This window comes from Micromonospora sp. C28ISP2-4, from assembly GCF_030519385.1.
Lineage (GTDB): Bacteria > Actinomycetota > Actinomycetes > Mycobacteriales > Micromonosporaceae > Micromonospora > Micromonospora tulbaghiae.
The window spans coordinates 167,006-951,252 of the sequence record NZ_JAUMKG010000002.1 but is presented as its reverse complement, the minus strand read 5'-3'; the positions used below and the strand labels follow the sequence as shown (position 1 = coordinate 951,252).

The window sequence follows — 784,247 nt, the reverse complement described above, 5'->3', positions numbered from 1 at the left end:
CGGCCGAGTGGCCGGTCAGGCGCACCGCCCCCGTCGGATGCCGTGACCGACAACCCGCGACGAGTCTGTGTGCCGTCGCTATCGGATCGCTATCGCCTCGTCGCGCCGCTCGGTGACCGTCGGGCTACGCTGCTGGAAGTTGCATGGCGGCAGGCGGGGGCGCGGATGCGATTCGGGATCTTGGGGCCCTTGCGGGTCGGCGGCGGCGAAGCCACCGTCACCGCGGGCCGGGATCGCACCGTGCTCGCCATGCTGTTGCTGCGCCCCGGCCGGGTGGTGCCGACCGAGGATCTGGTCGACGCCGTCTGGGAGGAACGTCCCCCGGCGACCGCGCGGACCCAGCTCCAGATCTGTGTGTCGCGACTGCGGCAGCGGTTCGCGGCGCTCGGGCTGCCGGCCGCGACCATCGTCACCGACCCGGCGGGCTACGGCATCCGGATCGAGCCGGACGACCTCGACGCCGACATGTTCGCCCGTGCCGTGGAGGCGGCCCGCGCCGAGGCGGCCGCCGGCCGGCTGACCGAGGCCCGCCGCCACTACCGGGCCGCCCTGGCGCTGTGGCGCGGTCCGGCGCTCGCCGGTATCCCGGCCCGGCTGGTGCGACTGCGGGCCCAGGCACTCGACGAGCAACGGCTCGCGGTGCTGGAGGACTGCGTCGACGTCGAGCTGCGGCTGCGCCGGGGGGCCGAACTGGTCGACGAACTCACCGAGGCGGTCGAGAACAACCCGCTGCGGGAACGGTTGCGAGGGCAGCTGATGCTGGCACTCGCGGCGATCGGCCGGCAGGCGGACGCGCTCGCTGTCTACCGGGAGGGCCGGCGGATCTACGCCGAGGAACTGGGCATCGAGCCCGGCGCGGCGTTGCAGGAACTGCACCAGCGCGTGCTGGCCGGTGACGAGGCGGCCGGCCCGCGCCCGGCGGCGCCCGTACGCACGCTGCCCCGGGCCATCCGGGACTTCACCGGCCGTCAGCAGACCATGGCGCGGCTGGTCAAGGACATCGTCGAGGAGGGGACGCGGCTGTACCTGATCGACGGGATGGCCGGCAGCGGCAAGACGACCCTCGCCGTCCAGGTCGCGACCGCGTTGCGCGAGCGGTTCCCCGACGCGGCACTCTTCATCGACCTGCACGGCTACAGCGAGCGCAGCCCGCTGACACCCGCGGCGGCCGCGGCCACCCTGCTGCGACAGCTCGGCGTGCCCGCCGAGCGGGTGCCGGTCGACGCGGAGGACCGGCTTGCCATGTGGCGCTCCGAACTGGCCGACCGGCGGACCGTGGTGGTGCTCGACAACGCGGCGAGCGCCGCCCAGGCCGCGGCGCTGCTGCCCAGCGGTCCGGACAATCTCGTGCTGGTGACCAGCCGGCGCCGGCTGGCCGGCCTGGACGAGGGACGTCCCCACTCGCTGCCCGTCCTGGACCCGGACGAGGCCGTCGAACTGCTCGGCCGGATCGTCGGCGCCGACCGGGTGGGCGCCGAGCCGGCCGCCGCCGCCGAGGTGGTCCGGCGGTGCGGTCATCTGCCGCTCGCCATCCGGCTGGCCGGTTCCCGGCTCGCGCACCGCCCGCACTGGCGGGTCGCCGACCTGGCACGGCGGCTGGCCGAGGCGCAGGACTCGCTGGCCGAGCTGGCCGTCGGGGAGCGGTCCGTCGGCGACGCCTTCACGCTCTCGTACGCGCAGGTCTCGGCACCGGCCCGGCGGCTGTTCCGGCTGCTCGGACTCCACCCCGGCGTACGGTTCGACAACCGGGTGGCGGCGGCGCTCGCCGACGTGCCACTGCCGGAGGCGCAGGACCTGCTGGACGAACTGGTGGACGTGCACCTGGCCGAGGAGACCGCGCCGGGCCGGTACCGCCTCCACGACCTGCTCCGGGATTACGCCCGTCGGTTGCTGGCCGAGACGGAGCGTCCGGACGAGCGCCGGACGGCGGTGGCACACCTGCTCGACCATCACCTCCAGGTGGCGGTCGGCCTGGCGATGACCGCCGAGACGAAGATGGGCGCGCTGAGCCAGGTCGCCTTCCCGCCGCCACGCCGCCCCGACCTGTTGCCGGTCCAGGACAGGCCGGGTCAGTCCTGGTTCGACGAGAACCGGGCGGCTCTTGTCGGGCTGGTGCACCTGGCCGAGTCGGAGGGCCTTGCGGCGTACTGCTGGCAGCTGACCCGGGCGTGCTGGTGGTCCAACTTCGTCGGTGGCCACCTCGACGAGCTGGTCGAGACGCACGAAGTGGCGCTGCGCGCCGCCGTCGGGTCGGGCGACGAGGAAGCAGTGGCCATCACCATGAACTACCTCGCCTCGGCGAAGTTCCGGCTCGGGGACTTTGCGGAGGCGATCCGGTTCCTGGAGGCGGGCGTCGACAGGTACCGTCGGCTCGGGCTGCGCCGGGAGCAGGTCCAAGCGCTCTCCAACCTCGCCGCCGTGTGTTTCGGGACGGACGACGCGGAGCGCTGCGTCCGGTACGTCGACGAGGCGCTGGGGATCAGCCGCTACCCGGACGACGCGGCGACCATCTCCAGCCTGTTCAACATGCTGTCGGTCGCCGAGCTGTTCCGTGGCCGGTACGACCTGGCCCTGCGGGCGGCCCGCCGGCACATCGTCCTGAGCAGGGAGGCCGGGGATCCGCGGCACACCTCGAACGCCGTCGGCCACCTCGGCATGATCCGGCACCGCCTCGGTCACACCGGGCCGGCCCGCCGGCTGCTCCGGGCGGCGCTGCACCTCAAGCGGACCACCGCGAACCGGTTCGGTGAGGGGGAGATCCTCAACGAGATCGGCATGATGGAGCGTGAGGCGGGCCGCCCGGCCGAGGCCGCCGCCCAGCACCGGGCCGCCCTGCTCGCGATGACCGACGCGGGGGACCGGATCGGGCAGTGCGCCTCCCGTAACCTCCTCGCCCGCGCCCTGCACGATCTGGGCGACGTCGACGCCGCGGTCGACCTGCACCGCCGGGTGCTGGACGACGCCACGCGACTGCGCCTGCGCTACGAGCAGGCCCGGGCCCTGGACGGCCTCGCCCGGTGCCTGCGGCACACCGACCCGGCCCAGGCCCGCCGGTACGCCGCGCGGGCGGTGGCGCTGTTCCGCCAGGTCGAGTCGCCGGACCGGCGGGAGACCGAGAGGCTGCTCGCCGAGCTGGGCTGAGGGCCGCGCCACTTTCCCTGCACACCGACCGGCGGCGCGGCAGGATGGAACGCGTGACGACTCCAGAGGCGACCGGCTACCGGATCGAACGCGACTCGATGGGCGAGGTGGAGGTGCCCGCCGAGGCGCTGTGGCGGGCGCAGACCCAGCGCGCGGTGCAGAACTTCCCGATCTCGGGGCGCGGGCTGGAACCGGCCCAGATCAAGGCCCTGGCCCAGATCAAGGGGGCGGCCGCCCTGGTCAACGGTGAGCTCGGGGTGATCGACGCGGACGTGGCGCAGGCGATCGCCACCGCCGCCGCGCACGTGGCCGAGGGCGGCTACGACGACCAGTTCCCGGTCGACGTGTTCCAGACCGGCTCCGGCACGTCGTCCAACATGAACACAAACGAGGTGATCGCCACGCTGGCCGGCCGGGAGCTGGGCCGCGACGTGCACCCGAACGACCACGTCAACGCGTCGCAGTCCAGCAACGACGTGTTCCCCACCTCGATCCACCTGGCCGCCACCCAGTTCGTGGTGGAGGATCTGATCCCGTCGCTGAAGCAGCTCGCGGGGGCGCTGGAGGAGAAGGCGGCCGAGTTCGAGACGGTGGTCAAGGCGGGGCGTACCCACCTGATGGACGCCACGCCGGTCACGCTCGGGCAGGAGTTCGGCGGCTACGCCGCGCAGGTGCGCTACGGCGTCGAGCGGCTGGAGTCGGTGCTGCCCCGGCTGGCCGAGCTGCCGCTGGGTGGCACCGCTGTGGGCACCGGCATCAACACGCCGCTGGGTTTCGCCGACCGGGTGATCGGCAAGCTGCGGGAGTCCACCGGCCTGCCGCTGACCGAGGCGCGCAACCATTTCGAGGCGCAGGGTGCCCGGGACGCTCTGGTGGAGACGTCCGGGCAGCTCCGTACCATCGCGGTCGGCCTCTACAAGATCGCCAACGACGTGCGTTGGATGGGCTCCGGCCCGCGCGCCGGGCTGCGTGAGCTGCGCATCCCCGACCTCCAGCCGGGTTCGTCGATCATGCCGGGCAAGGTCAACCCGGTGGTGGCCGAGGCGATGCGGCAGGTCTGCGCCCAGGTGATCGGCAACGACGCGGCGGTGGCGTTCGCCGGGTCGCAGGGCGACTTCGAGCTGAACGTGATGCTCCCGGTGATGGGCCGCAACCTGCTGGAGTCGATCAAGCTGATCGCCGCGTCCAGCCGGCTGTTCGCCGAGCGGCTGGTGGCCGGCCTGGTCGCGGACGCCGAGGTCTGCCTGGCGTACGCGGAGGGCTCGCCGTCGATCGTCACCCCGCTCAACCGTCATCTCGGGTACGACGAGGCCGCCTCGATCGCCAAGGAGGCGCTGGCCAGGCAGGTGTCCATCCGCGAGGTGGTGATCTCCCGGGGTCACGTCGACTCGGGCAAGCTCACCGAGACCCAGCTGGACGAGGCGCTGGACCTGCTGCGGATGACGCATCCCTGACCCGGCGCCGGTAATTGCCTCGACCCGTCACGATGGGCGCGGCATGATCCGACGGTGCGTGACGACGGCGTGTTGCTGGAGACCGCGCGGCTGACGCTGCGCCGGTTCACCATGGACGACGTGGACCGGCTGGTGGCGCTGGACGCCGACCCGGAGGTCATGCGCTTCCTGACGGGAGGCGTGCCGACCCCGGCCGCGACGTACCGGGACGAGGTGCTGCCCCGGCTGCTGGCGCAGTACGACAGATTTCCTGGGCTCGGCCGCTGGGCGACGCTCGACCGGTTCACCGGCGAGTTCCTCGGCTGGCACTCGCTCGACCCGTCCGACGACGGCGCCGAGGGGGAGCTGGGCTACCGGCTGCGTCGCGCGACATGGGGACACGGGCTGGCCACCGAGGGCGCGCGGGCGCTGGTGCGGCACGCGTTCGACACGGTCGGCGTCCGCCGGGTGTGGGCCCAGACGATGGCTGTCAACGACCGCTCCCGCGCGGTCATGGCCCGCGCCGGGTTGCGCTACGTCCGCACGTTCCACCTGGCCTTCGAGGACCCGATCCCGGGTACGGAGCACGGCGAGGTGGAGTACGAGCTGGCCCGCGACGCCTGGCCCGCGACGCGTCAGGAGTGGGACGCGGCGGCCCTGCGGGCCCGGTAGGCGCTCACCGCGGCCCGGTTGCCGCAGCCTGCGTCACAGAACCGGCGGGACCGGTTCCGGGACAGGTCGACCAGCACGTTGTCGCAGTCGGGGTGGTCGCAGTGCCGCAGCCGGCTCAGCTCGCCCATCCGGACCAGGTCGGCCATCCCCATCGCGGCCTCGACCGCCATCCGGGTCGCCAGCGGCGCGTCCCGTGGCACGGCGTGCACGTGGTACGGCTCGTCGTCGTGCCGGACGAGCTGCGGCAGCGCGTGCGACTCGCGCAGCAGCCCGTTGACGATCGCCACCACCTCGTCGATGTCGGCGTACCAGATGCGGCGCAGCCGGGGCCGCAGCGCGCGGACCTGGCGCAGTTCGGCGTCGGTGTGCTCGTGCCGGCCGCTCCACCCGTGGGCGGTGAAGAAGGCGTCCAGGGCGGCCACGTCGGGCAGCCCGTCCCGGTCACCGGCGGTGTTCACCAGCGCGGCGGCGGCGACCAGCGCGCATTCGGTGTCATGAGCGAAAAGCAACTTGACTCCTGTCGGAGGCTGCGCCTAGCGTCATCAGCATAACCTCCCTTTACTCATGACCAGGAGCTCCCGATGCGTGAACGGTCCGGCGCCGGGCTCGGTCTGGCACTGCTCTCCGCGATCACGTTCGCCACCTCGGGGACCTTCGCCCGTCCGCTGATCACCGGCGAGTGGTCAGCGGTCGCTGTGGTGATCGCCCGGGTGGGCATCGCCGCGCTGGTGCTCGCCGTTCCCGCCGTGCTGGCGTTGCGCGGAAGGTGGGCCGTGCTGCGCCGCAACGCGGTGAGCGTGGTCCTGTTCGGGCTGCTCGGCGTGGCAACGGCGCAGGCGTGCTTCTTCAACGCGGTCCGCTACCTCCCGGTCGGCGTGGCGCTCCTGCTGGAATACCTCGGCATCGTGCTCGTGGTCGGGTGGATGTGGCTGGTCCACGGGCAGCGCCCCCGGCTGCTCACAGTGGCCGGCTCGGTCACCGCCCTGTGCGGGCTGGTCCTCGTCCTCGACCTCACCGGCGCCGGGCGACTCGACCCGGTGGGCGTGCTCTGGGGTCTCGGCGCGGGCGTCGGGCTGGCCGGATACTTCGTCATCGCCGGCCGGATCGACGCGGGCCTGCCCTCGGTGGTGATGGCCAGTGGCGGCATGGCCGTCGGCGCGCTGGCGCTCCTGCTGCTCGGCGGCATCGGGGCGCTGCCGCTCGCCGCCGGCACCGCCGACGTCACCTTCGGCGGGCACCGGGTGAGCTGGCTGGTGCCGATCGCCGGGCTGTCGCTGATCGCCGCCGTGGTCGCGTACCTGGCTGGTGTCGCGGGCACCCGGCTGCTCGGGGCGCGGCTGTCCTCCTTCGTGGGGCTGACCGAGGTGATGTTCGCGGTGCTGATCGCCTGGCTGGTGCTCGACGAACTGCCCAGCCTGATCCAGCTGGCCGGCGGCGTGCTCATCCTCGGCGGCGTCGCCCTGGTCCGGGCGGACGAACTGCGGGGCACACCGTCGGCGTCCGTGCCGGCCGAACCGGTGCTGGCCGGCGACCGATGAGCGGGCCGCTCGGCGCCGTCGTCTTCGACGCGGACGAGACACTCGTCGACCTGCGCCCGGCGCTCACCGGCGCGCTCGTCGCCGTACTGGAGGAGATGCGGCGGCGGACTCCGGCGGCGGCCGGAGTGGTGCTCGCCGACCTGGAGGGCGACTGGGGTGCGGTCTTCGGCGCGCTCAGCGCCGCCCCGGTGCAGGAGATCCGGCGGGCCGCCCTGGCCCGTTCGCTGGCCCGGGCCGGGCTGGAGGCGGACCTGGACGAGTTCGCGGCGTTGTTCTTCGCCCGCCGGTACGCGCTGAGCCGCCCCTTCCCGGACGTGCTGCCCGCGCTGGCGGCGCTGCGCCCGCACCACCTGCTGGGCTTCGCCACGAACGGCAACAGCCGCGCCGAACGCTGCGGCCTCGCCGGGCAGTTCGCGTTCGAGGTGTACGCGCACGAGGGCGGCCTGCCCAAGAAGCCGGCGCCGGACTTCTTCGCGGCGGTGGTGGCGGCGACCGGGCTGCCCGCCGCGCACATCGTGCACGTGGGTGACTCGCCGGAGCACGACGTGGTCGCCGCCCAGCGGGCCGGACTGCGTGCCGTCTGGCTCAACCGGGCCGGACTGCCCCGCCCGCGCGGCCTCGAGCCGGACGCCGAGGTGTCCACACTCGCCGGACTGCACACGGTGCTCACCACCTTGACGAACGCGAATGCCTAGTTGCCGCCGATAACGGACGTCGATCTGGCGGAACCTGCTCCCGTGATGTGGGATGACACCACGTCCCTCAACGAGAGGATCTGATGTGGTGAGCAAGCGCTTCACCGTCGGCGCGGTCGCGGCTGCGGCCTCGCTGGCACTCACGGTGACCGGCCTGAGCATCCCGGCGAACGCCGCGCCGTCGGAGTTCCGGACCTTCACCGTGCTGGCCGAGAGCGGTGTCTCCAGCGACGCCGCGGTCGCCGCGATCACCGCCGCCGGCGGCAAGGTCGTCGCCCGCACCGACGACGTCGGCCTCTTCCAGGTCAGAAGCGACCGAGCGGACTTCGCCAGCCGGGCCACCGCGGCCGGCGCGCTGGTCGGCGCGGCCGAGGAGAAGGCGATCGGCCGCAAGCCGAAGCTGGACCGGGTCGAGCAGGAGCACCTGCTGGCCGCCGCGGCGACCAAGGGCAAGGCCGCCAAGGGCAACGGCAAGAAGATGGACCCGCTCGACGACAAGCTCTGGGGTCTGGACATGATCCGGGCCGACAAGGCCCGGAAGATCGAGCCGGGCGACCGCCGGGTCACCGTCGGCATCCTGGACACCGGCGTCGACGCCAGCCAGCCCGACCTGGCGCCGAACTTCAACTGGGCGCTGTCGCGCAACTTCGCCCCGGACATCCCCGAGGTCGACGGCCCGTGCGAGGTGGCGAGCTGCCTCGACCCGGTCGGCACCGACGACGGCGGACACGGCACGCACGTGGCCGGCACCATCGGTGCCGCCGCGAACGGCTTCGGCCTCTCCGGCGTGGCCCCGAACGTCTCCCTGGTCGAGCTGAAGGGTGGCCAGGACAGCGGCTACTTCTTCCTCAACCCGGTGGTGAACGGCCTGGTGCACGCGGGCCGTTCCGGGCTGGACGTGGTGAACATGTCCTTCTACGTCGACCCGTGGCTCTACAACTGCACCGCCAACCCGGCCGACTCGCCGGAGGCGCAGGCCGAGCAGCGCACCGTCATCGAGGCGATGAAGCGGGCGCTCAACTTCGCGCACCGCAACGGCGTCACGCTCGTCGGCTCGCTCGGCAACAACCACGAGGACCTGGGCGCGCCGCGCACCGACGTGAGCAGCCCGGACTACGGCGCCGACCCGTACCCGCGCCCGATCGACAACGCGACCTGCTGGGACCTGCCGGTCGAGGGTCCGCACGTGATCGGCGTGTCGGCGGTCGGCCCGTCCGGCAAGAAGTCGGACTACTCGAACTACGGCACCGAGCAGATCTCGGTGGCGGCGCCGGGTGGCTGGTTCCGCGACGGCTTCGGCACCGACACGTACCGTACCGACGCCAACATGATCCTCTCCACGTACCCGAAGAAGGTTCTGCAGGAGGAGGGGTCGGTCGACGAGAACGGCAACATCGTCGCCGGCTTCGAGAACTCGGTGTTCAAGCAGTGCACCGCCAAGGGTGAGTGTGGCTACTACACCTACCTCCAGGGCACCTCGATGGCGTCCCCGCACGTCTCGGGCGTGGCGGCGCTGATCGTCAGCAAGCACGGCAAGAAGGAGGGCCGCAACGGCTACGGCATGGCGCCGAACCTGGTCGAGCAGCACCTCTACCGGACGGCGGCCGAGCACGCCTGCCCGGAGCCGCGGCTGCAGAGCTACACCAACGAGGGCCGGGACGCCGAGTTCGACGCGTACTGCGCGGGCTCGCTGAACTTCAACGGCTTCTACGGCTACGGCATCGTCGACGCCTACGCCGCGGTGAAGACCCCGGTCAAGCCGAACGTGCGACCGTAACGACTGTTTTCCCGTGGTGGCGGTGTCCGGATCACCCGGACGCCGCCACCTCGGCGTTCCGGCCCGTGTCACGGGCGCCATCCCCGGGCCACCAGCGCGGCGCGGATCTCCCGGACCAGGGTGGGGAACTCCTTGCGCAGGCGGCGGCCGGTCACGTGCAGCACCAGCCAGCCGGCTGCGACGAGCTGGTTGAGCCGCCGCCGGTCGAGATGCATCCGGTCCGCGTCGGAGTGCCACTGACCGTCGTACTCGACGGCGACCCGGAACTCCGGCCAGGCCAGGTCGGGGTGCAGGATCAGGCCGGTCGACACCCGCACCGGATACTGGGCCACCGGGCGGGGCAGGCCGGCGAGAACGAGACGGACCCGCAGATGGGACTCGGGCGGGGACTGGGCCAGCCCGTCGGTCAGGCCGAACACCCACGCCGCCCGGCGCCCACCGGGGCGACACGCGTTCCGGGCGGCCTCGCTCGCCAGCGCCGACCGGTTCACCGAACCGGTACGCAGCAGCCCGTCGACGATGCCGACCGCCTCCACCGGATCGGCCCAGACCGCCGTCTCCCAGGCACAGGCGGCCGGCTCGGTGCGGGGCGGAGGCCCGGCCAGGTTCATCACCGCGCCGGGGGTCCGGGTGTCTGCGGGCGGGCTCGAACCGGCGGGCGACCTCTGGCCGACGGGTGGGCTCGTGCGCGCGGGTGCGGCGCTGCCCACGGGAACCAGGAGGCCGCTGCGGGTGCTCGACATCGGGGCGTGGTGCACCCGGACACCCGGCTGGGAGTCGGCCCGGACCGTGGCCGGCAGCAGGACGTGCACGTCGTCGGTGAAGCCCGCGGCGTGCTCGACCCCGTGCAGGTAGGCGGCCGAAGGGCCGGCGATCGCCGCGCCGGGTGGCATGCGTAGCAGCGCCGCGCGGCAGGCCAGCGCGTGGTCGCGGTCGAGCCGCGCGTCGGCGTAGACGTCCTGCCGGAGCCGGATCCAGGACGAGCCGCGCAGATGATGCCGGGACAACAGCCCGCGCCGGATCGCTTCCGAGCCCCGGAAGACCTGCCAGGCCAACTCCGGTGGTCGATGAGGATGAGGTGGCATGTGGCGAGCGTGGCGGCGCACGGGTCGAGATCGGTACCCCTGTGGACAGCCGCAGCCGCGCCGCCCACCGCACCCTGTGGACAACCCCCACCCGGCCTGTCCATGTGCTAAGGCCCTCGACTTGCGCATGATCCACTCCACCTCGGGGAGGTGGCGGCATCCGTTCGCCTTGATACAGCCGTTCCGGCGAGCTGGCGTGAGGGAGCGTGGAGGGATTGGCCTGGGTGCGCCGATGTGACCACCTCGGCGTAGTGGCGTGAGGGTGGGCTGGACAGCAAGACCTGTCTTGATCGACTCCACTTCGGGGAGGTGGCGGTATCCGGGCCGCTTGATGCAACCGTTTCGCCGAGCTGGCGTGAGGGTGTGTGGAGGCGGGCGGTTCGGGTGCGCTGATGTGACCACTTCGCCGAGCTGGCGTGAGGGCCTGCGGGGGTCAGGAGAGCGCGGCGGCGACCGCCTCGGCCGCGGCGGTGACCTGGGCGCCGACGTCGGCCACGTCGAGCGGGGTCAGCGACACCACCCCGACGCTGCCCTCCAGACCCGGCACGCCGAGCACCGGCGCGGCCACCCCGTACGCCCCCGACTGAAGCTCGCCGCTGGTGCTCACCGGCCCCGGATCGCCGGTCCGCCCGGCCAGCACCGCCCGGCCGGCGGCCCCCCGCTCCAGCGGGTGCCGGGTGCCGGTCCGGTACGCCACGTGGAACGACGTCCAGCTCGGCTCGACCACCGCGAGCGCTACCCCCTCGCCGCCCTCGACCACTGTCAGGTGAGCGGTCGCCCCGGTGCCCTCGGCGAGCCGGCGCAGCGCCGGCAGCGCGCCCTCGGCCAGCAGCGGCTGGGCGCGGCGGGCCAGATGCAGCACGCCCACGCCGATACGCAGGCGGCCCTCGCCGTCGCGCCGGAGCATCCCGTGGCTGGTCAGCGCGCCGACCAGCCGGTAGACGGCCGCCCGGCCGATGCCCAGCCGGTGCGCCGCCTCGGTGACCGTCAGCCCGCCCGGCGCGTCCGCGACCAGGTGCAGCAGCCGCAGACCCCGGTCCAGGGTCTGTGCCGTCTCTCCCGTGCGCGCCGCCGTGTCCACAGCACGCAGCGTACGACCCGGCTCCGGCCAACCCGGAAATGTGCGGACGGCTACCCTTGTGAGGTGACGCTACGCCTGTATGACACCGCCACCCGATCGGTGCGGGACTTCGTCCCGCGGGAAGCCGGCAAGGTGGGGGTCTACCTGTGTGGTCTCACGCTCCAGGCCCCGCCGCACATCGGCCACCTTCGCTCCGGCGTCAACTACGACGTGCTGCGCCGCTGGCTGGTGAGCAAGGGCTTCGAGGTCACGTTCATCCGCAACCTGACCGACATCGACGACAAGGTCCTGGCCAAGGCGATGGAGCAGGACCGGCCGTTCTGGTCGATCGCGTACGCGAACGAGCAGATCCTCACCGCCTCCTACCGGGCGCTCAACGTGCTCCCGCCCACGTACGAGCCGCGGGCCACCGGGCACATCCCGGAGATGCACGAGCTGATCGCCCGGCTGATCGAGACCGGCCACGCCTACCCGGCCACCGACGGCTCCGGCGACGTCTACTTCGACGTGGCCTCCTGGCCCGCGTACGGTTCGCTGTCCGGCCAGTCCCCGGCGGACATGCAACCCGCCGGCGACGCCCCCGACCGCGGCAAGCGTGACCCGCGTGACTTCGCGCTCTGGAAGGGCGCCAAGCCGGGCGAGCCGGCCGACGCCTACTGGCCGTCGCCGTGGGGCCGCGGCCGGCCCGGCTGGCACATCGAGTGCTCGGCCATGTGCTGGCGCTACCTGGGCCCCGAGTTCGACATCCACGGCGGCGGGCTCGACCTGACGTTCCCGCACCACGAGAACGAGATCGCCCAGTCGCAGGCCGCCGACCTGCCGTTCGCCCGCTACTGGGTGCACCACGGCCTGCTCGGTATCGGCGGCACGAAGATGGGCAAGTCGCTCGGCAACACGCTCGACCTCGACTACGTGGCCTCGCTCGGGGTCCGCCCGGTGGAGCTGCGTTACTACTACGTGGCCGCGCACTACCGGTCCCGCATCGACTACTCCGAGGACGCGTTGCGCGAGGCCGCCGTGGCGTACCGGCGGATCGAGGGCTTCGTGCAGCGGGCGACCGAGCGGGTCGGCCCGGGCCGGCCCGGCGACCTGCCGGCCGGTTTCGTGGCCGCGATGGACGACGACCTCAACACGTCAGCGGCGCTGGCGGCGCTGCACGAGGTGGTCCGGGACGGCAACACCGCGCTCACCGCCGGCGACGATGTGACCGTCCGCACGACGCTGGCCGCCACCCGGGCGATGCTGGATATCCTCGGCGTCGACCCCCTGGACCCGGCCTGGACCGGCGGCGGCCGCACGGACGACCTGCGCGGCGTGGTGGACTCCCTGATCGCGCTGGCCCTGGAGCAGCGCGCGCAGGCCCGCAGCCGCAAGGACTGGGCTGCCGCCGACGCCGTACGCGACCAGCTCAAGCAGGCCGGCGTGGTCGTCGAGGACACCCCCCAGGGCCCGCGTTGGACTATTGGAGAGCAGGACTGATGGCCGGCAACTCGCAGCGCCGTGGCCGGCGACTGACGCCGAAGGCGGGCGCCCCCAAGGGCACCGGTGGCAAGAACAAGGACTCGCTCGCCGGGCGGGGCCGCACGCTGCCCGCCGACGAGCGGCCCTGGCACAAGGCGTACTCGGGCACCGAGAAGCTGCCCCAGCGCACCGCCTGGAAGCAGGACAAGGAGCGCCGCGCCGCCGCCGAGGAGGGCCGCGCGCCCAAGATCGGCCAGCCCGGCACCAAGGACACCACCTGGGGCAAGGGCGGTGGCCGAGGCACGCCCACGACCAAGGGGCGGGGCGGCAAGCCGGCCGGCGGCCGGTCCGGGCCCCGGGTCGCGCCGGGCCGCAAGGCCAACCCGGCGAAGGACAGCCCGGAGCTGCTGGTCGGGCGCAATCCGGTGCTGGAGTCGCTGCGCACCCAGGTGCCAGCGACCGCGCTCTACACCGCGCAGGGCATCGACATCGACGACCGGGTCAAGGAGATCGTCCGCACCGCCGCCGACCGGGGCATCGCGATCCTGGAGGTCAGCCGCGCCGAGCTGGACCGGATGACAGGCGGCGTGCTGCACCAGGGCGTCGGCCTCCAGGTGCCGCCGTTCGCCTACGAGCCGTTCGACGACCTGGTCGCCGCCGCGCTGGAACAGGCCGCCCCGCTGCTCGTCGCGCTGGACGGCGTCACCGACCCGCGCAACCTCGGCGCGGTCATCCGGTCGGCCGCCGCGTTCGGCGCGCAGGGTGTCTTCGTACCCGAACGGCGTGCCGCCGGAATCACCGCGACCGCCTGGCGGACCAGCGCCGGCGCGGCCGCGCGCGTGCCCGTCGCCCAGGTCACCAACCTGACCCGGTCGCTCAAGGCGTGCAAGGACGCCGGCTTCGTCGTGGTCGGCCTGGACGCCGACGGACAGACCGACCTGTACGACCTGGAGGCCGCCGTCGGCCCGCTCGTCGTGGTGGTCGGCTCGGAGGGGCGCGGGCTGTCCCGCCTGGTCGGTGAGACCTGCGACCTGACCGTCAGCATCCCGATGGTCTCCGACGTGGAGTCGCTCAACGCGAGCGTGGCCGCCGCGGTCACGCTCGCCGAGGTCGCCCGCCGCCGGTCCGTCGAGGCCTGATCGAGAGCAACGAAAAGGGGCGGTCCGCCGTGGCGGGCCGCCCCTTTCTCGCGTACGTCAGATCCGCTGGCCGGTGGCAGCGTGGAAGACGTGGCTGCGTCCGGTACGCGGCTTGACGAACACGGTGTCACCCATGTTCGGCATGCTGCGCCGGTCGGTACGGACCACGAACCGCTCGTTGTGGCCCTCCAGCGCGGCGTGGCCGTAGACGTTGGCGTCCGAGCCGAGGTCCTCGACCAGCTCGACCACGACCGGCATGCCGCCCTCGGACGGGCTGACCAGGTCGCAGTCCTCCGGCCGGAAGCCGACGGTGACCTTGCCGTCGCCGCCCTCGGCGCTGGCCGCCTGGACCTGCTCGCGGGTCAGCGGCACGATCATCTCGGCGAACGCGCCGCCCTGCTCGGTCAGCTTCACCGTCTTGATGTTCATGGCGGGGGAGCCCATGAAGCCGGCGACGAAGACGTTGGCCGGGGTGTCGTAGAGCGCCCGCGGGGTGTCCACCTGCTGGAGCACGCCGTCCAGCATGACCGCCACCCGGTGACCCATGGTCATGGCCTCGACCTGGTCGTGGGTGACGTAGACGGTGGTGACGCCGAGCTTCGCCTGGAGCGAGGCGATCTGGGTACGGGTCTGCACGCGCAGCTTGGCGTCGAGGTTCGACAGCGGCTCGTCCATGAGGAAGACCTGCGGCTCGCGGACGATCGCGCGGCCCATGGCGACACGCTGGCGCTGACCGCCGGAGAGCGCCTTCGGCTTGCGGCTGAGGAACTCCTCCAGCTGGAGCAGCCCGGCCGCCTCCTTGACCCGCCGGTCGATCTCCGACTTCGAGGTCTTGCGCAGCTTGAGCGCAAACGCCATGTTCTCGTACACCGTCATGTGCGGGTAGAGGGCGTAGTTCTGGAAGACCATCGCGATGTCGCGGGCCTTCGGCGGGAGGTGGGTGACGTCCCGGTCGTCGATGTAGATCGCGCCGTCGTCGACGTCCTCCAGGCCGGCGAGCATCCGGAGGCTGGTGGACTTGCCGCAGCCGGACGGGCCGACCAGGACGAGGAACTCCCCGTCACCGATCTGGAGGTCGAGCTGGTTGACGGCGGGGCGCTCGGTGCCCGGATAGATCCGGGACGCCTTCGCGTAGGTGACCGTAGCCATGATGGAGCGCTTCCTTTCACCGGCAGGAACGTGCCGGACGATCCGAGTGAAGGAGCGACCGGCGCCCAAGGCACCGGCCAACGGGGTCGTCGCTCAGGCAGCCGAGGCCGGCCGGAGTGTCGTCCGTGTCACTGCACGGTAAACGGCTTTCGCGATCGTGCCAAGACGTGCCACGTCGGATGGGACGGATGGCATACGCATAACGGTCAGGAGGGCACTGCGAGGTATCAATCTCCCCGCCTGTGAGCGCGGCGGAGCGATGATCCATCGGTCGTACCGGTCGGGATGCCGACGTTTTCCGTGCTCGGGAGCCCTGCGAGGCGGGATTTCCGGGGCTCAGTCGCTATGCTGAGCCCGACGCACGCGCCCCTGTAGCTCAGCTGGCCAGAGCACTCGCCTTGTAAGCGAGATGTCGCCGGTTCGATCCCGGCCGGGGGCTCCAATTCCATCAGGCAGTTCGCGGCGGCAGCCGCCGCGATCCGGCCGGATGACAGCAACGACGGTCGCGACAGCCGCCCGTCGAGCGCCTGACGCATCACGTCTGGGTTGGCGTGGGCGGAACGGGGGCGCCGGGCGGACTCGACGGCCCGTCAGAGGCGCGCGGTCGGCGGCAGATGCGCGCACGTGATCTTGGCTGACCGGCGCGTTCAGGGGCTGGAGCGGTGCGGTCCGCTTCGACTTGCCCGGGAGCAGTGACCTTTGGCGACCCGAGGCATCGCCGCGTCGGCAGGGCGTGTGTCCATACGCGCCAGCGGGAGACTCCGACGGACGTACGGACGGTGAGGAAGGTGCCGGCGGCGAAGCCCGCTCGGCTGTGAGCGGGCGTCGGTGGAAGGCGCGCATGAGCACGGTTCGATCACTGCTGACCGGTTTCCTCGCCGGTCACCTTGTCCTCGGAGCCGACGGACGGGGCCGTGCCGTCGCGGAGGTCGTGGGCGGCACCGGGCACGGCGAACTCCAGCAGCCGGGCGCCTTCGGCCTCGATCTCGGCGCGCTCGATGGCGGTCAGCGGCCGGAACGGGTCGATCTCCAGAGTCGCTGACGCCTTGCCTGGATGGAGCTTCCAGGTGCCCGTCACCTGCCCGTCCACGACGAAGGTGGCGCGCATCCCGTTGCGCGTCATGACCCGTTTGCGGGCCTCCTCTGAGATCACGCGGGTGCGGTCGGTATGGGAGGCCAGGAGGTTGTCGTATTCGGGCAGGAAGCGAACCGGCGCGCGGGCGTCGGCGTCGGGGCGTGGTGCATCCGGGAGGTCGAACAGCTCCACCCCGTGCTCGTCGCGGAAGACCGCCAGCCGTGGCCGCAGCCTCTCCAGGACGGGCCGCAGCCGGGTTCGGCCGGCCCACGTCTGCACGTCGGCGACCGACGCCGGGCCGGACGCGGCGAGGTAGCGCAGCACGATGTGTTCGGAGTCGGCGGCGGAGGCGGGCTCGGCTCCGGTCCAGCAGGCCGCCGTCGCGTACCGGGTGGTGCCGCCGACGCCCCAGACGGCGCGTGGCGGCACCTGCACCAGCGGTACCAGGTTCCGCACCACGGTGGCGAGTGCGCGGGGCTCGCGATCGGGCCACCGCTCGTGCAGCGCCGCGCCGAGTTCCTTGGGGGTGAGGTGTCGTGCGCCGAGCAGTGCCCGGCCCGACTCCGCCACAGCCGCACGGTCCAGACCGGTCAGGATCGTCTTGAACGCGGTGTCCAGCTCACGGTCGAGCGCGGGCTGCGCCCATGGCCGCAACGAGCGGTAGTCCGCCGTGGTGACCAGGTGGACGGTGCTGCGCATCAGCGCGACCCGCACCAGGCGGCGCTTGGTCAGCGCGTCCGTCAGGTCGGCAGTGCCGAACTTCCGCAACCTGCTCCAGAGCCCGAAGTAGGGCGCGTGGGGCGCCTGCGCCTGCATGCCGACCAGCCGGGTGACCGCCTCCTCGGCGGTCGCGTCGGCCCGTTCCAGCAGCATCTGACGGGCCAGCAGGGCTCGCCCCAGCTCCCGTCGCCGCAGCACCTGTGCCACCGTGCCGTCCTTTCCGTCGTATGGCAGGGGCGGCGGATGTCGCCCCTGCCTCGTCGATCAGCCGCCGAAGTCGGCCCGGTGATCCGCGGCCCACCGAGCGTAGGTACGCGCGGGGTGCCCGGTGATCTGCTCGATGACGTCGTTGACCGGCGCGGGCCTGCCGACCGCCTGCGCCATGAGACCGAACAGCGCCGCCAGGAACTCGGGGTCCATGAACTGGCTCATCTGCTCCAGCACGGGCTCCGGGTCGAGGTCCTCGACGGTGAGCGGGCGCCCCAACGTCTCGCCGAGGATGCGGACCTGCTGCGCCTGGGTCAGCGACTCGGGGCCGGTCAGGTCGTAGGCCCGCCCCGCTTGCCCGCCGCCGGTCAGGATCCGCGCGGCCACCTCGGCGACGTCCCTCTCGTGCACGGCGCTGAACGCGGCCTCGGCGTACGGCGCGCGAATGACGTCACCGCCCTGGAGCTGCATCGCGAACGTCAACGAGTTGATGGCGGGGAAGAGAAGCCGCAGGAACGTCCACTCGATCCCAGACGCCTCGATGGCCTGCTCGACGTCGCGGTGGTACTGGGCGATTACGTCGGGCTGCCGCTCGGCGCCCGGGACGATCGCCCCCGAGGACAGGAACACCAGCCGCCGCACCCCGGCCCGCCCCGCGGCCGCCAGTAGCGGAGCGACATCCATCCCGTACTGCAGAACCAGGAAGGCGGCTTCGACGCCGGCCAGCGCCGCTGGCAGCGTCTCGGGCTTGGTCAGATCGCCCTGGACGACGTCGACTTCCGCCGGGAGCCCGGCCTGTTCCGGGGTACGGGTCAGCGCCCGTACCGGCGCACCCGCGGCGACCAGCTCTTCTACTGCCTGACGTCCGAACTGAGCCGTGGCACCAACGACGAGATACATGAGGGCTTCCCTTCGTGTGAAGACTGGGGGTCTGATGGGGTCCGCCTACAACCGGCGGCGGATCAGCGAACCTTGCGGAAGAACTGCTGGATGTCGTGGACGAGCAGATCGGGCGCGTCGTGGGCGGCGAAGTGGCTGCCCCGGTCGTAGACGTTCCAGGAGACGATGTTTTCGTGGTCGCGGTCGGCGAACGTCCGGATCGACTGGTAGTCCCAGGCGAAGTTGGCCAGGCCGAGGGGCACGGTGGTCGGTTTCGGCACGGTGGTGCCCCGGCCGTTCGACTTCTGCTGTACGGGGGCCGCCGCCGCGTCCTCGTAGTAGAACCGGGCGGCTGAGGCGGCTGTGTTGGTCAGCCAGTAGATCATCACGTTCGTGAGCACGTAATCCGGGTCGAGCGAAGCGCCGAGCAGCTGCGCGCTCCAGCCCAGCAGGCCGGCCGGGGAGTCGGCTAGAGCGTGCGCCAGATTCTGCGGTTCGGTGGACTGGAGCTTGTCGTACGCGCCCCGGTTCTGGGTGAACCACTCGGCGAACGCGAGCTTGCCGCGCTCCTCCTCGGAGAGGCCGGCCAGTTCGGCGGGGTCGCCCGACGGGAACGAGAAGACCTGTGTCACGTGCACGCCGCAGACGTGCTCAGGATCGACCCGGCCCACCTCGGGCGAGATCAGCGATCCGCCGTCGTTGCCGGCCGCGCCGTACCGGTCGTAGCCGAGCCGCTGCATCAGCTCGGCCCAGGCCCGGGCCACCCGGTACCGGTCCCAGCCGCGCTCCCGGGTCGGCCCGGAGAAGCCGAAACCCGGCACCGACGGAATGACCAGGTGGAACGCGTCCGCCGGGTCGCCGCCGTGCGTTCGTGGCTCGGTGAGCGGGCCGATCACATCCAGCCACTCGACCACCGAGGTCGGCCAACCGTGGGTCAGTATCAGCGGCGTCGCGTCCGGCTCCGGCGACCGCACGTGCAGGAAGTGGATGTTCTGGCCGTCGATCTCGGTGGTGAACTGCGGGTACGCGTTCAGCCTCGCCTCCCAGGCCCGCCAGTCGTACCCGGTGCGCCACCGCTCGACCAGCTGCCTCACGTAGCCCACCGGGACGCCGTACTCCCAACCGGGCGGCACCGGACCAGCCGGCGCCGACTCGTCCGCGGGCAGTTCCTCCGCCCACCGAGTGCGGGCCAGCCGCTGCTGGAGATCGTCGAGCTCGGCCTGGGGGATGTCGATCCGGAACGGTGCGATCGCGCTGTCGTTCGTCATGGTCATCAGCGTAGGAGGAAATTAGGCAAGGACCGTTCCTAATAAACTGGCATACTGCGAAGAATGTTGGAAACCGCGGCGCGGCTGCTGCGCCTGCTCTCGCTACTCCAGACACCCCGCGAGTGGACCGGCGCCGAACTGGCCGAACGGCTGTCGGTCAGCACCCGGACCGTTCGCAACGACGTGGACCGCCTGCGGAACCTCGGCTATCCGGTGCACGGCAGCCGGGGCGCGGTGGGCGGCTACCGACTCGGCGCCGGGGCCACGCTGCCGCCGCTGCTGCTCGACGACGAGGAAGCGGTCGCGGTGGCGATCGGGCTGCGCACTGCCGCCGGGGGCACGATCACCGGGGTCGAGGAGACCTCGTTGCGCGCGCTGGCCAAGCTGGAGCAGGTGCTACCGGCGCGACTCCAGCGTCGCGTTGACGCCCTCAAGCGGTACGCCGTCGTGGTGCCGCGGGACGACCTGGGCCCGCGGGTGGACGCGGACAGGCTGAGGCAGCGGCGGGCTCACGCAAGTCCGCAGGGCGAGCCGGCTGACCTGGGCGGCGGGCGACACCAGGGGGCATGACGATCAGGCGGCGCCACGCTCGCTGACCGGTCGGCGGCGCAGGTTCGGGTTCAGCAGGGCCGGGGGTTGGTAGGCCTGGTCGAGCCGTGTGACATCGGTGCCGGGCGGGACGATCTCGTCGATCCGGTCGAGGATCTCGTCGGTGAGCGTGACCTCGACGCCGGCGAGCAGGCCGTCGAGGTGTTCCATCGTGCGCGGGCCGAGGATTGCGCTGGTCACGCCGGGGTGTGCGATGGCGAATGCCATGGCGAGGTGGGTCAACGGCATGCCTGCCTCGTCGGCGAGCGGGATGAGTTGCTCGACGACGTCGATCCGGCGTTCGTCGGTGAGGTGCTTGGAGAAGCGGGCGCGGCGCAGGTCGTTCTGTTCGCCCTTGCGGACCCTGCCGGTGAGCATTCCCTGCCCGAGCAGGCCCCACACCAGCGTGCCCATCCCGTAGCGCTGCGCGGCCGGCAGCACCTCGCTCTCGATGCCGCGGTTGAGGATCGAGTAGGGCGGCTGCTCGGTGTGGAAACGTTGCAGCCCGCGGCGCTCGGCGACCCACTGGGCCTCGATGATGTCGGATGCGGGCATCGTGGACGACCCGATCGCCCGGACCTTGCCGCTGCGGATCAGGTCGGAGAGCGCGGAGAGCGTCTCCTCGATGTCGGTGCCGGGGTCCGGACGCTGGATCTGGTAGAGGTCGATGTGGTCGGTCTGCAGGCGGCGCAGCGAGTCCTCCACCGCGGTCATGATCCAGCGGCGGGAGGCGCCCCGCTGGTTGGGGTCGGTGGCCGCTGCCGCGCCCGGCGTCCGGGGCAGCGCGGTCAGCCTGGGAAGGCCCACCTTGGTCGCGAGGACGACGTTGTCCCGGCGCCCCTTAAGGGCCCGGCCCACGATCTCCTCCGAGTCGCCGTAGGCGTCGGCGGTGTCGACAAAGTTGATCCCCGCGTCCAGCGCCCTGTGGATGACCTTGATCGAGTCGTCGGGGTCGGGGTTCCCGATCACCGTGGCGAACATCAGCGTGCCGAGCGCGTACGGGCTGACCTTGATGCCCGTCCGGCCCAGGGTGCGGTACTGCATGAGCGTCTCCCTGCGGTAGCGTCGTTATGCGGAATCTCTTTCCGGAACTATACGGAAAAGCTTTCCGGAACAGCAAGGGAGGAGTAGCCGTGTCCGAGGACACAGCGGATTTCAATGTTCGCGAACGCGCCCCGCGCCGGATGCGCACCGACGCGCGCCGCAACGTCGAGGCCCTGCTCGAAGCGGCGAAGACGGTCTTCAGCACCGTCGGTGTCGACGCCCCCGCCAAAGAGATCACCGATCTGGCCGGCGTCGGCGTCGGCACGCTCTACCGGCACTTCCCGCAGCGCTCGGACCTGATCAAGGCCGTCATCGAGCGCGAGATCGACGCCTGCGCCGACGCGGGCCCGGCGCTGGCCGCCGCGCACGAGCCGGGGGTCGCCCTTGCGAAGTGGCTCGACCGGTTCACCGCGTTCGTCGCGACCAAACGCGGATTTGCTGCGGCCCTGCACTCCGGCGACCCGGCGTTCGACGGCCTGCCCGGATATCTCATGCAGAAGCTGGGACCGGCCCTCGAGTCCCTGCTCCAAGCCGCGACAGCCAGCGGCGAGATCCAGGCCAGGATCAGTGCCCAGGACCTGTTGTACGCCGTTGCGAAACTGTGTGCGCCCATGCCGGACGAGGACCCCGACTACGGCCGGCGCATGGTCGCGCTCCTCGTCGACGGACTACGGTCCGGCGAATCCCCGCACTGACACACGGGTACGACGGACCGCTGGACGGCCTGGTCTGCCATGAGGGTCACCGCTGAGACCCGGCGCTGTCACCGCGTCGCCGGATATCGATTGCCTGCTCGGGACGCCTGCGGAACCCTCTCGGCATGCTCGATACGCGCGTCCTCGGCGAGGACGACTGGAAGGTCTGGCGGGAGCTGCGGCTCGCCGCGCTCACCGAGGCCGGGTACGCCTTCGGCGCCCAACTGGCGGACTGGCAGGGCGACGGTGACCGCGAGGAACGCTGGCGTGGGCGGCTCGCCGTCCCCGGGTCGTACAACGTCGTGGTGATGCTCGACGGGCATCCGGTCGGGATGGCCAGCGGGATGCCGACCGAGCACGACGGGGTCGTCGAGCTGATCTCGATGTACGTGGCACCGGCGGGTCGCGGACGGGGCGTGGGTGACCACCTCGTCCGGGTGGTCGAGCGGTGGGCCCGGCTCGTGGGCGCGCGGACGCTGCGGCTCGCCGTGGCGGAGGGCACCCGAACGCCCGTGCTCTCTACCTGCGCACCGGCTTCCGGGACACCGGTGAGGTCGGCGGCCTGATGCCCGACGGTGTGCGCCGCGAGCACATCATGATCAAGAGCCTCGTGGACGAGCCGTAATGACCGAGAGCCTCGTGGACGAGCGGCAGGCGGTGCGAGACGCGGGACGCGCAGTAGGCTGACCAGCGATGAGTCGCGCGGTCGAGGAGTCCAACCGGGCGATGCTGCGTGCGCGGGACGCGATGGACCGGGCGTACGCGCAGCCGCTGGACATCCCCGCGCTGGCCCGGATCGCGCACGTCTCGGAGGCGCACTTCATCCGCACCTTCCGGGCCACCTTCGGCGAGACGCCGCACCGCTACCTGCAACGCCGCCGGGTGGAACGCGCCATGTACCTGCTGGTGCGCACCGACGAACCGGTCACCGAGATCTGCCACCTGGTCGGCTTCGGCAGCCTGGGCACATTCAGCCGGACGTTCCACGGCATCGTCGGTGAGTCGCCGTCGGCCTACCGGCGCCGCAAGGCCGCGCCCGCCGACGTCCCGAGCTGTTTCACCAAGGCCTGGATGCGCCCGAGCGCCACCGTCGGCAAGCCGGCCGCCACCCGCAAGCCGAGCACCGTCGGCGAGAAGGCCGCAGCGGTCAGCGCCCCCGCACCCTCCGCCGCATCATGACCCAGAGCCGGTCGCCGAGCCGGGTCCGCCGCAGCCAGCGCACTCCGGCGAACCGGCTCTCCGATGGCGTACGCGGGCGTGGCGGTGTGGTGACCCGGGCGTAGGTGGCGCCGGTCGGCGGTCCGGTGAAGCCGGGTTCGAGCCGTTCGGAGGCGACCGCCAGCGCGGTGAACTGGGCCAGCACCCGCGGATCGGGCTGGCCTCCCCGGGCGGCGGTACGCAACTCCCGCTCCACGGCGGGACGGCGGATCAGCTCGGTGAGCGGCCCGTGGACGGTGTCGAGCAGGTCGGCCACGGCGGCGACGCCGTCGCCCTCCCAGATCCGGGTGGCCCGGGACGGCCCGGTGACGGGGCTGACGAACGGCACGTCCGCCCACTCCGGCACGAGCCGGGCGATCAGCGCGGTGTGCGGCAGCCGCGCCCGCTTCTCCGCGACGGTGAACGCGAAGCTGGCCGCGACGAAACCGGGTGCCAGGAACGGGGTGACCATGCCCGTGGTGTACGCAGCGGTGCACCAGCGGCGCATCCGCTCGATCAGGTAGACGTAGTCGGTCAGGTGCTCGTCGTGCAGGCCGAGCCCACGGGCGTGGGCCGTCAGCGCGGTGACGCGGGCCCGTTCGGCGGCCAGCGCCTCGGGCGTCGTGGCCCCGCGCGGCATGGCTGCCAGCAGCTTGGTCATGGCCGACTGTTCGGGCGTGGGCGCCGGGTCGGCGTCGGCGCGGGGATACCAGAAGCCGACCACCAGTTCGCCTGCCGCGCCGGTGAGGCTCGGCGGGCGTACGTCCTCCGGCAGACGGGTGCGCACCGCCGGCCGCGTCAGGTAGCTCGACGGGTACTGGTGGTCGTGCAGCGCGGCGACCCGCAGCGCCCGGTCCCGGAGACCGGTGTCGAGGACGGTGGCCGGCGGCGCGGCGGGCATGAGGCGGTGCGGCAGGTCCAGGCCGCGCCGGTCCCGCAGCAGCCGCACCAGTTCCCGCGCCACCTCTCCCTCGGCGGGGGCGTCGTCGTTTGTGACCAGGTCCGGCGTACGGCCGGCGGCGACGAGCGTCGCGGCGATGAGCCGGGAGTCCTTGCCGCCGGAGAGGCCGAGCGTGACCTCGCCGTCGTACAGCCGGTGCAGGCCGGCGACGGATCGGGTCAACGCGTCGGCGGCCCGGTCCAGCCGCTCGCCGATCGGCCGGTCCCGGTCGGCGAGGCCGCTGCGGACCACGTCGTCGGCGGCGTACCGGATCTCGGTGGTGAGCTGCCAGCCGCCGTCGGCGCGGCGGCGGCCGGTGACCCGCTCGCCCGGCCGGAGCAGCCGGGTGCCGGCGAGCGGCGAGAGGTCGCCGCCGAAGTGACCGATTAGCAGGTACGACGTCCAGCCGACCGGGTCGGGTCGGGCCTCGCCGTGCAGGAAGGCGGCGAGCGGCCCGGGCCGGGTGCACCAGGCGGTGACCCCGTCGGCGGTGCCGGTGAACACGCGGGCCATGCCCAGCCAGTCCTGTTGCAGGGCGAGACGGTCGCGGTCGAGGGCGAGCAGCGCGAACGGCGGTACCACGTCGCGGTGCACGTCCGCGCCGGTGAGCAGGTGGCGGGCGAGCGTCACCGGGTCGTCGCGGTCGGTCCCGACCGGGATGCCCACGGAGACCGCGGTGACGGGGCCGTCGGTGGCGACGGGTGGCCACCGGTAGCCGCCGGGGTCGGCCGGGTGCAGCACCAGCACGCCCCAGTCGGTGCCGCCGAAGCGGCGGCGCTGCCAGCTGTCCGGCACGAGGTCGGCGACGGCCCGCTCGAACCGGGCGGCGGCGTCGTCGCGGCGCGCTTGTGGCAACGGCTCGGTCGCGGCCCACGCCAACATCAACTGCATCGATTCCCCTGAGTCTTGTCAGGGGGACGTTAACAGTCGATGTCCGGGCGGTGTCGTCACGCGGACAAACGACACAAGCCGGACCAGGTGCCGAGGGCGACAGGACTGCGCACTTTTGGATAAGCAGCAGGTCGGCGCGCTGCTCTAGCGTCGTGGGCATGACGATGACTTCGACTTCCCGCTCCCAGATCTACGTGCTCGACCAGGACGAGGCGCTCGACTTCTACGTGGGCAAGCTCGGCCTGGAGGTCAGCACCGACCAGGACCTCGGTTTCATGCGCTGGCTCACCGTGAACGTGCCGGGTGACCCGGGCCGGGAGATCCTGCTGGAGAAGCCGGGCCCGCCGGCGCTGGACCCGAAGACCGCCGAGCAGGTCCGGGAGCTGCTCACCAAGGGCGCGGCCGGCGGTTTCCTGTTCTTCACCACCGACGACGCGCACAAGACGTACGCGGACCTGGTCGCGAAGGGCGTCGAGGTGACCGACGAGCCGACCGACCGGCCGTACGGGATCGACTTCGGCATCCGCGACCCGTTCGGCAACCGCATCCGGATCGGGCAGATGCACCAGGGCCGGTGAACGGCGCGGCGGCGGGATAGTCTCGCGGTCCCCGACCGTGGAGGTGCCGATGCCCAGCCGCCTGCTCTATCTGGTCCGTCACGGCGAGCAGGACCGGCCGGAGGACGAGGCGGACACCGGCCTGTCGGAGCGGGGCCGGCGGCAGGCGACGCTGTTGGGCGAGCGGCTGCGCGGGACGCGCTTCGCCGCCGTACACCATGGGCCGGCCCGCCGGGCCGCGGAGACCGCCGCGCTGGTCGCGGCGTCGCTGCCCGGTGTTCCGGTACGCGAGGACGACCGCGCCGGCGACCACATGCCGCACGACACCGACCCGGCCGGCCTGCCCGAGCGGTACGCGGAGTTCCTGGCCGGGTTCACCGAGCGGGAGCGGCGCGACGGGCCGCGCGTGACGGCGGAGGCGGTGGCCCGGTTCGCCGCCGCCCCCGCGGAGGGTGACGTACGCGAGCTGGTCGTCACCCACAACTTCCTGGTCGCCTGGCTGGTGCTGAACGCGCTGGACGCGCCGGCCCGGCGGTGGATCGGGCTCAACCAGCAGAACTGTGGGCTCACGGTGATCCGCTACAGCTCGGGCGGCCCGCCGGCGCTCATCGCGTTCAACGACGTGACCCACCTGCCGTCCGAGCTGCGGGCCACCGGCCTGCCCGACGACTACCGGATCTGACTCAGGCGAGCAGCTTCACCACGGCGTCGGCCACGGCGCGGGCGGACTGCGGGTTCTGGCCGGTCACCAGGCGCTCGTCGACCACCACGTGCTCGGTGAAGTCGGGTGCCGGCACGTGCTGCGCGCCCGCCTCGGTGAGCTTGTCGGCCAGCAGGAACGGCACCTCGTCGGTGAGGCCGACGGCGGCCTCCTCACTGTTCGTGAACCCGGCCACCCGCTTGCCGGCGATCAGCCGGGAGCCGTCGGTGAGGGTGAGGTTCACCAGCGCCGACGGGCCGTGGCAGACGGCGGCCACCACGCCGCCGCGCTCGTAGACCGAGCGGGCGATCCGGGCGAGGTCGGGGGCGTCGGGGAAGTCCCACATGGTGCCGTGGCCGCCGGCGAAGAGGATCACGTCGTAGCGCTCCGGGTCGACGTCGGCGGCCTTCGGGGTGTCGGTGACGCCGGCGGTGGCGAGGAAGTCGTTCTGGGTGGTGTCGTTCTCGTCCCGCCCGTCGACCGGCGGTTCACCGCCGGCCACCGATGCCAGGTCGACGTCGTACCCGGCGGCGCGGAACACCTCCCACGGCTCGGCGGCCTCGCCGACGTAGTAGCCGGTCGAGCGGCCGGTACGGCCCAGCTCGGAGTGACTGGTCAGGGCGATGAGTGCGCGAGTCATGCCGTCCATGCTGGCGTGGTCGGCGGTCCGCCGGCCATAGGCCGATGTCACAGCGACAGGGGGTTTGAAGAACGGGTCAGCCGGTGGCGCGGGTGAGCAGCTCGACCACCTCGGCGGTGACGGCCGGCGGCCGGGCGGCGGGCCCGCAGTCCACGTACCCGCTCTCGGCCGGGCCGACGGTGAGCCGGTAGGTGAACCCGTCGGCGCAGTTGTCGGGGCCCTTGGTCTCGGTGGCCTCCGCGGCCAGCCGCGGGTCGGTGGCGAGCTGTCGCAGCCGGGCGAGGTCCGCCTCGGCGAGCCGGCCCTCCTGCGCGGCGCCGGTCCGGTCGGTCCTGGTCCAGTGGCCGTCCGGCCGCACGGTGACGGTGTCCTTCACCCCGGCGATGCCGCCGGACTTCTCGAGCACGACCTCGGCGGCGGGCAGCGGCGAGGGCCCGTCCGTGATGACGGGTGGCGCCTCGGTGCGGGCGCAGCCGGCGAGCGGGACGAGAAGGGCGGCGACGGCCGCCACGGCGGGGGCAGCTCTCATACCGGTTCGGACGCGCGACGGGACCACTCGGTTCCGGCCCACCGGCCCTCCTCATCCGTTCGGTCAATGTCTCCGGCGGGATCTCGCCAGCCTCTTTCACGTTCTTCGATGTATCGCTATATCTACATCAGTGACTACCCCCGTCACAACTTCGCCTTCCAGGAGGGCCCGTGAAAAGATCCGTCGCCGCCGTCAGCGCAGCGCTGCTCACCAGCGGCGTGCTGGCCTGCGTCACCACCTCGGCGCAAGCGGCAGCGCCAACCGCCCCCAGCCCTGAGACCTCGGCCGCAGCCCGGGCCGCGAGCCTGCTGCGCGCCAACCCCGGCGCCGTCCAGGGCGCCGGCGGTGAGGCCTATCAGGCCGTCCGCACCAAGGTCGACCCCTCCGGGGCCGCGCACACCCGGTACAGCCGGACCTACCAGGGTCTCCGTGTGTACGGCGGTGACTTCGTCATCCACACCGCCCCGAACGGCACCATGACCAGCGCGTCGGTCAGCCTCTCCGCCCCGCTGACCCTGAGCACCACCGCGAAGGTCGGCGCGGATGCGGCCAAGGCCAGCGCCCGCAAGACGTTCTCCGGGTCGCTCACCTCGGTCGGCGCGCCGGAGCTGTTCGTCGACGCCAGCAGCGGCAAGGGCCGGCTCGCCTGGGAGACCGTCGCGACCGGCTGGAAGGCGGACAAGCAGACGCCGTCGAAGCTGCACGTCATCACCGACGCCACCACCGGCAAGGTGATCGGCTCGTACGACGAGATCGAGACGGTGGCCGGCACCGGCCAGGGCATCTACACCGGCTCGGTCACCATCGACACGACGCTCTCCGGCAGCACGTACCAGATGATCGACCCGGTACGCGGCAACGGCCGTACCTGCGACATGAACAACGGGACCTCCACCTGCACCACGTTCACCGACGCGGACAACGCGTGGGGCAACGGCGCCACCTCGAACCGGCAGTCGGCCGCGGTGGACGCCCACTTCGGCGCCGCCAAGACGTTCGACTACTTCAAGAACGTGCACGGCCGCAACGGCATCTTCGGCAACGGCCAGGGTGTGCCGAGCCGGGTGCACTACGGCAACAACTACGTCAACGCGTTCTGGGACGGTTCCCAGATGACCTACGGCGACGGCTCGGGCAACTCCCGCCCGCTGGTCTCGCTGGACGTGGCCGGTCACGAGATGAGCCACGGCGTCACCGAGGCGCTGGCGGGGCTGGTCTACTCCGGTGAGTCCGGCGGCCTCAACGAGTCCACCAGCGACATCTTCGGCAACATGGTGGAGTTCTACGCCGCCGCGCCGAGCGACCCGGGCGACTACCAGGTCGGCGAGAAGATCAACATCAACGGCAACGGTACGCCGCTGCGCTACATGTACAACCCGTCGCTGGACGGCTCGTCCGACTCCTGCTGGTCCACCAGCACGAAGAACAAGGACGTGCACTACTCCTCCGGTGTCGGCAACCACTTCTTCTTCAACCTCGCCGAGGGCACCGGCGCCACCGCGTACGGCACCTCGCCGGTCTGCGGCTCGGCCCCGGCGGTGACCGGCATCGGCCGCGCCAAGGCGGAGAAGATCTGGTACCGGGCGCTCGACGTGTACTTCACCTCGAACACCTCGTACGTCAACACCAGCAACCCGGCCAACACCGCCCGCGCGTACACCCTGCGGGCCGCTACCGACCTGTACGGCAACTGCTCCACCGAGTACAAGACCGTCCAGGCCGCGTGGACCGCTGTGAACGTGGCCGGCAACGACGCGCCGTGCAGCTCGACCGGCAACGACTTCTCCGTCTCGCTCTCGCCGACCTCCGGGTCGGTCACCGCGGGCGGATCGGCCTCCGCCACCGTCGGCACGTCCACCACCAGCGGCACCGCGCAGACCGTGACGTTCTCCGCGTCCGGCCTGCCGACCGGCGCGACCGCCTCGTTCAGCCCCACCTCGGTGACCTCGGGCGGCTCGTCCACGCTCACCATCTCCACCAGCTCCAGCACCCCGGCCGGCACCTACTCGGTGACCGTCACCGGCAGCGCGGCGTCGGGTACGAAGACCGCCACGTACTCGCTGACCGTGAGCAGCGTCGGCGGCGGCTGCACCGGCGCGGGCCAGAAGCTGGGTAACCCCGGCTTCGAGTCCGGCAACACGGTCTGGAGCTCCACCTCCGGCGTGATCGGCCAGTACGGCTCGCAGGGCCAGCCGACCCGCACCGGCACGTGGAACGCATGGCTCAACGGCTACGGCAGCACCCGCACCGACACGCTGTCGCAGTCGGTGAGCCTGCCGAGCGGCTGCTCCGCGTACACCTTCTCGTTCTGGCTGCACATCGACTCGGCCGAGAGCACCAGCAGCGTCCAGTACGACAAGCTGAACGTGCAGGTCCTCAACTCGTCCGGCTCGGTGCTGGCCACGCTGGCGACCTACTCGAACCTGAACAAGGCCAGTGGCTACAGCCAGAAGTCGTTCTCCCTGGCGGCGTACGCCGGGCAGACCGTCACGCTGAAGTTCACCGGCACCGAGGACAGCTCGCTGCAGACCTCGTTCGTGCTCGACGACACCGCGCTCAACGTCTCCTGACCTGACCGCCCGACCCCGGGGCCCGGCGGCCACCCACTCGGGTGGTCGCCGGGCCCCGCCCGTTACGGTCGGACCCATGTCCGACGCGGAACTGACCGTCACCCTGGACGGCCCGGTGGCAACCGTGATCATCCACAACCCGGCCCGGCGCAACGCCATGACGCCGGCCATGTGGCGGCAGCTCCCGGTGCTGCTCGACGGCCTGGAGGCCGACCCGGCGGTACGGGTGCTGGTGCTGACCGGCGCGGGCGGCACGTTCTGCGCCGGCGCCGACCTGGGCGACCTGGACGAACTGCTGGCGGCCGGTGACGGCAGCATCGCGGTGGCCGCCGAGGAACGGCTCGCCGCGTTCGGCCGCCCCACAGTCGCCGCGATCGAGGGCGCCTGCGTGGGCGGCGGCTGCCAGCTCGCCGTCGCCTGCGACCTGCGGCTGGCCGCTGCGGACGCCCGGTTCGGCGTACCCCCGGCCCGGCTCGGCCTGGTCTATCCGGCGCCGACCACCCGGCGGCTGGCCGCGCTGGTCGGACCGTCGGCGGCCAAGCACCTGCTGTTCACCAGCGAGCTTGTGGACGCCGAGCGGGCGCTGCGGATCGGCCTGGTGGACGAGGTGCTGCCGGCCGGTGAGCTGGCCGGGCGGGTGGCGGCGATGACCGCCACCATCGCCGAGCGCTCCCGGCTCACGGTGACCGCTGCCAAGGAGATCGTCGACGGGCGCGCCGACGCCGACCGGCTGGCCTGGTGGCACGGTCAGGTGCGGGACAGCGGCGAGGCCCGCGAGGGCGTGGCCGCGATCAACGAGCGCCGCCCGCCGCGCTTCGGCTGGACCCCGCCGACCACCCGCTGAACGCGGGCGTGGCCGGCGCGTACGGGGCCCGTACGCGCCGGCGTGACCTCAGTCCCGCTCCGCCAGGACGACGGTGACCCGGGTGAGCTTGTCGGGGCGTACCCGCACACTCTTCGCCGAGTCGAGGTCGGTGCCGCCGTACCAGCCGGCGACCCAGGGGCCGGACGGCACGTATCTGATTTTCACGGGCTGCTCGGCGAGGCCGTCGACCTGCGCCGGCCCGGTGGCGGAGAACTCCTTGACCAGGTCGCCGGTGCGGGCGTTGTAGATCTCACCGGCGAGCCAGCCGCGGTAGGGCTGCCCGTCCTGCGACACGGCGTCGACGGTCAGCCGAGGGCCGGTGCGGGCCAGGGAGACGTCGGACGCGACGCCCGGCTGGTCGATGCCGGCCCGAACCGGGGTGGCCTGCTTCCGGTCCGGCGCGCCGCCCGACCACACCGACGCGTACGGCTCGATGTACGAGTAGAAGTGGGTGAACTCCAGCGGCCAGTCGTACGGGCCGAGGTTGCCCACCGTGTAGACGCCGTCCGAGCCGGCGCAGGACCGGCCGGCGCCGGGGACGTAAGCGGCCTGCCGGATCGGCAGCACCCCGGCGCAGCCGTTACCCAGCGGCTCGCCGGTGCCGGCGTCCCGGATGGTGCCGGTGATGCTCGCGGGGGGATCGAGCCGGACGGTCGCCACGGTGCTCAGGCGGCCCGGCTCGCCCGTCACCGGCAGCGCGTTCTGCTGCCGGCCCACGCCTCCCCTGCGACCCACCCACTGGATGCCGTGCGCGCCGTCGTCGGGCAGCACGAGCAACCGGTAGTCACCGGGTTCGAGTTCGCCGACTGTGACCCTGCCTTGGTCGTCGGTGTAGTTGACGTCCCACTGGCAGGTGCGGTCGTCGAGCGCGCCGAAGACGGTTGGCAGCACCGCGACGCAGGTGTTCGGGACCGGCTCGCCGGTGGCCCGGTCGACCACCGTCGTGGTGATCGCGGTGGTGGCGCGCAGGGCGACCTCGACGCGGGTCACCTGACCGAGCACCACCTTGACGTTCTTCACCTCCTGCCGCGCGTGCAGACCGTCGGAGGAGCGGACGTGGAGGGTGTAGGTGCCGTCCGCCAGGTTCTCCAGCCGGAGGCGGCCGTCGGTCCCGCCACACTGGAGGGACCATTCCTGCACGCCGGCGCAGACCGCGTCGACAGGGGCTCCGGTGGTGGCGTCGATGGCGACCACCTCGACCGTGCCGGGCCGGAACATGGTCTCCTCGGGCACGGTGGTGACCTGCCCGGCGGCGACCGTGACGACGTCGGCCGTGGAGAATCCGAGCTTCGCGTGCGACCACTGGAAGCGGCCGAGGAAGCCGTACTGGATCTTGTAGGTGCCGACCGGCACGCCGTCGAAGCTGAAGGTGCCGTCGGTGCCGGTCAGTACCTGCCCACCGCTGGCCCCGTCGGTGGTCCAGAGATTGACGGTGACGCTGCCCGGCTGCTCCGTCACCACGCGGCCGGTGACGCGACCCGAGGCGGGCTCCTCGGCGTACGCGGGCGTGGCGGTGAGGCTGAGCAGGACGCCGGCGGCGAGCACGGCGAGACTGCCTCGGTTTCGGTTCATCTGGTCCCCGTTCAGCGGAGAGGGTTGCGTGCAAGCTACTCGGCGGTGCGTCGTCCCGGCAGTCCCGTACGCCCGGAACGGTCCGTACGGATCGACGGGGATCACCGAGACGACGACCGCGTCCCTCCGAACGGCTTGATCTTGGCGGGACCGCCGATGCCCGCTGGTCAGGGACCGTGGTGATCGCCGCCGATGGCTACGATCCAGTCCGTCATCCCGCTGTGAGGCTGACCGATGAGGAGGAACGTCCACGTGACAATCAGGACCGGCGACGGACGGGGGCGCGGGCGCACGATACTGCGGGGAGCAGTGGCCGGGTTGGTGCTGGGTGCGGTGGCACTGCCACCGCTGTCGGCCGCCGCCGCGGAGCCGCACTTCGTGCTCACCCCCTCGTTCCTGGCCTACACCGACTCCGCCGACCCGGACTCCGCCGTCTTCTACCCCAGCGGCGGTGAACTGCCGGTCGGCTCGTGGCGTGACGACGAGTCGGCACCACACACCTCGCGGGTCTACGTGGGCTTCGAGGTCCCCAGCGTCTACGCCGGCCGGTTGAGCACCGCCACGCTGGTCGCCCGGGAGAGCCGGGCCAACGACTGTGCCAAGCCGAGAACGGTGACTGCCCAGCCGACCGCGCCCTTCACCGGGGACAACAGCTGGTCCAGGCCGCCGGCGACCACCGGGAAGGTGGTCACGGCCACCGGCGACGGCGAGGGCTGCACCTCCTGGCGGACCACGTGGAACCTGACCGACGCCGTCGCCCGGGCGTTGAGTCGCGGTGAGCCGACGATCACCGCCGAGCTGCGCGTCCCCAAGAAGCACGAGGCCGCCGTGGCCTTCGGGCGCTGGCTGGAGGCCAACGAGTTCCGGTTCGAGGTGGAGTTGAAGAACACCGCCCCGCTCAAGCCGACGACGCTCTACAACGGATCCTCCGAGACGCCGTGCGGCCCTGACTACTACGCCCGCTCCGAGTTCAGCGTCGGCGCGGACATGACCGACCGGGACCGGGACCCGGGCGACTCGCTCACCCCCGAGATGGAGTTCTGGCCGGTCGCGGACCCGACCGCCACCACCGCCATGAGCACCGGCATCTCCAGCGGGGCGGACGGGCTCAGCGGTGTGGGTTACGTGCCGGTGAGCAGCCTGGCGGACGGCGAGTACGCCTGGCACGCCCGGACCTACGACCAGCGGGCCTGGTCTCCGTGGAGCGACCCTTGCCGGTTCGTCGTCGACCGCACCGCGCCCGACAAGGTGCCCACCGTGGCATCCCCGGAATACCCGGAGAACCCAGCCGCTCCGACCGGCGGCACCAGCGTGACCGGCACCTTCCTCCTCACCGCGAGCGGTGTGCCGGACGTGGTGGGGTTCCGGTACGGCGACAGCCAGTGGAGCATGTACAACCAGGCCCCGGCGGACCAGCCGGGTGGCGCGGCGACGATCCGGTGGCAGCCGCGCAACGCCGGGGAGCAGACGCTCTACGTCACGAGCGTGGACCGGGCCGGCAACAGCTCGCCGGTGCGCGCCTACACGTTCAAGGTGCGTGACCTCTCCGTCACCGCCTGGTCGACGGGTCAGGAGGTGGACCCGTCGGGCGCCGGGATCCGGGTACGGGTGCGCTTCGGCACCCAGCCGGGCAACGGCATCGGTACCGTCACCTACCGGGTGGACGGCAGCGCCGAGCAGTCGGTAGCGGTGAACGCGCAGGGCGTCGCCGAGCCGCTACTCGGCCCGCTCTCCGGCGGTGAGCACACTTTGGCGTACGCCGGGCGCAGCGCTTCGGGCGAGGTGCTCTTCCAGGCGGAGACCACGGTCTTCGCCGACGACGCCCCGACGGTCACCTCCGACGGGGTCTACCCGGTGAACGGCTCCGGTGGCGGACCCGCGGTCCCGGGCGTCTTCACCGTCACGCCCACGATCACCGCGGGCGCCACGGCCGTGAGCTGGCACACCACTCAGGGCGGTGATCCCGTGGTCGTCCCGCTGGACGCGGACGGCAAGGCCCGCGTCACGTTCACGCCGACCACGTCGGGCTGGACGTACTTCTGGTTCACCGTGAAGTACGCCGACGGCAGCTCGTCCCGGTCGCTGTCGTTCTCCGTAACGGTCAACTGACCCGGCGGGGGTGCGGGAGCGGTCCCGCGCCCCCGCCGGTCGCGGGACCGGCGGGCGCGGCGCCGGGGCGTACCCCCGACACCGCCCCCTGTGCCCGCCGGCCGTCGGTCACCGCGCCAGCGCGGCCCAGCTCGGCGTCACCGGCTCCCGGCGCAGCGGCATGCCCGCCTCGGCCGGGGTCCGGTCACCCTTGCGCTGGTTGCACGCGTAGCAGGCGGCGGTGGTGTTCCCCCAGGTGTTCCGGCCACCGCGCGAGCGGGGCAGGATGTGGTCGATCGTGCTCGCCGCGCCGCCGCAGTAGGCGCACCGCCGCCGGTCGCGCACCAGCACTCCGGCCCGCGACCAGGCCGGACCGGCGCTGAACCGCCAGCGGGTCACCACGTACCGGACGAGGCGGACCACCCGCGGCAGCGGGAAGACGCCGATGACGCGGTCGGGCTCGGCCTCGTGGATCTCGGCGACCCGGCGGCAGAGCATCCGGATCGCGTGCTTGACGGTGACCCGGTGCAGCGGGCCGAGGTCGGCGTTTATGACGAGGACGGCGTCCACCGGGCTCTCCCTTCACGATCGGCGGTACGGCGACGACGGGGACGCGCGGCGCGCGTCAGTCGTGCCCTCCGGGCCAGGGACCGTGTTCCCGGCAGCCGTCGCCGAGCAGCCACGACGTCATCGTGGTGGCGGATCGTGGCGACATCGACGGCTCCCGGAACGGTGGTTGACCTTGCGCGCTCACGGTAGATCGATTCGGGAATCACGGGCAACGTATTTCGATCCGCCGTCGGTGGGCCGCCGCTGCCGTCCCGCCCGCCCGGCGCGCCTCGCGGCGGTGAGCGGCCGGTCGATCCGGGCGGTCATCTGCACCACCAGCTCGCTGTCCAGCAGCGGGCGGTTCACCTCGGCCGCCACCGACAGCGTGGGCGTGGAGATCGACCGCCAGATCGCGGTCAGGCCGGCGCCGAGGCCGACGAGCGCCACCGCCGCCCGGGTGGTGGGGGAGCCGGCCGCGGCGGCGGCGCTGACCCCCACGACAGCGAGCAGCACCACCAGCAGTGGCGCCAGCACCGGCCAGAAGATGCCGCGGGCCGCCTGCGCCACCAGCTTCCGGTCCCGGATGATCACGTTGCGGGCGATCACCGCCCAGTTCTCCTCGTCCAGCAGGTCGCGCGGGTGCAGGCCGCCGGTGAGCACGTCCTGCCACAGGTCGCCCTGATTGCGCAGCTCGCGGGCCAGCTCGGCGAGCCCGGCCTCGCCCGGATCGCCCACAGCGGCGCGGCCGACAGCCGTGGCCCAGGCGGCGAGGGAGCGGCGCACCACGGCGGCCGAGTACGGCGGCAGCACGCTCGCCAGCTCGTCCAGCCACCTGCTGATCTGCAGGTGCCGGCCGCCGAAGCGGGCGGCGAGCTGGTTGGCGTCGCCGCGCCGCACGGTGTCGGCGAGTGAACGCCCGAGCCGGTACGCCACGCCCACCCGGTGGTTCGTCGCCATGGTCCAGCGCAGCACGTCGATGTTGAGGTCGTCGAGCGCGTGCAGCAGCGGTTCCCGGTCGGCCCCGGTGGCGGCCCGGGCGGCGACAGTGGACGGCACCGTACGGCCGGCCGGGGTCAGCGGCGCGATCTGGGTCAGGGCGACGTCCACGCCGTCGAGATACATGCCGAGCCGGTGCCGTCCGGCCAGCTCGGTCAGGTTCGACAGCTTCGGCGGCGCCGGCGTCTGCCGGTGTCCGTCCCCGGTCAGGTCGGCGGTCTGAGCGTGGTGGTAGGCGTCCGCCATGGACCAGCCGAGCCGCAGCGCGGTGACCACCACGGTCCGTTCGTCCCGTGGTGGTCCGTGCTCCTCGTCGCGCCGCTCCTGCGTCGCGGTGCTCACCGCCCCGACCTCCCGTGTCACCGGATCAGTCGAGCGTAGAGCCGTTTTTACCCGCTTATGACCGTTTCGGTGTGGCCCGCCCGGCCAGCAGGCCACGCGGCCGGATCGACCGGACCGGCTCGGCCGCCGCACCCTCGGCACGCAGGATGTGGTTCGCGGCGATGATCCCGGTGGCCGCCGACCGTTCCATCAACGCGCTCGGGAACTCGGTGCGGATACCGTCCCCGGCCAGGTAGAGGCCCGGCGCGTCGGTGCGTACCCCCGGACGCCAGGCGTGGCTGCCCGGCGTGAACGCCGGCGCCTGCGCCTCGACCCGGGCGCGCAGCTCGCGTACCCGCAGGTCCGCCACCTCCGGCCAGAGCGCGGTCAGCTCCCGCAGCATCCGGGCGGCCAGCTCGTCGGCCGGCACGTCCGGCTCACAGGCGTACGCGTGCAGCTCCACCACCGAGCCGCCGGTCCACTCGGCCCAGCGGCGCGGCTCGTCCTCCAGCCGGTGGTAGAGCGTCACCGAGTCCAGCGTCGGCTGTCGGGAGACGCCGCTGAACACCGCGCGGTCGGCCCGGACGTCGCCGTCCATCCAGTAGCGCGCCACCGCGTACGGCGGCCCGGGCCGGCCGAACGCGGGCATCCGCGCCACCAGCTCGGGCGCCGCCGCGACCAGGCCGGGCGAGGCGGCGACCAGCGCGGCGAGCGCCGGCGGGTCCACCGCGAGCACCACGTGCGGCGCCTCCCAGGCGTCGCCGTCCGCGCCGGTCACCCGCCACCCCGCCGGGGTACGGTCCAGCCGGGCCGCCGCCGCGCCGGTCAGCACCCGGCCGCCGTGCTTCTCCACGTACCGGGTCAGCGGCTCCCAGATCGCCGTGCCGTAGTCCCGGTCCGGGCAGTCGAAGGCCAGCCCTTCCGGGTTGCCGAGCAGGTAGAAGTGGAACTGCGCGATCATCTCGGCGGCCGACATCTCCGCCTCGTGGTTGAAGAACGAGTGCGAGAAGACCTCGAACAGCATGGCCCGCGCCCGGTCCGGCAGCCGCAGCGAGGTGAGCAGGTCGTCGGCGGTCCGCTCGTCGAACTCCTCGTAGGTGCGTACCGGGTCGTAGGTGAGCAGCGGCAGCGCCGCGTCCCGGTCCATCGCGCGCAGGTCCGCCAGGCGCAGGCTCGGACTGCGCAGCAGCAGCGCCAGCAGGTTCGCCGGCGGCGCGGGCGGCAGCTTGCCGAACTCCTCGGTCGGCCACTGCTCGGACAGGATCGGATAGCCCGGGATCGGCTTGAGGAAGCCCAGCTCCGGATCGACCCGGCGCAGGATCGACCGCCAGTTCCAGTACTGCCGGAAGAACGCGTGGAAGCCGTGCTCGTTGCGCTGGACGCCGTCGGGCAACTCCTCCGGCCAGGCGCCGAGCCGGCCGCCGAGGTGCGGCGCCGCCTCCAGCACCGTCACGGCCACCCCGCGCTCGGCCAGCACCACGGCTGCCGACATGCCGGCGATGCCGCCGCCGACCACGAGCGCCGGGACCGGTCGCGGCACGCGGTCCGCGCCACCGCCGCCCGGGTCGACGAGGTGCTCGCGTACGCCGATCAGGCGACCTACCACTTGCGACAGACCCACGGGGCATCCTCCAGTCGGCGGTCCCCCCAGTCTGCCTGAGGTGAAAGGAAGGGGCCCTTTTTAACGCATACGGATGTGCGGGGCCCCTTCTTAACGCCCCGGCGGGCCGCGCCTCGCGTACGGCGCGGGCGTGCGGGGGCAGGTGTTAACAAGGGGCCCTTCCTCTACCTGAGGCGTTAAGAAGGGGCCCTTCCTTTCAAGGCAGGCAGCGGCGGGGGCGGTCCGAGGGGGGCCAGACGTACTCCAGGTCGGGGGAGACGTCGGTGAACAGCTGTGCATAGTGGGCGGGGTCCTTGCGCAGCAGCGACGACCGGTGGCTGCGGTGCAGGTCGTCGCGGCCCAGCCACGGCGGCAGTTCACCGGCGGCGGCCAGTTCGTCCTGGGTGCGGATCACCGAGATGCCGCAGGCGGCGGCGAGATCGGTGGCGAGCGTGCCGGCGCACGTGTCGGCCCGGCCCGGCTCGCACCACACCGCGCACATGTCCAGCCCGTACCGGGTCAGCGCCTCCTCGTACCCGGCCCACATCTTCACCGCGGGGTGGTTGCGCCAGCCGTAGTCCGGCCGGGTCAGCCCGCGCAGCACCTGGATCGCCTCCACACGCTGCTTGCCCAGCCGCTTCTGGTCCAGCGTGCGCGCGCTGGCCAGGAAGTCCGGATACGGCAGGAACGTCTGCATGCCGGTGCTCTACCCGTACCCGGCCCCGCCATGCGTTCATGATCGCCGGGGCTGCGCGCATCGCGAGCGGCTGACTACGATCCGGACATGGCCGAGCCACTGCGCGACCGCGCGCGCCGCGCGACCGGCTGGCGGCTCCGGATGAACGGTGACGAACGCCCCCACTACGTGGTCTGCGGCTCCGACCCGCTCGCCTACTGGGTGGTCCGGTCGCTGCTCGCCACCGACAGCGCCGACGGCCAGGTGCGGGTAACGCTCGTGGTGCCGGGCCGCCGCCGGTCCGAGGGCCCCGACGGGCGGGACGTGCCGGGGGTACGGGTGGTCACGGCGGAGCGCCTCGACGAGGCCGCGTTCCGCCGGGCCGGGCTGGCCGGCGCGGCCGGGCTGGCCCTGCTGCACCAGGACGACGTGGGCAACATGCACGCCGCGCTCTGCGCGCAGGAGGTCGAGTCGAGGCTGCGCCTGGTGGTGCGGATGTTCAACACGAACCTGGCGGACGGGCTGCGGCAGCTCTTCCCCGACTCGGCGGTGCTCTCCGACGCCTCGATCGCTGCCCCCGCGTTCGTCGCCGCCGCGCTGGGCGAGGTGGCGCCGACCCACTTCCGGCACGCCGGGCGCACGCTCTACGTGGCCCGCCGCGACGACGTACGCCCGCAGGACGTGGTCTGCGGGCTTGCGGTCACCACTGATCCGGACCTGGTCCGGGTGCTGCCCGCGGACGAGGTGGCGGCCGACGTGGTGCTGGCCGAGGCGACCGGGCGGCCGGCGGGCACCGAGGTCGCCGCGCGGCGGCTGGTACGGGCGCGGCGGCGCCGGCAGCCGGTGGCCGTTCTGCTGCGTGCGGTCCGCCACTTCGCCACCCGCAAGATCGGCATCGCGGTGCTGGTGCTGCTCGCGGTGATCGCGGCGCTGGGCTGGCTCAACGCCCGGGCCGCCGATGTGAGCTGGAGCGAGGCGGTCTACCTGACGCTGGTCACCACGCTCACCGGCCAGGACCCGGACGTCAACAAGCCGGTCGCGGCCCAGGTGATGCAGGTGGTGCTCAACCTGGCCGGGCTGGCGCTGATCCCGCTGATCACGGCCGCGGTGGTGGACGGCATCGTGAACGCCCGGCTGGCGCTGCACGCGGGCCGGGTCCAGCCGGACCGCTCCGGGCACGTGGTGATGGTCGGGCTGGGCAACATCGGCACCCGGGTGATGGCGCAGTTGCACGACTTCGGCGTCGAGGTGGTGGCGATCGACAAGAACCAGGACGCGCGTGGCGCCGCGTTGGCGCACCGGCTGGGGGTGCCGCTCATCGTGGGCGACGCGGGCCGGGAGGAGACGCTCCGGTCCGCTTCGGTGGACACCTGCCAGGCGCTCGTGGTGGTCTCCACCGACGACGGGACGAACCTGCGGGCGGCGTTGATCGCCCGTTCGCTCGACCCGGACCTGCGCGTGGTGCTGCGGTTGTTCGACGGCGACTTCGCGGAGCGGATCCAGCAGGCGTTCGGCATCGGCATCTCGCGCAGCGTGTCCTATCTGGCCGCGCCCGCGTTCGCGGCGGCCCTGCTCGATCGCGCTGTGGTCGCCACCATCCCGGTGGACCGGCACGCGCTGCTGGTCACCGAGGTGCCGGTGGTGGCCGGTTCGCCGCTGGACGGGAGTCCGCTGAGCGCGGTGGCCCGGCCCGGTGAGGTACGCCTGCTCGCGCACACCCGCCCGAACCAGAAGGCCGACTGGTCGGCCGACCCGCGCATGGTGATCCAGGCCGGTGACCGGCTGACTGTGGTGGCCCGGCGGGCCGGGCTGACCGCGTTGCTGCGGGAGACCACGCCCGCGCCGCCGCCGGCGCCCACCGGCCCGCCCGCCGCACGCCGCCCGCAGGAGTGACCGGACGCGCCAGCGGTCGGGGCCGTCGGGCGCATCAAGGGCGGTCGGCGCCTCAAGGTCAGCCGGGCGCGTCAAGGGCGGCCGGGCCGCGTCAGGCAGGTCGACGACGACGGCGGACCGCGTACCCGAGCGCGCCGAGGGCGAGCACGCCGAACCCGGCGAGCACGCTCGGCAGCGGCAGGCTGACGGCCAGCACCAGGCAGCCGACCAGCCCCAGCGCGGCGAGCAGCCGTACCGGGACGCTCCGGGCCGGGTCCGGGCCGAGCGTCAGCGCGGACGCGTTGGTGATCGCGTAGTAGACCAGCACCGTGCAGCTGGAGAAGCCGATCGCGCCCCGGATGTCGCCGACAGTCACGACGGCGATCACCACGGCGGCCACCGCCAGTTCGGCCCGGTGCGGCACCCGGTGGCGCGGATGGACCGCCGCCAGCGCGCCGGGCAGGTCCCGGCGGCGGGCCATCGCCAGCGTGGTCCGGCCGACGCCCGCCAGCAGCGACAGCAGCACCCCGGTGACCGCTACCGCCGCGCCGGCCCGGACCAGCCAGGCCAGCCCCGGGTGCCCGGCGGCGGTCACCACCTCGACCAGCGGCGCGTCGGTGGACGCCAGCCGGTCGGCGCCGAGCACGCCGAGCGCGACCGCTGCCAGCGTCAGGTAGATCGCCAGCACCGCGCCGAGCGCCAGCGGCACCGCCCGGGGGATGGTGCGCTCCGGGTCGCGTACCTCCTCGCCGAGCGTGGCGATCCGCGCGTACCCGGCGAACGCGAAGAACAACAGCCCGGCGGCGGTCAGCACGCCGCCTGCCCCGAGGTCGGCCGGCGTGGTGAACCGGTCGGCTGCTACCTGCGGCGCGCCGGTCACCGCCACCACGGCGAGCACTGTGAGCACCACCGCGACGAGCACCCGGGTGGCGGCGGCGGTCTTGCCGATGCCGCGCAGGTTCACCACTGTCACCGCCACCACGGCGAGGACCGCGACGAGCCGCGCCCGCCCCGGCCACAGGTACGCCCCGACGGTCAGCGCCATCGCCGCGCAGCTCGCCGTCTTGCCGACCACGAACCCCCAGCCGGCGAGGAAACCGGCGAACGGGTGCAGCCGTTCCCGGCCGTAGACGTAGGTGCCGCCGGACTCGGGGTAGCGGGCGGCGAGCCGGGCCGAGCTGGTCGCGTTGCAGTAGGCGATGAAACCGGCCAGCGCCAGCGCGACCAGCAGACCGGTGCCGCCGGCCGCCGCGGCGGCCGGGGCGAAGACCACGAAGACGCCCGCGCCGAGCATCGAGCCCAGACCGATGACCACCGCGTCGGGTACGCCGAGCCGCCGTGCCAGCTGTTCCACACCGGCAGCCTAGGGCGCTCAGGTGAACGGCAGCAGCCCGCGGACCCGAAATTGACGAAAATGATTTGCATAAATAACCGGCGTTCAGCGGTGGTCGATTGCCGATGCTGTCGGTAGAGTCGTTTACGCAGGTCAAGTGCGGTTCGCGAATTCCCCGAGCCGATTGTTCGATGGCGATGATCAGATTCTTTCCGCGTCGATCGGGCAAGGGCGCCCTCGAATCGGATCCGGCAATTCCGGGAACGTCTTCACCGCGACCGCGGGAGGTACCGCACATGACGCTGTTCGGCTGGGACGCGAGTGACTACGACGTCGACCGGGGGTTGACCGCCGACCGGATCCGGGACGCGCGGGCCGCGGGCATCGACTTCATGACCTACAAGGGCACGGAACAGTCGCGCGACGGCACGTTCCACAGCCAGTACTACGGGGTGATGCTCACCGCCGCGAAGGACGCGGGCATCCCGTTCCTGGGCATGTACGTGGTGGTGCACTCCGACGTCTCCGTCGAGGACCAGGCCACCACCGCGATCGACTACGCCGACAAGCACACCCCCTGGTGGCGCACGTACGACGGGTTCTTCTGGCAGATCGACCTGGAGCGCTGGCCGACCGACGACGTGCCCCCGCACATCGGCGTCGACGTGGGCCGGGAACTGGAGGAACGCACCGGCAAGGTGGCGGTGATGTACGCGTCGCGCGGTCAGTACGGCGACGACGACCTGGGCGAGTTCCCGCGCTGGAACGCCGACTACCCGTACCGGGTGGCCGAGGACTTCAAGGCCGCGTACGCGCGGGCCGGCGGGGACTCCGGCCCGGGCTGGACCCGTTACGGCAAGCCGGCGGAGACGCCGCGGATCTGGCAGTTCACCGATTCGGCGATCATCGGCCGCCAGCACACCTGCGACGCGGACGCGTTCCGCGGCACCACCGGCGACTTCGCGAAGATGATCCGCGAGAAGACGTCCACGACGGCGAAACGGGACGTGATCGCCACCTTCCACAGCACCGCGCACGCGGACGACACGCTCGACACCACCGACCGGTTCCACGCCATCCGCTGGGCCACCGGCCTGTACCACTGGACCGTGCCGGAGACGGGGCTGGTGAGCATCCAGGCGACAGTCGACCTGCGCGGGTTGCGGCGTGACGACCTGGTGCGGATACGCGCCGAGTACACCCGGCCCGGAGACGCGGAGAACGACACCCCGCTGCTGCGGCAGGAGCGGGTGTCGATCGACCCGGAGACCACGGGCGGGGTGTTCGTGGTGAGCACGCCGGACGAACGTGTCGAGCTGCCGAAGGGCACCCAGATCCGCATCCAGGTGGCGGTGCGGCCCGAGGACGACGACCACCGCCGCAGGCTGACCTACAGCACCCGTACCCGGATCAGCATCGTGGAGATCCGGCCGGCCGGGTGAGCGCCCGTCACCGCGCCGAGGAGCTGGCGGGCGGGGCGGACCAGGCGACCGGGCGTCCCCAGTCGCCGAGGCGGCGGGGCAGCGGCAGGTCGTCCCAGGGCACCCGGCGCAGCAGGCGGTCCAGCAGCAGGCCGAGCAGCAGCCCGGCGACCGAGTCGGTCAGCCAGTGCCAGCCCAGGTAGACGGTGGTGCAGAAGACCACCGCGGGCGGCACCACCCGGACCACGGTGACCAGCCGGGACGGCACGGTACGGCCGAGCGTGCGCACCAGCGGGGCCAGCAGCAGCGCCAGCACGCCGTACCAGACGATCGCGTTGGCGACGTGCCCCGACGGGTACGACTGCGCGAACCGCACCGGCAGGTCGTGCTGGAACAGCGGCAGCGTCTGCTCGGGCGACAGGAACGGCTCCTTGACCGAGGCGCTCGGTGCCGGGCGCGCCGTCCACACCTTCAGCGGGCCGACCGTGAAGAACGTGAGCACGAACCCGACCACCGGCGGCAGCAGCGGCCGAACCGAGCGCAGCCGCAGCGCCAGCAGCACACCCAGCCCGGCCGCGAGCAGCGTCAGCGGGGTGCCCTGCCCGAGCAGGTTCAGCGTCATCGCCACCCAGCGGGCGGCGGTTGGGCGGTTGTCGTCGGACCAGTCGGCGACCGCCCGGTCGAGGCCGAACAGGTGACCTGCGGCGAGCGCGACGGTCAGCGCCACCACTGCCGCGAGCAGCAGCCCGTCGAACCACCACCCGGCCGGCCGGACCGGCCGCAGCCGCAGGTCATCGCGTACCCCCGAGGTCTGACGCACGCGACCACGCTACCGGCCGCGGGCGGCGGCCGAGCGGCGCGGGCATCGGCGGCTGTGTGCCCAGCCACGAAGGGAAGCGCGGCGCGGGGGTCAGCGGTCACACTGGTTGCCGTGCGGATCACCTCGGCTCTCGTCGACCCGGCGCTGCTCGACCTCCCCTGGTCGACCCCGCTGGAGCAGTGGCCTGCCGAGCACCTGGTGGCGCTGCCGCAGGGCATCTCCCGGCACATCGTGCGGTTCGTCCGGCTGGGCGAGTACGTCTACGCGGTGAAGGAGACCGGCGAGCGGGTCGCCGAGCGCGAGTACGACCTGCTGCGGGCCCTGGAACGGATCGACTTCCCGTCGGTCGAGGCCATCGCGATCGTGGCCGACCGGCAGACCGACGACGGCGAGCCGCTGGACCCGGTGCTGATCACCCGGCACCTCCAGTTCTCGCTGCCCTACCGGGCGCTGTTCTCCAACACGCTGCGCCCGGAGACGATGAACCGGCTGCTGGACGCGCTGGCCGCGCTGATCGTGCGGATGCACCTGACCGGGTTCTTCTGGGGCGACTGCTCGCTGTCGAACACGCTGTTCCGGCGCGACGCGGGCGCGTTCGCCGCGTACCTGGTCGACGCCGAGACCGGGGCGCTGTACCCGTCGCTGTCCAACGGCCAGCGCGGCGAGGACCTGGAGATCGCCCGGCTCAACATCTTCGGCGAGGCGCTCGACCTCCAGGCCGCGGGCCTGCTGCACGAGTCGATCGACCCGGAGGTGGTCTGCGAGGAAGTCGTGCGGCGCTACGAGCGGCTCTGGCACGAGATCACGTACGAGCAGCAGGTCGAGCGTGCCGCCCGGCACGACATCGAGCGCCGCATCCGCCGCCTCAACGAGCTGGGCTTCGACGTGGCCGAGGTGGCCATGTCGACAGTCGACAACGGGCGCTACCTGGTCCGGCCGAAGGTGGTCGACGCCGGCTACCACACCCGGCGGCTGCTGCGCCTGACCGGCCTGGACGCGGAGGAGAACCAGGCCCGCAAGCTCCTCAACGACCTGGACGCCTACCGGCTGGAGAGCGACCTGACCGACGAGCAGCAGGCGGCGCACCGCTGGCTGACCGAGGTCTTCGAACCGGTGGTCCGGGCGGTCCCCGGGCACCTGCGGCGCAAGCTGGAGCCGCAGGAGCTGTTCGCCCAGATCATCGAGCACAAGTGGCTGCTGTCCGAGCAGGCCGGGCGGGACGTCGGGATGCGTCAGGCGGTGCAGTCGTACCTGGCCGACGTGCTGGTGCACCGCCCGGACGAGCAGGCGGTGCTCGGCGTCGAGGTGCCCACCGCCTGACGCCCGGGCGGATCACTCCAGCCAGTCGCCGCCGCGCATCACCCGTACCACGTTCAGGTCGTCGTCGAGCACCACCAGGTCGGCGCGCAGGCCGGTCTGGAGGGCGCCCACCCGGTCGCCCAGGCCGATCGCGCGGGCCGGGGTGGTGGCGACCATCCGGCAGGCGTCCGGCAGGGCCACGCCCGCGCCGACCGCGTGCCGCAGCGCCGCGTCCATGGTGAGCGTGCTGCCGGCGATCGCGCCGTTGTGGCTGAGCCTTGCCACCCCGCCGGCCACCGTGACCTCCTGGCCGCCCAGCTCGTACTCGCCGTCGGGCATGCCGGCTGCGGCCATCGCGTCGGTGATCAGCGCGGCCCGCTCCGGGCCGGCCACCGAGGTGGCGAAGCCGAGCATTCCGTCGTGCAGGTGCACCCCGTCGGCGACCAGCTCGCAGACCACGTTCGGGGCCTCCAGCAGCGCCACCACCGGGCCGGGCTCGCGGTGGTGCACCGGGCGCATCCCGTTGAACAGGTGGGTGCCGACGCTCGCGCCCGCGGCCACCGCCGCCCGGGTCTGCTCCCAGGTGGCGTCGGTGTGCCCGACCGCCGCGACCACGCCGTGCGACACCAGCAACTCGATCGCCTTGGTGGCGCCGTCCCGCTCGGGAGCGATCGTGACCATGCGTACGGCGCCGCCGCCCAGCTCGATCAGCTCGGTCAGCTCGGCCGTGGAGGGGTCGCGGAGGAACTCCGGGTTCTGCGCGCCGCAGCGGTCGGCGGACAGGTACGGGCCCTCGAAGTGGATGCCGGCGAGCACGCCCGCCTCGACCAGCGGGCGGTAGGCGGCGGTGGCGTCGCGCATCAGCTCGAACGGGGAACTGACCAGGCTGGCCAGCAGCGTGGTGGTGCCGTGGCCGCTGTGGAACGCGGCGGCCTGCCGCGCCGACTCCGGGTCGCCGGTGGTGAACGTGTGCCCGCCGCCGCCGTGGGTGTGCATGTCCACGAAGCCCGGCACGATCCAGTGGCCGTCGCGCACCGACGGGTACTCGGCGACAGCTGTGATCCGCCCGTCCGCGATCTCCACGCAACCCTGCCGGATGACGCCGGTCGGGGTCACCACCTTGCCGGTCACGCGCCGGGTCATCGACTCTCCTTCGCCAGGGTGTCCAGGGCCAGCAGGGCGGCGCCCAGGCAGCCGGCCTCGTCACCGAGGTCGGCCGCGACCAGGCGCGGCTCGCGGTGGAACGTCAGCCGCTCGCGCAACGCCGTCCGCAGCGGGTCGAACAGCCGGGCACCGGCCTGGGCCAGCCCGCCGCCGAGCACCACTGTCGAGACATCGTAGAGCGCCTGCCCGGTGGCGAGTCCGTCGGCGAGCGCCTCGACCGCCTCCTGCCACACCTCGACGGCGAGCGGTTCACCCGCGGCCGCCCGGTCGGCTACCTCTGCCGCGGTGGTGGGCGCGCCGGACAGCTCGGCGTACCGGCGTCCGATCGCCGAGGCCGACGACACCGCCTCCAGGCAGCCGGCCCGCCCGCATCCGCAGCGCGGGCCGCCGGGGCGTACCAGGATGTGGCCGATCTCCCCGGCGGCGCCGTGCGCGCCGGTGGCGGCCGACCCGTCGACCACGTGGGCGGCGGCGATGCCGGTGCCGATCGCGACGAACAGGACGTGGCCGGCGTCCCGCCCGGCGCCGAGCCGCGCCTCGGCCAGGCCGCCGACACGCACGTCGTGGCCGAGCGCCGCGGGCAGTCCCAGCCGCGTGGCCGCCAGCTCCCGCAGGGGTACGTCCCGGAAGCCCACGTTCGCCGACCAGACCGCCACGCCGCGCGCCTCGTCGACCACACCGGGTACGGCGATGCCGCAGGCCACCGGCGTACGGCCGTCGGCGCGGGCCTTCCCGGCCAGCCCTTCGGCCACGTCGAGGATCGTGCCGACCACGGCCTCCGGACCGCGCTGCGCGCCGGTGGCGTGCCGTTCGGTGTGCACCGTCGTACCGTCGGGCCGGACCAGGGCGCACTTCATCCCGGTGCCGCCCACGTCCAGCGCGACGACGACCTCGTCGCCCGCGCTCACGCCGTGGGCTCGCTTCGCTCGCTCACGCTGTGCCGGCTGGGCATGCGCTCACGGCCCTCGCTGCGCTCGCTTCGCTCGCTCATGCTGTGCCGGCTGGGCATGCGCTCACGGCCCTCGCTGCGCTCGGTGCGTTCGCTCATGCCAGGACCACGGACCGGGTGAGATGCCGGGGCGCGTCCGGGTCGAGGCCACGGCTGGTGGCGAGCGCGACCGCGAAACGCTGGGCCAGGATCAGGTCGGCCATCGGGTCGACCGGGTTGCGGCCGGCCGACCAGCTCGTCAGCACCGTGCGCCAGCCGTGCGTGCGGCTGTGCACGAACGTGGCGCCGGTCGCGGCCACGTCCTCGGGCAGGCCGTCCGGGATCTCGCCGAGCGCCCAGACCAGCCGGCCGGGGGCGGCGATCGAGATCGGGCCGTGCCGGTAGTCCATGGCCGGGTACGCCTCGGCCCAGAACGTGGCCGCCTCGCGGCACTTCAGCGCGGCCTCCTGGGCCAGCCCTACGGTCCAGCCGCGACCGAGGAAGGTGACCTGCTCGATGCCGGCCGGGTCGATCGGCAGCGGGGCGCGTACGGCCACCTCGGCGTCGGCGGCCAGGCGGCCGAGGTCCTCGCCGAGGTGGGCACGCAGCAGCGCGAGCGCGGTGGTGGCGAAGCGGGTCTGCACCACCGACCGCTCGTCGGCGAAGGGCAGCGCGACAGTGGCGTCGGCGAGCGTGACGGCTGCCGAGTCCGTGTCGCCGACCAGGACCGTGGTGGGGATCCGCCCGCGCAGCGCGGTGAGCAGGTCGAGCACCTCGGTGGTGGTGCCGGAGCGGGTGATCGCGATGAGCCGGTCGTACTGGCGGCCGACCGGGAACTCGCTGGCCTGGAAGGCGTCGGTCTCGCCCTGGCCGGCGGCCTCGCGCAGCCCGGCGTACGCCATGGCCATGAACCACGACGTGCCGCAACCGACCACGGCGACCCGCTCGCCGGGGCGCGGCAGGTGCTCGGCGACGGTCGGGGCGAGTCGCGCCGCCTCCCGCCAGCAGTCGGGCTGGCTCGCGATCTCCGCGTGCACGTACGCCATGACAACTCCTCGCCGGGGGAGACCTTGCGCAATACGGCGCGATATGGCCGCCTTTCGCGCGTCATTCTGCGCGAAGCGGGGTGGTCGTGGCAACCGTCTCCCGGTTCGCGCAGCGCGGGGTTTTGCGCGGACCCAGTTTCGCGCACTAGTGTGCACGAAACCGATCACCGTTCACGCACAGTCTGGGGAGGGCCCCGCGGTGGACCGCTACGCGCGCTGGAACGCGCTGCTGGAGATGCTGACCGACAGCGGGCGGGTCACCGTCGAGGAGGCCGCCGAGCGGCTCGACGTCTCCCAGGCCACCATCCGCCGTGACTTCGACCAGCTCGCCCAGCAGCAGATGATCACCCGTACCCGGGGTGGCGCGGTCGCCAACGGCGTCTCCTACGACCTGCCGCTGCGCTACAAGACCGCCAAGCACTCGGCCGAGAAGCAGCGGATCGGCGCCGCGGCCGCCGCGCTCGTGTCGCCGGGCACCGTCGTCGGCCTCAACGGCGGCACCACGAGCACCGAGGTGGCGCGGGCGCTGGCCGTCCGTCCCGATCTCAACACCAGCGCCGAGGGCGCCCAGCTCACAGTGGTCACCAACGCGCTGAACATCGCCAACGAGCTGCTGGTGCGCTCGCGGATGAAGGTGGTGGTGGCCGGCGGCGTGGTCCGGCCGAAGTCGTTCGAGCTGGTCGGCCCGCTCGGCGGCGCGCTGCTGCGCGAGGTCACGCTGGATGTCGCGCTGCTCGGCGTGGACGCGATCGACCCGCAGCTCGGCGCCGCCGCGCACCACGAGGGCGAGGCGGCCATGAACAGCCTCATGGTGGCGCGGGCCAAGCGGGTCGTCGTGATAGCGGACTCCTCCAAGCTCGGCGGGCACGCGTTCGCCCGGATCTGCCCGGTGGACCGGATCGAGACGCTGGTGACCGACTCCGGCGCGTCTCCCGACGTGGTGGCGGCGTTCCGCGACGCGGGCGTGCACGTCGTCTGCGCCTGAGGCGCAAGGAAGGGCCCCTTCTTAACGCCTGCGGTAGAGGAGGGGCCCCTTCTTAACGCCTGCGGTGGAGGAGGGGCCCCTTCTTGACACGCCGACACTGCATACCGGGTATTGCCTTCGCGTGCATACCGCGTATGGTGTCGCTGACGCCTACTTATCGGGGGAGGTCAGCTGTGTCGGCTGTCCTGGAGATCGAAGGTCTCCGCAAGACGTACCGGAGCCGGAAACGCGGGGTCCGCCACGCGCTCGACGGCTTCGACATGCGAGTCGAGGCCGGCCAGGTGCACGGCTTCCTCGGCCCGAACGGCTCGGGCAAGACCACCACGCTGCGTACGCTGCTCGGCCTGATCCGGCCCAACGGCGGCCGGATGGCCATTCTCGGCCAGGAGCTGCCGCACGCGCTCCCGGCGGTCGCCGGGCAGGTCGGCGCCATCGTGGAGAGTCCGCAGTTCTTCCCGCACTTCTCCGCCCGCGACACGCTGGGCCTGCTGGCCCAGGCCGGTGAGCTGCCCAAGCAGCGCGTGGACGAGGTGCTGGAGCTGGTCGGGCTGCGCGACCGGGCCGGCGAGCGGGTGAAGACCTACTCGCTCGGCATGAAGCAGCGGCTCGCTGTGGCCTCCGCGCTGCTCAAGAACCCCAAGCTGCTGATCCTCGACGAGCCCGCGAACGGCCTCGACCCGGGCGGCATCCGGGAGATGCGCGGGCTGATGCGGGACCTGTCCGAGAACGGCATGACCGTGGTGCTCTCCAGCCACATCCTGGGCGAGATCCAGCTCATCTGCGACTCGGTCACCATCATCTCGCTCGGCCGCCGGGTCGCGTTCGGGCCGGTCGAGCAGGTGCTCGCGGCCCACTCCCAGGGCTCCGTGCGGGTACGCCTGGAGGCGGTCAGCGACCTGCCCCAGGCCGCCGACGCGCTCACCCGCGCCGGTGTCCGCGTCGCCACCGAGCCGGACCACCTGTTGCTGTCCGGTGTGGACAAGCCGGCCACCGTCAGCCGGCTCCTCGCCGAGCAGGGCCTCTACGTCAGTGAGCTCACCCCGGTCGCTGTCGACCTGGAGAGCGTCTTCCTCGAACTGACCGCCACCGCGCCGGTCCCCGGCCAGCACCGTCAGGTCGATCAGTCCGCCAAGGTCGACCAGGCCGGCACCGCAGGAGGTTGGGGCGCATGAGCCTGTTCGTCACCGAGCTGCGCCGGCTCGGCAAGCGCCGGGTGACCCGGCTGATGCTCGTGCTGCTGGTGGTCGGCCTGGCCACGGTCGCTACCGCGTTCAGCTTCTCCAGCGAGAAGCTGTCGCCCGCCGCCGTGGCCGAGGCCGAGGCCAAGGCGAACAACGACTACCAGAGCGCGATGACGGAGTGGAAGCGCACCGTCGGGGAGTGTGAGGCCGCCGCGGCCCGGGGCGACAACACCGAGGAGCGGTACGGCCCGAACTGCGGCAAGGACTACCAGCCGCAGCCCGACATGTTCGAGGCGAAGTGGTACCTGCCGTACCAGTTCGACTTCCGGGCCGAGTTCCCCCTGTTCATCGCCGTGTTCGCCGCCTCCGTGGCGCTGTTCGGCTTCATCGTCGGCGCCTCCTTCGTGGGCGCCGAGTGGAACACCGGCGGGATGATGAACCTGCTGCTCTGGCGGCCGAAACGGCTCACCGTGCTGGGCACGAAGCTGGCCGCCCTGCTCACCACCGTGTTCGGCCTGACCGTGGTGCTCGGCGCCCTCTGGACGGCGGCGTTCTGGCTGATCGCCAGCCAGCGCGGCAGCACCGCGAAGATGACCGCCGGAGTGTGGCAGTCGATCGGGCTGGACGGGCTGCGCGCGCTGGGGATGACGCTGATGGTGGCGGCGATCGGGTTCGCGCTGGCCTCGCTCGGCCGGCACACGGCGATGGCGCTCGGCGCGGCGGTGGGGATCTTCGCGGTGAGCGAGATCGGCATCCGGATCGCGGTCGCCGTGCTCGGCGTCCAGTTCGGTGACCGGTACGTGCTGTCCACGTATGCCCAGTCGTGGTTCCTGAAGCAGGCGGAGCTGTTCGACTACGACACCTGCCAGTTCTCCCAGGGCTCCTGCGAGCCGGCCACGTACATGGTCACCTGGCAGCAGTCGGCGGTGGTGTTCGGCGTCGCCCTGGTGGGCGCGCTCGTGGCCGCGTTCTGGACGATGCGGCGGCGGGACATCGCCTGACCTCGTCCGCGCCGCCGGCTCCGGCCGGCGGCGCGGACCCCGCGTCCGATGCGGCCGGGGGCGGCCCTGGTTACGCTGGGGCTCCCCCGGCCGGCGCGTTCCGCGTGCCGGTCACCCGCCGTCGGAGAGGAGCGTCATGTCCGCCGACGCCTCGCAGCGGGCCGCCGTCGACCGGCCCGACCTGTCAGGGACGACAGCGGGTACGCGCCACGCGGGCGGGACCGTACCGCCACCGCGGACCGCTCCGCCCGTCGAGTCGACGGCGCCGTCGAAGCCGGTCCCGCCGTCGGAGTCCGTTCGGCCGGCTGAGCCCGGGTCGCCGCCTGTCGAGTCGACCGCGCCGGTCGAGCAGGCCGCTCCGGATGCGGCGGATGCGGGCGTGGCCGGTGCGGGCGCGACGCCGGACGGCTTGACCGAGCGGGAGCGGCGGATCCTCGCGTTCGAGGCGCAGTGGTGGAAGCACGCCGGCGCAAAGGAGCAGGCCATCCGGGACACGTTCGGGCTCTCCGCGACCCGCTACTACCAGCTGCTCAACGCCCTGCTCGACCAGCCGGCCGCGCTCGCCGCCGAGCCGGTGCTGATCGGTCGGCTGCGCCGGCTGCGCTCGTCACGCGCCCGTAACCGGCGCCGCTGACGAGCCTCACTTCTCGTACGTGCGCAGCCCGTTGCCGATGGCGAAGAACGTCGGCGCCCACTCGCCGATGAAGATCCCCCAGCGGTCCGCCCGCGCCACCCCGGCGCGCTCCATGTGCTTGGAGAGGAACCAGCTGGTGACCGAGAGGCCGATGCTGACGAACCCGGCGAGGTAGGCGTGCTCCGCCCGGATGCCGCCCTCGTGCAACCGCTCCAACATCTCGTACCCCCTGTCACCGGGACCGACCCGGTCGCGTCCGACGCTACCGAAGGTCCGGAGAAGATGACGCACGGTTACCTCGATCGGGTCGGCGGCGGATGACCGGGCGCGGGCCGGGTAGGCGGCCGACGACGAACGGAGGCCGACGATGGGGGCACCAGACCGCCGGTACGCGATCGGCAGCAGGCCGGCCCGCCCGGCCACGGAGGCGCCGGTGATGCGGGTGCGTTCCGCCTCCGACCCGGCGCCCGGGCGGCCGGAGAACGAGGACGTGGTCTTCCGGTTCGGCCCGCTCGTCGGCGTCCTCGACGGCGCGACGGTGCCCGAGGGCTTCGACACCGGCTGCGTGCACGGTCCCGCCTGGTACGTCCGGCACCTGGCCGCCCGGATCGGCCTGGCGATCGCGGCCCGCCCCGCCGCCACGCTGATGAGCAGCCTCGCGGCGGCCGTCCTCGCGGTGCGGGCCGACCACGGCGGGACGTGCGACCTGGACCATCCCGGCACCCCGTCGTCCACGGTCTGCCTGCTGCGGCACAGCGGTGACCGGGTCGACTACCTGGTGCTCTGCGACAGCCCGTTGGTGCTCGACACCGGCCGGGGGATCGAGGTGGTCACCGACGACCGGCTGGCCGACGCGGTGGCGGACCTGCGCCGGGGCGCCGCCGCGCTGCCGGACGGCGAGACCGACCCGGTGACCCGGTTCCGGCGCGCGACGACGGTGCAGCGGACCCGGATGAACCGCACCCACGGCTACTGGGCGGCGGCGAGCGACCCGGACGCGGCGTACCACGCGCTGACCGGGACGCTTCCGCTGCGCGGTCCGGGGGCGCTGCGCCGGGCCGCGCTGCTCAGCGACGGCGCCTCCTGCGCGGTCGACCAGTTCGGGCTGTTCGACTGGGCCGGGCTGCTGGAGGTGCTGGCGGTGGAGGGGCCGGAGGGGCTGATCGGCCGGGTTCGCGCGGCCGAGCGGGACCACCCGGACCGGTTGCGGCGGCACAAGCGCACCGACGACGCCTCGGCCGTGCTCTGCGAGTTCGACCCCTCGGCGTGACCACGCTCACGACGGAACGGCCGGTCGGATGACAACGCAGCGTGAGGCGGGAACACCCTGGGGGTACGACCGGACGAGGCGGTCGGCCATAGCGGCAATCCCTCCCCAAAGGGGTGGACGGCCCGGACCGCGCGCGGCAGACTGCGCGACGTGACGGGTGCTGTACGGCTGGAGCCGGTGGACGAACGGAACCTCGAACCGTTGCTCTCCGTAGCGGCGGCTGAGGCGGAGCCGGAGGACGTCATGCCTCCGGTGGACGCCCCGGCGGGCTGGTCGCTGGCCCGCCGCGACGCGTTCCGCGAGTTCCACCGTGCCAGCCTCGGCGGACTGAACGGCCCGACCCGCACGGCCATGTACGCGATCGTCTCCGGCGGTGAGGTGGTCGGCATGGTGCGGATGACCCGCCGGGACGAGCCGGGAACTGTGGAGACCGGCATGTGGCTGGGCCGGTCGGCGCGGGGCCGGGGCCTGGGCGCCGCGGCGCTGCGGCAGTTGCTGAACGTCGCCGCGGCGGCCGGGATGCACACGGTGGTCGCGAACACCACTCCGGACAACGCGGGCGCGATCTCGGTGCTGCGCAAATGCGGCGCGGAATTGCGTGAGGAAGACGGAACCCTGCACGCCCGGATGAGCCTGGATTCCGCCCTGCCGATCCGCTGAGGCCCTTCGCTCCCCATTGACGTTTCTCCTGCTCAGTACCGCCTCAATGGGCGGTTTCGCGCTCCGGCGGAAATGTTTTGCCGAAGGGGTGACGGGTACTGCCCGCCTCTCCGGGGCGCGATTTCCGCCTCCCGGAGAGCGCGAAGGAGAGCGGATGAAAAGCGGATCACGGGTGGCGTTGGCAGTCGGTTTCGGATATCTGCTGGGCCGCCGGAAGAAGATGCGTACCGCGCTGACGCTCGCGGCGGCGGTCGCCGCCGGGCGGGCCAGCCGGCGCCCGGGCGGTCTGAAGCAGATGGGCGCGGACCTGATGGCCGCGAACCCGCAGTTGCGCAACCTCGGCGGGCTGGGCCCGCCGCTGGTGGCGGCCGGGCGGGCGGCCGCGACCGCCGCCGCCGGCAGCGGTATCGATGCGATCGGCGGGCGGCTGCGCGGCGGTGCCGACGCGTTGCGCCGCAAGAGCGGCGCGGGCCGGGAGGACGGGGCGCGCTCCGCGCCGGAGGCCGGGCGTTCCGCACCCGACGAGGAGCCGGAGCTGGACGACCAGCCCGACGAGCCGGTGCCGGCCCGGGCCGATCGGGGGCGGTGAGCAGTGGCGACGAGCAACCTGACCGACCGGGTACGCGACGAGATCGGCGGCGAACTGCGCAATCTCGCCTCGGCCCTCGGTGATCGGGCCGTGCAGGTCGTCACCGACCGGGTCACCGACGCGACCGGACGACTCAGCGAGTACGCGAAGCGGGGCGGTGACCCCGGCCTGGTCGCTGCCGCCACCGGCGCGCGCAAGATCGCCGAGGGCACGTCCCCGGTGAAGGCGATGTTCCATGCCGGCGTGGCCGGCGGTAAGGAGAAGCTGATGGCGGCGTTCGGTCGCAAGGGTGGCCAGGACGGCGGCAAGAAGCTCAAGGTCACCAACATCGTCGAGACGATCGAGGTCGGCGTGCCGGTCCGGGTCGCCTACAACCAGTGGACGACGTTCGGCGACTTCCCGAGCTTCATGAAGAAGGTCGAGCAGGCCGACTGCGACGCCGACGAGAAGATGACCTGGAAGGCGCAGGTGCTCTGGTCGCACCGGAGCTGGGAGTCGACGATCGTCCGGCAGATCCCGGACCGGCTCATCCACTGGCGGTCCAAGGGCGAGAAGGGCTCGGTCGACGGCACCGTCAGCTTCCACGAGGTCGGCTCGGAGCTGACCCGGATCCTGGTCGTGCTGGAGTACCACCCGCAGGGCTTCTTCGAGCACACCGGCAACCTGTGGCGGGCCCAGGGCCGCCGGGTCCGGCTGGAGCTGAAGCACTTCGTCCGGCACGTGATGACCCAGACCGTGCTCGACCCGGACGCGGTCGAGGGCTGGCGCGGCGAGATCGAGGACTCCCAGGTCGTCAAGGACCACGAGACCGCGCTCCGGGAGGAGCGGGGAGAGGCCGGGCCGGACGACGACGAGTACGCCACCTACGACGAGGGCGAGGACTTCGACGACGACGAGCCGGTTCGGACGGCGCCGGAGCGTGCCCGCAGCCGTCCGGCACGCGGGCAGCGCGAACCGGAGCGCCGCCGCCGCGTCCCGGAGCGTCCCCGCCGCCCGGCCGCCCGTCGCCGCGGCGAGAGCTGACCGTCCGGCGTCGGGCGTCGGCGCCGCCGGCGGTTGAGCGCCCGGCGCCGCAGGCGTGGGAGAGCTGACCGGTCAGGACCGTCCGGCGGCGTACGACTCCAGGTGCGCGAGCTGCACCGGGTCCAGCGAGGGGCGGACGCGGGCCCGGGCCGCCTCGACGTGCGCGGCGGTCACAGTGCTCGCCTCCAGCGACTCCCGCATGGCGGCCAGCGCCGCCTCCCGGATCAGCGCGGCGCAGTCGGCGGCGGAGAAGCCGTCCAGCTCGCCGCCGAGCGCGTCGAGGTCCACGTCCGGCGCGAGCGGGACGTTCCGGGCGGACGCACGGAGGATCTCCGTACGGGCCGGGCCGTCCGGTGGCGGCACGTAGACGAGGCGTTCCAGCCGGCCGGGGCGCAGCAGCGCCGGGTCGACCAGCTCCGGCCGGTTGGTCGCGCCGACCACCACCACGTTGCGCAGCGCCTCCACGCCGTCCAGTTCGGTGAGCAGCGCCGCCACCACCCGGTCGGTGGTACCGCCGTCGGTGGCCTGCCCGCGTACCGGGGCCAGCGCGTCCACCTCGTCGAGGAAGACGAGCGTGGGCGCGGCCTGGCGGGCGCGGCGGAACAGCTCCCGGACCGCCCGTTCGCTCTCACCCACCCACTTCGAGAGCAGCTCCGCGCCCTTCACCGACAGCACGTTGGCCCGCCCGGACCCGGCCAGCGCGGTCACCAGGTAGGTCTTGCCGCAGCCGGGCGGGCCGTAGAGCAGCACCCCGCGCGGCGGCGTCACGCCCAGCCGGGCGAACGTGTCCGGATAGGTGAGCGGCCACAGCACCGACTCGGTGAGCGTCTGCTTTACCTCGTGCAGCCCGCCCACGTCGTCCAGCGTCACGGACGCCAGCTCCAGCGTGGACGCGGACATCGTGGTCGGCCGGACCACCTCCAGGGCGGCGGTGAAGTCGGCCATCGCCACGCTCGGCGTCTCCGCCGTCTTCTGCCGCAGCGCCGCGCGTACCCCGGCCTCGCGTACCAGCGCCGCCAGGTCCGCCGCGACGAACCCGGGGGTACGGGCGGCCACCTCGTCCAGCCGGACGTCACCTGCGAGCGGCACCTCGCGGGTCAGCACCGTCAACTGCTCCCGGCGCAGCGCCGCGTCGGGCAGCGGCACGGTGATCCGCAGCGCGAGCAGGTCCGGGCCGCGCAGCGCCGGGTCGACCGCCTCGGGGCGTCCGCTGGTGCACACCACGGCGGCGCCGGCCCGCAGCGTCTCGGCGACCACCTGCCGGAACACGGTGGCCAGCGGGCCCGGCTCGTCGGCCGGGGCGATCGACTCCACGTCGGTGACCAGCAGCACGGCGGGACCGCCGGCGCGTACCGCCGAGGCCGCCTCGCGCAGCCGGCGGGCCGCCGCGTCATTGCTGAGCGCGGCCAGTTCCGGTGCCCACAGCGGGCGGATGCCCGCGCCGACCCGGGCGGCGACGGCACGTACCAGCGCGGACTTGCCGGAGCCGGCCGGACCCTCCACCAGCACACCGAGCGAGACGGTGGTGCCGAGCCGGCCCAGCACCTCGCGATGGTGGAAGCCCAGGTCCAGCAGTTCGGTCAGCTCCTCGGCCTGGGCGCGCAGACCGGGCAGCTCGTCCACGTCGGGCGCGTCCTCCGGGCCGAGCAGGTCCGGGTCGGCTTCCGTCCCGGCCGGGGTGGCGGGGGCGGAGACCCGCGCGGTGGAGGCCGAGGACGCCGGGCCGGAGCCGCGGGTGGCGGCGCCGTGTTCCCAGCCCACGACCGTGTCCATGGTGACGAGCGCGCCGACCGCCGGTTCGGCCGACAGGACGGTGAGCAGCGTGCTCGTCCAGGCGTACCCGACGGAACTGGCCAGACTGCGCCGCGCGGCCTCGATCAGGCCGCGCACGGCGGCGTCCGGCAGCACGTCCTGCGGCAGCAGCGAGACGTCGTCCCCGGCGGTGACCACCTTGCCCAGCAGCGCGAGCCGCAGCATCTCCGGCGGGACCGCGGCGACCACGGCGGCGGGGCCGGACAGGGTGAGACGGCGTGCCGGGGTCGCCGGTAGCGGGCTCACCGTGACCTGGCCGCCGGCCCGCAGACCGAGGTTGCCCAGCAGCAGGTCGTCGGCGTGCAGCAGGGCGCCGCTGGTGCTCGGCTCGGCGGCGGCCGCGATGCCGGCGGTGACCCGGCGGCCGGTCAGGCGTACCGGGTCGCCGGGGCGCAGCGCCAACGCGGTGAGCACCTCGGGATGCAGGCGCACCACGCCGCGGCGGGCGTCGAGCGCGGCCGGCCGCAGCGTCGCGGTCAGGGTCAGGTCGGGTTCGGCCACCCGCCGACAGTAGCCGCCCCGATCATCGGGTGCCGGGTCAGCGCGGACCCGGGTCGTCCAGCAGCGAGGGGTCGCGCCGGATCATCTCGGCGAGCCGGGCCGCCGGGTCGGACTCCAGGGGATCGTGGCCGGGCGCGGGCACCGTCTTCACCGACATGGGCCACGCCGGCGGCGGCGTGGGCGGCGCCGCCGGGCCCACCGTCACCGCCGTGCCGGACCAGGAGACCCGCAGCGGGTACGCCTGCTCGCCCAGCTCCACGCGCAGCGTCACGGCCAGCCCGGGGTGCTCGGCCACCACCCGCCGGACCGCCTCGGCCACCTGCTCGACCGGGTCACGCCGCACCGGCGCCTCGCCACCGCGCAGCCGGTACGCGCCGTGCCCCGCCCGACCGTCGCCCGGCTCGTCCGCCGCCTCCTCGGGTACGTCCCGCCCGGCCGCCCCGGCCGGCTCGCCGGGCATCGGCGCCCGGCGGCGCAGCGCCTCCTCGCGCCGCGCCATCCGGGCCAGTGTCTCGTCCAGATCACCTCTCATGGCGTCCACCCCTTCGCCAGACAACGGATCGAAACGACTGCCGGTTCAGCCTGCCCGGGATCGGGTGGCCCGGTCCAGCGCGCGGTCCAGGACGACGAGCAGAGCGTCCCGTACCGAGAGGCGGTCCCGGGCGTCGAACTGCACCAGCGGCACGTGCTCACCGATCGCCAGCGCCCAGCGGATCGACGGCAGGTCCAGGGCCAGCCGGCCGTCGAAGGCGTTGACGCCCACCACGAACGGCAGCCCGGACCGCTCGAAGAAGTCGATCGCCGGGTAGCAGTCGTCGAGCCGGGCGCTGTCCACCACCACGAGCGCGCCGAGCGCGCCCCGGGCCAGGTCGTCCCACATGAACCCGAAGCGCGCCTGTCCGGGCGTACCGAAGAGGTAGAGCTTCAGGCTGCGGTCGATCGTCACGCAGCCGAAGTCCATGGCGACTGTGGTGGTGGTCTTGCCGGCGACCCCGCCCGGGTCGTCGATGCCGATGCCGGCGGTGGTCATCTCCGCCTCGGTGGTCAGCGGAGCGATCTCGGAGATCGCGCCGACTGTGGTGGTCTTGCCGACACCGAACCCGCCCGCGATGAGGATCTTGACCGGGATCGGCGGTCGGGGCGCCGGCACCCGGCTGACGATCGGGGCCGGTTCGGCCGGCGGCACACCGGGCGGCAGGTACGGCAGCGGCGGCGTGGGCGGGGGCGGCGTGGCCCGGCCGATCAGCGGCGCCGGGCCGCCGTAGCGGCTCGGGGCGCTGTTGGCGGACGGCCCGCCGGTGGCGGCGGCCGGCCATTCAGGAGATCGCACGAAGTCCATCAATCACTCGCAGGATGATGTCGGGATCGAGGGCGTCGTCGACGTCCGCGACGTGCACGTCGAGATGGCCGGCGGCCCGGAGGTCGCCGACCAGCACCCGGGTCACCCCGAAGTGCATCCGGGTCCGGGCGGAGATCTCGGCCACCGAGACGGGCTCGGCGCAGATCGCGACGATCGCCGCCAGCTCCGGGGCCAACCGGGCGGTCACCGCCCACGAGGTGCTGCCCGGACGAGCGGTGACCTGGGTCTCCAGGCCGATCGCCGGGTCGCCGTCCACCCGTCCGGAGGTCAGCACGAAGGGGCGTGGGCCGGTCGGCTCCCCGTCGCCCGCGTCCGGCTCCGGCACCGGAGCGGACGCGTGCAGGAAGGGGCGGATCCGGACGCCGGGTTCCGGCTCCGGGTCCGCGCCGGCGGCCCCTGGGATCATTGCTGTACGGCGTTCTTCAGCTCGGCGATCAGGCGCGGACTCAGGGCGCCGCCGGCGCGGCCGGCGAACAGCGTCATCTCGTACGCCACGGTGCCCAGGTTCGCAGTGCGGTCGGCGACGACGCCGAGCACCGAGCCGCTGCTGATCGCGCTGATCAGCAGGTAGCCCTCGGCCATGTCGACGATCACCCGGTTGAGCGCGCCGAGCGCGTACCAGCTGGCCGCGCCCCCGGCGAGGCTGGTCATGCCGGAGACCACGGCGGCGAGCCGTTCCGCGTTGGACCGGTCCTTGATCGCGGACATGGCCATCAGCAGCCCGTCCGAGGAGACCGCGATCGCCTCCATCACCCCGGCGGTGCTGGAGGTGAACGAGTCGAGCAGCCAGTTGAAGGTGCGCGCCTCGGGACTGAGGTCGCCGGTGGTGCTCTGTTCGACGTTCTCGTGGAGGAAGGGGCTGGTCACCGTGATGGGTCCTCTTCGTAGCGGTCGGTACTGACTTCGCGCAGAGCACGGGCGACGCCCGCCTCGAACTCGCTGATCCGGTTGCGGACCTCGACGGGGTCGCCGGGGTCGGAGCTGGTGGGGGGCACTGACTGCGCCGGGGAGACGGACAGGTTCGCGCCGGGCACCCGGCGGCTGAGCCGGGGCCGTTCCGCCGCCGGGGGCGTGGGGTCGACAGCGCCCTCGGCCCGCCGTACCCCGTCCTGGAACGCCTCGACCAGGGCCCGGACGCTCGACGGGTCCGCCGGGACGCCGATCAGCGGTCCGCCGGTGGCCGGTCCGGCCGGCGCGGCCGGTGCGGCGGTCGGCAGGTTGGCGCCGGGCACCCGCTGCCGGATCGGCGACCGGGTACCGGGCCGCCCGGCGGGCGGCCCGACCGGGTTCGGTCCGGTCGGCGCCGGCACGGCCGGGGGTGGCCCGGCCGGCGCCGACGGGCGGGCGCCACCGGGCGGCGGCACGAGCCCCGGCCCGCGCTGCGGCGCGACTGCCGGCCCGTGCTGCGGCGCGAGCCCCGGGCGGTGCTGCGGCGCGAGCCCGGGACCGTGCTGCGGGGCGACGGCCGGACCGGCGAGCGCCGGCCCGGTGGTCGGCGCCAGGGCCGGGCGGGTGGCCGGCGGCGCCAGGGTCGGGCCGGTCGCCGGCCCGGCGGCCGGGGGAGCGGCCGGGGCCGGGCCGACGACCGGTGTCGGCGGGGCGACGTGCCCGGGACGCGCCGCCGGCCCGGACGGCCGGGTCGCCGGCGGCCAGACCGGCGGCGGACCGCCCGCGGCCGGACCGGCGTCCTCGTCCGCCTCCGCGGTGTCGGCCTGGCCGCCGAAGGCGTTCCACGGATCGCCGCTGGACATGCTGCGCGTGGCCCGGGTCAGCAACTCGGCGTCGAAGCCGGTCGGCGCCTCGACGGCCGGTGGCTCCGCCTCGCGGGCGCCGGGCACCACGGCCCGGCCGGCGCTGACGCCGACCGGCTCGGGACGACGGATCACGAGCGAGGCGCCGGGGATCTCCAGGGCGGCTGTGACGCCGCCACCGGGGGTGTGGCTCAGCCGGACGCTCCAGCCGTGCCGGCGGGCCAGCCGGCCGACCACGAACAGGCCGAGCACCTCGGTCGGGGCGAGATCGAGGCGTTCCCGCCGAGTGAACCGGGCGTTCTCCTCGGCCATCCGGTCCCCGGTCAGGCCGATGCCGTGGTCGACCACGACCAGCCGTGCCCCGCCGTCGGTCAGCTCACCGGCCACCACAACCCGCGTGTGCGGCGGCGAGAACGAGGTGGCGTTCTCCATCAGCTCGGCGAGCGTCAGCACCAGGTCACCGGCGATGGCGGGGGACGCCGCCACGCCGGGCGGGACCTCCACGTCGACACGGGTGTAGTCCTCGATCTCGCCGAGCGCGAGCCGGACCACGTCGGCCAGCGGGACCGGCGCCACGTGGCCGTCCGAGCCGGTGGCGCCGGAGAGCACCACCAGGCTGCCCGCGTTTCGGCGCAACCGGCTGGAGATGTGGTCCAGCCGGTAGAGGTGCTCCAGGCGGCCCGGGTCGGTCTCCTGCCGTTCCAGGCGGTCGATGAGCGCGATCTGGCGGCCGACGAGGTTCTGCGTACGGCGGCCGACGTGGCCGAACATCTGCGCCACGTTGCGCCGCCCGGCGACCTGCCGTTCGACCAGCCGGGCGGCGGTGTGCTGCACCCGGTCGAACGCGCGGGCCAGATCGCCGATCTCGTCCCGGGCGCTGACCTCCACCGGGTCGAGACGTACCGGGGGGACGGTCTCGGACTCGTCGTCGGCGACCCGGGTCAGCTCGGCCTCGGTGACCCGGGCGACCCGCTCGGCGGAGCGGGTGAGCCGGCTCAGCGGCCGGGCCACCGTACGCGCCACAGTCATGCTCAGCAGCACCACGACGAGCAGGATCGCCGCCGCCGCGAGGCTGACCAGCCAGGCCGCGGTCAGGGCCTCCCGTTCCCGGGCGCGGGTCTCCGCGATGACGTCCGCGACGACCTTCTTCTCCACGAACTGGCCCAGCGTGATCATCGACCGGGCCGAGGGGAACAGCACGTCCAGCGGTACCGGCGCGATCGCCCCGACCGGGTCCCGGAGACTGTCCACCAGGAACGTCGGGCTGGTCCGGGCGGCCACCGCCGCGTCGTCCAGCTCGGCCACCTTCAGCTGCTCGGGCGTGATCAGCTTGCGGAACCGCCGGTTGTCGACGTTGAGTCCCGCCATGCACGCCACGAACGACCGGGCCACCAGCGGATCGCCTGTCGCCTTGACCAGCACGATCTGGGTGGTGCACGAGCTCAGTGCCTCGTCGACGCGCAGCAGCGCGTCCAGGGCGAGCACCTGCCGTCCGGCTGCCGTGTCGGTGTCCACCTGGAAGGGCAGCCGCAACGCGTCGATCAGGGCGGTGTCGACCTCGCCGAACACGGTCAGGATCTGCTGCGGCGTGGCCCGGCCGGCGAGCGTGGCGTTGCGGACGTCCTCCAGCCGCCGTACCCCGTCGAGGCTTTCGCGGACCGCCGACGGCAGCGGCTCGGCGCGCAGGTCGGCGACCCGGTCGTCGACCGTCGCCGACTTCTGGATCAGCTCGGTTCGGCTCACCCGCCCGAGCAGCAGCCCGACCGAGAGCAGGCGTTCCTGCTGGAGGTCCTGGACCAGGCTGCCGACCCGGCTGGCGACGCGGACGGTCTCGGCGGTGTCGGCGGCCCGCTGGGCGGTGGTCACCCGGTCGATGACGACCGGTACGGCCAGTCCGACCATGCTGAGCAGCGGAATGATCACCAGCAGGGCGAGCTTGCCCCGGATTCGTAACCTACCGAGCAGCATCGAACGGCCTCCACCGGTCGGCGTCGCCACCGTGCCCCACCGCGACCGGCTGGCGGTCGGCCCCCGGTGCGGTGAGCGGTGGTTCCGGCTGGACAGTCGGCGCCGGTGCGGCCTCGGCCGGTTCCCGGCGTGCCGGGGCGGCCCGGGACCGGTCCCGGCGCAGCGCGGCGACGTGCAGCGCGACGATCCCGGCGATCAGCACGACCGCCGCACCGGCGGCGATCCGGCCCAGCAGCCGGTCCCGCTCCAGGGCGTCGAGCCGTTCCGCGAGCAGCGCGTCGAGCTGGTCGAGGATGACCGTGCGGAGCTGCTTGGCGGCGTTCTGCGCGCTGATCCCGGCGCGGGTGAGCTGGTCGGTGCTCGGCGCGCCCCGGCCGGCGCCGGGCGCCGAGTAGGTCGCGAACGTCTCCAGTGAACGCTGGTACGTGTCCAGCGGGGTGAGCACGTTGGCGCCCAGGTCGGTGCTCTCCGAGCTGTCGACCGCCGAGCGCAGGTCGGCGACCAGGTCGGTGGCGGGACCGAGCGCGGAGACGCGCAGTTCGGCCAGCTCCGCGCCCGCCCGGGCGCGCTCGGCGGCGGGGCGCTTGGCGGCCAGCCGGGCCAGGTCGACGAGCCGCCCGGCCAGCACCGTCGCGGTGGGCAGGTCCCCGCCGATCCCGTCCTGGAGGAAGAACGAGTCGGAGCGCGGGTCGCGGATCAGGCCGGAGCTCTCCCGTACCTTGCGGTAGAGGGCCAGGAGCAGGTCGGACGCCTCGCCGTAGGCGCGGTACGCGGCCTCGGGGTCACCGATCCCGCGGTCCGGCAGCGACTCCAGCTTGGCCCGCAGCCCGGCCCAGCGTTCGTGGGTGCGCAGCTCGTCTCCGACGGCGTTGTCCACCTCCGCGACGCCCTCGATGGCGGCGGCGAGCGAGGCCCGGGACACGGCACCTTCGGCGACGGCGATGGCCTGGGCCTCCACCAGCGTGTCGGTGACCGGCCCGAGGGCGCGCAGGTAGCGGACGCCGAGCCGTTCCCGGGTCGCCAGGTCGTGGTCGTCGGCGAAGTCGCGTTCGGCCTGGACGAAGATCAGCCCGAGCGGGGCCAGCAGCGCCAGCACCAGAACCAGGGCGAGCGTACGGCCCGGTACGGCGGGCCGCCGACGAACCCGCGACGCGGGGACTGTCATGGTGTGTCTCCTCCGGCGACGGCGGGGCGATCGGTGCCCCGGGAGGTCGCCGTACGCAGTCCCGTGCACCGGACCGGAAAAGTAGCCGAACCGGACGCGAGTGGGACCTAGGCCGATGAGTCGGCTTCACGTCAGTCCACTTTGGGTGACCCTGTGTCAGGGCGAATGGTACGTAGCGTGTGATCGTGTCGCCGAGAAGTGACATCGACGATGGTTTGCGCCCGTAGATGTGAATTCACATGATCCGAATTCGTCCCGCTGGGACGCTCTGGACCTTTGGCGGATGACGGACGCTACGCGACGATCGGTGCAACCGGACAGACGTACGGCGGATCTCAGCGAATGCTCAGCCGTCGGCCCGTACCGTGTGGCGCATGAGATCAACCGCCGCGCGGCTCCGGCGCGCCCTGGCCGGCCGTCCGCGCCGCACCGTCGCCGCAGCGGTGGTGGTCGTCCTCGTCGCCGCCGCGCTGGTCTGGGTGGCCCGGCCGGACGGCACGGACTTCCGGACCGAGCCGGCGTCGGTGACGGTGCGCTCCGGGCCCTCCGGCGACGAGCCCGTGGAGCTGGACACCACGCTCTACCTGCCGGAGGACGCCTCCCCGTCCAACCGGGTGCCGGCGGTGCTGCTGGCGCACGGCTTCGGCGGGACCAAGGACTCGGTCCGCTCCGACGCCGAGGACCTGGTCGCCCGCGGGTACGCGGTGCTCACCTGGACCGCCCGCGGGTTCGGGCGCAGCGGCGGCCAGATCCACCTGGACAACCCCGACTACGAGGTGCGGGACGCGCAGCGGCTGCTCGACCGGCTGGCGCAGCGGCCGGACATCCGCCTCGACGCGGCCGGCGACCCCCGGGTCGGTGTGGTCGGCGGCTCGTACGGCGGCGGCCTGGCCCTGCTGCTGGCCGCCCAGGACCAGCGGATCGACGCGATCGTCCCGATGATCACCTGGAACGACCTGTCCCGGGCCTTCCTGCCGGAGAGCAGCGGCCGGCAGCCCACCGACGGTGTGTTCAAGAAGGGCTGGGCGGGCATCTTCTTCGGCGGCGGCGGGAACGCCGGCTCCGGCCCGGCCGGTCTCTCCGGAGCCACCGCCGCCGCACCGGAGGGCGCACCCGAGTCGGCCGGCCCGCCGAGCCCGCAGCCGGGCGCCGGGCCGGGCACCGGTTCCGGTCGCGCGCCGGCCGGCGCCGCCGACCCGTCCTGCGGGCGCTTCGCGGCCGACGTCTGCGCCGCGTACCTGCGCATCGCCACCACCGGCCGGGCCGACGCGGCGGCTGTCGAACTGCTGCGCCGGTCGTCGCCGGCCGGCGTGCTGGACCGGATCAAGTCGCCGACGCTGCTGGTGCAGGGCGAGGCGGACACGCTCTTCCCGCTGGCCGAGGCGGACGCCAACGCCCGCGGCATCGCCGCTGCCGGCACGCCGGCGCGGGTCGCCTGGTTCACCGGCGGCCACGACGGCGGCTCCGGACCCACCTCCGACTCCGACCGGGTGAAGTTCCTGACCGCGCAGTGGCTCGACCACTACGTCAAGGGCGACGGGGCGGCGCCCGGCGACACGTTCACGTTCTCCCGGATCGCCGGGTTCGACGCGCTCGACCGGGGCCTGGTGGCGACCGGCTTCCGTACCGCCGACTATCCGGGGCTGACCGGCGAGGGCCGCCGAGAGGTGACGCTCGCCGGTGCGCCCCAGCCGGTCGCCGTACCGCCGAACGGCAACCCGGCGGCGATCTCCTCGGTGCCGTTCGCGGGCGCGCTCGGCTCGCTGCTGGACGGCGTCGCCGGTGACATCCCCGGCCAGCACGCCCGCTTCGAGTCGGCGCCGCTGGACGAGCCGGTCGACGTGGTGGGTGCGCCGACCGTGCGGATCAGGGCGGCCTCACCGACCGGCGAGGCGGTGCTGTTCGTGAAGCTCTACGACGTGGACCCGCAGGGCGCGTCCACGCTGCCGTCCGGCCTGGTCGCGCCGGTGCGCCTGACCGGCCTGCCGCGCACCGTCGACGAGGCCACGCCGGTCACCGTGACGCTGCCGGGGATCGTCCGGCGGGTCGAGGCCGGGCACCGGTTGCGGCTCGTGGTGGCGACGTCGGACCAGGCGTACGCCTCGCCCGCGGAACCGGCCGTGCACACGGTGGCGCTCGCGGACGGGCCGCTGACGCTGCCGACCGTCGACGCCACGCCGATCCCCACCACCGCCACGATCTGGCGCTGGGCGCTGGCCGGACTGCTCGCCGTGATCGTGGCCGGGCTCGTCGTGGTCGTGCTGCTCACCCGCCGCCGGCACCGTCGCCAGGACGACTCCGTGCACCCGGAGTACGCGGGCGTCCCGCTCGCCGTGCGCAACCTGCGCAAGGAGTACGCGGACGGCTTCGTCGCGGTCTCCGACGTGGACTTCGAGGTGCACCCCGGTCAGGTGGTCGGCCTGCTCGGGCCCAACGGCGCGGGCAAGACCACCACGCTGCGGGTGCTGATGGGGCTGACCCAGCCGACCGCCGGGGAGATCTACGTCTTCGGTCACCGGCTGGTGCCGGGCTCGCCGGTGCTGTCCCGGATCGGCGCGCTGGTCGAGGGGCCGGGCTTCCTGCCGCACCTGTCCGGCCTGGACAACCTCAAGGCGTACTGGCGGGCCACCGGGCGGCCGTGGGAGGACGCGCACTTCGACGAGGCGCTGGAGATCGCCGGCCTGGGCGACTCGGTGCACCGGCGGACGAAGAAGTACAGCCACGGCATGCGCCAGCGGCTGGCCATCGCGCAGGCCATGCTCGGCCTGCCCGAACTCCTGGTGCTGGACGAGCCGACGGACGGGCTGGACCCGCCGCAGATCGCCGAGATGCGCCGGGTGCTCCAGCGCTACGCCACCGACGGCCGGGCGGTGCTGGTCTCCAGCCACCTGCTGGCCGAGGTGGAGCAGACCTGCACGCACGCGGTGGTGGTGAACAAGGGCCGGATCGTGGCGTCCGGCCCGGTGGAGGAGATCGTCGGTGAGTCGCCGAGCGTGCTGTTCGAGGTGAGCGACCCGGACGCGGCGCGTACGGTGCTCGACCGGCTCGGCGGCGTACGGGTGCTGCCCGACGCCGACGGCGGGCTGGTGGTCGACACCAACGGCACCGCCCGCAGCGAGGTGGTGGCCGAACTGGTTCGCGCCGGCATCGGGGTGGACCGGGTGGTGCCCCGGCGCCGCCTGGAGGACGCGTTCCTCGCCCTGGTGGGCGAGAACTCTCGGGGAAGCGGGGACCGGTGATGGCGGGTTCGTCTGTGGCATCGTCGCCTGGCGGCGGCATGTCCGGTACGGCGGCGCCGGGCGCGGGCGGTGCGGCTGCCGGCTACCGGCCCTCGGCCACGCTCCCGTTCGCCGCGGAGTTCCGACGGCAGGCGTCGCGCCGTCGTACCCAGCTCGCGCTGGGGTTCATGGTGCTGCTGCCGCTGATCATCCTGGTGGCGTTCCAGTTCGACGCCGGCGACGACGACGGCGGCGGGCGGGGCGAGTTCTCCAGCCTGGCCGACCTGGCCACCTCGGGCGGGCTCAACTTCACCCTGTTCTCGATCCTGGTGTCCGCGTCGTTCCTGCTGGTCGTGGTGGTGGCGCTGTTCTGTGGCGACACGGTGGCGAGCGAGGCGAGCTGGGGCAGCCTGCGCTACCTGCTGGCGGTGCCGGTGCCCCGGGCCCGGCTGCTCGCGGTGAAGCTGGTCGTCGCGCTCGCGTACTCCGGGCTGGCCCTGCTGTTGCTGGCCGGCACCGCGCTGCTCGCCGGCACGCTCCGGTACGGCTGGAAGCCGCTGAGCAGCCAGGTCTCGGCCGAGCTGGCCCCGGCCGACGGGTTGCTGCGGCTGCTCGGCGTGCTCGGCTATCTCGCGGTCGTACTGCTGGTGGTGGCCGGGCTGGCGTTCCTGCTGTCGGTGACCACCGACGCCGCGCTCGGCGCGGTCGGCGGGGCGGTGCTGCTGTGGATCCTGTCCAGCATCCTGGACCAGATCACCGCGCTGGGCGGGCTGCGGAACCTGCTGCCGACCCACTACAGCAGCGCCTGGCTGGGGTTGCTGTCGACGCCGATGCAGACCGACGACGTGGTCAAGGGCGCGTTCTCGGCGGTCGTCTACGCCACGCTGTTCTGGGGTCTGGCCTTCTGGCGCTTCACCCGCAAGGACGTCACGAGCTGAGGTGAGGCGGACGGGGTCGCCGCGGGAGCGGTGCGGCCCATATCATGGGAGCGTTCCCACAAGATTGTCCCGCCTGCAAAGAAATCGATTAACATCAATCAATAGTCCCGCCATCCTGGACGGCGTCCGGTCCCCGTACCAGGAGGTTTCCCATGATCCCGGCGCAGCTGAAAGCCCCCGTGCTGTCCCTGTTCCGCATCGTCACCGGCGTGCTCTTCCTCTGCCACGGCGCCGCCTCGATCTTCGGCGTGTTCGGCGGCAACCCGGCCACCGGCGGGGCCGTCCCGTTCGCCACCTGGCCCGGCTGGTGGGCGGCGCTGATCCAGCTCGTGTGCGGCGCGCTGGTGCTCGTCGGCCTGTTCACCCGGCCGGCCGCGCTGCTCGCCTCCGGCTCGATGGCGTACGCGTACTTCGTGGTGCACCAGCCGGACCACCTGATGCCGATGCAGAACGGCGGCGAGCTGGCCGCGCTCTTCTGCTGGTCGTTCCTGCTGGTCGCGGTGCTCGGCCCGGGAAACTGGGCGCTCGACGCGCTGCTGGCCCGCCGCCGGTCGACCGCGACCGAACCCACCGCGGCCCCGGCCTCGGTCCCGGCCTGAGTCCCCGCCGGCGAACCAGATCCCGGTCGGGGCGACCCTCGTGCCGGGCTCTGGTTCTACAGCGGATTCACCGGCGGAGTCGTGGGCGGCGGCGGGACGGCCGGCGTGGGCGTGTCGTCCGGGCCGGGCTTCCGGCGCTCCCACGCGCTGACGCCCAGCCGGCCGGTGCTGCCGAGGTCGATCGGCCCGTCCAGGGCGACCGGGTACGCCGGCCGGCCCGCCACCGGCGCGACGTCGAGTTCGGTGCCGTTCGTCGCCGGCGCCGTCGCGTCGGTGACCAGGTTCCGCCAGATCAGCGCCGCTCCGGCCCGCTCGCCGGGGGCCAGCACGATCCGGGTGGGCGGGTGGTCGAAGCCGGAGGTGATCGGCTTGGCGCCCGGGATGATCCGCACCTCGACCGGGTCGCCGTCGGCGTCCCGGAGCGTGACCGCCGGATAGCCGCGCAGCTCGTACGGCCGGTCGCCGCAGTTGAGCAGTTCCAGGCCCATCGCCCGCAGGCCCATCGCGGCACTCACCCCGAGTCCGGTGATCGCGATGCCCTCCGGGGAGCAGATGGCGGCGGGCGTGTGGTCGGCGGTGGGAGCGCCCGCCCGCGGCGGCGGGTCGGACAGTCCGTCCGCGGGCCCTCGCGCCGGGGTGCAGGCGGCCATCAGCGTCACGCCGGTGAGGACGCCGATCAGGCGCGCCGGTCTCCGCATCCGGCGATCATGCCATTCCGCCGCGTTCGGCGAGGACCGCGTCGAGCAGGCCGGGGTAGAGGCGGTCCAGTTCCTCGCGGCGGAGCCGCACGTAGCGGGTGGTGCCGGCGACCCGGGTGCGGGTCAGGCCGGCCTCCCGCAGCACCTTGAGGTGGTGGCTGCGGGTGGCCTTGGAGACGCCGAACTCGAACGAGCCGCAGGCGTGTTCCCCGCCCGGCGCGAGCGCCCGCACGATCTGGAGCCGGACGTCGTCGGCCAGCGCCGCGAGCACGGCTGTGACCGGCACGTCGCGCAGCTCGGGTTCGTGCAGCTCCATGTGACTACGATAACCCATGTTCGACAATCGTCGAACAAGCTCCTAGAGTCGTGGCGTTGGTTCGACGGTATTCGAACATAGGAGCCGCGATGCGTTCCCGTCACGCCACCCTCCCGATCTTCGCCGCGGTCAGCTGGGGTGTCATGTTCCCCGTGCTCGCCAGCGCGCTCACCCGCGTCGACGCGCTCAACCTGACCACCGCCCGCTACGTGCTCGCCACCGCCGTGCTGCTCGCCCTGCTGCTGGCCCGCGAGGGGGTCACCGCCCTGGCCACCCAGCGGCGCGGCGTCGAGGTGGTGCTCCTCGGCGCGCTCGGCTTCGCCGGGTTCAACACGCTGACGAACCTCGCCCTCGGCCACGCCGCACCGCAGCAGATCGCGCTGTTCGCGGCCACCGTGCCGCTGGTCACCCAGTTCGTCCGCTGGGCGCGCGACGGCGTCCGCCCGCGTCCGGCGCTGCTCGGCATCTCGCTCGTCGCCCTGGCCGGTGTCGGCCTGGTGATCACCCGCGGCCGGCTCGACGGACTGGGCCAGTTCGGCTGGGGCGGGCTCCTCATGATCGGCGCGGTGCTCGGCTGGGCGTTCTACACCCACGGCGCGAGCCGGTTCCCCGAGTGGTCCGCGCTGCGCTACACCACGCTCACCGCCGTCGCCGGCATGCTCGCCATGATCGGCGCCAGCGCCGTCGCCGACCTCACCGGACTCCAGCACGCGCCGGCCGCCGCCGACCTCGTCGCGATCGCTCCCCAGCTCGCGTACGCGGTGCTGGTCGCCGCCGTCCTCGCGGTGCTGGCATGGAACACCGGCGTACGACGGCTCGGCCCGGCCGACGCCGCGCTGTTCATGAACCTGGTGCCGGTGGCCACGTTCGCGGTGCAGATCGTGCGCGGCTACCGGCCGGTCGCGGTGGAGCTGGTGGGTGCCGGGCTGACCATCGCCGCCCTGGTGGCCGCGAACCTCGTCACCCGTACCCCCTCGGCAGCGGTGACCACGACGGCGCCCGAGCCGCTCGCGGTGGTGGACCGGCCCGTGGTGGTGGACCCGGTCGCGGTGGTCGGACGCTGAGCCGGCCCACAGCGTGGGATCCCGAGGTGGCGTGGCCGTGAGCAGCGCCTAGACTCGGCGGCACAACTGAATACCTCATCCAGAGGGGCTGAGGGATACGGCCCGACGACGCCCCGGCAACCACCCGCACGCTCGATGACGAGCGACAGCGGGCAGGTGCCAATTCCGTCCCCGCCGCACCCGGCGATGCGGGGAAAGATGAGAGGAACTCCTCGACATGACGTCGACGCTTCCCGTCGCCACCGGTATCGACACCACCCTCAGCCCGGCCCGCGCCCTGGTCTGCCGTGCCTGTTCGGCGCGGTACCCACTGGCCGCCCAGCACGCGTGTTACGAGTGTTTCGGGCCGCTGGAGGTCGACTACGACACCGCCGCGCTGGCCACCGTCACCCGCGAGCAGATCGAGGCCGGTCCGGACAACATCTGGCGGTACGCGGCGCTGCTGCCGGCCGGTCAGGACCCGGCCACCCGGGTCACGCTCGACCCGGGGCTGACCCCGCTCGTCGCCGCCCCGAATCTCGCCGCCGAGCTGGGACTCACCGCGCCGCTCTGGGTCAAGGACGACAGCGCGAACCCCACCCACTCGTTCAAGGACCGGGTCGTCTCGGTGGCGCTCACCGCGGCCCGCGCGCTCGGCTTCTCCCGCTACGCCTGCGCCTCCACCGGCAACCTCGCCAACTCGGTCGCCGCGCACGCGGCCCGGGCCGGCGTGCCGTCGATCGTCTTCATCCCCGGCGACCTGGAACAGGGCAAGGTCGTCACCACCGCTGTCTACGGCGGCGACCTGGTCGCCATCGACGGCTCGTACGACGACGTGAACCGGCTCTGCGGCGAACTGGTGGAGACCGACGAGTTCGAGGACACCGCGTTCGTCAACGTGAACGTGCGGCCCTACTACGCGGAGGGCTCCAAGACGCTCGGCTACGAGGTGGCCGAGCAGCTCGGCTGGCGGATCCCGGCCCAGGTGGTCATCCCGATGGCCAGCGGCGAACTGCTCACCAAGATCGACAAGGCGTTCACCGAGCTGGTCGAGATCGGGCTGGTCGAGGCGCCGGCGGGCGGCTGGAAGGTGTTCGGCGCGCAGTCGGCCGGCTGCAACCCGATCGCCACCGCGCTGCACGGCGACACCGACACGATCGTGCCGGTCAAGCCCACCGGCATCGCCAAGTCGCTCAACATCGGCGACCCGGCCGCCGGGCTGTACGCGCTGGAGGCGGTGCGCCGTACCGGCGGCTGGATGGACTACGCCGACGACGACGAGATCCGGGCCGGCATCCGGCTGCTCGCCCGTACCACAGGGGTGTTCGCCGAGACTGCGGGCGGCGTGACGGTCGCGGTGCTGCGCAAGCTGGTCGAGTCGGGCCGGCTCGACCCGGCCGCCGAGACGGTGGTGTTCAACACCGGCGAGGGCCTGAAGACCCTCGACGCGGTGGCCGCGCAGGTCGGTCCCACCCACCGCATCAAGCCCAGCCTCCGCGCCGCCCGGGACGCCGGCCTCCTCGCCTGATCGCGGAGCCGGCTCCTCGGTCGGACGGGGGAGGTGGGCTCGCCCGGGTGGGGGATCGGGTGAGACCGGTGGGTAATCGGTGATGTGCGGTGAGTGCCAGAAAACCGTCCTCAAGGACTTGACGGCAGGAACCGGACGGCGCAAGATGCTTCGTGCGGGAGGGCATCCGCCGGAGACTTTTCAAGTTCTTGCGACCCAACGCCGGAGGCGTTGTGCGGACGTCCCTCCCGACCAACGTCCGAAGAGGCCAGCGGAAAACCGCTGGCCTCTTCGCTGTGTCCGGCGCACCCTCGGTGCCATGACGCTGACGGTGACGCCGCTGGATCCCACCGACCGGCAGACGCTCGACGCGGTCCACCGGATCGCGTGCGCCGCGCGGGCCGCCGACGAGCCGGACCTGCCCGACCCCTGCCGGCGGCGGTTCGAGGCGCCGCTGTGGCACCCGATGCCCGGCATCGACACGCGCTGGCTGGTGGCCCGCCTCGACGGGTCGCCGGTCGGCTGGCTGCGGCTCTACCTGCACACGATCGACAACACCGAGAACGCGAGCGTCGAGCTGACCGTGGACCCGGCGTACCGGCGGCGTGGCATCGGGCGCACGCTGCACGAACACGGCGTCCGGCTGCTGCGCGAGCACGACGGCAAGCGACTGGTCGGCGCGACGGTCGCCGCGCTGCCCGGCGAGGAGGGCCGGACCTTCCCCGGTGCCGCGTTCGCCGCCGCCATGGGCGCCAAGCCGGCGCTGTCCGACGTCCGCCGTCGCCTCGACGTGGCCGGGCTCGACCGCGACCGGCTGTCCGCGCTGCTGGCCGAGGCGCGCGCCGCGGCGACCGGATACCGGCCGGTGCGGTGGCGGGACCACACGCCCGAGGAGTACGTCGCGGACGTCGCCTACCTGGAGGGCCGGTTGCTGCTGGACGCGCCGATGGGCGAGCTGGACTGGGAGCCGGAGCAGATGGACGCGGCGCGGGTGCGGGAGGCGGAGCGGGCGCTGGACGCCCGGGGCGTACGCCGGTACAACACCGGGGCGGTGCACGAGGCGACCGGCCGCCTGGTCGGGTGGACCCAGCTCAGCCTGGACGCGGGCAGCACCGACCACGCCTGGCAGCAGATCACCCTCGTCGACCCCGGCCACCGCGGCCACCGGCTCGGCCTGCTCTGCAAGGCCGGGAACCTGGCGTACGCGCTGGCACACGAACCGGCGTTGCGTGCCGTCGACACCTGGAACGCGGCGGCGAACCGGCACATGATCGCGATCAACGACCAGCTCGGCTTCCGCCCCGCGGCCGGTTCCGTCGACTGGCAGTTGACGATCTGAGTTGTGACACGCCCCTACTGATCTGGTGCCTTTCTGTTGCATGATGGCGGGCATGACGGAGACCCCGCACCCCCTGTACGACAGGCACCGCGAGACCCTCGACCGGGCGCTGACCGCCATCGCGGAGCGCGGGTACTGGTCGGCCTACCCCGAGTCGCCCAGCCCCCGGGTGTACGGCGAGACCGCCGCCGCCGACGGCAAGGCCGCCTTCGAGGCGTACCTGGGCGGGGACTTCCCGCTCGACCAGGCCGGTGACGGCACCACCGTGGCCACCGAGGTCAGCCCGTTCGGGGTGGCGCTGGACGTGCGCTACCCGCACGCGGGCGCCGACCAGCTGGTGTCCGCCGCGAGCGCCGCGCTGCCCGCCTGGCGCGACGCGGGCCCGCAGGCCCGGGCCGGCGTCTGCCTGGAGATCCTGGACCGGCTGCACCGCAACGTGTTCGAGCTGGCGAACGCCGTGCAGTTCACCAGCGGCCAGGCGTTCGTGATGGCGTTCCAGGCCGGTGGCGCGCACGCGCTGGACCGCGCGTTGGAGGCGGTCGCCTACGCGTACGCCGAGATGACCCGCCACCCGGGCACCGCCGGCTGGGAGAAGGCCGCCGGCAAGGGCGACCCGCTGCGGATGACCAAGACGTTCCACGTGGTGCCGCGCGGGGTTGCGCTGGTCATCGGCTGCAACACGTTCCCGACCTGGAACTCCTACCCCGGCCTGTTCGCCTCGCTCGCCACCGGCAACCCGGTGGTGGTGAAGCCGCACCCGCGCGCGGTGCTGCCGCTGGCGATCACGGTGAAGTACGCCCGCCAGGTGCTCGCCGAGGCCGGGCTCGACCCGAACCTGGTGCAGCTCGCCCCCGAGACCGACGGCGAGAAGCTCGCCACCACGCTGGCCCTGCACCCGGCCGTGAAGATCGTCGACTTCACCGGCTCCACCGAGTACGGCGACTGGCTGGAGGCGAACGCCCGGCAGGCCGCCGTCTACACCGAGAAGGCCGGCCTGAACACGGTGGTGATCGACTCCACCGACGACTTCGCCGGGCTCTGCCGCAACCTCGGCTTCACGCTGACGCTGTACAGCGGGCAGATGTGCACCACCTCGCAGAACCTGCTGATCCCGCGCGACGGCATCTCCACCGACCAGGGGCACAAGAGCTTCGACGAGGTGGCGGCCGGGATCGCCGGCGCGGTCGCCAAGCTGACCGCCGACCCGGCCCGGGGCGTCGAGCTGACCGGTGCGATCGTCAACGACGGCGTGCTGGAGCGGCTGGAGGAGGTCACCAAGGTCGGCGAGCCGGTGCTGGAGTCGCGCACCGTCGAGCACCCGTCCTTCCCCGGCGCTGTGGTGCGTACGCCCACCGTGGTGAAGCTGGACGCGTCCGACACCGCGACCTACTCGCGGGAGTGGTTCGGGCCGATCTCGTTCGCCATCGCCACCGACTCCACCGAGCACAGCCTGCGCATCCTGCGCGAGACGGTGGGGGAGAAGGGCGCGCTCACAGCGGGCGTCTACTCCACCGACGAGGCGGTGCTGGACGCGGCCGAGGCGGCGGCGATCGACGCCGGTGTGCACCTGTCCTGCAACCTGACCGGCGGGGTGTTCGTCAACCAGTCGGCGGCGTTCTCCGACTTCCACGGCTCCGGCGCGAACGCGGCGGCCAACTCGGCGCTGACCGACGGCGCGTACGTGGCAAACCGGTTCCGCATCGTGCAGAGCCGCCGGCACGCCTGAAAGGAGGGGCCCCTTCTTAACGCCTCCGGTAGAGGAGGGGCCCCTTGTTAACGCGGCCGGTCAGGCCGGCCGGCGCATCTGGAGTTCGTACAGGCCGACGATCCGGGGGTGCGGCACCCGTACCCCGGTGTCCACGAAGCCCAGCTTCTGATAGGCCCGGTAGGCGCGGTCGTTGCCGACCACCACCTCCATCATCAGCTCGGGCCGTCCGCAGGCGCGCGACCAGGCCGCCACCTCGTCGACGAGCGCCGCCAGCAGGCCGCTGCCCCGCCGGGCCGGCGTCACGTAGACCGCGTAGACGAGCGTCAGGCCCGGCTCGTCCGGCGCGGCGATGCCGCCGGCGTGGCCGACCAGACGGCCGCCCGGGTCGGCCACGAACTGCGCGGTGTGGTCGCCCCGGGAGACGGCCGCGACCCGGGCCGCGAACTCCGCGTGCGGCCGGGCGGCGGCCTCGGCCACCGTCTCCAGGAATGCCAGCGGGGAGTCGGCCAGCATCTCCAGCCGGAGCGCCCGCATCCGGGCGGCGTCGGTCGGCCGGACCCGGCGGACGGTGGTCGTGGTGGTCACGCTGGTCATGCCGCATGCATACCGGACGGCCCGCCGCGGGCGTGCGACAGGCCCGGGTACGCCCCGGAATATGCCCGATTTGTGGTCGTGCGCCGTCGTCACGCCTCGTGTAGCGTGCGATTTCGGTCACTCAATTCAGCGTCACCGATTGCTGAATGGGTGCACCGCCGGTGCCGGTCCGCCGGTCTCCGGGTGTTGGAACGCCGCGCAGAGTGAGGAAGTGCACCGTGGCACAGGGCACCGTGAAGTGGTTCAACGCCGAAAAGGGCTACGGCTTCATCGCCGTCGACGGCGGGCAGGACGTCTTCGTCCACTTCTCCGCGATCGAGATGGACGGCTACAAGGCGCTCGACGACGGCCAGCGGGTCGAGTTCGAGATCGCGCAGGGGCAGAAGGGTCCGCAGGCCGAGCGGGTCCGCGTCATCGCCTGAACCGCGGCGGGCGGTGCTCCCGCGACCGGACCCGGACCGGGGGCTGCGTTGCGGCCGGCCACCATGGAAGATCATGAGCCGTTCCAGCCGTAGTCGCTGAGGAGGGCCCATGTCCGATCTGCCCCCGTCGGGTTCCACCGAGCCGGCGGCGTCCGGCCCTCCGGCCGACCCGACCGCGCCCCCACCTCCTGCCGCCGAGCCGGCGCCGGGACCGTCGGGGGCCACGCCCGGCTCCGGTGCGTCCGGCGCCGACCCGTGGGCCGGTCATACCGGCCCCGTGCCTATCGTGCCTGACCAGCCGGGGTACGACAGCCCGCAGCCCGGCGCCGCGAACCCGGTCGGCCAACCCGCCTGGGGCGCCCCGCCCGGCTGGACCGCGCCGGGCGACGTCCCACCCGGCCACACCTCGCAGGGCTGGAACGCGCCGGGCACCCCGCCGCACGGCTGGCCCGCGCCGGGCACCCCGCCCCAGGGCTGGACCGCGCCGGGCACCCCGCCGCCGGGTTGGGGCGGCCCCGCGTACCCGGGCTATCCGATGCCCGGCGCGGCGTACCCGATGCCCGGCGCGGCCTACCCGGTCCCCGGCGCGGCGTACCCGGCGCCGGCCGGTCCCGGTGCGTACGCCGGCTGGTATCCCGGCATCGACCCGCAGGATCCGCTGGTCAACCCGCCGCACGGAGGCATCGGTCCCTGGTTCGCCCGCTGCACGGGAGCGCTGCGGCGCGGCTGGCGGCAGCTGCTGCCGATCGTGCTGCTCACCCAGGTGGTCCCGGCGGCGGTGATCGGCGTCCTCACGCTCGTCTTCAGCCCCGAGGGCGAGCTGGCGACCGCCCCGGACGGCGCGCCGGTGCTGCCGGCCGGCTTCTGGGGGCAGATGTTCGCCTTCTACGGCGTGCTCCTGGCAGCCGGGTTGGTCTTCGGCCTGCTCCAGGCGGCGGGCTGGGCCGCCGGCACCTGGGTGGTCGCCCGTCAGGCGGCCGGCGAGCCGACCGGACTCGGCGCCGCCTTCCGGTACGGGATGCGCCGTGCCCTCGGCCTGTGGGGCTGGACGCTCCTGGTCTCGCTGCTGGTCATGGTCGGCACCTGTTTGTGCTTGCTGCCCGGCCTCTACGCCGCGTTCGCGCTGGCCCTGTTCGGTCCGGTCTACCTGTTCGAGCGGCGGGACCCGATCGGGCGGGCGTGGCGGATGTTCCACAGCCGGTTCGGCATGGTGCTGGGCCGGGTCGCGCTGGTGATGGCGGTCCTCCTGGCGACGACGGTGCTGGACGCGGTCGTGGGCGGGATCAGCGGGGCGCTGTTCGGCGTCGAGCCGATGACTGCCGTCGGCACCGCGATCGGCGCCGTGGCGTTCGCCGTGTTCGGCGCCCTGCTGGCCGCCCCGGCGTACCTGGCGCAGCAGGTCGGACTGGTCGTCACGTACGCCGAACAGCGGGCTCAGGAAGGCCCGGTGAACGCGGCCCGGCTGGCGGCGGAACTCGGCTGAGCGGGGCTGTCGTGCTTGCACTCGGCTAGGGAGAGTGCTAAACAAGTCATTGGCACTCGCGTACGGTGAGTGCCAGAAGGTCGGGGCGGTAGGGCCACGGCCGCACCGGTGTCCGAAGGGGCGCCGGAGCGGTACGAGGCCGGTCGTCGCGGGCTGTCCGGCCCGACCGAGGAGACGTCGTCGTCGCCAGGTGGCGACGTCCCCAAGGTGCGTACACCAGACGGCCCATCCGGGCATCCGGGTGGCCCGTGAGTGTCCAGGAGGACAACGCCGTATGGCCAAGATGATCGCGTTCGACGAAGAGGCGCGCCGCGGCCTCGAGCGGGGCATGAACCAGCTCGCCGACGCCGTGAAGGTGACCCTCGGCCCCAAGGGCCGCAACGTCGTGCTCGAGAAGAAGTGGGGTGCCCCCACCATCACCAACGATGGTGTGAGCATCGCCAAGGAGATCGAGCTCGAGGACCCGTACGAGAAGATCGGCGCCGAGCTGGTCAAGGAGGTCGCGAAGAAGACCGACGACGTCGCCGGTGACGGCACGACGACGGCGACCGTCCTGGCCCAGGCCCTGGTCCGTGAGGGTCTGCGCAACGTGGCCGCCGGCGCCAACCCGATGGCCCTGAAGCGGGGCATCGAGGCGGCCGTGGCCAACGTCTCGGAGGAGCTGCTCAAGCTCGCCAAGGACGTGGAGACCAAGGAGCAGATCGCCTCCACCGCCTCCATCTCCGCCGCCGACACCAGCGTCGGCGAGATCATCGCCGAGGCGATGGACAAGGTGGGCAAGGAAGGTGTCATCACCGTCGAGGAGAGCAACACCTTCGGCCTGGAGCTTGAGCTCACCGAGGGCATGCGCTTCGACAAGGGCTACATCTCCGCCTACTTCATGACCGACCCGGAGCGTATGGAGGCCGTCTTCGACGACCCGTACATCCTGATCGTCAACAGCAAGATCTCGTCGGTGAAGGACCTGCTCCCGATCCTGGAGAAGGTCATGCAGTCGGGCAAGCCGCTGCTGATCATCGCCGAGGACCTGGAGGGCGAGGCCCTCGCCACCCTGGTGGTCAACAAGGTCCGTGGCACCTTCAAGTCGGTCGCCGTCAAGGCGCCGGGCTTCGGTGACCGCCGCAAGGCCATGCTGACCGACATCGCCATCCTCACCGGTGGCCAGGTCATCAGCGAGGAGGTCGGCCTCAAGCTGGACGCGACCGGCCTCGAGATGCTGGGCCGCGCCCGCAAGGTCGTGGTGACCAAGGACGAGACCACCATCGTCGACGGTGCCGGCGACGCCGAGCAGATCCAGGGCCGGGTGAACCAGATCCGGGCCGAGATCGACAAGAGCGACTCCGACTACGACCGGGAGAAGCTGCAGGAGCGCCTGGCCAAGCTGGCCGGCGGTGTTGCGGTGATCAAGGTCGGCGCGGCCACCGAGGTCGAGCTGAAGGAGCGCAAGCACCGCATCGAGGACGCCGTCCGCAACGCGAAGGCCGCCGTCGAGGAGGGCATCGTCCCGGGTGGTGGCGTCGCGCTGGTGCAGGCCGGCAAGACCGCCTTCGACAAGCTGGACCTGGCCGGCGACGAGGCGACCGGCGCGCAGATCGTCAAGATCGCGCTGGACGCCCCGCTGCGGCAGATCGCCGTCAACGCCGGCATGGAGGGTGGCGTCGTCGTCGAGCGCGTCCGCAACCTCGACCCGGGTCACGGCCTCAACGCCGCGACCGGCGAGTACGTGGACCTGCTGGCCGCGGGCATCATCGACCCGGCCAAGGTGACCCGTTCCGCGCTGCAGAACGCCGCCTCGATCGCCGCGCTGTTCCTCACCACCGAGGCCGTCGTGGCGGACAAGCCGGAGAAGACCCCGGCCGCCCCGGCGGGTCCGGGTGGCGGGGAGATGGACTTCTGAGTCCAGCTCCACCCAGTACACCGAAGGGGGCGGGCCGCGTCAGCGGTCCGCCCCCTTTCCACGTATCCGGCTCAGGTGGGCAGCGGGCGCTGGTTGCGCCGCTTGTGCGCCCTGTCGTACGGCGGTGGCGGCCGCCTCGGCTCGTCCACCGGCTGCCGTTGCTCCTCCACCGGTGGCCCGTCGGCACCGGTCAGCTCGGCGAGCTGCTCGGCGTCGCCGACGTCGAGCCGGTCGAACGGGAGCTGGCCGGGAAGCTCGTCGGCCGGGCGCCGGGCCGCCGCCGGGTCCTCGGCCCGTTCGTCATTCGTGGTCATGCACCGCCTCCTCTGCTCCGACCGTAGAGCCCGGTCGATGGCGAAGGAGGCCGAATGGCGCTATTGACGTCTATGCCCCTTTGATGGCTTTCCGGTAGAGGAAGAACACCCGCTCGATCCGGGCCCCGGCCGCGTTCGAGTAGAACGGCACCGGCCCCACCCAGCCGATCTGCGCCGCGGTGATCCCGGCGGCCGCCTGGTCGCGCAGGCAGCGGCGCAACAGCACGCCACCGATCCCGGAGCCTTCCGCCGCCGGTGCGGTGCCCATCGGCCCGAACCAGCTCGGCCGCGCCGACCCGTACGCGGCGAACCCGAGGATCTCGCCGTCCCGCTCGGCGAGGTGCACACCCGCGTCCGGCCGCCCCACCGAACCGGCCAGCTCACCGTCCCAGGTGCCGCCGAACGTGGACCGGGCGAACGCGGCGAGCGCCGGCAGGTCGTCGGCGCCGGCCCGGCGTACCGTCACGCCCCGCCCGGCCAGCCGCTGCTCGGCGGCCTCGGTCGGACGCAGCGCCGCCGACCCCTCGGACAGGTCGGCGGTCATGTTCCAGGCCGTACGGTCCTGCCGGTAGCCGAGCCGCTGCGCGGCGCAGACCGCCGGCGTGTAGCGCACGTCGATGCCAGGCCAGGCGTAGTACGGCGGATTGCCGGCGAGCAGCACCTCGGCCGCCCCGAGCGCGCCGAGCCGGCTCTCCGCCTCGGCCAGCAGCGCCCCGCCCACGCCCTGGCGGCGGTCCGTCGGCGCCACCGCGACCAGGTCGACGTGGCCCAGGCGCCCATCGGCCGCCGAGAGCGACCCGACGAGTACGCCCACCAGCGCGCCGCCGCGTACCGCGCCGAGGCGCAGCACCGGACGGTCCGCCTCGGCCCGCTCCGCCACGGTGACCACCACAGCCGGCGCCTCGCTCGCGTCCTCCGGCAGGTCGAGCGACAGCCGGCACAGCTCGACCACCTCGGGCAGCCGGTCCCGGCCCAGCTCGATGATCTCCACGTCCATGGACGCCGACAGTAGAACATCGGCAGGCCAATGGACAGGGTTGTTAACCGGTCGCCGTGGACCGGGCCGCGCGCACTGCGGCGTACGCGTCCACCAGTCCGGCGCCGGAGACGTCCTGCGGTCCGCCGCAGGCCTCCGCCCCGGCAGGCTGGGCGACCGGCTGCGCGGTGTCGCGCAGGATCGCCCGCGTCCGTTCCAGGTCCCCGACCAGCGCCGGATTCGCCGACCACATCAGCGCCACCACGCCCGCGACCTGCGGCGTGGCCATCGAGGTGCCGTCCAGGGTGGCGTACCCGCCGCCCGGCATCGCGGAGAGCACCGCGGCGCCGGGGGCGACCAGGTCCGGCTTGGCCTGACCGTCCGGCGCCGGGCCACGGCTGGAGAACTCGGTGACGCGCCGCTGCCGGTCCACCGCCCCGACGGTCAGCACGTCCGGGTACGGCGCCGGCGCGTCCGCGATCGAGCCGCACGACGGGCCGGTGTTCCCGGCGGCGGCCACCACGAGGATGCCCGCCGCTGTCAGCGCGGCGGTCGCCGGTCGCAGCGCCCCCTGGTCGCACCCCTCCACCGGCGGGCAGCCCCACGAGTTGGTGAGCACGTCCGGGGCGCGAGAGGGACGGCCGTCGGTGAAGGCGTTCCCACCTTCAGGGAACGGAGCCAGCATGAACTGGAGGCAGTCGAGGTAGCGGGCCGGGCTGCCCATGTTGCGGTCCAGGTTGACGCAGCCGACCCAGCTCGCGCCCGGCGCCACGCCGATCCCGTCCCGGCCCACCGCGCTGCCGAGCGTGTGGGTGCCGTGACCACCCCGGTCGGCCGGGGCGCGGCGGCCCTCCCACGGGTCGTACCAGGAGTCCTCGCCGCCCCGGAAGCCGTCCGCGAGCGCCGGGTGCCGGCCGTCCACCCCGGAGTCGGAGCTGCCCACCACCACGCCGGACCCGGTGACGCCCAGCTCGGACCAGACCCGGTCCGCGCCGATCAACGAGACGTTCCAGGCCGGGCCGGCCGGCGCCGGCGCGTCGCCGCGCGCCTGCGGGGCGAGCGCGGGCAGCGGGCGCAGCCGCTGGCTGACCAGCACCCGGGCCACCTCCGGACGGCTGGACAGCCAGGCCCGCACCGCCGGCCCGCCGTCCGTCTCGATCGCGTTCACCAGGTAGTACGGCGTCGGGTTCAGCCGCATCCCGGTCAGCGTGCGGCGCAGGTCGCCCTGCGTGCGCTCGGCGGTGGCCACCAGCCGCCGGTAGACCTCGGTCGCACGGGCGTCCCGCCCGGCCCGGCCCGGCGTCCCGGCCGGCAGGCCGGTCAGGTCGGCCTGCTCGCGCAGCACCACGAGCAGACGCTCGCCGTACAGTCCCGGCTGGCCGGGGACGACGTACACCACGGCGACGGCGGCGAGCAGGGCGGCGGCTGCGAGCGCGGCCGGACCGCGCCGGGGCGCGCGGGCGCGGGACCGGGCGAGCAGCACGCCGTACCCGACGGCCAGGACGACCGCGACGGCGAACGCCACGCCGGTGCCCACCGCGACCCAGAACGGCGTGTCGCGGGTGGCGGAGAGCAGGAGGCTGATCTCCTCCGGGTCGGTGAACGCGAGCGGCCCCAGCAGCGCGAGCCCGACCAGCCACCGCACCGGCGCAGGTCCGGCCGGGCGGCCGGCGTGGCGGGCCGCCGCCTCCAGCGCGGCCAGCACGAAACCGAGCGGCGGCAGCAGGAGCAGCGCCGGCAACTGCACGCCCGACTGCCCGGCGGCGGCCGCGAGCGGCGTCAGCGCCACGCCCGCCACCAGACCGCCGAGCAGCACCAGCCGGGCCGGACCCGGCCCGAACGCGGCCCAGAAACCGGCGCCGAGAAGCGTCCCGGCGAGCGCGCCCAGCGCGGCGGCGGCCAGGCCGGCGAGCAGTGTCTCCAGCGCTCCGCCGAGCCCGCCCACCCAGACCCAGGGCAGCAGCACGGCCAGGCCGGCCGCGACCGCCAGCAGCGACACCGGCCCGAACCGGCCCTCCGGGACCGCGTCCACCACTACCGGTGGCCGGACGCGGCCGAGACGGACGGCGACGAGCGCGAGCGCGGCGGCGGTCACCGCCAGCAAGGCCAGGTACGCCTCGTGGTGCACCGGCGGCACCGTCCGCAGCAGCGTGGTCGCGCCGAGCGCGACCACGGCTGCGGTCCAGGCCCGGCCGGTCGCCCGCAGCGCGGGGGAGCGGGGCGCGAGCGCGAGCGCCAGCGCCGGGGCGCCGGCCAGCAGCACGGTGGCCACCGCGACCACCGGCCAGCCCGCCACCGGCCGGTCGGCGCCGATCACCAGCGCCACCTGGTCGACCAGCCAGCCGGTGATCTGGCCCGGCACGGTGACCAGCACGATCCACACCCCGGTCGCCACCGCCGCGACGACCGGCCACGGACCGGTCTCGCGCGGTGGCGGCGGCGGTACGGGGGCGGGCGGCGGGCCGGTCAACATGGTCATCACGGTACGGCGGGGCCGTGTCGCCGCGCGCCCGGGACGGTTACGGTTGACTGGTGCGTGACCCGAGTGTGTCCCGATCCACGGCCGGCCGGCTGTCCGCCGAACGCCGCGCCGACGACCTGCGTCGGCTCCGCGCCGAGCGGTTCGACGTGCTGGTCATCGGCGGTGGCGTGACCGGAGCGGGCGCCGCGCTCGACGCCGCCTCCCGGGGGCTGAAGGTCGCCCTGGTGGAGGCGCGCGACTACGCGGCCGGCACGTCCAGCCGGTCCAGCAAGCTGATCCACGGCGGCCTGCGCTACCTGGAGCAGTTGGAGTTCCACCTGGTCCACGAGGCGCTGACCGAGCGCGGCCTGCTCGCCACGCGGCTCGCGCCGCACCTGGTCCGGCCGGTGCCGATCCTGGTGCCGCTGCCCGCCGAGGGTGGCGCGCGTGACCTGCCCCGGCGGTTCTTCCGCCGCTCCTACTACGGCCTCGGCGTGGCAGCGTACGACGCGTTCGCCGGGATCTTCGGCGGCGGGCGTGGCATGCCGCTGCACCGGCACCTCACCCGCGAGGGCACCCGCCGGATCTTCCCCAGCCTGCGCCCGGACAAGCTGGCCGGCGCGATCCGCTACTACGACGGCCAGGTCGACGACGCCCGCCTGGTGGTGACGCTGGCGCGCACCGCGGCCAGCCTCGGCGCGACAGTGGTCACCAGCGCCCGCGCGGTCGGCCTGACCCGGCAGGCCCGGGAGGTCACCGGCGTGCGGGTCCGCGACCTGGAGGCGCCCGCCGGCTCGCCGGACGCCGAGTTCGAGGTGCGCGCCCGCACCGTGATCGCCGCCACCGGCGTGTGGAGCGACGACATGTCGCGGATGCTCAACGACGTCGGGCTGCGCCCGAAGCTGCGGGTCCGGGCCTCCAAGGGGGTGCACCTGGTGGTGCCCCGCTCGGCGATCGTCGGCGAGACCGGCCTGATCCTGCGTACCGCGACGAGCGTGCTGTTCGTGATCCCCTGGGGCGGGCACTGGATCATCGGCACCACCGACACGGACTGGCAGCTCGACAGGTCCCACCCGGCCGCGACCGCGAGCGACATCGACTACCTGCTGTCGCAGGTCAACACGGTGCTGGACCGGCCGCTGACCACAGCCGACATCGAGGGCGTCTACGCCGGGCTGCGCCCGCTGCTGGCCGGCGAGGCGGACTCCACCTCCAAGCTCTCCCGCGAGCACGCGGTGGTGGAGCCGATGCTCGGCCTGCTGCTGGTCGCCGGCGGGAAGTACACCACCTACCGGGTGATGGCCTCCGACGTGGTCGACCGCGCGATGCACCGGCTCGGCCGGACCCGCCCCTCGCGCACCGCCGACCTGCCGCTGCTCGGCGCCGACGGGTACGCGGCCATGTGGCGGGACCGGGCCGACCTGGCCCGCCGGCACGGGGTGGCGGTCGGTGTGGTCGAGCACCTGCTGGAGCGCTACGGCACCCTCACGCTCGACCTGCTCGCCCTGGTCGACGCCGACCCGCTGCTCGGATCGCCGCTGGCGGGCGCACCGGAATACCTCGCCGCCGAGGTGACGTACGCCGCCCGCGCCGAGGGCGCGCTGCACCTGGAGGACGTGCTCACCCGGCGTACCCGGATCTCGATCGAGACCAGCCACCGCGGCCTGGAGTCTGCGGAGCACGCCGCGGAGCTGATGGGCGCGGTGCTCGGCTGGGACGCGGCGACCCGGGACCGGGAGGTCGCCCACTACCGGGCGCGGGTGCTCGCCGAGCGGGAGTCGCAGCTCATGGCGGACGACATCGCGGCCGACGCGGCCCGCCTCGGCGCGCCCGACGTCCGCGGATTCGCGGCCGACCGGGGCATCGACGGCCCGGGCGTTGAACTCCCGGCCTCCCCCAGGTAGGGGATCCCCGACCCGGGCCGCTCGGCCGGTAGTGCGCGCTACCTACGGAAGTGTAGGTTTCCGGCGTGGTCCGCCCATCCCGGTTGCGCGTCCCCGCTCTGTCCGCCGTCGTCGTGCTGGCTCTGGCCGGCTGCTCCTTCGGCCGGGCGGAGGGCGCCACCACACCCGGGGCGGCGGGCACGGCCGGCCCGACCCCGGACGGCAGGCGTGTCTCCCTGGTGCAGCGGCTCGGCGACGGCCCGGTCCGCAACCTGGAGGTGGACCCGACCGGCCGCTGGCAGTGCCGCGACTGCGCCGGTGACGGCGTGGACGCCACCGGCACGCTGAGCCCGGAGCAGACCAAGCGGCTCCAGCGGATGCTCGCGGACCCGGCGATCGCGAAGGAGACCGACCAGGCCCGCGGCTACAAGCAGGGCTGCATCGGCGTGCTGACCTCGACGCTGCTCGTGCCGCCGGACCTGACAGTCACCATCCAGGACTGCCCGGGCGAGCCGAAGCCGAAGGTGGCCTACGACGTGCTGCTGCTCGTCACCCAGGCCACCCCGGCCGAGGACAAGAGCTAGAAGATCTTGCCGGGGTTGAGCAGCCCCGCCGGGTCCAGCGCCGCCTTGATCGCCTGGTGCACGCGTACGCCCACCGGGCCGATCTCGCGGGCCAGCCAGTCCCGCTTGAGCAGCCCGACGCCGTGCTCCCCGGTGCAGGTGCCGCCCAGTTCCAGTCCCAGCCGCATGATCTCGTCGAAGGCCCGCCGTCCCCGGGCCAGGCTCGCCGGATCGGCCCGGTCGACCACGATGTTGGGGTGCATGTTGCCGTCGCCCGCATGGCCGACCACCCCGATCGGCACCTGGCACGCCTCCGCGATCCGGGCCACCCCGTCGAGCAGTTCCGCCAGCCGGCCGCGCGGCACCGCCACGTCGTCGATGACCAGGCCGCCGTTGCCGCCCGGGAACGTCTGCGCCGCGAACTGCTCCATCGCCGGGTGGGCCAGCCGCCGCGCCTGGAGCAGTGCGGCGGCCTCGGTCGCGTCGGTGGCCGCGTAGACCTCGTCCGCGCCCGCGGCGGTGCACACCTCGGCCAGCCGGGCCAGGCCGTCGGCGGCCCGCGTGCCGGTGTCCACCGCGGCGAGCAGCAGCGCTTCGGCATCAGTCCGCAGACCCATCGGCCGGTACGCCTCGATCGCCAGCAGATGCGTCCGGTCCAGCAGTTCCAGCAGGCTCGGGGTGAGCCCTCGCTCGGCGATCCCGGCTACCGCGCCACCTGCGGTCGCCACGGTGGGGAAGACAGCTACCAGGGTCAGTGACTCCTCCGGGGCCGGGCGCAGCGCCACAGTCACCTCGGTGATCACACCGAGCGTGCCCTCCGAACCCACGAACAGGCGGGTCAGGTCGTACCCGGCGACCCCCTTGGCGGTACGCCGCCCGGTGCGCAGCACCTCGCCGGAGGCGAGCACCACCTCCAGGCCCAGGACGTACTCGCTGGTCACGCCGTACTTCACGCAGCACATGCCACCGGCGTTCGTGGCCACGTTGCCGCCGATCGTGGACGACTCCCAGGAGCCGGGGTCCGGCGGATACCAGAGGCCGTGCTCCCGTGCCGCGCGGGCGAGCGCCGCGTTCACCACGCCCGGCTGCACCACAGCGATCCGGCCGACCGGGTCGATCTCCCGCACCGCGTCCATCGCCACGGTGCTCACCACCACCGCCCCGGCGACCGCGTTCGCCGCGCCGGCCAGCCCGGTCCGCGCACCCTGCGGCACCACTGGTACGCCGTGCCGCGCGGCCGCCCGGACCACCGCCACCACCTCGTCGGTGTCGCGGGGACGCACCACCGCCAGCGGGGTGCCCGAGTCGCACAGATCGGCCTCGTCGCGCTCGTGCCCGGCCAGCAGGTCCGGGTCGGTCAGCACGGCGGCGTCGCCGAGCGCGGCCCGCAGGTCGTCGAGGAGGGGATGGGCGGCCATGCCGGGAAGGCTACCGGCGTACCGTCTGTTGCCGTGCTCTACCTGGACCCGCCCGCCGTGCCCTGGCGCGGCCGGCTCTGGTCGCACCTGATCAGCGACGTCTCGTACGCCGAGCTGCACGCGTTCGCCGAGATGCTCGGCGCGCCCCGGCGCGGCTTCGACCGGGACCACTACGACGTGCCCGCCGAGCGGTTCCGGGCGGCGGTCTGGCTCGGCGCCACTGTCGTGCCCTCGCGGGAGATCGTCCGGCTGCTGCGTGAAGCCGGCCTGCGCCGCCCGAAGCACCGCGTCTCAGGCGAGCGCGGCCAGCTCCCGGGACAGGTTGGCCCGCGCCCGGGCCTCCCAGCGGGCGTGCGGCTCGGGTAGGCGGTACAGCGCCGGCAGGGCGAGCAGGTGCCGCAGCACCGCGGCCCGGCTGGTGCGGAAGTCCGGTTCGGGCACGTGCGCGTACTCGGCGCGGATCGCGGCGGCGTACCTGTCGTACCGCTCCGCCGGGGCCGCCAGCACCGCCAGGTCCGCGTCGCAGAGCAGCGCGCCGTCCGGGTCGTCCGGCCCGACCAGGTGGCCTGCGGTGAGCAGCACCAGACGGCGTACCCCGGTCACCGTCGCGGCCGGGAGCCCGGCGGCGGCCAGCAGCTCGCCGGCCAGGCCGGCGCTGGCCCGCTCGTTGGCGTCGCCCTCCGCGCGCGGGTCGTAGACCGCGTCGTGGCACCACGCCGCCAGCCGGACCAGGTCGGGGTGGCGGGCCATCCCGGCGTACGCGTCGACCACGTCGAGCACCGCCCGCAGGTGCGCCTCGTCGTGGTAGCGCCGGTGCGGCTCCCGCCAGCCCGCCAGCAGCCGGGAACCGGCCCGGTCGACTCCCGCCGGATCGGTCGCGCCCGCCGCCCGTGCCGTCTCCCGCCACCGCGCCGTCAGATCGTCCACCGGGTGCAGTCTGCCCCACTTCGCGACCGGACCGGGGGTTCAGCGGGATCGTCGCGGGTAGTACCCGCCATGGCCCCGGACCGACGACTGCCGTTCCTTCGTCGCGGCGATCAGCGTGAAGGCCCGGGTGACCGTGACGGCCAGCGGATCGCCTCCGCGATGGAGGAACTGCGGCACCGCAGCAAGGCAACACTGCACGACCGGCTGCACCGGGTCCGTACCGCGTTCGGCCTGGCGGTGCAGGCCGGACTCGCCGCCGGCCTGGCGTACCTGGTCTCGCACCGGCTGCTGAAGAACCCCCAGCCGGTCTTCGCCCCCATCTCCGCTGTCGGCACGCTCGCCGCCTCCGTGGGGCAACGGTTCCGCCGCACCGTCGAGTTGATCGTCGGGGTGGCGGTCGGCGTGCTCGTCGGCGACGCGCTCATCTACTTCGTCGGCACCGGTGCGTGGCAGCTCGCGCTCGTGGTGACCTCGGCGATCCTGCTGAGCATCTTCGCCGGGGCGAGCGTCGCCATCGTCATCCAGGCCGCGGCCACAGCGGTGCTGATCGTGACGCTCAGCCCGTCCACCGAGAACCTGGAGTTCCCCCGCTTCATCGACGCGTTCCTCGGCGGCGGCATCGCGCTGCTGGTCACCGCCATCCTGCTGCCGCTCAACCCGCTACGGGTGATCAACCGGGCCGCCCGGCCGGCGCTGGACCTGCTCGCCGACCAGCTCGACGCCTGCGCCGGCGCGGTACGCGGCCGGGACCGGGACGCGGCCCAGCGGGCGCTGTTCCGGCTGCGCGAGAACAAGGAGGAACTGGCCGCGCTCTCCGAGGCGATCGAGGGCGCCAAGGAGACGAGCACCCTGTCACCCGCCCGCTGGCACCGGCGCAGCGAGCTGACCCACTACGCCGAGGCGGCCGAACCGATCGACCGGGCCATGCGCAACAGCGGCACGCTGATCCGCCGCGCGGTCACCATGATCGAGGACGCCGAGCCGGTCCCCGAGCCGATGCCGGACGCGATCGGTCACCTGGCCGAGTCGGTACGCCTGCTCCGGCAGGAGTTCGCCGCCGGGCAGGAGCCGGAGGAGGCCCGGGAACGGTCGCTGCGCGCGGTGAGCGAGGCCGGCCGGGCGTACGCCGAGGGCGTCGGCTTCTCCGGCAGCGTGGTGATCGCCCAGGTGCGTACCACGGCGAGTGACCTGATGGTGGCCTCCGGGATCGAGCAGGAGGAGGCGAACCGGCTGGTGCGGCAGGCGCCCTGGGCGAGAACCGCCAGGGTGAACCCGCAGCCCGGAACCCCGCCGCCCATCCCCCCACGGCCCCACCTGTCGGCCGACCCCCGGTGCCCCCGCCCCGCTCCCGCCCCGCCCCGATCCCGCCCTGCCCTGCCCCCGCCCCGCCCGCGTTGATCAAGGAGTTTGCGGCCTCTCCAGAGATCAACTAGCACGCAAACCCCTTGATCACCGCCCGGGATCGGGCGGCTTCGTCACCGGGGCGGGAGGGGCGGGGCGGGAGAGGGCTAGCGCTGGGGCTGGGGGAGGTGGGTCAGGGCGGTCAGGAGGGCGTCCACCTCGGTCGTGGTGGTGCCGAGGCCCAGGCTCGCTCGTAGGGCGGTCGGGGGCAGGTCGGTGCGGCCGGTACGGGCGGCGGCCTCGGCCAGCAGGCGCCGGGTCAGCGGGTGCGCACAGAACAGGCCGTCGCGTACCCCGATCCGGTGCCGGCTGGCCAGGTGGGCGGCCACCTCGGCGGAGTCCCGCCCGGCGACCACGAAGCTGACGATGCCCACGCGGGGCGCGTCCGGGCCGAACACGCGCAGCTCCACCACGTCCGGCAGCGCGGCCAGGCCGGTACGCAGCCGGGCCAGCAGCGCCTGTTCCCGGGCGTGCAGCGCGTCCCGTTCGGCCGCGCCGAGCGCCTCGCAGACAGCGGCGAGCGCCACCGCGCCGAGCAGGTTCGGCGTGCCCGCCTCGTGCCGGGCCGGGCCGGTCGTCCAGCGCACCTCGTGCGTCGCGGCGCCGACGTGGCTGGTGGCGCCGCCTCCGGCCAGGTACGGCGGGGCGGCGTCCAGCCAGTCCGCGCGCCCGGCCAGCACGCCCGCGCCGAACGGGGCGTACAGCTTGTGCCCGGACAGGGCCACGTAGTCCACGTCCAGCGCGGTCAGGTCGACCGGGGCGTGCGGGGCGAGCTGCGCGGCGTCGACAAGGATGCGGGCGCCGTGCCGGTGCGCCACCCGGGCCAGCTCGGCGACCGGCCAGCACTCGCCCGTGACGTTGCCGGCGCCGGTGACCGCGACCAGCACGGGCAGGCCGGGCCGGGCGTCGCGGGCGAGTTCGCCGAGCGCCGCCGCGAGGGAGCGGACCGCGCCGGCCGGGCTGTCCGGCACCGGCAGCCGTACCGAGCCGCGCGGCCAGGGCAGCAGGTTGGCGTGGTGCTCGCCGCCGAACGTGATCACGGTGGTGCCGGCGGGCAGCGCCCGGGCCAGCAGGTTCAGCGCGTCGGTGGTGTTCCGCGTGAAGATCACGTGATCGTCGGGGCGGACGCCGAGGAAGTCACCCACGGTCTGCCGGGCCCGCTCGTAGGCGAGCGTGCAGCGCCGCGACAGCGCGCCGGCACCGCGGTGCACACTCGCGTACCAGGGAAGCAGCTCGGCCACCGCGTCGGCCGCGCCCCGCGCGCACGGCGCGCTGGCGGCGTGGTCCAGGTTGATCTCTCCCGGTACGCCGAGCACGCCGAGCGGGTCGGGCCGGACCGGCGCGGGCAGCACGGGCAGCGAGGGTACGAGGGTGGGTGACGGTCATGCCGGAGCCTCCCGGGTCACAGGGGACCCCAGGTGGTGCCGGGACGGGGTCCGCGCTTGCCCGGCACGCGGAGCGGCACCGGGCCCGGTCATCACCCGGGGCACCCCACCGCGAACCTCGACGAGGGTTGCCGGCCAGCAAGCCGGGGCTTGACGCTGGCGCTCGTGACCTGTCCGGGAGCATAGCCCTCACGATGCGACCGGACCAGTGGGTCGCGGGTGACTACGCTGACCGCATGGCCGACACCCCGCCCGGCGCAGCCCCGCCGCCACCGCACGCGCCCGCCGCCCCGCCGGGGGCGCCGGCGCCCCGGATGCCGCTGCGCCGGCTCGGCTGGCGGCGCTTCCTGGTGCTGGCCGGTGTGGTGCTGCTGATCGCGGCCGGTGCGCTGTTCATGGTGTTCACGCTCGGCGAGAGCCTGGGCGCCGAGGCGCTGCTGATCGGCGTGATCGCGGCGATCCTGCCGGTGCCGGTACTGGTCTTCTGCTTCCTCTGGCTCGACCGTTACGAGCCGGAGCCACTGAAGTACCTGATCTTCTGCTTCGCCTGGGGCGCCTTCGTCTCCACCGCCATCTCGCTGCTGGTGAACACGGCCAGCGCGGGGCTGTTCGAAGACCGAGGGCTGCCGGTCGCGCTGACCGCCGTGCTGGTCGCGCCGTTCATCGAGGAGCTGACCAAGGCGGCCGGTCCGCTCCTGGTGCTGATCTTCCGGCGGCGGGAGTTCTCCGGCATCACCGACGGCCTGGTCTACTGCGGGCTCTCCGCGGTCGGCTTCGCCATGGTGGAGAACATCCTCTACCTGGGCGGGCACGGCTACCGCGCGGGCGCCGACGAGTACGGCCCGGCCACCGGCGCGCAGCAGGTGATCGCGATCTTCATCGTCCGGATCCTGCTGTTCGGCTTCGCCCACCCGCTGTTCACGTCGATGACCGGCGTCGGGCTGGGTGTCGCCGCGCGTACCGCCGACCGGCGGGTGCGGGTGCTCGCGCCGCTCGCCGGGCTGCTGCTGGCGATGATCCTGCACGGCACCTGGAACCTGCTGCCCTCGCTGGCCCAGGCCACCGGGGAGACCGTGATCGTGCTCTACGGCTACATCGGCGTGATGGTGCCGATCTTCTTCGCGATGGTCGGCCTGGCGGTCTGGCTGCGCGCCTGGGAGGGCCGGCTGACCGAGCGCACGCTGCCCGACTACGTACGCGCGGGCTGGCTCACCCCGCCCGAGGTGGCGGCGCTGGGCAGCCTCGGCCGGCGGCACGCGGCGCGTACCTGGGCGCGACGAGTCGCCGGTGACGGCGGGGTACGCGCGATGCGCGGCTACCAGTTCGCCGCGACCCGCCTGGCGCTGCTGCGGGACGGGATGCGCCGAGGGCTGGACCGCAAGCCGGAGGAGCGGGAGCGGACGGCACGGGAGGAACGGGAGCTGCTGGACGCGATCACCGCGTACCGGTCGTTCTTCGTCGGTCGTGACCCGCAGGCGCCGGTCGGGGTCTGGGACGGTCAGCGCTACCACCTGCGGTTCCCTGACGGGTCGCAGCGTCCGGTGGAGGCGCCGGACGACCCGGTGGTGCCGATCCCGGTGGTGCTGGCCCAGCCGCCCGCCTTCCCGCAGGGCGGCTACGGCCCGAGCGGTCACGGCCCGGCCGGCTGGCACGGTCCGGCCGTCGGCCACGGTCCGGCCGCCGGTCACGGCTACGGCCCGGGCGCCGGCCACGGCCCGGGCGGCCGGCACGACCCGGGCGCGCCCTGGCACCCCGGGCGCTGAGGCCGGTCGGCCGGTCAGCGGTGGCGGTGGTCAGCTCATCAGTCCGGTCAGGAAGTCGCCGAGCCCCTGGGCGATGGCCATCAGCGCGCCGCCGATGCCCTTGAACAGCTGCGCCGCCCCGTCCGGCCGGAACGCCATGAAGTAGATCAGGAACGCGAGGAATCCCCAGGCGAGGATCTTTTTGATCACTACCGGCATGGTGTCCCTCCCCAGGGCGCGCTGAGGTGCCTGGGCTTCCCGCCGGGCGGCGCGGCAAACAGCGCCGCCGTGCCGCGAGCGGCGCCGGAGGGGCGAGCTACAGGTAGAGACCGGTGGAGCCGGCGGCGGTGGTCTCCACCCGCTCGGCCGCCACGGCGTGCACGTCCCGCTCGCGCAGCAGCACGTACGCTCGCCCGTGCAGCTCGACCTCGGAGCGGTCGTCCGGGTCGAACAGCACCCGGTCGCCGGCCACGATCGCGCGGACGTTCGGCCCGACGCCGACCGCTGTGGCCCAGGCCAGCCGCTTGCCCACGGCTGCCGTCGCGGGGATCACGATGCCGGCGGTGGAGCGACGTTCTCCCTCGCCACCCTCGGTACGCACCAGCACGCGGTCGTGCAGCAGGCGGATCGGCAGCCCGGCGTCGAGACTCTGGTCGGCGGTCACGCGAAGACGCTACCGCGTGGCCGCCGGTCGATTCCGCAGTGGTTGGTGAGAGCGCCGGGCGGGCAATGTGTGGCCGAGTCGCCCTAGGGTGGGGCGTACGGACGTATCCTGTGCCCCCTGCGACCAGGTGGGGCTGATTTGCCGGAGGTGCGCTTGAGCCGCATGGAGCGGATGCGCGGACGGCTCCGCCGTGCGTACGAGTCGGGCCGGGAGGCGGCCCGGACCCGGCGGGCCGACGCGGACTCGGCGGATGCGGGAGTGGCCTCGCCCGCCTCGCCTGGGCCACCCGCCTCGCCGGAGGCGATGGTCGTGGGCGCCGGGTCGCCGGCGGCGTTGCACTCCTCGACTGTGAGCCGGGACGACACGGAGGTGCCGCACGCGCTGCGCATCGCCGCCGCGTGGTGCTGGCGTCTCATCGTGATCGGCATCGTGACCTGGGCCCTGCTCAAGATCGTCGGCACCATCAGCATCGTGATCATCCCGCTGACCGTCGCGCTGCTGCTCTCCGCGCTGCTCGCCCCGGCGGTGGGCTGGCTGCTCCGGGCCCGGCTGCCCCGGTCGCTGGCGACAGCAGTGGTGCTGGTCGGCGGCCTGGCCGCCGTCGTCGGCACGCTGACGCTCGTGGTGAACGAGTTCATCAAGGGCGTGCCGAAGCTGAGCGAGAAGTCCTCCGAGGGCGTCCGGCAGATCCAGGACTGGTTCAAGACCGGCCCGCTGCACCTGTCCGACAGCCAGCTCGACCGCTACATCGACGAGGCGCAGAACTGGATCAACGGCAACACCGAGCGGTTCACGAGCGGTGCGATAAGCACCGCCGCCACGCTGGCCGAGGTGCTCACCGGCACCGTCCTCGTCCTGTTCGCCACGTTCTTCTTCCTCCGCGACGGCAACAACATCTGGCGGTTCCTGGTCCGGCTGCTGCCGGTCGCGGCGCGCTGGAAGGTCGACGACGCCGGGCGCGCGTCCTGGGCCACGCTCGGCGCCTACGTGCGGGCCACGGTGGTCGTCGCGTTCATCGACGCGGTAGGCATCGGTATCTTCCTGGTGCTCTTCGACATCCCGTTCGCGTTCCCGCTGGCCGCGCTGGTCTTCCTCGGCGCGTTCATCCCGATCGTCGGCGCGTTCCTGTCCGGCGTGGTGGCCGTGCTGGTGGCGCTCGTCGACAGCGGCCCGGTGACCGCCCTGATCATCCTGGGCGCGGTTGTCGGCGTGCAGCAGGTCGAGGGCCACGTGCTCCAGCCGCTGATCATGGGCCGCGCAGTGGCCATCCACCCGCTCGCCGTGATCATCGGCATCGCCGCCGGAGTGGTGCTCGCCGGCATCGCCGGCGCGCTCGTCGCGGTGCCGCTGATCGCCGTACTCAACACAGCGGTGCGCCGGCTCGCCGCGCGCAGCGTCCCGGACACCCCACCGGACGCGGTGGTGGTCGCCTCCCAGGCGCCCTGACCGGCACAGACCCGCAGACGCCCGCGTCACCCTCAGGGGGAGGCGCGGCGTCAGCTCTTGGCGAGCCGTTCCAGCGCGCCCCGGGCCACCTCCGGCCGGGTCGTGTACCAGAACGGCGGCAGCGAGCGGCGCAGGAACGGGCCGTACCCGCGTGCCGTCTCCAACCGCGAGTCGAGCACCGCCACGACGCCCCGGTCGCCGGTGGCCCGGATCAGCCGGCCGACACCCTGGGCCAGCCGCACCGCAGCGATCGGCACGCTCACCGCCGCGAAACCGGACCCGCCGCCCGCGTCCACCGCCGCCGCCCGCGCCGCCGCGAGCGGCTCGTCCGGGCGGGGGAACGGCAACCTGTCGATCACCACGAGCTGGCAGGCGTCGCCCGGCACGTCCACCCCCTGCCAGAGCGACATCACCCCGAACAGGCAGCTCTCCCGTACCTCGCGGAACCGGCGCACCAGCAGCGGCAGCGCCTCCTCGCCCTGGAGCAGCACCGGCAGGTCGGTCCGCGCGCGGACCAGCTCCGCCGCCTGCTGCGCGGCCCGTCGCGACGAGAAGAGCCCGAGGGTACGACCACCGAGCGCCTCGACCAGCGCCAGCAGCTCCTCACCGGCCGGTCCGGGCAGCCCGGAGACGCTGGGGCGGGGCAGGTGCGCGGCCACGTACAGGATGCCCTGCCGGGCGTAGTCGAACGGCGAACCGACGTCGAGCGAACTCCAGCCCGGCCCCTCGGTCGCCGGTACGGTGCCGATCGATGCCCGGCTGCCCTCGGTGGCCGCCACCGGCGTGACCGGGAAACGGCCGGCGGCGGCAGCGGTGGCGAGCGCGGCGGCGGCCGGGGACGGCGGGGCCGGCGGCGGCGCGTCCAGCCCCAGCGCCCGGGCCACCGTGTCGAAGCGGCCGCCCAGCGCCAGCGTGGCCGAGGTGGCGACCACCGTGCGCTCGTCGTACAGGTGGGTGGCGAGCGTGCCCGCCACCGACAGCGGCGCCACCACGAGCGCCCGGCGGCTGCCGTTGTCCGGCTTCTCGACCCAGGCGACGTCGTGGTCGGCCTCCTCCAGCAGCCGCTGGGCGGTGGTGGACAGCTCGTCCAGCACGGCCTTGGCCTGCTGCTTGCGTACCGGGTCTGGGTCGTCGGACTTCACGTCACCGATCGCCTCCAGCGCAGCCCGGGTCGCCGAGTCCAGCAGCGTGCACGCCTCGCGCAGCGCGGGCGGCAGACCGGCGGTGAGCCGCCCGGCGGGCGCCTCGGCCAGCCCCACCGCCAGCGCGTCACCGGCCTCGGTGAGCCGCTCGGCCACGTCGGGGCGCAGCAGCGGCCGGGCCCGCCGGGTGGACCTGTCGATCAGCTCCGGCACCAGCTCGGCCTGGGCGGCCGAGGAGACCCGGTCGGCCAGCTCGTGCGCCTCGTCCACCACGAGCAGCTTGTGCGGCGGCACGATGTGCCGCCCGGCGAGCATGTCGACGGCGAGCAGGCTGTGGTTGGTGACCACGATGTCTGCCTCGCGGGCGCGCGCCCGGGACGCCTCCGCGAAGCACTCCTGCCCGAACGGGCAGCGGCTCGCGCCGACGCACTCCCGGGCCGGCATGGACACGCTGCGCCACACCTGGTCGTCCACGCCCGGATCCAGCTCGTCCCGGTCGCCGGTGGCGGTCTCCTCGGCCCAGTCGCGCAGCCGCTGCACCTGCTTGCCCAGCCGGCCCGCCTCGCCGAGCCACTTGGTGCCCCCGTTGCCGGAACGCGGCGCGTCGAACAACGCGTCGTCCGGCTCGTCCTCGACCGAGCTGTCCAGCCGGGCCAGGCACAGGTAGTGGTGGCGCCCCTTGAGCACGGCGAAGGTGGGACGGCGGCCCAGCACCGGCTCGACCGCGTCGGCCAGCCTCGGCAGGTCGTGCTCGACCAGCTGGGACTGCAACGCCAGCGTGGCGGTGGAGACCACCACCGGCCCGTCCACCGTCAGCGACGGTGCGAGGTACGCCAGGGACTTGCCGGTGCCCGTACCGGCCTGCACCAGCAGGTGCTCACCCGAGGCGATGCTGCGCTCGATCGCCTCGGCCATCTGCTGCTGACCCGGCCGGGCCGCGCCGCCCGGGACCGCGCCCACCGCGGCGGCCAGCAGCTCCCCGGCACCGGCGCGGCCACCGCGGCGCTTCTTCGGGACGGCCGGGCCGGTGGCGGTGCGGGACGGAGTCACCGTGCGACCGTACCCGCCGGCACCGACGCGGGTCCGGCCGCTCCGGCGGCGTGGCGGGACGGCGGGTCGCGTCCGGTTACCTCCCGATCGCGTGGCGTGGCCGGAATCGGTTAGGGTGCCAGGCATGCCGAGCGACGTGGTCCGCGTGATCTACCGCAAGTACGACGGCAGCGCCCACCGCGACTACCCGGCTCGCCGGCTCGCCGAGGACGACCTCGGCGTCTGGCTCGGCGTGCCCGCCGGCACCGAGTCCGTCTACCACGGCCGCCCGTCGGTCGAGCAGATCCCGTTCGTCCTGCTGGTGCCGCACCACGGCTGGTGGACCGGCATGTTCAACCCGCCGCCGCGCACCAGCGAGGTCTACTGCGACATCGCCACCCCGGCCCGCTGGGAGGGCGAGGAGACGGTCCACCTGATCGACCTCGACCTGGACGTGGTGCGCCGTCGCGAGACCGGCCTGGTCGAGCTGCGCGACGAGGACGAGTTCGCCGTGCACCGGGCCCGCTGGGGCTACCCGGACGACGTGGTCACCGAAGCCGAGGCCGCGTCCCGCTGGCTGCTCGGCGCGCTCGGCGACGGCACCGAGCCGTTCGCCACGTCGTACCGGAAGTGGCTCGCGCTGGTGGTCTGAGCCGGCTCACCAGCGCGGCGGCCAGACGGCGTCCGGCCCCAGCGGCGGCAGCTCGCGCACCTTGTCCGGGTTGAGCTGGTTGAACACGCCGGTGACCCGCCCCTCGTGGACCGCGAACGAGGTGACCATCCGGATCGGCCGCCCGTCCCGGTGGAAGAACTCCGACTGCCACCCCAGCGTCCCGTCCACCAGCACCGGCCGGCCGCGCAGGCCACCCCGCTGCCGGGCCTGGCCGTACAGGCCGAGGAGCAGGCGGGCGACCGAGTCGACGCCGACCACCGGCCGGCGTCCGGCCGGGAAGTGACCGCCGGCGTCGCCGATCGACACGACGTCCGGGGCGAGTACGCGGACCAACTGCTCCAGCTCACCCGACTCCACAGCGGCGGCGAACGCGGCGAGCACCCGCCGCTGCTCGGCGATGTCGGCGCTGTGCCGGGGCGCGTCCGGCCCGTGCACCGCCCGGCGGGCGCGCGACGCCAGCTGACGCGCGGCCTCCGGGGTCACCGCGAGCACGTCCGCCACGTCGGGGAACGGCACCGCGAACACGTCGTGCAGCACGAACGCGACCCGCTGCTCCGGCGTCAGCCGTTCCAGCACCACCAGCAGCGCGGTGCCGAGCTGGTCGGCCCGCACCGCCCGCTCGGCCGGGTCGGGCGCGAACCCGTCCGCAGCCGGCACCGCTGTCACCATCGGCTCGGGGAGCCACTGACCCGGGTACGCCTCCCGGCGCACCCGGGCGGAGCGGAGCACGTCGAGGCAGATCCGGGAGCAGGTGGTGATGAGCCAGCCCCGCAGATCGCGTACGCGGGCGCGCTCCGCCGGGTCGCTCAGCGCGCCGGAGAAACGCAGCCAGGTTTCCTGCACCGCGTCCTCGGCCTCGCTGCGGCTGCCCAGCATCCGCTGAGCGACCGCCAGGAGACGCCCTCGTTCCGCCTCGAACTCCCCCGCCAGCTCGTCCACCCCCCCATTCTCCCGCCCCCGAGCCCGCCCCACCGCCCCCGGCACCCCACCCACCCCGCCCGCCCCGCCGATCTTGCACTTGCTGCCCCGGCAAACGGTGCTTTCCGGACGCGCCAGGGGCCGCAACCGCAAGATCGGCGGAACGGGGCGAGCGGGGACGGGCTCCGGGGGTGAGGATCGGGGGATGAGTGAGGTGGTGGGGCCCGTCGGCGGGCGTATGCGGGAACTGCTTCGGGTGGGGCCGGGGGCGGTGGATCTGGCGGCGATCGACCCCCGGTCGACGCCGGGGCTGCCGGCGGCGGCCGGGCGCGGACCGGCGCGCAAGGAATGGGCGCGGGCCCAGGTCGAGCTGATCGGCGCGGAACTGGGGCGGCAGCAGGAGATGCTGTACGCCTCGGCCCAGGGCGCCGCCGGGCCGGGCAGCGCCACCAGCGCGCCGGCGCAGGCGGACGCCGGACTGGACGGGAACCGGCCGCGCCGGGTGCTGCTGGTGCTCCAGGCGATGGACTGCGGCGGCAAGGACGGCACGGTCAAGCGGGTGACCGGCGCGATGAACCCGCTCGGGCTGCACATCCGCTCGTTCGGTCCGCCGACCGAGGAGGAACTGCGGCACGACTTCCTGTGGCGGGTACGCCGGGCGCTGCCGCCACCCGGGTACGTGGGCGTGTTCAACCGCTCGCACTACGAGGACGTGCTCATCGCCCGGGTCGAAGGGCTCGTCGACGAGGCGACCTGGCGGTCCCGGTACGCGATCATCAACGACTTCGAGCGGGAACTGACCCAGCAGGCGGTCACAGTGGTGAAGGTCATGCTGCACATCTCGTACGACGAGCAGGGCGAGCGGCTGATGGAGCGGCTCACCGACCCGGCGAAGTTCTGGAAGTACAACCCGAGCGATCTGGACACCCGGGCACGCTGGGACGACTATCAGGCCGCGTACGCCGAGGCCTTCGAGCGTTGTCGCACGGACGCCGCGCCCTGGTTCGTGGTGCCGGCGGACCGCAAGTGGTACCGGGACTGGGCGGTCGCCCACCTGCTCCGGGAGACGTTCGACGGGTTGGATCTGGGGTATCCGCCTGCCGATTTCGACGTCGAACGGGAGCGTGACCGGTTACGGAGCCAGCGCCGTGAGTGATCAGGTGAACAGAAGGTGAACGAGCGGTGAATCGGGCCTGACCAGGGGTGGGCCGATCGAAAGTGGGTTCGGCGCGGTCCCTAGCATGCGCAGAGCAGACGCCCGGGGGGCGACGGCCACCCTTCCACCGACACGACGAGGTCCGTGCTGTGAAGTTTTCCTTCCGTCCCACCGAGGGCGCTTTCTACGAGCTCTTCACCAGAGCCGCGCAGAACCTGGTGAAGGGGACCGACCTGCTCAACGAGCTGGGCCTGCCCGGTGCCGACGTGCAGTCGATCAGCGAGCGGCTGACCGACATCGAGCACGACAGCGACCAGATCACGCACGAGCTGTACAAGAAGATCAACTCCACGTTCATCACGCCGTTCGACCGGGAGGACATCTACCGGCTGGGCTCACTGCTCGACGACGTGATGGACCACCTGGAGGCGGTCGGCAACCTGCTCTACCTGTACGGCCTGACCAAGCTGCCGGCGCTGCCCCGCGAGCTGCACGAGCTGGTCAACGTGCTCGACCAGCAGGCCAAGCTCACCGCCGAGGCGATGCCCCGGCTGAAGTCGATGAAGGATCTCGAGGACTACTGGATCGAGTGCAACCGGCTCGAGAACGACGGCGACCAGGCGTACCGGATGCTGCTGGTGCGCCTCTTCTCCGGTGAGTACGACGCGCTCACGGTGCTGAAGATGAAGGAGGTGGCCGACGAGCTGGAGGCCGCCTGCGACGCCTTCGAGCACGTGGCCAACACCGTCGAGACCATCGCGGTCAAGGAGTCCTGATCCAGTGACACCCGAACTCATCGCCGTGCTGGCGGTGATCGCGGTCGCCATGGCGTTCGACTACACGAACGGCTTCCATGACGCGGCCAACGCGATCGCCACCAGCATCTCGACCCGGGCACTGACCCCCCGGATCGCGCTCGCGCTGGCCGCCGTCGGCAACTTCGTCGGCGCGCACTTCGGCGCCGGGGTGGCCAAGACGGTCGGCGACGGGCTGGTGACGTTGCCGACCGGGGTGGAGAGCCTCGGCGTGGTCTTCGCCGGCGTGCTCGGCGCGATCATCTGGAACCTGATCACCTGGTACTTCGGCCTGCCGTCCTCGTCCTCGCACGCCCTCTTCGGCGGCCTGGTCGGCGCGACCCTGTTCGCCGCCGACGGCATCGTCCAGTGGGGCACCATCGTCGAGAAGGTCCTCGTCCCGATGGTGCTCTCGCCGGTGGTCGGTCTGATCCTCGGCTTCCTGGTGATGCTGGCGATCATGTGGCTGTTCCGGAAGGGACAGCCGGGCAAGCTCAGCCGCGGCTTCCGCTGGGCGCAGACCGCGTCCGCCGCCGCCATGTCGGTCGGCCACGGCATGCAGGACGCCGCCAAGACCATGGGCATCATCGTGCTCGCGCTCTACACCGGCGGTTTCCAGGAGAGCAAGACGCACATCCCGGGCTGGGTCTTCTGGACCTCCGCCGCGATGCTGGCGGCCGGCACGTACGCGGGCGGCTGGCGGATCATCCGTACGCTCGGCCGGAAGATCATCGACCTCGGCCCGGCGGAGGGCTTCGCGGCCGAGACCGTGGCCAGCGCGGTGCTCTACTTCAACGCGCTGGTGCTGAAGGCGCCGATCTCCACCACGCACACGATCACCTCGGCGATCATGGGTGTGGGCGCGACGAAACGGCTCTCCGCGGTGCGCTGGAACGTGGCAGGCAACATCGTGATCGCCTGGATCATCACGTTCCCGGCCGCGGCCGCGATCGCCTGCCTCGCGTACCTGCTGGTCCGGCCCTTGTTCTGATCTCCGCGCGCTGACGTCGAGGGGTTCCCCGCCGTGGCGGGGGACCCCTCACGCGTAGGAGACGCCGATCCGGGCCTTGATGTCGTCGATCAGGCCCATCACCTCAAGTGTGGCGGCGTGCGGCACCAGCGGGCTCTCGATCAGCCCGGCCGCCAGGCAGCGCTGCACCTCGATCGCCTCGTACTGGTAGCCGCCGCCGGTCAGGTCCGCCGGGATCGTCTCCGGTTCGGCGCCGGCCCGGTGCAGCACCACGTGCGCGGGCCGGAAGAACAGCTCGGGCAGGTCGATCCGGCCGGTCGTACCGGTGATCGACGCGGTGATCGCTGTCGCGCCGACCATGCCGCAGCTCAGCGTCGCCACCGCGCCGGAGTCCCAGCCGAGCACCATGCCGGTGTTCTCGTCCACCGCCTCCGGGGTCAGCTTGGCCCACGCCTGCACGTGCTGCGGCGCGCCGAGCACCAGGTGGGCCAGGCTCAGCGGGTAGACGCCGAGGTCCAGCAGCGCGCCGCCGCCGAGCGTGCGGGCCCGCATCCGGTGCTCCGGTGGGAACGGGCCGGCCACGCCGAAGTCCGCCCGCACGTGCGTCACCTCACCGATCGCGCCGTCCCGGATGAGCTCCAGCACGCGCAGGATCAGCGGGTTCGTCCGCATCCACATGGCCTCCATGAGGAACAGGCCTCGGGCGCGGGCCGTCTCCACCAGCTCGGTGGTGGTCGGCAGGTCCAGCGTGCACGGCTTCTCCACCAGTACGGCCTTGCCGCCGGCCAGGCAGGCGAGCGCCGCCTCGTGGTGAGCGGCGTGCGGCGTGGCCACGTAGATCGCGTCCAGGTCCGGGTCCGCGGCCAGTTCCGCCGATGAGGCGTACGCCCGCGGCACGTCGTGCCGGCGCGCGAACAGTTCGGCGCTCTCCCGGGTACGCGATCCGACCGCCACGAGTTCGGCGTCCGGTACCAGCCGCAGATCCTCGGCGAAGCGAGCGGCGATGTTTCCGGTGGCCAGGATTCCCCAACGCGTCATGCCCGGCACGCTATCCCGTACCGCCTGGAGGCCGGGAGGGTGATCCACCGGTCGGGACGGCTCAGCCGCGGACGTCGGCGGCGGCCCGGGCGGACCGTTCGATCATCGCCCGCCGCGTCGCCAGCGTCGACCGGTCGGGCTCCAGGTGCGCGTACGCGGCCCACGCCCCGGTCGAGCCGTCGAGCTGCTCGCGCAGGATGTCGGCGTGCCCGGCGTGCCGGCTGGTCTCGGTGAGCACGTGCACCATGACGTTGAACAGCTTGACGTCCGGCCGCGGCCACCACGGCACGTGGCCGGGCGCGTCGACGGGGAGGGCGTCGATCGTCGCGTCCGCGTGCGCCGCCGCCCGCCGGTAACGGCCGATCACCTCCTCGCGCTCTCGTGCTCACCCACCCACATGTCGGTGTTGTCCGGATCCGGCTCGTCCCACCGGGGCAAGGGCTCCGGGAACGGTCGGCCGAACACCTCGCCGAGGTACCGGGCCTCCCAGAACGACAGGTGCTTGACCAGGCCGAGCAGGTTGGTGCCGGACGCGGTCAGAGGGCGGCGCACGTCGTACTCGGACAACCCGTCGAGCTTCCACAGCACCGCCTCGCGGACCTGGCGCAGGTCGTGGTGCAGGTACTCCTTCGCGAAATCGTCGATCACGATTCCGACCCTGCCAGGCGCGGCCGACGCGCGCTGCCCCGTGCGTGCCGTGCCGTCGGCGGCGGGCCGGCCCGGCGTGCGAGTGGCCGCACTCGGCGGGAAGGGCATCCTGCGCCCTCGCTCGCGGCCTCCCGTCCCGGCCGCCTGACGTCGACCGATGCCAAACACGCACCGTGAGGGTTGCTCTGCGTAACGGTGGTTGCGCTTCTTTTCGTCAGCCCGTGTGGGCAAAAGCGACGTGTACGACCAAAACCTGCTCCCGAACCCGGGCCGGGCACATCGCCTCCCGCCTCCTTTGCTCTGCAGCCTCATGCGCACCGGCCACGGATGGTTGCCGATGCGGATCTGGCTGCAGAGCAAAGGAGACAGAGAGGTGCCCTCCCGGCGGGCGAGGGAACTACACAGCGTAAGTGTGTGCCGTCGCCCTCGACGCGGATCGGGCCATCGCGACGCGACGCGACGGGCAGGGCGGGGGCGACGCGGCGCCGCGGGGCGGGGGCACGGTCGGCGGGGTGCGGGTGCTTGCGGGGGCCGCGAGCACCGGCACCGACCGGGCCTCCCGGCGGGAACTAGGCTCGGCGCATGACGATCGACGGCTTCGCCGCACCCCCCGCCCTGGTGGAGCACGCCCGCCGGTTCCGGGCCGAGGGCGCCGTACCGGCCGTGCCCCGGGTCGCCGCCACCGTGCTGCTGCTCCGCCCGGTCGGCGACGGGTTCGAGGTCTACATGATTCGCCGGGTGGCGGCCATGACGTTCGGCGGCATGTACGCCTTCCCCGGCGGCGGGGTGGACCGCTCCGACTCGGAGGCGCACCTCGGCTGGGCCGGCCCGGACCCGGCGGCGTGGGGGGAGCGGCTCCGGCTCGACCCGGCCGCGGCGCAGGCGGTGGTGTGCGCCGCCGCCCGCGAGGTCTTCGAGGAGGCGGGCGTGCTGCTCGCCGGCCCGGACCCCGACACCGTTGTCGGCGACGTGAGCGGCGACGACTGGGAATCGGCCCGCCAGGACCTGGAGGGGCGGCGGGTCGGCTTCGCGGACCTGCTGGCCGGGCGGGGCCTCACGCTCCGGTCCGACCTGCTGCTGCCGTGGAGCCGGTGGATCACCCCGGAGTTCGAGCCGCGCCGCTTCGACACGTACTTCTTCGTCGCCCTGCTGCCCGAGGGGCAGCGGACCCGGGACGTCTCCGGCGAGGCCGACCACACGCTGTGGCTGCGCCCGGCGGACGCCCTGGCCCGGGCGGAGGCCGGTGAGCTGACCATGCTGCCGCCCACCATGGTCACGCTCGCCGAGGTCGCCGCCGCGGGCGACCTCCGCGACGTGGCCCGCGCCGCGCAGGAGCGAGACCCGGGTACGCCGATCCTGCCCCACATCGACGGCCTGGACGGCGCGGAGCCCCGCCTCCGGCTGAGCTGATCTCAGCCGGTGGCGCGCAGGTAGCGGGCCGCGAGGGTACGCAGGAGATCGGCGAGTTCCGGTGGGTCCTCGACTGTGAAGTCGAGGTCGAGCAGGCCGATCCAGACCGCGATGGTCTCCAGCCGGTCGGCGCCGGTGTGCAGGAGGCAGGCGGTGTCGCCGGCCGGCTCGACAGTGCCGATCGCCGGATTGATCCGGTCGGCAACCACCTCGGCCGGGGCGTGGACGCGGATGCGCGCCCGATGCCGCCAGGCGGCCGACGAGACCCCGTGCCGGACCCGGTCCACCACGTCCTCCGGCACCTCGCGCGGTGCGAACCGGGGACCGGCCGGAGTGCGCGGGGTGATCCGGTCCACCCGGAACGTGCGCCAGTCGTTCCGCGCCGGGTCGAAGGCCACGAGATACCAGCGCCGTCCCCAGTTGACCAGCCGGTACGGCTCGACGTCCCGCCGATCGGCGGCACCGTCGTGCCGTACGTAGTCGAACCGCAGCCGCTCCCGGTCGCGGCAGGCGGCCCCGATCAGGCTGAGCGTCGAGGCCTCCACCGTCGGGCCGGGTTCGTCGTGTGGCACCCGGACGGAGTGGGCGTGCAGGGCGGTGACCCGTCGGCGAAGCCGGTGGGGGAGCACCTGCTCCAGCTTGGCGAGCGCCCGTAGCGAGGTCTCCTCGATGCCGGTCACGCTGCCGCCCGCCGCCGTACGCAGCCCGACCGCCACTGCCACCGCCTCCTCGTCGTCGAGGAGCAACGGAGGCAGGGCCGCGCCGGCGCCCAGCCGGTAACCGCCGACCGCGCCCCGGGTGCCGTGCACCGGGTAGCCCAACTCGCGCAGCCGTTCCACGTCGTTGCGGACGGTCCGGGTGCTCACCGCGAGCCGCTCGGCCAGTTCGGTGCCGGTCCAGTCGCGCGGGGTCTGCAACAACGACAGCAGGCGCAGCAGCCGCGCCGAGGTCTCCAACATTCCTGGGATCCTGCCAGCTCATTAGGAAGGGCGTGTTCCTAATCGGTTCGTACCGTCGGGGCATGGCAGACAACACCGCGATAGTCCCGTTCCGTATCGACGTCCCCCAGGAAGAGCTGGACGACCTCGCCGACCGGCTCGCCCGTACCCGCTGGACCGAGGAACTGCCGGCGGACCCGCGGACCCGGCCGCCGCACCCGGCCCGATCCCGCCCGGCTGGGAGTACGGCGTCCCGCTGAGCTGGGTCCGGCGGCTGGCCGAGCGCTGATCCTCACCCACGGCTGGCCGGGCACCGTCGCCGAGTGGCTGGACGTGATCGGCCCGCTCACCGACCCGCTGTCGCACGGCGGCGACCCGGCCGACGCCTTCCACCTGGTCATCCCGTCGGTGCCGGGGTTCGGCTTCTCCGGGCCGACCCGGGAACCCGGCTGGAACCGTCACCGGGTGGCCCGGGCCTGGGCCGAGCTGATGCGCCGCCTCGGCTACGAGCGGTACGGCGCGGCCGGCAACGACCTCGGCGCGTTCGTGTCGCCCGAGGTGGGGCGGGTCGACCCGGAGCACGTGCTCGGCGTGCACGTCACGCAGGTGTTCTCGCTGCCGTCCGGCGACCCGGCCGAACTGGCCGCGCTCACCGAGGAGGAGCGGGGCAAGCTGGCGTTCGCCGAGTTCTTCGTGCAGCGGCAGGGCGGCTACGACAAGCTGCACTCGACCGCGCCGCAGAACGTCGCCCACGCGCTCGCCGACTCGCCGGTGGGTCTGCTCGGCTGGCTGGGTCAGCTCATGGGCGACCAGATCGACGTCGACCACGTACTGACCCACACGACCATCTACTGGCTGACCAACACGGCCGCGTCGGCAGCCCGCTACTACTACGAGGACGCCGAGGTGGTGCACCCGGCGCAGAAGGTCAACGGCCGGGGCACCGACCTGCCCGAGCCGACCGCTGTGCCGCTGGGCCTCGCCAACTTCGCCTGGGACTTCCAGTCCATCCGTACGCTCGCCGAACGCGACCACAAGAACATCGCCTCCTGGCGCACGTACGACAGGGGCGGCCACTTCGCGGCCCACCAGGTGCCCGACCTGCTCGTGGCGGACCTGCGGCAGTTCTTCGCCGCGCTGCGCTGAGCGTGCGGTGCCAGGACCGGCGGTGTTAAGAGGGGCCCCTTCCTCTACCGGAGGCGTTAACAGGGGGCCCCTCCTTACACCTCACCCGAAGCGGCCGGTGATGTAGTCCTCGGTCTTCTTCCGGGCCGGGTTGCTGAAGATCTTCTGGGTGTTGTCGTACTCGATCAGGCGGCCCGGGTCGCCGGTCTTCTCGATGGAGAAGAAGGCGGTCCGGTCCGACACCCGCGCGGCCTGCTGCATGTTGTGGGTGACGATGATGATGGTGAACTTGTCCTTGAGCTGGAACATCAGGTCCTCGATGGCCAGCGTCGAGATCGGGTCCAGCGCCGAGCACGGCTCGTCCATCAGCACCACCTGCGGCTCGACAGCGATGGTGCGGGCGATGCAGAGCCGCTGCTGCTGGCCGCCGGACAGGCCCGCGCCGGGCTTGCCGAGCCGGTCCTTCACCTCGTCCCACAGGTTCGCCGAGCGGAGCGCCCGCTCGGCCGCCTCCTCCAGGATCGACTTGCGCCGTACGCCGTTGAGCCGCAGGCCCGCCACCACGTTCTCGAAGATGCTCATGGTGGGGAACGGGTTCGGCCGCTGGAAGACCATGCCGATCATGCGCCGGACCGCCGTGACGTCCACGTCGCGGTCGTAGATGTCCTGGTCGTCGATGGTGAGGCTGCCCTCGACCCGGGCACCGGGCAGCACCTCGTGCATCCGGTTGATCGACCGCAGGAAGGTGGACTTGCCGCAGCCGGACGGCCCGATCAGGGCGGTGACGGTCTTCGGCTCGACGGTCAGGTTGATGTTCTCGATCGCCTTGAACCCGCCGTAGTAGGCGGTCACGTTCGTGGCTTCGATGCGCTTGGCCATGGTGGCGGTACCTCCGGGGTTCATCGGCCGAGCCGGTTACGACGGGCCAGCAGCTTCGCCGCGACGGTCAGGACGAGGACGAGGGCGACGAGGGTCAGCGCCGCGGTCCACGCCCGTGCCGGCGAGTACTTCGACGCCTCACCGGCCTGCTGGTAGACGAAGAGGGCCAGCGACGACTGGTTGTTCTCGAACGGGTTGAAGTTGATCGCCGCGCCGCCGCCGGCGACGAGCAGCACCGGCGCCGTCTCACCGGCGGCCCGCGCGACGGCGAGCATGATGCCGGTGACTATGCCGGGCAGCGCGGTCGGCAGAACGACCCGCAGGATGGTCTTCCACTTCGGTACGCCCAGCGCGTACGCGCCCTCGCGCAGCGGCGCGGGCACCAGCCGGAGCATCTCCTCGGTGGATCGGACCACTGTGGGCAGCATCAGCACGCTCAGCGCCAGCGCGGCGGCGAAGCCGGAGAAGCCCGGGCGGCCGTCGTTGAACCACGGCGAGACGATCAGCACCCAGAAGGCCAGCACGAACAGGCCGGTGACGATCGACGGGATGCCGGTCATCACGTCCACGAAGAAGCGGATGGTGAACGCGAACCGGCCCCGGCCGTACTCGACGATGTAGATCGCGCAGAGCACGCCGAGCGGCACCGTGATCACCGTGGCGATGCCGACCTGCTGCAACGTGCCGACGATCGCGTGGTACGCGCCGCCGTTGGCGTCGCGCGACCCGATGTTGTTCATCGAGGTGCCGAAGAAGTTCGCGTCCAGCCGCTCGGAGCCCTTGCTGACGAGCGTCCAGACCACCGAGGCCAGCGGCAGCACCGCCAGCACGAACGCGGAGTGGATCAGCGCGCTCCAGGTCCGGTTGCGGGCGGACCGGCGGCCCTCCACCGCGTTGGCCGCGACGAAGAGACCGGCCAGGTAGAGCAGCGCGCCGACCACCACGACCAGGACCGGGCCGCCGATGCCGGCGCCGTACACCAGGGCCGCCGCGAGCAGCAGCGCGGCGACGGCGACGGCCGGAGCGGCGTACGCGGGAAGCCGCCTCGCCCGCAGCGTGACCGGCTGGGCCGGCGGGCGCGGACGGCGGGGGGTGAGGGTGGTGGTCATGCGGCCGACTCCGTGAACTCGCGCCGCCGGTGGATGATCGCCCGGGCGGTGATGTTGACGATCAGCGTGATCGCGAACAGCACCAGGCCGGAGGCGATCAGCGCGCCCCGGCCGGTGTCGTTCGCCTCGGCGAACCGGTTGGCGATGTTCGCGGCGATCGAGTTGCCGCCGCTTTCCAGGATGTTGAGCGAGATGGCGTACGTCGAGCCGAGCGTGAGCGCCAGCGCGATGGTCTCGCCGAGCGCCCGGCCCAGGCCGAGCATCACCGCGGCGATGACACCCGGCCGCCCGTACGGCAGGACCGCGGTGCGGATCATCTCCCAGCGGGTGGCGCCGAGCGCGAGCGCTGCCTCCTCGTTCGCGGTCGGGGTCTGCCGGAACACCTCGCGGGACAGCGAGGTGACGATCGGCAGCACCATGATGGCGAGCACCACGGAGCCGAGCAGGATCGAGTTGCCGTACGGGCCGTCGCCGAAGATCGGGATCCAACCGAAGTACCTGTTCAGCCACGCGGACAGGTCGGCCACCGGCTGGGCGAAGTAGTCCCGGCCCCAGAGGCCGAAGACCACGCTCGGCACGGCTGCGAGCAGGTCGATCAGGAAGCCCAGGGTGTTGCCGAGCCGCCGGGGCGCGTAGTGCGACAGGTACAGGGCGATGCCCAGCGCCACCGGCACCGCCATGAGCAGCGCCAGCAGCGAGCTCAGGACGGTGCCGAAGGCGAGCGCGCCGATGCCGAACTGCGGCGGGTCGTCGTTCGGGAACCAGCCCTCGAAGGTCCAGAACGACTCGGTGTTGGCCCGCAGCGCCGGGACGGCCTTGGCGATCAGGAAGATCGCGATGGCCGCGATGACCACCAGGACCGTGGTGCCGGCGGCCAGGGTCAGGCCGCGGAACGCCCGTTCCGCGCCGAAGGCGCGGGCCCGGGGGAGGGCACCGCCGCCGCCGAGGCCACCGTCGGGGCGGCCCGGGTTACCGGGGCGCTCGGCCACACGCGCCGAGGCACCGGCGGGTCGCTCGTGGCTCCTGGCCACGGGGTTCCCGCCGGTGCCGGCGTGGGCCGAGCGGTGAGGGGTGTCACCCATCTGCTCGCTCGCTTCGTGTTGAGGAGGCGTCGGTCGGAGCGTCAGGAGAGGCTCTCGACAGCGGCCTCGACCTTGGTGCGGACGGTCTCGGGCAGCGGCGCGTAGCCGAGTTCGACGAGCTCCTTCTGCCCCTCGGCGCTGGCGGCGTGGCCGAGCAGGCCCTTGACCAGCGGCAGCTTGTCGGCGGCGAGGCCCTTGCTGCAGACGATCTCGTAGGTCGCCAGGACGATCGGGTACGCCCCGGCCTCCTTGGTGTTGTAGTCGATCGACATCTTCAGGTCGTTGCCCTGACCCTCGAACTTGGCACCGGCAATGGTCTTGCCGGCCGAGTCGCCGGTCAGCTCGACGAACTCGCCGTTGCCGTTGCGGATCTTGGCCATCTTCAGGTCGGAGTTCTCGGCGTACGACCACTCGACGTAGCTGATGGTGCCGTCGGTGCTCTTGACCTTGCTGGCCACACCGTCGGACTTGGCCGCGCCGACGCCGCCCGGGGCCTTCCACGCCTTGGAGTTGCCGAGCGTCCAGTCCGTCTCGGCGGTCTTGGAGAGGTACTTGGTGAAGTTGTCGGTGGTGCCCGACTCGTCGGAGCGGTGCACCGCCTGGATCGCTGTCGACGGCAGCTTGGCGTCCGGGTTGTCGGCCTTGATGGCCGGGTCGTCCCACTTGGTCACCTTGCCGGCGAAGATCTTCGCCAGGGTGGCCGGGCTGAACTGGAGGTTGTCCGCGCCGCCGACGTTGTAGACGACAGCGACCGGGCCGATGACCATCGGCAGGTTGAGCGCCTGGCCGCCGGTGCACTTGGCGTCGGCCTGCGGCTGCTCCTCCGGCTTGAGGGGGGAGTCCGAGCCGGCGAAGTCTGCGGTGCCGGCGATGAACGCCTGAATGCCGGCGCCCGAGCCGCTGGGCTCGTAGTTGATCGTGGTGCCGGCGCACTTCTGCTGGTACGCCTTGATCCACTCGGCCATGGCGTTCTTCTGGGCGGAGGAGCCCTGCGCGTTCAGCGTGCCCGTCGCGCAGTCCACCGCGGCGGTGGAACCGGAGGCGCTGGCCGTCTCGTTGTTGTCCGAGCCGCAGGCGCTGAGACCGAGAACCGCGGTAAGAGCGAGACAGGCGATGGCGCCGTGCCGCTGGAGCTTCACTTCAGGGGTTTCCCTTCACGTCTTTGGTCAGGTCGCCCGGAGTGCCGGGGGCCGGAGCTGACCGGCTGACACGAAAGGTAGGAGGGCCAGGTGGACGGTTCGCCGGACGCAAGTGAACGCGCGGTGAACACGTTCAGCCGACGAGGTGTCCGTACGCTGAGGAAGGGTTGTCCATTTCGTGAACTAGCAACCCGGCATCGCCTTTGTGGCGATTTTCCCGGGCCGGCGCGGGCTCAGCCGAGCTGGTAGTTGACGTGCGCGGACCAGCGCGCGAAGCCCAGCCGCTCGTAGAGCGCCACAGCGGCGGTGTTGCTCTCGTCCACGTAGAGCATCACCCGGTCCAGCCCGCGCTCGTCGCGCAGGTGGGTCAGGCCGGCGGCGGTGAGCACCCGGCCCAGCCCGCCCCGATGCGCGGACGGGTCGACGCCGAGCACGTAGACCTCGCCGATCCGGGCCGACCCTGGCCGCTGGTGCACCTTGGTCCAGTGGAAGCCGAGCAGCCGCCCGGTGGCGGAGTCGACGGCGAGCAGGAACCCGGCCCTGTCGAACCACGGCTCGGCGATGCGGACGCGCAGGTCGTCCAGCGTCCACTTGCCCTGCTCGGGGTGCTGGGCGAAGGCGGCGTTGTTCACCGCCAGCCAGGCCTCGTCGTCCTCGCCGGGGCGGAACGCGCGCAGCGTCACGCCTTCCGGTACGACCGGCGCCGGCAGCTCGGCGGTGAGCGGACGGCGCATCTGCCAGAGCACCCGCGCCCGGGAGAAGCCCAGGTCGACAGCGAGCGCGGCGGCCGACGGGTGGTCGCCGTGCGCCCAGGCGCGCAGCGGGCCGGGCGCGGCGGCCACCACGCTACGGGCCAGCGCCCGGCCGGAACCCCGCCGTCGGTACGCCGGGTGCACGACCATCTCCACGCCGACGCCGTCGGCCGGGGCGGTGGTGTCGAGGTGCGCGTACCCGGTGAGGGTGCCGTCGGTGGTCCGGGCGGCGAGGTGCACGGCGGGGGCCGCGGGGTCGCGCAGCCGCAGCAGCACGTGCTCGTCGAGCGGGTCGGCGCCGTCGGCGTCACCGGCGGCGCGGGCCAGCGCCAGCACCTCGGCGACCTCGTCCGGCGCGAGCCGGTCCGCCCGGTCGATCCGGTCGGCTGCGGGACCACTCGTCGGCTCGGTGCTGCTCATCTGAGTCACGGTAGCGGCAGGCGGGCCGCGGTTCGCGCCGGACGGCGACGGCGATCGGTGGCGATCGTCACGGGGCGCCGACGGGCAGCGGCTCCAGCTCGAACCGGGCCAGCATCTCGGGCAGGAGTTGCTGCAACGCCGCGACGGTGCCGGACCGGTCCCCGCCCGCGTCGTGCATGAGCACGATCGCGCCCGGGCCCATCTGCGTGCGGATCGTCGCCTCGATCGCGTCGGGTCCCGGCGCCTTCCAGTCCGACGGGTCCACGCTCCAGTGCACCGGGGTGAGGCCCAGGTCGGCGCAGGCCGACATGACCGAGGGTGTCCAGGCCCCGCCGGGCTGCCGGTAGTACGTGATCCGAGCGTCGGGCGCGGCGGCCAGGATCGCGTCGTTTGTGCGCAGCATGTCGGCCCGGATCGTCGCCGGGGATCGCTTGCCCAGGTTGACGTCGTGCCTCCAGGAGTGGTTGCACAGGGTGTGGCCCTCGGCCACTATCGACCGGACCAGGTCCGGGTGGGCCTCGACGTTCTCGCCGACGACGCAGAACGTCGCCCGTACGCCGTACTGGGCCAGCAGTGCGAGCACCTGCGGGGTCCAGCGGGGATCGGGGCCGTCGTCGAAGGTCAGCGCGACCCGGGACGAGCCGGTGGCGACCAGGGCGCCGTACGGCCCGTCGCCGTCGGGCGGGACCGGGGCGGCGTCCGGCGCGGCGTCGGGGCTCGGCCGGGCGCTGGCCGTGCCGCCCGGGAAGTCGGTGCTGGGTGGCTGGTCGCCGTACCGCGGCCCGTTGAGCGACGTGGCGACTCCGGCGGCCGACGGGTGCGGGTCCGGCACCAGGCTGCGGCCCAGCGCGAACGCCGAACCGAGCAGGCCGGCCAGCACGACGGTCACGAGGCCGGCGGCGCGCAGCGTCGAGGCCCGCATCAGCGGCACCGGCCGTTCGTCGCCCTCGTGTTCACCGCACGCACCGTCGCCCCCTTAGCCCGACAATTCCGGCAGCCAGGATATGGCTGACTGATCGGGCAAAAAGGGCGTACGAGGAAAGTGCCCTCTAGCGGGGTGGAGCGTGGGCGGTCAGACCGGCAGCGGGGCGGGCTCCGACTCCGGCAGCGAACGCGACGGCGGCACGACGAACTTGTAGCCCACCTGGCGGACGGTGCCGATCATCGACTCGTACTCCGAGCCGAGCTTGGCGCGCAGCCGCCGCACGTGCACGTCCACGGTCCGGGTGCCGCCGAAGTAGTCGTAGCCCCAGACCTCGCGCAGCAGCTGGTCCCGGGTGAACACCCGCCCCGGGTGCTGGGCCAGGAACTTCAACAGCTCGAACTCCTTGTACGTGAGGTCGAGCGGCCGGCCCTTCAGCTTGGCGGCGTACGTGTCCGGGTCGATGTTCAGCTCACCGGCCCGGATCGAGCCGCCGGCGCCGGCGGTGGCGTTGCTGAGCCGGCCCACAGCGAGCCGCAGCCGGGCCTCCACCTCGGCCGGCCCGGCGCCGGCCAGGATCACGTCGTCGACGCCCCAGTCCGCGTTGAGCGCGATCAGCCCGGCCTCGGTGACGACCGCGACGAGCGGCACGCCGAGCCCGGTGGCGTGCAGCATCCGGCAGGTGGCCCGCGCCTCGCTCAGCTCGGAGCGCGCGTCCACCAGGACGGCGTCCGGTGTCGGGCCGGAGACCAGCGTGCGGACGTCACGGGGTGCGGTGCGAACCGAGTGCGGCAGCAGGTCGAGTGCCGGCAGCACCGCCGACGGCTCACCGGCCCGCGCGGTCACGAGCAGCAGGAGCTCCACGATCACCTCCGTCCCGGCGGCCTTCCGGCCGCGCGCGACCAGCGACACGCCCGGGTGGGGGCGGCACTGTGAACTTGCGTGGGTCCCGGCGTCGTCGACGGGCGGGTAACGGCCTGAGCGTAACCGATGGACCGGCCGTCACCTTCGCGCGATTTACCGTTTGCCCTTTCTGCCCTCGATCGCGGCGCAGGTTTTAACGTCGCCGAAACCGGGACCTCCGCCGAGCCGCCCGGGTCTGGCACGATCGGGGCGTGTTTCCCTCCACCTCGCGCGACACCGGTCGTGAACCGTGGGCCGACGACCCGTCCGCCGGGCCGTCCGGCCCCGCCCGTGGCTACCCGCCCGCCCCGCGTACCGGCCCCGCCGACGAGGGCGACCGGCCGGAACGCAAGGGCCCGCGCCGGCTGCGCAAGGGCGGCCCCGGCCGGCGTCCCGACGACGAGTCCGACGAGGAGCCCGAGGAGGAGGTGCCTCCGGTCCCGGTCCGCCGCCCGCTGGCGCTCACCGTCGCCGGCTTCGCCGCGCTGCTCGGCGTCGGCCTGGTGCTCGGCGCGCAGACCTCGGGCCCCGGGCACCGGCTGCCGTTCGCCGCGATCATCTTCGGCGTCCAGCTGCTGTTCGTGCTGGCCTGGACGATGGCCATGCGGCCGCCCGCGCTGCTCGTCGTCGCGCTCGTCAGCGCCGCGACGGCGGTGATCGCCGACGTCGCCGCCGTGCAGTCGGACATCGCCGGCCTGGCCCCGCTCGGCTACGCCGCCGTGGCCGGGTTCCTGCTCGCCGTGCTGGGGCAGCTCGTACGGCGGGTGGACCGGGTCCGGGTGACCGACTCGCTCGGCGGCACCCTGCTCATCGTGGTGGGCGTGGTCGCCTTCGCCACGCTCGTCGTGCTCAGCCGGATCCCCAAGGGCACCCAGGCGATCACGGTCTGCCTCACCGCCGCCGGTGTGGCGTTGCTCGTCGCCCGGCTCACCGACGCGGTCGCGCCGTGGCCCCGGCTCGCCCCGCAGGTGCCGCGCGGCGCGGCCGGCGTGGTCGTCGGCGCCATGCTCGGCACGCTCACCAGCGCCGTGCTCGGCAGCTACCTCGTCGGTTTCACCCCGACCAGCGCCGCCCTGGTCGGGGTGGTCAGCGCGGCCACCGCCGTCCTGGCCGACCTCGCCGTCGGGTACGCCGAGGCGGGCCGGCTGATGGCCGGTGAACCGCCCACGATGTGGGTGGCCCGGCACATGCAGGGACCGCTGGGCGGGTTCGCGCTGGCCGCGCCCGCCGCCTACGCCATGTGCGTGCTGTTCCTCTGACGCGGTTGGGGAAGATTCGCCTCGGGTAAGTACGGTTGCGCCGCGAGGCGCGGTGACGGCGGCGAGGACGGGAGGCGGCGTGGCAGAGGCTTATCCGGCGGAGGGCCGACCCCGGCGACGGGGCCGGAAGGTGCTGATCGGCTTCATCGTCCTGCTGCTGGTGCTGGCCGGTCTGCTCGTCGTCGCCGACCGCGTCGCCGCCGGGGTGGCCGAGCGCGCCATCGCCGACCAGGTCCGGCAGGAGATCGCCAAGCAGGACGCGCAGTCCGCCGCGCCGCAGGTCGAGGTGGGTGGCTTCCCGTTCCTCACCCAGGTGCTCGACGGCCGGTACGAGCGCATCTCGATCCAGCTCACCGACGTGCGCGGCGACGTGCAGGGCGACGCGGTCGAGGTGCCGAAGCTGGACGTGGACGCGCGCAACGTGACCGCCTCGCTGGACACGCTGCGCTCCGGCCGGGGCGACGTGGTGGCCGAGACCGTGGACGGGCGGGGCACCGTTACCTACGAGAGCCTGGCCAAGCTGCTGGACCGGCCCGGGCTGACGCTGGGCGAGCGCAACGGCAAGCTGGCCGTCACCGCCCCGGTGGACGTCCTCGGCATCAAGCTCACCGTCAACGGCACCGCCGACGTCACTGTGGCCGGCAACAAGGTGGCGCTGCGTTTCAACGACCTCACCGCCGACGGCCTGCCGAACGTGCCGCTGGCCCGGGCCGCGCTGACCCGGTACGCGCAGGGCATCTCGATCGACGTGCCGCTGCCGGAGCTGCCGTTCCAGCTCAACCTGCGCAAGGTGGAGCCGAAGCCGGAGGGCCTGGTGGTCACGGCGGACGCGGCGAACGTGCCGATCAACTCCGCCGGCTGAAAGCCGGCCTGCTGTCAACTCCGCCGGCTGAAAGCCGGCCGGTCGTCCCGGATGCTGGTCGGCCTGGTGGCAGCCGTTGCCCCGGCTGGTAATCTCCCTGCCCATGGGGACCCTCCTCACCAAACGGCGCGCGGTCGACCTGTGCCGCGTGGCCACCTGCCTGTGTCGCCCCGTCATCTGACGGCGGGGCTGTCTCCGGCCGCCTGAACGGCGGCCACCCAGGGTCCACGAACCTTCCCCGGTTCCCCTCAACGCCCGGCAGCGGCGCCGTCGCACGTACCCGTGATCCGTTCCTAGCTCAGGGTCCGCGTGTGGTGCGACAACCATCGACATCGATCTCCACGCGCAGGCTCACCAAACCATCCTCACCAGGGAGTGATCTGATGAGTCGCGACACCGCACTCGTCTCGGCCGAGTGGGCCGAGAAGAACCTCGGCGCCCCGGGCGTCGTCTTCGTCGAGGTCGACGAGGACACCTCGGCCTACGAGACCGGGCACATCGCCGGCGCCGTCAAGCTGGACTGGCGCACCGACCTCCAGGACCAGATCCGCCGGGACTTCGTCAACAAGAGCCAGTTCGAGGCGCTGCTGTCCGACCGGGGCATCGCCAACGACGACACGGTGATCCTGTACGGCGGCAACAACAACTGGTTCGCCGCGTACGCGTACTGGTACTTCAAGCTCTACGGCCACCGCGACGTGAAGCTGCTCGACGGCGGCCGCAAGAAGTGGGAGCTGGACGCCCGTCCGCTTGTCACCGACGCGGTGGAGCGGCCGAAGACGCAGTACGTCGCGCAGGAGCCGGACACCTCGATCCGCGCGTTCCGCGACGAGGTGGTCGCCGCCATCGGCACCAAGAACCTGGTCGACGTGCGCAGCCCCGACGAGTTCGCCGGCCGGCTGCTCGCCCCCGCCCACCTGCCGCAGGAGCAGGCGCAGCGGGCCGGCCACATCCCGACCGCGATCAGCGTCCCGTGGTCGAAGGCGGCCAACGAGGACGGCACGTTCAAGTCCGACGACGAGCTGCGCAAGATCTACGCCGACGCCGGGCTGGACGACAGCAAGGAGACGATCGCGTACTGCCGGATCGGCGAGCGCTCCTCGCACAGCTGGTTCGTGCTCCAGGAGCTGCTCGGGCACCGCAACGTGAAGAACTACGACGGTTCCTGGACCGAGTACGGCTCGCTCGTCGGCGTGCCGGTGGCGCTCGGTGACGAGCCGGGGGAGGCCTGATGACCGCCGCCTCCGCCGCCTCGACGGCTGCCGCCGGCTGCGCCGCGCCGGACCAGTCCGCCCCCCTCCCGGCGAGCCTGGACCTGGAGAAGGAAACAGTCATCACCGGCCGCGTGCTGGCCGAGTCCGGTGAGGTCGTGCCGGGCGCGTACGTGCGCCTGCTCGACTCGACCGGCGAGTTCACCGCCGAGGTGGTGACCTCGGCGGCCGGGCAGTTCCGATTCTTCGCCGCGCCGGGCTCCTGGACGCTGCGCGCGCTGTCCCGCCACGGCAACGGCGACACCGCCGTGTCCGCGGCCCGCGGGATCAACGAGGTGACCGTCTCGGTCGCCGCCTGACCCACGCTCTGATCGTGGCCCGCCGCCCCACCGGGGTGGCGGGCCACGAGCCGTTCCGAGGGTGCCGAGGCGCGGCCGGTGACCTCGCCGGGGCGTGACACCATGGCCGGGTGACTGCCGTCGAGACGGGCTACGTCCCGCCCACCCCGCCCGGCCGGCCCGGCCCCGGTGGCCGACGCCGGGTGCGCCGGCTGACGGCCGTCACCGTGGCGTGGGCCGTGCTGCTCGCGGGTCTGACCTGGTGGTCGGTACGCACCGACGCGCCGACGGTCAAGGAGCAGCGGTCGCTGGACCAGGCCGGGCCGGTGGTGGACCGGGCGGTCGGTGAGCTGACCGCCGCAGTCGGCGCCGCGGGCGTACCGGCGCTCCTGCCGGACCGCCTGGAGCGCGGCTGCCGGATCACGCCGATGGACGACGGCGCGACGCTGGAACGCGGCGTCGAGGTGGCGATCGGCGGCGACGTACGCGAGGTGCTGCGCGGCATCGCCGACCGGCTGCCGCCGGGCTGGCGGGCAGGCGTGTCGATGCTCGACGGCGAGCCGCTGCTGCGCGCCGACGCGGGCGAGTTCGTCACGGTCGAGGGCCGGGCCGCCGGCCCGGGGCGGGTACTGCTCACCGCCGACACCGGCTGCCGCCCGACGGGTTCCGGCTACCGGGCCCCGTCCGCCGACGCCGCCGCCGAGTCGGCGGTGCTGGCGGCGGCGCTGGGCCGGTGGGGCGGCGCGACCGGGCCGGTCCAGGTGCTCGCCGCGCCCTGCCCGGGCGGCGGGACGGCCCGCACCGCCCGGTCCGAGGCGGCCGCGCCGGCTGATCAGTCGCTGGCGACCGCGTTCGGCGGCGGCGCCGCGCCGGTGGTGGACTCGGCAGACGCGTACGCGCGCCCGGGTGACCCGGCGGTGCTGGCGCAGCGGGCCGGGGAGCGGGTCCGGGTCGCGGTGACCACGCCCTGTCCCGCCTGACGTCAACCACCGGGCAGCGTGAGCGCCGGCGGCGAGGGCTGTTCCTCGTGCGGCTCCCGGCTGCGGCCCAGCGCGTCCACCCGGCCCCAGCGGCCCGGGATGTCGAGCAGTTCCACCCGGCCCATCCCGGGCGGCACGGCCGGGTCGATGATCAGGTGGTCGCCCTGCGGTTCCAGCCCCAGGATCACCCGTAGCACCAGCAGCGGGGTGCCGGCGGACCACGCCTGCGGACTGCACGCGGTGGGGTACTCCACCGGGTAGTCGGTGAGGCCGCGTTCGTAGCCGGCGAACACCTCGGGCAGCCGCCCGTCGAAGTAGTGCGACGCGCTGAGCAGGGCGTCGCAGATCTGGCCGGCCTCCTGCCGGAAGCCGTACCGCCACAGGCCCCAGGCGATGATCGAGTTGTCGAACGGCCACACCGTGCCGACGTGGTAGCCGACCGGGTTGTACCGGCCCTGGTCGTCGGCGAGCGTGCGTACGCCCCACCCGGAGAACAGGCGCGGGCCGAGCAGGTGGGCGGCGACGGCCGGGGCCCGGGACTCGTCGACGATGCCGCTCCAGAGCAGGTGGCCGATGTTGGAGCTGAGCGCGTCCACCTGCCGGCCCTGCGGGTCGAGCGCCAGCGCGTAGTACTCCCGGTCCGCGATCCAGAAGTCGCGGTTGAACCGCTCCTTCAGCGCGGCCGCCTCGTGTTCCAGCCGGTCCGCGTAGGTCGGGTCGTTCCAGTGGGTGCGGGCCAGCCGGGCGCCGCGCAGCTTCGCGTCGTACGCGTACCCCTGCAGTTCGCACGTGGCCCGGGGGAACTCGGGCATCCGCCCGTCGGCGTAGGAGATGGCGTCCGGCGAGTCCTTCCAGCACTGGTTCGGCAGCCCGGTCTCCGCGTTGCGGGACATGTACCAGACGTAACCGGTGCCGAGCAGGTCGCCGTGCGTGTCCAGCCAGGTCAGCGCCGCCCGCGTCTCCTGCTCCAGATTGCGCACCAGTTCGGCGTCGCCGGTCCACCGCTCGTACTCGTCGAGCAGGATCACGAACAGTGCCGTGGTGTCGGCCGCGCCGTAGTACGGCGAGTGCGGCTGCTCCTCGAAGCCGGCGGTCTCTCCGTAGCGCAGCTCGTGCAGGATCTTGCCGGGCTCCTCGTCCCGGAAGTCGTCGACCCGGCTGCCCTGGAGACCGGCGAGCATGACGATTGTGGGCTTGACCATCTCGGGCAGGAACGGCAGCACCTGGAGCGAGGTGAAGATGCTGTCCCGGCCGAACAGCGTCATGAACCAGGGCAGGCCGGCGGCGAGCAGCCGGACGCCGAGCGTGATCGACTCGTACCGGAGGGCGGCCAGGTCGTTGAGGCTGCGCCGGTACGCCCCGGCCAGCGGCTCGCAGTCGCAGCCCAGCTTCGGCGCGTGGCTGATCAGGGCGCTCTGTTCCGCCTCGATGTCGGCCGCCGTGCGCTGGCCGCCCAGCGGCAGGATGGCCCGGATGTCCTCGCCCCGGGCACCGTAGATGACCGTGTCGATGTGCAGCCCGGTGGTCCACTCGCCGTGCGGGCCGACCCGGATCCGGAACGTCATCCCGCCGGCGTCGACCTCGGCCGGCGCGCTGCTCGTGACGAGCGTCTCGCGGTGGAACGCCTGCCTGCGGTAGGTCAGCCGCAGCGCGTTCGGCTCCACGCTGGGCGTGGTGTGTCCCTTCTTGTCCCGCTGGTGCTTGATCTCGAAGAGGTCGGCGAAGTCGGAGCCGATCTCCAGCCGGAGCCGGAACTCCTTCTCCTGATTGGAGTGGTTGAGCAGGGTCAGTTCCTCGTCCAGGCTGCCGCCGATCGCGCGGCTGCGGATCACCGAGACGTCGGCGTCCAGATAGTGCGTCGGCTCGCCGGGGACCAGGAAGAACCGCGTCTTGTACGACAGCGAGTCGTCGATGGAGAGCGCGTGCAGGGGTTCCCCGTCGAGGGTGAGGATCCACGTGGAGAGGAACCGGGTGTCGAAGGAGAACAAGCCGGTGGGGAAGTCGTACGACGGCTGGATGTTGCCGCGATCGTCGCTGACCAGGAATGTGTTGCCGTCGAGGATGCTGACCCGGTCCTTCACGCCAGCCGCCGGACGTGTTCGCGGGCGGCGTCCCGCGGATCCCGTACGTCGGGCCGGGCCGGCAGGAACCGGCGGAACGCCAGGAACAGCACGACGTGCCCGCTGAACGTGGCCTCGTTGCGCAGCACCGCGGCCATGCCGGCCTCGCGGCCGGTGACCAGTTTCTCGAACAGTTCGGTGGAGAGGGTCAGCACGCCGTCGGCCTGCCGCTGCTCCTCCTGGCTCACCTGGGCCGATCCGGGGGCCAGCGTCACGTACCAGTGTTCGGTGCGGTTGCCGTCGGCCAGGTCGATTTGGAGCGTGCCGCCGATCGGGCTGTTCAGCACCGACGCGGCGCGCGCCGGCAGCGACGCGAAGAACTGTCGGATGGCCTCACTCACGTTCACATTGTAGGCACAATCCGGACATGTCGGGTCGGGATCGGCGGACCGGGCAGAGTGGACAGCCCCGGCGGTTGCTCAGTAGACCAACGCCTGCGCGCCCTCGGCCATCGCCTCCTCGACGAACACCGCGGCGCCCGCGATGCGTACGCCGGGGATGACGTCGTCCGGGCCGATGTCCCGCCGGGCCGCGCACTGGGTGCAGGCGGTCACCCGGCCCGTGGCCAGGACCACGTGCAGCAGCTCACCGAGCGGCGCGGAGTGCGGCAGCTCGAAGGTCTCCGCCCGCCCGGGGAGCGCGAACCAGGTGGACTCGCCGGTGAGCCAGAGCGAGACGTCCACCCCGGCCGCGGCTGCGGTGGAGGCGACTGTGAACGCCTGGGCGCAGCGTTCCGGGGAGTCCGCGCCGGCGGTGGCCTTGACGACGAGAGTGCGCGCCATGACGCCAGCATAGGATGGTCCGGATGGTTACCGAGATCGGGTTCGTCAGCCTGCTGGTCGCCGGCCTGGGCGCGCTCGCCGGTGGCCTGGTGTACGTCGCGGTCCGCATAGCTAGAGGTAAATGGTGAGCGCGAGGAGTGAGCCGGTTTTGCGAGCCCCGCAGTCGCGAACGAAGGTGGCGCTGTGAATAGTGAGAATCCGCTTCAGCCGCCGTGGTTGAACGCGCCGCCGGTCGACCCGTATCCGTACGAGGAGAGCCACGACCTGCGCGTCGGCCCGAAGCTGCACCCGAGCCTGGACGGTCTGCTGCCGTACATCGGGGTGTGGCGTGGCCGGGGCCGGGGTGGGTTCCCGACGATCGAGGACTTCGACTACGCGCAGGAGATCCGGATCAGCCACGACGGCCGGCCGTTCCTGTTCTACGAGTCGCGGGCCTGGATCCTGGACGAGCAGAGCCGCCCGGTCCGTCCCGCCGGCCGGGAGGTGGGCTGGTGGCGTCCGGTGCTCGACGGTGAGCGGGTGACCGACGAGCTGGAGGCGCTGATGACCACGCCGACCGGCGTGATGGAGCTGCACATCGGTAAGCGCAAGGGCACCCAGATCGAGTTCGCCACCGACGCGGTCGTGCGTACCGCGACGGCGAAGGAGGTCACCGCCGGTGCCCGCCTGTTCGGCATCGTCGAGGGTGCCCTGCTCTACGCGCAGGAGATGGCCGCCGTGGGCCAGCCCCTGAGCCCGCACCTGTCCGCCCGCCTGACCCGGGTGGCCGGCTGACGCTTTCGTCCCGGCGATCATGAAGTTGGCGGCGACAAATCGGGCACCCGACGCCGCCAACTTCATGGTCAACGGGGGAAGTTCAGCAGGGCCTGGATGCGGGGGGTCAGGAGGGAACCGGGACGAGAGGTTCCGTTCAGGGCCGTGGCCTCGACGACGCCCCGTAGGGAGCTGGTCAGCCAGATGGCCTCGGCCTCGTGCAGGTCGGCCACGGTGGGCAGGTGCTCAGCCGCGGCCAGGCCCAGCTCGGCCGCCCGTTCCAGCAGGTGACCGGCGGTCACGCCGGGCAGGATTCCGGTCTGTGCCGCCGGGACCGTGCGGAGCGTGCCTCCGCTCAGCCACACCACGTTCGCGGTCGGCCCCTCCAGCACGTAGCCGTCGGTCGAGACCCAGAGCACGTCGTCCACGCCGGTCCGCTGCGCCCACCGCCGGGCGGCGGTGCTGAGCGCGTACGAGGTGGACTTCACGCCGCTGGGCAGCCACCCCAGCTCCGGGCGGGACCGGGCGGCCACCCCGAGCGGCAGCGTGGCCACAGTCACCCCGTTGCGCCGGGCCAGGCGGGCGGACGCGGGCACCTCGCCGAGCGTGGCGTACACCGTCGGCGGCCCACCGCCCTCCGGCCCTCGGGTGCAGACCAGCCGCAGCGCGCCCTCGGTCTGGGCGGGCCAGCCGGCGCTGACCGCGTGCAGCAGCTCGACGAGCGCGGCGTCCGGTGGCAGCGGCAGGTCGATCGCCGCCGCGCCGGCCCGCAGCCGGGCCAGGTGGGCCTCGCGCAGCCAGGGGCGGCCGTCGCGCAGGTGCAACGTCTCGAACAGGCCGTCGCCGTGCAGGACGCCCCGGTCGTCGCCGCGCACCACCGGCTCACCCGCCGGTACGAGCCCCCGGCCGAGCACAGCCACCCGTGTCGTACCCATTGGCGCAGCGTAGTGGCGTACCCCCGGCGGCGGACCGGCCGGCGCGGCGGCCGAACTATGATCGAAGGGTGTCCGAATCCTCCCTCGCGGAAATGCTCCGCTCGCGCGGGCTGCGGCTGACGGCGCAGCGGCAGCTGGTGCTCCAGGCCGTCCTGGATCTGGGGCACGCCACCCCGGAGCAGGTGCACACCGCGGTCCGCGAGGTGGCGGCCGGAGTCAACATCACCACCATCTACCGCACGCTTGAGCTGCTGGAACGGCTCGGCCTGGTGACGCACACGCACCTGTCGCACGGTTCGCCGACCTACCACGCGGCGGGTGAGCACCAACACGTCCACCTGGTGTGCCGGGAGTGCGGGGCGATCGACGAGATCGCCCCGGAGATGCTCCGCCCGCTCGCCGACCAGCTGGACGAGCAGCGCGGGTTCACTGTCGACATCGGGCATGTCGCGCTCTTCGGGGTCTGCGGCCGCTGCGCACAGAACGGGGAACGCACATGATCGACACCGCGGGCGCGGTGACCACCGACGCCATCGACGACCAGACCCGGGACCAGCCGGAGCCGGCCCACCGGGCAGCCGGGGTCGGCCCGGTGGCCGCCCACTACGGCGACCCGATGCGCGAGCAGCGGCTCCTGGCCACCGGCGTTGGCCTGGTCGACCGCTCGCACCGGGGCGTGGTCGCGGTGCCCGGTGAGGAGCGGATCGGCTGGCTGCACACGCTCACCAGCCAGCACCTGGCCGCGCTCGCGCCGTGGCAGGGCACCGAACTGCTGGTGCTCTCCCCGCACGGGCACGTCGAGCAGCACGCGATGGTCGCCGACGACGGCGAGACCACCTGGCTGGACACCGAGCCGGGGATGACCGCGGGCCTGCTGTCGTACCTGGAGAAGATGCGGTTCTTCAGCAAGGTCGACCCGCGCGACGCCACCGCCGACCACGCGCTGCTGTCGCTCGTCGGGCCGGAGGCGCCCGGCGCGCTGGACACGCTCGGCGTCACCGGGCTGGCCGCTCCCGACGTGGCAGCGGTGCCGGGTCCGAAGTTCCGGTCCGGCGAGCTGCCCGCGCGCCCCTCCGTGGTGTACGACGTCAAGCCGCTCCCCGCCGGCGGCTGGGCCCGGCGGGTGGCGCTCGGCGTCGACCTGCTCGTGCCCCGGGCGGCCATGGACGAGGTGGTGGCGGAGCTGCGCGGCGCCGGGGTGCCGGTGGCCGGGCTGTGGGCGTACGAGGCGATCCGGGTGGCCGCCAAGCGGGCCCGGGCCGGCGTGGACACCGACCACCGGACGATCCCGGCCGAGGTCGACCTGATCGCCCCGGCCGTGCACCTCGACAAGGGCTGCTACCGGGGGCAGGAGACGGTGGCCCGGGTGCACAACCTGGGCAAGCCGCCCCGCCGGCTCGTCCTGCTGCACCTCGACGGCGTGGCGAGCGACCAGCCGCCCGTCGCCGGTACGCCGGTGACGCTCGACGGCCGGACCGTCGGTTTCGTGGGCACCGCCGTCCAGCACTACGAGCTGGGGCAGGTGGCGCTCGCGGTGCTGAAGCGCAACACGCCCGACGACGCCCGCCTGCTGGTCGGCGAGAGCGCCGCCGCGATCGATGCGTAAGGAAGGGCCCCCTATTAACGCCTCCGGTAGAGGAAGGGTCCCTTCTTAACGCCGCTCGCACCGGAAATCCTCCGGTCGACCCGGCCTCGGGCGCCGGTCTAGGATCCGGGGCATGACGACAGGGACGTTGATCACGGTTGCCCCCACCGGCGCGGAGTCGGCGAAGGCGGAGGTGCCGGCGCTGCCGGTGACGCTCGACGAGCTGCTGCTGACCGCCAAGGAGTGCGAGGCGCTCGGCGCCGCCGTGATCCACGTCCACATCCGCGACGACGACGCGCGGCCCACGCTCGACCAGGGGCGGCTGCGCGACACGGTGGCCGCGCTGCGGGAGAACACCGACCTGATCGTGCAGCTCTCCTCCGGCGGCGCGGTGACCGATCCGGAGTCCGCCCGGCTGGCGGTGCTCGACGCCGGTCCGGACATGGCCTCCTGCACCATGGGCACCGTCAACTTCGGCGACGACGTGTTCCTCAACCGGTGGGAGTTCATCGTCGACCTGCACACCCGGATGCAGGAGCGGGGCGTCGTCCCCGAGTACGAGATCTTCGACCTGGGGCACCTCACCGCGTTGCAGCGACTGCTCGGCAAGTACGGGCTGCCGCACGGCGGGCACGTGCACGTCGACTTCGTGATGGGCGTGCCGGGCGGCATGCCGGGCACCACAGCGACCCTGGTCGCCGCGCAGCAGATGGTGCGCGACCTGCCCGAGGGCACCACGTTCTCGGCCACCGGCATCGGGCGCAGCACCATCCCCGTGATGCTGGCCTCGCTGTCGGCCGGCGGTCACCTGCGCGTCGGCATGGAGGACACGGTCACGTACGCCAAGGGGCGCCCGGTGGAGTCCAACATGCAGCTCGTCGCGCGGGCGGTCGGCTTCGCCCAGCTCGCCCAGCGTCCTCCGCTGACCACCGCCGAGGCTCGTACGCTGCTCGGCATCCCGGCCACCGCCCGGTAAGCGGCGCGCCCGGCGGAAGCCCCGTACCGCCCCGGTCGACGTCGCAGGTCACCCCGCCGCCGACCGGGTCCGTCCCCTCGGTACGGTCCATACCGTGGGAAAAACGTACGAGGGCGGTGTGCCGCTCGCCGAGGTGGTCCGGTCCGGTTTCGTGGAGGGCGTCCACCGGGGTTCCGTGGTGGTGCTCGACGCCGCCGGTGAGCCGGTCGCCGGGGCCGGTGACGTCACCTCGCCGATCTTCCCCCGCTCGTCGAACAAGCCGATGCAGGCGATCGGGATGCTCCGCGCCGGGCTGCCGCTCACCGGCCCGGCCGACATCGCGCTGGTCGCGGCCAGCCACGCGGGCGAGGAGTTCCACGTCGAGCGGGTCACCGCGCTGCTGCGCGACGCCGGCCTGACCGAGGACGCGTTGCACTGCCCGCCGGACCTGCCGTTCGGCGAGGCCGCCCGGGAGGCGGTGCTGCGGGCCGGCGGCGGCCCGGCCCGGGTGCTGATGAACTGCTCCGGCAAGCACGCCGGCATGGTGCGCACCTGCCTGGCGGCCGGCTGGCCGCTCGACGGCTACTGGCGCCCGGAGCACCCGCTCCAGCAGCGCCTGACCGCCACCATCGAGGAGTTCACCGGCGAGCGGGCGGCTGCGGTCGGGGTGGACGGCTGCGGCGCGCCGGTGCTCGCCGTCTCGCTGACCGGGCTGGCCCGGGCGTTCCTGCGGCTGGTCAGCGCCGAGCCGGGCACCGTCGAGCGGACGGTGGCGGACGCGATGCGGACGTACCCGGAGCTGGTCGGCGGCACCCAGGCGGAGGACACGCGGCTGATGCGCGGCGTACCCGGTCTGCTCGCCAAGATCGGCGCGGAGGGCGTGATCGCGGCGGCGATCCCGGAGGTCGGCGCCGTCGCCCTGAAGATCGACGACGGCGCCGCCAGAGCCCGCACACCGGTCCTGACCTCAGCCCTGGCGCGCCTGAACGTGCGAGCTCCCATCCTCACCGAGTACGCCGAGCCACCCCTGCTCGGCGGCGGCCTCCCGGTAGGTGCCATCCGCCCCCTCTGGTGACTCCGCCGCCGCGATCTTGCACTTCCTGCCCCGACAAACTGCACATTCCAGGCGAACCAAGGGCCGCAAGTGCAAGATCGGCGAGGCGCGGCGAGGCGAGGCGAGGCGCGGGAGGCGAGGCGCGGGAGGCGAGGCGCGGCGCGGGAAGGTCAGGGGAGGAAGGGCAGTAGGGCGGTGTTCGTCTCGGTGGGGCGCTCCAGGGGGAGCAGGTGGGCCGCGTCGGGGACGTCTGGCATGCGTACGCCGTTCGGGGCCTCGTCGGCGATGCGGTCGGCCAGGCGGCGGATGTCGGCCAGGTCGTCGGCGCCGGTGCCGACGAGCACCGGTACGCGCAGCTCGCCCAGCCGGTCGATCGCCGGCGGGTCCAGCTCGCCCACCTCGATCGCGCTCAGCGCCTGCTCGGCGGCGAGCGCGCGGCGGTCCATCTCCTCGGCGAACCGGATCAGCTCCGGGTCGACGTCCTCCGGGCGACGGGTCGGGCCGACCACCCAGAACCGCACCTCGCCGGCGGCGGTGGCGGCGAAGTCCTCCGGGTCCACGTCACCGACCAGTTCCTCCCAGAGCTGCTCGGTCTCCTCGGACCACTCGTTGCCGGAGACGGGCGCACCGAAGAGTGCCAGCGCCGAGACCCGCTCCGGGTGGGCGAGCGCGGCGTCCACGGCGACCCGGCCGCCGAACGAGCAGCCGACGAGCGCGGCCCGCTCGATGTCCAGCGCGTCGAGCAGCCCGATCACGTCGTCGTGGTGAGCGAACGGCGTGGGTGGCAGCTCCGACTCGCCGTAGCCGCGCAGGTCCAGTGTGATCACCCGGTGCCGCTGCGCGAGTGCCGGGACCTGCCCGCGCCACATCCGCCGGTCGGCGATGCCGGCGTGCAGCAACACCACGGCGGTTCCGGTGCCGCTCTCGTCGTACGCGAGCTGGGCGCCGTTGATATCGATCTTGGTCACGGGGGAGAACGGTACGGACCGGACATGGGCTCCGCAACCCACCTTTGGTGACCCTGCTAACTCTGGCTAGCGATTTGCTTGCAGGAGTTAGCGGCCCGGGCTAGCGTTGAGTCATGGCCACCAGCAAGGACCTTCCCGATGTCGGCGGGTTCATTCGCGACCTGCGGCGCAACGCGAAGATCTCACTGCGCCAGCTCGCCGAGCAGGCGGGCGTCAGCAATCCCTACCTGAGCCAGATCGAGCGCGGGCTGCGCAAGCCGAGCGCCGAGGTGCTCCAGCAGCTCGCCAGCGCGCTGCGTGTCTCCACCCCGGCGATGTACCTGCGTGCCGGGCTGCTGGACGACAAGGAGGGTCAGGGCGTGCTCGCGGCGATCGCCGTCGACCCCGAGCTGACCATGGCCCAGAAGCAGTCGCTCACCCAGATCTACGAGACGTTCCGGCGCGAGAACGCCCGCCTGGCCGAGGCGACCGACGCCGCCGCGACCGAGGCGGCAGCGACCACCATGACCGAGACGACGGCGGCTGCCGCTCCGGAGGCCCCGGCGACCGTCGCGGCGGCCGCGACCGGTCCGGTCACGCCGGAGGGCACCCCGACCGAGGCGGTCCTCGAATCCGTAGCCGTCACCGAAGCGGGCGGCGCGCCCGCCCCGACGACCACCACCGCCGCCCCTGAGCAGACGGCCGCCCGCCGGGCGGCCCGGAAGGCCGCCGGTGCGGCCGAGGAGGAGCAGTCATGACCACCCAGCCGAAGACCAACCGCATCCCCGCACCCCTCTACGCCGCCGCCGGCGCCGGTGAGCTGGCCCTGGAGCAGCTGCGCAAGCTGCCGACAGTGGTCAGCGGCCTCGGCACCCGGGTCGTGACCGACCTCGGCGGCAAGGCCGTCGTCACCGGCTTCGAGCTGCGCCAGAAGGCCACCGAGACGCTGAAGACCGCCAACCAGACCGCCACCGGGCTGCGCGAGCGGGCCGTCGCCACCGACCTCGACCAGCTCCGCGAGGCCGCCAACCTGGAGAAGCTGCGCGAGGCGGCCAACCTGGACAAGCTGCGGGACGCCGCCAACCTGGACAAGCTCCGCGAGGCCGCCACCCGCAACGCCGCCGTCGTAGTGGCCGGCGCGTACGCCGCGCAGGAGCGTGCGCTGGCCGCGTACGCCGAGCTGGTCGCTCGCGGTGAGCGCGTCGTCGGCGCCGGCGTGCTGGAGGCCGCCGACACGGTGAACGCCGACATCGAGGCCACCGAGGCCACCGGCACCGACGTGACCATGAAGGCCGACACCGCCCCGAAGCCGGAGACCGCCGCCGCGACGACCGAGGTGCCCACCCCGGCGGAGGTGGCCGAGGCGGTGGCCGCCAAGCCGGCCGCGGTGAAGCGGACCCGTGCCACCAAGGCGACCGCGACCAAGGCCGTCACCAGGACGACCGCGACCAAGGCCGCCGCCAAGCCGGCCACCCCGTCGGCGAAGCTGCCGAAGACCACGAAGCGGACCCGCCCGGCCGCCGAGTGACCGAAAGTTCCACCGGGACCCCGGACAACGTCTTGTCGGACGTTTCCGGGGTCTCGGCATAAGCTTGCCCCCATGGCCATCGCCGCGCCGATCTTCGCGTTCGCAGTCCAAGACGTGATCCAGCTGATCCTGCTCGTCTTCGCCCTGGTCGTACAGGGAGTGGCGCTGGTGCACGCGGTCACCCAGCGCGGCGACGGGTTCGCCGCGCTCGGCACGCTGCCCAAGGGCGGCTGGGTCGCCATCCTGGCGGTCTGCCTGCTGCTGACCCTGCTCGGCTTCGGCCCGATCAGCCTGTTCGGACTGATCGGCATCGCGGCCGGTCTCATCTACCTGCTCGACGTGCGGCCCGGTCTGCGGGACCTGCACGACGGCCGAGGGTCCTGGTGAGAGGTTTCCGCTGGCCTCCGCCACCCGACGGCGGTCCCCGCACCTGGGGGCCCGGCCCCGGCGCGCCCCGCACCGGGCGTCCCGCGCTGCCCGAGCCGGAGACGGAGCTGGTCGCCACCCCGCACGGGGTGAGCCTGGAACGGCTGGTCACCGGCACCGGTGATCCGGTCACCGTGTTCGCGCACGGGCTCGGGAGCGGCATCGCCACCACCCGGCCGTTCGGCAGCGGCGTCGCCGGTCGGCGCGTCTTCTTCCAGTTCCGCGGGCACGGCCGCTCCGACTCACCGCCCGGGCCGTGGAGCTACCTGGACCTCGCCCGTGACCTGCGCGCGATGGCTGACCTGAGCGGCGCGACCCGGGCGTTCGGCGCCAGCCTCGGCGCGGGCGCACTCTGCCGGCTGCTCGCGGAGAGCCCGGAACGCTTCGAGAAGCTCGTCTTCTTCCTGCCCGCCGTGCTGGACACGCCGCGCGGCGAGGTGGCGCGCGCCCGGCTCACCGGCCTGCTCGACGCGGTGGCCGAGGGCGACGCCTCGGCGCTGGCCGACGTGGTGTCGCTGGAGCTGCCGCCGTCGGTGCGCAACACCCCGGCCGGCTGGGCGTACCTGCGGCAGCGGCTCGACCAGCTGCTACGCGACGGGCTCGCGCCGGGGCTGGCCGACCTGCCGGCCCAGGCCCCGCTCGACGACGCCGGGTCGCTCGCCGCGGTCACCGCGCCGGCCCTGGTCATCGCCGCCGCGGAGGACGACCTGCACCCGGTCGCGGTCGCCGAACGGCTCGCCGCCGCGCTCCCCAACGCCACACTGCACGTGTACGACCGGCCCGGCGTTCTCTGGACCGAGCGCGCCGACCTGCGGGAGCGCGTCTCGGAGTTCCTGAACGGGTAACGTCGCCGTCCATGGGCGTCACACACCACGGCCGTACGCACCGGCTCGACCTCGCCGACCCGACCCTGCGCGAGTGGACCTGCCGGGTGCTGGCGGCCGATCCCGAGCAGGGCGTCGTGCTGGACCGGTCCGCGTTCTACCCCGGTGGCGGCGGGCAGCCGCCGGATCACGGGGTGCTGCTCTGGCAGGGCGTACAGACGCGGATCGTCGGCACCCGCAAGGGCGACGACCTGTGGCTGATCCCGGCCGAGGGTGACCCGGTGCCGCCGGTCGGCGCCGAGGTGGTCGGCGCGGTGGAGGACGCCCGCCGGAGCATGCTGATGCGTACCCACTCCGGGCTGCACGTGCTCTGCGGCGTGGTGTTCCGCGACTTCGGCGCGCTCGTCACCGGCGGCAACATGGAGCCGGGCGAGGCGCGGATGGACTTCAACCTCCCCGAGGTGCCGCCGGACTTCAAGGCCCGGATCGAGGAGCTGGTGAACGCCGAGGTGGCCGCCGACCGGTCGGTGGCCGTGCGGGTGCTGCCGCGCGCCGAGGCGCTCGCCCTGCCGGACATCATCCGTACCCAGTCGAACCTGATCCCGCCCGAGGAGCAGGAGGTGCGGATCGTCGACATCGTCGGGCTGGACGTGCAGGCCGACGGCGGTACGCACGTCGCCTCCACCGCCCAGATCGGCAAGGTCCAGGTGGTCAAGGTGGAGAGCAAGGGACGGGCCAACCGCCGGGTACGCGTACGCCTGGCGGACTGACCCGTCCGGTCAGCGCGGCAGGTGAGCCGCCCGGACGGCGAGCAGCCAGCGTTCCACCGTCTCCTCGTCCGGCCGTTCCGGCAGCGGCGAGCGGGTCCTGTCGAACTCCGCCTCGGCGGCCGCCACCAGGGCCTGCGCCTCGTCCAGCGCGCCACCGGCGACCCGTTCGCCGAACGCGCGGAACCAGCCCGGATCGGCGAGGCGGATCTCCAGCACGCCCGTCGCGTACAGCACCCGGCCCTGGTGCAGCAGCCGGGCCAGGTGCCGGGCGTGCTTCGCCGAGCGCCGCCGGCCCCCGCTGTCCGCCGGTGCGGCGGCGAGCTTGCGGAACTGCTGCGAGGCGTACCCGAAGTAGGCGTCGCGGACGCGCGGCGCGCTGAGGAACGCCGACCGGATGGCGATCAGCTCCTCGCCGAACCCGGTACGGGTCTCGTAGCAGTCGTCGGGCAGCCACATCAGCTCGGTGGCGGTCGGATTGCTGCTCAGTGCCAGCAGCGCGTACTTGCGGGCCTCGTGCAGCGTGACGTCCGGGTCGGTGGTCACCACCGAGTCGCGGGGCGGGCGCAGGCCGTGGAACGCGACCGTGGGCGCGGCGAACACGCCGATCCGGTCGGTGTCCGAGCCGGGACCGGCCAGCCCGTACGCGACCGACCCGACGATCCCGGACAGCAGCAGGTGCATACCGGTGATGATCGCCCATCCGGGTCTTGAGGGAAACCGGACTTCCGCTGTCAGGTATCGGTGACACGGTGATCCCATGAACTCACCACTGACCGGAAAGGTTGCGCTCGTCGCGGGCGCGACCCGGGGTGCCGGCCGGCAGATCGCCGTGCAGCTCGGCGCCGCCGGGGCCACCGTCTACGCCACCGGCCGCACCACCCGCGAGCGTCGCTCCGAGATGGACCGGCCGGAGACCATCGAGGAGACCGCCGAGCTGGTCACCGCCGCCGGGGGCACCGGGACCGCCGTCGCTGTCGACCACCTCGACCCGGAGCAGGTACGCGCCCTGGTCGAGCGGATCGACGCCGAGCAGGGCCGCCTGGACGTGCTGGTGAACGACGTCTGGGGCGCGGACCCGCTGATCACCTGGGAGAAGCCGGTCTGGGAGCAGCCGCTCGACGCCGGTTTCCGCACGCTGCGGCTGGCGGTCGACACGCACATCATCACCAGCCACTTCGCGTTGCCGCTGCTGATCCGCAACCCGGGCGGCCTGGTCGTCGAGGTCGGCGACGGCACCAAGGAGCACAACGACAGGGAGTACCGCCTGTCGGTCTTCTACGACCTGGCGAAGGTGTCGGTGAACCGGCTCGGCTTCAGCCAGGCGCACGAGCTGGCCCCGCACGGCTGCACCGCCGTCGCGCTCACGCCCGGCTGGCTGCGCTCGGAGGCGATGCTCGAACACTACGGCGTCACCGAGGCCACCTGGCGCGACGCCGCGAAGACCGAGCCGCACTTCGTCATGTCGGAGACGCCGGCGTTCGTCGGGCGCGCGGTGGCGGCCCTGGCCGCCGACCCGGACCGGGCCCGCTGGAACGGGCAGTCTCTCGACAGCGGCGGCCTGGCCCAGGTGTACGGCTTCACCGACGTCGACGGCAGCCGCCCGCACTGGGCCCGCTACTACGAGGAGGTGGTCAAGCCGGGCAAGCCGGCCGACCCGGACGGCTACCGCTGATCCGGCGGCGGATCGGTGTAGAGCGCCGCCGCGCGGCGGGCCGCCTCGGCGAAGCGTGCCCGCAACCGCGGCGGCGCCAGCACCTCCACCTCCGGACCGAGCGCCAGCAACTGGCTGTACGCGACGTCCACCGACTCGACCGGCAGCCGCAGCACCAGCCGGCCCTGCTCGTCCGGCGGCCCGGCCGCGTCCACCGCCTCGGTGTAGACGAACGGCGCGTCCACCAGGTGCCGCAGCATCCGCAGCCCGGCCGGGCTCAGCCGCACCGTGACCCGCTCGCGCAGCAGCTCGCGCAGGAACGCGCCGGCCTGCTCCCGCCAGTACGCCCCGAGGTCGAAGTCCTCGTCCCGGTCGAAGCCGTCGGCGCCCACCTCGACCGCGACCACCCGGTCGACCCGGTACGTCCGCCAGGCGTCGCCGACCCGGCCGACCAGGTACCAGACACCGCTCTTCAGTACCAGCCCGTACGGGGCCAGCGTGCGGGTCACCTCCCGGTCCCCGCGCCGGTAGCGCAGCTCCACCATCCGGTCCCGCCAGACCGCCCGGGCCAGCTCGGCGAGTGCCGAAGGCGGCGTGGTCTCCCGGAACCAGCCCGGTACGTCCAGGTGGAACCGCTGCCCGGTACGCACGGGCGCGTCCCGCAGGCTCGGCGGCAGCGCGGCCAGCACCTTCAGCTCGGCGGCGGCCACCGAGTCGGCCAGCCCCATGTCCCCGGCCGGTCCGGGCAGCCCGGCCAGGAACAGCGCCTCGGCCTCGTCCCGGCTCAACCCGGTCAACCGGGTCCGGTAGCCGCCCAGCAGCCGGTAGCCACCGGCCCGGCCCCGGTCCGCGTACACCGGGACACCGGCGGCGGAGAGCGCCAGCACGTCCCGGTAGACGGTGCGCTCGGAGACCTCCAGCTCGCGCGCCAACTCGGCGGCGGTCATCGTCTCCCGGGACTGGAGCAGCAGCACAAGCGAGATCAGCCGGGACGCACGCACCCACCCATTGTGTAAGGAAGGGCCCCTTGTTAACGCATACGGATTGGAGGGGGCCCCTCCTAACAAGCCGGGTTTGTGCGCGAGCCCACTAGGCTGTGCCGTCGTGAACGCCTCCCGTGCCGTCGCGCCCGTCACCGGCGCGGCCACCCGCTTCCTCGCCGGCGCCGGGCTGCTGCTGCGCGGCTTCGGCATGTACGTCCGCAGCCCGAAACTGATGCTGCTCGGCGTGATCCCGGCGCTGATCACCGGCGCGCTCTACGTGGCCCTGTTCGCCACGCTGCTCTACTTCGTGGACGACCTGGCCGCCTGGCTCACCCCGTTCGCCGACGACTGGTCGTCGCCCTGGCGCGGGCTGCTGCGGGTCGTCGCCGGGCTGGCGGTGGTCGGGGTCGCCGGGCTGGTCGGGGTGCTCACGTTCACCGCCGTCACGCTCGTCATCGGCGACCCGTTCTACGAGGCGATCTCCGAGCGGGTCGAGAACCGCCTCGGCGGCACCCCCGGCGCGGTGGACGTGCCGTTCTGGTCCTCGCTGCGGCGCAGCCTCGCCGACTCGCTGCGCCTGGTCGCGCTGTCCGCGCTGATCGGCGTACCCCTGTTCGCCGCCAGTTTCATCCCGGTGGTGGGACAGACGGTGGTCCCGGTGGTCGGCGCCCTGGTGGGTGGCTGGTTCCTGGCGCTGGAGCTGGTCGGCGCGCCGTTCTACCGGCGGGGGATGCGGCTGCCGGACCGGCGGGCGCGGCTGCGAGCCGACCGCCCGACGGCGCTCGGTTTCGGGGTGGCGGTCTTCCTGTGCTTCCTGATCCCGCTCGGCGCGGTGCTGGTCATGCCGGCCGCCGTCGCCGGGGCCGCGCTGCTGGCCCGCCGGTCGCTGGGCCAGCCGATCGAGGAGAGCTGAGATGGACACCGTCCTGATCGAGGGGGACATCACCGCGCAGCAGGTCGACGCGATAGTCAACGCCGCCAACTCGTCGCTGCTGGGCGGCGGGGGAGTCGACGGCGCGATCCACCGGCGGGGCGGTCCGGCCATCCTGGAGGAGTGCCGGGCGTTGCGCGCCTCCCGCTACGGGCGCGGACTGCCCACCGGCCAGGCCGTCGCCACCACAGCCGGCAACCTGCCCGCCCGCTGGGTGGTGCACACCGTCGGGCCGGTCTTCTCGCCGCGCGAGGACCGCTCGGCGCTGCTGCGCGACTGCTACGCCAACAGCCTGCGCGTCGCCGACGGGCTGGGCGCGACCCGGATCGCGTTCCCGCTGATCTCCGCCGGGATCTACGGCTGGCCGGTCGAGGACGCGGTGGCGCAGGCGCTCACCGTGCTGCACGCGGCCACTCCCGAGCACGTCGCCGAGGCCCGGCTGGTGCTGTTCGGCGCCGACACGTACGCCGCAGCGCTGCGGGTGGCCGCCGGGCTCAGCTGAGCTTGCGCCGGCACGACCACTGGCTGTCCACCGGCCGGTAGCCGAGCCGCTCGTTCACCGCCAGCATCGGCGCGTTCGCCTCGTCGTTCGAGGTGTACGCGGTGCGTACCCCGCGCGCCGCGGCGGCGTGCAGCGCGGCCTGCTTGGCCAGCCGGCCCAGCCCTCGCCCCCGGTACGCGGGCAGCGTGCCGGTGAAGTCCGACCACATCCGGTCGCCGTCGCGCTTCACCAGGCTGAGTGCGACCAGTTCGCCGTCCACCTCGGCGAGCGTGCTCGCCTCCCGGTCCAGCCCCGGGTTGTCCCAGCACTCGTGCCGCCACAGGTCGAAGTCGAGCGAGTCCGTGGGCACGTCCCCCGGCTCGTCCCGGGACGACTCGGCGTCGACCCGGTGCACGCGCCGCGGGTCGAGCCCGGCGGCGGACACCAGCCGTACGCCCGGCGGCGGCTGCGGCATCGGCGGAGGCGTGCTCAGGTCCAGCGCCGAGTAGCGCACCTCGCGGCTGGGCTCGAAGCCGTGCCGCTGCGCGAACGGCAGCGACTCGGTACGCGCGTGGGTGAGCACCCGGGTGGTCCCGAGCGCCCGCAGGTGGCCGAGCGCGGTGTCGAACAGCGTGGTGCCGGTGCCCCGGCGGCGGTGTTCCGGGTGCACGTGCAGCAGGGAGATCTCGCCCACGCCGGGCGTCGAGGTCTGCGTGTTGCGGTACGCCGACACCCAGCCGACGACCTGCTCGTCCGCCTCGGCGACCCAGGCCGCCCAGTCCTCGCCGGGCGGTGGTTCGGCGATCATGCGACGGGTCGACTCGACCCCGCGCACCAGGTACGGGTAGACGAGCGCGCGCAACGCCACCACGGCGGGCGCGTCCTCGGCACGGGCGGGACGGATCAGGGCTCCACTCATCCGGCGGACCCTAGCCCCGCCGCCGCCCGCGCCGCGACCGGTTAACGCGCAGCGGGTTGTTAACAGGGGTCCCCTCCTCTACCGGAGGCGTTAAGAGGGGGCCCTTCCTTACGCGGACTCGCGCAGCACCAGCTCCGTGGGGAGCACCAGCGCCTGCTCGACCTCCTCGCCCGCCGCGATGCGCAGCAGTTGCCGGGTCATCGACCGGCCCAGCTCCACTATCGGCTGCCGCACCGTCGTCAGCGGCGGCTCGGTGTAAGCGGCCGTCTCGATGTCGTCGAACCCGACCACCGCCACGTCCTCGGGCACCCGCCGCCCGGCCTCCCGCAGCGTACGCAGGGCGGCGTGCGCCATCAGGTCGGAGGCGGCGAACACGGCGTCCAGTTCCGGGTCGGCGGCGAGCAGCTCGCGCATCGCGGCGGTGCCGGACTCCCGGGTGAAGTCGCCGTACGCGACCAGCTCCGGCAGCCCGGCGTCGCCGATCGCGCTGCGGTAGCCGATCAGCCGCTCGATCCCGGCGACCATGTCCTGCGGTCCGGCGATGGTGGCGATGCGCCGCCGTCCGCTCGCGATCAGGTGCTGGACCGCTGTGCTCACGCCACCTGTGTGGTCGACGTCCACGTACGGCACGTCGACGCCGTCGAGCGGCCGCCCGCTGCACACCACCGGGATGCCGAGCCGGGCCAGCCGGCCGGGCAGCGGGTCCTCGCCGTGCAGCGAGGCGAACAGCACGCCGTCGACGTGCCGGCCGGTGGTGTACCGCTCGACCCGTTCGTGCCCGGCCGGCGAACCGGCGAGCATCAGCACGAGTTGCTTGTCCGCCGCCTCCAGCTCCTGCGCCGCGCCCCTGATGATGCCCGGGAACACCTGGTCGTCGGAGAACACCCGGGTGGCCGCCTCGGGCAGCACCAGCGCGACCGAGTCGGTCCGCTGGGTGACCAGGCTGCGGGCGGCGAGGTTCGGGACGTACCCGAGCTCCTCGACCGCTCGCCGTACCGCCTGCCGGATCGGCTCCGCGACTGTGGTCGAGCCGTTCACCACCCGGGAGACGGTGGCCCGGGACACGCCGGCCAGCCGGGCCACCGCCTCCAGGGTCGGTCGCTGTGCCGTCGTCATCCCCGTAACCACCACCTCGTCACAGCCCGTTCCGGGCGATCACCTCCTGGTACCAGCGGGCGCTGCGCTTGGGTGTGCGCCGCTGGGTCAGGTAGTCGACGTGGACGATCCCGAACCGCTTCCGGTAACCCTCGGCCCATTCGAAGTTGTCCAGCACCGACCATACGAGATAACCGCGCAGGTCCACGCCCCGGGCGATTGCCTCGTGCGCGGCGCGCAGGTGCCCGTCGAGGTAGGCGACCCGGTCGGCGTCGGCCACTTCGCCCCGCTCGTCGAGGTCGGCGTCCGGGAACGCCCCGCCGTTCTCGGTGATCATCAAGGGCAGCCCGGGGTGGTCGGCGGCCACCCGTTCCAGCAGCCGGGTCAGCCCGGCCGGCTCGATCGACCAGCCCATCTCGGTCAGCGGCCCGGCCGGCGGCAGGAACTCGACGGTCCCGGCGGTGCCCGGGTACGCGCCACCTCCCGCGCCGTCGGCCCGTCCGGCCACGTAGGTGGGCGCGTAGTAGTTGAGCCCGAGAAGGTCCAGCGGCGCGGCGATCAGCTTCTCGTCCCCGTCCCTGATGAAGTCCGGCGCGACGATCCGGCTGACGTGGGCCAGCACGTCCGCCGGGTAGCCGCCGCCGGTCAGCGGGTCCAGGAAGATCCGGTTGTGCAGGCCGTCGACGAGCCGTACCGCCTCGGCGTCGGCGGCGCTGCCCGCGTCGGCCGGCTGCACGTCGGCCAGGTTGAGCGTGATCCCGAGCGTCTGCGCGCCGGCCGCGCGCAGCGCCCGCGCCGCCAGGCCGTGGCCGAGCAGCAGATGGTGTACGGCCCGGAACGCGTCACCGGCGTCGCGCCGGCCGGGCGCGTGGACGCCGGAGCCGTACCCGAGGTAGGCCGAGCACCACGGCTCGTTGAGCGTGGTCCAGGTGCGGACCCGGTCGCCGAGGCGGCCGTGCACGGCGAGCGCGTACTCGGCGAAGTGCTCGGCGGTCTCCCGGACGGTCCAGCCGCCCCGGTCCTCCAGCGCCTGCGGCAGGTCCCAGTGGTAGAGCGTGACGATCGGGTCGATGCCGGCGTCCAGCAGCGCGTCGGTCAGCCGGTCGTAGAAGTCGAGCCCGCGCGGTTCGACCGGGCCGGTGCCGTCCGGCCGCACGCGGGGCCAGGACACCGAGAACCGGTACGCCCGCAGCCCCAGCTCGGCCATCAGCGCGACGTCCTCGGCGTGCCGGTGGTAGTGGTCGCAGGCCACGTCGCCGGTGTGGCCGGCGAACACCGCGCCCGGCGTACGGCTGAAGGTGTCCCAGATCGACGGGCCGCGACCGTCGTCGCGGGCGGCGCCCTCGATCTGGTACGCGGCGGTGGCCCCGCCCCAGACGAAGCCCTCCGGGAATCGGACGTTGCTCATGCCTTGACCGCACCTTCCATGATCCCGCCGATGATCTGGCGGCCGAAGACGATGAACACCAGCAGCAGCGGCAGCGTGGCGATGGCCGTGCCGGTGAACACCTGCGACATGTCCTGGTAGTACCCGTCGGAGAGAGCCCGCAGCGACAGCTGCACCGTCGGGTTCTCCGGGTCGTTCAGCACCGCGTACGGCCACAGGAAGTCGTTCCAGGTGGTCATGAACGTGAGCAGACCGAGGACGGCGGCGGCCGGGCGCAGCGCGGGCAGCACCACGTTCCAGTAGATCCGGGCGGTGTTGCAGCCGTCCATCCGGGCCGCCTCGATCAGTTCGGTGCTGACCGCCTGGCCCGCGTACTGGCGCATCATGAACACGCCGAAGCCGGTGACCAGCGCCGGCACGATCACGGCGGGCAGCCTGTCGTTCCAGTTGAGCTTCGTCATCAGCAGGTAGAGCGGGATCACGCCGAGCTGGGTGGGGACCATCATGGTGGCGACGATGACCAGCAGCAGCGCGTTGCGCCCACGGAAGCGCAGCTTCGCGAACGCGAACCCGGCCAGCGTGGAGAAGAACACCACCGAGATCGTCACCGTGGTGGCCACGATCGCGGAGTTGATCAGGCCGGTCAGGAAGTACGCGTCGGTGTTGTCGAACAGCCGGGCGATGTTGGCGCCGAGGTTGCCGCCGGGCGTGAGCGGCGGCGGCACCTGGCCCATCGTGTCGCTGGTCCGGCTGGCCACCACGAACATCCAGTAGATCGGGAAGATCGACAGGACGGCCGAGAGCGTCAGCGCCAGGTAGGTGAGCCGGCTTGCCGACCAGAGGCGGGTCATCGGGAGACCTCCTTGCGGGAGCCGCCGCCGAGCCGGCGCAGGAGCAGGACGTTTATCGCCGCGACCACGGCGATCAGGGCGAACAGCAGCCAGGCGACCGCGGAGCCGTAGCCGAAGTTGTAGTGCGGCGCGAAGGCGTTCTCGAACATGTACATGGTCACCGTCTGCGACTCCCGCAGCGGCCCGCCGCGGATCGCGTTGGTGCCGGAGTTGAACATCCGCGGCTCGGTGAAGAGCTGGAGGCCGCCGATGGTGGAGATGATGACCGCGAAGATGATCGTCGGCTTGAGCAGCGGCACAGTGATGGACCAGAACTGCCGGGCCCGGCCGGCGCCGTCGATCGCCGCCGACTCGTACAGGTCGCGGGGGATGGCCTGCATGGCGGCCAGGAAGATCAGCGCGTTGTAGCCGGTCCAGCGCCAGTCGACCATCGTGGAGATCGCGACCCAGGCGGCGAACCGGTTCGCCTTCCAGTCGATCGCGTTGATCCCGACGTGGTCGAGCAGCCAGTTGATCATCCCGAACTCGCGGCCGAACAGCACCGCGAACACGATCGCCACGGCGGCGGTCGAGGTGACGTTCGGGATCAGCACGGCCATCCGCCAGGTGGTACGGGCGCGCAGCTGGCGGTTGAGCAGGTTGGCCAGCCAGAGCGCGGCAAGCAGCTGGGGGACCGTCGAGATCACGAAGATGCCCAGCGTGTTGACCACCGAGTGCCAGAAGTCCGAGTCGGCGAGCAGCTGGGTGTAGTTGTCGAAGCCGATGAACGGGTGCTCGGCGCCGAGCAGGTCCCAGTCGTGCAGCGAGACCCAGAACGTGTACGCCAGCGGGTACGCCCCGAAGACGCCGAACAGCAGGAAGAACGGGGCGATGAACAGGTACGGCGAGTATTTCGTGTCGATCCGGCTGAGCCGGTTGCCCAGACCGGGACGGGTGGGGCGGGGCGCCGGTGCGACCGGCGGGCGGGCGTCGAGCTGGACGGCCATGACCCGGGACTCCTTTCCGCCGCGCGGGCGGCCCCCCGTGGCCGGGTGGCCGCCCGCACGCGCTGCTCCGGTTACTTGGCGGCGGCCTTCTCGGCGTTGGCGACCGCGTCGGTCCAGCCCTGCTCCGGCGAGCGCTTGCCCAGCTCCACGCTGCGGACGGCGTTCTCGACCTCGGTGCGTACGGCCTGGTTCTTCGGTCCCATGTAGACCGGCTTCAGGCTCTTGGCGCCCTCGGCGAAGATCTTCCCGACCGGCGCCTCGGAGAAGTAGGCGTTCTTCGAGTCGATGATCGCCGGGTCCTCCAGCGCCTGCGGCGAAGAGGGCAGGGGACCCTTCGCCTTGAACGCGCCGATCTGACCCTTGGCGCTGGTCAGGAACTTGGCCAGCTCGATCGCCTCGGCCTGGTGCTTGCTCTGCTTCGGCACGGCGAGGAACGAGCCGCCCCAGTTGCCGCCGTCGCCGGGGATCTGGGCGATGTCCCACTTGCCCTTGGCGCCGGCGCCGGCGTTGCCCTCGATCACCCCGGTCATCCAGGCCGGGCAGGCGATGGTGGCGAACTTCGACTGCTTGAACGCCGACACCCACTCCTCGGACCAGGAGCCGTACTTGCCGGACAGCCCCGAGTCGATGATGTCCATGGTGGTGTCGTACGCCTGCTTCACCGCCGGGTTGCTGCCCACGACCAGGTTGTTACCGGTGTCGTAGTAGCTGTAGCCGCTGCTGTTGCCGGCGGTCTGGAGCAGGATCGTGTTGAAGGTGTTGGTCGCCGCGTCCAGGAACGAGGCGCCGGTCTTCTTCGCGGTGAACTGCTCGCCGACCTTGATGTAGTCCTGCCAGGTGGGCCAGAGCTTGGACACCGCCTCCCGGTCGGTGGGCAGACCGGCCTTGGCGAACAGGTCCTTGCGGTAGCACATCGCCATGCCGCCCACGTCGGTGCCGAGGCCGATGAGCTGCTTGCCGTCGGCGGTGAGCCCCTGGTTCCACTTCCAGTCGAGGAAGTTGCCCTTCAGGTCGGCCGCGCCGTGGTCGAGCAGGTTGACGAAGTTCTGCGGGTTGGCCTTGTACTCGACGAGCAGGCCCTCCTCGATGGCGACCACGTCGCCGGCGCCCTTGCCCGCGGCGAGCCACTGGGTGAGCTTCGGCGAGTACTCGTCGAGGTTGCCGCCGGTGCCCCGCTCGACGATCTTCACGCCGGGGTGGCTGGCCATGTACTCCTGGTAGAGGTCGGCGTAACCGAACTGGCCGAAGACGTCGACGGTGAGCGTTATCGGCCCGTCGGCGGCGGCATCGTCGCCGCCGCCGCAGGCGGTGGTGCCGAGCAGCGCGGTGGCGGCGACCACTGCAACCGCCGCCAGGCGGCGGCGCGTGAAGGTGAGCATGCTGTCCTGACCTCTCGGGTCGTCGAAACGGGTGGTGGAAGGCGGTTCCGGAACTAAGAGAGCGCTCTCACGACAGCCTGGGGGAGGGGCGTGGACCTTGTCAAGAGAGCGCTCTCAGGGGTGTCAGAAAAGAAGGAGAGGGGCGATGGCCGCCCCTCTCCGCGTGGTGCCGTTCGTCAGCCGACCCGCAGGCCGCCAAGCAGGGAACGGTCGCCCGCAACGTCCAGCGCGTCGAAGCTGATCCGGCCCATCAGCGCCAGCAGCAGATCGCTCGCCGTGCCGGCCACCTGCGCCCGCGCGCGGTGGTCGTCGTGGTCGAGGATCGTGGCGGTGTCCAGCAGCGCGACCCCCTCGCCCCGCAACCGCAGGTACCACTCCTGCGCGGCGTCGGTCGCGTTCAGCTGCACCACGCCGCGCCACTGCCCGGGATGCACCCGCCGTCCCGCCGGCAGCCAGGTGTCCAGCACCTCGCTCACCCCGTCGGCTGCGAGCTTCGCCTCGATCGGATCACCCGCACCGATCGCGAGCTGGGCGTCCCAGCGGTGCACGGCCGTCTCGTGCGCGAGGCGGCGGGGCCAGAAGACCGCCTTCTTCGGCTGGGGCGCGAAGTTCCAGGCCGGCGCCTCCGGATCCGTCGCCTCCAGCAGCGCGCTGATCCGCTCGTACTCCTGCGTGTACCACTGCGCCGCGGTCAGGCCCGCGGGCGGCTCCGGGTCGTGCCGCTCCGGGCGGGTCGCGGTGCCCGCGGTCAGTACGGTGCCCGCCCAGGCGTACGCGCGGGTCAGGTGATGAGCGAGATCGGTGACCGTCCAGCCGGGACAGGACAGCACGGGTGTCTCGGGCGGCGCCTCCGCCACCGCCGCGGCGAAGGCGGGGCCCTCCGTGCGCAGCGCGCCGATCCAGAAGTCCTTCGTGTGGTGCAGTCTGCTCATCGCCATCCTCCCGGGGGTGACCGGGCCACCAGTGGGTGCTCCGGCTACCCCTCAGCCTAGGGTGAAAGGCGTGTCAGACGTCTACGCCGAACCGGCTACTGCCGGTGACCCGACCGATCCGGCCACCCTGGCGCGCTACACCACGCTCCGGCTCGGCGGACCAGCCGGCCAGCTGGAGACCGCCGAGAACGCCGCCCAGATCGTACTAAAGGTGCAGGAAGCGGAAGCCCGCGACCAGGCCGTTCTGGTGCTGGCGGGCGGCAGCAACGTCGTGATCGGCGACCAGGGCTTCCCCGGCACCGTCGTGCTCGTCCGCTCCCGGGGGTTCCGGGTCGTCGCCGAGGACGGCGACACCGTCACCGTACGTGTCGAAGCCGGCGAGCCGTGGGACGACCTCGTCGCCGCCACCGTCGAGCGCGGCTGGTCCGGGCTGGAGTGCCTCTCCGGCATCCCCGGGTCGGCCGGCGCGACCCCGATCCAGAACGTCGGCGCGTACGGCCAGGAGGTGTCCGAGACGATCGTCGCCGTCGAGGCGTACGACCGTACCCGCCGCGAGGTGGTGCGGATCGCCGCTGCCGACTGCGGGTTCGTCTACCGGGGCAGCATCTTCAAGTACAGCGACCGCTGGGTGGTGCTCACCGTCGACTTCCGGCTCACCCGGTCCCCGCTGTCCGGCCCGGTCCGCTACGCCGAACTGGCCCGGGCGCTCGGCGTCGAGGTCGGCGACCGGGTGCCGCTCGCCGACGCCCGCGCCACCGTGCGCGAGCTGCGCGCCGGCAAGGGCATGGTGCTGGACGCGGCCGACCCGGACACCTGGTCGGTGGGCTCGTTCTTCACCAATCCGGTGCTGCCGGGCGACGTGTTCGAGCAGGTGCGGGAACGCGCCGCCGACCTGGGGCAGCCGCCGAACTGGCCGGGCGCCGACGGCACGGTGAAGGTCAGCGCGGCGTGGCTCATCGACAAGGCCGGGTTCGGCAAGGGGTACGCGGGCCCGGAGGGCGTCGCCATCTCCAGCAAGCACACGCTGGCGCTGACGAACCGTTCCGGCACCGCCAGTACGGCCGCGCTGGTGGCGCTGGCCCGCGAGATCCGCGACGGCGTACGGTCCCGCTTCGGCGTGACCCTGCACCCCGAGCCGGTCCTCATCAACTGCACCATCTGACCCGCCCCACCCCACCCCTGCCCCGCCCCCGCCCCGGCGATCTTGCACTTGCGGCCCTCGATTCGAGTGTTTTGCCCGCTTTTCCGGGGCAGCAAGTGCAAGATCAATGCGGATGTGGGCGCGGGGTCAGCGGGGGGCTACGGCGGGCCAGGGGAGCGTGAGGTAGCCGTGGCGCCACGTGCGCGGGGTGTCCTGGATCGGCCAGCCCGCCTCCTTCACCGCCTCGACCGTCCGCAGCCAGCGCTGCCGGGGGCCGAACGGGGCGTAGCCGGCGGCCGAGCGCCAGGCGTGTTCCAGCACCTCGATCAGCTCGTGGATGCGTTCGCCCGGCACGTTGCGGTGGATCAGCGCCTTCGGCAGCCGCTCGGCGAGCGTCGCCGGGCTCTCCAGCGTGGTCAGCTTCGCCGACAGCGTGAGCGTGCGCGGGCCGGCGGAGTCGAGCAGCACCCAGGAGCCGAGCCGCCCCAGCTCGTCGCAGGTGCCCTCGACCAGCAGCCCGCCCGGCGCGAGCCGCTCGGTGACGGTACGCCAGGCGTCGGCCACCTCGCTCTCGTCGTACTGGCGGAGGACGTTGAACGCCCGTACCAGCGCGGGGCGTAGCCCGGCCAGTTCGAAGCCACCCCTGGCGAACGTCAGCCCGGGCGGGTCGGCGGCGGGCAGGGCGGCGGCGACGCGTACCGGCTCGATCTCCAGGCCGACCACCCGCACGTCGGCGCGGACCCCGGACGCCAGCCGGGCGCGCAGCTCGACCGGGGTGACCGGGGTGGCGCCGTAGCCGAGGTCCACCACGAGCGGGTCCGCGGCGGCGCGCAACGCGTCGCCGCAGGTCTCGACGATCCAGTTGTCCACCCGCCGGAGCCGGTTGGGGTTGGTGGTGCCCCGGGTGGCCACGCCGAGCGGACGCTCCATTAGGACGTCCGGTGCACCTTGTGCTGCGCGGCCTGAGCCAGCGGGCGTACCACGAGCTGGTCGATGTTGACGTGGTGCGGGCGGGTCGCGCACCAGGCGACGCAGTCGGCCACGTCGTCGGCCACGAGCGGTTCGGCGACTCCGGCGTAGACCGCCTCGGCCCGGTCGGCGTCACCGCCGAAGCGGACCAGGCCGAACTCCTCGGTCTTCACCATGCCGGGGTCGATCTCGATGACCCGGACCGGCCGGCCGCACAGTTCGAGCCGCAGCGTGCCGGCGATCGCTGTCTGCGCGTGCTTGGCGGCCGTGTAGCCGCCGCCGCCCTCGTAGACCACGTGCCCGGCGGTGGAGCTGACGATCACGATCGTGCCGGCGCCGGAGCGCTCCAGCGCCGGGAGCAGCGCCTTGGTGACGCGCAGCGTGCCGAGCACGTTGACGTCGTACATCCACTGCCAGTCGCCCACGTCGGCCGTCTCGACCGGGTCCAGGCCGCGGGCGCCGCCGGCGTTGTTCACCAGAAGCGTGACCGGCCCGGGGGCGGCCTCGGCGGCGGCGGCCAGGCCGACTACCGACTCGTCCGAGGTCACGTCGCAGGCCACCGCTGTGGCCGCGCCGCCGGCCGCCTCGATCTGGGCGACCAGCGCGACCAGCCGATCGGTACGCCGGGCGGCGGCGAGCACGTGGAACCCCTCGGCGGCGAGCCGGCGGGCGGTGGCCGCGCCGATCCCGCTGGACGCCCCGGTGACGATGGCGACTGAAGTCATCCGGTCATTGTCTCCCGTCGCCGGGCCGGGCGGCGGGATGAGGTCCGTCACGCCCGGGACCCGGCGGAAAGCATTTCCGTACCCCCATGGGGAAGATGACATCCGGCACACGGGTTGACCGAGAAGCGCCGGTCGTGCGGGACGGCATCAACCGTGACAGAGGGAGCGGACGTGGCGGATTTGCACACCGGTGTCGGTCGTCAGCGAGGTGCCCTTCCGTGGCCGCGGCCCCGCCGTATCGCCACGCTGTCGGTGCACACGTCGCCGCTGCACCAGCCCGGTACCGGTGACGCGGGCGGCATGAACGTCTACATCCTGGAGGTCGCCCGGCGGCTGGCCGAGGCCGACGTCGAGGTGGAGATCTTCACCCGGGCCACCGCCGGTGACCTGCCCCCGGTGGTCGAGGTGGCGCCCGGGGTGTCCGTCCGGCACGTCACCGCCGGTCCGCTGGAGGGGCTGACCAAGGAGGAGTTGCCGGGTCAGCTCTGCGCCTTCACCGCCGGGGTGCTGCGCGCCGAGGCGGCCCGCCCGCCGGGCCACTACGACCTGATCCACTCGCACTACTGGCTCTCCGGTCAGGTCGGCTGGCTGGCCAAGGAGCGGTGGGGCGTACCGCTGGTGCACACCGCGCACACCCTTGCGAAGGTCAAGAACGCCCGGCTCGCCGCGGGGGACCGTCCCGAGCCGAAGGCGCGGGTGATCGGCGAGGAGCAGGTGGTCACCGAGGCGGACCGGCTGGTCGCCAACACCCGGGTCGAGGCCCGCGACCTGCTCGACCGGTACGCCGCCGTTCCGGGCCGGGTGGCGGTCGTGGAGCCCGGCGTCGACCTGGACCGGTTCCGTCCCGCCACGGGCGACCGGGACGCCGCGACCCGGGCCGCCCGCCGCCGGCTCGGCCTGCCGACCGACGGGTACGTGGTCGCCTTCGTCGGCCGGATCCAGCCGCTCAAGGCGCCGGACGTGCTGGTCCGTGCCGCCGCCGCGCTGCGTGAGCGGGACCCGGCGCTGGCCGACGAGTTGACCGTGGTGATCTGCGGCGGGCCCAGCGGCACCGGCCTGGACCGGCCCACCGCGCTGATCGAACTGGCGCACGCGCTCGGCGTCGCCGACCGGGTGCGTTTCCTCCCGCCGCAGACCGGCGGGGACCTGCCCGCCCTCTACCGCGCCGCCGACCTGGTCGCGGTGCCGTCGCACAACGAGTCGTTCGGGCTGGTAGCGCTGGAGGCCCAGGCGTGCGGCACGCCGGTGCTGGCCGCCGCCGTGGGTGGCCTGGTCACCGCGGTACGCGACGGCGTCAGCGGCATGCTCATCGACGGGCACGACCCGGCCGACTGGGCGCGGGCGATGGCCCGGCTGCTGCCCGACCGGGTACGCCGTGCCGCGCTGGGCCGGGGCGCCGAGCGGCACGCCCGGGACTTCTCCTGGCACCGCACCGCCTCCGGCCTGCTCGCGGTCTACGGGGAGGCGATCACCGAGCACCGGGCCCGGCTGGCGCGGCGGCTCGGCGAACCGGCCGCGCTGTGCTCCTGGTGATCTCCACCGGCCACCGGGCGGCCCCGGTACGCCGGTCGTAGAGTGGGTGCGATGAGCCGCAGGAGTGAGGTCGCCGCGCTGATCGAGTCCGTCTGCGCGGAGCGTGAGCTGGAGTGGGAGTCGACCGGCGAGGCGTCGTACGCGGTGACGCTGCCCGGCACGCACAAGCTCAAGACGATCTGCAACCTGATCGTGGGTGAGCACGCGCTGCGGGTCGAGGCGTTCGTGATGCGCCAGCCCGACGAGCGCCGCGAGGAGCTGTGGGCCTGGCTGCTCCAGCGCAACGCCCGCATGTACGGCGTCTCGTTCTCCATCGACTCCGTCGGCGACGTCTACCTGACCGGGCGAGTCAACCTGGCCGGGATCGACGCCGACGAGCTGGACCGGCTGCTCGGTTCCGTGCTGACGTACGCCGACGAGTCGTTCGACAGCATGCTGGAGATCGGCTTCGGCACCGCCATCCGCCGGGAGTGGGAGTGGCGGGTCAAGCGCGGCGAGTCGACAGCCAACCTGGCCGCGTTCGCGCACCTCTTCGAGCCGTCCGCCACTGCCGGATCGTCCGCCGGAGGTTCGGAGCCCTCCTGACGGGTATGCCGCCCCGCGCGGTGCGGAGCACTAGGGACCCACCGCGGGCCGAGGACGGACTGTCGAGGAGCGTGTCCCATGGCTCAGCGCAACAGCTCAGGTCGCGGCACGACTGCGACCCGGACGAAGCGGCAAAGCGGCAACCAGACGCCGAACACCCCGAGGGTGTCGGAGTCGGAGATCTCCCGGATGAAGGTCGACGACATCCGCAGCCAGCTCAAGCGGCGCGGGGTCTCCGGGATCTCCGCGCTGCGGAAGCCGGAACTGGTGAAGACCCTGGCGCGGACCATGCGCGGGGAGGGCGGCGCCGCCCGGCGGAGCACCGGACCGGCCGGCCGGGCGTCGGCGACCCGCAAGAGCACCGCCGCCAAGAAGACCACTGCGGCGAAGCGGACCACGTCGGCCCGCCGGAGCGCCACGTCGCCGGCCAAGGCCGCGCCGGCCGCACGCGCCACCGGCGCCAGGGCCAAGGCGACGGGTACGCGCAAGGCGGCCCCGTCCCGCGCCAAGGCGACCTCGTCGCGGGCCAAGGCGGCGCCGTCCCGCGCGAAGGCGACTTCGTCACGGGCGACCACGGCGAGGTCGAAGGCGGCCCCGTCCCGCGCCAAGGCGGCCCCGTCGAGGGCGAAGGCGGCGCCCGGCCGGGCCACTGCCGCGACCTCCCGCGCGAAGGCCGCGCCCGCTCGGGCGAAGGCGGCTCCGTCACGTGCAAAGGCGGCTCCGTCGAGGGCGAAGGCGGCTCCCTCGCGGGCCAAGGCCGCGCCGGCCCGGAAGGCGCCGAGCGCGCAGGCCGCGCCGACCCGTGGGCCGGCGTCCAGCCGGTCGATCGGATCGTCGCAGCTCATCACGTCGCTAGCGGACCGGCCGGAGCGTCCGGGCCGGAGCCTGGTCACCCGTAACCACGAGGTGATCCAGCGCTGGGCGCGCGAGCGGGGCGCGAAGCCCGCCACCATCGCCGGCACCGAGCGTGAGGGCCGGCCCGGGGTGCTGACGTTCAACATCCCCGGGTACCGGGAGAGCAGCCGGATCCGCGAGATCACCTGGGACGACTGGTTCCGCACGTTCGACCTGCGGCGGCTGAACCTGATCTACCAGGAGCAGATGCGGGACGGCCGGCAGAGCAACTTCTTCCGGACCGAGAACCCGAATCGCGAGGACGGCTGAGGTTTGCGGGAATGGCGGACGGGAAACCCGTGTTTGCCATTCCAGGGACGACAGCACGGACAGCCGGATTTCCGACACGGGCGCTGTGACGGGCAAGACAGCGTTCTGGGTTGAATCCGGAATCCGGGCGAACTAACTTTATTGCACCGCGTCACGCTTGTTTTCGTTCGGGGGAGCGGTGGATCGATCAGATCCGCGCAGGCGAGACGCGAAGATCGGGTGGAGCACACCGTTGGGGGACGGTGCCGCCCGTGGAACCGGCGGCGCGAGCGGGCGACGCTTACGGGGGTGAGTGTCGCCCGCCGCCGCCGGGCGTACGGTACGAGCGCCCATCTCGACGGGGGTCGGGGTGGGCGCTCTGCCGTTGTCTCCAGGGCCGTCAGCGGGCGACCGGCCCGTCAGCGGGTGGACCCGACTGTGGTCCCGGAGCGCTGCGCCGCCCGTAGCGCGGCCACCCGCCGCTCACGGCGCGGTCCGGCGAGCAGATGCCCGGCTGCGGCCACCAGGCCGAGCGCGCCCACCACAAGCCAGTGCCGCTCGCCCAGGTGTTCCAGGCTGAGCCCGCCGAGCGCCGGCGCCACGAACGACGCGGCCGGGAACGTCAGGTAGAACACCGACTGGTAGCGGGCACGCAGTTCAGGTGGCGCGAGGTCCGCGTTGATCTGCGCGTTGGGCGGCGCGGCGAGCATCTGCCCGGCCGTCCAGACCACCGCCGCGCCGAGGTAGAGCGGCAGCCCGTCGGCCGCCGTCAGCGCGCCGAACCCGAGCGCCATCAGGCCGGTGGAGACGGCCAGGACGCTCGACTTCCGGTACGGCTCGATGAGCCGGGGCACGAACAGTTGCCCGACCACGATGAGCGCCCCGCCGAGCGCCACCACCAGCCCGTACGCCGACGGGCGCAGACCGTCCTCGCGCATCGCCAGCGGCATGATCGTGGAGGTCTGCATGGTCAGCACGGCCAGCAGGAACGTCAGCCCGACGAACACCAGGAAGGTGCTGTCGGTCAGCGCGGTGTGCAGCCCGGGACGGCGTCCTGCCAACGCCTGCGGCGTGGGCGCCGGCCGCCGGGTGAGCGTCTCCGGCACCTTCAGCGCGATCACCACCGCAGCGGCCAGCGTGGCGGCGGCGTCGACCAGGAACAGCGCCGTGAAGCTCGCCTCGGCGAGGACGCCGGCCAGCAGCGAGGCCACCGCCATGCCCAGGTTGAACGCCCAGAACTGGAGGTTGAACGCGCGGGAGCGGCGCGCCTCGGGCACCACGTCCACGATGGCGGCCACGAACGCCGGACTGGGCATCGAGTGCGCCACCCCGACCAGCGTGGCGAGTACGGCGATCACCGCCAGGTGCGTGGTGAACGCCAGCGCCGCCATCAGCCCGGCGGCGGCGAGGTGGGCGGCGAGCAGTGTGGCCCGCCGTCCCCACCGGTCGGCCAGCACACCGCCGAGCAGCGTCCCGGCCGCACCGCCGATCCCGTACGCGCCGACCACCAGCCCGGCCAGCGACGGCGGTGCGCCCCGCGCGGCGGTCAGGTAGAGCGACAGGAACAGCAGCGCGAACGCACCGGCCCGGTTGATCAGCAGGCCGGACCAGAGGTACCAGAACGTGGCGGGCAGCCCGCCGGCCGTGTCGTCCCACCAGCGCCGCAGACCGTGCACCAGTCCTCCAGGAAGGTTTCCTTACCGATTCCTTCCCGTACCGTATCCACAGGTCTCGGGGTGGCCGCGCCGGGGCGTACTCAGGAACCGGACCGGACCGGGGCGGCGGGTGCGGTGGCCGCGGCCTCGCCCGCCTCGGGCGCCGGGGAGGCGGTGACGGTGACCGGCGCGACGGGCGTGCCCACGGCGCGCAACGCCACCGCGCGGCGCTCCCGGGCCGGGCCGGAGATCAGGTGGGCGACCGCCGCCACGACGCCGATGCCCGCACAGCCGAGCCAGAGCGCGCTGTTGCCGGCGTTCTCCCGGACCAGGCCGCCGAGGATCGGCGCGGCGGCGCCGGCGAGCTGCCAGGACAGCGAGAAGACGCCCTGGTAGCGGCCCCGCAGCGCGGCCGGCGAAAGCTCCGCGATCAGGGTGGCGTTCGACGGCGAGTTGAGCATCTCGCCGAGGGTCCAGATCAGCACGGTCAGGCCGTAGAGCCAGACCGTGTCGGCGAGCGCGGTGAGCCCGAACCCGGCGCCCATCACCAGCGACGCGAGTGCGAGCACGTGGGAGCGGCTGCGGCCCTTGATGAGGCGGGGCACGAACAACTGGCCGACCACGATGAGCACGCCGTTCAGTGCGATCACCGAGCCGTACGTGGCCGGGCTGAGCCCGGAGTCGCCCATGGCGATCGGCAGCATCGAGATGTGCTGGAGGAACACCAGCGCGGCGAGCAGGTTGAGCGCGACGAAGCCGAGGAACACCCGGTCGGCGAGGATGGTGCGCAGCACACCGGCCGGCGCCGGCATCCCCTTGACCGGGAGCGCGGTGACCGGGCCGCGGGTCTCGCCGACCTTGGTGAAGATGATCAGCGCGGTCACCAGCGTGGTGGTCGCGTTCACCAGGAACAGCAGCAGGTAGCTGCCCTGGGCGGCGAAGCCGGCGAGCACCGCGGCGCAGGCGAAGCCGAGGTTGATGGCCCAGTAGTTGAGCGAGAAGGCGCGCAGCCGGTCCTTGTCCGGCACCACGTCGACCATCATCGCGCCGAACGCGGGGCGGGCCGCCTCGGCGAACGCGCCGAGCAGCAGCGCGCCCACGGCGACCGCCCAGAGCGGACGGGCGAGGCCCAGCGCGATCATCATGCCCGCCGCGCCGACGTGCGCGGCGAGCAGCGTGGGCCGCCGTCCCCAGCGGTCGGTCAGGGTGCCGCCGATGGTGGTGCCGACCGCGCCGCCGGCGCCCCAGAGACCGATCACCAGGCCGGCCTGGGAGGCGGAGAAGCCGCGTTCCTGCGTCAGGTAGATGGCCAGGAAGATCAGGACGAAGGAGCCGAGCCGGTTGATCAGCGTGCCGGCCCAGAGGTACCAGAACGTCCGTGGCAGGCCACCCGCCGTGTCCTGGAACCAGCCCCGTACCGTCCGCATCCTGACGCCCCCCGCTTGGTAATGACCGACCTGATCAGAACGCCTTACAACCTAGTGGCGGGCCGGAGCCGTGGTCATCAGGATTTCCACGTGGTGGTCGTCACCACAGGTCGCCGCGTGTCCGCCCGGCCGGTACGGCAGGATGATCGGCATGACTGCGAGCGAGGGGCCCACCGTCGGGACGCTGGTCCTGCTGCGGCACGGCGAGAGCGACTGGAACGCCAAGAACCTCTTCACCGGCTGGGTCGACGTCGACCTGACCGCCAAGGGGGAGACCGAGGCGCGGCGCGGCGGCGAACTGCTGCGCGAGCACGACCTGCTGCCGGACGTGGTGCACACGAGCCTGCTGCGCCGGGCGATCCGCACCGCCGAGCTGGCGCTGAACGCCGCCGACCGGCACTGGATCGCGGTGCGCCGGTCCTGGCGGCTCAACGAGCGCCACTACGGCGCCCTGCAGGGCAAGAACAAGAAGCAGACCCTCGACGAGTACGGCGAGGAGCAGTTCATGCTCTGGCGCCGCTCGTACGACACGCCGCCGCCGCCGATCGACGACGCGGACGAGTGGTCGCAGGTCGGCGACCCCCGGTACGCGCTGCTGCCGACCGAGCTGATGCCGCGCACCGAGTGCCTGAAGGACGTCGTCGACCGGATGCTGCCCTACTGGTACGACTCGATCGTGCCGGACATCCTGGCCGGCCGGACGGTGCTCGTGGCCGCACACGGCAACTCGCTGCGCGCCCTGGTCAAGCACCTCGACCAGATCTCCGACGACGCGATCGCCAAGCTGAACATCCCCACCGGCATCCCGCTGCGCTACGACCTGGACGCCGAACTGCGTCCGCACGTGCTCGGCGGGACCTACCTGGACCCGGAGGCGGCCAAGGCCGCCGCCGCCGCGGTCGCCAACCAGGGCCGCTGAGCTTGGGGTGTAAGGAAGGGCCCCTTATTAACGTCTGCGGTAGAGGAAGGGCCCCTTCTTAACGCTGACTGTTAAGGAGGGGCCCTTCCTTACACGCGGGCGGGGGTCAGTTGGACGTCGAACCGGTGATCAGGTAGACCACGTGCTCGCCCGCGTTCACCGCGTGGTCGGCGAAACGCTCGTAGAAGCGGCCCAGCAGCGTCGCGTCGATCGCCGTCTCCACCCCGTACGGCCAGTCGTCGCCGAGCAGCACGCCGAACAGGCTCTTGTGCAGGTCGTCCATCGCGTCGTCGTCGCCGTCCAGCTCGGCGGCCACGTCGGCGTCCGGCTCGGCCAGCACCGAGCCGATCTTCTCCGCCATCCGGTCGGCGATCCCGGCCATGTCGGTGAAGACCGGCCGCAGCTCCGCCGGCACCGCCGGGGACGGGTGCCGGCGCAGCGCCGTCTTCGCCACGTGGTCGGCCAGGTCGCCCATCCGCTCCAGATCGGCTGCCACGTGCAACGCGGTGATCATCGCCCGCAGGTCGGAGGCCACCGGCGCCTGCCGGGCCAGCAGGTCACAGACCCGCTCCTCCACGTGCCGGTAGAGGTCGTCGATCTCGGCGTCCCGCGCGATCACCGTCTCGGCGGCCGTCCGGTCGGCGGTGAGCAGCGCCTTGGTGGCCTGCCGCATGGCCGCGCGTACCGCCTCGGCCATGTCCACCAGCAGCTGGCTGACAATCTGCAGGTCGGCCCGGAACTCGTCGCGCATCGTCACTTCCTGGGGTCGGTGGCCGCCACCCCCACGGGGTACGGCAGGAGCAGGTGCGCGCCCCACGCTAGGCCGAACGGTCGGCACCAGGGTGAACGCGGATGAACGACGCGGGGCCCGCAGGTGAACTTTGCCGAAAGCGAGAGTGGTTCGTCCCTTTGTGCCCGATCCCCGGGTTAACAATGACCCTACGATCGCCGGGTGGAATGGGCGGTGGCCGTAGTGGTGGCCGGAGCGCTGGTGACCGGACTGGTCGCCGGGGCGCTGCTGTCCGGACCCGTTGACGAATGGCGGCGCCGCCGGGCGTCGCGGGGCGGCGGGATCCTCCGTCGTGACGCAGGGAGGACGACGATTCCGGACGACCAGCAGGGGGGCCTATCCGGGCTCGGCCGCAAGACGATCGACTCGCTGCGCGCAGGTGTGGTGGTGCTCGGCCCGGACGACGTGCCGGTGCTGGTGAACCCCGCCGCCCGGGCGATGGGTCTGCTCCGTACCGGGGCGACGCCGGGGTCGATCGCGGCGCACCCGTTGATCCGTACCCTCGCCGGGCAGGTCCGCCGCACGGGCGTGCGGCGCGAGATAGAGCTGGACCTGCCCCGGGGCCGCGACGGCGGCGGGGACAACCCGCTCGGCGTGCACCTGCGGGCGATGGGACTGGGCTCCGGTTACATCTCGATCGAGGCGGTCGACGTCACCGAGTCGCACCGTCTCGCGCGGGTACGGCGGGACTTCGTCGCGAACGTCAGCCACGAGCTGAAGACGCCGATCGGCGCGCTGCAACTGCTCGCCGAGGCGCTCGTCGACGCCACCGAACCGGCCGCCGGCGGCGCGCCCGACCTGTCCGAGGACCTGGTCGCCGCGCGGCGGTTCGCCGAACGGATCCAGCACGAGTCGACCCGGCTCGGCCGCCTGGTGCAGGAACTGCTGGAACTGACCCGCCTCCAGGGCGCCGAACCGCAGCCCGCCCCCGAGCCGGTCTCGGTGGACTGGGTGCTCGCCGAGGTCGTCGACCGGACCCGCACCGCCGCCACCGCCCGCCGGGTGGAGATCGCCGTCGGCGGGCAGCGGGGCCTCACCGTGTACGGCAGCGACAGCCAACTCGCCACAGCGGTGGCGAACCTGGTGGAGAACGCGATCACCTACTCCGGCGAGGACACCACGGTCCGGGTGACGGTCACCGGCACCGAGGAACACGTCGAGATCGCCGTGGCCGACCAGGGCATCGGCATCGCCCCGAACGAGGTCGACCGGATCTTCGAGCGGTTCTACCGGGCCGACCAGGCCCGCTCCCGCGCGACCGGCGGCACCGGCCTGGGCCTGGCCATCGTCAAGCACATCGCCAGCAACCATGGCGGCCGGGTGGAAGTGTCGAGCACCCTTGGTGGGGGGTCGACGTTCACCCTCCGGCTGCCCGCACGCCCCCCGGACGACCTGGAGACGACACTCGCCTCCGCTGGGATCGAGGCCGGCCCGGCCGAGCTCCGGCAGGTCTGACCACAGGAAAGGAAACACCCGTTGAGCCGCGTACTGGTGGTCGAGGACGAGGAATCGTTCTCCGACGCCCTGTCCTACATGCTCCGCAAGGAGGGGTTCGAGGTCTCCGTCGCCGCGACGGGCCCCGCCGCCCTCACCGAGTTCGACCGGACCGGCGCCGACATCGTGCTGCTCGACCTGATGCTGCCGGAGATGTCCGGCACCGAGGTCTGCCGGCAGCTCCGCCAGCGCTCGCACGTGCCGATCATCATGGTCACCGCGCGGGACAGCGAGATCGACAAGGTGGTCGGCCTGGAGATCGGCGCCGACGACTACGTGACCAAGCCGTACTCGCCGCGTGAGCTGGTCGCCCGCATCCGGGCGGTGCTGCGGCGGCAGAGCGCCGAGTCGAACGAGACGGGCGCGCCGACGCTCGCCGCCGGCCCGGTCCGGATGGACATCGAACGGCACGTGGTGACAGTCGGCGGCGCCGGGGTGCAGCTTCCGCTGAAGGAGTTCGAGCTGTTGGAGCTGCTGCTCCGCAACGCCGGGCGGGTGCTCACCCGGGGCCAGCTGATCGACCGGGTCTGGGGCGCCGACTACGTGGGCGACACCAAGACGCTGGACGTGCACGTGAAGCGGCTGCGCTCCAAGATCGAGCCGGAGCCCTCCGCGCCGCGCTACATCGTCACGGTGCGAGGCCTGGGCTACAAGTTCGAGCCCTGATCCCCTCCCGCCCGAGGCCGCCCCGCCCTCCTGGAGTTGTGGTGCCCGATTCGGCACCTCTCGTGAGGTGCCACAACTCCGACGCCCTCACCCGAGGCTTCGGACGAGAGCCGCCCCGGGCTCCCGTCCTCGCTCACCGATCTTGCACTTTGGTACCCCGCAAACCGCCGCGAATGGGACACATCAAGGGCCCGAACTGCAAGATCGGCGGTGCGGGCCGGCGGCGTCGCGCCCGCCTGGCCCGGCCTTGCCTGGGTCGTGGTGATCATGAACTTGGCGGTACCGAGTGTCCGGTTTGTCGCCGCCAACCTCATGATCGACCCTCCGGAGGGCTGGGGAGGGTGCTTCGGGGTGATCAAGGAGTTTGTGTCCTGGTCGGCGCCGGAAGTTGGCGCTAACTCCTTGATCACGAGGGCGTGGAGCGCAGGTGTCCGGGTGGGTTCGGTGAGGGGTCTCTGTGCGCGCCGGGTGTGTCCTGTGGGGGTGTCCGGGTGGGGGTGGTGGCGCCCGGGGGTGATGGGGTGTCGGGTCGGGGTGTCCGGTTCGGGGGTGGTGGGTGGCACTCTGACGGTGGAATCGCTTGGGGGGTGGGTGGCGTTGTAACCGGGTGAACGACCGAGCATCGGCCGCGCCCCGAAACAAGCGGCCGTCTGCCTGCGGGAACAGCCCCGGTTCGCTGGTCGTTGAGTACGGTTCTGGCGACGTGAGCCCGTGGGGAATCATCCCGGCCGGCTGGTCGTTGCACACGGTTCCGACGACGTGAACCCCCCGCGCCGCCCTCCGGTGGCGTGCAGCGCCCCCGGGAATGATGCCGGGTGGTGGGTCGTTGGACATGCTTCCGGCGCCGCGACGAGGCACCCCCTTGCCCCGCGAGCGACCCGGAACCCCCCTGAGACTTTTTGAGCGCCTGACGGTGCCCGCGCATCCCGTCCCCCGGGTGCGTCGACCCCCGAATGGAGCAATTCTGATGAACACGATCCTGCGGAAGAGCATCCTGGGTGTTGCTGGTCTGGCCTTCACCGGTGGCGTGTTCGCCGGTCCTGTGGCCGCTCACGCGGCGGACACCACCACCACGCACGCGAAGCCGGTGGCGGTGAGCGTGCAGGGTGACAAGCTGATCCCGCACGGTGTGCAGGGCGAGCAGTCGCGGATCGAGCTGAACGACGAGCAGGTCGCGAATGTGAAGGCGATCATCGCGGCGACGAAGAAGGCCGGCATGGACGAACGCGCCGCGGTCGTGTCGATCGCGACGGCGTTGCAGGAGTCGAAGCTGGAGAACCTCGGCCACCTCGGTGACCGCAACGACCACGACTCGCAGGGCCTGTTCCAGCAGCGCCCCTCCAGCGGCTGGGGCACGGTCGAGCAGATCACCGACCCCGAGTACTCCACCACCGCGTTCCTCACCGGCCTCAAGCAGGTCGACGGCTGGCAGGACATGCCCCTGACCAAGGCCGCCCAGACCGTCCAGGTCTCCGCCTACCCCGACCACTACGCCCAGTGGGAGCAGCAGGCCGCCGACCTGGTCGCCGAGCACTGGAACAGCTAAGACGAACAAGCAAGACACACAGCGAAAGGCCGGCACCCCGAACCCGGGGTGCCGGCCTTCACTCGCTTGCCGGGTGCGGGGCGACCTGACCCTGGCGCTGCCGGGCGGCGCAGAGTTCGGCCAGCTTCGCGTACGCGGGCGCGCCGATCAGCGCGGTCAGTTCCGGCCCGTACGAGACGTACATCGGCTCGGCGCCGACGTGCGCGTCGGTGGAGGACGTGCACCACCAGTCGAGGTCGTGCCCGCCGGCGCCCCAGCCGCGCCTGTCGAACTCGGCGAGCGTGGAGATCAGCACCTTCGTGTTGTCGGGCCGCTTGTGCCATTCCTGGTCGCGGCGTACCGGCAGTTGCCAGCAGACGTCCGGCTTGTACTCCAGCGGGTGCACCCCGTCGCGCAGCGCCTGGGCGTGCAGCGCGCAGCCGCCCCCGCCGGGGAAGTCGGCGTCGTTGAGGAACACGCACGGGGCGTCCACGTCGCGGGTGGCGGTACGCCGGGCCGGCGTCTTGCCGTCGACGGTGTCGTTCTCGGTCCAGTTCTTGAACCCGCGCCGGAAGTGCTGCCACGTCTCCGGCGTCAGCCGCTTCACCGCGGCCCGGACGCGCTTCTCGTCGTCGGAGTCGGTGAAGAACGCGCCGTGCGAGCAGCACCCGTCGGCGGCGCGCCCGGCGATGATGCCGTGGCAGCCCCGGCCGAAGATGCACGTCCAGCGGGACAGCAACCAGGTGAGGTCGGCGCGGACGACGTGCTTCGCGTCGGCCGGGTCGACGAACTCGATCCACTCCCGTGGGAAGTCCAGCCCGACCTCGCGGCTGCGCGGGTCCTCGGGGTCGTCCACCAGCACGTGAAGCTCGATCTGCCCTGTCACTCGGACCAGCGTACGCGCGGTGACCCCGCCCGGCCGTCGAGCCGACGAAACGTGTTGGCCCTAGGGTTTCTCCCATGCGACTGGGTGTCCTCGACGTCGGTTCCAACACGGTGCACCTGCTGGTGGTCGATGCCCACCACGGCGCGCATCCCTGGCCGGCGCACTCGGAGAAGGTGGTGCTGCGGCTCGCCGAGCAGATCGGTCCGGACGGCGCGCTCACCGACGGCGGCGCGGACGGCCTGGTAAAGGCGGTCGGCATGGCCCGGGCGGCCGCTGACGGGCTGGGTGCCGAGGATCTGCTGGCGTTCGCCACGAGCGCGGTCCGCGACGCCACCAACGCCGCCGACGTGCTGGCCCGCGTCCGCGACGAGACGGGCGTACGCCTGGAGGTGCTCTCCGGCGCGGACGAGGCGCGGATGACGTTCCTGGCGGTGCGGCGGTGGTTCGGCTGGTCGGCCGGCCGGCTGCTGGCGATGGACATCGGCGGCGGCTCGCTGGAACTGGCCGCCGGCATCGACGAGCACCCGGACGTGGCGATCTCGCTGCCGCTCGGCGCGGGGCGGCTCAGCCGGGAGCGGCTCGCCGTGGATCCGGCCGGCACGGCGCCGCCGTCGGCGGAGGCCGTGGAGGAACTGCGGGCGTACGTGGACGCGCAGCTCGATCCGGTGGTGGAGCAGTTGACGGCGGTGGGCTGGGAGCGTCCGGTCGCCACCTCGAAGACGTTCCGCATGCTGGCCCGGCTGGCGGGTGCCGCGCCCTCCGGTGCGGGGCTGTGGGCGCGCCGCAGCCTGACCCGTACCGGCCTGCGGCAGGTGCTCGGGTTCATCCGGCACATCCCGCCGGCCCAGTTGCCCGGGTTGGAGGGGGTGAGCGCGCAGCGGGCGCACCAGCTCCTCGCGGGCGCGGTGGTGGCCGAGGCGGTGATGCGCCGCCTCGACGTGGACTGCGTGGACATCTGCCCGTGGGCGTTGCGGGAGGGCGTCATCCTGCGCCGGCTGGATCAGCTCGCGCCGATGTGACCGTACGAGCGCTCTGGGTTGCTTTGCGGTTGCTCGTCCCGATGCTCGCTGGCGGTTGGGGGCTACCCTCGAAGGCGTGACCTACCGCGTTCCGGTGCTCCTGTCCACGTCCTCGGTCTTTCCCGAACGGACCGCGGCGGCGTTCCAGCTCGCCGCCGAACTCGGCTACGACGGCATCGAGGTGATGGTCTGGACCGACCCGGTCAGCCAGGACGCGGGCGCGCTGCGCGGCCTCGCCGAGCACTACGGCGTCCCGGTGCTGTCGGTGCACGCCCCCTGCCTGCTCGTCACCCAGCGGGTGTGGAGCCCCGACCCGTGGGAGCGGCTGCGCAGGGCCGCCGAGCTGGCCGAGACGCTGGAGGCGCCGACTGTCGTGGTGCACCCGCCGTTCACCTGGCAGCGTGACTACGCGCGCAACTTCGCCGACGGGCTCGACGCCATCGCGGGGCAGTTCGGCGGCCTGCACTTCGGGGTGGAGAACATGTACCCGGTGCGGATGGCCGGGCGGCAGTTCGTCCCGTACGCCCCGGGCTGGGATCCGACCGAGATCGGGTACGCCTCGTACACGCTGGACCTGTCGCACTGCGCGGCCTCGCACACCGACGCGATGGCGATGGCCGACCGGATGGGTTCCGGGCTGGCGCACGTGCACCTGGGTGACGGCACCGGCGAGGGCCGCGACGAGCACCTGGTGCCAGGTCGCGGCGGTCAGCCCTGCGCGGAGATGCTCCGCTCGCTGGCCGGTCGGGGCTTCACCGGCTCGGTGGCGGTGGAGGTGACCACCCGGGGCGCGAAGAGCCGCTCGGTCCGCGAGGCGGACCTGCGGGAGTCGCTGGAGTTCGCCCGGGCCAACCTGACCGCGCCCTCCCCGGTCGACGCCTGACCGACCGAGCCCTCCCCGGCCGAGCGGCACCGGCCGCTCGCGCACGGGCGGCGGCCGGAGCGCCGGAGGTCAGCTCACCGGGGACAGCGGCTGCGCCGGGACGGCCTGCTCGCCGACCGCTGCGCGCTTGCGGGCCCGGTGCGCGGCCACGTGGGAGCGGGTGGCGCAGCGCTCGGAGCAGAACCGGCGGCAGCAGTTGGACGAGGTGTCCAGGTAGACGTTGCCGCAGCGGTCGTCGGCGCAGACCCCGAAGCGGGCGCTGCCGTACTCGCAGAGCCACACCGACAGGCCCCACACCGCGCCGGCCAGGTATTCGGAGGAGACCGACGCGCCCCGGCTGGTCACGTGCATGTGCCAGTCGGAGGAGTCGTGGCCCGAGATGCGGGGCTGCACCGGGAACGCTTCGAGGAGCGCGTTCAGCTCGGCCACCGCCTCGTTGTCCCGGCCCGAGGTGCCGTACTCGAAGACGTCCCGGAGACGCTTCTGCGCCCGCCGGAAGATCGCCAGGTCCCGTTCCGCGACCTCGTCGCGCATCCAGGCGTTCTCGTCCGGGAAGAGGGCCCGCAGGCCGTCGAGGTCGTCCAGCCGGGCGTTGACGAGCTCGACCCCGGTCCGGGCGTACGCGTCGAAGTTCACGACACCAACGGTAGACGACTCAGAGCGCACGCGGTGCGTCGATGTAGTGGGGCAGAAACCGCGCGTAACCGTCAGTGATGAGGCTCTCGCTCTCGCGTACGCCCGCGCCAGCCGACTCGCCGTCCACGATCCAGCTCCCGAGCACCGTCCGGTTGCCCTCGAACTCGGGCAACGCGCGGAACTCCTGGAAGCAGAAGCCCTCGTCGCCGTAGATCCCCGGGTTGGTGATCTCCGTGTCGCCGGTCACGATGCGTACCGAGCCGCCCTCGCGGCCGAGCAGCGGCTTGGCCACGTACTCGGTCATGCCGCGCGGCGAGTCCAGGTACGCGGGCAGCAGGTAGTCGTGCCCCGGGTACATCTCCCAGAGCACCGCCAGCAGCGCCTTGTTCGACAGCAGCAGCTTCCAGGCCGGTTCGATCCAGGTGGTGGGCGTGCCCGGGTCGAGCGCCGGCCGCCCGTACGGCTCGGCCAGCATCCACTCCCAGGGGTAGAGCTTGAAGCAGGTGGTGATCGGCCGGTCGTCGGCGTCGACGAAGCGCCGCCCGTCCCAGCCGACCCGCTGGATCGGCATGAGCGTCACATCCAGCCCGGCCTGGCGGGCCGTCTCGGCCAGATAACCGGCGGTGATCTGGTCCTCGCCCGACTCCTCCTCGGAGGACCAGAGCACGTGCGCCCGCGGCTCGTGCAGCCCGGCGCCGATCTTGGCCCAGGCGCCGACCAGCCTTTCGTGCAGGCTGTTCCACTGGTCCGCGTCCGGCCGGGTGTGCTCCAGCCAGTACCACTGCACGATGCTCGCCTCGACCAGCGCGGTCGGGGTGTCGGCGTTGTACTCCAGCATCTTCGGCGGCCCGCTGCCGTCGTACCAGAGGTCGAACCGGCCGTAGAGCGTCGGCGGGTTCTCCCGCAGCGAGCGGGCGACCGCCTCGGCGGCCCACTCGGGGATGCCGAACTCGGCGTACCGGCGGCGGGCCACCACGTGCTCGGCGGCGGCCACCGACATCCGGTGCAGCTCCTCCGTGGCCTCCTCCAGCCGGAGCACCTCGTCGAGCGTGAACGAGTACGCCGCCGTCTCGTCCCAGTACGACATGATCTCGCCGTCGGGCAGCTCGGTGTCGACGTACACCAGGCCCTGGGCCCGGATGGTGTCGTCCCAGTCGGGGCGCGGCGTGCTCGCCTCGCGGCGCACGTCAGCCGCCGCAGGAGGCGAGGTGGGTGCCGAAGCCGCCGCGCTCGGGCAGCGCGGCGGTCGGGGCGGGCTCGCCGCGCGCGGCGGTGGCCGGCGCGGGCACGCGCAGGGCGACCGCTACGGTGTCGCCGCCTCCGCCGGCCGGTCCGAGCGCGCAGTCGTCATCGTCGTCGTCGTAACCGTTGTTGCAGCCGGAGAGCGCGAGGGCCAGCGCGGTCAGCGCGCCGAGCTGCACGGAGGCCGAGCGGAGCCGGCGCCGGGGGTGTCGTCGATCCACGTGAACGTTGTAGCCGATCCGCGCCAGCCAGGAGTGCCCGCCCCGGCGCCGGCGAGCGGTTCCGAGCGGGCCTCGGACGCACCCGGCGGAGGCCGGGTGGTGAGCGTTACGCTCGGCTCATGCTCCGTTCCGTCATCCTCGCCGCCTCCCGGTCTTCCCAGGTGGAGCGGCTCGTCGCGACGGCCCCGTTCACCCGGGACGTCGTCCGCCGGTTCGTCGCCGGCGCCGCCACCGACGACGCGCTGCGCGCCACCCGCGAGCTGGTCGCCGACGGCCAAGCGGTCACCCTCGACTACCTGGGCGAGGACACCACCACCCCGGAGCAGGCGAACGCCACCCGGGACGAGTACCTCACGCTGCTGAGCCGGCTGGCCGCCGCCGGGCTCACCCCGGCCGCCGAGGTCAGCGTGAAGCTGTCCGCGCTGGGCCAGATGTTCGACGAGCAGCTGGCGTACGACAACGCGCGAGCGATCTGCGCGGCGGCCGACGCGGCGGGCACCACTGTCACGCTGGACATGGAGGACCACACCACCACCGACTCGACGCTGGACATCCTGGCGAAGCTGCGCAAGGACCACCCGTCGACCGGCGCGGTGCTCCAGGCGTACCTGCGGCGGACCGAGTCGGACTGCCGGGAACTGGCCTCGGCCGGGTCGCGGGTGCGGCTGTGCAAGGGCGCGTACAAGGAGCCGGAGTCGGTGGCGTACCAGTCCGCCCGCGAGGTGGACAAGTCGTACGTGCGCTGCATGAACGTGCTGATGTCCGGCGACGGCTACCCGATGCTCGCCACGCACGACCCGCGGCTGATCGCGATCGGCGAGGACCGGGCGCGCTGGTTCGACAGGGACCCGGGCCGGTTCGAGTTCCAGATGCTCTACGGCATCCGCCCGGAGGAGCAGCAGCGCCTGATCGGCGAGGGCTACACGGTGCGGACGTACGTCCCCTACGGCGACCAGTGGTACGGCTACCTGATGCGCCGGCTCGCGGAGCGCCCGGCCAACCTGGCGTTCTTCGGCCGCGCGGTGCTGTCGAAGAAGTGAGCCGAGCCTGACACCCCTCACCTGTCCCGGTACGGGCCGGCGGAGACCTCCTGGTCCCGCCGGCCCGTCTCCGTCTCGGGCGGCGACTTGACCGGGAAAGCTAATGGACTTAGCTTTACGGCTATGACGGTTAGCCAGGTGGCGCGGAACGGCGGCACGATCGCGTACGAGGTGCACGGATCGGGACCGCTCGTGGTCCTCGCGCACGGTATGGGGGAGAACCGGGCCGCCTTCCGGCACCTGACGCCCCGGCTGGTCGCGGCCGGCTACCGGGTCGCCTCGATCGACGTCCGGGGGCACGGCGACTCCAGCCCGCACTGGCCCACGTACGCCCCCGAGCACGTCGGCGGCGACCTGCTCGCCGTGGTGCGGGCGCTCGGCGGTGAGCCGGCCACCCTGGTCGGCAGCTCGTCCAGCGCCGCCGCGGTCGTCTTCGCCGCCGCCGAGGCGCCGGAACTGGTCAGCGGCATCGTGCAGATCGGCGCGTTCGTCGGCACGCCGAAGCCGAACCCGCTGATGCGGGTCGCGCAGGCCGTCGTACTCCGTAGCCCTCGCCTGTTCGGGCTGTTCCATCGCACGCTGTTCCCGTGCGGGCGCCCGGCGGACGACGCCGCGTACCGCAAGGAGATGGTCGCCAAGCTGCGCGGGCGGATGGCCGCGGTGCGCGGCGTGGTCACACCGGCCGACCCGCACTGGACCGCGCGGGCGCCCGAGGTGCGCCGCCCGGTGCTGGTGCTGATGGGCACGAAGGACCCGGACTTCCCCGACCCGGGCTCCGAGGCGCGGGCCGCGCGCCGGCTGTTCGCCGTCGCCGAGGCGCGCATGATCGCCGACTCCGGCCACTACCCGCACGCCGACCAGCCCGACGCCACAGCCGCCGACCTGGTCGAGTTCCTGGCGGTGACCGCTCGTGCCTAGGGCCGGCCTGACCCCGGCCACAGTCGTGCGGGAGGCCGCCGCGCTCGCCGACGAGGTCGGCTACGAGAAGCTGACCCTGGCGGCGCTCGCCGCGCGGCTCGGCGTGGCGCTGCCGAGCCTCTACAAGCACGTGCGGGGCGTGGACGCGCTGCACCAGAAGCTCGCCGTGCTCGCCACCGCCGAGATCGCCGACGTGCTGACGGCCGCCGCCGCGGGCCGGGCCGGTGGCGACGCGTTGCGCGCCGTCGCCGCCGCCTACCGGGCGTACGCGCGGCAGCACCCCGGCCGCTACCCGGCCGCCCAGCGGGCGCCCGACCCGGCCGACCCCGAACACCTGGCCGCCGGGGAGCGCGCGGTCGGCGCGGTCCGGGCCATCCTGCTCGGGTACGGCCTCGACGGCGACGCCGCGACAGACGCCATCCGGATGTTCCGGGCTGCCGTGCACGGCTTCGTCGCGCTGGAGGCGGCGGGCGGATTCGGGCTGCCCCGCGACACCGACCGCTCCTTCGACCAGATGATTGCGGGTCTGGACCGCGCCTACCGTTCCTGGGAGGACCGATGACCGCGCTGCTGCTGGGCGTGATCTTCCTGCTGGAGCTGGCCGTGCTGGGCTCGGCCGGGTACTGGGGCTTCACGCTCGACGCCGGCTGGCCGCTGCGCCTGCTCGCCGGACTCGGTGCGCCGCTGGTGATCGCCGTGGTGTGGGGACTGTTCTGCTCACCGCGTGGCACCGTGACGCTGCCCGACCCGGCCAAGCTCGCCGTCCAGGCCGCCTGCTTCCTCACCGGCGGCGTGCTGCTGACCTTGGCCGGCCACGCCGCCCCCGGAGTGGCCCTGGTGGCCCTCTGGGCAGCCGACAAGACGGCGTTGACGCTGACCGGCACCCCGGTCTGAGAGATCTTGGTACGAACCGGCCCCTATCAGGGCGCTTTCGTACCAAGATCTAGGCGAGGCGGAACACGGCGGGACTCTTTCCCGGAACGCCCGATTGGTCGTACCCTTCGCCGGTGACCGACGGCGACGAGCAGCCTCCCGGCCGGACGACGGACGGCGACGAGCCTCGTCCGACCGTCGACGCCGCCGACGCGAGCGCCGACAAGGCGAGCGCCGCCGACACGAGCACCGCCACCGTCAGCGCCAACGCCGACCGCGCGGCCGACGCGAGCACCACTGACGCCAGCGACGCCGAAACCACCGCCGACGCCGCCCGCGCCGCCGACGCGAGCGCCGACGCCGCCCGCGCCGACGCCGCCCGCGCCGCCGACGCGAGCGCCGCCAACGCCCGCGCCGACGCCGCCCGCGCCGCCGACGCGAGCGCCGCCAACGCCCGCGCTGACGACACCCACGCCGAAACCGCCGCCACCTCCGCCGTCGACACCATCGCACCGGCACCGGCACCGGCACCGGCACCGGCACCGGCACCGGACGCGGCGTCGTTGCCGCACCCCGCCGCTGGTCCGGCGCCGTACCCCGTACCCCTGGCGCAGCCGGACCCGGCGCGGACGCGGGCGGTGCGGGGACGGCGGCGGTTGCCGCTCTGGACCGCGCTCGGACTGGCGCTCGGCCTGGTGGCGGGCGCCGTGCCCGGCGTACTCCTGCGGGAGTCGGCGCCTGATGCGGCCGGGCGGCCGGCCGCGAAGGGCGACCCGGGCACGGCGGCGCAGCGGCGGCTCGGCGGGCGGATGCTCGCGCTGCTCGACCGGCAGGCCGTCGCGCTCCTCGGCGCCGACCGGGCCGGCTTCCTCGCGATCGCCGAGCCGGCGGCCCGTCCGGCGCTGAGCCGCCGGTACGCGGCGCTGCGGGCACTGCGGGTCACCGTGTGGCGGCCGGTGGCCGACGGGGTGCCGGAGGCTGTCGACGGGCGGCCGGGGGAGTGGCGGCAGACGGTGACGGTGGGTTACTGCTTCGTGGTGCCGGACTGTGAACCGAGCACTGTGGAGCTGGGCGCGCGCTGGCGGATGGCGGGGGAGGAACCCCGGTTGACCGCTCTGGAGACGTCCGAGGCGGACCCGGCCGGTGTTCGGCCGTGGCAGGCGAACGACCTGGCCGTGACGGTCGGCAAGCGGGTGGTCGTGGCCACCACGCCGGCCCAGCGGCGCAGACTGCCCGGCCTGCTCGCCCAGGCCGAGACCGCTGCCCGGGCAGCGGACCGGTACGCGATCGGCGGCCGGCCGCCGGACCGGTACCTCGTCTACTACGCCGGGAAGGGCGAGTGGCAGCGCTGGTACGGCGGCGGCCGACCGAAGTGGACAGCCGGCTACGCGGTGGGCGTCGGGGGTGGACGCCACGACGTCGTGCTCAACGCCCAGATCGTCACCACGGCCGGCATCGACGACCTGCTCCGGCACGAGCTGACCCACGCGGCCTCGCTGCCCGACCGGGGTTACGCCGACCGCGCGGACTGGTGGCTGGTGGAGGGGCTGGCCGAGTACGCCGGTGCCGACGGGCAGCCAGTGCACCGCTACGACGGCCTGACCGAGGTGCGGGACCTGCTGCGCGGCGGGTGGTCCGGGCGGCTGGACGCGGTGGCGCCCGCCGACGACGCGAGCGACGGCCGGGTCGGTGGCGCGTACGGCGTCGGCTACCTGGCCGTACGGCATCTGGTCGACAGGTACGGCGAGCAGCGGATGCTGGACTTCTACCGGGCCGTGGTGCACCAGGGCCGGACCCCGGAGCAGGCCGCCGACGAGGTGTTCGGCGACCCGTGGTCGATGCTGCACGACGACTGCGTCGCCTACGTGCGAGCCGTCGTCGGCTGACACGTCGACACCTGTCTACGGGTCGTAGCATGGGCCAGGTGGCCCGCACTCCCTCGCCGCGGCTGCCCGCGGCCCGCCGCCCCCGTCTCGTCACTGCGGTGCTCGCCGTCGTCGCGCTGATCGGCACGACCGCCGCGTCCTGCGGCGACGACGCCCCGGCGGTCACGGTCGCCGAGGTGGGCCGCGCGCCGGTCAGCGAGGTGATCGACGCCCCGGCCACCGTCACCGCCCGCGCCGCGGCCACGCTCACCGCACCCGCCGACGGCACGCTGGCCCGGCTGCGGGTCCAGCCGGGGCAGCGGGTGACCCGGGGGCAGGTGCTCGCGGTGATCGACTCGCCGTCGGCCCGGGACCGCCTGGCGAAGGCGCGGGACGCGCTGCGTGCGGCGAAGCGGGCCGGGCGGGGGGCCGGCACGGGCGACCTGGGCGGCAGCCGGCGTGGCACCGACCGGGCCGCCGACGAGGCGTTCGCCGCCGCCCGCGCCGCCGCCGGCAAGGTCGGCGACCCGCAGGTACGCGCCGCGCTGCTGCTCCAGGTCCAGTCGGCGCAGCGGCAGTACGAGTCCGCCGCCCGCGCCGCCGACCGGGCCGTCGCCCAGGTGCAGCGCGGCGTCGCGGGCCTGAACAGCGCCGTCGGCGCGCTGTCGGCCGCGCAACGACTCCAGGCCCAGCAGGCGTACGACCTGGCGAAGGCGACTGTGGACGCGCTGACGTTGCGCGCGCCGATCGCCGGCGTGGTGCAGCCGGGCGGCACCCGGGCGGCGGCGCCGGCCGACCTGGCCGGGCTGCTCGGTGCGGCAGGTGGCGCGGCGGTGCCCGGTCTCGACCCGTCGGCGCTGGGCGGTGGCGGGCAGGGCGGCCCGCCACCGGGGGTGGACGACGCGATCCCGGCCGGTGGCCGGGTCACCGCCGGCACGCCGGTGCTCACCGTGGTGGACATCGGCCGGCTCGGCCTGCTCGCCGAGGTGGACGAGACCGACGTGCTGCTGGTCCGGGCCGGGGTGCCCGCGTCGGTCGAGCTGGACGCGGTGACCGGCGCGACGTACGACGCCACTGTGCGGTCGGTGGACGTGCTGCCCACCAGCTCGGCCCGGGGTGGCGTCACCTACCGGGTCCGGCTCGACCTCGGCGCCGGCCGCCTCGGTGAGGCCGAGGCCGCCCCGGCGCCCCGGCCCGGCATGAACGCGGTGGTACGGCTGCGGGTGCGGGAGGCCACCGACGCGGTGGCGGTGCCGGCGTCGGCGGTGTTCTCCACCGACGGGCGGGACGCGGTCTGGGTGCTGCGGGACGGCCGGGCCGACCGGGTGCCGGTGACTGTCGGCGTGCAGGGGCAGGACCTGGTGCAGATCGTCGACGGCGTACGGGCCGGTGACCGGGTCGTGGTGCGCGGCGCCGACCAGGTGCGCGACGGCCAGGAACTCCCGTGACCGTACCGGCGGTCGAGGCGGTCGACGTCTGGCGCACGTACGAGCTGGACGGGGTGTCGGTGTCCGCGCTGCGCGGGGTGTCGCTCACCATCGACCAGGGCGAGTACGTGGCCGTGATCGGGCCCTCCGGCTCGGGCAAGTCGACGCTGATGCACCTGCTCGGCGGGCTGGACCGGCCCAGCGGCGGCCGGCTGGTGATCGGCGGCCGGGACGTGACCACACTCACCGCGCCGGAGCTGGCGACCCTGCGCAACGAGACCATCGGCTTCGTGTTCCAGGCGTTCCACCTCCTGGCCCGTACGTCGGCAGTGGACAACGTGGCGTTGCCGCTTGTCTACCGGGGTGTCGGGGCGCGGCAGCGGCGGGAGCGGGCGGCGGCGATGCTGGGCCGGGTCGGGCTCGGCCACCGGCTGCACCACCGGCCCAACCAGCTCTCCGGCGGCGAGCAGCAGCGGGTGGCGATCGCCCGGGCCCTGGTCACCGAACCGGCCGTGCTGCTCGCCGACGAGCCGACCGGCAACCTGGACAGCGCCACCGGCGAGGCGGTACTGGAACTGCTGGAGCAGCTGAACGCCGAGTCCGGGGTGGCGCTGGTGATGGTGACCCACGACCAGGAGGTGGCCGCCCGGGCACACCGGCGCATCGCGGTACGGGACGGGCTGATCCGGTCCGACAGCCTTCATGATCGACCGCCGTCGGACCGCTCCGGCGTACCTGCGACACTGGACCCCGCTCCCAGCGCGGAGCCCCGGTCCGCGTCCGGAAGCGGCCCGGGGCACCCGCCCGGTGGCCCCGGTGGCGCCACCGGGGCCACCGGGCGCCTTCCGCGAGCCGAGGAGCGCCCTGCGTGGGCGGACGGCCGCCTCCCGCCAGGCGGGGGAGCCGCCGGATGAGGCTGGCCGAGGCGTGGCGGGTGGCGTCGGACGCGCTGCGGGCCAACCGGATGCGCAGCCTGCTGACCATGCTCGGGGTGATCATCGGGGTGGCCTCGGTGGTGATCCTGGTGGCCATCGGCACCGGTACGAAACAACAGGTCGAGCAGCAGGTCGAAGGGCTCGGCTCGAACCTGCTGCTGGTGGTGCCGGGCCGGATCGAGGTAGGCAACGCGCCGGTGGTCTCGCCGCTGGACCTCAGCGACGCCGACGCGGTCTCCCGGGTGGTCGGTGACCCCGGCCGGGTCGCCGTCACGGTGGCCTCCGGCGCGACCGCGCGGGCCGGTAACCGCTCCGACTTCACCACCGTGCAGGGCGTCCTGGAGACCACCCCGTCGGTGTTCACCCGTTCGCTGTCGCGTGGCCGCTACCTCACCGGCGCGGACGTGGACACCAGCCGCCGGGTGGCGGTGCTCGGCGACTCGGTGGCCCGGGCGCTCTTTCCCGACCGTGACCCGCTCGGCCAGCAGGTCACGCTGGCCGGCGTGCGGTTCCGGGTGATCGGCGTCTTCGCCCCGCTCGGGCAGAGCCTCGGCGTCGACCGGGACGACGAGGTGCACGTACCGGTGACGGCGGCGCAACGGCTGTGGGGCACCCAGCGCATCGACGGCATCGCGGTGAAGGCGCCGGACCGGGAGCGGATCGACGAACTCGGCGACCGGATCGTGGCGGAGCTGTCGCGCCGGCACCCGGACACCGAGTTCAGCGCCGTCACGCAGCGGCAGATCCTCGGCGTGCTCGGCGACATCCTGGGCGTGCTCACCGGCGTGCTGGCCGCCATCGCGGGCATCTCGCTGCTGGTCGGCGGCGTCGGCGTCTCCAACATCATGCTGGTCTCGGTACGCGAGCGGACCCGCGAGATCGGCCTGCGCAAGGCGGTCGGCGCCCGCCCACGCGACATCGGCGTGCAGTTCCTGCTGGAGGCGGTGCTGCTCACCTCGGTGGGCGGCCTGACCGGGATGGCGCTGGGCGTGGGCACCGCGCTGCTCGTGGACGCGTTCTCGCCGATCCCGGCGGCGATCACCTGGTGGTCGCTGGCGCTGGCGTTCGGCGTATCCGCGGCGGTCGGCATCGTCTTCGGCGTGGTGCCGGCGCAGCGGGCCGGACGGCTCGACCCGGTGGTGGCGCTGCGCGCCGAGTAGCCGGTGGCGTAGCCGGATCGGACGAGACACCCGTCCGGGCGAAAAAGCCCTGGTGGACATCGGGTGAACGGCTGTCTCGCCATGATCAAAGGGTGGAAGGGATCGCGCAGGTCACAGCCGTCCCGCTACCGTACTGGTTACACGCGCGTCGCTCGTCGAGGCGGGAACACCTGCCCGGTGACACGCGCCGGGCACGGGAATGGGTCGGTGAGCCATGGCCGGGTCGCAGTCCGACGCACGGCTGTCGGATGTCAGGTTCCTGACCGTCGCCGAGGTGGCGACGGTCATGCGGGTCTCCAAGATGACCGTCTACCGCCTCGTGCACAGCGGTGAGCTGACCGCGGTACGGGTCGGCCGGTCGTTCCGGGTGCCCGAGCACGCCGTACACGAATACCTCCGGGGCGCCTTCCAGGAGTCCGCCTGAGCCGTCGGCCGGCCGTCCGCCGAGTGCGACGAAAAGGGGCATCGACGGGGGCGCGTTGGTCCTGCTGACGCACTCCGGTTAGGCTGGGCCACGACCGTGACCGCTCTCTGGTGTGCCCTGCCCACCACGCTGGTCCGGTCCGTTGTCCGCAAGCGGTCACGGCGCCACCCGCGGTGGTGCCGTCCGGTCCGCCCCGCACGTTGCATCGAAAGGCTGTCGTATGGGCTCGGTGGTCAAGAAGCGCCGCAAGCGCATGGCTAAGAAGAAGCACCGCAAGCTGCTGCGCAAGACCCGCGTCCAGCGTCGCCGTCTCGGCAAGTGACCGGGGCCGGGCACTGGCCCGGCACCGGCACCACTTGCCAACTGTCGACCCTCGGAGGCTCAGGTGATCAGGCCGCGGACGTCCCGGCTCGATCCCGCCTGCCGCGCTAGGCGCACGACATGACCCCCGGTGACACCTCCGGTGCCCCGGGGGTCGTCGTCGTCACCGGGGTCGGCCGGTGGCTGGGCGCCCACGTGGCCGCCCGGCTCGCCGCCGACGAGCGGATCGAGCGCGTCATCGGGGTCGACTCGGCACCGCCCAACCCGGAGCTGACCGACCTGCTCTCCGACGTCGAACGGATCCGCCTGGACCTCGACTCGCTCGGTGGCCTCCTGCTCGACCTCGACGTCGACACGGTGGTGCACCTGGCGCTGGTCACCTCCCCGGACCCGCAACAGGGCGGCCGCTCGGGGATGAAGGAACAGAACGTCATCGGCACCATGCAGCTGCTCGCCGCCGCGCAGCGCGCGCCCCGGCTGCGCAAGCTCGTGGTCCGCTCGTCCACCGCCGCGTACGGGGTGTCGTTCCGCGATCCGGCCGTCTTCACCGAGGAGACCGAACCGCGCGAGGTGCCGCGCGGTGGTTTCGGCCGCGACATCCTCGACATCGAGGGGTACGTCCGCGGGTTCCGCCGCCGCCGGCCCGACGTCACCGCGACGGTGCTGCGGTTCGCGCCGTTCATCGGGTACGCCGCCGACACCACGCTCACCCGCTACTTCTCCCAGCCGGTGGTGCCAACAGTCTTCGGTCGCGACCCGCGCCTGCAGTTCGTGCACTTCGACGACGCGTTGGAGGTGCTGCACCGGTCGGTCGCCGAGGACCACCCGGGCACGTACAACGTCGCCGGGCCGGGGGTGCTGTCGCTGTCGCAGGCGATCCGCCGGGCCGGCCGGGTGGCGGTGCCGGTGCTGGAGCCGGGCCTCGCCGGGGTGGCCGCGGTCGCCCGCAGTCTGGGCTTCGGCCGATACGGCCTGGACCAGGTGGACCTCTTCGTGCACGGCCGGGTGGTGGACACCAGCCGGCTGGAGCGGGAGTACGGCTTCACGCCCCGCTCGACCGCCGCCGCGTTCGACGACTTCATCCGCGCCCACCACGGCGGCGTCGTGGTCACCCGCGATCAGCTCGCCGCCGCCGAGCAGTTGGTGCTGGAGAGCATCCGGCAGGTCCGCTCGACCGTGCGGGAGCGATCGTGAGCAGCCCGGACGAGCGGCGTGATGCGCGCTACGACGTACCGCTGGGTGTGCCGGATCCGGGCGCGGAGCCGGCGCGGCGCAACGGGCACCGCCGGGTGACGGCGCCGTCCGCCCGCCCGGCCGCGCCGGCCGACCCGGCGAGGGACGACGAGCCGGACACCTCCGCCGACGAGCCGGGCGCCGCCGACGCGGGCGTTCCGAGCCCGGCCACGCCCCACCAGCCCGTGAAGAAGACGGTCGCGAAGAAGGCGGTCGCCAAGAAGACCGTCGCGAAGAAGGCCGTCGCCAAGAAGACGGTCGCGCAGCCGGCACCCGCCGACGCGGTGCCCGCCGGGAACGCGCCGGCCGGTGACACGCCGCCGGGCCCGGCGGTGGCCGACCGGCCGGGGGACCACTGGGACCGCAAGGTGGCCCAGGGGCTGGCGTTCCTGCGGCGGCGGCTCGCGGGCGACTACGAGGTCGACGAGTTCGGCTTCGACCCCGACCTGACCGACGCGGTGGTCCACCCGTTGGTCCGGCTGCTCTACCGGGACTGGTTCCGCACCGAGGTCACCGGCGTCGAGCACGTGCCCGACGAGGGCGCCGGTCTCGTCGTGGGCAACCACTCCGGCACCGTGGCGCTCGACGCGCTGATCCTCTCCACCGCGCTGCACGACCGGCACCCGGCGCACCGCTACCTGCGGCTGCTCGGCGCCGACCTGGTGTTCCGGATGCCCGTCGTCTCCGAGATAGCGCGCAAGACCGGCGGCACCGTGGCGTGCAGCCCGGACGCGGAGCGGCTGCTCGGCAACGGGGAACTGGTGGGCGTGTTCCCCGAGGGCTTCAAAGGCGTCGGCAAGCTCTACTCCGACCGCTACAAGCTCCAGCGGTTCGGCCGGGGCGGGTTCGTCTCCGCCGCGCTGCGCACCGGTACGCCGATCGTGCCGGTGGCGATCGTCGGCGGCGAGGAGATCTACCCGATGCTCGCCGACATCAAGCCGCTGGCCCGGTTGCTCAAACTGCCGTACTTCCCGGTCACGCCGACGTTCCCCTGGCTGGGGCCGCTGGGCATGGTGCCGCTGCCGAGCAAGTGGCTGATCGAGTTCTGCCCGCCGATCCCGACCGCGCACCTGCGCGACGCGGCGGACGACCCGCTCGTGGTGTTCAACCTCGCCGACCAGGTGCGGGAGACGATCCAGCAGACGCTGCACAAGCTGCTCGAACGCCGGCCCGACCCGTTCGGCCCCTGAGCCGGGCCGCTCGGTTCAGGCGTCGCGGTGGCGGCGCCGGTGCAGCGCCAGGCCGGCCGTGACCGCGCCCGCGAGCAGCCCGGCCGCCGCGGTGGAGGGCACGGCGATGCGTACGGCCCGCCGCCCGGTGCGGAAGTCGCGCACGTCCCAGCCCCGCTCGCGGGCCTGCCGCAGCAGCGCCGGATCGGGGTTCACCGCCACCGCGCGGCCGACCACGGAGAGCATCGGCAGGTCGTTGGCCGAGTCGCTGTAGGCGGCGCACCGGGCCAGGTCCAGCCCTTCCACGGCGGCGAGCTGGGTCACCGCCTCGGCCTTCGCCGGCCCGTGCATCAGGTCACCGACCAACCGGCCGGTGTACGCGCCGTCGACCACCTCGGCCACCGTGCCGATCGCGCCGGTCAGGCCGAGCCGGGCCGCGATCACCCGGCCGATCTCCACCGGCGCGGCGCTGACCAGCCAGACCCGCTCACCCGCGTCGAGGTGACGCTGGGCCAGGCGACGGGTGCCGGCCCAGATGCGCGGCGCCATCAGCTCGTCGAAGATCTCGTCGGCGAGGCGTTCCATGTCGTCGACCCGCCAGCCCTCGACGAAGGCGAGCGCGGCGTCCTTGGCCTGCGACATGTCGCCCGCGTGCTCGGTGGCGAGCAGCCGGAACCGGGCCTGCTGCCAGGCGAACCGGGCCAGGTCACCGGTGGTGAAGTACTTCCGGGCGGCCAGACCGCGGGCGAACCAGTAGATCGAGGCGCCCTGCATCATCGTGTTGTCCACGTCGAAGAACGCGGCAGCGGTGGGGTCGGGTGTGACTGTGGTCGCCGGCGCCGACGGGGTCTCCGACCAGCCCGCGGTGTGCCCGTGCGCGTCGGTGCTGACGGTCACCTTCCGGCTTTCGGCCACGGCGACCTCCCTGCCTCGACGACCGCGTACGCCCTCCGCGTCGAGCGTATCCGGCACCGTGTGACGGCCGGGTGTCCGCCGGGCGAAGTGTGGCGCGCTACGCGTCCGCCGCTCAGCGGTCGGCCGGGCAGGTGGCCGGAGCGGGCCCGAGCGTGTCGCTGGCCTGCGGCGCGGGCAGCCCGCAGGCGATCGCCTCGCGGAGCGCGTCGGCGCGCTTGCCGGCTGCGTCGAGCAGGGCCAGCGAGCGGCGGGTGCGGTCCCGGTCGGCGTGGTCGGGCCGGTCGAGAAGGCCGCTGACCACTCGGCGCTGGCCGGCCAGGAACGTGTCCACCGCGTCCAGCGCCGCCGGGTCGGAGCGCTGCGCGGCGACAGTGGTCAGCAGGCGTACGCCCTGGCGGGTGTCCGCGTCCATGTCGTCCAGGACGGCGCTGAAGCCGAGCCGGTCGTCGCGGACCGAGGCGGCCTCGTCGAGCCGGGTGCGGGCGAAGTCGAGGAAGAGCTGCCCGCGGCTGATGTCCGAGCTGGCGAGCGCGAGCTGGGCGCGCTCGGTGGAGCGCTTCATGCCGTACAGGGCGTCGCCCGGCAGTGCGTTCTCGCTGGCGGCGGAGATGCCGGAGAGGGCGACCGCCCCGGCGGCCACACCGACCAGGATCGCGCCCCGGGCCCGCGCCCGGCGGCCGGTGATGGCGGGTAGCAGCGCGCCGCGTACCCCGCTCGTGGTGGTGGTCCTGGCCGGCGTCCCGATGCCCTCGCGTTCGGCGGTGGCCACGAGCATCGCCCGCAGGCCGGTACGGAACTCGGCGTCCACCTCGACGTCGGGCCGTTCGGTGGTGAGCCGGCGGCTCACCTCGACGAGTGCGGTGAGTTCACCGTCCGCCTTGGACCGGACGTGGTGCCGGCGTCCGCCGTTGGCCTCGTCGAGGAGTTGCGCGAAGCGCTCGGCCCGCCGACGGGAGAAGAGGTCGCTGTCCACCGCGGCACCCCCTCTCGCTGGTCACGGCCGGGCGGCCGTCGTCGTCACCAGCGACCGGTGGCAGCGTGTGGCGCAGAGCCGACCGGAACGGCCGACCTGACCCGCCGGACCGGGTGGCCCGGGGGACGCCGGGACAACCACTGGTCGCACCCGGAGAAACGGACCGCGCCGGTCGCCGGTTACGGCCGGGACGGCGGCGAAATCACCAAGAGTGATCGGCTCGCGTGGGGCGTCGGGCACGCGACAGCGCCCGGCGTGTACGCCGGTGGAGAGGACGGGTGCGGGTGCCGCTCAGGAGTGGAAGCCGTCGGGCAGCAGCCGGGCCAGCGCCCGGACCGCCCGGTACTGCAAAGCCTTGATGGCGCCCTCGTTCTTGCCCATGGCGCGGGCCGTCTCGGCCACCGAGAAGCCCTGGAGGAACCGCAGCACGATGCACTCCTGCTGCTCCGGGTTGAGCTGCTTGACGGCGGTGAGCAGGGCGACGTTCGTGATGTGCTCCACCACTGCGGCCTCCGGGCTGCCCTCCGGCCCGCGGTCCTCCCGGTCGGCGTCCAGGACGTCACCGGTGGTGACCTCCAGCCGGTAGCGCCCGGACTTGAAGTGGTCGGCGACCAGGTTGCGGGCGATGGTGACCAGCCAGGCGCCGAGGTCGCGCCCCTGCCAGGTGAAACTGCCGATCCGCTTGAGTGCCCGCAGGAACGTGTCGGAGGTGAGGTCCTCGGCGAGCTGGCGGTTGCCGACCCGGAAGTAGACGAACCGGAAGACGGTGTCGACGTACCTGTCGTAGATCAGCCCGAACGCCTCGGACTCGCCCGCCTGCGCGCGCTCGACCAGCGTCCACACCTCGGTGGCCGGGTCGGACGGGTCGGGGCGGCTGGGGAAGCCGGTGGCGGGCGCGGCGGCCGGGACGGCGGGCAGGACGGCGGTGTCGCCGGTGGTCACCGCCGGCAGGACAGCGGTCTCGGCGGCGGACGGCTCGGCCCCGGTCGCCGCGTCGCCGCGCCGTGCCTGGGCCGGCATGGTCGGGCGGGTCGGGCTGCCCAGGCGGCCGGTCGCGGGCTTCGCGTTGCCGCCCGGGGTCGCGGGGCGGGGCGGCGCCTCGTTCGTGTGGTGCGCTCGGCTGCGTACCCGCCGCCCGTCGCCGCGTACCGCGAGCTGCCCGTCGGCGCCTCGTGGGCCGGGGTCCGCGCGTTCGTTGAGCGGGTTGCGCTGTGTCGGGCCGGTGACGCCGGCCGGTCGTTCGGCGTAACCGAAGGTGGTCACCGCGCCTCCCCAGGCTGAGCGGACAGTGACCGCGCCGGAGGACCGGGTATCACCCGGTCGGGCACGGCCGGGTCGGGAAGTGCCGGCGGGCGGCAGATCCCCTTGAGGTGCTGGTCCAATGCGCTCACGGGCACGGGGGCCTCCTCGGGCTGAGGGGTGTCGACTCACGGCAAATGGGGTGAGCCGACCCGAGTGATGATAGGGCCAACGTCACCCACGCGTGGCAAGTCCGTTACACAGAGCGGAAGTATTTCCCGCCAGGTCGCACACGTGGCGGACCCGTTGTCCGTCGTGTGTGGTTGACTTTCGCGCCGGAACCTGGTCTGGAGTGGAAAGTCCTGGTCGGAGCCGATTTTCTTTTCGCTCGGCGTGTCGCGGGAGAGGTGCGGCCGGGTCGCCTCCGGCTGCCCGCCCCACATCGGTGGAGATCCTCATCCCGTGGCTAGGAATCCCACCGTACGGCAATTGCAGTCCCGTGCGGCGGACCCCACGCGGTGTTCGGGCATGGCCCGGCGCACGCGGCTGTGCCAGACTCAGCCACCGTGCAGGACGCCGCCGAAAGCTCCGCGCCGAACCTCGCCGACCGGCTCCGCCAGGCCGCCGCGCAGCGGGCCGACCGGGCCGCGTTGCACTGGCGCGACCGGACGCTGAGCTGGTCCGAGCTGGACGACGCGGTCACCGCCACCGCCCGCGCGCTGCCGGCCGACGCGCCGCCGGCCGACGGCACCGGCCACCCGCCCCGGGTGGCGATCGCGTTCGGCAACACCCCGGACTTCGTGGTCACCTACCTCGCCGCGCTCCGGGCCGGCCTGGTGGCCGTGCCGGTCAATCCCACGCTGACCGCCCGCGAGCTGCGGCACGTGCTCGCCGACTCCGGCGCCGCAGTGCTGGTCGGCGCGCCCGAGGTGACCGGACGGGTGGACGCCGCCGAGCTGCCCGCGCTGCGTGCCGTGCACACCGCGCCGCCGGTGGCCGGCGACGACGCGCCGGACGGGTTCCCGGCCCGCTCCGGCGACGACCTGGCCGTCCTGCTCTACACCTCCGGCACCGAGGGCCGGCCCAAGGGCGCGATGCTGTCGCACCTGGCGCTCGCCGCCAACCACGACCAGGTCGACCGCATCGAACCGCCCGTGGTCGGCCCCGACGACGTCGTGCTGCTCGCCCTTCCGCTGTTCCACGCGTACGGGCTGAACTCCGCGCTCGGCGCCGTGGTGCGGCACGGCGCGACAGGCGTGCTGGTCGACGAGCCCGGTCCGGCCGGTGCGCTGGACGAGATCGCCCGGCACCGGGTCACAGTGCTCGTCGGCGTACCGTCGATGTTCCTGACCTGGGCCGAGGCGGCGCGTGACCCGGCCACGGCGCTCGCCTCGGTGCGCGTCGCGGTGTGCGGCGCGGCGCCGCTGCCGCTCGCGGCCGGCGCGCGCTTCACCGAGCTGACCGGGCATCCGGTGCACGTCGGCTACGGGCTCACCGAGACCGCGCCGGTGCTCACCTCGACGCTCGTCGGCGGCGAGCCGAAACCCGGTTCGATCGGCCGCCCGCTGCCCGGCGTCGGGCTGCGCCTGACCGGCTCCGACGGCACCGAGCTGTGGCGCGACGGGGTGCCCGCCGACGCCCCCGACGAGGACGAGATGGACCTCTCCGACGAGATGACCGGCACCGACCCCGGGCAGATCGTGGTACGCGGCCCGAACCTGTTCGCCGGCTACTGGCCGGACGGGCGGGGCGGGCCGGACCCGGACGGCTGGTGGGCCACCGGCGACGTGGCGTACGCCGACGGCGACGGCGACCTGTTCCTGGTCGACCGGCTCGGCGAGCTGATCCTGGTCAACGGCTTCAACGTCTACCCGCACGAGGTGGAACTGGTGCTCCAGGCGCACCCCGGGGTGGCCGAGTCGGCCGTCCTGGGCGTGCCGCACCCGCGGACCGGCGAGACTGTGCGGGCGTACGTGGTACGGGCGGCCGGCCCGCCGGTGACGGCGGAGGAAGTGCTCGCCCACTGCGCGCGTAACCTGGCCCGGTTCAAGTGCCCGACCGCCGTCGAGTTCGTCGACAGCCTGCCGTACTCGGCGATCGGGAAGGTACGCAAGACCGAGCTGCGCCCGGCGCCCGCGGTGCCGTCGCCGGCGTCGCCGACCGAGATCCGCACGGAGGTATCCGATGTCCAGTGACCCGAGGCTCATCCTGATCACCCGGCCCGGCTGCCACCTGTGCGACGACGCGAAGGCCGCGCTCGACCGGGTGGTGGCGGTCACCGGTGACCGCTGGGTGGAGCGGGACGTGACAGGAGACCTGGAGATGGAGCGCGACTACGGCGACCGGCTGCCGGTGGTGCTGCTCGACGGCAAGGAGCACGGCTACTGGCGGGTCGAGGAGGACCGGCTGCTGCGGGACCTGACCACGCCGCAGCTTTAGCTATGGTGCTGGGGTGACGGTTACGCGACGCCACCTCGTGTGGGACTGGAACGGAACGCTCCTCGACGACCTCGACCTGGTGGTGAAGGCCACGAACGTCGCCTTCGCCAGCGCCGGCGGACCGGCGGTCACCGCGGCCGAGCACCGGGTACGGTTCCGGCGGCCGATCGCCGACTACTACGCCGAGATGCTGGGCCGGGCGGTGGACGCCGAGGCGTTCGGGACGCTGGACCGGGTCTTCCACGACGCGTACCGCGCCGGGCTGACCACCTGCGCCCTGGCCGCCGACGCCACCGCCGCCATCGAGTCGTGGGAGGGTAGCCAGTCGCTGCTGTCCATGTGGTTCCACGACGAGCTGGTGCCGACGGTGCACACGTACGGGCTGACCCCGCACTTCCGCCGGGTGGACGGGCTGCGCGCCACTGTCGGCGGCGGGCGCAAGGCCGAGTGGCTGGAGAAGCACCTGGCCGAGCTGGGGCTGGGCGGGCACGAGGTGGTGCTGATCGGCGACTCGCTCGACGACGCCGACGCGGCCGCCTCGGTCGGCGCCCGCTGCGTCCTCTACACCGGCGGCTTCTCCGACCCGGACCGGCTGCGGGGCAGCGGCCACCCGGCCGCCGACACGCTCACCGAGGCGGTGACGCTGGCCCGCACGCTCGCCTGACCCGCCCGGTCAGGCGCGCAGGTGGGCCAGGACGGCCAGGACGCGGCGGTGGTGGGTGGTCGCGTCCGGGGGCAGGTCCAGCTTGGTGAAGATGTTGCGGACGTGCTTCTCGACCGCGCCGTCGCTGACCACGAGCGTCCGGGCGATGGCGGTGTTCGAGCGGCCCTCGGCCATCAGCGCCAGCACCTCGCGCTCGCGCGGGGTCAGCGACGCCAGTGGGTCGTCGCGGCGCCGCCGGACCAGCAACTGGCTGATCACGTCCGGGTCGAGCACGGTGCCGCCCGCCGCCACCCGGGCCAGGCCGTCCAGGAACTCGTCGATCGCGGCGACCCGGTCCTTGAGCAGGTAGCCGATGCCGCCGCCGGCCCCGCCCGCGGTGTCCAGCAGGTCGTCGGCGTACGACACCTCGACGTACTGGGACAGCACCAGGATCGGCGTACCAGGCACCCGCCGACGGGCCTCCACCGCGGCGCGCAGTCCCTCGTCGGTGTGTGACGGCGGCATCCGCACGTCCACCACCGAGACGTCGGGCCGGTGCGCCACCACCGCCTCGACCAGCGCGTCACCGTCACCGACGGCCGCCACCACCTCGTGCCCGTACTCGGTCAGCAGCCGGACCAGCCCCTCCCGGAGCAGTACGGCGTCGTCCGCGATCACCACCCGCATGGGTCCGGTGTCTATCACGCCCGGACCCGGTGCCGGCCCGGCGGCCCGGATCCCGGGCGCGCCACGCGGTCGCGCGACGCCCCGGAGTCCGGGCGAACCGGGTCACCTCGGCAGTTCGGCGTGGATCCGGGTCGGCCCGCCGACCGGGCTGTCCACCTCCAGCGTGCCGCCGGCCGCCCGGACCCGGTCGGCGATGCCGCTGAGCCCGTGGCCCTTGGCCAGGTGGGCGCCACCGGTTCCGTCGTCGGTGACGGTGATCTCCAGCCGGCCCACCTTCCGGGCGACCTCCACCCGGCAGGCGTTCGCCCGGCTGTGCTTCGAGACGTTCGTCAGGGCCTCGGCCACCACGAAGTACGCGGTGCTCTCCAGCCCCGGGTCGAGCCGCCCGGCGGCGGTGCCCAGGTCTTCGTCCACGGTCAGCTCGGTGGGCACCAGGGCGCGGGCGGCGAGCGCGGCGAGCGCGCTGGGCAGGCCCCGGTCGACCAGGATCGGCGGTGCGATGCCCCGGGACAGGGCACGCAGCTCGTCAAGCGTCTCCCGGGTCTGCGCGACCGCCTCGTCGAGCGTCTGCCGAGCCGCCTCCGGGTCGGCGGTGAGCTGGTGGCGGGCCCGGCCGAGGTCCATGGCGAGCCGGACCAGCCGCTGCTGCGGGCCGTCGTGGATGTCGCGCTCCAGCCGGCGCAGCGCGACCGCCTCGGCCGAGGCGGCGGCCCGCTTCTGCTCCTCCAGCGTGACGATCCGCTGCCGCATCTCGGCCACGCCGGTGAGCAGCGAGTACGCCAGCCCCGCCTGGAGCCGGGCGCAGCCGCGGGCCACCAGCGGGAGCGTGAACAGGGCGAACAGTCCGATCGCGGTGTTCAGCGTGATCCGCGCGCCGGCGCCGTCGCCCATCCCGAGGAGCTGGCTCAGGTCCTGCTCGCCCGGCCCGCGCGGGATGGCCCAGTCGTAGGTGATGTAGAGCGTGCCGCCCAGGGCCAGCACCCACCAGACCACCAGCAGCACGAACGTGGGCACCGCCACGAGCAGCCGGACGAAGGCGTGCAGCAGGTCGAGCCACGACTGCGCGTCCCGGATCGGGGTGAACACCCGGCGCCAGAACCCGGCGCCCGGCTCCGGCCTGCGGTAGACCGGGCGTACCCGGGGCCGGTCCAGCACCCCGGCGAGCCGGAGCCGCTCGATGTCGGCCAGCCCGCGGGCCGCGTAGAGGAAGCCGGCGAGGATCGGCAGGCCGAGCGTGGTCACCAGCAGCCCGGCGGTGAGTGAGATCCCCACCACTGCCAGCACGAAGCTGACGATCGCCAGCGGGAAGCCCACCAGTACGTAGGTGGTGTCGCGGGCGAGGCGGCGCAGCAGGCCCTGGACGGGAGACAGCGGAGTGGGCGCGGTGGCGAGTGGTACGGCGGTCATGGTTCGAGGCTATGGGCGCGAGCCCCGCCCACCCATCCCGCACGCTGGCCTTTCGGGGGTGGGGTTCTCCCTACTGAAAACGTGAGACTCGCCTCGCCACGCCGGTCACGGAGCGCTACGGGCCCCGCGCGATTGGTCAGGGAAGTCTGGATTGAGCCATAATCGCCACGCACCGCCGAGAGCTGCGGTTGATCGATCTTGCGGGAATGGAGGGGCAGGTGAAGGCGCGTCGCGAGCTTTCAAGATCGCGATTTGTGCACCCCTTCACAAACACCTACTCTGTAGTTCCGACGCGCCCTGCTAGCACAGCCGGCAATCTCGGTCGCCAGCGGGAGTCCCGAAACGACCGGCCCCCGTCGCTGGTCGAGGATCGCACCGCACGGAGTCTCATGAGCCAGCACCGTCAACCAGGCGCGCCCGGTCGCACCGGTGCCGTACCGGCGCTTCCGGACCTGCCCGAGGCGACCGTGTCCCGGCTCCCGGAATACCTGCGTGCGCTGCACGCGCTCGCCGACGCCGGACACGAGACGGTGTCCAGCGAGGGCCTCGCCAACGCCGCCGGCGTCAACTCCGCGAAGCTCCGCAAGGACCTGTCCCACCTCGGCTCGTACGGCACCCGGGGCGTGGGCTACGACGTCGCGCTGCTTGTCGACCAGATCTCCTCCGTGCTCGGGCTCACCCAGTGCCGGACCGTCGCGCTCGTCGGCGTGGGTAACCTCGGTCACGCCCTGGCCGGCTACGACGGCTTCGCCAACCGCGGATTCCGCATCGCCGCGCTGGTCGACGCCGACCGGTCCCGCGTCGGCGAAGTGATCAACGGCCTGGTCGTACGGCACGTCGACGAGCTGCCGCAGATCGTCGCCGAGGAGTCGATCTCGATCGGCGTCATCGCCACGCCCGCCCCCGCCGCCCAGGCGGTCGCCGACCAGTTGGTCGCCGTCGGCGTGACGAGCATCCTCAACTTCGCGCCGTGCGTACTCTCGGTTCCGGACGGGGTCGACGTGCGCAAGGTCGACCTCGCCATCGAGCTGCAGATCCTGTCCTTCCACGAGCACCGCAAGGCATCGCTGACCGCGCTCCCCGCCACCGGCGGGTCCGCCCTCACCGCCCTGCCCGGCGGACTCGCGGCCACCGACACCCAGGAGGCGATCGGCACGTGAAACTGCTCGTCGTCGGCGCGTCCTACCGCACCGCCCCGGTCGCCACCCTGGAACAGCTGGCCGTCCCGCCCGCCGACCTCACCCGCACGCTCGACCGCCTGATCGCCCAGCCGTACGTCGCCGAGGCCGTCCTGGTCTCCACCTGCAACCGGGTGGAGGTCTACGCCGCTGTCTCCGGGTTCCACGGCGGACTCGGCGACATCTGCGCGGTCCTGGCCGACCAGGCCGGCTGCCAGCCCGCGGCGCTCGCCCCGCACCTCTACGTGCACTACGACGCCGCCGCCGTGGACCACGTCTTCCGGGTGGCCGCCGGGCTCGACTCGATGGTGGTGGGCGAGGCGCAGATCCTCGGCCAGCTCCGCGACGCGTACCACTCCGCAGGTGGCGCCGACTCGGCCGGGCGGCTGCTGCACGAGCTGATGCAGCAGGCGCTGCGGGTCGGCAAGCGCGCGCACGCCGAGACCAACATCGACCGGGCCGGGCAGAGCGTCGTCACCGCCGCGCTCGACCTCGCCGCCGAGCTGCTCGACGGTGACCTGGCCGGCCGGCCCGCGATGGTGGTCGGCGCCGGCGCGATGGGCTCGCTGGGCGTCGCGACGCTGTCCCGGCTGGGCGCCGGCCCGCTCACCGTCACCAACCGGGGCGCCGCCCGTGCCGTCCGGCTCGCCGAGTCGTACGGCGCGTCCGCAGTGCCGATGGCCGAGCTGATCACCGCGCTCAGCACCGTCGACGTCGTGGTCGCCGCCACCGCCGCCACCGAGCCGGTGCTCACCCGCGACGTGGTGACCCGGGCGCTGGCCCGCCGGGACGCCGACCGCGGCCCGCTGGTCCTGCTCGACCTGGCCGTCCCGCGCGACGTCGAGCCCGGCGTCGCCGAGCTGCCCGGCGTCGAGGTGATCGACATCGACCGGATGGCCGCCGTCCTCGCCGACGGACCGGCCGCGGCCGACGCCGCCGAGGTGGCCCGGATCGTGACCGGCGAGGTCGAGGCGTTCCTGAGCTGGCTGCGCGGCGCCGACGTCGCGCCGACGGTGGCCGCCCTGCGTGGCCGGGCCGAGGACGTCGTCACCGCCGAGCTGCGCCGGCTCGGCCAGCGCCGCCCCGACCTCAGCGACGACCAGCGCGCCGAGGTCGCCCGCACCGTGCACCGGGTCGTGCAGCGGCTGCTGCACCAGCCGACCGTACGGGTCCGCCAGCTCGCCGCCGAGCCCGGCGGCGACCAGTACGCGGCGCTGCTGCGCGAGCTGTTCGACCTGGACGTCCCGCAGACGTCCCCGGTCGACACCGTTCCCGACGTGGTCGCCACCGATCTCGACGGGCGGCCGTCGTTCGACGCCGCCGACATCCCGCCCACCGGAGGTGCGCGATGACCGCCCCCCTGCGCCTCGGCACCCGGGGCAGCGCCCTGGCGATGGCCCAGTCCGGCCATGTGGCCGAAGCTCTCACCGCGGCCACCGGCCGCCCGGTCGAGCTGGTCGAGGTGGTGACCGCCGGCGACAGGTCCACCGCCCCGGTGCAGCGACTCGGCGTCGGCGTGTTCGTGTCCGCGCTGCGCGACGCGCTGACCGCCGGTGAGATCGACTTCGCCGTCCACTCGTACAAGGACCTGCCCACCGCGGCGGCGCCCGGCCTGCACGTCGCGGCAGTGCCGCCCCGGCAGGACCCGCGCGACGCGCTGGTGGCCACCGGCGGCCGTACGCTCGCCGAGCTGCCGCCCGGCGCCCGCGTCGGCACCGGCGCGCTGCGCCGGATCGCCCAGCTGCACGCGCTGGGGATGCAGTTGGAGGTCACCCCGATCCGGGGCAACATCGACACCCGGCTCGGCCGGGTGCTCGGCCCGGACGCCGACCTCGACGCCGTCGTGCTGGCCCGCGCCGGGCTCAACCGGATCGGCCGCGCCGACGTCATCACCGAGACGCTCGATCCGATGCTCATGCTGCCCGCACCCGCCCAGGGCGCGCTGGCCGTCGAGTGCCGGGCCGACGATCAGGACGTGATCGAGCTGCTCACGCTGCTCGACCACGCACCGTCCCGTGCCGCGATCATCGCGGAACGGGCGCTGCTGGCCACCCTGGAGGCAGGGTGCAGCGCACCCGTGGCCGCGTACGCCGTCCTCGCCGAAGGCGAGCCCACCGACGAGGGCGACGTCAATCAGGAGATCTACCTGCGCGGTGCGGTGATCAGCCCGGACGGTACTCGTGACCTCCGGCTGTCCCGCACCGGAACGCCCGCCGACGCGGCGGAGATCGGCAAGGCACTCGCCGCCGAACTCCTCGAACTCGGCGCCGACTCGATCCTCGGCCAGGACGCACAGGCCGGCCCGGGGACCCAGCAACTTGGGAGCACAGAATGACCCGCACCCGTAAGCCCGTAGGCCAGATCGCATTCGTCGGGGCCGGTCCCGGCGACCCGGGCCTGCTGACCCGCCGGGCGCTGGACGCCCTGGTCGACGCCGACCAGGTGGTCTACGACCGGGGCGTACCCGAGTCGCTCCTGGCGCACGTCCGCGCCCAGGCCCGGCCCGACGCCGAGTTCAGCCCCGCCGAGGGCGTACCGGGGGACGTGGCGAAGGTGCTGATCTCCGCGGCCCGGTCCGGGCAGAACGCCGTGCACCTGGTCGCCGGTGACCCGTTCGGCCACGACTCGGTGGTCAAGGAGGTGCAGGCGGTCGCGCGTACCGCCGCGCACTTCGAGGTGGTGCCGGGCGTCGGCCAGGCCGAGGGCGTCGCCACCTACGCGGGTGTCCCGCTGCCGGGCGTACGCACCGCCGCCGACGTCGAGGACGTCACCGCGCTCGACTTCGAGGCGCTGGCCACGGCCGTGGGCCGGGGTTCGCTGGCGCTCGCCGTGGACGCCGGTGACCTGGCCGCCGTCCGGGACGGCCTGCTGGCCGCCGGGGTCGACGGCACCACAGCGGTCGGGGTGACCGGCGACGGCACCGGCGAGACGCAGTACACCACCACGTCGAGCGTGGACTCCTTCGTCGCGGCGGCGCTCGGCTTCACCGGCCGGGTGGTGCTCACCGTCGGCGCGGCCGTCACCGACCGCGACAAGCTGAGCTGGTGGGAGAACCGCCCGCTGTACGGCTGGAAGGTGCTGGTGCCCCGCACCAAGGAGCAGGCCGGCGTGATGAGCGCGCGTCTGCGCGCGTACGGGGCGATCCCGTGCGAGGTGCCGACCATCGCGGTCGAGCCGCCGCGTACCCCGGCGCAGATGGAGCGGGCGGTCAAGGGCCTGGTCGACGGCCGGTACGCCTGGGTGATCTTCACCTCGGTGAACGCGGTCCGGGCGGTGTGGGAGAAGTTCGCCGAGCACGGCCTCGACGCCCGCCACTTCGGCGGCGTGAAGATCGCCTGCATCGGTGACGCCACCGCCGAGGCGGTCCGCGCCTTCGGCATCCAGCCGGAGCTGATCCCCTCCGGGGAGCAGTCCTCCGAGGGCCTGCTGGCCGAGTTCTCGCCGCACGACGAGATCCTCGACCCGGTCGGCCGGGTGCTGCTGCCGCGCGCCGACATCGCCACCGAGACCCTGGCCGCCGGCCTGACCGAGCGGGGCTGGGAGGTCGACGACGTGACCGCGTACCGGACCGTCCGGGCCGCCCCGCCGCCCGCCGAGATCCGCGACGCGATCAAGTCGGGCGGGTTCGACGCGGTGCTGTTCACCTCGTCGTCCACGGTGCGGAACCTGGTCGGTATCGCCGGGAAGCCGCACGCGCGGACCGTTGTTGCAGTGATCGGGCCCAAGACTGCGGAGACCGCCACCGAGTTCGGCCTGCGCGTCGACGTGCAGCCGCCGCACGCCTCGGTGCCCGACCTGGTGGAGGCGCTCGCCGCCTACGCCGTCGAGCTGCGGGAGAAGCTCGCCGCCATGCCGGCGAAGCAGCGCCGGGGCTCGAAGGTGCAGGGCCCGACCGCCCTGCGGTTCCGCTGACAGGAGGCCCGTCATGCCGTACCCCGAGATCCGGCCCCGCCGGCTGCGCCGCAACGCGGCCGTGCGGCGGCTGGTCTCCGAGACCCGCGTCGACCCGGCTGAGCTGGTCGTGCCGATGTTCGTCAAGGAGGGGCTGACCGAGCCGCGGGCCATCGCGTCGCTCCCGGGGGTGCTCCAGCACTCCCGGGACTCGCTGCGCAAGGCCGCCGCGGAGGCGGTGCAGGCCGGGGTCGGCGGGATCATGCTGTTCGGGGTGCCGGCGACGCGGGACGAGACCGGTTCCGGTGGCATCGACCCGGCCGGTGTCCTCAACACGGCGATCCGGGACGTGATCGCCGAGGTCGGCGACTCGACAGTGGTGATGAGCGACCTGTGCCTGGACGAGTTCACCTCGCACGGGCACTGCGGCCTGCTCACCCCGGACGGCGAGGTCGACAACGACGCCACGCTCGCCGCGTACGCCGACATGGCGGTGGCCCAGGCCGCCGCCGGGGTCCACGTGGTCGGGCCGTCCGGGATGATGGACGGCCAGGTCGGCGTGGTCCGCAGGGCACTGGACACCGCCGGGCACCAGGACGTCTCGGTGCTCGCGTACGCGGTGAAGTACGCCTCCGCCTTCTTCGGCCCGTTCCGCGACGCCGTGGAGTCGGCGCTGGAGGGGGACCGGCGCGCCTACCAGCAGGACCCGGCGAACCTGCGCGAGTCGCTGCGCGAGGTCGAGCTGGACGTGGCCGAGGGCGCCGACATGTTGATGGTCAAGCCGGCGCTGCCCTACCTCGACGTGGTGTCGGCGGTCCGGGCCGCGGTGAACGTCCCGGTCGCGGCCTACCAGGTCTCCGGCGAGTACGCGATGGTCGAGGCCGCCGCTGCGAACGGCTGGATCGACCGGGAGCGCGTGATGCTGGAGACGCTCACCTCGATCCGCCGGGCCGGCGCCCAGATCATCCTCACCTACTGGGCCGTCGAGGCCGCCCAGTTGCTGCGCGAGCGCTACTGACCGACGCTCGGCCGGCGCGGCTCCTCTGCTGCCGGCACGCGCGGCGGCGAGCTCGGCTCGCCGAGTCAAGTCTTCCGGGTTCGCCCTCCTAGTTGTGGTCGCCGCGCGTTGTCCACAGCCCCAGGAGGTCACTCAGCGTGTTGCCTGGGGTGGCAGGACACTTCACCCCTCGCCGACTTTGCTCTGCAGCCATTGGCGCAACTGCCACCAACCGTGAGCGCTGCCTCGATGGCTGCAGAGCAAAGTCGGCGTAGGTGGTCCTTCCTCCTCCAGTGACCACGACAGCTATGTCCGATTAAGCCGTGTTGTAATGGTGCTGGAGCGCTCGCTTCCCCGGCGGGCCGTAACCCTGTGTGAGCGTGACCCTCTGTATGTACCGACGGTCGGTGCCGAGCGGGCTTGGACGCCGCATCCCGGGTTTTCCACAGGGGCGGGGAGCGGGGTTGCCGGGCCCGTGCGCGAGACGGGACCGTTGGTGGCGTGACAGACATCGCCGACACCGAGCCGAAGGCGGCCACCGCAACCGGCACCGCCACAGGCGCCGGCACCGCCGCCACGGCCACGGACATGGCCACGGCCACGGCCACGGACATGGCCACGGCCACGGCCACGGACATGGCCACGGCCACGGACACTGGCACTGGCACGGACCCGGGAGCCTGCGCCGCACCGGCCGCACCGGCCGCACCCGCCGCGCCCGCCGAGGCGGCGGGAGACGGCGGGCCGGCGCTGCTCACCGAGCCGTTCGACGTCCCGTTCCCGGCGCCGGGGATCGTCCGGGCGGTGCGTCGTCGCGCCGACGCCAGCCAGCGCGAGCTGGCCCGGTTCGCCCGGGTCCATCCGAGCACGATCGGGCGGATCGAGGCGGGCAGCCTGACGCCGAGCCTGGCCATGCTGTCGCGCATCGTCGGCACGGCCGGCTTCCGGCTCGTGGTCGTCGACGAGGCCGGGCGGGTGCTCAAGCCGATGCGGGACCGGGCCGACCTGCGGGACGGCGCGGAGCGGCGCTACCCGTCCCACCTCGACATCGTCACCGACCCGGAGCCGGGGGAGTGGTGGGCCGACCGGTACGGGCTGGCCCGCCCGCCGGAGACCTTCTACCGCAATCGCGAGGTCCGGGACTGGCTGCGCCGCCGCAGCCAGTGGGAGGTGCGGGTGGCCAAGTACCGGAGCGTGCCCCCTCCACCCGATCCGCAGCGGTGCGGCTACCGCGGCGGCCCGCCGATCCGCCCATGAGGGGATCGACGGGCCGCCGCGCGCAACGCCGCTCAGTCGTCGTTCAGGATCGTCCCGACGCCGGACGGGTCGGCGAGCCGCAGGCCCGGCACACCCGCCACGTACAGCGTGAGCTTCTCGTCCGCCTCGCGCTTACGGTCACCGCGCACGGTGACCGGGAACGTCAGCGAGGTCCGGCCCGCGGCCAGTACCCGGCAGCCCACGTACGGGTCGTAGTCCGACCCGGCCTGGGCTGTGGTGCCGTACGTGGTCGCGCAGATCAGGGCCGGCTCGGAGAGCGGGCGGGACACGGTGACGGTGAACGTCATCGCGCTGGTGCCCTTGTCGCCCTCGGTGACCGAGGTGTCCGCGACCCGCAGCGAGGCGTGCGACCGGAACCGGGCCACCTGCGGGTCGTGGTCGCTGGCGCCCCGGTCGCCCAGTTCCGGCGCGTCGGTGGGGTAGTCGGCGTTGATGTGCGCCGTCCGTACCTGCACCAGGTCGTCGTGCATCGGGTCGTTCACGAACAGGTTGTCCAGCGTCTGCGCCTGGCCGCTGAAGGTGTACGAGTACGCCGACGCCGGCGCGTCCTTCACCAGGTCGTCCCAGAGGTTGTGCAGCCCGGCCTCGTACAGCGGGGCGAGCTGGTCCGACGGGGTCGGGTTCTGGGCAGTGGCGATCGGGTCGTCCGGGCGGGGGAAGACGTTCAGGTCGCCGCCGTACACCACGCGGGCGTTCGGGTCGCTCGCCTCGACCGCCTGCACGATCGCCGCCCCGTACGCGGCCTGCTCGCGGCGCTGCCCGACCCGGCTGTCCGGCCCGGACGAGAAGTGGTTGGCGACCGCCCAGAGCGTGAACCGCTCACTCGATCCGGGCGCGGCCTTGACTGTGAACCGGGCCGCCTGCGCCGCGCGGGTGTAGACGTTGCTGCCGTCGACCCCGGTCGACCGGTCCACGTCGGCCGGCAGCACCGCGTTGAACGCCTTGGGGTTCTGCACGTCGGCGTTGGACGGCAGTGCCGCCGAGCGGTACTGGACGGTCGGGGCGGAGCCCAGCAGCGGGTCCGCGGCCGTCGCCTCGGCGAGCGTGAGGCGGTCGGTGCGGTAGAGGAACGCCGAGGCGATGCCCCGGGCGTCCGCGCCGGTCCGGTCGTACGCGGCGGCGTACGCCGGGCCGCCGTTGGCCGCGATGGTCAGCGCCAGCTCCTGCACGGTGTCCGGCGCGCCGTCTGCGTTGTCGGTGTCGCCGCAGGCCAGAGCGCCGTCGACCACCGAGCAGATGTCCTGGTCCTCGGCCTCCTGCACCAGGATCAGATCCGGGCTGTGCAGCGAGTCGACGATCTGGCGGGCCTGCACGGCCAGCCGGGCGGCGTACGCATCGGGGCTCGCCGGGACGTAGTCGAACGGCGGGCTGACACCGGGGCATCCGGTGTTGCCGGCGAAGTCGCAGCCGTCGAACGGGTCGTCCCGGTAGTCGTACAGGTTCTCCACGTTGTAGGTGGCGATCGCGACCTCGCTGCCCCGGTCGGCGGGCTGCGGCGGGTGGTTCCCGGCCGGGTCGGCGCCACCGGTCAGGGTGAGCTGCTCGGGCTGCACGCTGTACTTGCTGAACGCGTACGAGACGGAGCCGTAGGCGTCCTCGGTGAGCGTGTCGAAGGTGCGCGCCTCGGGCAGCAGCGCCCGGGAGTCACCGGCCGTTGCCTTCACACCGCCGGCGCCCAGCAGGATGCGCTGGTTGTTGCCGTTGTCGAACAGCGTGCCGGGGATGTCGTCGAGGGGGTGCGCGTCCCGGAACACCCGCCGGGCGTACGGGTCGGACCGCTTCATGATCGGGTCTTCGCGGTCCAGCACGTAGATCTCGGAGTCGGCGGTGGAGGAGTAGATGTGCCGGGGCGCGGACACGCCGCTGCCGGCGCGTACCCGCATCCGCTCGCCCTCGTGCCGCTCCCAGAACAGGTCGGCGGCGGCCGCCTCGGCCGGCGGGGTCGCGTCGTCGACCCGGACCGCGGTGTCCACGTCGAGGCCGGAGTCCAGCTTGCGGACCAGCGAGGCGCCGGAGAGCTGGGTCTGGTTGAAGTACTCGGACACCCGGCCGCGCAGCACGACCTCGTCCCCGACGGTCGGGGCGTACCCGCCGATCAGCGTGGTGAACGAGCCCATGAAGACGAACAGGCCGTCGGAGGTCAGCGGGTCGCCGTCCTCGCTGCCGAGCCGGCTCTGCAGGTAGAAGCCCCACTGGTCGGCCCCGGCCGAGCTGCGGGTCAGCGACATGCCGGTGATGACGCCGCGCACGTCGTACAGCGTGGAGCTGGTGCCGTTGCCGCTGGCCGGTGCGAGCGGCGACCGGTCGGTGCGGCCGTCCTCGTCGTCGGCGGTGCGGCCCTGCACCTCGCCGATCGACAGCACGCTGGTGGCCTGCACGGTGAGCGTGCAGGTGGCGGTGCCGCCCTCGGCGTCGGCGGAGGTGACGGTGACCGCGTAGCTGCCGGCCGGCAGGCCGGTGGCGGTCAGCGTCGCGGTGGCGGTGCCACCGTTCCCGGTCGCCGGGGTGAACGCGGTACGGCTGATCGAGCCGCTCGCCGGCACCGGCACGACCGAGGTGACCGCCAGGTCGGTGACCGTGTCGTCGGCGTCGGTCGCGGTGACCTCGCGAGTGGCGGTGGCGCCCGCCGACAGCGTCAGCGCACCGCCGCAGGCCAGCGTGGGCGGCTGGTCCACCGGGCCGCCGCCGACGGTGTGGCTGCCCAGCCCGTCGAACGTGTCGGTGGCGAAGCCGGCCCACTGCGCGGCCGGGTCGAACGCGTCCGCCGGGTCGGTGTCGCCGGCGGTCACCGACGGCAGCCGGCGCAGCGTGTTGTCCGCAGTGCTGGTGAGCCCACTGCCCCACTCGGTGCCCGGGTCGACGCCGACCTGGCCCAGGGAGTCGACCACCGCGTCGCCCTTGCGCAGCACGAGCGCGTCGTCGCCGTTGAACAGCGAGCCGGAGTACGTCTGGTCGGCCTGGGCGAGGATCGCCGGCGCGGCCGCCGCGGCGGCGAAGACGAACACGTCACCGGCGGCGACGGTGCCGGTCAGGCTCACGTTCGTGGAGGTGGTGGCGCCGTTGAAGAAGAGCTGGAGCTGGTAGCCGCCGGCCGCCAGGTCGATCGGGGCGCCGGTGCCGTTGTACAGCTCGACGGCCTTGTTGTTGGACGACCCCTCGACGTACTCCGAGATGAGCAGGTCGGTGGGCGCGGCGCTGGCCGCGGTGGGTGCGACAGCGATCGCCGTGAGGGTGACGGCGGCTGTGGTCGCGAGCGCGGCGAGGGTGCGGCGCGGGCGCATGGGGCCTCCACGATGGGTGGACAGGAACTAACGAACGTTAAGGCTCTCGTGGGCTCACCGTCCAGCCCTTCGATGGCCGGACGTGAAGCCTCAGCGGTGACTGTCCAGCCGGTGCACCAGCTCGGCGACGTCCACACCGTATTCGCACCAGTCGCGGTCGGGGCGGTAGCCCAGCTCGGCGTTGACCTTCAGCATCGACTCGTTGTCCTGCGCGTTCCAGGTCTGCACCTCGGCCACCTCCGGCTCGGCCGAGCGCAGTTCCAGCAGCATCCGCGCCTTGATGGCCCGGTCGATGCCGTAGCCGCGGTGGTCGTGGACGACGATCGTGTCGTACTGGTCGGCCCGGGTCGGGTGCTGCGCCGGCACCACCACCTCGGTCAACCCGGCCACCTCGCCGGTCCGCTCGTGCAGCGCAAGCACGATGTACGGCTTCATGCCGCGCCGGTGCAGCGTGGCGAGGCTGTCGCGCAGCCGGTCCGGGTCGTAGGAACTGGGCCGCAGCTCGACGTCGTCGGAGTCGCGCACCTCGGCCTTGGCCCGCGCGTACGCCTCGATCAGCTCGTCCGGCGGGCCACCCGGCCAGAACTCCACGCGGTAGCCCGCGCCGACCTCGGCGGCCATCTCGGTGAGCGCCGGCCAGTCCACCGAGCGCAGGTCGAGCACGCTGCGGGTCTCCACGTAGTCGCGGGTGAAGCCCAGCGACTCGTAGAACGCCACGGCCGGGGTGTCGCCGACCACCTCCACGCCGATCGACTGGAAGCCCTCGTCCCAGACCCGGCGGGCGGCCACCCGCACCAGCTCGCGGCCGATGCCGCTGCGCCGGATCGACGGGTGCACCAGCACCTCCAGCACGCCGATCCCGCCGAGCAGCAGCACGTGCACATGCCCGAGGATCGCACCGGGCGTGCCGTCCGGGGCGGCGTCGTCCTGCGCGACCCACGATATCCGCCGCTCGCCGGGCATCACCTCGGACAGATACTCCCGCATGGAGCTCTCCCGCCATGGCGGATCCTGCGGCAGATCGGCCGCCAGGACCGCGTTCAGCGTGTCCAGCAGGGACGCGATCTCGGCGGACGACGCGGTCCTGGGATCCCACTCGCGCACCATCACCCGTCTAGCTTGCCGTCAACGGCAGCCGGGGGGAAGGGTTGAGTCCGCGAATGTACGCGAGCCGTCACCTCACGTTGCGGCTGAGCCTGCCGTACTCGTCGGCCTTGTCGAAGACGGCCTGGGCGTACCGACGCACATCGTTGTAGGAGAGGATGGCGCCCCACCAGTCGCCCGGGATGGTCATGTTCCGGCCGCCCTTGCACAGGTAGAGCCCGGCGGCCAGCGCCGCGTCGTCGATGTCGTGCGGGTTCTTGGCGCCGTCGCCGTCGGCGTCCGCGCCGATCTCCTGCCAGGTGGTCGGGATGAACTGCATCGGGCCGAGCGCCCGGTCGTGGACCCGGTCGCCGTCGAGCGCTCCCTGATCGGTGTCGAGGATGCGGGACCGGCCACCCTGCCCGTCGAGCGGCTGCCCCTTGATCTCCGGCAGGGCCAGGCCGTCGGCTTGCAGTGTGGCGCCGTTGGCCGAGCCGTGGCGCGACTCGACGTACCCGATGGCGGCCAGCGTGGTCCAGCTCAACTGGCAGGCGCGGTTGGTCTGGGCGAGCACCAGCTCGGCGTAGGCGTACGCCTGGAGCGCCACCGGGGGGATGCCGGTCACCGCGCTGACCCGCTGCGCCCAGCCGGCGAGCGCGTCGGCCGGACGTCCGGTGGGCAGCACCGGGGCGGTGGTCGCGCCCGGCAGCGGCGTGCCGGTCGGCGCGGCGGTGCCGGGCAGGCCGGTCAGCTCCGGCAACGGAGGCGTGGCGGGCGCCGCGGCGGTCTGCGGCACGCTCTGCGACGGCGTCGCCTCGGCGACCGGTTCCGGACGGCCGACCGCCGCCGGCACGATCACCGCACCGGCCGTGGCGGCGGCGGCGACCAGGGCGAGCAGGAACAGCGCGGGCAGCGTGGTGCGCCCGCCGGGCCGCCGGGACCAGGCCCGGGTGGCCCGGGCCGCGCCGACGGCGAGCTGCCTGGGGCGCGCTCGGACGGCGTGTGCGAACGGCATCCGCCGACGCCGCCCGCCGCTCTCGGCCGCCGCCTCGGCCTTCCTCTCCGGCCCGGACTCCGGCTGCTCGTCCCCGCCCGAGCCGGGCTCGCCGTCCGCCTTCACGGCTGATTCGGGCTGTGGCTTCCCGCCGGGCTGGGCGTCCAGCTCCACGCCCGGCTTGAGGGCCGGTTTCTCGCCGGCCTCGGCGCCGGCCGTGGCATGCGGCTTCGCGCCGGGCTCGCCGCCCGCGTCGGCCGCCGCACCCGCGCCGGCTGCGTCGCGGGCCGGGTCGGCGGGTTGCTCCGGGGGGAGGGAATCGCGCTCGCGGGGTCGAGGGACGGGCGGGGTGCCGTCGTCGGGCGGCGCGGCGGGTCGCAGGGGCCGGGCCGTCGCTCGCCGTTCGCCGTCCACCACCCGTCGAGTATCACCCATCCGGGTGACGACGTCAGGCCCGGCCGTACGCTTGGGCCATGCCCCGGTACGAGTTCCGTTGCCGCGCGTGCGGCGACACCTTCGAGGTCAACCGCCCGATGGCCGAGGCCGCACAGCCGGCCACCTGCCCGCAGGGCCACGCCGACACGGTGAAACTGCTGTCCACGGTGGCCGTCACCGGCCGGGGCGGCTCCGCTCCGAGCGGTGGGATTCCCAGCGGTGGCGGTTGTTGCGGCGGCTCCTGCGGCTGCTGACCTTCCGCCGCCCGTCCCGCGGGTCGATCGGGGTCTTGCCGCCGCTGTGATCTTTTGGCACCTTGGGGCGGAATCTGCCCAGCCGTTCTCACGATGCGTGACGGCACGACCATAGGGCAGCATGAACCCGACGTCACCGGGCGGAGGTTCGACGTATGTCGCAAGGACACCACCTCCCCAGCGGGTGGGTGACCTTCGTGTTCACCGACATCGAGGGCTCGACGCGGCTGGCCCGGATGCTCGGCCCGGTCTACCGCCCGGTCCTGCACGAGCACCGGCGGCTGCTGCGCGACACCCTGGCCGGCACCGACGGCGCGGAGCTGCTGACCGAGGGGGACTCGTTCTTCCTCGCGTTCCCCGACGCCGCCGCCGCGGTCCGCGCCTGCCTGACCGCGCAGCGCGCGCTCGCCGGCCACGAGTGGCCCAACCCGGACGCCACCCCTCGGGTACGGATGGGGCTGCACACCGGCTACGCCGAGCCCCGCGACGGCGAGTACGCCAGCCCCGAGGTGCACCGGGCCGCCCGGGTGGCCGCCGCCGCGCACGGCGGGCAGGTGCTCTGCTCGGCCGCTACCGCCCAGCACGCCGACCCGCTGCCGGACGGGGTGTCCCTGCTGGACCTCGGGCTGCACCGGCTGCGCGGCTTCGACGACCGGGAGCGGCTGTTCCAGCTCGTCGCGCCCGGACTGGAGCGGCGGTTCCCGCGTCCGCGTACCGCCGACGCGACAGCGCACAACCTGCCCACCCAGGTCACCTCGTTCGTCGGCCGGCAGGCCGAGCGCGCCGAGCTGGGGCGGCTGGTCGAGGCGTACCGCCTGGTGACGGTGCTCGGCGCGGGCGGCGCCGGCAAGACCCGGCTGGCGGTGGAGCTGGCCTCCGGGCTCGTCGAGGACTACCCGGACGGCGTCTGGTTCGTCGACATCGCCGCGGTGACCGACCCGGGGCTGGTGGCGTTCGAGATCGCCGCCGTGCTCGGCCTCCGTCCCGAGCCGGGCCGGCCGATGGTCGACACCCTCGTCGAGTACGCGGCGCCGCGCCGGATGCTCGTGCTGCTCGACACCTGCGACGCCCAGACCGCGGCGTCGGCCGAGGTGATCGGCCGGTTGCTGGCCGGTGGCCGGGGTGTGCGGGTGCTGGCGACCAGCCGGGAGTCGTTCGGCGTACCCGGCGAGGTGGTGTGGCGGATCCCGCCGCTGTCGGTCGACGAGGGGCCCGACGGCGGGGGCAGCGACGCGGTGGCGCTGCTGCTGGACCGTACCGCGGTGGCCCGGGGCGGACGGGCGCCGGAGCCGGCCGAGCAGGCCGACCTGCACCGGGTGGTACGCCGCCTGGACGGGCTGCCGCTGGCCATCGAGCTTGCCGCGGCCCGGCTGCGGGTGCTCTCGGCCGGGCAACTGGCCGAGCGGCTGGACGACATGCTGGGCACGCTCGACGCCGGCCGCGAGACGGCGGAGCCGCCGCCGGTGGAGGCGGGCTGGAGCGGCAACCAGCAGGACACGGTGGACCTGGTGGCCGCCGCGACCGGCGCCGCCCCGCCCACCCCGGCGACCCGGGCGGTGCAGCGCTCGGCGAGCGAACGGCACCTGACCATCCAGGCCACCGTGACGTGGTCGTACCGGACGCTGGGGGCGCGCTCGGCCCGGCTGCTGCGCTGGATGGCGGTGTTCGCCGGCCCGGTGGACCTGCCGACGGTGCAGTGGCTGCTCGACGAGGACCCGCTCGACCCGCTCTCGGTGCTCGTGGACAAGTCGATGGTGCTGGCCGAGCCGCACGCCTCCGGCAGCACCTACCGGATGCTCGACCCGATCCGGGCGTACGCGGCCCGGCGGCTGGTCGAGGCGGGCGAGGAACAGAGCGCCCGGGACCGGCACGTCGCCTGGTGCCGGCACGCGCTGGACCGGGCACACCTGGGACCGGACGGCCGCCCCGTGACGCTCTCCCTGTACGCGCTCGACCCGCTCGCGAACGAACTGCGGGCCGCGTTGCGCTGGTGCGCCACCGGTGGCAGCGCACGGTCGGGGCTGTCGCTGGCCGGTGACCTGGACCAGTGGTGGCGGGAGCGCGGGCTGGCCCGAGAGGGGCGGCTCTGGCTGTTCCGGCTCTACGGCCGCCTCGCCGAGACCGGCGAGGTGATGCCGGACGCCGAGCTGGCCGCCGCGTACCACATGCATTCGCTGCACGCGGGCGCCGACGGCGAGTTCGGCGAGGAACTACGGTACTCGCAGCGGGCCGAGGCGGCCGCCCGGCAGTCCGGCGACCGGGGGTTGCTGGCCCGGGTGCTGGCCGGACGCGCCGCGCCGCTGGTCGACATGGGGCAGTTCGCCGAGGCGGAGCGGGTCTGCCGTGAGGTGATCGACTGGGCGTTCGCGCAGGACGTGGTGGGGGACGCGCTGCTGGCCGTCTACAACCTCGCCGAGCTGCTCTGGCGCCGGGGCGCGCTGGACCAGGCGGCCGACCTGCTCGCCGCGGCCCGCCCGGTCGAGGCGGCCCGGCCGGCCGAGCGGGGCGGCCGGTCGGTGGACATGCTGCTCGGCATGGTGGCCCTGGCCCGGGGCGATCTGGTCGCGGCGCACGAGCATTTGCTGGTGGCGTTGCGGTCCCGGATGAGCCACGGCTACCTGGGCCGGGCCTGCGACACGATAAACGCGATAGCGGTGCGCTGCGCGCTCGCCGGGGACGCGCTGTCCGCGGCCCGGCTGTTCGGGGCGGCGCAGGCCACCAGGGCGAACCTGCGGGCCACGCCGGGGATATACGACCCGTACTGGTCGGCCCGGCAGACGGAGCTGCGCCGGGTGCTCGGTGACGAGGCGTTCGACGCCGCCTACGGCGCCGGGTCGGGGCTGCGGCTGGACGAGGTGGCGGCGCTGGCGCTGCACGTCGAGCACCCGGACCTGGCCGCCGACTCGCCCCGGTTCGGCGCGCAGCCGCCGCCGGGTTCGTGGCCGGCGTTCGAGCCGCGCAGCACGGCCGGCTGAGCGCGTCGGGGAGCCCGCGGGCCGGCGGACTCCCCGCGTGGTGGGTCAGGCGCGGGCGGCGGCCCGGCGCTCGGCGTCGGCCTTCATCCGGGCGGCGCGGTCGAGGTCGGCCTGCGACACGGCGGCGACCGAGCCGAAGACGCTCACCGCCTGGTAGTACGTCCAGGCGAGGCTGTAGCAGGCGGGCCGGACCACCGCGTTGTACGTGGCGCAGACGCGCTTCAGGTCGGCGTAGAAGGCGCTGTCCAGGCGGGACTTGCCGGCCGAGAAGACGCCCATCGCCTTGTGGTTGCGGTAGCCGAAGTCGTGCCGGTAGCAGGAGAGCTTGAAGTTGAACCCGATCGGGTTGTCCGGGCTGGACGAGCAGTAGTCGGTGGACCAGTCGAAGCCGTACCCGGTCCAGGGCGCCCGGTTCTGCCGGGCGCTGTTCCAGGCGTTGTAGCTGGACGCGCTGGTCTGCGTCCAGCTGGTCAGGACGGACAGCTTCTGCTGGGTGCTCACCGCCGCGGCGGCCGGTGTGGCCAGGCCGAGCAGGGTGAGCAGGGCGAGTGTTCCGGCGGCGAGGGTGGTGGCGAGGCGACGGGACACGGGAACCTCCGCGGGTGGTGGCCGGGATCTCCGGATGTCGACAAGTGTCGATCAAAGGGGTGAGCTGGGGCGATGCCCCGGGGAGCGGCTCGCTGACATCCGCCTGAACAGACGAATGCCCCCGGGTCGCGCGAGGCGGCCCGGGGGCATCCGGTGGGGGTCAGCGCACGAAGCGCGGCGGGCTCGCCGGGCTCTCGTTCGCCAGCCGGTCCAGCGCGGTCACGTAGTAGGTGTACCGGGCGTCGTCGGCCGCCGTGGTGTCCACCCAGGACTGCACGGCGCCGTCGGTGGCCCGCACGGTGCCGACCAGGTGCGAGGCGTCGGCGAAGTCGCAGCGCCCGGCCAGGCCGTGCCCGTCGAACCGGTAGATCGCGTACGACGCGGCGGTGCCGAGCGGGCCCTTGCCGTCGGCGGGCTGACGCCAGCTCAGGCGTACCCCGTCCGCCTCCCGCTGGGCCTTGGTGACCACCGGGAACAGCAGCGGCTTGCGCGGCAGATGCGTCATGGTGGGCACCAGCGCCGGGCGGGAGTAGTGCTCGGCGGCGTAGATGTCGGTGGCGCCGAGCCGGTTCGCCCGGACCTGCACCGCGGAGAAGTGCACGTTGCCGAGCACCTCCGGGTACGACCGGTTGAGCGTCAGGTGGTTCGACAGCTCCTGCGGGTTCATCCAGAACGACCCGTACGCCGGGTCACCGCTCTTGTAGTCGGCCTGGCCGATGTAGAGCTGGACCCGCGTGCCGCGCACCTGCTCGGCCCACCACGGCACCAGCCGGGCGTAGTCGGCGGCCGGGTACTGGCCGATGTACCAGTAGAGCTGCGGCACGATGTAGTCGATCCACTCCTCCTTGACCCACTTGCGGGAGTCGGCGGAGATGATGTCGTACGACTGCGAGCCGGTGGTGTCCGAGCCGTTCGGGTCGGCCGACGCGTTGCGCCAGATGCCGAACGGGCTGACGCCGAACTTCACATACGGCTTGACCGCCTTGATCTTGGCGTTCATCTCCTGGATCAGCAGGTTGATGTTGTCCCGCCGCCAGTCGGCCTTGTCCGTGAAGCCCCTGTTGTACGCCGCGAACGTGGCGTCGTCGGGCACCTGGTGAGTGCCGCTCGGGTACGGGTAGAAGTAGTCGTCGAAGTGCACGCCGTCGATGTCGTACCGCTTGACCGCGTCCATCATCGCGGTCTGGACGAACTCGCGGACCTCGGGGATGCCGGGGTTGTAGTAGAGCCGGCTGCCGGCGACGCCGGCGGGCGGGTAGGCGAAGACCCAGTCGGGGTGCTGGCGGGCCGGGCTGTCCGGGGCCAGTTGCGACAGGTCGGCGCCGGCGCCGCCGGGCGCGGGCATGGAGACGCGGTACGGGTTGAACCAGGCGTGGAACTCCAGGTTGCGCTTGTGCGACTCGGCGACCAGGAAGGCCAGCGGGTCCCAGCCGGGGTTCTTGCCGCGTACGCCGGTCAGGTACTCCGACCACGGCTCGTACGGCGAGGGCCAGAACGCGTCGGCGGTCGGGCGGACCTGGACCACGACGGCGTTGTGGTTGAGCTTCCGGGCCAGGTCGAGCCAGGCCAGGTATTCGGCCTTCTGCTTGGCCACCTGGTCCGGCGCGGTCCAGGAGTCCTTGCTGGGCCAGTCGATGTTCGTCACCGAGGCGATCCACATGGCCCGGAACTGGCGCTTGGGGGTGGCCGGGTCGGTGACGCAGTCGGTGGAGGGGGAAGTTGTGGTGCCGGTGTCGCCGGGGGCGGCCTGCGCCGGTGTGCCGGCGACCAGCGTGCCGAGCAGCGCCGCGACCAGCGCGGCGGCTCCGAGCCGAGTTGCCTTCATGCGGTGCGGTCCCTTCGTCGGGTCCGGGGGGACGGTCGGCGGCGGGGTGTGGCGGCAAGATTCGCCGCGCTACCCATGCCTCCGGTAGAAAACTTTCATCTATCCGTGCCCGGCGCAAGACCCTGACGGCCGATCGATGTCCCGCGCCGTCCGACTCGGCCGGATCGTGACGATTCCGAGACCTGCGGTGCCGGATTGGAGCGGAAAACGGCTGGGTAGCTAGCCCGATCACAGACCGCCACCGTGGCGGGCACACGGCGGGGGAGGTGATCAGATGTCGGTCCTGCGTACCAAGCCGATCCGGGACGTGCTCGCCCAGGGCGACGCCGACGGCGAGGACGGCAAACCGGGCCTGCGGCGCCGGCTCGGCGCGGTCGACCTGATGGGCTTCGGCATCGGCATCGTGATCGGCACCGGCATCTTCACGCTCACCGGGGTCGAGGCGCGCAACAGCGCCGGGCCGGGCGTGGTGATCTCGTTCGGCATCGCCGGCCTGGTCGCGCTGCTCGCCGCGCTCTGCTACGCCGAACTCGCCAGCAGCGTGCCGACCGCCGGCAGCGCCTACACCTACGCGTACGCGACCATGGGCGAGATCGTCGCCTGGATCATCGGCTGGGACCTGCTGCTGGAGTTCGCGCTCGGCGCGGCGGTGGTGGCCCGCGGCTGGTCCGGCTACCTCGCCGACCTGTTCGGCCTGCCCAGCGCCTGGTTCGCCGAGGAGGGCAGCGTCGTCAACCTCGGCGCGATCGGCATCGTGCTGGTGCTCGGCGTGGTCGCCATCGTCGGCATCCGCGAGTCGGCCCGGGTCACCAACCTGCTGGTGCTGGTCAAGGTGGCGATCTGTGCCTTCGTCGTCATCGCCGGGCTGTTCTTCGTCAAGGCGGCCAACCTCAGCCCGTTCATCCCGTCCGCCGAGCCGGCCGGTGCCGGGGACGACGGCATCAAGCAACCGGTCACCCAGGCGCTCTTCGGGCTGGAACCCTCCGTCTTCGGCTTCGTCGGGGTGCTCACCGCCGCCGCCGTCGTGTTCTTCGCGTACACCGGGTTCGAGGCCGTGGCGAACCTGGGTGAGGAGACCCGCAAGCCCAAGCGGGACCTGCCGCTGGGTCTGCTCGGCACGCTGCTCATCTCCACGGTGCTCTACATCGGCGTCTCGCTGGTCGTGGTCGGCATGGTCAAGTACACCGAGATCGACGAGGGCGCGCCGATCGCGTCCGCGTTCCGGGCGGTCGGCGCCGGGTGGGCCGCGGTGCTCGTCTCCATCGCCGCCGTCGCCGGGCTGACAAGCGTGATCCTGGTCGACCTGGTGGCCATGGGCCGGATCGGCTTCGCCATCGCCCGGGACGGGCTCATCCCGCCCGCCATCGCCAAGGTGCACCCGCGCTGGGGCACGCCGTACCGGATCGCCGGGATCATGACGATCGCGGTGGCGCTGCTGGCCGGCTTCCTGCCGCTGTCCGCGCTCGCCGACCTGGTCAGCATCGGCGCGCTCTGCGCGTTCACGCTGGTCGCCATCGCGGTGCCGATCCTGCGCAAGCGCCGCCCCGACCTGGAGCGGCCGTTCCGGGTGCCGTTCTCGCCGGTGCTGCCGATCGTCACCGCGCTGGCGTGCCTCTACCTGAGCCTGAACCTGTCGGTGGAGACCTGGCTGCGGTTCCTCGCCTGGATGCTGATCGGCGCGGTCATCTACTTCGGGTACGGCCACCGCAAGAACCGGCTCGCCCGGCGCGAGCACTCGGACACCCCCGAGCCCGCCCCCACCCCCTGAGGCGGGCCCCCCGAAGGAAGGGCCCCTTCTTAACGCCCGGCGTTAAGAAGGGGCCCTTCTACTACCGGAGGCGTTAAGAAGGGGCCCTTCCTTACCCGCTCACCCCTTCAGGCCGCTGCGGGACACGCCCTGGATGATGTGCCGCTGGGCGAGCACGAACAGGATCAGCACCGGCACGCTGGCCAGCACCGCGCCCGCCATGATGACCGGATAGTCGGTCACGTACGCGCCCTGGAGCAGGCCCAGGCCCGCCGGCAGGGTGAGCCGTTCCGGGCTGAACAGCACGTACACCGGCCAGAGGAAGTCGTTCCAGTTGGTCAGGAACGACAGGACCGCGAGCGTCGCCAGCGCCGGCTTCGACAGCGGCAGCAGCACCCGGTGGAAGATCTGCCAGTGGTTCGCGCCGTCCAGCACCGCCGCCTCCTCCAGCTCGGCCGGGATGGACAGGAAGAACTGGCGCAGGAAGAACACCCCGAACGCGCTGGCCGCGCCCGGCACGATCACCACCGTGAGCGTGTCGATCCAGTTCAGCCGCTCGGCGATGATGAAGTTCGGGATGATCAGCGAGGTGGGCGGCAGGAACAGCGTGCCCACGATCAGCGCGGACAGCAGCTTGCGTCCGCGGAACCGCATCCGGGCCAGCGCGTACGCGGCCATCGACGCGGTCACCAGCACCAGCAGCGTGTGCAGGGTGGCCGCCGCCATGCTGTTGACGAACCAGCGCAGCACCGGGTTCGCCGCGTTGTCGACGATCTGCCCGTAGCCGTAGGTGGAGAACGGGTCCGGCAGCCAGCCGGGCGGCACCCGCTGCGCGTCGTCGTACGTCTTCACCGACGTCAGCAGCATCCAGACCAGGGGAGTCACGAAGATCGCGGTGATCAGCAGCAGTACGGCGTACCGCCCCACCGTGCGCATGTTCCTCATGTCGTCCCCTCAGTCTTCCCGGTAGCGGAACAGCCGGAAGTTGGCGACGCTCACCACTGCGAGCATCAGCGCGAAGAACACGCTCATCGCGGCGGCCCGCCCGGCGTCGTAGTCCCGCAGCCCCTCGTCGACGATCCGCCAGACCACTGTGCGGGTCTGCTCGCCGGGCGCGCCCTGGGTGATCAGGAACGCCTGCCCGAACACGTTCGCCGAGGCGAGGATCGTGGTGGTGAAGACGAACAGCATGACCGGACGCAGTCCGGGGATCGTGACGTGGCGGAACCGGTCCCAGGCGCCCGCGCCGTCGACCTTCGCCGCCTCGTACAGCTCGGCCGGGATGTCCTGGAGACCGGCCAGGTAGATCACCGCGTTGAAGCCGCATGTCCACCACACGGTCACGCCGACCAGCGACACCCAGGCCCACGGCACGTCTGTCACCCACGGCGTGTCCGAGGGGAGCCCGACCACGCCGAGCAGCCGGTTGACCAGGCCCAGGTTGGCGTCCAGCAGGAACCGCCAGAGCAGGCCGATCACCGCCACGCCCAGCACGTACGGCGCGAAGAAGGCGGCCCGGAAGAAGGTGCGGCCGGGGAACGAGCGGTTGAGCAGCAGCGCCAGCCCGAGCGGGATCACCACGAGCAGCGGTACGGAGAACAGCGTGAAGATCCCTGTCGCCCGGACGCTCGACCACCAGTCCCCGTAGATCGCCGAGTCGCTGGAGAACAGGTCCCGGTAGTTGCCGAGCCCGACGAACGGCCGGTTGGGCAGTTGCAGGTCCCACTGGTGCAGGCTGATCCAGAGCCCGAACAGGATCGGCGCCAGGCCGAAGACGCCGAACAGGATCAGGTACGGCGCGAGGAAGAGGTACGGGGTAGCGCGGTTGCCGCGTTCCGTCGCGCCCCGGCGGCGGGTGGGCGCCGCCGGGGGCGGCGCGTTCTCACGCACCGCCCCGGCCTCGATCACGTCCGCCACGGCGGATCAGTTCCCGTACTTCTTGCGGTTGTCCTCGAGCTGCTTGTTCGCCTTGGCCACGCCGTCGTCGAGCGCCTGCTTCGGCGGCTTCTTGCCCAGCGCCGCCTCGTTGAACGCGCTGTAGAACGTCAGCATGACCTCGCCCAGGCCCGGCGCGGCGGGCGGGAAGGCGGCGTACTCCAGCTCCGGGGCGAGCGCGTTGACCTCGGTGAGGCCCTTGAAGTCGCCGCTCTCGCGGACCGCCTTGCGGGCCGGCACCTGGCCGCCCTTGGCCCAGTCGAGCGAGTGCTGGCTCAGCCAGTTGATGAACACCTTCGCCCCGGCGGTCTTGTTCGCGTTCGCGGAGCGCTGCTTGACGATGGTGAAGTTGTGCGAGTTCGCCCAGGCGGCCTTCTGGCTGCCGATCTGCGGCAGCGGCGCCACGCCCCACTGCACGTTCGGGCTCTTCTTCAGATCGTTGATCTGCCAGATGCCGTTCCAGGTGAACGCGTTCTTGCCGTTCTTGAACGCCAGGTAGTCGGCGTCCTGGCCGACGTTCGCCGGGGAGTGGCCCTGCTTGATCATGTCGACCAGCCAGGTGCACGCCTCGACCGCCGGGTCGGAGTTGAACGTCGCCTTCGCCACCTCGGCGTCGAAGAGCGTGCCACCCCACTGGTGCAGCAGGCTGTAGAAGGTCATGCCGCCGGTGAACTGGAACGGGCTGACCCAGAAGCCCTGCACGCCGGACTTCTTCAGCTCGGTGAGCGCCGCGGTGTACTCGTCCCGGGTCGTCGGCGGCTTCTCCGGGTCCAGGCCGGCCTTCTGCATGACGGCCTTGTTGTAGTAGAAGCCCAGCGGGTGCATGTCCAGCGGGATGCCGTACCGCTTGTCGTTGTAGAGGCCGCCCTTCCAGACCGTCGGGGCGAAGTCGCCCTCGCTCAGCTCCAGGGCCTTGGCCACGTCGTCCAGTTCGCTGATCGTGCCGCGGGCGGCGAACGTGGCGAGCTGGTCCATGTGCATGACCGCGATGTCCGGGCCGTTGCCGCTGGAGACCGCGCCGGGGAGCTTGCTGTAGTAGTCCTGCCATTCGTAGGTGATCACGCTGACCGCGATGTTCTGGTGCTCGCCGTTGAACTGCTGGACGAGCGCCTTGAAGATCTCGCCGTCGCCGCCGGTGAAGCCGTTCCACAGCTTCAGGTCCACCTTCGGGCCGGTGTAGTCCTTGCCGCCGTTGCCGGACGCGCCGGAGCTGTCGGAGCTGCTGCTGCCGCCGCCGCAGCCGCTGAGGGTCAGCGTGGCCGCAGCGCCGAGCCCGAGGCCGAGGCCGAGCAGGCGCCGCCGGCTCATCTCGTTCTGGATCATGGGTACTCCTTGGGGGACGGGATGGAGTATTGACTGGTCACGGCGCCGGCACGAAGCGCAGCAGGTTCCAGGAGGCGGCCGGCAGCAGCACGGAGGCTCGGCCGCCGTCGACGGTGGGAGTGGTGAGGTCCCGGGGCGTGACCCGCTCCGGGTCCGCTTCGGTGTTCGTGGCGTCCGGGTCGCTCCCGGCCGCCACAGTGGTGTGCGCCTCGGCCCGCAGGCCGGGCAGGCCGCGCAGGTCCAGGTCGAGCGGGACGTCCTGCGAGCTGCGGTTGACAGCGAAGACGGCCACCCCGCCGCTCTCTTCGTCGTGCACGGCGACGGTGTCCAGCGCGGGCACGTCGCCGTACCGCCGGGTCTCGTAGGTCGGGCCGGTGGGCTCGGTCCGCAGCACGGTGCCGCGGGCGTACCGGGCGGTCAGGGCGAACGGGTGGAAGATGCTCTGCCGCCAGGCCGGGCCGCCGTTGCGGGTGCGGATCGGGGCGATCACGTTGGCGAGCTGCGCCTGGCAGGCCACGCCGATGCGGTCGGCGTGCCGGAGCAGGGTGATCAGCAGGTCGCCCACCACCACCGCGTCGACGGCCGTGTAGTCGTCCTCGATCAGCGCCGGCGCCTCGACCCAGCCGCGCCGGTCCAGGTCGGACTGGAGGCGGGACTGGTACCAGACGTTCCACTCGTCGAAGGAGATCTTCAGCTTGCGCTTCTGCCGCAGCTTGGCGCCCACGTGGTCGGCGGTGGCGACGACCTCGGTGATGAAGGCGTCCATGTCGACGGCGGAGGCGAGCAGGCTGGCCCGGTCACCGTCGGAGGGGTCGTAGTAGGTGTGGGCGGAGATGTAGTCGACGTGCTCGTAGGTGTGTTCCAGCACTGTCGCCTCCCACGCGGCGAACGTGGGCATCCCCCGGCCGGAGCTGCCGCAGGCGACCAGGCTGATCGAGGGGTCGATCATCTTCATCGCGCGGGCGGTCTCGGCGGCTAGGCGGCCGTACTCGTCGGCGGTCTTGTGCCCGACCTGCCACGGCCCGTCCATCTCGTTGCCGAGGCACCACAGCCGCACCCCGTACGGCTGCTCGGCGCCGTGCTTGCGGCGCAGGTCGGACAGTTGGGTGCCGCCCGGGTGGTTGGTGTACTCCAGCAGGTCGAGGGCCTCGGTGACGCCGCGGGTGCCGAGGTTGACGGCCATCATCGGCTCGACCCCGGCCTCCGCGGCCCAGATCATGAACTCGTCCAGCCCGAACTCGTTCGTCTCGATGGTCTTCCAGGCCAGGTCGAGCCGGCGCGGGCGGTCGCCGACCGGGCCGACGCCGTCCTCCCAGCGGTAGCTGGAGACGAAGTTTCCGCCCGGGTACCGGACCACCGACACGCCCAGCTCGCGGGTCAGGTCCAGCACGTCGCGCCGCAGACCCCGCCGGTCGGCTGTCGGATGTCCCGGTTCGTACACCCCGCCGTAGACGCAGCGCCCCATGTGCTCGACGAAGGAACCGAAGATCCGGCGGTCCGCCGGTGCGACCCGGAACGCCGGATCGATCGTGAGCTGCGCGTTCGGCACGATGCCAACCTCTCCCTCGCTGCTGTTGCGGGTGACCGCGGTCACTCCGCCGTCAGTGGTTTCTACAACGTTGTAAGCGCCCGTGTAAAGAGGCAGTTGCGTCGTCGTGGCGCGGTACAGTGCGGCCAGCGTTCACCGGAAGGAAGTGCAGTGCGGCACAGGCTCAAGGACGTCGCGGAGCGGGCCGGAGTGTCGGTGAAGACCGTCTCCAACGTCGTGAACGGCTACCAGCACGTGCGCGCCGACACCCGGGCCCGGGTCGAGGAGGCCATCGCCGCACTCAACTACCGGCCCAACCTGTCGGCCCGCAACCTGCGCAAGGGCCGTACCGGGGTGATCGCGCTGGCCGTACCCGAGCTGGACATCCCCTACTTCGCCGAGCTGGCCCGGCACGTCGTCACCGCCGCCGCCGACCAGGGCTGGACCGTGCTCATCGACCAGACCGGCGGCGGCTCCGAGCAGGAACGCAAGGCCGCCAGCGGTATCGGCGACCACATGATCGACGGCCTGATCCTGAGCCCGCTCGCGCTCACCGCCGACGACCTCGCCGCGCTGGCCGGCCTGCCCATGGTGCTGCTGGGCGAACGGGTCGACCACGGCCCCGCCGACCACGTCATGATCGACAACGTGGCCGCGGCCCGCGAGATCACCGCCCACCTGATCGGGCTCGGCCGCCGCCGGATCGCCGCGATCGGCTCCCAGCGCACCCCCGAGGGCGCCAGCGCCCGGCTCCGCCTGGCCGGCTACGCCGCCGCGCTGGCGCAGGCCGGCATCGCGTACGACGACCGCCTGGTGGCGCCCGCGCCGGCCTGGCACCGCGCGGACGGCGCCGCCGCCATGCGCAACCTGCTCACCACCGGGGTACGCCCCGACGCCGTCTTCTGCTTCAACGACACGCTCGCGCTCGGCGCGCTGCGTGCCCTGCACGAGGTGGGCCTGCGCGTGCCCGAGGACGTCGCGGTGGCCGGCTTCGACGACATCGAGGACGGCCGCTTCTCGATCCCGACGCTGACCACGGTCGCCCCCGACAAGGAACGCATCGCCCGCCTCGCGGTCGAGCTGCTGGCGGGTCGCCTGGGCCCCGACCGCGACGCCCCGCCGCGCGAGCTGGTGGCCCCCCACCACCTGGCCCTGCGCGAGTCCGCCTAGCCCTCCTCTGGCCGGCCGCGTCGATCATGAAGTTGACGGCGAAGTCGATCTCCTTGAGTGCCGTCAACGTCATGATCGACGGTCTCTCGGGCGGGGTGGGGTCAGTCGAAGAAGCGGGCCAGGTGGGAGGCGGGCGGGGCGGGGGCGTCCGGTGGCAGCGGAGTCAGGTCGGCGAAGATCGAGGCGCCGTCGCAGCCGACGTGCAGCGGATACCAGCGCGGCGTGCCCGGCGGGCGCTGACCGCAGATGCCCTTGAACGTCTGCACGTCGAGCAGGCGTACGTGGGTCGGGTCGGCCACCGCGTTGACGTGCCGCCACCAGGGACTCATCACGTGCAGCACCCCGCCCGGCCGCAGCACCCGGTGGCACTCGTCGAACAACGGCAGGAAGTCGATCAGGTGCTCGACGATGTGCACCGCGAAGAACACGTCCACCGAGTCGTCACGCAGCGGCAGCGAGCCGGCCAGGTTGGCGACCGCGTTCACGCCCGGCGCCGGATAGATGTCCAGCCCCAGGTTGCCCGGCCACTGCTTGGTCGCGCCGCAGCCCAGGTCGACCACCACCGGCGCCCGCCCGGCCACGGCGACCCGGCACCAGACCCCGAGTACGCCGGACAGCCGGCCGATCAGCTCCCGCACCAGCCGTAGCTGTTCCGGATCGGCGACCTCGCCGGTCAGGTGTGCCACCCCACGGTCGAAGCGGACCTCGACGGCCGTGCCGCGCAGCCGCTCGTCGTGCCGTACCATGTCGGCCCACGCCTCGGCGAGGAAGCCGTCGGTCTGCCGGAGCCGCTCACCCGAGAGCGCGGTCTGCCCCATCGCCACCATGCGCCACCTCCGGCGGCCCGTTACCCCCGATTCGCCCAGATATGCCCCACCCACGCTCGTCCACCCGCCCCGAGCCGTGCGCCGCCCTCGTCGGTCCGCCGACCCCGCCCGCCGCCTCGGTGACCAAGGAGTTCACGTCAGCAGAGGACGCCCCCGACGACCGAAACCCCTTGATCACCGGCGCACGCCCAAGATCTTGGGAAGATCCCGACCCCCACAGGGCCCTTCCCTTCCAAGATCTCCCACGACCCTGGACACACCCCGATGATCAAGGAGTTCGTGTCCTGTTCCGAGGGCGAAGCCGACACAAACCCCGTGATCACCGAGCCGCGGTCGGGTTGTGCGCGGAAATGGATCGGACTCGCGGGTCCGTCTCCGCTGATCTTGCACTTTCGGCCCGGACCAAGCTCGCAAAAGGGGCATCTGAGGGGCGGCAACTGCAAGATCGACGGGATCAGGGGGGAGGGCAGGAGGAGGGGAGGGCTGGTCAGGGGGAGAGGGTTCGGCGGACTGTGCGGGAGCCTCGCATGCGCTGGCGGGGCTGGGCGGCTGCCGCCTTCGGGCGCTTGAGGTGGTAGCGGTGCAACTCGTTGTTGCCCGGCAGCGACGGATCCTCGCTCATCGCGACCAGTTCCCAGCCCTGGTCACCGGCCCGGTTCAGGTGGGCCAGCGCGGTGTCGCCGTACGGCGTCACGTCGATCATGGAGCCGTCCGGGCCGTACCAGATGAAGACGACCTCCCAACCGGCGTCGGTGGTGGCGGCCTGGCGGCGGCGGACCAGCAGCGCGTACTCCCACTTGAGCATGCGCTCATTGTGGACCCGCGCGGGCGACTCGGCACGGATCAGTGTTCGGCGATCCGTCCGTCCGCCACGCGCAGCCGCCGGTTCACGCTCACCGCGTCGAGCATCCGCCGGTCGTGCGTCACCAGCAGCAGCGTTCCCGGGTAGCTCGCCAGCGCCGATTCGAGCTGCTCGATCGCGGCCAGGTCGAGGTGGTTGGTCGGCTCGTCGAGCACCAGCAGGTTCACGCCCCGGCCCTGGAGCAGGGCCAGCGCGGCCCGGGTCCGCTCGCCGGGGGACAGCGTCGCCGCCGGGCGCAGCACATGCTCGGCGCGCAGCCCGAACTTGGCCAGCAGCGTCCGCACGTCCGCCGGGGCCAGATCCGGTACGGCGGCGCCGAACGCGTCGAGCAGCGGCTGGTCGCCGAGGAACAGTCCCCGGGCCTGGTCGACCTCGCCGACCACCACACCCGGGCCGAGCGCGGCGTGCCCCTCGTCCACTGGGAGCCGGCCGAGCAGCGCGGCGAGCAGCGTGCTCTTGCCGGAGCCGTTCGCCCCGGTGATCGCCACCCGGTCGGCCCAGTCGATCTGCAGGTCCACCGGCCCGAGCGTGAAGCCGCCACGGCGTACCACAGCTTGCCGGAGCGAGGCGACGACGGCGCCGGCGCGGGGGGCGGCGGCGATCTCCATCCGCAGCTCCCACTCCTTGCGCGGCTCCTCGACCACCTCCAGCCGCTCGATCAGCCGGGCGGTCTGCTTGGCCTTCGCGGCCTGCTTCTCGGTCGACTCGGCGCGGTACTTGCGGCCGACCTTGTCGTTGTCAGTGGCCTTGCGGCGGGCGTTCTTGACGCCCTTCTCCATCCACGCCCGCTGGGTACGGGCGCGCGCCTCCAGGTCGGCCTTCGTGTCGGCGTACTCCTCGTACTCCTCGCGGGCGTGCCGGCGCGCCACCTCCCGCTCCTCCAGGTAGGCCGCGTAGCCACCGCCGTAGTGCTTGACCTGCCGCTGGTGCAGGTCCAGCTCGACGATCCGGGTGACGGTGCGGGTGAGGAACTCCCGGTCGTGGCTGACCACCACGGTGCCGGCGCGCAGGCCGGTGACGAACCGTTCCAGCCGGTCCAGCCCGGCCAGGTCGAGGTCGTTCGTGGGCTCGTCGAGCAGGAAGACGTCGTACCGGCTGAGCAGCAGCGACGCCAGCCCGGCGCGGGCGGCCTGCCCGCCGGACAGGCCGGTCATCGGATGGTCCAGGCCCACGTCGAGACCCAGCTCCGCGGCGACCTGCGCGGCCCGCTCGTCCAGATCCGCGCCGCCGAGGTCGAGCCAGCGTTCCAGAGCATTCGCGTACGCGTCGTCGGCGCCCGCCGCCCCGGCGGTGAGCGCCTCGGTGGCGGCGTCCAGTGCGGCCTGAGCGCCGCTCACCCCGGTCCGCCGGGCCAGGAACTCGCGGACCGACTCGCCCGGCCGGCGCTCCGGCTCCTGCGGCAGGTAGCCGACGCTCGCCGTGGGTGGGCTCAGCGCGACGGAGCCCTGCTCGCGGGGGGCCAGGCCGGCGAGGGTACGCAGCAGCGTGGACTTGCCCGCGCCGTTGACCCCTACCAGCCCGATCACGTCGCCGGGCGCGACGACCAGGTCGAGGTCTTCGAAGAGGAGGCGGTCACCGTGGCCGGCGGTGAGGTCCTTGGCGATCAACGTGGCGCTCATCAGGTGATCGAGCCTACCGGCGGGCGCATTCGGATTACCGCGACCCGCGCTCGCGGCGGCACCGGTGTGAGGGACACTCACAGCCGTGGTGACCACACTGGCGATCGACTGCGGTGGCGGCGGGATCAAGGCCTCCGTGCTGGACGCCGCCGGGACCATGCGCGCGCGGCCGTTGCGCGTGCCCACGCCGTACCCGTTGCCGCCCGGTCTGTTCGTCAAGACGCTGCTGGATCTCGGCGCCCGCCTGCCCACGGCGGACCGGCTCACCGTCGGCATGCCCGGCATGATCCGGCACGGCGTGGTGGTGGCGACGCCGCACTACGTGACCCGCGCCGGGCCGCGCAGCCGCGTCGACCCGGACCTGGTCGCCGAGTGGTCCGGGTACGACGCGCGCACCGCGCTGGCCGAGGCGTTCGGCGTGCCGGCGCTGGTGCTCAACGACGCGGAGGTGCACGGCGCGGGCGTGGTCGCCGGGACCGGCTGCGAGCTGGTGCTGACGCTCGGCACCGGGCTGGGCAGCGCGTTGTTCGACGGCGGCGTGCTGGCGCCGCACCTGGAGCTCTCGCACGCGCCGGTGCGGTGGAACACCACCTACGACACGTACGTGGGGGAGCCGGAACGGCGACGCCTGGGCGACGCGTTCTGGTCGCGGCGGATCCGGCAGGTGGTGGACGGCCTGCGACCGGTGTTCCGCTGGGACCGGCTGTATCTCGGCGGCGGCAACTCCCGGCTGATCCGGGCCGAGCAGGTGGCCCGGATGGGCGACGACGTGGTGATCGTCCCCAACACAGCCGGAATCGTCGGTGGTGTCCGGGCCTGGGACCTGATCGGCGGCCGGTACGACCCGACCACCTGATCTTCGCCCGCAGGAACACTCGCGCTCGCGCCGGTGTTGTGCCAGCGTCGGACCTAGGGCCTGGCGCGACACGAGGAGGTGGGTCGAGTGGATCTTCTGGCGGAGTACCGGCGGGCGACCATGTTCTTCGAAGCGGGTGACCCGACCGGAGCGGCCCGGCTGCTCGAACCGATCATCGAGGCGGAGCCGGACAACTCCTCGGTCCGGCAGCTGCTGGCCCGCGCGTACTTCCAGTCGGCCCAGCTCAACCGGGCCGAGGAGCAGTTGCGCGCGCTGGTCGACCGCGACCCGAGCGACCACTACGCGCACCACGTGCTCGGCCGCACGCTGGAGCGGATGAACCGGCCGGTGGACGCGCTGCGGCACCTGCGCATCGCTGCCGCGATGTACTCGACGAACACCGACTACGCCACCGCCCTGCGCCGGGTGGAGGGCAAGGTCGGTCGTTGACGGGTCACGTTGGTCGTTGACTGGTCACGCGGAAGGGCAGCCCGGGCGGGCTGCCCTTCCGCGTACCTAGGATGGGACCGTGAAGCTCAAGCTCGACCTCCACGACATCTACAACAAGGGCCACGACATCGATCGCGCGCTGCGCGGGATCATGGACGAGGCGGTGGCGAAGAAGGCCACGCTCGTGGAGATCATCCCGGGCAAGGGCTCCGGCGCGCTGAAGAAGAAGGTGCTGCGCTTCCTCGACCAGAAGGACGTCAAGCAGCTCTACCACCGGGTCGAGAAGGACTCGAAGAACTTCGGCCGCCTGTTCGTGCACTTCCGCTGGAAGTAGCCGGTCACGCTGGGCGGCCGCCGAACACCCAGTTGTGCACCTCGACCTCGGCGTACCGGTCGGCGGCCAGCACGGCGCGCGCCTCGTCCGGCCCCGTCGCCCGCACCAGCGCCGCCGTCCCCACCCACGTCGCGCCGTCGTCGGACAGCAGCGGCCCGTACGCGATCAGGTCGTCCTGCCGCTGCGGCAGCACCGGGCCTCCGCTCTGCTCCGGACCGAGGCCGAGCACCAGGTACCGGTTGCCGCCGGTCCGGCCGCCGGAGAACTCCCACATGGTGCGGCCCAGCAGGTTCCGCCATCGGCGCAGCAGCACGTCCCGGTACGCGCCGGCCTGGTAGTTGGGTTCGTCGAAGGCGAACGCCCGCGCGGCGGCGGGGCCGGGGAGGCTCAGGATGTGCACGCTGCCGGTCGGCGAGCCGTCGTCGGCGAGGGTCGGGCCCCGCGCGATCATCTGCTCCGCGTACCCGTCCATGTAGGACCAGTGGTCCTCGACCAGCTCCTGACGCAGAGTTGCCGAGCCGAGCCGATCGCGGTGGTAGCAGAAGAACTCCATGACCCGAGTCTCGCCGTCGATCAACAGGCGTAGCCACTTTTTTGTGGGTACTTGTCGCCGTGCGCGACCGCGACGAACCTGGTTGTGGGCAGAGGCGGAAAAGAACAGGTCAGGAGGCGGTGCGGGCTGCGGCGAGTTTGTCCAGACGGCGGTGGCCCCAGTCGGAGAGGGGAGCGAGCGCCTCGGCCAGTTCGCGGCCGAAAGTGGTGAGCGAGTACTCGGTCTTCAACGGCAGCACCTCGTACGCCTCCCGGTGCACCAGGCCGTCGCCCTCCATCTCCCGTAACGCCTGAGTCAGCACCTTCTCGGTGAGGCCCGGAAGCTCCCGGCGCAGCTCACCGGGGCGACGCGGACCGGATTCCAGCAGCCAGAGCAGGGCTGTCTTCCACTTGCCGTCGATCACGGCGATCGCGGCCGTCACTCCACAGACGTTCAGATCCTGGGCCCGGCTGCGCGTCATCTGCGTCCCGTTCGACAAGAGGAGTCTGCGTGAACACCTATCCCGACAAGTCTGTCACGGTGCTCGGTCTGGGGCCGATGGGTCGCGCGCTGGCCGGCGCATTCCTGGCCGCGGGAGTGCCCACAACGATTTGGAACCGCACGCCTGGCAAGGACCGTGAGCTGGTCGAGCGGGGCGCGACAAGCGCCCGGACCGCCGAGGAGGCGGTCGCCGCGAGCGGGCTGACTGTGGTCTGCGTGGTGAACTACGACGCGTCGGACGCCATCCTGCGACGTGACGCGGTGACCGCCGCGCTCACGGGTCGAACGGTCGTCAGCCTGACGGCCGACACCCCGGACCGCGCTCGCGACACCGCACGGTGGGCGGCCGACCACGGCATCCGGTATCTGGACGGCGCGATCATGACGCCGACCACCACCATCGGCACCGCGGACGCGGTGCTCATCTACAGCGGTCCCGCCGGCCTCTACCAGGAGCATCAGCCGGTGCTCGACGCGCTGGGCGGCACCCACACCCACCTCGGCGAGGAGATCGGGCGCGCGGCGGCGTACGACATCGCGCTGCTCGACATCTTCTGGACGGCGATGGCGGGCTACGCGCACGCGCTGGCGGTGGCCAGGGCGGAGGGTGTCACGGCGCGGGAACTCGCGCCGTTCGCCACCGGTATCGCCGCGATCCTGCCGCCGATCTTCGAGGAGGGCGCGGCGGAGATGGACACGGGCACCTTCCCCGGAGACGGCAACCCGATCACCTCCGCCATGTCGTCCATGACGCACATCGTCCACACGTCCGAGGCGCACGGCATCGACGCCGGGGTGATGCGTGCGGTCGAGGGCATGACCCGCCGGGCCGTCGGGCTGGGCCACGGCGCGGACGGTTTCCTACGGGTCGCCGAGGTGCTGGGGCGGCGTTGATCCACACCCAGTACGCCGAAGTGGCGGTATCCCCACGCCGGGATACCGCCACTTCGGCGAGGTGGTGTCGATCAAGCCGTGGCGTCGATCAAGCCGTGGTGTCGATCAAGCGGCGCTCAGAGCGGGTACGTGCGCGCCACCGCCAGCATCTCCGAGCTGTGCGAGCCGACCACGCCCACACCCTCCGGCCGCGCCCGGAACCCGGGCACCGCGGACAGTCCGTCACTGGCGTCCATGGCCCGCACCGAAACGGCACCGCCGCGCGGCTCGACAGTCAGCGTCACCTCGACACCCTCCGGCGGCGGGGCGTGGAACACGACCCCGAATCCCCACTTCCCCTCGCCCGGCTCGACCGGCACGACCCGTCCGGCCACCGAGGCGGACCGCACGGTGGCGGTGCCGGTGTCGACGTGCAGCGTGAGCAGGCGTACCTGCCGCTGCGGCACCACCCGTACCCGCAGCACGCGCTGGTCGCCGGTGCGGGTGTCGGAGAGCAGCTCCAGCTTCGGCGCGGGCAGGGGCGCGGCGGTGGCCGGTCCGCCGCGCAGCTCGGTGGCGCCGAGCCCGGGGAAGTCGTCGGCGATCGAGACCTTGCCGTCGACGTAGCCGCCGGTCCAGGGCTGCGGCTTCTCCTCACGAGTGAGCCAGGCCGCCTTCCCGGTGCCCGCGTCCAGCGCGTACATCAGGTGGGTCGGCACGGGATGCGCGGCGTCGAAGCGGTCCACGGCAAGGCCGACCCCGGCGAGCACCACCGCGGCCAGCGCGGCGGCCGCGGCGGGCAGCGCGCCGAGCCGGCGTGCGCGCAGCGCGAGCAGGCCGCGCTGGCCGCCGGCCCTGGGGTGCAGCAGGTCCACGACCGGGAGTACGGCGAGGCCGAGCAGCACCGCGACGAGCGCGGCTACCGCGCCCATGCCCATGCCGAGCGCCGGGAACAGCAGCACCACGGGAGGCAGCAGGATCACCACTGCCACAGCGGCGGCGAGCGTCACCGCGACGACCGGCCACGGGCCGTCGCGCCGGGTGGCGAGCGCCGCGAACCCGGCGAGCGCGCCGGCCAGCGCCGGCACTGTCGTCAGGTACGCCCCGCCGGGCACCGCCACGGCGAGCAGCACACCGAAGACCGCCAGCCAGGCGAGCCCGCCGAACGCCAGCGCGGCCGGGCCGACCCGGCGGCGCAGCAGCGCGTACCAGCAGAACAGCACCGCGGCGGAGAGCGCCACGACGGCGAGCCGGTACCAGACCGGGCGGTACGGGTCGAGCAGTTCGGCGTACCCGGGGCGGATCGTGGTGATCGCGGCCCAGAGCAGCCACGCGCCGAGCGGGGCCGCGACGACCGGCACCAGGGTCAGGCCGAAGCCGGCGGCGAGCGTGCCGGCGGTGGCCCGGCCCCGGCGGCGCAGGAGCCAGCCGAGTGCGCCGACGGCGAGCAGCGCGGCGACTGCGAGCGGCAGCGTCAGCCAGCCGGGGTAGCGGACCAGCCCGCCGAGCACCGGGAAGTAGGTGTCGTCGTGGCCGGCGCGCAGGTCACCCAGGTCGGTGCGGCCGAACTCGCGGGCCAGACCGAGCGCGTTGTCGCCGTGCATCTGGAGGCTGCCCCGGTCCATCCGGGCCGGCACGTCCAGCGGGGTGTGGTAGATCGCGCCGCCGTCGATGTACGCGGAGTTCAGGCCCACGAACTCGCGGTCGAGGAACGCGGTGAAGTCGGTGTCGTTCGGCAGCGCACGGTAGATCTCCACCGCGAACGAGGTGCCGACCGGGTGCGGCGCGGCCTTGCCGAAGATCTCCACGAGCTTCGCGTTGTTCCGGGACGTCTCGAACATGATCACCGGACCGGTGGAGCCGCGCGCCTCCAGGTTGAGCACCACCCCGCCTTCGCGGGCGAGCGGGTGGTCGGCGGCGAATCCGGCGGCTCCGCACAGGCACGCCTCCTCCGCGTCGGTCAGCACGAAGACGATGTCGTTGCGGGGGCGCGGACCGGTGGTGAGCGCCCGCGCGACCTCCAGGATCATGGCGGTGCCGGCGGCGTCGTCGTTGCCGCCCGGCCCGGCCTGCACCGAGTCGTAGTGTGAGACCAGGAACACCTTCCCGGTCGGGTCGGTGCCGGGCAGGCGGGCCACCACGTTGCGGACCCGGGCCAGCGTGGCCCCGCCCGCCGCGCCGGACAGCTGCCCGGCCTCGGGCGCCACGGCGTCCTGGACCTCGGTCTCCAGGCCCAGTCCGCGCAGCGTGCCCACCAGGTGTTCGCGTACCCGGTCGTTGGCGGCGCTGCCTGCCACGTGCGGCTCGGCGGCGATCACCTCGACGTTGCGGAACGCCCGGCCCGCGCTGAACTCGCCCTCGGGCGCGTCCGCCGGACGCGGCGCCGGGGTGGAGAGGCCGACCAGGACGCCCGCCCCGACGGCGAGCAGAGCGATCGTCGCGGCGGCGGCGGCGAGCAGCCTCCGGCGTGGCCGGGCGAACGCGCGGTCGGCGGGGCGGGTGGGGGGTACGCCCACGGGGACTCCTCGGGGTGGATCTACGGGGTGGGATCATCCTGCACCCCCGGGGCCTGCGGCGGCAGTCCCCGGTCGGTGCGCTGCGGGCGTGACAGCGCTCCCGGCGTAACATCGTGGGTCGACCGCGCCGCTGTCCGGATGGACGTGTCACACGCTCCGCCGCACGGGCGACGGTCGCGCGGTGTGCGACTGTTGTCTGAGTCAGGATCAGCAGGGCATTCGGAAGGAGCCCGACATCACCAGCGAACTCCCGCGACTCGCGGCGGTTACCCGACCGCAGCGGGGTTCCGGCGCGTCGGGTGCCGTCCGCGTGCCGTCGGCCGGGGCGGGCCTGCACGGCGGCGTACCGCCGGGCGAGCGGCTGCGGGTGCTGCTGGTCGAGGACGACGAGGGCGACGCCTTCCTGGTCGGCGAGCTGCTCGCCGAGACCAACTCGATGATCGACCTGCTGGTGGCCACGAGCCTGAGCGAGGCCCGGCAGCGGGTGATGGGCGTGGACTGCGTCCTGCTCGACCTGGGTCTGCCCGACGCGCAGGGCCTGGACGGGCTGCGCCGGGTGCTGGAGATGGCAAGCGGCGCGGCGGTCTGTGTGCTGACCGGCCGCTCGGACGAGCACCTGGGCATCGTCGCGGTCGCCGAGGGGGCGCAGGACTACCTGGTCAAGGGCCAGGTCGACGGCGTCCTGCTGACCCGGGCGCTGCGGTACGCGGTCGAGCGCAAGCGGGCCGACGAGAACGCCCGCCGGCTGCGTGAGGTGGAGCTGCGCCAGGCCGAGTCCGCCCGCCTGGAGCGCGGCCTGCTGCCGCAGCCGCTGATGACCACCGACGAGGTGTCGGTGCACACGTTCTACCGGCCCGGCCGGCACGCCGCGCTGATCGGCGGCGACTTCTACGACGTCGTGCAGACCCAGCCGGACCGGATCGATTTCATCGTCGGCGACGTCTGCGGGCACGGCGTGGACGAGGCGGCACTCGGCGTCGAACTGCGCGTGGCCTGGCGGGCGCTGGTGCTGGCCGGGGTGCCGGACGACGAGGTGCTGCCCGCGCTGGAGCAGGTGCTGATGAGTGAGCGCCGCCTCCAGGAGATCTTCGCGACGGTGGCCACCACCCGGCTCGACCTGGCGTCGGCGCGGGCCACCGTACGCCTCGCCGGTCACCCGCCGCCGCTGCTGCTCAGCGGCGGCACTGTCGCGCCGGTGCCGGCCAAGGGCGGGCTGCTGCTGGGCGTACGCCCGCGCCGCCCGGTCGCCTTCGACCTGGAGTTCGACACCGACGACTGGTCGCTGCTGATGTACACCGACGGCCTCATCGAGGGCCGGGTGGACGGCGGTGACGAACGCCTCGACGTGCCGGGCCTGACCGGGCTGCTCGCCGACCCGGCGAACCGGGCGGTGCCGCTGGCCGAGCTGCCCGCCTGGCTGGTCGGGCGGGCCGAGCAGATCAACGGCGGCCCGCTGGCCGACGACGTGGCGATGTTGCTGGTGACCCGGGGCACCGGCCGGTGAGCGAACAGCTAACCGGTCCGGCAAGTCCCGCAGTGCCGAACGGAGAAGAACCTGTGAAGGCGTACCAGCAGGGTTGGACCCTGCGGCGGCGGGTGGCCGCGCTGCTCGGCGTCGTGGTGGTGCTGCTGCTCGGTCTGGCCGCCGCGGAGGCGGCGGTCGCCGCGAAGAACCGCGAGAACATCGACGCGGTGCTGCTCAAGACCGGTCCGCTGCGCGTCGAGGCGCAGGAGCTGATGAGCGTGCTGCTGGACCAGGAAACCTCGGTGCGCGGGTACGCGGTGAACGGCGACGGCAGCGACCTGGAGCCCTACCGCGAGGGTGTGAAGCGGGAGCAGGACCTGGTCACCTCGATCCGGGATCTCTCCGCCGACTACCCGGACGTGCGCCGGTCACTGGACGTGGTGGAGCAGCAGACCGCGCAGTGGCGGACCCAGGTGGCCGAGCCGGTGATCGCCACCGTCGAGCGGGACGGCCCGGAGGCCGGGCAGGCGCTGATCACGGACGCGACCCGCCAGCAGTTCGACGGCATCCGGTCGTCGGTGAACACGCTCCAGGAGGAGATCCTCACCGTCCGGCAGGAGACCGCCGATCGGGTCAACGCGACGAGCAACACGCTGGTCGCGCTGCTGATCATCGCCGCGCTGGTGGTGACGACCGCCGGTGTGGTCATGCTGATCTCGCTGGACCGCATCCTGATCCGTCCGCTGGCCGCCCTGGTCGGCCAGGTGCGTGAGGTGGCCGACGGCGACTACCGGCACCGCATCGAGGGTTCCGGCCCGCCGGAGTTCCGCCGGCTCGCCGAGGACATCGACCAGATGCGGATGAAGATCGCCCGGGAGCTGGACGAGGTACGCGAGGCCCGGGAACGCATCGAGTGGGTCAACAGCCAGTTGCAGAAGCAGGCCGAGGAGCTGACCCGGTCCAACCGTGACCTGGAGCAGTTCGCGTACGTCGCCTCGCACGACCTCCAGGAGCCGCTGCGCAAGGTGGCGAGCTTCTGCCAGCTCCTCCAGCGGCGGTACGCCGGGCAGCTCGACGAGCGGGCCGACCAGTACATCGCGTTCGCGGTGGACGGCGCGCAGCGCATGCAGCGACTGATCAACGACCTGCTGGCGTTCTCCCGGATCGGCCGGTTGACCACCGGTTTCACCGAGGTCGACCTGAACAAGGTGATGGGCGACGTGGCCGGGCAGACCGAGGCGGCGCTGCAGTACGCCGACGCGGAGCTGACCTGGGGCGAGATGCCGACCATCCGCGGCGAGGAGCCGCTGCTGACCAACCTGCTGGTCAACCTGGTCAGCAACTCGGTGAAGTTCCGCCGGCCCGACGTGCCGCCGAAGGTGCACGTGTCGGCGCGGCTGGTGGACGGCGAGTGGGAGATCAGCTGCCGGGACAACGGCATCGGGATCGAACCGGAGTTCGCCGACAAGATCTTCGTGATCTTCCAGCGGCTGCACTCGAAGGACGCGTACCCGGGCACCGGCATCGGACTGGCCATCGTCAAGAAGATCGTGGAGTATCACGGCGGCCGGGTCTGGGTGGACACCGACGCCGACGAGGGCACCACGATCCGGTTCACGCTTCCCGCGCTGGAGGCCGACATCGAGGCCGCCCGGGCGGCGGAGGCCGCGACGGACGAGGACGCGACGGACGCGACGGACGCGACGGACGCGGAGGACGCCACGGATCCGGCCGAGGCGCCGGCCGCCGAGGGCGCCGACGGTGACCCGGCGGGCGTCGGGCGGCAGCCGGACGGCGAGGCACGGGAAGAGCCGCCCGCGGAGGCGGACCGACACGGTACAAACGGTGGCATGAAGGAGACGGTGGGATGACCGCGCCCGCGGACGGCAAGAGCCCGATCGAGGTCCTGCTCGTCGAGGACGACCCCGGCGACGTGCTGATGACCCAGGAGGCGTTCGAGGAGCACAAGCTCCGCAACCGCCTCACCGTCGTCTCCGACGGCGCCGAGGCGCTCGCCTACCTGCGCCGCGAGGGCCAGTACGCGGACGCGGTGACGCCCGACCTGGTCCTGCTCGACCTGAACCTGCCCCGCCGGGACGGCCGGGAGGTGCTGGAGGAGATCAAGAAGGACGAGGAACTGCGCCGGATCCCGGTCGTGGTGCTCACCACCTCGCAGGCCGACGAGGACATCCTGCGCAGCTACCAGCTGCACGCAAACGCCTACGTGACCAAGCCGGTGGACTTCGAGCGCTTCATCTCGGTGGTCCGCCAGATCGACGAGTTCTTCGTCAGCGTGGTCAAGCTGCCGCCGCGTGGCTGACCCGCTGCTGGACGACGTCGGCGCGCTGCTGAAGGAGGCGGCGGCCAAGGTCGTCGTGCCGTTGTTCCGCCGGCTCGACGCGTCCGACATCTCCGAGAAGGCACCGGGCGAGGTGGTCACCGTCGCCGACCGCGAGGCGGAGGCGCTGATCTCCGAGGGCCTGCGCCGGCTGCGTCCCGGCTCGGTGGTCGTCGGCGAGGAGGCCGTCGCCGACGACCCGGACCTGCTGCGGCACCTGCGCGGCAGCGGCGACGTGTGGCTCGTCGACCCGGTCGACGGCACCTCCAACTTCGCCGCCGGTCGCCGGCCGTTCGCGCTGATGGCGGCGCTGCTCACCGACGGCGTACCGGTGGCCTCCTGGGTGTACGACCCGCTGGACGGCACGATGGCGGCGGGCCGGCTCGGCGCCGGCACCGAGCTGGACGGCGCGTCGCTGAGCGCGGCGCGGACCGAGCCGCGGGTGGGCGCGCTGCGCGGCACCGCGGCGACGAAGTTCCTGCCGCCGGACTTCCGCCGCCGGGTGGAGGAGGGCGGGCGCCGCGTCGGTGAGCTGCTGCCCGGCCAGCACTGCGCCGGCCGGGAGTACCTGGACATCCTCACCGGCGCGCAGCAGTTCGTGCTGTTCTGGCGCACCCTGCCGTGGGACCACACGCCCGGCGCGCTGCTGGTGCGCGAGGCCGGTGGCGTGGCCCGCCGGTTCGACGGCGCCGACTACCACCCGGCCGACGAGGGCCGGGGGCTGCTCGTCGCGGCCAGCCCGGAGATCTGGGACGAGGTGAGCGCCGCCCTGCTCGGCGGTTGAGCGGCGCTGCGCGACGATCGCGGCACGCTGCGTCGATGTCGGACGCCGTACGCCGTCGCCGGCCTGGCGTGGCGCGCGTGGTCCGGTATCGTGACCGGCGGTCTCCGCCAGCAGGCCGCCGTCCGGCGCCGGCGGAGACGCCGCTCGGTGTGCGGGGGCCGGCGGTCGACGGAAGGACCATCACGTGCCCAGGACCAGCCCTACCGGCCGGCGCGTCCGGCGGTCGCTGCTCGCCGCGTTCGCCGCGCTGGCCGTGCTGCTCGGCTCCGGCGTGGCCGCCGGGCCGGCCGCCGCCGTACCCAGCCCGAACGCCCCGAACGAGGGCGGCAGCAAGCAGTTGCGGGCGGCGCTTGAGGCGGCGGCGAAGGGCCACATCGAGGCCCAGAACAAGCTGGAGAACTCCAAGCGCCGGCAGAAGGCGCTCGCCGCCCAGCTCACCGACATCGAGGTACGCCTCGTCGGGCTCAGCGAGCAGGCCGGCGAGGTCGCCGCGCAGTCGTACCGGATGGGCCGGCTGACCGCGACGTCGATGCTGCTGGCCAGCGCCGACCCGAACGACTTCCTCAAGCGCGCGGCCGAGCTGGACGTGATGGCCCAGCGGGACAGCAAGCGGCTGCGGGAGCTGGCCGACGCGAAGGCGCAGGCGGCCGAGGCGAAGCTCGCCATCGACGCCGAGGTGCGCGAGCAGGCCAAGCAGGTCGCGGTGCAGGCCCGCAAGAAGAAGGACGCCGAGGTGGCGCTGGCGAAGGTCAGCTCCGGCGCCGGGTCCGGGTTCAACGGCACCTCCTCGTCGGCGAAGCCCGCGCCGCACAACTCGGACGGTTCGTGGCCGTCGGAGTCCTGCTCGGTGGACGACCCGACGCCCGCGTCCGGCTGCATCACGCCGCGTACGCTGCACATGCTCCAGCAGGCCAAGGCGGCCGGTTACAAGCGTTACGCCTCGTGTCACCGCAGCGGTGGCGGCGGCGAGCACCCCAAGGGCCGGGCCTGCGACTTCTCCGCCGCCAGCGGCGGGTTCGAGGACAAGACCGCCACCGGCGGCGACAAGGCGTACGGCGACAGCCTCGCCGCCTGGGCGAAGAACAACGCCAACCGGCTCGGCATCATGTACGTCATCTGGTATCGGCAGATCTGGATGCCGAACACCGGCTGGCGCGCGTACAGCGGCGGCGGCAGTCCGGCGGCGGACCACACAAACCATGTTCACATCTCGATGTATTGACCCGGCCCGCCGCGAGCGCTGCGTAGCATCGCCACGGTGAGCAGCACATCGTCCGACGTCATCGCGGAACCGGCGGCCGGCGCCCCGGTTCCGCCCCGGGCCCTGCCCAACGGGCTCGCCGCGTTCCTCGTCTTCCTCTCCAGCGGGGCCGTGCTGGTGCTGGAGACCGTGTCGTTGCGCCTGGTCGGCCCGTACGTCGGGGTGACCCTCCAGGTGACCAGCTCGGTGATCGGCATGGCGCTCGCCGCCATCGCGTACGGGGCGTGGTTCGGCGGGTGGCTCGCCGACCGGCGCGACCCGCGCACCCTGCTGGCCCCGGCTCTGGTGCTGGCCGGCATCGCCACCGCCGTCACGCTGCCGATCGTCAGGTACGCCGGCGAGGCGCTGCGCGGCGGTGCGGCGAGCGCGGTGCTCCTGCTGACCGCGCTCACCGTCCTGCTGCCGGCCGCGCTGCTGGCCGGGATCACCCCGCTCGTGGTGAAGCTCCAGCTCGCCGACCTGCGCCGGACCGGGCAGGTGGTGGGCAAGCTGTCCGGCATCGGCACGCTCGGCGGCATCACCGCCACGCTCGGCACCGGCTTCGTGCTGGTGGCCGCGCTGTCCAGCACCGTCATCGTGCTGGGGCTGGCCGCCGTGCTCGGCGTGACCGGGCTGGCGCTCGGTTTCTGGCTGCGCCGGCAGGCCGGACCGAGCGGGTTGTCCGCGCCCGGCCGGGTCAAGGCCGCGCTCGCGTTGCTCGGCCTCGCCGCCGCCGGGCTCACCGCGGCGGCGCCGAACCCGTGCGACGTGGAGACCGCGTACCACTGCGCCCGGGTCGAGGTGGATCCGTCGTGGCCGCAGGGCCGCACGCTCTACCTCAACTCGGCCGAGCACTCGTACGTCGACCTGAACGAGCCGAACCACCTGAAGTACGCGTACACGCAGTGGATCGGCCTGGTCGCGGACGCGGCGCGGCCGGCGAAGCAGCCGATGGACGCGCTGCACCTGGGCGGCGGCGGCTTCACGGTGCCGCACTACCTGGCCGCGACCCGGCCCGGCACCGACAACCTGGTGTTCGAACTCGACGGCGGCCTGGTCGAGCTGGACCGGCGGGAGCTGGGCCTGCGTACCGGCCCGCGGATGCGCGCCGAGGTGGGCGACGCGCGGGTGCTGCTGCGCGGCGAGCCGGCCGACAGCCGCGACTTCATCGTGGGTGACGCGTTCGGCCACCTGGTGGTGCCGTGGCACCTGGCCACCCGGGAGATGGCCGCCGACATCCGCCGGGTGCTGCGCCCGGACGGGATCTACGTGCAGAACGTCATCGACTACCCGCCGGGCCGGTTCATCCGCGCCGAGCTGGCCACCGTGAAGGCCGAGTTCGCGCACGTCGCGCTGATCGCACCGCCCGGCGCGATCGACGGGCAGCAGGGTGCCAACTTCGTGATCGTCGCCTCCGACGCGCCACTGCCGCTCGCCGCGATCCCGCCCGGGCTGAAGCTGCTGCCCGAGCGGGCCGAACTGATGGACGAGGCGGCGGTGACCGAGTGGGTGGGCGACGCGATGGTGCTCACCGACGACTACGCGCCGGTGGACCAACTGCTGGCGACCGCCTGAACGGATGACTTTCCTGACCGATTCCGACCGCTGAGGTGTACCGGGGTCGACTTCGGGCAACAGGACCCACCATGGGTGGACCGGTCAGGAACGGCGTGCAACTGCTCGGCGAGAGATACCGGTTGGTCGAGCAGCTGGGTGCGGGCGGCATGTCGGTCGTCTGGCGCGGCTACGACGAGGTGCTGGGCCGGCAGGTGGCGGTCAAGGTGCTGGCGTCGCGGCTGGCCAGCGACAAGGCGTTCCGGCACCGGATCCGGGTGGAGGCGCAGGCCGCCGCGCGGCTGTGCCACCCCAACATCACAAACGTGTACGACTACGGCGAGTCAGTGCAGGTGGGCCTGACCGTGCCGTACGTGGTCATGGAGCTGGTCGACGGCGGTCCGCTCAGCGGGCGGCTCGGCCGCGACGGGCAGCTTCCCTGGCGGGAGGCCATGACCATCGGCGCGGAGGTCGCCTCGGCGCTCGCCGCCGCGCACGCCCGCGGCGTGGTGCACCGGGACGTCACACCGGGCAACGTCATGCTGACCCCGACCGGGGTGAAGGTCGTCGACTTCGGCATCTCGGCGCTGGTGGGGGAGAGCGACAAGGGGCCGGACGGCGCGCTGCTCGGCACGCCCGCGTACCTGGCGCCGGAGCGGCTGGACAACGGCCACGTCTCGCCGGCCACCGACGTGTACGCGGTGGGGCTGCTGCTCTACCGGATGCTGACCGGCCGACTGCCGTGGCAGGCCAGCACCACCACCGAGATGCTGCGCGCGCACATGTACCGCGACCCGGACCCGATGCCCGCGGTGCCGGGGCTGCCCGAGCCGGTCGCCGCGCTGGTGCAGCGGTGCCTGGCCAAGCGCCCCGAGGACCGCCCGGCCACCGCCGAGGTGGCCCGTACGCTCGCCGAGGCGGCCGGTATCGCGGCGATCGTGCCGGTGTCTCCGGCGTTCGGCCGGATGGACCCGGCGCTCGCCGAGAACGCGGGCACCACCATCCTGCCGTGGTCGGCGGAGACGGACGCGCTGCCGTTCTCGGCGGTGCGCACCCGCACGAGGCGGGCGGTGGCACGGCGGCGCAAGGTGGAGGCCGGGGTGGCCGCCGTCGGACTGGTCGCGGTGACCGCCACGCTGTGGGGGCTGACCTCGCGGAGCCCGGCCAGCGGCGGAGTGGAACCGACCGAGGCGCGGATGAGCCTGCCCGAGCCGACCCTCTGCGCTGTCGACTACTCGCTGCGCCGCGACACCGGCAAGGACTTCTCCGCCGAGCTGACGCTCACCAACACCAGCGACCGGGAACTGCGCGGCTGGACGATGAACTTCACGTTCCCCGGCAAGCAGACTGTCACCACGTCCCAGCCGACGGCACGTCAGGCGGGGCGTACCGTCTCGATCGCCGCACCGGCGACGGACCCGGCGCTGGCCCCCGGCGCGTCGACGAAGCTGACGCTCGCCGGGCGCTACACCGGGAGCAACACGCTGCCGGTCGAGTTCACGCTCGACGACAGCACCTGCGGCGTGCAGGTCTCCGGCATCGCCGGTTCGGCGCCGACCACCGCGCCGCCGGTCAAGACGCCGGTCAAGCCGGCCACCAAGACCACCGCGAAGGCCACCACCAAGAGCGGGCCGGCGAAGGCCAAACCGGCGAAGCCCAAGGCCGCGCCGAAGCCCCCCAAGGGCAAGGAGGGCCCGAAGGGAAAAGCAAGGTAGACCGGCCGAAGGGGGGTGAGCACGGCAAGGGTCCCGGTCCGAAGAAGCGCTGACCGTCTGGTGGGCGCGGCTGTCACGTCGGCGGCTCCGGTCAGTTCAGCGCGGAAAAGCGCTGCACCTGGGAGATGCCGCCCTCCACGATGAGCACGCTGTCCGCCTCCAGCACCGTCTCCGGCCCGGCGTAGCGGAACGGCTCCCCGGGCTGCTTCTCGCCCACCACCATCACGCCGTACCGGTCCTGCGGGGCGATGTCGCGCAGCGACCGCCCGACCAGCGGCGCCGGCACCTTGATCTTGGCGATGGCGAAGTCGTCGTCGAACTCGATGAAGTCGAGCATCCGGCTGACGATCAGGTGCGCCACCCGCTCGCCGGTCTCCGCCTCGGGGAAGACCACGTGGTGCGCGCCCACCGAGTGCAGGATCTTCGCGTGCTTCTCCGAGGTGGCCCGCGCCCAGATCTGCTCGATGCCCAGCTCGGCCAGCGCCAGTACGGTGAGCACGCTCGCCTCCAGCGACGCGCCGATCGCGACCACGACCCGGCGGAAGTCCGCCAGCCCGAGCTGACGCAGCACCACCTCCTCGGTGCTGTCGGCCTGCACCACCCGGTCGAGGTCCGCCGACCAGTGCTGGACCCGGTTCGGGTCGTGGTCGATCGCCAGCACCTCGTGACCGAGGCGGGACAGGGACTCCGCCAGGCGCGCGCCGAACCGGCCCAGGCCGATCACCGCGATGCCGGTCTCGTCCGGATGTCTAGCCGACAATGGGTTGCTCCTCCGGGTAGCGGTACAGCCGTCGACGGGTGTTCAACGCGATGGCCGAGCCGAGGGTGAGCGGCCCGACCCGGCCGATGTACATGAGCGCGGTCAGCACGTACTGGCCCGGCGGGGAGAGCTGGCCGGACACCCCGACGGTCAGCCCGGTCGTGCTGAACGCGGAGGTGACCTCGAACAACGCGGCGGCGAACGACACCTGCGAGGTCAACGCGACCAGGGCGACAGTCCCGCCGGCCACCAGCGCCACGCTCAGCAGCGCCACCGTCAGCGCCTGCCGCTGGCTGGCCGCCGCCACCCGGCGGCGCCCGACAGTGGTGTCCGGCTCGCCCCGCAGCTCCGCCCAGATGGCGAAGCCGAGCAGGAAGAACGTGGAGACCTTGATGCCGCCGGCGGTGCTGGCGCTGCCGCCGCCGATGAACATCAGGCCGACCAGCATGGGGTAGCTCTCGTCGGTGAGCCGCCCCACGTTGACGACGTCGAAGCCGCCGGTACGGCTCAACGCGATCTGGGTGAACGACGCCAGCAGCTTGCCCGGCACGTCGAAGGTGCCGATCGTGAACGGGTTGCCCCACTCGACCAGCAGCAGGTATGCCACGCCGAAGGCGATCAGCACGACGCTGCCCCAGATGGTCAGCTTCGTGGCGACCGCCCAGCGCGCCGGCTGCCGCCACTCGCGTACCGCCTCGAACAGCGCCGGGAAGCCGAGCCCGCCGATGATCGCGCCGACGCTGAGCGGCAGCGCCACCCAGCCGTCGCGGGAGAACGCGACCAGGCCGTCGGAGTAGAGCGCGAACCCGCCGTTGTTGAACGCCTGGACCGAGTGGAACACCGCCGACCAGAGCGCCCGGCCCGGCCGGTAGTCGTACGCCAGGAACAGGCGCGCGGCGATCACCACGGTCATCAGGGCCTCGGTGACGAAGACGGTCGCCGCGATGCGCAGCAGCAACCGGCGTACGTCGCCGAGGCCGAACTCGGCGGTCTCCGCCTGCACGAGCAGCCGGTTACGCAGGCCGAGCTGGCGGGACACCGCCAGGATCACCAGCGACGCCCCGGTCAGGATGCCCAGACCGCCGAGCTGCGTCAGCACGGTGATCATCACGAGCCCGAAGCCGTTCCAGTAGTTCGGCGTGTCGGTGACAGCCATCCCGGTCACCGACACCGCCGACGTGGACGTGAACAGCGCGGTGACGAACGGGGTGTACCGCTGCTCGCTCGTGGCCCAGGGCAGCATGAGCAGACCGGTGCCGACCAGGATCACCGCCAGGAACCCCAACGGCACCAGCCGTACGGGCTTCCGGAGCAGGCGGCGCATCCCGTCATCTTCCGTCCGGAGATTCACCGGCAGGTCAGGAACCGACCAACTGGCGGTCAACCACGCCCGGTCTGCTGTGCGTACCCATCGACGACAGGAGACGGCGTTGCGACGTACCCTTTCCGCCCTCGGCATGGCCGGCGCGCTGCTCGCGACGGCCGCATTGGTGGTGCCGGCAGTGGCCGCCCAGGCCGGCCCGGACCACCGCGCCGCCGAGCAGGCCCGTGCGGCCCAGCGGCCGATCGTGATCGGCCACCGCGGCGCGAGCGGCTACCGCCCGGAGCACACCCTGGAGGCCTACCGGCTGGCCATCCGCCAGGGCGCCGACTTCATCGAGCCGGACCTGGTCTCGACCAGGGACGGCGTCCTGGTCGCGCGGCACGAGAACGAGATCTCCGGTACGACGGACGTGGCCGCCCGCCCCGAGTTCGCCGCCCGCAAGGCGACGAAGACCATCGACGGGGTCACCGTGGCAGGCTGGTTCACCGAGGACTTCACGCTGGCCGAGCTGAAGACGCTGCGGGCCAAGGAGCGGCTGCCGCAGGTGCGGGTCGCCAACACCGCGTTCGACGGCAGGTTCGAGATCCCGACGTTCCAGGAGGTCATCGACCTGGCGCGGGCCGAGTCGAAGGCCCGGGGCCGGACCGTCGGCGTCTACCCGGAGACCAAGCACCCCACCTACTTCGCCTCGATCGGCCGCCCGCTGGAGGAGCCGCTGGTGGCGGTGCTGCGCCGCAACCGGCTCACCCACCGGGCCGACCCGGTGTTCGTGCAGAGCTTCGAGACCGCCAACCTGCGCAAGCTCGACAGGATGATCGACGTACGGCTGGTGCAGCTCATGGACGCGTCCGGCGCGCCCTACGACTTCGTCGCGGGCGGCGACAAGCGGACCTACGCGGACCTGGCCACCCCCGCCGGCCTGGCCTGGGTCTCCCGGTACGCCGACGGCGTCGGCCTGAACAAGAACCTGATCGTGCCCCGGGACTCCGCCGGACGGCTGCTCGCGCCGACCTCGGTGATCCGCGACGCGCACCGGCGCAAGCTGGTGGTGCACGCGTGGACGTTCCGGGTCGAGAACCAGTTCCTGCCGCTGGACTTCCGCATCGGCACCGACCCGAACGCGCGTGGTGACATCACGTCCGAGTACGAGTTGTTCCTCGACCTGGGCCTGGACGGCGTGTTCAGCGACCATCCCGACACGGCGGTGGCTGCCCGAGCCGGCCGCTGACCGCCGCTCCGCTGTGACGGGGTGCCCGCCGCTTGCGGCGGGCACCCCGTTCGCGTCTTCCCCGGGCCCTGTTGCGCCCGGCCGCCCCGAGATCTTGGTACGAAACGGCCCCTCCGGGGGCCATTCCGTACCAAGATCGGCGGTGGCGGGCGCCACATCGGGGAAGTGGCTGCTTCCGGGCGCGATGATGCCGCCACTTCGGCGTAGTGGAGTTGATCAGCTCGGGGGTTCGGCTACGTAGGTGCCGCGGCCGGGCTGGCCGGTGATCAGCTCGCGGTCGTGCAGCAACGACATCGCACGATAGGCCGTGTTCATGTGGACGCCGTAGGTCTCGGCCAACTCGCGGGTTGAGGGCAGCCTGTCGCCCGGCTTCAGCTCGCCACTTTTGATCTTCGAGGCGATGTCGTTGGCGATGCGGCGGAACGGTGCTTCTGCTGTAGGCATGGCGGGGACTCCGGTTGGTTCGGCGAATCCGATCCTGCCCTACCTGCACAAGTAACTGCAACAAGTTGCCCAGCACGTCGAGAGTGGAGGCTCGCGCATAACCAGATACTGGTGTAGGTTGAGTCGCGTCCGGCTCCGGTTGGTTCGGCAAACCTCGGGAGTCGGACCCGGATTGGGCTCCGGGGTCGTACCGCCGAACGGGCTGCGGTCTCGGGGCCGGCGACCCGCCCGCGTCCCCTGTCTGCGGGCGGGTCGCCTCCACGGCTCGGTGAGGAGGATCGGCGTGCGTAACGTGCTCAACCTGTTCCAGCCGACCCGGCGACGTGACAAGGGGCGACAGCCGAACCAGGGCTGGTACCGCTCGGAGTCGTGCCGGCCGCTGAGCGTCGGGCAGATCCGCGAGCGGCGGTTCCGCACGGTGCGGCACGGGCTCGACCCGGCGGAGGTGCACGCCTTCCTCTACCGGGTGGCCGGTGACCTGGCGCTGGCCCGCCGTGACGCGTCGCGGTACGCCGAGGAGAACACGCGCATCAAGGCGGCGCTCAAGAGCTGGCAGTCCCGGTTCACGCCGGGGGCGCAGCGGTGAGCCGGGACCGGTTCGTCGTACACCTGCCGGTGCTCGCGGCCGACCTCGACGGCGCGCGGGGGTTCGCGCGGGCCATCTGCCGGGCGCTCGGGTTCCTGGCCGACGTGGAGCGCGCCGGTACGACCGTGTCGCGGGAGGACGAGCAGTCCGTACGCCACTGGGTCTGGTGCGACCGGCCGCGCGACGGTGGCCGGCGGTGCGCGCGGGCGGCGGACCACGACGGCGACTGCGGCGGGAGGTGACCGGCGCGCCGCGATAGGCCGGGACGACATTGCCGGCGAGGTGCGCGTGGTGGGTGTGGCCATCCCGGGTCGGTGCGGTTACGTGTCGATGTCCGGCGTTGTAACGTGCGGCCACCCCGTCACGGGGACTTGTGTGCGCCGACCACATAGCCCGTGGGTGACGTCACTTCTAGCGTGAGCCGACAACTGACATTCCCCCTGTCCTCACCTGGAGTCGCAATGACGATCCGGCACACGCGACGGGTGTTCCTTACCGCCGCCACCTCGGTGGCGGTCGCTCTGGCCGCCACGGCCTGTGGCAGCCCGCAGGACACCGCATCCGGCGGCGGCGACGCCGCCCCGGTCAAGGTCGGTCTGGTCTACTCCCAGTCCGGGCCGCTCGCCAGCTACGGCAAGCAGTACATCGAGGGCTTCAAGGCCGGCCTCGACTTCGCCACCAAGGGCACCGGCAAGGTCGGTGACCGCACGATCGAGGTGACCGAGGCCGACGACGCGGGCGACCCGGCCAAGGCCGTGTCCGCCGCGAAGGACCTGATCGGCAAGGGTACGAAGATCATCGCCGGGTCCACCTCCTCCGGGGTGGCGCTCCAGGTGGCGCCGATCGCCGCGCAGAACAAGGTGCTGTTCATCTCCGGTCCGGCCGCCACCGACGCGGTGACCGGCGCCAACAAGTACACGTTCCGTTCCGGCCGGCAGTCGTGGCAGGACGTGGTGACCGCCCGGTCGTTCATCGGCGACGCGGGGGGCAAGAAGGTAGTGGTGTTCGCGCAGGACGGCGCGTTCGGTGACGCGAACGAGGCCGCCGTGAAGGCCGTGATCGGCGGCGCCGGCGCGAACGTGAGCAGCGTCCGGGCCCCGGCCAGCGCCACCGAGTTCACGCCGTTCGCCAGCCAGATCAAGGCGGCCAAGCCGGACCTGCTCTTCGTCGCCTGGGCCGGCACCACCGCCGGGGCGATGTGGCAGACGCTCGACCAGCAGGGCGTCCTCGCCTCCACCACCGTCGTCACCGGCCTGGACATCCGCGCCTCCTGGCCGACGTTCGGCGCGGCCGGCAGCAAGATCTCGTTCCTGTCGCACTACTTCGACGGGGCCAGCGACACCGAGGCCGCCAAGGCCGCGAAGACGAAGGTGCCGGGCGGCACGCTCGACCTGTTCCACCCGGACGGGTTCGCCGCCGCGCAGATGGTCGTCCGCGCCGTGCAGGAGGGCGGCGACGACGTGGAGAAGATGGTCAAGGCGCTGGAGGGCTGGGAGTTCGAGGGCGTCAAGGGCGCCATGAAGATCCGCGCCGAGGACCACGCCCTGCTCCAGCCGATGTACCAGGCCAAGCTCACCGGCAGCGGCACCGCCTTCACGGCGACCGCGCAGAAGTCGCTCACCGGTGACGAGAGCGCGCCGCCGGTCGCGCAGATGAAGGGCTGACCCGTGCTCGCCACCCGCGGTCTGACCTGGCGGATCGGTGAGGTCGCCATCGTCGACTCCGTCTACCTCGATCTGGCGCCGGGGGAGTTCCTCGGCGTGATCGGGCCCAACGGCGCCGGCAAGACCTCCCTGTTCAACCTGATCACCGGTCTGCGCCGGCCCACCGAGGGCACGGTCCTGCTGGACGGCGCGGACATCACCGCGCTACCGCCGCACCGGCGTGCCCGGCTCGGACTGGGGCGTACCTTCCAGGCGTCCTCGGTCTTCGGCTCGCTGAGCGTGCGGGAGAACGTCCGGCTCGCCGTACAGGCACACCGGGGTGGCTCGATGAAGCTGTGGCGGCGGGCGGCGGCCGACCGGGAGGTGGCCGCCGCCGCCGACGCGGCGCTCGACCGGGTCGGCCTGCACCACAGGGGTACGGCGCTCGCCGGCACCCTGGCCCACGGCGAGAAGCGCAAGCTGGAGATCGCGCTGCTGCTCGCCGGTGAGCCCCGGGTGATGCTGCTGGACGAGCCGATGGCCGGGGTGAGCGCCGAGGACGTGCCCGAGCTGGTCAGCGTGATCAAGTCGTTGACCGGGGACAGCGGCCGGGCGGTGCTCATGGTGGAGCACCACATGGACGTGATCCTGGAACTGGCCGACCGGATCGCCGTGATGCACCACGGCGCGCTGCTGGCGTGCGACACCCCGGACACGGTGATGGCGAACGCCACCGTGCAGGAGGCGTACCTGGGGGAGGCGCTGTGAGCGCGAGGAGTGAGCCGGGTTTGCGAGCCCCGCAGTCGCGAACGAAAGGCGGCGCTGTGACCGAACCTGTCCTGTCCGTGGCGGACCTGTCCGTGCGGATCGCCGGGCTGCACATCCTCCAGGGGGTGTCGTTCGAGGTCGCGCCCACCGGCGTCACGGTGCTGCTCGGGCGCAACGGCGTCGGCAAGACCACCACGTTGCGCGCGATCGTCGGGCTGACGCCGCGCGGCGGCGAGGTGCGCGGATCGGTGCTGATGGGTGCCCGCAGCCTGCTCGCCCGACCCACCCACCGGCTGGTCCGCGACGGCCTCGGCTACGTGCCGGAGGACCGCTGCGTCTTCGCCGCGCTCACCGTCGCGGAGAACCTGCGGCTCGCCGAACGGCGGGGCGTCGCGCCCGCGTACGACAAGGTCTTCGCGCTCTTCCCGGAGCTGGAGCGGCGCGGACGGCAACGCGCCGGGTCGCTGTCCGGCGGGCAGCAGCAGATGCTCGCGATCGGCCGGGTGCTGCTCAACGACAACCGGCTGCTGCTGGTCGACGAGCCGACGAAGGGGCTGGCGCCGAAGGTGGTGACCGAGGTGGCCGAGGTGCTGGAACGGGTGGCGGAATCCGTGCCGGTGCTGCTGGTCGAGCAGAACCTGGCGGTGGTACGGCGGCTGGCGACCGACGCTGTGGTGCTCTCCGCCGGGAAGGTCGCCTGGACCGGCGACGCCCGCGAGTTGCTGCTGGAGACGGCGCTGACGAAGTCGTTGCTCGGGGTGGGTTCGGCGGAGGTGCACTCGTGAACACAGTGGTCCTGCTGACGCTGACCGGGCTGGGCCTGGCGGCGCTGTACTTCCTCGTCGCCTCCGGCCTGTCCCTGGTGTTCGGCCTCGCCGACGTGCTCAACTTCGCGCACGGGCTGTTCCTCGGCGTCGGCGCGTACGCGACCTGGTGGGCGGCGGGCAACCTGCCCGGCGCCGGGCCGGACGGGCTCGGTTTCGTGCTCGCTGTCGTCTTCGGCGTGCTGGCCGGTTCGCTCGTCGCGGTGCTCGTGGAGCTGGTCCTGATCCGGCCGCTGTACTCCCGCACCATCGAACAGGTGCTCGTCACCGTCGGCCTGTCGCTCGCCGGAGTGGCGCTGCTCCAGGCCACCTGGGGCGCGGACCCGCGCCCGTTCCCGCGACCGGACTGGAGCCGGGGCGTCACGTCGGTGCTCGGCGCGCAGGTGCCGAACGCCGGGCTGCTGCTGATCGTTGCCGCCGCTGTGGTGCTCGGCGCGCTGCTGGCGTTCCTGCGCTGGACCCGGTACGGCCTGATCATCCGGGCCGGCGTGGAGAACCGGGAGATGGTGACGGCGCTCGGCATCGACGTGCGCAAGGCGTTCACGCTGGTCTTCGCGATCGGCGGGGCGGCCGCCGCGCTGGCCGGCGCGCTCGGCGGCGTCTACTTCGGCACCGTCTCGCCGGGGCAGGGCGGCTCCCTGCTGATCTTCGCCTTCATCGTGGTGGTGATCGGCGGGATGGGCTCGGTGGTCGGGTCCGCGTACGCGGCGGTCGCGGTGGGACTGCTGCAACAGTTCGTCAACTACTACGGCACGTCCGGGCTGGGCGACCTGTGCGTGGTCGGCCTGCTCGCCGTGGTGCTGCTGCTGCGTCCGCAGGGCCTGGCCGGAAAGGTGGCTCACGCATGACCGAGGTCAAGAGCGCCGAGGCGCCGGCACCCCCGGCGGCGGTGCCGGACGAGCTGACCCCGGGCCGTGCCCGCTGGCACGGACTGCGCCCGTACCTGCCGCTGGTGGCGCTGGTGGTGGCGGCGATCCTGCCGTACTCCACGCTGCACCTGCCGGGGATCTTCGAGGGGCCGCTGAACTCGCCGGGCACGCTGCAACTGCTCGCCATCTGCCTGGTCTTCGGCGGGCTCGCGGCCGGATACGACCTGCTGTTCGGGCGTACCGGGATGCTCTCCTTCGGCCACGCCCTCTACTTCGCCGCCGGCGTGTACGGCACCGACATCCTGGTCACCAAGGCCGGGCTGCCGCTGTGGCAGGCCGCCGTGCTCACGGTGATCGGCGGCACCACGCTCGCCGCGCTGCTCGGGGCGGTGGCCCTGCGCACCGTGGGTATCGCGTTCGCCATGGTGACGCTGGCGTTCGCGCAGGTCGGGGCGATCCTCGTGGCCCGCGACTTCGGCGGCCTCACCGGCGGCGAGGAGGGCCTGCCGCTGGACGTGTCGGGGCTGCCGGCGGCGCTCGTGGGCGTCACGAACACGGTGAACCTCTACTGGCTGGCGCTGGCGTACCTGGCCGTCGTCGTCCTGGTCGTGCACCGGGTCAGCGCCTCGCCGACCGGGCGGGTGCTGGCCGGGCTGCGCGACGACGAGCGGCGCATCGGGGTGCTCGGGCTCGACCCGTACCGGTTCAAGCTCGTCGCGTTCACGCTCGCCGGCGGTCTCGCGTCGGCGGGCGGGGTGGTCTACGTGCTGATCGTCGGCGGCGCCAGCCCGCACATCACCTCGTCCGAGCTGACGCTGTCGCTGCTGGTCATGGTGGTGCTCGGCGGTCCCGGTACGCGGTGGGGGCCGGTGCTGGGCGGCGTCCTCTACATGTACCTGGACCACCGGCTCACCGCGTTCGGCAGCAGCGAGGCGGTGAACAGCCTGCCCGCGTTCCTCAGCCACCCGCTGAGCCAGCCCCTGTTCGTCCTGGGCACTGTCTTCATCCTGGCCGTCTACTTCTTCCCCGGCGGCCTGGCCAGTTTGCGAACCCGCCTGGCTCCCCTCCTGACCGCCCTCCGCCGCTCCCGCTGACCCCTTCCCGCCTCTGCCCCGGCGATCATGAGGTTAACGCCGCGACACGCCGTGTCCGACGGCGCTAACTTCATGATCGCCCGGGACAGGGCCGGGCGGGATGCGGGAAGGGAGACCTCATGGGGGAGTTGCGGCGGCTCGCGGTCGTCAGTGGGGGTGGGACCGGGATCGGGGCCTCCGTGGCCCAAGGGCTCGTGGCCGACGGGTTCGACGTGATCGTCGTGGGGCGGCGGGCCGACGTGCTCGAATCGGCGGCGCGGCGGATCTGTGCCGAGGCCGGGCGGGACGGGGCGGTCACGCCTGTCGCTGCGGACCTGACCGATCCGGGGCAGGTCGGCGCGGTGGTGGACGCGGTCGGCGAGCGGGCCGTGGACGCCGTGGTCAACAACGCCGGCGGCTACCTCGGCGGGCCGAGCGACTCGCTCGGCGGGGTGGCGGACTGGTGGCGGGCCAACCTGGACGCCAACGTGCTGACCGCCGTACTGCTCACCGAGGCGCTGCTGCCCGCCCTGCGCCGCCCCGGAGGCCGGGTGGTCCTGCTCAGCTCGATCGCCGCGCAGCGCGGTGGCGGCGGGCCGTACTCGGCCGCGAAGGCGGCGCTGCACGGCTGGGCGTACGACCTGGCCGCCCAGCTCGGTCCGGAACAGATCACCGTGAACGTGGTCAGCCCCGGCTACGTCGCCGAGACCGAGTTCTTCGGCGACCGGATGACGCCGGAGGGGCACGCCAAGCGGGTCGCCGCCACGCTCGTCGGCCGGGCCGGTGTGCCGGACGACATCGCGGCGGCCGTGCGCTACCTGGTCGGCCCGTCCGCCGGGTACGTCACCGGGCAGGTGCTCGGCGTCAACGGCGGCTCCGTGCTGGGCCGCTGACACGCGGAAGGGGCGGTGGCCCCCCGTGCGGCCACCGCCCCTCGCGCGTACGTCGTGGTCAGCCGTTGAGCATCTCGTACGCCGACGCCGGCGCCTTCTGCACCTGCGCGCCCGTCGGCGCGGTGATCTTCGGCGCCTTGCCGAAGTCGTAGTACTTGGCGACCAGCTTCATCGCCTTCTGCTTGCCCGCGGCCGGCAGCTCCAGGGTCAGCGAGGTGAGGTTCCCGTCCGGCCCGACCACAGCGGTGAACGGCACCTTCTTCGCCGCGTCACCGAGCGCGCCCACGTCCACAGTGGTGAAGCTCTCGCGGATGTCGGCGTTCGCGGTCAGGTCGGCGAACCCGCCGTACGTGCCGTCGCCCCGGTCCTCGACCGTCTCGGCGGTCCGGATGACAGCGGCCATGTTGGCCGGGTCGGCGTTCTGGTAGACCGGCACGTCGGAGGCGTCGTCGAGCTTGGTGCGGTCCAGGAGCATCCAGCGCTTCGGCAGCTTCATCATGTCCTGCAGGCCGGCCATGCCGGTGATCTTGACCCGCATCCAGATGTCCTCCTCGATCACGCGGAAGGTCATCCCCATGGTGAACTCCGGGTCCTTGCTCTTCTCCGACATGGACAGCTCGAGGCCGTGCGCCGCCGGGTCGACCACCCCGTCGAACTTGTCCGCGCCCTCGATGGTGGTGAACCGGAAGGCCGGGTCGTTCTCGTCCGGCACGGCGGCCAGCAGCGTGGCCTTCGGGTCGGCCGACGGGCTCGGCGCCGGCCCGGCGCTCTCGGTGGCGTCCCCGGTCCCGCACCCCGCCGACAGGACGGTGGTGGCCAGCACGGCCGTCGCGAGAGCCGCGATCCGCCGGAGGCTCACGACGGATCCGAATCGCTGCATCATGGTGTTCGACTCGCTTTCCCAGGTGATTGTTGCCGGGTAAGTATCGGCAGCCGTCACGGCGGCCTCGCTGCCGATATGCTGCCGTCCGACTGCCGTCGGCCACGGTGGGCGGGAGCAGTCGATACGGGGGCGGAAACTCGCATGTCAGAGGCGCTGCGCTTCGAACTCCTCGGCCCGCAGCGGGCCTGGTACGCCGACCGTCAGCTCGATCTGGGGCCGGCCAAGCAGCGGGCCGTGCTGGCCGTGCTGCTGCTCGCCGCAGGCCGTCCCGTGCCGAGCGGGCAGATCGTCGAGGCGGTCTGGCCGGACGAGGCACCGGTGAACGGCCTCAACGTGGTGCAGAAGCACGTGGCCGGTCTGCGCCGGCTGCTGGAGCCGGACCGGTCACCGCGTACGCCGGCCCGGGTGCTCACCCTCACCGACGCCGGATACCTGTTGCGCGTGCCGCCGGAGGCGGTGGACGTGGCGCGCTTCGAGCGCGGCGTGCGGCGTGCCCGGGCGGCACAGGCGGCCGGGCGTACGGAGGAGGCGCTGGCCGAGGTGAGCGCCGCGCTGGAGCTGTGGCAGGGGGAGCCGTTCACCGGGTTCGCCGGCGCGTACTTCGACACGGCCCGGCACCGGCTGGTGGAGCTGCGCGCGGTCGCGCTGGAGACGCGTACCGAACTGGAACTGGCCGACGGCCGGCACGGCGAGCTGGTCGGCCGGCTGGTCGAGCTGGTCGCCGAGTTCCCGGTCCGGGAACGGCTGCGTCACCAGCTCATGCTGGCGCTGCACCGCAGCGGACGGCAGGCCGAGGCGCTGGCCGCCTACCGTGACTACGCCGGCCTGCTCCGCGACGAGTACGGCATCGAGCCGGGCGGGGCACTCCAGGATCTGCACCGGCGCATCCTGCGCGCCGACCCGGATCTCCTGGCGCACGCGCCGCGTCGTCCGGCCCAGCCCACGGGTCCGGCCGAGCCCACCGCGCCGGCCCAGCCCACGGGTCCGGCCGAGCCCACCGCGCCGCCCCAGCCCACGGTCTCGGCGCAGCTCACCGTTCCGGTGCAGTTCACCGTCTCGGCGCAGCCGGGTGGTCCGTTTCCGCCGCCACCGCCCGGTGAGTCGCCGGCCGGCCTGCCGCCCTGGGTCTCGCCCCCGGTCGCGCCGCTGATCGGCGCCGTGCCGCCGTCCCGGCGTCCATCCGGTGTGCCCGGCTGGTTGAGCGTCGTCGCGACTGTGGGCGGCGCGCTCGTCGCCCTGTTCTCGTTCGGCATGCTCACGTGGCTGGTGGTGCTGCTCTACGGGGTCTGGCGCCGGGGCTGGGGCAGCGTCCTCGCCGCGGTCTACTACCTGACCGTGGCCGTGACGTTCGTGGTGGTCATCGGCAGCAGCGAGACCGAGGAGGTCAGCGCGCCCGAGGCCACCCTGATGGTGATCTGGCTGACCACCTGGGCGGCGGGCGTCCCGCACGTGGTGCTGCTCAACGGCCGGCTGCTCGCCTGGCTGCGCGGGCTCTGGCGTGGGCGGCCGTACGCCGACCGCAACCGGCTGCGCCGGGAGTACGCCCGTTACCTGCTCTACCAGTACCCGTCGGCGCGGGACGACCTGCGCATCGGGCGCCCCGACCTGCCCCGCGCGTACGACGACGGCGGACTGGTGGACGTCAACTCGGTACCGGACCACGTGATCGCCGGGCTGCCGGGACTGACCCGGTCGCAGGCGCAGCATGTGGTGGTCGACCGGCGGATGCGCGGCCCGTACACGTCGATGGAGGAACTGGCCTCGCGGTGCCTGCTGCCGGCGGCGGCCACGGACTCGTTGCGCGAGCTGCTGGTCTTCCTGCCGCCGGCACCGGCGTCCGGGCCGCCCACGTCGCCGCCCGGTCCGCCGGTGACGTCGGCGGCCCCTGGTAGAAATGCCGGATGAGCCAGGATCGGATGGTTGTCCGGGAGCGTGCCGAGGCGGTACTGCGGCGGCTGGCGGGTGACCACGCCCGGCTGCGCGAGGACCAGTGGCGGGCCATCGAGGCGCTCGTGGTCGACCGGCGGCGGGTGCTCTGCGTGCAGCGCACCGGCTGGGGCAAGTCGGCCGTCTATTTCGTGGCGACCGCGCTGCTGCGCGAGGGCGATCAGCACGGGCCGACCGTGATCGTCTCGCCGCTGCTGGCGCTGATGCGCAACCAGGTCGAGTCCGCCGCCCGCGCCGGGATCCGGGCCCGCACGATCAACTCGGCGAACCTGGACGAGTGGGACGAGATCACCGCCGAGATCCACGCCGGGGCCGTCGACGTGCTGCTGATCAGCCCGGAGCGCCTGAACAACCCCGACTTCCGCGACGGCGTGCTGCCGAAGCTCGCCGCCACCACCGGGCTGCTCGTGGTCGACGAGGCGCACTGCGTCTCCGACTGGGGGCACGACTTCCGGCCGGACTACCGGCGGCTGCGCACGTTCCTGGCCAACCTGCCCGAGCGCACGCCGGTGCTGGCCACCACGGCGACCGCAAACGCCCGGGTCACGCAGGACGTGGCCGAGCAGCTCGGTGACGCGCTTGTGCTGCGCGGCACGCTGGACCGCGAGTCGCTGCGCCTCGGGGTACTCGATCTGCCGAGCCCGGCCCACCGCCTGGCCTGGCTGGCCGACCACCTGGACCGGCTCCCCGGCTCGGGGATCGTCTACACGCTCACCGTGGCGGCGGCCACCGAGACGGCCGAGTTCCTGCACGGCCGGGGATGGTCGGTCGCCTCCTACACCGGGCAGGCCGAGGACGCGGACCGGCGGGCCGCCGAGCAGGACCTGCTCGACAACAAGATCAAGGCGCTGGTCTCGACCAGCGCGCTCGGCATGGGCTTCGACAAACCCGACCTCGGGTTCGTCGTGCACCTGGGCGCGCCGCCCTCGCCGATCGCCTACTACCAGCAGGTCGGCCGCGCGGGCCGGGCCGTCGAGCACGCCGAGGTGCTGCTGCTGCCCGGCGTGGAGGACGCCGCCATCTGGCGGTACTTCGCCTCGCTCGCCTTCCCGCCCGAGGAGCAGGTCCGCGCCGTGCTCGCCGCGCTGGACACCGAACGGCCGATCTCCACCCAGGCCCTGGAACCGGTGGTCGACCTGCGCCGCGCCCGGCTGGAGCTGATGCTCAAGGTGCTCGACGTGGACGGCGCGGTCCGCCGGGTGCGCGGCGGCTGGCTCGCCACCGGCGAGCCCTGGGTCTACGACGAGGCCCGGTTGCGGCGCGTCGCCGACGCGCGCGCCGCCGAGCAGCGGGCCATGCGGGAGTACGCCTCGACGTCCGCCTGCCGGATGCGCTACCTGCGGGAAGGGCTGGACGACAGCGGGGCGCAGGACTGCGGGAGGTGCGACAACTGCGCCGGCCCGCTGTTCGACGCGGAGGTCTCCGAGCAGGCGCTGACCGCCGCGCAGACGTTCCTCGGGCGCCCCGGTGTGCCGATCCCGCCGAAGAAGCTCTGGCCGACCGGGTTGGAGGCGGTCGGCGTACCCCTGAAGGGCCGCATCCCCCCGGCGGAGCAGGCGCTGCCCGGCCGGGCCGTGGGGCGCCTGTCCGACCTGGGGTGGGGCGGGCGGCTGCGCGGGCTGGTCGGGCCGGAGGCGCCGGACGGCCCGGTGCCCGACGACGTGGTGGCCGCTGTGGTCGAGGTGCTGAAGGCGTGGGCGCACGGCGACGACCCGTGGCCCCGGCGGCCGGTGGGCGTGGTCGCGGTCGGCTCCCGGACGCGACCGCTGCTGGTCGGCTCGCTGGCCGAGCGGATCGCCGCCGTGGGCCGGCTGCCGCTGCTCGGCCAGGTCGACCCCACCGGCCCGGCCGGCGGCGGCGGGCCGCGCGGCAACAGCGCCCAGCGGGTACGCGCGTTGCACGACGCTTTCCGCCTGCCCGACGGGCTGGCCGGCGCGCTGCCGGGGCTGGACGGGCCGGTGCTGCTGGTGGACGACCTGGTCGACTCGGGCTGGACGATGGGCATGGTGGCGCGGCTGCTGCGCCGGGCCGGCGCGCCGGACGTGCTGCCGCTGGCGCTCGCGGTGGCCGGCTGACCCGTTCCCGGCGTGCGCGGGTTCCCGGCGGTGTGTGCCGAGTTCCCGGCCTGCGCGGAAAGTTCCCGGCCCGGGCGGAATGCGAGCGTCACCACCGTCGGCGGACCGTCGTCGGGCCCGCACCCGGGCGGCGGTACCGTGGGGTCATGACCGAGCAGCGACCCGTCGTCCAGACGTACACCGTGACCGGGATGACCTGCGAACACTGCGTCAAGGCGGTCACCGAGGAGCTGTCCGCGCTGCCCGGTGTCGACGAGGTCCGGATCGATCTGACGAGCGGCACCGCCACTGTCACCAGCGCGGCGCCGCTGTCCGTCGAGTCCGTGCGTGCCGCAGTGGACGAGGCGGGTTACGAGCTGGTCGGCGGCGGTGCCTGAGTCGTCGTTCGTCACGTCCGGCACCGGAGTCGTCCCCGACGACTCCGAGGCCGGCTCCGACGCTCCCGCGACGCGGTCCGATGACGCTGCTCGGTCCGACGCCGCGCGGTCGGGTGGCGCGTCACGGTCCGGCGGCGGTGCGAACGACCGTGCCGGGGCGGCTGCGGCCGGTCCCGTCGCTGTCGACCGGGAGACGTTGCGGCTGGCCCTGGTGGTGGGCGGCCTGGTGCTCGCCGTCCTGCTCGGCTTCGGCCTCGGGCGGATGAACGCGCCGGCCGGCCCGGCCCGACCCGCCGGCGCCACGGCCGGGGTCGCCACGGGCGGTGCCGACGGCGGCGCGCACGCCCACTCACCGGGTACCGGCGCGCACACGCACGACGGTGCCACGGTCACCCAGGGCGGCGGCGACGGCGCGACCGGACTGTCGATCACCTCGTCCGGCTACACGCTCGCGCCGTCGACCGAGCTGGTCGCGGGCCGCGCCGGTGAGTTGCGTTTCCAGATCCGCGACGACCAGCGCCGGGCGGTCACCCGGTTCGCCGTCGTGCACGACAAGCCGATGCACGTGATCATGGTCCGGCGTGACCTCGGCGGTTACCGGCACCTGCACCCGACGATGGCAGCGGACGGCACCTGGTCGGTACCGATCACGGCACCGGAGGCCGGCCCCTGGCGGATGTACGCGGACTTCACCGCTGTCGCCGACGACGGCGGTCAGGTCGCCGTGGTGCTGGGCGCCGACCTGACCGCGTCCGGCGCGTACCGGCCCCGGCCGCTGCCCGCCGCCGCCACGTCGGCCACCGTCGACGGGTTCACCGTCGGGTACGCCGGCACGCCGGAGGTGGGTAAGTCGGTGCCGCTGCGGTTCCGGGTCACCGGCGCGGACGGCGCGGCGGCGGCGCTGGAGCCGTACCTCGGGGCGTTCGGGCACCTGGTGGCGTTGCGCGAGGGCGATCTCGGCTACCTGCACGTGCACCCGGAGCCGGTACGCGACGGCGACGACGTGACGTTCTGGCTGACCGCCCCGGGGCCGGGTAGCTACCGGATGTTCCTGGACTTCCAGGTCGGCGGCGTGGTGCGGACCGCCGAGTTCACGCTGACCGTGGCCTGAGCCTGAGCCGCTGCGGGGCGGTCAGCCGGCCCGGCGGACCGGGCGGCGGGCCAGGTAGCGGAGCAGGTCGCGGATGTGGTGCTTCTCCTCGGCGGGCACGTTCGGGTCGGCGAGCCGATCCAGGATGACCCGCACGTCGGCCTCCACCGGGCCGTCCTCGGCGCCCCGGCGGCGGGGCACCGGCCCGGCGTCGGGCAGGCCCAGCGCGCGGAACGCGGCTGCCACGGGCAGGTCGAGGGCGGCGCAGAAGCCGCGGACCTTCGCGAGTTCGGGGTAGTCCTGCCAGTCCCCGGCCAGCCAGCGGAACACAGTGGAGCGGCCGACACCGGTGTGGGTGGCGAGGTCGGTCACCGTCCAGCCGCGCTCCTCGCGCGCGGCGTCGATGGCCCGGCGTACGAAGCGCGCGAAGGCCATCTGTGGTGAAACGTCTGCGGAACCCATCCCTGGCGGATCTGTCCCCTTCCTCCGGTGGCCCGGCTCGCTCACCGAGCCTAATACGCCGGGCAAGAGAAGCAACTGACTGATCGGTCCGGCGGCCCCGTGGGCGAGACCCGCCAACTACCGAAGCGTGCTTCGGGTAATGCGCTTCGGGTAATAGGCTGAGGGAAACCTGGGAGCCGATGGAGGAACAGCATGGCCGAGCCGGACCGTCCCGTACCGCATCGCCCTGGCGCGGTGAGCCTGTTCTTCGTAGCCAAGGCCGCGGTGTTCGCGCTCGGCTTCTGGATCTGGCTGCTGGTGCTGGCGGTACGCGGTGGCGATGCGACCGGCGTACACCTGATCTCCGCGACCGGCGCGATCTGCACGACGCTGGCCTCGGTGGTGCTGGGAGCGCGGATGGCGTTGCAGCGCAACGCCGCGGTGCGGCACGCCGAGCTGAAGCGGATGCTCGTGGACATCTCGTGGAACGCCTTCGCCGCCGCCGGGAACGCCGAGCACGCCGGGAAGGTGGTGCCGTTCCCGAGCGCGTCGCACGACGGCGAGCGGGCACCGCACCGGGGCGCCGGTGAGCGCGTGTCGGTGCTGGACCGGGGCGACCGGAACCGGGGCGACCGGGGGCGGTAGGACCGCCGCGGCTCAGCGCGCCTCGGTCAGCAACGTCTCCAGCCGGGGCGTGACACCCCACTGGCCGACCAGCTCGCCGTACTCCGCGCGCTGCGCGTCGGTCGGTGCGCCGGCCGTCCGCCGGGCCCGGATGAGCAGGTTGCGCGGTGTGTGCTGGGAGTCGACGAACTCCACCACCTCGGCGCGGTAGCCGTGCAGGCGCAGCAGCGCGGCCCGCAGCGAGTCGGTGAGCACGTCGGCGAACCGTTCCCGCAGGATGCCCTGCCGGGTCAGCAGCTCGTACGGCGCGGGCGCCTGACCGGCCCGGAGCTGGGCGGCCAGGTCGTGGTGGCAGCAGGGCGCCGCGAGCACCCAGCGGGCGCCCCAGCGCACCGCCCGGGCCAGCGCCTCGTCGGTCGCGGTGTCGCAGGCGTGCAGGGCCAGCACCAGGTCGGGCGCCGGTTCGACGGGCGCCTCGGCGATGGTGCCGGCCACGAACCCGACCCGGTCGGCCCAGCCCAGCCGCTCGGCCAGCTCGGTGTTGCGGCGGCGCTGGTCCTCGCGGACGTCCACCCCGACCAGCGTCACGTCCAGGCCGCGCTGGACGAGGTAGCGGTAGGCGGCGAAGGTCAGGTACGCGTTGCCGCAGCCCAGGTCCACCACCCGCAGCGGGCCGGTGAGATCGTCGGGCAGCGTGGCGGCGAGCGCCCGCAGGAACGCGTCCACCTGCCGGCGCTTGGCCGCCGAGCCGCCGATCTCCCGGAACAGGGGATCACCGGGGTCGAGCAGCCACTCCTTGGCCCGGTCGTGCCCGCCCGGCTCGGCGGCCGGACGGCTGGCCGCCGCGCGGTGCACCTGCGCCTCGCCGGACTTGGTGACCCGGAGCTGGAGCGTGGCTTCGGCGGTTTCGACGTGCCAGTTGCCGAACGGCTCGGCGAGCAGTTCGTCTACCGCCGCGCCGGCCTCCGTGCCCGGTGCCACGTTGCGGGTGTGCGGCCGTGACCCGTCGGAGACGGCGATCTGCAACCGGGGACCGGCCTTCAGCGTGACCGGGCGCAGCTCCGCGCGTACCACCGAGGGACGTTGCCCCCGACGGCGCCCGGCGGCGACCGCGCGGGTCAGCCCCGGCGCGAGCAGCAACGCCCGCACCTCGGCCAGCGCCGACTCCAACGCTTCCGGCATCAGTGCCTACCTCTCCTGTTCTCCCGCGCCCCGCCCGCCTCGGGGACCGTTGATCATGAAGTTGGCGGCACTCGGATACGGCGTGTCGCGCCGTCAACTTCATGATCGTCGCAATGAAGGGGGCGGGGATGGGGACGGCCTCCGGGACCGGGGTCCGGGAGGCCGTATCCGTGGTGTTCGTCAGTCGGCGTTTGTGGCCTCGGCGGGCGCGCCGGTGCTGCCACTGCGGCGGCGGCGACGGCGACGCGGCTTGGTGGACGCCTCGCCCTCCGTGGGCTGCGGTGCGGCGGCGGTCTCGGCCGCGCCCTCGGTGCCGATCACCGCGGTCGGCTCACCGGCCACCGTCTCACCGGCCCGGCGACGACGCCGCCGACGCGGCGTACGCGCGGTCTCGTCGTCCCCGGCGTCGGCCTGCGCGGCGGGCGAACCGGCGGACGAACCGCCCTCGCCGCCACGGCCGCGACCGCGGTCACGGTCACGGTCACCGCGCTCGCGGCCCCGGCTGTCGCCGCGCCGCGCGCCCCGGCGCGACCGGCCGCCGCCGCCCAGGTCCTCCTCGACCTCGGCGGACAGACCGGCGCGGGTGCGCTCGGCGGTCGGCAGCGTGCCGCTGACGTCCGTCGGGATGTCCAGGTCGGTGTAGAGGTGCGCGGAGGTGTGGTACGTCTCCGGCGGCTCGGGCATGTCCAGCCCGAGCGTCTTGTCGACGATCCGCCAGCGGGGCATGTCGTCCCAGTCGACGAACGTCACAGCCACACCGGTGGCTCCGGCCCGGCCGGTACGGCCGATGCGGTGGGTGTAGGTGTCCTGGTCCTCGGGGCAGTCGTAGTTGATCACGTGCGTGACGCCCGTGACGTCGATGCCCCGCGCCGCCACGTCGGTCGCGACCAGCGTGTCGATCTTGCCGGCCCGGAACGCCCGCAGCGCCCGCTCGCGTGCGCCCTGCCCGAGGTCGCCGTGCACGGCGGCGACGGCGAAACCCCGGAAGTCGAGGTCCTCGGCGACCCGGTCGGCGGCCCGCTTGGTACGGGTGAAGATCATGGTCAGCCCGCGGCCCTCGGCCTGCAGGATGCGCGCCACGATCTCGACCTTGTTCAGCGAGTGCGTGCGGTACGCGAGCTGCTTGGTCTGCGGCGACGGGCCGGTCTCGGCGGTGTGCCCGGCGTGGATGGTCATCGGGCGGCGCAGGAAGCGCCGGGACAGCGCGACGATCGGGTCCGGCATGGTGGCCGAGAACAGCATGGTCTGCCGGTCCTCCGGCAGCATCGCCAGGATCTTCTCGACGTCGTCCAGGAAGCCCAGGTCGAGCATGCGGTCGGCCTCGTCGAGGACGAGCGCGCGGACCCGGTCGAGCCGCAGGTGCTTCTGCTTCTGGAGGTCCAGCAGGCGGCCCGGGGTGCCGACCAGGATCTCGACGCCCTTGCGCAGCGCCTCGATCTGCGGCTCGTACGCGACGCCGCCGTAGATCGGCAGCACCCGGACGCCCCGGGTACGGCCCGCGGCGTCGAGGTCCTTGGCGACCTGGATGCCCAGCTCACGGGTGGGTACGACGACCAGCGCCTGCGGGACGCCGTCGCTGCCCTCGGACGGGGCGAACACCCGCTCCAGCAGCGGGATGCCGAAGCCGAGCGTCTTGCCGGTGCCGGTCGGCGCCTGCCCGATCAGGTCGACGCCGCGCAGCGCGATCGGCAGCGCGTACTCCTGGATGGCGAAGGCGCGGGTGATGCCGGCGGCGGCCAGCGCCTCGACGGTTTCCTGCCGCGCACCGAGCGCGGCGAACGTGGGTGCCTCCGGGGGGACCGGAGCGGTGGGGGCCAGTGGCTGGCCGGAAATCTGCTCGCTCATATGGATTTGGGGGTGCCCTCTCGTGGTGCGCCCCTCAGGTCCTCAGGGCGCGATCGGTGTGGCGCGGGCCACGCGGTCAGGGGCGATTTCGCCGAGCCGGACCGGGCCGCACGCGCGTCGGGGACCGGCGTTGATCAGCTAGTGACCGATTCGGTGCCCACGGCAACTGTCTCATCCTACCTGAACGGCCCCTGAGGCGTCCCGATTCCCAGGTGGTGGCCGTGCGCGCGGGGCAGATTGTTGTGACTTGAGTCACAGCGGTGACGCCGGTAGCCTGCGCTCGTGCCCGCCCCCGACCCCGCCACGACCCGCCCGGCCGCCGCCGATCCCACGGCCGCCGACCCCGCCGCGATCGACCTGTTCGGGCTCGTCGCCTATGGCGAACTGCTCGCGTTCGACCGCCTCGCCGCCGACGCGCGCCTCGCGCCCGACCTGCGCCGCCGCGCCGCCCTCAGCGAGATGGCCGCCACCGAGATCGCGCACTACCGGTGGCTCACCGACCGGCTCGCCGCCTGCGGCGTCACACCGGAGGAGGCGATGGCCCCCTACGTCGAGGCGCTGCGGGCGTACCACGACTCGACCGAGCCGCGGGACTGGGCGGAGGCGGTGACGAAGGCGTACGTGGGGGACGCGATCACCGACGACTTCCTGCGCGGGATCGCCGACGGCCTGGACGGGCCGGACGCTGCTGCTCGACGTGCTGCACGACTCCCGGTACGCCGAGTTCGCCGGCGCCGAGATCCGGGCCGCTGTCGAGGCCGATCCCCGGGCCGCCGGGCGGCTGTCGATGTGGGCGCGGCGGCTGCTCGGCGAGGCGCTGTCCCAGGCGGGCCGGGTGGCCGCCGCCGACCGGGGCGCCCTCGTCGCGTTGATCGCGCGGACCGGCGGGGACGTGCCGGGGCTGCTGCGCCGGCTGACCGAGGCGCACGCCGCGCGTATGACGGCTGTCGGGTTGAACAACTGAGCCGCCGTGGCGGGAGGCCCGCCACGGCGGCCGGTGCCGCGGGAATCAGCGAACGGTGAACCCGACCGCGCGAGGCGACGCCTCGGCGATCTCGACGTAGGCGACCTTGCCGACCGGCACGATCACGCGCCGGCCCTTCTCGTCGGTCAGGGAGAGGGTGCCCTCACTCTTGGCGAAGGCGTCGGTCACGATCTGCTCGATCTCGGCCGGCGACTGCGCGCTCTCCAGGACCAGCTCCCGCGGCGCGTACTGCACGCCGATCTTGACCTCCACTGTGCCTCCTCAACTGGGGCGAAAAAGCCACCGTGGGAAGGCTATCCGATCCGGCGGCCCGATGTTCAGGCTGACTCACCTTGCAGCGGGAAGCTGGCGATGCCGCGCCAGGACAGGGCCGCGACCAGCGCCTCGGCCTCCGCCTTGGGCACCTGGCGGCCACCGGCGAGCCAGAACTGGGCGGCCGTCTCGGCGGCGCCGACCAGGCCCGAGGCGAGCAGCTCGGCGTGCGACCGGCTGACCCCGGTGTCCGAGATGATCGTGTCGGTGATGGCCGCGATGCAGCCCTGCTCGACCCGCTCCACCCGCTGCCGCACCGCCGGGTCGTTGCGCAGGTCCGACTCGAAGACCAGCCGGAACGCCTCGCTCTCGTGGTCGACGAAGTCGAAGTACGCGCGCACCGCGGCGCCGACGCGCTCCTTGTTGTCGTTGGTGCCGCTCATCGCGTCCTGCACATTGGCCACTATCGCGTCACAGTGCGTGTCCAGCAGCGCGAGGTAGAGCTCCATCTTCCCGGGGAAGTGCTGGTAGAGCACCGGCTTGGAGACACCGGCGCGCTCGGCGATGTCGTCCATCGCGGCGGCGTGGTAGCCCTGCGCGACGAACACCTCCTGAGCGGCGGCGAGCAGCTGCTTGCGGCGCGCCGAGCGGGGCAGGCGGGTGGGCCGACCGGCGGTCTGTGCACCGTTCCCCACTGCGGTCATCGGTTCCTCCGAGTATCTGCGTACGAGCCGGCACGTATCACCCGAACCGGTCCGGGTTCGTGAACCCGTCGCGGAATTGGCCCGCCGCTGTAACTTATCGCCACTGTCACCACACGGTAGCCTCAGCGGGGGCGACCAAGGAGCGCGCGGTGAGTGAAACAGGGCAACCCGGAGCCGCCACCCCGGGAGAGCACGGCGACGGGACGGGCCAGCAGGACGAACCGGCCCGTACCGGCGGCGGTTGGGCGCCCCCGCCGAACGGCTGGTCCCGCGGCGCTCCGGCGCCCGGCGGCTGGCCCTACGGCGACCTCGGCGGCTGGGCCGCCTCCTCGCCCCGGCACGGCGACCTGCCGGCCCCGCTGCCCGGCCACTCCGCGCCGGAACCGGGCCGCGTCAACGGCCGCCACGTCAACGGCGTGCACCACGCCGGGGAGGAGTCGCCAGTGACCCGCCAGGCGCCGGTCAGTGCCCCGCCCGCGGACGAGCCGCCCCGGCCCACCGACGGCGAACGGCTGGCCGTACCGGCCCCGCGCCCGGCGTCGACGATCGAGCAGCCGACCGACCCGGGGGACGCCGGTTCCCGGCACGCCGCCGACGACCCGGCCGCCCGGGCCCCCCGCTGGGCCGAGACCGGGCCGACCTCCGCGCCACCGGCGCTCCAGGTCCCGCCGGTCGGCGCCGCCGCCTCCGGTTTCGAGGTGCCGCCGGGCTTCCACGCGCCGAACACCGAGTCCACCCCGTCGCTGTCCCGGGGCTGGGCCGACCGGCCCGTCACCCGGCAGCCGGCTGCGAACCGGCCGGAGCACGCACCGGGCGAGGTCCACCCGCCCGAGGGCCGGGCGGCCACCGCCGAGCCGCGGGCAGCGGCCGGGATCCCGGCGGCCGACGACCCGGCGGCCGGTGAGCCGGACTGGTCGGGGCCGTCCTGGAACCGCCCGAGCTGGGGTGACGGCTGGGCCCCGCCGTGGGCCCGCACCGACGAGCCGCCGGCCCGCCGGGCCGAGGAGCCGCCGGTCCGGGGCACGGAGGAGCCACCGGACCGCCGCGCCGAGGAGCCCGCCGCCGAGCGGCGGGAGTGGGCGGACGACAGCGCCGCCCACCGCACCGCCCGCGAGGACCGCGCGGCCGAGTGGGCGCCCGAGCCGGTGCGGCCGTACGAGCCGGCCCGCGTCGAGCCGCCCGCCGCCTACGAGCCCCCCCGGCCCGAGCAGGTACGGCCGTACGAGCCGCTGCGCGCCGAGCCGGCACCGGGGCCGGAGGCGACGCGGCAGTACCCGCCGTCCGCCGAGTCCGAGGCGCCCCGTCAGTACGAGCCGACCGCCGGGCCGGAACCGGTCCGCCGGTACGAGCCGCCGGCCGCGCCGGAGCCGACGCCCGAGCCGACCCGGCCGTTCCGGCTGCCCCGGGGCGACGCCGAGCCGCCGCACGGCTACGAACGGCCCTCCTGGGCCGGGCCGCCGGTGCCTGTCGCACCGCTGAGCACGCCCACCGGTCCGGTGCCGACGAGCGCCCCGCCCGCCCCGGCCGGTGGATACGCCCCGGCGCCGCCCGCCGAAGCGGCTGCCACCGCCCCGCCGACCTCAGGCGTTCCCGCCCAGAGCGGCGCGCAACGTCTCGACCGCACACCCGAGCCCCGCCCGACGAGCGCCCCTCCCTACGCGGCCCGCCGGTCCGCACCGGAACCGGTGCCGGCCGCCGACGCGGTCGCCGAGCCCCGACCGGAGGAACCGTCCCCCGTGCTGCCGCAGCGCGTCCCCTCGGAACCGGACGTGCCAGTCGTGCCGGAGCCACCGGCAGTGGAACCGTCCGCCGAGACTCCCGAACTCGCCCGCATCGCCACCCATCTGCGCCGCGACGACGAACCCGCACCCCTGCAGGAGCGGCCGGAGGGCTTCGACGTCAACGCGATCCTCGACGCGGTCCGCGAGGTGGCGGGCGTGCGCGACGCCGCGCTGCGGCGTACCCCGGCCGGCGCGCACAGCCTCCGGCTCGACCTGGCCGACGGCGCGGACCCGGCCGAGGTGAGCCGCGTGGTGGCCCGGCTGCTCCAGGAACGGATGGGCCTGGCCGCCGCGCCGCAGAACCTGCCCGGCGCGCCCGCCGTGCCGCCGCCGGCCCCGCTGCGCCGCCGGTCGGCCCGGCTGGACCGCGCCGGTGAGACGCGCGCCGGCGAGACCCGGGCACCCGGGGCGCAGTCCGCGCCGGGCCAGCCCCGCACCGCACCGGGCGAGGCCCACGCCGCGCAGTCCGAGCCGGGCGACGCCCGTACCCAGGTGCCGGCGCCTCGCGGCGACGAGCCCGGACCGGCCGGCGACGAGATGCCGGCGCGGACCGGTCCGGCGCGTCCAGCCGCGAACCGCTCCGGCGACGCGCGGTTCGGCGCCGACCGCGCCGTGCGCCCGGCCGAGGCACCGGCCGACGGCGACGAGCCGCCGCGCCGCCGCCGGCAGGCCACCCATCGGGGCCGGGCCGCGGTGGACGAGACGTCGCTGGCCGCCGCGCCGACCGGCATGTCCACCGGCAGCCCGGTCACGCTCGGTACGTCGTACTCCGGTGGGCAGATGACCACGACGGAGACCGCGCCGTCGCGACCGCTGGACACCGGCGGCGTGCCGGGTCCCCGGGTGGTGATCGAGCATGTCCTGGTGAGCACGTTCGGCCTGGACGCCACCACCGAGGTCCGCCTGGTCGCGGGCGACCGGACGGCCGAGGGGCACGCGACCGGTCCGGCGGTCGACGGGTACGTGCTGCGGCTCTGCGCGGTCGCAGCGGCCGCCGCGGTGGACGAGTTGCTCGGCCGGGCCGTCCCGGCCGGTGAGCGGGGCCGGTGCTTCGTGGAGCACGCCGCAGTGGTGCCGTTCGGCAACTGCGAGGTCGCGACGGTGGTGGTGCTGCTGGTCTGCGACGGCTGGGTGGAGCAGCTGGCCGGTTCGGCGCTGGTGGCCGGGGATCCCCGGCAGGCGGTCGTGCGGGCCACGCTCGCGGCGGTGAACCGGCGGCTGGAGGCGCTGCTCTCCTGAGCCGGTGTGCGGTGCGGGGCGTGCGGGGGAGACTGGAGACATGAAACGCGCTGCACTCTGGCCGGAGCACAGCCTTCCCGCACACCACGTCCCGCCGCCCTGGCCGGGCCGGCACGTACGCCTCGACGGCACACTCGTGCACGTCCGCGACACCCCGGCCACCGCTCCCGGCGCGGAGCCCGCGCTGTACGTGCACGGGCTCGGCGGGTCGGCGCAGAACTGGACCGACCTGGCCGGCCTGCTCGCCGACCGGCTCGACGGTCAGGCGATCGACCTGCCCGGGTTCGGGCGCAGCGAGCCCGGGCCGCGCTACACCATCCCGGCGTTCGCCGAGCGGGTGATCCGCTGGATCGAGCACAGCGACCGGGGGCCGGTGCACCTGTTCGGCAACTCGCTCGGTGGCGCGATCTCGGTCCGGGTGGCGGCGCTGCGCCCCGACCTGGTCCGCACGCTGACCCTGGTCTCGCCCGCCCTGCCGTTCCTCGACTTCCGGCGTTCGTTGCAGGGGCGGATGCTCCCGCTGCTGGCGATCCCCCGGGGCGAACGGCTGGCCGCCTGGCGGCTGGCCCAGTTCAGCCCGGAGGTGACGGCGCAGCAGGTGATGGAGGCGTGCGTGGCGGACCTGACCCGGATCAGCGAGCAGCGCCGGCAGGAGGCGATCGACGAGATCCGGGTCCGGTACGAGGCGGCCCACTACGCCGCCGCATACGTGCGGACGTTCCGGGGCCTGGTGGGCAGCTTCCTGCGCTCGTACCTGCCGGGGGAGGGCGCGCTGTGGCGGCAGGCGGCGGCGGTGCGGGCGCCCACGCTCGTGGTGGGCGGGCGGCAGGACCGGCTGGTCGACGTGCGGGTGGCGCCGCAGGCCGCCCGGGTCATCCCGGACAGCCGGCTGCTGATGCTCGACGGCGTCGGGCACGTGGCCCAGCTGGAGGTGCCCCGGACCGTGGCGCGGGCGGTGCTGGGGCTGCTCGCCGAGGCGACACCGTCGCTCACCACCGGCATGGGGGAGAGCGGAACGGAGCGTGACATGGCAGGCTGAGCGGGATGCCCAGCTCCCGTCGTCCTCGCGCCGCCCGCTCCCGTTCCTCGTTCCGTCACTGGCGCACCGCGCTCGTGGTCTGCGCCTTCGTCGCCGCCGCCGCTGTCGGTGTCGGTGTGGCGGTGCAGCTGCCGTCGGCGGGCGCGGGGACCCGGGTCACCGACGGGTTCGTCGCCCAGCCTCCGGCCCCCACGCAGGCGCCGTCCACGCCGAGCGTCTCGCCGCCGCCACCGGTGACGCCCAGCTCGCCGGCCGCGCCGGTGCTGACGCTGTCCGGCCCGGGGCCGGCGAAGGGCCGGGGCACCTTCGCGTACGACGAGCGGACCAGCGGCGTGCTCGGCCGCTCGGGGACGGTGCGCCGCTACCGGGTGGCGGTGGAGAACGGCTCCGGCGAGGACGTCCTCGCCTTCGGTGAGGCGGTGCAGCGGGCGCTGGCCGGCCCGGGCAGCTGGGTCGACGGCGGCAAGCTGCGGTTGCAGCGGGTCGGTCCGGGCGACCGGTACGACTTCACGATCTACCTGGCCACGCGGGATACGGCGGGGCGGCTGTGCGGGGCGGGCGGGATCAACATCCGGGTGGGCGGCGTGCCGTACACGTCGTGCCGGGTGCCGGGCAAGGTGGTGATCAACCTGGACCGGTGGCGGACCTCGGCGCCGCACCTGGTCGCCGCCGGGATGCCGCTGGACGACTACCGGCTCTACGTGGTCAACCACGAGGTGGGTCACCAGCTCGGGCACCGGCACGAGGGGTGCCCCGGCGCGGGCCGGGCGGCGCCGGTGATGCAGCAGCAGACGCTCTTCCTCAAGGGCTGCCGGCCGAACCCGTGGCCCTACGTGGGCGGGAAGCGGTACACCGGACCGGCTCTCTGAGCGCCGTTTTGTGAAGAACATTCGCGGCATGGGCGGCAAAAGCAGCTAAATGCCCGAATTGCGTGGCACGCTGAGCACATGACGTCGTCGTCCCCTTACGACAACCCCGCCGCGCCGCAGCCCGAGCGTCCCACCCTGCGCCGGATGCGCCGGCGGCGCCGCCGCTCGGTGCTGCTGCTGGCGATGCTGCTCGCGGCCGTCGGCGGCGCGGTCGGCATCACCCGGCTGAACGCGCCGCCGTCCGGGCACGGTGGGACGTCGCTCGCCGCCGAACCGTCGCTGGCGCGCGGCGCCGCCGAGGCCGACGTCCCGGCCCCGGCGCCGACCGGCTATCCCACCGCCGGCCCCGGCACGTTCGCGGTGGCCCAGAGCCGGTCTCCGGTACGCGGACAGGAGGGCCCGCTGCGCCGCTACCGGGTCGAGGTCGAGCAGGGTACGGGGCAGGACGCCGACGAGTTCGCCGCCACCGTGGACGCGGTACTGGGTGACCCGCGCAGCTGGATCGCGTCCGGTGACCTGCGGGTGCAGCGAGTGCCCGAGGCGGCCGCCGCCGACTTCACCGTCTACCTCGCCACCCCTGTCACCTCCGAGCGGATGTGTGCCGAGGGCGGCCTGCGCACCGACCGCTACACCTCCTGCCGGCTGCCCGGCCGGGTCGTGCTGAACCTGGCCCGGTGGATGACGGCGGTGCCCGACTACGGCGCCCCGCTGGAGGTCTACCGCACGTACGTGATCAACCACGAGGTCGGGCATGAGTTCGGCGAGCTGCACCAGGCGTGCCCCGAGCCCGGCGCGCCCGCCCCGGTGATGCAGCAGCAGACGTACGGGCTGGACGGCTGCCTGCCCAACGCCTGGCCGTACGTCGGCGGCGTCCGGTACGAAGGCGAGCCCACCGACGGCGTCTGAGTTATTCCCGGTCCCGCAGTTCGGGCCGAGTGTCCCTCATCATGGCCGATCCCCGCCCGGGCGAGCGACAATGGCGCGGTCACACCGCCGATCCCGGGGAGTCCACCGTGTCGTTGCCCCCGCTCGTCGAACCCGCCGCCGAGCTGACCGTAGACGAGATCCGCCGCTACTCGCGCCACCTGATCATCCCGGACGTCGGGGTGGAGGGCCAGAAGCGGCTGAAGAACGCCCGGGTGCTCTGTGTCGGCGCCGGTGGCCTCGGCTCGCCGGCGCTGCTCTACCTCGCCGCGGCCGGTGTCGGCACGCTCGGCATCATCGACTTCGACACCGTCGACGAGTCGAACCTCCAGCGCCAGGTCATCCACGGCGTCTCCGACGTGGGCCGGTCCAAGGCCGAGTCGGCCGCGGCGTCGATCCGCGAGATCAACCCGCTGGTCAACGTGGAGATCCACAACACCGCGCTGGACCGGGAGAACGTCCGGGACATCTTCTCCCGGTACGACCTGATCGTCGACGGCACCGACAACTTCGCCACCCGCTACATGGTCAACGACGCGGCGGTGCTGCTCGGCAAGCCGTACGTCTGGGGTTCGATCTACCGCTTCGACGGCCAGGCGTCGGTGTTCTGGGCCGAGCACGGCCCCTGCTACCGCTGCCTCTACCCGGAGCCCCCGCCGCCCGGCATGGTCCCGTCCTGCGCCGAGGGCGGCGTGCTCGGCGTGCTCTGCGCGTCGATCGGGTCGATCCAGGTCAACGAGGCGATCAAGCTGCTCGCCGGCATCGGTGAGCCGCTCGTCGGCCGGCTGATCGTCTACGACGCCCTGGAGATGAGCTACCGCAAGATCAAGGTCCGCAAGGACCCGAACTGCGTGCTCTGCGGCGAGAACCCGACCCTCACCGACCTGATGGAGGACTACGAGGACTTCTGCGGCGCGGTCTCCGACGAGGCGCAGGAGGCGGTGGTCGACTCGACCATCACGGCGCTGGAGCTGAAGGACTGGCAGGACTCCGGCAAGGACATCTTCCTGGTCGACGTGCGTGAGCCCGCCGAGTACGAGATCGTCCGGATTCCCGGCTCGACGCTCATCCCCAAGGGCGAGATCCTGTCCGGCGAGGCGCTGGCGAAGTTCCCGCAGGACCGGCAGATCGTGCTGCACTGCAAGTCCGGCGTCCGCTCCGCCGAGGCGCTGGCCGCGCTGAAGGCGGCCGGGTTCTCCGACGCGGTGCACGTCCAGGGCGGCGTGCTCTCCTGGGTCAAGCAGATCGACCCGTCGCTGCCTTCGTACTGAGTCGTGTCGATGGGCCCGCCCGGCGTTCCGGGCGGGCCCGTCGCGCTCTCCGGGGCCGCTGGCGTGGGCATACGCCCGATCGCGGCGACCGCTGGGCCGGGTGGTCCTGACCGAGCTACCGAGGCGTAACTTCGGCCGTACCAGTACCGTCAGTGCCGTGGTCGACTTGGACGCGGCGATCGGATTCGTCGTCGCTCACGGTGACGCGGTGGACCGCGCCCGCCTCTCCCGGCTGCGCTCCGGCGCTCCGGTGCCGCCAGACGTGCTCGACGCCGCCGAGGCCGGGCAGGCGCCGGGCGGTGGCTGGCCGGCCGTCCTCGACGGCGAGGTCGCCTCCGTCGACGCCACCTGCTTCCGCCTGGCCGAGCTGGACGACCTCGGCGCGCTGGGCCGCCCGGCCGCCCGGCACGCGCTGGATTGGCTGGCCGCCCGGCAACTGCCCGACGGCGGCTGGGACGAGGACCCGTCGCTGGCCGGGCTCGCCCCCGAGTGGGCCACCCCGGGCGACCCCGAGGCCCGGCTCTACCAGACCGCCAACGCCGGGTTCTGGCTCACGGTGGCCGGACTCGACGCCCGGGCCGCCGGGCCGCTGGACCACCGGGTCGGCGGCGCGTACGCCGGTGTGGTGCAGGCGGCGGCGCAGGCGCTCGCCGCGCGGCTCGCGCCGGACGGAAGCTGGCCGTCCTTCCTGCCCGCCGGCTGGCTCGCCGCGGCGGTGCTGCACCGCCAGCAGATGTACTACGAGTCGGCGCGCATCCAGGCGGTGCTGGCCGACCGGATCCTCCGGATGTCCCCGGCCGACGTGGCGTGGCTGGCCGCCACGCTGCGCCGCGTCGACGTGGGTGAGGAGCAGTGGCTGCTGGTGTCCGCGCGCAGGCGGCTCGCCGAGACCCAGCGCAGCGACGGCGGCTGGGACAGCGACGACGGCCACCAGTTCGACGTGCACACCACGCTGCGGGCGATCCGCGCGTGCCGCCCGAACACACCCGAGGCCCCGGTGTCCGGAGCGCCGTTCGTGGTGCCGCAGACCGCCGAGTTGCCCCCGCCGCCCGCGGCGCCGGCCCCGCGCCCGCGCCGTCCGGACGTCGGACCGGATGCCACGTCCGGATCGGGGACAGCGCCTGATCCGTCGGCCGGTGTTGACGTGTCAGCCGGTCCGGATAACGGGCAGGGGCCGTGGTCCGCCTGGATCGTCACGCCCGATCTGCTCCCGGACGAGAGCGCCGGGCCGGCTGCGCATTCGGTGCCGGACCTGCCGCCCGGCCCGGTTCTGCCCGTTCGGCCTCCGGCGGTTGCGGTGCCACCAGCCGCTTCGGTGGCCCCCGGGTTGCCTCCGCTCGCCACGCCGCCACCGGCGCCCACGGCCCCGACGATCGCGTCACCGCCGCAGCCCGGCACAACCCCGCCGGTCGACCCCACCGCGCCAGCAGACGGTGATCCACTCCAGCTCGCGTAGCCCGGGCCAATGATCAACACCAGTTCGGGGAGATGGTGGCATCGGAGGCTCTGGGATGGCCCCACTTCCCCGAGCTGGCGGCCGCCCCGAGCAGCAGGACGAGGTGGTGGCGTCAGAAGCCAGATCGGGTCAGCGCAGGTGACCGTCGCCGGTCACCACGTACTTGGTGCTGGTCAGCTCCGGCAGGCCCATCGGCCCGCGCGCGTGCAGCTTCTGCGTCGAGATGCCGATCTCCGCGCCGAAACCGAACTCGCCGCCGTCGGTGAACCGGGTGGACGCGTTGACCATGACCGCGGCGGCGTCCACCCGGGCCACGAACTCACGGGCCGTCCGCTGCGAGTCGGTGACGATCGCCTCGGTGTGGCCGGTGCCGTACCGGCGGATGTGCGCGACCGCCGCGTCGAGCGAGTCGACCACCGCGACGGAGATGTCGGCGGAGAGGTACTCGGTGCCGAAGTCCTCGTCGGTGGCCGGCACCACCGCGTCGGAGTGGGCGGCGACAGCGGGCGTGCCGTGCACTGTCACCCCGGCGTCGGCGAACGCGGCCAGCACCGCCGGCAGGAACGCGTCCGCGACGTCGCGGTGCACCAGCAGCGACTCGGCGGTGTTGCAGGTGGACAGGCGCTGGGTCTTGGCGTTCAGCGTGATCGCCAGGGCCTTGCCGAGGTCGGCGGCGGCGTCCACGTAGACGTGGCAGTTGCCCACGCCGGTCTCGATCACCGGCACCGTCGACTCCTCGACGACGGCGCGGATCAGCGACGCGCCGCCGCGCGGGATCAGCACGTCGACCAGGCCGCGGGCGCGCATCAGCTCCTTGACCGAGTCGCGCGTGCTGGAGTCGAGCAGCTGCACCGCGTCCGCCGGCAGGCCGGCGCCGGAGACCGCGTCGCGCAGCACCGCGACCAGCGCCGCGTTGGAGTGCGCGGCCGACGAGGAGCCGCGCAGCAGCGCCGCGTTCCCGGACTTCAGGCAGATCCCGGCGGCGTCGACTGTCACGTTCGGCCGCCCCTCGTAGACGATCCCGACCACCCCGAACGGCACCCGCACCTGACGCAGCTCCAGGCCGTTCGGCAGCGTCGAGCCGCGTACCACCTCACCCACCGGGTCGGGCAGCGCGGCCATCTGGCGCAGCGCGTCGGCGATGGCCACCACCCGGCCCTCGTCGAGCGCGAGCCGGTCCAGCACCGCCGCCGACAGTCCGGCGTCGCGCCCGGCCGCCAGGTCCGCCGCGTTCGCCGCCAGGACCTCCGGGGTACGCGCCACGAGCGCGTCGGCCATCGCGTGCAGCGCGGCGTCCTTGACGGTACGGGTGGCCGTGGCCAGTGCTTCCGCCGCGTCCCGGGCTCGCCGGGCCTGCTCGACGACGCTCATCGTGCGTACTCCTTCGGAGGTTTTTTTAAGGAGGGGCCCCTTATTAACAGACGTCTGTTAATAAGGGGCCCTTGCTTACAGCAGGACCAGGTCGTCGCGGTGGACGACCTCACGTTCGTACGCCGGGCCGAGCGCCGCGGCGAGTTCGGAGGTGGACCGGCCGAGCAGGCCGGGCAGCTCCACCGCGTCGTAGTTGACCAGGCCCCGGGCCACCGGCGCGCCCGCGGTGTCGACCAGGTCCACCGGGTCTCCGGCGGTGAACGCGCCGTCGACGGCGGTGATGCCGGCGGGCAGCAGTGACTTGCGTCGGCCGACCACCGCCTGCACCGCGCCCGGGTCGAGGTGCAGCCGGCCGCGGGGGGCGGTGGCGTGCGCCAGCCAGAACAGACGGGCGGCGGGGCGGCGGCTGCTCGGGTGGAAGTACGTGCCGACCGGCTCCCCGGCCAGCGCCGGCGCGGCCAGCGGCGCGGCGGTGAGCACCACCGGGATGCCGAACCCGGTGGCGATGCGGGCCGCCTCGACCTTCGTCACCATGCCGCCGGTGCCCACCCCGGCGCGACCGGCCCCGCCCACGTCCACGCCCGCGAGATCGCCCTCGCCGTGCACCTCGGTGATCCGGGTGCTGCCGGGGCGGGCCGGGTCGCCGGTCCAGAGCGCGTCGACGTCGGAGAGCAGCACCAGCAGGTCGGCGTCGACGAGCGCGGCGACGAGCGCGGCCAGGCGGTCGTTGTCGCCGAACCGGATCTCCTCGGTGGCCACCGTGTCGTTCTCGTTGACGATCGGCACGGCGTGCAGGTCGAGCAGCTTGCGCAGCGTCCGGTACGCGTTGCGGTAGTGCGCCCGCCGGGTCACGTCGTCCACCGTGAGCAGCACCTGCCCGACGGTGCGGCCGTGTCGGGCGAACGCGGCCGCGTACCGGCCGATCAGGAGGCCCTGGCCGACGCTGGCGGCGGCCTGCTGGGTGGCCAGGTCGCGCGGGCGCCGGGGCAGCCGCAGCGGGGCGAGCCCGGCGGCGATCGCGCCGGAGGAGACCAGCACCACCTCGCGTCCGGAGGCGGCCAGGCCGCCGAGGGTGTCGACGAGCGCGTCGACCCGGGCGTCGTCGAGGCCGCCCGTCGCGGTGGTCAGCGAGGACGAACCGATCTTGACCACGATCCGCCGGGCCGAGGTGACTGCTTCGCGCACCCGACCATTCTGCGCGCTGCGGTCTGCCGCGCCGCGGCGCGTTCCCATATCGTGGCAGCTCGTGACACCTGACGAGTACGTCGAGGCGGTGCTGGAGCTGGTCGAGCGGATCCCGCCGGGGCGGGTGATGTCGTACGGGGCGGTGGCGGACGCGCTCGCCGACCGCTCGGGGCGGGCGTCGCCGCGGCTGGTCGGCTCGATCATGGCGCGGCACGGGGGCGGGGTGCCGTGGCACCGGGTGGTGAACTCGGCCGGCCGGCTGCCGCCGGGTCACGAGCGCAAGGCCCGGGAACGGCTGCTCGCCGAGGGGTGCCCGCTGCGCGGGGACCGGGTGGACCTGGCGGCGGCCTCGTGGTCGCCGGACGAGGGGTGACCCGACCGGGAGGGGGCAGCGTCGCAACGGTCGGAAGCTAGCGGATGGGGTAGACGTCTCCGCCGGTCTCAAGGAGCCCGTCCTCGACGAGGCAGGCCGCGCCGGGGAACGGGGCGGACAGCCGTCCGTCGGGGGAGAACGCCCAGCACGCCCTGGTCGTCGCGGCGAGCGCCCGGCGAGCTTCTGGCCGTCCGCTTGCAGCAGCACCTCACCCACGAGCCGGGCCGCCACCGAGCAGTCCACGTCGGCGATGGTCGTACGCCCTCGCGCCAGGTCGATCAGCTCCGCGTTCCCCTTGCGTCCCTCGTCGCGGACGAGAAGCGCATGCGACTGCTCGCGTGCCGGTGAGAAGCGGTCGACGGGGCCGAGGTCGCACTCCATCACCGGCCGGCCGCTCTGCCGCCAGAGTGTCGCTCCGGTGGTGAGGTCGAGGGCCGTCGCCCCGGTGCCGTCCCTGGCCGCGACGACCAGGACCTTCCTGTCGTGCGCGATGCCACGGCCCGTCACCGTCGACCGCCAGACCTCACGACCCGTGGGCGGGTCGACGCCGATCGAGCCGTCCTCCGTGCCGATGACGACAAGGTCGTCCTCGACGAGTAGCGGCTTCGCGCCGGGTCCTTCATGTGCCCAGGCGACCGTCCCGGTCCTGGCGTGTCGGGCGGTGCCGCCAATGATGATCAGGTCGCCCGTCCTGGCCGACTCGCCGTTCGGCCTCTGCGCGGCAGCGGGCATCTTCCACTGCGGCGGCGACTGTGGCAGACCGGCGACAGGCACGACAGCACCGGCGACGAGGACGACGGCCGCCCCCGCACTCAGCGCAAGCCTCGAAACGGTGCCACGCGCCGTCAGCACGACGACCCAGACGACGCCGCCCACCACGGCGGCGACACCGATTCCGTACGCGAGGTGGCCCCGTCGCCACACGATCGTCGCCAGGATCAGGCCCGCGCCCACGAGCACGACGAGGCCGGCGGCGGCGTATCGGCGAGGGGAAGGCACATCGTCAGCATAGGGTCGATTGATCAAGCATCCGATCGACGGACGGCCATGGTTCGGGTACGCCGGCCGCCAATGTCCTCGCCCGGAGGAGGGGATGTGACACGGGCCATAACGTGAGTAGCATTCGGCTCCATGACAGCTTCGGGCCTGCCCCGCCGGGTGCACCTCGGGTACGCGCTGGGTTCCCTGGTCACCGGCGCGTTCGGCACCGTGCCCGGGCTGCTCCTGCTGCCGTACCTCACCGACACGCTCGGCGTCGCCGCCGGGCTGGCCGCGCTGCTGGTGCTGCTGCCGAAGGCGTGGGACGTGCTGGTCAACCCGGTCGCCGGGCGCGTCTCCGACCGGACCCGCTCCCGCTGGGGCGCGCGCCGGCCGTACCTGCTCGGTGGCGGGCTGGCGCTCGCCGTGCTGTTCGCCTCGATCTTCGCCGCGCCGTTCGCCGACGGTCCGGCCGCCGCCGCGTACGTGGCGCTGGCGTTCCTGGCCACAGCCACCGCGTTCGCGTTCTTCCAGGTGCCGTACGTGGCCATGCCGGCCGAGCTGACCACCGACCCGGCGGAGCGTACCCGGTTGATGACCTGGCGGATCGCGGTGCTGGCGCTGGCCATCCTGGTCTCCGGCGCGGTGGCCCCGGCGGTGGTGACCGCGGGCGGCGACGGCATTCCCGGCCACCGGTGGATGGGCCTGTTCGTGGCCGCGCTGATCGTCGCCGGCACCGTCGGCGTGTTCCTCGGCACCCGGTCCGCGCCGACCGGGACGGTGGGGGAGAGCGAACCGAGCCTGCGCGCCCAGCTCGCCGTCGCCACCGGCAACCGGCCGTTCCGGGTGCTGCTGATCTGCTTCGTGATCCAGTCCGCCGGGGTGGCCACCGTGCTGGCCGGGGTGAAGTACTTCGCCGACCAGGTGCTGCGCGAGCCGGACAGCGGCCCGACGCTGCTGTTCGCCTGCTTCGTCGCGCCTGCGCTGCTGGTCATGCCGCTCTGGTCCCGGGCCGGTGCCCGGCTGGGCAAGCGGACGTCGCTGGTCGCCGCGTCGCTGATCTTCGCGGCGGGGGCGCTGGCCCTGGTCGCCGCGCCCGCGCTGCCCGCCGCCGCGGCCTACGCGGTGGTCGCGGTGATCGGCGTCGGGTACGCGGGCCAGCAGGTGTTCGCGCTGGCCATGCTGCCGGACTGCATCGCGTACGACACCGCGCGCACCGGGCGGCGGCAGGCCGGGGTGTTCACCGGGTTGTGGACCGCCGGGGAGACGTTCGGCCTGGCGCTGGGGCCGGGCATCTACGGGCTCGTGCTCCAGCTCTCCGGCTACGTCTCCTCGTCCACCGGGACCGCCGCCGTCCAGTCGGACACGGCCCGGCTCGGCGTGCTGCTCGGCTTCACGGTGCTGCCCGCCGCGCTGGTGGCGGTCCCGCTGGTGCTGCTGCGCGGCTACACCCTGACCCCGGCCCAGCTGGCCACCGCGTCCGAAGCCACCGCGCCCGGGGCCACCAGGACCGATGCCACCGCGTCGTCCGCCGCCGCACCTGGGGCCGACGGCGCAGCACCGGCCGCGCGGGCGTGAGCACGCACTGTCCGCCCGGCCCGTCCACGAGAGGAACCACCCGATGACCGACACGGCAGACGTGGGCGCGCTGCCCGCGCGGGGGATGCCCGCGGCAGACGTACTGGGCGAGATCCGCGCGCTGCGGGCCGCCGACCGTCCGACGCACGGCGGGCGGCTGTTCGCGTACGTCTACGACCCCGGCGTGGCCGGGCTGGACGCGCTGGCGCAGGCCGCGTACGCGGAGAGCGCGCACGTCAACGGCCTCGACCCGACCGCGTTCCCGTCGCTGCTGGCGATGGAGAACGCGCTCGTCGGCGCCGCCGCCCGGCTGCTCGGCGGCGGCCCCGGCACCGGCGCGCCGGACGTGGTCGGCAGCGTCACCAGCGGCGGTACCGAGTCGCTGCTGCTCGCCGTCAAGGCGGCCCGGGACGCCCGCCCCGACCTGACCGAGCCGCGGATCGTGGTGCCGGCGAGCGGGCACGCCGCGTTCGCCAAGGCGGCGCACTACCTGCGGGTCGCGCTCGACACAGTGCCTGTCGACCCGGTGACGTTGCGGCCGGACCCGGCAGCGGTGGCCGACGCGATCCGCCCGGAGACCGTGCTGGTGGTGGCATCCGCGCCGTCGTACGCGCACGGGGTGGTCGACCCGGTGGCGGAGATCGCCGCCGTCGCGCAGGCCGCCGGGGTGCGCTGTCACGTGGACGCCTGCTTCGGCGGCTGGGCGCTGCCCTGGCTGCGCCGGCTCGGCGCGCCGGTGCCGCCGTTCGACTTCGCCGTACCGGGGGTCACCTCGATCTCGGTGGACCTGCACAAGTACGCGTACGCGCCGAAGGGCGTCTCGGTGCTGCTGCACCGCGACCCGGCGCTGCGGGCGCCGCAGTTCTTCGCGTACGCGGACTGGCCCGGGTACACGATGGTCAACCCGGTGATCGCCTCGACCCGGTCCGGCGGGCCGATCGCCGCCGCGTACGCCACACTCCGCCACCTCGGCGAGGACGGCTACCTGCGGCTGGCCGCCGCCACCCGGGAGGCGGTCGGCGGGCTGGCCGACGCGGTACGGGCCACCGGCGGCCTGCGGCTGATGGCCGAACCGGAGACCACGGTCGTCTGCTTCACCAGCGCCGATCCCGGGCTCGACCTGTTCGTGCTGGTCGACGAGCTGACCGCGCGTGGCTGGCACACCCAGCCCCAGCTCACGTACGCCGATCTGCCGGCCAGCGTCCACCTCACGGTGACCGCGGCGGTGGCGCCCCGGGTGGCCGAGTTCGGCCCGGCGCTGGCCGAGGCGGCCGCGGCGGCCCGCGCCGCCGGGCCGGTCGTGCTGCCGCCGGAGCTGCTGGCGCTGGCCGGCAGCCTCACGCCGGAGGCGCTCACCCCCGAACTGGTGGCCGGGCTCGCCGGCGGGCTCGGCCTGGCCGGCGGCGCCGGGGTGCCGGACCGGATGGCGGTGGTGAACACGCTGCTCGACGCCGCTCCGGCGCGGCTGCGGGAACGGCTGCTCGCCGAGTTCGTCGGGCTGCTCCAGCGCCCGGCCTGGTGACACGGCGACGCCCGGCCGGCGCGTGAGCACCGGCCGGGCGTGCGGGCGACGGTCAGTTCGCGGCGGCCGCGGTGACAGTGAACGACGTGGTGTTGTCCGACGGGTCCACGTCCTGCGGGTCCTCAGCCCCCCAGAAGTAGTTCCCCTTCAGGGTGAAGGTGCCGCTGCCCAGCTCGCCGGCCGCAGTGCCGGCGGGCGCACTGAGGAAGACGTCGAAGGTCCGCTCCTCGCCGGGCATGAACCGGCCGCCCGGCACGGTGAACCCGTTCGGGAAGCTCGGCATGTCCTGCGGCTCGATGTGGTCGACCTGCACTCCCGCGGGCAGGGCGGCGGTGACGTCGACGGCGAAGGTCGGCGCGTCGTTGCCGTAGCGCACGGTGACCGGCATCCGGCCGAGCAGGGTGCCGTCCGGCTGCGGGGTCAGCGTCACCGCGCTGCCCCGGATGCTGAGGTCGGTGTCGACGGCCTGCACGTACGGGCGCGGGTTGCGCAGGCTGCCGCTGGTGGAGCGGAAGAGGGTGGTGAAGCCGGTGGCGTCGGAAGCCGCGGCGGCGCCTTCCGGGAGGACCTCGATCCGCCCGCCGTTCGCGACCATCGGGTAGCTGCGCGCGGTGGTCCAGACGTGGAAGCCCAGCCGGAAGGTGAGGCTCCTGCCGGCCTCGATCCGCTCGCCCCCGCAGCTCATCACCAGCCGGTTCTCCACCAGACGGGTGTAGAAGCAGCCACCGCCGGGCTCCACGGAGGTGAACGACGCCCCCGCCGGCTCGGTGAGGATCAGGCTCACCGACGTCGCGGTCGACCGCCGGTTGGTCACCGTCGCGGTGAGCGTCCCGACGTACCCCCGGTCGGTCGGGTCGAGGACGAGCCGCTGCGCCGTGACGTCGACGCGGCCGGCGGTGGCGGCGCTCGGCGCGGCGGCGGCCGGCGCGGCCAGGGTGATCAGTGCGGCGGCCCCACCGAGCAGTGCGGTGGCGATCCGTGCCGTACGTGTGGTCATGCTGTTCCTCCCGTGATTCCCCGTTGCCGGACGGCGGCATCTCCGTCCGTCCGATGCTCGTGACACGTCCCAATCGGACGGTCGGTTGCGGATCAGATCTGTCGGTCAGCCGACTGAGGTGAGCTTGACCTCGTTGTCCTTCCAGGTCAGGTCGTTCCAGTACCGCTCCTGCGAGTCGATGTGGATCGTCCGCAGCGTCGGCGGCTCATCGGCGTTCGCCGGATGGTCGAACGTGAACGTGTACGTCCTGCTCGCGCCCACCGACAGGGTGTCCAGCACGCAGGCGATGCTCCCGTCGAGACGCACGTTCCGGCACCGGTCCAGGGCGGACCCGTTCGGTCTCGTGTAGTCGTACCAACCGGTGAACCCGAGCTGGCGCACGCTCACCGGCCCGTGGTTCACCACCGTCACGGTGACCGTGACCTTCCGGATCCCCTCCTCGTCCGGCGGCCCGGCCACGACGTCGCGGGCGGTCATCGTGAGGTCGGTCAGACGGGGGTCGGTGCCGAACTTCGTGGGTCCGTCGACCTGCCGGAACCGTTCACCGTTCCAGGCGTACGTCCGCCACTGCCGTTGCGGCGTCCATGGCGGCGTGCCGCAGCAGGGCTGGATGTCGGCGACGTGCGCCCGGACCTCCCCGCCGTCCCGTACCGAGAACTCGGTGATGTCACCCATGCCCTCACGGGTGCCGACCACCCGGCCCATGGTGACGATCCGGCCGTCCCCGTCCCGGTCGAAGGCGAGCACCTGCTTGCCCGATGCCTCGCCGTAGCGGCAGGCGACGAGGACGACGGTCTCGTTCGCGCCGTCATCGTCGAGGTCGGCGTACTCCGGCCCGGCGAGCAGCGTCGGGACCGATTCGTCCTGCGGGCCGTACCGGAGCCGGACGTCGTCACTGACGCAGGTCTTCGGTGCGTCCGGCCAGGACACGAGGTCGAGTCGGGCCGCGAGCAGCTGGGGTCGGGTGATCCGTCCGTCCGGAGCGGCCGGGGTCGAGCCGGCCGGGCTCGCTGGCGGCGTCGACGGGGGCGGCGACGTGCTCTCGGACGGGGTCGGGGTGACGGTCTGCGCGGGCGCGGGGGGCGGTCCGGGCCGCCGGTCCAGGGCGGCGTTCGCGCCCACCGGGATCACCACGGCGAGCACCACGGCCGCCGCGGTGACCACGGCTGTCCGCCGCCGGCGGCGCCGGACCGTGTGCCGGACCGCGGCCGTCCCGGCCGGGTGCACCACCGGGGCGTACGCCGCGCGGAACTCGGCGAACTCGCCGCCGACCAGGATGTCGTCGGGCTCAGTCATTGTGGTTCACCTCGCTCGTGGTGGTGAGCTTCGCCGCCAGCGCGGCCCGCCCCCGATACAGCCAGGACTTGACGGTGCCCTCGGGCACGTCCTCCTGCGCCGCGATCTGCGCGACGCTGAGATCGGCCAGGTAGTGCAGGACCACGGCGCGGCGCTGATGGGCCGGCAGCTCGGACAGCGCGGCGGTCAGCGCGACCCGGTCCGGACCCGGCCCCGGCACGTACTCCTCGCGCTGCCGGTGCAGCCACGCCTGGGCCGTCCGCAGCCGCCGCCAGCGGCTGGTGGCCAGGTTCCAGGCCACCCGGCGGACCCAGGCCACCGGGTCGTCGTAGCGGGACACCCGGGACCAGCGGGCGAACGCCCGGCAGAACGCCTCCTGCACCATGTCCTGCGCCTGGGACAGGTCACCGCAGTAGGCGGTGAGCTGAATCGTCAGGGACCGGAAGTGTGCGTGGTAGAGCCCGTCGAAGTCGACCGCCTCGCGCCCCTCGGCGCGCCTCGCTGTCCCCTCGGGTGGCTCGTCGAGCATCGGCTCCCTCGTCACCGTCATCTGGTCCTCCCCGTGTGCGTACCGCCGACGCGGTCACGCGGGTCACACGCCCTGACGCCCGTACCGGTTGCGGAGGTTGCCGATCCGGGCGCTGTGGTTGACTGTCGGTTCAGGGACAGCGGGATTTCGTAGACAGGGGAGGCCCGAGGTGCAGGTGCCGGCCGTGCTCGGCGAGCCGATCCGGTTCGTGCTGAACTGGGGCCGCCGCTACTCGCTCTGGGTCTTCAACTTCGGCCTGGCCTGCTGCGCCATCGAGTTCATCGCGACCAGCATGGGCCGGCACGACTTCATGCGACTCGGCGTGATCCCGTTCGCCCACGGGCCCCGGCAGGCCGACCTCATGGTGGTCAGCGGCACCGTCACCGACAAGATGGCCCCGGCGGTCAAGCGGCTCTACGACCAGATGCCCGAGCCGAAGTACGTGATCTCGTTCGGCGCCTGCTCCAACTGCGGCGGCCCGTACTGGGACTCCTACTCGGTGACGAAGGGCGTCGACCAGCTCATCCCGGTCGACGTGTACGTGCCCGGCTGCCCGCCCCGCCCGGAGGCGCTGCTGCACGGCATCCTCCGCCTGCAGGAGAAGATCGCCGCCGAGCAGTCCGGCGTCGGTGGGGTGCCGCGCCCGGACGCGCTCACCTCCCCGGCGGACGCTGTGGCGCGGCCGGTCGAGGCGCTCATCGCACCCCCGGTACGTCCGCCGGTCGGCTGAGCCGTCAGGTGGCGACGCGGGGCTAGCCTGCGGCTCATGACCGAACCCGCGGAGGAGCGCTCCGCATTCATCATCGACGTGCTGACCGAGGAGTTCGGCGCGTCCATGGCGATCGACCCGGCGGCGTTCCGCCGCAAGTTCCGCAAGATGGCGGCGTCACCGTTCGCCTTCTACCGGGGCAGCGCCGCGCTGTTCTACGCCGACCAGCGCGGCGACTTCGGCAGCGACCGGTTCCTCGACGAGCGGACCAGCCGGGTGTGGATCCACGGTGACCTGCACGCCGAGAACTTCGGCACGTACATGAACGCCTCCGGGCAGCTCGTGTTCAACGTCAACGACTTCGACGAGGCGTACGTCGGGCCGTTCACCTGGGACCTGAAGCGCTTCGCCGCGAGCGTGGCGCTGCTCGGCTACGCCAAGGCGCTCTCCGACCGGGTGATCGGCGAGCTGGTGACCGGTTTCGCCCGGTCGTACCTGGCCGAGCTGCGGGCCATCGCCGCGGGCGGGGACGACGCGATCGGCTCGATCACGCTCGACAACGCCGACGGCGTGCTGCGCCGCGTGCTCCAGCAGGCGCGGCTCAACACCCGGGTGGACCTGCTCGCCGCCCAGACCACCATCGACAACTACGAGCGCCGGTTCTCCCTCGGCGACGGCGTGTACGAGATCGACGACGCCATCCGGGAGAAGGTGTGCGGGGCGTTCGCCGACTACCTGCACACGCTGCCGGACTCGACCACCCGGATGCGCCCGGTCGCCGCGAGCATCAAGGACGTGGTGCTGCGCAAGGGCGTCGGTATCGGGTCGGCCGGGCTGCCGTCGTACAACCTGCTGCTGGAGGGGCACACCCAGGCGCTGGAGAACGACGTCGTCATCTACATGAAGCAGGCGCAGGTGCCGGCCGTGGCGCGGTACGTCGACGACGAGCGGGTCCGGTCGTACTTCCGGCACCAGGGGCACCGCACCGCCGAGTCGCAGCGCGCGTTGCAGGCGCACGCCGACCCGTGGCTGGGCTTCACCGAGCTGGACGGCGTCGGGCAGCTCGTCGCCGAGGTGTCCCCGTACGCGGCGGACCTGGACTGGGCCGACGTGAACGAGCCGGAGGAACTGGCCGGCGTGCTCGCCGATCTGGGCCGGGCGGTGGCCCGGATGCACTCGGTCGCGGACGACGAGTCCAGCCACGACCTGGTCGACTACTCCACCGAGGAGGCGATCGTCGCAGTGGTCGACGCCGAACCGGAGGCGTTCGTCGACTACCTGGTCGACTTCGGGCACCGGTACGGGATCCGGGCGCGCGAGGACCACCAGCTCTTCGTGGACCTGTTCCGCAACGGCCGGCTACCCGGCATCTGAGCGGGCCGGGGTGCCGGCGCCGGCGTCCCGCCTCACTGCGTGAAGTCCAGCACCGCCTTGATGTCCTCGCCGATCCGGGCGTACGCCTCGCGGTAGTTCGACAGCGGCACCCGGCGGGTGATCAGCGACGTCAGCCACGACCGGTCGGCCCGGGCGAGCGCCTCGGCCGCCAGCTCCCAGTGCCGGCGGCCGGCGTTCACCGAGCCGAACACCACGTTGTTCTCCAGCACCAGATCCCGGTTGAGCGCCCCGGCGTCGAAGTTGATGGTCCGGCCGCCGCTGGACACACCGGTGAGGCAGACGATGCCAGTGGGCGCGGCCTTGCACATCGCGTCCAGCACGACGGTGGGCGCGCCGGTGCACTCGATCACCACGTCCGGTTTCACGTCCAGCTCGGGCACCGGCGCGGTGTGGTACGTGGCCCCGAGCGCGCGGACCAGCTCCGGTTTCGGCCCGGTGGTGTTGCGGTCCAGCACGTGCACCGACAGCCCGCGCTGGCTACCCAGCAGCGCGGCCAGCAGCCCGATCGGCCCGGCGCCGGTCACCAGGACGGTCATCGGTTTCCACTCGGCCCGGCGGCCGATCCGCTCGATGTGGTCCCACGCCTTCGCCACCACGCTCGTCGGCTCCAGCAGCACGCCCACCGAGGCGAGCGCCGGGTCCAGGCCGACGGCGAACTTGGGCTGCAACCGCCAGCGTTCCCGCGCGAAGCCGGGCAGCGCCTTGATGCCGTGCTCGGTGTACTGCCCGTTGCGGCACATGTCCCACTCGTCCACCGCGCAGTTCGCGCACGGCACCGGGTCGGGGTGCCGGACCACGCCGGCGACCAGGTCGCCGACCTGCAACGTGCCGGTCGGGTCCTCCAGCACGCGGCCCAGCGACTCGTGCCCGAGCACCAGCCGCTCCTGGCCCGGCGGCGCCTCGCCGTACTCGCCTGCCACGATCTCGTGGTCGGTGCCGCAGACGCCCACCGCCAGCGCCTCGACCAGGATCGCGCCCTCCTCGGGTGGCGGCTCGGGCCAGTCCTCGGCGAGCCGCAGCGAATCCGGGACACCGGGGGTCACAGTCACAGCGCGCACGAACCTCATCTTTCCGCGCGCTGCCGCCGCCCGTCCGGCAAAGCGGCGATCCCGGCACGGGCGGCCCGACCCGGCCCGCAGCCGTCGGCCATAGGATCAGCGCATGACTCCGGAAGAGGTCGGCCGGCGAGTGGTCGCGCTGCTCGCGCCCGTCGAGGCCACCGCATCCGTCTCCGGCGGTCAGGGGTACGCCCGCGCCACCGTCGACGTACCCCCGGCGAGCTGGGCGGACGCGGTGCGCGCGGCACGCGACGACGCCGAGCTGGGCCTGGATTTCCTGGACTGGCTGTCGGCGGTGGACGAGCTGGCCGACGGCTTCGACGTGGTGCTGCACCTCTGGTCGGTCCGGCACCGGCACGGCCTGCTGCTGCGTACCCGGGTGCCCCGGGACACGCCGGTGGTCGCGTCGGTGGTCGACCTGTTCCCCGGCGCCGCGTGGCACGAGCGCGAGACGCACGAGATGTTCGGCATCGACTTCGCCGGCCACGGCGAGCTGCGGCCGCTGCTGCTGCCACCGGAGTTCGAGGGGCACCCGCTGCGCAAGGAGTTCGTCCTCGCCTCCCGGGTCGCGAAGCCGTGGCCCGGCGCGAAGGAACCGGGCGAGTCGGAGGCCGGCGGCGGCCGCCGGCCGGTCCGGCCGCCGGGCGTGCCCGCGCCGGGTGAGTGGGGCACGACGCCCACGCCGGCGGGTGCGGCCGGCGCCGGTGAGGGCCCCCGAGGGGGTACGCCGGCGCGTCCGGCCCGGGAACGCCCGGCGCGGCCCGCTCCGGGGGAGCGTCCAACGCGGCCTGCCGCTGGCGAGCGTCCTGCGCGGCCCGCTCCCGGCGAGCGCCCGGGACGGTCTGCTCCTGGTGAGCGTCCGGCTCGGCCCGCTGTTTCCGGCGAGGGGCCAGCGAGGCCGACCGCCGGTGACGGTGAGGCGCGGCCCGCTGCCGGGGATGCTCCGGAGCCGCCCGCTTCCGGGGAGCCCGGGGCGGGGTCCGCTGCTGCTCCTGCGGCCGGTGAGGCGGGTCCGCTCGGGCGGCCGCTGCCGGGGGAACGGCCGACCGGGCCGCCCCGCCAGGAGCCGGACCTCGACGCGGCGGGGGAGAGCTGATGCCGGACTGGTTGGAGCTGGTCCTGCGGGTAGCAGGGGTGCTCGTCGCGTTCCTCACCCTGCCGCTGATCGTGGGTCAGGCCGAACACAAGGTGATGGCGCACATGCAGGGCCGGCTGGGCCCGATGTACGCGGGCGGCTTCCACGGCTGGGCGCAACTGGTGGCCGACGGCATCAAGTTCGTGCAGAAGGAGGACGTCACCCCGCGCGACGCGGACCGGCCGGTGTTCCGGCTGGCGCCCGCTGTGGCGCTGGTGCCGTACCTGCTGGTGCTGCTCGTCATCCCGCTCGGTCCGGGTGACCTGGTCGCCCAGCCGCTGGACATCGGCCTGTTCTTCGTGCTCGCCGTGGTGGGCGTCGGGGTGCTGGCCGTGCTCATGTCCGCGTGGGCGTCGGCGAACAAGTACAGCCTGCTCGGCGGGCTGCGCGGCGCGGCCCAGCTGCTCGGGTACGAGCTGCCGCTGGTGCTGGCCGCCGCCTCGGTGGCGATGGCGGCGGGCACGCTCAGCCTGCCGGGCATCGTGGAGGCGTGGCGGCCGTGGTGGCTGCTGTGGCAGGCGCCGGCCATGGTGATCTTCTTCGTGGCGGGGCTGGCGGAGATCCGCCGTCCGCCGTTCGACATGCCGGTGGCCGACTCCGAGCTGGTCTTCGGCTACATGACCGAGTACACCGGCCTGCGGTTCGCGTTCTTCCTGCTCGCCGAGTACGTGGGCATCGTGGTGATCGCGGCGCTGACCACCGTGCTGTTCCTCGGCGGGTGGCAGGGCCCGTTCGCCGACGCGCAGCTCGGCTGGCTGTGGACGCTGCTCAAGGTCTTCGCCGTCGCCTTCGTGATCATCTGGCTGCGGGTGAGCTACCCGAGGCTGCGCGAGGACCAGCTCCAGCGCCTCTGCTGGCTGGTCCTGGTCCCCCTGGCCCTGGCCCAGCTCGTCCTGACCGCCGCAGTCCGCCTGGCCCTCTAACCCCCGCCCGCCCCCTCCCTCTCCCCGGCGATCTTGCACTTTCTGCCCCGACAAAGGGGGCAAGACGCCCAGGTCCGGGGCCCAAAGTGCAAGATCGCCGGGGGCGGGGCGGGCGGGGCGGGCGGGGGTCAGCGCAAAGGGGTGTGGGTCGGGTCTACGCGCTCGGGCTCGGGTGGGGGCGGGGGTGGGGTGCCGTCGCCGAAGGGGCGGCCGCCCAGCTCCTCCCGGCCGTGCGGGGTGAGCCAGTTGCTCAGGTCGGGGCCCAGCGGCACGATGCCCGTCGGGTTGATGTCCCGGTGGACCTCGTAGTAGTGCCGCTTGATGTGGTCGAAGTCGATGGTGTCGCCGAACCCGGGCGTGGTGAACAGGTCCCGGGCGTACGCCCACAGCACCGGCATCTCGCTGAGCTTCTGCCGGTTGCACTTGAAGTGCCCGTGGTAGACCGGGTCGAAGCGGACGAGCGTGGTGAACAGCCGTACGTCCGCCTCGGTGATCGTGTCGCCGACCAGGTACCGCTGACCGGCCAGCCGCTCGCTCAGCCAGTCCAGCCGGTCGAACAGCCGGTGGTACGCCTTGTCGTACGCCTCCTGGCTGCCGGCGAAGCCGCACCGGTAGACGCCGTTGTTGACGTCCGCGAAGACCACCTTGTTGACCTCGTCGATCTCGCCGCGCAGGGGTTCCGGGTAGAGGTCCGGCGCGCCCGGCCGGTGGTACTCCGTCCACTCGGTCGACAGGTCGAGGCTCATCTGCGCGTAGTCGTTCGTCACCACCTGCCCGGTGGGCACGTCGACGAGCGCCGGGACGGTGATGCCGCGCTCGTAGCCGGGGAAGCGGGCGAAGTACGCGTCGGCGAGCCGCTCGATGCCCAGCACCGGGTCCTTGCCGTCCGGGTCCAGGTCGAACGTCCAGCTCCGCTTGTCGTGGGTGGGCCCGGCCACGGCCATCGAGATGGCGTCCTCCAGCCCGAGCAGCCGCCGGACGATGATCAGCCGGTTGGCCCACGGGCAGGCCCGGCTGACCGCCAGCCGGTAGCGGCCCGGCTCCACCGGCCAGCCGTTGCTTCCGTCCGCCGTGATCCGGGTGGCGATGTAGCGCTGGTCCCGGGTGAACTCGCCACCCGGCTCCACGTACTTGCCGCCGGTCCGGTCCAGGACCTCGTCGTCGCTGCCCACGCCCACCTCCGAGTTCGCTTTTCGCTCCCATCATGGTCGCTCCGGCGGCTCCCGGCAGGGCGACTGCGCCGCAGACCGGTACGACGACTGTGCCGCAGGCGGCAGGGCTACTACGCCGGAGACCGGCGGGGCGACTGTGCCGGAGGCCGGCGGGGCGACTGTGCCGGAGGCCGGCGGGGCGAGTGCCCGGGCGAGGGGCATAGGCTGCCCGCCGTGACCGATGTGGAGGCGGCAGCCCGGCGTTTCGTCGCCGACGTGTGGAACGCGGGGCGCGAGGAGAGCGCGTACGAGCTGGTGGCAGCGGACTGCCCAGGGCTCGGCGGCACCGGCCCGGCGGCGGTGCTGGCCTGGCACCGGGACCGGCGGGCGTCGTTCCCCGACCTGCGCTACAAGATCGTCGAGGTGGTGGCGACCGGTACGCGGGTCGCGGTGCGCTGGCGGGCCGCCGGCACCCAGGCCGGGCAGTTCGGGCCGGTGCCGCCGACCGGCCGCGTGGTCAGCTACTCCGGGGCCACGTTCCTGCGCTTCGACGACGAGGGCCGGATCGTGGACGTGTGGAGCGTCAATGAGCTGTTCCAGGTGCTCCAGCAGCTCGGCGTGGAGATGCTGCCCCCGCTCACACCCGGCGAGGCGTGATCCGGCTGATCGGCAGGTTCACCGGGAACGGCTCGCCGGTGTCGACGAACTTCGTCCACCGGCCGGTCTCCGTGTAGACCTCGTGCACCGGATCGATCTTGTAGGTGTAGACCACGAGGCCCTCGTCCTCGATCTCGATACGCCAGTAGAACAGGATCCCGGCCTGCGCGTAGAGCGCTGGCTTGAGGACGCGGTCGATGGACCGGGTGCTGGGCGAGACGATCTCCACGGCGAGCACCACCTCGTGCGGCTCGTACCGGGACGGCTCGCGCGCGGCGGCGGTTGCGGTGGTGATCAGCACGTCCGGGATGAAGGAGCGGGTGCGGTTGATGCGCACCTCCACACCCTGGGTCACGTCGTACCCGTCGGGGCAGTCCTCGTCGAGCGCGACCATGAGCAGGGCCGCGATGCTCTGGTGGATCCGGGTGGGGGAGGGGGACATGAGCAGCACTCCATCGAGCAGCTCGCGGCGGCGACCGTCCTCCGGCAGCGCGTCCAGATCGTCTGTCGTCCACCCGCCCTCCGGCGGGTGGTCGCTCTCCAGCGCGGCGGTCATCGACAGGTCCTTCCCGGCGCGTCGTTCTCCCCGCGCTCACGATACCGCCGGAAAGGCCGGGTGGTGGTCGCGCGCGCCCGGGCCACAGGGCAGGATGGGCGGCATGAGCGAGCACGGTGGGGTGCCCGGCGGGGGCCTGGTGAAGGGCCTGGCGGTCACGTTGAAGACGATGACCCGCCGCTCGACCACGCAGCAGTACCCGGACGTCGAGCCGGAGCTGCCACCGCGCTCCCGCGGCGTGATCGCGCTGCTGGAGGAGAACTGCACGGTCTGCATGCTCTGCGCCCGCGAGTGCCCGGACTGGTGCATCTACATCGACTCGCACAAGGAGGAGGTGGCGGTGCCCGGCGCCGCCCGCCCCCGCCAGCGCAACGTGCTCGACAAGTTCGACATCGACTTCTCGCTCTGCATGTACTGCGGCATCTGCGTGGAGGTCTGCCCGTTCGACGCGCTCTACTGGTCGCCCGAGTTCGAGTACGCCGAGTACGACATCAAGGACCTGCTGCACGACAAGGACCACCTGGGCGAGTGGATGGCCACGGTGCCGCCGCCGCCGGCCCACGACCCGCTCGGCGACCCCTCCAAGGAGGAGACCACAGCCGCCCGCAAGGCGGCGGGTCCGTCGGCCCGTCCGGCTCCTTCCCGGGTACGCCCCGACGCCGCCTCCGATCCGGGCGGAGGCGCCGCCTCATGACCGGTGCGGACGTCCTGCTGCTCGCCCTCGGCGCGGTGGCGGTGGGGGCTGGTGCGCTGGTGGTCGCCACCCGGCACCTGGTCCGGGCCGGGCTGTGGCTGGTGGTGTGCCTGGGTGCGCTCGCGGGTGACTACCTGGTGCTGACCGCCGAGCTGGTGGCCTGGGTGCAGGTGCTCATCTACGTCGGCGCGGTGGTGGTGCTGCTGCTGTTCGCGGTGATGCTGACCCGCGCGCCGATCGGCCCGTCGGACGACCTGGACCGGCCGGGCTGGGCCGCCGCGCTCGTCGGCGCCGGCAGCGGCCTCGGCCTGGCCGTGCTGCTGATCGACGCGTTCCGCTGGTCCCGGGTGGACCTGCCCGCCGCGGGCACCGCCGAACGCCTCGGCGAGCAGGTGTTCCGCTCCTGGGTGCTGCCGTTCGAGGTGCTGTCGGTGCTGCTGCTGGCCGCGCTGGTCGGCGCGATCGTGCTCTCCCGCCCCGACATCGGCCGCCGCTCCACCGACACCAGCGCCGCGCAACCCGCCGACGAGGGCGGGCGCGCGTGAGGCCGGTCATCCCGTACGTCACCGCCGCGCTGCTGTTCGGCCTCGGCGTGTACGGCGTACTGCGCCGCCGCAACGCCGTCCTGGTGCTGATGGCGGTGGAGCTGATGCTGAACGCGGTGAACCTGGTGCTGGTCACCGCCGACACCACTGTGAAGGCCGTGTTGCCGCACTCCGGTCAGGTGTTCGCGTTGTTCGTGATCGTGCTCGCCGCCGCCGAGATCGGTGTCGGGCTGGCGATCGTGCTCCAGCTCTACCGGCTGCGCGCCAGCGTCACAGTCGACGACGTGCCGCTGGCCGAGCCGGCACCGGCGGTCGCGGTGGCCCCGGCCGGGCTGCCGACGCCTGACGCGCCGGGCACGGAAGGAGCGGTCCGGTGAGCACGCCGACGCTGTGGCTCGCGGCGGTGCTACCGGCCGCACCGCTCGTCGCCGGGCTGCTCGGCCTGCTGCTGCCGCCCGCCCCGCGCCAGGACCGGGAGACGGCCCGGCGGTCGGCGGTGGCGCTGGGCGTGGCCGGGGCGGCCGTGTCGCTGCTGGCCGCGCTGGCGCTGCTGGTCAACGTGGACGGCCCGGTCGAGGCGTCCACCACCTGGGTCGACCTGGGCGGGCTGCGGGTCACGCTGGGCCTGCGGCTGGACGGCGTGGCGGTGCTCGTCGCCACGGCGGTCGCCGCTGTGGCGCTGGCCGTGCAGGTCTACTCGATCGGTTACCTGCGCCGGGGGCCGCACGACGACGTGGACGTCGACCACCGGTACCCGCCGTACGCGGCGCAGCTCAGCCTCTTCACCGCCGCGATGCTCACCGTGGTGGTGTCCGGCGACCTGATCATGCTGCTGGTCGGCTGGGAGGTGATGGGCGTCTGCTCGTACCTGCTCATCGCCCACGACCGGCGGCTGCCCGAGGCGCCGGGCGCGGCGGTCAAGGCGTTCCTGGTCACCCGCGTGGGTGACGTCGGCTTCCTGCTCGGCATCGCCCTGCTGGGCGTGGGCGCGGGTAGCTTCCGGATCGCCGACGTGCTGGCCCACGACTACGGCACCGGCACGCTCACCGCGGCCTGCCTGCTGCTGCTCGCCGGGGTGGCCGGCAAGAGCGCGCAGTTCCCGCTGCACACCTGGCTGCCCGACGCGATGGCCGGTCCGACGCCGGTGTCCGCGCTGATCCACGCCGCCACCATGGTCGCCGCCGGGGTGTACGCGGTGGCCCGGCTGTTCCCGCTGTTCGAGCGCGCACCGGCCGCGCTGGCAGTGCTGGGCGTGATGGCCACGATCACCATGCTGCTCGGCGCGTTCGCCGCCACCGCGCAGGACGACATCAAGCGGGTGCTCGCCTGGTCCACGGTCTCGCAGATCGGCTACATGACCGGCGCGCTAGCGGTCGGCGCACCGGCTGCCGCGCTGTTCCACCTGCTCACCCACGCCGCGTTCAAGGCGCTGCTGTTCCTCGCCGCCGGTGCGGTGATCCACGCCGTCGGCACCACGCTGATGTCCCGGATGGGCGGCCTGCGTACCGAAATGCCCGTCACGTTCTGGTGCACTGTGGTCGGCCTGGGCGCGCTCGCCGGCGTACCCCCGCTCTCGGGTTTCTGGAGCAAGGACGGCGTGCTCGCCGCCGCCGAGGCGGCCGCGCTCGACGGCGCCGGGCCGACGGCGGCCTGGGTGGGCTGGCTGGTCTGGCTGGCCGGGCTGCTCGGGGTCGCGGTGACCGCCTGGTACGCGACCCGGCTGCTGCTGCGCACCTTCCTCGGCGCCACCCGCACGCCGCTGCTGCGCCCCCACGACCCGCCCGCGCTGCTGCGCCTGCCGGTGCTGCTGCTCGCGGTCCCGGCCGCGCTGCTCGGCCTGGCCGCGTTCGCGCCCTGGTTCGCCGACCGGCTGCGCGTGCCCGGTGACGACAGCGGCGAGGCGGTCGAGCTGGTGCACCTCGCGCCGAACCTGATCCTGCCGTTCCTGCTGCTGCTGGTCGGTGCGGGCGTCGCCTGGGCGGGCTGGCGCCGCGACCCGGCCGCCGACCCGGCCCGCTTCCTGGGTCCGCTGCGGCCGGTGTTCGCCCGGGCGTTCCGGCTCGACGACGTCCAGCACACCCTGGTCGTACGCCCCGCGGGCGCGCTCGCGCGGGTCGTGCGTACCGGTGACGAGCTGGGCGTGGACGGGCTGGTCGAGGGCAGCGGCCGGGCGGCGGTCGAGGTGGGTGGCGGCCTGGCCGCGCTGCACCGGGCGGCGCTGCCGCGCGCGGCGGCCGGCGTGCTCGCCGGCGCGCTGCTGATCGGCCTCGCGGTCGCGCTGATCGGAGTGACCTCATGACGTTCGGGCAGGTCCTGCTGGTCGCGGTGGTCGCGGTGCCGGCGCTCGGCGCGCTGGTCACCGCCGCCGTGCCGGGTGACCGGGCCGGCCGGGTGGTCGGCACCGTCGCCGCCGCGCTGACGTTGCTGGCGACGCTGCCACTCGTCGGCGGCGACCACGGCTGGTTCGGATACGGGCCACGCCCGGCGGTGCAGCCGTGGCACCAGCTCGACGTGCCGTGGGTGCCGGGGCTCGACCTGCGCTTCCACCTCGGCGTGGACGGCATCTCCTGGCCGCTGGTGGTGCTGACCGCGCTGCTCACGCTGCTGTGCTGCGCGTACACGCTGTGGCGGGTGCCGCCCGGCGGCGGCAGCGGGCGGGCGCTCGTGGCGCTGCTGCTGGTGGTCGAGGTCGGCATCCTCGGCACGTTCCTCGCGCTCGACCTGGTGCTGTTCTTCCTGTTCTTCGAGGTCGTCCTGCTGCCGATGTACGCGGTGATCGCCGGCTGGGGCGGCACGGACCGTCGCCGGGCGGCCCGCAAGTTCGCGCTCTACACGCTGTTCGGCTCGGTGCTGCTGCTGGTCGGCGTCTACGTCGTGGTGGCCGCCGCGGGCACCGCCGACCTGGTCGCGCTCACCGGCGGCGCCGGGCTGTCCCGGGGCACCCAGCTCGCCGCGTTCACGCTGCTGGCGCTGGCGTTCGCGGTGAAGAGCCCGCTCTGGCCGCTGCACTCGTGGCTGCCCGACGCGCACACCCAGGCGCCCACAGTCGGCAGCGTGATCCTCGCCGGGGTGCTGCTCAAGATGGGCACGTACGGGCTGATCCGGGTGGCGGTGGGCGTGGCCCCGGAGGGCGCCCGCTGGGCCGCGCCGGTGCTCGGCGTGCTCGCCGTCGCGGCGATCCTGATCGGCGGCCTGGTCTGCCTGGCGCAGGACGACCTGAAGCGGCTCATCGCGTACTCCAGCGTCGGGCACATGGGCTTCGTGCTGCTCGGGGTCGCCACGCTCACCGCCACCGGGCTCCAGGCCGCGCTGATCGGCAACATCGCCCACGGCGTCATCACCGGCCTGCTGTTCTTCCTGGCCGGCGCGGTCAAGGACCGCGCGCACACCGGGTCGCTGGCCGAGTTGTCCGGGCTGCGGGAGACCGCGCCCCGGCTGGCCGGGCTGCTCGGGTTCGCGGCCGTCGCCTCGCTGGGGCTGCCCGGCCTGGCCGGGTTCTGGGGTGAGGCGTTCGCCGTGGTCGCCGCCGTGCAGCGAGGCGGCCCGCTCTGGCTCACGCTGGCCGTGCTGGCCGCGCTGGGCGCGGCGCTCACCGCCGCGTACTTCCTGCGGCTGCTGCGCCGGGTCACCCACGGGCGGCCCAGCCCGGCGGTGGCGGGGCTCGCACCCGGGCTGGCCGGGGCGGAGCTGACCGCCTGGGCGCCGCTGGTGCTGCTCGCGCTCGCGGTCGGCCTGGCCCCGGCGCTCGTGCTGTCGTACGCCTCCGGTCCGGTGGAGGCGCTGCTGGGGGTCGTCCCATGAGCCTGGTGCAAAGCGTCGACAACGTGGCGATGCTGCCCGCGTACCTGGCCGCCGGCACGGCCGTGCTGGTGCTCCTGTTCGACCTGCTGGTGGCCCGGCCCGCCGCCACGGTGGCGGTGGCGGCGCTCGGCGCGGCCGGCACCGCGGCCGGCGCGGCACTGGTCGGGGCGGCCGGTGAGCGGCGCACGTTCTGCGTGGGCGCGGACTGCTCGTGGGTGTGGGGTGGCCGGGCCGCTCTGGTCGGGGCCGTGATCGCGCTGCTCACGCTCGGCGTGCTGGCGCTGTCCGGTCCGCTGCTGCGCGCCGGGCGTACCCCGGTCGGCGAGTACTGCTTCCTGCTCGCCTGCGCGATGACAGGCGGCGTGGTGCTCGGCGCCGCGGGTGACCTGATCACGCTGATCGTGGCGCTGGAGACGCTGACGCTGCCGCTGTACGTGCTGGTCGGCCTGCGCCGGGGCAGCCTCGCCGGTGCCGAGGCGGCTGTGACGTTCTTCGTGGTCAGCGTGGTCGCCACCACTGTGACGCTGCTCGGCGCGGCGCTGCTCTACGCGGTCACCGGCACGCTGCACCTGGACCGGCTCGGCGCCACGCTGGCCGCCCGGGACGACCTGACCGGCCTGCCGCTGACCGGTGTCGCGGTGGCACTGGTGGTGGCCGGGCTGGCGTTCAAGGTCGCCGCCGTGCCGTTCCACGCCTGGGCGCCCGCGACGTACGACGGCGCACCGCTGCCGGTGGCCGCGTACCTGTCGACCGCCTCGAAGCTCGGTGGCGTGGTGGCGCTGCTGGCGGTGGTGCAGCGGGCGCTGCCCGGCGACCTGACCGGGCCGGTGCTGGCGGCGCTGGCGGTGCTGACCATGACCGTCGGCAACCTGGTGGCGCTGCGTCAGCGGCGTACCGTGCGGTTGCTCGCCTGGTCGTCGGTGGCCCAGGCGGGCTACCTCCTGGCGCCGCTGGGCGCGCTGGCGCTGACCGCGGGCCGCACCGGTGACGCGCGGGCCGCCGCGTACGCGGCAGCTGTCGCGTACGCGGTCTTCTTCGTGCTGCTGGAGCTGGCCGCGTTCGCCGCTGTGGTGGCGTTGCGCCCGGCGGACGGTGACGGCGGCACGCTCGCCGACCTGCGTGGCGCGGCGCGGCGGCACCCGTGGGTGGGCGGCGCGTTCGCGCTGGCGCTGATCGGGCTGGCCGGGCTGCCGCCGGGCCTGGCCGGACTGTTCGCCAAGGTGACAGTGGTACGCGCGCTGCTGGCCGGGCACGCGGGCTGGCTGGCGCTGGTGGTGGCGCTGAACGCGGTGATCGGCCTGGCGTACTACCTGCGGGTCACCGCTTCGCTCTACGCGACGCCTGCCGGCGCCGCGGCGGGCCGGCCGGCGCGGACGGTGGCGCTGGCGCTCGGCGTGGCCACCGCAGCGGCGGTAGTGATCGGTTTCGCACCGCAGCTCGTGCTGGATCTGGCCGCACGCTGACCGGTTCCTGCCCGGATGGGCGACCGCTTCAGCCTGCGCACAGCAACATCCAGCCAACTTTCAGCCATGAGCCGGATGGTTGACGGGTACCGGTGTGTTGAACCGGTCAGCGGGCCTCCCGCAAGGGCCCGTGCACCGAAGGAGAGATCGTGCATCACAACCGTCTCAAGACCGCAGCGCTGCTCGGCCTGTTGACCTCGCTGATCCTCGCGGTCGGCTACTGGTTCGGCGGTAGCGGCGGTCTCGTCATCGCCGTCGTCGTGTCGTTGCTGATGAACGGCGTCACCTACTTCTACTCCGACAAGCTCGCACTGCGCTCGATGAAGGCGCAACCGGTCAGCGAGGCACAGTTCCCCGAGCTGTACCAGATGGTGCGGGAGCTCTCCACGCAGGCCGGCAAGCCGATGCCCCGGCTCTACGTGAGCCCGACCGCGCAGCCCAACGCGTTCGCCACCGGTCGTAACCCGGAGAACGCGGCGGTCTGCGTCACCCAGGGCATCGTGGAGATCCTGGACTACCGGGAGCTGCGCGGCGTGATCGGCCACGAGCTGTCCCACGTCTACAACCGGGACATCCTGATCTCCAGCGTGGCGGCCGGCCTGGCCGGCATCATCACCATGCTGGCGAACCTGGCCTGGTTCATCCCGCTGGGCTCCTCCGACGACGAGGACGGCCCGAACCCGGCCGTGCTGCTGCTCACGCTGATCCTCGGCCCGATCGCCGCCACTGTGATCCAGCTAGCGATCAGCCGGAGCCGGGAGTTTCAGGCCGACCAGTCCGGCGCCGAGCTGAGCCGCGACCCGCTGGCCCTGGCCAGCGCCCTCCGCAAGATCCACATGGGTACGCAGGCGCGTCCGCTGGCGCCGCAGGGCCAGCTCGCCAGCACCGCCCACCTGATGATCGACAACCCGTTCAAGCGGGGCGGCGGCATCGCCGCGATGTTCGCCACCCACCCGCCGATGGAGCAGCGGGTGGCCCGCCTGGAGCAGATGGCCCGCAACTCCGGGCCGGTGCAGTTCCAGCGCTGACCCGAGTGACACAAGCGCCGCCCGCGTCCCCCCGGACGCGGGCGGCGTCGTGTGTGTGGCCCTTCAGGGTCCGGCCGGCCGCGTCAGGACACGGCCGGTTCGGGCAGCCGGTCCGGCCGCGCGACCAGCACCACGGCGAGCAGCACCACACCCGCCGCCATGTAGGCGGAGGCCGGGCCGAGCAGCACCGCCACGCCGCCGAGCAGGAAGATCCCGACGCCGGAGAGCACGATGTTGCCGGCCACTATCGTCGCCTCCACCTGCCCCATCCGCTCCCGCGGCGCCAGCCGCGCGAACGTGGCCTGGGCCCCGATCAGCCACCCGCCGCCCGCCCCGACGAGCGCGTTCGCCACGGCGAGCGCCCACGCCGGGGCGTCGAGCGCCACCAGCAGACCGGCCAGCAGCAGCGCGGCGCCGAGCGCGCTCGCCGCCACCACCTGACCGGTCACCCGGGCCAGCCATCCCCGCCGCCCCACCACCAGCACGAACACCGCACCGCCGAACGACGACGCCGCCAGCACGACCGGCCGCCACTCGCCGGCGGCCAGATCCGGGGCGAGCGTCTCCGGCAGCCCGCCGGACAGGACGGTGGCCAGGGTCAGCAGCGCCACGCCCCGCAGCACCGGATGGGCGGCGATGATCCGGATGCCCGCGGTGGCGGGCGGCCGTGGACCCCGGTGCTCCTGCCGGCGCACCGGCAGGCCGGCGAGGACCACCGCCGCGAACAGGAACGAGACCAGGTCGATCACGAGCGCCACCCGGGGGCCGAGCGCCACCGTCACACCGGCCCCGGCGAGCAGGCCGACGACCTGGCCGCTCTGGTTGGCGAAGGCGGAGAGCCCGAACAGCGGCAGCCGCAGCGGCGTCTCCACCGCCTCGGCCGTGATCGCCACGTGCACGCTCGCGTACGCGGCCCGGACCGCGCCGAGCAGCCCGGCCGCCACGATCGCCGGCACCGGCCGGGGCACCGCCGCCGGTACGGCGATGAGCACCGCGCCGGCCAGCGAGAGCCCGACCAGCATGGTGCGCCGGGCCGGCACGTCCAGCCAGCCGCTGAACACCGTCGCGACGAGCAGGGCGGGCACCGTGCGGGCGGCGTACACGGCGGCCGGACCGAGGACCGAATCGGTCTGGTCGTACGCGAGCAGCAGCAGAGCCGCCAGCCCGACGAAGTCACCCAGCTCGGAGACGCCCCGGGCGACGAGTAACCGGGCGGCGACCGGATGCCGGAACAGAGCCCGGTAGCCGGGCGCGGGCGTCGGGGTGTCGGTCATCGATCCGACGGGTCCGTTTCCTCGACGCCGACCGGCTCGTAGTCGGCCCGCTCACGTCTCCGCTGGGCCTGCTCCCGCCGGTAGCTGCCGCGGATCTGCGGATCCTGCCGGCGGCGGCGCAGCGCCACCAGGTCCTCCCACAGGTCGTCCGGCCACTCCGCGATGCCCTGCCCGGTGACCAGTTCGGCCTGCCGCGACGCCGCGAGCGTCGACCGGTGCACCGGCTGGAGGCACATCAGGGGGATGTTCCGGTAGAGCCGGACCACGTGGCCCGGCTCGGTGAGGCGCAGGATGGTCGGCAGGAACGACGTGTACCAGTCGGTCTCCACCACGCCCTCGTAGAGCTGCAGCCCGCGCTGCGCCGGCCAGTTCGGCACCCCGCGCGCCAGCAGGCACCAGCCGGGGGAGGTGCGGGCCACCACCCCGGTGACCATCTCGATCGTGTGCGGGGCGCGCGGGTCGGCGTCGATGAAGGGCATCGTGCCGCCGTAGCGGTCGAAGATGTCGAGGCCGTCCCGGAACCGCTCCGGCAGGTCCGCGAGCTGCGCGGGAGCCTGCGGCAGCGTGCCGTCGTACCCGCCGGCCAACGATCGCCAGCCGGCCGGCTCGTTCTCCTGCAGGAGGCTCCACTCGGTGTCGTGGCCGTCCCAGCGCAGCGCCACGTCGGCGGGCGGGTAGACGTACCACCCGAGACCGGAACCGGCAGCCACCGGTGGGCACTGCTGGACCGCGCGGACCGGCAGTGAACCCCGGAGGGTGGCGGACGCGGGCTCGGCGGGCCGGGCGTCGCCGTACAGGGAGTAGATCTCGACCCGTAGCGGCGCGACAGCCATGCCGCTCATCCGACCTCCGATCACGGCGGCGGCCGACCCGCCGTAGGCATGGACTCCGTTCGATCACCGAACCTACTCGTTCCCAGCGGGTAAGGCAGCCCCGCACCGGGAGCCTGATGTGACCGACTCGACCACCGTCCCGGTCAGCAGGAGCGTTAGGGTCGGAGGCTGACTCACTCGTTACTTCCCGGAGGTGCACACAGTGGCCGCACTGCGCCAGTACCAGGGCGTCTGGCGGATCCCCGGCGCGCCGATGCTGCTGATCCTCGGCATCATCGGCCGGCTCGGGATCGGCATGACCCCGCTGGCGCTGCTGCTCGTCGTCGAGCAGGTCACCGGCCGGTACTCCCTGGCCGCCGTCGCCGGCGGCATCTACGCGCTCTCCGGCGCGGCGCTCAGCCCGGTCGCCGGCCGGATCGCCGACCGGGTCGGTCCCGCCCCCGTCCTGCTGGTCACCGCGCTCGCCCACCCGCTCGCCCTGATCGGGCTGCTCGTCGCCACCCGCTCCGACAGCGGCAACCTCGGCCTGATCTACCTGGCCGCGGGCGTCGCCGGCGCCACGTACCCGCCGCTCACCGCCGCGATCCGGGGAGCCTGGAACGACCTCACCGCCCCCGCCACCGGCCGGGCACACCTGCGCAACACCGCGCTCGCCGCCGAGACCACGCTGTTCGAGGTCGTGTTCGTGATCGGCCCGCTGCTGGTGGCGGGGTTCGTGCTGTTCGCCGACGCCTCCGCCGCGCTCGTCGGTGCCGCGGTGGTCACCCTGGTCGGCACCGCCACCGTCGCGCTCGGCCGGGTCATGCGCGGCTGGCGCCCGCACGCGCGTGAGCACCACGCCCGGGGCCTCGGCCCGCTGCGGCTCGGCGGCTTCCCCGCGCTGCTGCTCTGCGTGGCGAGCCTCGGCATCGCGTTCGGCGCCTCCGGCGTCATCGTCCCGGCCTTCGCCGGGGACTCCGGCGCCGACGACCCGCAGAGCCTCGCAGGGGTGCTGCTCGCCGTCTGGGGCATCGGCAGCGCCATCGGCGGTTTCTGGTTCGGCGTACGCAAGCCCGCCGCCAACATGACCCGTCAGTTCGCGTGGCTGCTCGGCACCGTCGCGGCAAGCCTCATCGTCTTCGCGTTCATCCCCGACCCGATGGCGCTGGGCGTCGCGCTGGTGCTCGGCGGCGCGGCCATCGCCCCCGCGCTCACCCTGGAGAACACGCTCGTCGGACGGATCACCCCGGCCGGCATGCTGAACGAGGCGTACACCTGGGTGGTGACCATGTCGGTCGCGGCGAGCGCCGCCGGCGGCTCGATCGCGGGCCTGATCATCGACCACGCCGGCGGCGTCCCCTGGGCGTTCGTCTTCGCCGGGGCGGCGGTCGCCGTCGGGGCCGCGGTCGCCGCGCTGCCCGGCGGCCCGATCGCCCGGGCCGAGGCCACAGCGGTACGCGCCGAGCAGTCGCTCGCCGCCTGACCGCTCACCCACCGGCGGTCACCACCCGCTCCACCCCGGGCAGCTTCTCCACGGCGGCCCGGATCGGCGCCGGGTCCTCGTCCTGCGCCAGCAGCACCGACAGGACGATCCGGCCGTCGCCGTCCGGCCGGGCCGCGACCGTGTTGCCACCGCAGCGCAGTCCGGTGTCCCCGCGCGCCTGCCCGATCCGGTAGTCGACCTCCCCGACCTGCGGAGTGCCGGCGCCCGGCGGAAGAGGGCGGTGGCGTTCCGGCCCGCCGGTCGCGGCTGGACCCCGGTCTGTCGCGACGTCGCCGTCACGGTTGAGTGGGCTGCGTCGGTTCGCCGCCGTAGAGGGCTGCGAAGACGCGGTGCCGCAGGATCTCGTACTGCCGGCGGCATCGCCGAGGTGGGCCCGGCGGGCGTTGCTGGACCTGACCGCCGACGACGACCTCCGGCGGCTGGAACTGGTCAGCTGTCAGGTCCACCTCGCGACCGTCGGCCAATCGGTTCCAGTAGTGGTAGCCGATCTTGGCATCTCCGGCGAGGACCTCGCCCAGGACCAGCTCTCCGCCGAGCAGGTCTTGGATGATCAAGGCAGTCACTCCGCACTGACCACGGGCTGGGTTGCCGGCGTGCCAATCCTGCACATCGTGTGGGTCGCAGGTGTCCGCTCCCCAGCCGCTGCGCAGTACGGGCCGCAGCATCTCCAGGTCGATCGCGAGCGGGAGTGATCGTCGGGCGGGCTCTTCAGGCGTCATGCAGGAACGGTCAGCCCTCGACCTGGTCGAGAGTCAAGAACCAGTCCGCGAGCCGAACGTAGAACCGATCATCGGCCGCGTCGGTCTACCCGAGTCGGTGCGTGCCAGGCCGCCGCCCGGCCGTCGGCCGTCAAACACCAGTGACGAACGACGACCAGTGGCGACGAGGTCTGCCTGGATGGTCGAGCCCTACCGGTAGTTGGTGAACTGGAGCGCCAGCCCGAAGTCCTCGCCCTTGAGCAGGGCGATGACGGCCTGGAGATCGTCCTTCTTCTTGCCGGTGACGCGGAGCTGGTCGCCCTGGATCTGCGCCTGCACGCCCTTCGGGCCCTCGTCGCGGATCTTCTTGCTGATCGCCTTGGCCTTGTCCGAGTCGATGCCCTGCACCACCTTGGCGTCGATCTTGAAGATCTTGCCCGACTGCCGGGGCTCGCCGGCGTCGAGCGACTTCAGCGAGATGTTCCGCTTGACCAGCTTCTCCTTGAAGACGTCCAGCGCGGCCCGGACCCGCTCCTCGGTCTCCGCCTGGAGGCTGATCGCCTCCTCGCCCGACCAGGAGATCTCCGCGCCGGTGCCGCGGAAGTCGAACCGCGTCGAGAGCTCCTTCTCCGACTGGCGGACGGCGTTGTCGACCTCCTGCCGGTCGACCTTGCTCACGATGTCGAACGACGGGTTCGCTGCCATGCTCATGCTCCTGCTGTCCGGCGGTCTGTCCTGGTCCGTCCCGCGCTGACCAGCGTGGGACCTCCTGACGGTACCCGGTTGCGGCAGTGCCGGGGACAACCGCTATCCTTGCTTCCGCCGCCGCGTTGCGACGCGGTGGTGTGCCCTGGCGGGTTGCCCGAGCGGCCAATGGGAGCGGACTGTAAATCCGTCGCGAAAGCTACAGAGGTTCGAATCCTCTACCCGCCACCAGGCGTGACAACGGCCCTCGACCAGCAGAGATGCTGATCGGGGGCCGTTGTCGTTGATCCGGTGGGCCCAGCCGCCGGCAACTAGCTGTGATCGCCGGAGAGTGGGGCGGCTGATCTTGTGGTCTGACTGCTCTGCTGAGTTTGTGAGCGGCGACGATGGTCCTCAGCAGCGGTCACGCGCCGCGCCTCGGCGAGAACGCGTGCATCAATGTCTGTCTCGGTCTCCTCGCCGTACTCCAGCGTGTCGTAATCGTCGTCGAGCAGGACCAACTCTTCCGCGAGCGGCGTCCCGTCGTGTCCGATCGCCGAGTGGGCCCACCGCGCCAGCTCACGGGGAATGAGGGCGCCCGCGAGAAGCCTGGTCGCCATGATGCGTACGGCAGCGTCCTCGCCCACCCGGCTGCCCTGAGGGAAGTAGGCCAGGCCGAGTTCGTCAAGGGTCGGTTCGAGCCACCGGACCAGATCCTGAATGCCGGCGGAGGGCGAAACGCCGGCCAGGATTCGCAGCGAAGGGCTGTCGACACCTGCCACGAGGCAGTCGCAGGCGGCCTCGATCACCTCGGCTGTCGTGCCTCGGTGGATGCTCCACAGGGCGGTGGCGTCCTGGAGGCGAGTGAGCGGGTCGTCGACGGGCACCGGCACATGGTGCGCTGCCAGAACCGTCCCGGTCATCCGATATCGCGGCCGCGGCGGCTGCCCGGTGGGCACTGAGCGGTTCCGGCATGAATGAGGGAATCATCCTCTGGCGTTCATGACACGGGCAGGTATGGTGGTCAATGCCCGCGGTCCGGTGGTGGTCCACCGGGCGGGTCGGCCAGGCAGAGCCGGCCGGGCGACCCAGGGTTGACGGTGTGGGGTTTCGCGTGACTTGATCCCCTTCGTGGGTGAAGGTGGGAATCCGCAATGGACGAAGCGGCTGACGTCCCTTCACCCCCATGACCTGGCTGCGTGTCGCGCTCGGCCGGGCCGAACGGCGGAACCTGACAGCTACTCGGGCTGGGCGGGCCCTCTCCGCTTTTCTGTCCCCCAGGCTTGTGGCACGATCGGGAAACCTTCACCATCCCTGTGGCAATCTCCCGACAGGAGCAATCATGTCTGGTCGAACGCTGGGCCGGCTGCTTGGCTCGCTCCTCGTGCTCGCCGCCATCGCAGGCGCCTTCGGCATCATCCCCGGCACTGGTAGCGCGCAACTCGCCGACATCGTCTGGACGATGGACGCCCCACGCTGAATCATCGAGCCGTCCGCCGCCTGGCGGACGGCGTCTCGGGTAGGAGGGGTATGGCAGGCCAGGGCCGACCTCGCAGGTCGACGGAACGTGCCTGGCTCGTCACCGCCCCTCTGGCGCTGCTGGCGGTGGTCTTCAGCACCTGCGTCGCGCTGGTGTCGGACCAACCGTTCGGCAAGTGGCCGCTCGCCTTCGTGTTCTTCGTCGTCATGGCGGGGATCAGCTTCGCGGTGCTGAACGTCTACGTCCGGCGCCAGTCGGTGGGCGTGACGCTCACCGAGGTGCCACTCATCGTGGCGCTCTACTTCCTGCCCCCGTTGAGCGTCGTACTGATCTACACGCTCTCGGTGCTGATCTGGAGCGCCTCGCACCGCTTCGGTGCGGCGAAGCTCTGGTTCAACGTCGCCAAGGCCGCCGCCGCCACCTCGCTGGCCGGCCTCGTACTTTTGGCACTGCCACCGCTGCGCGGTGTCGGACCGGGGACGTGGGGCTCCCTGTTCCTCGCCGTCTGCGTGGTCACGCTGGTCAGCCTCGTGAGCGTGGTCGGTGTGCACGTGCTGCTCCAGGGCTGGCAGGCTGGGCGGGACGCGCTGCGCAGCATGCCGACCGCGCTGCTCACCGCCGCCATCAACGTGGCGATCGGCCTGCTCGTCCTGATCGCCCTGAAGACGACGTGGTGGTCGGCGTTGCTGCTCGCCGCCCTCTTCAGCGGCCTGGTCCTGGTCTACCGCTCCTACTCCCAGTTCTTCCGGCAGCACCGGACGCTGGCCGGGATGTACGAGCTCACCCGTCTTCTCGCCTCCGGCACCGAGCGGTCGCTGGCCGACATCCTGCTCGACCGGGTGCGCGCGCTGATGCAGGCCGAGTACGCGACGCTCTGGCTGCCCGCCCAGGGGCGGCATCCCGAGGTGCTGCTCACCGCCCGGGTGGACACGCCCGGCCTGCTGGACCTGGCGCCCACCCCGGCGAGCCTGCGTCAGCAGGTGCACAGGAAGGGCCGTACCCTCTCGATCGGCCGCTGGCTCGGCGGCGATCCCGCGTTGCGGCAGGCCGCGGGGGAGGAGCGGGTCAAGGACGCCATCGTGGTGCCGCTGCGTTCCGGTCAGGCGGTGATCGGCACGCTGGAGGTCACCAACCGGCTCAGCGACATCGGCCACTTCGCGCCCGGCGACATCCCCGTCTTCGAGACGGTCGCCGCGCACGCCGCTGTGGCGCTGGAGAACTCCCGCCTGGTCGACCGGCTGCGGCACGACGCCGACCACGACGCGCTCACCGGGCTGCCCAACCGGCGGCGCCTCACCTCGTCGGTGGCGGAGGCGGTCAAGATCCGCGCCCCGGGTGAGGTGGTGGCGCTGCTGCTCTTCGACGTGGACCGGCTGCGCCAGGTGAACGAGTCGCTGGGCCACGCCGCCGGCGACAAGGTGCTCATGGAGGTGGCCGAGCGGCTGCGCGCCCGTGCGCCCTCCTCGGCGCTCGTGGGCCGGGCCGGTGGTGACGAGTTTCTGGTGACGCTCCGGTTGGAGAGCACCGAGGCGGCCCTGGAATTGGCGAACCAGCTCCGGGAGCAGATCCGGGACGAGATGGTCTTCGACGCGCTCACCCTGGACGTGGACACGGTCGTCGGGGTGGCCGTCCACCCGGACCACGGCAGCGACGCGGTGGCGCTGCTGCAACGCGTCGACCTGGCGGCCACCGCGGCCAAGTCGGTGCCGGGCAGCGTCCAGCTCTACAGCCCGGCGCTGGAGTCCCGGTCGCTGCGCCGGCTCGGTCTCGCCGGCGACCTGCAACGGGCGCTGGACGAGGGTGAGCTGGAGGTCTACTTCCAACCCAAGGTCACGCTGCGGGACCGCCGCCTGGTGGGGGTGGAGTGCCTGGCCCGGTGGGAGCACCCGGCGCATGGCAGCGTCGCCCCGGACGACTTCGTGGCGGTCGCCGAGCACACCGGCCAGCTCGGCCGGCTCACCGAGTTCGTGCTCCGGGAGAGCCTGCGGCGCAGCCGCGACTGGAGCCACGGTGAACAGCCGCTGTCCGTCGCGGTCAACCTCGCCGCGCGTACGCTCACCGACCAGCACTTCCCGGCGCTGGTACGCGATCTGCTGGCCGAGTACGGCGTACCGCCGCAGCGGCTGACGCTGGAGGTCACCGAGGCGGGTGTCCTGGACGGCACCGAACGTCCCATACCGACCCTGCGCAGCCTGCGTGACCTCGGTGTCCGCCTCTCGGTGGACGACTTCGGCACGGGCAACTCGTCGCTGGCGCAACTGCGCCGGCTGCCGGTGCACGAGGTGAAGGTGGACCGGTCGTTCGTGCAGGGCATGGCGACCGATCCGGGCGACCTGGCGATCGTCAACGCGGTGGTGACGCTGTCGCAGCAGTTCGGCCTGGCGGTGGTCGCCGAGGGCGTGGAGAGCGAGCTGACGCTGGAGCTGCTCCAGGACATCGGCTGTGAGATCGGCCAGGGCTTCCTGTTCAGCCGCCCTCTGCCGTACGAGCGGCTGGAGGCCTGGTTCGGCGCCCAGGTCGACCCGGAGACGGTGGTCGCGGGGGAGCTGCCGCGCCTGCGAGTGGTGCCCTGACCAGGGCGGACACGCACCTGGGGGATCCGATTTCACCTGCGCGACGCGGTCGTGTACTGTTTCCTCTGCGCGACACCCCCCGGGGTGATCGAGCAGGCCCCCTTAGCTCAGTCGGCAGAGCGTCTCCATGGTAAGGAGAAGGTCTACGGTTCGATTCCGTAAGGGGGCTCAGAGGGTCCGGCTGGACCCGCCACGGCGGTGTAGCTCAGATGGCAGAGCAAGCGGCTCATAATCGCTGTGTCGCCGGTTCAAGTCCGGCCACCGCTACTCTCGTCCTCCGGGCAAACCCGGTGGTCGGTGGGATGGGCGCCACAGGCGCCCACTTTGCATGTCCGCGTCGTCAGCGCGTAGGCTGACGCGCTGTAGTTGTTCCGTGAGCGAGGAAGGCACTCCGCCGTGGCGAAGGCGACCGATGTTCGGCCGAAGATCACTCTGGCGTGTGTGGAGTGCAAGGAGCGCAACTACATCACGCGCAAGAACCGCCGTAACGACCCGGACCGCATCGAGCTGAAGAAGTTCTGCCCCCGGGACGGCAAGCACACCGTCCACCGCGAGACCCGCTGATCACGGCCGGCGCCGCCGGCTCGCAGCAGCTTCTCGAACGCCGATCCACCTGACGGGTGGCCTCCGGGCCGCCCGACCGGGCGGATCGGCGTTCGTGTTTTCCGTGTAGGTTCGGCGGCATGTCCCTGGACCCGTCCTTCGTCGGCCGGACGTACCCGCCGACCGCCCCCTATCAGGTGGGCCGAGAAAAGATCCGCGAGTTCGCCACCGCCGTCGGTGCCACCGACCCGGCTCACCACGACCCGGAGGCGGCCCGGGCGCTCGGCCACTCCGACGTGGTGGCGCCGCCGACGTTCCCGGTGGTCGTCACCATGGCGGCCAGCCGGCAGATCGTCGAGGATCCGGCGCTCGGCGTCGACTACAGCCGTGTGGTGCACGGCGACCAGCGGTTCGCGTACACCCGGCCGGTGGTGGCCGGGGACGAGCTGGTGTGCGTGAGCACCATCGAGGAGGTCACCAGCCGGGGCGGGCACGGCTTCCTGACCACCCGCACGGACGTGAGCACCGTGGACGGTGAGCCGGTGGTCGCCGTCTGGTCCAAGATCGTCGTACGCGGGGAGGCCTGAGGACATGGAGCTGCCCACCCAGACGTACCGGGTGACCCGCGCGGACCTGGTCCGCTACGCGGGCGCCTCGGGCGACTTCAACCCGATCCACTGGAGCGACCGCACCGCCACCGGCGTCGGGCTGCCGGGCGTCATCGCCCACGGCATGTTCACCATGGCCCTGGTCGGCCGGGCGGTGGCCGGCTGGGCCGGCGCGCCGGACGCGGTGGTCGACTTCGGCGTCCGGTTCACCCGGCCGGTGGTCGTCCCGGACACCGACGAGGGCACCGAGATCGAGGTGTCAGCGGTCGTCAAGGAGGTCACCGAAGAGGGCCTGACCAGGCTCGACATCACCGCCACCTGCCAGGGTGAGAAGGTGCTGTCGCAGGCTCGGGCCCTGATCCGTACGACGCGCTGAGGGTCCGCCCGACGCGCGAGGGGCAGACCGGTTGGGAAAGTCGCACGACTACCCGTACACTGGTCCGCCGTGGGGCAAGTGACCCCCGCTCGGCACAGCGTGTCCGGGTGGAGGTGAGTTGCCGCACAGGGGTGTAGCTCAATTGGCAGAGCAGCGGTCTCCAAAACCGCAGGCTGCAGGTTCAAGTCCTGTCACCCCTGCGCCTCAGGCCTGACCGTTCCGTGGGTCGCGCCGCCCTCACCGGCGGCGTCCGGCCCGTGGTGGTGGCACCGGTGGGGTGGTTCCGAGGCGTTCGGGCCCTCCCGGCCGGTCCGCCGGCCGCGGCCCGTCGCGGGACGGTTGGTCCGGCCGGCGTGACCAACACGCCGCGCACGCCGCCCGGCGTGCGACCCCATACCCGCACGGAGGGCGAAGTGGCCGAGAGCAAGCGCCGCGGCGAGGACGACGGCGACGAGCGTCTGAACGACGACGCGACCGTCGACGACGTGGCCGACGACGACGCCACCGACGCGGACGAGCCGGTCTCCCGGGGTGGCACCGCGACCCGCAAGCGGGCGCAGGCCGAGCCGGCCGAGGGCCGGAAGACCCGCAAGGACACCGAGCGGATCGGGCTGTTCGCCCGCATCGCGCGGTTCTTCCGCGAGGTCGTGGCAGAGCTGCGTAAGGTCATCTGGCCGACCCGCAAGGAGCTGCTGACCTACACGGCCGTGGTGGTCACCTTCGTCGCGGTGATGCTGGCGATCGTGGCCGGCTTGGACTACGGCTTCGCCAAGGCGGTGCTGTGGGTCTTCGGCGAGTCCAGCTGACCTGCGGACAGCGATACTGACGGAAGTGAGCGAGCGTGCCTGAGTACGACGAGACCGCCGGAACCCCGGACGAGCAGTCCACGGTGGCGACGGCGGCCAACAACGAGTCGGTCGAGGCCGCCAGCGAGCCGGAGTTCCCGACCACCGAGCCGGCCCCGGACGAGGACTTCGACCCGGTCGCCGAGCTGCGCCAGAAGCTGCGCTACGCGCCCGGCGACTGGTACGTGGTGCACTCGTACGCCGGCTACGAGAACAAGGTCAAGACCAACCTCGAGACCCGGATCACCTCCCTCGACATGGAGGACTTCATCTACCAGGTCGAGGTGCCGACCCGGGAAGAGGTCGAGGTCAAGAACGGCAAGCGGTCGCAGGTCCAGGCGAAGGTCTTCCCGGGCTACATCCTGGTCCGGATGGAGCTGACCGCCGAGTCCTACTCCTGCGTCCGGAACACCCCGGGGGTAACCGGCTTCGTCGGCGCGACCGACCGGGCCGACCGGCCGGCGCCGCTGAGCCTCGACGAGGTGCTCAAGTGGCTGGCCCCGGCGGTCGAGACCGAGCAGAAGAAGGCCAAGCCCGAGGTCAAGGTCCTCGACTTCGAGGTCGGCGACTCGGTCACCGTCACCGACGGCGCGTTCGCGTCGCTGCCGGCGACGATCAGCGAGATCAACGCCGATCAGCAGAAGCTCAAGGTGCTGGTGTCGATCTTCGGCCGGGAGACGCCGGTCGAGCTGAACTTCAACCAGGTCGCCAAGATCTGACGTACGTCGGCACCGGCGGCCCGCCCCTGCCCGGGGTGGCCGCCGGTGCGCCGTTTCGCCACCCGCCGACCTCGGCGCGGAGGGTGGCCGACGGCTGCGCTACCCTAGAACGTCGGCTGTCCGCACCGTGCTGACCGTGCGCGCCCGCGGACCGGCGAGAATCCCAGTTCCAAGCCCCAGGAAGAGACATGCCTCCGAAGAAGAAGCTCGTCAAGACGTTCACGCTTCAGCTGCCGGCGGGCCAGGCCACTCCGGCGCCGCCGGTCGGCCCCGCGCTCGGCCAGCACGGCGTGAACATCATGGAGTTCTGCAAGTCCTACAACGCGCAGACCGAGTCCCAGCGGGGCGACATCGTCCCCGCCGAGATCAGCGTCTACGAGGACCGCACGTTCACCTTCGTGCTGAAGACCCCGCCCGCCGCCCGGCTGCTGATCAAGGCCGCCGGCGTGCAGAAGGGCTCGGGCGTCCCGCACAAGGAGAAGGTCGGCTCGGTCACCCGCGCCCAGCTGCGCGAGATCGCCGAGAAGAAGATGGCGGACCTCAACGCCAACGACATCGACCAGGCCGAGAAGATCATCGCCGGCACCGCCCGGTCGATGGGCCTGACCGTCGCCGACTGACCTCGGTACCCGCTCCACCCGATCTGTTCGTGGGAGGGCCGCGAGTGACGCGCGCCCGCCAGAGACCACAGGAGTCACCAGAAATGCAGCGCAGCAAGAGCTACCGCAAGGCCGCCGATGTCATCGACCGGTCGAAGCTCTACACCCCGGTCGAGGCCGTCAAGCTGGCCAAGGAGACCACCAACGTCAAGTTCGACGCCACGGTCGAGGTCGCGATGCGCCTCGGCGTCGACCCCCGCAAGGCGGACCAGATGGTCCGCGGCACGGTCAACCTGCCGCACGGCACCGGTAAGACCGCCCGCGTGATCGTCTTCGCCGCCGGCGCGAAGGCCGAGGAGGCCGTCGCCGCGGGTGCGGACGAGGTGGGCACCGACGAGCTGGTCGCCCGTATCCAGGGCGGTTGGCTGGACTTCGACGCGGCGATCGCCACGCCCGACCAGATGGCCAAGATCGGCCGGATCGCGCGGATCCTGGGCCCGCGCGGTCTGATGCCGAACCCGAAGACCGGCACCGTGACCATGGACGTCACCAAGGCCGTCTCGGACATCAAGGGCGGTAAGATCACCTTCCGGGTGGACAAGCACTCCAACCTGCACCTGATCATCGGCAAGGCCTCCTTCTCGGAGAACCAGCTGGTGGACAACTACGCCGCGGTGCTGGACGAGGTGCTGCGGGCCAAGCCGTCCGCGGCCAAGGGCACGTACCTCAAGAAGGTCACCCTCACCACCACCATGGGCCCGGGCGTTCCGGTCGACCCGAAGGTCGTGAAGAACTTCCAGGAGGGCTCGGCCGAGGGCTGAGCACGCGTACTCCCGAACGGGGCCCCGCCACCACGTCGTGGCGGGGCCCCGTTCGTTCGTCCGGTGTGGCACGCTCGGGCGCATGCGGCTCGACGGCGTCTGGCTCCGCTACCACAGGCACGGCCCGTGGGTGCTGCGGCAGGTCGACGTCGCGATCGGTCCTGGTGAGGTCGCGGTCGTGCTGGGCCGCAACGGCGCCGGCAAGTCCACTCTGCTCCAGCTCGCCGCCGGGGTGTTGCGCCCGAGCCGGGGGCGGGTCGTCGACCGGCCGCCGGTCGTCGGCTGGGTGCCGGAGCGCTTCCCCGCCGACCAGCCGTTCACCGTCGGGGCCTACCTGTCCGCCATGGGCCGCGTCGCCGGCCTCCCCGGCCCCGCCGCCGACCGGGCGGTGCGCCACTGGGTGGAGCGGCTGGGCCTGACCCGCTTCCACGACGTCCGCCTGCCGCGCCTGTCCAAGGGCACCGCGCAGAAGGTCGGCCTGGCGCAGGCGCTGCTGCGCCCGCCCGGTCTGCTGGTGCTCGACGAGCCGTGGGAGGGGCTGGACGCCACCGCCCGCGAGTCGGTCCCCGAGATCATCGGCGAGGTGCTGGCCGGCGGCGGCACGGTTCTGGTCAGTGACCACCGGGGCGAGACGGTCCGGCTCCCGGGTGCCCGGCACCTGTCGGTCACCGACGGCACGGTGACCGAGGAGGCGTCGTCGGGCGGCGCGGCCGTCGCCGTGGTCGAGCTGGCGGTGCCGGCCGCCGGGCTGGCCGCCGCCGTCGCCCGCCTGCGCGCCGACGGCCACCAGATCCTTCGGGTACGCGAACACGCCGTCCCGCCCTCGGCCACGCACCCGGCGCCGGCCTCCGCAGGCCCGCCGGGCACCGGCGGGTCGGCCGGCGCGTCCGCCGCCGGTTACCCGGACCAGGCCGGTGCCGAGGCCGAGGACTCCGCCCGGCCCGGGCCGGCGCCGGAGGTGGCCCGGTGATCGCGCTGGTCCGCCTGCGGCTGGCCGGCTTCCTGCGTACCGGACGGGCGCTGGCGCCGGTGCTGGCCGGCCTGCTCGTTCTCGGTGTCCTCTACGGCGGTGGCCGGGCCCGGCCGGCGGAGGCCTACGGCGTCTCCGCCGTGGTGCTGTTCCCGGTGCTGGCCTGGCAGACCAAGATCCTGCTGGACGTGGAACCCGACGTGCAGCGCCGGATTGCCCAGGTGGTGGTCGGGCCGGCCCGGGAACGGCTGGCCGGGCTGCTCGCGGCGCTGGTGGCCGGGCTCGCCGTGGTGCTCGTCGCGCTGGCGTTGCCGTGGCCGCTCGGCGGGGTCACCGCGACCGTCGGGCCGGGGGAGCGGCCGGTGCTCGCGGAAGTGGCGCTCGGGCTCTGGGCACACCTGCTCGCCCTGCCCGCGGCGGTGGCTCTGGGCGCGCTGGCGAGCCGGGCCGTGACCCGCAGCGCCGGCTACGGGGTGGCGGTGCTGGTGACCGGCGCGGTCGGGGTCGTGGTGCTCGGGCTCTCCGGCTCGGTCGCGCCGTGGCTGGTCCCGCCGGTGATGGCGACGGCGCGGGCGGTCACCGGGCCGGTCGCGGCCGGCGCCGGTCTGCTGCTCACCGGCTGGGCGGTGGCGTGGACGGCGGTGGCGCTGACCGGCTACGCCTGGGCGCGGCGCACCCGGGCGTGAGCCCTGGTGACCGGGAGCACAACCGCGGATTTGGTGCTGCGGCGCACGTCGCGTAACCTGGTGCGGTAGTTCCACCCAGAGACCGCTGGTCACCGTGCTCCGGCACGGTCGAAGGTTCCGCGACGACGGGCGACCCGCGCAGGGCGGTAAGCGAAATTCGGTTTCCACGCACGGTCCGCCGACTGTGCCAGTGTTCCCGGCCCTCGCCCCGCGCGCCCTGCGCCGGGGCTTTTTCGTTGTCGTGACGCCTCCGCCGCCGTCGTCGAGCCTCGGCTCGCCGCCGGCGTGCCAGCTCCGAGTAACGAGAGAGGAGGGACATGGCGGACAAGCCGATCCGGGCCGACAAGGCCACGGCCGTCGCCGAGCTGACCGAGAGCTTCCGCAACGCGGGAGCGACCGTGCTGACCGAGTACCGCGGGCTCACGGTTTCCCAGCTCACCCAGCTGCGGCGCTCGCTCGGCCAGGAGACCAGCTACACGGTCGCGAAGAACACGCTGGCGAAGCGTGCCGCGGCCGATGCGGGCATCTCCGGCCTCGACGAGCTGTTCTCCGGTCCTACCGCGCTGACTTTCGTTTCGGGCGACGTCGTCGAGGCGGCGAAGGGGCTTCGCGACTTCGCGAAGGCCAACCCGAAGCTCGTCATCAAGGGCGGTGTCTTCGAGGGCAAGGCCATTTCCGCGGCCGAGGTCACGAAGCTCGCCGACCTGGAGTCCCGTGAGGTGCTGCTGGCCAAGCTGGCCGGCGCGATGAAGGGCAACCTGAGCAAGGCCGCGGCCCTGTTCCAGGCTCCGCTCTCCAAGGCCGCCCGCGCGGCGGCCGCACTGGCGGACAAGAAGCGCGAGCAGGAGGGCGCCGAGGCGGCCTGAGGCCCTCCCGGCGCACCACGTTCTTAGTTTTCATTGCGAGAAAGGACGCCAGACATGGCGAAGCTCAGCACCGACGAGCTGCTCGACGCGTTCAAGGAGATGACGCTGATCGAGCTCTCCGAGTTCGTGAAGCAGTTCGAGGAGACCTTCGAGGTCACCGCCGCCGCTCCGGTCGCCGTGGCCGCGGGTGCCCCGGCCGCCGGCGGTGCCGCCGCCCCGGCCGAGGAGGAGAAGGACGAGTTCGACGTCATCCTCGAGGCTGACGGTGGCAAGAAGATCCAGGTCATCAAGGTCGTGCGCGAGCTGACCGGCCTGGGCCTCAAGGAGGCCAAGGACCTGGTCGAGGCCGCGCCGAAGGCCGTCCTGGAGAAGGCCAACAAGGAGACCGCCGAGAAGGCCAAGGCCAAGCTCGAGGGTGAGGGTGCCAAGGTCACCATGAAGTGACCTTGCTCCACCTGACGCGCGTCCGGCTCACGTGAGCCGGGGCACACCGCGTCGCGGCGGGCGGTGAGCCGGGATACCGGGACACCGCCCGCCGTGTTGGTGCCACCCGCAGGCGAACGGCGTGAGCAGGGCGTACAGCTTCCTCTCATCGGCCGGTCAGCGACGTCTGTCGGTAGCCCGTCGGTGGGAAAGACACCCCGAGCGGTAACCGGCCCTTGACGCGGCACGGGCCAGCCAGGCACGCTGAACATCAGCAAGACCTTCCGCGCTTGCAACGGCCGCCTCTCGGGTAAGGGCAACGGCAGCACCGCCGCCGCTGCTCCCGAGCGGACCGGCAGGAGCGTCGCGTTCCGAGTGGCCCGGTCGACCCGGTTTTCCGAGGTCCCAGGGCTTGTTCCGCGACGACCTGCGGGGTGGGCTGGACAGCGGTTAGCCTCTCGGCTACACTGCTAGTTTGCGCTGCCTTCCGACTTGACCCCTGCTCGGAAATGTCCGATTGTGGATATTTCTGGTGGGGTCATTGGAGTGCACGCGTACCAGCCGTTCTGCAGCACCGGTCCTCGGAAGGACGCATCTTGGCAGCTTCCCGCCCTGCGAAGACCAGTCGTACGTCGAGCGCATTCGCGCCCCGCCGAGTTTCTTTCGGTCGGATCACCGAACACCTCGAGGTCCCCAACCTCCTCGCCATCCAGAACGAGTCCTTCGACTGGCTCGTCGGCAACGAGGCTTGGCAGGGCCGGTCGGCGGACGACCCGCACGCACGATCGGGTCTCGCGGAGATCCTCGACGAGATCAGTCCCATTGAGGACTTCTCCGGCACCATGTCGCTCTCCTTCTCGGCTCCGCGCTTCGACGAGGTCAAGGCCTCGATCGAGGAGTGCAAGGAGAAGGACCTGACCTACTGCGCACCGCTGTTCGTGACCGCGGAGTTCACCAACAACACCACTGGCGAGATCAAGAGCCAGACGGTGTTCATGGGTGACTTCCCGATGATGACGCCGAAGGGCACCTTCATCATCAACGGCACCGAGCGCGTCGTGGTCAGCCAGCTCGTCCGCTCGCCGGGCGTGTACTTCGACAAGCAGCCGGACAAGACCTCCGACCGCGACCTCTCCAGCGTCAAGGTCATCCCGAGCCGGGGTGCCTGGCTGGAGTTCGACATCGACAAGCGCGACACGGTCGGCGTTCGCATCGACCGCAAGCGCCGCCAGGCCGTCACCGTCCTGCTCAAGGCCATCGGGTGGTCCGCCGAGCGCATCCGTGAGAAGTTCGGCTGGTCCGAGCTCATGATGACCACGCTCGAGAAGGACCACATCGCCGGCCAGGACGAGGCCCTGCTCGACATCTACCGGAAGCTCCGCCCTGGCGAGCCGCCGACCCGTGAGAACGCCCAGACCCTGCTCGACAACCTCTTCTTCAACCCGAAGCGGTACGACGTCGCCAAGGTCGGGCGCTACAAGTTCAACAAGAAGCTCGAGCTGGACGTGCCGATCACCACCGGCACGCTCACCGAGGACGACATCGTCGCGACCGTGGAGTACCTCTGCCGGCTGCACGCCGGTGAGGAGGGCTACGAGGCCGACGACATCGACCACTTCGGCAACCGTCGCCTGCGTACCGTGGGCGAGCTGATCCAGAACCAGGTCCGGGTGGGTCTCTCCCGGATGGAGCGGGTCGTCCGCGAGCGGATGACCACCCAGGACGTCGAGGCGATCACGCCGCAGACCCTGATCAACATCCGCCCGGTGGTGGCGGCGATCAAGGAGTTCTTCGGTACGTCGCAGCTGTCCCAGTTCATGGACCAGACCAACCCGCTGGCAGGTCTGACCCACCGGCGCCGGCTGAGCGCGCTCGGCCCGGGTGGTCTGTCCCGTGAGCGGGCCGGCTTCGAGGTCCGGGACGTGCACCCGTCCCACTACGGCCGGATGTGCCCGATCGAGACGCCGGAAGGCCCGAACATCGGCCTGATCGGCGCGCTGTCCACGTTCGCCCGGGTCAACCCGTTCGGCTTCATCGAGACGCCGTACCGGAAGGTCATCGACGGCCGGGTCACCGACCAGATCGACTACCTGACCGCGGACGAGGAGGACCGGTTCGTCAAGGCGCAGGCCAACGCCCCGCTGAAGTCGGACGGCACCTTCGCCGAGGACCGCGTCCTGGTCCGTCGTAAGGGCGGCGAGACCGAGGACGTCGCGCCGGGCGCCGTGGACTACATGGACGTGTCGCCGCGGCAGATGACCTCGGTCGCCACCGCGATGATCCCGTTCCTGGAGCACGACGACGCGAACCGCGCGCTCATGGGCGCGAACATGCAGCGTCAGGCGGTGCCGCTGGTCAAGGCCGAGGCTCCGCTGGTCGGTACGGGCATGGAGTACCGCGCTGCGGTGGACGCCGGCGACGTGGTCGTCGCCGAGGTCGGCGGTGTGGTCGAGGACCTGTGCGCGGACTACATCACCGTCCACCAGGACGACGGTCACCGCCGTACGTACCTGCTGCACAAGTTCCGCCGCTCCAACGCCGGCTCCTGCGTCAACCAGAAGCCGGTCGTCTTCGAGGGCGACCGCGTCGAGGCCGGTCAGGTCATCGCCGACGGTCCCTGCACCGACGAGGGCGAGATGGCGCTCGGGCGCAACCTGCTCGTGGCGTTCATGTGCTGGGAGGGCCACAACTACGAGGACGCGATCATCCTGTCGCAGCGCCTCGTGCAGCAGGACGTGCTCACCTCGATCCACATCGAGGAGCACGAGGTCGACGCCCGGGACACCAAGCTCGGCCCGGAGGAGATCACCCGCGACATCCCGAACGTCAGCGAGGAGATGCTCGCGGACCTCGACGAGCGCGGCATCATCCGGATCGGCGCCGAGGTCGTCCCCGGCGACATCCTGGTCGGCAAGGTCACGCCGAAGGGCGAGACCGAGCTGACCCCCGAGGAGCGGCTGCTCCGCGCGATCTTCGGTGAGAAGGCGCGCGAGGTCCGGGACACCTCGCTGAAGGTGCCGCACGGCGAGACCGGCACGGTCATCGGTGTGCGTACCTTCTCCCGCGAGGACGGCGACGAGCTGCCCCCGGGCGTGAACGAGCTGGTGCGGGTCTACGTGGCCCAGAAGCGCAAGATCCAGGACGGTGACAAGCTCGCGGGCCGCCACGGCAACAAGGGCGTCATCTCCAAGATCCTGCCGATCGAGGACATGCCGTTCCTGGAGGACGGCACCCCGGTCGACATCGTGCTGAACCCGCTCGGTGTGCCGTCCCGGATGAACATCGGTCAGGTCCTGGAGACCCACCTCGGGTGGGTGGCCAAGACCGGCTGGAGCGTCGACGGCGACGACGAGGAGTGGAAGCGTCAGCTCCGCTCGATCGAGGCGCACGAGTCCGAGCCGGACACCAACGTGGCCACTCCGGTCTTCGACGGTGCCCGCGAGGAGGAGATCTCCGGTCTGCTGGCGTCGACCCTGCCCAACCGCGACGGCAAGCAGCTGATCGGACGCACGGGCAAGGCGCAGCTGTTCGACGGGCGTTCCGGCGAGCCGCTGCCCGACCCGATCGCGGTCGGTTACGTCTACATCCTGAAGCTCAACCACCTGGTCGACGACAAGATCCACGCCCGGTCGACCGGCCCGTACTCGATGATCACGCAGCAGCCGCTGGGTGGTAAGGCGCAGTTCGGTGGCCAGCGCTTCGGTGAGATGGAGTGCTGGGCCATGCAGGCGTACGGCGCCGCCTACGCCCTGCAGGAGCTGCTGACCATCAAGTCCGACGACGTCCTGGGCCGGGTCAAGGTCTACGAGGCGATCGTCAAGGGCGAGAACATCCCCGAGCCGGGCATCCCGGAGTCGTTCAAGGTGCTGCTCAAGGAGCTGCAGTCGCTGTGCCTCAACGTCGAGGTGCTCTCCAGCGACGGTGTGGCCCTGGAGATGCGCGAGACCGACGACGAGGTGTTCCGGGCGGCGGAGGAGCTGGGCATCGACCTGTCCCGGCGCGAGCCGAGCTCGGTCGAAGAGGTCTGAGGTGGTGATCCGGGGCAGGGTGACCCTGCCCCGGATCCCACTCGTTAGCTAGCAGTACAGACGACGACATAGGGGACATAGTGCTCGACGTCAACTTCTTCGACGAGCTGCGCATCGGCCTCGCCACCGCTGACGACATCCGTCAGTGGTCCCACGGCGAGGTCAAGAAGCCCGAGACCATCAACTACCGCACCCTCAAGCCGGAGAAGGACGGGCTCTTCTGCGAGAAGATCTTCGGTCCGCAGCGGGACTGGGAGTGCTACTGCGGTAAGTACAAGCGGGTCCGCTTCAAGGGCATCATCTGCGAGCGCTGCGGCGTCGAGGTGACCCGCTCCAAGGTTCGCCGGGAGCGGATGGGTCACATCGAGCTGGCCGCTCCGGTGACCCACATCTGGTACTTCAAGGGCGTGCCGAGCCGGCTGGGCTACCTGCTGGACCTCGCCCCGAAGGACCTCGAAAAGATCATCTACTTCGCCTCGTACGTCGTGACGAGCGTGGACGCCGAAGCGCGTCACCGCGACCTCTCGACCATCGAGAACGAGATCCTGGCCGAGAAGCGGCAGGCCGAGAACAGCCGCGACTCGGAGATCGAGAAGCGGGCCGCCAAGCTGGAGGCCGACCTGGCCGAGCTGGAGGCCGAGGGCGCGAAGGCGGACGTCCGGCGCAAGGTCAAGGAGGGCGGAGAGCGCGAGATGCGCCAGATCCGCGACCGGGCCCAGCGCGAGATCGACCGCCTCGACGAGGTCCTCGACACCTTCCGCAAGCTGGAGCCGAAGCAGCTGGTCACCGACGAGCTGCTCTACCGCGAGCTGCGTGACCGCTTCGGTGAGTACTTCACCGGCAGCATGGGCGCCGAGGCGATCAAGGCCCTGGTCCAGAACATGGACCTGGAGGCCGAGGCGGAGAACCTCCGCGAGACGATCCGCTCCGGCAAGGGCCAGCGGAAGATCCGGGCGCTCAAGCGGCTCAAGGTCGTCGCGGCGTTCCAGAACACCCGCAACTCGCCGCTCGGCATGGTGCTGGACTGCGTCCCGGTCATCCCGCCGGACCTGCGCCCGATGGTGCAGCTCGACGGTGGCCGCTTCGCGACCTCCGACCTGAACGACCTGTACCGGCGTGTGATCAACCGGAACAACCGCCTCAAGCGGCTGATCGACCTCGGCGCGCCCGAGATCATCGTCAACAACGAGAAGCGGATGCTCCAGGAGGCCGTCGACGCGCTGTTCGACAACGGCCGTCGCGGTCGTCCGGTCACCGGTCCGGGTAACCGGCCGCTGAAGTCGCTGTCCGACATGCTCAAGGGCAAGCAGGGCCGGTTCCGCCAGAACCTGCTCGGCAAGCGCGTCGACTACTCCGGCCGTTCGGTCATCGTGGTCGGCCCGAAGCTCAAGCTGCACCAGTGCGGCCTGCCCAAGCAGATGGCGCTGGAGCTGTTCAAGCCGTTCGTGATGAAGCGGCTGGTCGACCTCAACCACGCGCAGAACATCAAGTCCGCCAAGCGGATGGTCGAGCGGCAGCGCCCGGTCGTGTGGGACGTGCTGGAAGAGGTCATCGGCGAGCACCCGGTTCTGCTGAACCGCGCGCCGACCCTGCACCGTCTGGGCATCCAGGCCTTCGAGCCGCAGCTGGTCGAGGGCAAGGCCATCCAGATCCACCCGCTGGTCTGCACCGCGTTCAACGCCGACTTCGACGGTGACCAGATGGCGGTCCACGTGCCGCTGTCCGCCGAGGCCCAGGCCGAGGCGCGGATCCTGATGCTGTCGTCGAACAACATCCTCAAGCCGGCCGACGGCAAGCCGGTCACCATGCCGACCCAGGACATGGTCATCGGTCTGTACCACCTCACCCACCTCACTCCGGGGGGCAAGGGCGAGGGCCGGGCGTTCAGCTCGGACGCCGAGGCGCGGATGGCGTACGACAACGGCGAGCTGCACCTGCAGGCTCCGGTCCGGATCCGGCTGCGCGACGTGGTCGGTGTGGACAACGGCGCCGGCGCCGAGCCGTGGACCGCCCCCGAGGGGTGGACCGAGGGCGAGCCGGTGACCGTGGAGACCACGCTGGGCCGGGTCCTGTTCAACGAGACGCTTCCCCCGGGCTACCGCTTCGTGAACTACGAGATCCGCAAGGGCCAGCTCTCCGCGATCGTCAACGACCTCGCCGAGCGCTTCCCGAAGGTGGCCCTGGCGGCCACCCTGGACGGGCTCAAGGAGGCCGGTTTCCACTGGGCCACCTGGTCCGGCGTCACCATCGGCATGGAGGACGTCATCGCTCCGCCGCGCAAGCGGGAGATCCTGGAGCGGTACGAGAAGGAAGCCGACCGGATCGACAAGCAGTACCAGCGTGGTCTGATGACCGCCGAGGAGCGCCGCGGCGAGCTCATCGAGATCTGGACCAAGGCGACCAACGAGGTCGCCAAGGAGATGGACACCGCGCTGCCGCAGGAGAACCCGCTGTGGAAGATGATCAACTCGGGTGCCCGCGGTAACCTGCTCCAGCTCCGGCAGATCGCGGCGATCCGTGGTCTGGTGGCCAACCCGAAGGGCGAGATCATCCCGCGGCCGATCAAGGCCAGCTACCGGGAGGGTCTGTCCGTGCTGGAGTACTTCATCTCCACGCACGGTGCCCGTAAGGGTCTCGCGGACACCGCCCTGCGTACCGCCGACTCGGGTTACCTGACCCGGCGTCTGGTGGACGTCTCGCAGGACGTCATCATCCGCGAGGAGGACTGCGGCACCGACCGTGCCATCCCGATGCAGATCGGGGAGCGGATCGACGGCAAGCTGGTCGTGCACGAGCACGCCGAGACCAGCGTGCACGCCCGGACGCTCGCCGACGACATCAAGGGGCCGGACGGCACCGTGGTGGCTCACCGCGGCCAGGACATCAACTCGATCCTGGTGGACGCGATCGTCGCCGCCGGGACCGAGACGGTGCGGGTGCGCAGCGTGCTCACCTGCGAGTCGAAGCTGGGCGTCTGCGGTGCGTGCTACGGTCGCTCGCTGCCGACCGGCAAGACCGTGGACGTCGGCGAGGCGGTCGGCATCATCGCCGCCCAGTCGATCGGTGAGCCGGGTACGCAGCTGACGATGCGTACCTTCCACACCGGTGGTGTCGCGGGTGAGGACATCACCCAGGGTCTGCCCCGTGTCCAGGAGATCTTCGAGGCCCGGGTGCCGAAGGGTAAGGCGCCCATCGCCGACACCCCCGGCCGCATCCGGATCGAGGACGGCGAGCGGTCCCGCAAGATCGTGGTCATCCCGGACGACGGCAGCGACGAGATCGTCTACGACAAGATCTCGAAGCGGGTCCGGCTCCGGGCGCACGACGGCGACCACGTCGAGGTCGGCGAGAAGCTCACCGAGGGCACCATCGACCCGCACGAGCTGCTGCGCATCCTCGGCCCGCGCGCGGTCCAGGTCCACCTGACCCAGGAGGTCCAGGAGGTCTACCGCTCGCAGGGTGTGCTCATCCACGACAAGCACATCGAGATCATCATCCGCCAGATGCTCAAGCGGGTGACTGTGATCGACTCCGGCTCGACCGAGTTCCTGCCGGGTGTGCTGGTCGACCGGGCGCTGTTCGAGTCGGAGAACCGCCGGCTCGTCGGCGAGGGTGGCGAGCCCGCCGCCGGTCGCCCGGTGCTGATGGGTATCACCAAGGCCTCGCTGGCCACTGACTCCTGGCTGTCGGCGGCCTCCTTCCAGGAGACCACCCGGGTGCTGACGGACGCGGCGATCCACGCCCGCAGCGACTCGCTGATCGGCCTCAAGGAGAACGTGATCATCGGTAAGCTCATCCCGGCCGGTACGGGCATCAGCAAGTACCGCAACGTCCGGGTCGAGCCGACCGAGGAGGCGAAGGCCAAGGTCTACTCGATGACCGGCTACCCGGAGACCGACTACGGCTTCGGGCCGGCCAGCGGCCAGGCGGTTCCGCTGGACGACTTCGACTTCGGGTCGTACCGCTGAGCAGGTCGTACCACTGAGCAGTAGGAAACGACGAGGCCCCCGGCATCCGCCGGGGGCCTCGTCGCGTCCGCAGTGCCGGGACCGGCTGCCTTCGGTCGGGATGGACGGCCGGGCCGGGGCATGATGGAGGGCATGACGACCGTGCCCGGGCAGGCGCCCGTCGTGCCGCAGGCGTACCGCCATCCGCACGACCCGGAGCCGGTCCGCTCCACCAAGGCCCGTGCGGTCTTCGCGCTCGGGCTGATCGGCGCGCTCACCGGTCTGTTCCTCGGCGGCGCGGTGCCGGCCACGATCGCGCTCATGCTCGCCCGGCAGGCGCGCCGGGAGGCGTACGCCTCGGGTGGTTACCTCACCGGCGCGGACTGGCTGCGGCGCGGCGAGCAGATGGCGCGGACCGGGCTGGTGCTGACCGTCGCCGCTGTGGTCGCGGCGGTGGTGATCGGTGTGGTGCGGGCCGCGGACGCCTCGTTCGGCCACGACTTCGCGCCGAACTTCGACTGACCCGGTGGGGGAGGGGGCCCGCGCCCGCCCACCCGGTGGTGATCGGCGACGGTAGCCTGGCCGGTGTCCGCCGCGCGGCGGGCGCGTGTGGACAGGAGGACCCCGTGACGGAACCGGCTCCGCCGGGAGGCGACCCGACCCGCCCCGGGCCGTACCCGCCGGGTCCCGCCTCCGCGCCGGCGCACCAGCCGGCGCCGTACGGGGCGTACCCGGGGAATCCGCCGGCGCACGGCGGCGGGTGGCCGGTGCCGGCGAGCGCGCCCGGCCACGGCGGCTGGGGTCCGCACGGCGGTCCGGCGTTCCCGCCGCCGCCGCCGGCCGAGGCGCCGCGGCCGCCGAAGCGGGTCGACGCGGTGCCGGGTACGCCGTTCGGTGTGGTCCACCTCGACGTGCCGCCGGTCACCTCGGGGCTGGCCATCGGGTCGCTCGTCGCGGGGATCGCCGCGATACTGGTGTCGCTGCTGGTGCTCTGCGTGGGTCTCGCCGCCCGCAACGTCGGCGGCGCCTGGGCGGCGGGCGCCTTCACAGTGCTGGGCGGGCTGATCGGTGCCGGCGCGGTGGTGGCCGGGCTGCTCGCCCGGCGGCAGATCCGGCGGCCGGCGCCGCCTCCCGCGGTCCGGTTCACCGGCGCCCGCCTGGCCGTCGCGGGGATCTCCTGCGGCGCGGTGGGGGTGCTGTTCGGCCTGATCGGGCTCGCCCTGGCCCTGGTGGTGCAGATCACGTGAGGTCCTCGCCGCGACGTCTGCGGCCGCTGACCTGGGTTGAGCGGTATGTCCGGGTGCCCGAAAGCCGGGCGGTGTCGGGGCCGCCGGGGCGCGCGGCGGACGAGCCGGTACACTTGTCACTGTAGGTGCCCATCGTTGGCGCATCGGCGACCCGGAGACCGGGAGGCGGACCGCGGGAGCGGTCCTTCCCGACCCATCCGTTTTGACCGGCGCGGCTGTGGTAGGTACTCTTTCCCCTTGTGCCCGGGCCTGCCCGGGCAATGCGTGCGTGCGCTGGAGCCGGTCAGCCGGTGATCGCGCGGTCGCACCACCAAGACCAGAACATCCGGTACGACGCGTCAGCGGCCGGCACCGGGACCGTGACTCGGGCGACACGCCCGACCGCGGGTGCTGGGGTCCCGTCAGGCGGCCCTGGTTGGAATGTAAGAGAGCCGCCCATCCGGACGGCTGGAGCAGACGGCGCGGTCGCCTCGCAGCGGCCGAAGGGAGCGGAGAAACCCGGTGCCCACCATTCAGCAGTTGGTCCGAAAGGGCCGTCAGGCCAAGACGACCAAGACCAAGACCCCGGCGCTCAAGGGGTCTCCCCAGCGGCGCGGCGTGTGCACCCGCGTGTACACCACCACCCCGAAGAAGCCGAACTCGGCGCTGCGCAAGGTCGCTCGTGTCAAGCTCAGCAGCCAGATCGAGGTGACCGCCTACATCCCGGGCGTCGGCCACAACCTTCAGGAGCACTCGATCGTGCTCGTCCGCGGTGGTCGTGTGAAGGACCTCCCCGGCGTGCGGTACAAGATCGTGCGCGGCTCGCTGGACACCCAGGGTGTCCGCAACCGCAAGCAGGCTCGCAGCCGTTACGGCGCGAAGAAGGAGAAGAGCTGACATGCCGCGTAAGGGACCCGCTCCGCGGAAGCCGCTGGTCGCTGACCCGGTGTACAACTCGCCCCTGGTCACCCAGCTGGTGAACAAGATCCTGCTGCGCGGCAAGCGTCAGCTCGCCGAGCGCATCGTGTACGCCGCCCTGGAGGGCTGCCGCGAGAAGTCCGGCACCGACCCCGTCGTCACGCTCAAGCGCGCGATGGACAACGTCAAGCCGACCCTCGAGGTGCGCAGCCGCCGTGTCGGTGGCGCCACCTACCAGGTTCCGGTCGAGGTCCGGCCGTCCCGTGCGACCACGCTCGGTCTGCGCTGGCTGGTGACCTACTCCCGGGCCCGGCGTGAGAAGACCATGGTCGAGCGGCTGATGAACGAGCTGCTGGACGCGAGCAACGGCCTCGGCGCCGCCGTCAAGCGGCGTGAGGACACGCACAAGATGGCCGAGTCCAACAAGGCCTTCGCGCACTACCGCTGGTAACACCTGAGGTTCCGGCGCCCACCGGCGCCGGAACCGCCACCAGTTGTGTCGAGACGACGATAAGTAGGGATTGAAGTGGCCGCCGCAGACGCGCTCGCCAACGTACGCAACATCGGCATCATGGCCCACATCGATGCCGGTAAGACCACTACCACCGAGCGAATCCTGTTCTACACCGGCATCACGTACAAGATCGGTGAGGTCCACGAGGGCGCTGCCGTCATGGACTGGATGGAGCAGGAGCAGGAGCGCGGTATCACCATCACTTCCGCCGCCACCAAGTGCGAGTGGAAGGGCCACACGATCCAGATCATCGACACGCCCGGCCACGTCGACTTCACGGTCGAGGTCGAGCGGTCGCTGCGTGTCCTGGACGGTGCGGTCGCGGTCTACGACGGCGTGGCCGGCGTGGAGCCCCAGACGGAGAACGTCTGGCGGCAGGCGGACAAGTACAACGTCCCCCGGATGTGCTTCGTCAACAAGCTCGACCGGACCGGCGCCGACTTCTTCCGCTGCGTGCAGATGATGATCGACCGGCTCAACGCCACCCCGCTGGTCCTCCAGATCCCGATCGGCGCCGAGTCCGACTTCATCGGCGTGGTCGACCTGGTCGAGATGCGTGCGCTGACCTGGCGCGGCGAGACCCAGAAGGGTGAGGACTACGCGGTCGAGGAGATCCCGGCCGACCTCGCCGACTCGGCCGCCGAGTGGCGCGAGAAGCTGATGGAGACCCTCGCCGACGTCGACGACTCGGTGATGGAGAAGTACCTCGAGGGCGAGGAGATCTCGGTCGACGAGATCAAGGCCGCCATCCGCCGGGCCACCATCGCCGGCAAGGCCAACCCGGTCCTCACCGGTACCGCCTTCAAGAACAAGGGCATCCAGCCGATGCTGGACGCGGTCGTCGCGTACCTGCCCTCGCCGCTGGACATCCCGGCGATCGAGGGTACGGCCACCGACGGCGAGACCCCGCTGCAGCGGAAGCCCGCGGTCTCCGAGCCGTTCTCCGGCCTGGCCTTCAAGATCCAGACCGACAAGCACCTCGGCAAGCTGACGTACGTCCGGATCTACTCCGGCACGCTCGAGTCCGGTTCTCAGGTGATCAACTCCACCAAGGACCGCAAGGAGCGGATCGGCAAGATCTACCAGATGCACGCCAACAAGCGGGAGGAGCGCAGCTCCGCCCAGGCCGGCGACATCATCGCGGTGCAGGGTCTGAAGCAGACCACCACCGGTGACACCCTGTGCGACCCGGCGAACCCGGTCATCCTGGAGTCGATGACCTTCCCGGAGCCGGTCATCGAGGTGGCCATCGAGCCGAAGACCAAGGCTGACCAGGAGAAGCTCAGCACCGCCATCCAGCGGCTGGCCGAGGAGGACCCGACCTTCCGCGTCAAGCTGGACGACCAGACCGGTCAGACGGTCATCTCCGGCATGGGCGAGCTGCACCTGGACATCCTGGTCGACCGGATGCGCCGCGAGTTCAACGTCGAGGCGAACATCGGTAAGCCGCAGGTGGCGTACCGCGAGACGATCCGCCGCAAGGTGGAGAAGATCGAGTACACCCACAAGAAGCAGACCGGTGGTTCCGGCCAGTACGCCCGCGTGATCATCAGCGTGGAGCCGCTGCCGCTGGGCAACGACGCCCCGACGTACGAGTTCGCCAACGCCGTGACCGGTGGCCGCATCCCCCGGGAGTTCATCCCCTCGGTGGACGCGGGCGCGCAGGACGCCATGCAGTACGGCATCCTCGCCGGCTTCCCCCTGGTGGGCGTCAAGCTCACCCTGGTGGACGGCCAGTACCACGAGGTCGACTCGTCGGAGATGGCGTTCAAGATCGCCGGCTCGATGGCGATGAAGGAGGCGGCCCGCAAGGCCGACCCCGCTCTCCTCGAGCCGATGATGGCCGTTGAAGTCACCACTCCTGAGGAGAACATGGGTGACGTCATCGGCGACCTCAACTCCCGGCGTGGCATCATCCAGGCGATGGAGGAGCGCAGCGGCGCTCGCGTCGTCCGGGCCCTGGTGCCGCTGTCGGAGATGTTCGGCTACGTCGGCGACCTGCGGTCGAAGACCCAGGGCCGGGCTAGCTACAGCATGCAGTTCGACTCCTACGCCGAGGTTCCGAACTCGGTGGCCAAGGAGATCATCGCCAAGGCGACGGGTGAGTGACACTCACCCTCGGCTGATCCGATGACGCGAGGGCGGTCGCGGGAGGGTTCTCCCGCCCGCGGCCACCTCGATCGGGTTGCGTGAGACCGGGCCTGTAGGCTTCATCGCCGCAGAACCCACAAAAGCTCTCCGGCCTTCCGGCCGGAAAGGCTGTCGACAGAGTCCTAAGCGCCGAACGGCGCGCCGGGGCGAACGAACCAAGAAAGTCCACAGGAGGACACCAGTGGCGAAGGCGAAGTTCGAGCGGACTAAGCCGCACGTCAACATCGGCACCATTGGTCACATCGACCACGGTAAGACGACGCTGACGGCGGCCATCACCAAGGTCCTGCACGACCAGTACCCGGACCTGAACCCGTACACGCCGTTCGACGAGATCGACAAGGCGCCGGAGGAGAAGGCCCGCGGCATCACGATCTCCATCGCGCACGTCGAGTACCAGACCGAGGCGCGTCACTACGCGCACGTCGACTGCCCCGGTCACGCCGACTACATCAAGAACATGATCACCGGTGCCGCGCAGATGGACGGCGCGATCCTGGTGGTGGCGGCGACCGACGGCCCGATGCCGCAGACCCGCGAGCACGTGCTGCTGGCCCGTCAGGTCGGTGTGCCGTACATCGTCGTGGCGCTCAACAAGAGCGACATGGTCGACGACGAGGAGCTCCTGGAGCTCGTCGAGCTCGAGGTCCGTGAGCTGCTCTCCTCGCAGGAGTACCCGGGTGACGACCTGCCGGTCGTCCGGGTCTCGGCGCTGAAGGCCCTGGAGGGTGACCCGGAGTGGACCGGGAAGCTCCTGGACCTGATGAACGCCGTGGACACCGCGATCCCGCAGCCGGAGCGCGAGACCGAGAAGCCGTTCCTCATGCCCATCGAGGACGTCTTCACGATCACCGGTCGCGGCACCGTGGTCACGGGCCGCGCCGAGCGCGGCATCCTCAAGCCGAACGAGGAGGTGGAGATCGTCGGCATCCGTGAGAAGTCGATGAAGACCACCTGCACCGGCATCGAGATGTTCCGCAAGCTGCTCGACGAGGCCCGCGCGGGTGAGAACGTCGGTCTGCTGCTGCGCGGCATCAAGCGCGAGGACGTCGAGCGCGGCATGGTCGTCATCAAGCCGGGCACCACGACCCCGCACACGGAGTTCGAGGCGACGGTCTACATCCTCTCCAAGGAGGAGGGCGGCCGGCACACCCCGTTCTTCCAGAACTACCGCCCGCAGTTCTACTTCCGGACCACGGACGTCACCGGCGTCGTCACGCTGCCCGAGGGCACCGAGATGGTCATGCCGGGCGACAACACCTCGATGACGGTGAAGCTGATCCAGCCCATCGCCATGGAGGAGAACCTGAAGTTCGCGATCCGCGAGGGTGGTCGTACGGTCGGCGCGGGTCGCGTCACCAAGATCATCAAGTGAGCTGGGTAACCCCGATTAGCGTTGCCGCCGGTCGTGCGGCATACTAGTCAGGTTGCGTAACGACAGTCGGTCACCTGCGTCCGGTTGACGCTGGACCTCCGGGAGTCAGACTGTCTCGCGTAGGGTGTTGGTCGCCATCGGCGGTCAACCACCCTCGCGCGGCGTCCAGGTCGCGGTCCCCGCGATCGGCGCCATGACCCACCGCGTGGTCAGAGAATCGCTCCGGAGTCCCGGGGCGGAGCCTGGCCCACGGGCGCGACACGCCCGACCGCGGGGGTCGGCGGAAGTGGGCCTGTGCCAGCCGGCACAGGCGCCCGCAACACAGCGGCATCGAGAGAAGGAACAGAAGCCACCATGGCGGGACAGAAGATCCGCATCCGGCTCAAGGCCTATGACCACGAGGTCGTCGACTCCTCGGCTCGGAAGATCGTCGAGACGGTGACGCGTACCGGGGCGCAGGTCGCTGGCCCGGTGCCGCTGCCCACGGAGATCAACCGTTTCTGCGTCATCCGCTCGCCGCACAAGTACAAGGACTCGCGCGAGCACTTCGAGATGCGTACGCACAAGCGTCTGATCGACATCATCGACCCGACCCCGAAGACGGTCGACTCGCTCATGCGCCTCGACCTGCCGGCTGGCGTCGACATCGAGATCAAGCTGTAGGGACCGGACAAATGGACAGGCAAGTCAAGGGGATCCTGGGCGCCAAGCTCGGCATGACCCAGGTCTGGGACAACAACAAGGTTGTGCCCGTGACCGTGGTTCAGGCCGGCCCGTGCGTCGTGAGCCAGGTTCGTAGCGCCGACAAGGACGGCTACTCCGCGGTCCAGCTGGCGTACGGGGTCATCGACCCGCGCAAGGTCAAGAAGCCGATCGCCGGGCACTACGCCAAGGCGGACGTCGCGCCGCGCCGGCACATCGTCGAGCTGCGCACCTCCGACGCCGCGGACTACGCGCCGGGCCAGGAGGTCACGGTCGAGGAGTTCCCGGCCGGCGTCGTGATCGACGTGACCGGCAAGACCAAGGGCAAGGGCTACGCCGGCCCGATGAAGCGGCACGGCTTCCACGGCCTGCGTGCCAGCCACGGTGTCGAGCGCAAGCACCGCTCGCCCGGCTCGATCGGCGCCTGCGCGACCCCGGGTCGCGTCTTCAAGGGCACCCGGATGGCGGGCCGGATGGGTGGCGTGCGCTACACCGTCCAGAACCTGACCGTCCAGGCGGTCGACACCGAGAACAACCTCCTGCTCGTCCGCGGCGCCATCCCCGGCCCGAAGGGCGCGCTGGTCCTGGTCCGCACCGCGGCCAAGGCGAAGGTGAAGAAGGGCGGTGCGGCCAAGTGACCACCGTTGACGTCATCAACGTCGAAGGCGCCAAGAGCGGCTCCGTGGAGCTGCCGGCCGACATCTTCGACGCGCAGGCCAACATCGCCCTGATGCACCAGGTCGTGGTGGCCCAGCTCGCGGCGGCCCGCCAGGGTACGCACAAGACGAAGACCCGCGGCGAGGTCTCCGGTGGAGGCAAGAAGCCGTACAAGCAGAAGGGCACCGGTCGTGCCCGCCAGGGCTCGACCCGCGCGCCGCAGTTCGCCGGCGGTGGCGTGGTCCACGGCCCGGTGCCGCGCGACTACAGCCAGCGCACCCCGAAGAAGATGAAGGCCGCCGCCCTGCGTGGCGCCCTCTCCGACCGGGCCCGCGCCGGCCAGGTGCACGTCGTCGAGGCGTTCGTCTCCGGTGAGAAGCCGTCCACCAAGGCGGCCCTGGCCACGCTGACCAAGCTGACCCAGGCCCGTCGGGTCCTGGTCGTGCTGAGCAGCACCGACGAGCTGAACTGGGTGTCGCTGCGGAACCTGCGCAACGCGCGGGACAGCCGGGTGCACCTGATCGAGGCCGGCCAGCTCAACACCTACGACGTGCTGGTGGCCGACGACGTGGTCTTCACCAAGGAGGCCCTGGACGAGTTCCTGGGCGTTCCCGCCGAGACCACCGAGGAGGATGGCAAGTGAGCACGATCGCCGATCCGCGTGACGTCATCGTCGCGCCGGTCGTCTCGGAGAAGAGCTACAGCGAGCTGAACCGCAACTGGTACACCTTCCTGGTGCACCCGGACGCAAACAAGACCGAGATCAAGATCGCTATCCAGCAGATCTTCAACGTCCGCGTCCTGACGGTCAACACGCTCAACCGCGAGGGCAAGCGCAAGCGGACCCGTACCGGGTTCGGCAAGCGCAAGGACACCAAGCGCGCGATGGTGAAGCTGGCTGACGGTGACCGTATCGAGGCCTTCGGCGGCCCGGTCAGCTGAGGGGTGTAGACAATGGCTATCCGTAAGTACAAGCCGACGACGCCGGGCCGGCGTGGCTCGAGCGTTGCCGACTTCGCCGAGATCACCCGGTCGACGCCCGAGAAGTCGCTGCTGGCTCCGCTGCCGAAGAAGGGCGGACGCAACGCCCACGGCCGGATCACCACGCGGCACCACGGTGGCGGCCACAAGCGCCAGTACCGTCTGATCGACTTCAAGCGGGTCGACAAGGACGGCGTGCCGGCGAAGGTCGCCCACATCGAGTACGACCCGAACCGCACCGCGCGCATCGCGCTGCTGCACTACGCCGACGGCGAGAAGCGCTACATCATCGCGCCGAAGGACCTGAAGCAGGGCGACCGCGTCGAGTCCGGTCCGGGCGCCGACATCAAGCCGGGTAACAACCTGCCGCTGCGCAACATCCCGGTCGGTACCACCATCCACAACGTGGAGCTGCGTCCGGGCGGCGGCGCCAAGCTGGCCCGCTCGGCCGGCGTCGGCATCCAGCTGCTCGGCCGTGAGGGCGCGTACGCGACCCTGCGTATGCCGTCCGGTGAGATCCGGCGTGTGGACGTGCGCTGCCGCGCCAGCATCGGCGAGATCGGCAACGCCGACCAGTCGAACATCAACTGGGGTAAGGCCGGCCGTATGCGGTGGAAGGGCAAGCGCCCGACCGTCCGTGGTGTCGCGATGAACCCGGTCGACCACCCGCACGGTGGTGGTGAGGGTAAGACCTCCGGTGGTCGCCACCCGGTCAACCCGCAGGGTAAGCCCGAGGGCCGCACCCGTCGTAAGGGCCAGCCGAGCGACCGGCTGATCGTCCGCCGCCGCTACGCCACGCGTAAGCGCGGCTGAGGGAGATAAGACATGCCTCGCAGCCTGAAGAAGGGCCCGTTCGTCGACGACCACCTGCTCAAGAAGGTGGAGACGCAGAACGACAAGGGCTCGAAGAACGTCATCAAGACCTGGTCGCGGCGCTCGACGATCATCCCGGAGATGCTGGGTCACACGATCGCCGTGCACGACGGACGCAAGCACGTCCCGGTTTTCGTGACCGAGGCCATGGTCGGGCACAAGCTCGGCGAGTTCGCGCTGACCCGCACGTTCAAGGGTCACGAGAAGGACGACCGGAAGAGCCGCCGGCGCTGACGCCGCGGGCATACGGATAGAGGAACAAGGGGTTACAGCGATGCCAGGAAAGGGCGACGCTCCGGTGCTTCCGGGCGCGCGGGCGGTTGCGCGGCACGTGCGCATCTCGCCGATGAAGGCGCGCCGGGTGGTCAACCTCGTCCGCGGCCTGCCCGCGAAGGAGGCGCTCACGGTGCTGCAGTTCGCGCCGCAGGCTGCGAGCGAGCAGGTGTACAAGGTGCTCGCGAGCGCGATCGCCAACGCGGAGAACAACGAGCGGCTGGACCCCGACGCGCTGCTCGTCAGTGAGGCGTTCGTCGACGAGGGCCCGACCATGAAGCGGTTCCGGCCGCGGGCGCAGGGCCGGGCCTACCGGATCCGCAAGCGCACCTGCCACATCACCGTGGCGGTCGAGGCGGTTGCGCCGGCCGCGCCGAAGAAGTCGGCGAAGAAGGCCGCTCCGGCCAAGCCGGCCGCTGAGGAGCAGAGCACGACGGAGGGTGCCGAGTAATGGGTCAGAAGGTTCACCCGACCGGGTTCCGGCTCGGCATCTCGACCGACTGGAAGTCCCGCTGGTTCGCGGACAAGCTCTACAAGGACTACATCGGCGAGGACGTCAAGATCCGCCGCATGATGTCCAAGGGCCTCGAGCGCGCCGGCATCTCCAAGGTCGACATCGAGCGCACCCGGGACCGGGTCCGCGTCGACATCCACACCGCCCGGCCGGGCATCGTCATCGGCCGTAAGGGTGCGGAGGCCGACCGGATCCGCGGCGAGCTGGAGAAGCTCACCGGCAAGCAGGTCCAGCTGAACATCATCGAGGTGAAGAACCCCGAGTCGGACGCGCAGCTGGTCGCCCAGGGCGTCGCCGAGCAGCTGTCCAGCCGGGTCAGCTTCCGTCGGGCCATGCGCAAGGCGATGCAGTCCGCGATGAAGAACCCCGCCTGCAAGGGCATCCGGGTTCAGGTCTCGGGCCGTCTGGGCGGCGCCGAGATGAGCCGGACCGAGTTCTACCGCGAGGGCCGGGTTCCGCTGCACACGCTGCGGGCCAACATCGAGTACGGCTTCTTCGAGGCCCGTACCACCTTCGGCCGGATCGGCGTGAAGGTCTGGATCTACAAGGGCGACGCCGTCCCGGGCCGCGAGGCCCCGGCCGAGGCCGCCCCGTCGCGCGGCCCGCGCCGCGACCGTGGCGACCGGCCGGACCGGCCGCGCCGTGGCCGCTCGGGCTCGTCCGGTACGACCGCCGGTGGCACCGAGGCCGGCCGGGCTGCCGCGACCACCATCGCGCAGCAGGCGGAGACGCCGGCCGGTGAGCCGGTCGACAGCGCTGCGGTCGCCGCGGCAGCTTCGGCTCCGGCGGCTACCCAGCCGGCAGAAACGCAGCAGGAGGGCTGACAGATGCTGATGCCGCGCAAGCCCCCGAAGGGCTTCCGCAAGCCGCACCACCCGGACCGCAGTGGCGCGTCCAAGGGTGGTAACCGGGTGGTGTTCGGCGAGTTCGGGATCCAGGCTCTCGAGCCGGCGTACGTGACCAACCGCCAGATCGAGTCGGCGCGTATCGCGATGACCCGTCACATCAAGCGTGGCGGCAAGGTCTGGATCACGATCTTCCCGGACCAGGCCCTCACCAAGAAGCCTGCCGAGACCCGGATGGGTTCCGGTAAGGGTTCGCCCGAGTGGTGGGTCGCCAACGTGAAGCCGGGGCGGGTCCTCTTCGAGATGTCCTTCCCCAACGAGCAGATCGCGCGAGAGGCGATGCGTCGCGCGATCCACAAGCTCCCGATGAAGTGCCGCATTGTTACGCGCGAAGTGGGTGAATCCTGATGGCAGCGGGCGTCAAGCCCTCCGAGCTGCGTGAGCTCTCCGAGGAGGAGCTGGTCACGAAGTTGCGCGAGGCGAAGGCGGAGCTGTTCAACCTCCGCGTGCAGGCCGCAACCGGGCAGCTGGACAACAACCGGCGGCTGCAGGTCATCCGTCGGGAGATCGCCCGGATCTACACGATCATGCGTGAGCGTGAGCTGGGTCTCTCGGCCGCGCCGACTGAGGTGACTGCATCATGAGTGAGAACACCACCGCCCCCGCGCGGTCCCGCCGCAAGGTTCGCGAGGGCCTCGTGGTCAGCGACAAGATGGACAAGACCGTCGTGGTCGAGGTCGAGGACCGCGTCAAGCACGCGCTGTACGGCAAGATCATGCGCCGTACGCGCAAGCTGAAGGTGCACGACGAGCAGAACTCGGCCGGCATCGGCGACCGGGTCCTGATCATGGAGACCCGGCCGCTGTCCGCCACCAAGCGCTGGCGGCTCGTGGAGATCCTCGAGAAGGCCAAGTAGCGAAGGCTCGAGCTCGGCCGGGTCCCGGTCGGGCGCAGGTTCCGCCAGGCTCCGGCCGCCCCGAGCGGCCGGAGAACCGGCAGACATAGGAGATAGACGTGATTCAGCAGGAGTCGCGACTGCGCGTCGCCGACAACACGGGTGCCCGGGAGATCCTGTGCATCCGGGTGCTCGGCGGCTCCGGTCGGCGCTACGCGAGCATCGGCGACGTCATCGTGGCGACCGTCAAGGACGCGATCCCCGGTGCCGGTGTGAAGAAGGGCGACGTCGTCAAGGCCGTCGTCGTTCGGACCGCCAAGGAGAAGCGGCGGCCGGACGGGTCGTACATCCGCTTCGACGAGAACGCCGCCGTCATCATCAAGGACGGTGGGGACCCGCGCGGTACCCGTATCTTCGGCCCGGTGGGCCGGGAGCTGCGGGACAAGCGGTTCATGAAGATCATCTCTCTCGCGCCGGAGGTGTTGTGACCGTGAAGGTCAAGAAGGGCGACACGGTCGTCGTCATCGCCGGCAAGGACAAGGGTGCCAAGGGCAAGGTCATCGCGGCCTACCCGCGGCAGGACAAGGTCCTGGTCGAGGGCGTGAACCGGGTCAAGAAGCACACCCGCATCAGCACCACCCAGCGTGGCGCCAAGACCGGTGGCGTCGTCACCCAGGAGGCCCCGATCCACGTCTCGAACGTGATGGTCCTGGACTCCGACGGCAAGCCGACCCGCGTCGGCTACCGGATCGACGACAACGGCCAGAAGGTCCGCATCGCGCGTAGCACCGGTAAGGACCTCTGATGACCACGGCTACCGAAACCAAGACCCTGCCGCGCCTCAAGGAGCGGTACCGCAACGAGATCGTGGGCGAGCTGCAGAAGCAGTTCGAGTTCGCCAACCCGATGCAGGTGCCGCGGCTGGTCAAGATCGTCGTCAACATGGGTGTCGGCGAGGCCGCTCGCGACGCCAAGCTGATCGACGGGGCCGTCCGCGACCTGGCCACCATCACCGGCCAGAAGCCGCAGGTCCGGCGGGCCACTAAGTCCATCGCGCAGTTCAAGCTCCGCGAGGGCATGCCGATCGGCGCGAAGGTCACCCTGCGCGGCGACCGGATGTGGGAGTTCCTGGACCGGCTGCTCTCGATCGCGCTGCCGCGTATCCGTGACTTCCGCGGCCTGGACGGGCGCAAGCTCGACGGGCACGGCAACTACACGTTCGGCCTGACCGAGCAGTCGGTGTTCCACGAGATCGATCAGGACAAGATCGATCGCCAGCGGGGCATGGACATCACGGTGGTCACGACCGCCACGACCGACGACGAGGGCCGGGCGCTGCTCAAGCTCCTGGGCTTCCCGTTCAAGGAGAACTGAGATGGCCAAGAAGGCGCTGATCATCAAGGCGGCCGCGAAGCCGAAGTTCTCGGTTCGCGCGTACACCCGCTGCCAGCGGTGCGGGCGTCCGAAGGCGGTCTACCGCAAGTTCGGTCTCTGCCGGGTGTGCATCCGGGAGATGGCCCACCGCGGTGAGCTGCCCGGCGTGTCCAAGGCTTCCTGGTAATAGCCCGGCGCGCTCCGGCGCGTCAGCTGAACTGTCTCTTCGCCGTAGGCCCCGGGCCTGGCCCGGGGAACCCCGGCGAGAAAGGTTGACGAGTTTTCATGACGATGACCGACCCGATCGCAGACATGCTCACGCGTCTGCGTAACGCCAACCAGGCGTACCACGACCGGGTGACGATGCCCTACTCGAAGATCAAGGCGAACATCGCCGAGGTCCTCAAGGCCGAGGGTTACATCGCCACCTGGTCGGTCGAGGAGCCCGAAGAGGGCGCCGTCGGCAAGCGACTGGTCGTCGAGCTGAAGTACGGCCAGAACCGCGAGCGGAGCCTGGCCGGCATCAAGCGCGTGTCCAAGCCCGGTCTCCGGGTGTACGCCAAGTCGGACGGGCTCCCGCGGGTGCTCGGCGGGCTGGGCGTGGCGATCATTTCGACGTCCCAGGGGCTGCTCACCGACCGGCAGGCCCGCAAGCGGAGCGTTGGCGGGGAAGTCCTCGCCTTCGTCTGGTAACGGGAGACAGGTAGAAATGTCGCGTATTGGACGTAAGTCGATCCCGGTGCCTGCCGGCGTCGACATCACGATCGACGGCCGGACCGTCAAGGTCAAGGGCCCCAAGGGCGAGCTGAGCCACGTGCTGGCCGAGCCGATCACGGCGGAGCGGGGCGAGGACGGCGAGCTGCACGTCAACCGGCCCAACGACGAGCGCAAGGCCAAGGAGCTGCACGGCCTGAGCCGTACGCTGGTGGCCAACATGATCGTCGGTGTCACCGAGGGCTACCGCAAGAGCCTGGAGATCGCCGGCACCGGTTACCGCGTGACCGCCAAGGGCAAGGACCTGGAGTTCGCGCTCGGGTTCTCGCACCCGGTGCTGGTGCAGGCGCCGGACGGCATCACCTTCACGGTCGAGAAGCCGACGCTGTTCCATGTGGCCGGCATCGACAAGCAGCAGGTCGGCGAGGTCGCCGCCAACATCCGGAAGATCCGTCCGCCGGAGCCCTACAAGGGCAAGGGCGTGAAGTACCAGGGCGAGGTCATCCGCCGCAAGGCTGGAAAGGCAGGTAAGAAGTGAGCGCCACGCTGCTCAAGCGCCGCCGCGGCGTCGCCGCCAAGCGTGCCGTCGGGCGTGCGCGTCGGCACTTCCGGGTCCGCAAGAACGTCAGCGGCACCGCCGAGCGTCCCCGCCTGGTCGTCACCCGCTCCCTGCGCCACGTGGTGGCCCAGGTCGTGGACGACACCAAGGGTCACACCCTGGCGTCGGCCTCGACCATGGACGCCTCGCTGCGCGGCGCCGAGGGCGACAAGAGCGCCCTGGCCGGCAAGGTCGGCGCGCTGCTCGCCGAGCGCGCCAAGGCCGCCGGCGTCTCGAAGGTCGTCTTCGACCGCGGTGGCAACCGGTACGCGGGGCGTGTCGCCGCGCTTGCCGACGCCGCCCGCGAAGCCGGGCTCGAGTTCTAGAAACCCCGTCACGAGAGAGAAGGAAGGCTGCTGATGCCAGGTCAACAGCGCCGTGGCGGCGGGTCCGGTGGCAACGAGGGTGGTCGCCGCGACAACCGCCGTGAGGGCGGCCGCGGAAACGCGCCCGTCGAGAAGACCCCGCACCTCGAGCGGGTCGTCGCGATCAACCGCGTCGCCAAGGTCGTGAAGGGTGGTCGTCGCTTCAGCTTCACCGCCCTGGTGATCGTGGGCGACGGCGACGGCACCGTCGGTGTGGGCTACGGAAAGGCCAAGGAGGTGCCCGCGGCGATCGCCAAGGGTGTCGAGGAGGCCAAGAAGCACTTCTTCAAGGTGCCGCGGATCGGTCAGTCGATCCCGCACCCGGTCACGGGCGAGGACGCCGCCGGTGTGGTGCTGCTCAAGCCGGCCTCCGCCGGTACGGGTGTCATCGCCGGTGGTCCGGTGCGTGCCGTGCTGGAGTGCGCGGGCATCCACGACGTGCTCTCCAAGAGCCTCGGCTCGTCCAACCCGATCAACATCGTGCACGCCACGGTGGCGGCCCTGAAGGGGCTCGAGTCCCCGGAGCAGGTCGCGGCCCGTCGTGGTCTGCCGGTCGAGGACGTCGCGCCGGCCGCCATGCTGGCGTCGCGGGCGGGGGTGGCGTCCTGATGGCACGCCTGAAGGTCACCCAGGTCCGGTCCGAGATCGGGACCAAGAAGAACCAGCGTGATTCGCTGCGTTCGCTCGGTCTCAAGCGGATCAACGACGTGGTGGTCAAGGAGGACCGGCCGGAGATCCGCGGCATGATCTTCACGGTCAACCACCTCGTGAAGGTCGAGGAGGTCGAGTAATGACGATCAAGGTGCACCACCTGCGTCCGGCTCCGGGTGCCAAGACCGACAAGACCCGCGTGGGTCGCGGTGAGGGCTCGAAGGGCAAGACCGCCGGTCGCGGTACCAAGGGTTCGAAGGCCCGGAAGAACATCTCGCCGGCGTTCGAGGGTGGGCAGATGCCCATCCACATGCGCCTGCCGAAGATGAAGGGCTTCAAGAACAAGTTCAAGGTCGTGTTCCAGGTGGTCAACCTGGACCGGCTGGCCGAGCTGTTCCCGAACGGCGGCCAGGTCGGCCCGGTCGAGCTGGTCGAGGCCGGCGCGGTCCGCAAGGGTCACCCGGTCAAGGTGCTCGGCACCGGCGACCTCGGTGGCGTGTCTCTCCAGGTCTCGGCGCACGCGTTCAGCGCGTCGGCCAAGGAGAAGATCACCGCCGCCGGTGGCTCGGTCACCGAGCTGTAAGGCGATGTCCACGGCGCCCGCTCAGTTGTTCGCAACTGGGCGGGCGCCATGGTCTACCGGCCACGTGTGCGCCGGGTAACATCGGATTCGTTTTATGTAGCCGGGCGCATCTGCCCGGACCGGGATCGGACTGTTAGAGTCCGTTCCCAGCCATGGATACCGGGCACGCCGCCCGGCACCACCCCGCCCCGCCAGGATTCGTCACCGGCGGCCCGCGTCGCGCAGGAGGAAGAAGTTGCTGTCCGCCTTTCTCAGTGCGTTCCGTACGCCTGACCTGCGCAAGAAGCTGCTGTTCACAGTAGGCATCATCGCGGTCTACCGGCTGGGCGCCACGCTGCCCAGCCCGGGCGTCTCGTACGGCAACGTGCAGAAGTGCCTCGACACGATCCAGGGTGGCAGCACGGGTGTGCTCAACCTGCTGGATCTGTTCTCCGGTGGCGCGCTGCTCCAGCTCTCGGTCTTCGCGCTGGGCATCATGCCCTACATCACCGCGTCGATCATCCTCCAGCTGCTGACGGTGGTGATCCCGCGCCTGGAGCAGCTCCGCAAGGAGGGCCAGGCGGGGCAGGCCAAGATCACGCAGTACACCCGCTACCTGACGCTGGGCCTGGGTGTCCTCCAGGCCTCGGCGTTCGTGGCGCTGGCCCGCTCCGGCCAGCTGTTCAACAACCAGTGCGACCAGTTCCCGATCGTGCCCGAGGGCACCGGCATCCCGAACTGGCTGACCCTGAGCATCCTGGTCATGACCATGACCGCCGGCACCGGCGTGGTGATGTGGCTCGGTGAGCTGATCACCGACCGGGGCGTCGGCAACGGCATGTCCGTGCTGATCTTCACCTCGATCGCGGCCCGCCTCCCCAGCGAGGGCTGGAAGATCAAGACCACAAAGGGCTGGGGGATGTTCCTCCTCGTCATCGCCCTGGTGCTGGTGGTCATCACCGCTGTCACGTTCATCGAGCAGGCGCAGCGCCGCATCCCGGTGCAGTACGCCAAGCGCATGATCGGCCGGCGGATGTACGGCGGCACGTCGACCTACATCCCGCTGAAGGTGAACCAGGCGGGTGTCATCCCGGTCATCTTCGCCTCGTCGCTGCTCTACCTGCCGCAGCTCGCGCTCCAGTTCTTCGATCAGAACGACCCGGGCAAGGTCCAGGCGTGGATCCAGAACCACATCGTGAAGGCGAGCGCGCCGGAGCACATCGCGATCTACTTCCTGCTGATCATCTTCTTCACGTACTTCTACGTGTCGATCACGTTCAACCCGACCGAGGTCGCGGACAACATGAAGAAGTACGGCGGCTTCGTGCCGGGCATCCGCCCCGGCAAGCCGACCGCCGAGTACCTCGACTTCATCCTCAGCCGGATCACCCTGCCGGGCGCGCTCTACCTGGGCATCGTCGCGATCCTGCCGAACTTCTTCTTCATCTGGCTCGACAACCAGCAGTTCCAGAACTTTCCGTTCGGCGGCACCGCTGTGCTCATCATGGTCGGCGTCGGTCTGGAGACCGTGAAGCAGATCGAGAGCCAACTCATGCAGCGGAACTACGAAGGGTTCCTGCGGTAGATGCGACTCGTTCTGGTTGGCCCGCCGGGCGCGGGCAAGGGCACACAGGCGGAGTTCGTCGCCGCGCACCTCTCGGTGCCGAAGATCTCGACCGGTGACATCTTCCGGGCGAACGTCTCCCAGGGCACGCCGCTGGGCGTCGAGGCCAAGCGGTACATGGACGCCGGCAAGCTGGTCCCGGACGAGGTCACCATCAACATGGTGCGGGACCGGCTCGCCGAGCCGGACGCGAGCGAGGGTTTCCTGCTCGACGGCTTCCCGCGGACCACTCCGCAGGCCGCCGCGCTGGACAAGCTCCTCGCCGACCTCGGCACCGCGCTGGACCTGGTGCTGGAGCTGGTCGTCGACGACGACGAGGTGATCCGGCGGCTGTCCGGCCGGCGCACCTGCCGGGGCTGCGGCAAGATCTGGCACGTCGAGTTCGACTCGCCGAGCCGGGAGGGCGTCTGCGACCGCTGCGGCGCCGAGCTGTTCCAGCGCGACGACGACAAGCCGGAGACCATCGCCGCCCGGCTGCGGGAGTACGCCGAGAAGACCGCGCCGCTCGTGGACTACTACGGCGCCCAGGGCAAGCTGGTCGGCATCGACGCGACCGGCCCGGTGGAGGACGTCACCGTCCGCGCCATCGACGCGCTGCGCTCGTACGGCGGCTGAGGTCCCACCGCCACCCGGCGGATAGAGTGCGAACAGCGGGGTACGTGCGACGTGCCCCGCTGCTCCGCGTACGCGCGACGAAAGGTAAACACCACCATGCGCCGTCCCCAGCTGGACATCCAGCTGAAGACCCCCGAGCAGATCGAGCTGATGCGGGCCGCGGGTCTGGTCGTCGCCCGTGCCCTGCGCCGGATGCGGGAGGCGGTGGCGCCGGGCGTGTCGACGGCCGACCTGGACGCGATCGCCGAGTCGACCATCCGCGAGGCCGGCGCCGTGCCGTCGTTCAAGGGCTACCACGGCTTCCCGGCGTCGATCTGCTCCTCGGTCAACCAGCAGGTGGTGCACGCCATCCCGTCGCCGCAGCAGGTGCTGCGCGAGGGCGACCTGATCTCGATCGACTGCGGCGCGGTGCTGGACGGCTGGCACGGCGACGCGGCGGTCACGGTGCCGGTCGGTGAGGTCGACCCGGCGTTGCTGAAGATGACGGCGGTGGCCGAGGACGCCATGTGGGCCGGGATCGCCGCCGCGGCGCGCGGGGCGGCCTCCGGCAAGGGCCGGCTCACCGACATCTCCCACGCGGTCGAGAACGCGGTCCGCAAGGGCGGCCGGTACGGCATCGTCGACGGCTACGGCGGCCACGGCATCGGCACCGAGATGCACCAGGATCCGCACGTGCTCAACCACGGGCGTCCGGGCAAGGGGCCGCGCCTGGTGCCGGGCCTGGCGCTCGCCATCGAGCCGATGATCACGATGGGCTCGCCGCGTACCGTCGAGCTGGCCGACGGCTGGACCGTGGTGACGCGGGACGGCTCCATGGCGGTGCACGTGGAGCACTCGATGGCGCTGCTTGACGACGGTGTGTGGGTGCTGACCGCCGAGGACGGCGGACGGGAGCGCCTGGGTGACCTGGTGACCGCTCGGCAGACGTCTGTCGACTCCCCGGCGGCCTGAGCGGGCTGCCCCCGTACCCGGTCGAGTGCTGCCGCCGTGGCGATCGGATGCCATGCTTGTTCCCATGGATGAGCGCAACCGGATGCGAGCGGCCGACGCGGACCGGGAGGCCACCGCGGAGCGACTCCGGGCGGCGCTGGCGGAGGGCCGGCTCGACCTGGGCGAGTACGACGATCGGCTGCGCCAGGCGTACGGGGCCAAGACCTACGGCGAGCTGGACGAGCTGCTGACCGACCTGCCCGGTCCGCGGCCGGCGGAGAACTCCCTGCCGGCTCCGCGTGCGACCGGGAAGAGCCGGGTGGCCGAGCCGGGCCGGGCGGCCGTCAGCGCGCGTAACGCCTGGCTGCTGGGGGTCTGGGGGCCCTGGCTGAAGGTGGCCCTGATCCTCACCGCGATCTGGTTCGTCTCCCAGCTCGGCGAGGGTGAGTTCGAGCTCGACGACTACTGGCCGATCTGGGTGCTCGGCCCGTGGGGCGCCGTGGTGCTCTACCAGACGATGCAGGGGCTGGCCCACGGGGCGCCGGAGAAGGACGCCGAGCGCCGGCGGCGCAAGCAGGTCGAGCGGGAGGCCCGCCGCCGGGCGAAGCGGGAGCTGCCGGAGACGTGACCTGCGTCATATCCGAGCCGCCCGGGTGACTGTCGCGCCGGTCGGTTTGGCGAGCACGTGCGGGTCGGCGTACACTTTCTGTTCGGCGCACAGCGTCCACTCCGCCATGCCCACCCTGCGCTTCGGTGGGAGTCGGAGCCGCGGCTGGCGCGGGTTCCTGATCTTGGTCAGTTCACCCGTGTAAGACGTTGTGGGCCGTCCGGAGTAACCGACGTCAGGACAGCGGAGGACATGCCGAAAAAAGACGGAGCAATCGAGATCGAGGGTCGGGTCATCGAGCCCCTGCCGAACGCCATGTTCCGGGTGGAGCTCGCGAACGGCCACAAGGTGCTCGCTCACATCAGCGGCAAGATGCGGCAGCACTACATCCGCATCCTGCCGGAGGACCGGGTCGTCGTCGAACTCTCGCCGTACGACCTGACCCGCGGGCGCATCGTCTACCGCTACAAGTAAGCCTGACGGCGGCCGGGAGACCCGTGTCCGTCTTCGACGTCCGGATCGCGCACCGCCGCGGCTCCGGGCCAGATGGGAAGTAAGGCAACCGTGAAGGTCAAGCCGAGCGTCAAGAGGATCTGCAACAAGTGCCGGGTGATCCGCCGGCACGGCCGGGTCATGGTCATCTGCACCGACCCGCGCCACAAGCAGCGCCAGGGCTGACGCCCCACACATCACCAGCTCGTCCCAGCCGCGGTCGGGTGCGCAGCGCGTACCCCCTCGTGGTTGACCCCCGGTCGGAGGCCGGGGCCCGCTCGGGCAGCGACCGATCCCGGTCGCCGGCGTTCTTGACGCCGGAAGGACAGGGACGGCCGGTAGCGGGATGGGACGGGTCCACACCTCCGCCACAACATCACGAGGAGTACGCCCGCACATGGCACGTCTAGTCGGCGTGGATCTCCCCCGCGAGAAGCGGATGGAGATCGCGCTCACCTACATCTTCGGGGTCGGTCGTACCCGCGCCCTGGAGACGCTCGCCGCGACCGGCATCTCGCCGGACAAGCGCGTTCGGGACCTCACGGACGAGGAGCTCGTCGAGCTCCGGAACCACATCGAGGGCAACTACAAGGTTGAAGGCGACCTGCGCCGCGAGGTCGCCGCTGACATCCGCCGCAAGGTCGAGATCGGCTGCTACGCCGGTATCCGGCACCGTCGCGGTCTGCCCGTGCGTGGCCAGCGCACCAAGACCAACGCGCGGACCCGGAAGGGCCCGAAGCGGACCGTGGCCGGCAAGAAGAAGCCCGGCAAGAAGTAACTAGGAGCGCACAGACTTATGCCACCGAAGGCTCGTGCCGGAGCCGCTGTCAAGAAGGTCCGGCGCAAGGAACGCAAGAACGTCGCCCACGGGCAGGCGCACATCAAGAGCACCTTCAACAACACCATCGTGTCCATCACGGACCCGACCGGTGCGGTCATCTCCTGGGCCTCCTCCGGCCAGGTCGGCTTCAAGGGCTCCCGCAAGTCGACTCCGTTCGCCGCGCAGCTCGCCGCCGAGGCCGCCGCGCGCCGCGCGATGGAACACGGCATGCGCAAGGTCGACGTGTTCGTCAAGGGTCCCGGCTCCGGCCGGGAGACCGCCATCCGTTCGCTGCAGGCCGTGGGCCTCGAGGTCGGTCAGATCTCCGACGTCACGCCGCAGCCGCACAACGGGTGCCGTCCGCCGAAGCGTCGCCGGGTCTGAGAGGTTAGAGAGAGATGGCTCGTTACACCGGTGCTGACTGCCGCCGTTGCCGGCGGGAGAAGATGAAGCTGTTCCTCAAGGGCAGCAAGTGCGATGGTCCGAAGTGCCCGTTCGAGTCCCGGCCGTTCCCGCCCGGGCAGCACGGCCGCGGCCGCACGAAGGAGACGGAGTACCTGCTCCAGCTCCGTGAGAAGCAGAAGGCCCGTCGTGTGTACGGCGTGCTGGAGAAGCAGTTCCGCGGCTACTACGAAGAGGCCGTGAGCAAGGAGGCCAAGACCGGCGAGGTTCTGCTGCAGATCCTCGAGTCGCGGCTGGACAACGTGGTCTACCGGGCCGGCTACGCCAGCTCCCGGGACATGGCCCGCCAGCTGGTCAAGCACGGCCACTTCACGGTGAACGGCAAGAAGGTCGACATCCCGTCGTACCGCGTCAAGGAGCACGACATCATCGAGGTCCGGGGCAAGAGCAAGGAGCTCACCCCGTTCCTGGTGGCGCAGGCTCAGGCCGGTTCCCGGTCGGTTCCGGCGTGGCTGGAGGCCATCCCGAGCCAGATGAAGATCCTCGTGCACTCGCTCCCGGCTCGCCAGGTGATCGACACCCAGGTCCAGGAGCAGCTGATCGTCGAGCTCTACTCCAAGTAAGGGCTCGTTGCGGTGGCCCGTCCTTCCGGGCGGGCCACCGGAACAGTTGTGTCGTGGGCGTCAAATAGCGGGCGCCCCGGAAGAGAAGAGAAAAGATGCTCATCAGCCAGCGACCGTCTCTCTCCGAAGAGTCGATCAACGAGACCCGCTCCCGGTTCACCATCGAGCCGCTGGAGCCCGGCTTCGGCTACACGCTGGGCAACTCGCTGCGGCGTACGCTGCTGTCCTCCATCCCGGGTGCGGCGGTCACCTCGATCAAGATCGACGGTGTGCTGCACGAGTTCACCACGATCCCCGGGGTCAAGGAGGACGTGGTCGAGCTCGTCATGAACATCAAGGAGCTGTGCGTCAGCTCCGAGCACGACGAGCCGGTCAGCATGTACCTGCGCAAGCAGGGCCCGGGCGACGTGACCGCCGGTGACATCCAGCCCCCGGCCGGTGTCTCGGTGCACAACCCGGACCTGAAGCTCGCCACCCTCAACGGCAAGGGCCGGCTCGACATGGAGCTGACCGTCGAGCGGGGTCGCGGCTACGTCACCGCGGCGCAGAACAAGCAGGCGGGCGCGGAGATCGGCCGGATCCCGGTCGATTCGATCTACTCGCCGGTGCTCAAGGTGACGTACCGGGTCGAGGCGACGCGTGTCGAGCAGCGGACGGACTTCGACCGGCTGATCATCGACGTCGAGACCAAGCCGTCGATGGGCCCGCGTACCGCGCTGGCCTCGGCCGGCTCGACGCTGGTGGAGCTGTTCGGGCTCGCCCGGGAGCTGGACGAGACCGCCGAGGGCATCGACATCGGGCCGTCCCCGCAGGACGCCCAGCTGGCGGCGGACCTGGCCCTGCCGATCGAGGAGCTGGACCTCACCGTCCGCTCCTACAACTGCCTCAAGCGCGAGGGCATCAACTCCGTTGGTGAGCTCATCGGGCGTACCGAGGCCGACCTCCTCGACATCCGCAACTTCGGTCAGAAGTCGATCGACGAGGTCAAGATGAAGCTCGCCGGGATGGGCCTGGGGCTGAAGGACTCGGCTCCGAACTTCGACCCGGCGCACGTCGTGGACGCCTTCGGCGAGGCGGACTACGACACCGACGACTACCGCGAGACCGAGCAGCTCTAGTCCGCGCTGCCGCCACACCTGAGGAGCACCAAGCATGCCCACGCCCACCAAGGGCCCCCGCCTCGGCGGCAGCCCCGCGCACGAGCGGCTGATGCTGGCCAACCTGGCCACCGCGCTGTTCCAGCACGGCAAGATCCAGACCACCGAGACGAAGGCCCGTCGGCTGCGTCCGCTGGCCGAGCAGCTCATCACCAAGGCCAAGCGCGGCGACCTCGCCTCGCGTCGCCGGGTGCTGGGCGTCGTCAAGGACAAGGACGTGGTCTACGCCCTGTTCGACCAGATCGCGCCCCGGTACGCCAACCGCAACGGTGGCTACACCCGGATCGTGAAGACCGGTCCGCGCAAGGGTGACGCCGCTCCGATGGCGATCATCGAGCTGGTGGAGGAGCTTCAGGTCGCCGAGCCCAAGGCGAACAAGAAGACCGCCGCCCGCAAGGCCGCCCAGCAGGACAAGGTCGAGGCCCTGGCCCCGGCCGAGGAGACCCCGCGCTCCAGCGACGGTGACCAGGACGCCGAGGCGCCGGTCTCCGCGTCGGGTGACACCGCCGCCGCCCGCGAGGACAGCGACGAGGCCACCGAGAACGACAAGGCCTGAGATCAGGCTCGACCGGGCCCGGCATCCCCTCGGGGGTGCCGGGCCCGTCGCCGTCGACAGGAGGTACGAGGTGGACGAGCGGACCCGGCTGCGGCTGGACGTCTCGTACGACGGCGCCGACTTCTCCGGCTGGGCGCCCCAGCCGACCCGGCGCACAGTGGCCGGTGTGCTCATGCAGACGCTGGACCTGGTGCTCGGCGCGGGCACGGCGACCGGCCTGACTGTGGCCGGGCGTACCGACGCCGGCGTGCACGCCACCGGGCAGGTCTGCCACCTCGACCTGCCGACAGCGGTGTGGCGGGAGCACGAGGGCCGGTTGCTGCGCCGGCTGGCCCGGCTCCTGCCGCCTGACGTGGGGGTACGCGCGATGACCGAGGTGCCCGCCGACTTCGACGCCCGGTTCTCGGCCACGTTCCGGCGCTACGAGTACCGGGTGACCGACGCCCCGTGGGGCGCCGAGCCGCTGCGTCGCGGGGACACCCTGGCCTGGCCGAAGCCGCTGGACCTGGCGGCCCTGAACGCCGCCGCCGCCGGGCTGGTCGGCGAGCACGACTTCGCCGCGTACTGCCGCCGCAAGGAGAACGCGACCACGCTGCGCGAGGTGACCCGGCTGGACTGGCGGCGCGACCCGGACGGGATCCTGGTCGCCACCGTGCAGGCCGACGCGTTCTGCCAGAACATGGTGCGCAGCCTGGTCGGGGCGATGCTGGTGGCAGGTGACGGGCGGCGGCCGGTCCAGTGGCCGGCCGGCCTGCTGACCCGGCGTGAGCGCTCCAGCGAGGTGACAGTGGCGCCCGCGCACGGCCTCGCCCTGGTCGCTGTGGGCTACCCGGCCGACCCGGCCGAGTACGCCCGCCGCGCCGAGGAGACCCGCCGGTTGCGGGTGCCGGTGGCCGAGGGCTGAACCCGGCTCAGTCCGCGCCCCGCTGACCGGCGCTGTCCTCGGCCGAGTCCGCGTCGGGCTGCCCGGCCGTGCCGGCGGCCGCACGACGGTCCAGCACACCCCGGTTGAGGTGCAGCTCGACCAGGTCGTACATGATCTCGCGGGCGGTCGCGTCGTCGCTCGGGATGCGTTCCCCGTCGGCACGGGTGACCAGGCAGAAGGCGACGTAGTGTCCGCGTACCTGCCAGGCGACCCGGGCTGCGGCCTTCTCCACCGACTCGGTGCCGTCGCCCGCCGCCATGCCACGGAACCGTCCCTGGCGCGCGTCGAGCAGCGGCCGGATGCGGTCGCGTACCCGCTGGGCGGTGGCCACGTCGGTGAGGTTGAACAGGCCGGCGGTGATCAGGTGGTCGCCGTCGGGGGAGCGGAGCGTGCCCCGCACGACCTGGTTGCAGCCGAGCCGGGTCAGGAGGTCGGCGATCTCGCCGGTGGCCGCGACCTGGCACTTCGTGCTGGCCTGGGTCTTGAGCACCCGGTAGGCCGGCTTCCCGTCGGTGATCACGAGGTCCTTGGCCGGGAAGACCTCCTTGGTGGTGAGCGCCGCCTGGTCGGTGTCCCGGGAGTCCAGGTCGGTGCCGCCGGACGGGGCGCTCGACTCGGTCGGCTGCGGGGTCGGCTGGCCGGCCGGCGGTGTGGCGGTGCGTTCGTCGAGCAGGGCCGCGACGGCCAGGCCGGTGAGCGAGAGCAGGAGCAGTACGGCGGCGCCGCCGACGAGCGTCTGCCAGAACCGTCCGCCGCTGCGGCGTTCGGCGCGCCGGGTCCGGGGAAGCTCGGAGACGTCGGCGGCGCGGGCGGTCGGGCTGGCCGGGATCGGCACCGTCGGCCGGTTCGCCGCCGCCGGTACGGGGGCCGGCGTGGGCGGCGCGGGCTGCGGCACGGGGGAGGGCTCCCGGGGTGGCGCGGGCCGCCCGGGCGTCGGTGCCGGGGCCGGGGGCGCCGGCACCGGGGCGCGGGCGTCGTCGGCCGCCGCTTGCTCGTCGGTGCCGTTCTGCTCGGTGCCGCTCTGCTCGGTCGCGCCGGCCGCGGGCAGCGCCGGTTGCGGGCGCGGCGGCCGGGGCAGCGACGGCGTGGGGAAGCGGGAGCGTGACGGACCCGCGGGCGGGGGCGTCGCGGCTGCGGGCCCGTTCGGGGCCGACCCGGGCTTCGGGTACTCCAGGAAGGCGTCCTCATCGGACTCGTACCGGTACACCATGTGGCATAGAGTAGGGGCGATTGTCCCTTTCAGGGGTAATATTGGGAAATTCTGGCGGAGTGGCGTCCGGCCCACCCTGGACACCGTCGCCGGAACCGCTCCGGCCCGGTGCGAGAATGCCTGCGTGACCGGCGACCACTACTTCACCGCTGAGCCCTCGACCCCGGCCCGCCCGCGCGAGGTCGAGTTCACAGTCGCCGGGCGCGACTACACGCTCGCCTCGGCCGCCGGTGTCTTCTCCGCCGACCGGCTCGACCCCGGCACCGCCGTGCTGCTGCGCAAGGCCGACCTGCCGGCCGCCGACGTCACCGGCGCGCTGCTCGACATCGGCTGCGGCTTCGGCCCGATCACCTGCGTCCTGGCCACCGTCGCGCCGAAGGCCACCGTCTGGGCCGTGGACGTCAACGAGCGCGCCCGCGCACTCACCACCGCCAACGCGGCCCGCGTCGGGGCGGCCGACCGGGTACACGCAGTCGCACCCGACGACCTGCCGGACGACGTCACATTCACCCAGATCTGGTCCAACCCGCCGATCCACATCGGCAAGGCGGAACTGCACGGCCTGCTGCTGCGCTGGCTGCCCCGGCTCGCCCCGGACGGCACGGCCTGGCTGGTCGTCGCCCGGCACCTCGGCGGCGACTCGCTGCACCGCTGGCTGGTCGAGCAGGGCTGGTCGGTCGAGCGGCACGCCAGCCAGAAGGGCTACCGGGTGCTGCGGGTCACCCGGTAATCCGGTGTCGTCCACCGGCCCGGCTCGGGCAGGATGCCCGCGTGGGATACGTGGACGTGGCAGGGGTCGGGCACATCCTCCCGGACGGGCGTGAGCTGTTCAGCGACGTGTCGTTCCGGGTCGGTGAGGGTGCCAAGGTGGCGCTGGTCGGCCCGAACGGCGCCGGCAAGACCACGCTGCTGCGGATGGTGGCCGGTGACCTGCCGGTGAAGACCGGCGCGATCGCCCGCTCCGGTGGGCTGGGCGTGATGCGGCAGTTCATCGGCATGATCGGAGACGAGTCCACGCTCGCCGACCTGGCCCTCTCGCTCGCCCCGCCGGCGCTGCGCGACGCCGGGCGGCGGCTCGCCGAGACCGAGGCGGCCATGCGGGCGGCCGAGGTCCGCGGCAAGTACAGCTCCGCCGCCGCCAAGACCCAGCTCGCGTACGCCGAAGCGCTCGCCGCCTGGGGCGAGACCGGCGGGTACGACGCCGAAGTCCTCTTCGACACCGTCGCCACCATCGTGCTCGACCTGCCATGGGACAGCGCCCGGGAACGGCCGGTACGCACGCTGTCCGGCGGCCAGCAGAAGCGGTTCGCGCTGGAACTGCTGCTGCGCGGCCCGGACGAGGTGCTGCTGCTCGACGAGCCGGACAACTTCCTCGACGTACCCGGCAAACGCTGGCTGGAGGCGCGGCTGCGCGAATCGGGCAAGTCGGTGCTCTACGTCTCGCACGACCGGGAACTGCTGGCGCAGACCGCCGACCGGGTCGTCGCCGTGGAGGGCGGCAGCGCCTGGGTGCACCCGGGCGGCTTCGCGAGCTGGCATGAGGCGCGGGTGGCCCGGCACGCCCGCCTCGACGAGCTGCGCAAACGCTGGGACGAGGAACACCAGAAGCTGCGCGAGCTGATGCTGATGTACAAGCAGAAGGCCGCGTACAACGACGGGATGGCCTCCCGCTACCAGGCCGCGCAGACCCGGTTGCGCAAGTTCGAGGAGGCCGGCCCGCCGCCCGTACCCCCGAAGGACCAGGACATCCGGATGCGCCTGACCGGCGGACGGACCGGCAAGCGCGCGGTGATCGCCGAGCAGTTGGAGCTGGACGGCCTGACGTACCCGTTCGACCTGGAACTCTGGTACGGCGACCGGGTCGCGGTGCTCGGCGCGAACGGCACCGGCAAGTCGCACTTCCTGCGGCTGCTGGCCCGGGGCGGCACCGACCCGGAGCCGGGCAACACCCCTGTCGACGGCGCCGCCGCGCTCGCGCCTGTCGCGCACGGCGGCACGGTCCGGCTCGGCGCGCGGGTCCGGCCCGGGCACTTCTCGCAGACCCACGACCGGCCCGAGCTGATGGGCAAGACGCTCGTCGAGGTGCTGTGGCGCGGCGACGACCACCGGGCCGGCATGGACCGGCACGCCGCGATGGCGGCGCTGTCCCGGTACGAGCTGGCCGGTCAGGGCGACCAGCGGTTCGGCACGCTCTCCGGCGGGCAGCAGGCGCGGTTCCTGGTGCTGCTGCTGGAGCTGTCCGGGGCGACACTGCTGCTGCTCGACGAGCCCACCGACAACCTCGACCTGGCCTCGGCCGAGGCGCTGGAGGCCGGGCTGACCGCGTTCGAGGGAACTGTGGTCGCGGTGACACACGACAGGTGGTTCACCCGTACCTTCGACCGGTTCGTGCTGTTCCGGGGCGACGGCGACGTGGTGGAGACACCGGAGCCGGTCTGGGACGTGGGGTGATCGGCCAGGACCTGGTCGACCGGCTGTGCGCGGTCGACGGCGTGGTCGCGGTGGCGCTCGGCGGCAGCCGCGCCCGCGGCGACCACCGGCCCGACTCCGACTGGGACCTGGGCCTCTACTACCGGGGTACGCCCGACCTGGCCGGGCTGCGCGCGGTGGCCGCCTCGGTCGCCGACGGACCGGTGGACCTCACCGCCCCGGGCGGCTGGGGACCGTGGGTCGACGGCGGCGGCTGGCTGCGTGTCGACGGGGTCGCGGTGGACTGGATCTACCGCGACCTGGATCGGGTGCACCGGGTCTGGGCGGACTGCCGGGCCGGCCGCTACACGGTCGAGGTGCAGGCCGGGCACCCGCTCGGCTTCTACTCGCACGCGTACGCCGGGGAGGTGGCCCTCGGGCGGGTGCTCGGCGACCCGACCGGTGAGCTGACCGCGCTGCGCGCCGAGACAGTCGACTATCCGCCCGCGCTCGGCGCCGCGCTGGTCGCCGGTGGCTGGGAGACCGGGCTGCTGCTCGACGGCGCGGCGAAGGGCGCGGCCGCGGGCGACGCCGGCTACGTGGCTGGCTGCCTGTTCCGGGTCGTCGGGGTGCTGGTCCACGCACTGCACGGCCGGGCCGGACGGTGGCTTGTCAACGAGAAGGGCATGATCGCCTCCGCCGGGCGCCTGCCCGATGCGCCGCCGCGCTTCGCCGAGCGGGCGCAGGCACTGCTGGGCGCGGTGGGGCGTACCCCCGAGGAACTGGCGGCGACGATCGGTGACGCCCGGGTGCTGGCCGCCGAGGTGCTGCCGCTCCCCGGGTGACACCTGGGGAACGGGCATAGGGTGGATCTCGTGAGTGAGATGACCTATCGCCGGCTGGGCGACTCCGGGCTCGTGGTGTCAGTGGTCGGTATCGGCTGCAACAACTTCGGCCGCAAACTCGACCTCGACGGCACCCGGGCGGTGGTGGACGCCGCGCTCGACGCCGGGATCAACTTCTTCGACACCGCCGACATCTACGGTGAGCCGCAGGGCGCCTCCGAGGAACTGCTCGGCCAGGCGCTCAAGGGCCGCCGCGACGACGTGGTGGTGGCCACCAAGTTCGGCATGGACATGAACGGCGCGAACGGGCCGGATCACGGCGCCCGGGGCGCCCGCCGCTACATCGCCCGCGCGGTCGAGGCGTCGCTGCGCCGGCTCGGCACCGACCACATCGACCTGTACCAGATGCACGAGCCCGACCCGGGCACGCCGATCGACGAGACGCTCGCCGCGCTGGACGACCTGGTGACCGCCGGCAAGGTGCGCTACCTCGGCAACTCCAACTTCGCCGGGTGGCAGATCGCCGACGCCGACTGGACCGCGTCGTCGCAGGGGCGTACCCGGTTCATCTCCGCGCAGAACCACTACTCGCTGCTGGAGCGCGGAGTGGAGGACGAGGTCATCCCGGCCTGCGAGCGGTTCGGCCTGGGCATGCTGCCGTTCTTCCCGCTCGCCAACGGGCTGCTCACCGGCAAGTACAAGCGGGGCGAGGCGCCCCCGGCCGGCAGCCGGCTGGCCGGTGGCGGCCGGTACGCCGAGCGGCTGGCCGCCGCGCGCTGGGACGTCATCGAGGCGATCGAGGCGTACGCGGCCGAGCGCGGCATCAGCATGCTCCAGGTGGCGATCGGCGGCTTGGCGGCCCGGCCCGCGGTGACGTCGGTGATCGCCGGCGCGACCACTCCCGAGCAGGTGAAGGCAAACGCCGAAGCCGGCACCTGGCAGCCGTCGGACGAGGACCTGGACGCCCTGGACGCCATCCTCTGACGGTCGCCGCCCGGTACCGACGCGCCCTCCCGCGCGTCGGGCGTGCGCTCGCGCGTCGGCGCTTGTCCGCGCATCGAGGCACCCACGGCGTGCCACTCCCCGGCAGCGTTCACGCCGAGTGGAACACCGTGGGTGTCAAGCGGGCCTTGAGGCACCCATGGCGTTCCACTGGCGGCTGATTCTGACGGTGAGTGGAACGACATGGGTGTCTGCGAGCGGACCTGACGGCCGTGGTGTTTCGGGCGACCCGGCGGGCGGCGGGCACGGGTCGGTGGTGCGCCGCGGTGGCACGGCGTTCTGCCACGGCCTGGCGGACCAGGGCGACAGTGGCGTCGGGCCGGCGCAGCACGTCGTCGGCGGTGAACCGGAGCACGATCCATCCGGCCGAGCGGAGCGCGTTCAGGCGTGCCACGTCCCGCCGGAAGTGCGCCCGTTCGCGGTGGTGGTCGCCGTCGTACTCGACCGCGAGGCGCAGTGCCGGCCAGGCCAGGTCCACCCGGGCCACGAAGCGTCCGCCGGCGCGTACCTCGTGCTGGGCGGTGAGCGGGCCCAGGCCGGCGTCGAGCAGGAGCAGCCGCAGCCGCGTCTCCATCGGGGACTCGCTCAACGGCTCGGCCATCGCCAGCACCTCGCGCAACAGTGGAGCGCCCGGCCAGCCCGGCCGCTCGGCGGCATAGGCCCGCAGGACGGGCAGCTTCACGACCCGGCGGCGCAGCAGCGCGTCGACGGCGACCAGTGCCTCGACGAATGAACCCTGCCGGCCCAGGTCGAACGCGGTACGCAGCGGGGTGGTGACCGGAAACCCGCCGACGCGGGTGCGGTCCCGCTCCGGCAACGGCGACCGGAGCACCCGCAACCGTGGGTGCGGTCGCAGTCGAGCGGCGGTCGGCAGCAGCACCGTGACCGGAGCATCGCGGGTGAGCACGTCCGCGCCGAACAACCAGGCGGCGCTGCCTCCCGCCAGCACGGCACCCGGCGGCAGGCGCAACGCCACCGCCTCGCACCACATGCGATGGTCGTCGGCGCGGTATCCGTCCCGGTGCACGTACACGTCGGGGAGCAGGCGGATCCACGTCGGCCCGCGCAGCATCGTCCAGGTGAGCAGCCCTTCGGAGACGGCACGGCCGCCCCGGAACGGCAGGATCGCCAGCCGGCGCGGGACACGGGCGGGAACGGACATCCCGGCAGCGTGTCGCGACGGGACGGTCACCCGTTGCCCCGATCCGGCATGTGAACGGTTCCTGGAAAAAAGCTCACCCGGGCTTCCGTACGGGCGGGAGGCGTCGTACGGTAGGCCGCAAGTGACCCACGGGAGCCCGGTGCGGACCGGGCTGAGAGGGGGGCTGGGAGCCCCCGACCGTCGAACCTGATCCGGGTAATGCCGGCGCAGGGAGGAGCGTTGCCGTGCTGTCCCTGGGACGACTGCATCTCATCACCGACACCCGGCCGGGGCGTGACCCGCTCGCCGTGCTGCGTGCCGCCCTGCCAGTGGCGGGCGCCGAACTCGTCGTGCAGGTGCGTGTGGAGGACGACGCCACCGATCGGGAGGCGTACGAGCTGGCGTGCCGCGTGACCGAGGCGTGCCGGCCGTACGGGGCGCGGTGCCTGGTCAACGACCGGCTGCACGTGGCGCTCGCGGTGGACGCCGCCGGTGGCCACGTCGGCGCGGACGACCTGCCGGTGGCCGCCGCGCGCCGGGTGCTCGGCCCGGACGCCGTGCTCGGCGCTACCGCCCGCGAACCGGTGGGCGCCCGCGCGGCGGTGGACGCGGGTGCGACCTATCTGGGCGTCGGCCCGTGCCACGCCACCACCACCAAGGCCGGCCTGCCGGACCCGATCGGCCCCGACGGGGTACGCGCGGTCGCCGAGGCGGTGAACGTGCCGGTGATCGCGATCGGCGGGGTGACCGCCGCGAGTGTGCCGGCGTTGCGGGCCGCCGGGGCGTACGGGGTGGCGGTGGTCGGCGCGCTCAGCCTGGCCGTCGATCCCGCGCACGCCACCGCCGAGCTGCTGCGGGCGCTGACGTGTTAAGAGGGGGCCCTTCCTCTACCGGAGGCGTTAACAGGGGGCCCTTCCTTTCCGACGTGGCGGTGGTGGGGGGCGGGCCGGTGGGGTGGGCTGTCGCGTGGCGGTGCGCGCAGCGCGGACTGCGCGTGGTGGTGCACGACGACCGGCCCGGGTCGGGCGCGTCCTCGGTGGCCGCCGGGATGCTGTCGCCGGTCGCCGAGGCGTACTTCGGTGAGCACGAGCTGACCGCGCTGCTCGTCGAGTCCGCCGCCCGCTGGCCCGGCTTCGCCGCCGAGCTGGCCGGGGCGAGCGGCGTCGACGTCGGCCACCGCACCGAGGGCACGCTCGTCGTCGGGCTCACCGCCGACGACCTGGCCGAGGCGGGGCGGCTGTGGTCGTACCAACGGGGGTTGGGGCTGCCGATCACGCCGCTGCGCCCCTCGGAGCTGCGCGACCGCGAGCCGGCGCTGGCGCCGCGCGTGCGCGGTGGCGCGGTGGCGCCCGGCGACCACCAGGTCGATCCGCGGCGGCTGGTCGCCGCGCTGCGCACGGCCGCGGAGCGTGCCGGTGTCCAGCTGCGCCCGGCCCGCGTCGGCGCGCTGTCCGAGGTGGACGCGCGGGTCACAGTGGTCGCGGCCGGCTGCGGCGCGGCGGCGCTCACCGGCCTGCCGGTCCGCCCGGTGAAGGGCCAGGTGCTGCGGCTGCGCGCGCCCGGCGGCGGTCCGCCGGGCTTCCGGCACGTGATCCGGGGGTACGCGGACAGCGAGTCGGTCTACCTGGTGCCCCGGGACAGCGGTGAGGTCGTGGTCGGGGCGACGGTCGAGGAGCGCGCGGACACCGCTGTCACCGCCGTTGGCGTGCTGACACTGCTGCGCGCCGCCGCGGAGCTGGTGCCGGAACTCGTCGAGTACGAGCTGGTGGAGGCCGTCGCCGGGCTGCGCCCCGGTACGCCGGACAACGCGCCGATCATCGGGCCGCTGCCCGGGCGGCCGGGCGTGCTCGCCGCGACCGGGCACCACCGGCACGGCATCGTGCTCACCCCGGTCACCGCCGACCTGGTCACCGAGCTGATCGTCACCGGCGAGCCGGACCCCGCGCTCGCCCCCTTCACCCCGGACCGCTTCGGGAAGGAGCGCACGTGGAACTGATCGTCAACGGCACCGGCCGGACGCTGCCCGAGGGCGTCACAGTCGCCGAGGTGGTCCGCACCGTCACCGACCGGGAGCGCGGGCTCGCGGTCGCGGTGAACGGCGAGGTGGTGCCGCGCGGCGGCTGGTCGGCGAGCGTGCTGCGCGACGGCGATCGCGTCGAGGTGCTCAGTGCCACCCAGGGCGGGTGAGCGGATGTCCACACTGGAGATCGGCGGGGTCACGTTCGGCTCCCGGCTCGTCCTCGGCACCGGCGGCGCGGCCAACCTGCACGTGCTGGAGCAGGCGATCCGGGCCTCCGGCACCGAGCTGGTGACGCTGGCGCTGCGCCGGGTGGACACCACGCCCGGCGGTTCGGGCGGCCTGCTCGACCTGGTGGAGCGGTGCGGCGTACGGCTGCTGCCGAACACGGCCGGCTGCCGGACCGCCGTGGAGGCGGTGAAGACGGCGCACCTGGCCCGGGAGGCGTTCGACACCGACTGGGTGAAGCTGGAGGTGATCGGCGACGAGCGCACGCTGCTGCCCGACGGGGTGGAGCTGCTGCGCGCCGCCGAGGAGCTGGTGGCGGACGGGTTCACGGTGCTGCCGTACACCTCGGACGATCCGGTGCTGGCCCGGCGGCTGGCGGACGTGGGGTGCGCGGCGGTGATGCCGGCCGGGTCGCCGATCGGCTCCGGGCTGGGCATCGGCAACCCGCACCACATCCGGCTGATCCGGGCGGCTGTCGACGTGCCTGTGGTGCTCGACGCGGGCATCGGCACCGCCTCCGACGCGGCGCTCGCGATGGAGCTGGGCTGCGACGCGGTGCTGCTGGCGAGCGCCGTCACCCGGGCCGCCGACCCGGTGGCGATGGCCACCGCGATGCGGTACGCGGTCGAGGCCGGGCGCCTGGCGTACGGCGCGGGCCGGATAGCCCGCCGCTTCCACGCCCTGGCATCCACGCCGGATGAGGGACGGCCCGACCTGTGACCGCCGCTCGCGTTGCGGATCTTGGTACGGATGCGCCCTCCGAGGGGCGAGCGCGTACCAAGATCCAGGGCGGGCCGAGCGGCGTCGTGCTGCTGACCGATCGGCGGGTCGCTCGGGGGGCGCTCGTCGACGTGGTCGCGGGTGCCGTGGGTGGGGGAGTGCGGTGGGTGGTGCTGCGGGAGAAGGACCTGCCGCGCGCCGAGCGCCTCGCGCTCGCCGCCGACCTGCGCGCGATCCTCGCCGAGGCGGGCGGCACGCTGATCGTCGCCGGACCGGATCCGCTCGACGGGGACGCGGTGCACCTGCCCGCCGCCGGCCCGTACCCGCTGCCCGCCGTCGGACTGGTCGGCCGCTCCTGCCACGACACAGCCGAGCTGGCCCGGCTCACCACCGAGCACTACGCGACAGTGTCCCCGATCTACGAGACCCGCACGAAACCCGGCTACGGCCCGGCGTTACGGCCGACCGGACTCGCCGCGCTGGTGAAAGCCAGCCCGGTCCCGGTGCTCGCCCTCGGCGGCATCGAAACTCCGGACCAGGTCCACGCATGCGTCGAGGCGGGCGCCGCCGGAGTAGCAGTGCTGGGCGCGATCATGCGCGCGGACGACCCGAGAGAAACCGCCACCACGCTGGGCAGAGCCTTCCAGGAGGCGGCCACCCGTGTGGCACGCACCCACCCCGCGCGATCCGACGAAGGCCAGCCCTCCACCGCAACCACCGGAGAAGACCAGTGACGCCGAGAACAGTCCTCACGATCGCCGGCTCCGACTCCGGGGCAGGCGCCGGCATCCAGGCCGACCTCAAGACGTTCGCCGCACTCGGGGCGTACGGCACGAGCGTGCTCACCGCCGTCACCGCGCAGAGCACCAGGGGCGTGGACGCCGTCCTGCCGCTGCCCCCGCAGACAGTGCGCGACCAGATGGACAGCGTGCTCGGCGACTTCGACGTCCGGGCCGTCAAGAGCGGCATGCTCGGCACCCCGGCGGTCGCCGACGCGGTGGCCGAGGCGGCCCGGGCCGGGCGGCTGCCGCACCTGGTCGTCGACCCGGTGCTGGTCGCCACCAGCGGGCACCGGCTCGGCGTGGTGGAGGCGGTCGAGCGGCTGCTGCCGTACGCGGAGGTGGCGACGCCCAACTGCGCGGAGGCCGCGGCCCTCACCGGAAGCCCGGTCGGCACCGTGGAGGAGATGGTCGCGGCGGCCGAGGCGCTGGCGGCGCGCGGCCCGGCGTTCGTGGTGGTGACCGGCGGCGACGTGGACGCCGACGGCGAGTCGGTGGACGTGCTCGCCGGTGGCGGAACCACGCGCCTGCTGCGTGCGCCCCGGGTGGACACCCGGCACAACCACGGCACCGGCTGTTCGTTCTCGGCCGCCGTCGCGGTCCGGCTCGCCGCGGGCGACGCGGTGCCGGTCGCGGTGGCGGCCGCCAAGGAGTACGTCACCCGCGCGCTGACCGGCGCGCGGACCTGGGAGCTGGGCGCGGGACGCGGCCCGCTGGACCACTTCGGCTGGTCCGCATGAGCGACAGGGAGGCTGTCATGCAGGCACGTCGCAAGGTGTACGTGGAAGGGTCACGCCCGGACATCCGGGTGCCGTTCGCCGAGGTGCCGCTGACCGGGGACAACGCTCCGGTACGGCTCTACGACACCTCCGGTCCCGGCTCGGACCCGGAGGTGGGGCTGCCCGCGCTGCGCGGGCCGTGGATCGCCGAGCGCGGCGACGTCGCCCCGGTGCGCGGCGCCGGCACACCGCTGGCAGGCGTGGACGGGAAGCGGCCGACGCAGCTCGCGTACGCGCGGGCCGGGATCGTCACGCCGGAGATGGAGTTCGTGGCGATCCGCGAGTCGGTGGCGCCGGAGTTCGTGCGGGACGAGATCGCGGCCGGGCGAGCCGTGCTGCCGCTCAACGTCAACCACCCGGAGTGCGAGCCGGCCGTCATCGGCAAGGCGTTCCTGGTGAAGGTCAACGCCAACATCGGCACCTCGGCTGTCACCTCGTCGGTGGCCGAGGAGGTGGAGAAGCTGACCTGGGCGACCCGGTGGGGCGCGGACACCGTGATGGACCTGTCCACCGGCAAGCGCATACACGAGACCCGCGAGGCGATCGTGCGGAACGCGCCGGTGCCGATCGGCACGGTGCCGATCTACCAGGCGCTGGAGAAGGTCGGCGGCGACCCGGTGAAGTTGAACTGGGAGGTGTTCCGCGAGACCGTCATCGAGCAGGCGGAACAGGGCGTCGACTACATGACCGTGCACGCCGGGGTGCTGCTGCCGTACGTGCCGCTCGCCGTGGACCGGGTGACAGGCATCGTGTCCCGGGGCGGATCGATCATGGCGGCCTGGTGCCTGGCGCACCACGAGGAGAACTTCCTCTACACGAACTTCCGGGAGCTGTGTTCGCTGCTCGCGAAGTACGACGTCACGTTCTCCCTCGGTGACGGCCTGCGGCCCGGCTCGATCGCGGACGCCAACGACGAGGCGCAGTTCGCCGAGCTGCGCACGCTCGGCGAGCTGACGAAGATCGCCTGGGAGCACGACGTCCAGGTGATGATCGAGGGCCCCGGGCACGTGCCGATGCACAAGATCAAGGAGAACGTGGACCTCCAGCAGGAGTGGTGCCACGAAGCGCCGTTCTACACGCTCGGTCCGCTGACCACCGACATCGCGCCCGCGTACGACCACATCACCTCCGCGATCGGCGCGGCGATGATCGGCATGTTCGGCACCGCGATGCTCTGCTACGTCACCCCGAAGGAGCACCTCGGGCTGCCCGACCGCGACGACGTGAAGGCGGGCGTGATCGCGTACAAGATCGCCGCGCACGCGGCCGACCTGGCCAAGGGGCACCCCGGCGCGCAGGCGTGGGACGACGCGCTGTCCAAGGCCCGGTTCGAGTTCCGGTGGTCCGACCAGTTCAACCTGGCGCTCGACCCGGAGACCGCGCGGTCGTACCACGACGCGACGCTGCCCGCCGAGCCGGCGAAGACCGCGCACTTCTGCTCGATGTGCGGGCCGAAGTTCTGCTCCATGAAGATCACGCAGGAGCTGAAGGACTACGCGGCGCGGGGCATGCGCGGCAAGTCGGAGGAGTTCGTCGCCTCCGGGTCGCGGGTCTACCTGCCGCTGGCGTGAGCGGAGCCGGGGCGGGCCGTGCGTTCCGGCCCGCCCCGGGTGCTCGTTCAGTCGCGGTGGTGCCGTCCGGTACGCAGCGAGCGGGCGTCGTCGGCGTTGTCGTCCGAGGCGAGGCCGGCGACCCAGTCCACGTACTCGTCATCGCCGGCGGCAACGGGCTCGGCCGTACGGTCGGCCGGCTCCGGGCCGGCCTTGGCCCCCCGGTTGCGGCGGAACAGACCGCGCAGAGGCTTCGACTTCCCGGCGGGCGCGTCGGCGTCGTCCGGTTCGGCGTGGCGCCCGCGCCGGGAGTCCGTCTCCGTCTCCGCCGAGACGGCCTCCGGCAGCGCGGCACCGGCCTCGGTGGGGACGGCCGCCTCCGGCTCCGGCCGGGCGACCGGCGCTGCGGTCCCCGCCTCCGGCCGGGACAGCGGCCCGGCGGGACGCGCGTTGGTCGCGAGGGCGTCCCAACCGGTGCTCGCGCCCGGCTCGGGCAGACCCCGGTGGCGGGGACGCGGCGCCGGTTCGGCCGGGACGTTCGACTCCGCGCCGTCCCGGGCCGGTGCGTCCGGTTCGGTGGTGGCGCGGTGCGGGCGGGCAGCCGGGGTGATCGGCCAGGCCGGGCGTACCTCGCCCGGCGCGCCTGTGACGTCCTCGAACATCGGGAACCGGGGCCGGGGCGACGGGGTGGGCGCCGGGTCGTCGAAGAAGAAGTTGCGTCCGGTACGCCCGGTCGGTGCGACCTCGTTCGAGCCAGCGGGGGAAGCCGGGCTGCCGAGGGAACCGGCCTGCGTGCCGGGGTCCGTGTGGCCCGGCGCCGAGGCGGGGCTCGCGTCGTCCCGGGCCGGGTTGGCGGACTGTGGGATCGGCGTGGTGTCCGGGGCCGGTCCGGTCCGCCCGCTCGCCGTCGGTGCGGCGTCGGTCTGCCCACTTGGCGTCGTCGGTGCGGTATCGGCCGGGCCGGATCCGGGGGCGGCCGGGCCGGTGGCGCGCGGTGCGGCCTTCGGGGTGCGGGCACGCCGGGAGCGGGTGGAGCGGCCCGTCGCGCCGGTGTCTCCGGCTGCTTCGGTTGGGAGCGCCGCGGTGGTGTCGCTGTCCGCGTCGGCCGTGACCGGTCCGACGTTCGTACGCGGGCCGGGAACGTGGCTCTCGGCGGTGTCGCCGGTGGCCGGTGACGTGCCCTCCGAGGTGGGGCCCGCACCGGCGCTCGGGGAGGTGGCGTCCGCGGCGGGGCGTGCGGCGGGTGGCGCCGGTCCGTCGGTCGTGGCGCCGGACCGACTGGCCCGGGTACGGCGCGGCCGGGTCACCCGTGGCGTGGTCGTCGGCGCTTCTGCTTCCGGGGCCGGTGCCGCTGCGGCATCGCCCGTCCCGGCTCCCGAGCCGGTGACCGAGGCGGCGGCGGAGACGACCTCGCTGTCGGCCGGGGTGACTGTCGGCCGCACGGACGCGCCGTCGCCGGGCCCGGAACCGGTAGCGGCCGGGTCGAGACTGGTAGCACTTTCCGTGGTGGCCGCCTCACCGGTGCTGTCCGGGCGCGCCGTGCCCGGACCCGGGTCCGGGTCGGGGCGGCCCGCGGCGAGGACGTCGATGGCCGAGGTACGGCGCCCCGGGGGCAGCAGGCCCGGCATGGGCTGGCCGTGGGTTGTCGTTTCGATGGTGGCCGGACGGTCGCCCGCCGGCTGATCGGCGGTGGACGGCCCCGCGACGGCCGGCTGATCGGCGGCGGGAAGATCGGTACCGCCCGGTGCCGATGTCGTGGCCGAGCCGCCGGGCTCCGGCCAGTTCCAGTGCGCCGGCGCGGCGGCGCCGCTCGTCACCGGCGGCGCGGGCGGGGCGGCCGGGACGCCCGGAGTGGACGAGTGCGGCAGCGGCGCGAGGATGTCGGTGGCCTCGACGGCGTCGGGATCACCGGCGGTGACCGGTCGGGGCAGCACAGTGGTGGCGGTCGAGCCGAGCGCACCGGCGATCACGGCGATCAGCGCGCCGTAGTAGGGCGCGACCTGATAGCGGTCGGTCGCCGAGCCGGGACCGGCGGTCAGGTAGGCGAACGCGACGAGCACCGGGCCGGCCGCCCCGGCCGCGCCGCCGACCAGCGGCGGCCATCCGGCCCGGCGGGCGAGTACGCCGACCGCCCCGCCGGCCAGCAGGGCGAGCACCGGCAGCAGCAGCATGGACAGGCGTTGCGCCGCCTCCGGATCGAGCCAGGAGGGTTCGAGGACGCCGAGCCGTACCGTGGCGAGCGGGCGGCTGGAGACGATCGTGGGTGCGACGGAGAGCAGCGCCAGCAGCCAGACGATCCCGGCGGTGATCGCCACGCCCCAGCCGAACGGCGGCTTGAGCAGTACGGCGATCGCGGCGCCCGCTCCGACCACCGCGCCGAGGGCGGCGCAGATGCCGGCGGCCCAGACCGGGTCGACGGATCCGCCCAGCTCGGCCGCGCGGGCCGGTTGCATGCACAGCGGGGCGACCACCATCGCGCCGAGCGCGCTGACGCCGGCGACGGAGAGCAGTTCGGTGGTGCCGCCCTGATCGTCGTCGCGGCGGGCGAAGCGCTCGGTGAGGACGGCTCCGGCGACCGTGGCGACAGCGGCGAACCAGCCGACCCAGACGAGCTGGGCGGGCCACCGGTTGACCGAGACGTCCACGAACGCGCCGTCGAGGCGTACGACTCCGAAGCCGTACGCGATGCCCAACTGGCCGGCCCCGGCCAGCACGCTCACGCCGAGCGCGGTGAGCAGCAGCCTGCCCCACGTCCGAAAGGCCATGTCGGGCACGTTACGGCCCGGTGCCCCCGATCGCCACCTTGCCGCCGCGCGGCGCGGCGAACCTGCCGGTGCGGCTACTTCAGCTCGACCAGGCGCGCGAGGTAGGTGGTGTCGCCGACGTTGGTGAGCATGTGCACCGCGCCCGGGTCGCGGTAGACCACGCCGCCGGTCGGCTCGTCGGCGTCGATCGTGGCGCCGTCGATCGTCTGCACCACGTTCTTGGCGCCCTGGATCGCCACCACCAGGTACGGGTGGTCGTGGCGGTGCAGCGGCTGCCGCTCACCCGGCTCCAGCCGGATGTGCCAGACGCGTACGCGGTCGTTCTCGTACACGATCTCCTGGCCCACCGGGCCGAGTTCGAGGTCGGCGGAGAGTTCGGTCATCGCGGTCCGTCCAGTTGGGGGAGCACCTCGGCGGCGATGAGCTCCACGTGGTCGAGGTCGTCGAAGTCGATCAGGCGCAGGTGCACCCGGGTGGCCCCGATCGCGGCGAACTCGCCGATCCGCTCGACGAGCTGGGCGGGGGAGCCGACCACCGGGTCCTCCGGCGGCAGCGCGCTCGTGACGTGCAGCGGCGCGGCCCGGCGCTGCGCCTCGGCGTCGGTGCGACCGATCGCCACCACGATGCCGGCGGAGAGCGTCAGCGGCGCGCGGCCGGAGGCGTCCCGCCCGGCGCGGTCGCACGCCTCCCGCACCCGCTCGTACGCGGCGGCGGTCTCGGCCACGCTCTTGAACGGCATGTTGAACTCGTCGGCGTAGCGGGCGGCCAGGTCGGGGGTGCGCTTCGGTCCCCGGCCGCCGACGATCACCGGCGGGCCGGGCTGCTGCACCGGCTTGGGCAGCGCGGGCGCGTCGACCAGCCGGTAGTGCTCACCGGTGAAGCTGTACGTCTCGTCGGACGGCGTGCGCCACAGCCCGGTGACGATCTCCAGTTGCTCGGCGAGCCGGTCGAAGCGCTCGCTCACCGGCGGGAACGGGATCCCGTACGCGGTGTGCTCGCGCTCGTACCATCCGGCGCCGATGCCCAGCTCGACCCGGCCGCCGCTCATCCGGTCGACCTGGGCGACCATGACCGCCAGCGGCCCGGGGAGCCGGAACGTGGCGGACGTGACCAGCGTGCCGAGCCGGATCCGGGAGGTCTCCCGGGCCAGCGCGGCGAGCGTCAGCCAGGCGTCGGTGGGGCCGGGCAGCGCCGGCTCGTCCCCCATGGCCCGGTAGTGGTCGGCCCGGAAGAAGCCCTCGAAGCCGGTCTCCTCGACCAGCCGGGCGAACCGGAGCTGGTCGTCGTAGTCCGCTCCGCGGTGGGGTTCGGTGAACACCGAGACCCGCATGGTCACCGCCCTCCCACGGGTACGCCCGGGCCGTCCCGTTCCATGAGCAGTTCGTGCAGCTCGGCGCTGATCCGCGCGACGTCGGCGAGGTGTTCGTGGCGGCCCAGGGTGCGGGGCCGGGGGACGTTCACCTCGACCACCTGGCGGATCCGGCCGGGGCGCGGGCTGAGCACGACGACCCGGTCGGCGAGCAGCACCGCCTCGTCGATCGAGTGGGTGACGAAGACGATCGTCGCCTTCGTCTCCATGTGCACCCGCTGGAGTTCGCCGGAGAGTTCCTCACGGGTGAGCGCGTCGAGCGCGGAGAACGGCTCGTCCATGAGCATCACCCGGGGCGAGCCGATCAGCGACCGGCACAGCGACACGCGCTGCTGCATGCCGCCGGACAACTCGTGCGGGAGGCGCTTCTCGAAGCCGCCCAGCCCGGCCATCTCCAGCAGCTTGCGGGCCCGGTCGCGGTGCTCGGCACGGCGCCAGCCGAAGATCTCCACCGGCAGCAGCACGTTGTCCAGCACGGAGCGCCAGGGCAGCAACGCCGGCCGCTGGAACAGCATCGCCACGTCGCGGCGGGGTTTCGTGATCGGCGTGCCGCCGACCGTGATCTCGCCGCCGGTGACCGGCAGCAGGCCGGCGATCATGCGCAGCAGCGTGGACTTGCCGCAGCCGGATCGGCCGAGGACGGCGACGAACTCGCCTTCGGCGACGTCGAGGTCGATGCCGCGCAACGCCTCCACCCGCCCCGAACGGCCGTCGAAGGTGCGGGACACCCCGGACAGTCGGATCATCTCCCGCCGGCTCCCTTCCACGTCGTCCCCAATGCGAGCCGGGCTAGCGTAGCGGACGGTGCTTATAGCACTGTCCGGGGTGGACGTCAGTCCGCTTTCCGTCACGCAACTTCGTTTCCGTTCCGCAACCGGGACGGCGGCGGCAGGTCATCTGCCTTCTCGTACGCTGTTGCGCGCGAAGAGTCCCCTGACGACGGTCCAGTCGGCCGAACCCACGTGCCGACCCCGTCGGACCCACGACCCGACCGGAGAAGAAGTCCTGGTCGGAAAGGACATGGTGCACTGATGAGAAGGCTGACCCGTACGGTCGCCGCCGCGGCTCTGGCCACCGCCCTCGCCCTGGTGGGCGGCTGCAGCAGCGACTCGGAGAAGTCCGAGAGCGGCGGCGGCAACGGCGCGGCGCTGGAGAAGGTGACGTACCTCACCTCGTTCGGCAACTTCGGGCGTGACTCCTACGCCTGGGTGGCGAAGGACAAGGGCTTCTTCAAGGAGGCCGGTTTCGACGTCGACATCAAGCCCGGTCAGGGCACCGGCTCCGTGATCCAGACCATCACCGGTGGCCAGGCCGACTTCGGCCCGATCGACCTGACCGGTGGCATCCTCCAGCTCGGCAACGGCCAGGCGAAGGACTTCGTGGCGGTGGCCGCGATCCAGCAGCGCACCATGGCCGCCATCGTCACGGTCGAGGGCAAGAACATCGCCACCCCGAAGGACCTCGAGGGCAAGAAGCTCGCCGACACCCCGACGTCCGTCGTGCGTAACCTCTTCCCGACGTACGCCCGGCTCGCCGGCATCGACGGCAGCAAGGTGACCTGGGTCAACGGCGAGGCGCAGGGCCTCATCGGCATGCTCGGCTCGGGCACCGTGGACGGCATCGGCCAGTTCGTCGTCGGCCAGCCGACGGTGGAGACGGTGACCAAGAAGAAGCCGGTCATCCTGCCGTACAGCAACGTGATGCAGGACCTCTACGGCAACGCGCTGATCACGTCCTCGAAGATCGCCAAGGAGAAGCCGGAGATGGTGAAGAAGTTCACCGCCGCGCTGCTCAAGGGCCTGGAGTACTCGCTCGCCAACCCGGACGAGGCAGCCGAGATCCTGAAGAAGAACGTGCCGGCCGCCGTCCCGGCCGCGGCCTCCGCCGAGCTTCAGCTGATGGCCGCGTACGTCCGGTCGAGCAACTCCGGCACCGCGATCGGCACGCTGGACAGCGGCCGGGTGGCCAAGAGCATCGCGCTGCTCCAGGGCGCCGGTGCGCTCAAGCAGAACCTGACCCCGGACCAGATCATCGACTTCGACCTCGCGCCGAAGGCCTGACCGGCCCGCTCGGGCCAACGGGGGTGCGACCCGCCGGACACCCCGGTGGGCGCACCCCCTTCGCGTGCCGCCGGTCACGTCGGCCGGCGCAGAGAGGAGACACACGTTGACACAGTCGACCGAGGCCCGGCCGGAGGCACCGCCGCGTCCGGCGGTCCGGCGCGGGATCGCCGTACGCCCGGCGGCGGTCGGGTTGCCGGCGCTGGGCCTGGTGATCGCGGTGGCGGCCTGGTGGCTGGTCACCTCGGGCCTGAACCTGGTGCACCCGGCCGCGCTGCCTCCGCCGCAGGCGGTGGGGAAGTCCCTGGCCGGCACCACCGACGTGCTGCTGCCCGCGCTGGGCATCACGACCTGGATGACCCTGTTCGGCTTCCTGCTCTCGTCGGTGGCCGGGGTGCTGATCGGGATGGCGCTGGCCGCCTCCCGGCGGGTGGAGCGGATGTTCGCGCCGTTGCTGGTGGCGGTGAACGCGGTCCCGAAGATCGCGTTCGGGCCGCTGCTGGTGGTGGCCGTGGGCTGGGGGCAGAAACCCATCCTGACCATGGTGTTCCTGCTCTGCTTCTTCCCGATCGTGCTCTCCACCGCGACCGGGCTGACCACGACCCCGGCGGATCTGGCGGAGCTGGGCCGGTCGCTCAACGCCTCGTGGTGGCAGTCGTTCCGCAAGGTGCGCTTCCCGGCGGCGCTGCCGCAGATCTTCGTCGGGCTCAAGGTGGCGATGCCGCTGGCCGCGATCGGCGCGGTGATCGGGGAGTTCTACTCCGACCGCCCGGGCCTGGGTTACCAGATCCTCCAGTACAACGGCGTCGGCGACACCGCGACCGCCTGGGCGGCGATCGTGCTGGTGGCGCTCATGAGCATCGTGCTCTACGCCGTGCTGAGCCTGATCGAGCGCCTTGCCCTGCCCTGGGTGCGGGCCACCACCTCAGCCCGCTGAGAGCCCCGACAAGAGAACCCGACGTCGACCGAACACCCGGAGGAAAGCTCAACCCACGGGCGGCGGCCGACCAGGACAGTGTGGGCCCCGGCGCAACCGGCGGAGGGATCAAGCCTGACCGCCCGGAGCCGGTTGTGCCGGGGCCCACACCCACAGCGAGAACCGATCAGCCAGCGAGCCGCCAGCGACCACCACGAGCCACCAGCGTCGTCAACGCCTGCGGCATCAACCCGGAGTGGTTGTCCGGCGTCATCCGGATCGGGCCGGACAGCCCGTCGAGCTGCGAGGTCTCCAGCACGTCGCGCAGCGCCTCCCGGTCGACCTTGCCCGGCTCGCCGCCCGCCCGCTGCTCGGCGTCGGCGATCAACTGGACCGCGTCGGCCGCGAACGAGGAGAAGCCGTTGTAGCCGCCGAACCGGGCGGTGTAGTCCTGGAACCACTGCCGCCGCGCGGCCTTCGCCGGGGTGGTGGCGATGACGTCGTCGATCACCATGGTCTGGGTGAAGATCAGCGTCGCCTCGTCCGTGGAGCGGGCCGACGGGCCCAGGAAGAGGTCACCGGCGGCCGTGGCGTCGAAGAACAGCGACCCGCGGAACTTGCTCTGCCGGGCGGTGGTGGCGGCGAGCATCGCCTGCTCCGGCGTGGTCCACAGGACCAGTGCCTGCGGCTTGCCGGCGATCAGGTCGTTGATCTGCGTGCCGACCTCGGTGTCGGTGACCCGCACCGACTCGTTGCCGACCAGCTTGACCGGGGTCTTGCTCAGTTCGCGGCGCAGGGCGGCGAGCCCTTCCTGGCCGTAGCCCTCGGCGCTGTGCAGCAACGCCACCTTGCGGATGTTGCGCCGGTCCAGTTCGCCGGCGAGCGCGGCGGCGCTGTCGGTGGCGTTCGGGGCGAGCTTGAAGACATATCGGCGCTCGGCCACCGGCTCGGTGATGGCGCTCGACGAACCCAGTGCGATCGTCGGAATACGCTTCTCACCGATCGTGCGGGCCGCGCCGACGGCGCATTCGTTGCAACCGCCCATGATGACGGCGCTCACGCGTGAGTCACCGCTGAAATCATTGATGTTCCGCAAGGATTCCGCGGCGTCCGAGCGGTTGTCCTTGACCCGCAGATCGATCTTCCGGCCGCCCAGTGCGCCGGAGGCGTTCAACTGCTCGACCTTCAGCTGCAGAGCCCGTTGGTAGACCTTGCCGACGGGTGCCGAGGCGCCGGAGAGTTCCAGGTCGGCGGCGATCACGATGGGGCTGGTGTCCTGCGGTTCCCCGCCGATCCCGCAGCCGGTGAGCGTGGTGGCCAGCACGGCCGATGCGAGCACCGCGATGCTCGCGGAGCGGATGGGGCTCAACTCAGTCCTCCAGGTGCGGCGCGGGTCGACGCCCGATCACCGCCGCTCGTCCGTCCTCAGTGGAGGAACGGGATTGGTTTGCCGTACGGTGTGCGCGAAGCCTGCAAAACCTTGCCAATGCCGAGGCCTGTGGTCAAGCCGGGCTGACGAGTGCTGTTTCGGGACAGCCATCCCACATGCTGGGGACGCGGAACATTAGCTGACAATTACTGCACAGAAGCGCGTGACCACTCTGGAGTGACATCCCCTGATCAGGGGGTTGGAGAAAAGAAGGTATTAGGTGATCGGATCCCGGGATGCGTCGGCCGCGACCGTTTCCTGCCTCACTGCGGCTTCCCAAACAGGATCTCGTCTGATGAAATCGCGGCCGTGCCGCGCGTGGCGGTGGCCGCTGCACCAGGCACGGGTCAGCGGGTCGCGCGTGGAAGAAACGACGGAGGCGATGTCGTGAGCACCGGACCTACGACCCTGCCCGGGAGCCCCAACGCCGAACAGCCGAACCGGCGTCGGCGCCTGCCCAGGCTGCGCGACGCGCGGATCCGCTCCAAGCTCGCCCTCATCCTGGTCGTTCCGGTCGCAGCTGTCATCGCGCTGGCAACTATCCGACTCATCTCGGTCGGCCAGGGCGCGTACGAGGCGGACCAGGTCCGGTCGCTGAGCGCGGTGTCGGTCGACATCTCGGCGCTCACCCAGGACCTGCACAAGGAGCGGATGGCGGCGGCGGTCTTCCTGGCCGACCCGAACCAGAAGCCGGACGCGTACAACCTGCGGGTACGCCAGACCGACGAGCGCATCGCGGCGTACCAGGAGGAGCGGGCCAAGCTCGGCGACGTGACGAGTGCGATCAGCAACCAGCTCAAGGTGATCGACGCCCACCTGTCCACGTTGAACGGCACCCGCCAGGAGGTGCTGGACCGGTTGCAGATGCCGGTGGCCGAGGCGAGCCTGCGCTACGGCATCGTGCTGGACGACCTGGTCGCGTACAGCGACGCGCTGGCCCAGCAGACGGGCGCGGACAGCCTGGCCGACGCCCGCCGCGCGGTGGCCGCGTTCGCCCACGCCAAGGCCGAGGTGGCCGAGGAGCAGGCGGTGGCCTTCACCGCCCTCGACGGCGGCCAGATCGACGAGGAGCAGTTCTCGTCCTTCGTGGCCACGCTCACCGGTCAGCAGGAGGCGCTGCTCACCTTCTCCCGGACCGCGACGCCGAGCCAGCGGGCACTGGTGGACCGCACCGTCTCCGGTGACGCCGTCCAGCTCGCCGACCGGGTCGCCGGCGACATCTCCCGGTCGATCGGCCGTCCCTCGCTGGTCACCCGCGACGAGGCGTCCGCCGCCATCGGCGCGGTCGACGACCTGATGCGGTGGGCCGAGATCCAGCTCCTGGACGAGATGCTGGCCGGCGCCGACGAGGTACGCGCCGACGTGATCCGGCAGGCGATCGTGGAGAGCCTGCTCGTGCTGCTCACGCTCGCGGTCGCGGTGACGCTCGCCGTGGTGCTCGCCCGCTCGCTCAACGACTCGCTGCGCCGGCTGCGCGAGGGCGCGCTCGCGGTGGCCAACCACGACCTGCCGGACGCGGTGAGCCGGCTCCAGAACGTGAACGCCATCGGCGACGGCGGTGTGGACGAGATCGTCCAGCAGGTACGGGACCCGATCAAGCTGAGCAACCGCGACGAGGTCGGTCAGGTGGCGGTGGCCTTCAACGTGGTCCACCGGGAGGCGGTCCGGGTCGCCGCCGAGCAGGCCGCGCTGCGGACGAGCGTCTCGGCGATGTTCCTCAACCTGGCCCGCCGCTCGCAGAGCCTGGTCGACCGCATGATCGGTGAGCTGGACGCGATCGAGCGTTCCGAGGAGGACCCGAAGCGGCTGGCGCAGCTGTTCGAGCTGGACCACCTGGCCACCCGAATGCGCCGTAACGACGAGAACCTGCTGGTGCTCGCCGGCGCCGACTCGGCCGTGCCGCGTCGCGACGACGCGCTCCTGGTCGACGTGCTGCGCGCCGCGCAGTCCGAGGTCGAGCTCTACAACCGGATCGAGTTCGGCACCGTCGACACCGACATCTCGGTCGCCGCGCACGCCGTCAACGACGTCGTCCGGCTGGTCGCCGAGCTGCTCGACAACGCCACCCGGTTCTCGCCGCCGAACACCACGGTGGTGGCCGACGGCCGCCGGATCCGCGACTACGTGCTGATCCAGATCGAGGACCGCGGTCTGGGTCTCAGCGACGACCAGCTCGACTCGCTCAACCGGCGCCTGGCCGCGCCGCCGACCGTCGACGTGGCCGCGTTCCGGCTGATGGGTCTGGCCGTGGTGAGCCGGCTCGCCTCCCGGTACGGGATCCGGGTCGAGCTGCGCCGCAACGTCGAGGGCGGCACCGTCGCCCAGGTCACGCTGCCGAACTCGACAGTGGTGCTGCCGGCCAACCGGGGCCAGGCCCCGCTGACCCGGCCGCGTCAGCCGCTCGCCGTCGAGCAGTCGCCGCTCAGCCAGGCCGGCGCCGCCGACGCGCTGGCCGGTGCCGGCCGGGGCGCGGCCACCGCGACGCTCGCCGACGGGTGGCGCGGCGCGACCACCGCACCGCCGTCCCGGTGGCAGACGCCCGGCGAGACGCGCGACACCACTCCCGCCGTACAGCTGGGTGGGGCGACCGGCGCGCTGCCCACAGTGGCGGGCGCCCCGGTGGCCGCGGCGCCCGCCACCGCACCGGCTCCGGTCTCCGGAGCGGGCTGGTCGGCCGGGGGACCGACTGTGGCGTACCCGGCGCTCGACCCGCTGCCCAAGCGGACGCCGGGTGTCGAGACCGCGCAACCCGCGACCCAGGCCGCACCTCCGGCCTACCAGCCGCTCGCCGCGGCGCCGGCGGTGGAGAGCACCCCGGCGACGCCGGTGGTGGCCCGGCCCGAGCAGCGGGCCGAGGCGCCGATATTCCGTGAGATGGAGGCGGTCTGGTTCCGTTCGCACGGAGAGGACGAGACCACCATCTTCACCCGTCCCACGTTCGACGAGCCGCCCGCGCCGGCGCAGCCGGCCGTGGCGCCCCCCGCGGCGTCGGCTCGTCCGAAGCTGCCCACCCGCACCCCCGGGGCCCAGGCGGCGGGGCTGACCACGCCGCCCGCGTACAGCCCGCCGGAGGTGCCGTCCACGCCGCCGGCGGCCGCGACGCCGCCCCCGGCGCCACCCGCACCCGCGCCCGCGCCGTCGATCGACCCGGAGGCCTGGCGTACGGCGGCCGACGAGGGCTGGTCGCGGGCCAGCCGTGCCGCGGAGCCCACCACCGGCGGCACCACCCGCTCCGGCCTGCCCAAGCGGGTGCCACAGGCCCAGCTCGTGCCCGGCGGGATAGAGCCGAAGAGCGGCCGGGACCGCAGCCGGCGCACGCCGGACGAGGTACGGGGTCTGCTCTCCGCCTACCACCGTGGCGTCCAGCGGGGCCGTACGGCCGGCGCCGACCTGAACAGCACCTCGACCAAGGAGACGAACCGATGAACAGGCCGGCGGCCATGCAGGACATGGGGTGGCTTCTCACCAACTTCGCCGACAGCGTTGCGGGCATCGCGCACGTGGTGGCGGTGTCCGCGGACGGGCTGCTGCTCGCCTCCTCCCGGGACCTGCCCGGCGACCGGGCCGACCAGCTCGCCGCGATCACCTCCGGCGTGGTGAGCCTGACCGAGGGCGCGGCGCGGATGTTCAGCGCCGGCGGAGTGTTGCAGACCGTGATCGAGATGGACAGCGGCTACCTGTTCCTGATGTCCATCAGCGACGGTTCGTCGATGGCCGTGCTCGCGGCGCGCAGCTGCGACGTCGGCCAGGTGGGTTACGAGATGGCGCTGCTGGTGGAGCGGGTCGGCCAGGCACTGGTTCCGCTGCCGAGGGACGCGGTCCGGTCCTGATCGGACGGGAGAGCTGATGACCGGAGCCGGTACGGCTCCGAACGAGGGGAGGTGATCGCGAGATGGACCCGCGACGTGATCCACGTGGCGCGCTGGTGCGGCCGTACGCGGTCACCCGGGGCCGTACCGAGCCGTTGCAGAACATCGCGCTCGAAGCGGTGCTGTCGAGCACGCCTACGCAGTCGGCCGAGGCGCGCTTCGCCGGGCACGACAAGTACCGCATCTCCTCGGTCTGTGAGGGCCGGGCGCAGTCGCTTGCGGAAATCGCCGCTTACACCCGGATGCCGCTGGGCGTCACCCGGGTGCTGGTCGCCGACATGGTGGCCGAGGGCCTGCTGACGCTACACACTGCCGCTCCCGCGACGGGTTTCGCGGCGCGGATGAACCTGCTTGGAAGGGTGCTAAGTGGACTTCGCGAACTATGACCCCGACGGGGTGAACCGCGGCCGGGAGATCATCTCCGCGAAGATCGTGATCGCGGGTGGCTTCGGCGTGGGCAAGACCACGCTCGTCGGGGCGATCTCCGAGATCCAGCCGCTGACCACCGAGGCGCTGATGACAGCGGCGGGCGTGGGCATCGACGACGCGTCGAAGGTGCCGGGCAAGGAGACCACCACGGTCGCCATGGACTTCGGCCGCATCACCATGGCCGAGGACCTGATCCTCTACCTGTTCGGCACACCGGGCCAGACCCGCTTCTGGTTCATGTGGGACGAGATCATCCGGGGCGCGGTGGGCGCTGCGGTGCTGGTGGACACCCGCCGGATCACCGACGCGTTCGCGCCGCTGGACTACTTCGAGAACCGCAAGCTGCCGTACGTGGTGGCGTTGAACCGCTTCGGCGACGCGCCGCACTACGAGCTGGAGGAGGTCCGGGAGGCGCTCGCCATCTCCCCGGACGTGCCGATGGTCCTGTGCGACGCCCGCCAGCGGGACTCGGTCAAGCAGGTGCTGGTCACCGTGGTCGAGCACGCGATGCTCCGCCTCCAGGCCGAGCACGGCTACCCGGCCTCGGTCGGCTGACCGCCTGCGGGTCAGTCGACCCGCAGGCGGTACCCCCGCTTGACCACCGTCTGCACCACGCGGGGCGCCTTCAGCCCCGCCCGCAGGCGGGCGACGGCCATCTCCACCGCGTGCTCGTCGGCGCCACGCGGCAGCGTACGCAGCAACGCGGTGCGGGAGAGCACCTTCCCGGGCGACGCGGCCAGCGCCCGCAGCACAGCCATCGGCGCCGGCGCCAGCTGACGCAGCTCCCCGTCCACCACCGCGGCGTGCCCGCGCAGCGTCAGCACGTGCCCGGCTGCCTTCACCGAGACCGTGCGCCGGGGCAGCTCCTCGACGATGGTGCGCACCAGCGCGCCCAGCCGGGCCCGGCTCGGCGCGCTCACCGGCACCCCGCGCCGCACCAGCGGCTCGGCGGTGACGGTGCCGACGCACCCGGCCAGCACGTCACCGCGCAACGCCTCCAGCACCGTCTCGGTACGGTCCCCGGCCGCCCGCAGCAGGGCCTCGGCCGCCGGTGCCGAGGTGAACGTGACCGCGTCGACGAGCCGCCCGGCCACCAGGTCGATGAGCCGGTGCAGCGGTGCCGGGTCGGCCGGCGGCGCCCACCGGTACACCGGCACCTCGATCACCGTGGCGCCGGCCGCCACCAGCGCGTCGGCGCACTCGGGCTGCCGCTCGCCGTGCAGTTGCATCGCCACCACCTGGCCGGCCACCCCGCGCCGGACCAGGTGCTCGACCACCTCGTCGCAGCTCTCCGACTCCGGTGACCAGTGCTCGCGCAGACCGGCGGCCCGGATCGCGCCGGTCGCCTTCGGGCCCCGGGACACCACGTACGCTCCGGCGAGCGTGGTGCGCAGCGGCTCGGCCAGCCCCCAGCCCTCGGCCGCCTCCAGCCAGCCGCGCATGCCGATGCCGGTGTTGGCCATGAGCACGTCCGGCGGGTGTTCCAGGCAGGCCCGGGTGGCCTCACGCAGGTCGGTGTCGTCGGCCAGCGGGACGATCCGCAGCGCCGGGGCGAGCACCACCCGCGCCCCGCGCCGCTGGAGCAGCGCGGCGAGTTCGTCGCGCCGCCGGTCGGCGGTGACGCCGATGGTGAAGCCGGCCAGCTCGTCCCGCATCATTCCTCCTGCCGTAACCGCACCTCGACCAGGCCGTCCCGGCAGCGCACCGGGTGCCGGCGCAGCGTCACGCCCGGTAGGTCCAGGCACCGCCCCGTGGTGAGGTCGTAGACCTGCTTGTGCAGCGGCGAGGCGAGCGTCGGCACGCCGCCCCGACTGCCGACCAGGCCCCGGGACATGACGTACGCGCCGCCGACCGGGTCGAGGTTGTCCACCGCGTACAGGCCGTTCGCGGTGCGGAAGACCGCCACCTGTACGCCGTCGACGAGCGCGGCCACGCCCCGGTCGGGGTCGAGGCGGTCCAGCGGGCAGACCGGAGTCCAGTCCAGCGTGACGACGGGGCTCATCGGCGTACCTCCGGCAGGCCCAGCACGACGGGCTGGCGGCGGTGTCCGCCGTCCGGGGGCGCGCCCCGGGCCGGCACCGGCTGGCCCCGCTCCTGGGTGAACGTGATGGACGGGTCGGGCACGTCGGGCGCGTTGACGAAGGAGGTGAAGCGGCGCAGCCGGTCCGGGTCCTCCAGGACGTCGCGCCACTCGTCGGAGTAGCTCGCGACGTGCCGGGCCATCGCCGCGTCGAGATCGGCGCAGAGCCCGAGCGAGTCGTCCACGAGCACCGACCGGAGGTGGTCCAGGCCGCCGTCCATGGCCTCGATCCAGGCCGCGGTGCGCTGCAACCGGTCGGCGGTGCGGATGTAGTACATGAGGAACCGGTCGATCAGGGTCACCAGTTCCGCGGTGCTCAGGTCGGTGGCGAACAGGTCGGCGTGCCGGGGCCGGAAACCGCCGTTGCCGCCGACGTAAAGGTTCCAGCCGGTCTCGGTGGCGATGACGCCGAAGTCCTTGCTCCGGGCCTCGGCGCACTCCCGGGCGCAGCCGGAGACCGCCGACTTGAGCTTGTGCGGCGCGCGCAGACCCCGGTAGCGCAGCTCCAGCGCGACGGCGAGCCCGACCGAGTCCTGGACGCCGTAGCGGCACCAGGTGTCGCCCACGCACGACTTCACCGTGCGCAGCGCCTTGCCGTACGCGTGGCCGGACTCGAAGCCCGCGTTGACGAGCCGGCGCCAGATCTGCGGCAACTGGTCGACCCGCGCGCCGAACAGGTCGATCCGCTGCCCGCCGGTGATCTTCGTGTACAGCCGGAAGTCGCGCGCCACCTCACCGATCACGATCAGCTTCTCCGGGGTGATCTCCCCTCCGGGAATCCGGGGCACCACCGAGTAGCTGCCGTCGCGTTGCAGGTTGGCCAGGAAGTGGTCGTTGGTGTCCTGCAGCGACGCCTGCTCGCCGTCGAGCACGTGCCCGGTGCCGAGCGAGGCCAGGATCGAGGCCACCACCGGCTTGCAGATGTCGCATCCGCTCCCGCGCCCGTGCTCGGCGACGAGCCGGGAGAACGTGCTGATGCCCCGCACCCGGATCAGGTCGAACAGCTCCTGCCGGCTGTGGTCGAAGTGCTCGCACAACGCCGTCGGCTGGCGTACCCCGGCGGCGTCCAGCAGCTGCTTGAGCATCGGCACGCAGGAGCCGCAGCTCGTACCGGCCCGGGTGCACGCCTTCAACGCCGGCACGTCGGTCGCCCCGCCGGCGATGGCCGCGTCCAGGTCGGCCCGGGTCACCGCGTTGCAGGAGCAGACCTGCGCGGTGGCGGGCAACGTGCCCGCACCGGCGCCCGCGCCGCCGGCCGGCGCCAGCAACGCCAGCGGGGGAGCGGGCAGCGGCCCGCCGACACTGGCCCGCAACGCCGGGTACGCGCTCGCGTCCCCGACCAGCACACCGCCGAGCAGCGTCCGCGCGTCGTCGGAGAGGACCAGCTTCGCGTACGACCGGGTGGCCGGGTCGGTGAACGTCACGTCGAGGCAGCCCGGGGTGACGCCGTGCGCGTCACCGAACGAGGCCACGTCCACGCCCAGCAGCTTGAGCTTCGTCGCGGTGTCCGCGCCGGGGAACGTCGCCGCGCCGCCGAGCAGCCGGTCCGCCACCACCTCGGCGGTGGCGTACCCGGGCGCGACGAGTCCGTGGCAGACCCCGTCCACCGCCGCGCACTCGCCCACCGCCCAGATCCGCTCGTCCGCGGTCCGGCAGGCCGAGTCCACCAGCACGCCGCCGCGCGGGCCCAGCGGCAGCCCGGCCGCCCGGGCCAGCTCGTCGCGCGGCCGGATCCCGGCGGCCACCACCACCAGGTCGGCGTCGACCGTGCGCCCGTCGGCCAGGTCGAGCGCGGTCACAGTGCCGTCCGGCCCGGGACGCAGCGCCGTGGTGGCCACCCCGAGGTACGGCGTGACGCCCAGCTCCTCGACGTACCGCCGGAGCATCGCGCCGCCCGCCTCGTCCACCTGCACCGGCATCAGCCGGGGCGCGAACTCGACCACGCTCGTGGCGAGCCCGAGCAGCCGCAGCGCGTTCGCCGCCTCCAGCCCGAGCAGCCCGCCACCGATCACCGCGCCGGTACGGCGGCCCCGGGCGTGCTCCCGGATCGCGGTCAGGTCGTCCAGCGTCCGGTAGACGAAGACGCCGGGCAGGTCCGTGCCGTCGACCGGCGGCACGAACGCGTACGACCCGGTGGCCAGCACCAGCGCGTCGTACGGGTACTCACCGGCCGCCGTGGTCACCACCCGCCGTGCCCGGTCGACGCCGGTGGCCGGCTCGCCCAGGCGCAGGTCCACTCCGGCGTCGGCGGTGTGCAGGTTCAGCTCGCCGGCGTCCACCCCGTCGAAGACGGCCGAGAGCCGCACCCGGTCGTACGCCGGACGCCGCTCCTCGGCGAGCACCGTGACCCGCCACCGCCCGTCGGTGTCCCGGGCCCGCAGCGCCTCGACGAAGCGCTGCCCCACCATGCCGTTGCCGACGACGACCAGCCTGCTGATTCGCTCGGTCATGACGCCACCTCCACCGTCTCGCGTACCTCGTCGGTTGTGGACGGATCCGCCTCGGCGAGCCAGGCGGCGATGCCGGCCACCGCGTCCCGGCAGCTGCCGCAGCCGGTGGCGGCCCGGGTCGCCGCGGACAGCGCCGCCGCCGTCCGGGCGCCCGCCCGCCAGCACGCCACCAGCGCGCCCTTGCTCACGTCGTTGCACCGGCACACGGTCGCGGCGTCCGGCATCAGCGCCGGTGACGCGGCCGGCTCGGCCGGGGTCTCGCCGAACGCCCGGCCGAGCAGCAGCGAACGCCGATCCGCCGGCACCGGCGCGCCCCTGTCGAACAGCTGCACGACGGTGCCGACCGCCGGGTTGTCGCCGAGCAGGATCGCGCCGGTCAGCCGCTCGTCCCGGATGCGCAGCCGGGCGTAGGTGCCCCGGGCCGGGTCGGCGAAGGTCAGCTCCTCGACCGGGCCGCCCGGTTCGCCGGTCCCCGCCACGTCGCCCATCGCCGCCAGGTCGATGCCGGCGGCCTTGAGCCGGGTCACCGCGGGCCGGGGCCGGTAGCGGGCCAGCGGGTCCGCTCCGGTCAGCACGTCGGCCACCACCCGGGCCTGCGCCCAGGCCGGTGCGACAAGCCCGGTCAGCGTCCCGTCGTGCTGCGCGCAGTCGCCGATCGCCCAGATCCGCCGATCGCTCGTCCGCATCCGGTCGTCCACCACCACGCCCCGCTCGACGTCGAGCCCGGCCGCCGCGGCGAGCGCGGTGTCGGGGCGTACCCCGCAGCAGAGCACCAGCAGGTCGGCGGCGAGCCTCTCGTCGTCGCCCAGGTGCAGGCGGACGCCGTCGGCGTCGGCGGTCACGGCGGTCGCCGGCACCCCGAGCCGAGACCGGACGCCCAGGCCGGCGAGCGTGCCCGCGAGGACCGCGCCGGCCGGTGGGTCTAGCTGGCGTTCCATCAGGTGCCCGACCGGGTGGACCACTGTCACGTCGAGCCCCCGGGCAGCCAGCCCTCGGGCCGCCTCCAGACCCAGCAGCCCGCCGCCGAGCACGATCACGCGCCGCGCGCCCTCGGCGACGGCGAGGATCCGGCGGCAGTCGCCGAGCGTGCGGAACGGGACGACCCGCTCGGGCAGTGGGGCGAGGCCCGGCAGCGGCGGCACCACGGCCCGGCTGCCGGTGGCGAGCACCAGGTGGTCGTACCCGTGCCGCTCGCCGTCGTCGGTGATTACCTCGCGGGCGGCCCGGTCCACGGCGGTGACCGCCGCGCCGGTGCGGACCTCGACCTCCGGCCCTACTGCTTCGACCAGCTCCAGGTCCGGCTCGCCGATGCGTCCGGCGAGCAGCGTGGAGAGCATGATCCGGTTGTACGCGCGGTGCGGCTCCGCCCCGAGCACTGTGATCCGCCGGTCCCCGGCGCGTGCGTGCAGCTCGGCGGCGAGCCGGGCGCCGGCCATGCCGTAGCCGACGACGACTATGCGTTCGTTCATGCCGGCTCCACCCGGACCGCGCAGATCTTGAACTCGGGCATCCCGGAGACCGGGTCGAGGGCGTCGTTGGTGACCGAGTTGGCGCGTTGCTCGCCCGGCCAGTGGAACGGCGCGAAGACGGTGTCCGGCCGGATCGCCGTGCTGAGCCGGGCCGGTGCGCGCAGCTCACCCCGGCGGGAGACCACCCGCACCGGCTCGCCGTCGGTCACGCCGATCCGTGCCGCCAGGTCCGGGTGCAGCTCGACGAAGCCGCCCGGTGCGGCCCGGCGCAACGCGGCCACGCGTCTGGTCTGCGCGCCGGACTGGTACTGCGCGAGCACCCGGCCGGTGGTGAAGTGCAGTGGGTAGTCGGCGCACACCGGCTCGGCGGCCGGCCGGTGGGTCACGGCGTGGAACCAGGCCCGGCCGTCCGGGGTGGGGAAGCGGTCCGCGAACAGCCGCGGCGTGTCCGGGCCGTCCCGGTCCGGGCAGGGCCAGAACACGCCGGTGTCGGTGTCGATCCGGTCCCAGGTGATCCCGGCGTAGTCGGCCGGCCCGCCGGCCGAGGCCCGGCCCAGCTCCGCGAACACCTCGCGCGGATCGGCCGGCAAGGGTGTCCCGCCGCCGCTCAGCCGTTCCGCGAGCGCGGCGAGGATCTCCAGCTCGGTACGCACTCCGGCCGGTGGCTCGCGCAGCGCCCGGCGGCGCAGCACCCGGCCCTCCAGATTGGTCATCGTCCCGTCCTCCTCGGCCCACTGGGCGACCGGCAGCACCACGTCGGCCAGCTCGGCCGTCTCGGAGCGGACGAAGTCCGCCACCACGAGCAGGTCCAGGGCGCGCAGCCGGGACTCGACCCGCGCGGCGCGGGGCGCGGACACGACCGGGTTGGAGCCGAACACCAGCAGCGCCCGCGCGCCGGACGGCGTGCCGAGCGCGTCGAGGAGCTGGTACGCCGGAACCCCCGGCCCGGGCAGCGTGTGCGGGTCGACGCCCCACACCCCGGCGACGTGCTCGCGGGCCGCCGGGTCGTCGATACGCCGGTAGCCGGGGAGCTGGTCGGCCTTCTGCCCGTGCTCCCGGCCGCCCTGCCCGTTGCCCTGCCCGGTCAGGCAGCCGTAGCCGGAGCCGGGGCGGCCGGGCAGCCCCAGGGCGAGCGCCAGGTTGATGAAGGCGGTGACCGTGTCGACGCCCTTGGCGTGCTGCTCGGCGCCCCGCGCGGTGAGGACGACAGCACGGTCCACGGTGGCCAGCGCGCGGGCTGTCGCGTACAGGTCGGCCACCGGCACGCCGGAGAGCCGTTCCACCTCGGCCGGCCAGTAGCCGGCCACCGTCCGCCGGACCTCGTCGAAGCCGGTGGTCCGCTCCGCCACGTACGGCCGGTCCAGCCAGCCCTCGGTGAGCGCGATGTGCAGCAGCGCGTTCGCCACCGCGAGGTCGGTGCCGGGCAGGGGTTGCAGGTGCAGGTCGGCCTGGCGGGCGGTGGCGGTGGCGCGGGGGTCGACAACGATCAGCCGGCCGCCGCGTTCCCGCAGGTCGGCGACGTGTCGCATCAGCGGCGGCATGGTCTCGGCCGGGTTCGCGCCGACCAGCAGCAGCGTGTCCGCGCGGCCCAGGTCGGTGAGCGGGAACGGCAGTCCACGGTCGATCCCGAACGCCCGGTTCCCGGCCGCGGCGGCCGACGACATGCACCAGCGCCCGTTGTAGTCGATGTGCCGGGTCCGCAGCGTCACCCGGGCGAAGCGGCCGAGCGCGTAGGCCTTCTCGTTGGTGAGTCCGCCGCCGCCGAAGACGGCCACCGCGTCCGGCCCGTGGCGGTGCTGCACGTCCTGCACCCCGGCGGCGACGCGGTCCAGCGCCTCGTCCCAGGTGGCCGGCCGCAGCTCGCCGCCGGGCCGGTCGCGCAGCATCGGGGTGGTGAGCCGGTCCGGGTGGTCGAGCAGGTCGGCGGCGGTCCAGCCCTTCTGGCACAGCCCGCCCCGGTTGGTGGGGAAGTCGCGGGCGCCGATCTCGACACCGTCGCCGGTGGCGCGCAGCACCATGCCGCACTGCAGGGCGCAGTACGGGCAGTGCGTGGCGGCCTCGTCGGGGCGTGACCCCGGTCGCGTCGCCGTGCGTGCACCGTCTGTCATGTCGGAAAAGCGTGCCCTCGGGCGGTTTCCGGTCCGGGTCTGCTCTGTTTCGGTCCTGTCACGAGCGCTTCACACCGCACGTAGGTGACGTCGTCCTCCGCCGGGTTTACAATGTGGGAAACCTGTCTCAGATAACGGGAGGTCCGGATGGGCGTGGCGGACGCGTTCGACGCGGTGGCCGGCAGCTACGACCAGGCCCGACGCCGCCTCGTGCCCTGCTTCGACGCCTTCTACGGCACCGCCGTCGAGGTGGCCGCGCCGCCACTGCGCGCCGCGCTCGCCGCCGGGCGTACCCCCGAGGTGCTGGACCTCGGCGCGGGCACCGGCCTGCTCTCCCTGCTGCTGACCGCGGCCGTCCCGGGGGTCCGCCTGACGCTCGTCGACGGCGCTCCCGGCATGCTCGCGGTGGCCGCCGGGCACCTGGACGCCCGCGGCGTGCCGCACCGCACCGTCCACGCCGACCTGGCCGACCCGCTGCCCGCCGGCCGGTACGACGCGGTGGTGTCCGCGCTGGCCATCCACCACCTCGACGACTCCGGCAAGCGGGCGCTGTACCGGCGGGCCGCCGACGCGCTGGTCCCCGGCGGGGTGTTCGTCAACGCCGAGCAGGTGGCCGGGCCGACCCCGGCGCTCGACCGCCGCTACGACGAGGTGTGGACGGCGCGGATCACCGAGCTGGGCTCCGACGCCGAGGAGATCGCCGCCGCCCGGGAGCGGATGCGGCACGACCGGCCGGCGCCGGTGGCCGAGCAGTGCCGGTGGCTGGCCGAGGCGGGTCTGGTCGACGTGGACTGCTTCTTCAAGGAATGGCGTTTCGCGGTCTTCGGCGGTCAGCGGCCGGACGGATCGGCGAGGTGATTCTCGAGCCGCTCGGCGAAACGGGGTGCGCCGGCCTTCCGTAGGTGGGCGATCAATTCGACCGCGTCCTTGTCCTCGGCGACCAGGCTGCGCCGGTAGTAGTCGATCTGCCGCGCCAATGTCCGCAGAACCAGGGGCATCGAACGGTCGGCCACCCAGTTGAGGAACTCGTCGCCGGTGCGGACCGACAGCGATTCCCGCACACATTCCGGAGGAAAGGCGCGTCGGTCGTCGGTCACCAGGATGTCGGCGCGGCCATGGACGGCGGCGGCCAGGACGTGCCGGTCGTCCGGGTCCGGCGGGCACGGGACGTCGTTCGGTGAATAGCCGGTGACAAGGCCGTACGGGAACGCCTGGACGAAACGGCGTCGCTGTCCGCCGATCGCCTGCTCGGAATGCTCGGGCCGCTTGCGGCGCAGGCGATACATCCACTCCGCCAGGACGTCCTCGCTGTAGCGAAGATCGAAGACGGCGCAGTCGCCTTCGAGCGCGAGAAGACTGATCCAGTCGCGAAGGGTCCTGGAATAGAGAACGTTCGCGTCCAGGAACACCAGTGGGGCGCCGGGGATCACAGTGGACACCCTACCCAGCGCCTCCTGGTCCGACCCGGAACTACACGTCGTCGGTGAAACCCAGCGCGTCGGACTCCCACATCAGGGCCTCGTACGACTTCCGACGCTCTTCCATCTGCCGTTGCCGGAATGCGAGGACGTCGCGGAGGAAGAGGCGCCGGTGGCTGCCGACCCGGTGGGAGGGGATCGAATCGTTCTCCAGAAGGCGGACGAGTGTGGGGCGGGACATGCCGAGCAGCTTCGCCGCCTCGGTCGTCGTCAGTTCGCGGGAGATGGCGCTGATCGCGACGCCGTCGCCGCGGGCCAGCATCGCCGAGATCTGATGGAGAACGTCGAACATCCGGGCCGGCACCTCGACCTCTTCGCCGTCCGCCGAGACGAGGCGGGCCACGCCCTGGCCCGCGTCGAGGGGATGCCGCACGAGGAACTCCTCCATGGCGGCCGCCTTCTGACGCTCCGCTCCCTCGGTGGGCATTACCGAGGTGGCCATGCCGGTGCTGAGGCTCATGACGGCTCCCTGTGGCAGATGCGGCCTGCGTCGTCCTGACCGTTCGGACCTGTCCATCGTCGCGTCCAAGTGCAATATCCGCAACTGCCTTCGGTTGTTTCACCTGGTGGTGTCCTAATCCCCGGTCGGCGGGAACGAAGATGACTGGTGGTCATACCGATGGGTAGTCTTCCCGGCATGACCGCCAAGGTGACGCTGTCGTTCTCCGACGAGACGATCGAGGAGGCGCGCCGGTTCGCCAAGCGGGAAGGGCTCTCCCTCTCCGCCTGGATGGACCAGGCCGCCCGGGAGAAGGCGCTGCGCGAGGTCTTCACCGCGCACGCCGACGCGGTCGGCCGGGCCGGTCTGGACCTGGAGGCCGCCGCCCTGGCCGACGCCGAGGAATCCGCGCTCGTCGACGACGCCCTGTTCGGCGGGCGTCCGCGTGCTGCGTAGGGGCGAGGTCTGGCGCATCTCCGGCGCCCGGGAACGGCTCGGCCTGGTGATCAGCTCCGACGTCTACAACGCCACGGCGGTGCCGATCGTGATCGTGGCCGAGGTGGTCGAGGAGTCGCTGCTGCGCGACTCGCCGCTCGCCGTCCGGATGGGCGCGTACGTGGTGATGCCCGACCGGATCTCCTCACCGATGAAGAAGTGGTTCGCCGAGTGCGTGGACGTGGCGGACACCGAGACCATGCAGCGGGTCGGGCGGGCGCTGCGGATCCTCCAGGAGCTGTGACCGCCTCACCGGCGCCGTCCGGCGGACGTGCGATCTCCGTTGCCGCGCCGACGCGCGCGGGGCACGCCGGGGAAACCACCGGCTGAGAGCGTCGCCTCGTCATCGACGAGGAGGAGTGGCCCGTGAGCACGCTCGTTTCCGCACCGACCCCGCCGCCCGCCACCACGGCCGGCCGGCTCACCGAATGGCGGCCGGAGGATCCGGCGTTCTGGGCCGCCGGGGGCGCCCGGATCGCCCGGCGCAACCTGTACGTCTCGATCTTCGCCGAGCACGTGGGCTTCTCCGTGTGGAGCCTCTGGTCGGTGACGGTGCTGTTCCTGGGCCCCGAGTACGGCATCGACCCGGCCGGCAAGTTCCTGCTCACCGCCGTACCGGCCGCGCTGGGGGCGGTGCTGCGGCTGCCGTACACGCTGGCGGTGGCCCGCTTCGGCGGCCGGAACTGGACCATCGTGAGTGCCCTGCTGCTGCTCGTGCCGGCGGTGCCGATGGCCGTGCTGATCGAACCCGGGGTGTCGTACGCCACGCTGATGGTGCTGGCCTGCCTGTCCGGCGTCGGCGGCGGCAACTTCGCCTCGTCGATGGCGAACATCAACCTGTTCTTCCCGGAGCGGCTCAAGGGCCGGGCGCTGGGGCTCAACGCCGGCGGGGGCAACCTGGGCGTACCGGCTGTGCAACTGGTGGGGCTGGCGGTGCTGGCGACCGCCGGTGCCGCGTACCCCCGGCTCGTGCCGGCGGTCTACCTGCCGCTGATCGTGCTGGCCGCGCTCGCGGCGGCCCGGTGGCTGGACAACGTGCCGGGGGCGCGTAACGAGCCGGGCGCGCTGCGCGCGGCGGCCCGCGACCCGCACACCTGGGTGATGTCGGTGCTCTACGTGGGCACGTTCGGCTCGTTCATCGGCTTCGGGTTCGCCTTCGGCCAGGTGCTCCAGCTCCAGTTCCACGACCGGTTCCCGACGCCGGTCGACGCGGCCTGGCTGACCTTCCTCGGCCCGCTGATCGGCTCGCTGATCCGGCCGGTGGGCGGCCAGCTCGCCGACCGGCTGGGCGGGGCGCGCGTCACGTTCTGGAACTTCGTGGCGATGGCCGCCGGCGCCGGGCTGGTGCTGTACGCGGCCCGGGAGCGGTCGTTCCCGCTCTACCTGGCCGGGTTCCTGGCGCTGTTCGTCTTCTCCGGCATCGGCAACGGCTCGACGTACAAGATGATCCCGGCGATCTTCCGGGCCCGGGCCGTCGCGGAGAGCGAGCTGACCGGCGACCCGGAGGCGGCGCAGCGGCGGGCCCGGCGCCTGTCCGGGGCGGTGATCGGGATCGCCGGCGCGGTCGGGGCCTCGGGCGGGGTACTGGTGAACGTGGCGTTCCGGCAGTCGTTCCTGACCTCCGGCACCGCCGACGCCGCCTACCTGGCCTTCATCGGCTGGTACGCGCTCTGCTTCCTGGTGACCTGGGTGGTCTACCTGCGTCCCGGGCCGCGTAGGCTGGTCGGCGTGTGACCTGCACCATGGCGAACCCGCAGGCCACGCGCGGCGCGACCCCGTTTTGACCTGCCGCCGGGCGGCCGGGTATCGTTGCCTGCTGTTGTACGACATTCTTAGGCGTGCCGCATCAGGTACGCTTGGTCGTTCGTGCGCGCTGGTCCGGCTGGGTACTCCTGGTCACCTCGGCGCGCGACCCCAGACCGACGACGAGACAAGGTAGACCTGTGCGTACGTACAGCCCGAAGCCGGGTGAGATCGAGCGTCAGTGGCACGTCATCGACGCCTCTGATGTCGTGCTGGGCCGCCTGGCGACCCACGCCGCCACGCTCCTGCGTGGCAAGCACAAGCCGACTTTCGCGCCGCACGTCGACACGGGCGACTTCGTCGTCATCGTGAACGCGGGCAAGGTCGCGCTGACCGGCAACAAGCGTCAGACCAAGGTCGCTTACCGCCACTCCGGTTACCCGGGTGGTCTGAAGCGGGTCGGCTACGACGAGCTGCTGACCAAGCGGCCCGAGCGGGCCATCGAGCTGGCCGTGAAGGGCATGCTCCCGCACAACAAGCTGGGCCGTCAGCTCCTCAAGAAGCTGAAGGTCTACGCCGGTGCCGAGCACCCGCACACCGCGCAGCAGCCGGTGCCGTTCGAGATCAAGCAGATCGCGCAGTGAGCGCGGGCGAAGGAAGCAGCATGACCGACATCACCGCCACCGAGGTCGCCCCCGAGGCCACCGAGGCGCCGGCGCCCGTCGCGCGCGCGCCCCGTGGTGACCGCCCGATCCAGACCGTGGGTCGGCGCAAGGAAGCCATCGTCCGGGTCCGGATCGTGCCGGGCACCGGCAAGATCACCTGCAACGGCCGCGACCTCGAGGCCTACTTCCCGAGCAAGGTGCACCAGCAGCTCATCAAGGACCCGCTGGTCACCGCCGAGAAGCCCGAGGCGTTCGACGTGATCGCCAACCTGCGTGGCGGCGGCACCACCGGCCAGGCCGGCGCGCTGCGGCTCGCCATCGCCCGGGCGCTGATCGTCAGCGAGCCCGACGACCGCCCGGCCCTGAAGAAGGCCGGCTTCCTGACCCGTGACGCCCGGGTCAAGGAGAGCAAGAAGTACGGCCTCAAGAAGGCCCGTAAGGCTCCCCAGTACTCGAAGCGCTGATCATCACAAGCGTCTTGTACTTCTGACGGACGGCCGGTTCGCCTCCCCTTCCCGGGAGGCGGGCCGGCCGTTCCGCGTTTCTCCTCTCATCGGCAGTTCCACGGAGGTTGGCGGGTATGGGCCGGTTGTTCGGCACGGACGGCGTACGCGGGCGGGCGAACGCGGATCTCACCCCGGAGTTGGCGCTGGCGGTCGCGGTGGCCGCGGCCCACACGCTGGCCGAGACCGACAAGAGCCATCCGCCGCTCGCGGTGGTCGGCCGGGACACCCGGGCCAGCGGCGAGATGCTGGAGGCGGCGGTGGTCGCCGGGCTCACCAGCGCCGGCGCCAACGTGGTCCGGGTGGGCGTGCTGCCCACCCCGGCGGTGGCGTTCCTCACCGCCGAGATCAAGGCCGACCTGGGCGTGATGCTCTCCGCCTCGCACAACCCGATGCCGGACAACGGCATCAAGCTCTTCGCCGCCGGCGGGCACAAGCTGCCCGACGAGATCGAGATGCGGATCGAGGAGGCGGTGAAGGCGAACGCCACCACCGCCTGGAAGCGCCCGGTCGGCGCCGGCGTGGGCCGCGTCAACGACCTGCTCGACGGCGCCGACCACTACGTGCAGCACCTGGTCGGCACCGTGCCGCACCGCCTCGACGGGATCAAGGTCGTCGTCGACTGCGCCAACGGCGCGGCGGCCGACGTCGCACCGGTCGCCTACCGGGAGGCCGGCGCCGAGGTGATCGCCATCCACGCCGAGCCGGACGGGCTCAACATCAACGACGAGTGCGGCTCCAACCACATCGACGCGCTGCGCGCCGCAGTGGTCGAGCACGGCGCCCACCTCGGCATCGCCCACGACGGCGACGCCGACCGCTGCGTCGCGGTCACCGCCGACGGCGACGAGGTCGACGGCGACCAGGTCATGGCGATCCTCGCGCTGGCCATGCGGGACGCCGGCGAGCTGACCCAGGACACCCTGGTCGCCACCGTGATGAGCAACCTCGGTCTCCGGCTGGCCATGTCCGAGCACGGCATCCGGCTGGTCGAGACCAAGGTCGGCGACCGGTACGTGCTGGAGGAGCTGCGCGCCTCCGGCCTGGCGCTCGGCGGCGAGCAGAGCGGGCACATCGTGCTGCCCGCGTACGCCACCACCGGCGACGGCGTGCTGACCGGCCTGCACCTGATGGCGCGGATGGCCGCCACCGGCACCTCGCTGGCCGAGCTGGCCGCCGTGGTCACCAAGCTGCCCCAGGTGCTGATCAACGTGCCGGTCGGGGACCGTACCGTCGGCGCCGCCGCACCCGCCGTCCGGGCCGAGGTCGAGCGCGCGGAAGCGGAGCTGGGCGAGACCGGCCGGGTGCTGCTGCGCCCCTCCGGCACCGAGCCGCTGGTGCGGGTCATGGTCGAGGCGGCCACCGAGACCACCGCGCGCGAGGTCGCCGAGCGCATCGCCGAGCAGGTCCGCACCGCAAGCCCGGTCGCCTGACGCCACACCGGAGTCGCCTGAGCCACGCCGCCCGCCGGGGTCTTTCTCGGCGGGCGGTTCAGTTCGCGCGCAGGCGACGCAGCCGGGTGACCGCCTCGGCCAGCACCTTCTGGCGCTTGCAGAACGCGAACCGGACCAGCCGGCGACCGGCCTCCACGTCGTCGTAGAACACCTGCGTCGGCACCGCCACCACGCCGCAGCGCTCGGGCAGCGCCCGGCAGAACTCCACCCCGTCCCGGCCGCCGAGCGGCGTGACGTCGGCGGTGACGAAGTAGGTGCCCTCCGGCGCGAGCACGCCGAACCCGGCGTCGGCCAGCCCGGCGGCGAGTTGGTCCCGCCGCCGTTGCATGTCGTCCCGGAACCCGGCGAAGTACGCGTCCGGCAGCCCGAGCGCCACCGCCACCGCCGGTTGCAGCGGCCCCGCGTTGACGAACGTCAGGAACTGCTTCACCCGCAGCACCGCCGCCACCAGCGGCGCCGGCCCGCTCACCCAGCCCACCTTCCAGCCGGTGCAGGAGAACGTCTTCCCGGCCGACGAGATGCGCAGCGTCCGCTCCCGCATCCCGGGCAGCGTGGCCAGCGGCACGTGCGGCGCGGCGGCGTCGGTGAACACCAGGTGCTCGTAGACCTCGTCGGTGACCGCGTACACGTCGTGTTCCCGGCACAGCCCGGCGACCACTGCCAGCTCGTCGGCGGTGAAGACCTTGCCGGTCGGGTTGTGCGGCGAGTTCAGCAGCACCATCCGGGTACGCGGCCCGAACGCGGCGCGCAGCTCGGCCGGGTCGAACGCGTACCGGCCGTCGGGGCCGGGCCGCAGCGTCACCGGGCGGCGGACCGCCCCGGCCAGCGCGATCGAGGCGGCGTACGAGTCGTAGTACGGCTCGAAGCAGATCACCTCGTCACCTGGCTCGCAGAGCGCGAGGATGCTCGCCGCGACCGCCTCGGTGGCACCGGCCGTCACCACGACCTCGCCGTCCGGGTCGTACTCCAGGCCCCAGAACCGGTGCTGGTGCTCGGCGACGGCGGCGCGCAGCGCGGGGATGCCCGGGCCGGGCGGGTACTGGTTGTGGCCGGTACGCAGCGCCTCGGCGGCGGCGGCGAGCATCTCCGGCGGGCCGTCGGTGTCCGGGAAGCCCTGCCCGAGGTTGACCGCGCCGGTGCGCACGGCCAGCGCGGACATCTCGGCGAAGACGGTGGTGCCGAACGGCCGCATCCGGGCCACCAGGGGATCGGTCGTCGTCACGGCGGCCAGCCTACGGCCCGCCGCCGACTGCTCACCAGCCGAAGCAGGTCGCGCCGTACTCGCCCGAGTCCTTGGACACGACCTTGCCGTTGACGGTGATCCGGCAGGTCACCTCGCCGGACTCGACGGGGGTGGCGATGATCTGCACCCGCTCGCGGTCGTTCGCGGTGAAGCGCAGCCGCCAGGGCGTGTCCACGGCGCCGGGCTGGTGGAAGTTCGCGTCCGCGTCGTAGAACTGCACCTCCGCCTCGCCGTCGGAGGCGGTGACCTCGTACAGGACGGTGAACTTGCCGGGCCCGCCGGACGGGGTGGTGGCCGGTCTGGCCGGGGGACGGCTGGGCTCGTCGGCCCACCCGTCGGGCTCGCCGTAGATCGGCTCGTCGTACCGCTCGCCGGAGGCTGTTCCCTCGGTCATGGACCGGCCGAGGAAGGACAGCCCGAGGCAGCCGCAGACGATGAGCGCGAGGACGGTGACGATGCCGATCACCAGGCCGATCGCCCAGCCGCCGCCGCTGCGGCGCGGCGGCATGCCCGGATACGCGTACGGCGGCGGGTAGGGACCGGGCGGATAGGCGCCGGGTTGGTAGGGCCCGGGCGGGTAGGCGCCCGGTGTCCAGGCCGGCTGTGCCGGGAAGTCGGCGACGCCGGGCTGGGACGACCACCCGGGCGTGCCGGGGACCTGCGGGTCGCCCGGAGCCGGTGGGACCGGCGGGCGCGGTGTGGCGGCCGGGTCGGCCGGAGCCGCCCACCCCGGTTCGCCCACCGGCCGGCCCGTGCCGCTCGGGGACGTGGCCGGGGCGGTTCCGGACGCGCTCTCCGGACCGGGTGCGGCCCAGGGGCTCGGAGCCGGGGGTGGCGACCAGGGCGCGGGTGGCGTCCACGGCTGCGGTGCGGCCAACGGGTCCGGCGGCGTCCAGGTGGAGGGCGGCGGCGTGGCCGGTGCGGCGGTCGGGTCGCTTGGTCCGGAGGCCGGTTCGGGGGCGGGCGTCGTCTCGGACATCGGCTCAGCTCACAGGGGTACGGCGCGGACGACCGCGGAACGGTGGGCCCGGGGGACGGTGCCCGGCCTCAATCTAGGTGGTGGCGGCCAGCCGTGCGGTCCCGGCCGGCGGTCCGCGCGCCGCGTCCCGTATTCGGCCCGGACGGGTGGAACGGCCTGGATGGTGCTTTGTCCGGTAATGGCAACCCTGGCGTTCGGTTCGCTCAAATTCAGTGATCGTTAACCGGCTTTCCGAGCACGCGCGATGAGCGAAACTCAGTTAGGCTGCGGACCATGTGTGGAATCGTGGGTTACGCCGGTGCGCGCCCGGCGCTCGGCATCGTGCTTGACGGACTGCGGCGTCTCGAATACCGCGGCTACGACTCGGCCGGTGTCGCCGTGGTCTGCGAGGACGAGCTGCTGACCGAGAAGAAAGCCGGCAAGCTCGCGAACCTGGAGAAGGTCCTCTCCGAGCGGGCGGCGGACAACCCCGAGGACTGCGCCGCCAGCCCGATCGGCATCGGTGACGGCACCACCGGCATCGGCCACACCCGGTGGGCCACGCACGGCGGCCCGACCGACCGCAACGCCCACCCGCACCTCTCCCCGGACGGCCGCGTCGCGGTGATCCACAACGGCATCATCGAGAACTTCGCGAAGCTCCGCACCGAGCTGGAGGACGAGGGCGTCGAGTTCGCCAGCGACACCGACACCGAGTGCGCCGCGCACCTGATCGCCCGCGCGCTGGCCGACCTGCGCGCGGCCGGTGAGACCGACAGCCCACAGCTCCTGGCCGCCGCCATGCGCGTGGTCTGCGCGCGCCTGGAGGGCGCGTTCACGCTGCTCGCCGTCGACGCCGGCATCCCCGGCGCGGTGGTCGGCGCCCGGCGCAACTCGCCGCTGGTGGTCGGCCGGGGCGACGGCGAGAACTACCTGGCCAGCGACGTCGCCGCGTTCATCGAGCACACCCGGGACGCGGTCGAGCTGGGGCAGGACCAGATCGTGCTGATCACCCCGGACACCATCGACATCACCGACTTCGACGGTCAGCCGGCCAGCGGCAAGGACTTCCACATCGACTGGGACTCGTCGGCCGCCGAGAAGGGTGGCTACGACTGGTTCATGCTCAAGGAGATCGAGGAGCAGCCGCAGGCCATCGCCGACACGCTGCTCGGCCGGCTCACCGAGAGCGGCGAGATCGCCCTCGACGAGGTCCGCCTCAGCGAGCAGGACCTGCGCGACGTCGACAAGATCTTCATCGTCGCCTGCGGCACCTCGTACCACGCCGGCCTGGTCGCCAAGTACGCGATCGAGCACTGGACCCGCATCCCCTGCGAGGTGGAGCTGGCGAGCGAGTTCCGCTACCGCGACCCGGTGCTGGACCGGTCCACGCTGATCGTGGTGATCTCGCAGTCCGGCGAGACGATGGACACGCTGATGGCGCTGCGCCACGCCAAGGACCAGAAGGCCCGCGTGCTGGCGATCTGCAACACCAACGGCTCCACCATCCCGCGCGAGTCCGATGCCGTGCTCTACACCCACGGCGGCCCGGAGATCGCCGTCGCCTCCACCAAGGCGTTCCTCACCCAGGTTGTGGCGTGCTACCTGATCGGTCTGCACCTGGCCCAGGTGCGCGGCATCAAGTTCGCCGACGAGGTGGGCGCCGTGGTGGCCCAGCTCCAGGAGATGCCCGCCAAGCTGCGCGAGCTGCTGGACCGGATCGAGCCGGTCCGCGAGCTGGGGCGTGAGCTGAAGTCCGAGCCGACAGTGCTGTTCATCGGCCGGCACGTGGGCTACCCGGTGGCGCTCGAAGGCGCGCTGAAGCTCAAGGAGCTGGCGTACATGCACGCCGAGGGCTTCGCCGCGGGCGAGCTGAAGCACGGCCCGATCTCGCTGATCGACAAGGGCACGCCGGTCATCTGCATCGTGCCGTCGCCGGTCGGCCGGGGCATGCTGCACGACAAGGTCGTCTCCAACATCCAGGAGGTACGCGCCCGCGGCGCCCGCACCATCGTGATCGCCGAGGAGGGCGACCAGGCGGTGGTCCGCTACGCCGACCACCTGATCTACGTCCCGCGCACGCCGACGCTGCTGGCGCCGCTGGTGACCACCGTGCCGTTGCAGGTGCTGGCCGCCGAGATCGCCGCCGCCCGCGGGCACGACGTCGACCAGCCCCGGAACCTGGCCAAGTCGGTCACTGTCGAGTAGCGGCCTCGTCCACTGTCCCTCCGCCCGTCCACCGGGCGGGGGGACCGCGCCGTCTCCGGCCCGCCTCGCGGGCGGTCGCCGGGTCGCCTCGGGCGGTCGCCGAGTCGCCTCGGCGGTCGCCGGAAGCGCGCCGCCGGATCACCGGCCCAGCACGATCCGGGCCATGCCGTCCAGCGCCGGGTTGTCCGGATCCCAGTAGCCGGTGTGGCCGTGCGGAGCGCTCGGAAAGCGCCGGCCGCCGAAGCCCGGCGCGCTCGGGTCGGCGCCGAACCAGAGCCGCTCGCCGTGCCCGTCGAGCACGGCGAGCGCCGGACCGAGCGGCGTACCGGCCAGCAGCGCGCGGCGGGCCAGCTCGTCCGGCGGGCGGGCCAGCCGGATCACGTCGTCCGGCGCGGTCGACGACCAGACCTGGCCGGCGGGCATCCGCAGGTCGGTGGCGTGATCGACGCCGACGCCGGGCGAACCGACGAACACCAGCGCGTCGGCGCCCAACCCGTGGTCGCGGGCGGCGGCGCCGACCACGAGCGAGCCGTAGCTGTGCCCGAGCACCGTCTGCCGGGCCGGCGGGCCCTCGTGCGCGGCCCGCAGCCCTTCCTGGAACCGGTGCAGCGCCGGGCCGGCGTCCTCGGCCTGCCGGGTGCCCGCCGCCTCGGTGAGGAAGTCGGGCGCGTCGTAGTCCAGCCAGAGCACCGCCGCCGCCTCCTCGCCCGGTCCGAGCGCCGCGCAGCGCTGCAACACCCGGGCCGCCCGGCCCAGTTCGGCCGGCGCGTCGGCGAGATCCGAGGTCATGCCCGGGACGTAGGTGAGCACCGAGGCGGCGCGGTCCGGGTTGCCGAGCGCCACCACCGCGCGGCCGTCGCCGGCCGGATCAAGCCCCAGCAGGTACGCCCGCGGTGCCCCGCCCGCGGCCAGCCGCTCGGTGAGCCCGTCCAGCCCGCGCAGCGCCGCCTCGACAGCGGCGAGCCGGACCCGCCGGGACGCCTCCAGCGGCCCGGCCGGAAGCGGGTGCAGCAGCGCGAGCCGCCGCACGAGCAAATGCTCCCGCCGATCGCCGAGCAGCAGCCGGTTCGCCTGGTCCCGGGTGGCGGCCGGAAGCCCGTCGAGACGCCCGATCCGGCCCGGTTCCCGCCCCACCAGCCAGCGCCGCTCGGCCGCGCTCAGACCGGCCCACCAGCGGCTCACCTCGGCCGGCCCGGCACCGGGTCCGGGCCGCCACGCGGGCGGGACGCTGACCCAGCCGCGTACCGCGGCGGTGGTCAGTTCCGCCAGCCGGCCGGCCGTCTCCCGGTCGGCGGCGCCGGCGAGCGTCAGCGCGCCCCGGATCCCGGCTCGCGCGTGGACCACGGCCGGCCCGGCCTGCGCCACCCGGGCCGGGCCGGGCCGGACCGCGCCGGTGCGGTCGACGAGCAGGCCGCCGGACTCGGCGCGGGCCACCTCGGCACCGAGCCGCGCCTTCGCCGCGTTCAGCCGGGCACCGAACTCGGCGAGCACCTGGTCGACCTCGACCAGGGCGGGAAGCACGTCGGTGAGGCCGGTGCGCAGTTCGCCGATCCGCCGCTGCGCCGCCGCCGAGGCCACGCCCGACCACCCGGGGCGGAGCGCGCCGATCCGGGCGGTCAGCGCGTCGGCGCGCTGCCGTACCGGCCCGGCGAGGTTCCGCCACGCCGTCCCGGCGGCGGACCAGGCACCCGGGTCGGCCCGCCAGAGCTGCGCGTAGCCGACCGGAGCGTTTGCCGCGTCGGCGGGACCGCGCTTCACCGGAGCACCCCGGTGAGGCGGCGGGCGGCGCGTTCGTCGACCGCCTCGTAGCCCTCCGCCCCGCTGCGCAACGCCTGAGCGGTGTCGGCCACCCGGGCGCCGAGCGCGCCGGACCAGCGCCGCACCGCCGCCTCCAGCTCGGCCAGCGCGGCAGCGGACCGCCAGCCGTCCGGCGGCGCCACCAGCAACGACTCCGGTGCCGCGCCCGGCCCGCGGGCCAGCCGGTACGCGTCGTCGGCCAGCTCGCGCGCCACCGTGCGCAGCAGCTCCGGGTCGACGTCGAACGGTCTCTCCACCACGTGACCTCCCTCGTCCGCGCCACGGCCGGCTCCGGACACCGGGACGCTAGGCGGCACCAGACGGTGGCCGCCGACCCCTGTGGACAACGCTCCGGGTTATCCACAGGGCCGGTTCGCCAGCCGGTCTCCGGCGCGTACCGCCGGTAGGGTGACGCAGTGATCGGGGGAGTTGCGGGCGGAAGCTGAGCCGGCGCGACGAGCGGGGCGGGGTGGCATGAGACAGGTGTGGCGGGTCGCGGACGTTCGCGCGGCGGAGGCGGGCCTGATGGCCACCCTTCCGGCCGGCGCGCTCATGCAGCGGGCCGCGGCCGGGCTGGCCCGCCGCTGCGCGTTGCTGCTGGCCGACCGGGGCGGTGTCTACGGCGCCCGGGTGCTGCTGCTCGTCGGGTCCGGCGACAACGGCGGCGACGCCCTCCTCGCGGGCGCGCACCTGGCCCGCCGGGGCGCTGCGGTGACCGCGCTGCTCCTCACGCCCGGCCGGGCGCACGCCGAGGGCCTGGCCGCCCTGCGCGCCACCGGCGGGCGCGTGGCCGACCGGCCGCCCGCGGTGGTCGACCTGGTGCTCGACGGCATCGTGGGCATCGGCGGCACCGGTGGGTTGCGCGAGACGGCCGAGCAACTGGCCGCGAGCCTGACCGGGCAGCACGGGCGCGACGGCACGCCCGCCACGGTGGTCGCGGTGGACGTGCCGAGCGGCGTCGCTGTCGACACCGGCCACGTCCCGCTCACCGACGCCGGGCGGCCCCGGGCGGTCCGCGCCGACGTGACTGTGGCCTTCGGCGCGCTCAAGCCGGCACTGGTCGTCGGCCCGGCCGCCGAGCTGGCCGGCGAGGTCGAGCTGGTCGACATCGGGCTTACGCCGTGGCTGCGCGGCACGCCGGCGCTCCAGGTGATCGAGCAGGCGGACGTGGTCGACTGGTGGCCGGCGCTGGGCGCGTCGTCGGAGAAGTACTCCCGGGGCGTGGTCGGTGTGGCCACCGGCTCGGCCACCTACCCGGGCGCCGCGGTGCTCTCGGTCGCCGGGGCGCTCGCCGGTCCCACCGGCCTGGTCCGCTACGCCGGGAGCGCCAAGGGCGAGGTGCTGCACCAGCACCCGTCGGTGATCGCCACCGGCCGGGTCGCCGACGCCGGCCGGGTGCAGGCGTGGGTCTGCGGCTCCGGGCTGGGCACCGGTGAGGACTCCGCCGCCGAGCTGCGCGCGGTGCTCGCCGCGCCGGTGCCGGTGGTGCTCGACGCGGACGCGCTGACGCTGCTCGTCGACGGCAAGCTGGCCGACCGGCTGCGCGGCCGGGACGCGCCGATCGTGGTGACGCCGCACGACCGGGAGTACGCCCGGCTCTGCGGCGAGATGCCGGGGGAGGACCGGGTCGCCGCCGCGCTGCGGCTGGCCGCCTGGATGAACGCGGTGGTGCTGCTCAAGGGCGACCGCACGGTCATCGGCACGCCCGACGGGCGCGCGTACGTGAACCCGACCGGCACCCCGGTGCTCGCCACCGGCGGCACCGGCGACGTGCTGGCCGGGTTGCTCGGTTCGCTGCTCGCCGCCGGGCTGGCCCCGGAACGGGCGGCCGCCGCGGCGGCGTACCTGCACGGGCTGGCCGGCCGGGAGGCGGCGCGCGGCGGTCCGGTGACCGCGCCCGACGTGGCCGTCGCGTTGCGTCCGGTATTGGCCCGGCTGGGCTGATCCGGGCGGCGACGACCGGTGGTGACGGGCACCGCCCGCACGGCTCACGGCTCTGATGATCACTGACGGAAGTAGGCTGAGGACATGTGGCAGTCGGAGGTGCGCGTCGACCTGGACGCGATCCGGGAGAACGTGACCCGGCTCAAGGCCGGCACCAGCGCCGAACTGATGGCGGTGGTCAAGGGCGACGGATACGGCCACGGCATGGTGCCGGCCGCCCGCGCGGCGCTCGACGCCGGGGCGGACCAGCTCGGCGTCTGCACGCTGGACGAGGCGCTGCGGCTGCGTGAGGAGGGCATCACCGCGCCGGTGCTGGCCTGGTTGCTCAGCCCCGGGGTGCCCCTGCACGACGGGATCACGGTCGGCGTCGACCTCGGCTGCGCCAGCCTCACCCAGCTCGACGAGATGATCCAGGCGAGCCGGCGGGCGGACCGCCCGGCCCGGCTGCACCTGAAGATCGACACCGGGCTGGCCCGGGGCGGCGCGACCGTCGCCGACTGGCCGGCGCTGCTGGAGGCCGCCGGGAAGGCCCAGGCCGACGGCCTGGTCGAGGTGGTCGGTGTGTGGAGCCACTTCGTGTACGCGGACTCGCCCGGCCACCCCACCACCGACCGCCAGCTCGCCGTGTTCCAGGAAGGGCTGGAGATGGTGACGCGGGCCGGCCTGCGCCCGCGCTACCGGCACCTGGCCAACTCGGCCGCCACGCTGACCCGGCGGGACACCCACTTCGACCTGGTCCGTCCCGGCATCGCCGTCTACGGCCTGTCGCCGGTCGCGGGGGAGCAGTTCGGCCTGCGTCCCGCCATGACCGCCCGTGCCCGGGTGATGCTCACCAAGCGCGTCGCGGCCGGCACCGGCGTCTCCTACGGCCACACCTACCTCACCGAGCAGGAGGCGAACCTGGCGGTGGTGCCGCTCGGCTACGCCGACGGGGTGCCCCGCCACGCCTCCAACACCGGACCGGTGCAGCTCGCCGGCAAGCGCCGGACCGTCTCCGGGCGGGTCTGCATGGACCAGTTCGTGGTCGACTGCGGCGACGACGAGGTGGCCGACGGCGACGTGGCGACGCTGTTCGGCAGCGGGGCGGACGGCGAGCCCACCGCCGACGACTGGGCCGAGGCCGTCGGCACCATCAACTACGAGATCGTGACCCGTTTCGGTGGCGTGCGCGTGCCCCGCGTCTACGACGGCGAGCGCGCATGAGTGTCCGGTTGCCGCGACCGCGTACCGCCGCCGGCAAGGTGGCCGGGCTGGTCGGTGCCGCTGTGGGCGTGGCCGCCGCCGGGCTGGCGGCGGGCGTGGTCAGCGAGCGGGTGCTGGTCCGCCGGCTCAAGAACGACCCGGCCGACCGGTACGCCGACGAGGTCTTCGGCGAGCAGCGCTACGACGAGGCGTACCGGCTGGAGATGCCGGACGGCACCGACATCCATGTCGAGGTGGTCGAGCCGGCCCGCCCGGTCGCCGGCCACCCGACCGTGGTGCTGGTGCACGGGTTCTGCCTGGACATGGGCACGTTCCACTTCCAGCGCAAGCGGCTGGCCGAGCGCGGCGACTACCGGGTGGTCGCGTACGACCAGCCGGGGCACGGCCGCTCCGGCCGGCTGGAGAGCGGCGAGTACGACCTGACCGCGCTGGGCCACACGCTGCGCCGGGTGCTCGACGAGGTGGCCGCGGACGGCCCGCTGGTGCTCGTCGGGCACTCCATGGGCGGCATGACGATCATGGCGCTGGCCGAGCTGTACCCGGAGATGTTCGGTGACCGGGTGGTCGGCACCGTGCTGATGGCCACCTCGGGCGGCCTGGCGGCGGAGACCAAACTGGTGGCGCCCGCGCTGCTCGGCCGCGTCGGCTCGCCGGTGCTCTACATGATGAGCAACGCCACCCGGTACGGCGGCACGGTGATCGACCGGGCCCGCCGGTCGACAGCGAACGTGGCCTGGCTGCTCACCCGCAAGTACGGCTTCGGCACCTCGAAGCCGAGCCCGGCCCTGGTGTCGTACGTCGAGACGATGAACTCGCGCACCTCGGCCGACACGGTCACCCGCTACCTGCGCACGATCGCCACCCACTCCCGGTTCCCGGCGCTGGCTGCGCTGGCCGGCACGCCGGTGCTGGTGATCGTGGGGGACAAGGACATGATCACGCCGGTGACGCACTCCGAGGAGATCGTCCGGCGGCTGCCGCACGCCGAGTTCGTGAAGATCCACGACAGCGGGCACGTGGTGATGCTGGAGCACGCCGACGAGGTGAACGCGGCGCTGGAGAGGTTCCTGGATTCGCTATGACAGTGGTCGTGGAGCTGAAGACGGTCGACGACACCCACGAGTTCGGGCGGCGGCTGGCCGGTGTGCTGCGCGCCGGTGACCTGCTGTTGCTCAGCGGCCCGCTCGGGGCCGGCAAGACGGCGCTGACCCAGGGCATCGGCGCCGGCCTCGGCGTACGCGGAGCCATCACCTCGCCCACCTTCGTCATCGCGCGGGTGCACCGGCCGGACCCGGAGCGGGGCGGCCGGGTGGCGCTCGTGCACGCCGACGCGTACCGCCTGGGTGAGGCCGCCGACCCGCGCGCCGAGATCGACGACCTCGACCTGGACGCCTCGGTGGACGAGGCGGTCACTGTGGTGGAGTGGGGCGAGGGGATGGTCGAACAGCTGGTCGACGCGCACCTGCGGGTACGCATCGACCGCCGCGACGACGACACCCGGGCGGTCGCACTGGAGCCGGTCGGGGGCGACTGGGCCGCCCGGGTCGCCGAACTGTCCTAGGGCTGAAGGGGCATCGTCCAGCAGTTGGAGTAGGCGGTGCGCCCGGCGAGCCGGTCGGTCAGCCAGGCCACCGCGTCGCCCTGGTCGGTGATGAGCGGCGCGAGGTGGTTGGTGAGGAGCTTGTCCCCGAGGTTGGGCAGGCTGACGGCCTGGTAGGTCACGTCGGCGCCCTTGCGGCACCAGTCGACAGCCAGTTGGCGGGCCTGCCGGTGGGGCACGATGTCGTCCTGGACGCCGGTCGCCACGCGTACCGGGCCGGCGGGCTTGAGCGTGCCGATGCGCTGCCGGTCGAGGACGGCGGTCGCCTCGGGCGAGGCGGCGGTGACAGCGGTGAGGGACCGGCCGCCGGTGATCCACCTGCTGCTCTTGGTGAACGCGTACCGGAGGATCGCGTCACCGACGCACATGGTCGAGGTGTCGGTGAGCGCCGCCCGGCCGGCGTCGTTGACGTTCGCCTCGATGACGTTCCGTACGGCGGGGTCGGACTGGGCGAAGCCGTTGAGGGACCAGCCCAGCGCTCCCGCCAGCGCGCTGCCGTCGATGCCGCCGATGACAGCGGTCAGGTCGGCCGGTGGCGCGCCGACGTAGGTGCCGGCCAGCGGCACGTCGGGCGCGTAGGGGGGCTGGAGTTCGGCTGCTGCGGCGCTGGCGCCGCCACCCTGGCTGTAGCCGTACAGCCCGACGCGGGACCGGTCGGTCACCGACGCGCCCGGCACCGCGCGGGCGGCGCGGGCGGCGTCGAGCAGGGCGCGCCCCTCGTCGAGGCGGTTGACGTACGTGTGCAGCCGGTCGGTCGCGCCCAGCCCGACGTAGTCGGTGACGACGACAGCGGCGCCGGTGGCGAGGAGGCGGTAGATCGCCAGCGCCTCGTAGCCGACGGAGAGGGTGTCGCCGGTGAGGGTGAGCGGATGTTGCAGGGCGAACGAGGGGGCGCACTGGTCGCCCTGCCCCATGGTGCCGGAGGCGACCGCGACCAGCGGACGTGGTCCGGTGCCTCGCCACGCCGCCCACGGTTCGATGTAGGCGCCGGTCACGCCGACGGCCCGGCCGTTGGAGTCGGTGGACCGGTACATCAGGCGGGTGGCGGTGCCGGGCATCGGGCGGCCGTCGAGCCCGGGGATGCTGAGCCCGAGCGGCAGCGGCTCGGTACGGATCAGCGTGCCGTTGGTGGCGGGCAGGTCGGTGGGCGGGTGGTAGAAGGCGGGGATGGTAACACCGCGGGAGACCACCGGCGTGGTGCCGTCGGCGGCGGCGGGTGTGCCGGATCCGGCCAGGTACACGGCTGCCGCGGCGGCGACGGCGAGTATCCGGACGCCTCTCGCGCGGCGGGGGGAGAGGGCGGTGGAGGGCGTGCGGGGACGGGTGTTCCTACTGCTCACGGGCACTCCTAGCGAGCATCGATGGTGGTGGATGCAAGCTAGCAGCGGCGGTGTGGCGTAAGTAACTTGCCAGTAGGTTACGCTCCGGTAACTTTTGCCGCCAGTGCCCTGGCCCTGCCGCCGGCCGGAAGTGTCGGCTGCGGCTGGTATGAAGATGGCGACCGACGAGGAGAGGTTGCCGATGCCCGACGCCCCCACCCTGGACCTGCCGGCGCTGTTGCCGGAGGCCTGGCGTGCCGTGCTCACCCCCCACCTGGACCCGGTCCGCACCGCGGCGCTGGGCGAGTTCGTCGCCCGGGAGTACGCGACCGCCACCGTCTTCCCGCCGCTGGAGGACCTCTTCTCCGCCTACCGGCTGTGCGGCCCGGCCGACACCCGGGTGCTCATCCTCGGGCAGGACCCGTACCACAAGGCGGGCCAGGCGCACGGGCTGAGCTTCAGCGTGCGCGAGGGGGTGGCGGTGCCGCCGTCGCTGCGCAACGTCTTCAAGGAGCTGGGCGAGGACCTGGGCGTGCCGAAGCCGCGCAGCGGCAACCTCGACGGCTGGGCCGCGCAGGGCGTCCTGCTGCTCAACTCCGTCCTCACGGTCCGGCAGGCCACCCCCGGCTCGCACGCCAACAAGGGCTGGGAGGAGTTCACCGACGCCACCATCCGGGCGCTCGACGCGCTGGACCAGCGCGTGGTCTTCCTGCTCTGGGGCGGTTACGCACGCAAGAAGGCGGCGCTCGTGACCAACCCGCAGCACGTGGTGCTGGAGGCCGGGCACCCGAGCCCGATGAACCCGCGCGGCTTCCTCGGCAGCCGCCCGTTCAGCGCCGCCAACAAGGCGCTTGCCGACGCGGGGCTGCCCACCATCGACTGGGAGCGTTCAGCCGGCTGACCCGTCCGGCGCCAGCGTTGACCGGGCGAGCGGCGAGGGCGTGCCCGGAGCGGGCGAGGCGGACGGCTAGGCTGGCTTACCGTGCTCGTACTCGTGGTGGACTCCTCGACGCCCGCGGTGACCGCGGCCCTGGCCGAGGTCTCGGCGGACGGCGTCGCGCTCCGGGCGTCCCGGTGCACCGTCGACGCCCGCGCCCACGGCGAGCTGCTCGCGCCGCAGGTCGACGCCGTGCTGGCGGACGTCGACGCGCGGCCCGCCGACCTGGCCGCGATCGTCGCCGGCCTCGGCCCGGGTCCGTTCACCGGGCTGCGGGTCGGGTTGGTCACCGCCGCCACCATGGGTCAGGTGCTCGGCGTACCCACGTACGGCGTCTGCTCGCTGGACGGGCTCGGCCACCCCGCGGCCGCCGGGGAGCCGGTGCTCGCGGCGAGCGACGCGCGGCGCCGGGAGATCTACTGGGCCGTCTACGACGACGCCGGCCGGCGTCTGGCCGGGCCGGAGGTGGCCGCTCCGGCGGTGGTCGCGGAGCGGGCGCGCGACCTGGCGGTCGCCGTCGCGGTCGGCGACGGCGCGCACCGGTACGCGGACGTGCTGGGGCTGCCGGTACGCGACGAGCCGCGCTACCCGGACCCGCTGGCGCTGGCCCGGCTCGCGGCGCCGCGGATCCGTGCCGGCGCACCCGGCGAGACGCTCACCCCGCTCTACCTGCGTCGCCCGGACGCGGTCGCGGCCACCGGCCACAAGCCGGTCCTGCCATGAGGCTGGGCCGGTTCCGCTGGTGGCACATCGACGAGGTGCTGCCCATCGAGGCGGACCTGTTCGGTGCCGAGCAGTGGTCGGCGGCGATGTTCTGGAACGAACTCGCCAACGGGCACTTCTACCTGGTCGCCACCGACGACGACGGCGCCGTGCTCGGCTACGCCGGGCTCGCCGTGTCCCCGCCCGACGAGGCGTGGGTGCAGAACGTCGCGGTCCGCCGGGACGCCCACCGCCGGGGGATCGGCCGGCTGCTGCTGGAGGCGCTGCTCGCCGAGGCGGCCCGGCGCGGCGCCCGCAGCACGCTGCTGGAGGTCGCCGCCGACAACGCGCCGGCGCAGCGGCTCTACGCCGGCTACGGCTTCGAGCCGATCGGCGTACGGCGCGGCTACTACCAACCGAGCAACACCGACGCGCTGGTCATGCAGCGCAACGAGGACTGACGCGCATGGCTGACGAACCCCTGATCCTCGGCATCGAGACCTCCTGCGACGAGACCGGCGTGGGCATCGTGCGCGGGCACACGCTGCTCGCCGACGCGCTCGCCTCCAGCGTCGAGGAGCACGCCCGGTTCGGCGGCGTGGTGCCCGAGGTGGCCAGCCGCGCCCACCTGGAGGCCATCGTGCCGACCATGGACCGGGCGCTGCGCGAGGCAGGCGTCACCATCGCCGACGTCGACGCCATCGCCGTGACCTCCGGGCCGGGCCTGGCCGGCGCGCTGCTCGTCGGGGTCGCCGCCGCCAAGGGGTACGCGGTGGCGGCGGAGAAGCCGGTGTACGGCGTGAACCACCTCGCCGCGCACGTCGCGGTGGACACGCTGGAACACGGGCCGCTGCCCGAGCCCGCGATCGCGCTGCTGGTCTCCGGCGGGCACTCCTCGCTGCTGCGCGTCGACGACCTGGCCCGCGACGTGGTGCCGCTCGGCGCCACCATCGACGACGCGGCCGGGGAGGCGTTCGACAAGGTGGCCCGGCTGCTCGGGCTGCCGTTCCCCGGCGGACCGTACATCGACCGCGAGGCGCGGGCGGGTGATCCGGCGTCGATCGCCTTCCCGCGCGGGCTGACCGCCGCGAAGGACCTGGTCGGGCACCGGTACGACTTCTCCTTCTCCGGCCTGAAGACGGCGGTGGCCCGCTGGGTGGAGGGGCGGCAGCGGGCCGGTGAGCCGGTGCCGGTCGCCGACGTGGCGGCCTCTTTCCAGGAGGCGGTCTGCGACGTGCTCGTCGGCAAGGCGATCGACGCCTGCCGCAGCAGCGGCATCGACACGCTGGTGATCGGCGGCGGCGTGGCGGCCAACTCGCGGCTGCGGGCGATGGCCGAGCAGCGGGCCGGCAGGCACGGCATCCGGGTGCGTACGCCCCGGCCGAAACTCTGCACCGACAACGGCGCGATGGTGGCCGCGCTCGGCTCCCACCTGGTGGCCGCGGGCGTCGCGCCGAGCCGGCTGGACCTGCCGGCCGACTCGGCGATGCCGCTGACAGTGGTCAGCGTGTGAGCGGGGAGGGGACCGACATGATCGTCCGGATGTGGGAGGCCAAGGCCGAGCCGTACGGCTTCGCCGACCTGATCACGTGGGTCTGCGAGACCGCGCTGCCCGAGTTCGAGCACGACCCGATGCACGTCTCCAGTGAGGTCTTCTCCTCCACCGACCACCGGCTGGTGGTCATCTCCAAGTGGCGGAACAGCCCTCGGGAGCTGCCCGAGCCGCCGGCGCGCCTGATCGCCCGCCCGCCGCACAGCTGGGACTTCACCCAGGTCGACCGCTGACGCGACGGTCGTCACGACGGCCGGAATTGGTTGGCGTGCGGGTCGCCCCGGCACCTAGCGTCGATGGGCCATGCGCTTCTCACCGGCCGGCGATCCCGGCACCCCCGACGCGCGGTCGGCCACCCGATACCTCGTGTGGCTCGCCGGGCGGCACCCCGTCATCTTCGGCGCCGGTCTCGCGCTCGGCGTGATCTGGATGCTGGCCCAGGCGCTGGTGCCGGCCGTGCTCGGCCGCGCCGTGGAAGCCGGCCTGGCCCAACGCGACCCGGACGCGCTGGTGCGCTGGGGGCTGGCCCTGCTCGGGCTGGGCCTGGTGCAGGCCGTCGCCGGGATCCTGCGCCACCGCTGCGCGGTGCACAACTGGCTCGGTGCCGCGTACCGCACCGTGCAGGTGACAGTGGACGCCACCAACCGCCTCGGCGCCGCGCTGCCCCGGCGGGTCGCGGCGGGCGAGGTGGTGAGCATCGGCACCGCCGACATCGAGCACATCGGCAGCGCCGTCGACATCACCGCCCGTGGCGCCGGCTCGGTGGTCGGCATCGGCACCGTCGCGGTGATCCTGCTCAACGCCTCTCAGCCGCTCGGCCTCGTGGTGGTGCTCGGGGTGCCGCTGCTGATGGCGCTCGTGGCGTTGCTGATCCGCCCGCTGCACCGGCAGCAGGCCGCGTACCGGGACTCGACCGGCCGGCTCACCGCCCGGGCCGCGGACATCGTCTCCGGCCTGCGCGTGCTGCGCGGGGTCGGCGGCGAGCCGGTCCTGTCCGAGCGCTACCGGCAACGGTCGCAGGCGTTGCGCGCGGACGGGCTGCGGGTGGCCCGGGTCGAATCGCTGTTGCAGGCCGCGCAGATCCTGCTGCCCGGCGTCTTCGTGGTGCTGGTGACCTGGCTCGGCGCCCGGTTCGCGCTGCGCGGCGAGATCAGCGCCGGCGAGCTGGTCTCGTTCTACGGATACACCGCGTTCCTGGTCAGCCCGCTGCGCAACCTCACCGAGGCGGCCGACAAGCTGACCCGGGGACACGTCGCGGCCCGCCGGGTGGTCCGGTTGCTGCGGCTCGCGCCGGAGTTCACCGATCCGGCCACGCCGGTGCCGGTGCCGGCCGGGCCCGGCGAGCTGGCGGACGTACGCTCCGGGCTGGTGCTGCGACCGGGCCGGCTGACCGCGCTGGCCGCCGCCACCCCGCAGGACGCCACCGAGATCGCCGACCGGCTCGGCCGGTACGCCGACGGGGACGTCACGCTGCACGGCGTACCGCTGCGGGACGTGGCGCTGGCGACGGTGCGGGAGCGGATCCTGGTGGCCGACAACGACGCGCAGCTGTTCAGCGGCGTGCTGCGCACGGAGCTGGACCCGCACGACCGGGCCGAGCCCGGCGCGGTGGCGGCGGCACTGGCCGCGGCGAGCGCCACCGACATCGTGGAGGCGCTGCCCGGCGGCCTGGACGGCGAGGTCGCCGAACGCGGCCGGGAGTTCTCCGGCGGGCAACGGCAACGGCTGCGGCTGGCCCGCGCGCTCGTCGCCGACCCGGAGACGTTGATCCTGGTCGAGCCGACCAGCGCGGTGGACGCGCACACCGAGGCGCGCATCGCCGAACGGCTCGGCCCGGCCCGCGGCGGCCGGACCACGCTCGTCTGCACCACGAGCCCGCTGGTGCTCGGCCACGCCGACCACGTGGTCTTCGTGGAGGACGGCAAGGTCGTCGCCGAGGGCCGCCACGAGGAACTGCTCGCCGCCGAGCCGCGCTACGCCGCCACGGTGAGCCGGGAGGAGGACCGATGAGCAACGCGCTGCCCGTCGCCGACATCGCCCAGGTCCGCCGGTACGTGCGCGAGCTGATCCGCCGTCACCCGCGTGGCCTGGCCGCCGCGCTCGGTCTGCACGCGCTCGCCGCGGGCGCCGGGCTCGTCGCCCCGCGCCTGCTCGGTGACCTGGTGGAGGGGATCTCCCAGGGCATCGCCGCGACGACAGTGGACCGGGTCGTGGCGGCGATCGCCGCGTTCGTGGTGGTGCAGGCGGTGCTGGTCCGCTTCGCGCACCTGGCCTCGGCCCGGCTCGGTGAGCGGGTGCTCGCCGAGCTGCGGGAGGAGTTCGTCGATCGGGTGCTCGCGCTGCCGCTGGCCACGGTCGAGCGGGCCGGCACCGGCGACCTGCTCACCCGCACCTCGCGGGACGTCGCCGCGCTGTCCCGTACGGTCCGGTTCGCCGGTCCGGAGACGCTGATCTCGGCGCTGACCGTGCTGCTGATCCTCGGCGCGCTGGTGCTGACCGGCCCGCTGCTGGCGCTGCCCAGCCTGCTGGCGGTGCCGGTGCTGTGGGCCGGCACCCGCTGGTACCTGCGCCGCGCGCCGCAGGGCTACCTGCGGGAGAACGCCGCCTACTCGGACATCACCGACGGGATCAGCGAGACGGTCGAGGGGGCGCGGACCACCGAGGCGCTACGCCAGGCGGCCCGCCGCCGGGCTCGCGGCGACGCGGACATCCGCCGGTCGTACGGCGCCGAGCGCTACACCCTCTATCTGCGGACCGTGTTCTGGCCGGTGGCCGAGTTCGGCTACCTGGTGCCGATGGTGGCGACCCTGCTCATCGGCGGCTGGTTCCACCTGAAGGGTTGGGCCAGCCTCGGCCAGGTCACCGCCGCCACGCTCTACGCCCAGCAGCTCACCGACCCGATCGAGCGGCTGCTCGGCTGGCTGGACGAGTTCCAGGTCGGCGGCGCCTCGCTGGCCCGGCTGCTCGGAGTGGCCGCCGAGCCGGACGAGCGCTCCCCGACATCCGCCGCCCCGGCCCGGACGGACGGCACCGGCCGGCTCGCCGCGCACGACGTCCGGTACGCCTACCGCCCGGGTCACGACGTGCTGCACGGCGTGACGCTGGAACCCCGGCCGGGGGAGCGGCTGGCGATGGTCGGCCCGTCCGGGGCGGGCAAGTCGACGCTGGGCCGGCTGCTGGCCGGCGTGCACGCGCCGAGCGCCGGCACGGTGACTGTGGACGGGCGGCCGCTGGCCGGAATGCCCCTGGCCGAGCTGCGTACCCATGTCGCGCTCGTCAGCCAGGAGCACCACGTGTTCATCGGCACGCTCGCCGACAACGTGTCGATGGTCCGGCCGGACGCCGACCCGGCGCGGGTGCGCGCGGCGCTGGCCGCTGTCGACGCGCTGGACTGGGCGCTGGCCCTGCCGGACGGGCTCGACACGGTGGTCGGCGAGGGCGGGCACCCGCTCACCCCGGCGCAGGCGCAGCAGCTCGCGCTGGCCCGGCTGGTGCTCGCGGACCCGCACACGCTGGTGCTGGACGAGGCCACCTCGCTGATCGACCCGCGGGCGGCCCGGGCCCTGGAACGGTCGCTGGCGGCGGTGCTGGAGGGCCGTACCGTCATCGCCATCGCGCACCGGCTCTTCTCGGCGCACGACGCGGACCGCGTGGCGGTGGTCGCCGACGGGCGGATCACCGAGCTGGGATCACACGACGAGCTGGTCGCGGCCGGTGGCTCGTACGCCGCGCTGTGGCGTTCCTGGCACGGCTGAGGATGCGCGACGGGCCCCGGCAGAACTGCCGGGGCCCGCTCGACGGCCGGGGGTCACGCGCGGCGGGTCAGCCGCCAGGTCGCGTACCCGCCGGTGCCGAGCGCGATCAGGAACACCGCCCACACCACCCCGGTGCCGACCTGGAGCCCACCGCCGTTGCCCACGTTGGCCTGGGCGGCGGCGACGAGCGAGTCGCTCTGGGCGGGCGGCAGCGCGGCCGGCGGCAACTGCTGCCAGCGCACCAGCCCGGTGCTCTCCAGCATGGTCATGTGGTCGTTGACGAACTTGTTGGCGTCCTCGGCCAGCTTGCGCACGATCGGGTCGCGGGTGCTGGCCCGGACCGCGCCGATCACCGGGAAGATCTTGCCGTGGGCGACCCGCAGCCGGGTGACGAAGATCTGGTCGAACCGGGCGCCGGTGGCGTTGCGCATCTCGGTCAGCCAGCCCTGCTGCTCGGCGGTCGGGTCGGTCGGCAGGGTGGCGCCGAGCTTGTTGGCCGCCTCCACCACCAGCTGGTCCAGCTCCGCGTGCTGCTTGGCGATCTCCGCGCCGACCTCGCGTACCCGGGCGGACCGGCCCTTCTCGGCCGCCATCTGCCCGGCCGGCATCTCCCACAGCCCGGCCAGCCGTACGCCGTTGAGCAGCGTCATGTCGGCGGCGTTCATCTGCACGCCGGGGTTGGGTGCGGCCTGTGCCGTCCCGGGAACGACGCCGATCCCCGCGCCCAGCGCGGCGAGCAGCAGTACCACCCGTTGCGCCAGCTTGCGGCGTGCGGATTCCAGCGATGCCATGGTTGCGGTGCCTCCTCGGTACGGACCGGTACGCGGGGTGTCGTGGACGGCCGCGCAAGCCGGCCGCCCGTCCGCACACTGGTACGGATCGGCGCGCCGATCAGTTCAGCGGGTCGGCGAGGAGTCGTTCGAACGCCAGCTCGGCGGCGCCGATCAGCGCCGCGTCGTCACCCAACTTCGGGGTGCGCAGCCGCACGTGCTCCAGGCACGCGGGCAGCCCGTTGGAGTTGAGCCGGCTGCGCACCTGCGCCGCGGAGGCCAGGTAGAGGTCGCGCATGGTGCCGCCGAAGATGACCATCTCCGGGTTGAAGATGTTCACCAGGTTCGCGACGCCGAAGCCGAGCCAGTCGCCGGCCTGCCGTACCGCGGTCTGGGCGCGGGCGTCGCCGCGGTCGGCGGCGTCGAAGACGGCGAGCAGGGCGTCCCGGCCGCGCGCCTCGGACCGGCCGGCGGCGCGCAGCAGCCCGTGCTCGCCGATCTCGGTCTCCCAGCAGCCGCGCCGGCCGCAGTCGCAGCGCACCCCGTCGCGGACCACCACCATGTGGCCGACCTCGCCGCCGTAGCCGCCGTGCCCGGTCAGCCGCCGGCCTCCGGCGATGATGCCCGCGCCCACGCCGACGTCGCCGTAGATGTAGATGACGTTGTCGCAGCCGACCGCCGCGCCGCGAGCATGCTCGGCGTACGCGGCCACGTCGGCCACGTTGCCCACCGTGATCGGTACGTCTATCCCCAGCTCGACGGCGAGCGCCGCGCCGATCGGCTCGTCCACCCAGCCGGTGGTCGGGCTGAGCCGGACCAGACCGTCCTCCCGGCGGACCATGCCGCAGACCGCCAGCCCGGCGCCGACGCAGACCGCGTCGGCCGGCACCGACTGGTGCATCTCCTTGACCGCGCCGGCGAGCAGCGGGGCGGCCTCCCCGGCGACCAGGTTGCGCGGCCGGTCCATCTCCCGCCGGTCGAGCACCTCACCGCCCAGGCCGACCCGGGCGGCCCGCAGCCGGTCCACCTCGACGCTGTACGCGTACGCGTAGACCCGCTCCGACTCGGGCCGGACGACGAGTGACGGTCGTCCGGCCCGGCCGGTCTCCTTCGGCGTCGCCTCGCTGACCAGGCCGGCACCGGCCAGGTCCGCGGTCAGCGCGCCGATGGTGCTGCGGTTGAGGCCGAGCGCTGTGGTCAGCTCGGCCCGGGTGGTGGCCCCGTGGACGTGCACGTAGCGGAGCAATGCGCCCAGGTTCTGCCGACGGATCTCGTCCTGACTGGGGCCCGCGCGCATTGCCACTGCCATCGTGTCGATAACCGGGATCAGCGGGTACCGGTTGCGGCCGACCGTCGCCGGGACAGCGCGTCGACGCCGGCGGCGAGGAGCAGCACCAGGCCGGTGAAGATGAACTTCAGCCCGGAGCTGAGGTCGAGCAGTCCCATACCGTTGATGATGACAGCTACCACAGCGCCGCCCAGCACCGCGTTGATCATGCGGCCTTTGCCCCCGAAGAGGCTGGTGCCGCCGATGACGGCCGCGCCGACCGCGTAGAGGAGCACGTTGCTGCCGCCGGTGTTGGGGTCCACCGACCGGTCCCGGCTGGCGGCGATGATGCCGCCGACAGCGGCCATGCCGGAGCAGATCACGAAGGCCGAGATCTTGAGCCGGTCCACGTTGATGCCGGCCCGTCGCGCCGCCTCGGCGTTGCCGCCGACCGCGTAGAGGTGACGGCCGTAGGCCGTGCGGTTGAGTACGAACGTCCAGAACACCAGCAGGAGCGCGACGATCGGCACGACCACCGGCATGCCCTTGTTCGACGTGATCAGCGGGTTGATGCTGCGCTCCTGGTTGAGCACGTAGACCGCGAGCACGATCAGCAGCGCCAGCCCGCCGATCCGGGCACCGATCACGGCTGTCGGCTCGGTCACCAGGCCCCGGGACACCCGGTTGCGGTGGCGCAGCAGCTGGGCGACGGCGTATCCGACGATCGCAACGGCGGCCAGCAGCCAGCCGACGGCCGGCGCGATGCGGCCGTTCTCGATGCCGACGATCACGTCGTCGCTGATCGAGATGTTGCTGCCCTCCTTCATGAGCAGCAGCACCACACCCTGGAAGGCGAGGAACCCGGCCAGGGTCACCACGAAGGACGGGATGCCCACTTTCGCGACCAGGAAGCCGAGGGTCAGGCCGATCAGGACGCCGGTGAGCAGGGCCGCCAGGACTGCGACGTACCACGGGTAACCGAGCACGCTGACCACGTTCGCCAGGATCCCGGCGCAGACGCCGCTGGCGAAGCCGGCGGAGAGGTCGATCTCGCCGAGCAGGAGCACGAAGATCAGCCCCATGGCGATCACGGTTACCGCCGCGCCCTGGGTGAAGAGGTTGGCGAAGTTCCCCGCGGAGAAGAAGACCGGGCGCACGATGGTGAACACCACGCAGAGCACCACGAGGCCGATGACCGCGGGCAGGGCGCCCAGGTCGCCGCCGCGTACCCGGCCCAGGTAGTTGCGGACGTGGTCGCCGATGGTGGGTGCGGGCGTGACGGCGGCCGGTCCTTCCTTCTTCACGGCGGTGGCGGTCATCGGAGCGCTCCCGAGGTTGCGTCGGCGGAATCGGTGCCGTTGCCCGGCTCGGTGACGAGACCGAGGTTGCCGGATCGGCCCGCGGTGATCAGCTCGACCACCTGCGAGTGGGTGATGTCTGTGGTCTTCACCTGGGCGACCATCTGGCCGAGGTAGAGCGCGGCGATCCGGTCGGAGACGGCGAAGACGTCGTTCATGTTGTGCGAGATGAGCACCACGGCCAGGCCGTTGTCGGCCAGCCGGCGGACCAGCTCCAGCACCTGGGCGGTCTGCGCGACGCCGAGCGCGGCGGTCGGCTCGTCCAGAATGACGAGCCGGCTGTTCCAGAGCACGGCCTTGGCGATGGCGACTGTCTGCCGCTGGCCGCCGGAGAGGCTGGCCACATGCTGGCGCAGCGACTTCACGGTGCGCACGCTCAGGCCGGCGAGCGTCTCGGCGGCCATCTGCTCCATGGTCGGCTCGTCGAGCACGATGCCGCTGCGCTTCTCCCGGCCGAGGAACATGTTCTGCACGATGTCGAGGTTGTCGCAGAGCGCCAGGTCCTGGTAGACGACCTCGATCCCGAGGTCGGCGGCGTCGCGGGGGCTGTTGATGCTGACCGGCTTGCCGTCGAAGAGGAACTCGCCGGCGTCGGTGGGGTGGATGCCGCTGATGCACTTGACCAGGGTCGACTTGCCGGCGCCGTTGTCGCCGACGAGCGCGGTCACCTCGCCGGGGTGCGCGGCGAAGGCGACGTCGCGCAGCACCTGGACGGGACCGAAGCTCTTGTCGATCCCGCGTAGCTCCAGCAGGGGGGTTGCGGACACGGGGTTCTCCTTTGGGCGGAGGGAGGTCTCGGATCCCGTCCGGCGCGGACGCCGCCCGGCACGGGGTTCTCCCGTGCCGGGCGCCGCATGAGGCGGGTGGGTCAGCTCACACCGGCGTCGGTGCAGAGCTTGGCGAAGGCACCGGTGCAGAGCTCTTCCTTGGTGACGTAGCCGTCGGCCACCACGTCCTTGACGCTGTCCTTGTAGATGGCCTTGGGCTCCAGCAGCACGGCCGGGACGTCCCGGTTGCCCTCCGGGTCCTTGACCGTCTGGCCGGTGTCCTTCCGCTCGCCCTTGGCGAGTGCGATGGCCAGCTCGGCGGCGGCGTCCGCCTCCTTCTTGACCGCCTTGTAGACGGTCATGCACTGGTCACCGGCGAGGATGTTCTGCAGGCCCTGGACCGTCGCGTCCTGGCCGGTCACCGGCACCTTGCCGTTGAGCTGGTTCTTCTTCAGCACGGAGATGGCGGCGTTGCCCAGGCCGTCGTTGGCGGCCAGGACCCCGTCGATCTTGCCCTTCTCCTGGGTGAGCATCTGCTCGAAGATCACGCCGGCCTGCGCGTTGTCCCAGTCCGGAACGTTCTGGTCCGGGCCCTTGGTGTACTCACCGGCGTCGAACTTCGGCTTGAGGACCGAGTCGTAGCCGTTCTTGAACAGGGTGGCGTTGTTGTCGGTCTGGGAGCCGTTCAGGTAGGCGATCTTCGGCTTCTGCGCGCCCTTGTCGGTCAGGCACTTGCTCAGCCCCTCGCCCTGGAGCTTGCCGACCGCCTCGTTGTCGAAGCTGACGTAGTACTGGGCCGAGCCGCCCAGCGTCAGCCGGTCGTAGTCGATGGTGGCCACGCCCTGCGACTTGGCCTTCTCCAGCACGGCCTTGCCGGTGCCCGAGTCCAGGTTGACGATCATGAGGGCGGTGACGCCGCTGGTCAGCATGCCGTCGGCGATGGTCGAGAAGGCGGACTTGTCGCCCTGGGCGTTCTGGATCGTGTAGTCGACGCCGGCGGCCTTGAACGCCGCCTCCAGGTACTTGCGGTCCGCGCCCTCCCAGCGGGCGGAGGACTTGCTGTCCGGCAGGATCACGCCGATCTTCGGCTTCTTGGCGTTGGAGCCGCCAGCCTCGTCGGAAGAACCGCCGTTGTCACCGCAGGCGGCCATGCTGCCGGTCGCGAGAAGACCGACGGCCGCGAAGGTGAGGAAGCCCTTGCGCATGTGCAGGGTCCTTTCGGAGGTGGGGGAGTGGTGATGTTTTGTTGTGTCCGGCAACGTATTCCTCGTCTCCCATGCGCCGCAAGACTGCCGAGGTCAGAAGTTTGTTGGCGGCGGTAACAATTCAGCAACGCGGTTGTCACCCGCGGGACACCGGTTTTGGGTCGGCCGGCGGGAACGCTCCCACACGTACCGTCACGAGCCCGCTCAGACGGCCGCGATCGATGCCGTCGTCGCCCCGGTGAGCGCCACCAGGTCAGTCGGCGCGAGCTGCACCTGCAACCCCCGGCGGCCCGCCGAGACGTACACGGTCGGGTGCGTCAGCGCGGAGGCGTCGATGACGGTCGGTAGACGCTTGCGCTGCCCGAGCGGGCTGATGCCGCCGCGGACGTATCCGGTCGCCCGCTCAGCCGTCGTACGGTCCGCCATCGTGGCCCGCTTGCCCCCGGCCGCGGCGGCGAGCGCCTTCAGGTCCAGCTCGCCGGTCACCGGCACCACCGCCACCGTCAGTCCGCCGTCGACCTCGGTGACGAGTGACTTGAACACGCGCTCCGGCGCCACCCCGAGCGCGGTCGCCACGAGCGCGCCGTAGTTCGGCGCGTCCGGCGAGACGTCGTAGGTGTGGGTGCTGTGGGCGATCTTCCGCTTGCTCAGCAACGCGATCGCCGGAGTGCCAGGGCCCGCCACGGGCTCAAGCTAACCCGCACGCCGAGACACCGCGACCCGGAAACGTTGGGCCGGTGTCAACCGCCGGCCGGAACCGGCCGGCAGACGAGCACCGTGGGGTCGCCCGCCACCCGGGTCAGCGCCAGACTCGCCGCCTCGTCGCCGGACAGCCGCAGGTCGCGGCGCAGCTTCTCCGGCTCCAGCGCCGAACCGCGCTTGCGGATCTCGACCCGGCCGACGCGCCGCTCCCGCAGCAGGGCGCGCAGCCGCTTCAGCGAGAACGGCAGCACGTCGGTGATCTCCAGGCAGCGGGCGAACGGGGTGGGCCGGGCCTCGTCGGCGTACAGGTAGGCGATCGACGGGTCGGCGAGCGTGGCGTCGAGGCCGGCGGCCAGCTCGGCGACCAGGTGTGCGCGCACCACAGCCGGATCCGGGTCGTAGAGGAACCGCCGCACCGGTCCCACCGGCGCCTCCTGCGCACCGGTGCCGGTGAGGTGATTGGAAGGGCCCCTTTTACTACCGGAGGCGTTAACAAGGGGCCCTTCCTTCTCCCGCAGCAGTGTGGCGCGGCGCGGGACCTCGGCCAGCTCGCCGCACCAGAGCGCGGCCTCGACCAGGTCGCCGTCCACGCTCACCCACTCCGCCTCCGCGCCGGCCGGGATCAGCGCGTGGTCCAGCCCGGGCGCCACCTTCACCACTGTGCGCGGCACCCGCGCGGCCAGCCCGGTGACGAAGTCCCACGGCGGCGAGTAGGCGTTCGGGTCGAACACACGCCGCCCGGTGCCGGCCCGCCGCCGCGCCGGATCGCAGAACACGGCGTCGACCCCACTCACGTCGAACGCGGTGGCGTCACCACGGGAGACAGTCACCAGGTCGGCCAGCCCGGCCGCCTCGGCGTTCGCGGCGGCCATCGCGGCGGTCACCGGGTCGGCCTCCACCGCGTACACCCGGATGCCGGCGCGGGCCGCGGCGAGCGCGTCGGCACCCAGGCCGCACCCCAGGTCGGCCAGCGTGGTGACGCCCGCGGCGCGCAGCCGCGCCGCGCGCCGGTCGGCGACCACGCGGCGGGTGGCCTGCTCCAGCCCCGCCCGGGTGAGGAACATCCCGGCCGCCGCCGGGCCGAACTTGCCGGCCGCCCGACGGCGCAGCTCCGCCTGGGTGAGCGCCGCCGCCGCGAGCCCGCCCGGCATGCCGGCCGAGCGCAGCGCGGCCGCCGCCGCCAGCGGGTCGCCGCCGGCCACCCGCTCGGCCGCGGCGAGCGCCGCCGACCCCTCGGGGGTACGCAGCGCGGCGAGCTGGTCGAGATCCACGCGCTCATTCTCCCGGCCCGGTTCCGGCGCGACACGGAGGGCGACGCGTTGGCACTCTCCTTGACGGAGTGCTAGCCGAGGAATAACCTGCGATTAGCACTCTCACCCTGAGGGTGCCAACGCCCGAGCCTCGTGCCCGGGGGTTGAGCGCCAGGCGGACCGGCACCCGCGACGACGGCCCCGCCCGGTGGCATGTGGCAGATTGACGCTGGTCGGCATGCCGGCCGGCAACGACACCAAGTACCCGGGAGGGTATGCCCGTGACTACCGCGACCAAGGTTGCGATCAAGCCGCTCGAGGACCGCATCGTGGTCCAGGCGAACGAGGCCGAGACCACCACCGCCTCGGGCATCGTGATCCCCGACACCGCCAAGGAGAAGCCGCAGGAGGGCACCGTCCTCGCTGTCGGCCCGGGCCGGATCGACGACAAGGGCAACCGCGTGCCGATCGACGTGAAGGTCGGCGACACCGTCCTCTACTCGAAGTACGGCGGCACCGAGGTCAAGTACGCCGGCGAGGAGTACCTGGTGCTCTCCGCCCGCGACGTCCTCGCGGTCATCGAGAAGTAAGCAACCGATCAGTGTCGTTGCCCCGGTCCGGCTCGCCGGGCCGGGGCAACGTCGCTTCGAAGGGATACTGATGGCGAAGATCCTCAGCTTCTCGGACGACGCCCGGCACCTGCTGGAGCACGGTGTCAACGCCCTCGCGGACGCGGTGAAGGTCACCCTCGGCCCGCGCGGGCGCAACGTCGTCCTGGACAAGAAGTTCGGTGCGCCCACGATCACCAACGACGGCGTGACCATCGCCAAGGAGATCGAGCTCACCAACCCGTACGAGAACCTCGGCGCGCAGCTGGTCAAGGAGGTGGCGACCAAGACCAACGACGTCGCCGGCGACGGGACCACCACCGCCACCGTGCTGGCCCAGGCGATGGTCCGAGAGGGCCTGCGCAACGTGGCCGCCGGCACCAACCCGACCGGCCTGAAGCGGGGCATCGACGCGGCGGCGGCAAAGGTCTCCGAGGCGCTGCTCGGCAAGGCCGTCGAGGTCGCCAGCAAGGAGTCGATCGCGCACGTCGCGACCGTCTCCGCGCAGGACGCCGCGATCGGTGAGCTGATCGCCGAGGCGATGGAGAAGGTCGGCCGCGACGGTGTCATCACCGTCGAGGAGGGCTCCGCGCTCACCACCGAGCTGGAGGTGACCGAGGGTCTCCAGTTCGACAAGGGCTTCATCTCGCCGAACTTCGTCACGGACCTGGAGGCGCAGGAGGCGGTCCTGGAGGACCCGTACATCCTGATCACCACCCAGAAGATCTCGGCGATCGAGGAGCTGCTGCCGCTGCTGGAGAAGGTCCTCCAGAACAACAAGCCGCTGCTCATCGTCGCCGAGGACGTCGAGGGCCAGGCCCTGTCCACGCTCGTGGTCAACGCGCTCCGCAAGACCGTCAAGGTCTGCGCGGTCAAGGCCCCCGGCTTCGGCGACCGCCGCAAGGCGATGCTCCAGGACATGGCGATCCTGACCGGCGCCGAGCTGGTCGCCCCGGAGCTGGGCTACAAGCTCGACCAGGTCGGCCTGGAGGTGCTCGGCACCGCCCGTCGCGTCGTGGTCGACAAGGAGAACACCACTGTCGTCGACGGTGGCGGGCAGGCCTCCGAGGTCGCCGACCGGGTCGCGCAGATCCGCAAGGAGATCGAGGCCTCCGACTCCGAGTGGGACCGGGAGAAGCTGGCCGAGCGGCTGGCGAAGCTCTCCGGCGGCATCGCCGTGATCAAGGTCGGCGCGGCCACCGAGGTCGAGATGAAGGAGCGCAAGCACCGCATCGAGGACGCCATCGCCGCGACCAAGGCCGCGGTCGAGGAGGGTACGGTCCCGGGTGGCGGCGCCGCCCTGGCCCAGATCCTGCCGGCGCTCGACGACGACCTGGGCTTCACCGGTGACGAGAAGGTCGGCGTCTCGATCGTGCGCAAGGCGCTCGTCGAGCCGCTGCGCTGGATCGCCCAGAACGCCGGCCACGACGGCTACGTGGTGGTGCAGAAGGTCGTCGCCCAGGACTGGGGCCACGGCCTCGACGCGGCCACCGGCGAGTACGTCGACCTGGCCAAGTCCGGCATCATCGACCCGGTGAAGGTGACCCGCAACGCGGTCAGCAACGCCGCCTCGATCGCCGGCCTGCTGCTCACCACCGAGAGCCTGGTCGTCGAGAAGCCGGCCGAGCCGGAGCCGGCCGCCGCCGGTGGGCACGGCCACTCGCACGGCCACGGCCACCAGCACGGCCCGGGCTTCTGACCCGAGGAGTACGGCCCGACGTCAGGGCACACCGCCGACCCGGTGGTGTGCCCTGACGCGTATGTCCTTACGGAACGCTGACGAGATTGGCAGCCGGCCCGGCGGGTCGACCAGACTGGACGCCGTGAGCACCCTCTCCCGCCGCCGCGCGGCGACGGCCGGTGTCGTCGCCGCCGTGGTGGCACTCGGCACCGCCGAACCCGTGGCGGTCCTGACCGGTCCCCGGTCCGCTCCGCTCGTCGCTGTCGGCGGACTCGTCGTCGACCTGGTCCCCGAGCCGCTCAAGCAGTTCGCCATCGACGTCTTCGGCACGTACGACAAGATCGCCCTGCTGCTCGGGACCGCGCTGCTGCTGGCCGCGTTCGGGGCGCTGCTCGGCCTGGCAGCGGCCCGGCGGCTGGTGATCGGCATGGCCGGCGTCGCCGCGTTCACGGTGCTCGGCGTGGCCGCCGCGCTGACCCGGGCGGGCGCGAACGCGTTCGACGCGTTGCCCGCACTGGTCGGCGGTGGACTCGGCGCGCTGACGCTCTGGGCCTTCGTGGCCGGTCCGCTGGGCGCCGAGCCGTCGTCCGCACGGCCTCCGGCGGTCGCCGCCCTCGCCCGCGAGGAGGAGAGCCCCGGCGGCTGGGAGCCGGTCCGGCACGACGACGACGCGGAGTCGCGGCGGCGGTTCCTGCGCGGGGCCGGGCTGCTGACCGGCGCGGCGGCTGTGGCCGGGCTGGGCGGGCACTGGCTGGCGGGCCGGCGCGGCGTGTCGGCGGCCCGGGAGGCGGTGACGCTGCCCGCTCCGGCCGCGCCCGCCCCGCAGGTGCCGCCCGGAGCGGACCTGTCGCTGCCCCGGCTGGCGCCGTACGTCACGCCGAACCGGGAGTTCTACCGGATCGACACCGCGCTCGTGGTGCCGCAGGTGGACCCGGCCACCTGGCGGCTGCGTATCCACGGGCGGGTGCGCAACCCGATCGAGCTGAGCTTCGACGACCTGCTCGCCCGTCCGATGGTCGAGCGGTACGTGACGCTCGCCTGCGTCTCCAACGAGGTGGGCGGCGACCTGATCGGCAACGCGCGCTGGCTCGGCGTACCGATCAAGGAGCTGCTCGACGAGGCCGGCCCGCTCGACGGCGCGGACCAGGTGGTCGGGCGCGCGGTGGACGGGTGGACCTGCGGCACACCCACGTCGGTGCTGCGCGACGGGCGGGACGCCCTGCTCGCGGTCGGCATGAACGGCGAGCCGCTGCCGATCCAGCACGGCTTCCCGGTGCGGATGGTGGTGCCCGGCCTCTACGGGTACGTGTCGGCCTGCAAGTGGCTCACCGAGCTGGAGTTGACCAGCTTCGCCGACTTCGACGCGTACTGGGTGCCGCGCGGCTGGTCCGCGCAGGGCCCGATCAAGACGCAGTCCCGGATCGACACGCCCCGGCCCCGCAGCCGCCCGGCCGCCGGCCCGGTGACGGTGGCGGGTGTGGCGTGGGCGCAGCATCGTGGCATCCGCCGCGTCGAGGTACGCGTCGACGGCGGCCCCTGGCAGGAGGCGACGCCGGCCCCGGCGGTGTCGGCTGACACCTGGGTGCAGTGGTCCTGGCGGTGGGACGCGACGCCGGGCGAGCACACGCTCCAGGTGCGGGCGACCGACACGACGGGCGAGACGCAGACGGAACAGCGTGCCCCGGTCGCTCCCGACGGCGCGACCGGCTGGCACACCGTCAGGGTCACCGTTTCCTGACCCGCCGTCGGGGGTCGTGGATCCGGTCAGGCGACCTTGCGCTGGTCCGGCACGGCGGTGTTGTGCGGCCGGCCGAGGCGCGCCTCCAGCCGGGCGATGTCCACCCGGGTCTGCCGGCGGTCGGCCAGGTCCTCCCAGCCGAGCGCGAGCAGTCGCAGCCGCTCCGACTCGCTGAACCCGCCCCAGACGCCGTACGGCTCGCGGACGGAGAGCGCGTGGGCGGCGCACTCGGCGCGTACCGGGCAGGCGCGGCAGACCGACTTGGCGCCGGTCTCACGGCGCAGCCGGGAGGAGCCGCGCTCGCCGTCCGGGTGGAAGAACTGCGCGCTGTCGCGGCCACGGCAGGCCCCGAGCCGCTGCCAGTCCCAGAGCTCGTCGATCGGTCCAGGCAGCCTACGTACGTTCGACATCAGCACCCCTCCTCCCGCGCGGCACCGCGGAGAATATTCGTGGCCAGCTACCGGGCGGCGGTCCGCGCGGGATGCCGGTTCCGGATGAACCCCTCGGTACCCGAGCGGTCCCCGCCTCACACATCTGTGATCGAAAACCTCGGACACTCGGCGGCATATGCCCCATCTGTCGGAAAAGTTCGGATGATTGCCCGGAACCCCCTCCCGAGCCCACCTCCGCATGGTCTGCTCTGAGTCGGAGAGGAGACCACCGTGCGTAGTGTTCTTGTGTGCGTTCGGACACCATTGGCGGCCCAGCATCTGACCTCCGCGGCGGCGCGGCTCGGGCTGTCCGGCGTCGTCCGGACGGCCGTCTCCGATCCGGAGGTGATGTTGCGGCTCGCCGAGCGTCCGGTGGACGTGGTGCTCGCCGACACCGCCCTGACCCGCCCGGACAGCGCCGGCTTCGTCCGGCGGGTGCTGGCCCGCGCCCCGCAGGCGGCTGTGCTGCTCCTCGGCGCCGAGGAGTCGGAGTCGGCGGCGGCCACCATCAGCGCCGGGGCGCGCGGACTGATCCAGAACGCCGACCACGACCTGACCAGCGCGGTGGCCAAGGCGCTGCTGCTGCTCTCCGCCCCCGGCCGGAGCAACAGGCACCGGGTGGCGGACACCGCCCGGGACGCGGCGGCGGTGGGCGGGCCGACCCGGTCGGCGGCGCCGGGACGTACCCAGGGAGGGCCCGGCTGGCCGGCGACGGCGCCGGTGGACGCCGCGGGCCTGCCCACCGTGGTGCCCGTGCAACGGGGTGAGGACCCGGACGACCCGGCGGCGGCCGACGGCGCGGAGGCGCCCCGGCCCGGTGCGGCCCAGCGGCCGGCGCGGACGCCGCGCAGCGCGATCGGGCTGACCGAGCGGGAGCTTCAGGTGCTGCTCGGCATGGCCGAGGGCAAGAGCAACGCGGAGATCGGGCGGGAGCTGTTCGTCTCCGAGGACACGGTCAAGACGCACGCCCGGCGGCTGTTCCGCAAGCTCGGCGCGCGCGACCGGGCGCACGCCGTGGCCGCCGGGTTCCGGGCCGGCCTGGTCGCCTGACCCGCGCGGCTGTCACTCCTGCGCGGAGTCGTCGGTACCCTCGGTGAGCGTGTCGTGCACGCCGTCGGCGTAGCCGCGGGCGTAGTCCCAGCTCACGTAGTGGTCCGGGTCGGGGTCGAAGGCCGGCTCGTGCACCCGGGGGCGCCCCGAGTTGAGCAGGTGGCGCAGGTTGCCGCGGAGCAGGTCCCAGTCGAAGTAGTGCGGCTCGCGGCAGTCCTCGCACTCGATCACCAGGCCGCGCACGCCGATGGGCTGGAGCAACGCCTGGTAGATCTCCAGATCGGCGAGATCCTCCAGGACGTCCTGGCGCTCGACCTCGGTCAGCGGGTCGAGCGCGTCGTCGTCGCCGGGATCGTGCAGGCCGGCAGCCGGATCGGCCGGGTCGCCGTTGAACGGGTCGATGGGCTCGTCGTGCACCCCCTCACCGTAGACCCCGAGCCGCCGGAAAGCCCGCCCCAGCCCGTGCTGTGGCCCGGCCTACCCTCGGGCCCGCCGCTGCCCGGGCCGGGACGGGTAGGTGGGTACGATGAGGCGACGCGCCGTCACCAGGCGCCTGCCGGTGCCCCCGCGCGCCGCCTCGCTGCAGCCCGTTCGACCAGCTCAGGGGAGCAATCGTGGAGAATTCGCCCAGCACCGAGATCCCGGCCGGCGCCGACGGCGGGGAGCTGGGTGGCCATCTGCCCGAGCTGCCGGCCGGCTCGGCCCGCGTGGTGCCGCTCGGGCTGACCTTCGACGACGTACTGCTCCAGCCGGGCGAGTCGGACGTCGTGCCCAGCCGCGTCAACACCCGCACCCGCCTCACCCGCAACATCGAGCTGACCGTGCCGCTGCTGTCCAGCGCGATGGACACGGTCACCGAGGCGCGGATGGCCATCGCCATGGCCCGCCAGGGCGGCATCGGCGTGCTGCACCGCAACCTCTCCGTGGAGGACCAGGCGCTCCAGGTCGACCTGGTGAAGCGTTCCGAGTCCGGCATGATCACCAACCCGGTGACCGCCAGCCCGGACGACACGCTGCGCGAGGTCGACGCGCTCTGCGGCCGCTACCGCATCTCCGGTGTGCCGGTGGTGGACGGGCAGGGCCAGCTCGTCGGCATCGTCACCAACCGCGACATGCGGTTCGTCTCCGACCCGGCCACGCCGGTGCGCGAGATCATGACCCACACCCCGCTGATCACCGCACCGGTCGGGGTGAGCAAGGACGACGCGCTCGGCCTGCTGCGCCAGCACAAGATCGAGAAGCTGCCGATCGTGGACGCGGGCGGCAAGCTGCGCGGCCTGATCACGGTGAAGGACTTCACCAAGAGCGAGCAGTACCCGAACGCCACCAAGGACGACGCGGGCAGGCTCCGGGTCGCCGCCGCGGTCGGCGTGGGCGAGGACGGCTACAAGCGGGCCCGCGCGCTGGTCGACGCCGGCGTGGACGTCGTGATCGTGGACACCGCACACGGCCACCAGCGGGCCGTGCTGGAGATGGTCGCCCGGCTCAAGCGGGACGTCACCATCGACATCGTGGGCGGCAACATCGCCACGTACGCGGGCGCGAAGGCGCTCGTCGAGGCCGGCGCGGACGGCGTGAAGGTGGGCGTCGGCCCGGGCGCCATCTGCACCACCCGGATCGTGGCCGGGGTCGGCGTACCGCAGATCACCGCGATCATGGAGGCGGCCCGGGCCGCCCGCCCGGCCGGCGTGCCGGTGATCGGCGACGGCGGCATCCAGTACTCCGGCGACATCGCCAAGGCCCTGGTGGCCGGCGCCGACACGGTGATGCTCGGCAGCCTGCTGGCCGGCTGCGAGGAGAGCCCGGGTGAGCTGATCTTCATCAACGGCAAGCAGTACAAGGCGTACCGGGGGATGGGCTCGCTCGGCGCGATGCAGTCGCGTGGCCAGGGCAAGTCCTACTCCAAGGACCGCTACTTCCAGCAGGACGTGCTCGCCGAGGACAAGCTGGTCCCGGAGGGTGTCGAGGGCCAGGTGCCCTACCGGGGGCCGCTGTCCGCCGTCGCCCACCAGCTCATCGGCGGGCTGCGCGCCGCCATGGGGTACGTGGGCGCGGAGAGCATCCCGGAGCTGCACCGGCGCGGCCAGCTCATCCGGATCACCGCGGCCGGGCTCAAGGAGAGCCACCCGCACGACATCCAGATGACCGTCGAGGCGCCCAACTACCACTCCCGCTGACCCACCACCCCCAACCACCTGGAGTCCCCCATGCGTGACGTGGTCGAGATCGGGCTGGGCAAGACCGCGCAGCGCGGCTACCACCTGGACGACATCGCCATCGTGCCGAGCCGCCGCACCCGGGACGTCGACGACGTCTCCACCTCCTGGCAGCTCGACGCGTACCAGTTCGGCATCCCGTGCGTGGCGCACCCCTCGGACGCGACCATGAGCCCCGCCTCGGCGGTCCGGCTCGGCCAGCTCGGCGGCCTCGGCGTGCTCAACGTCGAGGGCCTCTGGACCCGGTACGAGAACCCGGCCAAGATCCTGGAGGAGCTGGCCGGTCTCGGCGAGGACGCGCGGGCGACCAAGCGCCTCCAGGAGGTCTACGCCGAGCCGATCCGGCCCGACCTGATCGCCGAGCGGGTTCGCGAGCTGCGTGAGGGCGGCGGCACGGTGGCGGTGCGGGTCTCCCCGCAGCACACCCTGGCGCTGGCCCCGGTGATCCTCGACGCCGGCGTGGACATCCTGGTCATCCAGGGCACGCTCGTCTCGGCCGAGCACGTCTCGACCACCGACGAGCCGCTGAACCTCAAGGAGTTCATCGCCGACCTGGACCTGCCGGTCGTGGTCGGCGGCTGCACCGACTACAAGACCGCGCTGCACCTGATGCGTACCGGCGCGGCCGGCGTGATCGTGGGCATCGGCGGCGACGACTGGTCGACCACCGAGTCGGTGCTCGGCATCCGGGTGCCGATGGCCACCGCCATCGCCGACGCCGCCGCGGCCCGCCGCGACTACCTGGACGAGACCGGCGGCCGGTACGTGCACCTGATCGCCGACGGCGACATGCAGACCTCCGGCGACATCGCCAAGGCGCTCGGCTGCGGCGCGGACGCGGTGATGCTCGGCGAGCCGCTGTCGCTCTGCGAGGAGGCGCCGGCCGGTGGCGCCTGGTGGCACTCCGCGGCCAGCCACCCGTCGCTGCCCCGTGGCGCGTTCGAGGTGGCCGGCGAGCCGCTCGGCTCGATGGAGAAGCTGCTGTTCGGCCCGGCCGACGAGCCGGACGGCCAGCTCAACCTCTTCGGCGGCCTGCGCCGCGCGATGGCCAAGTGCGGCTACCGCGACCTGAAGGAGTTCCAGAAGGTCGGGCTGGTCCTCGACCGCTGAGCACGGCATGACGGCGCGGGCGGCGGCGCGGACGTGTTCCGGCCCCGCCCGCGCCGTCGCACGTCTAGGCTCGCCGGGTGAGACGGGGGCGGGTCCTTGCGGCAGGGCTGGTGGCGGCGGCGCTCGCGCTGAGCGGCTGCACCGGCGGCGACGAGAGCGGGTTCCGGCCGGGCGCGGCGGACGCCGGTGACCCGTACGTGCCGGGAGCCGGCAACGGCGGCTACGACGTGGGCCACTACGCGCTGGACGTGCGCTACGACCCGGCCGGCGACCGGCTCGCCGGCACCGCGACGCTGACCGTCACCGCCACCCGCGCGCTGTCCCGGTTCCAGCTCGACCTGGCCGGGCTGGACGTCGAGCGGGTGCGGGTGGACGGCGAGGCGGCGAAGCACCGCCACGACGGCACCGAGCTGATCGTGACCCCGGCGGCCGGGCTGCCCTCGGGGAAGCGGTTCACAGTCGAGGTCACGTACGGCGGCGTGCCGCAGCCGCTGCCCAACGCCGAACTGGGTGACGGCGGTTTCCACGCCACACCGGACGGCGCGATAGCGCTCGGTCAGCCGGAGTCGGCGAGCACCTGGTACCCGGTCAACGACCACCCGTCGGACAAGGCCACCTACGACCTCGCGGTCACCGTGCCGGACGGGCTCGCCGCGCTGTCCAACGGCGTGCCGGAGGGCCGGACGTCCAGCGGCGGCTGGACCACCTGGCGCTGGTCCGAGCGCGCGCCGATGGCCAGCTACCTGAGCACGCTGGTGATCGGCGACTACCGCGTCAGCAGCGGCACCCACGCCGGCAAGCCCATCGTCACCGCCGTCGCCGCGGCGCTGCCCGCCGGCGGGCCGGCCGCCGCGTCGGTGGCCCGCACCGGCGAGGTCGCCGACTTCCTGGCCGCGCGCTTCGGGCCGTACCCGTTCGAGGCGTACGGCGGCGTGGTGGTCGCCGACGAGCGCATCCGGTACGCGCTGGAGACGCAGAGCCGTCCGGTCTACGGGCCGGCGTTCTTCCGCGACGACCGGCCGAACACCGAGGTGGTCGCGCACGAGCTGGCCCACCAGTGGTTCGGCGACAGCGTCTCCGTGGCACGGTGGAGCGACATCTGGCTCAACGAGGGCTTCGCCACGTACGCCGAATGGCTCTGGGCCGAACACGACGGCGGGCGGACCGTGGCGCAGACCGTCGCGGAACGCTACGCGGCCACCGACTGGTCGAAGCCCACAGTCGACCCGGGCCGGGCCGGGATGTTCGGCGACGCGGTCTACCAGCGGGGTGCGCTCGCCGTACACGCGCTGCGGCGCGCGGCGGGCGACGAGACGTTCTACCGCGTGCTGCGCGGCTGGCTGGCGCAGCACCGCGACGGCAACGTCACCACCGCCGACTTCGTCGGGTACGCCGAACGCACGTCGGGACGGCCGCTGCGGGCGCTGCTGGACGCCTGGCTGGTCGGTGGCACGCCGCCGGGACTGCCGTGACGCGCGCGTGACCGCGCCTGGGTAGGCTGCCGCGTCGGAGCGGCCCGTGGGCGGGGCCGCCGAACGGGCCCCGGGAGGGATCGAGGCGATGACGCGGCGCGGCGCACGACGACGGCTCGGGTTGCTGACCTGCGGCACGCTGCTGGTCGCAGGCTGCGGTTCGGCGGAGCCGGACCCGGGCCCCGCGTCCCCGGCCGGCCCCGCTCCGGCGACGTCGCGCAGCTTCGCGCCGGGCGCGGCGGGTGCCGGTGATCCGTACTTCCCGAGCTACGGCAACGGCGGGTACGACGTCGCGCACTACACCGTCAAGGTGCGCTACGACCCGGAGACCGACAAGCTCAGCGGCACCACCACGCTGCGGGCCACCGCGACCGCCGACCTGTCCACGTTCAACCTGGACCTGGCCGGGCTGACCGTCCGGTCGGTCACCGTGGACGGGGCCGCCGCCCGGCACAGCCGCACCGACGACGAGCTGGTGATCACCCCGGCCATCGGGTTGACCTCCGGCAACGGGTTCACCGCCGAGATCCGGTACGACGGCCGGCCGGAGCCGCTGCGTAACGAGGCGCTCGGCGAGGGCGGCTGGCTGCACACGACCGACGGGGCGATCGCGCTCGGGCAGCCGGAGTCGGCGAGCACCTGGTTCCCGGTCAACGACCACCCGTCGGACAAGGCCACCTACGACATGGAGATCACCGTCCCGAAGGGACTGACGGCGGTCTCCAACGGCGTGCCGAAGGGGAAGACGACAAGCGGCGCCTGGACCACCTGGAAGTGGTCGGAGACCGCGCCGACTGCCAGCTACCTGACCACGGTGGCGATCGGGAAGTTCCGGGTCACCACCGGGAAGCACAAGGGACGGCCGGTCTACAACGCGGTCACCACGCAGGTGGCGCAGGGCGCCCCGGACCGGTCCATCGCGCGTACGGTCGAGGTCGCCGACTACCTGGAGAGCGTCTTCGGGCCGTACCCGTTCGACGCGTACGGCGGCGTGGTGATCGCCGACGAGCGCATCCGGTACGCGCTGGAGACGCAGAGCCGCCCGGTCTACTCGGCGAGCTTCTTCGGGCAGGGCGACAACACCGGCGTGGTCGCGCACGAGCTGGCCCACCAGTGGTACGGCAACAGCGTGTCGATCCAGCGCTGGCAGGACATCTGGCTCAACGAGGGGCTGGCCACGTACGCCGAGTGGCTGTGGGCCGAGCACGACGGCTCCACCACTGTGCAGCGCACGTTCGAGCAGAAGTACGCGAACGCCGGCGGTCAGGTGTGGCGTACGCCGCCGGGCAAGCCGGGCGTGGCGAACCTGTTCAGCCGCTCGGTCTACGACCGGGGCGGGATGACAGTGCACGCGCTGCGGGTGGCGGTGGGTGACACCGCGTTCTTCACCGTCCTGCGCACCTGGGCCGCGGAGCGGAAGAACGGCAACGCCACCACCGCCGACTTCGTGGCGCTGGCCGAGCGCATCTCCGGCAAGAAACTGGCGAAGGTCTTCGACCCGTGGCTGTACGGCACCGAGCGCCCGCCCACCCCGAAGCCGCTGTAGCGCTCAGTTCTTGACGCGCAGCGACGGATGGGCGGCCAGGAACGCGTCGGCCCGCCCGCCGCGCAGCGCGGTGAGGAAGTCGCGGCCGAGCGGCCTGAGCTGCTCACCCCGGTACGCGCCGCCGCTGCTCACCCCCGCGCCGGGCAGCACGACGAGCGTGAGCCGGTCCGCCGGCAGGCCGCCCAGGGCGTACGCGAAGTCGATCAGCTTCCGGCCGCCACCGGCGTACACCAGGGTCTTGCCCAGCGCGGCCACCACCTGCTCGACCCGCTGCGGGTCGCGGGCCGTGCCCTGGTCGAGGATCTTGCGGGCCAGCGCCCGGAGCAGTTGCTGCTGGTGCCGCTGCCGGGTGTAGTCGCCACCCGCGGTGTAGCGCTGCCGCGCGTAGTCGAGCGCCTGCCAGCCGGTCAGGTGCCGGGTGCCCTTCTCGTAGACCATCTGCGGCCCGACGTAGCCGCCGCCGGTCAGGGTCCGCATGGTGCCGTCCGGGCGGCGGTGCCGGGAGGCGACCTGCTGGTCGACGTAGAGGTCCACCCCGCCGAGCGTGTCCACCAGCTTGTCGAAACCGCCGAACGTGATCACCGCCCCGGCGTCGATGCGCAGCCCGGTGTAGCGGGAGACGGTGGCGCGCAGCAGCTCGTACCCCTGGGCGGTGCTGGGATGGGCCTTGTCGCCCGGCACCCGGCTGCCGTAGCTCATCGCGTGGGTGAGCTTGGTCCGCCCGCCCGGGTAGCGGGCCTTCGGGTAGGCGGGGATGTCCACCACCAGGTCGCGGGGGAGCGAGAACAGGTACGCCTTGTCCAGCCCGGCCGGAACGTGCAGCAGCAGCACCGCGTCGGCGTGCGGCTCCCAGCCGGGGATGCTGACCCGGGTGTCGACGCCGACGAGCAGCAGGTTGAGCGGGCCCTTCAGGTCGGCGCCGGGCGGCGGCGTCGGGCTGGCGGTGGTCGGGGCGGGCGTGGGCGAGGCCGGGGGCGCGGTGGTCGGGCCGGCGACCGGGGCGGCCGGGCGGTTCGCCACCAGCCGGGTGGTCACCACCGCTCCGGTGGCCACCAGCAGCGCGGCCACCAGTGCGGCCAGGCCCAGCAGGCGTCGTCTCGTCACGTTCGTTCCTCCCCGTGGATTCGACGCGCCGGGGCGGCCCACGGGTTGCAGCGGCGGGAATCCCGGCGATCGAGCGCTCTGCATGATGTGCGAAAAAGCCTCGTTGGCGCTATAGCTACTCGTCGGTAATGATGCGTCCATGCGCTACGACGTGGTCGTCATCGGGTCCGGGTTCGGCGGCAGCGTCACCGCGCTGCGGCTGGCCGAGAAGGGCTACTCGGTCGGCGTGCTGGAGGCCGGCCGGCGCTTCGCCGACGACGAGTTCCCGCGTACGTCCTGGCGGGCGCGGCGATTCCTCTGGGCGCCTCGGCTCGGCTGCTTCGGGCTCCAGCGGATCACGCTGCTGCGCTCGGCCGACCGCAAGGCCGGCGGCGGCGTGCTGGTGCTCTCCGGCGCCGGGGTCGGCGGCGGGTCGCTGGTCTACGCGAACACGCTCTACGAGCCGCTCGACGCGTTCTACGCCGACCCGCAGTGGCGGGACATCACCGACTGGCGCGACGAGCTGGCCCGCCACTACGACCAGGCGAAGCGGATGCTCGGCGTCACCACGTACCCGATCGACACCCGCGCGGACCAGGCCGTCCGCGCGGTGGCCGAGCGGATGGGGGTGGCGCACACCTACCACCCGACGCCGGTCGGGGTGCACATCGGGCGCCCCGGCGAGCGGGTGCCCGACCCGTACTTCGGCGGGGCCGGGCCGGACCGCACCGGGTGCAGCCACTGCGGGTCGTGCATGACCGGCTGCCGGCACGGCGCCAAGAACACGCTCGTGAAGAACTACCTCTGGCTGGCCGAGCGCCTCGGCGTGCAGGTGCACCCGCTGACCACTGTGACCGCCGTCCGGCCCGACCCGGCCGGCGGTTACGCCGTGCACACCGAGCGCACCGGCGCCTGGCTGCGCAAGCGGCGCGAGGTGATCCACGCCGACCAGGTGGTCTTCGCGGCCGGCGCGCTCGGCACCCAGCGGCTGCTGCACGAGATGAAGGCGACCGGCGCGCTGCCGGCGCTGTCGCCCCGGCTGGGCGAGCTGACCCGCACCAACTCAGAGGCCATCCTCGGCGCCTCGGTGGCACCCGGCGCGGCCCGCAAGCGCGGCCTCGACTTCACCGAAGGGGTCGCGATCACCAGCTCGTTCCACCCCGACCCGCAGACCCACATCGAGCCGGTCCGCTACGGCAAGGGCTCCAACGCGATGGGCCTGCTCCAGTCGCTGCTCGTCGACGGCGGTCCCCGCCGGGTCCGGCGCTGGCTGGGCAGCATCGTCCGGCAGCCCGCGCTGGCGGCGCGGATGCTGTCGGTACGCCGCTGGTCCGAGCGCACCGTGATCGCGCTCGTCATGCAGTCGGTCGACAACTCGCTCACCACCCGCTACCGCAAGGGCCGGCTGGTCTCCGGCCCCGGCCACGGCGCGCCCAACCCGACCTGGATCCCGGCCGGCAACACGGCGGCCCGGCTGCTCGCCGAGGAGATCGGCGGCACCCCCGGCGGGGCGGTCACCGAGCCGTTCAACATCCCGGTGACCGCGCACATCCTCGGCGGCGCGGTCATCGGCGCCACCCCGGACAAGGGCGTCATCGACCCGTGGCACCGGGTGTACGGCCACCCGGGGCTGCACGTGGTGGACGGCGCGGCGGTCTCGGCGAACCTGGGCGTCAACCCGTCGCTCACCATCACCGCGCAGGCCGAACGGGCCATGTCGTACTGGCCGAACAAGGGCGAGGCCGACCCGCGCCCGGCGCTCGGGTCGGCGTACACCCGGGTCGCGCCGGTCCCCCCGCGGCGCCCCGCCGTCCCCGCCCACGCCCCCGCCGCCCTGCGGTGAAAGGAAGGGCCCCTTCTTAACGCCTCAGGTAGAGGAAGGGCCCCTTGTTAACAGGTTCACCCCGCCATACCGCCGGGGCGCGTCCGCGCGGCCGGTGACTGTCGGTAGGCTTTGCGCACATGAGCACGCCTCGCCCCGTCCTCGTGGTGGACTTCGGAGCCCAGTACGCCCAGCTCATCGCGCGCCGTGTCCGCGAGGCGAAGGTCTACTCGGAGATCGTCCCGCATTCCATGCCGGTGTCCGAGATGCTGGCGAAGAACCCGGCCGCGATCATCCTGTCCGGTGGCCCGTCGAGCGTCTACGCACCCGGCGCCCCGCAGATCGACGCCGGGATGTTCGACGCCGGAGTGCCGGTCTTCGGCATCTGCTACGGCTTCCAGGCCATGGCCCAGGCGCTCGGCGGCACCGTCACGCGCACCGGCAACCGCGAGTACGGCGGCACCCCGCTGCGCCCGCGCCTGACCGAGCCCGGCGTGCTGCTGCGCGACCTGCCGGCCGACCTGCCGGTCTGGATGAGTCACGGCGACTGCGTCACCGAGGCCCCGGACGGCTTCACCGTCACCGCCGAGTCGGCGGGCGCCCCGGTCGCCGCGTTCGAAGACGTGGCCGGCCGGCGGGCCGGCGTGCAGTTCCACCCCGAGGTGGGGCACACCGCGCACGGCCAGGAGATGCTCACCCGCTTCCTGTACGACATCGCCGGCATCGAACCGACCTGGACGCCGTCGAACATCATCGACGAGCAGGTCGCCCGGATCCGCGAGCAGATCGGCGACAAGGAGGTCATCTGCGGCCTCTCCGGCGGCGTCGACTCGGCGGTCGCCGCGGCGCTCGTGCACCGCGCCGTGGGCGACCAGCTCACCTGCGTGTTCGTGGACCACGGCCTGCTGCGGGCCGGTGAGGCCGAGCAGGTCGAGAAGGACTACGTGGCGGCGACCGGGATCAAGCTCAAGGTGGTCGACGCCCGGGAGCGGTTCCTCGGCGCGCTCGCCGGGGTGACCGATCCGGAGCAGAAGCGCAAGATCATCGGCCGGGAGTTCATCCGCGTCTTCGAGGCCGCCGCCCGGGAGATCGCCGCGCACGGCGACGTCGAGTACCTGGTGCAGGGCACGCTCTACCCGGACGTGGTGGAGTCCGGCGGCGGCACCGGCACCGCCAACATCAAGAGCCACCACAACGTCGGCGGCCTGCCCGAGGACCTGAAGTTCGCCCTGGTCGAGCCGCTGCGCACGCTGTTCAAGGACGAGGTTCGCACGATCGGCCTGGAGCTGGGTCTGCCCGAGGCGATGGTGTGGCGGCACCCGTTCCCCGGCCCGGGCCTGGCCATCCGGATCATCGGCGCGGTCGACGAGGAGCGCCTCGCCGTGCTCCGCAAGGCCGACCTGATCGCCCGACAGGAGCTGACCGCGGCCGGTCTGGACCGGGGCGTCTGGCAGTTCCCGGTGGTGCTGCTGGCCGACGTGCGCAGCGTCGGGGTGCAGGGCGACGGGCGCACCTACGGTCACCCGGTGGTGCTGCGCCCGGTCTCCAGCGAGGACGCGATGACCGCCGACTGGTCCCGGCTGCCCTACGACGTGGTGGCCCGGATCTCCACCCGGATCACGAACGAGGTCGCCGAGGTCAACCGCGTGGTCCTGGACGTGACGAGCAAGCCGCCGGGCACCATCGAGTGGGAGTGACGCGGCTCAGACCGCGGGCGGCGCCTGCGGTCCGGCCCCGGGCTGCGGGGTAGCCGGCGGGACCGGCGCCGCCGGCGGGACCGGCGGCCACCCCGGCGCGGTGCCCGGCGGGTGCGGCCAGGCGGGCGCGCCGGCCGGCTCCTCGGGCATCAGGAACCACATGATCGGGTACGCGAGCGCGGCGAGCCCGCCGGTGAGCACCGTGGCGGTCGCGAAGATCACCCGGATCAGCGTGGGGTCGGCGGCGAAGTAGCGGCCGAGGCCGCTCGCCACACCGGCGATCATGCGGTCGCTGACCGGTCGACGGAGCTGCTTGTACGGGGCCTGGGAGGGGTTCGGGAAGGTCATGTGTCAACGGTCCCGCGCGCCGCGTCGGCCGACCTCGGTGACCGCCCGGACACTTACCCTGACCCATCCCTGAGGCGCCAGCCAAGAGTCAGGAATCTGACTCTTTTCGATCTCGGTAACCCGGTCCGGGGAGAATTTGCTCCCGTGACCACCTCGCTGGAGCCGCTCCGCAGGATCGCGGCATACGCAGTTTGTGCTGATTCAAACGGCCGAGTGTTGCTGGTCCGCGCATCGGAGCGCTCCGGCACCCCCGGCACCTGGTCGCTCCCCGGAGGAGCGGTCGACCACGGTGAGGACCCCAAACACACGGTCGTACGGGAGACCGCGGCCGAGACCGGGCTCTCGGTGGCGGTCGCCGGCCTCCAGGACGTGCTCGCCGACATGCGGGCGCTGCCCGAGCGACGCATCACGATCCACACCGACCGGCTGCTCTACACCGTGTCGGTCCGCGGCGGGACGCTCACCGAGCGGGTCGACCGCCCGACCGACCTGGCCCGCTGGTTCACCCTCGACGAGGCCCGGGAACTGCCGCTGCGGTCGTTCACCGCGCGTGCCCTGGGCCTGCCCACCTCCACCGACGACATCGTGCCGGAGGAGGTGCCCGAGTTCCCCTCGTTCTACGCCGTCCCCGGCCCGGACGGGCTGCACCGGGCGCAGCGCTTCGCCGCGTACGCGGTGGTGACCGACCCGGAGGAGCGGGTGCTGCTGACCCGGGTGTCCGACGGCTACCCGGGTGCCGGCTGCTGGCATCTGCCCGGCGGCGGCACCGACTACGGCGAGCAGCCGGGCGCGGCGCTGATCCGGGAACTGGTCGAGGAGACCGGGCAGACCGGCCGCCTCGTCGAGCTGCTCGGGGTGGCCAGCCACCGGGACGCCGCCTCGCTCGGCCCGGAGGGCTACCCGATCGACTGGCACGGCGTACGCGCCTTCTACCGGGTGGTGGTCGACCAGCCCGCGCCGCCCACGGTGGCCGACATCGGCGGCTCCACCTGCGAGGCCCGCTGGTTCCGTCGGGAGGAACTCGGCGCCCTCCCCACCGACCGCCTCACCGAGGTGACGGCTGAGGCGGTCCAGGCCGCCCACCTCCTCTGACCCCACACCAGGCGCAACCGCGCCCCATCCCGTGCGCCCCACCCCGGTGATCATGAAGTTGACGGCGGGAAATGTCCGCCTCGGTACCGCTAACCTCATGATCGACGGAGTGGGGCGCTCGGGTGCGGGGGAGTGGTGCGGGTGGAGCAGCGGCGGCGGGTCGGGGCCTACGGGGTGCTGCGGGACTCCGAGGGGCGGGTGTTGCTGGCGCGTGGCTCGGCGAAGTGCCCGTACCCGGGGGTGTGGCAGTTTCCCGGCGGCGGCGTCGAGCACGCGGAGCACCCGGCCGACACCGTGGTACGCGAGTTCGCCGAGGAGACCGGGTTGACCGTCGCGCCCGGCGCGATCCGGGCCGCTGTCGCCGACGTGGCCGCGTTCCGCGCCGAGAACGTCGCCATGCACACCGATCGGTTGATCTTCGACGTGGAGGCGCGCGGCGGGCGGCTGCGGCCCGGGTCCGCCGGCGGCACCGACGAGGTGGGCTGGTACACCCCGGAGGAGGCGGCGAGGCTCCCGCTGATGGTGTTCACCGCCGAGCTGCTCGGCCTACCGGTGACTCCGCTGCCGGGCGACATGCCCCGCGGGCTGCCCGTCGACCCGGCCGGGCCGGCCGCCGACCGCCGGCAGCGCTTCGCCGCGTACGGGCTGGTCACCGACCCGGACGACCGGGTGCTGCTCACCATGATCGCCGACGGCTACCCGGGCGCGGGCCGCTGGCACCTGCCCGGGGGCGGCACCGACCACGGCGAGCAGCCGGCCGCCGGGCTGCTGCGCGAGCTGGTCGAGGAGGCCGGGCAACTGGGCCGGGTGGTCGACCTGATCGCCGTGGACAACCTGCACAACCCGGCCGCGCTCGGCCCGGAGGGCCGCCCGCTGGACTGGCACGGCGTCAGGGTGATCTACCGGGTACGGGTGGACGCGCCGACCGACGCGGTGGTGACCGAGCTGGCCGGCGGCTCGACCGCGCGGGCCGCCTGGTTCGACCCCGATCAGGTGGCCGGTCTGTCGATGACCGACGTGGCGGCCCGGGCCACCGGCCGGCGGGTGACCTGAACCGCTCGCCGAGCCGCCCTGGGTGGCCTCCGGTACAGTCGGAAGTACGGCTGACCGACAAAAACGGGCGTTGAGGCCCGAGATGGGAATGAGTGGGCGGTTCGCGCGGTTAAGGGAGATATAAGTACCGCCGGCAGCTATCGCCAAGCCCCTGTCCCCTGTGCAATGGTGTACTCCGCAAAAGGGCTGCCGGACCCGAAAGGTCCGGCACGAGACAGCCGGACACCCGCCCCGCAGTGGGCGGCCAGCCGATCCGGTGATGGAGGAAACGTGCCGAGAGCCCCATGGCGCCGGCGTCGTACGACTGACAGTCCGCGCCCCGCAGGGCGTCGCTGGGCGGGCAGGTTGCGCCGCAGCAGTACGTTCGCCCGCCAGGTGCTGCTGGTCCGGGTGGGCCGCCGGGACGGCGCGACCGTCTCGGGGACCGACCGGGTCACCCCCGACCACCGTTACGCCGACCGCCAGCGTCTCCGCTACGGCCGGCTCGACACCGACATCGAGGCGGTACGCCCGGTCAGCCCGGCGCTCGCGCCGTCCGCCCCGGTCGACGACGAGTCCCCGGCGATGTCGATCCCGCTCCTGCCGGGTGAACACACCGCCGCCCGCCGGGCCAAGTTCGCGCTCGTCAACGCGTGCACGCTGAGCAGCCTCATGCTCGGCATGCTGGCCATCTTCCTGGCCATGCGCGGTGACGTGCAGATCGCCGCGATCTGCCTGATCGCGTGCGTCGCGTTCGACGGTCTCGACGGCGCGCTGGCCCGCAAGCTCGGTGTGGCCAGCCCGTTCGGCGCGCAGATGGACTCGCTCGCCGACATGTGCTCGTTCGGTCTCGCCGCGCCGGTCGTGGTCTACGCCTCGCTGGCCGGCTCGGTGCCGCCGGCGGCCGCCGCGGTCTCCTGCGCGCTCGTCGCCGCCTGCGCCGCGATCCGGCTCGCCCGGTTCAACGTCTCGCCCAAGGACGGCCGCTTCTTCTGCGGCGTGCCGACCACCATGGCGGCAGCGGTGCTCGCCCTGACCGTGGCCATCGGCGTGCCGGTCTCCGGCCTGGTCATGGTGGCCGGCGTGGCGCTGCTCGCCTTCGCCATGGTGTCCAGCTTCCCGTACGCCAAGCTCGCCCGGCTGCTGAAGCTGCCGCCGTGGCTCTGGCTGGCCCCGGTGGTGGGCGCGCTCGTCGACATCCGGCTCACGTTCGCCCTCGTGGTGGTGGGCTACCTGGTCAGCGGTCCGCTGCTCTGGCTGCACCAGCGCCGTACCGCCTGACCCGAGAACGACAGAAGGGGCGCCGCTCTCGCGGCGCCCCTTCTTCGTGTCCGGCGCTCAGCGCCAGCGGGCGATCACCGTCGCGCCGCCGACCACCTTGTCGCCCGGACCGACGAGCGGGTCCGCGGCGTCGGCCGGCAGGTAGACATCGGTACGCGAGCCGAACCGGATCAGGCCGAAGCGCTCACCCCGGGCCAGCAGCGAACCGACGGGCGCCCGCTGCACGATCCGGCGGGCGATCAGCCCGGTGCGCTGCGCCACCACCACTGTGCCGTGGTCGGTGTCCAGCACCGTGTACGCCGCCACGTTGTGCTCGGCGTCCGGCTTCATGGCGTTGACGAACCCGCCGTCGGCGACGAAGTAGTCGACCACCTTGCCGGCCACCGGCGCGCGGTTGACGTGCACGTCGAGCACCGACAGGAAGACAGCGATCCGCAACCACTCGCCGTCACCGAAGCGCTCGTCCTGCAGGCGCTGCACGGACAGCACCTGACCGTCCGCCGAGGCGACCACCGCCGACGGGTCCTCCGGTACGTCCCGCTCCGGGTCGCGGAAGAACGCGGCCACCGGCGCGGCGGCCAGCGCCGGCAGCAGCCAGAGCTTCGACTTCGGCCGTGCGGCCCGGGCCAGGGCGGCCAGGCCGAGTGTGATGCCCGCGGCGGCCACCCCGTTCGAGTCGATGTGCATGCCCCGGGTCAGCGGCACACTCGACGGCCGGTACGCCGGGGACAGCGAGGCCGCGAGCGTGACCGGCGCCGGGGTGAACCGCAGGTGGTGCACGCGTACCGGCGGGGTGTTGCGCAGCACCAGGTCGGTGCGCACGCCGTGCAGCACGCCCTGCCGGTCCAGCTCGCCGTCGGCGCCCTCGGTGCGGAACAGCGGCGCGGCCACGCTCAGCACCGCGCCCTCGGCGAGGTACTTCGCCAGCCCGTCGACAGCGGCGCGCGCCTCGTCCGCGGTGCCGGTGAACGGCTCGGCGACCACCACCACCGCGGCGGCGTCCGCCTCGGCGAGGGTGTCGACCACGCGTACCCGGTCGGCGACCCAGCGGCCCTGCGCGGTGACGTGTTCGCGCAGCGCGGCCGCCGCGGCGCCCTCCGCCGGCACCACTGTGAGCCGGTCGCCGGGGAGCAGCGCCTCGATCGCGGCGGCCAGCACCGCGGACTCCGGGGTCGCGCCGACCAGCAGGCCGGCCTTCGGGTCGTTACGCCGGGCGAACTCGCTGACGAGCGTGCGGGCGGCGCGCTCGCCGATGCGGACCGCACCGGTGGGACCGGTGACGCGCACGGCGGGGGACTGGGTCATGTCGGACGGGCTCCTGACGAGATAGCGAACGGACGGGGCGGCTCCGGCGACCCGACCGGCGGCTCCGGCATGGTCGGGGGCGGGGCCGGCCGGCGGAGGCGAGATCTCCGCCGACCAGCATAGGCCGCGTCCGAAGGGCGCCGCAGTGGCGCGGTCAGGCCGGATCCCCCGGCGTACGGCGCTGCGGAGCCGCCTCGTCGGCCGGTGGATCGAGTGGCGGCAGTTCGCGGGTGGCCGGCTCCGAGGAGTCGGTGGTGGCCTCGGTGGTCCACTCGTCGGCGCCGTCGGGCGTCTTCGCGCCGGCCGCCGTGTCCACGGCACCGGCCGTGTCCACGGCACCGGCGGCTGTCTCGCGGCCGGTGGCGGGGGAGCCGTACGGCGCCGAGACTGTGGTCTCCGGCGCGGACTGCGGCACGGGCTGCTCCGGTGCGCGGCCGGAGCGCAGCGCGCCGATCAGTCCGAGCAGTCCGATCAGCACCAGCCCGCCGGCCAGGAACCAGCCGACCGGGGGCACGGAGAGGCCGAGGATCCGGGCCAGCAGCCACCAGACGGACAGGCCGAGGAAGACGAGTCCGAAAGCGAACGACACGATGTCGGTACGGTGTGCCTTCACCGGGTCACCTCCAGCTTGCCGGCGTTGACGTGGACGTAGAGGCGCAGCTTGCCGCCACCGGGACCGTCGGCACCCGGGTCGGTTGTCTCCCACTGACGACCGCCGAGCCCGCCGCTGCGCCGGCCGAAGACCGTGGCGTCGCCGGCGTTCACGTCGGCCACCGTGGTCACGTCGACGTTCGGCGGTACGACCACAGTCGCGTTGCCGAGGTTCACGTCGACAGTCACCTGGACGTCCTGCTTGTCGAAGTCGATCCCGCGCAGGTCGAGCGTCGCGTCACCGAGGTTGTTCTCGTACCGGTCGGCCAGGTCGCGCAGGTCGGTCGGCGCCCAGGTGACGTTGCCGTCGATGCCGCGTACCCGGTCGTAGGACTCGGCCACTGTGGCGATGCCGAGCGCCGCCGCTGTCACCAGGCCCAGGGCGATCAGCCAGCGCGCCCGGCCGAACCAGGTACCGACGAGCAGACCGAGGCCGATGGTCGCGAGCACCGCGGCGAAGTAGCCGGCGGCGCCGACCGGGAAGACGTCGAGCAGGTCGAGCATTGCCACCACGCCGAGCGCCAGGAAGATCAGCGAGAACGTGATCGCGCCGAGCGGTGAGCGCTCCTTGGGCCGCTTCGGCGGTCGGGGCGGCCGGACCGGTGGCGGGACGGGCGGCGATCCGGCGTAGGGGCCGTGCGGGGCGAACGGCGGCCGGTAGCCGCCGGGCGGCAGCGGTGCGCCCACCGGCGCGGGCGGCGGCACGGCGGCCGGCTCGTCCAGCCGGGTGCCCGCGTCCGGTGCGCCCGGCCAGGCCGGGTTCGCACCGTGGGTGGGCCAGGCGGCGGTGTCGGCGACCGGGCCGGTCACCTGACGCATCCCCACTGTCGTCGGCTCGGACGGGCCCGGCCGGGTGCCGGCCGCGGCGGGCCACCCCGGCGCCGGCAGCGTCGGGTAGCCGGTAGCCGGCCCGGGCCGGTCCGGCTCGCGCTCCGCGCCGGACGTCGCCGGGTGCCCCGGCTCGGCGGGCGGGTAGCCGGGCTCGGACGCGGTGGCCGGCGGGTAGCCGGGCTCGGAGGCGGTGGCCGGCGGGTAGCCGGGCTCGGAGGCGGTGGCCGGCGGGTAGCCGGGCTCGGCGGGCAGGCCGCTGGACGGCGCCGCTCCGGCGTGTACCGGTCCGGCCGGTGTGCCGGTCCACTGTGCCGCGGGGGGAGCCGCGGCCCAGGTACCCGGCGCCGTGGCCGGCGGGGCGGGCCACGCCACCGGTGGCACCGGGCCCGGCGGAGGACCGTGCGGCGGCGCGGGCTGGGGAGCGCGCTGCCCCGGGCGCTGCTCGCGGTTGAGCAGGAGCGCGCCGCCGATCAGGATCACCGCGCCCAGCAGGATCGCGCGGAAACCGTCGGTGACGACGTAGGCGAAGCCGAGCGCCACCACGATGCCGAGCACGATCACCGTGATCGGGGACATGCTGGACCGGCCCCGGCCGAGCATGGCCTCCACCGGCGAGGCGGTGTCGCCCTCGCCGGGGATGATCAGCCAGCCGGCGACGTACACGATGATCCCGATGCCGCCGAAGAAGCCGAGCACGGCCAGCAGCACGCGCCACAGCACCGGGTCGGTGTTCGTGGCCCGGCCGATGGCGGCGCACACCCCGGCCAGGTAGCGGCCCTCGCGGGGGCGTACCAGGCCGTACCGCGTGGTGAAGCCGGCGGCGCCGGGCGGTGGGGCGTGCCCACCGGGTGGCGGACCGGCGAACGGCGTGCCGCCGCCGGGCGGCGGGGTCGCCTGGCCGGTGGGGGGCGCCGTTCCCGGCGGGGGCGGCGGCGGGGCGTCCTGTGCTGCCGCCCAGGGGCGGGGCGGACGGGCAGCGTCCTCGTTCATGCCTCCGATACTGCTGCCCCGGCGCCCGAGCAGCCTCCGGACCCGACCCTGACCCCACCCTGAGATCCGCCGCCGGTGAAACTCCGGGGCGTCCCCGTGGTCCGGGGTGTCGCCGCCGTGTGACGATCTGAGCGTCGGCGCCACCGGCGCGTCCGCCTCGACCTGGGAGCCTCCGATCAGCAGCACCCCCGCCCCGCACGCCCCGCGCCTCTACCGGGCCACCGAGCACCGGCTGGCCGCCGGGGTGGCCGCGGGCATCGCCGAGCACCTGGGCATCCCGGTGCTGCGGGTACGCGTGGCGTTCATGGTGCTGCTCGGGCTGAGCGGGCTCGGGCTGCTGCTCTACGCCGCCTTCTGGGCGGTGGTCCCGCCCCGCCCCGGCGACACCGCCGTCCCGCCCCGCCGCGACCTGGCCCAGCTGCTGCCGTTCGTGGTGATCGGGCTCGGCGTGCTGCTGCTCCAGGTGGTCGCGTTCAACTCCGTGGGCGCGGCCGGCACCGCCGGGTGGCTGGTGGCGATCATCGCGGTCGGCGCGGGCGTCATCTGGCACCAGTCCGCCCCGGAGCGCCGGCGGCAGTGGGGCGACTCGGCGGTGCCCTGGCTGGGCGCGGTGGTGGAGGAGAGCGACAGGCGCGCGTTCGTGCTGCGCTTCATCGGCGGCGGCGTGCTGGTCGCGGTCGGCATCATCGGCGTGGCGGCCGTCTACTCGCCGGCGCAGAACTTCGACGCGGTGCTCAACGGCGTTATCTTCGCGCTGGTCGGGCTGGCCGGCGTGGGTGTGGTCACCGGTCCGGTGCTCTGGCGCACCTGGAACCAGCTCCGGTCGGAGCGGGAGGGCCGAATCCGCGAGCAGGAGCGCGCCGAACTCGCCGCGATGGTGCACGACCAGGTGCTGCACACGCTGGCCCTGATCCAGCGCAACGCCGGCGACGTCAAGACGGTGCAGCGGCTGGCCCGGGGTCAGGAGCGTTCGCTGCGCAACTGGCTCTACAAGCCGGCCGCCTCGCCCACCGAGCGCTTCGCGGCCGCCCTGGAACAGGCCGCCGCCGAGGTGGAGGACACGTTCGCCATCACCGTCGAGGTGGTGGTGGTCGGCGACCGGGAGACCGACGAACGGGTGGGCGCGATCGTGGCCGCCGCCCGCGAGGCCCTGGTCAACGCGGCCCGGCACGCCGGTGTGCAGACCGTGTCGCTGTACGCCGAGGTGGAGCCGGAGCAGGTGAGCGTGTTCGTCCGGGACCGGGGCAAGGGCTTCGACCCGGATACGGTGGAGAATCACCGGCACGGCGTCCGGGGCTCGATCGTCGGACGGATGAAGCGGCACGGCGGCCGGGCGGAGATCCGGTCCGAGCCGGGGGAAGGGACCGAGGTCCGGCTGATCCTGCCGATCAGCGGCTCCGGCTCCACGGCGGAAAGGGACAAGTGACATGTCCGAGCAGGAACCGGTCGAGGGTACGGCGCCGCGCGGGCCGCTGCGGGTGTTCCTCGTCGACGACCACGCGATGTTCCGGGCCGGCGTCCGTGCCGAGCTGGGGGCGCGGGTGGAGGTCGTCGGCGAGGCCAGCTCGGTGGCCGAGGCGGTGACCAGGATCGCGGCCACCGCGCCGGACGTGGTGCTGCTCGACGTGCACATGCCCGAGGGCGGCGGTCGCGCGGTGCTGGAGGCGATGCGGCGCACCCACCCGCAGGTGCGGTTCCTGGCACTGAGCGTGTCCGACGCCGCAGAGGACGTGATCGGCCTGATCCGCGCCGGCGCGCGGGGGTACGTCACGAAGACGATCTCACCGGAGGAGCTGACCGACGCGATCCGGCGGGTGGCCGACGGCGACGCGGTGTTCAGTCCGCGGCTGGCCGGTTTCGTGCTCGACGCGTTCGCCTCCCGGCCGGACGCGCCGGTGGCCGACCCCGAGCTGGACCAGCTCACCAACCGCGAGCGCGAGGTGCTGCGGCTGCTCGCCCGGGGGTACGCGTACAAGGAGATCGCCAAGGAGCTGTACATCTCGATCAAGACGGTCGAGACGCACGTCTCCAACGTGTTGCGCAAGCTCCAGATGTCGAACCGGTACGAGCTGTCCCGCTGGGCCGCCGACCGCCGGCTGGTCTAGGACTCCACGCCGCCATCGGGGGCGGGGCCTCGGCGGCCTCGTACCCCAGGGGCCCCGCTGGTGCCCGCTCAGTCGGCATGGCATCATCCGGACGGACAAAAAACGCCGCAGTCGTGCGCCCGTCAGGGACGCCGAGCCGGCGCGGTGAACGTCACAGCCCCGCGTGCCGCAGGGACGTCTGTCGACCCCTCTGTGCCCGTCTTGCCTGTTCAGGGCTCTATCGTCCGTACGCTTTGTGATCTTTTCTCAAGTATCGGCAACGTGGCGACCAACTAACGGCTTGATAACGGCACCTTCACGGAAAGGGCCGGTTGGTGTCACAGTGGCAGCACCTCACCCCCCGGTGTGAGGCATCTCGTCGGGCCTGCCGACCACGTGACGTCGTCTTTCGCGCCGCCGCGTGGCCGCCGACCCTGCGCGGTGCCTCGTCCAGGGTGTGGCGCCCGGCGGATCGGTACCCCTGGGGTGTCCCGAATTCCTCTGCGGTAAACCGGCGTCCTGCGGTTCGGGTCGCCGGTGGTGTCACCCCCAAAGACGTGCGTGAAACTCACGACGGAACCAGGTTAGAAAGAGGAGGCCCCTCGGAATGAGAGTCTCGAAGCGGGCGAGCGGCGCGCTCGCGGTGGGCGCGGCATTCGCGCTCGTCGCGTCCGGCTGCTCCAGCGGGAACAACGACGGTGGCGACGCCGGCGCCAGCACGGACGGCGCGATCGTCATCGACGGCACCCAGCCGGAGAACCCCCTGGTTCCGGCGAACACCACCGAGACCGGTGGCGGCGCGATCATCGACTGGATGTGGAGCGGTCTGGTCGAGTACCCCAACAACGGTGGGGCGCCGCAGAACCTGCTCGCCGAGTCGATCGAGACGAGCGACTCGAAGGTCTTCAAGATCAAGATCAAGCAGAACACCAAGTTCCACGACGGCACCACCGTCAAGGCCGAGAGCTTCGTCAAGGCCTGGAACTGGGCGGCGTACGGCCCGAACGGCGCGCAGAACGCCTCCTTCTTCTCCGACATCCAGGGCTTCGACGAGGTCTACACCGAGGACCCGGACGGCCCCGAGGGCCCGAAGAAGGCCCCGGAGCCGAAGGCCAAGGACATGTCCGGCCTGAAGGTCGTCGACGACTGGAACTTCGAGGTCACGCTCGCGGCGCCGACCGCCGTGTTCCCGACCAAGCTCGGTTACAGCGCCTTCATGCCGCTGCCGGACGCGTTCTTCTCGTCCACCCCGGCGGACTTCGGCAAGAAGCCGATCGGTAACGGCCCGGTCAAGCTCGTCTCCTGGCAGGACGACGTCGAGATCAAGCTGACCCGCTTCGACGACTACAGCCTGCGCGACAAGATGAAGATCAAGGACGTCACCGTCAAGATCTACCAGGACGACACGGCGGCGTACAACGACCTGCTCGCCGGCAACCTGGACTTCCAGCAGCAGGTTCCGGTCTCCGCGCTGGCCGGCGACAAGTGGAAGACGGACCTGGGCGAGCGCGCGATCCAGACGACCATCCCGGCGTCCGGCATCATCGCCTTCCCGATCTACGACAAGCGCTTCCAGAACCCGAAGCTGCGCAAGGCGATCTCGATGTCGATCGACCGGCAGGCGATCACCGACAAGATCTTCTTCGGTAACCGCAAGCCGGCCGACAGCTGGGCCAACCCGCTGACCCCGGGTGCCGAGCCGGGCAACTGCACCGCCTGCAAGTTCGACGTGGCCCAGGCCAAGCAGCTCCTCACCGAGGCCGGTGGCTTCCAGGGCAAGCTGACCCTGTCGTACAACGCGGACGCCAGCCACAAGGAGTGGATGGAGGCCGTCGCCCAGCAGATCAAGACCAACCTGGGCATCGACGCGGTCGCCGTCGGCGTGCCGACCTTCGCGGTCTTCCGCGCCAACATCAACGCCTACAAGATGACCGGCATGTACCGGGCCGGCTGGCAGCAGGACTACCCGGACGTGGAGAACTGGATCAACCCGCTCTACGTCACCGGTGGTTCCTCGAACGACGGCAAGTACAGCAACCCGCAGGTGGACGCCCTCGCCAAGGAGGCATCCGCGGCCCCCAGCATCGAGGAGGCCCACAAGAAGTTCGCTGAGGCCGTCAAGCTGATCGACCAGGACGTCCCCTCCGTCCCGGTCTACTTCAACGGTGAGCAGTCCGGTCACTCGGAGAAGATCAAGAAGCTTGAGCTGACCAACGTCGGTGAGCTCGACATCACCTCGGTCGAGCTCTGATCCGAACGGTCTGACCCCGGGTCGGGCTCGCCTACCGGTGAGCCCGACCCGGGGCCGTTCCGCGAGGGGGTGTACAACGGACCCCTCGCTCGTTGTCGCTGCCGCGCCGGTTCACCCGGCGCTCCCTGTCTGGAGGACCACCCCATGGGCCGTTATCTCTTGAGACGGCTGCTGCAACTCGTGCCGGTGTTCATCGGCACGACGTTCCTGATCTACTGGCTCGTCTGGTCCGTGCCTGGTGACCCCTTCGCCGGTAAGTGCGGCGACCGTGGCTGCCCGCCGAACTACCGGGCCATGATGACCGAGAAGTACCATCTCGACGATTCGATCTGGGTGCAGTACGCCAGCTACATGAAGAACCTCGCGCAGGGGGACTTCGGTATCACGTTCGGCGGTCGCGAGATCAGCGACATCATCGCCACGTCGTACCCGAACACCCTGAAGCTGGCGGTGGTCGCTCTCGCCATCGAGGCCGTGATCGGCCTCGGCGCGGGTGTCCTGACCGGTCTGCGGCGTAACGGCTTCCTGGACAACCTGGTCCTGGTCTCCACGCTCTTCCTGATCGCCCTGCCGGTCTTCGTCATCGGCTTCGTGCTGCAGTGGCTGCTCGGCGTCAAGTGGGGCATCATCAACCCGACCGTGTCCAACGAGATGCGGTTCAGCGAACTGATCGTGCCCGGGTTCGTGCTCGGCAGCGCGTCGATGGCGTACGTGGCTCGGGTGGCGCGGACGAGCATCGCCGAGAACCGGCGCGCCGACTACGTCCGCACCGCGATCGCCAAGGGCCTCCCGATGCGCCGCGTGGTGGGTGTGCACCTGCTGCGCAACTCGCTGATCCCGGTGGTCACGCTGCTCGGCACCGACCTCGGCGCCCTGATGGGCGGCGCGATCGTGACCGAGGGCATCTTCGGCATCAACGGCATCGGCCGCCAGGTGCTCCGCTCGATCGTCACCAAGGAGAGCGCTACCGTTGTCGGCATCGTGGTGGTGCTGGTGCTGGTCTATCTCGTGATGAACCTGGTGGTCGACCTGCTCTACGCCGCCCTCGACCCGAGGATCCGCTATGAGTGACCGCCGCAGCGAACGAATCGTCCCAGCAGTCTGCGCGGGTAACCACGCCCGCGCCGAGCGCAGCGAGGTGCGGGCATGAGTGACCCGAGTTCCGCGTCGATCGTGTCGACGCCGCCCGCGACCATGCCCACCGAGGCCGGGTCGGGCGCGCCCACCAACGCCGGCCTGCCGGAGAGCGCGAAGCAGCAGAAGCCGCGCGGCCTGCTCGGCGACGCCTGGATCGACCTGCGGCGCAAGCCGCTGTTCTGGATCTCGGCGACGTTCATCCTGCTGTTCCTCGTGATGGCGGCCTTCCCGTCGCTGTTCACCTCCGGAGACGCGGTCAACGGCGCGCTGGAGCGCAGCCGGGTCGAGCCGTCCTCCTCCGCCTGGTTCGGCTACGACGTGCAGGGCCGCGACGTCTACTCCCGGGTCATCTACGGCGCCCGCGCCTCGATCGTGGTGGCCGTGGTCTCCACCCTCCTGACGCTGCTTTTCGGCGGCGCGATGGGCATCATCGCCGGCTACCGCGGTGGCTGGGTGGACGCGCTGCTGTCCCGTATCGCGGACATCTTCTTCGGCCTGCCGTTCGTACTCGGCTCGATCGTCATCCTGACCACGTTCAACGGGTCCGGCAGCGACAACGGCGAGTGGACGATCATGGGCCTGGTGATCATGTCCCTGAGCGTGCTGAGCTGGCCGGTGGTGATGCGGCTGATGCGCTCCTCGGTGCTCGCCACCAAGGAGGCCGACTACATCGTCGCGGCCCGCGCCCTGGGCGCGAGCACCGGCCGGATCATCCTCAAGCACCTGCTGCCGAACTGCCTGGCCCCGCTGCTGGTGTACGGCACGATCCTGGTGGGCTCGTTCATCGGCGCGGAGGCCACGCTCTCGTTCCTCGGCATCGGCCTGAAGAACCCGGTGGTTTCCTGGGGCATCATGATCAGCGAGGCGCAGAACTACATCCGGGTCTCGCCGTTCCTGCTGTTCTTCCCCGCCGCGTTCCTCGTCACCGCCGTGCTGAGCTTCGTCATGCTCGGCGAGGCGGTCCGCGAGGCCCTCGACCCGAAGCTCCGATAGGGGAACTGAGTTGTCCGACATTCTCGTGTCCGAGCAGTCCGCGCCGGGCGCCGACGGATCCGGCCGCCCCTCGGGCCGCCTGCTCGAGGTCGACGACCTGCGGGTGGAGTTCCGCACCCGGGACGGCGTCGCCAAGGTCATCAACGGAGTCACGTACCACGTCGACGCGGGGGAGACCCTCGCCGTGCTCGGCGAGTCCGGCTCCGGCAAGAGCGTCACCGCGCAGACCATCATGGGCATCCTGGACACCCCGCCCGGCTTCGTCACCGGCGGTAAGGTCCGCTTCCACGGCAAGGACATGCTCACCATGTCCGCCGAGCAGCGGCGGCGGATCCGGGGCGAGGGCATCGCCATGATCTTCCAGGACTCGCTCTCGGCCCTCAACCCGGTTTTCACCGTCGGCTTCCAGATCGCGGAGCAGTTCCGCATCCGGCGCGGCATGAGCCGCTCGGACGCCAAGAAGCGCGCGATCGAGATGCTCGACCAGGTGAAGATCCCCAACGCCAAGGGCCGGTTCAGCAACTACCCGCACCAGTTCTCCGGCGGAATGCGGCAGCGCGCCATGATCGCCATGTCGCTGGCGCTGGACCCCGAGGTGCTGATCGCCGACGAGCCGACCACCGCGCTCGACGTGACCGTGCAGGCCCAGATCATGGACCTGCTCGGCGAGCTCCAGCGGGAACGGCAGATGGGCATGATCCTGATCACCCACGACCTCGGCGTGGTCGCCGACGTCGCGGACCGGATCGCGGTCATGTACGCCGGCCGGATCGTCGAGGAAGCCGACGTCTACGACCTGTACCGCAAGCCGGCGCACCCGTACACGCTCGGCCTGCTCAACTCGATCCCACGCATGGACGAGAAGGGCCAGGAGCTCCGCACCATCAAGGGCCTCCCGCCGAATCTGATGAACATCCCGACGGGCTGCGCGTTCAACCCGCGCTGCCCGATGGCGCAGCCGGTGTGCCGGGAGAAGGTCCCGCCGCTGCTGCAACTGGGCAACGGCCGGGCCAGCGCCTGCCACTTCGCCGAGGAGCTGGTGAACCGTGACTGAGAACATCATCGAGGTCCGTGACCTGGTCAAGCACTACCCCGTGACCCGGGGTGTGGTGTTCAAGAAGACCATCGGCCACGTCAAGGCGGTCGACGGCGTCTCCTTCGACCTCAAGGCCGGCGAGACGCTCGGCGTGGTCGGCGAGTCCGGCTGCGGCAAGTCGACGCTCGCCCGGGTGCTGATGAACCTGGAGAAGCCGACCGGCGGCCAGGTGCTCTACAAGGGCCAGGACATCTCCAAGCTCTCCGGTGGCGCGCTGCGGCGGCTGCGCCGGCAGATCCAGCTGGTGATGCAGGACCCGTACACCTCGCTGAACCCCCGGATGACTGTGGGTGACCTGATCGGCGAGCCGTTCGAGATCCACCCCGAGGTGGCCCCGCGCGGCAGCCGGCGCAGCAAGGTCAAGGAGCTGCTCGACCTGGTCGGCCTCAACCCGGAGCACATCAACCGGTACCCGCACCAGTTCTCCGGCGGTCAGCGGCAGCGCATCGGCATCGCCCGGGCGCTGGCGCTGCGGCCCGAGGTGATCGTCTGCGACGAGCCGGTCTCCGCCCTGGACGTGTCGATCCAGGCCCAGGTGATGAACCTGCTGGAGAAGCTCCAGGCCGAGTTCGGGCTGTCGTACGTCTTCATCGCCCACGACCTGTCCGTGGTGCGGCACCTCTCCGACCGGGTCGCCGTGATGTACCTGGGCAAGATGGTGGAGGTCGGCACCGAGGACGAGATCTACGAGCGGCCGACCCACCCGTACACCCAGGCGCTGCTGTCGGCGGTGCCGGTGCCGGACCCGACCGTGCGGGAGAGCAAGGCGATCATCCGGCTCCAGGGCGACGTGCCGTCGCCGGTCAGCCCGCCCTCGGGCTGCCGGTTCCGCACCCGGTGCTGGAAGGCGCAGGACGTCTGTGCCCAGGAGGTGCCGCTGCTCCAGATCCGGCCGGGCTCGGACCACCCGAGCGCCTGCCACTTCGCGGAGAAGCGGGAGATCGTCGCCACCCACGAGGTGGCCTGATCCGAACCTGACCGCCTGCCGGCGTCGATGACGACGCCGGCAGGCGGTTCGTCGTCTCCGTGGCCGTCACCGCGTCTGCGTGGGCGTCACAGCGGGCCGCGGCCCGCGCGCAGCAGCAGGAGCGCGAGCTGGGTGCCGTCCGCGCCGAGCTCGGACCGGAACCGCTCCAGGATCTCCCGCTCGCGGGAGAGCACCAGCCGGGTGCCGCCGGACGCCATCCGGGTCGCACCGACCTCCTGGGAGAGCGCGGCCCGCTCCTGCCAGAGCGCGATGAGGGTGCGGTCGATCTCGTCGATCCGCCGCCGGATCTCGCCGATCCGCTCCGCCGCCGCCGCGTCGTCGGTGCCGGTCCGGGCCGCCGCGGCCCCGGTCGGGTCGCCGCCGGCCGGCCGGTCGTGCCGCGCCAGGCTGCCGCTGGACTCCACCACGTCAGTCATCATCGTCGTCCCTCTCGGGGCTCGGGCCCGGTACCCGGATCCCGGAACGAAAACGCCCCGGGCTCTGGGGAGCCCGGGGCGTTTCGTAGGTCTGTGATCAGGCGCGACCCACGGCTGCCGGACTCCCGGTGCCGTAGTAAAAGTAGAAGCGCTGATCGAACACGTCGTCGAGTATGCCGACCACGTGGGCGGGCGCGCAAGAAGACGCACCAACAGGTGAGACGTGACGGCGTGCGCGCAGCGGTGGCGCGGGCGGGGAAGTGTCCGCCCGGCGGCATAGACTCGGGCTGCGATGCATCCTCTCTTCGACATTCCCGCGTCCCCGCCCGCGCCGGAGTCCCGGCCGACCCCGCCGCGCCGTCCCGGGGGCGCCGGGTCGGACCCGGGCGCCCTCCTCGACGGCCTGAACGGCCCCCAACGGGACGCGGTGACCCACGCCGGCTCCCCGCTGCTGATCGTGGCCGGCGCCGGTTCCGGCAAGACCCGGGTGCTGACCAACCGGATCGCCTACCTGCTCGCCGCCCGCGACGTGCACCCCGGCGAGATCATCGCGATCACGTTCACCAACAAGGCCGCCGGTGAGATGAAGGAGCGGGTGGCCGCGCTGGTCGGCCCGCGCGCCCGGCTCATGTGGGTCTCGACGTTCCACTCCGCCTGCGTACGCATCCTGCGCGCCGAGCACGAGCACGCCGGCCTGAAGTCGACGTTCTCGATCTACGACGCGGACGACTCGCGCCGGTTGATGCAGATGGTCGCCCGCGAGCTGGACCTGGATCCGAAGCGCTACCCGGCCCGGGGCCTGGCCGCCCAGGTGTCGAACCTGAAGAACGAGCTGGTCGACCCGGAGGAGTTCGCCGGCCGGGCCAAGGGGCCGAACGAGCGGGCGCTGGCCGAGGCGTACACGCTCTACCAGCGGCGGCTGCGCGAGGCGCACGCGCTGGACTTCGACGACCTGATCATGACGACTGTGCACCTGCTCCAGTCGCACCCGCACGTGGCGGAGAGCTACCGGCGCCGGTTCCGGCACGTGCTGGTGGACGAATACCAGGACACCAACCACGCCCAGTACGTGCTGATCAAGGAGCTGGTCTCCGGGACCGAGGGGATCCCGCCGGCCGAGCTGTGCGTGGTCGGTGACGCCGACCAGTCGATCTACGCGTTCCGCGGCGCGACCATCCGCAACATCCTGGAGTTCGAGAGGGACTTCACCGACGCCCGCACGATCCTGCTGGAGCAGAACTACCGCTCGACCCAGACCATCCTGAACGCGGCCAACGCGGTGATCGACCGGAACACCTCCCGGAAGCCGAAGCGGCTGTGGAGCGACGCCGGGTCCGGCGAGCAGATCGTCGGGTACGTCGCCGACACCGAGCACGCCGAGGCCGACTGGGTGGCCCGGGAGATCGACCGGCTGGTCGACGAGGGCGAGACCCGCCCGGGTGACGTGGCGGTGTTCTACCGCACCAACGCCATGTCCCGGGTGTTCGAGGAGGTGTTCATCCGGGTCGGCCTGCCCTACAAGGTGGTCGGCGGGGTGCGCTTCTACGAGCGCAAGGAGGTCCGCGACGCGCTCGCGTACCTGCGCGCGGTGGTGAACGACGACGACACGGTCAGCCTGCGCCGGGTGCTCAACACCCCGCGCCGGGGCATCGGCGAGCGCGCCGAGGCGTGCGTGGAGGCGCTGGCCGCTCGGGACCGCATCTCCTTCGGCGCCGCGCTGCGCCGGGCCAAGGACGCACCGGGCATCTCCACCCGGGCGGCGAACGGCATCGCCGAGTTCGTCGCGCTGCTCGACGCGGCGCGGGAGCTGGCCGACACCGGCACGCCGGAGGAGGTGCTGGAGGCGGTGCTGACCCGCTCGGGCTACCTGGCCGAGCTGGAGGAGAGCCTCGACCCGCAGGACGCCGGGCGGGTGGACAACCTCCAGGAACTGGTGAGCGTCGCCCGGGAGTACACCGAGCGGATCGAGGCGCTCGGCGCCGACGACGAGCGGGCCACGCTCGCCGGCTTCCTGGAGCAGGTGGCGCTCGTCGCCGACGCCGACCAGATCCCCTCCGACGACCCGGACCATCAGGGTGTCGTCACGCTGATGACGCTGCACACCGCCAAGGGCCTGGAGTTCCCGGTGGTCTTCCTGACCGGCCTGGAGGACGGCGTCTTCCCGCACCTGCGCTCGCTCGGCGACACCCGTGAGCTGGAGGAGGAGCGGCGGCTGGCGTACGTCGGCATCACCCGGGCCCGCCAGCGTCTCTACCTGTCCCGCGCGGTGACCCGGTCGGCGTGGGGCGCGCCCGCCTACAACCCGCCGTCGCGGTTCCTGGAGGAGCTGCCCCCGGAGCTGGTCCGCTGGGAGCGCACCGAGGGGTCGTACACCTCGTGGGGCGGCGGAGGCGGTGGCGTCGGCGGCCGGGCGGACCGGCTGGGCCGCGGCGGCTTCGCCGGCGGCACGCCCAAGGCGACCGAGCTGGCGAAGCGGCTGGGCGTGGACGCCAGCCGCCTGGCCACCGCGAGCGAGCTGAAGCAGGCCCCGAAGGTCTCGGTGGGCGACCGGGTCAACCACCAGCGGTACGGCCTGGGCCGGGTGCTGGCGGTGGAGGGCGCCGGGCCGGGCGCCCGGGCCCAGATCGACTTCGGCGACCAGACCATGTGGCTGGTGCTGCGGCACGCCCCGATCGACAAGCTCTGAGCGTCAGGCGGTCATAACCCGGCAGCACTCAACCCGGGCGTCGCCGGTCGCGTCTTCCTCTGCATCCGCTCGTGGACGCGAGACGGATGCGACCTGGAGGTGGCGTGAGTCGCGACGAGGACGACGAACAGTTCCGGCTGTTCGTCAAAGGACAGTGGGGAAGGCTGGTCCGCACCGCCTACCTGCTGACCGGCGACCGGGGGACAGCCGAGGACCTGGTCCAGTCGGCGCTGGAGAAGACCCATCGGCGCTGGGGGAGGGTGCTGCGCAGGGACGCCCCCGAGGTCTACGTACGCCGGGCGATGGTCAACACGGCCATCTCCTGGCGGCGCCGGCGACGGCCGCTGGAGGTGCCGTTGCTGACCACCGACAGCGCGCCGGTGCCGGACCCCTATGCGCAGGTGGAGGAGCGGCGACTGCTGCTCATGGCGCTGCGCCGGTTGCCGCCCAGAACCCAGGCCGTTCTGGTGCTGCGCTACTTCGAGGATCTCAGCGAGGCGGACACCGCCCGGGTTCTCGGCTGCTCCGTCGGCTCGGTGAAGAGCCAGGCGTCGCGCGGGCTGGCCCGGCTGCGGGCGGAGTTCGCCCCGCCCGGCCCCGCATCACCGGTACGGCTTCAGGAGGACCCCGCATGACCGAGAACTTCGCCCGTTCGACGCTCGGTCCGGCGCTGTGCCAGGCCGCGCACGGTGTCGGCGTACCCGAGGACCCGTGGCCGGGGTTTGCCCGGCGCGAGCGACGGCACCGGCGCAACCGGCTGATCCGGACGGCGGTGGCAGCGGTCGTGGCCGCGCTCGTCGGGGTCCAGGCCAACGTGGTGCCCCTCCCGGGCTGGGCGCCCGGCATCGCGGTCGCCGCCGCACCGGCGGCGCTGCTCGACGCGCCGCCCCGCGGCGCGCTGGCAGGCGATCGGGCCTGGCTGGACTCGCTGCGGGAGCGGATCAGCGCCGATCCGGTGATGGGCGCGCCCACCTCACTGGGCGGCTCGAAGCCGGCCGGCTTGTGGAAGGTCGGCGATCGCGCCCGGATCCGTCTGCTCTACGGCAGTGACCAGCCGGGCCGCCGGGTCGCGCTGGTGGCCGTGCCGCTGCGGTTCGGCCTGCTCACCAAGGAGGCGCTGGTCTGGTACGTGGGCCCGGCCGGGGCCGGCGCCGGGCAGATGCGCTACGCCGGTCACAGCGAGGGCGTCGACGACCCGGTCATGACTCTGATGCAGGCCGGTCCGGACGGGGGCGCATTCGCGGTCGTCGTCGGGCCCGCGGAATCAACTGTGACGATCAGCGGCGACCCTCGGTACACGCCGAGGGGAACGCTGGAGTACGAGGACATCGCGAGGGCGGACGGCAGCGGGGTCGGGTTCGTCGTCCTGCCCCCCGGACCGCTGCGGCGCGAACCCGTCGTCCGGGTCAGCGGCGACAACCGTGTGCTCTTCCAAGGCGGCCTGGGCGGCGGTCCGTATGCCGGGCTCGACCCGACCGCGCGGGAGATGGACGTCCTGCTCACCGCCGCCCGGCGGGGCGCCCGAGGCACGCCGCTGGCCGACGCCGACCTGCGCGAGGTCGTCGGATGGGCACTCCTCGACAGTCGCCTCCCGGTGGCCGGGACGACGGTACGGGTGCGGTGGTCGGGCAGCGAGGTCGGCCGGCCCGCCGCGCTGCTCACCGTGCAGCACCGGGGCGGCGGGGTGATCGCGTACGCCATGCACGGCGACGACCGCACCGGCTGGTGGATCGACCTGCGGCTGCTGCTGCCGGCGGAGGGCGCCGACCGGAGGCCGATCGGCTGGCGGATCCGCGCCGACGACGGCACTCGTCCGCCCACCGGCCAGGTGCGGGTGGTCGCCCCGCCGGACGCGGCCCGGGTCACGGTCACGGTCGGCGGCGCATCCCCGGTCGCCGTCACGCTCGACGCGTCGAACGCCGGCATCACCCGGGTGCCACCGGACCAGCCGGCCACCCTCACCGCGTACGCCACCGACGGCAGCGTCCTCGGCACCACTCCGGTGCCGCCGGTGGAGGCCGACATGTCGGGTCTGCCGGGCGACCACCCGGGCCACCCCGGGTGACTCCCGACGAAATCGCAGGCGTGGCCGAGCCGAGACGGCTCGGCCACGCCGAAGGATCGCCCGCGGTCAGCAGGCCATCGCCGATGCCCCGGGCGCCGGAACGGCGCCGGGTCGATCTGGTTCCACATCGCGCCCTGATGCACCTCGAAGTGCAGGTGCGGGCCGGTGGAGTCGCCGGTGGAGCCCTCGTAGCCGATGACCTCACCGGCCTTGACCGTGTCGCCCACGGCGACGGCGAGCCGGCTCTGGTGGGCGTAGTGGGTCAGGTAGCCGTTGTGGTGGTCGATGAAGACCGAGATGCCGTAGCCGTCGCCCACGTCGCCGGCCTTGACCACGGTGCCCGCCGCGGCGGCGTGGATCGGCGTGCCGGCCGGCATGGCGAAGTCGATGCCGGCGTGCTGGGTGCCCCAGCGGGGCCCGTAGCAGGACGTGATGTCGGCGCCCTTCATCGGGACGACCCAGGCCGGCTTCTTCGCCGCTGTCTTCTTCTTCGGCTTGGGCTTGGGTTTCGCGGTCGCCGTCTTCTTCGGCGCCGGGGTGGTCGTGGTCGCGCTCGGGCTCGGCGAGGGGCTGGCCGGTACGGCGGACGGGGTGACCGGCTCGCGGGCCGAGCGGTCGGCGCGGGCGGCGTCGTCGGCGCGGGCCGCTGCGCCGAGGTCGACGGCGGCGGGCGTCGGGTCGGACGGGGCGGTGGTGGCGACCACGCCACCGATGCCGAGGCCGAGCAGGGCCACCGCGCCGGTGACCACGTAAACGGTGCGCCGGGCGCGGCGCGGGCGCCGATGCCGGGCGGGAGCGTTGTCCGGGGTGGGGCTGCTGTGCTGCACGGGATCCTTCATCGGTTTCGAGGGGCACGTGACCTCGAAATACTGGTGTCGGTGCAGGTCGCAGCGGGTATCGGGGGGTGTGGAGGCGATGGCCCGGCCTCCACCGCCCGTCCGGTTTCAGACCGGCCGGCCGGTTCGGCCGAAGAGACGATCATCAGCCCCTGTGCTGCCGCTCACACCTGGCGGTGTGACCTGGCAGACATCGGCGCAGACGAAACCGCCCGGACCATGCGATCCGGGCGGTGAAGGGGCGTACGGAGCGTCAGGACGCGGCTACGTCGCTGTAAACTTCCTCGACTTCGAGCTGAATGTCCACTCCGCGGTCCTTGAGGAACGCCACCGGGTCCTGCGGCTGGCCCTTGACATGGATCTCCAGGTGCAGGTGGGAGCCGTAGGAGTGGCCGGTGTTGCCGACCAGGCCGAGCTGGTCGCCGGCCTTCACCTCCTGGCCCTCCTTGACCGTCACCGCGGAGGAGTGGCCGTAGATGGCCTCGCTGCCGTCGGAGTGCTTGACGATGACGGCGTAGCCGTAGCCGCCGAACCAGCCGGCCTTGGTGACGGTGCCGGCGTGGACCGCCTTGTAGGGCGTGCCCTCCGGGGCGACCAGGTCGATGCCGGTGTGCAGCTTGCCCCAGCGCATGCCGTACGGGGACTTGAAGTCGTAGCCGTGCAGCGGCAGGAGCCACGGGTCCTGCTCGGCGGCCCTGCTGTCGGAGCGGTCGGAACGGGAGGCGGTGTCCGCGCTCTTGCCGCGGTCGGCGGCGTCCTGGCTGGCGACCGAGGCCTGCCGGAGCTCGTCGAGGACCGAAGGGCTGACGCTCTTGGCGTCGGGAAGGGCGTTCGCGCCGATGGCGACGATGCCGGCGCCGACGAACGCGGTGGTGACCACCGCGGCGTAGCGGCTCCGCGGGGGGGTGGGTACGCGGCGGCGGCCTCGATAGCGATCGGGCTCAGACGACAGGCGCTGGCGCACGCACACCCTCCGTTGTCGGGGATCCGATGCGACTCCGGACCGTTCGGTGAAACTCGGTTGAACCTCCGGTGTCGCGTCGTCACCCGTCCGTGGACTCGATGACAACCGTGGACACGTTAGCCAACCGCCACTCCTGTCACAAGCCGAAGCGCCGAAATGCTGATTCGTTATGTCCAATTCCATCCGACCTTGTCATATCTCGTGCCGCCGGTCGGATGGCCTGTTCACTGCCCATTCGTCGCGGACAGTGACCGAACGGCGGAGGTGTCCGGCTTTCCGCGTACCCGGGTGGGCGGTAGGGGGACGGCTCGTATGTGGGAAGGTCCGGCCCGGCTTCCCGCCTCCCGCCCGGCCGGGTTACCGTTCGTTCAGGTCAGGAGTGCCGGTGAAAGGTGTGCGCAGATGAGCTCTCGTATCCGGGTCGTCGTCGCGAAGCCCGGCCTGGACGGCCACGACCGGGGCGCGAAGGTCGTCGCACGCGCCCTGCGGGACGCGGGCATGGAGGTCATCTACACCGGCCTGCACCAGACGCCCGAGCAGATCGTCGAGACCGCGATCCAGGAGGACGCGGACGCGGTCGGCCTCTCCGTGCTCTCCGGCGCGCACATGACGCTGTTCAAGCGCGTCGTCGAACTGCTCGCCGAGCGCGACGCCACCGACATCGTGGTGTTCGGCGGCGGCATCATCCCCGAGGCCGACATCCCGGAGCTGGAGCGGCTCGGCGTCGCGAAGATCTTCACTCCGGGCGCCACCACCGGGTCGATCGTTGAGTGGGTGCGGGCGAACGTCGCCCAGCCGGTCGGCTGACCCGGCCGCGATCCCGCCGTTCCGGCTCCGGCTTCCGGCTCCGGCGCTTCCAGTACCGGTGTTTCCGGCTCCGGGCACGGGGGAGGGGCCGGACGCACCCCTCACACGCCCGGCCCCTCTATGCACGATGCCCCGCCGCCACCCCTCGACCGACAGGGCATCGGCCGCTCCCGTCGCCGCGCTTGACCAGCGCGCCGACATCACACTCAACGACGCCCCCGACGGGCGGTTACGCCCCGGCCCGGACATCCCCCGGACGGCTGACGCCCGCGTGCTCCGGCACGGCGGTGACCGGCCCGGCCGACCCCGGCCTGTGCATTACCGCACACCCCGCACCCGCTCGGTTGCCGCCCGTCCCCATCTCGTTAGGCTGCGGCAAATGGCCTGTCTCATCTGATGACAGGCGTCAAACTGATTTTCCGAAGCTGGTGGCGGCGCGACGGCGCGCCGCGGAGACGGGACGGGACGCGCAAACGTGGACCTGTACGAGTACCAGGGGCGGGACCTGTTCGAGCGGCACGGCTTGCCCGTGCTCGCCGGCGGCGTCGCCACGACCCCGGAGGAGGCCCGCGCGATCGCCGAACGCCTCGGCGGCCGGGTGGTCGTCAAGGCGCAGGTGAAGGTCGGTGGCCGCGGCAAGGCCGGCGGCGTGAAGCTGGCCGAGGGCGCGGAGGAGACGGTGGCCCGGGCCACCGACATCCTCGGCATGGACATCAAGGGTCACACCGTCCACAAGGTCATGATCACCGTGACCGCGGACGTGGCCGAGGAGTACTACTTCTCTTATCTGCTCGACCGGGCGAACCGCACCTTCCTCTGCATCGCCAGCGTGGCCGGCGGTATGGACATCGAGCAGGTCGCGGCCGAGACCCCGGAGCGGGTCGTGAAGGCGCCGATCGACGCCAACACCGGCGTGGACGAGGCGAAGGTGCGCGAGATCGTCACCGCGGCCGGCTTCCCGGCCGAGGTCGCCGACCAGGTGGTCGAGGTCGCGGTCAAGCTGTGGCAGGCGTTCGTGGCCGAGGACGCCACGCTCGTCGAGGTGAACCCGCTGGCCACCACCAAGGACGGCAAACTGCTGCTCCTGGACGCCAAGGTCACCCTGGACGAGAACGCCGCGTTCCGGCACCCGGACCACGAGGCCCTGGTCGACCAGGCGTCGGTGGACCCGCTGGAGCAGGCCGCGAAGGCCAAGGACCTCAACTACGTCAAGCTCGACGGCGAGGTCGGCATCATCGGCAACGGCGCGGGCCTGGTCATGTCCACGCTCGACGTGGTCGCGTACGCGGGCGAGCGGCACGGCGGCGTCAAGCCGGCCAACTTCCTCGACATCGGCGGCGGCGCGAGCGCCGAGGTGATGGCGAACGGCCTGGAGATCGTCCTGTCCGACCCGTCGGTCAAGAGCGTCTTCGTGAACGTCTTCGGCGGCATCACCGCCTGTGACGCGGTCGCCAACGGCATCGTGCAGGCGCTGGCGCTGCTGGAGCAGCGCGGCGAGACGGCCACCAAGCCGCTCGTCGTCCGCCTCGACGGCAACAACGCCGAGGCCGGTCGGGCGATCCTCGACGGCGCGGCCAACCCGCTGATCCAGCGGGTCGACACCATGGACGGCGCGGCCGAGCGGGCCGCCGAGCTGGCAGCTGCGGGGGTCTGACAATGGCTATCTGGCTGACCAAGGACTCCAAGGTCATCGTGCAGGGGATGACCGGTTCCGAGGGTTCCAAGCACACCCGGCGGATGCTCGCCGCCGGCACCAACGTGGTCGGCGGCGTCAACCCGCGCAAGGCCGGCACCACTGTCGACTTCGACGGCACCGAGCTGCCCGTCTTCGCCTCCGTCGCGGACGCGATGAAGGAGACCGGCGCGGACGTCACCGTCATCTTCGTACCGCCGCAGTTCACCAAGGCCGCTGTGGTCGAGGCGATCGACGCCGGCATCGACCTGGCCGTGGTGATCACCGAGGGCGTGCCGGTGCACGACACCGCCGCGTTCTGGGCGTACAACAAGTCCAAGGGCGAGCGCACCCGGATCATCGGCCCGAACTGCCCGGGCATCGCCTCGCCGGGCGCGTCCAACGCCGGCATCATCCCGGCCGACATCACCGGCTCCGGCCGCATCGGCCTGGTCAGCAAGAGCGGCACGCTGACCTACCAGATGATGTACGAGCTGCGCGACATCGGCTTCTCCACCTGCGTCGGCATCGGCGGTGACCCGATCATCGGCACCACCCACATCGACGCCCTGGCCGCCTTCGAGGCGGACCCGGAGACCGACGCGATCGTCATGATCGGTGAGATCGGCGGCGACGCCGAGGAGCGGGCGGCCGAGTTCATCAAGGCCAACGTCACCAAGCCGGTGGTCGGCTACATCGCCGGCTTCACCGCCCCGCCCGGCAAGACCATGGGCCACGCCGGCGCGATCATCTCGGGCTCGGCGGGCACCGCCGACGCCAAGAAGGCGGCGCTGGAGGCGGTGGGCGTCAAGGTCGGCAAGACCCCGACCGAGACCGCCAACCTGATGCGGGAGATCATGTCCGGCCGCTGAGCGGTCGAGCGACGTGCCGAGGGGGCCGACCGGGGAACCGGTCGGCCCCCTCGCGTTCAGCGGTACCAGTACGGGTAGTACGAGTTGCCCCGGGCGCGCACGATGGCGCTGGCGACGATGTTGATCACACCGAACGCGATCGCCAGCCAGCCGAGCAGCTGCGACCTGCCGTTGCGCCGGGCGTCGCGGATCGACAGCGCCCCGAAGACGATGCCCAGGATCCCGCAGCAGAACAGGCCGAAGACGATGCCGAGGACGCCCCAGAGCGTGGTCCGGTCCCGGCCGGCGGCCGGTGGCGGCGGGGGCGGCGGGTACGGAGCGTGCACGGCTTCCTCCGAGCGGTCGGCGCCGCGACAGGAACGGTCGCGTCTGAGGCCGAGGCTAGACCGGATCACCGCCGTCGGACCGGGGTTCGGCGAACTCGCCACGCTGCCGACCGGGTATCGGACTGCCGTCCTCCGCGCGGCGTGCCAGAGTAGACACGATGTCACGCGTCACCCCTGACCAGCCCCGCCGTCCGGCCACCGGTCCCCCCGCCGGCGCCCGGCCGCCCGGCCGTGCCCGCCCGGCCGCCCGGGTGCCCGCGCCCCGATCGGGTGAGGAGCCCCGCAGCCGGGCCCCGCTGCCGGTCGCCGCCGGGGTGGCCGCGCTCTGGGCGGCGCTGACCTCCTGGCTGCCGGTCTCCGCCGTGCTGGGCCTCGCCCAGCTCAGCGAGGACGCCGGGTCGTTCGGCGGCGCGTTGCGCGCCGGCCTGGCCGGATGGCTGCTCGGGCACGGGGTGCCGTTGCAGACCACCGCCGGGTCGCTCGGCCTGGCGCCGCTCGCGCTCAGCGCGCTCGCCGTCTGGCGGCTCACCCGCGCCGGGGTGCACGTCACCCGGGCCGTCGGCGCGCGCGGGACCGGCTCGCCCCGCCAGGCGCTCACCGTCGCGGTCGCGGTCGGCATCGGGTACGCGCTGCTCGGCGCGCTCGCCGCGTTCGCTGTCGACGCGGGCGGCCTGCGGGTCTCCCCGCTCACCGCCGCGCTCACGTTCGCCGCGTTCGGCGTACCCGGCGCCCTGGCCGGCGCACTGCGCACCACCGGTGTGTGGGCGCTGCTGGCCGCGCGCTGCGCACCGGCACTGCGCGACGGTCTGCGCACCGGACTGGTGGCGGCGCTGCTGTTGTGCGGCGCGGGCGCCGGCGCGGCCGGACTGGCGGTGGCCACCGGTGGCGGCGACGCGGCCGACATGATCGGGGCGTACCGGACCGGGGTGGCCGGTCAGGCCGGCATCACCCTGGTCAGCCTCGCCTACGCGCCCAACGCCACCGCCTGGTCGGCAAGCTATCTGCTCGGTCCCGGGTTCGCTGTCGGCACCGACACCGCCGTCCGTACGAGTGAGGTCTCCGTCGGCGCGCTGCCGGCCGTACCGTTGCTGGCCGGCCTGCCGCGCGGCCCGATGGACGGGCTGGGTGGCGCGCTGCTGGCCGTGCCGGTGCTGGCCGCGATGGCGGCCGGCTGGCTGCTGGCCCGGCGGCTGCTGCGCGCTGCGGCCGAGGAACGGGCCGAGGTGGGCTGGCCGGCGCTGCTGCTGCCGGCCGCGCTCGCCGGACCGGTCACGGGCGCGCTGCTGGGGCTGTTCGCGGCGGCCTCCGGCGGGTCGCTCGGTGGTGGCCGGCTGGCCGAGATCGGGCCGTCGCCCTGGGCGGTGGCCGCGGTGGCCACGCTCGTGATCGGGGTGGGCGCGGTGCTCGGCGCCGCCGCCACCCGCACGCTGACCCGCACCCGCTGACGCGCCACCGCCGGGGCCGGTTGACGCGTCAGGGGCGCCCACCGGTCGGTGGACGCCCCTGGACAGCGGACGATCAGGGCTGGGCCGGCAGGCTGACGTTTGCGACGATGCCCAGGATGATCAGGATGACGCCCAGGCCGGCGCCGATTGCGCCGCAGATCAGACCGGTCTTGGCCTGACCGTCGTTGTTGGCTAGCCCCTGCGCGGCCTTCTGACGGCCCAGGTAGCCGGTGACGACAGCGGCGATACCCAGCGGGATGCCGAGGTAGAAGCAGCAGACCAGCGGGATCGAGGCGATACCGAGGATCATGGACACGAGGCCCAGCGTGTTGTTCGGGGTCTGACCCGCCCCGGCCGGGTAGCCCGCGCCCGGGTACTGCGGCGCGGCACCGTACGGCTGCTGCGGCTGCTGCTTCGCGTACGGGTCCTGGCCGTAGGCGGGCTGACCCGAGGTGGGCTGGCCGTACGGCTGGCCCGAGGTCGGCTGCTGGCCGTACTGCGGCTGCTGGCCGTACTGCGGCTGCTGCCCGTACTGCGGCTCCTGCCCGTACTGGGGCTGCTGGCCGTACTGCGGGGCCTGCGGCGGCTGGGCGTACGGGTCGTGCGGCTGGGCGTTCGGGTCCTGGTTCGGCTGCTGGCCGTACGGGTCCTGTCCGGGGTAACCGGGCTGCATGTCTGGGTGCTCCTCAGTTCGGGTTCGGGTTGTCGGTCAGTTCGTGCCGCTGTTGCCGGCGAGACCAGCGAGGCCGCCGAGGAGGCAACATCCCACCACGATGACGGCGATCCAGATCAGACCGACGATGAGGGCCCACTTGGACCACTTCTTGGACTCGGCGGCGGCGGCCTGCGCGCCCGCGTAGTCACCCTGCTGGATCAGCGGGTTGACCTTCGACGCGTTGATGATGGCCGGGATCGCGAGCGGCCAGAACAGGAAGATCGCGACGATGGACATCGTCATGTTGTTGTCGATCTGCTGCGGCTGCTGCGGGGGGTATCCGGGCTGCATGGGGAGTACTCCTCGGTCCGGCGGCACGCTGCGTGCCGGTTTCTTCGTGGGGGTGCGGGCCGGGCACGGGGCCGGACACCGGGCGACCGGCAGCCTACCGCGATCACGCCGCCCGGGAGGTCACCCGATGAGCCGCCGCCCCGCGGCCGGGCCGCCTGACCTGCCCGATAGGGTTGCCCGGTGACCGAGCCCGCGTCCGTCGCCCGCCTCGTCGTCCTCGTCTCCGGCTCCGGCAGCAACCTCCAGGCGCTGCTGGACGCCACCGCCGATCCCCGGTACGGCGCCCGGGTGGTGGCCGTCGGCGCCGACCGGGACGGGATCGCCGGCCTGGACCGGGCCGCCGCCGCTGGTGTGCCGTCCTTCGTCGAGCGCGTCAAGGACCACCCGACCCGCGCCGACTGGGACAAGGCGCTCACCGCGCAGGTCGCCGAGCACCGGCCCGACCTGGTCATCAGCGCCGGGTTCCTCAAGCTCGTCGGTCCGGAGTTCCTGGCCGCGTTCGGCGACCGCTACCTCAACACGCACAACACGCTGCTGCCGGCGTTCCCCGGCATCCACGGCCCCCGCGACGCGCTGGCGTACGGCGTCAAGGTCACCGGGGCCACCCTGTTCTTCGTCGACGCCGGCATGGACACCGGCCCCATCGTGGCCCAGGTCGCCGTGCCGGTGCACGACGACGACGACGAGGACACGCTCACCGAGCGCATCAAGTCCGCCGAGCGGCGCCAGCTCGTCGAGCAGGTCGGCCGCCTGGTCCGTGAAGGTTGGACGATCACCGGAAGAAAGGTCACCATCCCGTGAACGCCACTGAGGACGCCGGCCGCCGCCCGATCCGGCGCGCGCTCGTCAGCGTCTACGACAAGACCGGCCTGGCCGAGCTGGCCCGCGCCCTGCACGAGGCCGGTGTGGAGATCGTGTCGACCGGGAGCACCGCGTCGACGATCTCCGGCGCCGGGGTGCCGGTGACGCCGGTCGAGCAGGTCACCGGCTTCCCGGAGATCCTCGACGGGCGGGTCAAGACGCTGCACCCGAAGATCCACGGCGGCCTCCTCGCCGACCTGCGCAAGGACACGCACGCCGCGCAGCTCGACGAGCACGGCATCGCCGGCATCGACCTGCTGGTCTCCAACCTCTACCCGTTCCAGGCCACCGTCGCCTCCGGTGCCGACGCCGACGAGTGCGTGGAGCAGATCGACATCGGCGGTCCCGCGATGGTGCGGGCAGCGGCGAAGAACCACGCCTCGGTGGCGGTGGTGACCGACCCGGCCGCGTACCCGGCGGTGGTGGCCGCGCTCGCCGAGGGCGGCTTCACCCTGGCCCGGCGCCGGGCGCTGGCGGCCCGCGCGTTCGCCGACATCGCCGACTACGACGTCGCGGTGGCCGACTGGTTCGCCGGCACCGTGTCGCCGGCGCAGGACGGCTGGCCGGAGTTCGCCGGGCTGGCGCTGCGCCGCCAGGCGGTGCTGCGGTACGGCGAGAACCCGCACCAGGCGGCGGCGCTCTACACCGACCCGGGCGCCCCGGCCGGACTGGCCCAGGCCGAGCAGTTGCACGGCAAGGAGATGTCCTACAACAACTACGTCGACGCGGACGCCGCCTGGCGGGCCGCGAACGACTTCCCGGACCAGCCGGCGGTGGCGATCATCAAGCACGCCAACCCGTGCGGCATCGCGGTCGGCGCGGACGTCGCCGAGGCGCACCGCAAGGCGCACGCCTGCGACCCGGTCTCCGCCTTCGGCGGCGTGATCGCGGTGAACCGGCAGGTGAGCGTGGAGCTGGCCGGTCAGGTCGCGGAGATCTTCACCGAGGTGCTGGTGGCGCCGGGCTTCGACGAGGGCGCGCTGGAGGTGCTGCGGGCCAAGAAGAACATCCGCCTGCTGCGGGCGCCCGCGTTCGCCACCCGGCCGGCCGAGTGGCGGCAGGTCAGCGGCGGCGTGCTGGTGCAGATGCGGGACGCCGTCGACGCGCCCGGCGACGACCCGTCCGGGTGGACGCTCGCCACCGGCGACCCCGCCGACTCCGCGACGCTGCGCGACCTGGCGTTCGCCTGGCGGGCGGTACGCGCGGTCAAGAGCAACGCGATCCTGCTGGCGCGTGACGGCGCCACAGTCGGCGTGGGCATGGGCCAGGTCAACCGGGTGGACTCGGCGCGGCTCGCGGTCAGCCGGGCCGGTGACGAGCGGGCCCGCGGCTCGGTCTGCGCCTCGGACGCGTTCTTCCCGTTCGCCGACGGCCCGCAGATCCTCATCGACGCCGGGGTGCGGGCGATCGTCCAGCCCGGCGGCTCGATCCGGGACGAGGAGACCATCGCGGCCTGCAAGGCGGCCGGCGTGACCATGTACCTCACCGGCACCCGGCACTTCTTCCACTGACGCGTCCGGCGTCGGGTGCGTCAGTCGTCCACACGGCTGACGCACCCGGACGTCGTGGCGTTGCCCGCCGACGGAGGCGGTTGCTAGCGTGTGCGCGGCGACGACCGACCGTCTCCGCTGTCTGTGAGCCCGGCAGGTGTGCCATGCGCGTTCGCGACCGGTTGACCGCCGTCGTCGTCACGCTGGCGTTCGTCCTGGCCGGACTGGGAGTGGCCGCCGCGCCGGCAGCCACCGCACCGGCCACCGCGGTCGTCGAAGCGCTCGCCGCCTCCTCGGCGAGCGGAACGAGCCCGGTCGCGCTGCGTGTCGCGTACCCCGAAATCTCCTGGTCGGAGCTTGCCGCCGGGCCGGGCCGCGACCACGACGGCGGCCTCGGCTACGCCGACGGCCCGGACGACCTGGCCCCGGCCGCGCTCCCGCGCGTGGCCGGACCGGCCGTGCCGGAACCGGTCGTGCCCGCGCCCCGGCCGCCGGTCGTGCCGCTGCCGCCGCGCGGTCCGCTCGCCGCCCGCGCCCCGCCGGCCGCCTGAGCCGCACCGAACCCGCAGCCCGCACCGGGACGCCGCGCTCGCGCCGCACCGGAACCGCCGCGTCGACCCGGCGGTTCCGCCGCGAGCTGCCGTCCACCGGTACGGCGGCGCGCCTCACGCCGCCGGGTCCGCCTCGGGTTCGTCCCGGGTCCGCCTTCCGCACGCGTGCCCGCATCGAAGGCCCCGCCCCCTCTTCCTCCGGGGGACGGGGCCTTCGTCGTCACGCCTCGGTACGCACCTCGGCGAAGTGGCAGGCGCTGGGGTGCGGGTCCGCCGCGCGGGGCACCGCCGGCGGGTCCTGGGTCGCGCAGACCTCCTCGGCCTTCCAGCAGCGGGTCCGGAAGTGGCAGCCGGACGGCGGCTCGGCCGGGCTGGGCACGTCGCCGGTGAGCCGGATGATGGTCCGCCGGTCGCGGGCCTCCGGGTCGGGCACCGGCACCGCCGACAGCAGCGCCTGGGTGTACGGGTGGGTCGCGCGCTGGTAGATCTGCTCCTCGGTGCCGATCTCCACGATCCGGCCCAGGTACATCACCGCCACCCGGTCGGAGATGTGCCGCACCACCGACAGGTCGTGGGCGATGAAGATGTACGACAGCCCGAGCTCGTCCTGGAGCTGCTCCAGCAGGTTGATCACCTGGGCCTGGATGGACACGTCGAGGGCCGAAACCGGCTCGTCGCAGACGATGATCTCGGGCCGCAGCGCGAGTGCCCGGGCGATGCCGATGCGCTGCCGCTGGCCGCCGGAGAACTGGTGCGGGTAGCGGTTGACGTGCTCCGGGTTGAGCCCGACCACGTCCAGCAGCTCCTGCACCCGCTGCCGCCGGCTGCGCTTCGGGGCGACCTCCGGATGGATCTCGAACGGCTCGCCGATGATGTCGCCGACCGTCATCCGGGGGTTCAGCGAGGTGTACGGGTCCTGCATCACCATCTGCATGTTCCGGCGCAGCCGGCGCAGGTCCGCCCCCTTGGCCCGGAGCAGGTCGCGCCCCTCCAGCGTGACCCGCCCGGCGGTCGGCGTCTCCAGGCGCATGAGCAGCCGGGCCAGCGTGGACTTGCCGCAGCCGGACTCGCCCACCACGCCGAGCGTCTCGCCGCGCCGCAGCTCGAACGAGACGCCGTCGACGGCCTTGACCTGGCCGATGGTCTTCTTGAACAGCACGCCCTGGCTGATCGGGAAGTGCTTGACCAACTGGTCGACGGCGAGGATCGTCTCGCCGCGCACCTTTGCGGGTTCAGCCGTCGCGGTCATCGTGCACCTCCTGGGCGAAGTGGCACGCGCTGGTCCGCCCGTCGCCGAGCACCAGGTCGTGCGGCACCTCGTCCACACAGACCTGCTGGACGTACGGGCACCGGGGGTGGAACGGGCAGCCGGACGGGATCGCCATCAGGTTCGGCGGCAGCCCGCGGATGCTCGACAGCGCCTGGCCGCGCACGTCCAGGCGCGGGATCGACTCCAGCAACCCTTTCGTGTACGGGTGGGCCGGCGCCCGGTACAGCGCGTGCACGTCGGCGTGCTCGACGATCCGGCCCGCGTACATGACCGCGATCCGGTCCGCCACACCGGCGACCACGCCCAGGTCGTGGGTGATCAGGACGAGCGCCATGCCGAGGTCGCGGCGCAGGTCGGCCAGCAGGTCCATGATCTGGGCCTGCACCGTGACGTCCAGCGCGGTGGTGGGCTCGTCGGCGATCAGCACCTTGGGGTCCAGCGCCAGCGCCATGGCGATCATGACGCGTTGCCGCATGCCGCCGGAGAACTGGTGCGGGTAGTCGCCGAGCCGCTTCGCCGCGGCCGGGATCCGGACCAGGTCCATCAGCTCGACGGTGCGCCTACGCGCGTCGGCGCGCGACATCCCGGCCCGCTCGCGCAGCGACTCGCCGATCTGCCAGCCCACCGGGAAGACCGGGTTCAACGCCGACAGCGCGTCCTGGAAGATCATCGCGATCTCGGCGCCGCGGATCTGCCGGCGTTCCTCCTCCGGCCGGGTGAGCAGGTCCCGCCCCTGGTAGAGGATCTGCCCGGCGCGCACGTACGCGGGCGGGGTGTCCAGGATGCCCATGATCGCCTGGGCCGTGACGGACTTGCCGGAGCCGGACTCGCCCAGCACCGCGAGCGTCTCACCGGCGTCCAGGTGGTACGTCACCCCGTTGATCACCCGGGCCACGCCCTCGCGGGTGCGGAACTCGACGTGCAGGTCCCGCACCTCCAGCAGGTGCCCGCCGGGCGGGGTGGGTGAGGCCGGCGTGGGCCGGACCGACGACTGGGCCATGAGAAGTCACCGGAGCTTCGGGTCGAAGGCGTCGCGGATCGCGTCGCCGAGCATGATGAAGGCGAGCACGGTCAGGGCGAGGAACGTCGACGGCACGATCAGCGGCGTCGCCGACTCCCGCATGTGCACCCGGCCGGCGTCGATGTCGATGCCCCAGGAGATGGTCGGCGCCTTCAGGCCGATGCCGAGGAAGCTCAGCGTCGCCTCGGCCGCGATGAACGATCCGAGCGCGATGGTGAGCACCACGATGGCGGGGGCGAGCGCGTTCGGCAGGATGTGCCGCCACATGATCCGGCCGTTGCCGGCCCCGAGCATCCGGGCGGCCGCCACGTAGTCCTGCTCCCGGGCGGTGATCACCGAGGAGCGGACGACGCGAGCCGCCGTGGTCCAGCCGAGCAGCGCCAGCACGAGGATCACCGCGAACAGCCGTACCGTGTCGCCGCTGGTGCTGACGCGCTTGAGCAGCACGATCGCGGCCAGCAGCAGGGGGATGCCGAGCACGATGTCGATCACCCGGGAGAGCACCGCGTCGACCCATCCGCCGAAGTAGCCGGCGAGCATCCCGACGACGAGCGCGATCACACCGGTGATCAGTGCGGAGAACGCACCGACGAGCAGCGAGGCGCGGGCGCCGTGGACCGCGCGGGCGAACGTGTCGCAGCCCTGGAAGTCGTACCCGAAGATGGCCCCGCCGGACGGCCCGGCGTGCTGCCGGGACAGCACGCAGTCGCGCGGGTCGTTGGCGGCGAACAGCCCGGGTGCGACCGCCATCGCGGCGACCAGCACCACCAGGAGCAGGCTGATCCAGAAGACCGGGTTGCGGCGCAGGTCCCGCCAGGCGTCACCGGCCAGGCTGCGGGCCCGGCCCGGCCGCCCGGCCCGGCCGGGCGTGCCCGGTTCGCCGGAGACGCCGCGCCGCGCGGCCTGGTTCTCGGTGGCCGCCACCGTCTCGAAGTCGCTCACGGCCGCACCTCGCTGCGCTCACTCATAGCGGATCCTCGGGTCGAGGACGGCGTAGAGCACGTCCACCACCAGGTTGGACAGCAGGTAGACCACGACGAGCACGCTGACGATGCCGACCACCAGCGGGCCGTCCTCGGTGCGGATGCCGCGGAACAGGTTGAAGCCGACGCCCGGGACGTTGAACACGCCCTCGGTGATGATCGCGCCGCCCATCAGGTTGCCCAGCTCGACGCCGAGGAAGGTGACCACCGGGATGAGCGAGTTGCGCAGCACGTGCACGGCGACGATCCGGCGTCGCCGCAGGCCCTTGGAGCGGGCGGTCCGGACGTAGTCGGCGCGCAGGTTCTCGGTCACCGAGGTACGGGTCAGCCGCAGCGCGGTGGCCAGCGACAGCGAGCCGAGCACGATGCCGGGCAGCAGCAGCGCGTAGGAGGAGGGCTGGGCGCCGGCGGTGGGCGGGAAGACCGGCCACCGGACGCCGAGGAAGTACTGGGCCAGCGGGGCCAGCACGATCGTCGGGATGCCGAGCACCAGCAGCGTGAGCACGAGCGTGGCGTGGTCGAACACGCCGGAGCGGCGGATCGCAGCGATCACGCCCGCGGTGACCCCGAAGAGGATCGTGACCGCCATCGCGATCACTGCCAGCTTGAGGGTGACCGGCCAGGCGGCGGCGAGGATGTCGCTGATCTGCCGCCCGGTCAGCGACTGCCCGAGGTCACCCCGGACCAGGCCGCCCAGGTAGTCGAAGTAGCGGTAGAAGAAGCCGCCGACGCCTGTCGCGTCCAGGTGGTACTTCTCGGTCAGATAGGCCCGCTGCGCGGCGGTCACCGGCCGCTCCCCGGCGAGGGCCTGGATCGGGTCGCCCTGCCCGGCGAACATCAGCGCGTAGACGATCAGAGTGGTCCCGAAGAAGGCGAGGACCATCTGGAGCAGTCGCCGCAGGATGAACCGGAGCATGCTGGCAAGTCTGCCGAAACCGGGCTAAATGCGTGCCAATGCGAGGGCCGGGCCACCCGTGGGGGTGGCCCGGCCCGTCAGCAGGGTGTCAGACGCGCTCGATCTTCAGCAGGTCCACCCGGTCGAAGAGGTCCACGTGGACGTTCTTGACCTTGGTCGAGTGGCCGAAGTTGTTCTGCCCGTACCGCAGCGGGATCACCGGCATGTCCTGCGCGAGCAGGTCCTCCGCCGCCTGGTACTTCTTGATCGCCTCGTCCTCGGTCGCCGCCCGGGCGCCCTCGGCGAGCAGCTTGTCGAACTCCGGGTTGCTGTAGCCGTAGTAGTTCGACGAACCGGCGCTGCTGTACAGCGGGCCGAGGTAGTTCTCCATGGACGGGTAGTCCATCACCCAGCCCATCCGGAACAGGCCGACCGGCTGCTTGTTCTTGAGCTTGGTCAGCAGGTCCGCGAACTTCGGCTCGGCGGTGCCGACGCAGTCCACGCCCAGGTTGGCCTTGAGCTGGTTGCAGGTGGCGTCGATCCAGTCCTTGTGGCCGCCGTCGCCGTTGTAGGACAGCTCGATCCTCTTCGGGCCGCCCGCGGCCTCGTACGCGGCCTTGGCCTTGACCGGGTCGAACGCGCCGGCCGTGCCGATCGTGTTCTCCCGGTAGCCGGCCACCACCGGCGAGACGAACGAGCGAGCCGGCTGCTGCGAGTCCTTGAAGATCGACTTCGTGATCTCGTCCCGGTCGATCGCCATCGAGATCGCCTTGCGCACCTCGGGCTTGCTGAACTCCTCCTGGAACGTCGGGAAGGCCAGCACCTGCAGCGACGAGGCCGGGCTCTGCTGGAAGCGGTCGCCCAGGTCGGTCGCGGCGGTCGACAGGTTCTCGGTCGGGATCGTCTTGATCACGTCGAGGTTGTCCGACAGCACGTCCGCGTACGCGGCGGTCGGCTGCTGGTAGATGCGGAACTCGACGCCGCCGACCTTGGGCTGCTGGCCCGGGAACGCGTCGTAGCGCTCCACCTCGACCTTGGCGTCGTGCTGCCAGTTGCCCTTCATCTTGAACGGACCCTGGCCGATCGGCGCCTGCTCGTAGCCCTCGGCCAGCACGCCCGGCGCGGAGAAGGCCGCCTTGGGCAGCGGGTAGAAGGCGGTGTAGCCGAGCATGGACTTGAAGTCCACGTACGGCTGGCTGAGCGTCACGGTGAAGGTCAGGTCGTCGACCTTCTTCAGGCCGCTCATCGTCGTCGCCTTCGGACTCTCGCCCTGGAGGTCGTCGTAGCCGGCCACCTTCTCGAAGAAGTAGCTGGAGTTCTGGCCGTTCGGCGCGTACGCGCCGTAGTTCCAGGCGTCGATGTAGCTGTCGGCGGTGACCTTCTCGCCGTTGTGGAACGTGTAGCCGGGCTTCAGCTTGATCGTCCAGACCTTGTTGTCGGACGTCGTCACCGAGTCGGCCGCCACCTCGTGCGGCTTGTTCGCCTCGTCGTAGTCGACGAGCGGGCTGAACAGGGCCGACAGGACCTGGGAGCCGCTCGTCTCGTTGGTGTTTGTGGGCACGAGGTGCTGCGGCTCGGCGATCTCGATCCGCACGGCCGCGTCGGAGTCGCCGGCACCGCCGCCGCCACCGCCCGAGCCGCAGGCCGTCAGGCCCAGTGTCACCGCGAGCGGGAGCGCGGCCCAGGCCGCGAGCCTACGAACACGCATGGAGTCTCCTCATCTCCTCACACTGCGCGGTCGTCCCGACGCTGGGTGACTCTGCGCAACGAGCGGTAACGGTAGGTCGCGCTCCGGCTCATCGACAACTGCTGCGTGGTCAATTGATGACGCATCGTGTTCGGCGAACCTTGCCGCCGTCCGACCCGCCTGCTACCTACCGCCCTGAACTGGGCTCTCGTTCGTCTGTGAAGGGTCTGGTCAGGTGCTGTCGGAGGGGTCTGGGATGCTCGTTCCGCCTGTCCGGTACCTGCCCGCCAGGGTGCTGCAGGGTTGCCGTGTCGCAGTGAGCAGTCACTCTCCGTGACTTACGCCACGTTGCGCAGCGTGATCGTCGGCCGTCGTCGTCCGGGCCCGCCCGCAGCCGTGAGACGATCACGACGTGACGGCGACGATCCTGGACGGCAAGGCCACCGCGGCGGAGATCAAGGACGAGCTACGAGCCCGGGTCAAGGCGCTCGCGGAACGCGGCATCACCCCCGGCCTCGGCACGGTGCTGGTCGGGGAGGACCCCGGTTCCCAGGCGTACGTCAACGGAAAGCACCGCGACTGCGCCGAGGTCGGCATCGCCTCGCTGCGGGTCACGCTGCCGGCCGACGCCACCCAGGAGCAGCTCGACGCGGCGCTCGCCGAGCTGAACGCCGACCCGGCCTGCCACGGCTACATCGTCCAGCTCCCGCTCCCCGGGCACCTCGACACCCAGCGCGCGCTGGAGTCGATCGACCCGGACAAGGACGCCGACGGGCTGCACCCGGTCAACCTGGGCCGGCTCGTCCTCGGGTACGACGCGCCGCTGCCCTGCACCCCGCGCGGCATCGTGGAACTGCTGCGCCGGCACGACGTGCCGCTGCGCGGCGCGAACGTGGCTGTGGTCGGCCGGGGCAACACTGTCGGCCGCCCGCTGGGCCTGCTGCTGACCCGGCGCAGCGAGAACGCCACAGTGACGCTCTGCCACACCGGCACGCTCGACCTGGCCGCGCACACCCGCGCCGCCGACGTCGTGATCGTCGCCGCCGGCGTGCCGGGCCTGCTCACCGCCGACATGGTGACCCCGGGCGCGACAGTCGTGGACGTCGGCATCACGCGGGTGATCGGCGAGGACGGCAAGGGCCGCTACACCGGCGACGTGGACCCGGAGGTGGCCGAGGTCGCCGGCAAGGTGGTGCCGATGCCCGGCGGCGTCGGCCCGATGACCCGGGCGATGCTGCTGACGAACGTGGTCGAACGGGCCGAGCGGGTGGCCTGACACCCAGCCAGGTCATAACCGTCCGCCCCTGGCCCGATCGGTGCCAGGATGGCTGATACGGTCCGGAAAACCGACTGGTATCAGGGAGTGGGACGACCATGGGTAAGAAGGTCACTGTCGTCGGCGCCGGATTCTACGGCTCCACCACCGCACAGCGCCTGGCCGAGTACGACGTCTTCGACACCGTCGTCATCACCGACATCGTGGAGGGCAAGCCGGCGGGTCTCGCGCTGGACCTCAACCAGTCCCGCGGGGTCGAGGGCTTCGAGACCAAGGTCGTGGGCGTCACCACCGGCCCGAACGGCGAGGGCTACGACGCCATCGAGGGCTCGGACGTCGTCGTCATCACCGCCGGCCTGCCGCGCAAGCCGGGCATGAGCCGGATGGACCTGCTGGAGACCAACGCCAAGATCGTCCGGCAGGTCTCCGAGAACGTCGCCAAGTACGCCCCGAACGCCGTCGTCATCGTGGTGTCGAACCCGCTCGACGAGATGACCGCGCTGGCCCAGCTCGCCACCCAGTTCCCCAAGAACCGGGTGCTCGGCCAGGCGGGCATGCTGGACACCGCCCGCTTCACCAACTTCGTCGCCGAGGCGCTGAGCGTACCGGTGAAGTCGGTACGGACCCTGACGCTCGGCTCGCACGGCGACACGATGGTCCCGGTGCCGTCGAAGAGCACCGTGAACGGCAAGCCGCTGCGTGACGTCATGCCGGCCGAGCAGATCGAGGATCTGGTCGTCAAGACCCGCAACGGTGGCGCCGAGGTCGTCGCGCTGCTCAAGACCGGTTCCGCGTACTACGCCCCGTCCGCCGCCGCGGCCCGGATGGCGAAGGCCGTGGCCGAGGACTCCGGCGACGTCATGCCGGTCTGCGCCTGGGTCGACGGCGAGTACGGCATCTCCGGCGTCTACCTGGGCGTCGAGGCCGAGATCGGCGCCGAGGGCGTGAAGCGGGTCGTCGAGACCGACCTGGACGCCGACGAGCTGGCCGCGCTCAAGGAGGCCGCCGAGGCCGTCCGCGCCAAGCAGGGCGACGTCGCCAGCATGTGACGCCCGCGCCATCGCGCCGAAGGCCCGCCGGCTCCCGCCGGCGGGCCTTCGTCCGTCCCACCCGGCCCCATTCGTGCCCCCCGTGCCCCCACCCCATCGATCATGAAGTTGACGGCCGAAATGGAGATCGAATACGCCGCCAACTTCATGATCAACGTGGCGGCGGCGGGTGGGGGGTGAAGGGGTCACTGAGGTGCGGGGTGGCGAGGACAGCGGGGGAGAGGGTCGTCAGCAGGCTCGTGCGGGAGTGGCGGGCCGTTTCCGGGTCCACCTCGTGGGCGTACGCCAGCTCTGGTTCCACCAACTGCACCGCGTGCACCAGCAGGTCGCCGGTGACCAGGAGGCGCTCGTCGTCCGCCTCGACCAGCACCGACTGGTGACCCGGCGTGTGACCGGGTGTGTGCAGCAGCCGTACCCCCGGGGTGAGGGGTGTCTCGCCGTCGACCACCCGCAGGCGGCCGGCGGCGCGCAACGGCCCCAGCAGCCGGGCCGGCAGCTCCGGGTGGAACAACTCCAGCGCGTCCAGCTCGGCGCGTTGGACCAGATGGTCCGCGTTCGGGAACAGCGCGCCGGCCCAGCCCACGTGGTCGGTGTGCAGGTGGGTGAGGACCACGCTGCGTACGTCCGCCCTGTCGATGCCGGCCGCGGCCAGCTCGGCCGGCAGCCGGCCCGGCACCGGCGCCCAGCTCGCGGCGAGCGAGTCGGCCGGGCCGATGCCGGCGTCGACAAGAGTGACCGGCCCGTCGCCCGCCCGCACCGCGAACGCGCGGAACCGCAGCCACCACCCGCCGTCGTCGGTGACGGCACCCGGGTCGAGCCGGTCGGCCGCCGCCCAGTGCGCCCGGGTGGCGTCGGGAAACGCCTCGCCACGGGGCTGGAAGAAGGGCCCCTCGCCGTCGGAGAGCGCGGTGACCGTGATAGACCCGATGGTGCGGCTGCGTGGCATCGGACGATGATGCCAGCGGGCCGAGGCGCGGCGCAGCCCGCATTCCGGCGGTCCACCCGGGCCGCCTGGGGACTGCCGGTCAGTTTCCAGTACGCTCGTACTGCTTGAGCACGTGTCCCCCGAGAGGAGCGCCGGCCGATGGCGAAGATCAAGGTAAACAACCCGGTCGTGGAGATCGACGGCGACGAGATGACCCGGATCATCTGGAAGCAGATCCGGGAGCAGCTGATCCTGCCCTACCTCGACGTCGACCTGCACTACTACGACCTGTCGATCCAGCACCGTGACGCCACCGACGACCAGGTCACCGTCGACGCCGCCAACGCCATCAAGGAGCACGGCGTCGGCGTCAAGTGCGCCACCATCACCCCGGACGAGGCCCGGGTGGAGGAGTTCGGCCTGAAGAAGATGTGGCGGTCGCCGAACGGCACCATCCGCAACATCCTCGGCGGCGTGGTCTTCCGCGAGCCGATCATCATGTCGAACGTGCCGCGGCTCGTCCCGGGCTGGACCAAGCCGATCATCATCGGCCGGCACGCGCACGGCGACCAGTACAAGGCCACCGACTTCGTCGTCCCCGGCCCGGGCACGGTGACCATCACCTACACCCCGGCCGACGGCGGCACCCCGATGGAGATGGAGGTCGCCAACTTCCCCGGCGGCGGCATCGCCATGGGCATGTACAACTACGACGAGTCGATCCGGGACTTCGCCCGCGCCTCGTTCCGGTACGGCCTGGACCGCAAGTACCCGGTCTACATGTCCACCAAGAACACCATCCTCAAGGCGTACGACGGCCGGTTCAAGGACATCTTCGCCGAGGTGTTCGAGAACGAGTTCAAGGCCGAGTTCGACGCCGCCGGCCTCACCTACGAGCACCGGCTCATCGACGACATGGTCGCCGCCGCGCTCAAGTGGGAGGGCGGTTACGTCTGGGCCTGCAAGAACTACGACGGTGACGTGCAGTCCGACACCGTCGCGCAGGGCTTCGGCTCGCTCGGCCTGATGACCTCGGTGCTGCTCTCCCCGGACGGCCGCACCGTCGAGGCCGAGGCCGCGCACGGCACCGTCACCCGGCACTACCGGCAGTACCAGAAGGGCGAGAAGACCTCGACCAACCCGATCGCCTCGATCTACGCCTGGACCCGGGGCCTGGCCCACCGGGGCAAGCTGGACGGCACCCCGGCGGTCACCGAGTTCGCGAACACGCTGGAGAAGGTCATCGTCGACACCGTCGAGGGCGGTCAGATGACCAAGGACCTCGCGCTGCTCATCTCGCGGGACGCCCCGTGGCTGACCACCGACGAGTTCATGAACGCGCTCGACGAGAACCTGGCGCGCAAGCTCGCCGCCTGACGTGCAAGGAAGGGCCCCTTCTTAACGCCTCGCGTTGTAGAAGGGGCCCTTCTTAACACCTCAGGCCCGCCGGGACGGCGTGACCTCGTTCGGTGCGCCCTCGTTGACAGGGTGGACGAGATGCCAGTCGCGTCCAGGAAGGTGGGCCGTGGCCGCGCACCGGCGACGCCGACCTTCGAGGCTGCTGAGCGCAGCCAGCCGTCCCTTCCCTGCGGGGGGTCCTGTCCCGGGCCCCCCGCGCCCCCATGCCCGGGCCGCGGTTGTTAAGAAGGGGCCCTTCCTCTACCGCAGGCGTTAAGAAGGGGCCCCTCCTTGCACTTCATGCGGCGCGGAGCAGCTCGGCGGCGCGTTCCGGGGCGATGTCGTTGATGAAGACGCCCATGCCGGACTCCGACCCGGCCAGGTACTTCAGCTTGTCCTTGGCCCGCCGGATGCTGAACAGCTGAAGGTGCAGGTGCCCCAGCTCCCGGTCGATCCGTACCGGCGCCTGGTGCCAGGCCGCGATGTACGGCATCGGCAGGTCGAACAGCCCGTCGAAGCGGCGCAGCAGGTCCAGGTAGAGCGGCCCGAAGGCGTCCCGCTCGGCGTCGTCGAGCGCCGGGATGTCCGGCACCGGCCGGTGCGGCGCCACGTGCACCTCGAACGGCCAGCGGGCCGCCGCCGGGACGTACGCGGTCCAGTGCTCGTTGCTCGCCACCACGCGGTCCCCGGTGGCCCGTTCGGCGGCCAGCACGTCGGCGTAGAGGTTGCCCCCGGTGCGGTCGGCGTACCGCCGGGCGGCGGTCAGCATGCTGCGGGTGCGCGGCGTGACGAACGGGTACGCGTAGATCTGCCCGTGCGGGTGGTGCAGCGTCACCCCGATCTCCACGCCCCGGTTCTCGAACGGGAAGACCTGCTCCACCCCCGGCAGCGCGCTCAGCGCGGTGGTGCGGTCGGCGAGCGCGTCCAGCACCGTCCGGACCCGCCGCGGGGAGAGCCGGGCGAACGAGGCGTTGTGGTCGTCGGTGAAGCAGACCACCTCGCACCTGCCGCGTCCGGGGCGTACCGGGGTGAACGGCGTGATCTCGGCCGGTTCGTCGGCCACCCGCTGGCTCAGCGAGGGGAAGCGGTTCTCGAACACGGCCACGTCGTAGTCGGGCGCCGGGATCTCGCTGTGCCGGTCCCCGCGGGACGGGCACAGCGGGCACTGGTCGGCCGGGGGCAGGAACGTCCGGGTCTGCCGGTGCACCGCCACCGCCACCCACTCGTCGGTCAGCGGGTCGTACCGCAGCTGCGAGGCGGGTGGGGGAGGGGGCAGGTCCCGCCGGTCCGGCTGGTCGCGGACCGCGTCGTCCCGCTCGTCGAAGTAGATCAGCTCGCGGCCGTCGGCCAGCGCGATCTGCGTACGCTTCACTGCGCCCCCCTCGTCGTGGGCACCGTCACCAGTTCACCCACCCTGTCGTCGAGTACCCGTCGGGCCTCGGGTGCCAACCGGTCGTCGGTGACCAGCACGTCCGCCGCGTCCAGCGGCACGATCGACGAGATGCCGACGGTGCCCCACTTGGTGTGGTCGGCGAGCACCACCAGCCGGTCCGCCGCTGCCACGAGTGCCCGGTTCGTGTCCGCCTCCATCAGATTGGGCGTGGTGAAGCCGGCCCGTTCGCTGATCCCGTGCACGCCGAGGAAGAGCAGGTCCAGGTGCAGCGCGGCGATCGCGGCCACCGCCAGCGGGCCGACGAGCGCGTCCGACGGCGTGCGTACGCCGCCGGTGAGCACCACCGTCTGGTCCGGCCGGCCCCCGACGTGCAGGGCCTCCGCCACCGGCAGCGAGTTGGTGACCACCGTCAGGCCGGGCACGTCCACCAGTCGCCGGGCCAGCTCGGCGGTGGTGGTGCCGGCGGAGAGCGCGATCGCGGCGCCGGGCCGGACCAGACACGCGGCGTACTCGGCGATGGCGGCCTTCTCGGCGGACTGGCGGACGGACTTGGCGTGGAAGCCGGGCTCGTCGGTCGAGCCGGGACCGGCCGGCGTCGCGCCCCCGTGCACCTTGGCGAGCAGGCCCTGCTCGTGCAGCGTGTCCAGGTCGCGCCGGATGGTCATGTCGGAGACGCCGAACTCGGCCGCCAGCTCGGTGACCCGGACGCCACCGGCGCGGCGTAGTCGTTCCAGGATGGCCGTCTGCCGCTGCCGCGCCAGCATCCCGGCTCACCTCCGTGCCTCACGGACCGCGCGACACTCCACGCGGTCGAACGTGTTCCAACAAAGACGAACACTACCGCGCAACGAGGGGTGATGCGAAACCGCCGCCGTCCGGAAGCCGGACGACGGCGGTCGAGGTGCGGGGAGGCCGGGACCCGGCCGCGGTCAGGCGGGCTGGAGGCGGGGCTCCACCCAGCCGGTCTCGGTCAGGTGCTCCATCACCTTCCCGATGGCCTCCTCGACGCTCAGGTCCGAGGTGTCCACCACCAGATCGGCGTCGGTGGGCTCCTCGTACGGGTCGTCGATGCCGGTCATCCCGGTGATCAGGCCGGCCCGGGCGCGGGCGTACAGGCCCTTGCGGTCGCGCTGCTCGCAGACCGCCAGCGGCGTCGCCACGTGGACCAGCAGGAAGCCCGCCCCGGCCGCCTCGGCCATCTCCCGGGCGGTGGCGCGGGCCGCCGCGTACGGCGCGATCGGGCAGCAGATGCCGACGCCCCGGTGCCGGGCGATCTCGGCGGCAACCCAGCCGATCCGGCGCACGTTGAGATCCCGGTCGGCCTTGCTGAACCCCAGCCCGGCGGAGAGTTCCCGCCGCACCACGTCGCCGTCGAGCAGCGTGATCGTGCGGTCGCCCTGCTCGCGGAGCACGTCGGCCAGCCCGCGGGCGATCGTCGACTTGCCCGAGCCGGACAGGCCGGTCAGGAAGATCACCAGGCCCCGGTGCCGCCGCGGCGGGCGCGCCCGGGTCAGTTCCTTCGCCACCGCCGGCGGCGTGTGCCACTCGGGCAGCGGGAAACCCCGGTCCAGCAGGTCGTCGATCTCACGCGTGCTCAGCGCCAGCCGCCGGTTGCGCGGCGGGATGTCCTCGCGCCAGCGCCACTGCCCGTCCCGGTTGTCGTAGGCCAGCTCGCGCGGCACCAGCACGCGCAGGCCGGCGCCGGAGAGCATGCCCTCGGTGGAGAGCAGATGGGTCACCCCGTACGCGGCGGCGACCCGGGCCCGCAGCAGAGCGTCGCTGATCTCGTCGCGCCGCCGGGCCAGCGGCACCGCCACCAGCGTCGCCGGGGGCATCCGGTCGCGCGCGGCGAACACGCTGCGCACCAGCGACTCGGCCGGCAGGCCGCCGATCGACTCCTCGCCCACCGGGATCATCACCAGCAGGTGCGCGCCGAGCGTACGGGCCGCGTGCGCGATCTGCGCCAGCTGCGGCCGGTGCAGCGGGCGGTCGGCGAACACACCGAGCACCCGGCCCGGCGGCAGCAGCCCGCGTACCTCGTCGGGGCCGCGCCGCAGCCGCTGGAACGGCCCGTGGCCGCCGTCGCCCAGACGGCGCACTGTGCCACCGACACCCACCATGCCCTCACGGCCGGGCCAGACGTCGGTCACGTCCATCGCCGCCACCGGCGCGCCCTCGCCGTCGGTGAGCACCACCGCCCGGCGGGCCGGGTCGGCCGGGTCCAGCCCGTCGGCGAGCGCCGCCGGCACCTGGAGCGTCACCGGCACCGGCCAGGGCGTGCCGTCGGCCAGCCGGCCGCGCCGGTTCAGCGAGGCCAGGTCGGCCCGGCTCATGAAACCGGTGAGCGGCGCGTACGCCCCGCTCAGCAACAACTGGAGATCGGCCAGCTCAGCGGGCCTGGGCGCGTACGACGGCGCATCCCGCAGAACGTCCTCGGGCAGCAGCCACCCGTTGCTCATCGAACCCCCAACTCACCGGCCGGCACACAGTTTCGCAGCCCACCGGCGATCGGTCGAGAGCGCCACCCGGCCTCCCGGTGATCGCGTGTCCGGCGACCGCGCCGAGGACGAGCCGGGGTCACCGAATCCTTACCGGCGGGCCGCGGCCGGTCGATCGTGCGAACGGCTGCCGGAGCGCGCCGACCGGCCGAGCGCGCGGTCCCGTATCCGACGTACCGCGCGGCGGAGACGGGACCGGAGCCGGCGCGAGTCCTCCACGCGGGGCACGCCTCCGTCGGCCGCGCAGCGCACCACGAGCGGCAGGCGGGCGTCCAGCGCCCAGCCGGCCTGGATCACCCGGGCCCGGACCTCCCAGGTGCCCGCGGTCCGGCCGTTGTTCAGCGCCGCGAAGTCGACGGTGGCGGTGCTGCGGTGGCGCACCTCGCCGGCCTCGACCCGTTCGGTGGTGGCGGCCACCGGCAGGAAGAACTCCTCCCGGCTCTCCCGGCGTCGGAGGACGACGTCGGTCCTCGCCCCGCCGGCCCGCATCACGACACCGGCCGGCGCCGCGTCGGCCACCGGGAGCACCGGCAGCCCCTCGTCGTCGAAGCGCAGCGGCTCGTCACCCGAGCGCAGGTCGGCGGAGACGGTGACGTTCAGCGTCCGCCCCTGGACCCGCCATTCGCCGACCGATGCGTACGCCTGGACGCTCGCCTCCCACTCCGCCAGCCGGCGCAGGTCCGCCACCCGGCCCTGCGCGGCGAGGTGCGCGATCACCTGGAACATCGGCGGCAACCCGGCGACCGCCTCCGGCGTGAAGCGGTCCTCGACGAGCCGGCCCACCTCGCCGGCCACCTGGTCGGCCCACCGCTCCGGCGCGCTCAGCAGGACCTGCCCGCGCAGCCGGCTCAGCATCTCCTTGCGCAGCCAGCGCCGCTGCAGCCGGAGACGAGTTGCGGCGGGCGGCCGGTGCGCGTCCACGATGTCCAGCGCCTCTCGCAGCGCCGCGTAGTACTCGGCCGGGTCCATCCGGGTGGCTGTGACGTTGCCCGCGTCCACCCGGCGGACGTGGTGGTAGCAGGGGTGATCGGCCAGCACGCAGACCCGCTCGGCGCGCAGGTAGGCAGCCGCCATCAGCCGGTGGTCCTCCAGACGGCGCGGATGGCCCTCCGGGAACCGCAGCCCGTGCCGGTCCAGGAAGGAACGCCGGAACAGCTTGTGGCAGGTCATGCTGTCGGCCAGCGGCGCGTTCGCCAGTGTGACGCCGAACCGGTTCTCCCGGAACAGCTCCCGCGGTACGCCCCGCCGGTGCCCGATCATCCGTCCGATGACGATGTCCGCGTCGTGTCCGCGGGCGCACGCGTGCAGGCGGGCCAGCGCCTCGTCGCCGAACCAGTCGTCGTCGTCGGCGAAGAAGACGTACTCGCCGCGCGCCTGCTCCAGCCCTCTGTTGCGCGGGTGCGACGGCCAGCCCGAGTGCTCCAGGTGCAGCACCCGCACGTGCGGGTCGGCGGCGGCCAGCTCGTCCAGGCGCTGCGGGGTGCCGTCGGTCGACCCGTCGTCGGCGAAGACAACCTCGTACGAGCCGGACGGCAGCCCCTGCCGCGGCAGCGACGCGACGAGCGGGTCGAGGTTCGCGCCGCAGTTGTACGTGGGCACCACCACGCTCACCACCGGCCGGTCCGCATCGTCGCTCATGTCGCCCCCCGTCGAGTCGGCCCCCACACGGTGGCAGCTTCCCCGCGCCGCCGCCACCCCGCGCCCGCCACCTAGGGGCCGCGGCGGCCGAGGATCAGGGGATCGCAGGGGTCAGGAAGGGCTCCGGCCCGGCCCCGGAGTCCTACGCTGAACGGCGTGACACTGCTCGCGACCGAGTCGCTGACCAAGACGTACGGAGGCCGGGTCACCGCGTTGGCCGACCTCACCGTGTCGGTCGAGCCGGGGATCATCGGGCTGGTGGGCGCGAACGGCGCCGGCAAGTCCACTCTGATCAAGATCCTGCTGGGTCTCCTCCCGCCGACCAGCGGCCGGGTACAGGTGCTCGGCCTCGACCCCACCACCGACCCGGCCGCGGTCCGCGCCCGGGTCGGCTACATGCCCGAGCACGACGCCCTCCCGCCCGACCTGTCCGCCGCCGAGCTGGTCACCCACCTGGGCCGGATCAGCGGGCTGCCGCGCACCGTCGCCCGGGAACGGGCCTCCGAGGCGCTGCGCCACGTCGGTCTGCACGAGGAGCGGCACCGCGCCGTCGGTGGCTATTCCACCGGCATGAAGCAGCGCGTCAAGCTCGCCCAGGCGCTCGTACACGATCCCGATCTGCTGCTGCTAGACGAGCCGACGAACGGCCTCGACCCGGCCGGCCGGGACGCGATGCTCGCGCTGATCCACCGGATCGGCACCGAGTTCGGCATCTCGGTGGTGGTCTGCTCGCACCTGCTCGGCGAGGTGGAGCGGATCTGCGACACGCTCGTCGCCATCGACGGCGGCCGGCTGCTGCGCGCCGACCGGGTGTCCGCCATGACCACCGCCACCGACGTGCTCGCCGTCGAGGTGAGTGAGGGCACCGAGGAACTGGCCGCCCGGCTCACCGCGCTCGACCTGCCGGTGACCCGCGACGGGCGGCTGCTGCTCGTCCCGCTCGCCGACGACGCCACCTACGACCAGATCCTCGGCGCGGTCGCCGAGCTGGACCTGCCGCTGCACCGGCTGGACCAGCGGCGGCACCGGGTGGCCGAACTCTTCGCCGCGAGGGAGCCCAGCCATGTCTGACGCGACCGGGGTCATCCACGACATCGGCTACCAGCGCTACACCGGTCCGCGGCTCGGCCGCCGGCAGGTCTTCGGCGCGCTCTACCTGCACGGCGTGCGTACCGTCTTCGGGCTGGGCCGCAGCGCCAAGGCCAAGATCTTCCCGTGGCTGGTGGTCTCCGTGGTCACGGTGGTCGCCGCCGGGGTCACCGCGGTACGCAGCCAGATCGGCGAGGTGGTGATGACGTACGCCCAGTTCGCCGACGCGATGAGCTGGCTGGTCATCTTCTTCGCCGCGGTGGCCGCGCCCGAGCTGGTCTCCCGCGACCTGCGCAGCGGCGTGCTGCCGCTGTACTTCTCCCGGCCGCTGCCGCGCGGCGACTACGCCCTGTCCAAGCTGCTGGCGCTCGTCACCGCGCTGTGGCTGCTGCTCGGCGGCCCGCAGCTGGTGATGTTCCTCGGCGCCGCGTTCACCACGAACCGGGGCGTACGCGGGGTGTGGGACGAACTGCTCGACCTGCTGCCCGGGCTGCTCTACGCCGGTCTCTGGGCGGTGGTGTTCGCCTCGATCGCCCTGCTGGTCGCCTCGCTCACCGGCAAGCGCGCGTTCGCCGCCGGTGGCATCGTGGCGGTCTTCCTGATGACCACGCCGGTGGTCGGCGTGCTGTCCATCCTGCCCTCGGCCACCGTCAACGAGCTGGCCTTCCTCGCCTCCCCGCCGACGCTCGTCGGTGGCGTGGGCACCTGGGCGCTCGGTGACGCGCTGACCCAGGGCCAGGGCGGCGGCATCCCGATCGGTGACTTCGGGCCGGTCTACGCCGCGGTCGCCGTGCTGCTGGTCGCCGGCTGCGTCAGCCTGCTGCTCCTGCGATACCGGAAGGTGGCCGCCCGATGACGGCGATCAGCACCCAGTCGACGGCCGGTGCGCCCGCCGCCGCGACGAGCACGCTCGACCTGGCGGGCGTCTCCCGCTGGTACGGCAACGTGGTGGCGGTCAACGACGTCACCATGCGGCTCGGCCCCGGCGTGACCGGCCTGCTCGGTCCCAACGGCGCCGGGAAGACCACGCTGCTGCACATGATGGCGGGCTTCCTGTCCCCGTCCCGGGGCACCGTGACGCTGGACGGGGAGCCGACCTGGCGCAACCCCGCCGTCTACCGGCGACTCGGCCTGGTCAGCGAGCGCGAGGCGGTGCACACGTTCCTCAGCGCGTACGAGTTCGTGCTCGCCAGCGCGAAGCTGCACCGGCTGCCCGACCCGGAGGCCGCCGCCCGGCGGGCGATCGAGCTGGTCGAGATGCAGGACGCGCAGACCCGCCGGATCGGCACCTACTCCAAGGGCATGCGACAGCGCACCCGGGTCGCCGCCGCGCTCGTGCACGACCCGCAGGTGCTGCTGCTCGACGAACCGTTCAACGGGATGGACCCGCGCCAGCGGCTGCACATGATGGCGCTGCTGCACCGGCTCGGCGACGCGGGGCGGACCATCCTGTTCAGCTCGCACATCCTGGAGGAGGTCGAGCAGGTCTCCGGCACGGTCCAGGTGATGGTGGCCGGCCGGCTCGCCGCCTCCGGCGACTACCGGACCATCCGCCGCCTGATGACCAACCGGCCGCACGTGTTCGCGGTGCGCTCCACCGACGACCGGGCGCTGGCGGTGGCGCTGATGGCCGAGGCGTCGGTCTCCGGCGTCGAGCTGGACCGTACCGGCCTGACGGTCAAGGCCGGCGACTACGGCGCATTCACCCGGGCACTGCCCCGGATCGCGCTCCGGCACGGCATCCGGGTCCGGCAGCTCCTGCCGGAGGACGAGTCGCTGGAGAGCGTCTTCTCGTATCTGGTGGAGGCATGATGTCGACAGTCACCTGGATCACCGCGCGCGGCCTGTTCGGCCGGAGCCGGTTCCTCATGCTGCTGCCGTTGCCGCTGGTCCTGATCGGCCTGGCGGTGCTCTGCCGGTCGCTCGGCGTCGACCCCGGCGAGTGGGGCCCGCCGGTGCTCGTCGGCCTCGGCCTCGCCGTGGTGCTGCCGGTGGTGGCGCTGATCGTGGGCACCGGCGTGCTCGGCGCGGAGATCGACGACGGCACCGTCGTGCACATCCTCACCAAGCCGCTGCCGCGCTGGCAGATCGTGCTGCCGAAGCTGGCGGTCGCGGCCGGCGTCAGCGCGGTCACCGTCGGCGTCCCGATCTACGTCGCGGGCGTGCTCGCCGATTCGGTACGCCTCGGACTCGCACTTGTCGCCGCCTCGGCGGCGGGCGCGCTGGCGTACTCGGCGCTGTTCCTGGCGCTCAGCCTGGTGACCCGGCGTCCGGTGCTGCTCGGCCTGGTCTACGTGCTGATCTGGGAGGGGCTGCTGGGCCGGTTCGTCGGCGGCACCCGGGTGCTGTCGATCCAGCAGTGGGTGATCGCCCTGGCCGACCGGATGGCGCCGACGCCGCTGCTCGGCACCACCGTCTCGGTGCCTGTGGCGGCGGTGCTCACCGCGCTGGTGGCGGTCGGGTTCACGGTGCTGGCGATCGACCGCCTGCGCTCGTTCAGCGTGGCCGGCGAGACGAGCTGAACCCGGGGAGAGGAACCCGTTTTCCGGCGTTAGCGGCGGAAAACGGGTTCCGCCCCGCCGTGTCCGGTCTGCTAGTTTGCGGCGGCCACACAACCGACACGGGGAGAACACCTTGCGTTCAGCTCGACTCGCCCTGCTGGCTCCGGCCGCGGCGGTGATGATCGTCATGTCCGGCTGCGGCGACGGGGACGACAAGCCCTCCGCCGGCCCGGCGGCACCCTCCGCCCCCGCCGCCACGTCCGTACCGCCGGTGACGCCGGCGCCGGCGGGCCTCGACGACGCCACCCGGACGACCTGCGCGAAGGCGGAGAAGGACATCACGGCCGCGCTGAAGGAGGCGGCCGAGGCGGAGAAGATCGGCCCGCCGGCCGGCCACTCGGCGGTCAGCGCCCAGTACTCGGCGGGCGCGGCCACGCTCTACACGCACGCCTTCACCAGTAGCGACGAGGTCAACGGCGCGGTGAAGGGCGTCGCCACCGCCATGACCGACCTCGCCGACACCTGGGCCGAGGCGCCGGGCAAGGCGCCGAGCAAGGCGGATCTCACCGCCGCCCGGGCCAAGCTCAAGACCGCCTGCACGGCGAACTGAGGCACTTACCGCCGAGGGGCGGCCCGGTCGGCGCTCCGGGGTGTTAAGAAGGGCCCCTTCTACAACGCCAGGCGTTAAGAAGGGGCCCTTCCTTACATGCGGCCGCCGTGCGGCGGTTCAGAACGCGCAGGCGATGACCAGTTCGGTGGTGCGGTCGGGCAGCAGGTCCAGCTTCGCGATCCGGCCCGCCGCCCGCAGGTCGTCGGCCACGGCGCCGAGCTGGTCGAGCACCGCCGCCGGTCCGAGCGCCTCGGCCAGCGGCACGTCCGCCTTCATCGACAGCTTCCGTTCCGACTTGGCGCGGCGCACCTGACCCAGCGCGTCCGCGGCCAGCCGCAGCAGCTCCGGGTCACCCGGCGCCTCCATGGCGCGGCCCACCTCGTACGTGGTCGGCCAGGGCGCGCGGTGCACCGACCCGTACCGCCACCACGACCAGACCTCCTCGGTGACGAACGGCAGCACCGGTGCGAACAGGCGCAACTGCACCGACAGCGCGGTCGCCAGCGCCGCCCGCGCCGAGTCGGCCGCCGGCCCGGTGCCGTAGGCGCGCTCCTTCACCAACTCGATGTAGTCGTCGCAGAACCGCCAGAAGAACGCTTCGGTGGCCATCAGGGCGGCGGTGTGGTCGTACCCGTCGAAGGCGGTGGTCGCGGTCGCGACCACGCCGGACAGTTCGGCGAGCATCGCGGTGTCCAGCGGTTGGGTCGCCGCGGCCCGCAGCGCGTCGGCGGCGCCCAGCCCGAGCGCGAACCGCGACGCGTTGAGCAGCTTGGTGGCCAGCCGTCGCCCCACCTTGACCTGGGCCGGGTCGAAGGCGAGGTCCATGCCCGGCTTGCCGCTGGCGGCCCAGTAGCGGACCGCGTCGGACCCGTTGCGCTCCAGCAGCGCCATCGGCGTGACCACGTTGCCCTTGGACTTCGACATCTTCTTGCGGTCCGGGTCGAGGATCCAGCCGGAGAGCACAGCCGTGTGCCACGGCAGCGCGCCGTGCTCCAGGTGGGAGCGGGCCACTGTGGCGAACAGCCAGGTCCGGATGATGTCGTGCCCCTGCGGACGCAGGTCCATCGGGAAGACCCGGGCGAACAGGTCCGGGTCGGTCTCCCAGCCGCCGACGATCTGCGGGGTCAGCGACGAGGTGGCCCAGGTGTCCAGCACGTCCGGGTCGCCGGTGAATCCGCCCGGCTCGCCGCGCTGCGACTCCTCGTATCCGGGCGGCGGCTCGCTCGTCGGATCGATCGGGAGCATCGCCTCGTCCGGTGTGAGAGGGTGGGACCAGTCCGGCTCGCCAGCGTCGTCGAGCCGGTACCACACCGGCACCGGCACGCCGAAGAACCGCTGCCGGCTGACCAGCCAGTCCCCGGTGAGGCCGCCCACCCAGTGCTCGTACCGGTGCCGCATGTGCTCCGGCACCCAGCGCAGCTCCCGGCCCCGGGCCAGCAGTTCCTCGCGCAGGCCGGCGTCCCGGCCGCCGTTGCGCAGATACCACTGCCGGGTCGAGACGATCTCCAGCGGCCGGTCGCCGCGCTCGTAGAACTTCACCGGATGGGTGATCGGCCGCGGCTCGCCCACCAGGTCGCCCGCGTCCGCCAGCAGCTCCACGAGCGTCCGCCGGGCGCCGTTGACGGTCTGCCCGGCCAGCGCCGCGTAGGGCTCCGCCGGCACGCCGGCCGGCGGCTCCGGCAGGAGGCGCCCGTCCCGGCCGATCACCACGCGGGTGTCCAGCCGAAGTTCACGCCACCAGGTCACGTCGGTCAGGTCGCCGAAGGTGCAGACCATCGCGATGCCCGTGCCCTTGGCCGGGTCCGCCAGCGGGTGCGCGCGCACCGGCACCTCGACCCCGAAGACCGGGGAACGCGCGGACGCGCCGACCAGGTCCGCGTACCGCTCGTCGTCGGGGTGGCAGACGAGCGCCACGCAGGCCGGCAGCAGCTCCGGGCGGGTGGTGTCGATGAGCACCTCCCGGCCGTCGGGGCCGGTGAACCGCAGCCGGTGGTACGCGCCCGGCCGCTCCCGGTCCTCCAGTTCCGCCTGTGCGACGGCGGTGCCGTACCCGACGTCCCACAGCGTCGGCGCCTCGGCCTGGTACGCCTCGCCCCGGGCCAGGTTGCGCAGGAACGCGCGCTGGCTCGCCGCGCGGGCCGCCGACCCGATCGTGGTGTACGTCAGCGACCAGTCCACCGACAGCCCGAGCCGCCGCCACAGCGCCTCGAACGCCTTCTCGTCCTCCACCGTCAGCAGCTCGCACAGCTCGATGAAGTTGCGCCGGGAGATCGCTGTCGGGTTCTTCCGGGCCGCGTCGTCCACCGGTGCGGCGGGCGGGCGCCAGTCCCTGTCGTACGGCAGCGCCGGGTCGGGCCGCACGCCGTAGACGTTCTGCACCCGGCGTTCGGTGGGCAGCCCGTTGTCGTCCCAGCCCATCGGGTAGAAGACGGTCCGCCCGCGCATCCGCTGGAACCGCGCCACCGTGTCGGTGTGCGTGTACGAGAAGACGTGTCCCATGTGCAGCTCACCCGACACGGTGGGCGGGGGAGTGTCGATCGCGTATACGTCCGACCGCTCCTTCGTGCGGTCGAACGCGTACGTGCCGTCGGACTGCCAGCGGCGGGCCCAGGTCTCCTCGAGGCCGTCCAGGCTCGGACGCTCGGGGACGCCGCCGCGGGCGCTCCTCGTCGTGTCGGTCATCAGCCGATGGTAGGCAGCCACCCCGCCGCACTCCACGACTTTCCCCACCCGCGCGTCCCTCGCCGATCTTGCACTTGCCGCCCCCGCACAAGCCACTTTCCGGGCATTTCTCGGGCCGTAAGTGCAAGATCGACGGGGAGTTGAGGGGGAGGGAGGGGGGAGGGCTAGAGGAGGGAGTCGCGCCACTGGCGGTGCAGGGTGGCGTAGCGGCGGTCGGCAGCGATCAGCTCGGCCGGCGGGCCGTCCTCCACGATCCGGCCGTCGTCGAGCACCAGCACCCGGTCCGCGGTCTCCACCGTGGAGAGCCGGTGGGCGATCACCAGCGCGGTGCGGTCCCGCAGCACGCTGTGCAGGGCACGCTGCACCAGCCGTTCGGTCGGCACGTCCAGCGACGAGGTCGCCTCGTCGAGGATCAGCACCCGGGGGTCGGCGAGGAACGCGCGGGCGAACGCGACGAGCTGCCGCTGCCCGGCCGAGAGCCGGCCGCCGCGCCTGTGCACGTCGGTGGCGTACCCGTCGGGCAGCGCGGCGATGAAGTCGTGCGCGCCGATGGCCCGCGCGGCCGCGACCACCGCCTCGTCGTCGGCGTCCGGCCGGCCGAATCTGATGTTGTCGGCCACGGAACCGCTGAACAGGTGGGTCTCCTGGGTCACCAGCACCACCGCCCGGCGCAGCTCGGCGTCGGCCAGGTCGCGCAGGTCCACCCCGTCCAGCCGGACGGCGCCCGCGTCCGGGTCGTGGAAGCGGGCCACCAGCTTCGCGACTGTGGACTTCCCGGCGCCGGTCGGCCCGATCAACGCCACGGTCTGCCCGGGCGGCACGGTCAGATCCAGGCCGGACAGGATCGGCGCCTGGCGGCGGTAGCCGAAGTCGACGGCGCGGAACGTGACCGCACCGCGCGGCGGCCCGGCGGGCAGCGGCACCGGCCGGGCCGGTTCGGCCACCGCCGGGCGCTCGTCCAGCACCCCGGCCAGCTTCTCCAGCGCGGCGGTCGCCGACTGCAGCGAGTTGTAGAACTGGCTCAGCTCCTCCATCGGCTCGAAGAACCGGCGCAGGTAGAGCAGGAACGCGGCGAGCACACCCACCTCCACGCCGCCGCCCAGGACCCGCCAGCCGCCGTATCCGAGCACCACCGCAGCGGTCAGGTTGCCGATCAGCCGGATGCCCGGCGAGTAGATCGCGATCAGCCGGAACGCGCGCAGGCTGGAGCGCCGGTAGTCGTCGTTCACCGCACCGAAGATGCGGTCGTTGCGCTCCTCCCGCCGGTACGCCTGCACGGCCCGGATGCCGCGCAGCGACTCGACGAAGTGCACGATGACCAGCGCCACCGCCTCCCGGGTGCGCCGGTACGCCCCGGCCGAGGTGCGGGCGAACCACCGCGACAGCACGAACAGGAACGGGAACGCGAGCAGCGTCACCGCCGCCAGCGGCAGGTCCAGCCAGAGCAGGATGCCCGCCACGGACAGCACCGAAAGCCCTGCCATCACCAGCTTGTCGATGCCGCCGTCGACCAGTTCGGCGATCGACTCCAGATCGCTGGTCAGCCGGGACACCATCCGGCCGGACGTGTAGCGCTCGTGGAACCCGACGTCGAGGCGCAGGAAGTGCCCGTACACCCGCCGGCGCAGGTCGAGCAGGACGGCCTGGCCGATCCGGGCGGCGAGGGTGAGGAACGCGCGCCGGGCCGCGTACTCGACTGCTGTGGCGACCACGAACGCGGCGGCGACCGCGATCAGCGGGCCCGGGTCGCCGGCCCGCAGCGGCCCGATGCCCCTGTCGATGCCGAGCATGACCAGGTACGGCCCGGACATCGCGGCGGCGTTCTGGGCCAGCAGCAACGCAACCGCCAGCGCCAGCGCGCGCCGGTGCGGGCGCAGCAGCCGTCGCAGCAGAACCCGGCTGCGCGCGCGCAGCCGGGTCACCGCCGTCGGCGACGAGTCCTCGGCCCGGCTGCGGTCGGCGTCCGGGTCGGTGGCCCGTCCCCGCCAGCGGGACAGGTCGTCGCGTCCATCGGCGCGGTTCCCGTCGTCGTGGCGTGCGCCGGTCGCGCTGTGCGCCGCCCGGTGCCCGGCGGTGCGCGCGCCGGTGTCGCGCGGCGCGTCGCGGGGCCGGGGGACCCGCGGCGCGCGGCCGGTCACGAGCGCACCAGGCCGACGCCGTCGCTCCGCCGCTCCGGCTCGGCGGACAGCACCGCCCGATAGGCGGGTACCCGGGCCAGCAGCTCCGAGTGGGTGCCGACGGCGGCGATCCGGCCGTCGTCGAGCAACGCCACCCGGTCCGCCAGCGCCACTGTCGAAGGGCGGTGCGCCACCAGCAGGGTCGTGGTGGCGGTGTCCCGGAGCACCCGGCGCAGGGCCGCCTCGACGAGCGCCTCGGTGTGCACGTCGAGCGCGGAGAGCGGGTCGTCGAGCACCAGCACCGCCGGCCGGCCGAGCACCGCACGCGCCAGCGCGAGGCGCTGCCGCTGCCCGCCGGACAGCGACAGCCCCTGCTCACCGACCCGCGTGGCGAGCCCCCACGGCAGCTCGTACGCGAACTCCGCCTGGGCCAGCGTCAGCGCCGCCCGGACCTCGTCCTCGCTCGCGTCCGGACGACCCAGTGTCAGGTTCTCCCAGACCGACATGGAGAACAGCGTCGGCTCCTCGAACGCCACGGCGACCGCCCGGCGCAGTGACTCCAGCCGCAGGTCACGCACGTCGTGCCCGTCGAGCGTGACCCGGCCGCGCGTCACCTCGTGCAGCCGGGGGACGAGCGACAGCAGCGTGCTCTTGCCGCAGCCGGTGACGCCGACGAGCGCCATCGTCTCACCCGGCTCGACGGTCAGGTCCAGGTCGCGCAGCACCGGCGCGGAGGTGCCGGGGTAGCGGAAGCCGACCTGTTCGAAGCGGAGCCGGCCGCGCACCTCGCCCCGGTCGAGCGACCGTGCGTGCGGTGCGTCCACGATGGTCGGCGGTGTGTCCAGGACCTCCTGGATCCGGTCGGCGGCGGTCGCTGCCTCCTGGCCGTTGGCGATGATCCAGCCCAGCGACTGCACCGGCCAGATCAGCATGAGCTGGAGACTGACGAACGCGACCAGCTCACCGATGGACAGCGCACCCTCGGCGACGGCTGCGGCGCCGGCCACCAGGACCGCGCCGAGCGTCAGGTTGGGCACCAGGTCGAACAGCGCGGAGGTGCGAGCCAGCAGCCGGGCCTTGCCGATCCCGGTGTCGTGCAGCCGGCGCGCGCCGACCGCGAACCGGGCAGCCAGTTCCGGCCCGCGCCCGTACGCCCGCATGGTGCGCAACCCCAACGCCGTCTCCTCGACCAGCGTGGCGACGTCACCCTGCTGGTCCTGCATCCGGCGCGACGCCGCATGGTAGTGGCGCGCGAAGCGGCGGCTGATCAGGAACAGCGGTACGGCGCTCGCCGCGACCAGCAGTCCCAGCCACTGGTGCAGCCGGATCAGCAGCGCCACCACCGCCGCGTAGGTGACCAGGTTGAGCACCAGGAACAACAGCCCGAAGGAGAGGAACCGCCGGATCACCGAGAGGTCGCTGGTGATCCGGGACAGCAGCTGGCCGGACTGCCAGCGGTCGTGGAAACCGGTCGGGAGCCGTTGCAGGTGGGCGTAGATGTCGGCGCGGATGGCGGCCTCCATGCCCACCGAGGACGACGACTGCGTCCAGCGGCGGATGAAGATGAGGACCGCCTCGGCCACCCCGAGCAGCAGAGCCAGGGCGCCGAGCCGAAGCAGCCCGGCCTCGTCGTGCCGGGCCATCGGCCCGTCGACGACCCGCTGCACCACCAGCGGGACGGCCAGGCTCGCCGCGGTGGCGGCAAGCGCCGCGACCAGCAGCCAGGCGAACTCCGTCGCGTACGGGCGCAGGTAGGGCCGCAGCCGCCAGAGGTTGCGCAGCGGCTGGGACCGGACGCCGGTATGCGCCGCGGGGTTGCCGTCGCTGGACGCGGGCACTACCCGACGGTAGCCGCCGGGGGTGACAGTCCGGCTGTCAGCTAGCCGTCACCCGTCCCTCATGCCCGAGAAGCCACTTCTTCACGTCCAGCCCCCAGCGGTATCCGCCGAGCGAGCCGTCGGTACGCAGCACCCGGTGGCAGGGCACGAACAGCGCGGCGGCGTTGCGCGCGCAGGCCGCCGCGGCAGCCCGGACGGCGGCCGGTCGCCCGGCCAGCGCGGCGAACCCGGTGTAGGTGACCGGGTCGCCGGGCTTCACGTCGCGCAGCACCTGCCAGGCGTGCGTCAGGAAGGCGCCGCCGCTGTGCTGCTCCACCGCGACCGCGTCGATCGCGGCGAGGTCACCGTCCAGGTAGGCCCGGACGGCGGTGGTCACCGGACCGAGGTCGGCCCGTTCGCGCAGTTCGCCGCGCAGGCTCGGGTGGATCAACGACATCAGGGCCGCCGGGTCGGCGGTGAACCCCGCCGCGCGTACCGCCCCGGCCGGGCCGGCGAGCACGCTCAACGGGCCGGCGGGGGTGTCGATGACTGTGCTGTCCACAGTGTTCATGCTGCTCTCCAGAGTCGGATGGTCGCGTACGACCGCCAGGGGCGCCAGCGGTCGGCGTACGCGGACAGGGTCTTCGGGTCGTCGGACAGGCCGAGCGCTGCTGCGCCACGGCGTACGCCCAGGTCGGTGGTGAGGGCGACATCGGGGTCGCCGAGTGCGCGCATGGCCAGGTAGCCGGTGGTCCACGGGCCGACGCCGGGCACCGCGGCCAGGAGCCGGACCGCCTCCTCCCGGTCGCCTCCGGGTTCGAGGTCCAGCTCGCCGTCGGCGACCGCGCGGGCCAGCGCCCGGATCGTCTCGCGGCGTGCCGCCGGCATCCGGAACGCCGTGTCGGGCGCGGCGAGCACCTCCGCCGGACCGGGGAACGCCACCAGGCCGTCCGCCGGGTCGTCGGCGCCCGCCCCGCCGGTGGACCGGGTGACGGCGAGCAGGCGGGTGAGCGTGGTCCGCGCCGAGGTCAGCGAGACCTGCTGGGTGGTGACGGCGCGGACGGCCAGCTCGAAACCGTCGACCGCGTGCGGCAGCCGGACGCCGGGCTCGGCCGCGACGGCCGGGGCCAGCGCCGGGTCGGCGGCCAGGGTGGCGTCCACCGCGACGGGGTCGGCGTCCAGGTCGAGCAGCCGGCGGCAACGGGCCACCGCGGGAGCCAGGTCACGCATGTCGGCCAGCCGCAGCGTCGCGGCCACGTGGCCGTCGGCCGGAGTCAGCGCCACCGTGGCGGGACCGTGCGGCAGGCGCAGCCCCCGGTGGTAGGTGCCGTCGCGGACCACCTCGACGCCGGGTAGCGCGCGCAGCGCGAGGAAGTCCAGCAGCGCGCCCGCGTGCAGCGGAGGCCGGTATGCCAGCCGCAGCGAGAGCGTGCCCGCCCCGGTGGTCGCCGCCGCGCCCCGCCGCCCGGCCCGCAGCTCGGACGGCGTGCCGCCGTAGACCTCGCGGACCGTGTCGTTGAACTGCCGGACGCTGCCGAACCCGGCGGCGAAGGCCACCTCGGCCAGGCCGAGGCCGGTGGTCTCGATCAGGATCCGGGCGGTCTGCGCGCGCTGGGCCCGGGCCAGTGCCAGCGGGCCGGCGCCCAGCTCGGCCCGGAGCATCCGGTGCAGGTGCCGCTCGGTGTAGCCCAGCCGGGTGGCCAGGCCGGGCACCCCGTCCCGGTCCACCACGCCGTCGGCGATCAGCCGCATGGCGCGGCCGACCAGGTCGGCCCGGACGTCCCACTGGGGCGAGCCCGGTGCCGCGTCCGGCCGGCACCGGCGGCACGCCCGCAGCCCGGCCCCCTGCGCGGCGGCGGCGGACGGGAAGAACCGGACGTTCTGCCGCTTCGGCGTCATCGCCGGACAGGACGGCCGGCAGTAGATCCCGGTCGACGTCACACCGGTGTAGAACCAGCCGTCGAACCGCGGGTCGCGGCTGTCGACGGCTCGGTAGCACCGCTCGAAGTCCAGCTCCATGCCACGATCCTGCCTCGCAGCTCCGGGGCTCGGCTGGCGGGATTCGGACATGACGTGCGGCAGTAGCGCCAGCCCGGGGAAGTGGCGGTATCCCGCGCCCCGGGACACCGCCACTCCGGCGAGGTGGCGTGGATCATGGCCGGCGGACCCAAGAAAGTGTCGTAAGTGGTCGGTAGCGTCCCGCCACCAACTCAAGAAGAGGTGCGGGGCATGGCGAGCGTGGCCGGGCGGGGTGTCCGCTGATGCGATCGGGGCGAGCACCGTTGGACGCCGCGGTGGTGGAGGGCTTCTACGAGCGGATGCGGGTGGTGGCGTCGGCCGCGTACGGCGCGATCGAGCGCGACCGGGCCGGTGACCCCGGTCGCCCTTTCGCGGACACCGCCTGCGGGCGGCTGGCCGGCTCCCTCGACCCGGACGGGCTGCGCGCGCTGGGCATGTGGGCGCATCACTGGTGCATGCGCTTCTACGACGACGACACCCGGGTCGGCCTGCGGCTGGTCCGCGAGATCGCCGCCCGTTCCGGCCTGGGCTGGACCGCCGACGAGGTGCGGTGGCTGCTCGACCGGTCGTACGCGGCCGGGCCCGCCGCGGCGCACCGGTTCACGCTGCCGCTCGCGGCCGCGGCGCAACTACCGGCCGGTGTGCTGCCCGAGGGCGTCGCCGCCGAGGCGTGGCCGGACGACTGGCGGCGGCTGCGGGCCGGCTGACCGCGCAGCCGCCAGGCCGCCCTGCCGCCGCCCGGCTGCGGCGACCGGTCGGGCAGTTGCGCGAGCACCATCGCCGCCACCGCCACCGCGAAACCGGTGAGCTGGACCGGGTCCAGCGCCTCGCCGAGCACCATCCAGCCGAGCGCCGCCGCGGTCAGCGGGCTCAACGCGCCGAGCACCGACACGCGGGACACGGGCAGTCGCGCCGCGCCCCGGAACCACAGCACGTACGCCAGCGCGGTCCCGGCCAGCCCGAGCCACGCGTACCCGAGGAGGGCCGGCCCGTCGGGCACGGGCGGCGCGCCCTCGACGGCGGCGGCGACCGGCACGATCATCAGGCCACCGGCGACGAGCTGCCAGCTCGTCGCGGCCAGGACGCCCACTCCGGGCGGCCGCCCCCAGCGGCGGGTGAGCACCAGCCCGGCGGCCATCGCCACTGCGCCGGCCAGCCCGGCGGCGACGCCGAGCGGGTCGAGGCCGGCGCCCGGACGCAGCACCACGAGCGCGACGCCGAGCGGGGCGGCCACGGCGGCGGCCAGTGCCGGCCGGCTGGGGCGGTCGCGGAGCAGCGCGACGGTGAGCACCGCCACCAGCAGCGGCTGCGCGGCGCCGAGCACTGCGGCGGTGCCGCCGGGCAGCCGGTACGCGGCGAGGAACAGCAGCGGGAAGAACACTCCGATGTTCAGCGCGCCGAGCACTGCGGCTCGCCCCCACCAGAGGCCGTGTGGTCGTCGGCGGGTCAGCGCGAGCAGCAGCAGGCCGGCCGGGAGAGCGCGGATCGTCCCGGCCCAGAGCGGCCGGTCCGGGGGGAGGAGTTCGGCGGTGACCAGGTATGTGGTGCCCCAGGTGATCGGGGCGGCGGCGGTGAGCGCGACGTCGGTCCAGCGGCGGTCCATGGAAGCCTCTTCTCAGCCCTAAGTATCTTAGCGCTAAGCTAATCAGCCCCGAGCGAAAAGCGGAAGTGGGACGTGCGGCACAATCGGCAGCCGTGACAGGCGACGAGGTGGACGCGATCGTCGAGCAGTGGCGGCGGGAACGACCAGGCATGCGGCCCGAGCCGATGGCCGTGTTCGGCCGCATCTACCGGCTGGCCCGGCTGGTCGGCGACGGCCAGGAGAAGGTGTACGCAGGCTGGGGCATCGGCCGGGGCGAGTTCGACGTGCTGGCCGCGCTGCGGCGCTCCGGTTCGCCGTACACGCTGGCGCCGAAGGCGCTCGCCGCCTCGATGATGCTCACCTCCGGTGGCATGACCGGGCGGCTCGACCGGCTGGAACGGGCGGGCCTGGTACGGCGCTCGCCGGACCCGGCCGACCGGAGGGCGCTGCGGGTCACACTCACCGACACCGGTCGCCGGGTGGTCGAGGAGTCGGCCGAGGCCGGGCTCGCGGTGCAGCGGCGGATCCTCGACGCGTTGCCGCCCGCCGACCAGGACCGGCTGGCCGAACTGCTGCGCACGTTGCTCGCGGCGGCCGAGGCCTCTGATCCGGCAGAATGATCGTCACTGTCATCGGCTGGAAGGACGCCAGTGCCCGCCACTGAACCGACGATCGTCGCCACCAGCATGGGTTTCGCCAGCCGGCGCCGCGGCCCCTGGGACGCCCGGCCCAGCGCGCTGTTCGACCTGATGGCCGAGCTGGCCGGGGCCGGTGACGCGCCCCGCATCTGCTACCTCGGCCAGGCCACCGGCGACCAGCCGACCGGGTTCACCGTCTTCTACGGCGCCTTCGCCGGCACCCGGTTCCGCGCCTCCCACCTGGCGCTCTACCCGATGCCCAACGTCGAGGACATCCGCGCCCACCTGCTCGCGCAGGACATCGTATGGGTCGGTGGCGGCAGCGTGGCGAACCTCTGCGCGGTCTGGCGGGTGCACGGCCTGCCGGAGATCCTGCACGAGTGCTGGCAGGCGGGAGTGGTGCTCGGCGGGGTGTCCGCCGGCTCGATCTGCTGGCACACCGGCGGCGCCACCGACAGCTACGGCCCGACGCTGCGGCCCTTCACCGAAGGGCTGGGCTGGCTCCCGTACGGCAACGGCGTGCACTACGACAGCGAGGAGCAGCGGCGACCGCTGATGCACCGGCTGGTCGCCGACGGCACGCTGCCGGCGAGCCACTGCACCGACGACGGCGTGGGGCTGATCTACCGGGGCACCCGGCTGGCCGAGGCGGTGGCCGACCGTCCCGGCGTGGCCGCGTACGAACTGGTCCGCGCCGAGGACGGCACCGCCCGGGAGACCCGGATCGAGCCGCGCCTGCTGTCCGCCGCGTCGGAGTGACCGGCTTCGCGGACCTGCCTGCCCGGAGGCGGCGGCGAACCGCGTAAGCTGATTCGTCGTGAGTCTCACCATCGGCATCGTCGGCCTGCCCAACGTGGGCAAGAGCACCCTGTTCAACGCGCTGACCAAGAACGACGTGCTCGCCGCGAACTACCCGTTCGCCACCATCGAGCCGAACGTCGGCGTGGTCGGGCTGCCCGACGACCGGCTGACCAAGCTGGCCGAGATCTTCTCCTCGCAGAAGGTGCTGCCGGCGCCGGTCTCGTTCGTCGACATCGCCGGCCTGGTCCGGGGCGCCTCCAAGGGGCAGGGCCGGGGCAACGCGTTCCTCGCCAACATCCGGGACGCCTCGGCGATCTGCCAGGTGGTGCGCGCGTTCTCCGACCCGAACGTGGTCCACGTCGACGGCAAGGTCTCCCCGGCCGACGACATCGAGACGATCAACACCGAGCTGATCCTGGCCGACATCCAGACGCTGGAGAAGGCGCTGCCCCGGCTGGAGAAGGAAGCCAAGCTCCGCAAGGACCGGGCCGCCGCCGTCGAGGCCGCCAAGAAGGCGGTCGAGGTCCTCGACAACGGCGTGACCCTGTACGCGGGCGCCGCCGCCGCGAAGGTCGAGCTGGAACACCTGCGTGAGCTGCACCTGCTCACCACCAAGCCGTTCCTCTACGTCTTCAACGTCGACGAGGCCGAGCTGGGCAACGAGGAGTTCCTCGACGAGCTGCGCGGCCTGGTCGCGCCCGCCGAGGCGATCTTCATGGACGCCAAGATCGAGTCCGAGCTGGTGGACCTGCCCGAGGACGAGGCCCGCGAGCTGCTGGAGTCGATCGGGCAGTCCGAGCCCGGCCTGAACCAGCTCGTCCGCGTGGGCTTCCGGACGCTCGGGCTCCAGACGTACCTGACCGCCGGGCCCAAGGAGGCGCGGGCCTGGACCATCCCGGTCGGCGCCACCGCGCCGGAGGCCGCCGGGGTGATCCACAGCGACTTCCAACGCGGCTTCATCAAGGCCGAGGTGGTCTCCTACAACGACCTGGTCGAGGCCGGATCGATGGCGGCGGCCAAGGCCGCCGGCAAGGTCCGGATCGAGGGCAAGGAGTACGTCATGCAGGACGGCGACGTGGTGGAGTTCCGCTTCAACGTCTGAATCCGGCCCGTTCCCGCAGGTCAGGAGGTTGGTGTCTCGCCCTGGGGCACACCTGGGGCACAACCCCACGCCTCATCGACCGCCCGGCGGGTACGCTCCTCCGAGTCCGGCATCAGGTGACCGTACGTCGACAGGACCAGCGTCGCGTTCTCGTGCCCCAGCCGTTCGGCCACGGTGATGACCGACTCGCCCTGCATCAGCAGGACCGAGGCGTAATGGTGACGCAGGTCGTGAGTCGTGATGCTCTCCGGAAGGCCCGCCTTCCGCACGGCCGCACCGAAGATGAGTGTGCCGTAGTAGTCATGCCGGTAGGGGCCGGCGAAGCGGGTCGTGAACAGCGTGCCGTCATCAGCCGGAGGGAACTGCACCATGTGCGCCCGCAGCGCGTCGGCGATGACCTGGGGCAGCGGCACGATCCGGCGCGAGCGCGGTGTCTTGGGGACTGTCCGCACCTTGGACTGTGGCGCGAACTGCCACTCAATCCGCACCAGGCGCGCGGCGAAGTCGACATCCTGCACCCGCAGCGCGAGCAGCTCGCCGAGGCGCAGGCCCAACCCGGCCTGGGTGAGGACCATGGCGCGGTTGCGGGCGGGGATCGCGTCGGCGAGCGCGCGAACCTGGTCGACGGTGAGCGGCACGACGCGTTCGCGGTGGGCTGACGGCAGGCTGACCCGGACCACGGGCGAGCGGCCGACGAGCCTGTCCAGCACGGCCGCCGCGTAGACCGAGCGGAGCAGCCCGACAAGGTTGCGCAGGGTCGACGGCGACAGCACCTTGCCACGGTCGGCCGCCCATGCCTGCACCTCGGAGGGCACGACCGCCGCCAGGCGACGGGAGCCGAGCGGAGTCGCGGCAATATGCGTCTCGATCAGGCTGGAGACACGCCGGGCGGTTGTTGGACGGTGAGCGCGGCCGGCAGCCCAGCGCCGGGCGTACTCGACCACGGTCGTCTTGTCGGACGGGTCGACGTACTGGCCGCGCACGATGTCGGCTTCGACCTGGGCGAGGAAGCGATCGGCGTCGACCTTGCGCGTGAAGGAGCGCTTGCGCTGGCGGTGGGCGTCGTCGCGCCACCGGGCCAGGTAGGTAACCTTGCCGTCGCGTATCCGCTTCTCCACGCTGCCCATGTCAGGCCGCCTGTCCCGAGAGCCAGGAGCGCACGTCGGCCGGGTCGTAGCGCAGGTGTCGGCCGACCTTGAACGCCCGTGGCCCGGTGCGGCGGTACCGCCACTGGTACAGCGTGCCGACGGGTACCCGCAGGAACGCCGACACCTCCTCGATCGACCACAGTTCGGTCGCTGCTTCACGGGTTGCCAATGCTGTCTTCTCCTTGTCGTCAGCTATGCGGCCGACGCGATACCGGCCGGGGTGGTGCCGAGTTCGTGGGCGAGTTCTTCGCGGCCGATGGCGTGTCGCTCGCGGGCGAGGGCGGCGGCGGTGTTGGCGAGGAGCGCGTCACCGGTGGTGTGCCAGCCGACTCCGGCGAAGGTGAGACTGCCGACGATGAGCGTGGTGTCCTCGTCGATCTGGTCGACGGGTGGTCCACCGGCAGAGGGGTGCTCGTGGTCCTGGTGCTCGTGGCGCCGGTACTGGACGCGGGTGTCGCGCAGCAGTTGGAAGGTCACCGAGTAGCGGCGGGCTTTGGTGAGAAAGTGGCCGCCGTAGCCGAGCATGTGCGCCCACCGCCGTAGGCGGGTGTACGGGTTGCCGCTGGCCGGTTTTGACGGTTCAGCGTCAAGGGCAGCTTGACGCTGGGCGACGCAGACGGGGCAGGCCCGGTAGCGAGTGTGGGTGCCGCAGTCGGGGCACTCCCAGCGCTCGATGAATCCGGGACGTGGACGGCGTTCCCGTGGCCGTCCGGACAGTGGGGCCGGGGCGTTGGTGGGTCGGCCGATGCGCCAGCAGGCGTCGATGAGGCGGGCGGTGTGGTCGCCGTCGGGGTCGGCGAAGTCGCCGACGCTGTCGGCGGTCAGGCGGGTGGAGGTGTGCCCGGTGGCCTCGGTGCTCTTGGTGGCGTACTTGGCAAGGTAGCCCGCGACCATCCCATCGGTGACCTCCCCCGAGCCGTCGGTGACGATCGGTTCCAAGTCGACCTGCTCGCCCCAGGCGATCAGCCATCCCTCCGGTCGGTCGGGGTGGGGCGGGGTGTGGAAGGCGATCTGCCGGGCGGCGTGGCGCAGCGCGTCGACGAGGTCGTCGACGGTGAACCCGGCCGGTGGGGGCACCACCTTGTCGGGGTCCAGGGCGTCGACGCCGTCGAGGCGGGCGATGGCGTGGAAGTGCACCGCTCCCCGCGCTTGCAGTTCGGCGACCTTCCCAGGGGACAGCCGCACGGGGGCGACTTTGCGCGTCTTGCCGGAGGCGGTGGGGATCTCGACGCGGGGGATGCCGCGGCGTTGGGCGAGTTTCGCCAGCCATCGTTCCGCGGCTTGCTTCGTGCGGTGCCACAGTTCGCCGGAGAAGATGTTCCAGACGACCTGATGGTCATGGTCGTAGCAGTACAGACACAACGGCTGCCCGAGCACCGCGTCACCGGTTTCGTGGCGGGCCCAGCAGACGGCGGGTCGGCCGTGGGGGCACAGGCCGGTGTCGCGGCGGGCGTGGCAGGGTTCGGCGCGGCAGTCGCAGCGGCGGCGGTTGCGGCAGGTGTGCCGCTTCACCTTCCGGGCGTGGACGGTGCCGAACGACGGCGCGGTGAAGGTGGCGAACACCGCCGGATGCTGCACCACCGACTCGGGTACGCCTTTGCCGCCGACCAGGCCCGCGCGCAGGAGTTGGAAGGCATCCCGCTGGTAGGTCTGCGCGCAGGCGGGGCAGACCGTGGCGCGGCGGTTGCCGCACGCCTTGTAGATCGCGGCGTCGGGCATCGCGTCGGTGTGCCGGGAGTCCAGGACACGGCCGGTCGAGGCGTCGACGGTGTAGAGGCTGCCGGCGAGGCGGATGGGTCGGGTGCAGCCGGCGGCGGCGCGGACGTGGTCGAGCCAGCCGAAGTAGTCGGGTCGGGTGGCGCGTTGGAAGGCGGACCCGGCGGCGGTGTAGGCGTAGACGGGGGTGGTGGTGTCGGCGTTCGAGCCCACACCCCGGGCCACGAGGGTCCGGGGTGTGAGGTCCAGCGTCGACGCCATCAGGCGGCCACCTCGTGGGGCCGGGTGTGGTCGGGGCCGTGGTGGCCCATGAAGACCTCGGTGATGCGTCGGGTGGTGACGATGGTCCGGCAGGCGCCGCACTGGCGGTCGGCCGGTTCGTGCCGGTGGCACGCAATGGTGGTGGTCACCTGGCCGCAGCGGATGGTGACCGGGGTCCGGCAGGGGCCGCCGGGGATGACGTGGATGACCGTGCGTCGGGTGTCGTAGGGGTGCGGCTCGTCCGGGTAGGCCGGGCAGGTGTGGGTGACCTGCTCGATGTCGACGACGTGAATGGTCATCGGGCACCACCGGCCACGGGGGTGCCGTTGACGGGCGTGGTGTGGCCGCCGAGGGTGTGCAGCAGTTCCCGGGCGATGTCCGGGGTGACCGACAGCAGGTCGGCCAGTTCGTCGATGGTGATGGGACGGCCGGTGCTCTGTTCGTGGCGGCCGATGACGAAGCGGGCGGTGGGGATGAGGTGCGCGGGCACCTCGGGTCGGGTGATCGGCACCGGGTTGACGGGTGCCTCGACGACGGCCGGGGCGGCCGGCGGGGTGCCGATGGTCGGCGGCTCGTCCACGAGCTGGTCAGCAGCCTCGGTGGTGTCGGTGTGGTCGGTGGTGGTTTTGACCGGGGCGAGGACGAGTTTGACCAGGGCCATGAAAGCCAGAGCGGGGACGGCGGACAGGAGCCAGCCGGAGGGGCCAACTTGGCCGACGGCGACGCCGAGCTGTGCGGCGAGGGAGAAGCCGGCGAAGGCGATCAGGAGGACCAGCGGGTAGCCGATCGGGCCGCCGTGGCGCTTACGACGGCGGATGACGAGCAGGCAGGCGACCGGGACGAGTTCGGAGATGACGGCGTTGGCCCAGCCGAACCAGCCGGAAGTGCCTTCCGGGCTGTTGGCCATGGTCCAGTCGTGGACGTGGGTGAAGGAAGCCGCCCCAGCGGCGAGGCCGACGAAGATGACGATGAGGACCAGGACGCCGCCTTCCAGGCGGGCGGGCCAGGCAGCGGGCGGGTTAGTGGTGGGCATGGGGGGTCACCTCCGGTGCCGGGATGCTGTCGAGGGGGATGAGGTCGACCACACCGGAGCAGTGGGCGCACATGATCGGGGCCAGGCCCTGGGCGGCGAGCTGGTTGCGGAAGCAGGGCAGGCAGGTGAAGTCGGCGGGGAAGAGGCCGTCGCCTTCGCAGAGGGCGCAGCGGCCGAGGCAGACGGGGCAGGGCGTGTAGACCGGCCCGAGGACGTCGTGGACGCCAGCGGGCGAGTTGCCCTCGATGCACCACAGGCACGGGTCGGAAAGGTTGAAGGTCATCGGTCGCCTCCGTGGCAGTCGAGGCAGCAGCCGTAGCGGCGGGGGATGTAGTAGGGCTTGGTCTGGCCGCAGTGGCGGCAGGTGCGGCGAGCCCGCAGGGCTTTGGCGATAGCGGCCCGCTGGGCCGGAGTCGCGACCCGTTTGGGCGCGGCGAGGTCGAGGCGGTAGAGGTAGGCGACGCGCTTACCGCGACGCCACAGGATTTGCGCGACCGCGTGATGCCCGCCCGGGCGGAGTCCGGCGGCGCGGAGCTGGCGGCGGGTGGCCAGGCCGTCGGGGGCGAGCCGGTAGGGGTAGGTGGGGAATTCGTCGGCGGGGTTGGCCGGGTCGTAGGTATAGACGGTCATGACTGACCTCCCCAGCGCTGCTGGGCGGCCTGCTTGGAGATGCCGAGGCGCTGGCCGATTTCGGCCCAGGAGTAGCCGAAGGCGCGCAGGCCGACGACGGCTTCGCCGATGGCGTCGTCGAGGTTGGCCGACAGTGCGACGAGGTCGCGGAGGGCTTCCACGTCACCGGCGGCGACGCGGCGGCCGTGGGCGCGGATGATGCGGCGAGCGAACGCGGCGAACGCGTCGTTCTCGACGACTTCACGCCGCTTGCGGCGAGAGGGGGCGCGCGTCAAGGACGCCTTGACGGTGAACATCAGTTCTCGCCTCCCTGGTTGTGGAGGCGGTCCCACTCATCGGCAGCCGCGTCGAGGGCGGTGATGACCTGCTCGGCGGTGCGGGCGGGGTCGTCGTTCCAGGAGTAGGGAGAGGTGTGCTCGTCGAGCAGGTAGCCGTCCTCGTCGATGTGGAAGACCGGGGCGTGGTCGTCGAGGTAGTCGACGAACGCGGCCATGGCCGCGAGGTAGTCGGCGAGCGCGCTCGGGTCGAGCTGGGCGAAGTGCTCGACGCGGTGTCCGGCGGTGGCGATGCCGATAGCCCCGGCGGCGCAGGCCGGCGGGGTGAGGGTGTCGGTGGTGGGGGCGTAGTAGGTGCCCTGGTGCCAGCCGTGCCGGCGCAGGTAGAGGGCAGCGCACCGGAGCAGGTCAGCGGGTGTGACCCGGACTCCGGTGGCAGGGTTTTGGGTAGCCTTCATGGCAGCCACGTCCTTTCGGGGCTGTTGGTGGAGGTCGGCAGGACCAGCACTGCTGCCAGGCGATGTCCTGGTCCTGTCGGCCGCTTATCGGGTGGTGCGCAGCCGCAAGTAGCGGCGCTGGCGGGTGTCGTCGCCGCCCATCGATCGCGGGGCGGACAGGTAGACGAGTCGGCCGCTGGCCGAGGCGACCTGGACCATGGCGGCGATGTCCTCGGGACGGCCGACGATCCACAGTTCCGTGTACTGCGCGGCCCGCTGGCTGTTGGCGCGGGCGTAGGTGCGTTCCCGGGTGGTCATGCCGCCACCCCGAAGTCGACGCGGGTGAGGTCCGGAACCTGCTCCGGTAACCGGCGTGGCCGGCGGATCCAGGCGGCGTAGTCCGCGATGCCCGCGATCTGGGCATCGGTCAGGTAGGCGACCTTGATGCGGCGAGGAACGCCGCCTTCGGCGATCAGGTAGGCCGCGCCCTGGTTGGTGGGGGCGATGTCGGTGGCCGTGTAGCCCTGCTCGGCCCAGCCGTGGCCGAGGACGATGTTCGAGCTGTTGGGGGTGGTGCAGCGGAACGCGGCGCGGTAGCCGAACAGGTCCCGCAGGCTGGTGGGGATGATGTCGAACGACGGCCGCTGAGTCGCGGCCACGACCGGGATACCGGCGGCCCGGCCCCGGGCGACCAGGTCACGCAGGAGAGCGACGAACTCCTCCTGCTCCTGCTTGCTGCCGACGGTGGCGGAGTAGAAGGCGATCTCGTCGACCAGGACGGTGATGACCGACAGGCCGTCGTCGGCGGTCACCTTGCGGCGCCCGTGGGCGCGCAGCCAGGCGTAGCGGTTGTTCATCACCAGTTGCAGCCGCTTGAGGACGGTCAGGGCCTCGGTGATGTCCGGGCCGATGAACGCATCAGCGGAGTCTTCCCACTGGCCCAGCTCGACGAGCTTGCCGTCGAGCAGCACGAGCCGGGAATCGACGCTGAGGGCGGCGTGGGCCGCGATGCAGTTGAGCAGCCCGGACTTTCCGCCGCCGGGCTCACCACCGGCGAGAAGGTTGCGGTAGGCGAGGGTGATGTAGACGGGCTGGCCGAACTCGTCGATCCCGATGAAGATCGGGTCGAACATCGACAGGCCAGGACCCACCGGCACCGCAGCAGCGGGGGCGGGAATCGCGGTCATCGGTGCCCTCCTTGGGCGTTTGGTGGACGCGAGGAACCACACGAACGAGCCCGCAGGGCTCCTCGCGTCCCAGGTGAATTGGGGGTCAGATCCAGTCGGAAACGTCGTCCTCGGGCGTCGAGGACGAAGCCGCGGGCTTGCTGCCGTTGGCCGTCGTGGTGGTGGCCGGCTTCTTGCCGGCGGGTTTGCCCTGCGCCGGGAGGGTGATCGTCGGGACGTTGACGTCCGGCAGGTCCAGGGCGGTCGGCACCGTCAGCGGTGCCTGCTCGACCGTCGGGGCGTCCGGGTCGATCACGTCGACCAGCGGCGAACCCACAGTGGCGGTCAGCACCTCACGGCGCTTGATGTCGAACCGCAGATACGCGGCGGTCCGCTCCGAGGCGCGCTCGATGAGCACGGTGGAGGCGTGACAGGTCACGGCGATCTTGTCGAGGCGGCCTTCCAGGTCCTTGGCCGACAGGCCAGGACGCAGGTACACCCAGACCCGCTCACCGACCGGTGTGGGACGAGCCCACAGGATCAGCGGCAGCGAACCGGACTGGTTGGCGATGATGAACTGCGAGAAACACACCCGCAGCCGATGCCTCACCACGAGACACCACGCCCAGGCGATCACCTGGCGACGGCAGACCGGCACGGCGGCCGGGACACCGACGACCAGGGCGACCACGAGCAGCGTCACCACGGCCGGGGTGTGGTCGGCGAGCTGCACCCAGAAGGTGAGCAGACCGACCGCGAGCACGATCTCGATCGCCCACCACCACAGCAGCCGCAGCACCGGCCAGATCCGGACCAGCACCCACGCGATCCCACCGACCGGCACGCCGACGAGCGCGCCGAGGAACAGAGCCAGGATCGGGTGCATGTACGACGCGGCCACCACAGCCGACAGAAGACCGACGATGACCGCCGACAGAACGAACGCCAGCCGGGCGTTACGGGCCGAGGAACGGTGAACCCTGGCCTCAATGACCGTCACCGTTCCGGTTGACTTCCCGCCGAAGGAACGGCGAGGGCTAGACTTGGACACGACGAGTCCTCCCAAGTGCCAGTTGGGATCGGATGAGTTGACGGCACCGGGGTCGGCAGATGTAGGAGTCAGTACCGACCCCGGGCCAATTTCCTTCTTGCCGCCACCTGTCGTGACGACCGGACCGGGAACGTAGGAGTCAGGAACACTCCCGGAACCGCATGGGGTTGGATCAGCGGACCATCAGGCCGCTTCGCAAGCCACGGACACCTGTGGCTCACACAGCACGACGTGCGAAGAGACCTACTTGGCCGGAGAACCAGTCTTCGGCTTCAGCGACACCGCCCGGAACGCGACGCCGTTACGCCCGTTGGTCGCCCACGGAATGGCCTCCAACTGCTCGACCGCGAGGAAGTCCCCCACCTTCACGTTCGGCTTCTCACCCGCCGTGGTGATGGTGATGACCTCCCCGCCCGTCTCGTCGAGCACGAAGACCTGGGTGGACCACATGGGCCGGCCCGTGTTCTTCTCGGACTTCTGGTTGCCGTTCTGGTCGTTCTTCGGCTCCGGGTCCTTCGACGCCGTCACCTGCTTGCTCGTGGTGTCCACGTACAGCTTCACAACAGACCTCCCGTAGTTGAGCGCATCCCCTGTGGACGACTGCTCGATGCATCGAAGCTAACAGTTGGTTGGGAGGCAAAGCAACTGTTAGGTCATCACTATCTGAAACGGCGACTTGACCTGCGGTTACAGGGGAAGCCAGATGTTAGGTGACTGGTAGGCTCTGGTAGTGGACGCTTCTACCGAGAAGCCGGACCCGGCTTCGTTACGCCCTCGGCAGGTCCGGGGCGAGTCCGTACATCAGCAGATTGCCCGGCACATCCGGAACGAGATCGCCGCTGGCATCAGACGAGATGGCGATGTCCTGCCATCTAGCCGCGAGCTGGCGGCCGAGTGGAACACGAGCGCCTTCACCGTCACCTCAGCCATGAAGTTGCTGGAGGCAGAGGGCGTCATCGAGAGCAAGTCCCGGTCCAAGCGGGTTGTGCGCGTACCGAACCAGGAACGACGAGGGCCCGTACGCCTGCCGAAACCGCGAGTGGTGCTCATCGGTGGATACGCTGGCAGCGGCAAGACCGAGTTGGGCCGCATGCTTGCTCGTGCCACCGGCTGGCCCATGCTCGACAAGGACACGCTGACCCGGCCAATCGTTGAAGCCGCGTTGGAGATTCTGGGCCAGTCACCGCATGACCGGGAGTCGGAGACTTACCTAAAGCTTGTCCGGCCCCGCGAGTACGAAGCCCTGAGCGCTGCGGCGGAAGAGAACGTGCAGTGCGGCAACAGCGTCATCGTGACTGCGCCCTTCATTGCAGAGTTTCAGAACCCGCAGTGGCTGGACCGGACGCGCGCACGATTCGCCAGCATGGACGCCTCACTGAGTGTGGTTTGGGTGTACTGCGACGAGGACACGATGAACCTCTACCTGCGGAGGCGGGGAGCTGCACGCGATGCGGCAAAGCTCGCTGACTGGGCGGGCTACCTCAGCCGTATCGACACAGGCTTCCGGCCGCCAGTCGATCACACGGTCATCAACAACTGTGTGTCTGCGAAGCCCTTGCAGGAACAGGCGGAAACCTTGGTGAAGTCCTTGATGGGGTTGGAGCTCGACTGATGCACGGCGTGATCCTCTACGGTCCGCCAGCATCAGGGAAAGACACCATCACGGCGGCCCTGCACCAGCTCGACGGCCGCTACCAACAGTTCCAACGCCTGAAGGTTGGACCTGGGCGCACCGATGGCTACCGCATGACCACCGAAGCCGAACTAACCGCGCTGCGGGCATCAGGTGATGTGGTCTGGGAGAACGAGCGGTATGGCTCGGTGTATGTAGTCGACAGCCCCGGCCTCCGTCAGCAGCTCGACGACGCCATTCCCGTCGTGCATCTCGGCCAGGTCGAGGCAATCAACGCTGTACAGCAAGCCTTCCCCGATGTGTCCTGGGCCGTTGTGGCTCTCACCTGCCCCCGAGACGTGGCCGAACAGCGAATAGTTCGACGAGGAACGGGCGACACCTGGCAGCGGCTCAGAGCATGGGACGAGACCGCGCCTGCGTCGACTGCGGACATCACCATCGACACCTCGCAGACAACGGCGGACCAAGCGGCACTGCTCGTTGACCAGGCGGTGCGGGCTGCGGCGCCGTAGAGGCATGGGCGGCCGGGCTGCCGGCGATGCCTGGTCTCGCATGATGGTTGACGGAACGGCGTCGGAGGACGCTTGACACCAGGTCATGATCGAATACTGGTGATCCGGTGTTGGCTTCGATGGTATGGCGCGGCGGTAGTCTGTCTGGCCGGCGGCTCCGCGTGTCGTGTTAGAGGAGCCGGAGGACCTCTACGAGTTGCGAGAAGGTCGGGGCGACGGCCTGCCAGGAGCATTGCTTCGGGTCAGTCCAAAAGTCGCTGGCGACGACCTGGGGGTCGGCGGGGTCGGTGCGATAGTCGAGGGCCATCGCGACGTCATCACCAGGGATGCGGTTGACCGCGATGAGGACTGCCTGCTCCACGTCGAGCCAGGGCAGCTCGACGCTGGCGGTGGCGATGCTTCCCCGTGTTTGCCGGAACAGGTGCGAGGAGGGCGGGTCGTCGGCAAGCAGGGTGAGCGATCTGCTCTCGCGGCGCATCCCTTCAATGCTGGTGAGAAAGTCCAGCGGAGATTCGAACCAGGGCATGAGTTCACGCAGGACGTCGTCACCTGGGTGCCGCCAGCGGCCACCGTTGAGCAGTTCGATCAGCAAGACGGGCAGCACCAGGCCATTGACGTGCAGGGCTTTCTCCACGCGGTCTTTCCCGTTTCCTCGGCATGGTGCTGGCGGACGCGTTGGCCTGCAGGCACGGTGTCGATGACGAGACTAGACGTCGTGTCGAGGTCATCGCCGGGGGGTAGTTGTCTGGTGCTTGGCCTTGGTTCGGTTCAGGTCGGTGGTGCTGCGGCGGGGAACGGCTGTTATCGGGGTGTCGGCGTCGTAGACGGTGACGGTGTGCTCGTCGAGAGCGACGGTGACAAGTTTGCGGGCGTGGATCTTGCCGATTTGGACGCGCTGTCCGGCGACTTGGATGCTGCCGTTGATGGACACGACCCGCTCGACCACCGGGATAGCGGCCGGTGGTGGGACTGGTGAGGCGGGTCGGGCGTCGCGGATGCGGCCGAGCGTGGTGGGCGGGAGTGGGCAGCGCAGGGTGCGGCGCAGCTGCCCAGCGTCGTCGATGACGTGCAGGAGGATGCCGTCGAGGCGGATGCGGACCCGCTGGCCGGCAAGGGGCATGCCGACGCTGATCTGCCGCCCGGCGATGCTGATGCCGCCGCAGGCGTTGACGACCCGGTCGACTTCGACGGCGGTGGTCTGCCGTTCGACCGGGGGTAGTGGGGGCGATCCGGCGGGTGCGCCGCCGTCGGCCAGGAGCCTGGCCAGGTCGCGTTGGGACAGCCTGGATGCGGTGGACTTGATGCGGGCGCCGTCGACGGTCAACACGTGCAGCCGGTCAGTGTCGACCCAGATCGTCACCGGAGTGCCGGCGAGGGCGGGGCCGAGCCACACCTGTTGCTGGGCGACGGTCAGGTTCCCCGACGGTGGCACGACCCGAACGAGCTGCACCGGCTCCGGACGGTCGGTGGACACGGTCACCGATCCGGTATCGACCTCGACGGCGGGTGGCGTCCGCGGGGCCGGTGGTGCGGTGGGCAGCAGCCCGGACGGCAGGCGCAGCTTCGGCGCGTGCACCTCGACCTGATCCCGACCGGGATTCGGGCGGTGGAACCGGTCGGCGGGGAAGGCGTCGTCGATGCCCTGGTGCGGCCGGTCGTAGTTGTATTCGGCGACGAACACGTCCACTGCGGCCTGGGCCTGCTCGATGGTGGCGAACACCCGGCCGTCCAGGCATTCGCCCTGCAGGCTCTGGTGGAACCGTTCCACCTTCCCGGTGGTGGTCGGGGAGCGGGGTTTGGTGTTGCGAGCCACGATGCCGTTCTCCCGGCAGATCCGCTCGAACAGCACCTCCCCAGGGTGGGGTGTGGGGAACCGGCCGGTGAACTGCTTGCCGTTGTCGGTCAGCACCTCACCCGGCATCCCGAAGCGGGTCAGGGCGGCGGCGAACGCGGCGCAGACGGCCCGGCCGGTGGCCCGACTGACCACGGTGGCGATGACGCAGTAGCGGGAGTGGTCGTCCAGGCCGGTGACGACCTTCGCCTCGGTGCCGTCAGCGAGCAGGACACCGCCGACGATGTCCATCTGCCACAGCTCCATCGGCTCCGGGCGTTCCCACCGCAGGTAGTCCTCCCGCCGGCGCTTCCGAGGCACCACCGGGACCAGATTGTTCCGCCGCAGAATCCGATACACGGTCGCCCGAGCCGGCGGTGGACTGACACCGCGACGCCCTGCCTCGAACCGCAGCCGACGCGGACCCCACCGCGGATGATCCCGGCGCAGCTCACAAACCAGCGCTTCCGTCGAGGGATCTACCCGGTGCGGGCAGAGATGGGGCCGGTGAGATCGGTCCTCCAAACCTCTGATGCCCTCGGCGGCATACCGGGCCAGCCAGTTGTGGATCGTCTGCCGCGACACCCCATACCGGGCGGCGACCTCCGTCTTCGGAGTCCCGCCCAGGCACTCCATCACCGCGTGAAACCGCTGCTCCATGACGCTCAACTCCGCGAGTCCCACCCGGTGCTCCTCCCGCCTGAGTTACAGACGCAACGAGCACCAGGCCGACCAGGTGTCAAACATCAACCGAGGCCGCCGTGTCAACCATCAACCGGCGCAGGACACGGGCTGCCGGCGAAGTGGTTCAAAGTTTCTGTACGTCTTCAAGGCGGCCCTGAACGGGCCGCACGCGCCGCCGCCTGGGCGCGCGTCCGTCGCTCCGCTGGCGCTCCGACTCCGGCCACGCAACACGCCCGGCGGCTGGCGCGGAAGCGGGAAACCCAAGGGCCGCCGCAGAACGACAGGACGGTTGACCGGGCGGTGGTGGGCCGGCAGCCGGCCGGGCCGCGCGGCCACGAGCCCGCGCGGCGTAGGGGAGGGCACGCCGGCCGCGTGCGGCGAGCTGGCAGCGGTCGCGGAGTTGCGGTTAGAGCGCCTCCGGCGGGGGCGCTCCGGCTCCAGGATGGCCGGGGCTCCGTCGGCGGGTCGCGGTCCGTGGGTGGTTGCGGTAGGCCATCCCGCCTGCCCTCGACCCGGGCAAGCCGAGCAGACCGCCGCCCGACCCGCCAGCGTCCGTACGAGCCGTCAAGGTCCGCTTGACATGGCGGGCCGGGCGGCGGCCCGCTCCCCAGGAGGGCGGGTCGATGGCAGACGGGATGGCTGACGGTGGCAGCCTGTGGAAGCATTCCCTCTTGTCGGATTGACCTTGGTTCGAATCCTGACGTCACGTATGGGGGTCTGCTCCAAGACCCAAGGAAGGGTTGATGACATGGATGGGCCGCTCATGGTGCAGGAGGCGACGCTTAGGGATTTGGACTGCATCCTAGATGTGCACAGCCAGGCTCGCGCTGCCTATTACGGAGATGACGGGATCCCGCTCGATTCAATCAGGAATCCAGCCGTTGAGCAGGAACAACGGGTTGGATGGACCAAAGCGATCCAGTCGTCCGACAAGCGGGTGTTATGCGCAGTGGCTGATGACAAGGTGGTGGGAATCGCTGCTATGGGGCCACCGCTTGCATCGGGGATAGATGCCCGCGTGGTCGGGCAGCTGTATCAGATACACGTAGTCCCCGGCAGGTGGCGTAGCGGCGTCGGTAGCACCCTGCACGCGTCCTTCGTGGCCTATCTGGCAGAGGCGTCGCTTCGCGTCGGGCTGCTTGAGGTTTGGGAGCGGAACGTGCGCGCACAAGGCTTTTACGCGAAGCATGGGTGGAAGCCTGACGGGCGGCGTCGGCCCGGAGGACCGGACAACTCCGAGTACATCTACCTCCGACTTGAAGCCGAGATCCCTCCCACCTTCGTGGGGCACACACGGGGCACAAGACAGCGTGAAACGTCGTCAAGCGACGAGTAACCATGACAACCCGAGATGCGCTCCGAGCAGGTGCCGAGGAACGTTCCCGCTGATGGAGAGATAGCCGCTCTCAGTTCCGCTTCAACGTCTGACGGCGGAAGCGCGGCCCTGACTCACCGGGGCCGCTTGTCCTCGACGTGTAGGACGTCAAGCTCATGGCCGTCCTGGTCTCGCTTGCGGCGTCCGTACAGACCAACGGCGAGGTCGCTGCTGTCGGAGATCTCGTCGGGCCCCACGTAGGCCAGCACGTCGTTGTGGTGGCCGTAGACCACCCATCCGGGACCGGGATTGAGGGTGACGGTGCCGAAGTCGCCGGCAGGTGAGCCGGCGTGGACGGGCCCGTACTCGCGCAGGATGTCAACGGCCTGAGCGGCGAGGTCAACGCCGGGTCCGGGATCTGGCAGCACGACGCACGTACCGTGGGCGAACACGACCCAGGACTTGCTGTCCCCTCGGATGATGCGACGCCAGGTTCCGGCCAGATCCTCCTCCGACATGGGGTGATCATCCCCGAGTCGGTGGACCGGCGCTACCCGCGAAGCGAGCCCGAGACAGTGGAGCGGCGCTCGGTGTGGGCTGACCGATGGTTTCCCGGCCCCGTGTTGGTCTGTACGCCGGGTACCGACTCACGGGAGGCTGACGCATGAGCAAACTGACCTTCGCGATGAACCTGAGCCTGGACGGCTACGTCGCTGCGCCCGGTGACGACCTCGGCTGGAGCGCGCCGAGCGACGAGTGGTTCCAGTGGTGGTCCGACCGGGTGGGGACGACAGGCACGGCGCTCTACGGGCGGCGACTGTGGGAGGCGATGAGCTCCCACTGGCCGACCGCCGACCAGCAGCCGGGCGTCACACCGGCGCACGCCGAGTTCGCCCGCCGCTGGCGGGACATGCCGAAAGTGGTGTTCTCCTCGACGACCAGACCGGTCGACTGGAACACCCGCCTGGTCACCGGCGACGCGGTCACCGAGATCGCCCGGCTGAAGGCCGAGGACGGTGGCCCGATGGACATCGGTGGCGCCACCCTCGCCGCGGCGGCCATGCGGGGCGGGCTGATCGACGAGTACGTGCTGGTCACCCATCCGGTCCTGGTGGGTGGCGGTAAGACGTTCTTCACGGCTCTCGACAACTGGGTGAACCTGGCCCTGGTGGAGACCCGGACGTTCCCTGGTGGCGTGCTCCTGACCAGGTACGAGGCCAGGCACTGACTGCCCCTCCACGTGGCGACCCGGCCTCACTCCTGCGCGTCGAGGTCACGTCGTGCGAAGCGGAGGTGCTCCCACTCCTCGTCGAAGATGACGTGGAGGCAGTGCAGGACCGGTGCCTCGTGTTCGGGCGACCAGGCCGTCGGCCGGGGCTCGGCGAGCAACTCCGGCGTGACGCCGGTGAGGAAGTCCCGGACCATGGCCTGCCGCCCGGCACGCAGTTCGAGCACCTCGTCGAGACTCGGCTGCCCAGCGGCGAAGATTGACATGTCGAAACCGTCCGCCTCGTACTCGGCGTGCCGCTGTCCGAGCGGATGGAAGGGCTGCGGCAGGCGCAGGATCGCCTTGCCGAGCCACGCGTCGGTGGCGAAAGCGAGATGGCGCAGGGTCTGCGCGAACGACCACTCGCCGTCGACCGAGACGTCGGCGGCGCCGTCCGGCATGGACCGGACCCGGTCGACCTCGGCCGCCCAGGCCCGTTCGAGCGTCGCCCAGGCCGTACGCAGGCCCGCCGGATCCTCGGCGTGCCTCAGCTCTCGCCCGGGGAACCGCCGGTTGAGTTCGGCCTCGACGAGCGGCACGACGTCGACACCGTTGACCAGCAGCGCGCCGTCGGTGAGCCACGGCGCATCGATGTCGAGCCCTCGCACGTCGACGCCGCGCATCACGGCCCCGGCCAGCGTCGACCTGATGAAGCGCGCGCCTCGCAGGTCCCTGTCCACGAACGTCGTGACGTCATCCCGGACCACGGCGCACCCCCTCCCGTCGGCGATTGCGGCGATGCTAGCGAGCGGGTGCGACAACGAGTCACGGTGAGGCCGCCGGCCCGCTTTGCGCGGACCGACGGCCACCACACGTCCCTGTTGTCAGGCATTCGCCCGGCGGATGGCCGCCATCCCGCCGACCCCGGCCACCGCCGCGACCAGGGCGGGCCACCCCACCAGCAGGCTCACCTGGTGCTGGCTGCTCAGCCACTGCCAGATGTCGCCGAACCAGCCCTGCCAGGTGATCAGCGCGACGAGCAGGCCGGTCACCAGGATCAGCGCCGCGCCGGCGCCGAGCAGGCCGTTCATGCCGAACCGGACGTACCAGACGGCGACGAAGACGGAGAGGAAGTTCAGGAACAGGAACGGCACCGCGTAGACGGCGATCTGCAGCAGTCCGTTGTCGACGTCGATGTACGGGATCCGGAAGAACCGGAGCTGGATCCCGAAGCCGCCGGTGGCGCCCTCGATCAGGTTGAGCAGGTAGAGCAGCACGCCGTAGGCGAGAGCCTGCACCACGTTGACGAGCACTGTGGCGAGATAGAAGGTGCGTCGGGTGACGCCCATGCCGAGCGCGAACGGGAACACCTGGCTGATCGAGGCGGCGGCGACGATCGCGCAGACGATGTAGAGGCTGGCCAGACCGCCAGTGGTGTTCTCGCCCGGCGCCGCCTCGTCGATCGAGGCGAAGATCAGCAGGTTGACGGCGAGCGAGATGGCCATGATGCCCCACGGCCAGGCGAGCTGGCCGACCCAGGCGATGGTGTGCATCCGGGCGACGTCGAGGATGCGGGTCATCGGTTCTTCGTCCTTTCCGTCGTCAGGCGCACCACGGCCTGCTGGAGCGACACCGGCGCGAGGTCGATGCCGAGCTTCTTGGCGCGCATCCGTTCGGCGTTGTCGAACGACCCGCGCAACGAGGCGCGGACCGCCCCGCCGAGTTGTTCGCGGTGCAGCACCCCGTACGCGCCGGCGAAGTCGTCCACCGCCGCGGCCGGGCCGGACGCCTCCATGACCTCGCCGCGCAACTCGTCACTTGGCGCGTCGAGCAGCAGCTTGCCGCGGTCGAGCAGCAGTACGTGCTCGATCAGGTCGGCCACCTCGTCGATGAGGTGGGTGGAGAGCACGACGGTGCGCGGGTTCTCGGCGTAGTCGGCGAGCAGCCGGTCGTAGAAGAGCTGCCGGGCGACCGCGTCGAGACCGAGGTACGGCTCGTCGAAGAACGTCAGCGGCGCCCGTGCGGCCAGGCCGATCGTCACGCCCAGCGCGGACAGCATGCCGCGGGACAGCTTGCGCACGTTGCGTTTGCGCGGCAGGTCGAAGTCGTCGATGAGGGACTGCGCGAAGTCCTCGTCCCAGTTCGGGAACAGGCGCTTCGCCAGGCTCAGGACGTGCCGGACCTGGTAGGCGGTCGGGTACGTCTGGCTCTCCTTGATGAAGACCACCCGCGACAGTGCCCGCTCGTTCTCGTACGGCCGCTCGCCGAACAGCGTCAGATCACCGCCGGTGACGTTCTGCTGGCCGGTGATCAGCTGCATCAGCGTCGTCTTGCCGGCGCCGTTGCGGCCGAGGAGACCGAAGATCTTGTTACCCGTCAATGTGAAGGTGACGTCGTCGAGAGCGGTCACCTCACCGAATCGTTTCGTGAGGCCGGCTGCCGCTACGACGCTCATCGCTGTTCCTCCCCTGTCTCGATGAGCTTCTTCAGCTCCTCGGTGCCGATGCCCAACTTGCGTGCCTCCTCGATGAGGGGCCGCACGTACTGGTCGGAGAACTCGCGCCGGCGGCGTTCCCGGAGTGTTTCGACGGCCCCCGTTGCCACGAACATTCCGATCCCCCGGCGTTTGTAGAGAATCCCGTCATCGACCAGGCGGTTGATCCCTTTGGCGGCGGTCGCCGGGTTGATCCGGTGGAACGCCGCCAGCTCGTTCGTCGACGGCACCTGGGTCTCCTCCGCGAGCGTCCCGTCGATGATCGAATTTTCGATCAGCTCCGCGATCTGGACGAAGATCGGCCGGCCGTCATCCATCCCGGTTCTTTGGTTCATTACTCATGTAACTAACCATCGCACCGCCGGGCCTGGGCGTCAAGTCCTCTCGGGGCACACGCGTACGCTCGCGGCTCGCTAGGGTTCGCGCCGTGACACTGAGGATCGACGAGAGCACGCGCCAGGTACGGGAGTTCGTCTGCGGCTGTTGCGACACCGCCGCGGAGCGGACCTGGGCCGACATCCGCACCGATGGCGCGACGGCGGCCGTCTACTTCGCGAGCTGCTACCACCACGACGGCGTGCACGAGGTCTGGATCGACGCGATCCTGGGCAGCTGGGGCCGCGACGACTTCGACGACCACGTCACCTTCGGCTGCCGGGTCGGACCGGTGGCCGGCTCGCCGGGGCCGGCCGCGACGCTCGTCAACGGTGGTGAGGTTGCGGGGGACAGCCCGATCTTCGGCCGCAAGCTCAGCCGCGAGGAAGGCCTGACCCATCCCCGGCTCCCCGAGTTCTGGCAGATGGTCGACCTGATCCTGGAGCGGGACGCCCTGGTGCGCCGCCACCTGGTCGGCGCCTGACCAACCCGATGATCAAGGGGTTTGCGTCAGCCGGAGCGCGCCGCCCGGACACAAACTCCTTGATCACCGGAGCGAGCCGGGGGAGCCGGGGGGAGCCGGGGGAGCCGGGGGAGCCCGGAGCGGGCGAGGGAGGGGAGAGCGGTCAGATCCGCGGGCTGCGGCGTTCGATCAGGGTCACGTCTCGCCAGGTGCCGTGGTGGCGGCCCACCCGCTCGCGGGTGCCGACGACGCGGAAGCCGCACGTCGCGTGCAGCGCGAGGCTCGCGGTGTTCTCCGGGAACACACCGGACTGGATGGTCCAGATCCCGGCCGCCTCGGTGGAGGCGATCAGCGCCTCCAGCAGCGCCCGGCCGATCCCGCGTCCGCGTCCTCGCGGGTGCACGTAGACGGAGTGCTCCACCACGCCGGCGTACACGCGGCGGTCGGAGACCGCCGAGCAGGCCACCCAGCCCAGCACGTCGCCGGCCTCGTCGAGCGCCACCCAGCGGTGGCCGGGCAGCCGTGTGGCGGTGAACCGCGTCCAGTCCGGCGGCTCGGTCTCGAACGTGGCGTTCCCCTCGGCGATGCCGAGGCGGTAGATCTCCAGCACGGCGTCGGCGTGCGAGTCGTCCATGGCGGCGACGGTGACTGTCATCGGTTCCTCCTGTCGGGGACCGCGCAGACCCCGGCAGCGTCAGCGTAATCGCCGCGGCCGAGGGGACGGGACGGGATCTCCCGGCCCCTCGACCTGGGCACTACCGCCGCCGGTAGACGGAGATGTGCGAGCGGCTGTCCGCGTCGAACGGCGACCGGTCCCAGTCGGCGTACCGCTCGGTGAGCCGCAGCCCGGCCCGCTCCGCCAGCTCGTCGATCTGCTCCGGCCAGGCGTAGCGCATCGCGAACGGCTTGAGGTGCACGCCCGAGGCGTCGAACGTGACCGTCTGCCGCACGAACGTCTGCGCCGCCCGGTCGTACCGGTGCATGCGGATGGTGGCCGAGTCCTCGGTCACCTCCCGCACCTGGACCTGCTCGTCCCGGTCGAAGTCCGCCGGGTCGGGCACGAAGGTCTCGATGACGAACGCCCCGCCGGGCGCGAGCACCCGGGCGACGTTGCGGAAGCACGCCGCCTGGCGCTCCTCCGAGACCAGGTTGAACAGCGTGTTGAACACCAGGAAGACCAGACGGTACGGCCCGGTGACCGGGACGTCCGCCATGTCGCCGACGGTGACCGGCATGTCCGCGCCGCCTGGCTTGGCGCGCAGGTGCGCGACCATCTCCGGGGACGCCTCGACGCCCTCCACGGCGATGCCGCGGGCAGCCAGCGGCAGGGCGACCCGGCCGGTGCCCACAGCCAGTTCGAGCGCCGGGCCGCCGTCGGCCAGCGGCGCGAGGAAGTCGACGGCCGGGGCCGGGTCGGGATTGCCGGGGCCGTCGTAGGTGGCGGCCCAGAGCCGGCCGAACAAGCCGGGATCGTCGAAGACGGACATCACGCGCCCTCCCGCCGGGCGGAAGGAACGCGACGCGGCGCGAGGTCAGTGACCTCCGCCGAAATGGGGTACGACAAGACGAAGCCTCGATTCGAGAAGGGTGACGACGGGTCGGCTGGGCTTCGCAGCGTTTGGCATGGCGGTGCTCCCTCCGGTGGACTTCGAGGGTTCAGCAGACCAGCAGCCGTGCCGGGGGAACAACCGGATTACGCCCGCAGCGCGTCGTCCACTCCGGTCTCCCGGCGGCCGAGGTGCACCGGGTCACGCCCGGTGAGCACGTCCACGGCGGCCTTCACGCACGCCCCGTACTCCCGGACGGAGCTGATCCGCCACTGGTCGGCGTACCGGCGGGCGGTGTCGTCGCCGACGCCGACGGCCTCGATGCCGGCGTCCCGGCAGAGCGCCACCGCGCGCGGCAGGTGGAACGACTGGGTGACCACAGTGGCCCGCCGGACCCCGAAGACACGGTGCGCGCGGACGCACGAGTCGTACGTGTCGAACCCGGCGTGGTCCAGCACCGTCTTCTCGGCAGGTACGCCCCGCTCGACGAGCCAGCGCCGCATCGCGTCCGGCTCGTCGTAGTCCCAGTCCATGTGGTCGCCGGAGAGCAGGAGCACCTCGACCTTGCCGGCGGCGTACAACTGGCGGGCGATCTCCAGCCGGCCGGCGAGGAACGGCGCCGGCGTGCCGTCCGGCTCCACCTTGGTGCCCAGCACCAGGGCCACCGGCGTCTCGGGCACGTCCACGGCGGCGAACACGCGGCCGTCGGCGGCGCCGCGGACCCAGGTCACGCTGGCGATCGTGGCGGCGCCCAGCAGCACCACGGCGGCCGTGGCGAGCACCAGGAGACGGCGGAGCAGGCGTACGGCCCGCCGATGGTCACCCCGCCAGGCCCGCCACCGCGCCGTCAGCCCTCGCATGGCGGCGATTGTGCCAGGCGGGTCAGGAGATGTGGTGCAGGATCACGTTGTGCACGTGGTGGCTCTTCTGCGCGCCCCGGAACTCGACCTCGTAGGTGTGCGTGCCGACGTGCACGGCGATCGACCCGGTGGAGAAGAACGAGCCACCCCAGGACTTGTTGCTCACCACGCTCACGCTGGTGATCTTCGAGTACGGGATGCTGGTGATCGCGTACCGCTTGCCGACGAAGGAGCGGTCCTGGATGATCACGCGCCGGTCGGTCAGGCCGATGAAGCCGGTGCCGGTGCCCACCGCGTCGTAGACGGCGATGATCTGCTCACCGGGCAGCAGCCCGCTCTGGATCTGCTGGAACTGTTCCTTGCGGTCGTACGTGGGGCCAGACATGCACCCGAGGGTAGGCGGGGTGTGCCAGTCCGTACCCGGCCGCGCACGACTGCGGCCCCGTCCACGGGGGACGGGGCCGCAGTCGTGTGGCGGGGTCAGTGGTCGACGCGCGGGTCGTGGTCGCGGCTGCGGCTGCCGGCCTTGGCCAGGCCCCGGCTGATGAGGTAACCGATGGTCAGCAGGGTGATGTACCACCACGCCTTGTCGGCCGCGAAGTAGTCGGCGCCGTTGTCCGCCGCGCCGTCGCCGACGGCGTTCGAGGCGATCAGGACACCGAGCACGGCGAGAACGTAGATCGCCAGCTCGGTGGTCTTCCACGCCGGCTTGGTCTCCTCGCCGTGCCGGCGCGGGTGACGCACCTCGTGTCCGACGTGGCCGTTGTGCCCGTGGTCGGTGGACCGGTCGGTGGCCGCGGTGGGCGTCGTCATGGTCAGCTCCTAAGGGTAATCGCACAATCCGTCTGCTTCGGGAGCGTTGTACCTCCCGTTACCGGATGTCCTACCCTCAGGTTTGTTTCCTAACCCGGGATCTTCAGCGACCTCTCAGGGAGCATCAGGACTCGGTGACCGCCCGGACCGCGTCCTCGATGCGGGCGGCGAGCAGTACCTCACCCTCGGTGAGTGGCTCGCCGTCGCCGTGGCCCAGCCGGATCTGGGTACGATCGGCCCGGCGGCTGATCTCCGGGCGCAGCCGCAGCGCGTCGGCCACCACCGCGACCCGCTCGGTGAGCGCGGCGTGCTGGGTGTCGTCGAGGACGATCGTGCGGCGGATCTGTTCGCCCTCCCGGGTCCACCCGGACAGCAGGGCCAGTGCGTCGCTGAGGTAGTCGTGCTTGGCCCGGCCGCTGAACAGCACGCGCATCACCGCACCTCCCAGGCGTCGTTGCCGGCTTGTGGCCAAATCGTCGCCATCCCGTGTCCCAGTCGACGCCCTCTAGTCTCTCGCCACTCAGATGGTGTGTCCACGCCCACACTTCCGTGTTCTGCTGACCTGACGGCCGATGCAGCTACCCAAACCGCCGATTGATCTGGCACGCTGGTGGCCCGTGCGGACCGAACGGGTTAGCGGAAGCGGGCAGGCCGACCGGCGGGAGCCGAGGGTGGTCGTCGGGGCGGCGATCATCGAGGGTGGCCGGGTGCTGGCGTGCGAGCGCTCCGCGCCCCCCGAGGTGGCGGGGCGCTGGGAGTTCCCGGGCGGAAAGGTCGAGCCGGGCGAGGCCGAGACCGACGCGCTGGCCCGGGAGTGCGTCGAGGAACTGGGCGTACGGGTGGCGGTCGGCGCGCGGGTCGGGCGCGACGTACGGATGGCGCACGGCCGGTCCGTGCTGCGCGTCTACGCCGCCCGCCTGCTGCACGGCGACGAGCCGAAGGCCCTGGAGCACGCCGAGCTGCGCTGGCTGTCCGCCGGCGAGTTGGACAGCGTCGACTGGCTGCCGGCCGACGTCCCGATCGTGGCCGCGCTGCGCCCGCTGCTCGACGCCCCCTGAACGACAGCGGCGTGAGCCGGGCCGCCCGGTGAACCGGCCAGCCGAGCGGAAACGGGACGAGGGCCCGCGGCCTGTGCCGCTGGCCCCCGTCATCGTCGTGCTGCTGTTCAGTGCTTCGGCTCGTCCTGCTGCGGGTGAGCGAAGTTGAGGTGCTCCGGCGGCAGCGGGAACGTCACGTCGTCGCCGAACGGCGACGGCGCGGCGGCCTTGTTGAACGTCAGCTCGGTCAGCGGCAGCTTGCCGTTGGCGTCCACCGCCGGGGCGGTCGGGTGCGGCACCTCGCGGTGCCAGTTGACGCCCTGCTGCGCCTGACGCTCGGCGGCGCTGTCGTGCGAGCCGCCCGCGTGCGAGTGCACCCCGCCGGCGTGCGAACCGCCGCCGTGCGCGTGCGCCCCGCCGTGCGCCCCTCCGGACGTGACGGCACCGCTCGAATGCCCGCTGGTCGCGCTGGTCTGAGGCACCTGACCCCTCCGGAAGATCTTGTTACCGAGCCACACAAGGGGATCGTACCTGCGGTCGACGACCCGTTCCTTCATGGGGATGATCCCGTTGTCGGTGATCTTGATGTGCTCGGGGCAGACCTCGGTGCAGCACTTGGTGATGTTGCAGAATCCGAGCCCCATGTCCGACTGCGCGTACTCCCGTCGGTCGGTGCGCGCGTCGAGCGGGTGCATGTCCAGCTCGGCCGCCCGGATGAAGAACCGGGGACCGGAGAACGCCGGCTTGTTCTCGTCGTGGTCGCGGATCACGTGGCAGACGTTCTGGCACAGGAAGCACTCGATGCACTTGCGGAACTCCTGCGAGCGCTCCACGTCGACCTGCTGCATCCGGTAGTCGCCCGGCGCCACGTCGGCCGGCGGCGCGAACGCCGGGGTCTCCCGGGCCTTCTCGTAGTTGAACGAGACGTCGGTGACCAGGTCCCGGATCACCGGGAAGGTGCGCAGCGGGGTGACCGTGACGGTCTCGGACTCCTCGAACGTCGACATCCGCGTCATGCAGCCCAGCCGCGGCTTGCCGTTGATCTCCATCGAGCAGGAGCCACACTTGCCGGCCTTGCAGTTCCACCGGCACGCCAGGTCCGGCGCCTCGGTGGCCTGGAGCCGGTGGATCACGTCGAGGACCACCTCGCCCTCGTTCACCTCGACCGTGTAGTCCTTCAGGTCGCCGCCGGTCTCGTCGCCCCGCCAGATGCGGAACTGGCGTTTCGCGGCCGGCTTGCCGGCCGCCTGCTGCGGGTCGGTTCCCATTCCTCAGCGCTCCTGTTCGGTGAGGGCGTCGAACTCGGCGAGTTCCTCGTCGGTCAGGTACTTGGCCAGCTCGGCCCGGTCGAACAGCCCGATCAGCTCCGGCCGCATCTTCGGCAGCGGCTTGTGGGTCAGCCGGACCGTGTCGCCGTCCAGCGAGCAGACCAGGTTGACGCTCCGCCACTTCGGGTCCATCGCCGGGTAGTCCTCCCGGGTGTGCCCGCCGCGCGACTCCTGCCGCTCCAGCGCCGCCATCGCGGTGCACTCCGACACCACGAGCATGTTGCGCAGGTCCAGCGCCAGGTGCCAGCCCGGGTTGTAGCGCCGGCCGCCGAACGCGCTCACCTTCGCCACCCGCTCCCGCAGCTCGGCCAGCCTGCGCATGGCGTCTTGGAGCTCACCCTCGCGCCGGATGATCCCGACCAGGTCGCCCATGACCGCCTGGAGGTCCTGCTGGAGCTGGTACGGGCTCTCACCGGTGTCCCGCTGCAAGGGCGCCAGCGCCGTCTCCACGGCCGCCTCCACCGCCGCGACCGACACCGCCGGGCGGGTGGTGAGCTGATCGGTGTACGTGGCGGCGTGCCCGCCCGCGCGCTTGCCGAAGACCAGCAGGTCGGACAGGGAGTTGCCGCCGAGCCGGTTGGAGCCGTGCATGCCGCCGGACACCTCACCGGCGGCGTAGAGCCCGCGCACGGTGCCGTACGCCGCACCGGAGTCGGGGTCCACCTCGACGCCGCCCATCACGTAGTGACAGGTCGGGCCGACCTCCATCGCCTCCTTTGTGATGTCGACGTCGGCCAGCTCCTTGAACTGGTGGTACATCGACGGGAGACGACGGCGGATCTCGTCGGCCGACTTACGGGAGGCGATGTCCAGGTAGACACCGCCGGCAGGCGTGCCCCGGCCTTCCTTGACCTCGCTGTTGATCGCGCGGGCGACCTCGTCGCGGGGCAGCAGCTCCGGCGGGCGCCGGTTGTTGTCCGGGTCGGTGTACCAGCGGTCCGCCTCCTCCTCGGTCTCCGCGTACTGCTTGCGGAACACGTCCGGGACGTAGTCGAACATGAACCGCTTGCCCTCGGAGTTCTTCAGCACGCCGCCGTCGCCGCGTACCGACTCGGTGACCAGGATGCCCTTCACCGAGGGCGGCCAGACCATGCCGGTCGGGTGGAACTGGAGGAACTCCATGTTGATCAGCGTGGCCCCGGCGCGCAGCGCCAGCGCGTGGCCGTCGCCGGTGTACTCCCACGAGTTCGAGGTGACCTTGTAGGACCGTCCGACGCCACCGGTGGCGAGCACCACGGCGGGCGCCTCGAACAGGACGAACTCGCCGGACTCGCGGTAGTAGCCGAACGCGCCGGCGACGCGGTCGCCGTCGAGCAGCAGCTCGGTGATCGTGGTCTCGGAGAAGACCCGGATCCGCGCGTCGTAGCTGCCGAACTCCTGCTTGTCCTCCTGCTGGAGCGAGACGATCTTCTGCTGGAGCGTACGGATCAGCTCCAGGCCGGTCCGGTCGCCGACGTGCGCCAGGCGCGGGTACTCGTGACCGCCGAAGTTGCGCTGCGAGATCTTCCCGTCCTTGGTGCGGTCGAACAGCGCGCCGTACGTCTCCAGCTCCCAGATCCGCTGCGGCGCCTCCTTGGCGTGCAGCTCGGCCATCCGGAAGTTGTTGAGGAACTTGCCGCCGCGCATGGTGTCCCGGAAGTGCACCTGCCAGTTGTCGCGCGAGTTCACGTTGCCCATCGCGGCGGCGGCGCCGCCCTCGGCCATCACCGTGTGCGCCTTGCCGAACAGCGACTTCGAGATGATCGCGGTCTTCTTGCCGGCCAGCCGGGCCTCGATCGCCGCGCGCAGGCCGGCGCCACCGGCCCCGATCACGACGACGTCGTAGTGGTGTCGTTCGATTCGCGTCTCAGTCATGTCCAGGCTCTCAGTTGATGAACCGCAGGTCGTTGATCCAGCCGGCGGCGACCGCCATCACGTAGAAGTCGGTGAGCGCCAGGGTGCCCAGGGTGATCCAGGCGAGCTGCATGTGCCGGACGTTCAACCAGGACACCCCGGTCCACGCCTTGTAGCGCATCGGGTGCTTGGAGAAGTGCTTGAGCCGCCCGCCGATGATGTGCCGGCAGGAGTGGCAGGAGATCGTGTACGCCCACAGCATCACCACGTTGACGATCAGGATGATGTTGCCCAGGCCGAAGCCGAAGCCCTCGGGGGAGTGGAAGGCCAGGATCGCGTCCCAGGTGTTGATCAGCGAGATGATCGCGGCGGCGTAGAAGAAGTAGCGGTGCAGGTTCTGCCCGAGCAGCGGGAACCGCGTCTCGCCGCTGTACGACTGGTGCCCGTCCGGCACCGCGCAGGCCGGCGGCGACAGCCAGAACGACCGGTAGTACGCCTTGCGGTAGTAGTAGCAGGTCAGGCGGAACAGCAGCAGGAACGGCAGGGTGAGCGCCGCGTCCGGGATGATCCACCAGCCGGGCAGGAACTGGCCGAAGTGCGAGGAGCCCTCGACACATCGGTCGGTGACGCAGGGGGAGTAGAACGGTGTCAGGTAGTGGTACTGCTCCACCCAGTACCACTTGTGCATGAAGACCCGGACCGTCGCGTAGATGACCCACGCGCTGAGCCCCACCACTGTGATCAGCGGGGCGATCCACCACCTGTCGGTCCGCAACGTCTTCGCCGCGATGGCGGCGCGTGCCCGCCCTCCCCGCGGCTGCGGTCTCGGCGTCCTGGCCGACGTAGTTGTCATTCGAGTCATCTCCCTGACGTCACTGTCACGTCCTGCGCACGCGCGAGGCCACACCGGGCGAACCGGTGCGGCTAAGTGACACACGTTACGCCGATCTTCACGGCCCGGCCGCGCAACGCAGTGTCCCGTGTGTCCCGCAGCTTGGAAAGAGTCAGTTCATGATCAATGTGGCGGGTCGGTCGAACGGTGCGCCGACCGGTTCCGTGGCGCGCCGGGCGGCGCACCGGGTCACCCGGACGCGCCGCCGGTGAAGTGCCACGAGGACAGCCGCAGCGCCGGGGCCTCGTACCAGGAACCGTCGACGCGGCCCGGCTGGCGGACCGCCGTCCGGCCCAGGCCGAGCACCCGGCCCGGCCCCAGCGCCCGGGGATACGACTCGGTGAACCGGAAGTCGCGTACCGCCCGGGTCGGCACGCCGTCCTCGACCAGCCACACCCCGTTTCGGGTCAGCCCGGTGACCACTAGTTGCTTCGGGTCCAGCACCCGCGTGTACCAGAAGTCGCTGACCAGCAGCCCGCGCCGCATCCCGGCCACCAGGGCGGCGGTGTCCGGGTCGCCCACCGCCCCGGTCACGCCCGCACTCACCGGTCCGGCGGCGACGGCCACGCCCGCGTCGCTCGTGCCCGACAGCAGCCGGACGTTGTGCGGGATCGGGCCGAACGTCGCGCCGCCCGGCATACCGTGCCCGGTGGACCCGGCGCCCGCCTCGGCGCCGCCGCGCCTGTCGTACGCCACCGCGCCCGTGGTGCCGCGCTCGACCAGCGGCAGCGCCCGCCGGGGCGTGCCCTCCAGGTCGAACGGCAGCGTGCTCGCGTGCAGCGGGTCGTCCACCAGCGTCACCGAAGGATCGAACTGTGCCGTGCCCGGCTCGGCGAAGGACTGCCGTTCGGCGTACCGCTTGCCGTTGAAGCCGTACCAGGCCAGGTTGTGCAGCAGGTCGGCGACAGCAGCCGGTTCGAGCACCACCTCGTAGTGCCCGGGCGGCAGCTCCACCGGGTCGGCCGCGGCGCGTGCCTTCGCCGCCGCGCGGGCGCCGAGCGCCGCGCCGTCGAGATCGGCAAGCCGGTCCGCACAGAGCCGCGCCACCCCGTCGGCGCCGCCGGCACGGGCGATGCCGTCCATCGCCGCCTCGGCAGCCCGGCCCGCAGCCGTGTGCCCGGCCGAGTTGGCGAACGCCCCCGACCGGTACGCGGTGCGGCAGTAGCCGGCCGCCTCCAGCCCTTCGACCGCCTCCACGAACGCGCGTACCCGCTCGGCCCGCTCGTCCGGCGAGGCGAACGCGGTGGCCTCGTCGACGCCCGGGCCGGACGGCACGGGCACCGGCGCGGTGAGTCCCGGCCAAGCCGGGTCGGGCGGCGCGAGCCGGGCCGCGGCCCTGGTCCGCTCGACGAGCGCGGCCAGGCCGTCGGCGTCGACCCGGCTGCCGCTGCCGGTCACGGTCCGCCCGTCCACGTGCAACCGCAGGTGTACGGCGACGCCGGTCTCGGACACGTTCTGGTGGACGAACGAGTTGGCGAACCGGGTCAGCGCCAGGTCGGAGCGGGTCACCAGCACCTCGGCCTCGGCGGCCGGACCGGCCGTGTGCCGGACCAGGTCCACCACCCCGGCGGCGATCTCCAACTCGGCGCTCATGCCCGCACCCCCACCCGGACGCCGCGGAACCGGGCCGGCGCGGCCGGGTGGCCGGTGTGCCCGACCTGCCCCGGCTGCCCCTTCCCGCAGTTGGGCGTGCCCCACGCGACCGTCTCCGAGGAGAGCATGTCCATCGAGCGCCAGAAGACCGGGCCGATGCCGGTGTAGGTCGGGTTGCGCAGCATCCGCCCCCGGCGGCCGTTCTTCACCTCCCAGCCGACCTCACAGCCGAACTGGAAGTTGAGCCGCTTGTCGTCGATCGACCAGGACCGGTTGATGTCCATCAGCACCCCGTCGTCGGTCGCCGCGATGATCTCGTCGAGCGTGTGCGGGCCGGGTTCCAGGCCGACGTTCGTCATCCGCACCATCGGCAGCCGGGCCCAGCCGTCGGCCCGTACGCTCCCGCCGTAGTCCAGCCCGGCGACGGCGGCCGAGTCCCGGCCGGCGAGCACCCCGACCCACCGCCCCTCGCGCACCGCGTCGCGGGCGACCGCCGGGGAGCCCTCGTCGTCGTAGCCGAAGCTGCCGAGCGCACCCGGGATGGTGGGGTCGATCGTCACGTTCATCAGCTCGGAGCCGTAGTGCAGCGAGCCGAGGCGGGTCAGGTCGAGCCAGGACGTGCCGGCGAACGCCGCCTCCCAGCCGAGGATGCGGTCCAGCTCGATGGCGTGCCCGACCGACTCGTGGATCTGCAACGCGAGCTGCTCGCCGCCGAGGATCAGGTCGGTCTCGCCGGCCGGGCAGAGCGGCGCGGTGAGCAGCTCCCGGGACTCCTCGGCGATCTGTGCGGCGTGCGCCGCCAGGTCGAGCGAGGTGACCAGCTCCCAGCCGGTGGTGCCGTACTGCCCGCGGTAGCTCGGGTAGGACCGCCGCTGCGTCTCGCCGTCACCGATCGAGGTGGCCGAGATGCCGCCGCCGCACTCCCGGATGCGCTGGTCGATCCGGTGGCCCTCGCTGGAGACGAACCACTTCGAGGTGTCCCAGATCTGGTAGAGCCCCTCGGCCAGGTCGGCGCCGTGCTCGCGCATCGTCGCCGTGGCGCGGACCAGCAGGTCGCCCTTGTCGGACAGCGGCACGCCGAACGGGTCGACCGCGCAGTCCGAGGCCCAGCTCGCCACCGTCGCCTCGACCGGCACCAGGTCGATCGGCGGGCCGGGAACCCGCGCGCTCGCCGTGGCGATCGCCGCGGCGCGCCGGCCGGCGTCGCGGGCCGCGGCCTCGGACAGATCCGGTACGGCGTGGAAGCCCCACCCCGATCCGACGAGCGCGCGTACGCCCAGCCCGATGCTCTCGTCCTGGCTCAGCTCCTCGATGTCGCCGTTGCGTGCAGACATCGACTCGTAGCGGCGGTGCATGACCCGGGCGTCGGCGTACCGGGCGCCCGCGTCGAGAGCGGCCTGGACGGCGGTGGTCGCCGCGTCGAACTCGCTCATGCCGGCACTCCGCTGCGCTGCGTGCCGGCATGAGGCACCTTCGCGCTGCCCCGATGATTCGCTCGCTGACGCTCGCTCATGCGCCCGACCCTAGGCGAGCGCACCGACATCCGTCAGGGGACGAGATCCTCCGGCCGGATCGTGGCCTGGACGGGCTCGGTCAACTCCAGCACGGAACCGGGTTTGGTCACCGACACCTCCCGGTAGTGCCGACCCTGCCGCCGGTGGAGGTGCAGGGTGCCGGTCTCCTGCTCCACCAGCAGATACCACTCGATGCCGGCGGCGGCGTAGTAGTGCATCTTGAGCACCTTGTCGGTCGCCGCGTTGCCCGGTGAGATGACCTCGCATACGAGCCGTACGTCCCGCGCCTCGATCATCGGCTCGTCGAAGTCGATCGGCTCCGTGACGACCAGGTCGGGGATCGGTATCCGGCCCGGCCGGAGCCGGACGTTCACCGTCTCCAGCAGTTCCAGCCCGGCGCGCCGGGCCGCGGCTTCCAGCAGGTTGCCGAGGTTCCGCTGGATTCGTTGGTGCCGCGGCGTCGGTGCGGGTGTCACGTGCAGGCTCCCGTCGAAGAGTTCGACGCGTTGCCGCGTCTCGCCGAGGGCGAGGTACTCCTCTTCGGTCCACGGGCCGTCGTGGCCGAACACCGCCGCGGTCATGGTCGCCTCCACCTCGTGCCGACAGGAATCGTCCCTTCGTCACCGGGACCATGGTCGCACCCCGGGTGCGACGACGAGGCCCAGATGCCCAATCGCGGCCGTGAATGTCCCAGGTGAGGGGCGTGCGGACGGGAGACCGAGTCGTTACGCTCTCACCGCTGACAGACCGCTCGATGTAGCTTATTTTCGCCTCCAAGGGTTTGCTGTAGGTTCTCTTCATCACCGAAGGGGAGGCGGTCAATGGGCAGGTCGGAGGCGGTGCCGTCCGGGGAGCCGGACCGCCCGGAGGTGCCGGAGCAGCGATCCGGCGACGGGCCCTATCTCCAGGTCAGGGATCTGCGGGTGCGGTTCGACACCGAGGACGGTGTGGTCAAGGCCGTGGACGGGGTGTCGTTCGCGGTGGAGCGGGGTCGCACGCTCGGGATCGTGGGCGAGTCCGGTTCGGGTAAGAGTGTGACGTCGCTGGCGATTCTGGGCCTGCACAACGCGAAGCGCACGACCATCTCGGGGGAGATCTCGGTCGGTGGGCGTCAGCTCGTGGGGTTGGGTGAGGAGGAGGTGCGGCGGCTGCGGGGCCGGGACATGGCGATGGTCTTTCAGGATCCGTTGTCGGCGTTGCATCCGTACTACTCGGTGGGTAGGCAGATCGCGGAGGCGTACCGGGTGCATCATCCGAAGGCCGGGAAGCGGGAGGCGCGGACGCGGGCGGTGGAGATGCTGGGCCGGGTGGGGATTCCGCAGCCGGGCCGGCGGTTCGATCAGTTTCCGCACGAGTTCTCCGGTGGGATGCGGCAGCGGGCGATGATCGCGATGGCGCTGGTCAACGACCCGGATCTGCTGATCGCTGACGAGCCGACCACGGCCCTCGACGTGACGGTGCAGGCGCAGATCCTGGATCTCCTGGCGGATCTGCAGGAGGAGTTCCGGTCGGCGATCGTGCTGATCACCCACGATCTGGGTGTGGTCAGCCAGGTGGCTGATGACGTGTTGGTGATGTACGCGGGTCGGGCGGTGGAGCACGGGAGTGTGCAGCGGGTGTTGCGGGCGCCGCAGCATCCGTACACGTGGGGGTTGTTGTCGAGTGTGCCGTCGTTGCACGGTGACGCGGACGCGGACCTGGTGCCGATCCCGGGCAACCCACCCAGTCTGATCAACCTGCCGTCGGGGTGCGCGTTCCATCCGCGCTGCCGGTGGGCCGACGTCAACGGCGACCGGTCCCGCACGGAGGTGCCCGAGCTGCGGGAGGCCGGAGCGCCGGGTCACCTGGTCGCCTGCCATCTGTCGGCGGGGGACCGGGAGCGGATCTACCGCGACGAGGTAGCCCAGGTGGGGGTGGCCCGATGAGCACCGAGACCGAGCCGCTGCTGTCCGTGCGCGGCCTGACCAAGCACTTCCCGGTCCGGCAGGGCCTGCGCAGCACGGGTGCGGTGCGGGCGGTGGACGGGCTGGACTTCGACGTGCGCCCGGGCGAGACCCTCGGGCTGGTGGGGGAGTCCGGGTGTGGGAAGACCACGACCGGGCGGATGCTGGTGCGGCTGCTGGAGCCCACCGCCGGGTCGATCGAGTTCGCGGGGCGGGACATCACCCACGCGAAACGTGGTGAGCTGCGCGGGCTGCGGCAGGATTTGCAGATCATCTTCCAGGACCCGTACGCGTCGCTGAACCCCCGCCACACGGTCGGGCGGATCGTGGCCATGCCGTTGCAGGTCAACCGCATCACCCCACCCGGCGGGGTCAAACACCGCGTGCAGGAACTCCTCGAACTCGTCGGGTTGAATCCGGAGCACTACAACAGGTATCCGCACGAGTTCTCCGGCGGCCAACGCCAGCGCATCGGCATCGCCCGCGCCCTCGCCCTGAAACCGAAACTGATCGTGGCCGACGAACCCGTCTCGGCGCTGGACGTGTCGATCCAGGCGCAGGTCATCAACCTGCTGCGCAGCCTGCAACAAGATCTCGATCTGGCGTTCGTGTTCATCGCCCACGACCTGGCCGTGGTGCGGCACTTCTGCCACCGCGTCGCCGTCATGTACCTCGGCAAGATCGTCGAGATCGGCGACCGCGACACCATCTACACCCGCCCCCAGCACCCGTACACCCGGGCACTGCTGTCCGCCATCCCCGACGTCACAGCCCTCGGCCCCGCCGGACGCATCCGCCTCACCGGCGACGTGCCCACCCCACTCAACCCGCCGTCGGGCTGCCGCTTCCGTACCCGTTGCTGGAAGGCCACCGAGCGGTGCGCCACGGAAGAGCCGGCGCTGACCACGCGGGACGACGGCCGGCAGCTCGCCGCCTGCCACTACCCGGAGAGCGGACCGGTCGGCGTGCCGACCGGCGAACCCGTGGAGGTGTCCCAATGAGCCTGTCGCCGGTCGAGGGCGTCGCGCTCGCCGAGATCGAGTCGCCCGGTGAGGGCGGCGAGAGCGGCAAGAAGGAGTTCGTCGGCCGGTCACCCGGCCAGCTCGCCCTCGCGCGGCTCAAGCGGGACCGCACCGCGCTGATCAGCGGCGGCCTGCTGGCGTTCTTCGTGCTCGTCGCGCTCGCCGTGCCGCTCATCGAGGCGCTGTACGGGGTGGGCCCGAAGGAGCAGTTCCAGAACCGCCTCGACGGCTACGGCATGCCGCTGGGCTACGCCGGGGGCGTGACCGGGGAGCACTGGTTCGGGCTGGAGCCCGGCCTCGGCCGGGACATCTTCATCCGGATGGTGCACGGGCTGCGGACGTCGCTGTTCATCGCGTTCGCGGCGGCCGTGCTGACCGCGGTGATCGGCGTGACGCTGGGAACGCTCGCCGGCTACCTGGGCGGCTGGCTGGACACGGTGATCAACTGGATCACCGACCTGACCCTGGCCATGCCGTTCCTGATCATCGCGCTGGCCCTGATGCCGACCGTCGCGCTGCGCTTCTACGGGCAGCGCGAGGCCGTGCCGGCGTACTTCCAGATCGGTGTGCTCATCGCGATCTTCGCCCTGTTCGGCTGGACCGGCACGGCCCGGCTGGTCCGGGGCCAGATCATCGCGCTGCGCGAACGCGAGTTCGTGGAGGCGGCGCGGGCCAGCGGCGCGGGCCTCGGGCACATGCTGTTCCGGCAGTTGCTGCCGAACGCCTGGGCGCCGATCCTGGTCGCCTTCTCGCTCGCCGTGCCGCAGTACATCACCAGCGAGGCAGCGTTGTCGTTCATCGGCGTCGGGCTCACCGACGAGACCCCGAGCTTCGGCCGCATGATCTACCGCAGCCTCGACTACCTGCAGACCGACCCGGCGTACGTCTTCTTCCCGGGCATCACCATCTTCGCGCTCGTGTTCGCCTTCAACCTCTTCGGTGACGCGCTGCGCGACGCGCTCGACCCGAAGTCGTCCCGGTAGGAGGCCGGCCCATGACGCGATTCCTCATCCGCCGGCTGCTGTCCGCCGCGCTCACGCTGTTCGCGGTGAGCGTGCTCAGCTTCCTCATGTTCTTCGCGCTGCCCCGCGACCCGGTCACCGGCATGTGCCCGAAGAACTGCAACCCGGAGCGACTGGAGCGGGTCCGCCAGGAACTGGGCCTGCGTGATCCGCTGATCAGCCAGTACGCCGGCTACATGAAGGGCATCTTCACCGGCCGGGACCTGGGCAGCGCCCAGGGCGGCCGGTGCGACGCCCCCTGCCTCGGCTGGTCGTACGTGTCGAATGAGGCGGTCTCGGACACCATCGCCCGGGTGCTGCCGGTGACGCTGAGCATCGTCATCCCGGCGGCGATCCTCTGGCTGCTGCTCGGCGTCGGCCTGGGCATGCTCTCGGCGCTGCGCCGGGGCAGCTGGCTGGACCGGGCGGCGATCGGCTTCTCGCTCACCGGCGCCTCGTTGCAGCTCTACTTCGTCGGCGCGGTGCTGCTCATCGTCTTCGTCTACAACCTGCGCCTGCTGCCGGTGCCGAGCTACACATCGTTGTTCGACAACCCGTTGAAGTGGACGAGCGGGCTGGTGCTGGCCTGGGTGGCGCTGGCGTTCCTCTTCTCCGCGATCTACGCGCGACTGTCCCGGGCGCAGATGCTGGAGACGCTGTCGGAGGACTTCGTCCGGACCGCGCGGGCGAAGGGCCTGGCCAAACGCAAGGTGTACGGCCGGCACGCGCTGCGCGCGGCGATCACACCGGTGGTGACGATCGCCGGTCTGGACGTGGGCGGGGCGCTGGGCGGCACGGTGATCACCGAGACGACCTTCGGTTTGAACGGCATGGGGCGTACCGCTGTCGACGCGGTCCGCTCGGGAGACCTGCCGACGATCATGGCGACCGTGTTGATCGCGGCGGTCTTCGTGGTGCTGGCGAACGTGGTGGTGGACCTGCTCTACGCGGTGATCGACCCGCGGGTGCGGCTCGGCTGAACCGCGACGAAATTTATCGACAACTGTTACCCAACTCGTAGTTTTTCTTCTTTACGATCCTCGGGACGTCGGCGGATGCGCTCGGCGAACGGGTGGAGGAGGTAGGACATGCGACCACGCGCAGCGGCCGCCGCTGGCGGCGCCATCGCACTGGTTGTGGCACTCGGTGCCTGCTCGGAGAACACGGGCGAAGGCACCAAGGTGGACGGCAACCGGCAGCAGACCGGGGTCATCGCGACCGACCCCAAGGACTCGCAGGGACCGGCCGCCGAGATCGACGGTGCGGCCAAGGGCGGGACGTTCACCATCATCCGGGAGACCCCCATCTCCCACCTGGACCCGCAGCGGACGTACTCGTTCGCCGGTCTGATGGCCAACCCGCTCTTCGCCCGCTACCTGACCACCTGGAAGGACGACGGCAAGGGTGGCCTGGTCCTCGTGGGTGACCTGGCCGAGACGCCGGGCAAGAACGTCAACAACGACTGCAAGGTCTGGGAATTCACCATCAAGGACGGGGTGAAGTTCGAGGACGGCAGCCCGATCACCTCGAAGGAGATCGCGTACGGCATCGCCCGCTCCTTCGACCCGGACCTCACCGGCGGCCCCACCTACATCCAGGAGTGGCTGGCCGACACCGCGCAGTACGACACCAAGTGGGACTTCAAGAAGAACAAGACGTCGCTGCCGCCGGGCCTGACCACACCGGACGACAAGACGCTGCGCTTCGAGTTCGCCAAGCCCCGCTGTGACCTGCCGTTCGCGGTCTCGCTGCCCACCACGGCGCCGCTCAAGCCGGAGAAGGACACCGGGGTCAACCTGGACCAGAAGCCGTTCTCGTCCGGCCCGTACAAGATCGCCAAGAACCAGGTCGGGGTCCAGCTCACGCTCGACCGCAACCCGAACTGGGACGCGAAGACCGACCCGGTGCGGCACCAGTACCCGGACCAGTTCGTGTGGAGCTTCGGGCCGACCGCCGACGCCGCCAACAACCGGGTGATCGCCGACAACGGCGCCGACCAGAGCGCGCTGGCGTTCAACGCGGTGCCGGCCTCGCTCGTGGCGAAGGTGGCCGGTGACCCGGCGCTGAAGTCCCGCACGCTGCTGTCGCCGACGCCGAGCGCCAACCAGCTCGTGATCAACACCCAGCGGGTCAAGGACCTGAAGATCCGCCAGGCGCTGAACTACGCGATCGACCGCGAGGGCCTGGTCAAGGCGCTAGGCGGCCAGACCGTCGCGCAGCCGATCACCACGCTGATGCCGCCGTCGACCATCGGCTACAAGGCGTACGACGCGTACCCGGCGGGCGCCAACGGCAACGTGGAGAAGGCCAAGGAGCTGCTCGGCGGCCAGACGCCCGAGCTGGTCCTCGGCGTCGCGGACAACACGACCGAGCAGGCGGAGGCGGTCCAGCTCAAGGGCAACCTGGAGCGCGCCGGCTTCAAGATCACCGTCCGGAACATCCCGGACGACGCGAAGCTGGACGAGGTCAAGAAGAAGAACAACCCCTGGGACCTGTACATCGGTAACTGGGCGGCGGACTGGCCCAGCGGTGCGTCGATCCTGCCGGTGCTCTACGACGGCCGGACCATCAAGGCCGAGGGCAACAGCAACCAGTCGTACTTCAACGACGACGCGATCAACGCCGAGATGGACCGGATCCTGGCGCTGCCGCCGTCCGAGCAGGGCCCGGAGTGGGGCAAGCTCGACGAGCGGATCATGAAGGAGCACGCGCCGGTGGTGCCGCTCTACGTGGACGTGGCGTACAACGTGCACGGGTCCAAGGCGGGCGGGGCGTTCATTTCCTCCGTGTTCGGCTACCCGAACTTCGTCAACGCGTACGTCAAGCAGTAGCAGCCGGACGAGGGCCCCTGCCGACGCCTGTCGGCGGGGGCCCTCGCCGTCACAGGTAGCGGCGGAGGAAGTCCAGCTCCAGCCGGAGCAGCCGCTCGGACACCCCGCCGGCGGCCAGGTGGCTCGCGCCGGTGAGCGGCAGCACCGCGTGCGGGCGGCCCGTCGCCAGCAGCGCCGCCGACAGCCGCAGCGTGTGCGCGGCGAGCACGTTGTCGTCGGCCAGGCCGTGCACCAGCAGCATCGGCCGGGCCTGCGCCGGGTCGCCGAGCGGCTCGGCGGCCAGCTCGACCAGCGAGTGGTGGGCGTAGACGTCCATCCCGTCGTCCGGCATGCCGAGGTAGCGCTCGCTGTACGCGGTGTCGTACAGCGCCCAGTCGGTGACCGGCGCGCCCACGATCGCGCACTTGAACAACTCCGGGTGGCGCAGCACCGCCAGCCCGGCCAGCCAGCCGCCGAACGACCAGCCGCGCACCGCCACCCGCTCCAGGTCCAGATCCGGGTGCTTGTCGGCCAGCGCGGTGAGCGCGTCCACCTGGTCGGTCAGGATCACGTCCGCGACCCGGCGGTGGATCGCCTTCTCGAACGACGGCGCGATGCCCGGGGTGCCCCGGTTGTCGATGGTGACCACCGCGAAACCCTGCTCGGCCCACCACTGCCGTTCCAGCCAGACGCCGCGGGCCGCCACCACCTCCTGGTGGCCGGGCCCGCCGTAGACGTCCAGCAGCACCGGCAGCCGGGTGCCCTTGACGTGCTCGGCCGGGTAGAGCACCGCGCTGGGCAGCCGCCGGTCGGTCACCCGGACCATCGTCGGCCGTGGCGCGTACGAGCAGGTGGCGGCGAACGAGCGCAGCTCACCCACCTCGCGGTCGCCGTGCCACACCCGCCAGCGGACCCCGGCGTGCTCCAGCGACGCGATGCCCACGGCCAGCGTGGACCCGCCGATCGAGGCCGTGTGCCAGCCCGGGTCGCTGCCCATCCGGCGGGCGTCCATGCCGCCGCCGATCGTGGTCCGCACCCGGTAGAGGTGGCGCTGGCTCGGCTCGCCCTCGCTCGCCTCCACCAGCAGGTCCGCCGCCGCGTTCGGGCCGTTCGGCAGCCGCCCGACCACTCGCCGCACGTACAGCGAGGGCGGGGTGAGCAGCGTGCCGTCGGCGAACAGGCAGCGGGCGTCGTACCCGTCGTGGGCCAGCTCGCCGCCGACCAGCACCCGCCCGTCGGGCAGGTGCGCCGGGGTGCCGGGGATCGGCTCCACCCAGCGCGGATCGGCCAGCTCGGCGTGCACCTGCGTCTCCCCGGTGCGCGGGTCCACCGCGAGCACCAGGCCGTGCTGCTGCGAGCGGCGCAGCACGGTGATCAGCGGGCCGCCCTCGGTCCAGTCCACCGAACTCAGGTACGGATAGGTCTCGCGGTCCCAGTGCACGTCGACCCAGCCGCCGTCGAGGTCGAGCAGGTGCAGGCTGACCTCCGCGTTCGGCCCACCCGCCACGGGGTACGCGAGCGACGTCGGCGGGCTCGCCGGGTCGGCGGGGTCGTGCAGGTACCAGCGTTCCAGGCGGGATTCGTCGACCCGGGCGGCCAGCACGCTGCGGCCGTCCGGCGCCCACCAGTAGCCCCGGTAGCGGTGGAACTCCTCGGCCGCGATGTGCTCGGCCAGCCCCCAGGTGACGCCGCTGTCCTCCCCGGCGAGCAGGTTGTCCGTACCGTCCGGCTCCACCACCCGCAACTGGCCCCGGCGCACTCCCTCGGCGGTGTCGGTGACGTACGCCAGCCGTTCGCCGGCCGGGTCGGGCCGCGGGTCGATCACCGGCCCGACGGCCGCCACCTCGACCACGTCGCCGTGCACCAGGTCGGCCCGGAACAGCCGCCCGGCCAGCGCGAACGCGGCGACCCGGCCGGCCGAGTCCAGCGCGTACGAGCCGATGCCGCCGGAGCTGAGCCGCAACCGCTCGCGCAGCGCCCGCTCACCGGGGGCGAGGCGGGCCGGCTCGGCGTCGGTGCCCAGCAGCACCGCCGGGTCCGCGACCAGTCGTTCCTCGCCGCTGTCGACGTCGAGCAGCCAGAGCGCGTCGGCCGGGTCCTCCGGTCCCGCGGAACGCAGGAAGATCACCCGGGCGCCGTCGCCCGCGACGGCGACGGCGCGCGGCGCCCCGTGGCTGAACCGACGGGTACGGGCGGCCAGCTCGGGAAAGTCCACGCCTGCAGAGTAGGCGGGCGCCGGTGGTGATGTGGCCGACCTGGGCGGACGCATCACCGTCGAGCGGGCAGGACCGCCGGTTAGAGTGACGGGCGTGACGACCCTGCCCGACCGACGCCTCCTGCTGGTCCACGCGCATCCCGACGACGAGTCGATCGGCACCGGCGCGACGATGGCGCACTACGCCGCCACCGGCGCCCACGTCACGCTCGTCACCTGCACGCTGGGCGAGGAGGGCGAGATCCACGTCCCGGCGCTGGCCCAGCTCTGCGCGGCCGAGGCGGACCAGCTCGGCGGCTACCGGATCGGGGAGCTGGCCGCCGCCTGCGCCGCGCTCGGCGTCACCGACCACCGGTTCCTCGGCGGCGCGGGCCGCTACCGCGACTCCGGGATGATGGGCCTGACCACCAACGAGCACCCGCGGGCGTTCTGGCAGGCCGACCTGGACGTCGCAGCCGGGTACCTGGTGGAGGTCATCCGCGAGGTCCGCCCCCAGGTGCTCGTCACGTACGACCCCGACGGCTTCTACGGCCACCCCGACCACATCCAGGCGCACCGGGTGGCGATGCGGGCGGTGGAGCTGGCCGCGGCCGAGGGGATCGCCCCGGCGAAGGTCTACTGGACGGCCATGCCGCGCAGCGTGCTCGACGCGGGCCTGGAGACGTTCACCGAGTCCTCGGACAACCCGTTCGCCGGCATCGAGAGCGCCGACGACCTGCCGTTCGGCACGCCGGACGCGGAGATCGCCGCCCGGATCGACGGCACCGACCAGCACGGCGCCAAGGAGGCGGCGATGCGCGCCCACGCCACCCAGATCCCGGCGAACTCCTGGCTCTACTCGATCGCCGGCAACTTCGGCGGCGAGTTCATGGGCGTGGAGTACTTCACGCTCGCGGTCGGCGAGAAGGGCCCGGGCGCCGGCCCGTACGGCTGGGAGGACGACCTGTTCGCCGGGATCGCCCTGGACGGCACGCAGCGGTCCCCGGTCGCGGCGGCCGGTCTCCGGTGACGCTGCCGGCCGTACCCGTGTCGACCCTCCCCGAGCAGCCGCCGACGGCCGCGACGCCGAGCCCGGCGGAGCGGATGCTCGACCGCGCGCTGCGGGTGGCCGGCGGCGTCGTGACGGTCTGGGCCGGCGTCCTGCTGGCGCTGCTCGACCTGATCTTCGCGACCTGGGCCTGGGAGACGGTGCAGGGCCGCTCCGGCGGGCTGCGGGCGCTTCTCGGTATCGGCCTGGTGGCCGCCGGGGTGGTCGCCGTGGTGGCGACGACGGTGCTGCTGGGCCGGTTCGCCCACCGGTCGACGGGTGCGCGCTGGGCGGTTGTGCTCGGCGCGCTGCCGTGGTTCCTGGTGATCGTGGTGGGGGGTTTCCGGACCGTCGAGGGCGATCTGGCGCTCGCCGGTGACAACGTACTCGGCCTCGCGTTGATCGTGGCCGGTGCGGTCACGTTCGCGGTACTGGGCTTCCGGCACCTGGTGACACCGCCGGACGCACGGTGAGGTGCTGACGCCGCACAGCTCGCGGTGGTAGACATTCCTGCCAGGAGGCCCGCCGAGGGAGCGGGCGGTACGGCGGGAGGCGTGCGATGGCTCAGCGGTGGCGTGCGGTAGGCGTGCTGGCGGCCGCGTTGTTCGGGGTGAACGTGGTGGCCCGGCTGGTCATCAAACTCGCGTTCCCGGACGACGACACCGCCTCCGGCCGCGTCTCGCTCGCCATGTTCCTGGTCATCGGGCTGATCCTGGCCGGCACCGCGTTCCGGTGGGGCGCCGACCGGCCGCTGGGCCGCTGGGCCGGCGATTTGGCCGCCGCCGTCGCGGTCGCGCTGGCGCTCACCGTGTTCGCCGGTCCGCTGCTGGTCGGGGAGAACCCGTTCGGCGGCGGCGCGGGCCTCTTCTTCGCCCAGATCTGGCTCTATCTCGCGGCCACCGCGGCGGGCGTGCTGGTCGGCTACCTGATCCTGACCGCGCTGGGCCGGGACTACCGGTCCCGCCAGCTCAAGCGGTACGCCGAGATGAAGCGCACCCGGCCCCGCAAGATCGTCCGGCGCTGACCGGGGTGCCGCTCAGGCCGCCGGGGCGACCCGGGTCAGGTAGGTGTGGTGGGTGGTGAAGCCGAGCCCCCGGTAGAGCGCCACAGCGCCGGTGTTGCTCTGTTCCACCTGGAGGAACGCGTGGGTGGTGCCCTCGGCGGCGCCCCAGCCGGCCAGCGCGCGTACGACAGCGGCGGCGAGCCCCCGGCGGCGCGCCTGCGGCACCGTCTCCAGCAGGCTGACACCGAGCCAGCGGCCCCCGCCGGTGACCGTGCCCCGTCCGACCGCGAGCAGCCGGCCGTCTTCGCGCAGCTCGGCGAAGCGGACCCGGGGTGTCCCGGTGAGCACCTGCCGGGCGGCGTCCGGCAGCCCGCCCTTGCGGCCGGCGGCGATCGCCAGCCAGTCGTCGGCGGGCGCGTCCGCGAGCGTCACCGGCGGCGCGGTGGCCGACAGGGGCGCGGCGGCCGGCGGCGCGGTCAGGGTGCGCAACGGGACGGTCTGCACCAGCACCGGGGGGCGGGACGTCCAGCCGCGTGCGTCCAGCTCCGCACCGACGGGTGCGGCAAGCGGCAGCGGGGTGTTCACCAGCGCGGGCCCGCCGCGGTCGGCGTACCAGCGTTGCACCGCGTCCAGCGCGGCGGGCAGCGGGCGGTCCGGGTCACCGACCGGCAGCGCGCTGTTCGCCCGCCCGGTCCAGCCGTCGGCCCAGCGCAGCCGCCAGTCGCCGAGCCGTCCGCGTACCGGTGCGGGCCACGCCTCGTCGGCGGCCAGCTCCAGCGCGACCACGGCGGCGGCGGTGGGCCGGCGGGCCGGCGGCACCCGCTTGGCCCGGTGCACCTCGGCCACCGGTACGCGTAGCGGCCCGGCGTCGGTGGACAGCGTGATGTGGGTCTCGCTCAGCTCCACGAGTTCGCCGAGCGCGTCGGAGAACAGCGTGCGGCCCTCGCGAATCCCCACAATCCGGCGGACCACGATCCGGTGTCCCACGTCCTGCTGTCGGAGCACGATCGACCCCCTCCCCGGCGAGATACTAGGCTCTTACCGTTGCGGTTGATCGCGACGAGTCTTGCGGAGGAGAAGACCGGTGACCTACATCATCGCCGAGCCGTGCGTGGATGTGCTCGACAAGGCATGCATCGAGGAGTGCCCGGTCGACTGCATCTACGAGGGCAACCGGATGCTCTACATCCACCCCGACGAGTGCGTCGACTGTGGTGCCTGTGAGCCGGTCTGCCCGGTGGAAGCGATCTTCTACGAGGACGACGTCCCGGAGCAGTGGAAGGACTACACCGGGGCCAACTACGAGTTCTTCGAGGACCTGGGCTCGCCCGGTGGCGCCTCGAAGATCGGCAAGGTGGAGAAGGACGCCACCTTCGTCGCCGCGCAGCCGCCGCGCGGCGAGGGCCACTGAACCGGCGTACGCCGGTCTCGGCACGGCTGCCCGACTTCACCTGGGACACCCTGGACGCCGCGGCGGCCACTGCCGCGGCGCACCCGGACGGTCTCATCAACCTGTCGATGGGCACGCCGGTCGACCCGGTGCCGGAGCTGATCCGCCGGGCCCTGGCCGACGCGTCGAACGCGCCGGGCTACCCGCTGACCGCCGGTACGCCCGCCCTGCGTGACGCGATCGCGGCCTGGGTGGCGCGGGCCTGCGGCGCGGGCGTCGACGGCCTGGGCGTGCTGCCGACGATCGGCTCGAAGGAGCTGGTGGCCTGGCTGCCGACGCTGCTCGGGCTCGGCCCCGGTGACGTGGTCGTGGTGCCGTCGGTCGCGTACCCGACCTACGAGGACGGGGCCCGGCTCGCCGGCGCGACGACGGTACGCACCGACTCGCTGACCGCGCTGGGCCCGGATCCCCGGGTCCGCCTGGTCTGGGTGAACTCGCCGGGTAACCCGACCGGCCGGGTGCTGCCCGCCGCCCATCTGCGCAAGGTGGTCGAGTGGGCGCGCGAGCGCGGTGCGGTGGTCGCCAGCGACGAGTGCTACCTGCCGCTGGGCTGGGACGCCGAGCCCGTCTCGGTGCTCTCCCCGCAGGTGTGCGGCGGCTCGTACGACGGCGTGCTGGCGGTGCACTCGCTGTCCAAGCGTTCCAACCTGGCCGGGTACCGGGCCGGGTTCGTCGCCGGTGACCCGGCGCTGGTGGCCGAGCTGCTCAAGATCCGTAAGCACGCGGGCCTGATCGTGCCGGCCCCGGTGCAGGCCGCCATGGTGGCCGCGCTCGGCGACCAGGAGCACGCCGACGTCCAGCGGGAGCGCTACCGCGTCCGGCGGGAGAAGCTGCGAGCGGCGTTCACCGCCGCCGGCTTCACCGTCGAGCACTCGGAGGCCGGGCTCTACCTGTGGCTCACCCGGGACGAGGACTGCTGGGAGACGGTGGACTGGCTGGCCCGCCGGGGCATCCTGGTGGCCGCCGGTGTCTTCTACGGCCCGGCCGGCGCCCGGCACGTCCGGGTGGCCCTCACCGAGTCCGACGAGCACGTGGACGCGGTGGCCGGGCGGCTCGCCGGGGCCTGACGTGACGGGCGGGCTGGCGCGGGCGGCTGTGGTCGGCACCGGGCTGATCGGCGGTTCGGTGCTGCTGCGGCTGCGCGACGCCGGGCTCGACGTCGCCGGCTGGGATCCGGATCCGGCCGCCCGCCGGCAGGTACGCGACCGGGGCGTCGACGCGCCCGACACGGTCGAGGACGCGGTCACCGGGCGGGACGTGGTGTTCCTGTGCGGCCCGCTGCCCACGCTGCCGGCCACGCTGGCCCGGGTCGCCGCCGTGACCGGCGACGGCTGCGTGCTCACCGACGTGGGCAGCGTCAAGGCCGAGGTGAGCACCGCCGCCGTCGTCCAGGGGCTCGGGCACCGCTTCGTGCCGGGCCACCCGATGGCCGGCGCGGACCGGGCCGGAGCGGGGGCGGCCAGCCCGGATCTGCTCGACGGCGCCGCCTGGGTGCTCTGCCCGGGGCCGACCGGTCTGGGCGCGTTCCGGCGGCTGGCGGTGCTGCTGGCGGACGTCTTCCACGCCCGGGTGGTGCCCATGTCCGCCCCGGAGCACGACGGCGCCGCCGCGCTCGCCTCGCACGTACCGCACGTGCTGGCCGGCGCGCTGGCCGGCGCCGTGCACCGGTCGGCGCTGCGGGACGCGGTGCTGACGCTCGCCGCCGGCAGCTTCTCCGACGGCACCCGGGTCGCCGGCGGGCCACCCGAGCGGACCGCGAACATGCTGCTCGGCAACCGCGACCGCGTGCTCGCCGAACTGGACGCGCTCGGCGCGTTCCTGGACGAGCTGACCGAGGCGCTGCGCGGTGGCGACGCCGGTGCGCTGGCGGACCGGTTCGCCGAGGGGCGGGACGTCCGCGCGACGTTGCGGGCTCGTACGTTCACCGCGCACCGGCGGGAGTTCCCGGCCGACGCCGACCACGCGGGCGAGCTGGCGTACCTGCGGGAGCTGGGCGCGGCGGGCGGCCACCTGAGCGAGGTCCGGGAGACCGCCGGCGGGGTCACCTACATGGGGCACCTGCCGGCCACACCGCCGTTAGGCTGAGCGGCATGGCTGACGCACCGGTCGTGGCGGTACGCGGTGAGGCGTACCGGGAGGTGGCTCCGGAGCTGGCCCGGTTCACGGTGACGGCGACGGCGCGGGACCGGGACCGGGAGACCACGCTGACCCGGCTGGCCGAACGGGCCGCCGCGGTGCGGGCGTTGCTCGACGCGGCCGGGCCCGCAGTGGAACGCCGGGAGACCGGCCAGGTCCACGTCTGGCCGGTGACGAAGCGCTCCGGTGAGCGGGTGGTGGCCTACCAGGGCAGCGTGAGCACCACCGTGACGACCACCGACTTCACCGCGCTCGGTGAGCTGATGCTCCGCCTGGCCGACCAGGATCAGGTCGAGGTGGCCGGGCCGGTGTGGTCGCTGCGGCCGGACAGCCCGGCCTACCGGGAGGCGCGGCAGGCCGCGATCGCCGACGCGCTGATCCGGGCCCGGGAGTACGCCGAGGCGCTCGGCGCCCAGGTGATCGCGTTGCGGGAGCTGTCCGACACCGGGATGAGCGCCGGCCCGCCGATGATGGTCAAGGCGGCGTACGGGCGCTCCGGCGAGCAACCGGAGCTGGAACTGGACCCGGCGCCGCAGCCGGTGCAGGCGGCGGTGGAGGCGCGGTTCACCATCAGCGAGCCGGTGCTGGGCTGATGCCACAGGCGGAGGTGCTCGGGCTCGACGAGCTGGTCGCCCGGGCGCGCGCGCTGGCCGACGACGGTCCGCGTCAGCTGCTCGGCATCGCCGGGGCGCCGGGGGCTGGCAAGTCCACACTGGCGCAACGGATCGTGGCCGCGCTCGGCCCGGTCGCCCGGCTGGTCCCGATGGACGGCTTCCACCTGGCCGGGTCGGCGCTGGCGCGTCTCGGCCGGGCCGACCGCAAGGGCGCGCCGGACACGTTCGACGTCAACGGCTTCGTCTCCGTGCTGCGCCGGCTGCGCCGGCTGGAGCCCACGTCGGTGTGGGCGCCGGAGTTCCGCCGTGACCTGGAGGAGCCGGTCGCCGGGGCGATCGAGGTGCCGCCCGAGGTGCGCCTGGTCGTCACCGAGGGCAACTACCTGCTGCTGCGGGACGACCCGTGGGAGGAGGTGCGCACACTCGTACACCAGATCTGGTTCCTGGACCTGGCCGCGGAGCTGCGGCTGCGCCGGCTCACCGCGCGCCACGAGGCGTACGGGAAGTCGCCGGAGCAGGCCCGCGCCTGGGCGCTCGGCAGCGACGAGGAGAACGCCCGGCGGGTCGCCGGCACGGCCGCGCACGCCGACCTGGTGGTCCGCCTGGCCGACCCGTCGCGGGCGTGACGCCGGGCGCCGCCTACCGACCCGCCGCCGCGGTGGCGCACGGTCAGCCGGTCCGCTGCCGGGGTGACGGCACGGTGCGGCGCAGCAGCCGCGCCACGACCGCCCGCTCCCGGGTGAACTCCACCGCCTCCGGGTAGCCGCTGTGGCTGCGGATGGGCGGGTCGGCCACCTCGCCGCCGGACGGGTGCAGCGCCTCCGGGTCGGCCACCGGCACGTCCCGCTGACCGGCGCTGACCTGCCAGCCCAGCGGGTCGGTGTCCCGCCAGAAGTTCGTCCAGGCCACGTGCCCGCCGGGCCAGGTGAGTGCGCCGGCCAGCGCCCGCAGCCGTTCCGGCCCGAAGTAGGACGGGAAGATCCGCCCGTAGAGCCGGGTGAGCTGGCAGCCGTAGGAGAAGAACCAGGTCCGCAGCCGCCACCGGCGGGGCAGTTGCAGCAGCACCGCGGCGCAGATGACGGTGCCCTGGCTGTGGCCGGAGAGGATGACGCCGTCCATCCGGTCGCTGTGGTGCGGCGGCAGAGCGAGCAGCCCCGCCACCCGGGTCTGGAGTTCCGGTACGGCACGTTCGGCGTAGCTGGGCGGCGCGAGCGGGTGCGCGGCCCGGGGCCAGAACGTGCACACGTCCCAGATCACGCCGACCGAGCGGCGCACCGAGTCGGTGCGGTAGACGAGCAGCCCGAGCGCCGCCGTCACCACCGGCAGCCAGCCGAGGACGGTGTCGCCGCGCTCGGCGGTCCAGTGGATGGCGGTCTGCCAGCCGGACGGGGACAGCGGGCTGGGCCGTTCGCCGGACAGCGCGGCGGCGCAGCAGAGGGTGACCAGGATCGCGCAGAACGCCGCGTAGCAGCCGAGTAGCCGTACCGCGTGTTCGCCGACCAGCCGGTGCAGTGCCCGGTAGGTGCTGACGTCGCGGCAGCGCCGCAGGTCGTGCGCGGACAGGCCGGGGGTGGCGGTCAGGCGGGCGTACTCGACCCGGCGCAGGCGGTGCAGCAGGACGACCGCCCGGAGCAGCAGCCCAGTCAACGCGGCCAGGCCGACGGCGCAGGCCAGCCCGGCCCAGAAGACGGCCAGCGGCGGCACGACGCGGCTCGGGCCGCCCGGTTCGGCTGACGCGCCGAGCCGGTCGCTGACCCAGTAGAGCAGCCCGGCGCAGTACGCCACGGCCATCATCCAGCCGAACCCGGCGATGACCGCCGGGGCGCAGCCGCGCCAGGCGAGATCGGTGTACGCGCCGAGCGGCTGGGTCGGCACCGCCGGCCGCAGGCGGGGCAGGAACAGCCCGGCGGTGGCCAGCGCGACGGCCGGGCCGACGAGCATCCAGGTGCGCAGCTCGTCCGGCGCGGCGGGCAGCCCGGCCAGTCCGCGTTCGATCCAGGCCGCACCGAGCGGCAGCAGCAGCATCCCGGCGGCGGGCCCGGCCAGCGCCCGGCGGCCGGAGCGGTTCGCCGCGGCGATGGCGAGCAGCAACAGCACCTGGTACGCGATGAGCCAGGCGATCGCGGTGTCGTACCCGGGAAGGGACCGGTCGGCGTGACAGCCGGCGGTGTCCGGTTGCGCAGCACACCCGTCCGGCGGCCGGTACGTCGACAGCGGCTGCCCGGCCGTCCCGTCGGGGAGCAGCAGCAGGACGAACGCCCCGATCAGTCCGAGCGTGGTGAGCGTCGCGACCGCCGCGCTCCACCGGCCGAGCGGGGTGGCGCCCTGGCGCCGGCTCAGCCACGGCCGGGCGACCGCCACCACGGCGATCACCACCACGGCGGCGAGCAGCGCCGCAGTGGGCCAGGCGACGGCGGCTCGCACACCGCGCGGCGGGTCCATGATCAGCACCGCGACGACCGGTACGGCGGCGGCGCTGACCGCCCCTGTGCACAGGTGCAGCACGGCGGCCCGGCGCAGTTGCCCCTCCCCGTTCCAGAACGTCGGGTCCTGGAGCGGATTCTGCGGAGGCTCACGCGGGTCCGGTCGTTCCACCGGCTCCCCGCCCTCCCGGGCCGGCGCGTGGTGGTGCGGGTCGGCGGGCATCTGCGCCTCGTACTGGTAGGTGCGGAAGGCGACGAGTCCGATCGCGGCGAGCACGAGCAGCGGCAGCAGCAGCCCGAGCGCGAGCGCCCGGGTGTCCTCGCGCCACCAGGAGTCGCCGAGGAACTCCCACGGGCCGGGGAGCCGGCCGAGGCAGTCCGCCTCCACGCACTGCCAGCCGATCAGATCCACTCCGACGCCGGTCACGGTGAGGACGAGCGTGCAGGTCAGGCTCAGGCAGAACAGGCGGATGAGCCAGGCCGTGATGCCGGACCGGCTGGCCCAGCGTTCCTGGTCCGGGTCGGGCGGGATGCCGGCGCGGGCGTGCAGCGCGACGTTCGCCAGCGCGAAAGGGAGCATCAGCGTCCACAGCGCCCGTTCCACGTCCCGCCGGGTCCGCGCGCCGGAGGTCAACTGCCCCCAGCTGTACGCCTCGACAGTGATCGGGTCGTCCCGGCCCGCAATGCTGGACCGGTAGAAGCCGGTCACCTGACCGCCGGCGACCAGTGCTGGTTGCGCACCGTCACCGTTGGCGCCGGCGGTCAGGCCGAGCAGCTGATCCGGCGGGGTGTTGGAGACCCCGTGCACCCGCAGTTCGAGGACCCGTTCCATCGTGCCTCCCGGTAAACGTCCTACTACTCAGAGTGCGCGAGAGGTCGGGATTCCGCATCCGCTGGAACGGTTGTTCCCGCAGCTCAGGACGGTTGTGTCAGGCTCCTGATCGGACGAGCGGGGTTACCCACCGCCACCACGTTCGCCGGCAGATCACGGGTGACCACAGCGCCGGCGCCGACCACCGTGTTCTCGCCGATGGTCACACCGGCCAGGACGATCACGCCCCCACCGAGCCAGACGTTGTCACCGATGGTGATGGGCAGGGCCGACTCCCACTTCGCCCGGCGTGCCTCCGGCTCCACCGGATGCGTGGCGGTGAGCAGCTGCACGTTCGGTCCGATCTGGACGTCGGCGCCGATGGTGATGCGGGCGACGTCGAGGAAGACCGCGTTGAAGTTGACGAACGTCCGCGGACCGATGTGCGTCTGGTACCCGTAGTCGCAGTACAGCGGTGGCCGGACCCAGGCGTCCTCGCCGAGTGAGCCGAGCAGTTCCCGCAGCGCGGCGAGGCGCCCGGGCGGATCGTCGGCGGAACTGCGGTTGAACCGCTCGCTGAGCCGGGCCGCGCGTTCCAGGTCGGCGATGATCGCGGGATCGTCGGCGATGTACTGCTCGCCGGCCAGCATCCGGTCCTTCATGGAGGTCATCGCTCGATCGTCCCGGCCGGTTCGGGGACGCGGTGTCGGTTCCGTCGGATCGGCGACTTCCTGTTGCATACGCGGTATGTAATTCTGATATCCGCGTCGATGTGTCTCTCATCGATGAAACGTCCGACGAAGGAGGAAGGTTGCTCCGGAACCGCAGAAAGCTGACGGCGCTCGGCCTCGGCCTGGCGCTGGCGCTCGGCCTGCCGGTGCCCGCGCTGGCCGCCGCGCCCACGGCGCCGACCGGCCCGTCCGCCCAGCCCGGCGCCCACCCGGTCACCGTCACCCTGATCACCGGCGACCGGGTCAGCGTCGCCCCCGGCGGCCGTGCCGCGGTACGCCCCGGCGCCGGCCGCGCCGGCATCCAGTTCATGGTCGGGCGGGAACGCGACCGGCTCACCGTCCTGCCGCAGGACGCGCTCCCGCTGGTCCGCGCGGGCAAGCTCGACCGGCGGCTGTTCGACGTGACCGGGCTGATCGAGGCCGGCTACGACGACGCGCGCCGCGGCACCGTACCGCTGCTCGTGACGTACCGGCCGGGGGTGGCCCGGCGGACGGCGGACCCGCTCGCCGGCGCCCGGGTGATCCGCGACCTGCCGGCGATCGCCGGCGCGGCTGTCGTCGCCGACAAGAGCGACACCGGCGCGCTCTGGAAGGCGGTGAGCGCGGACCGCTCCGGTGCCCGGCTCGACGCGGCGGGGGGTGTCGACCGGATCTGGCTCGACGGCCGGCGGCGGCTGACGCTGGACCACAGCGTGCCGCAGATCGGCGCGCCGACCGCCTGGGCCGCCGGCTGGACCGGCAAGGGCGTGCGGGTCGCGGTGCTCGACACCGGCGTCGACCTGACCCACCCGGACCTCGCCGGCAAGGTCGCCGAATCGCGCAACTTCACCGAGGAGGCGGACCTGGACGACATCGTCGGGCACGGCACGCACGTGGCCTCCACCATCGCCGGCAGCGGCGCCGCCTCCGGCGGCAAGTACCGGGGCGTGGCGCCGGACGCCACGCTGCTGTCCGGCAAGGTCTGCGAGGTCTACGGCTGCACCGAGTCCGCCATCCTGGCCGGCATGCAGTGGGCCGCGGCCGAGCAGCACGCCACAGTCGTGAACATGAGCCTCAGCGGCGGCGACTCCCCGGATGTGGACCCGCTGGAGGAGGCGGTCGGGACGCTCACCGAGCAGCACGGGACGCTCTTCGTGATCTCCGCCGGCAACGACGGCGCCGACGGTTCGGTCGGCTCGCCGGCCACCGCCGACGCCGCGCTCGCGGTCGGCGCGGTGGACCGCGACGACGCGCTCGCCGACTTCTCCAGCCGTGGCCCGCGGGTCGGCGACGGGGCGATCAAGCCGGACATCACCGCGCCCGGCGTGGAGATCGTGGCCGCACGGGCCGCCAACGGCCAGATCGGCGACCCGGTGGGGGACCGGTACGCCTCGCTGTCCGGCACGTCGATGTCCGCCCCGCACGTGGCCGGCGCGGTCGCGCTGCTCGCCCAGCAGCACCCCGGCTGGACGCCGGCCCGCTACAAGGCGACGCTGATGGCCTCCGCGAAGCCGCACCCCGAGCAGACCGCGTTCCAGCAGGGCGCGGGCCGGGTCGACGTCGCCCGCGCGATCACGCAGCAGGTGACGAGCGAACCGGCGTCCGTCTCGTTCGGCGTGGCGACCTGGCCGCACACCGACGACCAGCCGATCAGCCGGACCGTCACCTACCGCAACGGCGGGAACGCCCCCCTCACGCTGGACCTGAGCACCGAGTTCACCGGACCGGGCGGGCGGACCGCACCGTCCGGCATGCTCACCCTCAGCACCTCCCGGCTCACCGTCCCCGCGGGCGGCGCCGCCCAGGTGACCGTGGTGGTGGACACCCGGCTCGGCGGCACCGACGGCTACTGGACCGGCCGCCTGCTCGCCCGCGCCGGCGACGCGGTCGCGGTGACCCCGCTCGCCGTCGACCGCGAGGTGGAGAGCTACGACCTGACCGTGACGCACCGCAACCGTTCCGGCGCCCTGACCGGTGACTACTCCACGAGCCTGCTCGGGCTCGACGACGGCAGCTACCGCGACGTGTACGACGCCGACGGCGAGGCCCGGCTCCGCGTACCGAAGGGCCGCTACGGCGTGCAGAGCCTGATCTTCGTCGTGGGCGAGGAACGCTGGACGGAGGTCTCCACGCTGACCCAGCCGGAGCTGGTGGTGACCGGGAACCAGCGGCTTGCGCTGGACGCCCGGCGGGCGAAGCCGGTCCGTATGACGGTGCCGCAGCGCGGCGCCGCGCCACTGCTGATCGACGTCACGGCGGCCTGGGGATTCGGCGACTACTACGCCAGCTTCGGGCTCTGGACCGACACGTTCGACGGTCTTTACTCGGCCCAGCTCGGCCGTACCGTCTCCGACAAGGTCTTCGTCGGCTCGTTCGCCAGCCAGTGGGCCGAACCGACAGCGCCCGAGCGCAGCCCGTACTTCTACGGACTGAACGAGCTGTTCCCGGGCCGCTTCCCGACCGGCTTCGTCCGGCACTACCGGAACGCCGACCTGGCCACCGTCGCCAACCGGTTCGCCGCCGGCTACACCGGGATGGACAACGAACTGGTCGTGTACCCGGAGCCCGACTACAACATGGGCGGCTCGGCGGTCATCCTGCCCGTCCAGGTGCCCGGCAAGCGGATCGACCACCTCAGCACCAACCGGACCCGCTGGAGCGCCGAACTGGCCTTCGGAGAGCGGGACGAGGACGGCTGGTTGCAGCCGCGGGCCGTGCTGGAGTCCGGGCCGACCCGTTACCGGGCCGGTCACACCTACCGCGACGAGTGGAACAAGGCCCCGTTCGGCCCGTCGTTCCCGCAGCCGCGGTGGCCGGAGCAGGGCATCACCCGTACCGGCGACACGCTCGTGGTGTCGCTGCCGGTGCACAGCGACGCGGCCGGGCACCCGGGCGGTTCGCTGAACGACACCGAGCAGACCCGGCTCTACCGCAACGGCAAGCTGCTCGCCGAGTCGCCCTACTCGGGGTACGGCGAGTTCACGCTGCCCCCGGGAACGGCGAACTACCGGCTGGAGACCAGTGCGACGCGCGGCTTCACCGACCTGAGCACCGAGGTCTCGGCGAGCTGGACGTTCCGCTCCAAGCGGGTGCCCGGTGACGTGCCGGCCCGGCTGCCGGCCATGGCGGTCCGGTTCACCCCGCCGCTGGCTGTGGACAGCTCCGCCCCGGCGGGCCGGACGTTCGCCGTGCCGGTGACGGTGCAGCGCCAGCCCGGCGCACCGTCCGGCCGGGTCGTGGCGCTCACCGTCGACGTCTCCTACGACGGCGGCAAGACGTGGCGCAAGGCGGCCCTGAAGAAGCAGGGCGGGGCCTGGACGGCCACCGTCCGGCACCCGGCCGGCCCGGGGTACGCGTCGCTGCGGGCCACCGCCCGTGACGACGCCGGCAACACCGTGACCCAGCGGATCATCCAGGCGTACCGCCTGCGGTATTTTATTTGCCCGGTCCGCGAGCGCGGACCCGGACGGCACTACCGTTCGCGTGCAGCGCCGCGTTGAGCGTGATGCCCTGCCCGGTGCGGGGCTTCGCCTCCAGCGCGCCGGTCACCGAGTTGCGCCAGAACAGCAGCCCGTCGACGCCGGACAGCTCGCGGGCCTTGACCACCCGGCCGTCCGGCAGCGTGACCTTGGAACCGGCGGTGACGTAGCAGCCCGCCTCCACCACGCAGTCGTCACCGAGCGAGATACCGATGCCCGCGTTCGCGCCGACCAGGCTGCGCTCACCGATGCGCACCTTCTCGGTCCCGCCGCCGGAGAGCGTGCCCATGATCGAGGCTCCCGCGCCGACGTCGGAGCCGTCGCCGACCACCACGCCCTGCACGATCCGGCCCTCGACCATCGAGGTGCCCAGCGTTCCCGCGTTGAAGTTGCAGAAGCCCTCGTGCATCACGGTCGTGCCGGAGGACAGGTACGCGCCGAGCCGCACCCGGTCCGCGTCGGCGATCCGCACCCCGGACGGCACCACGTAGTCGGTCATCCGGGGGAACTTGTCCACCCCGTACACGGACAGGTGGCGGCCGGCGGCCCGCTCGATGACGCGCAGCTCGTCCACCCGCTCCGGCGGGCACGGCCCGGCCGACGTCCAGGCCACGTTCGCCAGCTTGCCGAAGATGCCGTCGAGGTTCAGCTCGTTGGGCCGCACCAGGCGGTGGGAGAGCAGGTGCAACCGCAGGTACGCGTCGGCGGCGTCCTTGATCGGGTCGTCCAGCGAGCCGATCACGGTGGTCACCTCGACCGTGCGCAACCCGGGCAGCGCCCGCTCGCCGATCGCGCCCGGAGGCAGGTCGAGCACGTCGGCACGGTCCTCGCCGGGCACCAGCGGCAGCTCGCCCAGACCCAGCTTGCCGGTCGGGTACCAGGTGTCGAGCACCTGGTCCTGTGCGGTGACGGTGGCCAGGCCGATGCCCCAGGCGGATGGTGCGGACGTCACTGTGTCACCTCTCTGCTCCGGCGGCGGCGTCCGCCGCTGCTCGCGGCCGGGGGTGCGGCACGTGTCCCTCGCACCCACCGAGGATGACGGTACCGTGCGAGACATGCAGAACCCGTTGACCCCCGAGGTCCTGGCCGATCCGGTGGCGCTCACCCGCGCCCTGGTCGACATCGAGTCGGTGTCCCTCAACGAGAAGGCGATCGCCGACTGCGTCGAGGAGGTGCTGCGCGGTGTGCCGCACCTGACCACCTACCGGCACTCGAACACCGTCATGGCCCGTACCGACCTGGGCCGGGCGCAGCGCGTGGTGCTCGCCGGCCACCTGGACACAGTTCCGCTCAACGGCAACTTCCCGTCGACCATGCGCGGCGACCTGATGTACGGCTGCGGCACCTCCGACATGAAGTCCGGGGTCGCCTTCGCGCTGCACCTGGCGGTGACGCTGCCCGACCCGCGCTACGACGTCACGTACTTCTTCTACGAGGCCGAGGAGATCGAGTCGAAGTACAACGGCCTCACCCTGGTCGCGCAGAGCCACCCCGAGTGGCTGGAGGCCGACTTCGCGGTGCTGCTGGAGCCGACGTACGGGATCGTCGAGGCGGGCTGCCAGGGCACCATGCGGGCGGTGGTCACCACGCACGGCGAGCGGGCCCACGCGGCGCGCTCCTGGCACGGGGTGAACGCCATCCACGGCGCGAGCGAGGTGCTGCGGCGGCTGACCACGTACGAGGCCCGCCGGGTGACGATCGAGGGCTGCGACTACCGCGAGGGTCTCAACGCGGTGCGGATCACCGGCGGGGTGGCCGGCAACGTCATCCCCGACCGGTGTGCGATCGAGATCAACTACCGGTACGCCCCGGACCGCGACCCGGCGAGCGCCGAGGCGCACCTGCGCGAGGTCTTCGCCGGCTTCGAGCTGGAGGTCACCGACGCGGCGGCCGGTGCGCCGCCCGGACTGGAGAGCCCGGCGGCGCAGGAGTTCCTGGCGGCGGTCGGCGCCGCGCCGATCGGCAAGCTGGGCTGGACGGACGTGGCGCGGTTCGCGGCCATGGGCATCCCGGCGCTGAACTTCGGCCCCGGCGACCCGAACCTGGCGCACCACAAGGACGAGCACGTCGAACTGACCAAGATCCGGGACGGCGCGGCGACGCTGCACCGCTGGCTGGCCCCGGCCTGACGCGCTGCGATCACGGGGCCCGCGCCCGCCTCGCGGGCCCCGTGATCGTCAGACGGTCGTCGTCAGGGGTGCTTCCGCCTCGCCGGTCTCGCCGGTCAGGTCGGACCGGTGGCTCTCCATCATCCGGGCGCGGCGGCGCTCGGCCACCACGTCACGGATCCGCCGCTGCATCTGACGGCGGATCCGGATCATCTCGCTGTTACTGATCAACGCTGGCTCCTCCCCCGAAGGCGCGTCGCCCGGGGTATACCGGGTATGTGAATAGTAAGACGTACGTGCGACCGAATTAGTTGCCCGGATCCCAAAGATTTCTCCGGCTCCCGGGCCTGCGCGCCGGGCCGGGGCCGCTCCACTACGGTGGCCCCATGGGCGAGAGCAGGGGAATGCCGGCCGGGGACGGCCGGCGGGAGGAGCGGAACCGGGGAGAACGGCACCGCGGCGCGGTGACGCTGCGCAACCGGGCGATTCCGGCGAGTACGGCTGATCAGCGGCTGCTCGACTCCCGGGGCCGCAGCGACTGGAAGACCAAGGACGCCTGGCGCGCGCTGCGGATCCTCTCCGAGTTCGTCGAGGGCTTCGACACCCTCGCCGACCTGCCCCCGGCGGTGAGCGTCTTCGGCTCCGCCCGCAGCAAGCCGGACAGCCCGGAGTGCCGGATGGCCGAAGAGCTGGGCGGAGCCCTCGCCCGGGCCGGGTACGCGGTGATCACCGGCGGCGGCCCCGGCGTGATGGAGGCTGCCAACCGGGGCGCCGGTGAGGCCGGCGGCCTCTCCGTCGGGCTCGGCATCGAGCTGCCGTTCGAGCAGGGCCTCAACGACTGGGTCGACCTGGCCATCGACTTCCGCTACTTCTTCGCCCGCAAGACCATGTTCGTCAAGTACGCCCAGGCGTTCGTGGTGCTTCCCGGCGGCTTCGGCACCCTGGACGAGCTGTTCGAGGCGCTCACCCTGGTGCAGACCGGCAAGGTGACCCGCTTCCCGGTCGTGCTGATGGGCACCGACTACTGGCGCGGACTGCTCGACTGGCTGCGCGGCACCATGGCCGCCGAGGGCAAGATCGGCCCCGCCGACCTCGACCTGATCCGCCTCACCGACGACGTCAACGAGGCGGTACGGCACATCGTGGAGGCCGAGGCCGTGCTCTCCGCCGAGCAGGAGGCGGTCCGCGAGGAGGCGGTCGCCCGGGTGGCCGCCGACCAGCGCGCCGCCGCCGAGGCCGCCCCCGAGGGCCCGGCGGGACGGAGCTGACCCGTGGCCAACGTCTGTGTCTTCTGCGCGTCCTCCCGTACCCTCGACGCCCGCTGGCTGGCGCTCGCCACCGAGACCGGTGCGGAGCTGGCCCGGCGCGGCCACACGCTGGTCAGCGGCGGCGGCTGCGTCGGCATGATGGGCGCCGTGGTGCAGGGCGCGCGGGCGGCCGGCGGTCGCACCGTCGGCGTCATCCCGCAGTCCCTGGTCGACCTGGAGGTCGCCGACCTGGACTCCGACGAGCTGCTGGTCACCGACAGCCTGGCCAGCCGCAAGACGCTGATGGACGAGAAGTCCGACGCGTTCGTCGCGCTGCCCGGCGGCCTCGGCACGCTCGACGAGTTGTTCGAGGTCTGGACCACCGCCACCCTGGCCCTGCACGCCAAGCCGATGGTGATCGTCGACGTGGACGGCTTCTACCGGCCGCTGCTCGACTGGATCCGCGGGCTCGGCGAGCAGCAGTTCCTCAAGCCGGCCGCGCTGGACCTGCTGATGGTCGCCGACAGCGTCCCCGCCGCCCTCGACCTGATCGACACCCGCCTGACCTGACGCGCGCCCGGTCGGCCCGCGCTTGATCACCACCACCTCGGGGAGGTGGTGGTCTCCGGGTATGTGTGATGTGGCCATCTCCCCGCATGGTGTTGATCCAGGGGTGGGATGCCACGCCACTTCCCGGAAGTGGCGTGGACGCTCGGGCAGCCGGCCGTGGAGGAGAGTCCGGCAGTCGTGCGCACTGCGGGCAGGTGGGCTGGTGACTGGCGGGACGGCCGTCGGTTTCCGGGTGTCGTACCGGCGTGGTGGGATGTCGGTGATGCAGGCGTACCGGTTGGTGCGCCGGCCCGGCGGCGCGGAGGCGGGGGTCACCCACGACGCCGGGGCGGGGCAGGGGGTGGGTCGGCCCGGCGGGCCGGCCGATGCGGAGCCGCGATCCGGGGGGTCGGCGGGCGATGCCGCGCACCCGGAGACCGTCACGTCGCCCACATCCGCCGATGCCACGACTCCCGCCACCGACACGGGCGGAGCTGCCTCACCCACCACGCCGGATGCGAGGGCCGCAGAAGCGCGGACCGGCGAGGAGAGCCGGGAGGCCGGGGGCGGGCAGGGCCTGAGCCGTGTGCCTGCGGCGGACGCGGTGCAGGCCGAGGTGGTGGCGCACACCGACGGGCCGATGCTCGTCGTCGGCGGTCCCGGCACCGGCAAGACGACGACCCTCGTCGAGGCCGTCGCGGCCCGCGTGGCCGAGGGTGTCGACCCGGAGCGGATCCTCGTGCTCACCTTCGGCCGGCGCGGCGCCACCGAACTACGCCACCGGATCGAGGCGCGGATCGCCGGGGAAGGACACCGGGTGGTCCGCGAGCCGCTGGTGCGCACGTTCCCGGCGTACGCCTTCGGTCTGCTGCGCCGCGCGGCGGCCGAACGCGGCGAGCCCTCGCCCCGGCTGCTCACCGGCCCGGAGCAGGATCTGATCATCCGGGAGCTGCTCGACGTGGTGGGGGAGGAGCCCGGCGACGACCCGGTCGGCTGGCCGGAGGATCTGCGCCCCGCGCTGCGTACCCGGGCGTTCGCCCAGCAGCTCCGTGACCTGCTGATGCGTGCCGCGGAGCGCGGCGTCGGCCCGGTCGAGCTGGCCCGGCTGGGCGAGAAGCTGGGCCGCGCCGACTGGCCGGCCGCCGCGCGTTTCCTGCGGGAGTACGTCGCCGTGCTCGCCCTGCGCGACGTGAGCAACAGGGGCTCGGTGGCCTACGACCCGGCGGAGCTGGTGCGCGCCGCCACCGGCATGCTGCTCGACGATCCCGAGCTGCTCGCCGCCGAGCGCCGCCGGCTGGCCCACGTGTACGTCGACGAGCTGGCCGACACCGACCCGGCCCAGCTCGACCTGCTCGCCGTGGTGGCCGGTGGTGGCCGTTCCCTGGTGGCCTTCGCCGACCCGGACTCGTCCACGTACGCGTTCCGCGGCGCCGACCCGGCGGGCGTCACCACGTTCCCGCACCGCTTCCGCACCGCCTCCGGTGCGCCGGCCGCACAGGTCACGCTGACCACCTCGTACCGGGCCGGGCCGGAACTGCTCGCGGCCACCGCCCGGCTGGCCCGGCGGCTGCGCGGCCCGGCGGCGCACCGGCGGCTGCGCCCGCTTCCCGGCGCACCCGCCGGATCGGTGGAGGTACGGACGTTCCGGTCCGCCACCAGTGAGTCGGCGTGGCTGGCGCACGCGTTGCGCGAGGCGCACCTGCTCGACGGCGTTCCCTGGTCCCGGATGGCGGTGCTGGTCCGTTCCACCGGCCGGCAACTGCCGTCGCTGCGGCGCGCGCTGCACACCGCCGGTGTGCCGACGGTCGTGCACGGCGAGGACCTGCCGCTGCACCTCCAGCCGGCGGTCGCCCCGCTGCTGCTCCTGCTGCGCTGCGCGCTCGAACCCGACCGGCTGGACGAGGAGTCGGCGGTCGCGCTGCTGCACTCGCCGCTGGGCGGGGCCGACCCGCTGGCCGAACGGCGGCTGCGCCAGGGGTTGCGGGCGCTGGCGCTGGCCGGCGGCGACCGCCGTCCCTCCGGCGAGCTGCTGGTGGAGGCGCTGCGCGACCCGGCCGAGCTGGCCACCATCGAGCGTCGCTGGGCGGCTCCCGCGCAGGCCGTGGCGCACCTGCTCGCGACCGCCCGGGAGACCGCCGGCCGGCCCGGTGCCACTGTCGAGGACGTGCTCTGGGCGGTGTGGCGGGAGAGCGGGCTGGCCGAACGCTGGGCCGGGGCGATCAGCCGGGGGCGCGCGGCCACGGGTGAGCACGAGACCGCCCAGCGCTGGCGGGCCGAGGCCGCCGACCGTGACCTGGACGCCGTGCTTGTCCTCTTCGACGCGGCGGCCCGGTTCACCGACCGGTTGCCCGGCGCGCGTACCGAGGTGTTCCTCGACCACGTCCTCGGGCAGGAGCTTCCAGCCGACACACTCGCCGCCGCCGCCGACCGGGGTGACGCGGTACGCCTGCTCACCGCGCACGCCGCCAAGGGCCTGGAGTGGGATCTGGTCGCCGTGGCCGGGGTACAGGAGGGCGTCTGGCCGGACCTGCGCCTGCGCGGCAGCCTGCTCGGCTCGGAGCGGCTCGTCGACGTGCTCGCCGGTCGCGCCGACGGCGCCGGGCTGCGGGCCAGCCTGGTCGGTCAGACGTCGGCGTTGCTGGACGAGGAGCGGCGGCTGTTCCACGTCGCGATCAGCCGGGCGCGGCGACGGCTGCTCGTCACCGCTGTCGCGTCCGCCGCGGTCGGCGGGGACGACCACGAGGAGCAGCCGAGCCGGTTCCTGCACGAACTGGCCGCCGCCGACCCACCCGCCACCGGCGGAACCGGCACCGCCCCGCCCGGCCCGGCCCCCACCGGCCCGGCCCCGAACGGCCCGGCCGGCAACGGCTCGAACGGTCCGAGCCCGACCGCGGCCCCCGACGGGCCGGTGCCGCACGGGGACGAGCACCCGCAGGACGGGCCGCCCTCGGCGCTCCCGGTCACCCTGCCGCCGCGTGGGCTCACCCTGTCCGCGCTGGTGGCGGAGCTGCGTACCGCTGTCACCGACCCGGCGACGCCGATCACCCGGCGGCACGCGGCGGCGGGTGAGCTGGCGCGGCTGGCCGCCGCCGGGGTGCCCGGCGCGCACCCCGACGACTGGTGGGGGTTGCGCGGCCTCTCCGACGACCGGCCGCTGGTCGACGAGGGCGAGCCGGTGCGGGTCACCCCGTCGGCCATGGAGAGCGCGTTGCGGTGCAGCCTGCGCTGGCTGCTGGAACGGCACGGCGGCAGCGGGCCGGCCAGCGCGGCGCAGGGCGTCGGCAACCTGGTGCACGCCGCCGCGATGCTCGCGGAGGACGCGAGCGTCGACCGGGAGGCGCTGCTGGAGTACGTGGCCGCGCGGTTCGACGCGATCGAGCTGGCCGCGCGGTGGATGGCCGGCCCGGAGCGGCAGCGCGCCGAGGCGATGGTGGACAAGCTGCTGCGCTGGCTGGCCGGCAACCCGCGCCGGCTGCTCGCGATCGAGCACGAGTTCGCGGTGCGCCTCGACGATCCGTCCCGCCCGATCGAGCTGACCGGCCGGGTCGACCGGCTGGAGGTCGACGACGAGGGGCGGCTCGTGGTGATCGACCTGAAGACCGGCAAGTCGACGGCGGTCACCGAGCGGGAGGTGGCCGAGCATCCGCAGCTCGGTGCGTATCAGGCGGCGGTGGAGGCGGGCGGGTTCGCCGAGTTCGGCGAGGAACCGGGCGGGGCGGCGCTGGTGCAGCTCGGCACCGGCGCGCGGGACGCGAAGGAGCAGACCCAGGCCGCAGCCGGGGAGGGGCCGGAGGCCGGGTGGGCCACCGCGCTCGTACGCCGTACCGCCGACACGATGGCCGCATCCACGTTCGCCGCCGTCGCCAACTCCAAGTGCCGGGTCTGCCCGGTCCGCACCAGCTGCCCGGTCTCAGGTCAGGGCCGCCAGGTGGTCGAGCCGCCGCCGGAGAGCCAGCCATGAGCGTTCAGCCGGCGCTGTTCGGCGCCTCCGCCACGCCCGCGCCGCGCACCGCCGACGCCGGGCCCCGCTACACGCCGGTCGAGCTGGCCCGGCTGCTGCGGCTGCCGGCGCCCACCCGGGAGCAGGCCGCGATCATCGCCGCGCCGGTGGAGCCGCTGCTGGTGGTCGCGGGCGCCGGCTCGGGCAAGACCGAGACCATGGCCGCACGGGTGATGTGGCTGGTCGCCAACTCCTACGTGCGCCCCGAGCACATCCTCGGCCTCACCTTCACCCGTAAGGCGGCCGGCGAGCTGGCACACCGGGTCCGCACCCGTCTCGACCAGCTCATCCGGCGGCTCGGCCGGCAGGGGCGGGACCCGCACGACGACCCGCTGGCGGGCGAGCCGACCGTGTCCACGTACCACTCGTACGCCGGGCGGATCGTCACCGAGCACGGGTTGCGCGCCGGGTACGAGCCGACCACCCGGCTGCTCACCGAGGCGTCCCGCTGGCAGCTGGTCGACCTGCTGGTGCGCAACTACGACGGCGACATGTCCGAGGTGGACCGGATGCCGTCGACCATCACCGACGCCGTGCTGGCGCTCGCCGGTGAGCTGGACGAGCACCTGGTCGACCCGGACGAGCTGGCCGCCTGGACCGGGCGGTTCTTCGCCGACGTGCAGTCCCGGCCGGGCCGGGTCTACGCCGACGTGCGCAAGGCGCTCCAGCTCCAGCGGACCCGGCTGAAGCTGCTGCCGCTGGTGCGCGCGTACGCCCGGCGCAAGGACGACTTCGAGGCGATGGACTTCGCCGACCAGCTCGCCCGCGCGGCCCGGGTGGCCCGCGACCACCCCGGCGTGGGCGTGATCGAGCGGGACCGGTTCCGGGTGGTGCTGCTCGACGAGTACCAGGACACCAGCCACGCCCAGGTGGTGCTGCTCAACGCGCTGTTCGGCGGCGGCCACCCGGTCACGGCGGTGGGCGACCCGTGCCAGTCCATCTACGGCTGGCGCGGGGCCAGCGCCGGCACGCTCGACCGGTTCCCGGCCGAGTTCGCCCGCACCGACGGCCGCCCCGCCGACGTGCTCAGCCTGACCACGAGCTGGCGCAACCGGCCGGAGATCCTCGGCGTCGCCAACACGCTGTCGGTGCCGCTGCGGGCGGCCGGCGCGCGGGTGCCGGAACTGCACGCCGCGCTCAGCGTCCGCGACCCGATCCCGCACCGCACGCCGGGCGGGCAGGCGGGCGGCACCGTGCACTGCGCGCTGCTGGAGACGTACGCCGACGAGGCCGACTGGATCGCGGACAGCGTGCTGGCGGCCTGGCGGGGCGCGGCCGGGATGCCGGGGGCGCTGCCCGAGCACATTCCGGCCGACCGCCGCCCGACCACAGCGGTGCTGGTGCGGCTGCGCAGCCAGATCCCGGCGATCGAGGCGGCGTTGCGCGCCCGCGGGCTGCCGGTCGACGTGGTCGGCCTGGGTGGGCTGCTGGACACCCCTGAGGTACGGGACGTGGTGTGCACGCTGCGCGTGCTCGCCGACCCGACCGACGGGGCGGCGCTGCTGCGGCTGCTGACCGGCGCGCGCTGGCGGATCGGCCCGCGTGACCTGGTCGCCCTGCACCGCCGCGCCCGCGCGATCGCCCGCAGCCGCCGGGAGCTGACCGGCGACGACGCGCCGGAGATCACGGTGGACGCGCTGGACGAGGCCACGCTCGTGGAGGCGCTGGCGGATCTGGGGCCGGCGCAGGCGTACTCGGCCGAGGGCTACGCGCGGCTGCGCTCGTACGGGATGGAGCTGGCGCTGCTGCGCTACCGGCTGGACCAGTCGCTGCCGGAACTGATCGCGGACATCGAGCGGACCATCGGGCTCGACGTCGAGGTGGCGGTCCGGGCCGGCCGGGACGGCGCGGGCGACGCCGGGCTGGCCCGCGCCCACCTGGACGCGCTCGGTGACGTGGCGGCCCGGTTCAGCGGCGAGACGCCCGGCGCGACGCTCGCCGGTTTCCTCGCCTACCTGGCCGCCGCCGAGGACGAGGAGCGCGGGCTGGCGCCCGGCGAGGTCGAGGTGGTGGCCGGCGCGGTGCAGGTGCTCACCGCGCACGCCGCGAAGGGCCTGGAGTGGGACGTGGTGGCGGTGGCCGGGATGACCCGGGGCGTCTGGCCGGGGCCGGTCCGCAACTCCGACCACTGGCTGGGCGGGTTGGGCGTGCTGCCGTTCCCGTTGCGCGGCGACGCGGACGGGCTGCCCGAACTGGGGCTGCCGGAGGCGGAGGACCAGCGTGGCGTGGCCCGGGCGCTCGCCGACTTCACGGACGCCTGGCGGGCACACGACGAGCGGGAGGAGCGCCGGCTGGCGTACGTGGCGGTGACCCGCCCCCGCCGGCTGCTGCTCTGCTCCGGCTACTGGTGGGGGGAGGGGACCAAGCGGTTCCGCGGCCCGTCGGTGTTCCTGCGGGAGGTGCACGACGCCTGCCTGGCCGGCGCGGACGGCCACGTGGTGGACGCGTGGACACCCGAGCCGGCCGGCGACGCGGTGAACCCGACCACCGAGACGGTGCTGCGGGCCGAGTGGCCGGCCGACCCGCTCGGCACCCGCCGGCCCGCGCTGACCGAGGCGGCGGCGCTGGTCCGCCGGCACCTGGCCGACCCGGAGACGGCCCGCCGCGAGGCCGCGGTGCTCGCCACCACCGGAGCGGCGGAGGACGCCGAGGTGGCCCGCTGGCGGCGCGAGGCCGATCTTCTGCTCGCCGAGCGGGCGGAGCTGGCCCGGCAGGCCGAGGCGGTCGAGGTCGAGCTGCCCGGCCACCTCTCGGTGACCCAGCTGGTGGCGTTGCGCCGTGACCCGGAGGCGCTGGCCCGGACGCTGCGCCGGCCGATGCCCACCGAGCCGAACCCGTACGCCCGGCGCGGTACGGCGTTCCACGCCTGGCTGGAGCAGCGCTTCGGCGCGGACCGGCTGCTCGACGTGGACGAGCTGCCCGGCGCGGCGGACGAGGACGCGGCCCCGGACGAGGCGCTGGTCGAGTTGCAGGAGCGCTTCCTGGCCAGCGAGTGGGCCGACCGGGTGCCGGTGGAGGTGGAGGTGCCGTTCGCCACCGTCATCGCCGGGGTGGTGGTCCGGGGCCGGATGGACGCCGTGTTCGCCCGCCCGGGCGGGCGCTACGACGTGGTCGACTGGAAGACCGGGCGGCAGCCGGCCGGCCGGGAGGCCGACGCGGCGGCGGTGCAGCTGGCGGTCTACCGGCTGGCCTGGGCGGAGCTGGCCGGGGTGCCGGTGGACCGGGTCGGCGCCGCGTTCCACTACGTGCGGGACTCCGCGACGGTCCGCCCGGCCGACCTGCTCGACGCGGCGGGACTGGCCGCTCTGGTGGCCGCAGTGCCGGAAATCCCGGGGGATCTACCGCAGCGCACGAATCCGTGATATGTTGTCTGGGTTGCAGTTTTGGTTTCCAGAGACTCTGTGTGCGCCTGGCGGATTGTGGCCCCAGGCGCTCTTTGTTGTGTCCGGAGTTCTCCGGGCGGGGCGACCAGCAGCGACAGGCACGCCGCGTATTCCACGCGCGGTGTGCTCCTCTCCGGCCCGCAACACGTGCGGGCCGACCGTTCCGTCAAGGAGACGAAACACATGGCAATTGGCACCGTCAAGTGGTTCAACGCTGACAAGGGCTTCGGCTTCATCACCCCGGACGACGGCGGCGCCGACGTCTTCGCCCACTTCTCGGCGATCCAGACCTCCGGCTACCGGAGCCTGGACGAGAACCAGCGGGTCGAGTTCGAGGTGACCCAGGGCCAGAAGGGCCCGCAGGCGGAGAACATCCGCCCGCTCTGATCTTCGGATCAACCGGCACCACCACCGCGCCCTCTCGGGCGCGGTGCACGGGCCGGCCCGCCTCTGCCGGGCCGGCCCGTCCCTTCGGTTCGTGCTTGTGACCACCGGCGACGCCGGTGACGCGCCGTTCTCCGGCGCCCTTCCTCGACACGTGCCGCCTCGAGGAAGGCTTTCCGCATGACCACGACCCTGCCCACGTTCGCCGCCACCGGCCTGGCCCCGGCGCTCGTCTCCGAGCTGGCCGCGCAGGGCATCTCCGCGCCGTTCCCGATCCAGGCGGCCACGATCCCGGACTCGCTGGCCGGCCGCGACGTGCTCGGCCGGGGCCGCACCGGCTCCGGCAAGACGCTCGCGTTCGGGCTGCCGCTGCTGCACCGTACGGCCGGACGCCGGGCCCGCCCGGGCCGCCCGCTCGCGCTGGTGCTCGTACCGACCCGTGAACTGGCCGCGCAGGTCACCGCCGCGCTCGCCCCGTACGCCGCCACGCTCGGCCTGCGCTGCGCCACGGTCGTCGGCGGGCTCTCGCTGGGCCGCCAGGCGGCCGCGCTGCGCGCCGGTGCCGAGGTGCTGGTGGCGACGCCGGGACGGCTGCACGACCTGATCGACCGTGGGGACGCCCGGCTGGACCAGGTGGCCATCACCGTGCTGGACGAGGCCGACCAGATGGCCGACATGGGCTTCCTGCCGCAGGTGACGAAGCTGCTGGAGCAGGTCGCACCGGGTGGCCAGCGGATGCTCTTCTCGGCCACCCTGGACCGGGGCGTGGACCGGCTGGTCCGCCGCTTCCTGGCCGACCCGGTGACGCACTCAGTCGACCCGGGCACCGCCACCGTCACCGCGATGGCCCACCACGTGCTGCACCTGGAGGCGGACGACAAGCAGGCCGCGCTGGCGCACATCGCCGCCCGCGAGGGCCGCACCATCGTCTTCATCGCCACCAAGCACCGCGCCGACCGGGTGGCCCGCCAGTTGCTCGCCAAGGGCGTACGCGCGGCGGCGCTGCACGGCGGCAAGTCACAGCCGCAGCGCACCCGCATCCTGGAGCAGTTCCGCACCGGCCAGGTCACCGCGCTGGTGGCGACCGACGTGGCGGCCCGGGGCATCCACGTCGACGGGCTGGACCTGGTCGTCAACGCCGACCCGCCCACCGAGGCCAAGGACTACCTGCACCGGGGCGGCCGGACCGCGCGGGCCGGGGAGTCGGGCACCGTGGTCACGCTCGTCCTGCCGGACCAGCGCCGCGACGTCGCCCGGCTGATGAGCACCGCGGGCATCAACCCCAAGACCACGCGGGTACGCCCCGGCGACAGCGAGCTGAGCCGCCTCACCGGCGCCCGGGAGCCGTCCGGCGTCCCGGTGACCATCACCGCGCCCGCCGCCGCGCACCCCGCCCCCGGAACCCGCCCCCGTCGGCGCCCGCGCCGCCGCTGACCGCAGCCCGCGTCCGACCGGCCTGAGTCGGGAATCAGCCGATGTTCGGTCGGCTGCCCGACTGTGCGCCCGGAACCCGGCGGTGATGCTGCTGCGCGGGGGGACCGGTCGGGGGTCGGCCGGACGCGGAGGGAGCGGTTCATGGCGGGGGAAGCCGGATCGGGCGGAGCACGGGAAGTGCTGCTGGTGCTCGCGGTGGCGGGTGCCGGCCTGGCGCTCGCCGCGGTGGCCGCGTTCGGGCCGTGGCAGCCCTCCGAGGGCGGCTCGCCGGATCGCGGTGCCGCCCGCAGCTTCACGCCCGGGATGAGCGCCCCGCACACCCAGTAGCCGCCCCGGGCGGATGATGCCGAGACACCGGTATGACTCCCAGGCATAAACATGCCCCAGCGTCATATCGGTCGGGAGTCATGCCTCCGCGGCCGACGACCGATCGGGCACCCGGCCGACCACCCCCGTGACCGGACGAGCGTCAGGGTGCCGTGGCCCGGTCGCTCAGCAGGTCGGCGAGCGTGGTCCGGTCCACCACAAGGGCGATCGCGCCGTCCACCGCCAGCCACACGTCCCGCAGTCCGGTGGCCACGCCGTGGTAGCCGGCCCGGTCGGCGGGAATGCCCCGCACGCTCGTGATCGCGCCACCCACCGCGCGCAGCACGTCGCCCACACTGATCTCGTCCGGCGGCCGGGTCAGCGCGTACCCGCCCTCGGTGCCGCGGTGGCTGTGCAGCAGTCCGGCCCGCCGCAGGTCGAGCAGGATCCCCTGGAGGAAGCTGAGCGGGATGTCCTGGCTCTCGGCCAGGCTCGCCGCCTTGACCAGCTCGCCGCCGCCGGCCGCCGGGTCGCCGGTGGTCCCGGCGACGTCGGCGACGGCGAGCATGGCCCGGAGCGCGTAGTCGGCGCGCGCGGAGATGTACACGACGTCAGTTGCCGGCCTGGTCCAGCACGCCCCAGCGGCGGCGGATCGCCTTGTCGGCGGCCCCGAACGCGGTGTCCACGAGCAGGCCCACCACCAGGATGACGATCATGATGGCCATCAGGCGTGGTGCCTCGCTCAGCTCGCGCGCGTACGTGAGCTGAGCGCCGATCGAGGTGCGGGTGGCGATCACCACCAGCAGCTCACCGGCCATCAGGCTGCGCCAGGCGAACGCCCAGCCCTGCTTGAGCCCGGCCACGATGGCCGGCAGCGCGGCCGGCGCGATCACGTACCGGTAGAGGTTGAGCCCTCGCGCGCCGAGGTTGCGGCCGGCGCGGACCAGCAGCGGCGGCACGTAGTCCACGCCGTGGATGACGCCGTTGGCGACCGACGGCGCGGCGCCGAGCACCACCACGAAGAAGATCGCCTGCTCGCTGAGCTGGAACAGCAGGATGGCCAGCGGGAACCAGGCGATCGACGGCATGGTCTGCAACGCGGTGATCATCGAGCCGAGGGCGGCCCGGAGCACCTTGACCCGGGCCACCCCGAGGCCGAGCAGCAGGCCGACAGCGACAGCGGCGGCGAACCCGACAGCCGCCCGCCGGGCGGTGGTGGCCAGGCCCTCCCAGAGCGCCGAGCTGAGCAGGTACTCCCCGAGGTCGCCGAAGACCACTGCCGGGCCGGGCAGCGCCCACGGCTCCTTCCACCCGGACCAGACCACGGCCTGCCAGATCGCCACGGCGAGCGCGAGCGCGGCGAACTTGGGCCAGGTGGCCGACCACAGGCGGCGTACCCGGGACGGGCCCTTCTCCCGGCCGGCGATCTCCAGCGCGTCGAGGCCGGAGATCTCCGCGTCGGCCCGTGCCGACGCGGACAGGGTGTCACTGGCCATGCCGGCCCACCTCCTTGCGCAGCCGGTCGGTGACCTCGGCGGCGATGGCCGAGACCTCCGGCGAGTCGATCCGCCGGGGGCGCGGCACGGCGACCTCGGTGGAGTAGATGATCCGGCCGGGCCGGCTGGAGAGCAGCACGATGCGGTCGGCGAGCCGGGCCGCCTCGCGGACGTTGTGCGTGACGAACAGGACGGTGAGCTTGCGCTCGGTCCAGATCCGCTCCAGCTCGTCGTGCAGGATGTCGCGGGTCATCGCGTCCAGCGCGCCGAACGGTTCGTCCATCAGCAGCACCGGCGTCTCCAGCGCGAGCGTGCGGGCCAGCGCGACCCGCTGCCGCATGCCGCCGGAGAGCTGGTGCGGCCGCTTGCGGCCGAACTCGGACAGGTGGACAGTGCGCAGCAGTTCGGCCACCCGCTCCTTGCGCTGGTCGCGGGGCAGTCCGCGCAGCTTCAGCGGCACCTCGACGTTGCCCTCGACGGTCAGCCACGGGAACAGCGCCGGCTCCTGGAACATCAGTCCCGGGTTGACGCCCTCGCCCAGCTCGATCGTGCCGCCGCTGGCCCGGTCCAGTCCGGCGACCAGGTTGAGCAGCGTGCTCTTGCCGCAGCCGGACGCGCCGACCATGCAGACGAACTCGCCGGGAGCGACGTCCAGCGACAGCCCGTCCAGCGCCAGGACCGCCTGCTCGCCCTGGCCGTACACCTTGGTCACGCCGCGCAGCGCGACCGAGCCGGTCGCGCTGCGCGGGGTCGTGCTTGTCGACGTCACGGCTGGCTGACCTCGGCCTTGCCCTGCGCCTTGAGCACCTCGTTGAGGTACTTCAGGTCGTACAGGCCGTTGAGGTCGACCGGCTGGGTGAGCCCGACCGCGACCGCGTGGTCCAGACCGGTCTTCAGCGACGACGGGATCGGGTCGTTCGTGAACTCCAGCGTCGGCCAGGCCTGCTTGATCAGCTTGAGGTCCAGCGGCTTGCCGGTGATCTTGCCGATGTGGTCGGAGATGGCCTGCTGCGCCTCGTCCGGCTTGGTGTTCACGAACTCGTTCGCCGCGACCTGACCCTCGACCAGCTTCTTCACCACGTCCGGGTGCGCCTTGAGGAACTTGGTGCTGACCAGCAGGTTGGTGATGACGAACTTCTTGTCCGGCCACAGGTCGCGCTCGTCGACGAGCACCTTGCCGCCGGCGTTCACCAGCCGGGAGACGAACGGCTCGGGCACCCAGGCGCCGTCGATGGCGCCGCTGCCGAACGTCTCGATCGTCTGGGCGTTCTCCTGCGGCACGATCTTGACGTCGCCGCCGCCCTCCTTGGTCGTCTCCAGGCCCTTCTCCTTGAGCCAGAAGCGCAGCGCGACGTCCTGGGTGTTGCCGAGCTGCGGGGTGGCGATCTTCTTGCCGCGCAGCTGCTCCACCGAGGTGATGCCGGGCTTGACCACGAGCGCGACACCGCCGGACGCGGCGCCGGAGATGACCCGGACCGCCTCGCCCTTGGACTTCGAGAAGGCGTTCACCGTCGGGTTCGGGCCGATGTACGTGGCGTCGAGCGCGCCGGAGAAGACGGCCTCGATGGCGGCCGGGCCGGCGTTGAACGTCTTGGTGTCCAGCTCGACGTCGCTGCCGAGCTTCTCCTTGAAGATCCCCTTCTCCACGCCGACCACGGCCGGGGCGTGCGTGATGTTGGGGAAGTAGCCCAGGCGCAGCGTCACCGGGCCGGATCCGGCGCCGGCGTCGCTGTCCTCGCCGCAGGCGGCGGTGGTGCCGAGCGTGGCCGCGCCGACAGCGGCCAGGGCCGCCAGGGTGGCCAGGCGGCGCAGGGGAAGCCCTCTCATCGAATGTCCAATCCGCAGTATTCCTATTTAGTTGGTAGGAAGAGTGGGCCAGCGGTCCGGCGTCGTCAAGCCCCGTTCCGGGGGTCACACCCCGCGACCTGGGATTTCCCGGTAATTCCCACCTGTTCGGTGGAGAAAGCGTGGCCGGTCGGCCAGCCGCCGGCACCGCCGTCCGGTGGGCCGCGGCACACCGGCGGTGGGGCCGGTACCGAAGCGCTAATGTCGATCTCGTGCCGACGCGGAGAGCGAAGATCCCAGCGACGAAGTACCCGGTCGAACGGTTCACCCTCGACAACGGCCTGCGCGTGGTGCTCACGCCGGACCGCAGCGCCCCGGTCATCGGGGTGGCGGTGGTCTACGACGTCGGCATCCGCTCCGAGCCGGAGGGACGCACCGGGTTCGCCCACCTCTTCGAGCACCTGATGTTCCAGGGCTCGGAGAACCTGGAGAAGCTGGCCCACTTCCGGCACGTCCAGGGCGCGGGCGGGACGTTCAACGGCTCCACCCACCTGGACTACACCGACTACTTCGAGACGCTGCCCGCCAACGCGCTGGAACGGGCGCTGTTCCTGGAGGCCGACCGGATGCGCGGCCCCCGGCTGACCGAGGAGAACCTGCGCAACCAGGTCGACGTGGTCAAGGAGGAGATCCGGGTCAACGTGCTGAACCGGCCGTACGGCGGGTTCCCCTGGCTGACGCTGCCCCCGGTGATGTTCGACACCTTCCCCAACGCGCACGACGGCTACGGCTCCTTCGTCGACCTGGAGTCGGCCACCGTGGCCGACGCCGCCGACTTCTTCCGCCGCTACTACGCCAGCGGCAACGCGGTGCTCGCGGTCAGCGGCGACATCGACGTGGCCGAGGCGACCACACTCATCGAGCGGCACTTCGGGGACGTGCCGGCCCGGCCCGCCCCGCAGCGGCCCGACTTCGCCGAGCCGGACCTGACCGCCGAGCGGCGCAGCACGTACACCGACGCGCTGGCCCCGCTCCCGGCGGTGGCCGGCGCGTGGCGGGTGCCCGACCCGATCAGCGACTTCGCCGGTTACCTGCCCTACGTGGTGCTGGCCGAGGTGCTCACCGACGGCGACGCCTCGCGGCTGGTCGAGCGGCTGGTGCAGCGCGACCGGTCGGTCACCAGCCTCGGCGGGTACCTCGGCTTCATGGGCGACCCGTTCGACGTGCGCGACCCCACCGCGCTGCTGCTCCAGGCACATCTGCCGCCCGGCGGCGACGTGGACAAGGTGCTGCGCACCATCGACGAGGAACTGGACCGGCTGGCGAGCGACGGGCTGACCGAGGGGGAGCTGGCGCGCACCCAGGCGCGGATGGCCACCCACCTGCTGCGCGACACGGACGCGGTGCTCGGCCGCGCGTTGCGGATGGCGGTGCTGGAACAGCAGCGGGGCGAACCCGGCCTGCTCAACGACCTGCCCCGGCTGGTCGGCGAGGTGACCGAGGAGCAGGTTCGCGCCGCCGCCGCCACCCTGCGGCCCGAGCGCCGCGCGTCCGTCGAGGTCGTCGCCGGAGGGGCCCGATGAGCACGAGCACGAGTACGACCACCGCCACCGCCGCCGTCCGGGCACTGCCGGCGCTGCGTCCCAACCGCCGCCTCAAGGTGCCCAAGCAGGCCGAGCGCACGCTCGGCAACGGCCTCACCGTGATCGCGGTACGCCGCTCCTCCGTACCGCTCGTCGAGCTGCGACTGTGGATGCCGTTCGGGCGTACCCACCTGGCCCGCGGCGGGATGCTGGCCCAGACCATGCTCTCCGGCACCGAGGCGCACAGCGCCACCGAGCTGGCCGCCGAGTTGCAGAAGGTCGGCGGCGGGCTGACCGCCGGTCTCGACCCGGACCGGCTGATGCTCTCCGGGGCGGGCCTGGTCACCGGCCTGGACCGGATGCTGGAGCTGCTCGCCGAGGTGCTCACCGGGGCCACCTACCCGGCGGACTGGGTGGAGACCGAGCGGGACCGGCTCGTCGACCGCATCCAGGTCGCCCAGAGCCAGCCGTCGCACCTGGCCCGCACCGCGCTGCTCAAGCGGGTGTACGGCCGGCACCCGTACGCGGTGCAGACGCCCGACCCGGACCAGGTCCGGGCGGTCCGCCCGGCCGCGTTGCGCCGGCTGCACGCCGAGCGGGTGCATCCGGCCGGCGCGGTGCTGGTGCTCGTCGGCGACGTGGCGCCGGAGCGGGCGCTGGACGCGGCCGAGCAGGCGCTCGCCGGGTGGCGCGGTGACGGCCACGTCGCCGAGCTGCCCCCGGCGCCGCCGCTGGAGCCCGGGCCGCTGCTGCTCGTCGACCGGCCCGGCTCGGTGCAGTCCTCGGTACGGCTCGCGCTCCCCGCGGTGCCGCGTACCCACCCGGACCACGCCGCGTTGCAGCTCGCCAACCTGATCTTCGGCGGCTACTTCTCCTCCCGCTGGGTGGAGAACATCCGCGAGGACAAGGGCTACACGTACGGGCCGCACTCGCTCGTCGAGCACTCGGTGGCCGGTTCGCTGCTCGTCGCCGGCGCCGAGGTGGCCACCGAGGTGACAGCGGCGGCGCTCGTGGAGACGAACTACGAGCTGGGCCGCCTGGCGACAGTGCCGCCGAAGGCCGACGAACTGGAGCAGGCCCGGCAGTACGCGCTCGGCACGCTCCAGCTCGGCATGTCCACCCAGGCCGGTCTCGCGTCGCTGACCAGCGCGTACGCCGGCAACGGGCTGCGGCTGGACTTCCTCGCCGAGCACGCGGCCCGGCTGGCCGCCGCGACTGTGGACGACGTGGCCGAGGTGGCGGCCCGCTACCTGGCCCCCGCGCGTGCGGTCACGGTCGTGCTCGGCGACGCCGAGCGGGTGGCCGACTCGCTCGCCGCCGTGACACCGGTGCGTACGGAATCCGCATGAGCGGCGAATCCGCCCCGCCGCTGGCCCGGTCGACGCTCGACCGGGCCGCGCACCGGCGTACCGATCCGGGCTGGCTGACCGAGGCGTGGGAGCGGGCCCGGGTGCTGGTGCTGGACTCCACCGCCGAGGGGCGGGCGCTGGTCCGGGGCGCGACGACCCCACCGGAGCTGGTCCTGGTCGGCCCCGGTGAGCTGCCCGAGGTGCCCCGGTCGGTGCCGATGTTCCTCGGCGTCGAGCCGGACGGCGTGCCCGTGTTCGCGGTGGACGGGCCGCTGCCGGCGCTGCCGGACACCCGTCCGGCCCACCTGCGCGAGGTCGGCCACCTGATGACCGACCGGGACGCGGGCCTGTTCACCACCGCGCTGGCGCTGCTCAACTGGCACCTGCGGCACGGGTACTCGTCGACGACGGGCAAGGCGACGAGCGCCGACGAGGCCGGCTGGTCGCGGATCGATCCGGACGGCGACCGGGTCTGGCCGCGTACCGATCCGGCCATGATCGTGCTGGTGCACGACGGTGTGGACGGCCCGGACGGCCGCTGCCTGCTCGGCAACAACGCGGCGTGGCCGCGCACCCCGGGGCAGCGCCGCTACTCCTGCCTGGCGGGATACATCGAGCCCGGCGAGTCGGCCGAGGCCGCCGTGCTGCGCGAGGTCCGCGAGGAGGTGGGCGTCCCGGTCGAGGAGATCGCGTACGTGGGCAGCCAGGCCTGGCCCTTCCCCGGCTCGCTGATGCTCGGCTTCCTGGCCCGCGCCGACGCGGACGCGCCGATCCGGGTCGACCTGGCCGAGATCGCGCACGCGCGCTGGTTCACCCGCCGGGAGATCGGCGCCGCGCTCGCGGACGAGCCGGTGCCGGTGGGCGGGGGAGACCGGCTGGTCCTGCCGCCGCCGTCCTCGATCGCGTTGTTCCTGGTGCACCGCTGGCTCGACGGTCACTGCTGACCGGCGGTCGCCGCGGGTGGACGCGGCCCCGGCCCGGATCGTCGTTGCCGCGACGGTCGCGGGCCGGGAACACGTGCCGTCGAGGCCGGGTGAGGCAGGAAAGCGGCGGGGGAGGCCGGTCCGGCCACGACGGACGTCGGCGTCCGGTCATCCACCGTCCCAGCGGTACGGGTGCCCGGGGGCGGGTTCCTCGATCGGCAGCACCTTGACCCGGTGCCGGCCCGCCCGCACGGCCCCGACCGCTGACAGTGCGCGGGCGAGCAGGAGTGCGGCGTCCCGGTCCTCGGCGTGGACGACCTGGCGGCGGGGCTCCGGCGTGCTCGTCTCGTCCCGCAGTCGACCCCCGCCCGCCCAGGCGGCGGCGATGTCGGCGTCGGCGACGGTACGGATCTCGGTGCGGACGATCAGGAACCGCATGGTGTCCCCCGGACAATCGGCGGTTACACGCTGGAACTTCCACGTCACTCCCGCGTCATGTTACGCCGATGTGTCCGCCCGGCAAGGGGAACGCGCCAGCTCGACCGATCGGGGGATCCCAGGTCAGCACCGTTGTCGGGGATGGACGCGCGAGGGGCCGCCGGCTCGCGCCGACGGCCCCCCGTGGTTCGCCGGATCAGTCCAGATCGAACTGACCGCTCTTCGTGCCGGCGAGGAAGCCGAGCCAGCCGGCCCGGTCGAACAGCAGGACCGGTCCGCTCGGGTCCTTGCTGTCCCGCAGCGCCACTGTGGCCGGCCCGGAGTCGAGCGGCGCGACCTCCACGCAGTTGGAGGTCTGGCTGCGGGTGCTCTTGCGCCATGCGGCGCCGGCGAGCCGTCCCGACAGGGCGGTCGTGCTGGTGTGGATCTCGTTCATGGTGCTGCTCCTGGTGAGGTGCTCCGATGGGACCGAGCGACGCCGGAGCGCGGGCGGTGTCCGTACCGGATCACCGTTCCGTGGTGAGGCGCCCCGAGTCCCGGCGTCGCTGGGCCGGCGCCGTTGCCGGCCCGTACGCCACCGTGGACTCGACTGCCGTGCCGGTCAGCCGTCCCGTCGCCTCGATCAACCAGGAGAGGGTGTCCGATGCGGAGAGTGCCGACGAGCATAGCCACTCGAACACCACTTTATAGCGATTTAGGGTGTTTACCTCGGTCGACATGACGTCGGTGAACCCACCTTCGATGGCGAGCGTCTCCGGATCGAGGGGATCGGCGAACCGGTAGACCGAGAACGCGGTCGGTGGGAGGTACCAGTCACCGACCCGGGTGTCCCGCAGCAGCAGACGCAGCGTCACGTTCGGCAGCAGGGCCATCTCGCACAGGTGGACGAGCTGCTCGTGCAGCACCTCCGGCGGCCCGGCACGCCGGCCGAGCGCGGCCTCCTCCAGCACCGCCGTGTAGCGGGGCACCTCGGGGGAGCGGGTCAGCAGCGACTGGCGGGCCTGCCGCGCGCGTACCTCGGTCTCGGGATCCTCGCTCTCCGGGTCGCCGGCCTCGGCGGCGACCTGCGCGGCGGACATGATCCGGTGCCGCGCGTACCCCGGCGTCTGCAACAGCCCCGGCACGAGCACCGGGTTGTACTCGGAGATCTCCGCGCAGCCGGCCTCCAGCTCGGCGAAGGCGCGCTGCTGCTGCGTCATCACCGGGAAGTTGCGCAGCCAGCCGCGCATGTCGCCGGCCTCGTGGGTGATCCCGGTCAGTTCCGCGCGCTGCTCCTCGTCGGCACCGTAGAGCGTCAGCAGCACGTCCACGTCGTCGGGGTCGGGACGGCTGCGGCCGTTCTCCAGACGGGACAACTTGGATGCGGAGGCCCAGCCGATCCGCTCGATGACCTGGTCACCGGTCAGACCGGCCTGTTCGCGGAGCCGACGCAGCTCGGTGCCGAGTCGACGACGGCGCAGAATCGGGCCTGGTACGGCAGGAGGCACGGCGTCCTCTTTCCCGTCGACCGTCGCTTGACGCGACGGTAACTGTATGAAATTCGCCCCCCACGGTCAGTATGGACGGCGCGACCGGCGTCGGAGGTTCCGGCAAGGGCGTGTCACGAGACAAAAAGAGGACTGTGGAGGGCGTCTTCACCAGCGCCCGCCCCCGACGCGCCCCTGGTGGCGCACCCCCGCCGGAGGGAACCGATGCGCACCGTCCTGCGCCGCCCCGACTTCCGTCTGCTGTTCGCCGCGCTCGTCGCGAGCATGGCTTCGGAGTCGGTCCTGCTGCTCGCCCTGGCCGTCTGGGTCAAGGACCTGACCGGTTCGGACAGCATGGCCGGGGCGACCATCTTCGCGGTCATCGCGCCGATGGCGCTCGCCCCGCTCGTCGGCTGGGTGGTCGACCGCTACCGCAGGCGACAGTTCTTCATCGCCGCCAACCTGGTCGCGGCAGTGCTGCTCGGCCCGCTGCTCACGGTCCGGGACCGCTCCGACGTCTGGGTGATCTACGTGGTCGCCGCGCTCTACGGACTCTCGTACATCACCCTCACCGCCGTGCTCAACGGACTGATCCGGCATCTGGTTCCGGCCGAGCTGCTGGCCGACGCGAACGGGCTGCTCCAGACCGTCCGGCAGGGCCTGCGGCTGATCGGGCCGCTGGCCGGGGCCGGTGTCTACGCCGCAGTCGGCGGCTGGCTGCTGGTCCTGCTGGCCATGACCGGCTTCCTCGTCGCGGCGGCGGTGGTCGGGCGGCTGCGAGTGGAGGAGAGCACGCCGACGCGGCCGGGCCGTCGCGGGCCGTCCGAACTGGGCGCGGGGCTGCGGCACCTGACCGGCGAGCCGGCGCTGCGCCGGGCGCTGCTCGGGTACGGGCTCGGCTCGCTGGTGATGGGCTTCACCGAGTCGCTGATCTTCGCGTACGTCGATCTCGGTCTGCACCGCGACGCCGCGTTCGTCGGCGTCCTGGTCATGGTGCAGGGCGTCGGCGGCCTGGTCGGCGGCCTGTTCTCGGCCGGGGTGGTCCGCCGGTACGGCGAGGTGGGCGCGCTGGCCGCCGGCGTGACGTTCTTCGGACCGGCCGCGCTGGCGCTCGCGTACCCCCGGCTCTGGCTCGGGGTGGTGGCGCTGCTGCTGGCCGGCCTCTCGCTGCCGCTGACCATGGTGGGGTTGAACACGCTGATCCAGCGGCGGACCCCGCCGCGGCTGCTGGGCCGGGTCACCGCGGCGTCGGAGGCCCTGGTCAGCGGGCCGCAGGCGCTGTCCATCGGCACCGGCGCGCTGCTCGTCGGCGTGTTCGACTACCGGCTGCTGTTCGCAGTGGTCGGGGCGGTCACCACGGCGGCGGGCCTCTACCTGTGGCGGGGCCGCGGGCTGACCACGCCGGTCGCCGGGCCGGTCCGGATCCCGGCGCCCCGGAAGCCCGCCGACGACGGCGTGCTCAGTCGCGGAGGGTCCTGAACGACGACGAGCGGCCGTACCCGGGTCGGGTACGGCCGCTCGCGGCGTCGCGGGAGATCAGCCGGGCAGCGCGGCCAGGTGCTGCTTGACCTGGGTGATCGAGGGGTTGGTCAGGGCGCTGCCGTCGGCGAAGCGCAGCGTCGGGACGGTCTGGTTGCCGCCGTTGACGCTCATCACGAAGTCCGCGGCCGCGCTGTCCTGCTCGATGTCGACCACCTCGTACGCGATGCCCTCCCGGTCGAGCTGCGACTTCAGCCGGTGGCAGTAGCCGCACCACGGGGTGGAATACATCGTCAACATGGTCTGGTCCTCCAAGGGGTGGCTCGCGCCCGGTCCGATCAGGCCAGGCTAACCGCTGCAACGTCACACGATGCTGGGATGATTCCCTGCTGTGGGCGTTCACTCAGGTGCGGAACGGGTGCTGGCCGGGCTGGATCCGGAGCAGCGGTCCGCGGTGACCGCCCCGGCCGGGCCGGTCTGCATCCTGGCCGGCGCGGGCACCGGCAAGACCCGGGCGGTGACGTCGCGGATCGCGTACCGGGCGCTGACCGGGGACGTCGCCGGCCGGCATGTGTTGGCGGTCACGTTCACCGCCCGCGCCGCCGCCGAGATGCGCAGCCGTCTCACAGTGCTCGGGGTGCAGGGCGTGCAGGCGCGCACGTTCCACGCCGCGGCGCTGCGGCAGGTCCGCTACTTCGCGCCCCGGCTGCTGGCCGGGCGGGCCATGCCGGAGCTGCTGGACAGCAAGGTGCGGGTGGTCACGCTCGCCGCCGCCAAGGTCGGCCTGCGCGCCGACCGGGCCGCCGCGCGGGACCTGGCCGCCGAGATCGAGTGGGCCAAGTCGTCACTGGTCGAGCCCGGGGAGTACGTGGTGGCCGCGGCCAAGGCGCTGCGCGAGACGCCGTACGAGCCGGCCCGGGTCGCCGACGTGTTCGACGCGTACGAGCGGCTCAAGCGCGGCAACGGGGTGATCGACTTCGAGGACATGCTGCGCGCCGCGGTCTGGGGCATCGAGGAGCACCCGGACGTGGCCGAGCAGGTCCGCAACCAGTACCGGCACTTCGTGGTCGACGAGTACCAGGACGTCAACCCGCTCCAGCAGCGGCTGCTGGAGGCGTGGCTGGGCGGCCGGGACGACCTGACGGTGGTCGGCGACGCCAGCCAGACGATCTACTCGTTCACCGGCGCCACCTCGTCGTACCTGGTCGACTTCCCGCGCCTGCACCGGGGCGCGACAGTGGTCCGGCTGGTCCGCGACTACCGCTCCACACCGCAGGTGGTCGGGCTCGCCAACGCGGTGATCTCGCAGGCCCGGGGCACCGAGGCGCGGCTGCGGCTGGAGTTGCACGGCCAGCGCCGGCCCGGCCCGGAGCCGGAGCTGCGGATCTTCACCGACGAGCCGGCCGAGGCGAACGCGGTCGCCGCCCGCTGCCGGGCGCTGGTGGCGGGTGGCACCCCGGCGCGGGAGATCGCGGTGCTGTTCCGCACCAACGCGCAGTCCGAGGCGTACGAGAAGGCGCTCTCCGAGGCCGGCGTGCCGTACGTGCTCCAGGGCGCCGAGCGGTTCTTCGAACGGCCCGAGGTGCGCCAGGCGATGATCGCCCTGCGCGCCGCCACCCGGTCGGCCGACGCGGGCACCCCGCTGCCGGCCGCCGTGGTCGAGGCGCTCACCGCCGTCGGCTGGGCGCCCGACGCGCCCCCGCCGGGCGGTGCCGCCCGCGAGCGGTGGGAGGCGCTCGCCGCGCTGGTCCAGCTCGCCGAGGAGTACGCGGCGCAGCCCGAGGCGGAACCGGGTCTGACCGGGTTCACCGAGGAACTCGCCCGGCGGGCCGCCCATCAGCACGTGCCCACAGTCGAGGGGGTGACGCTCGCGTCGCTGCACTCGGCGAAGGGGCTTGAGTGGGACGCGGTGTTCCTGGTCGGGCTGGCCGAGGGCACGCTGCCCACCACGTACGCGAAGACCATGGAGCAGGTCGAGGAGGAACGGCGGCTGCTCTACGTCGGGATCACCCGGGCCCGGGAGTGGCTGTGGCTGTCGTACGCCACCGCGCGCTCGCCGGGCGGGCGGGCCCGGCGGCCGTCGCGGTTCCTACCCCAGCTCGACCGGTCCGGCGGCGGTGAGCGAGCCGGCGGCACCGGGCCGGCGCGGCGGGCCGAGCGGCGCCGGCCGCAGGTGGTCTCGTGCCGGATCTGCGGCGCCACGCTGCTCGCCGGCGCGGACCGCAAACTGGGCCGCTGTCCGACCTGCCCGTCGGACATCGACGAGGAGCTGTACGAGCGGCTGCGCGAGTGGCGGCAGCGGGTGGCGGGCGCGCAGAAGGTGCCGGCGTACGTGGTGTTCACCGACGCCACGCTCACCGCGCTGGCCGAGCGGAAACCCGGGCGCACCGAGGAACTGGTGGCGATCGCCGGGATCGGGCCCCGAAAAGTCGGTCTTTATGGGGATACGGTGCTCGCCCTGGTGGCGGGCGCCCCGGTGGACGACGTCTGCCCACAGAAAACTTCTGAAAAGTAGCCGTAAATCGTTTGCCCTCGCCCGAGGGCGAGGAATAGCCTCATGACACACCTCGCGAGCGGCGCCGTTCTGGCTGCTCAAAGGGGATGAGTCCACGGTCGGCACGAGGAGAGTCAGGGAGGTGGCACCAATGAAGATCTTCACCTATGAGCGTCTTGCGGCGATGCCGTCTGCCGTCGCTCCGCTGTCGGCTGTCCGGGTGGCCCTCGCCGCTCGACCGTCGGCTCCGCAGGTGCACCAGGTCCCGGTTCAGGCCGAGCTGAACCTGACCGTTGCGCCGATCGCCGGAGTCGAGGGGACCAGTGGCTTCGCGGGCAAGGGCATCGATGGCGCCAAGAAGCGCACGGATGTCCGCGGTGTTCCACCTCGAGGTAGACCGGTCTGATCCATCAGACCACCGGCTCACCTCGAGGCCGCGGAACCCGCATACCGGGATCCGCGGCCTCAGTTTTTTGTCCCGCCGAAGTACGTCGGAATGCGATCCACGAGATCGAAGTGAGAGAGAGGTGACCGGAGGATGAGTCTGGCGTTGGCCCCCCTCGACGTGAGCGTCGACGTGGAGGCGAACCTGCCCTGCCGGAAGTTCGACCCCGACCTGTGGTTCTCCGACTCGCCCGCCGAGCTCGAGCTGGCCAAGTCGCTCTGCGGGGACTGCCCGCTGCGCGTCGAGTGCCTGGCCGGGGCGGTGGAGCGAGCCGAGCCCTGGGGCGTCTGGGGCGGCGAGATCTTCGAGCGTGGCGCGGTCGTCCCGCGCAAGCGGCCCCGTGGCCGTCCGCGCAAGGAGGACCTCGCCCGAGACGCGCAGCTCCGGGTCGAGGCGGAGGCGCGACTGGCGGCCAGCGGGCTGTCCGAGTCGCGTAGCTCCGTCCGGCTGGCAGCCTGACACACCTACGTTCCGAAACCGACCGATGCCGGTGTCCCTCCACCGGCCGACCTGAGAGAGAAATTCTGATGCTGAACCTGCCGAACGGATTCGAGATGCAACTACTCCACGAAGCGTTGTCCAGGGCCCGAATGCGCCGGCCTCAGGCCGGTCGCAACACCACGAGCACTGAGGCAACCCGTTCCGCCCGTACCGTCGCCATGCGGGGTCGCAGCCAGTCGGCCCGCGACCTGGGCGTTCTGTAGAACGATCGCGTGAGGAAGGGGCGGTGACCGACAGGTCACCGCCCCTTCGCCGTGCTCGTCGCCGGCTCGCTTCCGGCCCGCGCTCAGGACACCGGCGCGAAGCCGGGCAGCCAGCGTTCCAGGATCGACCGGTAGGACGCCTTCGCCTCCAACTGGCAGAGCACCCCGATCGACCCCAGCGTGACCCGGTGGATCATCAGGTACGACGGGGGCAGGTTGAGCTGCCGGCTGAGCTGGTAGGCGGGGGAGCGGGGACTGGCCAGCCGGGTCGCCTCCCCGCGCAGCCAGGCCCGGGTGAAGCGGAACTCGTCAGCGGCGATCGGCTCCAGCATGGGACGCAGGAAGTCGAGCACCGCCGGGGCGTCGATCGACTCGGTGCGGCTGACGAAGCCCTCGGCGCGCAGCCCCTCCACCACCGCGTCGGCGTCGCCGCGCAGCGCCAGCGCCGCGATCCGGCCGATCGGCTCGGGCGTGCCCTGCGGCATCCGGGCCACCGCCCCGAAGTCGATCACACCGAGCCGGCCGTCCGGCAGCAGCCGGAAGTTGCCCGGGTGCGGGTCGGCGTGCAGCAGCCCGGCCCGCTCCGGCGCGGACAGGTGCAGCTCGGCCATCAGCCGGCCGGCCTCGTCCCGCTGCTCCTCGGTGCCCTCCCGGATGATCTGGGACAGCGGGATGCCCTCCACCCACTCGGTGATCAGCACCCGCGGCGCGGCGTCGAGCACCTCCGGGATGAAGATGTCCGGGTCGTCGGCGTACGCGGCGGCGAACGCCCGCTGCGACTCCGCCTCCAGTTCGTAGTCCAGCTCCTCGGTGATGCGCTCGCGCAGCTCGGCCAGGAGCGGCTTCACGTCCAGCCCCGGCTGGATGGCCCGGAACATGCCGCCGAGCCGGGAGAGCTGCTTGAGGTCGGCCAGCAGCGCGTCACCCGCACCCGGGTACTGGATCTTCACGGCCACGTCCCGGTGCTGCGGGCCTCCGTTCGGCCCGTACCCCGGGTCGCGCCAGACCGCCCGGTGCACCTGGCCGATGCTCGCCGCGGCGGCCGGGGTGTCGTCGAACTCGACGAACCGGTCGCGCCAGTCCGGGCCGAGCTGCTCGGCGAGCACCTTGTGCACTGTCGCAGCCGGCAGCGGCGGGGCGGCCTCCTGGAGTTTGGTCAGCGCCTGCCGGTACGGCGCGGCGACCTCCTCGGGCAGCGCCGCCTCGAACACCGACAGGGCCTGGCCGAACTTCATCGCCCCGCCCTTGAGCTGCCCGAGCACGCTGAACAACTGCTCGGCGGTGCGCTGCTGGATCTCGGCGGAGATGACGTCGGACGCGAGGCCGGTCACCCGCTTGCCCATGCCGAGCACGGTTCGACCGGCGAACCCGAGCGGCAGGGCGGCGAGTTTGGCGGTGCGGGACACGGCCCGGCGCGGGATGTCGGTCACCCGGCCATTGTTACCGACTCGGGGCCTCCGCTGCTGCCGTGCGGCCGGTAGCGGTCGGGGCCGACCGGATCGGGCGACGCCGGCAGCAGCCGCAGGAGGGGTGTGGCGGCCACCGTCGGTAGCGGACCCGGCCCGGTCCGCGGATCTCCACCGCGCCGCCGAGCGTCTCCGGCTGGGCGCCGTCGAGCTGGGCCAGCACCTCGGCCGTCGCGAAGGCCGCCGCGGCGAGCCCGGTGGCGGCGGTGCAGGCCCGCTCGCCCCGGTCGGCGGCGAGCTGGGCGGCGAGCGCGGGCCAGTCCGGATCCCGGTCGCCGCGGTGCAGGTCGAGGCAGCGCAGACAGGGACCGACCGGCGGGCGGACCAGCGGACCGACCACCGGTACGCCGCCGCGCAGGTCGAGCAGCAGGTGGGGCTGACGCCGGCGGGCGTACCCGGTGGCGAGCAGCTCGGCCGGACGGTCCACCCCGAGCTGCACCACCAGATCCGGCCGGCTGGCCCGAGACGGGCCGGTGACCGTTCCGGGCGCGCACCGCTGCAGCGCCGCGCGTACCGCCGGGGCCAGCGGCCGGCCCAGCTCCGCGGCGGTCAGGCCGGTCCCGATCAGGTCACCCGCGCCGACCGGACCTGCCAGATCGGGTACGACGTGCCCGACCCCGGCCTGGGCCAGCGCGACGGCGACCGCCGCGCCGAGTCGTCCCGTACCGGTGACCAGCACCCGGGCGGCACGGCGGCGGCGCAGCAGCCGGGCCGGTGTGCCGGGCAGGTCGGGGGACGCGAGCGCCAGCGCGCCGGCCTCGGCGGCCAGCCGGGCGCGGACCGCTCCGGCGAGGTCACGGGGGAGCAGGGCCTGCGCCGGCACCACCAGCCCGGCGTCCCGGAGCGTGTCGAGCAGGGCGCGTGCCTCGTCGGGCGGGACCCGGGCGGCGCCCGCCCCGGCCAGCACGGCGCGTTCGCTGCGGGTGCCGTCGAGCAGGTCGAGCAGGCGGGCCGTCCCCGGCGAGGACATCTCCAGCAGCACCGCGCGGCCGGGCGGTTCGCCGAGCTGGAGCGTGTGCCGGTCGCGCCAGAGCCGGGTCAGGCCGGGCAGCAGGACGGGACGGACGAGTGGCGTCGGATCGGTCACGCCACTGATCGTGACCGTCTCCACGCGCTCCGTCGCTCGTTGTCCACAGGTGCGGCGAGCCGTGGCCAGTGTTGTCCACAGGATCTCGCCGGTTTTCCACAACTAGCCGGTAACTCTGTCGGCTACACGACGGGGGAGGGCGGCCGCCGGCCGTCCTCCCCCGTGTCTGCCGTACGGGTCAGACCTTGGCCTTGCCCAGGATGCGGTTCACTGTTGTGCCGCACACCGGGCACTTGCCCTTGGCCATGTTCATGCCGGTCTTCGAGACCTCCACGTGCCCCTCGAAGTCCCGCTTCTCCTTGCACTTCACGCAGTAACCGTTGTAGGTCTGGGCCTGGTCGGCCACGGTAGCCTCCTCGTCTCGTCCGCCGGAGGTGTCCCGGCGGGTCTCCCTGCGGCGGCCCACGCGTGGCCCGGCGCCGGGGGGTTCTCCGCGGTCAGTCACCTGACCGTGGTTGGCGGACCCTACCCAGGTCTGGGCGGTTCCATGTCAGCTGTACGCCGACTCTGTGAGCAAGTCGACGTCGAGAGTGTGCATGCCGAGTAACGTCGGATAAGTCAGTTTCGCGCGGACACGCCGGGTGAATGCACCCAGATCCGCTTCGCGTGACCCCGCCGGCTGTCACCCGTCGTAGATCACTTAACGTGAAGAGGGCCGGTCAGGTGATGGTCAGCTACCGTCGCAAAGAATTTTTTCCGGACTCCTGACAACCAACCGCCACTTTCCGGGCGCGTGTCGTCGTGTTGACTCTTGCGGAGTCCTGGTCAGTACGCATTAGCTTTCCATCGTGACAGTCAACCGAGGCTGCGCGGACCGGTAATGACCGTGACGCGGAAGCCCGTCGTCGAGGTACGGCGCAGCCAGCGCCGGCGGCGCACGGTGTCCGCGTACCGGGACGGGGAGCGCGTCGTCGTGCTCATCCCCGACCAGTTCTCCCGGGCCGAGGAGAGCGAGTGGGTCGACCGGATGCTCGCCCGGCTCGCCGCCCGGGAGGGCAGGCTGGCCCGCTCGGACGCCGAACTGCTCGCCCGTGCCACCCGCCTGATCGACCTCTACCTGACCGAATACGGATCGGCCGCCGCGCCCGCGAGCGTCCGCTGGGTGACCAACCAGAACGGCCGCTGGGGCTCCTGCACGCCCGCCGACCGCACCATCCGGATCTCGCACCGGGTCCAGGACATGCCCGACTGGGTGATCGACTACGTGCTGCTGCACGAACTGGCGCACCTCATCGTGCCCAGCCACAACGCCGAGTTCTGGGCCCTGGTCGCCCGCTACCCGAGGTCGGAACGCGCCCGCGGCTACCTGGAGGGCGTGGCCGCCACCGCCGCCATCCCCTGACCCCGGCGCCGCGCCTCCTGCCGATCGATCATGAGGTTGACCCGGCGTCTCGTCCGTTTCGTCACCGCCAACCTCATGATCGCGCGTGGGTCCCGCGCGGGGGTGGGGTTAAGGTCGGCGAATGTCGCGACGTGTGGTGGTGGCGCTGCTCGGCTCGGTGACCTGGTCGCCGCCCGGAATCGACCCGGCGCGATGGCGTACCGCGCTCGCCGAGGACGTGGTGGACCTGCTCGCCACGCTGAACGAGGTGGAGACCGCCGTCGCGGTCACGGCCCGGGACCGGTGGCTGGCCGACGCGGTGGTCTGGCCCGGCACCCAGGTGTACGAGGTGACCGAGCCGACGCCGAACGCGGTGTTCGCGGCGCTCGCCGGGGAGTCGGCCGGGCATGAACCCGCAGGCGCGTCCGCTCAGGGCCGGGCCGCGGGCACCGACGACCGGGCGACCGGCTACGACCAGGTGGCGGTGGTGGTGGCGGACGCGCCGGACCTGCCCGGGCTGACGCTCGGCAAGCTGCTCCGGCCGCTCACCACCCGGCCCGTGGCGGTCGCTCCGGTCGAGGGAGGCGGAACCGGCCTGCTGGGGGTGGCGGCGCGGCTGCCCGTACCGGCGTGGCTGCCCGGGCTGGATCTGGACACGACCGAGCCGGCCGAGGTGCGGCGGGCGGCGCCGAGCCCCGGGGACGTGGCGGTCACCGCCGGCTGGCACCGGATGCGCGGCCCGGCCGACCTGGCCGCCCTCGATCAGGCCGTCGAGGGCTGGGAGGCCACCCGGGCCCTGCTGTCCGGCCGCCCCGTCTGACCCCGGCCCGCCGAGGGGCGGACCCCCGGACCCGGCCCGCCGATCTTGCACTATGGTGCCCGACAAAAAGTCGCTTTCAGGACATCCCTAGGGCCGCAACTGCAAGATCGGCGGCGGGAACGGGGCAGGGCCGTCGCGTTCGCGTCAGCGCTTGTCGTCGTCCTCGCCCGGGGACTTCTCCTCCGGGGCACCCGGGGCGGAGAAGTCGAAGTTCGCCAGCTCGTCGTCGAGATCGGTGCTGGTCGTGGCGAACGCCTCCGGTGCCGCGAAGTCGTCGTCGGAGGGCAGCAGGTCCGGGTGGCCCCAGACCGCGTCCCGGCCGGCGATGCCGCGGTGCTCGGTCAGCGCCGCCCACAGCACCGTCGCCTCACGCAGCCGGCGGGGCCGCAGTTCGAGGCCGACGAGCGCGGCGAACGTCTGCTCGGCCGGGCCACCCGCGGCGCGGCGGCGGCGGAACGCCTCGCCGAGGCGTACCACGTTGGGCAGCCGGTCACCGGCGGCGCTGTCGACGACGTGGCACACCCAGCCCTCGACCAGCGCGAGCACTGTCTCCAGCCGGGCCAGCGACGCCTTCTGCGCGGGCGTGTCCTCGGGCGTGAAGATGCCCTCCAGCGCGATCGCCTGCATCGACTCCGGGTCGGTCGGGTCGACCCGGCCCATCGCCTCCTCGATCGCCTCCCGGTTGACGCGGATGCCCGCGGCGTAGTTCTCCACCGCCGTCAGCACGTGCCCGCGCAGCCACGGCACGTGCTGGAACAGCCGCTGGTGGGCGGCCTCGCGCAGGGCCACGTAGAGGCGTACCTCGTCCTCGGGCAGCTCCAGGCCCTCGCCGTACACCTTGATGTTGGCGGGGACGAGCGCGGCGGTCCCGGCGGGGCCGAGCGGCAGGCCGATGTCACCGGCGGAGAGCACCTCGGCGGCGAGCGAGCCGAGCGCCTGGCCGAGCTGGCCGCCGAAGAGGGCGCCGCCGAGCGTGGCGACCATCGACTGCATCGGGCCGAGCTGGGCGCGGGCCTCCGGCGGCACCAGGTCGCCCATCGCGCCGACCATCCGGCTGGCCACCGGGTCGCAGAGCTTGCGCCACACGTCGAGCGTCTTGAAGATCCACTCGTTGCGGTTCCAGGCGACCGAGGTGCGGATGCCGGAGGGCCACGAGGTCGCCGGCTCCAGCCAGAGGTCGGCGATGCGTAGCGCCTCCTCGACCGCGTTGCGTTCGAACGGCGACACCGCGGGGTCGCCGGCGGCGGCGAGCTGACTGGCGGCTACCTGCCGGGCCAGGTCCCAGTTGACCGGCCCGCTGCCCGGCGCCGAGAGCAGGTGCTGCAACTGCGACATGAACTGCTGCATCGCCGCGGGATCGTTGGGGTCCGGTGGTTGACCACCCGGGAGCGCGAAGCCGAACGGAATATCAGGCACGACCTCTACGGTACGCGGGCCCCGCCGCAGGTCGTGCCACTCGGCGTTGCGCTGAGGGCGAAGTCCGCCGGTCACCGCGCCGGACGGCCGGGTGCGGATCGGTACGCTCTGGCCCATGAGACGTCGCGGCGTGACCGTCCTGCTCGGTGCCCTGCTCACCGCCCTGCTCAGCGTCGGCGTGCTGAGCGTCCCGCTGCCGTACGTGGTGCTCGGCCCCGGTCCGACGGTGAACACGCTGGGCAGCGAGGACGGCAAGGAGGTCATCCAGGTGACCGGTCGCGCGACGTCCACCTCCGCCGGTCAGCTGCGGCTCACCACTGTCGGTGTGCAGCCGACGGTGCGGCTGCGGTCGGCGCTGGCCGGCTGGTTCTCCTCGGACGAGGCGGTGGTGCCGCGGGAACTGGTCTACCCGCCGGGGGAGTCGCAGGAGGAGGTCGAGAAGCGCAACGCGGAAGATTTCCAGAACTCGCAGACCAGCGCCGAGACGGCGGCGCTGCGCGAGCTGGGCTACCCGATCAAGGTGCTGGTCAAGGCGGTCACGCCGGGCGGCCCGTCGGTCGGCGTGCTGCGGCCCGACGACGTGGTCACCTCGGTCGACGGGGTGCCGGTGACGAGCGCGGCCAAGCTCACCGAGCTGGTCCGGGCGAAGCCGGCGGGCACCGCGTTGAAGATCGGCTACACCCGGGGCGACGCCCCGGGGACGGCCACTGTGACCAGCCGTGAGCAGGACGGCCGGCCGCGCATCGGCGTGGAGATCGACCAGCAGCAGCCGCACCCGTTCACCCTCAAGATCGACCTGGGTGACATCGGCGGGCCGAGCGCCGGGCTGATGTTCTCGCTCGGCATCATCGACAAGCTGGAGCCGGCCGACCTCACCGGCGGGAAGATCATCGCCGGCACCGGCACCATCGACGACGAGGGCCGCGTCGGACCGATCGGCGGCATCGCGCAGAAGCTGGTCGGCGCCAAGGACGCGGGCGCGAAGGCGTTCCTGGTCCCCGCCGACAACTGCGCCGAGGCGGTCCGCAACCCGCAGCCGGGACTGCCGCTGCTGAAGGTCGCCACGCTGGGTGAGGCATTGAAGGCACTCGAGACGCTGCGCGCCGGGGGACAGCCGACGCGCTGCTGAGGCGGGCCGGGCGGCGGCCGGCGGGCGGATCGTGACGTGACCTTGACCCGACGTGCTCAGGAACACCCCGTACTCTTGGTGCCTGGTCGGAGCCGATCACATCGAGCGTGCGGAGCCAACAGTGGTCATGCGTAGCAGTCCCTTACCGAGGATGAGCCGGCGCGGACGCGTCACCATCGGTGTCCTGATCGGGGTGTTCATCTTGTTCACCCTCCTCGGGTGGGGCGTCAACGCCTGGACCGACTGGCTCTGGTTCGACGAGGTCCGCTACACCCAGGTCTTCACCGGCGTGCTCGCCACCCGCCTGCTGCTGTTCCTGGTGGTCGGCGCCGGCATGGCGCTGCTCGTCGGCGGCAACCTCTGGCTGGCCCACCGGCTGCGGCCCAAGATGCGTCCGCACTCGGCCGAGCAGGCCACCCTGGAGCGCTACCGGATGCTGCTGAGCCCGCGGCTCGGCACCTGGATCGCGCTCGCCGCCGCCGTCGTCGGGCTGTTCGCCGGCCTGTCCGCGCAGAGCCGCTGGGGCCAGTGGCTGCTGTTCCGCAACGGCGGCGACTTCGGCGTGAAGGACCCGGAGTTCGGCGTCGACGTCGGCTTCTACGTCTTCCAGCTCCCGTTCTGGCGTTACGTGCTCGGCGTCGGCTTCACCGCCGTGGTGCTGTCGCTGCTCGGCGCGCTCGCTGTGCACTACATCTTCGGCGGCGTGCGCCTCCAGGGCGTCGGCGACCGGATGACGAACGCCGCCCGCGCCCACCTCAGCACGCTGGTCGCCGTGTTCGTGCTGCTCAAGGCCGTCGCGTACGTGCTCGACCGGCGGGCCATGCTGCTGGAGTACAACGAGGGCGCCAAGCTCTACGGCGCCGGCTACGCCGACGTGAACGCGCTGCTCCCGGCGAAGGAGATCCTCGCCTGGATCTCCGTCCTGGTGGCGCTGGCGATCATCGTGTTCTCCAACGCGGTCATGCGGAACCTGGTCTGGCCGGGCATCTCGCTCGCCCTGCTGGGCGTCTCCGCGGTGGCGATCGGCGGCATCTACCCGTGGGCCGTGCAGACCTTCGAGGTCAAGCCGAGCGCCCGGGACAAGGAGGCGCCGTACATCGAACGCAGCATCAAGGCCACCAGGTCCGCGTTCGGTCTCGACGGCACGAAGACCACACCGTACGCGGCCAGCAACCTCGTTCCACCCGCCAGCCTCGCCACCGACACCTCGGTGGTGTCGAACATCCGGCTGCTCGACCCGCAGCTGGTCTCCGAGACGTACACGCAGCTCCAGCAGGTCCGCGGCTTCTACGACTTCGGCTCGAAGCTGGACATCGACAGGTACTCGGTCAAGGACAAGACCTCCGACTACGTGGTCGGCGTCCGTGAGATCAACTACGGCGAGCTGACCGACCAGCAGAGCAACTGGATCAACCGCCACACCGTCTACACCCACGGGTACGGCCTGGTGGCCGCCCCGGCGAACCAGGTGGTCTGCGGCGGTCAGCCGTACTTCGTCTCCGGCTACCTCGGCGAGAAGGCGCAGGAGGCGTGCTCCTCGCCGACCGAGGAGATCCCGGCCCAGCAGCCGCGGATCTACTACGGCGAGCGGATGGAGGCGGGTGACTACGCGATCGTCGGGCAGAACGGCGACCGCAACGTCGAGTTCGACCGGCCCACCTCCACCGGCGGTGAGCAGTACTACACCTACACCGGTGAGGGCGGCGTCGAGATCGGCTCGTTCCCGCGCCGGCTGCTCTACGCGATCAAGGAGCAGGAGTCGAACTTCCTGCTCTCCGAGGCGGTCAACGAGAACTCGAAGCTGCTGTACGTGCGTAACCCGCGCGACCGGGTGGAGAAGGTCGCGCCGTTCCTCACGCTCGACGGCGACCCGTACCCGGCGGTGGTGAACGACCGCGTGCTGTGGATCATCGACGGCTACACCACGGCGGCGACCTACCCGTACGCCGAGCGGGTCAACCTCCAGGCCGAGACGACCGACGAGCTGACCGGCCGGGGCACGTTCCAGCTCGCCCGGGAGAACGTCAACTACATCCGCAACTCGGTGAAGGCGACAGTCGACGCGTACGACGGCACCGTCAAGCTCTACTCGTACGACGACACCGACCCGGTGCTCAAGGCGTGGAACAAGGCGTTCGGCGGCGACCTGGTGCTGCCCAAGGGCGACATCCCGGCCGAGCTGGCCGAGCACTTCCGCTACCCGGCCGACCTGTTCAAGGTGCAGCGCAACCTGCTGACCAAGTTCCACGTCACCGACCCCGGCGACTTCTACTCCGGCCAGGACTTCTGGCAGGTGCCGAACGTGCCGGACGCGCCGGACAGCGGGCAGAAGCAGCCGCCGTACTACCTGTTCACCCAGTTCCCCGGGCAGGACGGGCCACGCTTCCAGCTGACCTCCGCGGTCACCCCGAACGGGCGGCAGAACCTCGCCGCGCTGGTCTCCGGGTCGTACGTCGACGGGCAGCCGAAGCTGGAGGTGCTGGAGCTGCCGGACCAGACCCGGATCTCCGGGCCGACGCAGGTGCACCAGCAGATGACTAACAACGGCGACATCCGGCAGCAGCTCAACCTGCTCTCCTCCAACCAGGCGCAGGTGCAGTACGGCAACCTGCTCTCACTGCCGTTCGCCGACGGCATGCTCTACGTCGAGCCGGTCTACGTGAAGAGCAGCAGCCAGGACGCGTACCCGCTGTTGCAGAAGGTGCTGCTCTCCTACGGTGACGGCGGCTCGTACGTGGTGCTCGCCAACAACCTCGCCGACGGCATCAAGCAGCTCGTCGAGCAGGGCAAGCGGGCCCCGAACAACAACCCGCCGCCCGCCACCGACGACAACCCCACGCCGGACAATCCCACGCCGTCGCCGACCGCAGGCGACAACAACACGCCGCCGGTGAGCGGAGAGCTGGCCCAGGCCGCAGCCCGGGTGCAGACCGCGATCGCCGAGGTCAAGGCCGCGCAGACGTCCGGCGACTTCGAGCGGTACGGGCGGGCGCTGAAGGCGCTGGACGAGGCGATGAGCGCGTTCCAGCAGGCCCAGGCCGCGGCCGGCGGCTCGGGCAACCCGGCGCCGTCGGGCAGCGTCTCGCCACCGGCGCCGACGTCGCCCGCGCCGACACCTGGCGGCTGACGCCGAGCTGACACCACGAGCCCGTGGTCCGGGACCGCAACGGTCACCCGGACCACGGGCTCTGCGTCGTCAAGCGGACTCCCCGGCCGCAACCCCGCACCCCGCCGCGCCGGCGGTACGGGCGTGCCCCGAGCAGCCCACCCGGGGCACGCCGCCGGCGACGGTGCGGCAGCGTCTGCTGCCCGACACCGGGTACGGCGACGAGTCGGTGAGAGCACCTCGACCCAGCGCGCCCAGTTCGACGCGGACAGCCGCCGGGCGGTCGAGGCGATCCGGCGGTGGCTGGACTGACCACCCGTTTTGCGCCTCCCCGGGTCGGTGCGCTACGGTTGTCGAGCCGACGCGGGGTGGAGCAGCTCGGTAGCTCGCTGGGCTCATAACCCAGAGGTCGCAGGTTCAAATCCTGTCCCCGCTACTCGTGACGAAAGGCCCCGGATTTCTCCGGGGCCTTTCGCCGTTTCCGGCCCTGGCTCCGGCTCACCCAGTGTTCGGCTCGGACCACAGTCATCATGGCCTCCCGCGACGGAACCTCCGCGCATTCGGCGTCGCACTTCAGCTGTGAAAGAACAGCCATTCAGGTGGAACAGCGGAGTGAAGAGTCGGCGCCCCATTCGCGGGGATGGCTGCGGTGGTAGGTGAGTTAGATAATTGAAAGATGGGCATGCTTGAGATTTCGTTCGTTGTCGGGACGGCAGCGGCGGGTGCGGTCCTGATCGGTGTCTGGATCCGGACTCGTCATCATCGGGAGCGGATTGCGATCTTGGCGTTGGTCGCCGGCCTCCTCGCCACGGCTGCGGCCTTCGCTCAAGTGGCGACAGTCGTCTTTCCGATCCAGGCGTCGCCTGAGCGCACTCCGTCGAGCAGTCCCGCGCTCAACGCGTCGAGCAGCACCGAGCCCAGCCCGTCGAGCGTCTCCGAGCCGACGGCGGCATGCAAGTGGACCGTGTCGTCCGGTCTGGCCAGGGCCAATCCAGAGAAGGCCGGCAACCTGGTCTTCTGCCCGACGCGGATAAACAACGGCAATGTGCCCATCACCGGCCCGTTCACTCTGGAGGGCCAGGTCATCGGCCCGGTTGAGGAACGCAGAAACCTCTTCCTCATGATCCAGGCCGCCCGGAACACCTGCACCACGGAGGGAAAGCCGCCGGCACCGGGCCGGTTCCTGCTCAATCAACCTGTCGATTTCGAGACGGGCGGCGGGGAATGGGAGTACTTCGACGATCTCGGTGGTTTCCCTCAGTCTGTGACGCTCGGCAGGACCTTCCAGTTCGCCACCGGACCCAAGGACGTCGTGCAGGGCCTCTACGACCGCCGGGAGGAGTGGCGGCAGGAAGGGATCACCAGGCTGCCTCCGGGGATCACGGTCCTCTCCACCTTCAAGGTCGCGCCCGGCAAGGTGAAGGGCGCGCTCCCGTGCGGAGGCTGACGCACTCCATCCCGGTTTCGCCTGCGTTGTCGAGATGAGGTCGGCCGGCCCTGCGGGGCGCCCGCAACGGAACGGGGCCGGGATCGGGGACCCGGCTGACCTCCAGGATCGGAGTGCGATAAGCTTTGTGAGCCGACGCGGGGTGGAGCAGCTCGGTAGCTCGCTGGGCTCATAACCCAGAGGTCGCAGGTTCAAATCCTGTCCCCGCTACTCGTGACGAAGGGTCCCGGAGTTCTCTCCGGGACCCTTCGCCGTGTCCGGCGACATCCTCGCCGTCCGCCGTGCCCCGGTTGCGGGTCTGGGCGAGGATGGGGGCATGTCTGCATGGAACAAGTGGTGGGGCCGCCTGGGCGCGGTCCTCGGTACGGTCGTGCTCTCGGTGTTCGTACCGGTCGCGGCCTGGGCGTCGTCGGGCACCGGCGAGATCGTGGTGGAGGCGGCGCGCCGGCGCTCCCGTGGCGGGTTCGGGTTCCTCGGCCTGCTCTGCTGCCTCGTGGTGGTCGGCGGCATCGTGCTGCTGGTGGTGCTGCTCACGCGCAACCGCCGCAACCGTCCTCCGCGCTGACGCCTCCGCCCCCCGTCCACGGCGGGCGGGGGGTGGGTGGGTCACTGCGCGAGGGCGGCGTTCGCCAGGGCCATGAAGCGGGAGGTGGCGGTGCGGGCACCGGCCCGCTTGCCACGGATGCTCTCGGCCGCCTCGATCAGCAGCGTGCGCACCTCGGCGTGCCCCTTTGGCGGCGGCGCGGGCGACGGCCCTGAAAGATCGTCCAGCTCGGCGCCGAGCGCGGCCATGCGCTTCTCGGCCCGGCCGGTGACCTCCGCGGCGACGAACGAGCGCACCTGCTTGCTGGCGTTCAGGCCGCGCTCGACGCCGAGCATCCGGCCGGCCGCGACGTTGGTGGTCAGGAAGTCGAGCACGTCCACCACCGCCTCCGGGTGGCGGGTGCCCCGGAAACCGGCCCAGTACATCGACGCGCGCGGCCACTGGGCGGCGGGCGTGCCCGGGAAGGCGACGGCGCCCAGCTCGTCGTCGGTCAGGCTCTGCAGCTCGGGCAACTGGTGCGACCAGGCGAAGGAGGCCGCGGTGTGCCCGGTGACGACGAGCTGGCGGGCCAGCTCGCCGCTGTCGGCCTGCTCGACCAGCGCGGCGCTCGGTGTGGCCCGGTCGAAACGCGCCACCTCCCAGAACTCGAACCAGGCGAGCAGTTCGGCGGAGCTGAAGCCGAGCTGCCGCCCCTGGTACAGCTCGCTGCCCTGACCGCGCAGCCAGAGCCAGAACGCCCGGTAGTCGCCGGAGGCGTCCATGGTGCCGGCCACCCGGTTGCCGGAGGCGCGCGTGACGCGGGCGGCCCAGGTCACGTACTCCTTCCAGGACATCCCGGTACGCGGCTCGGGCTGGCTCAGCCGGCGCAGCAACCGGCGGTTGAACACCAGCGCGGCGCTCGTCTGCGCGGCCGGCACGCCCACCGTGCGCTCGTCCACCCGGCCGTAGCGGGCCAGCTGCTCCGGCACCTCGCGCAGGTCGAGCCGATCGTCGGACACGTACCGGGTCAGGTCGAGCAGGATGTCCCGGCCGGCGTACTCGGCGAGCACTGTGTCGTCGATCTGGAACAGGTCCGGCGGGTTGCCGCCGGTGGCCTGGGTGGCGATCCGGTCGTAGTAGCCGCCCAGCCCCTGCCAGGTGACCCGGAAGCTGACCCGGGGGTTCTGCTGTGAGTACAGCCGCAGCGCCTGTTCGGTGGCCGCGGCCCGGCGGGCGCCGCCCCACCAGAACACGGAGAGCTCGATCGGGCCGTCGTCGGCGGCCACCTCCTCCGGGCTGCACCCGGTGAGCAGCGGCAGCGCGCCGGCGGCGAGCGGCAGCCCGGTGAGCGCGCCGAGGAACCGTCGCCGGTCGAGCCCGGGACGGGGTACGGACTGCGGAGCGCGCACGGGTCTCTCCGAAGGTGGGGTGCACCGGATCATTTCACCGGCCCCCGGCGGGGTGTCAACGCCGGGGCACGCCCGGGTGGGCGCGCCGGGCGGCCCGAGCCGGCCATGGTGTACTAGCGCCGTGGAACTTCTGCACTCGGGCAAGGTTCGGGACGTCTACGCCGACGGCGAGGACCTGATCCTGGTCGCCACCGACCGCGTCTCCATCTACGACGTGGTGCTGCCGACCCCGATCCCGGACAAGGGCCGCCTGCTCACCGCGCTGTCGCTGTGGTGGTTCGAGCAGCTGTCCGACCTGGTGCCGAACCATGTGATCTCCGCTACGGACGTGCCGGCGGAGTTCGCCGGCCGGGCGATCCGCTGCCGGCGGCTGGACATGGTGCCGGTCGAGTGCGTGGCCCGGGGCTACCTGACCGGCGGCGGCTTCGCCGAGTACCAGCGCACCGGCTCGGTCTCCGGGGTGCCGCTGCCCCGCGGCCTGGTCGAGGCGTCGATCCTGCCCGAGCCGATCTTCACGCCGTCGACCAAGGCGCCGAAGGGCGAGCACGACGAGCCGATCACGTACGAGCAGGTGGTGGACAAGGTCGGGCCGGAGGTCGCGGAGCGCCTGCGCCAGATCACCATCGACGTCTACCGGCGCGGCGCGGAGATCGCCGCCGAGCGGGGCATCCTGATCGCGGACACGAAGCTGGAGCTGGGCTGGGCGGCGGACGGCACGCTTGTCCTCGGCGACGAGGTGCTCACCTCCGACTCGTCCCGGTTCTGGCCTGCCGAGTCGTACCAGCCGGGCCGCGCCCAGTTCTCCTACGACAAGCAGTACGTGCGGGACTGGGCCACGTCGGGCGGCTGGGACAAGCAGCCGCCAGCGCCGGAGGTGCCGGCCGAGGTGATCGAGGCGACCCGCGCCCGCTACGTCGAGGTGTACGAGAAGCTCACCGGCAACCGCTGGGACTGACGCTCACTCCGCCCAGTCGAGCGTGCGCTGCACCGCCTTGTGCCACTGGCGCAGCTCCCGCTCCCGGTGCGCCGGGTCCATCGTCGACTCCCACTGCGCGTCCGAGCGCCACTTCTCGCGCAGCGTGGCCAGGTCGGGCCAGAACCCGACGGCCAGGCCGGCGGCGTACGCGGCGCCGAGGCACGTCGTCTCGGTGATCCGGGACCGCACCACCGGCACGTCCAGCACGTCGGCGAGGAACTGCATGAGCAGCTCGTTGCCGGTCATCCCGCCGTCGACCCGCAGCCGGCGCAGCGCCACGTCGGAGTCGGCGTTCATCGCGTCCACCACCTCCCGGGTCTGGAAGGCGGACGCCTCCAGCACCGCGCGGGCCAGGTGGCCCTTCGTGATGTAGCCGGTCAGCCCGGCGATCACGCCCCGGGCGTCGCTGCGCCAGTGCGGGGCGAACAGGCCGGAGAAGGCCGGCACCACGTAGCAGCCGCCGTTGTCGTCGACCGTGCGGGCCAGCTCCTCGACCTGCGGGGCGCTCGAGATCAGGCCGAGGTTGTCGCGCAGCCACTGCACCAGCGAGCCGGTGACCGCGATGGCGCCCTCCAGCGCGTACACGGCGGGCTGGCCCTCGATCCGGTACGCCACAGTGGTGAGCAGGCCGTGCCGCGACGGCACCGGGCTGGCGCCGGTGTTGAGCAGCAGGAAGCTGCCGGTGCCGTAGGTGCACTTGGCCTCGCCGGGCTGGAAGCAGGTCTGCCCGAACAGCGCCGCCTGCTGGTCGCCGAGCGCGCTCGCCACCGGCACCCCGGCCAGCACTCCCTGGGCGGTGCCGTACACCTCGGCCGAACTGCGGATCTCGGGCAGCACGGCGGCCGGGATGCGCAGCGCGTCGAGCAGCTCCGGTGCCCAGTCGAGCGTCTCCAGGTCCATCAGCATGGTGCGGCTGGCATTGGTCACGTCGGTGACGTGCCGGCCGGTCAGCTTCCAGATCAGCCAGCTGTCCATGGTGCCGAACAGCACCTCGCCGCGCTCGGCCCGCTCGCGCAGCCCGTCGACGTGGTCGAGCAGCCAGCGCAGCTTCGGGCCGGCGAAGTAGGTGGCCGGGGTCAGGCCGGTGCGGGCCCGCAGCCGCTCCTCGTCGTACGTCCCGGCCAGCTCGCGCAGCAGCGGGCCGGTGCGGGTGTCCTGCCAGACGATCGCGTTTGCCACCGGGCGGCCGGTCTCCCGGTCCCACACCACAGTGGTCTCGCGCTGGTTGGTGATACCCACCGCGGCCAGCATCTCGGTGCCGATGTCGGCGCTCGCCAGCGCCTCCCGCACCACGTGCTCGACGTTCGTCCAGATCTCGTCGGCGTCGTGCTCGACCCATCCGGGGCGGGGGAAGATCTGCCGGTGCTCGCGCTGGGCCACGGCGACGATCTCGCCGGCCCGGTCGAAGACGATGCAGCGCGAGGACGTGGTGCCCTGGTCGATGGCGGCGACGAACTCTGCGGTCACGGCAGCACCGTACCCGCCGCGAGCGCCCATCGTCTCCCTCCGGCGGCCCGTACGATCATCAGACGTGCGTGACATTGCCGTGTTCAGCGGGTCGGCCCATCCCGACCTCGCCGCCGAGATCTGCGCCCACCTCCACGTCCCGCTGCACCCGGTGCGGGTGTCCCGGTTCGCCAACGACTGCCTGGAGGTGCAGTTGCAGGCGAACTGCCGGGAGCGCGACGTCTTCCTCATCCAGCCGCTGGTGCCGCCGGTGCAGGAGCACCTGGTCGAGCTGCTGCTCATGATCGACGCCGCCCGGGGCGCGTCGGCCGCCCGGATCACCGTGGTGCTGCCGCACTACGCGTACGCGCGGTCCGACAAGAAGGACGCGCCGCGCATCTCCATCGGCGGCCGGCTCGTCGCCGACCTGCTCACCTCTGCCGGCGCGGACCGGGTGCTGGCCATGACGCTGCACTCGCCGCAGGTGCACGGCTTCTTCAGCGTCCCGGTGGACCACCTGCACGCGCTGCGCGAGCTGGCCGCCCACTTCAAGGGGTACGACCTGAGCGACGCGGTGGTGGTCTCGCCGGACCTGGGCAACGCCAAGGAGGCCGCCGCGTTCGCCCGGATGCTCGGTACGCCGGTGGCGGCCGGCGCGAAGCAGCGCTACAGCGACGACCGGGTGCAGATCAGCACGATCATCGGTGACGTGGCGGACCGGGACGTGATCGTGCTGGACGACGAGATCGCCAAGGGCAGCACGGTCATCGAGCTGATCTCGCACCTGCGCGAGCGGCGGGTCCGTTCGATCCGGCTGGCCTGTACGCACGGCCTGTTCTCCAGCGGGGCGTTGGAGCGGCTGAGCGCGCAGGACGGCGTCCTGGAGATCGTCTGCACCAACACGGTGCCGATCCCGGCGGAGAAGCGGGTACCGAAGCTGGAGGTGCTGTCGGTGGCGCCGGCGCTGGCCGAGGCGATGCGGCGGATCCACAACGGGGAGTCGGTGAGCGCCCTGTTCGCCTGACGGTGGCGGGTCAGCCGTCCATCGGACCGGTGACGGGCTGGCGGGTGGCGAGCGCGGCGGTGATCCGGACGACCGTGCCGGCGTCGCCGCTCTCCACCTCCATCGCGTCGCTCAGCTCCCGGGCCAGCCAGAGGCCCCAGCCGCCGGCGGTGTCCGGGGCGGGCCGCTCGCGGTCGCGCAGCCGCCGTTCGCTGATCCCGGGCCCGTGGTCGGCGACCTCGCAGACCAGTTCGCCGTTCCGCTCCCAGAGCCGTAGCCAGCCCTGCCCGCCGCCGTGCCGGACCGCGTTGGTGATCAGCTCGTTGACCGCCAGCACGAAGTCGTCCAGCCGTTGGCCGGACAGGCCCGACGCGTGCGCGCGGGAGGTGACCGAGTGCCGCAGCCCGGTCACCTGCGCCTGGTCGAAGGCGGTGGCGAGAAGGAGGGAAGGTTCGATGGGCACAACCGTACGCGGTGCGGGGAGTTCTGCGTCTGTCATGACCCCGTCCCGACGATGGTTCTCAACGACTTTCGCGGCATTTCCACCGTACGTCAGGGTTTCTCGGGCCGCACCGCCCGGGGTGCCCTGGACCGGCTGTGACAGGGTGGCCCACATGCCGTCGTCCTCCGGCCTCGAGGGCCCCTTCTGGCGATCGATAGCGGTGTTCCGCTTCGCCGCGCTCGCGTACGTCGGACTGGTCGTGCTGCGCGACGCGGACCGCTACGCGCACCCGGTCGCCGCGGGCGGTGTCCTGCTGGCGATGCTGGCGTGGAGCGGTGTGACGGCGGCCGGCTACGGCCGTCCGGCCGGGCGGCGCTGGCCCCTGCTCCTGGCCGACCTCGGCATGGTGCTGGCGCTCATCCTGGTCACGCCCTGGGTGGTGGGCCGCGCGGCGCTCGCCGCCGGGGTGCCGATGCTGACCGCCGCCTGGCTGGCCGGGCCGGTGCTCGCCTGGGCGGTCTCCGGCGGGCGGCGGCGCGGCACGGTGGCCGCGCTGGTGCTCGGCGGCGCCGACCTCGCCACCCGGGAGCGGATCAGCCCGTCCGCGCTGACCGGGGCGATCCTCATGCTGCTGGCCGGCGTGGTGGTCGGGCACGTGGCGCGGCTGGCGGTGGAGGCGGAGGAGCGGTTGCAGCGGGCGGTGGAGCTGGAGGCGGCCACCCGGGAGCGGGAACGGCTGGCCCGCGACATCCACGACTCGGTGCTCCAGGTGCTCGCGCTGGTCCGGCGGCGCGGCGCGGACCTGGACGGCGAGGCGGCCGAGCTGGCCCGGCTGGCCGGCGAGCAGGAGGCGGCGCTGCGGGCGCTGATCGGCCGGGCGGGCGCGCCGCCGGATCCGGCCGGTGGCGAGCAGGACCTGCGCGACCTGATCGACAGGTACGCCTCGGCCACCGTCGTGGTGTCCGCGCCCGCCACACCCGTGCCGCTGCCGGCGCGGGCCGCCGGTGAGCTGGGCGCGGCGGTCGGCGCGGCGCTCGACAACGTGGCCCGGCACGCCGGCGGGCGGGCCTGGGTGCTGATCGAGGACGAGGAGGAGACGGTGACCGTCTCGGTACGCGACGAGGGGCCCGGCATCCCGGAGGGACGGCTGGCGGAGGCCGCCGCGCAGGGGCGGCTCGGGGTGGCGCAGTCCATCCGGGGCCGGGTGGCGGACCTGGGCGGCGAGGTGCGGATCGTGTCCGCGCCCGGCGCCGGAACCGAGATCGAGCTGGTCGTGCCGAGGAGCCGCGGATGAGCATCCGGGTGATGGTGGTGGACGACCACCCGATGTGGCGCGAGGGCGTGGCCCGAGACCTCACCGAGGCGGGCCACCAGGTGGTGGCGACCAGCGGGGAGGGGCGGCAGGCGGTACGGGTGGCCGCGGCGGCCCGCCCCGACCTGGTCGTGCTCGACCTCCAGCTGCCGGACATCTCCGGCGTCGAGGTGATCCGGGGGCTGCGCGCCGCGCTGCCCGACGTGCGGGTGCTGATGCTCTCGGCCAGCGGCGAGCCGCAGGGCGTGCTCGACGCGGTCAAGGCCGGCGCCACCGGCTACCTGACCAAGTCGGCCGCACCGGCGGAGTTCCTGGACGCGGTGCGCCGGACCGCCGCCGGTGAGCCGGTGTTCACTCCCGGCCTGGCCGGGCTGGTGCTGGGGGAGTACCGGCGGCTGGCCGCGGCGCCGCCAGCCCCGCACGACGAAGCACCCCGGCTCACCGAGCGGGAGACCGAGGTGCTGCGTCTGGTCGCCAAGGGGCTGTCCTACAAGCAGATCGCCGACCGGCTGGGCCTGTCCCACCGCACCGTGCAGAACCACGTGCAGAACACCCTGGGCAAGCTCCAGTTGCACAACCGGGTCGAGCTGACCCGGTACGCCATCGAGCGGGGCCTGGACGACTGAGCGGTCAGCGCGCGTCCGGTGGCCGCGTCTCGTGCACCGCCAGCTCCTCCGCGCTGGCCCCGCCACCGGCCGCGCCCGCGTCGTAGGCGACGTTGTCGGTCTCCTGGTCGGTGTGTGCGCCCTCGTCCGGTTCGACCAGCCGGCCCACCTGGTGGTCGGCGACGGTGCCCAGCTGGCCGTGGTCGTACACCGACACCGGGGAGTTCGGGTCGGAGACCGGGCCCGGGTCGATCACGTCGGCGTCGAGCTGGGCCTGCGCGGCGGCCTCCTCGCTGTCCGCCTCGGCGGCGATGTCCGGGTCGACCGGGCCGGCGAGCGGATCGTCGGCGGGGCGCTCGTACTGCTCGCGCTGGAGCTTGTAGTCCAGCGACTCGCCGTCGAGCTGCTCCTCCGCCGTGGTGCCGAACCGGTCCACGGCGACCGGCGTGCGGTCACCGGGGAGCTGGGCCGGCTCGGGGCCGTCCGCCTCGCGGCCGGTCAGCACGTCGTCGTTGGCGGTGGAGTCGTCGTCGGCGGTGTCGGGCAGACCCTCCGCCTCGGGATCGGACACGGGGGTGGGGTACTCGTCGTCGCGCATGCTCGGGAACTACCCACTGCGCTCCCCGCCCTAACCGCGACCGGCCGGGTGGATCGGGAGCAACGGGGCGAAAGGGCACCTCGGTTGCGGAACGCCGTCTCGTCAGTTGCGGTACGCCGCCTCGTCCTCGGCGTACAGCACGCACCACACCACCTTGCCGTCGGGCAGCGGCGTGCTGCCCCAGCGCCGGGCCACCGTGTCGATGAGCAGCAGCCCTCGCCCGCCCACCGAGTCCGCCGACACCGGTCCGCCGTACGCGAGCCGCCCGGACGAGTGGTCCCGGACGGCCAGGTGCAGCGCACCGCCGCGTGGCGCCAGCCGGAGCGTCATCGGCGTGACGGCGTGCGCCACCACGTTGTTGACCATCTCGGTGACCGCGATGCAGGCCGGTTCGATCAGCTCCGGCAGCCCCCACCTGGCGCACCCGCCCGCGACCAGCACCCGTGCCTCGCGCGCCGCCTCGACCACCGGGGACAGCTCGGCGTCCAGCGGCTCCGGCGGGGCGTCCGGCGGCGGCCCGTCCGGATCGAACAGCAGCTCGGCGGCGGGCCAGTCGGCGACCGCCCGGCAGACCTCGTCCAGCGCGTCGCGCGCCAGCGGATCGGAGATCCGCACTCCGGACAGGTCCACCAGCAACAACCCGGGGTGCTGCCACAGCCGGACGAGCAGCGCGTCCCGTACGGCCTGCACCTCGGAGCGGTCGAGCACCCCGGTCAGCCGGACCGTCGGGGAGGAATCGTCTGCCACCACCAGGCAACGCGCATCCGTCGGCATGATCGCCCCATTGTGCACGTCGGTCCGGGTCCGCGCACCGGTCCCGTCGACGGGACTCATGGCCGTCCACCCCTTGTCCGGCGGCTGATCGCCGCCACTGTGCCGACAGCGGTGCCGGCGGCCAGCCCGACCGCTGCCGTCAGCCGCAGCACCTGACCGCGCCGGCCGGACCACCCGTCGGTCCGCTCCGCCGCCGAGTCCGGCGTGAACACGGCGCCGGTGGAGTCGGCGCGTACGCCGGGGCCGAACTGGGTGCGCGCCGTGTACCAGCCCATCACGCGCTCGGCCAGCGCCGGGGCGAGGCGCCACTGGAGCCCGATCAGCCGGGCCGCGCCGCCCGCGTACGCCTCGCGCCGGGGCCGGCGCAGCAGCTTGACGATCGTCTCGGCGACCATCTCCGGCGGGTACACCGGCGGCGGTGGGGTCAGCTCCCGGCCGGAGTGGTTGGCCGCGTGCCGGAAGAACGGCGTGTCGATGGTGGCGGGCAGCACCGTGCAGATCGAGATGTTCCCCCGGCCGGTCACCCGCAGCTCCTGCCGTACCGTGTCGGCCAGCCCGCGGATCGCGTGCTTCGTGGCGTTGTACGCCGACTGGTACGGCATCGCCACCTCGGCCAGCACCGAGGCGTTGTTGACCAGCACCCCGCCACCGGCCGCGTCCAGCCAGGGCAGCGCGGCGCGCGTCCCGTACACGGCGCCGAGCAGGTTCACGTCCACCACCCGGCGGAACTCGGCCACCGGGATCTCGTCGAACAGTCCCACGGTGCCCACTGCCGCGTTGTTGATCCAGGCGTCGATCCGGCCGAACTCGGCCACCGCCCGCTCCGCCAGCCGTTCCACCGCCTCCGGGTCGGTCACGTCGGTGGGCACCACCAGGGCCCGCCCACCCAGTTCCCGGCAGTACGCCGCGACCCGGCGCAGCGCGGACTCGGTCCGGGCGGCCAGCACCACGTCGGCGCCCCGGCGGGCAAGCGCGTACGCGGTGGCCGCGCCGATACCGCTGGAGGCGCCGGTGAGGACGACAGTGGCGTCGGAGAGGCTGCGGGTGAGCGGCATTCTTCGTCGGTACCCCCGGTCCCGGCGGTCATGCCGACCGTTTTCGCCGCTGATCGGGTTCGGTCGGCTGTCCCGTCCGCGGGACGCCACTGCCGGTGTGACCCCGATCTGTCAGGTTTGGGCGCACCGGACCTGGGTTAATGGGACGCTCTGACCGGAGACCCCGCTCGCTAAGAACGCATGGAGGTGCACCATGCGCGTCGGCCTTGTATGCGCGCACGCCGGCTCGTCCACCGACGGTCCCACCGTCGGGACGCAGGAGCACATTGCGCGCGTGGCGGCGGAACTCGCCGCCCGGGGCCATGACGTCCGCGTCTACGAGCGCCGTGCCGCGTCCACCCAGCCCGCCCTGACCGAACTCGACGGCTACCGGGTGGAACGTGTCCCGGTCGGCCCGCCCGACGTGCTCTCCACCGCCGAGCTGGTTCCCTTCGTCGCCGAGTACGGCCGCTGGCTGGCCGGGCAGTGGGCCGGGGACTGGACTCCCGACGTGGTGCACGGGCACTACTGGGTCGGCGGGCTGGCCGCCGCCCACGCGGTACGCGCCACCGACATCCCGGTGGTGCAGACGTTCCACTCGCTCGGCGTGGAGCAGCTGCGTCACCTCGGCCGTGAGTACGGCGGGCCGGGGGAACGCATCCCGCTGGAGCGGGCGCTGACCCGGGCCGTGGACGTCGCGGTGGCGCAGTCCAACGACGAGGTCGACGAGCTGACCCGGATGGGCCTGCAACGCACGTCGGTGGCGATGGTGCCGACCGGGGTGGACACCGGCCAGTTCCACCCCGACGGTGAGGCGGCGCCCCGCGACCAGCGGCCCCGGATCCTGTCCGTCGGCGGGCTCGCGCCCGGGCACGGCCAGGACGATCTGATCCGGGCGATGCGGCTGGTCGGCGACGCGGAGCTGGTGATCGCCGGCGGCCCGCCGGCCGAGCGGCTGGACGGGCACGCCGAGGCGCGCCGGTTGCGCGAGCTGGCCGAACGCGCGGGCGTGGCGGAGCAGGTGAAGCTGGTCGGCGCGGTGCCGCACGACCAGATGGCCACCTGGTACCGCTCCGCCGACGTGGTGGCCTGCACGCCGCACTACGCGTCGGCCGGGCGGGTGTCGCTGGAGGCGATGGCCTGCGGCGTGCCGGTGGTCGGCTACGCCATGGGCGGCATCGCGGACGCGGTGGTGGACGAGGTGACCGGCAAGCTGGTGCCGCCGGGTGACGTGCGCACGCTCGGGGTCACGCTGCGCCGGCTGCTGTCGGACAACGCCGGGCGGTTCGCGTACGGCCACGCCGCTGTGGACCGGGTCCGGTGCAGCTACACCTGGGAACGGACCGCCGCCGCGCTGGAGCGCCTCTACGAGCGGGTGATCGGGCGGCGCCGCCCGGCCACCCCGATCGAGCCGACGCCGGTCGAGGTGACGCCACCGGTCGAGGTGGTCGTCTCCGAACGCGGGCCGGTCGAGGCTGCCTGAACCGGCACCATCCCGGTGCCCACGATCGCCTTCTGGCGGGCGCCGGCGTGGTGGTGCTGCGGTTCGGCGTACCGGGTCAGGCCGACCACAGCCGCGAGCGTCACCAGGAAGCCGAGCCCGGCCAGCCACTCCCGGCCGGGCCAGATCTTGTCGTTGAGCAGCAGCAGGCCGACGATCGCCGCGGGCACCGCCCCGGCGGCGTCCATCGCGGCCACCGCCGCCGTGGTCGACCCGCGCTGCATGGCCAGGCCGAGCAGCAGCTGACCGATCAACGAGTGGACGATCAGCAGGTAGAGCAGCGGGTCGCGGACGAACGCCTCCACCGACCCGGCCGAGGCGAGCGGCCGGGCCGCCACCGCGGCGGCGGAGAACGCCATCCCGGCCAGTGAGCCGAGCACCACCGACCCGAGCGCGCCGTGCAGCCGGGCGGCGAAGAAGCCGGATGCGGCGATCGCGACCACCGCCACGGCCAGGCCGACCAGCCCGGCGGTGCCGAGCTGCCGGGACGGGGCCGGCTGGGCCGACAGCACGAGCGCGGTGATGCCGGCGAACAGCAGCACCAGCAGGACCACCTCGGCTGCCGGCAGCCGCCACTTGAGCACCAGTACGCCGAGGACGGCGGTCACCCCGAGCCCGGCCGCCACGCTTGCCTGCACCAGGAACAACGGCAGGTCACGGCGGGCCAGGAAGGCCAGCACGAAGCCGACGACCTGGCAGGTCAGACCGATCAGGTACGTCCGGTGCCCGGCCAGGCGCAGCAGCAGCCCGGGATCGAACGTGTGGTGCACAGTGGTCCGCGCGGCCGCGACCGACTGGAGGAGGTTGGCGAAGCCGTACGCGATGATCATCGCCGCCAGGAAGCACCAACCGGAGGAAACCACCTGGCGAGGATAGAGGCTCTTCCTGGGTCAGCGCTCGGCTGGACGGCCGAGCCGGGCCAGGATGTCGTCGTGCAGCGCTCCGTTGCTGGCCACGGCGCTGATGTCGGCGGAGCCGGCGCCGCCCGGGGCGGGCCGCCCGGCCAGGTCGGTGATCCGCCCGCCCGCCTCGGTGACGATCGGGACCAGCGCGGCGATGTCCCAGAGCGACAGCTCCGGCTCCACCATCACGTCCAGTGCCCCCTCGGCCAGCAGCATGTAGCCGTAGAAGTCGCCGTACGCGCGGCTGCGCCACGTGTCGCGCATGAGCTGGAGCACCGCGTCCAGCCGGCCGGCCTGCTCCCACCCGGTCAGCGACGAGTAGCAGAAGCTCGCGTCGCCGAGCGCTGACACGCCGGAGACCCGGATCGGCGTGCCGTCCGCGGGGCCGGTGCCGGCGAACGCGCCCGCGCCGAGCGCGCCCCACCAGCGGCGGCCCAGCGCCGGCGCGGAGACCAGGCCGAGCACCGGCCGGTCGTGCTCCAGCAGCGCGATCAGCGTGGCCCAGACCGGTACGCCCCGGACGAAGTTCTTCGTGCCGTCGATCGGGTCGATCACCCAGCGCCGCCCGTCCGGGCCGGCGGGCGGCTGCTCGCCGTACTCCTCGCCGAGCAGGCCGTCACCGGGACGGTGGGCGGCCAGCAGCGCGCGGATCTCCCGCTCCACGGCGGTGTCCGCGTCGGAGACCGGGGTCAGGTCCGGCTTGGACTCGACGCGCAGATCGAGCGCGCGGAACCGGGCCGAGGAGACGGCGTCAGCGGCGTCGGCGAGCAGGTGGGCGAGGGCGAGGTCGTCGGCGTACCCGGTCATGACGGACACGCTAGTGGCGGCGGCCCGGCCGGCGACGGCGGGTCGCCCCCGGTCCGCCGGTCAGGACCCGGCGAGCGGATCGCCGGGGTTGCGCTCCGGCTCGCGCGCGTCGCCCTCGCCGCTGCGCGAGGCCAGCAACCGGCGGTACGAGGCGAGCCGGCGCGCGTCCGCCTTCCCGGCGGCCACCCAGGCGTCGAGCGCGCAGTCCGCCTCGTCGGCCGTGTGCGGGCAGTTGGCCGGGCAGTCCACCGTCGCCTGGACCAGGTCGGGGAAGCCGTGCAGCAGGCTCTCGGCGGACACGTGGGCCAGCCCGAAGCTGCGTACCCCCGGGGTGTCGACGATCCACCCGGTGTCGCCGTCGGCGCCGGGCTCGGCGGGCAGGCGCAGCGCCACCGCGCTGGTCGAGGTGTGCCGGCCCCGGCCGATCGCGCTGACCGTGCCCACCGCCCGTTCGGCGTCCGGGACGAGGCGGTTGACAAGCGTCGACTTGCCCACCCCGGAGTGACCCACCATCACCGAGACCCGGCCGGCGAGCAGCGCCCGCAGCGCGGCCAGGTCGGAGTCCGGGCGGATCAGCACGTACGGCAGCTCCAGCTCGGTGTAGTAGCCGAGCACCGCCTCCGGGCCGGCGAGGTCGGCCTTGGTGAGGCAGAGCAGCGGCTCGATGTCGGCGTCGTACGCGGCCACCAGGCAGCGGTCGATGAACCCGGTGCGCGGCGGCGGGTCGGCGAGCGCGCTGACGATCACCAACTGGTCGGCGTTCGCCACCACGACCCGTTCCAGCCGCCCCTCGGCGGTGGTCTCGTCGTCGTCGGCGGTACGCCGAAGCACCGAGGTCCGCTCGGCGATGCGCACGATCCGGGCCAGCGCGCCGGGTGCGCCGGAGGTGTCCCCGACCAGCCCGACCCGGTCGCCCACCACCACCGACTTGCGCCCCAGCTCGCGGGCGCGCATGGCGGTCACGAGCGGAGTGTCCGGCCCGGCCCCGGACAGCACGCAGGTGTAGCGGCCCCGGTCGACGGCGATGACGAAGCCCTCGACGGCGTCGGCGTGGCGGGGCCGGGTGCGCGTTCGTGGGCGCGACGACCGGCCCGGCCGGACCCGGACGTCGTCCTCGTCGTACTCGCGCCGCTTCGTCGCCAGGACGTCCCCCCGCTGTCAGTTCTTGCCGGTCACCATCCCCGACCATAGTGCCGGGAACTCCGGCATGGTCTTGGAGGTGCACGCCACGTCGTCGACCTCGATGCCGGGCACCGCGAGCCCGGCCACCGCCGCGGCGTGCGCCATCCGGTGGTCGGCGTACGTGCGGAACGTCCCGCCGCGCAGCGGGCGGGGCCGGATGTCCAGCCCGTCACGGGTCTCGGTGATGTCCGCGCCGAGCGCGGTGAACTCCTTCGCCAGGGCGGTGACCCGGTCGGTCTCGTGGCCGCGGATGTGGCCGATGCCGGTGAGCCGGGAGGGCCCGTCGGCGAGCAGCGTGAGCGCGGTCAGCACCGGTGTCAGCTCGCCGACGTCGGAGAGGTCGGCGTCGAGCCCGCGCACGGTGCCGGTGCCCCGCACGGTCAGGCCGTCCGTGCCGAGGCTCACCTCGCCACCCATCCGGTGCAGCAGCTCCCGGAGCCGCTCGACCGGCTGGAGGCTGCTGCGCGGCCAGCCCTGCAGCGTCACCTCACCGCCGGTGACCAGGGCGGCGGCGAAGAACGGCGCGGCACCGGACAGGTCCGGCTCGATCTCCCAGCCGCGCCCGGACAGCGGGCCCGGCTCCACCGTCCACACGTCGGGCGTGGTGTCGTCCACGGCGGCGCCGGCCGCGCGGAGCATCTGCACGGTCATCCGCAGGTGCGGCGCGGACGGCACCGGCGGCCCCTCGTGCCGGACCACGACGCCCCTGTCGAAGCGGGGCGCGGCGAGCAGCAGCCCGGAGACGAGCTGGCTGGACGCGGAGGCGTCGATCACCACGTCGCCGCCGGCCACCCGGCCCGCGCCGAGCACGACGAGCGGCAGGCTCCCGGCCGGGGGCGCGTCGATGCGGACGCCGAGCGTGCGCAGCGCGCCGATCAGCGGCCCGAGCGGGCGGGTCCGGGCGTGCGGGTCGCCGTCGAACGTGACCCGCCCGGCGGCCAGCCCGGCCACCGGGGGCAGGAAGCGCATCACGGTGCCGGCCAGGCCGACGTCGACGTGCGCCGGGCCGGCCAGCGGATAGGGGCGGACGAGCCAGCGGTCGTCGTCCGAGATCGACATGTGGGCACCCAGGGCGCGCAGGCCACCGGCCATCAGTTCGGTGTCGCGGGCGCGCAGCGGACGGGCGAGTGTCGACGGCCCGCCGGCGAGCGCGCCGAGCACCAGGGCCCGGGCGGTCATCGACTTGGAGCCGGGCAGGCGCAGCGTCGCGGCGACCGGGTCGCTCGCGGTCGGCGCGGTCCACGGCTGCGGCGGACGCGTCGCGGTCGGATTGCTCACGGTCACATTCTGCCAAGCTCACGGGCCGGTGGAACCGTCCGTCGCCGCTGCTCCCGTTGGGCGGGACAGCCGGAACGTCCGGATGCGGCTAGCGTGGGCGCCATGTGCGGGAGGTACGCCACGACGCGGAGCGCCGCCGACCTGAGCGCGATCTTCTCCTCGGCCGACGAGACCGCCGGGGTGGCGCCGGACTACAACGTCGCGCCGACCGATCCGGTGCCGCTGGTCCGGCTCGCCCCGGAGGGGCACCGGCTGCTCTCCCTGGGCCGCTGGGGCCTGCTCCCGCAGTGGTCGCGCAGCGCGGCCGGGGCCGCCCGCATGATCAACGCGCGGGCCGAGACGGTCGCCACCAGCCGGGCGTACGCGTCGTCCTTCGCCCGCCGCCGCTGCCTGGTCCCCGCCGACGGGTGGTACGAGTGGGTCCGCCTCGCCGACGGCGGCCGCCAGCCCTACTTCATGACCCCACGGGACGGCTCGGTCCTGGCCTTCGCCGGCATCTGGTCGGTCTGGGAGTCGGCCGGTGCGGCCCGGCTCACGTTCAGCGTGCTCACCACCGCGGCGGTCGGCGAGCTGGCCGAGGTGCACGACCGGATGCCGCTGCTGCTGTCGCCGGAGCGCTGGGCGGGGTGGCTCGGCCCGGCCGAGGAGCCGGCGGAGTTGCTCACGCCGCCGGACGCCGGCCTGCTCGCCGGGCTGGAGATCCGGCCCGTCTCCCGGGCCGTGGGTGACGTCCGCAACGACGGCCCGGAGCTGATCGCCCGGGTGGCTCCGGCGGGTGTCGAGACGGTCGCCGGAGCGACGCTGTTCTGATCACGCTCCGCCACATTTGCGTGTACCCGTTTGCCGGGGTTGGGCCGGAAAAGTCGCCCGGACGTTCAGTCAGTTTCATTGAAGACTCTTGTCCTTACGTATGCGAATGCGATAGAACACAGCGCCGGTGATGGGCGTCTGTTCGCACGGGGCGGACGACACTCATCGATCTTGTGAAGATCTACGCCGGTTCCCACGGGGGAGGTGGGTGTATTGACACGGGCACGTATGCCGCGTCCGCACGAGGTAGCCGCCGCGCGGCGCGATCCGCGACTGCTGCGGGCGCTGAGCGAACGACGCCAGGACGACGCCTGGCGCACCAGGGGCACCTGTCAGAACGTCGATCCGGAGACGTTCTTTCCGGCACCGAACGAACCGGCCGACGCGGCGGTGGCGCTCTGCCGCACCTGCGACGTCCAGGGCTCCTGCCTGGCCTGGGCGCTGGAGGTGGGCGACTGCCACGGCGTCTGGGGCGGCACCACGCCGCGTGAGCGGCGCGCCATGCTGGTGGCCTGGCGCAGCGAGGTGCAGCCGGATCCGGACGCGCTCGACGACGCCGGCCCGCGCAGAATGAGCCGGTGCGGCACGACGACGACATCGACACACCACGGGGCCACGCCCGGCTCCGGTTCGACCCACCCGCCGGCGGCGCGACGGTGCTGGTGCTCGGTCACGGCGCCGGCGGTGACGTGGACGCGCCCGACCTGACCGCCGTACGTGAGACGGTGCTCGCCGCCGGGGCCGGGGTGGCCCTGGTGACCCAGCCGTACCGGGTCGCCGGGCGACGCGCGCCCGCTCCCGCCGGGCACCTCGACGAGGCGTGGACGGCGGTGCTGGCCGAGTTGCGCCGACGCGCCCCGCTGGTGCGCCACTGGGTGGTCGGGGGCCGGTCCAGCGGCGCCCGGGTGGCCTGCCGTACCGCCGCCGCCGTCGGGGCGGCCGGAGTGGTGGCGCTGGCGTTCCCGCTGCACCCGCCGGGACGACCGGAGCGCTCCCGGGCCGGGGAACTGCTCACCGGGCTGCCCACGCTCGTCGTGAACGGCGACCGGGACCCGTTCGGCGTGCCCGAACCCGGCCCCGGCATCGAGGTGGTGGTCCGGCCGGGGGAGCGCCACGACCTGCGCGGCGACCCGGCCGGCACGGCCGCCGTGGTGCGGGACTGGCTGCGCGTACAGGGGTGGTCGTCCTGACCGGACGGCGCGCGCCGTGACCGTCCGCCGCGGCGGGTCGTTGCACCGGTTGGTGCCGGCCGCCCGGTTCGGGCGCGCCGGGGCCACCCTCCCAGGCCCTTCCTGGTCCCAGCGTCGGTCGCGGCCGAGGCCGGGACCAGGATCGGGTGGGGCCGGAGGAATGCCGCACCCCACAACTCGCGTTACCTCCCTTTGGACGACGACAGAGCCAGCGCGAGGGGGGTCACCGGTGCCGATCGAGACACGGAGCCGGGAACGGGACGAACGGGACGAGCGCCAGCTCCGGCGACTGCTCGACGCGCCGGAGTGGCCCGCGGCGGCGTCGGTCGTGAGCACCGGCACACACTCCGGAAGTGAATCTGCCGGTAAGTGGGTACGCGTATCCTCGGCGGGAAAGCATCCGACGCGAGGGGATGTGCGGTTGACCACCGAGAAGACGGACGAGCGCAGGGCCCGCTTCGAGCGGGACGCGATGCCCTTCGTCGACCAGCTCTACGCCGCCGGACTGCGGATGACCCGCAACCCGGCCGACGCGGAGGACCTGGTTCAGGAGACGTACCTGAAGGCGTACGCCGCCTTCCACCAGTTCGAGCAGGGCACGAACCTGAAGGCCTGGCTCTACCGGATCCTGACCAACACCTACATCAACACCTACCGCAAGCGGCAGCGCCAGCCCATCCAGGCGCCGACCGAGGAGATCACCGACTGGCAGCTCGCCGAGGCCGAGTCGCACACGTCAAGCGGCCTGCGCTCGGCCGAGACGGAGGCGCTCGACCGGCTGCCGGACAGCGACGTCAAGGAGGCCCTCCAGCAGCTGCCGGAGGAGTTCCGCCTGGCCGTCTACCTGACCGACGTCGAGGGCTTCTCCTACAAGGAGGTCGCCGACATCATGGGCACGCCGATCGGCACCGTGATGTCCCGTCTGCACCGTGGCCGACGTAATCTGCGGAAGCTGCTGGAGCAGTACGCGGCGGAGCGGGGTTTCAGCGCCGCCTCGTCGAAGAAGGGTTCGACCGCCGCCGCCGGCCGGGAGGTGTGACCGTGAGCTGTGGACAACCGCACGAGACGGACTGCCGCGAGGTGCTCGCCGAGGTCTACCTCTACCTCGACCTGGAGTGCGCCGAGGAGCGCCGGGTGCTGATCCGGCACCACCTGGACGAGTGCGGGCCGTGCCTGCGCGAGTACGGCATCGAGCAGGAGGTCAAGGCGCTCGTGGCCCGGTGCTGCGGCAACGAGGCGGCCCCGGAGAAGCTGCGTGAGCGGCTGCGCCTGCGGCTGACCGAGCTGGTGGTCTTCGAGAGCACCGAGTCCCGCGAACTGGCCGACTGACAAAGCGACGAAACGGCCCGGGTCCGATGACGGACCCGGGCCGTTTCGCTGTCCGGCGCCTGCGCCGGGCTGATCGGATGATCAGGAGTTGGGGCGCTTGCCGTGGTTGGCGGCGCTCTTCTTACGGGCCTTCTTCTTGCGGGCCTTCTTCGCCATGCTCTGCCTCCTTGTGCTTGGTCACGGTTTCCGTCCGCGGCTGGGCGCGGCGGAGGTCGCGGTGTGGCTCCCCGGCTCGCCGGTGGCCGACCCGCACGATGCTAGTGCCGCTACCGCCCGCCGGGGCGCGGCGGGGCGGATCGCGTGGCGGTGGTGCGCGGCCGGGCGTGACCGGCGTCATGATTGGATACCGTTCGCAGGATTGTCGGGGAGAGGGAGGGCCGGAGATGGCCGAGGAGATCCGCGCCGAGATGGTGGCGAACGTCTGGAAGGTCGTCGTGTCGGCCGGTGACACGGTGTCCGAGGGCGACACCCTCGTCATCCTGGAGTCGATGAAGATGGAGATCCCGGTGGTCGCCGAGTCCGACGGCGTGGTGCAGAAGCTGGCGGTCAACGAGGGTGACGTGGTGCAGGACGGCGACCTGATCGCGGAGATCGGTTGACCGGCCTGCGGGTACGCCGCGCCGAGCCGGCGGACTTCCCGGCCGTGGCCCGGCTGACCGTCGCCGCGTACGAGGCGGACGGCCAGCTCAAGGACGAGAGCGGGTACGCGCCGGTGCTCGCCGACGTGGCCACCCGCGCCGAGACCGGCGAGGTGCTGGTGGCTGTGGACGACGCCACCGGCCAGGTGCTCGGCGCGGTGACGTTCGTGCTGCCCGGCACCCCGTACGCCGAACTCGCCGGTCCGGGCGAGGCCGAGTTCCGGATGCTCGCTGTGGATCCGGCCGCCCAGGGCCGGGGCGCCGGCGCCGCGCTCGCGACGGCGTGCGTGGCGCGCGCGACGGAGCTGGGCTGCACGGCTGTGGTGATCTGCGTGCGCGCCGGCATGGCGGCGAGCGCACACCGCCTCTACGAGCGGCTCGGTTTCGTCAGGTACCCGGAGAAGGACTGGACGCCGCTGCCCGGGATCGACCTGCGCGGCCTGCGGCTGGACCTGACCGCGGCGGGCTGAGTCCGGCCGCGGCTCAGCCCTGGCCGGCCTCGCCGATCTTGGCGAGCAGCTCGTCGGCCACCTGGAGCGCGATCCGCTTGCGTTCGTCGTCGGTGATGCCCGGCGCGCGCACCGCGAACCAGCTGCTGTGCACCGCGAACAGGGTGAGCGCGGCGCGGAGCTGGGCGGCGGGTGAGTCGTCGCCCCGGCACAGCTCGTGGGCCAGCCGCATCATCCGGTCCCGCATCTGCTGGCCGGCCACCAGGCTCTTGAGCACCGTCTGGTTCTGCTCGAAGAAGCGCATCACCTGGGGCAGGTCGCCGGCGAACATGCTGTCGGCGTACCGGCTGATCAGGGTGCGCCGGGTCGCCAGCGTGGGCGGCTGGTCGGCGGCCCAGGCGATCAGCTCGTCCATCCGGCGCAGCCGGTCGTCGACCAGGCTGGTGACGATCTCGTCCTTGCTCTTGAAGTGGTAGTAGAGCGCCGCCTTGGTCACGCCCAGCCGCTCGGCGATCTCCCGCAGGGACGTCTTCTCGTAGCCCTGCTCGGTGAAGAGTTCCAAGGCGACGGCCTGGATCCGCTCCCGCGTGCCACCTGTGGTCTCCCTCACCGGCCGACATCCTTCCAATCCGCTTGACGTGCGCCCGCCATCAGCTTACCGTCCGGCTAGTAAGCAAACTAGCCGGGCGGCAAGTAAGTCGATCATCCGATCTGCGGGGGAGCCTACCGATGAGTCAACCAGCCCAGGTGACCACCAGACCCAATGTCCGGGTCGTCCTGTTCGGTCTGATGATCGCGATGATGCTCGCGATGCTCGACAACATGATCGTCAGCACCGCGCTGCCGCGGATCGTCTTCGAGTTCGGCGGCGCCGACCACTTCACCTGGGTGGTCACCGCGTACGTGCTCGGCACGACCGTGTCGACACCGATCTGGGGCAAGCTCGGCGACCTCTACGGCCGCAAGACGGTCTTCCTCACCGCTGTGGTCGTGTTCCTGGTCGGGTCCGCGCTCTGCGGCATGTCCGGCTCCGGCGTCTTCGGCGGCACCGACACCGGCATGATCGAGCTGATCGCGTTCCGTGCCGTCCAGGGCCTCGGCGCGGGTGGCCTGATGGTCGGCGTCATGGCGATCATCGGTGACCTGGTCCCGCCGCGTGAGCGGGGCCGCTACCAGGGCATGATCGCCGGCATCATGGCCATCGCCATGGTCGCCGGCCCGCTCGTCGGCGGGTTCATCACCGACCACCTCTCCTGGCGCTGGGCGTTCTACGTCAACCTGCCGCTGGGCGGCGCGGCGCTGCTGGTCCTCGCCACCACCATGCACCTGCCGAAGTACCGCACCGAGCACAAGATCGACTGGCTGGGCGCGGCGCTGCTGTCCGTCGGCATCACCGCGATCGTGCTGGTGACCACGTGGGGCGGCAACGAGTACGACTGGGTCTCGCCGCAGATCCTCGGCCTCGCCGTGCTGGCGGCGCTCGCGCTCGGCGCGTTCGCGCTGGTCGAACGGCGCGTGCCGGAGCCGATCCTGCCGCTGAGCCTGTTCGCCAACCGCAACTTCGCGCTGATCTCGGTGATCGGTTTCCTGCTCGGCTTCGCCATGTTCGGCGCGATGAACTTCCTGCCGCTCTACCAGCAGACCGTCCAGGGGGCGTCGGCCACCAACAGCGGGCTGCTGCTGCTCCCGCTGATGTTCGGCATGCTCGTGGTGTCGCTCGTGGTGGGCCGGACCATCACCAGGACCGGCCGCTACCGCGTCTTCCCGATCGTCGGCGGTGTCGTGATGGCCGCCGGGATGGGCCTGCTCAGCCTGCTGGACGTGGACACCAGCAAGACGCAGTCCTCGCTCTACATGATCGTGCTCGGCGTCGGTATGGGCTTCCTCATGCAGACCTCGATGCTGATCGCGCAGAACAGCGTGGAACAGAAGGATCTCGGCGCGGCCAGCGGCGCGGCCACCTTCTTCCGGTCCATCGGCGGCTCGTTCGGCGTCTCCCTCTTCGGGGCGATCTTCGCCAACCGTCTCGCCGACTCGGCGGCCGGTCCCGCGTTCGCGGGCTCGGGCGGCGGCGAGGGCGGTGCGATGAACCTGGAAGCCCTCAAGAAGCTCACCGGCGGAATGCGCGAGGCGGTGCTCGGCGGGCTCTCCGACGCCATCTCGCACGTCTTCTTCTGGGCCGTCGTCTTCACGGTTGCCGTACCGGTGCTCGCCTGGTTCATCAAGGAGGTGCCGCTGCGCGCGACGAACGACGTACCGCCGGCCGGCGCCACGCCGGAGGACGAGGCCGAGGCCGCACTCGGCAAGGCCCCCGTCGCCTGACGCACAGTCGCGGCCCCGCCAGCCCCGATGGGGTACGCGGGGCCGCGCCGCGTCTGCCGCTGCGCGGTCAGCCGCGCCGGAACAGGGCGGTGAGGCGTCGCCGGAGACGCCGCAGCGGGCCGCCCTCGGCGCCGGCGATCAGCCGGCCGGCGGTGGCGCTTGTCGCCGCGTCGAGCGCCGGGGTGGCCCGCGCCAGGTACGCCAGCGACACCGCGATCGGGCTACGCCGCGCGGGACCGGCCGCCACCTCGGCGATCCTCCCGGCCACCAGCGCGGCCACGTCGGCGCGGGTGTCCGGGTGCACCCAGGCGGCGGTGACCAGGGCGAACAGTGCCGCCTCGGCGGCCGGGCCGAGATCGCCGGCGGCCAGTTCCCCCAGCACCCGTCGCCGGGTCGACCGCTCCCACGGCTCGTCGGTGCGGTGGTGCAGCAGGCCGAGACAGGCCCAGACCTGCGCGCAGCGCGTCCACAGCGCCGGATCCTGCCCGCCGAGCACCCGGCCCAGCGCCGTCGCCGGCGCCTCCGGCGGGTGTGCCAGCAGGGCGAGCAGGTCGGCGAGGTCCAGTGTGGCCAGCCCGACCGCGGCGTCGTACGCGGCCGGGGGATGCGCCCAGGCCGGGTGCGCGAGCTGCTGGAGCCGTCGTACCGCCTCGGTCGAGGGGGCGGGACCGTCGGGGGCCGGGACGTCGTCGCCAGCCGGGGTCACCTGCCCGAGCCAGGGGCGGCCCCGGCAGCACTCGGCGAGGTCGCCGTGCTCGTGCGTGTCGTCCGGGTGGTCGCGGACGAAGTCGGCCAGCGCCACCAGGTGGTCCACGTTCCCGTCGCGCAGGTAGCGCAGCCGGTGCGCGGTGTGCACGGCACAGTCGAAGCTCGGATCCTTCGCCAGCGCCCGGTCGACCCAGCCCAGCGCCGCGTCGAGCCGGCCGTGGTCGGCCAGCGTGCCGGCGATGTCCGCGTAGACCGCGAGGTCGTCGGGATCGAGCGCGACAGCGCGTTCCAGTGCGGCGAGCGCCTCGCCGGTCCGGCCGGCGCTGCGGTACGCGTACCCGAGCCACACCTCGCCGAGTTTGGTGGGCTCTGCGCGTACCCCCCGGGTGGCCCAGGTGACGGCGAGGGCGACCTCGCCGAGGCGCCGGGCCAGCGCGGACGCCGCGCCCAGCAGCAGCGGATGGTCCGGATGGACGGTGATCGCGTTGCGGGCCAGCGTGAGGTACGGCGCGAGCGGCTCGCGCAGCCGGCGCGGCGCCGGGTCCGGCGCCGCCGCGCAGACCTGCATGAGGATCCGGGCGGTGCGCTCGGGATCGAGGCGTTCCGGCAGGTCGGCGGCGGTCACCCAGGGTACGGCGGCCCAGGGCGCGGCGGGCGCGTAGCCGGTGGCGGCGGCGAGCAGGTCGAGCCCTTCGGCGGGGCGGCCGGCGGCGGCGAGCAGGTGCGCGCGGGCCACCACGGCGCCGACGAACGCCTGCTGACCGAGCGGGAAGAGGTCCAGGTCGCCGCCGCTCGCCGCGTTCAGCCGGGCGAGCGTCTCGTGCGCCTCGGGCAGCGTAGGGGAGCGGACCAGCGCGGCGGCCACGTGGTCGGCGGCGTGCCGCAGGTCGCCCTCGCCCAGTGCCAGCCGGGCCAGCGCGAGTTCCTCCTCCGCGGAGAGCGCGGCGTCGTCCTCGGGCACGTCGTCCTCTCGCCGGTCGGGTCGGTCAGCCGGGCAAGCCTAGGGGATCTTCCGTCGATTAGTGATCCACTGCGCACTCCTGCTCGTTGCGTTGATCGTCGCTGCTGAAACGTGCAAGACTGAGCATCGAACGCGCGGGAAACGCGCAGAAGGAGGTTCTGGAGTGACGCGTCCAGGGGCCGGTATGGCCGCCGACATCGACGAGCAGCCGGCCGGATACGAGCGTCTGCTCTCCACCGAGCACGCGGCGGCCATCGCCGAGATGGCGGCCGTCGTCGCCGAACGTCGCCCCCGGCACGTGGTCTTCACCGCCCGGGGCACCTCCGACCACGCCGCGCTGTACGCGGCCTACCTGACCGAGATCCGCCTCGGGCTGCCCGCCGGGCTGGCCTCACCCAGCGCGATCACCGTCTTCGGCGCCCGGCCCGACCTCTCCGACGCGCTCGTCGTCGGCGTCAGCCAGAGCGGCGGCTCGCCCGACCTCGCCGAGGTGCTGCGGGTCGCCCGCGCCTCCGGCGCGCTCACCCTCGCCGTCACCAACAACCCCGGCTCGCCGCTGGTGGAGACCGCCGAGCTGAGCGTCGACATCGCCGCCGGCCACGAGCGCGCGGTCGCCGCCACCAAGACCTACACCGCCGAGCTGCTCGCGCTGCTCATGCTCATCGAGGGCGTACGCGCCGGCGACGGCGTGCTGCCCGCCGACGAGCGCGCCGCCCTGAGCCGCCTGCCCGAGCTGGCCGCCCAGACGCTCGCCGACGACACCCCGGCCCGGCTCGCCCCGCGCTACCGGTTCGCCGCCCAGCTCGTCACCACCGGCCGGGGCTACGCGTACCCGACCGCCCGGGAGGCGGCGCTGAAGCTGATGGAGACCTCGTACCTCCCGGCGCTCGCCTTCTCCGGCGCCGACCTGCTGCACGGCCCGCTCGCCATGACCGACCCGGACGTCCCGGTGCTCGCCGTGGTCGGCTCCGGCCCCGGCGGCACGTCCATGCGCGAGGTGCTGCCCCGCCTCGGCGAGCGCCGCGCCGACGTGGTGGTGGTCGGCTCCGCCGAGGTCGGCGAGACCCGGATGGCGGTGCCCGAGGTCGACGAGCGGTACGCGCCGCTGCTCGACATCCTGCCGCTGCAACGGCTCGCGCTGTCCCTGGCCCTGGCCCGGGGCGAGGACCCGGACGCGCCGCGCGGCTTGAAGAAGGTCACGGCGACGATGTGAGGCCCGGCGTGGCACGCTGTGTGGCGTGTCCACCCTCCGTGACCTCGCCGAGGAGCACACCGCGCTCCGACCGGCCGACATCGACCACCTGCACCGGATCGCCGGCGACTGGCAGCTGCTGTCCGACCTGTCCTTCGCCGACCTGCTGCTCTGGGTGCCGGTGGACGGTGACGGCACGTTCCTCTGCGTGGCCCAGGTCCGTCCCACCACCGCACCGACCGCCTACCTGGACGACCAGGTGGGGCGCATCGTCGGCGGGGCCGAGGTGGCCCACCTGGAGGTGGCCCACCGGCAGGGACGGATCTGGCGCGAGGGCGACCCGGTCTGGTACGGCGACGTCCCGGCCCGCCACGAGGCGATCCCGGTCCGGCTGCGCACCGGCGACGGTGAAGCCGGCGAGGTGATCGCCGTGGTGGGCCGGGACACCAACCTGTCCACCGCGCGCACCCCGAGCCAGCTCGAACTGAACTACCTGACCACCGCCGACGACCTCGCCCAGATGATCGCCGACGGCACGTTCCCGCCGCCCCGGCACCCGGGCGAGACCACCTCGGCCCCACGGGTCGGCGACGGCCTGGTCCGGCTCGACGCCAACGGCAAGGTCACCTACGCCAGCCCGAACGCGCAGTCCGCGTACCGCCGCCTCGGCTACGCCTCCCACCTCGTCGGGGAGGACCTGGCCAAGCTGCACCGCCGGCTCGCCGGCGACCCCCTCGAAGGCACCGACGCGGGCAACGCCGTGCTCGCCGCGCTGCGCGGCGAGGCGCCACCCCGCCGGGAGATCGACGCCCGCGGCGCCACCATGCTCACCCGGGCGCTGCCGCTGATGCCCGCCGGAGTGCCGATCGGCGCGCTGGTGCTGGTCCGCGACATCACCGAGGTACGCCGCCGCGACCGCGCCCTGATCACCAAGGACGCCACCATCCGGGAGATCCACCACCGGGTGAAGAACAACCTCCAGACCGTCGCCGCGCTGCTACGCCTCCAGGCCCGCCGCGTCGCCATGCCCGAGGCGCGGGTGGCGCTCGAAGAATCGGTACGCCGGGTCGCCTCCATCGCTCTCGTCCACGAGACGCTCTCCATGTCCAGCGACGAGGCGGTCGAGTTCGACGGCATCGTGGACCGGGTCGCAAGCGCCGCCACCGAGGTCGCCGCCACCGAGGTGAGCGTGGGCATGCGCCGCCGCGGCACCTTCGGCGTACTGCCCGCCGAGATCGCCACCTCGCTGGTGATGGTGCTCAACGAGCTGCTGCTCAACGCCGTGGAACACGGCTTCCCGCCGGCCGACGAGGAGGCCGCCGTGCCCCCGCCCGAGGCGGTGGTCGCCGCGCCGCGGCCCGAGGTGGTGGTCTCCGCGCCGCGGCCCGAGGTGGTGGTCTCCGCGCACCGGGCCCGCAAGCAACTGCACGTCACGGTCACCGACAACGGCCGGGGGCTGCCCGAACAGTTCGACGCCGAACGCGGCGGAAACCTGGGCCTCCAGATCGTCCGGGCGCTCGTCACCGGCGAGCTGCGCGGCACCATCGAGCTGCGCAACGGCGCCGACGGCGGCACCGAGGCGGCCATCGTCGTACCGCTGGCCCGCGGCACCACCGACCGCCTCACCGGACGAGCAGGGCCACCGTGATCCCCGGCCGCGGCCACACCTGCCGCACCGTGTAGCCCGCCCGCAGCGCGTCGCCCTTCGAGCCCGGCACCGCCGCCAGCGGGTCCGCGCGACGGCCGGTGACCACCAGCCAGACCCGGTCCGCCCCGGCCAGGCACCGCGCCGGGTCGTCGCACTCCACGGCCCAGAGGCTCCCGTCCTGACGCTGGTCGCGCACCACGAGCACGTCGCGCGGCAGCCTCGACCCCAGGTGGTACGCCATGCCGAGATCCGGGAAGAGCCAGCTGTCCCGGGGCGAGTAGACGATCGCGTCGCCGGGTCGCTGCTCGGCACGGACGATCCCGGCCGCGCCCGCGTAGTCGACGGGTGCGCTGCGCGGCCACTCGTGGGTGCGGCGCAGCGCCGCCTGATCGGGCAGCCCGAGCAGCCCGGCCAGGACCACCACCGCGAGTCCGGCCGCGATCCGTCCGCGCGACGAGGTCGGCCCTTGCTCTGCTTCCACGGGCGCGGCAGTGCGGCCGGCTGCGGCGGGTGTCGCCGTGCGCGCTGGTTCAGCGGGCGTTGCTGTTGCCGGCGTTCGGGCCGGTGCGGGAATGACCCGCGCGGCAGCCAGCGCGGCGCCGGCCAGTACGCAGGCGAACGGCACGGTGAAGACCAGGTAGCGGGTCACCCAGAGCGGCACCACCGTGCCGGCGGCGAACACCAGCAGCACCGGCAGCAGCACGGCGGCGGCGGGCAGCAGCGCCCGGCGCCCCAGCCGGGCCGTGCCGAGCGCCGCGAGCGCGAGCACGAACCCGCCGACGACGCCGCTCTGCGCCAGCGCGCCCGGTAACGCCGCCAGGTCCGGCAGACGCGCCGGGTCCACCCAGTCGAGTTGCCGTCCACGCTGTCCCCGGGCCACGAGCGCCAGTGGGGTAACGAGGACGACGGCCGGCACCAGCGCCAGCAGCCACCCGGCCAGCGCCCGTCGGCCCGGCGCCCACGCCTCCCGAGCCTCGCCGGTCACGTCCTGCGGTTCCGCTTCCGGCGCGTCCGTGCCGTGCTCCCTGCTCCCGAGATGCGGTGACACCCGTGGCGCTCCACCGGCGTTCGATCTCGTGGCTGAGTGGAACGCCGTGGGTGTCTGCGGGGCGCCGTGACACCCGTGGTGTTCCACTCGCGCTCGATCTCGTGGCTGGGTGGAACGCCACAGGTGTCTGCGGCGTGGCCGGCGCGCGTCGGGCATCTGGGCTCGGGACTGGCCGGGCCGATCGACGACCCCCGCAGGGCCATGTGCGGCGGTCAGCAGCACAACTACGGCGTGCGCGGCGAGCAGCGTGAGCGCGAGCAGGTGGAGCAGACCGAGCGCGGCGACCGCTGCGGCGTACCCGGCCCAGCGCCACCGTCCCGGCCGGCGCAGCGCCTCGACCAGCAGCAGCGTGGCCAGCACGGCGAGCAGCGTCGCGAGGGCGTACGGGCGGGCCTCCTGGCCGTACCGCGAGGTGACCGGCAGGACCGCGAACAGCAGCCCGGCCAGCAGTCCGGCGCGGCGGCCGACCAGCACCGCGCCGAGGCGGGCGGTGAGCGCGGCCGCCACGGCCATGGCGAGCGCGGACGGCAGCCGCAGCGCCGCCGGCGACGTGCCGGCCAGCGCGGTCCAGCCGTGCATGAGCAGGTAGTACGGCCCGGTCGCGCCGTCGATCGTGCCTGTCATCCGGACCAGGTCCGGCACCGGGCGAGTGGCGGCGCTCCAGGTGGCCAGCTCGTCCCGCCACGGCTGGGCGTGCCCGATGCCGGCCAGCGTCACCACGAGCGTGAGCAGTCCGGGGACCACCCACACCGCCGGGCCCGAACGGGCACGGCCGGACGCGGGCGCGGACCTCCTCACCCTGGCAGCCTCACACGCCGGTTGCCGTCCACCCGCCCGCTCCACCGAAACCCACCCACCCGGCCCTCGTCCCCGACCCCGTCGATCATGAAGTTGGCGGCATTCACCGTCCTTTTTGTCCCCGCCAACTTCATGATCAACGGAGCGGGTGGGTGGGGGTGGACGGGGGTCGATGTGGGGGGTGGGCCCGTGATGTGGGATCACAGGGCGGAGCTGTGGTCGGGCGGGGCGGGGTGTGGCAGCATGAGGCACATGACCGCCGCTGTCGTCCGCCGCTTCGTGGCTCGTCGCCACGTCGATTACGGCCGCGTGCGCAGCGCGATCTGTCCGGCCCACTGACGACGCCCGACCTTTCCGTCTCGGGCGCGTACTCGCGCCGGCCGTCACCGACATCGCCGTCCACGGCCCTCTCCAGGGCCGGCCGCCGCGTCCGCGCTCCAGGCACCGCAGCAGACCCATGGAGGACGCCGCGATGGCGGTCAGCAGCACCCCGGCCCGTCCCGACACCCCGGCGCCTGCCGCCCGTGCGCCCCGCCGGCCACGCGGCGAGGGGCAGTGGGCGCTCGGACACCGCGAGCCGCTCAACCCCAACGAGCGGATCAAGAAGGACGACGACCCGCTGAACGTGCGGGACCGGATCGAGAACATCTACGCCCACCGCGGTTTCGCCTCCATCGACCCGCAGGACCTGCGCGGCCGGTTCCGCTGGTGGGGCCTCTACACCCAGCGCAAGGCCGGCATCGACGGCGGGCGGACCGCCGTGCTGGAGCCGCACGAGCTGGAGGACGAGTTCTTCATGCTCCGGGTCCGGGTGGACGGCGGCCAGCTCAACCTGGCCCAGCTCCGGGTGATCGCGGACATCTCCCGGGAGTTCGCCCGGGACACCGCCGACATCACCGACCGGCAGAACATCCAGTACCACTGGATCAGGGTCGAGGACATGCCGGAGATCTGGCGCCGGCTGGAGGCGGTCGGCCTCCAGACCACCGAGGCGTGCGGCGACTGCCCCCGGATCGTGCTGGGCAGCCCGGTGGCCGGGGTGGCCCGGGACGAGGTGCTCGACCCGACCCCGGCGATCGACGAGATCGTCCGCCGGTACGTCGGCGACAAGGCGTACTCCAACCTGCCCCGCAAGTTCAAGACCTCGATCTCCTGGCTGGTCGACACGCCGTACGAGGCGAACGACATAGCGTTCCTCGGCGTGGAGCACCCGGAGCACGGGCCCGGGTTCGACGTGTGGGTCGGCGGCGGGCTCTCCACCAACCCGATGCTCGCCAAGCGGCTCGGCGTCTGGGTGCCGCTGAACGAGGTGCCGGACGTGTGGGCCGGTGTGGTCGGCATCTTCCGCGACTACGGCTACCGGCGGCTGCGCAACCGGGCCCGGCTGAAGTTCCTGGTCGCCGACTGGGGCGTGGAGCGCTTCCGCGAGGTGCTGGAGAAGGAGTACCTGGGCCGGACGCTGCTCGACGGTCCGGCCGCGGACCTGCCGGCGAAGCCGGTGGACCACATCGGCGTGCACCCGCAGCGCGACGGCGCGAACTACGTCGGCGCGGCCCCGGTGGTGGGCCGGGTCTCCGGCACCCAGCTGGCGCAGCTCGCCGACGTGGTCGAGGCGCACGGCAGCGACCGGGTGCGGCTCACCCCGTACCAGAAGCTGCTCGTGCTGGACGTGGCGCCGGAGCGGACCGAGGAGCTGGTCACGGCGCTGCGCGGGATCGGCCTGGAGGCCCGGCCGTCGGCGTGGCGGCGCGGCACGATGGCCTGCACCGGCATCGAGTTCTGCAAGCTGGCGATCGTGGAGACCAAGCGGCGCGGCGAGGAACTGGTCGCGCGCCTGGAGGAGCGGCTGCGCGACTTCGACGCGGACATCTCCATCCATCTCAACGGCTGCCCGAACGCCTGCGCCCGCACCCAGGTCGCCGACATCGGGCTCAAGGGCCAGCTCGTGGTCGGCCCGGACGGCCGGCAGGTCGAGGGCTTCCAGGTGCACCTCGGCGGCGGCCTCGGCATGGCGCAGGGGCAGACCGCCGGCTTCGGCCGCAAGCTGCGCGGTCTGAAGACCACCGCCGAAGACCTTCCGGAGTACGTGGAACGACTGGCCCGCCGCTACCTGGCCGGCCGGACCGAGGGTGAGACGTTCGCCAACTGGGTGATCAGAGTCGACGAGGAGGAGTTGCGATGAGCGATGCCCGATCTGCGCCTCTCTACTGCCCGTACTGCGGGGAGGAGGACCTGCGGCCGCACGAGGCCGGGCACGGCGCCTGGGAGTGCCACGCCTGCGCGCGGGTCTTCTCGGTGAAGTTCACCGGCCTGCTGAGCCGGGCGGTGAACCGGTGACCGGCCTCGTCTCGGCCGCCGGCCTCGGGCTGATCGGCCCGGCCGCGCCGGCCCGCCGCGACCCGGAGGAACTGCGCGCGCTGGCCGAGGAGGCGGGCCGGGAACTGGCGGACGCGCCCGCGCTGGAGATCGCGCGGTGGGCGGCGGAGACGTTCGGCGAGCGGTTCTGCGTGACCAGTTCGATGGCGGACGGGGTGGTGGCGCACCTGGTCTCCCGGGTCGCGCCCGGCGTCGACGTGGTGTTCCTGGACACCGGCCTGCACTTCCCGGAGACGCTGAAGGTCCGCGACGAGGTGGCCCGCCGGATGCCGGTGCGGGTGCGTTCGATCCGGCCCCGGATGACAGTGGGTCAGCAGGACGGCCAGTACGGTCCGCGCCTGTTCAACAGGTCCCCGGACGACTGCTGCCAGCTGCGCAAGGTGGAGCCGCTGGAGCGGGCGCTGTCCGGGTACGACGCCTGGGCCGCCGGGCTGCGCCGGGACGAGTCGCCGACCCGGGCCAACACGCCGGTTGTGGGCTTCGACGCACGGCGCGGCAAGGTCAAGGTGAACCCGATCGCGGCGTGGACGCAGCGGGAGGTGGACGCCTACGTGGCCCGGTACGACATTCCGGTGAACGAGTTGTTCGCCCGCGGCTACGGCTCGATCGGCTGCTGGCCGTGCACCCGGCGGACGAAGGCGGGGGAGGACCCGCGGTCCGGCCGCTGGGCGATGTTCGAGAAGACCGAGTGCGGCCTGCACACCTGAGCGCCGGGCCGCCGGTGGTGCTGGTGGCCCACGGCAGCCGTGACCCGCGCGCGGCGGAGGCGACCCGGGCGCTGGCCCGGGCCGTGGCGGACACGTGCCCCGGTCGTCCGGTGCTGCCGAGCTGGCTCGACCACACCGATCCCGGGCCGGCCGAGGTGCTGCGCGGGCTGGCCGCCGCCGGTCACTGTCGGGCGGTCCTGGTGCCGCTGCTGCTGACCGCCGCGTACCACCGGAAGGTGGACATCCCGGCGGCGGTCGCGGCGGCCGGCGCGGACATCGAGGTACGGGTGACCGACGTGCTGGGTCCGACCGGCGGCGGGGTGGACGGGGGGCTGCTGGACGGGCTGCGCCGCCGCCTGGCGGAGGCGACCGGCGACGGGCCGGGCGGGCTGGACGCGGTGGTGCTGGCGGCGGCGGGTACCCGGGATCCGGCGGCGCGCGCCTCGGTGGGGCGGGTCGCCGCGGCGTTCGGCGCCGGGCTGGGCGTGCCCTGCCGCGTCTCGTACGCCTCGGCGGCGCCCCCGGAGGTGGGCGGCGCGGTGACGCGACTGCGCGCGGCGGGCGCCCGCCGGGTCGCGGTGGCCGCCTACTTCCTGGCCCCGGGCCGGTTCCACGACGGGGTACGCGCGTCGGCCCGGTCGGCCGGCGCGGTGGCCGTGGCGGATCCCCTGACCGACCTGCCGGAGCTGGCGGACCTGGTCCGGCGGCGGGTGGAGGCGGTGGCGGGCTGACCCGGTCCGGGACAGCAGAACGCCCCGGCCGGAATCCCGGCCGGGGCGGTCAGCGTGTACGGGTCAGGCGGAGTGAGCGCGCAGCACCCGGAGGCCGCCGCGGCGCTTCACCGCGCGACGCTCCTCCTCGCTCATCCCACCCCAGACGCCGGCGTCCTGACCGGACTCCAGCGCCCACTGCAGGCACTGGTCGGTCACGGGGCAGCGCCGGCAGACGGCCTTCGCCTGCTCCACCTGCAGGAGGGCCGGGCCGGACGTCCCGATCGGGAAGAACAGCTCGGGGTCCTCGTCGCGGCAGACCGAATCGTGGCGCCAGTCCATGGCGGCAACACTCCTCATTCTTAGTGGGTGGCCAGATAACGCTTCGTTGCTATTTCTATATGCGTCCGCATTGCCGAATGGTGACGGTCAGCATCCATCAATTCGGCGCAGCGTGAGCAGGCTGTGGGGTGCCCGGACCTGCTGGAACAGCTCAACCGAACGAGCATATCCAGGCAATGTCCCGGCAACACGAGTTCGCTTGTGAATACTTTCACGAACTACGGCGATGTCAAGGGTGGCGCTCGGAAAAACTCCGAACAGTGAGCGGGCTCACCACCCATTTGTCCGGGTTTGCCAGAGCCCTGGTTACCCGGCGTGCCACAGTCGATAATCAATGTAGTACGGTCTGCGTGACGTTGCTGACATTTCCGGCACCCTTCCTCGGCGTGGCGGCCACCGCGCCCGCGCGGCGGGGGTCCGCGTCAACCGACTGGGATACCCGAGACCTAGCAGATTACTCTCAGTGCGGCCGGAACGGACGTGAATCGGACTTTCTCCCGCTCGCCGAGATAGTCCCCGTCCAGCTGGAACGGCAACGGCCGGTCCGAGACCAGGGTGAACTCCGCCACGTCGTGCAGCCGCAGCACGTGCTTGCCGTGCGGATCCGGCTGCTTGGAGAAGAACTGCACCGCCGTACGGGCCGTGCTGGCCACTCTCAGCCGTCCCAACGCGAGTACGTCGAGCCCGAGGTCGAACGACGCCTCCGGGTTCGGGTTGATCTCCCGGTCGCCCAGGTACGTCCACGGCGCGGTGTTCTGGATGATCGCGGTGGCCAGTTCCGTCGCGGGCGCCTCACCCGGGCGCTCCAGCGTGATCGACGGGTGGCGGCGGTCCGAGCCGACGAAGTACTGACTCGCGGTGGATCGGAAGTAGAGCGCCGGGGTGGAGACGCGCCCCTTCTTACGGGCCTGCTCCACCCGGCGGATGACGGCCGCGTCCAGCCCGAAGCCGGCGCAGAACGTGAAGTAGCGGTCGTCGGCCCGGCCCAGCCCGATCGTGCGGGACCGGCCCAGCCGCAACCCTTCCAGGATCATGCTGGTGCCGTCCGGCCACTCCCTGGGCAGCCCGAGCGCGCGGGCGAAGACGTTCGTCGAACCGCCCGGCACGGTGGCCAGCGCGGGCAGCCGCTCGGCCGAGGTCTGTCCGGTGCGGAACGTCGGCGGCTCCGCCGCCATCAGGCCGTTCACCACCTCGTTGACGGTGCCGTCACCGCCGAGCGTGACGACCAGGTCGACGCCCTCCTGGGCGGCCTCCCGGGCCAGATCCATGGCGTGGCCCCGTCGGCGGGTGTACCGCACCGACAGGTCGACTTCACTGCGCAACGCCCGGACCAGCACGTCCCGGCTGCGCTCGCTGGTGGTGGTGGCCTTCGGATTGACCACCAGGACGGCCCGCATGGGCGGCACTGTACCGCGACTACCCACCGGTATCGTGGCGCCCGTGACGATCGACTCCGACCCGCTCCCCGGCACGCTGCGCGCCGCGGTGCTCCTGCTACGTGCCCAGGCGGTGGCGCTGGGGCTGATCGCGGTGTGGCTCATCTGGTCCGACCTCACCGCCGACACGACCGATCTGATCTCGGCACTGTGGGTGACCGCCTTCGCCGTCGCCGGCGCGGTGGCGCTCTGGGCGCTCGCCGGCGCGCTGTCCCGCCGCCGAGCCGGGGCCCGCGCGCCGGCCATCGTGCTCCAGCTCATGCTGCTGCCGGTCGGCTGGTTCATGCTCCAGGGCGGCATGGGCTGGCTCGGGGTGCCGCTGATGGCGCTCGGGATCGGCATGGTCGGGCTGCTGGTGAGCGGTCCGACCAACCGCGCGCTGGGCTTCGGCGAGCCGGCCCGCTGAGCGGTCGGCCCGGCCCGGACAGCGCCGGCCCGCTGAGCGCGACCCGACGCGGACGCCGGCCTGCTGAGCGCGACCCGGCACGGACGCCGGCCTGCTGACCGCGACCCGGCACGGACACCGCCGGGCCGGTGGCCGCGAAGACCGGTCAGAATCCGCCGGCGCGGCGGGTCAGCAGCGAGATGGTGGCGCGGCCGCCGGACGCGTGGGCGTTCGCCCCGGTGGTCAGCGCGGTGAGCACCTTCCACGCGAACGACGACTCGGACGGGAGCGTGGCGCCCCGGACCGTCGGCACCGTCACCTCGACGGTGAGCGCGTCCTCGGTGACCGCGAAGCGGCACTCCAGCTCGGCGTCGCGGGTGGCGATGGCGAGCAGCATGGCGCACGCCTCGTCGACGGCGATGCGCAGGTCCTCGATCTCGTCGAGGGCGAACTGGAGCCGGGCCGCGAGGCCGGCCGTGGCGGTGCGGAGCACGCCGAGGTAACCACCGTCGGCGGGCACGGTGAGGTGGACGACATCGTCGTCGGTCGTCGGGTGCCCGGTCAGTTGAGTCACGGCTCCTCCCCCCGGTGCGGGACTCTACCCGGTCAGGGGGCGGGCCGCGTGGGCACGGCCGCCGCGTGCGCGGCGAGCTCGCGCAACGCCGGCCCGGCCAGGCGGTACGGGGTCCACTCGTCCATCGGTGTGGCGCCGATCGCGGCGTAGAAGCGGGCCGCCGGGTTCCAGTTGATCATCCACCACTCCAGCCGCTGGTAGCCGCGCTCCACGCAGATCGCGGCGAGCGTGGCGAGCAGCATCCGGCCCGCGCCGGTGCCCCGGGCGTCCGGGCGGACGTAGAGGTCCTCCAGGTAGATGCCGTGGACGCCGGCCCAGGTGGAGAAGTTGAGGAACCAGAGCGCGAAGCCGACCGGCCGGTCCGACGCGTCGACCGCGACGTGGCCGTACAGCGCCGGGGACGGGCCGAACAGGGCCGCGTCGAGCTGGTCGGTGGTGAGGTGGCACTGCTCGGGCGCACGCTCGTACTCGGCGAGTTCGTGCACCATGGCGACGACGGCCGGTACGTCCTCGGGACGTACCGGCCGGATCGTCGGAGTGCCGTCGGGCGACGTCACGCCTGCTTGGTCTCCCAGAAGATCTTCGCGATCTCGTCGATCTTCGCCAGCAGCTCGTCGGCCTTGGCCGGGTCGGTGCCGCCCTTGGCGCCGGCCGCGCCGGCCAGCTTGGTGGCCTCGTTGAACAGCTGGTGCAGGTGCGGGTACTTCTCGAAGTGCGGCGCCTTGAAGTAGTCGGTCCAGAGCACCCACAGGTGGTGCTTGACCAGGTCGGCCCGCTGCTCCTTGATCAGGATCGCGCGGGTGCGGAACTCCGGGTCGGTGTTGGCCTGGTACTTCTCGCAGATCATTTTGACCGACTCGGCCTCGATCCGGGCCTGGGCCGGGTCGTATACGCCGCAGGGCAGGTCGCAGTGAGCGCTGGCCGTCACCCGGGGCGTGAGGATGCGGGGAAGGCGCATCAGGGTCCTCCATGGGTTGTTTGCGATGATCCAAGACGACATTACTCCTGGAGACGCCCTCAGGGGCTGGGAGGTGACGTGCGGAGCACCGGCGAACCTCCGGCGCTGCGCGGCCCGCTGGTGCCCGTGCTGGTGACCGGCCCGTCCATGTCCCCGACGCTGCGTCACGGCGACGCGGTGCTGGTCCGCACCGGCGGCCGGCCGGTACGCCCCGGGGACGTGGTGGTCGCGGTCTTCCGCAGCCGTCCCGACCTGCTCGTCGTCAAGCGGGCGGTGGAGCCCCGCGACGGCGGATGGTGGTTGCGCGGTGACAACGAGTTCGTCGCCGACGACTCCCGGGCGTACGGGGTGGCCGACGTCCGGGGCCGGGTGGTGGCCCGCTGGTGGCCGCGTCCGGGACGGGTCGGGAGCAGGTAACGACCGGAGCGGATATGACCCCGCTCACATACTGGGTGCCGAAGCGTGACTATGCTCGAAAAGTGCCCGGGTGACCCCCGCACCGCCGCGCCGCCGGTCGCTGACCACCGCTGACCACGCCGGCCGGTCCGTCTGCTCGACAGATCCTGGAGTCACCATGTCTTCGTCCACCCCGGACCCCGCCGATCCCGTCTTCCGCCTGCACGTCGGCGGCAAGATGGCAGTCGCCTCCACAGTGCCGCTGACCAGCCGCGAGGACCTCTCCCTCGCGTACACCCCGGGTGTGGCCCGGGTGTGCGAGGCGATCGCCGCCGACCCCGCGCTGGCCGACACCTACACCTGGGTGTCGCACACCGTCGCCGTGGTCACCGACGGTTCCGCCGTACTCGGTCTCGGCAACATCGGCCCGCGCGCCGCGCTGCCCGTGATGGAGGGCAAGGCGGTGCTGTTCAAGCAGTTCGCCGGCGTGGACGCGGTGCCGGTCTGCCTGGACACCCAGGACGTGGACGAGATCGTCGCGACGGTCAAGGCGCTCGCGCCCTCGTTCGGCGGGATCAACCTGGAGGACATCAGCGCCCCGCGCTGCTTCGAGGTGGAGCGCCGGCTCGACGAGGCGCTGGACATCCCGGTCTTCCACGACGACCAGCACGGCACCGCGATCGTGGTGCTCGCCGCGCTGCGCAACGCCGCGACGCTGCTCAACCGCAAGCTCGGTGACCTGCGGGTCGCGGTCAGCGGTGCGGGCGCGGCCGGCGTGGCGGTCACCAAGATGCTGATCGCCGGCGGGGTCGACCCGGACCGGGTGGTGGTGTGCGACTCGCGCGGCATCATCGGCCGGCACCGCGAGCTGACCGGCACCAAGGCCGAGCTGGCCGAGATGACCAACGCCGAGGGCCGGCAGGGCGACATCACCGAGGCGTTGCGCGACGCGGACGTGCTCGTGGGCGTCTCCGGCGGCCAGATCCCGGAGGCGGCGGTGGCCGGCATGGCCCCCGGCGGCATCGTGTTCGCGCTCGCGAACCCCACCCCGGAGGTGCACCCCGAGGTGGCCGCCCGGCACGTGGCGGTGGTCGCCACCGGGCGCAGCGACTACCCGAACCAGATCAACAACGTGCTCGCGTTCCCCGGTGTGTTCCGGGGCGCGCTGGACGCCGGGGCCACCCGGATCACCGACTCGATGAAGGTGGCCGCCGCCGACGCCATCGCCGGCGTGGTGGCCGAGTCGCTGACCGCCGACGCGATCGTGCCGTCGCCGCTGGACCCGCGAGTCGCACCGGCGGTGGCCGAGGCGGTCGCCGAAGCCGCCCGCCGCGACGGGGTCGCCCGCCGCTGAGATGTAAGGAAGGGGCCCTTCTTAACGCCTCCGGTAGAGGAAGGGCCCCTTCTTAACGGCTGCTCAGCTTGTTACCGTGCCGATCATGCGTGCTGCCTATGCCTCGGCCTTCGACGCCGACAACCCGCTCGCCGCGCTCGCCGTGGGCGACCGTCCCGAGCCGACTCATCCGCAGGACGACTGGGTCACCGTGCGGGTGCGGGCCAGCTCGCTCAACCACCACGACCTCTGGTCGCTGCGCGGCGTGGGCCTGACCGCCGACCAGCTCCCGATGATCCTGGGCTGCGACGCGGTCGGCACCGACCCGGACGGCAACGAGGTGGTCATCTACCCGGTCGTGCCCACCCCTGGTGACCCGCGCGGGGTCTCCATCCTCTCCGAGCACTACCAGGGCACGTTCGCCGAGCTTGTCGCCGTACCCCGGATGAACCTGCTGCCGCTGCCCGACGGCCTGTCGGCGACCGACGCGGCGTGCCTGCCCACGGCCTGGCTCACCGCCTGGCGGATGCTGACCACCAAGGGCCGGGTCGCCGACGGCGAGTCGGTGCTGGTCCAGGGCGCCGGCGGTGGTGTGGCCACCGCGGCGGTCGCGCTCGGCGTCGCGCTCGGCAAGCGGGTGTACGCGACCAGCCGCGACGCGGCCAAGCGGGAGCGGATCACCGAGCTGGGCGCGACCGCGCTGGAGCCCGGCGCGCGGCTGCCGGAGCGGGTCGACGTGGTGATCGAGACGGTCGGCGCGGCCACGTTCGACCATTCGCTCAAGTCGGCCGCCCCGACGGCCCGGATCGTGGTCTCCGGCGCCACCGCCGGGCACGAGCCCAAGATCAACCTGCGCCGGGTCTTCGCCATGCAGTTGGAGATCCTCGGCACCTCGATGGGCACCCCGGACGAGCTGACCGAGCTGCTCGCGTTCTGCGCCCAGCACGAGGTGCGCCCGGTGGTCGACCGGGTGGTGCCGTTCAGCGAGATCTCCGAGGCGTTCGCCCGGCTGCACTCCGGTGAGGTCTTCGGCAAGGTGGTCGTCGACCACACCGCCTGATCGGACGCCGCGCGTGGCCCGCGTGGCGCTTGTGGCGGGCGTTAAGAAGGGGCCCCTTCTCTACCGGAGACGTTAAGAAGGGGCCCTTCCTTACAGCCGGTCGTCGAGGGTGGCCAGGCCGCCCCGGGACGCGTCGGTGGGGAGGCGCTTCTTCGCCGCCGGGTCGCCGTAGAGCGTCCAGCGGAGGAACTCGACAGTGGTGTCGGCGACCACGCCCAGCGCCTTCCCGTCGCCGAGCAGCGCCCGCCCGTGGTCGCCCTTCGGCAGGCTGAGCATCGCCTTGGGCCACGGCACCGCGTCGTACACGGCCTTGCCGGCGGCGTACGACACCACCTCGTCGGCCTCGCCGTGCACGAACAGCTGCGGCGCGGCGGCGCCGGCGAACGCGGTGCCCACACCGAGCGCGGTGCCGGCGAAGACGATGCCCGCGTCCAGCCGCTCGTCCCGGCCGGCGGTGAACAACCCGATAGTGGTCACGCCACCGGCGCTGTGCCCGGTGGCGGCCACCCGTTCCGGGTCCAGCCGGTCGCGCAGCGGATCGCCCGCCTTCTCGCCCAGCGCGAGCACCTGCGTCAGCACGTACGACACGTCGGCCGGCTGGTTGAGCACGTCCAGCGGGTTGCCGTCGGTGCCCCGGGAGGTGTGCGGGAAGCGCGGCGCGGCGACCACGAAACCGGCCGCCGCCCAGCGGGTCAGCAGCGCCTGGTAGTCCTCCGGCCGTGCGCTCAGCCCGTGGCTGAACAGCACCACCGGGAACCGCCCGTCCGCCGCCGGGGCGGAACGTTCGGCCGCGCCGCCGGCCGCGCCCGCCGTCGGGTACCAGAGCGTCACCGGCAACGGCCGGTCGCCGTCGCGGTTCAGCTTCACCTGGCGTACGCCGACCGCGAAGCTCTCCGTGGGGGCCTTGCCCGCCGGTACGCGCGGAGTCGGCGGGGTGCTGGTCGGTGGGACGTCGGGGGCGGGCCGCCCGGCCGGGGCGGCGGGCTGCTCCGAGCAGCCGGTGAGGGCGGCGCCGAGCACGGCGGCGGTGAGCAGGGCGACGGGACGACGGCGCATGAACTCGATTGTGCCTCGCGATCGGGGCCACCAGGCCCGGTCAGCGCGCCGGGTGACCACCCGCTGACGCCCGGAGACGAGCCAGGTCGGTGGCGTCCTTGGCCCGGCGGGGGCGCTCCGGCATCCAGACCGGGAACATCTCCTTGAACTCGATCTGCGCCGCGACGCTGATCACCGGCGCCGCGAGCTTGCCGATCCGGCCGGGCGGCCCGGCCAGCATGCCCTCCGGCAGGAGCGTGCCCGCCCACGGTCCGGCGCCGACGACGACCCGGCCGTCCGCGTCCCGGTCGAGGTACGCGAAGCTCAGCTCGACGTCGTCGCGCAGCAGGTCGAGCTGCGTCGTGGCGGGCATCCGGGGATCAGGGCGCCAGCCGATCGCGCCGAGCCGGTCGGCCAGCGTCTCGGCGTCGCGCCGCCAGCAGTACCAGTCGACGTCGACGTGCGGGCGGGTCACTTCGCCGAGGTGGAAGTCCATCGCCCAGCCGCCACGCAGCCACACGTCGATCCCGCAGGCGCCGCACACCTCGACTATTTCCCGGATCGCCTCCAGTTGCCGTTCCCTCACTCCGTCCACCCCGCGCACGCTACCGGCCGCCCCACCCTCGCCCCCACCCCGTTGATCATGAAGTTGGCGGCGCCGGCTGCCCGGATTGTCCCCGTCAACTTCATGATCGACGAGGGGGCGGCAGGGGGAGTGCGTGGTCAGGTGGGGAGGGCGCGGGTCGTCAGGGTGGTCAGGTCGCCGGCCTTCGCGTCGGCGGGGAGGCGGTGCAGGGCCTCGCGGTCGCCGTAGAGCGTCCAGCGCAGGAAGTCGGTGGTGGTGGCGAACACCTGGGCGAAGCCGGGTCGCCCGGGCGTCAGGTACTCGCCGTGGCCCTGGCCGGTGAGGCTCAGGAAGGCGGCCGGCCCGAGACAGCGGGCGTACGCGGCCCGGCCGATCGACTCCGGCACGATCCGGTCCGCGCTCCCGTGCACGAACAGCATCGGCGCGAGCGGCCGGGACGGTCCGGCGACCATCCGGCCACCGGCGATCACGATTCCGGCCCGTACCGGGAACGGCTGCCCGGAGGCGAACATGCCGAGCGTGGTGTGCCCGCCGGCCGAGTGCCCGGCGGCGGCGAACCGGTCCACCGCCATGTGCGCGCCGAGCGGATCCCCGGGGCGGGCGCCCAGCCGGACCAGGTGGCGGACCAGCCGCCAGGCGTCGGCCGGTTGGTTGCGCACGTCATCGCGGGTGAAGGCGCGGGCGCGCTGGTTCGTACGCGGATAGGTGGGCGCGACCACCACGAATCCGGCGGCGGCCCAGCGGCTGGTCAGCGCCGCGTGCAGGGCGGGCAGGCTGCGCAGCCCGTGGCTGTAGAGCACCACCGGGAACCGTCCGGCGGCGAACGGGGCTCCCGGCCGCACCCGCGGCCCGCGCTCCGGGCCGGAGTTCGCCGGTGTGGCGCGCCCAGGGCCGGAGGGCGTCGCGACGACGGACGGCCGGGACGGAAGGGCCGAAGCCTCGTCCGAGCCGGACGCGACCGGCGCGAGACCGGAACCGGCCGCACCGGAACCGGCCGCACCCGAACCAGCCGCACCGGAACCGGCCGTACCGGAACCAGCCGCACCGGAACCAGCCGCACCCGAACCAGCCGCACCGGAACCGGCCGGGCCGGTCGGAGACGGGGCGGCCGGGTACCAGACGGTGACCGGCAGCGGCCGCCTGCCGTCCGGGTCGAGCGTGAACTGCCGCATCCCTACCGCGTACTGGTGCATCGGCGCGGGCCCGACGGCGGCCGGCACCGGGTCGGACGTGGCCACGGCCGGGCCGCAACCGGCCAGCAGCGCCGTCATCAGCGCGGCGACCAGCCGCTGCCCCCTCACACCTGCACGGTAGGCAGCCGAGCGGTCGGCCCGCGCCCGCCGTCCGGGCCGGTCGGTGCCGCCACCCGGGCGGCTCCCGCCTCCACCGGGTGGCCGGGTTTGCCCGATCCCACGATCCGGATCCGCAGGTGGCGGCCCGGCGGGACGTTCCGGTCCGGGCGGCTTCGCTAGGGTCAGCCGCATGGCTGAGAACTACACCGACCCGAGTGGCAACACCGCGCAGTTCCGCGCATTCGTCGATTCTCCCGAGCCGGCCGCGTCGGCGTCGGCGCCGTCCCGCCTGCCGCTGATCGCCGGCGTGGCCGTCGCCGCCGTGGTGGTGGTCGCCCTGGTCGCCTGGATCGCCCTGGGCTGACCGGCGCACCCGCGCTGATCCGGCCCGGCCGAACTGAGGGCCGGGCGGTCAGACGCCGAGCACCTCGCGGGTCTCGCGGGCGATCTCCCGCTCCTCGTCGGTGCCGACCACCAGCACCGCCACCTCCGCGCCGTCCGGCGAGACGAGCCGGTCGCCGTGGCCGTCGTTGCGCGCCGGGTCGACCGTGACGCCGAGCCGCTCCAGCCCGGCCAGCGACGCCGCCCGCACCGGAGCGGCGTGCTCGCCGACCCCGGCCGTGAAAGCGATCGCGTCGACCCGGCCGAGCAGCGCGTAGTAAGCGCCCACGTAGCCGGTGATCCGCCGGCAGTAGACGTCGAACGCCAGGGTCGCGTCCGGGTCGCCGGCGTCTCGGCGGGCCAGCACCTCCCGCATGTCGTTCACGCCGGCCAGCCCGAGCAGCCCGCTGCGGTGGTTGAGCAGGTCGTCGATGTCGTCGACGACCATGCCGCCCTCGCGGCGCAGGTGGAAGATGACTGTCGGGTCGAGGTCGCCGCTGCGGGTGCCCATCACCAGGCCCTCCAGCGGGGACATGCCCATCGAGGTGGCCACGCTCCGCCCGCCCTGTACGGCACACGCGCTCGCCCCGTTGCCCAGGTGCAGGGTGATCGTGTTCAGCTCGTCGTACGGGCGGTGGAGCAGGTCCGCGACGCGACGCGAGACGTACGCGTGCGAGGTGCCGTGGAAGCCGTAGCGGCGGACACCGTACCGCTCGGCGGTGGCCTTGTCGATCGCGTACGTCGCGCCGGCCTCGGGCAGCGTGTGGTGGAACGCGGTGTCGAAGACCGCCACCTGCGGGGTGTCCGGCAGCGCCTCCCGGGCCACCCGGATGCCTGCGAGGTTGGCCGGGTTGTGCAGCGGGGCCAGCGGCACCAGATCCTCGATGGCGGTGACGACCGGGTCGTCGATGCGTACCGGGGCGCTGAACTTCCGCCCGCCGTGCACCACCCGGTGGCCGACGCCGGACAGCCCGGTCAGGTCGAGCCGGCCGATGATCTCCCGCACGGCGCTCTCGTGGTCGGCCGGCCCGCCGCCGGGTTCGCCGATCCGCTCGACGGTGCCCTTGTCCAGGACGTCGTCGCCGTCGTAGAGCCGGTACTTGACCGACGAGGATCCGCTGTTGAGGACCAGGATGCGGCTCATTCCGACGCCTCCGCGGCGGCCTGGATGGCGGTGATCGCCACCGTGTTGACGATGTCCGGCACTGTGGCGCCCCGGGACAGGTCGTTGACCGGCCGCCGCAGGCCCTGCATGACCGGCCCGACCGCCACCGCGCCGGCCGACCGCTGCACTGCCTTGTACGTGTTGTTGCCCGTGTTCAGGTCCGGGAAGATGAACACAGTGGCCCGCCCCGCGACCGGGCTGTCCGGCAGTTTTGTCGCCGCCACCTGCGGGTCGATCGCCGCGTCGTACTGGATCGGGCCTTCGACCAGCAGGTCCGGCCGGCGTTCCCGGACCAGCTTGGTGGCCGCGGCGACCTTCTCCACGTCGGCGCCGGCGCCGGAGCTGCCGGTGGAGTACGACAGCATCGCCACCCGCGGCTCGATGCCGAACCGGGCCGTGGTGTCCGCCGAGGAGATGGCGATGTCGGCGAGCTGGTCGGCGTCCGGGTCGGGGTTGACCGCGCAGTCGCCGTACACCAGCACCCGGTCGGCGAGCAGCATGAAGAAGACGCTGGACGCGACGGAGACACCGGGCACGGTCCGGATGATCTCGAAGGCGGGCCGGATGGTGGCGGCTGTGGTGTGGGTGGCGCCGGAGACCATGCCGTCGGCGTGACCGGTCTGCACCATCATCGTGCCGAAGTAGTTGGGCTGCGCCACGATGTCGTGCGCCAGCTCCGGTGTGACGCCCCGGTGGGCGCGCAACTGCGCGTACGCATCGGCGAACTCGTCCCGCCACGGGCTGGTCACCGGGTCGACGACCTGGGCGTCACCGAGGTCGACACCCAGTTCCCGGGTCCGCCGGGCGATCTCGTCGGGGCGGCCGAGCAGGGTGATCTCGGCGACGCCCCGGCGCAGCAGCACCTCGGTCGCGCGCAGGATCCGCTCGTCCGCGCCCTCGGGCAGCACCAGCCGGCGGCGCCGGGCGCGGGCCCTGTCGATCAGGTCGTTCTCGAACATCAGCGGGGTGACCCGCTCCGAGCGGCTGACCCGCAGCCGGCGGGCCAGGTCGTCGGTGTCCACGCAGCGCTCGAACGCGCCGAGCGCGGCCTCGACCTTGCGCGGGTTGGCGGTGCTGGGGCGGCCCTCGATCCGGCTGGACGCGGACACCGTGTCGTAGCTGTCGCTCGGCACCGACAGCACGGCCAGCCCGGTGTTCATCCGCTCGACCAGGCGCATCGCGCGCGGGTCGGGCTGCTCGCCGAGCGTGAGCACCAGCCCGGCCAGCGACACCTGCCCGGCCACGTGCGCGGCGCCGGCGGCGACCAGCAGGTCCGCCCGGTCGCCCGGGGTGATCACCAGGGCCCCGTCGGTGAGGTGGTCGAGCAGCGTCGGCACGTGCGCCGCGCCCACCACGTAGTCGAGCACGTCGCGGTCGAGCGCGGTCTCGTCGCCGGTGAGCACTGTGCCGCGCAGCGCCGCCGCCACCTCGGCCACCGTCGGCGCCGACACGGTCGGCACCTCCGGGATCGCGTACGCGGGCACCGGCAGCTCGGGCAGCGTCATCGGCTCCGGCACGCGGTTGGCCAGCGCCGCGATCACCGTCGCGCCGAGGTCGACCAGATCGTGGTACGCGCCGCGAAGCGCCGCCGCGATCGCGTCGGGCTCCTGCCCGAACCCGTCCACCACCGGTACCACGACGCTGCCGAACTCGGTCGCCAGCCGGGCGTTGAAGGCCAGCTCACGGGGGCCGGTGCCGTCGCCGTAGGCGAAGTCGCTGCCGACCACCACTATCGCCGGGCAGCGCCGCTCGACCTCCCGGTAGCGGGTGACGATCCGGGAGATCAGCTCCTCCCGGCGGCCGTCCGCGACGAGCGCGCTCGCCTCGGCGTACGTGGCGCCGTACAGCTCGTCGACCGGGAGGTCCATCCGGTAGCGCTCGGTGAGCAGGGCCAGGATGGGGTCGGTGCCGTCGCCGGCGACGAGCGGCCGGAACGCGCCTATCCGTTCCACCTGTCGGGACAACAGCTCGGCCAGCCCGAGCGCCACGGTCGATTTTCCGCCGCCCGAGCCAACGCCGGTCAGGTACACGCTGCGCGCCACGGCACCCAACCTACAAGATCGAGGTGAGTGCTGCCCGTTCTGCCTGGTCACACCGGCTAGCCAGGGGAGAAGGCGGGAATTTTTCGCATCTACACTTGGCCGCGTGGAAGGCCCGACAGCACTGATTCCCGTCGTACCGGAATCGCCCCCCGTCTTCGTCGACCCGAGCGGGCGGCGACGCCGGCGGCTGCGCCGTCTCGCCTACTGCGCCGGCGCGGCGGGTGTGGTCTACACGGTCATGGTCGGAGTCAGCTTCGCCGGCGGTCCGATCACCCCCGACACCGTCATCCCGTTCGTCGAGCCGACCACCGAGCAGCGGCTGCCGTCGCCGAATCCGCCGGCGTCCCCGGCCCCCGCGGTCACCAGTGCCGCACCGGGCACGCCCACCGACGTCAGTACCGCCGGGACGCGGGCGTCCGCCCCCTCCGCCACGCCCGGCAGCGCGGTCCCAGCCAGCCCGCGGTATCAACGCCCGACCCGGCCCGCCCCGACCGCGCCCCGGACCGCCCAGGCGCCGGCGGACACCCCGCCGCCCACCGCCCCCACCGGGGAGGTGCCGCCGCCCGCTGTCGACCCGCCGTCAGTCGTCGACCCGCCCGCCGAGCCCGCCGAGCCGGCCGCGCCAGCCGATGAGTGACGAGGCGCACGCCCGACCGTCGAACCGCGAGCAGCCCACAGTCCCGCTGGACCCGCGCCGCGTGCACGCCCTCCGGCGGCACCGGGCCGGGCAGCGGCCGGACGACGCCACAGTCGTCCTGGACGTCCGGCAGATCCCCGGCGCGCGCCGGTCGCGCGGCCGGCGTCTCCTGCCCCGGCCGAGCTGGGCCCTGGTCACCATGGTCGTGGTCGTCCTGGCCGGTCTGCTGGTCGTCGAGGCGTACACGAACGCCGCGTTCGTGCCCGACAACCGGGTGGCCCCCGGCAGCCAGCGGGAGGTGCCCAGCTCGGTGATCGGGGGCGGCCCGATCGTCAACGTCGGCGCCGAGGGCCGCACCCAGTCGCACCGCCTGCCGCCGCGTACCGTCGCGCTCACCTTCGACGACGGGCCGGACCCGCGGTGGACGCCGGAGGTGCTGCGCGTCCTGGACAAGCACCAGGTGAAGGCAACCTTCTTCGTCATCGGCTCACAGGTCGTGCGTAACCCGGAGGTGACCCGCCGGCTGGTGGCCGGGGGACACGAGCTGGGCGTGCACACCTTCACCCATCCCGACCTCGCCGCGCTGCCGCAGTGGCGGCGGGAGCTGGAGTACGCGCAGACGCAGCTCGCCATCGCCAGCACCACGGGCGTCCGGCCGTCGCTGCTGCGCTTCCCGTACTCGTCCCGCGCGGACGCGTACACCGACCGGGACTGGCCGATGCTGCGGCAGGCGGGCGAGCTGGGCTACCTCACAGTCGTGAACGACGTCGACAGCCGGGACTGGGAACTTCCGTCGGTGGAGGCGATGATCGCGAACGCCACGCCGGACGGGACGGCCGGCACGATCGCGCTCTGGCACGACGCGGGCGGCGACCGTTCCGGCACGGTGGCCGCGCTGGACCGGTACATCCCGATGATGCTGGAACGCGGGTACCGCTTCACCACGGTCAGCGAGGGACTCAACCAGACGTTCGAGGCCGCCGGCGTGTCCGGTCCGGTGGGTGGGCACACGGCGGCCTCGCTCGACGAGCGGTTGCGGGGCCACGTCCTGGTCGGCGCGGTACGTGTGGCCGACGGCATGTTCGGGGTGCTCGGCGCCTTCTTCGTACTCGTCGGGGTGCTCACCGTCGGCCGGACGCTGCTGCTGTTCGTCCTGGCGCCACGGCACGCGCGCCGCCGCCGGCACCGCGACTGGTCCTGGGGTCCGCCGGTCACCGAACCGGTCTCGGTGATCGTGCCCGCGTACAACGAGCGGGAGGGCATCGCCGCGGCGGTCCGCTCGCTGGCGCTGGGCGACCACCCCGGCGGCATCGAGGTCGTAGTGGTCGACGACGGCTCGACCGACGGCACCGCCGACATCGTGGCGGCGCTGGGGCTGCCGAACGTGCGCGTCGTGCGCAAGCCCAACGGCGGCAAGCCGAGCGCGCTGAACACGGGCGTGGCGTTGGCCCGGCACGACCTGATCGTCATGGTCGACGGCGACACGATCTTCGAGCCGGACTCGGTCCGCCGGCTGGTCCAGCCGTTCGCCGACCCCCGGGTCGGCGTGGTCGCCGGCAACGTCAAGGTCGGCAACCGCCGCGGCCTGATCGCCAAGTGGCAGCACATCGAGTACGTCATCGGCTTCAACCTCGACCGCCGCCTCTACGAGACGCTGCGCTGCATGCCCACCGTCCCGGGCGCCATCGGCGCGTTCCGCCGCCAGGCGCTGGAGCAGGTGGGCGGCCTGACCGACGACACGCTGGCCGAGGACACCGACGTCACCATCGCCATCGGCCGCGCCGGCTGGCACATCGTGTACGAGGAGAGCGCCCGCGCCTGGACCGAGGCGCCGACCACCATCGGCCAGTTGTGGAAGCAGCGGTACCGGTGGAGCTACGGCACCATGCAGGCGATGTGGAAGCACCGGCGCTCGGTGATCGACAGCGGCCCGTCGGGCCGGTTCGGGCGGCGGTGCCTGTCGTTCCTGACGCTGTTCGGTGTGCTGCTGCCGCTGGCCGCACCGGTGATCGACCTGCTCGCGGTCTACGGGCTGGTCTTCCTGGACCGCAGTGACACGGTGCTGGCCTGGCTGGTCATGCTCACGCTCCAGCTCCTCACCGCGGTGCTGGCCTTCCGGCTGGACCGGGAGAAGCTCGGCGTGCTCTGGGTGCTGCCGTTGCAGCAGTTCGTCTACCGCCAGGTGATGTACCTGGTGCTGCTCCAGGCGGTCGGCACCGCGCTGACCGGCGGCCGGCTGGGTTGGCAGAAGCTGCGGCGTACCGGAGATCTCCAGGTGCTCGGGCGGGGCGCGACCGGCTGACGCACGGCCGCGCGCGCCGGTCACGCCGCCCCCGGGGTGGCGTGCGTCAGTCGTCGTCCGGGTCGTCGAGGCGGGCCAGCCAGGTGGCGAACCGCTCGATCGGGGTCTCGAACTCCGGGTTCAGGTCGACGAAGTCACGCAGCCGCTCGCCCAGCCACTCCAGGCTTACCTGCTCGTCGCCACGGCGCTCGACCAGCTCCTCGATGCCACGGTCGGTGAAGTACACGGTGTTCCTCTCGTCGTCGTACGGCAACGGCCCGCCCCGGTTCGGGACGGGCCGCTGCCGGTGGTGTCACGGGCGGGGGAGAGCCGCCTCGATCAGCGCGTTCTGCTCGACCTCGTGCATCTTCGCCGAACCCACCGCCGGAGCGGCGGCGGCCGGGCGGGAGATGCGGCGCAGCCGGACCTCGGGCAGGTGCTCCAGCAGGTTGAGCGCGACGAACGACCAGGCGCCCTGGTTGGCCGGCTCCTCCTGGACCCAGGCGAAGTCCTCGGCGTTCGGGTACTGCGCCAGCGCGGCCCGGACCTCCTCGACGGGCAGCGGGTAGAGCTGCTCCATCCGGATGATCGCGGTGTCGGTGACGCCCCGCTCCTGCCGGGCCTGGAACAGGTCGTAGTAGACCTTGCCCGAGCAGAGCAGCACCCGCTTGACCTGCTCCGGCGCCGGAGCCGCGGTGTCGGCCAGCACAGGCTGGAACGTCCCGGTGGTGAAGTCCTCCACCGGCGACACGCAGAGCTTGTGCCGCAGCAGCGACTTCGGCGTGAACACCACCAGCGGCTTGCGCTTGGGCGACAGGGCCTGGCGGCGCAGCAGGTGGAAGTAGTTCGCCGGGGTGGTCGGGATGGCCACCCGCATGTTGTCCTCGGCGCAGAGCTGCAGGAACCGCTCCGGGCGGCCGGAGGTGTGGTCCGGGCCCTGGCCCTCGTGGCCGTGCGGCAGCAGCAGGGTCACCGCGGAGCGCTGACCCCACTTCACCTCGCCGGACGAGATGAACTCGTCGATCACCGACTGGGCACCGTTGACGAAGTCACCGAACTGGGCCTCCCAGGCCACCAGCGCGTTGATGTTCTCCACCGAGTAGCCGTACTCGAAGCCCATGGCCGCGTACTCGGAGAGCAGCGAGTCGTGGACGAAGAAGCGCGACCGCTCGCCGTCGGCGGTGAGCGACTTCAGCGGCAGGTAGTCCTCGCCGGTCTTGGCGTCGACCACCGAGGCGTGCCGCTGGACGAACGTGCCGCGGCGCGAGTCCTGCCCGGCGAGCCGGACGGTGACGCCGTCGTGCAGCAGCGTGCCGAACGCGATGATCTCGGCGAAGCCCCAGTCGATGCCGCCCTCGACGGACATCTTGCGGCGCCGCTCCAGCAGCTGCTGGATCCGCTTGTGCGGGGTGAAGCCCTCCGGCAGGTTGACGTGCGCCTCGCCGATCGCCTTGACCACCGCGGCGTCGGTGGCGGTGTCGACCTGCGGCTCCGGCTCGTCCTCCCGCGCCGGGCGGCTGAGCTGACGCGGGGTGGTCGCGGCGTCCCGGGTGGCCTTGAAGACCCGCTCCAGCTGCGACTGGTAGTCGCGCAGCAGCTCCTCCGCGTCCTCCACGGTGATGTCGCCGCGCCCGATCAGCTCCTCGGTGTAGAGCTTCCGGACCGACCGCTTCGAGTCGATGATTTTGTACATCTGCGGGTTGGACATCGACGGGTCGTCGCCCTCGTTGTGCCCGCGCCGGCGGTAGCAGACCATGTCGATCACGACGTCCTTGTTGAACGCCTGCCGGTACTCGAACGCGAGCCGCGCCACCCGGACCACTGCCTCCGGGTCGTCGCCGTTCACGTGGAAGATCGGCGCCTGGATCATCCGGGCCACGTCGGTGCTGTAGAGGCTGGACCGGCTGTACTCCGGGGCGGTGGTGAAGCCGACCTGGTTGTTGACGACCACGTGCACGGTGCCGCCGGTGCGGTAGCCGCGCAGCTGGGAGAGGTTGAGCGTCTCCGCGACCACGCCCTGGCCGGCGAAGGCGGCGTCACCGTGCACCGCCAGCGGCAGCACGGTGTAGCCCTCCAGCTTGAGGTCGATCCGGTCCTGCTTGGCCCGGACTATCCCCTCCAGCACCGGGTCGACGGCCTCCAGGTGCGACGGGTTCGCCACCACCGACACCTTGACCGCGTGCTCGCCGTCCGGGGTGGTGAACTTGCCGTTCTGGCCGAGGTGGTACTTCACGTCGCCCGAGCCCTGCGTGGACCGCGGGTCGAGGTGCCCCTCGAACTCGGAGAAGATCTTCTCGTACGGCTTGCCGACGATGTTCGCCAGCACGTTGAGCCGGCCTCGGTGGGCCATGCCGATGACGACCTCGTCCAGCCCGGCCTCGGCGGAGCACTCCAGCACCTCGCCGAGCAGCGGGATCAGCGACTCGCCGCCCTCCAGCGAGAAGCGCTTCTGGCCGACGTACTTGGTCTGCAGGAACGTCTCGAACGCCTCGGCGGCGTTGAGCCGGTTCAGCACGTGCTTCTGCTCGTCCGAGCTGGGCTTCTCGTACTTGCGCTCGACCCGCTCCTGGATCCAGCGCCGCTCCTCCGGGTCCTGGATGTGCATGTACTCGATGCCGACGCGGCGGCAGTACGAGTCGCGCAGCACGCCGAGGATCGAGCGCAGCTTCATCCGCTGCTGGCCGGCGAAGCCGTTGACCGGGAAGACGCGGTCGAGGTCCCAGAGCGTGAGCCCGTGCTGGAGCACGTCCAGGTCCGGGTGCTTGCGGATCTTGAACTCAAGCGGGTCGGTGTCGGCCATCAGGTGGCCACGGACCCGGTACGCGTGGATCAGCTCGTGCACCCGCGCGGTCTTGTTGATCTGGCCCTCGCTGTCGACGGCCACGTCGCGCATCCAGCGCACCGGCTCGTACGGGATCCGCAGCGAGGTGAAGATGTCGTCGTAGAAGCCGCGCTCGCCCAGCAGCAGCTCGTGCATGACCTTGAGGAACTCGCCGGACTGCGCGCCCTGGATGATCCGGTGGTCGTACGTGCTGGTCAGCGTGATGACCTTGCTGACCGCGTTCTCGGCCAGGGTGGCCTCGCTCATGCCCTGGTAGGGGGCCGGGTATTCCATCGCACCGACGCCGATGATGGCGCTCTGCCCCTGCATCAGGCGCGGGATCGAGTGCACGGTGCCGATGCCGCCCGGGTTGGTCAGCGAGATCGTGGTGCCGGAGTAGTCCTCCATGGTCAGCTCGTTGCGGCGGGCGCGCCGGACCACGTCCTCGTACGCCTGCCAGAACTGCCGGAAGTCCATCTGCTCGCAGCCCTTGATGGACGGCACCACCAGGTTGCGCGAGCCGTCCGGCTTGACCAGGTCGATCGCGATGCCCAGGTTGACGTGCTCCGGGCGGACCATCGCCGGCTTGCCGTCGACCTCGGCGAAGGAGTTGTTCATCTCCGGGTGCTCGACGACCGCGCGGACGAGCGCGTACCCGATCAGGTGGGTGAAGCTGACCTTGCCACCGCGACCGCGGGTCAGGTGGTTGTTGATCACGATGCGGTTGTCGACGAGCAGCTTGGCCGGGACGGCGCGCACGCTGGTGGCGGTCGGGACCGACAGCGACGCGTCCATGTTCTGCACGATCTTGGCGGCGACGCCGCGCAGCGGCGTGGTGCCCGCCGCGCTCGCGGCCGGCGCCTTGGCGGCCGGCTTGGCCGGGGCGGACTTCTTGGCCGGCTCCGGGGCCTTCGCCGCCGGCTTGGCGGCGGGCTTGGCCGGGGCGGGCGCGGCCTTGGGGGCGGCCTTCGGCTCCGCCTTGGCGGGCTGCTCCTTGACCGTGGCCACGGCTTCCTGCTGCTCGGCCGGCTCCGGCTTCGCGGCCGGCTTGGCCTGCCCGTCCGGGCGCGGTGTGGCGGCGCCCGGGGCCGGCCGGTAGTCGGCGAAGAAGTCGTGCCAGGCCGAATCGACGCTCGAGGGGTCGGCGAGGTAACGCTGGTACATCTCCTCGACGATCCACTCGTTCGGGCCGAAACCCGCCAGTGGGTTCTCCTGCGAAGTCTGCTGGGTCGACACGGCCGCTAATCGCCTCTTTCACGCGGTTGTGAATGTCACGGTGGCCCCCGGTGACCCCCGGTTGCCGACGCTGGGTAAACCGATGCCAAGGCTACGCCGTGCGCTGCGCGCAGGCATTCTCGCCTCCGGCTGGTGGTCCGTTTCACAGAAGATGCCAGAAGTTCGGCAAACGCTGCGTGATCCGCCGACTCCTGCTAGACGGCGAGGACCCCGGCCGATGACGACTGTCACCGGCCGGGGTCGTCCCGAGCACGAGGTCAGGAGATGTCGCGCTTGCGGATCGTGGCGATGCCGATCGCGCCGGCCACCACCGCGTATCCGATCAGCACGAGGGCGCCGGCCCACTGCGGCGGGTTGCCCGGGATGTCCGTGTCACCGCCCACCATGAGCCCGGAGGCCAGCGACGGGACCAGCAGCTGGAGCTTGTTGATCCAGTCGCCGTACCGCGCCGCGAGGAGGCTGAGGACGATGACCGCGCCGATCGCGCCGCCCAGGTAGAACAGGATGCCGGTCACCGTGGCGCCGATCTGGCTGCGGATCAGCACGCCGAGCCCGACGCCGAGCACCGACCAGAGCAGGTAGGCCAGGCCGTTGAGCGCGATCGCCCGCCAGATGGCCCCGCTGCCGAGCTGCGAGCCGACGTCCACCGAGTTGAGGATCAGCGGCGAGATGATCAGGTTCAGCACCGTGGTGACGAGCCAGAACAGCAGCGCCAGCACGCCGGCCGCGGCCAGCTTGGCCAGCATCACCGCGGTGCGGTGCGGCGCGGTGAGGAACGTGGTGGTCACCGTCTGGTGGAAGAACTCGCTGGTCACCACCACGATGCCGAGCAGCAGCACGATGAGCAGGCCGAAGAACTGGCCGTTCGTGTAGAGGTTGGCCGCCAGGTTGTCGGCGGCCGAGACGGCCTGCAACTGGTCGGACTGGTCGGCCGGCACCTCGCCGAAGTCCCCGCCGGCCAGCGCCTCGGTCTGCAACCAGTTGAAGAACAGCGTGAGCGCCCACAGCGCCAGGCTGATCAGCCCGAAGACCCACCAGGTGCTGGTGGTACGGATCTTGAGCAGTTCGGATCGGACAAGCGTCATCGGATCTCCGCCTTTCCGGCCGTCAGCTCCAGGAAGACCCCTTCGAGGTCGGGGCGCTCGGTGGTCAGCTCGTGCAGCTCGACCTTGGCGGCCAGCGCGACCCGGCCCACGGTCGGCGCGTCCACGCCGGTCACCAGCAGCGCACCGTGCGGGTCGGTGTCGACGACGGCCGACTGCTCGCGCAGCGCCGCCACCAGGTCGTCGGCCTGCGGGGTACGCACCCGCACCCGGACGTCGTGCGTCATCGAGGCCATCACCTGGTCGACCGGGCCCTGCCGGACCAGCTTGCCGGCCGCGATGATCACCACGTCGTCGGCGAGCAGCTGCATCTCGGAGAGCAGGTGGCTGGAGACCAGCACCGTACGTCCCTCGGCGGCCAGCCCCTTGAGGAAGCCGCGCATCCAGCGGATGCCCTCCGGGTCCAGGCCGTTGGCCGGCTCGTCCAGGATCAGCACCTGCGGGTTGCCGAGCATCGCGGCGGCGATGCCGAGCCGCTGCTTCATGCCCAGCGAGTAGCCCTTGAACTTGCGCTTCGCCGCGGGCGAGAGCCCGACCAGGGCGAGCGCCTCGTCGGCGCGCTCCTTCGGCAGGCCCGCCGCCGCGCAGATCACCCGCAGGTGGTTGATGCCGGTGCGGCCCTTGTGCGCGCTGGACGCCTCCAGCACCGCACCGACCGTACGCAGCGGGTCGGGCAGGTCGGCGTACCGGCTGCCGCCGATGGTGGCCGTGCCGGCGCTCGGCGTCACCAGGTTGAGCAGCATGCGCAGCGTGGTCGTCTTACCGGCGCCGTTCGGGCCGAGGAAGCCGGTGACCCGGCCCGGCTCGACAGTGAACGACAGGTTGTCCACCGCGCGGACGGTCTTGTACTGCTTGGTCAGGCCGGACACGATGATCTGGCCGGTCCCGGCACTGGGGCGTGGCTGCCCGTCGGACATCATTCTCCTCTCCTGCCCCGGCGGGCTCGTCGCGCGCCGGCGGGGCGCCGTTGCGGGGGCGCCCCGCAACAGCCTTCCAACCCGGCGCAAGGGGGTCAATCAGGCGGGACGCGTACGCGCCGTCCTCCTCAGGGAGGAGATCAGGTCGTCGGCAGCGCCACCCAGGTGGCCCGGGCGCGGCCGAGCAGCGCGCCGTCCGCACCGTACAGGCTGGTGTGCACCTCGGCCTTGCGTCCCTCGCCGCCCACCGCGAGGCCGGTCACCACGCACTCGTCGCCGGGCCGTGGCAGCGCCGTGACCTGCGCGGCGATCCGCCCCAGCACGTACGGCCGGCCGGGTGCCAGCACCGCCCAGCCGCCCGGGCAGTCCAGCGCCGCCCACACCGTCGCGGGCGCCACAGCGGCCGGCGCGCGGAACGGTGCGGCCGTCCGACCGTCCGGCAGCCGTCCCGGGAAGATCCGCAGCCCGTCCGGGTTCGCCGGGCCGCAGACGTAGCAGCGGGGGAACGGGTGGTCGACCAGACCGGGGTACGCCAGCGCGGCGTCAGCCGCCGTCGCCGGGTCCACCGGCGGCACCACGGCGTCGACCGGCTCGACCGGGCGTACCTGGGCGATCAGGTGACCGTCCGGATCGCGTACCTCGCCGTCGGCGGCGGTCAGCGGGGTGTCCAGCGGCGGCGGCCGGCGCAACGTGACCTCAACCGGGCCCCGGTCGTCGATCAGCGCGGCGAAGACCCCGGCGCTCCAGCCGCCGTTGCCGGAGCCGTCCGGTCCCTGGAAGCGGGCCTCGACCAGCATGTGCACCTCCGGGTTCACCTCCGCCGGCGCCGTCGCGGGCGGTCCGCCCGGCAGCCTCGCACACGCCGGTCCCGCCACGGCCGTCCCGGTTCGCACGCCGCCGCCGACCGGCGTTCACCGCGCTGGCCCGGATCGCCGAGGCCGCGATCCGCCCGTGCCCTCGTCCCGTCTTCGCGAGCCGGTTCGACCTGGTCGCCTGAGCGCTCAGTCGTCGGGGACGCGACACAGTCGCGATAGTGTCTTGTTCAGTCGCGATGTATCGCGTTATGCTCCTCGCAACACATGGTGTGCCGTGGATCGGCACGCCGACGAGGGGAGCGTGTCATGGCCAGTTGGACGGTCGAGAGCCCGCAGCGGATCACAGTGGACGAGCCGATCACCCGGCTCGACGCCGAGCTGATCAGCGGCCGGCTGAACGTCGTCGGCGCCGACGGCCCGGCCCGGGTCGACGTGACCCGGATCAGCAACCGGCCGCTCCTCGTCGAGGTACGCGACGGGCGGCTGACGATCCGGCACAAGCGCAAGCCCGGCCTGCTCGGCATCTTCTCCTGGTTCGGCAACCGGATCCGGGCCGAGGTGTCCGTCGCCGTTCCGCCGGACGTGCTCGCCACCCTGTCGGTGGTCAGCGGCGCGCTCGTCGCCTCCGGGCTGCGCCGGGAGACCCGGGTCGACGTCACCTCCGGCCAGGTCACGCTGCGCGGGCTGCGGGGACGCACCAGCGCGAAGGTCATCTCCGGGCCGGTCGAGGCGCTCGGCATCGGCGGCGACCTGGACCTGGAGACGGTCTCCGGTGAGCTGATCCTCGCCGACAGCGCGCCCGAGCGGGTCCGCGCCCACGCCGTCTCCGGCTCGATCACCTGCGACCTGGACAACCCGCGCGGCAGCGAGATCCGGCTCAGCGCCATCTCCGGCAGCATCACCGTCCGGGTCCGCGAGGACAGCGACCTCACAGTGCACCTGCACACCACCTCCGGCAAGATCACCAGCGGCTTCCCCCAGGTGGACGGCGGTGGGCGCGGGCTCGGCTCGATCAAGGACAGCCACGGCGTGCTCGGCGGGGGTGCGGGTAGGCTCTGGGCCTCCGCGACCTCCGGCAGCATCGCGCTGCTCGCCCGCCCGGTCGCGCCCGCCGACCACGTGGAGGACGTGCCGTGACCGCGGTGTTCAGCCACGGCCGGCTCCGGCTCTACCTGCTGAAGCTGCTCGACGACGGCCCGAAGCACGGCTACGAGCTGATCCGCCTGCTGGAGGAGCGCTTCCTCGGCCTGTACGCGCCCAGCGCCGGCACCATCTACCCGCGCCTGCAACGGCTGGAGGCGGAAGGGCTGGTCACGCACACCGCAGCGGGCGGGCGCAAGGTCTACGAGATCACCGAGGCGGGCCGCGCCGAACTGCGGCAGCGCGCCGACGAGCTGTCGACGCTGGAGAGCGACATCGGCGCCGCCGTCGAGGATCTCTCCGCGCTGGCCGGCGAGATCCACAACGAGGTACGCGGATCGGTGCGCGACCTGAAGCGGGAACTGCGCGAGGTGGCCCGGCAGACCCGGCAGGGCGGCTGGACGGCGTCCGCCGGCGCCCGGCCGGCGGGCGACGGGGGATCGGCCCGCCCGGACGACTCGCCGCTGCTCGCCGACTTCGACAAGCGCCTGGCCGCGTTCACGGTCGAGGTCGGTGCGCTGGTCCGGGCCCGGCGGCTCAGCGACAACCAGCTCCGCACCGCGATCCGGCTGCTCGACGGCGCGCTGGAAGGACTGCGGCGGCTGCTCCGCTGATCTCACAGGTTGTTTCCAGCCGGCACCCAGCGCGACCGCAGCCGGAGCGCGGATGATGGGTGCCATGGCGGCTACCCAGACCGAGGCCCGGCTTCTCGTCGTCGAGGACGATCCCAACATCCTCGAACTGCTCTCCGCGAGCCTGCGCTTCGCGGGCTTCGACGTGGCCACCGCGACCAGCGGCAGCGCCGCCCTGAACGCCGCCAAGGACCACCGGCCCGATCTGGTGGTGCTCGACGTGATGCTGCCCGACCTGGACGGCTTCGAGGTCATCCGGATGCTGCGCGAGGGCGGCACCCGTACCCCGGTGGTCTTCCTGACCGCGCGCGACGCCACCGACGACAAGATCCGCGGGCTGACCCTGGGCGGCGACGACTACGTCACCAAGCCGTTCAGCCTGGAGGAGCTGACCGCCCGGATCCGGGCCGTGCTGCGGCGTACCGCGACCGGCGAGCAGGCACCGTCCCGCCTCACCTTCGCCGACCTGGAGCTGGACGAGGAGACGCACGAGGTGCACCGGGCCGGCCAGCGCGTGCAGCTGTCGCCGACCGAGTTCAAGCTGCTGCGGTACCTGATGCTCAACGCCAACCGGGTGCTCAGCAAGGCGCAGATCCTCGACCACGTCTGGAACTACGACTTCCGCGGTGACGACAACATCGTCGAGTCCTACATCTCCTACCTGCGGCGCAAGGTCGACAACACCCAGCCCCGGCTGATCCACACGCTCAGGGGAGTGGGTTACGTGCTCCGCAAGCCGGCGGCGTGAACGTCGTCGACGACGCGAAGGGCAGGCTGCGCAGCGTCCCGCTCCGGCTGAAGCTCGTCGCCGCCGTCCTCGCGCTCGTGGCCGTGGCGCTCGTCGTGATCAGCGGCCTGACGGCGTTCCTGCTGCGCAACTACCTGATCGGGCAGGCGGACGACCAGCTTCGCGGCGGCGCGTACACAGTGGCCAACACGCTCGACAAGGCCGGCGGCGGCCCGATCAAGATCACCATTCCGTCGGACTACGTGGCGTCCGTCATGGCACCTGGCGAGTTGCCGGAAGAGCCGACGCGCTACGAGAACCTGCGCGAAGAGGAACTGCCCCGCTTCCCCACCGAATTCGCGGGCTACCAGGAGCGGGTGGGTGACCCGTTCACCGTGCGCTCCGAGGACGGCCGCAGCCGGTGGCGGATGCTCTACACCGCCCTGCCCGACGGGCGGATCATCGCGCTCGGGCAGCACCTCACCGGCGTCGACTCCGCGGTCGGGCGGCTGGTGTGGATAGACCTCCTGGTCGGGGGCGCTGTGCTGATCTCGCTGGCGTCCGTCGGCGCCGGCATCGTCCGTACCAGCTTGAAGCCGCTGGTGGAGATAGAGCGGACGGCGGCGGCCATCGCCGGGGGTGACCTGACCCGGCGCGTGCCCGACCCGGAGGAGGGGCGGTCGTGCCCGACCTCCGAGCTGGGCCGCCTGTCCCGGGCACTGAACGCCATGCTGGCGCAGATCGAGGCCGCGTTCACCGCGCGGGCCGCCTCCGAGGCGGCGGCGCGCAGCGCCGAGATGGGCGCCCGGGACGCCGCCGCGTACGCGCAGGCGTCGGAGGCGCGGGCCCGCCGGTCCGAGGAGCGGATGCGGCAGTTCATCGCCGACGCCTCGCACGAGCTGCGCACGCCGCTGACCACCATCCGGGGCTTCGCCGAGCTGTACCGGCAGGGCGCGGCCCGGGCGCCGGAGCAGACCGCCGACCTGCTGCGCCGCATCGAGGACGAGGCGTCCCGGATGGGTCTGCTGGTGGAGGACCTGCTGCTGCTGGCCCGGATGGACCGGGAACGGCCGATCGCGTTGAGCCCGGTCGAGCTGCCGGTGCTGGCGTCCGACGCGGTGGAGGCGGCCCGGGTGGTCGACCCGGACCGGCGGATCGAGCTGGAGCGGGAGCCGGGCTCCGGCCCGCTGGTGGTGCTCGGCGACGACGCCCGGCTGCGCCAGGTGATCGGCAACCTGATGACGAACGCGCTCACCCACACCCCGCCGGACGCCTCGGTGACGCTGCGGCTGCGGTCGGAGGCGGGCAACCTCGCCGTGGTGGAGGTGGCGGACACCGGTCCCGGGCTCACCCCGGAGCAGGCCGAGCGGGTCTTCGAGCGGTTCTACCGGGTGGACGCCGCGCGTACCCGCCGGGCCGGCGGACCGATTAGCACCGGCCTCGGCCTGGCCATCGTGGCCGCGCTCGTCGCCGCGCACCACGGCACCGTCGAGGTGGCGGCGACGCCGGGTGGCGGGGCGACGTTCCGGGTGAAGCTGCCGCTGCTGCCCGAGGCGCCCGAGCCGGGCGAGTGACATTCAGAAAACTTCCAGGCGGATTCCAGGCTGGTGACAGTGCAACGGGGAAAGCTGGTGGCATGACCGAGCACGAGACCGATCCGCAGCGGTCGCCGGCCCCCGCCGACGCCGAGCCGTCGCACCACACCGCCGAGCTGCCCCGCGTCGAGAGCGGGACGTCGGACTCCTCCACCACCCCGGCCGCGGCGTCGGTTCCGGCCGACTCCCCGGCCGCCGGAACCAGCACGCCCGCCGGGCACACGAACCCGGCGGAGAGCGCCGGGAACACCGCGCCCGCCGGGCCGTACCCGCCGCAGCCGGCGACGCCGTCCGCGACGCCGTACCCGGTCTCGGGGCAGCCGCAGCAGCCCCACCCCTGGTACGGGCAGCAGCAGCACCAGCAGGGCGGCTGGAACCAGCAGGCCGCCACCGGCTACCCGGCCACGCAGCACGGCGGGCCGGTGCCGTCGTACCAGGCGCAGCCGTACCAGACGCAGCAGGGCTACCAGTCGTACCAGCCCGGGCAGCCGATGCCGCAGTGGGGCCCGCAGCAGCCGGCCCGCCCCAGCCGGGCCGGGAAGTTCGTCGGCGCGGGCGCGCTGGCACTGGTCCTGATGCTCGGCTCCGGCGCGGCCGGTGGCGCGCTCGCCCTCGCGCTCGACGAGGACGGCCCCACCCGCACCTACTCCGCCGCCCCGGTGATCAACAGCGCCGACCTGCCCAAGATCGCGGCGTCCGTGCAGGACAGCATCGTCACGATCATGACGAACAGCGGTGAGGGCTCCGGGGTGATCCTCAGCGCCGACGGGTTCGTGCTGACCAACAACCACGTCGTCGCCGGCGCCGGTGGCGACACCGTGCGGGTGGTCTTCGCCGACGGCAAGAGCGCCTCCGCGAAGATCGTCGGCACCGACCCGAAGACCGACCTCGCTGTGGTCCAGGCCAGTGGCGTGAGCGGCCTGAAGGCAGCCAAGTTCGGCGACAGCGACGCCATGCAGGTCGGTGACCAGGTGCTCGCCCTGGGCAGCCCGCTGGGCCTCCAGGGCTCGGTCACGGCCGGCATCCTCAGCGCCCGCGACCGCACCATCCAGGCGGGGGAGGGCGGCCAGCAGAACCCGCAGCAGGGCGCCAGCTCGATCTCCGGCCTGCTCCAGACCGACGCCCCGATCAACCCGGGCAACTCCGGCGGCGCGCTGGTCAACACCCGGGGCGAGGTGATCGGCATCAACACCGCCATCGCCACCGCCGGGCAGGGCAGCACCGGCAACATCGGCGTGGGCTTCGCCATCCCGAGCAACAAGGCCAAGGACGTGGCCGAGAAGCTCCAGCGCGGCGAGAAGATCAGCCACCCCTCGCTCGGGGTGAGCGTGAACGGCGCCGAGGACGGCGGGGCGCTCGTCGCCGCCGTCACGCCCGGCAGCCCCGCCGAGAAGGCCGGGCTCCAGCGCGGCGACGTGATCACCAAGTTCGGCGACAAGGTGATCAACGACTCGAACGACCTGGTCGGCGCCGTGCAGGCCGGCAAGGTCGGTGACCGGGTCGAGGTGCAGTACAAGCGAAACGGATCCACCGAGAACGCAACCGTGACGCTCGCCGAGACGTCGTAGTCCCGAGGACCTGCCTCCCTCCCGGGCGGCGGGTGACGGAGCCAAGGGGGTTGGCTCCGTCACCCGCCGCCCCTCCTCGTTTCTCACCCGGTCCGGGTGAGCGCGCCTCACCCGGACCGGCGGCAGGCTCGGGGCATGACCACCACGTCCGCCGTGCGTACCGACCAGGAGATCCAGCGCGACGTCCTCGCCGAACTGGACTGGGACGCGCAGACCCGGGCCACCGAGGTCGGCGTGACGGTGTCGCGGGGCGTCGTCACCCTCACCGGGCAGGTGGACAGCTACGCGCGGCGGTGGGCGGTCGAGCGCTGCGCGCACCGGGTACGCGGCGTACGGGCGGTCGCCAGTGACCTGGCGGTCGACCTGCCCGCCACGGACCTGCGTACCGACGCGGACATCGCGATCGCGGCGAGCCGGGCGCTGGAGTGGGACAGCTTCGTGCCCGCCGAACGGCTGGACGTGACGGTGGCCGACGGCTGGGTCATGCTCCGGGGCGAGGTCGAGTTCGGCTTCCAGCGCCGTACCGCCGAACGGGAACTGCGCCGGCTGCGCGGCGTACGCGGCGTGACGAACCTGGTCGAGGTGCGGCCATCGGCCCCGCCGAGCGACGAGCAGAAGCGGCTCGACCTGCGCCGCCTGCTGCTGCGGCGTACCGGAACCGAGCGGATCGACGCCCGGGTCGACGGCGACACCGTGGTGCTCGACGGCGTGGTCAGCGCCTGGTGGCAGCGGGAGGACGCGGAACGGGCCGCCTGGGCGCTGCCCGGCGTACGGGAGGTGCACGTCGGGATCGTGGTGGCCGGCTGAGCGGCTGTCGTTTACCGCGGGCCGGGCCGGGAACCCGCGCGCAGCGGGGTACGCCGGGGACCGACGGGGAGGACTCGTGGCCGTGAACCAGCAGTCCCCGGAGCGCGCGTGGACCGGGCCGCTGCGGATCGCCATGGTGGTGCCGCCGTGGCTGTCCGTGCCGCCGCGCGGCTACGGCGGGCTGGAGACGGTGGTGGCGGGCCTCGTCGACGCGCTCGTCGACCGGGGACACCGCGTCACGCTGTTCGGCGCCGGGACCGAGCACGGCACCGCCGCCGACTTCGTCTCCACCTGCGACGACCTCCAGTACGAGCGGATGGGCGAGTCGCTGCCCGAACTGGCGCACCTGGCCCACGTGGACCGCCTGGTCGACCCGGCCGACTTCGACCTGATCCACGACCACACCACGATCGGCCCGATGGTGTCCGGCCGCCGCCGGGTGCCCACTGTGGCCACCGTGCACGGCAACCCGGTCGGCGAGTACGGCATGGTGCTCGGCAACACCGACCACGGGGTGGGGCTGGTCGCGATCTCGCACGCCCAGCGCCGGGCGAACCCGGGGCTGCCCTGGGCCGGCACCGTGCACAACGCGATGCCGCTGCGCGACATCCCGCGCAAGCGCAGCCCGGGCGCGGGGCCGGTGCTCTGGCTGGCCCGGTTCAGCCCGGACAAGGGCCCGGACGTGGCGATCGCGGCCTGCCGGGCGGCCGGGCTGCCACTCACGCTCGCGGGCAAGTGCAACGAGCCGGCCGAGCGCCGCTACCTGGAGCAGGTGGTCCGGCCGCTGCTCGGCGACGACGTGACGCCCGTGGTGAACGCCGACCGGGCGAGCGCCCTGCGGATGCTGCTGGACGCCCGCTGCCTGATCATGCCGATCCAGTGGGCGGAGCCGTTCGGCATGGTGATGGTGGAGGCGATGGCGACCGGTACGCCGGTGGTGGCGCTGGGCCGGGGCGCGGTGCCGGAGCTGGTCCGTGACGGGGTCACCGGTTTCGTCTGCGACGACCCGGGCGAGCTGCCGGCGGCGTTGCGGGCGGCGGCGGACCTGGACCCGGCGGACTGCGTGGCGCACGTGGCGGAGAACTTCTCGGTGGAGCGGATGGCCGCCGACTACGAGGCGGTCTACCGGGGTTTCCTGGCCGCGCGGGCGCCCGCACGGCCAGCCCGGGCGGTGGCGCCGGCCGTCGCCGGCTGACCCGTCAGGCGGCGCCGGATGCTGGCGGCTGACCCGTCAGGCGGCGCCGGACCGTGGCCGGCTGATCCCCGTCACGTCTGCCCGGCGACGAGTTCCGCCGCGGCGGCGTCGAGCCGGCGCGCGTACCCGGGGCTGATGCTGCCCTCGCGACGGCGCTCGTCGATCTTGCCGCGGAGCCGGTCCACGGCGGCGGTCACCTCGCTCCCGCCGCTCGCGGCGACCGCGTTGCGCAGCAGGTTGCGCAGGTCGACCCCGACGTCCTCGCGGATCTGGCCCTCGGCCAGCCCGGCCTCGATCAGTCCGTCCACCCGTTCGGCGGCGTCGGCCTGACCGGCGGCCGGTGGGCGGGCGCCGCCGGTCGGCGGCGGAGTCGTCGGCGCGGCCGGCGCCGTGGTGGCCGGCGCCTCGGTCACCGGCGGTCCGGCGGTCGACGGCTGCACCGGCCCGGCGGTCGGCAGCACCCGGGGGTCGGTGGGCCGGTCCGGTGTCAGCGCGGATGCCAGCAGCGCCGCCGCGGCGACCACCGTCACGCCGGCGGCCGCCAGCGTGAGGGTCCGGCGCCGGCCCGGCGCGGCGGCCCGAACCGGCTGCGCGCCGGGGACCCGCTCCGGGTCCGGCACCGGCTGCGCGGCGGAGGCCCGGCCCGGGTCCGGGACCGGCCGCGCGACCGGGGCGGCGGGGGCCGGAGCTGCCGGGGCGGGGTCGGCCGGCGGGGAGGTCAGCGCGGGCAGCGTCATGGTCGGCGCCAGCATGGTGGCCGCCTGCGGGTCGGCGGGCAGCATCTGGTCGCGCAGCACGGCGGCGACCCGGCGCGCGGTGGGCCGGCGACGCGGGTCGCGGGCCAGGCAGCGCAGGCAGATCTCGGCGACCGGACCGGGCAGTCCCGGCACGTCGTCCAGTGTGGGCTCCGGGCTGTCCGCCAGCGCCGCGCTCAGTTGCTCCCAGGTCTCCGCCGGGTACGGCGGCTGCCCGGTCAGCGTCTCGAACAGCAGCACGCCGAGCGAGTACACGTCGGTGGCCGGCTGGGCGGGCGCCCCGTCGAGCCGTTCCGGGGCCACGTACGCCGGGGTGCCGAACGTGCCGCCGTCCTCGTCGTCGTCCGGCGCGCCGATCCGGGTGGCGATGCCGAAGTCGAGCACCTTCGCGCCGGTGCCGGTCATCATCACGTTGGCCGGTGTGACGTCGCGGTGCACGATGCCGAGCCGGTGTGCCGCGGCCAGCGCCTCGGCCACCTGCGCGCCGGTCTCGACGGCCGCCGGCCAGGGCAGCGGCCCCTGGGTCAGCAGGTGTTCCAGCTCCTCGCCGCTGAGCAGCTCCATCACCACGAACGAGGTGATCGAGCCGTCCGGGGCCACCGTCTCGCCGTAGTCGTGCACGGCGGTGACGTGCGGATGGTCGAGCTGGGCGGCCGAGCGGGCCTCCTCGCGCACCATGTCGCGGAACCGCGCGTCGGCGGCGAGCGAGGGGGCGAGCACCTTCACCGCCACCACCCGGTCGAGCACCTCGTCGCGGGCACGCCAGATCACCGACATGCCACCGGCACCGATCCGGTCGATGAGCCGGTACCGCCGGGCCAGCAGACGGCCGGCCTGGAGTGTCGCCATCAGCTCGCACCTGCCTGCGCTCGGGAGCGCTATCAGGTTGCGTGAATGTGTCTTACCTGTCAACAGTCCACCCGTCGCCGATTGCGCGGCGCGCATCCGGGATGGCTGGGCGTCACCGCCGTGGCCGGCGGGGACGGCCCGGCGGGCCGGTTGTGGGCCGCGTGCCAGGATGAACGGCATGGCAGCGGGTCCGGTGGCGTTCGTGCTCGGCGGCGGGGGAGTGCTCGGCGCGGTCGAGGTGGGCATGCTGCGCGCCCTGTTCCGCGCCCGGATCAAACCCGACCTGGTGCTGGGCACGTCGATCGGCGCGGTCAACGGAGCCCTGGTCGCCGCCGACCCGACCGAGGCGGTCACCGACCGGCTGGTCCGCCTCTGGGCCTCGCCGGAGGCCAGCGAGGTGTACGGCGACTCGGTCGCCCGGCAGCTGCGCCGGTTCGCCGCCCGTACCCACCTGCACTCGCCCCGCCCGCTGTACCGCCTGCTGGAGAGCGCGCTGGGCGAGGAGACCACCTTCGCCGACCTGGCCGTGCCGTTCCGCTGCTGCGCCGCGAACATCGAGCGCGCCGCCGAGCACTGGTTCCACACCGGACCGGTGGTGCCGGCGGTGCTCGCGTCCGCGTCGGTGCCCGGGCTGCTGCCCCCGACCCAGATCGACGGCCAGCACTACATCGACGGCGGGGTGGTCAACTCGATCCCGGTCGGCGAGGCGGTGGCGCTCGGCGCGAAGCAGATCTTCGTGCTCCAGGTGGGCCGGATCGAACGCGAGCTGAGCCCGCCGCGCCGCCCCTGGGAGATCGCCCAGGTGGCGTTCGAGATCGCCCGCCGGCACCGGTTCGCGCGGGAGATGGCGGCACTGCCCGAGGACGTCGAGGTGCACGTGCTGCCCACCGGCGGGCTGGAACCGCGCGACGACAGCCCGTGGGCGTACCGGGACACGGCGGCTGTGGGACGGCGGATCAGCCGGGCGTACACTGCCTCCCGCCGATACCTGGACACCGCGCTGGAGCGCTGAATGCCGCTGCCGCCCCGCTGGCTACGCCGGCTGGTGCTCGCTCCTGGAGTGGTGCTGCTGGCCTTGTTCGTGGTGACCACGCTGCCCGTCTGGGCGCTGGTGGCGCTCGCCGCGTCCCCGCTGGTGCCGGGACGGCTGCGCCCGCTGCGGCTGATCTGGATCGGCACCGTCTACCTGGTCTGGGACGCCGCCGCGCTGCTCGCCCTGTTCCTGCTCTGGCTCGCCTCGGGCTTCGGCGCGTACAAACGCGCGCCGGCCTTCCAGCGGGCCCACTACGTCCTGGCCGGCTGGTTCCTGCGGATCATGTTCTGGCAGGCGCGGTGGACGCTGCGGCTGAGCATCGACGTGGTCGGCACCGATCCGGACACCGCCCTGCCCGGCCGTCCCGAACTGGTGGTCTGCCGGCACGCCGGGCCCGGCGACTCCTTCATCCTGATCCATGCGCTGGTGAACTGGTTCAACCGGGAGCCCCGGATCGTGCTCAAGGAGACGCTCCAGTGGGATCCGGCCATCGACGTGCTGCTCAACCGGCTGCCCAACCGGTTCATCGCGGCCGGACCGGACGGGCGGGAGTCGGCGGTACGGCAGATCGGGCACCTGGCCACCGGCCTGGACGACGACGACGCCTTCGTGATCTTCCCGGAGGGCGGCAACTTCACCCCGCAGCGGCGGCTGCGCGCGATCGACCGGCTGCGGTCGCTCGGCCTGGAACGGATGGCGCGCCGGGCCGAACGGATGCGGCACGTGCTCGCCCCGCAGCCGGGCGGGCTGCTCGCCGCGCTCGACGCCGCGCCGGACGCCGGGGTGATCTTCGTGGCGCACACCGGCCTGGACCAGATGCTCACCGTCGCGGACGTGTGGCGCGAGCTGCCGATGGACAAGCGGATCATGATGCGGTTCTGGTCGGTGCCACCGGAGGAGATCCCGGCCGGCGAGCAGGAGCGCATCGACTGGCTGTTCGACTGGTGGGCCCGCATCGACACCTGGATCGCGGCCAACCGCAACGGCGCGGCCGACGACGCCTGAGCGGAATCGCCGCGCCTGTTCAGCGCGGTACCGGGTCCGCCGCGTAGGGTGCGCTGGTGGACCAGATCTGCGTGGTGACGACTGTGGTGGACGCCCGCGGGGTCGCGGACGTGCTGGCGGCCGCGGCCGTCGCCGGCCGGCTGGCGGCCTGCGCCCAGGTGGGCGGCCCGGTGGACAGCACCTACTGGTGGCAGTCGGCGATCCAGACCACCGCCGAGTGGCAGGTGCGGTTCAAGACCGCGCCGGACCGGGTCGACGCCCTGGTCGACCAGCTCCGCGCCAACCACCCGTACGAGGTGCCGGAGATCCTGGTCAGCCGGGAGGACAGCGGCAACCCCGCGTACACGACCTGGGTACACGAGCAGACCCGGCCCTAGGTACTCCTACTCTGTCCGTCCGCCCCGCCGCTGACGAAGCTGGCGGGGTGGAGAACAGCGGCTACCCCTGCCCCGGTTGCGGCGCCCCGGCCGACCTCGTCGCCGGATGCCGCGCCTGCGGCCGTCCGCCCTACCCGCCGGCAGCCGAGGTGGTCCGGCTGGACCGGGAGATCACCGAGCTGGCGCCGCGCGTCGAGGCGGCCCGGCTCGCGTACCAGGATCTGTCCGGCCGGCTGGTCACGGCCCGGCAGCGGCGGGCGGCGCTGGCCGCCCGGATCCGCCAGGAGATCCCCGCGCCGCGCGCCGCCGGTCCCGCGCCGCTGCCGGCGCCGATGCCGCCGCGTCCGGTTCCGGTGCCACAGGCCCCCGCGGTACGCCCCGGCGGCGCGGAGACCTCCACCCGCGCGGTCCAGGGCCTGCTGTTCGTCCTCGGCGGACTGCTGCTCGGCACCGCCGCAGTGGTGTTCACAGCCGTCGCGTGGGCCACGTTCGGGGTGGCCGGCCGTGCCCTGATCCTGCTCGCCGTCACCGCGCTCGCCCTGGGCGCGCCGCTCGTCGCCCGGGCTCGCGGGCTGCGCGGCACCGCCGAGACGCTCGCCTCGGTGGCGCTGCTCCTGGTGGTCCTGGACGGGTCCGCCGCCTGGTCGGTGGACCTGTTCGGGGTGACCGGCCTGCCCGGCAGCCGGTACGCGGCGCTGGTGACGGCGGGCAGCGCCGCGGTGGCGGCCGGTTACGCAATGGTCAGCCGCCTCACCGCGCCCTGGTTCGCGGCGTGGCTGCTCGCGCAGCCGGTGCTGCCGCTGGCCGCTGCGGCGTTCCGGCCGACTGCCGCCGGCTGGGCGCTGGTGCTGACCGCCGTGGCGCTCGGTGACCTCGCGGTGGTGGTCGCGCTTCGGCGCCGTACCTCGGAGACGCGCGCGGTGCTGGTGGCCGGGCAGGTGCTGGGCTGGAGCGGGCACGGCGCGGCGCTGGTCCTGGCGGCCGGCTGTGCGCTGGTGCCGCTGGCGCTGGGCCGCGCGGGGGGCTCGCCGCTGCTGGCCGGCGGCCCGCTGCTGGTGGTGGCGCTGGCAGTGTTTGCCGGCGCGCTCGCCGCCGGTGGCCGCCTCTGGCGCGCGGCGACCGCCGGGCTGCCGGTGCCGGTGCTCGCGGTCGCGCTGGTCCGGCCGGTCGGCGAGCTGCGTCCCGGTCTGCTGCTGCTCGCCGCGGGCCTGGTGGTGGCGGCGCTCGCCGGTGCGGTCCGGGCGCTGCCGGCGCCGGTCCGGACCGGCCCGCTCGTGGGCGCGCTCGCGGTGGCCGCCGCGCTGGGCCAGGTCGCGGTCGTGCTCACCGGTCTGGTCGGCGCGACCACCGCGAGTGTCGGCTTCCCGGCTTGGCAGGGCGGCCGGGACGTGCCGGTTCCGTCCTGGGGCTGGCAGCTTCCGGTGGCCCTGCTGCTGACCGCCGGTGCGGTCGCGCTGCTGACGCCCCGGCCCGTCCGGCCGCTCGCGGGCGTGGCCGCCGCCGGGCTGGTCGCCCTCGCGGTGCCGGCCGTGACGGCGACGCCGTGGCCGCTGGTGCTGGTCGTGGACCTCGCGACGGCCGCCGCGCTGCTGCTGGCGGCGGTGGCCCGGCCGCGCGGGGGACGCGTCGTCGTGCCGGTCACCGCGTCGGCCGGGGCGGTGCTGCTCGGGCACGCGCTGCTGGTCGGCTGCGCCGCCCCGGCCGGTGCGGTCGCCGTGCTCGCCGTCACGGCGGTGCTCGGCGCGGCGCTCGCCACGCTGGGCCGGCGCGGGCAGGGCGCGCAGCCGGTGGTGGGCGGCGTCGCGCTCGTGGTGGCGCTGCTCGCCGTACCTGTGGGCGTGGCGGTCGCGCTGCTCGGCCTCGGCGCGCCGGCCTGGTGGCAGCTGCGCGGTGCGACCGCCGCCGTCGTGGTGCCGGTGGTCGTCGTCCTCACCGTCCGTCGTCTGTGGACCGACCTGAGCGAGTACGCCTCGACGGGGCTCGCCGTGGCGCTCGCCGGAGTCGGCCTCGGGCCGCTCGTCGCGCCGGGCGGGGAACCGGTGGCGCTGTACGCCGCGGTGGGGGTGCTGCTGGCGCTCGCCGCCGGGGCCGGCTCCCGGCCGGCGGTCGCGCTGCGCGCGGTCGGTGCCGCGCTGGCCGCGCTGGCGTTGCTGGCCGTCGCGCCGGCGGTGCTGCTGGTGCTCGTGGACCTGCCGGTGCAACCCTGGTCCGGCGTGCCCGCCGCAGCGGCGACGTCCGCCGGGACCGCCCGCGCCGGGCTGGTGCTGCTGCTCCTGGGCGCAGCGGCCGGCGCCTACGCCGCGACGGATCGCCGCGTGACCTGGTGGCTCGCCGCGTCGCCGTTCGGCGCGGTGGCGCTGCCGGTGCTGGCGGAGGCGGCCGGTGCGCCGTGGCCGGTGGTGCCGGCTGTGGCGTTCGGGATCGGGCTGGCCGCGCTGCTGGTCGCCACCCTCACCGGCGCGCGCCAGGCGGTGCTCGTGCCGCTCGGGGCGGTGCTTGCCGCACCCGGGTTCGGTGGCCTGCTCGCCACCCGGGCCGGGACGCTCGCGGGACTCGGCGCGCTGGTGGTGGCCGGTGCCGTGACCGGGGCGGCCGGGCGACCTGCGGTGGTCCGGATCGCGGGGTGGCTGGGTGCGGTGGCGGCGGCCACCGGGTTCGCGGTCACCGCGTCGCTCGCGGCGGGACTGCCGCTGCGTACCGCGGCTTTCGCCACCCTGGCCGTCGCGGCCGTGACGCTGCACGCGGCGCCACTGCTGCGCGTGGTCCGATCCGGCGGCCCGGACGGCGCCGACGCAGGGCGGGCCGGCGCGTGGGCGCTGGAGGCGTCGGCGCAGGCCGTGGCGCTGCTCGCGCTTCTGCTCGCGGGCGGCTCGCTGCGGCACGCGGCGGCGGTCTGCGTGCTGTGGGGCGCGAGCGTCGCGGTCCGGGTGCTGCGCCGGGGCGAGTCGCCGGCCGGGCGTCGCGCGCTGGCGGCGGTGGCCGCGGGCAGCGAGCTGGTCGGCGGCTGGCTGGTGCTCGCCGCGCGCGGGGTGGTCGTGCTGGAGGCGTACACGCTGCCGGCGGCGGCGCTCGCCGTGGGCGCCGGGCTGCTGGCGCTGCGGCACCGGCCCGGGCTGACCAGCTGGCTGGCGCTCGGCCCCGGGCTCGGCGCGGCGTTGCTGCCGAGCCTGGTGTCGGTGCTGGTCCTCGGTGAGCCGCAGCCGTGGCGGCGGCTGGCGCTCGGCGCGGCGGCAGTGGCAGTGGTGTTCGCCGGGGCGGCCCGGCGCTGGCAGGCGCCGGTGGTGCTGGGCGCGGCCACGCTGGTGCCGCTGGCGCTGCACGAGATGGCCCGGGGCTGGGACCTGCTGCCGCGCTGGATCTTCCTGGGCCTCGGCGGGCTGCTGCTGATCGGGCTGGCCGCCACCTACGAGCGGCGCATGCGCGACCTGGTCCGGCTGCGCGACGCGTTCGCCCGGCTCGGCTGACCCGCGCGGCGAAGCCCTCTCACCCACAGTGGTGAGAGGGCTTCGCCGCAACGGGCAGTCGACCCGCAACGACACCCGGCTTCCGCGACCGGGAACCGGGCTCGGATGGCACCGATGCGCATCACCTGATCGGCGAACCACCGTCGACCGGGATGGTGTGGCCGTGGATGAAGGACGCGTCGTCGCTGGCGAGGAAGCAGACCGCGCGGGCGATCTCGTGCGGCTCGCCGTACCGGCCGGCGGGCGCCTGCATGGTCAGGTCGTAGAACGGGAAGTCGCTGGTGATCTCCGCACCCTCGAAGGCGGCGGTCTTGATCACGCCGGGGCCGATGCCTACCGCGCGGATGCCCTGGTGGCCGTAGTCGTAGGCGATCTGCTTGGTCAGCCCGATGACGCCGTGCTTGGCGGTGGTGTACTCCGCGCCGACCTCGCTGGCGACCACGCCGGACGCCGACGACACGTTGATCACGACACCCTTGCCGCGCTCCAGCATGTGCGGCAGCGTGGCCTTGGTGGCGAGGAAGACGCCCTTCAGGTCGACCTCCATGACGCGGTCCCACTGGCTGTTCTCGATCTCCAGCAGCGGCACGTACGCGCCGAACACGCCCGCGTTGTTCACCAGCACGTCGATGCGCCCGTACGCGTCGAGGGCGGCGCTCACCATGGCGCGGACCGAGTCCTCGTCGGTGACGTCGGCCGCCACCGCGACCGCGTCGCCGCCGGCTTCCTTGACGCGCGTGACTGTGGCCTCGGCGCGCTCCAGGGAGAGGTCGGAGACGACCACCTTCGCGCCCTCGGCGGCCAGTTCGACACACATGGACATGCCGAGTCCGGAGCCGACCTGGTCGGGGCTGAAGCCGCCGCCCGTAACGAGCACCACCTTGTCCGTCAATCCACGCACCGCACTGTCTCCCGTCTGTCGCTGGCCGCGCAGCCCGCCTATCGGCCGTTCGGCTGAGTGTTACTCATCTTTACGTACAGATTAGCTGGTCAGAGGGGGTGCGCCCACCGGCGAGAGGGTTCGCGGCGGTGTGACGAAGATCGTTTGCGCCGCTCCGGCCGGGAGGGGTAGGGACAGCACCACCCCGGAGCCGGGGGCCTGCGGGATTACTCACGGCGACGACCATCGCGAGAATCGGTGACGGAGAGTCGCGTATGAGAGCGTGGCTCGCGGCATCGGGGGCGACATGACTACTTCCACGTCGACGGAACCCGCGGCACGGCGGGGCAGCGACTACGCGCGGCTGTCCCGCCGGATCGCCGAGGCGGGGCTGTTCGAGCGACGACCCGGCCGGTACGCGCTGCGGATCGCGCTCACGCTCGGCGCGTTCGTGGCCGGCTGGGTCGTGGTGGCGCTCGTCGGTGACTCGTGGTGGCAGGTGCCGCTCGCGGTGGTGATGGCGGTGGCGACCACACAGGTGGCGTTCCTCGGCCACGACGCCGGGCACCGGCAGATGTTCCGGCGGCGCGGGCCGAGCGAGGCGGCCGGGCTGGTCGCCGGCAACCTCGCGGTCGGACTCAGCTACGGCTGGTGGGTGGACAAGCACAACCGGCACCACGCCAACCCGAACCACACCGACGAGGACCCGGACGTCGGCGCGGGCGCGCTGGTCTGGACGTACGAGCAGGCGACGGCCACGCGCGGCCTGAGCCGGTGGATGGCCCGGCGCCAGGCGTGGCTGTTCTTCCCGCTGCTCCTGCTGGAAGGGCTGGCGCTGCACGTGGCGAGCGTGCAGGCGCTCATCGGCCGGGAACCGGACGGGCGGTGGCGGGTGCCGATGCGGCACCGGGCCGTGGAGGCGCTGCTGCTCGCCGCGCACGCCGCCGGCTACCTCGGGCTGCTGTTCGCGGTCATGTCACCGGGCAAGGCGCTGCTGTTCGTCGCCGTGCACCAGGGGCTCTGGGGGCTCTACATGGGCTGCTCGTTCGCCCCGAACCACAAGGGCATGCCGATGCCCACCGCCTCCGACGAGCTGGACTACCTGCGCAAGCAGGTGCTGACCTCGCGCAACGTCCGCGGCGGCCGGTTCGTCGACCTGGCGCTGGGCGGTCTCAACTACCAGATCGAGCACCACCTGTTCCCGAACATGCCGCGCGCCAACCTGCGTCGGGCCCGGCCGCTGGTCATGGCGTACTGCGCCGAGCAGGGCGTCCCGTACGCGGAGACCGGGCTGGTCGAGTCGTACCGGCAGGCGCTGGCGCACCTGCACGACGTGGGCCGCCCGCTGCGCGCGGGCTGACCCGACCGGCTGCCGGTAGGGTCGTCGCATGGTGGAGGGCGCGCCGCGGTGGTGGCGCGCGGCGCGGCGGGTCGAACGGCCCGGCCGCGTCACGGGACGACATCGTGCGGAGCTGCGGCATGAGATTCGAGATCAGCAAGGTGCTCGACGCCATCGAGGGGCGGGTCTGTACCGATCCGTCGCTGGCCCGGGCCGTGGTCGACCTGGCCGAGGTCATCCGCTGGCAGAACCTGGACGGCGGGCGCCCGGCCAGCCTGCTGCGGCTCGGCATGGTGATCGACGCGCTGTCCCGGCAGATCGGCGAGGACAGCGTCCCGGTCTACGCGATCGTGCACCGGGCGCTGCTGTCCGACGCCGACCTGACGTCAAACGAGCGGATGGTGGTGCGCCGGTGGGCCGACGACGGCCTGGTGGAGGTGCTCGACCAGCCCGGTGACCGGATGCTGGAGGTGGCCGACCTGCTCGGCCTGCCGGTGCTCACCCGGGCGCGGCTGGACGGGCTCGTCGGGCGGTACCCGTGGATCGGGCAGGCGGGCCGCGTGCTCGCCCCGGTGCCCGGCGCCGGCGGACCGGTCTTCATCGCGCACGTCGGTGGCGGCCAGGACCCGGCCACCGGCAGCCGCTCCCCGGCCGGGGTCAAGCTGCTCTCCCGGAAGTGGCAGTGCCCGGAGCCGGGCTGCGCGCTGTTCGGCGGTGGCGGTGGCGGTGGCGCCTTCGCCGACCTGGCCGCCGTGGACCGCGTACCGGCCGAGCAGCCGCCGCCCACGCTGCGTACCGGCGCGCCGACCTGCCCCCGGCACGGCGCGCGGCTCTCCGACGCCGGCCCGCGTCCGCGTACCGCTGTGCTCGCCGTGCGCATCGGCGGGCTGGTCCGCAAGCGGTTCGCGCTCACCGAGACCGAGCCGGTGGCGGTCGGCCGGGCACCGGACGGGCCGGGCGGGGTGACGCTCGGCCAGTGGCTCAACGACGAGGCCCGGCGCTGGATCAGCCGCAGCCACATCCGCCTGGAACTGCGGGTGGGCGAGGTGGTGGTCACCGACACCAGCACCAACGGCTCCGGCGTACGCCCCGGCGGCTCGATGGCCGAGCACGAGCGGATCGCCCTGGCGCCGCAGCAGTCCCGGGTGCTCGCCGAGGGCGACCTGATCGAGCTGTACCCGGGCGTGCAGGTGGGCCGCGCCGACGACATGAGCAGCGACGCGAAGTACACCCCGAACTCGGTGATGGCCGAGGCGCCGACCATGGCGATGCGGCTGCCGCGTCAGTGACGGACACGTGCGAAGGCGCCGGGACCGTCGTGGTCCCGGCGCCTTCTCGCGTACGGAGTACGCCTCGTCGCGTACGGCCTCAGCCGGCGAGGACGGCGGCGAGCTGCGCCACCGCGTGATCGATCTCGGCGGCGGTGATCACCAGCGGCGGGGCGAGCCGGATGGTCGAGCCGTGCGTGTCCTTGGCGAGCACACCCCGCTCCATCAGCCGCTCGCACGCCTGCCGGCCGGTCATCAGCGCCGGGTCGATGTCCAGCCCGGCCCACAGCCCGCGCCCGCGTACCGCCACCAGGCCCTTGCCGATCAGGCCGCGCAGCCCGGCGTGCAGCCGCTCGCCCAGCTCGGCCGAGCGGCGCTGGAACTCACCGGTCGCCAGCAGCCGGACCACCTCGGTCGCGACCGCGCAGGCCAGCGGGTTGCCGCCGAACGTCGAACCGTGCTGGCCGGGCTGGAGCACACCCAGCACGTCGCGGTTCGCGGCCACCGCCGAGACCGGCACGATGCCGCCGCCGAGCGCCTTGCCCAGCAGGTACATGTCCGGCTCGACGCCCTCGTGCTCGCAGGCGAACGTCGCGCCGGTACGCCCCAGGCCCGACTGGATCTCGTCGGCGACGAACAGCACGTTGCGCTCGGTGCAGACCCGGCGCACGCCCGGCAGGTAGCCCTCCGGCGGCACCACGACACCCTGCTCACCCTGGATCGGCTCCAGCAGCACGGCCACCGTGTTCTCGTCGATCGCCTCGGTCAGCGCGTCCAGGTCGCCGTAGGGGACCACTGTGAAACCCGGGGTGTACGGCCCGAAGTCGGCGCGCGCGTCCTCGTCGGTGGAGAAGCTGACGATCGTGGTCGTACGGCCGTGGAAGTTGCCCTCCGCCACCACGATGTTGGCCTGGCCCGGCGTGACGCCCTTGACCTGGTAGCCCCACTTGCGGGCGACCTTGATGCCGGTCTCCACCGCCTCGGCGCCGGTGTTCATCGGCAGCACCAGGTCCTTGCCGCAGAGCGCGGCCAGCTCGCGGCAGAAGTCGGCGAACTGGTCGTGGATGAACGCGCGGCTGGTCAGCGTGAGCCGGTCGAGCTGCGCGTGCGCGGCCTCGATCAGCTTCGGGTGCCGGTGGCCGAAGTTCAGCGCCGAGTAGCCCGCCAGGCAGTCCAGGTAGCGGCGGCCGTCCACGTCGGTCAGCCAGGCGCCCTCGGCCGACGAGATGACCACGGGCAGCGGGTGGTAGTTGTGCGCCGTGTGACGCTCCGCGTCCCGGACCGCGGACGGAGTCCGCAGCATGTCGTCGATGATCACTTGCTCGCCTTTCCCTGACGGAGTCGCAACGTGCAGCACTTCGGTCCGCCGCCGGCCTTGCGCAGCTCGGACAGGTCGATCCCGATGGTCTCGTAGCCCCGGTCACGCAGCTTCGCGGCCAGGTCGGTGGCCTGCGCGGGCAGCACCACGTGCCGGCCGTCGCTCACCGCGTTCAGGCCCAGCACCTCGGCGTCGGCCATGGTGGCGTGGATCGCGTCCGGGAACAGCCGGCGCAGCACCGCCTGGCTGCCGGGGGAGAAGGCCTCCGGCAGGTACGCCACTGTGCGCTCGTCGAGCACCGTCAGCGCGGTGTCCAGGTGGTAGAAGCGGGGGTCCACCAGCTGCATGGTGATCACCGGGTAGCCGAAGGTCTCCTGAAGCTGGGCGTGCGACGCGTGCGCGGTGCGGAACCCGGTGCCGGCGAGCAGGTGGTCACCGGCCAGCAGGACGTCGCCCTCGCCCTCGTTGACGTGCTTCGGGTCGTACATCTCGAAGCCGGCGCTCTCGAACCAGGCCCGGTACGCGGGCGCCTCGTCGGCGCGCTGCGGGTCGCGGAACTGCACCGCCATGGCCTTGCCGTCGATCACGGTGCCGCCGTTCGCGGCGAAGACCATGTCCGGCAGGCCGGCGACCGGCTCGATCAGGTCGACCTCGTGACCCAGGTCCAGGTACGTGCGCCGAAGCTGCTCCCACTGCCGGATCGCCAGGTCGGCGTCGACCGGGGCGGTGGGGTCCATCCACGGGTTGATCGCGTAGTCGACGGCGAAGTACGTCGGCCGGCACATCAGAAAGCGCTGGCGGATGGCGTCCATCGTCATGTCGTGCTCCCAGAGTCGGGCGCGCCCGGCCACGGTCGGCCCACGGGCTGGCGCCGTGGTCCAACGTTATGTGGCCCGGGTAGACGACATCCACCGCGAGAAGTTGCGTTGAGCAGCGGATCGTTGCGTTGAATCGGTCAGCAGCGAGCGATCGTTGCGCCGACGCCGGACACACTTCGGGGGCGGCGAACCGCCGCCCCCGAAAGAGTTGTTGCCCGGCCGGTGAACCACCGGAGCTGATCAGGCCGCCGACGCCCTGCGTCGGCGATCGGGACAGTGCCCGTCAGAACCAGTTGCCAAACTGTGAGTCAAGCCACTCGCGGAAGCGGCCCACCCAGTCGCCGTCGGTGGTCGGCCAGTCGAACTGACCGGTCATCGCCACGATGCCGAGCACCACCGCGGCCAGGCCGACAACGATGCCGATGAGCGCGTCGGTCTTGCCCGCCACGTGCCGGCGACGGGTGGCGATCAGGCCCAGCACCGCCAGCACCGCGCCGGCCGCGCCGACGCCGATGCCGTACCCGGCGAGCGTGCCGGAGAGCACGAACAGCGCCCCGACCACCGAGACGATCAGGCCGAGCGTGGCGAGCAGGCTGGCCCGGGGACGCTTGGTGGTGTACGGCTCCGGCCGGTCCACCCGGCCGTCGCGGTCTGCGTCCGTACCGTCGGGCCGGCCGTCCCGATCCAGGTCGGTGCGGCCGTCGCGGTCCAGCTCGGTGCGGTCCGGCCGGCCGTCGCGGTCCAGGTCGACGGTGCGCTCGGCGGCGGGCGTCGCGCCGGCGGTCCGGGCGTCGGTCACCGGAGCGGTCCGCGTGTCCGCGTCGGCCCGCCGGCCGGTGACCGCGCGCGCCGCCGCGCCCCGGTCCGCGGCCCGTCGTCGGGCCTCCGCGTCCGGCTCGTCGACGGCCGCCGCGTTCCGGCCGTCGGTCGTCGTGGTCGCCGTCCGGCCGTCGGTGGTGGCGCCGAGGTCGCGCGCGTCGCGGTCGGCCGCCGTGTCCCGGGCGCGTTCGTCGTCGGTCGCGGTCGCGGCGCTGCGGTACGTGGTCCGCTCCTCGTCGCGGTCGGTGACCACGGGCCGGTCGGCCGGCTGCTCGGCGGTCCGGTCGTGTTCGTCGACCACGCCGTCGCCGTTGGTATCGGTACTGGTCGCCGGAGGGTTCCGGCGGGACAGGATCTTCACGATGGCACCTCCTGATCCAGGCGCGGAGGCCGCGCATGACAGGAAGGAAGTACCCAGGTGTGCCGAAATCGACACCCGCGGCCCGCTCCGCACGCGCCGGCGACCGGCACCGGAGCGTGCGGAGATCGTCGCCGGTCAGGACACGGTGCGTGACCACTGCTGGTTGGTACCTGCGCCGCAGGCGTACTGCTGGACGTCCGCGCCGTCGCCGGTGCCGGCGTTCACCACGTCCAGGCACTTGCCGCTGTGCCGGGCCCGCAGCTGGAACCAGCCGTCGCGCGCGGCCCACTGCCACTGCTGGTTGGCGCCGCTGCCGCAGGTGTACTGGATGATGTTGGCGCCGTCGGCGGAGGACGCGTTCGCGACGTCCAGACACTTGCCGCTGGCGGCGTTGACGAGGCGGAACCAGCCGCCACCGGCGTCCTGGAACTCCCACCTCTGGTTCCCGCCGCCGTTCCAGCCCCACTGCTTGACCTCGGCGTTGTTCGCGGTGGAGCCGTTGATCACGTCGAGCACCCGGCCGCTGTGCCGGGCCGTGACGCGGTGGTACGTGGGCGAGTTGCCGGTGACCGTGCCCGCCGCCGTGTCGATGGTGACGGACGGATACCAGGTCAGGCTCATGCTGGTGGCGGTCGGGAAGTTGATCGGCAACCACACGTACTGGGAGTCGTTCGCGGGTCCACCCCAGGCGCCCGCCCACCTGTCACCCAGGTAGAGGTAGCTGGTGCCCGACGTGCCCTGGATCGGCAGCACGAAGGCCGGCTGCGAGTTGAACGTGGTGCCGTTACCCACGTCGGTCCAGCCGCTCCACGGCCCCGAGATGCTCGGCGCGGTGGCGTACCGGGCCTGGTTCGGGCTCCAGCCCGTCGCGCCCGAGGTCAGCAGGAAGTACGTGCCGCCCCGCTTGAACATGGCCGGTGCCTCGCGGTGCGCGCCGTCCCAGAAGTTGCCCACGAGAGCGGCCACGTTGAGGTAGTCCGAGGTGAGCCGGTAGATGTGCAGGTCGTAGTTGTCGTCGGCGGCCGAGATCATGTACGCGGTGCCGTTGTCGTCGAAGAGCGTGATGTCGCGTGACATGTGCTGGCCGAGCGGCCGGAAGCTGCCGTGGTAGGTGTAGGCGCCGTCCACGGTCGCCGACGAGGCGACGGCGGCCCGCGCCTCGTTGTAGTCGGACCCGTTCTCCTTGTGCATCCACATCACGAACCGGCCGGTGCCCGCGTTGTAGACGACCTTCGGCCGCTCGATGTTGGCGACCCGCAGCTCGGCGGCCGACGACTGGGTGAGCACGTTGTTGCGGAACTCCCAGGTGCGCAGATCGGTGGAGCGGTAGACGGAGACCGCCCGGAACGTGTTGTCCGGGTTGCGGTTCTCGCCGAACCAGTAGTAGTAGTCGCCGACCTTGAGTACGCCGCCGCCGTGGGCGTGCACCACGGCGCCGGTGGTGTCGGTGAACTGGGTGCCGTTGGTGACTGTCACCGGCGCCGCCAGCGCACCCGCCGGCGGCCCCAGCACCGTCGCCGCCAGGGCCACGGCGAGCGTCAGCCCGGCCGCGAGGAGGCGGCCGGTGCCGTCGTGCCGTGCCGTCCACCGCATGCCGGTCACCGCCCGCAGACCGGCGTGATGGCGGCGGGCGTCGCGCTGCTCGCCACGAGCAGGCCGAACGTCGCCGACGCGCCCGGCGCCAGCGTCCCGTTCCAGGAGGCGTTGCGGACCGCGGCGTCCTGGCCGGCGCCCTCCGCCACCCCGCCCCAGACCGACTGGATGCGCTCGTCACCGGACCACCGCCACGAGACGAGCCAGCCCGGGACCGGCTCGGTGCCGTCGTTGCGCACCGTCACAGTGGCGACGAAGCCGCCGCCCCACCTGCTGTCGATGGTGGCCGTCGCGGAGCAGAGCGACAGGGTGCGTGCCGGCCCGCCGATCACGTACGGGTCCCGCGTGCCCTTGGTGTCGCCGAACCGGAACCAGTACTCGGTACCAGGGGCCAGCCCGCCGATGGTCACCGTCCCGGACCGTTCCGGCCCGGTGACGGCCTCGGCCACCGGGTTGCGCCACCCGGTGGCGTCCTCGCGGCTGGTGAAGAGGCTGATGAGGAGCGGCGGGTCGTAGCCGCAGGGCGGGCTGAGCACCATCCAGTAGGTGATGGTGACGCTGGTGGTGGTGGCCCCCGTCACCTGGCCGGTGACCGGCAGCGCCGGCGGGCACGCGAACGTGGGCGTCGGGGTCGGCGTCGCCACCGACGCGAGCGTCATCGTCGCGGTGGCGGGCGACCGGTCGGCGCCGGCCGAGGCGGCCAGGCCGGTCAGGGCGAGGGCTGCGGCCAGTGCCGCGCCGAGCGTACGGAGCATCTGTCTCTCCCGAGCTGGGGGCGCCGGGGACGGTCGGCGCCGGAGTGGTGGACCGCGATGTCGCCGCCGTAACGGCACGGCGGATTGCCGGAGACGACTGCCCGGCACCGGGGTGGCGCGTCACCCCGCGCTTGTCTCTCCGGCGAGATCGAGCGGCTCGCACTGGCTCCCGAGCGCTACCGCCGCCAGTCTTTCAGTCGACGAACATCGATTCAACGGCGTCCCACGGTCCGCAGTCGCCGGTGGCGCGATCAGCTGGCTACGCTTGGCCGTTGTGCCAGAGGGACACTCCATCCACCGCCTCGCCGCCCGGCACGCCGAGCTGTTCGCGGGCGACAAGGTGCACGCCGACAGCCCGCAGGGCCGCTTCGCCGAGGGCGCGGCCCGCCTGAGCGGCACCGTCCTGGACGGCACCGAGGCGTACGGCAAGCACCTGCTGCACCACTACGCGGGCGAGCTGACGCTGCACGTACACCTGGGCCTGTACGGCAAGTTCGCCGACGGGCCGGGGGAGCCACCGGCCCCGGTCGGGCAGGTGCGGCTGCGCCTGCACAGCGACCGGCACTGGCTGGAGCTGCGCGGCCCCACGGCCTGCGAGCTGCTGACCCCGCCCGAGGTGGCGGCGCTGCGGGACCGGCTCGGGCCCGATCCGCTGCGCGCCGACGCCGACCCCGACCGGGCGTACGCGCGGATCCGCCGCAGCCCCACCCCGCTGGCCGCGCTGCTGCTCGACCAGTCGGTGGTGGCCGGCACCGGCCTGATCTTCGTGACCGAGGCGCTGTTCCGGGCCGGTCTGCCGCCGCTGCTGCCGGGGCGGGAGCTGACACCGGCCGGCTGGGCCGAACTCTGGGCGGACCTGGTGATGCTGATGACCCGCGCGGTCGAGCGGGGCCGGATCGACACCGTGCGCGACGCCGACCTGCCGGAGGTGACCGGCCGTGCGCCGCGCGTCGACAGGCACGGCGGCGAGGTGTACGTCTACCGCCGCCCCGGCGCGCCCTGCCACGTCTGCGGCACCCCGGTCAGCCGGGGCGCGCTGGCCGGACGCAACCTCTACTGGTGCCCCACCTGCCAGGCGGGCTGACTCTTCATCGCTTCGCCGGTTGTCGGGTCGGCCTTGCGTGTCGCGTCGGCCTCGCGCGCCGCGCCCGCCCCGGGTGCGGCGGCGCTGTCACATCTCGTCGAGCAGCCAGCGGGCCGCCTCGACGTTGCCGGGGAAGACCTGGTCGCCGCCGATGCTCCAGGCCACCGTCTGCCCGATCGCCCAGCCGCGTACCCGCTCCCGGTCCAGACCCAGCTCGGCGGTGAGCCGGTCGAGCCGGTGCCGGACCGCCGCGGGGGAGTGCCCCAGCTCCGCGCCGCGCACGAGCGGCACCACAGCGAACTCCCGCTCGCCGACCAGCGGCTTCGGGTCGATCACCAGCCACGGCTCGCGCCCGGCCGCCAGGATGTTGCCGGCGTGCAGATCCTGGTTGACCAGCACCTGCTCGCCCTGGCTCGGCGTCAGCTCGGCGAGCAGCCCGAGCGCGGCGTCGAGCAGGCGCCGCTCGTACGGGCGGCCGGCCCGCCGCCAGTTGCCAGGCATCCGCTCCGCCCAGCCGGCCGCCTCCTCGGCCAGCGGCGTGAACGGCGCACCGGCTGGCACCGCGAGCCCCGGCAGCAGCCCGATCGCGACGTCGAGCGCCGCGCCGGGCGCCAGCGCGTGCAGCGGCGTACCCGGATCGCACCGCTCGACGAGCAGCGCGCGCCGGTCGGCGTCGTGTCCGAGCAGCCGGATCGCGCCCCGCCCGCCCCAGTGCGCCAGCGCGGTGGCCTCGTGGACGCTGTCGTCGTCCGGGTACTGGAGCTTCAACACCGCCCGGGTGCCGTCCGGAAGCGTCGCCGGCAACGCCAGCGAGGCGAACGCGTACGCGAACGGCGGCCCGACGGTCAGCTCCCACCGCGCGACGCAGTGGGCCAGCCGGCCGGGCAGCTCCGCGAGCCACGCCCGGCCGGCCTCGGTCCGCTCGACCCAGCGCAGCCCTTCGGGAATGTCGCACCGCATCGGCACATCCTGACCGGTACGCCGACGATCCGCTGTCCCCGGCGCGGCCCTCCGCCACGCCGGGGCCGCCCTCGCCCTGCCGGGCCGGCCCTCGCCTCGCCGGATGCGGCCGGGTCCGCCGAGGGCCTGTCAGCGCAGCCGGCGGATGTCCCCGTACGCCCGGTAGAAGCCGCCCCGGCCGGACTCGCGGACCTCGGTGACCAGGTAACGCGCGCCCGGTTCGCGGATGCCCTTGGGGAACTGCACCGACCAGTCCCGCCGGTAGCCGTCGGCGAGGACGTGCACGCGCAGCCGGCCACCCTGCTCGACGCACTGCACCAGCACACCGTCGCGGTCGTCGGTGGTTACCTCGACCGACGTCCAGGCGGCCGTCTCGGGCATCCGGGCCGGCGCCTTGACGTCGACCACGTCGGGCACGCTGCCCGCCTCGGCCGCCCGGATTGCCGCCTCGCTCGCGTCGATGCAGGCCAGGTAGCCGCTCGTGGTGACCACGTAGAGCCGGTTGTCGTGGTACTGCATCGAGTACGCCGAGCCGCAGCCGGTGCCGAGCTTCCACAGCCGGTTGCCGGCCTGGTCGAAGCAGTAGATCGAGGAGGCGCTGTCGCCGGCGAACACGTACCGGCCGCCCTCGGCGGTGGCGCAGGAGAAGACCGCCGCGTCGCAGCGGTAGACCTGCTCGGCCCGGCCGTCCTTGCGCAGGCGCACCACCTCGCGGGTGCCGGTGCCGGCGAAGACGGCGTCCCGCTCCTGCCAGCCGAACAGGACCGCGCCGGTGCCGGTGTGCCACAGCTCGCGCCCGGTGCGCCAGTCGTAGCCGGTGACCCCCTGCGAGTGGCCGTGGTAGAGCGCGTCGGCGTCGCAGCGCACCATCCACGCCGACCGGCCCCGCCCCGGCCGGCGCCAGAGGAACTCGTCCTCGTGGTCGATCGCAGAGATGCCGCCGTCGCGGTCGGACACGCCCAGCACGCCGTCGTGGATGTCCAGCCAGTAGATGTCGATCTCGGGCGCGATCGCGTACGCCGCACGCGGCACCTTGCCGGACAGGTCGTAGACGTTGCCGTCGTCGCAGCCGGCGTAGACCCAGGCGTCGTCGGCGACGATGCACTTCACCCCGTCGGGGAGGCGGACCTGGTTGACCAGCCGGGCGTCGTGGTCGAGCGTGGTGATCACGCCGTGCTCGTTGCCGACCATGCAGTGCCGGTCGTCGACGAAGATGCCGAAGGCGGGCGCGCCCGAGGCGTACCGCCAGAGGACCGGGGCGGTGCGGGCGGTCGAGCGGGTGCTGACGATCTGCCGGCGCGACACGGTCCGCTTCTGGCGTACGCCGGGCACCGCCGGGGCGTACCCCTTGCGGATCTTCTCGCCGATCTTCTTCGCCGCGGCGGCGCGGGCGCGGGCGTTGTCCGGGTAGGTGCTCGTCTTCACCTGACCCTGGTCGCCGATCCGCCCGAAGCGCACTGTCATCGCGGTGTCGTCGACCACCACCTCGTAGAACTTGTGCGCTCCACCGTCCACTTCGGACAGTTCGAGGTAGGTCGTCTCCTGGGACATGGGGGTATACCTCCGAGGGGAAGTGCCGGACCGGCAACGCGCACACGCTAACGCCGGGCACCGACAAATCCGGGTGTTAAGAAGGGGCCCCTCCTCTACCGGAGGCGTTAATAAGGGGCCCTTCCTTACACAGCGGCGAGGGCGTCGACGGCCTTGCGGGCGGCGATCAGCACCGGGTCCCAGACCGGGGCGTACGGCGGCGCGTAACCCAGGTCGAGCGCTGTCATCTCGTCCACGGTCATGCCGTTCCACAGCGCCACCGCGAGCGCGTCGATCCGCTTGGCCGCCTCGGACCAGCCGACGATCTGCGCCCCGAGCAGCCGCCCGCTGGGCCGCTCGGCGATCAGCTTGACGGTCATCGGCCGGGAGCCCGGGTAGTAGCCGGCCCGGTTCGTCGACCGGGCCCGCACCGTCACGAACTCGAAGCCGGCCTCCCGCGCGTCGCGCTCGCGCAGCCCGGTGCGGCCCACCTCCAGCTCGCAGACCTTTGTGACGGCGGTGCCGATCACGCCGGGGAAGGTGGCGTACCCGCCGCCGATGTTGATGCCCGCCACCCGGCCCTGCTTGTTGGCGTACGTGCCGAGCGGGATGTGCACCGGCATGCCGCTGACCCGGTGCAGGGACTCCACGCAGTCGCCCGCCGCCCAGACGCCGGACACGCCCGGCACCCGCATCCGGCGGTCGGTCCGGACCGCCCCGGAGGGACCGATCGGCAGGCCGGCGGCCTCGGCGAGCGCGGTGTTGGGGCGTACCCCGAGGCCCAGCACCACGACGTCGGCCGGGACCGGCCCCTCGTCGGTGACCACCGCGGAGATCCGGCCGTCGCGCTCCTGGAGGCCGGTGACGGTGAGGCCGGTACGGATGCCGATTCCGGTGCCGCGCATCGCGTCGGCCACCAGCTCACCCATGTCCGGATCCACTGTCGACATCGGCTGGTCGGCCTGCTCGACGAGCTGGACCTTCAGCCCGCGCTGCACGAGCGCCTCGGCCATCTCGACGCCGACGTAGCCGCCGCCGACCACCACCGCGTGCCGGGGCCGGGGCTCGCGTTCCAGCCAGTCGATCAGCGCCGCGCCGTCGTCCAGCGTCTGCACGCCGAACACGCCCGACACGTCGTCGCGCGCCCAGTCCGGCTGCACCGGGGACGCGCCGGTGGCGTACACCAGGGTGTCGAAACCGGCGCGGACCTCGCCGCCGCCGTCCAGGTCCCGTGCGGTCACCTCGCGGCGGTCCAGGTCGATGGCGGTGACCTCGTGCCGGGTGCGGACCTCGATGCCGAACTCGTCGCGGAAGGTCTGCGGGTCGCGGCTGATCAACTCGTCCCGGTCCTCCACCAGGCCGCTCACCCAGTAGGGGATGCCGCAGGCCGAGTAGGAGGTGAAGTGCCCCCGCTCGAACGCGACGATCTCCAGGTCGGACCGGTCGCGGCGGCGGCGCCGCGCCTGCGACGCCGCCGACATGCCGGCGGCGTCGCCGCCGATGACGATCATGCGCTCGGCCACGTCGCCCATCCTGTCACGCCGGGCGGCGGCCGCGCGTCCGCTCAGCCACGGGTCTGCCGCGCCACGTCCGCGACCACGTCGACGAGGCTGCCGGTACGCGCGAACACCGCCCGCTGCCGCGCCGCGCCGCTGCCGTGCCGGCGTAGCCCGCCCAGCAGATCGGTCACCCGGTCGAGGTCACCGTGGCGTTCCAGTTCCGGGCGCAGCCGGTCGACGAGGCGGTCCAGCAGCTCCCAGGCGGGGCGCAGCTCACCGTCGGTGAGGTCGACGCCCTCGCCCTCCAGCCCGTCGTGGGCCGCCCGCCAGTGCGCCGCCACCAGCAGGTGGTGGTCGGTGTTGACGGCCGGGCGACCGGCTTCGATGTCGGTGAGCGCGGTGGCGACGAGCGCGCGGACCAGCGCCGCCACCAGCACCGCGTCGTCCACGGACGGGCAGACGTCGCCGATGCGGATCTCCACGGTGGGGTACTTGGCGGAGAGCCGGGCGTACCAGTAGAGCATCCCCTCGTCCAGCATCACGCCGCTGGCGATGAGCTGCCGGATCAGCCGCTCGTAGTGCTCGTGCGACTCCAGGAACGGGGTGGGCGCGACCGACGGCCAGCGTTCCCACTCCACCGAGCGCCAGCTCGCGTACCCGGTGTCCTCGCCGTGGGAGAACGGGGAGTTCGCGGTGACCGCGTGCAGGATCGGCAGCCACGGCCGGACGTGGTTGAGCACCCGCACGCCGGTGTCCGGGTCGGGGATGCCGACGTGCACGTGCATGCCGTTGTTGCCGGGGCCGGGCACCAGCAGCCGGAACCGTTCGATCATCCGGTCGAAGCGCGGCTTGTCCACCACCGGCGGCACCGGCCCGTCGACCGGCCCGGTGCCGATCGCCAGCAGCCGTACGCCGGCCCGCTCGGCCGCGTCGGCCAGCTCGGCGCGCAGCATCGACAGCGAGTGCCGGATCGAGGACAGGTCCAGCCCGGGCGGGCTGCCGATCTCGATCTGGCTGGTCTGGAACTCGCGTTCCACCTGACCCCGCAGCTCGGCCGGCACCTGTTCCATCACGAGGTCGACGGCGGGTACGGCGGTCCCGGTGTGCGGGTCGGCGAGCAGGAACTCCTCCTCGACGCCGACTGTCAGCAGGTCGGTTCCGCCGGGTGCGGCGCCCCGCTCCCGCTCCGCCACTGAGCCACTCATCGTCACCACCGTCTCCTCCGGACCGTTCACGGCACCGTGCCGCGTGGTCGAGGCCCTGTTACCCACCGTGTCCGTTTGGGGAAACGTGCCGGTGGGCGTGTCGGCGGCGGTTCGCCCGTTCGGGTCGGTCGGGTGCGTTCGCGCATGGGCCCGCCGGGCGTGACAAGGCGGGCTAGGGTGGTCGCGTGGCGGGGATGCTGGCGGTGCTGACGGGGGCGTGGGCCTACGCCCTCGCCCTGTTCGCCGACCGGCCGGCCGGGCTGATCGCCGGTGCGGCGGTCGTCGCCGCGCTGCTGCTCGCCACCCTCCTCGCGCTGCGCGTCCGCGCGCTGCCCACGCCGCCCGGCACCCGGTTCGCCGCCGCGCTGCGAGCCCTAGCCCGCCGCCGCGGTGTGCCCCGGCAGGTCGACCCGGACGCGCCGGGACGTCCGCGCCCTCGCGCACCCGGCCTGCACCCCTCGGCCGCGTAGCCACCCTCCGGCCCGCGCCAGCGGGCCGCCGGTCCTCCGCCCGGCTTTCGCGGCCGATTCCGTCGTCATCCGTCCCGCCGCGCGGCACGTCGCCGCCCGGGACACCCGGAATCGCCATCGAGGGGTCCATCCATGCTCGCCTTCGCACCGTTGCACTCGGCGGCCTCGGCCGCCGCCGCAGTCGTCACCTGGCTCGCCGACGTGCTCGCCCCGCTCACCGGCGGCGCCGCGACGGCCGCCGCCATCGTCCTGTTCACGGTCGGCGTCCGGCTGCTGATCTCACCGCTGACAGTGGCCCAGGTCCGCGGGGAGCGGCGTCGCACCGCGCTCGCCCCCGAGGTGCGGGAACTCCAGCGCCGGTACGCGGACGATCCGGCCCGCCTCCAGAGCGAGCTGTTCGCGCTCTACCGCAACGCCGGGGCGAGCCCGGTCGCGGGCTGCCTGCCGGCACTGTTGCAGGCGCCGTTCTTCCTGGTCATGTACCGCCTGTTCGCCACCGGTGACGGCGCGCCGGAGCTGCTGGGGGAGCGGCTCGCCGGCGTACCGCTGGGCTGGCACCTCGGCGACGGGCTGGCCGGCCCCGTGCCGCTGGTGTTCGGGGTGCTGCTGGCCGCGCTGCTCGCGCTGGCCTGGTGGTCGTCGCGGCGGATGCGCCGGGCGGCGGCCGCCACCGGCACGGTGGCCGGGACGCCGACCGAGGGTCCGGGCGCAGCGGTGCTCGGGCGGCTGCTGCCGCTGCTGCCGTACGCCACTGTGCTCGTCGCGCTCGTGGTGCCGCTGGCGGCGGTGCTCTATCTGGTCACCACCACGGCGTGGACGGCGCTGGAGCAGGTGGTGCTGCGCCGGCCGCAGCCGGCGGAAGCCATCGACAAGCGTTGACAAGTGCGGGGGCGGGCGCGTAGAAATCGCTCTCAGAGAGCGCTCTCCCGGACCCGTCCCCGCAGAGAGGCACCCCGAATGAACCCGATCCCGGCGGCTGCGGCCGCCTCCGCCACCGTGCCCCGACCACGCCGCCGGCTCGCCCTGGCCGCCGGCGTCCTCGCGCTCACCACAGCCCTCGCGGGCGTCTCGATGACCGCCCAGGCGGCGGTGCCCCCGACGCCGTCCGGCTGGAACCTGGTGTGGAGCGACGACTTCACCGGCCCTTCCGGCACGCTGCCCTCGTCCGCCAACTGGATCATCGACACCGGCACCAGCTACCCGGGCGGCCCGGCCAACTGGGGCACCGGCGAGATCCAGACCTACACGTCCAGCACCGCCAACCTGGCCCACGACGGCGCGGGCAACCTGCGCATCACGCCGCTGCGGGATTCGGCCGGTCGTTGGACCTCGGCCCGGATCGAGACGGTGCGTTCGAACTTCAAGCCGCCGTCGGGCGGCGTGCTGGCCCTGGAGGGCCGGATCCAGATGCCGAACGTGACGGGCGCCGCGGCGTCCGGTTACTGGCCGGCGTTCTGGGCGCTCGGCTCGCCGTACCGGGGCAACTACCAGAACTGGCCCGGTATCGGCGAGTTCGACGTGATGGAGAACGTCAACGGGATCAACTCGGTCTGGGGTGTGCTGCACTGCGGCGTCGCGCCGGGCGGCCCGTGCGGGGAGTTCAACGGCATCGGCGCGTCCCGGGCCTGCCCGGGCAGCACCTGCCAGTCGGCGTTCCACACCTACCGGTTCGAGTGGGACGCCTCGACCAGCCCGCAGCAACTGCGCTGGTACGTCGACGGTCAGCTCTTCCACACCGTCGGGCAGAACCAGATCGGTGAGCCGTACTGGAGTCAGATGACCAACCACGCCGGCTACTTCCTGCTGCTCAACGTGGCGATGGGCGGCGGCTTCCCGGACGGCGTGGCCGGCTCGGCGACGCCCACCGCCGCGACCGTGCCCGGCCGGTCGATGCTGGTCGACTACGTGGCCGTCTACACCCGCGGCGGTGGGAGCAACCCGTCGCCCACGCCGACCACGCCGCCGCCGGGCGGGGTGCGCGACGCGTACGCCACGATCCAGGCCGAGTCGTTCAACGCGCAGAACGGCGTGCAGGTGGAGACGTGCGCCGAGGGCGGCCAGGACATCGGCTGGCTCGCCAACGGCGACTGGGCCCGCTACGACAACGTCGACTTCGGCTCGACGCCGCCGCGTGACTTCGTGGCCCGGGTCGCGTCCGGCGCGGCGTCCGGGGTGAGCGGGCTGGTGGAGGTCCGGCTGGACAGCCCGACCGCGACGCCGATCGGCAGTTTCGCGGTGGGCAACACCGGCGGCTGGCAGACCTGGCGCTCGGTGCCGGGCAACGTCGGCACGGTGACCGGGCGGCACACCGTCTACCTGACGTTCAGCAGCGGCCAGCCGTCCGACTTCGTCAACGTCAACTGGTTCACCTTCCGTCGCTGAGCGCGCGGCGGGGCGCGGCCCGGACCCCGGTCCGGGTCGCGCCGAACCGGTGCTGGACAGAAACAGTTAACACTCCTAATAATAGGCGCACGTCGACGGTTGTGAATTCCTCTCCACCCCCGCCCGTCCCCTGGAGGACGCCGTGAGACTCCGCCCCCGCCTGGCAACGCTCGCCGCCGCGCTGACCACAGCCGTGGTCGCCGGTGCCCTACTCGCCGCGCCGCCCGCCTCCGCCGCCACCGCCGCCTTCGTCCGCACCTCCAGTTGGAGCAGCGGGTACGAGGCACGGTTCACCGTCACCAACGACAGCTCCGCCGCGATCTCCTCGTGGAACGTCCAGTTCGACCTGCCGTCCGGCAGCACGCTCGGGTCGTTCTGGGACGCCCGGCTGACCACCTCCGGCCAGCACGTCACCGCCGTCAACCAGTCGTGGAACGGCGCGCTCGCCCCGGGCGCCAGCACCAGCTTCGGCTTCGTCGTCAGCGGCACCGGCGACCCGGTGAACTGCACTGTCAACGGCACCTCCTGCACCGGCGGTGGCAACCCCGGCAACCCGGGCGCACCGGCCACGCCCGGCGGGCTGCGGGTCACCGGCACCACCGCGTCGTCGGTCTCACTCGCCTGGAACGGGGTCTCCGGCACCGTCACCGGCTACCGGGTGTACGAGGGGACGACCGTCAAGGCCACAGTCACCGGCACCTCGGCCACCGTCTCCGGCCTGGCCGCGTGCAGCGGGCACAGCTACACGGTGACCGCGTACAACGGCAGCGGCGAGTCGGCGAAGTCGGCGGCGGTCGCGGCCACCACCAGCGGCTGCACCGGTGGCGGCGGAGGCGCGATGGCCGCCGCGCCCTACCTCTACCCGGGCTGGGGCGACCCGCCCGCGCCGTCCACAGTCATGGGCGCGACCGGGATCAAGTGGTTCACCATCGCGTTCGTGCTCTCCGGCGGCGGCTGCACCCCGGCCTGGGACGGCACCGGCCCGCTGACCGGCGGCACGCACGCCGCCACCATCGCCGCGATCAAGGCGGCCGGCGGCGACGTCATCCCGTCCTTCGGCGGCTGGAGCGGCAACAAGCTCGGCCCGAACTGCTCGTCCGCCGCCGCCCTCGCCGGCGCGTACCAGCAGGTCATCAACGCGTACGGGCTGAAGGCCATCGACATCGACATCGAGAACAGCGACGAGTTCGAGAACGAGGTGGTGCAGGACCGCATCCTGGACGCCCTGAAGATCGTCAAGCAGAACAACCCGGGGATCAAGACGATCATCACGTTCGGCACCTCGACCACCGGGCCGTCGTACTACGGCACCCGGCTGATCAACCAGGCCGCCGCAAAGGGCGCCGGGATCGACGTGTTCACCATCATGCCGTTCGACTTCGGCGGCGGCGCGAACATGTACCAGAACACCGTGAACGCGGCCGAGGGCCTGAAGACGGCGCTGAAGAACGCGTTCGGCTGGTCCGACGCCACCGCGTACGCGCACATGGGCCTGTCCGGCATGAACGGCCTCTCCGACCAGCAGGAGCTGACCTCGCCGGCCACCTGGACGCAGATCCGCGACTGGGCCAAGGCGCGCGGCCTGGCCCGGTTCACGTTCTGGTCGGTCAACCGGGATCGGCCCTGCCCGGGCGGCGGCGTGGTCGCCAACTGCTCCGGCATCGCGCAGAACACCTGGGAGTTCACCGGCATCACCGCGGGCTTCTGAGCCCGCGCCGCGGTCAGCGCCCGGTGGTCACCGACTGCCGGGCGCGCCGCCGGCGCACCTTCTTCGCCGCCCAGCTCACGATCATGAAACCGAAGACGGCGAAGATCGCGTAGTTGAACCACTGGCTGTACCTGTCGACGTCCTCCCACCGCGACCCGAGGACGTAGCCGGCGCCGACGATGAGCGCGTTCCAGACCCCGCTGCCCAGCGTGGTGAGCAGGACGAACTCGCCCAGCGGCATCCGGTTGGCGCCGGCCGGGATCGAGACCAGGCTGCGCACCACCGGCACCACCCGGCCGATCAGCACCGCCCACCGGCCGTGCCGCTCGAACCAGCGGTCGGCCTTCTCCAGATCCTCCAGGTCGACCAGCGGGATGTGGTCCAGCCAGCGCTTGAGCCGGTCCTCGCCGAGCGCCGCGCCGAGCCAGTAGAGCACCAGCGCGCCGAGCAGCGAGCCGACAGTAGCGGCGACCACGATCAGCACCACGTTGAACCGGCCCTCGGCGGACAGGTAGCCGGCCATCGCCAGCACGATCTCGCTCGGAATCGGCGGGATGATGCTCTCCAGCGCCACCAGCAGCGCCACGCCGACCGCGCCGAACGAGTCGATCACGCTCGCCACCCAGCCGGTCAGCCCGGTGAACTGGTTCGGGTCGACGTCCTGGGCCAGGGCCATGTCGGTCCTTCCACGCGAGAGCCGGAGATCCGAAGGTGTTACCCGGACCGGCGGCTGTCACACCTGTGAGTCAGCCCTCCGGGTGCAGCGCGGCGTCCGCCGGCCCCCACCGCCAGCCGGTGAAGCGGACCAGCAGGCCGCCCCGGCTGGGCGAGCAGCAGTACGGCCCGGCCGAGGCCTGCGCCGCCGGATCGAGCGGGGCGACGCGGACCAGCCGCCACGGCTCGTCCTCGCACCGGGCCCGCACCGTCAGCGCGTCGCCGGCCCGGCTCACCCGGACCGTCACGTCCCGGCCCGACCAGTCCGGCACCGGCGCCACCGACCAGTCGGAGAACTCGTCGGTGACCACGGCGCCCACCTGCGGCGAGCCGTCGCTCACCTCGACCCCGGCCTTGGTCCACCGCCGCTCGTCCACCCGCACCAGCACGCCGGCCTGGTCGAACTGGACCGAGTAGTCGAGCCGGAACGACACCTCCACGGCGCTGCCCACCGGAAACGGAGCGAGCAGCGCGGAGCCGTCGTCGTGCACGAAGCCGTAGCTGGTGCGCCGCCAGAAGTCGCTGCCGCCGCGCGGCTGCACCAGCAGGCCGCCGTCGACCGGATCGGCCCGCTCCGGCGGGTTCAGCCAGGTGCCCGCCGACCAGTCGTACGCCTCCTCCTCCATCCCGGCACCGTACCGGGTTTGCCGCCGCGCACGTTCGGAGAAGTAGTAGCCGCATGGGTGACAGGTGGTATCAGGAGGCGGTCGTCTACTGTCTCGACGTCGACACGTACGCGGACTCCGACGGCGACGGGGTGGGTGACTTCCAGGGGCTGATCGGCCGGCTCGACTACCTGGCCCGGCTCGGGGTCACCTGCCTGTGGCTGAACCCGATCCACCCCTCGCCCAACGAGGACGACGGGTACGACGCGACCGACTTCTACAACGTGGACCCGCGGCTCGGCACGCTCGGCGACTTCGCCGAACTGCTGCACCAGGCGAGCAACCGGGGCATCCGCGTGATCATCGACCTCGTCGTCAACCACACCTCGGACCAGCACCCGTGGTTCCAGTCCGCCCGGTCCTCGCCCGACTCGCCGTACCGGGACTGGTACGTCTGGGCCGACCACGAGCCCGCCGACCGCCACCAGGGGATGGTCTTCCCGGGCGAGCAGCACGAGACCTGGACCTACGACCGGACCGCCAAGGCGTGGTACTACCACCGCTTCTACAAGTTCCAGCCGGACCTGAACATCGAGAACCCGCGGGTCCGGGCGGAGATCAAGAAGATCACCTCGTTCTGGCTCCAGCTGGGCGTCTCCGGTTTCCGGATGGACGCGGTGCCGTTCATCATCGAGCGCACCGAGCCGGGCGACGCGAACTCGCCGAAGGACTTCGACTTCCTCACCGACCTGCGCCAGCACGTGCAGTGGCGGCGCGGCGACGCGGTCCTGCTCGCCGAGGCGAACGTCGAGCCGGACGAGCTGCCCGTCTACTTCGGTGACGGCAGCGGCTCGGGCAACCGGATCCACATGCTGTTCGACTTCATGCTCAACGGCCGGCTGATGCTCGCCCTGGCCCGGGAGGACCCGGAGGTGATCATCGAGGCGTTGCGCGACACCCCGAAGCTGCCCACCGGCGGCCAGTGGGCGACGTTCCTGCGCAACCACGACGAGATCGACCTGTCCCGGCTCACCGCCGACCAGCGCAACGACGTGCTGGCGAAGTTCGGGCCGGACGAGAACATGCAGCTCTACGGCCGGGGCATCCGCCGTCGTCTCGCGCCCATGCTCGCCAACGACCGCCGGCACATGGAGCTGGCGTACTCGTTGCAGTTCTCGCTGCGCGGCACGCCGGTGCTGCGCTACGGCGAGGAGATCGGCATGGGGGAGGACCTGTCGCTGGACGGGCGCGACGCGATCCGCACGCCGATGCAGTGGTCGTACGCCGACAACGCCGGGTTCTCCGCAGCAGAGCCGGAGAAGCTGGTCCGCCCGGTGATCGACAAGGGCGAGTACGGCTACCAGAAGGTCAACGTCACCGCCCAGCGCAAGGACCCGCGTTCGCTGCTCGGCTGGTTCGAGCGGATGATCCGGACGCTGCGGGAGGCGCCGGAGACCGGCTCGGGCAGCACCACCCACATCGACGTACCGATGCCGCCCGGCGTGCTCGCGCACCGCGCCGACGGGCGTACCGGGACGATGGTGTTCCTGCACAACCTCGGCACCGAGGACGTCGAGGTGGACCTGAGCACGCTGGCGCCGGAGGCGGACCTGCCGATCGACGTGCTGAGCGACCGCAACTACGAGGACGTGGGCAAGCTCGACCGGCTCAAGCTCGGCGGGTACGGCTACCGGTGGATCCGGCTCTGCCGGGGCCACGAGCGGTAGGGGGCGGCGTACCGGCGGGTTAAGCTCCTTCGATCGAGCCACAAGTTACCGGGAGGTAAGCATGTCGGAGGAGACCCGCGTCGCCATCGTCACCGGAGCCGCACGCGGCATCGGGGCGGCGACCGCCCGCCGGCTGGCGGCCGACGGCATGGCCGTCGCCGTGGTCGACATCGACGAGTCCGCCACCAAGGAGACGGTGGACGCCATCGGCTCGGCCGGTGGCCGGGCGCTCGGCGTCGGCGCCGACGTGTCCGACCGGGCGCAGGTCGAGGCCGCCGTGGAACGGATCGCCGCCGAACTGGGCGCACCGACAGTGCTGGTCAACAACGCCGGTGTGCTGCGCGACAACCTGCTGTTCAAGATGACCGACGGCGACTGGGACACGGTCATGGGCGTGCACCTGCGCGGGGCGTTCCTGTTCAGCCAGGCCGCGCAGAAGCACATGGTCGAGGCGAAGTGGGGCCGGATCGTCAACCTGTCCAGCACCTCCGCGCTCGGCAACCGGGGCCAGGCGAACTACTCGGCCGCCAAGGCCGGCCTCCAGGGCTTCACCAAGACGCTGGCGATCGAGCTGGGCCCGTTCGGGGTGACCGTAAACGCGGTCGCGCCGGGCTTCATCGTCACCGACATGACCGCGGCGACCGCCGCGCGGATGAAGGTCGACTTCGACGACCTCCAGAAGCACGCCGCCGCCGAGATCCCGGTACGCCGTCCCGGCCGTCCCGAGGACGTCGCGCACACCATCTCGTTCCTCGCCAGCGAGGGCGCGTCCTTCGTCTCCGGCCAGGTCATCTACGTCGCCGGCGGTCCGAAGGACTGACCCGCCCCACCCGGCGCGGGCCCGCTCAGGCGGGGTCGCGCCGGGTGCGCCAGAGCCAGAACAGGCCGAGCACCGGCAGCACCAGCGGCACGTAGCCGTAGCCGCTGCCGAAGCCGGACCAGACCGTCTCGTCCGGGAACAGCTCCTTGTCGGCGATGCTCAGCACGCCCACCCCGAGCACCCCGACCAGCTCGACGGTGCAGCAGGCGAGCGCGACCCGGCGGCCGGCGTGACCGGCCCGGGCCAGCCCGACCGCCGCCACGATGTAGATCAGCGCGGCGAGCGCGGAGAGCAGGTACGCCACCGGCGCCTCGTCGAGCTTCGTGGCGATCTGCAACCCGGCCCGGGAGGTCGCGGCGATCGCGAAGACGATGTAGACGGCGATCAGCAGCCGGCCCGGCCCGCGGTTGGTGGCGCGCTGCTCGGTCGTGGTCTCAGCCACCGAGGGCCTCCCAGGTCTGCTGGAGCCGCACCGCCACCACGGGCGTGACCAGGCAGATCGCGCAGACGATGCCCGAGCCCCAGCGCGTCGGCTCCATCCGGGCCAGCACCCAGGCCAGCGGCGGCAGGCAGACGAGCGTCGCCAGGTAGCCGAAGAACGCGCCCGGCTCGCCCGGTCGGTCTCCGCCGCCGAGCGCGACCAGGGCCACCACGGTCAGCGCGACCAGCGCCACCTCCAGCACGGCCAGGCCGACGAACTGGATCCGGTCCGGCGGCCGGTGGCGTACCGCAGCCACCAGGGCCCAGACGGCGACCGCCAGCGAGATCACGATCGCGACCGTGGCGAGCGGCCCGTCCACCGGAGAGGCGGCCGCCGCGCTGGTCGTCGACACGGTGTCGTTCACCGGCACAGCCTACTAACCGGTGTAGTAGCGGCTCGCCCGCCGGGTCGGGGCGCGCCGGACGGGCCGGGGGACTAGCGTGGATCACGGTCCCGGCGTACGCCGGTGGCGGACGTCGACGGCAGGGGGCCGGGGTGCGGTTCGGGTTGTTCGGCACGGGTTACTGGGCGGCGGAGACGCACGCGGCGGCCATCGAGGCGCACCCGCGGGCCCGGCTCGCGGGCGTGTGGGGGCGCAACCCCGCGAAGGCGGAGGAACTGGCCACCCGGCACGGCGTACCGGCCTTCACCGACGTCGACGCGCTCATCGACGCCTGCGACGCGGTCGCCGTGGCGCTCCCGCCGGACGTGCAGGCCGACATCGCCGTCCGGGCCGCCACCGCCGGGCGGCACCTGCTGCTGGACAAGCCGCTGGCGCTCGACCTCGCCGACGCCGACCGGGTGGTCGACGCGGCGCAGGCGTCCGGGGTGGCCTCGGTGGTCTTCTTCACCCAGCGCTTCCACCCGAACGTCACCGGTTTCCTCGCCTCGACCGCCGCGGCCGGCGGCTGGCAGCACGCCCGCGCCACCATGTTCGCGTCGATCTTCCAGCCGGGGAACCCGTACGGCGACTCGTCCTGGCGGCGGGAGCGCGGCGCGCTCTGGGACATCGGACCGCACGCGTTGTCGCTGATCCTGCCGGTGCTCGGCCGGGTCACCCGGGTCGCCGCGATGGACGGCCCGAGCGGCCTGGTGCACCTGCTGCTCACCCACGACGGCGGCGCGACAAGTTCGCTCTCGCTCACCCTGGACGCGCCGTCCGAGGCGGTCACCCGGGACTTCGTCTTCTTCGGCGAGAACGGCACCGAGACCGTCCCGCCCGGCGACGGCAGCGCGCTCCAGGCGTTCGGCGCCGCGCTCGACCAGTTGCTGGAGGAGGTCGACGCCGGCACCCGCGACCACCGCTGCGACGTGCGGTTCGGGCGTGAGGTGGTGGCGGTGCTGGACGCCGCGCAGACCGCCCGGGCGCAGGGGCGCACCGTCGACCTGTAAGGGCGACGGGTCACGAGCCGAGACGGCCGCGGTAGCCGATGGGTCCTTCCCCGGTGCGCTGGTACGTGCCCAGGAATCCGTCGTCGGCGAACGCGATCGTACCGTTGTTGCCGCCGCTGTCGCGCCAGCTCGTCCTGGTGACCGCGTGCCCGGGCACACCCACCGCGACGAGCAGGTCCCCGGAGCGGTGCCACCCACCGCTCCAGCCCTCCTCCGTGGTGAATCGCCGAGCCTGCTCGGCCCTGGAGCTGCGCCCGGCGAGCCGGCCGCGGAACTCCCTCGGCCGCGCCCCCGGCTGCCGGCTCCAGCCGTAGAAGGCAGCCTGCTGCTGTTCGAACGTGATCGCGTACTCCGCGCCGGACGTGTCCGCCCACGCCACCTGGTCGAGGAGGGCTTGTTCGCCGCGGTCGATGAGAATGGTGACCTCGCCGGCGTCGGTGGCGTACCGCAGCACGGGTTCGGCGATCACCTGCCGTGCCAGCGCCAGGCCCGCCTGGTCGTGCGCGTGCATCGGGTCGATCGTCACCCGGTACAGCCACAGCATGCTGCGGGCGTCGGCGCCGCTGTCGATCCGCAACGTGTTCCGGCCGGCGACCAGGTCCTCGGCGGGGACCGCGAAGACCAGACGCTGCGGCAGACCACCGCCGTTCGGGATCCGCATCCGGTCGGCCAGCGGTCTGCCGTTGACGCGGACGGTGAGCGGGGCGTATCCGGGCTCGCGGGAGAGCATCGACGCGAGCGCCCGCAGTGCGACGCAGGCCTCCCGGACGACGACCGGGTCAGGCACGTCGAACTCCAGCTCGACCGATCCGCCGGCGCCGATTGCCAGGTGGCCGCCAGCAGCCGAGGACCGCTCGACACGGGTGATCGTGACATTCCCGGTACGCGGCGGTTCGGAGCCGAAGTCCGCGTAGGTCGGCTCCATCTGGACGCCGGCACGCCGCTCGGCGCTATCCCGCTGATTCTTGTCAGCATATTTGTACATTCCGCAAAGGATAGATCAACAGGCATCGGCCGGCGCACCGTCGACCTGTGGAAAACCGGTCGCCCCGGGCCGGACCCGGTCGTTAGCGTGGCGGCATGTTCACGCATGCCCTGATCCGCGTGGCCGTCGCGCCGGCCGCGCACGGGCTCCTCCTGGTCGCCCGTCCGCGGTTCCGGCGCCCGGCCCTGGCCGGCCGGTACGCCGCCCGCGTCTGACCCGACCGCCGGTTCCGACCCGCCCTCCGAGGGCGCCGGTCGCGCCACCTCGCCGAGGTGGCGGCTGGTCCGTCCACCACGCCACCTCGCCGAGGTGGCCGTCACAGGCATGCGCCGCGTCCCGCCCACTTTCCAGGGCCGTCCGAGTCCCGATCCGCTCGGACCGCCCGCTCGATCCGCCCCACGCCGCCTCGACGGCGGGGGAACCCGCGCAGCGGTCCGTACCCGTCGCCGTCCGGCGACAGACAGGACGAACCCGTGGCGCCCCGCCGAACCACCGCACGCGACCGGTCCCGTCGCGTACTGTCCCAGAACTTCCTCGCCGACCCGGCCGCCGTCGCGCGGATGGTCCGCGCGGTCCGGCCCGGCCCGGACGACCTGCTGCTGGAGGTCGGCGCCGGGCGCGGCCGGCTGACCCGGCCGCTCGCCGCCCGGTGCGGGCGGCTGATCGCGTACGAGGTCGACCCGGCAGTGCTGCCCGAGCTGACAGTGGCCTGCGCGCCGCTGCCGAACGTCGAGGTACGGGCGGCCGACTTCCTGGCCGCGCCCCCGCCCGCCGGGCCGTTCTCGGTGGCGGGCAACATCCCCTGGTCCCTCACCGCTGCGGTGGTCCGCTGGTGCCTGGCCGCACCAGGGCTGCGCGCGGCGACGCTGCTGACCCAGCTCGACTACGCCCGCAAGCGCACCGGCGACCACGGCCGGTGGAGCAGGCTCACCGTGGTCACCTGGCCCGAGTACAACTGGAGGCTGGCCGGGCGGGTGCCGCGGGCCGCGTTCCGGCCGGTGCCGGGCGTGGACGGGGGCATCCTGCGGCTGGAGCGCCGGACGACGCCACTCGTGGCGCCGGCCGCGCTGCCAGCGTACCGGCGGATGGTGGAGCTGGGGTTCGGCGGAGTCGGCGGCTCGCTCGCGGCCTCGCTGCGCGCGGCCCATCCCCGGTCGCGGGTCGACGGCGCGTTGCGGGCCGCGCGGATCGCGCCGGACACCCCGGTCGGGCTGGTCTGGCCGGAACAGTGGCTGGTGCTGTTCCGGCTGCTGCACGCAAGGAAGGGCCCCTTCTTAACGCCTCCGGTATAGGAGGGGGCCCCTCTTAACGCTCCCGGCGGTCAGGCGCCGGCCAGGGTGACGATCGCCTCGCCCAGCTCGGTGGGGGACTGGAACTCCTCGGCCGGCAGGGACCGCAGCGCCTGGAGCGCCTCGGTGCTCGCGCCGTTCTCCTGGCCCCAGCGGACCAGATCCTCCCGGGAGACCGGGTAGTCCAGGCCGGCCAGGAACTCCTGCAACTGCGCGCCGGTGACGGTCATGCCGCCCGGCTACCCGCTGCGCCCGGCGGCATGCCTGTGCCGCCGGGACGCGGCGGCGGTTTGTCCCGGCGGGCCCCGGGTAGCCGCTGACATGCTGGTACAGCGGCTCGGCGCGCCGAGCGACTTCGACCCCTTGCTGGACCGCGTGCGGGACGCCCGGGTGGTGATGATCGGCGAGGCGACGCACGGCAGCTACGACTACTACCGGCTGCGGGAACAGTTGACCCGGCGGCTCATCGCCGAGCAGGGGTTCGACTTCGTGGCGGTGGAGGGGGACTGGCCGGACTGCGACCGGGTGCACCGATCGGTGGTCGGCGCGCCGGACGGACTGGCCGATCCGCTGGTCGCGCTGGAACGGTTCGAGCGCTGGCCCACCTGGATGTGGGCGAACGCCGAGGTGGCCCGATTCTGCCGCTGGCTGCGGGCGTGGAACCTGGAACGCCCCGAGGGGGAACGGGCCGGCTTCCACGGGCTGGACGTGTATTCCCTCTGGGAGTCGATGCAGGCCATCTTCGACTACCTCGGTGAGGAGGACCCGGCCTCGCTGGAGGCGGCCCAGGAGGCGTACCGCTGCTTCGAGCCGTACGGCAAGCGGCCCGAGGAGTACGGGATGGCCAGCCGGTTCGTCTCCGCCCGGTGCGAGGAGGAGGTGGTCCGGCTGCTGGCGCGTACCCGGGAACAGGCCGCCGCGGACGGCTCGGACCGCTTCTCGGCCTGGCAGAACGCGGAGGTGGTGGCCGGCGCGGAACGGTACTACCGGGCCATGGTCGGCGGCGGCCCCGAGTCGTGGAACGTGCGCGACGTCCACATGGCCGACACGCTCGACCGGCTGCTCGACCGGTACGGGCCGGACTCGCGGGGCATCGTGTGGGCGCACAACACGCACGTGGGCGACGCCCGGGCCACCGACATGGCGGCGGACGGCATGGTCAACATCGGGCAGCTCGGCCGGGAACGCCACGGACGGGACGCGGTGGCGCTGATCGGCTTCGGCAGCTGGCGCGGCAGTGTGGTGGCCGCGCCGCGCTGGGGTTCACCGGCCGAGACGATGGTGGTGCCGCCGGCCCGGGAGGGTTCGGTGGAGCACCGGCTGCACGAGCTGATGCCGGACCGGGCGGTGCTCGTCTTCGGCGGTGACGACCAGCCGGAGTGGGTGACCGGCGAGGCGGACCACCGGGCCGTCGGGGTGGTGTACGACCCGAGCTTCGAGTCCTGGGGCAACTACGTGCCGACCCGGCTGGGGGAGCGTTACGACGCGTTCATCTGGTGCGACGAGGCCACAGCGCTGCATCCGCTGCCGACGCGCGTCACACCCGGCGAGATGGAGACGTATCCGGCGGGTGTGTGACGGGTGGGGCCCCGCGCGGGGGCCCCACCCGTGCGGATCACACGTTCGCGTGCTCCTTCTCGGCGAGGTGGGCGCGCAGGCCCTCACCCTCGACGTCCACGTTGGGCAGGATCTTGTTCAGCCAGCGTGGCAGCCACCAGGCGGCGTTGTTCAGCAGCGACATCACCGCGGGCACGATCGTCATCCGGACCACGAACGCGTCGATGGCGACACCGATCGCGAGCGCGAAGCCCATCGACTTGATGATCGGGTCCTCCAGGAAGACGAAGCCGCCGAACACCGAGATCATGATGAGCGCGGCGGCGGTGACCACCCGGGCGCCGTGCCCCATGCCGTTGATGGTGGCCTGCTGGGCGGTGTCGCCGTGTACGAAGTCCTCGCGCATCCGGGAGACCAGGAAGACCTCGTAGTCCATGGCCAGGCCGAACAGGATGCCGATGAGCAGGATCGGCAGGAAGCTGACCAGCGGGGCCGGCGTGTCCAGGCCGACCAGGTCGGCCAGGTGGCCCTGCTGGAACACCGCGACGGTGATGCCGAACGTCGCAGCCACTGTGAGCAGGAAGCCCAGCGCCGCCTTGACCGGCACCAGGATCGACCGGAACACCAGCATCAGCAGCAGGATCGACAGGCCCACCACCAGCAGCAGATAGACCGGCAGCGCGTCGGAGAGCTTCTCCGACACGTCGATGCCGACCGCTGTGACGCCGGTGAGCAGCACGTCGGCGTTCTGGATGCCCGAGACCTGCTTACGGATGTCGTGCACCACCGTCTCGGTGGCCTCGTCGGTCGGCCCGGTCTTCGGGATCACCCCGATCAGCGCGGTACGCCCCGACGGGTCGACCTGCGGCGGGGCCACCGCCAGCACCCCGTCGGTCTTCTGCACCAGCGCTGTCACCTGCGGGATGGCGGCCTGGGTGGCCTGCGGCGAGTCCGCGGTCACCACGACCGCGAGCCGGCCGGTGAAGCCGGGGCCGAAGCCCTCACGGATCAGGTCGCTGCTGACCCGGGCCGGGGTGCCCTCGGCGGCGGCGGATGCGTCCGGCAGCGCCAGGCGCATGTCCTGGGCCGGGATCGCGAGCAGACCCAGGCCGAGCAGGCCGACCAGGATCACCGGGATGCGGAGCTTGGTCACCCATCGCGCCCAGCGGAAGCCGAAGCCGGAGCGGTCCTCCGAACCGGTGGTCGGGTCCTCGACCGCCTTGCGGTCACGCAGCTTGCGCGGCAGCACCTTGTGGCCGGCGAAGCCGAGCAGCGCCGGGGCCAGCGTGATCGCCACCAGCACGGCCACGGTGACGGTGCCGGCGGCGGCCAGGCCCATCACGGTCAGGAACGGGATGCCCACCACGGCGAGGCCGGCGAGCGCCACCACGACGGTGGCACCGGCGAAGACCACAGCCGAGCCGGCCGTGCCGACCGCGCGGCCGACCGCCTCCTCCGGGGAGAGCCCGTCGAGCAGGTTCTGCCGGTGCCGGGAGGTGATGAACAGCGAGTAGTCGATGCCGACCGCGAGGCCGAGCATCAGCGCCAGGATCGGCGCGGTGCTGGTCAGCTCGACCGCGCCGCTGAGCGCGAACAGACCGGCCATGCCGACGCCCACGCCGATCAGCGCGTTCAGCATGGTCATGCCGGCCGCGACGAGCGAACCGAACGTGATCACCAGGACGATCGCCGCGACCAGCACGCCGATCGCCTCGGTGGAGCCGACCTCCGGCTCGGCGTTCAGCACCTCGCCGCCGGGGGCGATCTGCCAGCCCTGCGCCTCGGCCTGCGCGCCGACCTTCTCGTACGCGTCACGCTGCTCGTCGGTGACGTCGTCCGCACCGCCGGCGAACTGCACCTGGATCAGCGCGTACCGGCCGTCCGGGGTGAGCGCCTGCGCCTGGTACGGGTCGACCGCGCCGATCACGCCGGGCAGCGTGGCCGCCTCCTGCGTGACCTGCTTGACCACCGCCTGACCGGCGGGCGTGGTCAGTGCGCCGTCCTGTGGCGCCTTGATCGCGATTGTGCCGGTCGCGCCGCTGGCCGCCGGGAAGCGGTCGGCGAGCAGGTCGATCGCCTTCTGCGACTCGGTGCCCGGCATGGTGAAGTTGCTCGCCGTCGGGCCCCGCAGCGTGGCCGCGGCCAGGCCGAGGCCGACGAGTACGACGAGCCAGACGACGGCGACGAGTCGCCGCCGGCGCAGGGATGCCCGGCCGAGCCGGTACAGCAGGGTCGCCATGGACCTTCCTTGTCCTCGCAGGAACGGATCAGGTGGTGACTTCGAGCGCGCGGTACGCCACGGCGAGCAGCGCGGGTCGCAGCTGTTCGTCGGGGATGTCCAGGAACTCGCCGCAGGTCTCGGCGATGCCGGCGAGCACGACGAGCGCCGCGACGCGTGCCTCCGGGCGGTCGGAGAAGCCGGCGAACGCGGCGACGAGTCGTTCGGAGATCTGCTGGATGTGGGCGAACGCGGGCTGCTGGAGCAGGTCGGGGAACTCTCCCCGGAGCAGCGCGATCTCCCGGCGGAAGCGGACCGCCAGGTCGACGAAGCCGTCCGCGGCGACGCGCTGGGCCTCGGCGCCGCTGTGGGCCGCGATCCGGGCGTCCAGCTCCTCCAGCACGGTGATGGCCGGTGCCATCAGCTCGCAGAGCAGGGCGTCCTTGCTGGCGAAGTGGTAGAGCACGGTCGCCTTGGAGCAGCCGACATCGCGGGCGATGTCCTGCAGCGAGGTGCCCTTGTACCCGGTGACGGCGAACCGGCGAGCGGCCGCGGCCAGCAGCTCGTCGTGGGTGGCGGTGGTGGGTCGCGCCATGTCCTCCAGCATGCCTGACCGATCGGTCAGGTGCTGACCGATCGGTCAGATCTACCGCGTGGCGTTCAACACAATGGCCCGTTTGCCCAGCTCAGGACGGTGGTCGGCCGTGTGTGCGGTCGTACTCGGCCCGGGCTGCGCTGATCGCCTCCCGGTGCCGCTCCGCCCAGCTCGTCAGCGCCACCAGTGACTCGTACAGCTCCCGGGCCATCGGCGTGGCGGTGTACTCCACCTTCGGCGGCACAGTGGGATGCACGTGCCGGTCCAGCAGCCCGTCCCGCTCCAGGTTGCGCAGCGTCAGCGTGAGCATCCGGCGGCTGATCCCCTCCACCCGGCGCTCCAGCTCCGTGAAGCGGATCGGGCCGGCCGAGGCGGCGATCAGGATGCCGATGGCCCACTTGCCGCCGACCCGGTCCAGCGCCTCCCGGACGGTGCACGCGCTGGCCTGCTCCGCCACGCCGGACCCGCAGCGGTCCGCCTCTGCCTCACCCACGCCCCGATCGTCGCAGGTGCGGGCCGGCGAGGCGCGCCGGGCACCGTGTCGGGGTTGCCGAGCCGGGCCCGGCCCGGGATGGTGGTCCGATGGGTGCCGCCGACGAGACCCGGGCCGGAGTGTCGCTGACCAACCTCGACCAGCCGCTGTTCGACGGCGCCGGGGCGACCAAGCGCGACCTGGTCGACTACCTCGACGCCGTGCGCGACCGGATCCTGCCGGAACTGCGGGACCGGCCGCTGTCGGTGCTGCGGGTGCGGCCCGGCCAGGAGCCGTTCATGCAGAAGAACCTGCCGAGGTACACGCCCGACTGGGTCCGCCGCATCGAGGTGTGGGCGGAGGCGTCGCGCCGGCGGATCTCGTACGCCCTCTGCGACGACCGGCGGACGCTGCTCTGGTTCGCCAACCAGCGGGCGGTGGAGTACCACCCGACGCTGGCCCGGACCGGCGCGCCCGAGCACCCGTCCCACCTGGTGCTCGACCTGGACCCGCCGGAGGGGGACGCGTTCGGCGCGGTGGTGCGGGTCGCGCTGCTGGTGCGGCAGGCGCTCGCCGACGCCGGGCTGGCCGGCGCGGTGAAGACGAGCGGCGCCAAGGGTCTGCACGTGGTCGTGCCGGTCGACCCGGCCACCACGGCGGAGGAGGCCGCCGCGGCCACCCGGGCGCTCGCCGTGCGTACCGAACGGCTCGACCCGGCGGCCGCGACCACCGCGTTCGTCGTCGCCGACCGCGGCGGCCGCGTCTTCGTCGACTCCACCCGGGCGTACGGGGCGACAGTGGTGGCCGCCTACAGCCCCCGGATCCGGCCCGGCGCCCCGGTGTCGTACCCGGTGGGCTGGGCCGACCTGGAGAGCGCGAGCCCGGCCGACTTCACCGTGCGGACCGTGCCCGCGCTGCTCGGTGACCGGGATCCCTGGGCGGAGGCGCTGCCCGCGCCGCAGCGGCTGCCGGCGGAACTCGTCGAGCAGGGGCGGACCATCCCGGTGGCGCGGGTGCAGGCGATGCACGAGGGCAAGCGCCGGGCGAAGGCCCGCCGCGAGGCCGGGTGACGCGGGTCCGCGTCAGCGGCGCCGGGGCGCCGTCGCCGGTGGCCGCTTGCCCCAGGTGAACGCGATGAGTACGACGGCCAGGGCCCAGGTGACGATCATCGTCCAGATCGGGCGGGTCTCGGTGGCCGCGCCGACGAACCCGCCGATCGCGTAGCTGACCAGGCAGAGCAGGCCGATCGCGGCGAGCCGCCCGGAGGCGCTGCGGCCCTCCGGCTCGAACACCCAGTCGGCGATGCCCTTGGTGGTGCGCAGCACGGTCCCGGTCTGGTACGACGTGGCGGTCTGCACGCCGAACGTGCGGACGATCAACCCGCCGAGGATGCCGACCGGGAACGCCAGCAGCGCGGTGAGGATGGTGCGCTCGGTCAGCGAGTCGCGCCCCGAGTCGAGGGACCGGTCCACCAGCCCCCAGAGCACGAGCAGCGCCAGCATGGCGAGCAGTTCCATGCCCGGGGGAGTGAGCGGGCCGGCCGGGCGCAGGCGGCGGATCCCGGCGCCGAGCAGGCCGCCGAGGCCGAACGCGACAAGCGACGCCACAGCGGCCGGCCAGGGCGGAAAGTGATCGGCGGCGCCCATTCCGACGAACGCCACATTGCCCGTCTGAATACCGACGAACACCTTGTACTTGAGGAACGAGAAGGCGTCGACCACACCGGCGAGGCCGGTGGTGAGCGCAAGCGCCAGAAACGGTGCGTGGAAGTCGTGTTCCCCCACCCGCCAGCGATCCTCCGCGTTGTTGGACATCGCCCTCCCTACCCCTGGTTCCGTCCGTGAAACCGTTGCGGTGCGCGGTGCACGGAAACGCCGGGAAAGTGTTTCCTGTCGTTTTCGGTGAATAGCGCGATCGCGTTATTCACTTGGCGGACCCCGATTCGGCAGCATCGCAATTGCGTCTCGACGCCGAGACTCGAAGCCGAAGGAGGCCGAGCGAATGTTCGTGCTCCCCGTCGCCAGACTCCGCATCACGTTCTATTCGACCGCGGTCCTGGCCGTCGCCGGTGCCGCCACCGATGCTCCGCTCTGGAGCATCGCGGCGTCGCTGTTCCTGTGTGTCGCGATTCCGCTCGCGGTGGCCTTTCAGAGCCCGCAGCACCTGCGGGCGTTGTTCGTCCCGTCCCGGGCCGCCGAGCCGGCGGCCCTCACCCGGAAGGACATCAGTCATGCCCAGATCCACTGACCCGGTCGGCAAGAAACCGCCGAAGGAAACCGCGATGGTCGGCACCGTCCCGCGCAACCCGGCGATCGACGAGACACATCCCGACCTGGTGAACCCGCCGTCCACCGACCACGGACTGATGCCGAACCTGGTGTTCCCGTTCTCGCTGGCGCACACCCGCCGGGAGAGCGGCGGCTGGACCCGGGAGGTCACGAACCGCCTGCTCCCGATCGCCCACGACCTGGCGATCGTGAACATGAAGCTCGACCCCGGCGCCTACCGGGAACTGCACTGGCACGTCCAGTCCGAGTGGGCCTTCGTCCTGTCCGGCAGTTGCCGAATCGCGGCCGTGGACCAGGAGGGACGCAACTTCCTGGAGGACGTCAAGGCGGGTGACCTCTGGTATTTCCCGGCCGGCATTCCGCACCACATCCAGGCGTTCGAGGAGGGCGTCGAGTTCCTGCTCGTCTTCGACGACGGGTGCTATTCCGAGGACGGCACGTTCCAGGTGACCGACTTCTTCGCGCACGTGCCGAGGGAGGTCATCGCGAAGAACTTCGGCTGGACCATGCAGCAGATGGCGAACTTCCCGGCGGAGTCCGAGCGGTACATCTTCCCGGGGCAGGTGCCGCCACCGCTGGCCGAGGACCGGGTCTTCAGCCCGACCGGCGACGTGCCCCGCACGTTCAAGCACAGCCTGCTCGCCCAGACACCGGAGAGGTTCGAGGGCGGCAGCGTACGGATCGCCGACTCGAGCAACTTCGCCGCGGCGGTCACCACCACCGCCGCGCTGGTGGAGATCGAGCCCGGCGCGATGCGGGAACTGCACTGGCACCCCAACGGCGCGGAGATGCAGTACGTCATCTCGGGCAAGGGGCGGATGGGTGTCTTCGCCAACCACGCCACGGCCCGCACCTTCAACATGGAGACCGGTGACGTCGGCTACGTGCCGATCTCCATGGGCCACTACATCGAGAACATCGGCGACAAGCCCTTCGTCTACCTGGAACTGTTCCGGACCGCGAAGTTCGAGGACGTGTCGCTCGCGCAGTGGCTGGCGAACATCCCGCCGGAGGTGGTCGCCGACACGATCAACGTGCCGCGCGAGCTGATCGAGGCGCTGCCGAAGACGAAGAGCCCGCTGCAACGGCACTGAGGACGCGGTGCTGAGCGCGGACGCCACAGGGTCGTGGCGTCCGCGCTCAGCCGTCCTCCCGGGACTCCCAGACCAGCGCCAGCTCCACCCGGTTGTGGACACCGAGCTTCGCGTAGATCGAACGCAGGTGGGTGTCGACCGTGTGGAACGAGACGAACAGGTCGCGGGCCGCCTCCTGCTTCGTCATGCCGACCGCGAGCAGTTCGGCCACCCGTACCTCGGCCGGGGTCAGCGCGGCGACGGCCGGACGGCGGGCGTCGTCACCGGCCGTGCCGTCGTGCTCCCGCGTCCCGTCCCCGGCGCCCATCCGCGTGTACATCGCGGCGCACTCGGCGAGCAGACCGGGCGCCTCCGCCGGCGGCAGTCCGGGCGACCGCGCCAGGTCGTGCAGCGCGTCGGCCAGGGCCGGCCGGGCGGAGGTGGTACGGAGCAGCCGTACCGCCGCGCGCAGGGCCGCCGGATCCCCGGTCAGCAGCCCGTCCACCTGGTGCGCCACCCCGCGCCAGAGCGCGTTGTTCGTCATGCCGGCGGCCCGCTTCAGGTGGTCGGCGAGGATCTCGGCCCGCTGCCGGTCGCCGAGCGCCAGCGCCGCGCGGACCAGTCGCGGGCCGTGGTGCGGCACCAGCAGCAGCGGAGCCATCGAGCGGTCCGGCGTGGCGAACGCGGCCCTCAGGAGCGTTGTGTGCCGGCCCGGTTCCGGGTCGCCGGCGGCGGCGCAGCCGAGCCGGAACCACTGCATGTCGTCGGGCCAGCCCACCGCGGGACGTTCGTCTGCCAGCAGCTCCCGGGCCGCGGCCACCTCACCCCGGCGCAGCAGCACCTCCACGACCGTGGCGAGCAGGTCCACCCGGGCCTGCGCCGGCAGGGCACCGCCGCGTTCGGCCAGCGCGAGCCGGGCGCGTGCCTGCGCCTCGGCGAGTTCGCCCGTGGCGAGCCGCAGGACGCAGTCCAGCGCGGTCACCAGCGGCTGCCCCACAGTGCCGAGTGTGTCGATCTCCGCGGTGACGCCGTCGAGCGCGGCCGCCGCGTCGACGTACCGGCCGAGCGCGATCTGGTTCGCCACCCGGTCGACGCGCAGGAAGACCGCCTGGGTGCGGGCGGCGGGCTCACCCGCGTCCACCTCCCGCAGGATCCGCGCGGCGCGGGGCAGGTCGCCGGTGGCGGTGGCCCGGGACGCGTTCGCCAGGGCCAGCCGGATTCCGCCGCCGGGGGAGGGGCTGCGTTCGTGGGCCCGTTCCGCCGCCGCCACCAGCTCGGCGGCGTCGGGATGCCCGAACCGGGCCGCCAGCGACGCCAGCATGGTGAGCGTCCAGCTCCGCCCGGCGGCGTCCAGCTCCTGGTTCAGCGCCCGCCCGAGGTACGTCAGGGACAGCGAGGGCCGCTGCGTCGCGTAGTACGCCCCGAGCCGCCCGAGAAGCATCGCCCGCTGGCGTGGCCCGTACCGGTCGGCGGCGACCTCCCGGTGCAGCATGCGCAGCGTCTCGTCCACCCGGCCGGCCAGGTACAGGTTGTCGGCGACGTCGACCAGCCAGGCCAGGCGCGCGTCGGCCGGGCCGGGTGCGGGAGCGGCCAGCAGCAGATCGGCGGCGAGGCTGGGACCGACCGCCGGGTCGCCGGCCAGCCGCGCGGCGAGTGCCTGGGCGGACCGGCTCACCGCCGGCAGGACCCGCAGGAGCTGCCGGGCCGCCTGGGCCGGGCGCCCGGCGTCGGCGAGCACCTCGGCTGCCGCCTCGCGCAGCGCCTGGCGTACCGAGGGCGGGGTGTCCCGCAGGACGTCGTCACGCAGCGCGATCGAGGCCAGCCGCAGCCCGGCGGCGGTGTCGACGAGGAATCCCCGCGAGATCAGCTCCTCCACCGTCGCGTCGACCGGCTCGTCCGGCGTGGTGCCGGTGCGAGTGGCCACCGCTTCGAGGAACCACAGGCCGCAGGGGGCGTCGGCGACGGCGACGCCGCGCAGGACCCACCGTTGTGCGGTGGTCAGCGACGAGGCGACGCCCGTGTGCATCTTGGGACGGTTGGTCAACGGCGTCTCGGGCAACTGGCTCACCTTCGCAGGTGCTGGGGTTCGACCCGTTCACCGCGAGGTTAGCCAGCTCGCGACCTGCCCATCCGGGAATCGGTCGACAAAGGCGAGGACGGCTCACTAGAGCACGCGGCGCCGGACCCGCCACGCCACCACACCGATCAGGATCGCCGCGACGGCGATGAACAGTGCCGCCTCGATGAGCTGGAACGTCCAGAACCGCTCGGCCGGGTGGTAGACACCGAACTGCTGGATGCCCCGCGCGTGCAGGAACTGGTTGAGGTTGGTGCCGGCCCGGTTGGCGGCGTCCTCCAGCTCGTAGTACTCGGTCGCGCTCAGCCTGCGCCCGGTGCCGTCGGCGTAGCCGCGTTCGATCACCCAGTCGGCGACGCCGGGCACCAGCCGGTGCCCCGCCTGGTCCGGCGAGCCGCCGGCGGGGACCGGCTCCATGGTGGTGAGCGGCGTGGCGTACGCGGGACGGGCCAGCAGCGCGACCGACATCCGGGCGGCGAGGAACGCCCCGAACGCGACGCCGAACGCGGGCAGGCTGCGCCGCAGGATCGCCCCCGCGGCGGTGGCGACGCCGAACGCGAACAGCGCGTACGCCATCGGAACGAGTCCCTCCAGGTCGAAGGAGTCGTACTGGAACCGCCCCTCCCACGCGTCGAACGGCTGACGGAACCAGGTGAGCACCGCGGTGAACATCCCGGTGAGCACGACTGTGACGCCGGCGAGTGCCGCGAGCTTGGCCGCCAGCCAGCGCATCCGCGGCACGGCCTGCGTCCAGGCGAGCTGCCAGGTGCCGTCCTCCAGTTCGCGCGCGAGCAACGGCGCGCCGAGGAACGCCCCGATGACCACGGGGACCAGGTAGAAGGCCGCCAGGAGGTTCTCGACGTACCCGTACTCCTCGTCGAGGCGGCGGAAGGAGGCCGCGCAGGCCCCGTCGACGCCAGCCTGCCCCGCGCACCGGGCGGGACCGCCCGGGAACAGGTCGTGGGCCTGCGTCCCGAGCACGAACAGGGCGACGCCGAACAGGCCGACGAGCAGGCCCAGGACGCAGACCTCGGTGCGGTGCTGGCGCCAGATCAACCAGGTCATGCCGGCACCCCCGGCGTGAGCGCCGCGACCGGCTCGGACGGCCGGCGCAGGTACGCCAGCACCAGGTCCTCCAGCGCGACCGGGCGGGCCTGCCACCCGGGCGCGGCCGGGAGCCCACCGTCGCGTACCAGCAGGGTCGTGTGCCGATCGCTGTGGACGGCCTCCACGACGGCGCCGGCCCGGTCGAGGTCGTTCGTCGTACGCGGGCCGACGAGCAGCCGATGCTCGGCGAGGAGGGTGTCGATGTCACCGGTGAGCGTGACCCGGCCCTGGTTGAGCACGACCAGGTGGTCGCAGACGCGCTCCAACTCGTGCACCACGTGGGAGGAGAACAGGACGGTCACCCCGCCCTCGGCCACCGCACCCATGAGGACCTGGAGGAACTCGTGCCGGGCCAGCGGGTCGAGGCTGGCCACCGGCTCGTCGAGGACGAGCAGGTCCGGCCGCTTCGCCAGGGCCAGAGCCAACGCGACCTGGGCCTGCTGCCCGCCGGAGAGCGTGCCGGTCCTGCGGTCGAGCGGGATGCCCAGCTTCGCCAGCCGGCGCTCGGCCAGCTGCTGGTCGAACCGCAGGTTGCAGGCCCGGCCGAAGCGGAGCATCTCGGCGACTGTGAAGCGTTTGTACAGCGGGTGGTCCTGGGCCAGGAACCCGACCCGGGACAGCGTCTGCGGGGTGCTCGCAGTGACGTCGTGGCCGAGGACCTCCACCGTGCCGGTGCTCGGCGCCAGCAGTCCGACCACCAGGCGCAGCAGCGTGGTCTTGCCCGCGCCGTTCGGCCCCACCAGGGCGATCACGCCGCCCGCCGGCAGGTCCAGGGTGCAGTCGCGCAGCGCCCAGCCCTTCCGGTACCGCTTGCCCACACCGTCGGTGCGCAGCGCCAACTCGGTCGCCGTCACGCCACGTCCTCATTCCTGGTCTGCTGGTGGACGGAGGTGAAGAGCGCGTCGACCGCCTGCTCGTCGAGCCCGGCCGCGTAGGCGCGGCGCAACCAGGTCTCCAGGCCACGGCGCAGCGACGTGTACGTCGACGCCGACATGGCGGCCGACTGCTGTTCGTTGACGAACGTGCCCTGGCCGGGCCGGCCGGTGACCAGGTTCTCCTGCTCCATCTGCCGGTACGCCTTGGCGACGGTGTTCGGGTTGATCGCCAGGTCCTCGACCACCTCGCGGATGAGCGGGAGGCGGTCGCCGGGTTGGAGGAAGCCCAGCAGCACCGCCTGGCGGACCTGCTGGACGAGTTGCAGGTACGGCGGCACGCCGGAGTGGGTGTCGAGCCGGAAGACGAACACGGTGCTCCTCACTGCTTTACTAGTAACGTAGTAAAGCAGTGGGTTGGCGGTCAAGAGAGCCGGCTCGCCCGGAAACGGAACGAGCCCGGCAGCCAGGGCGGCTGTCGGGCTCGTGAAGATCTTCTGTGAGGTGCCCCCGGCAGGATTCGAACCTGCGCTCCCGCCTCCGGAGGGCGGTGCTCTATCCCCTGAGCTACGGGGGCTCAGCGACCCGAGAAGAGTAGCAAACCCCCTCCCGGATCACCGAATCGGTACCCCCGCGAGTCGATCTTCGCCGGATCAGGCGGCGGCGACGGCGCGACCGCAGCTCGGCAGCGGGTGCAGCACGACCCGGCGGGGCAGCCGGCGGGGCCACTCGTTGCGCGGCCACGAGCCGTCCACGATCAGGTGCACGGTGCGCTCCTCGGCGCCGCTGAGCCGCAGCACGAAGTCGCGAGGCAGCGGCGGGTCCACCGACGGCGTGGTGACCATGAACCGCACCCGTCCCCGCGAGGAGACCGCGGAGACCACGTCGGCGGCGGGCATGGTGCCGCGCAGGCGTACCCGGCCGATCCAGTAGACCTCCGCGGCGTGCTCCTGGGCCGCCCGCGTGATCGCCGGGTACTCGCTGCGTACCCAGCGCTCGACCGCGCCGACGCACAGGCCGCAGGCCCGCTCGCGCGGCTCGCGCGGCCCCAGACCCCAGGCCCGGAGGTACGCCCCGACGGTGCCGGCGTCCATCGCCAGCCCGAACCGGCGCTCGATGAGGGCGGTCAGGCTCTGTCGTGTCCAGAGCTCCTCGTCGAGGCCGAACTCGTCGGGGTGAACGCCCCGGAGCACGTCGATGAGTTCGAGTTCCTGTTCGCGGCTGAGCGTTCCCGGCTCGCCCTGCCGCAGTCCGCGACGGACGGCTGCCACCGCTCCGTCACCGCCGATGGTGTGGCGTCGGCACCAGCTGGTCACCGACCGCCCTGCGTCTCTGAGTGCAACCCCCACGTCTTGGGCAACGAGCCCGAATCGCAACTGGTCACGATATGTGGGTAGAAAACTCTCCAACCCCCACAATGACCCGTTAACCCCAAACCGTTACAAACGCCCATACAGAACATTCCGGACAGCCCTGCGGCTCCCGAATCAAGATCTTGGTACGAAACGGCCCTCCGGGGGGTCCTTGCGTACCAAGATCTCCTTGCGGCGACCCCGTCGTCGCCCCAGCCCTCGCGATCTTGCACTTGCGGCCCTCCGATAACAGGGGGGCGAATCCGGCATCACTGGGGCAGCAACGATCGCCGGGGCGGGGCGGGGCGGGGCGGGGCGGGGCGGGGCGGGGCGGACCAGGAGGCCCGGGTGCCCGGACGGGGACCGGGCCTCGGTGGATCGGGTGGGGCGGGTGTTACGGGGTGCCGCCCAGGCGCTTCAGCGCCGCGCTCAGGTTGGTCAGGTCGTTCTGCTGGGTGTTCTTCATCGTCTGGGCGACCGCCAGCACGTCGTCGTCGCGCCCCTCGTCGAGGATGCCGTCGATCATGTGCACCCCGCCGATGTGGTGGCGGATCATCATCTGGAGGAACAGCACGTCGAACTCGCGGCCGCTCGCCGCGCGCAGCTTCGCCATCTCCTCCGGCGTCGCCATGCCCGGCATCAGGCCGTCCTTGATCAGCCCGCCGCCGTCCTTCATCCACGCCATCGGCGCCTGCTCGCCGGTCGGGTCCAGCTTCCAGGACCGCAGCCAGGTCTGCATGGTGCCGATCTCGCCCTGCTGGCCGGTGGCGATGTCCACTCCGACCTGGCGTACCTCGGGGTCCTGGCCCTGGCTGAACGCCAGCAGACCCATCGCCACGGCCTGGTTGTGGTGGGCGGTCATGTCCCGGGCGAACCCGGCCTCCGCCGAGTTCTCACCCGGACGGGTGAGCGTCGGGGTGAGCAGGCCGCCCGCGTACCCGAGGACCAGCCCGACCACGAGGGCGGCGGCCACCGCCAGCAGGCCGTAGCGGCGCACCGCGCCCCGGCCGCCCTGGTCGGCGGCCGGAGCCTCGTCCAGTTCGCTGTCGGTGGTCACCGGGGCGGTCATCGCGGCGTCCTCACTGGGTGGGCTGCTGGGGCATGGTGTTCTGCAGGTTGTCGCGCGGGGTGGTGCCGGTGGCGGTGACGCCCTGGTCGCAGAGCGCGTTCGGGCCCTCGATGGAGGCGTTCACCCGCAGGGTCTTGATGAAGTCGTCGATCCGGCTGTCGTCGGCGTTGTCGACCTTGAGCTGGTAGCCCCAGGCCTGGAGCGAGATCGGCTTGTCCAGCCCCTCGAACGGGCTGAGCATCGTCTTCTCCTTGCCCTGCACCTTGCTGCGGAGCTTCTCCACCTGGTCGGCGGGCAGGTCCGGGCGGTAGGTGATCCAGACCGTGCCGTGCTCCAGGCTGTGCACCGCGTGCTCGTTGGCGATCGGGGCGTCGTAGACGTCACCCATGCAGTTCTGCCACGCCTGGTTGTGCGGGCCGCCGACCGGCGGGAGGATGTCGTACTTGATCGCGCCGGGCTGGTGGTTGCCGCCCTTGACCAGCTCCTTGTCCTTGGCGCGGTAGTCGACGATGCCGTCGATCGCCTCGGCCCGCTTCTGCCACGGCTGGCCGCCCTGGTAGACCGCCCAGGCGCCGACGCCGATGATGCCCACGGCCAGTACGCCGACCGCGACGAACAGGGCGATCGGGCCCCACGAGCGGCCCTGGCTCACCTTCACCGGGGCGACCGGCTTGCGGCCCTTGCCCCCGGCGCCCTGCCGTGGCGTGCCCTTGCCGCCCCCGGCCTTGCCCGAGCCGGCCTTCGCGGCGGGCTTGTCGGCAGCCGCGGGCCGGCCGGCGGCCGGCTTCTTGCCGGTGCTGACCACGGTGGGACGGCGCTCCGGGCCGCCCGGGGTGCTGATGCTCATCGTGCCTCGTCAGGTCGGTCGGTCAGGGGAGCGCGGGGCCTGTTCACATGCTGGGTCGCCTCCGCGGTGCCCGAGTCTACCCCCGATAACATGGATCAGTGACTCCCGCAGAACTCGCCGAGGTCGTCCTCGCCGCAGCCCACGCCGTCTTCGACGAGCGGGGACTGGACCGCGCCGCGCTGCCCGCGCAGACCACCGTCGAGCGACCCCGTAATCCCGATCACGGTGACTACGCCTCGACGCTGGCGCTCCAGCTCAGCAAGAAGGTGGGCGTACCCCCGCGGGAGCTGGCGACAGCGCTGGCCGACGAGCTGGCCAAGGCGCCGGGGATCAAGTCGGTGGAGATCGCCGGGCCCGGCTTCCTGAACATCCGCCTGGACGCGGCCGCCGCCGGTCAGCTCGCCAAGGTCATCGTCGAGGCCGGTCCGGCGTACGGGCGCACCGACACGCTCGCCGGCCAGCGGATCAACCTGGAGTTCGTCTCGGCGAACCCGACCGGCCCGGTGCACATCGGCGGGGTCCGCTGGGCGGCCGTCGGCGACGCGCTCAGCCGCCTGCTCCGTGCCACCGGCGCCGACGTGGGCACCGAGTACTACTTCAACGACGCCGGCTCCCAGATCGACCGGTTCGCCCGCTCGCTGCTGGCCGCCGCCAAGGGCGAGCCCGCGCCGGAGGACGGCTACGGCGGCGCGTACATCGCGGAGATCGCCGCCGAGGTGGTCCGGCTGCGGCCGGACGTGCTCGACCTCACCGAGGACGCCGCCCAGGAGGTGTTCCGCAACGAGGGCGTCCAGCTGATGTTCGCCGAGATCAAGTCCTCGCTGCGCCACTTCGGGGTGGAGTTCGACACCTACTTCAACGAGAAGGACCTGCACGACGGGGGCGCGCTGGACGCCGCGCTGGACCGGCTGCGGGAGCAGGGGCACGTCTTCGAGTCCGAGGGCGCGACCTGGCTGCGCACCACCGAGTTCGGTGACGACAAGGACCGGGTGCTGCGCAAGTCCAACGGCGAGTGGACGTACTTCGCCGCCGACTGCGCCTACTACCTGAACAAGCGGGAGCGCGGGTTCGACCGGGTCGTGATCATGCTGGGCGCCGACCACCACGGCTACATCGGCCGGATGAAGGCGATGTCCGCGTGCTTCGGCGACGACCCGGCGCGCAACCTGGAGATCCTCATCGGCCAGCTGGTCAACCTGGTCCGCGACGGCGCTCCGGTGCGGATGAGCAAGCGGGCCGGCACCGTGGTCACGCTGGAGGACCTGGTCGACGCGATCGGCGTGGACGCCGCCCGGTACGCGCTGGCCCGCTACTCGGCCGACTCGCCCATCGACATCGACGTGGAGCTGTGGACCCGGGCCAAGAACGACAACCCGGTCTACTACGTGCAGTACGTCGCGGCCCGGACCGCCGGTGCGGCCCGCAACGCGGCCGAGATCGGGCTGACCCGTGGTGACGCCGCCGCGTTCCAGCCCGAGCTGCTCGGCCACGAGAAGGAGAACGAGCTGCTCAAGGCGCTCGCGGAGTTCCCCGCTGTGGTGGCCACCGCGGCCGAGCTGCGCGAACCGCACCGGGTCGCCCGCTACCTGGAGGAGAGCGTCGCGCAGGCGTACCACCGGTTCTACGACAACTGCCGGATCGCCCCGCAGGGCGACGAGGAGATCACCGACACCCACCGGGCCCGGCTCTGGCTCAACGACGCCACCCGGGTGGTCATCGCCAACGGCCTGCACCTGCTCGGGGTGTCCGCGCCGGAGCGGATGTAGCGACATGCGGGCTCACGAAGCAGGCGCGCTGCACGGCGAGATCGGCACCCGGGGGCCGGCCTGGCTGCGTACCCCGGTCGACGTCAACGCCCTGGTGCCGCAACTGTGGCCGCGCAACGTGGCGCGCGGCCCCGGCGGCGCGCTCACCGTCGCGGGCCTGGACGTCCGCGACCTGGCCGCGGAGTACGGCACCCCGGCGTACGTGCTCGACGAGGACGACCTGCGCGAGCGCTGCCGCGAGTTCCGGGCGGCCTTCCCGGACGCGGACGTCTACTACGCCGGCAAGGCGTTCCTGTGCCGCGCCGTGGTCCGGATGATCGCCGAGGAGGGCATGTTCCTCGACGTCTGCACCGGCGGTGAGCTGGCCACCGCGCTGTCGGCCGGGATGGAGCCCGCGCGGATCGGCTTCCACGGCAACAACAAGTCGGTGGCGGAGCTGACCCGGGCGGTCGACGCCGGGGTGGGCCGGATCATCGTCGACTCGTTCACCGAGATCGACCGGCTCACCGAGCTGGCCCGCGAGCGCGGGGTACGCCCGAAGGTGCTGGTCCGGGTCACCGTCGGCGTGGAGGCGCACACCCACGAGTTCATCGCCACCGCGCACGAGGACCAGAAGTTCGGCTTCTCGCTCGCGGGCGGTGCGGCCGCGGCGGCCGCGTTCAAGATCCTCGACGAGGACGTGCTGGAGCTGCGCGGCCTGCACTCGCACATCGGCTCGCAGATCTTCGACGCCAGCGGCTTCGAGGTGTCCGCCCGCCGGGTGCTCGCCCTCCAGTCGCAGATCCGCGACGCCCGGGGCGTGGAGCTGCCCGAGCTGGACCTGGGCGGTGGCTTCGGCATCGCGTACACCACGCAGGACGACCCGGCGTCGCCGCACGAGCTGGCGAAGCGCCTGCGCAAGATCGTCGACGGGGAGTGCGCGGCGGAGAACCTCGCCGTACCGCACCTGTCGGTCGAGCCGGGCCGCGCGATCGTCGGTCCGGCCGTGTTCACGCTCTATCAGGCCGGGACCGTGAAAGATGTGGACGGCCTGCGGACGTACGTCAGCGTGGACGGGGGGATGAGTGACAACATCCGTACCGCGCTCTACGACGCCTCGTACTCGGCCACGCTGGCGAACCGCACGTCAGCCGCACAGCCGATGCTCGCCCGCGTGGTGGGAAAGCATTGTGAGTCCGGGGACATCGTGGTGAAGGATGAATTCCTGCCCGCTGACGTGCAGCCCGGAGATCTTGTCGCGGTGCCCGGCACCGGGGCCTACTGCCGGAGCATGGCGAGCAACTACAACCATGTCCCGCGGCCACCGGTCGTCGCCGTCCGCGAAGGTCGGGCGCGGCTGATCGTCCGCCGGGAGACCGAAGACGACCTGCTGGCATTGGATGTGGGATGACCTCACCGGTTCGCTTGGCGCTGCTCGGCTGCGGCACTGTCGGCAGCGACGTGGTCCGGCTGCTGCACGAGCAGTCGGAAGACCTCGCCGCCCGGATCGGCGCCCCGCTGGAGATCGCCGGGATCGCCGTACGCCGGATCGGCCGTGACCGCGGCGACCTGCCGGTCGACCCGGCGCTGTTCACCACCGACGCGCTCGGGCTGATCAAGCGCGACGACGTGGACGTGGTGGTCGAGGTGGTCGGCGGCATCGAGCCGGCCCGGGGCTGGCTGGTGGAGGCGCTGCGCGCGGGCAAGAGCGTGGTCACCGCCAACAAGGCGCTGCTCGCCGAGGACGGCGCCACCCTGCACGACGCCGCGGCCGAGGGCGGCGCCGACCTCTACTACGAGGCCAGCGTCGCCGGGGCCATCCCGCTGCTGCGCCCGCTGCGCGAGTCGCTGCACGGTGACCGGATCACCAGGGTCACCGGCATCGTGAACGGCACCACGAACTTCATCCTCTCCGCCATGGACGCCACCGGCGCCGGGTTCGCCGAGGCGCTGGAGGAGGCCACCGAGCTGGGGTACGCCGAAGCCGACCCGACGGCCGACGTGGAGGGCTTCGACGCCGCCGCCAAGGCCGCCATCCTCGCCTCGCTGGCGTTCCACACCCGGGTGACCGCCGCCGACGTGCACCGCGAGGGCATCACCGAGGTGACCGCCGCCGACGTGGCCAGCGCCAAGGCCATGGGCTGCACGATCAAACTGCTCTGCATCGCGGCCCGGGGCGCCGACGCGGAGGGCCGGGAGACCGTCAACGTCCGGGTGCACCCGGCGATGATCCCGCTGACGCACCCGCTCGCGAGCGTGGGCGACGCGTTCAACGCGGTGTTCGTCGAGGCCGACGCCGCCGGGCAGCTCATGTTCTACGGCCGGGGCGCCGGTGGCGCGCCCACCGCCAGCGCGGTGCTCGGCGACGTGGTGGCGGTGGCCCGCAACCGCCTCGCCGGGGTGCACGCGGCGAGCGAGTCGGCGTACGCGGACCTGCCGGTGCGGCCGATGGGCGAGGCCCTCACCCGCTACCACATCAGCCTCGACGTGGCCGACCGGCCGGGTGTGCTGGCCGGGGTGGCGGGCGTCTTCGCCCGGCACGAGGTGTCGATCGCCACGGTCCGGCAGGGCCCGGCCGGCGGGGACGCCGAACTGGTCATCGTCACCCACGTCGCGCCCGATGCCGCGCTCGCGGCCACCGTCGGTGAGCTGCGCGGACTCGACATCGTCCGTTCGGTGACGAGTGTGCTGCGGGTGGAGGGTGGCGCGTAACCCGGGCGTCCCGCCTGATGGTTAGAGCAGGGTGTGCCGGTGGCCGGCCGGGCAGGCTGGTCCACGCTGGTGACAGGCCCCGGAGCGGGGCGACAGAGGCGAGGAGCACGACATGTGGCGGGGACTGATCGAGGCGTACCGGGATCGGCTGCCGGTCACCGGGGCGACTCCCGTCGTCACCCTGCACGAGGGCAACACGCCGCTGCTGCCGGCGCCGGTGCTTTCCGCCCGGGTCGGCGCGGACGTGTGGCTCAAGGTCGAGGGCGCCAACCCGACCGGCTCGTTCAAGGACCGTGGCATGACCGTCGCGGTCTCCAAGGCCGTCGAGGCCGGGGACAAGGCGATCATCTGCGCCTCCACCGGTAACACCAGCGCCTCCGCCGCCGCGTACGCGGCCCGCGCCGGGATCACCTGCGCGGTGCTGGTGCCGCAGGGCAAGATCGCGCTGGGCAAGCTGGCCCAGGCGCTGGTGCACGGCGCGAAGCTGCTCCAGGTGCAGGGCAACTTCGACGACTGCCTCGGGCTCGCCGGCAAGCTCGCCCAGGACTACCCGGTCGCGCTGGTCAACTCCGTCAACATCGACCGGCTGCACGGCCAGAAGACCGCCGCCTTCGAGATCGTCGAGGCGCTCGGCGACGCGCCCGACATCCACTGCCTGCCGGTCGGCAACGCCGGCAACATCACCGCGTACTGGATGGGCTACTCCGAGGACCTGCGCGACGGCAACGCCACGAAGGCCCCCCGGATGTACGGCTTCCAGGCGGCCGGCGCGGCCCCGATCGTCACCGGGCAGGTGGTGCCGGAGCCGTCGACGATCGCCACCGCCATCCGGATCGGCAACCCGGCGAGCTGGACGAAGGCCATCGACGCGCGGGACGCCTCCGACGGCCTGATCTCGGCGGTCACCGACCGGGAGATCCTGTCGGCGTACCGGCTGCTGGCCCGCGAGGTGGGCGTCTTCGTCGAGCTGGGCAGCGCGGCCAGCGTCGCCGGTCTGCTCCAGCAGGCCGCCGCCGGGCGGGTGCCGGCCGGGTCGCGCGTGGTCTGCACCGTCACCGGGCACGGCCTCAAGGACCCGGAGTGGGCCATCTCGACCGCGCCGGCGCCGGTCACCATCGCCAACGACGCGCTGGCCGCCGCCCGCTCGCTCGACCTCGTCTGAGGGGCTCCGCTTCATCGGAAGTGTCATCGCCTGGGGCGGATGCCGGGAGTGTCGGGGCGTGCGGCAGACTCAGACCCCCGCAGACACCTCTCCAGGAGTGAGTAACGCCGATGTCGCTGCTCGCCAGATTCAGCCTCGCCAACCGGGGGCTGATCGCCCTCATCGCGTTGGTGACCACGGCCTTCGGCCTGTTCGCCGTGCCGTCGCTGAAGCAGCAGCTCCTGCCGTCGCTGGAGTTCCCCGCCGCGTTCATCGTGGCGACGTACCCGGGCGCCGCGCCGGAGATCGTGGAATCCCAGGTCGCCGAGCCGATCGAGAACAGCCTCAAGGGCATCCCGGGCCTGGACAAGGTCACCTCGACCTCGCGCGAGGGCGCGGCCACGGTCCAGGTGCAGTACGAGTTCGGCACCGACCTGGACGACGTGGTCAACAAGATGGAGACCGCGCTCAACCGGATCGACTCCCAGCTACCCGAGGGCGTCGACCCGCAGGTGATCGCCGGCAGCACCGACGACCTGCCCGCCGTGGTGGTCGCCGCGACCGGTGACGGCGACGAGCGGGCGCTGGCCGAGAAGCTGCGCAGCGCCGTCGTACCGGAGCTGGAAACGCTGGACGGCGTCCGCTCGGTGGACGTCACCGGCGCCCGGAACCAGGTCGTGACCATCACGCCGGACCCGGCGAAGCTGGCCGCCGCCAAGGTGGCGCCGGCCGCCGTCGCCCCGGCGCTCAAGAGCAACGGCGTGGCCGTGCCGGCGGGCGCGCTCGCCGACGGCGACCGGTCGCTGCCGGTACAGGTGGGCACGCCGATCCGTACGCTCGACGACCTGCGCGGCATCGTGCTCACCACGGCCCCCGCCGCCCCGGTACGCCTCGGCGACGTGGCCGCCGTGGAACAGCAGCTCGCCCCGGCCACCTCGCTGACCCGGACCAACGGCAAGCCGAGCCTCGGCATCGCGGTGACGGCCGCTCCGGACGGCAACGCGGTGGAGATCTCGCACGAGATCCGGGACCGGCTGGACGAGCTGGGCGACGCCGCGGGCGCCGAGCTGACAGTTGTCTTCGACCAGGCCCCGTTCGTCGAGAAGTCCATCGAGAGCCTGACCACCGAGGGCCTGCTGGGCCTGGTCATGGCGGTCGTGGTGATCCTGGTCTTCCTGCTGTCGGTGCGTTCCACGGTGGTCACCGCGGTGTCCATCCCGCTGTCCGTGCTGGTCGCGCTGATCGTGCTCTGGTCCGGCGACTACTCGCTGAACCTGCTCACCCTCGGCGCGCTGACCATCGCCGTCGGGCGGGTGGTGGACGACTCCATCGTCGTGCTGGAGAACATCAAACGCCATCTGGAGTACGGCGAACCGAAGCGGGACGCGATCATCACCGCGGTCCGCGAGGTGGCCGGCGCGGTGACCGCGTCCACGCTCACCACCGTCGCCGTGTTCGCGCCGATCGCCCTGGTGGGCGGCTTCGTCGGGCAGCTGTTCGCCCCGTTCGCGATCACCGTGACGGTGGCGCTGCTCGCCTCGCTGCTGGTGTCGCTGACCGTCATCCCGGTGCTGGCGTACTGGTTCCTCCGGCCGCGTGGCGGCGCCGACGACGCCGCCGCCCGGCGGGCCGCCGAGGAGAAGGAGCTGCGCAACCCGCTGCAGCGGGCGTACCTGCCGGTGATCGACTTCGCCACCCGCTCGCGGAAGACCCGCTGGGCCACCGTGGGCCTCGGCCTGCTCGTGCTCCTGGGCACGTTCGGCCTGGCGCAGAAGCTGGAGACGAACTTCCTGGACGACTCCGGCCAGGACACGCTCGCCATCCGGCAGGAGATGCCGGCCGGCACCTCGCTCGCCGGCACCGACCGGGCCGCCGCGCGGGTCGAGGAGGTGCTGCGGCGTACGCCGGGCGTGGAGACCTACCAGGTCAGCGCCGGTGGTGGGGACAACCCGTTCGCCGGCGGCGGCAGCGACCGGGCCACCTGGTCGCTGTCGCTCTCCGACGACACCGACGCCGCGACGGTACGGCAGGGCCTGCGCAAGGAGTTCGACGCGCTCGGCCCGGAGGTGGGCGAGCTGACGTTCGGCGGCGGGCAGAACGCCTCCGCCAACCAGGTCGAGGTGGTCGTGCAGGCCGCCGACCAGGAGACGCTGACCCGGGCGGCCGAGGCGGTACGGGGCGCGATGGCCGGCACGCCGGGCGTGGAGGACGTCACCAGCAGCCTCGCCACCCAGGTGCCGCGCGTCGAGGTGACTGTGGACCGGGTGGCCGCGGCCCGCGCGGGTCTCACCGAGGCGGCCGTCGGGCAGCTCGTCGCGCAGACGTACCGGGGAGCGCCGCTCGGGCAGGTGACGCTCGACGGTACGGCGCAGAACGTGGTTCTCAGCAGCGGCGCCCGGCCGCCGCTGACCGTCGAGGAGCTGCGGGCGCTGCGGGTCGGCGCGGTGCCGCTGGACGCGATCGCCGACGTCGAGCAGGTCGACGGCCCGCAGCAGGTGACCCGGATCGACGGGGAGCGCAGCGTCTCGGTCACCGGCACGGCGACCGGCTCGAACCTCGGCGCCACCACCCAGGAGCTGCAGAAGCGGCTGGACGCGCTGGACGTGCCGGGTGCCACGTACGTGATCGGCGGCGTCAGCGCCGACCAGGCCGACGCGTTCGCGGACCTCGGTCTCGCGGTGCTGGCCGCCATCGCGATCGTCTTCCTGATCATGGTGGCCACGTTCCGCAGCCTGACCCAGGCGCTGATCCTGCTGATCTCGGTGCCGTTCGCCGCGACCGGCGCGATCGGGCTGCTGCTGGTCACCGGTACGCCGCTGGGTGTGCCGGCGCTGATCGGCGTGCTCATGCTCGTGGGCATCGTGGTGACGAACGCGATCGTGCTGCTGGACCTGATCAATCAGTACCGGGCCCAGGGCATGGACGTGACCGAGGCCGTGGTCGAGGGCGGCCGGCGGCGGCTCCGGCCGATCCTGATGACGGCTGTGGCCACCATCTTCGCGCTGTTGCCGATGGCGCTCGGCCTGACCGGTGAGGGCGGCTTCATCTCCAAGCCGCTCGCGATCGTGGTGATCGGCGGCCTGCTCAGCTCGACGCTGCTGACGCTGGTGCTGGTGCCGACGCTCTACACCATGGTCGAGCACACCAAGGGCTCGTTGCGGAACCGGCGGCGGGGCGGCGCTCCCGAGGCCGTCGAGCCGCGGCCGGAGCCCGAGCCGGACCCGGTGCCGGTGGCGGTCGGCGGCGGGGAGCGGGCCGAGGAACGGGCCGAGGTCGCGCCGCCGCCGGCCCGTCCGTCGGGCGCGCTTGTCGACGGCACCGACCAGTTCGAGGTGCTCCGCCTGCCCAAGAGCCGCCAGTCGCCGATCCCGCCCACCGAATGACCGACCGGGAGGGGCCCCGCGCGGGCCCCTCCCGGCACTCGGCGCGCGGGACACACCCGAGCCACACCGGGCGGTACGCTCAGTGAGCTGTTGCCTACTTATGGTTCGGGGGCGTGGTGGCGGGCGGTGCGGGCCGGTGGGATCGGCGTACCGTGCTGCGCCGCTCCGCGCTGCTGCTCGGGGGGGCCGTGATCGGCTCCGCCCCGCCCGCCCTGGGGGCACCTGGGCGGCTCCGTGCTGTACGCGTCGGCCCGCCTGGGCTACCGCCTGGTGCTCTGGACGCTCCAGATGGTCGAGAGCGAGTTCCCGCACGACCCGGCCGGGCACGCCCGGCGGATCGTCGCCGACGTGCGACCCGGCACGATCCTGCTCGGCCACGACGTCGGCAACGACGGCCGGCTCGTCGCGCTCCGCGGCCTGCCCGACATGATCAACGGTCTGCGGGCCCGGGGATACACGTTCGTCACGGTCTCCGACCTGCTGCGCCGCGCTGCCGCGCCCGGGGCGGCCCGGTAGGGTGCCCGCGTGTCACCCACCCTCTCGGTACTCGTCCGCAACCGCGACTTCCGCCATCTGTTCCTCGCCGAGCTGGTGGTCTTCGGCGCGGACTGGTTCGTCATGGTGCCGCTGCTGGTGCTGCTGCCCGACCTGACCGGCAGCGGCGTCTGGGGCGCGCTGGTGCTGGCCGTGGACACCGGCACGACCGCGTTGCTGCTCCCGTACGCCGGAACGATCGCCGACCGGTTCGATCGCCGCAAGGTGATGATGGTGGCGAACGTGGGGGCGCTGGCCGGCGTGCTGCTGCTGCTCGGCGTGCGCAGCGCCGGTACGGCCTGGCTGGCGCTGGCGGCGATCGCGCTGGTGGCCGTGGCGAAGGCGTTCTACTCGCCCGCCGCCCAGGCAGCGCTGCCGAACGTGGTCGACCCGGAGGACCTGGCTGCCGGCAACGCGGTCGCCGGCTCGGCCTGGGGCACGATGACTGTGGTCGGCGCCTCGCTCGGCGGCATCCTGAGCGCCGTCGCCGGCCCGTACGCCAGCTTCTGGGTGGCCGCCGTGGGCCTGCTCGCCGCCGCGGGCCTGGCCGCGCTGATCCGCCGGCCGTTGCAGGCGCCGCGCGACCCGGCGGCGACGGTGCCGCGCACCTGGGCGGCGATCCGGGAGGCGCTGCGCTACATCGCCCACCGCCCGCGCGTGCTGGCGCTGGTCACCGTCAAGTCGGCGGTCGGCCTGGGTAACGGCGTGCTCACCGTCTTCCCGCTGCTCGCCGGGGTGTACGGCGTCGGCGCGGTCGGCGCCGGGTTGCTCTTCGCCGCCCGCGGCGCCGGGGCGCTGGTCGGCCCGATCATGATGCGCCGGGTGCTGAGCAACCGGGCCTGGCTGCTCAGCGGCCTGGCGCTGTCCATGTCCATGTACGGCCTGGCCTACCTGGGCGCCTCGGTGGTGACCTGGTTCCCGCTGGTGCTGGTCCTGGTCTTCCTGGCGCACCTGGGCGGCGGCAGCAACTGGGTGCTGTCCAACTACGCGTTGCAGGGCGAGGTGCCGGACCGGCTCCGCGGCCGGGTCTTCGCCACCGACATGATGCTGGCGACGCTCGCCATCGCGGTGAGCCAGCTGGTGGTGGCGCTCGTGGTGGACCGGGTGGACGAGCGCACCGTGCTGGCCGGCTGTGGCCTGGTCACAGTCGTGTACGCGATCGGCTGGCGGTTCGCCACCCGGCGGCTCTCGCTCACCGACCCGGTCGACACGCCGGCCCCCGAGCGCACCGGCTGACACGCCGGTCCCACGCTCCGGGCGGTCCGGCCGGGCTGTCGGGGTGACGTCCTAGCATGAGCCGGTGCCGACCACATTCACCCCCGGCCCGGTGCGGGTCCGGGTGCCCGCGACCAGCGCCAACCTGGGCCCCGGCTTCGACGCGCTGGGGCTGGCCCTCGGCCGCCACGACGACGTCACGGCCGAGGTGACAGACGGCGGCGTACGGGTGTCGGTCACCGGCGAGGGCGCCGGGGAGCTGCCGTCGGACGAGCGGCACCTGATCGTCACCGCGATGCGGGCCACCTTCGACGCGCTCGGCGCGCAGCCGGCCGGCCTGGCGCTGGAGTGCGTCAACCGCATCCCGCAGGCCCGGGGGCTCGGCTCGTCGTCGGCGGCGATCGTGGCCGGGGTGCTGGCGGCCCGTGCGCTGGTGGCCGACGGCGAGCAGCGGCTGGACGACGACGCCGCGCTGCGGCTGGCGGCCGAGCTGGAGGGGCATCCGGACAACGTCGCGCCCTGCCTGCTGGGCGGCTTCACGATCGCCTGGACGGAACCGGGCGGCGCGCGGGCGGTCTCGCTGCCGGTGGCGCCGGCCGTGCGCCCGACCGTCTTCGTGCCCGCCGAGCGGGGCCTGACCTCGGTGGCCCGGGCGGCGTTGCCGGCCACCGTGCCGCACGCCGACGCGGCGTTCAACGCCGGCCGGGCGGCCCTGCTGGTGCACGCGCTGACCGCGGATCCCGGGCTGCTGCTGCCCGCCACCGTCGACCGGCTGCACCAGGAGCAGCGCGCGCCGGGGATGCCCGCCACGGCAGGGCTGGTCGGTGCGCTGCGCGAGGCCGCTGTGGCGGCTGTGGTCAGTGGGGCGGGTCCGACGGTGCTGGCGCTCTCCGGGGTCCCGGCCGGATTCCAGGCGGGAACAGATTGGCGCCGGTGGGAGTTGCCGATAGATGTCAGCGGTGCCCGGGTCATCCGGGGTAGACTTTGACACGCCGAGCGGGGCCCTGTTGCCGCAGGTCGGACGAGGCGATTACGCTCTAGACCTAGCACAGCCGCGAAGCATGCGATCTTCCTGCGGTTCGGCGCACCCCCGAAGCTCTCGGCGGTAGCCCGTCACCCCTGCTCAAGGCCCACGCCGCGCCGCAGTTTCCACAGGTCGCCGCAGACGGCGAGACCTGCTCACCGACGGTGGTGAGTCGGGAAACCACCGGCTGCTGTGTCACAGACTCCCGCGACGCGTCATGCGAGGCGGGTGCACCGAGGCCGCCCGGCCACCTGGTTTCACGACTCCGGGCAGCCCGGCCTATCGAGGGAAGGAATCCATTGAGCGACACCACCGACGTGACGTCGGATGTTTCCAACGTCGCTGGCGATGCCACCACCGCCGCCCCCACGCGCCGCCGGCGGAGCGGCACCGGTCTGTCGGCGATGCTGCTGCCGGAGCTCCAGAGCCTGGCCGCGTCGCTCGGCATCTCTGGCACCGCTCGCATGCGCAAGGGCGAGCTGATCAGTGCCATCACCGAGCGGCAGCAGGGCGGCGCCGCGGCCGGAACCCCTCGACCGCGAGCCGAGGTGGCGGCTGCGTCCGCTCCCGCCCGTGAGGAGGTGCACGCGGAGGTCCGTGAGGAGCGGGCCGAGGCACGCCCCGCCGAGCAGGCGCCGGCCGCCGAGGTGACCGAGGGTCGTACCCGTGGTCGCCGCAGCCGGGCCGCCGCCGCGACCACCGAGGCGCGACCGGCCGAGACGCCGGCGGCCGAGGCGCGACCGGCCGAGACGACGCGCGTCGAGGAGGCACCCGCCGAGACCGGCGAGCGGGCCGAGCGCGGCGGCGACCGGGCCGAGCGCGGCGAGCGCAACGAGGGCCGGGGCCGTGAGCGCGGCGGTGACCGCGCCGAGCGGGCGGACCGCGGCGAGCGCGGCGGCGAGCGGGCCGACCGCGGTGAGCGCGGCGGCGAGCGGGCCGACCGTGGCGAGCGCGGCGAGCGCAACGACCGTGGCGAGCGCAACGACCGTGGTGACCGCGCCGAGCGTGGTGACCGCGCCGAGCGGGGCGACCGCAACGAGCGGGCCGACCGGAGCGAGCGCGCCGAGCGCAGCGACCGCAACGAGCGCGGTGACCGGGGCGGCGACCGTAACGACCGCAACGACCGGGGTGACCGCAACGACCGTGGTCAGCGCGCCGAGCGGGACAACGACGGCGACGACGACGGCGAGGGCGGCGGCCGGCGGGGCCGGCGCAGCCGGTTCCGGGACCGTCGTCGCGGCCGCGGCGAGCGGGGCGAGGGCGACAACGGTGGCGGCCGCGAGCCGCAGGTCGGCGAGGACGACGTGCTCGTCCCGGTCGCCGGCATCATCGACGTGCTCGACAACTACGCCTTCGTCCGGACCACCGGCTACCTGGCCGGCCCGAACGACGTGTACGTCTCGATGTCCCAGATCAAGAAGTACGGCCTGCGCCGCGGTGACGCGATCACCGGCGCCGTGCGGGCCGCGCGGGACGGCGAGCAGCGGCGCGACAAGTACAACCCGCTGGTCCGGCTGGACACCATCAACGGGATGGAGCCGGACGAGGCGAAGCGCCGGCCGGAGTTCTACAAGCTCACCCCGCTCTACCCGCAGGAGCGCCTGCGGCTGGAGACCGAGCCGCACATCCTCACCACCCGGGTGATCGACCTGGTCATGCCGATCGGCAAGGGCCAGCGGGCGCTCATCGTGTCGCCGCCGAAGGCCGGTAAGACGATGGTGCTCCAGGCGATCGCGAACGCGATCACCCGCAACAACCCGGAGTGCCACCTGATGGTGGTGCTGGTGGACGAGCGGCCGGAAGAGGTCACCGACATGCAGCGGTCGGTGAAGGGCGAGGTCATCGCGGCCACGTTCGACCGTCCGCCGCAGGACCACACCACAGTCGCCGAGCTGGCGATCGAGCGGGCGAAGCGCCTGGTCGAGCTGGGGCACGACGTGGTCGTGCTGCTCGACTCGGTGACCCGGCTCGGCCGGTCGTACAACCTGGCGGCGCCGGCCAGCGGCCGGATCATGTCGGGTGGTATCGACTCCACCGCGCTCTACCCGCCCAAGCGCTTCCTCGGCGCGGCGCGCAACATCGAGAACGGCGGTTCGCTGACCATTCTCGCCACCGCGCTGGTGGAGACCGGGTCCATGGCGGACACGGTCATCTTCGAGGAGTTCAAGGGCACGGGTAACGCCGAGCTGAAGCTGGACCGGAAGATCGCCGACAAGCGGGTCTTCCCGGCGATCGACATCAACCCCTCCGGCACCCGCAAGGAGGAGGTCCTGCTCGCGCCGGAGGAGCTGGCGATCATCCACAAGCTCCGCAAGGTGCTGCACTCGCTGGACTCGCAGGCAGCGCTCGACCTCCTGCTGGACCGGCTCAAGCAGTCCCGCACCAACATCGAGTTCCTGATGCAGATCGCGAAGTCCACTCCGGGCGAGTGAGCTGACGGATCCGTCGAACGAGGGGCACGGCCGCATCGGCCGTGCCCCTCGTCGCGTACCGGGCGGACCGTGAAGTTTTTCTACGGTTAAGCCTCAAGGTATTGAAACTTCTGTTCACCGTCGGGTTGACTGTCGTCCATGCGAACCCGCAGTCGACCCGCCCACCTCGCCGGCGTCCTGCTGCTGACGCCGTTGCTGACCCTCACCGCGCCGGTGCCGTCCGCCGCCACGGCCGCCGCGCCGTCGGCAGCCGCACCGTCGGCCACCGCCGCCGAGGACGCGCCACGCGCCTCGTCCCGTCCCGACTCCGCCGTCGCGCTCGCCGGTGTGGAGCCGGCCGGCGGCCTGGAGACCGCCAAGACCACCCGGCCGGTCGCGCCCGGCCTCGACCTGACCTCCTTCGACAGGTACGACGCGGCCGGCTGGCTGCGCGCCGACGCCCTCACCGCCGACCTGGCCGGCGGGCTGACCGTGGACTACGTGAACTCCGGCGAGGTCACGAAGGACGAGCCGCTGCGCGCCGCGGTGGACCGGTCCCGTGCCGTCGCGGCGGTGAACGGCGACTTCTTCGACATCAACAACTCCGGTGCCGCCCAGGGCGTCGGCGTCCGCTCCGGCGAGCTGGTGCAGTCCCCAGTGGCCGGGCACCCCAACGCCGTCGGGATCAGCGCCCAGGGCGTCGGCCGGGTGGTCGAGGTCGGCTTCGAGGGCACCGCGACGCTGCCCGCCGGGCCGGTGCCGCTGACCCAGTTCAACAACATGGTGCAGCGCGACGGCGTGGGCGTGTTCACGCCGCTCTGGGGGTCGTACACCAGGAAGCGGGCCGTGGAGGGCGCGGCCCGGACGGTCGAGGTGACGGTGACCGGCGGCCGGGTGGCGAGCGTCGCCACGACGGCGGGCGAGGGGCCGATCCCGGCCGGCAGCACAGTGCTGCTCGGCCGCGAGGTCGGCGCCGACGCGCTCGCCGCGCTTCGCCCCGGCGACGCGGTGGACATGTCCTGGCGGCCGCGGGCCTCCGACGGCGCCGACCTGCGCGCCGCCGTGGGCGGCGGCAACGTGCTGGTCCGCGACGGCGTGGTGCAGAGCATCGCCGACGCGTCGCTGGCCCCGCGCACCGCCGTCGGGTTCTCCGCCGACGGCCGCAAGATGATCATGCTGACCGTGGACGGCCGGCAGGTGGACAGCCGGGGCGTCACCCAGACCGAGATGGGCCGCATGATGGCCGAGCTGGGCGCCGCGAACGCGCTCAACCTCGACGGCGGCGGCTCCTCCACGCTGCTGGCCCGGGAGCCGGGTGCGGCCACGGTCCAGGTGGAGAACAGCCCCTCCGACGGCAGCGAGCGGCCGGTGCCCAACGGGCTCGCCGTCTACGCCCCGAAGGGCAGCGGCCGGCTCACCGGCTACTGGCTGGAGACCGCCAGCGACCCGACCGCCGCGCCCGGCGTCGCGCCGGTGCGCGGCGGCCGACCGGACCGGGTCTTCCCCGGCCTCACCCGCCGGCTCACCGCCGCCGGATACGACGAGACGTACGGCCCGGCCGCGGGCGAGCCACGCTGGCACGCCACCCACGGCCGGGTGGACGGCGACGGCGTGTTCCGGGCCGCCGTCCCCGGCCGCAGCACCGTCACGGCCGCCCGGGGCCGGGCCCGGGGCACGATCGAGCTGACCGTCCTCGGCCCGCTGGCGCGGATCGACGGCACAGTCGACCGGGTCGGCCTGGACCGGGCCGGTGACAGCGGCCTGTTCGGCGTCGTCGGCTACGACGCCGAGGGCAACACCGCGCCGATCGAACCGGCCGACCTGACCCTGGAGTACGACAGCGACCTGCTCTCCGTCACCCCCACCGCGGACGGCAACCTGGCCGTCAAGGCGCTCGCCGCGACCGGCTCGGCGCTGGTCACCGCGCGGGTCGGCAACCACAGCACGGTCCTGCCGGTGACTGTCGGGCTCACCGACGTGCCGGTGGCCGGCTTCGACGACGCCGCGTCGTGGAAGTTCAGCCAGGCCCGCGCGTCCGGGTCGGTCGCACCGGCCGAGGGGCACACCGGCGGCGGACTGCGGATGTCGTACGACTTCAGCCAGTCCACCGGTACCCGGGCCGCCTACGCCGACCCGCCCGCCTGGATCGACGTCCCCGGCCAGCCGCAGGCGTTCGGCATGTGGATCAAGGCGAACGGCACCGGCGAGTGGCCGAGCCTGCACCTGCACGACGCGCAGGACACCCAGTTCGTGCTGCGCGGCCCGTACCTGGACTGGACCGGCTGGAAGTACGTCGAGTTCGCCGTACCGCCGGGCGTGCAGTACCCGGTGCGGGTGCGCCGGTTCTACGTGGCCGAGACCGACGCGGCCAAGCAGTACCGCAGCGAGGTGGTGATCGACGACCTGGTGGCCCGCGTGCCCCCGGACGTGCAGGCACCGCCGGAGCCGAACCGCACCGACCGGGTGGTGGTACGCGACGGCACTGTGGACGGGGCGCCCTGGCGCTTCGCGGTGCTCTCCGACGCCCAGTTCGTCGCCGCGAACCCGGACAGCGACCTGGTCGCCCAGGCCCGCCGTACGCTGCGCGAGGTCCGCGCCGCCCGGCCGGACTTCCTGATCATCAACGGCGACTTCGTGGACACCGCCTACCCGGCGGACTTCGCGCTGGCCAAGCGCATCCTGGACGAGGAACTGGGCGGCGAGGTGCCCTACCACTACGCGCCTGGCAACCACGAGATCATGGGCGCGCCGATCGACAACTTCCGCAGCGTCTTCGGGGACACCTCGCGCGTCTTCGACCACCGGGGCACCCGCTTCCTCACGCTCAGCACGGCCACCGGTTCGCTGCGCGGCGGCGGGTTCGACCAGGTGGAGCTGCTGCGCCGGACGCTCGACCAGGCCGCCGCCGACCGGTCGGTCGGTTCGGTCGCGGTGTTCTTCCACCACCCGCCGCGCGACCCGAGCCCGGCCAAGGCCAGCCAGCTCGGCGACCGTAAGGAGGCGGCACTGGTCGAGCAGTGGCTCGCCGACTTCCAGCACCGGACCGGCAAGGGCGCGCTGATGGTCAACGGCCACGTCGGCACGTTCCACGCCGACCGGGTGGACGGCGTCCCGTACGTGATCAACGGCAACTCGGGCAAGGACCCGTCCACCCCGGCCGCGCTCGGCGGGTTCACCGGCTGGACCGAGTTCGGGGTGGATCCGGTGACGCCGGGGGAGGCCGAGCGGGCCCGCCGTGACCCGCTCGCCGAGGGCCCGAAGTGGGTGAGCGCGGAGACGCACGCCCACGTCGACCGGCTCGCGCTGACCGCGCCCGCGCAGGTGTCCCGGCGTACGCCGGCCGACGTCACGGCCACGCTCACCCAGCCCGGCGGCCGGCAGGTGCCGGTGGCCGCGCCGGTCAGCGCCGACTGGTCCGGGTCGCCGAACCTGCACATCGGCGGCGCGGCGGGCGTACGCCCGTGGCACGCCGCCCGCTTCGACCCGGCCACCGGCACGCTCACGGCTCTGCGCCCCGGCGCTCAGGTGCAGCTGACGGTGACCGTGAACGGCGTGAAGGCCGAGGCCCAGGTGACCACCACCCGCTGACCCGCCCCGCCCGGGCCCGCCGCCCTCGCCCCTAGGCCCCGTCGATCATGAAGTTGGCCCGGACAAAAGCGACAGGAAGCACGGTCAACTTCATGATCGACGGGGTCGGGGTGGGCCGGGGGGCGGGGTGGCCCGGGCTCGGCGCTGGGGGAGTGGGTGGGGTGGGGTTGGGAATGCTGACGGGTGGGCCGGCGTTGGGGGTGGCAGACCTCCTGTGCCGGGTGGAAGACGCCCGTGGCAGACTGGTCAATCGGCCACCGGTTCCGGTTCACGCCCGAGCCCGTCGTGACGACGGGGAGCACTGACGGCGACCCGGCGACCACCGACGAAAGGACCGAGGCGACATGAAGCCCAACATCCACCCGGAGTACACGACCACCGAGGTCCGGTGCTCCTGCGGCAACACCTTCACGACCCGCAGCACCGCCAAGGGCGGCGCCATCAGCGTCGAGACCTGCAGCGCCTGCCACCCGTTCTACACCGGTAAGCAGCGCGTGCTGGACACCGCCGGCCGGGTCGCGAAGTTCCAGCAGAAGTACGCCAAGGTTCAGGCCAAGAAGGCCAAGTAGCTCCGTCGACGACGCCCGTGTCCGGCTCCTGCCGGGCACGGGCGTTCGTCCGTTTGTGCCGGTTCCATTCCCAAGGAGCATCCGCAGCATGAGCAGTGAGCGCCTGGCCGCCCTCCTCGACGAGTACGCCGAGCTGGAGCGGCGGCTGGCCGACCCGGCCATCCACGCCGACCAGGGCACCGCCCGACGGGTCGGCCGTCGGTACGCCGAACTGGTCCCGCTGCACAAGGCGGCCGGCGAGCTGGAGCAGGCCCGCGCCGACCTGGTCGCCGCCCGCGAGCTGGCCGCCGAGGACGCGACGTTCGCCGCCGAGGCGGACGAGATCGCCGCGTCCCTGCCGGCGCTGGAGGAACGGCTCGCGGAACTGCTCATCCCGCGCGACCCGCACGACGCCAAGGACGTGATCGTCGAGATCAAGGCCGGCGAGGGCGGCGAGGAGTCGGCGCTGTTCGCCGGCGACCTGCTGCGGATGTACACCAGGTACGCCGAGCGGCACGGCTGGGTCACCGAGGTGATCGACGCGCAGGACTCCGACCTGGGCGGCGTCAAGGACGTCTCGCTGGCGATCAAGAGCAAGGGCGTGCCGGAGGGCGGCAACGGCGTCTGGTCCCGGCTCAAGTGGGAGGGCGGCGTGCACCGGGTGCAGCGCGTCCCGGTCACCGAGTCGCAGGGCCGGATCCACACCAGCGCCGCCGGAGTGCTGGTGCTGCCCGAGGCGGAGGACGTCGACGTCACAATCGACCCGAACGAGCTGCGCATCGACGTGTTCCGCTCGTCCGGCCCCGGTGGGCAGTCGGTGAACACCACCGACTCGGCGGTACGGATCACCCACGTGCCCACCGGAATCGTGGTCTCCTGCCAGAACGAGAAGTCGCAGTTGCAGAACCGGGAGCAGGCCATGCGCATCCTGCGCGCCCGGCTGCTGGCCGCCGCCCAGGAGCAGGCGGACGCGGCGGCGTCGGACGCCCGCAAGGCCCAGGTGCGCACCGTGGACCGGTCCGAGCGGATCCGCACCTACAACTTCCCGCAGAACCGGATCACCGACCACCGCATCGGCTACACCGCGTACAACCTCGACCTGGCGCTGGCCGGCGAGCTGGACGGGGTGCTCGACGCGCTGGCCGAGGCGGACCGCGCGGCCCGGCTGGCCGGCGAGACCGAGCTGTCCCGCCGCTGACCGCTGGGGGTGTTAAGCGGGGGCCCCTCCTCTACCGGAGGCGTTAACAAGGGGCCCCTCCTTACCGCTCAGCTCGCCCGCAACCGCGCCTTGGCGCGCAGCATCTCCCGGTCGGCCAGCTCGAACGCGGCGCCCAGCGCCTCCCGGACACTCACAGTGGTGCTGCCGTCGACCTCGGCGAAGCCGATGGTCACCCCGACCGGCGTGCCCGGGACCAGGGACTCCCAGTCCTCGGTGCGGACGGCCGCCTCGATCCGGCGGGCCACCTCGACCGCCTCGGGCATGACCGTATCGGGCAGCACCACGACGAACTCGTCGCCGCCGTAGCGGGCCACGAAGTCGCCCCGCCGCATCACCCGGTTGATCACCCCGGCGACCCGTTGCAGCACCAGGTCGCCGGAGTGGTGGCCGTGCCGGGTGTTCACCGCCTTGAACCCGTCGAGGTCGCAGACGCCGATCACCACCCGTTCGCCCCGGGACACCACGGCACCCAGGTAGCGCTCCAGCCGGCGCCGGTTGGGCAGGCCGGTGAGCGGGTCGGTGAGCGCCTCGCCCTCGTACCGGGCCGCTTCGCGGCGCATCTCCTCGTGGTCGATCCGGGCGGCGATGCCGTCGATGTAGACGTCCCGCAGCCGGTCGCTGCGCCGCGCCGCCAGCCGGAACGCGTGCCGGTCGGCCCGGTGCGCGCCGGCGTGGTCACCGGCCCGGGCCAGCGCGACGCTGCGCAGCCGGGTCGCCTCGGCCGCGCCGAGCGTCTCGTCGGAGACCCGCAGCGAGTCCAGCCGGGTGACCGCCTCGATCGGGCGGCCGCCGGCCACCGCGAGGCAGACCTGACCGAGCTGGCGCAGGTCGCGGGCGCGGGCGCTGTCACCACCGTGACCGAGCAGCCGGTTCGGGTCGGCGTCCCCGGCGGACTCCACCCGGTCGCCGAGCGCGGCCCGGCGGGCGGCGGCGTAGCCGTACGCGGCCAGGCTGCTCGGGCGCAGGTTGCCGGCGCCCCCGCCACGCAGGAACCGGGCCAGGTCACCGGCGACGTCGCGCAGTACCCGCAGGCAGCCGTCGCTGTCGCCGTTGTGGTCGAGCGCGACCGCGTTGCGCAACCGGATCCCGGGGGCGGCGAACGTCTCCTCGGGGATGCCGACGCTGAGCCCGACCTCCCGGGCCCGCTCGATCGCGCCGAGCGCGTGGCCGTGGAAGCTGAGGTAGGAGTACGCCATCGCCAGGTCGTGCCAGCCCCAGGCGGTGTCCCGGTCCGGGGTGTCGTCGGCGCTGAGCGCGCGGGCGGCCCGGACCAGGTGCATCACGCACCTGTCCAGCGCGCCCTGGTGGTGGGCGGCGAGCGCGGCCAGCGCGTTGAGGTGCCCGTGCAGGTAGGGCTCGGCGAGATCGCGTACGGCGGCGGAGGCGTCCTCGACGGCGCGGGTGAACTCGGCGGTGCGGCCGAGATTGATCAGCGCGGACAGGCGTTGCACGAGTGCGTCCGCGCGGGCGTACGGGTCGTCAGTGGTGTGGATGACGCGGTCGAGCAGGGCGCACGCCTCCGCGGACCGGCTGGCCTCCTGCAGTGACCGAGCGCGGCGGAGAGCGTCAACCTGGTCCTCGACCTGGTCGAGCCAGCCCACTCGCGACCTCCCTGCGGTGTGCGCCCGGACGCACCCGCTCGTGAGGCGGGCCGCGACGCCTCATGATTATTGCGTGACCGCACTCCCGCAACACCCGTCCGAAGGGACAGAACGCGAACGCCCCTCGCTGGTGATCAACCGGGTGGAGCGCGCGCTCGCGGCGGCCGGCGTCGAGGCGCCCCGCGCCGAGGCCGAGCAGCTCGCCGCGTACGTCCTGGAAGTGCCGCGTGGCCGGCTGGCGCTCGCCGACGGCTTCACCCCGGCGCAGCGCGACCGGCTGGACGCGCTCGTCCGGCGGCGGGTGACGCGGGAGCCGTTGCAGCACCTGCTCGGCTCGGCCGGTTTCCGGCACCTGGAGCTGGGCGTCGGGCCGGGCGTCTTCGTGCCCCGGCCGGAGACCGAACTGCTGGCCGGCTGGGGGATCGAGCGGGCCCGGGAGTACGCCGCGCCGCTCGTGGTCGACCTGTGCAGCGGTTCCGGCGCGATCGCCCTCGCGGTAGCGCAGGAGGTGCCCGCGGCCCGGGTGGTGGCTGTGGAACGGTCCCCGGCCGCGCTGGCGTGGCTGCGGCGCAACGCGGCCGGCCGGGCCGCCGCCGGGGACCGGCCGATCGAGGTGGTGGCCGCCGACGTGACCGATCCGGAGCTGCTGGCCGACCTGGCCGGGCGGGTCGACGTGCTGCTGTGCAACCCGCCGTACGTGCCGAGGTCGGTGACGGTGCCGCCGGAGGTGGCCGGGCACGACCCGGACGAGGCGGTGTTCGGCGGCGCGGACGGGCTGGACGTGATCCGGCCGGTGGTGCGCCGGGCGGCCCTGCTGCTGCGCCCGGGCGGCGCGATCGGCATCGAGCACGACGACACCCACGCGGCGGCGGTGCCCGGGCTGCTGCGCGTCGACGGCCGCTACGACCGGGTCGAGGAACACCGCGACCTGGCCGGGCGGCCCCGCTGGGCGACCGCGTCCCGGCGGGCGGACGGCACCCACGCCGACCCGGCCCCGGCGTGGCAGACTGACTCCTCGTGATGCTCTACGACTGTCGGTCGCCCGCCGACCGGGACCGCGGCATCGCCGCTGCCATCGAGGCGGTCAAGAACGGGGAACTCGTCGTCCTGCCGACCGACACGGTCTACGGCATCGGTGCGGACGCCTTCACCCCGTACGCGGTGAAGGCCCTGGCGGACACCAAGGGCGGCGCCCGGCAGGCGCCCCCGGTGCTCATCGGTTCCCGGCACACGCTCGACGGCCTGGTCTTCTCGCTGCCCGGCGCGGCCCGCGACCTGGTCGAGGCGTTCTGGCCCGGTGCGCTGACCATCGTGGTGGAGCACTCGCCGAGCCTGGCCTGGGACCTGGGCGACAACAGCGGCACGGTGGCGGTACGGATGCCGCTGCACCCGGTCGCGCTGGAGGTGCTGCGGGAGACCGGGCCGATGGCCGTCGCCTCGGCCAACAAGATCGGCCAGCCTGCCGCGCTCACCGCCGAGGAGGCGCGCGACCAGCTCGGCTACGGCGTCCGGGCGTACCTGGAGGCCGGGCCGGCGGTGGACCCGGTGCCGAGCACCATCGTCGACCTGACCGGCGACGTGCCGCGGGTGCTGCGCGAGGGCGCGGTGACGCTGGCGAAGCTGCGGGAGGTCGTGCCGGACATCCTCGACGAGCGGGGGGTCTGAGTGCCGCCCTTCACCGTCCTGCACGTCTGTATGGGCAACATCTGCCGGTCGCCGATGGCCGAGCGGCTGTTGCTGCTCGCGGTCCGGGAGCGGCTGGCCCGCCTCGACGTCGACCCGGCCGGGTCGGACGCGCTCGTGCACAGCCACAGCGCCGGCACCGGGGGCTGGCACGCGGGCGAGGAGATGAACCCGCCCGCCGCCCGGCAGGTGATCTCGCGCGGCGGTGACACCGAGGGGTTCGCCGCCCGGCGGTTGCGCTCGGACCTGATCGACGCCGCCGACCTGGTGCTCACCGCCACCGCCGACCAGCAGGAGTATGTGGTGGCGTTGCGGCCGGACGCCGCCGCGCGAACGTTCGTCCTCGGTGAGTTCGGCCGCCTGCTCGGCGGGCTGGACCGGTCCGCGCTGCCGCCGGCCGACCCCACGCCGGACGCCGTGTACGCGCGCGGCGTCGCCCTGGTGGCGGCGGCCGACGCGGCCCGGCAGAACGCCTCCGCGCTGCCCACCGACGATCTGGACGACCCGTGGGGCCGGGGCGACCAGTGCTTCAGCCGGGTCGCGGACGAGATCGAGGAGACGGTGCAGCCGCTGGCTGCCGCGCTGCTGCCCTGAGATTCATCCTTCCTCGCGAACTTCCTGCGCATTTCGCGGAAGGTGTCGGCGAAAGCGAGCATTCCGGTCATTCTGAACGGGTCCGTACGGCCGGCTCCTGCGGGGAGAGCTGATGAACCGGGCCCATCTCGACAAGCTGTTCACCGTTGTGCTCGCCGGCGTGCTCGCCGGACTGGCCCTGGCCGCCGCCGCGCTGCCGGCCGCGCTGGTCTTCGGGCTGGGCGTGAAGAACCTGATGCCGTACACGGCGCTGCCGGAGGCGCTCAAGACGCCGCAGCCGGCGCAGCGCTCCAACCTGTACGCGAACGACGGGCGGACGCTGATCACCTCGTTCTACGTCGAGGACCGGGTGGACGTGCCGGTCGGCGAGGTGGCGCCGGTGATGCGCGAGGCGATCGTGGCCGCCGAGGACGTGCGCTTCTACGAGCACCACGGCGTCGACGTGCGCGGCGTGGCGCGGGCGTTCACCGCCAACCGCCGCGAGGGCACCCGACAGGGCGCCTCCACGCTGACCATGCAGTACGTGCGCAACGCGCTGGCCGGTGACCCCCGGCTGACCGAGGAGCAGCGCGCCGCCGCCACCGAGATCACCGTCGGGCGCAAGATCCGCGAGATGCGGTACGCGCTGACGCTGGAACGGCAGATCGGCAAGGACGAGATCCTCGGGCGCTACCTGAACATCGCGTACTTCGGCGCCGGGGCGTACGGCATCGCCGCCGCCAGCAAGCGCTACTTCTCCACCACGCCGGACCGGCTCACGCTGGCCCAGGCCGCGCTGCTCGCCGGGCTGGTCCGGTCCCCGGCCGACGACCCGATCAACGGGGACGCCGACTCGGCGCTGCAACGCCGGGCGTACGTGCTGGACCGGATGGTGGAGACCGGACGGGTGAGCGCGGCCGACGCCGAGGCGGCGAAGGCCACGGAACTGGCGCTGGCGCCCAACACCACCCCGAACGACTGCGCCGCGGTGCCCGCCGACCACAACGACTGGGGCTTCTTCTGCGACTGGTTCACGCAGTGGTGGAACGCCCAGCCGGCGTTCGGCGAGAACGTCGACGAGCGGCAGCGGACGCTACGCCGGGGCGGCTGGAAGATCGTGTCCTCGCTCGACCCGGACGTGCAGGCCAAGGCGAGCGAGCAGGTGCGGGCGATCTACCCGGAGACGATCGCGCGGGCGGCGCCGACAGCCGTGGTGCAGCCGGGCACCGGCCGGGTGCTGGCCATGGCGGTGAACCGCACCTACGGCACGGCCGCCAACCCGGACGGGCAGCAGAACTACCCGAACACGGTCAACCAGCTGGTGGCCGGCGGTGGTGGCATCACCGGCTACCAGGCGGGCTCCACGTTCAAGCTGTTCGCGCTGCTGGCCGCGCTGGAGTCCGGGCTGCCGCTGGACACCGTGTTCGACGCGCCGCCCGTCTACGTGACGCAGTACCCGGTGGGCGCCGGCCCGGCGAGCTGCGGCGGCCGGTGGTGCCCGGCGAACGCCAACACCTACTGGATGGACGGCGACCGGGACATGTGGGACGCGTTCGGCCGGTCGGTGAACACGTACTTCGCGTGGCTCACCGAGCGCGTCGGCGCGGACCGGGTGGTCGAGATGGCCCAGCGGCTGGGCATCGTCTTCCGCGCTCCGGCCGACGCCAGGATGGCCCGCGAGGGCGCCAAGAGCTGGGGACCGTTCACGCTCGGCGTCTCCGCCACCACGCCGCTGGACCTGGCCGGCGCGTACGCCGCGGTCGCCGCCGAGGGCACCTGGTGCCGGCCCACGCCGGTCACCTCGATCACCGACCCGGCCGGCCGGAAGGTGGCCGCCGGGAACACCGACTGCCGGCAGGTGCTCGACACCGAGGTGGCCCGCGCGGCAGCCGACGCCAGCCGCTGCCCGGTCGGCGACCAGTCCATGTACCGGCGCTGCGACGGCGGCACGGCCGAGGAACTGGCCCCGGGCCTGCGCCGGCCGGTGGCGGGCAAGACCGGCAGCTCGGAGCGGAACGCCACCGAGACGGTCGTCGCGTTCACGCCGCAGTTGTCGGTCGCCACGATCGCCGCGAACCCGGACGACCCCCGGGACGCGGTCGGCGGCGGCGTGCAGAAGCGGCAGATCGCCGCCGTGGGCCGCATCCTCGCGTGGTCGCTGCGCGACGAGCCGGTACGCGACTTCGTCCCACCCGGCCAGGCCGTGGCCTTCCAGCACACCAGCCCCCGTACCGGCAACTGACCCCCACCCCGCCCTCGCCCCCGCCCTCGCCGTCGCCGATCTTGCACTTGCCGCCCCGGCGGAAGGTGCATAACGGGCAAATCAAGGGCCGCAAGTGCAAGATCGCGGGCGGGGCGCGAGGGCGAGGGGTGAGGGTGGGTCAGCCGGGGTGTTCGGCGCCTCGGGCTATGTTGCGGGCCATGCCGCCGAAGACGACCGCGTGGAACGGGGCCACCGAGGCCCAGTAGAGGTGGCCGGGCAGCCCGCGCGGCAGGAACACGGCGCGCTGGACGTAGCGGCTGCGACCGTCCCCGTCGGGCTCGGCGCGCATCTCCAGCCAGGCCCGCCCGGGCAGCCGCATCTCGGCGCGCAGCCGCAGCAACTCACCCGGGACGATCTCCTCGACCCGCCAGAAGTCCAGCGCCTCGCCGACCTGGAGCCGGTGCGGGTCGCGCCGCCCCCGGCGCAGCCCGACGCCGCCGATCAGCCGGTCCATCCAGCCGCGCACCGACCAGGCCAGCGGGAACGAGTACCAGCCGTGCTCGCCGCCGACGCCCTCGATGACCCGCCACAACGCCTCCGGTGGCGCGTCCACCGTCCGCTCCCGCATGTCGGTGTACGCGGTGCCGCCGGACCAGCGCGGGTCCGACGGCAGCGGCTCGGCCGGCGCGTCCGGCCCGCTCGCGTTCGACCAGCGCGTCTCCACCTGCGCGTCGCGCACCTTGGTCAGGGCCAGCGCGACCGCCTGATCGAATCCGGTCAGCCCCTCGGGCGGGTCGGGCACGTACTCGGCGATGTCGTGCTCGTGCGCCACCGCCTCGTGCACCAGGCTCTCCACGAGCGGCCGGGCGATCGCGTTCGGCACCGGCGTGATCAGGCCGACCCAGTGCGAGGAGAGCGACGGGGTGAGCGGGCGTACCGGCAGGATGACCCGGGGCCGCAGACCGGCCACCCGGGCGTACCGCTGCATCATCTCGGTGAAGGTCAGCACGTCCGGGCCGCCGATGTCGAAGGCCCGGTTGACGTCGGCCGGCAGGTGCGCGCAGGCGGCCAGGTAGCGCAGCACGTCCCGGACCGCGATCGGCTGGATCCGGTTGCGTACCCAGCGCGGGGTGACCATCGCCGGGAGCCGTTCGGTCAGGTAGCGCAGCATCTCGAACGAGGCCGAACCGGACCCGATGATCACGGCGGCGCGCAGCACCGCTGTGGGCACGCCGCTGTCCAGCAGGATCCGCGCGACCTCCGCCCGGGAGCGCAGGTGCGCCGAGGGCAGGCCGTCGCGCTCCGCCGGCTCCGGCCCGCCGAGATACACGATCCGGCGTACGCCCGCGGCGCGCGCCGCCTCGGCGAAGTTCGTCGCCGCCTCCCGGTCGGCCGTCTCGAAACCACGCTGGCCCAGCGAGTGCACCAGGTAGTACGCCACCTCGATGCCCGCGAACACGGCCGGCAGCGTCTCCGGCCGCCGCAGGTCGCCCTCGACGACCTCCGCCTCGGCCGCCCACGGCACGTCCCGCAGCCGCCCGGCGGTACGGGCCAGGCAGCGTACGGTGTGCCCCTCGGCCAGCAGCCGGGGCGCGAGGCGTCCGCCGATGTAGCCGGTCGCGCCGGTGACGAGGCATCTCACGGCCTCCAGTGTGCGGCTCCGTAGACTCCTTCGCTGTGGAGAACGCGAGGGACACCTTCTGGGGACCGGACTTCCAGCAGCTCAGTGCCGTCGACCCGGAGATCGCCGAGGTTGTGCTGGGTGAGCTGGACCGGCTGCGCGGCGGCCTGCAACTGATCGCCAGCGAGAACCTCGCCTCGCCGGCGGTGCTGGCCGCGCTGGGTTCCACGCTGACGAACAAGTACGCCGAGGGCTACCCGGGGCGGCGCTACTACGGCGGCTGCGCCGAGGTGGACCGGGCCGAGGAACTGGCGGTCTCCCGGGCGAAGGAGCTGTTCGGCGCCGAGCACGCGAACGTCCAGCCGCACTCCGGGGCGAACGCCAACCTGGCGGCGTACGCCGCACTGGTGCAGCCGGGTGACACGGTGCTGGCCATGGACCTGCCGCACGGCGGGCACCTGACCCACGGCAGCCGGGTGAACTTCTCCGGCAAGTGGTTCCACCCGGTCGGCTACACGGTCCGGCGGGACACCGGGACGATCGACTACGACGAGGTGCGCGACCTGGCCCGGGCGCACCGGCCGAAGATGATCATCTGCGGCGCGACCGCGTACCCGCGCCTGATCGACTTCGCCCGCTTCCGGGAGATCGCCGACGAGGTCGACGCGTACCTGATGGTGGACGCCGCGCACTTCATCGGCCTGGTGGCCGGCGGCGCGATCCCGTCCCCGGTGCCGTACGCCGACGTGGTCACCGCGACCACCCACAAGGTGCTGCGCGGCCCGCGCGGCGGCATGATCCTCTGCCGGGAGCCGCTGGCGGCCCGGATCGACAAGGCGGTCTTCCCGTTCACCCAGGGCGGCCCGCTGATGCACGCCGTCGCGGCCAAGGCCGTCGCGCTGCGCGAGGCCGCGCAGCCCGAGTTCCGCACGTACGCCGCCCAGGTGGTCGCCAACGCCCGCGCGCTCGCCGACGGGCTGGCCGCGGAGGGGCTGCCGCCGGTCTCCGGCGGCACCGACACCCACCTGGCGCTGCTCGACCTGCGCGAGACCGGCGTGACCGGCGCCCAGGCCGAGGCCCGCTGCGACGCCGCCGGCATCACGCTCAACAAGAACGCCATCCCGTACGACCCGCAGCCGCCCTCGGTCGCCTCCGGCATCCGGGTGGGCTCGCCGAGCGTCACCACCCAGGGCATGCGGGAGGGGGAGATGCGCCGGATCGCCGCGTTGATCGGGCGGGCGGTGCGGACCGATCCGGAGTCCCCCGGTGGCGGCGACGAGCTGACCCGGATCGCCGCCGACGTGACCGAGCTGGTCACCGAGTTCCCGGCGTATCCCCGTGGCTGAGCCCGGGACGCGCGTGGCGGAGGAGACCGCGGACCGCGGCTGGCGACTGCGTCACCTGCCGGTGCTGCTGGCCGCCGTGGCGGTGCTCGCCGCTGTCGCGGCGGTGGCCGGCGGGGTGTGGCGCGGCGCGGACGGCGCGCTCGGCGCGGCGGCCGGGGTGGCCGTCACGGCGGCGAGCTACACGCTCACCACTGTGGTGCTGGCCTGGGCGGACTCGAAGGATCCGCAGCTCGTGCTGCCGTTCGGGCTGGGCCTCTACGTCGCCAAGATCACCGCGCTCGGCGGGGTGATGGTGCTGGTCGCCTCGACCGGCTGGCCGGGGCTGATTCCGTTCGCTGTCGGCATCGCCGCGGGCGTCGTGGTCTGGACCGGCGTGCACGTCTGGTGGCTCACGACCGTCCATGCCCGACGGATGCCGCGCTGAGCCGTCCCACCCTTCGGGCGACGCGTGGTTCTGTCCGCGATCGGTCATTCTCTCAGTGGCGGGGGAGGAGTACCGTTCCTCCAGACGACTTCGCCCGCCCGTGTCCCACACAACCAGGTTGTGCGGGGGGTGAGGCACAGCCTCTTCTGCTCGACTGATATCGTTCGCCCCGTCATGGCCGGTGACCAGAAACCCCCCGACACTGGCGGCCCGGGCGACGTTCCGTCCGGTGCCGGTCAGGGTTGGACCGCGCTCTCATACCTCATCGGGGGCATGCTCGTCTGGGGTTTCATCGGCTGGCTGGTCGACCGTTGGCTCGATACCGGCGGCGTCGCCACTGGTATCGGGGTCGTGCTCGGCATGGCCGGGGGGATCATCCTGGTCGTCCGCCGACTGGGCACGCCTACTTAGGAAGGGACGCGGTGTTCGGACAGGCGAACGTCCTGGCTCAGGGCCAGGCGGAATTCCCACCCAGTGTGGGGGACTTCTACCTGCCCAGCATCCTGCCCTGGGGTGCGGAGAACTCGTACTGGTTCACCAAGATCACGGCGATGGTGTGGATCGCCGTCGGTATCTTGATCATCTTCTTCCTGGCCACGTACCGGAAGCCGCAGCTCGTCCCCACCAAGAAGCAGTGGTTCGCCGAGTCGATCTACGGCTTCGTGCGCAACAACATCGCGGTGGACATGATCGGGCACGCGGGAGTGCGGTTCGCGCCGTACTTCACCACGCTCTTCTGCTTCATCCTGCTGACGAACTTCTTCGCCATCGTGCCGTTCTTCCAGATCTCGCCGAACTCGCACATCGCGTTCCCGGCCATCCTCGCCGTGATCAGCTACGTGATGTTCATCTGGGTCGGCATCCGGCACCACGGCTTCGTGAAGTACGTCAAGGCCTCTCTGGTCCCGCCGGCGCCCTGGTACATCCTGCCGCTGCTGATCCCGATCGAGTTCTTCTCGACGTTCCTGGTCCGGCCGTTCTCGCTGGCCGTCCGTCTCTTCGCGAACATGTTCGCCGGCCACATGCTCCTGCTGGTCTTCACGCTCGGCGGGTTCGCCATGCTCAGCGCCAACGTCTGGCTGGCACCGGTCTCGGTGCTGTCCTGGGTGATGACGATCGCGCTGACCTTCCTCGAGTTCCTGGTGATCTGTCTGCAGGCGTACGTCTTCACGGTGCTGACCGCCAGCTACGTGCAGGGCGCCCTCGCCGACGAGCACTGATCCGATCTTTCGCACCAACCGTTGTCGTCCCGCGTGACCGTCACGCGTGATAACCAGGAGGAACCAACCAATGGACATCTACGCCGCGGTAGAGGGCAGCACCGCCGCCATCGGCTACGGTCTCGCGGCCATCGGCCCGGGCATCGGCGTGGGCCTGGTCTTCTCGGCCTACATCCAGTCGACCGCCCGCCAGCCGGAGTCGTCCCGGATGACCCTTCCGTACGTCTGGATCGGCTTCGCCGTCATCGAGGCGCTGGCGCTGCTGGGCATCGCCTTCGGCTTCATCTGGGCCGGCTGAACCAGCCCCTTTGACCGGGAGGTTTTCCCATGTACTTCCTCGCCGCTGAGGGTGGTGAGACGACCCACAACCCGATCATTCCTGTCTGGCAGGAGATCGTGGTCGGGCTGGTCGCCTTCGGTGTCCTCTGCTTCGTGCTGATGAAGTTCGTCTTCCCGCGCATGGAGCAGACGTTCCAGGCCCGGGTGGACGCGATCGAGGGCGGCATCAAGCGAGCCGAGGCCGCGCAGGCCGAGGCGAACCAGCTGCTCGAGCAGTACCGGGCCCAGCTCGCGGAGGCGCGTACCGATGCCGCCAAGATCCGCGACGACGCCCGGGCCGACGCCGAGGGCATCCGCCAGGACATCCTCGCCAAGGCGCGCGAGGAGTCCGACCGGATCATCGCCGCCGGCAAGGAGCAGCTCGCCGCGGAGCGGGCCACCATCGTGCGCGAGCTGCGCACCGAGGTCGGCACCATCGCGGTGGACCTGGCCAGCAAGATCGTCGGTGAGTCGCTGGCCGACGAGGCGCGTCGCAAGGGCACCGTCGACCGGTTCCTGAGCGGCCTCGAGAGCACGGGGGCCCGCTGATGCAGGCCGCCAGCCGGGAGTCGTACTCCGCCGGGGCCGAGCGCCTCGACGCGTACGCCCGCGGCGCGGAGCCGTCGGCGGTGGCCTCCACCGCCGACGACATCCTCTCCGTCGCCGCCCTGCTGCGGCGCGAGCCGCGGCTGCGCCGGGCGCTCTCCGACCCGGCCCGATCCGGTGCCGACCGCACCGGCCTGCTCGGCGACATGCTGCGCGACCGGATCGGCGCGGAAGCGCTCGACCTGGTCGCGACGCTGGTCTCCGGCCGCTGGTCGGCCCCGTCGGAGCTGCTCGACGGCGTCGAGCGGCTCGGCGTGGAGGCGCTCCTGGCGAGCGCCGACTCGACCGGCGAGCTGGGCGAGGTCGAGGACGAGCTGTTCCGCTTCGGGCAGGTCGTCTCCGGCTCCGGCGAGCTGTCCAACACGCTCTCCGACCCGATGGCCCCGGTGCAGCGGCGGGCCGAACTGGCCCAGCAGCTGCTCGCCGGCAAGGCCCGGCCGGTCACCGTCCGCCTCGTCGAGGCCGCGCTCGCCGGCTTCGGGGGACGCTCCTTCACCGGTGCGCTCACCCGGCTGGTCGAGCTGGCCGCCGACCGGCGGGACCGTCAGGTCGCGTACGTGACAGTGGCGGCTCCGCTGAACGACGAGGAGGAGCGACGCCTCGGCGCCCGCCTCTCCCAGATGTACGGTCGGGAGGTGTCCGTCAAGCAGACGGTCGACCCCGACGTGCTCGGCGGAGTGCGCGTACAGGTCGGATCCGACCTGTACGACGGGACCGTCCTGCGCCGCCTCAACGAGACCCGCAACGCGCTCGCGAAGCGCTGACCAGCGTCTTAGCAGCCCTGATTCGACGCCATCGGACCGGTCGGTACTAGGTATCCCGGGCCCCTGATACTTAAGGAAGCAGAGGATGGCCGAGCTGACCATCTCGACGGAGGAGATCCGCAGCGCCCTGGAGCGCTACGTCTCCTCCTACACGGCCGACGTCTCCCGCGAGGAGGTCGGCACCGTCGCCGACGCCGGTGACGGCATCGCCCACGTCGAGGGTCTCCCCTCGACCATGACCAACGAGCTCCTGGAGTTCGAGGACGGCACGCTCGGCGTGGCGCTGAACCTCGACGTCCGGGAGATCGGTGTCGTCGTCCTCGGTGACTTCGGCGGGATCGAAGAGGGTCAGCGCGTCAAGCGCACCGGCCGGGTGCTCTCCGTGCCGGTCGGCGACGCGTTCCTCGGCCGCGTGGTGAACGCGCTGGGCGAGCCGATCGACGGCCTCGGCGACATCGCCAACGAGGGCTTCCGCGAGCTGGAGCTCCAGGCCCCGAACGTGATGTCCCGCAAGTCGGTCGACGAGCCGCTCCAGACGGGCATCAAGGCCGTCGACGCGATGACCCCGATCGGCCGTGGCCAGCGCCAGCTGATCATCGGTGACCGCAAGACGGGCAAGACCACCGTCGCCCTGGACACCATCCTCAACCAGCGCGAAAACTGGCGCTCCGGCGACCCGAAGAAGCAGGTCCGCTGCATCTACGTCGCGATCGGCCAGAAGGCCTCCACCATCGCCTCCATCAAGGGGACGCTGGAGGAGGCGGGCGCGATGGAGTACACCACCATCGTCGCCTCCCCGGCCTCCGACCCGGCCGGCTTCAAGTACCTCGCCCCCTACACCGGCTCGTCCATCGGGCAGCACTGGATGTACGGCGGCAAGCACGTCCTGATCGTCTTCGACGACCTGAGCAAGCAGGCCGAGGCCTACCGCGCCGTGTCGCTGCTGCTGCGTCGCCCGCCGGGCCGTGAGGCCTACCCGGGTGACGTCTTCTACCTGCACTCGCGTCTGCTGGAGCGCTGCGCCAAGCTCTCCGACGAGCTGGGCGGCGGCTCGATGACCGGTCTGCCGATCATCGAGACCAAGGCGAACGACATCTCGGCGTTCATCCCGACCAACGTCATCTCCATCACCGACGGCCAGATCTTCCTCGAGACCGACCTGTTCAACCAGGGCGTCCGGCCGGCCATCAACGTCGGCACCTCGGTCTCCCGGGTCGGTGGCGCCGCGCAGGTGAAGCCGATGAAGAAGGTCGCCGGTTCGCTGCGGCTGAACCTGGCCCAGTACCGCGAGCTGGAGGCGTTCGCCGCCTTCGCCTCCGACCTGGACCGGGCCTCCCGGGCCCAGCTGGACCGCGGTTCCCGCCTGGTCGAGCTGCTCAAGCAGCCGAACTACTCGCCGTACCCGGTGCAGGAGCAGGTCGTCTCCGTCTGGGCCGGCACCGAGGGCAAGCTGGACGACGTCCCGGTCGGCGAGGTCCGCCGCTTCGAGTCCGAGTTCCTCCAGTACCTCCGCCACAAGCACGAGGGCGTCCTGGCCGGGATCGCGGACAACAAGTGGGACGACGAGATCATCTCCTCGCTCGACTCCGCGATCGGTGAGTTCAAGCAGGTCTTCCTGGGCAAGGAGGACGAGGTCCGGGTCAACGACGCGCCGGCCAAGCCGCTGGAGGGCGAGCAGAGCCGCGAGACGGTGACCCGCTTCCGCGACGGCACCACCGACCGCCCGGCCGAGAGCTGATCCGATGGCCGCCCAGGTACGCGTTCTCCGGCAGCGGATCCGTTCCGCCAAGGGGATGAAGAAGATCACCAAGGCGATGGAGCTCGTCGCGACGAGCCGCATCGCCAAGGCCCAGGCCAAGGTGGCGGCCTCGCTGCCGTACGCCGAGGCGATCACCGGCGTGCTGACGGCGCTGGCCTCGAACGCGCGGATCGACCACCCGCTGCTCACCCCGCGCGAGCGGGTGCGGCGGGCGGGCGTCCTGCTGGTCACCGCCGACCGGGGCCTGGCCGGTGGGTACAGCTCGAACGCGATCCGGACCGCCGAGTCGCTGATCGCCCGCCTGCGCGCCGACGGCAAGGAGCCCGTGCTCTACGTCATCGGCCGCAAGGGCGTGGCGTTCTACCGGTTCCGCAACCGGACGATCGCCGCCAGCTGGACGGGCTTCTCCGAGCAGCCGTCGTTCGAGGACGCCCGCGAGGTCGGTGAGACGCTGATCAAGGCGTTCACCGCCGGCGCGGACGACACCGACAACGAGGCCGGCGCGGACGGGATTCTCGGCGTGGACGAGCTGCACATCGTCTACACCGAGTTCAAGTCCCTGATGACGCAGAACCCGGTGACCCGGATCGTCGGTCCGATGCAGGTCGAGGACCGGCCCCGGTCCGAGGGCCTGCTGCCGGCGTACGAGTTCGAGCCGGAGCCGGAGTCGCTGCTCGACGCCCTGCTGCCGAAGTACATCAACACGCGGATCTTCGCGGCGTTGCTGGAGTCGGCGGCCAGTGAGTCGGCCGCCCGTCGGCGGGCGATGAAGAGCGCCACCGACAACGCCGAAGAGATGATCGAGAAGTACACGCGTGAGATGAACTCGGCCCGTCAGGCCGGCATCACCCAGGAGATCAGTGAGATCGTCGGCGGCGCGAACGCGCTGGCCGCGTCGGGAAGTGAAGTGTGATGACTGTATCCGCAGTTGAGACCAAGACGGCCACGGGTCGCGTGGTCCGGGTCATCGGCCCGGTCGTCGACGCCGAGTTCCCGCGCGACGCGATGCCGGAGCTGTTCAACGCCCTGCACGTCAACGTGACGCTCTCCGGCGGTGAGAAGACGCTGACCCTGGAGGTCGCCCAGCACCTGGGTGACAACCTGGTCCGCGCCATCTCGATGCAGCCGACCGACGGCCTGGTCCGCGGCACCGAGGTGCGCGACACCGGCGCGCCGATCAGCGTGCCGGTGGGCGACGCGGTCAAGGGCCACGTGTTCAACGCGATCGGCGAGTGCCTCAACCTCACCGAGGGCGAGACCATCCAGGCCGACGACCGGTGGGGCATCCACCGCAAGGCCCCGGCCTTCGCCGACCTGGAGCCGAAGACCGAGATGCTGGAGACCGGCATCAAGGTCATCGACCTGCTCGCCCCGTACGTCAAGGGCGGCAAGATCGGCCTGTTCGGCGGCGCGGGCGTGGGCAAGACGGTGCTCATCCAGGAGATGATCACCCGTGTGGCCCGCAACTTCGGTGGTACCTCGGTCTTCGCCGGCGTGGGTGAGCGCACCCGCGAGGGCAACGACCTCATCGCCGAGATGACCGAGTCGGGCGTCATCGACAAGACCGCGCTGGTCTACGGCCAGATGGACGAGCCGCCGGGCACCCGCCTGCGGGTCGCGCTGTCCGCCCTGACCATGGCGGAGTACTTCCGTGACGTGAAGAAGCAGGAGGTGCTGCTCTTCATCGACAACATCTTCCGCTTCACCCAGGCCGGTTCCGAGGTGTCCACGCTGCTCGGCCGTATGCCGAGCGCCGTGGGTTACCAGCCGACCCTGGCCGACGAGATGGGCGAGCTCCAGGAGCGGATCACCTCCGTCCGGGGCCAGGCCATCACCTCGATGCAGGCGATCTACGTGCCCGCCGACGACTACACCGACCCGGCGCCGGCCACCACGTTCGCCCACCTCGACGCGACCACCAACCTGGAGCGGTCGATCTCCGACAAGGGCATCTACCCGGCCGTGGACCCGCTGGCGTCCTCGTCCCGGATCCTCGCCCCGGAGTTCGTCGGCGAGGAGCACTTCGCCGTCGCCACCGAGGTGAAGCGGATCCTGCAGCGCTACAAGGACCTGCAGGACATCATCGCCATCCTCGGTATCGAGGAGCTCTCCGAGGAGGACAAGCTCACCGTCGGCCGCGCCCGCCGGATCGAGCGGTTCCTCTCGCAGAACACGTACGCGGCGGAGCAGTTCACCGGCGTGCCCGGCTCGACGGTCCCGATCGCCGAGACCATCGACGCCTTCCGCCGGATCAGCGAGGGGGAGTTCGACCACTTCCCGGAGCAGGCGTTCTTCATGTGCGGCGGCCTGGACGACCTTCGGGCCAAGGCCAAGGAGCTGATGGGCGAGGAGGGCTGAGAGCCCGCTCACACCCACGAGGGCCGTCCCGGCGAAAGCCGGGGCGGCCCTCGCCCTTTCGGGCCACTGCACTACCAGATGCCCGGTTCTCCGGCAAGCAGTTCACCGGATCGCGCGGTACCGTTCCTGACACGACTTCACATCCCGGCCGTTGATCTCTGCAACCAAACGGACCCCCGCGCCCGTCTTCCTACCCGTGGGCGCGACGATTGGAGATGCTCGTGGGCGGTAAGGGCGGCGCGGATCGCGGGAAGCGGTCCATGTGGCGCGGCGTGCCCCGGTGGGCCCGCGTCTGCACGATCGTGGGCATCGTCATGGTGGTGCTCAGCGGCTCTGTGCTGATCGGCTCCCGCGCCCTGGTCGCCCGCTACGAGGGATCGGTGGGCAAGGCCGACCTCTTCGGTGACCAGGCCGCCGGCGCCACCGAGAAGAAGAGCGACATCAAGGGTCCGCTCAACATCCTGCTCGTCGGCGTCGACCCCCGGACGTCGACCGCCCGGCCGCTGGCCGACTCGATCATGGTCCTGCACGTGCCCGCCACCATGGACCGCGGCTACCTCTTCTCACTCCCGCGTGACCTGCGGGTCGACATCCCGGCGTTCCCCAAGGCCGACTACGCGGGCGCCAACGACCGGCTCAACGCGGCCATGTCGCACGGGAGCAACGTGCCGGGGCAGAACCCCAGCACCGCACAGGGCTTCGAGCTGCTCGCCAAGACCGTGCAGGGGGTCACCGGCATCAAGCGCTTCGACGCCGGCGCGATCATCAACTTCAGCGGGTTCAAGAAGATCGTCGACGCCATGGGCGGTGTCGACATGTACATCGAGCGGGAGGTGCGCTCCGAGCACCTGCAGCCGGACGGCACCCCGCGCCAGCTCCGGCCCGGCGGCGGTGGCTACCTCGGCCCGCAGGCGGTGTACAAGAAGGGCAACGCCCACCTTGAGGGCTGGCAGGCGCTGGACTACGTCCGGCAGCGGTACCCGAAGAACGGCGTGCCGGACGGCGACTACGGCCGGCAGCGGCACCAGCAGCAGTTCGTCAAGGCGATGGCGAGCCAGGCGTTCAGCGCCGACGTGGTGACCAACCCGGTCAAGCTGGACCGGGTGCTGCGCGCGGCCGGCAAGTCGCTGGTGTTCAACGGGCGCGGCAACAGCGTGGTGGACTTCGGGCTGGCCCTGAAGGACATTCGCCCGGACGCGATCGAGACGATCAAGCTGCCGGGTGGGGGAATCGGCACCGGCAGCAACTACCGGGGTGAGCAACTGCTCGAACCGGCGGAGGACTTCTTCACCGCCCTGCGTAACGAGCAGCTCGACGCTTTCCTGCTGGAGCACCCCGACTTCGTCCAGAAGACCAAGTAGCCTGAGCGGGTGCGGGGCCGTGGTGGTCCGGCTCTCACCACCCGCGTTGGGTGGGCTGCGGGGGCGCGACTAGACTTTCGGCAATCCGCCGCCGCAGCAAGGAGACAGCGTGGCACAGCAGCTTCACGTCGAGCTCGTAGCCGTCGAGGAGAAGGTCTGGACCGGCGAGGCCGAGATGGTCGTCGCCCGGACGACCGAGGGTGAGCTCGGTGTGCTGCCGGGGCACGCACCTCTGCTCGGCCAGCTCGCCGAACCCAGCCAGGTACGCATCAAGCAGGCCGGTGGCCAGCAGGTCGCGTACGACGTGGCCGGCGGCTTCCTGTCGGTGACCGGTGAGGGCGTCACAGTCCTCGCCGAGAGCGCAACCCCCGCCACCCCGGCCCGCTGAGCCGACCCGCCGATGGAGATCGTCGAAGGGATCGGAATCGGCGTCGCGGTCGTCGTCGTCGCGCTTCTGATCCTCTTCATCCGGCGGGCCCTGTTCACGCGTAGCGGTGGCATCATCCGGCTGAGCGTCCGGGTCAACACGATCCTCGACGGTCGTGGCTGGTCACCCGGGTTCGGTCGCTTCGTGGGCGACGAGCTGCGCTGGTATCGCATGTTCAGCTTCGCGCTGCGCCCCAAGCGGGTGCTCTCGCGTAAGGGGCTGGCGGTCGAGCGCCGCCGGCTGCCCGAGGGGCAGGAGCGCATGTCGATGCCCGCCGAGTGGGTGATCCTGCGCTGTACCAGCCACCACGCGCCGATCGAGATCGCCATGGCGCGATCCACGGTCACCGGATTCCTGTCCTGGCTCGAGGCCGCCCCACCCGGGGCGGTCTCGCCGCGTCTGGCCTCCCAGGACTGGCCCGCCGCCTGACCCCCGCTCTCCACGCCCCCCGCGCTCCCCGCCGAGCGTCGTGGCGAGCACCGTCCTTGGCGCCGACTTTCGAGTTGTGCCACCGCAAGATGCCCGTTTCGCACCCTTCGCGAGGCACCGCGACTCCAAGATCCCCGAGACGCTCCCCGAGACTCCCGCGATCTTGCACTTCGGTACCCCGGAAACCCTCGCGAATGGGACGCATCGAGGGCGCGAACTGCAAGATCGGCGCAGTTGGACGCCTGCGCTCCACGCCCCTCGTGGATCAAGGAGTTTGCGGCCAAGTCCGGCACCCCGCCAGGACACGAACTCCTTGATCATCCCGAAGAACCCCTCCCCGGCCCTCCGGAGAGTCGATCATGAGGTTGGCGGCGGCAAACCGGACACTCAGCACCGCCAAGTTCATGATCACCGCGATCTGGGTGTGGGCCCCCAGGCCGGGCCAGGCGGGCGACGCCACCGGCCTGGGCCGGTGAGGGGTCTCTGTGCGGGCGGGTGTGTGGTTGGGGTGTCCGGGTCGGATGTCCGGTTCGGGGGTGGTGGGCGGCACTCTGACGGCGGAATCGCTGAGGGGGTGGGTGGCGTTGTAACCGGGTGAACGACCGAGCACCGGCCGCGCCCCGAAACAAGGGGGTTGTGCCTGCGGGAACAGCCCCGGGGTCGCTGGTCGTTGAGTACGGTTCTGGCGACGTGAGCCCGTGGGGAATCATCCCGGCCGGCTGGTCGTTGCACACGGTTCCGACGACGTGAACCACCACGCCGCACCCCTCTCCGGTGGCGTGCAGCGCCCGGGAATGATGCCGGGTGGTGGGTCGTTGGACATGCTTCCGGCGCCGCGACGAGGCACCCCCTTGCCCCGCGAGCGACCCGGAACCCCCCTGAGACTTTTTGAGCGCCTGACGGTGCCCGCGCATCCCGTCCCCCGGGTGCGTCGACCCCCGAATGGAGCAATTCTGATGAACACGATCCTGCGTAAGAGCATCCTGGGTGTTGCTGGTCTGGCCTTCACCGGTGGCGTGTTCGCCGGTCCTGTGGCCGCTCACGCGGCGGACACCACCACGCACGCGAAGCCGGTGGCGGTGAGCGTGCAGGGTGACAAGCTGATCCCGCACGGTGTGCAGGGCGAGCAGTCGCGGATCGAGCTGAACGACGAGCAGGTCGCGAATGTGAAGGCGATCATCGCGGCGACGAAGAAGGCCGGCATGGACGAACGCGCCGCGGTCGTGTCGATCGCGACGGCGTTGCAGGAGTCGAAGCTGGAGAACCTCGGCCACCTCGGTGACCGCAACGACCACGACTCGCAGGGCCTGTTCCAGCAGCGCCCCTCCAGCGGCTGGGGCACGGTCGAGCAGATCACCGACCCCGAGTACTCCACCACCGCGTTCCTCACCGGCCTCAAGCAGGTCGACGGCTGGCAGGACATGCCCCTGACCAAGGCCGCCCAGACCGTCCAGGTCTCGGCCTACCCGGACCACTACGCCCAGTGGGAGCAGCAGGCCGCCGACCTGGTCGCCGAGCACTGGAACAGCTAAGACGAACAAGTAAGACACACAGCGAAAGGCCGGCACCCCGAACCCGGGGTGCCGGCCTTTTCACGTCTCCGCTACCAGCTCGACCTCGTACCCCTGCCCGTCGGTGAGGTACGCGGCGTAGCTGTCCGGGCCGCCCGCATGCGGGTGCCGGTCCGGGAAGAGCAGCGTCCAGCCGTACCCTCCGGCGGCAGTGACCAGGCGCTCGACGGAGGCCGGTGGGCCGGCGTGGAAGGCCAGGTGGTTCAGGCCGGGCGCGCACCTGTCGTGGGTGCGGCCGGTGAGCGCCGGCGACTCCTCCAGGACCAGATAGGTGGACCCGAGCCGCCAGGAGCGGCCGGCGGGCCAGTCCTGGTGGGGCGTCCAGCCCAGCTCGCCGAGAAGCCAGCCCCAGGAACGACTGGCCGCCGCCAGGTCGGGTACCCACACCTCCACGTGATGGAGGCCGCCGATGGTCAGCGCTTCCCGCCCGGCACCCATAGCACGTCGCCGTCCGGATTTGCCGTTCTTGACAGGATAAAAAGCAAATCGGAGAGCCGGTTGAGATACTTTGCCGGGAGGGGACTGGTCCGATCGGGGTCGTGTGCGACCAGCGCCCATGCCGCACGCTCGGCGCGCCGGGCGCTCGTCCGTGCCACGTGCAGCAGTGCCGCGCCCGCGGTGCCGCCGGGGAGGATGAAGGAGTCGAGCTTGCTCAGGCGCGCGTTGTACTCGTCGCACCAGCCCTCTAGGCGCTCGACGTACTCCTCGGTCACCCGCAGCGGCGGGTACTTCGGGTCCGGCTCCACCGGCGTCGCCAGGTCCGCGCCGACGTCGAACATGTCGTTCTGCACGGATTCCAGTACGGCTCGCAGCTCGTCGGAGAGCTGCCCCAGGGCGAGCGCGACGCCGATCGAGGCGTTGCACTCGTCCACGTCCGCGTACGCGGCGATGCGCGGATCGGTCTTCGGCACCTGCTCGTTGTTGCTCAGCCTGGTCATGCCGGCGTCGCCGGCCTTGGTGTAGATGCGCGTGAGGTGGACGGCCATGACGCACAGCCTACGGATACCGGAACTGACGATCCCGGCCCGGCCGAGTCCGGTGGGGCCGGGTGACGCGGGAGATCCGGCGCTCAGCGACGTCGACGTCATCCGGGTACGCGGCGACGCCCGCCTCGCCGGCACCGTGCACGTGGTGGGTGCGAAGAACTCCGCGCTGAAACTGATGGCCGCCGCGCTGCTCGCGCCCGGCCGCAGCCTGATCACCAACGTGCCCCGGATCACCGACATCGCGATCATGGGTGAGGTGCTGCGGCGCCTCGGCTGCGGCGTGCGCTTCGGCCCGGACGACCCGGTCGACCCGATGGTGGCCAACGGTGGTGTGGAGCGGTCCCGCTCCGTGCTCATCGACGTGCCGGAGCGGCCGGGCGCGGAGGCCGACTACGACCTGGTCCGCCGGCTGCGCGCGTCGATCTGCGTGCTCGGCCCGCTGCTGGCCCGCCGGGGGTACGTCCGGGTGGCCCACCCGGGCGGCGACGCGATCGGCTCGCGAGGGCTGGACATGCACATCGCCGGGCTGGCCCGGATGGGCGCGGAGATCTCCGGTGAGCACGGCTTCGTCATCGCCGAGGCGCCGGACGGGCTGCACGGCGCCGACATCGTGCTGGACTTCCCGAGCGTGGGCGCGACCGAGAACCTGGTCATGGCGGCGGTGCTGGCCCGGGGCGCCACGACGATCGACAACGCGGCCCGGGAGCCGGAGATCGTCGACATCTGCACCATGCTGAACCGCATGGGCGCGCGGATCGAAGGGGCCGGCACCTCGACGCTGCACATCGTCGGCGTACCCGAGCTGCGGCCGGTCCGGCACGCCACGGTGGGGGACCGGATCGTGGCCGGCACCTGGGCGTTCGCCGCCGCGATGACCCGCGGCGACGTGACGGTGACCGGCCTGGACCCGGCGTACCTGGAGGTCGCGCTGGACAAGCTGGTCGCGGCCGGCGGCCTGGTCGAGACGCGGGGCGACGCCTTCCGGGTACGGATGGACGACCGCCCGAGGGCGGTCGACGTGGTGACGCTGCCCTACCCGGGCTTCGCCACCGACCTGCTGCCGATGGCGATCGGGCTGGCGGCGGTGAGCGAGGGCGGCTCGCTGATCACCGAGAACATCTTCGACGGCCGGTTCATGTTCGCCAACGAGATGATGCGCCTCGGCGCGGAGATCCGTACCGACGGTCACCACGCCCTGGTGTGCGGCCGGGAGCGGCTGTCCGGCGCCCCGGTACGCGCCACCGACATCAGGGCCGGAGCCGGCCTGATCATCGCCGGTCTCTGCGCCGACGGGCTGACCGAGGTCTCGCACGTGCACCACGTCGACCGGGGCTACCCGGACTTCGTGGCCGACCTGCGCGCGCTCGGCGTCGAGGTGGAGCGCGGCACCGCGCCGGAGGAGCCGGACCTGGCCATCTGACGGCCGGGGCTTATCAGTCGTTAAGTAGGGTTCTCCCAGACGTTGCAGAACACGGCGAGGGAGAAGCAGATGGCGGGTCGACTCGCGGTCGTCGGTGCCGGGCTGATGGGCTCGGGCATCGCCCAGGTGGCGGCGCAGGCGGGCTGGCAGGTGACGCTGCGCGACATCGACGACGCGGCCACGAAGCGCGGTGTGGACGGCATCCGGAAGTCGCTGACGAAGTTCGCCGAGAAGGGCAAGATCGAGGCGTCCGACGTCGAGGCGACGCTGGCCCGGATCACCCCGACCACCGAGCTGGAAGCCGCCGCCGACGCGGACATCGTGGTCGAGGCGGTCTTCGAGAAGATCGAGATCAAGCACGAGGTGTTCCGCGCGCTGGACAAGATCTGCAAGGCGGACGCGGTGCTGGCCACCAACACGTCGGCCATCCCGGTGACCCAGATCGCCACCGCCACCGAGCGCCCGGAGTCGGTGGTCGGCACGCACTTCTTCTCGCCGGTGCCGATGATGAAGCTCTGTGAGCTGGTACGCGGCTACAAGACCAGCGACGCGACCATGGACACCGTCAAGTCGTTCGCCGAGGGGATCGGCAAGACGGTGGTGGTGGTCAACCGGGACATCGCCGGCTTCGTCACCACCCGGCTGATCTGCGCGCTGGCGATGGAGGCGGTCAAGCTCGTCGAGTCCGGCGTGATCTCCGCCGAGGACCTGGACACCGCCTGCAAGCTGGGCTTCGGCCACGCCATGGGCCCGCTCGCCACTGTCGACCTGACCGGCGTGGACGTGCTGCTCAACGCCACCCGCAACATCTACACCGACACCGCCGACGAGAAGTTCTTCCCGCCGGAGCTGCTCCAGCGCATGGCGACCGCCGGCGACCTGGGCCGCAAGACCGGCCAGGGCTTCTACTCGTACTGACCGGCTCGTCCCGCCCCCGGCCCGCGTCGGCCGGGGGCGGTTCACGTGCGGTGCCGGTTCACGTCCGGGGCGGGCTGAGCGCGGCGCCGATCAGCGCGAACGCGTCCGGGAGGACTGTGCCCCAGTAGCCGAAGTTGTGCCGCCCGTCGGCCCAGGCGGCGCGTACCGGCTCCTCGGGCAGCACCCGGGCGAGCGCGCGTACGTCCTTGAGGAAGTTGTCCTGCCGCCCGCACCACAGCCCGACCGGGGTGCCGCGCAGCTTCTCCACGCCGGCGAAGACCGCGTCGCCGGGGCTCACCGCGGGGGAGAAGGCCGCCGCCATCCGCAGCCACTTCGGGTACGTCTCGGCCAGCAGCAACGCGCCGAAGCCGCCCATCGACCAGCCCCACACGGCCAGCCGGCTGCTGTCGAACCCGCGCCGGGCGCACCAGGTGGGCACCTCCTCGCGCACCATCCGCTGCGGGTCGTCGTCACCGGCGGCGCGCCAGGACAGCCGCCCGCCGGTGGCGCCCGCGAGCGCGAACGGCGGGGCGCCCCGGCGTACCGCGTCGGTGAGGAAGCGGGCCAGCCCGAACCGGCCGTAGTCGCGCGGGGTTGCCGAAGCGCCGTGCAGCACCAGGCAGACGGGCAGGCCGCGGCCGTCGCCGTACCCCTCGGGCACGGCAGTCCAGAAGTCCACCTCGCGGCCGCGCGCGCCGGATGCGATGCGGATGAGCCGTTCGTCGCCGGCCGGGGCGTCCGGCAGGGTCGGTGCCGGCCCCGGGCGGGGGCCGGACAGTTGCCGGGCGGCCAGGCCGCCGACCACTGCGGCGCCGGCCACGCCGGCGGCGGCGCCGAGCAGGGTACGCCGGGTCAGCGTGGGTGCCATGCCGGCGAGTGTGCCACCGCCAGGCGTGCGTTAAGAAGGGGCCCTTCCTCTACCGCAGGCGTTAAGAGGGGCCCTTCCTTACACCTCAGCCGTCGCGCTTGGTGGTCCAGCGGAACGTGGTCAGGCACAGCACCAGGCCGATGACGCACCACGCGCCCAGCACCAGCGCGACGGTGCCCAGCTCGAACGAGCCGCCCGGCTCCCGGGCGCCGAAGCTGTCCGGCAGGAAGACCGAGCGCAGCCCCTGGCACATCCACTTGAGCGGGAAGATCGCCGCGACCTGCTGCATCCAGGTGGGCAGGCTGGTGAAGACGAAGAACACGCCGGAGATGAACTGGAGCACGAGCGCGACCGGGGTGACCACCGCCGAGCCGCTGCGCGCGGTGCGGGCCAGCGACGAGATGGCGATGCCGCACAGCGTGCAGGCGGTGACGCCGAGGACGGAGACCCAGGCGAACGTCAGCCACTTGGCCGTGGTCTGCGGCAGGTCCAGGTCGAACATCGCCACCGAGACGGCGAGCAGCAGCACGGTCTCGGCGATGCCGATGACCACCACCATGATCACCTTGCCGGCGAACCAGACCCACTTCGGCATCGGCGTGCCCCGGTAGCGCTTGAGCACGCCGCGGTCCCGCTCGATCGGGATCCAGATGCCGAGGTTCTGGAAGCTGACTGTCATCAGGCCGGTCGCGATCATGCCGGTGATGAAGTACTGCGTGTAGCTGACCCCGGGCGCGATCTCGTCGCTGAAGATCGCCGCGAAGATCAGGATCATGATGATCGGGAAGCCCATCGTGAACACGACGGACTCCCGGCTGCGCAGGAACTGGGTGATCTCCAGCCGCCCCTGACGCAGCGCCAGCGCGCCCGCGCCGGCCCGGCGGGCCGAGGTGGCGGCGACCGGGGCCGCCGGCTTCGTCGTGGTGGTCATGAGTGTCCGATCATCCGCAGGTAGACGTCTTCCAGGGTCGGCCGGGTCACGGTGAGGCCCGGTACCTCGCCGCCGAAGCGCGCGGCCAGGTCGGCCACCAGCGCCGTCGGCGTCGCGGTCTCCGCCGAGGCCGGCGTCCCGTCCGGGGTACGCCAGGAGACGGTCGCCAGCGACTCCTGCCGGTTGCCCAGCGCGTTCGGCGGCGCGACCTCGATCACCCGACCGGCGGCGATCACGCCGACCCGGTCGGCGAGCGCCTCGGCCTCGTCCAGGTAGTGGGTGGTGAGCACGATCGTGGTGCCGGCGGCGGACAGGTCCCGGATCAGCTCCCAGAACTCGCGCCGGGCCTCCGGGTCGAAGCCGGTGGTCGGCTCGTCGAGGAAGAGCAGCTCGGGGCGGCCGATGATGCCCAGCGCCACGTCGAGGCGGCGTTTCTGCCCGCCGGAGAGCGTGTGCGTACGCGCCTTGGCCTTGGCGCCCAGCCCGACCCGCTCGACCACCTTGTCCGGGTCGTCGGCGTCCGGGTAGAAGCCGGAGAAGTGCCGGACCACCTCGATGACGCTGAGCTCGTCGAACTCGCCGGTGCCCTGGAGCACGATGCCGACCCGGGAGCGCCAGCCGGCGTCGGGGTGGGCGGGGTCGGCGCCGAGGACGCGTACCTCGCCGGCGTCGCGCTGCCGGTAGCCCTCCAGGATCTCGACCGTCGTGGTCTTGCCGGCGCCGTTCGGGCCGAGCAGGGCGAACACCTCGCCCCGGCGGACGTCCAGGTCCACCCCGGCCACGGCGACGTTGTCGCCGTACGCCTTGCGCAGCCCTCGCACGGAAATCGCGAGCTCGTTCTCCATGACGTCAAGTGTGCGTCGTGCGGTCGCCCGTTCCACTGCCGGGTCAGCTATATACGCGAGGTATACACTCGGTGTAGTCTCTGGTCATGACCGTTCCCCTGACCCTGCTCGGGCTGCTCGAACGCGAACCGAGCCACGGCTACGACCTCAAGCGCGACTACGACACCTTCTTCGGGCGCGGCAAGCCGCTGCCGTACGGGCAGGTCTACTCGACGCTGAGCCGGCTGGCCCGCGACGGCAAGGTGGTGGTCGGCGACGTCGCTCCCGGTGCCGGGCCGGATCGCAAGCGCTACGTCATCACCGACGTGGGCGCCACCGAGGTGGAGCACTGGCTGACCGAGCCGGTCGAACCGGAACCGCACCTGCAGACCGTGTTGTTCACCAAGGTCGTGCTCGCGCTGATGCTCGACCGCCCGGCCGAGGAGTACCTGGACACCCAGCGCGCCGCCCACCTGCGCCGGATGCGCGAACTCACCGAGATCAAGCGCAGCGGCGAACTCGTCGACGTGATGCTGGCCGACCACGGCCTCTACCACCTCGAGGCGGACCTGCGGTGGATCGAGACGACGGGGGCCCGGCTGGACGCCCTGAGAAAGGCGGTACGGCCATGAGCCCGATGATCGAGGCACGCGACGTCACGTACGCGTTCGGCGAGACACCCGCCCTGCGCGGCGCGAGCCTTGCCGTGGGGGCCGGCGAGGTCGTCGCCGTGATGGGACCGAGCGGCTCCGGCAAGTCGACGTTGCTGCACTGCCTGGCCGGCATCCTGCGCCCCGACTCCGGTGAGGTCCGGTTCGACGGCACCCGGATCGACACGCTCGGCGAGGCCGACCGCAGCGCGCTGCGCCGCGACAGCTTCGGCTTCGTCTTCCAGTTCGGCCAGCTCGTGCCGGAACTCACCGCGGCGGAGAACGTGGCGCTGCCGCTGCTGCTGCGCGGTGTCCGCCGCACTCCGGCGCTGCGCGCCGCGCGGGGCTGGTTCGAGCGGCTCGGCCTGGCCGGCATGGAGCACCGCCGCTCCGGGGAGCTGTCCGGTGGGCAGGCCCAGCGGGTCGCGCTGGCCCGCGGCCTGGTCGCCGAGCCGCGGGTGCTGTTCGCGGACGAGCCCACCGGCGCGCTCGACTCGCTCACCGGCGAGGAGGTGATGACGCTGCTGGTGGACGCCGCCCGCGAGAAGGGCACCACAGTCGTCCTGGTGACGCACGAGGCGCGCATCGCCGCGTACGCCGACCGGGAGGTCATGGTGCGGGACGGCCGGGTCAACGCCCCCGCCGGGGTCGCCTCGTGATCGGGCTCGCGCTCCGGCTCGCCGTCGCCGGTGGCCGGGAGGCGCTGGTCCGGCTGGTCGCCATCGCCGCCGCCGTCGCGGTCGGCACGGGGCTGCTGCTCACCACGCTCGCGGGCGTGAACGCCGCCGACGCCCAGCTCGCCCGCTACGCGTCGATGTATCCGCAGGAGACGGCCGACGGATCCGCCGACCCGCTGCTGTGGTCCACCCGGACCGACTTCTTCCGGGGCGACCAGATCACCCGCGTCGACGTCGCCGCGACCGGCCCGGACGCGCCCACGCCGATCGGTGTTTCCCGAACGCCGGGGCCCGGCGAGTACTACGCCTCCCCGGCGCTGCGGAAGTTGCTGGCGTCCACCCCGGCCGACCAGCTCGCCGACCGCTACCCCGGCCGGGATCTCGGCGAGGTCGGGCCGGCGGCGCTCACCTCGCCGGACACGCTGCTCGTCCTGGTCGGCGGCACGCCGGAGCAGGTGGGCAGGCTGGACCAGGTCCGAAAGGTCACCCGGGTCGACGGCAACAGCGCTCCGCTGCCGGGAGCGGCTGTCGACCTCATCCTCGGCGTGGTCGCGGGTGGGCTGCTGTTCCCCGTACTCGTCTTCATCGGCACGGCGACCCGGCTCGGCGCGGCCCGCCGGGAGCAGCGGTTCGCCGCGATGCGGCTGGTCGGGGCCACGCCCCGGCAGATCTCGGTCGTCGCGGCCGTCGAGGCCGCGCTCGCGGCGGCGGCCGGCGCGGCGGCCGGCTTCGCGGCGTTCTTCGCGTTCCGCGGGCAGCTCGCCGGCATTCCGTTCACCGGCATGCCGTTCTTCCCCGGCGACATGGCCATCGGTGCGCCGGAGGCCCTCCTGGTGGCCCTCGGCGTGCCGGCGGGCGCGGCGGCCGCGGCCTGGGTCGCGCTGCGCCGGGTCCGGATCTCCCCGCTCGGTGTCAGCCGCCGGGTCACGCCCCGGCCGCCCCGGGCGTACCGGCTGATCCCGCTCGCGTTCGGCCTGGCCGGGCTGGGCTTCGCCCTGATCTACCGTCCGCCCACGTCGGACGGTCAGACCGCGCTGTTCCTGCCCGCGCTGCTGCTCGTCATGGTCGGGCTGATCACGGGCGGCCCGTGGCTGACCATGGTCGGCGCCCGGGCGATGGCCGCTCGCGCCAGCCGGCCGGCCGCGCTGATCGCCGCGCGCCGGCTCGCCGACAACCCGGCCGCCGGATTCCGGGCGGTCAGCGGCGTGATGCTCGCGCTGTTCGTCACGACTGTGGCCGTGGGCGTGATGGGGACGATCACGTACGAGCGCGGTCCGGCGCCCCGGGGTTCCCTGGAGGCGGGCCGGCTGTCGATGGTGCTCACGGACGACCCGCCGGTGCCCGGCACGCTGCTGGCCGATCTGGCGGCGGTTCCCGGCGTCCGCAACCCGGTGCTCGTCCGGGAGAACCCGGTACGCGGTGACGGCCGCGACTCCGGCGTGATCGCCTGCGCGGACATCCCGCCCGCGTACGGGCGGTGCGCCACGGGGGCGAGCGTCGCCGAGGTGCCGCCGGGCCTGATCCCCTGGCGCGAGTCCGCCTCGGCCGACCGGGTCTGGCCGTCGTCCCCTGTGGACCCGGCGGCCCTCGCGGGGCTGCCCGCCGGTTCGGTGATGGCCGAGGCGGCGGACCCGGTGGCTGTGGAGCGTGCCCGGACGGTCCTCGAAACCGCGTTCCCGACCTTCTTCGTGGCACCGAACGTGCCCGGCGACTTCGAGGCCGACTTCGCCGACACCATGCGGGGCTGGCAGCGGCTGGCCGACCTCGTGGTGGTGGCCGGTCTCGCGCTCGCCGGATGCAGCCTGGCCGTTGCGGTGGCGGCCGGCCTCAGTGAACGGAAACGGCCGTTCAGCCTGCTCCGGCTCAGCGGCGCCCCGGTGCGGCTGCTGCGCCGGGTGGTGGCCCTGGAGAGCACCGTGCCGCTGCTGACGGTCGCCGTGGTGGCGGTCGGGATGGGACTGGTCGCCGCGCAGCTGTTCCTGCGCGCGCAGATGGACTACGACCTGCGCGTACCGGGGATCGGGTTCGCGGCGGTCGTGGCCCTCGGCGTGCTGGGCTGTCTCGCGGTCATCGCGGCCACCCTGCCGCTGCTGGAACGGATCACCGGCCCGGAGACCGCCCGCAGCGAGTGACCCGTACGGTGGGCCGGCCGAGCACGCCGGCCCACCGGCACGGGCATCGGGTTGTGTGGTTTTCCACACTCTCTTTTACTGAACGGTAACTTAAACTCCGGCCATGGACGACGCGATGCCGGGACGGCTGCCCGAGCGGGACCGCCCGTGGGTGATGCGCACGTACGCCGGGCACTCCTCCGCCGCGGCCACCAACGCGCTCTTCCGCCGCAACCTGGCGAAGGGACAGACCGGCCTGTCGGTCGCCTTCGACCTGCCCACCCAGACCGGGTACGACCCGGACCACGAGCTGGCCTCCGGCGAGGTGGGCCGGGTCGGCGTGCCGGTGGCGCACCTGGGTGACATGCGGGCGCTGTTCGAGGGCATCCCGCTCGCCGAGATGAACACCTCGATGACCATCAACGCCCCGGCGATGTGGCTGCTCGGCCTCTACGGCACCGTCGCCGCCGAGCAGGGCGCGGAGCTGAGCCGCTGCGCCGGCACCACGCAGAACGACATCATCAAGGAGTACCTGTCCCGGGGGACGTACATCTTCCCGCCGGCCGCGTCGCTGCGGCTGACCGCCGACGTGATCGCGTACACGCTGCGCGAGATGCCCCGGTGGAACCCGGTGAACATCTGCTCGTACCACCTCCAGGAGGCCGGCGCGACGCCGGTGCAGGAGGTCGGCTTCGCGCTGGCCACCGCCGTCGCCGTGCTGGACACCGTGCGCGACTCCGGCCAGGTGCCGCCCGAGCGGATGGGCGACGTGGTCCAGCGGATCTCGTTCTTCGTCAACGCCGGGGTGCGCTTCGTCGAGGAGATCGCCAAGATGCGCGCGTTCGGCGCGCTCTGGGACGAGATCACCCGCGACCGCTACGGCGTGGAGAACCCGAAGCAGCGCCGGTTCCGCTACGGCGTCCAGGTCAACTCGCTGGGCCTGACCGAGGCGCAGCCGGAGAACAACATCCAGCGCATCGTGCTGGAGATGCTCGGCGTCACGTTGTCCCGCGACGCCCGTGCCCGCGCGGTGCAGCTGCCCGCCTGGAACGAGGCGCTGGGACTGCCCCGCCCCTGGGACCAGCAGTGGTCGCTGCGCATGCAGCAGGTGCTGGCGTACGAGTCGGACCTGCTGGAGTACCCGGACCTGTTCGCCGGCTCGCACGTGATGACCGCGCTCGTCGACGAGATCGTGACCGGCGCCCGCGTGGAGTTGGAGAAGGTGCTGGAGATGGGCGGCGTGGTCACCGCCGTCGAGTCCGGCTACCTCAAGAGCGCGCTGGTGGCCTCACTCGCCGACCGGCGCCGCCGGATGGAGACCGGCTCGGACGTGGTGGTCGGCGTCAACCGGTTCACCGAGACCGAGCCGTCCCCGCTCACGGCGGCCGGCGCCGAGGCGATCGAGCAGGTGGACCCGGCCGTCGAGGAGGCCGCCACCGACGGCGTACGCCGGTGGCGGGCCGACCGGGACGCGGCGGCTGTGGAGGCGGCGCTGGACCGGCTGCGCGCCGACGCCGCCACCACGGCGAACCTGATGCCGGCGACGCTCGACTGCGTCCGGGCCGGTGTCACCACCGGCGAGTGGGCGGGCGCGCTGCGCCAGGTGTACGGCGAGTACCGCGCCCCGACCGGCCTGGCCGGGGCGGCCGGGGCAGCCGGTGACGCGAACCTCGCCGGGGTCCGCGAGCGGGTCGTCGCGACCGCCCGGGAACTCGGCAGCGGGCGGCTGCGCCTGCTGGTCGGCAAGCCGGGGCTGGACGGGCACTCCAACGGCGCGGAGCAGATCGCGGTACGCGCCCGCGACGCCGGGTTCGAGGTGGTCTACCAGGGCATCCGCCTGACCGCCGGGCAGATCGTTGCGGCGGCGGTGGAGGAGGACGTCGACCTGGTCGGCCTCTCCGTGCTGTCCGGCTCGCACCTGGCCGCCGTGCCGGCTGTGCTGGACGGGCTGCGCGCGGCCGGTCGGAGCGACCTGCCGGTGGTGGTGGGCGGGATCATCCCGGCCGCCGACGCCGAGGCGCTGCGCGCCGCCGGGGTGGCCCGGGTGTTCACGCCGAAGGACTTCGCGCTCACCGGCATCATCGACGAGCTGGTCACGGTGATCCGCGAGGCCAACGCACTGACGTGAAAGGAAGGGCCCCTTGTTAACGCCTCCGGTAGAGGAGGGGCCCCTTCTTAACAACCGCGTGGGCGCGGCGCCCGCGAGCGGGCGCCGCGCCCACGCGGCTCAGCGGCTCTCGTAGGTCATGCAGTCGGCCATGTCCATGTCGGGGCCGACGGTGATGGCCGGCGCGTGACACTCCAGGTCGGAGTTGTGCCGGCAGTCGGCGCGCGAGCACGCGCCGACCTGGGCGACCAACTGGTCGAGGCCGCCGCGCACCGGCATCTCCACGAACGTGTGGCAGTGGGCGTGGTCGCTGCTGCCGATCGTGATGGCGAAGGCGTGGCAGTCGTTCGTGTGGTTGTAGGCGCAGGACCGGACGGCGCACTCCTGGACCCGGGGCATCTCCAACGACGCGGTCATCGTCCCGTACCTCCTTGGGTAGTCTTGCCCCAATTTTAGAGGTTTCGGGAGTCGGTGCGGGTCAGACGCGGAAGCCGGCCGCGCGTGCGGCGGCGCGTTCCCGGCGCCGTTCCCGGCGACGGCGGAACAGCCAGGGCACGAAGAACACCAGGGCGACAAGGAACACCAGCACCAGCACCGGCAGCAGCAGCGCCACCACCGACATGACCACGCTCGTCGCGTCCTCTGCGGTGCTGGCCACCGGAGCGCCCACCCCGGCGGTGGTCGCGTTGATGACCGGCCGGGCGGCGGCCTTGAGCAGGTGTACGCCGAGCGCGATGAGCACGCCGACCACCACCGGCACCCACTGGTGGGTGGAGAAGAACGTGTCCGGGTCGCTGACGGTGACCGTCTCCGAGCCGGCGCCCGCGCCGAACGCGAGCCCGCCGGCGGTCGGCCGGACCACCGTCTGCACCACGTCGTTGACGTGGTCGACCACCGGCACCTTGTCGGCCACCACCTCGACCGCGAGCAGGACGGCGAGGATCAGCACCACCCAGCCGTTGCCGAGCCACTGCCAGCCACTCGGCAGCTCGACCAGATCGGTGTAGCGGGACAGCAGACCCATCAGCAGAAGCGGGATGTAGGCGTTGAGACCCGCCGAGGCGGCCAGACCGGAACCGGTGAGGACTTCGAGCACGATCTCAATATGGCACCGGTACGCCAGTGGCGCTCGTCGGCGTCCACCGGGGCCTCGGCTACCCTCGGCGGGTGCGGTTGGTGATTGCGAAGTGCTCGGTGGACTATGTCGGACGGCTCTCGGCCCACCTGCCCCCGGCGACCCGGTTGCTGATGGTGAAGGCGGACGGGTCGGTGTCGATCCACGCGGACGACCGGGCCTACAAGCCGTTGAACTGGATGAGCCCGCCCTGCCGGCTGGAGGAGGCGCCCGGCGTCTGGCGGGTGGTGAACAAGGCCGGCGAGGAGCTGCGCATCACCCTGGAGGAGATCTTCCAGGACACCTCGTACGAGCTGGGCGTGGACCCGGGCCTGCGCAAGGACGGCGTCGAGGCGCACCTGCAGGAGCTGCTCGCCGCGAACCCGGAGACGCTGGGGGAGGGCTTCACGCTGGTCCGGCGCGAGTACATGACCGCGATCGGGCCGGTCGACCTGCTCTGCCGGGACGCGGTCGGCGGCGCGGTGGCGGTCGAGGTGAAGCGGCGCGGCGAGATCGACGGCGTGGAGCAGCTCACCCGCTACCTGGAGCTGATGAACCGCGATCCGCTGCTCGCGCCGGTGGCCGGCGTGTTCGCCGCGCAGGAGATCAAGCCGCAGGCCCGGGTGCTCGCCACCGACCGGGGCATCCGCTGCGTGGTGGTCGACTACGACAAGCTGCGCGGCATCGAGCGCGACGAGCTGACGCTGTTCTGAGGCGGCGAGGAGCCGAACCTCCCCGGCCGCGCCCGAGGGCGGCGGCTCAGCGGCTCCGGCCGTACATCAGCTTGGCGATCTTGATGATCCGGGCGACGTCGGCCGGGGTGCGCTCGAAGGTCATGGCCGGCAGCAACGATCGGGCCCGGCGGCGGGTGACCGACTTGGGCCGCCCGAACTCGCGCAGCCCCTCCTCGCCGTGGATGCGGCCGAAGCCGGATTCGCCGGTGCCGCCGAACGGCAGCGTCGACATGCCGGCGAACGTCAGCGCCGAGTTGACCGAGGCCATCCCGGAGCGCAGCCGCCGCGCCACCGCCACCGCCCGCGCCCGGCCGAAGACCGAACCCCCGAGCCCGTACGGCAGCGCGTTGGCCCGCTCGACGGCCTCGTCCACGTCGCGGACGCGGTTGACCACGAGCGTCGGGCCGAACGTCTCCTCCTGCACGGCGGCCGAGTCCTCCGGCACGTCGACCAGGACCGTCGGGTGCACGTACGGCGGCTGGACCGCCTCCGGGCCGCCGAGCACCGCCCGGCCGCCCCGGTCGATCGCGTCGTCGATGTGCCGGCGGATGATGTCGATCTGCGACGGCATGGTGATCGGGCCGAGGTCGGACCCGTCTGCGCCGACCGTGAGCCGCCCGGCCTTCGCCACCACCTTCTCCACGAAGGCGTCGAAGACCTGGTCGACCGCGTAGACCCGCTCGATGCCGATGCAGGTCTGGCCGGCGTTTGTGAGCCCGCCCCACACGCACGCCTCCGCGGCGGCGTCCAGGTCGGCGTCGCTGTCCACGATCATCGCGTCCTTGCCGCCGGCCTCCAGCAGCACCGGCGTGAGCGACTCGGCGCAGGCGGCCATCACCCGCTTCGCGGTCGCCGTGGAGCCGGTGAACGCCACCTTGCCGACCCCGGAACGGCACAGCGCGGCGCCGACCGCGCCGAAGCCGTGCACCACCTGGAACACCGGCTGCTCCGGCACCACCTCGGCGAACCGGTCGACCAGCCACTGACCGACCGCCGGGGTGTACTCGCTCGGCTTGAACACCACGGCGTTGCCGGCCGCCAGCGCGTACGCGGCGGAGCCGATCGGCGTGAACACCGGGTAGTTCCACGGGCCGATCACGCCGACCACGCCGTACGGCTGGTATTCGAGGTGACCGGTGAACTCGGCGAGGATCAGGCGGGAGCGGACCCGGCGCGGCCCGAGCACCCGCCGGGCGTTGCGGGCCGCCCAGTCGATGTGCTCCAGCGCGGTGAGGATCTCCACCACCGCGTCACCGACCGGCTTGCCGCCCTCGGTGTGCATCAGGTCGGCCAGCTCCTCGATCCGCCGGGCGAGCACGCCGCGCCAGCGCTGGAGGCGATCCCGCCGGCCGGCGAAGCCGAGCCCGGCCCACCAGTCGCCGGCCTCCCGGGCGCGGTCTACGGCGGCACGCACGTCCGCCTCGGCGGCCAGCGGGAATCGGCCCGCCTCGGCGCCGGTGGCCGGGCTGGTCGACACCAATAGACCCTCGGAGATGAGCGGGGCGCCCGGCACATGTACAGCGGTCATGGCCGAAGTCTAGACCCGAGGATTACTCGCCGGTAGGTGTCGAATGCGCCGTACGCTGCGCGGACGATCAACCGTCGCATCGATGGAAGTGCCGTCCGAAACGGCGAACGGGAGATGGCCGGCCGGGGTCGCGGGGGTAACCGCGCGGTGGTGCAAGCCACTACGGTGAGGTGGCAGGCTGACGCCGCGGGGCGATGTGGGGTGGAGGTCGACTGTCCATGGAGGAGCATCCTGAGCTGATGCCGTTGCTGACGGTGTCCGGCGGGGCGATGCGGGGGCTCACGTTCCGGGTCGGCCAGGACGCGCAGGTGATCGGCCGCGCGCCGACCGCCGACATCGTGCTCGCCGACCCGCACCTGAGCCGGCGGCACGCCACCGTCCGGGCCACCCCGGAAGGGGTGATGCTCACCGACCTCGGTTCGACGAACGGCACCTGGCTCAACGACACCCGGGTCACCGGCAGCGTGGCGATCGCCGACGGCGACGTGGTCCGGCTGGGCCGTACCGACCTGCGGCTCTACGACCCGGGCGTGGCCCGGACCGACCCGGTCGGGATGAGCTTCGGCGCGCTCCGCCGCGACCAGCGCCCCACAGTGCCGCTGCCCGTCCCCGGGCCGCGCCAGCCGATCGAGGCGCGCGAGGCCCAGCCGGCCGACGTCAGCTAGACGCCCCGCGCCCGCTGAGCCCTCGATGCCGCTGATTCCCGGCACCGCCCGTTCGGGCTGTCGAGGCCACGTCGGGCCCTCCGCGGCCGCTGAGGGCCGGCACCCGCTGGGCCGTCGAGGCCACCCCTGGGCCCTCGACGGCCGCTGACTCCCGGTGCTCGCTGAGCCCTCGCGCCCGCGCTGACCCGGCCCCGCGCCGCCCGCGCTCGGCCCGCGCGCTCAGCCCGGCGGCGCCCCGCCACCCGCCGCCTTCCCGGCGCCCTCCCAACCCCACCCGCGGTGATCAAGGAGTTTGGGTACGGAAACGACCTGGTGACACAAACTCTTGATCACCGCCGCTGATGGGCCGCCGATACCGCCGACCGGGTCGTCGCCGACCGACCGGCGCGACGGGTCGGCGGACGGGCTGGGCGGGGTATGCGCTCCAGCGTCCCGCCGATCATGAAGCTGGCGGCAAATCGGACGCCCAACGCCGCCAACTTCATGATCGACGGGTAAGCACGGCACGGCGGGGGGCGGTGGAAAGCCGGGGTGCGACACGTTCGAGTCGGCCGCTGTGTCTGTGGGGCACATGGTGCGGGGGCGGGGGTGCGTGCCAGCATGCGCGGATGCGCAGCGCACGGCTCACGGTCCAGGCCAACGGCATCCCCCAGGCGGTCCGCGTGGCCGGTCCGCCGGACGGCGTACCGGTGCTGCTGGTGCACGGCAACGTCTCCTCCTCCGCGTTCTGGGAACCGCTGCTGGCCCGGCTTCCGGGCACGCTGCGGGTGGTCGCCCCCGACCTGCGGGGCTACGGCGAGACCGACACCGCGCCGGTCGACGCCACCCGGGGGCTGGACGACTTCGCCGACGACGTGGCCGCGCTGCTGGACGCCCCGGAGCTGTTCGCGCCCGGGGCCCGGCCGGTGGTGGCCGGGCACTCGCTGGGCGGCGGCGTGGCGATGCGGCTGCTCGTCGGCCACCCGGGGCGGGTGTCCGGGCTGCTGCTGGAGGCGCCGGTGTCCCCGTACGGCTTCGGCGGCACCCGGGACCTCGACGGCACCCCGACCACGCCCGACTTCGCCGGCACCGGCGCCGGTGGCGCGAACCCGGACTTCGTCGCGCGGCTCGCTGCCGGTGACCGGAGTGCGGACGGCCCGACCAGCCCGCGTGCGGTGCTGCGGTCCGCGTACGTGGCCGACCCCGCGTCGCTCGGCGACGACGAGGACCTGCTGCTGGAGAGCATGCTGACCACCGCCACCGGGGACGACAACTACCCGGGCACCGCCGTCGCCTCGCCGCACTGGCCGGGGACCGCCGCCGGTCGGCGCGGCGTGCTCAACGCGCTCGCCCCGGCCCACTTCCGGCTCGCCGACGAGCTGGTCGCCGTGCCGGTCAAGCCGCCGGTGACCTGGGTACGCGGCGACGCCGACGTGATCGTCTCGGACACCTCACTGTTCGACCTGGCGTACCTCGGTCAGCTCGGTGTGGTGCCGGGCTGGCCCGGCCCGCAGGAGTGCCCGCCGCAGCCGATGGTGGGGCAGACCCGCGCGGTGCTTCAGCGGTACGCGGCGGCCGGCGGGACGTACCGGGAGGTGGTGCTGCCCGGCTGCGGGCACAGCCCGCACCTGGAACGGCCGGCGGAGTTCGTCGCCGAACTGCTGGCGCTGGCCGGGGAGAACGCCACCGCGTGAGGCGCGGTGCGTGAAATATCCCACGGCGTCTCGACAACACAGCGTCACGTGGCAGACTCCGGCGCATAACCTTAGCGGCCGTTCATGTCGCGGACGGCGGAGTCGAGCCAGGGGAGGCCGGTCGTGGCGCGGGAGTTCACCAGGGTGGGCGTGGTGGGTCTGGGCACCATGGGTGCCGGCATCGTGGAGGTGTTCGCCCGCAACGGCATCGACGTGACAGCCGTCGAGATCTCCGACGGGGCGCTGGAGCGCGGCCGGGCCACGCTCACCGGCTCCACCGACCGGGCCGTGGCAAAGGGCAAGCTCGCCGAGGCCGAGCGGGACGCGCTGCTCGCGCGGGTCGACTTCCGGGTCGGGCTGGACGCGCTGCACGACGTGGACCTGGTGATCGAGGCGGTGCCCGAGCACCTGGACCTCAAGCAGCGGATCTTCGCCGAGCTGGACCGGGTCTGCAAGCCCGAGGCGATCCTGGCCACCAACACGTCCTCGCTGAGCGTCACCGAGATCTCCGTCGCCACCACCCGGCCCAACCAGGTCATCGGCATCCACTTCTTCAACCCGGCCCCGGTGATGAAGCTGGTCGAGGTGGTCCGCACGGTGGTCACCTCGGCCGACGTGGTCGCCGACGTGGAGGCGCTCTGCGAGCGGCTCGGCAAGGTCGACGTGACGATCAGCGACCGGGCCGGCTTCATCGCCAACGCGCTGCTGTTCGGCTACCTGAACCACGCGGTCGGCATGTTCGAGGCCCGCTACGCCACCCGCGAGGACATCGACGCCGCCATGAAGCTCGGCTGCGGCCTGCCGATGGGCCCGCTCGCGCTGATGGACCTGATCGGCCTGGACACCGCGTACGAGATCCTCGACACGATGTACCGGCGCGGCGGCCGGGACCGCCGGCACGCCCCGGCCCCGCTGCTCAAGCAGATGGTCACCGCCGGGCTGCTAGGCCGCAAGTCCGGTCGCGGCTTCTACACCTACGAGCGGCCGGGCTCGCCGAAGGTCGTACCCGACGAGCACACGCCGCTCGCCGCGGAGGCCGCGCTCGCCGACGGCGCCCGCGCCATCGCGAAGGTGGGCGTGGTCGGCTCCGGGACCATGGCCACCGGCATCATCGAGGTGTTCGCCAAGGCCGGGTACGAGGTCATCTCGGTGACCCGGGGCGCGGAGAAGTCCGCGAAGGTCTGCGAGGCGGTAAAGACCTCGCTGAACAAGGGCGTGGTGCGGGGCAAGCTCAGCGAGACCGACCGGGACGACGCGCTGGGCCGGATCACCTGGTCCGCGACGCTTGAGCACCTGGCCGACGTCGACCTGGTGGTCGAGGCCGTGATCGAGGAGCTGAGCGTCAAGAAGGCGCTGTTCGCCAGCCTCGACGAGATCTGCAAGCCCGGCGTCGTGCTCGCCACCACCACCTCGTCGCTGCCGGTGATCGACGTGGCGATGGCGACCCAGCGCCCCGCCGACGTGGTCGGCCTGCACTTCTTCAACCCGGCACCCATCATGCCGCTGGTGGAGATCGTGCAGACCATCCGCACCTCGGCCGAGACGTCGGCCACCGCCCGCGCGGTCTGCGCGAAGCTGGGCAAGACCGGCGTGGTCTGCGGCGACCGGTCCGGGTTCATCGTCAACGCGCTGCTGTTCCCGTACCTGAACGACGCGGTGAAGATGCTGGAGGCCAGCTACTCGACCGCCGACGACATCGACTACGCGATGAAGCTCGGCTGCGGCTACCCGATGGGCCCGTTCGAGCTGCTCGACGTGGTCGGCCTGGACGTCTCGCTGGCCATCCAGCGGGAGCTGTACCTGGAGCTGCGCGAGCCCGGTTTCGCCCCGGCGCCGCTGCTGGAGCACCTGGTCACGGCCGGCTACCTGGGCCGCAAGACCGGCCGCGGGTTCCGCGACCACACCCGGCGCTGATCGTTGTCAACAGCCGGGCCCGGTGACGGCGTCTTCGAGGTGTGACCTTCGAGGAGTACGTCGGCAGCCGCGGCCCGGCTCTGTTGCGCCTGGCCCGGCTGCTCACCGGCGACGCGCACCGCGCCGAGGACCTGACGCAGGACGTGCTGGCCCGCGCGTACGTGCACTGGCGGAAGATCGCCCGGGCCGACCGGCCCGACGTGTACGTGCGCCGGATGCTCGTCAACGCGAACACCTCCTGGTGGCGGCGGCGGTCCAGCCGCGAGCTGGCGGTGGACACGTTCGCCGACCGGCCCGAACGCGGCGACCTGGGCGGCGAGGCGGCCGACCGGGACGAGATGTGGCGGCTGATCCGCGCCCTCCCGGACCGCCAGCGCGCCGTGCTGGTGCTGCGCTACTACGAGGACCTGGACGACGCCACGATCGCCCAGATCCTCGACTGCTCCCCGGTCACCGTCCGCACCCACGCGATGCGGGCGCTCGCCCACCTCCGGGAGCGCTGCGGCGTCCCGATGACCAAGGGGAGCCGGCCGTGACCGACCTCGACCAGCGGATCGCCTCGGTGCTGCGGGAGCACGCCGAAGGGGAGATCGACACCGCACGCCTGTTGCGCGGTTCGCGCACGCTCGGCCGACGCCGGCAGGTGCGCCGCCGGGCCGTCGCCGGCACCGCGCTCGCCCTGGTCGGCGTGCTCGGCTTCACCGGCGCGATACGCGCGGACGTGGGCGGGCTGGCCGGGCGGATGCCCTGGACGGCCGCGACGCCGGCCGCTGCGCCACCTCCGGTGCCGCCGCTCGCCGACGGGGTTCCCGCTGCGCGCGACCGCCCCGACCTGGTCGGCACCGACCCGCAGGTGCTGCACCTGAGCCTGGACAGCAGCCGGGCCCGCTATCTGGGCTGGTCCGTTCACAGCTCCAACCGGGTCGAGTCGATCCGGTTCAGCGTCGACGGCGGACACCCAATCCTGCTCGAGGTGAGCCCGGTGGCGAAGACCCTCGACGACACCCCGATCGAAGGCTTCCCGGTGCAGGCCGTCAGCGGCAGGCTGACCTTCGACGGTGGCGTGCTGCGCGTCGCCGGTACGGACGGTCTGGTCAAGTCGTGGCAGCCTTTCCCCGGCCTCTACGCCCGGGCGGCCACGCTTCGCGGTGACGTGGCCGCCCTGGACCGGGTGGCCGGCCTGGTGCGCTGGGAGCAAGCCCGGCGATGCACCGGGCCGGTCCGGCCGACCACGCTGCCGGCGAACGCGGCGGTGACGGGATGCGCGGTGGACGCGGACGCCTTCCCGAAGGGCCTCACGGTTCAGCTCACCGTCTTCCGAGCACCTTCTTCGACCATGTGGATGAAACTGGTCTACGGGGCGGAGATGGCGGAGGACACGGGCCGCGCCAGCAACCGCGACCTGGGTGGCCGCCCGGGCTTCCTCTACCCGGACGGCACCCGGCTGGAGCTGCTCGGCCTGCCCAAGGGGCGGTTGACAGTCGACTTCGCCTGGCCCTTCCCGGGCGACCGGCCCGCGGGCCAGGTGGACTTCACCGAGACCGATGCGGCGGCCGTGCTCGCCGGGGCGAAGGTGGCCAAGGACCTCACCCGTCCGCAGACCTGGCGCTGATCGGCCACCCACGAGCGAGATCTTGGTACGGAACGGCCCTTGGAAGGGCGTATCCGTACCAAGATCGCTCGGCTTCGGGGCACCGGCGGTCGGGTGGGGAGGGGTCGTAGGCTGGGATCGTGAGTCCCCGTCGAAATCGGGCCCGCCGGGATGAAGGCCCCGGCCTGGACGCCGAGCGTGTCCGCCACGGCGTGCCGACAGTGCAGCAGTGGCGCGACGGCGACTGGCAGGTACGCGCGATCAGCGGCGGCGCGTCGGTCAAGACGTACCGCTGCCCCGGCTGCGACCAGGAGATCCGCCCGGGCGTGGCGCACCTGGTGGCCTGGCCGGCCGACGACCGGGGTGACCTGACCGACCGCCGGCACTGGCACTCCGGCTGCTGGCGGGCCCGGGACCGGCGCGGACCGAACCTCCAGCGCGGCCGGGGCGCCCCGCGCTACGGCTGAGCGATCTGGATCACCCGGTTCCCGTCCCGCTGGGCGGCGGGGCCGCCGACGCGGGAGACTGGCAGGCGTGAGCACTCCGATTCGCGCGTCGTCGATCCTGCCCGGCCGCCGGGAGGACATCGAGCTGCACACCGCCGACGGGCTGACGCTCGTCGGCGAGCTGGCCCGGCCGCTGGACCGCGAACCGGCCGCCACACTCGTCTGCCTGCACCCGCTGCCCACACACGGCGGAATGATGGACAGCCACGTGTTCCGCAAGGCGGCCTGGCGGCTGCCCGCGCTGGCCGGCCTCGCGGTGCTCCGGTTCAACACGCGGGGCACCACCAGCGTCCGCGGCACCAGCGAGGGCGCGTTCGACGGCGCGGTCGGCGAGAAGTTCGACGTCGCCGCCGCGATCGAGTACGCCGAGTTCCACGAGCTGCCGAACATCTGGCTGGTCGGCTGGTCGTTCGGCACGGACCTGGCGTTGAAGTACGGCTGCGACCCGGCGGTGGCCGGCGCGATCCTGCTCTCCCCGCCGCTGCGTTACTCCGCGCCGGAGGACCTGGGGGTCTGGGCCGAGACGGGCAAGCCGCTGACCGCCCTGGTCCCCGAGTTCGACGACTACCTGCGCCCGGAGGAGGCCCGGGAACGGTTCGCCGCCGTGCCGCAGGCCGAGGTGGTGGGCGTGGACGGCGCCAAGCACCTCTGGGTCGGCGACGCGGAGAAGGTGCTGGACGAGATCGTCCGGCGGGTCGCCCCCGGCGTACCGCTGCCGCTGCCGACGACCTGGGACGGCCCGATGGAGACCGGCGACGCCAGCGCGTACGCCGATCGCACGGTCGCCGCCTTCGCCGACACCCCGGTGCCCGGCCCGGCCCAGCGGCGCGCCGAGTAGCCGCTCAGCGGGCGTCCTGGCGGGGCAGCACCACCTCGCGCAGGATCAGCTGCAACGCGGCCACGGTGGGAATGGCGATGAGCGCGCCCACCACGCCCAGCAGCGCCACTCCGAGCAGCGCGGCGAGCAACGCGGCCACCTCGTTCACCGCGACCGCCCGGCGCATGATCTTCGGATAGATCAGGTAGTTCTCCACCTGCTGGTAGAGCACGAAGAACACCAGGCAGGCGATGCCCACCGGCAGGTCGGTGGCGAGCCCGACGAGCGTCACCACCACCGCGCCCAGCGTCGCGCCGATCTGCGGGATCAGGTCGGTCACCGCGACCACCACGGCGAGCGCGAACGGGTACGGCAGGCCGACCGCCAGCGCGAACACGAACGTGGTCACCCCGGCCAGCACCGCGATGGCGAGCGCCCCGACCATGTACGCGCCGACCCGGGTGAGGATCTCGTCGCCGATCAGCCGGACCCGCTGCCGGCGCGAGCGCGGCACCAGCGCGTACCCGAGTTCGCGCAGCTTGTCGAAGTACGCCAGGAAGTAGATCGTCAGCACCAGCACGGTGAGCAGGCGGAAGATCGTCCCGAAGATCAGTTGCGCACCGCCGAGGACACCGCCGAGCGCCCGCCCGATCGTGTCCGCGTTCGCCGCCGCCTGGACCCGCTCCATCACGTCGTACCGGATGACGAGGTCGTTGACTGTGGGATTGCGGCGCAGCGCCTCGACGTAGCCGGGTAGCTGCTGGACGAACTGGCCGGACTGGGTCACCACCGGCGGCACCAGCGCCAGCAGACCGGCGACGATCAGCAGCAGCACGGTGAGCGTCACCACGGCCACGGCCAGGCCGCGCGGCACGCCCCACTTGCGCAGCCGGACCACCGCCGGGTGCAGGCCGACCGCGAGGAACAGCGCGATCACCACGAGCACCAGGATGCCCGCGGCGTTCCGGATGCCCAGGAACAACGCGTACGCGAGCAGCACGCCGAGCGCGCCGGTGAACCCGATCAGGAAGGCGCTGCGCCGCAGCGGCCGGCCCGGTACGCCGAAGCGCCCGCTCGGCTCGAACTCGCCCGGCTCGACGTCGACGGCTCGTCCGCTGCTCGCCCCGGCGCCGGTCGGCGCTTGCTCCGCGGTGCGTGTGGTCTCACTCGCGGTGCCCGTGGCGTCGCTTGCGGGCTTCGCGTCGCCGGTGGAGGAGCCGGAGGTGTTCACGTCCGCGGTCTCGTCGTCCCGGGCGGCGGAACCCTCCTGTGACACCCGTGCCTCCCCGCTGCCCGGCTCGCCCGCCGGTGACGTCCACGGCCGCCGCGCGGCCCTCTGCCCGCAGGGTAGTCGCCACTGCCCGGCCCCGACCATCCCACCATCGCCACACTCACCGCGTCGGCCGCCCGGCGTTTCGGGGTGGGCCGGATGCCGCCACCTTCGGCGAAGTGGCGGCATACGCGGCGGCGGATCAGTCCTTGTCGACGGTGACGGTGCTGGGCTTGGCGCTGCGCTCGTCGGTGGTCGGCTTGGTCGGGCGCTTGCCGTTCTCACCGGTGCTGGTGATCTTCGTCGGGGTGGCGCCCCGGCCACCCTCGCCCGGCACGGCGGCCACAGTGGGCTCCCCGTCGACGCCCGCACCGGCGGCGGAGTCCATCGTGGTCACCGGTTCGCCGACCGGCTTCGCCTTGCCCGCCTCGGTCGCCTCGCCGTCGCCCTTCGCCGGCGCGGCGGCGGTGGGAGCGGCCGTGGAGGCGCCCTTCGCGACCACCGGCGCGCCGCTGCCGACCGGAGCGTCGGCGGGCTCGCCGCCGTCGTCGGTGGCACGGCCGGAGGCCGCGGCGGCGAGGTCGTCCGGGTCGACAGGGGTGGCCGCGATCCCGGCCGAGTCGGCGTCGCGCCGCAGATCGGCGAGCCGCCGTTGCAGGTCGTCGGACTCCTGCCGCGACTTCCACGTCTCGGTACGCAGGTCGGCCAGCTCCTGCTGGGCCTTCGCGATCTCCAGCATCACGCCGGCGAGCTGCTGCCGGCCGGCGGCCACCTCCTGCTGGGTGGCGGCCAGGTGCTGCTGCGTCGTGGCGAGGTGCTGCTGGGTCGTGGCCGCGTACTCCTCGAACTGGCGCCGCGAGGCCGCGACGTGCTCGTCGGCCTTGCGGCGCTGCGCGGTGGCGTCCGCCTCGGCGCGGCGCAGCAGCTCCGCGGCCTCCAGCTCGGCCTGCTGCCGCATGCTCAGCGCGTCGGCCTCGGCGGCCGCCCGGACGTCGGCGGCGGTGCGCTCGATCTCGTCGCGCCGCGTGGTGTACGCCTGCTCCAGCTCCTCCTGCCGCTTGGCGTGCTGCTTGTCCAGCTCGTCGCGGCGCTTGGCGAACTCCTGCTCGGCGGCGGCCCGGCGCTGGGCCAGCTCCTTCTCCGCGCTGTCCCGCCGCTCCGCGACCTCCTTCTCCACCCCGGCCCGCCACGCGCCCAGCTCCTGCTGGGTCTGCGCGCGGGACTGCTGCACGTACGCCTCGGTCTCGGTGCGCATGCGCTGCACGTACGCCTCGACCTCGGCGCGGTTGCGCTTGCCGGCCTCGGCGGCCTCGGTGGTCAGCCGGTTGGCCTCGGTACGGGCCCGCCCGCGGGTGGCCTTGGCGGCCTCCTCCGCGTCGTCCACGATCTTCTTGGCCTCGGCCAGCGCCTTGGCGTGCGTGGCCCGGCCGGCCTCGGCGGCGGCGTCGGTGAGCCGCTTGGCCTCCTGCTGGCCCTTGGCGTGCACCTCCTTGGCCGCCTCGCGGAGCTGGCTCGCCTCCTGCTGGGCCTTGGCCAGCGCCTCCTTGGCCGCCTCGCGCAGCCGCGCGGCCTCCTGCTGGGCCCGGGCGTGGATCTCCTTGGCCGTGTCGCGGAGCTGGGTGGCCTCCTGCTGGGCCTTCGCCAGCGCGTCCTGGGCGGTCCGGCGCAGCTTCTCGGCCTCGTCCTTCGCGGCCGTCCGCAGCTTCGCCGACTCGTCCTGCGCGGCCTTGCGCAGCTGCGCGGATTCGTCCTTGGCGGCCTTGAGCGTGGCCTCGGCCTCGGCCTTGCGGGCGGCGGTGTGCCGCTCCTCCTCGGCCCGGCGGGCGGCCAGCGCGATCTCGAAGTCCTTGAGCGCCTGGGCGGCCTGCTCCCGGGCCTCCTCGACGATGTGCTCGGCGGCGGCGCGGCGGGCCTCGATCTCCTCGTTGGCGGTGGCCAGGATCTCGTCGGCCTGCTCCTCGGCCATGGTGAGGATCTGCTCGACGCGCGGACCCAGGTGCCGGAACGACGCCCGGTCCACCACCGCCGCCTGCTTGCGCACCTGGGCCAGGTCGCGCTGGAGCACCTCGACCTGACCGGCCAGCTTGTGGATCTGGGTGTACGCCTGTTCCCGCTCGGTGGTCAACGCCGCGATCTCGTGCTCCGCGCGAGCGACGTAGCGGTCGACCTGCCGTTTCTCGTACCCCCGCAGGGCGGACTCGAAGCTGGGCTCCGTCGTCACGTCCCCGCCGAGCGCGAACAGTTCCTCGCCGTGCGACATGCCCCCATCCTCACACGCATCCGGCTCTGCTGGGGCGATACGGACGCCCCTTCTGGGAGCTACTTCACCCTCCTGGCGAAACGGGCCGCACAAGCATGACGGCGCGGGGCGACACCGGTCACCCGGCGTCACCCCGCGCCGTGGCTCATGCCCCCGACAGCGGGTGTTCGATCAGCCGGCCGACTCCGCCGTCACCTTCTGCCCGGAGGCCTCCGCCTTCGGCGTCTCGGCCTTGCCGCCGGCCGGCACGCCCGGCACGATGCCGGCCAGGCCGGACAGCATCTGCCCGAGCTGCGAGGTGACCGCGTCCTTCTGGCGGGTCAGGTCCTCGACCTCGCGGCGGGCCGCCTGCGTGGTCAGCTCGGCCTCGGTACGGGCCTCGTTGAGCACCCGCTGCGCCTCGGCGCGCGCCTCGTTGAGCGTCTTGTCGGCCAGCGCCTTGGCCTTGTCGACGGTCTCGTTGGCGGTGCGCTCGGACTCGACCCGGCGGGCCTCGGCCCGCTGCTCGATCTCCTTGGCCCGCTCCTGCGCGGCACGGGCCCGCTGCTCGGCCTCGTTCACCAGCTTCTGGGTCTGCGCGACCTGGGCGGCGTGCCGCTCCGACTCCTCGCGCTCGGCCTTCTCGCGCCGCTCGGCGAGCTGGAGCTCCAGGGCCTGGAGGTCCTTGTCGCGCTTGTCGCGCGCGTCGGTGAGCAGCTTGGTCGCCTCGGCCCGCTTCTCCTCGGCCTCCCGGGCGGCCTTGGCCCGCTGCTGGGTGATCTCCCGCTCGGCGGTGGCGCGCAGCGTGGCGACCTCGCGCTCGACGGTCGACTTCAGCTCGGCCACCTCGTGCGCGGTGACCGTACGCAGCTGCTTGGTCTCGCGGTCGGCGTCGGCGCGCAGCGTGTCGGCCTCGCGGCGGGCCTGCACGCGGACCTCGGCGGCCTCGCGCTCGGCGGCGGTACGGACGCTGCCGGCCTCACGCTCGGCGGTCGCCTTCATGGCGGCGGCCTCGGCACGTGCCTTGTCGGTGATCTCGCGCGCCTCGAGGCGGGCGGCGGAGAGGATGCCCTCCGACTCGCGCTTGGCCTCGTTGCGGTGGTCGTTGGCCTGCTCCTCGGCCAGCCGCAGGATCTGCTCGACGCGAGTGCCCAGGCCGGACAGGGTCGGCCGGCTGTTCTCCTCGAGCTGCTTGTTGGTCTCGGTGAGCTTCTGCTCCAGCGCGCTCTGGCGCTGCTCGGCCTGCCGCAGGCGGCGCTGCGCGTCGTTCATCCGCTGCTCGGCCTCGGCGCGGGCCTGCTCGGACTGGCTCAGGGCGGCGCTGAGGCGGCCGATGAAGTCGTCGACCTGGTTGGTGTTGTAACCACGCAGGCCAACGGTGAAATCGGGCTGTGAGTTCGCGTTATCGAAGAACGCAAGAGGGGAGGACTGCTGCTGGGGCATTGGGACATACTGGCAGACGCCCCAGGGTGGTTCGCAAGAGCGGTGGGCACCTTTCGCGTCCTGTTTACATGGTCAACTCCGCTGTCCGGCGTGACCGGACCAATTGCCGATCTTGGCAGCTCCCGGGCGGGTGGGGCGGGTCGGGCTTCTGCGGGGAAGGCGGCGCGAAAAGGGCCGCGGGTCGGCACCCGCGGCCCTTTGTGCGTACACCGGTCGAATGGCGCCGCGGTCGACCGGAAAGGCAATCCGGGGCGACCGTACGGTCAGTGACCGCGGAACCGGTTGATGGCGCTTTCGTGGCGCGAACGCATCTCGATGTCCCGGACGCCGAGCCCGTCGGACGGGGCGAGGCACCGCACGCCGACCTTGCCCTGGTGCGCGTTGCGGTGCACCTCGTACGCGGCCTGGCCGGTCTGCTCCAGCGCGTAGGTCTTCGACACGGTCGGGTGCACCTTGCCGAGCGCGACCAGCCGGTTGGCCTGCCACGCCTCGTGGTAGTTGGCGAAGTGGCTGCCGACGATGCGCTTGAGGTGCATCCACAGGTAGCGGTTGTCGTACTGGTGCATGTAGCCGCTGGTGGAGGCGCAGGTGACGATCGTGCCGCCCTTCTTGGCGACGTAGACGCTGGCGCCGAACGTCTCCCGGCCCGGGTGCTCGAAGACGATGTCCGGGTCCTCGCCGCCGGTCAGCTCGCGGATGCGCTCACCGAAGCGGCGCCACTCGTCCTGGTCCTGGGTCTGCTCGTCGGACCAGAACTTGAACCCCTCGGCGTTGCGGTCGATGACCAGCTCGGCGCCCATCTTCCGGCACAGCTCGGCCTTCTCCGGGGAGGAGACCACGCAGACCGGGATCGCGCCGCCGTTGAGCGCCATCTGGGTGGCGTACCCGCCGAGGCCGCCGGAGGCGCCCCAGATCAGCACCACGTCGCCCTGCTTCATGTTCGCGCCGTGGTGCGAGACGAGCTGCCGGTACGCGGTGGAGTTGACCAGCCCGGGGCTGGCGGCCTCCTCCCAGCTCAGGTGGCGCGGCTTCGGCATCAGCTGGTTGGCCTTGACCACCGCCAGCTCGGCGAGGCCGCCGAAGTTGGTCTCGAAGCCCCAGATCCGCTGCTGCGGGTCGAGCATCGTGTCGTCGTGGCCCGCGGAGTCCTCCAGCTCGACCGAGAGGCAGTGCGCGACCACCTCGTCGCCGGCCTTCCACTTGGTCACGCCCGGCCCGGTGCGCAGCACCACGCCCGCGGCGTCCGAACCGACCACGTGGTACGGCAGGTCGTGGCGGCGGGTCAGCTCGGAGAGCCGGCCGTAGCGCTGGAGGAACTTGAAGGTGGGCAGCGGCTCGAAGATGCTCGTCCACACCGTGTTGTAGTTGATCGCGCTGGCCATCACCGCGACCAGCGCCTCACCCGGACCCAGTTCGGGGGTGGGGACCTCCTGCACGTGCAGCGCCTTGCGCGGGTCCTTGTCGCGGGTGGCCATGCCCTCGAACATGCGGGTGTCCTCGGCACGCACCACCACGCCCCGGTAGCTCTCCGGCACGGGCAGGCCGGCGAGGCCGGCGAGCTCCCGCTCCGGCTGCGACGAACCCTCCGCCGCCATGATCGCTTCGAGGATGTCCTGCACGGTGACCTCCCGTTTGTCCACACCCGCACGACGCGGGCAGGGGTGCTGCCATCGTCGGCGCCGGTGCGACGGGACCGCCATGTCGGCAATCGACACATTCGGCACCGGTCGCCGCTGCTGTTCGGGCGGACGTTACTGAACGGTAGCTAAAGCGGGAACCCCTCTGTGAAAAACTGCATCGACCGATGCGTGGAGGTGTCCGTGGGAACGTGCAAGCGCGCACTGCCGCGCGCGTTCCCACCTGTTAGGAAGGGCCCCTTCTTAACAGACGTCTGTTAAGAAGGGGCCCTTCCTTGCACTCTCAGGCGGGCTGCACCAGCTCGATCAGCACGCCGCCGGCGTCCTTGGGGTGCACGAAGTTGACCCGGGAGTTCGACGTGCCGCGCCGGGGCGCGTCGTAGAGCAGCCGTACGCCGCGCTCGCGCAGCGCCGCGCAGGCCACGTCGATGTCCGCCACCGTGTACGCGACCTGCTGGATGCCGGGACCGCGCTTGTCCAGGAACTTGCCGATCGTGGTGTCCGGCGCCAGCGGCGCGAGCAGCTGCACCATGCCGCCGGAGGCGTCCGGCCCGACCGCCAGCATCGCCTCGCGTACGCCCTGCTCGGCGTTGGTCTCGGTGTGCACGCAGCGCATCCCGAACGTGCGCTGGTAGAAGTCGATCGCGGCGTCCAGGTCGGCCACGGCGATCCCGACGTGGTCGATGCGGCGCAGGCCGATGTCTGTGACAAACTCGGCAGCGGGCTCGACGGGGGAGTTCTCAGCCATGACGCTAGTCTGACCGAACAATCGTTAAGGCGTACAGGTCGGCACCCCTCGGAGGCAGGCAATGGCTTCGGTGATCGTCAGCGGCGCGCGGACCCCCATGGGGCGCCTGCTGGGCAACCTCAAGGACCTCCCCGCGACCAAGCTCGGTGGCATCGCGATCAAGGCGGCCCTGGAGCGCGCCGGCGTCGCGCCCGAGCAGGTCCAGTACGTGATCATGGGCCAGGTGCTCCAGGCCGGCGCCGGGCAGATCCCGGCCCGGCAGGCGGCCGTCGAGGCCGGCATCCCGATGTCCACCCCGGCGCTGACCATCAACAAGGTCTGCCTCTCCGGGCTGGACGCGATCGCGCTCGCCGACCAGCTCATCCGGGCCGGTGAGTTCGACGTCGTGGTGGCCGGCGGCATGGAGTCGATGACCAACGCCCCGCACCTGCTGCTCGGGCAGCGCTCCGGCTACAAGTACGGCGACGTGACGGTCAAGGACCACATGGCCCTCGACGGTCTCACCGACGCCTGGGACTGCTGCTCGATGGGTGAGTCCACCGAGCGTCACGGCGCGAAGCACGGCATCAGCCGCGAGGAGCAGGACGCGTTCGCCGCGGCCAGCCACCAGCGTGCCGCGGCCGCGCAGAAGAACGGCCACTTCGGCGACGAGATCACCCCGGTGGTCATCCCGCAGCGCAAGGGCGAACCGCTGGTGATCAGCGAGGACGAGGGCATCCGCCCGGACACCACCGCCGAGTCGCTCGGCAAGCTGCGCCCCGCCTTCACCAAGGACGGCACCATCACCGCCGGCAGTTCCTCGCCGATCTCCGACGGCGCGGCCGCAGTGGTCGTGATGAGCAAGGCCAAGGCCAAGGAGCTGGGCCTGACCTGGCTGGCCGAGATCGGCGCGCACGGCAACGTGGCCGGCCCGGACAACTCCCTGCACTCGCAGCCGTCCAACGCGATCAACCACGCCCTGAAGAAGGGCGGCCTGAGCATCGAGGACCTCGACCTCATCGAGATCAACGAGGCGTTCGCGGCGGTGGGCATCCAGTCCACCCGTGACCTCGGGATCAGCGCCGACAAGGTGAACGTCAACGGCGGCGCGATCGCGCTCGGCCACCCGATCGGCATGTCCGGCGCCCGCCTCGTACTCACGCTCGCGATGGAGCTGAAGCGGCGCGGCGGCGGCACCGGCGCGGCGGCGCTCTGCGGCGGTGGCGGGCAGGGCGACGCGTTGATCATCCACGTTCCGAACGGCGCCGAGAGCTGATTGCTGATACCTGTGAACGATGCACAGAACGCCCCGGCGGCGGCCACCGGCCCGGTGCGCCGCAGCCGGGACGTACCCATGCTGGTGGAACGGGCCCGCGCGGGTGACCCCCGCGCGGTGGCCCGGCTGATCACCCTGGTCGAGTCCGGGGACGAGGTGTTGCCGCAGGTCGCGGCGGCGCTCGCGCCGTACGCCGGGCACGCCCAGGTGGTCGGCCTGACCGGCTCGCCCGGCGTGGGCAAGTCGACCACCACGAACGAGCTGGTACGCGCGCTGCGGGCACGCGGGCACCGGGTCGGCGTGCTGGCCATCGACCCGTCCAGCCCGTTCACCGGCGGCGCGATCCTCGGCGACCGGGTGCGGATGCAGGACCACGCGACCGACCCGGGCGTCTACATCCGCTCGATGTCCAGCCGGGGCCACCTGGGCGGGCTCTCCGCGGCGACGCCGCAGGCCGTGCGGGTGCTGGAGGGCGCGGGCTGCGACGTGGTGCTCGTCGAGACCGTCGGCGTCGGGCAGGCCGAGGTGGAGGTGGCCTCGCTGGCCGACACCACGCTCGTGCTGCTCGCGCCGGGCATGGGCGACGCGATCCAGGCGGTCAAGGCCGGCATCCTGGAGATCGCCGACGTCTTCGTGGTCAACAAGGCCGACCGGGACGGCGCGGACGCCACCGTCCGCGACATCCAGGGCATGATCGCGCTCGGCGAGCGCGGGCCGGGGGAGTGGCGTCCGCAGGTGGTGCGGTCGATCGCCGCCCGCGGGGAGGGCATCGACGACATCGCCGCCGCGATCGACAAGCACCGCGACTGGCTGGAGCGCCACGGCGAGCTGCGCCGCCGCCGGGAGGCGCGGGCCGCCGCCGAGATCGAGGCGATCGCGCTGGGCGCGCTGCGCGCCCGGATCGGCTCACTGCGCGACGGTACGCAGCTCCCGACGCTCGCGGCCAAGGTGGCCGAGGGCGCCATCGACCCGTACGCGGCGGCCGACGAGCTGCTGGCCCAGCTCGGCTCCTGAGGCGCGGCCGGCCGGGTCATCCGGCCGGCCTCTCAGAGCGTCACGTCGGTGAGCGGGTTGGCGGCTCCGGGTCGGCTGACCGGGGCCGCCAGCATGCCGGCGATGGCGTCGGCGAGGAAGTCGCCGACGGTCAGCCAGCGCGGGTCCTGCCCCTCCTGCTCGGCCCGGGCCTCGACCTCGGCGGTGGCGGTCATGACGATGCGGGCGATCAGCGCCGACCGCCCGGCCACCACCCCACTGTCGAGGTGCGCCAGGCGTGACGCCAGCGACGCGCGGGCCGGCAGGTCGACGAAGGCCGACTCGAACGCCTCGCGCATCAGCACCCGCAGCGTCGGGTCGTGCAGGGCCTGGGCGAGGAAGCGGGCCCGCCAGCTCGGCCGGGGCAGGCTGGCGAGCACCGCCATGGACGGCTGCACGAGGCTGCGTACGTCGCCGAGGACCGAGTCGGGCTGCTCGGGCATCGCCCGGCGGGGTTCGGCGAGGGCGTCCATGTGCCGGGCGATCAGGGCCCGCAGCAGGCCCTCCCGGCCGCCGAAGTAGTAGCGCACCGCGGAGTGGTTGGTGTTGCCCGCCACCTCGGCCACCCGGCGGTCGGAGACCTGGGCGATCCCCTCCTCGGCGAACAGGCGTTCGGCCGCGTCGAGCAGCGCGACGCGGGCCGCCTCCGACCGTGCCATGACCGCACCTCTCCTCGTGGACCGCGCGACTGTGGCGCAGGCCAAACCTAGTCGTTTCGCCGTCCGGCGTCGGCGTCACCTACACTGCGTAAGTCAGTTGACTTACATCCTGGCCGCCGACGCGGCCGCGAGCCCAGTCCGGAGCATGCCTGTGCCGTCCACCGCCGACCCGGCGACCGCCGAGCCGAACGCCGCCGATCGCAAGGAGCGGATCATCCGCTCGGTCGCCCTCTTCGTCATGCCGTTCCTCATGGTCACGATGATGTTCGCGACCTACATGGCGACGATGCACTCGCCACACCCCCGGCAGATGCCGGTGGCGGTGGTCGGCAGCGGCCCCCAGGCGCAGGGCGTCGTGGACGCGCTCAACGCCACCCCGGGCGAGCCGGTCGAGGCCCGGCTGGTGACGTCCCGGGACGCCGCGGTCGAACTGCTGCGGGACCGGGAGATCAGCGGCGCGCTGCAACTCCCGGCCGCCGGGTCGGACCGGGCGACGATCTTCACGGCGTCGGCGGCCGGGGCCTCCGGCGCCGCCACCGCCCAGCAGCTCCTCGCCCCGGTCGCGGTGCAGCAGCAGTGGACGGCCACGACCGAAGAGGTCGCGGCGCTGCCCGACCAGGACCGGGCCGGTATCGCCGTGCTGTTCGCCGCGATGGGCATGATGCTCGCCGGCTACGTGCCGCTGAGCCTGCTCCTGATGGCCACCCCGCACCTGCTGCGCCTGCGGCGGTTCGTCCCGCTGGTCGCCGGCTGGTCCGCGCTGACCAGCACGATCGTCTGGCTGATCCTCGGCCCGGTCGTCGGCGCGGTGGACGGCCACTACCTCACGTTCCTCGGCGTCGGCATGCTTGCCACCGCCGCCGTCGGTCTCGCCCAACTGCTGTTCACCAAGCTGATGGGGCCGCTGGCGGTCCTGCTCGGGATGCTGCTCTTCGTCGTGTTCGGCATGCCCGCGTCGAACCTGGCGCTGCCGGTCGACACGATGCCCGGGTTCTTCCAGTTCCTGCACGGCGTACTGCCCCTGCCGGCGGCCGGCGAGGCGCTGCGGTCGGCGCTCTACTTCGACGGCCGGGGCATCGGCGTGCACCTGCTGACGCTCGCCGCGTGGATCGTCGCCGCCGTGGCGCTCTGCCTGTTCAAGGAGCGCGGCGGGGCGCCCATCCCGCAGGCGCCGCAGGTCGACGGCCCGGACACGCCGCTGCCCGCGCTGGCCGGCGGGCCGCCGCGGTCCAAGCGATTCCGGTACGCGACGGTGGCGGCGTTCCCGCTGAGCATCCTGGTCGTCGTGGTGGGCCTGATGAGCTTCTCCATGCACAAGCCGGAGCCCCACGACATCCCGGTCGCGGTGGTCGCCGCCGTCCCGGAGCAGGCCGAGCGGGCCGCCGCCGGGCTGCGGGCGGGCCTGAACGGCGTCGCCGACATCTCCGTGGCCGCGTCGGTGGACGAGGCCCGGGAACGCATCCTCGCGCGTGACCTGGTCGCCGCGTACGTGCTGCCGTCCACACCCGGTGGCGAGGCCACGCTCTACTCGTCCTCGGCCGCCGGCTCCAGCCAGCACACCATGGTTCAGACCATGTTCCAGCAGGTGGCGGCCGGGCAGCGGATGCCACTGGCGGTCACCGACGTGTCGCCGCTGAGCGAGACCGACACGATGGGCAGCAACAGCCTGTACGTCGGCATGTCCTGGATCATGTCCGGCTTCCTGATGCTGGCGGTGCTCCGCGGCGGGGCGCCGCACATCCGGCGGCTGCGCCAGTTCCTGCCGATCCTCGGCGGCTGGGCGATCGGCATGTCCACCTGGCTGTGGCTGCTGTTCGACGTGATCATCGGCGCGGTCAACGGGCACGCGCTGGAGATGATCGGCTTCGGCGCGCTCACCATCTTCGCCGTGTCGCTGGTGACCGCCGTGTTCACCCGTACCTTCGGCCTCGCCGCCATCATCCCGATGATGGTGGTGCTGATGATGGCCGGTGTGCCCGCGTCCGGCGGTGGCCTCTCGGTCTACATGGTGCCGGAGTTCTTCCGGACGCTGCAGGGCGTCCTGCCGCTGCCCGCCGCTGTGGACACGGCCCGGTCGCTCGTCTACTTCGGCGGGGTCGGCGTCGGGCGGAACCTGGCCGTCGTGGCGGTCTGGGCCGCCGTCGGCCTGCTGCTCAACGTCGGCGTGGACCGGTGGCTCCGGCGTCGCGAGCGGGCAGGAGGTGGCGCCGGCCCGCAGCCGGTGGCGGGCGCCCCCGGCGGGCTGGACGGGATCGGCGAGCTGGAGCCGGCCGGGGCGCGCTGAACCCGGCGACCGTCCACTGCGGACCGCCTCCGCCTAGTACGCTCGCACCGCCCCACGCCGTCGGCGCGGGGCGGTGCGACGGGTGGGAGAGCATGGCTGACGAGGCGACCCAGGAACTTCAGGTGACGCCGGACGCGGTGGCGGGCGGGACCACGCACGTCTCCGACGAGGTGGTGGAGAAGATCGCGGTGGCCGCCGCCCGAGGGGTGCCCGGGGTGGCCGAGCTGGGCGGTGACGTGGCCCGGTTCTTCAACGCGGTGCTCGACCGGGTCGGGCTCGACCAGGTCGGCGACGCCCGGCGGGGCTGCACGGCCCACGTCACCAACGGCGCCGCAGTGATCAACCTGGTCCTCGTGATCGAGGCCGGCCACCCGGTTCCGCAGGTGACCGACGAGGTACGCATCGCTGTCGCGTCCGCCGTCGAGGCGTACGGCCTGCGGGTCGACGAGATCAACATCAAGGTCGACGACGTGGCGATGGGCTCGCCGCCTCCCGCAGCCTGACCCTCCCCGTCCGACGGGCGCACGGCCCGTACCGTTGTTCCCAGCGGCGCGAGGCCGCCGTGCGTCGGGAGGTTCGCCATGCCGAAGGCTGTCTCGTTCGCTCCAGTGCGCACCGTGAGGGCGTACGAGGGGATCGTCCGGCAGGTCGAGGAGCGGATCGCCGCCGGGGACCTGCGGCCGGGGGACCGGCTGCCGAGCGAGCGCGAGCTGACGACGCAGTTCGACGTCAGCCGGTCCACGGTGCGTGAGGCGCTGCGCGTGCTGGAGAGCAGCGGCCTGATCCGCTCGCGCCCCGGTGACCCGCTCGGGCCGCAGGTGATCGCGTCGACCGCCTCGGCCATGCGCAAGCTGTTCGCCCGGGTCGTGGACAGCCGGCGGCTCGGCGTGGCGGAACTGCTCCAGTTCCGGATGATCATCGAGTCGGCTGCGGGTTCCGTCGCCGCCCGGATGGCGTCACCGTCCGAGCTGGACGAACTGGAGCAGGCGCTGGCGGGCATGCGGGACGCGGTGGCCGACGGCTACGAGGCCTTCAGCGCGGCCGACGTCCGCTTCCACGAGCACGTCGCCCGGCTGTCCGGGAACGAGTTGCTCGTGCTCTGCCTCGACGCGGTCCGGAGCATGGTGCTGGACCTGATCTCCACCAAGCTCGCCGAGGCTCCGGACCGTGAGGCCCTGATGGAGCGCACGCTGGCCCACCACCGCCGCGTCCTCGACGCGATGCGCGCCGGAGACGCCGACGAGGTCACCCGGCTGACCCGCGAGGAGCTGCACCGCTACTACGCCGAGTACGTGCCGGAGGCGCGGCGCTCGATGGTGGACGTATTGCTCTGAATCCGCCTGATGTGGCCTGACCTCGGATTATCCGAGTCGGCCATCAGCTGGGCAGGCTCTTCCCTTCAACTGGTCTGACCAGTAGCCTCCCCCACATCTCGTCGTGTACCACGGGGGACCACCAGTTGCCCAATGCATCGACCGCCCCAGACCGGGGCGGAGGTCGCACCGCTTCACATGGGAGAAGCTGCATGAAGTCGTCCAGATTCGCCGCGTTCGCCGCGGCAGCCCTGGTCTGTCCGGGACTCGTACTCGTCGCGTCGCCCGCGTCGGCCAACCCCGCCGCCGGCGCCCCGGGCGCCCACAACGCCATCACCGACGTCCCCGGCATCCGGGTCGGTCAGGTCCAGTCCGACACCGCTCCGTACCTGACCGGCACCTCGGTCGTCTACATGCCGCAGATGTCGGTGGCGAGTGTGGACCAGCGTGGTGGCGCCCCCGCCACCAAGGAGACCGACCTGCTCAGCCCGCTCAACTCCAACCCGGGCGTCAACGCGATCCAGCTGGGCGGCAGCAGCATGTACGGGCTGTCGGCCACGAACGGCATCATCCGCTGGCTGGAGGACCGGCGCGAGGGCGTCGGTGTCGGCGCCGGCGGCGTGGCCCCGATCGTGCCGGCCGCGGACATCTTCGACCTCGGCCGCGGCGGCGACCCGAAGGCCCGCACGTCCGCCGAGTGGGGTTACCTCGCGGCGCAGGCCACGTCGGACGGTCCGGTCCGCCAGGGCGGCGTCGGCGGCGGCACCGGCGCCCGTGGTGGCGGCCTGCGCGGCGGCGTCGGCACCGCGAGCGTGCACCTCGGCGACGGCATCTACGTCGGCGCGATGGTGATCGTCAACCCGGCCGGCTCGCCGGTCGACCCGGCCGACTGCACCCTGTACGGCGTCAAGTACGGCATCGGCAACGAGTTCGCCGGGTACAAGGCTCCCAAGAAGAAGGAGTGCAACCCGCCGACCCCGCCGGCCGCCGCCGCCGAGCAGCCGGCCAACACCACTATCGCCGTGGTGGCCACCAACGCTCCGCTGGAGAAGGCCGCCGCCCAGCGCATGTCCGGCAACGCGCACGACGGCATGGCGCGCGCGATCAGCCCGATCCACACGCTCGGCGACGGTGACACCGTGTTCGCGGTGTCCACCGGCAAGGGCGAGGCGCTGCAGATCAACGACCCGGCCGACACCCGTCAGCTGAACGCCATCTTCAACGCCGGCGCCAGCACGCTCGCCCGTGCCATCGCCAAGGCGGTCCTCTCGTCCGAGAGCATCGGCAACACCACCAGCTACTGCGACCGCTACCCCTCGGCCTGCAAGGACATGAAGCAGCTCAAGCAGTGGCGTACGCAGGGCAACGCCCCGGACGTGACGCCGGAGACCTTCGCCCAGGCGTCGCAGGCGCTGGCGCAGACCCCGGTCCCCGCGCCGGCCGGTGCCGACAACGGCAAGGACAAGGGCAAGCCGAAGCCGAAGGCCGCTCCGGCGGGCAACACCACGCAGCAGGAGTCGCAGAACGGCATGGTCCTCGCCTCCGGCAACACCGGCGGTCCCACGCTCTCCACGGGCGTGACCACGGGCCTGCTGGCCGCGGGCATCCTCGGTGTCGGCCTGCTGGGCATGTACCTGCGGGGTCGTCGCCGGGCGACGACGGGCCGGCTCAGCTGACACAGCCGCTGTCTCACCTCGCGCCGGCACCGTAGGCGCGTGACGATCGAGGCGGGTTCCGTCCACCCGGACGGGGCCCGCCTCACGTCGTTCCCGGGCCCGCCTGCCCGTCGTGCCCGGGGCGCGTCTCGTAGATCTTGGAGTTGTGGCACCTCGCACGCTTCGCCTACAGGGCATCCTGGGCGCCACAACTCCAAGCTCGACGGGGTGGGGCCGTTCGTGGGCCGCACGCCTCGAAGCAGGACAGCTCCTGCGCGTGCTGGACGCCTACGGCCAGGTGAGGGGAGCGCGCGTGCCTTCGGCCCGTTGCTGCGCCGCCCCGCCGCCGGACCAGGGGTTGCGCGTGAGTTGTTCAGCCCTGGCTCGGCGATGCCCGTGTCGGGCCCTCGCGTCCGGGCAACGCAGGCTTCCACGTCTGCGACGACACCTCGCCTTTCTCATGCCCCGGGCCGGCGGACGCCTCGCCGGCCCCGCCCGCCGTCGCCGCACTGCACCGGCAGAACCACAGCTCCCCGGGGCCCCCTCGGGCCGTCGATCTTGCACTTTGCGCCCCGGCGAAAGGGGTGAATCCCCCACACCGAGGGCCGCAACTGCAAGATCGCGGGGGAGTGGGGCGGGGGCGGGGGCGGGGCGAGGGTGGGGCGGGTGGGGATGCAGAAGGACCTGGTGGGCGGAGCCCACCAGGTCCTTCTGCGTGTGTGCCGGTTACTTCTTGGAGACCTTGGTGACGTCGAAGGACTGGGTCACCGCGTCCTTCGGGTAGCCCTCGACACCGTCGCGGATCACCGCCAGGTTCGGCAGCAGGAACAGCCAGTCGCTGGCGGCCTCCTGCGAGATGACCTTCGCGGCCTCGGCGAACTTCTTGTCCCGGGTCGCCGCGTCCAGGGCCGTGTCGGCCTCGTTCATGAGCTGCGTGACGGCCGGGTTCTTGTAGCGGTGGTAGTAGCCCGGCTCGCCGTAGCGGACCAGGTCACGCGGCTCCACGTGCGCGATGATCGACAGGTCGTAGTTGGCCTTGCCGAACACCTTGTCGAGCCACTGCGGCATCTCGACGTTGTTCTGGGTCACCTTGATGCCGACCTCGGCGAGCTGCGAGGCGACGAACTGCGCGGACGCGCGGGCGTAGCCGGGCGGCGGGACGTCCATGGTCAGGGTGAGCCCGTTGGCGTGGCCGGCCTCGGCGAGCAGCTGCTTGGCCTTGGCGGGGTCGTGCGGGAAGTCGCCGGTGCGGTCCTCGTACCACGGGTCGCTCGGCGGCACCATGCTGCCGATCTTCGTGCCGTACCCGGACCAGACGGTCTTGATCAGCGCGTCGTGGTCGATCGCGTGGCGGATCGCCTGGCGCACCCGGGCGTCGGCCAGCGGGCCCTTGCCGTTGTTCATCGCCAGGACGACCTCACCGGTCGTCTTGCCCTCGACCACCTCGAACTGCTTGTTGCCCTTGAACACCTCGAGCAGCTGCGGCGCCTGGATGTTCGCCACGATGTCGAGCTGGCCGGAGAGCATCGCGTTGTTCAGCGCGTTGGCGTCGGTGATGTACCGGAAGACGGCGGTGCCGACCTTGGCCTTCTCACCCCAGTAGCCGTCGTGGCGGACCAGCGTGATGCTGTCGCCGCGGTTCCACTTGTCGAACTTGAACGGGCCGGTGCCGTTCGGCTTCGTCCCCAGGTCGGTGGCGTTCTCCTTGAGCACCACGCCGACCCGGCCGGCGACGTCGAACAGCCAGCTCTGACTGGGCCGCGACAGCGTCACGTCCACCGTGGACGCGTCCGGGGCCTCGACGGTCTTCACGACTGTCATCTGCGACTTGAACGGGTTCGTCGAGCCCTCGGCGGTCACCCGCTTGAAGCTCCACACCACGTCCTGCGCGGTGAGCTTCTGGCCGTCGTGGAAGGTCACGTTGTCGCGGAGCTTGAACGAGTACTTGGTGCCGTCGTCGGACACCTTCCACTCGCTGGCCAACAGCGGCTCCACCTCGCCGGTGTCCGCGTTCTGGCGCACGAGGCCCTCGTACACGTTGTAGAGCAGGACCTGGGGGATCGCGGCGCCGGCCTCGGCGGTCAGGTCGAGGCTCACCGGCTCCAGGTAGGCACCGAGGGTGACCGTACCGTTGCCGGAACCACCGCCGGTGGTGGTCTCCGAGTCACCATCGCTACTGCACGCGGTCAGAGCCAGCGCCGTGGCGAGCAGCACGGCGGGCAGCGTTATCTTCAGCCGATTCATTCGTGTGTCCCATCGCGAAGAACGCCAAGGGCGCTCGTAGCCTGTGAGGCGGGACACTAGGAGCGTGGTACCGGATGCAAAAGGGCCAGTTCAGCGCGGTCGGCAGGTACCAATCGGCGTCGGACCACCGTGCCGGCCGGCATCCGGTGTCGCCACTTGAGGAGTCAACTGTGGTCCGGCTCCGCGCTGCCACGCGGTAACTGTGGCACCGAGAGCCGTGGCAGCGGCACGAGCCACCCCGGATGGCGCTCTCACCAGGTGAGATGCGTCCTCGACGGTCGCGCCAGGGTTCGGCCGTGAGTTCCCGAAGGTTGCCCGCGACGGCGTACGGGCCGTAGCCGTTCGGCGGAGACGCGGTGACCGGAGCGGTGCCTGCGGGCGGGGTGCTTCGGCGCGCAACACGGCGACGGCGGCGGGGTGCCGCCCCCGCCGCCGTCGACGATCCGATCCGGTGCTCACACCCGCGCTACGCCGGCAGGGCGTCCGCCTGGTACGCGCCCTCGCCGATGACGGCGGCGACCGCGTCGCCGAAGTCCTCGGTCGACATGCCCATCTCTGGCCCGCGCATGGCGCCCAGGCGCGGCAGCACCGCCTTCACGCCGTCCTCCAGGCAGCGGGCCGCCTCGGTGTGGCCCAGGTGCTCCAGCATCAGGGCGGCGCTGAGGATCGAGCCCGCGGGGTTGGCCCAGCCGCGGCCGGCGATGTCCGGCGCGGAGCCGTGCACCGGCTCGAACATGCTCGGCGCCGACCCGGTCGGGTTGAGGTTGCCGCTCGCGGCCAGCCCGAGACCGCCCTGCACCGCCGCGCCCAGGTCGGTGATGATGTCGCCGAACAGGTTGTCGGTGACCACCACGTCGAACCGCTCCGGCTGCGTCACCAGGTAGAGGCACATCGCGTCGACGTGCACGTAGTCCACCTCGATGTCCGGATACTCCGCCGCGACCTCCTCGAAGGTCCGCTGCCACAGGTCGCCGGCGTACGTCAGGATGTTCGCCTTGTGCACCAGCGTGACGTGCTTGCGGCGGCCCAGGGCCAGCCGGAAGCCGTGCCGGATGAGGCGTTCGACGCCCTTGCGGGTGTTCACCGACTCCTGGGTGGCGATCTCGTCCGGCCCGCCCCGGTGGATGAAGCCGCCGGCGCCGACGTAGGCGCCCTCGGTGTTCTCCCGCAGGATCACCAGGTCGCACTGCTCCGGGCGGAGTCCGCCGATGGGCGAGGGCACACCTGGCAGCAGCTTGACCGGCCGCAGGTTCACGTACTGGTCGAACGCGGTCCGCAGGTGGATGACCAGGCCGCGTTCGAGCACGCCGGGCGGCACCGACGGGTCGCCGACGGCGCCGAAGAGAATGGCGTCCGCCTTGGCCAGTTCCTGTTCCACGTCCGGCGGCACGACCTGGCCGGTGATCCGCCAGTAGTCCGCGCCGAGTTCGTAGTCTTCCCAGACCAGGTCGATCCCGAACCGTCGGGCGGCGGCGTCGCACGCCTTGACCGCCTGCGCGGTGACCTCCGGTCCGATGCCGTCGCCGGGCACCAGCGCGATTCGCTGGGCGCTCATGAGTCCACCCCTGTCCGCGTGCAGGAGACCGTCACCTGCCATCGCCCGGCCAAGCGTGGCGGGAACGGGCCCTCCGCAACAGGTCCAGGTCTCCGGCTAGGCTAGTACCAGCGGGACGCGTAGGGCGTGTGCAGGGCGTACGACGACGGGACGAGGCGAGACCCCCGCGGGAGTGGGAGGTCGAGGTGGCGGATTTCCTGCTGCCGGTCAACCCGCAGAGCACGGTTCCGCTCTACGAGCAGATCATCACCGGGCTCGAGGACGCCATCCTCGCCGGGCAGTACGACGACGGCCCGCTGCCGAGCACGCGCCGCCTGGCCGAGGCGCTCGGCGTCTCCCGGAACACGGTGCTGACCGCGTACGACCGGCTCATGGAGCAGGGCCTGATCGTGACCGTCCCGCGGCGCGGTCTCTACGTCTCCTCCGACGCGGTGGTGCGGATGCGGGCCGCGCGGCGGACCGCCCGCTCCCCGATGCAGCCGATCGACTGGGCGGCGCGGCTGCCGGAACCGCCCCCCACACCTGTGCACCGGGATCCGGCCTGGGCGCGGGCGCCGTTCCCCTTCGTGGTCGGCCAGCCCGACCCCTCCATGTTCCCGATCGGCGCGTGGGAACGGGCGCAGCGTGAGGCGCTGCGGCAGGACGGGCTGTCCCGAGTCATCGGGGACGCCGGCCAGGCCGACGACCCGGAGCTGGTGCGTCAGCTCTGCGAGCACGTGCTGCCCGCGCGCGGCATCTCCGCCCACCCGGACCAGGTGATGATCACGCTGGGCTCGACGCACGCGCTGCACCTGCTGGCGAGCGTCCTCGTCCGGCCGGGCAGCGTGGTGCTCGTCGAGGATCCCGGCTACCCCGACGCGCGGACGATCATGCAGATGGCCGGCGCCGACGTGGTGCCCGGCCGGGTCGACGAGGACGGCCTGGTCGTCGAGGACCTGCCGGCCGACCTGCACGGTGCCCAGCTCGTGTACGTGACGCCGAGCCACCAGTACCCGACCGGCGCGACCATGTCGGCGTCCCGCCGCGAGGAGCTGCTGCGCCGGGCCGGCGCGGCGGACGCGGTCGTGGTCGAGGACGACTACGACCCGGAGATGACGTTCCGGGGGATGCCGGCGGTGGCGGTGCGGGCGCTCGACGACGAGGACCGCGTCGTCTACCTGGGGAGCTTCAGCAAGCTGCTGGCGCCGGGGCTGCGGCTCGGCTACGTGGTGGCGTCCCCGGCGCTCGTGGACGCCATGCGGGCCCGCTCCCGGTACGTGCTGCGTCACCCGCCCGGCCCGATGCAACGTGCCCTCGCGCAGATGATCGCCAGCCGGGACCTGGCCCGCCACGTGCGCCGCGTGCGCGCCCACTACCAGGGGCTGTACGAGGAGATGGTGCGGGCGGTCGAGCGGCACGTGCGCTGGGGACCGCAGCCGGTGCCGCGCGGCGGACTGGCCCGGTGGCTGACCGGCCCGCCCGGGCTGGACGCCGGGGAACTGGCCCGCGAGCTGCGCCGGCAGGGCGTCCTGCTCGACCCCGGCGCGCCGTACTGGGCGACCCGGCCGGCACCACGTCACCACCTGCGCCTGGGGTACCAGGTGATGCCGCTGGACCGCATCGACGAGGGGGTGCGGCGGGTCGCCGAGGCCGTAGAAGACCAGGTCCGCCCGCGACTGGTACCCCCGCCGACCCGGAAACTGGACGTTCCCCTCCGGGGTCGGAGTTCGTAACCTCCGACGCCATGACGTCGGACACCCACGCCTCCCTCCGCGCCGGCCATCTCGTGGACGAGCAAGCCGTCGTGTCGCTCACGCAGGACCTGGTCCGCATCCCCTCGACCTGGGACGCCGCGCAGGGGCGGAGCGAGCAGCCCGTGGCGGAACTCGTCGCGCAGGTCATGCGGGGCTTCGGCTGGCGGCCGGAGGTCACCGAGGTGGTTCCCGGGCGGCCCAACGTCGTAGCGGTGGTGGAGGGCGGCCTGCCCGGCCCGACGCTGATGTTCGAGGGGCACACCGACGTCGTCACCGAAGGCTCTCCCCAGGAGTGGACCGTCGACCCGTTCGGCGGCGACATCGTCGACGGGCGTCTGTACGGTCGCGGCTCCGCCGACATGAAGGCCGGTGTCGCCGCGATGATCCACGCGACCCGGGCCGTCGAGCTGGCCGGGCCGTTCCCGGGCCGGATCGTGGTGGCGGCCCTGGTGGACGAGGAGGGCCAGATGCTCGGGGCGAAGCACTTCACCACCACCGCGCTCGCCCGCGAGGTGGACGCCGCGATCGTCTGCGAGCCGGAGGCGGAGGAGATCTGCGCGGTCGCCAAGGGCGCCGTCCGGCTGCTGGTCACCTGCACCGGCAAGATGGCGCACGGCGCGATGCCGCAGCACGGCCGCAACCCCGTCCCCGCCGTGGCCGAACTGGTCGCCGCGCTCGGCCGGTTCCAGAAGGAGCTGCAGGCCGACCCGGGTGAGCACGTGCACCTCGGCCTGACGTACCTGACCCCGACGGTCCTGGACGCCGGCTCCGCCGACCAGCTGAACGTCATCCCCGGCCGTGCCGTGCTCGGCGTGGACTGCCGGACCGTACCCGGCGTCGACCACGCCGCCCTCGCCGCGCGCGTCCGCTCCGACGCCGACGCCATCGGCGCCCGGCACGGCGTCACCTTCGCCGTCGAGGTCGTCGACGACCGGCCGTGCGCGGTCACCCCGGAGGACCACCCGGTCTCGCTCGCCGTGGCCGAGGCGCACCGCTCGGTCACCGGCACCGAGCCCGTCTTCGGCGGCGTGCCCGGCGCGACCGACGGCACGATCCTGTGGCGCGACAGCGGCATCCCGAACGTGGTGTACGGCCCGGGCCCGAAGTGGATCGCCCACCAGCCCGACGAGTACGTCGAGGTCGACGACATCGTCCGCAAGACGAAGGTCTACGCCGAGGCGGCGCTGGCCTTCCTCACCGGGGCCACCGGCGCCCGGGCGGGTGCGGCGTCGTGACCGCGCAGGAGCTGCTGACCGCGCTGCCCACCGGCCTGCCGATCGGCGCCGGCTGGACCACCACCGCGCAGACCGCGCCGGTGCGCTTCCCGTACGACGGCAGCACCGTTACCCAGGCGCCGTGGGGCGCCGCCGCCGACGCCGAGGCGGCTGTCGACGCCGCGCGGGAGGTCGCCGCGGAGATGGCCGGCCTGCCCGGCCACCGGCGGCGCGCGATCCTGACGACTGTCGCCGCCGAGGTGCGCGCCCGCGCCGACTCGCTGGCCGAACTGCTGGTCCTGGAGACCGGCAAGCCGCTCGTCGACTGCCGGGTCGAGGTCGCCCGCACGCTCGTCACGCTGGAGACGGCGGCCGAGGAGGTCGGGCACCTCACCGGCGAGACGGTGGCGCTGGACATGCAGCCGGCCGGCGAGGGCATGCTCGGTTTCTGGGTACGCCGCCCGGTCGGCGTCGTCGTCGGCATCACCGGGTTCAACTACCCGCTGCTGCTGGCCGCCCACAAAGTCGCGCCGTCGGTAGCGGCCGGCTGCCCGGTGATCGTCAAGCCGGCGCCGAACACGCCGCTGGCCACGCTGGTGCTCGTCGACCTGTTCCGCCGGGCGGGCTGCCCGGCCGCCGGGGTCCAGCTCGTCACCGGTGGCGTCGAGGTCGGCAAGCTCCTGACCACGCACCCCGGCGTCGCCGCCGTGTCCTTCACCGGGTCGGCGCACGTCGGCCACCAGATCGCCCGCGCCGCGGCCCCGCGCAAGGTGCTGCTGGAACTCGGGTCCAACGCGGCGCTCGTCGTCGGCCGCGACGCCGACCTCGACCGGGCCGCCGAAGCGGTCGTACGCGGCGGGTTCTACGCCTCCGGCCAGGCGTGCATCAGCGTGCAGCGGGTGATCGTCGAGGAGCCGGTCCGCGAGGCGCTGCTGGAACGCCTCCGGCCACTGCTGGCCACAGTCACCACCGGCGACCCCCGCTCCGCCGACACCCGCGTGTCCGCCCTGGTGGACGAGGCGTCCACCGAGCGGGTCCACTCGTGGGTGGACCGGGCGGTCGCCGCCGGGGCGCGCTGCCTGGCCGGCGGTACGGCGCGGGGCCGGGTGCTGCAGCCGACGGTGCTCGTCGACGTCCCCGAGGACGCCGAGTGCTGGGCGGAGGAGATCTTCGGTCCGGTGGTCTGCGTCCGGTCGGTGCCGGACATGGACGCGGCGGTCGAGCTGGTCAACCGGTCCCGCTACGGGCTTCAGGCCGCCGTCTTCACCCGTGACCTGGCGGTCGCGCTCGACGTCGTGCGCCGCCTCGACGTCGGTGGTGTGCTGGTCAACGAGGTGCCCGGCTTCCGCGCCGACAACATGCCGTACGGCGGCGTCAAGGACTCCGGCATCGGCCGGGAGGGACCGCGCTTCGCCATGGAGGAGCTGACCGTGACCAAGATGGTGATGATCAGGCCATGACTCGGAGTGGGAGCACACACGCATGGTGATCTACTTCGTCCGGCGGCTGGCCATCCTCGCGGTATCGCTGTTCGCCGCGTCCATCCTCGTCTTCACGATGCTGGCGCTGCTGCCGGGCGACCAGGCGCAGGCGATGCTCGGCGTGAACGCCACGCCGGAGGCGCTGGAGGCGCTGCGGGAGCAGTTCGGGACGAACCGGCCGTTCGCCGAGCGGTACCTCGACTGGGCCGGCGGCCTGATCCGCGGTGACTTCGGCATCTCGCCGCTCAGCGGAGTGTCGGTCGGCTCGGAGATCGCCGACAAGCTCGGCGTCACGGTGCCGCTCATCCTGGCCGGGATGACGCTGGCACTGCTCATCGCCGTGCCGCTGGGCATCCTCGCCGCGGTCAAGAGCCGTACCGCGATCGGGACGGCGCTGTCCGCGCTCAGCCAGGTCGGTATCGCCGTTCCGTCGTTCTGGCTCGGCATCCTGCTCATCACCGTGTTCGCGGTGAAGTTGCAGTGGCTGCCCGCCGGCGGGTTCACCGGATGGGACGACGTCGGCGGCGCCGTCCAGGCCCTGCTGATGCCGGCGCTCGTCCTGGGCGTGGCCCAGGGCGCGATCCTGATGCGCTACGTCCGGTCCGCGGTGGTCGAGGTCATGCAGGAGGACTTCATCCAGACCGCGCGGGCCAAGGGCCTCAGCCGTTCGCAGGCGCTGACCCGGCACGCGCTGCGCAACGCGGCCATCCCGGTCATCACCGTCCTCGGTCTGCAGCTCGCGACGCTGCTCATCGGCACCGTCGTGATCGAGAACGTCTTCGGCCTGCCCGGTCTCGGCCGGATGCTGCTGCAGGACGTGGGCAACCGCGACCTGCTGAAGGTGCAGGGCACCGTGATGGTGCTGACGGCCGCGGTGCTTCTGATCAACTTCGTCGTCGACGTGGTGTACCACGCGGTCGACCCCAGGCTGAGGAGCAAGGCATGACATCGGTCGCCGACGCCCCACCGGACGCCACCGCCGACGTCGTCGCGTCCGGCACCGTCAAGCCGCGCCGCCGCTGGAACCTGACGCTGGTGATCGGCGCCGGCCTGGTGGGTCTGGTCGTCCTCACCGCGCTGGTGTCGTTCCTCTGGACGCCGTACGACCCCACCCGGGTCGACCCGTCCCAGACGCTGCTCTCCCCGGGCGGGGACCACTGGCTCGGCACCGACCACTTCGGCCGGGACATCGTCAGCCAGCTCCTCGTCGGCGCGCGGACCACACTGTTCGTCGGTGTCGTCGCCGTCGCGATCGCCGCGGCGGTCGGCGTACCGCTGGGTCTGCTCGCCGCCACCGGGCACCGGTGGCTCAGCGAGCCGGTGATGCGGGCGCTGGACATCGTGTTCGCCTTCCCGGCCATCCTGCTGGCGATCATCCTGGCGGCCGGCTTCGGCGCCTCCACGCTCACCGGCATGATCGCGATCGGCGTCGCCAACGTCCCGGTGTTCGGCCGCCTCACCCGGGCCGGCGCGATGCAGGTGCTGCAGAGCGACTTCGTGCTGGCCGCGCGCAGCTACGGCCGCCGGGGCGTGGTGCTCATGGTGCGGTACGTGCTGCCGAACATCGCGGCCCTGCTCATCGTGCAGGCGTCGGTGTCGTTCGCGCACGCGGTGCTCGCCGAGGCGGCGCTGTCCTACCTCGGGTACGGCACGCCGCCACCGACGCCCACCTGGGGCCGGATGCTCCAGGAGGCCCAGAACTACTTCGTCGTGCAGCCGATGCTCGCTGTCTGGCCCGGTCTGGCCATCGCCCTGTCGGTGCTCGGTTTCAACCTCATGGGCGACGGGCTGCGCGACGCCCTCGACCCGCGGCTGAGAGGACGGTGACCGGCGTGAGCGGGCTCGTGGTGGAGGACCTCGTCGTCAAGGTCCACGACATCCAGGCCGTCAAGGGCGTCTCGTTCGAGATCGGGCGGGGCCGCCGGATGGGGCTCATCGGCGAGTCCGGCTGCGGCAAGTCCCTGACCGCGCTCGCGCTGATGGGCCTGCTGCCCCACGGCGTGACGGCGACCGGCCGGGTGCTGCTCAACGGCCGGAACCTGCTCGACCTGTCCGACAAGGAGATGTGCGCCGTCCGCGGCAACGACATCGCCATGGTGTTCCAGGAGCCGATGACGGCGCTCAACCCGCTGATGCGGGTCGGCAACCAGGTCGCCGAGTCGCTGCGGCTGCACAAGGGGATGAACCGCGCGGCGGCCTCCGCCCGCGCCGTCGAACTGCTCGAACGGGTCCAGCTGCCCGAGCCCGACCGGACCGCGCGCAAGTACCCGCACCAGCTCTCCGGCGGCCAGCGCCAGCGCGTCGTGCTCGCCATCGCGCTGGCGTGCGACCCGGCCGTGCTGGTCGCGGACGAGCCCACCACGGCGCTGGACGTGACGGTGCAGGCGGAGATGCTGCGGCTGATGGACACGCTGGTGCGCGAGGAGGGCGCGTCGCTGCTGCTCATCACGCACGACCTGCCGGTCGTCGCCAGCATCTGCGAGGAACTGCTCGTCATGTACGGCGGCTCGATCGTCGAGCACGGCGACGTGGCCACCGTGTTCGACTCGCCCCGGCACCCGTACACGGCGGGCCTGCGGGCGTCCACGGTGCTGGAGAGCACCGACGGCAGTGGCCGGCTGTCCACCATCCCGGGCCGCGTCCCGTCGCTCGGGTCGTTCCCCACCGGCTGCGTGTACCGCAACCGCTGCCCGCGCGCCGACGACGTCTGCGCGACCGTGCCGCTGCTGACCGCGCCGCCCGGCAGCACCCAGCGGGCGGCCTGTCACCACCCGATCGAGAGCGACCAGCCCCTAGGAAGCGGGAAGGCCAGCGCATGACCAACACCCCGTTGCTGGAAGCCGTCGACGTGGTGCGCGAGTACCGCGCCCCGCGGCGGTCGCTGCGTACGCCGGGCCAGCCGATCCGCGCGCTCGACGGCGTGAGCGTGCAGGTCCACGAGGGCGAGGCGTTCGGCATCGTGGGGGAGAGCGGCTCCGGCAAGTCCACGCTGTCGCGCATCCTCATGGCCCTCGACCAGCCCACGTCCGGCACCGCGTTCTACCAGGGGCAGCGGATCAGCGGCGTACCGGAGCGGCGGCTCGGGTTCCTGCGCCGCGACGTGCAGATGGTGCTCCAGGACCCGATGTCGTCGCTGAACCCGCGCATGCGCGTCGCGGACATCATCGCGGAGCCGATGCGCGCGCTGCGCCTGCCCGGCGACCACCGGGCCCGCGTGGCCGAGCTGATGCACTCGGTGGGCCTGCCCGAGGAGGCGGTGACCCGCTACCCGCACCAGTTCTCCGGCGGCCAGCGGCAGCGCATCGCGATCGCCCGCGCCCTCGCGGCCGGGCCGAAGGTCATCGTGGGGGACGAGCCGGTCAGCGCGCTCGACGTCTCGGTGCGCGCGCAGATCCTCAACCTGCTCACCGACCTGGCCGAGCAGTTCAAGCTGACCCTGATCCTGGTCTCCCACGACCTGTCCGTCGTCCGGTACCTCTGCGACCGGATCGCGGTGATGAACCAGGGCCGGATCGTCGAGACGGGTGAGACCGACTCGATCTACTCCGACCCCCGGCACCCCTACACCCAGAGGCTGCTGTCCGCGGTGCCCACCCTGAGCGGCGACCTCCTGGACCGATTCAACAGGAGCAGCACATGAGGTTGGTTGACCGCGTCGCCGTCGTCACCGGAGGCGCCAGCGGCATCGGACTGGCCACCGTCGGCCGGCTCGTCGAGGAGGGCGCGCGCGTGGTCATCGCCGACCTCGACGGCGACCGCGCCGCCGAGGCGGCCGCCGGGTTCGGGTCCGCCGTGGTCGGCGTGGCGTGCGACGTCACCCGGGCCGCTGACTGCCGCGCCGCCGTGGAGACCGCCGTCGAGCGGTTCGGCCGGCTCGACCTCATGCACGCCAACGCCGGTACGCCGTTCACCGGCCCGGTCGACGAGGTGGACCAGGCGACGCTGGACCGCGTGGTCGACGTGAACCTCAAGGGGGCGTTCTGGACCGCGCAGGCCGCCGCGCCCGCGCTGATCGAGGCCGGTGGCGGCGCGATCGTGTTCACCGCGTCGCTCCAGGCGGTCATCGCCCGCCCCCGGTACGCGCCGTACACCGCCGCCAAGCACGGCGTCATCGGACTGATGAAGGCGCTGGCACTGGAGCTGGCTCCGCACGGCATCCGGGTCAACGCGATCGCCCCGGCGGCCACCGAGACGCCGATGCTCTCGGCGTTCCTGGGCGGCATGGGGGACGTGCCGGACAGCGCCCGGGAGAACTTCCGGGCGTCGATCCCGCTGGGCCGCATGGCGACGCCGCGCGACTCCGCCGACGCTGTGGTGTTCCTCGCCAGCGACGAGGCGCGGATGATCACGGGCCACACGCTCGTCCTCGACGGCGGCACCACGGCCGGCTGAGGCGTACGCGGCCGCCCTCCGGCGGACCTCCAGTGAGAGGGGCATCGGACGAACTGCGGCGCGTGGACGGACCCGTTGTCCGTCCACGCGCCGTCCGGCTACCGGGGCCTCAGCGCAGGCCAGGCCCCACAGCGGGTCCTCCAGGAACCGCCCGACGTGGGCGAGCACCCGGCTGCCCAGTTCGCCGTCCACCAGCCGGTGGTCGAACGACAGCGACAACTGCACCGTCCACCGGGGGACGACCTGCTCGTCGACCACCCACGGCATCCGGCGCAGCGCGCCGAGGCAGAGGATCGCCGCCTCACCCGGGTTGAGGATCGGGGTGCCGGCGTCCACACCGAACACCCCGATGTTGGTGATGGTGATCGTTCCGCCGGACAGGTCGGCGGGACGGGTGCGGCCCTCCCGCGCGGTGGCCGCCAGCTCGTTCAGGGCGACCGCGAGATCGCGTACCGGAAGGTTCTGCGCGGCCTTGACGTTCGGCACCAGCAGGCCGCGCGGCGTCGCGGCGGCGATGCCCAGGTTGACGTCGGCGAACCGGACGATCTCCTGGTTCTCCTCGTCCCAGCGGGCGTTGACGTCCGGGTACCGGCGGACGGCGTCCAGCACCGCGAGCGACGCCACGAGCAGCGGGCTGACCTTCACCCCCTGGAAGGCCGGGTCCTGCTTCAGCCGGTCCACGAACTCGACGGTGCCGGTCATGTCGACGGTGAGGAACTCCGTGACGTGCGGCGCGGTGAACGCGCTGGCGACCATGGCGGCGGCGGTCGCCTTGCGCACCCCGCGGACGGGAGTGCGCTCGTCCCGCCGGTGGTCGGCCGCCGGCGCCGGGCCGGTGGTGTGGTCGAGCAGGTCCTGACGCGTGATCCGGCCGCCGGGGCCGCTGCCGCGTACCTCCGCCAGTTCCACGCCGAGGTCCTTCGCGAGCTTGCGCAGCGGCGGCTTGGTGAGCACCGGCGGCCGGGACGTGTGCGGCGGGCGGGAGGTGTCGGCCGGGCGGGTGGACGGCGTCCCGCGACGTGGCCGGCGGGTCCGCGCCTGGGCGGACACGCCGTAGCCCACGAGCACAGCGGTACGCTCCGCCGCCGGCTCGTCGGCGTCCGGCGGCGGGGCCGCGGGCTCGTCGGCGGGCGGGGCCGCGGGGCCGTCGCCCGCCACCCGGATCGCGATGATGGGCGAGCCGACGTCGACGGTCTGCCCCTCCTCGGCGAGCAGGCGGTCCACCACACCGGCGTACGGGCTGGGCAGCTCGACCACGGCCTTGGCGGTCTCGATGTCCACCAGGACGTCGTTGAGGCGGACCGGATCGCCCGGGGCGACCCGCCAGGTGACGATCTCGGCCTCGGTGAGGCCCTCGCCCACGTCGGGCAGGCGGAACTGCTGAACGGTCACGGGTACCTCTCCCTTCACGCGGCCAGGACGCGGTCGACGGCGTCGAGGATCCGGTCCAGGTCGGGCAGGTACTCCTCCTCGACCTTCGCCGGCGGGTACGGCAGGTTGAAGCCGCCGACCCGCTCGACCGGCGCCTCCAGCGAGTAGAAGCAACGGCTGGTCACCTGCGCGACGACCTCGGCGCCGAACCCGGCGAACGTGGGCGCCTCGTGGACCACCACCGCCCGGCCGGTACGGCGGACGGACTCCTCGATGGTCGTCACGTCCAGTGGGGAGATGGACCGCAGGTCGACCACCTCGATGTCGCGTCCCTCCTGTGCTGCCGCCTCGGCGGCGGCGACGCAGGTGGCCACAGTGCCGCCGTACGTCAGCAGCGTCACGTCGGTGCCGGGCCGCACGGTCCGGGCGCGGTCCAGCGGCAGCGGCGGTCCGGCGTGGGTCACCTCGCCCTTGACCCAGTAGCGGCGCTTCGGCTCGTAGAAGATGACCGGGTCGTCACCGGCGACGGCCTGGCGGATCATCCAGTGCGCGTCGTCGGGGCTGGCGCAGTAGACGACCCGCAGCCCGGCGGTGTGCGCGAAGTACGCCTCGTTCGACTCGCTGTGGTGCTCCACCGCGCCGATGCCGCCACCGACCGGGATACGCACCACCACCGGAAGGGCGGTACGGCCGCCGGTGCGGGCCCGCATCTTTGCGAGCTGGGAGACGATCTGGTTGAACGCGGGGTAGACGAAGCCGTCGAACTGGATCTCGCAGACCGGGCGGTAGCCGCGCAGCGCCAGCCCGATGGCGGTGCCGATGATCCCGGACTCGGCGAGCGTGGTGTCCACCACCCGGGCCTCGCCGAAGTCCTTCTGGAGACCGTCGGTGACCCGGAAGACGCCGCCGAGCCGGCCGACGTCCTCGCCCATCAGGAGGACCTTGTCGTCGTCCTCCATGGCGCGGCGCAGGCCGCTGTTCAGTGCCTGACAGAGGGTGAGCATGAACGAGTTCTCCGATCGGGGCGCCATCAGTCGAGGAAGGAGGCGCGGTAGGCGACGAACGCGTCGCGCTCCTCCCGCAGGAGCGGGGGCACGTCGGCCAGCACCGTGGCGAAGGCGTCCGCGAGGTCCGGCGCCTCCAGCGCCAGGCACTCCCGGCGGGTACGGTCGGCGAACTCGTCCGCCTCGGCCTGGATCTCGCCGAGGAACGCCTCGTCGCTCCAGCCCTCGGCGCGCATGAGCGCCTCGACCCGGGCCAGCGGGTCCCGCGCCCGCCACGCCGCCAGCTCGTCGTCGGTGCGGTACCGGGTCGGGTCGTCCGAGGTGCTGTGGCCGCCCATCCGGTACGTGGTGGCCTCGACGATCGCGGGACCGTTGCCGGATCGGGCGTGCCCGGTCACCGCTGACGTCACCGCGTACACCGCCAGCACGTCGTTGCCGTCGACCCACTCGCTGCGCAGGCCGAACCCGGCGCCGCGCCGGTGGATCGGCGTGCGCGTCTGCGACGCCGTCGGCGTCGAGATGGCCCACTGGTTGTTCTGGCAGAAGAACACCATCGGGGCGGCGTTGACGGCGGCGATGTTCATGGCCTCGCTCGCGTCGCCCTCGCTGGCGGCGCCGTCACCGAAGTACGTCACGACCACCGTGTCGCTGCCGTCGCGCTGCACGCCGAGGGCGTACCCGGTGGCGTGCAGCAGCTGGGCGGCCAGGACCAGCGTGTAGATGTGGAACGAGTACGGCTCCGGATCCCAGCCGCTGTGGGCGACGCCGCGCCACTGGCGGAGCAGGTCGGCCGGGCCGATGCCGCGCCACAGCGCCGCGGCGTGCTCCCGGTAGCTCGGGAAGACGTAGTCGTCGGCGCGTACCGCCGCCACGGAACCGACCTGGGCGGCCTCCTGGCCGCGGCACTGCAGCCACAGGCCCAGCTCGCCCTGTCGCTGCAACGCGAACGCCTCGTCGTCGAGGCGGCGCGCGAGCCGCATCCCCCGGTACAGGTCACGGGTGAGGCGGCCGAGGGCGTCGCGGTCGGCGTCGACATCGGGGTGCAGGCGCCCGTCCGGGGTGACGAGCTGGATCCAGCCCTCGGAGGTACGCGGAAGTCCGGTGGTGCCGGTGAAGGGGTTGGTGACCGGTGGGTCGGCGAGATCTACGGTAGTCATTCGTCACCTTCTGGGTGCGTCGGTCTCCGCGTCACCGGGGTCGCCGGCCGTCTCGCGGATCTCGGATACGGGACCGCCCGCCGGGGTGGACCCGGCGGGCGGTGGTGGGCATTGCCTCAGACCGTGTGGCGGTCGGCGAGTGTCAGCGCCTCGTCGAGGATCGCCAGGCCCGCCTTGGCCTCCGTCTCCGACACGGTGCACGGCGGCACCACGTGGATCCGGTTGAAGTTCGCGAACGCGACCAGGCCGCCGCGCTTGCACGCGGCCAGCACCTCGTTCATCTCCGGCGACGACGACCCGTACGGCGCCAGCGGCTCCTTCGTCTCGCGGTCGCGTACCAGTTCCAGTGCCCAGAACACCCCGAGCCCGCGTACGTCGCCGACGCTCGGATGCCGTTCGGCCAGCTCGCGCAGCCCCGGACCCAGCACGTCGGCGCCGATCGTGGCGGCGTTCTCGACGATCCGCTCGTCCCGCATCACGTTGATGGTCGCGACGGCGGCGGCGGTGGCCAGCGGGTGACCGGAGTAGGTCAGGCCGCCGGGGTAGGCACGGGTGGCGAACGTCTCGGCCACGTGCTCGGCGATCACCACACCGCCGAGCGGGACGTAACCGGAGTTCACGCCCTTGGCGAAGGTGATCAGGTCGGGCACCACGCCGTAGTGGTCCAGCGCGAACCAGGCGCCGGTACGCCCGAAGCCCGCCATCACCTCGTCGGCGATGTAGAGGATGCCGTGCCTGTCGCACAGCTCCCGTACGCCCGCCAGGAAGCCCGGCGGCGGCGGCATGATGCCTGCGGTGCCCGGCACCGTCTCCAGCACGATCGCGGCGATTGTCGACGGGCCCTCCATTTCCACGACGCGTTCGAGGTGGCGCAGCGCGAGCGCGCACTCCTCCTCCTCGGTCGTGGCGCCGAACTCCGACCGGTACAGGAACGGGCCGAAGAAGTGCACCACCCCGGCGGTGCCGTTGTCGCTGGGCCAGCGGCGCGGGTCGCCGGTGAGGTTCACCGCGGTCTGGGTGCCGCCGTGGTAGCTGCGGTACTGCGACAGCACCTTCGGCCGGCCGGTGTGCAGCCGGGCCATCCGGACGGCGTGCTCGATCGCGTCCGCGCCGCCGTTCGTGAAGAACACCTTGTCCAGTCCGGGCGGGGTCAGCTCGGTGATCAGCCGGGCCGCCTCGCCGCGAACGTCGTTGGCGTAGGACGGCGCGATCGTGCACAGGCGGGCCGCCTGCTCCTGGATCGCCGCGACCACCACCGGGTGCTGGTGGCCGATGTTGGTGTTGACGAGCTGCGACGAGAAGTCCAGGTAGCGGTTCCCGTCGCCGTCCCAGAAGTACGAGCCCTCGGCGCGCTCGACCACCATCGGGTCGAGCAGCGACTGGGCGGACCAGGAGTGGAAGACGTGGGCGCGGTCGAGTTCGTAGGTGCGCTGTGCGCTGCTGCTCATCGGCGTTCTCTCTCCGCTGCTCAGACGTTCTCGGGGAAGCCGAGGTTGATGCCGCCGTGGCTGGGGTCGAGCCACCGGGAGGTGACGACCTTGCCGCGGGTGAAGAAGTGCACGCCCTCGGCGCCGTGGGCGTGCGAGTCGCCGAAGAGGCTGTCCTTCCAGCCGCCGAAGGAGTAGTAGGCCATCGGCACCGGGATCGGCACGTTGACGCCGACCATGCCCACCTCGACCTCGTTCTGGAAGCGCCGGGCCGCGCCGCCGTCGTTTGTGAAGATGGCCGTGCCGTTGCCGTACCGGTTGGCGTTGACCAGCGCGAGCGCCTCGTCGTAGCTGCCGACGCGGACGACTGACAGCACCGGCCCGAAGATCTCGTCGGTGTAGACGCTCATCTCCGGCGACACCCGGTCCAGCAGGCTCGGCCCGAGCCAGAACCCGGACTCGTCGCCGTCGACGCGTACCTCGCGGCCGTCCACCACCAGTTCGGCGCCGGCCTCGGCACCCGCGTCGAGGTACGACGCGACGCGGTCGCGGTGTTCCCGGGTGACCAGCGGGCCCATGTCGCAGGAGCGCCGCCCGTCACCGACCTTCAGCGTGGCGATGCGCTCGCGGATCCGGGCCACCAGGTCGTCGGCGACGGGCTCGACGACCACCAGGGCCGAGATCGCCATGCACCGCTCGCCGGCCGAGCCGAACCCGGCGTTGACCGCCGCGTCGGCGGCCAGGTCGAGGTCGGCGTCCGGCAGCACCACCATGTGGTTCTTCGCGCCGCCGAGGGCCTGGACGCGCTTGCCGTTGCGGGTGCCGGTCTCGTACACGTACCGGGCGATCGGCGTGGAGCCGACGAACGACACCGCCTTGACCTCGGGGTGCTCCAGCAGCCGGTCCACGGCGACCTTGTCGCCGTGGACGACGTTGAACACACCGGCGGGCAGGCCGGCCTGCTCCCAGAGCCGGGCGACGAGCAGCGACGCCGACGGGTCCTTCTCGCTGGGCTTGAGCACGACCGTGTTGCCGGCCGCGATGGCGATGGGCACGAACCACATCGGGACCATCACCGGGAAGTTGAACGGGGAGATGACGGCGCAGACGCCGACCGGCTGGCGGATCGAGTAGACGTCCACGTTCGTGGACACGCCCTCGGAGTAGCCGCCCTTGAGCAGGTGCGGGATCCCGCAGGCGAACTCCACGACCTCCAGGCCGCGGGTGACCTCGCCGAGGGCGTCGGAGACGACCTTGCCGTGCTCGGCCGTGATCAGCTCGGCCAGCTCCTGCTTGTGCTGGTTGACCAGCTCCCGGAACGCGAACAGCACCTGGGTGCGCTTGGTCAGCGACGAGGTCCGCCAGGAGGCGAACGCGGCGGCGGCCGAGGCGACGGCCTGGTCCACCTCGTCGACCGAGGCCAGCGGCACCTCCGTCCGGATCGCGCCCAGCGCCGGATCGTAAACTGGGGCCGTACGCTCGGTGACGCCGGCGAACGGCTTGCCGTCGATCCAGTGGGTCACCCGCTCCAGCGGGACGGGAGCGGGCACGGTGCCGGGTGCTGTCTGGGTCATGCCCGGGATCATCTGTGCTTCCCCAGGTCCGGGCAATGGGCACTGTGTCGTTCCCGTCCGCGGGAAGCGCACATACTGTGCGCCGGAGGAGAGGGGGAGGCGCTCCGATGCCGATGACGGTCCGCGACGTGCTCGAACTACCGGCGTTGCAGCAGGCCGGGCCGCGCGTCCTGGCGGGCCGGGACCGGCTGGACGCGCCGGTGCGCTGGGTGCACGTCGCCGAGATCCCCGAGATCGCCGACCTGCTCCGCGGCGGCGAGCTGGTCCTGACCACCGGCATCGGCCTGCCCCCCGACGACGACGGGCTGCGCCGGTGGATCGACGGCCTGGCGGCCGTCGGGGTGGCCGGGGTGGTGGTCGAGCTGGGCCGCCGGTTCGGCGGCACCCTGCCGGCCGGGCTGGTCGAGCACGCCCGCAGCCGGAACCTGCCCCTCATCGCACTCCGGCGCGAGATGCGGTTCGTCGCGGTCACCGAGGTGGTCCACTCGGTGATCGTCGAGGAGCAGACGGCCGACCTGCTCGCGAAGGACGAGATCCACCGCATCTTCACCGAGCTGTCGGTGGAGGGCGCCGAGCCCCGGCAGGTGCTCCGCGAGGTCACCCGCCTGTCCCGGCGTCCCGCCGTGCTGGAGA

At 72.8% G+C, this 784,247-nt stretch carries 731 protein-coding genes, 8 tRNA genes, 12 pseudogenes and 3 riboswitches (1 of these 754 cut by a window edge); of the genes and pseudogenes, 445 read left to right on the top strand and 306 right to left on the bottom strand.

Annotated elements, in window-relative coordinates:
- Positions 1-165 precede the first annotated feature (165 nt).
- The 3 genes from Q3W68_RS13265 to Q3W68_RS13255 are packed head-to-tail and all read left to right on the top strand — an operon-like array spanning position 166 to position 5,246.
- Positions 166-3,141, top strand: a complete 2,976-nt coding sequence (locus Q3W68_RS13265) for an AfsR/SARP family transcriptional regulator (RefSeq protein WP_302905659.1) — start codon at positions 166-168, stop codon at positions 3,139-3,141.
- A gap of 44 nt (positions 3,142-3,185) precedes the next feature.
- Entirely contained in the window at positions 3,186-4,595 is a 1,410-nt protein-coding gene (locus tag Q3W68_RS13260) for a class II fumarate hydratase (protein ID WP_302905658.1), read from the top strand.
- 54 nt (positions 4,596-4,649) lie between these two features.
- Positions 4,650-5,246 carry a GNAT family N-acetyltransferase gene (locus Q3W68_RS13255; RefSeq protein ID WP_302905657.1) on the top strand — a complete coding sequence of 199 codons (597 nt, stop codon included), beginning with the start codon at positions 4,650-4,652 and terminating at the stop codon, positions 5,244-5,246.
- On the opposite strand, the gene Q3W68_RS13250 is transcribed toward Q3W68_RS13255, so the two are convergent.
- Positions 5,210-5,755, bottom strand: a complete 546-nt coding sequence (locus tag Q3W68_RS13250; protein WP_302905656.1) for a CGNR zinc finger domain-containing protein — start codon at positions 5,753-5,755, stop codon at positions 5,210-5,212. The two genes, Q3W68_RS13255 and Q3W68_RS13250, sit on opposite strands and share 37 nt — an antisense overlap.
- Positions 5,756-5,827: 72 nt before the next feature.
- On the opposite strand from Q3W68_RS13250, the gene Q3W68_RS13245 reads away from it, so the two are divergent.
- The 3 genes from Q3W68_RS13245 to Q3W68_RS13235 all read left to right on the top strand — a co-directional run bounded on the left by Q3W68_RS13245 (position 5,828) and on the right by Q3W68_RS13235 (position 9,256).
- Positions 5,828-6,784, top strand: a complete 957-nt coding sequence (locus Q3W68_RS13245) for a DMT family transporter (protein WP_302905655.1) — start codon at positions 5,828-5,830, stop codon at positions 6,782-6,784.
- Positions 6,781-7,479, top strand: a complete 699-nt coding sequence (locus Q3W68_RS13240; protein WP_302905654.1) for an HAD family hydrolase — start codon at positions 6,781-6,783, stop codon at positions 7,477-7,479. The genes Q3W68_RS13245 and Q3W68_RS13240 overlap by 4 nt, the downstream gene beginning before the upstream one ends.
- Positions 7,480-7,567: 88 nt before the next feature.
- Positions 7,568-9,256 (top strand): S8 family serine peptidase, encoded by a 1,689-nt coding sequence (locus tag Q3W68_RS13235; RefSeq protein ID WP_302905653.1) that lies wholly within the window; start codon positions 7,568-7,570, stop codon positions 9,254-9,256.
- Positions 9,257-9,324: 68 nt separating this feature from the next.
- Here Q3W68_RS13235 and Q3W68_RS13230 read toward each other — a convergent pair whose 3' ends face one another.
- Positions 9,325-10,341 carry a hypothetical protein gene (locus tag Q3W68_RS13230; RefSeq protein WP_302905652.1) on the bottom strand — a complete coding sequence of 339 codons (1,017 nt, stop codon included), beginning with the start codon at positions 10,339-10,341 and terminating at the stop codon, positions 9,325-9,327.
- A gap of 433 nt (positions 10,342-10,774) precedes the next feature.
- The gene (locus tag Q3W68_RS13225) at positions 10,775-11,422 is read right to left on the bottom strand and encodes an IclR family transcriptional regulator (protein WP_302905651.1); all 648 of its coding nucleotides are present in this window, start codon (positions 11,420-11,422) and stop codon (positions 10,775-10,777) included.
- 63 nt (positions 11,423-11,485) lie between these two features.
- On the opposite strand from Q3W68_RS13225, the gene cysS reads away from it, so the two are divergent.
- Positions 11,486-12,901 carry a cysteine--tRNA ligase gene (gene cysS, locus Q3W68_RS13220; protein ID WP_302905650.1) on the top strand — a complete coding sequence of 472 codons (1,416 nt, stop codon included), beginning with the start codon at positions 11,486-11,488 and terminating at the stop codon, positions 12,899-12,901.
- A complete protein-coding gene (gene rlmB / locus Q3W68_RS13215) occupies positions 12,901-14,022 on the top strand; it encodes a 23S rRNA (guanosine(2251)-2'-O)-methyltransferase RlmB (RefSeq protein WP_302905649.1) in 1,122 nt (373 codons plus the stop codon). The genes cysS and rlmB overlap by 1 nt, the downstream gene beginning before the upstream one ends.
- Positions 14,023-14,079: 57 nt before the next feature.
- Here rlmB and Q3W68_RS13210 read toward each other — a convergent pair whose 3' ends face one another.
- On the bottom strand, positions 14,080-15,171 hold the full coding sequence (locus tag Q3W68_RS13210; RefSeq protein ID WP_166457737.1) for an ABC transporter ATP-binding protein: 1,092 nt from the start codon (positions 15,169-15,171) through the stop codon (positions 14,080-14,082).
- A gap of 365 nt (positions 15,172-15,536) precedes the next feature.
- Here Q3W68_RS13210 and Q3W68_RS13205 point away from each other — a divergent pair.
- Positions 15,537-15,613: transfer RNA gene (locus Q3W68_RS13205), tRNA-Thr, on the top strand.
- A gap of 414 nt (positions 15,614-16,027) precedes the next feature.
- On the opposite strand, the gene Q3W68_RS13200 is transcribed toward Q3W68_RS13205, so the two are convergent.
- From Q3W68_RS13200 to Q3W68_RS13190, 3 genes are all read right to left on the bottom strand, one after another.
- Positions 16,028-17,173 carry a winged helix DNA-binding domain-containing protein gene (locus tag Q3W68_RS13200; RefSeq protein ID WP_302905648.1) on the bottom strand — a complete coding sequence of 382 codons (1,146 nt, stop codon included), beginning with the start codon at positions 17,171-17,173 and terminating at the stop codon, positions 16,028-16,030.
- A 57-nt stretch (positions 17,174-17,230) separates the two neighbouring features.
- On the bottom strand, positions 17,231-18,073 hold the full coding sequence (locus Q3W68_RS13195) for an NAD(P)H-binding protein (RefSeq protein ID WP_302905647.1): 843 nt from the start codon (positions 18,071-18,073) through the stop codon (positions 17,231-17,233).
- A 62-nt stretch (positions 18,074-18,135) separates the two neighbouring features.
- Positions 18,136-19,320: an epoxide hydrolase family protein gene (locus Q3W68_RS13190; protein WP_302905646.1), complete on the bottom strand. Its 1,185-nt coding sequence runs from the start codon at positions 19,318-19,320 to the stop codon at positions 18,136-18,138.
- 63 nt (positions 19,321-19,383) lie between these two features.
- Between Q3W68_RS13190 and Q3W68_RS13185 the strand changes: the two are divergent.
- Positions 19,384-19,809 (top strand): annotated as a pseudogene (locus tag Q3W68_RS13185) (helix-turn-helix transcriptional regulator); the annotation flags it as partial.
- 84 nt (positions 19,810-19,893) lie between these two features.
- Here Q3W68_RS13185 and Q3W68_RS13180 read toward each other — a convergent pair.
- Entirely contained in the window at positions 19,894-20,952 is a 1,059-nt protein-coding gene (locus Q3W68_RS13180; RefSeq protein WP_302905645.1) for an aldo/keto reductase, read from the bottom strand.
- Between the two features lie 89 nt (positions 20,953-21,041).
- Here Q3W68_RS13180 and Q3W68_RS13175 point away from each other — a divergent pair, with 89 nt between their 5' ends.
- The 3 genes from Q3W68_RS13175 (at position 21,042) to Q3W68_RS13165 (ending at position 22,826) form a co-directional block, all read left to right on the top strand.
- On the top strand, positions 21,042-21,647 hold the full coding sequence (locus Q3W68_RS13175) for a TetR/AcrR family transcriptional regulator (protein ID WP_302905644.1): 606 nt from the start codon (positions 21,042-21,044) through the stop codon (positions 21,645-21,647).
- 125 nt (positions 21,648-21,772) lie between these two features.
- On the top strand, positions 21,773-22,213 hold the full coding sequence (locus Q3W68_RS13170) for a GNAT family N-acetyltransferase (RefSeq protein WP_302905643.1): 441 nt from the start codon (positions 21,773-21,775) through the stop codon (positions 22,211-22,213).
- 127 nt (positions 22,214-22,340) lie between these two features.
- Complete coding sequence (locus Q3W68_RS13165) at positions 22,341-22,826, top strand: helix-turn-helix domain-containing protein (protein WP_302905642.1); 486 nt, start codon at positions 22,341-22,343, stop codon at positions 22,824-22,826.
- Here the strand turns inward: Q3W68_RS13165 and Q3W68_RS13160 are convergent.
- Positions 22,795-24,675 (bottom strand): hypothetical protein, encoded by a 1,881-nt coding sequence (locus Q3W68_RS13160; protein ID WP_302905641.1) that lies wholly within the window; start codon positions 24,673-24,675, stop codon positions 22,795-22,797. The two genes, Q3W68_RS13165 and Q3W68_RS13160, sit on opposite strands and share 32 nt — an antisense overlap.
- A 158-nt stretch (positions 24,676-24,833) precedes the next feature.
- Between Q3W68_RS13160 and Q3W68_RS13155 the strand changes: the two genes are divergently transcribed.
- Together Q3W68_RS13155 and Q3W68_RS13150 are read left to right on the top strand one after the other, a co-directional pair.
- Positions 24,834-25,253 (top strand): VOC family protein, encoded by a 420-nt coding sequence (locus Q3W68_RS13155; protein ID WP_030502816.1) that lies wholly within the window; start codon positions 24,834-24,836, stop codon positions 25,251-25,253.
- Positions 25,254-25,302: 49 nt separating this feature from the next.
- A complete protein-coding gene (locus Q3W68_RS13150; protein WP_302905640.1) occupies positions 25,303-25,914 on the top strand; it encodes a histidine phosphatase family protein in 612 nt (203 codons plus the stop codon).
- Position 25,915: 1 nt separating this feature from the next.
- Here the strand turns inward: Q3W68_RS13150 and Q3W68_RS13145 are convergent, their stop codons facing one another.
- Both Q3W68_RS13145 and Q3W68_RS13140 read right to left on the bottom strand, forming a co-directional pair.
- Positions 25,916-26,572 carry a type 1 glutamine amidotransferase domain-containing protein gene (locus Q3W68_RS13145; RefSeq protein ID WP_302905639.1) on the bottom strand — a complete coding sequence of 219 codons (657 nt, stop codon included), beginning with the start codon at positions 26,570-26,572 and terminating at the stop codon, positions 25,916-25,918.
- Positions 26,573-26,648: 76 nt separating this feature from the next.
- The gene (locus tag Q3W68_RS13140) at positions 26,649-27,101 is read right to left on the bottom strand and encodes a hypothetical protein (RefSeq protein ID WP_302905638.1); all 453 of its coding nucleotides are present in this window, start codon (positions 27,099-27,101) and stop codon (positions 26,649-26,651) included.
- A gap of 170 nt (positions 27,102-27,271) precedes the next feature.
- Between Q3W68_RS13140 and Q3W68_RS13135 the strand changes: the two genes are divergently transcribed.
- Both Q3W68_RS13135 and Q3W68_RS13130 read left to right on the top strand, forming a co-directional pair.
- Positions 27,272-29,671: a M4 family metallopeptidase gene (locus tag Q3W68_RS13135; RefSeq protein WP_302905637.1), complete on the top strand. Its 2,400-nt coding sequence runs from the start codon at positions 27,272-27,274 to the stop codon at positions 29,669-29,671.
- Between the two features lie 76 nt (positions 29,672-29,747).
- Positions 29,748-30,515, top strand: a complete 768-nt coding sequence (locus Q3W68_RS13130) for an enoyl-CoA hydratase/isomerase family protein (protein WP_302905636.1) — start codon at positions 29,748-29,750, stop codon at positions 30,513-30,515.
- A 48-nt stretch (positions 30,516-30,563) separates the two neighbouring features.
- Here Q3W68_RS13130 and Q3W68_RS13125 read toward each other — a convergent pair whose 3' ends face one another.
- Positions 30,564-32,108, bottom strand: coding sequence for a collagen binding domain-containing protein (locus Q3W68_RS13125; protein WP_302905635.1), 1,545 nt, complete (start codon positions 32,106-32,108; stop codon positions 30,564-30,566).
- Positions 32,109-32,417: 309 nt separating this feature from the next.
- Between Q3W68_RS13125 and Q3W68_RS13120 the strand changes: the two genes are divergently transcribed.
- Complete coding sequence (locus tag Q3W68_RS13120; RefSeq protein WP_302905634.1) at positions 32,418-34,217, top strand: hypothetical protein; 1,800 nt, start codon at positions 32,418-32,420, stop codon at positions 34,215-34,217.
- Between the two features lie 108 nt (positions 34,218-34,325).
- On the opposite strand, the gene Q3W68_RS13115 is transcribed toward Q3W68_RS13120, so the two are convergent.
- The 4 genes from Q3W68_RS13115 to Q3W68_RS13100 all read right to left on the bottom strand — a co-directional run bounded on the left by Q3W68_RS13115 (position 34,326) and on the right by Q3W68_RS13100 (position 38,359).
- Positions 34,326-34,766: an HNH endonuclease gene (locus tag Q3W68_RS13115; RefSeq protein WP_302905633.1), complete on the bottom strand. Its 441-nt coding sequence runs from the start codon at positions 34,764-34,766 to the stop codon at positions 34,326-34,328.
- Between the two features lie 180 nt (positions 34,767-34,946).
- Complete coding sequence (locus Q3W68_RS13110; RefSeq protein WP_302905632.1) at positions 34,947-36,104, bottom strand: hypothetical protein; 1,158 nt, start codon at positions 36,102-36,104, stop codon at positions 34,947-34,949.
- A gap of 34 nt (positions 36,105-36,138) precedes the next feature.
- On the bottom strand, positions 36,139-37,683 hold the full coding sequence (locus tag Q3W68_RS13105) for an FAD-dependent oxidoreductase (RefSeq protein WP_302905631.1): 1,545 nt from the start codon (positions 37,681-37,683) through the stop codon (positions 36,139-36,141).
- A gap of 196 nt (positions 37,684-37,879) precedes the next feature.
- Positions 37,880-38,359, bottom strand: coding sequence for an MSMEG_6728 family protein (locus Q3W68_RS13100; RefSeq protein ID WP_302905630.1), 480 nt, complete (start codon positions 38,357-38,359; stop codon positions 37,880-37,882).
- Between the two features lie 141 nt (positions 38,360-38,500).
- Here Q3W68_RS13100 and Q3W68_RS13095 point away from each other — a divergent pair, with 141 nt between their 5' ends.
- Positions 38,501-40,231: a TrkA family potassium uptake protein gene (locus tag Q3W68_RS13095; RefSeq protein WP_302905706.1), complete on the top strand. Its 1,731-nt coding sequence runs from the start codon at positions 38,501-38,503 to the stop codon at positions 40,229-40,231.
- A gap of 91 nt (positions 40,232-40,322) precedes the next feature.
- Here Q3W68_RS13095 and Q3W68_RS13090 read toward each other — a convergent pair whose 3' ends face one another.
- Complete coding sequence (locus Q3W68_RS13090) at positions 40,323-41,564, bottom strand: APC family permease (protein WP_302905629.1); 1,242 nt, start codon at positions 41,562-41,564, stop codon at positions 40,323-40,325.
- A gap of 275 nt (positions 41,565-41,839) precedes the next feature.
- On the opposite strand from Q3W68_RS13090, the gene Q3W68_RS13085 reads away from it, so the two are divergent.
- On the top strand, positions 41,840-42,985 hold the full coding sequence (locus Q3W68_RS13085) for a hypothetical protein (RefSeq protein ID WP_302905628.1): 1,146 nt from the start codon (positions 41,840-41,842) through the stop codon (positions 42,983-42,985).
- Positions 42,986-42,992: 7 nt separating this feature from the next.
- Here the strand turns inward: Q3W68_RS13085 and Q3W68_RS13080 are convergent, their stop codons facing one another.
- Positions 42,993-43,754: a phosphatase PAP2 family protein gene (locus Q3W68_RS13080; RefSeq protein WP_302905705.1), complete on the bottom strand. Its 762-nt coding sequence runs from the start codon at positions 43,752-43,754 to the stop codon at positions 42,993-42,995.
- 141 nt (positions 43,755-43,895) lie between these two features.
- Here Q3W68_RS13080 and Q3W68_RS13075 point away from each other — a divergent pair, with 141 nt between their 5' ends.
- On the top strand, positions 43,896-45,104 hold the full coding sequence (locus tag Q3W68_RS13075; RefSeq protein WP_302905627.1) for a DUF4032 domain-containing protein: 1,209 nt from the start codon (positions 43,896-43,898) through the stop codon (positions 45,102-45,104).
- A gap of 12 nt (positions 45,105-45,116) precedes the next feature.
- Here Q3W68_RS13075 and nagA read toward each other — a convergent pair whose 3' ends face one another.
- The 3 genes from nagA to Q3W68_RS13060 all read right to left on the bottom strand — a co-directional run bounded on the left by nagA (position 45,117) and on the right by Q3W68_RS13060 (position 48,221).
- The gene (gene nagA, locus Q3W68_RS13070) at positions 45,117-46,226 is read right to left on the bottom strand and encodes an N-acetylglucosamine-6-phosphate deacetylase (RefSeq protein ID WP_302905626.1); all 1,110 of its coding nucleotides are present in this window, start codon (positions 46,224-46,226) and stop codon (positions 45,117-45,119) included.
- Positions 46,223-47,104: an ROK family protein gene (locus Q3W68_RS13065; protein WP_302905704.1), complete on the bottom strand. Its 882-nt coding sequence runs from the start codon at positions 47,102-47,104 to the stop codon at positions 46,223-46,225. Before Q3W68_RS13065 ends, nagA begins: the two co-directional genes overlap by 4 nt.
- Positions 47,105-47,291: 187 nt before the next feature.
- Positions 47,292-48,221 (bottom strand): SIS domain-containing protein, encoded by a 930-nt coding sequence (locus Q3W68_RS13060; protein ID WP_302905625.1) that lies wholly within the window; start codon positions 48,219-48,221, stop codon positions 47,292-47,294.
- A gap of 199 nt (positions 48,222-48,420) precedes the next feature.
- On the opposite strand from Q3W68_RS13060, the gene Q3W68_RS13055 reads away from it, so the two are divergent.
- From Q3W68_RS13055 to Q3W68_RS13040, 4 genes are all read left to right on the top strand, one after another.
- On the top strand, positions 48,421-49,206 hold the full coding sequence (locus Q3W68_RS13055) for a DeoR/GlpR family DNA-binding transcription regulator (protein ID WP_302905624.1): 786 nt from the start codon (positions 48,421-48,423) through the stop codon (positions 49,204-49,206).
- Between the two features lie 173 nt (positions 49,207-49,379).
- Positions 49,380-50,378 (top strand): ATP-binding cassette domain-containing protein, encoded by a 999-nt coding sequence (locus tag Q3W68_RS13050; RefSeq protein WP_302905623.1) that lies wholly within the window; start codon positions 49,380-49,382, stop codon positions 50,376-50,378.
- Positions 50,375-51,388 (top strand): ABC transporter permease subunit, encoded by a 1,014-nt coding sequence (locus Q3W68_RS13045; protein WP_302905622.1) that lies wholly within the window; start codon positions 50,375-50,377, stop codon positions 51,386-51,388. The genes Q3W68_RS13050 and Q3W68_RS13045 overlap by 4 nt, the downstream gene beginning before the upstream one ends.
- A 136-nt stretch (positions 51,389-51,524) precedes the next feature.
- The gene (locus tag Q3W68_RS13040; RefSeq protein WP_302905621.1) at positions 51,525-52,022 is read left to right on the top strand and encodes a DUF3263 domain-containing protein; all 498 of its coding nucleotides are present in this window, start codon (positions 51,525-51,527) and stop codon (positions 52,020-52,022) included.
- 6 nt (positions 52,023-52,028) lie between these two features.
- On the opposite strand, the gene Q3W68_RS13035 is transcribed toward Q3W68_RS13040, so the two are convergent.
- A complete protein-coding gene (locus Q3W68_RS13035; protein WP_013288875.1) occupies positions 52,029-52,241 on the bottom strand; it encodes a hypothetical protein in 213 nt (70 codons plus the stop codon).
- A gap of 148 nt (positions 52,242-52,389) precedes the next feature.
- On the opposite strand from Q3W68_RS13035, the gene Q3W68_RS13030 reads away from it, so the two are divergent.
- From Q3W68_RS13030 to Q3W68_RS13015, 4 genes are all read left to right on the top strand, one after another.
- Positions 52,390-53,292 carry a hypothetical protein gene (locus Q3W68_RS13030; RefSeq protein ID WP_302905620.1) on the top strand — a complete coding sequence of 301 codons (903 nt, stop codon included), beginning with the start codon at positions 52,390-52,392 and terminating at the stop codon, positions 53,290-53,292.
- 150 nt (positions 53,293-53,442) lie between these two features.
- A complete protein-coding gene (locus Q3W68_RS13025; RefSeq protein WP_302905619.1) occupies positions 53,443-53,952 on the top strand; it encodes a GNAT family N-acetyltransferase in 510 nt (169 codons plus the stop codon).
- Between the two features lie 154 nt (positions 53,953-54,106).
- On the top strand, positions 54,107-54,541 hold the full coding sequence (locus Q3W68_RS13020; protein WP_302905618.1) for a hypothetical protein: 435 nt from the start codon (positions 54,107-54,109) through the stop codon (positions 54,539-54,541).
- 3 nt (positions 54,542-54,544) lie between these two features.
- On the top strand, positions 54,545-55,564 hold the full coding sequence (locus Q3W68_RS13015) for an SRPBCC family protein (RefSeq protein ID WP_302905617.1): 1,020 nt from the start codon (positions 54,545-54,547) through the stop codon (positions 55,562-55,564).
- A gap of 72 nt (positions 55,565-55,636) precedes the next feature.
- Here the strand turns inward: Q3W68_RS13015 and Q3W68_RS13010 are convergent, their stop codons facing one another.
- From Q3W68_RS13010 to Q3W68_RS12980, 7 genes are read right to left on the bottom strand one after another with little or no spacing between them, the layout of a single operon-like run.
- Positions 55,637-57,877, bottom strand: coding sequence for an AAA family ATPase (locus Q3W68_RS13010; RefSeq protein WP_302905616.1), 2,241 nt, complete (start codon positions 57,875-57,877; stop codon positions 55,637-55,639).
- Between the two features lie 37 nt (positions 57,878-57,914).
- A complete protein-coding gene (locus tag Q3W68_RS13005; RefSeq protein ID WP_302905615.1) occupies positions 57,915-58,409 on the bottom strand; it encodes a hypothetical protein in 495 nt (164 codons plus the stop codon).
- Positions 58,410-58,454: 45 nt separating this feature from the next.
- Complete coding sequence (locus Q3W68_RS13000) at positions 58,455-59,216, bottom strand: ATP/GTP-binding protein (protein ID WP_302905614.1); 762 nt, start codon at positions 59,214-59,216, stop codon at positions 58,455-58,457.
- A complete protein-coding gene (locus Q3W68_RS12995; RefSeq protein ID WP_013288867.1) occupies positions 59,194-59,643 on the bottom strand; it encodes a DUF742 domain-containing protein in 450 nt (149 codons plus the stop codon). Before Q3W68_RS12995 ends, Q3W68_RS13000 begins: the two co-directional genes overlap by 23 nt.
- Positions 59,640-60,104 carry a roadblock/LC7 domain-containing protein gene (locus Q3W68_RS12990; protein WP_013288866.1) on the bottom strand — a complete coding sequence of 155 codons (465 nt, stop codon included), beginning with the start codon at positions 60,102-60,104 and terminating at the stop codon, positions 59,640-59,642. Before Q3W68_RS12990 ends, Q3W68_RS12995 begins: the two co-directional genes overlap by 4 nt.
- Positions 60,101-62,956 (bottom strand): nitrate- and nitrite sensing domain-containing protein, encoded by a 2,856-nt coding sequence (locus tag Q3W68_RS12985; protein ID WP_302905613.1) that lies wholly within the window; start codon positions 62,954-62,956, stop codon positions 60,101-60,103. Before Q3W68_RS12985 ends, Q3W68_RS12990 begins: the two co-directional genes overlap by 4 nt.
- The gene (locus tag Q3W68_RS12980) at positions 62,943-64,121 is read right to left on the bottom strand and encodes a hypothetical protein (RefSeq protein WP_302905612.1); all 1,179 of its coding nucleotides are present in this window, start codon (positions 64,119-64,121) and stop codon (positions 62,943-62,945) included. Before Q3W68_RS12980 ends, Q3W68_RS12985 begins: the two co-directional genes overlap by 14 nt.
- A gap of 374 nt (positions 64,122-64,495) precedes the next feature.
- Between Q3W68_RS12980 and Q3W68_RS12975 the strand changes: the two genes are divergently transcribed.
- The 3 genes from Q3W68_RS12975 (at position 64,496) to Q3W68_RS12965 (ending at position 68,876) form a co-directional block, all read left to right on the top strand.
- On the top strand, positions 64,496-67,360 hold the full coding sequence (locus Q3W68_RS12975) for an alpha/beta fold hydrolase (RefSeq protein ID WP_302905611.1): 2,865 nt from the start codon (positions 64,496-64,498) through the stop codon (positions 67,358-67,360).
- Positions 67,360-68,277, top strand: coding sequence for an ABC transporter permease subunit (locus Q3W68_RS12970; RefSeq protein ID WP_302905610.1), 918 nt, complete (start codon positions 67,360-67,362; stop codon positions 68,275-68,277). Before Q3W68_RS12975 ends, Q3W68_RS12970 begins: the two co-directional genes overlap by 1 nt.
- Before the next feature lie 152 nt (positions 68,278-68,429).
- Positions 68,430-68,876 carry a DoxX family protein gene (locus tag Q3W68_RS12965; RefSeq protein ID WP_302905609.1) on the top strand — a complete coding sequence of 149 codons (447 nt, stop codon included), beginning with the start codon at positions 68,430-68,432 and terminating at the stop codon, positions 68,874-68,876.
- 56 nt (positions 68,877-68,932) lie between these two features.
- Here the strand turns inward: Q3W68_RS12965 and Q3W68_RS12960 are convergent, their stop codons facing one another.
- Positions 68,933-69,574, bottom strand: a complete 642-nt coding sequence (locus Q3W68_RS12960) for a DUF4232 domain-containing protein (RefSeq protein ID WP_302905608.1) — start codon at positions 69,572-69,574, stop codon at positions 68,933-68,935.
- Between the two features lie 7 nt (positions 69,575-69,581).
- Complete coding sequence (locus Q3W68_RS12955) at positions 69,582-69,890, bottom strand: helix-turn-helix transcriptional regulator (RefSeq protein WP_302905607.1); 309 nt, start codon at positions 69,888-69,890, stop codon at positions 69,582-69,584.
- An 89-nt stretch (positions 69,891-69,979) separates the two neighbouring features.
- Between Q3W68_RS12955 and Q3W68_RS12950 the strand changes: the two genes are divergently transcribed.
- The 4 genes from Q3W68_RS12950 to paaN all read left to right on the top strand — a co-directional run bounded on the left by Q3W68_RS12950 (position 69,980) and on the right by paaN (position 75,505).
- On the top strand, positions 69,980-70,954 hold the full coding sequence (locus Q3W68_RS12950; protein ID WP_302905606.1) for a DMT family transporter: 975 nt from the start codon (positions 69,980-69,982) through the stop codon (positions 70,952-70,954).
- A 72-nt stretch (positions 70,955-71,026) separates the two neighbouring features.
- A riboswitch (SAM riboswitch) is annotated at positions 71,027-71,159 on the top strand.
- Positions 71,160-71,171: 12 nt separating this feature from the next.
- A complete protein-coding gene (gene thrC, locus Q3W68_RS12945; protein WP_302905605.1) occupies positions 71,172-72,461 on the top strand; it encodes a threonine synthase in 1,290 nt (429 codons plus the stop codon).
- A 298-nt stretch (positions 72,462-72,759) separates the two neighbouring features.
- Positions 72,760-73,779: a GNAT family N-acetyltransferase gene (locus tag Q3W68_RS12940; protein ID WP_302905604.1), complete on the top strand. Its 1,020-nt coding sequence runs from the start codon at positions 72,760-72,762 to the stop codon at positions 73,777-73,779.
- Positions 73,780-73,831: 52 nt separating this feature from the next.
- On the top strand, positions 73,832-75,505 hold the full coding sequence (paaN, locus tag Q3W68_RS12935; RefSeq protein WP_302905603.1) for a phenylacetic acid degradation protein PaaN: 1,674 nt from the start codon (positions 73,832-73,834) through the stop codon (positions 75,503-75,505).
- A 60-nt stretch (positions 75,506-75,565) separates the two neighbouring features.
- Here the strand turns inward: paaN and Q3W68_RS12930 are convergent, their stop codons facing one another.
- Positions 75,566-76,081: a GNAT family N-acetyltransferase gene (locus Q3W68_RS12930; RefSeq protein ID WP_302905602.1), complete on the bottom strand. Its 516-nt coding sequence runs from the start codon at positions 76,079-76,081 to the stop codon at positions 75,566-75,568.
- A gap of 218 nt (positions 76,082-76,299) precedes the next feature.
- Between Q3W68_RS12930 and Q3W68_RS12925 the strand changes: the two genes are divergently transcribed.
- From Q3W68_RS12925 to groL (Q3W68_RS12915), 3 genes are all read left to right on the top strand, one after another.
- Positions 76,300-76,503 (top strand): cold-shock protein, encoded by a 204-nt coding sequence (locus Q3W68_RS12925; protein WP_013288855.1) that lies wholly within the window; start codon positions 76,300-76,302, stop codon positions 76,501-76,503.
- A 277-nt stretch (positions 76,504-76,780) separates the two neighbouring features.
- Complete coding sequence (locus tag Q3W68_RS12920) at positions 76,781-77,986, top strand: hypothetical protein (protein WP_302905601.1); 1,206 nt, start codon at positions 76,781-76,783, stop codon at positions 77,984-77,986.
- Between the two features lie 274 nt (positions 77,987-78,260).
- Positions 78,261-79,883: a chaperonin GroEL gene (gene groL, locus Q3W68_RS12915; RefSeq protein WP_302905600.1), complete on the top strand. Its 1,623-nt coding sequence runs from the start codon at positions 78,261-78,263 to the stop codon at positions 79,881-79,883.
- Between the two features lie 71 nt (positions 79,884-79,954).
- On the opposite strand, the gene Q3W68_RS12910 is transcribed toward groL (Q3W68_RS12915), so the two are convergent.
- The 3 genes from Q3W68_RS12910 to Q3W68_RS12900 form a co-directional block, all read right to left on the bottom strand.
- Complete coding sequence (locus Q3W68_RS12910; RefSeq protein WP_302905599.1) at positions 79,955-80,197, bottom strand: hypothetical protein; 243 nt, start codon at positions 80,195-80,197, stop codon at positions 79,955-79,957.
- 70 nt (positions 80,198-80,267) lie between these two features.
- Positions 80,268-81,194 carry a GNAT family N-acetyltransferase gene (locus tag Q3W68_RS12905; RefSeq protein ID WP_302905598.1) on the bottom strand — a complete coding sequence of 309 codons (927 nt, stop codon included), beginning with the start codon at positions 81,192-81,194 and terminating at the stop codon, positions 80,268-80,270.
- A 43-nt stretch (positions 81,195-81,237) separates the two neighbouring features.
- On the bottom strand, positions 81,238-83,652 hold the full coding sequence (locus Q3W68_RS12900; protein WP_302905597.1) for a S8 family serine peptidase: 2,415 nt from the start codon (positions 83,650-83,652) through the stop codon (positions 81,238-81,240).
- Positions 83,653-83,720: 68 nt separating this feature from the next.
- On the opposite strand from Q3W68_RS12900, the gene Q3W68_RS12895 reads away from it, so the two are divergent.
- Both Q3W68_RS12895 and Q3W68_RS12890 read left to right on the top strand, forming a co-directional pair.
- Positions 83,721-85,538, top strand: coding sequence for a glycerol-3-phosphate dehydrogenase/oxidase (locus Q3W68_RS12895; RefSeq protein WP_302905703.1), 1,818 nt, complete (start codon positions 83,721-83,723; stop codon positions 85,536-85,538).
- 65 nt (positions 85,539-85,603) lie between these two features.
- Positions 85,604-86,101, top strand: a complete 498-nt coding sequence (locus tag Q3W68_RS12890; RefSeq protein ID WP_302905596.1) for a hypothetical protein — start codon at positions 85,604-85,606, stop codon at positions 86,099-86,101.
- Here the strand turns inward: Q3W68_RS12890 and Q3W68_RS12885 are convergent.
- Positions 86,098-87,498: an FAD-binding oxidoreductase gene (locus Q3W68_RS12885; RefSeq protein ID WP_302905595.1), complete on the bottom strand. Its 1,401-nt coding sequence runs from the start codon at positions 87,496-87,498 to the stop codon at positions 86,098-86,100. The genes Q3W68_RS12890 and Q3W68_RS12885 overlap by 4 nt on opposite strands.
- 33 nt (positions 87,499-87,531) lie before the next feature.
- Here Q3W68_RS12885 and Q3W68_RS12880 point away from each other — a divergent pair, with 33 nt between their 5' ends.
- Positions 87,532-87,864, top strand: coding sequence for a DUF4031 domain-containing protein (locus Q3W68_RS12880; protein ID WP_302905594.1), 333 nt, complete (start codon positions 87,532-87,534; stop codon positions 87,862-87,864).
- On the opposite strand, the gene Q3W68_RS12875 is transcribed toward Q3W68_RS12880, so the two are convergent.
- Positions 87,790-88,425 (bottom strand): metal-dependent phosphohydrolase, encoded by a 636-nt coding sequence (locus Q3W68_RS12875; RefSeq protein WP_302905593.1) that lies wholly within the window; start codon positions 88,423-88,425, stop codon positions 87,790-87,792. The genes Q3W68_RS12880 and Q3W68_RS12875 overlap by 75 nt on opposite strands.
- Positions 88,426-88,584: 159 nt before the next feature.
- Here Q3W68_RS12875 and Q3W68_RS12870 point away from each other — a divergent pair, with 159 nt between their 5' ends.
- On the top strand, positions 88,585-89,823 hold the full coding sequence (locus Q3W68_RS12870) for an aromatic acid exporter family protein (protein ID WP_302905592.1): 1,239 nt from the start codon (positions 88,585-88,587) through the stop codon (positions 89,821-89,823).
- 110 nt (positions 89,824-89,933) lie between these two features.
- Here the strand turns inward: Q3W68_RS12870 and Q3W68_RS12865 are convergent, their stop codons facing one another.
- Entirely contained in the window at positions 89,934-91,178 is a 1,245-nt protein-coding gene (locus tag Q3W68_RS12865) for an aminotransferase class V-fold PLP-dependent enzyme (protein ID WP_302905591.1), read from the bottom strand.
- Between the two features lie 81 nt (positions 91,179-91,259).
- Positions 91,260-91,382, bottom strand: a riboswitch (SAM riboswitch).
- A 23-nt stretch (positions 91,383-91,405) separates the two neighbouring features.
- Between Q3W68_RS12865 and Q3W68_RS12860 the strand changes: the two genes are divergently transcribed.
- Entirely contained in the window at positions 91,406-92,974 is a 1,569-nt protein-coding gene (locus Q3W68_RS12860; RefSeq protein WP_302905590.1) for a PrsW family intramembrane metalloprotease, read from the top strand.
- Between the two features lie 30 nt (positions 92,975-93,004).
- Here Q3W68_RS12860 and Q3W68_RS12855 read toward each other — a convergent pair whose 3' ends face one another.
- Positions 93,005-93,163 (bottom strand): hypothetical protein, encoded by a 159-nt coding sequence (locus Q3W68_RS12855; protein ID WP_302905708.1) that lies wholly within the window; start codon positions 93,161-93,163, stop codon positions 93,005-93,007.
- 106 nt (positions 93,164-93,269) lie between these two features.
- On the bottom strand, positions 93,270-93,617 hold the full coding sequence (locus tag Q3W68_RS12850; protein ID WP_120572899.1) for a co-chaperone GroES: 348 nt from the start codon (positions 93,615-93,617) through the stop codon (positions 93,270-93,272).
- 162 nt (positions 93,618-93,779) lie between these two features.
- Between Q3W68_RS12850 and Q3W68_RS12845 the strand changes: the two genes are divergently transcribed.
- A complete protein-coding gene (locus Q3W68_RS12845; protein WP_302905702.1) occupies positions 93,780-95,063 on the top strand; it encodes an AI-2E family transporter in 1,284 nt (427 codons plus the stop codon).
- Between the two features lie 50 nt (positions 95,064-95,113).
- Here the strand turns inward: Q3W68_RS12845 and Q3W68_RS12840 are convergent, their stop codons facing one another.
- Positions 95,114-97,255: an ATP-dependent DNA helicase gene (locus Q3W68_RS12840; RefSeq protein WP_302905589.1), complete on the bottom strand. Its 2,142-nt coding sequence runs from the start codon at positions 97,253-97,255 to the stop codon at positions 95,114-95,116.
- Positions 97,256-97,379: 124 nt separating this feature from the next.
- Between Q3W68_RS12840 and Q3W68_RS12835 the strand changes: the two genes are divergently transcribed.
- Positions 97,380-97,886 (top strand): DUF402 domain-containing protein, encoded by a 507-nt coding sequence (locus tag Q3W68_RS12835; RefSeq protein WP_013288837.1) that lies wholly within the window; start codon positions 97,380-97,382, stop codon positions 97,884-97,886.
- 6 nt (positions 97,887-97,892) lie between these two features.
- Here the strand turns inward: Q3W68_RS12835 and sigJ are convergent, their stop codons facing one another.
- Positions 97,893-98,846, bottom strand: a complete 954-nt coding sequence (gene sigJ / locus Q3W68_RS12830; protein ID WP_302905588.1) for an RNA polymerase sigma factor SigJ — start codon at positions 98,844-98,846, stop codon at positions 97,893-97,895.
- A gap of 184 nt (positions 98,847-99,030) precedes the next feature.
- Between sigJ and Q3W68_RS12825 the strand changes: the two genes are divergently transcribed.
- The 3 genes from Q3W68_RS12825 (at position 99,031) to Q3W68_RS12815 (ending at position 101,766) form a co-directional block, all read left to right on the top strand.
- Entirely contained in the window at positions 99,031-99,981 is a 951-nt protein-coding gene (locus tag Q3W68_RS12825; RefSeq protein ID WP_302905587.1) for a PPK2 family polyphosphate kinase, read from the top strand.
- A 149-nt stretch (positions 99,982-100,130) separates the two neighbouring features.
- Positions 100,131-100,757, top strand: coding sequence for a DUF47 domain-containing protein (locus Q3W68_RS12820; RefSeq protein ID WP_091047092.1), 627 nt, complete (start codon positions 100,131-100,133; stop codon positions 100,755-100,757).
- Positions 100,758-100,761: 4 nt separating this feature from the next.
- The gene (locus tag Q3W68_RS12815; RefSeq protein ID WP_302905586.1) at positions 100,762-101,766 is read left to right on the top strand and encodes an inorganic phosphate transporter; all 1,005 of its coding nucleotides are present in this window, start codon (positions 100,762-100,764) and stop codon (positions 101,764-101,766) included.
- Positions 101,767-101,814: 48 nt separating this feature from the next.
- Here Q3W68_RS12815 and Q3W68_RS12810 read toward each other — a convergent pair whose 3' ends face one another.
- Positions 101,815-102,783: a Gfo/Idh/MocA family protein gene (locus tag Q3W68_RS12810; protein WP_302905585.1), complete on the bottom strand. Its 969-nt coding sequence runs from the start codon at positions 102,781-102,783 to the stop codon at positions 101,815-101,817.
- Between the two features lie 61 nt (positions 102,784-102,844).
- Positions 102,845-103,431 (bottom strand): annotated as a pseudogene (locus Q3W68_RS12805) (DinB family protein).
- 582 nt (positions 103,432-104,013) lie between these two features.
- Here Q3W68_RS12805 and Q3W68_RS12800 point away from each other — a divergent pair.
- Positions 104,014-104,841 carry an NUDIX domain-containing protein gene (locus tag Q3W68_RS12800; protein WP_302905584.1) on the top strand — a complete coding sequence of 276 codons (828 nt, stop codon included), beginning with the start codon at positions 104,014-104,016 and terminating at the stop codon, positions 104,839-104,841.
- Between the two features lie 2 nt (positions 104,842-104,843).
- Here Q3W68_RS12800 and Q3W68_RS12795 read toward each other — a convergent pair whose 3' ends face one another.
- The gene (locus tag Q3W68_RS12795; RefSeq protein WP_302905583.1) at positions 104,844-105,800 is read right to left on the bottom strand and encodes a YafY family protein; all 957 of its coding nucleotides are present in this window, start codon (positions 105,798-105,800) and stop codon (positions 104,844-104,846) included.
- A gap of 62 nt (positions 105,801-105,862) precedes the next feature.
- On the opposite strand from Q3W68_RS12795, the gene Q3W68_RS28315 reads away from it, so the two are divergent.
- Both Q3W68_RS28315 and Q3W68_RS12790 read left to right on the top strand, forming a co-directional pair.
- Entirely contained in the window at positions 105,863-106,039 is a 177-nt protein-coding gene (locus tag Q3W68_RS28315; protein WP_368045732.1) for an epoxide hydrolase N-terminal domain-containing protein, read from the top strand.
- 73 nt (positions 106,040-106,112) lie between these two features.
- Positions 106,113-106,925 carry an alpha/beta fold hydrolase gene (locus Q3W68_RS12790; protein WP_368045731.1) on the top strand — a complete coding sequence of 271 codons (813 nt, stop codon included), beginning with the start codon at positions 106,113-106,115 and terminating at the stop codon, positions 106,923-106,925.
- Positions 106,926-107,006: 81 nt separating this feature from the next.
- Here the strand turns inward: Q3W68_RS12790 and pstB are convergent, their stop codons facing one another.
- The 7 genes from pstB to Q3W68_RS12755 form a co-directional block, all read right to left on the bottom strand.
- Positions 107,007-107,783: a phosphate ABC transporter ATP-binding protein PstB gene (gene pstB / locus Q3W68_RS12785; protein WP_302905582.1), complete on the bottom strand. Its 777-nt coding sequence runs from the start codon at positions 107,781-107,783 to the stop codon at positions 107,007-107,009.
- Positions 107,784-107,803: 20 nt separating this feature from the next.
- Positions 107,804-108,892: a phosphate ABC transporter permease PstA gene (gene pstA / locus Q3W68_RS12780; RefSeq protein WP_302905581.1), complete on the bottom strand. Its 1,089-nt coding sequence runs from the start codon at positions 108,890-108,892 to the stop codon at positions 107,804-107,806.
- The gene (gene pstC, locus Q3W68_RS12775) at positions 108,889-109,974 is read right to left on the bottom strand and encodes a phosphate ABC transporter permease subunit PstC (protein ID WP_302905580.1); all 1,086 of its coding nucleotides are present in this window, start codon (positions 109,972-109,974) and stop codon (positions 108,889-108,891) included. Before pstC ends, pstA begins: the two co-directional genes overlap by 4 nt.
- A 41-nt stretch (positions 109,975-110,015) precedes the next feature.
- On the bottom strand, positions 110,016-111,113 hold the full coding sequence (gene pstS, locus Q3W68_RS12770) for a phosphate ABC transporter substrate-binding protein PstS (protein WP_302905579.1): 1,098 nt from the start codon (positions 111,111-111,113) through the stop codon (positions 110,016-110,018).
- A gap of 233 nt (positions 111,114-111,346) precedes the next feature.
- A complete protein-coding gene (gene mshD, locus Q3W68_RS12765; protein ID WP_302905578.1) occupies positions 111,347-112,285 on the bottom strand; it encodes a mycothiol synthase in 939 nt (312 codons plus the stop codon).
- A gap of 67 nt (positions 112,286-112,352) precedes the next feature.
- The gene (locus Q3W68_RS12760) at positions 112,353-113,207 is read right to left on the bottom strand and encodes a polysaccharide deacetylase family protein (RefSeq protein ID WP_302905701.1); all 855 of its coding nucleotides are present in this window, start codon (positions 113,205-113,207) and stop codon (positions 112,353-112,355) included.
- A gap of 150 nt (positions 113,208-113,357) precedes the next feature.
- Positions 113,358-114,077, bottom strand: coding sequence for a response regulator transcription factor (locus Q3W68_RS12755; protein WP_176722767.1), 720 nt, complete (start codon positions 114,075-114,077; stop codon positions 113,358-113,360).
- Positions 114,078-114,322: 245 nt separating this feature from the next.
- On the opposite strand from Q3W68_RS12755, the gene Q3W68_RS12750 reads away from it, so the two are divergent.
- From Q3W68_RS12750 to Q3W68_RS12730, 6 genes are all read left to right on the top strand, one after another.
- Positions 114,323-115,369 (top strand): hypothetical protein, encoded by a 1,047-nt coding sequence (locus Q3W68_RS12750; RefSeq protein WP_302905577.1) that lies wholly within the window; start codon positions 114,323-114,325, stop codon positions 115,367-115,369.
- Positions 115,370-115,448: 79 nt separating this feature from the next.
- Positions 115,449-116,231 carry a DUF2993 domain-containing protein gene (locus tag Q3W68_RS12745; RefSeq protein ID WP_302905576.1) on the top strand — a complete coding sequence of 261 codons (783 nt, stop codon included), beginning with the start codon at positions 115,449-115,451 and terminating at the stop codon, positions 116,229-116,231.
- 103 nt (positions 116,232-116,334) lie between these two features.
- Positions 116,335-116,412 carry an Ms5788A family Cys-rich leader peptide gene (locus Q3W68_RS28310; protein WP_311202345.1) on the top strand — a complete coding sequence of 26 codons (78 nt, stop codon included), beginning with the start codon at positions 116,335-116,337 and terminating at the stop codon, positions 116,410-116,412.
- Positions 116,413-116,614: 202 nt separating this feature from the next.
- The gene (locus Q3W68_RS12740) at positions 116,615-117,463 is read left to right on the top strand and encodes a sulfurtransferase (RefSeq protein WP_302905575.1); all 849 of its coding nucleotides are present in this window, start codon (positions 116,615-116,617) and stop codon (positions 117,461-117,463) included.
- Positions 117,463-117,801 (top strand): DUF1416 domain-containing protein, encoded by a 339-nt coding sequence (locus Q3W68_RS12735; RefSeq protein ID WP_013288819.1) that lies wholly within the window; start codon positions 117,463-117,465, stop codon positions 117,799-117,801. The genes Q3W68_RS12740 and Q3W68_RS12735 overlap by 1 nt, the downstream gene beginning before the upstream one ends.
- A 110-nt stretch (positions 117,802-117,911) precedes the next feature.
- On the top strand, positions 117,912-118,760 hold the full coding sequence (locus Q3W68_RS12730) for a hypothetical protein (RefSeq protein WP_302905574.1): 849 nt from the start codon (positions 117,912-117,914) through the stop codon (positions 118,758-118,760).
- A gap of 2 nt (positions 118,761-118,762) precedes the next feature.
- Here Q3W68_RS12730 and Q3W68_RS12725 read toward each other — a convergent pair whose 3' ends face one another.
- From Q3W68_RS12725 to Q3W68_RS12715, 3 genes are all read right to left on the bottom strand, one after another.
- Complete coding sequence (locus Q3W68_RS12725) at positions 118,763-120,841, bottom strand: glycogen debranching N-terminal domain-containing protein (RefSeq protein ID WP_302905573.1); 2,079 nt, start codon at positions 120,839-120,841, stop codon at positions 118,763-118,765.
- A complete protein-coding gene (locus Q3W68_RS12720) occupies positions 120,838-121,227 on the bottom strand; it encodes an SCP2 sterol-binding domain-containing protein (RefSeq protein ID WP_208578090.1) in 390 nt (129 codons plus the stop codon). Before Q3W68_RS12720 ends, Q3W68_RS12725 begins: the two co-directional genes overlap by 4 nt.
- Positions 121,228-121,299: 72 nt before the next feature.
- Entirely contained in the window at positions 121,300-121,662 is a 363-nt protein-coding gene (locus Q3W68_RS12715; RefSeq protein ID WP_302905572.1) for a DsrE family protein, read from the bottom strand.
- A gap of 23 nt (positions 121,663-121,685) precedes the next feature.
- On the opposite strand from Q3W68_RS12715, the gene mtfM reads away from it, so the two are divergent.
- Both mtfM and Q3W68_RS12705 read left to right on the top strand, forming a co-directional pair.
- A complete protein-coding gene (gene mtfM, locus Q3W68_RS12710) occupies positions 121,686-121,790 on the top strand; it encodes a small membrane protein MtfM (RefSeq protein WP_013288813.1) in 105 nt (34 codons plus the stop codon).
- A gap of 55 nt (positions 121,791-121,845) precedes the next feature.
- Entirely contained in the window at positions 121,846-122,436 is a 591-nt protein-coding gene (locus tag Q3W68_RS12705; RefSeq protein ID WP_302905571.1) for an FABP family protein, read from the top strand.
- Positions 122,437-122,504: 68 nt separating this feature from the next.
- On the opposite strand, the gene Q3W68_RS12700 is transcribed toward Q3W68_RS12705, so the two are convergent.
- On the bottom strand, positions 122,505-123,350 hold the full coding sequence (locus tag Q3W68_RS12700) for an aminotransferase class IV (protein WP_302905570.1): 846 nt from the start codon (positions 123,348-123,350) through the stop codon (positions 122,505-122,507).
- A gap of 92 nt (positions 123,351-123,442) precedes the next feature.
- On the opposite strand from Q3W68_RS12700, the gene Q3W68_RS12695 reads away from it, so the two are divergent.
- The 4 genes from Q3W68_RS12695 (at position 123,443) to Q3W68_RS12680 (ending at position 126,965) form a co-directional block, all read left to right on the top strand.
- Positions 123,443-123,850 carry a Fur family transcriptional regulator gene (locus Q3W68_RS12695; protein WP_302905700.1) on the top strand — a complete coding sequence of 136 codons (408 nt, stop codon included), beginning with the start codon at positions 123,443-123,445 and terminating at the stop codon, positions 123,848-123,850.
- Positions 123,847-124,956 (top strand): folate-binding protein YgfZ, encoded by a 1,110-nt coding sequence (locus Q3W68_RS12690; RefSeq protein WP_302905569.1) that lies wholly within the window; start codon positions 123,847-123,849, stop codon positions 124,954-124,956. The genes Q3W68_RS12695 and Q3W68_RS12690 overlap by 4 nt, the downstream gene beginning before the upstream one ends.
- A gap of 112 nt (positions 124,957-125,068) precedes the next feature.
- Positions 125,069-125,911, top strand: coding sequence for a 3-keto-5-aminohexanoate cleavage protein (locus Q3W68_RS12685; RefSeq protein ID WP_302905568.1), 843 nt, complete (start codon positions 125,069-125,071; stop codon positions 125,909-125,911).
- Between the two features lie 94 nt (positions 125,912-126,005).
- On the top strand, positions 126,006-126,965 hold the full coding sequence (locus Q3W68_RS12680; RefSeq protein ID WP_302905567.1) for an asparaginase: 960 nt from the start codon (positions 126,006-126,008) through the stop codon (positions 126,963-126,965).
- Between the two features lie 149 nt (positions 126,966-127,114).
- Here the strand turns inward: Q3W68_RS12680 and Q3W68_RS12675 are convergent, their stop codons facing one another.
- Positions 127,115-127,912, bottom strand: coding sequence for an alpha/beta fold hydrolase (locus Q3W68_RS12675; protein ID WP_302905566.1), 798 nt, complete (start codon positions 127,910-127,912; stop codon positions 127,115-127,117).
- 113 nt (positions 127,913-128,025) lie between these two features.
- Here Q3W68_RS12675 and Q3W68_RS12670 point away from each other — a divergent pair, with 113 nt between their 5' ends.
- The 5 genes from Q3W68_RS12670 (at position 128,026) to Q3W68_RS12650 (ending at position 131,439) form a co-directional block, all read left to right on the top strand.
- On the top strand, positions 128,026-128,649 hold the full coding sequence (locus Q3W68_RS12670; RefSeq protein ID WP_302905565.1) for a helix-turn-helix domain-containing protein: 624 nt from the start codon (positions 128,026-128,028) through the stop codon (positions 128,647-128,649).
- Complete coding sequence (locus Q3W68_RS12665; protein ID WP_302905564.1) at positions 128,646-129,419, top strand: hypothetical protein; 774 nt, start codon at positions 128,646-128,648, stop codon at positions 129,417-129,419. Before Q3W68_RS12670 ends, Q3W68_RS12665 begins: the two co-directional genes overlap by 4 nt.
- Positions 129,420-129,491: 72 nt before the next feature.
- On the top strand, positions 129,492-129,806 hold the full coding sequence (locus tag Q3W68_RS12660) for a DUF2516 family protein (RefSeq protein WP_013288803.1): 315 nt from the start codon (positions 129,492-129,494) through the stop codon (positions 129,804-129,806).
- The gene (locus Q3W68_RS12655; protein WP_302905563.1) at positions 129,803-130,690 is read left to right on the top strand and encodes an alpha/beta fold hydrolase; all 888 of its coding nucleotides are present in this window, start codon (positions 129,803-129,805) and stop codon (positions 130,688-130,690) included. Before Q3W68_RS12660 ends, Q3W68_RS12655 begins: the two co-directional genes overlap by 4 nt.
- An 11-nt stretch (positions 130,691-130,701) precedes the next feature.
- The gene (locus Q3W68_RS12650; protein WP_302905562.1) at positions 130,702-131,439 is read left to right on the top strand and encodes an alanyl-tRNA editing protein; all 738 of its coding nucleotides are present in this window, start codon (positions 130,702-130,704) and stop codon (positions 131,437-131,439) included.
- Positions 131,440-131,448: 9 nt separating this feature from the next.
- Here Q3W68_RS12650 and Q3W68_RS12645 read toward each other — a convergent pair whose 3' ends face one another.
- Positions 131,449-132,120 (bottom strand): nucleotidyltransferase domain-containing protein, encoded by a 672-nt coding sequence (locus tag Q3W68_RS12645; protein WP_302905561.1) that lies wholly within the window; start codon positions 132,118-132,120, stop codon positions 131,449-131,451.
- A 76-nt stretch (positions 132,121-132,196) separates the two neighbouring features.
- Between Q3W68_RS12645 and Q3W68_RS12640 the strand changes: the two genes are divergently transcribed.
- Complete coding sequence (locus Q3W68_RS12640) at positions 132,197-133,111, top strand: SDR family oxidoreductase (protein ID WP_302905560.1); 915 nt, start codon at positions 132,197-132,199, stop codon at positions 133,109-133,111.
- On the opposite strand, the gene Q3W68_RS12635 is transcribed toward Q3W68_RS12640, so the two are convergent.
- A complete protein-coding gene (locus tag Q3W68_RS12635) occupies positions 133,102-134,091 on the bottom strand; it encodes a YafY family protein (RefSeq protein WP_302905559.1) in 990 nt (329 codons plus the stop codon). The genes Q3W68_RS12640 and Q3W68_RS12635 overlap by 10 nt on opposite strands.
- A gap of 103 nt (positions 134,092-134,194) precedes the next feature.
- On the opposite strand from Q3W68_RS12635, the gene Q3W68_RS12630 reads away from it, so the two are divergent.
- The gene (locus Q3W68_RS12630) at positions 134,195-134,986 is read left to right on the top strand and encodes an EI24 domain-containing protein (protein WP_302905558.1); all 792 of its coding nucleotides are present in this window, start codon (positions 134,195-134,197) and stop codon (positions 134,984-134,986) included.
- Position 134,987: 1 nt separating this feature from the next.
- Positions 134,988-135,506 carry an O-acetyl-ADP-ribose deacetylase gene (locus Q3W68_RS12625; RefSeq protein ID WP_302905557.1) on the top strand — a complete coding sequence of 173 codons (519 nt, stop codon included), beginning with the start codon at positions 134,988-134,990 and terminating at the stop codon, positions 135,504-135,506.
- On the opposite strand, the gene Q3W68_RS12620 is transcribed toward Q3W68_RS12625, so the two are convergent.
- The 7 genes from Q3W68_RS12620 to Q3W68_RS12590 form a co-directional block, all read right to left on the bottom strand.
- Positions 135,499-136,404, bottom strand: a complete 906-nt coding sequence (locus Q3W68_RS12620) for a GNAT family N-acetyltransferase (RefSeq protein ID WP_302905556.1) — start codon at positions 136,402-136,404, stop codon at positions 135,499-135,501. The genes Q3W68_RS12625 and Q3W68_RS12620 overlap by 8 nt on opposite strands.
- Positions 136,405-136,512: 108 nt before the next feature.
- On the bottom strand, positions 136,513-137,520 hold the full coding sequence (locus Q3W68_RS12615) for a LacI family DNA-binding transcriptional regulator (protein WP_302905555.1): 1,008 nt from the start codon (positions 137,518-137,520) through the stop codon (positions 136,513-136,515).
- Positions 137,521-137,539: 19 nt separating this feature from the next.
- The gene (locus tag Q3W68_RS12610; protein WP_302905554.1) at positions 137,540-138,907 is read right to left on the bottom strand and encodes a GH1 family beta-glucosidase; all 1,368 of its coding nucleotides are present in this window, start codon (positions 138,905-138,907) and stop codon (positions 137,540-137,542) included.
- Positions 138,904-139,737, bottom strand: a complete 834-nt coding sequence (locus Q3W68_RS12605) for a carbohydrate ABC transporter permease (protein ID WP_030504579.1) — start codon at positions 139,735-139,737, stop codon at positions 138,904-138,906. The genes Q3W68_RS12610 and Q3W68_RS12605 overlap by 4 nt, the downstream gene beginning before the upstream one ends.
- Entirely contained in the window at positions 139,734-140,723 is a 990-nt protein-coding gene (locus Q3W68_RS12600) for a carbohydrate ABC transporter permease (protein ID WP_013288789.1), read from the bottom strand. Before Q3W68_RS12600 ends, Q3W68_RS12605 begins: the two co-directional genes overlap by 4 nt.
- Positions 140,724-140,794: 71 nt before the next feature.
- A complete protein-coding gene (locus tag Q3W68_RS12595; RefSeq protein ID WP_302905553.1) occupies positions 140,795-142,102 on the bottom strand; it encodes an ABC transporter substrate-binding protein in 1,308 nt (435 codons plus the stop codon).
- Positions 142,103-142,278: 176 nt separating this feature from the next.
- Positions 142,279-143,034 carry a maleylpyruvate isomerase family mycothiol-dependent enzyme gene (locus tag Q3W68_RS12590; RefSeq protein ID WP_302905552.1) on the bottom strand — a complete coding sequence of 252 codons (756 nt, stop codon included), beginning with the start codon at positions 143,032-143,034 and terminating at the stop codon, positions 142,279-142,281.
- Between the two features lie 70 nt (positions 143,035-143,104).
- Between Q3W68_RS12590 and Q3W68_RS12585 the strand changes: the two genes are divergently transcribed.
- Complete coding sequence (locus Q3W68_RS12585; protein ID WP_302905551.1) at positions 143,105-144,196, top strand: UDP-N-acetylmuramate dehydrogenase; 1,092 nt, start codon at positions 143,105-143,107, stop codon at positions 144,194-144,196.
- A gap of 126 nt (positions 144,197-144,322) precedes the next feature.
- Here the strand turns inward: Q3W68_RS12585 and Q3W68_RS12580 are convergent, their stop codons facing one another.
- Positions 144,323-145,105, bottom strand: coding sequence for a class I SAM-dependent methyltransferase (locus Q3W68_RS12580; protein ID WP_302905550.1), 783 nt, complete (start codon positions 145,103-145,105; stop codon positions 144,323-144,325).
- Positions 145,105-145,869 (bottom strand): SDR family NAD(P)-dependent oxidoreductase, encoded by a 765-nt coding sequence (locus Q3W68_RS12575; protein WP_302905549.1) that lies wholly within the window; start codon positions 145,867-145,869, stop codon positions 145,105-145,107. Before Q3W68_RS12575 ends, Q3W68_RS12580 begins: the two co-directional genes overlap by 1 nt.
- A 171-nt stretch (positions 145,870-146,040) precedes the next feature.
- Between Q3W68_RS12575 and mshA the strand changes: the two genes are divergently transcribed.
- Both mshA and Q3W68_RS12565 read left to right on the top strand, forming a co-directional pair.
- Positions 146,041-147,402: a D-inositol-3-phosphate glycosyltransferase gene (gene mshA / locus Q3W68_RS12570; RefSeq protein WP_302905548.1), complete on the top strand. Its 1,362-nt coding sequence runs from the start codon at positions 146,041-146,043 to the stop codon at positions 147,400-147,402.
- Between the two features lie 51 nt (positions 147,403-147,453).
- Positions 147,454-147,987, top strand: a complete 534-nt coding sequence (locus Q3W68_RS12565) for a YbjN domain-containing protein (RefSeq protein WP_013288782.1) — start codon at positions 147,454-147,456, stop codon at positions 147,985-147,987.
- An 83-nt stretch (positions 147,988-148,070) separates the two neighbouring features.
- On the opposite strand, the gene Q3W68_RS12560 is transcribed toward Q3W68_RS12565, so the two are convergent.
- A complete protein-coding gene (locus tag Q3W68_RS12560; protein WP_302905547.1) occupies positions 148,071-148,835 on the bottom strand; it encodes a hypothetical protein in 765 nt (254 codons plus the stop codon).
- On the opposite strand from Q3W68_RS12560, the pseudogene Q3W68_RS12555 reads away from it, so the two are divergent.
- Positions 148,792-149,151 (top strand): annotated as a pseudogene (locus tag Q3W68_RS12555) (hypothetical protein); the annotation flags it as partial. The gene Q3W68_RS12560 and the pseudogene Q3W68_RS12555 overlap by 44 nt on opposite strands.
- A gap of 398 nt (positions 149,152-149,549) precedes the next feature.
- Here Q3W68_RS12555 and Q3W68_RS12550 read toward each other — a convergent pair.
- Together Q3W68_RS12550 and Q3W68_RS12545 are read right to left on the bottom strand one after the other, a co-directional pair.
- Positions 149,550-150,806, bottom strand: coding sequence for an MFS transporter (locus Q3W68_RS12550; RefSeq protein ID WP_302905545.1), 1,257 nt, complete (start codon positions 150,804-150,806; stop codon positions 149,550-149,552).
- 80 nt (positions 150,807-150,886) lie between these two features.
- Complete coding sequence (locus tag Q3W68_RS12545; protein WP_302905544.1) at positions 150,887-152,212, bottom strand: MFS transporter; 1,326 nt, start codon at positions 152,210-152,212, stop codon at positions 150,887-150,889.
- 151 nt (positions 152,213-152,363) lie between these two features.
- Between Q3W68_RS12545 and Q3W68_RS12540 the strand changes: the two genes are divergently transcribed.
- The gene (locus Q3W68_RS12540; protein ID WP_302905543.1) at positions 152,364-153,131 is read left to right on the top strand and encodes a phosphoglyceromutase; all 768 of its coding nucleotides are present in this window, start codon (positions 152,364-152,366) and stop codon (positions 153,129-153,131) included.
- A 106-nt stretch (positions 153,132-153,237) separates the two neighbouring features.
- Here the strand turns inward: Q3W68_RS12540 and phoU are convergent, their stop codons facing one another.
- Positions 153,238-153,882 carry a phosphate signaling complex protein PhoU gene (gene phoU, locus Q3W68_RS12535; protein ID WP_302905542.1) on the bottom strand — a complete coding sequence of 215 codons (645 nt, stop codon included), beginning with the start codon at positions 153,880-153,882 and terminating at the stop codon, positions 153,238-153,240.
- 321 nt (positions 153,883-154,203) lie between these two features.
- On the opposite strand from phoU, the gene Q3W68_RS12530 reads away from it, so the two are divergent.
- From Q3W68_RS12530 to Q3W68_RS12520, 3 genes are all read left to right on the top strand, one after another.
- On the top strand, positions 154,204-155,376 hold the full coding sequence (locus tag Q3W68_RS12530; protein WP_302905699.1) for a cell wall metabolism sensor histidine kinase WalK: 1,173 nt from the start codon (positions 154,204-154,206) through the stop codon (positions 155,374-155,376).
- A 21-nt stretch (positions 155,377-155,397) separates the two neighbouring features.
- Positions 155,398-156,081, top strand: coding sequence for a response regulator transcription factor (locus Q3W68_RS12525; protein WP_030272198.1), 684 nt, complete (start codon positions 155,398-155,400; stop codon positions 156,079-156,081).
- 967 nt (positions 156,082-157,048) lie between these two features.
- Positions 157,049-157,627 (top strand): hypothetical protein, encoded by a 579-nt coding sequence (locus Q3W68_RS12520; RefSeq protein ID WP_302905541.1) that lies wholly within the window; start codon positions 157,049-157,051, stop codon positions 157,625-157,627.
- A 58-nt stretch (positions 157,628-157,685) separates the two neighbouring features.
- On the opposite strand, the gene Q3W68_RS12515 is transcribed toward Q3W68_RS12520, so the two are convergent.
- Complete coding sequence (locus tag Q3W68_RS12515; protein ID WP_302905540.1) at positions 157,686-158,492, bottom strand: hypothetical protein; 807 nt, start codon at positions 158,490-158,492, stop codon at positions 157,686-157,688.
- A 74-nt stretch (positions 158,493-158,566) separates the two neighbouring features.
- On the opposite strand from Q3W68_RS12515, the gene Q3W68_RS12510 reads away from it, so the two are divergent.
- Both Q3W68_RS12510 and Q3W68_RS12505 read left to right on the top strand, forming a co-directional pair.
- Positions 158,567-159,511, top strand: coding sequence for a Ppx/GppA phosphatase family protein (locus tag Q3W68_RS12510; protein ID WP_302905539.1), 945 nt, complete (start codon positions 158,567-158,569; stop codon positions 159,509-159,511).
- Positions 159,512-159,587: 76 nt separating this feature from the next.
- Positions 159,588-160,394, top strand: coding sequence for a sugar phosphate isomerase/epimerase (locus tag Q3W68_RS12505; RefSeq protein WP_302905538.1), 807 nt, complete (start codon positions 159,588-159,590; stop codon positions 160,392-160,394).
- Between the two features lie 69 nt (positions 160,395-160,463).
- Here Q3W68_RS12505 and Q3W68_RS12500 read toward each other — a convergent pair whose 3' ends face one another.
- From Q3W68_RS12500 to Q3W68_RS12490, 3 genes are read right to left on the bottom strand one after another with little or no spacing between them, the layout of a single operon-like run.
- Positions 160,464-161,030: a CGNR zinc finger domain-containing protein gene (locus Q3W68_RS12500; protein WP_128138504.1), complete on the bottom strand. Its 567-nt coding sequence runs from the start codon at positions 161,028-161,030 to the stop codon at positions 160,464-160,466.
- A gap of 19 nt (positions 161,031-161,049) precedes the next feature.
- A complete protein-coding gene (locus Q3W68_RS12495; RefSeq protein ID WP_302905537.1) occupies positions 161,050-162,216 on the bottom strand; it encodes a glutathionylspermidine synthase family protein in 1,167 nt (388 codons plus the stop codon).
- A 1-nt stretch (position 162,217) separates the two neighbouring features.
- Positions 162,218-162,493, bottom strand: coding sequence for a hypothetical protein (locus Q3W68_RS12490; protein ID WP_225853304.1), 276 nt, complete (start codon positions 162,491-162,493; stop codon positions 162,218-162,220).
- 119 nt (positions 162,494-162,612) lie between these two features.
- On the opposite strand from Q3W68_RS12490, the gene Q3W68_RS12485 reads away from it, so the two are divergent.
- The 12 genes from Q3W68_RS12485 to Q3W68_RS12430 all read left to right on the top strand — a co-directional run bounded on the left by Q3W68_RS12485 (position 162,613) and on the right by Q3W68_RS12430 (position 173,879).
- Complete coding sequence (locus Q3W68_RS12485) at positions 162,613-163,533, top strand: proline dehydrogenase family protein (protein WP_302905536.1); 921 nt, start codon at positions 162,613-162,615, stop codon at positions 163,531-163,533.
- Positions 163,534-163,656: 123 nt separating this feature from the next.
- On the top strand, positions 163,657-164,451 hold the full coding sequence (locus Q3W68_RS12480; RefSeq protein ID WP_302905535.1) for an alpha/beta fold hydrolase: 795 nt from the start codon (positions 163,657-163,659) through the stop codon (positions 164,449-164,451).
- A complete protein-coding gene (locus tag Q3W68_RS12475; RefSeq protein WP_302905534.1) occupies positions 164,444-165,013 on the top strand; it encodes a TetR-like C-terminal domain-containing protein in 570 nt (189 codons plus the stop codon). Before Q3W68_RS12480 ends, Q3W68_RS12475 begins: the two co-directional genes overlap by 8 nt.
- Positions 165,010-165,345 carry a YrdB family protein gene (locus tag Q3W68_RS12470; protein ID WP_302905533.1) on the top strand — a complete coding sequence of 112 codons (336 nt, stop codon included), beginning with the start codon at positions 165,010-165,012 and terminating at the stop codon, positions 165,343-165,345. The genes Q3W68_RS12475 and Q3W68_RS12470 overlap by 4 nt, the downstream gene beginning before the upstream one ends.
- A 113-nt stretch (positions 165,346-165,458) precedes the next feature.
- Positions 165,459-167,210, top strand: a complete 1,752-nt coding sequence (locus Q3W68_RS12465; RefSeq protein WP_302905532.1) for a hypothetical protein — start codon at positions 165,459-165,461, stop codon at positions 167,208-167,210.
- Between the two features lie 29 nt (positions 167,211-167,239).
- Entirely contained in the window at positions 167,240-168,637 is a 1,398-nt protein-coding gene (locus Q3W68_RS12460) for an efflux RND transporter periplasmic adaptor subunit (protein WP_302905531.1), read from the top strand.
- Positions 168,634-169,530, top strand: a complete 897-nt coding sequence (locus Q3W68_RS12455; protein ID WP_302905530.1) for an ABC transporter ATP-binding protein — start codon at positions 168,634-168,636, stop codon at positions 169,528-169,530. Before Q3W68_RS12460 ends, Q3W68_RS12455 begins: the two co-directional genes overlap by 4 nt.
- On the top strand, positions 169,527-170,711 hold the full coding sequence (locus tag Q3W68_RS12450; RefSeq protein ID WP_013288760.1) for an ABC transporter permease: 1,185 nt from the start codon (positions 169,527-169,529) through the stop codon (positions 170,709-170,711). The genes Q3W68_RS12455 and Q3W68_RS12450 overlap by 4 nt, the downstream gene beginning before the upstream one ends.
- 214 nt (positions 170,712-170,925) lie before the next feature.
- Positions 170,926-171,135 (top strand): helix-turn-helix domain-containing protein, encoded by a 210-nt coding sequence (locus Q3W68_RS12445; RefSeq protein WP_013288759.1) that lies wholly within the window; start codon positions 170,926-170,928, stop codon positions 171,133-171,135.
- A 220-nt stretch (positions 171,136-171,355) separates the two neighbouring features.
- Positions 171,356-171,457, top strand: coding sequence for an AURKAIP1/COX24 domain-containing protein (locus tag Q3W68_RS12440; RefSeq protein WP_007465623.1), 102 nt, complete (start codon positions 171,356-171,358; stop codon positions 171,455-171,457).
- A 119-nt stretch (positions 171,458-171,576) separates the two neighbouring features.
- Entirely contained in the window at positions 171,577-172,650 is a 1,074-nt protein-coding gene (locus Q3W68_RS12435; protein WP_302905529.1) for an NAD-dependent epimerase/dehydratase family protein, read from the top strand.
- A gap of 323 nt (positions 172,651-172,973) precedes the next feature.
- Positions 172,974-173,879: a lysophospholipid acyltransferase family protein gene (locus Q3W68_RS12430; protein ID WP_302905698.1), complete on the top strand. Its 906-nt coding sequence runs from the start codon at positions 172,974-172,976 to the stop codon at positions 173,877-173,879.
- A 15-nt stretch (positions 173,880-173,894) separates the two neighbouring features.
- Here Q3W68_RS12430 and Q3W68_RS12425 read toward each other — a convergent pair whose 3' ends face one another.
- From Q3W68_RS12425 to Q3W68_RS12415, 3 genes are all read right to left on the bottom strand, one after another.
- On the bottom strand, positions 173,895-174,773 hold the full coding sequence (locus Q3W68_RS12425; protein WP_302905528.1) for an HAD family phosphatase: 879 nt from the start codon (positions 174,771-174,773) through the stop codon (positions 173,895-173,897).
- A gap of 112 nt (positions 174,774-174,885) precedes the next feature.
- Positions 174,886-175,746: a DUF5667 domain-containing protein gene (locus tag Q3W68_RS12420; RefSeq protein ID WP_120572968.1), complete on the bottom strand. Its 861-nt coding sequence runs from the start codon at positions 175,744-175,746 to the stop codon at positions 174,886-174,888.
- Between the two features lie 291 nt (positions 175,747-176,037).
- Positions 176,038-177,009 carry an ECF subfamily RNA polymerase sigma factor, BldN family gene (locus tag Q3W68_RS12415; protein WP_151500442.1) on the bottom strand — a complete coding sequence of 324 codons (972 nt, stop codon included), beginning with the start codon at positions 177,007-177,009 and terminating at the stop codon, positions 176,038-176,040.
- A 494-nt stretch (positions 177,010-177,503) separates the two neighbouring features.
- Between Q3W68_RS12415 and Q3W68_RS12410 the strand changes: the two genes are divergently transcribed.
- Genes Q3W68_RS12410 through Q3W68_RS12400 form a run of 3 tightly spaced genes read left to right on the top strand, consistent with a single transcriptional unit; the run spans position 177,504 to position 180,088 of the window.
- The gene (locus tag Q3W68_RS12410) at positions 177,504-179,180 is read left to right on the top strand and encodes an AMP-binding protein (protein WP_302905527.1); all 1,677 of its coding nucleotides are present in this window, start codon (positions 177,504-177,506) and stop codon (positions 179,178-179,180) included.
- Positions 179,170-179,424, top strand: coding sequence for a glutaredoxin family protein (locus tag Q3W68_RS12405; protein ID WP_013288752.1), 255 nt, complete (start codon positions 179,170-179,172; stop codon positions 179,422-179,424). The genes Q3W68_RS12410 and Q3W68_RS12405 overlap by 11 nt, the downstream gene beginning before the upstream one ends.
- A 13-nt stretch (positions 179,425-179,437) precedes the next feature.
- Positions 179,438-180,088: an HAD family hydrolase gene (locus Q3W68_RS12400; RefSeq protein WP_302905526.1), complete on the top strand. Its 651-nt coding sequence runs from the start codon at positions 179,438-179,440 to the stop codon at positions 180,086-180,088.
- A gap of 9 nt (positions 180,089-180,097) precedes the next feature.
- Here the strand turns inward: Q3W68_RS12400 and Q3W68_RS12395 are convergent, their stop codons facing one another.
- Entirely contained in the window at positions 180,098-180,754 is a 657-nt protein-coding gene (locus Q3W68_RS12395; RefSeq protein WP_302905525.1) for a response regulator transcription factor, read from the bottom strand.
- A 102-nt stretch (positions 180,755-180,856) separates the two neighbouring features.
- Positions 180,857-182,161 carry a sensor histidine kinase gene (locus tag Q3W68_RS12390; protein ID WP_302905524.1) on the bottom strand — a complete coding sequence of 435 codons (1,305 nt, stop codon included), beginning with the start codon at positions 182,159-182,161 and terminating at the stop codon, positions 180,857-180,859.
- Positions 182,162-182,550: 389 nt separating this feature from the next.
- Between Q3W68_RS12390 and Q3W68_RS12385 the strand changes: the two genes are divergently transcribed.
- The 6 genes from Q3W68_RS12385 (at position 182,551) to Q3W68_RS12360 (ending at position 189,484) form a co-directional block, all read left to right on the top strand.
- Positions 182,551-183,321 (top strand): redox-sensing transcriptional repressor Rex, encoded by a 771-nt coding sequence (locus tag Q3W68_RS12385; RefSeq protein ID WP_013288748.1) that lies wholly within the window; start codon positions 182,551-182,553, stop codon positions 183,319-183,321.
- Positions 183,318-184,691, top strand: coding sequence for a glutamyl-tRNA reductase (locus Q3W68_RS12380; protein ID WP_302905523.1), 1,374 nt, complete (start codon positions 183,318-183,320; stop codon positions 184,689-184,691). The genes Q3W68_RS12385 and Q3W68_RS12380 overlap by 4 nt, the downstream gene beginning before the upstream one ends.
- Positions 184,688-185,674 (top strand): hydroxymethylbilane synthase, encoded by a 987-nt coding sequence (gene hemC, locus Q3W68_RS12375; protein WP_302905522.1) that lies wholly within the window; start codon positions 184,688-184,690, stop codon positions 185,672-185,674. Before Q3W68_RS12380 ends, hemC begins: the two co-directional genes overlap by 4 nt.
- Positions 185,671-187,251 carry a bifunctional uroporphyrinogen-III C-methyltransferase/uroporphyrinogen-III synthase gene (locus tag Q3W68_RS12370; RefSeq protein WP_262013166.1) on the top strand — a complete coding sequence of 527 codons (1,581 nt, stop codon included), beginning with the start codon at positions 185,671-185,673 and terminating at the stop codon, positions 187,249-187,251. Before hemC ends, Q3W68_RS12370 begins: the two co-directional genes overlap by 4 nt.
- Positions 187,252-187,264: 13 nt before the next feature.
- Positions 187,265-188,248 carry a porphobilinogen synthase gene (hemB, locus tag Q3W68_RS12365; protein WP_302905521.1) on the top strand — a complete coding sequence of 328 codons (984 nt, stop codon included), beginning with the start codon at positions 187,265-187,267 and terminating at the stop codon, positions 188,246-188,248.
- A gap of 480 nt (positions 188,249-188,728) precedes the next feature.
- The gene (locus tag Q3W68_RS12360) at positions 188,729-189,484 is read left to right on the top strand and encodes a helix-turn-helix transcriptional regulator (RefSeq protein WP_302905520.1); all 756 of its coding nucleotides are present in this window, start codon (positions 188,729-188,731) and stop codon (positions 189,482-189,484) included.
- Between the two features lie 32 nt (positions 189,485-189,516).
- Here Q3W68_RS12360 and Q3W68_RS12355 read toward each other — a convergent pair whose 3' ends face one another.
- The 3 genes from Q3W68_RS12355 to Q3W68_RS12345 form a co-directional block, all read right to left on the bottom strand.
- Positions 189,517-192,786 (bottom strand): lamin tail domain-containing protein, encoded by a 3,270-nt coding sequence (locus Q3W68_RS12355; RefSeq protein ID WP_302905519.1) that lies wholly within the window; start codon positions 192,784-192,786, stop codon positions 189,517-189,519.
- 90 nt (positions 192,787-192,876) lie between these two features.
- Entirely contained in the window at positions 192,877-193,893 is a 1,017-nt protein-coding gene (locus Q3W68_RS12350; protein WP_302905697.1) for a GNAT family N-acetyltransferase, read from the bottom strand.
- Between the two features lie 67 nt (positions 193,894-193,960).
- Entirely contained in the window at positions 193,961-195,298 is a 1,338-nt protein-coding gene (locus Q3W68_RS12345; protein ID WP_302905518.1) for a lytic transglycosylase domain-containing protein, read from the bottom strand.
- Between the two features lie 38 nt (positions 195,299-195,336).
- Here Q3W68_RS12345 and Q3W68_RS12340 point away from each other — a divergent pair, with 38 nt between their 5' ends.
- Both Q3W68_RS12340 and Q3W68_RS12335 read left to right on the top strand, forming a co-directional pair.
- A complete protein-coding gene (locus tag Q3W68_RS12340; RefSeq protein ID WP_302905517.1) occupies positions 195,337-195,552 on the top strand; it encodes a zinc ribbon domain-containing protein in 216 nt (71 codons plus the stop codon).
- A gap of 155 nt (positions 195,553-195,707) precedes the next feature.
- Positions 195,708-198,467, top strand: a pseudogene (locus Q3W68_RS12335) (adenylate/guanylate cyclase domain-containing protein); the annotation flags it as partial.
- 105 nt (positions 198,468-198,572) lie between these two features.
- Here Q3W68_RS12335 and Q3W68_RS12330 read toward each other — a convergent pair.
- Positions 198,573-199,115, bottom strand: a complete 543-nt coding sequence (locus Q3W68_RS12330) for a phospholipase (RefSeq protein WP_302905515.1) — start codon at positions 199,113-199,115, stop codon at positions 198,573-198,575.
- Positions 199,116-199,275: 160 nt separating this feature from the next.
- The gene (locus Q3W68_RS12325) at positions 199,276-200,940 is read right to left on the bottom strand and encodes a glycoside hydrolase family 10 protein (protein ID WP_302905514.1); all 1,665 of its coding nucleotides are present in this window, start codon (positions 200,938-200,940) and stop codon (positions 199,276-199,278) included.
- A gap of 274 nt (positions 200,941-201,214) precedes the next feature.
- On the opposite strand from Q3W68_RS12325, the gene Q3W68_RS12320 reads away from it, so the two are divergent.
- A complete protein-coding gene (locus tag Q3W68_RS12320; protein ID WP_302905513.1) occupies positions 201,215-202,708 on the top strand; it encodes an amino acid permease in 1,494 nt (497 codons plus the stop codon).
- A gap of 99 nt (positions 202,709-202,807) precedes the next feature.
- Here the strand turns inward: Q3W68_RS12320 and Q3W68_RS12315 are convergent, their stop codons facing one another.
- From Q3W68_RS12315 to Q3W68_RS12300, 4 genes are read right to left on the bottom strand one after another with little or no spacing between them, the layout of a single operon-like run.
- The gene (locus tag Q3W68_RS12315) at positions 202,808-203,632 is read right to left on the bottom strand and encodes a carbohydrate ABC transporter permease (RefSeq protein WP_302905512.1); all 825 of its coding nucleotides are present in this window, start codon (positions 203,630-203,632) and stop codon (positions 202,808-202,810) included.
- 9 nt (positions 203,633-203,641) lie between these two features.
- Positions 203,642-204,604 (bottom strand): carbohydrate ABC transporter permease, encoded by a 963-nt coding sequence (locus Q3W68_RS12310; RefSeq protein WP_302905511.1) that lies wholly within the window; start codon positions 204,602-204,604, stop codon positions 203,642-203,644.
- Between the two features lie 6 nt (positions 204,605-204,610).
- A complete protein-coding gene (locus Q3W68_RS12305) occupies positions 204,611-205,945 on the bottom strand; it encodes an ABC transporter substrate-binding protein (protein WP_302905510.1) in 1,335 nt (444 codons plus the stop codon).
- A gap of 37 nt (positions 205,946-205,982) precedes the next feature.
- Positions 205,983-207,494 carry an alpha-N-arabinofuranosidase gene (locus Q3W68_RS12300; RefSeq protein WP_302905509.1) on the bottom strand — a complete coding sequence of 504 codons (1,512 nt, stop codon included), beginning with the start codon at positions 207,492-207,494 and terminating at the stop codon, positions 205,983-205,985.
- Positions 207,495-207,644: 150 nt separating this feature from the next.
- On the opposite strand from Q3W68_RS12300, the gene Q3W68_RS12295 reads away from it, so the two are divergent.
- On the top strand, positions 207,645-208,643 hold the full coding sequence (locus Q3W68_RS12295; RefSeq protein WP_302905508.1) for a LacI family DNA-binding transcriptional regulator: 999 nt from the start codon (positions 207,645-207,647) through the stop codon (positions 208,641-208,643).
- Positions 208,644-208,744: 101 nt separating this feature from the next.
- On the opposite strand, the gene Q3W68_RS12290 is transcribed toward Q3W68_RS12295, so the two are convergent.
- The 3 genes from Q3W68_RS12290 to Q3W68_RS12280 all read right to left on the bottom strand — a co-directional run bounded on the left by Q3W68_RS12290 (position 208,745) and on the right by Q3W68_RS12280 (position 211,951).
- Positions 208,745-209,470, bottom strand: coding sequence for a methyltransferase domain-containing protein (locus tag Q3W68_RS12290; RefSeq protein ID WP_302905507.1), 726 nt, complete (start codon positions 209,468-209,470; stop codon positions 208,745-208,747).
- Between the two features lie 487 nt (positions 209,471-209,957).
- Positions 209,958-210,275, bottom strand: coding sequence for a hypothetical protein (locus Q3W68_RS12285; RefSeq protein ID WP_302905506.1), 318 nt, complete (start codon positions 210,273-210,275; stop codon positions 209,958-209,960).
- Positions 210,276-210,313: 38 nt separating this feature from the next.
- On the bottom strand, positions 210,314-211,951 hold the full coding sequence (locus Q3W68_RS12280) for an ABC-F family ATP-binding cassette domain-containing protein (RefSeq protein WP_302905505.1): 1,638 nt from the start codon (positions 211,949-211,951) through the stop codon (positions 210,314-210,316).
- Positions 211,952-212,036: 85 nt separating this feature from the next.
- Between Q3W68_RS12280 and Q3W68_RS12275 the strand changes: the two genes are divergently transcribed.
- From Q3W68_RS12275 to Q3W68_RS12265, 3 genes are all read left to right on the top strand, one after another.
- Positions 212,037-212,807, top strand: coding sequence for an ROK family protein (locus tag Q3W68_RS12275; protein WP_302905504.1), 771 nt, complete (start codon positions 212,037-212,039; stop codon positions 212,805-212,807).
- A gap of 87 nt (positions 212,808-212,894) precedes the next feature.
- The gene (locus Q3W68_RS12270; protein WP_013288725.1) at positions 212,895-213,257 is read left to right on the top strand and encodes a M48 family metallopeptidase; all 363 of its coding nucleotides are present in this window, start codon (positions 212,895-212,897) and stop codon (positions 213,255-213,257) included.
- Between the two features lie 79 nt (positions 213,258-213,336).
- Entirely contained in the window at positions 213,337-213,591 is a 255-nt protein-coding gene (locus Q3W68_RS12265) for a Smr/MutS family protein (RefSeq protein ID WP_013288724.1), read from the top strand.
- A 4-nt stretch (positions 213,592-213,595) separates the two neighbouring features.
- On the opposite strand, the gene Q3W68_RS12260 is transcribed toward Q3W68_RS12265, so the two are convergent.
- Together Q3W68_RS12260 and Q3W68_RS12255 are read right to left on the bottom strand one after the other, a co-directional pair.
- Complete coding sequence (locus Q3W68_RS12260) at positions 213,596-214,144, bottom strand: YciI family protein (protein WP_302905503.1); 549 nt, start codon at positions 214,142-214,144, stop codon at positions 213,596-213,598.
- Between the two features lie 109 nt (positions 214,145-214,253).
- Complete coding sequence (locus Q3W68_RS12255; protein WP_302905502.1) at positions 214,254-214,604, bottom strand: helix-turn-helix domain-containing protein; 351 nt, start codon at positions 214,602-214,604, stop codon at positions 214,254-214,256.
- Between the two features lie 29 nt (positions 214,605-214,633).
- On the opposite strand from Q3W68_RS12255, the gene Q3W68_RS12250 reads away from it, so the two are divergent.
- On the top strand, positions 214,634-215,518 hold the full coding sequence (locus Q3W68_RS12250) for an NAD(P)-dependent oxidoreductase (RefSeq protein WP_302905501.1): 885 nt from the start codon (positions 214,634-214,636) through the stop codon (positions 215,516-215,518).
- Between the two features lie 116 nt (positions 215,519-215,634).
- Here Q3W68_RS12250 and Q3W68_RS12245 read toward each other — a convergent pair whose 3' ends face one another.
- Positions 215,635-218,013: a M28 family peptidase gene (locus Q3W68_RS12245; protein WP_302905500.1), complete on the bottom strand. Its 2,379-nt coding sequence runs from the start codon at positions 218,011-218,013 to the stop codon at positions 215,635-215,637.
- Positions 218,014-218,323: 310 nt separating this feature from the next.
- On the opposite strand from Q3W68_RS12245, the gene Q3W68_RS12240 reads away from it, so the two are divergent.
- From Q3W68_RS12240 to Q3W68_RS12210, 7 genes are all read left to right on the top strand, one after another.
- On the top strand, positions 218,324-219,517 hold the full coding sequence (locus tag Q3W68_RS12240; protein WP_302905499.1) for a PP2C family protein-serine/threonine phosphatase: 1,194 nt from the start codon (positions 218,324-218,326) through the stop codon (positions 219,515-219,517).
- Between the two features lie 53 nt (positions 219,518-219,570).
- Positions 219,571-221,349: an ATP-binding protein gene (locus Q3W68_RS12235; protein ID WP_302905498.1), complete on the top strand. Its 1,779-nt coding sequence runs from the start codon at positions 219,571-219,573 to the stop codon at positions 221,347-221,349.
- Positions 221,346-221,798: a response regulator gene (locus tag Q3W68_RS12230; RefSeq protein WP_091426599.1), complete on the top strand. Its 453-nt coding sequence runs from the start codon at positions 221,346-221,348 to the stop codon at positions 221,796-221,798. Before Q3W68_RS12235 ends, Q3W68_RS12230 begins: the two co-directional genes overlap by 4 nt.
- Positions 221,791-222,600, top strand: coding sequence for an inositol monophosphatase family protein (locus tag Q3W68_RS12225; protein WP_302905497.1), 810 nt, complete (start codon positions 221,791-221,793; stop codon positions 222,598-222,600). The genes Q3W68_RS12230 and Q3W68_RS12225 overlap by 8 nt, the downstream gene beginning before the upstream one ends.
- A 184-nt stretch (positions 222,601-222,784) precedes the next feature.
- Entirely contained in the window at positions 222,785-223,822 is a 1,038-nt protein-coding gene (locus tag Q3W68_RS12220; protein ID WP_302905496.1) for a hypothetical protein, read from the top strand.
- 36 nt (positions 223,823-223,858) lie between these two features.
- Complete coding sequence (locus tag Q3W68_RS12215) at positions 223,859-225,415, top strand: fused MFS/spermidine synthase (protein ID WP_302905495.1); 1,557 nt, start codon at positions 223,859-223,861, stop codon at positions 225,413-225,415.
- A gap of 71 nt (positions 225,416-225,486) precedes the next feature.
- Positions 225,487-227,109, top strand: coding sequence for a serine/threonine-protein kinase (locus Q3W68_RS12210; RefSeq protein WP_302905494.1), 1,623 nt, complete (start codon positions 225,487-225,489; stop codon positions 227,107-227,109).
- Between the two features lie 91 nt (positions 227,110-227,200).
- On the opposite strand, the gene Q3W68_RS12205 is transcribed toward Q3W68_RS12210, so the two are convergent.
- Entirely contained in the window at positions 227,201-227,869 is a 669-nt protein-coding gene (locus tag Q3W68_RS12205) for a TrkA family potassium uptake protein (RefSeq protein WP_302905493.1), read from the bottom strand.
- Positions 227,859-229,193: a TrkH family potassium uptake protein gene (locus Q3W68_RS12200; RefSeq protein ID WP_302905492.1), complete on the bottom strand. Its 1,335-nt coding sequence runs from the start codon at positions 229,191-229,193 to the stop codon at positions 227,859-227,861. Before Q3W68_RS12200 ends, Q3W68_RS12205 begins: the two co-directional genes overlap by 11 nt.
- Before the next feature lie 106 nt (positions 229,194-229,299).
- Here Q3W68_RS12200 and Q3W68_RS12195 point away from each other — a divergent pair, with 106 nt between their 5' ends.
- A complete protein-coding gene (locus Q3W68_RS12195; RefSeq protein ID WP_302905491.1) occupies positions 229,300-230,421 on the top strand; it encodes a glycerophosphodiester phosphodiesterase in 1,122 nt (373 codons plus the stop codon).
- Positions 230,422-230,637: 216 nt separating this feature from the next.
- Here the strand turns inward: Q3W68_RS12195 and Q3W68_RS12190 are convergent, their stop codons facing one another.
- Positions 230,638-230,865, bottom strand: coding sequence for a GntR family transcriptional regulator (locus Q3W68_RS12190; protein ID WP_302905490.1), 228 nt, complete (start codon positions 230,863-230,865; stop codon positions 230,638-230,640).
- A gap of 283 nt (positions 230,866-231,148) precedes the next feature.
- Between Q3W68_RS12190 and Q3W68_RS12185 the strand changes: the two genes are divergently transcribed.
- The 8 genes from Q3W68_RS12185 to Q3W68_RS12150 all read left to right on the top strand — a co-directional run bounded on the left by Q3W68_RS12185 (position 231,149) and on the right by Q3W68_RS12150 (position 237,521).
- Positions 231,149-231,451 (top strand): DivIVA domain-containing protein, encoded by a 303-nt coding sequence (locus tag Q3W68_RS12185; RefSeq protein ID WP_302905489.1) that lies wholly within the window; start codon positions 231,149-231,151, stop codon positions 231,449-231,451.
- Positions 231,448-231,693, top strand: a complete 246-nt coding sequence (locus Q3W68_RS12180) for a hypothetical protein (RefSeq protein ID WP_302905488.1) — start codon at positions 231,448-231,450, stop codon at positions 231,691-231,693. Before Q3W68_RS12185 ends, Q3W68_RS12180 begins: the two co-directional genes overlap by 4 nt.
- A 219-nt stretch (positions 231,694-231,912) precedes the next feature.
- Complete coding sequence (locus Q3W68_RS12175; RefSeq protein ID WP_302905487.1) at positions 231,913-233,115, top strand: substrate-binding domain-containing protein; 1,203 nt, start codon at positions 231,913-231,915, stop codon at positions 233,113-233,115.
- Between the two features lie 3 nt (positions 233,116-233,118).
- Complete coding sequence (locus tag Q3W68_RS12170; protein ID WP_013288706.1) at positions 233,119-233,862, top strand: ABC transporter ATP-binding protein; 744 nt, start codon at positions 233,119-233,121, stop codon at positions 233,860-233,862.
- Positions 233,863-233,918: 56 nt separating this feature from the next.
- Entirely contained in the window at positions 233,919-234,647 is a 729-nt protein-coding gene (locus Q3W68_RS12165; RefSeq protein ID WP_302905486.1) for an ABC transporter ATP-binding protein, read from the top strand.
- A complete protein-coding gene (locus Q3W68_RS12160; protein WP_302905485.1) occupies positions 234,644-235,534 on the top strand; it encodes a branched-chain amino acid ABC transporter permease in 891 nt (296 codons plus the stop codon). The genes Q3W68_RS12165 and Q3W68_RS12160 overlap by 4 nt, the downstream gene beginning before the upstream one ends.
- Positions 235,531-236,649 (top strand): branched-chain amino acid ABC transporter permease, encoded by a 1,119-nt coding sequence (locus Q3W68_RS12155; RefSeq protein ID WP_302905484.1) that lies wholly within the window; start codon positions 235,531-235,533, stop codon positions 236,647-236,649. The genes Q3W68_RS12160 and Q3W68_RS12155 overlap by 4 nt, the downstream gene beginning before the upstream one ends.
- A 119-nt stretch (positions 236,650-236,768) precedes the next feature.
- Positions 236,769-237,521 carry an SDR family NAD(P)-dependent oxidoreductase gene (locus Q3W68_RS12150; RefSeq protein ID WP_302905483.1) on the top strand — a complete coding sequence of 251 codons (753 nt, stop codon included), beginning with the start codon at positions 236,769-236,771 and terminating at the stop codon, positions 237,519-237,521.
- Positions 237,522-237,579: 58 nt separating this feature from the next.
- Here the strand turns inward: Q3W68_RS12150 and Q3W68_RS12145 are convergent, their stop codons facing one another.
- Positions 237,580-238,380 (bottom strand): hypothetical protein, encoded by an 801-nt coding sequence (locus Q3W68_RS12145; protein WP_302905482.1) that lies wholly within the window; start codon positions 238,378-238,380, stop codon positions 237,580-237,582.
- A 165-nt stretch (positions 238,381-238,545) separates the two neighbouring features.
- Between Q3W68_RS12145 and Q3W68_RS12140 the strand changes: the two genes are divergently transcribed.
- The 4 genes from Q3W68_RS12140 (at position 238,546) to Q3W68_RS12125 (ending at position 243,914) form a co-directional block, all read left to right on the top strand.
- Complete coding sequence (locus Q3W68_RS12140) at positions 238,546-240,309, top strand: BTAD domain-containing putative transcriptional regulator (RefSeq protein ID WP_302905481.1); 1,764 nt, start codon at positions 238,546-238,548, stop codon at positions 240,307-240,309.
- The gene (locus Q3W68_RS12135) at positions 240,306-242,426 is read left to right on the top strand and encodes a RecQ family ATP-dependent DNA helicase (RefSeq protein ID WP_302905480.1); all 2,121 of its coding nucleotides are present in this window, start codon (positions 240,306-240,308) and stop codon (positions 242,424-242,426) included. Before Q3W68_RS12140 ends, Q3W68_RS12135 begins: the two co-directional genes overlap by 4 nt.
- 146 nt (positions 242,427-242,572) lie before the next feature.
- Positions 242,573-242,803 carry a heavy-metal-associated domain-containing protein gene (locus Q3W68_RS12130; protein ID WP_302905479.1) on the top strand — a complete coding sequence of 77 codons (231 nt, stop codon included), beginning with the start codon at positions 242,573-242,575 and terminating at the stop codon, positions 242,801-242,803.
- Complete coding sequence (locus tag Q3W68_RS12125) at positions 242,796-243,914, top strand: hypothetical protein (RefSeq protein WP_302905478.1); 1,119 nt, start codon at positions 242,796-242,798, stop codon at positions 243,912-243,914. Before Q3W68_RS12130 ends, Q3W68_RS12125 begins: the two co-directional genes overlap by 8 nt.
- Positions 243,915-243,935: 21 nt before the next feature.
- Here Q3W68_RS12125 and Q3W68_RS12120 read toward each other — a convergent pair whose 3' ends face one another.
- Positions 243,936-244,355, bottom strand: coding sequence for a helix-turn-helix transcriptional regulator (locus Q3W68_RS12120; RefSeq protein ID WP_026268433.1), 420 nt, complete (start codon positions 244,353-244,355; stop codon positions 243,936-243,938).
- A gap of 192 nt (positions 244,356-244,547) precedes the next feature.
- Here Q3W68_RS12120 and Q3W68_RS12115 point away from each other — a divergent pair, with 192 nt between their 5' ends.
- On the top strand, positions 244,548-244,979 hold the full coding sequence (locus tag Q3W68_RS12115; protein ID WP_302905477.1) for a hypothetical protein: 432 nt from the start codon (positions 244,548-244,550) through the stop codon (positions 244,977-244,979).
- A 12-nt stretch (positions 244,980-244,991) separates the two neighbouring features.
- Here the strand turns inward: Q3W68_RS12115 and Q3W68_RS12110 are convergent, their stop codons facing one another.
- From Q3W68_RS12110 to Q3W68_RS12100, 3 genes are all read right to left on the bottom strand, one after another.
- Positions 244,992-246,140, bottom strand: coding sequence for an SAM-dependent methyltransferase (locus Q3W68_RS12110; RefSeq protein WP_302905476.1), 1,149 nt, complete (start codon positions 246,138-246,140; stop codon positions 244,992-244,994).
- A 180-nt stretch (positions 246,141-246,320) separates the two neighbouring features.
- Positions 246,321-247,985, bottom strand: coding sequence for a DEAD/DEAH box helicase (locus tag Q3W68_RS12105; RefSeq protein ID WP_302905475.1), 1,665 nt, complete (start codon positions 247,983-247,985; stop codon positions 246,321-246,323).
- A 252-nt stretch (positions 247,986-248,237) separates the two neighbouring features.
- Entirely contained in the window at positions 248,238-248,468 is a 231-nt protein-coding gene (locus tag Q3W68_RS12100; protein WP_302905707.1) for a hypothetical protein, read from the bottom strand.
- Between Q3W68_RS12100 and Q3W68_RS12095 the strand changes: the two are divergent.
- Positions 248,370-248,949, top strand: a pseudogene (locus Q3W68_RS12095) (ferritin-like fold-containing protein). The gene Q3W68_RS12100 and the pseudogene Q3W68_RS12095 sit on opposite strands and share 99 nt — an antisense overlap.
- 45 nt (positions 248,950-248,994) lie before the next feature.
- On the opposite strand, the gene Q3W68_RS12090 reads toward Q3W68_RS12095, so the two are convergent.
- The gene (locus Q3W68_RS12090; protein WP_013288692.1) at positions 248,995-249,222 is read right to left on the bottom strand and encodes a DUF3107 domain-containing protein; all 228 of its coding nucleotides are present in this window, start codon (positions 249,220-249,222) and stop codon (positions 248,995-248,997) included.
- Between the two features lie 65 nt (positions 249,223-249,287).
- Entirely contained in the window at positions 249,288-249,926 is a 639-nt protein-coding gene (locus tag Q3W68_RS12085; protein WP_013288691.1) for a TetR/AcrR family transcriptional regulator, read from the bottom strand.
- Positions 249,927-250,075: 149 nt separating this feature from the next.
- Here Q3W68_RS12085 and Q3W68_RS12080 point away from each other — a divergent pair, with 149 nt between their 5' ends.
- The 6 genes and pseudogenes from Q3W68_RS12080 to Q3W68_RS28305 form a co-directional block, all read left to right on the top strand.
- Entirely contained in the window at positions 250,076-252,946 is a 2,871-nt protein-coding gene (locus Q3W68_RS12080; RefSeq protein WP_302905474.1) for a hypothetical protein, read from the top strand.
- Positions 252,947-252,986: 40 nt separating this feature from the next.
- A complete protein-coding gene (locus tag Q3W68_RS12075) occupies positions 252,987-253,985 on the top strand; it encodes an alpha/beta fold hydrolase (protein ID WP_302905473.1) in 999 nt (332 codons plus the stop codon).
- Between the two features lie 5 nt (positions 253,986-253,990).
- Positions 253,991-254,854, top strand: coding sequence for a DUF3152 domain-containing protein (locus Q3W68_RS12070; protein ID WP_302905472.1), 864 nt, complete (start codon positions 253,991-253,993; stop codon positions 254,852-254,854).
- 78 nt (positions 254,855-254,932) lie between these two features.
- A complete protein-coding gene (locus tag Q3W68_RS12065; protein ID WP_302905471.1) occupies positions 254,933-255,760 on the top strand; it encodes a DUF3152 domain-containing protein in 828 nt (275 codons plus the stop codon).
- A gap of 41 nt (positions 255,761-255,801) precedes the next feature.
- Positions 255,802-257,049, top strand: a complete 1,248-nt coding sequence (gene moeZ, locus Q3W68_RS12060) for an adenylyltransferase/sulfurtransferase MoeZ (RefSeq protein ID WP_302905470.1) — start codon at positions 255,802-255,804, stop codon at positions 257,047-257,049.
- A 145-nt stretch (positions 257,050-257,194) separates the two neighbouring features.
- A pseudogene (locus Q3W68_RS28305) lies at positions 257,195-258,025 on the top strand (prenyltransferase/squalene oxidase repeat-containing protein); the annotation flags it as partial.
- Positions 258,026-258,634: 609 nt separating this feature from the next.
- Here the strand turns inward: Q3W68_RS28305 and Q3W68_RS12050 are convergent.
- A complete protein-coding gene (locus tag Q3W68_RS12050) occupies positions 258,635-259,876 on the bottom strand; it encodes a glutamate-5-semialdehyde dehydrogenase (RefSeq protein WP_302905468.1) in 1,242 nt (413 codons plus the stop codon).
- Between the two features lie 75 nt (positions 259,877-259,951).
- A complete protein-coding gene (gene proB, locus Q3W68_RS12045; RefSeq protein WP_013288683.1) occupies positions 259,952-261,109 on the bottom strand; it encodes a glutamate 5-kinase in 1,158 nt (385 codons plus the stop codon).
- Between the two features lie 13 nt (positions 261,110-261,122).
- Between proB and Q3W68_RS12040 the strand changes: the two genes are divergently transcribed.
- Entirely contained in the window at positions 261,123-261,434 is a 312-nt protein-coding gene (locus Q3W68_RS12040) for an MGMT family protein (protein WP_302905467.1), read from the top strand.
- A 399-nt stretch (positions 261,435-261,833) separates the two neighbouring features.
- Here the strand turns inward: Q3W68_RS12040 and Q3W68_RS28300 are convergent.
- Positions 261,834-262,166: pseudogene (locus Q3W68_RS28300) on the bottom strand (PQQ-binding-like beta-propeller repeat protein); the annotation flags it as partial.
- A gap of 399 nt (positions 262,167-262,565) precedes the next feature.
- Here Q3W68_RS28300 and Q3W68_RS12035 point away from each other — a divergent pair.
- Together Q3W68_RS12035 and Q3W68_RS12030 are read left to right on the top strand one after the other, a co-directional pair.
- Positions 262,566-263,990, top strand: coding sequence for an MFS transporter (locus Q3W68_RS12035; protein ID WP_302905466.1), 1,425 nt, complete (start codon positions 262,566-262,568; stop codon positions 263,988-263,990).
- A 43-nt stretch (positions 263,991-264,033) separates the two neighbouring features.
- Complete coding sequence (locus tag Q3W68_RS12030) at positions 264,034-265,512, top strand: aspartate aminotransferase family protein (RefSeq protein ID WP_302905465.1); 1,479 nt, start codon at positions 264,034-264,036, stop codon at positions 265,510-265,512.
- Positions 265,513-265,564: 52 nt separating this feature from the next.
- Here Q3W68_RS12030 and Q3W68_RS12025 read toward each other — a convergent pair whose 3' ends face one another.
- The 3 genes from Q3W68_RS12025 to Q3W68_RS12015 all read right to left on the bottom strand — a co-directional run bounded on the left by Q3W68_RS12025 (position 265,565) and on the right by Q3W68_RS12015 (position 268,355).
- Complete coding sequence (locus Q3W68_RS12025; RefSeq protein ID WP_302905464.1) at positions 265,565-266,509, bottom strand: hypothetical protein; 945 nt, start codon at positions 266,507-266,509, stop codon at positions 265,565-265,567.
- Positions 266,510-266,614: 105 nt separating this feature from the next.
- Positions 266,615-267,805 (bottom strand): hypothetical protein, encoded by a 1,191-nt coding sequence (locus Q3W68_RS12020; RefSeq protein ID WP_302905463.1) that lies wholly within the window; start codon positions 267,803-267,805, stop codon positions 266,615-266,617.
- Entirely contained in the window at positions 267,798-268,355 is a 558-nt protein-coding gene (locus tag Q3W68_RS12015) for a SigE family RNA polymerase sigma factor (RefSeq protein WP_302905462.1), read from the bottom strand. Before Q3W68_RS12015 ends, Q3W68_RS12020 begins: the two co-directional genes overlap by 8 nt.
- Before the next feature lie 148 nt (positions 268,356-268,503).
- Between Q3W68_RS12015 and Q3W68_RS12010 the strand changes: the two genes are divergently transcribed.
- Together Q3W68_RS12010 and Q3W68_RS12005 are read left to right on the top strand one after the other, a co-directional pair.
- Positions 268,504-269,064: an NADH-quinone oxidoreductase subunit B gene (locus Q3W68_RS12010; protein ID WP_302905461.1), complete on the top strand. Its 561-nt coding sequence runs from the start codon at positions 268,504-268,506 to the stop codon at positions 269,062-269,064.
- Between the two features lie 36 nt (positions 269,065-269,100).
- Complete coding sequence (locus Q3W68_RS12005) at positions 269,101-270,417, top strand: DUF2252 domain-containing protein (protein ID WP_302905460.1); 1,317 nt, start codon at positions 269,101-269,103, stop codon at positions 270,415-270,417.
- Between the two features lie 32 nt (positions 270,418-270,449).
- Here the strand turns inward: Q3W68_RS12005 and Q3W68_RS12000 are convergent, their stop codons facing one another.
- On the bottom strand, positions 270,450-271,496 hold the full coding sequence (locus Q3W68_RS12000; protein WP_302905459.1) for a glucose 1-dehydrogenase: 1,047 nt from the start codon (positions 271,494-271,496) through the stop codon (positions 270,450-270,452).
- Between the two features lie 103 nt (positions 271,497-271,599).
- Between Q3W68_RS12000 and Q3W68_RS11995 the strand changes: the two are divergent.
- Positions 271,600-272,166, top strand: a pseudogene (locus Q3W68_RS11995) (NADH-quinone oxidoreductase subunit C); the annotation flags it as partial.
- Between the two features lie 425 nt (positions 272,167-272,591).
- A complete protein-coding gene (gene nuoH, locus Q3W68_RS11990; protein WP_302905458.1) occupies positions 272,592-273,554 on the top strand; it encodes an NADH-quinone oxidoreductase subunit NuoH in 963 nt (320 codons plus the stop codon).
- Between the two features lie 128 nt (positions 273,555-273,682).
- On the opposite strand, the gene Q3W68_RS11985 is transcribed toward nuoH, so the two are convergent.
- Complete coding sequence (locus Q3W68_RS11985; protein ID WP_302905457.1) at positions 273,683-274,726, bottom strand: glutathione S-transferase family protein; 1,044 nt, start codon at positions 274,724-274,726, stop codon at positions 273,683-273,685.
- Positions 274,727-274,939: 213 nt separating this feature from the next.
- Here Q3W68_RS11985 and Q3W68_RS11980 point away from each other — a divergent pair, with 213 nt between their 5' ends.
- On the top strand, positions 274,940-275,362 hold the full coding sequence (locus Q3W68_RS11980) for an ester cyclase (protein WP_302905456.1): 423 nt from the start codon (positions 274,940-274,942) through the stop codon (positions 275,360-275,362).
- On the opposite strand, the gene Q3W68_RS11975 is transcribed toward Q3W68_RS11980, so the two are convergent.
- Positions 275,343-275,918, bottom strand: a complete 576-nt coding sequence (locus tag Q3W68_RS11975; RefSeq protein ID WP_302905455.1) for a Uma2 family endonuclease — start codon at positions 275,916-275,918, stop codon at positions 275,343-275,345. The two genes, Q3W68_RS11980 and Q3W68_RS11975, sit on opposite strands and share 20 nt — an antisense overlap.
- Before the next feature lie 103 nt (positions 275,919-276,021).
- On the opposite strand from Q3W68_RS11975, the gene Q3W68_RS11970 reads away from it, so the two are divergent.
- The 7 genes from Q3W68_RS11970 to htpX all read left to right on the top strand — a co-directional run bounded on the left by Q3W68_RS11970 (position 276,022) and on the right by htpX (position 283,449).
- A complete protein-coding gene (locus Q3W68_RS11970; protein ID WP_302905454.1) occupies positions 276,022-276,612 on the top strand; it encodes an NADH-quinone oxidoreductase subunit I in 591 nt (196 codons plus the stop codon).
- Positions 276,609-277,157 (top strand): NADH-quinone oxidoreductase subunit J, encoded by a 549-nt coding sequence (locus Q3W68_RS11965; protein ID WP_302905453.1) that lies wholly within the window; start codon positions 276,609-276,611, stop codon positions 277,155-277,157. Before Q3W68_RS11970 ends, Q3W68_RS11965 begins: the two co-directional genes overlap by 4 nt.
- The gene (gene nuoK / locus Q3W68_RS11960) at positions 277,154-277,534 is read left to right on the top strand and encodes an NADH-quinone oxidoreductase subunit NuoK (protein WP_302905452.1); all 381 of its coding nucleotides are present in this window, start codon (positions 277,154-277,156) and stop codon (positions 277,532-277,534) included. The genes Q3W68_RS11965 and nuoK overlap by 4 nt, the downstream gene beginning before the upstream one ends.
- Positions 277,531-279,456 carry an NADH-quinone oxidoreductase subunit L gene (locus Q3W68_RS11955; protein ID WP_302905451.1) on the top strand — a complete coding sequence of 642 codons (1,926 nt, stop codon included), beginning with the start codon at positions 277,531-277,533 and terminating at the stop codon, positions 279,454-279,456. Before nuoK ends, Q3W68_RS11955 begins: the two co-directional genes overlap by 4 nt.
- A complete protein-coding gene (locus Q3W68_RS11950; RefSeq protein WP_302905450.1) occupies positions 279,453-280,958 on the top strand; it encodes a NuoM family protein in 1,506 nt (501 codons plus the stop codon). Before Q3W68_RS11955 ends, Q3W68_RS11950 begins: the two co-directional genes overlap by 4 nt.
- Positions 280,955-282,421, top strand: a complete 1,467-nt coding sequence (locus tag Q3W68_RS11945; RefSeq protein ID WP_302905449.1) for an NADH-quinone oxidoreductase subunit N — start codon at positions 280,955-280,957, stop codon at positions 282,419-282,421. The genes Q3W68_RS11950 and Q3W68_RS11945 overlap by 4 nt, the downstream gene beginning before the upstream one ends.
- Positions 282,422-282,570: 149 nt before the next feature.
- A complete protein-coding gene (gene htpX, locus Q3W68_RS11940) occupies positions 282,571-283,449 on the top strand; it encodes a zinc metalloprotease HtpX (RefSeq protein WP_302905448.1) in 879 nt (292 codons plus the stop codon).
- Between the two features lie 83 nt (positions 283,450-283,532).
- Here htpX and Q3W68_RS11935 read toward each other — a convergent pair whose 3' ends face one another.
- Positions 283,533-284,723, bottom strand: a complete 1,191-nt coding sequence (locus tag Q3W68_RS11935; protein ID WP_302905447.1) for a hypothetical protein — start codon at positions 284,721-284,723, stop codon at positions 283,533-283,535.
- Complete coding sequence (locus Q3W68_RS11930; protein ID WP_302905446.1) at positions 284,720-285,565, bottom strand: DUF6065 family protein; 846 nt, start codon at positions 285,563-285,565, stop codon at positions 284,720-284,722. The genes Q3W68_RS11935 and Q3W68_RS11930 overlap by 4 nt, the downstream gene beginning before the upstream one ends.
- A 193-nt stretch (positions 285,566-285,758) precedes the next feature.
- Here Q3W68_RS11930 and Q3W68_RS11925 point away from each other — a divergent pair, with 193 nt between their 5' ends.
- Positions 285,759-287,018: an MFS transporter gene (locus Q3W68_RS11925; RefSeq protein ID WP_302905445.1), complete on the top strand. Its 1,260-nt coding sequence runs from the start codon at positions 285,759-285,761 to the stop codon at positions 287,016-287,018.
- Between the two features lie 296 nt (positions 287,019-287,314).
- On the opposite strand, the gene Q3W68_RS11920 is transcribed toward Q3W68_RS11925, so the two are convergent.
- Positions 287,315-287,758 carry a hypothetical protein gene (locus Q3W68_RS11920; RefSeq protein ID WP_302905444.1) on the bottom strand — a complete coding sequence of 148 codons (444 nt, stop codon included), beginning with the start codon at positions 287,756-287,758 and terminating at the stop codon, positions 287,315-287,317.
- A gap of 189 nt (positions 287,759-287,947) precedes the next feature.
- A complete protein-coding gene (locus Q3W68_RS11915) occupies positions 287,948-288,442 on the bottom strand; it encodes a YajQ family cyclic di-GMP-binding protein (protein WP_013473720.1) in 495 nt (164 codons plus the stop codon).
- 147 nt (positions 288,443-288,589) lie between these two features.
- On the opposite strand from Q3W68_RS11915, the gene Q3W68_RS11910 reads away from it, so the two are divergent.
- Positions 288,590-288,673, top strand: a tRNA-Tyr gene (locus tag Q3W68_RS11910).
- A gap of 80 nt (positions 288,674-288,753) precedes the next feature.
- On the opposite strand, the gene Q3W68_RS11905 is transcribed toward Q3W68_RS11910, so the two are convergent.
- Entirely contained in the window at positions 288,754-289,308 is a 555-nt protein-coding gene (locus Q3W68_RS11905; RefSeq protein WP_302905443.1) for a hypothetical protein, read from the bottom strand.
- A gap of 455 nt (positions 289,309-289,763) precedes the next feature.
- On the opposite strand from Q3W68_RS11905, the gene Q3W68_RS11900 reads away from it, so the two are divergent.
- From Q3W68_RS11900 to truA, 57 genes are all read left to right on the top strand, one after another.
- Positions 289,764-289,901 (top strand): hypothetical protein, encoded by a 138-nt coding sequence (locus tag Q3W68_RS11900; protein ID WP_302905442.1) that lies wholly within the window; start codon positions 289,764-289,766, stop codon positions 289,899-289,901.
- Between the two features lie 50 nt (positions 289,902-289,951).
- On the top strand, positions 289,952-292,474 hold the full coding sequence (locus Q3W68_RS11895) for a bifunctional diguanylate cyclase/phosphodiesterase (RefSeq protein ID WP_302905441.1): 2,523 nt from the start codon (positions 289,952-289,954) through the stop codon (positions 292,472-292,474).
- 96 nt (positions 292,475-292,570) lie between these two features.
- A tRNA-Thr gene (locus Q3W68_RS11890) sits at positions 292,571-292,643 on the top strand.
- A 25-nt stretch (positions 292,644-292,668) separates the two neighbouring features.
- Positions 292,669-292,741 (top strand) — tRNA-Met (locus Q3W68_RS11885).
- A 129-nt stretch (positions 292,742-292,870) separates the two neighbouring features.
- Complete coding sequence (rpmG, locus tag Q3W68_RS11880) at positions 292,871-293,038, top strand: 50S ribosomal protein L33 (protein WP_013288652.1); 168 nt, start codon at positions 292,871-292,873, stop codon at positions 293,036-293,038.
- Between the two features lie 119 nt (positions 293,039-293,157).
- The gene (locus tag Q3W68_RS11875; RefSeq protein ID WP_302905440.1) at positions 293,158-293,604 is read left to right on the top strand and encodes a MaoC family dehydratase N-terminal domain-containing protein; all 447 of its coding nucleotides are present in this window, start codon (positions 293,158-293,160) and stop codon (positions 293,602-293,604) included.
- 4 nt (positions 293,605-293,608) lie between these two features.
- Entirely contained in the window at positions 293,609-294,001 is a 393-nt protein-coding gene (locus Q3W68_RS11870; RefSeq protein WP_030269317.1) for a MaoC family dehydratase, read from the top strand.
- A 127-nt stretch (positions 294,002-294,128) separates the two neighbouring features.
- A tRNA-Trp gene (locus Q3W68_RS11865) sits at positions 294,129-294,201 on the top strand.
- Between the two features lie 213 nt (positions 294,202-294,414).
- A complete protein-coding gene (gene secE / locus Q3W68_RS11860; protein WP_120573078.1) occupies positions 294,415-294,807 on the top strand; it encodes a preprotein translocase subunit SecE in 393 nt (130 codons plus the stop codon).
- A gap of 35 nt (positions 294,808-294,842) precedes the next feature.
- Complete coding sequence (gene nusG, locus Q3W68_RS11855; protein ID WP_073828961.1) at positions 294,843-295,565, top strand: transcription termination/antitermination protein NusG; 723 nt, start codon at positions 294,843-294,845, stop codon at positions 295,563-295,565.
- A gap of 188 nt (positions 295,566-295,753) precedes the next feature.
- Complete coding sequence (rplK, locus tag Q3W68_RS11850; protein WP_013288647.1) at positions 295,754-296,185, top strand: 50S ribosomal protein L11; 432 nt, start codon at positions 295,754-295,756, stop codon at positions 296,183-296,185.
- Between the two features lie 83 nt (positions 296,186-296,268).
- Positions 296,269-296,985: a 50S ribosomal protein L1 gene (rplA, locus tag Q3W68_RS11845; protein ID WP_013288646.1), complete on the top strand. Its 717-nt coding sequence runs from the start codon at positions 296,269-296,271 to the stop codon at positions 296,983-296,985.
- Between the two features lie 82 nt (positions 296,986-297,067).
- Positions 297,068-297,955, top strand: coding sequence for an ATP-binding cassette domain-containing protein (locus tag Q3W68_RS11840; protein WP_302905439.1), 888 nt, complete (start codon positions 297,068-297,070; stop codon positions 297,953-297,955).
- Complete coding sequence (locus Q3W68_RS11835) at positions 297,952-298,641, top strand: hypothetical protein (protein WP_302905438.1); 690 nt, start codon at positions 297,952-297,954, stop codon at positions 298,639-298,641. The genes Q3W68_RS11840 and Q3W68_RS11835 overlap by 4 nt, the downstream gene beginning before the upstream one ends.
- A gap of 317 nt (positions 298,642-298,958) precedes the next feature.
- Entirely contained in the window at positions 298,959-299,507 is a 549-nt protein-coding gene (rplJ, locus tag Q3W68_RS11830) for a 50S ribosomal protein L10 (protein WP_302905437.1), read from the top strand.
- A 54-nt stretch (positions 299,508-299,561) separates the two neighbouring features.
- Positions 299,562-299,951, top strand: a complete 390-nt coding sequence (rplL, locus tag Q3W68_RS11825; RefSeq protein WP_269703998.1) for a 50S ribosomal protein L7/L12 — start codon at positions 299,562-299,564, stop codon at positions 299,949-299,951.
- Positions 299,952-300,526: 575 nt separating this feature from the next.
- On the top strand, positions 300,527-303,958 hold the full coding sequence (locus Q3W68_RS11820) for a DNA-directed RNA polymerase subunit beta (RefSeq protein ID WP_120573083.1): 3,432 nt from the start codon (positions 300,527-300,529) through the stop codon (positions 303,956-303,958).
- 80 nt (positions 303,959-304,038) lie between these two features.
- Positions 304,039-307,926 (top strand): DNA-directed RNA polymerase subunit beta', encoded by a 3,888-nt coding sequence (locus Q3W68_RS11815; protein ID WP_135242077.1) that lies wholly within the window; start codon positions 304,039-304,041, stop codon positions 307,924-307,926.
- Between the two features lie 132 nt (positions 307,927-308,058).
- Positions 308,059-308,427 (top strand): hypothetical protein, encoded by a 369-nt coding sequence (locus Q3W68_RS11810; protein ID WP_302905436.1) that lies wholly within the window; start codon positions 308,059-308,061, stop codon positions 308,425-308,427.
- A gap of 353 nt (positions 308,428-308,780) precedes the next feature.
- Positions 308,781-309,152: a hypothetical protein gene (locus Q3W68_RS11805; RefSeq protein WP_302905696.1), complete on the top strand. Its 372-nt coding sequence runs from the start codon at positions 308,781-308,783 to the stop codon at positions 309,150-309,152.
- 501 nt (positions 309,153-309,653) lie between these two features.
- Entirely contained in the window at positions 309,654-310,028 is a 375-nt protein-coding gene (rpsL, locus tag Q3W68_RS11800; protein ID WP_007465318.1) for a 30S ribosomal protein S12, read from the top strand.
- Between the two features lies 1 nt (position 310,029).
- The gene (gene rpsG / locus Q3W68_RS11795) at positions 310,030-310,500 is read left to right on the top strand and encodes a 30S ribosomal protein S7 (RefSeq protein WP_013288637.1); all 471 of its coding nucleotides are present in this window, start codon (positions 310,030-310,032) and stop codon (positions 310,498-310,500) included.
- Positions 310,501-310,575: 75 nt separating this feature from the next.
- Positions 310,576-312,672: an elongation factor G gene (gene fusA, locus Q3W68_RS11790; RefSeq protein WP_302905435.1), complete on the top strand. Its 2,097-nt coding sequence runs from the start codon at positions 310,576-310,578 to the stop codon at positions 312,670-312,672.
- A 223-nt stretch (positions 312,673-312,895) separates the two neighbouring features.
- Positions 312,896-314,089 carry an elongation factor Tu gene (gene tuf / locus Q3W68_RS11785; protein WP_013288635.1) on the top strand — a complete coding sequence of 398 codons (1,194 nt, stop codon included), beginning with the start codon at positions 312,896-312,898 and terminating at the stop codon, positions 314,087-314,089.
- A gap of 354 nt (positions 314,090-314,443) precedes the next feature.
- Positions 314,444-314,752 carry a 30S ribosomal protein S10 gene (gene rpsJ / locus Q3W68_RS11780; RefSeq protein WP_007073037.1) on the top strand — a complete coding sequence of 103 codons (309 nt, stop codon included), beginning with the start codon at positions 314,444-314,446 and terminating at the stop codon, positions 314,750-314,752.
- Positions 314,753-314,763: 11 nt separating this feature from the next.
- A complete protein-coding gene (gene rplC, locus Q3W68_RS11775) occupies positions 314,764-315,429 on the top strand; it encodes a 50S ribosomal protein L3 (protein ID WP_013288634.1) in 666 nt (221 codons plus the stop codon).
- The gene (rplD, locus tag Q3W68_RS11770; RefSeq protein ID WP_013288633.1) at positions 315,426-316,091 is read left to right on the top strand and encodes a 50S ribosomal protein L4; all 666 of its coding nucleotides are present in this window, start codon (positions 315,426-315,428) and stop codon (positions 316,089-316,091) included. The genes rplC and rplD overlap by 4 nt, the downstream gene beginning before the upstream one ends.
- Entirely contained in the window at positions 316,088-316,390 is a 303-nt protein-coding gene (rplW, locus tag Q3W68_RS11765) for a 50S ribosomal protein L23 (RefSeq protein ID WP_013288632.1), read from the top strand. Before rplD ends, rplW begins: the two co-directional genes overlap by 4 nt.
- 12 nt (positions 316,391-316,402) lie before the next feature.
- Entirely contained in the window at positions 316,403-317,242 is an 840-nt protein-coding gene (gene rplB, locus Q3W68_RS11760) for a 50S ribosomal protein L2 (protein ID WP_013288631.1), read from the top strand.
- Between the two features lie 12 nt (positions 317,243-317,254).
- A complete protein-coding gene (gene rpsS / locus Q3W68_RS11755) occupies positions 317,255-317,536 on the top strand; it encodes a 30S ribosomal protein S19 (RefSeq protein ID WP_007073032.1) in 282 nt (93 codons plus the stop codon).
- Between the two features lie 40 nt (positions 317,537-317,576).
- Positions 317,577-318,026 (top strand): 50S ribosomal protein L22, encoded by a 450-nt coding sequence (rplV, locus tag Q3W68_RS11750; RefSeq protein ID WP_018784552.1) that lies wholly within the window; start codon positions 317,577-317,579, stop codon positions 318,024-318,026.
- Positions 318,026-318,913 (top strand): 30S ribosomal protein S3, encoded by an 888-nt coding sequence (gene rpsC, locus Q3W68_RS11745; protein WP_091426398.1) that lies wholly within the window; start codon positions 318,026-318,028, stop codon positions 318,911-318,913. The genes rplV and rpsC overlap by 1 nt, the downstream gene beginning before the upstream one ends.
- A gap of 3 nt (positions 318,914-318,916) precedes the next feature.
- Positions 318,917-319,342, top strand: coding sequence for a 50S ribosomal protein L16 (gene rplP, locus Q3W68_RS11740; RefSeq protein WP_007465292.1), 426 nt, complete (start codon positions 318,917-318,919; stop codon positions 319,340-319,342).
- Positions 319,342-319,578 carry a 50S ribosomal protein L29 gene (gene rpmC / locus Q3W68_RS11735; protein WP_013288628.1) on the top strand — a complete coding sequence of 79 codons (237 nt, stop codon included), beginning with the start codon at positions 319,342-319,344 and terminating at the stop codon, positions 319,576-319,578. Before rplP ends, rpmC begins: the two co-directional genes overlap by 1 nt.
- Positions 319,575-319,850, top strand: a complete 276-nt coding sequence (gene rpsQ, locus Q3W68_RS11730) for a 30S ribosomal protein S17 (protein ID WP_128137051.1) — start codon at positions 319,575-319,577, stop codon at positions 319,848-319,850. Before rpmC ends, rpsQ begins: the two co-directional genes overlap by 4 nt.
- 98 nt (positions 319,851-319,948) lie before the next feature.
- Entirely contained in the window at positions 319,949-320,317 is a 369-nt protein-coding gene (rplN, locus tag Q3W68_RS11725) for a 50S ribosomal protein L14 (protein ID WP_007073026.1), read from the top strand.
- On the top strand, positions 320,314-320,634 hold the full coding sequence (gene rplX, locus Q3W68_RS11720; RefSeq protein ID WP_302905434.1) for a 50S ribosomal protein L24: 321 nt from the start codon (positions 320,314-320,316) through the stop codon (positions 320,632-320,634). The genes rplN and rplX overlap by 4 nt, the downstream gene beginning before the upstream one ends.
- Entirely contained in the window at positions 320,634-321,203 is a 570-nt protein-coding gene (gene rplE, locus Q3W68_RS11715) for a 50S ribosomal protein L5 (RefSeq protein ID WP_013288625.1), read from the top strand. The genes rplX and rplE overlap by 1 nt, the downstream gene beginning before the upstream one ends.
- A gap of 1 nt (position 321,204) precedes the next feature.
- Positions 321,205-321,390, top strand: a complete 186-nt coding sequence (locus tag Q3W68_RS11710; protein ID WP_007465272.1) for a type Z 30S ribosomal protein S14 — start codon at positions 321,205-321,207, stop codon at positions 321,388-321,390.
- 98 nt (positions 321,391-321,488) lie between these two features.
- Positions 321,489-321,896 (top strand): 30S ribosomal protein S8, encoded by a 408-nt coding sequence (gene rpsH, locus Q3W68_RS11705; protein ID WP_013288624.1) that lies wholly within the window; start codon positions 321,489-321,491, stop codon positions 321,894-321,896.
- 16 nt (positions 321,897-321,912) lie between these two features.
- Positions 321,913-322,455, top strand: a complete 543-nt coding sequence (rplF, locus tag Q3W68_RS11700) for a 50S ribosomal protein L6 (RefSeq protein ID WP_073828942.1) — start codon at positions 321,913-321,915, stop codon at positions 322,453-322,455.
- Positions 322,452-322,841 (top strand): 50S ribosomal protein L18, encoded by a 390-nt coding sequence (gene rplR / locus Q3W68_RS11695; RefSeq protein ID WP_013288622.1) that lies wholly within the window; start codon positions 322,452-322,454, stop codon positions 322,839-322,841. The genes rplF and rplR overlap by 4 nt, the downstream gene beginning before the upstream one ends.
- A 33-nt stretch (positions 322,842-322,874) precedes the next feature.
- Positions 322,875-323,489, top strand: a complete 615-nt coding sequence (gene rpsE, locus Q3W68_RS11690) for a 30S ribosomal protein S5 (protein WP_013288621.1) — start codon at positions 322,875-322,877, stop codon at positions 323,487-323,489.
- Positions 323,489-323,671: a 50S ribosomal protein L30 gene (rpmD, locus tag Q3W68_RS11685; protein ID WP_013473693.1), complete on the top strand. Its 183-nt coding sequence runs from the start codon at positions 323,489-323,491 to the stop codon at positions 323,669-323,671. The genes rpsE and rpmD overlap by 1 nt, the downstream gene beginning before the upstream one ends.
- Complete coding sequence (gene rplO / locus Q3W68_RS11680) at positions 323,671-324,114, top strand: 50S ribosomal protein L15 (protein ID WP_018784561.1); 444 nt, start codon at positions 323,671-323,673, stop codon at positions 324,112-324,114. The genes rpmD and rplO overlap by 1 nt, the downstream gene beginning before the upstream one ends.
- 235 nt (positions 324,115-324,349) lie before the next feature.
- A complete protein-coding gene (gene secY, locus Q3W68_RS11675) occupies positions 324,350-325,678 on the top strand; it encodes a preprotein translocase subunit SecY (RefSeq protein ID WP_013288619.1) in 1,329 nt (442 codons plus the stop codon).
- Positions 325,679-326,332 carry an adenylate kinase gene (locus Q3W68_RS11670; protein ID WP_013288618.1) on the top strand — a complete coding sequence of 218 codons (654 nt, stop codon included), beginning with the start codon at positions 325,679-325,681 and terminating at the stop codon, positions 326,330-326,332.
- Positions 326,333-326,428: 96 nt separating this feature from the next.
- Positions 326,429-327,283: a type I methionyl aminopeptidase gene (map, locus tag Q3W68_RS11665; protein ID WP_302905433.1), complete on the top strand. Its 855-nt coding sequence runs from the start codon at positions 326,429-326,431 to the stop codon at positions 327,281-327,283.
- Between the two features lie 82 nt (positions 327,284-327,365).
- Positions 327,366-327,890 carry a DUF1707 domain-containing protein gene (locus tag Q3W68_RS11660; RefSeq protein ID WP_368045735.1) on the top strand — a complete coding sequence of 175 codons (525 nt, stop codon included), beginning with the start codon at positions 327,366-327,368 and terminating at the stop codon, positions 327,888-327,890.
- Positions 327,891-328,121: 231 nt separating this feature from the next.
- The gene (gene infA, locus Q3W68_RS11655) at positions 328,122-328,343 is read left to right on the top strand and encodes a translation initiation factor IF-1 (RefSeq protein ID WP_007073013.1); all 222 of its coding nucleotides are present in this window, start codon (positions 328,122-328,124) and stop codon (positions 328,341-328,343) included.
- Between the two features lie 90 nt (positions 328,344-328,433).
- Entirely contained in the window at positions 328,434-328,547 is a 114-nt protein-coding gene (gene rpmJ, locus Q3W68_RS11650) for a 50S ribosomal protein L36 (RefSeq protein ID WP_012184307.1), read from the top strand.
- A gap of 211 nt (positions 328,548-328,758) precedes the next feature.
- Positions 328,759-329,139 (top strand): 30S ribosomal protein S13, encoded by a 381-nt coding sequence (gene rpsM, locus Q3W68_RS11645; RefSeq protein ID WP_013288614.1) that lies wholly within the window; start codon positions 328,759-328,761, stop codon positions 329,137-329,139.
- Positions 329,140-329,157: 18 nt separating this feature from the next.
- Complete coding sequence (rpsK, locus tag Q3W68_RS11640) at positions 329,158-329,565, top strand: 30S ribosomal protein S11 (protein WP_013288613.1); 408 nt, start codon at positions 329,158-329,160, stop codon at positions 329,563-329,565.
- 14 nt (positions 329,566-329,579) lie between these two features.
- Entirely contained in the window at positions 329,580-330,206 is a 627-nt protein-coding gene (rpsD, locus tag Q3W68_RS11635) for a 30S ribosomal protein S4 (RefSeq protein ID WP_120573092.1), read from the top strand.
- A 95-nt stretch (positions 330,207-330,301) separates the two neighbouring features.
- Entirely contained in the window at positions 330,302-331,324 is a 1,023-nt protein-coding gene (locus tag Q3W68_RS11630; protein WP_007073009.1) for a DNA-directed RNA polymerase subunit alpha, read from the top strand.
- Between the two features lie 34 nt (positions 331,325-331,358).
- Positions 331,359-331,919 (top strand): 50S ribosomal protein L17, encoded by a 561-nt coding sequence (gene rplQ / locus Q3W68_RS11625; protein WP_302905431.1) that lies wholly within the window; start codon positions 331,359-331,361, stop codon positions 331,917-331,919.
- A 70-nt stretch (positions 331,920-331,989) separates the two neighbouring features.
- Positions 331,990-332,823 carry a tRNA pseudouridine(38-40) synthase TruA gene (gene truA / locus Q3W68_RS11620; RefSeq protein ID WP_302905430.1) on the top strand — a complete coding sequence of 278 codons (834 nt, stop codon included), beginning with the start codon at positions 331,990-331,992 and terminating at the stop codon, positions 332,821-332,823.
- A 7-nt stretch (positions 332,824-332,830) separates the two neighbouring features.
- On the opposite strand, the gene Q3W68_RS11615 is transcribed toward truA, so the two are convergent.
- Positions 332,831-334,054 carry a hypothetical protein gene (locus Q3W68_RS11615; protein WP_302905429.1) on the bottom strand — a complete coding sequence of 408 codons (1,224 nt, stop codon included), beginning with the start codon at positions 334,052-334,054 and terminating at the stop codon, positions 332,831-332,833.
- Between the two features lie 124 nt (positions 334,055-334,178).
- On the opposite strand from Q3W68_RS11615, the gene Q3W68_RS11610 reads away from it, so the two are divergent.
- From Q3W68_RS11610 to Q3W68_RS11595, 4 genes are read left to right on the top strand one after another with little or no spacing between them, the layout of a single operon-like run.
- Positions 334,179-334,784 (top strand): class I SAM-dependent methyltransferase, encoded by a 606-nt coding sequence (locus Q3W68_RS11610; RefSeq protein ID WP_302905428.1) that lies wholly within the window; start codon positions 334,179-334,181, stop codon positions 334,782-334,784.
- 41 nt (positions 334,785-334,825) lie between these two features.
- Positions 334,826-336,505, top strand: a complete 1,680-nt coding sequence (locus Q3W68_RS11605) for an ABC-F family ATP-binding cassette domain-containing protein (RefSeq protein ID WP_302905427.1) — start codon at positions 334,826-334,828, stop codon at positions 336,503-336,505.
- On the top strand, positions 336,502-337,308 hold the full coding sequence (locus Q3W68_RS11600) for a nucleotidyltransferase domain-containing protein (RefSeq protein WP_302905426.1): 807 nt from the start codon (positions 336,502-336,504) through the stop codon (positions 337,306-337,308). Before Q3W68_RS11605 ends, Q3W68_RS11600 begins: the two co-directional genes overlap by 4 nt.
- Before the next feature lie 21 nt (positions 337,309-337,329).
- Positions 337,330-338,292: an aldo/keto reductase gene (locus Q3W68_RS11595; protein WP_302905425.1), complete on the top strand. Its 963-nt coding sequence runs from the start codon at positions 337,330-337,332 to the stop codon at positions 338,290-338,292.
- A gap of 109 nt (positions 338,293-338,401) precedes the next feature.
- Here the strand turns inward: Q3W68_RS11595 and Q3W68_RS11590 are convergent, their stop codons facing one another.
- On the bottom strand, positions 338,402-339,472 hold the full coding sequence (locus Q3W68_RS11590) for a DUF559 domain-containing protein (RefSeq protein ID WP_302905424.1): 1,071 nt from the start codon (positions 339,470-339,472) through the stop codon (positions 338,402-338,404).
- A 118-nt stretch (positions 339,473-339,590) separates the two neighbouring features.
- Positions 339,591-339,702, top strand: a riboswitch (TPP riboswitch).
- Here Q3W68_RS11590 and thiE point away from each other — a divergent pair.
- The 7 genes from thiE to thiC all read left to right on the top strand — a co-directional run bounded on the left by thiE (position 339,697) and on the right by thiC (position 345,545).
- Positions 339,697-340,323 (top strand): thiamine phosphate synthase, encoded by a 627-nt coding sequence (thiE, locus tag Q3W68_RS11585; RefSeq protein WP_302905423.1) that lies wholly within the window; start codon positions 339,697-339,699, stop codon positions 340,321-340,323. (Overlaps the previous riboswitch by 6 nt.)
- The gene (thiO, locus tag Q3W68_RS11580; protein ID WP_302905422.1) at positions 340,317-341,447 is read left to right on the top strand and encodes a glycine oxidase ThiO; all 1,131 of its coding nucleotides are present in this window, start codon (positions 340,317-340,319) and stop codon (positions 341,445-341,447) included. Before thiE ends, thiO begins: the two co-directional genes overlap by 7 nt.
- A complete protein-coding gene (thiS, locus tag Q3W68_RS11575) occupies positions 341,438-341,638 on the top strand; it encodes a sulfur carrier protein ThiS (protein WP_013288601.1) in 201 nt (66 codons plus the stop codon). The genes thiO and thiS overlap by 10 nt, the downstream gene beginning before the upstream one ends.
- Positions 341,639-341,642: 4 nt before the next feature.
- Positions 341,643-342,416, top strand: coding sequence for a thiazole synthase (locus Q3W68_RS11570; RefSeq protein ID WP_302905421.1), 774 nt, complete (start codon positions 341,643-341,645; stop codon positions 342,414-342,416).
- A gap of 62 nt (positions 342,417-342,478) precedes the next feature.
- A complete protein-coding gene (locus Q3W68_RS11565; protein ID WP_302905695.1) occupies positions 342,479-343,150 on the top strand; it encodes a thiamine phosphate synthase in 672 nt (223 codons plus the stop codon).
- Entirely contained in the window at positions 343,147-343,935 is a 789-nt protein-coding gene (gene thiD, locus Q3W68_RS11560; protein WP_302905420.1) for a bifunctional hydroxymethylpyrimidine kinase/phosphomethylpyrimidine kinase, read from the top strand. Before Q3W68_RS11565 ends, thiD begins: the two co-directional genes overlap by 4 nt.
- 17 nt (positions 343,936-343,952) lie before the next feature.
- Positions 343,953-345,545, top strand: a complete 1,593-nt coding sequence (gene thiC / locus Q3W68_RS11555) for a phosphomethylpyrimidine synthase ThiC (RefSeq protein WP_302905694.1) — start codon at positions 343,953-343,955, stop codon at positions 345,543-345,545.
- A gap of 47 nt (positions 345,546-345,592) precedes the next feature.
- Here thiC and Q3W68_RS11550 read toward each other — a convergent pair whose 3' ends face one another.
- From Q3W68_RS11550 to Q3W68_RS11535, 4 genes are all read right to left on the bottom strand, one after another.
- On the bottom strand, positions 345,593-348,289 hold the full coding sequence (locus tag Q3W68_RS11550) for a hypothetical protein (RefSeq protein ID WP_302905419.1): 2,697 nt from the start codon (positions 348,287-348,289) through the stop codon (positions 345,593-345,595).
- Positions 348,290-348,363: 74 nt separating this feature from the next.
- Positions 348,364-348,672 carry a cupin gene (locus tag Q3W68_RS11545; protein ID WP_073828925.1) on the bottom strand — a complete coding sequence of 103 codons (309 nt, stop codon included), beginning with the start codon at positions 348,670-348,672 and terminating at the stop codon, positions 348,364-348,366.
- On the bottom strand, positions 348,669-349,619 hold the full coding sequence (locus tag Q3W68_RS11540; RefSeq protein WP_302905693.1) for an LLM class F420-dependent oxidoreductase: 951 nt from the start codon (positions 349,617-349,619) through the stop codon (positions 348,669-348,671). Before Q3W68_RS11540 ends, Q3W68_RS11545 begins: the two co-directional genes overlap by 4 nt.
- Positions 349,620-349,621: 2 nt before the next feature.
- Positions 349,622-350,404, bottom strand: a complete 783-nt coding sequence (locus Q3W68_RS11535) for an ABC transporter ATP-binding protein (RefSeq protein WP_252449605.1) — start codon at positions 350,402-350,404, stop codon at positions 349,622-349,624.
- 285 nt (positions 350,405-350,689) lie between these two features.
- Between Q3W68_RS11535 and Q3W68_RS11530 the strand changes: the two genes are divergently transcribed.
- Positions 350,690-351,718, top strand: a complete 1,029-nt coding sequence (locus Q3W68_RS11530) for an ABC transporter substrate-binding protein (RefSeq protein ID WP_302905418.1) — start codon at positions 350,690-350,692, stop codon at positions 351,716-351,718.
- Positions 351,719-351,884: 166 nt separating this feature from the next.
- Positions 351,885-352,655 carry an ABC transporter permease gene (locus Q3W68_RS11525; RefSeq protein WP_302905692.1) on the top strand — a complete coding sequence of 257 codons (771 nt, stop codon included), beginning with the start codon at positions 351,885-351,887 and terminating at the stop codon, positions 352,653-352,655.
- Positions 352,656-352,821: 166 nt separating this feature from the next.
- Here the strand turns inward: Q3W68_RS11525 and Q3W68_RS11520 are convergent, their stop codons facing one another.
- Positions 352,822-354,003, bottom strand: a complete 1,182-nt coding sequence (locus Q3W68_RS11520) for an ABC transporter substrate-binding protein (protein WP_302905417.1) — start codon at positions 354,001-354,003, stop codon at positions 352,822-352,824.
- A 447-nt stretch (positions 354,004-354,450) separates the two neighbouring features.
- Here Q3W68_RS11520 and Q3W68_RS11515 point away from each other — a divergent pair, with 447 nt between their 5' ends.
- The 4 genes from Q3W68_RS11515 (at position 354,451) to Q3W68_RS11500 (ending at position 358,916) form a co-directional block, all read left to right on the top strand.
- Positions 354,451-357,489 (top strand): sensor histidine kinase, encoded by a 3,039-nt coding sequence (locus tag Q3W68_RS11515; protein ID WP_302905416.1) that lies wholly within the window; start codon positions 354,451-354,453, stop codon positions 357,487-357,489.
- Positions 357,486-357,893 (top strand): roadblock/LC7 domain-containing protein, encoded by a 408-nt coding sequence (locus Q3W68_RS11510; protein ID WP_013288588.1) that lies wholly within the window; start codon positions 357,486-357,488, stop codon positions 357,891-357,893. Before Q3W68_RS11515 ends, Q3W68_RS11510 begins: the two co-directional genes overlap by 4 nt.
- Positions 357,894-357,955: 62 nt before the next feature.
- Entirely contained in the window at positions 357,956-358,318 is a 363-nt protein-coding gene (locus tag Q3W68_RS11505; protein ID WP_013288587.1) for a DUF742 domain-containing protein, read from the top strand.
- Entirely contained in the window at positions 358,299-358,916 is a 618-nt protein-coding gene (locus tag Q3W68_RS11500; RefSeq protein WP_013288586.1) for an ATP/GTP-binding protein, read from the top strand. The genes Q3W68_RS11505 and Q3W68_RS11500 overlap by 20 nt, the downstream gene beginning before the upstream one ends.
- Positions 358,917-358,927: 11 nt before the next feature.
- Here Q3W68_RS11500 and Q3W68_RS11495 read toward each other — a convergent pair whose 3' ends face one another.
- Genes Q3W68_RS11495 through Q3W68_RS11475 form a run of 5 tightly spaced genes read right to left on the bottom strand, consistent with a single transcriptional unit; the run spans position 358,928 to position 366,468 of the window.
- Positions 358,928-360,016: a uroporphyrinogen-III synthase gene (locus Q3W68_RS11495; RefSeq protein ID WP_302905415.1), complete on the bottom strand. Its 1,089-nt coding sequence runs from the start codon at positions 360,014-360,016 to the stop codon at positions 358,928-358,930.
- On the bottom strand, positions 360,016-360,363 hold the full coding sequence (gene nirD, locus Q3W68_RS11490) for a nitrite reductase small subunit NirD (RefSeq protein ID WP_013288584.1): 348 nt from the start codon (positions 360,361-360,363) through the stop codon (positions 360,016-360,018). The genes Q3W68_RS11495 and nirD overlap by 1 nt, the downstream gene beginning before the upstream one ends.
- Positions 360,360-362,891, bottom strand: coding sequence for a nitrite reductase large subunit NirB (nirB, locus tag Q3W68_RS11485; RefSeq protein ID WP_302905414.1), 2,532 nt, complete (start codon positions 362,889-362,891; stop codon positions 360,360-360,362). Before nirB ends, nirD begins: the two co-directional genes overlap by 4 nt.
- Positions 362,888-364,360 carry an FAD-dependent oxidoreductase gene (locus Q3W68_RS11480; RefSeq protein WP_302905413.1) on the bottom strand — a complete coding sequence of 491 codons (1,473 nt, stop codon included), beginning with the start codon at positions 364,358-364,360 and terminating at the stop codon, positions 362,888-362,890. The genes nirB and Q3W68_RS11480 overlap by 4 nt, the downstream gene beginning before the upstream one ends.
- Positions 364,357-366,468, bottom strand: a complete 2,112-nt coding sequence (locus Q3W68_RS11475) for a molybdopterin oxidoreductase family protein (protein WP_302905412.1) — start codon at positions 366,466-366,468, stop codon at positions 364,357-364,359. The genes Q3W68_RS11480 and Q3W68_RS11475 overlap by 4 nt, the downstream gene beginning before the upstream one ends.
- A 147-nt stretch (positions 366,469-366,615) precedes the next feature.
- Between Q3W68_RS11475 and Q3W68_RS11470 the strand changes: the two genes are divergently transcribed.
- Entirely contained in the window at positions 366,616-367,326 is a 711-nt protein-coding gene (locus Q3W68_RS11470; RefSeq protein ID WP_302905411.1) for a class I SAM-dependent methyltransferase, read from the top strand.
- On the opposite strand, the gene Q3W68_RS11465 is transcribed toward Q3W68_RS11470, so the two are convergent.
- Together Q3W68_RS11465 and Q3W68_RS11460 are read right to left on the bottom strand one after the other, a co-directional pair.
- On the bottom strand, positions 367,299-367,898 hold the full coding sequence (locus Q3W68_RS11465; protein WP_302905410.1) for a PIN domain-containing protein: 600 nt from the start codon (positions 367,896-367,898) through the stop codon (positions 367,299-367,301). The genes Q3W68_RS11470 and Q3W68_RS11465 overlap by 28 nt on opposite strands.
- 40 nt (positions 367,899-367,938) lie before the next feature.
- Positions 367,939-368,406 (bottom strand): excisionase family DNA-binding protein, encoded by a 468-nt coding sequence (locus tag Q3W68_RS11460; RefSeq protein WP_302905409.1) that lies wholly within the window; start codon positions 368,404-368,406, stop codon positions 367,939-367,941.
- A 177-nt stretch (positions 368,407-368,583) separates the two neighbouring features.
- Between Q3W68_RS11460 and Q3W68_RS11455 the strand changes: the two genes are divergently transcribed.
- The 6 genes from Q3W68_RS11455 (at position 368,584) to glmM (ending at position 373,224) form a co-directional block, all read left to right on the top strand.
- Complete coding sequence (locus Q3W68_RS11455) at positions 368,584-368,841, top strand: DUF6364 family protein (protein ID WP_302905408.1); 258 nt, start codon at positions 368,584-368,586, stop codon at positions 368,839-368,841.
- Positions 368,831-369,124, top strand: coding sequence for a type II toxin-antitoxin system PemK/MazF family toxin (locus Q3W68_RS11450; RefSeq protein ID WP_302905407.1), 294 nt, complete (start codon positions 368,831-368,833; stop codon positions 369,122-369,124). The genes Q3W68_RS11455 and Q3W68_RS11450 overlap by 11 nt, the downstream gene beginning before the upstream one ends.
- A gap of 122 nt (positions 369,125-369,246) precedes the next feature.
- Positions 369,247-370,614: an MFS transporter gene (locus tag Q3W68_RS11445; protein WP_302905406.1), complete on the top strand. Its 1,368-nt coding sequence runs from the start codon at positions 369,247-369,249 to the stop codon at positions 370,612-370,614.
- Positions 370,615-370,823: 209 nt separating this feature from the next.
- Positions 370,824-371,267 (top strand): 50S ribosomal protein L13, encoded by a 444-nt coding sequence (rplM, locus tag Q3W68_RS11440; protein WP_013288574.1) that lies wholly within the window; start codon positions 370,824-370,826, stop codon positions 371,265-371,267.
- Positions 371,268-371,287: 20 nt separating this feature from the next.
- Positions 371,288-371,752, top strand: a complete 465-nt coding sequence (gene rpsI, locus Q3W68_RS11435; RefSeq protein ID WP_018784602.1) for a 30S ribosomal protein S9 — start codon at positions 371,288-371,290, stop codon at positions 371,750-371,752.
- A gap of 116 nt (positions 371,753-371,868) precedes the next feature.
- A complete protein-coding gene (glmM, locus tag Q3W68_RS11430) occupies positions 371,869-373,224 on the top strand; it encodes a phosphoglucosamine mutase (RefSeq protein WP_302905405.1) in 1,356 nt (451 codons plus the stop codon).
- Positions 373,225-373,282: 58 nt separating this feature from the next.
- On the opposite strand, the gene Q3W68_RS11425 is transcribed toward glmM, so the two are convergent.
- Complete coding sequence (locus Q3W68_RS11425) at positions 373,283-374,467, bottom strand: pyridoxal phosphate-dependent aminotransferase (protein ID WP_302905404.1); 1,185 nt, start codon at positions 374,465-374,467, stop codon at positions 373,283-373,285.
- A gap of 31 nt (positions 374,468-374,498) precedes the next feature.
- The gene (locus Q3W68_RS11420; RefSeq protein ID WP_302905403.1) at positions 374,499-375,467 is read right to left on the bottom strand and encodes an MmpS family transport accessory protein; all 969 of its coding nucleotides are present in this window, start codon (positions 375,465-375,467) and stop codon (positions 374,499-374,501) included.
- A gap of 273 nt (positions 375,468-375,740) precedes the next feature.
- Between Q3W68_RS11420 and glmS the strand changes: the two genes are divergently transcribed.
- Positions 375,741-377,654 carry a glutamine--fructose-6-phosphate transaminase (isomerizing) gene (glmS, locus tag Q3W68_RS11415; RefSeq protein WP_302905402.1) on the top strand — a complete coding sequence of 638 codons (1,914 nt, stop codon included), beginning with the start codon at positions 375,741-375,743 and terminating at the stop codon, positions 377,652-377,654.
- 138 nt (positions 377,655-377,792) lie between these two features.
- Here glmS and Q3W68_RS11410 read toward each other — a convergent pair whose 3' ends face one another.
- Positions 377,793-379,412, bottom strand: coding sequence for an alpha/beta hydrolase (locus tag Q3W68_RS11410; RefSeq protein WP_302905401.1), 1,620 nt, complete (start codon positions 379,410-379,412; stop codon positions 377,793-377,795).
- A complete protein-coding gene (locus tag Q3W68_RS11405) occupies positions 379,409-379,711 on the bottom strand; it encodes a type VII secretion target (protein ID WP_302905400.1) in 303 nt (100 codons plus the stop codon). Before Q3W68_RS11405 ends, Q3W68_RS11410 begins: the two co-directional genes overlap by 4 nt.
- Before the next feature lie 214 nt (positions 379,712-379,925).
- Here Q3W68_RS11405 and Q3W68_RS11400 point away from each other — a divergent pair, with 214 nt between their 5' ends.
- From Q3W68_RS11400 to tsaE, 4 genes are all read left to right on the top strand, one after another.
- A complete protein-coding gene (locus tag Q3W68_RS11400; protein ID WP_302905399.1) occupies positions 379,926-381,395 on the top strand; it encodes an NAD(P)H-hydrate dehydratase in 1,470 nt (489 codons plus the stop codon).
- 84 nt (positions 381,396-381,479) lie between these two features.
- The gene (gene alr, locus Q3W68_RS11395; protein WP_302905398.1) at positions 381,480-382,598 is read left to right on the top strand and encodes an alanine racemase; all 1,119 of its coding nucleotides are present in this window, start codon (positions 381,480-381,482) and stop codon (positions 382,596-382,598) included.
- The gene (locus Q3W68_RS11390; protein WP_302905397.1) at positions 382,595-383,680 is read left to right on the top strand and encodes an alpha/beta fold hydrolase; all 1,086 of its coding nucleotides are present in this window, start codon (positions 382,595-382,597) and stop codon (positions 383,678-383,680) included. The genes alr and Q3W68_RS11390 overlap by 4 nt, the downstream gene beginning before the upstream one ends.
- Positions 383,677-384,159: a tRNA (adenosine(37)-N6)-threonylcarbamoyltransferase complex ATPase subunit type 1 TsaE gene (gene tsaE / locus Q3W68_RS11385; RefSeq protein ID WP_302905396.1), complete on the top strand. Its 483-nt coding sequence runs from the start codon at positions 383,677-383,679 to the stop codon at positions 384,157-384,159. The genes Q3W68_RS11390 and tsaE overlap by 4 nt, the downstream gene beginning before the upstream one ends.
- Here tsaE and Q3W68_RS11380 read toward each other — a convergent pair.
- On the bottom strand, positions 384,156-385,538 hold the full coding sequence (locus tag Q3W68_RS11380; RefSeq protein WP_302905395.1) for a lipase family protein: 1,383 nt from the start codon (positions 385,536-385,538) through the stop codon (positions 384,156-384,158). The genes tsaE and Q3W68_RS11380 overlap by 4 nt on opposite strands.
- A gap of 181 nt (positions 385,539-385,719) precedes the next feature.
- Between Q3W68_RS11380 and ung the strand changes: the two genes are divergently transcribed.
- The 7 genes from ung (at position 385,720) to Q3W68_RS11345 (ending at position 392,463) form a co-directional block, all read left to right on the top strand.
- Complete coding sequence (gene ung / locus Q3W68_RS11375) at positions 385,720-386,418, top strand: uracil-DNA glycosylase (RefSeq protein WP_302905394.1); 699 nt, start codon at positions 385,720-385,722, stop codon at positions 386,416-386,418.
- 81 nt (positions 386,419-386,499) lie between these two features.
- On the top strand, positions 386,500-387,177 hold the full coding sequence (gene tsaB, locus Q3W68_RS11370; protein ID WP_302905393.1) for a tRNA (adenosine(37)-N6)-threonylcarbamoyltransferase complex dimerization subunit type 1 TsaB: 678 nt from the start codon (positions 386,500-386,502) through the stop codon (positions 387,175-387,177).
- The gene (gene rimI, locus Q3W68_RS11365; protein WP_302905392.1) at positions 387,174-387,617 is read left to right on the top strand and encodes a ribosomal protein S18-alanine N-acetyltransferase; all 444 of its coding nucleotides are present in this window, start codon (positions 387,174-387,176) and stop codon (positions 387,615-387,617) included. The genes tsaB and rimI overlap by 4 nt, the downstream gene beginning before the upstream one ends.
- A 5-nt stretch (positions 387,618-387,622) precedes the next feature.
- Positions 387,623-388,669, top strand: coding sequence for a tRNA (adenosine(37)-N6)-threonylcarbamoyltransferase complex transferase subunit TsaD (gene tsaD / locus Q3W68_RS11360; RefSeq protein WP_302905391.1), 1,047 nt, complete (start codon positions 387,623-387,625; stop codon positions 388,667-388,669).
- Positions 388,670-388,686: 17 nt separating this feature from the next.
- The gene (locus Q3W68_RS11355) at positions 388,687-388,941 is read left to right on the top strand and encodes a hypothetical protein (protein WP_302905390.1); all 255 of its coding nucleotides are present in this window, start codon (positions 388,687-388,689) and stop codon (positions 388,939-388,941) included.
- Positions 388,942-389,011: 70 nt separating this feature from the next.
- Positions 389,012-390,718: an ABC transporter ATP-binding protein gene (locus tag Q3W68_RS11350; protein ID WP_302905389.1), complete on the top strand. Its 1,707-nt coding sequence runs from the start codon at positions 389,012-389,014 to the stop codon at positions 390,716-390,718.
- Complete coding sequence (locus Q3W68_RS11345; protein ID WP_302905388.1) at positions 390,715-392,463, top strand: ABC transporter ATP-binding protein; 1,749 nt, start codon at positions 390,715-390,717, stop codon at positions 392,461-392,463. Before Q3W68_RS11350 ends, Q3W68_RS11345 begins: the two co-directional genes overlap by 4 nt.
- A gap of 53 nt (positions 392,464-392,516) precedes the next feature.
- On the opposite strand, the gene Q3W68_RS11340 is transcribed toward Q3W68_RS11345, so the two are convergent.
- From Q3W68_RS11340 to Q3W68_RS11310, 7 genes are all read right to left on the bottom strand, one after another.
- Positions 392,517-393,254: a DUF4142 domain-containing protein gene (locus Q3W68_RS11340; RefSeq protein WP_302905387.1), complete on the bottom strand. Its 738-nt coding sequence runs from the start codon at positions 393,252-393,254 to the stop codon at positions 392,517-392,519.
- Between the two features lie 100 nt (positions 393,255-393,354).
- A complete protein-coding gene (locus tag Q3W68_RS11335; protein WP_302905386.1) occupies positions 393,355-394,530 on the bottom strand; it encodes an ROK family protein in 1,176 nt (391 codons plus the stop codon).
- Positions 394,531-394,559: 29 nt separating this feature from the next.
- Positions 394,560-395,819: a sugar ABC transporter permease gene (locus Q3W68_RS11330; protein ID WP_302905385.1), complete on the bottom strand. Its 1,260-nt coding sequence runs from the start codon at positions 395,817-395,819 to the stop codon at positions 394,560-394,562.
- Positions 395,816-396,625: an ATP-binding cassette domain-containing protein gene (locus Q3W68_RS11325; protein WP_302905384.1), complete on the bottom strand. Its 810-nt coding sequence runs from the start codon at positions 396,623-396,625 to the stop codon at positions 395,816-395,818. Before Q3W68_RS11325 ends, Q3W68_RS11330 begins: the two co-directional genes overlap by 4 nt.
- Before the next feature lie 101 nt (positions 396,626-396,726).
- Entirely contained in the window at positions 396,727-397,830 is a 1,104-nt protein-coding gene (locus tag Q3W68_RS11320; RefSeq protein WP_302905383.1) for a sugar ABC transporter substrate-binding protein, read from the bottom strand.
- 204 nt (positions 397,831-398,034) lie between these two features.
- On the bottom strand, positions 398,035-398,514 hold the full coding sequence (gene ybaK, locus Q3W68_RS11315; protein ID WP_302905382.1) for a Cys-tRNA(Pro) deacylase: 480 nt from the start codon (positions 398,512-398,514) through the stop codon (positions 398,035-398,037).
- A gap of 56 nt (positions 398,515-398,570) precedes the next feature.
- A complete protein-coding gene (locus Q3W68_RS11310; RefSeq protein ID WP_302905381.1) occupies positions 398,571-399,803 on the bottom strand; it encodes a methyltransferase domain-containing protein in 1,233 nt (410 codons plus the stop codon).
- Positions 399,804-400,057: 254 nt separating this feature from the next.
- Between Q3W68_RS11310 and groES the strand changes: the two genes are divergently transcribed.
- The 3 genes from groES to Q3W68_RS11295 all read left to right on the top strand — a co-directional run bounded on the left by groES (position 400,058) and on the right by Q3W68_RS11295 (position 403,809).
- Entirely contained in the window at positions 400,058-400,372 is a 315-nt protein-coding gene (groES, locus tag Q3W68_RS11305) for a co-chaperone GroES (RefSeq protein WP_018222648.1), read from the top strand.
- A gap of 70 nt (positions 400,373-400,442) precedes the next feature.
- On the top strand, positions 400,443-402,089 hold the full coding sequence (groL, locus tag Q3W68_RS11300) for a chaperonin GroEL (protein WP_302905380.1): 1,647 nt from the start codon (positions 400,443-400,445) through the stop codon (positions 402,087-402,089).
- A 124-nt stretch (positions 402,090-402,213) separates the two neighbouring features.
- Complete coding sequence (locus Q3W68_RS11295; RefSeq protein WP_302905379.1) at positions 402,214-403,809, top strand: sulfite oxidase; 1,596 nt, start codon at positions 402,214-402,216, stop codon at positions 403,807-403,809.
- A 26-nt stretch (positions 403,810-403,835) separates the two neighbouring features.
- Here Q3W68_RS11295 and Q3W68_RS11290 read toward each other — a convergent pair whose 3' ends face one another.
- Positions 403,836-404,219 carry a WhiB family transcriptional regulator gene (locus Q3W68_RS11290; protein WP_120574131.1) on the bottom strand — a complete coding sequence of 128 codons (384 nt, stop codon included), beginning with the start codon at positions 404,217-404,219 and terminating at the stop codon, positions 403,836-403,838.
- A 252-nt stretch (positions 404,220-404,471) separates the two neighbouring features.
- Here Q3W68_RS11290 and Q3W68_RS11285 point away from each other — a divergent pair, with 252 nt between their 5' ends.
- Positions 404,472-405,290, top strand: a complete 819-nt coding sequence (locus tag Q3W68_RS11285) for a response regulator transcription factor (RefSeq protein WP_302905378.1) — start codon at positions 404,472-404,474, stop codon at positions 405,288-405,290.
- A 12-nt stretch (positions 405,291-405,302) separates the two neighbouring features.
- On the opposite strand, the gene Q3W68_RS11280 is transcribed toward Q3W68_RS11285, so the two are convergent.
- Positions 405,303-405,707 carry a DUF5319 domain-containing protein gene (locus Q3W68_RS11280; RefSeq protein ID WP_302905377.1) on the bottom strand — a complete coding sequence of 135 codons (405 nt, stop codon included), beginning with the start codon at positions 405,705-405,707 and terminating at the stop codon, positions 405,303-405,305.
- Between the two features lie 197 nt (positions 405,708-405,904).
- Between Q3W68_RS11280 and guaB the strand changes: the two genes are divergently transcribed.
- The 4 genes from guaB to Q3W68_RS11260 all read left to right on the top strand — a co-directional run bounded on the left by guaB (position 405,905) and on the right by Q3W68_RS11260 (position 411,634).
- Positions 405,905-407,467 carry an IMP dehydrogenase gene (gene guaB, locus Q3W68_RS11275; RefSeq protein WP_302905376.1) on the top strand — a complete coding sequence of 521 codons (1,563 nt, stop codon included), beginning with the start codon at positions 405,905-405,907 and terminating at the stop codon, positions 407,465-407,467.
- Positions 407,468-407,497: 30 nt separating this feature from the next.
- Complete coding sequence (locus Q3W68_RS11270) at positions 407,498-408,616, top strand: GuaB3 family IMP dehydrogenase-related protein (protein WP_302905375.1); 1,119 nt, start codon at positions 407,498-407,500, stop codon at positions 408,614-408,616.
- 77 nt (positions 408,617-408,693) lie between these two features.
- A complete protein-coding gene (locus Q3W68_RS11265; RefSeq protein WP_302905374.1) occupies positions 408,694-410,088 on the top strand; it encodes a M1 family metallopeptidase in 1,395 nt (464 codons plus the stop codon).
- Between the two features lie 88 nt (positions 410,089-410,176).
- Entirely contained in the window at positions 410,177-411,634 is a 1,458-nt protein-coding gene (locus Q3W68_RS11260; protein WP_302905373.1) for a M1 family metallopeptidase, read from the top strand.
- Positions 411,635-411,637: 3 nt separating this feature from the next.
- Here the strand turns inward: Q3W68_RS11260 and Q3W68_RS11255 are convergent, their stop codons facing one another.
- A complete protein-coding gene (locus Q3W68_RS11255; RefSeq protein ID WP_302905372.1) occupies positions 411,638-412,738 on the bottom strand; it encodes an LCP family protein in 1,101 nt (366 codons plus the stop codon).
- 139 nt (positions 412,739-412,877) lie between these two features.
- On the opposite strand from Q3W68_RS11255, the gene Q3W68_RS11250 reads away from it, so the two are divergent.
- Both Q3W68_RS11250 and guaA read left to right on the top strand, forming a co-directional pair.
- Positions 412,878-414,560 (top strand): FAD-dependent oxidoreductase, encoded by a 1,683-nt coding sequence (locus tag Q3W68_RS11250; RefSeq protein ID WP_302905371.1) that lies wholly within the window; start codon positions 412,878-412,880, stop codon positions 414,558-414,560.
- A 119-nt stretch (positions 414,561-414,679) separates the two neighbouring features.
- Positions 414,680-416,236, top strand: coding sequence for a glutamine-hydrolyzing GMP synthase (gene guaA / locus Q3W68_RS11245; protein ID WP_302905370.1), 1,557 nt, complete (start codon positions 414,680-414,682; stop codon positions 416,234-416,236).
- A 6-nt stretch (positions 416,237-416,242) separates the two neighbouring features.
- Here the strand turns inward: guaA and Q3W68_RS11240 are convergent, their stop codons facing one another.
- Entirely contained in the window at positions 416,243-416,584 is a 342-nt protein-coding gene (locus Q3W68_RS11240) for a PspC domain-containing protein (protein WP_302905369.1), read from the bottom strand.
- Between the two features lie 144 nt (positions 416,585-416,728).
- Between Q3W68_RS11240 and Q3W68_RS11235 the strand changes: the two genes are divergently transcribed.
- The 3 genes from Q3W68_RS11235 (at position 416,729) to Q3W68_RS11225 (ending at position 419,989) form a co-directional block, all read left to right on the top strand.
- The gene (locus tag Q3W68_RS11235; RefSeq protein WP_120573154.1) at positions 416,729-417,676 is read left to right on the top strand and encodes an NUDIX hydrolase; all 948 of its coding nucleotides are present in this window, start codon (positions 416,729-416,731) and stop codon (positions 417,674-417,676) included.
- A gap of 141 nt (positions 417,677-417,817) precedes the next feature.
- Positions 417,818-418,729, top strand: coding sequence for an NUDIX hydrolase (locus Q3W68_RS11230; RefSeq protein ID WP_302905368.1), 912 nt, complete (start codon positions 417,818-417,820; stop codon positions 418,727-418,729).
- 345 nt (positions 418,730-419,074) lie between these two features.
- A complete protein-coding gene (locus tag Q3W68_RS11225) occupies positions 419,075-419,989 on the top strand; it encodes a phosphatidylcholine/phosphatidylserine synthase (RefSeq protein WP_302905367.1) in 915 nt (304 codons plus the stop codon).
- Between the two features lie 57 nt (positions 419,990-420,046).
- Here the strand turns inward: Q3W68_RS11225 and Q3W68_RS11220 are convergent, their stop codons facing one another.
- From Q3W68_RS11220 to Q3W68_RS11210, 3 genes are all read right to left on the bottom strand, one after another.
- Positions 420,047-421,294, bottom strand: coding sequence for a phosphatidylserine decarboxylase (locus Q3W68_RS11220; RefSeq protein WP_302905366.1), 1,248 nt, complete (start codon positions 421,292-421,294; stop codon positions 420,047-420,049).
- 154 nt (positions 421,295-421,448) lie between these two features.
- Positions 421,449-421,907 (bottom strand): hypothetical protein, encoded by a 459-nt coding sequence (locus tag Q3W68_RS11215; RefSeq protein WP_302905365.1) that lies wholly within the window; start codon positions 421,905-421,907, stop codon positions 421,449-421,451.
- On the bottom strand, positions 421,904-423,766 hold the full coding sequence (locus Q3W68_RS11210; RefSeq protein ID WP_302905364.1) for a PspC domain-containing protein: 1,863 nt from the start codon (positions 423,764-423,766) through the stop codon (positions 421,904-421,906). Before Q3W68_RS11210 ends, Q3W68_RS11215 begins: the two co-directional genes overlap by 4 nt.
- 175 nt (positions 423,767-423,941) lie before the next feature.
- Between Q3W68_RS11210 and Q3W68_RS11205 the strand changes: the two genes are divergently transcribed.
- From Q3W68_RS11205 to Q3W68_RS11175, 7 genes are all read left to right on the top strand, one after another.
- Positions 423,942-425,192: an ATP-binding protein gene (locus Q3W68_RS11205; RefSeq protein ID WP_302905691.1), complete on the top strand. Its 1,251-nt coding sequence runs from the start codon at positions 423,942-423,944 to the stop codon at positions 425,190-425,192.
- Position 425,193: 1 nt separating this feature from the next.
- On the top strand, positions 425,194-425,871 hold the full coding sequence (locus tag Q3W68_RS11200) for a response regulator transcription factor (RefSeq protein ID WP_302905363.1): 678 nt from the start codon (positions 425,194-425,196) through the stop codon (positions 425,869-425,871).
- A gap of 586 nt (positions 425,872-426,457) precedes the next feature.
- Positions 426,458-428,101 (top strand): ABC transporter substrate-binding protein, encoded by a 1,644-nt coding sequence (locus Q3W68_RS11195; RefSeq protein ID WP_302905362.1) that lies wholly within the window; start codon positions 426,458-426,460, stop codon positions 428,099-428,101.
- Positions 428,102-428,245: 144 nt separating this feature from the next.
- A complete protein-coding gene (locus Q3W68_RS11190; protein ID WP_302905361.1) occupies positions 428,246-429,172 on the top strand; it encodes an ABC transporter permease in 927 nt (308 codons plus the stop codon).
- Positions 429,173-429,247: 75 nt separating this feature from the next.
- Positions 429,248-430,231 (top strand): ABC transporter permease, encoded by a 984-nt coding sequence (locus Q3W68_RS11185; RefSeq protein ID WP_302905360.1) that lies wholly within the window; start codon positions 429,248-429,250, stop codon positions 430,229-430,231.
- A gap of 25 nt (positions 430,232-430,256) precedes the next feature.
- Positions 430,257-431,285 carry an ABC transporter ATP-binding protein gene (locus tag Q3W68_RS11180; protein ID WP_302905690.1) on the top strand — a complete coding sequence of 343 codons (1,029 nt, stop codon included), beginning with the start codon at positions 430,257-430,259 and terminating at the stop codon, positions 431,283-431,285.
- Positions 431,278-432,294, top strand: a complete 1,017-nt coding sequence (locus Q3W68_RS11175) for an ABC transporter ATP-binding protein (RefSeq protein WP_302905359.1) — start codon at positions 431,278-431,280, stop codon at positions 432,292-432,294. The genes Q3W68_RS11180 and Q3W68_RS11175 overlap by 8 nt, the downstream gene beginning before the upstream one ends.
- An 86-nt stretch (positions 432,295-432,380) precedes the next feature.
- On the opposite strand, the gene Q3W68_RS11170 is transcribed toward Q3W68_RS11175, so the two are convergent.
- Positions 432,381-432,734 (bottom strand): chorismate mutase, encoded by a 354-nt coding sequence (locus Q3W68_RS11170; protein ID WP_013288519.1) that lies wholly within the window; start codon positions 432,732-432,734, stop codon positions 432,381-432,383.
- Positions 432,735-433,023: 289 nt separating this feature from the next.
- Here Q3W68_RS11170 and pcrA point away from each other — a divergent pair, with 289 nt between their 5' ends.
- The 3 genes from pcrA (at position 433,024) to Q3W68_RS11155 (ending at position 437,482) form a co-directional block, all read left to right on the top strand.
- Positions 433,024-435,417 (top strand): DNA helicase PcrA, encoded by a 2,394-nt coding sequence (gene pcrA / locus Q3W68_RS11165; RefSeq protein ID WP_302905358.1) that lies wholly within the window; start codon positions 433,024-433,026, stop codon positions 435,415-435,417.
- Between the two features lie 104 nt (positions 435,418-435,521).
- Positions 435,522-436,052: a SigE family RNA polymerase sigma factor gene (locus tag Q3W68_RS11160; RefSeq protein ID WP_302905357.1), complete on the top strand. Its 531-nt coding sequence runs from the start codon at positions 435,522-435,524 to the stop codon at positions 436,050-436,052.
- A complete protein-coding gene (locus Q3W68_RS11155; protein WP_302905356.1) occupies positions 436,049-437,482 on the top strand; it encodes a hypothetical protein in 1,434 nt (477 codons plus the stop codon). The genes Q3W68_RS11160 and Q3W68_RS11155 overlap by 4 nt, the downstream gene beginning before the upstream one ends.
- Positions 437,483-437,580: 98 nt before the next feature.
- Here Q3W68_RS11155 and Q3W68_RS11150 read toward each other — a convergent pair.
- Both Q3W68_RS11150 and Q3W68_RS11145 read right to left on the bottom strand, forming a co-directional pair.
- Positions 437,581-438,321 (bottom strand): annotated as a pseudogene (locus Q3W68_RS11150) (M23 family metallopeptidase); the annotation flags it as partial.
- 250 nt (positions 438,322-438,571) lie between these two features.
- Positions 438,572-439,282, bottom strand: a complete 711-nt coding sequence (locus Q3W68_RS11145; RefSeq protein WP_302905355.1) for a M23 family metallopeptidase — start codon at positions 439,280-439,282, stop codon at positions 438,572-438,574.
- Between the two features lie 402 nt (positions 439,283-439,684).
- On the opposite strand from Q3W68_RS11145, the gene Q3W68_RS11140 reads away from it, so the two are divergent.
- The 3 genes from Q3W68_RS11140 to sucD all read left to right on the top strand — a co-directional run bounded on the left by Q3W68_RS11140 (position 439,685) and on the right by sucD (position 442,633).
- Positions 439,685-440,089 (top strand): cobalamin B12-binding domain-containing protein, encoded by a 405-nt coding sequence (locus Q3W68_RS11140; protein WP_302905354.1) that lies wholly within the window; start codon positions 439,685-439,687, stop codon positions 440,087-440,089.
- Positions 440,090-440,564: 475 nt separating this feature from the next.
- Positions 440,565-441,743 carry an ADP-forming succinate--CoA ligase subunit beta gene (sucC, locus tag Q3W68_RS11135; RefSeq protein WP_302905353.1) on the top strand — a complete coding sequence of 393 codons (1,179 nt, stop codon included), beginning with the start codon at positions 440,565-440,567 and terminating at the stop codon, positions 441,741-441,743.
- A 2-nt stretch (positions 441,744-441,745) separates the two neighbouring features.
- Entirely contained in the window at positions 441,746-442,633 is an 888-nt protein-coding gene (gene sucD / locus Q3W68_RS11130; RefSeq protein WP_121683015.1) for a succinate--CoA ligase subunit alpha, read from the top strand.
- 56 nt (positions 442,634-442,689) lie between these two features.
- On the opposite strand, the gene Q3W68_RS11125 is transcribed toward sucD, so the two are convergent.
- A complete protein-coding gene (locus tag Q3W68_RS11125) occupies positions 442,690-442,959 on the bottom strand; it encodes a DUF4190 domain-containing protein (RefSeq protein WP_302905352.1) in 270 nt (89 codons plus the stop codon).
- A 158-nt stretch (positions 442,960-443,117) separates the two neighbouring features.
- Between Q3W68_RS11125 and Q3W68_RS11120 the strand changes: the two genes are divergently transcribed.
- Positions 443,118-444,404 carry a DUF6350 family protein gene (locus Q3W68_RS11120; RefSeq protein WP_302905351.1) on the top strand — a complete coding sequence of 429 codons (1,287 nt, stop codon included), beginning with the start codon at positions 443,118-443,120 and terminating at the stop codon, positions 444,402-444,404.
- 73 nt (positions 444,405-444,477) lie between these two features.
- On the opposite strand, the gene Q3W68_RS11115 is transcribed toward Q3W68_RS11120, so the two are convergent.
- Positions 444,478-445,077, bottom strand: coding sequence for a DUF4190 domain-containing protein (locus tag Q3W68_RS11115; protein ID WP_302905350.1), 600 nt, complete (start codon positions 445,075-445,077; stop codon positions 444,478-444,480).
- Positions 445,078-445,113: 36 nt separating this feature from the next.
- On the bottom strand, positions 445,114-445,410 hold the full coding sequence (locus Q3W68_RS11110; protein ID WP_121683018.1) for a CD225/dispanin family protein: 297 nt from the start codon (positions 445,408-445,410) through the stop codon (positions 445,114-445,116).
- 180 nt (positions 445,411-445,590) lie between these two features.
- Between Q3W68_RS11110 and purN the strand changes: the two genes are divergently transcribed.
- From purN to Q3W68_RS11095, 3 genes are all read left to right on the top strand, one after another.
- A complete protein-coding gene (purN, locus tag Q3W68_RS11105; protein WP_302905349.1) occupies positions 445,591-446,211 on the top strand; it encodes a phosphoribosylglycinamide formyltransferase in 621 nt (206 codons plus the stop codon).
- Entirely contained in the window at positions 446,208-447,782 is a 1,575-nt protein-coding gene (gene purH / locus Q3W68_RS11100; RefSeq protein WP_302905348.1) for a bifunctional phosphoribosylaminoimidazolecarboxamide formyltransferase/IMP cyclohydrolase, read from the top strand. The genes purN and purH overlap by 4 nt, the downstream gene beginning before the upstream one ends.
- Before the next feature lie 143 nt (positions 447,783-447,925).
- Complete coding sequence (locus Q3W68_RS11095; RefSeq protein ID WP_302905347.1) at positions 447,926-448,312, top strand: hypothetical protein; 387 nt, start codon at positions 447,926-447,928, stop codon at positions 448,310-448,312.
- A gap of 220 nt (positions 448,313-448,532) precedes the next feature.
- Here Q3W68_RS11095 and Q3W68_RS11090 read toward each other — a convergent pair whose 3' ends face one another.
- The 5 genes from Q3W68_RS11090 to Q3W68_RS11070 form a co-directional block, all read right to left on the bottom strand.
- On the bottom strand, positions 448,533-449,561 hold the full coding sequence (locus Q3W68_RS11090; RefSeq protein ID WP_302905346.1) for an ABC transporter ATP-binding protein: 1,029 nt from the start codon (positions 449,559-449,561) through the stop codon (positions 448,533-448,535).
- Positions 449,545-450,582, bottom strand: coding sequence for an ABC transporter ATP-binding protein (locus Q3W68_RS11085; RefSeq protein ID WP_302905345.1), 1,038 nt, complete (start codon positions 450,580-450,582; stop codon positions 449,545-449,547). Before Q3W68_RS11085 ends, Q3W68_RS11090 begins: the two co-directional genes overlap by 17 nt.
- A gap of 6 nt (positions 450,583-450,588) precedes the next feature.
- Positions 450,589-451,545 carry an ABC transporter permease gene (locus Q3W68_RS11080; protein WP_302905344.1) on the bottom strand — a complete coding sequence of 319 codons (957 nt, stop codon included), beginning with the start codon at positions 451,543-451,545 and terminating at the stop codon, positions 450,589-450,591.
- Between the two features lie 18 nt (positions 451,546-451,563).
- Positions 451,564-452,502, bottom strand: a complete 939-nt coding sequence (locus tag Q3W68_RS11075) for an ABC transporter permease (protein ID WP_302905343.1) — start codon at positions 452,500-452,502, stop codon at positions 451,564-451,566.
- 88 nt (positions 452,503-452,590) lie between these two features.
- Positions 452,591-454,189 (bottom strand): ABC transporter substrate-binding protein, encoded by a 1,599-nt coding sequence (locus Q3W68_RS11070; protein ID WP_302905342.1) that lies wholly within the window; start codon positions 454,187-454,189, stop codon positions 452,591-452,593.
- A 391-nt stretch (positions 454,190-454,580) separates the two neighbouring features.
- Between Q3W68_RS11070 and Q3W68_RS11065 the strand changes: the two genes are divergently transcribed.
- Both Q3W68_RS11065 and Q3W68_RS11060 read left to right on the top strand, forming a co-directional pair.
- On the top strand, positions 454,581-455,444 hold the full coding sequence (locus Q3W68_RS11065; protein ID WP_302905341.1) for a bifunctional methylenetetrahydrofolate dehydrogenase/methenyltetrahydrofolate cyclohydrolase: 864 nt from the start codon (positions 454,581-454,583) through the stop codon (positions 455,442-455,444).
- A 98-nt stretch (positions 455,445-455,542) separates the two neighbouring features.
- Positions 455,543-456,493, top strand: coding sequence for a malate dehydrogenase (locus Q3W68_RS11060; RefSeq protein ID WP_302905340.1), 951 nt, complete (start codon positions 455,543-455,545; stop codon positions 456,491-456,493).
- A gap of 151 nt (positions 456,494-456,644) precedes the next feature.
- On the opposite strand, the gene Q3W68_RS11055 is transcribed toward Q3W68_RS11060, so the two are convergent.
- On the bottom strand, positions 456,645-457,439 hold the full coding sequence (locus tag Q3W68_RS11055; RefSeq protein WP_302905339.1) for an MBL fold metallo-hydrolase: 795 nt from the start codon (positions 457,437-457,439) through the stop codon (positions 456,645-456,647).
- A 138-nt stretch (positions 457,440-457,577) separates the two neighbouring features.
- Here Q3W68_RS11055 and Q3W68_RS11050 point away from each other — a divergent pair, with 138 nt between their 5' ends.
- Positions 457,578-458,795: an NADP-dependent isocitrate dehydrogenase gene (locus Q3W68_RS11050; protein ID WP_302905338.1), complete on the top strand. Its 1,218-nt coding sequence runs from the start codon at positions 457,578-457,580 to the stop codon at positions 458,793-458,795.
- A 319-nt stretch (positions 458,796-459,114) separates the two neighbouring features.
- On the opposite strand, the gene galT is transcribed toward Q3W68_RS11050, so the two are convergent.
- The 4 genes from galT to Q3W68_RS11030 form a co-directional block, all read right to left on the bottom strand.
- Positions 459,115-460,188 (bottom strand): galactose-1-phosphate uridylyltransferase, encoded by a 1,074-nt coding sequence (gene galT / locus Q3W68_RS11045; protein WP_302905337.1) that lies wholly within the window; start codon positions 460,186-460,188, stop codon positions 459,115-459,117.
- Positions 460,185-460,973, bottom strand: a complete 789-nt coding sequence (locus Q3W68_RS11040) for a DeoR/GlpR family DNA-binding transcription regulator (protein WP_302905336.1) — start codon at positions 460,971-460,973, stop codon at positions 460,185-460,187. The genes galT and Q3W68_RS11040 overlap by 4 nt, the downstream gene beginning before the upstream one ends.
- Positions 460,974-461,138: 165 nt before the next feature.
- Positions 461,139-462,668 carry an adenylyl-sulfate kinase gene (gene cysC, locus Q3W68_RS11035; protein ID WP_302905335.1) on the bottom strand — a complete coding sequence of 510 codons (1,530 nt, stop codon included), beginning with the start codon at positions 462,666-462,668 and terminating at the stop codon, positions 461,139-461,141.
- A 129-nt stretch (positions 462,669-462,797) separates the two neighbouring features.
- The gene (locus Q3W68_RS11030; protein ID WP_302905334.1) at positions 462,798-464,345 is read right to left on the bottom strand and encodes a glycosyltransferase family 2 protein; all 1,548 of its coding nucleotides are present in this window, start codon (positions 464,343-464,345) and stop codon (positions 462,798-462,800) included.
- Positions 464,346-464,501: 156 nt separating this feature from the next.
- Here Q3W68_RS11030 and Q3W68_RS11025 point away from each other — a divergent pair, with 156 nt between their 5' ends.
- The 5 genes from Q3W68_RS11025 (at position 464,502) to Q3W68_RS11005 (ending at position 468,545) form a co-directional block, all read left to right on the top strand.
- A complete protein-coding gene (locus tag Q3W68_RS11025; RefSeq protein ID WP_013288493.1) occupies positions 464,502-465,416 on the top strand; it encodes an ABC transporter ATP-binding protein in 915 nt (304 codons plus the stop codon).
- Entirely contained in the window at positions 465,409-466,290 is an 882-nt protein-coding gene (locus Q3W68_RS11020; protein ID WP_252454651.1) for an ABC transporter permease, read from the top strand. Before Q3W68_RS11025 ends, Q3W68_RS11020 begins: the two co-directional genes overlap by 8 nt.
- The gene (locus Q3W68_RS11015; protein ID WP_302905333.1) at positions 466,287-467,246 is read left to right on the top strand and encodes an ABC transporter ATP-binding protein; all 960 of its coding nucleotides are present in this window, start codon (positions 466,287-466,289) and stop codon (positions 467,244-467,246) included. The genes Q3W68_RS11020 and Q3W68_RS11015 overlap by 4 nt, the downstream gene beginning before the upstream one ends.
- Positions 467,246-467,956 carry an ABC transporter permease subunit gene (locus Q3W68_RS11010; RefSeq protein ID WP_302905689.1) on the top strand — a complete coding sequence of 237 codons (711 nt, stop codon included), beginning with the start codon at positions 467,246-467,248 and terminating at the stop codon, positions 467,954-467,956. The genes Q3W68_RS11015 and Q3W68_RS11010 overlap by 1 nt, the downstream gene beginning before the upstream one ends.
- A 157-nt stretch (positions 467,957-468,113) precedes the next feature.
- Positions 468,114-468,545, top strand: a complete 432-nt coding sequence (locus Q3W68_RS11005) for a hypothetical protein (protein WP_368045734.1) — start codon at positions 468,114-468,116, stop codon at positions 468,543-468,545.
- Positions 468,546-468,662: 117 nt separating this feature from the next.
- On the opposite strand, the gene valS is transcribed toward Q3W68_RS11005, so the two are convergent.
- From valS to Q3W68_RS10980, 5 genes are all read right to left on the bottom strand, one after another.
- Positions 468,663-471,227, bottom strand: a complete 2,565-nt coding sequence (gene valS, locus Q3W68_RS11000; protein ID WP_302905331.1) for a valine--tRNA ligase — start codon at positions 471,225-471,227, stop codon at positions 468,663-468,665.
- Between the two features lie 164 nt (positions 471,228-471,391).
- On the bottom strand, positions 471,392-473,224 hold the full coding sequence (locus Q3W68_RS10995; RefSeq protein ID WP_302905688.1) for an ABC transporter ATP-binding protein: 1,833 nt from the start codon (positions 473,222-473,224) through the stop codon (positions 471,392-471,394).
- 137 nt (positions 473,225-473,361) lie between these two features.
- Complete coding sequence (locus tag Q3W68_RS10990; RefSeq protein ID WP_302905330.1) at positions 473,362-475,182, bottom strand: ABC transporter ATP-binding protein; 1,821 nt, start codon at positions 475,180-475,182, stop codon at positions 473,362-473,364.
- A 37-nt stretch (positions 475,183-475,219) separates the two neighbouring features.
- The gene (locus Q3W68_RS10985) at positions 475,220-475,732 is read right to left on the bottom strand and encodes a methylated-DNA--[protein]-cysteine S-methyltransferase (RefSeq protein ID WP_302905329.1); all 513 of its coding nucleotides are present in this window, start codon (positions 475,730-475,732) and stop codon (positions 475,220-475,222) included.
- A complete protein-coding gene (locus Q3W68_RS10980; protein WP_302905328.1) occupies positions 475,729-477,180 on the bottom strand; it encodes an AlkA N-terminal domain-containing protein in 1,452 nt (483 codons plus the stop codon). Before Q3W68_RS10980 ends, Q3W68_RS10985 begins: the two co-directional genes overlap by 4 nt.
- 242 nt (positions 477,181-477,422) lie before the next feature.
- On the opposite strand from Q3W68_RS10980, the gene Q3W68_RS10975 reads away from it, so the two are divergent.
- Positions 477,423-477,887 (top strand): hypothetical protein, encoded by a 465-nt coding sequence (locus tag Q3W68_RS10975; RefSeq protein WP_233586042.1) that lies wholly within the window; start codon positions 477,423-477,425, stop codon positions 477,885-477,887.
- Positions 477,888-477,961: 74 nt separating this feature from the next.
- Here the strand turns inward: Q3W68_RS10975 and Q3W68_RS10970 are convergent.
- Positions 477,962-478,783, bottom strand: a pseudogene (locus Q3W68_RS10970) (EamA family transporter); the annotation flags it as partial.
- 92 nt (positions 478,784-478,875) lie between these two features.
- On the opposite strand from Q3W68_RS10970, the gene Q3W68_RS10965 reads away from it, so the two are divergent.
- Genes Q3W68_RS10965 through ychF form a run of 3 tightly spaced genes read left to right on the top strand, consistent with a single transcriptional unit; the run spans position 478,876 to position 481,303 of the window.
- Positions 478,876-479,382 carry a MarR family winged helix-turn-helix transcriptional regulator gene (locus Q3W68_RS10965; RefSeq protein ID WP_302905327.1) on the top strand — a complete coding sequence of 169 codons (507 nt, stop codon included), beginning with the start codon at positions 478,876-478,878 and terminating at the stop codon, positions 479,380-479,382.
- Positions 479,383-479,412: 30 nt separating this feature from the next.
- Positions 479,413-480,159, top strand: coding sequence for a peptidase E (locus Q3W68_RS10960; RefSeq protein WP_302905326.1), 747 nt, complete (start codon positions 479,413-479,415; stop codon positions 480,157-480,159).
- Positions 480,160-480,217: 58 nt separating this feature from the next.
- Positions 480,218-481,303 (top strand): redox-regulated ATPase YchF, encoded by a 1,086-nt coding sequence (gene ychF, locus Q3W68_RS10955; RefSeq protein ID WP_302905325.1) that lies wholly within the window; start codon positions 480,218-480,220, stop codon positions 481,301-481,303.
- Between the two features lie 20 nt (positions 481,304-481,323).
- Here ychF and Q3W68_RS10950 read toward each other — a convergent pair whose 3' ends face one another.
- From Q3W68_RS10950 to Q3W68_RS10890, 13 genes are all read right to left on the bottom strand, one after another.
- A complete protein-coding gene (locus tag Q3W68_RS10950; RefSeq protein WP_302905324.1) occupies positions 481,324-482,430 on the bottom strand; it encodes a site-specific integrase in 1,107 nt (368 codons plus the stop codon).
- A gap of 1 nt (position 482,431) precedes the next feature.
- On the bottom strand, positions 482,432-482,620 hold the full coding sequence (locus Q3W68_RS10945; protein WP_013288478.1) for an AlpA family transcriptional regulator: 189 nt from the start codon (positions 482,618-482,620) through the stop codon (positions 482,432-482,434).
- Between the two features lie 23 nt (positions 482,621-482,643).
- Positions 482,644-484,428 carry a replication initiator gene (locus tag Q3W68_RS10940; protein WP_302905323.1) on the bottom strand — a complete coding sequence of 595 codons (1,785 nt, stop codon included), beginning with the start codon at positions 484,426-484,428 and terminating at the stop codon, positions 482,644-482,646.
- On the bottom strand, positions 484,428-484,727 hold the full coding sequence (locus Q3W68_RS10935) for a hypothetical protein (protein ID WP_047892668.1): 300 nt from the start codon (positions 484,725-484,727) through the stop codon (positions 484,428-484,430). Before Q3W68_RS10935 ends, Q3W68_RS10940 begins: the two co-directional genes overlap by 1 nt.
- Positions 484,724-485,461 carry a hypothetical protein gene (locus Q3W68_RS10930; protein ID WP_030501473.1) on the bottom strand — a complete coding sequence of 246 codons (738 nt, stop codon included), beginning with the start codon at positions 485,459-485,461 and terminating at the stop codon, positions 484,724-484,726. The genes Q3W68_RS10935 and Q3W68_RS10930 overlap by 4 nt, the downstream gene beginning before the upstream one ends.
- Positions 485,448-485,744: a hypothetical protein gene (locus tag Q3W68_RS10925; RefSeq protein WP_030501472.1), complete on the bottom strand. Its 297-nt coding sequence runs from the start codon at positions 485,742-485,744 to the stop codon at positions 485,448-485,450. The genes Q3W68_RS10930 and Q3W68_RS10925 overlap by 14 nt, the downstream gene beginning before the upstream one ends.
- Positions 485,741-486,091 (bottom strand): RRQRL motif-containing zinc-binding protein, encoded by a 351-nt coding sequence (locus Q3W68_RS10920; RefSeq protein WP_047892669.1) that lies wholly within the window; start codon positions 486,089-486,091, stop codon positions 485,741-485,743. The genes Q3W68_RS10925 and Q3W68_RS10920 overlap by 4 nt, the downstream gene beginning before the upstream one ends.
- A complete protein-coding gene (locus tag Q3W68_RS10915) occupies positions 486,088-486,387 on the bottom strand; it encodes a hypothetical protein (protein ID WP_030501471.1) in 300 nt (99 codons plus the stop codon). Before Q3W68_RS10915 ends, Q3W68_RS10920 begins: the two co-directional genes overlap by 4 nt.
- Positions 486,387-486,824: a hypothetical protein gene (locus Q3W68_RS10910; RefSeq protein ID WP_030501470.1), complete on the bottom strand. Its 438-nt coding sequence runs from the start codon at positions 486,822-486,824 to the stop codon at positions 486,387-486,389. Before Q3W68_RS10910 ends, Q3W68_RS10915 begins: the two co-directional genes overlap by 1 nt.
- 84 nt (positions 486,825-486,908) lie before the next feature.
- On the bottom strand, positions 486,909-487,121 hold the full coding sequence (locus tag Q3W68_RS10905; RefSeq protein ID WP_302905322.1) for a hypothetical protein: 213 nt from the start codon (positions 487,119-487,121) through the stop codon (positions 486,909-486,911).
- Positions 487,118-487,990 carry an FtsK/SpoIIIE domain-containing protein gene (locus Q3W68_RS10900; RefSeq protein WP_030501468.1) on the bottom strand — a complete coding sequence of 291 codons (873 nt, stop codon included), beginning with the start codon at positions 487,988-487,990 and terminating at the stop codon, positions 487,118-487,120. Before Q3W68_RS10900 ends, Q3W68_RS10905 begins: the two co-directional genes overlap by 4 nt.
- 85 nt (positions 487,991-488,075) lie before the next feature.
- Positions 488,076-488,969 (bottom strand): hypothetical protein, encoded by an 894-nt coding sequence (locus tag Q3W68_RS10895; protein WP_302905321.1) that lies wholly within the window; start codon positions 488,967-488,969, stop codon positions 488,076-488,078.
- A 294-nt stretch (positions 488,970-489,263) separates the two neighbouring features.
- Positions 489,264-489,581 carry a hypothetical protein gene (locus tag Q3W68_RS10890; protein ID WP_041799353.1) on the bottom strand — a complete coding sequence of 106 codons (318 nt, stop codon included), beginning with the start codon at positions 489,579-489,581 and terminating at the stop codon, positions 489,264-489,266.
- Between the two features lie 169 nt (positions 489,582-489,750).
- Here Q3W68_RS10890 and Q3W68_RS10885 point away from each other — a divergent pair, with 169 nt between their 5' ends.
- A complete protein-coding gene (locus Q3W68_RS10885) occupies positions 489,751-490,632 on the top strand; it encodes an AAA family ATPase (protein ID WP_302905320.1) in 882 nt (293 codons plus the stop codon).
- Complete coding sequence (locus Q3W68_RS10880) at positions 490,632-491,165, top strand: kinase (protein WP_302905319.1); 534 nt, start codon at positions 490,632-490,634, stop codon at positions 491,163-491,165. Before Q3W68_RS10885 ends, Q3W68_RS10880 begins: the two co-directional genes overlap by 1 nt.
- Before the next feature lie 169 nt (positions 491,166-491,334).
- On the opposite strand, the gene Q3W68_RS10875 is transcribed toward Q3W68_RS10880, so the two are convergent.
- Together Q3W68_RS10875 and Q3W68_RS10870 are read right to left on the bottom strand one after the other, a co-directional pair.
- Positions 491,335-491,799: a hypothetical protein gene (locus Q3W68_RS10875; protein WP_302905318.1), complete on the bottom strand. Its 465-nt coding sequence runs from the start codon at positions 491,797-491,799 to the stop codon at positions 491,335-491,337.
- 90 nt (positions 491,800-491,889) lie between these two features.
- Entirely contained in the window at positions 491,890-493,656 is a 1,767-nt protein-coding gene (locus Q3W68_RS10870; protein WP_302905687.1) for an IS481 family transposase, read from the bottom strand.
- 733 nt (positions 493,657-494,389) lie between these two features.
- On the opposite strand from Q3W68_RS10870, the gene Q3W68_RS10865 reads away from it, so the two are divergent.
- Positions 494,390-495,016 (top strand): N-acetyltransferase family protein, encoded by a 627-nt coding sequence (locus Q3W68_RS10865; RefSeq protein WP_368045733.1) that lies wholly within the window; start codon positions 494,390-494,392, stop codon positions 495,014-495,016.
- 113 nt (positions 495,017-495,129) lie between these two features.
- Here Q3W68_RS10865 and Q3W68_RS10860 read toward each other — a convergent pair whose 3' ends face one another.
- Positions 495,130-495,513: a hypothetical protein gene (locus Q3W68_RS10860; protein WP_302905317.1), complete on the bottom strand. Its 384-nt coding sequence runs from the start codon at positions 495,511-495,513 to the stop codon at positions 495,130-495,132.
- 146 nt (positions 495,514-495,659) lie between these two features.
- Between Q3W68_RS10860 and Q3W68_RS10855 the strand changes: the two genes are divergently transcribed.
- Positions 495,660-496,223, top strand: coding sequence for a dihydrofolate reductase family protein (locus Q3W68_RS10855; RefSeq protein ID WP_302905316.1), 564 nt, complete (start codon positions 495,660-495,662; stop codon positions 496,221-496,223).
- A gap of 26 nt (positions 496,224-496,249) precedes the next feature.
- Here the strand turns inward: Q3W68_RS10855 and Q3W68_RS10850 are convergent, their stop codons facing one another.
- From Q3W68_RS10850 to Q3W68_RS10835, 4 genes are all read right to left on the bottom strand, one after another.
- Positions 496,250-496,969: a DinB family protein gene (locus Q3W68_RS10850; RefSeq protein ID WP_302905315.1), complete on the bottom strand. Its 720-nt coding sequence runs from the start codon at positions 496,967-496,969 to the stop codon at positions 496,250-496,252.
- 117 nt (positions 496,970-497,086) lie between these two features.
- The gene (locus Q3W68_RS10845; protein ID WP_302905314.1) at positions 497,087-497,782 is read right to left on the bottom strand and encodes an ABC transporter permease; all 696 of its coding nucleotides are present in this window, start codon (positions 497,780-497,782) and stop codon (positions 497,087-497,089) included.
- Complete coding sequence (locus Q3W68_RS10840) at positions 497,779-498,612, bottom strand: ATP-binding cassette domain-containing protein (protein WP_302905313.1); 834 nt, start codon at positions 498,610-498,612, stop codon at positions 497,779-497,781. Before Q3W68_RS10840 ends, Q3W68_RS10845 begins: the two co-directional genes overlap by 4 nt.
- A gap of 41 nt (positions 498,613-498,653) precedes the next feature.
- Positions 498,654-499,013, bottom strand: coding sequence for a GntR family transcriptional regulator (locus Q3W68_RS10835; RefSeq protein WP_302905312.1), 360 nt, complete (start codon positions 499,011-499,013; stop codon positions 498,654-498,656).
- Between the two features lie 110 nt (positions 499,014-499,123).
- On the opposite strand from Q3W68_RS10835, the gene Q3W68_RS10830 reads away from it, so the two are divergent.
- Positions 499,124-499,555, top strand: a complete 432-nt coding sequence (locus tag Q3W68_RS10830; protein ID WP_302905311.1) for a hypothetical protein — start codon at positions 499,124-499,126, stop codon at positions 499,553-499,555.
- Positions 499,556-499,697: 142 nt separating this feature from the next.
- Here the strand turns inward: Q3W68_RS10830 and Q3W68_RS10825 are convergent, their stop codons facing one another.
- From Q3W68_RS10825 to Q3W68_RS10800, 6 genes are all read right to left on the bottom strand, one after another.
- Positions 499,698-500,189 (bottom strand): GNAT family N-acetyltransferase, encoded by a 492-nt coding sequence (locus tag Q3W68_RS10825; RefSeq protein WP_302905310.1) that lies wholly within the window; start codon positions 500,187-500,189, stop codon positions 499,698-499,700.
- Between the two features lie 100 nt (positions 500,190-500,289).
- The gene (locus tag Q3W68_RS10820; RefSeq protein WP_302905309.1) at positions 500,290-501,021 is read right to left on the bottom strand and encodes a class I SAM-dependent methyltransferase; all 732 of its coding nucleotides are present in this window, start codon (positions 501,019-501,021) and stop codon (positions 500,290-500,292) included.
- A gap of 206 nt (positions 501,022-501,227) precedes the next feature.
- Complete coding sequence (locus Q3W68_RS10815; protein WP_302905308.1) at positions 501,228-501,941, bottom strand: vancomycin high temperature exclusion protein; 714 nt, start codon at positions 501,939-501,941, stop codon at positions 501,228-501,230.
- A 22-nt stretch (positions 501,942-501,963) separates the two neighbouring features.
- Positions 501,964-502,326, bottom strand: a complete 363-nt coding sequence (locus Q3W68_RS10810; protein ID WP_013288454.1) for a PH domain-containing protein — start codon at positions 502,324-502,326, stop codon at positions 501,964-501,966.
- A gap of 95 nt (positions 502,327-502,421) precedes the next feature.
- Positions 502,422-502,754, bottom strand: coding sequence for a hypothetical protein (locus Q3W68_RS10805; protein ID WP_302905307.1), 333 nt, complete (start codon positions 502,752-502,754; stop codon positions 502,422-502,424).
- Positions 502,755-502,878: 124 nt separating this feature from the next.
- Positions 502,879-503,187, bottom strand: coding sequence for a 4a-hydroxytetrahydrobiopterin dehydratase (locus Q3W68_RS10800; protein WP_128137280.1), 309 nt, complete (start codon positions 503,185-503,187; stop codon positions 502,879-502,881).
- A gap of 238 nt (positions 503,188-503,425) precedes the next feature.
- On the opposite strand from Q3W68_RS10800, the gene Q3W68_RS10795 reads away from it, so the two are divergent.
- Positions 503,426-503,812 (top strand): (deoxy)nucleoside triphosphate pyrophosphohydrolase, encoded by a 387-nt coding sequence (locus Q3W68_RS10795; protein WP_302905306.1) that lies wholly within the window; start codon positions 503,426-503,428, stop codon positions 503,810-503,812.
- Between the two features lie 107 nt (positions 503,813-503,919).
- Here the strand turns inward: Q3W68_RS10795 and Q3W68_RS10790 are convergent, their stop codons facing one another.
- The 6 genes from Q3W68_RS10790 to Q3W68_RS10765 form a co-directional block, all read right to left on the bottom strand.
- A complete protein-coding gene (locus Q3W68_RS10790; protein ID WP_302905305.1) occupies positions 503,920-505,059 on the bottom strand; it encodes a succinate dehydrogenase/fumarate reductase iron-sulfur subunit in 1,140 nt (379 codons plus the stop codon).
- A 3-nt stretch (positions 505,060-505,062) separates the two neighbouring features.
- Entirely contained in the window at positions 505,063-506,973 is a 1,911-nt protein-coding gene (locus Q3W68_RS10785; RefSeq protein ID WP_302905304.1) for a fumarate reductase/succinate dehydrogenase flavoprotein subunit, read from the bottom strand.
- Between the two features lie 10 nt (positions 506,974-506,983).
- Positions 506,984-507,805, bottom strand: coding sequence for a hypothetical protein (locus Q3W68_RS10780; protein WP_302905303.1), 822 nt, complete (start codon positions 507,803-507,805; stop codon positions 506,984-506,986).
- Positions 507,806-508,033: 228 nt separating this feature from the next.
- Positions 508,034-509,437 carry a TldD/PmbA family protein gene (locus Q3W68_RS10775; RefSeq protein WP_302905302.1) on the bottom strand — a complete coding sequence of 468 codons (1,404 nt, stop codon included), beginning with the start codon at positions 509,435-509,437 and terminating at the stop codon, positions 508,034-508,036.
- Positions 509,434-510,870 carry a TldD/PmbA family protein gene (locus Q3W68_RS10770; RefSeq protein WP_302905301.1) on the bottom strand — a complete coding sequence of 479 codons (1,437 nt, stop codon included), beginning with the start codon at positions 510,868-510,870 and terminating at the stop codon, positions 509,434-509,436. Before Q3W68_RS10770 ends, Q3W68_RS10775 begins: the two co-directional genes overlap by 4 nt.
- Positions 510,871-510,983: 113 nt before the next feature.
- Positions 510,984-511,532, bottom strand: a complete 549-nt coding sequence (locus Q3W68_RS10765; RefSeq protein ID WP_302905300.1) for a Uma2 family endonuclease — start codon at positions 511,530-511,532, stop codon at positions 510,984-510,986.
- Positions 511,533-511,772: 240 nt separating this feature from the next.
- Between Q3W68_RS10765 and Q3W68_RS10760 the strand changes: the two genes are divergently transcribed.
- From Q3W68_RS10760 to Q3W68_RS10740, 5 genes are all read left to right on the top strand, one after another.
- Positions 511,773-512,876: an ABC transporter ATP-binding protein gene (locus Q3W68_RS10760; protein ID WP_302905299.1), complete on the top strand. Its 1,104-nt coding sequence runs from the start codon at positions 511,773-511,775 to the stop codon at positions 512,874-512,876.
- Positions 512,873-513,895: an ABC transporter ATP-binding protein gene (locus tag Q3W68_RS10755; protein ID WP_302905298.1), complete on the top strand. Its 1,023-nt coding sequence runs from the start codon at positions 512,873-512,875 to the stop codon at positions 513,893-513,895. The genes Q3W68_RS10760 and Q3W68_RS10755 overlap by 4 nt, the downstream gene beginning before the upstream one ends.
- Positions 513,892-514,899 carry an ABC transporter permease gene (locus Q3W68_RS10750; protein ID WP_269697627.1) on the top strand — a complete coding sequence of 336 codons (1,008 nt, stop codon included), beginning with the start codon at positions 513,892-513,894 and terminating at the stop codon, positions 514,897-514,899. Before Q3W68_RS10755 ends, Q3W68_RS10750 begins: the two co-directional genes overlap by 4 nt.
- A gap of 11 nt (positions 514,900-514,910) precedes the next feature.
- Entirely contained in the window at positions 514,911-515,897 is a 987-nt protein-coding gene (locus Q3W68_RS10745) for an ABC transporter permease (protein ID WP_013288442.1), read from the top strand.
- A 108-nt stretch (positions 515,898-516,005) separates the two neighbouring features.
- Positions 516,006-517,748 (top strand): ABC transporter substrate-binding protein, encoded by a 1,743-nt coding sequence (locus Q3W68_RS10740; protein WP_302905297.1) that lies wholly within the window; start codon positions 516,006-516,008, stop codon positions 517,746-517,748.
- A 49-nt stretch (positions 517,749-517,797) separates the two neighbouring features.
- Here Q3W68_RS10740 and Q3W68_RS10735 read toward each other — a convergent pair whose 3' ends face one another.
- A complete protein-coding gene (locus tag Q3W68_RS10735; protein WP_302905296.1) occupies positions 517,798-519,942 on the bottom strand; it encodes a prolyl oligopeptidase family serine peptidase in 2,145 nt (714 codons plus the stop codon).
- An 85-nt stretch (positions 519,943-520,027) separates the two neighbouring features.
- Here Q3W68_RS10735 and mshB point away from each other — a divergent pair, with 85 nt between their 5' ends.
- The 3 genes from mshB (at position 520,028) to Q3W68_RS10720 (ending at position 521,993) form a co-directional block, all read left to right on the top strand.
- Positions 520,028-520,951, top strand: a complete 924-nt coding sequence (gene mshB, locus Q3W68_RS10730; RefSeq protein WP_302905295.1) for an N-acetyl-1-D-myo-inositol-2-amino-2-deoxy-alpha-D-glucopyranoside deacetylase — start codon at positions 520,028-520,030, stop codon at positions 520,949-520,951.
- Positions 520,948-521,442 (top strand): hypothetical protein, encoded by a 495-nt coding sequence (locus Q3W68_RS10725; protein ID WP_302905294.1) that lies wholly within the window; start codon positions 520,948-520,950, stop codon positions 521,440-521,442. The genes mshB and Q3W68_RS10725 overlap by 4 nt, the downstream gene beginning before the upstream one ends.
- An 86-nt stretch (positions 521,443-521,528) precedes the next feature.
- Positions 521,529-521,993 (top strand): hypothetical protein, encoded by a 465-nt coding sequence (locus tag Q3W68_RS10720; RefSeq protein WP_128137773.1) that lies wholly within the window; start codon positions 521,529-521,531, stop codon positions 521,991-521,993.
- A 12-nt stretch (positions 521,994-522,005) separates the two neighbouring features.
- On the opposite strand, the gene Q3W68_RS10715 is transcribed toward Q3W68_RS10720, so the two are convergent.
- Entirely contained in the window at positions 522,006-522,977 is a 972-nt protein-coding gene (locus Q3W68_RS10715; protein ID WP_302905293.1) for a GNAT family N-acetyltransferase, read from the bottom strand.
- A gap of 79 nt (positions 522,978-523,056) precedes the next feature.
- On the opposite strand from Q3W68_RS10715, the gene fdxA reads away from it, so the two are divergent.
- The 5 genes from fdxA to Q3W68_RS10690 are packed head-to-tail and all read left to right on the top strand — an operon-like array spanning position 523,057 to position 526,798.
- Positions 523,057-523,383 (top strand): ferredoxin, encoded by a 327-nt coding sequence (gene fdxA / locus Q3W68_RS10710; protein WP_007464872.1) that lies wholly within the window; start codon positions 523,057-523,059, stop codon positions 523,381-523,383.
- Positions 523,380-524,489 carry a succinyldiaminopimelate transaminase gene (gene dapC, locus Q3W68_RS10705; protein ID WP_302905685.1) on the top strand — a complete coding sequence of 370 codons (1,110 nt, stop codon included), beginning with the start codon at positions 523,380-523,382 and terminating at the stop codon, positions 524,487-524,489. The genes fdxA and dapC overlap by 4 nt, the downstream gene beginning before the upstream one ends.
- Position 524,490: 1 nt before the next feature.
- Positions 524,491-525,507, top strand: a complete 1,017-nt coding sequence (locus Q3W68_RS10700; RefSeq protein WP_302905292.1) for a prephenate dehydrogenase/arogenate dehydrogenase family protein — start codon at positions 524,491-524,493, stop codon at positions 525,505-525,507.
- Positions 525,508-525,512: 5 nt separating this feature from the next.
- Positions 525,513-526,151 (top strand): SIMPL domain-containing protein, encoded by a 639-nt coding sequence (locus Q3W68_RS10695; protein ID WP_302905291.1) that lies wholly within the window; start codon positions 525,513-525,515, stop codon positions 526,149-526,151.
- The gene (locus Q3W68_RS10690) at positions 526,151-526,798 is read left to right on the top strand and encodes a nucleoside/nucleotide kinase family protein (RefSeq protein WP_302905290.1); all 648 of its coding nucleotides are present in this window, start codon (positions 526,151-526,153) and stop codon (positions 526,796-526,798) included. Before Q3W68_RS10695 ends, Q3W68_RS10690 begins: the two co-directional genes overlap by 1 nt.
- A 43-nt stretch (positions 526,799-526,841) precedes the next feature.
- On the opposite strand, the gene Q3W68_RS10685 is transcribed toward Q3W68_RS10690, so the two are convergent.
- Together Q3W68_RS10685 and Q3W68_RS10680 are read right to left on the bottom strand one after the other, a co-directional pair.
- Positions 526,842-529,427 (bottom strand): hypothetical protein, encoded by a 2,586-nt coding sequence (locus tag Q3W68_RS10685; RefSeq protein ID WP_302905289.1) that lies wholly within the window; start codon positions 529,425-529,427, stop codon positions 526,842-526,844.
- Positions 529,428-529,510: 83 nt separating this feature from the next.
- The gene (locus tag Q3W68_RS10680) at positions 529,511-530,077 is read right to left on the bottom strand and encodes a sugar O-acetyltransferase (RefSeq protein ID WP_302905288.1); all 567 of its coding nucleotides are present in this window, start codon (positions 530,075-530,077) and stop codon (positions 529,511-529,513) included.
- Between the two features lie 140 nt (positions 530,078-530,217).
- Here Q3W68_RS10680 and Q3W68_RS10675 point away from each other — a divergent pair, with 140 nt between their 5' ends.
- A complete protein-coding gene (locus Q3W68_RS10675; protein ID WP_302905287.1) occupies positions 530,218-533,616 on the top strand; it encodes a S8 family serine peptidase in 3,399 nt (1,132 codons plus the stop codon).
- Here the strand turns inward: Q3W68_RS10675 and dapD are convergent.
- Complete coding sequence (dapD, locus tag Q3W68_RS10670) at positions 533,552-534,547, bottom strand: 2,3,4,5-tetrahydropyridine-2,6-dicarboxylate N-succinyltransferase (protein ID WP_302905286.1); 996 nt, start codon at positions 534,545-534,547, stop codon at positions 533,552-533,554. The genes Q3W68_RS10675 and dapD overlap by 65 nt on opposite strands.
- A gap of 103 nt (positions 534,548-534,650) precedes the next feature.
- Between dapD and dapE the strand changes: the two genes are divergently transcribed.
- Entirely contained in the window at positions 534,651-535,724 is a 1,074-nt protein-coding gene (gene dapE, locus Q3W68_RS10665) for a succinyl-diaminopimelate desuccinylase (RefSeq protein ID WP_302905285.1), read from the top strand.
- Positions 535,725-535,772: 48 nt separating this feature from the next.
- Here dapE and Q3W68_RS10660 read toward each other — a convergent pair whose 3' ends face one another.
- Positions 535,773-535,934, bottom strand: a complete 162-nt coding sequence (locus Q3W68_RS10660) for a hypothetical protein (RefSeq protein ID WP_162959305.1) — start codon at positions 535,932-535,934, stop codon at positions 535,773-535,775.
- A gap of 173 nt (positions 535,935-536,107) precedes the next feature.
- On the opposite strand from Q3W68_RS10660, the gene Q3W68_RS10655 reads away from it, so the two are divergent.
- The 7 genes from Q3W68_RS10655 to Q3W68_RS10625 all read left to right on the top strand — a co-directional run bounded on the left by Q3W68_RS10655 (position 536,108) and on the right by Q3W68_RS10625 (position 547,027).
- A complete protein-coding gene (locus Q3W68_RS10655; RefSeq protein ID WP_302905684.1) occupies positions 536,108-536,971 on the top strand; it encodes a TIGR00730 family Rossman fold protein in 864 nt (287 codons plus the stop codon).
- A 3-nt stretch (positions 536,972-536,974) separates the two neighbouring features.
- The gene (locus Q3W68_RS10650) at positions 536,975-537,520 is read left to right on the top strand and encodes a TIGR00730 family Rossman fold protein (protein WP_302905284.1); all 546 of its coding nucleotides are present in this window, start codon (positions 536,975-536,977) and stop codon (positions 537,518-537,520) included.
- 262 nt (positions 537,521-537,782) lie between these two features.
- Positions 537,783-541,460 (top strand): ATP-dependent DNA helicase, encoded by a 3,678-nt coding sequence (locus tag Q3W68_RS10645; protein ID WP_302905683.1) that lies wholly within the window; start codon positions 537,783-537,785, stop codon positions 541,458-541,460.
- On the top strand, positions 541,457-544,861 hold the full coding sequence (locus Q3W68_RS10640; RefSeq protein WP_302905283.1) for an ATP-dependent helicase: 3,405 nt from the start codon (positions 541,457-541,459) through the stop codon (positions 544,859-544,861). The genes Q3W68_RS10645 and Q3W68_RS10640 overlap by 4 nt, the downstream gene beginning before the upstream one ends.
- A 204-nt stretch (positions 544,862-545,065) precedes the next feature.
- On the top strand, positions 545,066-545,269 hold the full coding sequence (locus Q3W68_RS10635; protein WP_013288421.1) for a cold-shock protein: 204 nt from the start codon (positions 545,066-545,068) through the stop codon (positions 545,267-545,269).
- Positions 545,270-545,446: 177 nt separating this feature from the next.
- A complete protein-coding gene (locus Q3W68_RS10630) occupies positions 545,447-546,700 on the top strand; it encodes a DEAD/DEAH box helicase (protein ID WP_302905282.1) in 1,254 nt (417 codons plus the stop codon).
- Between the two features lie 141 nt (positions 546,701-546,841).
- Positions 546,842-547,027, top strand: coding sequence for a hypothetical protein (locus tag Q3W68_RS10625; RefSeq protein ID WP_302905281.1), 186 nt, complete (start codon positions 546,842-546,844; stop codon positions 547,025-547,027).
- A gap of 142 nt (positions 547,028-547,169) precedes the next feature.
- Here the strand turns inward: Q3W68_RS10625 and Q3W68_RS10620 are convergent, their stop codons facing one another.
- From Q3W68_RS10620 to Q3W68_RS10605, 4 genes are read right to left on the bottom strand one after another with little or no spacing between them, the layout of a single operon-like run.
- Complete coding sequence (locus Q3W68_RS10620; protein ID WP_120573241.1) at positions 547,170-547,613, bottom strand: Rrf2 family transcriptional regulator; 444 nt, start codon at positions 547,611-547,613, stop codon at positions 547,170-547,172.
- A gap of 4 nt (positions 547,614-547,617) precedes the next feature.
- Positions 547,618-548,502 (bottom strand): ABC transporter permease, encoded by an 885-nt coding sequence (locus Q3W68_RS10615; protein ID WP_120573242.1) that lies wholly within the window; start codon positions 548,500-548,502, stop codon positions 547,618-547,620.
- A complete protein-coding gene (locus Q3W68_RS10610; protein WP_302905280.1) occupies positions 548,492-549,271 on the bottom strand; it encodes an ABC transporter ATP-binding protein in 780 nt (259 codons plus the stop codon). The genes Q3W68_RS10615 and Q3W68_RS10610 overlap by 11 nt, the downstream gene beginning before the upstream one ends.
- A complete protein-coding gene (locus Q3W68_RS10605; protein WP_302905279.1) occupies positions 549,268-550,329 on the bottom strand; it encodes an ABC transporter substrate-binding protein in 1,062 nt (353 codons plus the stop codon). Before Q3W68_RS10605 ends, Q3W68_RS10610 begins: the two co-directional genes overlap by 4 nt.
- Positions 550,330-550,559: 230 nt before the next feature.
- Between Q3W68_RS10605 and Q3W68_RS10600 the strand changes: the two genes are divergently transcribed.
- Genes Q3W68_RS10600 through nudC form a run of 3 tightly spaced genes read left to right on the top strand, consistent with a single transcriptional unit; the run spans position 550,560 to position 554,163 of the window.
- Positions 550,560-551,870: a pitrilysin family protein gene (locus tag Q3W68_RS10600; RefSeq protein WP_302905278.1), complete on the top strand. Its 1,311-nt coding sequence runs from the start codon at positions 550,560-550,562 to the stop codon at positions 551,868-551,870.
- Positions 551,867-553,219 carry a pitrilysin family protein gene (locus Q3W68_RS10595; RefSeq protein WP_302905277.1) on the top strand — a complete coding sequence of 451 codons (1,353 nt, stop codon included), beginning with the start codon at positions 551,867-551,869 and terminating at the stop codon, positions 553,217-553,219. Before Q3W68_RS10600 ends, Q3W68_RS10595 begins: the two co-directional genes overlap by 4 nt.
- Positions 553,216-554,163 carry an NAD(+) diphosphatase gene (gene nudC, locus Q3W68_RS10590; RefSeq protein ID WP_302905276.1) on the top strand — a complete coding sequence of 316 codons (948 nt, stop codon included), beginning with the start codon at positions 553,216-553,218 and terminating at the stop codon, positions 554,161-554,163. Before Q3W68_RS10595 ends, nudC begins: the two co-directional genes overlap by 4 nt.
- Before the next feature lie 147 nt (positions 554,164-554,310).
- Here nudC and Q3W68_RS10585 read toward each other — a convergent pair whose 3' ends face one another.
- The 3 genes from Q3W68_RS10585 to Q3W68_RS10575 all read right to left on the bottom strand — a co-directional run bounded on the left by Q3W68_RS10585 (position 554,311) and on the right by Q3W68_RS10575 (position 556,067).
- Positions 554,311-554,580, bottom strand: coding sequence for a hypothetical protein (locus Q3W68_RS10585; protein ID WP_252452981.1), 270 nt, complete (start codon positions 554,578-554,580; stop codon positions 554,311-554,313).
- Between the two features lie 196 nt (positions 554,581-554,776).
- Positions 554,777-555,016 carry a DUF397 domain-containing protein gene (locus tag Q3W68_RS10580; RefSeq protein WP_120573249.1) on the bottom strand — a complete coding sequence of 80 codons (240 nt, stop codon included), beginning with the start codon at positions 555,014-555,016 and terminating at the stop codon, positions 554,777-554,779.
- A 70-nt stretch (positions 555,017-555,086) separates the two neighbouring features.
- Entirely contained in the window at positions 555,087-556,067 is a 981-nt protein-coding gene (locus Q3W68_RS10575; protein WP_302905275.1) for a helix-turn-helix transcriptional regulator, read from the bottom strand.
- 177 nt (positions 556,068-556,244) lie between these two features.
- On the opposite strand from Q3W68_RS10575, the gene Q3W68_RS10570 reads away from it, so the two are divergent.
- Complete coding sequence (locus Q3W68_RS10570) at positions 556,245-557,525, top strand: MFS transporter (RefSeq protein ID WP_368045730.1); 1,281 nt, start codon at positions 556,245-556,247, stop codon at positions 557,523-557,525.
- Positions 557,526-557,582: 57 nt separating this feature from the next.
- Here the strand turns inward: Q3W68_RS10570 and Q3W68_RS10565 are convergent, their stop codons facing one another.
- Positions 557,583-557,825 carry a mycoredoxin gene (locus Q3W68_RS10565; protein WP_302905273.1) on the bottom strand — a complete coding sequence of 81 codons (243 nt, stop codon included), beginning with the start codon at positions 557,823-557,825 and terminating at the stop codon, positions 557,583-557,585.
- Positions 557,826-557,916: 91 nt separating this feature from the next.
- On the opposite strand from Q3W68_RS10565, the gene Q3W68_RS10560 reads away from it, so the two are divergent.
- The 3 genes from Q3W68_RS10560 (at position 557,917) to Q3W68_RS10550 (ending at position 560,923) form a co-directional block, all read left to right on the top strand.
- Positions 557,917-560,040 (top strand): ATP-dependent DNA helicase UvrD2, encoded by a 2,124-nt coding sequence (locus Q3W68_RS10560; RefSeq protein ID WP_302905272.1) that lies wholly within the window; start codon positions 557,917-557,919, stop codon positions 560,038-560,040.
- Positions 560,041-560,170: 130 nt separating this feature from the next.
- A complete protein-coding gene (locus tag Q3W68_RS10555) occupies positions 560,171-560,425 on the top strand; it encodes a hypothetical protein (RefSeq protein WP_013288405.1) in 255 nt (84 codons plus the stop codon).
- Between the two features lie 132 nt (positions 560,426-560,557).
- Positions 560,558-560,923 carry a WhiB family transcriptional regulator gene (locus tag Q3W68_RS10550; RefSeq protein WP_013288404.1) on the top strand — a complete coding sequence of 122 codons (366 nt, stop codon included), beginning with the start codon at positions 560,558-560,560 and terminating at the stop codon, positions 560,921-560,923.
- Between the two features lie 328 nt (positions 560,924-561,251).
- Here the strand turns inward: Q3W68_RS10550 and Q3W68_RS10545 are convergent, their stop codons facing one another.
- The 3 genes from Q3W68_RS10545 to Q3W68_RS10535 all read right to left on the bottom strand — a co-directional run bounded on the left by Q3W68_RS10545 (position 561,252) and on the right by Q3W68_RS10535 (position 564,067).
- Positions 561,252-562,598: an AarF/ABC1/UbiB kinase family protein gene (locus Q3W68_RS10545; RefSeq protein ID WP_302905271.1), complete on the bottom strand. Its 1,347-nt coding sequence runs from the start codon at positions 562,596-562,598 to the stop codon at positions 561,252-561,254.
- Between the two features lie 10 nt (positions 562,599-562,608).
- Positions 562,609-563,721, bottom strand: coding sequence for a TOMM precursor leader peptide-binding protein (locus Q3W68_RS10540; protein ID WP_302905270.1), 1,113 nt, complete (start codon positions 563,719-563,721; stop codon positions 562,609-562,611).
- 178 nt (positions 563,722-563,899) lie between these two features.
- A complete protein-coding gene (locus tag Q3W68_RS10535) occupies positions 563,900-564,067 on the bottom strand; it encodes a DUF5679 domain-containing protein (protein WP_007464795.1) in 168 nt (55 codons plus the stop codon).
- 474 nt (positions 564,068-564,541) lie between these two features.
- Between Q3W68_RS10535 and Q3W68_RS10530 the strand changes: the two genes are divergently transcribed.
- Complete coding sequence (locus Q3W68_RS10530) at positions 564,542-565,063, top strand: M48 family metallopeptidase (protein WP_302905269.1); 522 nt, start codon at positions 564,542-564,544, stop codon at positions 565,061-565,063.
- A 121-nt stretch (positions 565,064-565,184) separates the two neighbouring features.
- Complete coding sequence (locus Q3W68_RS10525) at positions 565,185-565,862, top strand: hypothetical protein (protein WP_302905268.1); 678 nt, start codon at positions 565,185-565,187, stop codon at positions 565,860-565,862.
- Positions 565,863-566,006: 144 nt separating this feature from the next.
- On the opposite strand, the gene Q3W68_RS10520 is transcribed toward Q3W68_RS10525, so the two are convergent.
- A complete protein-coding gene (locus Q3W68_RS10520) occupies positions 566,007-567,278 on the bottom strand; it encodes a zinc-dependent metalloprotease (RefSeq protein WP_091423230.1) in 1,272 nt (423 codons plus the stop codon).
- A gap of 115 nt (positions 567,279-567,393) precedes the next feature.
- On the opposite strand from Q3W68_RS10520, the gene Q3W68_RS10515 reads away from it, so the two are divergent.
- From Q3W68_RS10515 to Q3W68_RS10490, 6 genes are all read left to right on the top strand, one after another.
- Positions 567,394-568,407 carry a PDZ domain-containing protein gene (locus tag Q3W68_RS10515; protein WP_302905267.1) on the top strand — a complete coding sequence of 338 codons (1,014 nt, stop codon included), beginning with the start codon at positions 567,394-567,396 and terminating at the stop codon, positions 568,405-568,407.
- A gap of 127 nt (positions 568,408-568,534) precedes the next feature.
- Positions 568,535-571,534 (top strand): UPF0182 family protein, encoded by a 3,000-nt coding sequence (locus Q3W68_RS10510; RefSeq protein ID WP_302905266.1) that lies wholly within the window; start codon positions 568,535-568,537, stop codon positions 571,532-571,534.
- A 341-nt stretch (positions 571,535-571,875) separates the two neighbouring features.
- Positions 571,876-571,949, top strand: a tRNA-Met gene (locus Q3W68_RS10505).
- A gap of 240 nt (positions 571,950-572,189) precedes the next feature.
- Positions 572,190-572,960, top strand: coding sequence for a hypothetical protein (locus tag Q3W68_RS10500; protein ID WP_302905265.1), 771 nt, complete (start codon positions 572,190-572,192; stop codon positions 572,958-572,960).
- 136 nt (positions 572,961-573,096) lie between these two features.
- Positions 573,097-573,170, top strand: a tRNA-Met gene (locus Q3W68_RS10495).
- 106 nt (positions 573,171-573,276) lie between these two features.
- Positions 573,277-573,525: a hypothetical protein gene (locus tag Q3W68_RS10490; RefSeq protein WP_091422247.1), complete on the top strand. Its 249-nt coding sequence runs from the start codon at positions 573,277-573,279 to the stop codon at positions 573,523-573,525.
- Positions 573,526-573,566: 41 nt separating this feature from the next.
- On the opposite strand, the gene Q3W68_RS10485 is transcribed toward Q3W68_RS10490, so the two are convergent.
- The gene (locus Q3W68_RS10485) at positions 573,567-574,892 is read right to left on the bottom strand and encodes an ABC transporter substrate-binding protein (protein WP_302905264.1); all 1,326 of its coding nucleotides are present in this window, start codon (positions 574,890-574,892) and stop codon (positions 573,567-573,569) included.
- A 121-nt stretch (positions 574,893-575,013) separates the two neighbouring features.
- Between Q3W68_RS10485 and Q3W68_RS10480 the strand changes: the two genes are divergently transcribed.
- Positions 575,014-575,847: a phosphoribosylaminoimidazolesuccinocarboxamide synthase gene (locus tag Q3W68_RS10480; RefSeq protein ID WP_302905263.1), complete on the top strand. Its 834-nt coding sequence runs from the start codon at positions 575,014-575,016 to the stop codon at positions 575,845-575,847.
- Between the two features lie 3 nt (positions 575,848-575,850).
- Here Q3W68_RS10480 and glpK read toward each other — a convergent pair whose 3' ends face one another.
- A complete protein-coding gene (glpK, locus tag Q3W68_RS10475; RefSeq protein ID WP_302905262.1) occupies positions 575,851-577,335 on the bottom strand; it encodes a glycerol kinase GlpK in 1,485 nt (494 codons plus the stop codon).
- A 64-nt stretch (positions 577,336-577,399) separates the two neighbouring features.
- On the opposite strand from glpK, the gene Q3W68_RS10470 reads away from it, so the two are divergent.
- Positions 577,400-578,338 (top strand): ribose-phosphate pyrophosphokinase, encoded by a 939-nt coding sequence (locus tag Q3W68_RS10470; RefSeq protein WP_302905261.1) that lies wholly within the window; start codon positions 577,400-577,402, stop codon positions 578,336-578,338.
- Positions 578,339-578,348: 10 nt separating this feature from the next.
- On the opposite strand, the gene Q3W68_RS10465 is transcribed toward Q3W68_RS10470, so the two are convergent.
- Entirely contained in the window at positions 578,349-578,816 is a 468-nt protein-coding gene (locus Q3W68_RS10465) for an ATP-binding protein (RefSeq protein WP_302905260.1), read from the bottom strand.
- Positions 578,817-578,931: 115 nt separating this feature from the next.
- Here Q3W68_RS10465 and Q3W68_RS10460 point away from each other — a divergent pair, with 115 nt between their 5' ends.
- Together Q3W68_RS10460 and Q3W68_RS10455 are read left to right on the top strand one after the other, a co-directional pair.
- Positions 578,932-580,053, top strand: a complete 1,122-nt coding sequence (locus Q3W68_RS10460) for a MacS family sensor histidine kinase (RefSeq protein WP_302905259.1) — start codon at positions 578,932-578,934, stop codon at positions 580,051-580,053.
- A complete protein-coding gene (locus Q3W68_RS10455; protein WP_302905258.1) occupies positions 580,050-580,697 on the top strand; it encodes a response regulator transcription factor in 648 nt (215 codons plus the stop codon). The genes Q3W68_RS10460 and Q3W68_RS10455 overlap by 4 nt, the downstream gene beginning before the upstream one ends.
- A gap of 4 nt (positions 580,698-580,701) precedes the next feature.
- Here the strand turns inward: Q3W68_RS10455 and Q3W68_RS10450 are convergent, their stop codons facing one another.
- From Q3W68_RS10450 to Q3W68_RS10440, 3 genes are all read right to left on the bottom strand, one after another.
- Positions 580,702-581,274, bottom strand: coding sequence for a DUF5709 domain-containing protein (locus Q3W68_RS10450; RefSeq protein WP_302905257.1), 573 nt, complete (start codon positions 581,272-581,274; stop codon positions 580,702-580,704).
- 102 nt (positions 581,275-581,376) lie between these two features.
- Positions 581,377-582,048: an ATP-binding protein gene (locus Q3W68_RS10445; protein ID WP_302905256.1), complete on the bottom strand. Its 672-nt coding sequence runs from the start codon at positions 582,046-582,048 to the stop codon at positions 581,377-581,379.
- A 56-nt stretch (positions 582,049-582,104) separates the two neighbouring features.
- Entirely contained in the window at positions 582,105-583,103 is a 999-nt protein-coding gene (locus Q3W68_RS10440; protein ID WP_302905255.1) for an SDR family oxidoreductase, read from the bottom strand.
- 193 nt (positions 583,104-583,296) lie between these two features.
- Here Q3W68_RS10440 and Q3W68_RS10435 point away from each other — a divergent pair, with 193 nt between their 5' ends.
- Complete coding sequence (locus Q3W68_RS10435; protein ID WP_302905254.1) at positions 583,297-584,565, top strand: glycosyltransferase; 1,269 nt, start codon at positions 583,297-583,299, stop codon at positions 584,563-584,565.
- On the opposite strand, the gene Q3W68_RS10430 is transcribed toward Q3W68_RS10435, so the two are convergent.
- The 4 genes from Q3W68_RS10430 to aroA all read right to left on the bottom strand — a co-directional run bounded on the left by Q3W68_RS10430 (position 584,448) and on the right by aroA (position 588,752).
- Complete coding sequence (locus Q3W68_RS10430) at positions 584,448-585,413, bottom strand: hypothetical protein (protein ID WP_302905682.1); 966 nt, start codon at positions 585,411-585,413, stop codon at positions 584,448-584,450. The genes Q3W68_RS10435 and Q3W68_RS10430 overlap by 118 nt on opposite strands.
- Positions 585,414-585,473: 60 nt before the next feature.
- Positions 585,474-586,292: a histidinol-phosphatase gene (gene hisN / locus Q3W68_RS10425; RefSeq protein WP_302905253.1), complete on the bottom strand. Its 819-nt coding sequence runs from the start codon at positions 586,290-586,292 to the stop codon at positions 585,474-585,476.
- Between the two features lie 60 nt (positions 586,293-586,352).
- A complete protein-coding gene (gene rsgA, locus Q3W68_RS10420) occupies positions 586,353-587,288 on the bottom strand; it encodes a ribosome small subunit-dependent GTPase A (RefSeq protein WP_302905252.1) in 936 nt (311 codons plus the stop codon).
- 162 nt (positions 587,289-587,450) lie between these two features.
- Complete coding sequence (gene aroA / locus Q3W68_RS10415) at positions 587,451-588,752, bottom strand: 3-phosphoshikimate 1-carboxyvinyltransferase (protein ID WP_302905251.1); 1,302 nt, start codon at positions 588,750-588,752, stop codon at positions 587,451-587,453.
- A 102-nt stretch (positions 588,753-588,854) separates the two neighbouring features.
- Between aroA and Q3W68_RS10410 the strand changes: the two genes are divergently transcribed.
- The 7 genes and pseudogenes from Q3W68_RS10410 (at position 588,855) to Q3W68_RS10380 (ending at position 593,189) form a co-directional block, all read left to right on the top strand.
- Positions 588,855-589,562, top strand: coding sequence for an SOS response-associated peptidase (locus Q3W68_RS10410; protein ID WP_302905250.1), 708 nt, complete (start codon positions 588,855-588,857; stop codon positions 589,560-589,562).
- Between the two features lie 213 nt (positions 589,563-589,775).
- A pseudogene (locus tag Q3W68_RS10405) lies at positions 589,776-590,105 on the top strand (WhiB family transcriptional regulator); the annotation flags it as partial.
- 35 nt (positions 590,106-590,140) lie between these two features.
- The gene (locus Q3W68_RS10400; RefSeq protein ID WP_302905249.1) at positions 590,141-590,752 is read left to right on the top strand and encodes an alpha/beta family hydrolase; all 612 of its coding nucleotides are present in this window, start codon (positions 590,141-590,143) and stop codon (positions 590,750-590,752) included.
- Between the two features lie 229 nt (positions 590,753-590,981).
- Complete coding sequence (locus tag Q3W68_RS10395) at positions 590,982-591,791, top strand: sigma-70 family RNA polymerase sigma factor (protein WP_120573278.1); 810 nt, start codon at positions 590,982-590,984, stop codon at positions 591,789-591,791.
- A 2-nt stretch (positions 591,792-591,793) separates the two neighbouring features.
- Positions 591,794-592,081 (top strand): mycothiol system anti-sigma-R factor, encoded by a 288-nt coding sequence (rsrA, locus tag Q3W68_RS10390; RefSeq protein WP_013288372.1) that lies wholly within the window; start codon positions 591,794-591,796, stop codon positions 592,079-592,081.
- A 383-nt stretch (positions 592,082-592,464) separates the two neighbouring features.
- Positions 592,465-592,680 (top strand): biotin/lipoyl-binding carrier protein, encoded by a 216-nt coding sequence (locus Q3W68_RS10385; RefSeq protein ID WP_013288370.1) that lies wholly within the window; start codon positions 592,465-592,467, stop codon positions 592,678-592,680.
- Complete coding sequence (locus Q3W68_RS10380; RefSeq protein WP_302905248.1) at positions 592,677-593,189, top strand: GNAT family N-acetyltransferase; 513 nt, start codon at positions 592,677-592,679, stop codon at positions 593,187-593,189. Before Q3W68_RS10385 ends, Q3W68_RS10380 begins: the two co-directional genes overlap by 4 nt.
- 13 nt (positions 593,190-593,202) lie before the next feature.
- Here Q3W68_RS10380 and Q3W68_RS10375 read toward each other — a convergent pair whose 3' ends face one another.
- A complete protein-coding gene (locus Q3W68_RS10375) occupies positions 593,203-593,778 on the bottom strand; it encodes a TetR/AcrR family transcriptional regulator (RefSeq protein WP_302905247.1) in 576 nt (191 codons plus the stop codon).
- A 119-nt stretch (positions 593,779-593,897) separates the two neighbouring features.
- Between Q3W68_RS10375 and Q3W68_RS10370 the strand changes: the two genes are divergently transcribed.
- Positions 593,898-595,490, top strand: coding sequence for an MDR family MFS transporter (locus Q3W68_RS10370; RefSeq protein WP_302905246.1), 1,593 nt, complete (start codon positions 593,898-593,900; stop codon positions 595,488-595,490).
- 67 nt (positions 595,491-595,557) lie between these two features.
- On the opposite strand, the gene Q3W68_RS10365 is transcribed toward Q3W68_RS10370, so the two are convergent.
- Complete coding sequence (locus Q3W68_RS10365; RefSeq protein WP_302905245.1) at positions 595,558-597,159, bottom strand: tetratricopeptide repeat protein; 1,602 nt, start codon at positions 597,157-597,159, stop codon at positions 595,558-595,560.
- A 184-nt stretch (positions 597,160-597,343) separates the two neighbouring features.
- Here Q3W68_RS10365 and Q3W68_RS10360 point away from each other — a divergent pair, with 184 nt between their 5' ends.
- A complete protein-coding gene (locus tag Q3W68_RS10360; protein ID WP_302905681.1) occupies positions 597,344-598,372 on the top strand; it encodes an SIS domain-containing protein in 1,029 nt (342 codons plus the stop codon).
- Positions 598,373-598,397: 25 nt separating this feature from the next.
- Positions 598,398-599,999 (top strand): PAS domain-containing sensor histidine kinase, encoded by a 1,602-nt coding sequence (locus tag Q3W68_RS10355; protein WP_302905244.1) that lies wholly within the window; start codon positions 598,398-598,400, stop codon positions 599,997-599,999.
- Here Q3W68_RS10355 and Q3W68_RS10350 read toward each other — a convergent pair.
- Entirely contained in the window at positions 599,974-601,845 is a 1,872-nt protein-coding gene (locus tag Q3W68_RS10350) for a glycosyltransferase family 39 protein (protein WP_302905243.1), read from the bottom strand. The two genes, Q3W68_RS10355 and Q3W68_RS10350, sit on opposite strands and share 26 nt — an antisense overlap.
- Positions 601,846-602,317: 472 nt before the next feature.
- On the opposite strand from Q3W68_RS10350, the gene Q3W68_RS10345 reads away from it, so the two are divergent.
- Genes Q3W68_RS10345 through Q3W68_RS10330 form a run of 4 tightly spaced genes read left to right on the top strand, consistent with a single transcriptional unit; the run spans position 602,318 to position 605,659 of the window.
- On the top strand, positions 602,318-604,027 hold the full coding sequence (locus Q3W68_RS10345) for a nitrite/sulfite reductase (RefSeq protein WP_302905242.1): 1,710 nt from the start codon (positions 602,318-602,320) through the stop codon (positions 604,025-604,027).
- Positions 604,024-604,182 carry an IS1 family transposase gene (locus tag Q3W68_RS10340; protein ID WP_139128717.1) on the top strand — a complete coding sequence of 53 codons (159 nt, stop codon included), beginning with the start codon at positions 604,024-604,026 and terminating at the stop codon, positions 604,180-604,182. Before Q3W68_RS10345 ends, Q3W68_RS10340 begins: the two co-directional genes overlap by 4 nt.
- Positions 604,179-604,928: a phosphoadenylyl-sulfate reductase gene (locus Q3W68_RS10335; RefSeq protein WP_302905241.1), complete on the top strand. Its 750-nt coding sequence runs from the start codon at positions 604,179-604,181 to the stop codon at positions 604,926-604,928. Before Q3W68_RS10340 ends, Q3W68_RS10335 begins: the two co-directional genes overlap by 4 nt.
- Positions 604,910-605,659, top strand: a complete 750-nt coding sequence (locus Q3W68_RS10330) for a sirohydrochlorin chelatase (RefSeq protein WP_302905240.1) — start codon at positions 604,910-604,912, stop codon at positions 605,657-605,659. The genes Q3W68_RS10335 and Q3W68_RS10330 overlap by 19 nt, the downstream gene beginning before the upstream one ends.
- A 63-nt stretch (positions 605,660-605,722) precedes the next feature.
- Here the strand turns inward: Q3W68_RS10330 and Q3W68_RS10325 are convergent, their stop codons facing one another.
- Together Q3W68_RS10325 and Q3W68_RS10320 are read right to left on the bottom strand one after the other, a co-directional pair.
- On the bottom strand, positions 605,723-605,980 hold the full coding sequence (locus Q3W68_RS10325; RefSeq protein ID WP_013288358.1) for a WhiB family transcriptional regulator: 258 nt from the start codon (positions 605,978-605,980) through the stop codon (positions 605,723-605,725).
- A 446-nt stretch (positions 605,981-606,426) separates the two neighbouring features.
- Positions 606,427-607,377, bottom strand: a complete 951-nt coding sequence (locus Q3W68_RS10320; RefSeq protein ID WP_302905239.1) for a diacylglycerol kinase family protein — start codon at positions 607,375-607,377, stop codon at positions 606,427-606,429.
- Positions 607,378-607,420: 43 nt separating this feature from the next.
- Between Q3W68_RS10320 and Q3W68_RS10315 the strand changes: the two genes are divergently transcribed.
- Positions 607,421-607,822: a hypothetical protein gene (locus Q3W68_RS10315; RefSeq protein WP_302905238.1), complete on the top strand. Its 402-nt coding sequence runs from the start codon at positions 607,421-607,423 to the stop codon at positions 607,820-607,822.
- Between the two features lie 145 nt (positions 607,823-607,967).
- Here the strand turns inward: Q3W68_RS10315 and Q3W68_RS10310 are convergent, their stop codons facing one another.
- From Q3W68_RS10310 to sodN, 3 genes are read right to left on the bottom strand one after another with little or no spacing between them, the layout of a single operon-like run.
- Positions 607,968-608,375: an ATP-binding protein gene (locus Q3W68_RS10310; RefSeq protein ID WP_047894358.1), complete on the bottom strand. Its 408-nt coding sequence runs from the start codon at positions 608,373-608,375 to the stop codon at positions 607,968-607,970.
- Between the two features lie 32 nt (positions 608,376-608,407).
- Entirely contained in the window at positions 608,408-608,932 is a 525-nt protein-coding gene (locus tag Q3W68_RS10305; protein WP_302905237.1) for a GNAT family N-acetyltransferase, read from the bottom strand.
- Positions 608,929-609,333, bottom strand: coding sequence for a superoxide dismutase, Ni (sodN, locus tag Q3W68_RS10300; protein WP_302905236.1), 405 nt, complete (start codon positions 609,331-609,333; stop codon positions 608,929-608,931). The genes Q3W68_RS10305 and sodN overlap by 4 nt, the downstream gene beginning before the upstream one ends.
- A 78-nt stretch (positions 609,334-609,411) precedes the next feature.
- Here sodN and Q3W68_RS10295 point away from each other — a divergent pair, with 78 nt between their 5' ends.
- The 3 genes from Q3W68_RS10295 to Q3W68_RS10285 all read left to right on the top strand — a co-directional run bounded on the left by Q3W68_RS10295 (position 609,412) and on the right by Q3W68_RS10285 (position 612,122).
- A complete protein-coding gene (locus Q3W68_RS10295; protein WP_302905235.1) occupies positions 609,412-609,750 on the top strand; it encodes a S26 family signal peptidase in 339 nt (112 codons plus the stop codon).
- Positions 609,751-609,907: 157 nt separating this feature from the next.
- On the top strand, positions 609,908-611,083 hold the full coding sequence (locus Q3W68_RS10290; protein ID WP_269704219.1) for an NADP-dependent malic enzyme: 1,176 nt from the start codon (positions 609,908-609,910) through the stop codon (positions 611,081-611,083).
- 76 nt (positions 611,084-611,159) lie between these two features.
- The gene (locus tag Q3W68_RS10285; RefSeq protein WP_302905234.1) at positions 611,160-612,122 is read left to right on the top strand and encodes a zinc-binding dehydrogenase; all 963 of its coding nucleotides are present in this window, start codon (positions 611,160-611,162) and stop codon (positions 612,120-612,122) included.
- Positions 612,123-612,212: 90 nt separating this feature from the next.
- Here Q3W68_RS10285 and Q3W68_RS10280 read toward each other — a convergent pair whose 3' ends face one another.
- The 3 genes from Q3W68_RS10280 to Q3W68_RS10270 form a co-directional block, all read right to left on the bottom strand.
- Positions 612,213-613,178 carry a chlorophyllase gene (locus Q3W68_RS10280; RefSeq protein WP_302905233.1) on the bottom strand — a complete coding sequence of 322 codons (966 nt, stop codon included), beginning with the start codon at positions 613,176-613,178 and terminating at the stop codon, positions 612,213-612,215.
- A gap of 40 nt (positions 613,179-613,218) precedes the next feature.
- Positions 613,219-613,752: a nucleotidyltransferase domain-containing protein gene (locus Q3W68_RS10275; protein ID WP_302905232.1), complete on the bottom strand. Its 534-nt coding sequence runs from the start codon at positions 613,750-613,752 to the stop codon at positions 613,219-613,221.
- A 128-nt stretch (positions 613,753-613,880) separates the two neighbouring features.
- Complete coding sequence (locus Q3W68_RS10270) at positions 613,881-615,044, bottom strand: alpha/beta hydrolase (RefSeq protein ID WP_302905231.1); 1,164 nt, start codon at positions 615,042-615,044, stop codon at positions 613,881-613,883.
- A 181-nt stretch (positions 615,045-615,225) separates the two neighbouring features.
- Here Q3W68_RS10270 and Q3W68_RS10265 point away from each other — a divergent pair, with 181 nt between their 5' ends.
- Positions 615,226-615,399 carry a hypothetical protein gene (locus Q3W68_RS10265; RefSeq protein WP_013288346.1) on the top strand — a complete coding sequence of 58 codons (174 nt, stop codon included), beginning with the start codon at positions 615,226-615,228 and terminating at the stop codon, positions 615,397-615,399.
- A 48-nt stretch (positions 615,400-615,447) separates the two neighbouring features.
- On the opposite strand, the gene Q3W68_RS10260 is transcribed toward Q3W68_RS10265, so the two are convergent.
- Positions 615,448-616,560 carry an acetate/propionate family kinase gene (locus Q3W68_RS10260; protein WP_302905230.1) on the bottom strand — a complete coding sequence of 371 codons (1,113 nt, stop codon included), beginning with the start codon at positions 616,558-616,560 and terminating at the stop codon, positions 615,448-615,450.
- Complete coding sequence (gene pta / locus Q3W68_RS10255) at positions 616,557-618,632, bottom strand: phosphate acetyltransferase (RefSeq protein ID WP_302905680.1); 2,076 nt, start codon at positions 618,630-618,632, stop codon at positions 616,557-616,559. The genes Q3W68_RS10260 and pta overlap by 4 nt, the downstream gene beginning before the upstream one ends.
- 94 nt (positions 618,633-618,726) lie before the next feature.
- Between pta and Q3W68_RS10250 the strand changes: the two genes are divergently transcribed.
- Entirely contained in the window at positions 618,727-619,260 is a 534-nt protein-coding gene (locus tag Q3W68_RS10250; protein ID WP_302905229.1) for a hypothetical protein, read from the top strand.
- A complete protein-coding gene (locus tag Q3W68_RS10245) occupies positions 619,253-621,562 on the top strand; it encodes a bifunctional polysaccharide deacetylase/glycosyltransferase family 2 protein (RefSeq protein WP_302905228.1) in 2,310 nt (769 codons plus the stop codon). The genes Q3W68_RS10250 and Q3W68_RS10245 overlap by 8 nt, the downstream gene beginning before the upstream one ends.
- Positions 621,563-621,608: 46 nt before the next feature.
- Here Q3W68_RS10245 and Q3W68_RS10240 read toward each other — a convergent pair whose 3' ends face one another.
- From Q3W68_RS10240 to Q3W68_RS10220, 5 genes are all read right to left on the bottom strand, one after another.
- Positions 621,609-621,788 carry a DUF6104 family protein gene (locus Q3W68_RS10240; protein ID WP_030503218.1) on the bottom strand — a complete coding sequence of 60 codons (180 nt, stop codon included), beginning with the start codon at positions 621,786-621,788 and terminating at the stop codon, positions 621,609-621,611.
- A gap of 66 nt (positions 621,789-621,854) precedes the next feature.
- On the bottom strand, positions 621,855-625,598 hold the full coding sequence (locus Q3W68_RS10235) for a multifunctional oxoglutarate decarboxylase/oxoglutarate dehydrogenase thiamine pyrophosphate-binding subunit/dihydrolipoyllysine-residue succinyltransferase subunit (RefSeq protein WP_302905227.1): 3,744 nt from the start codon (positions 625,596-625,598) through the stop codon (positions 621,855-621,857).
- 257 nt (positions 625,599-625,855) lie between these two features.
- Positions 625,856-626,683: an ABC transporter permease gene (locus tag Q3W68_RS10230; RefSeq protein ID WP_302905226.1), complete on the bottom strand. Its 828-nt coding sequence runs from the start codon at positions 626,681-626,683 to the stop codon at positions 625,856-625,858.
- Positions 626,680-627,618 (bottom strand): ABC transporter ATP-binding protein, encoded by a 939-nt coding sequence (locus tag Q3W68_RS10225; RefSeq protein ID WP_302905679.1) that lies wholly within the window; start codon positions 627,616-627,618, stop codon positions 626,680-626,682. Before Q3W68_RS10225 ends, Q3W68_RS10230 begins: the two co-directional genes overlap by 4 nt.
- A gap of 140 nt (positions 627,619-627,758) precedes the next feature.
- The gene (locus tag Q3W68_RS10220) at positions 627,759-628,415 is read right to left on the bottom strand and encodes a hypothetical protein (protein WP_302905678.1); all 657 of its coding nucleotides are present in this window, start codon (positions 628,413-628,415) and stop codon (positions 627,759-627,761) included.
- 324 nt (positions 628,416-628,739) lie between these two features.
- Here Q3W68_RS10220 and Q3W68_RS10215 point away from each other — a divergent pair, with 324 nt between their 5' ends.
- The 7 genes from Q3W68_RS10215 to Q3W68_RS10185 all read left to right on the top strand — a co-directional run bounded on the left by Q3W68_RS10215 (position 628,740) and on the right by Q3W68_RS10185 (position 636,097).
- Positions 628,740-629,570 carry a DUF4097 family beta strand repeat-containing protein gene (locus Q3W68_RS10215; RefSeq protein WP_302905225.1) on the top strand — a complete coding sequence of 277 codons (831 nt, stop codon included), beginning with the start codon at positions 628,740-628,742 and terminating at the stop codon, positions 629,568-629,570.
- The gene (locus tag Q3W68_RS10210) at positions 629,567-630,187 is read left to right on the top strand and encodes a PadR family transcriptional regulator (protein WP_302905224.1); all 621 of its coding nucleotides are present in this window, start codon (positions 629,567-629,569) and stop codon (positions 630,185-630,187) included. The genes Q3W68_RS10215 and Q3W68_RS10210 overlap by 4 nt, the downstream gene beginning before the upstream one ends.
- Before the next feature lie 64 nt (positions 630,188-630,251).
- A complete protein-coding gene (locus Q3W68_RS10205; protein WP_030271847.1) occupies positions 630,252-630,953 on the top strand; it encodes a response regulator transcription factor in 702 nt (233 codons plus the stop codon).
- Positions 630,950-632,506 carry a cell wall metabolism sensor histidine kinase WalK gene (locus tag Q3W68_RS10200; protein WP_302905223.1) on the top strand — a complete coding sequence of 519 codons (1,557 nt, stop codon included), beginning with the start codon at positions 630,950-630,952 and terminating at the stop codon, positions 632,504-632,506. The genes Q3W68_RS10205 and Q3W68_RS10200 overlap by 4 nt, the downstream gene beginning before the upstream one ends.
- Before the next feature lie 62 nt (positions 632,507-632,568).
- On the top strand, positions 632,569-634,095 hold the full coding sequence (locus tag Q3W68_RS10195) for a S1C family serine protease (protein WP_302905222.1): 1,527 nt from the start codon (positions 632,569-632,571) through the stop codon (positions 634,093-634,095).
- A gap of 135 nt (positions 634,096-634,230) precedes the next feature.
- Positions 634,231-634,902 carry a BON domain-containing protein gene (locus Q3W68_RS10190; protein WP_302905221.1) on the top strand — a complete coding sequence of 224 codons (672 nt, stop codon included), beginning with the start codon at positions 634,231-634,233 and terminating at the stop codon, positions 634,900-634,902.
- A 133-nt stretch (positions 634,903-635,035) separates the two neighbouring features.
- Positions 635,036-636,097: a glycosyltransferase family 4 protein gene (locus Q3W68_RS10185; RefSeq protein WP_302905677.1), complete on the top strand. Its 1,062-nt coding sequence runs from the start codon at positions 635,036-635,038 to the stop codon at positions 636,095-636,097.
- Between the two features lie 71 nt (positions 636,098-636,168).
- Here Q3W68_RS10185 and Q3W68_RS10180 read toward each other — a convergent pair whose 3' ends face one another.
- Positions 636,169-637,701 carry a serine/threonine-protein kinase gene (locus tag Q3W68_RS10180; protein ID WP_302905220.1) on the bottom strand — a complete coding sequence of 511 codons (1,533 nt, stop codon included), beginning with the start codon at positions 637,699-637,701 and terminating at the stop codon, positions 636,169-636,171.
- 178 nt (positions 637,702-637,879) lie between these two features.
- Between Q3W68_RS10180 and Q3W68_RS10175 the strand changes: the two genes are divergently transcribed.
- From Q3W68_RS10175 to Q3W68_RS10160, 4 genes are read left to right on the top strand one after another with little or no spacing between them, the layout of a single operon-like run.
- Entirely contained in the window at positions 637,880-638,713 is an 834-nt protein-coding gene (locus tag Q3W68_RS10175; RefSeq protein WP_302905219.1) for a patatin-like phospholipase family protein, read from the top strand.
- A complete protein-coding gene (locus tag Q3W68_RS10170) occupies positions 638,714-639,739 on the top strand; it encodes a 1-acyl-sn-glycerol-3-phosphate acyltransferase (RefSeq protein ID WP_302905218.1) in 1,026 nt (341 codons plus the stop codon).
- 56 nt (positions 639,740-639,795) lie between these two features.
- The gene (gene cutA / locus Q3W68_RS10165; protein WP_104114519.1) at positions 639,796-640,116 is read left to right on the top strand and encodes a divalent-cation tolerance protein CutA; all 321 of its coding nucleotides are present in this window, start codon (positions 639,796-639,798) and stop codon (positions 640,114-640,116) included.
- 47 nt (positions 640,117-640,163) lie between these two features.
- On the top strand, positions 640,164-643,580 hold the full coding sequence (locus Q3W68_RS10160; RefSeq protein WP_302905217.1) for an SCO7613 C-terminal domain-containing membrane protein: 3,417 nt from the start codon (positions 640,164-640,166) through the stop codon (positions 643,578-643,580).
- 121 nt (positions 643,581-643,701) lie between these two features.
- Here Q3W68_RS10160 and Q3W68_RS10155 read toward each other — a convergent pair whose 3' ends face one another.
- Positions 643,702-644,481, bottom strand: a complete 780-nt coding sequence (locus tag Q3W68_RS10155; protein ID WP_013475298.1) for an SDR family NAD(P)-dependent oxidoreductase — start codon at positions 644,479-644,481, stop codon at positions 643,702-643,704.
- Positions 644,482-644,767: 286 nt separating this feature from the next.
- Here Q3W68_RS10155 and Q3W68_RS10150 point away from each other — a divergent pair, with 286 nt between their 5' ends.
- Together Q3W68_RS10150 and Q3W68_RS10145 are read left to right on the top strand one after the other, a co-directional pair.
- A complete protein-coding gene (locus Q3W68_RS10150) occupies positions 644,768-645,820 on the top strand; it encodes an acyl-CoA desaturase (protein ID WP_302905216.1) in 1,053 nt (350 codons plus the stop codon).
- 119 nt (positions 645,821-645,939) lie between these two features.
- On the top strand, positions 645,940-647,088 hold the full coding sequence (locus tag Q3W68_RS10145; RefSeq protein ID WP_302905215.1) for an FHA domain-containing protein: 1,149 nt from the start codon (positions 645,940-645,942) through the stop codon (positions 647,086-647,088).
- Between the two features lie 79 nt (positions 647,089-647,167).
- Here the strand turns inward: Q3W68_RS10145 and rocD are convergent, their stop codons facing one another.
- The 5 genes from rocD to Q3W68_RS10120 form a co-directional block, all read right to left on the bottom strand.
- Positions 647,168-648,382, bottom strand: a complete 1,215-nt coding sequence (rocD, locus tag Q3W68_RS10140; RefSeq protein WP_302905676.1) for an ornithine--oxo-acid transaminase — start codon at positions 648,380-648,382, stop codon at positions 647,168-647,170.
- The gene (gene ddaH / locus Q3W68_RS10135; RefSeq protein WP_302905675.1) at positions 648,382-649,197 is read right to left on the bottom strand and encodes a dimethylargininase; all 816 of its coding nucleotides are present in this window, start codon (positions 649,195-649,197) and stop codon (positions 648,382-648,384) included. Before ddaH ends, rocD begins: the two co-directional genes overlap by 1 nt.
- 289 nt (positions 649,198-649,486) lie before the next feature.
- Complete coding sequence (locus tag Q3W68_RS10130; RefSeq protein ID WP_302905214.1) at positions 649,487-650,383, bottom strand: thrombospondin; 897 nt, start codon at positions 650,381-650,383, stop codon at positions 649,487-649,489.
- A gap of 135 nt (positions 650,384-650,518) precedes the next feature.
- A complete protein-coding gene (locus tag Q3W68_RS10125; RefSeq protein ID WP_302905213.1) occupies positions 650,519-651,976 on the bottom strand; it encodes an RICIN domain-containing protein in 1,458 nt (485 codons plus the stop codon).
- Between the two features lie 5 nt (positions 651,977-651,981).
- Positions 651,982-652,731, bottom strand: a complete 750-nt coding sequence (locus Q3W68_RS10120; RefSeq protein WP_302905212.1) for a cellulose binding domain-containing protein — start codon at positions 652,729-652,731, stop codon at positions 651,982-651,984.
- Between the two features lie 274 nt (positions 652,732-653,005).
- Here Q3W68_RS10120 and Q3W68_RS10115 point away from each other — a divergent pair, with 274 nt between their 5' ends.
- Positions 653,006-653,815 carry an Fpg/Nei family DNA glycosylase gene (locus Q3W68_RS10115; protein ID WP_302905211.1) on the top strand — a complete coding sequence of 270 codons (810 nt, stop codon included), beginning with the start codon at positions 653,006-653,008 and terminating at the stop codon, positions 653,813-653,815.
- Positions 653,816-653,902: 87 nt separating this feature from the next.
- Here Q3W68_RS10115 and Q3W68_RS10110 read toward each other — a convergent pair whose 3' ends face one another.
- The 4 genes from Q3W68_RS10110 to Q3W68_RS10095 all read right to left on the bottom strand — a co-directional run bounded on the left by Q3W68_RS10110 (position 653,903) and on the right by Q3W68_RS10095 (position 659,018).
- A complete protein-coding gene (locus tag Q3W68_RS10110) occupies positions 653,903-654,775 on the bottom strand; it encodes an aminoglycoside phosphotransferase family protein (RefSeq protein WP_302905210.1) in 873 nt (290 codons plus the stop codon).
- A gap of 129 nt (positions 654,776-654,904) precedes the next feature.
- Positions 654,905-656,326, bottom strand: coding sequence for a WGR domain-containing protein (locus tag Q3W68_RS10105; RefSeq protein WP_302905209.1), 1,422 nt, complete (start codon positions 656,324-656,326; stop codon positions 654,905-654,907).
- A 125-nt stretch (positions 656,327-656,451) separates the two neighbouring features.
- A complete protein-coding gene (locus tag Q3W68_RS10100; protein ID WP_302905208.1) occupies positions 656,452-657,828 on the bottom strand; it encodes an FAD-dependent oxidoreductase in 1,377 nt (458 codons plus the stop codon).
- Positions 657,829-657,869: 41 nt separating this feature from the next.
- Complete coding sequence (locus tag Q3W68_RS10095; protein ID WP_302905207.1) at positions 657,870-659,018, bottom strand: glutamate--cysteine ligase; 1,149 nt, start codon at positions 659,016-659,018, stop codon at positions 657,870-657,872.
- A 185-nt stretch (positions 659,019-659,203) separates the two neighbouring features.
- Between Q3W68_RS10095 and Q3W68_RS10090 the strand changes: the two genes are divergently transcribed.
- From Q3W68_RS10090 to Q3W68_RS10075, 4 genes are all read left to right on the top strand, one after another.
- Entirely contained in the window at positions 659,204-659,479 is a 276-nt protein-coding gene (locus Q3W68_RS10090; protein WP_302905674.1) for a DUF6412 domain-containing protein, read from the top strand.
- Positions 659,480-659,611: 132 nt separating this feature from the next.
- On the top strand, positions 659,612-660,358 hold the full coding sequence (locus Q3W68_RS10085; protein ID WP_302905206.1) for a membrane protein insertase YidC: 747 nt from the start codon (positions 659,612-659,614) through the stop codon (positions 660,356-660,358).
- 78 nt (positions 660,359-660,436) lie between these two features.
- On the top strand, positions 660,437-661,861 hold the full coding sequence (locus Q3W68_RS10080; protein ID WP_302905205.1) for a carbohydrate-binding protein: 1,425 nt from the start codon (positions 660,437-660,439) through the stop codon (positions 661,859-661,861).
- 142 nt (positions 661,862-662,003) lie between these two features.
- Positions 662,004-663,569 carry a cellulose binding domain-containing protein gene (locus Q3W68_RS10075; protein WP_302905204.1) on the top strand — a complete coding sequence of 522 codons (1,566 nt, stop codon included), beginning with the start codon at positions 662,004-662,006 and terminating at the stop codon, positions 663,567-663,569.
- A gap of 13 nt (positions 663,570-663,582) precedes the next feature.
- Here the strand turns inward: Q3W68_RS10075 and Q3W68_RS10070 are convergent, their stop codons facing one another.
- Together Q3W68_RS10070 and Q3W68_RS10065 are read right to left on the bottom strand one after the other, a co-directional pair.
- On the bottom strand, positions 663,583-664,245 hold the full coding sequence (locus Q3W68_RS10070) for a DedA family protein (RefSeq protein ID WP_302905203.1): 663 nt from the start codon (positions 664,243-664,245) through the stop codon (positions 663,583-663,585).
- 70 nt (positions 664,246-664,315) lie between these two features.
- On the bottom strand, positions 664,316-664,909 hold the full coding sequence (locus Q3W68_RS10065) for a DUF1349 domain-containing protein (protein ID WP_302905202.1): 594 nt from the start codon (positions 664,907-664,909) through the stop codon (positions 664,316-664,318).
- A gap of 53 nt (positions 664,910-664,962) precedes the next feature.
- Between Q3W68_RS10065 and Q3W68_RS10060 the strand changes: the two genes are divergently transcribed.
- Complete coding sequence (locus Q3W68_RS10060) at positions 664,963-666,615, top strand: alpha-amylase family protein (RefSeq protein ID WP_302905201.1); 1,653 nt, start codon at positions 664,963-664,965, stop codon at positions 666,613-666,615.
- 61 nt (positions 666,616-666,676) lie between these two features.
- Entirely contained in the window at positions 666,677-667,435 is a 759-nt protein-coding gene (gene fabG, locus Q3W68_RS10055) for a 3-oxoacyl-ACP reductase FabG (RefSeq protein ID WP_302905200.1), read from the top strand.
- A gap of 25 nt (positions 667,436-667,460) precedes the next feature.
- On the opposite strand, the gene Q3W68_RS10050 is transcribed toward fabG, so the two are convergent.
- Together Q3W68_RS10050 and Q3W68_RS10045 are read right to left on the bottom strand one after the other, a co-directional pair.
- Positions 667,461-667,877 (bottom strand): hypothetical protein, encoded by a 417-nt coding sequence (locus Q3W68_RS10050; RefSeq protein ID WP_302905199.1) that lies wholly within the window; start codon positions 667,875-667,877, stop codon positions 667,461-667,463.
- Positions 667,870-668,286, bottom strand: coding sequence for a hypothetical protein (locus Q3W68_RS10045; RefSeq protein ID WP_302905198.1), 417 nt, complete (start codon positions 668,284-668,286; stop codon positions 667,870-667,872). The genes Q3W68_RS10050 and Q3W68_RS10045 overlap by 8 nt, the downstream gene beginning before the upstream one ends.
- A gap of 125 nt (positions 668,287-668,411) precedes the next feature.
- Here Q3W68_RS10045 and Q3W68_RS10040 point away from each other — a divergent pair, with 125 nt between their 5' ends.
- Entirely contained in the window at positions 668,412-669,308 is an 897-nt protein-coding gene (locus tag Q3W68_RS10040) for a Gfo/Idh/MocA family protein (protein ID WP_302905197.1), read from the top strand.
- Positions 669,309-669,318: 10 nt separating this feature from the next.
- On the opposite strand, the gene Q3W68_RS10035 is transcribed toward Q3W68_RS10040, so the two are convergent.
- Complete coding sequence (locus tag Q3W68_RS10035; RefSeq protein WP_302905196.1) at positions 669,319-670,293, bottom strand: hypothetical protein; 975 nt, start codon at positions 670,291-670,293, stop codon at positions 669,319-669,321.
- 473 nt (positions 670,294-670,766) lie between these two features.
- On the opposite strand from Q3W68_RS10035, the gene erm reads away from it, so the two are divergent.
- Complete coding sequence (gene erm / locus Q3W68_RS10030) at positions 670,767-671,585, top strand: ErmE/ErmH/ErmO/ErmR family 23S rRNA (adenine(2058)-N(6))-methyltransferase (protein ID WP_302905195.1); 819 nt, start codon at positions 670,767-670,769, stop codon at positions 671,583-671,585.
- A gap of 29 nt (positions 671,586-671,614) precedes the next feature.
- Here the strand turns inward: erm and Q3W68_RS10025 are convergent, their stop codons facing one another.
- Entirely contained in the window at positions 671,615-671,812 is a 198-nt protein-coding gene (locus tag Q3W68_RS10025) for a DUF2795 domain-containing protein (RefSeq protein WP_043328589.1), read from the bottom strand.
- Positions 671,813-671,903: 91 nt separating this feature from the next.
- Here Q3W68_RS10025 and Q3W68_RS10020 point away from each other — a divergent pair, with 91 nt between their 5' ends.
- The gene (locus tag Q3W68_RS10020; protein WP_302905194.1) at positions 671,904-673,160 is read left to right on the top strand and encodes an erythromycin esterase family protein; all 1,257 of its coding nucleotides are present in this window, start codon (positions 671,904-671,906) and stop codon (positions 673,158-673,160) included.
- 37 nt (positions 673,161-673,197) lie between these two features.
- Here Q3W68_RS10020 and Q3W68_RS10015 read toward each other — a convergent pair whose 3' ends face one another.
- The 3 genes from Q3W68_RS10015 to Q3W68_RS10005 form a co-directional block, all read right to left on the bottom strand.
- Complete coding sequence (locus Q3W68_RS10015) at positions 673,198-675,378, bottom strand: MMPL family transporter (RefSeq protein WP_302905193.1); 2,181 nt, start codon at positions 675,376-675,378, stop codon at positions 673,198-673,200.
- 28 nt (positions 675,379-675,406) lie between these two features.
- A complete protein-coding gene (locus Q3W68_RS10010; protein WP_302905192.1) occupies positions 675,407-675,952 on the bottom strand; it encodes a TetR/AcrR family transcriptional regulator in 546 nt (181 codons plus the stop codon).
- Between the two features lie 91 nt (positions 675,953-676,043).
- The gene (locus Q3W68_RS10005; RefSeq protein WP_302905191.1) at positions 676,044-676,445 is read right to left on the bottom strand and encodes a helix-turn-helix domain-containing protein; all 402 of its coding nucleotides are present in this window, start codon (positions 676,443-676,445) and stop codon (positions 676,044-676,046) included.
- 89 nt (positions 676,446-676,534) lie between these two features.
- Between Q3W68_RS10005 and ligD the strand changes: the two genes are divergently transcribed.
- A complete protein-coding gene (ligD, locus tag Q3W68_RS10000) occupies positions 676,535-677,494 on the top strand; it encodes a non-homologous end-joining DNA ligase (RefSeq protein WP_302905190.1) in 960 nt (319 codons plus the stop codon).
- Positions 677,495-677,506: 12 nt separating this feature from the next.
- Here the strand turns inward: ligD and Q3W68_RS09995 are convergent, their stop codons facing one another.
- On the bottom strand, positions 677,507-678,238 hold the full coding sequence (locus tag Q3W68_RS09995; protein WP_302905189.1) for a DUF1275 family protein: 732 nt from the start codon (positions 678,236-678,238) through the stop codon (positions 677,507-677,509).
- A gap of 187 nt (positions 678,239-678,425) precedes the next feature.
- On the opposite strand from Q3W68_RS09995, the gene Q3W68_RS09990 reads away from it, so the two are divergent.
- A complete protein-coding gene (locus tag Q3W68_RS09990) occupies positions 678,426-678,671 on the top strand; it encodes a hypothetical protein (protein ID WP_302905188.1) in 246 nt (81 codons plus the stop codon).
- Positions 678,655-679,806 (top strand): cupin domain-containing protein, encoded by a 1,152-nt coding sequence (locus Q3W68_RS09985; protein WP_302905187.1) that lies wholly within the window; start codon positions 678,655-678,657, stop codon positions 679,804-679,806. The genes Q3W68_RS09990 and Q3W68_RS09985 overlap by 17 nt, the downstream gene beginning before the upstream one ends.
- A 46-nt stretch (positions 679,807-679,852) precedes the next feature.
- Here Q3W68_RS09985 and Q3W68_RS09980 read toward each other — a convergent pair whose 3' ends face one another.
- The 8 genes from Q3W68_RS09980 to Q3W68_RS09945 all read right to left on the bottom strand — a co-directional run bounded on the left by Q3W68_RS09980 (position 679,853) and on the right by Q3W68_RS09945 (position 687,109).
- The gene (locus Q3W68_RS09980) at positions 679,853-681,811 is read right to left on the bottom strand and encodes a helix-turn-helix transcriptional regulator (RefSeq protein ID WP_302905186.1); all 1,959 of its coding nucleotides are present in this window, start codon (positions 681,809-681,811) and stop codon (positions 679,853-679,855) included.
- A 138-nt stretch (positions 681,812-681,949) separates the two neighbouring features.
- Positions 681,950-682,927, bottom strand: coding sequence for an ABC transporter permease subunit (locus Q3W68_RS09975; RefSeq protein ID WP_302905185.1), 978 nt, complete (start codon positions 682,925-682,927; stop codon positions 681,950-681,952).
- Positions 682,924-683,823 (bottom strand): ABC transporter ATP-binding protein, encoded by a 900-nt coding sequence (locus Q3W68_RS09970; RefSeq protein WP_302905184.1) that lies wholly within the window; start codon positions 683,821-683,823, stop codon positions 682,924-682,926. The genes Q3W68_RS09975 and Q3W68_RS09970 overlap by 4 nt, the downstream gene beginning before the upstream one ends.
- Entirely contained in the window at positions 683,820-684,215 is a 396-nt protein-coding gene (locus Q3W68_RS09965) for a GntR family transcriptional regulator (protein ID WP_302905673.1), read from the bottom strand. The genes Q3W68_RS09970 and Q3W68_RS09965 overlap by 4 nt, the downstream gene beginning before the upstream one ends.
- 131 nt (positions 684,216-684,346) lie before the next feature.
- Positions 684,347-684,418, bottom strand: a tRNA-Arg gene (locus Q3W68_RS09960).
- Between the two features lie 76 nt (positions 684,419-684,494).
- The gene (locus tag Q3W68_RS09955; protein ID WP_026267749.1) at positions 684,495-685,190 is read right to left on the bottom strand and encodes a winged helix-turn-helix domain-containing protein; all 696 of its coding nucleotides are present in this window, start codon (positions 685,188-685,190) and stop codon (positions 684,495-684,497) included.
- Positions 685,191-685,587: 397 nt separating this feature from the next.
- Positions 685,588-686,262, bottom strand: a complete 675-nt coding sequence (locus tag Q3W68_RS09950; protein ID WP_302905183.1) for a DUF305 domain-containing protein — start codon at positions 686,260-686,262, stop codon at positions 685,588-685,590.
- Between the two features lie 10 nt (positions 686,263-686,272).
- The gene (locus tag Q3W68_RS09945; protein WP_302905182.1) at positions 686,273-687,109 is read right to left on the bottom strand and encodes a DUF3105 domain-containing protein; all 837 of its coding nucleotides are present in this window, start codon (positions 687,107-687,109) and stop codon (positions 686,273-686,275) included.
- A 98-nt stretch (positions 687,110-687,207) separates the two neighbouring features.
- Here Q3W68_RS09945 and argS point away from each other — a divergent pair, with 98 nt between their 5' ends.
- The 12 genes from argS (at position 687,208) to prfA (ending at position 706,608) form a co-directional block, all read left to right on the top strand.
- Complete coding sequence (argS, locus tag Q3W68_RS09940; RefSeq protein ID WP_302905181.1) at positions 687,208-688,875, top strand: arginine--tRNA ligase; 1,668 nt, start codon at positions 687,208-687,210, stop codon at positions 688,873-688,875.
- A gap of 4 nt (positions 688,876-688,879) precedes the next feature.
- Positions 688,880-690,265, top strand: a complete 1,386-nt coding sequence (gene lysA / locus Q3W68_RS09935; RefSeq protein WP_302905180.1) for a diaminopimelate decarboxylase — start codon at positions 688,880-688,882, stop codon at positions 690,263-690,265.
- On the top strand, positions 690,262-691,566 hold the full coding sequence (locus tag Q3W68_RS09930; protein ID WP_302905179.1) for a homoserine dehydrogenase: 1,305 nt from the start codon (positions 690,262-690,264) through the stop codon (positions 691,564-691,566). The genes lysA and Q3W68_RS09930 overlap by 4 nt, the downstream gene beginning before the upstream one ends.
- 112 nt (positions 691,567-691,678) lie before the next feature.
- Positions 691,679-692,728 carry a threonine synthase gene (gene thrC / locus Q3W68_RS09925; protein WP_120573339.1) on the top strand — a complete coding sequence of 350 codons (1,050 nt, stop codon included), beginning with the start codon at positions 691,679-691,681 and terminating at the stop codon, positions 692,726-692,728.
- A 110-nt stretch (positions 692,729-692,838) separates the two neighbouring features.
- Positions 692,839-696,090 carry an efflux RND transporter permease subunit gene (locus Q3W68_RS09920; protein WP_302905178.1) on the top strand — a complete coding sequence of 1,084 codons (3,252 nt, stop codon included), beginning with the start codon at positions 692,839-692,841 and terminating at the stop codon, positions 696,088-696,090.
- A gap of 234 nt (positions 696,091-696,324) precedes the next feature.
- The gene (locus Q3W68_RS09915) at positions 696,325-696,606 is read left to right on the top strand and encodes a hypothetical protein (RefSeq protein ID WP_302905177.1); all 282 of its coding nucleotides are present in this window, start codon (positions 696,325-696,327) and stop codon (positions 696,604-696,606) included.
- 9 nt (positions 696,607-696,615) lie between these two features.
- A complete protein-coding gene (locus Q3W68_RS09910) occupies positions 696,616-697,860 on the top strand; it encodes an MFS transporter (RefSeq protein ID WP_302905176.1) in 1,245 nt (414 codons plus the stop codon).
- 64 nt (positions 697,861-697,924) lie between these two features.
- Complete coding sequence (gene thrB / locus Q3W68_RS09905; protein ID WP_302905175.1) at positions 697,925-698,827, top strand: homoserine kinase; 903 nt, start codon at positions 697,925-697,927, stop codon at positions 698,825-698,827.
- A 335-nt stretch (positions 698,828-699,162) separates the two neighbouring features.
- A complete protein-coding gene (gene rho / locus Q3W68_RS09900; protein ID WP_302905174.1) occupies positions 699,163-701,295 on the top strand; it encodes a transcription termination factor Rho in 2,133 nt (710 codons plus the stop codon).
- A gap of 138 nt (positions 701,296-701,433) precedes the next feature.
- The gene (locus Q3W68_RS09895) at positions 701,434-704,862 is read left to right on the top strand and encodes a phosphodiester glycosidase family protein (RefSeq protein ID WP_302905173.1); all 3,429 of its coding nucleotides are present in this window, start codon (positions 701,434-701,436) and stop codon (positions 704,860-704,862) included.
- A 344-nt stretch (positions 704,863-705,206) separates the two neighbouring features.
- Entirely contained in the window at positions 705,207-705,431 is a 225-nt protein-coding gene (rpmE, locus tag Q3W68_RS09890; RefSeq protein WP_181570044.1) for a 50S ribosomal protein L31, read from the top strand.
- Between the two features lie 88 nt (positions 705,432-705,519).
- Complete coding sequence (prfA, locus tag Q3W68_RS09885) at positions 705,520-706,608, top strand: peptide chain release factor 1 (protein WP_302905172.1); 1,089 nt, start codon at positions 705,520-705,522, stop codon at positions 706,606-706,608.
- A gap of 68 nt (positions 706,609-706,676) precedes the next feature.
- Here the strand turns inward: prfA and Q3W68_RS09880 are convergent, their stop codons facing one another.
- Positions 706,677-708,230, bottom strand: coding sequence for a GGDEF domain-containing protein (locus Q3W68_RS09880; protein WP_302905171.1), 1,554 nt, complete (start codon positions 708,228-708,230; stop codon positions 706,677-706,679).
- Between the two features lie 73 nt (positions 708,231-708,303).
- Here Q3W68_RS09880 and prmC point away from each other — a divergent pair, with 73 nt between their 5' ends.
- The 4 genes from prmC (at position 708,304) to Q3W68_RS09860 (ending at position 712,728) form a co-directional block, all read left to right on the top strand.
- Positions 708,304-709,251 carry a peptide chain release factor N(5)-glutamine methyltransferase gene (gene prmC, locus Q3W68_RS09875; protein ID WP_302905170.1) on the top strand — a complete coding sequence of 316 codons (948 nt, stop codon included), beginning with the start codon at positions 708,304-708,306 and terminating at the stop codon, positions 709,249-709,251.
- Positions 709,251-709,895: an L-threonylcarbamoyladenylate synthase gene (locus Q3W68_RS09870; RefSeq protein WP_128136751.1), complete on the top strand. Its 645-nt coding sequence runs from the start codon at positions 709,251-709,253 to the stop codon at positions 709,893-709,895. Before prmC ends, Q3W68_RS09870 begins: the two co-directional genes overlap by 1 nt.
- Positions 709,896-710,507, top strand: a complete 612-nt coding sequence (locus tag Q3W68_RS09865) for a phosphotyrosine protein phosphatase (RefSeq protein WP_302905169.1) — start codon at positions 709,896-709,898, stop codon at positions 710,505-710,507.
- 112 nt (positions 710,508-710,619) lie between these two features.
- The gene (locus Q3W68_RS09860) at positions 710,620-712,728 is read left to right on the top strand and encodes a transglycosylase domain-containing protein (protein ID WP_302905168.1); all 2,109 of its coding nucleotides are present in this window, start codon (positions 710,620-710,622) and stop codon (positions 712,726-712,728) included.
- Between the two features lie 139 nt (positions 712,729-712,867).
- Here Q3W68_RS09860 and Q3W68_RS09855 read toward each other — a convergent pair whose 3' ends face one another.
- Positions 712,868-714,331, bottom strand: a complete 1,464-nt coding sequence (locus Q3W68_RS09855) for an SDR family oxidoreductase (RefSeq protein WP_302905167.1) — start codon at positions 714,329-714,331, stop codon at positions 712,868-712,870.
- A gap of 35 nt (positions 714,332-714,366) precedes the next feature.
- On the opposite strand from Q3W68_RS09855, the gene glyA reads away from it, so the two are divergent.
- The 14 genes from glyA (at position 714,367) to Q3W68_RS09785 (ending at position 726,854) form a co-directional block, all read left to right on the top strand.
- Positions 714,367-715,656 (top strand): serine hydroxymethyltransferase, encoded by a 1,290-nt coding sequence (gene glyA / locus Q3W68_RS09850; protein ID WP_302905166.1) that lies wholly within the window; start codon positions 714,367-714,369, stop codon positions 715,654-715,656.
- Between the two features lie 13 nt (positions 715,657-715,669).
- Positions 715,670-716,080: a hypothetical protein gene (locus Q3W68_RS09845; RefSeq protein ID WP_302905165.1), complete on the top strand. Its 411-nt coding sequence runs from the start codon at positions 715,670-715,672 to the stop codon at positions 716,078-716,080.
- A 174-nt stretch (positions 716,081-716,254) separates the two neighbouring features.
- Positions 716,255-716,491 (top strand): AtpZ/AtpI family protein, encoded by a 237-nt coding sequence (locus Q3W68_RS09840; RefSeq protein ID WP_091423295.1) that lies wholly within the window; start codon positions 716,255-716,257, stop codon positions 716,489-716,491.
- Between the two features lie 11 nt (positions 716,492-716,502).
- Entirely contained in the window at positions 716,503-717,300 is a 798-nt protein-coding gene (gene atpB, locus Q3W68_RS09835) for a F0F1 ATP synthase subunit A (protein ID WP_121684030.1), read from the top strand.
- A 70-nt stretch (positions 717,301-717,370) separates the two neighbouring features.
- On the top strand, positions 717,371-717,598 hold the full coding sequence (locus Q3W68_RS09830) for an ATP synthase F0 subunit C (protein ID WP_091422600.1): 228 nt from the start codon (positions 717,371-717,373) through the stop codon (positions 717,596-717,598).
- A gap of 29 nt (positions 717,599-717,627) precedes the next feature.
- A complete protein-coding gene (locus Q3W68_RS09825; protein WP_091422605.1) occupies positions 717,628-718,167 on the top strand; it encodes a F0F1 ATP synthase subunit B in 540 nt (179 codons plus the stop codon).
- Complete coding sequence (locus Q3W68_RS09820; RefSeq protein ID WP_302905164.1) at positions 718,167-718,988, top strand: F0F1 ATP synthase subunit delta; 822 nt, start codon at positions 718,167-718,169, stop codon at positions 718,986-718,988. Before Q3W68_RS09825 ends, Q3W68_RS09820 begins: the two co-directional genes overlap by 1 nt.
- Before the next feature lie 85 nt (positions 718,989-719,073).
- Positions 719,074-720,726 (top strand): F0F1 ATP synthase subunit alpha, encoded by a 1,653-nt coding sequence (gene atpA / locus Q3W68_RS09815; protein ID WP_302905163.1) that lies wholly within the window; start codon positions 719,074-719,076, stop codon positions 720,724-720,726.
- Between the two features lie 4 nt (positions 720,727-720,730).
- On the top strand, positions 720,731-721,660 hold the full coding sequence (locus tag Q3W68_RS09810) for a F0F1 ATP synthase subunit gamma (RefSeq protein ID WP_302905162.1): 930 nt from the start codon (positions 720,731-720,733) through the stop codon (positions 721,658-721,660).
- Entirely contained in the window at positions 721,660-723,105 is a 1,446-nt protein-coding gene (gene atpD / locus Q3W68_RS09805; protein WP_128136758.1) for a F0F1 ATP synthase subunit beta, read from the top strand. The genes Q3W68_RS09810 and atpD overlap by 1 nt, the downstream gene beginning before the upstream one ends.
- Before the next feature lie 215 nt (positions 723,106-723,320).
- The gene (locus tag Q3W68_RS09800) at positions 723,321-724,466 is read left to right on the top strand and encodes an LCP family protein (protein WP_302905161.1); all 1,146 of its coding nucleotides are present in this window, start codon (positions 723,321-723,323) and stop codon (positions 724,464-724,466) included.
- Between the two features lie 109 nt (positions 724,467-724,575).
- Positions 724,576-724,854, top strand: coding sequence for a F0F1 ATP synthase subunit epsilon (locus Q3W68_RS09795; protein ID WP_047893558.1), 279 nt, complete (start codon positions 724,576-724,578; stop codon positions 724,852-724,854).
- Between the two features lie 12 nt (positions 724,855-724,866).
- On the top strand, positions 724,867-725,322 hold the full coding sequence (locus tag Q3W68_RS09790; RefSeq protein ID WP_302905160.1) for a DUF2550 domain-containing protein: 456 nt from the start codon (positions 724,867-724,869) through the stop codon (positions 725,320-725,322).
- A 956-nt stretch (positions 725,323-726,278) separates the two neighbouring features.
- The gene (locus Q3W68_RS09785; protein ID WP_302905159.1) at positions 726,279-726,854 is read left to right on the top strand and encodes a hypothetical protein; all 576 of its coding nucleotides are present in this window, start codon (positions 726,279-726,281) and stop codon (positions 726,852-726,854) included.
- Between the two features lie 60 nt (positions 726,855-726,914).
- Here the strand turns inward: Q3W68_RS09785 and Q3W68_RS09780 are convergent, their stop codons facing one another.
- Together Q3W68_RS09780 and Q3W68_RS09775 are read right to left on the bottom strand one after the other, a co-directional pair.
- The gene (locus tag Q3W68_RS09780) at positions 726,915-727,331 is read right to left on the bottom strand and encodes a VOC family protein (RefSeq protein WP_302905158.1); all 417 of its coding nucleotides are present in this window, start codon (positions 727,329-727,331) and stop codon (positions 726,915-726,917) included.
- The gene (locus Q3W68_RS09775) at positions 727,307-727,879 is read right to left on the bottom strand and encodes a cob(I)yrinic acid a,c-diamide adenosyltransferase (RefSeq protein WP_302905157.1); all 573 of its coding nucleotides are present in this window, start codon (positions 727,877-727,879) and stop codon (positions 727,307-727,309) included. The genes Q3W68_RS09780 and Q3W68_RS09775 overlap by 25 nt, the downstream gene beginning before the upstream one ends.
- Between Q3W68_RS09775 and murA the strand changes: the two genes are divergently transcribed.
- Positions 727,878-729,299, top strand: a complete 1,422-nt coding sequence (gene murA, locus Q3W68_RS09770) for a UDP-N-acetylglucosamine 1-carboxyvinyltransferase (RefSeq protein ID WP_302905156.1) — start codon at positions 727,878-727,880, stop codon at positions 729,297-729,299. The two genes, Q3W68_RS09775 and murA, sit on opposite strands and share 2 nt — an antisense overlap.
- A 69-nt stretch (positions 729,300-729,368) precedes the next feature.
- Complete coding sequence (locus tag Q3W68_RS09765) at positions 729,369-730,217, top strand: 3-hydroxyacyl-CoA dehydrogenase family protein (RefSeq protein ID WP_302905155.1); 849 nt, start codon at positions 729,369-729,371, stop codon at positions 730,215-730,217.
- Between the two features lie 58 nt (positions 730,218-730,275).
- Here the strand turns inward: Q3W68_RS09765 and Q3W68_RS09760 are convergent, their stop codons facing one another.
- The 3 genes from Q3W68_RS09760 to Q3W68_RS09750 all read right to left on the bottom strand — a co-directional run bounded on the left by Q3W68_RS09760 (position 730,276) and on the right by Q3W68_RS09750 (position 732,861).
- The gene (locus Q3W68_RS09760; protein ID WP_302905154.1) at positions 730,276-731,085 is read right to left on the bottom strand and encodes an alpha/beta hydrolase family protein; all 810 of its coding nucleotides are present in this window, start codon (positions 731,083-731,085) and stop codon (positions 730,276-730,278) included.
- 85 nt (positions 731,086-731,170) lie between these two features.
- The gene (locus Q3W68_RS09755; protein ID WP_302905153.1) at positions 731,171-732,016 is read right to left on the bottom strand and encodes an ABC transporter permease; all 846 of its coding nucleotides are present in this window, start codon (positions 732,014-732,016) and stop codon (positions 731,171-731,173) included.
- Positions 732,013-732,861, bottom strand: a complete 849-nt coding sequence (locus Q3W68_RS09750; protein ID WP_302905152.1) for an ABC transporter ATP-binding protein — start codon at positions 732,859-732,861, stop codon at positions 732,013-732,015. The genes Q3W68_RS09755 and Q3W68_RS09750 overlap by 4 nt, the downstream gene beginning before the upstream one ends.
- 86 nt (positions 732,862-732,947) lie before the next feature.
- Between Q3W68_RS09750 and Q3W68_RS09745 the strand changes: the two genes are divergently transcribed.
- The 4 genes from Q3W68_RS09745 to Q3W68_RS09730 all read left to right on the top strand — a co-directional run bounded on the left by Q3W68_RS09745 (position 732,948) and on the right by Q3W68_RS09730 (position 738,406).
- Positions 732,948-733,472, top strand: coding sequence for a PadR family transcriptional regulator (locus tag Q3W68_RS09745; protein ID WP_302905151.1), 525 nt, complete (start codon positions 732,948-732,950; stop codon positions 733,470-733,472).
- A complete protein-coding gene (locus Q3W68_RS09740; RefSeq protein WP_120573396.1) occupies positions 733,469-734,149 on the top strand; it encodes an ABC transporter ATP-binding protein in 681 nt (226 codons plus the stop codon). The genes Q3W68_RS09745 and Q3W68_RS09740 overlap by 4 nt, the downstream gene beginning before the upstream one ends.
- Entirely contained in the window at positions 734,146-736,299 is a 2,154-nt protein-coding gene (locus Q3W68_RS09735) for an FtsX-like permease family protein (RefSeq protein ID WP_302905150.1), read from the top strand. The genes Q3W68_RS09740 and Q3W68_RS09735 overlap by 4 nt, the downstream gene beginning before the upstream one ends.
- Positions 736,300-736,402: 103 nt before the next feature.
- Entirely contained in the window at positions 736,403-738,406 is a 2,004-nt protein-coding gene (locus Q3W68_RS09730; protein ID WP_302905149.1) for a protein meaA, read from the top strand.
- Between the two features lie 99 nt (positions 738,407-738,505).
- Here Q3W68_RS09730 and Q3W68_RS09725 read toward each other — a convergent pair whose 3' ends face one another.
- The gene (locus Q3W68_RS09725) at positions 738,506-738,802 is read right to left on the bottom strand and encodes a DUF1540 domain-containing protein (RefSeq protein WP_302905148.1); all 297 of its coding nucleotides are present in this window, start codon (positions 738,800-738,802) and stop codon (positions 738,506-738,508) included.
- Between the two features lie 61 nt (positions 738,803-738,863).
- Positions 738,864-739,481, bottom strand: a complete 618-nt coding sequence (locus Q3W68_RS09720; protein ID WP_013288236.1) for a DUF4126 domain-containing protein — start codon at positions 739,479-739,481, stop codon at positions 738,864-738,866.
- Between the two features lie 71 nt (positions 739,482-739,552).
- Between Q3W68_RS09720 and nucS the strand changes: the two genes are divergently transcribed.
- Positions 739,553-740,212 carry an endonuclease NucS gene (nucS, locus tag Q3W68_RS09715; RefSeq protein ID WP_030503891.1) on the top strand — a complete coding sequence of 220 codons (660 nt, stop codon included), beginning with the start codon at positions 739,553-739,555 and terminating at the stop codon, positions 740,210-740,212.
- A gap of 46 nt (positions 740,213-740,258) precedes the next feature.
- On the opposite strand, the gene Q3W68_RS09710 is transcribed toward nucS, so the two are convergent.
- Positions 740,259-741,761: an aldehyde dehydrogenase family protein gene (locus Q3W68_RS09710; protein WP_302905147.1), complete on the bottom strand. Its 1,503-nt coding sequence runs from the start codon at positions 741,759-741,761 to the stop codon at positions 740,259-740,261.
- Positions 741,762-741,979: 218 nt separating this feature from the next.
- Here Q3W68_RS09710 and Q3W68_RS09705 point away from each other — a divergent pair, with 218 nt between their 5' ends.
- The 7 genes from Q3W68_RS09705 (at position 741,980) to Q3W68_RS09675 (ending at position 748,948) form a co-directional block, all read left to right on the top strand.
- Complete coding sequence (locus Q3W68_RS09705; protein WP_302905146.1) at positions 741,980-742,426, top strand: FHA domain-containing protein; 447 nt, start codon at positions 741,980-741,982, stop codon at positions 742,424-742,426.
- A 608-nt stretch (positions 742,427-743,034) separates the two neighbouring features.
- Positions 743,035-744,099 carry an alpha/beta fold hydrolase gene (locus Q3W68_RS09700; protein ID WP_302905145.1) on the top strand — a complete coding sequence of 355 codons (1,065 nt, stop codon included), beginning with the start codon at positions 743,035-743,037 and terminating at the stop codon, positions 744,097-744,099.
- Positions 744,100-744,222: 123 nt separating this feature from the next.
- Positions 744,223-746,013, top strand: a complete 1,791-nt coding sequence (locus Q3W68_RS09695; RefSeq protein WP_302905144.1) for a 3-hydroxyacyl-CoA dehydrogenase family protein — start codon at positions 744,223-744,225, stop codon at positions 746,011-746,013.
- 41 nt (positions 746,014-746,054) lie between these two features.
- A complete protein-coding gene (locus Q3W68_RS09690; RefSeq protein WP_091422691.1) occupies positions 746,055-746,549 on the top strand; it encodes a SigE family RNA polymerase sigma factor in 495 nt (164 codons plus the stop codon).
- A complete protein-coding gene (locus Q3W68_RS09685; protein ID WP_302905143.1) occupies positions 746,546-747,625 on the top strand; it encodes a hypothetical protein in 1,080 nt (359 codons plus the stop codon). Before Q3W68_RS09690 ends, Q3W68_RS09685 begins: the two co-directional genes overlap by 4 nt.
- Positions 747,626-747,744: 119 nt before the next feature.
- Positions 747,745-748,071 (top strand): hypothetical protein, encoded by a 327-nt coding sequence (locus Q3W68_RS09680; RefSeq protein WP_302905142.1) that lies wholly within the window; start codon positions 747,745-747,747, stop codon positions 748,069-748,071.
- A gap of 67 nt (positions 748,072-748,138) precedes the next feature.
- A complete protein-coding gene (locus Q3W68_RS09675; RefSeq protein WP_302905141.1) occupies positions 748,139-748,948 on the top strand; it encodes an alpha/beta hydrolase in 810 nt (269 codons plus the stop codon).
- Positions 748,949-748,952: 4 nt separating this feature from the next.
- On the opposite strand, the gene Q3W68_RS09670 is transcribed toward Q3W68_RS09675, so the two are convergent.
- The 5 genes from Q3W68_RS09670 to mce all read right to left on the bottom strand — a co-directional run bounded on the left by Q3W68_RS09670 (position 748,953) and on the right by mce (position 756,264).
- Positions 748,953-750,203: an AI-2E family transporter gene (locus tag Q3W68_RS09670; protein ID WP_302905140.1), complete on the bottom strand. Its 1,251-nt coding sequence runs from the start codon at positions 750,201-750,203 to the stop codon at positions 748,953-748,955.
- Between the two features lie 196 nt (positions 750,204-750,399).
- The gene (locus Q3W68_RS09665; RefSeq protein ID WP_302905139.1) at positions 750,400-752,457 is read right to left on the bottom strand and encodes a hypothetical protein; all 2,058 of its coding nucleotides are present in this window, start codon (positions 752,455-752,457) and stop codon (positions 750,400-750,402) included.
- 171 nt (positions 752,458-752,628) lie between these two features.
- Entirely contained in the window at positions 752,629-753,879 is a 1,251-nt protein-coding gene (locus Q3W68_RS09660; RefSeq protein ID WP_302905138.1) for a DivIVA domain-containing protein, read from the bottom strand.
- Positions 753,880-754,142: 263 nt separating this feature from the next.
- Complete coding sequence (gene ccrA / locus Q3W68_RS09655) at positions 754,143-755,498, bottom strand: crotonyl-CoA carboxylase/reductase (RefSeq protein WP_302905672.1); 1,356 nt, start codon at positions 755,496-755,498, stop codon at positions 754,143-754,145.
- 301 nt (positions 755,499-755,799) lie between these two features.
- On the bottom strand, positions 755,800-756,264 hold the full coding sequence (mce, locus tag Q3W68_RS09650; protein ID WP_302905137.1) for a methylmalonyl-CoA epimerase: 465 nt from the start codon (positions 756,262-756,264) through the stop codon (positions 755,800-755,802).
- A gap of 61 nt (positions 756,265-756,325) precedes the next feature.
- Here mce and Q3W68_RS09645 point away from each other — a divergent pair, with 61 nt between their 5' ends.
- Both Q3W68_RS09645 and meaB read left to right on the top strand, forming a co-directional pair.
- Complete coding sequence (locus Q3W68_RS09645; RefSeq protein WP_302905136.1) at positions 756,326-757,519, top strand: acetyl-CoA C-acetyltransferase; 1,194 nt, start codon at positions 756,326-756,328, stop codon at positions 757,517-757,519.
- 78 nt (positions 757,520-757,597) lie between these two features.
- The gene (gene meaB, locus Q3W68_RS09640) at positions 757,598-758,533 is read left to right on the top strand and encodes a methylmalonyl Co-A mutase-associated GTPase MeaB (RefSeq protein WP_302905671.1); all 936 of its coding nucleotides are present in this window, start codon (positions 757,598-757,600) and stop codon (positions 758,531-758,533) included.
- 32 nt (positions 758,534-758,565) lie between these two features.
- Here meaB and Q3W68_RS09635 read toward each other — a convergent pair whose 3' ends face one another.
- Positions 758,566-759,210 (bottom strand): TetR/AcrR family transcriptional regulator, encoded by a 645-nt coding sequence (locus Q3W68_RS09635; RefSeq protein ID WP_302905135.1) that lies wholly within the window; start codon positions 759,208-759,210, stop codon positions 758,566-758,568.
- A gap of 145 nt (positions 759,211-759,355) precedes the next feature.
- Here Q3W68_RS09635 and Q3W68_RS09630 point away from each other — a divergent pair, with 145 nt between their 5' ends.
- The 4 genes from Q3W68_RS09630 to Q3W68_RS09615 all read left to right on the top strand — a co-directional run bounded on the left by Q3W68_RS09630 (position 759,356) and on the right by Q3W68_RS09615 (position 764,483).
- On the top strand, positions 759,356-761,494 hold the full coding sequence (locus Q3W68_RS09630; RefSeq protein ID WP_302905134.1) for an ABC transporter permease: 2,139 nt from the start codon (positions 759,356-759,358) through the stop codon (positions 761,492-761,494).
- A 92-nt stretch (positions 761,495-761,586) separates the two neighbouring features.
- Positions 761,587-761,997, top strand: coding sequence for an Asp23/Gls24 family envelope stress response protein (locus tag Q3W68_RS09625; RefSeq protein ID WP_302905133.1), 411 nt, complete (start codon positions 761,587-761,589; stop codon positions 761,995-761,997).
- A gap of 114 nt (positions 761,998-762,111) precedes the next feature.
- Complete coding sequence (locus Q3W68_RS09620; RefSeq protein WP_302905132.1) at positions 762,112-762,828, top strand: FadR/GntR family transcriptional regulator; 717 nt, start codon at positions 762,112-762,114, stop codon at positions 762,826-762,828.
- 191 nt (positions 762,829-763,019) lie between these two features.
- Complete coding sequence (locus Q3W68_RS09615) at positions 763,020-764,483, top strand: P1 family peptidase (protein WP_302905131.1); 1,464 nt, start codon at positions 763,020-763,022, stop codon at positions 764,481-764,483.
- Between the two features lie 705 nt (positions 764,484-765,188).
- Here the strand turns inward: Q3W68_RS09615 and Q3W68_RS09610 are convergent.
- From Q3W68_RS09610 to Q3W68_RS09600, 3 genes are read right to left on the bottom strand one after another with little or no spacing between them, the layout of a single operon-like run.
- The gene (locus Q3W68_RS09610; RefSeq protein ID WP_302905130.1) at positions 765,189-766,706 is read right to left on the bottom strand and encodes an ABC transporter substrate-binding protein; all 1,518 of its coding nucleotides are present in this window, start codon (positions 766,704-766,706) and stop codon (positions 765,189-765,191) included.
- Positions 766,636-767,154 (bottom strand): SUMF1/EgtB/PvdO family nonheme iron enzyme, encoded by a 519-nt coding sequence (locus Q3W68_RS09605; protein WP_302905670.1) that lies wholly within the window; start codon positions 767,152-767,154, stop codon positions 766,636-766,638. Before Q3W68_RS09605 ends, Q3W68_RS09610 begins: the two co-directional genes overlap by 71 nt.
- An 18-nt stretch (positions 767,155-767,172) precedes the next feature.
- Entirely contained in the window at positions 767,173-768,261 is a 1,089-nt protein-coding gene (locus Q3W68_RS09600) for a 3-isopropylmalate dehydrogenase (RefSeq protein WP_302905129.1), read from the bottom strand.
- Between the two features lie 185 nt (positions 768,262-768,446).
- On the opposite strand from Q3W68_RS09600, the gene Q3W68_RS09595 reads away from it, so the two are divergent.
- Genes Q3W68_RS09595 through Q3W68_RS09560 form a run of 8 tightly spaced genes read left to right on the top strand, consistent with a single transcriptional unit; the run spans position 768,447 to position 777,081 of the window.
- A complete protein-coding gene (locus Q3W68_RS09595; protein WP_302905128.1) occupies positions 768,447-769,973 on the top strand; it encodes a PLP-dependent aminotransferase family protein in 1,527 nt (508 codons plus the stop codon).
- A gap of 11 nt (positions 769,974-769,984) precedes the next feature.
- Entirely contained in the window at positions 769,985-771,229 is a 1,245-nt protein-coding gene (locus Q3W68_RS09590) for a M20 family metallopeptidase (protein WP_302905127.1), read from the top strand.
- Positions 771,226-772,668 carry an aldehyde dehydrogenase family protein gene (locus Q3W68_RS09585; RefSeq protein WP_302905126.1) on the top strand — a complete coding sequence of 481 codons (1,443 nt, stop codon included), beginning with the start codon at positions 771,226-771,228 and terminating at the stop codon, positions 772,666-772,668. Before Q3W68_RS09590 ends, Q3W68_RS09585 begins: the two co-directional genes overlap by 4 nt.
- Positions 772,669-772,690: 22 nt before the next feature.
- Positions 772,691-773,635 carry an ABC transporter permease gene (locus tag Q3W68_RS09580; protein ID WP_302905125.1) on the top strand — a complete coding sequence of 315 codons (945 nt, stop codon included), beginning with the start codon at positions 772,691-772,693 and terminating at the stop codon, positions 773,633-773,635.
- Complete coding sequence (locus tag Q3W68_RS09575; protein WP_302905124.1) at positions 773,632-774,516, top strand: ABC transporter permease; 885 nt, start codon at positions 773,632-773,634, stop codon at positions 774,514-774,516. The genes Q3W68_RS09580 and Q3W68_RS09575 overlap by 4 nt, the downstream gene beginning before the upstream one ends.
- A gap of 5 nt (positions 774,517-774,521) precedes the next feature.
- Entirely contained in the window at positions 774,522-775,508 is a 987-nt protein-coding gene (locus Q3W68_RS09570) for an ABC transporter ATP-binding protein (protein WP_302905123.1), read from the top strand.
- Positions 775,505-776,329, top strand: coding sequence for an ATP-binding cassette domain-containing protein (locus Q3W68_RS09565; RefSeq protein ID WP_302905122.1), 825 nt, complete (start codon positions 775,505-775,507; stop codon positions 776,327-776,329). The genes Q3W68_RS09570 and Q3W68_RS09565 overlap by 4 nt, the downstream gene beginning before the upstream one ends.
- Complete coding sequence (locus Q3W68_RS09560; protein ID WP_302905669.1) at positions 776,326-777,081, top strand: SDR family NAD(P)-dependent oxidoreductase; 756 nt, start codon at positions 776,326-776,328, stop codon at positions 777,079-777,081. Before Q3W68_RS09565 ends, Q3W68_RS09560 begins: the two co-directional genes overlap by 4 nt.
- Positions 777,082-777,198: 117 nt before the next feature.
- Here the strand turns inward: Q3W68_RS09560 and Q3W68_RS09555 are convergent.
- The 5 genes and pseudogenes from Q3W68_RS09555 to Q3W68_RS09535 form a co-directional block, all read right to left on the bottom strand.
- A pseudogene (locus tag Q3W68_RS09555) lies at positions 777,199-778,473 on the bottom strand (dihydrolipoamide acetyltransferase family protein); the annotation flags it as partial.
- Positions 778,474-778,487: 14 nt separating this feature from the next.
- Complete coding sequence (locus tag Q3W68_RS09550) at positions 778,488-779,456, bottom strand: alpha-ketoacid dehydrogenase subunit beta (protein ID WP_302905121.1); 969 nt, start codon at positions 779,454-779,456, stop codon at positions 778,488-778,490.
- 26 nt (positions 779,457-779,482) lie between these two features.
- Complete coding sequence (locus Q3W68_RS09545) at positions 779,483-780,613, bottom strand: thiamine pyrophosphate-dependent dehydrogenase E1 component subunit alpha (RefSeq protein WP_302905120.1); 1,131 nt, start codon at positions 780,611-780,613, stop codon at positions 779,483-779,485.
- A gap of 116 nt (positions 780,614-780,729) precedes the next feature.
- The gene (locus Q3W68_RS09540; RefSeq protein ID WP_302905119.1) at positions 780,730-782,061 is read right to left on the bottom strand and encodes an aspartate aminotransferase family protein; all 1,332 of its coding nucleotides are present in this window, start codon (positions 782,059-782,061) and stop codon (positions 780,730-780,732) included.
- A gap of 20 nt (positions 782,062-782,081) precedes the next feature.
- Positions 782,082-783,572 (bottom strand): CoA-acylating methylmalonate-semialdehyde dehydrogenase, encoded by a 1,491-nt coding sequence (locus Q3W68_RS09535; RefSeq protein WP_302905668.1) that lies wholly within the window; start codon positions 783,570-783,572, stop codon positions 782,082-782,084.
- A 149-nt stretch (positions 783,573-783,721) separates the two neighbouring features.
- On the opposite strand from Q3W68_RS09535, the gene Q3W68_RS09530 reads away from it, so the two are divergent.
- Positions 783,722-784,247, top strand: the 5' portion of a protein-coding gene (locus tag Q3W68_RS09530) for a PucR family transcriptional regulator ligand-binding domain-containing protein (protein ID WP_302905118.1). It continues 1,118 nt past the right edge of the window; the window shows 526 of its 1,644 coding nt (coding positions 1-526); it begins with the start codon at positions 783,722-783,724; the stop codon falls past the right edge of the window.

Bases quoted from the DNA above. Each gene is read 5' to 3' on its own strand.
- Q3W68_RS12610 (WP_302905554.1), bottom strand. From the start codon at position 138,907: ATGAGCAACGTCCGATTCCCGGAGGGCTTCGTCTGGGGCGGGGCCACC.
- Q3W68_RS12445 (WP_013288759.1), top strand. From the start codon at position 170,926: ATGGCCGGGTCGCAGTCCGACGCACGGCTGTCGGATGTCAGGTTCCTG.
- proB (WP_013288683.1), bottom strand. From the start codon at position 261,109: ATGGGAACGCGCCGCGGCGCGGCAGACCGCAGCGCGCAGAATGGTCGG.
- Q3W68_RS10320 (WP_302905239.1), bottom strand. From the start codon at position 607,377: ATGCGGGCCGTCCTGGTGGTCAATCCGAAGGCCACCACCACCAGCGAG.
- Q3W68_RS11075 (WP_302905343.1), bottom strand. From the start codon at position 452,502: ATGCTCCGGTTCATCCTGCGGCGACTGCTCCAGATGGTCCTCGCCTTC.
- Q3W68_RS13140 (WP_302905638.1), bottom strand. From the start codon at position 27,101: ATGAGAGCTGCCCCCGCCGTGGCGGCCGTCGCCGCCCTTCTCGTCCCG.
- Q3W68_RS09625 (WP_302905133.1), top strand. From the start codon at position 761,587: ATGGCTGACGAGGCGACCCAGGAACTTCAGGTGACGCCGGACGCGGTG.
- rpmE (WP_181570044.1), top strand. From the start codon at position 705,207: ATGAAGCCCAACATCCACCCGGAGTACACGACCACCGAGGTCCGGTGC.
- Q3W68_RS09995 (WP_302905189.1), bottom strand. From the start codon at position 678,238: ATGTCCAACAACGCGGAGGATCGCTGGCGGGTGGGGGAACACGACTTC.
- Q3W68_RS11250 (WP_302905371.1), top strand. From the start codon at position 412,878: ATGCGCTACGACGTGGTCGTCATCGGGTCCGGGTTCGGCGGCAGCGTC.
- valS (WP_302905331.1), bottom strand. From the start codon at position 471,227: ATGACCGACACGACGAGGAGCGCCCGCGGCGGCGTCCCCGAGCGTCCG.
- Q3W68_RS10625 (WP_302905281.1), top strand. From the start codon at position 546,842: ATGGCGGGGGAAGCCGGATCGGGCGGAGCACGGGAAGTGCTGCTGGTG.
- Q3W68_RS10690 (WP_302905290.1), top strand. From the start codon at position 526,151: ATGCCACAGGCGGAGGTGCTCGGGCTCGACGAGCTGGTCGCCCGGGCG.
- nagA (WP_302905626.1), bottom strand. From the start codon at position 46,226: ATGACCCGGCGCGTGACCGGCAAGGTGGTGACCCCGACCGGCGTCATC.
- map (WP_302905433.1), top strand. From the start codon at position 326,429: ATGCGCCGTCCCCAGCTGGACATCCAGCTGAAGACCCCCGAGCAGATC.
- Q3W68_RS11070 (WP_302905342.1), bottom strand. From the start codon at position 454,189: ATGCGTGTTCGTAGGCTCGCGGCCTGGGCCGCGCTCCCGCTCGCGGTG.
- Q3W68_RS10815 (WP_302905308.1), bottom strand. From the start codon at position 501,941: ATGCGAGGGCTGACGGCGCGGTGGCGGGCCTGGCGGGGTGACCATCGG.
- rplE (WP_013288625.1), top strand. From the start codon at position 320,634: ATGACCACGGCTACCGAAACCAAGACCCTGCCGCGCCTCAAGGAGCGG.
- Q3W68_RS10110 (WP_302905210.1), bottom strand. From the start codon at position 654,775: ATGCGGTGCGACATTCCCGAAGGGCTGCGCTGGGTCGAGCGGACCGAG.
- Q3W68_RS10940 (WP_302905323.1), bottom strand. From the start codon at position 484,428: ATGGCGTCGACGCTGGACCTCACACCCCGGACCCTCGTGGCCCGGGGT.
- Q3W68_RS11915 (WP_013473720.1), bottom strand. From the start codon at position 288,442: ATGGCAGCGAACCCGTCGTTCGACATCGTGAGCAAGGTCGACCGGCAG.
- Q3W68_RS10150 (WP_302905216.1), top strand. From the start codon at position 644,768: ATGACTACTTCCACGTCGACGGAACCCGCGGCACGGCGGGGCAGCGAC.
- Q3W68_RS10900 (WP_030501468.1), bottom strand. From the start codon at position 487,990: ATGACCGCGATTCCCGCCCCCGCTGCTGCGGTGCCGGTGGGTCCTGGC.
- Q3W68_RS11400 (WP_302905399.1), top strand. From the start codon at position 379,926: ATGAGACAGGTGTGGCGGGTCGCGGACGTTCGCGCGGCGGAGGCGGGC.
- Q3W68_RS12520 (WP_302905541.1), top strand. From the start codon at position 157,049: ATGAACACGATCCTGCGGAAGAGCATCCTGGGTGTTGCTGGTCTGGCC.
- Q3W68_RS10770 (WP_302905301.1), bottom strand. From the start codon at position 510,870: ATGAGCGAGTTCGACGCGGCGACCACCGCCGTCCAGGCCGCTCTCGAC.
- Q3W68_RS10555 (WP_013288405.1), top strand. From the start codon at position 560,171: ATGAAGATCTTCACCTATGAGCGTCTTGCGGCGATGCCGTCTGCCGTC.
- Q3W68_RS10245 (WP_302905228.1), top strand. From the start codon at position 619,253: ATGAGTGACGAGGCGCACGCCCGACCGTCGAACCGCGAGCAGCCCACA.
- Q3W68_RS12640 (WP_302905560.1), top strand. From the start codon at position 132,197: ATGAACTCACCACTGACCGGAAAGGTTGCGCTCGTCGCGGGCGCGACC.
- Q3W68_RS11345 (WP_302905388.1), top strand. From the start codon at position 390,715: ATGAGCAACGCGCTGCCCGTCGCCGACATCGCCCAGGTCCGCCGGTAC.
- Q3W68_RS09820 (WP_302905164.1), top strand. From the start codon at position 718,167: ATGCAGGCCGCCAGCCGGGAGTCGTACTCCGCCGGGGCCGAGCGCCTC.
- Q3W68_RS11055 (WP_302905339.1), bottom strand. From the start codon at position 457,439: ATGCCACGCAGCCGCACCATCGGGTCTATCACGGTCACCGCGCTCTCC.
- Q3W68_RS10915 (WP_030501471.1), bottom strand. From the start codon at position 486,387: ATGTTCACCGTCAAGGCGTCCTTGACGCGCGCCCCCTCTCGCCGCAAG.
- Q3W68_RS09860 (WP_302905168.1), top strand. From the start codon at position 710,620: ATGAACCGGGCCCATCTCGACAAGCTGTTCACCGTTGTGCTCGCCGGC.
- rplF (WP_073828942.1), top strand. From the start codon at position 321,913: ATGTCGCGTATTGGACGTAAGTCGATCCCGGTGCCTGCCGGCGTCGAC.
- Q3W68_RS12030 (WP_302905465.1), top strand. From the start codon at position 264,034: ATGACCGACACGGCAGACGTGGGCGCGCTGCCCGCGCGGGGGATGCCC.
- Q3W68_RS12020 (WP_302905463.1), bottom strand. From the start codon at position 267,805: ATGACTGAGCCCGACGACATCCTGGTCGGCGGCGAGTTCGCCGAGTTC.
- groES (WP_018222648.1), top strand. From the start codon at position 400,058: ATGCCCGTGACTACCGCGACCAAGGTTGCGATCAAGCCGCTCGAGGAC.
- Q3W68_RS09810 (WP_302905162.1), top strand. From the start codon at position 720,731: ATGGCCGCCCAGGTACGCGTTCTCCGGCAGCGGATCCGTTCCGCCAAG.
- Q3W68_RS10720 (WP_128137773.1), top strand. From the start codon at position 521,529: ATGGCTCAGCGGTGGCGTGCGGTAGGCGTGCTGGCGGCCGCGTTGTTC.
- Q3W68_RS11505 (WP_013288587.1), top strand. From the start codon at position 357,956: ATGGACCCGCGACGTGATCCACGTGGCGCGCTGGTGCGGCCGTACGCG.
- Q3W68_RS09775 (WP_302905157.1), bottom strand. From the start codon at position 727,879: ATGGCCGTCCACCTCACGCGCATCTACACCAAGGCCGGCGACGCCGGC.
- rimI (WP_302905392.1), top strand. From the start codon at position 387,174: ATGAGGCTGGGCCGGTTCCGCTGGTGGCACATCGACGAGGTGCTGCCC.
- Q3W68_RS10265 (WP_013288346.1), top strand. From the start codon at position 615,226: ATGGCTGAGAACTACACCGACCCGAGTGGCAACACCGCGCAGTTCCGC.
- rplK (WP_013288647.1), top strand. From the start codon at position 295,754: ATGCCTCCGAAGAAGAAGCTCGTCAAGACGTTCACGCTTCAGCTGCCG.
- Q3W68_RS11930 (WP_302905446.1), bottom strand. From the start codon at position 285,565: ATGAGCGGCATGGCTGTCGCGCCGCTACGGGTCGAGATCTACTCCCTG.
- Q3W68_RS12795 (WP_302905583.1), bottom strand. From the start codon at position 105,800: ATGTTGGAGACCTCGGCGCGGCTGCTGCGCCTGCTGTCGTTGTTGCAG.
- Q3W68_RS12230 (WP_091426599.1), top strand. From the start codon at position 221,346: ATGACCGCGCCCGCGGACGGCAAGAGCCCGATCGAGGTCCTGCTCGTC.
- Q3W68_RS12285 (WP_302905506.1), bottom strand. From the start codon at position 210,275: ATGCTCAAGTGGGAGTACGCGCTGCTGGTCCGCCGCCGCCAGGCCGCC.
- Q3W68_RS12470 (WP_302905533.1), top strand. From the start codon at position 165,010: ATGACCGCGCTGCTGCTGGGCGTGATCTTCCTGCTGGAGCTGGCCGTG.
- Q3W68_RS10105 (WP_302905209.1), bottom strand. From the start codon at position 656,326: ATGTCCCAGGAGACGACCTACCTCGAACTGTCCGAAGTGGACGGTGGA.
- mshD (WP_302905578.1), bottom strand. From the start codon at position 112,285: ATGAGCAGCACCGAGCCGACGAGTGGTCCCGCAGCCGACCGGATCGAC.
- Q3W68_RS10680 (WP_302905288.1), bottom strand. From the start codon at position 530,077: ATGACCTCCATGAAGGACCGGATGCTGGCCGGCGAGCAGTACATCGCC.
- Q3W68_RS12580 (WP_302905550.1), bottom strand. From the start codon at position 145,105: ATGGAGCGTCCGCTCGGCGTGGCCACCCGGGGCACCACCAACCCCAAC.
- Q3W68_RS10860 (WP_302905317.1), bottom strand. From the start codon at position 495,513: ATGTCGGAGGAGGATCTGGCCGGAACCTGGCGTCGCATCATCCGAGGG.
- Q3W68_RS11390 (WP_302905397.1), top strand. From the start codon at position 382,595: ATGAGTGTCCGGTTGCCGCGACCGCGTACCGCCGCCGGCAAGGTGGCC.
- Q3W68_RS12150 (WP_302905483.1), top strand. From the start codon at position 236,769: ATGGGGGAGTTGCGGCGGCTCGCGGTCGTCAGTGGGGGTGGGACCGGG.
- Q3W68_RS09710 (WP_302905147.1), bottom strand. From the start codon at position 741,761: ATGACCGCTGTACATGTGCCGGGCGCCCCGCTCATCTCCGAGGGTCTA.
- Q3W68_RS09870 (WP_128136751.1), top strand. From the start codon at position 709,251: ATGCTCTACGACTGTCGGTCGCCCGCCGACCGGGACCGCGGCATCGCC.
- Q3W68_RS10215 (WP_302905225.1), top strand. From the start codon at position 628,740: ATGGCCAGTTGGACGGTCGAGAGCCCGCAGCGGATCACAGTGGACGAG.
- Q3W68_RS09755 (WP_302905153.1), bottom strand. From the start codon at position 732,016: ATGACCACCACGACGAAGCCGGCGGCCCCGGTCGCCGCCACCTCGGCC.
- Q3W68_RS09615 (WP_302905131.1), top strand. From the start codon at position 763,020: ATGAAGTCGTCCAGATTCGCCGCGTTCGCCGCGGCAGCCCTGGTCTGT.
- Q3W68_RS11900 (WP_302905442.1), top strand. From the start codon at position 289,764: ATGTCTGGTCGAACGCTGGGCCGGCTGCTTGGCTCGCTCCTCGTGCTC.
- Q3W68_RS11420 (WP_302905403.1), bottom strand. From the start codon at position 375,467: ATGTCCGAGACGACGCCCGCCCCCGAACCGGCCTCCGGACCAAGCGAC.
- Q3W68_RS10855 (WP_302905316.1), top strand. From the start codon at position 495,660: ATGAGCAAACTGACCTTCGCGATGAACCTGAGCCTGGACGGCTACGTC.
- Q3W68_RS13260 (WP_302905658.1), top strand. From the start codon at position 3,186: ATGGAACGCGTGACGACTCCAGAGGCGACCGGCTACCGGATCGAACGC.
- mtfM (WP_013288813.1), top strand. From the start codon at position 121,686: ATGGTTACCGAGATCGGGTTCGTCAGCCTGCTGGTCGCCGGCCTGGGC.
- Q3W68_RS10340 (WP_139128717.1), top strand. From the start codon at position 604,024: ATGAGCGATGCCCGATCTGCGCCTCTCTACTGCCCGTACTGCGGGGAG.
- Q3W68_RS10220 (WP_302905678.1), bottom strand. From the start codon at position 628,415: ATGCTGGTCGAGGCCCGCTTCCAGGGACCGGACGGCTCCGGCAACGGC.
- rplJ (WP_302905437.1), top strand. From the start codon at position 298,959: ATGGCGGACAAGCCGATCCGGGCCGACAAGGCCACGGCCGTCGCCGAG.
- Q3W68_RS10780 (WP_302905303.1), bottom strand. From the start codon at position 507,805: ATGACAACTACGTCGGCCAGGACGCCGAGACCGCAGCCGCGGGGAGGG.
- Q3W68_RS10410 (WP_302905250.1), top strand. From the start codon at position 588,855: ATGTGCGGGAGGTACGCCACGACGCGGAGCGCCGCCGACCTGAGCGCG.
- Q3W68_RS11630 (WP_007073009.1), top strand. From the start codon at position 330,302: ATGCTCATCAGCCAGCGACCGTCTCTCTCCGAAGAGTCGATCAACGAG.
- Q3W68_RS13085 (WP_302905628.1), top strand. From the start codon at position 41,840: ATGACGCTGTTCGGCTGGGACGCGAGTGACTACGACGTCGACCGGGGG.
- Q3W68_RS10935 (WP_047892668.1), bottom strand. From the start codon at position 484,727: ATGACCATTCACGTCGTCGACATCGAGCAGGTCACCCACACCTGCCCG.
- nirB (WP_302905414.1), bottom strand. From the start codon at position 362,891: ATGACCGAGCGAATCAGCAGGCTGGTCGTCGTCGGCAACGGCATGGTG.
- Q3W68_RS10640 (WP_302905283.1), top strand. From the start codon at position 541,457: ATGAGCGTTCAGCCGGCGCTGTTCGGCGCCTCCGCCACGCCCGCGCCG.
- Q3W68_RS11140 (WP_302905354.1), top strand. From the start codon at position 439,685: ATGAGCTCTCGTATCCGGGTCGTCGTCGCGAAGCCCGGCCTGGACGGC.
- Q3W68_RS10825 (WP_302905310.1), bottom strand. From the start codon at position 500,189: ATGACAGTCACCGTCGCCGCCATGGACGACTCGCACGCCGACGCCGTG.
- Q3W68_RS12130 (WP_302905479.1), top strand. From the start codon at position 242,573: ATGACCGAGCAGCGACCCGTCGTCCAGACGTACACCGTGACCGGGATG.
- Q3W68_RS09920 (WP_302905178.1), top strand. From the start codon at position 692,839: ATGTCGCTGCTCGCCAGATTCAGCCTCGCCAACCGGGGGCTGATCGCC.
- Q3W68_RS10980 (WP_302905328.1), bottom strand. From the start codon at position 477,180: ATGGAGCTGGACTTCGAGCGGTGCTACCGAGCCGTCGACAGCCGCGAC.
- Q3W68_RS10905 (WP_302905322.1), bottom strand. From the start codon at position 487,121: ATGACCACCCGGGAACGCACCTACGCCCGCGCCAACAGCCAGCGGGCC.
- Q3W68_RS09590 (WP_302905127.1), top strand. From the start codon at position 769,985: ATGACGTCGGACACCCACGCCTCCCTCCGCGCCGGCCATCTCGTGGAC.
- Q3W68_RS12575 (WP_302905549.1), bottom strand. From the start codon at position 145,869: ATGACTTCAGTCGCCATCGTCACCGGGGCGTCCAGCGGGATCGGCGCG.
- Q3W68_RS11535 (WP_252449605.1), bottom strand. From the start codon at position 350,404: ATGATCCGACTGTCCGGGGTGTCCCGCACCTTCGACGGCCGTTCGGGG.
- Q3W68_RS11260 (WP_302905373.1), top strand. From the start codon at position 410,177: ATGACGCGGCGCGGCGCACGACGACGGCTCGGGTTGCTGACCTGCGGC.
- Q3W68_RS10010 (WP_302905192.1), bottom strand. From the start codon at position 675,952: ATGGCGCGACCCACCACCGCCACCCACGACGAGCTGCTGGCCGCGGCC.
- Q3W68_RS10065 (WP_302905202.1), bottom strand. From the start codon at position 664,909: ATGGAGGAGGAGGCGTACGACTGGTCGGCGGGCACCTGGCTGAACCCG.
- Q3W68_RS10465 (WP_302905260.1), bottom strand. From the start codon at position 578,816: ATGACAGACGCAGAACTCCCCGCACCGCGTACGGTTGTGCCCATCGAA.
- Q3W68_RS12590 (WP_302905552.1), bottom strand. From the start codon at position 143,034: ATGAGCAGACTGCACCACACGAAGGACTTCTGGATCGGCGCGCTGCGC.
- sodN (WP_302905236.1), bottom strand. From the start codon at position 609,333: ATGCGCCTTCCCCGCATCCTCACGCCCCGGGTGACGGCCAGCGCTCAC.
- thiC (WP_302905694.1), top strand. From the start codon at position 343,953: ATGCAGGCACGTCGCAAGGTGTACGTGGAAGGGTCACGCCCGGACATC.
- murA (WP_302905156.1), top strand. From the start codon at position 727,878: ATGACGCACAGCCTACGGATACCGGAACTGACGATCCCGGCCCGGCCG.
- Q3W68_RS10145 (WP_302905215.1), top strand. From the start codon at position 645,940: ATGAGATTCGAGATCAGCAAGGTGCTCGACGCCATCGAGGGGCGGGTC.
- atpA (WP_302905163.1), top strand. From the start codon at position 719,074: ATGGCCGAGCTGACCATCTCGACGGAGGAGATCCGCAGCGCCCTGGAG.
- rplO (WP_018784561.1), top strand. From the start codon at position 323,671: ATGACGATCAAGGTGCACCACCTGCGTCCGGCTCCGGGTGCCAAGACC.
- Q3W68_RS12955 (WP_302905607.1), bottom strand. From the start codon at position 69,890: ATGGAGCTGCACGAACCCGAGCTGCGCGACGTGCCGGTCACAGCCGTG.
- Q3W68_RS10515 (WP_302905267.1), top strand. From the start codon at position 567,394: ATGAGACGTCGCGGCGTGACCGTCCTGCTCGGTGCCCTGCTCACCGCC.
- Q3W68_RS12085 (WP_013288691.1), bottom strand. From the start codon at position 249,926: ATGACCGCAGTGGGGAACGGTGCACAGACCGCCGGTCGGCCCACCCGC.
- Q3W68_RS12435 (WP_302905529.1), top strand. From the start codon at position 171,577: ATGACCCCCGGTGACACCTCCGGTGCCCCGGGGGTCGTCGTCGTCACC.
- Q3W68_RS10580 (WP_120573249.1), bottom strand. From the start codon at position 555,016: ATGAACGAGATCCACACCAGCACGACCGCCCTGTCGGGACGGCTCGCC.
- Q3W68_RS11460 (WP_302905409.1), bottom strand. From the start codon at position 368,406: ATGAGCCTCAGCACCGGCATGGCCACCTCGGTAATGCCCACCGAGGGA.
- Q3W68_RS10125 (WP_302905213.1), bottom strand. From the start codon at position 651,976: ATGCGGTGGACGGCACGGCACGACGGCACCGGCCGCCTCCTCGCGGCC.
- Q3W68_RS12015 (WP_302905462.1), bottom strand. From the start codon at position 268,355: ATGACGGTGACGAGGGAGCCGATGCTCGACGAGCCACCCGAGGGGACA.
- hemC (WP_302905522.1), top strand. From the start codon at position 184,688: ATGACCGCCCCCCTGCGCCTCGGCACCCGGGGCAGCGCCCTGGCGATG.
- Q3W68_RS09785 (WP_302905159.1), top strand. From the start codon at position 726,279: ATGAACACGATCCTGCGTAAGAGCATCCTGGGTGTTGCTGGTCTGGCC.
- Q3W68_RS09645 (WP_302905136.1), top strand. From the start codon at position 756,326: ATGGCTTCGGTGATCGTCAGCGGCGCGCGGACCCCCATGGGGCGCCTG.
- Q3W68_RS10280 (WP_302905233.1), bottom strand. From the start codon at position 613,178: ATGCGCCGTCGTCCCGTCGCCCTGCTCACCGCCGCCGTGCTCGGCGCC.
- Q3W68_RS09705 (WP_302905146.1), top strand. From the start codon at position 741,980: ATGGAGGAGCATCCTGAGCTGATGCCGTTGCTGACGGTGTCCGGCGGG.
- Q3W68_RS10755 (WP_302905298.1), top strand. From the start codon at position 512,873: ATGAGCACCGAGACCGAGCCGCTGCTGTCCGTGCGCGGCCTGACCAAG.
- Q3W68_RS11210 (WP_302905364.1), bottom strand. From the start codon at position 423,766: ATGAACGAGGACGCTGCCCGTCCGCCCCGCCCCTGGGCGGCAGCACAG.
- Q3W68_RS09550 (WP_302905121.1), bottom strand. From the start codon at position 779,456: ATGCTCACCCTCTGTCAGGCACTGAACAGCGGCCTGCGCCGCGCCATG.
- Q3W68_RS12985 (WP_302905613.1), bottom strand. From the start codon at position 62,956: ATGCTGCTCGGTAGGTTACGAATCCGGGGCAAGCTCGCCCTGCTGGTG.
- Q3W68_RS12120 (WP_026268433.1), bottom strand. From the start codon at position 244,355: ATGGGTTCCGCAGACGTTTCACCACAGATGGCCTTCGCGCGCTTCGTA.
- rplL (WP_269703998.1), top strand. From the start codon at position 299,562: ATGGCGAAGCTCAGCACCGACGAGCTGCTCGACGCGTTCAAGGAGATG.
- Q3W68_RS12070 (WP_302905472.1), top strand. From the start codon at position 253,991: ATGCCCAGCTCCCGTCGTCCTCGCGCCGCCCGCTCCCGTTCCTCGTTC.
- Q3W68_RS10230 (WP_302905226.1), bottom strand. From the start codon at position 626,683: ATGACGCTTGTCCGATCCGAACTGCTCAAGATCCGTACCACCAGCACC.
- Q3W68_RS13165 (WP_302905642.1), top strand. From the start codon at position 22,341: ATGAGTCGCGCGGTCGAGGAGTCCAACCGGGCGATGCTGCGTGCGCGG.
- Q3W68_RS10035 (WP_302905196.1), bottom strand. From the start codon at position 670,293: ATGTACAAATATGCTGACAAGAATCAGCGGGATAGCGCCGAGCGGCGT.
- Q3W68_RS13190 (WP_302905646.1), bottom strand. From the start codon at position 19,320: ATGACGAACGACAGCGCGATCGCACCGTTCCGGATCGACATCCCCCAG.
- Q3W68_RS09575 (WP_302905124.1), top strand. From the start codon at position 773,632: ATGACATCGGTCGCCGACGCCCCACCGGACGCCACCGCCGACGTCGTC.
- Q3W68_RS09540 (WP_302905119.1), bottom strand. From the start codon at position 782,061: ATGAGCAGCAGCGCACAGCGCACCTACGAACTCGACCGCGCCCACGTC.
- Q3W68_RS12980 (WP_302905612.1), bottom strand. From the start codon at position 64,121: ATGACAGTCCCCGCGTCGCGGGTTCGTCGGCGGCCCGCCGTACCGGGC.
- mce (WP_302905137.1), bottom strand. From the start codon at position 756,264: ATGGCTGAGAACTCCCCCGTCGAGCCCGCTGCCGAGTTTGTCACAGAC.
- Q3W68_RS11455 (WP_302905408.1), top strand. From the start codon at position 368,584: ATGACCGCCAAGGTGACGCTGTCGTTCTCCGACGAGACGATCGAGGAG.
- Q3W68_RS13130 (WP_302905636.1), top strand. From the start codon at position 29,748: ATGTCCGACGCGGAACTGACCGTCACCCTGGACGGCCCGGTGGCAACC.
- rpsJ (WP_007073037.1), top strand. From the start codon at position 314,444: ATGGCGGGACAGAAGATCCGCATCCGGCTCAAGGCCTATGACCACGAG.
- Q3W68_RS11005 (WP_368045734.1), top strand. From the start codon at position 468,114: ATGATCGTCATGTCCGGCTGCGGCGACGGGGACGACAAGCCCTCCGCC.
- Q3W68_RS12485 (WP_302905536.1), top strand. From the start codon at position 162,613: ATGCTCCGTTCCGTCATCCTCGCCGCCTCCCGGTCTTCCCAGGTGGAG.
- Q3W68_RS10370 (WP_302905246.1), top strand. From the start codon at position 593,898: ATGAGTCAACCAGCCCAGGTGACCACCAGACCCAATGTCCGGGTCGTC.
- Q3W68_RS09945 (WP_302905182.1), bottom strand. From the start codon at position 687,109: ATGAGCATCAGCACCCCGGGCGGCCCGGAGCGCCGTCCCACCGTGGTC.
- Q3W68_RS12190 (WP_302905490.1), bottom strand. From the start codon at position 230,865: ATGCCTACAGCAGAAGCACCGTTCCGCCGCATCGCCAACGACATCGCC.
- Q3W68_RS12290 (WP_302905507.1), bottom strand. From the start codon at position 209,470: ATGGTGGCGATGGGGCAGACCGCGCTCTCGGGTGAGCGGCTCCGGCAG.
- Q3W68_RS12605 (WP_030504579.1), bottom strand. From the start codon at position 139,737: ATGACCCGCCTCTGGTCGGCAAGCCGGCTCACCTACCTGGCGCTGACG.
- Q3W68_RS10785 (WP_302905304.1), bottom strand. From the start codon at position 506,973: ATGACTGAGACGCGAATCGAACGACACCACTACGACGTCGTCGTGATC.
- rplB (WP_013288631.1), top strand. From the start codon at position 316,403: ATGGCTATCCGTAAGTACAAGCCGACGACGCCGGGCCGGCGTGGCTCG.
- pstC (WP_302905580.1), bottom strand. From the start codon at position 109,974: ATGGGTGACACCCCTCACCGCTCGGCCCACGCCGGCACCGGCGGGAAC.
- Q3W68_RS12670 (WP_302905565.1), top strand. From the start codon at position 128,026: ATGGCCACCAGCAAGGACCTTCCCGATGTCGGCGGGTTCATTCGCGAC.
- Q3W68_RS12965 (WP_302905609.1), top strand. From the start codon at position 68,430: ATGATCCCGGCGCAGCTGAAAGCCCCCGTGCTGTCCCTGTTCCGCATC.
- Q3W68_RS12050 (WP_302905468.1), bottom strand. From the start codon at position 259,876: ATGAGCGTCGTCGAGCAGGCCCGGCGAGCCCGGGACGCGGCGGAAGCA.
- Q3W68_RS10800 (WP_128137280.1), bottom strand. From the start codon at position 503,187: ATGCGCGTGCTGTTCAGCGGCCGGGCCAAGCACGACTACCTCAGCGAC.
- rpsG (WP_013288637.1), top strand. From the start codon at position 310,030: ATGCCGCGTAAGGGACCCGCTCCGCGGAAGCCGCTGGTCGCTGACCCG.
- Q3W68_RS10635 (WP_013288421.1), top strand. From the start codon at position 545,066: ATGGCAATTGGCACCGTCAAGTGGTTCAACGCTGACAAGGGCTTCGGC.
- Q3W68_RS10185 (WP_302905677.1), top strand. From the start codon at position 635,036: ATGGTGGTGCCGCCGTGGCTGTCCGTGCCGCCGCGCGGCTACGGCGGG.
- Q3W68_RS11085 (WP_302905345.1), bottom strand. From the start codon at position 450,582: ATGGCCCAGTCGTCGGTCCGGCCCACGCCGGCCTCACCCACCCCGCCC.
- Q3W68_RS09980 (WP_302905186.1), bottom strand. From the start codon at position 681,811: ATGCACACGGGCGTCGCCTCGTCGCTGACCACCGCACAACGGTGGGTC.
- rpsQ (WP_128137051.1), top strand. From the start codon at position 319,575: ATGAGTGAGAACACCACCGCCCCCGCGCGGTCCCGCCGCAAGGTTCGC.
- rpmC (WP_013288628.1), top strand. From the start codon at position 319,342: ATGGCAGCGGGCGTCAAGCCCTCCGAGCTGCGTGAGCTCTCCGAGGAG.
- Q3W68_RS12905 (WP_302905598.1), bottom strand. From the start codon at position 81,194: ATGGACGTGGAGATCATCGAGCTGGGCCGGGACCGGCTGCCCGAGGTG.
- Q3W68_RS11540 (WP_302905693.1), bottom strand. From the start codon at position 349,619: ATGCGGGTCTCGGTGTTCACCGAACCCCACCGCGGAGCGGACTACGAC.
- Q3W68_RS09610 (WP_302905130.1), bottom strand. From the start codon at position 766,706: ATGAATCGGCTGAAGATAACGCTGCCCGCCGTGCTGCTCGCCACGGCG.
- Q3W68_RS11090 (WP_302905346.1), bottom strand. From the start codon at position 449,561: ATGACCGCGACGGCTGAACCCGCAAAGGTGCGCGGCGAGACGATCCTC.
- Q3W68_RS10430 (WP_302905682.1), bottom strand. From the start codon at position 585,413: ATGATCATCGCGTACGGCTTCGCCAACCTCCTCCAGTCGGTCGCGGCC.
- Q3W68_RS12695 (WP_302905700.1), top strand. From the start codon at position 123,443: ATGCTCCGCTCGCGCGGGCTGCGGCTGACGGCGCAGCGGCAGCTGGTG.
- Q3W68_RS10655 (WP_302905684.1), top strand. From the start codon at position 536,108: ATGCCGGCCGGGGACGGCCGGCGGGAGGAGCGGAACCGGGGAGAACGG.
- Q3W68_RS12960 (WP_302905608.1), bottom strand. From the start codon at position 69,574: ATGCGGAGACCGGCGCGCCTGATCGGCGTCCTCACCGGCGTGACGCTG.
- rpmD (WP_013473693.1), top strand. From the start codon at position 323,489: ATGGCACGCCTGAAGGTCACCCAGGTCCGGTCCGAGATCGGGACCAAG.
- Q3W68_RS12320 (WP_302905513.1), top strand. From the start codon at position 201,215: ATGTCGGTCCTGCGTACCAAGCCGATCCGGGACGTGCTCGCCCAGGGC.
- thrC (WP_120573339.1), top strand. From the start codon at position 691,679: ATGTGGCGGGGACTGATCGAGGCGTACCGGGATCGGCTGCCGGTCACC.
- Q3W68_RS12735 (WP_013288819.1), top strand. From the start codon at position 117,463: ATGACCGCCGCCTCCGCCGCCTCGACGGCTGCCGCCGGCTGCGCCGCG.
- Q3W68_RS12690 (WP_302905569.1), top strand. From the start codon at position 123,847: ATGATCGACACCGCGGGCGCGGTGACCACCGACGCCATCGACGACCAG.
- Q3W68_RS10695 (WP_302905291.1), top strand. From the start codon at position 525,513: ATGGCTGACGCACCGGTCGTGGCGGTACGCGGTGAGGCGTACCGGGAG.
- Q3W68_RS13245 (WP_302905655.1), top strand. From the start codon at position 5,828: ATGCGTGAACGGTCCGGCGCCGGGCTCGGTCTGGCACTGCTCTCCGCG.
- Q3W68_RS11200 (WP_302905363.1), top strand. From the start codon at position 425,194: ATGTCCGAGCAGGAACCGGTCGAGGGTACGGCGCCGCGCGGGCCGCTG.
- Q3W68_RS13125 (WP_302905635.1), bottom strand. From the start codon at position 32,108: ATGAACCGAAACCGAGGCAGTCTCGCCGTGCTCGCCGCCGGCGTCCTG.
- Q3W68_RS12970 (WP_302905610.1), top strand. From the start codon at position 67,360: ATGGCGGGTTCGTCTGTGGCATCGTCGCCTGGCGGCGGCATGTCCGGT.
- Q3W68_RS11340 (WP_302905387.1), bottom strand. From the start codon at position 393,254: ATGGCATCGCTGGAATCCGCACGCCGCAAGCTGGCGCAACGGGTGGTA.
- Q3W68_RS10820 (WP_302905309.1), bottom strand. From the start codon at position 501,021: ATGTCCGTCTTCGACGATCCCGGCTTGTTCGGCCGGCTCTGGGCCGCC.
- sucD (WP_121683015.1), top strand. From the start codon at position 441,746: ATGGCTATCTGGCTGACCAAGGACTCCAAGGTCATCGTGCAGGGGATG.
- Q3W68_RS13065 (WP_302905704.1), bottom strand. From the start codon at position 47,104: ATGAAGTGCGCCCTGGTCCGGCCCGACGGTACGACGGTGCACACCGAA.
- rpsM (WP_013288614.1), top strand. From the start codon at position 328,759: ATGGCACGTCTAGTCGGCGTGGATCTCCCCCGCGAGAAGCGGATGGAG.
- Q3W68_RS11510 (WP_013288588.1), top strand. From the start codon at position 357,486: ATGAACAGGCCGGCGGCCATGCAGGACATGGGGTGGCTTCTCACCAAC.
- Q3W68_RS12995 (WP_013288867.1), bottom strand. From the start codon at position 59,643: ATGATCCCAGGGGCCGCCGGCGCGGACCCGGAGCCGGAACCCGGCGTC.
- rpsS (WP_007073032.1), top strand. From the start codon at position 317,255: ATGCCTCGCAGCCTGAAGAAGGGCCCGTTCGTCGACGACCACCTGCTC.
- Q3W68_RS09700 (WP_302905145.1), top strand. From the start codon at position 743,035: ATGCGCAGCGCACGGCTCACGGTCCAGGCCAACGGCATCCCCCAGGCG.
- Q3W68_RS10385 (WP_013288370.1), top strand. From the start codon at position 592,465: ATGGCCGAGGAGATCCGCGCCGAGATGGTGGCGAACGTCTGGAAGGTC.
- Q3W68_RS10880 (WP_302905319.1), top strand. From the start codon at position 490,632: ATGCACGGCGTGATCCTCTACGGTCCGCCAGCATCAGGGAAAGACACC.
- Q3W68_RS10190 (WP_302905221.1), top strand. From the start codon at position 634,231: ATGACCACCACGTCCGCCGTGCGTACCGACCAGGAGATCCAGCGCGAC.
- Q3W68_RS09830 (WP_091422600.1), top strand. From the start codon at position 717,371: ATGGACATCTACGCCGCGGTAGAGGGCAGCACCGCCGCCATCGGCTAC.
- infA (WP_007073013.1), top strand. From the start codon at position 328,122: ATGCCGAAAAAAGACGGAGCAATCGAGATCGAGGGTCGGGTCATCGAG.
- Q3W68_RS12545 (WP_302905544.1), bottom strand. From the start codon at position 152,212: ATGCGGACGGTACGGGGCTGGTTCCAGGACACGGCGGGTGGCCTGCCA.
- Q3W68_RS12540 (WP_302905543.1), top strand. From the start codon at position 152,364: ATGACTGCGAGCGAGGGGCCCACCGTCGGGACGCTGGTCCTGCTGCGG.
- Q3W68_RS11115 (WP_302905350.1), bottom strand. From the start codon at position 445,077: ATGCAGCCCGGTTACCCCGGACAGGACCCGTACGGCCAGCAGCCGAAC.
- Q3W68_RS10845 (WP_302905314.1), bottom strand. From the start codon at position 497,782: ATGACCCGCATCCTCGACGTCGCCCGGATGCACACCATCGCCTGGGTC.
- Q3W68_RS11060 (WP_302905340.1), top strand. From the start codon at position 455,543: ATGGGTAAGAAGGTCACTGTCGTCGGCGCCGGATTCTACGGCTCCACC.
- Q3W68_RS11350 (WP_302905389.1), top strand. From the start codon at position 389,012: ATGCGCTTCTCACCGGCCGGCGATCCCGGCACCCCCGACGCGCGGTCG.
- Q3W68_RS12645 (WP_302905561.1), bottom strand. From the start codon at position 132,120: ATGCACCTGCTGCTGTCCGGGATCGTCGGGTCGGTCGCGTACGGGCTG.
- Q3W68_RS10070 (WP_302905203.1), bottom strand. From the start codon at position 664,245: ATGGCCCTGGCCCAGGACGTCGACCCGAACCAGTTCACCGGGCTGACC.
- Q3W68_RS10810 (WP_013288454.1), bottom strand. From the start codon at position 502,326: ATGTCTGGCCCCACGTACGACCGCAAGGAACAGTTCCAGCAGATCCAG.
- rplQ (WP_302905431.1), top strand. From the start codon at position 331,359: ATGCCCACGCCCACCAAGGGCCCCCGCCTCGGCGGCAGCCCCGCGCAC.
- Q3W68_RS10615 (WP_120573242.1), bottom strand. From the start codon at position 548,502: ATGGCCAGTGACACCCTGTCCGCGTCGGCACGGGCCGACGCGGAGATC.
- Q3W68_RS11290 (WP_120574131.1), bottom strand. From the start codon at position 404,219: ATGTCGAACGTACGTAGGCTGCCTGGACCGATCGACGAGCTCTGGGAC.
- pstB (WP_302905582.1), bottom strand. From the start codon at position 107,783: ATGGCCAAGCGCATCGAAGCCACGAACGTGACCGCCTACTACGGCGGG.
- Q3W68_RS10025 (WP_043328589.1), bottom strand. From the start codon at position 671,812: ATGACCGTCACCGGCGCGCAGTTGCAGGAGTTCCTGGCCGGCCTGGAC.
- Q3W68_RS13100 (WP_302905630.1), bottom strand. From the start codon at position 38,359: ATGCAGACGTTCCTGCCGTATCCGGACTTCCTGGCCAGCGCGCGCACG.
- Q3W68_RS09790 (WP_302905160.1), top strand. From the start codon at position 724,867: ATGGAGATCGTCGAAGGGATCGGAATCGGCGTCGCGGTCGTCGTCGTC.
- rplP (WP_007465292.1), top strand. From the start codon at position 318,917: ATGCTGATGCCGCGCAAGCCCCCGAAGGGCTTCCGCAAGCCGCACCAC.
- Q3W68_RS12280 (WP_302905505.1), bottom strand. From the start codon at position 211,951: ATGAGCGCCACGTTGATCGCCAAGGACCTCACCGCCGGCCACGGTGAC.
- Q3W68_RS09765 (WP_302905155.1), top strand. From the start codon at position 729,369: ATGGCGGGTCGACTCGCGGTCGTCGGTGCCGGGCTGATGGGCTCGGGC.
- Q3W68_RS12200 (WP_302905492.1), bottom strand. From the start codon at position 229,193: ATGCGCCGCCTGCTCCGGAAGCCCGTACGGCTGGTGCCGTTGGGGTTC.
- Q3W68_RS09985 (WP_302905187.1), top strand. From the start codon at position 678,655: ATGCCCAGATCCACTGACCCGGTCGGCAAGAAACCGCCGAAGGAAACC.
- Q3W68_RS11495 (WP_302905415.1), bottom strand. From the start codon at position 360,016: ATGCGGGACGAGCTGGCCGGCTTCACCATCGGCGTCACCGCCGACCGG.
- rlmB (WP_302905649.1), top strand. From the start codon at position 12,901: ATGGCCGGCAACTCGCAGCGCCGTGGCCGGCGACTGACGCCGAAGGCG.
- Q3W68_RS10435 (WP_302905254.1), top strand. From the start codon at position 583,297: ATGCGCGTCGGCCTTGTATGCGCGCACGCCGGCTCGTCCACCGACGGT.
- Q3W68_RS13145 (WP_302905639.1), bottom strand. From the start codon at position 26,572: ATGACTCGCGCACTCATCGCCCTGACCAGTCACTCCGAGCTGGGCCGT.
- Q3W68_RS12390 (WP_302905524.1), bottom strand. From the start codon at position 182,161: ATGACCGCCGTACCACTCGCCACCGCGCCCACTCCGCTGTCTCCCGTC.
- Q3W68_RS12210 (WP_302905494.1), top strand. From the start codon at position 225,487: ATGGGTGGACCGGTCAGGAACGGCGTGCAACTGCTCGGCGAGAGATAC.
- Q3W68_RS09745 (WP_302905151.1), top strand. From the start codon at position 732,948: ATGACCGTTCCCCTGACCCTGCTCGGGCTGCTCGAACGCGAACCGAGC.
- ddaH (WP_302905675.1), bottom strand. From the start codon at position 649,197: ATGGACGCCATCCGCCAGCGCTTTCTGATGTGCCGGCCGACGTACTTC.
- cysC (WP_302905335.1), bottom strand. From the start codon at position 462,668: ATGAGCAACGGGTGGCTGCTGCCCGAGGACGTTCTGCGGGATGCGCCG.
- Q3W68_RS11670 (WP_013288618.1), top strand. From the start codon at position 325,679: ATGCGACTCGTTCTGGTTGGCCCGCCGGGCGCGGGCAAGGGCACACAG.
- Q3W68_RS10525 (WP_302905268.1), top strand. From the start codon at position 565,185: ATGTCGCGACGTGTGGTGGTGGCGCTGCTCGGCTCGGTGACCTGGTCG.
- Q3W68_RS10605 (WP_302905279.1), bottom strand. From the start codon at position 550,329: ATGAGAGGGCTTCCCCTGCGCCGCCTGGCCACCCTGGCGGCCCTGGCC.
- Q3W68_RS11015 (WP_302905333.1), top strand. From the start codon at position 466,287: ATGACGGCGATCAGCACCCAGTCGACGGCCGGTGCGCCCGCCGCCGCG.
- Q3W68_RS12140 (WP_302905481.1), top strand. From the start codon at position 238,546: ATGTCAGAGGCGCTGCGCTTCGAACTCCTCGGCCCGCAGCGGGCCTGG.
- moeZ (WP_302905470.1), top strand. From the start codon at position 255,802: ATGGCCGATCCCCGCCCGGGCGAGCGACAATGGCGCGGTCACACCGCC.
- Q3W68_RS09840 (WP_091423295.1), top strand. From the start codon at position 716,255: ATGGCCGGTGACCAGAAACCCCCCGACACTGGCGGCCCGGGCGACGTT.
- Q3W68_RS11335 (WP_302905386.1), bottom strand. From the start codon at position 394,530: ATGCGCGCGGGCCCCAGTCAGGACGAGATCCGTCGGCAGAACCTGGGC.
- Q3W68_RS11185 (WP_302905360.1), top strand. From the start codon at position 429,248: ATGAGTGACCCGAGTTCCGCGTCGATCGTGTCGACGCCGCCCGCGACC.
- Q3W68_RS11050 (WP_302905338.1), top strand. From the start codon at position 457,578: ATGGCGAAGATCAAGGTAAACAACCCGGTCGTGGAGATCGACGGCGAC.
- thrC (WP_302905605.1), top strand. From the start codon at position 71,172: ATGACGTCGACGCTTCCCGTCGCCACCGGTATCGACACCACCCTCAGC.
- groL (WP_302905600.1), top strand. From the start codon at position 78,261: ATGGCCAAGATGATCGCGTTCGACGAAGAGGCGCGCCGCGGCCTCGAG.
- Q3W68_RS12075 (WP_302905473.1), top strand. From the start codon at position 252,987: ATGAAACGCGCTGCACTCTGGCCGGAGCACAGCCTTCCCGCACACCAC.
- Q3W68_RS10920 (WP_047892669.1), bottom strand. From the start codon at position 486,091: ATGACCGTCTATACCTACGACCCGGCCAACCCCGCCGACGAATTCCCC.
- Q3W68_RS11945 (WP_302905449.1), top strand. From the start codon at position 280,955: ATGAGCCTGGTGCAAAGCGTCGACAACGTGGCGATGCTGCCCGCGTAC.
- Q3W68_RS13060 (WP_302905625.1), bottom strand. From the start codon at position 48,221: ATGGCGTACGTGCACGCGGAGATCGCGAGCCAGCCCGACTGCTGGCGG.
- paaN (WP_302905603.1), top strand. From the start codon at position 73,832: ATGACGGAGACCCCGCACCCCCTGTACGACAGGCACCGCGAGACCCTC.
- Q3W68_RS11870 (WP_030269317.1), top strand. From the start codon at position 293,609: ATGGAGCTGCCCACCCAGACGTACCGGGTGACCCGCGCGGACCTGGTC.
- Q3W68_RS09630 (WP_302905134.1), top strand. From the start codon at position 759,356: ATGCCTGTGCCGTCCACCGCCGACCCGGCGACCGCCGAGCCGAACGCC.
- Q3W68_RS12660 (WP_013288803.1), top strand. From the start codon at position 129,492: ATGGCCATCGCCGCGCCGATCTTCGCGTTCGCAGTCCAAGACGTGATC.
- Q3W68_RS11615 (WP_302905429.1), bottom strand. From the start codon at position 334,054: ATGGTGTACCGGTACGAGTCCGATGAGGACGCCTTCCTGGAGTACCCG.
- Q3W68_RS10930 (WP_030501473.1), bottom strand. From the start codon at position 485,461: ATGCCCACCACTAACCCGCCCGCTGCCTGGCCCGCCCGCCTGGAAGGC.
- Q3W68_RS12035 (WP_302905466.1), top strand. From the start codon at position 262,566: ATGACAGCTTCGGGCCTGCCCCGCCGGGTGCACCTCGGGTACGCGCTG.
- Q3W68_RS10085 (WP_302905206.1), top strand. From the start codon at position 659,612: ATGCTCGCCTTCGCACCGTTGCACTCGGCGGCCTCGGCCGCCGCCGCA.
- Q3W68_RS11220 (WP_302905366.1), bottom strand. From the start codon at position 421,294: ATGACCCAGTCCCCCGCCGTGCGCGTCACCGGTCCCACCGGTGCGGTC.
- Q3W68_RS09560 (WP_302905669.1), top strand. From the start codon at position 776,326: ATGAGGTTGGTTGACCGCGTCGCCGTCGTCACCGGAGGCGCCAGCGGC.
- Q3W68_RS12175 (WP_302905487.1), top strand. From the start codon at position 231,913: ATGACGATCCGGCACACGCGACGGGTGTTCCTTACCGCCGCCACCTCG.
- tsaE (WP_302905396.1), top strand. From the start codon at position 383,677: ATGACAGTGGTCGTGGAGCTGAAGACGGTCGACGACACCCACGAGTTC.
- Q3W68_RS12105 (WP_302905475.1), bottom strand. From the start codon at position 247,985: ATGAGCGAGCAGATTTCCGGCCAGCCACTGGCCCCCACCGCTCCGGTC.
- Q3W68_RS12940 (WP_302905604.1), top strand. From the start codon at position 72,760: ATGACGCTGACGGTGACGCCGCTGGATCCCACCGACCGGCAGACGCTC.
- Q3W68_RS10550 (WP_013288404.1), top strand. From the start codon at position 560,558: ATGAGTCTGGCGTTGGCCCCCCTCGACGTGAGCGTCGACGTGGAGGCG.
- Q3W68_RS09895 (WP_302905173.1), top strand. From the start codon at position 701,434: ATGCGAACCCGCAGTCGACCCGCCCACCTCGCCGGCGTCCTGCTGCTG.
- rpsI (WP_018784602.1), top strand. From the start codon at position 371,288: ATGACCGACATCACCGCCACCGAGGTCGCCCCCGAGGCCACCGAGGCG.
- Q3W68_RS13265 (WP_302905659.1), top strand. From the start codon at position 166: ATGCGATTCGGGATCTTGGGGCCCTTGCGGGTCGGCGGCGGCGAAGCC.
- Q3W68_RS10440 (WP_302905255.1), bottom strand. From the start codon at position 583,103: ATGCCGCTCACCCGCAGCCTCTCCGACGCCACTGTCGTCCTCACCGGC.
- Q3W68_RS10360 (WP_302905681.1), top strand. From the start codon at position 597,344: ATGGCCGCCGACATCGACGAGCAGCCGGCCGGATACGAGCGTCTGCTC.
- Q3W68_RS09660 (WP_302905138.1), bottom strand. From the start codon at position 753,879: ATGCCCCAGCAGCAGTCCTCCCCTCTTGCGTTCTTCGATAACGCGAAC.
- Q3W68_RS13005 (WP_302905615.1), bottom strand. From the start codon at position 58,409: ATGAGAGGTGATCTGGACGAGACACTGGCCCGGATGGCGCGGCGCGAG.
- Q3W68_RS13240 (WP_302905654.1), top strand. From the start codon at position 6,781: ATGAGCGGGCCGCTCGGCGCCGTCGTCTTCGACGCGGACGAGACACTC.
- Q3W68_RS10460 (WP_302905259.1), top strand. From the start codon at position 578,932: ATGCCGTCGTCCTCCGGCCTCGAGGGCCCCTTCTGGCGATCGATAGCG.
- Q3W68_RS10585 (WP_252452981.1), bottom strand. From the start codon at position 554,580: ATGCGGTTCCTGATCGTCCGCACCGAGATCCGTACCGTCGCCGACGCC.
- Q3W68_RS13195 (WP_302905647.1), bottom strand. From the start codon at position 18,073: ATGTATCTCGTCGTTGGTGCCACGGCTCAGTTCGGACGTCAGGCAGTA.
- Q3W68_RS12005 (WP_302905460.1), top strand. From the start codon at position 269,101: ATGACCGAACCCGCGGAGGAGCGCTCCGCATTCATCATCGACGTGCTG.
- Q3W68_RS12615 (WP_302905555.1), bottom strand. From the start codon at position 137,520: ATGACGACGGCACAGCGACCGACCCTGGAGGCGGTGGCCCGGCTGGCC.
- Q3W68_RS10870 (WP_302905687.1), bottom strand. From the start codon at position 493,656: ATGGAGCAGCGGTTTCACGCGGTGATGGAGTGCCTGGGCGGGACTCCG.
- Q3W68_RS09725 (WP_302905148.1), bottom strand. From the start codon at position 738,802: ATGACCGCGTCGTTGGAGATGCCCCGGGTCCAGGAGTGCGCCGTCCGG.
- Q3W68_RS10090 (WP_302905674.1), top strand. From the start codon at position 659,204: ATGCTGGCGGTGCTGACGGGGGCGTGGGCCTACGCCCTCGCCCTGTTC.
- Q3W68_RS13020 (WP_302905618.1), top strand. From the start codon at position 54,107: ATGAAAAGCGGATCACGGGTGGCGTTGGCAGTCGGTTTCGGATATCTG.
- Q3W68_RS12135 (WP_302905480.1), top strand. From the start codon at position 240,306: ATGAGCCAGGATCGGATGGTTGTCCGGGAGCGTGCCGAGGCGGTACTG.
- Q3W68_RS11355 (WP_302905390.1), top strand. From the start codon at position 388,687: ATGATCGTCCGGATGTGGGAGGCCAAGGCCGAGCCGTACGGCTTCGCC.
- Q3W68_RS12870 (WP_302905592.1), top strand. From the start codon at position 88,585: ATGGAGGAACTGCGGCACCGCAGCAAGGCAACACTGCACGACCGGCTG.
- Q3W68_RS12340 (WP_302905517.1), top strand. From the start codon at position 195,337: ATGCCCCGGTACGAGTTCCGTTGCCGCGCGTGCGGCGACACCTTCGAG.
- Q3W68_RS11195 (WP_302905362.1), top strand. From the start codon at position 426,458: ATGAGAGTCTCGAAGCGGGCGAGCGGCGCGCTCGCGGTGGGCGCGGCA.
- fabG (WP_302905200.1), top strand. From the start codon at position 666,677: ATGTCGGAGGAGACCCGCGTCGCCATCGTCACCGGAGCCGCACGCGGC.
- Q3W68_RS13170 (WP_302905643.1), top strand. From the start codon at position 21,773: ATGCTCGATACGCGCGTCCTCGGCGAGGACGACTGGAAGGTCTGGCGG.
- Q3W68_RS09930 (WP_302905179.1), top strand. From the start codon at position 690,262: ATGACCTCACCGGTTCGCTTGGCGCTGCTCGGCTGCGGCACTGTCGGC.
- Q3W68_RS10325 (WP_013288358.1), bottom strand. From the start codon at position 605,980: ATGGACTGGCGCCACGATTCGGTCTGCCGCGACGAGGACCCCGAGCTG.
- rpsH (WP_013288624.1), top strand. From the start codon at position 321,489: ATGACGATGACCGACCCGATCGCAGACATGCTCACGCGTCTGCGTAAC.
- Q3W68_RS10445 (WP_302905256.1), bottom strand. From the start codon at position 582,048: ATGCCGACGGATGCGCGTTGCCTGGTGGTGGCAGACGATTCCTCCCCG.
- Q3W68_RS11975 (WP_302905455.1), bottom strand. From the start codon at position 275,918: ATGACCGCCGCGCTGGAGAGCGACCACCCGCCGGAGGGCGGGTGGACG.
- Q3W68_RS12760 (WP_302905701.1), bottom strand. From the start codon at position 113,207: ATGCGGGCCTCGACGCTGCGCGCCGCCGGCCTCGTGACCGTCGTGCTG.
- Q3W68_RS11240 (WP_302905369.1), bottom strand. From the start codon at position 416,584: ATGACCTTCCCGAACCCCTCCCAGGCCCCGTACAAGCAGCTCCGTCGA.
- Q3W68_RS10775 (WP_302905302.1), bottom strand. From the start codon at position 509,437: ATGAGCGCCGAGTTGGAGATCGCCGCCGGGGTGGTGGACCTGGTCCGG.
- Q3W68_RS10975 (WP_233586042.1), top strand. From the start codon at position 477,423: ATGCGATCGGGGCGAGCACCGTTGGACGCCGCGGTGGTGGAGGGCTTC.
- Q3W68_RS10835 (WP_302905312.1), bottom strand. From the start codon at position 499,013: ATGGATGACGGCCGGCCGATCTTCGTCCAGATCGCGGAGCTGATCGAA.
- Q3W68_RS13230 (WP_302905652.1), bottom strand. From the start codon at position 10,341: ATGCCACCTCATCCTCATCGACCACCGGAGTTGGCCTGGCAGGTCTTC.
- Q3W68_RS11710 (WP_007465272.1), top strand. From the start codon at position 321,205: ATGGCCAAGAAGGCGCTGATCATCAAGGCGGCCGCGAAGCCGAAGTTC.
- Q3W68_RS10740 (WP_302905297.1), top strand. From the start codon at position 516,006: ATGCGACCACGCGCAGCGGCCGCCGCTGGCGGCGCCATCGCACTGGTT.
- Q3W68_RS12440 (WP_007465623.1), top strand. From the start codon at position 171,356: ATGGGCTCGGTGGTCAAGAAGCGCCGCAAGCGCATGGCTAAGAAGAAG.
- Q3W68_RS09600 (WP_302905129.1), bottom strand. From the start codon at position 768,261: ATGAGCGCCCAGCGAATCGCGCTGGTGCCCGGCGACGGCATCGGACCG.
- nudC (WP_302905276.1), top strand. From the start codon at position 553,216: ATGAGCGGCGAATCCGCCCCGCCGCTGGCCCGGTCGACGCTCGACCGG.
- Q3W68_RS11875 (WP_302905440.1), top strand. From the start codon at position 293,158: ATGTCCCTGGACCCGTCCTTCGTCGGCCGGACGTACCCGCCGACCGCC.
- Q3W68_RS12510 (WP_302905539.1), top strand. From the start codon at position 158,567: ATGCGACTGGGTGTCCTCGACGTCGGTTCCAACACGGTGCACCTGCTG.
- Q3W68_RS10645 (WP_302905683.1), top strand. From the start codon at position 537,783: ATGCAGGCGTACCGGTTGGTGCGCCGGCCCGGCGGCGCGGAGGCGGGG.
- Q3W68_RS11030 (WP_302905334.1), bottom strand. From the start codon at position 464,345: ATGAGCGACGATGCGGACCGGCCGGTGGTGAGCGTGGTGGTGCCCACG.
- nuoH (WP_302905458.1), top strand. From the start codon at position 272,592: ATGCCGGACTGGTTGGAGCTGGTCCTGCGGGTAGCAGGGGTGCTCGTC.
- Q3W68_RS11570 (WP_302905421.1), top strand. From the start codon at position 341,643: ATGTCCACACTGGAGATCGGCGGGGTCACGTTCGGCTCCCGGCTCGTC.
- Q3W68_RS10490 (WP_091422247.1), top strand. From the start codon at position 573,277: ATGTCTGCATGGAACAAGTGGTGGGGCCGCCTGGGCGCGGTCCTCGGT.
- prfA (WP_302905172.1), top strand. From the start codon at position 705,520: ATGAGCAGTGAGCGCCTGGCCGCCCTCCTCGACGAGTACGCCGAGCTG.
- Q3W68_RS11020 (WP_252454651.1), top strand. From the start codon at position 465,409: ATGTCTGACGCGACCGGGGTCATCCACGACATCGGCTACCAGCGCTAC.
- Q3W68_RS11590 (WP_302905424.1), bottom strand. From the start codon at position 339,472: ATGTCCGTTCCCGCCCGTGTCCCGCGCCGGCTGGCGATCCTGCCGTTC.
- pstA (WP_302905581.1), bottom strand. From the start codon at position 108,892: ATGACCACCACCCTCACCCCCCGCCGTCCGCGCCCGCCGGCCCAGCCG.
- Q3W68_RS12740 (WP_302905575.1), top strand. From the start codon at position 116,615: ATGAGTCGCGACACCGCACTCGTCTCGGCCGAGTGGGCCGAGAAGAAC.
- Q3W68_RS12355 (WP_302905519.1), bottom strand. From the start codon at position 192,786: ATGCGCCCGCGCCGCACCCTCGCCGCGCTCGCGACCACAGCCGCCGTC.
- Q3W68_RS10790 (WP_302905305.1), bottom strand. From the start codon at position 505,059: ATGGGAACCGACCCGCAGCAGGCGGCCGGCAAGCCGGCCGCGAAACGC.
- Q3W68_RS10985 (WP_302905329.1), bottom strand. From the start codon at position 475,732: ATGAACACTGTGGACAGCACAGTCATCGACACCCCCGCCGGCCCGTTG.
- Q3W68_RS11920 (WP_302905444.1), bottom strand. From the start codon at position 287,758: ATGACGCCTGAAGAGCCCGCCCGACGATCACTCCCGCTCGCGATCGAC.
- Q3W68_RS12260 (WP_302905503.1), bottom strand. From the start codon at position 214,144: ATGGAGTTCTTCTGCTACCACCGCGATCGGCTCGGCTCGGCAACTCTG.
- Q3W68_RS28310 (WP_311202345.1), top strand. From the start codon at position 116,335: ATGGGGACCCTCCTCACCAAACGGCGCGCGGTCGACCTGTGCCGCGTG.
- Q3W68_RS11840 (WP_302905439.1), top strand. From the start codon at position 297,068: ATGCGGCTCGACGGCGTCTGGCTCCGCTACCACAGGCACGGCCCGTGG.
- Q3W68_RS12595 (WP_302905553.1), bottom strand. From the start codon at position 142,102: ATGCTCACCTTCACGCGCCGCCGCCTGGCGGCGGTTGCAGTGGTCGCC.
- tsaD (WP_302905391.1), top strand. From the start codon at position 387,623: ATGGCTGACGAACCCCTGATCCTCGGCATCGAGACCTCCTGCGACGAG.
- Q3W68_RS12975 (WP_302905611.1), top strand. From the start codon at position 64,496: ATGAGATCAACCGCCGCGCGGCTCCGGCGCGCCCTGGCCGGCCGTCCG.
- Q3W68_RS13000 (WP_302905614.1), bottom strand. From the start codon at position 59,216: ATGGACTTCGTGCGATCTCCTGAATGGCCGGCCGCCGCCACCGGCGGG.
- Q3W68_RS10180 (WP_302905220.1), bottom strand. From the start codon at position 637,701: ATGGCGACACTCCAGGCCGGCCGTCTGCTGGCCCGGCGGTACCGGCTC.
- Q3W68_RS11110 (WP_121683018.1), bottom strand. From the start codon at position 445,410: ATGCAGCCCGGATACCCCCCGCAGCAGCCGCAGCAGATCGACAACAAC.
- Q3W68_RS12600 (WP_013288789.1), bottom strand. From the start codon at position 140,723: ATGGCCGTCCAGCTCGACGCCCGCCCGCCGGTCGCACCGGCGCCCCGC.
- Q3W68_RS12460 (WP_302905531.1), top strand. From the start codon at position 167,240: ATGGGCCAGGTGGCCCGCACTCCCTCGCCGCGGCTGCCCGCGGCCCGC.
- Q3W68_RS10260 (WP_302905230.1), bottom strand. From the start codon at position 616,560: ATGAGCCGCATCCTGGTCCTCAACAGCGGATCCTCGTCGGTCAAGTAC.
- Q3W68_RS13035 (WP_013288875.1), bottom strand. From the start codon at position 52,241: ATGTTGGAGCGGTTGCACGAGGGCGGCATCCGGGCGGAGCACGCCTAC.
- Q3W68_RS10345 (WP_302905242.1), top strand. From the start codon at position 602,318: ATGGCGGTCAGCAGCACCCCGGCCCGTCCCGACACCCCGGCGCCTGCC.
- Q3W68_RS12700 (WP_302905570.1), bottom strand. From the start codon at position 123,350: ATGGGTACGACACGGGTGGCTGTGCTCGGCCGGGGGCTCGTACCGGCG.
- Q3W68_RS12665 (WP_302905564.1), top strand. From the start codon at position 128,646: ATGACCACCCAGCCGAAGACCAACCGCATCCCCGCACCCCTCTACGCC.
- rplV (WP_018784552.1), top strand. From the start codon at position 317,577: ATGCCAGGAAAGGGCGACGCTCCGGTGCTTCCGGGCGCGCGGGCGGTT.
- Q3W68_RS09730 (WP_302905149.1), top strand. From the start codon at position 736,403: ATGGACGACGCGATGCCGGGACGGCTGCCCGAGCGGGACCGCCCGTGG.
- Q3W68_RS12305 (WP_302905510.1), bottom strand. From the start codon at position 205,945: ATGATCCAGAACGAGATGAGCCGGCGGCGCCTGCTCGGCCTCGGCCTC.
- Q3W68_RS11170 (WP_013288519.1), bottom strand. From the start codon at position 432,734: ATGATGACTGACGTGGTGGAGTCCAGCGGCAGCCTGGCGCGGCACGAC.
- Q3W68_RS11895 (WP_302905441.1), top strand. From the start codon at position 289,952: ATGGCAGGCCAGGGCCGACCTCGCAGGTCGACGGAACGTGCCTGGCTC.
- Q3W68_RS13150 (WP_302905640.1), top strand. From the start codon at position 25,303: ATGCCCAGCCGCCTGCTCTATCTGGTCCGTCACGGCGAGCAGGACCGG.
- Q3W68_RS11010 (WP_302905689.1), top strand. From the start codon at position 467,246: ATGTCGACAGTCACCTGGATCACCGCGCGCGGCCTGTTCGGCCGGAGC.
- lysA (WP_302905180.1), top strand. From the start codon at position 688,880: ATGCGGGCTCACGAAGCAGGCGCGCTGCACGGCGAGATCGGCACCCGG.
- meaB (WP_302905671.1), top strand. From the start codon at position 757,598: ATGCTGGTGGAACGGGCCCGCGCGGGTGACCCCCGCGCGGTGGCCCGG.
- Q3W68_RS09740 (WP_120573396.1), top strand. From the start codon at position 733,469: ATGAGCCCGATGATCGAGGCACGCGACGTCACGTACGCGTTCGGCGAG.
- rpsC (WP_091426398.1), top strand. From the start codon at position 318,026: ATGGGTCAGAAGGTTCACCCGACCGGGTTCCGGCTCGGCATCTCGACC.
- Q3W68_RS10175 (WP_302905219.1), top strand. From the start codon at position 637,880: ATGGCAGCGGGTCCGGTGGCGTTCGTGCTCGGCGGCGGGGGAGTGCTC.
- glmM (WP_302905405.1), top strand. From the start codon at position 371,869: ATGGGCCGGTTGTTCGGCACGGACGGCGTACGCGGGCGGGCGAACGCG.
- groL (WP_302905380.1), top strand. From the start codon at position 400,443: ATGGCGAAGATCCTCAGCTTCTCGGACGACGCCCGGCACCTGCTGGAG.
- Q3W68_RS10120 (WP_302905212.1), bottom strand. From the start codon at position 652,731: ATGCTCCGTACGCTCGGCGCGGCACTGGCCGCAGCCCTCGCCCTGACC.
- Q3W68_RS12110 (WP_302905476.1), bottom strand. From the start codon at position 246,140: ATGCCGGAAGCGTTGGAGTCGGCGCTGGCCGAGGTGCGGGCGTTGCTG.
- Q3W68_RS09825 (WP_091422605.1), top strand. From the start codon at position 717,628: ATGTACTTCCTCGCCGCTGAGGGTGGTGAGACGACCCACAACCCGATC.
- rpsE (WP_013288621.1), top strand. From the start codon at position 322,875: ATGCCAGGTCAACAGCGCCGTGGCGGCGGGTCCGGTGGCAACGAGGGT.
- Q3W68_RS10170 (WP_302905218.1), top strand. From the start codon at position 638,714: ATGCCGCTGCCGCCCCGCTGGCTACGCCGGCTGGTGCTCGCTCCTGGA.
- Q3W68_RS12825 (WP_302905587.1), top strand. From the start codon at position 99,031: ATGAGTGAGGTGGTGGGGCCCGTCGGCGGGCGTATGCGGGAACTGCTT.
- nirD (WP_013288584.1), bottom strand. From the start codon at position 360,363: ATGAGCCCCGTCGTCACGCTGGACTGGACTCCGGTCTGCCCGCTGGAC.
- Q3W68_RS13030 (WP_302905620.1), top strand. From the start codon at position 52,390: ATGGGGGCACCAGACCGCCGGTACGCGATCGGCAGCAGGCCGGCCCGC.
- Q3W68_RS12620 (WP_302905556.1), bottom strand. From the start codon at position 136,404: ATGAGTGGAGCCCTGATCCGTCCCGCCCGTGCCGAGGACGCGCCCGCC.
- Q3W68_RS12395 (WP_302905525.1), bottom strand. From the start codon at position 180,754: ATGCGGGTGGTGATCGCGGACGACGCCGTACTGCTCCGGGAGGGGCTG.
- Q3W68_RS12315 (WP_302905512.1), bottom strand. From the start codon at position 203,632: ATGAGGAACATGCGCACGGTGGGGCGGTACGCCGTACTGCTGCTGATC.
- Q3W68_RS12685 (WP_302905568.1), top strand. From the start codon at position 125,069: ATGACGACAGGGACGTTGATCACGGTTGCCCCCACCGGCGCGGAGTCG.
- guaA (WP_302905370.1), top strand. From the start codon at position 414,680: ATGAGCACGCCTCGCCCCGTCCTCGTGGTGGACTTCGGAGCCCAGTAC.
- alr (WP_302905398.1), top strand. From the start codon at position 381,480: ATGTGGCAGTCGGAGGTGCGCGTCGACCTGGACGCGATCCGGGAGAAC.
- Q3W68_RS11095 (WP_302905347.1), top strand. From the start codon at position 447,926: ATGCGCGTTCGCGACCGGTTGACCGCCGTCGTCGTCACGCTGGCGTTC.
- hisN (WP_302905253.1), bottom strand. From the start codon at position 586,292: ATGACCGGGTACGCCGACGACCTCGCCCTCGCCCACCTGCTCGCCGAC.
- Q3W68_RS11810 (WP_302905436.1), top strand. From the start codon at position 308,059: ATGACGACCGTGCCCGGGCAGGCGCCCGTCGTGCCGCAGGCGTACCGC.
- Q3W68_RS12350 (WP_302905697.1), bottom strand. From the start codon at position 193,893: ATGGTGCGCGAGTGGGATCCCAGGACCGCGTCGTCCGCCGAGATCGCG.
- Q3W68_RS12650 (WP_302905562.1), top strand. From the start codon at position 130,702: ATGGGCGTCACACACCACGGCCGTACGCACCGGCTCGACCTCGCCGAC.
- Q3W68_RS11270 (WP_302905375.1), top strand. From the start codon at position 407,498: ATGCGTGACGTGGTCGAGATCGGGCTGGGCAAGACCGCGCAGCGCGGC.
- glmS (WP_302905402.1), top strand. From the start codon at position 375,741: ATGTGTGGAATCGTGGGTTACGCCGGTGCGCGCCCGGCGCTCGGCATC.
- Q3W68_RS09545 (WP_302905120.1), bottom strand. From the start codon at position 780,613: ATGACTACCGTAGATCTCGCCGACCCACCGGTCACCAACCCCTTCACC.
- Q3W68_RS10685 (WP_302905289.1), bottom strand. From the start codon at position 529,427: ATGGAACGGGTCCTCGAACTGCGGGTGCACGGGGTCTCCAACACCCCG.
- rplC (WP_013288634.1), top strand. From the start codon at position 314,764: ATGGACAGGCAAGTCAAGGGGATCCTGGGCGCCAAGCTCGGCATGACC.
- Q3W68_RS12910 (WP_302905599.1), bottom strand. From the start codon at position 80,197: ATGACCACGAATGACGAACGGGCCGAGGACCCGGCGGCGGCCCGGCGC.
- Q3W68_RS11545 (WP_073828925.1), bottom strand. From the start codon at position 348,672: ATGACCGAACTCTCCGCCGACCTCGAACTCGGCCCGGTGGGCCAGGAG.
- Q3W68_RS28315 (WP_368045732.1), top strand. From the start codon at position 105,863: ATGGCAGACAACACCGCGATAGTCCCGTTCCGTATCGACGTCCCCCAG.
- Q3W68_RS13095 (WP_302905706.1), top strand. From the start codon at position 38,501: ATGAACGGTGACGAACGCCCCCACTACGTGGTCTGCGGCTCCGACCCG.
- Q3W68_RS13155 (WP_030502816.1), top strand. From the start codon at position 24,834: ATGACGATGACTTCGACTTCCCGCTCCCAGATCTACGTGCTCGACCAG.
- Q3W68_RS12835 (WP_013288837.1), top strand. From the start codon at position 97,380: ATGCCGAGCGACGTGGTCCGCGTGATCTACCGCAAGTACGACGGCAGC.
- Q3W68_RS12385 (WP_013288748.1), top strand. From the start codon at position 182,551: ATGAGCCAGCACCGTCAACCAGGCGCGCCCGGTCGCACCGGTGCCGTA.
- Q3W68_RS11660 (WP_368045735.1), top strand. From the start codon at position 327,366: ATGCGAGCGGCCGACGCGGACCGGGAGGCCACCGCGGAGCGACTCCGG.
- Q3W68_RS10060 (WP_302905201.1), top strand. From the start codon at position 664,963: ATGGGTGACAGGTGGTATCAGGAGGCGGTCGTCTACTGTCTCGACGTC.
- Q3W68_RS12900 (WP_302905597.1), bottom strand. From the start codon at position 83,652: ATGACCATGTTGACCGGCCCGCCGCCCGCCCCCGTACCGCCGCCGCCA.
- Q3W68_RS10865 (WP_368045733.1), top strand. From the start codon at position 494,390: ATGGGGGTCTGCTCCAAGACCCAAGGAAGGGTTGATGACATGGATGGG.
- Q3W68_RS12155 (WP_302905484.1), top strand. From the start codon at position 235,531: ATGACCGAGGTCAAGAGCGCCGAGGCGCCGGCACCCCCGGCGGCGGTG.
- Q3W68_RS12115 (WP_302905477.1), top strand. From the start codon at position 244,548: ATGGCCGAGCCGGACCGTCCCGTACCGCATCGCCCTGGCGCGGTGAGC.
- Q3W68_RS12845 (WP_302905702.1), top strand. From the start codon at position 93,780: ATGGAGCGGATGCGCGGACGGCTCCGCCGTGCGTACGAGTCGGGCCGG.
- Q3W68_RS10015 (WP_302905193.1), bottom strand. From the start codon at position 675,378: ATGGCGACCCTGCTGTACCGGCTCGGCCGGGCATCCCTGCGCCGGCGG.
- Q3W68_RS10805 (WP_302905307.1), bottom strand. From the start codon at position 502,754: ATGACGACGCCCACCGCGGCCACCGACCGGTCCACCGACCACGGGCAC.
- Q3W68_RS09780 (WP_302905158.1), bottom strand. From the start codon at position 727,331: ATGGGTGCCGGGCGGGAAGCGCTGACCATCGGCGGCCTCCATCACGTG.
- Q3W68_RS12930 (WP_302905602.1), bottom strand. From the start codon at position 76,081: ATGACCAGCGTGACCACCACGACCACCGTCCGCCGGGTCCGGCCGACC.
- pcrA (WP_302905358.1), top strand. From the start codon at position 433,024: ATGCATCCTCTCTTCGACATTCCCGCGTCCCCGCCCGCGCCGGAGTCC.
- Q3W68_RS10510 (WP_302905266.1), top strand. From the start codon at position 568,535: ATGCGTAGCAGTCCCTTACCGAGGATGAGCCGGCGCGGACGCGTCACC.
- Q3W68_RS11040 (WP_302905336.1), bottom strand. From the start codon at position 460,973: ATGCTGGCGCGGCAGCGGCAGACGGCCATCCTGGAACGACTACGCCGC.
- ung (WP_302905394.1), top strand. From the start codon at position 385,720: ATGCCCGACGCCCCCACCCTGGACCTGCCGGCGCTGTTGCCGGAGGCC.
- Q3W68_RS12625 (WP_302905557.1), top strand. From the start codon at position 134,988: ATGGACACCGTCCTGATCGAGGGGGACATCACCGCGCAGCAGGTCGAC.
- Q3W68_RS10080 (WP_302905205.1), top strand. From the start codon at position 660,437: ATGAACCCGATCCCGGCGGCTGCGGCCGCCTCCGCCACCGTGCCCCGA.
- Q3W68_RS10765 (WP_302905300.1), bottom strand. From the start codon at position 511,532: ATGACCGCGGCGGTGTTCGGCCACGACGGCCCGTGGACCGAAGAGGAG.
- rpsK (WP_013288613.1), top strand. From the start codon at position 329,158: ATGCCACCGAAGGCTCGTGCCGGAGCCGCTGTCAAGAAGGTCCGGCGC.
- Q3W68_RS09760 (WP_302905154.1), bottom strand. From the start codon at position 731,085: ATGGCACCCACGCTGACCCGGCGTACCCTGCTCGGCGCCGCCGCCGGC.
- Q3W68_RS10500 (WP_302905265.1), top strand. From the start codon at position 572,190: ATGGGCATGCTTGAGATTTCGTTCGTTGTCGGGACGGCAGCGGCGGGT.
- Q3W68_RS11330 (WP_302905385.1), bottom strand. From the start codon at position 395,819: ATGACCGCCACCGCCGTGAAGAAGGAAGGACCGGCCGCCGTCACGCCC.
- Q3W68_RS10595 (WP_302905277.1), top strand. From the start codon at position 551,867: ATGAGCACGAGCACGAGTACGACCACCGCCACCGCCGCCGTCCGGGCA.
- Q3W68_RS12325 (WP_302905514.1), bottom strand. From the start codon at position 200,940: ATGAAGGCAACTCGGCTCGGAGCCGCCGCGCTGGTCGCGGCGCTGCTC.
- Q3W68_RS09750 (WP_302905152.1), bottom strand. From the start codon at position 732,861: ATGGAGAACGAGCTCGCGATTTCCGTGCGAGGGCTGCGCAAGGCGTAC.
- Q3W68_RS11530 (WP_302905418.1), top strand. From the start codon at position 350,690: ATGAGAAGGCTGACCCGTACGGTCGCCGCCGCGGCTCTGGCCACCGCC.
- Q3W68_RS10455 (WP_302905258.1), top strand. From the start codon at position 580,050: ATGAGCATCCGGGTGATGGTGGTGGACGACCACCCGATGTGGCGCGAG.
- Q3W68_RS12025 (WP_302905464.1), bottom strand. From the start codon at position 266,509: ATGACCACACGTACGGCACGGATCGCCACCGCACTGCTCGGTGGGGCC.
- Q3W68_RS10745 (WP_013288442.1), top strand. From the start codon at position 514,911: ATGACGCGATTCCTCATCCGCCGGCTGCTGTCCGCCGCGCTCACGCTG.
- Q3W68_RS09580 (WP_302905125.1), top strand. From the start codon at position 772,691: ATGGTGATCTACTTCGTCCGGCGGCTGGCCATCCTCGCGGTATCGCTG.
- Q3W68_RS11950 (WP_302905450.1), top strand. From the start codon at position 279,453: ATGACGTTCGGGCAGGTCCTGCTGGTCGCGGTGGTCGCGGTGCCGGCG.
- Q3W68_RS09975 (WP_302905185.1), bottom strand. From the start codon at position 682,927: ATGACCTGGTTGATCTGGCGCCAGCACCGCACCGAGGTCTGCGTCCTG.
- Q3W68_RS12810 (WP_302905585.1), bottom strand. From the start codon at position 102,783: ATGACGCGTTGGGGAATCCTGGCCACCGGAAACATCGCCGCTCGCTTC.
- dapE (WP_302905285.1), top strand. From the start codon at position 534,651: ATGCAGAACCCGTTGACCCCCGAGGTCCTGGCCGATCCGGTGGCGCTC.
- Q3W68_RS09565 (WP_302905122.1), top strand. From the start codon at position 775,505: ATGACCAACACCCCGTTGCTGGAAGCCGTCGACGTGGTGCGCGAGTAC.
- Q3W68_RS11470 (WP_302905411.1), top strand. From the start codon at position 366,616: ATGGGCGTGGCGGACGCGTTCGACGCGGTGGCCGGCAGCTACGACCAG.
- Q3W68_RS10750 (WP_269697627.1), top strand. From the start codon at position 513,892: ATGAGCCTGTCGCCGGTCGAGGGCGTCGCGCTCGCCGAGATCGAGTCG.
- Q3W68_RS13180 (WP_302905645.1), bottom strand. From the start codon at position 20,952: ATGCAGTACCGCACCCTGGGCCGGACGGGCATCAAGGTCAGCCCGTAC.
- Q3W68_RS12565 (WP_013288782.1), top strand. From the start codon at position 147,454: ATGAGCCGCAGGAGTGAGGTCGCCGCGCTGATCGAGTCCGTCTGCGCG.
- Q3W68_RS13160 (WP_302905641.1), bottom strand. From the start codon at position 24,675: ATGCAGTTGATGTTGGCGTGGGCCGCGACCGAGCCGTTGCCACAAGCG.
- Q3W68_RS12450 (WP_013288760.1), top strand. From the start codon at position 169,527: ATGAGGCTGGCCGAGGCGTGGCGGGTGGCGTCGGACGCGCTGCGGGCC.
- Q3W68_RS09990 (WP_302905188.1), top strand. From the start codon at position 678,426: ATGTTCGTGCTCCCCGTCGCCAGACTCCGCATCACGTTCTATTCGACC.
- Q3W68_RS11550 (WP_302905419.1), bottom strand. From the start codon at position 348,289: ATGGCCTTTCGGACGTGGGGCAGGCTGCTGCTCACCGCGCTCGGCGTG.
- Q3W68_RS10910 (WP_030501470.1), bottom strand. From the start codon at position 486,824: ATGAAGGCTACCCAAAACCCTGCCACCGGAGTCCGGGTCACACCCGCT.
- Q3W68_RS11970 (WP_302905454.1), top strand. From the start codon at position 276,022: ATGAGCGAGCACGGTGGGGTGCCCGGCGGGGGCCTGGTGAAGGGCCTG.
- Q3W68_RS12480 (WP_302905535.1), top strand. From the start codon at position 163,657: ATGACGGTTAGCCAGGTGGCGCGGAACGGCGGCACGATCGCGTACGAG.
- Q3W68_RS13040 (WP_302905621.1), top strand. From the start codon at position 51,525: ATGTCCGCCGACGCCTCGCAGCGGGCCGCCGTCGACCGGCCCGACCTG.
- Q3W68_RS11155 (WP_302905356.1), top strand. From the start codon at position 436,049: ATGACCGAGAACTTCGCCCGTTCGACGCTCGGTCCGGCGCTGTGCCAG.
- Q3W68_RS10630 (WP_302905282.1), top strand. From the start codon at position 545,447: ATGACCACGACCCTGCCCACGTTCGCCGCCACCGGCCTGGCCCCGGCG.
- Q3W68_RS11480 (WP_302905413.1), bottom strand. From the start codon at position 364,360: ATGAACGAACGCATAGTCGTCGTCGGCTACGGCATGGCCGGCGCCCGG.
- Q3W68_RS12860 (WP_302905590.1), top strand. From the start codon at position 91,406: ATGCGACCGGACCAGTGGGTCGCGGGTGACTACGCTGACCGCATGGCC.
- Q3W68_RS10760 (WP_302905299.1), top strand. From the start codon at position 511,773: ATGGGCAGGTCGGAGGCGGTGCCGTCCGGGGAGCCGGACCGCCCGGAG.
- Q3W68_RS10195 (WP_302905222.1), top strand. From the start codon at position 632,569: ATGACCGAGCACGAGACCGATCCGCAGCGGTCGCCGGCCCCCGCCGAC.
- Q3W68_RS12950 (WP_302905606.1), top strand. From the start codon at position 69,980: ATGCGTTCCCGTCACGCCACCCTCCCGATCTTCGCCGCGGTCAGCTGG.
- Q3W68_RS12255 (WP_302905502.1), bottom strand. From the start codon at position 214,604: ATGACGCGCAGCCGGGCCCAGGATCTGAACGTCTGTGGAGTGACGGCC.
- Q3W68_RS10290 (WP_269704219.1), top strand. From the start codon at position 609,908: ATGTCTTCGTCCACCCCGGACCCCGCCGATCCCGTCTTCCGCCTGCAC.
- Q3W68_RS12065 (WP_302905471.1), top strand. From the start codon at position 254,933: ATGACGTCGTCGTCCCCTTACGACAACCCCGCCGCGCCGCAGCCCGAG.
- hemB (WP_302905521.1), top strand. From the start codon at position 187,265: ATGCCGTACCCCGAGATCCGGCCCCGCCGGCTGCGCCGCAACGCGGCC.
- rplA (WP_013288646.1), top strand. From the start codon at position 296,269: ATGCAGCGCAGCAAGAGCTACCGCAAGGCCGCCGATGTCATCGACCGG.
- Q3W68_RS09665 (WP_302905139.1), bottom strand. From the start codon at position 752,457: ATGTCGCACGGCGAGGAACTGTTCGCGCTCGGCGGGGACGTGACGACG.
- Q3W68_RS10565 (WP_302905273.1), bottom strand. From the start codon at position 557,825: ATGTTGACGATGTATTCCACCCCGTGGTGCGGCTACTGCCACCGGCTG.
- Q3W68_RS11190 (WP_302905361.1), top strand. From the start codon at position 428,246: ATGGGCCGTTATCTCTTGAGACGGCTGCTGCAACTCGTGCCGGTGTTC.
- Q3W68_RS12405 (WP_013288752.1), top strand. From the start codon at position 179,170: ATGTCCAGTGACCCGAGGCTCATCCTGATCACCCGGCCCGGCTGCCAC.
- rpsD (WP_120573092.1), top strand. From the start codon at position 329,580: ATGGCTCGTTACACCGGTGCTGACTGCCGCCGTTGCCGGCGGGAGAAG.
- Q3W68_RS12885 (WP_302905595.1), bottom strand. From the start codon at position 87,498: ATGGCCGCCCATCCCCTCCTCGACGACCTGCGGGCCGCGCTCGGCGAC.
- Q3W68_RS12800 (WP_302905584.1), top strand. From the start codon at position 104,014: ATGACGATCGACGGCTTCGCCGCACCCCCCGCCCTGGTGGAGCACGCC.
- Q3W68_RS11320 (WP_302905383.1), bottom strand. From the start codon at position 397,830: ATGCGCAAGGGCTTCCTCACCTTCGCGGCCGTCGGTCTTCTCGCGACC.
- Q3W68_RS09800 (WP_302905161.1), top strand. From the start codon at position 723,321: ATGCTCGTGGGCGGTAAGGGCGGCGCGGATCGCGGGAAGCGGTCCATG.
- Q3W68_RS11965 (WP_302905453.1), top strand. From the start codon at position 276,609: ATGACCGGTGCGGACGTCCTGCTGCTCGCCCTCGGCGCGGTGGCGGTG.
- Q3W68_RS09950 (WP_302905183.1), bottom strand. From the start codon at position 686,262: ATGACCGCCCCGGTGACCACCGACAGCGAACTGGACGAGGCTCCGGCC.
- Q3W68_RS12370 (WP_262013166.1), top strand. From the start codon at position 185,671: ATGACCCGCACCCGTAAGCCCGTAGGCCAGATCGCATTCGTCGGGGCC.
- Q3W68_RS11120 (WP_302905351.1), top strand. From the start codon at position 443,118: ATGTCACGCGTCACCCCTGACCAGCCCCGCCGTCCGGCCACCGGTCCC.
- Q3W68_RS11935 (WP_302905447.1), bottom strand. From the start codon at position 284,723: ATGACCGACACCCCGACGCCCGCGCCCGGCTACCGGGCTCTGTTCCGG.
- Q3W68_RS09635 (WP_302905135.1), bottom strand. From the start codon at position 759,210: ATGGCACGGTCGGAGGCGGCCCGCGTCGCGCTGCTCGACGCGGCCGAA.
- Q3W68_RS13045 (WP_302905622.1), top strand. From the start codon at position 50,375: ATGAGCCTGTTCGTCACCGAGCTGCGCCGGCTCGGCAAGCGCCGGGTG.
- Q3W68_RS10205 (WP_030271847.1), top strand. From the start codon at position 630,252: ATGGCGGCTACCCAGACCGAGGCCCGGCTTCTCGTCGTCGAGGACGAT.
- Q3W68_RS12715 (WP_302905572.1), bottom strand. From the start codon at position 121,662: ATGGCGCGCACTCTCGTCGTCAAGGCCACCGCCGGCGCGGACTCCCCG.
- Q3W68_RS13210 (WP_166457737.1), bottom strand. From the start codon at position 15,171: ATGGCTACGGTCACCTACGCGAAGGCGTCCCGGATCTATCCGGGCACC.
- Q3W68_RS10530 (WP_302905269.1), top strand. From the start codon at position 564,542: ATGACCGTGACGCGGAAGCCCGTCGTCGAGGTACGGCGCAGCCAGCGC.
- Q3W68_RS10450 (WP_302905257.1), bottom strand. From the start codon at position 581,274: ATGCGCGACGACGAGTACCCCACCCCCGTGTCCGATCCCGAGGCGGAG.
- Q3W68_RS11475 (WP_302905412.1), bottom strand. From the start codon at position 366,468: ATGACAGACGGTGCACGCACGGCGACGCGACCGGGGTCACGCCCCGAC.
- atpD (WP_128136758.1), top strand. From the start codon at position 721,660: ATGACTGTATCCGCAGTTGAGACCAAGACGGCCACGGGTCGCGTGGTC.
- Q3W68_RS10950 (WP_302905324.1), bottom strand. From the start codon at position 482,430: ATGGGCAGCGTGGAGAAGCGGATACGCGACGGCAAGGTTACCTACCTG.
- Q3W68_RS10925 (WP_030501472.1), bottom strand. From the start codon at position 485,744: ATGACCTTCAACCTTTCCGACCCGTGCCTGTGGTGCATCGAGGGCAAC.
- Q3W68_RS10020 (WP_302905194.1), top strand. From the start codon at position 671,904: ATGCTGGTACAGCGGCTCGGCGCGCCGAGCGACTTCGACCCCTTGCTG.
- Q3W68_RS12345 (WP_302905518.1), bottom strand. From the start codon at position 195,298: ATGGGTGATACTCGACGGGTGGTGGACGGCGAACGGCGAGCGACGGCC.
- phoU (WP_302905542.1), bottom strand. From the start codon at position 153,882: ATGCGCGACGAGTTCCGGGCCGACCTGCAGATTGTCAGCCAGCTGCTG.
- ligD (WP_302905190.1), top strand. From the start codon at position 676,535: ATGGGTGCCGCCGACGAGACCCGGGCCGGAGTGTCGCTGACCAACCTC.
- Q3W68_RS10225 (WP_302905679.1), bottom strand. From the start codon at position 627,618: ATGTCCGACGGGCAGCCACGCCCCAGTGCCGGGACCGGCCAGATCATC.